This is a genomic window from Natronomonas marina (genome assembly GCF_024298905.1).
Lineage (GTDB): Archaea > Halobacteriota > Halobacteria > Halobacteriales > Haloarculaceae > Natronomonas > Natronomonas marina.
In genome coordinates this window covers 54,535-931,450 of the sequence record NZ_CP101154.1, presented here as the reverse complement: position 1 = coordinate 931,450, position 876,916 = coordinate 54,535, and the positions used below count along the sequence as shown (strand labels likewise).

Annotated in this window: 909 protein-coding genes, 17 tRNA genes, 1 other RNA gene and 17 pseudogenes (2 of these 944 running past the window's edge); 508 read left to right on the top strand and 436 right to left on the bottom strand. The window is 67.3% G+C overall.

Translation table 11 applies throughout. The features are described from left to right. Nucleotides 1-246, top strand: the final stretch of a protein-coding gene (locus NLF94_RS04970) for a succinic semialdehyde dehydrogenase (protein WP_254840362.1). The gene continues 1,338 nt to the left of window position 1, outside the view; only the last 246 of its 1,584 coding nucleotides appear in the window; its start codon lies off the left edge, out of view; the stop codon is at nt 244-246. A 210-nt stretch (nt 247-456) separates the two neighbouring features. On the opposite strand, the gene NLF94_RS04965 is transcribed toward NLF94_RS04970, so the two are convergent. Beyond that, on the bottom strand, nt 457-1,092 hold the full coding sequence (locus tag NLF94_RS04965) for an IS6 family transposase (protein WP_254840361.1): 636 nt from the start codon (nt 1,090-1,092) through the stop codon (nt 457-459). 105 nt (nt 1,093-1,197) lie between these two features. On the opposite strand from NLF94_RS04965, the gene NLF94_RS04960 reads away from it, so the two are divergent. Next, entirely contained in the window at nt 1,198-2,406 is a 1,209-nt protein-coding gene (locus NLF94_RS04960) for an RNA-guided endonuclease InsQ/TnpB family protein (protein ID WP_254840360.1), read from the top strand. Between the two features lie 100 nt (nt 2,407-2,506). Further along, nucleotides 2,507-3,001 carry an SRPBCC domain-containing protein gene (locus NLF94_RS04955; protein ID WP_254840359.1) on the top strand — a complete coding sequence of 165 codons (495 nt, stop codon included), beginning with the start codon at nt 2,507-2,509 and terminating at the stop codon, nt 2,999-3,001. Here NLF94_RS04955 and NLF94_RS04950 read toward each other — a convergent pair. Further along, nucleotides 2,998-4,368, bottom strand: coding sequence for an adenylosuccinate synthase (locus NLF94_RS04950; RefSeq protein ID WP_254840358.1), 1,371 nt, complete (start codon nt 4,366-4,368; stop codon nt 2,998-3,000). The two genes, NLF94_RS04955 and NLF94_RS04950, sit on opposite strands and share 4 nt — an antisense overlap. A 233-nt stretch (nt 4,369-4,601) precedes the next feature. Here NLF94_RS04950 and NLF94_RS04945 point away from each other — a divergent pair, with 233 nt between their 5' ends. Further along, complete coding sequence (locus tag NLF94_RS04945) at nt 4,602-4,907, top strand: hypothetical protein (RefSeq protein ID WP_254840357.1); 306 nt, start codon at nt 4,602-4,604, stop codon at nt 4,905-4,907. Between the two features lie 62 nt (nt 4,908-4,969). On the opposite strand, the gene NLF94_RS04940 is transcribed toward NLF94_RS04945, so the two are convergent. Both NLF94_RS04940 and NLF94_RS04935 read right to left on the bottom strand, forming a co-directional pair. Next, the gene (locus NLF94_RS04940; RefSeq protein WP_254840356.1) at nt 4,970-6,862 is read right to left on the bottom strand and encodes a DUF7527 domain-containing protein; all 1,893 of its coding nucleotides are present in this window, start codon (nt 6,860-6,862) and stop codon (nt 4,970-4,972) included. Between the two features lie 92 nt (nt 6,863-6,954). Beyond that, entirely contained in the window at nt 6,955-7,539 is a 585-nt protein-coding gene (locus NLF94_RS04935; protein WP_254840355.1) for a molybdopterin-dependent oxidoreductase, read from the bottom strand. Nucleotides 7,540-7,720: 181 nt separating this feature from the next. On the opposite strand from NLF94_RS04935, the gene NLF94_RS04930 reads away from it, so the two are divergent. The 11 genes from NLF94_RS04930 to NLF94_RS04880 all read left to right on the top strand — a co-directional run bounded on the left by NLF94_RS04930 (nt 7,721) and on the right by NLF94_RS04880 (nt 18,060). Then, nucleotides 7,721-7,933, top strand: coding sequence for a ribbon-helix-helix domain-containing protein (locus NLF94_RS04930; protein WP_254840354.1), 213 nt, complete (start codon nt 7,721-7,723; stop codon nt 7,931-7,933). Nucleotides 7,934-8,043: 110 nt separating this feature from the next. Beyond that, nucleotides 8,044-8,322, top strand: coding sequence for a UPF0058 family protein (locus NLF94_RS04925; protein WP_254840353.1), 279 nt, complete (start codon nt 8,044-8,046; stop codon nt 8,320-8,322). Between the two features lie 60 nt (nt 8,323-8,382). Further along, entirely contained in the window at nt 8,383-9,720 is a 1,338-nt protein-coding gene (locus NLF94_RS04920) for an isochorismate synthase (RefSeq protein ID WP_254840352.1), read from the top strand. Then, nucleotides 9,717-11,465, top strand: coding sequence for a 2-succinyl-5-enolpyruvyl-6-hydroxy-3-cyclohexene-1-carboxylic-acid synthase (menD, locus tag NLF94_RS04915; protein ID WP_254840351.1), 1,749 nt, complete (start codon nt 9,717-9,719; stop codon nt 11,463-11,465). The genes NLF94_RS04920 and menD overlap by 4 nt, the downstream gene beginning before the upstream one ends. A 48-nt stretch (nt 11,466-11,513) precedes the next feature. Next, nucleotides 11,514-12,416 (top strand): 1,4-dihydroxy-2-naphthoyl-CoA synthase, encoded by a 903-nt coding sequence (locus NLF94_RS04910; RefSeq protein WP_254840350.1) that lies wholly within the window; start codon nt 11,514-11,516, stop codon nt 12,414-12,416. 244 nt (nt 12,417-12,660) lie between these two features. Then, nucleotides 12,661-13,305, top strand: a complete 645-nt coding sequence (locus NLF94_RS04905) for a hypothetical protein (RefSeq protein ID WP_254840349.1) — start codon at nt 12,661-12,663, stop codon at nt 13,303-13,305. Nucleotides 13,306-13,467: 162 nt separating this feature from the next. Next, entirely contained in the window at nt 13,468-14,403 is a 936-nt protein-coding gene (locus NLF94_RS04900; RefSeq protein WP_254840348.1) for a 1,4-dihydroxy-2-naphthoate polyprenyltransferase, read from the top strand. Next, nucleotides 14,400-15,404 (top strand): mandelate racemase/muconate lactonizing enzyme family protein, encoded by a 1,005-nt coding sequence (locus tag NLF94_RS04895; RefSeq protein ID WP_254840347.1) that lies wholly within the window; start codon nt 14,400-14,402, stop codon nt 15,402-15,404. Before NLF94_RS04900 ends, NLF94_RS04895 begins: the two co-directional genes overlap by 4 nt. 14 nt (nt 15,405-15,418) lie before the next feature. Next, complete coding sequence (locus NLF94_RS04890; protein WP_254840346.1) at nt 15,419-16,888, top strand: class I adenylate-forming enzyme family protein; 1,470 nt, start codon at nt 15,419-15,421, stop codon at nt 16,886-16,888. Nucleotides 16,889-16,930: 42 nt separating this feature from the next. After that, nucleotides 16,931-17,680 (top strand): NRDE family protein, encoded by a 750-nt coding sequence (locus NLF94_RS04885; RefSeq protein ID WP_254840345.1) that lies wholly within the window; start codon nt 16,931-16,933, stop codon nt 17,678-17,680. Nucleotides 17,681-17,706: 26 nt separating this feature from the next. Then, on the top strand, nt 17,707-18,060 hold the full coding sequence (locus NLF94_RS04880; protein ID WP_254840344.1) for a helix-turn-helix transcriptional regulator: 354 nt from the start codon (nt 17,707-17,709) through the stop codon (nt 18,058-18,060). A gap of 127 nt (nt 18,061-18,187) precedes the next feature. Here the strand turns inward: NLF94_RS04880 and NLF94_RS04875 are convergent, their stop codons facing one another. The 4 genes from NLF94_RS04875 to NLF94_RS04860 all read right to left on the bottom strand — a co-directional run bounded on the left by NLF94_RS04875 (nt 18,188) and on the right by NLF94_RS04860 (nt 22,987). Continuing rightward, a complete protein-coding gene (locus NLF94_RS04875) occupies nt 18,188-19,981 on the bottom strand; it encodes a DUF7282 domain-containing protein (RefSeq protein ID WP_254840343.1) in 1,794 nt (597 codons plus the stop codon). 149 nt (nt 19,982-20,130) lie between these two features. Beyond that, nucleotides 20,131-20,589 (bottom strand): MaoC/PaaZ C-terminal domain-containing protein, encoded by a 459-nt coding sequence (locus NLF94_RS04870; protein WP_254840342.1) that lies wholly within the window; start codon nt 20,587-20,589, stop codon nt 20,131-20,133. After that, the gene (locus NLF94_RS04865; protein ID WP_254840341.1) at nt 20,586-21,035 is read right to left on the bottom strand and encodes a PaaI family thioesterase; all 450 of its coding nucleotides are present in this window, start codon (nt 21,033-21,035) and stop codon (nt 20,586-20,588) included. Before NLF94_RS04865 ends, NLF94_RS04870 begins: the two co-directional genes overlap by 4 nt. Further along, complete coding sequence (locus NLF94_RS04860; RefSeq protein WP_254840340.1) at nt 21,032-22,987, bottom strand: 3-hydroxyacyl-CoA dehydrogenase/enoyl-CoA hydratase family protein; 1,956 nt, start codon at nt 22,985-22,987, stop codon at nt 21,032-21,034. The genes NLF94_RS04865 and NLF94_RS04860 overlap by 4 nt, the downstream gene beginning before the upstream one ends. 183 nt (nt 22,988-23,170) lie before the next feature. Between NLF94_RS04860 and lrpA1 the strand changes: the two genes are divergently transcribed. After that, entirely contained in the window at nt 23,171-23,596 is a 426-nt protein-coding gene (gene lrpA1, locus NLF94_RS04855; RefSeq protein WP_254840339.1) for an HTH-type transcriptional regulator LrpA1, read from the top strand. 58 nt (nt 23,597-23,654) lie between these two features. Then, nucleotides 23,655-24,134 carry an SRPBCC family protein gene (locus NLF94_RS04850; RefSeq protein WP_254840338.1) on the top strand — a complete coding sequence of 160 codons (480 nt, stop codon included), beginning with the start codon at nt 23,655-23,657 and terminating at the stop codon, nt 24,132-24,134. On the opposite strand, the gene NLF94_RS04845 is transcribed toward NLF94_RS04850, so the two are convergent. Further along, the gene (locus NLF94_RS04845; protein ID WP_254840337.1) at nt 24,135-25,028 is read right to left on the bottom strand and encodes an SDR family NAD(P)-dependent oxidoreductase; all 894 of its coding nucleotides are present in this window, start codon (nt 25,026-25,028) and stop codon (nt 24,135-24,137) included. It abuts the gene before it with no gap. 157 nt (nt 25,029-25,185) lie between these two features. On the opposite strand from NLF94_RS04845, the gene NLF94_RS04840 reads away from it, so the two are divergent. Next, nucleotides 25,186-26,043 carry a DMT family transporter gene (locus NLF94_RS04840; protein ID WP_254841401.1) on the top strand — a complete coding sequence of 286 codons (858 nt, stop codon included), beginning with the start codon at nt 25,186-25,188 and terminating at the stop codon, nt 26,041-26,043. A gap of 60 nt (nt 26,044-26,103) precedes the next feature. Continuing rightward, the gene (locus tag NLF94_RS04835) at nt 26,104-28,110 is read left to right on the top strand and encodes an Ig-like domain-containing protein (protein ID WP_254840336.1); all 2,007 of its coding nucleotides are present in this window, start codon (nt 26,104-26,106) and stop codon (nt 28,108-28,110) included. A 24-nt stretch (nt 28,111-28,134) separates the two neighbouring features. On the opposite strand, the gene NLF94_RS04830 is transcribed toward NLF94_RS04835, so the two are convergent. Next, nucleotides 28,135-28,551, bottom strand: coding sequence for a GIY-YIG nuclease family protein (locus NLF94_RS04830; RefSeq protein WP_254840335.1), 417 nt, complete (start codon nt 28,549-28,551; stop codon nt 28,135-28,137). Between the two features lie 84 nt (nt 28,552-28,635). Here NLF94_RS04830 and NLF94_RS04825 point away from each other — a divergent pair, with 84 nt between their 5' ends. Together NLF94_RS04825 and NLF94_RS04820 are read left to right on the top strand one after the other, a co-directional pair. Continuing rightward, nucleotides 28,636-28,830, top strand: coding sequence for a methytransferase partner Trm112 (locus NLF94_RS04825; RefSeq protein ID WP_254840334.1), 195 nt, complete (start codon nt 28,636-28,638; stop codon nt 28,828-28,830). A gap of 75 nt (nt 28,831-28,905) precedes the next feature. Further along, nucleotides 28,906-29,484, top strand: a complete 579-nt coding sequence (locus tag NLF94_RS04820) for a DUF7524 family protein (RefSeq protein WP_254840333.1) — start codon at nt 28,906-28,908, stop codon at nt 29,482-29,484. On the opposite strand, the gene NLF94_RS04815 is transcribed toward NLF94_RS04820, so the two are convergent. Both NLF94_RS04815 and NLF94_RS04810 read right to left on the bottom strand, forming a co-directional pair. Further along, nucleotides 29,485-30,567: a DR2241 family protein gene (locus NLF94_RS04815; protein ID WP_254840332.1), complete on the bottom strand. Its 1,083-nt coding sequence runs from the start codon at nt 30,565-30,567 to the stop codon at nt 29,485-29,487. A 1-nt stretch (nt 30,568) separates the two neighbouring features. Continuing rightward, nucleotides 30,569-31,465 (bottom strand): CbiX/SirB N-terminal domain-containing protein, encoded by an 897-nt coding sequence (locus tag NLF94_RS04810; protein WP_254840331.1) that lies wholly within the window; start codon nt 31,463-31,465, stop codon nt 30,569-30,571. Between the two features lie 119 nt (nt 31,466-31,584). Here NLF94_RS04810 and NLF94_RS04805 point away from each other — a divergent pair, with 119 nt between their 5' ends. Continuing rightward, nucleotides 31,585-32,379 carry a sugar phosphate isomerase/epimerase family protein gene (locus NLF94_RS04805; RefSeq protein WP_254840330.1) on the top strand — a complete coding sequence of 265 codons (795 nt, stop codon included), beginning with the start codon at nt 31,585-31,587 and terminating at the stop codon, nt 32,377-32,379. Nucleotide 32,380: 1 nt separating this feature from the next. Here NLF94_RS04805 and NLF94_RS04800 read toward each other — a convergent pair whose 3' ends face one another. Further along, nucleotides 32,381-32,725 carry a VOC family protein gene (locus tag NLF94_RS04800; protein ID WP_254840329.1) on the bottom strand — a complete coding sequence of 115 codons (345 nt, stop codon included), beginning with the start codon at nt 32,723-32,725 and terminating at the stop codon, nt 32,381-32,383. A 79-nt stretch (nt 32,726-32,804) separates the two neighbouring features. On the opposite strand from NLF94_RS04800, the gene NLF94_RS04795 reads away from it, so the two are divergent. Next, a complete protein-coding gene (locus NLF94_RS04795; RefSeq protein ID WP_254840328.1) occupies nt 32,805-33,272 on the top strand; it encodes a DUF7523 family protein in 468 nt (155 codons plus the stop codon). A gap of 444 nt (nt 33,273-33,716) precedes the next feature. Next, a complete protein-coding gene (gene cysS, locus NLF94_RS04790; RefSeq protein WP_254840327.1) occupies nt 33,717-35,213 on the top strand; it encodes a cysteine--tRNA ligase in 1,497 nt (498 codons plus the stop codon). A 6-nt stretch (nt 35,214-35,219) separates the two neighbouring features. Here the strand turns inward: cysS and NLF94_RS04785 are convergent, their stop codons facing one another. Continuing rightward, nucleotides 35,220-35,738, bottom strand: a complete 519-nt coding sequence (locus NLF94_RS04785; protein WP_254840326.1) for an HPP family protein — start codon at nt 35,736-35,738, stop codon at nt 35,220-35,222. Between the two features lie 191 nt (nt 35,739-35,929). Next, nucleotides 35,930-36,424: a helix-turn-helix transcriptional regulator gene (locus tag NLF94_RS04780; RefSeq protein ID WP_254840325.1), complete on the bottom strand. Its 495-nt coding sequence runs from the start codon at nt 36,422-36,424 to the stop codon at nt 35,930-35,932. 382 nt (nt 36,425-36,806) lie between these two features. Between NLF94_RS04780 and NLF94_RS04775 the strand changes: the two genes are divergently transcribed. Both NLF94_RS04775 and NLF94_RS04770 read left to right on the top strand, forming a co-directional pair. Then, nucleotides 36,807-37,448 (top strand): DUF6517 family protein, encoded by a 642-nt coding sequence (locus NLF94_RS04775; protein ID WP_254840324.1) that lies wholly within the window; start codon nt 36,807-36,809, stop codon nt 37,446-37,448. 104 nt (nt 37,449-37,552) lie between these two features. Then, entirely contained in the window at nt 37,553-39,250 is a 1,698-nt protein-coding gene (locus NLF94_RS04770; protein ID WP_254840323.1) for an Ig-like domain-containing protein, read from the top strand. Here the strand turns inward: NLF94_RS04770 and NLF94_RS04765 are convergent. From NLF94_RS04765 to NLF94_RS04730, 8 genes are all read right to left on the bottom strand, one after another. Next, complete coding sequence (locus NLF94_RS04765; RefSeq protein WP_254840322.1) at nt 39,247-40,467, bottom strand: tripartite tricarboxylate transporter permease; 1,221 nt, start codon at nt 40,465-40,467, stop codon at nt 39,247-39,249. The genes NLF94_RS04770 and NLF94_RS04765 overlap by 4 nt on opposite strands. Nucleotides 40,468-40,565: 98 nt before the next feature. After that, nucleotides 40,566-40,913: a 50S ribosomal protein P1 gene (gene rpl12p, locus NLF94_RS04760; protein WP_254840321.1), complete on the bottom strand. Its 348-nt coding sequence runs from the start codon at nt 40,911-40,913 to the stop codon at nt 40,566-40,568. A 6-nt stretch (nt 40,914-40,919) separates the two neighbouring features. Beyond that, on the bottom strand, nt 40,920-41,981 hold the full coding sequence (locus NLF94_RS04755; RefSeq protein ID WP_254840320.1) for a 50S ribosomal protein L10: 1,062 nt from the start codon (nt 41,979-41,981) through the stop codon (nt 40,920-40,922). Next, on the bottom strand, nt 41,978-42,616 hold the full coding sequence (locus NLF94_RS04750) for a 50S ribosomal protein L1 (protein WP_254840319.1): 639 nt from the start codon (nt 42,614-42,616) through the stop codon (nt 41,978-41,980). The genes NLF94_RS04755 and NLF94_RS04750 overlap by 4 nt, the downstream gene beginning before the upstream one ends. Before the next feature lie 124 nt (nt 42,617-42,740). Further along, the gene (arsN2, locus tag NLF94_RS04745; protein WP_254840318.1) at nt 42,741-43,178 is read right to left on the bottom strand and encodes an arsenic resistance N-acetyltransferase ArsN2; all 438 of its coding nucleotides are present in this window, start codon (nt 43,176-43,178) and stop codon (nt 42,741-42,743) included. A gap of 24 nt (nt 43,179-43,202) precedes the next feature. Beyond that, on the bottom strand, nt 43,203-43,652 hold the full coding sequence (locus tag NLF94_RS04740) for a thiol-disulfide oxidoreductase DCC family protein (protein ID WP_254840317.1): 450 nt from the start codon (nt 43,650-43,652) through the stop codon (nt 43,203-43,205). 223 nt (nt 43,653-43,875) lie between these two features. After that, complete coding sequence (locus NLF94_RS04735) at nt 43,876-44,367, bottom strand: 50S ribosomal protein L11 (protein WP_254840316.1); 492 nt, start codon at nt 44,365-44,367, stop codon at nt 43,876-43,878. A gap of 66 nt (nt 44,368-44,433) precedes the next feature. Further along, entirely contained in the window at nt 44,434-44,634 is a 201-nt protein-coding gene (locus NLF94_RS04730) for a VNG_1110C family protein (RefSeq protein WP_254840315.1), read from the bottom strand. Nucleotides 44,635-44,837: 203 nt separating this feature from the next. On the opposite strand from NLF94_RS04730, the gene NLF94_RS04725 reads away from it, so the two are divergent. Next, a complete protein-coding gene (locus tag NLF94_RS04725; RefSeq protein ID WP_254840314.1) occupies nt 44,838-46,088 on the top strand; it encodes an RNA-guided endonuclease InsQ/TnpB family protein in 1,251 nt (416 codons plus the stop codon). A 75-nt stretch (nt 46,089-46,163) separates the two neighbouring features. On the opposite strand, the gene NLF94_RS04720 is transcribed toward NLF94_RS04725, so the two are convergent. Next, complete coding sequence (locus NLF94_RS04720; protein ID WP_254840313.1) at nt 46,164-46,328, bottom strand: hypothetical protein; 165 nt, start codon at nt 46,326-46,328, stop codon at nt 46,164-46,166. Between the two features lie 93 nt (nt 46,329-46,421). Between NLF94_RS04720 and NLF94_RS04715 the strand changes: the two genes are divergently transcribed. The 7 genes from NLF94_RS04715 (at nt 46,422) to artA (NLF94_RS04685) (ending at nt 55,733) form a co-directional block, all read left to right on the top strand. Then, a complete protein-coding gene (locus NLF94_RS04715) occupies nt 46,422-47,537 on the top strand; it encodes an OBG GTPase family GTP-binding protein (RefSeq protein WP_254840312.1) in 1,116 nt (371 codons plus the stop codon). Beyond that, nucleotides 47,534-48,001 carry a TIGR04206 family protein gene (locus NLF94_RS04710; RefSeq protein WP_254840311.1) on the top strand — a complete coding sequence of 156 codons (468 nt, stop codon included), beginning with the start codon at nt 47,534-47,536 and terminating at the stop codon, nt 47,999-48,001. The genes NLF94_RS04715 and NLF94_RS04710 overlap by 4 nt, the downstream gene beginning before the upstream one ends. 230 nt (nt 48,002-48,231) lie before the next feature. Further along, on the top strand, nt 48,232-48,984 hold the full coding sequence (locus NLF94_RS04705; RefSeq protein WP_254840310.1) for a VOC family protein: 753 nt from the start codon (nt 48,232-48,234) through the stop codon (nt 48,982-48,984). A gap of 334 nt (nt 48,985-49,318) precedes the next feature. Next, nucleotides 49,319-52,564 (top strand): DUF7282 domain-containing protein, encoded by a 3,246-nt coding sequence (locus tag NLF94_RS04700; RefSeq protein WP_254840309.1) that lies wholly within the window; start codon nt 49,319-49,321, stop codon nt 52,562-52,564. Between the two features lie 165 nt (nt 52,565-52,729). Continuing rightward, a complete protein-coding gene (gene artA / locus NLF94_RS04695) occupies nt 52,730-53,683 on the top strand; it encodes an archaeosortase A (RefSeq protein WP_254840308.1) in 954 nt (317 codons plus the stop codon). Then, the gene (locus tag NLF94_RS04690; RefSeq protein ID WP_254840307.1) at nt 53,680-54,696 is read left to right on the top strand and encodes a hypothetical protein; all 1,017 of its coding nucleotides are present in this window, start codon (nt 53,680-53,682) and stop codon (nt 54,694-54,696) included. The genes artA (NLF94_RS04695) and NLF94_RS04690 overlap by 4 nt, the downstream gene beginning before the upstream one ends. A 65-nt stretch (nt 54,697-54,761) precedes the next feature. Next, nucleotides 54,762-55,733: an archaeosortase A gene (gene artA, locus NLF94_RS04685; protein ID WP_254840306.1), complete on the top strand. Its 972-nt coding sequence runs from the start codon at nt 54,762-54,764 to the stop codon at nt 55,731-55,733. Between the two features lie 5 nt (nt 55,734-55,738). Here artA (NLF94_RS04685) and dph5 read toward each other — a convergent pair whose 3' ends face one another. Both dph5 and NLF94_RS04675 read right to left on the bottom strand, forming a co-directional pair. Next, nucleotides 55,739-56,539 (bottom strand): diphthine synthase, encoded by an 801-nt coding sequence (gene dph5, locus NLF94_RS04680; RefSeq protein WP_254840305.1) that lies wholly within the window; start codon nt 56,537-56,539, stop codon nt 55,739-55,741. 92 nt (nt 56,540-56,631) lie between these two features. After that, entirely contained in the window at nt 56,632-57,975 is a 1,344-nt protein-coding gene (locus tag NLF94_RS04675; protein ID WP_254840304.1) for an RNA-guided endonuclease InsQ/TnpB family protein, read from the bottom strand. Between the two features lie 46 nt (nt 57,976-58,021). Here NLF94_RS04675 and NLF94_RS04670 point away from each other — a divergent pair, with 46 nt between their 5' ends. From NLF94_RS04670 to NLF94_RS04645, 6 genes are all read left to right on the top strand, one after another. Further along, nucleotides 58,022-58,246 carry a hypothetical protein gene (locus NLF94_RS04670; protein WP_254840303.1) on the top strand — a complete coding sequence of 75 codons (225 nt, stop codon included), beginning with the start codon at nt 58,022-58,024 and terminating at the stop codon, nt 58,244-58,246. A gap of 716 nt (nt 58,247-58,962) precedes the next feature. Further along, nucleotides 58,963-59,949 carry a class I SAM-dependent methyltransferase gene (locus tag NLF94_RS04665; RefSeq protein ID WP_254840302.1) on the top strand — a complete coding sequence of 329 codons (987 nt, stop codon included), beginning with the start codon at nt 58,963-58,965 and terminating at the stop codon, nt 59,947-59,949. Nucleotides 59,950-60,253: 304 nt separating this feature from the next. Then, the gene (locus NLF94_RS04660) at nt 60,254-61,726 is read left to right on the top strand and encodes a hypothetical protein (protein ID WP_254840301.1); all 1,473 of its coding nucleotides are present in this window, start codon (nt 60,254-60,256) and stop codon (nt 61,724-61,726) included. Beyond that, nucleotides 61,723-62,817, top strand: coding sequence for an NEW3 domain-containing protein (locus tag NLF94_RS04655; RefSeq protein WP_254840300.1), 1,095 nt, complete (start codon nt 61,723-61,725; stop codon nt 62,815-62,817). Before NLF94_RS04660 ends, NLF94_RS04655 begins: the two co-directional genes overlap by 4 nt. Before the next feature lie 49 nt (nt 62,818-62,866). Then, nucleotides 62,867-62,940: transfer RNA gene (locus tag NLF94_RS04650), tRNA-Thr, on the top strand. Nucleotides 62,941-63,164: 224 nt separating this feature from the next. Further along, on the top strand, nt 63,165-63,773 hold the full coding sequence (locus tag NLF94_RS04645) for a DUF7983 family protein (protein WP_254840299.1): 609 nt from the start codon (nt 63,165-63,167) through the stop codon (nt 63,771-63,773). Between the two features lie 165 nt (nt 63,774-63,938). On the opposite strand, the gene NLF94_RS04640 is transcribed toward NLF94_RS04645, so the two are convergent. Together NLF94_RS04640 and NLF94_RS04635 are read right to left on the bottom strand one after the other, a co-directional pair. After that, nucleotides 63,939-64,013: transfer RNA gene (locus NLF94_RS04640), tRNA-Glu, on the bottom strand. Nucleotides 64,014-64,130: 117 nt separating this feature from the next. After that, complete coding sequence (locus tag NLF94_RS04635) at nt 64,131-65,528, bottom strand: hypothetical protein (protein WP_254840298.1); 1,398 nt, start codon at nt 65,526-65,528, stop codon at nt 64,131-64,133. Between the two features lie 103 nt (nt 65,529-65,631). On the opposite strand from NLF94_RS04635, the gene NLF94_RS04630 reads away from it, so the two are divergent. Further along, entirely contained in the window at nt 65,632-66,936 is a 1,305-nt protein-coding gene (locus NLF94_RS04630; protein WP_254840297.1) for an outer membrane protein assembly factor BamB family protein, read from the top strand. Here the strand turns inward: NLF94_RS04630 and NLF94_RS04625 are convergent. The 3 genes from NLF94_RS04625 to NLF94_RS04615 all read right to left on the bottom strand — a co-directional run bounded on the left by NLF94_RS04625 (nt 66,909) and on the right by NLF94_RS04615 (nt 68,710). Further along, a complete protein-coding gene (locus NLF94_RS04625) occupies nt 66,909-67,598 on the bottom strand; it encodes an Ntn hydrolase family protein (RefSeq protein WP_254840296.1) in 690 nt (229 codons plus the stop codon). The two genes, NLF94_RS04630 and NLF94_RS04625, sit on opposite strands and share 28 nt — an antisense overlap. Continuing rightward, the gene (gene psmA, locus NLF94_RS04620) at nt 67,591-68,325 is read right to left on the bottom strand and encodes an archaeal proteasome endopeptidase complex subunit alpha (RefSeq protein ID WP_254840295.1); all 735 of its coding nucleotides are present in this window, start codon (nt 68,323-68,325) and stop codon (nt 67,591-67,593) included. The genes NLF94_RS04625 and psmA overlap by 8 nt, the downstream gene beginning before the upstream one ends. A gap of 139 nt (nt 68,326-68,464) precedes the next feature. Then, complete coding sequence (locus NLF94_RS04615; protein WP_254840294.1) at nt 68,465-68,710, bottom strand: hypothetical protein; 246 nt, start codon at nt 68,708-68,710, stop codon at nt 68,465-68,467. Nucleotides 68,711-68,787: 77 nt separating this feature from the next. Between NLF94_RS04615 and NLF94_RS04610 the strand changes: the two genes are divergently transcribed. Then, entirely contained in the window at nt 68,788-69,138 is a 351-nt protein-coding gene (locus NLF94_RS04610; RefSeq protein WP_254840293.1) for a thioredoxin family protein, read from the top strand. A gap of 42 nt (nt 69,139-69,180) precedes the next feature. Here the strand turns inward: NLF94_RS04610 and ctaD are convergent, their stop codons facing one another. The 7 genes from ctaD to thyA form a co-directional block, all read right to left on the bottom strand. Further along, on the bottom strand, nt 69,181-70,980 hold the full coding sequence (gene ctaD / locus NLF94_RS04605) for a cytochrome c oxidase subunit I (RefSeq protein WP_254840292.1): 1,800 nt from the start codon (nt 70,978-70,980) through the stop codon (nt 69,181-69,183). 123 nt (nt 70,981-71,103) lie between these two features. Then, on the bottom strand, nt 71,104-71,424 hold the full coding sequence (locus tag NLF94_RS04600) for a DUF6684 family protein (RefSeq protein ID WP_254840291.1): 321 nt from the start codon (nt 71,422-71,424) through the stop codon (nt 71,104-71,106). A 32-nt stretch (nt 71,425-71,456) separates the two neighbouring features. Then, nucleotides 71,457-71,864 (bottom strand): DUF7541 family protein, encoded by a 408-nt coding sequence (locus tag NLF94_RS04595; protein WP_254840290.1) that lies wholly within the window; start codon nt 71,862-71,864, stop codon nt 71,457-71,459. A 51-nt stretch (nt 71,865-71,915) separates the two neighbouring features. Beyond that, nucleotides 71,916-73,181: a helix-turn-helix transcriptional regulator gene (locus tag NLF94_RS04590; RefSeq protein WP_254840289.1), complete on the bottom strand. Its 1,266-nt coding sequence runs from the start codon at nt 73,179-73,181 to the stop codon at nt 71,916-71,918. Between the two features lie 90 nt (nt 73,182-73,271). Then, complete coding sequence (locus tag NLF94_RS04585) at nt 73,272-76,319, bottom strand: FAD-binding and (Fe-S)-binding domain-containing protein (protein WP_254840288.1); 3,048 nt, start codon at nt 76,317-76,319, stop codon at nt 73,272-73,274. A gap of 58 nt (nt 76,320-76,377) precedes the next feature. Then, a complete protein-coding gene (locus NLF94_RS04580) occupies nt 76,378-76,869 on the bottom strand; it encodes a dihydrofolate reductase (protein ID WP_254840287.1) in 492 nt (163 codons plus the stop codon). Next, entirely contained in the window at nt 76,866-77,891 is a 1,026-nt protein-coding gene (thyA, locus tag NLF94_RS04575) for a thymidylate synthase (RefSeq protein WP_254840286.1), read from the bottom strand. Before thyA ends, NLF94_RS04580 begins: the two co-directional genes overlap by 4 nt. Nucleotides 77,892-78,018: 127 nt before the next feature. Here thyA and NLF94_RS04570 point away from each other — a divergent pair, with 127 nt between their 5' ends. The 4 genes from NLF94_RS04570 (at nt 78,019) to NLF94_RS04555 (ending at nt 79,892) form a co-directional block, all read left to right on the top strand. After that, complete coding sequence (locus tag NLF94_RS04570; RefSeq protein ID WP_254840285.1) at nt 78,019-78,312, top strand: DUF8066 domain-containing protein; 294 nt, start codon at nt 78,019-78,021, stop codon at nt 78,310-78,312. A gap of 159 nt (nt 78,313-78,471) precedes the next feature. Continuing rightward, the gene (locus tag NLF94_RS04565) at nt 78,472-78,828 is read left to right on the top strand and encodes a cupin domain-containing protein (RefSeq protein ID WP_254840284.1); all 357 of its coding nucleotides are present in this window, start codon (nt 78,472-78,474) and stop codon (nt 78,826-78,828) included. 42 nt (nt 78,829-78,870) lie between these two features. Beyond that, nucleotides 78,871-79,656, top strand: a complete 786-nt coding sequence (locus NLF94_RS04560; RefSeq protein ID WP_254840283.1) for a creatininase family protein — start codon at nt 78,871-78,873, stop codon at nt 79,654-79,656. A gap of 71 nt (nt 79,657-79,727) precedes the next feature. Next, nucleotides 79,728-79,892: a DUF7550 family protein gene (locus NLF94_RS04555; RefSeq protein ID WP_254840282.1), complete on the top strand. Its 165-nt coding sequence runs from the start codon at nt 79,728-79,730 to the stop codon at nt 79,890-79,892. A gap of 27 nt (nt 79,893-79,919) precedes the next feature. Here the strand turns inward: NLF94_RS04555 and NLF94_RS04550 are convergent, their stop codons facing one another. Then, nucleotides 79,920-80,504 (bottom strand): diacylglycerol/polyprenol kinase family protein, encoded by a 585-nt coding sequence (locus tag NLF94_RS04550; RefSeq protein WP_254840281.1) that lies wholly within the window; start codon nt 80,502-80,504, stop codon nt 79,920-79,922. Between the two features lie 178 nt (nt 80,505-80,682). On the opposite strand from NLF94_RS04550, the gene NLF94_RS04545 reads away from it, so the two are divergent. Both NLF94_RS04545 and NLF94_RS04540 read left to right on the top strand, forming a co-directional pair. Beyond that, nucleotides 80,683-82,443 (top strand): ABC transporter substrate-binding protein, encoded by a 1,761-nt coding sequence (locus NLF94_RS04545; protein WP_254840280.1) that lies wholly within the window; start codon nt 80,683-80,685, stop codon nt 82,441-82,443. Next, nucleotides 82,443-83,333, top strand: coding sequence for a phosphatase PAP2 family protein (locus NLF94_RS04540; RefSeq protein WP_254840279.1), 891 nt, complete (start codon nt 82,443-82,445; stop codon nt 83,331-83,333). The genes NLF94_RS04545 and NLF94_RS04540 overlap by 1 nt, the downstream gene beginning before the upstream one ends. A 24-nt stretch (nt 83,334-83,357) precedes the next feature. Here the strand turns inward: NLF94_RS04540 and purL are convergent, their stop codons facing one another. Beyond that, complete coding sequence (gene purL / locus NLF94_RS04535) at nt 83,358-85,508, bottom strand: phosphoribosylformylglycinamidine synthase subunit PurL (protein ID WP_254840278.1); 2,151 nt, start codon at nt 85,506-85,508, stop codon at nt 83,358-83,360. Between the two features lie 102 nt (nt 85,509-85,610). Between purL and NLF94_RS04530 the strand changes: the two genes are divergently transcribed. Genes NLF94_RS04530 through NLF94_RS04520 form a run of 3 tightly spaced genes read left to right on the top strand, consistent with a single transcriptional unit; the run spans nt 85,611 to nt 88,176 of the window. After that, nucleotides 85,611-86,375 (top strand): hypothetical protein, encoded by a 765-nt coding sequence (locus tag NLF94_RS04530; RefSeq protein WP_254840277.1) that lies wholly within the window; start codon nt 85,611-85,613, stop codon nt 86,373-86,375. 53 nt (nt 86,376-86,428) lie between these two features. After that, on the top strand, nt 86,429-87,106 hold the full coding sequence (locus NLF94_RS04525; RefSeq protein WP_254841400.1) for a PHP domain-containing protein: 678 nt from the start codon (nt 86,429-86,431) through the stop codon (nt 87,104-87,106). Further along, complete coding sequence (locus NLF94_RS04520; RefSeq protein ID WP_254840276.1) at nt 87,106-88,176, top strand: asparagine synthase C-terminal domain-containing protein; 1,071 nt, start codon at nt 87,106-87,108, stop codon at nt 88,174-88,176. Before NLF94_RS04525 ends, NLF94_RS04520 begins: the two co-directional genes overlap by 1 nt. 30 nt (nt 88,177-88,206) lie before the next feature. Here NLF94_RS04520 and NLF94_RS04515 read toward each other — a convergent pair whose 3' ends face one another. Both NLF94_RS04515 and NLF94_RS04510 read right to left on the bottom strand, forming a co-directional pair. Continuing rightward, on the bottom strand, nt 88,207-88,362 hold the full coding sequence (locus NLF94_RS04515; RefSeq protein WP_254840275.1) for a hypothetical protein: 156 nt from the start codon (nt 88,360-88,362) through the stop codon (nt 88,207-88,209). Between the two features lie 401 nt (nt 88,363-88,763). Next, a complete protein-coding gene (locus tag NLF94_RS04510) occupies nt 88,764-89,156 on the bottom strand; it encodes a universal stress protein (RefSeq protein ID WP_254840274.1) in 393 nt (130 codons plus the stop codon). Nucleotides 89,157-89,240: 84 nt separating this feature from the next. Between NLF94_RS04510 and NLF94_RS04505 the strand changes: the two genes are divergently transcribed. Continuing rightward, entirely contained in the window at nt 89,241-90,317 is a 1,077-nt protein-coding gene (locus NLF94_RS04505) for a CNNM domain-containing protein (protein WP_254840273.1), read from the top strand. A 707-nt stretch (nt 90,318-91,024) separates the two neighbouring features. Here NLF94_RS04505 and NLF94_RS04500 read toward each other — a convergent pair. Continuing rightward, entirely contained in the window at nt 91,025-91,498 is a 474-nt protein-coding gene (locus tag NLF94_RS04500; protein ID WP_254840272.1) for an NUDIX hydrolase, read from the bottom strand. Nucleotides 91,499-91,535: 37 nt separating this feature from the next. Beyond that, on the bottom strand, nt 91,536-92,507 hold the full coding sequence (locus tag NLF94_RS04495; RefSeq protein WP_254840271.1) for a transcription initiation factor IIB: 972 nt from the start codon (nt 92,505-92,507) through the stop codon (nt 91,536-91,538). A gap of 237 nt (nt 92,508-92,744) precedes the next feature. Here NLF94_RS04495 and gatC point away from each other — a divergent pair, with 237 nt between their 5' ends. Both gatC and gatA read left to right on the top strand, forming a co-directional pair. Beyond that, nucleotides 92,745-93,044 carry an Asp-tRNA(Asn)/Glu-tRNA(Gln) amidotransferase subunit GatC gene (gene gatC / locus NLF94_RS04490; protein ID WP_254840270.1) on the top strand — a complete coding sequence of 100 codons (300 nt, stop codon included), beginning with the start codon at nt 92,745-92,747 and terminating at the stop codon, nt 93,042-93,044. Next, nucleotides 93,041-94,315: an Asp-tRNA(Asn)/Glu-tRNA(Gln) amidotransferase subunit GatA gene (gene gatA / locus NLF94_RS04485; RefSeq protein ID WP_254840269.1), complete on the top strand. Its 1,275-nt coding sequence runs from the start codon at nt 93,041-93,043 to the stop codon at nt 94,313-94,315. The genes gatC and gatA overlap by 4 nt, the downstream gene beginning before the upstream one ends. Before the next feature lie 52 nt (nt 94,316-94,367). Here the strand turns inward: gatA and NLF94_RS04480 are convergent, their stop codons facing one another. From NLF94_RS04480 to NLF94_RS04430, 11 genes are all read right to left on the bottom strand, one after another. Next, nucleotides 94,368-95,117, bottom strand: a complete 750-nt coding sequence (locus tag NLF94_RS04480; protein WP_254840268.1) for a CPBP family intramembrane glutamic endopeptidase — start codon at nt 95,115-95,117, stop codon at nt 94,368-94,370. 37 nt (nt 95,118-95,154) lie between these two features. Beyond that, nucleotides 95,155-95,346, bottom strand: coding sequence for a hypothetical protein (locus tag NLF94_RS04475; protein ID WP_254840267.1), 192 nt, complete (start codon nt 95,344-95,346; stop codon nt 95,155-95,157). Nucleotide 95,347: 1 nt separating this feature from the next. Continuing rightward, nucleotides 95,348-95,869 carry an Lrp/AsnC family transcriptional regulator gene (locus NLF94_RS04470; protein WP_254840266.1) on the bottom strand — a complete coding sequence of 174 codons (522 nt, stop codon included), beginning with the start codon at nt 95,867-95,869 and terminating at the stop codon, nt 95,348-95,350. 6 nt (nt 95,870-95,875) lie between these two features. Beyond that, a complete protein-coding gene (locus NLF94_RS04465) occupies nt 95,876-96,769 on the bottom strand; it encodes an alpha/beta fold hydrolase (RefSeq protein ID WP_254840265.1) in 894 nt (297 codons plus the stop codon). After that, nucleotides 96,766-97,911, bottom strand: a complete 1,146-nt coding sequence (locus NLF94_RS04460) for an acyl-CoA dehydrogenase family protein (protein WP_254840264.1) — start codon at nt 97,909-97,911, stop codon at nt 96,766-96,768. The genes NLF94_RS04465 and NLF94_RS04460 overlap by 4 nt, the downstream gene beginning before the upstream one ends. A 79-nt stretch (nt 97,912-97,990) precedes the next feature. Continuing rightward, a complete protein-coding gene (locus NLF94_RS04455; protein WP_254840263.1) occupies nt 97,991-98,782 on the bottom strand; it encodes an enoyl-CoA hydratase/isomerase family protein in 792 nt (263 codons plus the stop codon). Nucleotides 98,783-98,920: 138 nt separating this feature from the next. Next, entirely contained in the window at nt 98,921-99,733 is an 813-nt protein-coding gene (locus NLF94_RS04450) for an ABC transporter ATP-binding protein (RefSeq protein WP_254840262.1), read from the bottom strand. Continuing rightward, complete coding sequence (locus NLF94_RS04445) at nt 99,730-100,917, bottom strand: branched-chain amino acid ABC transporter permease (protein WP_254840261.1); 1,188 nt, start codon at nt 100,915-100,917, stop codon at nt 99,730-99,732. The genes NLF94_RS04450 and NLF94_RS04445 overlap by 4 nt, the downstream gene beginning before the upstream one ends. A 1-nt stretch (nt 100,918) precedes the next feature. Beyond that, nucleotides 100,919-101,782 (bottom strand): branched-chain amino acid ABC transporter permease, encoded by an 864-nt coding sequence (locus tag NLF94_RS04440; RefSeq protein WP_254840260.1) that lies wholly within the window; start codon nt 101,780-101,782, stop codon nt 100,919-100,921. Nucleotides 101,783-101,788: 6 nt separating this feature from the next. Next, entirely contained in the window at nt 101,789-103,009 is a 1,221-nt protein-coding gene (locus NLF94_RS04435) for an ABC transporter substrate-binding protein (protein ID WP_254840259.1), read from the bottom strand. Between the two features lie 288 nt (nt 103,010-103,297). Beyond that, on the bottom strand, nt 103,298-104,065 hold the full coding sequence (locus NLF94_RS04430; protein ID WP_254840258.1) for an SDR family NAD(P)-dependent oxidoreductase: 768 nt from the start codon (nt 104,063-104,065) through the stop codon (nt 103,298-103,300). Between the two features lie 87 nt (nt 104,066-104,152). Here NLF94_RS04430 and NLF94_RS04425 point away from each other — a divergent pair, with 87 nt between their 5' ends. Both NLF94_RS04425 and NLF94_RS04420 read left to right on the top strand, forming a co-directional pair. Beyond that, entirely contained in the window at nt 104,153-104,437 is a 285-nt protein-coding gene (locus NLF94_RS04425) for a DNA-directed RNA polymerase subunit L (RefSeq protein ID WP_254840257.1), read from the top strand. 54 nt (nt 104,438-104,491) lie between these two features. Next, the gene (locus NLF94_RS04420; protein ID WP_254840256.1) at nt 104,492-105,229 is read left to right on the top strand and encodes a rhodanese-like domain-containing protein; all 738 of its coding nucleotides are present in this window, start codon (nt 104,492-104,494) and stop codon (nt 105,227-105,229) included. Between the two features lie 4 nt (nt 105,230-105,233). Here NLF94_RS04420 and NLF94_RS04415 read toward each other — a convergent pair whose 3' ends face one another. Continuing rightward, nucleotides 105,234-106,037: a hypothetical protein gene (locus NLF94_RS04415; protein ID WP_254840255.1), complete on the bottom strand. Its 804-nt coding sequence runs from the start codon at nt 106,035-106,037 to the stop codon at nt 105,234-105,236. Between the two features lie 64 nt (nt 106,038-106,101). Then, nucleotides 106,102-106,917 carry an imidazole glycerol phosphate synthase subunit HisF gene (hisF, locus tag NLF94_RS04410; RefSeq protein ID WP_254840254.1) on the bottom strand — a complete coding sequence of 272 codons (816 nt, stop codon included), beginning with the start codon at nt 106,915-106,917 and terminating at the stop codon, nt 106,102-106,104. Nucleotides 106,918-107,017: 100 nt separating this feature from the next. On the opposite strand from hisF, the gene NLF94_RS04405 reads away from it, so the two are divergent. Then, nucleotides 107,018-107,602 (top strand): MBL fold metallo-hydrolase, encoded by a 585-nt coding sequence (locus tag NLF94_RS04405; RefSeq protein WP_254840253.1) that lies wholly within the window; start codon nt 107,018-107,020, stop codon nt 107,600-107,602. Nucleotides 107,603-107,842: 240 nt separating this feature from the next. Here NLF94_RS04405 and NLF94_RS04400 read toward each other — a convergent pair whose 3' ends face one another. From NLF94_RS04400 to NLF94_RS04365, 8 genes are all read right to left on the bottom strand, one after another. Further along, nucleotides 107,843-108,655, bottom strand: a complete 813-nt coding sequence (locus tag NLF94_RS04400; protein WP_254840252.1) for an ATPase — start codon at nt 108,653-108,655, stop codon at nt 107,843-107,845. Continuing rightward, a complete protein-coding gene (locus NLF94_RS04395; RefSeq protein WP_254840251.1) occupies nt 108,652-108,915 on the bottom strand; it encodes a DUF5827 family protein in 264 nt (87 codons plus the stop codon). Before NLF94_RS04395 ends, NLF94_RS04400 begins: the two co-directional genes overlap by 4 nt. A 280-nt stretch (nt 108,916-109,195) precedes the next feature. Beyond that, nucleotides 109,196-110,500 carry a hypothetical protein gene (locus NLF94_RS04390; RefSeq protein WP_254840250.1) on the bottom strand — a complete coding sequence of 435 codons (1,305 nt, stop codon included), beginning with the start codon at nt 110,498-110,500 and terminating at the stop codon, nt 109,196-109,198. Between the two features lie 461 nt (nt 110,501-110,961). After that, nucleotides 110,962-111,567: a superoxide dismutase [Mn] gene (sod, locus tag NLF94_RS04385; RefSeq protein WP_254840249.1), complete on the bottom strand. Its 606-nt coding sequence runs from the start codon at nt 111,565-111,567 to the stop codon at nt 110,962-110,964. 180 nt (nt 111,568-111,747) lie between these two features. After that, complete coding sequence (locus tag NLF94_RS04380; RefSeq protein WP_254840248.1) at nt 111,748-113,145, bottom strand: cryptochrome/photolyase family protein; 1,398 nt, start codon at nt 113,143-113,145, stop codon at nt 111,748-111,750. 89 nt (nt 113,146-113,234) lie between these two features. Next, on the bottom strand, nt 113,235-114,146 hold the full coding sequence (locus tag NLF94_RS04375) for a hypothetical protein (RefSeq protein ID WP_254840247.1): 912 nt from the start codon (nt 114,144-114,146) through the stop codon (nt 113,235-113,237). Between the two features lie 71 nt (nt 114,147-114,217). Then, entirely contained in the window at nt 114,218-115,153 is a 936-nt protein-coding gene (locus NLF94_RS04370) for a thiamine pyrophosphate-dependent enzyme (protein WP_254840246.1), read from the bottom strand. A gap of 2 nt (nt 115,154-115,155) precedes the next feature. Next, nucleotides 115,156-117,045 (bottom strand): 2-oxoacid:acceptor oxidoreductase subunit alpha, encoded by a 1,890-nt coding sequence (locus NLF94_RS04365; protein WP_254840245.1) that lies wholly within the window; start codon nt 117,043-117,045, stop codon nt 115,156-115,158. A gap of 208 nt (nt 117,046-117,253) precedes the next feature. On the opposite strand from NLF94_RS04365, the gene NLF94_RS04360 reads away from it, so the two are divergent. Then, nucleotides 117,254-117,979 carry a DICT sensory domain-containing protein gene (locus tag NLF94_RS04360; protein ID WP_254840244.1) on the top strand — a complete coding sequence of 242 codons (726 nt, stop codon included), beginning with the start codon at nt 117,254-117,256 and terminating at the stop codon, nt 117,977-117,979. A 3-nt stretch (nt 117,980-117,982) separates the two neighbouring features. On the opposite strand, the gene NLF94_RS04355 is transcribed toward NLF94_RS04360, so the two are convergent. Next, a complete protein-coding gene (locus NLF94_RS04355) occupies nt 117,983-118,597 on the bottom strand; it encodes a TetR/AcrR family transcriptional regulator (RefSeq protein ID WP_254840243.1) in 615 nt (204 codons plus the stop codon). Between the two features lie 213 nt (nt 118,598-118,810). On the opposite strand from NLF94_RS04355, the gene NLF94_RS04350 reads away from it, so the two are divergent. The 3 genes from NLF94_RS04350 (at nt 118,811) to NLF94_RS04340 (ending at nt 123,562) form a co-directional block, all read left to right on the top strand. Then, a complete protein-coding gene (locus tag NLF94_RS04350) occupies nt 118,811-120,424 on the top strand; it encodes a COG1361 S-layer family protein (protein WP_254840242.1) in 1,614 nt (537 codons plus the stop codon). 6 nt (nt 120,425-120,430) lie between these two features. Further along, entirely contained in the window at nt 120,431-122,920 is a 2,490-nt protein-coding gene (locus tag NLF94_RS04345) for an efflux RND transporter permease subunit (protein ID WP_434085394.1), read from the top strand. 81 nt (nt 122,921-123,001) lie between these two features. Beyond that, nucleotides 123,002-123,562, top strand: a complete 561-nt coding sequence (locus NLF94_RS04340; protein ID WP_254840240.1) for a DUF7504 family protein — start codon at nt 123,002-123,004, stop codon at nt 123,560-123,562. 168 nt (nt 123,563-123,730) lie between these two features. Here the strand turns inward: NLF94_RS04340 and NLF94_RS04335 are convergent, their stop codons facing one another. Together NLF94_RS04335 and NLF94_RS04330 are read right to left on the bottom strand one after the other, a co-directional pair. Beyond that, the gene (locus NLF94_RS04335) at nt 123,731-124,519 is read right to left on the bottom strand and encodes an N-acyl homoserine lactonase family protein (RefSeq protein ID WP_254840239.1); all 789 of its coding nucleotides are present in this window, start codon (nt 124,517-124,519) and stop codon (nt 123,731-123,733) included. A gap of 41 nt (nt 124,520-124,560) precedes the next feature. Then, the gene (locus tag NLF94_RS04330; protein ID WP_254840238.1) at nt 124,561-126,384 is read right to left on the bottom strand and encodes an LEA type 2 family protein; all 1,824 of its coding nucleotides are present in this window, start codon (nt 126,382-126,384) and stop codon (nt 124,561-124,563) included. Between the two features lie 93 nt (nt 126,385-126,477). Here NLF94_RS04330 and NLF94_RS04325 point away from each other — a divergent pair, with 93 nt between their 5' ends. Continuing rightward, nucleotides 126,478-127,047 (top strand): thioredoxin family protein, encoded by a 570-nt coding sequence (locus NLF94_RS04325; RefSeq protein WP_254840237.1) that lies wholly within the window; start codon nt 126,478-126,480, stop codon nt 127,045-127,047. A gap of 60 nt (nt 127,048-127,107) precedes the next feature. Here the strand turns inward: NLF94_RS04325 and NLF94_RS04320 are convergent, their stop codons facing one another. Beyond that, nucleotides 127,108-127,902 (bottom strand): coiled-coil domain-containing protein, encoded by a 795-nt coding sequence (locus NLF94_RS04320; protein ID WP_254840236.1) that lies wholly within the window; start codon nt 127,900-127,902, stop codon nt 127,108-127,110. A gap of 134 nt (nt 127,903-128,036) precedes the next feature. Beyond that, nucleotides 128,037-128,198: a hypothetical protein gene (locus NLF94_RS04315; RefSeq protein WP_254840235.1), complete on the bottom strand. Its 162-nt coding sequence runs from the start codon at nt 128,196-128,198 to the stop codon at nt 128,037-128,039. Between the two features lie 80 nt (nt 128,199-128,278). Between NLF94_RS04315 and NLF94_RS21055 the strand changes: the two genes are divergently transcribed. From NLF94_RS21055 to NLF94_RS04295, 4 genes are all read left to right on the top strand, one after another. Continuing rightward, nucleotides 128,279-128,677: a mechanosensitive ion channel family protein gene (locus NLF94_RS21055; RefSeq protein WP_254840234.1), complete on the top strand. Its 399-nt coding sequence runs from the start codon at nt 128,279-128,281 to the stop codon at nt 128,675-128,677. Between the two features lie 81 nt (nt 128,678-128,758). Then, nucleotides 128,759-129,415, top strand: coding sequence for an O-methyltransferase (locus tag NLF94_RS04305; RefSeq protein ID WP_254840233.1), 657 nt, complete (start codon nt 128,759-128,761; stop codon nt 129,413-129,415). 73 nt (nt 129,416-129,488) lie between these two features. After that, nucleotides 129,489-131,138 carry a long-chain fatty acid--CoA ligase gene (locus NLF94_RS04300; protein ID WP_254840232.1) on the top strand — a complete coding sequence of 550 codons (1,650 nt, stop codon included), beginning with the start codon at nt 129,489-129,491 and terminating at the stop codon, nt 131,136-131,138. Between the two features lie 89 nt (nt 131,139-131,227). Continuing rightward, nucleotides 131,228-132,382, top strand: coding sequence for an acyl-CoA dehydrogenase family protein (locus NLF94_RS04295; RefSeq protein ID WP_254840231.1), 1,155 nt, complete (start codon nt 131,228-131,230; stop codon nt 132,380-132,382). 6 nt (nt 132,383-132,388) lie between these two features. Here the strand turns inward: NLF94_RS04295 and NLF94_RS04290 are convergent, their stop codons facing one another. Next, a complete protein-coding gene (locus NLF94_RS04290; protein ID WP_254840230.1) occupies nt 132,389-133,630 on the bottom strand; it encodes an MFS transporter in 1,242 nt (413 codons plus the stop codon). Nucleotides 133,631-133,666: 36 nt separating this feature from the next. Then, entirely contained in the window at nt 133,667-133,849 is a 183-nt protein-coding gene (locus tag NLF94_RS04285) for a DUF7317 family protein (RefSeq protein WP_254840229.1), read from the bottom strand. A 164-nt stretch (nt 133,850-134,013) separates the two neighbouring features. On the opposite strand from NLF94_RS04285, the gene NLF94_RS04280 reads away from it, so the two are divergent. The 9 genes from NLF94_RS04280 (at nt 134,014) to NLF94_RS04240 (ending at nt 143,570) form a co-directional block, all read left to right on the top strand. Next, complete coding sequence (locus NLF94_RS04280) at nt 134,014-134,502, top strand: Lrp/AsnC family transcriptional regulator (RefSeq protein WP_254840228.1); 489 nt, start codon at nt 134,014-134,016, stop codon at nt 134,500-134,502. Next, nucleotides 134,499-135,641 carry a pyridoxal phosphate-dependent aminotransferase gene (locus NLF94_RS04275; protein WP_254840227.1) on the top strand — a complete coding sequence of 381 codons (1,143 nt, stop codon included), beginning with the start codon at nt 134,499-134,501 and terminating at the stop codon, nt 135,639-135,641. Before NLF94_RS04280 ends, NLF94_RS04275 begins: the two co-directional genes overlap by 4 nt. A 140-nt stretch (nt 135,642-135,781) precedes the next feature. Then, nucleotides 135,782-138,121: a type II/IV secretion system ATPase subunit gene (locus NLF94_RS04270; RefSeq protein WP_350355844.1), complete on the top strand. Its 2,340-nt coding sequence runs from the start codon at nt 135,782-135,784 to the stop codon at nt 138,119-138,121. Beyond that, on the top strand, nt 138,118-140,124 hold the full coding sequence (locus NLF94_RS04265) for a type II secretion system F family protein (RefSeq protein ID WP_254840226.1): 2,007 nt from the start codon (nt 138,118-138,120) through the stop codon (nt 140,122-140,124). Before NLF94_RS04270 ends, NLF94_RS04265 begins: the two co-directional genes overlap by 4 nt. A gap of 4 nt (nt 140,125-140,128) precedes the next feature. Further along, a complete protein-coding gene (locus NLF94_RS04260; RefSeq protein ID WP_254840225.1) occupies nt 140,129-140,710 on the top strand; it encodes a DUF7287 family protein in 582 nt (193 codons plus the stop codon). After that, on the top strand, nt 140,704-141,285 hold the full coding sequence (locus tag NLF94_RS04255) for a DUF7288 family protein (RefSeq protein WP_254840224.1): 582 nt from the start codon (nt 140,704-140,706) through the stop codon (nt 141,283-141,285). The genes NLF94_RS04260 and NLF94_RS04255 overlap by 7 nt, the downstream gene beginning before the upstream one ends. Continuing rightward, the gene (locus NLF94_RS04250; RefSeq protein WP_254840223.1) at nt 141,273-142,337 is read left to right on the top strand and encodes a DUF7261 family protein; all 1,065 of its coding nucleotides are present in this window, start codon (nt 141,273-141,275) and stop codon (nt 142,335-142,337) included. Before NLF94_RS04255 ends, NLF94_RS04250 begins: the two co-directional genes overlap by 13 nt. Next, the gene (locus tag NLF94_RS04245) at nt 142,334-142,789 is read left to right on the top strand and encodes a DUF7266 family protein (protein WP_254840222.1); all 456 of its coding nucleotides are present in this window, start codon (nt 142,334-142,336) and stop codon (nt 142,787-142,789) included. Before NLF94_RS04250 ends, NLF94_RS04245 begins: the two co-directional genes overlap by 4 nt. Beyond that, entirely contained in the window at nt 142,782-143,570 is a 789-nt protein-coding gene (locus NLF94_RS04240) for a DUF7289 family protein (protein ID WP_254840221.1), read from the top strand. Before NLF94_RS04245 ends, NLF94_RS04240 begins: the two co-directional genes overlap by 8 nt. Here the strand turns inward: NLF94_RS04240 and NLF94_RS04235 are convergent, their stop codons facing one another. After that, the gene (locus NLF94_RS04235) at nt 143,571-145,067 is read right to left on the bottom strand and encodes a DUF7289 family protein (protein ID WP_254840220.1); all 1,497 of its coding nucleotides are present in this window, start codon (nt 145,065-145,067) and stop codon (nt 143,571-143,573) included. It abuts the gene before it with no gap. 300 nt (nt 145,068-145,367) lie between these two features. Between NLF94_RS04235 and NLF94_RS21110 the strand changes: the two genes are divergently transcribed. Then, a complete protein-coding gene (locus tag NLF94_RS21110) occupies nt 145,368-145,466 on the top strand; it encodes a DUF7989 family protein (protein ID WP_491562645.1) in 99 nt (32 codons plus the stop codon). 81 nt (nt 145,467-145,547) lie between these two features. Beyond that, nucleotides 145,548-145,778, top strand: coding sequence for a DUF7385 family protein (locus NLF94_RS04230; protein ID WP_254840219.1), 231 nt, complete (start codon nt 145,548-145,550; stop codon nt 145,776-145,778). Here NLF94_RS04230 and NLF94_RS04225 read toward each other — a convergent pair. Further along, on the bottom strand, nt 145,775-145,963 hold the full coding sequence (locus NLF94_RS04225) for a hypothetical protein (protein WP_254840218.1): 189 nt from the start codon (nt 145,961-145,963) through the stop codon (nt 145,775-145,777). The genes NLF94_RS04230 and NLF94_RS04225 overlap by 4 nt on opposite strands. Before the next feature lie 95 nt (nt 145,964-146,058). On the opposite strand from NLF94_RS04225, the gene NLF94_RS04220 reads away from it, so the two are divergent. Then, nucleotides 146,059-146,532, top strand: coding sequence for a DUF8159 domain-containing protein (locus NLF94_RS04220; RefSeq protein WP_254840217.1), 474 nt, complete (start codon nt 146,059-146,061; stop codon nt 146,530-146,532). Between the two features lie 210 nt (nt 146,533-146,742). On the opposite strand, the gene NLF94_RS04215 is transcribed toward NLF94_RS04220, so the two are convergent. Further along, nucleotides 146,743-146,814, bottom strand: a tRNA-Ala gene (locus NLF94_RS04215). A gap of 192 nt (nt 146,815-147,006) precedes the next feature. Between NLF94_RS04215 and NLF94_RS04210 the strand changes: the two genes are divergently transcribed. From NLF94_RS04210 to NLF94_RS04200, 3 genes are read left to right on the top strand one after another with little or no spacing between them, the layout of a single operon-like run. Beyond that, entirely contained in the window at nt 147,007-147,423 is a 417-nt protein-coding gene (locus NLF94_RS04210) for a cobalamin B12-binding domain-containing protein (protein ID WP_254840216.1), read from the top strand. Then, the gene (gene meaB, locus NLF94_RS04205; protein ID WP_254840215.1) at nt 147,424-148,464 is read left to right on the top strand and encodes a methylmalonyl Co-A mutase-associated GTPase MeaB; all 1,041 of its coding nucleotides are present in this window, start codon (nt 147,424-147,426) and stop codon (nt 148,462-148,464) included. Nucleotides 148,465-148,508: 44 nt separating this feature from the next. Next, on the top strand, nt 148,509-149,417 hold the full coding sequence (locus tag NLF94_RS04200; RefSeq protein ID WP_254840214.1) for an alpha/beta fold hydrolase: 909 nt from the start codon (nt 148,509-148,511) through the stop codon (nt 149,415-149,417). Here NLF94_RS04200 and NLF94_RS04195 read toward each other — a convergent pair. Together NLF94_RS04195 and NLF94_RS04190 are read right to left on the bottom strand one after the other, a co-directional pair. After that, on the bottom strand, nt 149,414-150,439 hold the full coding sequence (locus NLF94_RS04195; RefSeq protein WP_254840213.1) for a response regulator: 1,026 nt from the start codon (nt 150,437-150,439) through the stop codon (nt 149,414-149,416). The genes NLF94_RS04200 and NLF94_RS04195 overlap by 4 nt on opposite strands. Nucleotides 150,440-150,569: 130 nt before the next feature. After that, entirely contained in the window at nt 150,570-150,845 is a 276-nt protein-coding gene (locus tag NLF94_RS04190; RefSeq protein WP_254840212.1) for a DUF7111 family protein, read from the bottom strand. A 139-nt stretch (nt 150,846-150,984) separates the two neighbouring features. Between NLF94_RS04190 and NLF94_RS04185 the strand changes: the two genes are divergently transcribed. Then, nucleotides 150,985-151,254 carry a PadR family transcriptional regulator gene (locus NLF94_RS04185; RefSeq protein ID WP_254840211.1) on the top strand — a complete coding sequence of 90 codons (270 nt, stop codon included), beginning with the start codon at nt 150,985-150,987 and terminating at the stop codon, nt 151,252-151,254. A gap of 1 nt (nt 151,255) precedes the next feature. Here the strand turns inward: NLF94_RS04185 and NLF94_RS04180 are convergent, their stop codons facing one another. Next, nucleotides 151,256-152,398 (bottom strand): acyl-CoA dehydrogenase, encoded by a 1,143-nt coding sequence (locus NLF94_RS04180; RefSeq protein WP_254840210.1) that lies wholly within the window; start codon nt 152,396-152,398, stop codon nt 151,256-151,258. 111 nt (nt 152,399-152,509) lie between these two features. Here NLF94_RS04180 and NLF94_RS04175 point away from each other — a divergent pair, with 111 nt between their 5' ends. Further along, nucleotides 152,510-152,734 carry a hypothetical protein gene (locus NLF94_RS04175; RefSeq protein ID WP_254840209.1) on the top strand — a complete coding sequence of 75 codons (225 nt, stop codon included), beginning with the start codon at nt 152,510-152,512 and terminating at the stop codon, nt 152,732-152,734. Here NLF94_RS04175 and NLF94_RS04170 read toward each other — a convergent pair. Then, nucleotides 152,731-153,591 (bottom strand): 3-hydroxyacyl-CoA dehydrogenase family protein, encoded by an 861-nt coding sequence (locus tag NLF94_RS04170; protein ID WP_254840208.1) that lies wholly within the window; start codon nt 153,589-153,591, stop codon nt 152,731-152,733. The two genes, NLF94_RS04175 and NLF94_RS04170, sit on opposite strands and share 4 nt — an antisense overlap. A 104-nt stretch (nt 153,592-153,695) precedes the next feature. Then, complete coding sequence (locus tag NLF94_RS04165) at nt 153,696-154,712, bottom strand: DUF4397 domain-containing protein (protein ID WP_254840207.1); 1,017 nt, start codon at nt 154,710-154,712, stop codon at nt 153,696-153,698. 381 nt (nt 154,713-155,093) lie between these two features. Between NLF94_RS04165 and NLF94_RS04160 the strand changes: the two genes are divergently transcribed. The 4 genes from NLF94_RS04160 (at nt 155,094) to NLF94_RS04145 (ending at nt 158,758) form a co-directional block, all read left to right on the top strand. After that, a complete protein-coding gene (locus NLF94_RS04160) occupies nt 155,094-155,891 on the top strand; it encodes a class I fructose-bisphosphate aldolase (RefSeq protein ID WP_254840206.1) in 798 nt (265 codons plus the stop codon). After that, nucleotides 155,888-156,736 carry a class 1 fructose-bisphosphatase gene (locus NLF94_RS04155; RefSeq protein ID WP_254840205.1) on the top strand — a complete coding sequence of 283 codons (849 nt, stop codon included), beginning with the start codon at nt 155,888-155,890 and terminating at the stop codon, nt 156,734-156,736. The genes NLF94_RS04160 and NLF94_RS04155 overlap by 4 nt, the downstream gene beginning before the upstream one ends. Nucleotides 156,737-156,744: 8 nt before the next feature. Continuing rightward, nucleotides 156,745-156,978, top strand: a complete 234-nt coding sequence (locus NLF94_RS04150; RefSeq protein WP_254840204.1) for a hypothetical protein — start codon at nt 156,745-156,747, stop codon at nt 156,976-156,978. A 76-nt stretch (nt 156,979-157,054) separates the two neighbouring features. Beyond that, nucleotides 157,055-158,758 carry an acyl-CoA carboxylase subunit beta gene (locus tag NLF94_RS04145; RefSeq protein WP_254840203.1) on the top strand — a complete coding sequence of 568 codons (1,704 nt, stop codon included), beginning with the start codon at nt 157,055-157,057 and terminating at the stop codon, nt 158,756-158,758. 7 nt (nt 158,759-158,765) lie between these two features. On the opposite strand, the gene NLF94_RS04140 is transcribed toward NLF94_RS04145, so the two are convergent. Next, entirely contained in the window at nt 158,766-160,754 is a 1,989-nt protein-coding gene (locus tag NLF94_RS04140) for a hybrid sensor histidine kinase/response regulator (RefSeq protein ID WP_254840202.1), read from the bottom strand. 106 nt (nt 160,755-160,860) lie between these two features. Between NLF94_RS04140 and NLF94_RS04135 the strand changes: the two genes are divergently transcribed. Beyond that, nucleotides 160,861-161,388 carry a redoxin domain-containing protein gene (locus NLF94_RS04135; RefSeq protein ID WP_254840201.1) on the top strand — a complete coding sequence of 176 codons (528 nt, stop codon included), beginning with the start codon at nt 160,861-160,863 and terminating at the stop codon, nt 161,386-161,388. Here NLF94_RS04135 and NLF94_RS04130 read toward each other — a convergent pair. From NLF94_RS04130 to NLF94_RS04120, 3 genes are read right to left on the bottom strand one after another with little or no spacing between them, the layout of a single operon-like run. Continuing rightward, nucleotides 161,376-161,915 carry a PH domain-containing protein gene (locus NLF94_RS04130; protein WP_254840200.1) on the bottom strand — a complete coding sequence of 180 codons (540 nt, stop codon included), beginning with the start codon at nt 161,913-161,915 and terminating at the stop codon, nt 161,376-161,378. The two genes, NLF94_RS04135 and NLF94_RS04130, sit on opposite strands and share 13 nt — an antisense overlap. Further along, nucleotides 161,912-162,442, bottom strand: a complete 531-nt coding sequence (locus NLF94_RS04125; RefSeq protein WP_254840199.1) for a PH domain-containing protein — start codon at nt 162,440-162,442, stop codon at nt 161,912-161,914. The genes NLF94_RS04130 and NLF94_RS04125 overlap by 4 nt, the downstream gene beginning before the upstream one ends. A gap of 31 nt (nt 162,443-162,473) precedes the next feature. After that, nucleotides 162,474-162,935 carry a MaoC family dehydratase gene (locus NLF94_RS04120; protein ID WP_254840198.1) on the bottom strand — a complete coding sequence of 154 codons (462 nt, stop codon included), beginning with the start codon at nt 162,933-162,935 and terminating at the stop codon, nt 162,474-162,476. A 174-nt stretch (nt 162,936-163,109) separates the two neighbouring features. Here NLF94_RS04120 and NLF94_RS04115 point away from each other — a divergent pair, with 174 nt between their 5' ends. From NLF94_RS04115 to NLF94_RS04100, 4 genes are all read left to right on the top strand, one after another. Then, nucleotides 163,110-163,970: a PGF-CTERM sorting domain-containing protein gene (locus NLF94_RS04115; protein WP_254840197.1), complete on the top strand. Its 861-nt coding sequence runs from the start codon at nt 163,110-163,112 to the stop codon at nt 163,968-163,970. Between the two features lie 54 nt (nt 163,971-164,024). Beyond that, a complete protein-coding gene (locus NLF94_RS04110) occupies nt 164,025-164,867 on the top strand; it encodes an HpcH/HpaI aldolase/citrate lyase family protein (RefSeq protein WP_254840196.1) in 843 nt (280 codons plus the stop codon). A gap of 79 nt (nt 164,868-164,946) precedes the next feature. Further along, nucleotides 164,947-166,206, top strand: a complete 1,260-nt coding sequence (locus NLF94_RS04105) for a Glu/Leu/Phe/Val family dehydrogenase (protein WP_254840195.1) — start codon at nt 164,947-164,949, stop codon at nt 166,204-166,206. Nucleotides 166,207-166,363: 157 nt separating this feature from the next. Beyond that, complete coding sequence (locus NLF94_RS04100; protein WP_254840194.1) at nt 166,364-167,974, top strand: cytochrome P450; 1,611 nt, start codon at nt 166,364-166,366, stop codon at nt 167,972-167,974. Nucleotides 167,975-168,013: 39 nt separating this feature from the next. Here the strand turns inward: NLF94_RS04100 and NLF94_RS04095 are convergent, their stop codons facing one another. Next, nucleotides 168,014-168,562: a GNAT family N-acetyltransferase gene (locus NLF94_RS04095; protein ID WP_254840193.1), complete on the bottom strand. Its 549-nt coding sequence runs from the start codon at nt 168,560-168,562 to the stop codon at nt 168,014-168,016. Nucleotides 168,563-168,659: 97 nt separating this feature from the next. Here NLF94_RS04095 and mvaD point away from each other — a divergent pair, with 97 nt between their 5' ends. The 3 genes from mvaD (at nt 168,660) to NLF94_RS04080 (ending at nt 170,754) form a co-directional block, all read left to right on the top strand. After that, on the top strand, nt 168,660-169,631 hold the full coding sequence (gene mvaD, locus NLF94_RS04090) for a phosphomevalonate decarboxylase MvaD (RefSeq protein ID WP_254840192.1): 972 nt from the start codon (nt 168,660-168,662) through the stop codon (nt 169,629-169,631). Between the two features lie 43 nt (nt 169,632-169,674). Then, nucleotides 169,675-169,911: a DUF8119 family protein gene (locus tag NLF94_RS04085; RefSeq protein ID WP_254840191.1), complete on the top strand. Its 237-nt coding sequence runs from the start codon at nt 169,675-169,677 to the stop codon at nt 169,909-169,911. 105 nt (nt 169,912-170,016) lie between these two features. Continuing rightward, a complete protein-coding gene (locus tag NLF94_RS04080) occupies nt 170,017-170,754 on the top strand; it encodes a DUF429 domain-containing protein (RefSeq protein ID WP_254840190.1) in 738 nt (245 codons plus the stop codon). A gap of 25 nt (nt 170,755-170,779) precedes the next feature. Here the strand turns inward: NLF94_RS04080 and NLF94_RS04075 are convergent, their stop codons facing one another. Then, nucleotides 170,780-171,025, bottom strand: a complete 246-nt coding sequence (locus tag NLF94_RS04075) for a ribbon-helix-helix domain-containing protein (protein ID WP_254840189.1) — start codon at nt 171,023-171,025, stop codon at nt 170,780-170,782. A gap of 105 nt (nt 171,026-171,130) precedes the next feature. Between NLF94_RS04075 and NLF94_RS04070 the strand changes: the two genes are divergently transcribed. Beyond that, nucleotides 171,131-171,427, top strand: a complete 297-nt coding sequence (locus NLF94_RS04070; RefSeq protein WP_254840188.1) for a hypothetical protein — start codon at nt 171,131-171,133, stop codon at nt 171,425-171,427. Between the two features lie 4 nt (nt 171,428-171,431). Here the strand turns inward: NLF94_RS04070 and NLF94_RS04065 are convergent, their stop codons facing one another. From NLF94_RS04065 to NLF94_RS04055, 3 genes are all read right to left on the bottom strand, one after another. After that, nucleotides 171,432-172,553 (bottom strand): FAD-dependent oxidoreductase, encoded by a 1,122-nt coding sequence (locus NLF94_RS04065; RefSeq protein ID WP_254840187.1) that lies wholly within the window; start codon nt 172,551-172,553, stop codon nt 171,432-171,434. A 133-nt stretch (nt 172,554-172,686) separates the two neighbouring features. Continuing rightward, nucleotides 172,687-173,097 (bottom strand): DUF3054 domain-containing protein, encoded by a 411-nt coding sequence (locus tag NLF94_RS04060; protein ID WP_254840186.1) that lies wholly within the window; start codon nt 173,095-173,097, stop codon nt 172,687-172,689. 40 nt (nt 173,098-173,137) lie between these two features. Then, nucleotides 173,138-174,418 carry an MFS transporter gene (locus NLF94_RS04055; protein WP_254840185.1) on the bottom strand — a complete coding sequence of 427 codons (1,281 nt, stop codon included), beginning with the start codon at nt 174,416-174,418 and terminating at the stop codon, nt 173,138-173,140. A 302-nt stretch (nt 174,419-174,720) separates the two neighbouring features. Between NLF94_RS04055 and NLF94_RS04050 the strand changes: the two genes are divergently transcribed. Together NLF94_RS04050 and NLF94_RS04045 are read left to right on the top strand one after the other, a co-directional pair. After that, entirely contained in the window at nt 174,721-174,960 is a 240-nt protein-coding gene (locus tag NLF94_RS04050) for a DUF8015 family protein (RefSeq protein WP_254840184.1), read from the top strand. A gap of 38 nt (nt 174,961-174,998) precedes the next feature. Further along, nucleotides 174,999-175,997 carry an ornithine cyclodeaminase family protein gene (locus NLF94_RS04045; RefSeq protein ID WP_254840183.1) on the top strand — a complete coding sequence of 333 codons (999 nt, stop codon included), beginning with the start codon at nt 174,999-175,001 and terminating at the stop codon, nt 175,995-175,997. A gap of 4 nt (nt 175,998-176,001) precedes the next feature. Here the strand turns inward: NLF94_RS04045 and NLF94_RS04040 are convergent, their stop codons facing one another. The 6 genes from NLF94_RS04040 to NLF94_RS04015 all read right to left on the bottom strand — a co-directional run bounded on the left by NLF94_RS04040 (nt 176,002) and on the right by NLF94_RS04015 (nt 179,839). Further along, a complete protein-coding gene (locus NLF94_RS04040) occupies nt 176,002-177,039 on the bottom strand; it encodes a presenilin family intramembrane aspartyl protease PSH (protein ID WP_254840182.1) in 1,038 nt (345 codons plus the stop codon). A 39-nt stretch (nt 177,040-177,078) separates the two neighbouring features. Continuing rightward, complete coding sequence (locus tag NLF94_RS04035) at nt 177,079-177,306, bottom strand: H/ACA ribonucleoprotein complex subunit GAR1 (protein ID WP_254840181.1); 228 nt, start codon at nt 177,304-177,306, stop codon at nt 177,079-177,081. A 55-nt stretch (nt 177,307-177,361) separates the two neighbouring features. Continuing rightward, nucleotides 177,362-177,844, bottom strand: a complete 483-nt coding sequence (locus NLF94_RS04030) for a DUF7965 family protein (protein ID WP_254840180.1) — start codon at nt 177,842-177,844, stop codon at nt 177,362-177,364. Further along, nucleotides 177,837-178,289, bottom strand: a complete 453-nt coding sequence (locus NLF94_RS04025; RefSeq protein ID WP_254840179.1) for a CopD family protein — start codon at nt 178,287-178,289, stop codon at nt 177,837-177,839. Before NLF94_RS04025 ends, NLF94_RS04030 begins: the two co-directional genes overlap by 8 nt. A gap of 108 nt (nt 178,290-178,397) precedes the next feature. Further along, nucleotides 178,398-178,676: a signal recognition particle subunit SRP19 gene (gene srp19 / locus NLF94_RS04020; RefSeq protein ID WP_254840178.1), complete on the bottom strand. Its 279-nt coding sequence runs from the start codon at nt 178,674-178,676 to the stop codon at nt 178,398-178,400. Between the two features lie 44 nt (nt 178,677-178,720). After that, nucleotides 178,721-179,839, bottom strand: coding sequence for a PGF-CTERM-anchored ABC transporter substrate-binding protein (locus tag NLF94_RS04015; protein ID WP_254840177.1), 1,119 nt, complete (start codon nt 179,837-179,839; stop codon nt 178,721-178,723). A gap of 60 nt (nt 179,840-179,899) precedes the next feature. Between NLF94_RS04015 and btuC the strand changes: the two genes are divergently transcribed. Together btuC and NLF94_RS04005 are read left to right on the top strand one after the other, a co-directional pair. Then, nucleotides 179,900-180,946, top strand: a complete 1,047-nt coding sequence (gene btuC / locus NLF94_RS04010) for a vitamin B12 ABC transporter permease BtuC (protein ID WP_254840176.1) — start codon at nt 179,900-179,902, stop codon at nt 180,944-180,946. Next, complete coding sequence (locus NLF94_RS04005) at nt 180,943-182,124, top strand: heme ABC transporter ATP-binding protein (protein WP_254840175.1); 1,182 nt, start codon at nt 180,943-180,945, stop codon at nt 182,122-182,124. Before btuC ends, NLF94_RS04005 begins: the two co-directional genes overlap by 4 nt. Nucleotides 182,125-182,179: 55 nt before the next feature. Here the strand turns inward: NLF94_RS04005 and NLF94_RS04000 are convergent, their stop codons facing one another. Both NLF94_RS04000 and NLF94_RS03995 read right to left on the bottom strand, forming a co-directional pair. Next, nucleotides 182,180-182,338, bottom strand: coding sequence for a DUF7563 family protein (locus NLF94_RS04000; RefSeq protein ID WP_254840174.1), 159 nt, complete (start codon nt 182,336-182,338; stop codon nt 182,180-182,182). 83 nt (nt 182,339-182,421) lie between these two features. After that, on the bottom strand, nt 182,422-182,925 hold the full coding sequence (locus NLF94_RS03995) for a cupin domain-containing protein (protein ID WP_254840173.1): 504 nt from the start codon (nt 182,923-182,925) through the stop codon (nt 182,422-182,424). 116 nt (nt 182,926-183,041) lie between these two features. Here NLF94_RS03995 and NLF94_RS03990 point away from each other — a divergent pair, with 116 nt between their 5' ends. After that, nucleotides 183,042-183,722, top strand: coding sequence for a helix-turn-helix domain-containing protein (locus tag NLF94_RS03990; RefSeq protein ID WP_254840172.1), 681 nt, complete (start codon nt 183,042-183,044; stop codon nt 183,720-183,722). A gap of 51 nt (nt 183,723-183,773) precedes the next feature. Here the strand turns inward: NLF94_RS03990 and NLF94_RS03985 are convergent, their stop codons facing one another. Beyond that, a complete protein-coding gene (locus NLF94_RS03985; protein ID WP_254840171.1) occupies nt 183,774-184,709 on the bottom strand; it encodes a lamin tail domain-containing protein in 936 nt (311 codons plus the stop codon). A gap of 241 nt (nt 184,710-184,950) precedes the next feature. Here NLF94_RS03985 and NLF94_RS03980 point away from each other — a divergent pair, with 241 nt between their 5' ends. Then, entirely contained in the window at nt 184,951-185,112 is a 162-nt protein-coding gene (locus tag NLF94_RS03980; RefSeq protein WP_254840170.1) for a hypothetical protein, read from the top strand. Nucleotides 185,113-185,114: 2 nt separating this feature from the next. Here the strand turns inward: NLF94_RS03980 and NLF94_RS03975 are convergent, their stop codons facing one another. Continuing rightward, entirely contained in the window at nt 185,115-185,927 is an 813-nt protein-coding gene (locus NLF94_RS03975) for an ABC transporter permease (RefSeq protein ID WP_254840169.1), read from the bottom strand. Next, a complete protein-coding gene (locus NLF94_RS03970) occupies nt 185,924-187,006 on the bottom strand; it encodes an ABC transporter ATP-binding protein (protein WP_254840168.1) in 1,083 nt (360 codons plus the stop codon). The genes NLF94_RS03975 and NLF94_RS03970 overlap by 4 nt, the downstream gene beginning before the upstream one ends. Nucleotides 187,007-187,197: 191 nt before the next feature. Here NLF94_RS03970 and NLF94_RS03965 point away from each other — a divergent pair, with 191 nt between their 5' ends. Next, entirely contained in the window at nt 187,198-188,373 is a 1,176-nt protein-coding gene (locus NLF94_RS03965) for a PGF-CTERM sorting domain-containing protein (RefSeq protein WP_254840167.1), read from the top strand. Nucleotides 188,374-188,382: 9 nt separating this feature from the next. Here NLF94_RS03965 and NLF94_RS03960 read toward each other — a convergent pair whose 3' ends face one another. Continuing rightward, nucleotides 188,383-188,844 carry a pyridoxamine 5'-phosphate oxidase family protein gene (locus tag NLF94_RS03960; protein WP_254840166.1) on the bottom strand — a complete coding sequence of 154 codons (462 nt, stop codon included), beginning with the start codon at nt 188,842-188,844 and terminating at the stop codon, nt 188,383-188,385. Nucleotides 188,845-189,347: 503 nt separating this feature from the next. Here NLF94_RS03960 and NLF94_RS03955 point away from each other — a divergent pair. Continuing rightward, nucleotides 189,348-190,517 carry an FAD-dependent oxidoreductase gene (locus NLF94_RS03955; RefSeq protein ID WP_254840165.1) on the top strand — a complete coding sequence of 390 codons (1,170 nt, stop codon included), beginning with the start codon at nt 189,348-189,350 and terminating at the stop codon, nt 190,515-190,517. Between the two features lie 14 nt (nt 190,518-190,531). Here the strand turns inward: NLF94_RS03955 and NLF94_RS03950 are convergent, their stop codons facing one another. Then, nucleotides 190,532-194,566, bottom strand: coding sequence for a PAS domain S-box protein (locus NLF94_RS03950; protein ID WP_254840164.1), 4,035 nt, complete (start codon nt 194,564-194,566; stop codon nt 190,532-190,534). A gap of 196 nt (nt 194,567-194,762) precedes the next feature. Here NLF94_RS03950 and NLF94_RS03945 point away from each other — a divergent pair, with 196 nt between their 5' ends. From NLF94_RS03945 to NLF94_RS03935, 3 genes are read left to right on the top strand one after another with little or no spacing between them, the layout of a single operon-like run. Next, the gene (locus NLF94_RS03945; protein ID WP_254840163.1) at nt 194,763-195,041 is read left to right on the top strand and encodes a hypothetical protein; all 279 of its coding nucleotides are present in this window, start codon (nt 194,763-194,765) and stop codon (nt 195,039-195,041) included. 2 nt (nt 195,042-195,043) lie between these two features. Beyond that, nucleotides 195,044-195,499: an ArsR/SmtB family transcription factor gene (locus NLF94_RS03940; RefSeq protein ID WP_254840162.1), complete on the top strand. Its 456-nt coding sequence runs from the start codon at nt 195,044-195,046 to the stop codon at nt 195,497-195,499. Nucleotides 195,500-195,503: 4 nt separating this feature from the next. Further along, nucleotides 195,504-195,806: a DUF7562 family protein gene (locus NLF94_RS03935; protein ID WP_254840161.1), complete on the top strand. Its 303-nt coding sequence runs from the start codon at nt 195,504-195,506 to the stop codon at nt 195,804-195,806. 146 nt (nt 195,807-195,952) lie between these two features. Here the strand turns inward: NLF94_RS03935 and NLF94_RS03930 are convergent, their stop codons facing one another. Both NLF94_RS03930 and NLF94_RS03925 read right to left on the bottom strand, forming a co-directional pair. Next, nucleotides 195,953-197,284 (bottom strand): hemolysin family protein, encoded by a 1,332-nt coding sequence (locus tag NLF94_RS03930; RefSeq protein ID WP_254840160.1) that lies wholly within the window; start codon nt 197,282-197,284, stop codon nt 195,953-195,955. 198 nt (nt 197,285-197,482) lie between these two features. After that, a complete protein-coding gene (locus NLF94_RS03925; RefSeq protein ID WP_254840159.1) occupies nt 197,483-198,406 on the bottom strand; it encodes an ADP-ribosylglycohydrolase family protein in 924 nt (307 codons plus the stop codon). Nucleotides 198,407-198,784: 378 nt separating this feature from the next. Between NLF94_RS03925 and NLF94_RS03920 the strand changes: the two genes are divergently transcribed. From NLF94_RS03920 to NLF94_RS03910, 3 genes are all read left to right on the top strand, one after another. Beyond that, complete coding sequence (locus NLF94_RS03920; RefSeq protein WP_254840158.1) at nt 198,785-200,200, top strand: lamin tail domain-containing protein; 1,416 nt, start codon at nt 198,785-198,787, stop codon at nt 200,198-200,200. A gap of 1 nt (nt 200,201) precedes the next feature. Continuing rightward, the gene (locus NLF94_RS03915; RefSeq protein WP_254840157.1) at nt 200,202-200,489 is read left to right on the top strand and encodes a DUF3006 domain-containing protein; all 288 of its coding nucleotides are present in this window, start codon (nt 200,202-200,204) and stop codon (nt 200,487-200,489) included. A 139-nt stretch (nt 200,490-200,628) separates the two neighbouring features. Then, the gene (locus NLF94_RS03910) at nt 200,629-202,227 is read left to right on the top strand and encodes a CocE/NonD family hydrolase (RefSeq protein WP_254840156.1); all 1,599 of its coding nucleotides are present in this window, start codon (nt 200,629-200,631) and stop codon (nt 202,225-202,227) included. 105 nt (nt 202,228-202,332) lie between these two features. Here NLF94_RS03910 and NLF94_RS03905 read toward each other — a convergent pair. Both NLF94_RS03905 and NLF94_RS03900 read right to left on the bottom strand, forming a co-directional pair. Next, nucleotides 202,333-202,995 (bottom strand): annotated as a pseudogene (locus NLF94_RS03905) (RNA-guided endonuclease InsQ/TnpB family protein); the annotation flags it as partial. A gap of 27 nt (nt 202,996-203,022) precedes the next feature. Continuing rightward, nucleotides 203,023-204,292 (bottom strand): annotated as a pseudogene (locus tag NLF94_RS03900) (RNA-guided endonuclease InsQ/TnpB family protein). A 163-nt stretch (nt 204,293-204,455) separates the two neighbouring features. Between NLF94_RS03900 and NLF94_RS03895 the strand changes: the two are divergent. Together NLF94_RS03895 and NLF94_RS03890 are read left to right on the top strand one after the other, a co-directional pair. After that, on the top strand, nt 204,456-204,695 hold the full coding sequence (locus NLF94_RS03895) for a hypothetical protein (RefSeq protein ID WP_254840154.1): 240 nt from the start codon (nt 204,456-204,458) through the stop codon (nt 204,693-204,695). A gap of 102 nt (nt 204,696-204,797) precedes the next feature. Further along, nucleotides 204,798-205,175, top strand: coding sequence for a hypothetical protein (locus NLF94_RS03890; protein ID WP_254840153.1), 378 nt, complete (start codon nt 204,798-204,800; stop codon nt 205,173-205,175). On the opposite strand, the gene NLF94_RS03885 is transcribed toward NLF94_RS03890, so the two are convergent. Then, nucleotides 205,176-206,279: a tyrosine-type recombinase/integrase gene (locus NLF94_RS03885; RefSeq protein WP_254840152.1), complete on the bottom strand. Its 1,104-nt coding sequence runs from the start codon at nt 206,277-206,279 to the stop codon at nt 205,176-205,178. 205 nt (nt 206,280-206,484) lie between these two features. After that, nucleotides 206,485-206,555 (bottom strand) — tRNA-Gly (locus NLF94_RS03880). 138 nt (nt 206,556-206,693) lie between these two features. On the opposite strand from NLF94_RS03880, the gene NLF94_RS03875 reads away from it, so the two are divergent. Beyond that, nucleotides 206,694-207,521: an NAD+ synthase gene (locus tag NLF94_RS03875; protein WP_254840151.1), complete on the top strand. Its 828-nt coding sequence runs from the start codon at nt 206,694-206,696 to the stop codon at nt 207,519-207,521. Between the two features lie 15 nt (nt 207,522-207,536). Here NLF94_RS03875 and NLF94_RS03870 read toward each other — a convergent pair whose 3' ends face one another. Then, on the bottom strand, nt 207,537-208,121 hold the full coding sequence (locus NLF94_RS03870; protein ID WP_254840150.1) for a hypothetical protein: 585 nt from the start codon (nt 208,119-208,121) through the stop codon (nt 207,537-207,539). Nucleotides 208,122-208,181: 60 nt separating this feature from the next. After that, nucleotides 208,182-208,901, bottom strand: coding sequence for an enoyl-CoA hydratase/isomerase family protein (locus NLF94_RS03865; protein WP_254840149.1), 720 nt, complete (start codon nt 208,899-208,901; stop codon nt 208,182-208,184). A 59-nt stretch (nt 208,902-208,960) separates the two neighbouring features. Between NLF94_RS03865 and NLF94_RS03860 the strand changes: the two genes are divergently transcribed. Together NLF94_RS03860 and NLF94_RS03855 are read left to right on the top strand one after the other, a co-directional pair. Beyond that, nucleotides 208,961-209,653, top strand: coding sequence for a DUF7114 family protein (locus NLF94_RS03860; protein WP_254840148.1), 693 nt, complete (start codon nt 208,961-208,963; stop codon nt 209,651-209,653). A 29-nt stretch (nt 209,654-209,682) separates the two neighbouring features. Next, nucleotides 209,683-209,754 (top strand) — tRNA-Thr (locus NLF94_RS03855). Nucleotides 209,755-209,926: 172 nt separating this feature from the next. Here the strand turns inward: NLF94_RS03855 and NLF94_RS21050 are convergent. Further along, nucleotides 209,927-210,160, bottom strand: a complete 234-nt coding sequence (locus tag NLF94_RS21050) for a hypothetical protein (protein ID WP_434085384.1) — start codon at nt 210,158-210,160, stop codon at nt 209,927-209,929. 1,349 nt (nt 210,161-211,509) lie between these two features. Here NLF94_RS21050 and NLF94_RS03845 point away from each other — a divergent pair. Beyond that, nucleotides 211,510-211,643: pseudogene (locus NLF94_RS03845) on the top strand (IS5/IS1182 family transposase); the annotation flags it as partial. Nucleotides 211,644-211,740: 97 nt separating this feature from the next. Here NLF94_RS03845 and NLF94_RS03840 read toward each other — a convergent pair. Continuing rightward, nucleotides 211,741-212,130 (bottom strand): DUF7987 family protein, encoded by a 390-nt coding sequence (locus tag NLF94_RS03840; RefSeq protein WP_254840147.1) that lies wholly within the window; start codon nt 212,128-212,130, stop codon nt 211,741-211,743. A gap of 129 nt (nt 212,131-212,259) precedes the next feature. On the opposite strand from NLF94_RS03840, the gene NLF94_RS03835 reads away from it, so the two are divergent. Beyond that, on the top strand, nt 212,260-212,475 hold the full coding sequence (locus NLF94_RS03835; protein ID WP_254840146.1) for a hypothetical protein: 216 nt from the start codon (nt 212,260-212,262) through the stop codon (nt 212,473-212,475). A 120-nt stretch (nt 212,476-212,595) separates the two neighbouring features. Here NLF94_RS03835 and NLF94_RS03830 read toward each other — a convergent pair whose 3' ends face one another. Together NLF94_RS03830 and NLF94_RS03825 are read right to left on the bottom strand one after the other, a co-directional pair. Beyond that, nucleotides 212,596-214,230: an ATP-binding protein gene (locus tag NLF94_RS03830; RefSeq protein WP_254840145.1), complete on the bottom strand. Its 1,635-nt coding sequence runs from the start codon at nt 214,228-214,230 to the stop codon at nt 212,596-212,598. Between the two features lie 293 nt (nt 214,231-214,523). Beyond that, nucleotides 214,524-215,522: a transposase gene (locus NLF94_RS03825; RefSeq protein ID WP_254837543.1), complete on the bottom strand. Its 999-nt coding sequence runs from the start codon at nt 215,520-215,522 to the stop codon at nt 214,524-214,526. Nucleotides 215,523-216,181: 659 nt separating this feature from the next. Here NLF94_RS03825 and NLF94_RS03820 point away from each other — a divergent pair. Next, nucleotides 216,182-216,547, top strand: a complete 366-nt coding sequence (locus NLF94_RS03820; RefSeq protein WP_254840144.1) for a winged helix-turn-helix domain-containing protein — start codon at nt 216,182-216,184, stop codon at nt 216,545-216,547. A 320-nt stretch (nt 216,548-216,867) separates the two neighbouring features. Here the strand turns inward: NLF94_RS03820 and NLF94_RS03815 are convergent, their stop codons facing one another. Both NLF94_RS03815 and NLF94_RS03810 read right to left on the bottom strand, forming a co-directional pair. Continuing rightward, nucleotides 216,868-217,692, bottom strand: a complete 825-nt coding sequence (locus NLF94_RS03815; protein WP_254840143.1) for a transposase — start codon at nt 217,690-217,692, stop codon at nt 216,868-216,870. A 98-nt stretch (nt 217,693-217,790) separates the two neighbouring features. Further along, on the bottom strand, nt 217,791-218,141 hold the full coding sequence (locus NLF94_RS03810; RefSeq protein WP_254840142.1) for a DUF4870 domain-containing protein: 351 nt from the start codon (nt 218,139-218,141) through the stop codon (nt 217,791-217,793). Nucleotides 218,142-218,288: 147 nt separating this feature from the next. Between NLF94_RS03810 and NLF94_RS20915 the strand changes: the two genes are divergently transcribed. Together NLF94_RS20915 and NLF94_RS21045 are read left to right on the top strand one after the other, a co-directional pair. Further along, nucleotides 218,289-218,636 carry a helix-turn-helix domain-containing protein gene (locus NLF94_RS20915; protein WP_350355843.1) on the top strand — a complete coding sequence of 116 codons (348 nt, stop codon included), beginning with the start codon at nt 218,289-218,291 and terminating at the stop codon, nt 218,634-218,636. Further along, the gene (locus NLF94_RS21045; protein WP_434085383.1) at nt 218,633-218,953 is read left to right on the top strand and encodes a DUF7521 family protein; all 321 of its coding nucleotides are present in this window, start codon (nt 218,633-218,635) and stop codon (nt 218,951-218,953) included. Before NLF94_RS20915 ends, NLF94_RS21045 begins: the two co-directional genes overlap by 4 nt. 38 nt (nt 218,954-218,991) lie before the next feature. Here the strand turns inward: NLF94_RS21045 and NLF94_RS03805 are convergent, their stop codons facing one another. Further along, nucleotides 218,992-219,843 carry an IS5 family transposase gene (locus NLF94_RS03805; RefSeq protein WP_434085393.1) on the bottom strand — a complete coding sequence of 284 codons (852 nt, stop codon included), beginning with the start codon at nt 219,841-219,843 and terminating at the stop codon, nt 218,992-218,994. A gap of 176 nt (nt 219,844-220,019) precedes the next feature. Between NLF94_RS03805 and NLF94_RS20910 the strand changes: the two genes are divergently transcribed. The 4 genes from NLF94_RS20910 to NLF94_RS03790 all read left to right on the top strand — a co-directional run bounded on the left by NLF94_RS20910 (nt 220,020) and on the right by NLF94_RS03790 (nt 222,993). Beyond that, the gene (locus tag NLF94_RS20910; RefSeq protein WP_350355842.1) at nt 220,020-220,478 is read left to right on the top strand and encodes a TIGR03668 family PPOX class F420-dependent oxidoreductase; all 459 of its coding nucleotides are present in this window, start codon (nt 220,020-220,022) and stop codon (nt 220,476-220,478) included. 265 nt (nt 220,479-220,743) lie between these two features. Beyond that, nucleotides 220,744-220,956 carry a DUF7511 domain-containing protein gene (locus NLF94_RS03800; RefSeq protein ID WP_254840140.1) on the top strand — a complete coding sequence of 71 codons (213 nt, stop codon included), beginning with the start codon at nt 220,744-220,746 and terminating at the stop codon, nt 220,954-220,956. A 286-nt stretch (nt 220,957-221,242) separates the two neighbouring features. Further along, nucleotides 221,243-222,193, top strand: a complete 951-nt coding sequence (locus NLF94_RS03795; RefSeq protein WP_254840139.1) for an ABC transporter ATP-binding protein — start codon at nt 221,243-221,245, stop codon at nt 222,191-222,193. After that, entirely contained in the window at nt 222,193-222,993 is an 801-nt protein-coding gene (locus NLF94_RS03790; RefSeq protein WP_254840138.1) for an ABC transporter permease, read from the top strand. The genes NLF94_RS03795 and NLF94_RS03790 overlap by 1 nt, the downstream gene beginning before the upstream one ends. A 414-nt stretch (nt 222,994-223,407) precedes the next feature. Here NLF94_RS03790 and NLF94_RS03785 read toward each other — a convergent pair whose 3' ends face one another. Beyond that, nucleotides 223,408-224,598 (bottom strand): RNA-guided endonuclease InsQ/TnpB family protein, encoded by a 1,191-nt coding sequence (locus NLF94_RS03785; protein ID WP_254840137.1) that lies wholly within the window; start codon nt 224,596-224,598, stop codon nt 223,408-223,410. 113 nt (nt 224,599-224,711) lie between these two features. Between NLF94_RS03785 and NLF94_RS03780 the strand changes: the two genes are divergently transcribed. Further along, nucleotides 224,712-225,542 carry an IS5 family transposase gene (locus NLF94_RS03780; protein WP_254838845.1) on the top strand — a complete coding sequence of 277 codons (831 nt, stop codon included), beginning with the start codon at nt 224,712-224,714 and terminating at the stop codon, nt 225,540-225,542. 697 nt (nt 225,543-226,239) lie between these two features. Continuing rightward, nucleotides 226,240-227,160 carry a DUF4097 family beta strand repeat-containing protein gene (locus NLF94_RS03775; protein ID WP_254840136.1) on the top strand — a complete coding sequence of 307 codons (921 nt, stop codon included), beginning with the start codon at nt 226,240-226,242 and terminating at the stop codon, nt 227,158-227,160. A 239-nt stretch (nt 227,161-227,399) separates the two neighbouring features. Here NLF94_RS03775 and NLF94_RS03770 read toward each other — a convergent pair whose 3' ends face one another. Together NLF94_RS03770 and NLF94_RS03765 are read right to left on the bottom strand one after the other, a co-directional pair. Continuing rightward, the gene (locus NLF94_RS03770) at nt 227,400-227,759 is read right to left on the bottom strand and encodes a response regulator (RefSeq protein ID WP_254841398.1); all 360 of its coding nucleotides are present in this window, start codon (nt 227,757-227,759) and stop codon (nt 227,400-227,402) included. A 484-nt stretch (nt 227,760-228,243) separates the two neighbouring features. Then, nucleotides 228,244-228,900 carry an AIM24 family protein gene (locus tag NLF94_RS03765; protein WP_254840135.1) on the bottom strand — a complete coding sequence of 219 codons (657 nt, stop codon included), beginning with the start codon at nt 228,898-228,900 and terminating at the stop codon, nt 228,244-228,246. A gap of 520 nt (nt 228,901-229,420) precedes the next feature. On the opposite strand from NLF94_RS03765, the gene NLF94_RS03760 reads away from it, so the two are divergent. From NLF94_RS03760 to NLF94_RS03755, 3 genes and pseudogenes are all read left to right on the top strand, one after another. Next, complete coding sequence (locus NLF94_RS03760; protein ID WP_350355841.1) at nt 229,421-229,873, top strand: DUF5518 domain-containing protein; 453 nt, start codon at nt 229,421-229,423, stop codon at nt 229,871-229,873. Nucleotides 229,874-230,372: 499 nt separating this feature from the next. Continuing rightward, nucleotides 230,373-230,633 (top strand): annotated as a pseudogene (locus tag NLF94_RS21105) (hypothetical protein); the annotation flags it as partial. A 258-nt stretch (nt 230,634-230,891) separates the two neighbouring features. Then, the gene (locus tag NLF94_RS03755; protein ID WP_350355840.1) at nt 230,892-231,476 is read left to right on the top strand and encodes a response regulator; all 585 of its coding nucleotides are present in this window, start codon (nt 230,892-230,894) and stop codon (nt 231,474-231,476) included. A gap of 2 nt (nt 231,477-231,478) precedes the next feature. Here NLF94_RS03755 and NLF94_RS03750 read toward each other — a convergent pair whose 3' ends face one another. The 4 genes from NLF94_RS03750 to NLF94_RS03735 form a co-directional block, all read right to left on the bottom strand. Then, nucleotides 231,479-233,077, bottom strand: coding sequence for a bacterio-opsin activator domain-containing protein (locus NLF94_RS03750; protein WP_254840132.1), 1,599 nt, complete (start codon nt 233,075-233,077; stop codon nt 231,479-231,481). 30 nt (nt 233,078-233,107) lie between these two features. Further along, entirely contained in the window at nt 233,108-234,238 is a 1,131-nt protein-coding gene (locus NLF94_RS03745; protein ID WP_254840131.1) for a sensor histidine kinase, read from the bottom strand. A 243-nt stretch (nt 234,239-234,481) separates the two neighbouring features. Continuing rightward, complete coding sequence (locus NLF94_RS03740; RefSeq protein WP_254840130.1) at nt 234,482-237,007, bottom strand: sensor histidine kinase; 2,526 nt, start codon at nt 237,005-237,007, stop codon at nt 234,482-234,484. Between the two features lie 284 nt (nt 237,008-237,291). After that, nucleotides 237,292-237,459, bottom strand: a complete 168-nt coding sequence (locus tag NLF94_RS03735) for a hypothetical protein (RefSeq protein WP_254840129.1) — start codon at nt 237,457-237,459, stop codon at nt 237,292-237,294. Between the two features lie 370 nt (nt 237,460-237,829). Here NLF94_RS03735 and NLF94_RS03730 point away from each other — a divergent pair, with 370 nt between their 5' ends. The 4 genes from NLF94_RS03730 to NLF94_RS03715 all read left to right on the top strand — a co-directional run bounded on the left by NLF94_RS03730 (nt 237,830) and on the right by NLF94_RS03715 (nt 243,466). Further along, nucleotides 237,830-238,618 (top strand): ABC transporter ATP-binding protein, encoded by a 789-nt coding sequence (locus NLF94_RS03730; protein WP_254841397.1) that lies wholly within the window; start codon nt 237,830-237,832, stop codon nt 238,616-238,618. A gap of 653 nt (nt 238,619-239,271) precedes the next feature. Further along, nucleotides 239,272-240,123 carry a hypothetical protein gene (locus tag NLF94_RS03725; protein ID WP_254840128.1) on the top strand — a complete coding sequence of 284 codons (852 nt, stop codon included), beginning with the start codon at nt 239,272-239,274 and terminating at the stop codon, nt 240,121-240,123. Further along, nucleotides 240,120-240,341, top strand: coding sequence for a hypothetical protein (locus tag NLF94_RS03720; protein WP_254840127.1), 222 nt, complete (start codon nt 240,120-240,122; stop codon nt 240,339-240,341). Before NLF94_RS03725 ends, NLF94_RS03720 begins: the two co-directional genes overlap by 4 nt. 1,502 nt (nt 240,342-241,843) lie before the next feature. Next, nucleotides 241,844-243,466, top strand: coding sequence for an ATP-binding protein (locus tag NLF94_RS03715; RefSeq protein WP_254840126.1), 1,623 nt, complete (start codon nt 241,844-241,846; stop codon nt 243,464-243,466). Nucleotides 243,467-243,681: 215 nt separating this feature from the next. Here NLF94_RS03715 and NLF94_RS03710 read toward each other — a convergent pair whose 3' ends face one another. The 4 genes from NLF94_RS03710 to NLF94_RS03695 form a co-directional block, all read right to left on the bottom strand. Then, nucleotides 243,682-244,029 carry a hypothetical protein gene (locus tag NLF94_RS03710; protein ID WP_254840125.1) on the bottom strand — a complete coding sequence of 116 codons (348 nt, stop codon included), beginning with the start codon at nt 244,027-244,029 and terminating at the stop codon, nt 243,682-243,684. A 412-nt stretch (nt 244,030-244,441) separates the two neighbouring features. Then, the gene (locus NLF94_RS03705; RefSeq protein ID WP_254840124.1) at nt 244,442-245,155 is read right to left on the bottom strand and encodes a sensor domain-containing protein; all 714 of its coding nucleotides are present in this window, start codon (nt 245,153-245,155) and stop codon (nt 244,442-244,444) included. Nucleotides 245,156-245,795: 640 nt separating this feature from the next. Next, complete coding sequence (locus NLF94_RS03700) at nt 245,796-246,164, bottom strand: ArsR/SmtB family transcription factor (RefSeq protein WP_254840123.1); 369 nt, start codon at nt 246,162-246,164, stop codon at nt 245,796-245,798. A 293-nt stretch (nt 246,165-246,457) separates the two neighbouring features. Beyond that, nucleotides 246,458-246,643 carry a hypothetical protein gene (locus NLF94_RS03695; RefSeq protein WP_254840122.1) on the bottom strand — a complete coding sequence of 62 codons (186 nt, stop codon included), beginning with the start codon at nt 246,641-246,643 and terminating at the stop codon, nt 246,458-246,460. 24 nt (nt 246,644-246,667) lie between these two features. Between NLF94_RS03695 and NLF94_RS03690 the strand changes: the two genes are divergently transcribed. Both NLF94_RS03690 and NLF94_RS03685 read left to right on the top strand, forming a co-directional pair. Beyond that, nucleotides 246,668-248,383, top strand: coding sequence for an ATP-binding protein (locus NLF94_RS03690; RefSeq protein ID WP_254840120.1), 1,716 nt, complete (start codon nt 246,668-246,670; stop codon nt 248,381-248,383). 366 nt (nt 248,384-248,749) lie between these two features. Next, nucleotides 248,750-248,968 carry a hypothetical protein gene (locus NLF94_RS03685; RefSeq protein WP_254840119.1) on the top strand — a complete coding sequence of 73 codons (219 nt, stop codon included), beginning with the start codon at nt 248,750-248,752 and terminating at the stop codon, nt 248,966-248,968. A gap of 930 nt (nt 248,969-249,898) precedes the next feature. Here NLF94_RS03685 and NLF94_RS03680 read toward each other — a convergent pair. Both NLF94_RS03680 and NLF94_RS03675 read right to left on the bottom strand, forming a co-directional pair. Next, on the bottom strand, nt 249,899-250,075 hold the full coding sequence (locus NLF94_RS03680) for a hypothetical protein (protein WP_254840118.1): 177 nt from the start codon (nt 250,073-250,075) through the stop codon (nt 249,899-249,901). 229 nt (nt 250,076-250,304) lie between these two features. Further along, entirely contained in the window at nt 250,305-251,021 is a 717-nt protein-coding gene (locus tag NLF94_RS03675; RefSeq protein ID WP_254840117.1) for a DUF5518 domain-containing protein, read from the bottom strand. Between the two features lie 268 nt (nt 251,022-251,289). On the opposite strand from NLF94_RS03675, the gene NLF94_RS03670 reads away from it, so the two are divergent. After that, on the top strand, nt 251,290-252,633 hold the full coding sequence (locus NLF94_RS03670; protein WP_254840115.1) for a cytochrome P450: 1,344 nt from the start codon (nt 251,290-251,292) through the stop codon (nt 252,631-252,633). 620 nt (nt 252,634-253,253) lie between these two features. Here NLF94_RS03670 and NLF94_RS03665 read toward each other — a convergent pair. From NLF94_RS03665 to NLF94_RS03655, 3 genes are all read right to left on the bottom strand, one after another. Further along, nucleotides 253,254-254,264: a CPBP family intramembrane glutamic endopeptidase gene (locus tag NLF94_RS03665; protein WP_254840114.1), complete on the bottom strand. Its 1,011-nt coding sequence runs from the start codon at nt 254,262-254,264 to the stop codon at nt 253,254-253,256. Nucleotides 254,265-255,494: 1,230 nt separating this feature from the next. Continuing rightward, the gene (locus NLF94_RS03660) at nt 255,495-255,809 is read right to left on the bottom strand and encodes a DUF7521 family protein (RefSeq protein WP_254840113.1); all 315 of its coding nucleotides are present in this window, start codon (nt 255,807-255,809) and stop codon (nt 255,495-255,497) included. A 1-nt stretch (nt 255,810) separates the two neighbouring features. Continuing rightward, a complete protein-coding gene (locus NLF94_RS03655; protein ID WP_254840112.1) occupies nt 255,811-256,152 on the bottom strand; it encodes an ArsR/SmtB family transcription factor in 342 nt (113 codons plus the stop codon). A gap of 123 nt (nt 256,153-256,275) precedes the next feature. Here NLF94_RS03655 and NLF94_RS20900 point away from each other — a divergent pair. The 6 genes and pseudogenes from NLF94_RS20900 to NLF94_RS03625 form a co-directional block, all read left to right on the top strand. Then, nucleotides 256,276-256,611 (top strand): annotated as a pseudogene (locus tag NLF94_RS20900) (glycosyltransferase family 2 protein); the annotation flags it as partial. A gap of 187 nt (nt 256,612-256,798) precedes the next feature. After that, a complete protein-coding gene (locus tag NLF94_RS03645; RefSeq protein WP_254840111.1) occupies nt 256,799-257,638 on the top strand; it encodes a DUF6159 family protein in 840 nt (279 codons plus the stop codon). Nucleotides 257,639-257,674: 36 nt separating this feature from the next. Beyond that, the gene (locus tag NLF94_RS03640) at nt 257,675-259,324 is read left to right on the top strand and encodes a hypothetical protein (RefSeq protein ID WP_254840110.1); all 1,650 of its coding nucleotides are present in this window, start codon (nt 257,675-257,677) and stop codon (nt 259,322-259,324) included. A gap of 10 nt (nt 259,325-259,334) precedes the next feature. After that, entirely contained in the window at nt 259,335-260,162 is an 828-nt protein-coding gene (locus NLF94_RS03635; protein WP_254840109.1) for an ABC transporter ATP-binding protein, read from the top strand. Nucleotides 260,163-260,381: 219 nt separating this feature from the next. After that, nucleotides 260,382-261,980 (top strand): sensor histidine kinase, encoded by a 1,599-nt coding sequence (locus NLF94_RS03630; RefSeq protein ID WP_254840107.1) that lies wholly within the window; start codon nt 260,382-260,384, stop codon nt 261,978-261,980. A 174-nt stretch (nt 261,981-262,154) separates the two neighbouring features. Beyond that, a complete protein-coding gene (locus tag NLF94_RS03625; RefSeq protein WP_256558699.1) occupies nt 262,155-262,664 on the top strand; it encodes an ERCC4 domain-containing protein in 510 nt (169 codons plus the stop codon). Between the two features lie 7 nt (nt 262,665-262,671). Here the strand turns inward: NLF94_RS03625 and NLF94_RS03620 are convergent, their stop codons facing one another. The 4 genes and pseudogenes from NLF94_RS03620 to NLF94_RS03605 form a co-directional block, all read right to left on the bottom strand. Then, nucleotides 262,672-263,121 (bottom strand): toxin-antitoxin system TumE family protein, encoded by a 450-nt coding sequence (locus NLF94_RS03620; protein WP_254840105.1) that lies wholly within the window; start codon nt 263,119-263,121, stop codon nt 262,672-262,674. Further along, on the bottom strand, nt 263,118-263,693 hold the full coding sequence (locus NLF94_RS03615; RefSeq protein WP_254840104.1) for a DUF7342 family protein: 576 nt from the start codon (nt 263,691-263,693) through the stop codon (nt 263,118-263,120). The genes NLF94_RS03620 and NLF94_RS03615 overlap by 4 nt, the downstream gene beginning before the upstream one ends. A gap of 585 nt (nt 263,694-264,278) precedes the next feature. Then, nucleotides 264,279-265,163 (bottom strand): annotated as a pseudogene (locus NLF94_RS03610) (IS1595 family transposase). 90 nt (nt 265,164-265,253) lie between these two features. Beyond that, a pseudogene (locus tag NLF94_RS03605) lies at nt 265,254-265,418 on the bottom strand (transposase); the annotation flags it as partial. 23 nt (nt 265,419-265,441) lie between these two features. Here NLF94_RS03605 and NLF94_RS03600 point away from each other — a divergent pair. Continuing rightward, entirely contained in the window at nt 265,442-265,648 is a 207-nt protein-coding gene (locus NLF94_RS03600; protein WP_254841464.1) for a hypothetical protein, read from the top strand. A 103-nt stretch (nt 265,649-265,751) separates the two neighbouring features. On the opposite strand, the gene NLF94_RS03595 is transcribed toward NLF94_RS03600, so the two are convergent. Next, complete coding sequence (locus NLF94_RS03595) at nt 265,752-266,183, bottom strand: hypothetical protein (protein WP_254841463.1); 432 nt, start codon at nt 266,181-266,183, stop codon at nt 265,752-265,754. 140 nt (nt 266,184-266,323) lie between these two features. After that, on the bottom strand, nt 266,324-266,725 hold the full coding sequence (locus NLF94_RS03590; RefSeq protein ID WP_254840103.1) for a hypothetical protein: 402 nt from the start codon (nt 266,723-266,725) through the stop codon (nt 266,324-266,326). A 745-nt stretch (nt 266,726-267,470) separates the two neighbouring features. On the opposite strand from NLF94_RS03590, the gene NLF94_RS03585 reads away from it, so the two are divergent. The 3 genes from NLF94_RS03585 (at nt 267,471) to NLF94_RS03575 (ending at nt 269,717) form a co-directional block, all read left to right on the top strand. Beyond that, nucleotides 267,471-267,611: a DUF2080 family transposase-associated protein gene (locus tag NLF94_RS03585; RefSeq protein ID WP_350355839.1), complete on the top strand. Its 141-nt coding sequence runs from the start codon at nt 267,471-267,473 to the stop codon at nt 267,609-267,611. 3 nt (nt 267,612-267,614) lie between these two features. Then, entirely contained in the window at nt 267,615-268,874 is a 1,260-nt protein-coding gene (locus tag NLF94_RS03580) for an RNA-guided endonuclease InsQ/TnpB family protein (RefSeq protein WP_254840101.1), read from the top strand. A 600-nt stretch (nt 268,875-269,474) separates the two neighbouring features. After that, the gene (locus NLF94_RS03575; RefSeq protein ID WP_254840100.1) at nt 269,475-269,717 is read left to right on the top strand and encodes a hypothetical protein; all 243 of its coding nucleotides are present in this window, start codon (nt 269,475-269,477) and stop codon (nt 269,715-269,717) included. 227 nt (nt 269,718-269,944) lie between these two features. Here NLF94_RS03575 and NLF94_RS03570 read toward each other — a convergent pair whose 3' ends face one another. Continuing rightward, a complete protein-coding gene (locus tag NLF94_RS03570) occupies nt 269,945-270,139 on the bottom strand; it encodes a DUF7987 family protein (protein ID WP_254840099.1) in 195 nt (64 codons plus the stop codon). A gap of 203 nt (nt 270,140-270,342) precedes the next feature. On the opposite strand from NLF94_RS03570, the gene NLF94_RS21040 reads away from it, so the two are divergent. The 7 genes from NLF94_RS21040 to NLF94_RS03535 all read left to right on the top strand — a co-directional run bounded on the left by NLF94_RS21040 (nt 270,343) and on the right by NLF94_RS03535 (nt 275,739). Beyond that, nucleotides 270,343-270,693, top strand: coding sequence for a hypothetical protein (locus NLF94_RS21040; protein ID WP_434085403.1), 351 nt, complete (start codon nt 270,343-270,345; stop codon nt 270,691-270,693). Between the two features lie 189 nt (nt 270,694-270,882). Next, a complete protein-coding gene (locus NLF94_RS03560) occupies nt 270,883-272,046 on the top strand; it encodes an outer membrane lipoprotein-sorting protein (protein WP_254840098.1) in 1,164 nt (387 codons plus the stop codon). 296 nt (nt 272,047-272,342) lie between these two features. Beyond that, on the top strand, nt 272,343-273,254 hold the full coding sequence (locus tag NLF94_RS03555) for an ABC transporter ATP-binding protein (protein WP_254840097.1): 912 nt from the start codon (nt 272,343-272,345) through the stop codon (nt 273,252-273,254). Further along, entirely contained in the window at nt 273,251-274,060 is an 810-nt protein-coding gene (locus tag NLF94_RS03550; RefSeq protein ID WP_254840096.1) for an ABC transporter permease, read from the top strand. Before NLF94_RS03555 ends, NLF94_RS03550 begins: the two co-directional genes overlap by 4 nt. After that, nucleotides 274,057-274,875 carry an ABC transporter permease gene (locus NLF94_RS03545; protein ID WP_254840095.1) on the top strand — a complete coding sequence of 273 codons (819 nt, stop codon included), beginning with the start codon at nt 274,057-274,059 and terminating at the stop codon, nt 274,873-274,875. The genes NLF94_RS03550 and NLF94_RS03545 overlap by 4 nt, the downstream gene beginning before the upstream one ends. 207 nt (nt 274,876-275,082) lie before the next feature. Further along, the gene (locus tag NLF94_RS03540) at nt 275,083-275,292 is read left to right on the top strand and encodes a hypothetical protein (protein ID WP_254840094.1); all 210 of its coding nucleotides are present in this window, start codon (nt 275,083-275,085) and stop codon (nt 275,290-275,292) included. Nucleotides 275,293-275,448: 156 nt separating this feature from the next. Beyond that, entirely contained in the window at nt 275,449-275,739 is a 291-nt protein-coding gene (locus NLF94_RS03535; protein WP_254840092.1) for a hypothetical protein, read from the top strand. A 69-nt stretch (nt 275,740-275,808) separates the two neighbouring features. Here NLF94_RS03535 and NLF94_RS03530 read toward each other — a convergent pair whose 3' ends face one another. Beyond that, on the bottom strand, nt 275,809-277,038 hold the full coding sequence (locus tag NLF94_RS03530) for an outer membrane protein assembly factor BamB family protein (protein WP_254840091.1): 1,230 nt from the start codon (nt 277,036-277,038) through the stop codon (nt 275,809-275,811). Nucleotides 277,039-277,326: 288 nt separating this feature from the next. Here NLF94_RS03530 and NLF94_RS03525 point away from each other — a divergent pair, with 288 nt between their 5' ends. Beyond that, entirely contained in the window at nt 277,327-277,539 is a 213-nt protein-coding gene (locus NLF94_RS03525) for a hypothetical protein (protein ID WP_254840090.1), read from the top strand. 416 nt (nt 277,540-277,955) lie between these two features. Here the strand turns inward: NLF94_RS03525 and NLF94_RS03520 are convergent, their stop codons facing one another. The 3 genes from NLF94_RS03520 to NLF94_RS03510 form a co-directional block, all read right to left on the bottom strand. Further along, on the bottom strand, nt 277,956-279,725 hold the full coding sequence (locus NLF94_RS03520; RefSeq protein WP_254840089.1) for a hypothetical protein: 1,770 nt from the start codon (nt 279,723-279,725) through the stop codon (nt 277,956-277,958). 151 nt (nt 279,726-279,876) lie between these two features. Further along, the gene (locus tag NLF94_RS03515; RefSeq protein WP_254840087.1) at nt 279,877-280,695 is read right to left on the bottom strand and encodes a hypothetical protein; all 819 of its coding nucleotides are present in this window, start codon (nt 280,693-280,695) and stop codon (nt 279,877-279,879) included. A gap of 181 nt (nt 280,696-280,876) precedes the next feature. Further along, a complete protein-coding gene (locus tag NLF94_RS03510) occupies nt 280,877-281,875 on the bottom strand; it encodes a transposase (RefSeq protein ID WP_254837543.1) in 999 nt (332 codons plus the stop codon). A gap of 347 nt (nt 281,876-282,222) precedes the next feature. On the opposite strand from NLF94_RS03510, the gene NLF94_RS03505 reads away from it, so the two are divergent. Then, entirely contained in the window at nt 282,223-282,414 is a 192-nt protein-coding gene (locus NLF94_RS03505; RefSeq protein WP_254838833.1) for a hypothetical protein, read from the top strand. A gap of 232 nt (nt 282,415-282,646) precedes the next feature. Here the strand turns inward: NLF94_RS03505 and NLF94_RS03500 are convergent, their stop codons facing one another. Further along, the gene (locus NLF94_RS03500) at nt 282,647-283,090 is read right to left on the bottom strand and encodes a hypothetical protein (RefSeq protein ID WP_254840086.1); all 444 of its coding nucleotides are present in this window, start codon (nt 283,088-283,090) and stop codon (nt 282,647-282,649) included. A gap of 425 nt (nt 283,091-283,515) precedes the next feature. Continuing rightward, nucleotides 283,516-285,510 carry an SWIM zinc finger family protein gene (locus NLF94_RS03495; protein WP_350355864.1) on the bottom strand — a complete coding sequence of 665 codons (1,995 nt, stop codon included), beginning with the start codon at nt 285,508-285,510 and terminating at the stop codon, nt 283,516-283,518. Between the two features lie 134 nt (nt 285,511-285,644). Here NLF94_RS03495 and NLF94_RS03490 point away from each other — a divergent pair, with 134 nt between their 5' ends. The 3 genes from NLF94_RS03490 to NLF94_RS03480 all read left to right on the top strand — a co-directional run bounded on the left by NLF94_RS03490 (nt 285,645) and on the right by NLF94_RS03480 (nt 289,895). Then, nucleotides 285,645-287,060, top strand: coding sequence for a DEAD/DEAH box helicase family protein (locus tag NLF94_RS03490; RefSeq protein WP_254840084.1), 1,416 nt, complete (start codon nt 285,645-285,647; stop codon nt 287,058-287,060). After that, nucleotides 287,047-288,399, top strand: coding sequence for a DUF790 family protein (locus tag NLF94_RS03485; RefSeq protein ID WP_254840083.1), 1,353 nt, complete (start codon nt 287,047-287,049; stop codon nt 288,397-288,399). Before NLF94_RS03490 ends, NLF94_RS03485 begins: the two co-directional genes overlap by 14 nt. Before the next feature lie 146 nt (nt 288,400-288,545). Continuing rightward, on the top strand, nt 288,546-289,895 hold the full coding sequence (locus NLF94_RS03480; protein WP_254840082.1) for an IS4 family transposase: 1,350 nt from the start codon (nt 288,546-288,548) through the stop codon (nt 289,893-289,895). Here the strand turns inward: NLF94_RS03480 and NLF94_RS03475 are convergent. The 5 genes from NLF94_RS03475 to NLF94_RS03455 are packed head-to-tail and all read right to left on the bottom strand — an operon-like array spanning nt 289,848 to nt 295,374. Then, nucleotides 289,848-290,228 carry a calcium-binding protein gene (locus NLF94_RS03475; RefSeq protein WP_254840081.1) on the bottom strand — a complete coding sequence of 127 codons (381 nt, stop codon included), beginning with the start codon at nt 290,226-290,228 and terminating at the stop codon, nt 289,848-289,850. The two genes, NLF94_RS03480 and NLF94_RS03475, sit on opposite strands and share 48 nt — an antisense overlap. After that, entirely contained in the window at nt 290,225-291,001 is a 777-nt protein-coding gene (locus tag NLF94_RS03470; RefSeq protein ID WP_254840080.1) for a hypothetical protein, read from the bottom strand. Before NLF94_RS03470 ends, NLF94_RS03475 begins: the two co-directional genes overlap by 4 nt. Continuing rightward, the gene (locus NLF94_RS03465; RefSeq protein WP_254840079.1) at nt 290,998-291,795 is read right to left on the bottom strand and encodes an SWIM zinc finger family protein; all 798 of its coding nucleotides are present in this window, start codon (nt 291,793-291,795) and stop codon (nt 290,998-291,000) included. The genes NLF94_RS03470 and NLF94_RS03465 overlap by 4 nt, the downstream gene beginning before the upstream one ends. Before the next feature lie 32 nt (nt 291,796-291,827). Then, complete coding sequence (locus NLF94_RS03460) at nt 291,828-294,116, bottom strand: DEAD/DEAH box helicase (protein ID WP_254840077.1); 2,289 nt, start codon at nt 294,114-294,116, stop codon at nt 291,828-291,830. Further along, nucleotides 294,100-295,374, bottom strand: a complete 1,275-nt coding sequence (locus NLF94_RS03455) for an RNA-guided endonuclease InsQ/TnpB family protein (RefSeq protein WP_256558698.1) — start codon at nt 295,372-295,374, stop codon at nt 294,100-294,102. Before NLF94_RS03455 ends, NLF94_RS03460 begins: the two co-directional genes overlap by 17 nt. A gap of 369 nt (nt 295,375-295,743) precedes the next feature. Here NLF94_RS03455 and NLF94_RS03450 point away from each other — a divergent pair, with 369 nt between their 5' ends. The 3 genes from NLF94_RS03450 (at nt 295,744) to NLF94_RS03440 (ending at nt 298,394) form a co-directional block, all read left to right on the top strand. Continuing rightward, the gene (locus tag NLF94_RS03450) at nt 295,744-296,427 is read left to right on the top strand and encodes a helix-hairpin-helix domain-containing protein (RefSeq protein WP_350355863.1); all 684 of its coding nucleotides are present in this window, start codon (nt 295,744-295,746) and stop codon (nt 296,425-296,427) included. A gap of 48 nt (nt 296,428-296,475) precedes the next feature. Next, nucleotides 296,476-297,447 carry a DUF7983 family protein gene (locus NLF94_RS03445; protein ID WP_254840075.1) on the top strand — a complete coding sequence of 324 codons (972 nt, stop codon included), beginning with the start codon at nt 296,476-296,478 and terminating at the stop codon, nt 297,445-297,447. 359 nt (nt 297,448-297,806) lie between these two features. After that, a complete protein-coding gene (locus NLF94_RS03440) occupies nt 297,807-298,394 on the top strand; it encodes a DUF8121 family protein (RefSeq protein WP_254840074.1) in 588 nt (195 codons plus the stop codon). 234 nt (nt 298,395-298,628) lie between these two features. Here NLF94_RS03440 and NLF94_RS03435 read toward each other — a convergent pair whose 3' ends face one another. Next, on the bottom strand, nt 298,629-298,838 hold the full coding sequence (locus NLF94_RS03435) for a hypothetical protein (protein WP_254840073.1): 210 nt from the start codon (nt 298,836-298,838) through the stop codon (nt 298,629-298,631). Nucleotides 298,839-298,972: 134 nt separating this feature from the next. Here NLF94_RS03435 and NLF94_RS03430 point away from each other — a divergent pair, with 134 nt between their 5' ends. Further along, nucleotides 298,973-299,215, top strand: coding sequence for a hypothetical protein (locus tag NLF94_RS03430; protein ID WP_254840072.1), 243 nt, complete (start codon nt 298,973-298,975; stop codon nt 299,213-299,215). Between the two features lie 10 nt (nt 299,216-299,225). Here the strand turns inward: NLF94_RS03430 and NLF94_RS03425 are convergent, their stop codons facing one another. Further along, nucleotides 299,226-299,600, bottom strand: coding sequence for a DUF7475 family protein (locus tag NLF94_RS03425; protein WP_254840071.1), 375 nt, complete (start codon nt 299,598-299,600; stop codon nt 299,226-299,228). A 64-nt stretch (nt 299,601-299,664) separates the two neighbouring features. Further along, nucleotides 299,665-300,312, bottom strand: a complete 648-nt coding sequence (locus NLF94_RS03420) for a helix-turn-helix domain-containing protein (RefSeq protein WP_254840070.1) — start codon at nt 300,310-300,312, stop codon at nt 299,665-299,667. A 118-nt stretch (nt 300,313-300,430) separates the two neighbouring features. On the opposite strand from NLF94_RS03420, the gene NLF94_RS03415 reads away from it, so the two are divergent. The 6 genes and pseudogenes from NLF94_RS03415 (at nt 300,431) to NLF94_RS03390 (ending at nt 308,661) form a co-directional block, all read left to right on the top strand. After that, the gene (locus NLF94_RS03415; protein ID WP_254840069.1) at nt 300,431-301,375 is read left to right on the top strand and encodes a ferritin family protein; all 945 of its coding nucleotides are present in this window, start codon (nt 300,431-300,433) and stop codon (nt 301,373-301,375) included. A gap of 303 nt (nt 301,376-301,678) precedes the next feature. After that, on the top strand, nt 301,679-302,749 hold the full coding sequence (locus NLF94_RS03410) for an isocitrate lyase/PEP mutase family protein (protein ID WP_254840068.1): 1,071 nt from the start codon (nt 301,679-301,681) through the stop codon (nt 302,747-302,749). Between the two features lie 171 nt (nt 302,750-302,920). After that, nucleotides 302,921-303,646: a helix-turn-helix domain-containing protein gene (locus NLF94_RS03405; protein ID WP_254840067.1), complete on the top strand. Its 726-nt coding sequence runs from the start codon at nt 302,921-302,923 to the stop codon at nt 303,644-303,646. Between the two features lie 281 nt (nt 303,647-303,927). Next, nucleotides 303,928-305,703 carry a cbb3-type cytochrome c oxidase subunit I gene (locus NLF94_RS03400; RefSeq protein WP_254840065.1) on the top strand — a complete coding sequence of 592 codons (1,776 nt, stop codon included), beginning with the start codon at nt 303,928-303,930 and terminating at the stop codon, nt 305,701-305,703. A 140-nt stretch (nt 305,704-305,843) separates the two neighbouring features. Further along, on the top strand, nt 305,844-307,148 hold the full coding sequence (gene aceB, locus NLF94_RS03395; protein ID WP_254841394.1) for a malate synthase AceB: 1,305 nt from the start codon (nt 305,844-305,846) through the stop codon (nt 307,146-307,148). A gap of 405 nt (nt 307,149-307,553) precedes the next feature. After that, nucleotides 307,554-308,661 (top strand): annotated as a pseudogene (locus tag NLF94_RS03390) (IS630 family transposase). Nucleotides 308,662-308,829: 168 nt separating this feature from the next. Here NLF94_RS03390 and NLF94_RS03385 read toward each other — a convergent pair. Then, entirely contained in the window at nt 308,830-309,219 is a 390-nt protein-coding gene (locus NLF94_RS03385; RefSeq protein WP_254840064.1) for a hypothetical protein, read from the bottom strand. 84 nt (nt 309,220-309,303) lie between these two features. Between NLF94_RS03385 and NLF94_RS03380 the strand changes: the two genes are divergently transcribed. Together NLF94_RS03380 and NLF94_RS03375 are read left to right on the top strand one after the other, a co-directional pair. Beyond that, a complete protein-coding gene (locus tag NLF94_RS03380; RefSeq protein WP_254840063.1) occupies nt 309,304-309,945 on the top strand; it encodes a non-canonical purine NTP pyrophosphatase in 642 nt (213 codons plus the stop codon). Nucleotides 309,946-310,047: 102 nt separating this feature from the next. Next, entirely contained in the window at nt 310,048-310,830 is a 783-nt protein-coding gene (locus tag NLF94_RS03375; RefSeq protein ID WP_254840062.1) for an SDR family NAD(P)-dependent oxidoreductase, read from the top strand. Nucleotides 310,831-311,386: 556 nt separating this feature from the next. On the opposite strand, the gene NLF94_RS03370 is transcribed toward NLF94_RS03375, so the two are convergent. Then, nucleotides 311,387-312,379: a radical SAM protein gene (locus tag NLF94_RS03370; protein ID WP_254840061.1), complete on the bottom strand. Its 993-nt coding sequence runs from the start codon at nt 312,377-312,379 to the stop codon at nt 311,387-311,389. Between the two features lie 156 nt (nt 312,380-312,535). On the opposite strand from NLF94_RS03370, the gene NLF94_RS03365 reads away from it, so the two are divergent. Beyond that, on the top strand, nt 312,536-313,192 hold the full coding sequence (locus NLF94_RS03365; RefSeq protein ID WP_254840060.1) for a DUF6517 family protein: 657 nt from the start codon (nt 312,536-312,538) through the stop codon (nt 313,190-313,192). A 50-nt stretch (nt 313,193-313,242) separates the two neighbouring features. Beyond that, complete coding sequence (locus NLF94_RS03360; protein ID WP_254840059.1) at nt 313,243-314,322, top strand: DUF373 family protein; 1,080 nt, start codon at nt 313,243-313,245, stop codon at nt 314,320-314,322. Here the strand turns inward: NLF94_RS03360 and NLF94_RS03355 are convergent. Together NLF94_RS03355 and NLF94_RS03350 are read right to left on the bottom strand one after the other, a co-directional pair. Next, the gene (locus tag NLF94_RS03355) at nt 314,319-315,098 is read right to left on the bottom strand and encodes an HVO_0234 family beta-propeller protein (protein WP_254840058.1); all 780 of its coding nucleotides are present in this window, start codon (nt 315,096-315,098) and stop codon (nt 314,319-314,321) included. The two genes, NLF94_RS03360 and NLF94_RS03355, sit on opposite strands and share 4 nt — an antisense overlap. Before the next feature lie 32 nt (nt 315,099-315,130). Further along, a complete protein-coding gene (locus NLF94_RS03350; protein ID WP_254840057.1) occupies nt 315,131-315,895 on the bottom strand; it encodes a helix-turn-helix transcriptional regulator in 765 nt (254 codons plus the stop codon). A gap of 211 nt (nt 315,896-316,106) precedes the next feature. On the opposite strand from NLF94_RS03350, the gene glmM reads away from it, so the two are divergent. Continuing rightward, the gene (gene glmM / locus NLF94_RS03345) at nt 316,107-317,483 is read left to right on the top strand and encodes a phosphoglucosamine mutase (protein WP_254840056.1); all 1,377 of its coding nucleotides are present in this window, start codon (nt 316,107-316,109) and stop codon (nt 317,481-317,483) included. A 19-nt stretch (nt 317,484-317,502) separates the two neighbouring features. Here glmM and NLF94_RS03340 read toward each other — a convergent pair whose 3' ends face one another. From NLF94_RS03340 to NLF94_RS03330, 3 genes are read right to left on the bottom strand one after another with little or no spacing between them, the layout of a single operon-like run. Beyond that, entirely contained in the window at nt 317,503-318,636 is a 1,134-nt protein-coding gene (locus NLF94_RS03340) for a DUF7118 family protein (RefSeq protein WP_254840055.1), read from the bottom strand. Further along, complete coding sequence (gene hisI / locus NLF94_RS03335; RefSeq protein ID WP_254840053.1) at nt 318,620-318,985, bottom strand: phosphoribosyl-AMP cyclohydrolase; 366 nt, start codon at nt 318,983-318,985, stop codon at nt 318,620-318,622. Before hisI ends, NLF94_RS03340 begins: the two co-directional genes overlap by 17 nt. Nucleotides 318,986-319,040: 55 nt before the next feature. After that, complete coding sequence (locus NLF94_RS03330) at nt 319,041-320,135, bottom strand: A24 family peptidase (protein ID WP_254840052.1); 1,095 nt, start codon at nt 320,133-320,135, stop codon at nt 319,041-319,043. Nucleotides 320,136-320,284: 149 nt separating this feature from the next. On the opposite strand from NLF94_RS03330, the gene NLF94_RS03325 reads away from it, so the two are divergent. Together NLF94_RS03325 and NLF94_RS03320 are read left to right on the top strand one after the other, a co-directional pair. Continuing rightward, nucleotides 320,285-320,872, top strand: coding sequence for a cysteine hydrolase family protein (locus NLF94_RS03325; protein ID WP_254840050.1), 588 nt, complete (start codon nt 320,285-320,287; stop codon nt 320,870-320,872). A 171-nt stretch (nt 320,873-321,043) separates the two neighbouring features. Continuing rightward, nucleotides 321,044-321,685: a hypothetical protein gene (locus NLF94_RS03320; protein WP_254840049.1), complete on the top strand. Its 642-nt coding sequence runs from the start codon at nt 321,044-321,046 to the stop codon at nt 321,683-321,685. On the opposite strand, the gene NLF94_RS03315 is transcribed toward NLF94_RS03320, so the two are convergent. Then, entirely contained in the window at nt 321,682-322,500 is an 819-nt protein-coding gene (locus NLF94_RS03315) for a DNA methyltransferase (protein ID WP_254840048.1), read from the bottom strand. The two genes, NLF94_RS03320 and NLF94_RS03315, sit on opposite strands and share 4 nt — an antisense overlap. Before the next feature lie 108 nt (nt 322,501-322,608). Between NLF94_RS03315 and NLF94_RS03310 the strand changes: the two genes are divergently transcribed. Next, nucleotides 322,609-322,833 (top strand): transcriptional regulator, encoded by a 225-nt coding sequence (locus tag NLF94_RS03310; protein ID WP_254840047.1) that lies wholly within the window; start codon nt 322,609-322,611, stop codon nt 322,831-322,833. 109 nt (nt 322,834-322,942) lie between these two features. On the opposite strand, the gene NLF94_RS03305 is transcribed toward NLF94_RS03310, so the two are convergent. The 6 genes and pseudogenes from NLF94_RS03305 to NLF94_RS03275 all read right to left on the bottom strand — a co-directional run bounded on the left by NLF94_RS03305 (nt 322,943) and on the right by NLF94_RS03275 (nt 328,939). Further along, nucleotides 322,943-323,995, bottom strand: a complete 1,053-nt coding sequence (locus tag NLF94_RS03305; RefSeq protein WP_254840046.1) for a DUF7973 family transport facilitator — start codon at nt 323,993-323,995, stop codon at nt 322,943-322,945. 78 nt (nt 323,996-324,073) lie between these two features. Then, complete coding sequence (locus NLF94_RS03300; RefSeq protein ID WP_254840044.1) at nt 324,074-324,523, bottom strand: arsenate-mycothiol transferase ArsC; 450 nt, start codon at nt 324,521-324,523, stop codon at nt 324,074-324,076. Next, complete coding sequence (locus NLF94_RS03295; RefSeq protein WP_254840042.1) at nt 324,520-324,918, bottom strand: ArsR/SmtB family transcription factor; 399 nt, start codon at nt 324,916-324,918, stop codon at nt 324,520-324,522. The genes NLF94_RS03300 and NLF94_RS03295 overlap by 4 nt, the downstream gene beginning before the upstream one ends. Before the next feature lie 411 nt (nt 324,919-325,329). Beyond that, a pseudogene (locus NLF94_RS20895) lies at nt 325,330-326,584 on the bottom strand (RNA-guided endonuclease InsQ/TnpB family protein). Between the two features lie 723 nt (nt 326,585-327,307). After that, complete coding sequence (fer, locus tag NLF94_RS03280; protein WP_254840039.1) at nt 327,308-327,697, bottom strand: ferredoxin Fer; 390 nt, start codon at nt 327,695-327,697, stop codon at nt 327,308-327,310. Nucleotides 327,698-327,787: 90 nt separating this feature from the next. Further along, on the bottom strand, nt 327,788-328,939 hold the full coding sequence (locus tag NLF94_RS03275; RefSeq protein ID WP_254840038.1) for an inorganic phosphate transporter: 1,152 nt from the start codon (nt 328,937-328,939) through the stop codon (nt 327,788-327,790). A 110-nt stretch (nt 328,940-329,049) separates the two neighbouring features. On the opposite strand from NLF94_RS03275, the gene hisA reads away from it, so the two are divergent. Then, nucleotides 329,050-329,766 (top strand): 1-(5-phosphoribosyl)-5-[(5-phosphoribosylamino)methylideneamino]imidazole-4-carboxamide isomerase, encoded by a 717-nt coding sequence (gene hisA / locus NLF94_RS03270; RefSeq protein WP_254840037.1) that lies wholly within the window; start codon nt 329,050-329,052, stop codon nt 329,764-329,766. Here hisA and NLF94_RS03265 read toward each other — a convergent pair. Both NLF94_RS03265 and NLF94_RS03260 read right to left on the bottom strand, forming a co-directional pair. Continuing rightward, on the bottom strand, nt 329,763-329,903 hold the full coding sequence (locus NLF94_RS03265; protein WP_254840036.1) for a hypothetical protein: 141 nt from the start codon (nt 329,901-329,903) through the stop codon (nt 329,763-329,765). The genes hisA and NLF94_RS03265 overlap by 4 nt on opposite strands. 65 nt (nt 329,904-329,968) lie before the next feature. Next, the gene (locus tag NLF94_RS03260) at nt 329,969-330,142 is read right to left on the bottom strand and encodes a hypothetical protein (RefSeq protein ID WP_254840035.1); all 174 of its coding nucleotides are present in this window, start codon (nt 330,140-330,142) and stop codon (nt 329,969-329,971) included. Between the two features lie 117 nt (nt 330,143-330,259). Between NLF94_RS03260 and hisB the strand changes: the two genes are divergently transcribed. After that, nucleotides 330,260-330,847 carry an imidazoleglycerol-phosphate dehydratase HisB gene (hisB, locus tag NLF94_RS03255; protein WP_254840034.1) on the top strand — a complete coding sequence of 196 codons (588 nt, stop codon included), beginning with the start codon at nt 330,260-330,262 and terminating at the stop codon, nt 330,845-330,847. 26 nt (nt 330,848-330,873) lie between these two features. Here the strand turns inward: hisB and NLF94_RS03250 are convergent, their stop codons facing one another. The 3 genes from NLF94_RS03250 to NLF94_RS03240 all read right to left on the bottom strand — a co-directional run bounded on the left by NLF94_RS03250 (nt 330,874) and on the right by NLF94_RS03240 (nt 332,699). Then, nucleotides 330,874-331,098, bottom strand: coding sequence for a hypothetical protein (locus NLF94_RS03250; RefSeq protein ID WP_254840033.1), 225 nt, complete (start codon nt 331,096-331,098; stop codon nt 330,874-330,876). Nucleotides 331,099-331,250: 152 nt separating this feature from the next. Continuing rightward, nucleotides 331,251-331,472: a hypothetical protein gene (locus NLF94_RS03245; RefSeq protein ID WP_254840032.1), complete on the bottom strand. Its 222-nt coding sequence runs from the start codon at nt 331,470-331,472 to the stop codon at nt 331,251-331,253. Nucleotides 331,473-331,544: 72 nt separating this feature from the next. After that, nucleotides 331,545-332,699, bottom strand: a complete 1,155-nt coding sequence (locus NLF94_RS03240) for a thiolase family protein (RefSeq protein WP_254840031.1) — start codon at nt 332,697-332,699, stop codon at nt 331,545-331,547. Between the two features lie 248 nt (nt 332,700-332,947). Here NLF94_RS03240 and NLF94_RS03235 point away from each other — a divergent pair, with 248 nt between their 5' ends. Both NLF94_RS03235 and NLF94_RS03230 read left to right on the top strand, forming a co-directional pair. Further along, nucleotides 332,948-334,291 carry an ATP-binding protein gene (locus tag NLF94_RS03235; RefSeq protein WP_254840030.1) on the top strand — a complete coding sequence of 448 codons (1,344 nt, stop codon included), beginning with the start codon at nt 332,948-332,950 and terminating at the stop codon, nt 334,289-334,291. A gap of 63 nt (nt 334,292-334,354) precedes the next feature. Further along, nucleotides 334,355-335,179 carry an MBL fold metallo-hydrolase gene (locus tag NLF94_RS03230; RefSeq protein ID WP_254840029.1) on the top strand — a complete coding sequence of 275 codons (825 nt, stop codon included), beginning with the start codon at nt 334,355-334,357 and terminating at the stop codon, nt 335,177-335,179. 35 nt (nt 335,180-335,214) lie between these two features. On the opposite strand, the gene NLF94_RS03225 is transcribed toward NLF94_RS03230, so the two are convergent. The 3 genes from NLF94_RS03225 to NLF94_RS03215 are packed head-to-tail and all read right to left on the bottom strand — an operon-like array spanning nt 335,215 to nt 337,887. Then, on the bottom strand, nt 335,215-336,198 hold the full coding sequence (locus NLF94_RS03225) for a DUF5787 family protein (RefSeq protein ID WP_254840028.1): 984 nt from the start codon (nt 336,196-336,198) through the stop codon (nt 335,215-335,217). A 53-nt stretch (nt 336,199-336,251) separates the two neighbouring features. Next, on the bottom strand, nt 336,252-337,154 hold the full coding sequence (locus tag NLF94_RS03220) for a winged helix-turn-helix domain-containing protein (RefSeq protein WP_254840026.1): 903 nt from the start codon (nt 337,152-337,154) through the stop codon (nt 336,252-336,254). 58 nt (nt 337,155-337,212) lie between these two features. Continuing rightward, a complete protein-coding gene (locus NLF94_RS03215; RefSeq protein ID WP_254840025.1) occupies nt 337,213-337,887 on the bottom strand; it encodes a haloacid dehalogenase type II in 675 nt (224 codons plus the stop codon). Between the two features lie 138 nt (nt 337,888-338,025). Here NLF94_RS03215 and NLF94_RS03210 point away from each other — a divergent pair, with 138 nt between their 5' ends. From NLF94_RS03210 to hisS, 11 genes are all read left to right on the top strand, one after another. Beyond that, complete coding sequence (locus NLF94_RS03210; protein ID WP_254840023.1) at nt 338,026-339,252, top strand: translation initiation factor IF-2 subunit gamma; 1,227 nt, start codon at nt 338,026-338,028, stop codon at nt 339,250-339,252. Beyond that, nucleotides 339,249-339,623, top strand: a complete 375-nt coding sequence (locus tag NLF94_RS03205; RefSeq protein WP_254840022.1) for a PIN domain-containing protein — start codon at nt 339,249-339,251, stop codon at nt 339,621-339,623. The genes NLF94_RS03210 and NLF94_RS03205 overlap by 4 nt, the downstream gene beginning before the upstream one ends. A 1-nt stretch (nt 339,624) precedes the next feature. Continuing rightward, entirely contained in the window at nt 339,625-340,194 is a 570-nt protein-coding gene (locus NLF94_RS03200; protein WP_254840021.1) for a DNA-directed RNA polymerase, read from the top strand. Continuing rightward, nucleotides 340,195-340,392, top strand: coding sequence for a transcription elongation factor subunit Spt4 (spt4, locus tag NLF94_RS03195; protein ID WP_254840019.1), 198 nt, complete (start codon nt 340,195-340,197; stop codon nt 340,390-340,392). A gap of 1 nt (nt 340,393) precedes the next feature. Then, nucleotides 340,394-340,933 carry a GTP-dependent dephospho-CoA kinase family protein gene (locus tag NLF94_RS03190; protein ID WP_254840018.1) on the top strand — a complete coding sequence of 180 codons (540 nt, stop codon included), beginning with the start codon at nt 340,394-340,396 and terminating at the stop codon, nt 340,931-340,933. Between the two features lie 104 nt (nt 340,934-341,037). Next, nucleotides 341,038-343,257 (top strand): CocE/NonD family hydrolase, encoded by a 2,220-nt coding sequence (locus NLF94_RS03185; RefSeq protein WP_254840017.1) that lies wholly within the window; start codon nt 341,038-341,040, stop codon nt 343,255-343,257. Between the two features lie 66 nt (nt 343,258-343,323). Beyond that, nucleotides 343,324-343,641 (top strand): 30S ribosomal protein S24e, encoded by a 318-nt coding sequence (locus NLF94_RS03180; protein WP_254840016.1) that lies wholly within the window; start codon nt 343,324-343,326, stop codon nt 343,639-343,641. After that, a complete protein-coding gene (locus NLF94_RS03175; protein ID WP_254840015.1) occupies nt 343,642-343,776 on the top strand; it encodes a 30S ribosomal protein S27ae in 135 nt (44 codons plus the stop codon). A gap of 3 nt (nt 343,777-343,779) precedes the next feature. Next, nucleotides 343,780-345,399: a bifunctional N(6)-L-threonylcarbamoyladenine synthase/serine/threonine protein kinase gene (locus NLF94_RS03170; RefSeq protein WP_254840014.1), complete on the top strand. Its 1,620-nt coding sequence runs from the start codon at nt 343,780-343,782 to the stop codon at nt 345,397-345,399. A 49-nt stretch (nt 345,400-345,448) separates the two neighbouring features. Then, entirely contained in the window at nt 345,449-345,724 is a 276-nt protein-coding gene (locus NLF94_RS03165; RefSeq protein WP_254840013.1) for a DUF5808 domain-containing protein, read from the top strand. Between the two features lie 155 nt (nt 345,725-345,879). After that, a complete protein-coding gene (gene hisS, locus NLF94_RS03160; protein WP_254840012.1) occupies nt 345,880-347,178 on the top strand; it encodes a histidine--tRNA ligase in 1,299 nt (432 codons plus the stop codon). A gap of 11 nt (nt 347,179-347,189) precedes the next feature. On the opposite strand, the gene NLF94_RS03155 is transcribed toward hisS, so the two are convergent. Further along, nucleotides 347,190-347,375: a DUF7534 family protein gene (locus NLF94_RS03155; protein WP_254840011.1), complete on the bottom strand. Its 186-nt coding sequence runs from the start codon at nt 347,373-347,375 to the stop codon at nt 347,190-347,192. A 173-nt stretch (nt 347,376-347,548) separates the two neighbouring features. Between NLF94_RS03155 and NLF94_RS03150 the strand changes: the two genes are divergently transcribed. From NLF94_RS03150 to pan2, 4 genes are all read left to right on the top strand, one after another. After that, complete coding sequence (locus tag NLF94_RS03150) at nt 347,549-347,794, top strand: DUF8593 domain-containing protein (RefSeq protein ID WP_254840009.1); 246 nt, start codon at nt 347,549-347,551, stop codon at nt 347,792-347,794. 46 nt (nt 347,795-347,840) lie between these two features. After that, nucleotides 347,841-348,638 (top strand): tRNA pseudouridine(38-40) synthase TruA, encoded by a 798-nt coding sequence (truA, locus tag NLF94_RS03145; RefSeq protein WP_254840008.1) that lies wholly within the window; start codon nt 347,841-347,843, stop codon nt 348,636-348,638. 37 nt (nt 348,639-348,675) lie between these two features. After that, a complete protein-coding gene (pepF, locus tag NLF94_RS03140; RefSeq protein ID WP_254840007.1) occupies nt 348,676-350,463 on the top strand; it encodes an oligoendopeptidase F in 1,788 nt (595 codons plus the stop codon). Between the two features lie 225 nt (nt 350,464-350,688). After that, nucleotides 350,689-351,906, top strand: coding sequence for a proteasome-activating nucleotidase Pan2 (pan2, locus tag NLF94_RS03135; RefSeq protein WP_254840006.1), 1,218 nt, complete (start codon nt 350,689-350,691; stop codon nt 351,904-351,906). An 87-nt stretch (nt 351,907-351,993) separates the two neighbouring features. Here the strand turns inward: pan2 and NLF94_RS03130 are convergent, their stop codons facing one another. Next, nucleotides 351,994-354,252, bottom strand: a complete 2,259-nt coding sequence (locus tag NLF94_RS03130; RefSeq protein ID WP_254840005.1) for a heme-binding protein — start codon at nt 354,250-354,252, stop codon at nt 351,994-351,996. 290 nt (nt 354,253-354,542) lie between these two features. Between NLF94_RS03130 and NLF94_RS03125 the strand changes: the two genes are divergently transcribed. Beyond that, the gene (locus tag NLF94_RS03125) at nt 354,543-354,782 is read left to right on the top strand and encodes a DUF8028 family protein (RefSeq protein ID WP_254840004.1); all 240 of its coding nucleotides are present in this window, start codon (nt 354,543-354,545) and stop codon (nt 354,780-354,782) included. A gap of 2 nt (nt 354,783-354,784) precedes the next feature. Beyond that, on the top strand, nt 354,785-355,039 hold the full coding sequence (locus tag NLF94_RS03120; RefSeq protein WP_254840003.1) for a DUF7123 family protein: 255 nt from the start codon (nt 354,785-354,787) through the stop codon (nt 355,037-355,039). A gap of 26 nt (nt 355,040-355,065) precedes the next feature. On the opposite strand, the gene NLF94_RS03115 is transcribed toward NLF94_RS03120, so the two are convergent. The 3 genes from NLF94_RS03115 to pyrH are packed head-to-tail and all read right to left on the bottom strand — an operon-like array spanning nt 355,066 to nt 359,205. Next, entirely contained in the window at nt 355,066-356,841 is a 1,776-nt protein-coding gene (locus NLF94_RS03115; protein ID WP_254840002.1) for a site-2 protease family protein, read from the bottom strand. Between the two features lie 53 nt (nt 356,842-356,894). Continuing rightward, a complete protein-coding gene (gene lysS / locus NLF94_RS03110) occupies nt 356,895-358,529 on the bottom strand; it encodes a lysine--tRNA ligase (RefSeq protein WP_254840001.1) in 1,635 nt (544 codons plus the stop codon). Next, nucleotides 358,522-359,205: a UMP kinase gene (gene pyrH, locus NLF94_RS03105; protein ID WP_254840000.1), complete on the bottom strand. Its 684-nt coding sequence runs from the start codon at nt 359,203-359,205 to the stop codon at nt 358,522-358,524. Before pyrH ends, lysS begins: the two co-directional genes overlap by 8 nt. Nucleotides 359,206-359,287: 82 nt before the next feature. On the opposite strand from pyrH, the gene NLF94_RS03100 reads away from it, so the two are divergent. The 3 genes from NLF94_RS03100 to NLF94_RS03090 all read left to right on the top strand — a co-directional run bounded on the left by NLF94_RS03100 (nt 359,288) and on the right by NLF94_RS03090 (nt 361,807). After that, nucleotides 359,288-360,064 carry a molybdopterin synthase gene (locus tag NLF94_RS03100; protein ID WP_254839999.1) on the top strand — a complete coding sequence of 259 codons (777 nt, stop codon included), beginning with the start codon at nt 359,288-359,290 and terminating at the stop codon, nt 360,062-360,064. A gap of 259 nt (nt 360,065-360,323) precedes the next feature. Next, nucleotides 360,324-360,563, top strand: a complete 240-nt coding sequence (locus NLF94_RS03095; RefSeq protein ID WP_254839998.1) for a DUF7123 family protein — start codon at nt 360,324-360,326, stop codon at nt 360,561-360,563. Between the two features lie 71 nt (nt 360,564-360,634). Continuing rightward, nucleotides 360,635-361,807, top strand: coding sequence for a site-2 protease family protein (locus tag NLF94_RS03090; protein ID WP_254839997.1), 1,173 nt, complete (start codon nt 360,635-360,637; stop codon nt 361,805-361,807). Here NLF94_RS03090 and thiL read toward each other — a convergent pair. Then, nucleotides 361,797-362,666, bottom strand: coding sequence for a thiamine-phosphate kinase (thiL, locus tag NLF94_RS03085; protein ID WP_254839995.1), 870 nt, complete (start codon nt 362,664-362,666; stop codon nt 361,797-361,799). The genes NLF94_RS03090 and thiL overlap by 11 nt on opposite strands. Before the next feature lie 70 nt (nt 362,667-362,736). Here thiL and NLF94_RS03080 point away from each other — a divergent pair, with 70 nt between their 5' ends. Both NLF94_RS03080 and NLF94_RS03075 read left to right on the top strand, forming a co-directional pair. Further along, complete coding sequence (locus NLF94_RS03080) at nt 362,737-363,753, top strand: lysylphosphatidylglycerol synthase transmembrane domain-containing protein (protein ID WP_254839994.1); 1,017 nt, start codon at nt 362,737-362,739, stop codon at nt 363,751-363,753. Between the two features lie 81 nt (nt 363,754-363,834). Further along, nucleotides 363,835-364,290, top strand: coding sequence for a 30S ribosomal protein S19e (locus NLF94_RS03075; protein WP_254839993.1), 456 nt, complete (start codon nt 363,835-363,837; stop codon nt 364,288-364,290). A gap of 325 nt (nt 364,291-364,615) precedes the next feature. Here NLF94_RS03075 and NLF94_RS03070 read toward each other — a convergent pair whose 3' ends face one another. Continuing rightward, nucleotides 364,616-364,822, bottom strand: coding sequence for a hypothetical protein (locus NLF94_RS03070; RefSeq protein ID WP_254839992.1), 207 nt, complete (start codon nt 364,820-364,822; stop codon nt 364,616-364,618). Nucleotides 364,823-364,977: 155 nt separating this feature from the next. On the opposite strand from NLF94_RS03070, the gene NLF94_RS03065 reads away from it, so the two are divergent. From NLF94_RS03065 to NLF94_RS03015, 11 genes are all read left to right on the top strand, one after another. Next, nucleotides 364,978-365,166 carry a hypothetical protein gene (locus tag NLF94_RS03065; protein WP_254839991.1) on the top strand — a complete coding sequence of 63 codons (189 nt, stop codon included), beginning with the start codon at nt 364,978-364,980 and terminating at the stop codon, nt 365,164-365,166. 107 nt (nt 365,167-365,273) lie between these two features. Next, nucleotides 365,274-365,624 (top strand): DNA-binding protein, encoded by a 351-nt coding sequence (locus NLF94_RS03060; protein ID WP_254839989.1) that lies wholly within the window; start codon nt 365,274-365,276, stop codon nt 365,622-365,624. Then, a complete protein-coding gene (locus NLF94_RS03055) occupies nt 365,625-366,218 on the top strand; it encodes a DUF7411 family protein (RefSeq protein ID WP_254839988.1) in 594 nt (197 codons plus the stop codon). 57 nt (nt 366,219-366,275) lie between these two features. After that, complete coding sequence (locus tag NLF94_RS03050) at nt 366,276-366,929, top strand: potassium channel family protein (RefSeq protein ID WP_254839987.1); 654 nt, start codon at nt 366,276-366,278, stop codon at nt 366,927-366,929. Nucleotides 366,930-367,242: 313 nt separating this feature from the next. Further along, the gene (locus NLF94_RS03045) at nt 367,243-368,325 is read left to right on the top strand and encodes a putative sulfate/molybdate transporter (protein ID WP_254839986.1); all 1,083 of its coding nucleotides are present in this window, start codon (nt 367,243-367,245) and stop codon (nt 368,323-368,325) included. A 106-nt stretch (nt 368,326-368,431) separates the two neighbouring features. After that, nucleotides 368,432-368,911, top strand: a complete 480-nt coding sequence (locus NLF94_RS03040) for a DUF7384 family protein (protein ID WP_254839985.1) — start codon at nt 368,432-368,434, stop codon at nt 368,909-368,911. Nucleotides 368,912-369,038: 127 nt separating this feature from the next. Next, nucleotides 369,039-370,139, top strand: a complete 1,101-nt coding sequence (locus NLF94_RS03035) for a tRNA (guanine(26)-N(2))-dimethyltransferase (RefSeq protein WP_254839984.1) — start codon at nt 369,039-369,041, stop codon at nt 370,137-370,139. A 67-nt stretch (nt 370,140-370,206) separates the two neighbouring features. Next, a complete protein-coding gene (locus NLF94_RS03030) occupies nt 370,207-371,460 on the top strand; it encodes a YihY/virulence factor BrkB family protein (protein ID WP_254839983.1) in 1,254 nt (417 codons plus the stop codon). Next, nucleotides 371,457-372,350 (top strand): phosphatase PAP2 family protein, encoded by an 894-nt coding sequence (locus NLF94_RS03025; protein WP_254839982.1) that lies wholly within the window; start codon nt 371,457-371,459, stop codon nt 372,348-372,350. Before NLF94_RS03030 ends, NLF94_RS03025 begins: the two co-directional genes overlap by 4 nt. A gap of 69 nt (nt 372,351-372,419) precedes the next feature. Next, the gene (locus NLF94_RS03020) at nt 372,420-372,854 is read left to right on the top strand and encodes an Hsp20/alpha crystallin family protein (protein ID WP_254839981.1); all 435 of its coding nucleotides are present in this window, start codon (nt 372,420-372,422) and stop codon (nt 372,852-372,854) included. 190 nt (nt 372,855-373,044) lie between these two features. Beyond that, nucleotides 373,045-373,659, top strand: coding sequence for a hypothetical protein (locus NLF94_RS03015; RefSeq protein WP_254839980.1), 615 nt, complete (start codon nt 373,045-373,047; stop codon nt 373,657-373,659). A gap of 249 nt (nt 373,660-373,908) precedes the next feature. On the opposite strand, the gene glnA is transcribed toward NLF94_RS03015, so the two are convergent. Next, the gene (gene glnA / locus NLF94_RS03010; RefSeq protein ID WP_254839979.1) at nt 373,909-375,282 is read right to left on the bottom strand and encodes a type I glutamate--ammonia ligase; all 1,374 of its coding nucleotides are present in this window, start codon (nt 375,280-375,282) and stop codon (nt 373,909-373,911) included. Between the two features lie 127 nt (nt 375,283-375,409). Here glnA and lrp point away from each other — a divergent pair, with 127 nt between their 5' ends. Next, nucleotides 375,410-375,862, top strand: a complete 453-nt coding sequence (lrp, locus tag NLF94_RS03005; protein ID WP_254839978.1) for an HTH-type transcriptional regulator Lrp — start codon at nt 375,410-375,412, stop codon at nt 375,860-375,862. 494 nt (nt 375,863-376,356) lie between these two features. Further along, complete coding sequence (locus NLF94_RS03000; RefSeq protein WP_254839977.1) at nt 376,357-376,842, top strand: type IV pilin domain-containing protein; 486 nt, start codon at nt 376,357-376,359, stop codon at nt 376,840-376,842. A gap of 15 nt (nt 376,843-376,857) precedes the next feature. Here the strand turns inward: NLF94_RS03000 and hisH are convergent, their stop codons facing one another. Beyond that, nucleotides 376,858-377,553: an imidazole glycerol phosphate synthase subunit HisH gene (hisH, locus tag NLF94_RS02995; RefSeq protein WP_254839976.1), complete on the bottom strand. Its 696-nt coding sequence runs from the start codon at nt 377,551-377,553 to the stop codon at nt 376,858-376,860. Between the two features lie 286 nt (nt 377,554-377,839). On the opposite strand from hisH, the gene phnD reads away from it, so the two are divergent. Genes phnD through NLF94_RS02980 form a run of 3 tightly spaced genes read left to right on the top strand, consistent with a single transcriptional unit; the run spans nt 377,840 to nt 380,682 of the window. After that, nucleotides 377,840-378,793 (top strand): phosphate/phosphite/phosphonate ABC transporter substrate-binding protein, encoded by a 954-nt coding sequence (phnD, locus tag NLF94_RS02990; protein ID WP_254839975.1) that lies wholly within the window; start codon nt 377,840-377,842, stop codon nt 378,791-378,793. Nucleotides 378,794-378,829: 36 nt separating this feature from the next. Beyond that, nucleotides 378,830-379,657, top strand: a complete 828-nt coding sequence (locus NLF94_RS02985) for a phosphonate ABC transporter ATP-binding protein (RefSeq protein WP_254839974.1) — start codon at nt 378,830-378,832, stop codon at nt 379,655-379,657. Then, a complete protein-coding gene (locus NLF94_RS02980; protein ID WP_254839973.1) occupies nt 379,654-380,682 on the top strand; it encodes a PhnE/PtxC family ABC transporter permease in 1,029 nt (342 codons plus the stop codon). Before NLF94_RS02985 ends, NLF94_RS02980 begins: the two co-directional genes overlap by 4 nt. A 4-nt stretch (nt 380,683-380,686) precedes the next feature. On the opposite strand, the gene NLF94_RS02975 is transcribed toward NLF94_RS02980, so the two are convergent. Genes NLF94_RS02975 through NLF94_RS02965 form a run of 3 tightly spaced genes read right to left on the bottom strand, consistent with a single transcriptional unit; the run spans nt 380,687 to nt 382,026 of the window. After that, nucleotides 380,687-381,271: a uracil-DNA glycosylase gene (locus NLF94_RS02975; RefSeq protein ID WP_254839972.1), complete on the bottom strand. Its 585-nt coding sequence runs from the start codon at nt 381,269-381,271 to the stop codon at nt 380,687-380,689. Between the two features lie 24 nt (nt 381,272-381,295). Beyond that, on the bottom strand, nt 381,296-381,856 hold the full coding sequence (locus tag NLF94_RS02970) for an endonuclease dU (RefSeq protein WP_254839971.1): 561 nt from the start codon (nt 381,854-381,856) through the stop codon (nt 381,296-381,298). Further along, entirely contained in the window at nt 381,853-382,026 is a 174-nt protein-coding gene (locus tag NLF94_RS02965; RefSeq protein ID WP_254839970.1) for a DUF5786 family protein, read from the bottom strand. The genes NLF94_RS02970 and NLF94_RS02965 overlap by 4 nt, the downstream gene beginning before the upstream one ends. Nucleotides 382,027-382,122: 96 nt before the next feature. Here NLF94_RS02965 and NLF94_RS02960 point away from each other — a divergent pair, with 96 nt between their 5' ends. Beyond that, complete coding sequence (locus NLF94_RS02960; RefSeq protein WP_254839969.1) at nt 382,123-383,583, top strand: sensor histidine kinase; 1,461 nt, start codon at nt 382,123-382,125, stop codon at nt 383,581-383,583. Between the two features lie 25 nt (nt 383,584-383,608). Next, nucleotides 383,609-384,220 (top strand): MBL fold metallo-hydrolase, encoded by a 612-nt coding sequence (locus NLF94_RS02955; protein ID WP_254839968.1) that lies wholly within the window; start codon nt 383,609-383,611, stop codon nt 384,218-384,220. Between the two features lie 45 nt (nt 384,221-384,265). On the opposite strand, the gene NLF94_RS02950 is transcribed toward NLF94_RS02955, so the two are convergent. Next, nucleotides 384,266-384,415: a 50S ribosomal protein L40e gene (locus NLF94_RS02950; RefSeq protein ID WP_254839967.1), complete on the bottom strand. Its 150-nt coding sequence runs from the start codon at nt 384,413-384,415 to the stop codon at nt 384,266-384,268. A gap of 156 nt (nt 384,416-384,571) precedes the next feature. Between NLF94_RS02950 and NLF94_RS02945 the strand changes: the two genes are divergently transcribed. Further along, nucleotides 384,572-385,612, top strand: a complete 1,041-nt coding sequence (locus NLF94_RS02945) for an enolase-like domain-containing protein (RefSeq protein WP_254839966.1) — start codon at nt 384,572-384,574, stop codon at nt 385,610-385,612. A 67-nt stretch (nt 385,613-385,679) separates the two neighbouring features. Here NLF94_RS02945 and NLF94_RS02940 read toward each other — a convergent pair whose 3' ends face one another. Beyond that, the gene (locus tag NLF94_RS02940) at nt 385,680-386,177 is read right to left on the bottom strand and encodes a DUF367 family protein (RefSeq protein ID WP_254839965.1); all 498 of its coding nucleotides are present in this window, start codon (nt 386,175-386,177) and stop codon (nt 385,680-385,682) included. An 82-nt stretch (nt 386,178-386,259) separates the two neighbouring features. Between NLF94_RS02940 and NLF94_RS02935 the strand changes: the two genes are divergently transcribed. Continuing rightward, nucleotides 386,260-386,598 carry a nuclear transport factor 2 family protein gene (locus tag NLF94_RS02935; RefSeq protein WP_254839964.1) on the top strand — a complete coding sequence of 113 codons (339 nt, stop codon included), beginning with the start codon at nt 386,260-386,262 and terminating at the stop codon, nt 386,596-386,598. A 9-nt stretch (nt 386,599-386,607) separates the two neighbouring features. On the opposite strand, the gene serS is transcribed toward NLF94_RS02935, so the two are convergent. Beyond that, complete coding sequence (gene serS, locus NLF94_RS02930; protein WP_254839963.1) at nt 386,608-387,981, bottom strand: serine--tRNA ligase; 1,374 nt, start codon at nt 387,979-387,981, stop codon at nt 386,608-386,610. 202 nt (nt 387,982-388,183) lie between these two features. Here serS and NLF94_RS02925 point away from each other — a divergent pair, with 202 nt between their 5' ends. From NLF94_RS02925 to NLF94_RS02890, 8 genes are all read left to right on the top strand, one after another. Next, the gene (locus tag NLF94_RS02925; RefSeq protein ID WP_254839962.1) at nt 388,184-389,044 is read left to right on the top strand and encodes a hypothetical protein; all 861 of its coding nucleotides are present in this window, start codon (nt 388,184-388,186) and stop codon (nt 389,042-389,044) included. A gap of 30 nt (nt 389,045-389,074) precedes the next feature. After that, a complete protein-coding gene (locus NLF94_RS02920) occupies nt 389,075-389,974 on the top strand; it encodes an MBL fold metallo-hydrolase (RefSeq protein ID WP_254839961.1) in 900 nt (299 codons plus the stop codon). A 69-nt stretch (nt 389,975-390,043) separates the two neighbouring features. Continuing rightward, nucleotides 390,044-391,936, top strand: a complete 1,893-nt coding sequence (locus NLF94_RS02915; protein WP_254839960.1) for a cation:proton antiporter domain-containing protein — start codon at nt 390,044-390,046, stop codon at nt 391,934-391,936. A 59-nt stretch (nt 391,937-391,995) separates the two neighbouring features. Continuing rightward, entirely contained in the window at nt 391,996-393,690 is a 1,695-nt protein-coding gene (locus tag NLF94_RS02910; protein ID WP_254839959.1) for an aldehyde ferredoxin oxidoreductase family protein, read from the top strand. A gap of 332 nt (nt 393,691-394,022) precedes the next feature. Then, nucleotides 394,023-394,526 carry a TrpY family transcription regulator gene (trpY, locus tag NLF94_RS02905; protein ID WP_254839958.1) on the top strand — a complete coding sequence of 168 codons (504 nt, stop codon included), beginning with the start codon at nt 394,023-394,025 and terminating at the stop codon, nt 394,524-394,526. Between the two features lie 105 nt (nt 394,527-394,631). Further along, a complete protein-coding gene (gene ileS / locus NLF94_RS02900; protein ID WP_254839957.1) occupies nt 394,632-397,841 on the top strand; it encodes an isoleucine--tRNA ligase in 3,210 nt (1,069 codons plus the stop codon). After that, nucleotides 397,842-399,803: a CARDB domain-containing protein gene (locus NLF94_RS02895; RefSeq protein WP_254839956.1), complete on the top strand. Its 1,962-nt coding sequence runs from the start codon at nt 397,842-397,844 to the stop codon at nt 399,801-399,803. Then, on the top strand, nt 399,800-400,006 hold the full coding sequence (locus NLF94_RS02890; RefSeq protein ID WP_254839955.1) for a hypothetical protein: 207 nt from the start codon (nt 399,800-399,802) through the stop codon (nt 400,004-400,006). The genes NLF94_RS02895 and NLF94_RS02890 overlap by 4 nt, the downstream gene beginning before the upstream one ends. Here the strand turns inward: NLF94_RS02890 and prs are convergent, their stop codons facing one another. The 5 genes from prs to NLF94_RS02865 form a co-directional block, all read right to left on the bottom strand. Further along, nucleotides 400,007-400,840: a ribose-phosphate diphosphokinase gene (prs, locus tag NLF94_RS02885; RefSeq protein ID WP_254839954.1), complete on the bottom strand. Its 834-nt coding sequence runs from the start codon at nt 400,838-400,840 to the stop codon at nt 400,007-400,009. 45 nt (nt 400,841-400,885) lie between these two features. Next, nucleotides 400,886-401,761 carry a polyprenyl synthetase family protein gene (locus NLF94_RS02880; protein ID WP_254839953.1) on the bottom strand — a complete coding sequence of 292 codons (876 nt, stop codon included), beginning with the start codon at nt 401,759-401,761 and terminating at the stop codon, nt 400,886-400,888. 78 nt (nt 401,762-401,839) lie between these two features. After that, entirely contained in the window at nt 401,840-402,805 is a 966-nt protein-coding gene (locus NLF94_RS02875; protein WP_254839952.1) for an electron transfer flavoprotein subunit alpha/FixB family protein, read from the bottom strand. Next, on the bottom strand, nt 402,802-403,596 hold the full coding sequence (locus NLF94_RS02870) for an electron transfer flavoprotein subunit beta/FixA family protein (RefSeq protein ID WP_254839951.1): 795 nt from the start codon (nt 403,594-403,596) through the stop codon (nt 402,802-402,804). Before NLF94_RS02870 ends, NLF94_RS02875 begins: the two co-directional genes overlap by 4 nt. A 147-nt stretch (nt 403,597-403,743) precedes the next feature. Beyond that, on the bottom strand, nt 403,744-404,850 hold the full coding sequence (locus NLF94_RS02865; RefSeq protein WP_254839950.1) for a helix-turn-helix transcriptional regulator: 1,107 nt from the start codon (nt 404,848-404,850) through the stop codon (nt 403,744-403,746). Between the two features lie 153 nt (nt 404,851-405,003). Here NLF94_RS02865 and NLF94_RS02860 point away from each other — a divergent pair, with 153 nt between their 5' ends. Next, complete coding sequence (locus NLF94_RS02860; RefSeq protein WP_254839949.1) at nt 405,004-406,212, top strand: DUF7096 domain-containing protein; 1,209 nt, start codon at nt 405,004-405,006, stop codon at nt 406,210-406,212. Between the two features lie 37 nt (nt 406,213-406,249). Then, complete coding sequence (locus NLF94_RS02855; RefSeq protein ID WP_254839948.1) at nt 406,250-406,705, top strand: archaellin/type IV pilin N-terminal domain-containing protein; 456 nt, start codon at nt 406,250-406,252, stop codon at nt 406,703-406,705. Here NLF94_RS02855 and NLF94_RS02850 read toward each other — a convergent pair. Beyond that, nucleotides 406,702-407,367 (bottom strand): methyltransferase domain-containing protein, encoded by a 666-nt coding sequence (locus NLF94_RS02850; RefSeq protein ID WP_254839947.1) that lies wholly within the window; start codon nt 407,365-407,367, stop codon nt 406,702-406,704. The genes NLF94_RS02855 and NLF94_RS02850 overlap by 4 nt on opposite strands. Before the next feature lie 148 nt (nt 407,368-407,515). On the opposite strand from NLF94_RS02850, the gene ahaH reads away from it, so the two are divergent. The 12 genes from ahaH (at nt 407,516) to NLF94_RS02790 (ending at nt 419,042) form a co-directional block, all read left to right on the top strand. Further along, nucleotides 407,516-407,848: an ATP synthase archaeal subunit H gene (gene ahaH / locus NLF94_RS02845; protein WP_254839946.1), complete on the top strand. Its 333-nt coding sequence runs from the start codon at nt 407,516-407,518 to the stop codon at nt 407,846-407,848. Beyond that, nucleotides 407,835-410,078, top strand: coding sequence for a V-type ATP synthase subunit I (locus tag NLF94_RS02840; protein WP_254839945.1), 2,244 nt, complete (start codon nt 407,835-407,837; stop codon nt 410,076-410,078). Before ahaH ends, NLF94_RS02840 begins: the two co-directional genes overlap by 14 nt. A 168-nt stretch (nt 410,079-410,246) precedes the next feature. Next, entirely contained in the window at nt 410,247-410,498 is a 252-nt protein-coding gene (locus tag NLF94_RS02835) for a hypothetical protein (protein WP_254839944.1), read from the top strand. A gap of 22 nt (nt 410,499-410,520) precedes the next feature. After that, on the top strand, nt 410,521-411,102 hold the full coding sequence (locus tag NLF94_RS02830) for a V-type ATP synthase subunit E (protein WP_254839943.1): 582 nt from the start codon (nt 410,521-410,523) through the stop codon (nt 411,100-411,102). Further along, the gene (locus tag NLF94_RS02825; RefSeq protein ID WP_254839942.1) at nt 411,099-412,160 is read left to right on the top strand and encodes a V-type ATP synthase subunit C; all 1,062 of its coding nucleotides are present in this window, start codon (nt 411,099-411,101) and stop codon (nt 412,158-412,160) included. The genes NLF94_RS02830 and NLF94_RS02825 overlap by 4 nt, the downstream gene beginning before the upstream one ends. Then, the gene (locus NLF94_RS02820) at nt 412,157-412,477 is read left to right on the top strand and encodes a V-type ATP synthase subunit F (RefSeq protein ID WP_254839941.1); all 321 of its coding nucleotides are present in this window, start codon (nt 412,157-412,159) and stop codon (nt 412,475-412,477) included. The genes NLF94_RS02825 and NLF94_RS02820 overlap by 4 nt, the downstream gene beginning before the upstream one ends. Before the next feature lie 2 nt (nt 412,478-412,479). Beyond that, a complete protein-coding gene (locus NLF94_RS02815) occupies nt 412,480-414,237 on the top strand; it encodes an ATP synthase subunit A (RefSeq protein ID WP_254839940.1) in 1,758 nt (585 codons plus the stop codon). A 2-nt stretch (nt 414,238-414,239) separates the two neighbouring features. Then, nucleotides 414,240-415,658, top strand: a complete 1,419-nt coding sequence (locus tag NLF94_RS02810) for an ATP synthase subunit B (protein ID WP_254839939.1) — start codon at nt 414,240-414,242, stop codon at nt 415,656-415,658. A gap of 52 nt (nt 415,659-415,710) precedes the next feature. Beyond that, complete coding sequence (locus NLF94_RS02805; protein ID WP_254839938.1) at nt 415,711-416,235, top strand: DUF835 domain-containing protein; 525 nt, start codon at nt 415,711-415,713, stop codon at nt 416,233-416,235. A gap of 29 nt (nt 416,236-416,264) precedes the next feature. Next, nucleotides 416,265-416,963 (top strand): V-type ATP synthase subunit D, encoded by a 699-nt coding sequence (locus NLF94_RS02800; protein ID WP_254839937.1) that lies wholly within the window; start codon nt 416,265-416,267, stop codon nt 416,961-416,963. 222 nt (nt 416,964-417,185) lie between these two features. Continuing rightward, nucleotides 417,186-418,613: a WS/DGAT/MGAT family O-acyltransferase gene (locus NLF94_RS02795; protein ID WP_254839936.1), complete on the top strand. Its 1,428-nt coding sequence runs from the start codon at nt 417,186-417,188 to the stop codon at nt 418,611-418,613. A 39-nt stretch (nt 418,614-418,652) separates the two neighbouring features. Further along, a complete protein-coding gene (locus tag NLF94_RS02790; protein ID WP_254839935.1) occupies nt 418,653-419,042 on the top strand; it encodes a DUF6276 family protein in 390 nt (129 codons plus the stop codon). Between the two features lie 498 nt (nt 419,043-419,540). Here the strand turns inward: NLF94_RS02790 and NLF94_RS02785 are convergent, their stop codons facing one another. Beyond that, nucleotides 419,541-419,687 carry a hypothetical protein gene (locus NLF94_RS02785; RefSeq protein ID WP_254839934.1) on the bottom strand — a complete coding sequence of 49 codons (147 nt, stop codon included), beginning with the start codon at nt 419,685-419,687 and terminating at the stop codon, nt 419,541-419,543. Nucleotides 419,688-419,906: 219 nt separating this feature from the next. On the opposite strand from NLF94_RS02785, the gene NLF94_RS02780 reads away from it, so the two are divergent. Then, nucleotides 419,907-420,989, top strand: coding sequence for a hypothetical protein (locus NLF94_RS02780; protein WP_254839933.1), 1,083 nt, complete (start codon nt 419,907-419,909; stop codon nt 420,987-420,989). Between the two features lies 1 nt (nt 420,990). Here NLF94_RS02780 and NLF94_RS02775 read toward each other — a convergent pair whose 3' ends face one another. Continuing rightward, complete coding sequence (locus NLF94_RS02775) at nt 420,991-421,632, bottom strand: hypothetical protein (RefSeq protein WP_254839932.1); 642 nt, start codon at nt 421,630-421,632, stop codon at nt 420,991-420,993. Between the two features lie 164 nt (nt 421,633-421,796). Beyond that, nucleotides 421,797-423,038 (bottom strand): peptide chain release factor aRF-1, encoded by a 1,242-nt coding sequence (gene prf1 / locus NLF94_RS02770; protein WP_254839931.1) that lies wholly within the window; start codon nt 423,036-423,038, stop codon nt 421,797-421,799. Between the two features lie 127 nt (nt 423,039-423,165). On the opposite strand from prf1, the gene NLF94_RS02765 reads away from it, so the two are divergent. After that, the gene (locus NLF94_RS02765; RefSeq protein ID WP_254839930.1) at nt 423,166-423,306 is read left to right on the top strand and encodes a hypothetical protein; all 141 of its coding nucleotides are present in this window, start codon (nt 423,166-423,168) and stop codon (nt 423,304-423,306) included. A 353-nt stretch (nt 423,307-423,659) separates the two neighbouring features. Here the strand turns inward: NLF94_RS02765 and argS are convergent, their stop codons facing one another. The 3 genes from argS to NLF94_RS02750 all read right to left on the bottom strand — a co-directional run bounded on the left by argS (nt 423,660) and on the right by NLF94_RS02750 (nt 426,636). Continuing rightward, nucleotides 423,660-425,402, bottom strand: coding sequence for an arginine--tRNA ligase (gene argS / locus NLF94_RS02760; RefSeq protein WP_254839929.1), 1,743 nt, complete (start codon nt 425,400-425,402; stop codon nt 423,660-423,662). A 58-nt stretch (nt 425,403-425,460) separates the two neighbouring features. Beyond that, nucleotides 425,461-425,964, bottom strand: coding sequence for an HTH domain-containing protein (locus NLF94_RS02755; protein WP_254839928.1), 504 nt, complete (start codon nt 425,962-425,964; stop codon nt 425,461-425,463). A gap of 207 nt (nt 425,965-426,171) precedes the next feature. Next, nucleotides 426,172-426,636 (bottom strand): HTH domain-containing protein, encoded by a 465-nt coding sequence (locus NLF94_RS02750; protein WP_254839927.1) that lies wholly within the window; start codon nt 426,634-426,636, stop codon nt 426,172-426,174. Between the two features lie 198 nt (nt 426,637-426,834). On the opposite strand from NLF94_RS02750, the gene twy1 reads away from it, so the two are divergent. Then, nucleotides 426,835-427,797 carry a 4-demethylwyosine synthase TYW1 gene (gene twy1 / locus NLF94_RS02745; RefSeq protein ID WP_254839926.1) on the top strand — a complete coding sequence of 321 codons (963 nt, stop codon included), beginning with the start codon at nt 426,835-426,837 and terminating at the stop codon, nt 427,795-427,797. A 9-nt stretch (nt 427,798-427,806) separates the two neighbouring features. Here the strand turns inward: twy1 and NLF94_RS02740 are convergent, their stop codons facing one another. After that, complete coding sequence (locus NLF94_RS02740) at nt 427,807-428,733, bottom strand: hypothetical protein (RefSeq protein WP_254839925.1); 927 nt, start codon at nt 428,731-428,733, stop codon at nt 427,807-427,809. Between the two features lie 346 nt (nt 428,734-429,079). Between NLF94_RS02740 and NLF94_RS02735 the strand changes: the two genes are divergently transcribed. From NLF94_RS02735 to NLF94_RS02700, 8 genes are all read left to right on the top strand, one after another. After that, a complete protein-coding gene (locus tag NLF94_RS02735) occupies nt 429,080-429,799 on the top strand; it encodes a CTP-dependent riboflavin kinase (RefSeq protein ID WP_254839924.1) in 720 nt (239 codons plus the stop codon). 5 nt (nt 429,800-429,804) lie between these two features. Next, the gene (gene ribB / locus NLF94_RS02730) at nt 429,805-430,530 is read left to right on the top strand and encodes a 3,4-dihydroxy-2-butanone-4-phosphate synthase (RefSeq protein ID WP_254839923.1); all 726 of its coding nucleotides are present in this window, start codon (nt 429,805-429,807) and stop codon (nt 430,528-430,530) included. Nucleotides 430,531-430,568: 38 nt separating this feature from the next. Beyond that, a complete protein-coding gene (locus tag NLF94_RS02725) occupies nt 430,569-430,796 on the top strand; it encodes a hypothetical protein (protein WP_254839922.1) in 228 nt (75 codons plus the stop codon). A gap of 82 nt (nt 430,797-430,878) precedes the next feature. After that, a complete protein-coding gene (locus NLF94_RS02720) occupies nt 430,879-431,808 on the top strand; it encodes a branched-chain amino acid transaminase (RefSeq protein WP_254839921.1) in 930 nt (309 codons plus the stop codon). 75 nt (nt 431,809-431,883) lie between these two features. Further along, nucleotides 431,884-432,810, top strand: coding sequence for a ribonuclease Z (rnz, locus tag NLF94_RS02715; protein ID WP_254839920.1), 927 nt, complete (start codon nt 431,884-431,886; stop codon nt 432,808-432,810). Nucleotides 432,811-432,848: 38 nt separating this feature from the next. Beyond that, on the top strand, nt 432,849-433,850 hold the full coding sequence (locus NLF94_RS02710; protein WP_254839919.1) for a hypothetical protein: 1,002 nt from the start codon (nt 432,849-432,851) through the stop codon (nt 433,848-433,850). Between the two features lies 1 nt (nt 433,851). Beyond that, on the top strand, nt 433,852-434,928 hold the full coding sequence (locus NLF94_RS02705; RefSeq protein WP_254839918.1) for an ABC transporter permease: 1,077 nt from the start codon (nt 433,852-433,854) through the stop codon (nt 434,926-434,928). Further along, nucleotides 434,921-435,583: an ABC transporter ATP-binding protein gene (locus NLF94_RS02700; RefSeq protein WP_254839917.1), complete on the top strand. Its 663-nt coding sequence runs from the start codon at nt 434,921-434,923 to the stop codon at nt 435,581-435,583. The genes NLF94_RS02705 and NLF94_RS02700 overlap by 8 nt, the downstream gene beginning before the upstream one ends. Before the next feature lie 18 nt (nt 435,584-435,601). Here the strand turns inward: NLF94_RS02700 and NLF94_RS02695 are convergent, their stop codons facing one another. After that, nucleotides 435,602-436,057: a MaoC family dehydratase gene (locus NLF94_RS02695; RefSeq protein WP_254839916.1), complete on the bottom strand. Its 456-nt coding sequence runs from the start codon at nt 436,055-436,057 to the stop codon at nt 435,602-435,604. Nucleotides 436,058-436,169: 112 nt separating this feature from the next. Between NLF94_RS02695 and NLF94_RS02690 the strand changes: the two genes are divergently transcribed. Both NLF94_RS02690 and NLF94_RS02685 read left to right on the top strand, forming a co-directional pair. Further along, a complete protein-coding gene (locus tag NLF94_RS02690) occupies nt 436,170-438,143 on the top strand; it encodes a DUF460 domain-containing protein (RefSeq protein ID WP_254839915.1) in 1,974 nt (657 codons plus the stop codon). A gap of 38 nt (nt 438,144-438,181) precedes the next feature. After that, nucleotides 438,182-438,418: a hypothetical protein gene (locus NLF94_RS02685; RefSeq protein ID WP_254839914.1), complete on the top strand. Its 237-nt coding sequence runs from the start codon at nt 438,182-438,184 to the stop codon at nt 438,416-438,418. Here the strand turns inward: NLF94_RS02685 and NLF94_RS02680 are convergent. Continuing rightward, nucleotides 438,415-438,624, bottom strand: coding sequence for a DUF7470 family protein (locus tag NLF94_RS02680; protein WP_254839913.1), 210 nt, complete (start codon nt 438,622-438,624; stop codon nt 438,415-438,417). The genes NLF94_RS02685 and NLF94_RS02680 overlap by 4 nt on opposite strands. Nucleotides 438,625-438,873: 249 nt before the next feature. After that, nucleotides 438,874-439,941, bottom strand: a complete 1,068-nt coding sequence (locus NLF94_RS02675; RefSeq protein WP_254841393.1) for a zinc-dependent alcohol dehydrogenase family protein — start codon at nt 439,939-439,941, stop codon at nt 438,874-438,876. A 285-nt stretch (nt 439,942-440,226) separates the two neighbouring features. Between NLF94_RS02675 and eif1A the strand changes: the two genes are divergently transcribed. Further along, complete coding sequence (eif1A, locus tag NLF94_RS02670; RefSeq protein ID WP_254839912.1) at nt 440,227-440,520, top strand: translation initiation factor eIF-1A; 294 nt, start codon at nt 440,227-440,229, stop codon at nt 440,518-440,520. 76 nt (nt 440,521-440,596) lie between these two features. After that, nucleotides 440,597-441,469 (top strand): serine/threonine-protein kinase Rio1, encoded by an 873-nt coding sequence (gene rio1 / locus NLF94_RS02665; RefSeq protein WP_254839911.1) that lies wholly within the window; start codon nt 440,597-440,599, stop codon nt 441,467-441,469. Here the strand turns inward: rio1 and NLF94_RS02660 are convergent, their stop codons facing one another. After that, nucleotides 441,470-441,856, bottom strand: coding sequence for a DUF2237 family protein (locus NLF94_RS02660; protein ID WP_254839910.1), 387 nt, complete (start codon nt 441,854-441,856; stop codon nt 441,470-441,472). It lies immediately after the preceding gene. Between the two features lie 209 nt (nt 441,857-442,065). Between NLF94_RS02660 and NLF94_RS02655 the strand changes: the two genes are divergently transcribed. Together NLF94_RS02655 and NLF94_RS02650 are read left to right on the top strand one after the other, a co-directional pair. Beyond that, complete coding sequence (locus NLF94_RS02655; RefSeq protein WP_254839909.1) at nt 442,066-442,719, top strand: CRISPR-associated protein Cas4; 654 nt, start codon at nt 442,066-442,068, stop codon at nt 442,717-442,719. Nucleotides 442,720-442,814: 95 nt separating this feature from the next. Then, nucleotides 442,815-443,684, top strand: a complete 870-nt coding sequence (locus NLF94_RS02650) for a cation transporter (RefSeq protein WP_254839908.1) — start codon at nt 442,815-442,817, stop codon at nt 443,682-443,684. Between the two features lie 13 nt (nt 443,685-443,697). Here the strand turns inward: NLF94_RS02650 and NLF94_RS02645 are convergent, their stop codons facing one another. From NLF94_RS02645 to NLF94_RS02635, 3 genes are read right to left on the bottom strand one after another with little or no spacing between them, the layout of a single operon-like run. Next, nucleotides 443,698-444,282, bottom strand: a complete 585-nt coding sequence (locus NLF94_RS02645; RefSeq protein ID WP_254839907.1) for an L-threonylcarbamoyladenylate synthase — start codon at nt 444,280-444,282, stop codon at nt 443,698-443,700. Nucleotides 444,283-444,284: 2 nt separating this feature from the next. Next, complete coding sequence (locus NLF94_RS02640) at nt 444,285-444,800, bottom strand: redoxin domain-containing protein (protein WP_254839906.1); 516 nt, start codon at nt 444,798-444,800, stop codon at nt 444,285-444,287. After that, the gene (locus NLF94_RS02635; RefSeq protein ID WP_254839905.1) at nt 444,797-445,111 is read right to left on the bottom strand and encodes a glutathione S-transferase N-terminal domain-containing protein; all 315 of its coding nucleotides are present in this window, start codon (nt 445,109-445,111) and stop codon (nt 444,797-444,799) included. The genes NLF94_RS02640 and NLF94_RS02635 overlap by 4 nt, the downstream gene beginning before the upstream one ends. Before the next feature lie 152 nt (nt 445,112-445,263). Here NLF94_RS02635 and NLF94_RS02630 point away from each other — a divergent pair, with 152 nt between their 5' ends. Next, a complete protein-coding gene (locus NLF94_RS02630; protein ID WP_254841392.1) occupies nt 445,264-446,604 on the top strand; it encodes a hemolysin family protein in 1,341 nt (446 codons plus the stop codon). Between the two features lie 62 nt (nt 446,605-446,666). On the opposite strand, the gene NLF94_RS02625 is transcribed toward NLF94_RS02630, so the two are convergent. After that, complete coding sequence (locus NLF94_RS02625) at nt 446,667-447,839, bottom strand: inorganic phosphate transporter (RefSeq protein ID WP_254839904.1); 1,173 nt, start codon at nt 447,837-447,839, stop codon at nt 446,667-446,669. Between the two features lie 92 nt (nt 447,840-447,931). Between NLF94_RS02625 and NLF94_RS02620 the strand changes: the two genes are divergently transcribed. After that, nucleotides 447,932-448,531: an IMPACT family protein gene (locus NLF94_RS02620; protein WP_254839903.1), complete on the top strand. Its 600-nt coding sequence runs from the start codon at nt 447,932-447,934 to the stop codon at nt 448,529-448,531. A gap of 159 nt (nt 448,532-448,690) precedes the next feature. Here the strand turns inward: NLF94_RS02620 and upp are convergent, their stop codons facing one another. Next, nucleotides 448,691-449,362: a uracil phosphoribosyltransferase gene (gene upp / locus NLF94_RS02615; protein ID WP_254839902.1), complete on the bottom strand. Its 672-nt coding sequence runs from the start codon at nt 449,360-449,362 to the stop codon at nt 448,691-448,693. A gap of 106 nt (nt 449,363-449,468) precedes the next feature. Here upp and NLF94_RS02610 point away from each other — a divergent pair, with 106 nt between their 5' ends. Beyond that, entirely contained in the window at nt 449,469-450,167 is a 699-nt protein-coding gene (locus NLF94_RS02610; RefSeq protein ID WP_254839901.1) for a DUF5828 family protein, read from the top strand. Between the two features lie 2 nt (nt 450,168-450,169). Here the strand turns inward: NLF94_RS02610 and NLF94_RS02605 are convergent, their stop codons facing one another. Next, nucleotides 450,170-450,397, bottom strand: coding sequence for a DUF8151 family protein (locus tag NLF94_RS02605; protein ID WP_254839900.1), 228 nt, complete (start codon nt 450,395-450,397; stop codon nt 450,170-450,172). 85 nt (nt 450,398-450,482) lie between these two features. On the opposite strand from NLF94_RS02605, the gene NLF94_RS02600 reads away from it, so the two are divergent. Continuing rightward, nucleotides 450,483-450,719, top strand: a complete 237-nt coding sequence (locus NLF94_RS02600; protein WP_254839899.1) for a DUF7860 family protein — start codon at nt 450,483-450,485, stop codon at nt 450,717-450,719. A 15-nt stretch (nt 450,720-450,734) separates the two neighbouring features. Here NLF94_RS02600 and NLF94_RS02595 read toward each other — a convergent pair whose 3' ends face one another. Beyond that, nucleotides 450,735-450,911 (bottom strand): DUF7331 family protein, encoded by a 177-nt coding sequence (locus NLF94_RS02595; protein WP_254839898.1) that lies wholly within the window; start codon nt 450,909-450,911, stop codon nt 450,735-450,737. A 132-nt stretch (nt 450,912-451,043) separates the two neighbouring features. Between NLF94_RS02595 and NLF94_RS02590 the strand changes: the two genes are divergently transcribed. Genes NLF94_RS02590 through NLF94_RS02580 form a run of 3 tightly spaced genes read left to right on the top strand, consistent with a single transcriptional unit; the run spans nt 451,044 to nt 452,890 of the window. Continuing rightward, a complete protein-coding gene (locus tag NLF94_RS02590) occupies nt 451,044-451,679 on the top strand; it encodes a uracil-DNA glycosylase (RefSeq protein ID WP_254839897.1) in 636 nt (211 codons plus the stop codon). Between the two features lie 31 nt (nt 451,680-451,710). Further along, entirely contained in the window at nt 451,711-452,142 is a 432-nt protein-coding gene (locus tag NLF94_RS02585; RefSeq protein WP_254839896.1) for an HIT family protein, read from the top strand. 40 nt (nt 452,143-452,182) lie between these two features. Further along, a complete protein-coding gene (locus NLF94_RS02580; RefSeq protein ID WP_254839895.1) occupies nt 452,183-452,890 on the top strand; it encodes a ParA family protein in 708 nt (235 codons plus the stop codon). Between the two features lie 14 nt (nt 452,891-452,904). On the opposite strand, the gene NLF94_RS02575 is transcribed toward NLF94_RS02580, so the two are convergent. Continuing rightward, nucleotides 452,905-453,402: a DUF7858 family protein gene (locus NLF94_RS02575; protein WP_254839894.1), complete on the bottom strand. Its 498-nt coding sequence runs from the start codon at nt 453,400-453,402 to the stop codon at nt 452,905-452,907. A gap of 468 nt (nt 453,403-453,870) precedes the next feature. On the opposite strand from NLF94_RS02575, the gene NLF94_RS02570 reads away from it, so the two are divergent. The 4 genes and pseudogenes from NLF94_RS02570 to NLF94_RS02555 all read left to right on the top strand — a co-directional run bounded on the left by NLF94_RS02570 (nt 453,871) and on the right by NLF94_RS02555 (nt 456,540). After that, complete coding sequence (locus NLF94_RS02570; protein ID WP_254839893.1) at nt 453,871-454,239, top strand: hypothetical protein; 369 nt, start codon at nt 453,871-453,873, stop codon at nt 454,237-454,239. A gap of 229 nt (nt 454,240-454,468) precedes the next feature. After that, nucleotides 454,469-454,669: pseudogene (locus NLF94_RS02565) on the top strand (TFIIB-type zinc ribbon-containing protein); the annotation flags it as partial. A gap of 94 nt (nt 454,670-454,763) precedes the next feature. Then, nucleotides 454,764-455,771 (top strand): tyrosine-type recombinase/integrase, encoded by a 1,008-nt coding sequence (locus tag NLF94_RS02560; RefSeq protein ID WP_254839892.1) that lies wholly within the window; start codon nt 454,764-454,766, stop codon nt 455,769-455,771. A gap of 229 nt (nt 455,772-456,000) precedes the next feature. Then, entirely contained in the window at nt 456,001-456,540 is a 540-nt protein-coding gene (locus NLF94_RS02555; protein WP_254839891.1) for a hypothetical protein, read from the top strand. 12 nt (nt 456,541-456,552) lie between these two features. On the opposite strand, the gene NLF94_RS02550 is transcribed toward NLF94_RS02555, so the two are convergent. The 3 genes from NLF94_RS02550 to NLF94_RS20885 are packed head-to-tail and all read right to left on the bottom strand — an operon-like array spanning nt 456,553 to nt 457,801. Further along, entirely contained in the window at nt 456,553-457,209 is a 657-nt protein-coding gene (locus tag NLF94_RS02550) for a recombinase family protein (protein WP_254839890.1), read from the bottom strand. A 60-nt stretch (nt 457,210-457,269) separates the two neighbouring features. After that, on the bottom strand, nt 457,270-457,671 hold the full coding sequence (locus NLF94_RS02545) for a hypothetical protein (protein WP_254839889.1): 402 nt from the start codon (nt 457,669-457,671) through the stop codon (nt 457,270-457,272). Continuing rightward, the gene (locus NLF94_RS20885) at nt 457,574-457,801 is read right to left on the bottom strand and encodes a hypothetical protein (protein WP_350355862.1); all 228 of its coding nucleotides are present in this window, start codon (nt 457,799-457,801) and stop codon (nt 457,574-457,576) included. Before NLF94_RS20885 ends, NLF94_RS02545 begins: the two co-directional genes overlap by 98 nt. Nucleotides 457,802-458,104: 303 nt before the next feature. On the opposite strand from NLF94_RS20885, the gene NLF94_RS02540 reads away from it, so the two are divergent. After that, nucleotides 458,105-458,296: a hypothetical protein gene (locus NLF94_RS02540; RefSeq protein WP_254839888.1), complete on the top strand. Its 192-nt coding sequence runs from the start codon at nt 458,105-458,107 to the stop codon at nt 458,294-458,296. Further along, nucleotides 458,289-458,558, top strand: a complete 270-nt coding sequence (locus NLF94_RS02535; RefSeq protein WP_254839887.1) for a hypothetical protein — start codon at nt 458,289-458,291, stop codon at nt 458,556-458,558. Before NLF94_RS02540 ends, NLF94_RS02535 begins: the two co-directional genes overlap by 8 nt. A gap of 54 nt (nt 458,559-458,612) precedes the next feature. Here the strand turns inward: NLF94_RS02535 and NLF94_RS02530 are convergent, their stop codons facing one another. After that, nucleotides 458,613-458,837, bottom strand: coding sequence for a hypothetical protein (locus NLF94_RS02530; protein WP_254839886.1), 225 nt, complete (start codon nt 458,835-458,837; stop codon nt 458,613-458,615). 484 nt (nt 458,838-459,321) lie between these two features. Between NLF94_RS02530 and NLF94_RS02525 the strand changes: the two genes are divergently transcribed. The 3 genes and pseudogenes from NLF94_RS02525 to NLF94_RS02515 all read left to right on the top strand — a co-directional run. Beyond that, entirely contained in the window at nt 459,322-459,474 is a 153-nt protein-coding gene (locus NLF94_RS02525; protein ID WP_254839885.1) for a hypothetical protein, read from the top strand. Continuing rightward, nucleotides 459,471-459,893 carry a hypothetical protein gene (locus NLF94_RS02520; RefSeq protein WP_254839884.1) on the top strand — a complete coding sequence of 141 codons (423 nt, stop codon included), beginning with the start codon at nt 459,471-459,473 and terminating at the stop codon, nt 459,891-459,893. The genes NLF94_RS02525 and NLF94_RS02520 overlap by 4 nt, the downstream gene beginning before the upstream one ends. A gap of 594 nt (nt 459,894-460,487) precedes the next feature. Further along, nucleotides 460,488-461,192: pseudogene (locus NLF94_RS02515) on the top strand (transcription initiation factor IIB); the annotation flags it as partial. On the opposite strand, the gene NLF94_RS02510 reads toward NLF94_RS02515, so the two are convergent. From NLF94_RS02510 to NLF94_RS02490, 5 genes are read right to left on the bottom strand one after another with little or no spacing between them, the layout of a single operon-like run. Further along, complete coding sequence (locus NLF94_RS02510) at nt 461,171-461,722, bottom strand: DUF8080 domain-containing protein (RefSeq protein WP_254839883.1); 552 nt, start codon at nt 461,720-461,722, stop codon at nt 461,171-461,173. The pseudogene NLF94_RS02515 and the gene NLF94_RS02510 sit on opposite strands and share 22 nt — an antisense overlap. Nucleotides 461,723-461,752: 30 nt before the next feature. Beyond that, nucleotides 461,753-462,418, bottom strand: coding sequence for a DUF7856 family protein (locus NLF94_RS02505; protein WP_254839882.1), 666 nt, complete (start codon nt 462,416-462,418; stop codon nt 461,753-461,755). Continuing rightward, nucleotides 462,415-462,753, bottom strand: a complete 339-nt coding sequence (locus tag NLF94_RS02500) for a DUF7855 family protein (RefSeq protein WP_254839881.1) — start codon at nt 462,751-462,753, stop codon at nt 462,415-462,417. Before NLF94_RS02500 ends, NLF94_RS02505 begins: the two co-directional genes overlap by 4 nt. A 36-nt stretch (nt 462,754-462,789) precedes the next feature. Beyond that, nucleotides 462,790-463,047, bottom strand: a complete 258-nt coding sequence (locus tag NLF94_RS02495; protein ID WP_254839880.1) for a DUF7854 family protein — start codon at nt 463,045-463,047, stop codon at nt 462,790-462,792. Then, nucleotides 463,047-468,653 (bottom strand): LAGLIDADG family homing endonuclease, encoded by a 5,607-nt coding sequence (locus NLF94_RS02490; RefSeq protein WP_254839879.1) that lies wholly within the window; start codon nt 468,651-468,653, stop codon nt 463,047-463,049. Before NLF94_RS02490 ends, NLF94_RS02495 begins: the two co-directional genes overlap by 1 nt. 140 nt (nt 468,654-468,793) lie before the next feature. On the opposite strand from NLF94_RS02490, the gene NLF94_RS02485 reads away from it, so the two are divergent. Further along, nucleotides 468,794-469,258: a hypothetical protein gene (locus NLF94_RS02485; protein ID WP_254839878.1), complete on the top strand. Its 465-nt coding sequence runs from the start codon at nt 468,794-468,796 to the stop codon at nt 469,256-469,258. A 105-nt stretch (nt 469,259-469,363) separates the two neighbouring features. Here the strand turns inward: NLF94_RS02485 and NLF94_RS02480 are convergent, their stop codons facing one another. Then, nucleotides 469,364-469,513, bottom strand: coding sequence for a PDDEXK-like family protein (locus tag NLF94_RS02480; protein ID WP_254839877.1), 150 nt, complete (start codon nt 469,511-469,513; stop codon nt 469,364-469,366). A gap of 93 nt (nt 469,514-469,606) precedes the next feature. Then, nucleotides 469,607-469,679 (bottom strand) — tRNA-Pro (locus NLF94_RS02475). A gap of 145 nt (nt 469,680-469,824) precedes the next feature. Between NLF94_RS02475 and NLF94_RS02470 the strand changes: the two genes are divergently transcribed. The 3 genes from NLF94_RS02470 (at nt 469,825) to NLF94_RS02460 (ending at nt 470,676) form a co-directional block, all read left to right on the top strand. Further along, nucleotides 469,825-470,112: a pro-sigmaK processing inhibitor BofA family protein gene (locus NLF94_RS02470; protein ID WP_254839876.1), complete on the top strand. Its 288-nt coding sequence runs from the start codon at nt 469,825-469,827 to the stop codon at nt 470,110-470,112. 79 nt (nt 470,113-470,191) lie between these two features. Further along, complete coding sequence (locus NLF94_RS02465; protein WP_254839875.1) at nt 470,192-470,437, top strand: DUF8028 family protein; 246 nt, start codon at nt 470,192-470,194, stop codon at nt 470,435-470,437. Next, nucleotides 470,434-470,676: a DUF7123 family protein gene (locus NLF94_RS02460; RefSeq protein WP_254839874.1), complete on the top strand. Its 243-nt coding sequence runs from the start codon at nt 470,434-470,436 to the stop codon at nt 470,674-470,676. The genes NLF94_RS02465 and NLF94_RS02460 overlap by 4 nt, the downstream gene beginning before the upstream one ends. A gap of 34 nt (nt 470,677-470,710) precedes the next feature. On the opposite strand, the gene NLF94_RS02455 is transcribed toward NLF94_RS02460, so the two are convergent. Together NLF94_RS02455 and NLF94_RS02450 are read right to left on the bottom strand one after the other, a co-directional pair. Beyond that, a complete protein-coding gene (locus NLF94_RS02455; RefSeq protein WP_254839873.1) occupies nt 470,711-472,738 on the bottom strand; it encodes a DEAD/DEAH box helicase in 2,028 nt (675 codons plus the stop codon). Nucleotides 472,739-472,832: 94 nt separating this feature from the next. Beyond that, nucleotides 472,833-473,207 carry a cupin domain-containing protein gene (locus tag NLF94_RS02450; protein WP_254839872.1) on the bottom strand — a complete coding sequence of 125 codons (375 nt, stop codon included), beginning with the start codon at nt 473,205-473,207 and terminating at the stop codon, nt 472,833-472,835. 86 nt (nt 473,208-473,293) lie between these two features. Here NLF94_RS02450 and NLF94_RS02445 point away from each other — a divergent pair, with 86 nt between their 5' ends. After that, nucleotides 473,294-474,514: a CBS domain-containing protein gene (locus NLF94_RS02445; protein WP_254839871.1), complete on the top strand. Its 1,221-nt coding sequence runs from the start codon at nt 473,294-473,296 to the stop codon at nt 474,512-474,514. 72 nt (nt 474,515-474,586) lie between these two features. Here the strand turns inward: NLF94_RS02445 and NLF94_RS02440 are convergent, their stop codons facing one another. Beyond that, on the bottom strand, nt 474,587-475,078 hold the full coding sequence (locus NLF94_RS02440) for a type IV pilin domain-containing protein (protein ID WP_254839870.1): 492 nt from the start codon (nt 475,076-475,078) through the stop codon (nt 474,587-474,589). A 340-nt stretch (nt 475,079-475,418) separates the two neighbouring features. Beyond that, on the bottom strand, nt 475,419-475,607 hold the full coding sequence (locus NLF94_RS02435) for an HNH endonuclease (protein ID WP_256558744.1): 189 nt from the start codon (nt 475,605-475,607) through the stop codon (nt 475,419-475,421). 242 nt (nt 475,608-475,849) lie between these two features. On the opposite strand from NLF94_RS02435, the gene NLF94_RS02430 reads away from it, so the two are divergent. Beyond that, nucleotides 475,850-476,302 (top strand): DUF5814 domain-containing protein, encoded by a 453-nt coding sequence (locus NLF94_RS02430; RefSeq protein ID WP_254839868.1) that lies wholly within the window; start codon nt 475,850-475,852, stop codon nt 476,300-476,302. Here NLF94_RS02430 and NLF94_RS02425 read toward each other — a convergent pair. From NLF94_RS02425 to NLF94_RS02415, 3 genes are all read right to left on the bottom strand, one after another. Further along, nucleotides 476,299-476,721, bottom strand: coding sequence for a DUF8146 domain-containing protein (locus tag NLF94_RS02425; RefSeq protein WP_254839867.1), 423 nt, complete (start codon nt 476,719-476,721; stop codon nt 476,299-476,301). The genes NLF94_RS02430 and NLF94_RS02425 overlap by 4 nt on opposite strands. 115 nt (nt 476,722-476,836) lie before the next feature. Then, a complete protein-coding gene (locus tag NLF94_RS02420; protein WP_254839866.1) occupies nt 476,837-477,427 on the bottom strand; it encodes an RPA family protein in 591 nt (196 codons plus the stop codon). Beyond that, complete coding sequence (locus tag NLF94_RS02415) at nt 477,427-478,353, bottom strand: replication factor A (protein ID WP_254839865.1); 927 nt, start codon at nt 478,351-478,353, stop codon at nt 477,427-477,429. Before NLF94_RS02415 ends, NLF94_RS02420 begins: the two co-directional genes overlap by 1 nt. A 194-nt stretch (nt 478,354-478,547) precedes the next feature. Between NLF94_RS02415 and NLF94_RS02410 the strand changes: the two genes are divergently transcribed. Both NLF94_RS02410 and NLF94_RS02405 read left to right on the top strand, forming a co-directional pair. After that, nucleotides 478,548-478,832 (top strand): DUF7091 family protein, encoded by a 285-nt coding sequence (locus tag NLF94_RS02410; RefSeq protein ID WP_254839864.1) that lies wholly within the window; start codon nt 478,548-478,550, stop codon nt 478,830-478,832. 82 nt (nt 478,833-478,914) lie between these two features. Continuing rightward, complete coding sequence (locus NLF94_RS02405; protein WP_254839863.1) at nt 478,915-479,340, top strand: universal stress protein; 426 nt, start codon at nt 478,915-478,917, stop codon at nt 479,338-479,340. A gap of 1 nt (nt 479,341) precedes the next feature. Here NLF94_RS02405 and NLF94_RS02400 read toward each other — a convergent pair whose 3' ends face one another. The 6 genes from NLF94_RS02400 to NLF94_RS02375 form a co-directional block, all read right to left on the bottom strand. Next, on the bottom strand, nt 479,342-480,109 hold the full coding sequence (locus tag NLF94_RS02400) for a DICT sensory domain-containing protein (RefSeq protein WP_254839862.1): 768 nt from the start codon (nt 480,107-480,109) through the stop codon (nt 479,342-479,344). Between the two features lie 67 nt (nt 480,110-480,176). Then, complete coding sequence (locus NLF94_RS02395; protein WP_254839861.1) at nt 480,177-480,965, bottom strand: SDR family oxidoreductase; 789 nt, start codon at nt 480,963-480,965, stop codon at nt 480,177-480,179. Between the two features lie 35 nt (nt 480,966-481,000). Further along, nucleotides 481,001-482,314 (bottom strand): sensor histidine kinase, encoded by a 1,314-nt coding sequence (locus NLF94_RS02390; protein WP_254839860.1) that lies wholly within the window; start codon nt 482,312-482,314, stop codon nt 481,001-481,003. Between the two features lie 5 nt (nt 482,315-482,319). Beyond that, nucleotides 482,320-483,513, bottom strand: coding sequence for an FIST signal transduction protein (locus tag NLF94_RS02385; RefSeq protein WP_254839859.1), 1,194 nt, complete (start codon nt 483,511-483,513; stop codon nt 482,320-482,322). An 80-nt stretch (nt 483,514-483,593) separates the two neighbouring features. Continuing rightward, nucleotides 483,594-484,049: a Tfx family DNA-binding protein gene (locus NLF94_RS02380; protein WP_254839858.1), complete on the bottom strand. Its 456-nt coding sequence runs from the start codon at nt 484,047-484,049 to the stop codon at nt 483,594-483,596. Between the two features lies 1 nt (nt 484,050). Then, entirely contained in the window at nt 484,051-484,503 is a 453-nt protein-coding gene (locus NLF94_RS02375) for a TRAM domain-containing protein (RefSeq protein ID WP_254839857.1), read from the bottom strand. A 91-nt stretch (nt 484,504-484,594) separates the two neighbouring features. Between NLF94_RS02375 and NLF94_RS02370 the strand changes: the two genes are divergently transcribed. Continuing rightward, a complete protein-coding gene (locus NLF94_RS02370) occupies nt 484,595-485,248 on the top strand; it encodes a hypothetical protein (RefSeq protein ID WP_254839856.1) in 654 nt (217 codons plus the stop codon). On the opposite strand, the gene NLF94_RS02365 is transcribed toward NLF94_RS02370, so the two are convergent. From NLF94_RS02365 to NLF94_RS02355, 3 genes are all read right to left on the bottom strand, one after another. Continuing rightward, nucleotides 485,240-486,328, bottom strand: coding sequence for an outer membrane protein assembly factor BamB family protein (locus NLF94_RS02365; protein ID WP_254839855.1), 1,089 nt, complete (start codon nt 486,326-486,328; stop codon nt 485,240-485,242). The genes NLF94_RS02370 and NLF94_RS02365 overlap by 9 nt on opposite strands. Then, a complete protein-coding gene (locus NLF94_RS02360; RefSeq protein ID WP_350355861.1) occupies nt 486,325-487,338 on the bottom strand; it encodes a M48 family metalloprotease in 1,014 nt (337 codons plus the stop codon). Before NLF94_RS02360 ends, NLF94_RS02365 begins: the two co-directional genes overlap by 4 nt. 79 nt (nt 487,339-487,417) lie before the next feature. After that, nucleotides 487,418-487,684 carry a hypothetical protein gene (locus NLF94_RS02355; RefSeq protein WP_254839853.1) on the bottom strand — a complete coding sequence of 89 codons (267 nt, stop codon included), beginning with the start codon at nt 487,682-487,684 and terminating at the stop codon, nt 487,418-487,420. Nucleotides 487,685-488,130: 446 nt separating this feature from the next. Here NLF94_RS02355 and NLF94_RS02350 point away from each other — a divergent pair, with 446 nt between their 5' ends. The 7 genes from NLF94_RS02350 (at nt 488,131) to NLF94_RS02320 (ending at nt 498,378) form a co-directional block, all read left to right on the top strand. Continuing rightward, a complete protein-coding gene (locus tag NLF94_RS02350; RefSeq protein ID WP_254839852.1) occupies nt 488,131-490,164 on the top strand; it encodes a GAF domain-containing protein in 2,034 nt (677 codons plus the stop codon). Nucleotides 490,165-490,212: 48 nt separating this feature from the next. Continuing rightward, nucleotides 490,213-490,593 (top strand): response regulator transcription factor, encoded by a 381-nt coding sequence (locus NLF94_RS02345; RefSeq protein WP_254839851.1) that lies wholly within the window; start codon nt 490,213-490,215, stop codon nt 490,591-490,593. Nucleotides 490,594-491,090: 497 nt separating this feature from the next. Then, nucleotides 491,091-492,854: a CapA family protein gene (locus NLF94_RS02340; protein WP_254839850.1), complete on the top strand. Its 1,764-nt coding sequence runs from the start codon at nt 491,091-491,093 to the stop codon at nt 492,852-492,854. A gap of 205 nt (nt 492,855-493,059) precedes the next feature. Beyond that, the gene (locus tag NLF94_RS02335) at nt 493,060-494,223 is read left to right on the top strand and encodes a poly-gamma-glutamate biosynthesis protein PgsC/CapC (protein ID WP_254839849.1); all 1,164 of its coding nucleotides are present in this window, start codon (nt 493,060-493,062) and stop codon (nt 494,221-494,223) included. Beyond that, a complete protein-coding gene (locus NLF94_RS02330; protein WP_254839848.1) occupies nt 494,220-495,803 on the top strand; it encodes a Mur ligase family protein in 1,584 nt (527 codons plus the stop codon). The genes NLF94_RS02335 and NLF94_RS02330 overlap by 4 nt, the downstream gene beginning before the upstream one ends. A gap of 180 nt (nt 495,804-495,983) precedes the next feature. After that, nucleotides 495,984-497,846: a transposase gene (locus NLF94_RS02325; RefSeq protein WP_254839847.1), complete on the top strand. Its 1,863-nt coding sequence runs from the start codon at nt 495,984-495,986 to the stop codon at nt 497,844-497,846. Nucleotides 497,847-497,946: 100 nt separating this feature from the next. After that, nucleotides 497,947-498,378: a hypothetical protein gene (locus tag NLF94_RS02320; protein ID WP_254839846.1), complete on the top strand. Its 432-nt coding sequence runs from the start codon at nt 497,947-497,949 to the stop codon at nt 498,376-498,378. On the opposite strand, the pseudogene NLF94_RS20880 reads toward NLF94_RS02320, so the two are convergent. Continuing rightward, nucleotides 498,341-498,660, bottom strand: a pseudogene (locus NLF94_RS20880) (thiol-disulfide oxidoreductase DCC family protein). The gene NLF94_RS02320 and the pseudogene NLF94_RS20880 sit on opposite strands and share 38 nt — an antisense overlap. 5 nt (nt 498,661-498,665) lie before the next feature. Continuing rightward, entirely contained in the window at nt 498,666-499,376 is a 711-nt protein-coding gene (locus tag NLF94_RS02315) for a YqjF family protein (RefSeq protein WP_254839845.1), read from the bottom strand. A gap of 432 nt (nt 499,377-499,808) precedes the next feature. Between NLF94_RS02315 and NLF94_RS02310 the strand changes: the two genes are divergently transcribed. Further along, complete coding sequence (locus tag NLF94_RS02310; protein ID WP_254839844.1) at nt 499,809-500,156, top strand: hypothetical protein; 348 nt, start codon at nt 499,809-499,811, stop codon at nt 500,154-500,156. Between the two features lie 240 nt (nt 500,157-500,396). Here NLF94_RS02310 and NLF94_RS02305 read toward each other — a convergent pair whose 3' ends face one another. Then, the gene (locus NLF94_RS02305; protein ID WP_254839843.1) at nt 500,397-501,032 is read right to left on the bottom strand and encodes a DedA family protein; all 636 of its coding nucleotides are present in this window, start codon (nt 501,030-501,032) and stop codon (nt 500,397-500,399) included. A gap of 91 nt (nt 501,033-501,123) precedes the next feature. Here NLF94_RS02305 and hemB point away from each other — a divergent pair, with 91 nt between their 5' ends. From hemB to NLF94_RS02290, 3 genes are all read left to right on the top strand, one after another. Beyond that, entirely contained in the window at nt 501,124-502,104 is a 981-nt protein-coding gene (hemB, locus tag NLF94_RS02300) for a porphobilinogen synthase (protein ID WP_254839842.1), read from the top strand. A gap of 320 nt (nt 502,105-502,424) precedes the next feature. Continuing rightward, nucleotides 502,425-504,119: an ammonium transporter gene (locus NLF94_RS02295; protein ID WP_254839841.1), complete on the top strand. Its 1,695-nt coding sequence runs from the start codon at nt 502,425-502,427 to the stop codon at nt 504,117-504,119. A 1-nt stretch (nt 504,120) separates the two neighbouring features. Further along, the gene (locus tag NLF94_RS02290; RefSeq protein ID WP_254839840.1) at nt 504,121-504,576 is read left to right on the top strand and encodes an Lrp/AsnC family transcriptional regulator; all 456 of its coding nucleotides are present in this window, start codon (nt 504,121-504,123) and stop codon (nt 504,574-504,576) included. Between the two features lie 168 nt (nt 504,577-504,744). Here the strand turns inward: NLF94_RS02290 and tenA are convergent, their stop codons facing one another. Beyond that, on the bottom strand, nt 504,745-505,404 hold the full coding sequence (gene tenA / locus NLF94_RS02285) for a thiaminase II (RefSeq protein ID WP_254839839.1): 660 nt from the start codon (nt 505,402-505,404) through the stop codon (nt 504,745-504,747). 386 nt (nt 505,405-505,790) lie between these two features. Between tenA and hemL the strand changes: the two genes are divergently transcribed. After that, nucleotides 505,791-507,131 (top strand): glutamate-1-semialdehyde 2,1-aminomutase, encoded by a 1,341-nt coding sequence (hemL, locus tag NLF94_RS02280; protein ID WP_254839838.1) that lies wholly within the window; start codon nt 505,791-505,793, stop codon nt 507,129-507,131. A gap of 79 nt (nt 507,132-507,210) precedes the next feature. Here the strand turns inward: hemL and NLF94_RS02275 are convergent, their stop codons facing one another. The 8 genes from NLF94_RS02275 to NLF94_RS02240 all read right to left on the bottom strand — a co-directional run bounded on the left by NLF94_RS02275 (nt 507,211) and on the right by NLF94_RS02240 (nt 514,812). Further along, nucleotides 507,211-507,762 (bottom strand): NUDIX domain-containing protein, encoded by a 552-nt coding sequence (locus NLF94_RS02275; protein ID WP_254839837.1) that lies wholly within the window; start codon nt 507,760-507,762, stop codon nt 507,211-507,213. A 176-nt stretch (nt 507,763-507,938) separates the two neighbouring features. Then, nucleotides 507,939-508,193 carry a glutaredoxin family protein gene (locus tag NLF94_RS02270; RefSeq protein ID WP_254839836.1) on the bottom strand — a complete coding sequence of 85 codons (255 nt, stop codon included), beginning with the start codon at nt 508,191-508,193 and terminating at the stop codon, nt 507,939-507,941. Between the two features lie 72 nt (nt 508,194-508,265). After that, entirely contained in the window at nt 508,266-509,693 is a 1,428-nt protein-coding gene (locus tag NLF94_RS02265; protein WP_254839835.1) for an aryl-sulfate sulfotransferase, read from the bottom strand. Nucleotides 509,694-509,744: 51 nt separating this feature from the next. Beyond that, complete coding sequence (locus NLF94_RS02260; RefSeq protein ID WP_254839834.1) at nt 509,745-511,223, bottom strand: NCS2 family permease; 1,479 nt, start codon at nt 511,221-511,223, stop codon at nt 509,745-509,747. 84 nt (nt 511,224-511,307) lie between these two features. Then, the gene (locus NLF94_RS02255; protein WP_254839833.1) at nt 511,308-512,021 is read right to left on the bottom strand and encodes a phosphoribosyltransferase family protein; all 714 of its coding nucleotides are present in this window, start codon (nt 512,019-512,021) and stop codon (nt 511,308-511,310) included. A 103-nt stretch (nt 512,022-512,124) separates the two neighbouring features. After that, entirely contained in the window at nt 512,125-512,667 is a 543-nt protein-coding gene (gene pyrE / locus NLF94_RS02250) for an orotate phosphoribosyltransferase (RefSeq protein ID WP_254839832.1), read from the bottom strand. An 84-nt stretch (nt 512,668-512,751) separates the two neighbouring features. Then, nucleotides 512,752-513,891: a citrate synthase gene (gene citZ, locus NLF94_RS02245; RefSeq protein ID WP_254839831.1), complete on the bottom strand. Its 1,140-nt coding sequence runs from the start codon at nt 513,889-513,891 to the stop codon at nt 512,752-512,754. Nucleotides 513,892-513,924: 33 nt separating this feature from the next. Next, nucleotides 513,925-514,812, bottom strand: coding sequence for a DUF7536 family protein (locus tag NLF94_RS02240; RefSeq protein ID WP_254839830.1), 888 nt, complete (start codon nt 514,810-514,812; stop codon nt 513,925-513,927). Nucleotides 514,813-514,918: 106 nt separating this feature from the next. Here NLF94_RS02240 and NLF94_RS02235 point away from each other — a divergent pair, with 106 nt between their 5' ends. After that, the gene (locus NLF94_RS02235; RefSeq protein ID WP_254839829.1) at nt 514,919-515,875 is read left to right on the top strand and encodes a succinylglutamate desuccinylase/aspartoacylase family protein; all 957 of its coding nucleotides are present in this window, start codon (nt 514,919-514,921) and stop codon (nt 515,873-515,875) included. A gap of 183 nt (nt 515,876-516,058) precedes the next feature. After that, nucleotides 516,059-517,126: a pyridoxal-phosphate dependent enzyme gene (locus NLF94_RS02230; RefSeq protein WP_254839828.1), complete on the top strand. Its 1,068-nt coding sequence runs from the start codon at nt 516,059-516,061 to the stop codon at nt 517,124-517,126. On the opposite strand, the gene NLF94_RS02225 is transcribed toward NLF94_RS02230, so the two are convergent. Together NLF94_RS02225 and NLF94_RS02220 are read right to left on the bottom strand one after the other, a co-directional pair. Then, nucleotides 517,127-517,480, bottom strand: a complete 354-nt coding sequence (locus tag NLF94_RS02225) for a hypothetical protein (RefSeq protein ID WP_254839827.1) — start codon at nt 517,478-517,480, stop codon at nt 517,127-517,129. A gap of 55 nt (nt 517,481-517,535) precedes the next feature. Then, the gene (locus NLF94_RS02220) at nt 517,536-518,804 is read right to left on the bottom strand and encodes a tRNA(Ile)(2)-agmatinylcytidine synthase (RefSeq protein WP_254839826.1); all 1,269 of its coding nucleotides are present in this window, start codon (nt 518,802-518,804) and stop codon (nt 517,536-517,538) included. A 137-nt stretch (nt 518,805-518,941) separates the two neighbouring features. On the opposite strand from NLF94_RS02220, the gene NLF94_RS02215 reads away from it, so the two are divergent. From NLF94_RS02215 to recJ, 5 genes are all read left to right on the top strand, one after another. Next, entirely contained in the window at nt 518,942-519,901 is a 960-nt protein-coding gene (locus tag NLF94_RS02215) for a transcriptional regulator (RefSeq protein WP_254839825.1), read from the top strand. A gap of 199 nt (nt 519,902-520,100) precedes the next feature. Next, nucleotides 520,101-521,165, top strand: coding sequence for a hydroxymethylbilane synthase (gene hemC, locus NLF94_RS02210; RefSeq protein ID WP_254839824.1), 1,065 nt, complete (start codon nt 520,101-520,103; stop codon nt 521,163-521,165). After that, complete coding sequence (gene cobA, locus NLF94_RS02205) at nt 521,162-521,935, top strand: uroporphyrinogen-III C-methyltransferase (RefSeq protein WP_254839823.1); 774 nt, start codon at nt 521,162-521,164, stop codon at nt 521,933-521,935. Before hemC ends, cobA begins: the two co-directional genes overlap by 4 nt. Before the next feature lie 57 nt (nt 521,936-521,992). Further along, nucleotides 521,993-522,712, top strand: coding sequence for a uroporphyrinogen-III synthase (locus NLF94_RS02200; RefSeq protein ID WP_254839822.1), 720 nt, complete (start codon nt 521,993-521,995; stop codon nt 522,710-522,712). Nucleotides 522,713-522,769: 57 nt separating this feature from the next. Then, entirely contained in the window at nt 522,770-524,194 is a 1,425-nt protein-coding gene (gene recJ, locus NLF94_RS02195) for a RecJ family nuclease (RefSeq protein WP_254839821.1), read from the top strand. A 100-nt stretch (nt 524,195-524,294) separates the two neighbouring features. Here recJ and NLF94_RS02190 read toward each other — a convergent pair whose 3' ends face one another. Beyond that, the gene (locus tag NLF94_RS02190) at nt 524,295-524,717 is read right to left on the bottom strand and encodes a CoA-binding protein (protein ID WP_254839820.1); all 423 of its coding nucleotides are present in this window, start codon (nt 524,715-524,717) and stop codon (nt 524,295-524,297) included. 54 nt (nt 524,718-524,771) lie between these two features. Then, a complete protein-coding gene (locus NLF94_RS02185) occupies nt 524,772-525,716 on the bottom strand; it encodes a VOC family protein (RefSeq protein ID WP_254839819.1) in 945 nt (314 codons plus the stop codon). Between the two features lie 171 nt (nt 525,717-525,887). Between NLF94_RS02185 and NLF94_RS02180 the strand changes: the two genes are divergently transcribed. After that, entirely contained in the window at nt 525,888-526,640 is a 753-nt protein-coding gene (locus NLF94_RS02180) for a crotonase/enoyl-CoA hydratase family protein (protein ID WP_254839818.1), read from the top strand. Between the two features lie 111 nt (nt 526,641-526,751). After that, nucleotides 526,752-527,591 carry a DUF8054 domain-containing protein gene (locus tag NLF94_RS02175; RefSeq protein ID WP_254839817.1) on the top strand — a complete coding sequence of 280 codons (840 nt, stop codon included), beginning with the start codon at nt 526,752-526,754 and terminating at the stop codon, nt 527,589-527,591. Here the strand turns inward: NLF94_RS02175 and NLF94_RS02170 are convergent. Genes NLF94_RS02170 through rpl18a form a run of 4 tightly spaced genes read right to left on the bottom strand, consistent with a single transcriptional unit; the run spans nt 527,588 to nt 529,687 of the window. Further along, complete coding sequence (locus NLF94_RS02170; protein ID WP_254839816.1) at nt 527,588-527,968, bottom strand: type IV pilin N-terminal domain-containing protein; 381 nt, start codon at nt 527,966-527,968, stop codon at nt 527,588-527,590. The two genes, NLF94_RS02175 and NLF94_RS02170, sit on opposite strands and share 4 nt — an antisense overlap. Nucleotides 527,969-527,972: 4 nt before the next feature. After that, nucleotides 527,973-529,049, bottom strand: a complete 1,077-nt coding sequence (gene ftsY / locus NLF94_RS02165) for a signal recognition particle-docking protein FtsY (protein ID WP_254839815.1) — start codon at nt 529,047-529,049, stop codon at nt 527,973-527,975. A gap of 6 nt (nt 529,050-529,055) precedes the next feature. Continuing rightward, nucleotides 529,056-529,517, bottom strand: coding sequence for a prefoldin subunit alpha (pfdA, locus tag NLF94_RS02160; protein WP_254839814.1), 462 nt, complete (start codon nt 529,515-529,517; stop codon nt 529,056-529,058). Then, nucleotides 529,514-529,687 carry a 50S ribosomal protein L18Ae gene (gene rpl18a, locus NLF94_RS02155; protein ID WP_254839813.1) on the bottom strand — a complete coding sequence of 58 codons (174 nt, stop codon included), beginning with the start codon at nt 529,685-529,687 and terminating at the stop codon, nt 529,514-529,516. Before rpl18a ends, pfdA begins: the two co-directional genes overlap by 4 nt. A 137-nt stretch (nt 529,688-529,824) precedes the next feature. On the opposite strand from rpl18a, the gene NLF94_RS02150 reads away from it, so the two are divergent. Beyond that, nucleotides 529,825-530,790, top strand: a complete 966-nt coding sequence (locus NLF94_RS02150) for an NADPH:quinone reductase (protein ID WP_254839812.1) — start codon at nt 529,825-529,827, stop codon at nt 530,788-530,790. Nucleotides 530,791-530,947: 157 nt separating this feature from the next. Here NLF94_RS02150 and NLF94_RS02145 read toward each other — a convergent pair whose 3' ends face one another. From NLF94_RS02145 to thpR, 7 genes are all read right to left on the bottom strand, one after another. Continuing rightward, nucleotides 530,948-531,613, bottom strand: a complete 666-nt coding sequence (locus tag NLF94_RS02145) for a translation initiation factor IF-6 (protein WP_254839811.1) — start codon at nt 531,611-531,613, stop codon at nt 530,948-530,950. 1 nt (nt 531,614) lies between these two features. Next, nucleotides 531,615-531,887, bottom strand: coding sequence for a 50S ribosomal protein L31e (locus tag NLF94_RS02140; protein WP_254839810.1), 273 nt, complete (start codon nt 531,885-531,887; stop codon nt 531,615-531,617). Further along, on the bottom strand, nt 531,884-532,036 hold the full coding sequence (locus tag NLF94_RS02135) for a 50S ribosomal protein L39e (protein ID WP_254839809.1): 153 nt from the start codon (nt 532,034-532,036) through the stop codon (nt 531,884-531,886). The genes NLF94_RS02140 and NLF94_RS02135 overlap by 4 nt, the downstream gene beginning before the upstream one ends. Before the next feature lie 67 nt (nt 532,037-532,103). Then, nucleotides 532,104-533,534 carry an NAD(P)(+) transhydrogenase (Re/Si-specific) subunit beta gene (locus NLF94_RS02130; RefSeq protein WP_254839808.1) on the bottom strand — a complete coding sequence of 477 codons (1,431 nt, stop codon included), beginning with the start codon at nt 533,532-533,534 and terminating at the stop codon, nt 532,104-532,106. A 2-nt stretch (nt 533,535-533,536) separates the two neighbouring features. Then, nucleotides 533,537-533,818: an NAD(P) transhydrogenase subunit alpha part 2 gene (locus tag NLF94_RS02125; protein ID WP_254839807.1), complete on the bottom strand. Its 282-nt coding sequence runs from the start codon at nt 533,816-533,818 to the stop codon at nt 533,537-533,539. A gap of 48 nt (nt 533,819-533,866) precedes the next feature. Then, nucleotides 533,867-535,063: a Re/Si-specific NAD(P)(+) transhydrogenase subunit alpha gene (locus NLF94_RS02120; protein ID WP_254839806.1), complete on the bottom strand. Its 1,197-nt coding sequence runs from the start codon at nt 535,061-535,063 to the stop codon at nt 533,867-533,869. Between the two features lie 203 nt (nt 535,064-535,266). Then, nucleotides 535,267-535,815 (bottom strand): RNA 2',3'-cyclic phosphodiesterase, encoded by a 549-nt coding sequence (thpR, locus tag NLF94_RS02115; RefSeq protein WP_254839805.1) that lies wholly within the window; start codon nt 535,813-535,815, stop codon nt 535,267-535,269. 167 nt (nt 535,816-535,982) lie between these two features. On the opposite strand from thpR, the gene NLF94_RS02110 reads away from it, so the two are divergent. From NLF94_RS02110 to NLF94_RS02085, 6 genes are all read left to right on the top strand, one after another. Further along, nucleotides 535,983-537,164: a tubulin/FtsZ family protein gene (locus NLF94_RS02110; protein WP_254839804.1), complete on the top strand. Its 1,182-nt coding sequence runs from the start codon at nt 535,983-535,985 to the stop codon at nt 537,162-537,164. A gap of 100 nt (nt 537,165-537,264) precedes the next feature. Beyond that, on the top strand, nt 537,265-538,011 hold the full coding sequence (locus tag NLF94_RS02105) for a tetratricopeptide repeat protein (RefSeq protein ID WP_254839803.1): 747 nt from the start codon (nt 537,265-537,267) through the stop codon (nt 538,009-538,011). Further along, a complete protein-coding gene (locus tag NLF94_RS02100) occupies nt 538,011-538,301 on the top strand; it encodes a DUF424 domain-containing protein (protein WP_254841391.1) in 291 nt (96 codons plus the stop codon). The genes NLF94_RS02105 and NLF94_RS02100 overlap by 1 nt, the downstream gene beginning before the upstream one ends. Nucleotides 538,302-538,401: 100 nt before the next feature. Beyond that, nucleotides 538,402-540,090 carry a sensor histidine kinase gene (locus NLF94_RS02095; RefSeq protein ID WP_254839802.1) on the top strand — a complete coding sequence of 563 codons (1,689 nt, stop codon included), beginning with the start codon at nt 538,402-538,404 and terminating at the stop codon, nt 540,088-540,090. 43 nt (nt 540,091-540,133) lie between these two features. Further along, nucleotides 540,134-541,237 (top strand): mandelate racemase/muconate lactonizing enzyme family protein, encoded by a 1,104-nt coding sequence (locus tag NLF94_RS02090; protein ID WP_254839801.1) that lies wholly within the window; start codon nt 540,134-540,136, stop codon nt 541,235-541,237. Nucleotides 541,238-541,328: 91 nt separating this feature from the next. Then, nucleotides 541,329-542,570: an aminotransferase class V-fold PLP-dependent enzyme gene (locus NLF94_RS02085; protein WP_254839800.1), complete on the top strand. Its 1,242-nt coding sequence runs from the start codon at nt 541,329-541,331 to the stop codon at nt 542,568-542,570. A 160-nt stretch (nt 542,571-542,730) separates the two neighbouring features. On the opposite strand, the gene NLF94_RS02080 is transcribed toward NLF94_RS02085, so the two are convergent. The 8 genes from NLF94_RS02080 to NLF94_RS02045 form a co-directional block, all read right to left on the bottom strand. Continuing rightward, complete coding sequence (locus tag NLF94_RS02080; protein ID WP_254839799.1) at nt 542,731-543,171, bottom strand: hypothetical protein; 441 nt, start codon at nt 543,169-543,171, stop codon at nt 542,731-542,733. Between the two features lie 67 nt (nt 543,172-543,238). Beyond that, nucleotides 543,239-543,673: a FlaD/FlaE family flagellar protein gene (locus NLF94_RS02075; RefSeq protein WP_254839798.1), complete on the bottom strand. Its 435-nt coding sequence runs from the start codon at nt 543,671-543,673 to the stop codon at nt 543,239-543,241. Nucleotides 543,674-543,765: 92 nt separating this feature from the next. Further along, a complete protein-coding gene (gene arlJ, locus NLF94_RS02070; protein ID WP_254839797.1) occupies nt 543,766-545,490 on the bottom strand; it encodes an archaellar assembly protein ArlJ/FlaJ in 1,725 nt (574 codons plus the stop codon). A 6-nt stretch (nt 545,491-545,496) separates the two neighbouring features. Next, nucleotides 545,497-547,188 (bottom strand): archaellum flagellar ATPase motor FlaI, encoded by a 1,692-nt coding sequence (flaI, locus tag NLF94_RS02065; RefSeq protein WP_254839796.1) that lies wholly within the window; start codon nt 547,186-547,188, stop codon nt 545,497-545,499. Between the two features lies 1 nt (nt 547,189). After that, on the bottom strand, nt 547,190-547,939 hold the full coding sequence (gene arlH, locus NLF94_RS02060) for an archaellum protein ArlH (protein ID WP_254839795.1): 750 nt from the start codon (nt 547,937-547,939) through the stop codon (nt 547,190-547,192). Then, nucleotides 547,936-548,382, bottom strand: coding sequence for an archaellum stator protein ArlG (gene arlG / locus NLF94_RS02055; protein ID WP_254839794.1), 447 nt, complete (start codon nt 548,380-548,382; stop codon nt 547,936-547,938). The genes arlH and arlG overlap by 4 nt, the downstream gene beginning before the upstream one ends. Before the next feature lies 1 nt (nt 548,383). Beyond that, a complete protein-coding gene (gene arlF, locus NLF94_RS02050) occupies nt 548,384-548,824 on the bottom strand; it encodes an archaellum stator protein ArlF (protein WP_254839793.1) in 441 nt (146 codons plus the stop codon). Nucleotides 548,825-548,829: 5 nt separating this feature from the next. Further along, the gene (locus NLF94_RS02045; protein ID WP_254839792.1) at nt 548,830-549,903 is read right to left on the bottom strand and encodes a FlaD/FlaE family flagellar protein; all 1,074 of its coding nucleotides are present in this window, start codon (nt 549,901-549,903) and stop codon (nt 548,830-548,832) included. Nucleotides 549,904-550,219: 316 nt separating this feature from the next. Here NLF94_RS02045 and NLF94_RS02040 point away from each other — a divergent pair, with 316 nt between their 5' ends. From NLF94_RS02040 to NLF94_RS02015, 6 genes are read left to right on the top strand one after another with little or no spacing between them, the layout of a single operon-like run. Then, entirely contained in the window at nt 550,220-550,777 is a 558-nt protein-coding gene (locus tag NLF94_RS02040; RefSeq protein WP_254839791.1) for a flagellin, read from the top strand. A 4-nt stretch (nt 550,778-550,781) separates the two neighbouring features. After that, on the top strand, nt 550,782-551,357 hold the full coding sequence (locus NLF94_RS02035; RefSeq protein ID WP_254839790.1) for a flagellin: 576 nt from the start codon (nt 550,782-550,784) through the stop codon (nt 551,355-551,357). Nucleotides 551,358-551,361: 4 nt separating this feature from the next. Next, nucleotides 551,362-551,940, top strand: a complete 579-nt coding sequence (locus tag NLF94_RS02030; protein WP_254839789.1) for a flagellin — start codon at nt 551,362-551,364, stop codon at nt 551,938-551,940. A 35-nt stretch (nt 551,941-551,975) separates the two neighbouring features. Then, entirely contained in the window at nt 551,976-552,488 is a 513-nt protein-coding gene (locus NLF94_RS02025; protein WP_254839788.1) for a hypothetical protein, read from the top strand. After that, nucleotides 552,485-554,371 carry a hypothetical protein gene (locus NLF94_RS02020; RefSeq protein WP_254839787.1) on the top strand — a complete coding sequence of 629 codons (1,887 nt, stop codon included), beginning with the start codon at nt 552,485-552,487 and terminating at the stop codon, nt 554,369-554,371. The genes NLF94_RS02025 and NLF94_RS02020 overlap by 4 nt, the downstream gene beginning before the upstream one ends. Continuing rightward, nucleotides 554,368-554,841, top strand: a complete 474-nt coding sequence (locus tag NLF94_RS02015; RefSeq protein WP_254839786.1) for a DUF7500 family protein — start codon at nt 554,368-554,370, stop codon at nt 554,839-554,841. The genes NLF94_RS02020 and NLF94_RS02015 overlap by 4 nt, the downstream gene beginning before the upstream one ends. A 46-nt stretch (nt 554,842-554,887) precedes the next feature. Here NLF94_RS02015 and NLF94_RS02010 read toward each other — a convergent pair whose 3' ends face one another. After that, entirely contained in the window at nt 554,888-555,418 is a 531-nt protein-coding gene (locus tag NLF94_RS02010; protein WP_254839785.1) for a helix-turn-helix transcriptional regulator, read from the bottom strand. Nucleotides 555,419-555,513: 95 nt separating this feature from the next. Then, the gene (locus NLF94_RS02005) at nt 555,514-555,909 is read right to left on the bottom strand and encodes a DUF8048 family protein (protein ID WP_254839784.1); all 396 of its coding nucleotides are present in this window, start codon (nt 555,907-555,909) and stop codon (nt 555,514-555,516) included. 158 nt (nt 555,910-556,067) lie between these two features. On the opposite strand from NLF94_RS02005, the gene NLF94_RS02000 reads away from it, so the two are divergent. From NLF94_RS02000 to NLF94_RS01985, 4 genes are all read left to right on the top strand, one after another. Continuing rightward, the gene (locus NLF94_RS02000; RefSeq protein WP_254839783.1) at nt 556,068-556,484 is read left to right on the top strand and encodes an iron-sulfur cluster assembly scaffold protein; all 417 of its coding nucleotides are present in this window, start codon (nt 556,068-556,070) and stop codon (nt 556,482-556,484) included. 89 nt (nt 556,485-556,573) lie between these two features. Continuing rightward, complete coding sequence (locus NLF94_RS01995) at nt 556,574-556,858, top strand: DUF7130 family rubredoxin-like protein (protein WP_254839782.1); 285 nt, start codon at nt 556,574-556,576, stop codon at nt 556,856-556,858. Between the two features lie 45 nt (nt 556,859-556,903). After that, the gene (locus tag NLF94_RS01990) at nt 556,904-557,800 is read left to right on the top strand and encodes a ketopantoate reductase family protein (RefSeq protein ID WP_254839781.1); all 897 of its coding nucleotides are present in this window, start codon (nt 556,904-556,906) and stop codon (nt 557,798-557,800) included. A gap of 134 nt (nt 557,801-557,934) precedes the next feature. Then, complete coding sequence (locus NLF94_RS01985) at nt 557,935-558,147, top strand: hypothetical protein (RefSeq protein ID WP_254839780.1); 213 nt, start codon at nt 557,935-557,937, stop codon at nt 558,145-558,147. Nucleotides 558,148-558,184: 37 nt separating this feature from the next. On the opposite strand, the gene NLF94_RS01980 is transcribed toward NLF94_RS01985, so the two are convergent. The 3 genes from NLF94_RS01980 to NLF94_RS01970 all read right to left on the bottom strand — a co-directional run bounded on the left by NLF94_RS01980 (nt 558,185) and on the right by NLF94_RS01970 (nt 561,797). Then, nucleotides 558,185-559,714 (bottom strand): sulfatase, encoded by a 1,530-nt coding sequence (locus NLF94_RS01980; protein ID WP_254839779.1) that lies wholly within the window; start codon nt 559,712-559,714, stop codon nt 558,185-558,187. A 52-nt stretch (nt 559,715-559,766) separates the two neighbouring features. Continuing rightward, the gene (locus NLF94_RS01975) at nt 559,767-561,284 is read right to left on the bottom strand and encodes a glutamate-cysteine ligase family protein (RefSeq protein ID WP_254839778.1); all 1,518 of its coding nucleotides are present in this window, start codon (nt 561,282-561,284) and stop codon (nt 559,767-559,769) included. A gap of 150 nt (nt 561,285-561,434) precedes the next feature. Beyond that, nucleotides 561,435-561,797, bottom strand: a complete 363-nt coding sequence (locus NLF94_RS01970) for a NifU family protein (RefSeq protein ID WP_254839777.1) — start codon at nt 561,795-561,797, stop codon at nt 561,435-561,437. Between the two features lie 168 nt (nt 561,798-561,965). Between NLF94_RS01970 and NLF94_RS01965 the strand changes: the two genes are divergently transcribed. Continuing rightward, nucleotides 561,966-562,424 (top strand): Ig-like domain-containing protein, encoded by a 459-nt coding sequence (locus NLF94_RS01965; protein ID WP_254839776.1) that lies wholly within the window; start codon nt 561,966-561,968, stop codon nt 562,422-562,424. Here NLF94_RS01965 and NLF94_RS01960 read toward each other — a convergent pair. Further along, nucleotides 562,421-562,729 carry a DUF5783 family protein gene (locus NLF94_RS01960; protein ID WP_254839775.1) on the bottom strand — a complete coding sequence of 103 codons (309 nt, stop codon included), beginning with the start codon at nt 562,727-562,729 and terminating at the stop codon, nt 562,421-562,423. The two genes, NLF94_RS01965 and NLF94_RS01960, sit on opposite strands and share 4 nt — an antisense overlap. Nucleotides 562,730-562,805: 76 nt before the next feature. Here NLF94_RS01960 and NLF94_RS01955 point away from each other — a divergent pair, with 76 nt between their 5' ends. From NLF94_RS01955 to NLF94_RS01945, 3 genes are all read left to right on the top strand, one after another. Then, nucleotides 562,806-563,309, top strand: a complete 504-nt coding sequence (locus tag NLF94_RS01955; RefSeq protein ID WP_254839774.1) for a deoxyuridine 5'-triphosphate nucleotidohydrolase — start codon at nt 562,806-562,808, stop codon at nt 563,307-563,309. A 216-nt stretch (nt 563,310-563,525) separates the two neighbouring features. After that, a complete protein-coding gene (locus NLF94_RS01950; protein ID WP_254839773.1) occupies nt 563,526-564,887 on the top strand; it encodes a winged helix-turn-helix transcriptional regulator in 1,362 nt (453 codons plus the stop codon). A 53-nt stretch (nt 564,888-564,940) separates the two neighbouring features. Continuing rightward, complete coding sequence (locus NLF94_RS01945; RefSeq protein ID WP_254839772.1) at nt 564,941-565,396, top strand: pyridoxamine 5'-phosphate oxidase family protein; 456 nt, start codon at nt 564,941-564,943, stop codon at nt 565,394-565,396. Between the two features lie 20 nt (nt 565,397-565,416). On the opposite strand, the gene NLF94_RS01940 is transcribed toward NLF94_RS01945, so the two are convergent. Both NLF94_RS01940 and NLF94_RS01935 read right to left on the bottom strand, forming a co-directional pair. Continuing rightward, complete coding sequence (locus NLF94_RS01940) at nt 565,417-565,554, bottom strand: DUF7560 family zinc ribbon protein (protein ID WP_254839771.1); 138 nt, start codon at nt 565,552-565,554, stop codon at nt 565,417-565,419. A 267-nt stretch (nt 565,555-565,821) separates the two neighbouring features. Beyond that, nucleotides 565,822-566,193, bottom strand: coding sequence for a winged helix-turn-helix domain-containing protein (locus NLF94_RS01935; RefSeq protein ID WP_254839770.1), 372 nt, complete (start codon nt 566,191-566,193; stop codon nt 565,822-565,824). 124 nt (nt 566,194-566,317) lie between these two features. Between NLF94_RS01935 and NLF94_RS01930 the strand changes: the two genes are divergently transcribed. Next, the gene (locus tag NLF94_RS01930) at nt 566,318-566,968 is read left to right on the top strand and encodes a helix-turn-helix domain-containing protein (RefSeq protein ID WP_254839769.1); all 651 of its coding nucleotides are present in this window, start codon (nt 566,318-566,320) and stop codon (nt 566,966-566,968) included. Nucleotides 566,969-567,103: 135 nt separating this feature from the next. Here NLF94_RS01930 and NLF94_RS01925 read toward each other — a convergent pair whose 3' ends face one another. After that, a complete protein-coding gene (locus NLF94_RS01925; protein WP_254839768.1) occupies nt 567,104-567,748 on the bottom strand; it encodes a hypothetical protein in 645 nt (214 codons plus the stop codon). 246 nt (nt 567,749-567,994) lie between these two features. On the opposite strand from NLF94_RS01925, the gene NLF94_RS01920 reads away from it, so the two are divergent. Next, nucleotides 567,995-568,621, top strand: a complete 627-nt coding sequence (locus NLF94_RS01920; RefSeq protein ID WP_254839767.1) for a metal-dependent hydrolase — start codon at nt 567,995-567,997, stop codon at nt 568,619-568,621. 93 nt (nt 568,622-568,714) lie between these two features. After that, complete coding sequence (locus NLF94_RS01915) at nt 568,715-569,401, top strand: DUF2238 domain-containing protein (protein ID WP_254839766.1); 687 nt, start codon at nt 568,715-568,717, stop codon at nt 569,399-569,401. On the opposite strand, the gene NLF94_RS01910 is transcribed toward NLF94_RS01915, so the two are convergent. Beyond that, nucleotides 569,398-571,968 carry a cation-translocating P-type ATPase gene (locus tag NLF94_RS01910; protein ID WP_254839765.1) on the bottom strand — a complete coding sequence of 857 codons (2,571 nt, stop codon included), beginning with the start codon at nt 571,966-571,968 and terminating at the stop codon, nt 569,398-569,400. The two genes, NLF94_RS01915 and NLF94_RS01910, sit on opposite strands and share 4 nt — an antisense overlap. 209 nt (nt 571,969-572,177) lie before the next feature. Here NLF94_RS01910 and NLF94_RS01905 point away from each other — a divergent pair, with 209 nt between their 5' ends. Next, entirely contained in the window at nt 572,178-572,609 is a 432-nt protein-coding gene (locus NLF94_RS01905; protein WP_254839764.1) for a pyridoxamine 5'-phosphate oxidase family protein, read from the top strand. 38 nt (nt 572,610-572,647) lie between these two features. Here the strand turns inward: NLF94_RS01905 and NLF94_RS01900 are convergent, their stop codons facing one another. Next, the gene (locus NLF94_RS01900; RefSeq protein WP_254839763.1) at nt 572,648-573,085 is read right to left on the bottom strand and encodes a universal stress protein; all 438 of its coding nucleotides are present in this window, start codon (nt 573,083-573,085) and stop codon (nt 572,648-572,650) included. Between the two features lie 100 nt (nt 573,086-573,185). Beyond that, nucleotides 573,186-574,079, bottom strand: coding sequence for a universal stress protein (locus NLF94_RS01895; protein ID WP_254839762.1), 894 nt, complete (start codon nt 574,077-574,079; stop codon nt 573,186-573,188). A 233-nt stretch (nt 574,080-574,312) separates the two neighbouring features. On the opposite strand from NLF94_RS01895, the gene NLF94_RS01890 reads away from it, so the two are divergent. Together NLF94_RS01890 and NLF94_RS01885 are read left to right on the top strand one after the other, a co-directional pair. Then, entirely contained in the window at nt 574,313-575,566 is a 1,254-nt protein-coding gene (locus tag NLF94_RS01890; protein WP_254839761.1) for a M20 family metallopeptidase, read from the top strand. A 271-nt stretch (nt 575,567-575,837) separates the two neighbouring features. After that, nucleotides 575,838-576,953, top strand: coding sequence for an aminotransferase class V-fold PLP-dependent enzyme (locus NLF94_RS01885; RefSeq protein ID WP_254839760.1), 1,116 nt, complete (start codon nt 575,838-575,840; stop codon nt 576,951-576,953). A gap of 75 nt (nt 576,954-577,028) precedes the next feature. Here NLF94_RS01885 and NLF94_RS01880 read toward each other — a convergent pair whose 3' ends face one another. Together NLF94_RS01880 and NLF94_RS01875 are read right to left on the bottom strand one after the other, a co-directional pair. Beyond that, nucleotides 577,029-577,601 carry a DsrE/DsrF/DrsH-like family protein gene (locus tag NLF94_RS01880; protein WP_254839759.1) on the bottom strand — a complete coding sequence of 191 codons (573 nt, stop codon included), beginning with the start codon at nt 577,599-577,601 and terminating at the stop codon, nt 577,029-577,031. Nucleotides 577,602-577,603: 2 nt separating this feature from the next. Further along, nucleotides 577,604-577,849, bottom strand: a complete 246-nt coding sequence (locus NLF94_RS01875) for a sulfurtransferase TusA family protein (protein WP_254839758.1) — start codon at nt 577,847-577,849, stop codon at nt 577,604-577,606. 248 nt (nt 577,850-578,097) lie between these two features. On the opposite strand from NLF94_RS01875, the gene NLF94_RS01870 reads away from it, so the two are divergent. The 8 genes from NLF94_RS01870 (at nt 578,098) to trxA (ending at nt 583,997) form a co-directional block, all read left to right on the top strand. Beyond that, nucleotides 578,098-579,291: an MBL fold metallo-hydrolase gene (locus tag NLF94_RS01870; protein ID WP_254839757.1), complete on the top strand. Its 1,194-nt coding sequence runs from the start codon at nt 578,098-578,100 to the stop codon at nt 579,289-579,291. Between the two features lie 8 nt (nt 579,292-579,299). Continuing rightward, nucleotides 579,300-579,857, top strand: a complete 558-nt coding sequence (locus tag NLF94_RS01865) for a YeeE/YedE family protein (protein WP_254839756.1) — start codon at nt 579,300-579,302, stop codon at nt 579,855-579,857. Next, the gene (locus NLF94_RS01860; protein WP_254839755.1) at nt 579,857-580,315 is read left to right on the top strand and encodes a YeeE/YedE family protein; all 459 of its coding nucleotides are present in this window, start codon (nt 579,857-579,859) and stop codon (nt 580,313-580,315) included. The genes NLF94_RS01865 and NLF94_RS01860 overlap by 1 nt, the downstream gene beginning before the upstream one ends. Nucleotides 580,316-580,340: 25 nt before the next feature. After that, nucleotides 580,341-581,522: an inorganic phosphate transporter gene (locus tag NLF94_RS01855; protein WP_254839754.1), complete on the top strand. Its 1,182-nt coding sequence runs from the start codon at nt 580,341-580,343 to the stop codon at nt 581,520-581,522. Nucleotides 581,523-581,802: 280 nt separating this feature from the next. Continuing rightward, on the top strand, nt 581,803-581,952 hold the full coding sequence (locus NLF94_RS01850; protein WP_254839753.1) for a DUF7512 family protein: 150 nt from the start codon (nt 581,803-581,805) through the stop codon (nt 581,950-581,952). 2 nt (nt 581,953-581,954) lie between these two features. Beyond that, nucleotides 581,955-582,989 carry a sulfite exporter TauE/SafE family protein gene (locus NLF94_RS01845; protein WP_254839752.1) on the top strand — a complete coding sequence of 345 codons (1,035 nt, stop codon included), beginning with the start codon at nt 581,955-581,957 and terminating at the stop codon, nt 582,987-582,989. Between the two features lie 116 nt (nt 582,990-583,105). Next, on the top strand, nt 583,106-583,510 hold the full coding sequence (locus tag NLF94_RS01840) for a helix-turn-helix domain-containing protein (protein WP_254839751.1): 405 nt from the start codon (nt 583,106-583,108) through the stop codon (nt 583,508-583,510). A gap of 124 nt (nt 583,511-583,634) precedes the next feature. After that, a complete protein-coding gene (gene trxA / locus NLF94_RS01835) occupies nt 583,635-583,997 on the top strand; it encodes a thioredoxin (RefSeq protein WP_254839750.1) in 363 nt (120 codons plus the stop codon). 88 nt (nt 583,998-584,085) lie between these two features. On the opposite strand, the gene NLF94_RS01830 is transcribed toward trxA, so the two are convergent. Then, nucleotides 584,086-584,535, bottom strand: coding sequence for a pyridoxamine 5'-phosphate oxidase family protein (locus NLF94_RS01830; RefSeq protein ID WP_254839749.1), 450 nt, complete (start codon nt 584,533-584,535; stop codon nt 584,086-584,088). Between the two features lie 327 nt (nt 584,536-584,862). On the opposite strand from NLF94_RS01830, the pseudogene NLF94_RS01825 reads away from it, so the two are divergent. From NLF94_RS01825 to NLF94_RS01815, 3 genes and pseudogenes are all read left to right on the top strand, one after another. Next, nucleotides 584,863-585,398: pseudogene (locus NLF94_RS01825) on the top strand (helix-turn-helix domain-containing protein); the annotation flags it as partial. 511 nt (nt 585,399-585,909) lie between these two features. After that, nucleotides 585,910-586,107 (top strand): DUF7501 family protein, encoded by a 198-nt coding sequence (locus NLF94_RS01820; protein WP_254839748.1) that lies wholly within the window; start codon nt 585,910-585,912, stop codon nt 586,105-586,107. Nucleotides 586,108-586,326: 219 nt separating this feature from the next. Next, complete coding sequence (locus NLF94_RS01815; protein ID WP_254839747.1) at nt 586,327-586,773, top strand: Hsp20/alpha crystallin family protein; 447 nt, start codon at nt 586,327-586,329, stop codon at nt 586,771-586,773. Between the two features lie 139 nt (nt 586,774-586,912). Here NLF94_RS01815 and NLF94_RS01810 read toward each other — a convergent pair whose 3' ends face one another. Next, the gene (locus NLF94_RS01810) at nt 586,913-587,065 is read right to left on the bottom strand and encodes a hypothetical protein (RefSeq protein WP_254839746.1); all 153 of its coding nucleotides are present in this window, start codon (nt 587,063-587,065) and stop codon (nt 586,913-586,915) included. A gap of 103 nt (nt 587,066-587,168) precedes the next feature. Beyond that, nucleotides 587,169-588,089 carry a sodium:calcium antiporter gene (locus NLF94_RS01805; RefSeq protein WP_254839745.1) on the bottom strand — a complete coding sequence of 307 codons (921 nt, stop codon included), beginning with the start codon at nt 588,087-588,089 and terminating at the stop codon, nt 587,169-587,171. A 129-nt stretch (nt 588,090-588,218) separates the two neighbouring features. Here NLF94_RS01805 and NLF94_RS01800 point away from each other — a divergent pair, with 129 nt between their 5' ends. Continuing rightward, nucleotides 588,219-588,986 (top strand): proteasome assembly chaperone family protein, encoded by a 768-nt coding sequence (locus tag NLF94_RS01800; RefSeq protein ID WP_254839744.1) that lies wholly within the window; start codon nt 588,219-588,221, stop codon nt 588,984-588,986. 195 nt (nt 588,987-589,181) lie between these two features. On the opposite strand, the gene budC is transcribed toward NLF94_RS01800, so the two are convergent. The 5 genes from budC to NLF94_RS01775 form a co-directional block, all read right to left on the bottom strand. Further along, nucleotides 589,182-589,910, bottom strand: coding sequence for a meso-2,3-butanediol dehydrogenase (budC, locus tag NLF94_RS01795; protein ID WP_254839743.1), 729 nt, complete (start codon nt 589,908-589,910; stop codon nt 589,182-589,184). A 59-nt stretch (nt 589,911-589,969) separates the two neighbouring features. Then, nucleotides 589,970-590,980 carry an SLC13 family permease gene (locus tag NLF94_RS01790; protein ID WP_254839742.1) on the bottom strand — a complete coding sequence of 337 codons (1,011 nt, stop codon included), beginning with the start codon at nt 590,978-590,980 and terminating at the stop codon, nt 589,970-589,972. 89 nt (nt 590,981-591,069) lie between these two features. Further along, entirely contained in the window at nt 591,070-591,210 is a 141-nt protein-coding gene (locus NLF94_RS01785; protein WP_254839741.1) for a hypothetical protein, read from the bottom strand. Between the two features lie 7 nt (nt 591,211-591,217). After that, nucleotides 591,218-591,637 (bottom strand): universal stress protein, encoded by a 420-nt coding sequence (locus tag NLF94_RS01780; RefSeq protein ID WP_254839740.1) that lies wholly within the window; start codon nt 591,635-591,637, stop codon nt 591,218-591,220. Nucleotides 591,638-591,846: 209 nt separating this feature from the next. After that, the gene (locus NLF94_RS01775; RefSeq protein ID WP_254839739.1) at nt 591,847-592,239 is read right to left on the bottom strand and encodes a VanZ family protein; all 393 of its coding nucleotides are present in this window, start codon (nt 592,237-592,239) and stop codon (nt 591,847-591,849) included. Nucleotides 592,240-592,333: 94 nt separating this feature from the next. Between NLF94_RS01775 and NLF94_RS01770 the strand changes: the two genes are divergently transcribed. After that, nucleotides 592,334-592,804 carry a DUF7992 family protein gene (locus NLF94_RS01770; protein ID WP_254839738.1) on the top strand — a complete coding sequence of 157 codons (471 nt, stop codon included), beginning with the start codon at nt 592,334-592,336 and terminating at the stop codon, nt 592,802-592,804. An 87-nt stretch (nt 592,805-592,891) separates the two neighbouring features. On the opposite strand, the gene NLF94_RS01765 is transcribed toward NLF94_RS01770, so the two are convergent. From NLF94_RS01765 to NLF94_RS01750, 4 genes are all read right to left on the bottom strand, one after another. Beyond that, nucleotides 592,892-594,106 carry a CBS domain-containing protein gene (locus NLF94_RS01765; RefSeq protein ID WP_254839737.1) on the bottom strand — a complete coding sequence of 405 codons (1,215 nt, stop codon included), beginning with the start codon at nt 594,104-594,106 and terminating at the stop codon, nt 592,892-592,894. A gap of 492 nt (nt 594,107-594,598) precedes the next feature. After that, nucleotides 594,599-595,921, bottom strand: coding sequence for an MFS transporter (locus NLF94_RS01760; protein ID WP_254839736.1), 1,323 nt, complete (start codon nt 595,919-595,921; stop codon nt 594,599-594,601). Between the two features lie 110 nt (nt 595,922-596,031). Continuing rightward, on the bottom strand, nt 596,032-596,940 hold the full coding sequence (locus tag NLF94_RS01755) for a DUF7351 domain-containing protein (RefSeq protein WP_254839735.1): 909 nt from the start codon (nt 596,938-596,940) through the stop codon (nt 596,032-596,034). 824 nt (nt 596,941-597,764) lie between these two features. After that, nucleotides 597,765-597,837 (bottom strand) — tRNA-Arg (locus NLF94_RS01750). A 91-nt stretch (nt 597,838-597,928) separates the two neighbouring features. On the opposite strand from NLF94_RS01750, the gene NLF94_RS01745 reads away from it, so the two are divergent. Continuing rightward, on the top strand, nt 597,929-598,177 hold the full coding sequence (locus tag NLF94_RS01745) for a DUF8015 family protein (protein WP_254839734.1): 249 nt from the start codon (nt 597,929-597,931) through the stop codon (nt 598,175-598,177). A 1-nt stretch (nt 598,178) separates the two neighbouring features. On the opposite strand, the gene NLF94_RS01740 is transcribed toward NLF94_RS01745, so the two are convergent. After that, the gene (locus NLF94_RS01740) at nt 598,179-598,760 is read right to left on the bottom strand and encodes a 2Fe-2S iron-sulfur cluster-binding protein (protein WP_254839733.1); all 582 of its coding nucleotides are present in this window, start codon (nt 598,758-598,760) and stop codon (nt 598,179-598,181) included. Between the two features lie 372 nt (nt 598,761-599,132). Here NLF94_RS01740 and NLF94_RS01735 point away from each other — a divergent pair, with 372 nt between their 5' ends. The 8 genes from NLF94_RS01735 (at nt 599,133) to NLF94_RS01700 (ending at nt 605,413) form a co-directional block, all read left to right on the top strand. Continuing rightward, entirely contained in the window at nt 599,133-600,092 is a 960-nt protein-coding gene (locus NLF94_RS01735) for a glutathione S-transferase family protein (RefSeq protein WP_254841390.1), read from the top strand. A 77-nt stretch (nt 600,093-600,169) separates the two neighbouring features. After that, entirely contained in the window at nt 600,170-600,322 is a 153-nt protein-coding gene (locus tag NLF94_RS01730) for a hypothetical protein (RefSeq protein ID WP_254839732.1), read from the top strand. A gap of 147 nt (nt 600,323-600,469) precedes the next feature. Continuing rightward, a complete protein-coding gene (locus NLF94_RS01725; RefSeq protein WP_254839731.1) occupies nt 600,470-601,564 on the top strand; it encodes a DUF7350 domain-containing protein in 1,095 nt (364 codons plus the stop codon). Next, nucleotides 601,565-602,545, top strand: a complete 981-nt coding sequence (locus tag NLF94_RS01720; RefSeq protein WP_254839730.1) for a DUF7282 domain-containing protein — start codon at nt 601,565-601,567, stop codon at nt 602,543-602,545. A gap of 103 nt (nt 602,546-602,648) precedes the next feature. After that, nucleotides 602,649-602,951, top strand: a complete 303-nt coding sequence (locus NLF94_RS01715; RefSeq protein WP_254839729.1) for a DUF7471 family protein — start codon at nt 602,649-602,651, stop codon at nt 602,949-602,951. After that, the gene (locus tag NLF94_RS01710) at nt 602,948-603,448 is read left to right on the top strand and encodes a winged helix-turn-helix transcriptional regulator (protein ID WP_254839728.1); all 501 of its coding nucleotides are present in this window, start codon (nt 602,948-602,950) and stop codon (nt 603,446-603,448) included. The genes NLF94_RS01715 and NLF94_RS01710 overlap by 4 nt, the downstream gene beginning before the upstream one ends. A 52-nt stretch (nt 603,449-603,500) precedes the next feature. Beyond that, entirely contained in the window at nt 603,501-604,586 is a 1,086-nt protein-coding gene (locus NLF94_RS01705; RefSeq protein WP_254839727.1) for a DUF7350 domain-containing protein, read from the top strand. A 122-nt stretch (nt 604,587-604,708) separates the two neighbouring features. Next, nucleotides 604,709-605,413 carry a CAP domain-containing protein gene (locus NLF94_RS01700; RefSeq protein ID WP_254839726.1) on the top strand — a complete coding sequence of 235 codons (705 nt, stop codon included), beginning with the start codon at nt 604,709-604,711 and terminating at the stop codon, nt 605,411-605,413. A 4-nt stretch (nt 605,414-605,417) separates the two neighbouring features. Here the strand turns inward: NLF94_RS01700 and NLF94_RS01695 are convergent, their stop codons facing one another. Together NLF94_RS01695 and NLF94_RS01690 are read right to left on the bottom strand one after the other, a co-directional pair. Continuing rightward, nucleotides 605,418-605,873 carry a zinc-ribbon domain and TM2 domain-containing protein gene (locus tag NLF94_RS01695; RefSeq protein WP_254839725.1) on the bottom strand — a complete coding sequence of 152 codons (456 nt, stop codon included), beginning with the start codon at nt 605,871-605,873 and terminating at the stop codon, nt 605,418-605,420. Between the two features lie 31 nt (nt 605,874-605,904). After that, nucleotides 605,905-606,390: a DUF2085 domain-containing protein gene (locus NLF94_RS01690; protein WP_254839724.1), complete on the bottom strand. Its 486-nt coding sequence runs from the start codon at nt 606,388-606,390 to the stop codon at nt 605,905-605,907. 94 nt (nt 606,391-606,484) lie between these two features. Between NLF94_RS01690 and NLF94_RS01685 the strand changes: the two genes are divergently transcribed. Then, on the top strand, nt 606,485-607,765 hold the full coding sequence (locus NLF94_RS01685; protein ID WP_254839723.1) for a PQQ-dependent sugar dehydrogenase: 1,281 nt from the start codon (nt 606,485-606,487) through the stop codon (nt 607,763-607,765). Between the two features lie 30 nt (nt 607,766-607,795). On the opposite strand, the gene NLF94_RS01680 is transcribed toward NLF94_RS01685, so the two are convergent. Further along, the gene (locus NLF94_RS01680) at nt 607,796-608,965 is read right to left on the bottom strand and encodes an MFS transporter (RefSeq protein ID WP_254839722.1); all 1,170 of its coding nucleotides are present in this window, start codon (nt 608,963-608,965) and stop codon (nt 607,796-607,798) included. A gap of 215 nt (nt 608,966-609,180) precedes the next feature. Beyond that, nucleotides 609,181-610,503 (bottom strand): RNA-guided endonuclease InsQ/TnpB family protein, encoded by a 1,323-nt coding sequence (locus NLF94_RS01675; RefSeq protein WP_254839721.1) that lies wholly within the window; start codon nt 610,501-610,503, stop codon nt 609,181-609,183. A 159-nt stretch (nt 610,504-610,662) separates the two neighbouring features. Between NLF94_RS01675 and NLF94_RS01670 the strand changes: the two genes are divergently transcribed. The 3 genes from NLF94_RS01670 to NLF94_RS01660 are packed head-to-tail and all read left to right on the top strand — an operon-like array spanning nt 610,663 to nt 612,227. Beyond that, complete coding sequence (locus NLF94_RS01670) at nt 610,663-611,472, top strand: TrmB family transcriptional regulator (RefSeq protein WP_254839720.1); 810 nt, start codon at nt 610,663-610,665, stop codon at nt 611,470-611,472. 46 nt (nt 611,473-611,518) lie between these two features. Next, the gene (locus NLF94_RS01665) at nt 611,519-611,686 is read left to right on the top strand and encodes a hypothetical protein (RefSeq protein WP_254839719.1); all 168 of its coding nucleotides are present in this window, start codon (nt 611,519-611,521) and stop codon (nt 611,684-611,686) included. A 31-nt stretch (nt 611,687-611,717) separates the two neighbouring features. Next, nucleotides 611,718-612,227, top strand: a complete 510-nt coding sequence (locus NLF94_RS01660; RefSeq protein ID WP_254839718.1) for a hypothetical protein — start codon at nt 611,718-611,720, stop codon at nt 612,225-612,227. A 100-nt stretch (nt 612,228-612,327) separates the two neighbouring features. Here NLF94_RS01660 and NLF94_RS01655 read toward each other — a convergent pair whose 3' ends face one another. Beyond that, a complete protein-coding gene (locus tag NLF94_RS01655) occupies nt 612,328-613,257 on the bottom strand; it encodes a ferritin family protein (protein WP_254839717.1) in 930 nt (309 codons plus the stop codon). A 616-nt stretch (nt 613,258-613,873) separates the two neighbouring features. Here NLF94_RS01655 and NLF94_RS01650 point away from each other — a divergent pair. Further along, the gene (locus tag NLF94_RS01650) at nt 613,874-614,788 is read left to right on the top strand and encodes a DMT family transporter (RefSeq protein ID WP_254839716.1); all 915 of its coding nucleotides are present in this window, start codon (nt 613,874-613,876) and stop codon (nt 614,786-614,788) included. A gap of 43 nt (nt 614,789-614,831) precedes the next feature. Here NLF94_RS01650 and NLF94_RS01645 read toward each other — a convergent pair whose 3' ends face one another. Further along, the gene (locus NLF94_RS01645) at nt 614,832-615,563 is read right to left on the bottom strand and encodes a GNAT family N-acetyltransferase (protein WP_254839715.1); all 732 of its coding nucleotides are present in this window, start codon (nt 615,561-615,563) and stop codon (nt 614,832-614,834) included. A gap of 52 nt (nt 615,564-615,615) precedes the next feature. Then, on the bottom strand, nt 615,616-616,104 hold the full coding sequence (locus NLF94_RS01640) for a cupin domain-containing protein (protein WP_254839714.1): 489 nt from the start codon (nt 616,102-616,104) through the stop codon (nt 615,616-615,618). An 81-nt stretch (nt 616,105-616,185) separates the two neighbouring features. Here NLF94_RS01640 and NLF94_RS01635 point away from each other — a divergent pair, with 81 nt between their 5' ends. Next, nucleotides 616,186-617,220, top strand: coding sequence for a lysylphosphatidylglycerol synthase transmembrane domain-containing protein (locus NLF94_RS01635; protein ID WP_254839713.1), 1,035 nt, complete (start codon nt 616,186-616,188; stop codon nt 617,218-617,220). A 6-nt stretch (nt 617,221-617,226) separates the two neighbouring features. Here NLF94_RS01635 and NLF94_RS01630 read toward each other — a convergent pair whose 3' ends face one another. After that, nucleotides 617,227-618,480, bottom strand: a complete 1,254-nt coding sequence (locus NLF94_RS01630) for a sulfatase-like hydrolase/transferase (protein WP_254839712.1) — start codon at nt 618,478-618,480, stop codon at nt 617,227-617,229. Between the two features lie 101 nt (nt 618,481-618,581). Beyond that, nucleotides 618,582-619,499: an alkaline phosphatase family protein gene (locus NLF94_RS01625; protein WP_254839711.1), complete on the bottom strand. Its 918-nt coding sequence runs from the start codon at nt 619,497-619,499 to the stop codon at nt 618,582-618,584. A 100-nt stretch (nt 619,500-619,599) separates the two neighbouring features. On the opposite strand from NLF94_RS01625, the gene NLF94_RS01620 reads away from it, so the two are divergent. Then, nucleotides 619,600-620,604, top strand: a complete 1,005-nt coding sequence (locus NLF94_RS01620) for a glycosyltransferase (protein ID WP_254839710.1) — start codon at nt 619,600-619,602, stop codon at nt 620,602-620,604. A 392-nt stretch (nt 620,605-620,996) separates the two neighbouring features. Here NLF94_RS01620 and NLF94_RS01615 read toward each other — a convergent pair whose 3' ends face one another. After that, nucleotides 620,997-621,962, bottom strand: a complete 966-nt coding sequence (locus NLF94_RS01615; RefSeq protein ID WP_254839709.1) for a phosphotransferase family protein — start codon at nt 621,960-621,962, stop codon at nt 620,997-620,999. Next, nucleotides 621,959-622,639, bottom strand: coding sequence for an HAD family hydrolase (locus NLF94_RS01610; protein ID WP_254839708.1), 681 nt, complete (start codon nt 622,637-622,639; stop codon nt 621,959-621,961). Before NLF94_RS01610 ends, NLF94_RS01615 begins: the two co-directional genes overlap by 4 nt. Nucleotides 622,640-622,783: 144 nt before the next feature. Here NLF94_RS01610 and NLF94_RS20875 point away from each other — a divergent pair. From NLF94_RS20875 to NLF94_RS01595, 3 genes and pseudogenes are all read left to right on the top strand, one after another. Further along, nucleotides 622,784-623,638, top strand: a pseudogene (locus NLF94_RS20875) (MFS transporter); the annotation flags it as partial. A gap of 730 nt (nt 623,639-624,368) precedes the next feature. Next, complete coding sequence (locus NLF94_RS01600; protein ID WP_254839706.1) at nt 624,369-624,908, top strand: winged helix-turn-helix domain-containing protein; 540 nt, start codon at nt 624,369-624,371, stop codon at nt 624,906-624,908. After that, on the top strand, nt 624,908-625,408 hold the full coding sequence (locus tag NLF94_RS01595; RefSeq protein WP_254839705.1) for a hypothetical protein: 501 nt from the start codon (nt 624,908-624,910) through the stop codon (nt 625,406-625,408). The genes NLF94_RS01600 and NLF94_RS01595 overlap by 1 nt, the downstream gene beginning before the upstream one ends. A gap of 79 nt (nt 625,409-625,487) precedes the next feature. Here NLF94_RS01595 and NLF94_RS01590 read toward each other — a convergent pair. Beyond that, nucleotides 625,488-625,561, bottom strand: a tRNA-Phe gene (locus tag NLF94_RS01590). A gap of 103 nt (nt 625,562-625,664) precedes the next feature. Between NLF94_RS01590 and NLF94_RS01585 the strand changes: the two genes are divergently transcribed. Further along, nucleotides 625,665-625,997 carry a 2Fe-2S iron-sulfur cluster-binding protein gene (locus NLF94_RS01585; RefSeq protein WP_254839704.1) on the top strand — a complete coding sequence of 111 codons (333 nt, stop codon included), beginning with the start codon at nt 625,665-625,667 and terminating at the stop codon, nt 625,995-625,997. Nucleotides 625,998-626,030: 33 nt separating this feature from the next. On the opposite strand, the gene NLF94_RS20760 is transcribed toward NLF94_RS01585, so the two are convergent. Continuing rightward, on the bottom strand, nt 626,031-626,156 hold the full coding sequence (locus NLF94_RS20760; protein ID WP_256558685.1) for a hypothetical protein: 126 nt from the start codon (nt 626,154-626,156) through the stop codon (nt 626,031-626,033). 141 nt (nt 626,157-626,297) lie between these two features. Between NLF94_RS20760 and NLF94_RS01580 the strand changes: the two genes are divergently transcribed. Together NLF94_RS01580 and NLF94_RS01575 are read left to right on the top strand one after the other, a co-directional pair. Next, nucleotides 626,298-627,476: an AI-2E family transporter gene (locus tag NLF94_RS01580; RefSeq protein ID WP_254839703.1), complete on the top strand. Its 1,179-nt coding sequence runs from the start codon at nt 626,298-626,300 to the stop codon at nt 627,474-627,476. 220 nt (nt 627,477-627,696) lie between these two features. Next, on the top strand, nt 627,697-628,464 hold the full coding sequence (locus NLF94_RS01575) for a hypothetical protein (RefSeq protein WP_254839702.1): 768 nt from the start codon (nt 627,697-627,699) through the stop codon (nt 628,462-628,464). A gap of 218 nt (nt 628,465-628,682) precedes the next feature. On the opposite strand, the gene NLF94_RS01570 is transcribed toward NLF94_RS01575, so the two are convergent. Continuing rightward, nucleotides 628,683-628,755, bottom strand: a tRNA-Val gene (locus tag NLF94_RS01570). Between the two features lie 89 nt (nt 628,756-628,844). Here NLF94_RS01570 and NLF94_RS01565 point away from each other — a divergent pair. The 3 genes from NLF94_RS01565 (at nt 628,845) to NLF94_RS01555 (ending at nt 632,019) form a co-directional block, all read left to right on the top strand. Then, nucleotides 628,845-629,420, top strand: a complete 576-nt coding sequence (locus NLF94_RS01565; RefSeq protein ID WP_254839701.1) for a DUF192 domain-containing protein — start codon at nt 628,845-628,847, stop codon at nt 629,418-629,420. A 58-nt stretch (nt 629,421-629,478) separates the two neighbouring features. Then, nucleotides 629,479-629,997 (top strand): DUF192 domain-containing protein, encoded by a 519-nt coding sequence (locus NLF94_RS01560; RefSeq protein ID WP_254839700.1) that lies wholly within the window; start codon nt 629,479-629,481, stop codon nt 629,995-629,997. Nucleotides 629,998-630,081: 84 nt separating this feature from the next. Next, the gene (locus NLF94_RS01555) at nt 630,082-632,019 is read left to right on the top strand and encodes an ABC transporter ATP-binding protein (RefSeq protein ID WP_254839699.1); all 1,938 of its coding nucleotides are present in this window, start codon (nt 630,082-630,084) and stop codon (nt 632,017-632,019) included. A gap of 12 nt (nt 632,020-632,031) precedes the next feature. Here NLF94_RS01555 and NLF94_RS01550 read toward each other — a convergent pair whose 3' ends face one another. Beyond that, nucleotides 632,032-632,838, bottom strand: coding sequence for a phosphotransferase family protein (locus NLF94_RS01550; protein WP_254839698.1), 807 nt, complete (start codon nt 632,836-632,838; stop codon nt 632,032-632,034). A 224-nt stretch (nt 632,839-633,062) separates the two neighbouring features. Here NLF94_RS01550 and NLF94_RS01545 point away from each other — a divergent pair, with 224 nt between their 5' ends. Beyond that, nucleotides 633,063-633,929 carry an ATP-grasp domain-containing protein gene (locus NLF94_RS01545; protein ID WP_254839697.1) on the top strand — a complete coding sequence of 289 codons (867 nt, stop codon included), beginning with the start codon at nt 633,063-633,065 and terminating at the stop codon, nt 633,927-633,929. Here NLF94_RS01545 and NLF94_RS01540 read toward each other — a convergent pair. Continuing rightward, nucleotides 633,898-635,790, bottom strand: a complete 1,893-nt coding sequence (locus NLF94_RS01540) for a hybrid sensor histidine kinase/response regulator (protein WP_254839696.1) — start codon at nt 635,788-635,790, stop codon at nt 633,898-633,900. The two genes, NLF94_RS01545 and NLF94_RS01540, sit on opposite strands and share 32 nt — an antisense overlap. A 451-nt stretch (nt 635,791-636,241) precedes the next feature. Then, nucleotides 636,242-636,616: an Hsp20/alpha crystallin family protein gene (locus NLF94_RS01535; protein ID WP_254839695.1), complete on the bottom strand. Its 375-nt coding sequence runs from the start codon at nt 636,614-636,616 to the stop codon at nt 636,242-636,244. A 123-nt stretch (nt 636,617-636,739) separates the two neighbouring features. On the opposite strand from NLF94_RS01535, the gene NLF94_RS01530 reads away from it, so the two are divergent. Further along, on the top strand, nt 636,740-637,054 hold the full coding sequence (locus tag NLF94_RS01530; protein ID WP_254839694.1) for a hypothetical protein: 315 nt from the start codon (nt 636,740-636,742) through the stop codon (nt 637,052-637,054). A 12-nt stretch (nt 637,055-637,066) separates the two neighbouring features. Here the strand turns inward: NLF94_RS01530 and NLF94_RS01525 are convergent, their stop codons facing one another. The 4 genes from NLF94_RS01525 to NLF94_RS01510 all read right to left on the bottom strand — a co-directional run bounded on the left by NLF94_RS01525 (nt 637,067) and on the right by NLF94_RS01510 (nt 642,207). Continuing rightward, entirely contained in the window at nt 637,067-638,083 is a 1,017-nt protein-coding gene (locus tag NLF94_RS01525) for a type II glyceraldehyde-3-phosphate dehydrogenase (protein WP_254839693.1), read from the bottom strand. Nucleotides 638,084-638,286: 203 nt separating this feature from the next. After that, nucleotides 638,287-638,721 carry a desampylase gene (locus tag NLF94_RS01520; RefSeq protein ID WP_254839692.1) on the bottom strand — a complete coding sequence of 145 codons (435 nt, stop codon included), beginning with the start codon at nt 638,719-638,721 and terminating at the stop codon, nt 638,287-638,289. Continuing rightward, nucleotides 638,697-639,611: a cobalamin-binding protein gene (locus NLF94_RS01515; RefSeq protein WP_254839691.1), complete on the bottom strand. Its 915-nt coding sequence runs from the start codon at nt 639,609-639,611 to the stop codon at nt 638,697-638,699. The genes NLF94_RS01520 and NLF94_RS01515 overlap by 25 nt, the downstream gene beginning before the upstream one ends. 58 nt (nt 639,612-639,669) lie before the next feature. Then, complete coding sequence (locus NLF94_RS01510; RefSeq protein ID WP_254839690.1) at nt 639,670-642,207, bottom strand: bacterio-opsin activator domain-containing protein; 2,538 nt, start codon at nt 642,205-642,207, stop codon at nt 639,670-639,672. A gap of 222 nt (nt 642,208-642,429) precedes the next feature. Between NLF94_RS01510 and NLF94_RS01505 the strand changes: the two genes are divergently transcribed. Continuing rightward, nucleotides 642,430-643,068 carry an IS6 family transposase gene (locus NLF94_RS01505; RefSeq protein WP_254839689.1) on the top strand — a complete coding sequence of 213 codons (639 nt, stop codon included), beginning with the start codon at nt 642,430-642,432 and terminating at the stop codon, nt 643,066-643,068. A gap of 54 nt (nt 643,069-643,122) precedes the next feature. On the opposite strand, the gene NLF94_RS01500 is transcribed toward NLF94_RS01505, so the two are convergent. Next, nucleotides 643,123-643,644 (bottom strand): archaemetzincin family Zn-dependent metalloprotease, encoded by a 522-nt coding sequence (locus NLF94_RS01500; protein ID WP_254839688.1) that lies wholly within the window; start codon nt 643,642-643,644, stop codon nt 643,123-643,125. 39 nt (nt 643,645-643,683) lie between these two features. On the opposite strand from NLF94_RS01500, the gene NLF94_RS01495 reads away from it, so the two are divergent. From NLF94_RS01495 to NLF94_RS01485, 3 genes are read left to right on the top strand one after another with little or no spacing between them, the layout of a single operon-like run. Further along, complete coding sequence (locus NLF94_RS01495; RefSeq protein WP_254839687.1) at nt 643,684-644,073, top strand: UPF0146 family protein; 390 nt, start codon at nt 643,684-643,686, stop codon at nt 644,071-644,073. Further along, a complete protein-coding gene (locus tag NLF94_RS01490) occupies nt 644,070-644,933 on the top strand; it encodes a TIGR01548 family HAD-type hydrolase (protein ID WP_254839686.1) in 864 nt (287 codons plus the stop codon). Before NLF94_RS01495 ends, NLF94_RS01490 begins: the two co-directional genes overlap by 4 nt. Beyond that, the gene (locus tag NLF94_RS01485) at nt 644,930-645,130 is read left to right on the top strand and encodes a hypothetical protein (protein WP_254839685.1); all 201 of its coding nucleotides are present in this window, start codon (nt 644,930-644,932) and stop codon (nt 645,128-645,130) included. The genes NLF94_RS01490 and NLF94_RS01485 overlap by 4 nt, the downstream gene beginning before the upstream one ends. A gap of 234 nt (nt 645,131-645,364) precedes the next feature. On the opposite strand, the gene NLF94_RS01480 is transcribed toward NLF94_RS01485, so the two are convergent. The 6 genes from NLF94_RS01480 to NLF94_RS01455 form a co-directional block, all read right to left on the bottom strand. After that, nucleotides 645,365-645,838, bottom strand: coding sequence for a DUF7529 family protein (locus tag NLF94_RS01480; protein ID WP_254839684.1), 474 nt, complete (start codon nt 645,836-645,838; stop codon nt 645,365-645,367). 37 nt (nt 645,839-645,875) lie between these two features. Beyond that, nucleotides 645,876-647,240 (bottom strand): ABC transporter ATP-binding protein, encoded by a 1,365-nt coding sequence (locus NLF94_RS01475; protein WP_254839683.1) that lies wholly within the window; start codon nt 647,238-647,240, stop codon nt 645,876-645,878. Beyond that, nucleotides 647,233-648,393: an ABC transporter ATP-binding protein gene (locus NLF94_RS01470; protein ID WP_254839682.1), complete on the bottom strand. Its 1,161-nt coding sequence runs from the start codon at nt 648,391-648,393 to the stop codon at nt 647,233-647,235. Before NLF94_RS01470 ends, NLF94_RS01475 begins: the two co-directional genes overlap by 8 nt. Then, nucleotides 648,394-649,452: an ABC transporter permease gene (locus tag NLF94_RS01465; RefSeq protein WP_254839681.1), complete on the bottom strand. Its 1,059-nt coding sequence runs from the start codon at nt 649,450-649,452 to the stop codon at nt 648,394-648,396. Next, complete coding sequence (locus tag NLF94_RS01460) at nt 649,452-650,441, bottom strand: ABC transporter permease (RefSeq protein ID WP_254839680.1); 990 nt, start codon at nt 650,439-650,441, stop codon at nt 649,452-649,454. Before NLF94_RS01460 ends, NLF94_RS01465 begins: the two co-directional genes overlap by 1 nt. A gap of 84 nt (nt 650,442-650,525) precedes the next feature. Beyond that, complete coding sequence (locus tag NLF94_RS01455) at nt 650,526-652,172, bottom strand: ABC transporter substrate-binding protein (protein ID WP_254839679.1); 1,647 nt, start codon at nt 652,170-652,172, stop codon at nt 650,526-650,528. Nucleotides 652,173-652,275: 103 nt separating this feature from the next. Here NLF94_RS01455 and npdG point away from each other — a divergent pair, with 103 nt between their 5' ends. Further along, nucleotides 652,276-652,944: an NADPH-dependent F420 reductase gene (gene npdG, locus NLF94_RS01450; protein ID WP_254839678.1), complete on the top strand. Its 669-nt coding sequence runs from the start codon at nt 652,276-652,278 to the stop codon at nt 652,942-652,944. Between the two features lie 351 nt (nt 652,945-653,295). Here npdG and NLF94_RS01445 read toward each other — a convergent pair whose 3' ends face one another. Beyond that, complete coding sequence (locus NLF94_RS01445) at nt 653,296-654,147, bottom strand: ABC transporter permease (protein WP_256558683.1); 852 nt, start codon at nt 654,145-654,147, stop codon at nt 653,296-653,298. Then, nucleotides 654,147-655,094, bottom strand: a complete 948-nt coding sequence (locus tag NLF94_RS01440) for an ABC transporter ATP-binding protein (protein ID WP_254839677.1) — start codon at nt 655,092-655,094, stop codon at nt 654,147-654,149. Before NLF94_RS01440 ends, NLF94_RS01445 begins: the two co-directional genes overlap by 1 nt. Nucleotides 655,095-655,228: 134 nt before the next feature. On the opposite strand from NLF94_RS01440, the gene NLF94_RS01435 reads away from it, so the two are divergent. After that, nucleotides 655,229-657,160: a S15 peptidase family protein gene (locus tag NLF94_RS01435; RefSeq protein ID WP_254839676.1), complete on the top strand. Its 1,932-nt coding sequence runs from the start codon at nt 655,229-655,231 to the stop codon at nt 657,158-657,160. Here the strand turns inward: NLF94_RS01435 and NLF94_RS01430 are convergent. Further along, on the bottom strand, nt 657,157-657,513 hold the full coding sequence (locus tag NLF94_RS01430; RefSeq protein ID WP_254839675.1) for a cell division protein SepF: 357 nt from the start codon (nt 657,511-657,513) through the stop codon (nt 657,157-657,159). The genes NLF94_RS01435 and NLF94_RS01430 overlap by 4 nt on opposite strands. A 147-nt stretch (nt 657,514-657,660) precedes the next feature. Here NLF94_RS01430 and NLF94_RS01425 point away from each other — a divergent pair, with 147 nt between their 5' ends. Then, a complete protein-coding gene (locus NLF94_RS01425; RefSeq protein WP_254839674.1) occupies nt 657,661-658,425 on the top strand; it encodes a DUF1028 domain-containing protein in 765 nt (254 codons plus the stop codon). A 192-nt stretch (nt 658,426-658,617) separates the two neighbouring features. Here NLF94_RS01425 and NLF94_RS01420 read toward each other — a convergent pair whose 3' ends face one another. Further along, complete coding sequence (locus NLF94_RS01420; protein ID WP_254839673.1) at nt 658,618-659,097, bottom strand: RNA-binding protein; 480 nt, start codon at nt 659,095-659,097, stop codon at nt 658,618-658,620. 114 nt (nt 659,098-659,211) lie between these two features. Between NLF94_RS01420 and NLF94_RS01415 the strand changes: the two genes are divergently transcribed. Next, a complete protein-coding gene (locus NLF94_RS01415; protein ID WP_254839672.1) occupies nt 659,212-660,216 on the top strand; it encodes a threonine aldolase family protein in 1,005 nt (334 codons plus the stop codon). On the opposite strand, the gene NLF94_RS01410 is transcribed toward NLF94_RS01415, so the two are convergent. Continuing rightward, a complete protein-coding gene (locus NLF94_RS01410; RefSeq protein ID WP_254839671.1) occupies nt 660,213-660,398 on the bottom strand; it encodes a DUF7859 family protein in 186 nt (61 codons plus the stop codon). The two genes, NLF94_RS01415 and NLF94_RS01410, sit on opposite strands and share 4 nt — an antisense overlap. Nucleotides 660,399-660,475: 77 nt before the next feature. Here NLF94_RS01410 and NLF94_RS01405 point away from each other — a divergent pair, with 77 nt between their 5' ends. Next, nucleotides 660,476-661,405 carry an ArsR/SmtB family transcription factor gene (locus tag NLF94_RS01405; protein WP_254839670.1) on the top strand — a complete coding sequence of 310 codons (930 nt, stop codon included), beginning with the start codon at nt 660,476-660,478 and terminating at the stop codon, nt 661,403-661,405. A 237-nt stretch (nt 661,406-661,642) separates the two neighbouring features. On the opposite strand, the gene NLF94_RS01400 is transcribed toward NLF94_RS01405, so the two are convergent. Beyond that, on the bottom strand, nt 661,643-662,173 hold the full coding sequence (locus NLF94_RS01400) for a metallophosphoesterase (protein ID WP_254839669.1): 531 nt from the start codon (nt 662,171-662,173) through the stop codon (nt 661,643-661,645). Nucleotides 662,174-662,457: 284 nt separating this feature from the next. On the opposite strand from NLF94_RS01400, the gene NLF94_RS01395 reads away from it, so the two are divergent. The 4 genes from NLF94_RS01395 (at nt 662,458) to NLF94_RS01380 (ending at nt 666,857) form a co-directional block, all read left to right on the top strand. Further along, nucleotides 662,458-662,628 (top strand): hypothetical protein, encoded by a 171-nt coding sequence (locus NLF94_RS01395; protein ID WP_254839668.1) that lies wholly within the window; start codon nt 662,458-662,460, stop codon nt 662,626-662,628. Between the two features lie 244 nt (nt 662,629-662,872). Further along, the gene (locus NLF94_RS01390; protein WP_254839667.1) at nt 662,873-663,838 is read left to right on the top strand and encodes a cation diffusion facilitator family transporter; all 966 of its coding nucleotides are present in this window, start codon (nt 662,873-662,875) and stop codon (nt 663,836-663,838) included. Between the two features lie 63 nt (nt 663,839-663,901). Then, nucleotides 663,902-664,486, top strand: a complete 585-nt coding sequence (pdxT, locus tag NLF94_RS01385; RefSeq protein WP_254839666.1) for a pyridoxal 5'-phosphate synthase glutaminase subunit PdxT — start codon at nt 663,902-663,904, stop codon at nt 664,484-664,486. A gap of 181 nt (nt 664,487-664,667) precedes the next feature. Continuing rightward, the gene (locus NLF94_RS01380) at nt 664,668-666,857 is read left to right on the top strand and encodes an elongation factor EF-2 (RefSeq protein WP_254839665.1); all 2,190 of its coding nucleotides are present in this window, start codon (nt 664,668-664,670) and stop codon (nt 666,855-666,857) included. 307 nt (nt 666,858-667,164) lie between these two features. Here NLF94_RS01380 and NLF94_RS01375 read toward each other — a convergent pair whose 3' ends face one another. Genes NLF94_RS01375 through NLF94_RS01365 form a run of 3 tightly spaced genes read right to left on the bottom strand, consistent with a single transcriptional unit; the run spans nt 667,165 to nt 668,019 of the window. Continuing rightward, nucleotides 667,165-667,404, bottom strand: coding sequence for a hypothetical protein (locus NLF94_RS01375; RefSeq protein WP_254839664.1), 240 nt, complete (start codon nt 667,402-667,404; stop codon nt 667,165-667,167). A gap of 5 nt (nt 667,405-667,409) precedes the next feature. Then, a complete protein-coding gene (locus NLF94_RS01370; protein WP_254839663.1) occupies nt 667,410-667,850 on the bottom strand; it encodes a restriction endonuclease in 441 nt (146 codons plus the stop codon). After that, entirely contained in the window at nt 667,834-668,019 is a 186-nt protein-coding gene (locus tag NLF94_RS01365) for a hypothetical protein (RefSeq protein WP_254839662.1), read from the bottom strand. Before NLF94_RS01365 ends, NLF94_RS01370 begins: the two co-directional genes overlap by 17 nt. Nucleotides 668,020-668,618: 599 nt before the next feature. On the opposite strand from NLF94_RS01365, the gene NLF94_RS01360 reads away from it, so the two are divergent. The 8 genes from NLF94_RS01360 (at nt 668,619) to NLF94_RS01325 (ending at nt 675,425) form a co-directional block, all read left to right on the top strand. Continuing rightward, nucleotides 668,619-669,479 carry a sugar phosphate isomerase/epimerase family protein gene (locus NLF94_RS01360; RefSeq protein WP_254839661.1) on the top strand — a complete coding sequence of 287 codons (861 nt, stop codon included), beginning with the start codon at nt 668,619-668,621 and terminating at the stop codon, nt 669,477-669,479. A gap of 121 nt (nt 669,480-669,600) precedes the next feature. Continuing rightward, nucleotides 669,601-670,959, top strand: coding sequence for a hypothetical protein (locus tag NLF94_RS20835; RefSeq protein ID WP_286670324.1), 1,359 nt, complete (start codon nt 669,601-669,603; stop codon nt 670,957-670,959). 18 nt (nt 670,960-670,977) lie between these two features. Then, nucleotides 670,978-671,865 carry a DUF7537 family lipoprotein gene (locus NLF94_RS01350; RefSeq protein WP_254839660.1) on the top strand — a complete coding sequence of 296 codons (888 nt, stop codon included), beginning with the start codon at nt 670,978-670,980 and terminating at the stop codon, nt 671,863-671,865. Between the two features lie 113 nt (nt 671,866-671,978). Continuing rightward, the gene (locus NLF94_RS01345) at nt 671,979-672,503 is read left to right on the top strand and encodes an amino acid-binding protein (RefSeq protein ID WP_254839659.1); all 525 of its coding nucleotides are present in this window, start codon (nt 671,979-671,981) and stop codon (nt 672,501-672,503) included. Continuing rightward, complete coding sequence (locus tag NLF94_RS01340) at nt 672,500-673,447, top strand: homoserine dehydrogenase (protein WP_254839658.1); 948 nt, start codon at nt 672,500-672,502, stop codon at nt 673,445-673,447. The genes NLF94_RS01345 and NLF94_RS01340 overlap by 4 nt, the downstream gene beginning before the upstream one ends. Nucleotides 673,448-673,681: 234 nt before the next feature. After that, entirely contained in the window at nt 673,682-674,947 is a 1,266-nt protein-coding gene (tuf, locus tag NLF94_RS01335) for a translation elongation factor EF-1 subunit alpha (RefSeq protein ID WP_254839657.1), read from the top strand. A gap of 3 nt (nt 674,948-674,950) precedes the next feature. Then, nucleotides 674,951-675,259 carry a 30S ribosomal protein S10 gene (gene rpsJ, locus NLF94_RS01330; RefSeq protein ID WP_254839656.1) on the top strand — a complete coding sequence of 103 codons (309 nt, stop codon included), beginning with the start codon at nt 674,951-674,953 and terminating at the stop codon, nt 675,257-675,259. Between the two features lie 94 nt (nt 675,260-675,353). Then, a tRNA-Ala gene (locus NLF94_RS01325) sits at nt 675,354-675,425 on the top strand. Nucleotides 675,426-675,644: 219 nt separating this feature from the next. Here NLF94_RS01325 and NLF94_RS01320 read toward each other — a convergent pair. Further along, nucleotides 675,645-678,032, bottom strand: a complete 2,388-nt coding sequence (locus NLF94_RS01320) for an amino acid permease (protein ID WP_254839655.1) — start codon at nt 678,030-678,032, stop codon at nt 675,645-675,647. A 397-nt stretch (nt 678,033-678,429) separates the two neighbouring features. On the opposite strand from NLF94_RS01320, the gene NLF94_RS01315 reads away from it, so the two are divergent. Beyond that, the gene (locus NLF94_RS01315; protein ID WP_254839654.1) at nt 678,430-679,008 is read left to right on the top strand and encodes a HalX domain-containing protein; all 579 of its coding nucleotides are present in this window, start codon (nt 678,430-678,432) and stop codon (nt 679,006-679,008) included. 46 nt (nt 679,009-679,054) lie between these two features. On the opposite strand, the gene NLF94_RS01310 is transcribed toward NLF94_RS01315, so the two are convergent. Continuing rightward, complete coding sequence (locus tag NLF94_RS01310; RefSeq protein ID WP_254839653.1) at nt 679,055-679,411, bottom strand: fluoride efflux transporter FluC; 357 nt, start codon at nt 679,409-679,411, stop codon at nt 679,055-679,057. Then, nucleotides 679,399-679,758, bottom strand: a complete 360-nt coding sequence (locus tag NLF94_RS01305) for a fluoride efflux transporter FluC (protein WP_254839652.1) — start codon at nt 679,756-679,758, stop codon at nt 679,399-679,401. Before NLF94_RS01305 ends, NLF94_RS01310 begins: the two co-directional genes overlap by 13 nt. 79 nt (nt 679,759-679,837) lie before the next feature. On the opposite strand from NLF94_RS01305, the gene NLF94_RS01300 reads away from it, so the two are divergent. Beyond that, nucleotides 679,838-680,287, top strand: a complete 450-nt coding sequence (locus tag NLF94_RS01300; RefSeq protein ID WP_254839651.1) for a DUF7382 domain-containing protein — start codon at nt 679,838-679,840, stop codon at nt 680,285-680,287. A gap of 12 nt (nt 680,288-680,299) precedes the next feature. Here NLF94_RS01300 and NLF94_RS01295 read toward each other — a convergent pair whose 3' ends face one another. The 9 genes from NLF94_RS01295 to msrB all read right to left on the bottom strand — a co-directional run bounded on the left by NLF94_RS01295 (nt 680,300) and on the right by msrB (nt 687,689). Next, entirely contained in the window at nt 680,300-681,040 is a 741-nt protein-coding gene (locus tag NLF94_RS01295) for a protein-L-isoaspartate O-methyltransferase family protein (RefSeq protein ID WP_254839650.1), read from the bottom strand. A 21-nt stretch (nt 681,041-681,061) separates the two neighbouring features. Further along, on the bottom strand, nt 681,062-681,967 hold the full coding sequence (locus NLF94_RS01290) for a class I SAM-dependent methyltransferase (protein WP_254839649.1): 906 nt from the start codon (nt 681,965-681,967) through the stop codon (nt 681,062-681,064). 1 nt (nt 681,968) lies between these two features. Then, a complete protein-coding gene (gene pcm / locus NLF94_RS01285) occupies nt 681,969-682,625 on the bottom strand; it encodes a protein-L-isoaspartate O-methyltransferase (protein ID WP_254839648.1) in 657 nt (218 codons plus the stop codon). A 4-nt stretch (nt 682,626-682,629) separates the two neighbouring features. Beyond that, entirely contained in the window at nt 682,630-683,280 is a 651-nt protein-coding gene (locus NLF94_RS01280; RefSeq protein ID WP_254839647.1) for an HVO_0476 family zinc finger protein, read from the bottom strand. A gap of 44 nt (nt 683,281-683,324) precedes the next feature. Then, nucleotides 683,325-684,491 carry an ATPase domain-containing protein gene (locus NLF94_RS01275; RefSeq protein WP_254839646.1) on the bottom strand — a complete coding sequence of 389 codons (1,167 nt, stop codon included), beginning with the start codon at nt 684,489-684,491 and terminating at the stop codon, nt 683,325-683,327. Nucleotides 684,492-684,570: 79 nt separating this feature from the next. Beyond that, nucleotides 684,571-685,548, bottom strand: coding sequence for an aminopeptidase (locus NLF94_RS01270; RefSeq protein WP_254839645.1), 978 nt, complete (start codon nt 685,546-685,548; stop codon nt 684,571-684,573). A 61-nt stretch (nt 685,549-685,609) separates the two neighbouring features. Continuing rightward, nucleotides 685,610-686,419, bottom strand: coding sequence for an SAMP-activating enzyme E1 (gene ubaA, locus NLF94_RS01265; protein WP_254839644.1), 810 nt, complete (start codon nt 686,417-686,419; stop codon nt 685,610-685,612). 82 nt (nt 686,420-686,501) lie between these two features. Next, on the bottom strand, nt 686,502-687,215 hold the full coding sequence (locus NLF94_RS01260) for a halocyanin domain-containing protein (RefSeq protein ID WP_254839643.1): 714 nt from the start codon (nt 687,213-687,215) through the stop codon (nt 686,502-686,504). Nucleotides 687,216-687,293: 78 nt separating this feature from the next. After that, a complete protein-coding gene (gene msrB, locus NLF94_RS01255; RefSeq protein WP_254839642.1) occupies nt 687,294-687,689 on the bottom strand; it encodes a peptide-methionine (R)-S-oxide reductase MsrB in 396 nt (131 codons plus the stop codon). 167 nt (nt 687,690-687,856) lie between these two features. Between msrB and NLF94_RS01250 the strand changes: the two genes are divergently transcribed. The 3 genes from NLF94_RS01250 (at nt 687,857) to NLF94_RS01240 (ending at nt 689,385) form a co-directional block, all read left to right on the top strand. Next, nucleotides 687,857-688,456 carry a DUF5789 family protein gene (locus tag NLF94_RS01250; RefSeq protein WP_350355860.1) on the top strand — a complete coding sequence of 200 codons (600 nt, stop codon included), beginning with the start codon at nt 687,857-687,859 and terminating at the stop codon, nt 688,454-688,456. Nucleotides 688,457-688,567: 111 nt separating this feature from the next. Beyond that, nucleotides 688,568-689,041 carry a DUF7992 family protein gene (locus NLF94_RS01245; RefSeq protein ID WP_254839640.1) on the top strand — a complete coding sequence of 158 codons (474 nt, stop codon included), beginning with the start codon at nt 688,568-688,570 and terminating at the stop codon, nt 689,039-689,041. Between the two features lie 164 nt (nt 689,042-689,205). Then, nucleotides 689,206-689,385: a hypothetical protein gene (locus NLF94_RS01240; RefSeq protein WP_254839639.1), complete on the top strand. Its 180-nt coding sequence runs from the start codon at nt 689,206-689,208 to the stop codon at nt 689,383-689,385. On the opposite strand, the gene NLF94_RS01235 is transcribed toward NLF94_RS01240, so the two are convergent. Together NLF94_RS01235 and NLF94_RS01230 are read right to left on the bottom strand one after the other, a co-directional pair. Continuing rightward, entirely contained in the window at nt 689,386-689,814 is a 429-nt protein-coding gene (locus tag NLF94_RS01235) for a universal stress protein (protein ID WP_254839638.1), read from the bottom strand. It lies immediately after the preceding gene. A gap of 46 nt (nt 689,815-689,860) precedes the next feature. Further along, nucleotides 689,861-692,197, bottom strand: coding sequence for an amino acid permease (locus tag NLF94_RS01230; RefSeq protein ID WP_254839637.1), 2,337 nt, complete (start codon nt 692,195-692,197; stop codon nt 689,861-689,863). A gap of 216 nt (nt 692,198-692,413) precedes the next feature. On the opposite strand from NLF94_RS01230, the pseudogene NLF94_RS01225 reads away from it, so the two are divergent. The 4 genes and pseudogenes from NLF94_RS01225 to NLF94_RS01210 form a co-directional block, all read left to right on the top strand. Continuing rightward, nucleotides 692,414-693,331: pseudogene (locus NLF94_RS01225) on the top strand (universal stress protein); the annotation flags it as partial. A 77-nt stretch (nt 693,332-693,408) separates the two neighbouring features. After that, nucleotides 693,409-694,872, top strand: coding sequence for an APC family permease (locus NLF94_RS01220; protein WP_254839635.1), 1,464 nt, complete (start codon nt 693,409-693,411; stop codon nt 694,870-694,872). A 250-nt stretch (nt 694,873-695,122) separates the two neighbouring features. Further along, nucleotides 695,123-695,263 carry a hypothetical protein gene (locus tag NLF94_RS01215; RefSeq protein ID WP_254839634.1) on the top strand — a complete coding sequence of 47 codons (141 nt, stop codon included), beginning with the start codon at nt 695,123-695,125 and terminating at the stop codon, nt 695,261-695,263. Between the two features lie 114 nt (nt 695,264-695,377). After that, nucleotides 695,378-696,484, top strand: a complete 1,107-nt coding sequence (locus NLF94_RS01210; RefSeq protein ID WP_254837548.1) for an IS630 family transposase — start codon at nt 695,378-695,380, stop codon at nt 696,482-696,484. 159 nt (nt 696,485-696,643) lie between these two features. Here NLF94_RS01210 and msrA read toward each other — a convergent pair whose 3' ends face one another. Further along, complete coding sequence (msrA, locus tag NLF94_RS01205) at nt 696,644-697,177, bottom strand: peptide-methionine (S)-S-oxide reductase MsrA (protein ID WP_254839633.1); 534 nt, start codon at nt 697,175-697,177, stop codon at nt 696,644-696,646. 126 nt (nt 697,178-697,303) lie between these two features. Here msrA and NLF94_RS01200 point away from each other — a divergent pair, with 126 nt between their 5' ends. Then, the gene (locus NLF94_RS01200) at nt 697,304-697,729 is read left to right on the top strand and encodes a universal stress protein (RefSeq protein ID WP_254839632.1); all 426 of its coding nucleotides are present in this window, start codon (nt 697,304-697,306) and stop codon (nt 697,727-697,729) included. Here the strand turns inward: NLF94_RS01200 and NLF94_RS01195 are convergent, their stop codons facing one another. Beyond that, the gene (locus NLF94_RS01195; RefSeq protein ID WP_254839631.1) at nt 697,730-697,960 is read right to left on the bottom strand and encodes a hypothetical protein; all 231 of its coding nucleotides are present in this window, start codon (nt 697,958-697,960) and stop codon (nt 697,730-697,732) included. Nucleotides 697,961-698,067: 107 nt separating this feature from the next. Between NLF94_RS01195 and NLF94_RS01190 the strand changes: the two genes are divergently transcribed. Beyond that, nucleotides 698,068-698,691 (top strand): hypothetical protein, encoded by a 624-nt coding sequence (locus NLF94_RS01190; RefSeq protein WP_254839630.1) that lies wholly within the window; start codon nt 698,068-698,070, stop codon nt 698,689-698,691. Nucleotides 698,692-698,721: 30 nt separating this feature from the next. On the opposite strand, the gene NLF94_RS01185 is transcribed toward NLF94_RS01190, so the two are convergent. Both NLF94_RS01185 and NLF94_RS01180 read right to left on the bottom strand, forming a co-directional pair. Next, nucleotides 698,722-703,557: an RHS repeat-associated core domain-containing protein gene (locus NLF94_RS01185; RefSeq protein WP_254839629.1), complete on the bottom strand. Its 4,836-nt coding sequence runs from the start codon at nt 703,555-703,557 to the stop codon at nt 698,722-698,724. A 5-nt stretch (nt 703,558-703,562) separates the two neighbouring features. Then, nucleotides 703,563-705,206: a carboxypeptidase-like regulatory domain-containing protein gene (locus NLF94_RS01180; protein WP_254839628.1), complete on the bottom strand. Its 1,644-nt coding sequence runs from the start codon at nt 705,204-705,206 to the stop codon at nt 703,563-703,565. A 397-nt stretch (nt 705,207-705,603) separates the two neighbouring features. Between NLF94_RS01180 and NLF94_RS01175 the strand changes: the two genes are divergently transcribed. The 3 genes from NLF94_RS01175 to azf all read left to right on the top strand — a co-directional run bounded on the left by NLF94_RS01175 (nt 705,604) and on the right by azf (nt 708,304). Further along, nucleotides 705,604-706,371 carry an enoyl-CoA hydratase/isomerase family protein gene (locus NLF94_RS01175; protein ID WP_254839627.1) on the top strand — a complete coding sequence of 256 codons (768 nt, stop codon included), beginning with the start codon at nt 705,604-705,606 and terminating at the stop codon, nt 706,369-706,371. Nucleotides 706,372-706,441: 70 nt separating this feature from the next. Then, nucleotides 706,442-707,416 carry a ferritin family protein gene (locus NLF94_RS01170; protein ID WP_254839626.1) on the top strand — a complete coding sequence of 325 codons (975 nt, stop codon included), beginning with the start codon at nt 706,442-706,444 and terminating at the stop codon, nt 707,414-707,416. 120 nt (nt 707,417-707,536) lie between these two features. Beyond that, on the top strand, nt 707,537-708,304 hold the full coding sequence (gene azf, locus NLF94_RS01165) for an NAD-dependent glucose-6-phosphate dehydrogenase Azf (RefSeq protein WP_254839625.1): 768 nt from the start codon (nt 707,537-707,539) through the stop codon (nt 708,302-708,304). A gap of 31 nt (nt 708,305-708,335) precedes the next feature. Here azf and NLF94_RS01160 read toward each other — a convergent pair whose 3' ends face one another. Next, nucleotides 708,336-708,920, bottom strand: a complete 585-nt coding sequence (locus tag NLF94_RS01160) for a DUF309 domain-containing protein (protein ID WP_254839624.1) — start codon at nt 708,918-708,920, stop codon at nt 708,336-708,338. A 290-nt stretch (nt 708,921-709,210) separates the two neighbouring features. After that, nucleotides 709,211-709,283, bottom strand: a tRNA-Arg gene (locus NLF94_RS01155). A gap of 112 nt (nt 709,284-709,395) precedes the next feature. On the opposite strand from NLF94_RS01155, the gene NLF94_RS01150 reads away from it, so the two are divergent. The 5 genes from NLF94_RS01150 (at nt 709,396) to NLF94_RS01130 (ending at nt 713,283) form a co-directional block, all read left to right on the top strand. Further along, nucleotides 709,396-710,016 carry a DUF7504 family protein gene (locus NLF94_RS01150; protein WP_254839623.1) on the top strand — a complete coding sequence of 207 codons (621 nt, stop codon included), beginning with the start codon at nt 709,396-709,398 and terminating at the stop codon, nt 710,014-710,016. 117 nt (nt 710,017-710,133) lie between these two features. Then, nucleotides 710,134-711,510, top strand: a complete 1,377-nt coding sequence (locus NLF94_RS01145; RefSeq protein ID WP_254841388.1) for a single-stranded DNA binding protein — start codon at nt 710,134-710,136, stop codon at nt 711,508-711,510. A 72-nt stretch (nt 711,511-711,582) separates the two neighbouring features. Further along, nucleotides 711,583-712,020, top strand: a complete 438-nt coding sequence (locus NLF94_RS01140) for a histone (protein ID WP_254839622.1) — start codon at nt 711,583-711,585, stop codon at nt 712,018-712,020. Continuing rightward, nucleotides 712,017-713,021 (top strand): histone deacetylase family protein, encoded by a 1,005-nt coding sequence (locus NLF94_RS01135; protein WP_254839621.1) that lies wholly within the window; start codon nt 712,017-712,019, stop codon nt 713,019-713,021. Before NLF94_RS01140 ends, NLF94_RS01135 begins: the two co-directional genes overlap by 4 nt. A 61-nt stretch (nt 713,022-713,082) precedes the next feature. Next, on the top strand, nt 713,083-713,283 hold the full coding sequence (locus NLF94_RS01130; protein ID WP_254839620.1) for a hypothetical protein: 201 nt from the start codon (nt 713,083-713,085) through the stop codon (nt 713,281-713,283). A gap of 4 nt (nt 713,284-713,287) precedes the next feature. Here NLF94_RS01130 and cca read toward each other — a convergent pair whose 3' ends face one another. Continuing rightward, a complete protein-coding gene (cca, locus tag NLF94_RS01125; RefSeq protein WP_254839619.1) occupies nt 713,288-714,679 on the bottom strand; it encodes a CCA tRNA nucleotidyltransferase in 1,392 nt (463 codons plus the stop codon). 94 nt (nt 714,680-714,773) lie between these two features. Between cca and NLF94_RS01120 the strand changes: the two genes are divergently transcribed. Continuing rightward, a tRNA-Asn gene (locus NLF94_RS01120) sits at nt 714,774-714,846 on the top strand. Between the two features lie 37 nt (nt 714,847-714,883). Here the strand turns inward: NLF94_RS01120 and NLF94_RS01115 are convergent. After that, nucleotides 714,884-716,059 (bottom strand): iron-containing alcohol dehydrogenase family protein, encoded by a 1,176-nt coding sequence (locus NLF94_RS01115; RefSeq protein ID WP_254839618.1) that lies wholly within the window; start codon nt 716,057-716,059, stop codon nt 714,884-714,886. A 154-nt stretch (nt 716,060-716,213) separates the two neighbouring features. Between NLF94_RS01115 and NLF94_RS01110 the strand changes: the two genes are divergently transcribed. The 4 genes from NLF94_RS01110 (at nt 716,214) to NLF94_RS01095 (ending at nt 718,490) form a co-directional block, all read left to right on the top strand. Beyond that, nucleotides 716,214-716,289: transfer RNA gene (locus tag NLF94_RS01110), tRNA-Ile, on the top strand. Between the two features lie 258 nt (nt 716,290-716,547). Continuing rightward, the gene (locus NLF94_RS01105; RefSeq protein ID WP_254839617.1) at nt 716,548-716,685 is read left to right on the top strand and encodes a DUF7560 family zinc ribbon protein; all 138 of its coding nucleotides are present in this window, start codon (nt 716,548-716,550) and stop codon (nt 716,683-716,685) included. Nucleotides 716,686-716,819: 134 nt separating this feature from the next. Then, complete coding sequence (locus NLF94_RS01100) at nt 716,820-717,203, top strand: winged helix-turn-helix domain-containing protein (RefSeq protein ID WP_254839616.1); 384 nt, start codon at nt 716,820-716,822, stop codon at nt 717,201-717,203. Between the two features lie 84 nt (nt 717,204-717,287). Then, on the top strand, nt 717,288-718,490 hold the full coding sequence (locus tag NLF94_RS01095) for a hypothetical protein (protein ID WP_254839615.1): 1,203 nt from the start codon (nt 717,288-717,290) through the stop codon (nt 718,488-718,490). Nucleotides 718,491-718,558: 68 nt separating this feature from the next. On the opposite strand, the gene NLF94_RS01090 is transcribed toward NLF94_RS01095, so the two are convergent. From NLF94_RS01090 to NLF94_RS01080, 3 genes are all read right to left on the bottom strand, one after another. Continuing rightward, nucleotides 718,559-718,942 (bottom strand): Zn-ribbon domain-containing OB-fold protein, encoded by a 384-nt coding sequence (locus NLF94_RS01090; RefSeq protein ID WP_254839614.1) that lies wholly within the window; start codon nt 718,940-718,942, stop codon nt 718,559-718,561. 115 nt (nt 718,943-719,057) lie between these two features. Further along, nucleotides 719,058-720,224 carry a thiolase domain-containing protein gene (locus NLF94_RS01085; RefSeq protein WP_254839613.1) on the bottom strand — a complete coding sequence of 389 codons (1,167 nt, stop codon included), beginning with the start codon at nt 720,222-720,224 and terminating at the stop codon, nt 719,058-719,060. Next, nucleotides 720,224-720,967 carry a beta-ketoacyl-ACP reductase gene (locus NLF94_RS01080; RefSeq protein ID WP_254839612.1) on the bottom strand — a complete coding sequence of 248 codons (744 nt, stop codon included), beginning with the start codon at nt 720,965-720,967 and terminating at the stop codon, nt 720,224-720,226. Before NLF94_RS01080 ends, NLF94_RS01085 begins: the two co-directional genes overlap by 1 nt. Before the next feature lie 496 nt (nt 720,968-721,463). On the opposite strand from NLF94_RS01080, the gene NLF94_RS01075 reads away from it, so the two are divergent. Continuing rightward, entirely contained in the window at nt 721,464-721,892 is a 429-nt protein-coding gene (locus NLF94_RS01075) for a CopG family ribbon-helix-helix protein (RefSeq protein WP_254839611.1), read from the top strand. 6 nt (nt 721,893-721,898) lie between these two features. Here NLF94_RS01075 and NLF94_RS01070 read toward each other — a convergent pair whose 3' ends face one another. Beyond that, complete coding sequence (locus NLF94_RS01070) at nt 721,899-722,123, bottom strand: helix-turn-helix domain-containing protein (RefSeq protein ID WP_254839610.1); 225 nt, start codon at nt 722,121-722,123, stop codon at nt 721,899-721,901. A 157-nt stretch (nt 722,124-722,280) separates the two neighbouring features. Here NLF94_RS01070 and NLF94_RS01065 point away from each other — a divergent pair, with 157 nt between their 5' ends. Next, on the top strand, nt 722,281-722,817 hold the full coding sequence (locus tag NLF94_RS01065; RefSeq protein WP_254839609.1) for an SCP2 sterol-binding domain-containing protein: 537 nt from the start codon (nt 722,281-722,283) through the stop codon (nt 722,815-722,817). A gap of 22 nt (nt 722,818-722,839) precedes the next feature. Here the strand turns inward: NLF94_RS01065 and NLF94_RS01060 are convergent, their stop codons facing one another. Next, nucleotides 722,840-724,501, bottom strand: a complete 1,662-nt coding sequence (locus tag NLF94_RS01060; protein WP_254839608.1) for an AMP-binding protein — start codon at nt 724,499-724,501, stop codon at nt 722,840-722,842. Between the two features lie 781 nt (nt 724,502-725,282). Next, the gene (locus NLF94_RS01055; RefSeq protein ID WP_254839607.1) at nt 725,283-725,933 is read right to left on the bottom strand and encodes a helix-turn-helix domain-containing protein; all 651 of its coding nucleotides are present in this window, start codon (nt 725,931-725,933) and stop codon (nt 725,283-725,285) included. A 265-nt stretch (nt 725,934-726,198) separates the two neighbouring features. Between NLF94_RS01055 and NLF94_RS01050 the strand changes: the two genes are divergently transcribed. The 6 genes from NLF94_RS01050 to NLF94_RS01025 all read left to right on the top strand — a co-directional run bounded on the left by NLF94_RS01050 (nt 726,199) and on the right by NLF94_RS01025 (nt 730,438). After that, the gene (locus tag NLF94_RS01050) at nt 726,199-726,759 is read left to right on the top strand and encodes an SCP2 sterol-binding domain-containing protein (RefSeq protein WP_254839606.1); all 561 of its coding nucleotides are present in this window, start codon (nt 726,199-726,201) and stop codon (nt 726,757-726,759) included. After that, the gene (locus NLF94_RS01045; protein ID WP_254839605.1) at nt 726,759-727,961 is read left to right on the top strand and encodes an acyl-CoA dehydrogenase family protein; all 1,203 of its coding nucleotides are present in this window, start codon (nt 726,759-726,761) and stop codon (nt 727,959-727,961) included. Before NLF94_RS01050 ends, NLF94_RS01045 begins: the two co-directional genes overlap by 1 nt. Before the next feature lie 73 nt (nt 727,962-728,034). Continuing rightward, on the top strand, nt 728,035-728,427 hold the full coding sequence (locus NLF94_RS01040) for a 30S ribosomal protein S6e (RefSeq protein ID WP_254839604.1): 393 nt from the start codon (nt 728,035-728,037) through the stop codon (nt 728,425-728,427). 23 nt (nt 728,428-728,450) lie between these two features. Then, nucleotides 728,451-728,864 (top strand): DUF7112 family protein, encoded by a 414-nt coding sequence (locus NLF94_RS01035; protein ID WP_254839603.1) that lies wholly within the window; start codon nt 728,451-728,453, stop codon nt 728,862-728,864. Beyond that, complete coding sequence (locus NLF94_RS01030; RefSeq protein ID WP_254839602.1) at nt 728,861-729,301, top strand: DUF5807 family protein; 441 nt, start codon at nt 728,861-728,863, stop codon at nt 729,299-729,301. Before NLF94_RS01035 ends, NLF94_RS01030 begins: the two co-directional genes overlap by 4 nt. Before the next feature lie 72 nt (nt 729,302-729,373). Continuing rightward, nucleotides 729,374-730,438, top strand: coding sequence for a phosphotransferase family protein (locus NLF94_RS01025; protein WP_254839601.1), 1,065 nt, complete (start codon nt 729,374-729,376; stop codon nt 730,436-730,438). 36 nt (nt 730,439-730,474) lie between these two features. Here NLF94_RS01025 and NLF94_RS01020 read toward each other — a convergent pair whose 3' ends face one another. Then, entirely contained in the window at nt 730,475-731,557 is a 1,083-nt protein-coding gene (locus NLF94_RS01020) for a DHH family phosphoesterase (protein WP_254839600.1), read from the bottom strand. A gap of 70 nt (nt 731,558-731,627) precedes the next feature. Next, a complete protein-coding gene (locus NLF94_RS01015) occupies nt 731,628-732,065 on the bottom strand; it encodes a universal stress protein (protein WP_254839599.1) in 438 nt (145 codons plus the stop codon). A 74-nt stretch (nt 732,066-732,139) separates the two neighbouring features. Between NLF94_RS01015 and NLF94_RS01010 the strand changes: the two genes are divergently transcribed. Continuing rightward, nucleotides 732,140-732,580, top strand: coding sequence for a universal stress protein (locus tag NLF94_RS01010; RefSeq protein ID WP_254839598.1), 441 nt, complete (start codon nt 732,140-732,142; stop codon nt 732,578-732,580). Here NLF94_RS01010 and NLF94_RS01005 read toward each other — a convergent pair. After that, the gene (locus NLF94_RS01005) at nt 732,577-733,110 is read right to left on the bottom strand and encodes a GNAT family N-acetyltransferase (protein WP_254839597.1); all 534 of its coding nucleotides are present in this window, start codon (nt 733,108-733,110) and stop codon (nt 732,577-732,579) included. The genes NLF94_RS01010 and NLF94_RS01005 overlap by 4 nt on opposite strands. After that, a complete protein-coding gene (locus tag NLF94_RS01000) occupies nt 733,107-733,475 on the bottom strand; it encodes a universal stress protein (protein ID WP_254839596.1) in 369 nt (122 codons plus the stop codon). Before NLF94_RS01000 ends, NLF94_RS01005 begins: the two co-directional genes overlap by 4 nt. A gap of 310 nt (nt 733,476-733,785) precedes the next feature. Between NLF94_RS01000 and NLF94_RS00995 the strand changes: the two genes are divergently transcribed. Next, nucleotides 733,786-734,460, top strand: coding sequence for a DUF5806 family protein (locus NLF94_RS00995; RefSeq protein WP_254839595.1), 675 nt, complete (start codon nt 733,786-733,788; stop codon nt 734,458-734,460). Nucleotides 734,461-734,467: 7 nt separating this feature from the next. Here the strand turns inward: NLF94_RS00995 and NLF94_RS00990 are convergent, their stop codons facing one another. Both NLF94_RS00990 and NLF94_RS00985 read right to left on the bottom strand, forming a co-directional pair. Beyond that, complete coding sequence (locus tag NLF94_RS00990) at nt 734,468-735,769, bottom strand: dihydroorotase (protein ID WP_254839594.1); 1,302 nt, start codon at nt 735,767-735,769, stop codon at nt 734,468-734,470. Between the two features lie 45 nt (nt 735,770-735,814). Further along, nucleotides 735,815-736,510, bottom strand: coding sequence for a lipoyl protein ligase domain-containing protein (locus tag NLF94_RS00985; RefSeq protein ID WP_254839593.1), 696 nt, complete (start codon nt 736,508-736,510; stop codon nt 735,815-735,817). 52 nt (nt 736,511-736,562) lie between these two features. Between NLF94_RS00985 and NLF94_RS00980 the strand changes: the two genes are divergently transcribed. Continuing rightward, a complete protein-coding gene (locus NLF94_RS00980) occupies nt 736,563-737,411 on the top strand; it encodes a DUF8155 domain-containing protein (protein WP_254839592.1) in 849 nt (282 codons plus the stop codon). A 146-nt stretch (nt 737,412-737,557) separates the two neighbouring features. Here the strand turns inward: NLF94_RS00980 and NLF94_RS00975 are convergent, their stop codons facing one another. The 3 genes from NLF94_RS00975 to NLF94_RS00965 are packed head-to-tail and all read right to left on the bottom strand — an operon-like array spanning nt 737,558 to nt 739,225. Beyond that, the gene (locus NLF94_RS00975; protein ID WP_254839591.1) at nt 737,558-738,007 is read right to left on the bottom strand and encodes a DUF4385 domain-containing protein; all 450 of its coding nucleotides are present in this window, start codon (nt 738,005-738,007) and stop codon (nt 737,558-737,560) included. Nucleotides 738,008-738,038: 31 nt separating this feature from the next. Next, nucleotides 738,039-738,623 (bottom strand): class I SAM-dependent methyltransferase, encoded by a 585-nt coding sequence (locus NLF94_RS00970; protein ID WP_254839590.1) that lies wholly within the window; start codon nt 738,621-738,623, stop codon nt 738,039-738,041. Nucleotides 738,624-738,637: 14 nt separating this feature from the next. Then, nucleotides 738,638-739,225, bottom strand: coding sequence for a LysE family translocator (locus NLF94_RS00965; RefSeq protein WP_254839589.1), 588 nt, complete (start codon nt 739,223-739,225; stop codon nt 738,638-738,640). Nucleotides 739,226-739,343: 118 nt separating this feature from the next. Between NLF94_RS00965 and NLF94_RS00960 the strand changes: the two genes are divergently transcribed. From NLF94_RS00960 to NLF94_RS00945, 4 genes are all read left to right on the top strand, one after another. Beyond that, nucleotides 739,344-740,741, top strand: coding sequence for a signal recognition particle protein Srp54 (locus NLF94_RS00960; RefSeq protein ID WP_254839588.1), 1,398 nt, complete (start codon nt 739,344-739,346; stop codon nt 740,739-740,741). 76 nt (nt 740,742-740,817) lie between these two features. Beyond that, the gene (locus NLF94_RS00955) at nt 740,818-741,903 is read left to right on the top strand and encodes a geranylgeranyl reductase family protein (RefSeq protein ID WP_254839587.1); all 1,086 of its coding nucleotides are present in this window, start codon (nt 740,818-740,820) and stop codon (nt 741,901-741,903) included. 66 nt (nt 741,904-741,969) lie between these two features. After that, nucleotides 741,970-742,548: a DUF6663 family protein gene (locus NLF94_RS00950; RefSeq protein WP_254839586.1), complete on the top strand. Its 579-nt coding sequence runs from the start codon at nt 741,970-741,972 to the stop codon at nt 742,546-742,548. A 52-nt stretch (nt 742,549-742,600) separates the two neighbouring features. Then, nucleotides 742,601-743,497, top strand: coding sequence for a DUF7351 domain-containing protein (locus NLF94_RS00945; protein ID WP_254839585.1), 897 nt, complete (start codon nt 742,601-742,603; stop codon nt 743,495-743,497). A gap of 192 nt (nt 743,498-743,689) precedes the next feature. Here NLF94_RS00945 and NLF94_RS00940 read toward each other — a convergent pair whose 3' ends face one another. After that, the gene (locus NLF94_RS00940; protein WP_254839584.1) at nt 743,690-744,592 is read right to left on the bottom strand and encodes a decarboxylating 6-phosphogluconate dehydrogenase; all 903 of its coding nucleotides are present in this window, start codon (nt 744,590-744,592) and stop codon (nt 743,690-743,692) included. Between the two features lie 120 nt (nt 744,593-744,712). Here NLF94_RS00940 and NLF94_RS00935 point away from each other — a divergent pair, with 120 nt between their 5' ends. The 3 genes from NLF94_RS00935 (at nt 744,713) to NLF94_RS00925 (ending at nt 749,819) form a co-directional block, all read left to right on the top strand. Beyond that, a complete protein-coding gene (locus NLF94_RS00935; protein ID WP_254839583.1) occupies nt 744,713-746,191 on the top strand; it encodes an alpha/beta hydrolase family protein in 1,479 nt (492 codons plus the stop codon). Nucleotides 746,192-746,326: 135 nt separating this feature from the next. Beyond that, the gene (locus NLF94_RS00930; RefSeq protein WP_254839582.1) at nt 746,327-748,945 is read left to right on the top strand and encodes a valine--tRNA ligase; all 2,619 of its coding nucleotides are present in this window, start codon (nt 746,327-746,329) and stop codon (nt 748,943-748,945) included. A gap of 244 nt (nt 748,946-749,189) precedes the next feature. Then, on the top strand, nt 749,190-749,819 hold the full coding sequence (locus tag NLF94_RS00925; RefSeq protein ID WP_254839581.1) for a class I SAM-dependent methyltransferase: 630 nt from the start codon (nt 749,190-749,192) through the stop codon (nt 749,817-749,819). A gap of 119 nt (nt 749,820-749,938) precedes the next feature. Here the strand turns inward: NLF94_RS00925 and NLF94_RS21100 are convergent, their stop codons facing one another. After that, on the bottom strand, nt 749,939-750,427 hold the full coding sequence (locus NLF94_RS21100; RefSeq protein ID WP_491562642.1) for a DUF8147 domain-containing protein: 489 nt from the start codon (nt 750,425-750,427) through the stop codon (nt 749,939-749,941). Between the two features lie 115 nt (nt 750,428-750,542). Here NLF94_RS21100 and NLF94_RS00915 point away from each other — a divergent pair, with 115 nt between their 5' ends. Next, nucleotides 750,543-750,785 carry a YgaP family membrane protein gene (locus NLF94_RS00915; protein ID WP_254839579.1) on the top strand — a complete coding sequence of 81 codons (243 nt, stop codon included), beginning with the start codon at nt 750,543-750,545 and terminating at the stop codon, nt 750,783-750,785. A 464-nt stretch (nt 750,786-751,249) separates the two neighbouring features. Here NLF94_RS00915 and NLF94_RS00910 read toward each other — a convergent pair whose 3' ends face one another. From NLF94_RS00910 to NLF94_RS00900, 3 genes are all read right to left on the bottom strand, one after another. Continuing rightward, complete coding sequence (locus NLF94_RS00910; protein ID WP_254839578.1) at nt 751,250-752,311, bottom strand: APC family permease; 1,062 nt, start codon at nt 752,309-752,311, stop codon at nt 751,250-751,252. Between the two features lie 405 nt (nt 752,312-752,716). Further along, nucleotides 752,717-754,501: an adenosylcobalamin-dependent ribonucleoside-diphosphate reductase gene (locus tag NLF94_RS00905; RefSeq protein WP_254839577.1), complete on the bottom strand. Its 1,785-nt coding sequence runs from the start codon at nt 754,499-754,501 to the stop codon at nt 752,717-752,719. A 198-nt stretch (nt 754,502-754,699) separates the two neighbouring features. Beyond that, nucleotides 754,700-756,049: an FAD-dependent oxidoreductase gene (locus NLF94_RS00900; RefSeq protein ID WP_254839576.1), complete on the bottom strand. Its 1,350-nt coding sequence runs from the start codon at nt 756,047-756,049 to the stop codon at nt 754,700-754,702. A gap of 100 nt (nt 756,050-756,149) precedes the next feature. Between NLF94_RS00900 and NLF94_RS00895 the strand changes: the two genes are divergently transcribed. Continuing rightward, nucleotides 756,150-756,689 carry a DUF1684 domain-containing protein gene (locus tag NLF94_RS00895; protein ID WP_254839575.1) on the top strand — a complete coding sequence of 180 codons (540 nt, stop codon included), beginning with the start codon at nt 756,150-756,152 and terminating at the stop codon, nt 756,687-756,689. A gap of 172 nt (nt 756,690-756,861) precedes the next feature. Here the strand turns inward: NLF94_RS00895 and NLF94_RS00890 are convergent, their stop codons facing one another. Both NLF94_RS00890 and NLF94_RS00885 read right to left on the bottom strand, forming a co-directional pair. Then, nucleotides 756,862-758,430, bottom strand: a complete 1,569-nt coding sequence (locus tag NLF94_RS00890; protein ID WP_350355838.1) for an ABC1 kinase family protein — start codon at nt 758,428-758,430, stop codon at nt 756,862-756,864. Nucleotides 758,431-758,683: 253 nt separating this feature from the next. Beyond that, nucleotides 758,684-759,157 (bottom strand): annotated as a pseudogene (locus tag NLF94_RS00885) (phosphoribosyltransferase); the annotation flags it as partial. 583 nt (nt 759,158-759,740) lie between these two features. Here NLF94_RS00885 and NLF94_RS00880 point away from each other — a divergent pair. Both NLF94_RS00880 and NLF94_RS00875 read left to right on the top strand, forming a co-directional pair. Beyond that, on the top strand, nt 759,741-760,385 hold the full coding sequence (locus NLF94_RS00880; protein WP_254839572.1) for a hypothetical protein: 645 nt from the start codon (nt 759,741-759,743) through the stop codon (nt 760,383-760,385). A gap of 5 nt (nt 760,386-760,390) precedes the next feature. Beyond that, nucleotides 760,391-761,161: a universal stress protein gene (locus NLF94_RS00875; RefSeq protein WP_254839571.1), complete on the top strand. Its 771-nt coding sequence runs from the start codon at nt 760,391-760,393 to the stop codon at nt 761,159-761,161. Nucleotides 761,162-761,216: 55 nt separating this feature from the next. Here NLF94_RS00875 and NLF94_RS00870 read toward each other — a convergent pair whose 3' ends face one another. The 6 genes from NLF94_RS00870 to NLF94_RS00845 all read right to left on the bottom strand — a co-directional run bounded on the left by NLF94_RS00870 (nt 761,217) and on the right by NLF94_RS00845 (nt 766,500). Further along, nucleotides 761,217-761,894, bottom strand: a complete 678-nt coding sequence (locus tag NLF94_RS00870; RefSeq protein ID WP_254839570.1) for a methyltransferase domain-containing protein — start codon at nt 761,892-761,894, stop codon at nt 761,217-761,219. Nucleotides 761,895-762,039: 145 nt separating this feature from the next. Continuing rightward, nucleotides 762,040-762,990: a PfkB family carbohydrate kinase gene (locus tag NLF94_RS00865; protein ID WP_254839569.1), complete on the bottom strand. Its 951-nt coding sequence runs from the start codon at nt 762,988-762,990 to the stop codon at nt 762,040-762,042. A gap of 29 nt (nt 762,991-763,019) precedes the next feature. Continuing rightward, nucleotides 763,020-763,361 (bottom strand): universal stress protein, encoded by a 342-nt coding sequence (locus NLF94_RS00860; protein ID WP_254839568.1) that lies wholly within the window; start codon nt 763,359-763,361, stop codon nt 763,020-763,022. A 268-nt stretch (nt 763,362-763,629) separates the two neighbouring features. Continuing rightward, nucleotides 763,630-764,382, bottom strand: coding sequence for a proteasome assembly chaperone family protein (locus NLF94_RS00855; RefSeq protein WP_254839567.1), 753 nt, complete (start codon nt 764,380-764,382; stop codon nt 763,630-763,632). A 285-nt stretch (nt 764,383-764,667) separates the two neighbouring features. Beyond that, complete coding sequence (locus NLF94_RS00850) at nt 764,668-765,096, bottom strand: CBS domain-containing protein (RefSeq protein WP_256558742.1); 429 nt, start codon at nt 765,094-765,096, stop codon at nt 764,668-764,670. A gap of 615 nt (nt 765,097-765,711) precedes the next feature. Further along, on the bottom strand, nt 765,712-766,500 hold the full coding sequence (locus tag NLF94_RS00845) for a hypothetical protein (RefSeq protein WP_254839565.1): 789 nt from the start codon (nt 766,498-766,500) through the stop codon (nt 765,712-765,714). Nucleotides 766,501-766,798: 298 nt separating this feature from the next. On the opposite strand from NLF94_RS00845, the gene NLF94_RS00840 reads away from it, so the two are divergent. After that, on the top strand, nt 766,799-767,677 hold the full coding sequence (locus tag NLF94_RS00840; protein ID WP_254839564.1) for a universal stress protein: 879 nt from the start codon (nt 766,799-766,801) through the stop codon (nt 767,675-767,677). A gap of 338 nt (nt 767,678-768,015) precedes the next feature. On the opposite strand, the gene NLF94_RS00835 is transcribed toward NLF94_RS00840, so the two are convergent. Next, a complete protein-coding gene (locus tag NLF94_RS00835) occupies nt 768,016-768,180 on the bottom strand; it encodes a hypothetical protein (RefSeq protein ID WP_254839563.1) in 165 nt (54 codons plus the stop codon). Between the two features lie 338 nt (nt 768,181-768,518). On the opposite strand from NLF94_RS00835, the gene NLF94_RS00830 reads away from it, so the two are divergent. Genes NLF94_RS00830 through NLF94_RS00815 form a run of 4 tightly spaced genes read left to right on the top strand, consistent with a single transcriptional unit; the run spans nt 768,519 to nt 769,814 of the window. After that, on the top strand, nt 768,519-768,806 hold the full coding sequence (locus NLF94_RS00830) for a DUF6360 family protein (RefSeq protein ID WP_254839562.1): 288 nt from the start codon (nt 768,519-768,521) through the stop codon (nt 768,804-768,806). Between the two features lie 25 nt (nt 768,807-768,831). Further along, entirely contained in the window at nt 768,832-769,152 is a 321-nt protein-coding gene (locus NLF94_RS00825; protein ID WP_254839561.1) for a CPCC family cysteine-rich protein, read from the top strand. Nucleotides 769,153-769,209: 57 nt separating this feature from the next. Further along, nucleotides 769,210-769,419, top strand: coding sequence for an antitoxin VapB family protein (locus tag NLF94_RS00820; protein WP_254839560.1), 210 nt, complete (start codon nt 769,210-769,212; stop codon nt 769,417-769,419). Continuing rightward, a complete protein-coding gene (locus NLF94_RS00815) occupies nt 769,416-769,814 on the top strand; it encodes a PIN domain-containing protein (protein WP_254839559.1) in 399 nt (132 codons plus the stop codon). The genes NLF94_RS00820 and NLF94_RS00815 overlap by 4 nt, the downstream gene beginning before the upstream one ends. Nucleotides 769,815-769,821: 7 nt before the next feature. Here the strand turns inward: NLF94_RS00815 and NLF94_RS00810 are convergent, their stop codons facing one another. From NLF94_RS00810 to NLF94_RS00800, 3 genes are all read right to left on the bottom strand, one after another. Next, entirely contained in the window at nt 769,822-770,640 is an 819-nt protein-coding gene (locus NLF94_RS00810; RefSeq protein ID WP_254839558.1) for an aldo/keto reductase, read from the bottom strand. Between the two features lie 131 nt (nt 770,641-770,771). Next, the gene (locus tag NLF94_RS00805) at nt 770,772-771,992 is read right to left on the bottom strand and encodes a nucleotidyltransferase domain-containing protein (RefSeq protein ID WP_254839557.1); all 1,221 of its coding nucleotides are present in this window, start codon (nt 771,990-771,992) and stop codon (nt 770,772-770,774) included. Next, nucleotides 771,976-772,884 (bottom strand): phosphoenolpyruvate carboxykinase (ATP), encoded by a 909-nt coding sequence (locus tag NLF94_RS00800; RefSeq protein WP_254839556.1) that lies wholly within the window; start codon nt 772,882-772,884, stop codon nt 771,976-771,978. The genes NLF94_RS00805 and NLF94_RS00800 overlap by 17 nt, the downstream gene beginning before the upstream one ends. A 341-nt stretch (nt 772,885-773,225) precedes the next feature. Between NLF94_RS00800 and NLF94_RS00795 the strand changes: the two genes are divergently transcribed. From NLF94_RS00795 to NLF94_RS00785, 3 genes and pseudogenes are all read left to right on the top strand, one after another. After that, complete coding sequence (locus NLF94_RS00795) at nt 773,226-775,022, top strand: ABC transporter ATP-binding protein (RefSeq protein WP_254839555.1); 1,797 nt, start codon at nt 773,226-773,228, stop codon at nt 775,020-775,022. A gap of 127 nt (nt 775,023-775,149) precedes the next feature. Continuing rightward, nucleotides 775,150-775,725: pseudogene (locus NLF94_RS00790) on the top strand (asparagine synthetase B family protein); the annotation flags it as partial. 262 nt (nt 775,726-775,987) lie between these two features. Further along, nucleotides 775,988-777,037 carry an asparagine synthetase B family protein gene (locus NLF94_RS00785; protein ID WP_254839554.1) on the top strand — a complete coding sequence of 350 codons (1,050 nt, stop codon included), beginning with the start codon at nt 775,988-775,990 and terminating at the stop codon, nt 777,035-777,037. A 131-nt stretch (nt 777,038-777,168) separates the two neighbouring features. Here NLF94_RS00785 and NLF94_RS00780 read toward each other — a convergent pair whose 3' ends face one another. The 4 genes from NLF94_RS00780 to NLF94_RS00765 form a co-directional block, all read right to left on the bottom strand. Further along, nucleotides 777,169-777,279 carry a lasso RiPP family leader peptide-containing protein gene (locus NLF94_RS00780; protein ID WP_254839553.1) on the bottom strand — a complete coding sequence of 37 codons (111 nt, stop codon included), beginning with the start codon at nt 777,277-777,279 and terminating at the stop codon, nt 777,169-777,171. Between the two features lie 194 nt (nt 777,280-777,473). Continuing rightward, nucleotides 777,474-777,587 carry a lasso RiPP family leader peptide-containing protein gene (locus NLF94_RS00775; RefSeq protein ID WP_254839552.1) on the bottom strand — a complete coding sequence of 38 codons (114 nt, stop codon included), beginning with the start codon at nt 777,585-777,587 and terminating at the stop codon, nt 777,474-777,476. A 503-nt stretch (nt 777,588-778,090) separates the two neighbouring features. After that, the gene (locus NLF94_RS00770; protein ID WP_254839551.1) at nt 778,091-778,528 is read right to left on the bottom strand and encodes a lasso peptide biosynthesis B2 protein; all 438 of its coding nucleotides are present in this window, start codon (nt 778,526-778,528) and stop codon (nt 778,091-778,093) included. Beyond that, the gene (locus tag NLF94_RS00765) at nt 778,509-778,805 is read right to left on the bottom strand and encodes a PqqD family peptide modification chaperone (protein ID WP_254839550.1); all 297 of its coding nucleotides are present in this window, start codon (nt 778,803-778,805) and stop codon (nt 778,509-778,511) included. Before NLF94_RS00765 ends, NLF94_RS00770 begins: the two co-directional genes overlap by 20 nt. Nucleotides 778,806-779,065: 260 nt before the next feature. Between NLF94_RS00765 and NLF94_RS00760 the strand changes: the two genes are divergently transcribed. Continuing rightward, nucleotides 779,066-780,169: a GNAT family N-acetyltransferase gene (locus tag NLF94_RS00760; protein ID WP_254839549.1), complete on the top strand. Its 1,104-nt coding sequence runs from the start codon at nt 779,066-779,068 to the stop codon at nt 780,167-780,169. Between the two features lie 71 nt (nt 780,170-780,240). On the opposite strand, the gene NLF94_RS00755 is transcribed toward NLF94_RS00760, so the two are convergent. From NLF94_RS00755 to NLF94_RS00745, 3 genes are all read right to left on the bottom strand, one after another. Continuing rightward, nucleotides 780,241-780,471 (bottom strand): hypothetical protein, encoded by a 231-nt coding sequence (locus NLF94_RS00755; protein ID WP_254839548.1) that lies wholly within the window; start codon nt 780,469-780,471, stop codon nt 780,241-780,243. A 43-nt stretch (nt 780,472-780,514) separates the two neighbouring features. After that, complete coding sequence (locus tag NLF94_RS00750) at nt 780,515-781,348, bottom strand: beta-keto acid cleavage family enzyme (protein ID WP_254839547.1); 834 nt, start codon at nt 781,346-781,348, stop codon at nt 780,515-780,517. Between the two features lie 114 nt (nt 781,349-781,462). Further along, nucleotides 781,463-782,029 (bottom strand): 5' nucleotidase, NT5C type, encoded by a 567-nt coding sequence (locus NLF94_RS00745; RefSeq protein ID WP_254839546.1) that lies wholly within the window; start codon nt 782,027-782,029, stop codon nt 781,463-781,465. Nucleotides 782,030-782,181: 152 nt separating this feature from the next. Between NLF94_RS00745 and NLF94_RS00740 the strand changes: the two genes are divergently transcribed. Continuing rightward, a complete protein-coding gene (locus NLF94_RS00740; RefSeq protein ID WP_254839545.1) occupies nt 782,182-782,766 on the top strand; it encodes a hypothetical protein in 585 nt (194 codons plus the stop codon). A 21-nt stretch (nt 782,767-782,787) separates the two neighbouring features. Here the strand turns inward: NLF94_RS00740 and NLF94_RS00735 are convergent, their stop codons facing one another. The 3 genes from NLF94_RS00735 to NLF94_RS00725 form a co-directional block, all read right to left on the bottom strand. Continuing rightward, the gene (locus NLF94_RS00735; RefSeq protein ID WP_254839544.1) at nt 782,788-784,041 is read right to left on the bottom strand and encodes an MBL fold metallo-hydrolase; all 1,254 of its coding nucleotides are present in this window, start codon (nt 784,039-784,041) and stop codon (nt 782,788-782,790) included. A gap of 86 nt (nt 784,042-784,127) precedes the next feature. Then, nucleotides 784,128-784,310 (bottom strand): DUF5786 family protein, encoded by a 183-nt coding sequence (locus tag NLF94_RS00730; RefSeq protein ID WP_254839543.1) that lies wholly within the window; start codon nt 784,308-784,310, stop codon nt 784,128-784,130. A gap of 51 nt (nt 784,311-784,361) precedes the next feature. After that, on the bottom strand, nt 784,362-784,661 hold the full coding sequence (locus NLF94_RS00725; protein ID WP_254839542.1) for a WNWW family protein: 300 nt from the start codon (nt 784,659-784,661) through the stop codon (nt 784,362-784,364). Nucleotides 784,662-784,770: 109 nt separating this feature from the next. On the opposite strand from NLF94_RS00725, the gene NLF94_RS00720 reads away from it, so the two are divergent. Then, entirely contained in the window at nt 784,771-785,229 is a 459-nt protein-coding gene (locus NLF94_RS00720; RefSeq protein WP_254839541.1) for a PaaI family thioesterase, read from the top strand. A 10-nt stretch (nt 785,230-785,239) separates the two neighbouring features. Here NLF94_RS00720 and NLF94_RS00715 read toward each other — a convergent pair whose 3' ends face one another. Then, nucleotides 785,240-787,135, bottom strand: a complete 1,896-nt coding sequence (locus NLF94_RS00715; protein WP_254839540.1) for a COG1361 S-layer family protein — start codon at nt 787,133-787,135, stop codon at nt 785,240-785,242. 172 nt (nt 787,136-787,307) lie between these two features. Between NLF94_RS00715 and NLF94_RS00710 the strand changes: the two genes are divergently transcribed. The 3 genes from NLF94_RS00710 to NLF94_RS00700 all read left to right on the top strand — a co-directional run bounded on the left by NLF94_RS00710 (nt 787,308) and on the right by NLF94_RS00700 (nt 789,904). Then, complete coding sequence (locus NLF94_RS00710; protein WP_254839539.1) at nt 787,308-788,249, top strand: ABC transporter ATP-binding protein; 942 nt, start codon at nt 787,308-787,310, stop codon at nt 788,247-788,249. After that, nucleotides 788,242-789,036, top strand: a complete 795-nt coding sequence (locus tag NLF94_RS00705; RefSeq protein WP_254839538.1) for an ABC transporter permease — start codon at nt 788,242-788,244, stop codon at nt 789,034-789,036. Before NLF94_RS00710 ends, NLF94_RS00705 begins: the two co-directional genes overlap by 8 nt. 91 nt (nt 789,037-789,127) lie before the next feature. Then, nucleotides 789,128-789,904, top strand: coding sequence for a hypothetical protein (locus NLF94_RS00700; RefSeq protein WP_254839537.1), 777 nt, complete (start codon nt 789,128-789,130; stop codon nt 789,902-789,904). 12 nt (nt 789,905-789,916) lie between these two features. On the opposite strand, the gene NLF94_RS00695 is transcribed toward NLF94_RS00700, so the two are convergent. After that, the gene (locus NLF94_RS00695) at nt 789,917-790,498 is read right to left on the bottom strand and encodes a cysteine hydrolase family protein (RefSeq protein WP_254839536.1); all 582 of its coding nucleotides are present in this window, start codon (nt 790,496-790,498) and stop codon (nt 789,917-789,919) included. A gap of 259 nt (nt 790,499-790,757) precedes the next feature. On the opposite strand from NLF94_RS00695, the gene NLF94_RS00690 reads away from it, so the two are divergent. From NLF94_RS00690 to NLF94_RS00675, 4 genes are all read left to right on the top strand, one after another. Further along, nucleotides 790,758-792,215, top strand: a complete 1,458-nt coding sequence (locus NLF94_RS00690; RefSeq protein ID WP_254839535.1) for an Hvo_1808 family surface protein — start codon at nt 790,758-790,760, stop codon at nt 792,213-792,215. A gap of 30 nt (nt 792,216-792,245) precedes the next feature. After that, nucleotides 792,246-793,397, top strand: coding sequence for a nicotinate phosphoribosyltransferase (locus NLF94_RS00685; RefSeq protein WP_254839534.1), 1,152 nt, complete (start codon nt 792,246-792,248; stop codon nt 793,395-793,397). 25 nt (nt 793,398-793,422) lie between these two features. Continuing rightward, an RNA gene (rnpB, locus tag NLF94_RS00680) (RNase P RNA component) lies at nt 793,423-793,895 on the top strand. Nucleotides 793,896-793,954: 59 nt separating this feature from the next. Next, nucleotides 793,955-794,959, top strand: coding sequence for a matrixin family metalloprotease (locus NLF94_RS00675; RefSeq protein WP_254839533.1), 1,005 nt, complete (start codon nt 793,955-793,957; stop codon nt 794,957-794,959). Between the two features lie 7 nt (nt 794,960-794,966). On the opposite strand, the gene NLF94_RS00670 is transcribed toward NLF94_RS00675, so the two are convergent. Together NLF94_RS00670 and NLF94_RS00665 are read right to left on the bottom strand one after the other, a co-directional pair. Then, complete coding sequence (locus NLF94_RS00670; protein ID WP_254839532.1) at nt 794,967-795,350, bottom strand: hypothetical protein; 384 nt, start codon at nt 795,348-795,350, stop codon at nt 794,967-794,969. Between the two features lie 426 nt (nt 795,351-795,776). Further along, a complete protein-coding gene (locus tag NLF94_RS00665; RefSeq protein WP_254839531.1) occupies nt 795,777-796,886 on the bottom strand; it encodes an aminopeptidase in 1,110 nt (369 codons plus the stop codon). Between the two features lie 363 nt (nt 796,887-797,249). Between NLF94_RS00665 and katG the strand changes: the two genes are divergently transcribed. After that, nucleotides 797,250-799,415 (top strand): catalase/peroxidase HPI, encoded by a 2,166-nt coding sequence (gene katG / locus NLF94_RS00660; protein WP_254839530.1) that lies wholly within the window; start codon nt 797,250-797,252, stop codon nt 799,413-799,415. A 4-nt stretch (nt 799,416-799,419) separates the two neighbouring features. Here the strand turns inward: katG and NLF94_RS00655 are convergent, their stop codons facing one another. Then, nucleotides 799,420-801,162 (bottom strand): nitrite/sulfite reductase, encoded by a 1,743-nt coding sequence (locus NLF94_RS00655; protein WP_254839529.1) that lies wholly within the window; start codon nt 801,160-801,162, stop codon nt 799,420-799,422. 86 nt (nt 801,163-801,248) lie between these two features. Then, a complete protein-coding gene (locus tag NLF94_RS00650; protein ID WP_254839528.1) occupies nt 801,249-801,599 on the bottom strand; it encodes a DUF8134 family protein in 351 nt (116 codons plus the stop codon). A gap of 306 nt (nt 801,600-801,905) precedes the next feature. Here NLF94_RS00650 and NLF94_RS20755 point away from each other — a divergent pair, with 306 nt between their 5' ends. The 7 genes from NLF94_RS20755 (at nt 801,906) to NLF94_RS00625 (ending at nt 807,702) form a co-directional block, all read left to right on the top strand. Continuing rightward, complete coding sequence (locus tag NLF94_RS20755) at nt 801,906-802,028, top strand: DUF8595 family protein (RefSeq protein WP_256558671.1); 123 nt, start codon at nt 801,906-801,908, stop codon at nt 802,026-802,028. Nucleotides 802,029-802,280: 252 nt separating this feature from the next. Continuing rightward, nucleotides 802,281-806,072: an MMPL family transporter gene (locus NLF94_RS00645; protein ID WP_254839527.1), complete on the top strand. Its 3,792-nt coding sequence runs from the start codon at nt 802,281-802,283 to the stop codon at nt 806,070-806,072. 67 nt (nt 806,073-806,139) lie between these two features. After that, a complete protein-coding gene (locus tag NLF94_RS00640; RefSeq protein ID WP_254839526.1) occupies nt 806,140-806,793 on the top strand; it encodes a DUF7119 family protein in 654 nt (217 codons plus the stop codon). A gap of 40 nt (nt 806,794-806,833) precedes the next feature. Further along, a tRNA-Lys gene (locus tag NLF94_RS00635) sits at nt 806,834-806,907 on the top strand. Nucleotides 806,908-806,992: 85 nt separating this feature from the next. Continuing rightward, nucleotides 806,993-807,118 (top strand): hypothetical protein, encoded by a 126-nt coding sequence (locus tag NLF94_RS20750; RefSeq protein ID WP_256558670.1) that lies wholly within the window; start codon nt 806,993-806,995, stop codon nt 807,116-807,118. Nucleotides 807,119-807,250: 132 nt separating this feature from the next. Further along, on the top strand, nt 807,251-807,427 hold the full coding sequence (locus tag NLF94_RS00630) for a DUF7317 family protein (RefSeq protein ID WP_254839525.1): 177 nt from the start codon (nt 807,251-807,253) through the stop codon (nt 807,425-807,427). Nucleotides 807,428-807,438: 11 nt separating this feature from the next. Then, nucleotides 807,439-807,702: a zinc ribbon domain-containing protein gene (locus NLF94_RS00625; RefSeq protein ID WP_254839524.1), complete on the top strand. Its 264-nt coding sequence runs from the start codon at nt 807,439-807,441 to the stop codon at nt 807,700-807,702. 24 nt (nt 807,703-807,726) lie between these two features. Here the strand turns inward: NLF94_RS00625 and NLF94_RS00620 are convergent, their stop codons facing one another. The 4 genes from NLF94_RS00620 to NLF94_RS00605 all read right to left on the bottom strand — a co-directional run bounded on the left by NLF94_RS00620 (nt 807,727) and on the right by NLF94_RS00605 (nt 813,826). Then, complete coding sequence (locus NLF94_RS00620; RefSeq protein ID WP_254839523.1) at nt 807,727-810,672, bottom strand: PAS domain S-box protein; 2,946 nt, start codon at nt 810,670-810,672, stop codon at nt 807,727-807,729. Nucleotides 810,673-810,686: 14 nt separating this feature from the next. Beyond that, on the bottom strand, nt 810,687-812,138 hold the full coding sequence (locus NLF94_RS00615) for an ATPase domain-containing protein (protein ID WP_254839522.1): 1,452 nt from the start codon (nt 812,136-812,138) through the stop codon (nt 810,687-810,689). Between the two features lie 64 nt (nt 812,139-812,202). After that, nucleotides 812,203-812,904, bottom strand: a complete 702-nt coding sequence (locus NLF94_RS00610) for an SDR family NAD(P)-dependent oxidoreductase (RefSeq protein WP_254839521.1) — start codon at nt 812,902-812,904, stop codon at nt 812,203-812,205. Between the two features lie 46 nt (nt 812,905-812,950). Beyond that, nucleotides 812,951-813,826, bottom strand: a complete 876-nt coding sequence (locus NLF94_RS00605; RefSeq protein ID WP_254839520.1) for an MBL fold metallo-hydrolase — start codon at nt 813,824-813,826, stop codon at nt 812,951-812,953. An 81-nt stretch (nt 813,827-813,907) separates the two neighbouring features. Here NLF94_RS00605 and NLF94_RS00600 point away from each other — a divergent pair, with 81 nt between their 5' ends. From NLF94_RS00600 to NLF94_RS00575, 6 genes are all read left to right on the top strand, one after another. Next, complete coding sequence (locus NLF94_RS00600) at nt 813,908-815,098, top strand: MFS transporter (RefSeq protein WP_254839519.1); 1,191 nt, start codon at nt 813,908-813,910, stop codon at nt 815,096-815,098. 99 nt (nt 815,099-815,197) lie between these two features. After that, nucleotides 815,198-816,304, top strand: coding sequence for a pyridoxal-phosphate-dependent aminotransferase family protein (locus NLF94_RS00595; RefSeq protein ID WP_254839518.1), 1,107 nt, complete (start codon nt 815,198-815,200; stop codon nt 816,302-816,304). Between the two features lie 59 nt (nt 816,305-816,363). After that, nucleotides 816,364-818,439, top strand: coding sequence for an NAD-dependent DNA ligase LigA (ligA, locus tag NLF94_RS00590; RefSeq protein WP_254839517.1), 2,076 nt, complete (start codon nt 816,364-816,366; stop codon nt 818,437-818,439). 175 nt (nt 818,440-818,614) lie between these two features. Continuing rightward, entirely contained in the window at nt 818,615-819,217 is a 603-nt protein-coding gene (pspAB, locus tag NLF94_RS00585) for a PspA-associated protein PspAB (protein ID WP_254839516.1), read from the top strand. Between the two features lie 117 nt (nt 819,218-819,334). Continuing rightward, nucleotides 819,335-820,369, top strand: coding sequence for a DNA repair and recombination protein RadA (radA, locus tag NLF94_RS00580; protein WP_254839515.1), 1,035 nt, complete (start codon nt 819,335-819,337; stop codon nt 820,367-820,369). 82 nt (nt 820,370-820,451) lie between these two features. After that, entirely contained in the window at nt 820,452-821,306 is an 855-nt protein-coding gene (locus NLF94_RS00575; RefSeq protein ID WP_254839514.1) for a ZIP family metal transporter, read from the top strand. Between the two features lie 8 nt (nt 821,307-821,314). On the opposite strand, the gene NLF94_RS00570 is transcribed toward NLF94_RS00575, so the two are convergent. Both NLF94_RS00570 and pheA read right to left on the bottom strand, forming a co-directional pair. Next, complete coding sequence (locus NLF94_RS00570) at nt 821,315-821,758, bottom strand: NUDIX domain-containing protein (protein WP_254839513.1); 444 nt, start codon at nt 821,756-821,758, stop codon at nt 821,315-821,317. A gap of 83 nt (nt 821,759-821,841) precedes the next feature. After that, nucleotides 821,842-822,645, bottom strand: coding sequence for a prephenate dehydratase (gene pheA, locus NLF94_RS00565; RefSeq protein ID WP_254839512.1), 804 nt, complete (start codon nt 822,643-822,645; stop codon nt 821,842-821,844). A 111-nt stretch (nt 822,646-822,756) separates the two neighbouring features. Between pheA and NLF94_RS00560 the strand changes: the two genes are divergently transcribed. From NLF94_RS00560 to NLF94_RS00530, 7 genes are all read left to right on the top strand, one after another. After that, nucleotides 822,757-823,623, top strand: coding sequence for a hypothetical protein (locus tag NLF94_RS00560; protein ID WP_254839511.1), 867 nt, complete (start codon nt 822,757-822,759; stop codon nt 823,621-823,623). A gap of 67 nt (nt 823,624-823,690) precedes the next feature. Further along, nucleotides 823,691-824,635, top strand: a complete 945-nt coding sequence (gene lipP1, locus NLF94_RS00555; protein ID WP_254839510.1) for a LipP1 family hormone-sensitive lipase — start codon at nt 823,691-823,693, stop codon at nt 824,633-824,635. 310 nt (nt 824,636-824,945) lie between these two features. Then, complete coding sequence (locus tag NLF94_RS00550; RefSeq protein WP_254839509.1) at nt 824,946-825,701, top strand: zinc-ribbon domain-containing protein; 756 nt, start codon at nt 824,946-824,948, stop codon at nt 825,699-825,701. Nucleotides 825,702-825,790: 89 nt separating this feature from the next. Next, on the top strand, nt 825,791-826,873 hold the full coding sequence (locus NLF94_RS00545) for a THUMP domain-containing class I SAM-dependent RNA methyltransferase (protein WP_254839508.1): 1,083 nt from the start codon (nt 825,791-825,793) through the stop codon (nt 826,871-826,873). A 196-nt stretch (nt 826,874-827,069) separates the two neighbouring features. Beyond that, complete coding sequence (locus tag NLF94_RS00540) at nt 827,070-827,267, top strand: hypothetical protein (protein WP_254839507.1); 198 nt, start codon at nt 827,070-827,072, stop codon at nt 827,265-827,267. An 84-nt stretch (nt 827,268-827,351) separates the two neighbouring features. Further along, nucleotides 827,352-828,416: a molybdopterin-dependent oxidoreductase gene (locus NLF94_RS00535; RefSeq protein ID WP_254839506.1), complete on the top strand. Its 1,065-nt coding sequence runs from the start codon at nt 827,352-827,354 to the stop codon at nt 828,414-828,416. Nucleotides 828,417-828,501: 85 nt separating this feature from the next. Then, nucleotides 828,502-829,266 carry an SDR family NAD(P)-dependent oxidoreductase gene (locus tag NLF94_RS00530; protein ID WP_254839505.1) on the top strand — a complete coding sequence of 255 codons (765 nt, stop codon included), beginning with the start codon at nt 828,502-828,504 and terminating at the stop codon, nt 829,264-829,266. 20 nt (nt 829,267-829,286) lie between these two features. Here the strand turns inward: NLF94_RS00530 and NLF94_RS00525 are convergent, their stop codons facing one another. The 3 genes from NLF94_RS00525 to NLF94_RS00515 form a co-directional block, all read right to left on the bottom strand. After that, nucleotides 829,287-829,697, bottom strand: coding sequence for an RNA-binding domain-containing protein (locus NLF94_RS00525; RefSeq protein WP_254839504.1), 411 nt, complete (start codon nt 829,695-829,697; stop codon nt 829,287-829,289). Beyond that, on the bottom strand, nt 829,694-830,230 hold the full coding sequence (locus NLF94_RS00520; protein WP_254839503.1) for an AAA family ATPase: 537 nt from the start codon (nt 830,228-830,230) through the stop codon (nt 829,694-829,696). The genes NLF94_RS00525 and NLF94_RS00520 overlap by 4 nt, the downstream gene beginning before the upstream one ends. 98 nt (nt 830,231-830,328) lie before the next feature. After that, nucleotides 830,329-830,748 (bottom strand): hypothetical protein, encoded by a 420-nt coding sequence (locus NLF94_RS00515; protein ID WP_254839502.1) that lies wholly within the window; start codon nt 830,746-830,748, stop codon nt 830,329-830,331. Nucleotides 830,749-830,949: 201 nt separating this feature from the next. Here NLF94_RS00515 and NLF94_RS00510 point away from each other — a divergent pair. The 4 genes from NLF94_RS00510 (at nt 830,950) to NLF94_RS00500 (ending at nt 832,111) form a co-directional block, all read left to right on the top strand. Continuing rightward, nucleotides 830,950-831,084 (top strand) — tRNA-Arg (locus tag NLF94_RS00510). A 70-nt stretch (nt 831,085-831,154) separates the two neighbouring features. Continuing rightward, nucleotides 831,155-831,229, top strand: a tRNA-Arg gene (locus tag NLF94_RS00505). Between the two features lie 280 nt (nt 831,230-831,509). Then, the gene (locus NLF94_RS20745; protein ID WP_256558669.1) at nt 831,510-831,641 is read left to right on the top strand and encodes a hypothetical protein; all 132 of its coding nucleotides are present in this window, start codon (nt 831,510-831,512) and stop codon (nt 831,639-831,641) included. Nucleotides 831,642-831,934: 293 nt separating this feature from the next. Beyond that, on the top strand, nt 831,935-832,111 hold the full coding sequence (locus NLF94_RS00500; RefSeq protein WP_254839501.1) for a DUF7987 family protein: 177 nt from the start codon (nt 831,935-831,937) through the stop codon (nt 832,109-832,111). Between the two features lie 154 nt (nt 832,112-832,265). Here NLF94_RS00500 and NLF94_RS00495 read toward each other — a convergent pair whose 3' ends face one another. After that, on the bottom strand, nt 832,266-833,357 hold the full coding sequence (locus NLF94_RS00495; RefSeq protein ID WP_254839500.1) for an aminopeptidase: 1,092 nt from the start codon (nt 833,355-833,357) through the stop codon (nt 832,266-832,268). Nucleotides 833,358-833,473: 116 nt separating this feature from the next. On the opposite strand from NLF94_RS00495, the gene NLF94_RS00490 reads away from it, so the two are divergent. The 5 genes from NLF94_RS00490 to NLF94_RS00470 all read left to right on the top strand — a co-directional run bounded on the left by NLF94_RS00490 (nt 833,474) and on the right by NLF94_RS00470 (nt 838,564). Then, complete coding sequence (locus tag NLF94_RS00490) at nt 833,474-833,764, top strand: DUF7562 family protein (protein ID WP_254839499.1); 291 nt, start codon at nt 833,474-833,476, stop codon at nt 833,762-833,764. Nucleotides 833,765-833,818: 54 nt separating this feature from the next. Continuing rightward, nucleotides 833,819-835,123, top strand: coding sequence for an RNB domain-containing ribonuclease (locus NLF94_RS00485; RefSeq protein ID WP_254839498.1), 1,305 nt, complete (start codon nt 833,819-833,821; stop codon nt 835,121-835,123). 62 nt (nt 835,124-835,185) lie between these two features. Then, nucleotides 835,186-836,709 (top strand): COG1361 family protein, encoded by a 1,524-nt coding sequence (locus NLF94_RS00480; protein ID WP_254839497.1) that lies wholly within the window; start codon nt 835,186-835,188, stop codon nt 836,707-836,709. Continuing rightward, the gene (locus NLF94_RS00475) at nt 836,706-837,428 is read left to right on the top strand and encodes an ABC transporter ATP-binding protein (RefSeq protein ID WP_254839496.1); all 723 of its coding nucleotides are present in this window, start codon (nt 836,706-836,708) and stop codon (nt 837,426-837,428) included. The genes NLF94_RS00480 and NLF94_RS00475 overlap by 4 nt, the downstream gene beginning before the upstream one ends. Beyond that, nucleotides 837,425-838,564 carry an ABC transporter permease gene (locus NLF94_RS00470; protein ID WP_254839495.1) on the top strand — a complete coding sequence of 380 codons (1,140 nt, stop codon included), beginning with the start codon at nt 837,425-837,427 and terminating at the stop codon, nt 838,562-838,564. The genes NLF94_RS00475 and NLF94_RS00470 overlap by 4 nt, the downstream gene beginning before the upstream one ends. Before the next feature lie 5 nt (nt 838,565-838,569). On the opposite strand, the gene NLF94_RS00465 is transcribed toward NLF94_RS00470, so the two are convergent. The 3 genes from NLF94_RS00465 to NLF94_RS00455 all read right to left on the bottom strand — a co-directional run bounded on the left by NLF94_RS00465 (nt 838,570) and on the right by NLF94_RS00455 (nt 840,684). Then, nucleotides 838,570-839,019 (bottom strand): pyridoxamine 5'-phosphate oxidase family protein, encoded by a 450-nt coding sequence (locus NLF94_RS00465; protein WP_254839494.1) that lies wholly within the window; start codon nt 839,017-839,019, stop codon nt 838,570-838,572. A 170-nt stretch (nt 839,020-839,189) separates the two neighbouring features. Next, nucleotides 839,190-840,296: an IS630 family transposase gene (locus tag NLF94_RS00460; protein ID WP_254837548.1), complete on the bottom strand. Its 1,107-nt coding sequence runs from the start codon at nt 840,294-840,296 to the stop codon at nt 839,190-839,192. Between the two features lie 315 nt (nt 840,297-840,611). Beyond that, nucleotides 840,612-840,684: transfer RNA gene (locus NLF94_RS00455), tRNA-Asp, on the bottom strand. Nucleotides 840,685-840,989: 305 nt separating this feature from the next. On the opposite strand from NLF94_RS00455, the gene NLF94_RS00450 reads away from it, so the two are divergent. The 6 genes from NLF94_RS00450 to NLF94_RS00425 are packed head-to-tail and all read left to right on the top strand — an operon-like array spanning nt 840,990 to nt 850,668. Then, on the top strand, nt 840,990-841,226 hold the full coding sequence (locus NLF94_RS00450; RefSeq protein WP_254839493.1) for a DNA-directed RNA polymerase subunit H: 237 nt from the start codon (nt 840,990-840,992) through the stop codon (nt 841,224-841,226). After that, nucleotides 841,223-842,788: a DNA-directed RNA polymerase subunit B'' gene (locus tag NLF94_RS00445; protein ID WP_254839492.1), complete on the top strand. Its 1,566-nt coding sequence runs from the start codon at nt 841,223-841,225 to the stop codon at nt 842,786-842,788. The genes NLF94_RS00450 and NLF94_RS00445 overlap by 4 nt, the downstream gene beginning before the upstream one ends. Nucleotide 842,789: 1 nt before the next feature. Then, nucleotides 842,790-844,616, top strand: a complete 1,827-nt coding sequence (gene rpoB / locus NLF94_RS00440) for a DNA-directed RNA polymerase subunit B (RefSeq protein WP_254839491.1) — start codon at nt 842,790-842,792, stop codon at nt 844,614-844,616. Further along, complete coding sequence (locus NLF94_RS00435) at nt 844,613-847,564, top strand: DNA-directed RNA polymerase subunit A' (protein WP_254839490.1); 2,952 nt, start codon at nt 844,613-844,615, stop codon at nt 847,562-847,564. Before rpoB ends, NLF94_RS00435 begins: the two co-directional genes overlap by 4 nt. Next, nucleotides 847,557-850,238 carry a DNA-directed RNA polymerase subunit A'' gene (locus tag NLF94_RS00430; RefSeq protein ID WP_254839489.1) on the top strand — a complete coding sequence of 894 codons (2,682 nt, stop codon included), beginning with the start codon at nt 847,557-847,559 and terminating at the stop codon, nt 850,236-850,238. Before NLF94_RS00435 ends, NLF94_RS00430 begins: the two co-directional genes overlap by 8 nt. 4 nt (nt 850,239-850,242) lie before the next feature. Then, complete coding sequence (locus NLF94_RS00425) at nt 850,243-850,668, top strand: NusA-like transcription termination signal-binding factor (RefSeq protein WP_254839488.1); 426 nt, start codon at nt 850,243-850,245, stop codon at nt 850,666-850,668. Here NLF94_RS00425 and NLF94_RS00420 read toward each other — a convergent pair. After that, the gene (locus NLF94_RS00420) at nt 850,660-850,965 is read right to left on the bottom strand and encodes a hypothetical protein (RefSeq protein ID WP_254839487.1); all 306 of its coding nucleotides are present in this window, start codon (nt 850,963-850,965) and stop codon (nt 850,660-850,662) included. The two genes, NLF94_RS00425 and NLF94_RS00420, sit on opposite strands and share 9 nt — an antisense overlap. Before the next feature lie 115 nt (nt 850,966-851,080). Here NLF94_RS00420 and NLF94_RS00415 point away from each other — a divergent pair, with 115 nt between their 5' ends. Together NLF94_RS00415 and NLF94_RS00410 are read left to right on the top strand one after the other, a co-directional pair. Next, on the top strand, nt 851,081-851,509 hold the full coding sequence (locus NLF94_RS00415) for a 30S ribosomal protein S12 (RefSeq protein ID WP_178289723.1): 429 nt from the start codon (nt 851,081-851,083) through the stop codon (nt 851,507-851,509). Next, nucleotides 851,506-852,117, top strand: a complete 612-nt coding sequence (locus tag NLF94_RS00410; RefSeq protein WP_254839486.1) for a 30S ribosomal protein S7 — start codon at nt 851,506-851,508, stop codon at nt 852,115-852,117. The genes NLF94_RS00415 and NLF94_RS00410 overlap by 4 nt, the downstream gene beginning before the upstream one ends. An 87-nt stretch (nt 852,118-852,204) precedes the next feature. Here NLF94_RS00410 and NLF94_RS00405 read toward each other — a convergent pair whose 3' ends face one another. The 6 genes from NLF94_RS00405 to NLF94_RS00380 all read right to left on the bottom strand — a co-directional run bounded on the left by NLF94_RS00405 (nt 852,205) and on the right by NLF94_RS00380 (nt 856,383). Next, complete coding sequence (locus NLF94_RS00405) at nt 852,205-853,680, bottom strand: aryl-sulfate sulfotransferase (protein ID WP_254839485.1); 1,476 nt, start codon at nt 853,678-853,680, stop codon at nt 852,205-852,207. Between the two features lie 105 nt (nt 853,681-853,785). Continuing rightward, nucleotides 853,786-854,295 (bottom strand): GNAT family N-acetyltransferase, encoded by a 510-nt coding sequence (locus tag NLF94_RS00400; protein ID WP_254839484.1) that lies wholly within the window; start codon nt 854,293-854,295, stop codon nt 853,786-853,788. A gap of 26 nt (nt 854,296-854,321) precedes the next feature. Next, nucleotides 854,322-855,074 (bottom strand): DUF5781 family protein, encoded by a 753-nt coding sequence (locus NLF94_RS00395; protein ID WP_254839483.1) that lies wholly within the window; start codon nt 855,072-855,074, stop codon nt 854,322-854,324. A 62-nt stretch (nt 855,075-855,136) separates the two neighbouring features. Beyond that, the gene (locus NLF94_RS00390) at nt 855,137-855,544 is read right to left on the bottom strand and encodes a DUF7988 family protein (RefSeq protein ID WP_254839482.1); all 408 of its coding nucleotides are present in this window, start codon (nt 855,542-855,544) and stop codon (nt 855,137-855,139) included. Then, nucleotides 855,541-855,927: a DUF8159 domain-containing protein gene (locus NLF94_RS00385; protein ID WP_254839481.1), complete on the bottom strand. Its 387-nt coding sequence runs from the start codon at nt 855,925-855,927 to the stop codon at nt 855,541-855,543. The genes NLF94_RS00390 and NLF94_RS00385 overlap by 4 nt, the downstream gene beginning before the upstream one ends. Before the next feature lie 36 nt (nt 855,928-855,963). After that, on the bottom strand, nt 855,964-856,383 hold the full coding sequence (locus NLF94_RS00380) for an acyl-CoA thioesterase (protein ID WP_254839480.1): 420 nt from the start codon (nt 856,381-856,383) through the stop codon (nt 855,964-855,966). Between the two features lie 186 nt (nt 856,384-856,569). Between NLF94_RS00380 and NLF94_RS00375 the strand changes: the two genes are divergently transcribed. From NLF94_RS00375 to NLF94_RS00365, 3 genes are all read left to right on the top strand, one after another. Further along, a complete protein-coding gene (locus NLF94_RS00375) occupies nt 856,570-857,904 on the top strand; it encodes an O-acetylhomoserine aminocarboxypropyltransferase/cysteine synthase family protein (protein ID WP_254839479.1) in 1,335 nt (444 codons plus the stop codon). After that, nucleotides 857,901-859,103, top strand: coding sequence for a homoserine O-acetyltransferase MetX (gene metX / locus NLF94_RS00370; protein ID WP_254839478.1), 1,203 nt, complete (start codon nt 857,901-857,903; stop codon nt 859,101-859,103). Before NLF94_RS00375 ends, metX begins: the two co-directional genes overlap by 4 nt. A 209-nt stretch (nt 859,104-859,312) precedes the next feature. After that, nucleotides 859,313-860,599, top strand: a complete 1,287-nt coding sequence (locus tag NLF94_RS00365; protein ID WP_254839477.1) for an O-acetylhomoserine aminocarboxypropyltransferase/cysteine synthase family protein — start codon at nt 859,313-859,315, stop codon at nt 860,597-860,599. A gap of 54 nt (nt 860,600-860,653) precedes the next feature. On the opposite strand, the gene NLF94_RS00360 is transcribed toward NLF94_RS00365, so the two are convergent. The 3 genes from NLF94_RS00360 to NLF94_RS00350 are packed head-to-tail and all read right to left on the bottom strand — an operon-like array spanning nt 860,654 to nt 864,286. Beyond that, entirely contained in the window at nt 860,654-860,935 is a 282-nt protein-coding gene (locus tag NLF94_RS00360) for a hypothetical protein (RefSeq protein WP_254839476.1), read from the bottom strand. Nucleotides 860,936-860,980: 45 nt separating this feature from the next. Then, nucleotides 860,981-861,613 carry a phosphoserine phosphatase SerB gene (serB, locus tag NLF94_RS00355; RefSeq protein WP_254839475.1) on the bottom strand — a complete coding sequence of 211 codons (633 nt, stop codon included), beginning with the start codon at nt 861,611-861,613 and terminating at the stop codon, nt 860,981-860,983. A gap of 48 nt (nt 861,614-861,661) precedes the next feature. Further along, nucleotides 861,662-864,286, bottom strand: coding sequence for an efflux RND transporter permease subunit (locus NLF94_RS00350; protein ID WP_254839474.1), 2,625 nt, complete (start codon nt 864,284-864,286; stop codon nt 861,662-861,664). Between the two features lie 248 nt (nt 864,287-864,534). Between NLF94_RS00350 and serA the strand changes: the two genes are divergently transcribed. Both serA and NLF94_RS00340 read left to right on the top strand, forming a co-directional pair. Next, the gene (serA, locus tag NLF94_RS00345) at nt 864,535-866,115 is read left to right on the top strand and encodes a phosphoglycerate dehydrogenase (protein WP_254839473.1); all 1,581 of its coding nucleotides are present in this window, start codon (nt 864,535-864,537) and stop codon (nt 866,113-866,115) included. 159 nt (nt 866,116-866,274) lie between these two features. Further along, the gene (locus NLF94_RS00340) at nt 866,275-867,417 is read left to right on the top strand and encodes a glycosyltransferase family 2 protein (RefSeq protein WP_254839472.1); all 1,143 of its coding nucleotides are present in this window, start codon (nt 866,275-866,277) and stop codon (nt 867,415-867,417) included. A 159-nt stretch (nt 867,418-867,576) separates the two neighbouring features. Here NLF94_RS00340 and NLF94_RS00335 read toward each other — a convergent pair whose 3' ends face one another. Further along, nucleotides 867,577-867,840, bottom strand: a complete 264-nt coding sequence (locus NLF94_RS00335; protein ID WP_254839471.1) for a hypothetical protein — start codon at nt 867,838-867,840, stop codon at nt 867,577-867,579. Nucleotides 867,841-867,988: 148 nt separating this feature from the next. Here NLF94_RS00335 and NLF94_RS00330 point away from each other — a divergent pair, with 148 nt between their 5' ends. The 6 genes from NLF94_RS00330 to NLF94_RS00305 all read left to right on the top strand — a co-directional run. Further along, entirely contained in the window at nt 867,989-870,496 is a 2,508-nt protein-coding gene (locus tag NLF94_RS00330; protein WP_254839470.1) for a prolyl oligopeptidase family serine peptidase, read from the top strand. A 117-nt stretch (nt 870,497-870,613) separates the two neighbouring features. Beyond that, entirely contained in the window at nt 870,614-872,974 is a 2,361-nt protein-coding gene (locus tag NLF94_RS00325; protein WP_254839469.1) for a prolyl oligopeptidase family serine peptidase, read from the top strand. A 508-nt stretch (nt 872,975-873,482) separates the two neighbouring features. Beyond that, a complete protein-coding gene (mbhE, locus tag NLF94_RS00320) occupies nt 873,483-875,822 on the top strand; it encodes a hydrogen gas-evolving membrane-bound hydrogenase subunit E (protein WP_254839468.1) in 2,340 nt (779 codons plus the stop codon). Further along, nucleotides 875,819-876,280 carry an MnhB domain-containing protein gene (locus tag NLF94_RS00315; protein WP_254839467.1) on the top strand — a complete coding sequence of 154 codons (462 nt, stop codon included), beginning with the start codon at nt 875,819-875,821 and terminating at the stop codon, nt 876,278-876,280. The genes mbhE and NLF94_RS00315 overlap by 4 nt, the downstream gene beginning before the upstream one ends. A 49-nt stretch (nt 876,281-876,329) precedes the next feature. Then, nucleotides 876,330-876,674 (top strand): sodium:proton antiporter, encoded by a 345-nt coding sequence (locus NLF94_RS00310; protein ID WP_254839466.1) that lies wholly within the window; start codon nt 876,330-876,332, stop codon nt 876,672-876,674. After that, nucleotides 876,671-876,916, top strand: the 5' end (the start) of a protein-coding gene (locus NLF94_RS00305) for a complex I subunit 5 family protein (protein ID WP_254839465.1). Its footprint extends 1,347 nt past the window's final position; the window shows 246 of its 1,593 coding nt (coding positions 1-246); it begins with the start codon at nt 876,671-876,673; its stop codon lies off the right edge, out of view. Before NLF94_RS00310 ends, NLF94_RS00305 begins: the two co-directional genes overlap by 4 nt.

The following is an 876,916-nucleotide window of genomic DNA, read 5'->3' as shown; positions in this document are numbered from 1 at the left end:
GTCAACGTCAACGAGGCCTACGCCGCCGCCTGGGTCGCGCTGGACGCCCCGATGGGCGGGATGAAGGACTCCGGCATCGGGCGCCGGCACGGCGAACACGGCTTCATGAAGTACACCGAACCGCAGACCGTCGCCGTCCAGAAGAAACTCGGGATGACCGCCCCGCCGGGCGTGCCCTACTGGCTGTACGCGAAGATCATGAACAAGACGCTGAAGCTGCAGCGACGGATTCCCGGTATGCGGTAGGAACGGCCGGCTTTATCGTTTCACCTAATTCGAGGCGGAGGCCCCACCCTCAAGGAGCGCCTGGCTTCCGGCCTCCGGCGGAAGCACAAGCGAGTAGGGTGGGGAAGACAGCGCGGAACTCCGTTCCGCGGGCCGTGCGAACGGCAAAGCCGTGAGCAGAAGCCGACCCGGTACTGACCAGCCGCCCGACTGTTGCCTGCATGGTAGTGTTCAGATAAGCTGATTCCATGCGAAGGCGAAGGATCGAAGCCACTCGTCGGCAGTGTCTGCGTCGGCGTTGCTGAAACAGTTTGAGAAACTGGTAGTTCGTCTTTTTACCTCCCGAAAGACACGTTCGACACTGTTCCGATTTCCATAGCGTTCATATTTGAAATCGAGGCTGTGGCGGCGACAGGCGTCTTTCAGTGAGTGGGAGCCATCGATGAGAAACGCGGCGTCGTCAACGTCGTGTTTCTCACGGAGTTCGGCAAAGAACGAGTGAGCGATTACGTTGTTTGTCGTTGGTTCAAGCGCTGTATGCAGTAATTCGTTTGTTTCAGGATCGACAGCAGCATACAGCCAGTACTGCTCATCATTGAGTTGGATCACGGTTTCATCCACCGCAACGTGATCCGGATCTCGACCGGGTTCGGGCTGTAGTTCGGCCTTGTGAACCCAGTTGTGAACAGTGGATCTCGCCCGTTCGACACCGAATATCTCAAGAATAGAAAAGGTATTCGAAAGTGATAGACCAGCAAGGTGGAGCTGAATACCGAGCTTCATCAGCAATCTCGGTGTCGCCTCTCGTTCCACAAAACCTAACTCGATCTCGTTCAAACAGCTGTCGAGGCGGTCGTTTTCGGGCATAGAGCACTCAGAAAACGTACCGCCTCACTCTTCATCCTTATCTGAACACCGCCGCCTGCATACTCCCAACCACTAAGTAACCACAAGCAAATATATGAAAACATCGTGGAATACCGTCGAACCGCCGTTATCAAGCTCGACACGCCCGAAGGCGTGGATGCACACCTGCGGGAGACTGTCGAGCAATTCAAATACTGTTCCAACACCGCAAGCGAGTGGTGCTGGCACGGCGACGACGGCTACCACGTCGCATCGAAAGCAAAGGCCGAAGATGGGCTGTACGACCAGTTACGCGAGGACACGGAGTTGACCGCAAATCTCGTACAGAAAGGGATTCATCAGGCTGTCGAAGCCATCAAAAGCGGCGTCGAACGACTCAAGAACGACCAAGATACGTCCCGTCCAACGTTCTCGGCAGATACCGCTATCTACGACAAGCGAAGTGCCACGTTCCATCGTGACCACGTTTCGCTGTCAACACCGGACGGACGAATCGAGTGCGACTACATTCTTCCTGACGACGCCGACGTGCCGCCGACGAAGTACGTCGCCAACGAGGACTACGAGTTTCGGCGGGCGACACTGCATCGACGTGACGGTGGCTGGTATCTCCATGCGTCGATGCTCAAGGAGGACGACGACACCGAACCTACCACCGGGCACAGAACAGTCCTCGGTGTGGACCTCGGTGTAAATCAACTTGCGGTCGCTTCGACCGGCACCTTCTGGTCGGCAGACGAGTTCAACCACTGGAAGCGAGAGTACGAACAACGGCGTGGCGACCTTCAGAAGTGTGGGACACGGGCGGCACACGACGCGATAGCAGGCGTCGAACGCAAAGAGGACGGACGCTTCGAGATATTCCTGCATCGTGTCGCCAACGAAATCGTCGCCGAAGCCGTCGAACACGACTGTTCGCATATCGTGTTCGAGGACTTGACAGACATTCGTGAGAACGTTCCAGAAGCGTCGTGGCACCATCTGTGGGCGTTCCGTCGCCTCTACGAGTACGTCGAATACAAAGCCAGAGAGCAGGGCATCAAAGCCGTCCAAGTAGACCCACGGAATACCTCAAAGCGGTGTTCGACCTGTGGGTTTACCCACGACGACAACCGCCACGGCGAGGACTTCGAGTGTCTGGATTGCGGCTACCAGAACCACGCCGACTACAACGCTTCCAAGAACATCGGCTTGCAGTATCTCCGGCGTCGGCAAAACGCAGACGCCGGAGGCGCACCCGTAGACGTGCGCTTGAATCGCGGGACGTTGAACGTGAGTGGAGAGTACGACCTTCCCGCCGTTGATGCGGCGTAGAACGGGAGTCCACGCGAAAGCCCTACCCTCAACGAGCGAGCGGGGCTATTGCCCCCGAGCGAAGTAGGGTAGGGTAGTTTACTCGTCGTATAGATTCCTGATGGAACGCATAGAGTCGAGTATCGACGTCGACGCGGATGCGGCAGCCGTCTGGGACGTACTCGCCGACGGCGAATCGTACCCCGACTGGAACCCCTTCATCACGCGGCTCGAGGGGACGCTGGAGCCCGAGCGCCGCGTCACCGTCCGCATCGAACCGCCGGGGCGGCGGGGGATGACGTTCAGACCCCGCCTGAAGACCGTCGAGCCGGAACGCCGGCTGGCCTGGAAGGGGAGCCTCCTCGTCCCGAACGTCTTCGATGGCCACCACGAGTTCGCCATCGAACCACAGGCGGACGGCGGCGTCCGGCTCGTCCAGCGGGAGACGTTCGCCGGCCTGCTGGTCCCGCTGTTGCTCGAGGAGGCGGCGATCGAACAGGGTTTCTGGGAGATGAATCAGGCGCTGAAGCGGCGTGTCGAGGGTGGGAAGACGGCCGGCGAGGGGAACGAGGACGTCGAGACGCCCCCGATAGGCGTCGGGACCGACCCGGACTAGAACGGCGTCTCGACGACGACGGTCTCCTCGCGGCCAGGGCCGACGCCGACGGCGTAGATGGGCGCACCGACCTCCTCGGCGACGTACTCCAGGTACGCCCGGCCGTTCTCGGGGATGGCGTCGTAGCCGTCCTCGGCGACGGTCGACCACTCGACGTCGGGCCAGCCCTCGAAGCGCCGGAAGTTCGCCTCGCAGTCGGCCCACTTCTCGGTGGTGGTCGGCATCGTCAGGAGTTCCTCGCCGTCCAGCGTGTAGGAGTGACCGACCTGCACCTCGTCGAGACCCGCGAGGACGTCGAGGTGATTGACCGCCAGACCGGTGAAGCCGTTGACGCGGGCGGCGTGCCGCAGCATCGGTACGTCGAGCCAGCCGACGCGTCGCGGCCGGCCGGTGACGGTGCCGTACTCGCCGCCCTCCTCGCGGATGAACTCCGCGAGGTCGGACTCGCCGGGGCGGCCGCCGTCGGGCGGCGTCTGGCCGTCGACGCTGCCCAACTCCGTCGGGAGCGGTCCCGTGCCCACGCGCGAGAGGTACGCTTTCACGATGCCGACGACCTCGCCGTCCCCGACGACGGTGGGGCCGAGGCCGGACCCGACCGCGGCGGCACCGGCGGTGGGGTTCGAGGAGGTGACGTAGGGGTAGATGCCGTGGTCGATGTCGATGGCGGTGCCCTGTGCGCCCTCGAACATGATCCGGTCGCCGGCCTCGCGCCGCTCGGCGAGGAACCGCCCGCAGTCGACGGTCATCCCTTCGTCGGCGAGGCGGCGTCCGAACTCGCGGTACCGCTCGTAGATGGCCTCGACGTCGAAGGCGTCGGCGTCCACGTCGTCGCCGACGTCGAGGTCGTAGACGTCCTCGACGAGCGCCCGCTTTCGCGGGACGGCGTACTCCAGGCGTGCACGAAGCGTCTCGGGATCCAGCAGGTCGCCGACCCGGACACCACGTCGGCCGGCCTTGTCCTCGTAGGTCGGGCCGATGCCGCGTCCGGTGGTGCCGGCCGCGAGGTCCTCGTCGGACTTGACGTCCTCCTCTAGCCCGTCGAGCGTGCGGTGGTACGGGAGGATGACGTGGGCCCGTTCGGCGACCCGAACGTCGGGGTCGAGGCTCCGCTCGCGGAGCGCGTCGAGTTCCTCGAACAGCGTCGCCGGGTTGACGACGCAGCCGTTGCCGAGCACCCCGACCTTCCCCCTGACGGCACCCGACGGGACCAACGAGAGCTTGTACTCGTGGCCGTCGTGAACGACGGTGTGGCCGGCGTTGTCGCCGCCCTGGTAGCGCACGACGACGTCGGCGGCATCGCCGTAGACGTCGACGATGCCGCCTTTCCCCTCGTCGCCGAGCTGCGAACCGACGATAGTTACGGTCATCGGGGCGACGTACCAACCAGCGGTGTAAACAGATTTCGATAGCGGCCCGGACGTGCCGGGCAGCGACCGCCGGGAGGCGCACGCGACAAGCCAAACCCGCGGCTTCGTGTGCCGTGGTCACAAGGGCTTTATAGTTCAGAACCGAACTCGGCTGTAGCAACCTCCATATAACGGGGTAGTTCGTCGAACCGACAGCAACTTTTAAACCAACCAAACACAAGTTAACAAGTGCCATGATAGATCGGCTTGAGAAGGAAGTTGATATGTTGGAGCGCCATCTGCAGGTACTGCGGATGGTGATCGAGAACGAACCGATCGGCATCGTCAAGATGTCCAACGAGACCGGCTACCCCCACCACAAGGTCCGCTACTCGCTTCGCGTCCTCGAGGAGGAGAACCTCATCGAACCCTCCAGCCAGGGCGCGATCACCACCGAGGACACCGCGGAGTTCGTCAGCGACCTCGATTCGGACCTCGACGAGATAATCGAGAAGCTCGAGGGAATGAAGATCGACGAAGTCCCCGAAATCGAGGGCTAATCGCCTCGCTCTACTCGTTCTTCTCCGATTCCGACAGCGACGGTTCACCCGGATTTCGCCGGCTACAGTTCCGGCAGCGCGAGGTGTAGCGACGACTCGCGGGCCTCGACAAGACAGAGGTGGAAGCCGTTCTTTCGGGTGAGAGTGACGAAGCTGCGGTACCGATCGCGGCTCAGGAGGCTGCCGGTCGTGGCCTCGCGGGCCAACTCTAGGGCGCCGGGCTCGAAGTAACTCGCGGTGACGGCGAAGGCGCCGGCGACCGAGTCGTTGGCCGCACAGAAGTCCGACGCGTCCGTGACCAGCGGCTCGACGGCGCCGGCGGACGTCGGCTCGCGGCTCTCCTCGAGGGCGGCGACGAACAGCGGCTCGCCGTTCCGGTCGCGGACGACGACGTCGAAGGTCACCTCGCGGTGCTCGCCGCCGTCCTCGACGGTGACGGTCTCCTCGAAGAACACCCGGTCGACGTCGGGAAGCGCGTCGTAGAGGTGGGCCATCGCGTCCTCGGAGCCGGTCAGCCTGATCTCGAACAGCAGGTCGGTCACCAGCCACTCGACGAACTCGTAGGCCTGCGTCGACTCCAGGAACGACTCGAAGGGCTCGCCGTCGACCGTCGCGCCCGCCTCCTCGAAACGGGTGTGTCGCTCCAGTCCGACGTTGGCGGCCAGCGCCTCCCGGTCGGCGCGGCCGTCGTGGGCGTCCTGAAGCGTCGGCCCGCCGCGGGTCCCCTCCCGGACGAAGAGCGTCGTCTTCGAGAGCGCCTCCGTCGGCGACAGCGAGGGGCCGTCGGTTCGCACGTCCGCCGACGCCGCCGAACCGCCCCCGGACTCCAGGGCGGCGACGCGGCCCTCGAGGCGTTCGTGGGCCTCCCGGAGGCGTCGCAGTTCCGTGCGGACCTCCTCGAGAGCGGTGTCGTCCACGGCGCCCGCGTCGTCTTCCGCGGTCGTCTCGGTCGCGGCAGTCGCCGGAGCGGCGTCGGCCGCGTCCGCCGACTCGTCCGGTCCGGGCGCCGGCTCGACGTCGTCGTCGGCTTCGTCGGCTCCGGTCTCCCCGTCGGCGTCGCTCGCGCGACCGGATCGCTCGGGGTCCAGCGACGGGACCGTTCGGTCCTCGTCAGGCGTCTCATCGCCCGATTCGGGCTCCGGCTCGGCGCCGGCCACTGGGTCCGACTCCCCGACACCGGCCTCGGATTCGTCCGCCGGTTCGGGTTCCGGCCCCGACTCCGATGTCGGCTCGGTCGCCGACTCCGGGGCGGACGTCGACTCCGACTCCGGGGCGGCGTCCCCGGTCGACTCCCCGGCGTCGTCGAGCGACCCCGCGTCGCCGGCCGCCGTCGGTTCGGCGTCGACGCCCGTTTCGACGGCACCGCCCCCAGCCCCCGCGCCGTCGGACGGTTCGGGCGGGTCGGGAAGCTCGACCGCCGGGAGGTCGACGCCGACGACGCTGTAGATGCCGACCTCGTTTTTCGTCTTGGACTCGGCCTCCTCGCCGGTCACGGGTCGGTCGGTCGAGCCGATGTAGGCGACGTAGTCGGCCTCGCCGTCCTCGTAGACGACGTAGTAGTCGCCGCTGAGGACGTTCTCGGCCAGTTCGACGTAGCCGGTGAAGCCGCCCTCCGCGAGCGTCTCGTGGACCGTCTCGATGGGGGTGTCGTCGCTGAAGTACTCGCCCCGAACGTCGCCCTCGAGGGCGAGCATCGGGACGAGTCTCGCCGCGGTGGGATGGGGCGCCTCGTGTGTCTGCCCGCTGGCGTCCTCGAAGGCGTCGATGTCACCGGGCGTCGGCGTCTCCTCGAGGTCGGAGACCACGGCGACCGCGTCGCCGTCGGCGAGGAACAGCCAGTCGGACCCCGACTCGACGGCGCCGCTGAAGCCCCGCCGACCCATCCGGGCCAGCTCGTCGAGGCCGCCCTCGAACGGCGCCGTCTCCCACTCGGCCATCGCGGTGTGGGCGTCCATACTGGCGGGAAGTCACAGCAGCGACATATATGTACCGACGGGCGGCGTGCGGGACGCGGTGAGGCGGGCCGACTGCGCGAGTGCGGCGGGAGTTAGGCGTACCGTTCCTCCTCCCAGGGGTTGGCGGTGTCGGAGTAGCCGCGCTTCTCCCAGTAGCCGCGTTCGGGTTCGGTCAGGAACTCGACGCCGGAGACCCACTTTGCGCCCTTGTAGGCGTACTTGTGTGGCGTGACGACCCGGAGCGGGCCACCGTGTTCGCCGGCCAGCGGTTCGCCGTCCAGTTCCCAGGCGAAGAGTACCTCCTGGCGGTCGCACTCCCCGAGCGGCAGGTTCGTCGTGTAGCCGTCGTGGGCGTGGAACATGACGTGGACGGCGCCGTCGACGCCGGCGTGGTCGGCCAGCCGGGGAAACGGGAGGCCGTAGAACTCGCAGTCGAAGCGCGACCAGCCGGTGACGCAGTGGAAGTCCTGCCGCTGGGCTTCGGCGCCCAGTTCCTCGAGGTCGGGGATCGACAGCGACAGTTCCGTCCCGACGGCGCCGTAGACGTCGAGCGTGGGGTCGTCCGCCACCGACGGCGTGCCGCCCTTCGAGAGCACCGGGAATCGCGTCGTCTCCCGCTGGCCCGGCGGGAGCCGTTCGCCATCGAACTCCGCGTGGAGGTCCGTCACGTCATTCATGACCGTAGATACGGGCCCGAGAGCCCGTAGGCCTGTCGTTCGTGAACCGACGACGGCGGGATTCGAAACGAGAGTGGGTACTTCACGAAAGATACTTTCGGTGAATCGTAGTTGAGTTTCGCAGCCACGAAAAATCCCCGCCAGGCTTAAATACCCCATCCCCGAAACTCCGGGTGTTCCGATGCCGAAGGTACAACTGACTGTCCCGGAACATCTCGAAATGCAGATCGCCCAGCTGGTGGAGAAAGGCGAGTTCGTAAACCGGGAAGAAGCCATCGAAGAACTGCTGTCGACCGGGCTCCGGGCGTACAAGACGAGCGGCCCCATGGAGGACGAGGACCCTGGACTCGAAGAGGACGGTATGATGGGGCACGACGACGAGTACGTCTTCTGAGCGTCTTTTTCGAGGCGTCCTCCCGACGGCGCAGCCGGCGAGCCGCCGCTTCGACGTATGGGTCCCCTTACCGCACAAAGAATAAACGTAGCCTTCCAGTAGACACGAACATGCACAAGGACGAACTCCTCGAACTGCACGCGAAGATGGTATCGATAATGGAGCAGTTCCGCGAGATGGAGGCGGTCGACGCGTCGGCGTTCGATCCCTACGACGAACTCGACGTGACGCCGGACGATGTCCACAAGTCGAAAAGCGAGCACAAACACGCCGTCTTCGTCCTCGGGAACGCCCTGGCGAACGTGATGAGTGAAGACGAGTTCTCCGACGCCGGCCGCATCGGCAAGCGGATGGCGGAGCTGGCCGAGGACGCCGAGTCCAAGCTGTAGCGGGTCTCCCGCCGTCGGCGAACGGGGAATCTAAAACGGTGGGGGCCCAACGAGCGGGCAATGGAACCGTTGGGGAGCGAGGAGTCGGTCGTCGAGCGGCCGGGACTGGTCAGCCGCGCGGTGCGGGTGCGGAATCCGCCGCGCCCCCAGGCCGTACTGGAAGCCGCCGACGTGCCGCGGACCTTCTGGGCGGCACCGGGCGAGGCGACCGTCGTCGGCAGCGGCGCCGCGGCGACGCTGACCGCCGACGGCCCCGACCGCTTCGACGCGATACGGACGGCCGCCGAGGAACTGTTCTCCGCCGGTGACGTCCACGCCGGCGCGCTGGCCGCGCGGCCGCGGCTGTTCGGCGGCTTCTCCTTCCACGACGAACACAGCGCCGAGGACCCCTGGCGGGGGTATCCGGCCGCGGAGTTCGTCCTGCCGCGCGTACAGATGACCTACGACGACGGGGCGGCGTGGCTGTCGGTCAACGCCGTCGACGCCGACCCCGAGGATGTCGAGGCGCGACTGGAGACGGCACGGGAGGCGCTTCCGAGCCCCGTCCCGGCGGCCTCGACCGGCGGGCCGCCCGGCGTCCGCACGCGAGAGCGGACCACCTCGAAGGCGGAGTGGCGGCGCAGCGTCACCGCGGCCACCGACCGCATCGCCGCCGGCGAACTCCGGAAGGTCGTCCTCGCGCAGGCACTGGAGGCTCGCCTCGAGGCGCCGCTGTCGGTCCCGGACGCGCTGGCCCGCCTCGGTGACACCTACCCGGACTGTTTCCGCTTCCTCTTCGAGCCGGACGACGGCGGGGCCGGCTTCTTCGGCGCGACGCCCGAACAGCTGGTCGGGCTCCGCGGCCGCACCGTCGAGACGGGCGCCCTCGCCGGGACGACCGGGCGCGGCGACACCCCGGAGGAAGACGAGTGGCTCGCGGCGGAACTGCTCGACGACGACAAGAACGTCCACGAGCACGAACTCGTCGCCGACGCCATCCGCGAACAGCTGGCACCCTACGCCTCGTCGGTTCGGGCCGGTCAGCGCCGTATCCGCCGGCTGGCGACCGTCCAGCACATCGAGACGCCGATGAGCGCGGAACTGGCCGACGACGAGCACGCCCTGACGCTGGTGGAGGCGCTGCACCCGACGCCGGCGGTCGGCGGACTCCCGCCGGACGAGGCGCTTGCGACCATCCGGGACACCGAGCCCTTCGAGCGCGGCTGGTACGCCGCGCCGGTCGGCTGGTTCGACGCCGCTGGCTACGGCTCCTTCGCCGTCGCCATTCGCTCGGCGGTCGCCCGCGGGGATGCCGCCACCCTGTTCGCCGGGGTCGGCATCGTGGCCGATTCCGACCCCGACCGCGAGTGGGACGAGGTCCAGCTCAAGTACCGGCCGATACTCGACGAACTCGAATGAACGTCAACACGCTGTGGGGGCGGGTCGTCGCCGACGAACTCGCCGCCGCCGGCGTCGAGGCAGCCGTGCTCGCGCCCGGCAGCCGGTCGACGCCGCTGACGGTCGCGCTGGCCGAGCACGGCGGTATCGAGACGTTCTCGCACCTCGACGAGCGGTCGGCGGCCTTCTTCGCGCTCGGGCGGGCCAAGCGGACGGGCCAACCGACGCCTTTGGTCTGTACCTCCGGGACCGCCGCGGCGAACTTCCACCCCGCCGTCGTCGAGGCGGACAACGCTCGCGTCCCAATGGTGCTCCTGACGGCGGACCGCCCGCCGGAACTGCAGGACAGCGGCGCAAACCAGACCGTCGACCAGGAGAAACTCTACGGCGACGCGGTCCGACAGTACCGCAAACTGCCGGAACCGGAGGCGGCCGACCGGAAACTGCGGTCGCTCCGGACGGCCCTGTCGCGGGCTCTCGCGGCCGCCGCAGGCACGGAACCGGGACCGGTTCACCTCGACGTGCCGCTCCGGAAACCGCTGGAGCCGAACGCCGGACCCGACGCGGCGCCGGAAGGCGTGCCCGCCGACCCGGTCCCCGAATCGTTCCTCGAGACCAACCCGCTCGCCGTCGAGGGCCGCGACGGGCCCTACGTCTCCGTGACGCGGGGCCGGGCGACGCTGTCGAAACGGGACCGAAATCGAGTGATCGAGGCCGTTGAGGCGGCCGATTCGGGTCTCCTCGTCTGCGGTCCCTCGGACCGGCCGGCGCCGGCCGGCGACGCGCTGGTCGGACTGGCGGCGGCGACCGGCTTCCCGGTGCTGGCGGACCCGCTTTCGGGCCACCGATTCGGTGCCGTCGCCGACGCCGCCGCGGTCTGCGGCGGGTACGACGGCTACCTGCCGGCAATCGAGGAGACACCGGACGTCGTCGTCCGGTTCGGCGCCTCGCCCACCTCGAAGCCGCTCCGGCACTACCTCCGGGAGACCGACGCGCGGCAGTTCCTCGTCGACCCGGCGGGCGGGTGGCGGGAGGCGACGTTCACCGCGACGGACCTCGTCGTCGCCGACGAGACGCGGTTCGCGTCCGCACTCGCCGGCGCACTCGACCGCGAGCGCGGTGCCTACGCCCGGCGCGTCCTCGAGGCGGAGGCCGACTACTGGGACCTCGTCGAGGGCGACGAACCCGAGGAGGGGGCGGTCGTCGCCGACGCCGTCTCGCTTGCGCCGGACCCCGCGACGCTCTTCGTCTCGAACTCGATGCCGGTCCGGGACCTCGACCGGTTCGGCCGGCCGCGGGCGGCGAACCTGACCGCCCTCGGCAACCGCGGCGCCTCGGGCATCGACGGTATCACCTCGACGGCGCTGGGCGCGGGGTCGGCGGCCGACGACCCGCTCGTTCTCGTCACCGGCGACCTGGCGTACTTCCACGACGCGAACGGCCTGCTGGCCGTCGAGCGGTTCGACCTCGACGCGACGGTGGTCTGCATCAACAACGACGGCGGCGGCATCTTCCACCTGCTGCCCATCGAAACCCACGAATCCTTCGAGGAGTGGTTCCGGACCCCGCACGGGCTGGACTTCGAGCCGACGGCGGATCTGTACGGCCTGGAGTTCGCCCGGACCGACGACCGCGAGGGGTTCCGGGAGCTGTACGCCGAGTCCGTCGAGAGCCCGGGCGCGCAGGTCATCGAGGTAGTCACCGACGGCCAGCGGAGCCACGACGACCGGCGGGCGCTCGAAGAACGGGTCCTCGATGTGGTGTAGCCGGCCGGACCCGGGGGGATTTTTGCTCCGGCCGGTCCCATCGTCGGTATGGTTTCGGACCTGTTCGACGACGACCGGTGGGAGCCGGTCACCGACGACTTCGAGGACATCACCTACCACCGGGGGACGGACGTCGGCGCCGTCCGCATCGCGTTCGACCGCCCGGCGGTGCGCAACGCGTTCCGGCCGGAGACGGTCGACGAACTCTACACCGCACTCGACCACGCCAAACGGCAGACGGACGTCGGCTGTATCCTGCTGACCGGCAACGGGCCCTCACCGAAGGACGGCGGCTGGGCGTTCTGCTCGGGCGGCGACCAGCGCATCCGGGGGGACGCCGGATACGAGTACGAGGAGAGCGAGGCGGGTGGCGACTCGGACGCCGAACGACAGGACGCCCCCAGGCTCCACATCCTCGAGGTACAGCGGCTCATCCGGCACGTCCCCAAGCCGGTCGTCGCCGTCGTGCCGGGGTGGGCCGTCGGCGGCGGCCACTCGCTGCACGTCGTCTGTGACATGACGCTGGCCTCCGCCGAGCACGCGAAGTTCCTCCAGACGGACCCCGACGTCGCCTCCTTCGACGCCGGCTTCGGGTCGGCGTACCTCGCACGGCAGGTCGGCCACAAGAAGGCCCGCGAGGTGTTCTTCCTGGGGAAGACCTACTCCGCGGCGGAGGCCGTCGAGATGGGGATGGCCAACGAGGCGGTCCCTCACGAGGAACTCGAGGAGGTCGCTCTCGAGTGGGCCGAGGCCATCCTCTCGAAGTCGCCGATGGCCATCCGGATGCTCAAGTACGCCTTCAACATGGACTCCGACGGCCTGGTCGGCCAGCAGGTGTTCGCCGGCGAGGCGACCCGACTCGGCTACATGACCGAGGAGGCCAGGGAGGGCCGGCAGGCGTTCAACGAAGGTCGGGACCCCGACTTCGAGTCCTTCGACTGGTACTACTGACGACCGCGCCCGTGCGTACGCGGGGCGGTCGCTCCGTCCCCGGCGGGGTTTCTCGCTTGCGTTCGTCGACACGCCCTCGCCGCGGCAATCGTTACGGCGGCCCGAGGACCCTCGGGTTCGGCTTTCGTACCGACGGCCGTCACCGGTCCGTGCCAGCGTTTCCTGACATTGAGTGTAGTCAGATGGCAGAAGATGGTATAGAAGGGAAATACTTATGTATTCGGGTCGCATATCTCCAGATACAATGAGCCAGAACGACTCCCCGGTAAGCACGGTCTTCGAAGTGCAGCGCAACGCCATCGAGCAGACCCACGAGGTCGTCGAGCGGTCGGTCGAACTCCAGCAGGACGCCAACGAGCGCTTCCTCGACGTCGTCGGCCCGGCCCGCGACGTCTCCGAGCGGAGCAACGACCTCGTCCGGACGGGCGTCGAGACGTACTTCGACGCCATCGAGGCCGCCGTCCCCGGTGACCAGGAGGTCGTCGCGGACCTGCGGGAGACCATCGACGAACAGCTCGACACCCTCGAGGAGACCCAGACGGACGCCTTCGACCAGCTCGAGGCGAACCTCGAGGACGGCTCCGAGTCCGTCGACGAACTGCTCGAGGAGTTCCTCGAGACGCTCGACGAACAGATCGACTCGCTGATGGAGGCCAACGAGGACCTCGAATCCCAGACCGTCGACGCCTACGACCAGCTCGAGGAGGCCATCGAGGACCTCCAGGCCGAACTCGAAGAGCAAAGCGAGGAGTTCCAGGAGCGTTTCGAGGACCAGCTCGACGAACTCCAGGAGCGCATCGAAGAACAGACCGAGACGCTGCAGGACCAGGTCGAGGACGTCACCCAGCAGGTCGAAGACGCCACCGAGGACGTCAACCCCGCAGCCTAGTCGCGGCAGTTCGCGTCACACGCTTCCCTTCTTTCGCGCCAGCGCCCGACAGCGGCGGCGCCGGTCGTATTCGCCGTCGCCCTGCCGTTTCCGCTGTCTTCGACCACAACGGAACGTGCCCGTTCCCCCGTCCTTTTGTCGCCGCCGCCCGGATAGCCGCCAATGACAGAGGCGGTTTCATCGACCCGGGCGTGGCTGATGGCGGCCCGTCCACAGACGCTACCTGCGGGGAGTGCGCCCGTCGTCGTCGGGACCGGACTCGCGGTTCAGGACGGCGTGTTCGCGCCGCTGCCGGCGGCGTTCGCGCTGGTCGGCGCGCTGTTGCTCCAGATCGGGACCAACTTCGCCAACGACTACTACGACGCCGTCCGGGGCGCCGACACCGACGACCGCGAGGGGTTCACCCGCGTGACTGCCGGCGGTATCATCGAACCCGCCGCGGTCAAGCGGGCGATGTACGCGACCTTCGGTCTCGCGGTCCTCGTCGGCACCTATCTCGTCTACGTCGGTGGCGTCCCCATCCTGGTGGTCGGTCTCGCTTCGGTGGTCGCGGGCATCACCTACACCGGCGGGCCGCTCCCCTACGGCTACCGCGGCCTCGGCGACCTCTTCGTGTTCGTCTTCTTCGGTCTCGTCGCCGTCGCGGGCACCTACTACGTCCAGGCGGCTGCCACCGCCGGGGCGACGCTGCCACTGGGGCTGCCGGACGGGACGCTCCCACTCGCAGCGGTCGTCGCCGGTCTTCCCGCGGCCGGTCTCTCGACGGCCATCCTCGTGGTGAACAACATCCGCGACCGCGAGACCGACGCCGCCGCCGGGAAACGGACGCTCGTCGTCCTGCTCGGCTACCGCCTCAGCCGGATGGAGTGGACGGCGCTGGTCGGGATGGCCTACGTCGTCCCCGTCGTCTTCTGGGCCGACGGCTACTCGGCGGCCGTCCTGTTTCCGGTGGTGACGGCGCCGCTGGCGGCCGCCATCGGCCGCACCGTCTGGACGCGGACCGACGGCGAGGCGCTGAACCCCGCCCTCGAACGGACGGGGAAACTCCTCTTTGCGCACTCGGCGCTCTTCGCGGTCGGTTTCGCGCTCCCGCTATGAACGTCGAGCGATTCGCACTGCCGCTGTCGCGCCCGCTGGAGACGGCCGCCGGCGTCATCGAGGAGCGGGAGGGCTTCCTCGTCGAGGTCGACGTCGACGGGACGACCGGCGTCGGCGAGGCGACGCCGCTGCCCGGCTGGACGGAGTCGCTGGCGGACTGCGAGGCGGCGCTCCGGGATGTCCCGGGCCCGGTAGCCGCAATCGAGGGCGACCGGCTCGACGGCCGGCCCGCCGCCCGCCACGGCGTCTCGCTGGCCGTCCTCGACGCCCGCGCCCGCGCCGCGGGTCGGCCGCTGTACCGGCACCTCGGCGGGCCGACCGACCGGCGCCGTGTTCCGGTCAACGCGACGGTCGGTGACGGCACGCCCGCGGAGACGGCTGCGGCCGCCGGGCGCGCCGTCGACGACGGCTATCCCGCGGTGAAGGTCAAGGTCGGCGCCCGCTCGCTGTCGGCGGACCTCGAGCGCCTGGTGGCCGTCCGCGAGCGCTGTCCGGACGTCGAACTCCGCGCCGACGCCAACGGCGCCTGGGACACCGCGACCGCCGAACGCGGGTTCGACGCTTTGGCGCCTCCCGACGTGGCCTTCGTGGAACAGCCGCTGGTCGCCGCGAATCTGGCCGGCCACGCCGACCTCCGCGGTGGATCGGTCGGCGTCGCCCTCGACGAGGGACTTCTCGAGCACGGCATCGAGTCGGTCGTCGAGACCGGCGCGGCCGATGTCGTCGTCTGCAAGCCGATGGCGCTCGGCGGCGTCGACGCCGCTCGTAGGGTCGCGGTCCGCGCACGCGAGGCCGGCCTCGAAGCGGTCGTCACGACGACGATAGACGGCGCCGTCGCGCGGGCCGGCGCCGTCCACCTGGCCGCGTCGCTGCCCGACGTGGGGGCCTGCGGGCTGGCGACGGGCGACCGGCTCGCGGCGGACCTCCGCCCCGATGTCGCACCGGTCGAGGACGGTTCGGTCGCCGTGCCACAGGGAAAAGGCAATATCCCTCCACCGTGAACGGGGCAGCGACGATGCGGGACTGGCTCGCGATCCGCGCCGACGCCACGCCGGACGCCCCGGCGCTTTCGGCCGCCGCCGACGTCGAGACGGCCCACAGCTACGCCGACCTCGACCGTCGCGTCGAGACGCTCGCCGGCCGGTTGGCGGCCCGCGGTGTCGGCGTCGACGACCCCTTTGCCGTCTGTGCGGCGACCAGAGTCGAGTTCGTCGAGGTGGTCCACGCCGCCCAGCGGCTCGGGGCCACGCTCGTCCCCCTCGACGCCCGCGCGACGGCCGACGAACTCCGGACGCGGCTGGACCGCATCACGCCCGCGGCCGCCGTCTGCGAGGCCGACACCGAGGCCGCCGTCCGCGAGGCCGTCGACGCCCCGGTGCTATCGGTCGACGAGCCGACCGGCGGCGCCGAACGCCTCGCCGCCGTCGAGCCCGAACCCTTCGACCTCCCCGAGTGGGCGGCCGACGACCCACTGATCGTGATGTTCACCTCCGGGACGACGGGCGAGCCGAACGGGGTCGTCCTCACGCTGGCGAACGTCCTCGCGAGCGCGGCCGCCTCGGCGTTCCGGCTGGGGCTGACCCCGGATGACTGCTGGCACGTCACCCTCCCGATGCACCACATGGGCGGGCTCGCACCGGTCTACCGTTCGGTCCTCTACGGGACCGCCCTGTCCGTCCAGCGGGGGTTCGACCCCGAACGGACGCTGTCGGCGTTGCGGGCGGCCGACGCGACCTGTGTCTCCCTCGTCCCGACGATGCTCGAACGGCTGCTCGACGCCGGGACCGTCCCGGAACTCCGGTTCGTCCTGCTGGGCGGGGCGCCGTGCCCGCCGAGTCTTCTGGAGCGCGCCCACGAGCGGGACGTCCCGGTCGCGCCCACCTACGGGATGACGGAGACGGCCTCACAGATAGCGACTGCCAGGCCCGACGTCGCGGCCGAACACCCCGAGTCCGTCGGCAACCCGCTCGTGTTCGCCGAACTATCGGTCCTCGACGAGGTCGGTGCACCCTGCGACCCCGGCGAGTCGGGCGAACTCGTCGTCAGCGGCGCCGTGGTGACGCCGGGCTACCTCGACGAGGCCGCGACCGAGGCGGCCTTCTGTTCGGCCGGCCTCCGCACTGGCGACCGCGGCCACCGCGACGAGGCCGGCCGGGTCTACGTCGAGGGTCGCGTCGACGACACCATCATCACCGGCGGCGAGAACGTCGACCCCGCGGAGGTGGCGACGGCGCTCCGCGAGCACCCCGCAGTCGCCGACTGTGCCGTCCTCGGTCTCCCGGACGAGGAGTGGGGCCAGCGGGTCGCGGCGCTGGTCGTCCGCGACGGCGAGACGACGGCGGCCGACCTCCGGGAGCACTGCCGGGACCGCCTCGCCGATTACAAACGACCCCGGACCGTCGGGTTCGCGGCGGCCGTCCCGCGGACCGCCTCGGGGACCGTCGACCGCGAGGCGGTCAGGCGGCTCCTGACCGACGACGGCTGACTCCCGGGGGAGTTTACATCGACGGGTCCCGTAGCGTCACCCGTGTGCACACTCATCGTCGCCTGGCAGGTGTTCGAGGAGGCGCCGGTCTGTGTCGCGGCCAACCGGGACGAACGCTTCGAGCGGCCGTCGACGCCGCCGACGGTTCGGGGAACCGACCCCGCCGTGCTCGCACCCCGCGACGAACGGGCCGATGGCACCTGGCTGGGATACAACGAGTCGGGCGTCTTGGCGGCGGTCACCAACCGCTGGACCGCCGGGGAGGGAGAACGGTCCCGCGGCCTCCTCACCGCCGACGCCCTCGAGGAGCCGACCGCCCGTGCGGCCGTCGACCGCGTCGAGGCGGAGCTCGACGCCCGCGAGTACGCGCCCTTCCACCTGCTGGTCGCCGACGCCTCGGACTGCTTTCTCGTCGAGAACGGCGGGACCGACGACCCACTGACGGACCACCGGGTGACGGCCCTCGACCCGGGCGTCCACGTCGTCGTCAACGTCGGCGCCGACGGCGAGTGGTTCGTCCCGCCGACCCGTCCCGACGTCGGCCGACGGCAGGCGGCGAACGCCGACCGCGTCCTCGAGACGCTACAGCCGCGAGACGGCGAGTCCGCGGCCGACTGGACGCGGCGGGCCGGCGAGGTACTCGGCGACCACGAGTTCGGCGTCTGCATCCACGGCGACGGCTTCGGCACCCGGTCGTCGTCGCTGGTCCGTCTCGGCGAGGAACGCGTCTTCGAGTTCGCCGACGGGCCGCCCTGCGAGACGGCTTACGAGCGCGTCGAAGACAGGGTTTAAAACGCGCGCCGGCCGACTAGTCGACAATGAGTACCGCCGCCGAGGAGGACCTGTCCGAGGTCGAACACGAGGGACTACAGCTGATCCGGGAGGCCGGTGGTATCCACCAAAGCGAGTTCTGGAAGGAACTCGACGTCGACTCCCGGAAGGGGAGCCGCATCATCGACAAACTCGAAGAGCGGGAACTGGTCGAGCGGGAGGCAACCGTCTACGACGGCCACAACACCTACCTCGTCACGCCCGTTCGGGACCCGCGGGACCTGGAGTTCTCGCTGCTGATGGCGGGCGATATGCTCTCGCCGTTCGTCGGCGACGAGGAGGTCGACGCCCAGAGCGACGCTTTCTCCCAGTGGGTGATGAACCTCGCCTACGAGGAGTAGCGACCGCCCTTCTGCCGCCGAGAACACCCGATCGGACAGCGTCGCGTGGATCCGTCGAAAAGGCCCGTCAGCCGTTCGGGAGGACGGTCCGAAGCGAAAACGAAGCGAACGAAAATCGGTACCGCGTCTATCGCCGCCGGTAGAACAGCAGCGCGCTGGCGAGAAGCGCCGAGACCGCGACGAGGCCGCCGAAGCCGGCACCGTCGCCGTCGGAGCCGTCGTCGGTCTCGGTCGTTTCGTCGCCGCCCGCGTCACCGTCGCTGCCGTCGGCGCCGTCGCCGTCGTCGCCGTCCATGGCGCCGTCGTCGGTCGGCGTCGGTGTCTGGCCGTCCGTGGAGTCACCGTCGCCATCGTCCATGGAGCCGTCGTCACCGTCGCCGGTGTCACCGTCGTCGGTCGGCGTTCCATCGTCGGCCGATCCGTCGTCGCCGGTGTCACCATCGCCGGTGTCTCCGTCGTCGGTCGGCGTTCCATCGCCGGTGTCACCGTCGTCGGCCGATTCGTCGTCACCATCGTCGGCGCTATCGACCGTCGCCGTGCCGGAGTAGTCGCCGTCGTCGGCGCCGTCGTTGTTGGTCGAGTCCTCGGCGGTCACCAGTTCGAGGGTGTACTCGCCGTCGCTGCCGGCCTCGTAGGTGGCCGTGTAGCCCTCGACGCGGTTGCCGTCGAAGTCCTCGGTGTCGAGCGTGCCGGCGTCGGGCCCGCTGACGTCGACCTCGATGTCGACGAGGTCCTCGTCGCTCTCGAAGGAGACCGTTATCTGGCTGCCGTCGGCCGTGACGGTGTAGTCGGTAATCTCCGGATCGGGGTCGCCGCCGTCGTCGTCGTCGTCGTCACCGCCGTCGGTCGGTGTGTCGGTGGGTGTCGGAGTTGGTGTGTCGGTGGGTGTCGGAGTTGGTGTGTCGGTGGGTGTCGGAGTTGGTGTGTCGGTGGGTGTCGGAGTTGGTGTGTCGGTGGGTGTCGGAGTTGGTGTGTCGGTGGGTGTCGGAGTCGGAGTCGGTGTCGACTCGACGACGGTCACCTGGGCGCTGGCGCCGTCACCGCTGGTCTGGACGTTGCCGTCGCCAGTCCGGTAGAGTTCGTCCTGTGCGCTGCCGGAGTCGGTGAAGTCGAATCGCTGGTCGCCGTCGGTGTCCAGGTGAGCCTGCGCGTACAGGGTCTGGTCCGCCTGGACGGGTTCGTCGAGCGTGACCTCGACGTCGGTGTGGGTGCCCTCGCCGAGGTAGGCCGAGCCGCGGATTTCGCCAGAGTCGGCGCTGCTCGTGTTCGAGACGGCGACGAAGCCGCCCTCCGAGAGAGTCACGGAGTCGACCGTCACCGTCTCACCGGTGGTCTCCTGACCGCGGAAGTCCACGGTCGCGTCGTTGAACTCGTAGGTGACGCTGCTGGATGCCGTCCCCGAGATGTCCTGCTGGCTGTTGACAGTCACGTCGACCTGGGCGGTCCCGCTGGTGTCGGGGTTCTGGACCTGCTGGGCGACGAGGACGACCTCGTCGCCGGGCTGAACCGTCAGGCCTCCGCCGGTCTCGACGAGGAGCGCCTGACCGTCGGCCTGGCCGGTCACCGAGGAGACGGTCGCCTCCGAGTCGACCCTCGTGCCGACGTTGTCACCGCCCTCGTCGATGCCGATCGTGACGATGTCGGAGGCGCCGACGTTGCCGACCTGTGACGTCGGCTGGGCGATGCTGTAGTCGACCAGGACGTCGTTCAGGGCTTGCCCGGCGAGCACCGAGTCGGCCCCGACGTCGAACACGACGGTGTGGGTCGAAACGCCGCTGGCCGGCGGCGAGTCCGACGGCGTGGCGTCGATACTGACGCTCGAGGTGGCCGTCTGCGTCGCAACCACCATCGAGCCCGCGATTCCCGCGAGAACGACGAGTAACACGACCCCTACGGTCGTAACTGTCGATTCGCTTGTCATTATACACAATTGAAATTACATCTCGAACTTATATTCCTTCTGGTAGCAACTTCGGCCGTTCGACCCGTTCTCTCCGGCCATTTATTTTCTCCGGGGGTGCGACGGGAGCTGTCCCTCCGCGAACCGACGCCCCGATCGCGCCGAGGTCCCTACTGCATCAGCGACGTCATCTCACAGGAGACGACGACGCCGTCCCGCTGGTTCAGTATCTCGACGGCGTTCCGGACGGTCCCGTTGCCCGGCCCGTCGTCCGTGGGTCGTGTCTCGAGAACCTCGGTCTCGACGTGGATGGTGTCGCCGACGTACACCGGCTGGCGAAACCGCAGTTCGTCCAGGCCGTAGAAGGCGACGACGGCCTCCCGCTCCTCGGGGGTGCGGTCCTGCCACAGCAGGCCCGTCGCCGCCGAGACGACCAGCATGCCGTGGGCGATGCGTTCGCCGAACATCGACTCGCTCATCTGCTCGGCGTCGGTGTGGAGATGGTTGAAGTCCCCGGAGACGCCGGCGAAGTTCGTCACGTCGGCCTCGGTGATGGTGCGCCCCTGCGTGACGGTCGTGTCGCCCTCCTCGATGCCCGCGAAGACGCTCGGGCGGTCCTCGTCGGTCACGACTCGGCGCCCCCGAGTATCCGGTAGCTGGTCCCGCCGGTGGCGACGACCTTGCGCTCGCCCTCGTGGACGGTGGTGACTTCACAGTCCGTGACGCCCATCGACCGACCGGCCCGCACGACGTCGGCGGTGACCCGGATGTCGTTCCGTGCGGGGCGGACGTACCGGACGTTCAGGTCCGTCGTCGTCAACTGGACGGCCGTCGGGTCCTCGAACGTCGAGCGGAGGGCAAAGCCCGAGGCGGTGTCGATGACCGTCGCCGTGATGCCGCCGTGGACCGTGCCCGACGAGAGGTTGGCGAACTTCTCGTCGAAGGGCAAGGTGAAGGCGACGTGGCCGGGGTCGACGGTCTCGATTTCGAGATCGAGCCACGCGAACAGCCCGTGTTCGGAGAGCGCACGCTCGAGTTCCGCGTTTCCCTCCCCGTGGGCGTCGGGGGTGGTCATTTGCCCTCGAACTCCGGCTCGCGGTCCGCCATGAACGCCTCCGCGCCCTCCATCATGTCGTCGGTCGAGAGCAACAGCCCGAACGCCTGCGCCTCCAATTGGAGGCCGGCGGAGATGTCCTGGTCGCGGCCCTCGTTCATGACCTGCTTTGCCTTCCGCAGGGCGACGGGCGGCCCGGAGACGAGGTCGTCGACGAACTCCGAAACGGTGTCGTCGAACTCGTCGGCCGGGACCGCGCGGTTGATGAGCCCCCACTCCTCGGCGGTCTCGGCGTCGATGCGGTTCCCCCGGAAGACGAGTTCCTTCGCGCGGGCTTCCGACAGCATCCGGATCGCACGCTGGGTCCCGCCGCCCCCCGGGATGAGCCCGAGGTCGATCTCGGGGAAGCCGAACGCCGAGTTCTCGGTGGCGACCCGGAGGTCACAGGCCAACGCGAGTTCGTGACCGCCGCCGAGACAGTAGCCGTCGATCTTCGCAAGCGTCGGTCGCGGGAAGTCGTTGACCGTCCTGAAGACCGGCGTCACGTCGACCTCGTGGGGGTCGATGCCGGCGAAGCCGGTGATGTCCGCACCCGCCGAGAACGCCCGGTCGCCGGCGCCCTCGAAGGTGACCGCCCGGACCTCCTCGAGGTCGGCGTTCTCCAGCAGGTGGACGATCTCGTCCATCATGTCCTGGTTCAGGGCGTTCATGCGGGCGGTCCGGTCGAGTTCGACCGAGAGCAGCCCCTCGTCGTCCAACTCGACGTTGATGGTGGTGTAGTCCCGCTCGGCGTCGTCACCGTACTCGTAGAAGCCGGCACCAGCGTCCTCTCCGGTCCGGCCCTCGTCGACGAGTTCCCGGAGGTACGCCGAGGGCTCGTAACGTTCCTCGCCGTACTCGTCGTGAAGCGTTTCGAGTTTCTCCAGTACCGTATCGAGCCCGATCTTGTCGGCCCGTCGGCACGGCCCCTCGGGGAAGCCGGCGCCGAGCCGGAGTCCGGTGTCGATGGCCTCGGGCGTGGCGACGTCGTTGCCGATGAGGTCCGCCGCCTCGTTGACGATGCGGGCCTCGATGCGGAGCCAGTCGAACTCCTCGGCGGCGTCCTCGGGGACGTAGTCGGCGCCGTCGCCGTGCTCGTAGTCGTAGTAGCCGATGCCGGTCTTCTGCCCGAGTTCGTCGGCCTCGACCTTCTCCTCGACGATCGGCGGGACGGGCTGGCCGGCCTCCTTGCGGACGTGGTAGCCGATGTCGATGCCGGTCATGTCCGACAGTTCGAACGGGCCCATCGGGTAGCCCCGCTCGTGGACCATCGTGGCGTCGACTTCGCGGATGTCGGCGACGCCCTCGCTGACCATCCAGGCGGCCTCGTCGCCGAACGGGCCCAGCACCGTGTTGACGACGAACCCGCGGACGTCCTTGCGAACGTAGATGGGCGTCTTGTCGATGGATTCGACGAACTCGTAGGCGGTTTCGGCCGTCGCGTCGCTCGTTTCGTCGCCGTAGATGACCTCGACGAGGTCCATCTTCACCGGCGGGTTGAAGAAGTGCGTCCCGACGACCTGCTCGGGCCGGTCGGTCGCCGCCGCGATGTCGGTGATCGGCAGCGAGGAGGTGTTCGACGCCAGGATGGCGTCCTCGGGCGTCATCTCGTCGAGGTCCGAGAAGATGTCGTGTTTTATCTCCATCTCCTCGGGGGCGGCCTCGATGACCAGGTCGGCCTCGGCGACGGCGGATTCGAGGTCCGTCGTCGTCTCGATGCGCTTCAGAACGTCGGCGGGCGCCTCGTCGATGCGGTCCTTCTCGGCGAGTTTCTCCAGGGACCACTCGATGTCCTCGTAGCCGTCCTCGACGAGGTCCGTCTCCACGTCCCGCATCGTGACCTGATAGCCCGCGATGGCGACGACTTCCGTGATACCGTGTCCCATGCTCCCCGCGCCGAGTACCGCGACGCGGTCGATGTCCTCGATGGTCATACGGACGACACTGCCGTCGGAAGCAACTTAATGGTACCCCGAAAGGTTATCGTTGTTAGAATCTCGACCATCGAATCCAACCGCTGTAAACTCCCGCAGCGTGTATCGGAGGGGTCACCGGGGACCTCCGACTCCGTTTTTCGCTTCGGAAGATATTTTTTTACGGACGTAAAAGAAACACCCATGAGCGCGGAGACGGAGGACAGGATTCTGTCCGTTCTGGAGGACGACGCCCAGGCCTCCTACGCCGAAATCGCCGAACGAGCCGACGTGTCGAAGCCGACCGTCCGGAAGTACATCGAGAAACTGGAGTCGGAGGGCGTAATCGTCGGCTACTCCGCCGACGTCGACCCCAAGAAGCTCTCCGGGAAGTCCATCGCCCTCGTGGGCGTGGACGTCTCCAGCGAACGCTACGTCGAGGTGACGGGAGAACTGAAGGAACTGGACGCCGTCGAGTCGCTGTACACCTCCAGCGGCGACCACATGCTGATGGCGGAGGTCAGGGCCTCCGACGGCGACGCCGTCGGCGAGGTCATCCGCGAGGACATCCTCTCCATCGAGGGCGTCGAGGCCGCCCACCCCTCCTTCCTGCAGGAACGGCTGAAGTAACGGCGCCCGGTCCTTCCGTCGTCCGTGCCGTTTTGTCGCTCGGGAACTTACCGCGAACATGGCCACCTACACGCGAGAGACGCGCGTCGAGGCGCCCCTCGAGGAGGTTTGGGCGTTTCACTCGACGGTCGACGGTCTCGAGGCGCTCACGCCCGACTTCATGAACCTCGAGGTCCGGGCCGTGACCGGGCCGGACGGCGACCCCGACCCCGAGGTGCTGGCGGCCGGCTCCCGGATCGACCTCTCGATGCGACCGTTCGGCGTCGGGCCCCGCACCGAGTGGACCTCCGTCATCACCGAACGCTCCGAGGAGGAGGGTGCGGCGATGTTCCACGACGTCATGGAGGGGGGTCCGTTCCCCGTCTGGGAGCACACCCACCGCTTCTTCGCCGACGGGGAGGCGACGGTCGTCTCCGACCGCGTCGAGTACGAACTCCCGGGCGGCGCTCTCGGCCGGGCCGTGTCGCCGCTCGGGTGGGTCGGCTTCGAGCCCATGTTCCGGGGGCGCCACCGGAAGACGAGGGAACTGCTCGAGTGACTACCAGCCGCTGGAGAGCCGCCGGGTCTCGTGGCCGTCGGTCAACTCCGCCCAGCGGTCGGCCAGTTCCGTGGCGGTCCAGCCGTCCTCGCCCTCTGCCGACAGCGTCCGCTCCCGTTCGGGGTCCGAGACGATAGCGACGTTGTCGCCGGCGATGGCGAGCGTACAGCCGGTGACCCCCTCTGCCGCCTCGCTCGCCAGGAACACCGGGACCGCCGTGGTGTGCTGGGGGCCCATGTCAGCCTCGTCGACGCCGGCCATGCCGGGCAGGTCCTCGGTCATCCGGGTCAGGGCCGTCGGCCACATCGCGTTGACGCGGACGTCGTACTGATCCAACTCCAGGGCCGCGGTCCGCATCAGGCCCAGCACGCCGGCCTTGGCCGCCGAGTAGTTGGCCTGCCCGACGTTGCCGACCGAGACGCCGCTGGAGACGCAGACGAAGGAGCGCTCGACGTCGAAGCCGCCCTCGGCCTTGTACCGCTCGCGCCAGTGGCTCGCGGCGTTCCGCAGCAGCGAGAAGTGGCCCTTCAGGTGGACGTCGACGACGGCGTCCCACTGGGATTCGTCCATCTTGAACAGCATCCCGTCCCGGAGCACGCCCGCGAAGTTGGCGACGGCGTGGACGGCGCCGTACTCAGCGACCGTCTCCTCGACGAGTCGCTCGGTGTAGTCGAGGTCCGTCACGTCCCCGAAGTGCGCCATCGCCTCGCCGCCCTCGCGCTCGATGCGCTCGACCGTCTGGCGGGCGGCGCTCTCGTCTTCGCCCTCCCCCGAGACGTCGACCCCGAGGTCGTTGACCACGACCGTCGCGCCCGTGTCCGCGAGTGCGACCGCCGTCTCCTCGCCAATTCCCCCGCCGCCACCGCAGACGATACAGACCCTATCTTCGAGCATGTACTCGCCGGTCGGGGGCGGGGTCCTACAAGATGTCGCCTCGCGTCGACGGCCGCTTTTGACGGTCGGCGGCGCCCGGAGCGGAACCGACTTGCCGTCCCGCGTGCCAGATTCGTTCGTGGACCCGCTCGCGCGCCTGGAGGAACGGACGCCGCCGATGGCCGCCCTGGCCGTCGCCATCGCCGCCGTCTCGACGAGCGCCGTCCTCGTCCGGTGGAGTTCGGCGCCCGCCGTCGTTTTGGCCTTCTATCGGGTCCTTTTGACGACGCTTCTGGTGGCACCGTTGCTGTTGACCCGCTATCGGGGGGATTTCGCCGCCTTCCGGCGCCGCGACTGGCTGGTGGCGACGGCCACCGGCGCGGCGCTGGCCGTCCACTTCGCGGCCTATTTCGAGAGCCTCGCTTGGACCAGCGTCGCCGCCAGCGTCACGCTGGTGCAGTCCCAGCCGCTGTTCGTCGCCGTCGGTGCCGCCGTCGTCCTCGGCGAGTCCGTCGGCCTCCGGCGGGCCGCCGGCATCGCCGTCGCCCTCCTCGGGATGGCCGCGATGTCGGCCGGCGAACTACTCTCCGGCGCTGCCGTCGCCGGCGCGCGGCCGCTGTACGGCAACGCCCTGGCTGTCGTCGGCGCCGTGATGGCCGCCGCCTACGTCCTCGTCGGGCGGTCGCTCCGCCAGCGGGTCGCCGTGGTGCCGTACGTCACGGTCGTCTACTCGGCGTGTGCGCTGACGCTTCTCGTCGTCGCCGTCGGACAGGGCCTACCGCTGACCGGCTACGGGACCCGCGAGTGGCTCATCTTCCTCGCGCTGGCGGTCGGGCCGGGGCTGTTCGGTCACACCGTCGTCAACTGGGCGCTGGAACACGTCGAGTCCTCCGTGGTGAGCGTCTCGCTTCTCGGCGAACCCGTCGGCGCGACCGTTCTCGCGCTGCTGTTGCTCGCGGAGGTGCCCGGCCCCACGACGGTCCTCGGGGCGCTCCTCGTGCTGGGCGGCATCGTCCTCGCATCGGAGGGGATATAAAAAGGTGGAGATGTACGGCGTAATCCGCTTCAGGTACAGAAATAGTTGTCCTCATACAGTATGAACGGCTCGAAAGTGGGGGCCCTCCTCATCTCCGTTCTGGTGGTCCTGAGCGCCGTCGCGCCGGCAGCGGCGGCCTCTTCAGAGTCCTTCCAGGACGACTCCGACGATGGAGGCCTCGTCGGTGGCATCATCGACGCGGTCGACGGCGACGACGACGAGAATAGTGACAGCAACGAATCGGCAGACGACAGCGAGGAATCGGCCCCGGACGGCGACGGCGACGACCCGTCCGACTCGGGTAGCTTCTTCGACGACGATGACGACGAAGACGACGAGAGCGACGACAGCGACGACGCCGACGACGCGAACAACCTCCCGAGCACCGAGGACAACGACAGCGACGTGCTCGACGCGGATGTCTGTGTCGACGCGGTCGGAAGCAACTGCGAGGGTGGCGGCGAGGACGACGTCGTCGACGCGAACGTCTGTCTCGGTCTCCTCGGGCAGGGCATCCCCGTCGGGGTCGACCTCAACGCCTCCGGCGATGGCGGCGGGCCGACAATCGCCGAGGAGTGCGCGGAATCGGACGGCGGTGACGACGGAGACGGTGGCGATGGTGACGACGGAGACGGTGGCGATGGTGACGACGGAGACGGTGGCGATGGTGACGACGGAGACGGTGGCGATGGTGACGACGGCAGCGAGGACGGGACGAACGACACCGAGGACAACGACAGCGACGTGCTCGACGCGGATGTCTGTGTCGACGCGGTCGGAAGCAACTGCGAGGGTGGCGGCGAGGACGACGTCGTCGACGCGAACGTCTGTCTCGGTCTCCTCGGACAGGACGTGCCCATCGGGGTCGACCTCAACGCCTCCGGCGGTGGCGGCGGGCCGACTATCGCCGAGGAGTGCGCGGAATCGGACGGCGGTGACGGCGGAGACGGCGGAGACGGTGACGACGGAGACGGTGGCGATGGCGACGACGGAGACGGTGGCGATGGCGACGACGGAGACGGTGGCGATGGTGACGATGGGGATAGCGGCGACGGCGGAGACGGAGACGACGGAGACGGTGGCGATGGCGACGATGGGGATAGCGGCGACGGCGGAGACGGCGATGACGGCGATGACGGCGACAGCGGTGATGGCGGCTTCGGTGACGGAGACGACGGGGACGACGGGGACAGTGGCGACGGAGACGACGGCGACAGTGATGATGGAGACGACAGCGATGGCGGCGACAACGACGGCGACGGCAGCGACGGCACGGACGACAGCGACGCCGGTGCCGGCAGCGGTGACGGCGGCGACGCCGGCGGCGGCGTCGAGTCGGTCGAGAACGTCAGCGTCACCGACTCCTCGATAGAACCGGGCGAGGTCGGCGTCGGCGAGACGGTCTTCGGCAACGCGACCGTCGAGAACACCGCCGACGGCGGCACGGAAACGGTCGTCGTCCGGATGCTGGTCGACGGCGATGCGGTGGCCTCCGAGACCGTCTCGATTCCGGCCGGCGAGACGCGCAGCGTCTCGCTGGCGCACGCCTTCGACAGTCCCGGCGAGTACGAGGTCGCCATCGGCGGCGGCACGGCCCGGACGGTGACGGTCACCGACGACGCCGTTCCCGGCGTCGAAGCGGCTGGCAACGTCACGGTCACGAACTCCTCGGTGGCGCCCGGCGAGGTCGGCGTCGGCGAGGCGGTCTTCGGCAACGCGACGCTTGAGAACACCGACCAGAGCGGTTCGGCGAGCGTCCGCGTGTCGATGCTGGCCGACGGCGAGCGGGTGGCAACCGAGCAGGTCGAGGTGCCGGCCGGCGAGACGCGCAGCGTCTCCCTGGAGCACACCTTCGACAGCCCCGGCGAGTACGAGGTCTCGATCGCGGGCGACGCCAACCAAACCGTCTCGGTGACCGACGGGGCATCCGGCGACTCCACGTCGACGCCGGTCGAGAGCTCCGCCACCCTGGTCGACTCGCTGTTCGCGGGGCAGTGGGTCTACCTGCTCCTGCTGGCGGTCGCGCTCGTCGCCCTGGTGAGCGGCATCCGCATCGTCCGGGGGTAGAACTTTCGGCCGCTTTTCACCGATTCACTCCCCGGCGAGCCGACGGTGTAGCGCCGCGACGGTTCCGCGAAGCGCCTCGCCGTCCGAATCGTACGCCAGGTGCGACCGGCACTCACAGTCCGAGGCGCCGAACCCCTCGACGGGCCCGTCGGGGAGCCGTCGGGCGACCGCACACTCGACGTCGGCACCGGACGAGCGGACGTCGCCCCGCATCTCGGTTTTCGAGTCGCCGAGCAGGTAGTCGACGTGCCAGTGGCGAGTCTCCCGGTCGCCGGCCGCGAGTTCGTAGTGGCGGTCGACGCGGGCGAATCCGCCCGATCCGAGCGCGCTGCCGGTGTAGGCGTACCAGCCGGCGGGGACGTGCCGGTCGCCCAGGGCGCCGACCTCGACGGTCGCGGACTCGACCCGTTCGAACAGCAGCGTATAGGTGCCGCCGGTCACGGGCGGGCTTGGGGTCGGCGGGGCAAAACGCTCCCGGCGCGGCGACCCGCCATACTTTTGCCCGCGCCACCCCCACTCGACGGTATGAAGGAGTCGCTGATGGACATCCTGTGCTGCCCGCTGGACAAGAGCGACCTCGAACTCGAGGTCATCCGCGAGGACGACGAGGAGATCCTGGAGGGCCGCCTCGTCTGCACCGACTGCGGCGAGGAGTACCCCATCGAGGACGGCATCCCGAACCTCCTGCCGCCGGACATGCGCGAGGAAGCGGCGGCCTGAGGGGTCGGGTCGCCGCCCCCGCGACCGGCCGCGAGAGGGGGAGGCTTTTTATCCTCACCGCGTCACCCCTCCCCCGTGACGGACACCCTCGCTGTCGACGTCAACCGGAACGGCCTCCACACCCTCGAGGTCGACGAGCGGTTCGAGGCCGACGGCCCGTTCGTCGTCGAACTGACGAACCACGGCGAGGCGACCCACGTCCACCTCCACCTCGACGACGACCTCTCGGGGGTCGCCCGGCTGGAGGCGGCCAACCACTACGTCGAGAGCGGCGAGACCCGCGGGGTGCGGGTCGAGGTGCTGAACCCCCGCGAGTGGCCGGCCGACACCATCCGGGGGAAACTGAAGGTGGTGGCGGCCCACGGCCGCGAGAAGCGCTTCGTCGACGTCGTCTTCGACCGGACGACCGACGACGAGCCCGTCGAGGTCGACCCGGAACTGGCGGCCACCGGCTCGAACCCGACCGCCGGCGGCGCCACCACGTCCGACGCGTCCTCGACGCTCCGGCTCATCCCCGTCGTCGTCCTGGGGCTGGTCGCCGTCCTGCTCGCGGTCGGTGCGCTCCTTTCCGCCGACGGCATCGACTTCGTGTTCGGCGCCTTCGCGGTCGTCGCGGCGGCGCTCTGTGCGGTCGCGGCCTACTACCTGAGCTGACTACTCCTCGTCGGTCGGGACGCCACAGAGGTTGCCCTCGTCGTCGAAGCGCTTCGCGCGGAGGAACCGCGTCCGGTACCGGTTGGCGCCCTCGTAGACATCGGCCTCGCGTATCTCCTCGGCCGTCCCGTCGGCGACGGCGTCGATGATGTCCTCGACCTGTTCCTTCTCGCTGGGCGTCAGCTCGAACTCGTAGGTCTGCGACTCCTCGCCCTCGAGTTTCGTCCACTTGCGGGCGGCCGCGACGACGAGCGAACACGGCTCCCGGCAGGGGAACTCGCCGTCGCCGCCGTCGACCGCGAGGTCGGTCCCGTCGTCGTACTCCCACTCGCGGCGCTTCAGACACTGCGAATCGACACAGCAGGCCTCGGCGACCCACTCGACGTGCTCGTGGCCCTCGCCGCGGTCCCACGTCTCGATGACGCCGTAGATGCCCGTCTGTCGCTCCATCGTCTCCCGCCAGTGGCTCACGTCCAACTCGCCCTCCCGTTCGAGGTGCCAGTTGGTCACCGTCGCCGGGTAGACGACGTCGACCGCCCTGACGAGCGACCGCCCGTCGAGGTCGACGAAGGCCCACCCGCTGGCCAGCGTCGGGGCGGTCTTCAGCGGGCGGTACCGGCCCCGGTCGTCGTACTTGACGAGTTCGCGGGCCTCCAGCGGGTCGGCGTACACCTCCAGGTCCTCGACCGGTCGGTCGGCGTCCTCGGCGTGCCGGACCTCGTAGGTCCGGTGGCCGTCGTCGCCGAGGCCGACCTCGATTTCGAGTTCGCCCCACGCGGCGTCGACGCCCTCCGCGAGCGCCTCGTAGCGCTCCGGGACCGCGGTTCCGTCGGCACCCTCCAGCCAGCGGAGGAACGCGGTCTCGACCGCCGGACGGTCGACCTCGGTCCAGTAGTACCAGTTGGAGACGAACCAGGGGTTCTCGTCGGCGACCGCCCGAAGGTCGGCCTCGTCGAGACCGCCGTGGTCCCCGTCGGGTGTCTCGAACCGGAACCCCGCCGGCTCGCGGCTCACCCGGAGACCGTCGCACTCGACGCCCTCGGCGGCGGCCGCGACGAGGGCGTCCAGCTGTTCGTCGTTCACGTCAGTCCCCCGCTCCCGCGTCGGCGCTCGTCTCCGCCCCGGCCACGCGGGTCCGGCGCCGGACCGTCTCGACGGCGTCGCCCACGTCGGCGCCGGCCTCGGCCGCCCGCTCGAGGACGACGTCGGCCATCAGCGCCTCGGTGCCGACCGCGCCGGCGTACCAGAGGCGGTGGCCCTCGACCGTCGCGGGCGTCTCCCAGCCGGTCCGGTAGTCGTCGGTCAGCCCCACGTCCTCTGGGATGTCCTCCTGGGTGTGGTAGCCGTCGGCGACGAACAGCGGCACTATCACGACGTCCTCGCTGTCGAAGAAGTCGGTCACGTCGTCGATTTCGGGTGCTTCGTCCATGAACAGCGCCCGCACCTCCTCGAAGCGATTCCGCTCGGCGATGCGGTCGGCGTGGTACTCGATTGCCTTCGCGGAGTTCTCGTTGCGCTCGGTGCCGTGGCCGACGACCGCGAGACCGAACCCCTCGCCGACGTCGGGGTCGTCGGTCACCGTCTCGGCGCGGCGGACGATGACGTCGCTCATCGCGTCGTGGGTGCCGACCGGCCCGCAGTAGTGGACGGTCTTGCCGACGTCGGCCGCCTCCAGTGTCGCGTGAGTCGCGCTCGTCCCGTCGGACTCCCAGGCCGCCTCGTCCCACTCCTCCAGGCGGAGTTCGCGCGGGATCACCTGTTCGGTGAAGTAGCCCTCGGAGATGAAGAGCGGGACGACGTAGACCTCGTCGCTCTCGACGGTCCGCAGCACCTCGCGGAACGACGGCTCCTCCTTCCAGAACGCGGTCCGGACCTCGTCGAAGACGCCGGTCTTCCGGACGGTGTCCGCGTGCTCGTAGGTCGGGGTGCTCGCGTCCGGGTTCAGGTGCGACCCGTGGGCGACGATGACGAGCGCCTGCATACCCGAGACAACGGTCACGGCGCTCTTAGGGGCTTCGGGACCCGACCGGCTTGCCCCTTGTCTGGCGGCCCGCCCGCGACGACCGCACGCCTTTTGCCGGCCGGCACCGACCCCGAACCATGCAGGTCAGTCAGGGGTTCATGGTCGAACACCGCGAGGACTACCGGCCGGCCTTCGCCGCCGCCGGCGAGGCCGGGTTCGACCACGTCGAACTCAACATGGAGGCGCGGTTCTCCCGGGACGCCATCGACGCGTCGGCCGTCCGGGCGGCGGCCGCGGAGCACGGCCTCGACGTCGTCGTCCACCTGCCCTTCACCGTCGACATCGGGTCGCCGTTCCCCGAGGCCCGGGCGGGCGCGTGCCGGGAACTGGAGGCCCACATCGACGTCGCGGCCGAACTCGACGCCCGGCGGGCCGTCCTCCACGCCCGGTCGTTCGCCCGACCGTTCCACTGGGACGCCGAGACTGTCGTCGAGGCCATCCACGGGTCGGTCCGCCGCCTGCAGGAGTACGGCGCCGACCGCGGCGTCACCGTCTGTGCGGAGAACCTCAAGGGCGACTTCGTGGACGTGACCGACTTTCCGGCCCTGCTCTCGGCGACGGAGGCGTCGATGTGTCTCGACACCGGCCACGCCTACGTCTCCGGGATGGACGGCGCCGACCAGGCCGCCTTCCTCCGGGAGCACGGCGACCGCATCGCCCACGTTCACCTGAACGACACCCGCCACGACGGCGACGACGAGCACCTGCCGGTCGGCCTCGGCCGGGTCGAGTTCGCCCCGCTTGCGGCCGCGATGGTCGAGACGGACTGGCGCGGCACCTGCACCCACGAGACGCTCCGGTACGGCGACGGCTTCGAGCACGTCGAGACGAGCAAACGGCGGTTCGACGCCCTGCTCGCGGCGGCCCGGTAGTTCACGCACCCTCGTGCTCGAAGCACTGCACCTCGACGGTCCGCCCCTCCGGGTCCTCGCCGAAGAACTGGTAGATGTCGTACCGGTCGTTGTACCGCGGCGCCCCGTCGGCGACGGCTTCGAGCGATTCGTACATCGAATCGACCGTGTCCCGGGAGTCGACGACGAACGTGAGGATGCCCTCGGTCTCGGCCGTCTCGCGCTCACAGAAGCCGAACCGGAAGGCCCCCGCCTGGAGGATGGTGCAGTCCGGCTGTTCGAGCCACACGTCGGCGCCGACACGTTCCCGGTAGAACTCCACGACCGCTTCCGGCCGTTCGGTCCGGAAGAAGACGATGCCGTCCATGCCGGCGCGTCGGCCGGCGGGAACAAAAACCCGTCTCCGAAACCGACACCGGCTTGGGTCACCGCCGCGAGTGGCCGTCATGACAGTCGCTGCCGACGCCCGGGAAGCCGTCCGCGAGCGGCCGTTCCTCGAGACGGCGCTGCGGGCGGGCGTTGTCAACTACACCGCCGCCGCCCGATTTCTCGACGTCGGCGAGGAGGAGGCGGTCGCGGCGGCGCTTCGCCGCTACGCCGAGGAACTCGACGACTACGAGGCGTCGGACCGCCGGGCGAGCGTCTCGATGCGCTCCGGCGTCGGCCCCGCCGACGAGTACGACGAGGCGCTCCTGACGGTCGGGGAGACGGCCTTCGCCGCCGCGGGCGGCTCCCACACCGCCGTCGTCGCCGAGGGCGAGTTCGGGGCGGCCGCGCTGGCGGACGTGCTGGGTCGCCTGCGGACCGCCGACGTCGACGTCGCGGCCGCGGCCGGCGCCGAGGGGACGCTCGCCGTCGTGGTGGGCCGCCGGGACGGTGCCGACGCGGTCCGGGCCGTCGAGGCTGCCCTGTAACCGACCCCGCCCTACTTCGCTCGGTCTTGCGACCTCGCTCGTTGAGGGAGGGGCTTTGATGTGGGACTCGCCGTCAGTTGTCGCCGGGGAGGAAGGTCGTTCCTCACCCGTACCGAACGACCGTCGGGGTCAACATCCCCACCATTCGGGGGCCGGGCTACTGCGGCCCGTGATACCGGCGACGTGTGCGCAGCGGTATCACTAGGCACTGGTATGGTTGCCCCCCGAAAAAGTGTATCGGGTGGCGAGTCGAACAGCAGCAACAACGGCACCTGCTTCCCAGCGTGTCGGCTTCCTCCCCGGCCTACTCGCGTCGTCCTTCCGACTGGTGTCGGAAGTCCTCGCTTCTTGAGGCCGGAGGCTCCGCCTCGAAACCGCTGAACGCCGGGCCCCGACGACCCCGCAAGCGACGCTTTGAAACCGACCGGGAGCGACGCTCCGGTAATGACGCTGCGCGTGTTGAACACGCTCTCCGGCGAGCGCGAGGCGTTCGAGCCGGCCGACCCCGACGACGTTCTGCTGTACTACTGCGGGCTGACGGTCTCCGACGAGGCCCACCTCGGCCACGCCCGGACGTGGGTCCACGTCGACACCATCCACCGCTGGCTGGAGCACCTCGGCTACGGCGTCCGCCACGTCGAGAACATCACCGACGTCAACGAGAAGATCGTCGCCCGGATCGGCGAGCGGAGCGACGACGAGGGGACGCTCGGCGACGACGAGCGGGCGGTCGCCTCGACGTTCATCGACCGACTACTGGCCGACATGCGCTCTCTGAACCTCCGGCGCGCGGAGGTGTACCCCCGCGTCACCGAGCACGTCCCCGAGATAATCGACCTCGTGGAGACGCTCGTCGAGAAGGGCTACGCCTACGAGTCCAACGGCTCGGTCTACTTCGACGTCACCGAGTTCCCCGACTACGGGAAGCTCTCGAACCAGCGCCTCGAGGACGTCGAGGCCCAGGGTCCCGACGACGAGCGCGCCGAGAAACGGCATCCCGCCGACTTCGCGCTCTGGAAGGCCGACGGCGTGGACGACTCGGCCGTCGCCGAGCACCGCCACGACGACCGCGAGTACGACGTCGAGGCGCCCGACGGCGAGACCTGGGAGTCGCCGTGGGGCGAGGGCCGCCCCGGGTGGCACATCGAGTGCTCGGCGATGTCGATGACGCACCTCGGCGAGACGCTCGACATCCACATGGGCGGCCGGGACCTCGTCTTCCCGCACCACGAAAACGAGATCGCCCAGAGCGAGGCGGCGACCGGCCAGCAGTTCGCCCGCTACTGGCTCCACGCCGACCTCTTTCAGATGGGCGACGAGAAGATGTCCTCCAGCCTCGGCAACTTCATCCCGGTCTCGGAGGCCGTCGACCGGTTCGGGACCAGCCCCCTGCGGATGTTCTTCCTGTCGGCGTCGTACAACTCGACGCAGACCTACAGCGAGGCCGCAATCGAGGAGGCCATCGAACGCTGGGAGCGCCTCGAAACCGCCCACGACCGGGCGGTCGAGGCCGTCGACTCGGCGGCGGCCCGCACGAAGGTCGATTCGGACCTCGGCGACCGCGTCGAGGCGGCCCGGGAGTCGTTCACCGGGGCGATGAACGACGACTTCAACACCCGGGAGGCGCTCGCGGCGCTTTTCGACCTCGCGAGCGCGGTCAACAGCTACCTCGACGGACGCGAGGAGTACGACTACCGGGGTCTGAAGGCCGCCGTCGAGACCTTCGAGGAGTTCGGCGAGGACGTCCTGGGATTCGACTTCGACGGCGACGCCGAGGGCGAGGCGACGCTGGCCGGCGAACTGATCGAACTCGTCCTCGACGTCCGGGAGAGCGAGCGGGCGGCCGGCAACTACGAGCGTGCCGACGCGCTCCGGGACGACCTCGAGGCGCTGGGCATCGAGGTCCAGGACACCGACGACGGTCCGACGTACCGTCTCTAGCCCCGGTTACACGGCGTCGAGGTACTCCTGGGGGGTCGCGTCGAGAACCCGCTCGACGGCCGCGAGCGAAGCGGCGTGGAATCCAACGAGAATCGTGACGCTGCCGACGATGATGCCGACGCGGAGCGGCGTCGACAGCAGGCCGAGCGAGACGATGAGCGTCGTGGCGCAGGCGGGCGGATGGATCGTATCGGTGGCGATCATCCCCCAGCTGGTCAGCACGATGGAGACCGTCGCACCCGCGGCCAGCCGAAAGCCGGCCGCGGAGAACGGCGGTGGCGTCGCGGTGATCGGCGTGTCGGCGGCGAGCAGCGACCACGCCACCAGTCCGGCGACGCCGCCGACGAGGTGGCTCCCGACGACCCGACGGGCGTGCGTCCGCTCGCTGCGGCGGTCGAAGGCGAGCACGAAGGCCGTCGGCCCGAGGCTCGGGAAGACGAACGGCTGACCGCTCGCCCACGCGAGGACGCCGAGGGCCGTGAAGAGCAGGCCGGCGTAGAGGCTCGTGCCGACGCGCCGTCTCATCGTCACGCCTTCGAGAGCCGAGCGTCAAATGAGTCCCGTTTCGGAACGCCGCTGCCCGCGGCGGTCGCGGCCGTGGCGGGGTCGTCGCGGCACGGCCGGACGGGCCCACGGACCCGCCGGTCGTCGTCGTCGAAAACGGAGAACCGGACTCGCCGAGTCGGGGCATCCCCTCCCCCCCACCGACGCCGCGCCTACTGCTCGTCGAGTTCCTCGAGTGCGCGCTGGAAGAGGAACCCCATCGCGAGGTGCTGTGTCATCGCCTCCTGCAGGCTCTCGCGGACGGCTGCCTCGTCGTCGATGAAGTACTCCTTCGTCTGGACGAGTTCGCGCACATCGAGGAGGCCCTCCTCCTCGAGTTCGTGGAGGGCCGGATACACCGTCCCGGGGCTGAGCTGTGTCCCGAAGAACCGGTTCAGGTCGTTCATGACGCCCTTGCCGTGGGCGTCGTCGCGCCGGAGTCCGACGAGCAACAGCAGCAGGTCGGACAGCGACTGCTTGACCAGTCCGTCGTCGACGCGCAGTTCGTCGCCGCCGTGAACGGTATCGGCCGTCTCGGAGAGGAGTGCCGCGGTTTCGGCCGCCGGGTCGTCGTCGGCGCCGTCGTCGGCGTTCCCGCTGGCCTGCAGCTTCTGGAGGAGCATATCGGCCGTGGGGTCCGACGTGTTCTGGCCGTCCGGGTAGCTCATTCGTTCGTCACCTCGGCGAGTAGCATACCCTTACCTCGGTTAGTAGATACATAAGCCAATCGGAGCGCGACTGAGCAGATCTCCCGTAAGAAAGCCTGAAAAAGCCTTTAACGAGACATTAACGGTTCGGGCTGACGGCCCGATTCGGGCGGCGTTCGGCGGCCACGCCGACGATTCCCCTGCTGGACCCCCGGAGCGACCCGGACGCTCGAGCACACCTCGACGAACCGGAACTGGGCCAGCCTCGCGGCTCTCGGCGCGCGCGAGAGTGGGGCGGGAGCACTCCCCTCGATGTCGTGAGCGACCGGTGGCACTCGAACCAGTCAACGGGCGCGAAATTGAAGCCAGACGACTTATACCGGTTCGGTCGATAGCAGGGCTCATGAAACGACGCGCGGTGCTGGCGGGCGTCCCGGCCGCCCTGCTTTTCGGCGGCTGTACCAGGCTCCTGACGCAGGGCGAGGCGAGGTTCGAGGCCGAACGGGGCGTCGTCACCGAGGCGGCCCGCTCGGCGACGAACTACACCGAGGCCAACCGGACGGAGACCCGACGGGAGAAGAACTACCAGAACGTCGACCGCACCGTTGTCGTCGTCAACAAACTGACCGAGTACTCCCGGTCGGTCGACCTCCCGCTCGGCGTGGGCGGCGAACTCGCCCGGTTTACCGTCCTCGCCTCCCCCGAGGTGACCCTCGTCCCCGGCGAACCCGCAAACCCCGTCGCCGACATGGACAACGACGACCTGGCGATGACGGTCCAAGAGCAGTACGGGACCATCGAGAACGTCCGGAAACTCGACGAGCGAGAGGCCGAACTGCTCGGCGAGACGGTCCCAGTCGGCCGATACGAGGCCGACGCCGAAACGGAGGGGCAGTCGACGACGGTGAACCTCCACATTGCAAAGGGCGAAAGCGAGCGTTCCGACGGCGGCGACTTCATCGTCACCGTCGGCGTCCACCCCGCCGATATCGACGAGCGGGAGAACGTCGACCGGCTGCTGGCCGGCGTCCGTCATCCCGCCTGACGTGCGGTTTCGACCCCTCGACGGGGAACCTGTCCTCGGATATTTTTAAATAACCGTCAAACGCCGGGATAATCCATTTACTTAAGTCAGTCGTGCTACGTGCAATGTCTCTCCGGCGAGACGAGCGTGCGGTCTCGGAAGTCATCGGTGCGGTACTCGTCTTCGGGCTACTGATAGCCGCCCTGTCGTTCGTGCAACTGTATGCGGTTCCCAACGCGAACGCTGGCGTGGAGTACGAACACAGCCAGGCGGTCGAAGAGGACTTCGATCGCCTCGGCGAGTCGATCGACACCGCGGTCGATACCGGCGACAGCACGGCCGTCGGGTTCCGGCTTGGCACGCAGTATCCGACCCGGCTCTTCACGTTCAACCCCCCGGACCCCTCGGGGACGCTGCGGACCGGCGAGACCGGGACCGTCGCGCTGGTCAACGCTTCGGTCGCCACCGATCGACCGGTCCTGTTCAACGAGTCGATACAGACGTACTCCTCGCGGTCCCTCGTGTACGAACCGGATTACAACGAGTACGACGCTGCCCCGCGCATCGTCCGCGAGGTCGGCGTCAGATACCGGGCCTTCGACGACGAACGAATCGTCGACGACCAGCGGCTCGTCGACGGCAACCGGATCGAACTGACGATGTTCGACGGCGAGTACCGGCAGAGCGAGGCGGGTTCCGGGCGGATCCAGCCGGTGCTCAAAAGCGGGCCGAGCCAGCGACTGCCGGTGGAGAACGCCCGGCCGGGTGAACCGGTTGTCGTGGCGGTTCCCACCATGCTGGAGGAGTCGACGTGGAACGAGACGCTGGCACCGCAGCGGGTCGAAAACGGCGGCCACGTCCGATCCGTCTCGGTCGTCGAGGGCTCGCCGCGGAACACGCTTCTCGTCGAACTGGAGCCGGGTATCCGGTACCAGCTCGAGACCGCAGTCGTCGGGTTCGGGGACGCCGAACGGGCAGCCCCGGTCTACATGCGATCGGTCGGCGACGCGGGTGTCGACCTCGGATCGAACGGGACCGCAAGCGTGCGAGTCTACGACCAGTACAACAACCCGGTCCCCGGCGTGACGCTCGATGCGAACCTCTCGAGCGGCGAGGGCGACCTCGTCGACGCCGGGACCGCGACCGACGCGACGGAGGTCACGACCGGTCCCGACGGGAACGCGACGGTCACCTACAGCGCGCCGAACAGTCTGGAGGCCGCCGTGGTCCGGTTTTCCCTCCCCGATGCGGCCGGCGTACCGAACGTCTCGCTCGACCGTCCGGTTTACGTCGGATTCGAGGAACCGCCGGTGACGCTTGCGGGGGCGGCCCCGGGCGACGCCGACGACGAGGTCGACGTCGGCCTCCAGAACCTCGGCCCGGAACGGAACATCCTCGGCGTCAAGCTCGTCGAAACCCGTCGGCTCGATGCGGAGGAGGTCGCCTCCCGGAGCGGGCTCTCGGGAACACTCGGTGGTATCGTGGACGACGCCGCCGACCTCTTCGGCTCCGATTTCAGTCTCATCCAGGAAGACATCGTCCAGACCCGTCCTGGTCCGCAGGTACTCGAAGACGTACAGACCGGCTCGGACGCGGCGACGGACAACGACGACATCGACGAACTGAACGCGGTCGCAGGCGGTCCGGTGGCACCCTTCGGCGACGTCCTCGAGCCAATCGGGCGCTACGAAACCGACACGCTAACGCTGGAGTTCACGGCCGACGACGCCTTCGGAGGCAGCGACGTACTCGTGGTGCGGCTGGAAGTCTACTACAGCGACGGCTACACCGAGACCTACACCGTCCAGGTTCCGGCCGACTAGCCGACCAGTATCGGCCCGAACAGCACGCCCATCAGGTTGGCCCGGCGCGCCCGGAACCGGGCGGGGACCAGTCCGACGACGGCCGCAGCCAGATAGGCGACGACGCCGACCGCGCCGGCGAACAGAAAGGAGAGGACGGCCAATCCGAGGAGTATCGCCACCGAGAGTTTCGTCGCGTCCAGTCGGCCGACGACGGCGAGATAGCGGTCCCCGACGGCGACGACGAGCAGGAAGCCGGCAGCCGCCGCAGCGGCGACGGCCGCCAGCAGGTGCCCCAGCGACAGCGGCGCCCCGACGGCGTCGACGGCGACGAGCACGCCCGTCCGCGGCGACCCCAGCGCCACCAGCGCGAACAGCGCGAAAATCGCGTTCGAGGTGTTGACGCCGGAGGTCGCTATCACGAATCCGCGGGCGCCGTACCGGCCGGGGACCGCGAGCAGTGCGACCGTCGCCGCGATGGCGCTGGAGACCGCCGGCACGTACCCGACGATGGCGCCGGCGACGGTGCCGACCCCGGTCAGGCCGGCGACCTCCGGTCGGGAGACGGCGATGGTCGACTCTTCCTGCGGCGGAATCCCGCCGCTACCGAGGGCGTCGACGAGGACCGGCGCGCCGAACAGGCCGGCGAAAAGCGGCGCGAGGATGCCGCCGGCCGACAGCGGCGCCGACGGCGAGAGGTCGAGCGTCGCCACGCCGAGCAACCCGCTGGACAGCAGCGAGACGGCCGCCCCTACCATCGATGTCGGCGTCCCCTCGGTGACGACCAGCAGTGCGGCGACGGCGAGGATCACCACGGAGAGGTTCGCCCGGATGGTCGGCCAGGCGGCGACCATCAGCCGCGTCACGGGAATCGCCAGCGGCACCGCCAGCAGGACGGCGCCGCCGCTGCCCAGCGCCGAGAGCCGAAGCGCCTCCCGGCCGCGGCCCTCCAGCACGAGTCGGTGCCCCGGCAGGGCGACGGCGGCCATCGAGGCGTCGGGCACGCCGAGTGCGAGCGAGGGCACGACGTCGAGGAACGTGTGGACGACGCCGGCCGCGAGCATCGCCATTCCGACGTACAGCGGCGGTCCCGGCACCGACGGTGCGACGCCCGCAAGCAGGAACGCCATGTTGTTGGCGTGCAGCCCCGGCACCAGGCCGCTGGCGGTCCCGAGACAGACTCCACAGACCACGAAACAGCAGGCCAACACCGGCTCCGCCGCGAGCAGCGAGTCCATCGCGGCGGACTGGCCGCGGCTTCCTACTTGAACCCGCGGACGTCACGGCGGCGCTGCCGCTATCGACCCGATAAAGTGAGAAGGTGTCGTGGCCCTCGTCAGCCGAACAGCTCGCCGAGGCCCTCGCCGCCGTCGCCTTCGTCCTCGTCGTCGCCGTCGTCGGCCTCCTCTTCGTCGGCCTCCTCTTCGTCGGCCTCCTCGGTCTCCGCGTCGGCGTCGGCCTCGGCCGCGCCGCCCGCGGTGCCGCCACCGCCGCCCCCGGCGGGGACCGCGGCGGCCGTCTCGATGGCCTCCTCGACGTCGACGTCTTCAAGCGCCGCGACGAGCGCCTTGACGCGGGACTCCTCGACGTCGACGCCGGCCGCCTCGAGGACGTCCGTCAGGTTGTCTTCGTTGATCTCTTCGTCGGTCTCGTGCAGGATGAGTGCTGCGTAAACGTATTCCATTGTGAATCACCCGAACATGTCGCCGAGCGCCTCGCCGCCGTCCTCGTCGTCGTCGGCGTCGTCGGCCTCGGCAGGTTCTTCGTCGCTCGATACCTCGTCGTCGTCCTCGTCGTCCTCGTCGGCGTCGTCGGCCTCGGACTCGGGCTCGGCGTCCGGTTCGGCACCGGCCGCGGGAGCCTCGACGTCCCGGAGTTCCTCCGGCAGCGCCTCCTCGTCGTCGATGGCCGCCGCCAGGGCGCGCACCTGTGCGTCGGCCTTCGAGACGAGGTCGTCGGCCAGGTCCGGACTCTCGACGGACGCCGAGATGCCGACGGACTTGGCCTGACCGCTTGCCTTCGCCAGCAGCGAGGGGACGGTCCGTGCGGTCGGATACTCGGCGTTGATAGCGAGGTTCCGCGCCGCCGCCGCGGCGGACTCGACGTCCGCGCGGTAGGCCTCGACGTCGATGTCGAGTTCCTCCGGGGCGAACAGCACGCCCTCCGAGAAGACGCTCCGGAGGTCGAGACCGACCTCCTTGGGCTCGATGCCGAGTTCGCCCAGCACGTTCGCCAGGTCCGTCGAGACCTCTTCGCCGGTCTCGAGGACGGTGGAGTCCTCGACGACCTTGATGGAGCCGCCCTCGATGCGGGCGTTGGCGCCGACGGACTGCAGGTCGCCGACGAACGGTCCGGGGTCGATGCCGGTGTCACCCTCTGGGATGACGATGTCGTTGGGGGCGACCTCGCCGGCGTTGATCGGCGCCGGCGTCTTCGACTCCTCGAGCTGCTGGTAGAGACCGAAGGGGTTGTCGTTGGTGCCGATGAGACCGACCTGTCCGGAGACGTGCTCCGTGAGGTCCTCCAGCCCCTCGTCGACCTCCTCCAGGGCCCGCTCGATGAGCGTGTTCCGCGAGATGCGCAGCGCAGCGGTGCCGTGCAGTTCACGGCGCATGTCCTGCAGCTGGCGGCTCGGGATGCCGGTGATGTCGACGACCCCGACGGAGTCGTACCGCTCGAGGAAGCCGACGATGTCGTCGACCTCCTCGCGCTTCCACTCGGGAATCGTCTCGGTCTTCCGCTCGGCGCTCATGCGGGCACCTCCACCGCCGGACCCATCGTCGTCTTCACGTACACCGCGTCGATGTTCTGCGGGCCCTTCTCGAGGTCCGTGAACAGTCGGCGCAGGATGACGTCGATGTTGTCCGAAATCTCGTCGGCGGTCATGTCGTCGGCGCCGACGCGCGTGTGGAACGTCCGCCGGTCGCGGGAGCGAACCTGGACGGTGTTCTTCATCCGGTTGACCGTCTCGACGACGTCGTCGTCCGGTTGCAGGGGCGTCGGCATCTTCCCCCGGGGACCGAGCACGGTCCCGAGGTAGCGACCGATGTCCTGCATCATGTCGGCTTCCGCGATGAAGAAGTCCGTCTCGTCCGCCAGATCTTTCGCCGCGTCATCGTCGTCGCCGAGGTCCTCGAGGTCCTCGCCGTCGAGCACCTCGTCGGCCACCTCCTCGGCACGGAGGGCGGTCTCGCCCTCCGCGAAGACGACGATGCGCGTGTCCTGGCCCGTACCCGACGGTAGGACGATGCTCTCGTCTACCCGGTTGTTGGGGTCGTCTAGGTCTAGGTCGCGCAGGTTGATAGCGAGGTCCACCGTCTCACGGAAGTTCCGCTCGGGTGCCTCGTCGAGTGCGCGAGATACTGCGTCCTCTATCGAATCTGCCATCGTTCACCTCCGTAGTTGTTGCCACGCGGGCTCCTACGGTGTGAAACAGGCTACGCCTGTCTCGTTTCCAGCGAGGAGGATGACGTACTTAAGGCCGTCGAACCGCTGCGCCGGTGGCGACGGCTCACAGCCCCTTGCGGAGACACGTCGCCGTCGCCGGACAGAGCTCCCCGAACTGGGCCGTCCCCCGAATCGCTGTCGGTACCGCCGACCGTTCGACGCGCTCGTAGCCGCGGGCCGCGAAGAACGCCGCCGCGGTGGTCGTCAGCAGGAAGAGCGTCCCGACGCCCGCCCGCCCGGCTTCCCCTTCGAGGCCCGTACAGAGCGCGTTCCCGATGCCCTCCCCGCGTGCGGACTCCTCGACGACGAGCGACCGGAGCAGGCCGTCGGCTCCGTGGACCTCCAGGCCGCCGACTCCGACCCGTTCGCCGCCGCGACGCGCGAGATAGAAGGTGGCGTCGCCGGAACGCACGTCGGCCGTGGGCAGATCCGCCGCGTCCAGCAGCGACTCGACGTACCCGAGTTCGTCGTCGGTCGCCGGGTGGATGGATGTCCTGTCCACACGAACCCTTCCGTCCGTCGACCCTTAGTGGTTACCGCGAGCCGGGGACGCGCCGTCGAGGAACCGCGCCTCCAGTTCCGGCGTCGGCCGCATGCACGACTCCCGGCGGCCGAACCAGCCGTACCGGTGCTCGGCGACGATGTCGTAGACGCAGTCCCGGACGAACCGCGGCACCAGAACCGCGGGATAGGCGAGCGAGTACGGGAGGCCGAGCCGTTTCAGCACCCGCAGCGCGGCCATCGACTTCGTGTAGTACTCGCCGCCCTCCACGAGGACGACGGTGTCGAAATCCGCCGTCGGAAGGTCGTTCCGGTCCAGGAGCGCCTGCCCCGCCTCCGATTGCAGCGCGGCGAACCGGAACTCGGCCTCGGGGTCCCGCTCGATGATCCACTGGACCAGACCGTTGCAGAGGTTACAGACGCCGTCGAACAGCAACACCGGGTGGTCGGTCGGGACCTCGGCGTGGTCGCTCACGCCTCGCGGTAGGCGCGCCAGGGTAAAGAGAAGGCGGGCCGTATCGGGAGGGTGTTTTTCGAGCCTTTGACTCGGCTTACGCTGGCGCTTTAGCCTCGTCAAAGACGTTGAAAAGACTCACTCCGTTCGTCCTTTCCAGTGTTCGCCTCCGCTACGCCGCGGGCTCCGCTTCGGCGAACACACCGAAAACTCGCTTTGCTCGTTTTCGAGCCTTTGACTCGGCTTACGCTGGCGCTTCAGCCTCGTCAAAGACGCCGTCGAACTCGCCGTTCTCCAGGCGCTGGTTGAACGTCCGGGCGTCCTCGCCCTCGATGGTGACGCCGAGCGAGACGCAGGTGCCGGCGACCTCCTTCGCGGCGTTGCGGACGTCGTAGCCCAGCAGGTCCGGGAGCTTCTGCTCGGCGACGGTCTTCAGCTGTTCGGCCGACATGTCGGCGACGAACTCCTCGTTGGGCTCGCCGGAGCCGGTCTCGAAGCCGAGTTCGTCTTTGATGAGCGCCGCGGTCGGCGGGACGCCGACGTCGATACTGAAGGAGCCGTCGTCGTCGTACTCGACGGTGACGGGGACCTCGGTGCCGTCGAAGGCCTCGGTCTGCTCGTTGATCTCGTTGACGACCGCCTGAACGTCCACGGGGGTCGGGCCGAGTTCGGGACCGAGCGGCGGTCCCGGGTCAGCCTGCCCGCCGGGGACGAGTACCTCGATAGTTCCAGCCATATCGGTACGAACTGTCGCCGCGACTTTAAGGGTTGTCGATTCGAGCCGCCGTGGCAGCCGGCCACACTACGGCACGGAGACGCCCTGCCGGACGAGGTACTCGCTGACCTCCTTGATGACGACCGGGCTGCCGATGATACGTGCGGCGGCGCCCTCCTCGTGGACCGTGACGGTGAACTCGGCCTCGAGGTCCTCGCGTAACCCCTCCAGACTCTCGGGCGAAAGGACGATCTGCGTGCTGTCCCGGAGGCTGGAGGCGTTTGCCATCGCGTTCCGTTACCGCGGATTCGGCCATTAATCTGTTGAAAACCGTCCGGCAGCGATCGGCCGCTCAGCGTGATTCAAGATGGGGCCTCCGGCCTCAAGGAGCGAGTAGCCCGGAGAGGAAACCGACATGGTAGGACGCAACCGGCATACTGCGACTGACCGACTCCCGAACGTATAAGTACCGTCGGGTAATCTCTGAAGTTATGGACGTGCGTCGAACCGCCGTCGTGAAACTTATCGTTTCCGACGAGCAACGCGACGCACTCCACCGAACCGCCGAGCAATACCTGTACTGTGCGAACCGAACCGCCGAATACTGTTGGTCTGTCACGTCCTTCACCAAGTGCAAGACCAACAAACGGCAGGTGCGGGACGCTCTGTACTCCGAATTTCGAGAGGAGACGGACTTACAGGCACAACTCGTCCAAGCCGCGATACGGCGCGCCGTCGAAGCGGTCAAAGCCGTTGTCGAACGGTGGAAGAAAGGACAGCGCGTCTCCTGTCCGACGTTCACCGCCGAGACGATGGACTACGACACGCGGAGCGCGACCTTCTACCGCAACAAGGCGTCGCTGGCAACTGTCGAGGGCCGGGTCGAACCGCCGTTCGTTCTCCCGGCAGACAGTCCGACGCCCTACGAGCGGTACGTACTCTCCGAGGAATACGAGTTCCGCGAGAGTACACTACGGTACGACGCAGCAACCGACGAGTTCTACCTCAACATCTCGACGCGGCGGATCGACGGCGAGGACGCAGAGGTTTCGGTAGATACCGGGCACCCCGACCAAACGGTCCTCGGTATCGACCTCGGCGTCAACAGTCTCGCTGTCTCCTCAACCGGCACGTTCTGGCAAGGAGACGAGTACGACCACTGGTGCCGCGAGTTCGAGAAACGACGCGGTGAAATGCAACAGCGGGGCACTCAAGCCGCGCACAACGCCCTGCTTCGACTTGCGAGACGGGAAGAAGCGTGGCGCAAACAGTACATCCACACGGTCGCCAACGAAATCGTTTCGGAAGCCGTCGAACACGGCTGCGACGTTATCGCATTCGAGGACTTAACGGACATACGCGAGCGACTTCCGCAGGCGAAGTGGCACCACGTATGGGCGTTTCGACGCCTGTTCGGGTATGTCTCCTACAAAGCACCCGACCAGGGCGTCTCCGTGGAGCAAGTCGAGCCGAACCACACGTCCCAACGCTGTTCTCGGACAGACTGCGGGTTCACGCACGACGACAACCGCCAGGGAGAACACTTTGAGTGCCAGAAGTGCGGATACGAAATAAACGCGGATTACAACGCCGCGAAGAACATCGGGCTACGCTACGCCCGAAAGCGGACGCACAAACTCCGTTCCTCGCCCAAGTCGGGGGGCGGAGACGCAGAAGTAGACCTGCGTATAAATGGTGGGACGTTGAACGGCGATAGTCACCGGCCTGTTGCCGGAGACTGATCGTCGGGAGTCCACATCAAAGCCCCACACTCAAGGACCGAGGCGCGGAGCGCCGAGGGAGTAGGGTGGGGTAGTTTACGCGTTGACCAGCACCAGCCCGAAGACGGCCGCGGCGACGAGGAGGGCGCTCACGCTCCGGAGACCGTAGCCGAACACCGTCGAGAAGACGAGGTGGAAGACGCCGACGAACGCCAGTCCCGCACAGAGGAGGCTGTATCCGAGTCGCTTCTTGCCGTCCATATCCGCCGTAGAGGCCTGGGGGAGATAACCCCGACGCTCCCGGCGAACTCACAACCGAACGGCTTTTTCGGCGTCGGTGACTCCACTCCCCTAATGGGGCTCGAAGAGGAGATCGAGGAACTCGAGCAGGAGATCGCCGAGACCCCCTACAACAAGTCGACCGAACAGCACATCGGTCGGCTGAAGGCGAAACTCTCCGAGAAGAAAGAGGAGCTCGAGCGCCGCCAGTCCTCGGACAGCGGTGGCGGCGGCTACGCCGTCGAGAAGCACGGCGACGCGACCGTGGCGCTCGTCGGCTTCCCCTCCGTCGGCAAGTCGACGCTTCTGAACGCCCTGACGAACGCCGACAGCGAGGTCGGCTCCTACGAGTTCACGACGCTGGACGTAAACCCCGGGATGCTGGAGTACAACGGCGCCAACATCCAGTTGCTCGACGTGCCGGGGCTCATCGAGGGCGCCGCGGAGAACCGCGGCGGCGGCCAGGCGGTACTGTCGGTCGTCCGGACCGCAGACCTCGTGCTGTTCGTCCTCTCGGCGTTCGAGATCGACCAGTACGAGCGCCTGCGGGAGGAGCTGTACAAGAACAAGGTCCGGCTGGACACCGAGCCCGTCCAGGTCAACGTCCGCAAGAAGCACAAGGGCGGCATCAACCTCACCACCTCCGACCGGGTGAGTCTCGACGACGAGACCATCATGGAGGTGCTCCGCCAGTACGACTACATCAACGCCGACGTGACCATCCGCGAGGACCTCACCATCGACCAGCTGGTCGACGCGCTCCAGGACAACCGCGAGTACCTCCCCTCGGCGGTCACCGTCAACAAGGTCGACCTCATCGAACCGGACTACATGGAGACCGTCGAGGCCAACCTCCGGGACCACGACATCGTCCCCGAGGAGGCCGTCTTCATCAGCGCCGAGAAGGAGCGCGGCCTCGACTCGCTGAAGGAGACTATCTGGAACGACCTGGGGCTCATCCGCATCTACATGGACAAGCCGGGTCGCGGCGTCGACTACGAGGAGCCGCTCATCCTGACCGAATCGGAGAACACCGTCGAGGACGCCCTGGAGAAACTGGGCGGCAGCTTCGACCAGCGGTTCCGCTTCGCCAGGGTGACCGGCCCATCCGCGAAACACGACGAACAGCAGGTCGGCCGCGACCACGAACTCGAAGACGAGGACGTCCTCCGCATCGTCGCCCGGAAGTGACCCCCGACGACAGTTCGCCGCGACGACGCTTTCTGGCCGTCCTCGCGGCCGGCCTGCTCCCGTGGACGGTGCTGCTCTCGGCGGGCGGTGCGAGCTTCGTCTTCGCGTTCGGGCTGGTCAACACCGGCCCGCTCGGGTTCACGAACGCCTACGACTACTTCTTCGTCTACACCGGCAGTCTCCCCGAGCGGCTGCAGGCGTGGGGCGCAGGTATTCTCCTCTACGCGGGCGCGCTCGCAAGCGCGACGGTCGGCCTACGGGGTATCGAGGACCCCCGGCTCACCGGCGGACTCCTGGCGTTCGCCGGGGTCGCCCACGCGCGGGTCGCCTACGGGCTCTACCGGACCTACGCCGGAACCGGGTCGTCGGCGGTGGTCCTCCCGCTCGGCGCGCTCGCCGCCTGGACGGTCGCTTACTGGTACTACTGGCCGCTCGTCCGAAAGCGGGGCCTGGGGCCGCTGTAGCCCTTCCGATCGGTTTCGAGGTCCCAGGTGCCCGTCCCCGGGACCCGTCGACCCCTTCCCGCCGGGACCGAATCTCTCGGACCGTGGCGGCAGCACGGCACGTCGACCGTCGGAGACGGCCGTCCGCGGGACGACGCGGGGTCCGTCCGGTAACGTACGGCGCGGTGCTGGTTGGCGCCACCCGTTCGCCGTCGCCAGCCTTTTCGTATCGGGAGCGCCTCCGTGGCGACATGGACGCGACGCTGGACCACACGATGATGCGCGTGTACGACCTCGAGGACTCCCTGGAGTGGTACACGACCCACCTCGACTACGAGGAGAAGGGCCGCTGGGAGGCCGACACGTTCACGAACGTCTTCCTCGGCCCGGAGGACGTCCACGAGGCGGGGGCGCTGCTCGAGTTGACGTACAACCACGACGGCCGCGAGTACACGATGGGCGACGCCTGGGGCCACATCGCGGTCCGCGTCGAGGACGTCGAGGCGGCCTACGCCGAGTTGATGGACGAGGGTGTCGAGGACTACCGGCCGCCGGCGGAGAATCCCGGGTACGCCTTCGTCAAGGACCCTGACGGCCACGAGGTCGAAATCGTCGAGCGCGAGTACGGCGCGCGGTGGTCGCTGGACCACACGATGATCCGGGTCGAGGACGCCGACGAGGCGCTGGGCTTCTGGACCCGGAAGTTCGAGTACGTTCCCGCCGGTCGCTGGGAGGCCGACAGCTTCGCCAACTACTTCGTCGAGCCCGAAGACGCCGCCGAGGAGGCGATGTCCGTCGAGTTGACCTACAACTACGACGGCCGGAGTTACGAGATGGGCGACGCCTGGGGCCACCTGGCGGTCCGGTGTTCGGACCTCGATTCGGCGTGGGCGACGCTGATGGAACGAGAGGCGACCGACTACCGCGACCCCGCTTCCTGTAACGATCGCTACGCGTTCACGAAGGACCAGGACGGACACGAGATCGAGATAATCACGCGATAGCGCCCCGCCGACGGAGGACATGCGAACCTGTCAGAACGGGCGCACGCGCGTGTCGCAAAGGTGTAAATCTGCCCCCGGACCGCCCGTTCCTTTATATGTGTACGTCACCCGTCTGACGGGTGTGCCACGAACTACCAAAAGCCTTCTACCCGCCGTTTTCGGCAGCGTGAACAGTTGACACGACCCGGCAGACCCCACAAAGCATTTATAGTGGGCGATAGTTCTTCGAGGTGTACCCCTACCCATGGTGACAGTACAGCGTACCGACGTCGGGCTGACTGCGGTGCCCCGTCGCGTACGAGGTACGGTCGCCGGCCGATAGCAGTCAACAACCATGACAGACGACAACGACAATACGCTGCGCGCGGTGTTCTTTGCAGCGCTTATGGTCCTGTGGGTCTTCGCAGGCACCGTAGCGTTCGCAGGGAGCGCTGCCGCAGTTTCCGACGGCGATCTGGACAACACCCAGGTTGCCCTCGACAGCGATGCGGCAGGAGCAACGACCGGCTATACCATCACGACTAGTTTCGATAACACCAGCGACACGACGAGCGACAACCCCTCCGGGGTTGCCGCCGTCGAGGTCGACCTCTCCGATGCCAGCCAGTTCGGTGGCAACACGGACAACTTCACTGGCGCCAGTGACGTTACCGTGACCATCGACGACCCGAACGCTGGCGACTACGGTGAAAACCAGAACCGTGAGGTCCAGCTGCAGGACACGACCACCGACGGAGACAGCATCGCGCTGGACTTCCAGGAGAAGGAGAACGTCAGCGACGACGCGACGCTGACGGTCGACTTCGACGATGTCATCACGAACCCGAGCGTCGACGACACCTACGAACTGGAGTTCCTCTCGTACACCGACGAAGGTCCGAGTAACACCTTCGAGTCGGCTACGGTGGAGTACCAGATCGAGGGTGACGCCGGCGCGGGCGACGACGACCGCAACACCGACGAGAAGTTCGCCGGTGGGTCGACCCGCTGGAAGGGTCAGGTCCTCGACTTCCAGGCCACTCCGGGCGCCTGTAACATCGACGAGGACACCTACCAGCTCCGCTACTACACTCCCGGTGACGAGAACGGCGACCAGGCTTACGGGACGCTCATCCGCGAGATCTCGCTGAACGACACCGACGGTGCGCAGATCCCGACGGACAACGTCGCCGACAACGAGCAGGTCGTCATCACGGCGGAGGATCCGAACACCAACCAGCAGGAGATCATCGACGTCGGCCCCGAGGCCGGCGCGCCCGCTGGCCAGCAGACGGCCGACTGTTTCAGCAGCGACGGTGACGACACCACGGTCGGCGAGGACGACTACGTCGAGATCGTGCCGCAGACCCTCGACACCGAGTTCGAGGAGGACTCCGTCCGCGTGGGCGAGAACGCGACCCTCGAGGTCGACTCCAACCGTAACGGCTACGACCTCTACGTCGCCTCCGACGACTTCAGCCAGAGCGAACTGGCTGCCATCGTCAACGACTCCTCGACCGCGAACATCAACGAGGACCGCGCACCGAGCGACGACTCGATCCGCGTGAACAACATCAACAGCAGCGCCGAGATCGACTTCGACTTCGCCGGCGAGGACACGGGTAACTACTCGTTCGAGTTCACGCCGACGGACACCACCCCGATGGACAACGCGTCCATCGAGGTCCAGGAGGAGCTCGAAGGTAACGCGGAGTTCGACTCCGACTCCGGCGCCTTCACCGTCAAGCGCGGCGACATCCAGAGCCCGCAGGGTGACTCCGACTCGACCATCTCGGTCGACACCCAGGGTATCGACTTCGTCGTCGTCGTCATCGGTGACGAAGAGCGGAACAACTACGAGGTCGCCGTCACGGCCGAACCGGACGCCGACGGTAACGTCGACATCCGGATGAACACGTTCATCGCCGGCCGGCTCAACGAGTCCAACGAGAGCCGCGCCTACGAGGCGGAGAACGGTACCATCGTCGACGTCGACCGCCGCTCCGACGACCCGATCACCGGCGTCCTCGACGAGGGGCAGTACGACCTCGTCGCCCAGGACACCGACGGTAACGAGTACGACGCCGGCGTCGTCAACGTCGAGCCGTCGAGCTACAACAACCTGACCCAGATGCGTCATCCCGACGCGACGCTGGGCAGCCTCGACGAGAAGACGGATCTCGTCAACAACTCCGACCTCTCGGAGACGGACCTCGTCACGCTCGCGGACCGCGACCGGTCCGAGCAGCGTGACGTCCTCGTCCACAAGGTCGACATCAGCGGTATCTACGGTGCGCTCGACGCCATCGCCGAGAACGACCTCGACAACGCCAACGGCAACCAGGTCCTCGCGGACGCCCAGTCCGAGGAGGGTCTCGGCTTCGCCGACGAGCCCGTTCTCGACGTCGAGCTGAACCAGACGAACTTCCGGCAGAACCGCGAGCCGAAGCGCGCACAGTACCAGAACCCGAACGATGACGACCAGTTCCGGTTCGTCATCGACGAGGACAACGAGACGCTGTACATCGTCACCGACGTGCGCGAACTCGAGCTGACCCGGGCGACCGGCGACGACACCGAGGACGCCATGGTCGACCCCGGTGACGACTTCGAGTTCGAGTTCGAGACCGGCCCCGGCTTCGAGAACGCCTACGAGGGCGGTATCGACACGTACGTCCCCGAAGGTGAGACGGACGTCCAGCTCGACACCGAGGACCGCGAACTCGAGTTCGACGAGCAGGGCGCCGACCAGGTCCGCGTGAACAACGCGGCCAACCAGACCATCTCCGGTGAGACGAACGTCGCACCCGGTACGGAGATCACCATCGCGGTGGACTCCACCAGCCGGACCCGCCGCGCCAACGACACCCAGACGGGCGACCTCGCCCCGGTGTTCCAGCGTGGCTCCGCGACGGTCGGCGAGAACGGCACCTTCGCCGACGATAGCTTCGACTTCTCCGACAACGAGGTCGGACGCGAGTTCGTCGTCACGGCCCCGAACGTCGGAGTCGAGGACGCCGCCGAGAAGCCCGGCATCGTCGTGCAGGGTACGCCCGCAAGCGTCACCCTCTCCGACATCACGGTCGGGCCCGACCAGGACGAGCTGTCGACCATCACCGTCGACACCGCGTACCTGCCGCAGGGTGGCTTCGTGACGATCCACGACGGCACGCTGCAGGACGGCGCTGTCCTCGACAGCGTCCGCGGCACCTCCGCCTACCTCGAGGCGGACACCAACCTGACGGACGTCGAGGTCCCCCTCGACGACCCGTACACTGAGGACGGCACGGCCATCGCCATGCCGCACCAGGACACTGACAACGACGAGGAGTACGACTTCGTGACCAGCGAAGGTCAGGAAGACGCTCCGTACACCGCCGGTGACGAGAACAACATCGTCACCGCCTCTGCCTCGGTGACCTTCGAGGATCCGACGCCGACGCCGACGGACGAGCCGGACCCGACGGCAACGCCGACGGACGAGCCGGAGACGGCGACGCCGACGGACACGAGTGAGGACCAGCCCGGCTTCGGTGCCGCGCTCGCCCTCATCGCGCTCCTCGGTGCTGCGCTGCTGGCAGCCCGTCGGAACGACTTCTAACTAACCGGATCGCCCGGTTTTCCCGGTTTCCATTCTTTCGCGCGCTGCGCCCGACAGCGACGCGGCCGTCGACAGCGCGCCGGCTCCCGTGCCGGCGGCCGTGGTCGTGTGATCGGCGCGCCCGCGACGACAAGACATATACTCGTCGTGGCGCATCACCCACCAATGAGCGTTCCCGTGCAGTCGCTGACGGAGGTGTCGGTACTTCCCGTCACGGACGCCCTCGCGTGGGTCGTCATCGCGGTCTTTCTGGCGGGCGTCGCCGCCGACTACGCCGACCGGCGGGCACTCGCCCGCAAACTGACGGTCGCTGCGTGGGGTCTCTTCTCGGTCTTCTGGCTGCTGTTGATCCACCAGTTCGCGTTCATCCACCGGAGCATCATCCAGACGGTGCTGGTCGTGATCGCGGTGCCGATGTGTCTGTACGTCGGCTGGACGCTATTGGGGGGCCGGGACTCGCTTTTGGTCCTCTCGCGGGCCGTCGCCGTGATGGGGCTGATCTACCTGCCGTTCCAGACCTCGGCGGCCGCACGCGGGTTCCTCATCGAGACGGTCGCCCGCCAGACGACGTGGCTACTGGAGGTCGTGGGGCTCGGCGGCGGGATGCGGCTCGTCGAGGACCCCCACGCGGGGTCGTCGCTGCACAACACGTTCTTCTTCCCGGAGTCGGGGCGGGCCTCGCGGGTCGTCTTCGCCTGTACCGGCATCGGGAGCATGGCCATCTTCGGGGGGCTGATCGGTGCGGTGCGGGCACCGCTCCGCCGGAAGGTGGTCGCGCTCGCGGTGTCGCTGTCGATCATCTGGGTGCTCAACGTCGGCCGCAACGCCTTCATCGCGGCGGCAAACGGCTACCAGTGGTTCGACTACGCCGCCCTGGAGGGGCCGGTGATGACGGCCTTCGGGCTGTCGGACCCGGCGCGGGTCTCGTTCTTCCTCGCGGATCGGGTCATCTCTCAGGGGCTGGCGCTGTTCGCCCTGGTCGGTATCGCGTGGCTCGTCTCGCGGTGGGTACCCGAGTTGCTCGGGATCGCCGAGGACCTGCTGTACCTGTTGACCGGCGACGAGGTGCGGTTGCGACCGCCTTCGGCCGCGACCGACGGGGGTGACCCCGAGCGGTGACCGACGAGGGTCCCGGCCCCGACGACCTGGACCTGCCCGACGTCTCTCGACGGCGCTTTCTCGCCGGTGTGGGCGGATCGGCCGTCGGCATCGGGGCGTTCCGCGCCGTCGACAACATCTTCCTGGGTTACGGCGAACTCGGCAACGGGACGAACCTCGAGGAACAGGACCTCGCGGCCGTCGTCACCGAGAACCTGTCGTTGGCCTACGACGAGCGGGTCGCGGGAACCCGGATTCGCCTCGCCGACGGTGCGGTCGTCGTCGGGACCGGCGACGACGAACGGCGACTCGCGCTCGAGGACGACGCGCGTTCGGCGGCGAGCGACCTCGACGCCGAGCGCGGCCTCGGCGGTCGGCTGGAGGCGCTGTACGCCGACGCGAGCGACTTCTCGGCCGGTGCGCTGACCTTCAGCCAGCCGCCGGCGTTCTTCGAGCGGGTCGAAGACGGAGAGCGCCGTCCGGAGCTGGTCGCGGCGCTGCGGGGCGACGCGAAGGAGTCGGTCTCACCCGAGTTGATTCGGCGGTTCGCCGGCGTCGACCCCCACCGGACCGAGGCGCTGGCCGACGGACTCGTCGAGGGGTTCCGCGAGCACGCCTCCTACGATGTCCAGCGGTACGTGGCGGGTTCCATCGAGGACAACGTCATCTTCGGGGCCGCGGACCTCCGGCAGCACTTCGAGGGCGACGTGAGCTTCGAGGCGATGCTGTCCAACGAGGAGACGGGGCTGTTCTGCTGGGAACTGGTCGTCCGGTCGATGGAGGCGCTGGAGGCGGTCGAGCCGTGGGCCCAGCGACCGCCGGTGGCGACCTGTTACGTCAGCGACGACCGGCACAAACACGCCTTCACCGGCGTCGCCTCGGCCGTCCGGGTCGAGGGCGACCTCGTGGTCCCGATGACGTTCCTCGATTACACCCACTCGACGCTGTACGACGACTTCCACCTCACGTCGGTGACCGGCCGCGGGCTGGCGGCCTACGACGACCGCCACCGCGCCACGGACGTCTACTGGTGACGCTCGCCCGGGGCGGGCACACGGGCCGACAAGGACTTTAGGCGACCGGCCCATCCTCCCGGTAGATGCTCCCCGTCGACGTACTGGCGGTCACGGATCCGCTGGCGTGGGCGCTGCTCGCGCTGTTCGGCGGCGGCGCGCTTGCCGAGCGGCGCTACCCGGCGAGGGCACGCTACGTCGTCGGCGCCGCCTGGGTCCTGTTCGCGGCCTTCTGGTTACTCCTGGTGCCGCACTTCTTCTTCGTCCAGAACAGCGTCCTCGAGGCGCTCCTTGCGCTCGTTGGGGTGCCGGCCTGCGTCTACGCGGCCTACCTCCTCGTGGACGGCCGGGACTCGCTTTTCGTCCTCTCGCGGGCCGTCGCCGTGATGGGGCTGATCTACCTGCCGGCCGAGACGATTCCGCTGGTCCGGCAGCTACTCGTCGAACACGTTGCCCGACAGACCGAACTGCTGATGGGTCTGCTGGGCTACGACCCGACGCTGCGCCCCATCGGCCCCGGCCGGCCGGCCTACGAGGGGTACATGGCAGCGTTTTACTTCGAGACGCCGGACCCCGCCCACGGCGGCATCGTCTACAACATCGTGATGGCGTGTACGGCGCTGGGCAGCATGGCCATCTTCGCGGGCTGTATCGCCGCGGTGCGGGCGCCGCTCCGCCGGAAGCTCCGGGCGCTGGCCGTCGCCATCCCGGTCATCTACGTCCTGAACATCGTCCGGACGACGTTCATCGGGCTGGCGTTCGGCCACCAGTGGTTCGACGGGCCGTACTCGCCGTACCTGATGTCGCTGTTCGGCGAGTCCGACCCCTACATGGTCTCTCACATCGTCGCCGAGGGCATCGTCAGCCAGACCCTGTCGGTGGTCGCGCTGGTCGCCATCGCGTGGGTCGTCATCCGGGAGCTACCCGAACTGCTCGTCATCGTCGACGACGTCGCCTACATGGTGACCGGCGAGGAGCGAAACACCGCGGCCGAACTCGACCTGCTGCCCGACGACGCCGAGGGGCCGAACGTCGAGCCGACGCGTGCCGACGACTGACAGTCTCAGACCGGGTCGGGGAGGACCGACGGCGGCGCGTCCGCGAGTTCGACGAGCGCGTCGCGTTCGAGGACGTGGAGGTCGCCGGGGACGACCAGCAGGTGCAGCGGGTCGCCGAACGAGCGGTCCGCGAGCGCCGACAGTTCGTCGGCGGCGACGACGGGGTCCGGACTCCCGGCGCGGGCGACGGCGACGCCGACGGCATCGAGTTCTCCGGCGAGCAGTCCCGCGGCGCGGTCTGCGGTCATGTACTCCTCGTGGTCGGGGTCGGGACCGGTCGGTCCCGTGCCGATCTTGATGTCGAGGAAGACGAGCGTGTGGAGCCCGCGCTCGCGGTTGGTCTCGACGGTGTCGACGACGCTTTCGGGGACGCCGTCGGACCCGTGCGCCCACGGGAACGGCAGCGTCGTCGCCTTCCCGAAGCGGTAGTTCTGCAGTCCCGAAAGCGAGGCCGCGGCGGCCTCGGCGGTCGTCCCGTGGACGATGCGGGTGTCGACGCCGCGGGACTCGGCCTGCAGCCGGAGGTCGACGTGGGTCGTCGATATCATCGGGTCGCCGGCGGTGAGGAAGACGGCGTCGCCGCCCTCGGCGGCTTCGAGTATCGGCTCGGGGTCGCTCTCGACGCCCGCGCGGTCCCGTACTTCGACATCGACGTCGTGAAACTCCTCTAGCTCCCCGACCGTCGCGCCGGCGAGCTTGCTGGTGTAGAACTCCGCGAAGACGCGGTCGGCGGCCCGCAGGGCGTCGCGGCCCTCGAGCGTGACCGAGCGTTCGTCGTAGAGGCCGAGGCCGACGAAGGTGAGCATACCGCCGTTCGGCGGCCCGCGGGCAAAAGCGCCGCGATGACATCCTCCGCGCCGTGAACGGCGCGGTTTCCTCCGTGGGAGCCTCAGCCGGTCTAAGATTCCCCGGAAGCAACATTCCCGTCGCGGTGGACGGTACTCGGGTCTGTGCGCTGTTCTTTGGGATTTGAAGAAGCGTCTGTGGTTGAACGCCATTGATCATTGTCCCACTGGAACCGCACGGGCCGTGCCATCGGCCTGACTGCCTGCTCTGTGTGCCGTCTCAGGAACGTTTCTGACGCTGTAAGGTCGGCGTGTCCCTCAAACCCACACGGACAGGTGAGCGTGTCCTGATGCCGCGTCGTTCGGTCTGTCGAACCGCACTGCGGGCACTCTTGACTGGTCCACGCTTCCGACCGGACTTCGACCGAGATACCGTATTCTTCGGCGGTACACGCCAGTCGCTCGGTGAATTGCTTGAACGCCCAGAAGTTGTGGGTCTTGGCGTTCGTCTCGACCGACCAGTGCGTGTCGAGTACGTCAGTCAAGCCACCGATATACACCGTATCCACACCTTCGGCATACAGTCGTTCAAGCAGGTCACGACACAGTGCTTCTTGGGCGTGGTCCCGGCGACGAGTTCGTTTCCGGTACAACCGCTGGATACGCTCGCTACTGTATCGGCCTTCTTCGAGTTTCGACTGTAATCGGGCGATTTCTCGCGTCGTCTCACGGAATCGCTGGAACAACTCACGGCCTTCATACAGGTATTGCTCGCCGGTTGTGGTGGTACAGGCGACGAGAGTGTTCGCGCCAATGTCCAGAGCGGCCTTTTCGTCGGCCAGTGGAGTATCCCGTGCATCAGCAGAAACAGTCACGGGTTGCGAAGCTCTGAACGTACAATCAGTCTCGTCGTACCATAGTTCCAACCGGCCTTGGTCATCGTAGTCGGGCCAGTTCGGTTTGCCAACGATTTCGAGCCGAAGACGGCTTTTCGGGCTGTTGTGTCTGTCTCGGAGTTCTTTGCCGACGACCATCTCAAGTCGAGAGCGGTTGCCCCATTCGACGGTGTATGCGTCCTTTCGGACGACGCCTTTGAGAACACGTCCGTCGTCTTCGTTGCCACGGAACCCCGGGGGGTCGGGGTGTTCCGTGACCGACGTGTTCGATTCGTCGTGAAACTGCTTCTTGTTCTCGAAGAACGAACGCCACGCTTCGGTGTTTGCTCGCCGGACAGTTTGAGCGGTGGACGCGCCGAGAACGCCTTTGTATTTGCCTTCGAGAGCACCAGTATCAGCGTCCCACACGTCGCCCTCGAAGCCGTCTTCGTCGTTGTAGCGCATGAGGCGCTGGTAGTTAATCTCATTCCAGAGAGCGGCGGAAGCGTCCAACAAGTCGCGTAGCACCCGCTCATCGTCGTCGGTGAGCGGTCGCACGGCGAACGTGTTGGTACGCTTCATGCCACAATTCTTTTCACGTCTTCACGTCAAATAAGTCTCATGAGACATGACAGTTGACACGCCGCTTACGTGTTACATCTGTGGAGAGACAGACGATTGGACAACCGTTGACTTGATTGGCTGTTTCGAGGACCGACAAGCCGCAGGGGAACGGTTCGAAGAAAAGCATGGGAAAGAGCCGGACAGCTACCTGTTCGTCTGTCCCGAGTGCAAAGAGGAGAATCCGCACCATGCCGAAAACTGCTACGAGAAGTACGGGAGAGTCCAATGAGGCCAGCAATTGACCTCTCTTACGGATTGCACGGTCGTCTGAAAGATTACGCCGAAGCAAACGACTTGGAACTTTCAGAAGCGTATGCAGAGGTGTTAGAAGCAGGTCTTGAAGCGTTGGAGACTCAAGACCAGCAGTAACACGGCAGTTTCTCACCAGAGTTTACGCGATTCACTCCCGCCCTGCTCAGTCCTCGGTTCCGACTGAGCGTCGGAACGCTCGTCCTTCACTGGAAGGGCGGGATTCTCTCGCTGAATCAAGATAGCGGTTGCGGCGTTCGGCGTCGAACGGGTGGTGAGAGAGAGCGTGGGGAGCCGCAATCCGCGAGCACGACCCACCGACGGCGAGGCCTGCGTGACGGCGAAGCCGTCACGGGAGCGGCGGTCGGCGATGCCGACCGCCCAGCCGAGCCGTCGGCATTTTTCATCGACGTTCGGAAGACGCGTCGCGTCTTCCGCAGCCCATCAGAAACGCGGCGCGTTTCTGAGGACGTTTTTCGAGGAGCGGGTTGCGGGCCGGCGGCCCGCAACCGCATGCCGTGGTCGTTCGAACGGCGCTCTGCGCCGTTCGTGATGACGAGAGAGCTCCGCTCTCTCGGACCACGGCGTAGCCGCCACACGGTTCCCGCAGCGAGCGAAGCGAGCGAGGAAACCCGACGAGGAAAAAGGTCGGTGCGGAACGTCAGGCTTACTGCCCGTCCGGCCGGAGCGTCGACGATGGCCGTCACCTGCGTCCGCGTGCCGCGCGAGGAGGGGGAGGCGACCCGAAAGCGCCTCGCCGAACGGGACGCGATAGCCGAGGAGTACGAGATAACCGTCGAGGACGGATACCTCTACATTCCGCTCTCGGAGGAGGTCGACCGCGCGGCGCTCGAAGAGGGCTACGAAGTCGTCGACCGGGAACTCGAACGCCGGGAGACGCAGACCCTGCCCGCAGACCCCCTAGGGTTCGAACCGTCCTACGAGCGGTTGGGCGACATCGCCATCGTCGACGAGGACGACGACGAGCGGGCCCGCGAAATCGCCGAGGCAATCGTCGCCTCGGACCTGCCCGTCGAGACCGTGGTGAACCGTGCCTCGCCAATCGAGGGCGAACTCCGCGTCCGACAGTGGGACGTCCTCGTCGGCGAGCGCACCGAGACCGTCCACCGGGAGTACGGCTCGGCCTTCGAACTCGACATCGAGGAGGTGTACTTCTCGCCCCGGCTTGCGACCGAGCGCCACCGGGTCGTCGAACAGGTCGCGGCGGACGAACGGTTCTTCGACATGTTCGCCGGCGTCGGCCCGTTCGTGATTCCGGCGGCCAAGCGGGGGGCCGACTGCGTCGGCGTCGACCTCAACGAGGTCGCCGTCGAGTACCTCCGCCGGAACGCCGAGCGCAACGGCGTCGCCGACCGCGTGACGGCTATCCACGGCGACGTGCGGGACGTCGAGGGGTTCGACGACTGGGCCGACCGGATCGTGATGAACCTCCCGCACAGCGCCGACGAGTTCCTGGAGACGGCGGTCGCGCTCGCGGACGAGGACTGTGTGGTCCACTACTACGACATCCAGCCGGATTCGGATCCCTTCGGGCCGGGCGAGCGAGCGATCCGGGCGGCCGCCGAACCCGACTACGAGATGACCGTCGAGAACCGCCGGACCGTCCGGTCATACGCGCCCCACGAGTCCAACGTCTGTCTGGACGTTCGACTGCAGCGGTAGCGACGCCGGCGCGTCCCCTGCAGGGGTTTTTAATTACCAGACATTCCCGGCAACGACGTTTTGACGTGTTTGTCACAATCCACTTTACGAGGGGGTCGGATTTCGGAGGTAAGGAAATCCGGTCTCTAAGGAACACATGAGTAGCGAACCGTCACCGAACGAACGAACGCAGGTCGTGCTACTGGCCGCCGTAGTGGCTCTGTCCCTCGTGGCCGGGGCCGGAGTCATCGCCGGTCAGACGGCCGCACAGTCGGACAGTGATACGAATACGGGGGAAGCGTCGGCGACACCCGGATCGGTTGGCGTGACGGCGGGAGCCGCCAACCAGACGCCGATCGCCGAGGACGGGGGTGGTTCGGCCGCGCTGAACTTCACCGAGGACGCACTGGGGGGATTCCCCGCAAACGGGACGGCGACGCTTTCCCTCCCGTCCGACGGTGACGTGAGCTTCGATACGGCGAACAGTAGCGTCTCCGTCGTCGCCCAGGGTGCGACCGTCGGCAACGTCACCCTCCGAGAGCGGACGGTCGAGATCGAGGTCGAGTCGACCGACAACGGGACGAACAGCGTTCTCTCGGTGTCCGGGCTCCGCTTCGTCACCGGCGGCAACGCCTCGGTGGTCGAGGCGACGTGGTCGTTCGGCAACGCCGAGGGGACCACCAGAGTCGAACCGGAACGGCTGGAGACGACCGGATTCGGTGACGTGCTCGAACGGGGGGCCCACGACGTCCCCGACGACGGGACCGGATTCGTGATAGACGCCCCCGACGACGCGCGAACGGAAGGGTTCCACGCCGAGGACGAGTTCATCTCGGTTACCGTCCCCGAAGCGCACGCCGGCCGGCTCTCGTTCAACGAGTCGGTCCTCGACGACATCGTGGTCGAAGCCGACGGTGGGGACTGCGGTGGGTTCCTGGACATCGGTATCTCGCTGGGCGGCAACCCGGAGACCCAGGCCGACGACGACATGCTGTTGATCGACCCGGGCTGTGAAATCGGCAGCGACGAGTACGTCACCGTCGAGAACCTTCGGTTCGACGTCGCGGGTGCCGAAGCCGGCGACGCCGTCGATGTCGACGTGGACCTGAACGTCCAGTCGACGCCGGTCGGCGCCGCGGAGAACGCGACGGTCGCCGGCGAGAACGACCTCCGGCTCCGTGGGCCGACCGTCGACGTCGGCACCACCACCATAGAGACGAACGAGACGGCGACGGCCGGGGACGTGCCGCTCAAGATCAACGTCGCCGACGAGCACGGCAGCATGATCGGTGCCGGCACCCAGGTCACCGTCGAGGTGAACGGCACCGGCGTCACGTTCAACGAGTCCCAGACCTTCGAGGCCGTCTCGGTTGCGGGCGATACCGCGCCGCCGACGGTCGTCAACGCCACTGCCACGTCGATCACCCTCGAAGTGGGATCCGAGACCGCCGCCGGCGACGAGTTCCGCGTCCAGCGGGAGGGCGGTAACGGTATCCTCTTCGACGTCGCGGAGGGCGCCGGGAACGCAAGCTTCGACGTGACGACGACGCCCGGCGGCGAGGACGTCACGCAGGTGACCGATGGCGGCGTCGTGACCACGAAATGTGTGTCGATTCTGGAGGCTGTCGACGAGAACGACGACGGAAATATAAGCGACTTTGAACTCTTGGATGCAGCCGGGCTGTGGCGACAGAACGAGCCAGTTCCTGGGACGTGCGGTGAACTAATCAGTGACTTCGACCTGCTGGACATCGCTGAAAAGTGGCGGAACGACCAGCAATCGGAGGGACAAGCATGAAAACAGAGAGCAAGATTGGAATCGGTGTTCTGGCGGCGTTGTTGGTCGTCGTGTCGGCTTCGAGTCTCGCGTTCGCGGGAGCGGACCTATCCTCGAGCGGCGACAAGACAGTGGCTCCGGGCGAGCAAGTGACGGTCGAGTTCACTCTGACCAACACGGGTGATAGCGCGAACTCATACGTTCTGGGGCTTTCCTGTCCGAGTGAGTTTACGGTCTCGGACAACTGTGACGATCGGTTCTACGAGGAGATTGACCCCGGCGCGAGCCGGAACCCATCGCTGACGTTTACAGTTCCCGAGGACACAGAGCCCGGCGACTACACCGTGAGCGCGACGGCGAAGTTCAAGGAGAACGGTAACGACAAGACGACCAGCACCTCGACGACGATCACCGTCGAATCCCAGTCGACCCCGACACCCACGCCGACCCCGACGGCTACCCCGACACCCACGCCGACCGACGGTGACGGCGGTGACGGGACGCCGACCGACACGCCCACGCCGACCGACGGTGACGGCGGTGATGGGACGCCGACCGACACGCCCACGCCGACCGACGGTGACGGCGGTGACGGGACGCCGACCGACACGCCCACGCCGACCGATGGCGACGGCGGCGAGTCCGGCCCGACGCCGACGTTCGTCGACGACGATGACGACGACTCGACGTCCGGTGGCTCCGACGATGGGAGTTCCGGCGACGGCGGCGACGATTCGACCGGTTCGGACGGCAGCGGCTCCGACGGCGGTGACGACACGACCGACGGGGCTGACGACGGCGACGATTCGACCGGTTCGGACAGTAGCGGATCCGACGGCGACGACGGCTCGAGTGACGACGGTAGCGACGACACGGGAAGCGACACGAACGGCTCCGAAGACGGCACCGGCACCGACACCGCGGACGACGGCGGCGACGGTGACAGCACCGGCGACGGTGGGCCGACCGAGACCGGCGACGGCGACGACTCCCTCGTCGGCGGGCTTCAGGAGATCGCGGGAACGACCGGCCTCGCCGTGTTCGGCCTCCTGGCCGCGATCGTACTCGCGGTCATCCTGGTAATCTACGGTAGCCGGGTGCTCGAAGAGTAGTTCGATTCGCAACCCTTATTGCGATTATCCCCCCACGGTGGAATGTAGTGCCGGTGTAGCTCAGACTGGCAGAGCGAATCCTTCGTAAGGATTAGGTCGAGGGTTCAAATCCCTCCACCGGCTTACACCATTTTGTTTACAATCTCACTAGTTAAATACGTGTGGGGTGGGTTACTCTGTAATTGTGCTTTCTCGGCCACTGTAGGCCGTTTTACGATATGATCGCCGTAGAAATCAGCGATCGTGCTATCTCCAATGTATCAATTTCAAAGAACACGAGTTCTTGCGCCGGCACTCAATACACACGGCTCCTGAATCCTTTATTCAAGCCCGCCGTACCCGCTCGCATGACATTCGGTACGACGTGGAACAACCTTCTCGAAAACGTCGAGGAACTTCCATCGGACGCGACCCTCGTCACCCCACTCTCGCGGAAGGCGTTTCGCGTCACCGACGTTCAGGAACATCGGGTGCTTATCGACTACCGCGGCGAGAACGAAACCATTCCACTACAGCGCGACCAGTTCGAGACGCTTCACCGTCGCATACAGGACTCGTGTGGAGAGTTCGACCTTGACCGACTGCCACCAAATGCCGAACCGTATGCGGCTGTGTTCAGCGTCTCTTCAAATTTCGAGATTGATGAAGACGAGTGGGTACTGGCAAAAGCAGAAACGCAATCACCATCCTCGCTTGTCGAACACTCGGCGGACAAAAACCAGGATGACGAGCATGAATACGAGACGGAGTCGATCATTGAGACGATGATGGGCAACATGGGAGAGTCGCAACTGAGAATCGACTGTCCGATAGAGGGGTGCCAGTATAGCCATCGGTCTGCCTCGTCGGTCGCTCGCCATGTGAGTGGAAGTAGTACGGCCAAACACATATGGGAGAATACGGATTATGCGGGTTGGCGTGATTTTGTTAGGAAGCACGGAGAGACGCCGGGATAGTACGGTCTCGACGAGGAATGGCTCTATCCCCACAGTTGTGGTGGACGTGCTCGACGCCGACGTGGCGACCGAGAAGAGAGCGCAGTGGGAAGCCTTCGAGTTCATCACCCTCGGTGACGGCGACGTGGAGGTGGTCAACGATCGCCGGAATGAACGGGGATGGAGTGCTCCGTCAGGGATTCGAACCCTGGTCCTTGCCGTGAGAGGGCAAGATGATTGGCCGGACTACACCAACGGAGCGCACCGAATTCTATCGGGGAGGAACGTATAATGGTTGCGTTTCACCGCCGCCGTGAGCCGGTTTGCCACTGCGAGCGGAGTCGACGACGGGGACGGAGGGACGCCGGATACGACCGGTCACTGGACGACGGGCTGGGAGACTATCCACAGCGACGCCCCGGTGTAGGCGACCATCACGACGACCAGCGGCAGGTGCGCTCGTCGGCCGGCCTCGACTGACCCGTACCGGGCGACTGCGACCCCGTGGGCAGCGACGACAGCCACGAGGTGGCCGACGACGACGAGGACGACCTGCGACCACCAGAATGCGGGTAGCGAGAGCCACCCGACGAGCGCGAGCGGTTCGGCCGACGGCACGAGCGGGCGGGCGGCGACGGCCCACAGCTGGCCCAGGTTCCGCAGGACGAACGGGTAGTAGTGGGCCACCTCGTAGGCGGCGGCGATGGGAAGCAGCGTCGGCGCGAACCGCAGCGCGGCCGCCTGCCCAGAGCCACGACCCGCGCCCAGTCGCTCACAGAGCGTGCTCGCGCCGAAGAAGGTCACCAGGAACAGTCCGAACCCGAGTCCGTAGATGGCGAACGGCACGACCCAGCCCACCCCGAGCGCGGCCCGCATGCCGGTGAGCAACTCGACGTACGCTCGCGTGCTCGTGAATCCGTCGAAGCTCACCGTGTAGACGGTCGCCACGGCGAAGGCCGCCAGTGCGAGCGTGCCGACCGGACGGCGACAGTCACGCCACGGCGGCGTGACCGCCAAGACGGCCGACCCGCCGTTCCGGGTCACCGACACCGGCGCGACCCGGCCGAACAGTCGATAGAGGACCGAGAGCGGGTCGGCCCTGCGGAGCCACGCCTCCCCGAACAGGAGCGCGCCGCCCAGCGTCACGAGGCCGTAGCCGGCGACGACGACGGCGGTCAGGCGGGGCGACTCCGGAATCGTGGTGAGGTTCTCGACGACGGCGACGAGCGTCAGGAACCCGACGAGCGCCGGCCAGTCGCCGAGCGCCGCCGGGTACTCCTCGAAGACGGAGACGGCCCCGCCCTCCAGGCGAACCAGCCCCCGATAGATCGCCCGCCACGGCGACAGCAACCCCCACGGCGACCCGACGAGAACCGAGACGAGCGCCAGGCCGCGAATCCACACCGGCCACACGAAGAGGGTCGCGGCGTTCTCCGCGGCGACCTGTCGGCCGAGGAGGCCGGCACCGACCGCCGCGACGACGGCGGCGAGAAACAGCGGGCGGGCGAGCCAGCGCCCGGCGGCGACCGCCGCGGGCGGCAGGTCGATTCGTCGGACCGCCGACGAATCCGGCGGTCGGCGGTCGGCGACGGCCAAAAGCAGCGCCGTCAGGGCGACGGTCGCGGCCGCGCCGCCGAGCAGCAACGGCAGCGGGAGCGGCGCCTCGAAGCGGGACCCGCCAACCGGGTGGGCAGCGACGCCGCGGGCCAGCGACGCGAGGAGGAGACAGCCAAGGCTCGCCCGGCGTCCCACCACGGTGACCGCCCGACGGTCCATGTACCGGACGTTTCGTCACGAGCACGAAAAGGCCCGCTGGTTCGGGTGTCGAACGGCGGGCGCGGAGGAACAGGCTTTTGCGGTGCTCCCCGCGAGAGTCGGTATGCGCCGCCGGACCGCGGTCGCCGTCCTGTTCGTTGGCCTGCTGTTGGCCGGGGTGCTCGTCGTCGGTCTCGGTCTCGCGCCGGTCGGCGGGAGCCTCGAGGTCGAGTGGCTCAGCGACACGCCCCGTGAGAACCTCCGGAACCACCACGCCGTCGGCGTCGGACCGGATTCGGGACTCGTCGTCGCGCCCGTGACCGCGGTCCACGGCGGCGACGTCGAGGTGACGAACCGCTCCTGTTCGCTGGTGAGGCTGGCACCCGAAGACGGCGCCGTCAGGTGGCACGCGCCGACGCCGGCCGAATCCTGCTTCTCGCACGCGCTGACGGAGCCGGCAATCGCCGATATCGACGGCGACGGTCGCCTCGAGGCCGCCGTCGCGTCCACCGAGGAGGCCCTCGTCGTCCACGACGGCCGGACCGGGACCGAGGAGTGGCGCGTCCCGCTGTCGACGTACGGCTACGGCCGTCCGACGGTCACAGGCGACGGTCCCGGCGCCGACGTCGTCGCGAGCGACATCGAGGGCAACGTGGTTCGCGTCACGGGCAACGGGTCGGTCCGCTGGCGGGTCGACACCCGCCGGTTCTTCGGGCAGTTCGCCTCGGTCACCGACCGCCCCCTCGTCACGGACGTGACGGGCGACGGCGACCGGGACGTCGTCGTCGGGAGCAATCGCGGGGTCGTCGTCCTCGCGGCGGACGGCCAGCGACAGTGGAACCGGTCGGTCCCCGGGAGTTACCTCGCTGTGGGACCGGACGAGAACGGGTCGCGGACGGTCGTCACCGCCTACTACCGGTCGGTTCAGGCGCTCGACGGCGCCTCCGGCGAGGTCGTCTGGCGGCGGAACGTCACGAGCGGGCGGGTCCGGGAGGTGACGGACGCCGACGGCGACGGCACGCCCGAGGCCTACGTGGGTCGGGTCGGGGGCGAGGTGCTCGCGCTGGACGCCCGGACCGGCGAGACGGAGTGGTCGACGACGATGGCGGTCGGCGACGGCGTCATCGTGGCGCCGCCGGTCACCGCCGACGTGAACGGCGACGGTCGCCCGGAGGTCGTCGCCGCCGCCGAGGCCGGCCGGGTCGTCGTCCTGGACCCGAACTCCGGCGAGGAACTGGCGACCTACACTCGGGACGTGCCGGTGTGGACGTTCGTCACGTCGGCCGACCTCGACGGCGACGGCGACGCGGAGCTACTCGTCAGGTATGGCGACGGTCGCGTGGCCGCACTCGATTACGCGGCCGGAGAATCGTTCCTGCCCCCCGTTGTCGCGGGCGGCCCTCAGTTGACCTCGTCGAAGTCCTTGTGACCGCGGATGTCGACGCCCTCGGCGGTGATCTCGGCGAGGTAGACGCCGTTGCCGGAGCCGGTGTCGCGCTCGACGGCGGCCTCGACGGCCCGGGCGCCGAGCGAGGCGGCCGCCTCGACGGAGAGTCCCGGCGCGTAGTCGTTCTCCAGCACGCCGTAGGCGGGCTGCATCCCGCTGCCGGTGACCGTGTAGTCGTCGGCCATGACGCCGCCGGCGGGGTCCAGCGAGTAGACGTGGCTGCCGTCGTCGTCGACGCCGCCCAGGATGGGTCGGATGGCGCGGAACGGCCCGCCGCGGGCGAAGTTGCCCGCAAGCGTCGCCAGCGCCGGGATGTCCATCGGTTCGCCGCGGCGCGCCTCGTACAGCGACGCCTCCGCGCGCAGCGTCCGGATGAACGACTGGGCGCCGCCGACGGAGCCGACCAGCGTCAGGGCGGCCGTCGGGTGAATCTGCTCGACCTTCTGGACGTCCTTCGAGGAGACGAACCGGCCGCCCAGCGACGCGCGCATGTCGGTGGCGATGGCGACGCCCTCGGCCGTTGCGATGCCGACGGTCGTCGTACCGGTCTTGTTCACGTCTCCGTCGCTGCCATCGACCGCCTCGAAGTCGCCGAGTTCCGGCTCGTAGGGCGACCGTTCCGCCGAGATGGACGGCTCACGCATCCTCGCCACCCCCGACCTCCGCGAGGTGTGATTCGATGACATCCCGTTCGAGCGTCTCGAAGGTTTCGGACTCGGCGTCGACGGTCGCGAGTTCGACGCCCTCCGCCGAGAGGTCCTCGTTGGTCGCGGCGAGTCCCTCCAGGGCGAGGCCGATACCGGCCTCCAGGTCCATCTCCTCGCGGTAGCCCTCCTCGAGGACGTCCTGGATGGTCTCGCGGTCGCCGCCGACGGCGGTGGCCTGCCACTCGTAGGGTGTCCCCGAGGGATCGGTCTCGAAGAGCCGCGGCCGGCCGTCGTAGACGCCGCCGACGAGCAGCGCGACGCCGAACGGCCGGGCGCCGCCCGTCTGGGTGTACTCCTGGATGTTGTCGGTGACGGCCTTCGTCAGCGTCTCGACGCCGACCGGTTCGCCGTAGCGGAGGTGCTCGGTCTGTGCCCGCCGTCGGGCGAAGTCGATGAGCTTCCGGGCGTCGGCGACGTGGCCGGCGCTGGCGATGCCGATGTGGTCGTCGACCTTGTGCAGTTTCTCGACGGAGGAGCGCTCCATCAGCGACGAGCGGACCCGCCGGACCGCACCCAGTACGACGCCGTCGGGTGTTCGAACGCCGACGCTCGCGGTGCCGCGTGCGACGGCCTCGCGGGCGTACTCGACCTGGTAGAGGCGCCCGTCCGGCGAGAAGATGGTTATCCCCCGGTCGTACGCCTGCTGCTGTGATTGTCCTTGCATGGTGGGAGGGCCGTGCTGGCCTTCACCCCGGGTTAGGGACCCTCACATATACGTTCCTTATAACTGGCCAGCGTTGCCTCCAGTTGCGCGAGGCGTTAGAAGGCTTTCGGCCGCCCCCGGTCGAACGGGTGGTCGCCGGTCACCGCCGGTACCGGAAGGTGACGACCGTCCGGACGCCGTCGGCCCCCTCGACGGTCTCCGTCGAGACGTCGAGACTGACGACGGCGCCCTCGGCGGCCTCGGTCGCTATCGTCCGGAGGTCGGCCGCGCCGGCCCGCTCGTCGGCCAACTCGACCCGATAGCGGTCCCGGTTGGTGCTCACGCCCGCGACGTCGTAGCCGTGCTCCTCGAACGTCTCCCGGAGCGTCGTCTCGAAGTCCGACATCCGGAAACCGTTCGGCCCGGGAGCGCAAAAGCGTTCAGGCCCGACACCGGTTTGCCGCCGGGCGCCGTAGAACCGACATGGATACCGAGAACGGTCCGACCCGTCTGGCCGACGCCGACGCACTCGAGACGTTCGTCGACGAGCACGACCTCGCACTCGTGGAGTTCTTCACCGAGGGCTGCCCGAAGTGTGCAGCCATGGAGCCGGTGCTGGGCAACGTCGCCCGCGCCAGCGGAGTGGCCGTCGGTCTCCTGAACCCACGCGACGACCCCGCACTCTTCGAGCGGTTCGAGGTGCGGTCGGTCCCGACGCTCGTCGTCTTCGTCGACGGCGAGGCCGTCGCTACCCGGGCGTCGGGATTCCAGGGCACAGAGGCGGTGCTGGCGTTCGTCGAGGCGTCGGCGCCGGGGACGGTCGAGACGGCATAATCGACCCGTCGCTGTCGGAAAAAAGCGGAAGGTAGCGGAACGCTATTCCGCGTCGTCGGTCGCCTGTTCGGTGCCGCCGTCGGTGGCGAGTTCGTCCTCGTCGGCGTCGCCGCCGTCGGTGGTGGCGAGTTTGCCCTCGGTGGCGAGCTGGTCCTCGAACCACGCGAACTCGCGGCCGTGGAGGCCGTCCCGCTTGGTGTTCCAGGGGTCGGGGTCGGTGACCTCGGGGCCCTCGGCCCACGACTGGGCGATGTTCCACAGCCAGATGAGCGTCCCGATGCCGATGAGGAACGCGCCGACGGTGGTGACCTGGTGCAGCACTCGCACGGAGGCAAGCGGCGCAAGCGCCGGGTTGAACTCGTAGGTGGCGTACCGGCGGGGCATGCCGAGATACCCCATCAGCAGCATGGCGAAGAACGTGACGTTGACGCCGATCATCGACAGCCAGAAGTGCCACTTGGCCAGCGTCCGCTGGTACATCCGGCCGGTGACGATGGGGAACCAGTAGTAGACGGCGCCGAAGCCGGCGAAGGCGATCATCCCCATGACGACGTAGTGGAAGTGGCCGACGACGTAGTAGGTCTCGTGCAACACGAGGTTGACGGGGATGGCCGCCAGGAAGACGCCGGTGATGCCGCCGATGACGAAGTTCGAGACGAAGCCGAGACAGAACAGCATCGGCGCGGTCAGCCGGACCCGGCCGTTCCACAGCGTCGTGATCCAGTTGAACGTCTTGACTGCCGATGGAATGGCGATGGCCAACGAGGTGGCCATGAACGACGCGCGGATGCGGGGGTCCATCCCGCTGCCGAACATGTGGTGGGCCCAGACGCCGAAGGAGAGCACGCCGATGGCCAGAGTCGAGTAGACGACGAACTTGAAGCCGAACAGCTTCCGGCCCGCGAACTTCGGCAGTATCCACGAGACGATGCCCATCATCGGCAACACGAGTATGTACACCTCCGGATGGCCGAAGAACCAGAAGAGGTGCTGCCACAGTATCGGACCACCGCCCTCGACGGCGAAGAACGTCGTCCCGAAGTTGCGGTCCATGAGGAGCATGATGAGCGCGCTGCCCAGAAGCGGGAACGCGAAGAGGATGAGGCCCGACTGGGTGAGGATGGTCCACGAGAAGATGTCGAGGTTGGCCCAGGTGACGTCCTCGCCGCGCTCGGTGAAGATGGTCGCGATGAAGTTGATGGCCCCCATCGTCGCCGAGACGCCGGTGAGGTGCAGGCCGAGCATCATCAGGTCGACGCCGGGGTTGGACTGCTCGACCGACAGCGGCGCGTACATCGTCCAGGAGGTCTCGGCGGGCCCGATCTCGATGGGCAGCGGGATGGTGAAGAAGCCGGCCCAGATGAGCAGCGCCCCCGGCGGCAACAGCCAGAAGGCGATGGCGTTGATGCGGGGGAAGGCCATGTCGTCGGCGCCGATGAGCAGCGGCACGAAGTAGTTGGCGAAGGCCGCGATGATGGGCGTCCCGAAGAGGAACAGCATCGTGATGCCGTGACTCGTCAACAGCGCGTTGTACAGCGACGGCTGGATGAAGTTCGAGGAGGGAGTCATCAACTCGACCCGCATCAGGAGGACGGCGATGCCGCCCCAGAGGAACGCGATGACGCCGTAGGTGCCGTAGAGGATGCCGATGTCCTTGTGGTCGACGGTGGTCAGCCAGCGAGCGATGCCCGACGGTTTGTGCCCGTGTCCCGTCGCGCCGGCGGCCTCGCCGCTGGCGAGCGGGTTGTACGTGCGCCAGTCCTCCATGCGGGCGAGGAAGGCAGCGATACCGACGAGAAGCGCCCCCATGAGAACCGTCAGCGCAAGCTGTTCAGCAGCCATGGTTGTCTAGTCGGTGCGAAGGACTACGGGTAAAGAAAGGTTGCGTTATGCCGGCGCCATCGCCGGGAAATATCACCGCATACGGTACTGGTGGACGGCGGTCGACGGTGACCGAGCGGGGGGTCAGGCGTCGTCGGTCGGTTCGGATTCCGATTCACCGGGGACGCCCGCGGTCTCGGCGTCCTCCTTCGAGTAGCCCGCCGGGACGTACTCGTCCATCTCTTCTTCGGCCCCGGAGATGGCCTTCCCGGAGTAGTACGTCAGGACGGCGAGGCTGGCACCGGTCAGCAGGATGATCGACATCTGGATGACCACGACCAGCGGGTCGCTCGGGAACGAGCCGATGACGGCGTACGCGACGACGAAGAAGGCGAGTATGCCCAGCGGGATGACGTTCACCGTCAAATCGAGGAGCGTCTCGCGGTCGAACGTGCGTTCACTCATTGCTCGACGGTTCGGGCAGCGACACAAAGAGGTTACTGGTTCAGGGCGAGCGGCGCGAGGAGACCACCGAGGGCCGCGACGGCACCGGTCGCGGCGATGGTGTAGCCCCGCTGGACGATGCCGTTGTCCAGCGCCGCGGCGGCGACGTACGCCGAGACGCCGCCGTCGACCTGCGAGGAGACGAAGAGCAGGCCGACGACGACGAAACTCGCGCCAAGCCCCGCGAGCAGTCGCCACGGCGTTGCGACGTAGCCGGCCTCGTCGACGATGCCGGCGATGCTGCCGGTGAAGAGCAACAGGCCGGTCACCGAGACCGGATAGAGGTTGAAGAGGATGCCGACCTCGCTGAGCACGATGCCGAGGACGACGACGACGGGCCACGGGCTGGTCTTCGTCTGGTGGTCCGACACCCTCGGCTCGGACTCCGATTCCGCTTCCATGTTGGGAGGTCGGTCCGCCGACTCAAATGGCCGTCGGTTCCGGGTGCAACGTCACTCCTCGTCGTCGAACGGGGAGCCGGCCGCGTCCGGTTCGTGCCCGGTCAGCGAGACGATGTTCTCGCGGCCGACCCGGAGCTTCGAGATGTGCTCTTCGTCCTCCATGTCCGACAGCAGCATCGACACCTTCGACTTCGACCAGTCGGTCTCCTCGACGATGTCGACCTGCTTCATCCGGCCGCCGTTGTCCTCGAGCAGGTTGACGACGCGTTCCTCGTCGGAGAGCAGTTCCGCCTCGGTGACGGCGGCCGGCGACTCCGCGTCGGCATCCGCGCCGGTAGCAGCGGTACCGCCGTCGTCGTCACCGCTCGCCTCCGTGACTGCCGCGCCACCGTCGCCGTCGGTCGGCGCGAAGACGCCGTTCCGGTAGGCGACAGCCGCGCCGGTCCCGAGGACGAGAACCACCACCAGCACGCCCGCCGGCAGGAGCCAGCCCGAACCGGTTCCGGTCGGCGTCGGCGTCGCCGTCGACGACGGGGCCGTTCCCGTCTCGCCGGTGGCATCCCCGGCGTCCGTCAGGACGACCCGCGGCCGCTGGTCGGTGAAGGACTTCTCGCCGGTCCAGGTGACGGACTCGCTGTCGGCGAGCGTCCCCGCGGAGACGACCCGGTCGCCGTCGTCGGGACGGGCCTCGTCGAAGGTCAGGTTCGGGCCGGCGACGAAGACCAGTTCCTGATCCGAGCCGATGTAGAGGCCGCCCTCGAAGACGTCGCCGGCCACGACCCGGCCGTCGTCGGCCACCCGTGCGAAGCCCTGCCACCGGAACGACATCTCGACGACGCCGAGCGCCTGCGTCTGGGGGTCCAGTCCCTCGACGCCGGCGTCCCGCCGGAAGCTCTCGGCGCTCATCTCCCGGCCGGTCGCCGTCGAGCCGTTGTCCGCCAGCCACCGCGCACGCTCTCGGAAGTTGACGAACAGTTCCGTCTCGTTGCGGTCGAACTCCTCGGCGAACGCCTCGAAGTCCGCCCGCTCGGAGTCGTTGAGGCTCTTCTCGTAGCGGAACAGCCACTCCGCCGAGCCGTTCTCGTAGACGGTGACCCGAAAGGAGGTCCGGTCGGCCTCGAACCCCTGCAGCAGCGTCGGCGCGCCGACCGACGCCGTGGACACCGAACCGGGTGCGGTCCCCGAGGCGGGACCCTCCGCGTCGGGCCCGGCTCCCGGCGCGGTCCCGCTCACGGTGACGGCGGGCGCTGCCACCGAACACAGCAGGACGCCGGCGAGGAGAAGGGACAGCCGTCGCCCTTCGAGCGACCGTACCATCGATACCGGACCCACTACCGCGGGATTATAAAATCCCTGTGGCTCGGGTATCGGTCGGGACGGATCGACCGCTCTCGGGCGGTCGGCCGATCACTCCGCGAGAGCGGCCGCGAGCCGCTGGATCGGGTGGTCGGGCGCCGTCCCGTCCTCGCGGTCGCCGAGCTGCGTCCGGCAGGAGGCACCGGGCGCGACGGGAGCGCCGCCGGCGTCGTCGACCTGCTCGAAGAGCAACCGGCCGATGGCACGGCTCATCGAGTAGTGTTCGGCCTCGTAACCGAACGACCCCGCCATCCCACAGCAGGTCGAGTCCAGCGGCTCGACGTCGTAGCCGGCCCGCCGCAGGACGCCGACGGCGTGGTGGTCCCGCTTTATCGCCTTCTGGTGGCAGTGGCCGTGATAGACCAGCGGCTCCTCGGCCGCCTCGAAGGCGAGCCGTTCGTCGAGTCCGCGGACGTCGAGGTACTCACAGACGCCGAAGGTGTGCTTTGCGAGCAACTCCGCCGAGGTGTTGTCCCCGAGCAGGTCGGCGTAGTCCGACTGCACCATCACGGCGTCGGACGGCTCACAGACGACGACCTCCCACCCCTCCTCGACGCGGGGAGCGAGTTCGGTCACCACCTCACGGGCGCGCTCTTCGGCCACGTCGAGAAAGCCCTTCGAGAAGGCCGCCCGGCCGCTCGGGCCGACATCGGGGACCCGGACGTGGACGCCGGCCGCCTCCAAGACCCTGACAGCCGCCTTCGGCACCGCCGGGTCGGTGTAGTTCGTGAACGTGTCGGGCAAGAGCAGGACCCGCTCGTCGGCCGCCGCCTCGGAGACCGCCGGCCCGCGGGCGTCGAACCACTCGACGAACGACTCCCGGCGGAAGGTCGGCAGTTCTCGCTCGCGGGCGATGCCGACGGTCCGCTCCAGGAGTCCGCGGGCGCCGGGCAGCGACGGGAGCCAGTTCGACACCGGTGCAAGCGTGCTCCCGACACTGGCGGTCCACTCGACGTTGGCGAACAGCCGCTCGCGCAGCGTCGTCCCGCGGCGGTCGTGGTGTTCGTGCTGGAGTTCGGCCTTCAGTTTCGCGAGGTCGACCTCGCTGGGGCAGTCGGTCGAACAGCCCTTGCAGCCGATACAGAGGTCCAGCACCTCCGTCAGGAACTCCTCGTCGGTCGCCTCGACGTCGAGGTCGCCGGACATCGCCGCCCGGAGGGCGTTCGCCCGGCCGCGCGTGCTCAGGACCTCCTCGTTTGCCGCCCGGTAGGTCGGACACATCACGCCGCCGGTCGTCTCCTGGGGCCCGCGACAGCCGCCACAGCCGTGACACAGCTCGACCATCCCCTGGAAGCCGTTCTCGTTGTCCCACTCGAGCGTGGGCTCGAAGCCGGCGTCGAACTCGTAGTCGGGGTCGAACCGGAGGTTCTCCGTCGGGGAGACGTCGCCACAGACCTGTCCGGGGTTGAGGAGCCACTCTGGGTCGAACGCCGTCTTGATTTCGCGGAACAGCTCGAACACCGCCTCGCCGTACAGCTTCCGGTTCCACTGCGTGCGTGCGCGGCCGTCGCCGTGCTCGCCGGAGACGCTGCCCTCGTACTCGAAAACGAGGTCGGTCGCACCCTCCGCGATGGCCTCCATCGTCTCGATGCCCTCGACGGACTTCGTGTTCACGAGCGGGCGGATGTGGAGACAGCCCGGGCCGGCGTGGGCGTAGAAGCTGGCGAAGGTGTCGTTGTCCGCCAGCAGTTCCTGAAAGGCCTCGACGTACTCGGGGAGGTGCTCGGGCGGGACGGCGGTGTCCTCGATGAAGCTGATGTGTTTGGCGTCGGTGGTCCGCCCGAGCAGTATCGGCAGCCCGGACTTCCGGAGTTTCCAGAAGCGGTCCCGTTCGGCCTGCTCGTGGGCCTCCGCGGCGTAGACGGCCCGCACCGGTGCGTCGGTTCGATGGGGATCGTCCGGATCGGCCGCAGTCGTCACCTCGGGCTGGCGGTCGGCCAGCAACTCCGCGACCAGTCGGCGCCCCTCGGCGTCGTCGTCGGCGTAGAACTCCACGAGCAGGACGCTACCGGCATCTTCGGGCACGGTCTCGTCGACGAGGTCGCCGAACTCTGAGGTCTCGCGGGCCAGATCGAGCAGCACGTCGTCGAGCACCTCGACGGCCGCGGGGTCGAATGACAGTATCGTCGCCACGTCCGACAGCGCGGTGACGAGGTCCTCGTAGGCCAGAAGTGCCATCGCCTTCGTCTCCGGGACGGGTTCGAGCCCGACCGTCGCCTCGGTGACGACGCCGAGGGTCCCCTCGCTGCCCGCCAAGACCCGAGCGAGGTTGACCGTCTCGCGGTCGCCCGCCTGCACGGCCTCGTACTCCTCGACGAGACGGTCGAGGTTGTAGCCGGAGACGTTCCGCTTCAGTTCCGGGTAGGCGTCCCGAATCGCGTCAGCGGACTCCTCGACGACTGCGAGCAGGGCGGCGTATATCCGGCCGACGAGGCCGCCCCCGTCGGCCCGGCGGCGCCACTCCTCGACGGTGAGTTCGCCGAACCGGTGGACACTGCCGTCCGCGAGGACGACCTCCAGTTCCTCGATGTAGGCGTCGGTCTTGCCGTAGACCAAAGAGTGGCTTCCCGTCGAGTTGTTCCCGATGGCGCCGCCGAGCGCGCTCTTGTCGCCCCAGGCGGGGTCGGGCGCGAACTTCAGCCCCTCGGCGGCGAGTTCGGCGTTCAGGTCGCCGAGCAACACGCCCGGCCCCGCCGTCGCCGTCCGGGCGTCGGGGTCGACGCCGACGATGTCGTCCATGTGCCGCGTGAAGTCGAGCACGACGGCCTCGTTGACGGTCTGGCCGGCCAGCGACGTGCCGCCGCCGCGCGGCAGCACCGGGACGGACCGTTCGTGGCAGTACTCGACGGTCGCGGTCACGTCGTCGGTGTCGGTCGGAAAGACTACGCCGACGGGCGTCACTTCGTAGGCCGACGCGTCGGTCGCGTACAGCGTCCGCGTGTACTCGTCGAACCGGACCTCGCCGTCGACCACCCGCTCGAGATCGGCGACGAGCGCCGGTCGGTCGACGCCGCCGCCGGCGTAGTCGTACTCGGCCCGCTCGTCGTCGGCGGGGTCGGTCGGCCGGCCCCCAGCGTCGTCGGCACCCTCCGTTGCCATACCTGTACTTCGGGTCGCCCCGGCTAAAACCCCCCTCCTGCCGACGTGCCGACGGCGGCTACCGCCGACGGTAGGTCACGACGGTCAACTCGCCCGCCCGCTCGCGGTCGGTCGCCGCCCACTCCTCACCGATGTCGGGAAAGCGGGTGTCGCCGTCGGGCGACTCGGGGATCTCCGTGATGCGGAGTTCGTCGGCCCGGTCGAGAAACTCCTCGTAGACGGTGGCGCCACCGACGACGTAGACCGCCTCCCGGTCGTCGTCCAGCGCCGCCTCGGCCGCCGAAAGCGCCTCGTCGATGCTCCGGGCGTGGACGGCGCCCTCGGGCAGATCCAGCGAGTCCTGCCGCGAGAGAACGACGTTCGTCCGGCCGGGAAGCGGGCCGCCCAGCCGCGAGGCGATGGACTCGTACGTCCGCCGGCCCATCACGACGGGGTGGCCCATCGTCGTCTCCTTGAACTGCCGGAGGTCCTCGGGGTAGTGCCACGGCATCCCGCCGTCCGACCCGATGACGCCGTTCTCGGCGACGGCGGCGACGAGGACGACCTTCATTCGGCGACCGAGAACTCCAGCCCCGGCGCGGGGTCGTAGTCGTGGAGTTCGACGTCGTCGTACGCCAGGTCGTCGAGCGGCCGGTCGGCCACCTCGATGCGGGGCCGCTCGCGGGGCTCCCGGCTCAACTGCGTCAGCAGGCCGGGGACGTGGTCGTAGCCCTCGCCGTCGGGTTCCGGCGGCGCGGCCTCCTCGAGCCACTCGCGGACGTCGGCGTACTCCTCGCGGTCCGCCACGGCCGCCAGCCGCTCCTGCAGTTCCGGGAGGCGCTCGGCGTAGAACTCCCCGCGCTCGCCCTCGCCGCAGTAGACGTGGGCGTCGACGATGGTGTGGCCGAACGAGCCCACCTCGAAGTCGGTCCGGTTTGCGACGGCGTGGGCCAGAAGCGAGTACGCCGCGAGGTTGAACGGGACGCCCAGCGCGATGTCGCCGGAGCGCTGGGTGAGGTGGACGTTCAGGCGGTCGCCCTGGACGTTGAAGACGAAGGTGTAGTGACACGGCGGCAGCGTCGAGACGGCGGCGTTGGCCGGGTGCCAGGCGTTCACCACCATCCGGCGGGAGGCGGGGTTCTCCGCCAGCGTGTCGAGGACGTACCGTATCTGGTCGAACACCTGCCGCTCGGTGCCGTCGGGTGCGGTCTCGGTCTCCGTCCAGCGGTGGGCGTCGTCGGGCCAGGACTCGCCCGGCAGACGGCCGGTGTCGTCCGGTACCGGGAACCGCCGCCAGAAGCGGCCGTAGGCCGTATCGAGAGCGCCGTCGTCGTCGGCCCAGGCGTCCCATATCTTCGTCTCCTCCCGCAGATTGCGGATGTGGGCCTCCCCGGAGAGGTACCACAGCAGTTCGTGGATGAGCGAGTTCCACCGGTAGCCGTCCATCTTCTTCGTCGTCAAAAGCGGGAAGCCCTCCCCGAGGTCAACCTCGTAGTGATGCGAGAACGAGGCCACGGTGTCGACGCCGGTCCGGTTCGGCTTGTACGTCCCGCCCGCGAGGACGTCCGAGACGAGGTCGTGGTACTGGCGCATCTGCTGTGTGTCGGTGGGGGACCGGCGGGATTTAGAGCTACCGGACGAGTCGAGCGCTCGGCACGATGGGGCGGCCGCCGAACGGTCCACCGCGGGACTTTTCCCGGAGCGGTACGGCGGGGAACCCGTGTCGACATCCGAGCCAACCGCGGCGTACCTCCGGACGGCGCTCGGCATCGGTGCCCTCCTCGTGGTTCTCTACAGCCTGATCGTCCTCCAGCAGGTCCTCGTCGGGGTCGCCGTCGCCCTCCTGCTCTTCGTCCTGTATCTGCTGTGGCGACTCGTTCGGGAACTGACCCGAATCGCGGACGCCGTGGAGACCGACGACGAACGGACGGATGCGGGCACCCACGCCGAAACGGAGCGCGACGAGGACACGGCGGCGGGCCGGTCCCCGGACGAGGACGGGACTGACGAGTAGCGGACCGCTACTCGGCGAACGCCCGGCCGACGTCGGCAGCGAGCGTCCGTCGCGCCGCAAGCCGGCGGTCGCTGTGCCGTGTCCGGCGGCGGACGCCGACGGAACAGGTGTCGCTCGACTGAAACCTGCTTTTTACCCCTGGCGACCGAAGGGGCGGGCATGGACTACGCGACTGCCAGCACCGACGACCTCGACAGCGTGGTACCCGAGGAGTACGGCGGCATGTGGTTCTTCCGGGAGCCGCTCGGGTGTGAGAGCCTCGGCGTGACGCTGCTCGAACTGGAACCCGGCGGGAAGGGGAAGGCCCACGATCACGCCGGCGACGGCCAGGAGGAGGTGTACCTGGTCGTCGACGGCGAGTTGACCGTCCGACTCGGTGGCGACGAGGACGCGCCGCCCGAGACCGAGGCGACGCTCGCGGCGGGCGAGGCGGTTCGGGTCGGTCCCGGAACGCGGCGACAGTTGCACAACCACGGCGACGACCGGGTCCGGGTCGTCGTCGCCGGCGCGTCGTAGTCGATCGGCTGCCCTTTTGTGGGTGGGCGTCGTGGTCGGCGTATGTATCTCGGTGACGCGACCTGGCCGGAGGCCGGCGAGCACCTCGCCGACGGCTCGCTGGCCGTGGTGCCGCTGGGGTCGACCGAACAGCACGGCCCGCACCTGCCGCTGTCGACGGACCACGTCATCGCGGAGGCGCTGGCCCGTGAGGCCGCTGCGCGGGCGGACCTGCTCTGTACGCCGACGGTGACGGTCGGCGTCAGCCCCCACCACCGCCAGTTCCACGGCACGATGTCCGTCGACGCGCCGGTCTTCCGGGACTACGTGGAGTCGCTGTCCCGCAGTCTCGCCGACCAGGGCATCGACCGCATCGTCTACGTCAACGCCCACGGCGGCAACGTCGAACACCTCCGGGAGGTCGGTCGACGGCTCCACGAGGACGGGACGGCCTACGCCGTGGAGTGGATGTGGAACGAGTCCATCCCGGAGCTGGTCGACGACCTGTTCGAGCGGAACGGGCCTCACGCCGGGCCGAAGGAGACGGCGATGGTGTGGCACATCGCCGACGCCGTCCGGGAGGAGGAACTCGCGGCCGCCAGGGACGGCGGTCTCCCCGAGGTCGACGAGTCGGCGATACGGCGCCACGGCGCCCGCACGTTCTACGACGCCATCGAGAACAGCGACAACGGCGCCTTCGGCGACCCGACCGACGCCTCCGCGGAGAAGGGCCGCCGACTCTTCGAGGCGGCGACCGAACAGCTGGTCGAGCTCTGTGAGTGGCTCCGGCGCCAGCCGCCGGAGACGCTCGGGCCGCGCGAACACGTCCGCGAGCGCGGGGATCGGTAGGAGCCGGCAACGAGGACGGAGGCGGCGCCGGAAGCGACAGGCCAAAGTGGTGGCGGGTCGCAGTCGCTCGCATGACCGAGGACCACGACGACCACGACCACCACCCCCACGACTCGGCCGGCGAGCGGACGACGGCACCGCAGAGCGACTACACGGCCCGCGACGTGGCCTTCGGGGCTGTCGTCGCGGCCGTCGGGCTCGCGGTCACGTTCGGCGTGCCGCTCCTTCTGGCCTGAGCGGGGTCGCGGTCGGGAGTCGCGCCGTCAGACGACGGCGAGGGCGACCCACATCGGAATCGCGGCGGCGATCGGAATCGTGAGGTTGTCGTCGACGACGTAGTCGCCGACGGTCGGCTTGACGCCGTCGGCGAGCATCGCGCCGAGGGCGCCGGCCACCGCCGCAACCGGGCCGACGAACGGGTACGCCAGCACGAGACTGACGAGGAACATTCCAACGAGCACGCGCGGCCGCTTGATCGTCCGGAGTTCGCCCGTCGAGAGGATGCCGCTGACGGGGTCGCCGAGCATGAGCATGAACAGCGCGGGAACTGCGATGCGGGGGTCGAAGAGCAGGACCACGACCGTCCCGCTGAGGACGTAGAGGGCGTAGCCGGCGACCTTGTCCTGTTCGTACTCGCGGGTGAGCCGGTCGTAGATGGGGTGTTCCAGCGCCCCGGAGAGTCTGGCGGCCTCCAGGGCCGCGGTGGCCACCAGGCCGGCGACCGCGACCGCCTGTACCACGCGCCAGGTGACGAGTCCGGTCCCGAGAACGTGCTCGTCGAGGAGATACGCGCCCGGGATGACGGCACCGGAGGCGTGAACCAGGCGCCGACCCAGTTCGAGGGACATACCGGCACCTCGTGGCGGGGGGTATTATTTTCCGTCGTTTCGCGCTTGTCACAGGTTCCGCGGCGGTGCCGAACGGCGTACCGTCCGTCGGGTCACCGACCGGCGCCGGGTCGTCGGTGACCTGTCGGGGACGCGACGGAGAAGTTTTTATGTAATCGTCTACCAGTTCGTGTACACGATGTCCCCGGGACCCGCCCTCCGTCGCCGGGCACTGCTCGCGGGTGCTGCGGGGTCGCTCGCGGCCGCCAGCGGCTGTGTCGGCGAACTCCAGAACCTGGTCGGCCGCGAGCGGCGCCGGCAGCTGTCGCTGTCGATAGCGACGGTGCCGGCCAGCCAGGACGCCTACGCCATCCGGCTGGCCAATCACCTCCGGGAGAACCTCGAAAGCGCCGGAATCGGCGTCAGCGTCTCCCCGATGGCGCCCGACGTGCTGTTGCGGGAGGTCCTCGTGAACCACCGGTACGACATCTACGTCGGCCGGTACCCGAGCCGTGGCGACCCCGACGAGCTACGGACCCTGCTTCACTCCGCCTACGGCGAGGAGGCCGGCTGGCAGAACCCCTTCGGCTTCAGCAGCGTGGCCGTCGACGACCTCCTCGAGGAGCAACGCACGGTCGGCGGCGGCGAACGGGTCGCCACCGTCCGCAGGCTCCAGGACCGGGTCGTCGAACTCCAGCCGTTCACCGTCGTCGCCTTCGCGGACCACATCGCGGCGGCCCGGACCGAGCGGTTCGACGGCTGGATGGCCGGCGGCCCGACGAGGCCGACGGACTACCTCCGGCTACGGCGGGACGGCGAGGAGAGTACCCTCCGGCCGGTCGTCAACGACGTTCGGCCGACCAAGAACTGGAACCCGCTGGCCGTCGAGTACCGCAACCGGAGCCGCGTCGTCGACCTGCTGTACGAGCCGCTCGTCCGGTGGCCGGCCGGGTCGCCGGTCCCCTGGCTCGCCCGGTCGGTCGACTGGGACGAGGGGGCGGGATCACTGACAGCGACGGTCCCGCTCCGCGAGACGCCGTGGCACGACGGGGAGCCGGTGACGCCCGCAGACGTCGCGTTCACCTACGAGTTCCTGACGGACACCTCGCTGGGTGGGATGGACACGCCGGTGCCGACGCCGTGGCGGCGGGGCGCCGTCTCGCTCGTCGACGACGCGACGGTACGGGACGGGACGATACACATGACGTTCACGACCGACAACCCGGCGATAGCCCGCCGCGCGCTCGAGGTGCCGATCCTCCCGGAGCACGTCTGGAGCGAGTACAGCGACGCGGCCGACCTCGCCGGCATCGACCTCGTCGGTGGGACGACGGAGGCGCTCGTCAGGACCAACGAGGACCCGGTCGGCAGCGGCCCCCTCCGGTTCGTGAGCGCGACCACCGACCGGTCGCTCGAGCTGGAGACCTTCGAGTCACACTTCCTGTACCGGGGCGACACCGGGGGGATACCCGACGGTATCGCGGGGCCGCCGGCGTTCGACCGGGCGGCGTTCACCGTCGCGCCCTCCGAGGACGCCGCCGCGGAGTTGCTGGAGGCGGGCGACGCCGACGCCACCGCCGACGGCCTCCACGCCGGCACGGTTCCGCGGGTCACCCGGACTGGGGCGCTGTCGCTGCTTGTCGCCCGGGCGGAGCCGTTCTATCTCCTCGGCTACAACTGTCGGCGCGCGCCGCTGTCGAACCAGCGGTTCCGGCGTGTCGTCGCCCGACACGTCGACCGCGAGTCCCTGGTATCGTCGGCCTTCGGCGGCTACGCCGACCCGGCCGAGGCGGCGCTGAAGGGCCGGTGGGTCCCCGACGTACTCGAGTGGGACGGCACTGCCAGACTGTCCTTCCTCGGCGAGGACGGCGACCTCGACGTCGAGGCCGCACGCGCGGCGTTCCGCGAGGCCGGCTACCAGTACGACGGCGACCGTCTCGTCACCAGGGGGACCGCCTGATGCTTTTCGTCGTCCTCGGGCAGGTGCTCGCCGTGGTGGCGGCGATGCTTCTCGTGACCACCGGCGTCGTCGTCGGCCGCGAGCGACTCGTCCGGACGAGATACGAGTACCGCGAGCGTTTTTCGTCCGTCGCGCCGTACTTCGGCCTGCTCGCGGTGGTGCTGGTGGCGAACAAGGTGGCCCGCGACATCGGCCCGGGCATCTCCTGGCTCATCGGTCTGAACGTCACCCCCTACATCCACCGCCTCGACGGACTGTTGCTGTGGCCGCTGTACGGGTCGTCCGCCCCGCAGGTCGTCGTCTGGCTGCAGGCCCGAGCCAGCCCCGAACTGACCGCGTACTTCTCGTTCGTCTACGTGTTCGGCTACGTCTTCCTGCTGGTGTTTCCCGTGGTTGCGTACTTCGCGCTCCGGGACCCGAAGCCGATCCGCAGGACCGTCGTCGCCTACGGCGCCAACTACGTCATCGGCGTCGTCTGTTACGTCCTCTTCATCGCCTACGGCCCCCGGAACGTCATCGCGGGCGACGTCGAGGGACTGCTGTTCACCCAGTACACCCAGTTCCAGTTCCTCACGGCGTCGGTCAACCACCAGACGAACGTCTTCCCGTCGCTGCACACCTCAATGGCCGTGACCGCCGCACTGCTCGCCTGGACGACCCGCGAGGAGTACCCGCTGTGGGTTCCCGTCGCCGCCGTCCTCGCGGTCAGCGTCGCCCTGTCGACGATGTACCTCGGCATCCACTGGGCGACCGACGTCGTCTTCGGCGTCGCCCTCGGGTGGGCGAGCGTGCGTATCGGCCGGCGGATGGAGGACACACCGCCCGAGTTCGACGGCGTCAGGCGGCGTCTTCGGGCGGTACTCCGGCGGCTCCAGACGGGAAGCCGGTGACGCTCGGACGTGTCGCCGACGGCGTCACTCCAGGGCCGATCCGACGGTGTCCCGGAGGTCGGCGACCGCCTCGGCGGTGTAGGACAGCTCCGTCCCGCCGACGGCGAGGTCGAGGCGGCCGGTGTCGGTCGCCTCGCCGACCGTCTCGACGGGCGCGACCCCCTCGAAGCGCTCGCGGACGGCGTCGGGGTCGGTCGTCTCGACGACGACGCGGCCGGCCGCCTCCGAGAACAGCGCCTCGAGTCCGGAGGGGTCGGCGTCGAGGGTCACGTCGGCGCCCGCCTCGCCGACCATCTCCGCGAGTGCGACCGCAAGTCCGCCGTGACTGACGTCGTGGGTCGACAGCGTCGACTCGGCGTCGGCGACGTCCGCGACGGCGTCGACGACGGCGGCGGCGTCGTCGGGAAGCGACGGAAACCGGTCGGTGCCGCCGAACTCGGCGAGTAGTTCCGAGCCACCGAGACGGCGGGCGGCCTCGCCGTCGGCGCCGCCGACCACGAGCAGCGTTCCCTCGCCGTCGAGTGCCGCGGTCGGCGCCTCGTAGCCGGGCTTCGTGCCCGTCATCGCCAGCGTCGGCGTCGGCGGGATGGGCCCGGTCGGGGAGTCGTTGTACAGCGAGACGTTCCCGCCGACGACGGGGACGTCGAGTTCGCTACACATGTCGGCGAGGCCGTCGACGATGGCCTCGAAGCCGCCGTACACCTCGGGCTTCTCGGGGTTGCCGCCGTTGAGACAGTCGACGGCAGCGAGCGGGGCGGCGCCCTTCGCGGCGAGGTTCGTGGCGTTCTCCAGGGCCACGGCGCGGGCGCCGTCGTAGGGCGCGGCGTCGGTCCAGTTGGGATCGGCGCCCGACGAGACGGCCAGTCCGACGCCGGCCTCCCGGACGGCGACGATGGCCGCGTCGTCGCCCGGCTTCATCGCCGTTCGCGTGCCGACCTCGTGGTCGTACTGCCGGTAGACCCACGACTTCGAGGCGGTGTTCGGTGCGGCGACGACGGTCTCGAAGGCGGTTTCGAGGTCGACCTCGGGGGGGTCCCGGGCCGGCTGTTCGGGTTCGACGCTCGTCAGGTCGTTCATCGGGGCGCCGTCGGCCAAAAAGTCGGCGGCACAGTCGACGACCGCCTCGCCGTCGAAGGTGCAGACGTAGTTGCCCTCGGTCACCTCGCCGATGACCGAACAGCCGAGGTCGTACTTCTCGGCGATGGCCTCGACGGCCGCGACGTCGTCGGGCCGAACCTCGTAGCACATCCGTTCCTGGGACTCCGCGAGCAGGATTTCGAGGGCGTTCATGTTCGGTTCCCGCTGGTGGACGGCCTCGAGGTCGATGCGGGCGCCGAGGCCGCCCTTGGCGACCAGTTCCGAGGAAGCGCCGCCCAGCCCCGCCGCGCCGAGGTCGCGGGCCGCCCGGACGAGGTCGGCCTCGAGGAGTTCCTCGTTGGCCTCGATGAGCCGCTTCTCGGCGTAGGGGTCGCCCACCTGGACGGCCGGGCGGTCCTCGGTTTCGGCGTCCTCGTCGAGGTCCTCGCTGGCGAAGGAGGCGCCGCCCAGCCCGTCCCGGCCGGTGGCGTTGCCGACGAGGACCAGTTTGTTACCCGGCCGTTTCGCCTCGGCGGTCACCAGTCGCTCCTCGTCGGTCAGGCCGACGCAGGCGACGTTGACCAGCGGATTGCCCTCGTAGTCGTCGTGGAAGGCGACGCTGCCGGTCACCGTCGGGACGCCGATGCAGTTGCCGTAGTGGGAGATGCCCTCGACGACGCCCTCGAAGAGGTAGCGGGAGTGCTCGCGGTCGAAGTCGCCGAAGTAGAGACTGTCGGCCAGCGCGATGGGGTAGGCGCCCATCGACATGGTGTCGCGGACGATGCCGCCGACGCCGGTGGCGGCGCCGTCGAAGGGGTCGACGTAGGAGGGGTGGTTGTGGCTCTCGATGCCCATCGTGACGTAGGTGTCGCCCGGTTCGCCCGTCTCGGGGTCCGGCAGCGCGACGACGGCGGCGTCGTCGCCCGGGCCGACGACCACCGCGTCGCTCTCGCTGTCGAACGCCGACAGCAGCGGCCGCGAGGACCGGTACGCGCAGTGCTCGCTCCAGAGGTTCTCGAACAGCGCCTCCTCGGCCGGCGTCGGTTCCCGGTCCAGCTCCTCGACGACGAGTTTGCGGTCCGACGGCGAGAGACTCATTCAGGTGGATGCTACCTTCGGCCGAATAAATCGCTTTTCATGTGCACGTTCGTGCAAGACGGGGGCGGAAGCGTTACCACCACGCGGCCCCGGAGGCAGACCGTGCGCGGCCGCCGCCTCCTCCTCGTCGCCTGCCTGCTGGTTCTGGCGGGATGCGGCAGTGCCCCGGCCGGCGGGCCCGACCCGACGACGGTCACGCCGGCGCCGGTGCCGTCGCCGGAGGAGGGCGGTCGGGACGCCGTTCCGGCGGGCCTGGGAATCGAGAACGGTACCGTCGACGGGGCGACGCTCGTCGCCCGACACGCCGACTCGCTGTCGGTCCCGCGCAGACGCGTCGTGACCTTCCGCGTCGAGACGGGCGAGGCAACGCTGCTGTCGTACCGCGAGAACCGGACCGTCCTCGGCGGGCTGTCGCTCCGACGTCGGACCTACGAGGGACCGGCGACCGCCCGCTTCGTGCCGGACGCGACGGACGCGACGTCGGCCCGCGAGGTGCGGTTCGACAACGGGACCGCGGCGACCCGTCGGGGGTTCGTCGATGGACTGACCCGGGACGACGACGCGCCCCCGCTCGTCGCGCCCGTCCTCGAGGACGGCGGGGCCGAGATCGCCGCCCTCCTCGACGGAGCCGCCGTCGTGGAGAGACCCCCGTCGTCCGACTATCGGGTGTCGAACGGTCGCGTCGCCGACGCGGCCGTCCCGGAGTTTCTCACCGATGTCAGCGACGGCTCGGTTCGCGCGTCGGTCGGGCCGGACGGCCGGATACGGCGGCTGACGGTCCGGTACGACGCGCGAGTGGGCGACCGCGAGGTCTCGGTCATCCAGGAACTCCACTGGACCCGGCCCGTCACCCGGGAGCTCCGGTAGGTACCGGCTGCCGGACCCGGAGGCTTTTCGTGACGGCGTCGCTACGGGCGACTGTGCTGTCGGTCGAACTCCACGCCCACTCCGAGCTGTCGTACGACGGCCGAGACCCCGTCGAACTCCTCTTGGAACAGGCGGAGGCGGTCGGGCTCGACGCCCTCGCAGTCACCGACCACGACGAGATAGAGGCCTCGCTGTCGGCCGCCGCCGCCGCCCGGGAGTACGGTCTCGTCGGCATTCCGGGGATGGAGGTCTCCAGCGCCGCCGGCCACGTCCTCGCGCTCGGCGTCGAGGAACTCGTCCCCGCCGGTCTCCCCTTCGACGAGACGCTGGAGTACATCCGCGATCTGGGCGGTATCGCGGTCGTTCCCCACCCCTTCCAGTCGTCGCGGCACGGCGTCGCCGCCCACGTCACCCGCGAGCAACTGGCCAGCGCCGACGCCATCGAGGTGTACAACTCCCGGCTGCTGACCGGTCGGGCCAACCGCCAGGCCGAGCGATTCGCCGAGACGCACGGGCTGCCAAAGACCGCGGGCAGCGACGCCCACATCGCCGAGATGGTCGGACAGGCCGTCACCGAGGTCGACGCCTACCACCGCAGCGCCGAGGGGATACTCGACGCCGTTCAGGAGGGCCGGACCACCGTCGTCGGCAAGCGAACGCCCTGGTTCATCAGCGTCCAGCAGTTCGGGGGCGGCGTCACCCGGCGACTCCGGTCGATGCTGCCGTGGTGATGCAGGGCGCCGACCGCGCCGTCGTCCGGGCGGCCCTCGACGCCGACGACCCGCTGCCCGGCACCGTCGGCTTCGCCGGCGCACTCGACGACGGCCGGCTCGTCCGGGACGTGCTCGGGCGGTATCCGATCTTCTCCGAACCCGGCGACCCGGCGGCCCACAGCCCCGACCCGACCGACCTCTCGGAGCCGACCCCGGTCCCGGCCGGCCACCTCCGCGACGAAGACGGCGACACGCGTGCGTGGACGCTCCCCGACCCCGAGCCGTACGCGGAGTCCGGCCGGGCGGTCGAGGCGGTACGGGCGGCGATAACCGACGCCGTCGACGGCGTGGACGGCGCCCCGGCGGTCGCCTTCTCCGGCGGGGTCGACTCGTCGGTGCTGGCCGCACGGACCGACGGCCCACTGTTCGTCGGCGGGTTCGAGGACAGCCACGACGTCGAGGCGGCCCGCTCGGCCGCGGCGGCACTCGACCGCGAGGTCCGCGTCGTCGAGTTCACGCACGCCGACATCGAGCGGGCCGTCCCCGAAATCGTGGCGGCCACCGGCCGCTCGAACCCGATGGACGTCGGCATCGCGCTGCCGCTGTATCTGGTCGGCGAGCGGGCGGCCGCCGCGGGCTACGACCGCCTCGCAGTCGGGCAGGGCGCCGACGAACTCCTCGGCGGCTACGCGAAGGTGGCGAATCCGGCCGAGGACGACCGCCTGGAGGCCGACACCGTCCGGGGAGCGACCCGGGAGGTGGTCGGCTCGCTGCCCGCCCAGCTCGAACGGGACGTCCTCGCGCTGCGGGCCGCCGGCGTCGAACCCGTCGCGCCGCTGCTGGACGACCGGGTCGTCGCGGCGGCGCTGCGGCTACCGGCCGAGTTGCTCGTCGACGGCGACGAGCGGAAGGTCGCGCTCCGGCGCGCCGCCGACTTCCTGCCGGCCGAGATCAGGCGCCGGGACAAGAAGGCCGTCCAGTACGGCAGCCTCGTCGCCAGGGAACTGGACCGCCTGGCGCGGCAGGCCGGCTTCAAGCGCCGGATGGACGACCACGTCGGCCGCTACATCGACTCGCTCGTCGAGTGAAAACGAGGCGTTCGTCCGCGCCCGCGTCGGCTACTCCTCTTCTTCCTCTTCTTCCGCTTCGACTTCGCGCTCCTCGCCTGCGACGGTCCGTCTGCCCTCCATCCGTCGGGAGAACTTCATCTCCTGTCTGAAGTCGACGCCGAGCCAAACGAGGGCGGCGGCGACGATGATTATCGCACCGAGCACGGACGTGGTCGGCTCCGGGAAGAAGAACAGTACAACTCCGAGGAGGATCGCTCCGGCCAGGCCGAGCGCGTCTCACCAGGGGTCTACTGCGCGTTCCCAGAGACCCTTCGATTGTGTTGCCATAGCCATCTGTCCCGCCGGCCAGGATTCGTATTGTTATGTGGCGACTCGCCGCCCGCTACGGACCGATTAACCGGCGCTCGACACGGTAATCCCACGATACGTGCCTACTCCGATTCGTCGACGTGGCGACGGACGCCCGGACTCGCAGGTAGGCGACCGATTCGAGGGACGGCCGCTACCGCCGGTCTACTGACCGGTGCCGTCGTGGCGGGCGTTTCGCCCGTCCAACGCCGCTCGTGTCGGCGTTCCGTCGGCGTCTCGCCGATCACTCGGCGTCCTCACTCCGTCTCGACGGGGCAGTACAGCACCGGAATCTCGGTGTTGAGCATGACCGACTGGGAGACGCTGCCGAAGACGGCCTTGCCGGCCGGCGAGCGGTTGCGCCCGGCGACGGACACCAGGTCGGCGTCGGTCTCCTCGGCGTAGGCGACCACCTGCTCGCCGGGAGGACCGCTGGTCTCCGCCAGCGTTACCTCGATGCCGGCGTCCTCCAGGGCGTCGCGTGCCTCCCGTGCCGGGGCGAACTGGCTGACGCTGGCCCCCTCGACGTTGTCGGTGAAGACGTGGAGGATCGTCACCTCGACGACGTCCCAGTCGAGGGCGGCTATCTCCTCGGCCTGTGCCCGGGCCCGTTCCTCGCTGTCGTCGACCGCGAGTAGTACGTCCGTCATGGTCCGTAAAGGAGTAACACACCACCCGTGTTATATCGGTCGGAAACCACCGCTCACTTAAAACATGAAGTTCAAGCGAGGGGTATGACCCCGCTGGAAGTCGGCCTGCGACTCGTCGCCGGCGTGTTGCTCATTCTGGCGAACGGCTTCTTCGTCGCCATCGAGTTCGCGCTGACGCGAGTCCGCCAGTACACCGAAGCGGAGTTCGACCAACCGAGCCTGCGCCGGGCCTGGGAGATGACCGACGAACTGGAGATCTATCTCACCGCCTGCCAGGTCGGCATCACCGCCTCCAGCATCGCGGTCGGTATCGTCGCAGAGCCGGCGCTCGGGGCGATTTTCGAGCCGCTGTTCCACAACACCGCGCTGGCCGCGGTCGGTGCCGGCGGCATAATCGCGTTCGTCATCATCAACCTCGTCCACCTCACCCACGGCGAGCAGACGCCGACCTACCTCGGCGTCGAGCGGACCAAGTTCGTCTGCCGGTACGGCGCGACGCCGCTGTACTACTTCACGAAGCTCATCCGGCCGGTCATGGAAATCGGCGACACCGTCGCCAAGTGGACGCTCGGGCTGTTCGGCATCGAGATGACCGGCGCGTGGCTGGAGACTGGCGAGGAGGTCATCGAGACCCGCGCACAGCTCCGAAACCGGCTCGACACGCTCCTGGAGCAGGGTGACCTCCCCGAGGAACGCCACGAGGAGATCGTCGGTGCGCTCGACGCCGGGCAGATCCCGGTCGACAGCGTGATGGTCGACACCGAGGACGTGGTCTTCCTGTCGACCGAACTGGACCCCGACGAGAACCTCGAACGGATGATAGAGACGCCGCACACCCGCTACCCACTCGTCGGCGAGGAACCCGGAGACTTCGAGGGTATCGTCTACGTGCCCGCGGTGCTGGACCACATCGAGGCGGTTCGCTCCGGCGAGCAGAGCCTCGCCGACCTCGCCGCGCCGCCGATGACGGTCACGCCCGAGACGAGCGTCAGCGACGCTATCGACCAGTTCCAGGCCGAAAGCCAGGAACTGGCGCTGGTGCTCTCGGAGGGCGAGGTGGTCGGACTCGTCACCGCGACGGACGCCTTCGAGGCCGTGATGGGCGAACTGGAGGACCCGCTCGATGAAGAGAGCGAGGAGAGCGAGGACGACCGACCGTAGGGAGGGAGTCCTCGAGACGGAGCGGCGACCATCGGGAGCCGCGGAGTGCGGACTGTAGACCGACCGTAGGGAGGGAGTCCTCGAGACGGAGCGGCGACCATCGGGAGCCGCGGAGTGCGGACTGTAGACCGACCGTAGGGAGGGAGTCCTCGAGACGGAGCGGCGACCATCGGGAGCCGCGGAGTGCGGACTGTAGACCGACCGTAGGGAGGGAGTCCTCGAGACGGAGCGGCGACCATCGGGAGCCGCGGAGTGCGGACTGTAGACCGACCGTAGGGAGGGAGTCCTCGAGACGGAGCGGCGACCATCGGGAGCCGCGGAGTGCGGACTGTAGACCGACCGTAGGGAGGGAGTCCTCGAGACGGAGCGGCGACCATCGGGAGCCGCGGAGTGCGGACTGTAGACCGACCGTAGGGAGGGAGTCCTCGAGACGGAGCGGCGACCATCGGGAGCCGCGGAGTGCGGACTGTAGACCGACCGTAGGGAGGGAGTCCTCGAGACGGAGCGGCGACCATCGGGAGCCGCGGAGTGCGGACTGTAGACCGACCGTAGGGAGGGAGTCCTCGAGACGGAGCGGCGACCATCGGGAGCCGCGGAGTGCGGACTGTAGACCGACCGTAGGGAGGGAGGCCTCGATGCGGAGCGGCGACGGTGGAGAGCCGCGGAGCGGCGACCGTAGGAATCCCGAACCGACGCGACGACCACCCTCAGGCGACAGTCTCGATGGCGCGTTTGCCGAGGTCGCGGACGTCGACGGCGAGGTCGTCGGCGCGGGCGTCCAGGTCGGCGGGCTCGAACCACGTCCAGGCGTCGGCGTCGGCTTCGTCGCGGCCGACGGGGTCGACGGTGCGACCGTCGCACTCGGCGAAGTAGACGAAGTCGACGTGCTGGTGTGCGACGCGGCCGTCCTCGTGAGTGTCGATGTCCTCGAGGAGGAGCGCTGCGGGCCGGGGCAGCGACGTGGCCTGGGCGGTGTCGTAGGGACCGGCGTCGGCGACGAGGTCCGGCCGCAGTCCCGTCTCCTCGTGGGTCTCGCGCAGCGCCGTCTGGTGGGGGAGTTCGTCGCGGTCGACGTGGCCGCCCGGCGGCAGCCACATGTCGAGCTTCTCGTGTTCGTGCAGCAGGGTCGCGCCGTCGCATACCACGTAGCAGGTGGCGACGAAGTGACGGGTCGTCTCCATACCGGGGCGGCGACCCGGAACCGCTTTGTCGTTGCGGTCAGACCTCGAGGTCCTTCTCGGCCTCGAGCAGTTCGTGATAGCGGTTGCGGATGGTGACCTCCGAGATGTTCGCCACCTCGCTGACCTCGTTCTGTGTCACCTTCTCGTTGCACAGCAGCGAGGCGGCGTAGATGGCGGCCGCGGCGAGTCCGACCGGCGACTTCCCGGAGTGGACGCCGGCCTCGGCAGCGCTGTCGAGCAACTGGCGGGCGCGGCGCTCGACCTCGTCGGAGAGGTCGAGGTCGCTGGCGAACCGCGGGAGGTAGCTCTTGGGGTCCGCCGGCTCGATTTCGAGACCGAGTTCGCGGACCACGTACCGGTAGGTGCGGGCGATCTCGTCCTTGCCGACCCGGGAGACGTTCGACACCTCGTCGAGGCTCCGGGGGGTGTTCGCCTGGCGTGCGGCGGCGTACAGCGACGCCGTCGCCACACCCTCGATGGAGCGGCCGGGGAGGAGGTCCTCGTCGAGGGCGCGGCGGTAGATGACGCTGGCGGTTTCGCGGACGTTCTCGGGCAGGCCGAGCGCCGACGCCATGCGGTCGATTTCGCCGAGCGCCTGCTTGAGGTTCCGTTCCTTCGAGTCCCGCGTCCGGAACCGCTCGTTCCAGGTGCGGAGTCGCTGCATCTTCTGGCGCTGGCGGCTCGACAGGGAGTTGCCGTAGGCGTCCTTGTCCTGCCAGCCGATGTTCGTCGAGAGGCCCTCGTCGTGCATCATCTTCGTGGTCGGGGCGCCGACCCTCGATTTCTCGTCCTTCTCGGCGGAGTCGAAGGCCCGCCACTCCGGCCCGCGGTCGATCTCGTCTTCCTCGACGACGAGCCCGCACTCGCTGCAGACCGTCTCCCCGCGCTCGGTGTCCGACTCCAGGCGGGCGCCACACTCGGGGCAGGCGGTCTCGTCTTCGCTCTCCTCTGCCTTGGCTTCGGCCCGCTCCTCCTCGCTTTGGTCCCGTCTGACGGTGGTGTCTGTCATTTTATATCTGGCCCAGCAGGTGCTGAGAGAACCGCTATGGAATTGTGTTGTCCAGCCAGCGTCTTAAATATTCGGGCTGCAGAAGGTATCGAACGGAGGGTACAGCGGTTTCGGGTCGTATCGCCGGCCCTCGTCCGCACACTCGACGGAGCGGTGCAGTCACACGGGGACGGACACGATCGAGCGACGAGCGGTTCCTTCGAAACCCTTAGTGGCGCCCCCGTCCGAACCACGTCCATGACAGCAGACGAGGACGCCGGCGACTCGGCGACCGTCGACGAGGCGGAGGTCAGACACGTCGCCTCGCTCGCCCGCGTGAACCTCGACGAGGCGGAAGTCGAACGGTTCGCCGGGCAGTTCGCCGACATCCTCGAGTACTTCGAGGCGCTCGACGACGTTCCGGATGTCGACGCCGACGCCGAGTTGGCGAACGTGATGCGGCCCGACGAGGTCCGCGAGGGACTCACCCAGGAGGAGGCGCTGCGGAACGCCCCGGAGACCGAGGACGGCCGGTTCAAGGGTCCGAGGGTCTCATGAGCCACGACGCGTTCATCACCGACGCCGAGATCGAACCGACGGGGTCGGGACCGCTGGACGGCCGGACCGTCGCCGTCAAGGACAACATCTCGACGGCGGGCGTCCGGACGACCTGCGGGTCGGCGATGCTCGAGGAGTACGTCCCGCCGTACGACGCGACCGTCGTCGAGCGGCTGAAGGAAGCGGGTGCCACCGTCGTCGGCAAGACGAACATGGACGAGTTCGGGATGGGGACGACGACGGAGACGTCGGCGTTCGGGCCGACCGAGAACCCGGCCGCAGAGGGCCGCGTCCCCGGCGGTTCTTCCGGTGGGTCGGCGGCCGCCGTCGCCGCCGGGGATGCCGACCTCGCGCTCGGCTCCGACACGGGTGGCTCGGTGCGCTGTCCGGCCGCCTTCTGCGGCGTCGTCGGCATCAAACCGACCTACGGGCTGGTCTCCCGCTACGGGCTGGTCGCCTACGCCAACTCCCTGGAGCAGATCGGCCCGCTGGCGCCGACCGTCGAGGAGGCGGCCGAACTGCTGGACGTCATCGCCGGCGACGACGACCGCGACGCGACGACCCGCGAACCGCCCGAGGGTCTCCCGGAGAGTTACGCCGACGCCGCCGACGGGGACGTCGAGGGACTCACGGTCGGCGTCCCGACCGAACTGCTGGAGGGCGCCGACGAGGGCGTCCGCGAGACGTTCGAGGCCGCCCTCGAGGACCTCCGCGACCAGGGAGTGACCACCGAGGAGGTGTCGCTGCCCTCCGTCGAGACGGCCGTCCAGGCCTACTACGTCATCGCGATGTCGGAGGCCTCCTCGAACCTCGCGCGGTTCGACGGCGTCCGCTACGGCCCCGCAACCGAGGCCGAGGGCGACTGGAACGAGGCCTTCGCCGCCGTCCGCGAGGCGGGCTTCGGTGAGGAGGTCAAGCGCCGAATCCTCCTCGGCACCTACGCGCTGTCGGCCGGCTACCACGACAAGTACTACAAGCAGGCCCAGGACGCCCGCGCGTGGGTCGAGCAGGACTTCGATTCGGCCTTCGAGTCGGTCGACGTGCTGGCGTCGCCGACGATGCCGGTGCCGCCGTTCGAGATGGGCGAGAGCCTGGCGGACCCGCTGCAGATGTACCTCGCCGACGCCAACACCGTCCCGGTGAACCTGGCGAACCTGCCGGCGGTCTCCGTGCCGGCCGGGGAGACGGACGAGGGTCCGGTCGGCCTCCAGCTCGTCGGCCCGGCCTTCGGCGAGGAGACGATCATCCGGGCCGGCTCCGCGCTGGCCTGACCACCGTATCCGCCTCGAGTGCCTCCGGTCCGGAGGCGCCACCCCGTACTCGTCATCCCATCGCGACCGACAGGTACGCCAGTCCGAACAGCGTCGCGTTGTAGGCGCCGTGCGTGACCGCGGGCACGACCACGTTGTCGGTCCGCTCGTAGACGACCGCGAACACCAGGGCCGGGACGAAGAGCAGCGTTATCGTCAGCGCGACGCCGGAGGTGGGGCCGGCCAGGGCGGGGGCGTGGGCGACGGCAAAGATGACAGTCGCCAGCCCGATACCGAGCGGCGCCGAGAAGGTCTCCCGGAGGCGGCTCTGGACGACGCCGCGAAAGAGCAGTTCCTCGCCGGGACCGATGACGAGGACGGCGAGGACGAGCAACGCGAGAAAGACGCGGGAGTCCTGCTGGCCGAGTTCGGCGGCGCGGTTCTGTGCCGGCGTCAGCCCGAGCAGGAAGACGACGACGAATATCATCGAGAACGCGCCGACCAGCGCGAGCACGTAGCCGGCGCCGGCGTGTATCCACCCCTCGAGGTCGGGGACGGAGACGCCGACGTAGTCGGCGGGAAGGCCACGATACTGGAGGTACAGCGCCGAGAGACCGCCGAAGGCGACCCCCTGCAGGAGGAGCACGCGAAGGACCGTCTCGACGAGCAGCGACAGTTCCAGCCCGGCCAGGAAGACGGCCTCGACGACGAGGCTGCCGCCGCCGAGACCGGCGACGGCCAGGAGTAGCGCCGACAGCACCGCCCGGAGCGGGGCGGGGAGCCGTCCACCGGCGGACTCGGAGCGCGTCTCGGGCGGGGACATGGCCGGCGGTTCGCGCGGCGGGTCGAAAAACCCCTCGCTACTGCTGGCGGACGTAGTAGTAGGCGGCGCCGAAGACGACGGGGGCGACGAGGACGAGCGGCGTCGTCAGCGCCCAGGCGGTGCTCTGGCTGCTGAACTGGACGGCCGCGAGAAAGCCCACGAAGACGAGTGCGAGCACGCCGACCACCAGCGCGACCAGCCGGAACGGGCCGCCGTCGTCGTAGCTCACGCTACCGGTCGCCCTCGTGGAGGCTCTCCAGTATCTCGGGGTCGGTCCGGAACTTCAACACGTTGTGGACGATGGAGTTCCGCAGGTTGTCGACGGCCTGCCCGTGGCGCTTGTAGAACTCGTGTATCCACTGCGATTGCGACTGCCGGTCCGGGAACATCATCACGGCCTTCCACTGGTACTCGCCGTCCGAGAGGAAGTAAAACAGCGTGTTCGGCGAGTCGCGGATGAACTCCATGGCCGGTCGCCACTCCTCGTCGAAGTTCTCCGGGTTGAACTTGAACTCGAACAGCGCGAAGTGGAAGTACTCCTCGTTGGGGATGATGGCCTCCCGGAAGACCCCCTCCTCGCGCATCCCTCGGATGGACTCGGAGACGGTGACATGGGAGACGTCGATGCCGTACTTCTCCTCGAGGATGCGCGAGAGGTCCCGCGAGGACAGCTGCGGGTCCCTGGAGAGTTCCCGAAGCACCAGCACGTCCCGTTCCTTGAACTCCCAATCGGGGTCGTCCCTCGTGTCCATGGGCGACTACTCACCTCCCTCCGTGGTGTCCCTTTCGGTCAAAAACGCCGCCAGCTGCTCCCGATAGCCCTCGGTGCGGTCCTCGACGACCCAGTGGTAGGCGTCGTCCAGTTCGACCACCTCGCCACCGAGGTCCTCCGCGAGCCGCTCCCCGTAGGAGAGCGGCTGCATGACGTCGTCGGCGCCCCACAGACAGAGCACGTCGGCGTCGATGTCGTCGTAGGGGATTTCGGTGGTGTGGTTGGTGTTGGTGGCGACGGCGGCGCGAGCGAGCGCCCGCTTGCCGCCCTCCCGCAGCCACGGCGCCTTCATCCCGGCGACGAAGGCGGGGTCGGCCTCGCCGTGGGCGCCCTCGGCGAACGCGAAGTCGAGCTTTCCCTCGAACTCCTCGTCGTCCATCCCGGCGGTCCGGGGCAGTCCCAGCGTCGAGACGAACTCGACGGGCCAGGAATCGTAACAGACCGCGTTCGAGAGGACGAGCCGGTCGACGCGGTCGGGGCTGTGGGCCGCCAGCCGCAGCGCCGCGCCGCCGCCGATGTCGTGGGCGACGACCGTCGCCGTCGCCGCGTCGACCGAGTCGAGCAGGGCGGCGAGCATCGCCTCCTGAACGCGAATGGAGCGGTCGAAACCCTCGCCGGACGCGGAGTTGCCGTAGCCCAGCAGGTCCGGCGCGAGGACGTAGTACTCGTCCGCGAAGGCCGGCGCGACGCCGCGCCACAGGAACGACCACGTCGGGATGCCGTGGACGAACAGCAGCGTCTCGTCGTCGGGGTCGCCGGCCTCGTAGTAGGCGACCTCCAGCTCGTGGCCGTCGACGGCGACCGCCGCAGTTCGCTGGTGGGACTGCCACTCGTCGTGGGTCGTGATGGCGGCGGACCCGGCGCTCCCGGCGCCGCTCATAGGGTGCGCTCCGCGATGATGTTCTTCTGGATTTCGCTCGTTCCCTCGTAGATCTTGGTGATGCGGGCGTCCCGGTAGATGCGCTCGACGGGGTGATCCGAGACGTAGCCGGCGCCGCCGTGGACCTGCAGCGCCTCGTCGGCGACGTCGACGGCGTGCTCTGAGGCGAACAGTTTCGCCATCGAGGCCAGCCGGACGGCGGTGTCGTCGGCGCCGTCGGCGACGTGACTGGCGGCCCGGTAGGTGAGCGACCGGGCGGCCTCGACGTCCGTCGCCATCTCGGCTATCTTGTGCTCGATGGCCTGGAACTCACCGATCTTTTGGCCGAACTGCTCCCGTTCGTTCGCGTACTCGACGGCGGCGTCGAGCGCGCCCTGTGCGGCGCCGACGGCCTGGGCGGCGACGCTCGCCCGCCCCGAGGCGAAGAAGTCCATCAGCTGGTAGAACCCCCCGTTCAGCTCGCCGATGACGTTCTCGGCGGGGACACGAACGCCGTCGAGGACGATCTCGGCGAGGTCGGAGGCCCGAATGCCGAGCTTGTTGTCGATCTTCGTCGGCCGGAAGCCGTCGGTGTCGGTCGGCACGAGGAAGGCGGTGATGCCGCGGTGCGGTGGTTCGGCGTCCGGCTCGGTCTTGGCCATCACGACGGCGACGTCGGCGACCGTACCGTTGGTTATCCACATCTTGGTGCCGTCGATGACGTACTCGTCCCCGTCGGACTCGGCGACCGTCTCCATGCCGGCGACGTTCGAGCCGTGGGCCGGCTCGGAGATGCACGAACAGGAGGCGACCTCGCCGTCGGCGATCTTCGGCAGCCACTCCTCTTTCATCCAGTCGTCGCCGTACTCCAGGATCATCGAGGAGCCGAAGCCGGCGCTGCCGACCGCCGAGCCGATGCCGGGGTCGGCGCGCCACAGTTCCTCGGTGACGATGGTGCGGCCGACGGCGTCCATGCCGGCGCCGCCGTATTCCTCGGGGATGTGCGGGGCGACGAAGTCCAGGTCGGCGGCCTGCCGCCGGATGTCCTCGGGATACTCGCCGGATTCGTCGTGTTCGCGGGCGACGGGTTCGATCTCGGCCTCGCCGAACTCCCGGACGGCCTGCCTGACCGCCTCGTGTTCGGCCGTGAGCTGAAACGACATACCCGGTGGTCGGCTTCCGTTGAAAAATAGATTGTCCCCGATTCCGAACAGCGTTAAGCCGCAGGGGCGGCGGACGGCGCTACCGGCCCTCGAACTCCGGGGGTCGGCCCTCCATGAACGCGTTGGCGCCCTCCTCGTGGTCCTCGGTGGCGAAGACGGCGGCCTGAGAGGCGGCCTCGTTGTCCAGGGCGTCCTTCAGCGAGGCGTTCATCCCCTGCTCGATGAGCTTCTTGGAGTGCCGCAACGCGACCGTCGGCCCGTCCGCGATGGGTTCGACGAACGCGGCGGCCTGCTCTTCGAAGTCCTCCTCGTAGACGTGGTTGAACAGGCCCAACTCGGCGGCTTCGTCGGCGTCGAGCATCTCCCCGGTGAAGACGAGTTCCTTGGCCTTGCTGACGCCGACCTGTCGGGGCAGGAGGTAGGAGGTGCCGGAGTCGATGGCGAGACCGACCTGCCGGAAGCCGAAGGAGAGCTTCGCGTCGTCGGAGGCCAGCGTGATGTCGGCGGCGATGGCGAGGTTCGCACCGGCGCCGTAGGCGACGCCGTCGACCTTCGCTATCGTGGGGAGGTGAAACTCCGCGACCCGCTGGACGGCCCGGTGGGTCTCGTGTTGGATGCGCTCGACGGCCTCGTGAAGCTCCGCGGCGCCGCTCATCAACTCGACCATCGCGTTGACGTCCCCGCCGGCACAGAAGGTTCCCTCCTTGCCCTCGACGACGAGACAGCGGGCGTCGTCGTGAGCCTCCACCTCCTCGACGGCGTCGACGATCGCACTCGACATCTCGGCGCTCAAGGCGTTGCGGTTGTCCGGCCGATTCAGCGTCAGCGTCGCCACGCCGTCGTCGATATCGAGACGTATTGCGTCGCTCATGCGTCTCGACATGCGCGGCCACCGTCTAAAGCCTTGCCACGTCCCTGACCAGCGTTTCCATATGCTGCCGGTGGAGTTAACGGTCGAAGTGTATACCCCCGTTTCGATTACGACTGGTCAAATACGTGGCGAGGGACCTCAGGCGGATTCGCCGCCGAGATACGCCTTCTGGACCTCCGGGTTCTCCCGGATCTCCTCGGGGGTTCCCTCCGCGAGCAACTCGCCGAAGTTGATGACGATGGCCCGGTCGATGAGTTCGAGCAGGCCGCGCATGTTGTGGTCGACGACGACCAGCGTCGTCCCCTCCTCGCGGAGCTCCTCCAGCAGAGTCGAAACCCGGCCGATCTCGTTGTCCGCCAGCCCCGCGAACGGCTCGTCGACGAGCAGCATATCGGGATCGGTCGCCATCGCACGGGCGAGTTCCAGCCGAAGCATCCCCGCGTGGGGAAGTTCGGCCGGCATCCGGTACATCTCCTCGGCCAAACCGACCCGCTCGCAGAGCTCGATCGCCTCCGTACGGGTCTCCCCGCGCAGCCCGCGCGTGGAGAACAGCCGGTCGGGGACCAGTGCCGTCTGGACGTTGGCGAGGACGGTCCGGTCCTCGAAGGGTCGGAACTCCTGGAACGTCCGCGCGAGGCCCTTGCCAACCATCTCGTAGGCCGGCAGGCCGGTGACGTCCTCGCCGCGGTAGTACACCGTCCCCTCGGTCGGCGGGTAGCGGCCGGTGATGCAGTTGAACGTCGTCGACTTGCCCGCACCGTTCGGCCCGATGAAGCCGAGGATCTCCCGTTCTTCGACGGCGAAGGAGAGGTCGTCGACGGCGATCAACCCACCGAATCGCTTGGTGAGACTGTCGACGACGAGGGCGCCGTCGTCGGGGTCGAACGCCCGTGTGCCGTCCGCGCTCTCGGCAGTCGGATCGGGACCCCCCGACTGCGCTTCGCTGCTCATCGGCGGTCACCCCCGAACAGCTCCCGGAGGTCGTCGGTCCAGGATTCGACGACCCGCTCTCCACGAGACGTGCCGCCGTCGGCGACGGCTTCACCGGACTGCGGTTCGGAGCGAGCACGCCACTCTCCCACCACTCGGGGGACGATGCCCTCCGGCAGGTAGAACAGGAAGGCGAACGTCACGATGCCGAACAGGAGGAAGTAGATCTCCCCGACCGCCACGTCGAGAAGCGGGATGACCAGCTCGATTTCGGCGCCGGTGAACGGGACGGTAACCGTATCGAGGTTCCGGATGAACACTCGAAGCAGGTAGAAAAACAGGCCACCGACCGCAGCGCCGGTGATGGTGCCGATGCCGCCGAGGATGGCGGCGATGATGACCTCGATGCTGATAAGGAGCGCCAGTAGCTCCGAGACGTTGAAGCCACCGACGCTGTGGCCGTACATCGCGCCCGCGAAGCCGCCGACCAGTCCCGAGACGACGAAGGCGAACAGCTTGAACTTCGCGGGGTTCTTCCCGGTCGCCGCGACCGAGATCTCGTCGGCCCGGATGGCGGTGAACACCATCCCCGCGTCGGAGCGGGTGATGGCGACGAACAGCGCCAGCGCGAACAGGAACACGAACAGCGCGAGGTAGTACCCCGCGTAGGGATCGACTCCCGGCGACGGTATCGGGCCGATCGCGCCGAAGTTTTCGACGGCACCGACGCTTACGAGGCCGAGTTCCCCGCCGGTCCAGTCCGGGAAGAACCGGAACACCGAGATGAGGATGATCGGCGTCACGAGCGTGATGAGCGAGAAGTACGGTCCCTTCACGCGCAGCGACGGGAAGCCGATGAGCAGGCCGGCCACGCCGGCCGCGACGGCGCCGAGCGGTGCGGCGATCCAGGGGTCGATACCGACGTGGAGGTTCAACATCCCCGAGGCGTAGCCGCCGACCCCGAAGAAGAGGCCGTGACCGAACGATATCTCGCCGGTGTACCCCGAGACGAAGTCCCAGCTCATCACGAACGTCGCAAAGAACAGCGCCGATGCGAGGTAGATGGCGTAGATGGCCGGGAGAACCACCGGAAGGACGAAGAGCGCGAGGATTCCGAGGAGCCCGACCTGCTGGTGTCGCTGCATCTCGACCGGGTTGAGGATGTCGGCCCACGACTTCGAACCGGATCGTGCCTGTCCGGACATCTCACTCCTCCACCAGTTCGCGGCCGAAGAGACCCTTCGGTCTGATGAGCAACACGAGAACCAACACGATCAGCGCCGAGACGCCGGCCAGCCGTTCGCTGATGAACCGGATGGTTATCTGATCGAGGAAGCTGATCAGGTACGCGCCGATGACGCTACCGCGGATGCTGCCGAGACCGCCCAACACGACGATGGCGAACGACAGCAACAGCGGGTTGCGGCCCATGAGCGGGCTCGCCGTCTGGAAGGACGCGAGAAACAGCCCCGCGAGGCCGGCGAGCGCGCCAGCCAGAACCCATGTGTAGGTGTACACGTACTCGGAGTCGATGCCGACCAGGGCCGCGCCCTTGTCCGACATCGAGGTCGCGAGGATGGCCTTCCCGGTCCGGGTCCGGTTGACGAAGTAGAACAGGCCGCCGATGAGCACCCACGAGAGCACGAACACGAGGATACGGTTCCGCTGGATGCTCTCCCCGAAGACGGTCACGGTCCCTTCGAGTAGCTGGCGAACGACCAGCTCCTGACCACCGAAGACGACGAGTGCCGCCTGCTCGGTGATGATGGCGACGACGAGCGTCAGGATGAGGACGGTGACGGGGTTGTGACGGATCTTGCTGATGAGGCCCCTGTACAGGGCGAGTGCGAAGGCTGCAGAGACGACTGCGGCCGCGATGGCCCCGGCGACGATGCTCCCGGAAGCCGCTTCGACGGCGTACGCGCTGTAGGCGCCGACGGTGATGATGCCGCCGTGGGCGAGGTTCAACACGCCTCCGACCCCGAAGATGAGCGTGAACCCGATGGCTATCAGCGAGTACAGCGCCCCCAGCATGAGGACGTCCGCCGCGACGGAGATGGCGCTTACCATCGTGTTTCAGGCCCAGGGTGGCGATTGGTACTCGGTCTCTTCGAGGTCGTCGGGCCAGAGAACCCGCTGTCTCCCGTTGCCCTCCCCGTCGGTCTGCCACTGGAAGTACACGCCCTGGGCGTAGTCGGGCCCGTACCGCACGTCGTGGGGGAACCGGCCGTCGGGACCGAAGAACTCGATGTTCCCGCCGGTGCCGGTGTAGGACATCCCCTCCAGTTCGGTGACGAGGTCGTCGCTGTCGACGCTCTCGGTCGCCTCGATGGCCTCCTTGAGCATGTACACCGCGTCGTACGCCGAGTAGCCGGTGTACACCGGGAGGCTGTCGTAGGCCTCCTGGTAGGCGTTGGCGTACGGCACCGTCTTCTCGGTCACCTCGGAGTTGGCCGTCGCGGTCGTCTGTGAGAACGTCGAGATGGCTGCCCCTTCGGTGGCCTGGTAGAAGGAGGGCAGCTGGGTCGGGACGTGGATACCGCCGAAGCCGAAGGGTCGCTGCTGTTGGGCCCACTGGACGAGCGCGTTCGTCCCGATGTGTGCCAACGCGGTGTAGGCACCGTCGATGTCGCTGGATTCGAGCTGGTCGTAGATCGGCGTGAAGTCCTCGGTCCCCTCCGCGATCCGGCGGACCCCGGTGACCTCGATGCCGGCCTCCTCTTCGAGACGCTGTTGGATGTCGCTCGTGATCGGCTCGGTCCACTTGTAGTCCTCCGCGAGGAAGGCGACCCGCTCCCAGCCCATCGCCTCGAAGCGGTCGGCGGCGAACTGCAGCTGTGACTCGCCGAGGAACACGGAGTTGATCGGCCCGACCCGGAACCAGTACTTGTTGGTCTCGTAGTCGTCGGCGACGAGCTGGGGGGCCTCGGGCGTCGCGGCTCCCGCGGTCAGGTGGACCGTACTCTGCTGGGCGATGTTCTCCATGATCGACAGCAGGCTCTCGGAGCCGAAGATGCCGACCGTCGCGTCGACGTTCTCGCCGGTCGTCAGCTCCTGGTACACCTCGCGGGTCGTCCCCGGCTGGTCCATGGTGTCCTTCGTCGAGACCTCGACGTCGGCACCGGCGATACCGCCGTCGTCGTTGATCTCGCTGACCGCGAGTTCGGCGCTCTTGAGGATCGAATCGCCCATCGGCGATTCCGCGGGACCGAGAGCGCCGATGGTGATCGTCTCCGGGATTCCACCGTCACCGTTGCCGTTCCCGCCGCCGAGACAGCCCGCGAACGTGGTTCCCACGGCCCCGGCCCCGGTCGCTCTCAGGAACGACCGCCTGTCGACCCCGAAAGCGCGGTTCGTTCGTGATCCCCTCGACCGCCGATCACCATTATTATTGTTAACTATTGCCAATCAACATGTTATAGTACAATCATCATAAAGGTGCTGCCGATCCCTAGAACTACAATTTTGAATACGGTTTGAGTTCCTCGACCACCGGTGATCGAGAGGGGCCACCGGATCGGGGGTTCGTCCCGAGGGAGCGGGCCGTCCGAGCGCGATGGATACCGGGGGTTCGTCGATCCTGGCCTACCGCGCGGTCCAGCCGCCGTCGACGGCCAGCGTCGCACCCGTCGCGTAGCTGGCGAGGTCGCTGGCGAGGAAGAGGGCGGGCCCGGCTACCTCCTCGGGGTCGGCGAACCGGTCCAGGGGCGTGCGTTCCTCGATGGACCGCCGGAGGTCGTCGTCGGCGTGGAGGTCCTCGGTGAGGTCCGTTGCGACGTAGCCGGGCGCCAGACAGTTGACGCGGGCCTCGGGCGCCCAGTCGAGCGCGAGGCTCTTGGTCAGCCCGACCAGCCCGTGTTTCGAGGCGACGTAGGGGTGCTGGCGCGGCAGTCCGACCAGCCCGCCGACGGAGGCGACGTTGACGAGCACGCCGTCGGACGCCAGCAGCGCGGACTCCGCGGCCCGCGCACAGGCGAAGGCGCCCTCGAGGTTGACCGCCAGCACCTGCCGGAGGCCCTCGTCGGTCACCCCCTCCAGGTCGCCGAGGGCCGCCTCGGGGTTGACGCCGGCGTTGTTCACCACGACGTCGACGCCGAGGTCGTCGGCGATCCGGTCGAAGCAGTCGGTGACGGCCTCGCTGTCGGTGACGTCGAGCGTCTCGAGGCGACTCTCCGCGCCGCGGTCACGGATCGCCGCGACGACGTCTTCGAGGGCCGGCTCGCTGCGCGCCAGCGGCACCACGTCTGCCCCGGCCTCCGCGAACCCGAGGGCGATAGCCCGCCCGATGCCACGGGACCCGCCGGTGACGACCGCCGTCCGCCCCTCGAAATCGAAGGCCACGTCTCCGTCCATACCGGAGGCGGGTCCGGCCTCGAAAAAAGCGTACCGGGAGTCTCCGGTTCGTAACGCTCATACCGACGCTGCGTCTACGGTCCGGCAATGGACCTTCGCGTCATCGAGAACCTCGACACGGAACTGTCGATCGAGATACAGGGCGAGGACCACACGTTCATGAACGTGCTGAAGGGGGCGCTGCTGGAGGTCGACGGCGTCACCGCGGCGACCTACGACATGAACCCCGAGCAGTCCGGCGGCCAGACCGACCCCATCGTCACGATCAAGACCGACGACAGCATCGAGCCCCTGGACGCCCTGGAGAAGGCCGCCGGCGGCATCAAAACCAAGACCGACGCCTTCCGGAACGCCTTCGAGACGGCGGCGTAGCGGTTCGACGGGGGAACCAGAAACGACTTCCCGGTCGGGCCGTCACCTCTCCGCATGCGCCGCCGTACGTTCCTGACCGCGACCGCCCTCGCCTCGAGCGCCCTCGCCGGCTGTCTCGGCGGCGACGGCGACGGCCCTCCCGGGCCGACCGACACCGACGCGCCTACCCCGACCTCGATGGACGCCGACCCGGATTCCTTCGAGCGCATCGAGGTCGAGGGGCAGATGGTGCCGCTGGCGCCCGTCAAGGTGACGTACAACTGGTACGCCCGCGGCGAGGCTCGCTTCGCCGACGCTCGCGGCGAGGGCCAGTACCAGGAAGCCCGCATTACGGGCGCCGTCTGGAGTCCAGCGCCCGACGGGCGCCCGGACGACCCCGTGGCGGAGTGGGCGACTGACGAGCGCATCGTCTGTTACTGCGGTTGTCCGCACCACCTCTCGTCGCTGCGGGCGTCGACGCTCATCGAGAACGGCTACGAGGACGTCTACGTCATCGACGAGGGGTTCTTCGAGTGGGCCGACCGCGGCTACCCCATCACGGGGACGGAGGTCCAGGGCGCCGCCCGCGTCATCCGCGGACGGAGCGCCGCCGACGCCGGCGAGCCGGTGTACGCGACCCACGAGCCGAGCGACCAGCGGGAGGCCGCCTTCGTCGGCGCCGACGGTAGCTACGAGTTGCACCTCCGCTTTGCGGACCTGGCTTCCGACGCCGAAATCAGCGTCGAGGCGCCCGACTACACCGTCGTCGCGCCGCTGTCGGAGCTGACGAGCGGGCTCGTCTCGCCGCCGTAGATCCTCAGCAAGCGGCGTACGCGACCGCGACCGTGTTCTCGGGCGTGACGTGGACGGCCACCGCCTCGGTTGCCGCGTCCCCGCGGATAGCGGCCTCGTAGTCGGACCGCTCGAGGAGGTCCGCGGCGATGGCGGCCGCGAGGTCGGCCTCGGTGTCGAACGCCGCGGGGTCCAGCGACGTCTGGATGGCGCCGGCCCGGAGGTCGGTCCGGCAGTCGGGATCGAAGGCGCCGGCGCCGGGGAACTCTCCCTCGTAGTCGGAATCGTACCGCGCCGCGACGTCGTGGCGGACAGCGTACGTTGCGAGGGCGTCCAGGCCGTCGTCACGGCCACGTTCGGACCCGCGCTCGGCGTCGAACTCGCCCTCGACCTCGCTCTCGACGGCCCGGAGGTCGAGACCGGCCGCCGTCGTCGCCTCCCCCGGCGCCTCGGGCGGTGCCGGCGGCCCGCCGAGGCCCGGTATCGGAATCACGCCGGTCACCGCCAGCGCGACGACGACGACCACGGCGACGACGCCGAGCAGGTACGGCCACCCGACGTCGAGGTAGCCGGGCGCCGACACCTCCTGGGCGAGGTCCTCGTCGCCGACCGCCCGCTTCTCGAGGGTGGGATGGCTACAGCCCGTACATATCTTGGCGTTCCTGACGTGCTCGCGGCCGCAGTTCTCACAGACCCACACGTACGACTCGGCCCGGAAGGCCGACGACGAAGCGTCGTCGACCCGCTCGAAGGTCTCGCGGCCGCAGGTCTCACACGGCGGGTCGTCCTCGTCGTACTCCCGACCGCACCAGGTACACCGCCACGTCACTACCGCTACGGAGGGGACCGGCGGATAAATACCGATGGATTCGGATGAGGCGTCGGTCGAGCGGTTACAGCCGGACGGGAACCCCGCGCTCGTCGAGGTACTCCTTGACCTCGGCGATGGTGTACTCGCCGAAGTGGAAGATGGAGGCCGCCAGGGCCGCGTCGGCGCCGGCCTCCTCGAACACCTCGTAAACGTGCTCCGGGCCGCCACAGCCCGAGGAGGCGATGACCGGCGTCGAGGTGTTCTCACAGACCGCCCGCAGGAGCGGAATGTCGTAGCCCTCCTTGGTCCCGTCACGGTCGATGGAGTTGACGAACAGTTCGCCCGCGCCGCGGTTCTCGGCCTCGTTGACCCATTCGAGGACGTCGACGCCGGTCCCCTCGCGGCCGCCCTTCTTCGTGCACTCGAACCACGCGCTCTCGCCGCCGACGTCGAAGTACTGTTCGCCGGCCTCGTCGAAGCGCCGCCGGGCGTCGACGCTGATGACGATACACTGGCTGCCGAACGCCTCGGCGCCCTCCTCTATGAGGGCGGGCCGCTCCAGGGCGCCGGTCGTGATCGAGACCTTGTCGGCGCCCGCCCGCAGCGTCTCCTTGATGTCGTCGGTCGTCCGGATGCCGCCCCCGACCGTCAGCGGGATGAAACACTCGTCAGCCACCGCCGAGACGGTGTCCAGCATCGTCTCTCGACCCTCCGCCGAGGCGGTGATGTCGAGGAAGACGAACTCGTCGGCGCCCGATTCGTTGTACTTCTCGGCGAGTTCGACCGGGTCGCCGGTGTACTCCAGGTCCTCGAAGTTGACGCCGGTGTAGACCGCCGCGTTCCCCTCCTCGTCGACGTCGACGTCGATGCAGGGGATGATGCGCTTGGTGAGGGTCATCTACTACCCGGAGATTGGCCGGGTTCGGGTTTGACGGTTTCGGAGTCGGCGACCGCCTGGAGTGGAAAAACACAAGCGGTCACGCCGACTACGGCGGGTAATGACCACCGTTCGGAACATCGCGGCGGGCGTCCGGTCGATGACGAGCAACGCCTTCCTCGTCGACGGCGAGCGGGCCGTCCTCGTCGACGCCGGGTCCGACTTCGACGCGGTCGCCCGCATCGAGGACGCCACGGGAAGCATCGACGCCCTCGTCCTGACGCACACCCACCCCGACCACGTCGGCAACGTCGAGTCGGTCGTCGAGGCCTTCGGGGTCGACATCTGGGGGTACGACCCCGACCACCCGCTCGTCGACCACGCCATCGAGGACGGCGAGACCGTCCGGTTGGGCGACCACGACTTCGAGGCGCTGCACACGCCGGGCCACAAGGACGACCACCTCTGTTTTCACTCGGCCGAGGCGGGCATCCTGTTCGCCGGCGACCTCGTGTTCGCCAACGGGGGGTTCGGCCGGACCGACCTGCCGGAGGGCAACCGCGAGACGCTCGTCGACAGCATCGAGTACCTGCTGGCCACGCTCGACGAAACGCTGTCGGCGATGTACGTCGGCCACGGGCCGGCCGTCGACTCGAACCCGTTGTATCACGTCGAACTCGCGGCCCAGGCGGCGAAGATGGGATAGAATTGGGAGAACGTATTTACCACCGGCAAGCCTCGATTCGGGCGCAGACGCGTCCGAGAGGCTACACCCCCACGACCTCGGAGGGAGACGGTCGTGCGGTCCCGGCCGGGCGTTCGGCCGGGGGCCGCCGGCGGTGCTGCCGTCGCCGCCTCCCACCGCAGGGCACCCTGATCCCCGACGACCCGCCGTTGCGAGCGGCCCGTGCGTCTGTACGGCGGCGTCGTCGTTTCCGTTACTCCATCAGACCGTCGAGAGCAGCGCCTCGTAGGCCTCGCCGTAGGCCGACGCGACCGCACCGAGGTCCGCCCGCTCCTCGCCGGCGAGGGCCGGCAGCGTCACCGACGCCGCAGGGTCAAGCAGGTCCGTGACGTGGCCGACCCGTTCTTCGAGGCGTCCCTCGTGGGCACTGCCGCTTGCGACGTCGCAGGCCTTCGCGTACCGTTCGCCGTCGTAGACCCGACAGCGACGGGGTTCGACCACCGCGACCGCGTCGGGGACGAACGCCGACAGCGGCCGGGCGATGTCCGAGTACGACTCCACGATTGCGGCTTCCCGGCTCTCGATGCGCTCGCCGAGGGCGTCGAGGGCGGGTCCGTGCGACCGCGCCATCAGGTCGTTCAGTTCGGGGAGTGCCTCGACGACCGTCGCTTCGTCGAGCGGCAATCCGCGTTCGGCCTCCTCGGGCACGTTTACGGTCCCGTTGACGACGTAGCGGTCCTCGCCCGCGGGAGGCGTGATCCGGTCGACGAGGAAGGCCCGTTCCTCGCGGCCCAGCAGACCCTTGCCGCCGCCGGGGACCGGCATCCACAGGCGATGGACCGGGTTGATGGCCTCGGGTCGGACCTCGCCCGGCGAGGCGGCCGCCAGTTTCTTGGCGTCCTTGCCGTAGAGCCGACCCGTCTCGACGGCCCGGCGGTAGTCGTCGTGGTCGTACCAGAAGCCGTTGCCGGCGCGGGGTTTGAACCCCCGGACGCCGGTCCGCTCGACGAGACCCGCGGTGAAGGTCGTCTTGCCGGCGTCGACCTCGCTGCTGCCCGCGACGAGCAGTTTCATTGCAGTCCGTAGTAGCCCGGTTCGTCCTCGGCGTCCGGTTCGGCGAAGACGAACGCCTCGCTGTTGTCCAGCATCCAGGGGATGGCCCAGTCCAGCAGGATGGCCTCCGTCTCGGCGTCCATCTCCCGGTCGGGGTCGACGCCCTGCAGCAGTCGTGCGATCTCGTAGACGGTGTAGAGGTAGTCGTCCTCGAGAACCTCCTCGGGGTCGCGGAACTCGAAGGACCGGAGGTCCTCGAACTCCTCGCGCGGTCGTGGCATGTCGGTCGGTACGGCGCCGGGGTTTTAGGGGTTGACGACCTGTCGAAGCCCCGTCCGGTGAGACGTGTCAGGGAGCGTGCTGAATAGATGGCGGTCTCTCGCAGTGGCGCATCCGGGCGCCGAGTGACACCTGCCGAACGCGGGCGGCCGCCACGGCCGGAACGCTAACGGCGACGTCCTGACCAGAGGACTCCGAGAAATCCGCAAGAAAGCGCAGCTATCGTTCGCCCCCACGAGCGGGGCGGCGTCCAACGGCGTCAGCGGGGAAACGCGGCGGGTCTCAGCCGTTGATCGCCGCGTCCAGCGAGTCGATGGCACCGGCCAGGGTCGCGATGTGCTCTTCGAGGCTCCCGGCGACGGCGTCTGCGGGCAGCTCGCCACCCGAGATGTCGTTGAAGAACGTGCCGGCGCTGCCGGTGTACCCCTCGAGGTCCTCGATTGCCGCCGCCCGTCCCTGCCTGTCGTCGCTGGCGGCAGCCGCCGCGTAGTCGACGAAGAAGCCGATGTGGTCGCGCCACAGGCTCAGGAACGCATCTCGGTTCTCGGAGCCGGCCAACTCGCCGATGGCGTCGGCGAGTTCCACGGAGTTGGTGTCGAGCGTGCCCGCCGCCGCGTCGAACGCGCCGCTGTCGAGCCCCGCGGCGTAGGCTGTCTTGACCGCGATGCCGGCGAGGTAGACGTGTTCCTGCAGCCCGGCGGTGAGGGTCGCGCGCAGCCCCGAGGCCGCCGAGTCGGGGTCGCCGTTCATGTCGAGCGCGGCGACGAACCCGCCGGCGATCACGCTGGCACTTCCCACGATGTGGTCTGCGGCGGCCTTGAGGTCGTCGAACGCGCTGGCCTCCCCGGCCGCAAAGCCGTCGATCGCGGCCGTCAGGGTATCGATGTGGACGTCGAGGCTCTCCGTCACGGCGTCGGCGGGCAGCTCGCCGCCCGAGATGTCCTCGAAGAACGTGCCGGCGGTGTCGGTGTAGCCGTCGAGGTCGTCGAGGGCGGCCTGGCGGCCCTCGTCGTCGTCTTCGGCGGCCGCAAGCGCGTAGTCGACGAAGAAGCCGATGTGGTCGCGCCACAGGCCAAGGAACGTCTCGCGGTTGTCGGAGCCAGCGGCCTGGCCGATGACGTCGGCCAGCGCCACCGAGTTTTCGTCCAGCGCTTCGGCAGCGAGGTCGAACTCGTCGCTGTCGGCGCCGAAACTGAAGGCGGCATCGACCGCGTAGCCGGCGAGATAGACGTGCTCCTGCAGCAACCCGGTGAGGGTCGCGCGCAACTCCGCGGCCTGACTCGCCGGGTCGCCGGCGAGGTCGGCGCCGGCAGCGATTCCGCCGGAGAGTGTCTTGGCAGCCCCCTCGACGTGACCCGCGGCCGTCTTGGCGTCGGCGTACGGGTTGCCGGTGCTTTTGGGCTCGATGACGAACTCCGCCTGCCCGTCGTCCGCCTCGGTCGCCGTCGCTGTCGGGTCCTCGTCGTCCGGCGTGGGGTCGTCCCCGTTACCCGAGGACGAACAGCCGGCGAGCGCTGCGATCGCGGCTGCACTGCTCGTTTTCAGGACCGTGCGTCGATCGAACCGTCCGGATGATTTTTCGCTCACATCCGATACAACAGGAATCTCCCCTTCGGTATTCGCCGAACTACGGCCAAACTCCGGCCCAATTTGGTTCCGAACGACCCCCGGTTCGTGGTTGTACGTAGCGAGACCGTCAGACCGACCATCCACGGTGAGCCGAGACTCCATGATATCGGCACGCCACTCGTGACGGCGGCGTGGTACCGGCGGACGGCGCTGCTGAATAGCGGGCGCGAACTTTTTTCGGCTCGGGTTCGTCTTCGGCGAACCGCTCGGCGCAAAAATTCGGTAAAAAAGGCGGACGGCTCGGCCTTCGGCCTCGCCGTCAGGGCCCCCGATCGCTCCGCTCGCACGGACGTTACTGCTGCATAGAACCTCTATTCAGCACGAGGCTCCTCTCAGTTTCCAACTGTTTCGAGTTGACGTGACCCGACCCTACCCAACTTGACGCCCAAAGAAAATCCGGTGTTGTGACTGCGGTCGGCCTACTGGCTCGTCGCCTTCTCGTACTGCTCTGCGACGTTGTCCCAGTCGACGACGTCGAAGAAGTTGTCGATGAAGCTGCCGCGGTCCGGACCGTAGTCGTAGTAGTAGGAGTGCTCCCAGACGTCGAGCGCGAGGATGGGGTGGCTGCCCCACAGCGCGCCCTGGTCGTGCTTGTCGACGACGAGGTTGCGCAACTGGTCGGAGACGGGGTCGTAGACCAGAAGCGCCCAGCCGCCGGCGGCGCCCGCGGCGGCCTCGAACTCGCCCTTCCAGCCCTCATAGGAGCCGAAGTCCTCCTCGATGGCGTCGGCGAGGGCACCCGAGGGTTCGCCACCGCCGTTCGGGGACATGTTCTCCCAGAACAGCGTGTGCAGGTAGTGACCCGACCCGTTGTGGGTCACGTTGCGGATGGCGGCCGCCGAGTCACCGAAATCGCCCGCCTCGCGGTTCTCCGCGAGCGTCTCCTCGGCGCTCTCCAGGCCGTTGACGTACCCCTGGTGGTGGGTGTCGTGATGCCACGTCACGACCTGCTCGGAGATGGACGGTTCGAGGGCGTCGTAGTCGTACGGGAGCGGCGGAAGCTCGGGGTTGGAATGTTCGGACATTTATATCGACCTCCAGTTGTACAACTCTCCGCCATCGCTGTTAAAACTTCGCTGTCGAACGGTAACACACCTCAAACCAATATCGCAGGACGGAGAAAGGTTCACCCCTGCCATCGGACCCACCGCTCCGACTCCTTTCCTCCTCCCGCTCGCTTCCTCACGAGACCTCTCTCCCCTTCCTCATTCGGCCTCGCTGTCCTCCCCCCTCGCCCGCTCGAACATCGCCAGCGCCGCCTCCCTGCGCTCGCTGTGGTCGACGACCGGGTCGGGGTAGTCGGGCGCGGCGCTCCGCCGTTCGTCGGTCCCGAGTTCGTGCCACGAGTGGACGGTTTCGGGGTCGACGCCACGCAATTCCGGGACGTACTCGGCGATGTACTCGGCCTCGGGGTCGTAACGCTCGCCCTGGGTCATCGGGTTGAAGATACGGAAGTACGGCTGGGCGTCGGTGCCCGTCGAGGCCGCCCACTGCCAGCCGCCGTTGTCGTTGGCCGTGTCGTGGTCGACCAGCATCTCCCGGAAGTGGTCGTAGCCGTGCCGCCAGTCGGCGAGGAGGTCCTTCGTGAGGAAGGAGGCGACGATCATCCGCACCCTGTTGTGCATGTACGCCTCCTCGTGGAGCTGGCGCATCCCCGCGTCGACGATGGGGTAGCCCGTCTCGCCGCGCTCCCAGGCGGCGAGCAACTCCTCGTCGTCCTCCCACTCGATGTCGTTCTCGTACGACCTGTAGTTCTCCGTCACCACCTCCGGGTTGAAGTTGAGGACGTGGGTGTAGAACTCCCGCCAGGCCAGTTGCGAGCGGAACTCCGCGACGGACTCGCGGGCCTCGCCCTCGGCGTCATCGAGCACCGACCGGACCCGCTCGTCGACCTCCCGGATGCCGACGGTGCCGAACTTCAGGTGCGGGGACAGCCGCGAGGTGCACTCGTCGGCCGGGTAATCGCGGCGCTCGTCGTACGCGTAAACATCGGACTCCAGAAAGGAGTCGAGCCGCTGGCGGGCCGCCGCCGTCCCCGCCGGCTGGACCGACGCCGACGGCTCCTCGAAGCCGAGTTCCGAGCACGTCGGGAGCGGCTCGTCGTCGTCGGCCGCCGCCAACTCGGGCACCTCTCGGGGGTCGTCCTTCTCCCGGTCGCGCCACTTCTTCCAGAAGTAGGTGTACACCGAGTAGGGCTCGCCCGCGTTGGTCGTGATGGAGCCCGGTTCGTGACAGATGGCGTCGTGGAACTTCTGTGGCAGGCGATCGGCTTCCTTCAGCGCCGCCGAGACCCGCTCGTCGCGGCGCCGTGCCAGCCCCGAGTAGTCGCGGTTCCACGACACTACCTCGGCGTCGTGCGTCGCCGCGAGGTCCAGCAGTTCCTCGGCGGGGTCGCCGCGACGGACGAACAGCTCCGACCCCCGCTCGCGGTACGCCTCCCGAAGCGACCCGAGAGCGTCCAGCATGAACGACACCCGGGGCGCGCCCGCGTGTTCGAGCACCGCATCGTCGAAGACGAAGACGCCCGCCGGGTCCTCCGGGGCGTCCGCGAGGCCGACGTTGTCGGCGAGTCGGAGGTCCCGCCGGTGCCAGTGCAGTCGCATCGTGTCGACGTGTGCGCGTCGGCGGGTAAAACCGCGGATGGCCCGAGGGGTATGCCGGTAGGTGCGAACGTAGGGTCAGTGCGCTCCGGCTACGGCTGTTCGACGCTGACCCTGAACAGCGCGAGGTGGGTCAGGACCATCGCCGTTTCGAGGGCGTACGTCTCGAGGCCGCCCGGGGGGTCCTCGATTCTGATCTCCTCGGTGGCCTCCCCGAGCCCCGCGGCCTCGAGCTCCGCCCGCACGTCGTCGAGAGCGGGGAGGCCGAGAACGGTGTCGTCGTCGCCCTCGCGGTTCTCCGACGCCGAGATGACGTACCACGCCTCCGTGCTGGAGGAGACCGCGTCGGTCTGCTGGACCTCGTAGCCGCGGTAGGTCTCGCCGTCGTGGCGGTAGTAGCCGCCGAAGAACGACTCGCGGGCCCACTCGCCGAGTTCGGTCTCGGGGTAGACGCGGCCCCCGCTCGCGTCCCCCTCGATTGCGGCGACGGCGAGATTGCGGCGCTCGCGGGAGAGGTCCCCGACGGCCGTCACCGTGGCGTCTCCCGGCGGTTCGACGGGGTCGGCGCCGACGAGCATCTCGTAGCGCGTCCCCGCGTCGACGTCGAGGTCGTAGTGGCCGTCGGCGTCGCCGGCCTCGTCGACGAGGCGGACGTCCCGCAGGGCCGGAAGCGGCGGCCGGGGCATCTCCTGGCCCGTCGAGACGTGTCTCCGGAGGGTTCGGTCCGAGGTGGCGGCGGTCCGTATCCAGTCGGCCAACTCGTCCGGATAGACCGAGACGCGGCCGGTGGACCGCGCCTCGCGGGGGTCATCGACCGGCGTCAGTATGACGGTCGGCGGGCCGGCCGTCCCGGTCGGTGCGCGCTCGGTCGGGTCGGTGGGGGTCGGCGAGCCGTCGTCCGGGGACGGGTCGGTTCTGGGGTCGCCGGTACAGCCCGCGAGTGCGGCCAGGGACCCGCCGGTCAGCAGGCCGAGGTAGCCGCGACGGGTCGGGTCGGTCGGCATGGACGGCCCTTGGAGCCCGTTATTTAAGACCGATGCCGAATATCAAACGCCGGTTTGAGTCTCGACGACCGTTACTTGTGGGCGTCCAGCAGGTCGTAGCTTCGCTCCCACTCGTAGTCGTCGTCGTGGTAGCGCTCGGCCAGCGGCTCGTCGGGCATCTCGCCGACCTGTCGTTTCTCCTCGCCGTAGGAGGGTCGGTCGGCCTCGTGGTAGAACCGGCCGGTCAGCACCTCGCCCTCGTACAGCGACGCCTCGGTCTTCTGCATCATGCGGGCCGCCTCCTCGCGGTCGGAGACGTCGAACTCGTAGTCGTCGTCCTGCTGGACGTCGATGTAGGGGACGTACTGCTTGGCGTCCTTGTTCCAGGTGGGACACTGCGTCAGGAAGTCGATGTGGGCGAAGCCGTCGTGTTCGATGGCCTCGACGAGTATCTCCTGGGCCTGGTTGGGGTTGACGGCGGCGGTCCGGGCGACGTAACTCGCGCCCGAGGTGAGCGCCAGCGACAGCGGCCGGATGGGCGATTTGGCCGAGCCGTGGGGCTGGGTCTTCGATTTGTGACCCTTCGGGCTGGTCGGGGACGTCTGGCCCTTCGTCAGCCCGAATATCTCGTTGTTGAACACGATGTAGGTCATGTCGTGGTTCTCCCGGGCGGTGTGCATGAAGTGGTTGCCCCCGATGCCGTAGCCGTCGCCGTCGCCGCCGGCGGCGACCACCTCGAGGTCGGGGTTGGCCAGCTTCGCGGCCCGAGCGATCGGCAGCGCCCGCCCGTGGATGGTGTGGAGGCCGTAGCTCTCGAAGTAGCTGCTCAGTTTGCCCGAACAGCCGATGCCGGTCGCCAGCAGTATCTCCTCGGGGTCCTTGCCCAGGTCGGCCATGGCGCCCTTCAGCGCCTTCAGGACGCCGAAGTCGCCACAGCCCGGACACCACGTCGCCTGCGGCTCGATGCCGGGAGTGTACTCGTCGCGCTCTACCTCGCGTTCCTCGCCGATAGCGTTGAATGCACTCATTGTCAGTCACCTGCCGCGGGGACGAACCGGGTCGTCGGGGCCGGTTCGTCGCCGTCGACGATGGTCTCGAACCCCTCGACCACCTCCGCGGGCTCGAAGGGGTTGCCGTTGTACTTCAGGAGGCTGTTCATTTTGGGGCCGAACCGGCCGAGTTCCTTCTGAATCAGCCCGCGGAACTGCGCGGAGCCGTTCATCTCGACGACCAGCGCCTCCTCGACGGACTCGAGGAACGCGGTCACCTCGGCCTCGGCCAGCGGCATCATCTCGGAGACGCCCAGCGACTTGACGCTGTGGCCGTCGGCCGCGAGTCGGTCGACGGCCTCCTCGACGGTGCCCTGCTGGCTGCCGAACGTCAGAATCCCGTAGTCGGCGTCCTCGACGGGCGCGTGCAGCGTCTGGTGGCTCTCCTCGCGGCCGTCCAGTTCCTCGCGGATGGCCTCGAGCTTCCGCATCCGTCGCTCCAGTTGGGCGACGCGGTTGTCGGGGTCCTCGCTGATGTGGCCCTCGGGGGTGTGCTCGTTGCCGGTCGCCAGGAACCGCCCGCCCTTCTGGCCGGGCAGCGAGCGGGGCGAGACGCCGTTCTCGCCGGGGTCGTGCTTGAAGCGCTGGAACTTCCCGGAGGCGTGGTGGGCCGCCTCCGCGATCTCGTCCTCGGAGAGCGTCGCCCCCAGGTCCGCGTTCGGCTCACGGTCGAAGAACGACTCGTCGACGTTGCGCAGTTCCCCGGAGAGCTTCTGGTCGTACAGTACGATGGCGGGCAACTGGTAGTCGTAGGCCAACTGGAAGGCCGTCCGGGTCTGCTCGTAGGCCTCTCTGACGTTGCCCGGCGCCAGTACGACCCGGTTGGAGTCGCCCTGGCTGGTGTAGAGGACGTGTTCGAGGTCGGCCTGTTCGGGTTTGGTCGGCATGCCCGTCGATGGACCGGCCCGCATCGCCTCGACGAGGACGACGGGCGTCTCGGTCATCTCGGCCAGTCCGAGCGGTTCGGACATCAGGGCGAAGCCGCCGCCGCTGGACCCGGACATGGCCTTGACGCCGGCGTGGGAGGCGCCCAGCGCCAGCGCCGCCGCCGCGATTTCGTCTTCGACCTGCTCGGAGATGCCGCCCACCTCGGGGAGGTGCTGGGCCATCAGCGTGAACACCTCCGTCCACGGCGTCATCGGGTAGCCGGAGATGAACCGACAGCCCTCGTCGAGGGCGCCGTAGGCGATGGCGTTGGACCCCGAGAGCAGCACCTGCTCGCTGTCGTGACTCCCCTCGGGCATCCGGAGGTCGTGGGAGAACTCCAGGTCGTCGACCTGCTGGTAGGCGGCCTCGAGGATTTCGAGGTTCGTCTCGAGTACCTCGCCGGACATCGCGTCGGCCATCAGGTCCTCGATGTGGCCCAGGTCGTACTCCAGGAGCGCGCCGGTCGCGCCGACGCCGGCGGTGTTCCGCATCACCTCCCGGCCCTTCTCGCGGGCCAGGCTACGGAGGTCCAGCGGGTAGACGTGCCAGTCGTTTTCCTCGACGCGTGCCTCGAAGTCGGGCACGTCCTCGACGTCGATGAGCCCCTCGTCGTAGACGATGACGCCGCCCTCCCGGAGGTCGTCGAGGTTCTCGGTCAGCGGCTTTATCTCCTCGGTGCCGTAGTAGGCCTCCTCCTGGGGGTTCCGTGCGAAGGAGTCCCCGAGCGCCAGGAGGAAGTTGTAGCCGTCGCCCCGCGAGCGGACCGGTTCGGGCGAGGCGCGTATCTCGACGTAGGTGTGGCCGCCGCGGATGCGCGACGGATAGTGACGGTGGGTGAAGACGTGCAACCCCGACCGCATCAGTGCTTTCGTGAAGTTCTGGCTGGTCGAGTCGATCCCGTCGCCGGAGCCGCCCGCGATTCGCCAGACGAGTTCCTCGGACATGGTGTATCACTGCGCCCAGTCGGGCGCCTTGCGCGAACTTCGAGTGCCGTCATTAAAAGCGTTTGCTAGGTATTAGCACGGATTAATAATGATATAGGTCTTTAAACATAGACTCCCCGCCGGCGGTTCCGGCAGCCCTCGACTGTCACGACCGCGCGAATTTGGGCACAGGCTTATTAGGAGCAGTGTCATGGTACCCCACAACCGAATGTCCCTCACCGAACTCATCGCGGGGGTCGAGGACCACGAGAAGACGCTGACGGTGTTCAACGCCGACGCCGAACGCGTCGAGGCCCTCCGCGCGCAGTTCCGCGACCGGAACCTGACGGTCACCGGCGAGCGGACGCCCAGCGGCAAGCCGGACTCCTTCGCGGTGCTGGCCGAGGACGGCCGGTTCGTCACGGCGGCCGACGTCACGGAGGTGCTGGAAACCACAAGCGCCGAGACCGAACCCGAGTTCGACGACCGGGCCTACAGCCCCATCCTCGACCACCTCGACGAGACGATGTTCACCTCCTACGCCATCGGACAGATGGTCGCCGCCTCCCGCGAGATAGAGGACCGCGCCTGGCGGGTCGGAAAAGGCGCGCTGCACTCGGGTTTTCAGCGGCTCTCCATCCTCGAAGACCAGATGGACGTCTACGGCCGCCTCGCCGGGAAGGGCGACCTGGACGTCCACGCCTACGCCTACCCCGACGCCGACGTTCCCGCCCACGACACCGACCTCACCATCCACGTCGAGCGGACCGACGAGATAGAGCGTTCGTGGTTCGTCGCCTACGACGGCGCCGGCATCGACGTCAACAAGTGTGCGCTCCTGGCCGAGGAACGGGAGTCGCGGACCTTCTACGGTTTCTGGACCTACGACCCCTCGACGGTCGACTGGATAATCGACCACCTCGAGTCCACCTACGGGCTCGTCGAGTCCCAGTAGCCCTTACTCCTCGACGAACAGGCCGTCGACGACCACGTCGACGAGCAGGTCCTGGCTCGACTCGTAGAGGTCGACGGCACCGGCCGGCTCGAACAGTTCCTCCCGGGCGGCGATGGTGAAGCCGAGCAAGCGGAACAGCCCCTGGAGTCGCTCGGCGTCGTCGACCCGGAAGGCGGGGTCCGACACCCACCGGTCGACGTGGTCGTCGTGGGCCGCCATCGCCTCGCGGTGGTGCTCGGCGACGATCTCCTCGGAGAGTTGGCCGTGGAGGGTCCGTATCTCGTCTTCGATGAGCAGCCGGTAGTACAGCGGGTTCGACGACAGTTCTTCGAGGAAGTGCTCTATCGTGAGTCGGACCTCCGCCCGCACGTCGGGTGCCGCCTCCAGTTCCGCCGCCAGCTCCGCGGCGACCCGCTCGCGCTCCTCGACGAGTATCGACAGGTACAGCGCCTCCTTGGAGTCGAAGAACTGGTAGAACGTGCTCGTCCCGATACCCACCTCGTCGGTCAGGTCCTCGATGCGGGTCCGCTCGAGTCCGAACCGGGTGAAAAGCTCCCGGCCCGCCCGGTGAAGCTCCTCCCGAATCCGGTCGCGCTCCTCGTCGGTGAACCCCTTCATCGGGCGAGTTTCCCCGGCGGTGCCTGGATCACGACTGTCTCACGTACCCGGATAGAGAATACACGAACAAAATGTTTATCCATTCGTGGAGTCTCGTTCCGCCAATGAGCATCCGTTCTTCGCAGGGAGGTTCGAGCCGCGTCCCGACCGGGGGACGGGGGCGCGACCGCCGGACGACCACGGGTACCGCGGGCCGCAAGGGAGGTCGTTCGGGTGCGACGTAGCCCGTTCGTCGTCGCGTTCGTGGTCCTGGTGACCGTCAGCAGCGTCGCCGGTGTCGCCGTCGCACAGGAGGGCGACCGGTCCTCGGGCTACGGCGGGCAGCCGAACCTGAACGTGCTGGCGCCGTCACCGACGGTGTCGCCGGGCGAACAGACGACCCTCACCCTCCAGGTCACGAACCGCGGGGAGGTGACCTCGGGGATACCGCCGGCGCGGGAGGCGGTGACGACCGCACGGAACGTCCGCGTCGAGGTGAACGGGAGCGACACGCCGCTGGTCGTCCGCAGCGGCAAGCAGTCCGTCGGGTCGGTCACCGAAAGCCGGCCGGGGACCGCGCCCGTCGAACTCGAGGTGCCGGACGGCGTCGAACCGGGGACCTACGAACTGGAGGTCGACCTCACCTACTCCTACACCGACCGGGTCATCCCGTCGCTGTTCCGGACCAGCGAGCGGACCCGGACGGTCAGCCGGACGGTCGACGTCGTCGTCGAGAGCGGCCCCCGGTTCGACGTCCGGACCCTCGAGACCGACGCCCAGGTCGGCGGCTCCGGGACGGCGACCGTCGAGGTCGAGAACGTCGGAACCGAAGCCGCGACCGACGTCTCGGTCGCCCTGGAGTCCCGGAGTCCGCAGGTGACCTTCGAGGACTCGCCGACGGCGTTCGCCACGGTCGGTCGACTCGCGCCCGGCGAGCGTCGCTCCGTCCGCGTCGGCGTCGACTTCGGGTCCGAGGCCAGCGTGCGGTCGTACCCGCTGGCGGCGACGATCAGCTACGACGATGTCGACGGCTTCGCCGGGACCGACGACGACCCGTCGCTACAGGTGCGGCCGCTGTCGGAGCAGACGGTCCGCGTCGAGAACGTCTCCTCGACGCTTCGCGTCGGCGAGGAGGGAACGCTGCGGGCGACGGTGGTCAACGAGGGTCCCGCCGACCTCGACAACGCGGTCGTGACGCTGCAACCGCCCGCCGAGAACGTCGAGGTCGTCGAACCCGAGGTGGCAATCGGTGACCTCGCGGGCGGCGAGTCGACGAACGTCTCCTTCGACGTCGAGCTTGCGAGCGCCGCCCGCGAGGGGGTCCGGCAGTTCGGCCTCGAAACCGAGTACGAGGGCGCCGACGGCGACCTCCGCAGCGTCGACCCCGTTCGGTTCCAGGCGGCGGTCGGCCCGCAGCGGGACGTCTTCGCCGTCGAGACGCGGAACGCGACGGTCACGGCCGGCGGGACGAACCGCATCGTCCTCGCCGTCACGAACCAGCGCAACGAGACGGTGACGGACGTCTCCGCGAAACTGTTCGCCTCCAGCCCGCTGTCGGCCGACGACGACGAGGCGTACGTCGCCTCCCTGCTACCCGGAGAGACGACCGAAATCCCGTTCCGCGTCTCGGCGTCCGGCTCCGCGCTGGCCAAGGAGTACCCGATATCCGTCGACTTCCAGTACGTCGACCGCGACGGCGAGACCCGCCTCTCGGACACCTACCGACGGCCGGTCACCGTCGTCGCCGGCGGCGGCGGGCTGTTCGGCTCCGTCGTGCCCGTCGGGTTGCTCGCGGCCGTCTCGCTGCTCGCCGTTCCCCTCGCACCGCTTGCGCTCCGACGGATGTAGATGGCACTGGACTACCAGCCGTACGTCGACCGGGTCGACGGGTACGTCACCGAGCGTCCCGGAACGGTCGTCGTCGCGTTCCTGCTCGTGACGGGGATGTTCGCGCTCGGCCTGGGCGGCGTCTCGACGGAGGCCGGCACCCAGCAGTTCACCCAGGACGTCCCCGCTCAGGAGGCCCTCGACGAGGTCAACGCGAAGTTCAGCCCCGCCTTCGCCGCGGACACGGGGAGCACACAGCTGATACAGCGGAGCGGGAACGTCCTCTCGCGGACGGCGATGCTCCGGATGCTGGAGGTCCAAGAGCGCATGGCCGACCGCCCCGGGATGCGCGTCGAGAGCACCTCCAGTGCGGCGGGCATCGTCGCCCGACAGCTCGACCCCGACGCCGAGACGCTCGCCGCCCAGCAGCGCGCCATCGAGGGCGCGACCGACACCGAGATACGGGCGGCCGTCCGGGCGGCCGACGAGACGAACCCCCGGTTCTCGGGGCTGCTCTCGGAGGACTACAACCCCGAGTCGGCGTCGGCGTCGGCCACCATCGGCGTCGTCAGCCACGAGATTCCTGGCGGCGTCTCCGGCAGCGCCGGCCAGGGCGGCTCCAGCCCGCTGACGCCGATCCAGCAGGAGGCCGAACGCATCGTCGACTCCGTCGGCGGCGACATCACGGTGTTCGGCTCCGGCGTCATCGCCGCCGAGTTCAGCGCCGTCATCAACGATACGCTGGCAATCGTCGTCCCCGCGGCGGTGCTTCTCATCACCGTGTTCCTCTCGGTGGCCTACCGGGACCTCGCGGACCTGCTTCTCGGCGTCGTCGCGCTGTTCATGGCGCTGGTGTGGACGTTCGGCTTCATGGGCATCGCCGGCATCGCGTTCAGCCAGGTGCTCATCGCGGTCCCGCCGCTGTTGCTGGCGGTCGGCATCGACTTCGGCATCCACGCGGTGAACCGCTACCGCGAGGAGCGGGCCCGGGGCCGCGACATCGCCGCGTCGATGACCGAGACGACCGACCAGGTGCTCGTGGCGTTCTTCATCGTGACGGGCACGACCGTCATCGGGTTCGGCGCGAACCTGACGAGCGACCTGCCGCCGATACGGGAGTTCGGCATCGTCGCCGCCGTCGGCATCGTCTTCACGTTCGCCATCTTCGGGGTGTTCCTGCCGGCGGCGAAGGTGAAACTCGACCACGCCCGGGAGCGCTACCCGATTCCGACGTTCGGGACGACGCCGCTGGGGTTCGGCGAATCGGCGCTCGGGCGGTTCCAGGGCGCCGGCAGCCGTATCGCCCGGGTGGGGCCGCTGGTCTTCGTCGTCGCCCTCCTCGTCGTCAGCGGCGTCTCGGCCGGCTACGCGACCGGCGTCGACACCACCTTCGAGACCGAGGACTTCCTACCGCCCGCCGACCAGCCGGACTACTACGACGCGTTGCCGGAGCCGTTCGCGCCGGGCGAGTACACCGTCACGGGAACGCTGAACTTCCTCGAAGAGAGCTTCGAGACCGGACAGTCAGACACCGTAACGGTGTACGTCGAGGGACCGATGGAACGGGGGTCGGCCCTGGAGTCGCTGCACCGCGCCGGCCGGGACCCGCCGTCCTCCGTGGTGACCGAGGACCGCCAGGCCGAGGCGACCAGCATCGTCACCGTCATCCGGGACTACGCCGACCGTGACCCCGCCTTCGCCCGACTCGTCGACCGCAACGACGCCGACGACGACGGTATCCCCGACGAGAACCTCCCGGACGTCTACGACGCGCTGTACGACTCGCCGGCCGGCGAGCGTGCCAGCCAGTACATGACGGCCGACCGACGGAGCACGCGGGTCGTCTACACCGTGAAGTCCGACGCGACGCAGGGCGAGGTGACCGCCGACGCCCGGACGCTCGCGGACAGACAGCGGTTCGAGGCGACCGCGACCGGCAGCACCGTCGTCTTCGAGTCCATCTCCACGGTCATCCTCGAGTCGGCCATCGTCAGCCTCGTCGTCGCGCTCGTGGGGTCGTCGCTGTTCCTCGTCGCCGTCTACTGGCTGCTGCTCGGGCGGGCCTCCCTCGGTATCGCCAACGTGGTGCCGATAGTCGTCACCGTCTGTCTGGTCGCCGGCTCCATCCGCCTGCTCGGGCTGTCGTTCAACGCCTTCACCGCGACCATCCTCGCCATCACCATCGGGCTCGGCATCGACTACTCCGTCCACATCACCCACCGGTTCGCCGACGAGTACGTCGAGAACGGCGTCGAACTCTACGAGGCCATCGACCGGACGGTGAAGGGGACCGGCGGCGCCCTCACCGGGAGCATGCTCACGACCGTCTTCGGCATCGGGGTGCTGGTGCTGTCGCTGTTCCCCGCCATCGGCCAGTTCGGTCTGCTGACCGCGCTGAGCGTCTTCTACGCCTATCTCGCGTCGCTGTACGTCCTGCCGTCGGTGCTGGTGCTGTGGGCCCGGGCGGTCGGCGACGATGGCGCCGACACCGTGTTCGGGAGGCTGACGAGCGGATGAACGCGTCGGTCCCGGGGGTAGCGAGTAACGGCCGGCGAAAACGTCGAAACGGATTTCGGTTGGGGGGTCCAACGCCGTAGCGTGGCCGAAATCGACGAGTGGCTCGCCGAAACCGCCGGCAGCTACGTCGTACACGCGCCGCCGCTCGCGGGGACGACGCCGTTCGTCGACGGCGTCGGCGGCCGGCGGGCCGGCGAGACGCTGCTCGTCGCGGCGACGATGGGGCTGGAGCGGACGCCGCCGAGCGCGCTGGCGTCGGTCTCGTCGGTCGTCGACTGCTCGCCGACCGAGTCCGGCAGCACCGGCACCATCGGCTCGCCCGCGGACCTCACCGGCGTCTCGATGCCCGTCTCCGAGTTCCTCAAGGCGACCGAGCGACCGACGCTCGCCATCGACTCGGTCTCGACGTTCCTGTACTACGCCGACGACGCCGCCGTCTTCCGCTTTCTCAGCGTCCTCACCGCCCACATCCGGCGACGGGACGGTCTCGGTCTCTTCGTGATGACGCCGGCCGCCCACGACGAGCAGACGATCCACACCTTCGCACAGGTGTTCGACGGCCGCATCGACCTCGAACGCGACCGGGTCCGCGTCGAGACGGCGGAGACGAGCGACCACCCCGACGGCTGGCAGCCGCGGTAGGCGTTCGCGGTTCGATCCCGTCGGTCGCTTCCCCGAATCCGATGGTGTGATTCCGCTGGACGAGAGCGTAGATCCCCCGGGAGCATCCGCGAGCGGCCGGCGACGCCGACCCGAACGGAGGAACGGTTCGTCGGCCCACCCTCACGGCCGTTTCGATCCGTTTCCCGGTCAGAACTCCCCGCGCAACCGCTCGAACTGGTCGGGGTCGTGCCCGTAGAGGACGCGGGCGTCGTGGCGCCGCTCGACGTCCCGCAGGAACTCGATGCTGTCGGCGGCGGCCCGCGAGTCGTACAGCAGGCTGGCCCCCATCGAGTGACCCTCCTCGTAGTTGGCCTCGAGGAACGCCGCGTCGCCGGCGACGAGGACGTTCTCGCCGTCGCGTTCGAGGAGCGCGCCGAGCAGTCCCGGCGTGTGGCCCGGGACGTGGAGCAACTCGATGCCGTCGAGGAGGTGGTGGCGGTGCTGGTCGACCACCTGCCAGTTCAGGTCGTGATCGAAGTCGCTTTCGAGGTAGGCGGTCCCGCCGGCGGTCGTGTTCGCCGACAGGTAGGCGTGTTCCAGTTCCCGCCGGTGGACGTACACCGGCACGTCGGTCCCGGCGAAGTGGTGCAGGCCGCCGGCGTGGTCGAGGTGGAGGTGCGACTGGACGACGCAGTCGATGTCGTCGACTGCGAGACCGACCTCGCCGAGCGCCGTCTCGAGGTCCCGCTCGGCGGCGTCGGGGTGGGCGAAGGCCTCGTACAGCGGTGCCGGCCAGTAGCCGTCGGCGGCGTCGGGGTGGGAGCCGGTGTCCCACAGGATCGTCGCCTCGGGGTGGTCGACGACGAGGTTCCAGACGGCGAACTCGGCGTACTCGAGATCCGGATTGGGGTCGCTGTGGGCGGCGACCGCCGTCCCGTCGAGCGCGAAGTTCAGGTCGGCGTGGATTCGGCCCCGGTCCAGCAGGTGGAGGTCCATGGTTGAAAGAGGGGCCGACCGCGTATAAGCGGTGTACCCACTCAGTCGGCCAGGAGGTCCGTCTCGACGGTCCGGTCGGTCGAGAGGAACTCCAACTCGACCCGTTCGGTGTCGCCGCCGGTCTCGACGGTCGCGGTCGCCGAGCGGTCCAGCGTCGACACCTCGTTTCGGCGGACGTGGGTCGGCCACCACGCCGCCATCCGGGAGTTGTTCAGCACGAGCGTGAACTCGACGGTCCGGCGCTCGCCGGGGTCGAGGGTGTGGGTCTCGGGAGCGGTCCGGTCGGCCAGCGTCACGTCGTTGAGCGCGACGGTGTAGTCGACGTCGCGGATGGTCACCGACGAGAGCGGGTTGTCGTTCTCGAGGTCGGCCCGGACGACGATGGTCGCCCGCTCGGGCGTCGGGTCGACGTACTCGGCGCTCGTCGAGTGGACGGTCAGGAGCCGTCGCCCCGTCTCCTCGCTCTCGACGGCCCGCGTCGAGTCGTCGTCGAGGTCGGCCAGCGTGTCCGTTTCGACGGTCGAGTTCCGGTCCGGGAGGTCGACGGGCAGCGTCGTGACCGCGGCGTCCGCGTCGGCGTCGAGTTCGGTCCGGCTACGCGACCGCTCGCCGTTCTCGAGGTGGGCCGCCCACCACTCGGGGACGACCGAGTGCGGCATCGTCGAGGTCACCTCGACGGTCCCGCTCCCTCGCGGCAGGTCCTCGACCCGTTCGGTGCCCTCCGAGGCCGTGACGCCGGCGATGGTCGTCCGCTGGTCGACGACGAGCGCGAGCAGATCGGCGTACGCCTCGTCGGTGGGATTGTCGATTCGGACGGTCGTTCGGACCTCGGTCTCGTCGTCGCGCACCTCGCCCCACGCGCTCGTCGAGTTCCGGACCGTCGGGCGGGCGAAGGAGGCGTTCGACCCGCTGCCGTCCCCGACGACCCGGACCGACGTCTCGCCGGTGTCGAGGAAGTCGGTCTCGAAGACCGCCTGCCGCTCGTAGACGGTCAGCGGGAGGCGCTCCCGCTCGCCGTCGACGACCGCGACGGCGAACACCTCGATTGTGAGGTCCGTCGTCTCGCCGTTGCGGAGGTGACTCACCCACCACCGCTGCATCCGCTGGGTGTCGATGACCGCCCGGACGTCGTAGGTGGTGGACTCGCCGGGCGCCAGCGCGACGCCGTTGGTCGTCTCGCCCTCGCCGACGACGACGCCGTTCATCCGTATCTCGTAGTCGGTGCCGTCGATCTCGACCGGGCGGTCGTGGACGTTCCGGAGGGCGTTGGAGACGACCAGCGGCGTCCGCTGGTCGTCGGCCTCGCCCCAGCGACCCGTCTGGTTCTCGATGACCAGCAGGTCCGTGTCGTTCAGCGACATCCGGGAGGCGTTCTCGGCGGCCAGCGGCCCCAGCAGGTCGGTCTCTATCTCGCGGCGCTCGACGGTCAGCGTCGGCCCGACGGGCAGGCCGGCGACGCCGACGTCGGCCGTCGTCGTCATCGTCGACGTCTCGTTGCCGTTGATGTGGGTGACCCACCAGGCCGGTATCTTGCCGTTGTCGAAGGTCGCGTTCGTTTCGATGCTGTTGTTGCCCGGGGCGATGTCGACGCCGGACTCGGCGCCGCGGGCGACCCGGACGTCGTTGAGCGAGACGGTGTACTGCAGGTCGACGCCGCCGGGAACCGCGACCCCGTTGGGGTTTCGGACGACGATGGTGGTGTCGACGGCCGACGCCTCGGCGGTCACCGTGCCGAACTGGCTCTCGGTGCTTCGGACGCGCGGCGAGTCGTAGGCGACCGCGACCGTCGCCGACAGCAACAGCAACACTCCGGCGACCGCTGCGACGCCGATGGCGACGTTCCGTCGCGTGAGTTCCGGCTCCACGTCCGGGACGTGTCCCTCGACGGGTAAATCCCCGCCGGCCGTTTCGAGCGTCGTTTCGGGTGCGTTTAGGTGCCCGGACCCCCTACGGCCGGTATGGTCGCGCTCGAATCCGAATCCGACCGTCTCGAACGTGGTGACAGGCCCCCCGACTTCGACCTCCCGGGAACCGACGGCGAGACGTACTCCCTCGAGGACTTCGAGGAGTACGACGCCCTGCTCGTGGTCTTCACCTGCAACCACTGTCCGTACGCACAGGCGAAGTTCGGGGCGATGAACGCCATCGCCGACGACTACGAGGAGGTGGCCGTCGTCGGCATCAACCCCAACGACGCCGAGGAGTACCCCGAGGACTCCTTCGAGAGGATGGTCGAGTACGTCGAGTCGGGCGACATCGACGTCACGGCCTACCTCAGAGACGAACCACAGGCCGTCGCCGAAGCCTACGGCGCCGTCTGTACCCCGGACCCGTTCCTCTTCGAGAACGACGACGGCTTCCGACTGGTCTATCACGGCCGGTTCGACGACGCCCTCGACCCCGACGCGGAACCGTCCGGCCAGCCGGGCTTCGAGATGCGGTCGGTCATCGAGGACGTCCTCGCCGGCGAAAAACCGGACGCCGAGTTCCGTCCCTCGCGGGGCTGTTCGATCAAGTGGCGGGACTGAGGCGTCGACAGTGTCGACTGCCGGGTCGGAGCCGGAGAAATCGTCGTGCCGGCGGTCCGATCAGACCCGGCCGGCCGCGGCGGCGAGGTTCGCGGCGAAGCCGATGATGACGAGGACGGACGCGGCGATGTAGTTGGCGGAGCTCTGTTCGAACAGCGGACTGACTGCCGTCGTCCCGACGAACGTGAGCAGCCCGTTGGCCACGCCGCCGGCGACGAGCAGGATGCCGAGGAAGGCCAGAAGCGATCCCAGCACGGCGCCGAACGGGCTGCTGGAGCCGTCCAAATCCTGCTGGTCCATCGCCGCGTCGACGCTCTCCCGGACCGTCGTCGTCAGCGTCTCCTCGTCGACGCCGCCACCGCCCTCGACGTCCTGCATCGAGGAACGGACGGCGTCGCGGACGGTCTCGGACAGCCGGCTCTCGACGTCGTCGAGCTCGTTGCCGACGTAGTTCTGGAGGGTCTTTTCCTTCCGGGCGAGTTCGGACTTCCGCTCGTCGAGTTCGCGCTCCTGTTCTTCGATGGCCGCCTCCCGCTCGTCGAGGCGCTGCTTCCGTTCCTCGATGTCGCTTTCGAGTTCCTCGACCTCCTCGCGGAGGTCGACGACCTCCTCGCGGCGCTCCAGCAGGTCGTCCTCGCGCTCGTCGAGCTCCTCGGCCTCCCGTTCGAGGCGCTGTTCGCGCTCGTCGAGTTCGGCCTCTTTCCGCTCGAGGCGCTGTTCCATCTCCTCGAGCCGCCGCTGTTGTTCGTTCTGGACGCCCTCCTCGTCCGACTCCTCCTCGAAGTCGAACTCCTCGTCGTCGCTGGCGGCGTCCGGCTCTTCGTCGGTTCGGTCGGGTCCGGGTTGCTCGCTCATGATCGGCCGACGGGAATACTCAACGAACTGTAAAGTAAGCATCGGCCGAATTAAATTAACGCCGGACGTGACAGTCCGATACCATTCGTGTCCTGCGATGGGGGGACGTTTCCCCGCTCGGGTCGAGTTCCGCTTCAGTCGTCGACCGACGGATCGTCCGCCGGAGGGTCGGCGCTTTCGCGGATGCCGACTACCATCTGCTGGACTTCGCGTATCTGGCGGGACTGCTCGGTGGAGGCCTCGCTTCGCATCTCGTCGAGTCGGTCGTGTATCGAGTCGATCAGGTCCTCTCTCATGCTTCCCGTTCGTACTTCCATCGGTACCCGGAGGGCCTCAGCCTGTCGGGGAGTATATCCGGGGTTTTAACCGGCGTTCGTTGGGTGCTCCGATCAGCTGGGGGGTGCCGGTCGGTCTCGAGGAAGCGGTCGGCGGCGTGGCGCTGACGGCGCCCTTGAGCCGGGGACTGTTGGCCGGCGGCGCGGCGCTGGCCGTCGTCGTCGAGCTCCTCCTCGAGCGCACCGAGGACAAGCGTCGCAAGCACGACTTCCGGAGCCTCCTGCGGGTCGTCTTCATCGTCCTGGCGGTCGTGGGCGTGACGGCCGTGCTCACTCGACAGTACCTCGGACTGCTCTTTTCGCTCGGCATCGTCGGCTTCGCGGTCACCTTCGCGCTCCAGCAGCCGCTGTTCTCGCTGATCGGCTGGGTGTACATCATGGTCAAGCGGCCCTACGGCGTCGGCGACCGGATCACCTTCCCGGTGAACCGGTACCGGTGAGGCCGGGCCAGCGAGCCGCGTGGACGGGGTGGCGGCCGGAACGGAGGAGCGCTTTTGCCCGCCGGCCGCCAACGTCGCCGCATGACCGTACCCGACGACGTCGAGACGTTCGCCGAGGCGGTCGGCCCGCAGTCGGACGAGGTGCTCCGCGAGATGGACGCCCGCGCCGCCGAGACGGGGTTCCCGACCGTCGGGCCAGCGGTCGGCGGCTGGCTCCAGCAACTCGCCGGCCTCGTCGACGCCCGGCGCGTCTTCGAGTTCGGCTCCGGGTTCGGCTACTCGGCGTACTGGTTCGCCCGCGGACTGCCGGCCGACGGCGAACTGGTCCTCACGGAGGTCGACGCCGACGAACTCGACGACGCCCGCGAGTACCTCGCCCGCGGCGATTTCGGCGTCACGACCCGGTTCGAACTGGGTGACGCGATCGAGACGGTCGAGGAGTACCGCGGCCCGTTCGATGTCGTGCTGATCGACAACGAGAAGGAGCGCTACGTGGAGGCGTTCGAGGCGGTTCGCGGGAAGGTCTCCGCGGGCGGCGTCGTCGTCGCGGACAACATGACGGCGGGTCCGTTCGACTTCGAGGAGATCTACCGGCTGGTCGTCGAGGACCGCGGGACCCGCGGGGGGATGGCCGGGGGTGTCGCCGACTACCTGGACCACGTCCGCGCGGCCGATTCCTTCGAGACGACGCTGTTACCGCTGGGGGAGGGGCTTGCGGTCAGCCGCCGCGTCGGGTAGCGCGGCGACGGCTTCCCTTTTGATTGTGGTCGGGTGACAAGAACCAAGTTAGTCTCGCCTCTACGTGCAAGGGATGCCTGGAGGAACCGACCAGACGCTCCGACCCTTCCTGTGGCGTGCGGCGAACCTGTACCCGGACACGGAGATCGTCTCCCGCACACACGAGGGGATTGAGCGCTACACCTACAGCGAGTACGACGACCGGACCGCACAACTGGCCAACGCCCTCGAGGCGCACGGGGTCGAGGACGGCGACCGCGTCGGGACGTTCTGCTGGAACCACCACCGGCACTTCGAGACGTACTTCGCGGTGCCGACCATCGGCGCACAGCTACACACCATCAACCCGCTGTTGCCGGACGAGCACATCCAGTACATCGTCGACAACGCCGAGGACGAACTCATCTTCGTCGACGACTCGCTGGCGCCGAAACTGGCGAGCGCGGCGGCCGACGCCCCCGAGTTCGAGGGCGTCGACTTCGTCGTGATGTCCAGCACTGAGACGGAGACGCTGGACGCCACGCCCTACGAGGAGTTCGTCGACGGCCACGCGGCGGAGTACGACTGGCCGGCGCTGGACGGCGACACGCCGGCGGGGATGTGCTACACCTCGGGGACGACGGGCAACCCGAAGGGCGTCGAGTACACCCACGAGATGCTGTGGAGCCACACGATGGCGACGCTGACCCCGCAGGGCATCCCGATGGCCGACGACGACGTGGTGATGCCGGTGGTGCCGATGTTCCACGTCAACGCCTGGGGGATGCCGTTCACCGCGACGGCGGGCGGGTCGAAACACGTCTACCCCGGTCCGTCGCCGGAACCGGCCGACGTGGCGAGTCTCATCGAGGAGGAGGGCGTCACCATCACCGCCGGCGTCCCGACGGTCTGGCTCGGCCTCATGGAGTACATGGAGGACAACGAGGTCGACCTCTCGACGCTGGACACCGTCATCGTCGGCGGGTCGGCCGCCCCCGAATCGATGATCCGGTGGTTCGACGACCACGACGTCGAGTTGCTGCACGCCTGGGGCATGACCGAGATGTCGCCGCTGGGGTCGGTGTCGCAACTCAAGTCCAGCCTCGGGGACGCCGACTACGAGACCCAACTGGAGCACCGCGCCAAGCAGGGGATGCTCGTGCCCGGCCTGGAGATGAAGGTCATCGACGAGGACGGAAACGAGATCGCCTGGGACGGCGAGGAGTTCGGCGAACTGTGGGTCCGCGGACCCTGGGTCACCCAGGAGTACTTCCAGCGACCGGAGGCCAACGAGGAGGACTTCGAGGACGGCTGGCTCAAGACCGGCGACGTGGTCACCGTCGACGAGGAGGGATACATCAAGATCGTCGACCGCGCGAAGGACGTCATCAAGTCCGGCGGCGAGTGGATTTCGTCGGTCGAACTCGAGAACGCCATCATGGCCCACGACGACGTGGCCGAGGCGGCCGTCGTCGGCGTCCCCCACGAGCGGTGGCAGGAGCGACCGGTGGCGTTCGTCGTGCCCGCCGCGAGCGCCGACGAGGCGACGCTCGACGACGAGATACTGGAGATGCTCGGCGAGGACTACCCGAAGTGGTGGCTCCCCGACAACATCGAGTACATCGAGGAGATTCCCAAGACGGCGACCGGGAAGTTCTCGAAGAAGGACATCCGCGAGCAGTACACCGACGAGTCACTGGTCGAGGGAAGCGTCCCCGAAGAGGCGGCGCCGGACGACGACTGAACCCGGAAGCCGTTACCTCCTCTTTCGCTTCCGACCGGCAATTGAAGGCAACCAATTTTTAACGATGGAAATCTTATATTCTAGTTGGTATGGAATTGTTAGACAACGGTCCCGTCCCGGAGCACGCACACGACGTCAAACAGGAGGCGCGGGAGTTCGCCGCCGAGTACATCGAACCGGTCGCGGCCGACTACTTCGAGACCGGCGAGTACCCCTGGGAGGTCCTGGAGGCCGGCATGGAGGCCGGCCTCGTGGCTCAGGACATCAGCGAGGAGTACGGCGGCCGGGGATTCGACGTCCACCAGTTGCTCGCGATGACCGAGGAACTGTACCGGGCCGACGCCGGCATCGCGCTGACGCTGCAGCTCGCGAGCTTCGGCACGAAGATACTCGAGGAGTACGGGACCGATGCCCAGAAGGAGGCCTACCTCCGGCCCGTCGCCGAACACGAGATGCTCTCGGGGCTGGCCGTCTCCGAACCGGAGACGGGATCGGACCTCGCCGGTATGGAGACGACCGCCCGCAAGGAGGGCGACGAGTGGGTGCTGGACGGCGAGAAGTACTGGGTCGGCAACGGCGTCGAGGCCGACTGGGTGACGCTGTACGCGAAAACCGGCGACGACCCCGAGGACCGCTACGGCAACTACTCGCTGTTCGTCGTGCCGACCGACACCGCCGGCTACGATGCCGAGCACATCCCCGAGAAGATGGGCTTCCGAGCCTCCAAGCAGGCCCGCATCGAACTCGACGGCGCTCGGATTCCCGAGGAGAACCTCATCGGCGCCGAGGGGACGGGCTTCTACATGCTCGCGGAGTTCTTCAACTACGGCCGGGTCGTCGTCGGCGGGCACGGTCTCGGCCTGGCGGCCGCGGCCATCGAGGAGGCCGCCGACTTCGCGCACGGCCGAACGGCCTTCGGCCGCACCATCACGGAGTTCCAGACGGTCCAGCACATCCTCGCGGACATGATGACGGAGTTTCAGGCGGCGCGTGCGCTCAACTGGGAGGCCGCCGACCGCGTCGCCGCGAAGGACAACGCCGGGTTCTGGGCCGCGATGGCGAAGGTCAAGTCGACGGAGACGGCCAACACCTGTGCCGAGCGCGGGATGCAACTGCACGGCGGTCGGTCCGTGCTGACGGAGAACCGCATCTCGCGGGTCTACCGTGACGTCAGGATTCCGGTCATCTACGAGGGTGCCAACGAGATTCAGCGGAACCTCATCTACGGACAGGCGAGCTGGTAGGGCCCCTCACTCGGCGGCGGCCCGGGCGACGAACGCCGACAGCGCGAGCGCGACGGCGGCCGTCGCCGCGATGGCGAGGAAGGCGGTCTCGACGCTCGCGGTCTCGATGACGTAGCCGTAGAAGGGCGGCGCGACGGCGCCGCCGAGCGAGATACCGACCGTCATCAGCGCGAAGTTCTTCCCGACGTCGCGGCGCTCGGAGGCGAGGTCGGTCAGCGTCGCCCGTGCCGGCCGCGAGAGGTCGACGGTCGCCGCGAGCAGGAGGACGACGCCGACGGCGGCGACGAGCGGCAGGCGTGCGGACGCCAGTGCGCCGGCAAAGACGACGAGCGCGCCGTAGCCGGCGTACAGAAGCGGAACCGGACCGACCCTGTCGCCCAGGTAGCCGCCGCCCAGCAGGACGACGGCGCCGACGACGAGCATGGCACTGGCGACTATCGAGGCGGTTCCGGCCTCCAGCCCGTAACCGGCGTCCAGCACCGTCGCGGCGTAGGTCCGGACGCCCCACGCTGCGGCGCTGTTGACGAACCACAGCGCCGTCAGGAGGAGAACGAGCGGTGCGCCGGCCACGGTCCGGAGGTACGAACGGAACCGGCGGACCAGCGCCCGGCCGCGACCGCCGGGCGTCCCGCCGGTATCGTCGGCCTCGACCTCGCGGGCTTCGGCGCCGGCGCGGGCGAGTTCGCGGGGCACTCGTCGGACCGCGAGCACCGTGACGGCGGTGTAACAGACCCCGAGGGCGGCGACCGCTGCGAAGGCCGCCCGCCAGCCGTAGCCGAGCGCGACAGCGGCCGGCACCGCGGCGAACGGCACCGCCAGTCCGAGAGCGCCGGCGAAGCCGTGGACGCTGTAGGCCCGCGAGCGGTAGGCGTCGGGGGCGGCCGCCGAGATGAGCGGGTAGTGGGCGGGGTGATGTCCCGCGACGCCGGCGCCCATCACCGCGGCGGCACCGAGCAGGGCCTCGTAGGAGGGTGCGACCGCGGCCAGCGCCGCGCCGAGCGTGCCGACGGCGAGCGACCCCACGAGGACGGCGGTGTGGCTGTAGCTGTCGGAGACGTAGCCGAGCGGGAGCTGTCCGGCGGTGACGACGGCGTTGACGACGCCGACGGCGAGTCCGAGGGCGGCGACGGAGACGCCGAACTCCGCACCGAGCAGCGGGAAGGCGGGGGCGAAAAGCAGGAGGTACGCGTGGTTGACGACGTGGGAGCCGGAGACCAGACCGACGACGAGCGGCGCGTGACGCGACACGGCGGGGGGTTGTCACCCCCGGGACTTAATTGGCCCTCAGTCCGCGCCGAGGGAGACGCGCTCGGTGTCGGCCCGCGGGGCGGGACTCGGTCCGCCGACGCGGTCGACGGCACGGCGGAGTCTGCTGGGGGAGATGCCGGCCTGTCGGGCCGCCGTCTCGACGTCCAGTGTTCCGCCCTGATACAGTGTCAGTGCCGTCTGCAACGCGTGCTGCTGCATACATCCCCGTGCGATCCTCTACATAATAAGAGTATCGAGAGATAATATACCAACCACTGACCTTATATGCCGAACCACATTAACGACCATTATAATAGGTGCCTCCGTGGCAGGAACTGACGGGGCCTCGCAACCCTTTAGTCCGCGCTGCCGTCCTATTCTCCATGGACCACGCCGAGGAACTCCTGGAGTTGCTGTGCGAGGACGCCCGCCACTCGACGGCCGACCTCGCGCGGCTGACGGGGCTGTCGGCCGACGAGGTCGAGGCGAAGATCGCCGAACTGGAGGCCGACGGGGTCATCCAGGGCTACACCGCCATCGTCGACTGGGACGCCGTCGGGGACGAGCGCGTCCAGGCCCACGTCGAGTGCAACGTCACGCTGGACCGCGAGACCAGTTACCGCGATGTCGCAAAGCGGCTGGCCGGCTTCCCCGAGGTGCAGGGGTTGCGGCTCGTCTCCGGCGACTACGACTTCGCGCTCGAGGTCGAGGGCGACTCGATGCGGGAGGTCTCGCGGTTCATAAGCGACAAGGTCGCGCCGCTGCCCGAGATCACCCAGACGGTCACCCACTACATCATGGAGACCTACAAGCAGGGCGGCTACCGCTTCGACGACGGCGGCGACGACGACCGCCTGTCGGTCACGCCATGACGCTCACGCCCTCCGACCGTGTCGCCGAGACGCCGCCGTCGGGCATCCGGCGGTTCTTCGAGTTGGCCGAGGAGATGGACGACGTCATCTCGCTGGGCGTCGGCGAACCGGACTTCTCGGCACCGTGGGCCGCCCGCGAGGCCGCCATCACCTCCCTGGAGCGCGGACAGACCTCCTACACCGCCAACCGGGGCAAGCGGGAACTCCGGGAGGCCATCGCGGAGGACGCCCGCCGGTGGAACCTCGAGTACGACCCCGACGAGGAGGTCCTCGTGACCGCGGGCGCCAGCGAGGCCATCGACGTCGCCTTCCGGGCGCTGGTGAACCCCGGCGACACCGTCGCCGTCGCCCAGCCCTGTTACGTCTCCTACAGACCGGGCGTCAGGTTCGCCGGCGGCGAGGTCCTCGACGTGCCCACCCGCGTCGAGGACGAGTTCAAACTCACCCCGGAGGTGCTGTACGAGGCCGGCGCCGACGAGGCCGACCTGCTGGTGTACTGCTACCCGAACAACCCCACGGGTGCGACGATGGACCGCCTCGAACTCGCTGCCGTCGCGGAATTCTGCCGGGAGCACGACGTCGCCGTCCTCTCCGACGAGATATACGCCGACCTCACCTACGAGGGCGACCACGTCTCCATCGCCGAGTTCGACGGCATGCGGGAGCGGACCGTCGTGTTCAACGGGTTCTCGAAGGCCTACGCCATGACGGGGCTCCGACTCGGCTACGCGATGGCCCCCAGCGAGGTCGTCGCCGCGATGAACCGCGTCCACCAGTACACGATGCTGTCGGCGCCGACCACCGCCCAGTACGCCGCCATCGAGGCGCTGCGCAACTGCCGCGAGGAGGTCGCCGAGATGCGCGCCCAGTACGACCGCCGCCGGAACTTCGTGCTGTCGCGGTTCGAGGAGATGGGCATCGACTGCTTCGAGGCGACGGGCGCCTTCTACGTCTTCCCGGCCTGTCCGGGCGAGGACGCCGAGGCGTTCGCCGAGGACCTGCTCGAGGCGGAGGGGGTGGCGATGGTCCCCGGCACCGCCTTCGGCGCGGGCGCCGAGGGCCACCTCCGCGCCTCCTACGCGACCGGTCTCGACGAACTGAAGGAGGCGATGAACCGCCTCGAGCGGTTCGTCGCGTAAGCTCTCGATACGTCGGGTTTAGTCCGCGTTACCGTCGTTTAACGGGTACTTAATATCGGTTACGGGTGCACACAGGCGCGCGGTTTCGAGCCTAGATAGCGCCTAAACCTTTTTCGCCGGTGGGGTGAAAGGGTGTGCCAATGGCTATCGACGACGCGGACGGCGACGCGGCCGGTGCCGGGGAACCGGTCGAACCAGCCGACACCGAGTCGGAGGCTTCGGCGGAAGGGGGGGCCGCCGAACCGGACCGATACGACCTCGAGGAACTCAGAGCGAAAGCCGACGCCGGAGCGTTCGACGCCGGCGAACTCGAGGAGATGATCGGCGGCGCCGGTCAGGCCGCCGCCCGACTGACCGACACCGCCACCGAACGGACCGTCCGCGTCAGTCCCGAACTCGACGAGGACGCCTTCTTCACGGCCGAGAACGGCGGTACCACGGTCGTCAACCGCTACGACCTCGAGAAGGCCGTCCCCGCAGAGAAGAAACACCACTTCCGGGAGGTCGAGCGGTACTGGGTGAACAAGCCGTACGCCTTCGTCGTCATCTTCCACTCCGAGAAGGAAAACGAGAAGAAGTACTACCTCATCGAACCGCACCTCACCCCCATCGAGGAGGACCTCAGGGAGTTCCTCTCGGGAAAGCTCAAGACCGCCATCAAGTACTCCAGCGACCAGGTGGTCGTCCAGGGCAGCGAGGACGCCCGCGCCGACGTCATCGAGCGGGAGGCCCACGAGCTGCTGGAGCGGTACGACCTCTACGACGACGATGCCCGGCCCGACGACGGCGGCCTGCTCGGTGGCCTCAAGAGTACGGTCGGCATGGGCGAAAGCGCCGAGCGGACCGAACGGTCCGGCCAGCTACAGGGCGTGGCGTCCCGCCCCGAACCCGCGGTCATAAGCGAGGACGACGACACCCTCACCGAGTACCAGATCGAGAAGCTCCTCTACCTCCTGAAGCGGGACTTCATCGGCTTCGAGCGGATCGACGGCATCAAACACGACATCAACGTCGAGGACATCTCCTGTGACGGCTACAACTCCCCCGTCTTCGTCTACCACTCCGACTACGAGCAGATCATCACCAACGTCTACCACGGCGAGGAGGAACTCGACGACTTCGTGGTGAAACTCTCACAGCGGTCCGGCAAGGGCATCTCGAAACGGAACCCACAGGTCGACGCGACGCTGCCGGACGGGTCGCGCTCGCAGTTGACCCTCGGCCGGGAGGTCTCCGACCACGGGACGAACTACACGATCCGGCAGTTCAAGGACGTCCCGTTCACGCCCGTCGACCTCATCAACTGGAACACGTTCTCCCTGGAGGAGATGGCCTTCCTCTGGCTGTGCATCGAGAACCACAAGTCGCTCATCTTCGCCGGCGGCACCGCCTCCGGGAAGACCACCAGCCTGAACGCCGTCTCGCTTTTCATCCCCTCGAAGGCGAAGATCGTCTCCATCGAGGACACCCGCGAGGTCGAACTCCCGCAGCGCAACTGGATCGCAAGCGTCACGCGGCCGTCATTCAGCGAGGGCGACAAGGGTGACGTCGACGAGTTCGACCTGCTGGAGGCCGCACTGCGGCAGCGGCCGGAGTACATCGTGATGGGCGAGATACGTGGCGAGGAGGGCCGGACGCTGTTCCAGGTCATGTCCACCGGCCACACCACGCTGACGACGTTCCACGCCGACTCGGTCGGCGAGGTGATAAAGCGGTTCACGACCGACCCGATCAACGTCTCGAAGACGATGTTCACGGCGCTGGATCTGGTCTCGATCCAGACCCAGACGCGGGTCCAGGGCAACAAGGTCCGCCGGAACAAGTCGCTGACAGAGATCAACCACTACGACCCCGAGAACGACGAGATCAACGTCCAGGACGTCTACCAGTGGCAGGCCGAGACCGACGAGTTCCTCCAGATGGGCGAGTCGAACACCTTGGACGAGATACAGTTCGACCGCGGGTGGACCAAAGAGCGCCTCGACCGGGAGATGTTCATGCGAAAGCTCGTTTTAGCGTACCTGATCGAGCAGGGGCTCAACACCTACACCCAGGTCGCCGCGACGCTGCAGGCGTTCATCAACGATCCCGAGTCCATCCTGGGGCTCATCGCCAACGACGGACTCGAGCGGTCCCTGGAGGACCTCCGGGAGATGGAGTCGGTCAAGATCGACATCGACCCCGAAAAGGAGGCGATGGTGCCGCGACCCTCGGCCGGCGAGGGGATGCTCGCGGAGGCCCGCGAGGTCATTCGGGACGGCGAGGACCTGCTGGCGGAGTACGGGGACGAACCCGTCGAGAAGGGCGTCGCCGACGCCCTCGAGATAGACGAGGCCGGCGACGTTGACCCCGGAGAGACGAGTTCGGACGAGGAGTTCGATTACGGCGGGTTCTCCTTCGAGACCGGTGACGGCGAGGCGACGACCGACGGTGGTGAGACGTCACGGGGCGACGACGGGACGGACAGGAGCGAACCATGAGCCTCGGGTCCGCCGAGAGTACCAACACCGGATCGGGAGGAAACGTCCTCGCGGACGCGTTCTACCCGCTCTACACCCGGCTGTTCGACGACGAGGGCGACTTCGTCGGGAATCTGGAGTCGAAACTCGCCGAGGCGCGCATGCCGGAGACGGTCGAAATCTACCTCTCGAAGTCCCTCGGGATCGGCGTGCTGGCGGGGGTCGTGCTGTGGCTCCTCGGAACCGCCGTCGGCTGGGCGATCGTTACCTTCCTCGTCACCGAACCGCCGACGTTCCTCGGGTTGTCGCTGCCGGAGCCGTACCTCGGCATCGTCAACGCGCTCAAGATACCCTTCATCATCGTCGTCTCGGGGCTCGTCTTCGGCTCCATCGGCTTCGGAGCGGGCTTCGGCGGGATGGTCGGCAAGCCCTACCTCGACGCCGACGCCCGGAAGCGAGAGATAAACGTGCTGCTGTCGGACTCGGTGTCGTTCATGTACGCGCTGTCGGTCGGCGGCCTCAACCAACTGGAGATACTGCAGGCCATGGCGAAGGCCGACGACACCTACGGCGAGGTGGCAAAGGAGTTCCAGTCGATCGTCCTGGAGACGGAGTACTTCGACACCGACTACCGGACGGCAATCCGAAACCAGGCCGCACAGACCCCCTCCGACGAACTCAGCCAGTTCCTCACGGACATGCTCTCGATCATCAACTCCGGGGGTGACATGGAGAAGTTCCTCGAAGACCAGAAGGAAAAGCAGATGCGGACCTCGAAGCAGGAACAGGAGCTGGTGCTGGAGACCCTCGAGCTGTTCGGCGAGATGTACATGACGCTGTCGCTTTTCCCCCTGCTTCTCATCATTATCCTCGTCATCATGTCGATGCTCGGGGAGGCAAACGACAGGCTCCTGTACGGGACGGTCTACGGGTTGATCCCGCTCATCGGGGCGGGATTTCTGGTCTTGGTATCGACCGTCGTTCAGGACGAGGTCGGCGACGGCTACCTCCGCGACGAGCGGGGGGAGGTCGTCGGCGAGTCCGACGGGATGTTCGATCTGGGGCTGGCCGACGACTACGCCGGCGACTACTCGGTGTTCGATCGGGTGAAGTCCCGGGAAGGAGCCCACCTGACCGCGAGCGTCCTCAAGGCGCCGCACCTGTTCTTCCGGGATTATCCGCTTGCCGTCCTCGCCCTCACCGTCCCCATCTCGCTCGTGCTCGTCGGCTTCTCGGTGATGGCCGGCTTCGCGCCGACCTCCGTCGACGGGCTGCTCGCCGGCCCGGTCCGGGGGACGTTCTTCTGGGTGTACCTCCCGCTGTACGTCAACTTCGTGCCGCTGACGATATTCCACGAGTGGAACGTCCGCTCGCGGAGTTCGATCACGAACAAACTCTCGGACAACCTCCGGAAGCTCTCCAGCGCCAACGACACCGGGATGACGCTCCTGGAGTCGTTGAACGTCGTCGCCGAGACCTCCTCGGGACGGCTGGCGGAGGAGTTCAGGGTGATGTACGCGAAGGTCAACTACGGGACGAGCCTGAAGACGGCGCTGCGGGAGTTCAACAACAAGTACCACATCCCCCGGCTGGCACGGACCGTGAAGCTCATCTCGAAGGCCCAGGAGGCGTCGAGTCAGATTACGCAGGTGCTGTCGACGGCCGCCCAGGCCTCGGAGAACCAGGACGACATCGAGCGCGACCGCAAGTCACGGACGCGGATGCAGATGGTCATCATCATCATGACCTACGTGACCCTGCTCGGCGTCATGGCGCTGCTGAAGGTGGAGTTCCTCGACACGATGGCGGGGCTGACCCAGCAGGCTGCCGAGGGCGGCTCCGACCAGTTCGGCGGCGGTCTCGACATCGAGGTGCTGACGCTTTTGTTCTTCCACGCCGTCACGCTGCAGGCCATCATCTCCGGGCTCATCGCCGGCTACATCCGCGACGTGAGCCTGATGGCGGGGCTGAAGTTCGTCGTCGTCCTCCCGACACTGGCGCTGATCACGTTCATGTTCGTGTGATACTATGGCAGGAAATCGCGCACAGACGCCGCTCGATTTCGCCATCGCGATGGGGATATTCCTCGTCGCGGTGACGTTCGTGTTCACGTTCATCCCGTCGCTGACGACGCCGTTCGTCGAGGGCGACCAGGACAGAAGCGTCGCCGCCGACCGCGTCGCCAGCCACCTCGCCGAGGGCGGCCTCGGCGACCCGGCCGATCCGTTCGTCGTCGACGCGGAGTGTGCCGACGACTTCTTCGACGGGGACGCCAACCCCGACTGCGGCTACAGCGGCGGCACCTTCTACGAGCGGATCGGCGTCGACGGCAGTCGGCTGAACGCCAACGTCACGATCAACCAGATCAACCCGGACGCCTCCGGCGACGACCGGTTCCGTTCGGTCTGCCACAACGACGCCGTCGGCGTTATCCACGAGGACAACGGGAGTTTCAGCTGTGACACCGCGTTCGTGGCTGGCGAGGAACCGACCGACCAGGACTCCGTCGTCGTCGCCCGGCGTATCGTCACGATACCGGGCTGTGACTTCGATACGGCCAGCACCGAGGTGAACACCTGTGATGCGACCCTCGAGGTGAGAGTATGGTAACCGACCGCGGCCAGGCCTACACGCTGGAGGCGATCATCGCCGCGGTGCTACTCGTCTCGAGTCTCGTCTTCGCCCTGCAGGTGACGGCGGTGACGCCGCTGTCGGCCAGCACCTCGAACCAGCACATCGAGAACCAGCAGCGCGCCTCCGCGTCGGGCGTGCTGACGGCCGCCCAGGAGGCCGGCGTGCTGAAGGACGCCGTGCTGTTCTGGGACGACACCGAAGCGGAGTTCTACGACGCCGAGCGGGTCACCTTCTACACGAACAGCTACCCGCCCAACGACTTCGGCGACATCACCCAGCGGGCCTTCGACGGGCGGGGACTGGCGGTGAACGTCGTCGTCCACCCGGGCAACGCCGACCCCGTCGAGATGGTCTATCGGGGCGAGCCGAGCGACAACGCCGTCAGCGCCAGCCGGACGGTGACCATCTACAAAGACGACGAGTTGACGGCGCCGGGCATCTCGACGACCGCCGAGAACGCCGACACGTACGAGGACGTGATACCGCCCGATTCCGACGGCAACAGCGTCTACAACGTCGTTCGCGTGGAGGTGACGGTATGGCGGATGTGACGCGGCGGGACCGCGCCCAGATACTGCTCATCACGTCGCTGCTGATAGCGACGGTGTTCGTCGGGCTCGCGCTGGTGGTCAACAGCGGCATCTACACGGAGAACCTGGCGACCCGGTCGACCGGCGAGGAGGCCAGCCAGGTGGCCGAGAACCAACAACTGGTCGAGCGGGACCTCCAGGGACTCATCGACAGGTCCAACGCCGCCGTCACCGACGACGACTACACCGCCGTCGAGAACGGCTACGACGACGACCTCGCGCTGTGGTCGACCAGTCTGGAGCGCCGGTACGGGAAGACCGGCCGATTCGTCGAGTACCGCGAGAAGAGCACGGTCGAGGGGACCCGCATCCGGCAGACCGATGTCGACCGGGGCTTCACCGCTGGCGGCTCCCTCGCGGGCCAGGAGGAGTGGACGCTGGTCAACGAGACCGAAGAGGTCGGCCGGTTCGAACTCCTGCTGCAGCGGCCGTCGCTTCTGGACGCGACCACCCACACGCTGGACAACGTGCTCGGCGAGGCGTTCAACGTCGCCATCGAGACCGCGGACGGCGACGAGTGGCACGTCTACTTCTTCCGGGGCGTGTTGCCCGATACGGGCTACGTCCTCGTCGAGGACCCCAGCGGCTTCGGGCTCACGCTCAGTCTCTCGGACCTCGACGACCTCGACGACACGAACTCCTGTGCCAGCACGGACGGCGACATCTCGGTCGACCTCCTGAACGCGTCGTTCGGCGGCGAGCACTGCCCGGAGCTGGAGTTCTACACCGACGAGGTGACGGGCACTGCTCACAACGTCTCCTACCAAAACACGGAGACGGACGGGAGCCTGCTCGGACTCGCCCTCACCGACCCCGAACCGCGGGTCAACGGGACCTACGACGTCATCGTCGACACGCGGGCCGACCGGGCGCCCTACTACGATCCGACCAGCGGGGACGACCCGACGGCGAAGGCGGTCATCTACGAGGCCAGCGTCACCGCGGAGTTCCGCAGCGAGGGCGTCACCTACGAGAACGACGAACTGGCGGCCGAGTGGAGCCTGGTAGAATGAACGGCGAGCGCGGTGTCTCCCCGGTGTTCGGCTACGTGCTGACGCTGGGCATCTCGACGCTTCTGGTCTCGGGACTCCTCATCGCGGCGGGCGGCTTCGTCGAGGACCAGCGCGAGCAGACGAGCAGGAGCGAACTCCGCGTCATCGGCCAGCAGGTGTCGGCCGACATCGCCGCCGCCGACCGGCTCCACCGGACCGACGGCGCCTCCGAGATAGCGATCACCCGAACGATACCGGAGCAGGTCGTCGGTTCCCAGTACAAAGTGGCCGTCAGGACGGACAGTAACGGTCCGACGGTTCCGTATCTGGAGTTGACGGCGACCCGGCCCGAGGTGACCGTCGAGATAGGCGTCGCAAGCGAGACCGCCGTCGCCGAGTCGACGGTTAGCGGCGGCGAAATCGTCGTCGAGTACGAGAGCGGTCCCGACGAACTGGAGGTGTCGAATGCGTAGCGTAACCGCCGACAGCCGCGCGGTCAGCGAGGTCATCGGGTTCGTCCTCGTGTTCTCGCTCGTGTTGGGGACCATCTCCATCGTCTACGTCGGCGGCCTCTCGGGGCTGGACGACACCCGGGACGCAGAACGGGTCAACAACGCCGAACGGGCCTTCGACGTGCTGGCGAACAACTTCCAGCAGATGGGCCGCGGCGAGGCGCCGAACCGGGCGACCGAGATCAAACTCGCCGACGCCCAGTTGACGACGACGGTGAACCGGAAGGTGAGCATCAAGTCATCGGGGATGGCCACGGCCGCCGAGGCGAACCCCGTCGCAATCCGGTACGACGCGCCCGGCGACACCAGTCTCGTCTACGAGAACGGCGCGGTGATACGGGTCCAAGACGAGAGTGCCATCATGCTGAGCGAACCGGACTTCCTGTTCGGCGACGGCACCGTCGTAGTCCGGTACATCTCCCTGCGCGGCAGCGACCAGGGCGTCGGCGCCTCGACATCGACGGTGCTGGTCCGGGCCGAGGAACTGACGAGCAACGTCCTCGTCAACCGGGGGTCGAGCACCGACGTCGTCCTGAAGATGCAGACCCACCCCGACCGGGACGACGTCTGGGAGGAGTACTACGAGGAGCGGATTTCGGCGGCCGATTCGACCTGGGGCGGCAACTGCGACGACCGGGACCCGACGGTCGGCGGCCCGGACACGACGATGGTCATCTGCGACGGGTTCGACGTGGACAAACTCGCCGTCTCGCGGGTCCGCGTTCGCGTGGTGCTGACCTGACTACGACAGTTCGACTCGTACCCTGTTTTCGGTGACGTGGAGGTAGGTCACGACGTTGCCACCGCCATCGTAGACGATGTTCCCGACCGACTGGTCGTTCAGCCCCGCGTTGCCCTGTTGCCGTTCCTCGATGGACACGTCCATGTCGTCCATCATCGTGAAGTGGTGCTGGACGACGAGGTCGACCGGCTCCTCGTCGCCCGTCGATTCGGTGGTTCCGGGGTCGGCCGGGTGGCCGCTCAGGTCCTCGGTACTGTTGAAGGTTCCCTGATCGTAGTTGTCGAACGTCAGGAGGTCGTCGCTGCCGTGGTTGGCGGCGTCGGTGTACTCGAACGTCCGCGAAGAGTCGAGCAGGTCGACGTCGAGTATCTCGTCGCCGGCCGGGCAGGTGATCTCGAAGGGGTTCGTGCCGTGGTTCTCGTCGAGGACCCACGTATGGTAGTTGTCGCCGTCGTTATCGCTGTAGTAGACGACCGTCCGAACGGGGTCGCCGCAGTTGGTGCCGCCCCCCCGTTTTTCGACGTAGATCTCGATGCGCTTGTCGCCGGTCTCGCCGGCCATCGACCAGCCGAAGTTGTTGAAGTCCGAGGCCGAATCGCCGCGGAACTGGAGGTCGAGGCTATCGAGAGAGTGGCCCGCGTCCTGTCCACGGACCGAGATCGACTCGCCGCCGATGATGCTGAAATCGCCCTGGGTACCGAGCGTGATGATCTCGGCGGTGACGGTGCCGCCGTTGCAGTCGGAGACGTCGCCCTCCGTCCGTTCCTCGAAGTAGGTTCGCCACCCCTCGCAGTAGTCGCTGGTTATCTCGACGGAGACGTTGCCGTTCTGGACGGGATTGAGCAGTTCGGTGCTGCCGTCGGGGTAGGTCTCGGAGGTGTTGGCGTAGACGTCCTCGGCGGTCTCGACCCTGTTGACCCGGGCCGTCACCTGCCCGCTCGCGCCGTCGCTACCCTCGATGCGGACCAGCGGGAAGGTCAGCGTCGCACCCCGGTAGTGGAACTCCGGCGAGGAGACCAGCCGGGAGTCGCCCTCGGGGGATCTCCGCCAGACGCCGCCACCCTGGTAGGCCACCTCGGTGTCGTCGGACTCGTAGACGACCGCCCCGAGCGTCTCGTTGTACAGGATCGTCGTGTTGCCGTCGTCGGTGGTGTTGTCGAAGGAGGCGTAGTCCTCGCAGTCGTCACAGTCGGTCCCGTTCCAGTTCTCGTGGATGAGGCGGACCCGCCCGACGTCGTTCTCGACGCGGTACTGTCCGCTCTGCCCGCCGAGCGAGACGGTCTGGGCCTCGGAGTCGCCGAGTGCGACCTGTGCGGCCCGCGCGTCGAACTGGGACATGGCCTGTTCGGCCTGGCCGATCTCCGATCGACTCTGTGTGTCCCGAATGGCGTCGCCGCCGATCGCGACGATACCCACGGCGGCGGTCAGCGTCAACCCCAGAAGGAGGACGACGCCGATGGGGGAGGACTGTCCCCGGTCCGGTAGCGACGCCAGCATTGTACAAGATCCGGAGACGAGTACTGATAAGAAGTCCGGCCGTTTCGACGCTCGTACCGCACGGTGCAAACGAGAAACGGCGCCCAGAACGCCGGTACACATCGGCGGCGGCCGTAGCCGAACGTCCGGGCAACACGTTCGACGTTCATTCGACGATCAGTTCGTATTCGGGCCGGAAATCACTGAACGACCGATAATCCGACGAATACTGTCGATGTCGGCAGGATTAATATGTTATAATGTGTTATAACAGGTCCCAGGCAACCGTTAAGTACATTCGATGTGCTACGGCATGGCACGATGGAAGAGAAAGAGACACTGGAGGACGTCAGCCACACACCACCGACCGGCGAATCCGTCTCGAACGTCTGGGATCGAGGCCACGAAGGAGCCGACTGAGTTCGACCGTCCGGAACTTCTTCGCGGCGAGTTCGACGCGGTGCCCCGAGAATTGAATAGGACTGCCCCGTTGGGAGCCGTATGGACATCGACACCGACGAACTTCTCGCATCGCTGACACCCAGAGACGAGAACCCGGCGATAAAGACCTACCAGAACACCGTTTCGGTCGCGTGTCCGGCCTGCGAGGAGCCGTTCGACGATCTGGTCGTCTGCAAGCAGAACCCGACGAGTTTGAACCTCTCTCGGCAACTGGACCTCTGTGTCGGCGTCGAGGACGATCAGGCGTTCATCTTCACGCACAAGCCCTAGTCGGCCCACGGTCCGACGTCGAGGAGCGCGCCCGCGAGCCAGCCGATCAGGAGCGGCGTGACCACTACCAGACAGGCCACGCCGACGTACCGGGCCGGCGGCGGCTGGAGCGCGAGATAGACCAGGTACGCCGTTCCGACGAGCGGCCACAGCCACCCGAATCTCGACCGCGCCGTCGCCGACATACCACGCCGTTCCCGCGCCGGGGTAATGAGGCTACTCAAACCGGACCGCTCATGACCGGGTCAACGTTTAGCAGGCGAACCGCCGACGAACGGGTATGCGACGGCGCCGATACCTCGCCGGGCTCGCGCTCGCTGCGGTCCCCGCCACCGCCGGCTGTTCGAGCGACGGCGGCGACCCGGCGACCGAGACGGAAGACAACGAGGTCTACAGCAACGCCCTCCGGGACGCAGTCGAGAGTGACGGCCACGCCGTCCGGAAGCTGTCGGTCGGCGAGCGGGCCACACTTGCCTACTCGCCGGCCGAAGCCTCCGAAGCGGGCGTCAGAGCCAGCGTCAGCGACGTCGCCCGGGCCTTCTTCGACCGCGTCTACGGCGGCTGGGCGGTCGCCGGACTGGACGCCCGGGTCCGCGTCGACGGTACGCTCGTCGCCACCTGGCGGATGGAACGGGCCTGGATCGAGTCCTACCTCGACGGCGATATCAGCCGCGACGAACTCGGCACGAAGGTCGAAAACAGCGTCGAGCGGCGGGTCGGTACGGCGACCCCGACCGCCGGAGGGGACGGATAGCGGCTCCCGGGCGGCCAACAGTTCGTTCGGTCGTTCGCGTGTCGGGGACCGTTCGGGTGTTCGACGCCCTCGCGCACGGAGCGGTGTTCGCCCGTCCGTGTTCACCGCGTTCGGAAACGGACTCGCCGGGACTGAGCAAAGCCGAAGGCTTTGCGAAGGTCGGCGAGTCCACGAACGACTGGAGCGAGCAAAGCGAGCGAAAGGAGTGAGTGGACTCGCCGGGATTTGAACCCGGGGCCTTCCCCGTGCCAGGGGGATGATCTACCGCTGATCTACGAGCCCGCGAACGCGGCCGATACTATCCGGGTGCGATTCATAAACCCATCGAACCCTCGCCGGGGCGTGTGTGTGGTGACCTCACCCGAGTCGGGCGATTTTCCCGCGAGCGCCGGGGTCGAGCGCCCGCGAGAGGGTGATCCGCCGCCCGGCCGGCGCTCCGTTAGAGTGAAACGCTTTGCCACGGAAGAGGAGTGTATGAGCACGGAGCAAGAGCAGCGAACCATCAGGTGTCTCGTAGCGAAGGTCGGTCTCGACGGTCACGACCGGGGCGCCCACGTCATCGCGCGGGCGTTCCGGGACGCCGGGTTCGAGGTCATCTACTCGGGACTGCACAAATCGCCCGACGAAATCGTCCAGGCGGCCGTCCAGGAGGACGTCGACGTCCTCGGCATCTCCATTCTCTCGGGGGCCCACGACACGCTCGTCCCGAAGATCGTCGACGGGCTGAAGGAGTACGACGCCTTCGAGGACACGCTCGTGCTCGTCGGCGGCATCGTCCCCGAGGAGGACCGCGAGGAACTGTACGAACTCGGCGTGTCCGAGATCTTCGGCCCCGGCGCCTCGATGCAGGAGACCATCGACTTCGTCCGCGAGAACGCCCCCGACCGATAGATGAGCGGAGACGAGTCGCTCATCGACGAGCTACTGGCAGGCAAACACCGGGCGCTCGCGCGGGTCATCACGAAGATCGAGAACCGGTCGCCGGGCTACCGCGACCTCGTCTCGCAACTGCACGAACACACCGGCCACGCCCAGGTCATCGGAATCACGGGGTCGCCGGGGGCGGGCAAGTCGACGCTGGTCGACAAGATGGCGGCGACCTACCGCGAGCGCGGCGAGACGGTCGGCGTCATCGCCATCGACCCCTCCTCGCCGTTCACCGGCGGGGCAGTGCTGGGCGACCGCATCCGGATGGCCTCCAACGTCGGTGACATGGACGTGTTCTTCCGGTCGATGTCGGCGAGGGGGTCGCTGGGCGGCCTCTCGACGGCGACCACGGACGCGGTGAAGGCGCTGGACGCCTTCGGCAAGGACCGGATAATCGTCGAGACGGTCGGCGCCGGCCAAAACGAGGTCGACATCGTCAGGACGGCCGACACCGTCGCCGTCCTGGTACCGCCTGGCTCCGGCGACGACGTCCAGATGCTGAAGGCGGGCATCCTCGAAATCGCCGACGTCTTCGTCGTCAACAAGGCCGACGTCGACGGCGCCGACCGGACGGTCAAGGAACTGCGCGAGATGATCCACATGCGGGACGCCTCGCCGATGGCTGGCCACCACGGCGCCGGCGCGGTCGAAGGAGAGGCCAGCGACGGCGGCAAAGACGACGACGAGCGTCAGCCGCCGATCGTCGAGACGGTCGCCAAGACCGGCGAGGGGGTCGAGGAGTTCCTCGAGGTGCTGGCCGACCACGTCCGCTGGCTCGAGGAGACGGGCGAACTACAGGCGCAGGCCCGCCAGCGCTACGCCGCGGAGATACGGACGCTGCTCCGGGAGGACAGCGCCGCGCTGATCGAAGAGGAACTCGACGCCCGCGGCGGCCTGGACGCCTACATCGAGGCCGTCACGGCCAAGGAGACCGACCCCTACTCGGTGGTCGACGAGATAATCTCGCCCGTCGCGGAGTGCGTCCGAAAGAAGCGCGACGACTAGCCGCGGGCGGTAGTTCTAAACGCGTCAGGGCCGTCGGGTCCGGCATGAACCTGAAGCGACTGCTCGGCGGTACCGCAGTCGGTATCGGCGCGGTCGCCGCCGGCAACGCCGCCCTCCGGAACGACCCCGCGGAACTGGACGTCCCGCTCGGGCGGCCGATGGAGACGTACCGCTGGCGGGGCTTCGACGTCGCCTACACCGAGGCGGGCGACCCCTCGAACCCCGACCTACTACTGTTGCACGGCATCAACGCCGCCGCGTCGAGCCACGAGTTCCGGTACGTGGTCGACGCCCTCGCCGAGGAGTACCACGTTCTCGCGCCCGACATCCCCGGGTTCGGCCACTCCGACAGGCCGCCGCTGATGTACTCGGGGTCGCTGTACGTCGCCTTCGTCGGCGACTTCCTCCGCGAGATGACCGACGAGCCGACCGTCGTGGCCTCCTCGCTTTCGGCCGCCTACCTCGCGGCCGTCGAGGACGTCCCGGCGACGGAGTTCGTCCTCGTCTGTCCGACGGCGACGACGATTCCCGGGCGGCGGACGTGGCTCCGGTCGCTGCTCCGGTCGCCGGTCGTCGGGGAAGGGCTGTACAACCTGCTGGCCTCGAAGCCGTCCATCCGGTACTTCCTCGCGGATCACGGCTTCGCGGAGACGGCGTCGATAACCGACGAGTGGGTCGAGTACGACTGGAAGACGGCCCACCAGGCGGGCGCGCGGTTCGCGCCGGCGTCGTTTATCAGCGGCTTCCTCGACCTCGACGTCGACCTCGGCGCGCGGTTGGCCGAGACGGGCGTCCCGACGACGGTCGTCTGGGGTCGGGAGGCCGAACTCCCGCCGCTCTCGGCGGGGCGTGAACTCGCCGAGCGGGCGGACGCACGGCTCGTCGTCTTCGACAACGCCGACCTGCTGCCGCACGCCGAACACCCCGCGGAGTTCGTCGACCTGCTGGTCTAGGAGAGTTCGATGGAGACGGCCGTCGCGGAGGGTGGGTCCTGGTCGAGCAACTCCGCTATCGCGTCGAGTTCCTCCCGTGCGGTCTCGTCGTCGCTCTCGTCGATGGCCTCCCGGACCCGCTCGATGCGGCTCCGGGCCGACCGGACGGCCTCGTCGCGGTCGCGGGCCCACTCGCCGGTCAGTTCGTGACCCAGCCAGTCGCCGAGCAACTCGACGAAGGTCCGCTCCCACTCGGAGAAGCCCTCGCGCTCCGTGCGGTCGCAGAAACAGAGCGTCCCGTACCGTCGATCACCGACGTAGATCGTACTCCCGATGTAGGCGCTGAACTCCTCGCCGTCTCCGTTCCCGTCGCCGTCGGCCGTTCCGGTGACGACGCTGCCGCCGTCGACCGTCAGGTCGTCGAGGTCGTCGACCAGCGTCGGGCCGTCAGCCGTCGGATACGGCACCGAGCCGTCGACGCTCTCGACCAGTATCTCGGCGTTGGCGCCCTCCCCCTGGACGAGTGCGCCGTACTCGACGTCGAGGGTCTCCCGGCCGAGTTCGAGCAGTTCCTCGACGGGCGTCGAGACGCTGTCGATGACGGTCCGGGCGAGGTCGTGCAGCGCCGCCTCCCGGCGCTGGACGGCCCGTTCGGCCCGGTAGCGGGCCGCGGAGTTCTCGATGCGATTGGCGAGTACCTCCCACTGTTCGGTGCCGCGGCGCTTCCGGAAGTAGTCGGTGACGCCCTCGGAGACGGCCTCGCTGGCTATCTCTTCGCTCCCACGGGAGGTAAAGAGGATGAAGGGGATGCCGTGCTCCATCTCGCGGACGTACCGGAGCAACTCAAGGCCGTCCATTTCGGGCATGTGGTAGTCGCTGAGGACGCAGTCGATGTTGCCCGTATCGACCGCGTCGAGCGCGTCGTTGGGGTTCGTCTCGACGCGGATGGAGAACCCCTCCCGCAGCTCCGAGAGCTGATTCGCCATCAGGTCGGCGAGGGAGGGGTCGTCGTCGACGATGAGGACGCGCGTCGGGGTTGCCATGTGTGGATTCGTACGTAGATGTGGTTAATGGTTCCGCCGAATACGACCCGCGATACTGGCGTCGCCCCGCTCGGCCGTCCTGTGGCCTCCCACCGGTCGCGCCGCTCGCGTCGCAGGTGCCGGCGGTGGGTCACATCCCCATGTCGGCCGCGGCGTCGGGCACGGGCAACTCGGCCGGCGCGACCCCCAGCAGTTCGGCGGCGTGGTCCAGCGCCATCTCGAAGCCGTAGTACCGCTCGAGTTCGTCGCCGTCGGCGGTCGGCCGGACCTTCAGCATCGCGTACCCCTCGACGTTCTGTGCGACGACGGCGGTCCGGCCGTCGCTCTCGAACTCCAGCAGGCGCTCCTCGTCGGTCTCGCGGTAGCGGGCGGTGATGCCGTCCGATTCGGCGGTCGTGTCGGGCACGGCCGACCCGACGGACGGGACGACCGGGAAACTGTCGGTTCCGGCGAACCGTCGGCGAGTCGGATCGGGGGCGGCCGCGGGCGGGACCGGAGCGCCGACGAACCGTAAGGCCCGACCCGCTGGGGGGCGTGGGGGGCGTATGCGCTGGCTCAACAGCGGTCTGCGGCGCGACGTCTGTATCCTGCTGGCCGAGGAGTCCTATCGCCAACAGCAACTGAAGGTAGCTCTGGAGGACCACTACGACGACCGAATCGACGCAAAACAGTTCCGGGGCGCGCTGGAGCGACTCGTCGAGGCCGGCTTCGTCGAGCGGGAGGTCGACGGCATCCACGACGTCTACTCGCTGACAGGGGCGGGCCGCGACGCCCTCGATGCCCACTACGAGTGGATGACGGAGAAGGTGGCGTAGCTCACTCCAGCAGTTCGTTGGCGATGGTGTTGCGCAGCACCTCGCTGGTGCCCTCGTAGATCTCGTTGAGTTTGGCGTCCCGGTAGAACCGTTCGGCGGGGAAGTCCTTCGTGTAGCCGTAGCCGCCGTGAATCTGGATGCCCTCGTTGGCGACCTCTCGGCTCACCTCGGAGGCGTACAGTTTCGCCTGGGCGGCCTCCTTGACGAAGTTCTCGCCGGCTATCTTCTTGTCGGCCGCCGAGTGCATCAGCAGACGCGCTGCCCGTGTCTTGGTGTCCATGTCGGCCAGTTTGTGCTGGATGGCCTGGAAGTCGGAGATGGGCTGGTCGAACTGCTCGCGGTCCTGGCTGTACTCCAGGGCCGCGTCGAGGGCGGCCTGTGCGATACCGATCGAGCGGGCGGCGATGGTGATGCGGCCGCCGTTGAGCGTCTTCAGCGCGTGGACGAAGCCGCGGCCCTCCTCGCCGAGCCGACGCGATTCGGGGACGTGGAGGTTGTCGAACCGCAACTCCGCGGTCGGACACCCCTTGTCGCCGAGTTTGTCCTCGGTACCCTCGACGATGAAGCCGTCGTCCTCCTCGGGGCGGACGACGAACGACGAGATGCCCCGGTTGCCGGCCTCGGGGTCGGTCTTGGCGAAGACGGTGACCGTGTCGGCGACCGAACCGTTGGAAATCCACAGTTTGCCGCCGTCGATGACGTAGCCGTCGCCCTCCTTCTCGGCGGTCGTCTCCATGGCGGGCACGTCGCTGCCCGCGCCGGGTTCCGAGAGGGCGAACGCGCCGATGTCCTCGCCCTCGGCCAGCGGTGTGAGGAACTCCTCTTTCTGTTCCTCGGTGCCGAAGGCGTATATCATGTTGCCGGCCAGCGAGATGTGGGCGGCGACGATGGTGCCGAGGCCGCCCGACCCCCGGGATATCTCCTCGAGGGCGGCCGGGTATGCGTGGTAGTCCAGCCCCGCGCCGCCGTACTCCTCGGGGAACGGCATCCCCATCAGGTCGAGGTCGGCCAGTTCCTCGACGAGTTCCCAGGGGAACTCGTCGTCGTGGTCTATCTCGTCGGCCACCGGAACGACTTCCTCGTCGACGAACTCCGCGACCATGCTCTTGATCTGCCTGCCCTCGGCGTCGAGACTGAAATCCATACGCGTGGATTCGGCCGTTCGTACTTTACGCTTCCCCAAGCGGTCGTCCGGCCGACGACCGGACCCACCGCCAGGTATAACACGACAGCACGCCAACAAGACGGCGTACGCATGAGTGACAACTCCGAGGACGCCGAGGACGAACTGCCGGAGGAGGTAGAGGACGTCCCCGACGACGAGGAAGAGGAAATCGTCGAGGAACACCTCGAGGCCCGCGAGGAGGCCCAAGAAGAGCGGATCGAAGCGGAGAAGGAACGCTCCGAGAAGCGCCAGGAGGAGGCCGAGGAGATAGTCAACCCGGACGTCCACCGCGACGAACCGCCCGAGGGCGGTTAGTCGTACTCGTAGAACCCGGCTCCGGTCTTCTTGCCGAGGTCGCCGGCGTCGACCTTCCGCTTCAGCAGGTAGGCGGGCTTGTAGCGGTCACCTAGCTCCTCGTGGAGCGTCTCGGTGGCGTCCAGACAGATGTCCAGGCCGATGTGGTCGGCCAGCTCCAGCGGCCCCATCGGCACGTTGGTCCCGAGTTTCATCCCGCGGTCGATGTCCTCCTTGGTGGCGACGCCCTCGTCGAAGGCCCGTATCCCCTCGTTGATCCACGGCATGAGGATACGGTTGGAGACGAAACCGGGTTTGTCGTCGGACTCCCAGGTCTCCTTGTCGAGCGACTCCGAGAAGGCGTGTGCGAGCGTGACGACCTCGGGCGCCGTCTTCTCGCCGACGACGACCTCCACGCCCTTCATCACCGGCACGGGGTTCATGAAGTGGACGCCGACGACCAGTTCCGGCCGCTCGGTCGCGGCGGCGATGGTCGTGATCGACAGCGTCGAGGTGTTCGTCGCCAGCACCACGTCCTCGTCGGTCACGGAGTCGAGGTCGGCGAATATCTCCCGCTTTACATCCATGTTCTCGACGGCGGCCTCGACGACCAGGTCGGTCCCCGCCAGCGCCTCGAGGTCGGTCGTCGTCTCGATGCGGTCGAGTGCCGCCTCCGCGTCCGCCCGCGAGAGGTCCCCCCTGTCGACCAGTCTGTCGAGGCTGTCCTCGATGCGCTCGAGACCGTCCTCGAGGAACGCCGATTCGACGTCGCGCAGGACGACGTCGTAGCCGGCCGTCGCCGCTACCTGTGCGATGCCGCTGCCCATCGTTCCCGCGCCGACGACGCCGACGGTGTCGACCGATTCGAGTTCGCGCATACGGTCGGTGCGGGCCCGACCGGCGTAAAATTGCCGACCCGGTCCGGCGACCGCCGGTGGGACGGTCGCCGGTCCCTACGCGCGGCCGCGACCGCGTTCGAGGATTACGCCTCGCCGTCGCCCGGCGTCTCTCCACCGTTGCCGTCGTCGCCGTTGCCGTCGTCCGTTCCGTCGTCGCCGTTGCCGTCGTCCGTTCCGTCGTCGCCGTTGCCGTCGTCCGTTCCGTCGTCGCCGTTGCCGTTGCCGTCGTCCGTTCCGTCGTCGCCGTTGCCGTTGCCGTCGTCCATTCCGTCGTCGCCGTTGTCGTTACCGTCGTCGTCGGCCATCGCGGTCACGCCGTCGACCCTGGGGAGTAGCTGGAACGGCGTGTCTTCGTCGCCGACCTTTCCGGCGGCGAACACCGAGTATGCCATCCCGGACTCGACGCTCGCCTCGAACGTGCCGACCACCTCGCCGGCGTTGCCGAACTCGGCGACCCGCACCTCCAGTTCGTAGTCGCCGCCGGGGACGGCCACGTAGTCGGTCGAGTCGCCGAACGATACGTCGTCGAACAGCGTGAGGTTGGTGTCCGCGACGGTGACGTCGACGGCCGGCGCCCCCGGCGAGGCGTGAACGAGTCTGACCTGTGCCACGTCGTAATCCGACAGCACGACCGTCTCGAAGGTCCCGGCCCCTACCTCGCCGATGGCCGCGATCGTCTGGAACGTCGCCTCGACGGTCACCTCCGTCTCGTAGAGAACGTCCGGGGCGTCGCCGCCGTCCCCGTTGCCGTCGTCGGTACCGTTGTCAGAACCGTCGTCGGTACCGCCGTTACCGTTGCCGCCGTCGCCCATCGCCGGCAGGAGTTCGACGGTGTAGGTGCCGGCCTCGAGGGTCAGGTAGTCGGTGAGGGTTCCGTACTCGAGTCCCGAGACGGCGGTGGTGCCGTCGAGCAGAACGTCGACCGCGGGGGCGTCCGGTGCGAGGTGAGCGAGCGCTACCGCCGCCTCGCCCTCGCCGGGCATCTCGCCGTCGGAGGTGCCGTTGCCGTCGTCCTGTATCGCCGTCGCAGTACCGCCGAGCACGCCGACCGCTCCGACGGCACCGGCGGCCAGCATCGTATCGCGCCTTGTCGGTGACATTGCGTTCGCCAGGGCGGAGCCGACCGGTAAAAGGGGGAAGAATCGTTCATCGTCGGGCGATTCCGGTACGCCCCGGCTTCTCGAAAAAGGCCGAACTTTCCCGGTACGGCGGCGCGTCGCCAGCGCTGCGCGACCGGCACGGATGGGCCACGCTACCTGCCGGGCGGACGGGAACGGGAGCCCAAACGTCCAGTAACCCGGGGAAACGGTTCGTTACGCTGCGGTGGACGCCCCGGTGTCGGCGGGTCAGCACCCGCCTACCGGCTCGCCCGCCGACGCTTCCCGCCGAACGGCCGATGGCCCACGGGCTCCCGACGGCCCTGCCCCCCGAATCCGGCGTACCAGAATCTTCTTTGTCCGTCTCGCCGCAGGTCCGTCCGTATGATTCCCATCGACGACACGCCGCTGTGCCGGGACGGGAAGGTACTCATCCTCGCGTACGACCACGGCCTCGAGCACGGCCCGGTCGACTTCCGGGACGTCCCGGAGAGCGCCGACCCCGAGCGGACTTTCGAGGCGGCGACCCACCCCGCCGTCACCTCGGTGGCCGTCCAGAAGGGCATCGCCGAGGCGCTGTATCCCAGTTACGAGGACCGCGTCGACCTGCTGTTGAAGCTCAACGGCACGTCGAACCTCTGGATGGGCGAACCCGACTCGGCGGTCAACTGCACGGTCGACTACGCCGAGCAGTTGGGCGCCTCCTCGGTCGGCTTCACGGTGTACGGCGGCTCGAACCACGAGATAGAGATGGTCGAGGAGTTCCGCGAGGCACAGGAGGCGGCCCGCCACCGCGACCTGCCGGTCGTCATGTGGTCGTACCCGCGCGGGCAGGGCCTGAAGAACGACACCAAGCCCTCGACCATCTCCTACGCCGCGCGGCTGGCGCTGGAGCTGGGCGCCGACGTCGCCAAGGTCAAACACCCCGGCTCCCGCGAGGCGATGGAGGACGCCGTCCGGATGGCCGGGCCGACGAAGGTGGTCATGTCCGGCGGCTCGAAGACGACCGACCGGGAGTTCCTCGCGTCCGTCAAGGAGACCATCGACGCCGGCGGCAAGGGGCTGGCGGTCGGCCGCAACGTCTGGCAGCGGGAGGACCCCACCCGCATCCTCGACGCCCTCGAGCAGGTCATCTTCGAGGAGTCGACCGTCGACGATGCGCTGGCCGCCGCCGAGCGATGAGCGACCCCGTCGAGGCGATAGTCGACGTCGTCGCCCGGACGGCCCCCGAGGTGCGGGCGGGACTGGCCGGCCGCCGCGTCTACGAGAGCGAGGAGAACCCCTCCGGCGAGCGGCAACTGGCGGCGGACGTCTACGCCGACGAACTGCTCGAAGAGCGGCTGCTCGACCTCCCGGCCGTCGGGAGCTACGCCAGCGAGGAACGGGAGGCGGTCGTCGACGGAGACGGGGGCGAGTTCCACGTCGCCTGCGACCCGCTCGACGGCTCCTCGAACCTCAAGTCGAACAACACGATGGGAACGCTGTTCGGGGTCTACGAGGAACCGCTGCCGGCGCCGGGGTCGGCGCTGGTCGCCTCGGGGTTCGTCCTCTTCGGTCCCGTCACGACGATGGTCCTGGCCCGCGAGGGGACGGTCCGGGAGTGGGTCCTCGACGACGACGGCGACCGCGAACTCGTCACCGGGGACCTCCGGCTGCCCGATGAGCCGACCGTCTACGGCTTCGGCGGCCGCGTGCCGAACTGGACCGACGCCTTCGCCGACTACGTCGCCGAGGTTGAGGAGGAACTCAAGCTCCGCTACGGCGGGGCGATGATCGGCGACGTGAACCAGGTGCTCACCTACGGCGGCATCTTCGGCTACCCCGGCCTCCGTGACCGGCCGGCGGGCAAACTCCGGCTACTCTTCGAGGGCCACCCCATCGCCCACGTCGTCGAGACCGCTGGCGGGGCCTCCTCGAACGGCGAGCGGTCGCTCTTGGACTGCGAACCCGACGGCCTCCACGAGCGGACGCCGCTCTTCGTCGGCGACGACGAGTACGTCGAACGGCTGGAGGCGGCGCTCTCCTGACCGGGGCGATGCGGGAGGCACCCCCGACCCCGGTCACCGACTCCGGGCCGTCGTTCGGCACCTACGCCGGGCGCTTTCCCGACACGGACCTCCGGCTCGGCGAGGGGCGCCGCGAGGAGGACGTCGACGTCGGCCCGCTGACCTCCCGGTACGACCAGCCGTTCGGGACCTGGCACGGTACGGTCGCGGGCCGCGACGTCGAGGCCGTCGGCGTCGCCGAACGACACCTGGCCCGGTGGTAGCCGGGTGAACTGAAAACGTCCGTTCAGTTTCCGGGCGATAGAAAACGGTTTAGTCGCCACGCCGGACGGTAGGGGTATGAAGGTCCGCATTGGTGGCGACGCGAGCGTCGAGGAGGCCGAGGCCATCGCCCGGGCGATGGCCACCCACGCCGAGACCGACGTGGAGGTGTACGTCGGCGACGCCGACGAACCGGCCGCGCGCGGCGAGGCCGACCTCTCGCCCATCGAGGACGACCTCGGCCCGACCGAGCGGGAGGCGGAACTGCTCGAGGAAATCGAGGAGATAGAGGCGGGGGGCCCCGAGAAGTACAAAGAGCAGTTGTCGGAGGAGGGCAAACTGTTCGTCAGGGACCGCATCGAGACGTGGTTCGGCGAGGACGGCTTCCTCTTCGAGGACGGCACGTTCGCCGAGTTCGACGCCGACGACCAGTTGCCGGCGGACGGACTCATCACCGGCGCCGCCGAGTTCGAGAGCCGGGACGTCCACTTCATGGCCAACGACTACACGGTCAAGCGCGGCAGCATGGCCGCCAAGGGCGTCGAGAAGTTCCTGCGGATGCAGCAGCGGGCGCTGAAGACGGGCCAGCCCGTCCTCTACCTGATGGACTCCTCGGGCGGCCGCATCGACCAGCAGACCGGCTTCTTCGCCAACCGCGAGGGCATCGGGAAGTACTACTACAACCACTCGCGGCTCTCGGGGCGCGTCCCGCAGATATGCGTGCTGTACGGGCCCTGCATCGCGGGCGCGGCCTACACGCCGGTCTTCGCGGACTTCACCGTGATGGTCGAGGGGATGAGCGCGATGGCCATCGCCTCGCCGCGGATGGTCGAGATGGTGACCGGCGAGGAGATCTCGCTGCAGGACCTCGGCGGCCCGGCGGTCCACGCCCGCGAGTCCGGCAGCGCGGACCTCATCGCCCGCGACGAGGAACACGCCCGACAGCTCGTCGCCGAACTCGTCAAGTACCTCCCGAACAACGCCGACGAGACGCCGCCGCGGGCCAGCCCGAAGCCCCCCAAGTACCAGCCGAACGGCATCGACTCGGTCGTCCCGAGCGAGCCGAACAAGGGCTACGACATGCGGAACGTCGTCGAGCGGGTCGTCGACCGGGACTCGTTCTTCGAACTGCAGCCCGAGTACGGGCCGGAAATCCTGACCGGCTTCGCCCACCTCGACGGCCGGTCGGTCGGCGTCATCGCCAACCAGCCCGCAGAGCGGGCCGGCGCCATCTTCCCCGACGCCGCCGAGAAGGCCGCCCAGTTCGCCTGGAAGTGCGACGCCTACAACGTCCCGCTTCTGTACCTCTGTGACACGCCCGGCTTCATGGCCGGCTCGCAGGTCGAGAAGGAGGCCATCCTCGAGAAGGGCAAGAAGATGATCTACGCGACGAGCGAGGCGACGGTCCCCAAGCAGTGCGTCATCGTCCGGAAGGCCTACGGCGCGGGCATCTACGCGATGAGCGGCCCGGCCTACGATCCCGAGTCCACCCTCGCGTTGCCCTCGGGCGAAATCGCCATCATGGGTCCGGAAGCGGCCATCAACGCCGTCTACGCCCGGAAGCTCGCCGAAATCGACGACGAAGAAGAGCGCAAGGCCAAGGAGGCCGAGCTCCGCGAGGAGTACCGCGAGGACATCGACGTCCGTCGGATGGCAAGCGAGGTCGTTATCGACGAGATAATCCCGCCGTCCTCGCTTCGGGACCAGCTCGTCGAACGCTTCGCCTTCTACGAGGGCGTCGAGAAGGACCGCCCCTCGAAGAAACACGGCACCGTCCTGTAACGGGTCCCTACCCGCGCTCGCCCACCACGTCGACACCGCGGAACTCGAACCGTGCGCCGCCCGTCTCGCCTTCGGTCGTCTCGACGGTCCAGCCGTGGGCCTCCGCTATCTCGGACACTATCGAGAGTCCGAAGCCGGTGCTGTCGTCGTCGGTCGAGTAGCCGGCCTCGAAGACGCGGTCCCGTTCGGCCTCAGGGATGCCGACCCCGTCGTCTTCGACGTAGAAGCCCTCACCGTCCGGCAGGACTCCGACCGTGATGGTGAGGTCGCCCGTCTCGCCGTCGTCGGGTCCGTGTTCGACACTGTTTCGGACGAGATTCTCGAACAGTTGCTGGAGGCGGGACTCGTCGGCCAGCACCGTCGCGTCGGTTGCGACCTCGAGCGTGGCGCCCCCGGTGTCGACGTTCCCCCAGCAGTCCTCGGTGATCGTCGACAGCCGGACGGGGGTCGTCTCCTCGACGGACTTGCCCTGTCGGGCCAAGACGAGGAGGTCGTCGATGAGTTCCTCCATGCGCGCCGCGGCGTCGACTATCGCGTCGACATCCTCGCTGTCGTACTGCTCGCTGGCGAGGGCGGCACGGCCCTTGATGACGGTCAGCGGATTGCGGAGGTCGTGGCTGACGATGCTTGCGAAGGCGTCGAGCCGTTCGTTCTCCCGCTCGAGGCGCTTGCGCTCGGAGATGTCGACGTAGAGCGCGAAGGTGCCGACCGTCTCGCCGGTCTCGGTCTCGCGGGGCACGGCCCGGAGCAGCGTCTCGACGGCCTCGCCGTCGGCCGTCACGAGCGTTCGCTTCTCGCGGGCGAAATCGTCGGTCAGTGCCCGCCGATAGCCGCCGCCGTCGAACAGTTTCGTCTCCGAATCCGCCGTGTAGAACGACGCCAGCGGCTCGCCGACGACCTCCTCGCGGTCGTAGCCGAGCCGGTCGAGGAGGCGTCGGTTACAGCTCTCGACGACCGGACCGTCGTCCCCGTTGCGGGTCGTGACGGCCATCACCGGCGACTCCTCGAACAGCGTCTCGTACTGGTCCTCAAGGCGGTTCGTCAGCGTCACCCGGTGGATGGCGTGGGCGACGATGGTCCCGAGTTCGCCCAGCACCTCGAGTTCGCGCTCGTCGAAGGCCTGGGGGCGGTCGGCGTAGACGTTCAGGATGCCGTACCTGGTGTCGCCGAACGCCACCGGTATCGACGCGCTGGACTCGTAGCCCCGCCGTTCGGCCGCCTCGCGCCACGGTTCGAAGTCGGGGTCCTCCCGGATGTTCTGTGTTGCCCGCGGCTCGCCGGAGCGGGCCGCCCGGCCGGAGGGGCCCTGCCCGGTCGGGCTCCGGTCGGTCGTCACCGTGACGTCGTCGAGATAGCCGCGTTCGACGCCGGCCCACGCCGCCGGGACGAGACGGTCGTCGTCGGTGACCGTCCCGAACCACGCGAACAGGTACGGCGCCGATTCGGACAGCGTCTCACAGACCACTCGCTCGATCTCGGCGCGGTTCCCGCCGCCGACGACCCGTCGTATCGTCCGCCGTATCGTCCGGTTGATTCGGTCCAGTTCCGACAGTTCCCGCTCGGTCCGCTGTCGGGAAACCGCCGACTCGACCCGCTGGGCCAGCAGGTCGTACTGGTCGTCGGCCGACCCCTTCCGCACGTAGTCGGTGACCCCAGCCGAGATAGCGCGGCTGGCGAGGTCCTCGCTTCCCCGGGCGGTGAAGAGGACGAACGGGAGGTCGGGGTACTCCTCCCGGACCACCTCGAGGAACGCGAGACCGTCCATGTCCTCCATCGCGTAGTCGGAGACGACGGCGTCGAACCGCTCGGCTTCGAGGCGTTCCAGCCCCGACCGGCCGCCGGGTTCGACGGCGGCCGACAGATCGGCCGCCGCCGTCCGCTGCAAGCGTTCGGCGGTCATCGTCGCCACGTCGGGATCGTCGTCGACGACAAGGACCCGAATCGTTCGCTCGGCGTCCCCGCCGGTTCCGACCCCCGACCCACCCTGTTCGGGCATCGGCGGCACTTCGGTATCGACGTGTATATGGGTTCGGTCCTCTCCCGGCGAGTCGGGCGGCAGCGAGCGGCAGACACTTGCACCTCGGGCGGGAAGTGCGGCCGTGATGCGCGAGGGTCAGACGGCGCCCGACTTCTCGCTGCCCGGCGTCGAGGGCGGCGAGCCGGGGCTGTACGAACTCCACCGGGCCGTCGAGGGCGACGACGCCGTACTCCTGTGGTTCGTCCCGTCGACGTTCCTCCCGACGGGAACCGCCGAGCTGTGTGCGATCCGGGACGCCGGCTGGCACGACCTCGAGGGCCTGCAGGTGTGGGCGGTCTCGATGGACAGCATCTACGCGTCGGCGGCCTACGCCGAGCGGTACGACCTCCCGATGGCGCTGCTGGGCGACGGCGGCAGCGCCGCGGAGTACTACGGCGTCCGTTACGACGAGTGGGAGGGCCACTACGGCGCGCCGAAGCGGGCGGTCTTCCTCGTCGGCGCCGACTGGACGGTCGAGGCCGCCTGGTCGACGGACGACGCCTTCGCGCGACCGGACCCCTCGCCCGTCGAACGGGTCGCCCCGGCTCTGGCCGAGGCGTTCCCGGCCGCCCGGACTGACGCCGTCGTCGACTACGACGCCTACTTCGGCTGACGGTCGAGCGACTGGCGGATGGCACGCAACTCCTCGAGGACCGCCCGCCACTGGTCGGTAGTTCCGGGGATGGCTTCGGTGCCGCCGCCGAGCTCCTCGATGTGGCGGCGGACCTCGTTGGGGTCGTAGATGTCGGCGAACCGGAGGTCCCGGCCCCCGGCGACCTCGATCTCGACGCTGCCGTGGCCGAAGGCGGCCCCGAGGACGCCCTGCGTCGAGCGGGTGTTCTGGACGCGGGATAGCTCGACGGTCCGGAGGTCGATGCCGACGACGCCGCGCTTGCGGTACAGCGCCCGGTCGGTGAGGACGTACCGGGTGTTGACGACCCGGAGGTACGCGTAGACGGCCGGCAGCGGCGCGAGCACGACGAGGACGGCGGCCAACTGGTCGACGAGGACCGCGCCAGCGATGCCGGCGGCAGCGACGGCGAGACCGACGAGGACGCCCGGGGCTGCCCGTACGAGCCGCGGGCGGGTCTCCCACTCGACGGTCTCGCCTGCCTCGAGCCGGAGCCACTCGTCGGTCATCCGTCGGCTTCCAGTTCCGCCCGGATGGCGCGGAGCTCCTCGAGCACCTCGTCGAGGACGTCGGCCTTGCCGTCGTCGCCCGGTTCGGCGGACTTGACGTGCCGATTGATGAGCTCCTGAACGTCGGCGGGCTCGGGCACCGACCGGAACCGCATCTCGGTGCCGCCGCCGCCCGCCGTCGAGATGTCGACGTTGCCGTAGCCGAAGTACGAACCGAGCGCGCTCTGGCTGTAGGAGGTGTTCTGGACCTTGTCGAAGCCGATCTTCTGGACGTCCCGCGAGAGCACGCCCGTCTTCTTGTAGAGGCCGGCGTCGGTGACGACGTAGTTGGTGTTCGTGTAGCTGAGGTATGATCCGACGAGGATCGGGATCCCGATCAGGACCACGGACAGCGGGATGCCGACCACGAAGGCCGACACGAGGCTGTACCTGTGCGGATTGCTCGACCACAGCAGTTCCTCGTCGTCGTCGAGCGTCAGCCACTCGAGGGTTGGAGGGTCATCGGACGTTGGAGGGTCATCTGACATACCAGGGGCGTCGCCGCGGGGACGTATAAATTCAGTCGGATCGCTTCAGCGACAGTGCCGTCCGGTCGAACTCACAGACTAGCGTGTCCTCCCCGTCGGGTTCGACCTTGTACGCCTCGACGTGCATCGTGACGACGCCGCGCTCGCCGTCGGAGGTCTCGCGTTTGTCCGTCACCGTCGTCCGCGCGTAGATGGTGTCGCCGTGAAAGACCGGGTTCGGGTGCTCGACGTCGTCGTACGAGAGGTTGGCGACGATGGTGCCGTCGGTGGTATCGGGGATGGTCAGCCCGACGGCCAGACTCATCGTGTAGAGCCCGTTGACGAGCCGTTCGCCGAACTGCGAGTCGGCCGCGAACTCGGCGTCGAGGTGCAGCGGCTGCTGGTTCATCGTCATGTCGCAGAACTGCTGGTTGTCGGCTTCGCTCACCGTCCGTCGCTTGTCGTGTTCGATGGTCTCGCCGACCTCGAACTCCTCGTAGTAGCGTCCGGGCATGGCCGCGGGGACGCCCGGCGGCGGCAAAACGGTACCGGACCCGTCGTCGTCTCGAAAACGACATTATTATTGAATTGACTTTACTGTCAGCCATAACTTCTAATACTGTCGGCTGACGCGAGTCGGATAACGGGACAGCCCCCGATACGACCGGGCGGTCCCGCATATCCAATCATGACACGGAACACGACGCTCGGCGTTCTGCTGGCGGTGGTAGTGGCGACGAGTATGCTCGCGGCTCCCGTGGCCGCCTCGGATTCGTCGATATCGGCGGACCCGGACGAGGCGAACGCCCCATCGACGCACACGGTGACCGCGAACGTCGGTCCCAGCATCAACGGCAGTTCGCTGACGGGGCTGAACGTCGACTACTCGGCGACCAGCCAGAACGGCGACGTCGCCGACGTCGGCGAGAGCGACATCGAGGAGATGTACATCGAGCGTGCCAGCGGCGGGACGACGGACGTCTCCGACGACATCAGCGGCGTCGGTGCCTCGAACAACGGCGAGACGCTCACCATCCGCCTCAGCGGGAACTACAACGTCGTCGAGGGCGATCACGTCGTGGTGGCGTACTCCGGCGTGACGAACCCCGACACCGGCGAGTACGAGATCGTCTTCACACTGAACCCCCAGTCCGGTGGCACCCAGTCCAGCGACACGCTGTCGATATCGGAGAACGGATCGGCGGACACCCCGGCGGACGGTGACGACCCCACGCCGACGTTCGAGAGCGACGACGACGATACGCCGACCGACGACGAGGGAACGGACGACGATACACCCACGCCGACCGACGAGATGGACGACGGCGACGATACGCCGACGCCCACCGACAGCGAGACGAACGGCAGCGACACCGCGACCCCGACCGACGGGGAGGGTGACGGCGACGCGGGCGGCGACGAGGCCAACGACAGTGAGGCCGACGACGGAGCGGCCGGCGGTGGCGGTTCGAGCGGCGACGGCGCCGGGTTCGGCGTCGCCGTCGCGGTGGCGGCGCTCCTCGGTGCGGTTCTGTTCGCACGGCGATAGCCACCCTGGGCGGCCCCTGTCACCATTAAGGGGCCGCCCGCCGTTGGCCCCTGCATGGCTCGCAGAAGCGTACTGTTCTCGCCGGGCGATCAGCCGGAGTTGATGCGGAAGGCCCCCGGAGCGGGCGCCGACACGGTCGTGTTCGACCTCGAGGACGCGGTCACACCGGACCGGAAGGCCGACGCACGGGCCGCCGTCCGGGACCTCCTCGCCGACCCGTCGTTCGACCCCGACTGCGAGGTCTGCGTCCGGGTCAACGCCGACAGGCGGGCGGCGGCGGCCGATCTCGACGCCGTCCTCGACGGCGATCCGCGAATCGACTCGGTGATGGTACCGAAGGCGGAATCCGCCGCCGGCATGGTGGAGGTCGACGAACTGATCGGCGAACGGGGCGCCGACCTGCCGATCATCGCGGTCTGTGAGTCCGCACGCGGGATCCTCGAGGCTGCCGACATCGCGGCCGCGCCGGCGGTCGAGGCCGTCGCCTTCGGCGCCGAGGACCTCTCTGCGGACATCGGCGCGACCCGAACCGAGGGCGGCGAGGAGGTCTCCTACGCCCGCCAGCACGTCGTTCTGGCGGCCGGTGCCGCCGACGTGGACGCCATCGACACGGTGTTCACCGACATCGAGGACACCGACCGACTGGCCGAGGAGACCGCCTTCGCGGGCCAGCTGGGCTACGACGGGAAGATAGCCATCCATCCCGCCCAGGTGAGCGTCATCAACGAGGCGTTCACGCCGGCCCCCGAGGAGGTCGAGTGGGCCGAGAAGGTGCTCGCAGCCCGCGAGGAAAGCGGCGGGCGCGGCGTCTTCCGCGTCGACGACGAGATGATAGACGCCCCCCTGCTGGCCCGCGCCGAGCGCGTGATGGAACGACACCGGGCCGCCGACGAGTAGTACGCCCCTTAATCACATACAGAATATATCAGTGATATGATTCGTCACGCTTAAGCGCCGACTGGTCGACGGTTGAGGCATGTCGGACGACGTCAATCCGTTCGAGAGTCTGCAGGAGCAGGTCGACGACGCCGCGAAGTACGTCGACGTCGGGGAGGACACCCTGGAACGGCTCAAGAACCCGGAGCGTGTGCTCGAGGCGAACCTCACGGTCGAACTCGACGACGGGTCGCTCTCCGTCTTTCGGGCCTACCGCTCGCAGTTCAACGGCGACCGCGGCCCCTACAAGGGCGGCATCCGGTACCACCCCGGCGTCAGCCGCGACGAGGTGAAGGCGCTGTCGGGGTGGATGGTGTACAAGTGCGCCGTCGTCGACATCCCCTACGGCGGCGGGAAGGGCGGCATCGTCATCGACCCCATCGACTACTCCGAGAGCGAACTGGAACGCATCACCCGCTCGTTCGCCACGGAACTGCGCCCGTTCATCGGCCAGGACAAGGACATCCCTGCGCCCGACGTCAACACCGGCCAGCGGGAGATGAACTGGATCAAGGACACCTACGAGACGCTGGAGGGGACGACCGAACCGGGCGTCATCACCGGGAAGGCCATCGACTCCGGTGGCTCGCGGGGCCGCGTGGAGGCGACGGGCCGCTCGACGATGCTCACCGCCCGCGAGGCGTTCGACTACCTCGGCATGGACATGACGGGCGCCACCGTCGCCGTCCAGGGGTACGGCAACGCCGGTAGCGTCGCCGCGAAACTGCTCGAGTCCGAACTGGGCGCCAGCGTCGTGGCCGTCTCGGACTCCTCGGGTGCCATCTACGATCCGGCGGGCCTCGACACCCACGCTGTCAAGGAGTACAAAAACGAGACCGGCTCGGTCACCGGCTACGAGGACGCCAGCGAGGAGTTGACCAACGAGGAGTTGCTGACGATGGACGTCGACCTGCTCGTGCCGGCGGCGCTGGAGAACGCCATCGACGCCGAACTCGCCCGCGAGGTCGGCGCCGACGTCATCGTCGAGGCGGCCAACGGCCCGCTGACCCCCGACGCCGACGACGTGCTCACCGAGCGGGACGTCTACGTCTTCCCGGACATCCTCGCCAACGCCGGCGGCGTCACGGTCTCGTACTTCGAGTGGGTCCAGAACCGCCAGCGGTTCTACTGGACCGAAGAGCGGGTCAACGAGGAACTGGAGCGCCACATCGTCGAGGCCTTCGAGGGACTCATCGACGCCTACGAGGAACACGACCTGCCGAACTTTCGGACGGCCGCCTACGTCGTCGCCATCCAGCGCGTGCTGAACGCCTACGACGAGAGCGGCACCTGGCCCTGACCGGCGCTCACGACCCCGTCGGTCGGCGGCCGGGTCGGAAACCGTGGCACGGACCGGTCCGACCGTCCCCGTCGTCCCGTCTTCAACCCTCCGCCGTCGTGTATCGAGCGCGAAAACGGCCGGGCGAGTTATACGTGCATGACAATAACACACATACATGAGCATCCTCGATCGGGGCGGCGGCGACCCACGGGAGGGACCGACTCTGACGGAGGTCGTCGAGTTGCTCCCCACGCTTGTCAACGACGATCCGATCGTCGCGGCGACGCTGCTGGCGGACCGCTACGGGGAGGTGGTCCGGGTGCCGCCGCTGCACCCGGCGCTGGACTCGGGCGTCTACCTGCTGTCGAACCCCGACGACGTCCAGTCGGTGCTGCAGTCGGACCCCTCGGACTTTCGCGCCCTGGACGTTCCGGGGTCGCGCGATTTCAGCCGCGTCGTCCGCAACAGCATCGTCAGCCTCCACGCCGAGAGCGAGGAGGGCTCGTGGGTAGAGCGCCTCCGGCTCGTCGGCCCGGAGTTCCGGGCGGAGACCGTCGAGAGCCAGGTGCCCGAAATCGCCGAGACGACGCTTGCGACCCTCGGGGAACTCTCCGACGGCATGCCGGGGCAGGTCAGCGCCGGCGACCCCACCACCGTCCCCGAGGGCGCACGCGTGTGGGCGGCCGGCTCCGAGGGCGTCCGACTGTTGCCGGCGATGCGGCGGCTCACGCTCCGGCTGCTCGGCGTCTCGCTCTTCGGCTCCGACATCCGCGCCCACGAGGTCGACGTCATCGAGGCCGTGGCGACGCTGCGGTCGCTGTTCAAGCGCCGACAGCTCCACCTCGTCACCAGCTACGCGACCCGACAGCTCCCCGACCGCGTCCCGCTGCCCTCGTGGGTCCACCGGCCGCTGGGCGTCGACCCCCACATCCGGCTGTCCGGTCGCCACGAGGGCCGGACGACCGAGGCCGTCGAGACGCTCCTGTCGGCCGCCGACGACGTCGTCGCCCGACGCGAGCGGACGCCGCTGGTCTTCGACGACGCCATCGGCGAGTGGCTCCGCCGGACCGACCCCGTGACCGGCGACCGCATCAGTCCCGACGCCCTCCGGCAGGAGGTGATGGGCCTGTTCATCGCCGGCCACGCCACCATGAGCGCCGGCCTGACGTGGGCGTTCTACCTGCTGGCCGGCCGCCCCGAGGTCCAGGAGCGCATCCACGAGGAAGCCCGGGAGACGGCACTCCTGGCCGGGCCGGAGTCGCTGGACCGCGAATCGCTGCCCGACGGCCCCGAGGCGGCCTGTCACCCGGTCGCCGGTCGCGGATTCGTCGACTCGATACCGTACACCCGGCGGGTCTGGCGGGAGACGCTGCGACTCTACCCGCCGCTGCCCATCTTCGGCCGAACCGCGACGGCCGACACCGAGTTCGGCGGCGTCGATGTCGAGGCGGGCAGCCACGTCCTGTTGAGTCCCTACGTCGTCCACCGCGACGCCGACCTGTGGGACGACCCCGAGACGTTCGACCCCTCGCGGTTCGAGGACGACGACCGCCACGAGTTCGCGTACTTCCCCTTCTCCGGCGGCCGACACGCCTGCCTCGGCGAGGCCATCGCGACGACGGAGGCGACGACCGTCCTGGCGACCGCGATGGCGACCCACCGCGTCGAGTTCGCCGGGCCGGGTGTCGAGGGCCCCCACGACGCCCCGGAGGTGGGCGTCGACTCGGCCATCAACCTCCAGCCGGACCGCGACGTCGTCGTGCAGTTCGTCCCGCGGGAGGCCTGACAGGACGGGCGACGGGCCGACCGCCGTCGGCGGCCGGCGTCAGGACCGGTCGCGCCACTCCTCGCGGAGCAGGCCGTACTGGCACAGGTCCCGATGCTCGCCGTCGACGAACATGAACTTCCGGCGGCGGCCCTCCTCTTCGAACCCGACCGACTCCAGCACGCCCCTGGAGGCGTCGTTGAAGTCGTAGGCGGCCGCGCCGACCGCCGGCGCGTCGTACTGCCGGAAGGCGTACTCGACGAGCAGCGACAGCAACTCCCCGCCGTGGCCGTCGCCGTGCACCTCGGGAACGAGCCAGTAGCCCAGTTCCGGCCGCTTGTAACTCGTGTCCGTCACGGAGGCCCCGCCGACGCGACGCGGGTCGTCGTCGGGCGCTCCGGGACCGGCCTCGTCATCGAGACAGACGACGAACCGGTCGGCGTCGTCGTCCTCGCGGCTCTCCGCGAACCCCTCGCGGTCCATCACGGGGTTGCCGACCGCGTGCCGGAGCCGGGGGTTCGCACACGCACGCTGGAGGAAGGGTCGGTCCTCCCGTTCGGCCGTCCGGAGCGTCACTCGCTCGCCGCGCCGCACCAGTGGGCCGGGCATGAGACGGGAGTGGGGGGAGTCCGGAATAAGCCTTTCTCGGGAGCGGCGGAAACGCGGCTTCGAAACTGCAAAGGCGCCCTCCGCCACAGGTCGGGACATGAAGGCGACCGCGAAGGCCCACCCCATCCAGGGGCTGGTCAAGTACCACGGGATGCACGACGAGGAGTTGCGCCTCCCGTACCACGACTCCATCTCCGTCTGTACCGCGCCGAGTCACTCGCGGACGACCGTCGAGTTCGACCCCTCGCTGGAGGCCGACCGCTACGTCGTCGACGGCGACGTCGTCGACGGCCGCGGTGCCGAGCGCATCCGATCGGTCGTCGACCGGGTCCGCGAACTCGCCGGGTTCGACCACCGCGTCCGCTTCGAGTCGGTCAACGACTTCCCGACGAACATCGGGTTCGGCTCCTCGGCGTCCGGTTTCGCGGCCGCCGCCGTCGCGCTGTGTTCGGCGGCCGACCTCGACCTCACCCACCCGGAGATGTCGGCCATCGCCCGCCGGGGGTCGGCGTCGGCCGCCCGGGCGGTCACCGGCGCCTTCTCGCACCTCCACACCGGCAACGACGACGTCGACTGCCGCTCGGAGCGACTGGAATCCGACCTCGAGGACGAGTTGCGCATCGTCGCCGCCGAGGTGCCCGCGTTCAAGCACACCGCCGAGGCCCACCGCGAGGCCGCCGACAGCCACATGTTTCAGGCGCGGATGGCCCACATCCACGAGCAGATACGGACGGTACGGCACTCGCTGCGGGAGGCGGACTTCGAGACGACCTTCGAGACGGCCGAGCACGACTCGCTGTCGCTGGCGGCGACGACGATGACCGGGCCGGCGGGGTGGGTCTACTGGCAGCCGGAGACGCTCGAGGTGTTCGAGGCCGTCCGCGAGATGCGCGAGGACGGCGTCCCGGTCTACTTCTCGACGGACACCGGCGCCTCGGTGTACGTGAACACGACCGCCGAGTACGTCGACCGGGTCGAGACCGCCATCGCCGATCTCGGCATCGACACCCACGTCTGGGAGGTCGGTGGCCCCGCCGAGGTGCTCGACGAGACCGAGGCGCTGTTCTGAGCGGCCCGGAGGGTTTTACCCCGCCGGCCGCCACGGGTCGCGTATGGCCTCCGACGGAAGCGTCCTCGAGCGGGTTGGCGACTACGTCCGCGAGAACCGCCGCGGGATGTTCACCGACCTGGTCTTCGCCGTCGCCTGGGTGACGCTCGTGAACGTCTTCTTCCGGTTCGTCGACGGCCCGACGTGGGCCTACTACCTCTTCATGCTCGCCGGCGTCGTCGCGTACTTCGGGTTCGTCTCCTCGCTGGAGGTCGCCCGCGAGGGCCAACCCGAGGAGTGAGACGCCAGACGGTTCCGGGCGACGCCCGGTCGACCGGCAGACGGACGCGAGACGTGCGTCCGACGACGGCGATACACCTACGTGGTCGCTACCTCTAGTTCGGGTGTGAGCGACTACTACGTCGGAAGCGTCGCTCGTGGCGGCGTCTGGCTGGCGGTGGCCTACACCGACGACGGCTACGACCACGCCGCGGTCGTCGAGGGCGTCGGCGAACTGTGGACGCGCTACGAGGAGACGGCCGACACCATCGCGGTCGACGTGCCGGTCGGCCTGGAGACGTCGTCGGCGCCGCGGCCCAACGAGCGGGCGGCCGCCGACTACCTCGGCGACCGCCGGCGGGCCATCGTCCCGGCGCCGGTCCGGGAGGCCGCACGCAAGCAGCGCTACCCGACGGCCGCCCGCGTCCACGAGCGGAAGAGCAGCAGCGACCTGCCGGAGGCCGCCTTCCAGCGGTCCCGCCTCGTCACTGCCGTCGACGAGTTCATGACGACCATCGACGAGGCCCGCGACGTCCTCGTGGAGGCCCACCCCGAACTGTGTTACCGCGCCTTCGCGGGCGAACCGCTCGTCGAGCGGCCCGAGGTCGCGGCCGGCTACGCCGAGCGGATGCGCGTCCTCGCGGAGTTCGACCGCGACGCGCCCCCGACCGTCCAGTCGGTCGCCGAGGCAACCGAGGGCCACGCGGTGCCGATTCCGGCCGTCCTCGATGCGGTCGCGCTGGGACTCACGGTCCGGCCCGGGCCGGGCCAGTGCCGGACGCTACCCGCCGACCCCCCGACCGACGAGGAGGGGCTGCCGATACGGTACGTCTACCGGAGCGAAGCGCCGCTGTCGGCCGACTGACCGCCGCACCCGCCGCCGGCCGCGGCTAGAACGTGTACTCGTCGCCGCCGTCGTCGTCGCGGGCCGCCGGGTCCGTCTGGTCGTCGGTCATCTGGGTGAACAGGTCCTCGCCCTCCTGCTGGTCGGTCTCCTCGGTGGGCGCGTACGCCGACACCCCCATCGTGAGCAGTTCCTCGACGGCCTGCTCGCGGTTCAGGAACTCGCCCTGTTCGATGAGCCGGTCGATTTCGCTGTCGATTCGGTCCGGCAAGGATACTTCGACGTCTGGCATACGCGACAGTTGACGTTCACCGGCGTAAAACCCTGTGCTCGACCGGTCGGCCACGAGGCCGCACCGGGACAACCTATTTGTACCGATGGCCTGTGAAGGGACACCATGCCACACGGGAAACCGGGCGCGGCCCTCGTCTCGCGGCTCGGCGAGCGGGCCGCAACCACTCACAGGCGAGCCGCGGCGCTCGGTGCCGCCGTCGCTGGCGCGGCCGTCGTCGTCGTCTTCTGGGCGACCCTCGGTCTCTCGGTCGCGGGCGGCGCGGCCGCCCTCGGAACCACGGGGCTGGTCTACGCCGGCAGTATCGAACTGGCCTGCCGACGGTTCGGCCACGCCGTCGACTGTGCCTCGGGGACCTTCTGTGAGTGCCGGCGGTGCGGCCGGCCCATGGAGGACGGGTAGGGGCCTACGAGTCCGCCAGCTCCCGCTTCACGAAGAGTTCCAGGAGCGGCGTGTGCCGGACGATACCGTTCCGGAGTCGCCGGAGCGGCGCCGACTCGAGGAAGGTCACCGCGGCCTCGAACGCGGCCTGACGTTTGACCCGGGTCACCTCGTCGCGCCGCCGCGTCTCGTAGCGGGCCAGCGCGGGGCCGACGCGTCCCGGACGGGCGGTGGCGAGTTCCCCGGCGAGCGCGCGGGCGTCACGGAGCGCGAGCGAGGCACCCATCCCCGAGATCGGGTGAATCGCGTGGGCCGCGTCCCCGACCAGGACCACCCGGTCGGTGTGCCAGCACTCGCAGGACACCTCCCGGACGCGGTCGAAGAAGGGGTCGTCGTCCGTCCCCTCGAGAAGGGCGGGGAGCCGCCAGCCGACGCGGTCGGCCTGCCGGCGGAGTTCCGCCCGGGCGGGCGGCTCCGGTGGGTGGTCGAGTCTGGCGGCGAGGTTCAGCCCCACCCGGTCGCCGACGCGGGCGACGAACCCCTCGCTTCCGGGACCCCAGACGCTGACCATGTCCCGGCCGACGTCGACGTCCTGCTCGGCCCACAGCGACCAGACGTAGGTGTCCCGCGCGCGGCGCGTCCAGTCGTCGAAGCAGGCATCCCTGACCGTCGAGTGGACGCCGTCGGCGCCGACCACGACGTCGAACGCCCCGGTCGTGCCGTCGTCGAACTCGACGTCGACGCCGCCGGCGGTCGGCTCGATCCGCGTCGGCGTCGTGTCCATCCGTATCCACGGCTCGGGGACGGCCTCCCGGAGCGCCGCGTGCAGGTCGGCCCGGTGGACGGCCAAGAGCAGCGTCCGGTCGGCGGGCAGGTCGGTCCGTGCGAGGCGGTCGCCGCCGGCCGCCCGAATCTCGAAGCCGTCGGGGTCGGCGCCCCGCTGGCGGGCCGCGTCGAGCACGCCGAGGTCGTCGAGGACCGAGAGACCGCCGCTCCAGAGACCGATGCCGTAGCCGCTTCCGCGCCAGTCGGGTGCCTGCTCGACGACGGTCGGCCGTACGCCCTGCCGCCGGAGGTACGCGGCGAGACCGAGGCCGGCGATGCCGCCGCCAACGACGAGAACGTCCGGATCGGCTGGCCGCGACATACTATCGAGACGTGGCCGGGAACGGCAAAAAACGTGGCACCGTCGGCGACCCACGCTCCCGCCCTTCGCTCGCGGAGACACCCGTGCGTTCTACGCCCCGGAACGATCGGGAGGGAGCGACGGCCGGGACCCGCTATCGAACGAGGAAGTAGAGGAACCGCCAGATCGACAGCACGACGGCGCCGCCGACGAGCATGACGGCGGCGAAAATGGGGTCGGCGCCGCCGAAGTCGGCCAGGACCCGGACGACGAGTCCGAGAATGGCCGCGGGGATCCACGACCGGATCGCAAGCGGGATGGAGGAGTTCGGCGCCGACCCGCCGCCCGGCGAGTACGCACCCACGAGCGGGGCACAGACGAGCCACGCCAGGACGAAGGGGCCGGCCGCGGTGACGTAGATGAGCGGGTCGGCCTGAACCGATTCGAGGGAGTGGTGCTGGAGCGTGCCGGCGAACAGAAGCAGGAGCAGGACGACGATGTCCCCGACCGCGATTGGCCAGGTGCTCGCGTCGAGTCGCTGTTCGAGGAACGACTGCTCGGTCATGGGGGGTCGTTCGACTGGCCCCCTACAAGTGCTTGCGGATTCAGTCCGGGACGTCGGCGGCGAGACCCGCGTCTGACGGCGGCCGGAGGACGAGCGCGGCGAGGCCAGCAGCGGCCGCGAGCACCCCGCCGAGCGCGAAGGTCGGCCCCCAGCCATAGGCGGCCGCGAGGTAGCCCGCGACGGTGCCGGCGACGACGCCGCCGCCGACCTTCGCGGTGTAGAGGACGGCGTAGTTGCTCGAGGAGAACTCCGAGCCGTAGTAGTCCGACAGCAGCGACGGGAAGTAGACGTACAGCGGCGAGGAGAAGAACATCGCAGCCAGGACGAGCGCGACGAAGGCGACCGGCCGGTCGGCCCGGCCGGCGGCGACGAGTCCCAGTCGGAACAGTCCCGCGAGCAGGAAGGAGACGACCATCACGCGCTTGCGGCCGACGCGGTCGGTCACCTCCCCGAGGACGAGCCGAGAGACGCCGGCCGAGAGCGGCAGAAGCGTGGCGGCGACGGTGGCGACGTCGTAGGTGAACCCGAGTTCGTCGGCGAAGGTGACGACGTTGGCGATGACGACGAGGTCGGCGCCGGCGGTGGCGACGAACATCGCGTACAGCAGCCAGAACTGCCAGGTGCGGAGCATCTCGCGGGTGGTGTAGGCGCTTCCCCGGAGCGAGGCGGCCACGTCGGTCGTCGCGTCATCGTCGTCCAGCCCCAGCCACGCCTCCGGCGGGTCCCGGAGGAGGAGAGCCCCGACAAGTAGGACCCCGAGGATGACCAGCCCGACGTTCCGGAGGACGGCCGCGTAGCCGCCGACGGTCGCGTTCGCGCGGACGTAGGGAACCGCGAGGACGCTGCCGGCCGCGAAGGCCATCGTGCCGAGACCCGTCGTCAGGCCGGTCCGGTCGGGGAACCACTTGACGGCGGTGTTGACCGCGACGGTGTAGACGATGCCGACGCCGACGGCGCCGAGCGAGTAGAGGACGTACAACTGGAGGACGCTCGTGGCGTAGGCGAGGCCGACGTAGCCGCCGCCGGCCAGAAGCGCCGCGAGGAAGACCAGCAGTCGCGGTCCCCGGCGGTCGCGCCACCAGCCGGCGGGGAACTGTGAGAGCGACTGGAAGACGACGTAGAAGGAAAAGACCGCCCCGAGCGCGGCGGGTGCGATGTCGAGACTCGCCGAGAGCGGCGGCGCGATGGACGACCAGACGTACTGGTAGGGGCTGACGGCGGCCATCATCCCGACCGCCGCCGCGATCTGCCACCACCGGGAGAACCCGAGGACGTCCCGCGCCCGGGCGGCGTAGTCCACGCGCGACCCTCCGTCCGTCATTGCCGCCGGCTTCTCGCGGCGGTGGTATAAGCGAACGGACTTCTCCCGGGGCACCGGCCCCCCACTGGGTATACGCTGTACGAATAAATCCGGGTGAGACGGGTCGAAATTCGCGCTATCTCGACCGGTTCGATATCGGTCGTTCGGAGGCTACTGGGAGTGGTTTTACTTCGAAAACCATTTCATAAGTTATGAATATATTATAAGGCACGTACCTGGCGCCAACAGGTCGCCACCGAATAGATTACTCGAAATTCTTCCAAAACACTTATATCGGTATTCCCCATACGTATGAGTATATTATGGCAAGTTATTACGACCTCGTGCTCGGCCTGATCCCGCTCTCGCTCGCCGGCCTGACCGCGCTGTTTCTCACCGGTGGTCTCGAGATGTCGGTCGCGGTGCCGCTGGCCTCGACCGTCGCGGTCGGCCTGATGGGGCACGCGATGTTCGTCAACGCTCCGGTCGCGGCCGTCCCGCAGGGTGGGAACGCCGGCCGAACGGCCGAGGCCGCCTCCGCCACGCACCCGACCACCGAGTAGACACAGTCCCTAAACGCGCCGCGGCCGAAGCCGTGTCCATGACCGACGTTCTGTTCCTGCGAAGCGACGAACTCGCCGACCTGGCGACGCCGAGCGACTACGTCGAGGCCGTCCGCGCCGGCTACGAGAGCCACGGCAACGAGGGGTCGGCCGAACCGCGGACGAAACTCGCCGCCGAGGACCCGCCGGGGATGTGCACCGGCTACCTGGCGGTCCTCCCGGAGGTCGGCGCCATGGGCGGGTACACCTACGCCGCCGGCTTCGGCGACGAGGACGTCCACTTCGTGCTGCCGCTTTTCGACGCCGAGTCCGGTCGCCTCGTCGCGCTACTCGACGGCGCGTCGATGAACCCGTTCAAGACCGGCGCGACCGGCGCCGTCGCCGTCGACGCACTCGCCCGGGCGGACGCGACGACCTGTGCCGTCGTCGGGTCGGGCGCGCAGGCCCGCGGGCAGTTGCGGGCGACGGCGACGGTCCGGGAGTTCGAGCGCGTCCGGGTCTTCTCGCCGACGGCGGAGAACCGTCGGGCGTTCGCCGAGGAGTTCGACGCCCGCCTCGACGCCGACGTGACGGCGGTCGACTCGGCGGCCGACGCCCTCGACGGCGCCGACGTGGTCGTCACCGCGACCCGGGCCGAGCGCCCCGTCTTCGAGGACGCCGACCTCCCCGACGGCGCCCACGTCACCGCGATGGGCCAGTACGACCGCGACAAGCGGGAGATACCGCCGGCGACGGTGGCCCGGAGCACCTACGTCCCGGACCTGCGCGCCCGGGCCTTCCAGGACGCCGGCGCCTTCCTTGCCGCCCGCGAGACCGGCCTCGTCGACGACGGCCACGTTCACGCCGAACTGGGCGAGGTGGTCGCGGGCCACCGCCCCGGGCGGACCGACGACCCCGAGGTGACAGTCTTCGACAGCGGGGGAACCGGCATCGAGACCGTCGCGGCGGCCTGGAGCCTCTACGAGCGGGCCGAAGAGCGCGGTCTCGGCCGGACCATCGAGTTCCTGCCGGGCAGCGAGGCGCTGACCGGCGAGTGACGACTCAGAGGTACGGCGCGATACCGACCGCCTCGACCAGCGACACGCCGGCGACGACGGTCCCCAGCAGGTACCCGGCGATGGCGCCGCCGTTCAACAGCGGCAGGCCGGCGTGGGCGCGGCCCTTCATCACCATCCACATGAGCGCGAGCAGACCGAGGAGCGTCCCGGCCATCGCGCCGAGGGCCGGCAGCGTCAGTGCGACCCCCGGCACGTCCAGGAGTGCGGCCCCGCCCGGCCGGAAGAAGGCCGCCGACGCGACCAGTATCGTCGGGATGACGGCGTCCCCGAGGCCGATGAAGAAGGCGTCCCGGGCGAAGGGATCCTCGGTCTCGGCGGGGTCGCCGTTCGCGGCGTCCGCAGCGTCGTCGCCCGCGTCGTCTCGTCCGCCGCTCCCGCCGTCGTCGTCCGTCTCCCCGTCGTCCTCGAGCGTCGCCGGCCCTTCGTCGTCGAGGAAGGAGTACGAGAGCGTGAGCGGGACAACGAAGACGACCGGGAGCCGGAGGTCCATCACGCCCGAGGCCAGTGTGAGCATGTGTTCGGTGCCGTACACCGAGATGGCGTCGTAGACGGCCAGCACGACGAGCAGGAGCAGGGCGGGCGCGAGCCCGAAACTGATGCCGAACAGCCCCGCCGCGCCTGCGCCCATCACGATGCCGGCGGCGTCGATGACGTACCACTCGGGGTAGAGGAGCAGCCCCGCCCCCAGCGCGACGGCGGCGGCGACCGCGAGGACGTTCGCCCCGCCGTAGGTGACAAGCGGCGGGACCACCACCGAGAAGACGTAGAAGGCGAGGAAGACGGCGGCGAAGACGATAAGACTCTGGATGAGGCGGTCGACGCCGAGGCGGATGGCGGCCAGCATCACGACCGTGGCCACGAGGATGGCGCCGACGTACAGCAGGCTGTTGGTCGGGTCCGTCGGGTCCTCGACGGTCTGGTAGCCGGCCTCCATGAACGGCTCGACGAGGGCGAGCGCGCCCACCTGGACGAACGCGAAAATCCCGACGGTGGCCGCGACGGCGACGTATGCTCGCTTCACGTTCGCAACTCCACCGGCGGCCGTTTGGTCGTTGTGGTGTCAGTCGGCGTAGAGCCGCTCGCCGAGCAGGTCCGCGAGAACGATTCCGTCGGCCGGTGAGACGGCGAGGTAGGGCCGTTCGACGGGACCGAAGACGTCGACGACGCGGCCCACGTCGGCGAGCGTCTCGTCGACGACGGGCGTCCCGATCTCGGGGGTCGCGTCGTCGGGCGCGCGGACCACGAGGAGCCCCTGGGCGATTCGGACGACGTCGCCGACCCGGTTCATCGGCCGACCCCCGGACGACGGTGCATACCCGGCACTCGGGGGACGGAGCGGTAAATCAGTTTCCAGGCTCGTCCGCGGCGGTCGGCCTGGCGAGTGCCGCACCGGTGCGGGCGAGCAGGCCGTCGACGGTGCCGAAGAGGGCGCCGATTAGCGCGCCGACGACGGTCGCGGCTGCCGCGCCGGTCGACGCGACGAGCAGCAGTGCCGAAGCCGACAGGCCCTGTCGGAGCACGAGGAGCGGGCCCCCGACGAGGACGAGCGCCAGGAGGAAGGCGACCGCGGTGACGGCGCCGTACAGCGCGCCGTGGGCCACGAGGGACCGCATCCTCGCGGACGCGGGCGGTGCCGCCGCGAGGGCTCGCCCGGTGACGCTCCATCCGATCCCCCACAGGAGTCCGTAGATGCCGAGTCCGACGGCCGTGTCCAGCCCCCGGAGGAGGTCGCCGACCGCGCCGCCCAGGTGGATCGCCCAGACGCCGAGGGCGACGAGCAGCGCGGTGTGGAACGCGGCGAAGGCCCACCGGCGTAGCTCAGCCATGGGCGAGCACCACCCCGACGAGGACCAGCCCACCGAGCCACACCGCCGTCCCGGCGTATCCCGCCCGCAAGCGACGACGGACGTGTCCGGCGTGCGCCCGGGAGAGCCCGTCGAGGGCACCGACCATCGACGTCCGGACCGCCGACCCGAGAAGCAGGAGTACGACGCCGAGGAGTTTGCCGGCGAGGGCGAGACCCCAGGCGGTGTCGGTCGTGGGCACCGCTGGCGCGAGGGCGCCGAGGTTACCGACCCCGGTCGCGACGACGAGGCCGACGGCGCCCCAGAACATCCACTCGTAGTCGACGGCGAGCTCCCGGAGGTCGGCGACCGCCGAGGGGTCGCTCGCTCGCGTCGCGCGGAGCCACAGCAGCGCCGCGCCGCCGACGGCGAGCGCCACGGCGAGGACGTGAAGGAGTCGAACCGCCACATGGAGGGTCGTGGCCATGGTGGCGGCTTCCACCGGCCGTGGCAAAGCCCTTCCCCCGGCAGGGGCCGTCGCCGACCGCCCGTTTCGCCGTCACGCCCCGAGGGACCGACGGGTCGCGGGCGGATCTCACTCCCGGATGGCGCCGAGGTAGGCCGCGATGGCACCCAGCAGATCGGACTTGGTGGCGTCGTCGGCACCCTTGACGATGACGCGCCCGCGGGGTTCGTACTCGCGGGGGTAGGTCTTGTCGCGCTCGATGACGGAGTCGTAGCCGACCTGCTGGACCGCCTGGGCGATCTCGTCGACGGTCGGCTCCGGGACGGCGAGGTCCTCGGGAACCCGGCGGCCCTCGTTCCGGGAGCAGGTGGCGTCGAGATAGGCGGGCCAGATGACGTTCTCGACCATGTTCGGGCGTGGGCGGCCGGCGCGTAAAAAGAGGGCGATTACGGTTACCGGCGGGCCAGAAGCGCGACCGACAAAAGCGCGACGAGCGCGGCGGCGACGCCGAAGCCGGCGCCGTCACCGTCGGTCGACTCCGCGGTAGCGGTTGCGGTCGCCTCCATCGCGTCGCCGCCCTCGGTCGCCTCGTCGTTCTCGGCATCGTCCATCGAGCCGTCGGCCTCGGTCGGCGTCGGCGTCGCCTCCCCCTCCAGTTCGGCGTCGGCGAAGGCCTCGGCCATCGTCTGCAGGGCGACGACGACCCTCGGGCCGGGCTGGCTGACGAAGTTGGCGTCGACGGTGACGACCTGGTCGTTCTGAACCGCGAATGTCGACGCGTACGCGTCGGTGTCGGGGACGCCGCCCTCGACGCCGCTGACGACGATGACCTCGGGGTTCCACTCGACGAGCGCCTCCTGGTTTATCTGGCCGTATCCCTGGACGCCGTTCTCCGCGGGGACGTTCGTCCCGCCTGCCGTCGTGATGAGCGAGTCGATGAAGGTGCCGCTCCCGGCGGTGAAGTTGTCGGTGAAGTACATCACCCGCGGGGGGTCGTACTCGTCGGTCCCCTCGCTGACGTTCTCGACCGTGGCGTTGTACGCCTCGTTGGTCTCGGCGGCGGCCTCGCAGGCACCGATGAGCCGGCCGGTCTCGGCCGTCTTGTCGGCGATGAACGGCATCGAGGTGCCGAAGCCGAACTTGTAGACGGTCTGGTTGGCGTCACGGAGGCTGGCGACCGTCTCGTCCGGGATGACGTTCGGCGCCAGCACGAGGTCGGCGTCGAGTTCGACGACGGCCTCCTGGCTGACCGTGAACTGGTCGGACTGGAGAACGTCCTGCTTGTCCTCGATACCGTCGAGGTACGACGTCGTCGGGTTCACGGGCGCGCCGACGACGCGCTCCTCCGCGTCGAGTGCCCAGACGGTCTGGGCGGCGCTGGCCTGCAGGACGACGATTCGCTGCGGTTCCCCGTCGACGGTGACGTTCGTCCCCGTCGCGTCCTGGGAGGTGTAGGGGAACGAACAGTCCGAGTCGGCCTGCACCGCCGCGCCCGCGGCGGGAACCGCGGCCACTGAGGCCGAGAGTATCACGAACAGTGCGAGCGTCGCGGCGAGCGTGCGTCGTAGCATCACCCGGACAGTGCGACGAGAACAATAAATATTTGGCTAAAGCAATATAACTTGCACATCATGGTACTCAGGCGGACGGTCGCGTGGTCGGCCGGGCTGGCCGGGCTGCTCGTGGGGGTCGCGCTCGGCAGCGCGACGCTCGGCTACGCCGACATCGGTCCGCTGTCGGTCGCCCGGGTGGTCCTGAACGACCTCGCGGTGCCGTCCGTCGGGGCGTCCGGTCTGGTGTGGGTTCGACCATTCTCCTTCGAGGTGCCGCAAACGACCGAGACCATCGTCGGGCGGATTCGGTTGCCGCGCATCGCACTGGGGGCCGTCGTCGGGTTCGCGCTGGCGCTGGCGGGCGCGGTCATGCAGGGATTTTTCCGGAATCCGATGGCTGACCCCTCCATCATCGGCGTCTCGACGGGCGCGGCCGTCGGTGCCGTCGCGTTCATCGTCTTCCCGCTGTCGGTCCCGTTCGGGCTGCCGGCCTTCGCGTTCGTCGGCGCGTTGATCGCGGCCTTCGGCGTCTACCTCGTCGCCACCGAGGGCGGCCGGACGCCCGTCGCCACGCTCCTCCTGGCCGGCGTCGCCGTCCAGGCGTTCCTCGGCGCCGTCATCTCGTTCATGCTGTTGCACGCCGGCGACGGCCTGGAGACGGCCGTCTACTGGCTCATGGGCCACCTTCAGAACAGCACCTGGGGTCGCGTCCGCGTCGCGCTGCCGGTCGTCGCGGTGCTTTTCGTCGTCCTGCTCGCGTACGCGAGAGATCTCAACGTCCTCCTGCTCGGCGAGGAGGACGCCCACACGCTCGGTATCGAGGTCGAGCGCACCAAGCGAATCCTGCTTGCGACCTCCAGCGTCGTCACCGCCGCGGCCGTCGCCGTCTCCGGCGTCATCGGCTTCGTCGGCCTCATCGTCCCCCACATGATGCGTCTGGTCGTCGGCCCCGACCACCGCATCCTCCTGCCGACGAGCGCGCTGGCGGGCGCGACCTTCCTCGTGGCGACCGACACCGTCGCCCGGATGGGCCCCGCCGAGATGCCCGTCGGCATCATCACCGCGGCGCTCGGTGCCCCGTTCTTCCTGTATCTCCTGCGGAACCGGGAGGTGCACGCGCTGTGATAACCGTCGAGGGCGTCTCCGTCGAACTCGGCGGGGCGACGGTACTCTCCGACGTCTCCGTGAGCGTCGGGGAGGGACAGTTCCTGGCGCTGGTCGGCCCCAACGGCGCCGGGAAGACGACGCTTCTGCGCGTCTGCAACGGCGCCCTCCCGGCCGACGAGGGGACCGTCACCCTCGACGGTGCGGCGGTCGAATCGCTGTCGGCCCGGGAGATCAGCCGCGCGGCCGCGACGGTGCCACAGGAGACCCACCTCGCCTTCGACTTCGACGTCAGGGACGTCGTCGCAATGGGACGGACGCCCCACCGCTCGCGGTTCGGGACGGCCGACGACACCGACCACGAGGCCGTCGAGAGGGCCCTCGAACGGACCGACACCGCACGGTTCGCCGACCGGTCCGTCGGGGGGTTGAGCGGCGGCGAGCGTCAGCGGGTCCTCGTCGCGCGGGCGCTGGCCCAGTCGACGCCCGCGCTGCTTCTGGACGAACCGACGGCCAGCCTCGACATCAACCACCAGGTGCGGACCCTCGCGCTGGCCCGCGAACTGGCCGACGAGGGCAAGACCGTCGTCGCGGCCATCCACGACCTGGAACTGGCGGCGCGGTTCTGCGACGAGGTGGCGCTGCTGTCGGAGGGTCGCCTCCTCGACACCGGGCCGCCGGAGTCGGTGCTTTCGGCCGACCGTCTGGAGTCGGCGTTCGGCGTCCGGACCGCGGTGTCGACGAACCCGGTGACCGGGACGCGGGCGGTGACGCCGCTGTCGGACGCCCCGCCGGAGGGCCGCCGCGTCCACGTCCTCGGCGGCGGCGAGCGGGCCGCCCGCCTCCTCGGTCGGCTCGTCGACGCCGGCATCGAGGTCACCGCCGGCGTGCTTCCGGAGGGCGACGCCGCACTGGCGACCGCAGGCAGCGTCGCCCGCGAGGTGGTGGCCGCGCCACCATTCCGGCCCGTCGACGGGGACCGACTCGCGGCCGCCGCCGACCTGATCGAGACGGCCGACGCGACGGTGCTGGCGGCGCCGGTCGAGGGCGCCAACGCGGAACTGGCCGCACGGAGCCGGCCGCTTTTCGCCGTCGAGGGGACCGACCCGCCCGCCGACGCGACGGTCGTCCCCGAGGCGGACCTCCTCGAAGCACTCGAAACTCCTCCGAAGGAGGGAACGGCGGTGAGGGGACCGTAGGCCGGGCGGAAACGCCGGAAGAAGGTGTCGCCGGACGAGCCGGCGGTGTCGAAACTCAGTTCTGTCGCGTCGAGCGCGCCTCTCGGACCTCGGCGCCGTCCCGGAGCTTGTCCTCGCAGTTCGGACAGACCCGCACGGTCGACATCTCCTGTGGTGCGAACACGCGGACGTAGTTCTCCGTCACGAACGCATCACAGTTGCGGCATTGTGGCATGTGTTACATCCCTTATATGGAGAGACAAATACCTTTCCCCTTCGGTGTGAAAATTACGTCGACGCGGTTCCGACGCGTCGGATTCAGAACGACACCACGTTGCCGCACTCCCCACAGGTGAACTCGAATCGGTTCTCGTCGGTCAACGCCAGCCCGTGTCCGGTCTCCTCGCCGCACTCGCTGCAGTGAAGCACCGACTCGATGGACTCCCAGTCGTGCTTCGAGGAGGGCGCGCCGAAGGCGAACCCGACCACCGTCTCGTCGTTGTCGGCGTCGTTGTACCCCTCCTGGAACTGCCCGGGCGGGAACCGGACGACCTCGCCCGCGTCCACGCTGACGCTTTCGGTCGCCGAGGAATCGGGCTCGTCGGCCACGTCGAAGGTCGCCTCTCCCGACTGGACGTAGAACAGCTCCTCCTGGTCGTGGTGGGTGTGGAGCCCCCCGGAGAAGGACTCGCCGGGTTCCAGTTCGAAGTAGTTCATCGCGAAGTGGTCGGTCCCGAGGGCGTCCGAGACCGGCCGACGGACGCTGTGGACCCCCAGGGGGCTGCGCTCGTTGTCGACCTCGTCGACGGCTACCTTTCGCATGCGCGGCAGCTACCCGCGGGAAATATAAACAGTTTCCGCGTTGTCGTCCGGGGACGGCGGCACGAGCCCCAAACGATTACCAACCCCGGTCCGATACATGGCCGTAAGCCCAGCCCATGCGATACTTCGACCTCGTCCTCACGCCGAAACACAACGGGATTCATCCCCTCGACGCCGAGTTGGCACTGCTGGCCGAGGTCGACCGCGACGCCCTGCTTCACATCGACGCCTTCGGCGACGGAACGGGGGTGCTTCTCTACCGCCTGCAGGGCGACAAGGACGCGGTGCTCGACGCCGTCGCGGACCACGAATCGCTCATCAGCTACGACGTCCTCGACGTCGACGCCGAGAACACGTTCCACCTCTACTGTCACGTCCACCCCGGCGAACCCGCCGGGACGCTGATGGCGCTGTGCTACAAGTACGCGCTCATCATCGACACGCCCATCGAGTTCACGGACCGCGGCGGGGTTCTGGTCACCATCGTCGGCACCCACGACATGCTCCGGGAGGCACTGAAGGCGATTCCCGAGGAGATCAACGTCTCTATCCAGCAGGTCGGCAAGTACTCGCCGGGCACCCGCGACATGCTGTCGATGCTGACCGAGCGCCAGCGGGAGGTGTTCGAAACCGCAGTCGACATGGGCTACTACGACATCCCGCGGGAGGTCAATCAGGGCGAACTCGCCGAGACGCTCGGATGTGCGCCCTCGACGGTCGACGAACACCTCCGGAAGGCCGAATCGAAGATGCTGTCGGCCCTGCTGCGGACGACCGACGCCGAGGACGCCGGGTGAACGCGCTGTCGTTCGACGGCGGGGGTGGGGAACCATCCGCCAGCACCCCACTCACCCGTAGGAATCCGCCAGCACCCGGTCGCCGGCGGCCGACCTGACGTAGACCGTGTCACCGCCGTTGTTCCAGACGGCGCCGTCGCTGTTCCAGTACACCGCCGTCGCCGTGTCCGGCCCGTCGCCCGAGTACAGCGTCACCCGGCCGCCCGCCTCGAGGACGAACCCCTCCGGGAAGACGTAGGTGTGGCCCGCCTCGTCGCTGACGCGCCAGCCCGACAGGTTCAGCGGCTCCTCGCCGGCGTTCTCGAAGACGACGTACTCGTCGCCGAGGTTCTCGTGGTCGTCACCTTCGGCGTCGGCGTGAACCCGGGCGACGACGAGGCTGCTGGCCGTCTCGTTTCGGGCGGCCGACCCGCCGAACCCCCACAGACCGACGCCGTCGGCCCGCGCCCGGGTCTCGCTGTCCTCGAAGGCGGCCCGCTCCGAGAACTCCGAGTCGTACAGTCCGGCGTACCCCTCCTCGAGGAGGAGCCGGTTGAAGTTCTCGTCGTCGTGATAGACGTAGACGAGCAGCCGACCGTACGAGCCCCGGACGTCCGCCCGCCGATCGACGACGATTCGGACCGTCTCGCCGTCGAGGCGCTCCCTGGCGAACTCGCTGGCCCTGTAGCCCCACTCCCGGAGCCACTCGCGGCCCGCCGCCGTCTCCGGTATCCCCTCGAACTCCGCGGGGTCGGTCTCGGTTTCGACCTCCGGCGTATCGACCCCGAGAAGTCGGACGGTGTCGTCGCTCCCGTTCTCGTAGCGAACGTCCATCGTGTCGCCGTCGACGACGTCGGCGACGGTGACGGTGTGGACCCTCTGTACCGCCGTGTCCGAAAGCGCCGACGGCACGTCGGCGTCCCCGGCGGGCGCCGGGTCGTCGATGCCGACCGCACACCCGCTCGCACAGACGAGCAGGGCGAGACACAGCCACGCCCGCCGGTCCATAGCTCCCCACAGAGAGCTGACAGACATAAGCGTTCCCCGTGCTTGACGGCCCGTTTTTCGGATACTCGGGCGACCGCCGGGGCGGTGTTCAGAGAGGTGTCGGAGACGGAGTAGAGAGCGGCTCGAAAGCCCTCGCCCGTTCAGTCCACCAGGGCACCCCACGTCGGCCAGCCGTCGCTTCTCTGAACAGGACCACCGCCGGGAGGCCAACGCTATTGTCGCTGCCGGCCGACGGTCGCGCATGGGTTCGTTCGGCAAGCACACCGTCAACGGCATCGTCTCGCTCCTCGTCAGCGTCGCTATCACCGTCTGGGCCGCCGAGGAGGGTGAGGAGTACGACCTGACCGACGTGGCGCTGTCGGTCGCAGTCTCGGCGTTCCTCTCGGGCTTTTTCGCCGAGTAGTGTCAGTAGTCCCCGAGGACGCCGAGCCGTCGCGCCCGGCGGGTCGACAGCTGGAAGACCGCGTAGCCGACGGCGAGATAGCCGACGGCGACGGCGACGAGCAGCGCGAGGTCGGCGGGCGAGAACTCCCAGAGGCGGACGCCGTCGACCATCGCGCGCTGCAGGAGCGCGCTGCCGTGTGCCAGCGGCAGCACCGCCATCCAGGGCACCTCGAGGACCGGCGCCGAAATGAGGACGACGAAGCCGAACTGCAGCAGGTTCAGCCAGTTGCCGACCCGCTTGTAGAGGACGGTGACGCCGCCCGCGGCGAAGCCCAGCCCCAGAACCGAGAGGACGCTGAGCGTCGCCACGACGACGACCGTGAGGAGGTGCAACTCCAGGGAAGTGCCGGTGATGAGAAGCATCGCCGCCAGGATGACCGCCGAGACGAGGAACGTCCGCACGACCTTCGCCGCCCCCTTCAGCAGGGCGACCGGCGCGAAGCCGAACGGCGTCATCACATGCCGCTCGAGGGTCCCCCACTGGACCTCGCTGCCGATGTCGTTGGAGATGGCGGAGTAGGCGCCGACCGACAGCGTCCACAGGAAGTAGCCGACGACGATGCCCTCGATGGAGTCCGACAGGGCCTGTCCCGCGAGCATCCGACCGCCGTAGAACAGCACGCCGAAGAAGAAAAGCGAGACGACGATACCGCCGAGGGCGTTGGCGGGGTACCGGACGAACAGCAGGTACTCTCGGTAGAGGACGGCCCGCGCGAGGTGGCGGTAGCCGGCCGCGCGTCGGTCGGCCGACCCCTCCGGTCGTCCGGTGCTCATCGGTCTTCCCCCTGCCCGGTCAGGCCGACGAAGACGTCCTCGAGGTCCGGCTCGACGGTCCGGACCCGTTCGGGCGTCACGCCCGCCGCCGCCAGCCGCTCCATCAGCGCGTACAGCTCCTCGCCGGCGGCCGCGACCTCGATGCGAGTGCCGCGGTCGCGGGTCTCGACGGCGGTGACCTCGAACCGCTCGCGGACGGCGGCGACCGCCTCGTCGTCGAGGTCGGGGCTGGTGACGGCGACCCGACCGGTCGCCCCGCGGCGGAGCAACGCCTCGACGCCGTCGTCGGCGACGATGCGACCCCCGGACATCACGAGCACGCGATCACAGACCGTCTCGACGACGTCCATGTCGTGGCTGCTGACGAAGACGGTGAGGCCTTCGCGTTCGACGAGCCGGCGGAGCTCGCGCTGGAGGGTCCGCGAGCTCTCGACGTCGAGGCCGAGCGTCGGTTCGTCGAGGAAGACGACGTCGGCGCCGCCAGCGAGGACGCTCGCCAGCGACACCTTCTGTTTCATGCCGCGGGAGAGGTCCCGGACCGGCGTGTCGGCCTTCTCGGTCAACTCGAGTTGCTCCAGCAGGCGGTCGTGGCGGTCGGCCACGGAGTCGGGGTCGACGCCGCCCACCGTTGCGAAGTACCGGAGGTTCTCCCGGACCGTCAGCCGCCAGTAGTCGTTGCGCGCACCCTCCAGCATCGCGTCGACGTGTGCGTAGGCCGCTCGCGGCCGCTCGGCCACGTCGACGCCCCGAATCCGGACGGTCCCCTCGTCGGGCAGCACCATCCCCAGGACCGACTTGATGAGCGTGGTCTTGCCGGCGCCGTTCGGACCGAGCAGCCCGACGACCGACCCCGTCTCGACCGCGAAGGAGACGTCGTCGACGGCCACGACCGCGTCGTCGCCCCCGCCGAATCGCTTGGTCAGTCCCTCGACCTCGATGGCCGGGTCCGTCGCCCGGTCGGGCACCGACCGCTCCGCCGCCGTCGGGAACGGCTCGACGTCGAGGCCGGTCGACGACTCGGCGTGGCCGTTCCGCTCCGTCGGCCGCTCACGTTCGTCCCCGGCGTTTCGGCCAGTCATTACGCGTCGTAGGGGCGCCAGCCGGAAAACGGAGTCGCCACCGGCCACGCCGACTCGGAACGGCCCGGGAGAGACGACACGCGAGAGCCGCACGTCCTAATACTGAACCTCCTAACCACGGTTTACGGTTTATAAACCACGGCAAATTGCCCGCAGAGAGGTTATCCAGTAGAAGGGAATCACTGACCGGTATGGAGAGGCGCAACAAACGAGTTTCGGCGACGCTTCTGGCGGTCGTTTTGGCAGTGTCGGCCGTCGGGGGCGTGACGGTGCTGGCGTTTGCCGGCACGGTCGCGGCCGACCAGCACGAACGCGAGAACGCACCGACGTACAACACCAGCAGCGGGGCAGTGAACTTCACGATCAACCTTCCGACACAGACCGACCATCTGCCGGGCAGTCAGAACCAGCAGAACGGCAGTATCGAGTACTTCGCCACCGGCCAGCAGGCGTTCACGGAACAGAACGCCGAGGACGGACTCTGGATGAACTTCATCGTCATCGAGGCCGAGTGGATCGACTACAGCAACTGCGACGTCACCCAGAACACGAAGGTCTTCGGCATCGACCGGGGCAACACCCGCAGCGGCACCCGCGTCGACGAGGACCTCATCGAACACCGCAAGGGCTCGACACTCGAACAGGGCGGTCTCACGGTCGACTTCTACGACTGGGGCGACCTCGGGGGCGGGCCACCGTACCTCTCGCCGGACGACGCTGTCGTGGCCGCCCAGGGTGTCGGCTCCAACGCCGGCCCCTGCCTGACGATGACCAGCACCCCCGGCTGGTATCAGCTCCAGGGCTACACCAACGGTACTATCGCCACCAAGTGCACCGAGGAGGGCAACTCCCAGTGTGAACCCGACAACAAGAAGTGGCGTGGAATCAACCTGAACTCGAACTACGTCTACATCTGCGACTGCGAAAACGAACAGCAGGCCCGCGAGCAACTCGGCCCGCCGCCGACCGAAAGCGGGACGCCCACGCCCACACCGGGCGGCAACGGGGCCACGCCCACACCGACACAGGCACCGAATACCCCCACGCCGACGCAGGCGCCGAACACCCCCACGCCGACGCAGGCGCCGAACACTCCCACACCGACACAGGTCCAGACCACCAGCGGCGGCAACGCCGGCGGCGGGAACGCTGGCGGCGATGCCGGTGGTGGCGGCAACGCCGGCGGCAGCGGCGGCGGTGACGGCCAGGCCACCCGAACGCAGGGCAACGCGGGCGGCGACGGTGGCGGCAACGCCGGTGGCGCCGACCGCGCGACGCCGACGATAAGCGACGGGCCTGGCTTTACGCCGGTCGTCGCGCTGGTCGCGCTGCTCGCGGCCGCGCTGCTCGTCGTCCGCCGGCGGTAGCCCGCTCGGTCACTCGGGGTTCATGCCTGGCGGGAGCGCGGAGTGTCTGATTCCCGTCTCGTTCTGTATCCAGAACCGGTAGACCCGGGTGGTCTCCGAGGTTGCCGCCTCCTTCAGGGCCTGGGGGCGCCACTCGGCCTCCAGCGTTTCGTCCAGTTCGTCGTCCTGCACCCGGCTGAGGGTTCCCTCCAGGGCGACACTCGTCCACTCGGTGTCCGTCGAGGTGTCGAAGACGAGAAAGCTGGCGACGGTCGTCTCCTCGCTCACGAGTCCCTTCTGGCTCGTGTCGCCGACGACGTACCTGAAGTAGAGGTTCTCCTCGCCGTCGAAGCCGTAGGATATCGGAATCATGTAGGGAACGTCGCCCGCCGGAAGTCCGAGAACGCCGACCCGCTGTGCCGAGAGGAACGCCCGAATTTCCGCCTCGTTCATCCGCTCGACCCCGTGTTTCGAGAGTTCGTCGACCGTCATACCCCGACCAACCCGCCCGAATCGCATAAACCCGAAAGCCCGTTCCCACTCGCGGGGACCGACGGACGACCGAACGCGCCGCGAGACCGGCGCCGAGGCGGGCGATTCCGACCGGGGGCCTGGCGGGGACTCGTCGTCCGGGAGGGCGTGGGGCCGCCGGCCGGTGGTTCCGTCGCCGTTACTCCGTTCGGTCCGGGAAGCCGCCGGGCGGAGTGGCACGCTATACATATAGCCGGGATGCGACGCGAGCGCTACGTGCGTAGGCACCAGCGTGGAAGGCAACAGCGGTGTACTGGTGACCACAATGAGGCAGTACGTCAAACGTAGGACGGGCAGTGGCACGTTACACGCCGGTGCAGCCAGCTCCCCGGCCGGCGGCGTCGGGGATCCGCCGGACGGTGCCGAGGCCGCTCGGATTCGGTCGACGGCCGTCGACCTCTCCGCGGCCGCACGCACGCGGGGCGGGGCCGAGAGCGATGACCGCCGGGAGATGACCACCCGTCATGGCCGAGGGTGAAATCCAGGTACTCGTCGTCGGCGGGGGAATCGGGGGACTCTCGCTCGCCGGGTTCCTCCAGCGGGCGGGGGTGGACCCGGTCGTGGTCGAGCGTGCCGAGGGGCGACCCGACCGGCCCGGGGTGGTCGAACTCTGGCCCGACGCAGTCCGCCTGCTGTCGCGTCTCGACGTCGGCCGCAAGGTCCGGGACGCCGGAGTCGACGTGACGAGGTGGGCGCGACGCCGACCGGACGGCACGGTGGCCGAACGCCTGACCGCCAGCGACGAGTTCGGCTTTCTCGCCGTCGACTACGCGCGACTGTTGACGGTGTTGCGCGGGGCCGTGGCCGACGGAACGGTACACGAGGGGTCGACGCTCCGGTCGCTCGACCCGGGGCGGGGCAGCGTCGCCGTGGAGTTGGCCAACGGCGTCCGCGAGCAGTTCGACGTCGTGATTGGCGCCGACGGCGTCCGGTCGCGAACGCGCGAGGTGCTCGGCGGTGACGGCGCGACGTTCTGCGGGACGACCAGCGTGGCATTTCCGCTGCCGGATGGGGTCGAACTCGGCGCCGCCGGCGAGGTCTGGACCGCCGACGGGGCCGTGTTCAGGGCGGTCCCGAACGGCCACGGCGGGGCCGCGTGGCTCACGGTCCCGTCGAAGGTGCCCGGACAGGGGGTCGACGACGCCGGGGCGCTCGCGGGCCTGTGTCCGACAGTCGACTGGCTCCTGCCCGAGGCCGCCGAGGCGGTCGACGCCGGTGACCTGTGGTGGGCCGACGACTTCCGCGTTCCCACCGACGAGTGGGTCGATGGTCGGGTGGCCCTGCTCGGCGACGCCGCCCACGCCCGTCACCGACTGACAGGCGTCGGCGCCACCCTCGCCATCGAGGACGCCGCGGTGCTGGCCGCCGAACTCGTCGGTGGCGACGACGCGCCGGCCGCCCGACTCGCCGACTACGCGGCCCGTCGTCGGTCGCGGCTCGACCGCCCCGATGCCGGCGCCCGCGCCGGAGCGCCGCTCGCCGGCATCGAGTCCGAACTGGCCGAGCGACACCCCGCGATTCCCGCGGTGCGGGGCGGCCGCCTCGCGGCCTGCTTCGGCGGGGACCCGCCGACGCCGGCGACGGCACTCGGCGGCAGTGACGGCGAACGGTCGTCCGGCGACAGAGGGCGGTGACCGCCGGGCGGCGGCTACCCCTCGCCGTCGGGGTACTCGCGGTCCAGCAGCATCCGGAAGGCCGACTGTTCGGCGACCCGGAGGTGCTTGTTGAAGGTCGGCTGTGAGACGCCGAGCAGGTCGGCCACCTCTTCGCCGCTGGTCTCGCGCGGCCAGCCGAAGTAGCCCGCCGAGTACGCCGTCTCGAGGGCCTCCCACTGGCGGTCGGTGAGTTCCGCCTCGAGGGCGTCCTGGAGTTCGAACAGCGAGCGGATGGTCCGCTCGCGCTGGCGCTGGGCGACGAGGTCGGTGTCGGGATACCGCTCCTGGAACCCCTCGACGAGCGCTCGAACGTCGGTCCCGCGGGGCGCCTCGACCACCAGCCGTCCGTCACCGCCCTCGGCGGTGGCTTCGCGGACGACGGCGCCGTACTCGGTGAAGACGGAGCCGAACCACGTCGGCGCCGACACCTCGACGAGGCCACCCTCGGCGTCGTCGTCGGCGCTGACGACCTGTGCCGTCTCGACGCTCGGGGCGGCGTTGGCCAGGTCGGAAACCGCGTCGGGCGACGCGCCCTCGACGGCGTAGAACATCGAGAACGACCCGCCGGCCCGCCTGATGGTGCGCTCGAGCCCGATGCGGCAGTCCGCCGTGGTGGCCCCACGCACCATGAACAGTCCCTCGTCCGACACGCCGAACTCGAGTTCGGTGGTTCCCTCGGACTCGAGTGCCTGCTCGCGCTCGATGACGGTGATTGCGTACCCGATGGAGCGGCCCAGTTCCGCGAGCACGTCCCTGGTCGCCTCGTCGAAGGCGTCGGGTTCGGCCGACGCCACCGTCAGCACGCCGTGGGTCGTGGTCTCGTATCGGACCGGCACGGCCACGACCGACTGGATGCCGTGCCGGAGGGCGTGCTTTCGCCACCGGCCGGCGGCGACGCCCGTCGCGACGTTCCCGACGGCCCGGTGCCCACCGGTGCGGTAGGCGGCGACGGCCGGGTGGTCGCCGGCGCCGTCCTCGTCAGACCCGACGACCCCGGACAGCCCGTCGACGTAGGCCTCGGTGCCGCCGGCGCTCGTGCGCACCGCGAGGCCGTCGTCGCCAACCGTCGGCTCCGCGACCCACACGAGGTCGTGACCGTCGACATCGACCAGGCGCTCGCAGACGGCCTCCTCGATGCCGGCCCGGGAGGACTGCTCGACGGTCGCCTGCTCGATGTCGCGGATGATGGTGTTGAGCTGTTCGAGCCGGTCGGCGCGCTCCTGCTGGCGGCGGAGTTCCTCGGCCCGCTCGGCGAGGGCCCGCTCGCCGGCAACGTGGTTCAGCGCCGCCTCCAGCGTCGCCGCCAGTATCTGGGCGAGTTCGACGTCCTCGGCGTCGAACTCGTCCCGGGCGGCGCCGACCAGCATGACGCCGTGAGAGCCGAGCGGGAGGACGATGTCGGGGTCCGGCACCCCCGGGCCGTACACCTCGGTCGTCGGCTCGGAACTGGTGACCGCCTCGCCGTCGACGAACACCTGCCACGGGAGCGAATCGCCGGGGCCGAAGGGCGGCGGGTCGACGTCGAGCGCCTCCAGTCGGTCGGTCAGTGCGGTCGGGACGAGCGTCCCTGTCTCCTCGTCGTAGCGGTACGCCGACACCAGCGGGAACCCGAGCACCGCCTCGGCGGCCTGGACCGCCTGCCGGCAGGCGGCGTCCCGGGAGTCCGCCTCGGTGAGTTCACGAGTGGCCTCGTGGAACGTCTCGAGAGTCCGCTCGCGCTGGTGGCGCTCGGTGACGTCCTTCACGACGCCGACGAACTGGTTGGGCCGGTCCGTCTCGTCGAGGATCGGGTAGCCGGTCGCTTCCACCCACCGGACCTCGCCGTCCGGGCGCTGGATTCGGAACTCGAACTCGTAACTGTCGGCCGGGTCGCCGGCCTCGATGTCGGCGAGCATCGCCTCGAGATTGGCCACGTAGTCGTCGCGTTCCGCGGGATGAATCGCGTCGATGAACGTCCGCGGGTCCGCCTCCAGTTCCTCGACCGGCCGGCCGTAGACGTCGGCGTACGCCGAGTTGACGTACGTCACCTCGGTCAGGTCGGCGCTAGCGAGGTAGATTACCTCCTCGACGCGCTCGGCGATGGTCCGGAACCGCTGTTCGCTCCGCCGGCGCTCGGTGACGTCGCGGTGGATGGCGACGGTCAACTCCTCGCCGCCGATGACCGCCGGTGTGACTTTCACCTGCAGCCACCGCCGGTCGCCCGCGCTGGTCTCGGCCCGCCATTCGACCATCTCGGGGTCGCCCGTCTCCGCGACTCGTCGGTGTATCTCGGCCCCCTCCTCGGAGGTGTACCCCTGCTCGGTGACACTGAGTCCGTCGACCCCCTGCTTCTGGACGGCATCGAGGCTCCCGTAGCCGACCATGTCGAGGTACGCCTCGTTGGCGTCGACGATGTCGAGCGTGTCGGGGTCCATGACGACTATCGCGTCCTGCACGCCGTTGAATATCTGCTCGAACTCGTGTTCGCGGCGCTTGCGCTCGGTGACGTCCCGGACGCGTCCGACGATTCGGTCGACCACGCCCCCGTCGTTCTCGATCGGAAACCGGCTGACGGAGACCCACCGGGTCTCGCCGTCCCGCTGGATGCGGTACTGGCCGTGGTAGCGGTCGGCCGGGTCGCCGTCCTCGACGTCCGCGACGAGTTCATCGACGTCGTCGCGGTACCGGTCGCGGTCGGCCGGGTGGGCGGCCTCGACGAACGCCTGCGGGTTCGCCTCGAGCTCCGCCGCCGGCCGGCCGTAAATCTCCTCGTAGGCCGGGTTGATGTACAGTATCTCGGAGAAATCAGCCGTGGCGAGGTAGATGACTTCGTCGAGGTGGTCGGCGATGAGCCGCAACCGGCGCTCGCTCTCCCGGAGTTCGCGCGCCTGCCGCTTGCGTTCGGTGACGTCGCGGATGCTCGCGAGCACGCGCTCGGTGCCGCGAAGTTCCACCGTGGTGAGGTGGACCTCGCCGACGAACGTGGTTCCGTCCTTGCGCTTTCCCTCGAACTCGAACAGCTGTGGTCCGTCCTCGCGGGCCCGCTCGATGTTCGCCATCGCCCGGTCGAGCGTGTACTCGGGGCCGCCGGAGATGATGCGCTCGATGCTCCCCCCGACCAGTTCCTCCCGTGCGTATCCCGTCAGCGCACAGTACCGCTCGTTCACGTCGCGTATCTCCCCCGTGTGGGGGTCGTGGACGACCAGGGCGTCCGAGACGTTCTCGAAGATGTCCTGATAGGCCCGCTCCAGTTCCCGGCGCTCGGTGAGGTCGCGGACGCTCGCGAGCACGCGCTCGGTCCCGGAGAGCCGTACCACCGAGAGGTTGACCTCGACGGGGAACGTCTCGCCGTCCTTGCGCTGGTTGCGCCACTCGAACAGTTGCGTTCCCTCCTCGCGGGCCCGCCCGACCATCTCCCGGGCCGCCTCCTCGCCGTACTCCTCGCCGGGGGCGGTCACCAGCCCGATGTCCTCGCCGACGAGTTCCTCGCGGCCGTAGCCGTTCATCTCGCAGAACCGCCCGTTCACGTCGAGGACCTCGCCGGTGTCCGGGTCGTGGACGACCAGGCCGTCCGAGACGCTCTCGAACACCTCCCGGTACGCCGCCCCGGATGTCGCCGAGACGCCGCCCGCGGACTCGCCGGTCGTTTTCCCCGCAGGGTCGCGCCCGTCCCCCGTGGCGTCTCGCACCCGCTCGACGACGAGGGCACACTGGCCGGACGCCGCCGTTCGGGGAAAGACGTCCGCGACGCCGGCGTCGACCGCGGCCGCGATAGTCTCGGCATCGGCGGCGTCCGCCAGGAAGACGACCGGGAGGTCGGTTTCGGTGGCGAGGCGGTCGACGGTGGCGGCCGGCGCCTCGAGTCCGCCGCTCACCACGACGCCGTCGGCGTCCGCGGCGGCGCGCTCGACGAGGGTTTCGCCCGGGGCCGCCCGGTCGGCGGTGACCGCCGTGTCGGCAGCCTCGAGGCCCTCGGCGACGTCGGCGGCGAACGACTCCGCTGTCGCGGCGACAAGAAGGTACAGCGACCCCCCACCCTCCGTTCTCATGGAAGGCAGGTCTGGGTCCACGGTGTTGAACATTTCCCCGAGAGCGGCCGATAGCGGGTGTCCCCTCCGGACCGCGCGGCGATTTTCGCCCCCGGCACGAGCGCGACCCGGCTATATCTATAGCCCCCGGTCGGCGCTGGGGAAACGCCTGTAGCGACCAGGTTGGAGGGGAGTCGGGAAAGAGATACCCCTACGAATGAAACACCACATGCTGACGGCCCGGCGGGGCCACGCCACGACCACCCCGACACTGGGCGCGATACTGTTCGTGGTGGCCGTGTTCGCGTCGACGGTACTCGCGTGGGTCGCGGTGGCGACGGCGCCGGTGCTGGTGGCGGGCCTCCTTGCCGGGGGCCTCCTGCACCGGGTGGCGCGCCGGGGCTACGCCACGGCGCTCCGCGCCGCGACGACGACGTATCGAACGGTCGACCGTCTCTTCGCGGAACGGCCTCCGCGGCTCTGGGCGGGTGAGTGACGATGGCGTCACAGCGCTCCATCTTCCCCGTTCGAGACGAGGTCGACCGCGAGGTGCCGTCCCGGACCCTGTCGCTGGCCGAGGCCGGCGACGTCGTCGAGGCGCTCACGAGCGAGGTAGCCCGGAAACTCGTCGACCGCGTCCACGAGGAACCCGGAACCGCTTCGGACCTCGCGGCGGCCGTCGACACGTCACTGCAGAACGCACAGTACCACCTGAATAGCCTGCAGGGGGCGGGCGTCGTCGAGGTGGTCGACACCTGGTACTCCGAGCGCGGCAAGGAGATGAACGTCTACGCCCCGACCACGGCACCGCTGCTCATCGTCGCCGGCCGGCCGGACGGCGAGGCGGCGGTCCGCCAGGCGATGTCGGAGTCGCCCCCGGCGGACGAGGGGGCCGACGGCGTCGCCGTGCGCTCGGACGGCGGGCCCGACGCTGCAGTCCAGAACCCCCGGTGATACCATGACGGGTTGGCGCGACGCGCTCGGTAGCGAGGGGTCGACCGTCGACTGCATCGCCTGTGGCGAGACGCTCGCTCGCGAGGACGCCCGCGAGTACGACAGGTACGGCGACCGGTGGGACCGGGCCGACAAGCGGTTCGAGTACCTCTGCAAGCCCTGTTACGACGAGCAGTGTCACCTCCCCCGGGACGGCCTCGAGGAGACACTGGTCGAGGCGGGGGCCGGCGACGTCGGCCGCCGCGCGTTCCTCCGGTCGTTCCGCCGACTCGACGCCCGCGAGGCCGGCGCCGACTCCGAGGAGTAGTCTCACCCGACGCCTGTGGGCCCCGGACCCGTCCTCCCGCCGGCATCCGAGCGATTGCGACGGTCGGCAGGTCGTGGCCGGCCGGCGAGTTGGCGGTCCGCTCGATACTCGAGGGTCTCCGGACCTCCGACGTACCATACTCCCGCTCAGTCCTCCACTGAACCACCCTCCTCACGTTCGTGGACCCAGACCGTCGAAATTCGGGTCCCCTCAACGCCCGTCACCTCGACGACGTACCCGTCGACCTCGACGCAATCGCCACGTTCTGGCGCACGGTTGAGTCGTTCGAGTACCAGTCCACCGACCGTTTCGACCTCTTCACTCGTGAGGTCCCCCTCGAACATATCGTTGATTTTCGACAACGGGACGCCGCCGTCAATCTCGTACCCGTCATCGTCACGCCGGCGAATCGAGGGTTCACGTTCGTCCACATCGAACTCGTCCTGGAGGTCTCCCACGAGTGCCTCGACGACGTCTTCGACCGTTGCAATCCCCTCGAACGCGCCCCACTCGTCGATCACTGCGGCCACCTGCTGTTGCTCTTCCCTGAACTGTCTCAGGAGATCGCTCAGTACCATCGTCTCGGGGGCGATGACGACCTCGCGGGCGATGTCCCCGACGAACTCGGCGTCCCCGCTCTCCACCTCAGCCCGTAGTACGTCCTTGACATCGACGAATCCGATCACCTGGTCGCCGTCGTCGGCATCGAGAACTGGATAGCGTGTATGACCAGTCTCGAAGATGGTCGACTGGAGGTCGGAAAGCGGGGTATCAGCCGAAACGCTCACCACGTCCGGTCGTGGAACCATGACCTCTCGCACCACGATGTCGTCGAGATCGAAGACCCGCTCGATCATCGTCACTTCCGCAACGTCGATGTCTCCTTCCTCGCCGGACTGAGTCAGTACTCGAAGGAGTTCCCGCTCGCCGAGCGTCTCGTCCGTTTCGGAAGCGGGTGGCACGCCGAGTGCTCGCGTGAACGCGTTGGCAGCCCCGTTGAAGACGACGATCCCCGGATAGAGGAGATAGTAGAAGACCTTCATCGGCGGGGCGAGAAACAGGGAGAGTCGCTCGGTCTGGGCGATTGCGAGCGTCTTCGGCGCGAGTTCACCGAAGACGACGTGGAGGAACGTGATGATACTGAAGCCGATTGCGAAAGCGACGAGATGGATGAGACTCACCGGGAGAATCGGTTCCAGTACGGGCTCGATGAGCGCCGCCACGGCTGGTTCGCCGACCCACCCCAATCCGAGCGAGGCGATGGTGATGCCGAGTTGCGTCGTCGCGAGATAGTCGTCGAGGCTCTCCATCACTTCTTGGAGGGTTTCCGCGCCAGGGCGGCCCTCCTCGGCAAGTTGTTCGACCGATGTCCCCCGTATCCGTACGAAGGCGAACTCCGAAGCGACGAAGAAGCCGTTCAACACCACCAGCGCCAGCGCAAGGAGGACTTGCGCCAGCGAGAGCGCGACGTTCACCATCGGTGGGACTGGAAGCCAGGGCTGTTCGATTGTCGTGTGTGCATATCCCTGTATCTCGTTCGATCTACTAAAACCAGCACATACCGATCAACGACTCGATCGATGGGTGTGGGAACCGTTCTATGGCACCCCCATCCGCTACTCTGATCCGGATACGGACGAGAACGAACAGTTCCACGCCTGAAGGACTGCGATAGCTTACGGGCCCTCGATGGTCGTCGTTGCGAGTGCCTGCGCGAGGAGTTCGAGGTCGTTCCGGTACTCGAGCGTCTCGAGCCACCGGTCGGGAAGGGAGTCGGCACCGAACCGGGCGCCGGCGACCGCCCCCGCGACGGCGCCGATGGTGTCCGTGTCACCGCCGCGGTCGACGGCGGTCACGATGGCCTCCTCGGCGCTGTCGGCCGTCAGCGCGTCGTGCAGGGCCGTCTGTAGCGTGTGGACGACGTAGCCGCTGTTGGGGAGCGTCCCGGCGTCGACGCGGTCCGGCACGAGTCGGAGCGTCTCGACGAGTTCGTCCGGCGCGTCGCCCTCGACCCGCCCGAGTGCGCCCGGAAGCGGCGTCTCCTCGCCCCGGAGGTAGCCCGCTATCGTGCAGTTCAGCACCGCACACCCGTACGTGCATCGCGGGTCGTAGTGGGTGATCGCCGAGGAGAGTCGACTCGCCCGGACGAGCGGGTCCGGGTCGTCGGCGAAGGCGATGGCGTGCGGCGCACACCGCATGACGCTGCCGTTGCCGGCGTTGCTCCCCTCGGCGCGATGCTGCCAGACCTCGCGTCCGGCGTCGCGCCACGACCGACCGGTGCCGTACTGGCGGAGGGCGTCGGCGGTCATCAGCCCGACGTCGAGGGGATCGCTCTCGTACCACTCGTGGAACCGGGCGGCGATATCGTCCCCGTCGAAGGCCTCCCGCTCGACGAGGCTGCGTGCGATACACAGCGCGAGGTCGGTGTCGTCGGTGACGGTTCCCGCGGGCTGACCGTGCGTGCCGTACTCGAGCATCTCCGAAACCGTCCCGAACTGGTCGGCGATGGCCGTTGCGGAACGGAACTCGACGGGCCGGCCCAGCGCGTCGCCGCAGGCGAGCCCCAGGAGCACGCCCGTGGCAGTATCCGGTGCGTCCATGGAGTCGTCCCTGACGAGACGCCTCCACTTGTAGGTCCGGGTGCAGTTGACGGTCCCCGTGGGAGCGGCGTACGGAACGATACCTCGATACTACCGTGCCGACTCCCGAATGGATCCGGGACGTACACCAGCATCTCGAAACCCCACGTTAACCGCAGCTTTCAGGGCATCAGCAGATAGTTCGCGCTGAATTCGGTCTGGCGGTGGACTTCCGGCTCTTCGCTCGTGTCTCGCGTGAGGTAATTGTATTAATTTTAGCATTTCGGATATATACTCTCCAGATAGCGATCTTCCAGATAAAATTTCAAACAATTATAGTGCAGAACACCGATATTTATTATCAATCCACCTATACGGACATCGCCACATACCGGGAACATGCATCGTCTGCCGGCCACCATTCGGACGCTCTGTCTGGTGCTCGTCGTCGTGCTCACCGGCTGTTCCGGTGCCGCTCCAGTATCGGAAGGGCCCGACACGACGCCGACAGCAGCAGGGCCGACGACCACCACGACCGCCACCGGCGGCACCGTCGCGGTCCACAACATCAACGTCGGGCAGTCGACCAGCACGCTCGTCGTCGGGCCGACGGGCGAGACGATGCTCATCGACACCGGTGACTTCAACGACGACGGCGAACTCGTCCTCGCGTACCTCCAGCGGCACGACATCGACCGCATCGACCACCTCGTCGTCACGCACAACGACGCCGACCACATCGGCGGGAACGCCGCCGTCATCGAGTACTACGAGACGGAGGCGGACGGCATCGGCGCCATCCACGACCCCGGGATTGCGGCGAGCACCAACACCTACGAGGAATATCTCGACGCCGTCGAACGGCACGACGTCCGACTGCTCGAGACCCGTGAGGGCGACCGCATCGACGTCGAGGGCGTCGACGTCCAGGTGCTGGGGCCGTCGGAACCGTATCTCGCGGACGGCGCGCGCAACGAGAACAGTATCGTGCTCCGACTCGAATACGGCCGGACGAGCTTCCTGTGGACCGGCGACGCCGAGGCCCAACAGGAGGCGTATCTCGTCGAGCACTACGGCCCGCAGTTGAATTCGACGGTGTACAAGGCCGGCCACCACGGCAGCGGGAGTTCCAGTAGCGGCCCACTACTGAATGCCGCGTCCCCCGAAGCGGCCGTTATCTCGAGCGCATACCAGTCCCGATACGGCCACCCCCACGAGGAAGTACTGCAGCGGCTCGCCGACCGCTCGATTCCCGCTTACTGGACGGGCGTCCACGGCAACGTCGTGCTCGTGTCGAACGGCGAGGGCGTCTCGATTCGCACCCAGCAGGCGGCCACGACCGACCCGCTCACGTTGCGTGATGCGCCGTCGGTGCAGCCCGGCTCGACTGTCCCGGTCGAAGAGCGGGCGCGCATCGGGGCGGCGCCGACAGGGGCCGAGACGGCTGTCGCAACGGACGGCGGGACCGACACCGACGCTGGAACCGGGGCGTTGGTCCTCGAGACGATTAACGCCGACGCGGCCGGCGACGACCGCGAGAACCTCAACGACGAGTACGTCGTGTTCAGGAACGCTGGCGACGACGAGTTGGACCTCGGCGGCTGGACCGTCCGCGACGAGTCCGGGAAGACCTACACGTTCCCGGATGGGTCCACTCTCGAGGCCGGAGCCCGTGTGACGCTGCACACCGGTGACGGCACCGACACCGACACGGACCGCTACTGGGACGCCGGTCGGCCCGTGTGGAACAACGGCGGCGACACCGTCATCGTCACGAACGCTGATGGCGAACCGGTCCTCAGGGAGGAGTACTAGCATGATTCCCGACGGCACCTACACGGCAGTCCTCGACCGCATCGAAGATGGCGTAGCGACACTGCTCCTCGAAGAGGACGGCGAGGACGCCCACCAACTGGACGTCGATCCGAGCGTGCTTCCCGCGGACGCCCGGCACAGCGACGCCGTGCTGACCGTCGAAATCGACGACGGGGAACTCGTCGCGACGAGTTACGAGCCCGAAGAGACGGACGAGCGGCAAGAGTCGGCCCAGAGCCGGTTCGACCGGCTGTCGGAACGGGCGCCGCGTGACGACGAGAGCGGGTAACTCTGGAGCGTTCGCCGGGAGCATCGCCGGGCGAGCGTCGCCGAGGTGGAGCACCGAGACAGCGTCCGCCCGTGACCCGTTGTCAAACGCCGGCACAGAACGGCAGAAGCTCTTTTCAGTGATTTCCCGATGAGCGTTTATGCGACGACGTCGCCTTCTGAAGGCCGGCCTCTCGGGGGCCCTGCTCGCCGCGGGATCGAGGCCGGCGGCCGCCGAGGGCGTGACCACCACCGGCGAACGCATCGAGACGTGGGACGGCAAGGAACTGGCGGCGACCGTCTACGACCCGCCCGGCGACGAGCAGGTACCGGCGGTGCTGATGACCCACGGCTACGGCGGCACGAAGGCCGACGTCTCCCGGGAGGCGACTCGCTACGCCGAGAACGGCTACCTCGTCGTCGGCTACGACTCCCGCGGATTCGGCGACTCCGAGGGCGTCTCCGGCTTCAACGGCCCGAAGGAGGTCCGGGACGTCTCGGCGCTCCTGGACTGGCTGGCCGCTCAGGACCGCGTGCTGACGACCGGTCCCGACGACCCCCGGGTCGGCATGGACGGCATCTCGTACGGCGGCGGCATCCAGTTGAACGGGGCGGCCTTCGACGACCGCATCGACGCCATCGTTCCCCGGATGACCTGGCACGATCTCGTGTACGCCGCCGCCCCCCAGGACGTCATCAAGGCGACGTGGGACTCGTTCATCCTCGGCGCCGGTGCGCCGTCGGGCTACGGTCTCCGGACCGGCGACCCGACGCTCTCCGGTCCCGACCCGCGACTGTACCGGTTCGTCGCCGAAGCGGTGGTCCGGAATCGGATGCCCGAGGAGGCGCGGGAATACTTCCGGGAACGCTCGGCCCCGAAGACCCGCATCGAGGAGATTCGGACGCCAACGCTGCTGTTGCAGGGCTGGCCGGACAATCTGCTGTCGCCGAATCAGGCCATCTGGACGTTCGAGGGACTCCGTGCCCAGGGCGTCGAGACCGCACTCGGGCTGTATCCCGGTGGCCACGACGACAGCGAGTTGGTGACGGGCCTCTCGTCGACCGTCCGGTCGAAACTCGACGAACTGTCGCTGTCGTGGCTCGACCGCCACGTCAAACCCGGTGGTGGGCCGCCATCGGCCGTTCCGGACGTCTCCTACCACGTCGCCGGCGCCGACGAGTGGCGGACTGCCGAGGAGTTCCCGCCCCGCCCCGCCGAGCGGACGGCGCTCGACCTGTCGGCGTCGGCGGCGACCGACCGGACGCCGCTCGTGAACACGGCGGCCCCGACCTCGCTCCGGGGGCCGTCGGGGTCGCTCCTCGCCGAACCGAGCCTCGACGCGCCGGGGTCGTCGGTCGGCTTCGAGTTCGAGGCGACCGCACCCGTCGAACTCGTCGGTCGGCCGCGGCTCCGTCTCCCCGTCGAACCGCTCGGCGGCGACGCACACCTGTTCGCGAAACTCCACCACGTCACCGGGGGAACGGCGCCGGTCATCTACGAGCAGGTGACTGCAATGGCCGTCGACGACCCCGCGACGCTCGACGAGGAACTCATCGCCGTCCAGCAGGACTTCGCGGCCGGCGACCGACTGCGGCTGACGCTGTCGACGACCGACAACGGCTACTTCACCTCGCGGGAGGCGACGGGCATCGTGCTGTCCCACGCTGCGGCCGACGACGCGACGCTGTCGGTGCCGCTCGTCTCGGCGGCGGACGAGCCGTTCGAGCCGGTCGCCGCCACGCCGGGATCGTTCGGGTAGTCGTCGCCGAAGTCCGCGCCCTCGCGTGGAGGATCATCGAGTCCGATAACGACCCATTGACATCCTCCTCCGCCTGAAGGCGGAGGAATCCCGAGCGTTGGGATATTAGGGTTTGCAGTCTCCCTGTTCTCTCGGTGTGAACCGTCCGCTCTCGCGGTCGAACAGGTAGACTCCGGGCTGTGCCAACCAGCCGTTACTCATATCCCCGGTTGGGGGACTCTGAGTTATCTTTCGTCGGATGTTCACCGCTCCGTTCACGTCTGCGTTCATCGTCGTCTCGCACGACGAACAAACGTACAGACCACGCTCCACACGGTTGCTATCTCGAATCTGCCCGCAACACGAACACGTCTTAGAGGTGTTCTCCTCGTCAACGCGGTCAACGAGGATACCGTGCTCCTCGGCTTTGTATTCAAGCAGACGGGCGAATCGGTCGAACTCCCAGCCGTGCAACTTCTTGTTCCCCGACGCTCCCCAGTCCCGTGACCCGCCGTCGTCGTCCTCTCGAATCTCACTGAGGTCGCCAACTGCTATCTTCTCCACGCCTTCTTCGACACACCGCTCAACGATGTGTTTCGAGAGCGTGTGGAGGAAGTGGTCTTTGCGCCGGGAGAGTTTCCGACGAGCCTTTCGTGCACGCTTGCTTGGGCCGTTCTCGCCTTCGGTCTGGTACTCCTCGCGGGTGAAGTAGTGCTTGTCCTCTTTCAGCACATTCCCCGGATACAACTCCGAGGGACCGTCCCCGTAGTCGATGGCGAGGTAGTTAGTGAACTACCCCTGCCTACTCACTCACGGCTATGCCGTTCGTTCCTTGAGGCAGGGGCTTCCTGTTTCCACGACGGAACTTGCAGACACTTCATGGATGGCATCCGTGTCCACAGCGGTTCCAGTCTCCGCAGGCGTTGCTTCGGAGTGAACCACTCCTAGCTTCCGCAAGCCCCGTTCCCAGACGTTCAACGCGGCATTATAGTCACGGTCGGTTTCAAAACCGCAACTCGGGCATGAGTGTTCCCGGACCCACAACGGCTTCTCGGTTTTCACACCACACTGATTGCATTCTTTCGTCGTGTCTTCCGGGTCAACTTCCACGACGTGACACCCACGCTTGTTACCGTGGTGTTTGAGAATAGTGATGAAGGCTCGCCATCCAATTTCGTGGGTGTTCCGACCGTTCTTGTCGTCTTCAAGCAGTGACTTCACGTTGAGGTCTTCCACAAACACAGCGTCGAACTCGCTGGTGTAGAACGCCGCAACCTTATGCTTGAAGTCCAGTTTCTTCTGCCGCATCCGCTTATGCACTTCAGCCACCGTCTGTCGCTGTTTTTCCCAGTTGTTCGACCGGTGTTCTTTCCGGGAGAGCTTCCGTTGTTCCCGCTCCAAGCGTTCACGGTCACTGGATAAGTCGAGACGACTGATTTGGCGTCCATCAGAGTCATGGATGAAGTTCGTGATGCCGAGGTCCAACCCGACAGTATCCTCGGTGTCAATCTCGTCGGGGGCCGGTTTCTCAGGTGCGCCTTCTTCAATGTTGAGGCAGGCATACCATGCACCCGTCTGGTCTTTTTTGACCGTGACGGTGTTTCACGTCAACGTCGTCTGGGAGTGGTCGATGGAGCCGTATCGGAACGTCGATGGTGTCGCCGTTGACTTTCTTGAGTGTCAGGAGTCCACGTCCATTGGGGCCACTCTTCTCATCGAGTTCGAAACCCCGTTGGCGATACGTGAAACTCCGATACTCCTGTGGCGCTTTCCAGTTTAACGACCCAACCGAGTAGCCTTTCTGCTTGAGTTTCCCGAGGTTTTCGATGTTGGTGGCAATCTGCTCAACAGCCTGTTGAAGGACTGTCGAGTAGATGTTCGTCAGATCAGTCCACCAGTCTTTCAAATCGGGGATCTCATCTCTGACCTGTGTGACGCGCTGTTTGACAGTGCCCTCGGTTTCGGGTATCCGGTTGTAGCGGTACAGACTGTGGTTGTAGAGTTGTCGCACGGTGTCACGCACCCAGTCCAGTTGCTCCCGCTGCTGACTGTCAGGAAACAACCGATACTTGAGTGCGTAATCCATGCGCCGTACCTCGATTATCCACCTGTAGAAACTTAAAGATAAGCATCCCTCGCAGGGCGATTCATCCCCACCCTACTCGCTCCCATCCGGTCGCTCCTTGAGGGTGGGGGCTTCTCGCCCAATCTGCTAACCGATCCTGGTTCCACGCGTACTCAAACACTTGATGGACGCGACGCACACGGGGACGAATACCGGATTCTTCGTACCCGATACCTCTGGCAGGGGACTTACCCTTAGTGCGGAGGTATTCGACGAAATCCTCGCGCAGATCCGAGTAGAGAAGCTTCTGCTGGAAATTGAGATGAGAGACGCTCTCGGAAGAGAGATATTCAAACTGAATCTCCGAGTCCGCGCTCATGGATTATCCCAGGGGGTGAGTCTAAGAAAACGAGTCGGCGTGTGAGTCAACTTACACGCCGAAACAATTTTATAGCGAGTTGATCCCAGATCGGAGATACCCGTTAGACACTAACGTATATACGTGGCAATGCCAAAGTCATAGTGAATGACAGACGAGAAATGGAATCACCTCAATCGACCACTCGGCTACGAGATTGCGACTCTACTCATGGATGCGGAATTGTCATTCTCTGAAATCAAGGACAATCTTCCCTACAACGACGTAGCTGACAACGAGCTGAACCGGATTCTAAAAGAGGAAGAGACCGAGGCGGATATCTTCACCGTCCCGAAGACGAGAGGCAGAAAGAAGCACACGCTCAATCTGCAGTTGTTCTCCGAAGAGGATCTTGAGAAGATTCGGGCGCGAGCACGAGCACGAATCATCGACAATCTTTTTGAAAAAGGCCCGAGCAATCCGTCGAAAGACGAAACAGTGGAATCACATACGGATGGACCGAATATGGAAAGCCGTTTCCATTAGTTACCCCATCCTATCGAGCGCATCCTGCCGGTCCTCGACTGGCGTCTGATCGTAGCGCATCGTCGTGCGGGGAGATTTATGCCGAAGTTGTGACTGTGCGGCGGCGAGGTCCTCTTCTCTTACCATGTACGTGCCGACTGAGTGCCGTAGTGCGTACCAACTGAGCCGTCTCGTCTCTGTTTCGATCCCCGCGATGTCACAAAGTCGCATGAGGACGTGCTTCAACGCCCCCGACCCGTAGGTGTTCCCCTCACGCGTGAGCCACAGTTCGTCTCTGTCGTCGTACATCGGGTACGCCTTCCGTTCCTCTAACCACTGTTCGAGCATCGTCGCTGTCCGCTCTTTCAGGCCGACAGTCCAGTTCTCATAGGACTTCGCGCTGTCTTCCATCGGAATGCGTAGGACACAGTTGTCAGCATCGACCCACGACGGTCGGGCGCGCTCGATTTCCACTGGACGGAGCCCTGCGTCAAGGCTCGCCCATACGATCGACGGGATTTTCCAGCCGTTGGCTCGCTCCCAGTCGGCTGGCACGACTTCGTCCTTCGGCTTTTCAAACCGCTGTGCGAGGTGGGTCCGCCACCGATCCCGCTCGGCAGGGCTCAAATTCGAGTACGACGGAATGCTTCCGTATTCGAGAGCAGCCTCTCGAATCTGTGTTCGTTCCTCGCGGGTGAGGTAATCCCGCGGTTGTGAGGCACTGCTATCGGAGAACGTTATCGACGGCTCCCATTCTGCACCGCCGCGCTCGTGGTGCCGCCATTTGAACAGCGACCGGATTGCCTTCTGGCAGTTGGATTTGTGTGCACCGCTCCCGTCTTGCTGTGCCAGATAGTTCATCCACGCGTCCGCGTGGTCGGGGGTCACATTCAGAGTGTAGCCGTTTTCGCGGTCCCAGACCCATCGGTAGAATTGACCCATGCGGCGCGATCGCGTCTTGACAGTGCTGAGCGCGTATCCGTCGTGCCTCTCCGGGTCTTTCCCGGATGTGAGTAACCACCGGAGGCACGCTTCGCGCTCGGCACGATAATCCTGCAGTTGTCTGGGGTTGAGGTATCGCTCCGTGGGCGATAACACGAGCGTGACCTCGTTCAGATCACTCATTCCCCAGTCACCTCTTGTGTTGATTGTGGATTCTCCTGACCGGGTCGCACATCCCTCGTTCGTGCGAATCGGGGTGGCGGCCCAACAGCGATAATCGCCCGACAACGTCGGGGTGGTCGATTCGTTCTGATTTGGATGGCCTGCGATTGTGGCGTCATAGTCACCTCGTCACAGACCAAAACCGCAGGACATCGAGAGGATTCGATGCGCCGTCCGGGAATTGAACCCGGGCTAGTGGCTTGGGAAGCCACTGTCCTACCACTGGACCAACGGCGCGCCCGTCGCTGCGAGCGACGCTACCGCCCGCCGCCACTTGAACGTAGCGCCTCGCACCCGTCCCCGAAAACGGACACACGTCCAGAACCGGGGGGTCCGACGGGGGTTATTAGTTCGGAGCGGCCGTACAGCGCCTCGATGACGGACGCCTCGCCGCTACTGGAAGAAACGAACGTGGACCTGCTGCTCTCCGAACCGGAACTGGAGACCCGCCGCGAGCACATCGTCGAGTTCGTCGCCGAAACCGTCGAGAACGCGGGTGCGGAGGGGGCCGTCCTCGGGCTCTCGGGAGGGATCGACTCGACGACGACGGCCCACCTCGCCGTCGAGGCGCTCGGCAGCGACGCCGTCCACGGCCTGCTGATGCCGAGCGAGGCCAACGCCGACGCCGACGAGACCGACGCCGAACGGGTCGCCGAGAGCCTCGACATCGAGTACGACGTCATCGACATCGACCCCATCGTCGAGGCGTTCGTCGAGGCAGCCCCCGACCACGCGGCCGACGACCGGATGGCGCTGGGCAACGTCCGCGTGCGGACCCGGGCCGTGCTGAACTACTTCGTCGCCAACGCCGAGTCGCGGGTGGTGCTCGGGACCGGCAACCGCTCGGAGGCCGCGACCGGCTACTTCACCAAGTACGGCGACCAGGCCGTCGACTGCAACCCCATCGGCAACCTCTACAAGTGCCAGGTCCGGCAACTCGCCCGACAGCTCGGCGTCCCCGAGGACCTCGTCACCCGGACGCCGACCGCCGGGATGTGGGAGGGCCAGACCGACGAGGCCGAGATGGGCCTCGGCTACGACGAACTCGACGCCATCCTCGCACTGTACGTCGACGGGCCGTTCTCGAAGTCTGCGACCCGGCGGACGCTGGGCGTCCCCGAATCGGCAATCGACCGCGTCGCCGAACTGTACGAGAAGAGCGCGCACAAGCGCAACATGCCCCCCGCGCCGGAGCCGCTGTAACCGTCGCCGTCCGCCTCAGGCCTCGCGGACGACGATGCGGATGTGGTCCTGGTCCTTCAGCACGTAATCGGGCGGGACATCGTTGCCGTTGACCTGGACTACCACCTCGTACCCCTCGCCGTCGACGTACGTCGTGCCGTCCCAGGTGACAGCGTCGTCCTCGACACCGATTCCGATCGTGCTCATCCCGTACTTCAGCGTCATCCCGGTCGCGTGGGCGTGCCACCGGTCGTCCGAGCGGCCCTCGAAGTGGAATCGCGGGTACTCCTGGGGGTTCTTCCAGACGGATCGGGAGAAGTCGAAGGTGTCGCCGGTAATCGTTACGTTGATCGTCCCGTGGTAGTGGGCACTGCCGGCCTGACCGATACTCGCCCCACCGCTGCCGCCGGCGACGAAGACGACGTAGCCGACGATGCCCGCCGCCGCGAGCAGGACGACGCCGATGGCCACCGGCCCGGTCGGGAAGCCGCTGCCCTCGTTGACGTCGTCCACGCGGCGCTTGTCGATGGGGCCGAGTTCGTCGTAGTGTTCGGAATCGAGGTGTTCGAGGTGCGCCTCCTCGCTGTCGTGGGAGGCCCCACAGTAGTCACACTCCGGCATGTTACCCCCCTCTACCCGGTGGAGGGTTTCAACGCTTACGGTGACTGAAGGGAACGGCGCTCAACCGTCGAACTCCCGTAGTTCGGCGGCGTGCGCCGAGACGAGTTCCTGGAAGGCGGCGACCTCGGCGTCCTCGCGGGCCGCCTTCGACCCGCGGTCCCGGAGGCGGCGCTTGAGGTGTGTCATCGCCAGGGCGTCGTTGTCGGCCAGTTCCTCGGCGACGGCGCGGGGGTCCTCGACGACGCGGGAGACCAGTCCCATCCGGAGCGCCGCCTTCGCGTCGACGACTCGCCCCGACAGGGAGAGGTCCAGGGCGTCGCCGAGGCCGACGACCTCCGGCAGTCGGACCGTCCCGCCCCAGGCGCCGAACAGCCCGAAGGTTGCGCCGGGTTCGGCGAAGGTCGCCGCCGGCGTCGCCACCCGGAGATCGCAGGCCAGCGCCAACTCGACGCCGCCGCCGCGGGCCGGACCGTCGATGCCGGCGACGACGACCGCCTGGGCCGACTCGATGGCGTCGGCGGTCGCCTGGCCGAGACGGACGAACGGCTCGACGGCGCCCTCGTCCCCGTCGGCGACATCGGCCGCCACGTCGGCGACCACCGAGCGATCCGCCCCGGCACAGAACGCCTCGCCGGCGCCGTGGAGGTACACGACCGGCGCGTCGGCACCCGTCACCGCCTCCGAGAGCGCCTCGAGTCCGTCGGGCGTCAGGGCGTTGCGCCGCCCCGGCCGATCCAGCGTCACCACCCGCACGCCGCCGTCGTCCTCGACCCGTATCATACCGGCGGGACGTCGCCGTTTCCAAAGGTCTTTGCCATTGCCGGCCCTACCGGACGACAATGGAGGAAGCCGCCGCTGTCCGGCGGGCGGCGTCCGAGGCGACCGCGGACGTCGTACCGGGGGAGCTCCGCGAGACCATCGAGGACCACGTCGCCGACGGCTCCGTCGTTCCCGGCGTTCTGACCCTCTTGAGCGCCCGCGCGGTCTCCGGCGACGACCCCGACGGCCTCGCCGAACAGGCCGCCGGTGTCCAGTTAATCTACGACGGCCTGCGGCTCACTCGCCGCCTCGCCCACGCGAACCCCTGGCGGGAGAGCGACCCCAGCGCGACCGTCGCCGCCGACGGCGACGGCCGCGACCGGACCGACCGCGACGACGCCGACATGGCCATTCTGGCGGCCGACGTGCTCGTCTCGCGGGGGTTCTACCTGCTGGCCCGGACCGAGGCCGCCGACGACGCCGTCGCCGTCGTCCGGTCGTTCGGCCGCGACCAGACCGACCGCGAGACCGCCACGGCCGACCGCGCCGCCGACATCGACCGCCGCCTCGAGACCGACATCCTCGAACTCGCGGTCACGACCGGCGTCACCGCCGCCGGCGGCCGGACCGACGACGCCGCCGGAATCGCGAGCGAGTTCACCCCCGACGGCCCGCGATTCGACGCCGTCGACGCCTTCTTCGACGACGCCCGGCGCGAACGGGTCGCCAGCCTGTCAACCGATGGCGGGCGGGCGCTGAATCGAAACGATTAACGGGGCAACCCGGCTACCTCGGAGTGCCTGCCTGGGTAGCTTAGCGGTAAAGCGCGTCCTTGGTAAGGACGAGAGCCCGGGTTCAAATCCCGGCCTAGGCTTCAGCCCTTTACATTAAAGCCCAAAACGACATTACCATCGTAACAATCCCGTCCGGGGAGTGGTAGAATATCCTACAAGCATTAGTATGTTCTATGGGCAAAAAGTAAGCCATCAGTCCCAATATTGGGGGTCTCCAAGCGTCCCGGCAGGGCACCTCCATTTGATGTTTGGTCAATAACTGACAGCACCTTCGGAGTCCTGCAATTCCATCTCATCTTGTGGTGCCTTCTCTCTGGTCTGCATCCGCTTGGGGACGGCGTAGGTGAGTCCTCGGCCGGCGATCGCCTTGAGGACGTGCTGGCTGTCGAACTCTCTGTCCATGAGCACCCGGTCGACGCTCACCATCTCCATCGCGGAGTCGAGGAGGTCCTCGACGATCTCTAGGCGGGTATCCCCTTTTTCCACGGGACAGATGTCGAGTACTAGCGGGACGGACTCACCGACGAGTTGGACGGTCGCCCACTGGTAGGCGTACTCGTCAGAACTCTCTTTCGTGCCGATGATCTCGTCTTCATGGCCCGTGCGGTCGCCGGTGAATGGGTCGGCCTCGGTCGTGTCGATCGCGATCGACCGCCTGGAAGAATTCCCGTGTTTCGGCAGTCCGTTCGACGAGTCGGGTAGCAGCTTCCCGGTACATCTCGCGGATCCGCTCGATGGAGAGGTCGCGGATTCGATCGCGGTGGTTGTGATCCAAGGGTGTCCGCTCGCGTGTTGAGTCGACGGTGAAACTCCGCGCGCCTTCGTTGACCGCGAGGTTTTCGCGCAATCCGAGATACGTCTGCAAGTCCCAGAAAGCGTTCTCGTGTATTTTACACCCTCTGCCTCTGTCGAGCGAAAACGCGGAGCGAGTGAACTGCGCGACGTGGTCGGTGTACTCGCTCGTCCACTCGAGTGGTGTCAGGTCCTCGGTGGACGCATCGTCGTGATCGTCTCGTCTCCGGCGGGGCAGTTTTCGCTCGGGCTCTCGGGGGGTAGCGACGTCGGCGGTTTCTGCTTTGAAGAGTATTGTCCGCGCTGCGGTCGTGACGAGCTCCCGGAGCTCGCTGGTGAAACGGTACTGCCAGGTTCGCCACAGCGTCGACTGGTCGGGGACTGTCTGGAAGTCTAATCGGTGACGGAGCTCGCGATAAGTCTGGAGATGAGTGACGAGAGCGGTTTAGTGTGCCCAGCCGTGGAGTGCTTTGATCAAGAACGCTCGGAACAACTGCTCCATCTCGTACCGTGTATGGCCGGCATAGCGGTTGTGAGTGTCGAAATCGACGTAGGTCAACGGCGAGTGGCAGACAAATTCCTCGACGGGCTCGTGAGCATCGTGGTCGAACCACACGCTTGCGAGGACGTGGACATCTTCGGCAAGCCCGCTTGTCGAGTTGCGGTCGTACAGGGGGTATCCGTTTAGGCGGGCCAGGTATAAAACGAGGTTGGGGTGAGACCCCGGAAGATAGCACGACACGAGGCGAGGCTGCTTCCCATCTAGCCGTTGATAAGGCTCCAGCATAGTAGTCTTGTCCTGTCGATATAGAGAGATACCTGCGGTAGTAAATGGAGATGCCTGGCCTCGGAACCAGCGCGTTGCTTTTGTACCTCAGCTATAGTAATCTCCAGAAGTATCTACTCACACTCCTCTCTGAATCTCTGAGGGCGGACAGGAAACGCCGGTTTTCGGCTGGTTGCCCTGCAAAGACTTCCAGATTCTACTATAGGCTTGTGTCGCCAACTGGCCGATCGTCACCGAAGACGGCGGCGTCTGCCCTTACAACCAGCGCTGTACGAGTGAAAACGCCTTTTCGCAATTGAAAGAAGATGGCGGCGAGAAGCTGCACCCTCGGAGCTGGCACGGCATTTCCGGGTGCTCGAACGGAAGTGCGTCATTCACAACATAGTGTGATGAACGCGTAGACCAGTCCTTCTCGCGGCCTCCACGATGGCGGAGTAGTTGACCGCCGGTTACGTCGGAACGGACGATTCGATCCGGAGTCGGGGACTCATGCGGACTCGTCGGGGTCCGCCTGTCGGTTCCGAACCGCGAGCCACGAAAGGTTCCCGAGTTCGGTGACGAGAAACGCACCGACGGACGCGAACAGCGTGGAGAGACCGAGGAGTTCGACCCCGACGAGATAGAAACCGGTGAATTCGACAGTGGCTACGACACAGGCTGTGACTGTCCACGCGACTGCAGTCCGCGCCCGGTCGTACTTCGACCAGTATTCGTCGTAGGCAGTCGGGACTCCGACCCCGAGCGTCATGAGAAGAAGGAAACTCCCACTCAGTCCAGGTTCATCGAACACCCATCGGAAGCCGTAGGCAGTCGGGACCCCTACGAGTATCGCCGTGAGGATCGTGAGGTTACGCTGGGTCGTCATCCACTCCCGCATGCCCAGCGATTCGCTCGTGGAGGGTATATGTGGTGACGTTCCCGCCGCGGCCAGAAGTATATTAAGCCCAGTTTCCGACCCTGAGATCCTGTTGTCCTTTTTATCGCCTGTGGGATACTCGTGTCGCACATGAGCGACGGTAGCGATTCCGATCGTACCGCCGAGTGGTTCGACGACCGCTCTCGAACTGACGCCCGTCCCGAGTTATCGCGCGTTGAGGCGATCCCGGACGCCGACACCGAGACGGTCACGTTCGCGTGGCGACGGCCCGAGGACGGCGAGACGACGACCGCATGGATTACCGCCGACGCCGATATCGTCGTCAGCGGGTCAGACATGCAGTGAGGGCGGACCCGAGCAGTCCGATCCGCTCCTCTCCTCGCCCGGTCCGTCCATCCCCCACACTGGCGTATTCGAACGTCTTTCTGGCGCCCTCGCGCCAGTGCTGGCCGGTGAACCAGACAGTCAAGATGCTGCGCGCTCGTCCGCCCGGTCGGGCACGACGATCTCGACGGTCGTTCCGTCGGTCGTGTCGAACGACAGCTCGCCGTTCAGCGTCGTGACGGCCCACTTGAGTTGCCAGAGTCCGAGCCCGGTGCTGTGCTGGAGCGGCGACTCCGTTCCCGCGTCCAGGGACTCCAGTTCACTGTCGGGGATCCCCGGACCGTCGTCGGCCACGCGGACGACGTACCCGTCCGGTCGTGGGTCGATAGTGACAGTGACAGCCGAGTCGGCGTACCTGACGGCGTTGTCGAGGACGCTCTCGAGCGCGCCCACGACTGCTCGTCGATTCGTAGTGAGCGTCGCCGACGCCGGCGTCTCGACCGAGACAGTCACGTCCCCTTCCTCGGCCTCGACGGTTTCGAGGGCGGACCGGACGACCGCGTCCAGGTCGACGGTGACGTCTTCTGTCGTCTCCGAGACGTACCGGTCGATCCGGCGAGCCTGCTGACCGAGAGCCGCGATGTTGTCCGCCGCGTCGATGATGGGGTCGACCGCTTCGTCGTCCCGGGCGAGACGCTCGGCGTGGCTTTTCACGACGTCGACCTCGTTGCGCAGGTTGTGTCTGAGGACCCGGTTCAGGACCGCGAGTCGCTGCTCACGGAGGTTGCGGTCGGTGACGTCCCGGAGGCTGAGTGTCGCGCCGATGTCGTTGTCGTGACCGTCACCGACTCGCGACACCTGTGGGTCGTACTGTCGGGCCCCTTCGGTCGTCTGTAGTGTCACTGTCTCGACCCGTCGTAATTGTTCGCTGTCCTGACCCAGTACGTCGCTGATCGGCGAGCCATGAGCGTTGGACCGCGTGACCGAAAGCGTCTCGATGGCCGTCTCGTTGATCGTGATGAGACGGTCCTCGCTGTCGACGACGAACATCAGGTCGTCGGTTTCACCAGTAAGCGCCCGTTCGCCGAGAGTGCCGATAGAGGGAGTCGAATCGAAGAGGTCGTAGCGCTGCCACGCATTTCCAACCCCCGCCGCCGCGACGAGCGCCCCGGCCGCGTACGCCCCGGCCTGGCTGACTGTATCGTTCGCCTGCATGCCCATCAGGTTCCAGATCATGAGCGACCCGACCATGACGACAGCGAGGGCGACGCCTTGCCACACGACGGTGTGCCCGTACGAGTACGTGTTCTGCATGAGGAGGTAGACGCCGCCGATACTGAGCGAGATAATATAGATGAACACGACCGAACCGAGGACGTTGAACAGGGGAAACCCGCCGATGTCGAGGATCGACAGGAGCAGATCAACTACGATGGCGAGATACGGCAACGCGAGGATTCCGAGCGTGCGAGGGCTGATGTGCGTTCGGGTCCCCGTATACTGAACCGCGAACACGAACCAGGGGAGCGTCGCGAGAAGCCAGAACAACAGCGGCAACTGGGCCCACGTCGAGCCCTCCCCGCCGACCGGAAACACCGACGGCACAAGGCCTGCCCCACCGGCGACGATACTCCCCGTCCCGAGTATCGTCGTGAACGCGACGAACGACAGCCGACCCAGTCGCTCCGAGAGGGCATAGGCCCGATAGCCGAACCAGCAGAGTACGCCGCCCGCGAGTATCCCGACAACGATGAGGCCGTCGACGGTGGAGACCATCGCCACACTGTTCCCCGGCACTCGGTAAAAAACGCCGGTCTCGAACCCAGCGTGACGGTCCCGTATGTTCCCTACCGGGGACTGTCTGCGAGGTGCCCCGAGCGCGAATCGTCAGCGGGGATCGGTATCCCGTCGAGGGTCGACAGCCCGGGGGCACCAGACGGCACGAACACATCACAAGTCGTTCACCGCCCCCGACGCGAGAGGAGAATCGCTTCCCCAGAACCGGAAGTCGGCTGAAGTACGTGGGCGATAGTCTGGAACCCCTGGATGGCGGTGGCGCAGAACTGTTCTCATAGCGTGATGGTTGGGCTGGCGACATCGTTTCCTCGATGGTGATTAGCGAGTGCAACGGCCAATCGAAGGCAAAGAGCGATGAAGACGTGTGCTTTGACGCGTACTCGGCCTCGGACCCGCGGGGTCCCGAGGCCGAGATCCTTGCAGACGCCAATCGCTGTTTCAACCCGTGAGCGTTCTGCATACGTCTCGTCGAGTTGGCGCTGCCAGAGACGAACTGTGTCGCTGTGTGCTTTGATTCGTTCTTCGACGCGGTATTCTATGTCTGGAGGATCGTCTGTATTCCGTGGGTTGTACGGTGATATCGGCACGACTGACTGCTCCAGCAGCCAGTCGTGCCACCCCAGCATATCGAACTCAGAATCACCGAGGAACCAGCGTGGCGTGTCGACGGCGAGCGCGTCACGCGTGACGCGCATCGCCGTCTCCTCATCGACCTTCTTCCCAGGAGTGAACGCCGCTGCAACCGGAATATTGTCTGCTGCAGTGACGACACAGCAACCGTAGCCGTAGTAGTAGGCGTCTTCTGCGTGATCGTAGTTCCAGTCAGCGTCCTCGTCACGGTGATCGACGGGGATGTCTGTGCCGTCGATGCGGAAGAGCTTGCCGAGCGGGACTTGCTCGGCAAGCTCGTGGACTAACTCGATGAATACGTCCTCGGCGACCAGTTCGAAGTCGGTGATGAATCTTGAGAGTGTCCGCCGGGACGGCGGACGCTCGAAGCCACACTGTCGCCAGACGTCCTCGTTGTGGAGTTCCCGTGCCATCGGACGAGGACCGTAGATATCGTGGTAGAAGCAGTGGAGGACACCTTTCAGGAGTTCTGGTGGGTCGTGCACCCGTGTTCGCCCCCTCGGATCGGGGGCGAACACGGGATAGTCGGTGAGAAACGAGACATCGAGGTGTTCGAACAGTGCCGTTGTCTCCGTCTCCAGTGCTTTGAAAACCTGTTCGACCGTATCGTTACTCGGTAGGACGGACTTGCTGCTGGACACATCAATTTCGTCCTACCGCTTCCTTGTGAGGACTTCTGCACCACCGCCACCCCTGGATAGAAGACGGGGGACAGGACTTCACCACGCGAAACAGATCCTCCGGCTGTTTCAGGTTGTGGGTTGGGTGGGCGAAACAGCGACTCTCTCTCGCTGGAGACCGACGGTCGTTCAGGGAACGGCACCGACGTCCTGGAGCGCTGACCATCCGTCAGGACCCACAACTGGCATGATTTCGACCTGAATCGCCAGTGTTTCAACTTCGTCGAGTGGAGTCCCCGTCCTCACCGAGCGGCGCAACGACCGGATCGAGTGAGTAGCGCAGTAGGGCGGGGAGGAAACGATCTACCCCAGGAGGGAAGCGTCAGGGATGCGGATGCCGGTCCCCGTCGCTGGTTCGACGGACTTGGCTCGCCTCCAGAAGGCAGAACCGGGTGTGTTGGAGACAACGTACCCATCACAGGACTCAACGGACGAGACATATCCCACGAGATGTCACCTGGCCGACCGACCCACTTCCGTTGCAGCGACGGACGCCAGCACAGGATCCTCAAAATAGTTGTGGATAGGTCCCATGCCGATAGCTAGAATCCTCTGTTCCGGGCCGTGCGAAATAGAAGCATCTGGCTACAGGGGATGTCCGTTACATCGTAGACATAACGATGTCACAGTCAGATTCGGCCCACGCGTTCCAGCGATCCGAGGTCGGCGCCACCGGCCCCGAGAGTACCGATCAACGGACAGTCGACACGAGCGAAGTCCTATCGCTGCTGAGCGACGACTACGCCCGAGAGATGCTGAACGCGCTCGCCGACGATTCGCTCTCGGCGCGGGCGCTCTCCGACCGGTTAGATATCTCCCGTGCGACCGTCTATCGCCGGCTGAATAGACTCGAATCTGCCGGCGTCATCCAGAGTTCGATGGTGGTCGACCCTCAGGGCCACCATCGGAAGCAATTCTCCGTCGTCGTCGACCGGATGCAACTCATGTTCCACTCCGATGGAGTCAGTCTCGAAGTTGGCGAGTAGTTGCCCGGCACGGGACCTGTCTGCATCCGTATACCCGTTCGGGGCCCCCAGCGTGTCATAGAAGCAGTCACACCCGATTTATTGCGGTGCCACCGGGCGTGAAAATGTTGGGGTAGATATAGTTACAGAAGACAGTGCAAGATATAGAGGTTCTATGAAGCATGACACTCCGTTCGTTTCACACCGAATGTGATTGTACCGCTCACTGCACGGGCGTAGTGCGCAGTGTGTTTTCTGAAGGAAAATTAACAAGAGGACTTTTATCGGCGCTAACTACGCCGTATAATCTGCTCTATTGAAAATGCGGCACGTGAGCCGGATCATAGTGTTTTGGCGAGCTTCTTGAGGTTGTTGAGCGCGAACAGGAGAACGATCTCACGGAACTGTCGGTACCAGAACCGCGAACGCAGGGCGGAGTCCTGCGTTCGCTTGACCGTCGAGTAGGACGTTTCTGCCATCCATCGCTGCGTGTAGCCCTTTGCTCGGATGAGCGCGTTATTTGCAGTCGCTTTCGCTGTTGAACCGCGGTAGTGAACGAGGTAGTCGATGTCCAGTGCAGCGATCTCGTACTCAGTGTGCCAGTCTTGGAAGCCATTGTCGGCGGCGACGGCCCGCAGGTCGTCCGCGTTCCGGCGGACGACCCGCGGGCCAGCCCTTGTATCGTGTTCACGCTCGATACAACAGTGGACATCCAGCACCGCCAACGATTCTGTATCGGTCAGCGTCGTCGCTTTGATCGTCTTGACGCTTCGCCCACACCGCTGGAGGTAGTGTTGTGAGGCTTGTTCCCGTTCAAAGAACGTGCTGTCTAATGCGACGTGACCAGACTGCGGGTGTTGCTGCGCGGAAATGCGCAGCAACGCCCGCCAGACGTACATCGCGTAGCGGTCGAAGGAGTGGTAGAACGTGGTTGGATCAGGCGGCGCATCCGAGTGAATGCCGAGGCGGTCGCAAACCGCCGGCATGAGGCTCAGCCGGTCAACGAGTTCGGCGTAGCTATGTCCCTCTTCCTTGCGAATACAGTGCGCGACGATGTGGGCCTCGCGGGCAAGCCCGCCCGAGTCGGGCTTGCCCGCTCGATTCCCCAACGCTTGTTTGGCTACACGTAGTGCTGTCTCAACGAGGTCGAGCAACGCGACGCCCATAATCGCCGTCTCGACCTCATTTCCTCAAACCGTTACGGAGTAATCACGTCGCCGTCTTCCATTTTCAATAGAGCAGTATAATCACTATTCAAAAGGTATCAGATCAGTTGAGGGACTATCGGATATTTCCACGCTTGCCCTTGATATGCTTTCACACTTGCCGTTAGCGCGAGGCAGACCGTTGCTACCGCTATGAGTATTGCTAATGCTACACCGGCGAGTTCACTCGCTCCGATACCAATTATCGCAACTAACACAGCCACCAAAGAGATAGGCACATGCCAATTTAATGCATTAGCTGCGTTTACTTTCGTAAACTCATCGTCGGATAGGAGATATACGAATGCAACGGCAAAAAAGCCGAAGAGGAGGCCAGCAACGTGAACCAACGCCGCAGTGGTGGTATCTTGATTGCTATTTCTCTTTCTTCCGGCAACGCTCATTGTCATCAGTACGTGGTATGCTATGGACCGATGGAAAAAGAAATGTCAGGCACCGTTCCAAGTTGTGGAACCGTGAATTACCACTTATGTTCTCCCCGACGTAGCTCCGAATAACAATGGCAAGTAGAGTGCGCTTGACAACAAATAGAGACGATGACCGATGAGGAGTTGAGTGGCGTCTTGAAAACCCTAAGCGACGAGCATTCGAGAAAAATCCTCCAAGAAACGATGAAACGGCCAATGTCAGCTAATGAACTGTGTGATGTATGTAATATATCACCGCAGTCCGTCTATCGCCGGACGGACGAACTCACGTCTCATGGCCTTTTAGAGACGGAAATGGAATATGACGAGAACGGCCACCACTTTCGGACTTTTAGTGCCGACCCGACTCGGATCGTAATCGGCATTTCCGAGCAGCATACTAACGTGACTATCAGTAAACGGGAACGGATGGCCGACCGTTTCAGTGAGTTCATAAATCAAGTGAGGGATCAATGATAGAAGCTGGTTCGTGGCATCCGATTGCAATTATCGGCTTGGTCTTTTCAATCGTAGCCCTCGGACTCGGAGTCGGTACCACGTATCTTGCTGTGCGCGGCTATCTTCGGAACGGTCAACGACCGATGTTATTCGTCACTGTTGGATTTGTTTTCGTACTCCTGACACCAATTCTGTTATTATTCCTGTTCATATTCCCGATAGCAGAGGAAGCTACTTTTTATGCCATTGGTGCTATCAATCAGACCGTCGGACTATGTTTGATATTGTATGGTCTCTGGACACCACGCACGTCGAATATCTCCAAAAAAGTTTAGACGAGTCTGCTCTATTGAATCCACGGACGGCGTAGCGATCACTCCGTGATGGCTTGTTCAAGGTTGTAGACGGTGGCGGTCAGCACGAGTTTACGGAACTGGCGGTACCAAACGCTCGGCCCGACAGCGGAGCCGTATCGGCGCTTGATGGCCGAGAAGGCGGTTTCGGCCATCCAGCGCTGCCCGTAGAGATCGCTGTCCAACCGTGCGTTGTGGGCGTGGTCGTAGTGTGCGAACAGTCGGTGTTTGATGAGGGGGCGGACGCCTTCTGAACGAAGTGCGTCCCGCAGCGATTGGTCGTCGTAGCCTTTGTCACCGGCGAGACTCTCGATTTTCTCGGTGTTGCGCAGCGCTACCCGACGGACCACTTGTGTATCGTGGGGCCAGTGTGCCGAACAGTGGAGGTCGAGTACGGCACACGAGTCTGTATCAACCAACGCCGTCGTTTTCAGCGTCTGTATGTGGCGATCCGACCGGTCTACGTAGTGGCTGGATGCCGCTTGTCGGTTAAAAAACGTGGCATCCACAGCGCCGTGGTCGCCGGGATCGCAGGCGGTCGCAGACCGACCGAGCAGTTGGCGCCAGACCCGGGTGGGCACCCGTTCGAACGACCGCCACAGCGTCGAGGGTGCCGGGAACTCAGTTCGGGCTAATTGCAAGACGGCACGAACGCGGTCCATCTCACTCGCCCAATCGACGATTTCTGCGTAGCTCGCGTCCATGTGAACCCGTAGAAAGTGCAACGTAAGATGCTTCCAGCCGTCAAATCCGTTGCCAGCCGGGTCACTCACCACCGCCGTGGGGCTGGCGGCACAGCGCTTTTGAGCCAGCGATGCGGCTTGTTTAACGAAGCGGAAGAGGAGCTTAGTCACATTCACTTCTGGAGTGATAGTAGGGGACTAAACAGCGAATTCGATTGAATCCATACCCGACTGATTCGCTGCGGGAATACCCTGTGCGTAACGATTCATACATCACCGATTCGCTAACCCGCTTAGGCAAGATACGCGCGCTCAATCCGTCACCGGAGGGTAGCTTCTTTCCTCTACCGATCTTTATTTTTGGTATGTTTCAGGAGCAGGAACGAGAGTATATCGAAACGGCACAGATCGGCCGGCTGGCTACTGCCGATTCCGAGGCGCGCCCGCATGTCGTGCCTATCTGCTTTGCACTCTCAGATGGCCATATCGTGACACCAATCGACGAAAAACCACAACGCGTCCCTCCGGACGACCTCCGCCGGAGCCGGGACATCAGCGAGAACCCGCGAGCTACATTAATTGTCGATCACTATGCGGACGATTGGTCCCAACTCGGATGGGTGCAGATTCGAGGGACAGCTGCCCACTGCACTCCAGGCGATGCATCACACGCCCCTGGGGTTACAGCCCTCAAGCGAAAGTACGAACAGTACGCCGATCACAATCTTGACGATCGTCCTCTCATCCGTATCGCTCCGGGTAGCGTACAATCGTGGGGCCGCCTCAACCGGCCGGGTAACTCTCGGCGGAGCCCTAACCGGTAACCCATGCGCGCATTGTATCTTGCACGGAAGTCTTGACAAGACTTGGATAAGCAGAACGTGCGGAAGTTTCTATGACAAGCTGAGCCCCCTCCAAAATCGCCGTCTCGGGCGCACTCCGATGTGTTTCCGTTTCACCCGGTCGGGATCGGCTCGCTGTTACAGCGGGTAACTGCAAGGGGGTCGACGCGATTGGGGGCGTGTGCCCGGTTGCTGAGCCTGCAATCCTGTGACCCTATTTATGATTTCACTGTTCCTCGTTGCAGATATGCCCGATGGTAGCGACACCGACAGGACTGTGCCGTGGATCGATATTCCTTCGACCGAGGGTGCTCCCCGGGGTCACCCCAGCATCGAGGTGATACCTGACGCGGACTCGGGGGCCGTCACGTTCGCGTGGCGCCCCAATGAAGACGAAGCGACGACCGCTTGGATCACCGCGGACGCAGACCTCCTCGTTGACGCGTCCGACATGCAGTGACGACGGGGACAAGACACGGACGAGGAAAGATTCCGGTCAGCAGTGAGAATCGCGTTTCGCTGCCGGATTCCAACCGTCCCGCGATGCGCTGTGGCGACAGGAGTGTGCGTGTTCGAAGCCACGGTGACGGCTGTCGGAACCCCGGTTCGGTTGCCGAGGTAAGTGACGGCACGTGGTTCACCGGAGCGTCCAGTGCCGTCAGGTTCGAGTGTGATAGCAGCGTTTCAGACCCGGAGACACTGATTATCGATTTAATGTATCCCCGGTCGTCGGTGAAGGTGTTACGATGACGCAGCCAGCGATCGAAACGAAGGGATTGAGCAAACAGTTCGGTGACGTGACCGCTGTCGATAGCGTTGACCTGACCGTCGAATCGGGCGAGATCTTCGGCTTTTTGGGCCCGAATGGGGCCGGAAAGTCCACGACTATCAACGTGCTTTTGGATTTCATGAAACCGACGAGTGGGACGGCCTCCATGCTCGGACTGGATGTCTCGGAGGACCGCGAGACGCTCCACAACAGGATCGGCGTCGTTCCCGAGAACTACGGACTGTACGATAGACTGAACGGTCGTCGACACGTGGAACTCGCGGCCGAACTGAAGGACGCTGACGACGACCCGGACGAGCTACTCGACCGGGTCGGACTCTCCCGCGAAGACGCGAACCGGCCAGCGGGAGAGTACTCGACGGGAATGGGCCAGCGACTCGCCCTGGCGATGGCGCTGGTCGGGGACCCCGACCTGCTTATCCTCGACGAACCGACCAGCGGTCTCGACCCGAACGGCGCCCGGGAACTCAGAAATATCATCCGTGCGGAAAACGAGCGCGGCGTGACGGTGTTCTTTTCGAGTCACATCCTCGAACAGGTCGAAGCCGTCGCCGACCGGGTCGGTATCATGAACGAGGGAGCGCTCGTCGCCGTCGACAGTATCGACAGGCTCAGACGGCAACTCGACACCGGGGCCGAGGTGATACTCGACGTAAACCGCGCCCCGGAGCGCGACCTGGGTGACCTCCCCAACGTCCGCGAGATCGAGGTGGCTGACGGATCCGTCCGGGGAACCTGTCTCGAACCGGCGGCCAAACTCCGGTTCATCGACCGAGTCCGCGAGATAACGACGGTCACCGACGTGCGCATCGAGGAGTCATCGCTTGAGGACCTGTTCGCCAGTTACACCGGTGAAGACACCACGGACAGTCAGCCCGAACCGGTCGTCCCGGGAGGTGTCGCGTGATGAGCGTCCGCAACATCGCCCGGAAGGACCTGGCTGACGCCGGCCGTTCGAAGATGCTGTGGGTTGTCACTGGGATCGTCCTGCTGTCGACGGCCGGGATCACGGGCTTGCTCGCAGCCACCAGCGGCATGGCAGCCCGTGAGGTGTTCGCACTCTCGTTCCAGCTCGCCGTGACGATGCTTCCCATCGTCGCGCTCATCCTCGCCAAGGGGGCAATCACCGCCGAGCGCGAGTCGGGTTCGCTCCGGGTGTTGTTGAGCTTGCCGCCGTCGCGCCGGGACGTTCTCCTCGGGAAGTTGATCGGCCGGACGGCCCTGATGCTCGTGGCCACCCTCGTCGGCGGGCTCGCGACGGGCCTCGTCGTTCTCACGATTCTGGGCGGGACGGTCGGTTCACTGGCATCATTCATCGGTTTTCTCGGCCTCATGAGTGTGGCGTTCGTCGCTCTCGGCGTTGGCATCTCAGCCGGTAGTGCGAGCGACAGTCGTGCTACTGCCGCCGCCGTCGGTGCCTACATGATCCTGGTCGCGCTGTGGAACCTCATCCAGACCGCCATCCAGTACGGTGCCGTCGAACTGGGGCTAATAACAGCTGGCAGCGAGCCGGCGTGGTTACAGCTGGTCGGACTGTTCCCGCCCAACCGCGCCGCGAACGCCGCCTACCGGGCCACCGTCGAGGGGCAACTCTTCGGAACCGACCCGTTCGCATCGGCCTGGCTGCCGATTCTCGTCCTACTGGCCTGGCTCTTCGTCCCCGTCACGGCCGGGTATCTCCGTTTCCGCGACGCTCAGATCGGGTGACTCCCGCCTGCTGTTCGTTGCACGACGGCTTCGCCCGGAAAGTCCGTTTCCAGCTTCACCTTCGAACGACCGTATGTCTGAAAACCACGGTCACTGCTGGCGTAATCGATGACAAAAAACACTATCGGGACCTTGCTCAGACGCGTGATCGACGAAGTAGAGAGACGATTCTCGACCCTGACCGGTCGAGAATCGTCATGGCGAGGTGTCGAAACAGGATCGTTGCCGGTAGTCGGAGAGGTATATACGTTGTGACCACTATCGCTGGCTCTGACACTGCGCGCACGGGGTCAACTCCCCCACCCTACTTCGCTCACGCCCGCACACATTACGGGCGTTCGCTCGTTGAGGGTGGGGCTTGTCAGTGCCCTCGACCTCGACCTTGCCGTGTGCAAGGGACAGGCTGTACGCCTGCTAACTCGGTGTCCTCGGACCTGACTTCAGAGCGTATTGACTGACGCTCCTCCCACGCGACGGCTGATGGCCCCGCAGGAGATACAGTTCCGCAATGTTTTTCGCTGCGTTATAGTCCGCGTGATTCTGCTTGCCACAGCGCTCACACTCGAATTCTCCATGGCTTCGGTTGCTATTGCTTATATGTCCGCACTCGTTGCACCGCTTCGACGTGTTCTCGGGATTCACCGTATCAACGTACAGCCCTTCCGCCTTGGCTTTGTACGCCACGAACTCGCGGAGCTTTCTGAATGCCCACTCCGCATGCCAGTTCGCCTGCTGGAGATCTTCACGAATCCCATCCAGCTCCTCGAAGACGATGACATCGCAGTCGTGCGTCAGAGCTTCTTCGATAATTCCATTCGCCACGAAGTGCATGACATGTTTTACGTACTCGTCTTCACGCCCGCTCAGCTCGTCTATCGTACGGTGGGCTGACTGCGTTCCCGTCTCTTGGAGGTTTCCACGGATTCGTTCGAACTCACGTCGCTTGTGCGCAAGCGTATCGCCGTCGAAGAACCGAGCTGTGCTCGTGACGGCAATCTGGTTAACGCCAAGGTCAACACCCAGAACCGTTCCGTTCTGCGTCGTTGGCTTGGATTCAGGCTTCGGCTTGCGATACCCGAGGTGCAAGTGCCAGTCGCCGTCACGGTAGTGCAGCGTGCTTTCCGTGTACTCCCACTCGTCACTATCGAGGTACTGGTGTTGGTACCCATCGCCGTTCTGTGGTAGCGCGAGGGCAGCTCGGACCCGACTATGGTCACCGAGCGTCGTCAGTGAGACTCGCCCTTTATCAGCAAAGACCGTCATTGTGCGACGGTCATAGACCATGCTCTTCGTAGTGAACTGCGGTTGACTTGCTTTCTTGCCCTGCTGTTTGCGCTCGATGCAGGAATTGATTGCACTAGAGGCCTCGTAACAGGCGAGTATCGAGTGCTGGGAATTGAGTCCTGTCTCTGATTGGACGGTCGTTTTGGCAAGCGATTCGACATCGGACTTCGTATTACAGACGTTCCACGCCATGTCTGAGGCGATGTTACAGCCGTCGAGCCACGCTTCGACGGTTGCATGGAGCAGTTTCTCGTCCTCGGCGGAGAGCCCATCAAGACGAGTGATGACTGCTCTGTGGAAATGCTCGTCGCCCGATGCCATTACATTCAATCAAGAGTCGTAGGTATGTAAATATTGGGCTCCATTGAATCACTAGATGGCAGCGGGATCGGTCGGTAAATCAAAGGAGTTGAAGCGGGTGAGTGGCAGTTTGGATGAACATCACCACCCGCTTCACCGAGGAAATGGTGTCGCTGGCCAAAAGTTATTGCGACGATCCCGACGAAGCTGCCGCCCCGGAAGGCGGCGGCAGCTTCGCGGAATACGCGATGATTTCCCTCCATGGGCTGCGGATTTTCCTCGACGAAACCTACGAGATGATCATCGACCGATTAGAGGTGATGCCGCCAATTCTGGAGGTCGTCGGCCTTGAGGCCGACGATCTCCCGGACCCATCGACGTTGAATAAGTGGCTTGATAAGATCGTGATGCAGGTTTGGCGAGTGCTGCTGCGCCACTCGGCGCAGCTGCACGACCCGTCGCCACACGTCGCCGTTGACGCAACCTACTACGAGCGGTCACCGGCGAGCAAACACTACTGCGACCGTACTGATTACCGCGTCCAGACGGTCGAAGCGACGAAACTCGTCGATACAGAGACGCAAGCGATCTTAGACGTGCATTGCACGACCACACGAGAAGGAAGTGACGCAGAGGTCTGTGCGCAACTCGCCCGCCGATACGCGGGCGAGTTGCAGACCCTTGCCGCGGACAAAGGCTACGACAGCCAGCCATTGCGTGAGACCCTCCGAGACATGGGAATACGCCCGCTCGTGAAACATCGCGTCTTCGCACCCTACGACCACGCGCACAACGCACGAATCGAGGATGATCTCTACAATCAGCGCTCAATGACAGAGACAGTGAACTCCTCGGTCAAGCGCTCGTACGGCTCCGCCGTCCGAGCGCGTGAATGGTACCGTGAGTTCCGTGAGATCGTCCTGATGTGTCTCGTCTACAACATCAAACAGTACGTGACCCGCTGATTCCAACTCCCTATGGCGATTCAATGGAGCCAAATATTGTGTGTATTGTCGGTTTCCTCCCCTCCCTACTCGCTCACCTACGGTTCGCTCCTTGAGGAAGGGGACTCCACCTCCGAACTGTTGAAGTCCGTTGCCTCAGCGGTGCGTGAGTAAACACGGACGCCCCGCGCCACCGTGCGCGGGGTACTTCACTCCGTTCGCCGCTGGCGAGGTGGGTCCAGCGACGGTGATGCTGACGAGGAATCCTCGGCTTCCAGTCACCCTGCTCCGACTGCCGACTGACCCCTCCTGGCCTGTTTCAGAACCAGAGACGCGCCGTCGGCCTTCATTATCCAACCGCCAGTATGTGTACGTAGCCGCCGGTCGGAGGCGCCCCTCGAGAAGTATCCGACGCTCCCACCAACCCCTGCCCACGCGTGGCTGGAGGTGGCCGAGTATCCGGCCACCCGCCCTGTGACATCCCCGCACCCTCCACTACCCTCCGTTTTCCTGGCCTCCCGAACCCAGGCAGGTATCGAACTGGTTGAGTAATCTGTGATCCACTCGGGGCCACCGGTGGCATCGACGTACCACCCCACTCCCCCCACGCGCTGGCGGCGACTCCGCTCCCCCGCGACGAAACTGTCTCCAGACAGAGAGTTTCTGCCGTTGAGACTGTGATTCACCTTCTTTCTTGTGGCTCGGATAACGAGCAGGTATGAGCCAGTCTGACCGGACTGCCGACGAAGAGTCTCACACCGGACCCGACGTGCCACGCCGACAGGTTCTCACAGCGGTCGGCCTCGGTGGCGCCGTCGCGCTTGCGGGCTGTGCGGGATTCGGCGACACCGAGCGAGAGGCGACCGACGTCCAGTACGACGTGAGCGCCGACGTCGAGACCATCGCGGTAAACAGCGACGACGGTGAGACGACGGTCGAAGCCTGGGACGGCGAAGACGTTCGGATCGAGGCGACGAAGTACGCTGTCGGACAGACGGAGTTGAGCGACATCGAGGTCGTGAGAGAGGTGACGAACGGACGACTCGACATCAGCGAAGAGCGCTCCACCGGCCCCATCGTCGGCGTCGGGGGCGGCGGGCTCGAATCGCTCACGGTACGGGTTCCGATGGGCGTCCGGGTGACCGAACTCGACGTGGACGACGGCGAGGCCACTGTGAGGAACGTTTCTGGAGAACTCGCACTCTCGATAGACGACGGGGACGCCGACATCGGCCCGCTCGACGGCGAACTCAGCGTCGACGGTGACGACGGGGACGTCACGGTCGACCAGGTAGACAGGTTCAGCGCCGAACTGGACGACGGCGCGGTCACGATGAACGAACCGGCAACGCTCGGTGACGTCCGGGTAGACGACGGGGACCTGGACCTCTCTGTCGACGGGGTCGCCGACGACTCGGTCGTCAGAGCGGACGACTGTGACGTGACGGTTCGGCTGTCGCCGTCGCTCGACGCCACAGTCGTCTGTACTCAGAACGATGGGACAGTACAACTCGACGGCGACGTATTCGACGAGGTCGAGTCCGCCGGCAACGAGTTTCGCGGACGCATCGGTGACGGGAGCGACCGACTGACGGTCGATGTCGACGACGGACGAGTCTCGCTCGAAGCGCTGTCGTAGGCGGTTCCTCGGATCACGTCGCGTCGAAAACGTCTTCATTATATGCCTCTGATTCTTTCCCAGTGGGCCTGTGAGTGTCATAGATACCACTCAATACGAGCCGCTCACTTCTCAAACACCTCCAACTAGATAGTGCTCCTCCGGCAATGTTGTCAGCTGAGAAACCTACGTCGAATAGAGACAGACTCGGTCGCGCGTCTCGTATCGGTCGGAGACTCACCGTTTCGTTACCCCCTACATTATTCGACGGCGTTCTGGATCCGATTGGCGAGTAGTTCGTACTGTTCGGACCCGGACTGTTTTCGAATGGAATCGGTCGCACCTGCTCTGGGCGCGTCACTGGCAACGTCCTCGCCGCCCTTGCCGGTAAAAAGAATGAACGGCAACTCCGGATGTTCGTTGCAAACGGTTTCGAGAAATTCGATCCCGTCCATACCGGGCATATTGTAGTCCGAGACGATACAGTCGGGCGGGCGGTCAGCGACTATCTCAAGCCCCTCGTCGGCGCTGGTTGCTGTCTCGACGGCGAACTGGTCGCTTTCACGTTCAAGAAACGTGGCGGTGAGGTATGTAAAGTCGGGTTCGTCATCGACGTGGATAATTTGAATGTTTTCTTAAAATTCAACCAGTATATTTTTTGCTAGTGAATATAATCACAACAAAATTATGGCGCAGGAAGAGATGACCAAGCAGCGCTGAGGGGACTCTCAGATCTCTCTCACTCGTCGTCGTCAAACGGTCTTGACCGAAGTGGTGATGCTTCTGCCATCGTCGGGATCAGTTGCTATACTGTTGCCCGGAAAGCACGGAGTTTAATGCAATCCTGAAACAGCTTGAGGAAGTACGCCGAAAGTTTTCCCACATCTTGCGCTGCCAGATTTCTATTTTGCAGCGGCGATAGATTCCACGCCGGTAGAGGACAGATATCAGGCTGAATCTCTGGTTTGCATATTCGGGTCGGGTAATCAAGATCCGTTGAATTAGACTTTGAGAATCATTCTGCACCACCGCTTTCGACGCTGTAGTAAAATCTCAGTCGTTCAGCCGTGACTGTCCCACTCGCAGAAGGTGGATGATATATGCCTATCTGAGTTCCTCGTAGGGCTGGACGATAACGAACCCGCTGTCACCGGCGAAGTTCATCTGGAAACGCTCGCCCGACTCCTGTCCGATCATGTCCGAGAGGTTCGTGTTGGTCTCGATGTTCGGTTTCGTGTCGCTCCAGGCGACGGTCGCACTCGGGTCGGTTGAGACGGGCGGCACGAAGACCATCGGATCGCCGTGGGTGGTGATGGCGACGTGACCAGGGCCCTCGAGATAGACGTTGGTGAACCCGCCGGCGAACGCGCCAGCGAGACTGTCAATCGTATCGATCTCATAGGAGATGCCGGACTCGAAGGCGAGGATGTCCTCGCCGTTGACAGTGATCGACTCTCCGGCCTCGAGCTGGAGAAGCTGTACCTTCTTCTGTTGATCGGCCAGGTAGACGTGGCCGCTGCCTTCGACGTTCATTATCGGCGTTCCCTCGTTGGTAGCGGCTTCCTTCAGGAAGCCGGTGACCCCGCCCTCGGCGGAGGCCTGGCCGGTGAACGAGAGTTCACCGGAGTAGGCGATCATCGCTCCGGCCTTCGTCATTATCGAACCATCGACGGTCACGTCGAGCGTGTAACTGTTCTCGAGTTGGAACGTCTCATCGGACTCCGTCGGGAGGTTTTGTGACTTGAATCGGTCGAGATCCATTGTATCTCACTGAGCCAAGGTGGCTCTATGAAGAGTTCATTCCGCCAGCAAAAAAGCCTACAGGCCCGTTTCATGCTCAGAGACAGTGCCAGAGTAACTTATAGTGAGTATAGAAGAGCAAGTTGAATACCTGCGTTTTTTAGTCACTCCGGCGTCTATGGACCTGCTATCGAACCGGTCAATATAGGCAAGGAATCTAACGTGAGACATATTGATATATCCGTCAGGTGGTAGGATACCCGTGCAAGATACAGAGCGTGAGCCTTGTTTAGACGCTCTTGAGGAGGTCGGTTAGTAACTGTGTCTAGGGATCGGTATCCGTCGGAGAATATTTTTCGCCCCGATTACGTCTTTTGCCCAACCGCCGCTGCGGACGATTTGCACCGCGTCTAAACAAGGCCCCGCGCGTGTAGTCAGCAAATCACTCAGTATTCTTCTCCGAACACCGAACCAGCCGTACACCGCGGCTGCTCAGCAAACAAAAGTCCCCTGTATCGTTTCAGAGTCAGCAACTCGAGGAATGGACTATATATACAGTTATACAATACAACGTATGCTCTCGAATGCCCGAATCCGTCGGATTCCTCAGGCCTGGCGCGTTGCGATTCTCGGAACGGTAGCTGCATTACCCGCCACTGCCGTAATAAACTGGCTTCCGAACTCCGAGACGACTGTCGGTGGTGGGGTAATGCTAGTTGGGTCAATAATCGCAGGAGCTGTCGCAGCTAACCGCTCGGTAGAGCCGAGTACTGCTGGACTCCGTGCTGGGTTTCTGGGCGGAATGATCGGAGTGTTTGTCTTTATTCTCACAGAAGGAACGACTGTAACGTGGTCTCTCAATACGATTGTGTTCTTCCTCATTGCCGTCGTGATGCTTCTGTGTATCTCGCCGGTATTCGGCCTAATTTCCGGTCGAATTGGTGGCTGGGTAGCAAAAACTGTCGCCGGTTTCAGGGTCGATCAAGCATCGTGACCAAGCGATAGTGAGCTACCACCAGTGCTGCATAGGCGCCTGTATCTCGCACGAACAGTGAAACATTTCTTTGAACTGGCAGAATATCTGGTGGTCAATTCGCACGTTGCCTGTCCCCGTCGATTCTCCACACGGCGTCTGAGACACCCGTCTCTGGACTGCCGGATGATGTTCTCGCGTCAGGTGTCTGTGCCCGTCCTTTTATGCGCACAGAGGGCGAACGATCGCCTGCATGCCCTCCAAGCCGTTGGCGCGGCAGCACTAGTGACGTGAATCGTTCTCGCATCCCAGTCGGCACAGGCGATCGTCCAGAACGGACTCTCGCTGTGGTCGATCCTCGCGGTTATCGGCGACTGTGCCGCAATCTTCGTCGGTCTCAGTACGGTACTCGGATGGAACGCGCCCAAACGAGACCCCCCGGAATCGGCCGATGTCCACTGAGGATACGAAGAATGGGTATCACAAATCGAATCACGGCTAATCTGTTCGGGAACCAGCCGGTGGTCGATGGGCGTTGGTGGCCACGGCGTCTGGCCTGCTGATAGTCGGACTCGTGATCGGGAGTGTCGTGTTGTCGGGCTCGTGGCTTGATCCGCGGTTGGCACTCCTCGGCGTCGGGTTCGTCGCGATGGGCACCGCTGAGATGCTGCTGACTTCTCGTCTCGGGTCGGCCGAAATACTGCGAATCTGTGTTACCTGCCTGTTTTTCACGACCGCTGGTATCCCCATCGTCACTGGGCTCTTGGACGCACCGGGATAGGCTCGTCAGGTGGTCGAAGTCTCTCTGGTCGGCGGTATTCTTGTCGGCGTCACGTCGTGCGCCGCCTGGAAGTCCCGGAACACGAAACGCACGCGGTGACGACTTCACAGGGTCACTGACCGAACGGGACCGATTCTCCAGGGCGCTGGTCGGTAGAGCACGAGTGTCAGTGAAGGACTTGTCCGGACGTGTGCGAGAGCCCGGCTGCTAGCGTTCGACCGGGATATTAGTAGGGTCGCGTCACAATACGTAGACAACATGAGCGATGGGATGCGTGTGTCGGAACCGCGTGTTCTGATGGTCGACGACGAAAAGACGGTCGCGGACGCGTACGCACTGCGACTCGAGGACGTCGCGGAGGTAACCGTCGCCTACAGCGGAGAGGCGGCACTGGACACCGTCGACAACGGGCGCGTCCCCGATGTGGTCCTCCTCGACCGTCATATGCCGGCGATGTCCGGCGACGAGGTGTTGGGGCGCATCCGGGAGCGCGAACTCGAAACGCGGGTGATCATGGTGACAGCCATCGACCCCGATCTGGACGTCCTCGACATGCCATTCGACGATTACCTCTCGAAACCGGTCGACCGGGCGGACGTTATCGCCGCCGTCGATCAGCAGTGTCAGGTGCTCGCGTATGAACTGCTGGGCGAGTACTTTCGCATCGAGTCGACCCGGGCGGTCGTCACCGCGCAGTTGCCAGCGGAGGACCTCGAAGACGACGGCGAACTCGCCGACATCGAAGCCCGTCTCTCGGTCGTCGAGGAACGGGTCCGGTCACTTCTGCCCGAGGCCGAGGAGATGCTGTCGTCGTTCGACGGTATCGACCGAAACGAGTACTGACCTCAGCCGTCTGTGGGAGGCGACTCACGGTCGGTTTCGAAGTACGCGCCGACGAGTTCCTGTTCGGCCCGCCGGAGGTGATACAGTAGCGTCGAACCGGCGATGTCGAGCGTCTCCGCCACCTCTTCGGACGTGCTCCCGCGCGGCGAGGCGAAATACCCCGACAGGTGGGCGGTCCGCAACACCGTCCGTTGCCTGTCGGTCAGGCGTTCGTCGAGGTCGCTCCGGAACGCCTCGGGGGAGTCGGACGTCCGCGGCGTCTCCGCTTTGGACACGAGATCCGTCTCCGCGGCCGTCGCGTCGACGGCCTCGACCAGTCGTCGAACGTCCCCGTCGGGCGGTGCCTCGGCGACGAGTCGACCGGAGTCGGCGGTGTACTCGGCACTGGTCACGGTCGCCCCCCAGGCGACGAGCGTGGTGACCGGCGTCTCGCTGACGAGCGTGGCCTGTAACTGCGGGCCCCCCTCGTCCTCGATCCGACGTACGTCGGTGACTGCCTCGTCGTCGGCCAGCATGTCTTCGAGTTCCGAAACCATACCGTCGGATCCCTCTGCAGTCGCGCCAGTATCGTCACCCCCCTGCTCTGTGTCGAGATAGCAGACGACGGCGCCGTCACCACGGGGGACAGCGCCCTCCAGCGCGATCGGGCATCCGGCCTCGCGGGCCGCCCGGACCAGCGGCACGGACTCGTCGCCGACGTCGATGGTTACTTCGGTGAGGGTGTCGGCGACCAGGAGGTCCTCCTGTCGGAGCGCACGTATCGCGAAGCCGGCGACGCGACCGAGCGTCTCCAGGCCGGCGCGTTCCCCGTCGCTGAACCCGTCTTCGCGTCCCGAGTACACCGACACCACGCCGTACGTCGTGTCCCGGTAGGCGAGCGGGACCGCGAGACACGACTGGAGGCCGTTGCCGAACGCTGCCCGCCGGACACCACGCGGGACGGTCTCGTCCTCGGCGATCGCCGCGACGACCTGCGTCTCCCCGGTTTCGAGCGCTGTCTGTTCGGGGAGCGTCCCTTCTGCTTCGAGCGCGTCGCCGATCTGATCTCGCAGATCGGGTGCATCACCGGCGGCAGCGAGTGTCTGGAGGCTGTCGTCCGGGAAATCACGTTCGCCGACCCATGCGAACCGGTAGCGGTCGGTCCCACCCAGTCGCTCGCAGACGGTCTGGCCCACTGCCGTCCGGTCGGACGCGTCGATGACCCGCCGCAACACCGCCGCGACCAGCCCGTTTATGTCCTGTACCCGTTCGAGTCGCCGTTCCAGGCGTTCGACGCGCTCCGCGTCCTCTCTCCGTTCGGTCCGATCGCGGACGTACACGAGGATTGTCTCGCCGACGTGGACGTCGACGCTTAGCCAGCGGTCGATCCGTGGGTAGTACTCCTCGAAGGAACGGGCGGTCACGGAATCCCCGTCGAACGTCGCCCGGAGCGTACCGGCGGCCGACTTTGGAAATTCGTCTCGGATATCGGTTCCGTGAAGCGACTCCGGCGTTGTTTCGAGCGTCGTCGCCGCGGCCTCGTTTGCGTCGACGACGCGTCCGTCGGTGCTCGTCTCGATGACCCCTATCGGGGCCGCTTGCAGTCGGTCATCCAGTGTCATTGTCTGGTCCGCGTGCACCTCGACACGCGGTCAGTCGCCGTCCGAGGACGGGTGAAACTCGAATCTCGCGCCGCCGGCCGACCCGGTCGCAAGCGAGACCGTCCAGTCGTGTGCCTCGGCGATTCGCTCGACGATTGTCAGTCCGAGCCCGGTCCCGTTGTTCGTCCCACTCGCGGAGTAGCCCGGTTCGAACACATGCTCGCGTTCGTCGGCCGGGATCCCCACGCCGTCGTCGGCCACGAAGAACCCGCCATCCGTTCGGCCGACGGTGATCTGCACGCCGCGAGAGGCGGACGACTCGTCACGACCGCTCACACCGGCCGTATTCTCCTCTTCCGAGTCCTGCGCGTGCTTGGCGGCGTCTTCCGGAGCTTGCGACGGAGGGCTCGTAGAGGCGTGCTCTACGGCGTTTCGGAACAGATTCTCGAACAGTCGTTGCAGGCGGTCGGGGTCGGCGTCGGTCTCCGGCAGGTCCTCTTCGACCACGAGCGACGCCGGTCCGGTCTCGACGGTCCCCCACGCGTCTCGTGCCACCGCCTCGACGTCTACCTCGGCGGTGACGTTGAGTACGTGTTTGCCCCGGGCCAGCGTCAGCACGTTCCGGACGATCCGTTCCATCCGGTCGTGGGCCTGTTCGACCTGATCGAAGTGCTCCTCGTCGCCCGATTTCTGGGCGGCACGGAGGTGAGCGTTGGCGACGTCGAGCGGGTTCCGGAGGTCGTGGCTGATGATGCTCGCGATCCGATCGACTTCCACGCCCGAGGACCCGGGAGACCCGGTGGCCGTCGCCACGAGATATCTGTCGGCATCAGTTCCCTCACCCCCGGTCTCGTCCAGCGTTCTGAGGCGGTACTCTTCGGTAGCGGTCGTCCCGCCGTCGGTCCGGTCGACCGTGACCGCCGAGTCGACTTGGCCCTCGTCGTCGAGTGCCGAACAGACCGCCTCAACCGTCTCGTCGTCGGCGTCCGTCTCCGTCAGAAGCCAGTCGCGGACGGGCGTCTCGGTCGAGACGCCGGCGAACGCCCGCTCGAATGCGTCGTTCCATTGGGTGATAACCGGGTGCTCCTCTCGGTGTTCGTATCCGAAGACCGGGTCCGGGAACGCGTCGATCGAGACCGTGTCCGGGCCGTCTTGGCCGGGCGCTTCCGGGTCACTGCCCATCGAGATCACCGGCCCTCCATCGGGGGAGCCAACCTGTAGTCCATCGGTGCCGCCGACCGTGACCGGGCTGCCGATGCATGGGTCGGCGTAGCGTCGTCGCTGTCATATACACTACGTTGGCACCCTTGACCCATAGCCGGACACTCTAGAAGTACCGAACACTGAGACAATAGGCGTTACGGACTGTTCGAGACGACACGGTCCGGTGTCATAGTGATACCCGTCCTGAAAACGGTCGCAGTATCAGTCGGGGCGACCCGACTCGCGTCGACCAGGTACCGTGATACGGACGGTCGTCCCCGATTCAGTCTCGAAGGACAGCGCTCCGTTGAGGTGATCCACACACCACCGGAGTTGCCATAGGCCGAGGCCTCTCCCGTGCTGGAGACGCGTCTCGGTCTGTGCTTCGATCGGCATGAGGTCGTCCTCCGGAATACCGGGTCCGTCGTCGGCAACCGTGATAACGCATTCGTCGGGCCGGTCCTCGACCGCAACAGTCACGGTCGACGCTGCGTGCTCGAACGCGTTCTCTAGCGCGCTCTCGACCGCCATCCGTACCGTTTCTTCGTCGGTCCGCAGGCGCGTCTCTTCCGGAAGTTCGGTCGTCACCGACACGTCGCTGTCTGTCGGTTCCTCGGTCTCGACGGTCTCGCGAAGCGTCTGGGTGACGTCGACGTCCGCCAGCGTATTGTCCTCTGACAGGATCCGGTCGACCTCCCGCGCGCGTCGACCGATCCCGGCCAGTTCGTCGACAGCAGCGACGATCCGTTCTGCGTGGTCGTCGGTCGTCGGGTCTGCCAACTCTTCGGCGTGGCTCTGGATTACGTCGAGTTGGTTGCGGAGGTTGTGGCGCAGAATCCGGTTGAACACCTCCAGGCGCTGTTCGCGGCGCTTGCGGTCGGTGACATCTCGGTGGATCGCGATGGTTCGCTGCTCACCGCCGATGACGGCCGGTGCGACCTTGACTCCGAGCCAGATGCGTTCGCCGGACCGGGTTTCGTTCTTCCATTCGAACGTCTCCGGCTGGCCGCTCTCCGCCACGCGCTGGTTGATCTCAAGGCCCCGCTGTTCGGTGTATCCCTCTCCGGTGACGCTGAGGCCGGAGACGCCCTGCTCGCGAACCTCGTCGATATCTTCGTAGCCAAACATGTCCAGAAACGCCTCGTTGGCGTCGAGAATCTCGACTGTGTCCGGGTCCAGTACGACAATTGCGTCCTGGACACCGTTGAAGATCTGCTCGAACTCCCGTTGACGGCGCTTCCGTTCTGTAACGTCCCGTTGCATGGCGAGTACCCGTTTTTCACCGGCAATCTCCGCAGGTGCCACCGTCGATTCGAACCACCGCTGCTCGCCATCTGCCGTTTCGATTTGCCACTCGACGGTTCTCGGCTCCTCGCTTACCGCGACATCGTTGATGAGGGCTCGTGCCCGCTCCTCGGTATACCCCTCTTCAGTAACGCTGAGCCCCCCGATCCCGAGCTCCCGAACCGTTTCGACATCGTCGTGCCCGAAGATATCGAGGTACGTTTCGTTGGCGTCGAGTATCTCACCGGTATCGGGGTCGTGGATTGTGATCCCATCGTTGACTCCGTGGAAAATCTGCTCGAACTCCTGCTCGCGGCGCTTGCGCTCGGTGATGTCGCGGTCGATAGCGACGTAGCGGAGGTCGCCACCGATCTCCACGGTCGTGCCCGTCACCTCGAGTTGCCGGATCTCGCCGTCGGCCGTCTCGACGGCCCACTCGGTCCGTTTGGGTTCACCCGTCTCGACCACCTCTCGGATGAACTCCTTGGCTTCCTCGGCCGTGTAGCCCTGCCCGCTCGGGGTGTACTCCATGACGCCGCTCTCGATGATTTCCTCGCGGTCGTGGCCGACCAGATCACAGAACGCGTCGTTGACGTCGAGTAGCTCCCCCGTCTCCGCGTCGTGGACGGTGATGCTGTCGTTTACCCCGTTGAAGATCTGTTCGTACTCCTGCTCGCGGCGCTTGCGCTCGGTGACGTCCTGAACGCTTGCGAGAACCCGCTCCGTATTGCCCAGTTCGATCACGGTCAGATCGACTTCGACCGGGAAGATCTCGCCGTCCCGGCGTTGGTTGCGCCACTCGAAGCGCTGTGGCCCTTCGGTACGCGCTCGCCGGATCCTCTTTCTGGCCGCTTCCGGTCCGTAATCGTTCGTGTCTGTGAGCAGCATACCGATCGACTCGCCGAGCAGTTCTGACCGCTCGTAGCCGTTCATCTCGCAGAACCGCTCGTTCACATCGACGATCTCGCCGGTCTCCGGGTCGTGGACGACCAGTCCCTCGGAAATCTTCTCGAACAGGGCCTCGTAGGCCTGCTGGTAGGTGGTGTCTCCCTCCGCCGTCGGCCGCGTTCCCTCCGGGGAGTCGTCGGCAACCAGTCGGTTGACGACGAGTTCGTACTGCGCACGCGCTGTCGTCCGTGGAAAGATATCGGTCGCTCCCGCCTCGATAGCACGGGCGACCGTGTCGTCAGCCCCGGACGACTCGCTCAGGAGGACGACCGGAAGTGCCGCCCTCTCGGTGAGGCGCTCGACGACAGTTGCCGGCTCGGCTACCTCGCCGTCCACGATAGCGCCCTCAAACCCGCCAGTATCGCGCCGTATAAAACCACCGGTCGCTGGTTCGACGCGTTCTGCGCTCGCCGCCACCCCCGCTCTCTCGACCGCGTCGACGACCGCTCTGCCGAACGACTGGTCCTCTGTTGCCACCAGTAGCTCGGGCTCGAAACCCCCACTGGTCCCGTTCATGCGAACAGTTTCCACTTGTCGCGAACGCAATTAAGACCACTGCACAGGAGGTGTCCGACTGGGTACCCCCTACGTGAGACGGACACGGACTATCGTAGCGGGGCTGTACATCCGTGGAGTGGTCCGTATGTCGGGATTGCAACTGTCTCCAGCAGCGTAGCCCAGTAGGTGTACACCGGTCGCTCGATCTCCGGTAGTACGTTTCAGATTATTACTTAAATAGCGTCTCGCGTGACGAACACGCCGTCGAGACGTACCTCCCCGATTTCGGCCATCGTGGTTGCCTACTCGGAGAGGTCGGCATACAGTCGGGTCGCGCCACAGTCCGGGCACAAAAATCCGTAGATCGGGGTCTGGTACCCGATAGCGAGGCGATCGAGGACACCACCATCTCTCTCAGTTTCGATGTAGAGGTCTCCGACCCCCTCAGCCGTTACATTCGTCTTCTCCATTGCAACGTCGCAGTCCGAGCAATGGCGCTGGCCTGTCATTCCCAGTCTGACCTCTACTGGCTGTTAATAACAACCACCGTCGCAGTCTCTGGAACAGAGACACTGCTCTAGGACGCTGTCCTGCCCCCCGACGTCGTCTGCAGTTGCACACTCTCGGAAAACGATCCCGTACACCTGTTCTGGTGCGGTGCCTACCTCGCACCATGCTGGCATAGCTACCGACTGGCCACAGCGAACGTCGACACGACAGGAACCGAACAATCGTCGACCTATATTTAAATTAAACGGGGACATCTCTGTCAGAGAAACCCGAAAGAGGCCTTTAACCGTTTGACTGGTCAACTCCTGTCCACAGACGAGCAGCTAAGCGATAGACGCCGACGGACTCACGAAACGATACGACGACGAACGGGCCGTCGATGACCTCTCTCTGACCATCCCTGACGGAACGGTCTACGGCTTCCCCGGTCCAAACGGGGCAGGGAAGACGACGACGATGCGAATGCTGGTCGCGCTCACCGAACCGACGGCTGGCACCGCAGAAGTCGCCGGGGTCCCGATCACGAACCGTTCGCAACTGGCACAGCACATCGGGTACCTCCCCGCCGACCCACCCGTCTTCGACGAACTCACCGGCTGGGAACAGCTTCGCCACGTCGCTCGGCTACACGGCATCCCCGACGAGGAGGCCGACGCACGCATCGAAAGGCTGCTGGACAGGTTCGACCTCCGGGCAGACGCCGACAGGCGAATCGCTTCGTACTCGACCGGGATGAGAAAGAAAGTCGGCATCATTGGCACGCTGTTTCACCACCCCGACGTCGTGCTACTCGACGAACCGACCAGCGGTCTCGACCCCCGTGCGGCCCGCACCGTCCGGGACACGATCGCCGACCTCGTCACCCAGGAGATGACAGTGCTCCTCTCGACCCACATTCTCCCGGTCGTCGATGAACTCGCCGACACTATCGGGGTCATCGACGACGGGACGCTTGTCGCAGAAGCCCCGCCGTCGGAACTCAAGACCCGGGCGGACGAATCCCCCGACCTCGAAACGGCGTTCCTGGAGATCACCGACGAACGGGACGCCACGGGGAGCCACGGTATCCCGTCGGAGATGGAGACCGACGTCCACACGGGAGTGAGAAATGGCCGGTAGTTCGTCACAGGAGCGCGGACAGTCCGACGGGGCGGCCACGACCGCCAGCGAATACGGACCCGAGTGCCGGGCTGCCGTGCCATCGCCGCGGAACAGCCTGGAGTTCGTCCGGGTCGATCTACTCAGAGGGTACCGGTGGGTCAGAAACCAGGACTTCTGGGTCGTGTTCATGCTCGTCGTGGGGGGCATGTACCTGTTCCTCGGGTGGCTCACCTTCGACGCAGCGCGCGATGTCGGGTCGACGCTCACCCAGGCCGCGTCCCCACCAGCGTGGCTGTTCACCGCAACAGGTGTGTTCTGGCTGTTTCTCTCCGTAGTCAGCGTTTTCGACAGTGTCGGGAGCAACGGGAGCCTCGACAACGACGGCCACTACCTGACGATTCGGCCGATACCCGACATCGTCGGTGGCAAGCTGATCGCGGCCGCGAGCAAGCTTTCGGCGTACACCCTCAGTCTCGGGCTCGCGGCCGGTGCAGGACTGGCTGCCGGAACCGGGTCACCGCTCCCGGTGGTGGGCATGCTCGCTGCCGCAGTCGTCATCCCGGTGGCGGCCGGCGGTCGGCTACCCGACCGGGCTCACGCTCAAGGGGTTTCTCCGTCGGTCACCGCGACTCGCGCGATTCACGACTGCAGTCGGTCTCGGTCTCGGTCTCGTGTACCTCTCGCTGTCCGTAACGGGCGGACTGCTGGGGGTCGTCGAACGGCTGGAACCCCTCTTTCAGGTGCCACCGGTCGCGTGGCTCGGGGACCTCGCGCTCCTTACCACCGCTGGCGCGGACGCGAACGCGACAGGCGCAGTCGGCGTGCTCGGACTGACGGCCCTGGTCAGCGTCGGTGGCCTGCTACTGTCGGTGCCAGCCGCTCGATACGCGTGGGTCGCGGACGCCGCTCACGCGAGCGACGGCGAGGAGAGCGAGCGCCCGACGGCACCTGCCCACGCTGTCGACACTGTTCTTGCGCGTGTCTGTCGGGCGCCGTCGACGTGTGCCATCGCCGGCACGACGCTGCTCCGAGCGGTGCGCTCGCCGCTTCAGTTCGTCTTCGTGGCACCACCGATTGTGGCAGCGATCTCGTTTGTCGACACGTTCGTGACGAGCGGCACTCTCCCGTGGTTCGTGCCGTGGTCCGTCGTCGGGTACGGCGCGTGGGCCGCCGGTGCAGTGCTGCCGTTGAACCCACTCGGTAACCAGGGATCGATGCTCTCGACGCTGCTGACGGCACCGACGGGTCCACGGTCGGTCGTGCACGGGAACGTCGTCGCAGCCACACTCCTGGGTGGGCCGGTAACTGCCGGGCTTGCTGTCGGTACCGGGGTCATCGCCGGACATCCCCCGACGGCACTCGCCACCCTCGGTGTGGTGAGTATCGCTTCGGTCGTCGGGGGGCAGTCGTCGCAACCGGCCTGGGGTCGATCTACCCGCGGTTCGACGCGGTCAGTTTCAGCGGGTCGAAACAGGCAGTCCCGCCGAGCAAACGGGCATACAGCCTCTTTTCGGTGTACGTGAGTCTGACTGTCGTTTCCGCGACGGTCCTGAGCAACGAGACTGCCCGTGACATGGGGTCGCTGCTACTGTCGCGGTGGCTTCCCTGGGAACTCGGTATCGGAGCGGGGATGCTGATGCTGGCCAGCGCGGTTGTTCTGGCGGGAAGCGTCCTGTCGGTTCCGCTCGCGTACCGGACTGCCGTCCGACGCGTGGAGGCCTACCGTCATCAGTCGGCCTGACGACGTGTCTCACGACCGGAGTGATCCATTCGGCAAACGGACGGGTCCGACGAATCAGACAGTTCGGCCACGTTTCGACGAGCGTACGAATCGATTCCCGAGAACGAGACTCCCGTCTCATCCGGCGAACCTGCTATTCGGTACGTGATACGGCTCGAATCCGGCTGCTGAATACAGAGGTGTAGTCAGCACGAGGTCGTAGTTGCTACTCCCGTCATCGAGTTCGAAAGGCTGTGATTCACCTGTCTCACCGGGTTTCTGACCGGATGCTCCGGGGATATCGGACCTACGATTTCGGCATTATTTGACGTTGAGTTGAAACGATTGCGCCGTGAGTGTTCCGTCACTCCGTCTCGCTATTACTAGACGGACGTTCCCCGTGCGGTTACGATTGCTAGCACCCGTAGATACGATGGATGCGTTCAACACATAGGACAGGATGAACGGTTTCAGCAAATTGTACACAGCGTCATTGGTGGCTGCGAATGTTGCCACCGCTTGCGTCATGTATGTTCTGAGTAGTCCCCTGTTTACTGCCGTGCATGCTATCATGGGAGTTACTATCCTGCTGGCAGCGGCACTGACAGAGGAACCGGAACCGCACGGGGGGTCGGCAACTACCGACCGGAGTCAGCAGATTTGAGAGGCCGACTGCTGGCAGGAACGCCACGATTCTCACAGTCGTATTTCGGGCTTGTGGCTGTCCGAATTGGTAGACGCCCGGGAAGACAGGCGTTGTGACCGCCCTAGACAGAATCGTGTACGTGACCGCGGAGACCGGCCTGCACCCGAGGAGTCAGTAGTCCTCGTACAGTCGGTCGTAACTGTTTACCGGCGATTCGCCGGGTTGGCCGGCGAATCCAGGGTTCGGCGTTTCAGACCAGAAGATACCGGCCGGTCGCTTCCGGGTGGCGCCACCCCCGCGGTCAAGGAGACTGGCCCCGGTGACGGCAGACGACCGATCTAGATGTGATTGTCAGGGAGGGGAGTCCTGTCGCGGGGACAGAATGAACAGGTGTGCACGAACGACGCATTGTGGTCCGGTGGGACACGAGACGCGAGTGCGAACAGGAGAGAACGCGTGTCACGGGGGTCGGTCAGCGTACGATACCTCGACTCGGTCGGCACGGTGCGACGAAACCGGCCCTGTGGGGCTGGTCAGTCTTCGAGCGCCCGGGCGGCGACGACAGTCGCAGTCGCGACGGCCGCGACGACGGCGCCTGTTTTCAGTTTCGACATGCACTCGATGGTACGGGTGAGCAGGTGAGTAAAGCTGGTGCGGTGTTTCAGACCCGGAGACACCCACGCCCGAGCAGAGTCACCTTTCGGACCGGCGGACTGGATTAGGAACGGCGGTATCGGGCGCTGTCCGGAGACTCGCAGTCGTGCGAGCAAGTGACCCGACGCTGGCGGCGTTGCCGAGCGGGCAAACTGTCGGGGGCGTCGGGTCTCGCCGCGAACGGTCAAACCATTTTTACCCGCGCCCCCTTCGATTCCCTACTGTGTTTCAGTTCGACGCCCTGACGATTCTCAGGGTCGGTCCCCCAGCCGTGAGTGGCGTCGTCGCCGGTCTCGTGACAGTGACCGTCTTCCGACGCCTCCGTCGGAGAACGGTCTACACGGGACTCGCCCGCCCGTACGTCGTCCTCGCCGGGACGTTCGCGGTTTTCAATGTCGCGTACGCAGCCCTCGGAGTGGGAACTTCCATCACCTCTCAGGCGAGCTGGATCAGCTACTTCCTGATCGTCGTGCCGTGGACGGTGTTCGCGACCCGATACATCGGGCTGGGACAGCAGGTCACCCGCCGGCGGATCCTCGCCGGGGCGAGTGTCGTTGCGATGTCCGCGGGCTTGATTGTCGCGTCCCTGGTCCTGGAGGACGGCCCGGTGAGCGACGGGGCGGTTCAGACTATACAGACCGTTCAATCGGTCTTCTCGCTCGGACTCGTAACCTTCGTGTTCGCACTTGTCATCGCCGTCGTCGTCACCACCTACCGACACGACCTGCTGTCGACTGCCCAGGGCGTCACCGTCGTGTTGCCCGTCGTTGCCCTGGTGTTTGCGTTCCAGACGACTCGTCCGTCGACGCCGGTGGTAAACGACGTGTTGATCGGTGGCGCGTTCCTCACCACCGCGGGGAGTCTCGCGCTGGGAGTGACGCGATACGACCTCGTGACGCATCTCCCCGGGACGCGACGGCTCGGCGAACGAGCGGCACTCACAGAAACCGATGAGGCGATCGTCGTCCTCGACGAGGAGCGGCGAGTGGTCCGCTCGAACGATTCGGCCGTCGAGAGCTTCGACGACCCCGAGACGCTGGACGACGTGACCGACCACACGGTCGCCACGCTGACCGACCGCAAGACGATCACCTGTCGGACGACGTTGGGACGCCGACAGTTCGAGCCGAGCGTCTCGCCGCTCGTCGACGAGTTCGACGAGACGCTCGGCCACACCGTCATGCTCATCGACGTGACCGAACGGGAGATACGCCGCCAGCGACTGGCGGTTCTTAATCGCATCCTGCGACACAACGTCCGGAACGAACTGGACGTGATCCGCGCCCACGCGGAAAAGGCCGACCTCACCGAGGCGATAGCGGGCGTCGACCGACTCGGAAGGCTGAGCGACGAGACGCGACAGGTCCAGCAACTGATGGGGCGGTCGGTCGCCGACCGGACACCGACGGAGTTGCGCACGCTGCTCAACGATGTCGTCACCGACGTAACGACAGGGACGAACGCCGACGCGAGCGTCACGGGCCCGGACGTGACCGTCACCCTCGACGCGAAACTGTGCCGGTATGCGCTCAGACACCTCGTCGAGAACGCCGTCGAACACAACGATACCCCGTCACCCCGCGTCGTGGTGCGGTGTGAACGGGGCGAATCCGGGATCCGGATTGCCGTTGCCGACGACGGTCCGGGCATCCCCGACGACGAACGGTCGGTGATCGAGACGGGAGAGGAGGACCCGCTCGAACACGCCAGTAGTCTCGGCCTCTGGGGGTCGAACTGGGCCGTCCAGGCGATGGGCGGGTCGCTCTCGTTCGCGGAAAGTGACCTCGGCGGCACGGCGGTCGTGGTCAGCCTTCCCGACGTGATGATTCGTGACGCGGACGGATAGCCGTGACCGAGGACGCTACCGTGAGGGCTGGACAGCCTATGTACCAGGAGGCTGGCCTCTATCCCAGCGTGTCATGGAAACGTTCACAGCCGATTCGATTCGGTACGAGCGGATAGATAAAAAGCCTGAATATTCAATATACTGTTGCCCGCGCGTCAGTGAGCCATTTGTCACTACAGGTAGCAAATATCTACACAGCATCAGGACCGACAATATCAGTTCGCGACCTCAAGGAAGTCTTTCGGTGTAGTGCCAACACGGATGACGATGGGTTCATACTCCTCGTTAGTATTGCACACAACACCGATCCTCTGTTCGTCCGTGTCGTCGATAGACACTGTTTTATTTGCCTTCGAACTCCCTTCTATAGCAGTATTCGTGAGTTCAACGCTGACCGCATAGTCGCCGGTGGCTCCGAACACGTCACCGCTATTCTGATCCTGCTCGTGCTCTAAGTCGAACGTCTTCTCAAGAACGGTGTCGCCGGCGGGATCAACTACCTCGATCGAGCCCTTGATCTGTCGGTCTGCCATGTTGAACACGTTTACCTCTTCGAGTGCCACATCACTCGTGGCATCTCTAACTGGTTTCAATATAGTATTGCACCCAGCTACCGAGGTCAGAAGGGCTGTTCCGCTCACCGCGAGAACCTGCCGTCGGGTTGTCGACACTCCGTTTGTGTGGTTGCGTAACTTCATGAATGCACCATATCTTGTTTTCGTCAATATATAACGAGGCGCGGAGCGTCTCAGGTCGAGCAACACGTCGCGTGATTCTCCGGTCAGCCTGAGGACAGTGGCGTAGCCGGTATTTGGAGGTGGTGTCGTGTTCTGCATCCACAACTGGAGCGCAACAGACGCGCCCTGCATCTCGCAGGCGGGTCTTGACAAAACCTGGATAGACGATGCGTGTACCGGTTTCTACGTCACGCTCGAACCTGAAACCGATGTATCGCCGCGCTCAGTACTCCCGCTGTCACTTCGGGGTCTGTCCGAGCAGTCGTTCGGTCAGCCCGCCGACAAGTCGGGCGGTCAGGTTGACCGCGTGCAGGCCGACGAGACAGACGACGACCCCGAGCAGTGAGGCGGCCAGCGCCTCCGGGAGCGTATCGATAGCGGCCCCACTCAGGGAGCTGACGTCGACGGTCAGCGGCCCCAGGTCCACGACGCCGGACGCGGTCGTCAACTGGTAGTCGACCCCGGGCAGCCAGTAGAGCGCCGGGGCAGCCACGAGCGCGAGTGCGAGCGTGAACACGACCGCGATAGCGGTGAACAAGTGGACACCGACGACGAACGATGCGAGGGCGTACGCGACCAGCAGGTAGTTGCGTGGGTTCGTCACGACCGACTTCGCGTACGCACTCAGGGGCTGGTCACCGGGATCGGCGGGGGCGTATGACACCGAACTGCCTCGCAGTCCGCGGAGGAGGTGGGCTTCGAGCACCCCAACGTACCCCGCGAGCGCGAGGACCCCGACCAATATCGGGACGCCGACGACCAGCGGGACCAGCGAGAGTCCGATGCTGAGTCCGGCGACGAACGTCACGAAATAGGCGACGCCGAGCGGGAAGCGGGCGAGGAGATACGCCAGGTTGGCGTACGTTTCGCGTCGCAAGCCGACGCCGAAGACGCGACTCGCGAGCGACCGGTCACCGTTCTCGAGCGATTCGTGCTGTGCGGTTCGACCCATGGTCGTATCGTGGTGACTCGACTGGAAAACTCCCATCGGACGGGTGCTGGTCCTGTGACGCGTCCCCCGGAATTAAGTGGCCTCAAGGGCGACCGAGACCGGGTTGCCGTCCGTCTGCGTTCGACGATGGGAGTACGGTCGCACTCCGCCCCGGCGGGGATACCGCTCTCGACGAAACGTTCGAACTGTCACCGGCAGACTCCGGCGACGAGAGTCCCGTCGTCGCGTGCGGCGACATCCGGGATGGCACAGGGGAGTACGACGTCGAATCGGGTTCACCGAGGTCAAGGTCAGTGGGACTTCGGAGGCGAGCGAGACGGTCGCTCCCGGCGAGACTGGGGAGGGCACTGTGCCGTCGCGGTCGGCTCGGACGAGTCGGTCGCCGTCCGCGTCGGCGAGTCGGTCTCTGACCGCTTTCGGACCGCACGGTAGCTCTCAGGTGGTTCTCGACCGAGCAACGAATCGCCCACGTCGCGTCAAGACATCGTCGTCGGAGACCCCTCCGTTCTTGACGGGCGGAACAGGGTTACCTGTCGCGTGACGTGTCCGTGAGAGTACGGCTACTCGTGGGTAAGTGGACGGGGCTGGGGCGGTACGGGTTCCGACAGAAGAGTGCCTGTGAGAACGTATTCCGGGTCATTCACTCACCGACTTCGAGCGTGAGGCCCTCCGAGTCGAACGCGAGTTGCATCCGCTCGACGACGACGTGGAAACACTTGCGATGGTGGCCGTCGGGGTCGATGCACATCGACGTCTCCAGGACCCCCGCCGATTCGAGCCTGTCCAGCCGCCGGTAGACGGTCGCCCGGGACATGTCCAGCCGGTCCACCAGTTCCCGGGCCGAGAGTGACTCCTCGATGAGCACGCCCAACAATTCGCGAGCGTACTCGTCGCTCATCAGCGAGAGGACTTCCGGCACGTCGACCGTCGGTTCGTCGTCCGCTAGCGGGTCGGCGGGTCGTTCGACACTTGGGCTGGTGGCAACACGGACCGAATCTGACTGTGACATCGTTACTCGATCCGTGTACCAGAGACTCCCTGTAGCCAGACGCTACTATCTCGCATTGCCGCATCACCCCCACTCTAGTTATCGGCATGTGACAGACACCCAGACAGGTGGCAGTACGGTTCTCGCTTCGACCGAAGCCGGCCCGAGCGTCCGGGCAGACCGCGTTGCTGAACCTGAGACATCAGTTCAGTTTTTATAATCTCCGGGGGACGAGCGTCCACCATGTCGCCCCGGGTCCCCCGGACGGTCCGCACCTGGATTCTTCACCGCGTTCGGACGGGCGGTCGATCCCCTCAGAGGAAGGCCAACTGCGGCGCTATCGACTCGGACACCGATTCCCGCGGGACTGCGCCACCGACCGCGACGCCCTCCGGCGAAGGAGCACCGAACCGTCGGGAATCCTCGACGCTCAGGGTGATTCCCGAGACGAGGGCCGTCGAACCGCGGGGGTCACGGTGGGTGATGGCGCCGACGGGCACACGGGTGGGCAGGGTTGCCGACCGATGTCACTAGCAGGTACGCTCGGAGCGGTCGCACTGGATGGCACAGCGGTGGCTCTCTTGGGTTGGACGACTTGGACCGCGTTTCAGTCTCGGAACCGGCCCAGTGGTAAGACATTCGTGGCGTTGCTCGCCTTGGTGACGGCGTGGGCAGTCCTCGCGCTGGGAGCGGAACTCGCCGCAGCGGTCGCAGGCCACAACGTGACGAGCGCGCTCGAACTGGCGCTCTTGGGAGTTGGACTCGTCGTTCCGGGAGTCTGGACGACGTACGTCCTCGGGTACGCCGGCCGCGGGACCGGTCTGACGCGGCGACGGACCCTCATGCTCGCCGGGACCGTGTTCCCAGTAGTGCTGGGCGGTGCTATCGCGATCGTCTCGGCGCTCCAGGTTCCCGACTCGATAGGCCGTCCGGTGGTCGGCGTGCTGTTCGCGTTGCTGGCCGCGGCGGTGTTGTACCTGTTTGCACTCTTTGTCTACGCGGCGTACGTTCTGGTCCGCCTCGGCTGGCGGCACGTCCGTATCTCTACCCTGCAAATAGTGGTGTTGTTACTGGCGACCAGTGCACCCTATCTCGGCGGTGCGGTGGGGACGAGCGCCTCGTCTGCCAACGGCGTCACCGTCGGCTTACTCACGTCAGGTGTCCTGTTCGCCGTCGCAATCAGGCGATATCCGGTCATGACTGGCTTTCCCAGGTCTGAATCAGTCGCTCGGACCCGGGTCGTGGAGGCGCTCCAGGAGGCGGTGGTCGTCCTCGACTGGGATGGGTACGTGCTCGACGCCAACGAGACGACGGCGCGACTGTTCGACCGGTCTTCGGACGCTATCGTCGGCGAACCGATCGAGTCGATTGTCGACGGTATCGAGGGAACCGACCTCTCTGCGGGCGCGACTGGGACGGTCCCACTACAGACGACGAAAGGACGCCGCCAGTTCCAATACAGCGTGTCGGCGGTCGATTCTACGGGGGACAACGATGAGGCGCATGGCGACCCGGTCGCCAGGGCCGTCGTGTTCCGGGACGTGACCGACCGAGAAACCCGTGAACAGCGGCTCACGGTGCTCAATCGAGTCCTCCGGCACAACGTCCGCAACGAACTGGACGTCGTCCTCGCCCACGCCAACCGCATCGAGGACGAGACGCTACGGGCCGGGATACGCGACAGCGCGACAGACCTCGTCGATCTCAGCGAGAGAGCCAGGGAAGCCGAGGAGGTCATGCAGGCCAGCACTGAGATCCCCGAACGCATAGACCTCGTGGCCATCGCGAGAGACGTCGCCGAGCAGTACCGGACTGCCGTTCCAGAGAGCAATATAACGCTCTCATATCCCGACGAAGTGAAGATCTCGTCTCACGAGGCCGTCGTTCGAAAACTCCTCTCGGAACTGGTCGATAACGCTGTCAAACACACCGACGGGTCGTCCCCGCGTGTCGAGATCAGCGTGCGGTTTCGTGGCGAGGCCACCGCTGAGGTCGCCGTCGCGGACGACGGGCCCGGGATCCCGGAACGTGAGCGAGAGATCCTGACCGACGGGACCGAAACGTCGCTCGAACACAGGCGAGGCGTCGGACTCTGGACCGTCAAGTGGGCGGTCACGCAACTCGGCGGCGAACTCGCTTTCGAGGCGAACGACCCCGAGGGCAGCGTCGTGACCGTTCGACTCCACGACGCCGAATACGCGTCTGACGACCGCAGAGAATCCGTCAAGGCGGACGGATAACGGCTCCGGTGTTTCTCGGGGCGACATTCACCGCTCTGATTTACATATGGCAGGAGTGTGGATCCGACCACACGCAACGTTGTCCCCCAGAATCTCCTCCAGTAGTGGTCCAGTCTCTCGACGAGCGTTTCTCGCCGCCATCGGGACGACAGTGACCGCGGCGACAGCAGGGTGTGGCGGTGCGCTCGACGCTCTCGGTAACCAGTTCCACGACCAGGTCAACGTGTTCAACGAGATCGACCGGCGACTCGCCGGTTCGGTCGCGGTAGCGGGTCCCGACGACGAGTCTCACCTCGACGAGACACTCGAGTTGATCTCCTCGCGTACCGACACCGGTGACGGCCAGTCGTTCGCGGCGTACTCGACGTGTGGGGCGGGTCGGGCGGGTACGAGGTCACCGTCGACCTGGACGACGACGTCGGTGGTGAATCCCGGGCGACCGAGACTGTCGAGATAGACACGCCCAACGACCAGCGCTTGGCAGTCGTGGTCGGTGGCGCCGGTATGGACGACCCGGTCGCCTTCCGGGTCGGCGAGAACTTTTCCGACTTCGTTCCGACGACGTCGACGGATACCACGCCCTGATCCGTCGGGCGACCGACGACCGCTGCAAGCGTCTCAGACGCGGAGACGCTGGCGGGGTTTACGTGACGTAGACGAACACCAGCGAGCCGACGGTGTTCTAAAGCGGCAGGTCACTGTCCCGGAGGAGCGACAGGAGCAGGTCCGTGACGAGGATCAAATACGGCGCGGCGAGCAGTGCGACCGTCCCTTTGCGGATCCGGGTTCGCGTGCCCATGTAGGTCACCGTGAATACGAATCAGGGCAGCGTCGCGACAAACCAGCACAGAAATGGGGTCTGGGCCCATGCCGCCTGTTCGGTGTAGAACGGGACCACCGACGGGAGAAGTCCGGTCAGTCCGCCGACCAGACACCCCTGTTGGTCCCTGTCCGCCCTCCACCGTTTTCGGTTCGCGCGGTAGCAGATATTCTGACGAGAACGTATTCATCGTCACCGCCGGGTCCAACGACTCCCGGAGATCTCGTTCCGGGACGTACTTCTCCTCTGATACGCCGCTCACGGACCGGGCTAACTGCGCGTATATCGGGTCCGAGTTTCTGCAGTCCGGCCTCCAGCAGGCGTCTCAGGACGGGAGACACTGCTGGATGGTTATACTGTCTCCGTCCCAGTGAACGAGTATGAACACGGTCACACGAGTGTTCTCCACGACCCTTCTCGGTGTAACTGATAGTACGATACCGCTTCAGAATAGACCCGGATTCATTTCGGTGATAGAGCCGATTGTGCCGGCCTTATCGAACAGCGAACAGGGGGACGCCTCATGACCCTGATCACGTGTCCCCACTGTCCGCGCCAGTTCGACTCGGTACGGCAGTCACGCACTCACGTCAGAGACACACACGACGGAGAGCAATCCACAGCCCAGTCACCGGAACCCTGACCGAGACCGCGATAATGCGGCATCTCACGGTTCGAACAGTTCTCTGAGAGACTCAGAACTCATGAAAAACAACCACGAATGTCAGACGGAAGGCGAGCAATCTAGTCGATTCGAACGATGCGAAGGCGTGGTGCTGGAACTCGGCGCTATCGTCGTCGACGAGTTTCTCGACCTGTTTTGAGCGGTCGTACCGCTCTCGGGGCGGAAGCGTACTCTTCGAGAGGAGCATGCAGCGGGCGGTCGCTATCCACGACAGGAACCCGCTCCGGGTGTCTGTGTGTGGAGTCTCGACGTCGATCCAGTTTTGTCATGTGCGAGTGGTCTCTGTGACGCGCGCTGTGTTCGGCAGTAGTCACGACAGAACTGGCGACGACCGGTAAGCGGGTCATCGACTCCCCTCATCTCGATAGCGATGCGAACGCCAGGGGCGACGGGAGGTCTGTCGTCGCCGTCGACCGTCAGACGAAACGGTCGGCGAGGAAGCCGCCGAGCGCACCGAACCCGGCCTTGAGCGCGAGCGCGGCGAGTTCGCCGACAAGCGTGATGCCGACGAGGACGACGCCCCCCGCGAGCCTGTCTATCGCCCCGGCTCCTGCGAGGAACGCGACCGCGAGAAACACTAACAGCGGAACTGTCAGGGCCCAGCCGACCAGTCCCGTCGTGGCGCCGACCCGCAGGCCGGACTCGCCCTCGTGAAGATACGCAGCGAGAGCTCCGCCGACGACTCCCGACCCGGGGACGAACGAAATCAGCGCAGTCACGGCTGCGCCGTAGACGGCGCTGGCCCAGAACGTGGCGGTCGTCCCGCCCTCGCCGGCGACCCGACGACGGGTCCGCCGGCGTGCGCGGACGAACACCGCGGCGACGGCGACCAGTCCGAGGCCGGTCAGTGCAACCCCCACCGAGAACCAGTCGACGAACGGCACCCCAGCGGTGACCGCCTCAGCAGGCGTGAGTCCGTTCACCTCGGTACTGTCGGCGGCGATGAACTCCGCTATCACGGCCCGGTCGACCCGGGTATACAGTCCAGCGCCGACCGCGGTTAGGGCGAACCCGGCCACGGCAGCGACGACGCCCAGGACCCAGTCGACCACCGCTGGAACGGGGTCACGGCTCGCCGTCGGCGGTTTCGCGTCGGTTCGACCGGGATTCGCTGCAGTCTTCGCATCACCCATACCAGAAGTGACGAGCGACCGGGTCATGTACCGTATAGCACCGTTTCAGAGACTGAGACGCGGTGAAATGGCTTAGGGTTCTCACCGCCCGTCAGTGGGGTGTTCGTCTCTGGGTCTGAAATTCTCGACACCGATTCAAGTACGTATGGCTCGGATTCTAAACTGTGATTTCGCCCGATACGAAACCCATCGCTGGTATCGCCCCCGTCCCGACCACGGTCAGCCCCGTTGAGGTCCGTCGACCGGGCAGTGTCGGCCAGATAGTGATATGAGTGAACGCAACAGCGAGCGAACCCTGCCACCCAAGCGGACTGGTCTGCCAGTCCTCGGAAGCGCGGTTTCGTTCGGCCGCGACCCGTATGCGTTCTACGACGACGTCGCGAGTCACGGCGACGTGGTTCGGTTCTCGATGGGCACCCACGACATGGTCGGCGTACTGGACCCCGACGCTATCGAGGAAGTCCTGGTGGAGAAGTTCGACAGCTTCCGGAAACCGGAACGTGCCGGCGGCGTGGACGTTCTCTCCGACGGTCTGTTACTGGCAGACGGCGAGCGGTGGCAGACACAGCGGACCCGCCTCCAGCCGCTGTTCTACCGGGAGCGTATCGAGAACTACGCGGAGACGATGGCGACGTACGCGGCCGCGATGGCCGAGGAACGGGCGGCGACTCCGGAGGCTGTCGACCTGACGGAGGCGACATCGACGTACACGCTACGGGTCCTCGGGAAGACGCTGCTGGGCGTCGACACGGACGAGCACCGACGTGCGGTCCGGGCGGGCGCCGAAGCGATCCGCGAACGCAGCAGTCAGAATCCGGTTTCGGTGGATCTTCCCGACTGGCTGCCGACACCCGGTAACCGCCGGTACCGTCGCGGCGTCGAACAGCTGGAGACCGTCGTGGACGACCTCGTCGCGGAAACTGAGCCAGACGGCGACGGAGAGGACATCCTGTCGACACTCGTCACCGCCAGCGAGCGGTCGGACGAGGGTCCCACCGAATCGGAGCTACGGAGCCAGCTCATCACCTTCCTGTTCGCCGGTCACGAGACCAGCGCCACCGCGTTGACGTGGGCGCTCTACGAACTCGGCAGGAAACCAGCGGTTGCCGACCGGCTCTACGCGGAGGTCGACGACATCGTGGACGGTGCCACCGCGACGCTGGCGGACCTTCCCGACCTGACGTACACGAAGCAGGTACTCAGAGAGACACTCCGGCGATACCCGCCGGCCGCTGCCATCTTCCGGGAGGCCGACGAGGACGTCGTCGTCGGCGAGTACCGCGTGCCGGCGGACACGTTCGTCGTGCTCCCGCAGTTCTACGTCCACACCGATGACCGGTGGTGGACCGACCCGGACCGGTTCGACCCCTCCCGGTGGGACGGTATCGAGGAACCGCCGGGTGACCGACCGGAGTACTCCTACTTCCCGTTTGGGGGCGGGCCGCGCCACTGCATCGGGATGCGTTTCGCACGGATGGAGCTCACGCTCGCGCTCGCGACTATCGCAGGGCACTGTCGGGTCACTCACGACCGGGACGACGTCACCGTTGATGTCGGGTCGACGGTTCACCCCGGTGAGCCGATCCGTGCCACCTTCTCCGGGCGCGAGTGACCGCCGCTCTCCAGACGGCTCCAGCACACAACTGACCGGGGCGACTGGGACCGGGCGGTCTCACCAGTTGCACTAGCTACGTTGAAAACGATGAGTCTGGGATTCCCGCAGAACGGCGCGAGGAGATTTTCGGACGGGACCATTCTTCGACGGGTGACGGCATCGGATTCGAACTAACCATCGTGAAGCAAATCGTATAAGATCACGGGTGGGCGGTGTCTGTGACAGACGGGTCTGAGGGCCGGGAGTGGTTCGAGCTCGTGATGTCACAATAGGCGGAGTGGCCAGTACTCAGATACGCCCTGTTGTCCATGTTTTGAGACTACACCCGCTATGGAGGGGGCGGTCTGCGTATCTCACCGATATTCCGAAATCGACTGGTATGGCGCGTAGTACCCGATTCTATCGATCCATGTCGACAGCCACTTATCAGCAGTTGGCTCATCAATAGTGAGCGTACCTTTGATTGTCCGCGTTGTCGTGTAGTCCGCATTCGGGATACGTAACACGCCTCTCCAACGCCCTGACAGGCGCACCGATAGCACGTCTTCGACCTGACGACTCGTCGACCAATTGCACGTCAATGCGCGCGTCCTACGTCGGAGGTGTTCAGGTCACTCTCACTGTATGTATGCCGACGACAGCCGCGATTCGAAGTCACCGTTCCGGAGAGCAACGTATCCGACGGTGAGGGCAGCAACACAGAGCATCGCTCCGAGGTTAACCAACCCGAACACCTGCACGAACTGTGACGGGCCAGTGAACGTCGGCCGGATCAGCATCGGTAGAACCTCCGCAGCCTCACCGAAATTCGCCAGCCCGTAGATATTATTTATTGTAAAGTTTAGCAGGAAGTGGAGGCCAATCGGCAGTGCCAGCGAGTCGGTCCACACGTACGCGGCGCCGAGCAGAATCCCTAGCACTACCCGGAATCCGAACGTTTCCAGCGAGCCCGGGAAGTGGCCAATGCTGAAGATCAGCGAGGACACCACTACTCCCAGCAGGACTGCGCCACGGTCGGACAGCCACCGGCTCCGGAGCCCTTCGACGGCGCTCGTCAGAATGAGGCCCCGAAAGATCAGCTCTTCCCAGAAGGCTGTAAACGCCCACTGGATAGTGTACACTCCGAACGCGGCGGCGAACGGCAACACGCTCGCACCAGCGCCGCCCGAGAACAGTTCGGAGACGGTCGCCCACCCGGCGAGCAGATTCACGAGAAGCGCCACCGCCATCCCCACCAGGGCGATGACGCTGCCAGCGCCGAAGTCCTTCAGCCAAGACGGGCCAAACGCGAGTCCGTAGTCGGTCAACGGTCGCCGATCGACGTACTTCGCGAACACAATCGCAACGAGAAGTCCAACGAGCGCACCAATCACGTTGGTCGCGGCTCCGGTCACGGAGGGCGGAAGTTCGGTCCCCGCAAGTGCCAGTGCCGGAAGGATGAATATCCCCACGAACGAGGCGACGTAAACTCCGAAAATCCGCCAGAGTGCACGGGGGCGACCCTCGGTTCGATTCCACAGCACCGAGACGACGTGTCCAGTGATTCCATCGCCGTTGGCTCGCCGGTCGGTATCGGCCGACCGGGATGCGGTCCGTTCGAGGTCGCTGTCAGTCTCCGTTTCGGGCATCGACAGCTACACCTATGGATGCATGTGAAAAGGGCGGTGTTCCTGGCTTCACTCGCTGAAGTTAACCTACTATGCCATATGGGTTAGGGCGTGGCGTCACTCTACTCGCTGGGAACATACCTCGCTCCCGATACACGAGGGCGTTTGTGAGCCGACGGTCAGGATGTCGTCGCGGTCGTGGCACTCGCTGATTACCTCGACATCCACGGATCGAAAGAGTGGACTCCCTTCCACGGTACACGTGTCATAGAAGATGCTCCACGGCGCAATCTCAGAGAGCGAAACTTCGTGCGACGAGTTATTAGCCTGGGTAAAACACAGCCAGTTGTGATTCGCATGCGGAGACGGCCCGGAGCTGTGAGATGTATAAACGACACTCCGATATGAGAGATCACTAATTTGTTATATGAACAAACCGATCAAAGGGCACGGCGCAATAGGCTTGATTTTGAGCAGCATCGGTATTTTGGGTGCTGCGCTGCTAATTGAACCGCTTGCGGCTCAAGGCATAGTCGCGCTATTTGGTTTGGGGGTGTTGATTCGGGGTGTTCGTGTGTTCCAGAATAGCTAGACTGATACTGATTATTGTAGCAATGTACCGGTGCACGCCGACCCCGGGTCGGCGCGATCCGGAAATGATCTACAATAATCAGTATGAATCGTAACAATAGCCCAGGGCACGTCCCCGCTCTGCCTGTGAACTGATAGCAATCGGGACCGTACTGAGCTTTCGTGAATAGCGGATGTGGGGTGTAGCTTCTTGATATGCTGTTCAGGATATCCAATGAGGAGAGTGTCTCTCTGGACTAGTTGACTCTGGCGGCCCTAATTGTATAAGAATGACCGATAACTGATCTGAGCCTGTCACAGTAAGACGCTCATGCATTTATGAACAGCTTGAGGCCGAAGTCTGATATGACAGGCTCTTCGATTCCGGACTGATGATTGGTTTCGAAAAGCACGGTACGCAGTCGCTCTCTTAGTGATTCCACTCACTGGAATTGGCTTCGCTACACAGATCGACGACCACTCCGCACAATATATTGTACTGGTGTATCTCATGGTAGCAGGACTGTTCGTGCTGACCGTGGGTATCGCGTATGCAGACCATTCAATAACCGAGTGGCTCTCGTGATCTGTGATTGATTCTATGACACGCTTGATCCGTCTGGAAAGACGCACGACCAGGTCTCGTCTGGCCGTAACTGACACACACGTGAACCACCAATATCAGTCCCGACGCGGCATCCACAGCCCGTAGAGGATCAGGCCCAGACCGATGAACTCCGGAATCTGAATAATGCTGTTGAGAACCGGAGTTGGAAGCTCCAGCACGTAAATCAGTATCAGGGCCAGCGGAGCCTGAACGAACAACACGAGCACAAAGCCGGCCGCGATGTATAACATCGGACGGCTCTGGTTTTGACGGTATGCAGTGTAGGCGAGGTAACTAATCGCCAATCCGAGGAGCATCGGAATCACCTCGCTCACCTGTCGAATCGTGCGCAGCGTTTCGAGATCGATCTGGAGTAGCGTGTCGAGCATGTCAGGTACCCTCTACGAACTGTGTGAAGCGGTCGACCATCCGTTCCCGACGTGAAACCGTAATCTCGAAGCCGTCCTCGTTAAGATCGAGTTCGATGCCGTCGAGTTCTGTCCGATAGAGCTTGTAATTCTTCCCATCGGTGACTGGCTGGATATCTTCGGTGACAAGATCGTACTCGCGGAGGCGTTCGAGTCGGCGGTAGACCGTCGGCTCCGAGACCCCGGCGCAGTCGCTGAGCTCTGCTGCCGAGCGAGGCTCTTTTTTTGCCTCGACGAGAATCGTGCGCGCACACTCGTCACCGAGTAGGTCTGCGAGTGCTTCAGGATCCCGCACGTCGGACACTGTACGTGGGCCATCTCTTCTTTCGTCAATATAGGTTGTCCCGTTCTAGGCTTTCTGTCTGGCTTCAGTCAGAGAAGCCACAGGAAACTACCATCCATATCCACGCTCACGTTTCGAGTACGGATGTCTAACACACAGACTCGGACACCAACAAGCGTACTCCTCCCGACGGCTTCTTGGACTGACGCCTGTGACGAGGTCACCGCACAGCTGGGACCCGAAGATGAACTGCTCATCGTCCACGATAGCGAAGAAAACCCGGTTGCGGACCGAAAACTCCTCCCAGGGAACGTCCAGTTGATCCCTGCCGGCGACCCTGGCGGGTGTTCCGGGAAAACAAATGCTATCGCAGCTGGGATGGAAGCCGCCAGCCACGACCGTCTTGTCTGGACCGACGATGACTTTCATCACTCCCCGGACTGGCTTGACCGCCTCCATGAGCCCTACCGTCGTTCAGGGACGGCACGAGTCCCCGGTGTGTAATAAAGCGGATAACAGGAGTCCGGGGTCGGAAACTGAGTTCTGCATGTTTCAGACCCAGAGGAAGTGTCGGCTCACGGGTCGTTTCAGGGAATAAAATTTTCGGCGCGTCTCCGACTCCGAACAGCAGGACAGCTGTCAATACCACGGGAGACGCCCATCAAGTATGAGAGTGTTCAGTCGACTCAAAATCGGATTCGGGATGGCACGCCGGAGCGGTCGCGTGCTCAGAGTCCATCCGAAACTGTTGGTTTTCCCGTTGATCGGCGGGATCTCCGGGATCGCATTCATTGCAACGCTCTTCGGAAGCCTGCTCGTCACGGACTCCATTCGGGATCCCGGGGTGTTACTGTACGGCGCGTTGTTCCTCGCCTATCTCGTCGAGACGTTCGTCGCGTCGTTTTTTACTGCGGCCCTCGTCGCAGCGACTCGCACTGTCTTCCACGGCGAGGAACCGTCGATCCGTGGCGCGCTCGCCGCCGCCTGGCAGCGGAAATTACCGCTGTTAGCCTGGTCGGTGGTCGCCGCGGTCGTCGGCGTGATCATCCGCATCATCGAGTCGGAAGACAGCCTCGTCGCGCAGATCCTCGCCGGCGTCTTCGCGGTGGCATGGAGCGTGATGACTTACTTCGTCGTCCCCGTGATCGTCTTCCGTGACCCGTCTCTCACGGAGATGTTCTCGGAGAGCGCTACCACGTTCAAAAACACATGGGGGGAGTCAATCGGTGCGATGGCCACAATCGACGTCTTCTCGTTCCTGCTGGCGCTCGCCGGCCTCGCGCTCGGTGTCCTCACGTTCGTCGTGACCGCGGGCACGGGGGTCCAGCTGCTGGCAGCGGTCGTGATCGGTGGCTCCGGATTCGTCTTCGGCCTGCTGGTCGGGAAAGCGCTCAGTGGTGTCGCCAAGACGGCGCTGTACGTCTACGCGACCGAGAGCACCACACCGGCGTTCTTCGACGACATGGACTTCGGCGGGTTCGGCGGTTCCGGAGGCGGCCGAATCTAACGACCGAGTCAGCTGAAAGATGGCCTCATAGACACGATGACCCGGCTCACTCGCATACCCACAGATATCCGACAGGGTGCGAAAATCACCCGTGCGGAGTGGACGCGCCACCGTCGTGAATTCGGAATCCCGTCGACGGGAAAGCCTGTCTTCCTTGTCGTCCTCCTCGGATTCGCCAGCGGCCTCGGATGGCTCGCACACGCATTGGGACGCGACATCGCTGCGGGACAGCCGTTTCCAGATGACCTGGTGGGTTTCGCCGTGAGCGTCGCGTTTCTGTGGATGGTCTGGCGCAGCTCGAAGTACACACACGTTCGCTTCGAGCGGCTGAACCCGGACCTGCTGTTGACGACTGTCCCGGTCAGAACGGCTGCACTCGGCCTGCTGGGGTTCGTCTACGCTCGCCTGCTCACCACGCTCGCCGTGCCGACGCTCGGCATCGCCATCGGCACCGCCATCGGACTCCGAGCGCCGACGGCCGTACTCACGGTCACCCTCGCGATCGGGTGCATGGGCATGCTCGCCGCTGCACTCGGGACCACCAGCAGGCTCGCGGCTCGACTCGTCGCAATCCGATTCGTCCGCGCACGGTACTACAGAGACCTCCTCATCGTCTTCGGCTGGATCCCGCTCGTGATCGGTGCGATGCTCCTAGAGGAACTGTCGCTGTCGCTCGCTCCGTTGACCGGAGTCTTCGGTGCGTTGCCGCTGGCGTGGTTCGTGGATATGGCGCTCGTCGGCGCGTTCGACGGGACAGGCGAGGCGGTCCGTCACACAGTGGGCGTGTTCGGTCTTCTCGCTACCACAGTTCCCGTCTTCGCGGTCGGAGCGACAGTCTTCATACGCCGCATCTGGGAACAGGATTCTGCCAGTTCGATAGGCTCTCGCGGTTCGCATTCACTGCTCGAAACAGGGGTAGTAGAGCGAGTCGTCGGTGATCGCATCCCGCGTGCCATGTACACGGTCGCTCGGGAGCGATGGTTGATGGAGCGACGCGTCCCACGGGGGCTTCTGTCCACGGGGTACGCGCTCGTGTTCATGGGCGCGGTCGGATTCCCGCTGGTCGCGCTCGCCGGTGGGAGGGCCTTGCTACTGGTGTATTTCGCGGTCACGCTCGGCCTCGTCGCTGGTGTCGCCTTCGGGTCGGATCCGATCGGGACCGAATATCGTGCATTGCCCATGCTGTTCACGTCGGTTACCGGGCGACAGTTCGTCGGCGGAGTGCTCCTCGCTGCAACAGTAGTCGGTGCCCCGCTCGTCGCCCTCGTCATCGTCCCGCTCGGGTTCGTCGGCTCCGTCGGAGTCGCACAGACGGCCCTGATCGCGCTCCTCGGTAGCGTCATCTGCCCGTGTACCGCGTCGGTCGCGACCATGGTCGGACTGGGGATCGAGCGTATAGAATACGCTCCAGTCCCCTTTTTCTTCACGGAAACCCCGGTTTACGGGGAACTGGGCGCGACGGCGTTTCTCCGTCAGGGGCTGGTGCTCGCCATCGGGGTTCTCGCCAGTCTCCCGGCCTTCGTGGGGACGGCGCCGTCCGTCTCCGAGCGCATCGCGGCTCTCGGGGTGCCGACCGCCGGCATCCAGGTCGGGTCACTGCTCCTCGCGCTTTTGCTCGCCGTCGCCATCACGAGAACCGCCGCGAGGATCGCAGTCCAGCGGTTTCGAGACTACCAACTCGGGTGATCTCCGAACAATGACAAATACCAGCAACGACACGTCGGCATCGAACGAGCGAGAAGCCACCATCGAAACGGACAGGCAACCCGCGATCAGCACGAGCGACCTGACGAAGACGTACAGTGAGACGACGGCCGTCGACGGCCTCGACCTCACCGTCGAACGGGGCGCAGTATACGGGTTTCTCGGTCCGAACGGGGCGGGAAAGACGACGACGATCCGGATGCTGACAGGATTGCTCCCACCGACCAGTGGCACCGGACGTGTCGCAGGGACTTCAGTTACTGACCGCGAGACACTCATCGAACACATCGGATACTTACCCGAATCACCGCCGATCCACGAGGAATTCACCGCCCGCGAACAGCTCGAATACCACGGCGGGCTCCGAAACATGTCTCCAGCAGCCATCGACGACCGGATCGAGACGCTTTTGGCCCGGTTTGAACTGGCCGATGCTGCCGACGAACGGATCACCACGTACTCGAAAGGAATGCGACAGAAGACCGGACTGATCCAGGCGATCATGCACGATCCCGACGTGGTCTTTCTCGACGAGCCGACGTCCGGGCTCGATCCGCGTGCCGCCCGAACAGTCCGGGAGACTATCACGAACCTGGCTGCAGCGGACACCACCGTCTTCCTCTCGACGCATATCCTCCCCGTCGTCGAAGAGATAGCGACCGACATCGGTATCCTCTACGATGGTGACCTCGTCGCGGAGGGTCCACCGGGCGAACTCACAGGCGACAGAGAGATCGACGGGAAGCACACGCTCGAAGATGTCTTCCTCGAAGTCACGACCGAAGACGAATACCCCGGGGATGAATCTATCCCGGAGTAAGTCATTTCTGTGTTTCGAGTTGCCACTCGGGCGGGATTCGAAGCGACTAATTTGAATTCCCGCGAACTGTATTGGGGTCTCTCGTTGCGCTTTGGTTCACCGAGCGGTTTCTGACAGCGTCGTCGTACGCTCGCTCCAGCGGCTGAACGTCGCTACTCGGAAATCATATCCTTTACCAAGGTGTTCCCCGTTGATATCCAACGACCGTACACCCAATTCATGCTCGTCAAAATCGTCGGGGCCCAAGGTATTTCAAGCGCAGCGGGGCTCCTGGCGATTAGTGCGACGGTCGCCCGCAGATACGATAAGCCGGGAGCCGCGTGGTTCTCGGGATATACCGCGCTGGTCGGAGTCGGTCTCGGAGTACTCAGCGTCGGCGTCCTCACTGGATTCGCTCCGGTAACTGATTTTACGGGTCAAGTTGGGCAGTGGCTGGCGTTCGTCTGGATACTCCCCGTCGGCTTGTGGGCAATGTTTGCACTCCGGTACACGGGCCGGCCCGTCTCGTTAACGCTCAAAACAAGTATACTGGTCGCCTTCCCGCTTCTCGTATTAATCATTCAGTTTATCCTATCTGGTGTGTCAGGCGTGCCGACGCAGGCTGTCGGGTTGCTTGGTATTACTGCCAGGTATTACGCACTAACGCTGGTCGTCGCCGGGATGGTGTTAGTAGTCCGGACGACGCGCCGATATGACCACACCGCGGTGTGGCAAGGTGTTGCCCTCGCTGGGGCACCGGCGGCGATGTGGTTGTTCTGGAGCAGTATTCCGTATATCGCTCAACTCGGCCGGACGGCAGGTGGAGCCGCCTACGTACTGGGATCACTCGGCGCAGTGTGTGGGTTCGGACTCGCGGTATTCCGACTCGACGCGTTCGACATAGCCCCGACCGTCGGCGTCGTCGGTGAACGGGATATCGTCGAGGAGACAGACGACCTGGTGTTGATCGCGGACGAGGAGCACCGAGTCGTACGTGCGAACGAACGTATGCGCATCGCTTCGGACGGGACGGACCCCGCAGCTGGTACCGTTACCGTCGAAGACATGTTCGGGACCGACGTTGACGGTTTGCGAGCAGCCGAGACGGTCACGCTCAGTGTCGCGGGCGTGTCGGCGAAGTACGATGCGCAGGTGTCGACAGTAGTCGACCGGGGCGACCGGCATCTGGGAACCGTGGTCAGTCTCCGCGAGGTAACCGAGCGCGAACTCCGCAAGGAACGCCTATCAGTCCTCAACAGGGTTCTCCGACACAATCTGCGCAACCAACTCGATGTCCTCAACGCGCATCTCGATGCCATCGACGACGACCACGCGGACACGGCTATCGAGACGACGGATCGTATCGCACGCATGAGCGACCACGCACGGACGATCGACCAACTCCTCTCGGAGTCGCGGGAAAACGCCCCGGTCGACGTCGCCGAACTGCTTCGCGCCACCGTCGCGACCTACGACTCTTCGGTCACCGTCGAGGCGACTGAGTCGCTAGTGATAACGACGGACGGCGTCGCTCTCGAAGCGGCGATAGAAAGCGCCGTCGATAATGCGGTCATGCACGCTACGGACGTGGCCGTCGCGCTTCAGTCGACTCCAGACGGGTGCGAATTGCAGGTCATCGATGATGGTCCTGGAATCCCCGAGTCGGAACTGTCCGCGCTCGAAACCGGGTCCGAGGCGCCACTCCGACACGGGACCGGACTGGGACTGTGGCAACTTACCTGGGCTACCCGTACGCTCGGCGGCGAGGTGTCGTTCGACACGTCAGATGGTACCACTGTCACGATATCCGTCCCCGACGCTCCGCCAACCGGCGAGTGACTCTCGAGGCCCGATACGGTCGGTTGTAGTGTATCTGGGACTCAGTAGGGACACAGCTGTCAGTTGAGAAGCCCGTTCGCCGGGCACTCTCTAGCGGTAGTTCATGTCTCCCTCACGAATCCGATTACCTCGCTGCGAGGGTTTATCTCCGATATCGGTCCCAAAACGCGGTAGATGGACGAGACGCGACACGGTAGTTCCATTCCCACCACAGTACTGCGAGATACCCGCGAGCAGCGCCCCTGGACGTTCGACGGGTGTGGGGTCGAAACGCGCGACGTGACGCTCTCGACCGGGGACTACACCGTCCCGACTGCCTGTACTCACGACCCGGATTCGGATACCTACCACCCACAGTTCGCGGTCGAACGCAAGTCCGGAGACGACTTCCTCACCGCCCTCACGTGGGAACGGGACCGATTCACGTCCGAGCTACGGCGGGCGACCGAGTGGCCACAGCCCCTCGCGGTCGTCGTAGAGACATCCTGGCAAACCCTCCTTCGCAACCGGGGCTGTATGCGGCGGCGGGATATCCATCCGAACCAGGTCGTCGGGACGCTCTCGGCGTGGACACGTCACTACAACGTCGCGTTCCGTTTCGCCGACTCCCGTAGACGAGCCGAGTTATGTGCGTTTCTCCTCCTCGTCCGCCACAGTCTACGACGACGATGTGAACAAATCTGACGCGAACTCACTCAGCCCAGAAAGCTCGCTGTCGGTCTTCGATCTCGCCGAGAACCATTGACAGCACGTCGCGCCACTCCGCCGGATGTGAGGCGTCGTCGCCGGGTGTCGGCGCGTCGGGTCCGGGGTGGACGTGATCACGCGCGTTGTGATCCGAGGGGTGCCGATCCCACCGATGGTCGAACTCACCATCCCGGTGCTCTTCGTGGTAGTGCAGCGACAAGTCACCGTTCTCGAACCACACCACCTCCAGCCGAGCGCTCTGCACTCGCTGTGGATAGAACCCCGGATCGTAGCGGCAGACGATTCGATCCGGCGCGAATTCCGGCTGGCGTTCGACCTCTGTGAAGCGGTCGTCGGTGATGAATCGCTCTTCAATGGCGTTCAGGCGGTCGAAATCGATCGGTGCGCCGCTGACATCGTCGGTCGAGCCAGCGTCGTCGCGTCCGCCACTCATGCGACAGTACGTCGATCGGCAGTACCGTCCGAGTCAGTCTGCAACGCTCGTTCGAGCAGAGCAATCCGACGGCGAGTCGTCTTCCACGCGGAGACGTCCTGCCACACTGCTTCGACAGACCGCCCAGTATCAGCCGCGTGGGTGGTGATAGCTACTGCATCCGGCGAGGGGACGCCAAACGTCTCGGCGAACGACGCGTCGCGCTCTGCCGCATCGTCCAGAAACGCGAGGAGTTCGTCGTCATCGTACCTGTTCCGAAGTTGCTGGATACGCCGCCAGTTCAGGTATGCTTGGTTCCGCTCGTACGTCGCAGGAGAGTCAGTGACTCGTGTGACGATTCCCATGCGTTCGAACCAATCTAGGTACTCCCGAGCGGCGTCTACTCCGTGCCCCGCGAGTTCGGCGACCTCGCTGGCTGTCGCGGGACTGTCGAGTCCGAGCACGGCGTCGAAGAAGTCGTCCCGAGTGCGGTCCCCGGAAACGACTTCTTCCGGCGGGACGAGATCGTCGAAGTCTGGCGAGTCCCGACGCTCGTCAGCCCCTGCCTTCAGTTCGGGACTTGGGTCTTCCATACCCAATGAACGACGCTCTGTCGGAATAAATCTTTTCGAGACCGGTATATTCCCAGAATTCGGAGGCAAAGCGGCTAATCAACAGCGTACTCTCACTGTCTGATCACCCGAATATTGAGATCAGAGAAGAGACGTGCCAAGACAACATCGTCTTGGGCTTTAGGGAAGAGTGCTAGAGCCTAGGCCGAGACCTGTATCTACGATCACCTACCGGGGAGTGTCAGGTAATAAACCGTTATACTCCGGCACTACTGTTTAGTGGTTATCTTAGATTTGGTTCGACAATAAGAAGGCCCGATAATAAGGGTCAACTTTAAACATGTCAATTACTGCAGCTTGCAGGATCTGGCACCGCTGCCAGTGCTATGGGGATAGTCGGAACAGCCTCTGCATCGGATACCGAATTCAACGGAGACCCGTATGATGATCCGGAGTATCCCTCGGATGAGTGGTTCGCCAGAGAACAAGCCAACTGGCGTCGGACGCGACAAGAGCCGCTCCGACAGGCAAACGATCCGGGGTTCCAGGAACGTTGGCAGGAACAGGGGATATTAAACGACGCTCTTGCGTAGCACGTTGTTGATTTCACAGCGTTGCTTGAACAGCGTGTTTGAGAGCGTCTCGTCCGGGTTTCCGAAACAGTTCTCGACGTAGTTGAAACGCTCTGAGATACTGTGTCAATTTGTCTTTCGAGACGCCACGATGGGGCGAGAGCCACCGTCGCGTCAGCGACGCGTGGCTCTCGCAGGTGCTGATGTGGACCTCGTCGTCGGCGTATTCACCGTCGCCGTGGACGACGTATTCGCGGTCGAACGTGGCATCTTCTTCGAGTGGTTCGTACGCCCGAAAGCCGTCGGTATAGACAGTGAGCGACTCCTGCTGGCGGTCGGCGAGCAGGAGTCGAATCGTCGATTAGTCTGCGGCTTTCGCCGGAATCACGTACCGCTGTCCGGTGCCGCGATCGGCGAGGATGAACACGGGCGGCTTGTCGCCATCGTACGAACCACGCCCGCGCGTGGACAGGCCACGCGAGCGCGACGGACCGTCGCGCTCGCGGCCTTTCTTCCCGGCAGAGACGTACACTTCGTCGATTTCGACCGGCCCAACGAGATCGAGGGAAGGCGCATCGAGCGCTCTGGCGAAGCGCTCGATGCGCCGGTGGATCGTCTTGTGAGTCACCTCGATTTCGCACTGTAGCTGTCTAAGACTCGTGTTGAACCGAAGGAACGCGTAGATCGAGAACAACCACCGGCGGAGTGCAACCTTCGAGTGAGCGAAGATCGTGCCGGTCTTGTCGTTGAACGTGCGGTCGCAATTCTTACAGAGATACCGCTGAAACTCTCTGTAGCTGCCGTTTCTGACCGTCCGGTCAGAACGGCAGCGAGGACAAGTAACACCGTCACGCCAGCGGACCTGTTGCAGCAGGTCCGCTGCGACCGATTCCGACCCAAACACATCGAGCGGAATCATTCGTGTCGGGCACCGCTGACGCGGTGCCCTTGTCCTCTTTGACTCTACAGCGACCGCTCAGCAGTATCCACAATCTCCTACGGATGAGCGTAATGCTAAAATGAAATGCTTCGCGTGTTCGGCCGTGACGTACTCGGTAAATCGAGAGAAGAAGCGATCACCGTCCTCGGTGATCGCGCCCAGCAGACACGTCCAATCACGTTGGCCTGAAAGTTCGACAGAGGGCCGCGTGCCGCGCGGAAACCACGCGGCACGAACTAACCCACAACGTCTACCTGATGGCCATGTTCCACGGCCTCGGGAACACCTGGCCACTCGTGATCGACTGGGCGTCCTGGTCTGGGACCCCACTCGTTGGCTTCTGGGTCGGAACGGCGTGCATCTACGGGGTGGCGATAGGCGGCTACCGGTACTGGGCCGCCGGAACGGATTATCCGCCTCGTGTCGACCGAACCGAAGCCGGCCACCCCGAGCTGCTTGAGTGACGTGGACTCGATGCTGCGATTCGTCCCGATGGTGATGGCTACTGTCCGGCTATTTCACGCGCCAGTGTGGATGAGGAGTAGGAGTCGAACAACCCTAAAGACACTATAACAATCCGGATTGGGGGTCGATGACGAGCCTGAACCTGTACCACGTCCCGTCGTACAATGCGACAATATCAGTGAACCGTGTCAGGCCATCATACGCATCCAGTGACTGAAGGTCAGCTGCGATACCCAGCTGTTCAAGCACTGAAGCGAGCCCGTCCGAGAGTGGGGCATCTTCTTCGTACGTGGGCCGCCCGTCTTCTTCGTTGACGGCGGCGTCCAGCACTTCGCGGCCGTCGTCCGACAGCGATGGTGCATCCAATCGGGCATCGGGAACGGCCTCGGTAGCGTACGTCTCAAGACGCTCCCGCGAGTCGCGGACCTCCTCCAGCTTATAAGTCCATTCGGGAACACTAACTGTTCGCTCCTGGGTCACGGCGCGGAACGTTTCGCCTTCGTACTCGACATACTCGAATGTGTGAAAACACACGTGTTCTTGGCGCTCTGTCTCCGACTCGTTATAGCTATCGCCAATTACGAACGCGATGCTAACCCGGGAAAGACATCAGTCGAGGTGTGACAATGATTCTGTTACGCCCTCAATGAAAACACGAGAAAAAATCGGTGTCGTCAACGAATGCGAGCGTACAGGATTGCGCTCCCGAACTGAACGCCGACCGTTATCAAGAACGCCGCAATACTCGCAGTCGTATTTCCGACCTGCGACAGTCCGAGTTCGTAGACGCTCAAGAAGACGACAACCGTGACTACCCCGAACAAGAGCGTCCACATGACCGCGTACATCGGCCGGTACTCGACCGGCCAGTAGTCGTCATAGGCAAAGGCCATGTCCATGAGACTCAATGACAGCAGGAACTCGGCACCGAAGTCGGCTGATACAGGGAGTGGACTACTATCGAGCGACACCAATGCGAACGCCACCAAAGCCAGTCCAATCGCTGTTACCGTCACCCACTGATTGTCTGTCAGGTCAGCACGCAGTCGATTACGGAGAGACGGGGACTCGGGCATGGAAGACGTGTAAGAAGCGTGTATAAAAAAGCGCGTGGGACAGTTTCAGACTTCACAACTCGCCCCCGGAATTAACACTTTATCGGGATGTTAGACACTCGTATGCCCGGCGCAGGTCGTTCAGAGTCAGCGGTAATCAGAACTATCGGTTACAGCGTCGCAGTGGTCGCTGTCGGCGGTTATCTTCTCTTTGGGTGGTCGTTCGACGGTGACAGTGCCATCATCCCGACAGTCATCGGTGTTATCGTCGCGGCTTCGGCAATCGGGTGGACACTGTATAGCCGCGTATATTCAGACAAAGGGTACTAACGATGGACGGATTTTCCAGAGACGAGACTGCGAGTATCGTAATTATCGGCGTCACTGTCGCAGTGTTCGCCTGGTATCGGGCGGATATGACTGGAATCCAGCGATGGACTAACGCCACTATCGCATTTCTCGTGAGTATTGCCTTTGCAACGGCTGTAACCGCCATTCTAAAACGGTGGAATCCTGTCTGGTATCGATCATAGTAGACATATTGAACGGTGAAAGGGAGTCATAGAACTCTTGACAGGGTGGTTATTTTAGCTGATCACAGGCGCTAAGCCCCCTTCCTCAAGGAGCAACGCAGGGAGCGGAGCGACCGAGTAGCGCAGTAGGGAGGGGATACAGCGCCGTCATCATTTTTTTCCGCCTGCTTGCTGCTGGCCCACAGGCCCACGAACCGATACGTTTATGTTGAAACAATGTCGAAACAAAAATGATGGATAGACACGAAATTGAAGGCCACGAAGTCATCGAGGGCGAAGTAAAACCCACCGGCAACGGCGCACACGTCCTCGTCCCCAAAGACTGGCGCGGCGCAGACGTGAAAATCGTCAGAACGTCAGACCCAACCGATTAACCAATGCACTACGCCTACAGGTATCGTCTCAAGCCAACCGCCCAACAGCATGAGTTGTTGGACTACCACCGGGACACCTGCAGGCAACTCTACAACCACGCGCTCGGAGAGTTTAACGAGATCTCTGAGTCTGCGGGAACGCTCAACCAACGAGTGCGACAAGTTCGAGACCAACTCACCGACCTGAAAGAGTGGTGGGACGAGTTGAATGACCTGTACTCGACGGTCGCACAGGCCGCTGTCATGCGGATCGAGGACAACATCAAAGCACTCTCAGAACTGAAAGAGAAGGGCTACAACGTCGGGAGTCTCAACTGGAAGGCGCCCAGAGAGTTCCGCAGTTTTACCTATGTCCAGTCTGGCTTCGAGTTCGACAAGAAGAACGGTCAGGCTGTCCTCTCGCTGTCGAAACTTGCGGATATTCCCATTGAGTGCCACCGAGACATTCCCGACAATGAAACAGTCAAAGAAGTCACACTCAAGAAAGAACCCACAGGAGAGTGGTATGCCTCTTTCGGCGTTTCCGACAAAAAGGAACCGGCCAAACCGCCGCTTGAGGAGATTGACGCCGACGAAATGGTTGGCATCGATGTGGGGATTCTGAAGTATGCCCACGACACTGACGGAACGGCAGTTGGTTCACCTGACCTCTCGGACGAACGCGACAGGCTTGAACGAGAGCAACGGAACCTCTCGCGCAAAGAGTACGGGTCGAACAACTGGGAGAAGCAACGTCGGCGTGTTGCCGAGTGCCACCAGCAACTCAAGCGCAAGCGGCGTGACTTCCTACACAAACTCTCGGCCTACTATGCTCTGGAGTACGACTTGGTGGCCGTCGAATCCCTCGTCGTGAAAGGGATGCTGGAATCGCCGCGCAACAGGCGCAACACGGCGTCGGCGGCGTGGGACACCTTCACCAATCTGCTCGAATACAAGTGCAAGCGCGAAGGCACGCACTTCGTGGAGGTTGATCCGGAAGACACGACCAAGGAATGTGCGTCATGTGGAGTCAAAACAGACAAACCGCTGTGGGTGCGTGAACATTCCTGTCCTGCCTGTGGCTTCGAAGCGGATAGAGACGCAAACGCGGCGTGGAACATTCTTTTTCGCGGACTCACCGAATTAGGAGTGGGATACTCCGAAGGAACGCCTGTGGAGACTGCGCTCCCTGTGGACACTGCGGTTGTGTCTGCAAAGCGTGTCGTGGAAGCAGGAAGCCCCTGCCTCACGGAGCCGCCGATGGCGGCGAGTAGGAAGGGGTAGTTCACAGAAGCCTGTATACGTTACTCAGCAGGAGTGCCTGAAGAAACACCGTCTATATTTTCGCGTTTCCGAGATAGAGAGCGTGGGTAACGCGTATATAGTTGCCGGGTGCTGGCTGAAATATGAGCGAAATTTTGAAAAGTCGGCTGTTGGTATCCGGCGGAAGCCTTCTATTAGTATTTCAACTAATTGTGTTTCAGCGGGCTTTCAACATAGTCGAAAACCCCGGAGTTTCAGGCACGCTGAGGGGTGTCCTCAGCGGTGGATTGTTGCTTATCGCCACAATTTGCATCGGTAGCGGAGCGTATCTTCGGTACCAGCGTTCTTCGGCTATGTAGGAATTACACTGAGCGACGAAGTGTGGAAAGACTGGTGTGACACCCGTTCTGTGACATCCTGTTCCTGGCCAGTAGAGGGTGTCATAGAACGATTCACAAGGACTTGATTTCATATATCACCCGGTGAACCAACTGTCAGAACAAGCCTGCGAATCCTGTACACTCCAGTGGACAGTCGGTGGCTCCGAGTCAGAGACGGTCCCTCTCTCCGACAGCCACAGAATCACAACCGGTTTTATTTCGGCCCACGCCTGAACTGGTTATGGTGGACCGTCATCGCTGGGACGGTCGCTGGTCACCGTGGATCGGCGCCCTGTTTGGTTTGTTCGGCGGGATCTACACCGCCCTCACCGGGGACTACCTCACCTGGCGGGTGTACGGTGACCCGGTGTTGCCAATGGATGCGCTCTTCGATATTCATCCACTGCTCGGGATTGCTGTCTTCATCCTCATCGGGTTCGCCGCCGGCTGGATCATTCGGTTGCTCGACCGCTTGAAACCGTGAGATCAGCCAGTGCCACAACTGGCGGCAACCGAATCTTCGTCGGAATCATCAACGTGTTGGTTGCACCCTCTATATCGTCCACAGGCGGTCGCAGATATGGTGTGGTAACCATTCTATGACACCATCGGCTAGTAAAGAACTCGGGTCATGGTTTCGTGCTTGGAAACGAGCGTGTCAGCGAAAACTCCGCAGTGATTATAATGGTGTATCTCGCGCCCGAACTCCGATCAGTCACGCCATTCGTTGATGAGTGTCGGAACGACGACGCCAACGCCGAGGAGTACGGCGAAGTGAATCCATTGACGGTCGGTTACGGTTGTCGTACCGAACACCGAAATGATAGCAAGTATCACAAAGATAGCGGTGATCTTGGTTTCTGTACTGACCAGGCTATTCGACTGTTTGGAGGACTGTTTTGACATCAATTCGATGTTTGGTTGTGGTATGGAAAGACCTTGTCCACGGTATCACAGCCAGCAACTCCCACCAACCGAGTACTGCGACAATTATAGCCGACTACGGTCTCTTCCTCGGCGGTACCGGTTTCACGTCTTCCGAGAGTGATTCCGTGCAGTCGTCGTTAGATGTGGTAACCATTTATCATCTCTATGTCGAAGGGCCGCCAATGTCCGAGACGGACGTTCCGAACTCGTGGCTTGATCCGCAGTACATCTCGACCTTTGTCGGAGTTATTGCCACAGGAGCGTTGTTAGTGGCTTCGTGGACTCCGCGCCATCTCCCGAGACGATTGGATTCGTTCTCCTCTGGGTTCTCATTCCGACAACTGTCGCACACGAAGCCGCACACAGATGGCTATAACCACGATATCGGCAGTATGCCGAAAATCAGAACGTCACTTGCAAACCTTCTCCGACAACTTGTACTGTTCGTAGAGACGGAATGTGAGCCGGTATACTGTTTTATCATCGGCGTAAACGGCGTAGATGAGGTCGTGGCCACAGATAGTATCATTTAGTCGTAATCATAGGGCCGCCCGACGCCAACAGCGACCGATGTTCGACGGACGTGCCACGAGGTCACGCTCTCACCCGGCGTCAGGATTCGGCCGACGCTTGACCGAAGTTGTAAATATCTTTTCGCACGTCTCCAGACTGGCGACGGTGGGGCCGGGTACAAGATACTCCCGTTCGAACGCCGGAGTGCAATGGTCCCTGACAACTTGCGTGGTGCCCTCGTGGCAGTCACGCTCGGCTCGCTGGTCGCCCTCTCCGTCGTCGGTATCGGCGGGGTAGTCGCCGCCCAGCAACCTTCCGACGACGTACCGCCTACACAACTCGCACACGCGCTGTCCGATGACCCGGACGAAACGAAGGACTCGTCGACCCCTGCCGGTGACGAGGTCGTCGACCGGTTCGAAGAGCGTATCGAGTCACTCGAATCTGTCGTGATGGCCTACGAAACGAACACGACGATCAACGGTAACACGACGATAACGAGCGAACGGCGGATGTGGGTCGACTACGAGAACGACCGTGTCCGGACAGAGTGGGAGACCAATCGGACGCACGTGATCACCGTTCGCAACGAGAGCGGGATGATGTCCTACGACGTCGAGAACAACCAGGTCAACCGCTTCAACGTGTCCGTCGATATGGCCGATGTGACGCCGGTCGACGGCCTCGTTACCGATACCGAGATCGCCTACGAGGGAAGAGACCGCATCGACGGCGAGGAAGCCTACCTGCTGACCGTGACGCCGACGAACGCGAGCGACCCCCTCGGTTCTCCCAACGTGACCGTCTGGCTGGACACGGACACCTACTTCCCGACTGTAATGACGAGCGAACTCGACGACGGCGAGACGGACTTCGAGCAGACCACACGCTTCCGGAATGTCAGTCTGAACGCGTCGATCCCCGACGACCGGTTCACGATCGACGTCCCCGACAACGCCACCGAACCGGAGCAGTCGCTCCCGAAAGTGACGGAGTACGATTCGCTGTCGTCGCTGCGGGAGGACACGAACCAGTCGGTGCCCTCGGCCGACATCCCCGATGCGTACACCTTCGAGGAAGGGTACGTGATCGCGGATGACGATTATCACTCCGTCACGCTGCGCTACGTGACCGAGGACGACGAGAGTCTCACCGTTGTGAAACACCTGCCGATGGAGTACAACTTCAGCGAGAGCGACAGATACGAGACGATAGACGTCGGCAACCACACCGGGTACTACACTGAGTACGAGTACGACGGAAACACGACGTCGGTCGTCGTCGTACCTTGTGAGGACACCACCTACCGCGTGTCCGGCGACCGCTCGAAGGACGAGACCGTCGGGGTCGCCGACTCGCTCAACTGCGAGTAGGTCTGGCTCGATCGAATCGGGCCTCACTGCCGCCTCCAGATACCACTCTTCGGCCCAGTTTTTCCTGACTCATGCGTGTCGCTATCGATAGGAGCGGCGTCGACGACTCACCACTTTCCAGTCATTGCCTGCTTTAGCGAGAGGCCAGCAGAACGGCGAAGGAGCTACCGAGGTCGCTCTGACAGCCACGAACCGGTACGGCACCCAGAATTACTGACTTATAACTGTGTCCCTCGTGCTTCTTGATCGGAGAGTCTCGCTGGTGGGTTATGACGCTGTGAGGCGTCGGTGGTAGTATGCCAGCGATCGATGCGACGGCTGTATCGAAACAGTACGGGACGGAGATCGCCCTCGACAGGGTTGATCTGACTGTCGATGAGGGCGAGACGTTCGGCTTTCTCGGTCCAAACGGCGCGGGGAAGTCAACGTTCATCAACACCTTGCTCGATTTCGTGACGCCGACCGAGGGGTCGGTCGAGATATTCGGCCACGACTGCCAGCAGGAGGGGGTCGCCGCTCGCGATCGGGTTGGCGTCCTCCCGGAGGGCTACTCGGTCTTCGAGCGACTCACCGGCCGCCAGCACGTCGAGTACGCCATCCGGTCGAAAGGTGTCGAGGCCGACCCTATCGAGGTACTCGACAGGGTGGGCATCCGCGAGGACGCCGACCGGAAAGCCAGCGACTACTCCAAGGGGATGGCACAGCGACTCGTGCTCGGCATGGCGCTGGTCGGGGAACCCGACCTGCTCGTCCTCGACGAACCTTCGACGGGACTGGACCCGAACGGTGCCGCGGAGATGCGGCAGATCCTCCGCGAGGAAAACGAGCGCGGGGCGACGATTTTCTTCTCGTCGCACATCCTCGAACAGGTCGAGGCGGTCTGTGACCGCGTCGGCATCCTGCAAGACGGCGAACTCGTGGCCATCGACACCATCGAGGGACTGCGCGCCTCGATGGGCGGTGGGACAAAATTGGTCATCACCGTCGACGGCCTCCACAACGGGACCTTGGAGAGTGTCAGGTCCGTCGCGGGCGTCGAGACGGCGGTGAGCGAGGACGACTCGACGATTGAGGTCACGTGCACAAACGACGCGAAGATGGACATTCTCGTCGAACTCAACGACGCGGGCGTCGAGGTGGTGAACTTCCGCACGGAAGAGGCATCGCTCGAAGACATGTTCATCGAGTACACTGGGTCGGGACGATGACGTGGCGAGTCGTCGCCAGACAGGACCTCTCTCTTACTGTGGGAGCGCGGTCAGTCAAACTTCTGGCCGGATTACTGGTGTCGGTCGTCCTCCTCGCGGGGTACATCTACCCGCTGCTCACGAGTGGTCCGATCACGACGGCACACTTCCCGGGGTTCGTCCACGGGTGGCTCACGACGCTCGTGCCGTTCGTCGGGATGCTCGTGACCTACAACGCCATCGCGAGCCAGCGCGAGTCGGGGTCGATCCGTCTCTCGTTGTCGCTCCCGCAGAGCCGCCGGGATGTCGTTCTCGGGAAGTTCCTTAGTCGGACCGCAGTCGTGGTCGGGGCGCTCGTCACCGCGACGGTCGGCGCCGGTGCCCTGGTCGTCTACCCGCTGGGCGAACTCGCTCTCCTCCCGTTCGTCGAGTTCCTGGCACTGACGGTCACGTTCGGCGTCGTCTGGACCGGATTAGGAACCGCCGTCTCGCTCGTGTCCGCGACGCGGCGGCGCGCGCTCGTCTTCGGGTTCGGACTGGTCTTCCTGTTCGTCGTCGTCTGGGACGCGATCGCCGACGCACTCGCACTCGGTCTCGCGGCGGCCGGCCTCGCCGACGGGGGGTTACCCGGACCGATCCGGTTCCTCGTGGGTCTCGAACCGGGTCGCGTCTTCGGTCGCGTCGTAGATGGGTTCGTCACGCCGGGTGCCGGCGTCGAGGGACCGTGGTACCTCAACGAGTGGGTCGCGCTGGTCCTGTTCGCTTGCTGGGCCGTCGGGCCGCTCGGACTGGCCTTCCTGCGTTTCGCCGGGAGTGATCTCTCGTGACCTGGCGCGATATCGCGTACAAGGATATCAACGACGCCAGTCGGTCACGTGGTCTCTGGGTCCTCTTTGCCCTCCTGACTGTCCTGTCCGTCGGGTACGCGCTCGCTCACTCGTATCTGGGCGAGGGCACGTTCCCGGCCTTCCTCGGCGGGCTGGCGGGCGTGGTCGGCGTGACCCTGCCCTTGCTCGCACTGCTCGTCGGTTACAAGTCTGTCGTCCACGAGCGCACCAGCGGGAGCCTCTTTCTCACGCTCTCCTTCCCCCACTCGCGCCAGGACTTCCTCGCCGGGAAACTCGTCGGACGGTCGGCAGTCCTCCTTGGTCCGACGCTCGTCGCACTCACCGTCGCGGGCGTCGTCGGTGCCATCCGGTATGGGACTGACGGGGCCGTCCTCTTCCCCTGGTTCCTGGTCGCGACGGCGCTGTACGGACTGGCGTTCGTCGGCCTCGCCGTCGGTCTCTCGATGGCGACGACCGTCAACCGGTGGATCACGCTGGGCGCCTTCGGCGGCTACTTCGCCTTGGTGACGCTCTGGGGTGGGTTACACTCGCTGATCCTGGTGATCCTGCACCGGTTCGACGTCTCGGTCCTCTCGAACATGCCCGACTGGGCGCTGCTGTTCCGACTTCTCGGACCGAACGAGGCCTACGACCGCCTCCTCCGGGCCGGGTTCGACGTTGACCTCGCAACACGGTACATCGCCGACGGTGCCCCGGTCTACGTCGATTGGTGGATGGGGATCGTCGTCCTCATGGTCTGGTTTGTGGTGCCGCTGATGGTTGGCTTTCGCCGATTCGAGCCGGCAGACCTGTAGGGGTCGTCGGTCCGGCGTCCCGCCAGTGTCAGTCACTCTACGGGGCTCATCTCGTCCGGAGGGATCCTGCTGGTGGTCTGGGAGAGCCCTACCGTTCGAACCCACGAGTCGACGGCGAGGGTGACCGAAACCCCACGAGTGATTTTTCTCGCGCTGTCTCTGTGTAGCGGATTCAATACCCCTAACTGACCCCCGTGCTGATGGTTGATGCCCTCCGCACGAACCGTCGACCGACCAGAGGAGGCACTCGCCGTCGCGAAGCGATACCTCAGACGCGAACGCCCGCTGAGTGCGCTGGTTGTCGTGCTCGCCACGGTCGTCTTCCTCGGCACGTTCGTTGCAACCTCGTTGGTGCCTGCCGTGGTCGTCGGTACACTGTTGATCGTGGTCGCGCGTGTCCCGATTATCGAGTCATAGGGGACCGTCCGGCTTCGAACTGACGAGGACGCTCAGTCCGTCGTCGAATCGTTCACGGGACCGACACCGCCAATTCTCGTCTTCCAGTGGGGAATCGCAGACGAGATTACCACCGGAGATGGAACGGTCAAGTACCGGCTCTCGTATCTGTTCGGCTTGCGGTCGGTCGAGGTGACGGTCGAAACACAGACGGGTCACACGCCCGCTGGTGACCCCCGGATCGAACTGGAGCTCACGGTGAGTGGCCAGCCATGGTCGACGTACGTCGCAACCATCGAAACGAGAGACGGCCGAACAGTCGTTGAGTACGAGTACACCGCCGATCGACGGTTCGGCCTACGACGTATCCCTCAGCGGATCGTCGCGAATCGATATCGGGACGAAGCACTCAACGCGCAAGGGTACATCGTGGTCGACCGTGACGAACAGTACGGTGTCGCCATCTGAACGGTACTGGCTGTCGATTGAGCGCTTGTGACTGACTCGCTCGTTGTTATGAGGGGCCTGTATACGAAATCACGAGTCAGTCTCTTCGGTCCGAGGCGGGATGTCGCCCAGGGCAGTCACCCCGTTTTTCGTGTTGCTCATCGCGAATACTGCGCCGTCGGCGATGACTGGTGGGGAGACGATCGTCGGACTCCATCCGTCATCGACGGTATAGTACCACCGTGGCGCGCCGTCGGTTCTCTCGAACGCAGCGATGGACGGGGAGCTTTCGGAGTCGGGAAACACCGGTGCCACGACGGCCTCACGCCCAACTGCGAGACCGTCAGCCTGCGCGTAGTCCGACGACTCTCCCTCTGAACGAGACCACTGCTCGCCCCCGTCTGGCACCGAAACCGCCGAGAGACCGGATTCCCCGAGCACGAAGGCGGTGCCGTCGTCGATAGCGAGCGCACGGATCTGTCCGAGTGACACGCCGATCGAGGCCAGGCGCTCTCCGTCGGGATGATTATAGATAGTGATGTCTGCCCCATCGCCGATCAACACACCCGTATCTGCACTGATCGGCGGTGTCTTTCGGTCTCCAATTTCCCGCTCCCAGACCGGCTTGCCGTCGTCCAGTCTGAGACATCGAAGAACCTGCGTCTCCGGCCCACTCCATCCGGCAACGTATAGATGATCGCCGAACACCGCTGGCGGAGCTCCGGGGGCACGTACTGGGGCCGTCCACTCAGTTTCGCCCGTTTCGACCCCGAAGACAACGAGTTCGGTCGGGAGTTCGTCGCCCTTGGGACGTCTGAAGAACGTGAATCCCACCTGCTGGTCGGGGGCAACCGTTATCGGTTGTGCTGGTGAGCCAGTGATGGTCCGTTCCCACCGCTTACTACCGTCAGCAGTGTCGAACGAGCGGAGTCTGCCGTCAGAAGCGAGTATCAGATACCCGTCGGCAACCGCTGGCTGTGTGGCAGAGTTCGGCGACTCCTCTATGCCGAGGTCCGTCTGCCACTGGCGTTCGCCGGTTCGTGCGTCCAGTGCGGTCAGGGCGTCGTCGACGGTGTACACCGTTCCGTCGACGACCAGCGGCGTGATCAACCCGCTACCGCCGCTCCAGGCCGGTGTCCCGCGAGCGGGGACCGTGACATCAGCCGCCCACGTGTTCTGTGCGTCATATCCGGACTGACTCCACGTTCCCTCCGGTGTCTCCGGAAGCGGTCGACCGCTGTCGCTTGTCAAACCGAGACACCCCGAGACCGCATAGACACCGGCTACGGACGCGAGTACCCGACGCCGACTCCAGTCCATACGCCAACTCAGTCACCACCGGATTTAATTGCTTCAAGCTGTCTCGGAGGCAGAAACAGTTCTTCACCACTCAAGTGTGCATTTTCGGCTGCCGTGAAAGCGGGTACCCCGCCTGTTGAGGTCAGAGGGAAGTCCACGCTCTCTGTCGCAAGCCGATCTCGGCGGCAAGGTGTGTTGTCGTAACCCAGTGTTTCAGAGTCAGAGATGTGCTGTCAGACTTGATGGGCCGTCATCGAGTACGTATCGGTATCCGCTACCCGTCGCGGTTGCACTCGGGCGACTCGCGGTGTGACTGACATGGAATACGTATATCACAATCCCGTGATCGAATGGCTCGGAACCGACGCCGGAGGGACGCCATGTGGTGTCTGGCTCGGCTTCGCAGTGTGGGTGTTCGGCGCAGCTCGCGGAACCGACTTGGTTTCGACCGCTATTGTCGTCTTCGGAATACTCCTCATGCTACTCGGTGTCGTCTACGCCAATACCGGCGGGGCCGACTGACTGGGCAGCGGTTCGCGGTCACACAGTGTTTCAGAGCCAGAAACGCGCCACAGGTGTTGATTATCCATCCGCCGGTAGAAGCACGTAGCCGCCGGTCGGAGGCGGTCCCCAAAAAGTATCCGACACTGTCACCCCCACCCATCCGGTCCCGTTTGACCCACTGCCCCGTCCGCGGCCGGAGGCGGTTGAGTATCCGGCCATCTGCCCTCTGACACCCCTGCGTTCCCCGCTGCCCTCCCTGGTTTCTGCCGGTGAAGGACTCCGACACCCGCGGAACGCGTACCGACGCCTCCGTTTTGGGTGCCCCCAGACAAACCTCTGGAAGGCCGAGAGCCACCTCTTACGGCACTCTGCGCTCACGGACGTCGAAGGGACAGGAAAGACCACGTATCGCTCACAGAAACCAGTTCAGTTGCTCAATTGGGACCTTGCCAGCGGGCAACCTCACCAGTGGCACCGTCGACAGTCGCGTAAACGACGACCTCGTCGCCCGCTGGCTCTACGGCTGTTTCGAGCGTTGTCCCAGCATCGACCGACTGTTCACTGGTCAGCGAACCGACACGGTCGGTGAACAGACCCGGTGCCTCCTGTGGTTGCGCGACGAGTGTCTTGGCGTCCGTGTCTGCAACGACTTCGACCGTGAGTGACCCGAGATCGCCACCATCAGGGGACTCGTAACTAAACGACAGCGCATCTGCCGGAACCGCCTCGCTGGCCGCTGTCTCGGACAATTCGTCCGTGGGGACGGAGAAAGTCGTGAGTTCACCGGCCGCACCCTCGGCGTTGACCGCAAAGACAGTTACCGAGTCCCCGTCCGGATCAACTTGGACCGCAACGCGGTCATCGGCACTGACAGACCGGTCCTGTGGCTGCATCTCGGTGTATCCGCCCGAATCAGCCTCTATCCGGATCCCTGCGGCGTCGGTATCTTCGGTTACTCGTACCCAGAGTTCACCGAACTGTTGACCACGTGGCGGCTCATACTGGAACGTCAGCGCCTCCGGCGACACCAGCTCCGCAGCCGCTGCCTGCGAAAGCTCCTGCCCTGCGGGGTCCGCAGACAGTTGGTCGACATCGTACGTCCCAATAGCGGTGATGCGGTCGTCGCTCACCTCGACTGATCGCGAGCCGTCGACGGCCGCTGTCCCGAACGAAGTCTCGATCGTCTCTCGCCTGTCCTCACCGAGGTCGGCCGCGGCAAGGGCGAACTGCGACTCGAACGTCTCCCCGCTCGCGTCGAAATCCACTGCCGTAACCACATTTTCACCGGAGTGCGGCCTGAACTGCGGGTCAGGGTCGGGCTGGAGGTCCCCGAACAGTTGCTCAGGTGTTGCTGACCCGAACCGACCGACCACGAGATCACCAGAGCCGGCCTGTTCGAGCAGTTCTGCAGCGGTTTCATCGGTCTCGAAGACACGAGAACGATTCCCGTCGCCGGCGGCGATCGCCTGGTCGAGTCGACTGGCGTCTGGCCCGACGATGACTGTCTCGTCTGTGACTGCTACCGAAGGTGGATCGCTCACTGAATCGGGGACGTCAACGGCCTCGTATCGGTCGTACCCACGATCCGTGCCGGTTTGTTCGTAGGCGATACCAAATGTTTCGTCTGTAGGCTCGACCAATCGTTCATCTAGTTGGTTGGTTGCGAAGGATCCCTCAGCGATTATGGTCTCATTGGCGACAGTCACCTCGTTTATTGTCGAGTCGGACGTTGCCGTGGGGCTCACAGCCTGGGTGAGCCCAGTAAACGAAAGTGACAATTGACAGACACCGACGGCTGCTCCGCCTATTAAGAGCGGATACAGAGCCAGCGGATCATCGACGGATAGGTCCGACGGGTTTCCCGAGCCAGCGACGATGTCCTTGGGGAAATTGTCCAGATTAGCGTAGGAAAAAAACAGCCCACTCTGATCTGTCGTTAACCACCGGCCGTAGGGGAGGCTGCTCGCCGGATCGAACGTGTCCGTTGAGGGGTCGTCGGTCGGAGTGGCGTCGGTCGGAGTGTCGTTTGCTCTTTGAACGTCATCGCCGCTGCAACCCGCCAGAGCTGCTGTCAGGGCGCCTGTCCCGAGCAGGAATCGGCGTCGACTCTGACTCGTCTGTGTCGCGTTGTCATCGTTGTTGTTGGCAAAGCATGGGTGCATACTGATGAACGCCTCTACAAGGTATACGAGTGCTACTCTCATTAGCCACCGAACAGCGTCTCTCCTTGAGAGACAGTATGTATTTTTGGCCTTGTTGAAACCCCCAATAGGTGATATGTTTCAGCCCTCCTGCTGAACACTAGCGCTTATTTTCCATGAACTCAGCCCAATCAAGGTCGCGTTCTTAGCGTTCTTAGCCAAGGAATAGCACACCCAGTCCAATTACCAGAGAAAGCAGGAGCGTCTTCTTCAGTATCCTCCAGACAAGCCGACGTCTGAGTCCCTTCCGGCCGGTATCAGAAATCAGCAATGGGGCGTCTTCAGTCCCGACTAAAGTAAGCCTGCCGTCCTCGACCCTTACCGTTCCACTCACGAAAAGTTGCTCGCCTGCAGGAATCCCACGGCCGTCAATAATGAACTCGTCGGTACGATTGTCGTGGATCTTCACCTCAAGAATGTCAGACAGTTTCCCCGACTGACACTCACCGGCGGTCGTGAGATTGAGATACGGTGAGTCGAACAGCTGCTGCGAGAGGCGCAACGGAAGCGATACGTTACTACGGTGTTCGCCGATCGTAACTTCTGAGAGCGGTTTTGAGTCGTATGCCTGACCCAGCCACGATGGGTCAACGTATACATCCTTCTTACCAATTGAAACACCGAACCGTCCAGTCTCGATACCCGATGCGAACGAACGGCGGGCCTTCCGGAACTCACCACGGTCGAAGTCGTACGTGTAATTTCCGCCGCTAATAAATGTTGCTCGCCAGACGTACGAGCCTATATCTCGGGGATTATCGTCGAACACCCGGTCTGTTGCCATTGCCGACTCCTCGACAAACGCCTCTCCCTTCACAGAAACTGTTTCCTCTGTAGAAATATCTGTTTCAGTTACCTGCGGTCGTCGCCACAGGGCGACGAGCGCTTTTATTGCGCCGGACATTCGCCAGATTGCAACGAGAGCGAGAGCAGCAATGAGCGCCCCGAACACCAACTGGTCGATTTCGACCATCTTTAGAGGAGCCAAGTGCGGTGGCAGAAAAAATGTAATAGCTGGTTTTCACCTCTAGATACGCATCATAACATTAATTTTGACAGTACCGACATGAGAACGGGCTTTTTGATATTGTGCGGGATACAGTCAGTGAATTGTGTTTTTAATTTAATAGAGGGGCGGTGGCGCAGAACTGTTCTCATAGCGTGATGGTTGGGCTGGCGACATCGTTTCCTCGATGGTGATTAGCGAGTGCAACGGCCAATCGAAGGCAAAGAGCGATGAAGACGTGTGCTTTGACGCGTACTCGGCCTCGGACCCGCGGGGTCCCGAGGCCGAGATCCTTGCAGACGCCAATCGCTGTTTCAACCCGTGAGCGTTCTGCATACGTCTCGTCGAGTTGGCGCTGCCAGAGACGAACTGTGTCGCTGTGTGCTTTGATTCGTTCTTCGACGCGGTATTCTATGTCTGGAGGATCGTCTGTATTCCGTGGGTTGTACGGTGATATCGGCACGACTGACTGCTCCAGCAGCCAGTCGTGCCACCCCAGCATATCGAACTCAGAATCACCGAGGAACCAGCGTGGCGTGTCGACGGCGAGCGCGTCACGCGTGACGCGCATCGCCGTCTCCTCATCGACCTTCTTCCCAGGAGTGAACGCCGCTGCAACCGGAATATTGTCTGCTGCAGTGACGACACAGCAACCGTAGCCGTAGTAGTAGGCGTCTTCTGCGTGATCGTAGTTCCAGTCAGCGTCCTCGTCACGGTGATCGACGGGGATGTCTGTGCCGTCGATGCGGAAGAGCTTGCCGAGCGGGACTTGCTCGGCAAGCTCGTGGACTAACTCGATGAATACGTCCTCGGCGACCAGTTCGAAGTCGGTGATGAATCTTGAGAGTGTCCGCCGGGACGGCGGACGCTCGAAGCCACACTGTCGCCAGACGTCCTCGTTGTGGAGTTCCCGTGCCATCGGACGAGGACCGTAGATATCGTGGTAGAAGCAGTGGAGGACACCTTTCAGGAGTTCTGGTGGGTCGTGCACCCGTGTTCGCCCCCTCGGATCGGGGGCGAACACGGGATAGTCGGTGAGAAACGAGACATCGAGGTGTTCGAACAGTGCCGTTGTCTCCGTCTCCAGTGCTTTGAAAACCTGTTCGACCGTATCGTTACTCGGTAGGACGGACTTGCTGCTGGACACATCAATTTCGTCCTACCGCTTCCTTGTGAGGACTTCTGCACCACCGCCTAATAGAGGGTGAATGAACGACGTCGAGTTGCCTTGCTGATTGGATTCTATACATCGACCGATCCGATCTTCTCCGGTGTCCGCTCTCTTGGCATGCCACATTCGCGCCCTCTATGCAGCAGACCTCTGCAACCCTATTCACCTGTTGGCAGAAACAGCCTGACCGATAAAGAGCATATACGGCACTGGTAGGGACGGTTGATGTTATCCATTGTCTCAGTCACTTGTACCCATTGTGCGTTTGCAGGTAGCAGAAATTCGGTTGCTGAATTTATTATCGGGCCCCGCTAGTGGAGAGTATGGTCCTCCAGACAGAGAGTGGGAACAGGACACAGCAGGCAGGCGTCGTCGCTGGCAGTGCTGCAGTTATGTTCGCTGCTGCAGCAACGACCGATGGACTGTTTTCAGGTGTGATGTTCGGTGCAGCGGTTGTGACGATTCTCTCCGCACTTGCGCTCTATGCGGCCGCCTACCGGGAGAAAGAGAACTGATCACGAATTCTCCGATGTGACCGTACTCATCTCATGCTGCATTCGCGCCCTCTATTCAGAAGGCCGCTGCAGACCTACTCAGCTGCTGTCAGAAACGGTCTGGCCGATATAGAGCCTGGATACACAAGAGACAGAAGTGGTGAGCTCAACCGAAATTCAGCGCTCACCGGACAGCCGTCTCGGGTCAACGGTTTCAGAACGTTACGAGACGGTCATTGGAGAGATTCCCGACTCACTCATCAAGCGAGCGCTCGTATAGCGTTCCAGTTAGGACGCTGGCCGGCAACGCGATCCATGACGAAGCGAGGAACGCAACGACGATGATACCAATACCACCGATGACGGTGTCGAGGAGGGGACTGCCGGTGGCTATGGTGTAAATCGGGGCGAGGCCAACTGCAACTGTGCCGGCGACGAGATAGGCCAGCGCCATCGCCAACAGACCGCCGATCGCACCCCCATAGCGCTGTGACGGGGGGACGAGTCGCCACGCCGCGATCCCGGTGACGAACAACAGTGGGGCAACGACGGCGGAGAGACTGATAGCACCCGACAGGAGTCCGACTACAGCGTTGGTAACGAACGGAGCACCACCAAAACCCACCCCGATCAGTAGGATCCCAACCCCGACAACGAGATAGTAGAGAGTCGTGACCCCGACTGCCGTAATCGCCATCACGTATCCTGCACCAACGTCACGATCTCCGCCACATGGGAGCCGATCGAGGTGCTTGAAGGGGGAAACAACGAGTCGAGGGACGGGGACCATACAAGCACGTTAGGCCTGAATCAGTTTACGTTTGGCTGCCTCGACACGGGCCGTAACGTGGAACCAATACTATACACTTCAGGAAACCGCGTGAGTGTGGAGTCTGAAGGATTCGCGCTCTGTATCTTGCATGGCGCTCAGAATATCACTTGGAACTGGTATGATTTTCGTCGGTCAATACGCAAGCGCGTTCTCACAGCTGATTCACCGCAGAGTGGTTGGAATGAACAGAGCCCGTCTGCTGAACTCAGCCTCTGAGTGTTTCACGGCAATTCTGTCAGATTGTGGGATTTTACCACATCCACTCGGGGTTGTGAACTCACAAGTCAAGATCAGAACTCGGCTTTCTCCAGTTCGTCCAGGAACGCTGGCCGGTTCGAGTGTTTGTCCTTCAGGAAATCGACGAACTCCTTGAACCGCGCTTCGGGGACCAGTCCTTGCATCTCTTCGAGGTGGTCGGCGATTTCTCGGTAGTGGCGTCGGCCGGTGTCGCCAGCGGCAAACGGGACGAGCAGCTCTCGATAGAGCTCGAAGTATTCGACCGGAGCAGTGGTTGCGACCGGATCTCGATACCGGCGAACCGACGAGAGGTCCGCACTGTCTTTCAGTTCGGCAAACGCTTTTTCGAGGTCGTCGTCGTGGACGTAGAGCGAGACGAGGTCTTTTCGGTCGTCTCTCTCGAAGTATCGTTCGAATTCTTCGTAGATCGACTGCCAATCTTGATCGTCACAGACCGCTTTCAGATCGTCGTACGCCGCCCACTCCGTGTGATCGAGAAACAACTGTTTCAGCGTGTCACGGTACTCGTCCATATCCCGGTCTTCGTAGAGATCGGCGGCGAGCCAGCGAAGGTTACGGGGTGACCGGAAGGTATGGATCCCGTCTTCGATCACTTCGATCGCCCGGCTTTCGTTGCCCTCGTCGATCAGCCGTTGAGCGTACTCCTTGCAGAAACGGTCGCTTTCGAGGTAGATCTCCTCGTAGAGTTTCGAGAGGGCGTCTTCGTCACCGAGTTCTTCGAGGACGTAGATGTACGTCGAGAACAGCCGCCGTTTTTCCAGTGACGAAGAGGTGTTTGTGTCGGCTGTCCCTGACTCGGTCGGTTCGACGCTTGCGGTGTGTTTCTCGACGGTCGTCTGTTCATCGACGCGTAACTCCTCGAAAGCGTCACCGACGAAGTATTCGAATTTCAGTGTCCCGACGGCCAAGTGTTCGACATCGAGCGTTCCGCCGGTGAAATCGTCGGTTCTGAGCGGACCGTCGGTGAAATCGGATACGTAGAGAACGTCGTCCGTGCGCTCGGAATGGCTTGTGAACTCGTCGGCTCTCGCTGGTCCGTCAGATGTATCAACGCTGTCCGCACTCTGATCGCGTCGGTCGTCCGCTTCCGAGGAGGGGTCACCCGAGAGCACTGCGTCGAGTGTGACACCGGAGACGTGTGTGTCGAGTTGTTCCAGCCAGTATTCGAGGTCTTCGTCCGTCGTGCAGAGCGTTCGGAGTGCGTCGTCGTAGTAGTCGCTGGCGAACCCGTAGTCTGCCTCGACGAACTCCTCACAGAGATACTGGATGTACGGCCGCTTTCGCTCGTGGTCGAGGTCCTGTTCTGCGACCGTCTCTGCATACGACTCGATAGCGCGTTCCAACTCGCGGCCGTAGTACCCCCCGCTGTCGTCGACCCGGTCCAGATTCTCACGTATCGCCTCGGAAATCGCCCGGTAGATATCCGTCACCGTATCGACGTGGCCCCGCTCTCGATGCGTTTCCGCGAGGTCGGTGTATTGCGAGAAGTCGATGTACGTGTCGTGTTCGACCATTCTCCGGCGGCTGACGGCATCGTCGAACAGTCGATCGATTTCCTGTTTGTAGTCGTAGATTGTCTTGCCTGTGTCCTCACCGACGAACGCTACGAAGCGGTCACGGATATCTTGATCGTCGGCAATGATGTCAAACAGAAACGCCCGGAGGTCCTCGGCGGTCGTCTGCTCAACCAGTGATTCGATGTCGACCGTTTCAGGCACTGTTTCATTTCGTTCGGGATCCGTGTCGTTCACCCTCTTGGTGTCTCGGTCGTCGACAGCGAGCAGGACCGCGACGATGTGTTTGCAGTCACCTGTGTAGTCGTACGGACAATTGCAATGAGACTGGACCGTATCGTCCACGATGTCGATAGCGACGTCGTAGTAGCTGGATCCGCGAACAGTAGCTCTGATCTCGTCACCGTCGACCTCCAGTTCCTGCACCCGATCCTGGTGGTAATAGTTGACACCGCGTTCGAAAGACTGTTCGGTACAGAGAGACCGGATGTCTTCGCGGGTCGGGTAGTCCATCCTTTGTGCATGCCTACTGTGGTACCGACCGAAAACCTGACGCTGCACTGTCACTGGTCGATGACAGGCGGTATGTCTCTCGACGGAAATCCCGACAGATTGAATCGTGCTTCGCTCGTGGATTCAGGTACCGAATGCGGATCGAATTCGACGATGGGACGCTCTTGCTCCACAATGCACCCGAGACAGTGCCCTACGCGGAGTGGGACGATCGCGTCGATACGTACCGCGTTCAAGCCTATCGATACCGGGCACTCCTAGAGTGGGCCGGACAGTGGAGCGACGGCGATGGCCAGGCCACCCTCGACAGCGCATTCAGCCACGATGGTGTCGAAGACGAAGCCAGAGCATACCCGGATCTCGCTCTGACGCCGGCGCTCCAGATCGAACCGCGAGAGTATCAGCAGGCCGCACTCGACTCGTGGCGTACGCACGACCGACAGGGCACGGTCGTCCTCCCGACCGGCAGCGGGAAGACCTTCCTCGGGTTGCAGGCGATTGCTGACGCCGGCGTCAGCGCGCTCGTCGTCACCCCGACGATCGACCTGATGAACCAGTGGCACGCCACGCTCACCAACGCGTTCGGCGAGCAACTCACCGACGAGGTCGGCGTTCTCGGTGGCGGGAGTCACGAGATTGGCGCGCTCACAGTTACGACCTACGACAGCGCCTATCGGTATATTGACGAGTACGGCGACCGGTTCGGCCTGCTCGTCACCGACGAAACCCACCACCTGGCGGCCGAAACCTATCTCCAGATCCCCGAGATGACGCTCGCACCCTATCGCCTCGGTCTGACGGCGACCTACGAGCGTGCCGACGGACGGGAGGCACTACTCGAAGACCGCATGGGGCCGGTCGTCTACGAAGAAGCAGTCGACGAGCTTGCTGGTGAGTTCCTCAGCGAATACGAAACCATACAGATGTCCGTCGGTCTCACGACAGCGGAACGCACGGAATACGACGAAGAGTACCAAATCTACCGGGACTACGTCGACAGTCACGACTTCGACCTCTGGAAGGAACAGGGCTACTCGGAATTTCTCAAGCGCACGTCCTACGATCCACAGGGACGGCGGGCGCTGATCGCAAAGCAGCGGGCCGAGCGTATCGCCCGGACGGCGACGAAGAAGCTCGACACGCTCGACAATCTGCTCAAACGCCACCACGACGACCGCGTCATCGTCTTCACCGCCAACAACGACTTCGCCTACGACATCTCCCGGGAGTTCATCCTCCCATGTATCACACACCAGACCGACACCGACGAACGCACCGAGATTCTCGAACGGTTCCGCAGCGGCGAGTACTCGATGCTCGCCACCTCACAGGTACTCGACGAGGGCATCAACGTGCCAGCGGCCAACGTCGGCATCATTCTCTCGGGGAGTGCATCGAAACGACAGTATGCCCAACGACTCGGCCGCATCCTCCGCCCGACTGACGACCGCCAGCCAGCGCGGCTCTACGAGATCATCGCGACCGACACGATGGAGACGTACGTCTCACAGCGGCGGCGCGAGGGGGTGAGTAGCAGTGCTGACGGCTGACCTCGCCCGGTCGCACATACGCGATGGTGAAGTTCGCCCCCTGTTCATCGACATCTCCGACGAGCGGTACCGAGAGACAGCGGCCACCCTGATAGCGCTGTTCGAGGACTACCTCGGCGAACCCAAAGGCGAACTCGACGATGCGATCGACGAACTCACCGTCGCCGATACCGACTACAAGATCGTCCAGGGGCTGGCGAAACTCCTCAGAGACGAGTGTGAGTTCGAGCAACAGGCGGCCGCCGAGCCACGTGAGATCCGAAAGCGACTGTTCGAACGAGCCAACGACCGCTATCCGATCGTTCGCCAGCCAACGCTCGGCGAAGACACGCAGAAACTGGAAATCTACAGCGCGGTCGCCGACGAGTCGGGTATCACCCTCGAAGAGTGCTATCGGGCGATGTACGCGGATCTGGAGGACAATAAACGGCTCGTCCGGTTCGGCGACCAGTCGGTGCGCGACGACAGCGACGGAGAGGAGTCCACGACGACAACGACGAAACTGACGGGAAATAGCAAGCAGGCGTACGACCAGCGCGACCAGACGGTCGACTGGCTGCTGGCCCGCTACAACCTGGCACTGGCACAGGCCGTGCTCTACGACGCCTCGACGATGCACGTCCGGGTGTGGGACCACTTCGGAACAGTGTTCAGCTACATGAAACTGTTTGGGTTGATGCACCGGATCTACCCCATCGACGAGGACGGCAACCGCGTCGCAAGCACGGACGTGGCAGCGGGCTACGAGGCGGAACTCGACGGGCCAGTCTCACTATTCCGGAAGTCACAGAAGTACGGCATCCGGATGGCGAACTTCCTGCCGGCGCTCCCCTTATGCGACCGGTGGGAGATGCGCGCCGAGATTATCGACGAGAAATCGGCCAGCGACAGCAACCAGTTCACGCTCGACCACACCGATGGGCTAGTCTCACACTACAGCACCGGCCAGCGATTCGATAGTGACGTCGAGCGCACACTCGCCCGGAAGTGGGAGCGGGCGACTACCGAGTGGAATCTCCAGCGCGAAGACGACGTCTTCGACCTCGGCTCGGAGGTTATGATTCCCGATTTCGCCATCGAACATCCCGACGGGCGGCGGGCGATCATGGAAATCGTGGGGTTCTGGACACCGGAGTACCTGGCGTCGAAACTGGCGAAGATCCGGCAGGTCGAGGCCGACAACTTCGTGTTGGCGGTCTCGGAGCGATTGGACTGTTCCGACGAGGACTTCGGAGACGCCGCGGATCGGGTGCTGTGGTTCAAAACCGGGATGCACGTCTACGACGTGGTCGAACTGGCCGAGGAGTACGCCTCGCCCGTCGAAACAGCGCCCGACTGATCGGGTGTTCAAGCCAAACGGCCGCCGTCGCCGTTCCAGTAGTGCCAGTCATCGACTGCCTCCCGGCCATCCGTTCTAGTTTAGTGGAGAATCCTGTTGCTATCTGTTGATTAGATATCGTCGCAACTACCCGGTTGAAGAACCCGGTGGGAAGTGTGTACTCTCCACCGGACTCGGTAGTTGTTGACCGAATTCAAAGAGCGTTTCCCTCTGATGAGTTGCGCGAGCGCGCTCGCGCAACGAATCTCGTTGAGCGTGAGCGGAAGTTCGACATCGTTGCGCTGTTTTACACGCTCTCGTTTGGCTTCGCCGCTGGCTCAGACCGCTCCCTGCAAGCATTTCTCGACCGCTACGTCGAGATGGCTGACTGCGACGAACTCTCTTACGCGGCATTCCACGACTGGTTCGAACCGGGCTTCGTTGCACTCCTTCGAGAGATTCTCGATGACGCCATCGAGAATCTCGATACCGGACGAACCGAGTTCAACGGACGTCTCGAACGATTTCGAGACGTCCTCATCGCCGACGCAACTATCGTTTCGCCGTACCAAGACGCCGCTGATATCTACGCAGCAACTGGCGAAGACCAAGCTGAACTGAAACTCCACCTCACGGAGTCACTCTCGACAGGTCTTCCAACACGGTTCCGCACAACTGACGGCACCACTCATGAACGGAGTCAGCTACCCACCGGCGAGTGGGTAGCTGACGCCCTCATCCTGCTTGATTTAGGCTTCTACGACTTCTGGTTGTTCGACCGAATCGACCAGAACGGCGGCTGGTTCGTCTCCCGAGCCAAGGACAACGCAAACTTCGAGATCGTCGAGGAACTGCGAACGTGGCGAGGCAACAGCATTCCGCTGGAAGGAGAGTCGCTGCAGGCCGTCCTTGACGACCTGCAGCGACAGGAAATCGACGTCCGCATCACGCTCTCGTTCGAGCGCAAGCGAGGGTCGGGCGCCAGCGCGACCCGGACGTTTCGACTGGTCGGGCTGCGCAACGAGGCGACCGAAGAGTACCATCTGTATCTAACGAATCTAGCGCGTGAGGAGTACAGCGCGCCCGATATCGCGCAGCTCTATCGGGCGCGCTGGGAGGTCGAACTGCTGTTCAAGGAGTTGAAATCGCGGTTCGGCTTGGACGAGATCAACACGACCGACGCCTACATCATCAAGGCACTGATCATCATGGCGGCGATTTCGTTGTTGATGAGTCGTGTGATCGTGGATGAGTTACGGTCGATTGAGGCAAGACAGCGTGAGGTCGAAGCCGCCGCAGACGCCGACGAGTCGGCGTCGCGGCTCCCTCGTCGTCGCTGTTCGCTAGCCGTCGAACGCCACGCTCATCTGATCCAGCTGTATCTCATGGTTGAGTTGGGCTACGAACTGCCGGATTTGGACGAGCTGTTGCTGTGGGCATCACGAAATCCAAATCCACACAGAAATCGGTTACGTGAGCAGGTTGAACGGGGTGAGTTCGGCTTTGACCGCCCCTAAACTAGAACGAATGGCCTCCCGGGTATCCTGATCAACGTCGAGTACTTCGAGTTGTGACAACGGGACACCGAATTGCCTGTCCTTCCATTCCACGAGGACGAACATCTCCCTGCTGCTGACGACTTCGTCAGTCATCCCGACGACAGGTACTTCTTCGCCCTCTCGCAGTGGTGATATCGTTCGCTCCTCGACACACCGCGCCTGGAACGGAAAGTTCATTTCGCGTTCGAGGTGATAGCACCAACTGATTTCTTGCTCGTCGGCGGTGTAGGCGTCGGTGAGTATCTCTCTCCGAATGCGTTTGTCCCGCTCTTCGTCTGTCTCCCGTGTCACGGTCGTTTCTCCTTGACGATCGCGGCCGTGTCGGTCGACGTGATCACGTCTTCGTCGAGCACCTCGTCAAGTCTGTCTGGTTCGTAGACCTCCTTGACGATGCAGTAGTAATGCGAGGGCGTCCCTAAGTCGTAGACGAGGCTGAGTCTGTCGCCCTCTCGGAGTCGGGCCCGTTCGGCGACCTCCGCCATCGTCATCTCGCTCGCTCTCGTGTACGTCCGGTCGCCCGCTTCCTCGTACTGGTGGTCGGGCAGGACGTTGAGACTGGAATCGAGGTATTCGTCTTCAAGGCCGTACATCCGGAGGTGGAAGTCGTCGAGCGTGGACATTCGACACACGAGCCTGTCCAGTTCCGCCATCGACGTCTCCGGTTTCACGACGATATCGTACCACTCCTCCCGCGCACGCCCTTTCTGCTTCCACCGGAGCCGATACCCGACAGTTCCGATCTGCTCGGAGATGTCACCAGCATCCGCTTGCTGGTCTTTTTCGACTGCTTCACGCGTGTTCGACCAGCAGTACGAGCAGATCTCGTCCGGGGCATCGCCCTTGAAGCCCGTTTTATCGATGTCGTGGTGGTCGGCAAACTCCGCAAACGGGACTTGCCGACCTCTCGGAGAGCGGTTGCCCCGACTACACATCATCTCCCCGGGGCCAGTGAGGCCGAACGAGAAGCGCGAGTCCGTCTCACTTTGGTCGGCGTCCATGTCGATGATGTGTGCTGCTGTTCCGCTTCCGATCTCGATCACGAATCGGTCTGTTGGTTCGCTCATTCGTATCGCTCCTCCAGATCGTCGAGTGCCCGCCAGAACTGCTCGTCGTTGATTCGAGGCTCTGTCGTCGCCCGTTTCTCCAGCACGCCAGCGTACGTGTCGAACTCTTCGGGAGTCGGATCGGTCGCGAGCACGCAGTCGGCGTAGCCATCGAGCGCAGTCTGGATGGTCTTTGCGTAGTGGTCGTAGGCACCGTTGATCCAGTTGTACTTCTCGTCGATCTCCTCGAATACGGCTCGATACACAGTCGCAGCTGCCAGATACCGATCGCGGTCACGGTACTGCTCGGCGATCTCGAAAAACTGCGAGAAGTCGATGGCTTCGAACACGACCGGGTCGGCGTGTTGCTCGAACAACTGCACGATTTCCTCGCGGTACTCCTCGACCGATTTGTGATCGTCCCCGAACTGTGCGAGAAACTGCTCGCGCAACTCCGGGTGTTCGGCGAGTGCGTCACGGATGAATCCTCGCAGGTCGTCAGTCGATACGTCGTCGATGACTGCCTCGACACGCTCGCTCTCGTCCTGTGGCGGGTTGGCGGCGATATCCAGTAGTACGGCGACGACGTGCTTGCAGTCGCCGCCACCGTCGTACGGACAGGTACACTGTGTGTCGATACTCCGTCCGCCGAATTCGACAGTCACGTCGTACAGTTTTGAGCCGCTGACGCTCGCGGTCACGAGGTCATCGAATCGGTCGAGTTGCTGAATGCGTCCCTCGTCACGGTAGTTCACCCCGCGCTCGAACACTGCGTCGGTGGTTCGACTCCGGATGGTATCTCTATCGACGTTCATATACTGTCTTTCGACACGGGCGTAGAATTCGATTACGGTGTCGAATCAGCGGCCTGCCGGCTCGGATCGGCCAGCGCCATCGTCAGCGTCGCCGCGAGGCGCTTGTCGAGCGGTTCGTTCGCCTGACCGCAATGGGGTGACTGGATACACGCCGGACAGCCGTCCGAACAGCCACAATCGGCGAGCAGTTCCCACGTGTGCTGGAAGAGTTCCTCGATGTGGTCGTATCCGTTGCGGGCCAGTCCGACGCCACCGCGGTAACTGTCGTATATGAACAGCGCGCTCGTCTCGGTCTGTGGGTGTTCGGCCGTCGAGACGCTTCCGACGTCTCGCCGGTCACAGAGGATGACCAGCGGGAACGTGGCGACGAGGGCGTGCTGGACGGCGTGGAGGCCACCCTCGAACGACCCGGACATCGTCTGCATCAGGCTTTCCAGTCCCATCGGCAGCGTCACGTACAGTGCACGGGTCGAGAGTGTCGTCTCGGGCAGATCGAGTGACTCCTCGGTCATGATCTCACCAGTTCGGTGGTCGCGTCGCTGGAAGCCGGTGACCTGCTTCCGTCGCGTCACGTCCGCGAAGTGAACGGTGACGTCGTCACGGGTCGCCAGTGGTTTCGTGGCGATGTCCTCCTCGATGGTCATCGACTCCTCGTACTGCACGCGCGTCTGGTGGTCGCTGTCTGTCGGGGTGAGCCACGCAACGTCACGGTCCAGGTCGAATGACTGGACTTCGTAGTTCTGGCCCTGATGGTGGTAGATAGCGCCCGGATGTACGTCCCGCAGTGCAGCGTCGAGCGGCAACTCCCCGAGTTCGTCAGTCGCTCCGCCTCGAACCCGGAGGGTGACCGTGCGTTCAGTGATGGTTCGGAGCCCCTGTTCGTACGGGTTCACCGTTCGTCCACTGGCGGTGCGTCGCCATTCGAGTCCCTGGTCTGTCTGCTGGCGAGTCAGTTCGCCCTCGTCCGTGAGCGCACTGACGATGTCAGGGAAAGTAGGACCGAAATACGCCTCGTCCGCGGTTCGGAGTGGTCCTTCCATGGCCGCGGCGTGTGCATGCAGTTTCAGGAGATGCGGATTCGAGGGATTGGCGACGGCCCGCTCGGGTGTCTGCTCGAACAGTTCGTGAGAGTGTTTGATTATGTACTGATCGAGTTGATCCTCACTGGCGACGAGCGCGACGAGACTCGGGTCGGTCCCGCGGCCGGCGCGGCCCGCGCGCTGGAACGTTGCCATCTGTGTTCCGGGGTACCCGTCTAACAGGACCGCGTCGAGGCTGCCGATGTCGACGCCGAGTTCCAGCGCGCTCGTGCTCCAGACGCCGGCACAGTCACCGGAGTGCAGGGCAGTCTCGATTGTCGCCCGCCGGTCGTCGCGCAGTCCTGCGTGGTACGCAGTTACGCTCTGGGCGATATCGGCCTGCCCGCGCTCTGCGAGTGTATCGCTGCTGATGGTGGCATACCGCTCTGCTGTCTGCCTCGCGCGCGTGAACGCTACCGTCTGATATCCCTGCATCACGAGGTCGACGAACAGTCGCATGGTTTCCCCGTGGTGGGAGCGGCGCTGTCCTGCACCGACCGGTGCATCGCCCTCGTCGTATTCCGGTGGTTGCCAGAACAGCCAGTGCGTCGGACCCGTTTCACTGGTGTCCTCGTCGACGAGTTCGAACGAGTCGGTCGGTTGGCCGGTGATCGTCGCTGCGTGCTCCCGGGGATTTCCGATCGTCGCGGAACAGCACACGAACTGCGGATCAGCACCGAGACGGTCACAGATTCGCGCCAACCGACGGCAGACGAGACCGACGTGACTGCCGAAGACACCGCGGTACTCGTGGACTTCGTCGACGACGACGAGCTCCAGAGAATGGAAGAAAGCTCGCCAGATGTCACTCGCGTGACTGAGCAGTCCACAGTGGAGCATATCCGGCGTCGTCAAGACGATGCCCGGGTCTTCGTCACGTGCCTGCTGGCGCTCGTTCGAAGAGAGCGAGCCTGTGTACTGAGTCACGGAGAGATCGCCGAACGGTGCAGCGAAATCAGACAGGGTCGCTTCCTGGTCGTTGATCAGCGCGACCTGCGGACCGATATACAGCGTCCGACCGTCGTGGTCGTGGGCGCGTTCGATGGCGGGAATCGTGTACGCGAGACTCTTTCCGCTCGCTGTCGGTGTCGCGAGTACGACGTTCTGTCCGTCGCGAACCGCTTCGATTGCATCGGTCTGGTGTGCGTAGAGTTCGTTGATGCCACGGTCCGCCAGTTGACTTCCTCCACGGTCTAAAGGCCGTGGAATCCCGAGCGTTGGGATATTAGGGTTTCGCGGCATCCGTACGGGAATCTCGCGGTTGGAATCCGCGAGTCCGGTCGAAGTGGATGACGCGAGGCTGAGCCAAGCAGCCGTTACCACTATCCCCCAATGGGGGAGTCATGGTTAGCGTTTCCTGTCTGATGTTGTCTGCACCGTTCACGTCGCCGTGAATGACCACTCCACATCGGTCGCACTTCCACAGCCCACGTTCAACGCGACTCTCATCGTCTTCGTCCCCACAAACACTACACTTCGAGGACGTCCCGCGTTCGTCTCGCATCTCCACCTCAATACCACGCTCACGGGCCTTGTAGTCCAACAGGTTCATTACACGCTTGTACGCCCAATTGTCTAATCGCTTGTTCCCGTGACGACCCCAATCATCATCGTCTACACCACTTGGATCACCCACGACGAGTGTGCCAACATCGTGTTCAACGCATCGCTCGACGATGTCTTTCGAGAGGGCGTGCAGGAAATGGTCTTTCCGCCGAGAGAGTTTCTCACGCGCCCACTGTGCTTTCTGCGATGGGCCGTGGACTCCCTCGGTCTGGTATTCTTCCCGTTGGAAGTAGTGTTTGTCTTCTCGCAGTCTGTTGCCTGGATACAGCAGGGCATCGTCGGGGAACGCAACGACGGCGGGATTGCAGATGCCGAGGTCAACACCGGCGACCTTCTCGCCCGGTGATTCGGGTGCGATGTCGTGTTCACAGACGACGTGCAGCTCCCACCGCCGTTTACCCGAGCTCCAGACAGCCCGGACTTGCTGGACATCTTCTAGTTCGACCTCTGGTGGAGCTTCGTATTCACAAAGGATGAAGTCGCGTCCATCCTTGTGGTTGGAGCCTTTGCTGAGGCGGAGGCGGCCGTGTTTGTCATCGTGTCGGATGCCGTTCTGCTTCCAGGTGACTGTTGATCGTGGGTGTGCTTCGTGGACGCGGTTGCCGTCCTCGTCGTAGTAGTTCTCCTTGCGGTAGCCCGGCGGATTGTCCCGGTTGTCGTCGGAACCGTACCACGAACTGAAGGCTTCAGAAAGCTCTTCGAGAACTTTCTGACTGGACTGACTGTGCAGTCCGTCGTATTTGGAGTGGGTCTTCAGTTCGTCTTTCAGATCGCCTTCATCGGGAATCTCACCGGTTTCGTCCCATACTTCCCGGGCGTGGTATAGTGCGACGTTCCACAATTTGGATGCCGACCACCCGTGTCGGTCCAACGCATCCGCCACTTGCGAGTGGTTTTGGATGCGACAGACGTGTGTACGCCGAGTGGTCGCCATCTCGTTTATTCTTATGAAATGGCTCGGATTAAATACTTGGAATATCCAAGGATGGCTATGCCGTTGCTAGTTACTCAGACTGACGGCGCGTATCCACGGCCTGAAGGCCGTGGTATTGCGCTTGTTCAATCTATAATCCGTGATCTGGGGTTCCATCTCACAGGACCGAGTGACGGGACTTCGGGCGGGTATATCCCGCTGGAACCGGATCTGATCGCGGTAGTAGTCACGATGCTGTACCCACTCGACGAAGTCGTTCACTACCCCGTGGATACTGCGTGCCCGCATATAGAGATACGGTCCTCGATCCACCGCCCTCGGTGAACGAGGTTCTTATTTAGGTGCTCGGACAACAATCCGGTGAGCGTAATGGCTGCTCCGATTTCGTACGCGGACGAACTTGACCCGTTTCTCGCCCTGGAACTTCCCTCGGGATGGGTTCGTGGCCTTCTCGAACCGCTATCGGGGCCATTCCAATCGGACGACCCGCTGGAGAGTGCGCTGTTCGAGGCACTCACGGGATCGAAGCCTGACTCGACACCAACCTCGAACGCAGTCATCTTCACGTATCTCGCCGGCTACGACCCCGGTATCGACCGGCCGATGGACAGCGAACGCCAACTGGTGATCGAGTACGCAGCCGAACAGGATGCGTTCGGAGTCAGAGCAGCGTTCGACGAAGGACTGATCGAGACGGCTCCAGACGCTCGTGACTGGCTGGAACGGGCCATGCCACGGGTCGAACGTGAGATGGACCATCGACGCCGCTCCTGGGTGGCGCTCTCGGATATCCACGGTCTCGGGCAGCAAGAGATTGGCAATCTGTACGGGGAATACGAGTCGTTGGATGCAGTCGCTTCGGCGACCGAAGCCGAACTGACCGACATTCCGTACGTCACTGACGACTTGGCGTCAGAGGTAGTGGAAGCTGCCGAGCAGTTCGACGGGACAGTCCCGGATGCTCACGGCGACCGAGCGGCCGACTGTGCCGACGATCCGCTCGTCGTCGATACCAGCGACCTGCGTCCGTTCAGTGACCTCTTCGAGAACTGAACGCCGACGGTCCTGAACGTTTTCAATCAAGCAGTCGTACCCGTTTTCATGCCGTTCAGCGTCAGCTGGAACACGCTGCTTGAGGAACTTGACGAGGTGCCCGACGATGCCGAACTTGTCACACCGCTTTCTCACGATACGTTCCGCGTCACGGACGTACAGGAACACCGCGTCGTCGTGACGTTCGGTAATACTGGAGAGCGTCGCCCGCTTCAGCGCGATCAGTTCGAGACCCTCTACCGCCGAATCCAGGACTCGAACGGTACATTCGAACTCGACCGGCTCCCACCCGATGCCGACCCGTATCCGGCGGTACTGAGCCTGCATCCACGATTCGAGGTGGACGAAGAGCAGGACATTATCATCGAAAAAGAGGAGGCGACCGATACGCAACTCCTGAGTGACGAACCGGCGGCTGCCGAGAGCGACCGTGTCGAACCTGATGGGCTCGACGTGTACTCCGATGCGCTCCTCCTCATCGATGCGCTGGAACGTCAGGACGTCTCCGATCTCACAGCGTTGGAGACGGATGCGCTGGTGAACCTCTACACGCTCTGTTCGGACGTCCAACGGAACGCGAACGACTTCCGGCAGGACATCGCCGACGTGTTACTCGATAAACTCCACCACGACCAACCAGTGCACGGACAGTACGGATCGGTCCAGCGAACGTCGCGCCGCAATCGATCGCTGAGAGACGAGGAAGAGGTACTGGCCACGCTGGAAGACGCAGGGATCGACCGTGAGCGCGTCACGAGCGTCGATTCGAAGAAGGTGAACGAGGCACTGGAAGTGACGGAACTCTCGGAAACCGACGTGTACGAGGTAGATGAGAGCGAATACGTCCGGAAGGCGGAAGTCGACGAGGAGGTCAAAGAGTCACGACTCCAGGGGTTGAAAGACCGGCTTGCGGCCAGTAGCGAGGCGGAATCCGACGAACTCCGCCAGGAGATCGAAGCCCTCGAGGAACGCATCGACGACCTCACCAGTTTCAGTACGGGAACACAGATGCAGGGGTAGTCCGGATACGATAGTCTGTACAAGATCGGAAGTGGAGTATTAGCGCTTCATACGCCGATATTTTGGAATATTAACTTTGGGTGAATCCTCTTCATATATAAAATACTGCTTGTTAGCTCGGCCTAGGCTCTTTTCACTATCTTCGTGCGCGTATTTCGCCACTCAAAAGGCCCGGGACGATTCGTTCGCGGCTATTCGAGACCACCGCACGGCGTTTGGTACCACCGGCTGACCGTTGATAGGAGCCCCTGCTCCACTCCGTCAGTGAAGCGCCAGGTCAGGCCCCGAGACCGGGTGACACACAAGCGTCTATTTGAGCCTCGGCCACGCCTTTGTAGGTGGGTAGAGTGGGTCCCGATATGGACCGAAGGACGTATCTCGCGGCAGCGTGCGCCGCCGGCGTCACGGCAACGGCGGGCTGTAGCGCCGTGTCGGAGAGCGAGACGCTCTCCGATCCGACGGTAAACGAGGACGCGCCGGGGCGGAAGGCCATCGCATTCACCTCGGACGGGGAGGAGGTGGGGCATTTCGGCGTCGACGGGAGCGTGGTCGCCGACCGAGTCGACCTCTCGACCGAGATATGGCACCGGGACGGGACGACCGTGGATTCCGTCGAGTTGCGGCTCTGGATGCCGGAGACGGCGACGGAATCACCCGCGAAGGTCGCCGTCGTCTCCCCGGTCGAGGGGGACAGTTCCCCGCCCCCGTCGCTGTCCCTCTACACGCCCGACCGGAAAGTCGGGACGGTCGTCGAGATCACCGACCTGGACGACCTCGCCGACGAGACGATCAGCACGCTCGACCTCGTCGTCGTCCCGGGGACGGACACGGCCACGGACCTGAAGATTCACGCGACTATCGACCTCTCCGGTGGCGGTCTCCTCGACGGTGGGTACACGCTCGACGGGGAATTCCGGCTATCGTACCCGGAACTGGCCGACCGGTAGCCGGACCTGTCCACCACGGGCCGCGGCGCCGCCGGTGACACTCCCTTCGAACGTCGGTAGCCGGGAGCGTTCAGCGAAACCGCCGATCACGGGAGGCGGCCTGCGACCCCCAGGGAGCCGTCGTCGGCCGCGACCGACCGGGTCGTGGGAACGTACAGCAGTTCGCCGACGACCGGCGGGGTCACGGCCGACGGAAGGACGAGGAGTCCGGCTCGGAACGGCGATGGACCGCCCTCAACACTCGTCGGCGTGCTCGCATTCCGCCCGCATCCCGCTCGTCTTGCACGCGCTGGCCAGGAGTTCCGCCTCCTCGGCCTCGGTGACGCCGTTTTCCCGTATCGTACGGAGTTTGCGCGCCTCCGCCTCGTCACAGTCCGGCTGGTCGATACGCCACGCGATCACCTGCTGGCAGGGCGATCTGCGCCCCTTCTCGTTCGAACGCATACGGGTGTCTACACCGCGGAGTGTGAACAGTTAGCACCCCCAGTACGCTGGGAGTTTATAGGGGACGGCCAGCGGCTCCCGGAACGGCCCGCCGACGGCGCAACGGGTTTGTGTCGCCGGCCGTACCCACCGTCATGGCCGACGACAGCCTCGAACGGCGCGTCGAGCGGCTCGAAGGGCGACTCGAGGCGGTCGAGGAGAGCCTGGACCGCTACCGGAGACAGCACGCGCTGCTCCTGGCGGAGGTGGACGTCGACGCCCTCGAAGATCCGGCGTGTCCGGAGTGCGGCGAGGGGACGCTCGTGCGGCGCTCCGGTCTCTCGTGGGCCAAGGCCGTCTGTCGGGAGTGCGAGACGGCGTGGGTGTTGAGCGGCTGAGTCGGACCCGCTACTCGCCGCTGGAGTCGGACGCCGGCTCCCGCAACTCCTCGACGAGCAGGTAGACGAAAAGCACCACGAGGACGAACTGGACGGCCTTGTCGACGGCGCCGAGCAGCGGATTCGGCATGCCGGCCAGCACCCAGACGACGGTCGTGACGCCGGCGTAGACGGCGCCGACCAGGTAGAGGACCGGCTGCCAGAGATCGGTAAAGAAGACGACGAACCCGACGAGGAGACCGAGTCCGAGGACGGCGAAGACGTTCCGGCCGGTCGTCGTCGCCAGCGCGAGGTGGATGGCCGCGGTGACGAGCGCCGAGGTGACCAGCAGCCCCTTCGCCGGCGTCCACTCGACGGGGCGCAACTCGAAGCCCGCAATCGACATGCTCGCGGTTCGACGCTCCCGACTCAAAACGGCGCCGATTCGTCGCCGGAGTGACACGCACCCGTCACTGGACGAGCGAGGCCAGCACCTTCCCCTCGACCTTCCGGAGGTGCTCGCCGACGGTGCCAGCGGAGACGTCGACGGTCCGGGCTATCTCCTCGTGGGTGGCCTGCCGTGGCTCCTCGTAGTAGCCCAGCTCGACGGCGGCCTCCAGGATCTCCTGCTGGCGCTCGGTGAGGACCGAAAAGAGCTGTTCGGAGTCGGGGTGGTAGTCGCCGATGCCCTCCAGCGAGAGACGCAACGAGTCCGGGATAGAGTCAACGACCCGCTGGATGGTCTCGTCGTCGCCGACCAGTGTGACGCGGACACCGCCGTCGTCGAGGCAGTCGATGGGCGTCTTGAGGACGATCTCGTTGTCGCCGACGATGGACAGCAGGCGAGCGACCGTCTCGGTCGGCCGGAAGTGGATGTAGGCCAGTCCCTCGCGGTCGCCGGAGACGTCGTGAGCGATGACGTCCGACTGGTCGTCGAGGATGGCGGCGGCCCGGTCGAGGTTCCCGCGGACGCTGTAGAGGGTCACGCAGGTGTCGTCCGACAGGAGGTTGATCTGGTGGATGGCGTCGCGCGTGACCGTCGGGTCGGCGGTGAGCGACTCGTCGGTGGGCTGGAGGCCGCCACCGTTCGGGGAGATGACGACGGTCGCGTAGCGCATACCCGCGAATGTGACACCGAGGAGCATACGCGTTTCGCTGCCGGCCGCCCACCTCGTTTAAACACCCCTCGAATCGCGGGCGATACGACGATTGGGCCGCTCGCCCACAGTATCGCCCATGACGCAGATACGGGACGCGAGCCGAGAGTTGCGAATCGACCCCGACTCGGTCGGCGGCGGCTACTTCAAACACGCCGTCTACAACCACTGGGACCCCTACGAGGACGTCGACGGGACGCTCCTGGAGCAGGACCGCGAGCGCCTGGCGGCGGCCGACGCCCTCGGCGAGACGGAGTTCGAGGACCTGATGCAGACGCTGGCGCTGTTCGGTGCCGGCGAGGAAGCCGTCACCGAGGACCTCGCGCCGCTGATGTTGGCCGTCGACGACATCGACGACCAGATGTTCGTCTCCAGTCAGATCTACGAGGAGGCCAAGCACACCCAGTTCTTCGACCGCTACTGGCGGGAGGTCGTCCACCCGGTGGCGGACGCGAAGGGCTTCGAGCGGGTGGCGCCGACCGACCAGCGGTTCTTCCCCGACGGCTACGTCGAACTGTTCGACCGCACCGAGGACGCGATGGAACGGCTCCTGACCGACGACACCCCTGAGAACCGCGTGAAGGCGTACTCGCACTACCACCTGGTCGTCGAATCGGTGCTGGCACAGACCGGCTACTACGGCATCACGTCGGCGCTGTCGCCGCGCGGCAGCGACGCGGTCCCGACCGGCGATTTCCCCCACGTCGAGGGACTGGTCGAGGGTATCTCCTACATCCGGAGCGACGAGGGACGACACGTCGGCTTCGGGATGCAGAAGGTCCAGCACCACCTCGCCGAGGACGGCGTCGACGAGGCGGTCGTCCGGGACACCCTCCAGGACCTGATGCCGCTGGTCGCCGAGACGGTCAGCGCCACCGGCGAGGTCGCCGAGCCGATGCCGCTGGTCGAGTACGCCCGCGAGAAACTCACTCGCCGCATCGACATCATCACCGACCGCGAGGCGACGATTCCGGACGTCGAGGAACTGGTCGCACTGGACGACGAACCCGCCGCCGCGGACTGACGACCGCCCGCCGTCTTTTCCCGCCGCCGTCCAGCGACTCTCGAGCACCGTCCGACCGAACACGACTGCTAGAGATTCCCACTCCCTTTAGGACTGAAAACAGTCTAACGAGTATTAACATTAAAGATCATAAAGGTTTTGTAGCCGTCGCGTTTCGGGTCGAGTGCACACGATGAGTGACCCGCAGTCCCGGTTCCGAACTGGCCGACCTGACGCCGTCGGTGCCGACTGCGTTCGCTCAGGAACGACTGCCGGTCTCCCGGGCGGACGGCCGCTCGGCGCCGGTCCTACTACGTGATACACATGGCACACGACAACGACGGAGAGGACAAGGTCGCAAGCCGAGTCCAGAACACCGAATCGATCGTTCGAGACGTCGACAACCCCGCCGCGCGCGAACTGCGCCAGAAGTTCGAGGAGCAGGACTTCACCTTCGCGCCGGGCCTGTACCACGCGCTGGACGCCCGGCTGGCCGAGATGGCCGGCCTGGACGCCGCGTACATGTCCGGCTACTCGACGGTCCTGGGCCAGTTCGGCTTCCCGGACCTCGAGATGGTCTCGATGACCGAGATGGTCGAGAACGCAAAGCGCATCGTCGAGGCGACGAACCTGCCGGTCGTCGCCGACTGTGACACCGGCTACGGCGGCATCCACAACGTCCGCCGCGCGGTCCGCGAGTACGAGAAGGCCGGCGTCGCCGCCGTCCACATCGAGGACCAGACGACGCCGAAGCGCTGCGGGCACATCGCCGGCAAGAAGATCGTCTCCCGCGAGGACGCCGAGGCGCGCTTCTCGGCGGCCGTCGACGCCAAGCAGTCCGACGACACCATCGTCATCGCCCGGACGGACGCCTACGGCTCCGCCAACGGCGACTGGGAAGAGCACGTCGCCCGCGGCCGGCTGTACGCCGACTGCGGCGTCGACCTGGTGTGGCCCGAGATGCCCGACCCGTCCCGCGAGGACGCCGTCGCCTACGCCGAGGAACTCCACGAGACCCACCCCGAGATCGACCTCGCGTTCAACTACTCCAGCTCCTTCGCCTGGAGCGAGGAGGAGGACCCGCTCACGTTCCAGGAGCTGGGTGACCTCGGCTACCAGTACATCTTCATCACGCTGTACGCGCTGCACTCCGGCGCGCACGCGGTCTACGAGGACATGAAGAACATCTCCGAGAACGACGAGGCCGCCCAGTGGGACCTCGAGGACCGCTACCTGGGCCACGAGACCGAGAGCCACCACGAGCTCTCGTTCGTCTCCCGGTTCCAGGACATCGAGGCGCAGTACGACCCCGAGGCCCAGGCCCGGATGGAGGCCAGCGAGGGCTTCACCGAGGACGAGAACGAGCCGCTCACGTCCGAGCAGGACGACGACTGAGCGGTCCGCCGAACCGGAGTAGTCGACCGGACCTGCGCCGGTCCGGCGCGGACGGTTTATTGTTTTTCGCCGAGTAGCTGTCGCCGTGCTGGCGACGACCCCGACAGTCCGCCCCGACGCACCCCCGCGCGGGGACGGACGTCGCTTGCGACACGCCCAGGGTGAGTAGTGATGCGGGAGTTCGTCTTCGACATCGAGTACGAGGAAGGGGCCGACCCGCTGGCGGACGTGTTCCTGCGGCATCCGGAGCTGGCGGCCCGGTCCTTCGAGGGGTGTCTGACCGCCGAGCGGTTCTTCCGTATCGAGCGGTACACCGGGCCGGCGGCCGCCCTCGAGGCGGTCCGGCGGTGTCGGTTCGACGGGTCGGTCTGTACCGAGAGCATCGAAACCTCCGACTGCGGCGGCGACCACCACCACGACGTCCTCGAAGCGACCGACGGCACGATGGTACTGTACACCTACGTCGAGGGGGCCAGGCCGAAGAGCACCGTCCAGACGCTGGTCAGGCGGTATCTGCCGCCAGGAACCGTCTGTGAGACGCGGCGCAGGGAGGACCGCCACGAGTGGCGCGTCCTGGCGCGCTCCGACGAGAAGGTCGGTCTGCTGTACGACACCCTCGGGGCGCGACTGCGGTCCGGGCTCAGGTTCCGGTATCGGAACCTCGGAGAGACCACCGACTGGCGGGCCGGCGTCCTCGAGTCGACGTCGCTCCCGGTCGAACAGCGGGACGCACTCGAGGCCGCCGTCGAGTCGGGCTACTACGAGACGCCGCGCCGGACGACCCTCGACGAGATCGCCGACCGGCTGGACGTCCCCAGGTCGACGCTCTCCTACCGGCTTCGCCGGGCGGAGGCCGAACTCGTCGCTCGGTACGTCGAGGGGTCGAGGGACTGGTAGCCGTCCCCCCACGACGGGTCGCGGTGGGCGGACCCCGGCCCGGACGGCGTCCACGAAGACGGCCGGCCTCGGTTCGGTACGCGTCAATCACCCTCGCAACGGTGAGCCCCTGTCTTCGGAGTCCCGCGAAACGACGGCGCGGCCTCAGGGGACGACCGGGGGAGTTGTCGCTCGCCAAACTAGCGCTGAATACCGACCACGAAGTACGTCCTCGCGACATGGTCGACGCGTTCGAGAACGGAGACCCGCCGTCCGACAACGGTGACCGGAGGTGAACGACGATGGCCGGTGAACGACTCGCGCTGACGGTGCTGATGGGCGTGCTTCTCGTGGCGGTGGTCGCCGCTATCGCCCGAGCGGAAGGCTGGACGGGCGTTTCGACGCCAGGGACCACCCGCAGTAGTGCGGAGGCCCGCGACAAACCGTCGGGCGCCCTCCGGTGGCTGACCACCGTCGATCACAAGGACATCGGCATCCTGTACGGAGGCTACAGCGTGCTGATGTTCGCGTGGGCCGGTGGTGCGGCGATGCTGATGCGAACGGAGCTGGTAACGCCGACCGAGACGGTGATTTCGCCGTCCTTCTACAACGCACTGTTGACGAGCCACGGGCTGACGATGCTCATCCTGTTCGGGACGCCGGTCCTGGCGGCCTTCTCGAACTACTTTATCCCGATTCTGGTCGGCGCCGACGACATGGCCTTTCCCCGCATCAACGCCATCGCCTTCTGGCTGCTGCCGCCGGGGGCGCTGCTCGTGTGGGCGGGGTTCTTTCTCGGGCCGGTGACCGGCGGTGCCGTCGGCCCGGCGGCGACCTCCTGGACGATGTACGCCCCGCTGTCGGTCGAGCAGCCGAACCCGGGGGTCGACCTGATGCTGCTCGGGTTGCACCTCACCGGCGTCTCGGCGACGATGGGCGCCATCAACTTCACGACGACAATCTTCACCGAGCGCGGCGAGGACGTCACCTGGGCCAACCTCGACATCTTCTCGTGGACGGTTCTGGTCCAGTCCGGACAGATCCTCTTTGCGTTCCCGCTCCTGGGTAGCGTCTTCATCATGCTGCTCATGGACCGGAACTTCGGGACGACGTTCTTCGCCGTCGAGGGGGGCGGCCCCATCTTGTACCAGCATCTCTTCTGGTTCTGGGGCCACCCCGAGGTGTACATCCTCATCCTCCCAGCGATGGGCATCGTCTCGTGGATACTGCCGAAGTTTGCGGGCCGGAAGCTGTTCGGCTTCAAGTACGTCGTCTACTCGACGCTGGCCATCGGCGTCCTCTCGTTTGGCGTCTGGGGCCACCACATGTTCAGCAGCGGCATCGACCCCCGCATCCGCGCGTCGTTCATGGCGGTCACGCTGGCCATCGCCGTGCCCACTGCAGTCAAGACGTTCAACTGGATCACGACGCTGTGGAACGGCCGAATCCGGCTGACTGCGCCGATGCTGTTCTGTCTTGGCTTCGTCTCGAATCTGATAATCGGTGGCGTCACCGGCGTCTTCCTGGCGTCGACGCCCGTCGACCTCCTCCTCCACGAGACGTACTACATCGTGGGGCACTTCCACTACTTCCTGATGGGCGGGACGGTCTTCGCCGTCTTCGCCGGCATCTACTACTGGTTCCCCATCGTCACCGGGCGGATGTACCAGCGGACGCTGGCGAAGTGGCACTTTTGGCTGTCGATGATCGGCGTCAACGTCACGTTCTTCGCCATGCTCGTCCTCGGCTACCTCGGCATGCCCCGCAAGTACGCGACCTACGCGTTCGACCCAGGACTTGCGCCGCTTGCCTCTGTGAATCTGCTGCACCAGATCACTACCGTCGGCGCGTTCGTCATCCTCTTCGGACAGATCATCTGGATATGGAACGTCGTTAGCTCCTACCTCGAAGGGCCCGAAGTCACCGACCCCGATCCCTGGAACACGAAGTCAGACGGTCTCCACGGCCGGGAGTTCGCGTGGTTCGAAGAGCAACTCGCTACCGAGGGCAAACTCGCCACCACCGACGGCGGCGACGGTCCCGAAAGCGATGTCGCGACCGACGGCGGCGAAGAGTGACCCCCGGTCGACGAGTCGAAACCTGACGGTGCGAGCACGACCGGCGGCGCATTCAGGGACCTCAGGCGGAAACGTCAATAGAACCGATTCGGCCATCTTTAATACCGGGCGACTGCACCCTTCGAGTGACCATGACCGCAATCGACGAGCGCACGCACGACCGGACGTTCGTGCGGACGTTCTTCACGACGCCGACCGCAGAGCAGGGTCAGGAGGACTCCGCGAAGAAGCTCCGCAGTGCCATCGGCCTGCGCGGGATGCAGGCGCCCGACGTCTGGGTGCCGGACAACGAGGACGCCACCGCGCCGAACATGCGCGACGAGGGTGCCGAAAACATCGCCGACGTCGTCGCCGAGGGCGGCGCCGACTTCCCCGGCGAGATTCACCCCCGCGTCGTCTGGCACCGTGACAGTCCCGAGACCCGCTACAAGGGCTTCCAGCACATGCTCGAAATCGCCGACCCCGAAAACGGCGCCGTCGAACACATCGACGGGTTCGTCATCCCCGAGGTGGGCGACATCGACGACTGGAAGAAGGCCGACGAGTTCATCACCATCGTCGAAAACGAGTACGGCCTGGAGGAGGGTAGCCTCGCCATGTCCGTCATCATCGAGTCCGGCTCCGCCGAACTCGCGATGGGCAAGCTCCGCGAGGAGATGGGCAAGGCCACCAACAACCTCGAGCGACTGTTCCTGCTCGTCGACGGCGAGGTCGACTACACCAAGGACATGCGCGCCATCACGCCGACGGGCGGCCTGCCGGAGTGGAAGGAACTGCGGCACAACACCTCCCGGGCGGCCAGCGCCGCCGGCCTCATCTCCGTCGACGGCCCCTACGACGACATCCGCGACGTCGAGGGCTACCACGACCGCATCACCGCCAACAATGCCATGGGCATGCTCGGCATCTGGTCGCTGACGCCCGGCCAGGTCGTCGAGGCCAACCGGAGTCCCCTGCCGCCCGCCGAGGGCTACTGGACGCTGTCGGCTGGCGGCCGCACGGCCGAACTCGAAAGCGAGGACGGCGTCGAGGTCTACACCGGCGAGACCGTCGACCTCGAGGCCGAGGACGGCGGCTACGAACTCGAAGTCGCCGGCGACGAGTACTTCCTCGAGACCGAGGAGGAACTGGCCGAGGAACTGCTGGACCTCCTCGATTACGTCCCCAGCCTCGACGACATCGTCGACTCCATGGAGGAGTTCGAGGCCGCGAAGGAGGCCGGCAAGGGCGCCATCGCCATGACCCGCGCCGCCACGGTCGACATCGACGGCGTTCGGGTCGACGTCGCCAGCGACCGCATGTGGGACGAGGCGACCTACCAAGCCCTGCAGACGCCCATCACGCTGTTCCAGGACGTCTACGAGAACCGACCCGACCAGCACGACGACCTCGCCGAAATCTACAGCGACGACGTCGTCGAGCGGGCGATGAACGTCGGTAACTAACCACTTTTTGCACGGGCCGGCCTGCGGCCGGCCCGACAAAAACGTGGGGAAAATATGCGCGCGTGCTCCTGCCGCGCTCTCCCTGCGGTCGAGCGCGTTAGTCCGCGCGCGCTACGGCGCCTCACTTCGTTCGGCGCCGCGAACCGCCTCGGGAGCGTTCTCCGAACGCCCCCTCGGCGGATGCTTGCTCCGATTCCCGTTCGGTGTGTCTGTCCACGAGTAGGGACCACTGGACGAAAATCCGGGGAGAACGTTTCCGGTCCCGCCTTGGGACCCGAAGGGGACAAGCATCCGCGAGCGACAGCGAGCGGTTTGCTGAAACGAGCGCGGAGCGCTCGTTTCGCATGACGAAAGACGCCATAGTCATTCGGGGAAGTTATTGAGGAAAACCGTCTTTTCGATGTAATGACTGGCCGTGAGAAAGAAGTTGTACGCCACCTGAGCGAGGAAGACCTGGATAGACTGCTCACGGAAACTGACGACGTGAAGCAACACGAACGGCTCGTGTTCATCAAACGGCTATACAAGGGAGCGACGCTCGCTGAAGCCGCTGATGACGTTGGGCGATCAGAGGGGACAGCTGACAACTGGGTCGAACGCTGGAATGAAGGAGGACTGGGCAAACTCACGCCGAACTTCGGGGGCGGCAGGCCCCCGAAGCTCGGCGAGGCCGAACAGCAGCGACTGATCGAGCGACTCCGTGAGGGCCAGCCCTGGAAAAAACAGGAGATTCAGCATCTCCTCAACGAGGAATTCAATATCGAGTATCATCCACACTATCTACCGACGTTTCTGGACAACCTCGGCCTCTCGTACGCTATTCCACGGACGAAACGTCCTGATCGACCAGACGACGCCGAAGGGATTCTCGACGAACGCGTCGAGTACGCGTTCGACGAGGATGCCGACGATCAGCCTCACAACAAACGAGAGAAAGATCAAGACGACGAAGACTGGGACCGTGACGAGGATATTCGAACAGATGGTGGCACAGTCATCGGGTTTTTCGACCTGTCACATCCACAGCCGTGGGACAATTCTCAGCGGATGTACACAGTTGATGACCCACACATCACCCGGCCGCTGGTGAAAATCGACACACCAGCGGCCGGGTTCTATGCACTCAACGGTGAGAGTGTACTGTCGTTTCCCGCCGAACCAGGAGAAAGAACAGATCTGTGAGTGCTTCGAGACGATCCGCGAGCAGAATCCGCGTACCCGGATTCTGCTCGTTTTAGATAACTTCTCATCTCACATTTGCAAGTACACTCGCAAGCGTGCCCACGAACTAGGAATTGATCTCGTATTCCTTCCGGTTGGATCGCCGCATCTCAATCCAATCGAGCCAGTCTGGAAAAGTCTCAAGTGGGAGTCATCACCGCTGATTGTCGAAGATGAAGACGAGTACCGAACACTCCTTGACGATCTGTTCGAAGAACTGACCGAGCAACTGAGCTTCGCTGCATCGTGGATTGACAATCACCTCAGTGGATTCCTCAATAAGATCCGCTAATCACTAAGGCGTCTTTCGAACCACGCGGCGACGAGACGGCGGAGCCGTCGAGTCGCCGTAGCGAGAGCCGACTAACGTGCGGCGAAGCCGCGCGGCTGGAGGCTCTCGCGCATATTTTCCCCACGTTTTTGCCGACCCCCGAAGGGGGTCGTGTAAAAAGTGGGTGTCCTAGGGCCAGATACGGTGGGCGAGACTCGACAGCACCTGCTGGTCCTCGAAGGGCGTCTCGCTGTGGGGCGTCGGCCGGAGGTCGTCCTTCTCCTCGAGGAACGTCGCCAGTCGGTCGCCGTCCTTGTGGTCGAAGCCACCGATGGACCACGGCGGCCAGATGGTGAGGTGCTCGAAGCGGCCACCGTTGCCGTTCCAGCGGGCGTAGACGTCGGCGGCGCCGTCGTCGGCGACGACCGCAAGTTCCCCGTCGGTCGCCCGCATCGCCTCGACGTAGTCGTCGAGCGTCGCCGTCCCTCCGCCGGTGTAGGCCCCGAAGACGTTCCGGACCGCCCGGTGGTCCGAGTGGTCCAGAAGTACCGACCGGAGGTCGTCGTCCGCGTCACTCATTTGCCGTGAGTACGCCTCACACACTCATAAGCCTCCGGGTCGCGGTATCGGAGGGGCTTTTCCTCGCGGGCCGCAACGCCCGGTATGCTCTACTACGTGACGACGAACGAGGGGAAGGTCAGGGAGGCCGAGGAGTACCTCGACGACGTGGTCGCGCTGGACTACGACTACCCGGAGATACAGTCCGACTCGATGGCGGCCATCGCCGCGGAGGGCGCGCGGGCGGCCCACCGCCACGCCGACGCGCCGGTCATCGTCGACGACGCCGGCCTGTTCCTCGAGGACTTCGAGGGCTTCCCCGGCCCCTACTCGGCGTACGTCGAGGACACCCTCGGCGTCGAGCGGGTGGGTCGGCTCGCGCGCCGCGAGGACGCCACCCGCGCGCGGTTCCGGTGCGTCGTCGCCTACTGCGACGGCGAGCCGTTCGAGGCCTCGCCGGAGCCGGTCGACACCACGGACAGACGGGGCCGGGACCTGGCCGCCGACGAGCGCGCCACCGCCGCGACCGACGACTCCGTCGCTGAGGGCGCGCTCCCGGTGAAGCTGTTCACCGGCGCCGTCCCCGGCCGCATCGTCGAACCGCGGGGCGAGGGCGGCTTCGGCTACGACCCCATCTTCGAACACGACGGCCGGACGTTCGCGGAGATGAGCCCCGAGGAGAAGAACGCCGTCTCCCACCGCGGGCGGGCACTGGGCGCCTTCGCGGAGTGGTTCCAGGGTCGCTGAGCCGGGTCTCCGCCGCCGTCGACCGACGCCACGCGTGACGAGCGGTCGCCACAGCCGGTCGAGATCCCACACGAATAAACGGGTCAGGGGCGTTACACGAGTATGACAGTCGACGGAACGGCGCTGATAACCGGTGCCTCGGCAGGCATCGGCCGCGCACTGGCGACGGAGTTCGCGGCCAACGGCCACGACGTCGCTCTCGTGGCGCGCCGCGAAACCGAGTTGCTCGAACTCGCCAACCGACTCGAGGACGACCACGGGGTCAGGGCCCACGCCATCGACATGGACCTGGCCTCGGTGGACGCCCCGAACGAACTGTACGAGACGACCGAGGCGCGGGACATCCAGGTCGACGTCCTCGTGAACAACGTCGGCATCGGTACCCAGGGGGCCTTCGTCGAGAACGACCTCGGCCGCGAACTGGACCAGATGCAGTTGAACGTCGTGACGCCGACCCAGTTGACCCACCGCTACGGCGGCGACATGGCCGATCGGGGCCACGGCGGCGTCCTCAACGTCGCCTCGACGGCCGCCTGGTTCCCCGGGCCGTTCATGGCCATCTACTACGCCTCGAAGGCCTACATGAAGAACTTCTCGGAGGGCATCGCCGAGGAACTCCGGCCGGAGGGCGTCGACGTGACGGTGCTGTGTCCCGGGCCGGTGGACACGGAGTTCCAGGAGCGGGCCGACAACGAGGACACGCCGCTCGGCAGCGGCGAGATGCAGGACGTCGAGACGGTCGCACGCGCCGGCTACGAGGGTCTGCAGGACGGCGACACCGTCGTCGTCACCGGCTGGAAGTACAGGCTCCTGACGAAGGTGTCGAACGTGCTGCCGAACCGCCTCACGCGGAAATCGGCGCGGGACCTCAACACGGCGGAGTGACTTCGGGGGCGCCCGTTCGACCACGGTGCAATCCAACATTTTTCCGCCTCGGGGTCGCGGCGACGACACCTCCGCGCGAGAACGTCCTCAGCGGTTTCGAGGCGGAGCCTCCGGCCTCAAGAAGCGAGGACTTCCGACGCCAGTCGGAAGGACGACGCGAGTAGGCCGGGGAGGAAGCCGACACGCTGGGAATCAGGTACCGTTGTTGCTGCTGTTCGACTCGCCACCCGATACACTTTTTCCGGGGGCAACCATACCAGTGCCTAGTGATACCGCTGCGCACACGTCGCCGGTATCACGGGCCGCAGTAGCCCGGCCCCCGAATGGTGGGGATGTTGACCCCGACGGTCGTTCGGTACGGGTGAGGAACGACCTTCCTCCCCGGCGACAATTGACGGCGAGTCCCACATCAAAGCCCCTCCCTCAACGAGCGAGGTCGCAAGACCGAGCGAAGTAGGGAGGGGTCGGTTACAAGCGCACGGCACTTCTGATGGGCTGGGGAAGACGCCACGGGCGCCTTCCGAACGTCGACGAAAAAGACGGCCGCGCCCGACCGCTACGCCAGCGGCGTCCGCTCGACGACCGTCCCGTCGTAGGTGGGGTACTGCTCGACGATCTCGCCCTCGTCGACGTCGCCGTCCTCGACCATCTCCTCTAACAGCCACCACGCCAACTCGACGTGGTCGGACTTGACGGTGTAGTACGACTCGGGGATGCCCAGTTCCTCGAGGCGGCGCTCGGTCGTCCAGGTCTTGCCGTAGACGAGCGTGCCGTCGTCGGTTATCTCGTCGAACTCGCGGCGGATGTTCCTGGCCATCCGCTTGAGCCGCGAGCGGTGCTGGGCGGCGTCCTTGAAGACGCTCGTACAGAAGTAGACCTTCTCGTGGTCGCCCATCGTCTCGAGGATGTCGTGGCTGCCCTCGACGGCGGACATGTGGTCGTCCTTCAACTCGAAGCCGGCCTCCTGCATCCGCCGGTAGTTGCCGTCCGACATCTCGAACTCGTTGATGTTACAGAAGTCGGCGGCGCCCTCGTCGAGAAAGTCGAGGAACTCCTCTTCGGCGCGGATGCCCGGTATCTCGAAGGCCGGCGTCAGGCCCTCCTCGCGGGCGATATAGAGGATGTCCTCCCACTCGGTGCCGTGCAACTCGCCCCACTGCTCGTAGGGCGGGTGAAACCGTATCTCGTCGAGACCGGCCGCCGACAGTCGGCGCATGTTCTCGCGGCCGCCCGTGATGCCCGTGTAGAGGTGGGTGTGGTGGTCGGCGCCGAACTCGTCTTTCAGGAGTTCGAGGTAGTGACAGGTCCGCTCCAGCACCTCCTGCGGTTCGCCGCCGGTGATGGACGACCCCAGCGCGTCCATCCGTTTCGCCTCCTCGATGACGTCTTCGTCGGACTCGACGGGCCGCTCGTTGGCGTACACCTGCCCGACGTTCTTGCGGTTCTCGCCGAGCGGACAGTAGAAGCAGTCGCGCTGGTCACAGTAGCCGTAGACGAACAGCACCATCTTCCCCCCGACGGCGCACTGTTCACAGCCCTTCGAAATCATTCGTTGACAGACGTTTCCCGCCCCAGCAGGAAAAGTCGTGCGTTCCGTGGCCGTCTCCGGTCGAAGCCGTCCGGGAGCGCCGGCGGCCGACGCCCGACGGTGCCGGGCGTTCGGGGCACCGACGGACTCAAACCCGACGACCGCCTGCCTCCCGGTATGCGACCGACGCGCCGTTCGTTCCTGGCCGCCGCCGGGACGGCCGCGACCGGGGCGCTCGCGGGCTGTACCGGCCGACTGACCGCCGAGGGGGCCGCCTTCGCCGCGAGCGGGGCCACGCTGCCCGAGCGCGTTCAGGTCGAGACCGGCTACACCCACCACCGGACCGACGACTCGACCGTCTCGCAGCGATTCGAGTGGTACGGCATCGGGCGGACCGTCGACGTGACGAACGTCGTCGCCGAGTACGACCGCGCCGTCGAGTTGGACCTGCTGGGCCGGCGCATCCAGGCGGCCGTCTTCGCGGCACTGGCCACGCCGAAGGTCCGACTCCTCGGGCGGGAGTACAACCCGGTCGCGGGGATGTCGACGGCCGAACTCGCCGAACTGGTCCAGGAGCGCTACGACGAGTTCGACGTCGCGGGTGCCCGGGAGAACTACGCCTGGACGGTCGCCGGCAGCGGGACCACGGTGACCCGCTTCGACGCCGAGGCCCAACTGCTCGCGGTCGGTCGGCCGGTCGACGTCCACCTCTACGTGAGCGGGGCGGTCGAGGTCGGCGGCGACTTCCTGGTCACGCTTTCGGTCCACCCGCAGGCGTTCGGCCGCCGGGAGTCGACCGTCCGGCGGCTGATGGGGGCCGTCGAACCCGCCTGAACGGGGAGAAATGACTTAACCCGCCGCGAGCAATCCACGTACGACGACCGATGCTCCTGGTCCTCTGTGTCGACCTCGACGACGACCTCGGCCGCAAGACGGAGTTCGAGACGCCCGTCGTCGGCCGCGACGCCGTCGAGGCCGCCGCCGTCGCGCTGGCGAACGCCGACCCCGAGGACTCCGACGTGAACGTCTGCTTCCAGGGCGTCCACCTCGCCGACCGGATCGACGACGAGACCGTCGAGGTCGCGGTCGTGACCGGGACCGCCACGGCCGACGTCTCGGCCAACCGGAAGGTCGGCGACGAGGTCGACACCGTGCTGGCGTCGCTGTCGACCGGCGAGGACGTCCGCGCCCTGGTCGTCACCGACGGCGCACAGGACGAGTCGGTGCTGCCGGTCATCCGCTCGCGGGTGCCCATCGACGGCGTCCGCCGCGTCGTCGTCCGGCAGGCACAGGACCTCGAATCGATGTACTACACGTTCAAGCAGGTGCTCGCCGACCCGGAGACCCGTGGCACCATCCTCATTCCGCTCGGTATCCTGCTTCTCATCTATCCGGTCGCCATCGTCGCCGACGAACTGGGGTTGCCGGGGTCGACGCTCGGCGTCATCTCGGCGCTGCTCGGCCTCTACATCCTCTTTCGCGGTCTCGGACTCGAGGAAGCCATCGACGACCTGCTGGAGCGGGTCCGCGTCGGCCTGTTCACCGGCCGGGTCCAGCTCATCACCTCCGTCGTCGGCGCCGCGCTGGTCGCCGTCGGCGGCGTCGGCGGCCTCGAAGCCGTCGGCGCCGACCCCGATCCGGCCCCGCTCGGCGCGACGGTCGCGTTCGTCTACGGCGCCGTCCAGTGGGTCGCCGCCGCCGGCGTCGTCGTCGCCCTGGGCCGCATCACCGACGAGTACCTCGAGGGCGGCTTCCGGTGGCGCTACCTCAACGCGCCGTTCTACGTCGTCGCCATCGCCGTGGTTCTCCACGGACTCACGGCCTTCTTCCTGGGGATCGTGGACCTGTCGTATCTCGCCGTGATGCTGACGGCCGGGACGCTCCTGGGGCTGGCCAGCACGCTCGCCTTCGCCGTGGTCGAGGAGCGATACCCGCCCGGGCGGGACTCCGAAATCGTCGGCTAGGGAACGGCGACGCCCGCGACCGCCGGCAGCCCGAGCGAGCGGTGCCGCCAGCCGTCGCCCGCGTTCGCCAGGAACGTCCCCGATTCGGTGACGACGTAGGTCGCGTCGGCGTAGGCGACGCCCGCGACGGCCTCCTCGACCGGCAACTCGATTTCGGCCCACTCGCCGTCGACAGCCTCGCGCTCGTACAGCGCGTCGGCGGTTGCAGCGTGGGCCCGACCCCCGTCGCTGTCGACGACGCGGAACGCCCCTTCGAGGGCGGTCATCCAGCCGTTGGCGAGGTAGTAGAGCCCGGTGGCGGTGGCAGCGAGCGGGCCGCCCGCCGTCGTCACGTCGTCGACCGCGTCGAGCCCGACGTGGGTGCCGTCCAGACGGTAGATCCCGTCGGCGGCCGCGACCATGTCGCCGTCGATGGCCCGGACGTCGCCGACGTGGGCCAGCGTCTCCCAGCCGTCCTCGTAGCGGGCGAGTCGCCCCTCGCCGGCCGCGAGCAGCCCATTGTGGTAGCCGACGGCGTCGGCGGGACCGAAGCCGGTCGCCTCGAAGCCCTCGCCCGTCCCGACGAGGACGTCCTCGGTCGTGGCGACGGCGAGGCGGCCGTCGTCGGCGACGACGTCGCGTGCGGTACACCGCTCTCGGAGGGCGAACTCGCCGACGATGTCCGCCGAGACCTCGACGCGCGCGACGCCGGCACCGGTGGCGAGGAACGCCGTGGTGGCGCCCTCGCGGTCGGCGTAGACGCGCTTCTCGTCGAGGCTGATGTCCTCGTCGCTCATACCTTCGCTCGGCGGCGGAGCCTCGAAAGCGTTTATGTCGGTTCCGACCGGTCGCGGTACCGCTCGAAGACCCGCCGTCCCCACCGGAGGACCGACGCGTCGTCGGCGAAGACCGCGCCGACGAGGACGCCCTCCTCGTAGCCGAAGAAGCCGAGTTCGTCGTCGTCGAACAGCACTAGCGCGAAGGGTATTTCGCCGTCGACGGCCCGTATCTCCATGTTCGGCTCCCGGCTCGCAGTCTCGTAGTCGTCGTAATCGCTCTCGAGTCGGTCCGTGGCGGGCGGTTCCAGAACGAGCGTCGCGGTCTGTTGGCCATCGAGGACCCGTTCGTGGATCTTCTCGAAGTACCGCGGCATCCCGGACGGCGAGAGACAGCGGAGACGCTCGGCGCCCTTGGCGCGCTCCTCGAGCCGGTCGAGCGGCCGCTCGGGGGCGTGTCGGCCCGGAACGTGGACGCGTCCGTGTTCGAACAGCCGAAGCGGCAGGTGGTGGTCGGGCGGGACCGTCTCGAGGAGCCGGCCGGCGGCCGCCAGGCGGTCCAGCCGCGAGAGGTAGGCGTCGTGGCGCCGCCACGCCAGCCGGCCCAGTCCCGTCAACCGGTAGCCCGCCTCGCAGGGCGCGACCAGTCCGGCCGCCTCCAGGTCCTGCAGCGCCTTGTAGACCGTCGAGCGGGAGACCCCCAGCGCGTCCCGGAGAGCCCGCTGTGTCAGCGGCCCGTCGGCGAGCGCCTCGAGCACCGGCGCGCGCTTCCTGAGGACGTCGTAGAACGGCGGGGCCTCCCCGTGGGCTCCGGTCATCGCTTCGCCCTATCGGTCGCGGGGGTTAAATTACCCCCCGATCGGTGTTTCGAGGGGCGAAACCTGTCCGAGAGGTCGAAACACGTCCGGGGACGTAATCTGAAGGTGACTCCGGAACCAGAGGGAACTGCACCCCGCTGACGCCTCCCTCCAGCCGACCTGGTCGCCCCGTGTCGGTATCCCTTTGCCGGCGGCCCACGAAGGGCCGCGCATGCAAGTGTTCGGGTCCAGCGGCGTCCGTGGCGTGGCCGGCACGGAGCTGACGCCGCCGTTCGTCGGGCGGATCGCCGCCTCGGCCGGCACCGTGCTGGACGCCGAGGCCGTCGGACTTGCCCGCGACACCCGCACGACGGGCCGGCTGTTCGCCGACGCCGCCGCCAGCGCGCTCGGTAGCGTCGGCTGCGATGTCCACCGCCTCGGCGTCGTTCCGACGCCCGGCGCACAGGCGTACGCCGAACGCGAGGGAGTCCCCGTCGTCGTCATCACGGCGAGTCACAACCCGCCCGAGTACAACGGCGTGAAACTCGTCGGTGCGGACGGCGTCGAACTGTCCCAGGAGACGCTCGAACGAATCGAGGAGCGCCTGCTGGCGGAGGACTTCCGGCTCCGGGACTACGAGGCCGTCGGCGGCCACCGCACGGCCGACGGCGTCGGCGACGCCTACGTCGAGGCGTTGCTCGAACGGCTGGCCGCCGAGGGCGTCCGCGAGCGAATCGCGGCAGCCGACCCGACGATTGCTCTGGACCCCGGCCACGGCGCGGGCTGTCTCACCAGCCCGCGGTTCTTCCGGGAACTCGGCTGCCGCGTCCACACGGTCAACGCGACCCCCGACGGCCACTTCCCGGGTCGGGACCCCGAACCCGTCGCCGAGAACCTCGCGGACCTCCGGCGACTCGTCCGCTCGACGGACGCCGACCTGGGGGTCGCCCACGACGGCGACGCCGACCGGGCCATCTTCGTCGACGAGGCGGGCAGCCACGTCGAGGGTGACGCCGCCCTCGCCGCGCTCGCGGCCGACGAACTCGACGACGGCGACGTCGCCGTCTCGGCGGTCAACGTCTCCCAGCGGCTCGTCGACGCCGTCGACGCCGCCAGTGCGACCCTCGAGTTGACGCCCATCGGGAGCACCTACATCATCTCCCGGATACGGGAACTGCGCGCGGAGGGCGCCGACGTGCCCGTCGCCGGCGAGGGCAACGGCGGAATCCTCTTTCCGGGCTACCGGATCGCCCGCGACGGCGCCTACACCGCCGCCCGCTTTCTCGCGCTCGTGGCCGACCAGCCGGCGAGCGAGATCGCCGCCGCCCACGGCGGCTACGTCAACGCCCGGGCGAACCTCGAGTACGACGGCGCGGGCCAGCGAGAGGCCATGTTGGGCGCGGCCGAGACCTACGCCCGCGAGGCCGACGCCGAGGTGACGACGCTCGACGGCTACCGCCTCGACTACGGCGACGCGTGGGTGCTCGCCCGCCCCAGCGGGACCGAGCCGCTCGTCCGCGTCTACGCCGAGGGTCCCGACCGGGCACGGACCGAGGCGCTCCTCGAGGGGATGTGTGAGGCCCTGGAGTCGGGCCGCGAGGCGGCCTGACCGAACTCGGGGCAGGCCCTCAGGGCGGGTCGTGCTCCTCGAGGGCCTCGTCCAGTCGCTCGCGCCGGTCGCGGGCGCTTTCGAGTTCCTCCGCGACCGCGCCGGATCGGAGCCGTTCGCGCTCCTCGGGTGTCAGTTCCGCGCGGGCGACGGCGCTCTCCCGCAGCCGTTCGTACTCGTCGTCCCGCGCCAGCGAGCAGACCGCCCGGAGCGCCCGCGTCGTCTCCTCGCCGGCGAACCGGTCGACGACCGAGAGCAGTTCCTCGGTCCGGAACCGGAGTCGCCCGACCTCCGGCGGCGGCCAGCCGATACACAGCGGGTCCGCCGAGAGGTCCTCGAGGTACGTCCGGTTGGTCGCCACCCGGCGCTTCAGCAGGCTCGCGTCCTCGACGTAGTGCTCCAGTTTCGACTTCGAGTAGTCGGCGTACTCCAGCAGTTCCGGCACGGTGTGGTCGCCGGCCGGCTCCCTGTCGACGTACTCGAACAGTTCCGTCGGCGGCGCCCGGAAATCGACCAGCGGGTAGCCGGCCGCCGTCCGGACGAACCCGAGGAACTCGCGGGCGGGCGCCTCCTTGCGGAACTCGGCGAAGGCCGCCCGCACTGCCTCGTCGTAGCGCTCGATGGGTTCCCGGAGCCGCTCGACTGGTGCGTCGAGGTCGGCCTCGCCGAGTCGCCGGACCCGCTGTAACTCCTCGATGCGCTCGTCGAGTTCGCGGCGGCGGCGCTCGGCCTGCCGGTAGGCCGTCCGGTAGCGGCTCCGGGCGTCTTCGAGGTCGTCGCGGTAGTCGGCGTACTCGCGGGCCGGCGCCAGCGCCTCGCGGGCGGCGTCGAAGTCGTCGGTCGTCAGCGACTTCGAGACGCCGCCCGTCTTGACGTGACCGTCGGCCTCGAGGAACGCCTCGCTCTCGGGGATGTCCTCCGGAATCGACGACATCGTCTCCGAGAGGTCGTCCCGGAACTCGACGTACCCCTCGAAGTCGTCCCAGTCGGTCGCCCGTTCCTCCCAGCGGTCCAGCACGCGGGCGACGGACTCGTAGGCGTCGGCGACCGTGTCGACGTCCTCGGGGTCGACCGGCGGGTCGGACTCCAGGCGCTCGAGGCGGTCGGCGGCGGCCGCCAGTTCCGCGGCCGGGTCGTCACTCGGCGTAGACATCCTCGGGGTCGAAGACCTGCTGTCCGACGACGTCGCCGTCGACGGTCCGGTGGAAACAGCTCTCGTGGCCGGTGTGACAGGCGCCGCCGTCCTGCTCGACGACGTACAGGAGGGCGTCGCCGTCGCAGTCGACGCGGACCTCCTCGACGCGCTGGGTGTGGCCGCTCGTGGCGCCCTTCTTCCAGAGTTCCTCTCGGCTCCGGGAGTAGTAGTGTGCGTAGCCGGTCTCGCGGGTCCGCTCGAGGGCCTCCCGGGAGACGTACGCGAGCATGAGGACGTCGCCGGAGTCGGCGTCCTGTGCGACGGCGGGGAGCAGCCCCTCGTCGTCGAAGGCGAGGTCGACGGACATGGCCGGACGTGGGTCGCTCGCGGGGATATGCCTTTTCGTTGGTCCCTCGAAAGGGTCAGGCCAGCCCGAGCGCCGACAGCAGCGCAAACAGCAGGTCGCCGTAGCCCAGCGCCACCACCAGACCGGCGAACATCGGCAGGATGAACGGGATGCCGGGGGTCAGCCAGACGGTCTCGCGGTCGGACTCGACGAGCACCTCCAGCCCCTCCCGGAGTTCCGCCGGCGTGGTGCCGTAGGCGCGGTGCTCCTCGAGGAACCGCGCTGCGCCCCACGTATCGAGCGGGCGGACGGCCGACTCCTGGGCGTCCCGGGCGTCGGTCGCCGGCCCGGGAGCGTCGACGGTGTCGACCACCGTCTCACCGCCGTCGGTCAGCGCCCGCTCGTCGTCGACGATGGAGCCGTCGCCGGGGTCGTTCCGCTCGGTCGGCAGCGGGTGGCGGTACCGGTCGGGCTCGGACCGGACCGCCGCGAGGTCGACGCCGCGCCACCGCAGGTACATCCGCAGGGCGTCGACGTCCAGCCCCCGGCGGGTGAACCCCGCCGGCGTCTCCAGCAGCCGACCGTACTCGCCGGGAATCTCGTCGACGGCGACCGGCCGGCCGACGAACATCGCGGGCGTAATCTCGCCGCGGGGCAGGTTCCGCAACGCCAGGAGCAGGGGGTACGCCAGCCCGAGCAGCACCGTGTTCGAGAGGATGGTCAGAGAAAAGACGCCGAGTGCGGCCGTCTGTGTCGGATAGGCGGCCGGGACCGCCCCGCCGAGCGCCGTCACGACCGAGGCGGGCAGGTAGTACGCCGGATTGGCGGGGAACACGACGGCGAGCGTCATGACGGCCTTGGCGTCGGCGCCCCCGAAGCCGCCGAGTCGCCAGAAGACGTAGCCCAGCGGCGCGACGAGTCCGAGCGACAGCAGTACCCGGATCACGAACAGCGTCTGTCGACGGGTGCCGGCGACCAGCAGCGCGTCCCACGCCAGCGCGACGACGCCGACGACGACAAGCGGGAGCCACGCCCGGTTGGGGACCCGGCGAGTCCGGACGTCCCTGAGGGCCGCCCACCCGAGCACCGGCACCGCCACCAGTCGCAGCAGGTCGGGGCCGCTCGCGATTCCGAAGACCAGCGACACGGCCGTCCTTGCGTCCACCTCCATTATAAACTCGTGCACTCGTCTCGCTCCCGGTCAGGTTCAGTACCGGAAATTATTCGCCTTCAAAATCGGACGACCGTTCAGCGTGGCCGAAAGAGCTGCCATAGTGGGAACGTATATCCGGGTGGGTTCGCTATCCGTAGTCGAACGGGATGCCGTACAGGGACCACGAGACGCTCGAACTCGGGGCGTCGGCGCTCGTCCTCGTCGACGTCCAGCGGGGGTTCGACGACGAGCGGTGGGGCGACCGCAACAACCCCGACGCAGAGCGACACGTCGCGGAACTGCTCGCTGCGTACCGGCGTGCCGGACGCCCCGTGTTCCACGTCAAACACGACTCGACGGAGCCGGGGTCACCGCTTCGTCCGGACCGGCCGGGCAACGCGTTCAAGCCGGAGGCGGAGCCGACCGACGGGGAACCGGTCGTCACGAAACGGGTCAACAGCGCCTTCATCGGGACGGACTTCGAGGCGAAACTCCGTGATGCCGGCGTCGAGCGGCCCGTCTTCGTCGGCTTCACGACCGATCACTGCGTCTCGACGACGGTCCGGATGGCCGAGAACCTCGGCTTCGAGCCCTACGTCGTCGCCGACGCTACGGTGACGTTCGACCGGGAACTCGGCGGGACGCGGTACGTCGCCGAACAGAACCACCGGCTCGCGCTGGCACAGCTATCGGGCGAGTTCGCCACCATCGTCGAGACGGCGACGGTGCTTGCGGCCCTGGAGAACGAGGCGTGAAACGCTGCGGTGCCGTCGGGCGGCGGGGATCGCACTACACTCGTGCCGCATCCCCCGTCTTTCTCACCGAGGATCGACCACGCACGACTACGTGGTGTGGCTCCCTGCGATATTTCGGTTCAATTTCGGATGTAAGCGCCATTCTTGAAAACTGCACAGCAATCCCGTGACGTGCCTGACGAGAACCCTCCGGACTACTGGAACGACTGGCGGCTGGACCCCGAGGAGTTCAACCGGATAATCGACGACAACTCGAACGCCCTCAGCGCAATCTTCGGCTACGTGGCCGAAGAACGGATGCGCGAGATGTATCTCGAAGACGATCCCGCCATCGAAGACATCCGCACGCCCGACGACCAAGACGAGAGCGACAAGGGCGACTGGGCATTCACGTACAAGGGTGAGCCGATGAAAATCGAGGTGAAGAGCCTCCAGAGCCGAACCGTTCCCGACGTGGATGAAAACCAGACGACACTCACCGAGGGGGACAGGAAAATCGAAGTCGGGTTCCATCTCAAGGGCTCCAGTGATCCGCGCGACATCGAACACGACGGAGAAACGTACAGCACGGTACTGATGGACGTCGAAAACAGCGATATTGACATTATAGCCGTGAACCTGTACGAAGTCAAAGACGAGTGGGATTTCGCGTTCGTCAGAGTCACCGACCTTCCGCGGTCGAAAGGGAACTATCCCGAGGGACTGAGGCAGAAACTCTCGAAATCACAGCCGAAATTCGAGATTCCGGTCGAGGACCCCTACACCGATGACCTGTCGGCCCTGATGGACGAAGTGCTCCAAGAGCGAAATTAGATGTTCGATTCCAGCGTGTTTGTGGGAGTTCCGTCCAGTTCGTACACGAGGAAGTAGGAGTGGTTCTTGCGGGCGTGAACCTGTCGGTTCATCCCCGAAACCGCGGGTCTGTTCGACCGCACGACGACGAACAGGTCCTTCGTATACATCCCCAGTTTCGATTCGTAGAAGTTCGTAATCTGGACGTGGGTGAGCTCCTGGGTGTTCGCGCTCACTTCGTCCTGCGTTTTGACGATGAGTGTTCCGTCGTTCTTCAGCACGCGCTGTGCCTCGATCCCGGCTTCGGCGTACAGGTCGAATACTGCTTGGTGGTACTTCGACCCGCGCGTATCCAGAACCTCCCCGTTGCTGTAATTCTCGCGGAACTGAGAGTGAGAACTGTCCCCGCCAGCGAGCATATCTTCGTTCTTGCGGAAGAATCCTTCCGCGTACGGTGGATCTAAGACGACTACATCGAGGAAGTCGTCTTCGTAGGGGAGGTTGCGACAATCAACCGGATACCCCGACGGGGACTTCTCGGCGGACAAGTCGGACGCGTACACGTCGTACTGCCCGAAGTCGACGTTCTTCCAGAAGACACCTTTGCCGTAGGTCACGTCCGCGATGGTTGCCCCCTCCTCGACGTGCAGGTCGAGGACTCGCGGGAACACCTCGTCGTTCCGTTCCCGATAGGCAGACAGGACGAGTTCCTCCTCTTCGCCCTTCGTTAGTGTCGTCTGTACGGTCCCGTCGAGACGGAACTCGTCGAGAGATACGTCACCGCTGAAGTCGGTGACGAGCCGTGATTCGTCGGCGTGACCTTCGGTTTCACTCATCCCGTTGTAATCAGTGTTGGCGCGATAGGTTAAAGCTACCCGTTCAAGTTTGAATTGAACGGTGAGGATGTGTGTCGCTTTATCAGTTGGTGTTACGAGTCGACAGGTATGGACGAGGAGAAGCGAGACGATGCGGGGCGGTTCGAGGAGGACTACCCCGACGACGCGTTCGTCGAAGCGGTCGAGTCACTCCACGTCGCGTCCACGTCGAACGTCGCGGAGTACGTCGGGTGCTCGTACGACCTGGCGTACCGCCGCCTCGACACGCTGTTCGGCGACAACGAAATCAAGCGGGAGAAGGTCGGACGGGCGTTCGTATTTTATATCGAGTGACTGTGGCAGTCCTGGTCGATACAGTGCGCGTCGACGGGGCGACTCGACCGCGAGAGAACGAACTGGGGCTTCGATTCGGACCGACGTCCGCACGCGGGAGCCGGTCCGTTCACGGGAGCGGGATCCACACCGACGACGGCAGGACGCCCGCCATCGCCAGCAGGCCGATACACAGCGAGGTGACGACGATGCTCGCCGCCGGTGGGTCGAGGTGCGTCTCGGCGTGGGCGTAGAGGACGCGCTGGGCGACTTCACCGAACAGGGACCCGAGAACGCCGAACGCACCACCGACGAGGAGCGCCGTCTCCAGCGGCACCGCACCCGCCACGAGCGCCGGCGTCAACGCGCCGGCCGGGGCGTCGACCAGCGCCAGCACCGCGGTGCTGGCGGGCAGCGAGGCGTGGTGGGTCACCGGCACCTCGGCCACGCCCGCGTTGAGGAAGACCAGCGCGACGACGCTGATACCGAACGCGAGGAACGGACTCGCCGTCAGCCAGGCGACGTAGCCGCCGAGAATCCCGACGACCGCTCCGAGTGCCGCGACGTCGCCCCACCGGTACTGGTAGGGGAGCCACGGCTCGACGGTCCGCGAGCCGCCGTCGGCGAGTCTCCCCTCGTCCCCCGAGACCCCCTGCTCGAACGGTTCCATGTCGAACCACCGGGCCGGTCGCGCACCGACGAGGCTGTAGCCGAACGCCAGCCGGTGTGCGACCGCCGACCCGACCACGCCCAGCGCGACGGGGTCGACCGGGACCGAGAGGCTTGCCGACAGCGTGGCGATCCAGTAGCCGACGACGCCGAACAGCCCGCCGACAGCGAGCACGTCCGGTCTGTTCCCGAGTCCGCGTGTCACTTCCTTTGCCTGGTGGTAGTCGAAGTCGGTGTCGAGGTAACCCCGCCTCGTCGCGTAGGCCAGCGCGGCGGCGCCGCCCCCGAACGCGACGTGGGGACCCAGCACGACGCCGAACGCGATCGACCCCGTGATATCGACCGGGAGCGTCTCCGCGCCCGACGCCCGGCCGACGAGTTCGTAGAGTTCGCCGACGACCACCATCAGCCCCGCAAGCGAAAACGACGGTAGCGCCCCGACGCTCGCGCCGAAGGCGCCGCCGGCGAAGGCGGCCAGCACCATCCCGACCGCCCAGAGGTCCGAAACCGCCACGGCTACCCGTCCCGCTCTCGGACGAGTCGCCAGCCGTCGTCGCCCGAGTTGGTCCCCGGGTGGTCGCCCGGGTCGGGATCAGACACTCGTCGTCGCCTCCCGCTCGATCTCGTCGAAGAGGTCGCCGACGCGTGCCCGGACCTCCTCGCGGATCTCGCGCACGTCCTCGAGCGGCCGACCGTCGGGGTCGGTCAGCGCCCACTCGCGGACGTCGACGCCGGACGCGTCCGCGTCGAGTTCCAGCGTCGAACAGCCCATGGTTGCGACGTACTCGCAGGACTCGAGTTCCCCGGTCGTGATGGCCCGCGGAACAGTGCCCGAGAGGTCGACCCCCGCTTCCTCCATCACGGTCACGACCTCCTCGTGGACGCGTTCTGCGGGACGCGTTCCGCCGGTCAGTACCTCGACGGCGTCGGCGAGACCGCGGCGTTCGCGCTCGACCTCGGCGAAGGCGGTCGCCATCTGCGAGCGGCCGGCGTTCCGGACGCAAACGAACGCGACCCGGACTGGACCGCCGTCGTCGCTCACTGGCGGTCCCCCCGGGTCGCGTCGAGCGCCCCCAGCAGTGCCTCGGCGCGGGGGGTCGCCTCGTAGTGGCGCCACCGTCCCTCCTTGCGACGGGCGACGAGGCCGGCGTCGTAGAGGTCCGAGAGCGCGTGACTGATGGCGCTGTCGCTCACGTCGACGGCGGGCGTTATCTCACAGACACACAGTTCCTCCCCGGCCGCGACGAGCAGTCGGACGATGCGGTGACGCGTCTCGTCGCCGAGCGTCTTCAGCGCGGTTCGGTCCTCGTCGGGCGCCGACCCGGCGTCCGACCGGTATCCCCGGAGAGTCTCGATGCGGGTCTCGACGTCCGCCTCACAGCAGTCCCCGACCTGCTGTGTCATGTACCGGCGGAGGCGTTCGGTCTCCTGCGACATGGTTGAACGATTTAGCAGCTGTTCAAATAAGTCTGTCGACCGCTCTGCTTCCCTGTCTTGGCGACGTCGCCGTGCTCGGGTTAGGATCACAGCCCCGGTGCAGGAGGTGTCACTGATGCAGTCGGCGTGACGTTCGTTCCTGTATGTTCCTTTCAATCCGGGCTGTAAACGTCGTACACAACAGCAGCACCGTATCGTGGGCCGTGTCGGAGACCCGCCGGACTACTGGAGCGGGTGGAAACCGGACCTCGAGGAGTTCAACCGGATTATAGACCAGAACTCGAACGTCGCGGAGAGGGTGGGCTGTTCCTGCGACCTCGCATACGGACGAGTAAACTACCCCTCCCTACTCCCTCGGCGCATACGCGCCTCGGTTCTTGAGGGAGGGGCTTTGATGTGGACGCCCGGCGATCAGCTGTCGGCGGGTGGCCGATAGCCGTCGCCGTTCAACATCCCACCATTTACACGCACGTCTACTGGTGCGTCTGCGCTCCCCGACGTGGGCGAGGAACGCAGTCTGTGTTGTCGCTTCCGCATATATCGCAGTCCGACGTTTTTCGCGCCGTTATAATCTGCGTTGATTTCGTACCCGCATTTCGAACACCGGAACTGCTCGCCGTCGCGGTTGTCTTCGTGAGTAAACCCACAGTCGGTGTGCGAACACCGCTGGCTGGTGTGGTCGGGGTCGACCTGTTCAACCGCGACACCGCGTTCTGGAGCTTTGTACTCGACGTACTCAACAAGACGGCGAAATGCCCAGATGTGATGCCAGTCGGCGTGGGGCAGCCGCTCTCGAATGTCGGTCAGGTCCTCGAACACAATCACGTCGCAGTCGTGGTCAACCGCTTCAGCAACGATCTCGTTGGCGACTGTATGATATACTGTTTCCGCCATGCTGTTTCGCGCTTTCCAAGCCGCAGCAAGGCGTTATGAGCGGCTTGCGTCCCACGCTGTTGCATCTCGGCCCGGCGCTTCTCGAACTCCTGTATCCAGTGGTCGTATTCGTCACCGCTCCAGAACGTGCCTGTTGACGTAACGGCGAGACTGTTCACGCCGAGGTCGATCCCGAGGACTGTTTGGTGCCCGGTATCGTCCGAATCTCAACTTCGAGGGCCTCGCCTTCGTCGTCTGTCTTCCGTGTTTTGACATGGAAGTAGAACTCGTCGGTTGCTTGGTCGTACTGGAGTGTGCTCGTGCGAAACTCGTAGTTGTCCGAAAGGACGTACTCCTCGTATGGTGTTGGACCATCTGCTGGGAGTTCAAACTCACACTGGATGCGTCCGTTCACCGTCGAAAGTGAGATTTTGTTGCGGTAGAACGTCGCACTGCGCTTGTCGTAGACCACACTCCAAGAGGTGAACGCTGGTTTGTTCGTCCGTTTGCCTTTCTTCCAGCGGTCAACGCCACTATCAACCGCGTGGACGGCACGCCGGATGGCTTCTTGGACGAGATTCGCTGTCAGGTCAGTTTCCTCGCGGAGTCGGTCGTACAGCGCATCCCTGGCTGTCACGTTCGAGGTGATACAGTCTTCGTAATCTGTATTGTCCCAGCAGTAGTCACTGGCTTCTTTCACGCAGTATAGGAATTGCTCGGCGGTTTCGTGGAGGTCCTCGTGGTACTCGTCGGGAACAACGAGTTTGACCGGCGCGGTTCGTCTGACCTCCATATTTCAGATCTTGTTTCGGCGATACTTAATAATCCGGGAGTCGGACAGCTACAGTCCCGTCATTTGCGTCACCGAGTGTCGGCTTCTGCGCGCGGGCTCTGCCCGCTCGCACGGCCCGAGGCGCTCCGCGCCTCGCTGTCCTCCCCGGCCCACTCGCTTCGTGCTTCCGACCAGTCGGAAGCCCTCGCTCCTTGAGGCCGGAGGCTCCGCCTCGAAGCTGCTGAACGCGCCGTTCGAAAGGAGAGATTCAGCGTGAAGAAGTGGGACAGGTGTTCGTCTTCTACACCGAGTAGTAAGGCTTCTCCGTTCTGTTCGGAAGACTTCGCGGGCAGGTTTACAGAATTGCAAGGCGAATGCCACGGGGCTTGACCCCGTGGATGAAGCCGACACGTAATGGCACAAGCCATTAAGTTGCAAGATGCTGAATGATGGAGTGTGACGGCACAACGTGCCTCCGGCTTCAAGTCCAAAAACACGGACGGTCGGACGCGCCGCCGTCGCCACCAAGTAGGTCTGGGAGAGGCCGAATCCACGCCTGCGGAGACTGCGCTCCCTGTGGATTCCGCCGTGGAATCTGCAAAGTGCGTCGTGGAAACAAGAAGCCTCGGGGTCGTTCGAGAGAGCGGAGCTCTCTCGTGATGACGAGAATCTTCGATTCTCGAACCACTTGACCCCGAAGCACTTCACGCTGCTCGGCGACCGCGAAACGAGACGCCCGCGAAATTAGATGACGCGGTTCTGCAGGTAGTCGAGGTGCTTTGCGTTGTAGACGATCCTGACCGTGTCGGCGGCGGGACTGCCGATGCAGGTCAGGCGGACGTTCTTGTCCTCGACCTCCTCGTCGGAGAGGATCTGCTGCATGTCCATGTCGATGTCGCCCTCCTTGACGATGGCGGCGCAGTTCGCACAGGCGCCGGCCCGACACGAGAAGGGCCAGTCGTAGCCCTGTGCCTCGGCGGCCTCGAGGATGTACTCGCCCTCGGCGACGTCCAGCGTCCCGTAGTCCTCGTCGCCGAGGTCGGCGTCGGCAGCTTCCTCGAAGAGGCCGTCGTCGTCCATCGACCAGCCGTGGTCGTCCAGCACTTCGTAGTTGAGGTATTCTACCGTGGGCATCAACTGTCGAGTTCTCGCGCCTGTATGTTTAAGGTTGCTGTTGGAACCGGCGGTGTGGCGGGGACAGGGCGTCGCGGTCGACCCCGCCAACTACGCGATGGGTAACAGTCGGAAGACGAGGAACGCCCCGAGGGTCGCAATGGCCGGCACGACGTTCTGCATCAGGATGACGCGACCGGTCGTCTCGGGGTCGAAGAGATCCGACGCTGCGGGGATGTCGTCGGCCTCCTCCTCGCCGATGGGCGGGGACTGCCCGCCGCCGTGGGCGGCGTCGCCGACGGTCGCGGCCTCGTCGGCCGCGAGCGCGCCGACGGAGACGCTGGGACCCTCCCCGCGGACGGCATCCCGGGCGGTCGCCGTCCGGGTCGCCCGGCCCCATCCGAGTCCGACGATGGACATGGTGGCGATGATGACGAAACTGGCGGGGATGCCAATGGCCGCCAGCGCCGCCGTCGCCGTCGCCGAGACGACCGCGACGACGATGGCCGCCGTCAGCGGGAGTTCGGTCAGGTCGTTGCCCATCGTGTCCAGCGTCTTGCGCGCGATGGTGAACGCGCCGAGACCGACCGCGACCGTCGCCAGGATGATGCCGGCGTCTATCGACAACTCGCCGCTGCCGACCAGCGGCGCGATGGCGTTTGCGGCGTTGGAGGCGCCGCTGGAGAAGGCCATCAGACAGCCGATGCCGATGACGACGACGGCGCCGACGAGTTCCCGCCGGGTGGCGTCCTCGCCGAAGGGACTGCCGTCCGATTCCGGGATGGCGACCCAGGCGTTGATCGTCGGGTAGAAGTACCGTCCGATGACGCCGCTGACCCAGAAGGCGACGATGGGGGCGACGATCCACCACGAGACGATGCGGCCCATCGTCTCCCAGTTGAGCGACCCGGCCGCAAGCCCCAGCCCCGCGATTGAGCCGACCGCGGTCATCGAGGTCGAGGCGGGGACGCCGAAGAAGTTCGAGACGAACAGCGCGAACCCGATGAAGAAGAGGACGACGATGCTCGCCTCCAGGGTGAACAGTGCGCTGGGGACGATGTCGCCGCCGAGCGTGCCGACGACCTCCCGGCCGAGCGTCCAGCCGCCGACGAAAAAGAAGACGGTCATGAGCGCCGCGGCGAGCAGTTTCCCCAGGACGCCGGCACCGACCGCCGGGCCGAACGCCGGGGCGGTGTTGGCGCCGCCGATATTGTAGCCGACGAACACCGCGACCGCGAGCCCCACCACGAGCAACAGATCCATATCGATACACAGAGGGGGACGGCAAATAAGGGCCCTGCTTGCCCGTCCGACCGGAATTTCTCTTCCGCACAACGGGTACGCTTTTGGCCCGAGGGCTCCCGGAGTCGAGCATGTTCCCCAGTTTCGAGGTCGTTCCGGCGGTCGACATGCAGGACGGCGAGGTCGTCCAGCTCGTCGGTGGCGAGCGTGGCACCGGCAAGACCTACGGCGACCCCGTCGAGGCCGCCGAGGGGTGGGTCGAGGCCGGCGCCGGGACGCTGCACCTCGTCGACCTCGACGGCGCCTTCGAGGGCCACCGCGAGAACGCGGCGGCCCTGGAGGCGGTGCTGGAGGCCGTCGACGTCGACGTCCAGTTCGGCGGCGGCATCCGCACCGCTCACGACGCCTGCACGCTCTTGGAGGCCGGCGTCGACCGGGTCATCCTCGGCACCGCGGCCGTCGAGAACCCGGCCATCGTCGGCGCTATCGACGAGGACTTCCCCGACAGCGTGATGGTGAGTCTCGACGCGAAGGGCGGGGAGGTCGTCGTCTCCGGGTGGACCGAGGGAACCGGTCTCGACCCCGCCGAGGCCGCCGCCCGCTACGAGGACGAGGGCGCGGCGGCCATCCTCTTTACCGACATCGACGTCGAGGGCCGGATGGCGGGCGTCCGCCAGGAGGAGGTCGCACGCGTCGTCGAGGCGGTCGAGATTCCCGTCGTTGCGAGCGGCGGCGTCTCCACGCTCGAGGACGTTCGCACGCTAAAGGAGACCGGCGCGGCGGCCGTCGTGGTCGGGACGGCGCTCTACGAGGGGCAGTTCACCCTCGCGGAGGCGAACGCAGTTTAGCGACCGGACAGTCCCCGGACCCACCCGTAGACGACGGCGGCCCGCGCGAACAGGCCCGCCCGGGTGGTCGGTGAGACGGCCGGCGCGACGGGTTCGGCCAGCGCCGCCGCCGCCGGGAGCAGGTTCCGCGCGCTCATGCTCCCGGCCGTTCCACGCGCGGGCTTAAATCTTTCAGTGGAACGGGCGTCCGACGGCCGTCAGACTACACGGCCTTCTCGAGTGTTTCGGCCGCCTGCGGGTACTCCTCCTCGAGGTAGTTCCGCAGGAAGACGAACGCGACGACCACGGCGACAGCGACGACGGTCGCACCGTAGGGTCCGACGCGCTTGACGCTCAGTTTCCAGGCCGACCAGGCCAGACCGACGAGTTCGAGCATACTGGCCCTTCGTCGCCGAGGTACAAAAGTTGGACGACTGATAGATGCTGTCGAACACCGGGGACAGGCCGCGGCCGTCGCCGCAATCACCTTATGGGTGCGCGAGAAGGGGAACGTATGAGCGACCGGACGGCCGCCGTCACCCGGGAGACGGCCGAGACGGACGTCGAGGTGACGCTTTCGCTTGACGGCGACGGCGACAGCACCGTCGACACCGGCGTCGGCTTCTTCGACCACATGCTCGAGTCCCTCGCCAGGCACGGCCTCTTCGATCTGACCGTGCGGTGCGACGGCGACCTCGAAATCGACGACCACCACACCGTCGAGGACGTCGGCATCGCCATCGGCGAGGCGCTGGCGGAGGCGCTGGGCGACAAGCGCGACATCGTCCGCTACGCCGACCGCCGGGTGCCGCTGGACGAGGCCGTCGCCGACGTCGTCGTCGACGTCTCCGGGCGACCCCGCTTCTACTTCGACGGCGAGTTCTCCCAGCCAGCGGTCGGCGAGTTCACCAGCGACATGGCGCGACACTTCGCCGAATCGCTGGCGCTGAACGCCGGATTGACGCTGCACGCCGCCGTCGACGGCGAGAACGCCCACCACGAAATCGAGGCGCTGTTCAAGGCGCTGGCGCGGTCGCTGGACGACGCGACCCGCCTCGACGAGCGGCGCAGCGACACGCCGAGTACGAAGGGCGAACTGTAACGCCGTACGGGCCTGCCCGCCGGGAGTTACAGGACCGCAAGAAGCAGCATTCCCACACCGAAGAGCGCACCGAGGACGGACGCGATGCGGGTCCGCCGCGTCGCCCGCTCCTTGCCGGTCTCGGTTACCTCGGCGGGACGGATGCCCCGCATCCGCATGCCGACTTCGACATCCGCTCGTGCGTTCAGGGCGACGACGACTCCGAGGACCGTCATCAGGAGTCCGACGGTGAAGAACGGCAAGTTTACCATTTGATTCCAGTTCGAAACGCGTCGACTAAAATCCTGTTCCCTACCGTCTCACTTACTCTCGGTTCGGCCCGGTCCGATGCTCGTCCGCCCTCTCCCCCGTCGCCGGCGGGTCCGTGACCGACCTCACCCCACCGGGGCGGTCGCGTGGTGAGTCAGTCCACATCCTCACGGCGCTGGACGTTCCGGTAGACGACCATCGCGGCGACGTACGAGCCCAGAAACAGCAGGAACCCGCCGGTCAGCGTGGCGGTGGTGCCGACCGTCAGGTCGACGTCGGTCGCCAGCGCGAGCGTGGCGAGCGCGACCAGGTAGACGAGCACGGCGAAGGCGCCCGAGAGGGCGTAGACGCCGAGGTCGCTGTCCGGTGTCTCCATACACGCGACGGACGAGCGACCCACTGAAAACGATGCCGAACCCGGTCCGGCGGAACGACGACCGCGGCCGTCCTACTCGACGAAGAACTCGATTGCGGCGCCCTGGCCGAAGCCGACGCACTCGGTGGCGATGCCGCGCTCGGCGTCGTCGCGCTTGTTCATCTCGTGGATGAGCGTCACGGGCAGGCGCGCGCCGGAGGCGCCCAGCGGGTGGCCGATGGCGATGGCGCCGCCGTTGACGTTGTAGATGTCGTCGTCGAAGCCGAGTTCCTGCTGGCAGTAGTAACACTGCGAGGCGAAGGCCTCGTTGAGTTCGACGAGGTCGTAGTCGTCGGCGGTGGTGCCGGAGCGGTCGAAGAGGTTCTCACAGGCCGGGATGGGACCGATGCCCATGACCTCGGGTTCGACGCCGGCGATGGCGTTGTTGCCGATCTCGGCCAGTTCCTCGAAGCCGTGCTCCTCGGCGAACGCGCGGGAGGTGACCAGCAGCGCCGCAGCGCCGTCGGTCGTCTGGGAGGCGTTGCCGGGCGTGACGGTGCCGTCGGCCTTGAAGACGGTCGGCAACTCGGCGAGTTTCTCGGCGGTGGTGCCGGGGCGGAGACCCTCGTCCTCCTCGACGACGATCTCCTCGCCGTCGTCGTCGTGGCCCTGGATGGGGACGATCTCGTCGTCGAAGCGGCCCTCCTCGGTGGCGGCGACCGCGCGCTGCTGGGAGCGGGCAGCGTAGGCGTCCTGCTGTTCCCGGCTGACGTCGTACCGTTCGGCAACCTCCTCGGCGGTGATGCCCATCTGGAGGGCGGCGATGTTGTGCTCGTCGTTGAGGCCGGGGTGGATCTGGTTGTTCTGGCCCATCTTCACCCGCGACATCGACTCGACGCCGCCGGCGATGATGCAGTCGCGCTGGCCGGCGCGGATGGCGTCGGCGGCGCTGATGACGGCCTCGGCGGAGGAGGCACACCAGCGGTTGATGGTCGTCGCGGGCGTCTCCTCGCCCAGTTCGGACATCAGCGCGATGACGCGAGCCATGTTGTTGCCCTGCTCCTCGCGCTGCTGGGCACAGCCCCACTTGAGGTCGTCGACGTCCTCGCCGGTGAGACCGGTCTCGTCGAGGATCTCGTCGATGAGCGGGATGGAGAGGTCCTCGGAGCGAACCTCCGAGAAGACGCCGTCCTCCTTCCCGAACGGTGTCCGGTAGGCCTTCACCACGACTGGCGTGTTGTCGCTCATACGTTTCGACATTGTATTCCCGACACGTTAAACCTGCTAATCGTGCCGGTTTTCCACGTAAGACACAGAACGGCTATCGGCTTAAACTGTAAACCTGTCTGGGCAGGGTTTTTATTATCGGGCGCGGGGCCGAGGGCGACTCGACCGGCGGTGAAAACCGGGGTCGAGGGCGGCGCCGGCAGCCACGAGACCGGGAGAAGCGCGCGTTTCGACGGGCTTATACGGGTTCCGCGGGAACGTTTTGGGGAATGAGCAGCCCCGAACTCGACGTCGTTGAGTTTCTGCTGACTGCGGCCATCTACACCGAGAACCGCGAACTGGACGAACGCGACCTGCCGCCGCGGTACCGCCGCGTCTTCTGGGAGGACGGCGAGGTCGAGCGGCCGCTGACGACCACGACCTCGACGGCCGCCGCCGCGACCGGCGTCGAACGCCCCTGGGAGGCCATCTCCGGGCTGATGTTCACCGACCGCGACGAGTTCTCCGGCAAGATCGAGTTCACCGACCGCGAGATGGCCGAGTCGTGGCTCCTGGACCGCATCACCGCCGACGCCGTCACCAGCAACCCGACGCTCGCCTCGGCGTTCGCCGAGGAGTTCGAGGGGGTCGTCTACGAGGAGGCCCGCGAGCAGAACCGTCCCATCCACGCCGACCGGGTCTGGATCGACTCGCTGCTTGAGGAGATGTTCGACGAGGACGAAGAGGAGATGCTCGACCTCGTGGAGATCCGGGCGCCCGAGGAGATCGAGATGACGCTGGACGACCTCGTGCTCACCACCGACCAGGAAAACGAGATCCACAAGATCGTCAAGGCCATCGAGCACCGCGACTACCTCGCCGAGATCGGGCTCCGGGAGATCGGGAAGTTGCTGTTCGTCGGGCCGCCGGGCACCGGGAAGACGAGCGTCGCCCGCGCGCTGGCGCAGGACCTCGATCTCCCCTTCGTCGAGGTGAAACTCTCGATGATAACGAGCCAGTACCTCGGCGAGACGGCCAAGAACGTCGACAAGACCTTCGAGGTCGCAAAGCGGCTCTCGCCGTGTATCCTCTTCATGGACGAGTTCGACTTCGTGGCCAAGACGCGCTCGTCGGACGAGCACGCCGCCATCAAGCGCGCGGTCAACACGCTGTTGAAGAGCATCGACGAGATCTCGCTCATCCAGGACGACGTGCTGCTCATCGGCGCGACGAACCACCCCGACCAGCTGGACGCCGCCGCCTGGCGCCGCTTCGACGAGATCGTCAACTTCCCGAAGCCGGATCGGGGGATGCGCGCCGACATCCTCCGGATCGTCACCCGGCGGATGGACGTCGAGGACTTCGACCCCGAGGAACTCGCCGAGGCCACCGAGGGCCTGACCGGCAGCGACCTCCGACTCGTCCTCCGGGAGGCCGTCCTCGACGCGCTCACCGAAAACAGGACGACGCTCACCCAGTCCGACCTCGTCGACGCCATCGAGGACTTCGAGGAGCGGGACAACCTCAAGAACATGGACATGATCGAGGGCGACGCCGACGCGCTGGTCGCGGGCGGCGGCGAGGCGGCCTCCGACGGCGGCCACGACCACGACCACGCCCACGACCACGACTGACGGGTGGGCGCCGGCACCCGGCGACCGGGAGGTTTAGGCGCCCGACGCCCCTCGCTACCGACGATGGAGGTCACGCTGCTGGGGACCGGCGACACGACGGGGACGCCGACGCCGAACTGCGCCTGTGACACCTGCCGCGAGGCCGAGGAGCGCGGCGTCGAGCGCTCGCGCTTCTCGGTCCACGTCCGCAATGAGCGGACAGGCGAGTCGCTGCTCGTCGATGCCAGCCCCGACTTCCGCCAGCAGTTCCTCGACAGCGACGCCGCCCTGCCGGACGCGATCTGTATCACCCACATCCACTTCGACCACCTGGACGGACTGGGCAACGCCTACCGCCTGCTGGAGGACGTGCCGGTGTTCGCGCCCGACGAGACGGACCCCGAGACGGGCGAGAGCGTCGCCGAAACCGTCTCCCGGCGGTACGACTACCTCGACGCCGTGACCGTCTCGCCCGAGTCGCCGTTCGAGCCCTTCGAGGCCTGCGGCTTCGAGGTGACGCTCGTCCCGGTCGAACACCCGCCGCTTGTCTGTTACGGCCTCCGCATCGAGGACCCCGAGACGGGCGCGACCCTGTCGCTGTCGGGGGACACCAGCTACGCGGTGCCGGACCGTTCCCGGGACGTCCTCCGGGACGCCGACCTGCTTTTCGTCGACGGCATCGTCCCCGCGAAGTACTGCGAGTACCACCCGCTCGGCGGCGCCCACCCCGACGACGAGGGGACGTTCCGGACCTTCGGCACCAAGCACATGACCATCGAGGGCGCCCGCGCGCTCGCTGCCGACCTCTCGCCGGACGACTACCGGCTGGTCCACCTCTCGCACTACATCCCCGCCGAGGAGGCCTTCGACGACGACATGGCCGTCGACGGCGAGCGGTTCGTGCTGTAGGGCGCCCCCGCCGGGACTACCGACCTCGCTGCGGGTCAGTCCGGCTCTCCGGCGTCGCCGACGAACCGGTCCAGCCCCGCCTGCCGGCGGTCCGTCCCGGCGGGGTCGGGCTCCCACGGCGACCGCTCGGCGCGGACCGCCTCGGGGTCGCACGCCGGCGGGTCGGCCGGGTCGTGGCCGTCGCAGTCGGGGCCGCACTCCCGCGCCGGGTCGACGAACCGGCCCTTCCAGGTGCAGTACGGCAGGGCGTCGTCCGACCGGAACGGCGGCCCCCGGGCGTCGGCGCGCTCGCAGGCGGGCAGCGCCCCCGGGCGCCACCCCTTGCCGTAGGCGCGTTCCGCGATCCGGCGGCGCCGGCGAGCCTTCTCGGCGGCGTCGACCGGTTCGACGTCGACGCGGGCAGGGTGCTCGTCCAGCACCGCGAGGCCGGCCTCGTCGGTCGGCAGCGGCGTCGCCTCCCGGACCACCTCCAGGTCGCCGGTTTCGGGGTTGAACCGCCAGACGCCGACCGCCTCGGGAAGCCGATTGAGGTGGGCGCCCGTGACGTAGGATTCGGTGACGAGCACCACCTCGTCGAACAGCGAAAGGGAGACGTCCTTCCGCAACTGCAGTGAGAGGTCGCCGGGCCGGTCGAGGTCCGGCTTGTTTTCGAAGGCGCGCAGGCCGTCGAACCAGTCGGGATACCGCGCCGTCTGTCGGACGTACCGGCGGCCGTTGCGGCGCTCGGCCTCGAAGAAACCGACCTCGACGGCGCGGTCGACGACGCCGCGCGCGCGGTCGGGCGGCAACTCGAAGGCGTCCTTCCAGTAGCGGGCCCGCCCGACGCCGACGTCGCTCTCTATGGCCGGGGGCGGAATCCGCTCGGGCGTGATGGCGACCCGCTCGTCGAAGGCCGGGCCGGGGCGGACCTCGACGACGTCGACCACGCGGGAGTGCGAGCCGAGCTGGCGGGCCAGGATGCCGTCGCTGTCGGCCTCCAGGGCGGCGCACATCGACAGTTCGAAGGCGTACTCCCGCACGGGTCCAGAGAGGGGGTCCCGGGTGAAAAACTGCGGGCCGCCGTCCGGGGGCGTCAGTCGTCGGCGGCCTTGGCTGGCACGCGCTCGGAGTCGACGACGGTCAGTTCGCCGTCAAGGACGACCTCGAGCCGTTCGTCGTCGAGTTCGACGTCGACGCGGAGCCGCCAGGGGTCGTCGTCCAGGACGGTGGTGTCGTCGTCGGCGACACACCACGGGAGCGTCCAGAACGGGACGGCGTTGAGGTCGACGCCGTGGTCGCGGTAGAAGGAGACAACCTCGGCGTCGTCCAGCAGCGAGATGCCGACGGTGGTGCTCGACTCGTTCTCGCAGCGCCGACACCAGTGGGTCACGTCGACGGTGCTGTCGGACTCGGAGTCGGCGTAGTCGACGGTCGTCTCCATCCGGCCGTTGCAGTCGGGGCAGACCCCATCGGCGGAGAGACACAGCAGGTGCCGGACGCGCTGGTTGAACGCCGCGGCCACCTCCTCGGGGGTGCGGTCCTCGAGACCACCGGGCGGGAACGGCCAGTCGGCGTGGCCGCGGCCGCAGTCCGGGCAGACCACCCGGAGCCGCTCGTCCTCGTAGAACGCCTCGAGGCCGGCGTCGCAGTCGATGCAGTCGCCGGCGACCTCGAAGGGCCCGAGTTCCGGGTCGCGGTTCAGCGACCCGGACAGTACTGCCTGGATGACCGCCCGCCCCGGACTCCGGAAGTCGTAGCCGTCGTCGGACTTCTGGACGAACTGGCCGGTCAGCTTCTGGAGGTGGTAGTTGAACTGGGCGCTGTCGGCCATCCCGACCCGGCCGCGCAGTTCCGAGAACGTCACGGGCCGCTCGGGGGCCTCCCACAGCGCCTCGAGGATGGCGAGTCGCGTCTCGTTGCCGATGACCGAGAAGGCCTCCGCCGGCTGGAGGCACTCCTCGCAGTCGAGCAACGAGGCGTGTTCTGCGTCGCTCATGCTCGGGGGGATGGACGCCAGGGGCTAATAGGTTGGCTGAACGGCGTTTTTGTAGGAATTACGTCAGGTCGAGCGTCGGGCCGACCTCGCGGATGGCCGAAACGACGGCGTCGGGGGCACCGGCAACGTCGTCCCAGGGGGTCGTCCCCCGGTCCAGCCAGACGCCGGTCATGCCGGCGTGGCTCGCCCCGAGCACGTCGTAGAACAGCGCGCTGACGTGGGCGACGCGGTCGATTGGCGTTCCGGTCCGGGCGGCCGCGTGGCGGTACAGTTCGGCGCTGGGCTTGAACGTCTCCACCTCGTCGGCGCTTATGATGTCCTCGAGGAACTCGCCGATGCCGGCGTGGTCGACCATCGAGGCGAGCATCTCGGGATTCCCGTTCGAGAGGACGTAGACGTCGACGCCGGCCTCGTCCAGTTCCTGCAGCCCCCCGCGAACGTCGTCGAAGACGGCGAGTTCGTGGTAGGTCTCCAGTATCGCCTCCTGCTCGTCCGGTGGGAGGTCGACGCCGTGACTCTCCAGGGCGTGCTCCAGCGCCGCGCGGTTCAGCGCGTAGAAGGTGTCGTAGGCGTCCACCTCGTTGGCGACGGTGGTGTAGAGCAGCGACCGCGACCGCCAGTGGTTCGAGACCGGTTCGGGGTCGTCGACGGCGTCGGCCAGTGCCGACTCGACGGCGGTGACGTCGACGAGCGTGCTGTAGGAGTCGAAGGTGACGGTTTCTACTGGAGCCACGTTCGACGTAGGTTCGCCGGCCTTTTATCGGTCGGGACGGGTGTGCGTCCCGCCCTCCGGCTGCCGCGACGACCCCACCGGCACGGATAAAGCGGAAGCGTTATCACTCGCACGGGAGGATTTACACGTCATTACTAAATGACGGGAAATCACCGACAACCGGAGGTGAACATCGGACTGGTTGGCCACGTCGACCACGGGAAGACGACGCTCGTGCAGGCACTGTCCGGCGAGTGGACCGACCAGCACTCCGAGGAGATGAAGCGCGGCATCTCCATCCGCCTCGGGTACGCCGACGCGACGTTCCGGGAGTGTCCGGACCTCGACGAGCCCGAGCGCTACACCGTCGACGAGGAGTGTCCGGACGGCTCCGAGAGCGAGCATCTTCGGACGGTCTCGTTCGTGGACGCGCCGGGCCACGAGACGCTGATGGCGACGATGCTGTCCGGCGCGGCCATCATGGACGGTGCGGTGCTCGTGATCGGCGCCAACGAGCCGGTGCCGCAGGCCCAGACCGAAGAGCACCTGATGGCGCTGGACATCATCGGCATCGACAACATCGTCATCGCCCAGAACAAGGTCGACCTCGTCGACCGCGAGCAGGCGATGCGCAACTACGAGCAGATACAGGAGTTCGTCGAGGGCACCGTCGCCGAGGGGGCGCCCATCGTTCCCACCTCCGCCCAGCAGGAGGTCAACATGGACCTCCTCATCCAGACGGTTCAGGAGGAGATTCCGACGCCGGACCGGGACCCCGACGCCGACGCCCGCCTGCAGGTCGCCCGCTCGTTCGACATCAACCGCCCGGGGACGACCTGGGAGGACCTCACGGGTGGCGTCCTGGGCGGCTCGCTGTCGCAGGGGCGGCTCCACGAAGACGACGAACTGGAGATCAAGCCCGGCCGCGAAATCGAGGAGGGCGGCGAAGCGGAGTACCACCCCGTCGAGACGACCGTCCGGTCGCTGCAGGCCGGCGGCGAGTTCGTCGACGAGGTCGGTCCCGGCGGCCTGCTCGGGGTCGGGACCGGGCTGGACCCCTCGCTGACGAAGGGCGACGCCCTGGCAGGACAGGTCGCGGGTCCGCCGGGTAGCCTCCCGCCGACGCACGACGGGTTCACGATGGACGTCGAACTGTTCGACCGCATCGTCGGCGAGGGCGACGTCGAGGAGATATCGACCGGCGAGCCGCTGATGTTGACGGTCGGCACCGCCACGACGGTCGGCGCCGTCACCAGCGCCCGCGAGGGCGAGTGCGAGGTCAACCTCAAGCGGCCCGTCTGTGCGGAGCCCGACGCGAAGATAGCAATCAATCGCCGGGTCGGCGCCCGCTGGCGGCTCATCGGCGTCGGCACGCTGCGGGGATGAGAGTCGTGCTCGACACGAACGCACTCATGGCGCCGGTCGAGGTCGACGTCCGGATCTTCGAGGAGCTCGACCGGCTGCTCGGCGACTACGAGGCCGTCGTCCCCGAGGCGGTGCTGTCGGAACTGGACGCCTTGGCCGACGGCGCCGGCGAGGCGGCGACGGCGGCGAGCGTCGGGGCCGACCTGGCCCGCCGGGAGTGCGACGTCGTCGAGCACGACGCCGATTACGCGGACGACGCGGTCGTGGAACTCGGCCGCGAGGCGGCGTATGCGGTCACGAGCGACATGCCGCTCCGAGAGCGGCTCCTGGAAGCGAACGTTCCCGTAATTAGTTTACGGGGCCGAACCAAATTCGAGATCACTGAACCATAGCATGTACAAACGGGTACGACTCAAGGACACGGTCGAGGTGCCGCCCAGACACCTCGCTGATGTGTCGCCGGGGCTTGTCAAGCGGCTGCTGCAGGACAAGCTCGAAGGACGGATGGACGAGGAGGTCGGGAGCGTCGTCTCCGTAACGGAGGTCCACGACATCGGTGACGGGGCCGTACTCCCGAACCGGCCGGGCGTCTACTACGAGGCGGAGTTCGACGCCGTCACGTTCGACCCACAGATGCAGGAGGTCGTCGACGGCGAGGTCGTCGAGGTCGTCAACTTCGGCGCCTTCGTCGGCATCGGTCCCGTGGACGGACTCCTCCACGTCTCGCAGATATCCGACGAGTACCTCGCCTACGACGAGGAGAACCAGCAGCTGGCCTCGCGGGACTCCAACCGCGTGCTGAGCGTCGGCGACGCCGTCCGGGCGCGCATCGTCACGAAGAGCATCGACGAGCGGAACCCCCGCGATTCGAAGATCGGGCTGACCGCGAAACAGCCCGGCCTCGGCAAGCACGGCTGGCTCGAGGAGGAACGACAGCGCCGCGAGGCGCAGGCGGGTGATTAGATGGCCGACCGGCTGGTGTGTCGGGACTGCCACCGCGTGCTCGAGGTCGACGACGGCGAGCAGTGTCCCGCCTGCGGCTCGAACTCGCTGACCGAGGACTGGGCCGGCTACGTCGTCATCGCCCACCCCGAGAAGAGCGAGATCGCAAAGGAGATGGAGGTCACCGAGCCGGGCCGGTACGCGCTGAAGGTCCGGTAAGATGGCCGAGGTCGTCCTCGAACTCCCGGATTCGCTCCGCGGCGAACTGAAGGAGCCGCTCGGCCCCGTCTACACCGACGCCGAGGTCCTGTACGGGGACGCGACCGCCCCCATCGTCGCCGTCGGCGACATCGTCACCTACCACCTGCTGGAGGCGGGCCACCGTCCCGACGTCGCGCTGGTGGACGGCAAGACGAAACGCGAGCGGGTCGAACGCGAGATACTCGACGCCATCGACGGCTTCGACCACCGGATCGAGGTCGAGAACCCGCCCGCGACGCTGACCGAGGAGTTGCTTTCGGCGCTGGTCGACGCCGTCGGCCGCGAGGGCTCGGTCGTCATCACCGTCCGCGGCGAGGAGGACCTCGCCGCGCTGCCGGCCGTGGTCGCCGCACCCGACGGCGCCTCGGTCGTCTACGGGCAGCCCGACGAGGGGATGGTGCTTGCGAGCGTCGACGAGGAACTCCGCGTCCGGTGTCGAGAGCTGCTCGCGGCGATGGACGGCGACTACGACCGGCTTTCAGCCATCCTCGCCGCCTGAACGGATACTTCTATCGACCGGAAATCCCGGTTCGACACGGGTTTATTTACACCGGTTTCAGTGGGAATAGTTTTGTAGGTCGGTTCCTGGTGTGACCACATACCATGTTCGAGTCCGACGGGGACAGTGGCGTATCACGACGGTCGGTACTGCGCTCGGCGGCGGCTTCGACGGCGGGCCTCTCGCTGGTCGGGTCGGCGGAGGCCCAGGAGTTCGTCCCGGACGAACCCGCACCGGGACCGACGGTGACGTTCCTGGGGTTCGACTGCGATCCGAGCCGCGAGGAGTTCTACACCGAGGTATCGCGGGAGCCGACACACGAGTTCGGCACCGAGGAGACGGTCGAACTCGAGAGCGGCCGGGACGGCGAGAAGATACAGATCGGCGTCCTCTGGCCGGACCTCGACGAGGGCGAGACGGCGCCGGTCATCCTCCGGGCGACGCCGTACATCAGCGACCTGCGGGGCAGTTCGGTCCGGGACTGCATCCGCACCCGACGGCTGGCGGAGAACTACGTCCAGCAGGGCTACGCCGTCGCGGCGGTGGCCGTCCGGGGCACTGGCGGCTCCGGCGGCTGTATGGAGCTGATGGGACCGAACGAGCAGGCCGACATCGACCAGGCGGTGACCTGGCTCGGCGAGCACGACGACTCCAACGAGAACGTCGCTATCATCGGCCGCTCGTACGACGGCACGACGCCGTGGATGGCCGCCCGGAAGGGCAACCCGTATCTGTCGACCGTCGTTCCCTTCAGCGGCGTCCCCGACGTCCACGAACTGATGTACAAGCGGGGCGCACCGGAACAGCGGGGTTACGGCGTTCTCACGGGGCTGTACTACCTCATCTCGCTGGCCGAACACACGCCGTTCTCGGGGACGGGCCTCCGCACCTACCTCTCGCGGGCACAGTGTCCGGACAACTACGCCGTCGGGACGCTGTGGGCGCTGTACGCCGGCGCGACCGGCGAGTACGACCCTAGCGGCTACTGGACCTCGCGGGTGCTCAAGCCCGGCGTGGCCCGCAACTACGACGGCAGCGTCCTGATGGTCCACGGCCTGCAGGACTGGAACGTCGACCCCTCGCAGGTGTACCCCTGGACGAAGGCGCTGCGGGAGGCCGGCGTGAAGACCCACGTCTACTTCGGGCAGTTCGCCCACCGCTACCCCGACGACGGCCGCATCAAGAACAACGACGACGAGATGACCTCGGCGTTCAACCCCGACTGGGCCGACTTCCTGCTGAAGTGGTTCGAGAGCGAACTGAAGGGCCGCGACCCGGAGGCTATCGACGACGTGATTCCGGCGGAGACGGACCCCTCGACCCCGACGGACCCCTTCGACGCGCGGGTCCACGCCCAGAGTTCCGCCGGCGAGTGGTACGGCGCCGACGAGTGGCCGCCCGTCGAGGCCGAGTCGTCGGCGTTCTACCTGGGCACCGACGGCGACCTGCGGACCGAGCCGAGCGAGGAGACCGGCCAGGGGACGGTCTACGTCGACCCGAGTCAATCGTCCAACCCCCAGCCCGGCTGTCGGGCCTGCGTCACCTTCGAATCCGACCCCGTCGAGTCAGACCTCCGCTTCGCTGGCGAACCGACCGTGGATGTCACCGTGACGCCGACCGGCCCGGCCAGCCACCTCACGGCGCACGTCTACGCGGTCGACGAGGGCGGCGCGACCGAACGGGTCGGCTGGGGACAGGTCGACCTCCGGTACGCCCAGGACGGCCCGGAGGCGGGCACCGTCGTCCCCGGGCAGGAACTCGACGTCAGCCTCCCAATCGAGCCGCTGGACGCCACCGTCGAGGCGGGCCAGCGACTCGCGGTCGTCCTCAGCCAGGGGACCGCGGCCGGCCGCGTGCAGTCGCCGACGCCGACGCCGACGTTCGTCGAGACGGGCGGCGACAACGCCCTGCACCTCCGGTCGTGGGGCGCAGACCTGCCGGTCCCCGAGGGACCCCGGACCCCGACCGGAACCCGCGAGGTCGGTTCCTCCGTCTACACCGGCGGGCAGACCAGCCGCCAGACGGTCACCGTCGAGGCGCCGACGGAGGCCCCCGTCGAGGACGTCGTGCCGGCGTCGTGGACGGTCTACGCCGAGGAGAGTCCGGCCGTCGAGAGCGTCGAGACGGACGGCAGCGTCAAGCGGGTCCGGTTCGCCGACCCCGCCAGCGGCTCGACGACCTACCAGTACCTGCTGGAGGCGCCCTCGGGCGCGGGCGAGACGAACTACTACCAGTTCGGCCCGGCGGAGATACGGGTCGACGGCGCCTGGAAGTCCGTGAGCGGGACGGGCGGCGAGGCCTTCGTCGTCGGTCCCTCGGCCTGAGGCGACCACACCGGCGGCTTCGAAATCCTTTTCAGTGCTTCGCGGGAATTTCGGGGCAACGTAACCATGGACGTCGAAATAATCGAGGAAGACGAGAACCCGATGTTGCACCGGACGGACGTCCGGTTCCAGCTGACCCACGACGAGGCGACGCCCTCCCGGCTCTCCGTTCGTGACTCGCTGGCCGCGAAACTGAACAAGGACGCCGGCGAGGTGGTCGTCCACAAACTCGACACCAAGTACGGCATGCGAAAGACCGTCGGCTACGCGAAGGTCTACGACAGCGCCGAGGCCGCCGAGGACGTCGAGCAGGAGCACATGCTCGAGCGCAACAAGATCACCGCCGACGAGGAAGAGGCCGAGGGCGAGGCGGAGGAGGCGTAGATGGCCCGCTACGAGTTCTACAACGAGGACGGCACCACGGACCGCGAGCAGTGCCCCCGGTGTGGCGACACCTTCCTGGGCGACTACGGCGACCGCCAGCACTGCGGGAAGTGCGGCTACACCGAGTTCGAGTAGGCCGTGACCCGGGTGCTCGGCGTCGAGGGAACCGCCTGGTGTGCCAGTGCGGCCGTCTTCGACGTCGAGACCGACGACGTTCTCATCGAGTCCGACGCCTACGCCCCCGCCAGCGGCGGCATTCACCCGCGCGAGGCGGCCGAGCACATGCGCGAGGCGGTGCCGTCGGTCGTCGAGGACGTGCTGGAGACGGTCCGTGAGGAGTACGGGCCCCCGGCCGAGGCGCTGGACGCCGTCGCCTTCTCGCGTGGTCCCGGTCTCGGCCCGTGTCTCCGCATCGTCGGGACCGCCGCGCGGGCGCTGGCGGGGTCGCTGGACGTGCCGCTCGTCGGCGTCAACCACATGGTCGCCCACCTCGAGATCGGCCGCCACCGCTCGGGGTTCGACTCGCCGGTCTGTCTGAACGCCTCCGGCGCGAACGCCCACGTCCTCGGCTACCGCGACGGCCGCTACCGGGTGCTGGGCGAGACGATGGACACCGGCGTCGGCAACGCCATCGACAAGTTCACGCGTCACGTCGGCTGGAGCCACCCCGGCGGCCCGAAGGTCGAAGCACACGCCCGCGACGGCGAGTACGTCGAGTTGCCCTACGTCGTCAAGGGGATGGACTTCTCGTTCGCGGGCATCACCTCGGCGGCCAAGCAGGCGGTCGACGACGGCGTCCCCGTCGACGACGTCTGTCGCGGCCTCGAGGAGACGGTCTTTGCGATGCTGACGGAGGTCAGCGAACGGGCGCTGTCGCTTACGGGGACCGACGAACTCGTCCTCGGCGGCGGCGTCGGGCAGAACGCCCGCCTCCGCGGGATGCTCTCGACGATGTGCGAGGAGCGCGGCGCCGACTTCTACGCGCCCGAGGCGCGATTCCTCCGGGACAACGCCGGCATGATAGCGGTGCTGGGCGCGAAGATGTACGAGGCCGGCGACACGGTCGCGGTCGACGAGTCCCGCGTGCGGCCGGACTTCCGGCCCGACCAGGTGCCGGTCACCTGGCGGGACGGCGCGGGCGTCGCCGCCCCCGCCCCGGACGACGAGCGCGTCCAGGGCGCCGAGGCCGTCGTCGAGTTCGACCCCCCCGAGCAGGTCGACAAGCGCCGGCTCCCGAAGTCCTACCGGCACGCCGAGTTGGACGACAGGCTCCGTCGCCGGCGGACCCGCACGGAGGCCCGCCTGACGAGCGAGGCCCGGCGTCTCGGCGTCCCGACGCCCGTCGTCTACGACGTCGACCCGCCGGAGGGACGGCTCCGACTGGAGTACGTCGGCGGCGCCGACCTCCGGGACGCGCTGACTGAATCGCGGATCCGGGCGGTCGGGCGGCACCTCGCGCGGTGTCACGAGGCTGGCTTCGTCCACGGCGACCCGACGCCGCGGAACGTCCGGGTCGGTCGTCCGGGCGACGCCGCTGCCGAGGGACGGGTCTACCTCATCGACTTCGGTCTCGGCTACTACACCGACGACGTCGAGGACTACGCGATGGACCTCCACGTCTTCGAGGGCGCCGTCGGCGGGACGGCCGACGACGCGGCCGAGTTGCTGTCGGCGTTCGAGGACGCTTACGCGACGGTCGGCGACGAGCGCGTCGTCGAGCAGTTGCGCGAGATAGAGGGCCGCGGCCGGTACCAGTGATTGCGGCGTGGGCCGTGTCTATAAGTCCCGGCGTGCCGTACGGCCGAGTATGCCCGACAAACCGAAGTCCGGCGAACTGTTCGGTGTTCCGTACAACTTCGAGAAGCCGTCGCTCGGGCGGATGATGTCCGCCTACTGGCAACCGGACGAGGGAATGCTGGTCGAGAAGCCGTTCGGCGTCGGCTACACGCTCAACCTGGCGAACTGGCGCTCGTGGGTCGTCCTGGCCGTCGCCGGCGCGCTCTTCTACCAGCAACAGCAGTCCGGCGAGGAGTTCGACGACGAGGCGGCCGACGATCCGGTCGAGGTCGTCGTGGACGACTAGCGGGACGTCAAGCGAAGCGAGACGTCCCGGAACTGCGAGCGGTGAACGAAGTGAGCCGCGAGCGGCGAGATTCCGAGCGAAGCGAGGAATCCCCGGGGCCGAGCGGCCGGGGCGGTATCGGACCTTTTAGTGCGGCCGGTCCCGAAGCACCGCGCATGTACGACGGTCTGAAGGGGTTCCGAGATTTCTACCCCGGCGAGATGTCGGCCCGGCGGGAGGTCATCGACACGCTGGAGGAGACGGCCCGGCGGTACGGCTTCCGCGAGATCGGGACGCCCGCCCTCGAGCGGACGGAGATGTACGTCGACAAGTCCGGCGAGGAAATCGTCGAGGAACTGTACGCCTTCGAGGACAGGGGTGGCCGGGAGGTGGCGATGACGCCGGAGTTGACGCCGACGGTCGCCCGGATGGTCGTCGCCCGCCAGGGCGCGCTGGCCGAGCCCATCAAGTGGTTCTCGACGCGGCCGTTCTGGCGGTACGAGCAGGTCCAGCAGGGTCGCTTCCGGGAGTTCTACCAGACGAACGTCGACATCTTCGGGACCGAGGAGCCGGAGGCCGACGCCGAGGTGCTGGCCTTCGCGGCCGACGCCCTGACGTCGCTGGGGCTGACCGGCGAGGACTTCGAGTTCCGGGTCTCCCACCGCGACATCCTCGGTGGGCTGCTGGAGTCGCTCGACAGCGACATCGACACGGCCGCGGCCATCCGCGCGGTCGACAAGAGCGAGAAGATAGACGACGAGGCGTACCACGACCTGCTGGTCGAGGCGGGGTTGGACTACGCGGAGGCGGAGGACTTCGACGAGGTGCTGGCGACGGACGACCTCGAGGACCTCGTGGCCTTCGCGGGGACCGAGCGGGTCGAGTCCGCCGTCGAGAACCTCCGGGCCGTCCTCGAGGCGGCGGCGGACTTCGGCGCCCGCGAGTACTGTGAGGTGTCGCTGTCGACCGCCCGGGGGCTGGACTACTACACCGGCGTCGTCTTCGAGTGTTTCGACTCGACGGGCGAGGTGTCGCGGTCGGTGTTCGGCGGCGGCCGCTACGACGACCTCATCGAGTCCTTCGGCGGCCAGCCGACGCCCGCGGTCGGGGTCGCGCCGGGGCTGGCGCCGCTGTCGCTGCTCTGTCAGCGCGCCGGCGTCTGGCCCGAGGAGGCGCCGTCGACGGACTACTACGTGCTGACGGTCGGGGACACGCGGGCGGTCGCGGCCGACATCGCCCGACAGCTCCGCGAGTTGGGCCACGTCGTCGAGACGGACCTGACGACGCGGGGGTTCGGCGACCAGCTATCCTACGCCGACGGCATCAACGCCGAGACGGTCGTCGTGGTCGGCGAGCAGGACCTCGCCGAGGACGCGGTTACGATCAAGGACATGGCGTCGGGCGACCAGACGCAGGTACCCCTCGAGGAGTTCCCGCCCGAGGAGGGCCGGCCGACCTACGAGGACTACGAGTAACGGCCTCCGGGTCAGGACAGTACGTCCCGCTCGTAGACGAGCCAGTACGACAGCGGCAGCGTCACCAGGAGGATCACGAGCGTCCCGAGTATCTGCGAGTAGGGGTCCGGTGGCGACACCTGGGCCGCAATCGTGAACCCGAGCACGATCAGTAGCCCCTCGACTGCGAGGAATCGAGACGAGCGCGACCGGCTCATTGGCTCGTTTTTCGCCCCCAGGGGAATAACCAGTTCGGTAGCGTACGTTCGGCGGCGTCGCCGCGGCAGGGGGACGTTCCGACGCGGCCACATGTGTGGATCCGACGACCGACCCCGTCAACGGAGACGAGCCACAGGATATTTATCCGCAGTTGTACTTCGTACGGAATGACATGACCGTTCTGTCTCCCGAGGACGAGGGGAAGTTCCTGATGGACGCCGAGGCCGAACAGATCGGACTCGTCACCGAGGTGGACCCGGACGAGCAGGTCGCCTACGTCGACCCCGAGCCGGGGGTTGCGGAGGCGGTGGTCCAGGGGCTGGGGTTCGGCGACAGCGACGGCGACGACATCGAGGTGCCCGCCGAGGCCGTCGAGACGGTGACCGACTCGGAGCTCCGGGTCGCGCGGGACCTCTGAGCGGCGGTTCCGTTACGGGTAAGCCGTCGTCGGCCGAACGGTCGGTATGCGCGCGTTCCGGCTGGCCTACGACGGCACCGGCTACCGCGGCTTCCAGCGCCAGCCACACGGCGAGACCGTCGAGGACGAACTGTTCGAGGCGCTCGACCGCCTCGGCGTAGAGTTCGAGGACGGCACGCCGCCCAGCTACGCGGCGGCGGGCCGGACGGACGCGGGCGTCTCGGCTCGGGCACAGACGGTCGCCTTCGAGACCCCCGAGTGGCTCCGGGCGCGGGCGCTCAACGGTGAGCTACCGCCGGCCGTGCGAGCCTGGGCGTCCGCCGACGTCGAGGAGGGGTTCCACGCCACCCACGACGCCGACGCGCGGGCCTACCGCTACTTCCTGTTCGCGCCGGCGGCCGACGACGGGCGCGCGGCGGCGGCCTGCGAGCAGCTCTCGGGGCGGCACGACTTCCGGAACTTCACGCCCGAGTCGAGGGGCACCGTCAGAGAGGTGACCGTCGACGTCGAGCGGGACGGACGGTTCCTCGTCGTCGACTGTCGGGCCGGCGGGTTCGCCCGGCAGATGGTCCGGCGGCTGGTGTCGGTCATCGAGGCGGTGGCCGAGGGCCGCCGGACGGTCGCGTTCCTCGAGCGGGCGCTCGACGGGGAGTCGCTGTCGGGACCGGACGGCATCGCTCCCGCCGCGCCGGAGCCGCTCGTGTTGCGGTCGGTCGTCTATCCGTCGGTCGAGTTCGAGGTCGACGCCGCGGCCGCCGAGCGTGCCCGCGAGGTCTTCGAGGAACGGCGCCGGAGCCGACTGGCCGCCGCGAGGGTCGCCGGAAGCCTGGCGACCGACGGGTGACGACGGGTTTAGGGCGGCGGCGGTCGTAGCGGGGGCCATGAGTTCGGTGCCCGAGCGGAGCGACGTCGCCGAGGAGTACACCTGGGACCTCGCGGACCTCTTTTCCGACGACGAGGAGTGGGAGGAAGCCTTCGAACGCGTCGAGGAACGACTGGAGGAACTGGAAGTCTACGAGGGTCGCGTGACGGAGGACGCCGAGACGCTCCAGGCGGTCCTGGAGCTCCGGGACTCCATCATGCGCGAGGTGGCGAACGTCGCGGCGTACGCCCGGATGCGGAGCGACGAGGACACGACCGACCAGACCTACCAGGCGTTCGCGGCGCGGGCACAGTCGCTGTCGGCCGACGCCTCGAGTGCGGCGAGCTTCATCGAGCCGGAACTCCAGCGGGTCGACCGCGAGCGAATCGACGAGTTCGTCGAGGCCAACCCCGAACTGGCGGTCTACGACCACTACTTCGACGACGTCCTCCGGATGAAGCCCCACACCCGTTCGCCGGAGATCGAGGAACTGCTCGCCGATCTCAGCGAGGTGACGGGCGCCGCCGGCGACGTCTACAACATGCTGACGAACGCGGACGTGGAGTTCCCGAGCGTCGAGGTCGACGGCGAGCCGCGCCGCATCACGCTGTCGAACTTCACGAAGCTCCAGAAACACCCGGACCGGGGCGTCCGTCGGCGGGTCTACGAGGCCTTCTACGACGAGTGGGCGGAGTACCGCAACACGGTCGGGACGGCCTACGAGAACAGCGTGAAGGCCGACTCGAAACTGGCGAGGGCGCGGCACTACGAGACGGCACGCGAGGCGGCGCTGGACGGGCCGAACGTCCCGGCCGACGTCTACGACACCCTGGTCGATACGGTGGAGGCGAACCTGGACGTACTGCACCGCCACGCCGAACTGAAGCGGGACTGTCTCGGCGTCGACGACCTCCGGATGTGGGACCTGTACGCGCCGCTGACCGGCGAGGAGACGCCCGACGTCGACTACGAGCGCGCGACCGAGTACGTCGTCGAGGCGGTCGCGCCGCTCGGCGACGCCTACCAGAGCCGGATGGCCGAGGGGCTCGAATCGCGGTGGGTCGACGTCTACGAGACGGCCAACAAGCAGTCCGGCGCCTACAGCAGCGGCACCTACGACAGCCAGCCGTACATCCTGATGAACTACCAGGACGACATCGCCTCGATGTACACGCTGGCGCACGAACTCGGCCACTCGATGCACTCGGAACTGACGAGCGACGAGCAACCCTACGTCTATTCGGCGTACGAGATATTCGTCGCGGAGGTGGCCTCGACGGTCAACGAGGCGCTCCTGACCGAGCACCTGCTGGAGACGGTCGACGACGAGGCGTTCCGGCGGGCCGTCCTCGACGAGTACCTCGAGCGGTTCCGCTCGACGCTGTTCCGTCAGACCATGTTCGCCTCCTTCGAGCACGAGGCCCACGAGCTATCGGCGGCCGGGGAGGCGCTGACGCCGGACCGGCTGGACGACCTCTACCGGGGCCTCAAGTCGGAGTACTACGAGCCGGCGGTCGTCGACGACCGCATCGCCCGCGAGTGGATGCGCATCCCGCACTTCTACCGCGCGTACTACGTCTACCAGTACGCGACGGGGATCAGCGCGGCCAACGCCATCGTCGACCGCATCCTCGAAGAGGGTGAACCCGCGGCCGCCGACTACCGGGAGTTCCTCCGCTCGGGGTCGCGGGCCTACCCCCTCGAACTACTGGAGACGGCCGGTATCGACATGTCCTCGCCGGAGCCGGTCGAAGCCGCCATCGGGACGTACGACGAGATGGTGGGGGAGTACGAGTCGCTGCGGTAGGGAAGCCGTGACGGAGCGACGAGGGGAGTCGCTGCGGTAGGGAAGCCGTGACGGAGCGACGAGGGGAGTCGCTGCGGTAGCGTCGTCGGTAGCGACGAACAGTGACCGATTCCGACTCGGCTGAGAGGACAGTATTCGACTCCCGTCGGTGTGTTAGTCGGTCCCGCAAACGTCTCCCGCACCCAAAGCCACTTTTAATCTCCAACGCCTACTACCCGTCAATCTATGTCGCATAGCCCCTCTCTGCCCGACCGTCCCACGCTGGAGCTGGACCCGGAGATGTCCGAGTCCGAACGGCTGGCCGCGCTCCGCGAGCACTACCTCGAGGTGTCGCAGGTCCACGACGAACTGACCGACCAGCTCGAGACGGCCCGCGACCGGCAGTCAGAGCTCCGCGAGGAGGTCGACGACCTGCAGGAGGAAAACGAGGCGCTGAAGACGTCGTCGCTGTACCTCGCCACCGTCGAGGAGCTGACCGACGATCAGGTACTGCTCAAACAGCACGGCAACAACCAGGAGGTGCTGACGGACGTCTCCCCGCGGCTCCACGACCGACTCGAGGCCGGCGACCGGGTGGCTATCAACGACTCCTTTGCCATCCAGACGGTGCTGGACGCCGAGACCGACGCCCGCGCGCAGGCGATGGAGATCTCCGAGAAGCCCGAGGTCAGTTACGAGGACATCGGCGGCCTCGAGAGCCAGGTTCGGGAGGTCCGGGAGGCCGTCGAGGACCCGCTGACGAACCCCGGCAAGTTCGAGACGGTGGGCATCGAGCCGCCGACGGGCGTGCTGTTGCACGGCCCGCCGGGCACCGGCAAGACGATGCTGGCGAAAGCCGTCGCCAACCAGACCGACGCCACGTTCATCAAGATGGCCGGCTCCGAACTCGTCCAGAAGTTCATCGGGGAGGGCGCACGCCTGGTCCGGGACCTCTTCGAACTCGCCGCCGAGCGCGAACCGGCGATCATCTTCATCGACGAGATAGACGCCATCGCCTCGAAGCGCACCGAGTCGAAGACCTCCGGCGACGCCGAGGTCCAGCGGACGATGATGCAGTTGCTCTCGGAGATGGACGGCTTCGACCAGCGGGGCGACATCTCCATCATCGCCGCGACCAACCGCTTCGACATGCTCGACCGGGCCATCCTCCGGCCCGGCCGCTTCGACCGCCTCATCGAGGTGCCCGAACCGGACGGGGCCGGCCGCGAGCAGATTCTCGCCATCCACACCGCCGAGATGAACCTCGCCGACGACGTCGACCTCGAGGCGATAGCCGACGAGACGGAGGGCTTCTCCGGCGCGGAACTGGAGAGTCTCGCGACCGAGGCCGGCATGTTCGCCATCCGGGACGGCCGCACCGAGATTCGCGGCGTCGACTTCGAGGACGCCCACAAGAAGGTCTCGACCGACGAGGCCCCAGGCAAGCCGATCGCCTTCTACTGACGGCGACCGCTTCGTGCGTTTCTGTCGGACGGCATCCCGGGTAGCCTGCGCCCCGGCGCACGAAACGGCGAACGACCGACCCCAGCGTCAGGCCAAGAAGACGTGTCGGGGGCGGTCGTCGAGGACCTCCCGTCCCCACTCGACGGTGTCGCGGAACGCCTCGGAGCGGAAGAAGTCCATGGCGTCGTCCTTCCTGCGCCACTGGCTGGCGATGAACATGTCGTTTTCGTCCTCTTCGTTGACGAGGAGACGGGTGTCGAGGTGGCCCTCCATCTCCTCGAGCGCCGCCCCGACCTCGCCGAAGGTCTCGACGAACTCCTCGCGGTAGTCGGGCTTTACCGTGTAGAACATACCCATCGTCCCGAAGCCGCTCTCGGTCTCGCCGGCGCGTCCGACGACGCCGGGAAGTTCCGACAGGAAGTCGGCGGCCTTGTCGGCGGCCTCCTGTGACTCCCAGATGGAGACGACGGCCGACCGGTCGCCGTCGGCCTCGTCGCCGTAGACCGCCGACTTGACGTGGCTGTCGTAGTGCTCGAACCGCTCCCGGAGGTCCGCCAGTTCCCCGTGAAGCTCCTCGGGATCGGCCTCGGAGTACAGCACCAAGGCGTAAACGTCCTCGCCGTGGGGCTGGCCGGCGTAGACCCCGAGATCGGCCAGTTCTCCGCGGATGTCGTCGGACTCCTCGGCGCCGTCGTCGGCCTCGTCCGACTCACCGTCACCGTAGCCGGCGCCGACACCGGGGCCCGCACCCGAGAGATCGGCGAGGAAGCCGGAGGCGGTGTCGGCCGCGGACTCGTCGGTCCAAAGCGAGATGACCGCGGTGTCGCCCGAGTCGGCCCGGACCGTCGTCAGGACGTGGCTGTCGTACCCCTCGAAGCTCTCCCGGAGGTCGTCGACCTCCTCGACGAGGTCCTCGGCGTCGGTGTCCGACCGGAACAGTAGCGCGTAGCCGGCCTCGGGGTGGTCGTGGGGGTCGATCCCGAACCGGTGGACGAGTCGGCGGAAATCGTCGGGTTCGATGCCCTCGTGGGGGGCCTGCCCCGGCTGCGGGCGGCCGCCGGCCGAGCCGTCGGATTCGCCCTCCTGCGCTTCGTTGTCGGCAAGGTCGGCGCCGACGCCGCCGCCGACGCCCGGCAGGTCCGCGAGGAAGCCGGAGGCGGTGCTGGCGGCGCGCTCGTTGGCCCACAGCGAGACGACGGCCGTCCCGGCGTCGTCGGACCGGACGACGGTCCCAACGTGGGTGTCGTAGTGGTCGAAGTTCGCTCGCAGTCCGTCGACCTCCTCTGCGACCGCCTCGGCGTCGGCGTCGGACCCGAACAGCAGGCCGTAGCCCGCTGCCTCGTCGACATCGACGCCGTAGTCGTCGACACGCTGGCGGAACGACTCGGCGTCTATCTCCCGGTGAGCGGGGTCGCTCGACGGTCGTCCGCCGCCATCGCCGCCGTCGTCGTCTCCGGGGTCGCCGCCGGTACCGTCTCCGTGGTCGTCGGCGTGCGCAGCGGCCGCGTCGGCGCGGGGCGGGTCCGTCGAATCGAGCGTGTCGCCCTCGAGCGGTTCGTCGGTGGGGACGGCCTCGCCGCCCAAAAGCGCGCCGAGGTCCGCCGGCGGGAATCGGCGGCCGACGTAGAAGCTCCCGAACTCGGCGAACCGCGAGGAGGAGGGGTCGAACCGCATCTCGTAGAGCAGTTCCTTGATGTCGGTCGGGTCGTCGGCGAACAGCGTCACGCCCCACTCGTGGTCGTCGAGGCCGACGCTGCCGGTGATGATCTGGGTCACCCGGCCGGCGTACTCCCGGCCGACGTCGCCGTGGGCGGACATGTGTTCGGCCCGCTCCTCGAAGGGGAGGTCGTACCAGTTGTCCTCGGGGCCGCGGCGCTTGTCCATCGGGTAGAAGCAGACGTGTCCGGCGTCGGGAATCTCGGGATAGATGCGCTGTTTCATGTAGTTGCGCATCCCCTCGTCGTCGATGTCGTCGAGGCCGTCGGTGAGGTCCTCGTGCATGTAGCCCGATACCTCGGTCACGGAGACGTAGGAGTCGGCCCGCTCGGTGAACGCCGCCAGCGCGGTCGCCTCGAAGCGTCGCTCGGCGCGGTCGAGGTGCTCCAGCGTCGGCCGGAGGTGGAGTATCAGGAGGTCGGCGCCGTGGCCGACGACCGAGAAGACCGCCGACCCGCCCTCCTCGGCGTCCGCCAGGGCCTCGTGGTCCCGGAGGTACTCGACGCCCTCCTCGACGGCCCGCTCGCGCTCCCGCTGGGGCGCGTCGCGCCACTCGTCCCAGTCGATGCGCCGCAGGTCGTGAAGGACGTACCACCCCTCCTCCGTTCCCGGGGGTCTGCGTCGTTCCATGGGACTCCGTTCGGGCGCGCGGGTAATGGCGTTTTTGCGTTCGGCGCCGGATAGCGGTCTGCCCGCCCCCGACACCGACGCTCTCGACTCCAACCGACAAGCCGATCTTCTGCACCGTATCGAAACCATTAGAAGACGGTATAAAATCTCTAAAGAAATTTGAGCTGTTCGTTAAACGTCCGGTAAAGCGCGCCTCCGGTCGTAAAGAGCGCGAACCGATCCGAATTCACCGCAAGGCTCTGCCGTTTATATGGGGGTAGGGGTTCATGGGGTTGATACGGAGAGCCCCCATGTCGACTGCCAACCGAAGTCCCCCCACGGTCGGTCTGTCCCGCGCGTTCGAACGAGTCGTCGGTCACGCCGTCAGCGGCGTCCAAGCGATAGCCTTCTGGACCGCCGCTTTGCTCCCGCTGGTGCTCGTCGCTGGGCTGTTCACGGGCGTTGCCGGCGGGAACCTGAGCGCCCTCGGCGGCGCCGTCGCCGTGAACGTCGTCTGTGCCGTCCTCGGTCACGGCCACTCCCCCAACTGACCATGAGTACGAACACCGCAACCGAGTCCGCCTACCCCTCCCGGAAGGCCGAGCGGCTGGCCGGCTATCTCCGGGCAGAGGCCGAGCGGACCGACGGCGACCTCTACGTCAAGGGCAAGTTCATCGCCGACGAGGTCGATCTCTCGCCAAAGGAGATCGGCGCACTGCTCGTCCAGCTACAGGGTTCGGTGCCGGGGCTGACCATCGAGAAGTGGTCCTACACCTCGGCGACGACCTGGCGGATTTCGGCGGCCTGAACGGCCCGACCTGGGGCGCTCCCTTTTCACGTCAGCAACTGCGGCAGGAACAGCAACCCGAGCAGGCTCAGTATCATCGTCGCGCTGATCGCGGTCGTCACCGCCGCCGCGACGACGGGACTGACCTCGACGGGCAGCCGTGCCAGCACCGCCTCGACGCTGGCCCGGAGGATGTGCCCGCCGTCGAGCGGATACGACGGGATGCAGTTGAACAGGCCCAGGTTGACGTTGACCCACCCGGTCCAAAACAGGAGGTTCGCCAGTCCGAAGACGGCGCCGGTGCCGAGCGGTCCCGACACGGTATAGAAGTTCGCCACCGCACCGTTGAAGCCCGCGAAGTTGTAACCGATCGTGGGCAACGCGACGCTTGCGAAGGGCAACACCAGCAGAGCGAACGCCCGGGTGACGAACGTGGACACGGGGTCGTCGCCCCATCCGGTGCCGCCGAGGAAGGCGTGGTACTGCTCGGCGGGATAGGGGTCGATACCGAAGTCGTCGACGACGACGCCGCTGGTCCCCTCCAGAACCCCGGCGACGCCGACGAACCCGCCGTCGGTTCGGGGGTTCTCCTCGAGCGTCACCTCGTAGGTGTGCCGTTCGCCGCTCCAGGGGTCGTTGCCGTCGCCGTGGTAGGCGACGACCTCGACGGTCTCGTTGGGTGACGTCTGCGAGAGTACCTCGGTGAGGGCCTGGGGCGTCGGTGTCGGCTCGCCGTCGATGCTGTGAATCAGCATCGGGGTGTCGGGCGCGCCGGCCTCGCCGAGGGGGTCCTCCGCCGGGACGCTACTGACGAAAACGCCGACCGGGAACGTGACGGCCTCGCCGTCGCCGGTCGAAAGCTGGACGATCTCCTCGCCGTCCAGTGCGGCGTCGAAGCCGGACTGGGTGTAGACCGCCTCGCCGCCGACCGCCGTTATCTCCGTCCCTTTGGCGATGGGCGCGTCGACGACGGCCCGGGTGACGATGAGGCTCCGCTCTATGGTCACGGCCTCCCCGCTCTGCCGACCGACGGTCACTTCGCGGTCGGCATCGGCCAGCGCCGCCTCGAGTTCCGTCTCGTTGGCTATCGGCTGGCCGTTCACCGAGGTGATGACGTCGCCCCGCTCGATGCTGGCGTTCTCGGCCGGCGAGCCGGGGAGCGTGCCGCCGACGGCGACGCCGGGGACGACGGTGACGAGGCTTGCGACGACGAGAAAGAGCAGGCCGAACGACACCGCGGTGACGAGGAAGTTGTTCGTCACGCCGGCGGCGAACATCCGGGTCTTGCCGCCCCGGTCGGCCCGGTTTTGGCTCGCCTCGTCGGGCTGGACGAACGCCCCGAGCGGGATGAACGCCAAAAGCGCGACACCCATCGAGTCTATCTCGATGTCTTCGACGCGACAGAGCAGGCCGTGGCCGCCCTCGTGGACGACGAGACCGACGAGCAGGCCGACGAGGATGTCGACGGCGGCCGCGATGGGGAGGAACTGGTTGACGCCGGGGATGACGAGCGCGTCCTGCGGTCGCGTGATGCCGCCCACCGCTGCGGGGTCCGTCAGGGCGCTCATCGCCGAAAAGAGGACGCCGAAGAACGACCCGACCATGATGACGATGGCGACGCCGACGCCGAAGTTGCCCCAGGCCCGCCAGATACGCCGGGGAGCGGCCAGCCACTCGAGGAGGTCACGCCCCCGTTTCGTGTGGATCGTGAGAATCGGACCGGAGACACGAAGCGACGATGGCACGAGGCCGCGGGCCTTCAGCGCCATCGCAATCGCGGTATAGAGGAGGATACCGACGAGTATCCACAGCAGCGGTCTCATTGGTTGACGTAGGGAGTGGGAGCCTCAAAAGTCGTTCCGTCGCGGCCGGGCCGTCAGCCGTCCCGCCGGAGCCGCCGGACGACGAACTCGGTGTCCATCGGCGCCAGGAACGGACCCAGCCGCGGTCCCTCCGTCTCGTCGAGGAAGAGCCGGTAGCCGGCCTCGAAGAACTCGCCGACGGCCACGTCGTTTCGCTTCGCCGTCTCGTATATCTCGCCTTGCAGGGTCTCGGCGTCCGGGTCGTCGGTCTCAATGAGGTCGGCCAACTCCTCGAGGGCGGCCACCGTCTCGGGATCGAACTCGACGTCCGGCAGTTCCTCGGCCAGCCGGTAGTTGAACTCGTTGTCGGTCCGTTCGGCCCACGCGCGCGCTCGCTCGACGCGCTCCAGCGCCGCGTCTATCTCCGCCTCGGTCGCCTCGGCAGGGACGTGCCCCGAGCGTTCGGCCATCTCGACACGCAACTCCCGGTTGTCGGTCATCCCCAGCACCGCCGCGAACGCGTAGGGGATGCGGACGGGTCGCTCGTCGGGGACCGACTCGACGACCATCGGGTAGGCCCGCTCGGCTCGTTCGCGCTCGGTCTCGTCGGCGTCGGCACCGAAGTAGACGGCCTCGAAGCGGTCGAACTCGTCGACGAGGCGGTCGATGGACCCGACGTCGAAGTCGCGCTGCTTCTTGGGGTTCTTCGTGAAGAAGTACCGGAGCACCTCCGGCTCCAGCACCGTCAGCACCTCGTCGACGGTGATGACGTTGCCCGACGACGACGACAGCGCCTCGCCGTTGAGCGTGAACCACTCGTAGACCATCGGGACGGGCGGTTCGAACCCGAACACATCGCGGGCGATGGTCTCTCCGGAGGGCCACGACCCCTCGGCGTGGTCCTTGCCGAACGGCTCGAAGTCGACCTCCAGCACGCGCCACTGGGCGGGCCACTCGAGGCGCCACGGGAGCTTTCCCTCCCGGAACGTCGCCGTTCCCTCGTGGCCGCAACCCTCGATGACGTCGTCGCCGGCCGCGACGTCCTCGCAGACGTAGTCGACGGTTTCCGCATCGAGGTCGACGTCGACGATGGTCTCGGTGAGGTTGCCGCACTCGTGACACCGCGCGAAGAAGGGGACGTACTCGTCGTCGACCTTGTCCTGGAACTCCGCGAGCACCTCCCGGGTCGTCTCGAGGTCCCCGAGTACGTGCCGAATCGTGCCGTCGAAGGCGCCGCGCTCGTAGAGGTCGGTGTTCGAGACGACGTCGATTGGGACGTCGACGGCGTCGGCGGCCCGCTCCAGCAGTTCGGTGAAGTGGTCGCCGTAGGAGTCACAGCAGCCGAAGGGGTCGGGCACGTCGGTGTAGGGCCGACCGAGGTTCCGCCCGAGGGCGCCGGCGTCGACCTCGCCGAGGCCGACGACGTTCCACTCCAGGTCCGCGAGCTTTCGGGGGAGCTTCCGGAGTCGGTCTCGGTCGTCGGTCGTGAACACCTGCCGGACCTCGCGGCCGCGGTCCCGGAGGGCCTCGGCGACGAAGTAGCCCCGCATGATTTCGTTGAAGTGGCCCAGGTGCGGGACGCCCGACGGCGAGACGCCGCCCTTGATCACGATGGGGTCGTCGGGGTCGCGTTCGAGTATCTCGTCGGCGACCGCGTCGGCCCAGAAGGCGCGCTTCCGGCCGGTGCCGACCTCGTAGAGGTCACTCATCGGGGACCACTTCGGTGCCGTCGAAATCGCCGGCGACGGCGTCGGCGATGCGTTCGGGGTCGGTCCCGTCGAGGACGACCGCCCGCAGCCCCGACCGCTCTATGACCTTCGCCGCCAGCAGGTCGACCGGCGCGTTCGAGCCCGCGGCCGTCTCGATGGAGGCGATGGTGTCGACCAGGTCGGCCGGCGTCAGCCGGTCGTACCGCTTTGCGGTGTCGTCCTCGTTGGGATCGGCGGAGTACACCCCGGCGACGCTCGTCGCGTAGACGAGCAGGTCGGCCTCGACGGTCTCGGCCAGAAGCGCCGAGACCGCGTCGGTCGTGTGGCCCGGGACCGTCCCGCCCATGACGACCGTCTCGCCGCGCCGGAGGGAGGCCCGTGCCGCCTCGTGGGAGTCGGCGGGCTCCGGGGCGGCCGGCGAGTCCAGGGCCGCCAGAAGGAGGCGGGCGTTCAGTCGGGTGACGTCGATGCCCACGGCGTCGAGGTCGTACTCCGTCGCGCCCAGCGTGCGAGCCGTCTCGATGTAGCGGCGGGCGACGTCGCCGCCGCCGACGACGACGGCGACCTCGTGGCCCTCGGCGACGAGTCCGTCGATGACCCCCGCGTGCGCCTCGACCCTGGCGGCCTCCAGGTCCGGCGCGAGCACGCTCCCGCCGATAGAAACGACGATTCTCATTGCGTCGAGGTTGCCGTGTTTCGGTCTTAAGGGTTGTCAAGCACGCCGACACCTACAAGCCCTCGCGGCCGAAGAATCGGATATGTACGTCTTCGCGGTTCTGGGCGAGGCCGCCGAGGCAGGCCTGGAGCGGTTGCTCGCGGCGCTCGACGGCCGGGTCGGCGTCGTTCGGACCGCCGCCGGCGACGGCGGAACGACCGCCGTCGCCCGGGCCGACACCGAGTACGTCCTCGACGACGGGTGGCGCGCCAGCGGAACGGACCTCTCGGTTCCCGACGCCCTGGAACGACTCGCGCCCGACCACGAATACGCCGCGGTCGTCGGCGTTCCCGACGTCGACGCGCCGCGAATCGTCGTCGGTGGCGAAACCGAAGAGGCGGCCGTCCACGCCGAGGGTGCCGAGCGCCTCGACGTCGAGGCCGCCGTCGAGGCGATTCACGGGACCGAACCGTTCGAGACGCTGGAGTCGCTGGTCGCGGCCGTCCGGCGGGCACCGGAGGCCGACCGGGCGGGCGCCGTCGCGACCTTCACCGGACGCGTGCGCGCGAAAGACGGTCCCGACGACGACCGGACTCGCTACCTGGAGTTCGAGAAGTACGACGGGGTCGCCGAACGGACGATGCGGACCATCGAGACGGAACTCGAGGACCGCGAGGGCGTCCTCGACGTGCGACTCCACCACCGGACCGGCCGGGTCGACGCGGGCGAGGACATCGTCTTCGTCGTGGTACTGGCCGGACACCGCCGGGAGGCCTTCCGGGCCGTCGAGGACGGCATCGACCGCCTCAAGGACGAGGTACCGCTGTTCAAGAAGGAGGTCACCGATTCGGAGACGTTCTGGGTCCACGAGCGGGACTGACCGGCGCCGCGCGCGACCGCCGGACCCGGCCCGACCGGCCCGCTGTGGGGCGGGCGACCGCCCCAACAGCGAGTGTATTACCACAGAGAATACGGCTGCCGAAACTGTCTCAAAAAAGTCTATAAAACGTCTAAAGGTATCTCAGCAGTTCGTGAAACGTCCGTTTTGATTCTATTCACGGCGAATCGGACCGAAGCTACCCGAAGCTTCCTCCCTTTATATACTGGTCCGGGGGATACGACAGGGCACGGTGTCAGCCATGAGCGCAACAACGGAACCCTCCACGGAAAGCAAGGAAAGCCGGCTCCGAACGTACCTCCGCCAGCGGGCGGAGGACGGCGAGGTCTACGTCAAGAGCAAGTTCATCGCCGACGACGTCGGTCTCTCGTCGAAGGAGATCGGCGCGCTGATGGTCAAACTCAAGGATTCGGCGACCGACCTCGACATCGAGAAGTGGTCCTACACCTCCGCGACTACGTGGCGCGTAACGCAGGCCTGATTTCTGACACCTCGGCGTAACAGCTGTCCCCGTCACGGGATTTATCCCCGACAGTCCCCTTCTCTTCGGTGATGAGCACCGCCGATCCGGCGTCGGGCTACGACGGCCCGCCGCCGGAGGCACTGCTGCCCGCGTTCCGCGTCACGGAGATCGAAGAGACCGACGACGGCCAGCTCCGCTACTACGGCCAGCCGCGGACCGAGTACCGCCGTCTCGAACAGAAACTGTGGCCGCTGTTCCGCGAGTACGGCTACGAGGTACGCCTCGACGTCGTCGAGGACAGCGAGGAGGACCCGATATCGGGCGTCGCCGTCACCCGGAGCCGGCAGGCCCTCGTCGCCGAACCGCGCAGCGTCGGCGTCGACGGGGTACCCTGGACCAACGTCGGGATGTTCCTGGCGACGCTTCTGACGACGCTGTACGCCGGCACCATCTGGTACTACCAGCCCGTCGACGGCCCGCTGGACCTGCTGGCCGGCTGGCCGTTCGCCGCCGCCGTCCTCGGCGTCCTCGGCGTCCACGAGCTGGGCCACTACGTGATGTCCCGCTACCACGACGTCGAGGCCAGTCTCCCCTACTTCATCCCGGTGCCAACCTACATCGGGACCTTCGGCGCGGTCATCAAGATGAAGGGCCGGATTCCGAACCGGAAGGCGCTGTTCGACATCGGCGTCGCGGGACCGCTGGCGGGGCTGGTCGCAGCCGTCGCCGTCGCCGTCGTCGGTCTCCACCTGGACCCCATCTCGGTCCCCCCGGAGCTGCTCCGGGCACAGAACACCGTCGAAATCGAGTTCGGCTACCCGCCGCTGTTGCAGTTCCTCGCGTGGGTGACGGGCGAGCGGCTCACCTACGCCGACCCCGGAATATCCGCCAGCCCCGTCATCTTCGGCGCGTGGGTCGGCCTGTTCGTGACGTTCCTCAACCTCATCCCCGTCGGGCAACTCGACGGCGGCCACATCGTCCGTGCGATGTTCGGCGAGCGGGCCCGCACCGTCGCGGCGCTCGTGCCCGCCGTGCTGTTCTCGCTGGCCGGCTACCTCTACGTCTTCCGGGACGTCTCGGCCAACGCGCCGGTCCTGTGGACCTTCTGGGGCCTCGTCGCGCTGGGTCTGGCGTACGTCGGCCCGACGACGCCCATCTTCGACGACCCGCTCGACCCGAAGCGGAAGGCGTTGGGCGCGCTCACGTTCCTGCTGGGGCTGCTCTGTTTCACGCCCGTCCCGATAGAGATAATCAGTGGGTAAAGCCCCGGTCGGGGAGGGGAGCGCCGTCCAGTCGGACGCCCCCGTCGGTCACTCGACCGATTCGGGTCACCTCGACCGGCGCTCCCGCCCGGACCGTCGGAACGTCCGCCTCGGGAACCGTGAAGACGAGTTCGAAATCCTCGCCGAAGTGGAGGGCCAACTCCCGGCGTTCCTCGGCGTCCGCGGCGACGGTCCCGACCGACGAATCGACCGGTACGGCGTCGCCATCGACCGCGAAGCCGCAGTCGCTCGCCGCCGCGAGTTGGTACAGCGACCGGGCCAGTCCGTCGCTGGAGTCCATCATCGCCGTCGCCCGCGGCGCGACGGCACGGCCGGCCACGACCCGCGGCTCGAACCGGAACAGCTCGTTGGCCCGCTCGTGGTCGCCGCGCTCGAACAGCCGGACGGCGGCCCCGCTGCGGCCGAACGTGCCGGTGACGCAGACGGCCTCGCCAGCGGAGGCGCCGTCCCGTCCGACCGGGTCGTCCGTCCGTCCGACGGCCGTCGTGGCGACCGTGAACTCCTCGTGGCCGTCTAGGTCGCCGCCGACGTACTCCGTGCCGACGGCCGAGCAGACGTCCGTACAGCCCTCCAGAAACGCCGATAGCTCCGCCTCGCGGAACTCGGGGGCGCCGTAGACGGCCACCGCCGCCGTCGCCTCGGCGCCCGCGGCGGCGACGTCCGACAGCGACGCGCCGACGGCCCGCCACCCGGCCGTGTACCGCGTGGTCCCGTCGGGGAAGTCCGTCCGCTCGTGGAGCATGTCCGTGGTCACGACGAGACCGTCGACGACCGCACAGTCGTCGCCGGCGGCGTCGACGTGTTCGCCCACCAGCGAAAGCGCCGCCCGTTCGTCCATGTCGGTCCCTGGCCCGCCGGCGACAAATGGCCATCGGTGCGTTCAAATCCGGGAGGGTCGATGCTCCGGTATGCCTCTCGACCGCCGGGCGACCGTCGCGGGCTTTCTCGGCGCCGCCCTCGCCCTCGGCGTCCTGGCCTACCTCGTCGGCGTCGAGGACCTCCTCTTTGCGCTGTCGATGGCCCGGACGCCGGTCGCCGCCGGCGTCCTCGTCGTCGCGGCCCTCTGGATGGTCGCGTGGGCGCTCGCGCTCCGGACCGTCCTCGGGGCGCTCGGGGCGGCCATCTCGCCGTGGCGGGCGACGGCGGTGTACGCGGGCGTGCTGTTCGCCAACAACGTCACGCCGTTCGGGCAGGCGGGCGGCGAACCGGTCAGCGCCCTGCTCATTTCGGAGGCCGCGAGCACCGAGTACGAGACCGCACTGGCGGCCATCGCCAGCGCCGACTCGCTGAACTTCGTCCCGTCGACGGCCATCGGGCTGGTCGGCGTGACCTACTTCTCGGTGACGGTGGCCGTCGGCGACCGCCTCCAGGTGGCCACCGCCGCCGTCGTGGCGCTGGCAGTCGCGCTCCCCGTCGTGGCCTACATCGGCTGGCGGACCCGCGACCGCCTGGAGGCGGCGCTGGTCGGCGTCGTGGCACCGGCGGCCCGCCTCGTCGGTCGGTACGCCCCGCGGCTGGAGGCGCCGGCACGGTCGGCCGTCAGACATCGCGTCGAGGGGTTCTTCGAGGCCGTCGAGGTCGTCGGCACCGACCGGCGGACGCTGCTGGCCGCGGTCGGCTTCTCGACGCTGGGGTGGCTGGCGCAGGCGACCGCGCTGTGGCTGGCGCTGTACGCCATCGGCGTGGTCGCGCCCGTCGCGGCCGTCCTCGTGGCCGTCCCGGTCGGGGCCATCGCGGGCGTGACGCCGCTCCCCGGCGGTCTCGGCGGTATCGAGGCGGTTCTCATCGCGCTGCTGGTCCCGCTGGCGGGCATCAGTGCAGCCACGGCGGCGGCCGCCGTCGTCCTCCACCGCGGTGCCATCTACTGGCTGCCGACCCTCCTCGGCGGCGGCGTCGTCTCGGCGCTCGGCGTCGACCGCGTGTGAACGGCCGCGTGTGAGCGGCTCTCGCCGTCGAGTCGGGTGATACCAACAGCGTTAAACGCGACCGACGGGAACCGGGACGTAATGACGACGCTCTACGACGTGCCCGCCGAGGACCTCATCGAGGCGGTCGCCGAGGAGATCGCGGACGAACTGGACGCCCCCGAGTGGGTCGACTACGCCAAGACCGGCAGCGGCCGAGAACTCCCGCCCGAACAGGAGGACTTCTGGGCCCGCCGGGCCGCCAGCCTCCTCCGGAAGGTCGCCGACGAGGGTCCGGTCGGCGTCCAGCGCCTCCGGACCGCCTACGGCGACTCGACGAACGGCTCGACCCGCTACCGCGTCCGCCCCGAACACCGGACCGAGGGCTCCGGCAACATCATCCGGACCGCCCTCCAGCAGCTCGAGGAAGCCGGCTACATCCAGACCCACGAGGGCCGCGGCCGCACCGTCACCGGCGAGGGTCGTGCGCTCCTGGACGAGACCGCCGAAGAGCTCATCGAGGAACTCGACCGGCCGGAACTCGAGCGGTACGCCTAACCACTTTTTACACGACGCGCCTCCGGCGGCCGCGCGGCGGCGCTGCCGCCGCGCCATCCGGTTGCGGGCTCCGCCCGCAACCCGCGGCAAAAACGTGAGGAAAATATGCGCGAGAGCCTCCAGCCGCGCGGCTTCGCCGCGCGTTAGTCGGCTCTCGCTACGGCGACTCGTTCACTGCGTTCACTCGTCGCCGGGAACCGCCTCGAGGGCGACCTGACGGACGCCCCCTCGGCGGATGCTTGCCCTGTTCGGGTTTCAGGGCAGGACCGGAACGGTCCTCCCCGGATTTTCGTCCGGTGGTATCTGGTTCGCAGGGCACTCGAGACTACCGGGACAACAGCAGTCCGCCCAGAACGACGAACAGGGCCACCACGAGCGCGAAGAGGGCTATCAGGCCCGGAATACCCCCGATTCCGAGCAGTACCACGGCCCCGACGACGGCAAGCAGGCCGGCGAGGAACATCGCGACGCGGAACCGGAGGTACGTTCCGACGATCGGACTGTTCCAGAGCGCGTTCAGGGGGCCTCGCACATTCGACGTTCACAGATAGGGTGAAAAAATCTGTCGGGTGACCGTGGACGAACCGACGCGGGCTCCCGAAAGGAGTCCCACGACGGGGGCTCGGACGCTGACGACATCTATTTACACCATCGGGGTGAGGAGCCGACAACGATGGGTGTTCGACCGTGACGGACGCTGGTACCGTGCCCGGCCACGTCGAGGTGGGGCTCGTCCTCGTGGCGGCGCTCGCGCCGGTGCTCTTCCTGCCGCTCCTCGTTGGGCCGCTGGAGACGGCAGTGGTGGTCGGCGTCGGACTCGTCGTCGGGGTACTCGGCGTCGGCGCCGCGGCGATGCTGCTGCTCGACCGGGTCTGAACGCGACGACCGGCAGCGACCGCCGACTGGCGAGGGACTGCTCTCCCGTGCCGACGACGACCCGCCGGTCCGAAACGGTTTTTCAGGTCCGTCGGTAATGGGTGGACATGAGCGGCGACCCCACCGACGAGGAACTGGAGGAACTCCGACAGAAGAAGATGGAACAGCTCAAGGACCAGCAGGGCGGCGAGGCCCAGCAGGAGGCCGCGGAGGCCCAGCGCCAGCAGGCCGAGGCCCAGAAGGAGGCGATGCTCAAGCAGGCGCTGACCGACGGCGCCCGCAAGCGGCTCAACACGGTGAAGATGTCGAAGCCGCAGTTCGGCGAGAAGGTCGAACAGCAGGTGGTCGCGCTGGCCCAGAGCGGCCGCCTCCAGGGAAAAATCGACGAGGAGAAGATGAAGGACATCCTCTCGGAGATGAAACCGGACTCCAAGAGCTTCGACATCAAGCGCCGGTAGATGGAGTGTGGACTGCTGTTCAGCGGCGGGAAGGACTCGGGACTTGCGGCCCTGCTGCTCGATAGCTTCTACGACGTGACGCTCGTGACCGCGCACTTCGGGCTCACGGACGACTGGGAACACGCGGCGGAGGCGGCCGACTCGCTGGGGTTCCCGTTCGAGGCCGTCGAGATGGACGACGACGTCGCCGAGTCGGCCGCCGAACAGATGCGCGAGGACGGCTATCCCCGCCGGGGAATCCAGCAGGTCCACGAGGCGGCCCTGGAGGCCGTCGCCGCCGAGTACGACGTCGTCGCCGACGGGACCCGCCGGGACGACCGGGTGCCGACGGTCTCGCGGGCGGTCGCCCAGAGCCTCGAGGACCGCCACGGCGTCGACTACGTCGCGCCGCTGTCGGGGTTCGGCCGCAACGCCGTCGACCGACTCGTCGAGACGCACCTCCGCGTCGAGTCCGGTCCCAGCGAGGCGGTCCCGAAGGGCGACTACGAGACCGAACTGCGGAGCCTACTCCGGACGCGGTGGGGCGACGACGCCGTCGAGGAGGTCTTCCCCGACCACGAGCAGACGCGGGTGGTCGGCCGGAACGCCGAGTGACGCGAACACGGCGCGTCGGCGCACATCTTTTTGACCTGCCGCGCTGTACCCCGGCCCATGAAGTTCGTCATCGTCGGCTACGGTCGCGTGGGGATGCGGACCACGAACATCCTCACGAGCGAGGGCCACGAGGTCGTCATCGTCGAGCAGGACCCCGAGAAGGCCCAGCGGGCCCGCGACGACGGCCTGGAGACGATCGAAGGCGACGGCGAGGACGAGCGAGTCCTCGAACGGGCGGGACTGGACGACACCGACGCTTTCGCCGCGTTGACCGCCGACCTGAACGTCAACTTCACCGCCTGCATGGTCGCCAACGACCACGGCTGTCGGACGGTGCTGCGCATCGACGAGGACTACAGACAGGAGATATACGAGAAGTACGCCGCCGACGTCGACGAGGTCATCTATCCCGAACGGCTCGGGGCAGCGGGCGCGAAGACGGCGCTGCTCGGCGGCGATCTGAACGTGCTCGCGGACCTGACCGAACACCTGACGGCGACGACCATCCCCATTCCGGAGGGGTCGCCCGTCATCGGCAAGCGGGTCGTCGAACTGGACCTTCCCGACGACGCACGGCTGTACGCCCACGGGAGGGACAAGGAACCGATGACAATCCCGATGCCGCGGACGACCATCGAGGGCGGCGACCGGATCGCACTCATCGCCGAACCGCCGGCGCTGGAGTCGGTCCGGGAGATGCTTCGCGGGTAGCGGCGGCGTCCGACGCTCCCACCGGAAGGGGTTCGAAAAGTCCGGGCGCGCGATGGGGAGGATGGGGAAAGTTTGAGGCCGTCGATGCGCGCCCATCGGGTCGCATGGCGGGCGGGCACATAAATCCGCGTCAGACGGGCGTGTGACCCGCGACGAGCGGCGTGTCGTGGGGCGGGCATACCCGGCTCCGGCCTCCGGTTCGACCGGGGCCCGCCGGCGACCGGACGTAACCGGAACCGGGTTCGAATCACCGATTCGAAACGGCGCGGAGTTGCTGGCAAACGACATACGTTCCCGGCGGGAAGACCGGGGTATGGCGACGGCGCTTCCGGAGCGACGCCGGTTCGGGATGAGCGCCGGCGAACTCACCGGCGCGATAGGGGATTCCGTTACCGTCCTGCCGCTCGTGGCCGCCCTCGGAGTCCTGACGCCGGCGTCGCTGCCGCAGGTCCTCGCCGGCTTCGCGGTCTTTCAGGTCGTCTGGGGCGCCGTCTACGGCGTGCCGCTCTCCGTCGAACCGATGAAGGCGTTGGCGGGGCTGGCCATCGCCGGCGCCATCGGCTACGGCGACCTGATTGCGGCCGGCCTGCTCGCGGGCGGCGTCCTGCTGGCCGCGGGGCGGTTCGGCCTGCTGTCGCGACTCGCGTCGGTCGTCGGCGAACCCGTCGTCCGCGGCGTCCAGTTCGCCGTCGCCTGCCTGCTCGTCGTCGCGGCCGCCGACCTCGTGGTCGCGTCGCCGACGGTCGCGGTCGCAGGGGTCGCCCTCGCCGCCGCTGTGGCCGTCGTCTCGCCGCGGGCCGTGGCCGTCGTCGTCCTCTCGGTCGGCCTCCTGTGGGCCGTCGCCGTCGCCGGCGTGCCCCCGGTCTCGCTGCCGGCGGTCGGCCTCTTCCCGGCCGGCGGGCCGACGCTGTCGCTCGGGGTCGTCGAGGGGGCCGTCGCGCAACTGGCGATGACGGTCGGCAACGCCGCCGTCGCCACGTCGCTCCTGCTGTCGGACCTCTACGAGGCCGACGTCTCGCCGGACCGCCTCGCCGAGAGCATGGGCGCGATGAACCTCCTCGCGGTCCCGCTCGGGGCCGTGCCCATGTGTCACGGCTCCGGCGGGCTAGCCGGCAAGCATGCCTTCGGTGCCCGGACGGCGACCGCAAACGTCGTCGCCGGCTGTCTGTACGGCGGCCTCGCGGTCGTTTCCGGCGTGTTCGAGGCCTTCCCGATGGCACTGCTGGGCGTCCTTCTCGTCGTCGTCGCCGTCTCGCTGGCCCGGGTCGCCCTCCAAGCGACCGACCGCCGGGGGTTCGTGGTGGCCGTCGGCGTCCTCGCGGTCCTGACGAACGTCGGCGTCGCGTTCGTCGCCGGCGCCGCCTGGTGGCTCGCCCGGACGCGGGGCTTTAGATGAGTCGGCCCCCAATCGTCGACCATGTCGTGGCGCGAACTGTTCGAGCGGGGCGCCGACCACGAGGTGACCGTCGAGGACGTCGTCGCGGCCCTCGAGGAGCGCCGGGATGACCGGTGACGGCGGGCCGGACCCGACGCGGGTCGTCGCCGACGCGGACGTGCTCGCGGCGGACCTGCTGGTCGGCGGCGCCGCCCGGGCGGCGCTGGACCACCTCCGGCGGCACTCCTGGCTGGAACTGGTCGTGACCGAGGAACTGCTCGCGGACGCCGAGGCGGTCGTGGCCGCCCTCGCCGACGACGAACTGGCGAGCGACTGGCGGGCGACCGTCGAGGCGTGGGCCGTCGTCGTCGACCAGCCGTCCGGCGACCACCCGGCGCTGGCGGCGGCCTACCGGGGCGGGGCAGTCCACCTGCTGTCGCTGGACGGACGGCTCCAGAGCGCCGAGGCCGGCGCGAACCTCCGTGGCGTCATGGACGTCAGCGTCCGGTCGCCCGACGCCTTCGCGACGGTGTTCGACCCCGCAGCGGTGTACGAACTGGCCTTCGGCGAGGCGTACCCCGGCCCGGACCGCGACCCGCGGGGGTGAGAGCAGTCCCGACGTGACCGAGAGACGCCGCCGGTATCTCTCGTCCTCACGGGGAAGGCGACTCTCTCGAACGACGGAATCGGTGTTCAAGCGCATCGCTTTTCGGGACCCCCGGCCAACGCCGGGTATGGAGGTCAGCGAGGGCGGTGTCACCGTCGAGGTGCCGGAAAAGCGTCACGGCGCGAGCGAGGGGAGCGGCGCCGGCGTCTTCTACAACCCGGTCCAGGAGCTGAACCGCGACGTCACCGTCGGGGTGTTGCGGGCCGTCGCCGACGAGTGCGACACGTACCTCGACGCGATGACCGCAAGCGGGATCCGGGCGGTCCGGGCTGCCGACGCCGGCTACGCGGTCACCGCCTGCGACGTCGACGACGACGCCGTCGCGCTGGCCCGCCACAACCTCGCCCGGAACGACCTCGACGGCGAGGTCGTCCACCGGAACGTCAACGCCCACATGCACGAACACCGCCACGACGTCGTCGACCTCGACCCGTTCGGCACCCCCATCCCCTTCGCGGACGCGGCGTTCCGGAGCGCCGGCGAGTACCTCTGTGTCACGGCGACCGACACCGCGCCGCTGTGTGGCGCCCACTTCGAGAGCGGCGTCCGCAGCTACGGGGCCGTCCCGCGGAACACGGAGTTCCACGCCGAGATGGGCCTGCGGGTGCTGCTGTCGGCGCTGGTGCGGACCGCCGCCCGCTACGACCTCGCCGCCCGGCCCGTCCTGAGCCACGTCTCCAGCCACTACGTCCGGACCTACCTGCGCCTGGAATCGGGCGCGCGAGCGGCCGACCGCCAGATCGAGGACCTCGGCTACGTCGACCACTGCCAGCAGTGTCTCTGGCGGCGCCACGAGGCGACGCTCGTCGCCGACCCGGTGACGGAGTGTCCCAACTGCGGGCAGTCGACGTGGACCGCCGGCCCCATCTGGCTCGGACCCGCCCACGACGCCGACTTCGTCGACCGGGTCCGGGCGTCGATTCCCGACACGTTCGGCACCGCCGAGAAGAGCCGCGAGTTGCTGGACACCGTCGCGGGCGAACTCCACCGCCCGACCCACTACGACCAGCACAAACTCTACAAGCGGTGGTCCGAACCCGCAATCGGGATGGAGGAGTTCCTCTCGGCGCTGCGGGCGGCAGGTCACGAGGCCTCCCGAACCCACTACGGCGGCACGACGTTCAAGACCGACGCCGGCGTGGCCGCCATCCGCGAGGCGGTCCTGTAACCCCGCGGTCGGGCGGGCGCGAGTCGGTTCCCCCCGATTTATGTGTGGCTCACGCATAGCCGGGACCGTGAACGGCTATCTCGACCGGGCGGTGACCGTCACCCGCGGCGTCGTCAACGGCGCCCAGTCGGACCGCATCACGTTCATCGCCGGGAGCCTCGCCTACTACGCGCTCATCTCGTTGCTGCCGCTGTTACTTCTGGCGCTGGCGGCGGCATCGGCCTTCGGCGACCCGGGGACGGTCGAGACGCTCGTCGACGAGGTGACCGGAGCGCTCGGCGAACAGGCCGGCGCGCTCGTCCGCGAAGCGCTGACCGGCGCCGTCGGCGGCGGGGTCACCCTCTTCGGGCTCGTCGTCCTGCTGTGGTCGGGGCTGAAGCTGTTCCGCGGGCTCGACATCGCCTTCTCGGAGGTGTACGGCCGCCCCGGGCCGGACTCGCTTCTCGAACAGCTCCGGGACGGGGCGGTCGCGCTCGGGGCCGTCGGCATCGGCGTCGCCGCAACCGTCGTCGTCGGTGCGTTCGTCGCCGGTCTCGGCGTCGACCGGTCCGTCCAGGGGTTCGACCTGCTCGGTCTCCTGGGGACGGTCGGTCTGGTGGCCGGTCTCACCGTCGCCTTCCTCCCGCTGTACTACCTCCTGCCCGGGGACGTGGTCGGAATCCGGGAGGCGCTGCCGGGTGCCGTCTTCGCCGCCGTCGGCTGGACGCTGCTGCAGACCGGGTTCCGTATCTACGCCGCCAGCGCCGGCAGCTACGAGACCTACGGCGTCCTCGGCGGGATGCTGCTGCTCGTGACGTTCCTCTACTTCGGCGCCCTGGTCTTGCTCTTGGGCGTCGTGCTGAACGCCGTCCTCGCCGGCCGCGCCGACGCGGGGACCGGTCTCGCGGACGACGAGACGCCCGCCCCGGAACCGACCGCCGTACTCGAGGGAATCATGACACGGGATCACCCTGACGACCTGTCCGACGAACAGCTACGCGAGGAACTCGAACGGCTGTACGACGAACTCGACCGCTTCGAGGAGCGCATCGACGACCGGACCGTCCACCGCGAGGAAATCGAGAGCGACCTCAGACAGTACGTCCGCCGGCAGGTCCGCCGCGGGAAGGCCCGCGGCTGGGGACCGTACCTCGTGTTGCTGTACGGGACCGCGATGACGCTCGGGGCCTTCTTCTACCTGTCGGGCGGGTGGGCCATCCTCGCCATGCTGGTCGTCTGGCTGTCGACGCTCGGGCTGTACGTCCTGATGCTGCTCGTCGGGACGACGGCCACCATCGCGGGCGTCCCCGGCCGGCTGAAGGACCGCTTCGAGAGCCGATGAGCCGCGGCGTCGGCGAACTCGCCGCCGTCGAGGCGCTGCCCGAGGCCGTCGTCGTCGCGGCCGCCCTCCTGACCCAACTCGGCGACGTCTGGTTCCTCTTCGGCCTCGTCGGGCTGCTGTACTGGTTCGGCGGGGCGCTTCCCGCACCCGTGGCGCTCGGCCGCCGCCGGGCCGCCTTCGTCGTCGCGCTCGGTCTCGGCGCGAACGCGCTCGTGACCACGCTGAAGGAGTGGCTGGCCCGTCCGCGTCCGCCGGGTGCCGGCACCGCGACCGCTCCCGCCGCGGTGCCGGAGGCCGTGGACTCGCTGTACGTCGCCGCGGCCACCGGCACGGGCTTCGGCTTCCCGAGCGGCCACGCCCTCGGGACGGCGGCCGTCTACGGGGGGCTAGCGCTCGTCGTCGGGACCCGCCGCGCCTACGTCACCGCGGCCGCCGTCACCGTCGTCGTCGCGCTCACGCGGGTCGTCCTCGGGGTCCACTACCTCGTCGACGTGGTCGTCGGCGCCGCCGTCGGCGCGGCCTTCCTGGCGGTCGTCTACCGGCTCTGTGGCCGCGGTTCGAACCCCGGTCGCGCTCTGATGCTGGCTGTCGCTGCCGCCCTGCTGGGCCCGGTCGTCGGCGAGTACAACTTCGACACGATGGCCGCGCTGGGCGCCGCGCTGGGCGCCCGCATCGCCTGGGGCGTCGTCGGCGACGCCGTCGTCCGCGAGGCGACCACGCGAGGGGGCGGCGCCGTTTCCGCCGGCGTCGGGGCGGCCTTCGGCGTCCTGTTCGGCGTCGTCTACGCCCTCGAACCGGCCCCACACGTCGCCTTCCTGTCGATGGGCGTGGTGCTAGCGGGCGTCCTCGCGGCGCCCCTGGCAGGCGAGGCGGTCGCTCGCCGCGTCTGACGCCCCCGCGAAACGGCTGCTTGCACGGCTCACGCTCGGCTTATCCCCGCCCGGAACCTTCTTTCTCCCATGGCAATCCGTCGAACCCCCTTCGAGGAGATGGAACGAATGATGAACGAGATGCGACACGCGATGTTCGGAGACGGACCCGAGACGGCCGGCGATTCGGGGTCCCGCTACGACACTCACGTCAGCGTCGAGGCCGGCGACGACGGCTACCTCGTCGTGGCCGACCTCCCGGGCTTCGAGACCGAGGAAATCGACCTCCGGTTCGACGACGGCGTGCTCGTCACCGACGCCGAACACGAGACCGAAGAGGAGATGGATGTCGGCATCGGCCGCCTCGCCACCACCCGCAACCGCCGGACGTTCGAGCGGGTCCGCCTCCCCGGGACGGTGCTGGTCGACGACATCACCGCCAGTTACACCAACGGCGTCCTCGAGGTCCACGTCCCGACCGAGGAGTCCGTCGACGACAGCGGAACCGTCATCGACATCGAGTGAGGCGAGTCTCGCCTCGCCACGGTTCCCGTTCGGTCGACGGTGAACGCGCTTTCTTCCCGCTCTACGAACCGCTCGTCGGACGCTGCCGTGCCTCCCGCCCCGCTCTCGAACCGACAGTGAAACCCGTATTTATTCTTTTTATATCTAGTGGATTTATATCTGTGAGTGAGAAATAATACCGCTTGAAGACATGCTGGGTCGTATCCCACCCATCGCGGTCGTAGCAACGATGGCGGTCCTCGCAGGGTGCTCCGGGGGGTTCGCCGGTCCCGACACGGCGACCCCGGCCGGTCCCGACGAACCGACGCCGACTGCAACGGACGAGGCCCCGTCACAGACGAACCACGAGACGCGGAACCTCTCGATCACCAACGAGGGGTTCGACGAGATGGTCGTGACGCTCGGCGCGGTCGACGGTCGGATCGAGTCGTTCACGGTCACGTACGAGAACGGTTCGACACGGACCCTGTCCCGCCCGACGAACGAGAGTGGGGGTGGCTGGCCGTACATCCTACCCAGCGACGAGGTTACTGCCGCCGAACCGGCGAACGTGACCGAAGTGGCCCGGTGGTCGACGGTCCTCGAACGCAACGAAACGCTCTCGTTGCCGACGGTGGCCTCTCACCCGAACGCCACGTATCTGGTGGTTCTGCGGCAGCCGCGTTCCGAGCACCTCTTCGCGGTCACCGTCGTCGAGTGTGACCGACCGTTTCCGACGCTCGAGCGTTTCGAACTCCAGGTCGGCGGACTCGAGAGCGACGGTGCAGGACAACCACGTTCGCACTCGAGCATCGAATGTGAGTGAGGCCGGCGGCCGACTCGCGGTCCGAAACGAGGCTTCTCCGGCGACGAGCGGTGCGAGGGTTCGAGCGAAGCGAGAGCCCTCGAAGCGAACGACGAACGCAGTGAGCCGTGAGCGAAGTGAGCGAGTCGCCGTAGCGTGCCCGGACTCCCGCGCTCGACCGCAGGGAGAGCGCCGCAGGAGCACGCGCGCATATTTTCCGGGCGGTAACGCCGCCGCGCGACCCCCTCCGGGGGTCGTGTAAAAAGTGGGTTAGAACGTCTCGAGGTAGCGGTCCAGTTCCCACTGGGAGACGTCGACGAGGTACTCGGTGTGTTCCTGGCGCTTGGCCTCGACGAACTTCGGGCCGACGTGTTCGCCGAGCGCGTCGTAGATGACGGGGTCGTCCTCGAGGGCGTCGATGGCCCCGCCGAGGTTCTCCGGCAGCGTCTCGATACCGTACTCCTCGCGTTTCTCCTCGTCGAACTCGTAGATGTTCTCCCGGATGGGGTCGGGCGCCTCGATGCCCTTCTCGATGCCGTCGAGGCCGGCGTGGATGAGCGCGGCGAAGGCGAGGTAGGGGTTACACGAGGGGTCGGGGAACCGCGCCTCGATGCGGGAGGCGGCGGGGATGCGGGCGGCGGGCTTGCGGATGAGCGCAGACCGGTTGCGGTCCGACCAGGCGACGTAGACGGGCGCCTCGTAGCCGGGGACGAGGCGCTTGTAGGAGTTGACCGTCGGGTTCGTGACGGCGGTGATGGCGGGCGCGTGCTCGAGGATGCCGCCGAGGAACTGCTTTGCGGTCTCCGAGAGGTCGAACTCGTCGGCGCCGTCGTGGAAGGCGTTGTCGCCGTCCTCGGTGAAGAGCGAAATGTGGGTGTGCATGCCGGAGCCGTTGATCTTCGGGATGGGCTTGGGCATGAACGTGGCGTGGAGGTCGTGCTGGGCGGCGATGGCGCGGACGACCGTCCGGAAGGTGCCGACGTTGTCGGCGGTCGTCAGGGCGTCGTCGTACTCGAAGTTGATCTCGTGTTGGCCGCGGGCGACCTCGTGGTGGCTGGCCTCGATCTCGAAGCCCATCTCCTCGAGACCGTAGATGATGTCGCGGCGGACGTCACTGGCGAGGTCCTTCGGCGCGAGGTCGAAGTAGCCGCCATGGTCGCCGGTCTTGGTGGTGGCGCGGCCCTCGTCGTCCTCCTCGAAGAGGAAGAACTCGGGTTCGGGCGCGGCGTTGACGGTGTATCCCATCTCGTGGGCCCGTTCGAGCGCCTGCTTGAGCACGTACCGGGGGTCGCCCTCGAAGGGTTCGCCCGTGGAAGTGTCGTAGACGTCGCAGATCATCCGGGCGGAGGCGCCGGACTCGCGGTCCCGCCACGGCAGCACGGCGAACGTGCGCGGGTCGGGCATGAGCCGCATGTCGGACTCCTGGATGCGGACGAACCCCTCGATTGAGGAGCCGTCGAAGTAGATGCCCTCGGTGAACGCCTTCTCGGCCTGGTCGGCGGGAACGGAGACGTTCTTCACCGTCCCGAGGATGTCGGTAAACTGCAGACGCAGGAAGTCGACGTTCTTTTCGTCTATCTCGTCGAGGACGTTCTGTGCCTCTACTGAAAGGCCACCGTCGGTGGCTACGTTGTCGCTCGTCATCTTTCTCGACGGGCGAAACGACGAGTGCTTCTACTAAAGCGTTACTGATTTGCGCAAATCTGCCCCGCTAGCCCATAGAAGTGAATATTCGTAAACTTCTAAACCCTGGGGGTGGTAGCGGAGTGTAATGACGTACGAAAATCTCGACCGCAAGTTGGTGAACGCGCTACTGGACGACGGCCGCGCCTCGCTCCGCTCGCTCGGCGAGGACCTCGACGTGTCGGTGACGACCGTCTCGAACCACATCTCCGACCTCGAAGAGCAGGGTATCATCGAGGGCTACGTCCCCGAGGTCAACTACGGCGAGTTGGGCTACGACGTGACCGCCATCATCCAGCTGAAGGTCGAGGGGAGCGCGCTCCCGGAGATAACCGACCGCCTCAGCGAACACACGCACATGGTGTCGGTCTACGAGGTCACCGGCGACCACGACATCGTCGCCATCGGCAAGTTCACCGACACCGACCACATGAACGAGGGCATCAAGGAACTGCTCATCGACCCCGACATCAAGGAGTCCAACACCTCCGTCGTGCTGAACACCGTCGTCGAACACCAGCAGTTCGACCTGGACTACTGAGACCGCCGGCGGACCGGAACGACGTGACCGCCCCGGACGCGGAGACGCCGCGGCACTGACGGCCAGTCACGGCGGTTCCCGTGGGCCCTTCGCGGCGACACCGACAGCCTGCCGTGGGCGGTTCTTCTCACAATTCCCGCATCTACGGAAATGTTTATGATGAACTATGGTGTGATATTACGCACCATACCATGACCAACCAGCTCACCGAGGAACTCGTTCACTGGGAACTGGCCGACCCGCCGGACGGGGCCGGGGTGCCCGAGGACGACGCGGACGAGCGAGTCGAGTCGCCATCGGAGTAGCCACGTCGGGGCGAGAGCGGTCACGACGCCGTCGCCGAGGGGTCGTATCGCTGTCAGTGGCGACGCTGCGGTAGCGCTGGTCGTCGATACTGGAGAAGGTGCATTTCGGTCGCGGTTTTCACGACGAGAAAACGCTCGCGGCCGTTTACCGTGTAGGGACGTAACGTACGGACGTTGGAGGATCGATCCGTGTCCACGAACGAACGGGGGGTGTCGCCGGTCATCGGCGTGGTTCTCCTCGTCGCCATCACGACTCTCCTGGCTGCCCTCGTCGGAACGATGGCGCTGGGGTTCGGCGGCGAACTCGGCGCGCCGACCGAGTACGCCAGCGTCTCGACGACCTACGCCCCCTCCGGCGCCGCCAACGGCGGCGTCGCCTACGTGAACATCACTCACGAGAGCGGAGACGTGCTGGACGGCGACGAGGTGTACATCCGTGACTCGAACGGCAACGAGGTGCTGTGGAAGGACGTCTGGACCGGCGGCGACACCATCGAACCCGGCGAGTACGTCCACATCGACGGGAAGGACAGTGACTGCGCGCTGAACGCGGTCACCGAGGGCGAGATTTACCGCGTGGTCTACGCGCCGAACGGGACCGACAGCTCGACGGTGCTCGCGGAGATCGAAATCGAGTCCCCGCCCGACAGTACCGGTACCTACGGCTGTCCCTGACCGGCCCGTCGCGGGCTATCGCCGGCAGTAGTCGACGAAGTTCCGCAGGATTTTCAGTCCGGTCTCGCCGGACTTCTCGGGGTGGAACTGCGTGCCGAAGACGTTGCCCGCCTCGCTGGCGACGATGGAGGGGAAGTCGACGCCGTAGTCGGTCGTCGCAACGACCGCGCTCTCGTCGTCCGGACGGGCGTAGTAGGAGTGGACGAAGTAGGCGTACTCGCCGTCCACGGAGCCGCCGGCTTCGTTTGCCCGGGACGTCTCCGATGTCCCGCCGTCTATCCCGTCGACGATGGGGTGCTCGCGCTCGACGTGCAGTTCGTTCCAGCCCATGTGCGGGACCGTCTGCCCGACGTCGAACCTGACGTTGCGGCCGGGGACGAGGTCCAGCCCCTCGACGTCGCCCTGGCCGACGTGGTCGGCCTCCTCGCTGGAGGTCAGAAGCATCTGCATGCCGAGACAGATGCCGAAAAGCGGCCGCCCCTCGGCGGCGGCGTCGGTCAGTGCCGACCGGAACGGGCCGGCGTTGTCCATGCCCTCGCTGAAGGCGCCGACGCCCGGCAGGACGATGCCGTCGGCGGTGTCGAGGTCGGCGGGGTCGTCCGTCAGCGTCACCTCGGCGCCGGCCCGCTCGAGGCCGCGCGTGACGCTGCGGAGGTTTCCCAGCCCGTAGTCGACGACGCTGACCGCGACCGGCGAAGTTCCAGAGCTCACACTGGCGGTTGGGTGTACCCCACCGAGTCGTTTTCGGTACCGAGATCGGTTGGATGGGGAGCGGAAGCGACGCCGGTGGCGAGGCGACGAGACGGTCCCGTCGATTCCGCCTGTCCTTTCGATACCGGTAATACCTCGGATCGGCGGTCCCTGTGGGCGGCCAACAGCGCCGGCAACGCCCCGAACTTCGCCGATCGGTCCGAATCGCTCTATTGTGGAACGGACCGCTATATATCGCCGATTGGAAAGTTTTAGATGGCCCTGTCGAGTGGGTCCAGAGGGACGTATGACACGACGTCGTGACTTTCTCAAGACCGCTGGCGCGGTGGGGAGTATAGGGGCACTGACCGGCTGTCTGGGCATCGGCGGTTCCCAGCCGTTCAACGACGGCGAGATCGACATGAACATCTCGCCGAGCGTGCCGACGGAGGACCTCCAGCCGCAGTACGGGCCGATCCGGGAGTACATCAGCAACGAGTTCGACCGGACCACGAAAATGAACATCGCGAACAACTACGCCTCCGTCATCGAGGCGCTTGGTTCGGGCACGACCGACATCGCCGAGACGGGTCCGTTCGCCGCCGCCCTGGGCGTCAACGAGGGTGATGCCGAGGTCATCCTCCAGCGGAAGGGCTACGGTACCTGGACGTACAAGAGCATCATCGCGGTTCCGAACGACAGCGACATCGAGGAGGTGTCCGACCTGGAGGGCAAGTCGGTGGCGTTCTCCGACCCGCTGTCGACCAGCGGCGCGCTGTACCCGCTGTACAACATCAGTCAGGCCGGCGTGAACATCGGCAACCTGCCCGAAGGCAACGGCTCCCAGGCCGCCTTCGATGCCGTGTTCGCCGGTGGGCACGTCAGTTCGTACGAACAGCTGGCCGATGGGCAGGTCGACGCCGCCGGCATGGGTGGGTTCGTCCGCGACACCAGTACCGGTCCGACCCCCGACGAGTTCGAGAGTACCGCCCGCACCCTCCAGGAGTCGACGGGGCTGCCCCGGGCGCCAATCGTCGTCAGCCCGGAACTGTCCGACGACCGCAAGGACGCACTCCAGCAGGCGTTCATCGACGCGCCCGACAGCATCTACTACGGCCAGGACGGTGAAGAGGGCACCGACGACGACCTCTGGTTCAACGATGTCCGAGAGGCGGGCGTCGACAAGTACCAGAGCGTCATCGACGTCGCAACCGAACTCGGCGTCGGAGCCGAAATCTTCGAGTCCGGCGACGACTCCTGAGCGGCAAACGAGTTACGTTATTGAGTGATTCTTGGTATGGTAGATGAACCCGAGTACGACAACGCCGTCGAACTGTCGAGCGTGCGGAAGGTGTACGGTGAGGACACGGTCGCACTAGAGGAGATCTCGCTGTCCATCGAGGAGGGCGAGTTCGTCGTCCTGCTGGGACCGTCCGGTGCCGGCAAGTCCACGCTGTTGCGCATTCTCAACGGCCTGACGCCGCCGACGGAGGGGTCGGTGGAGATCATGGGTACCGATCCGCTGGACCGATCCGGCGAGACGGTCGGGATGGTGTTCCAGATGCACTACCTCATCGAGAGCATGTCGGCCTACCGAAACACCCTGACCGGTGCCCTTGGCCGCACGGGGATCCTCCGCAGCATCTTCACGCTCTACGACCGGGCCTCGAAACGAGCTGCACTCGAGGCGCTCGATACGGTGGGACTGTTCGACGAGGCGACACAGCGGGCCGGTTCGATGAGCGGTGGACAGAAGCAGCGAGTCGGTATCGCCCGTGCCCTCGTCCAGAACCCGGACCTGCTGTTGGCCGACGAGCCCGTCTCGAGTCTGGACCCCAAGGCGGCCCGCGACGTCATGGGTTACCTGAAGCAGGCCGCCGAGGAACGGAACCTCACCACCGTGACCAGCCTGCATCAGGTCAACATCGCCAGGGAGTTCGGCGATCGGTTCGTCGGCATCCGGGACGGCGAGGTCATCTTCGACGGCGACGGCGACGACCTGACGATGGAGGTCGTCGACGACATCTACTACGGTGCCGGGGGAGACGGACCCGAACGGGACGACCCGGCTGCCGCGGAGGAGGGTGACCCGGAGACGCCGACGCACGAGGGGGAGAGCGCATGAGTTCCTCCCGGGTCGACGAGAAGCTCGCGGCGATCTCGCGGGCGAGGTTCCTCCGCAGCATCGCGGCCGTGCTGTTCTTCGTGGTCATCGTCGCGGCGACGGTTCTGGGTCTTCTGTTCATCCGGTTCGAGGTGACGTCGTTGATCATCCAACTGACCTCGGGGACGAGTTTCGTCTCGAAGTTCTTCCCGATCGACTTCGTCGACTTCACGATCTACAGCAAAAACGAGGAGATTCGGGGCTTCCAGGCCGTCATCGAGAGCTTCCGGAACTTCCCGGAGGCGTTCGTCGACACCTTCGCCTCGCGGGAGCTGACGCTCGTCCGGAGTTCGTTCGTGACGCTGTTGCTGGGCTTCCTCGGAACCGTCATCGGGTTCCCGCTCGCGCTGATGTTCGGCGTCCTGGGTAGCGAACGGGTCACGCCGTTCCCGTTCAACTTCGTCTTCCGCGGCACGATGAGCGGCATCCGGTCGATCCCGGCGCTCGTGTGGGTGTTCATCTACGCGCCGCTCGTCGGGATCAACCCGAGCGGTGCGGTGCTGGCAATCGCGACCGACACCATCGGGAACCTCGGACGGCTGTTCACCGACGAGCTGGAGGAGATCGACGAGGGGCCCATCGAGGCCATCCGGTCGACGGGTGCCAGCCGGCCGCAGGTCATCTCCTTCGGGATGTTGAGCCAGGTCTCCCGGTCGTTCATCGCCTGGACGCTGTACATCCTGGAGATCAACGTCCGAATCGCCATCGGTCTCGGTATCGTCGGCGCCGGCGGCGTCGGATTCTACATCGACAGCAAGCAGACCCTCGACACGCAGGCGATGGCGGCCGGTATCGTGATGGTCTTCATCATGGTCGTCTCCGTCGAACTGCTGTCATCGCGGCTCCGGGCCCGCCTGCGGCCGGGCGAACACGAGGGCCGCGGCTTCCTCGACGTCGTCAGGAGCCTCGGCGACGTCGAGCGCTGGCTCGGCGTCAACAGGGGCGAGACGGACCGCGAGGAAGACCGCGACGAGAAGGAGGAGTAGCTCCTCAGAACTCCCCGAGTCGCGACTGCCCACCGCCTTCCTCGTCGACAAACGCGACGGCCTCGTCCAGCGCCGCCGCGAACGTCTCCCGCTGTCCCGGGTCGTACAGCGTCGCCGCCGGGTGGACACAGACCAGCACGCGCCGCGACTGTCCGGCGATTCTGGCGTCGTGGAGCGTCCCGGCCTCCTCGGTCACCGCCACGGACCGTCCCAGGAGGTGCTCGGCGGGGACCTTCCCCAGTGCGACGACCACCTCGGGGTCGACGCCGTCGAGTTCGGCCTCGAGGTACGCCCGGCAGTTGTCGAGTTCCTCGGTCGTGGGGTCGCGGTTGTCGGGCGGCCGGCAGCGCACGCAGTTCGTGATGCGGACGTCGCGCCGCGAGAGCCCCCGGTCCCGGAGCGCGTCGTCGAGGACGTCACCGGAGCGGCCGACGAACGGTTCGCCCTCGCTGTCCTCGTTCTCGCCGGGGGCCTCGCCGACGAAACAGAGGTCGGCGTCGGTCGGGCCGACGCCGTTGACGATGCGGCTCCGGGAGTCACACAGCGCCGGACACCGCGTACACGCCCGGACGTCGATGTCGTCGCTCATGGGCGTCGGTCGGGTCGCGGGGAGTTAACCCCGCCGGAAGGCGTCGACCCGTCGGGCGGCCAGTTTCGCCACCCGGAGCGGTTCGGGGCGGTGCTCGTGGGTGAAGGCGGCGACGGCGCGGTCGGCCTCGTCGTCGTCGACGCCGACGCTCCGGACGAAGCGGTCCGTCCCGGGGAGGCGACGGCGGTCGGGCAACCGCTCGTAGGTTTCGAGTCTGGCCTCCCGTTCCGGCGAGTCGAAGGCCGCACGAATCGCCTCGGACAGCCCCTCGCTCTCCCCGTCGGAGACGGCGACGACCGGCCGCTCGACCGCCTCCGCGAGTCGTTCGACGTCGACGACGTTGTACCAGGCGGGGGCGACGCCGGACAGAAACAGGTAGGCGACGTCCTCGCGGTCGAGGCGCCGCCAGCAATCGACGACGGCGTCGGTCGCGTCGGTACCGCCGACCGTACACTCCCCGAAGACGAAGTCGTCGACCGTCCGGTCGACGCGGACGACCGCGCCCGCGAGCGTGCTCGTCGTCGTCCCGTCGTCGGTCCCGCGATACGATTCCGCCACCCCGAGGGCGCGGCGGCCGGGCTTCACTGCTCCTGGATTTCCTCGAACGTCTCGAGCAGGTCCTCGCTGGAAGCGTCGTCGTACTCGAACTCGACGTCGCCGTCGTGGGCCGCGAGCGTCGAACCGTCGCCCTCTTCGAGGTCGGTGTCGAGCTCCTGGTTGTCCTGTTCGGATTCGTCGTAGCTCCCGAATCCCATACTCGTCTGTTCGTAACGACTGCTCCGAGTTAAACGCCACGCCGGCCCACCTGCGGCCACCAGACATTTACATTAACTCGTCCGACATGTCGGTAGATGGCACCGGAACGTGCCACCCGTTCCACGCTCCAGCGGCGGCTTCGTGTCGGCCACTACGGCGGGGGTGCGGTCGACGGCCTCGCGGCCGACGAGCGTTGCGTCCCGCGGGCGGTCGACCGTCGGGTCGCCGACGCCGACCTCGAGTGCCTTCTCGTCGAGTGGGATGTCCACGACGCGCCCCTGGAGGCCGTCGCCTCGGGCGTCCAGTCGGGGGTCCCCGTGGTCGTCCTCGACCCGGAAGGGGTGGCGAGTCGGGCCGCCGAGGCGACCCGGGCCGGCGCGGCCGAGTACGTCACGCCCGCGGCGCTGGACGGCGAGACGGTCGCCGACCGGGTCGTCGAGGCCGCGGTCGCTTCCGGCAGTGGGGTCGAGGGCGGCCGATGTGCGGCGACGACCGACCCCGGTGGACCGCCGGACGCGGGTGGTAGTGGCGACCACCGGCAGTTCGCTCGGCTGTTCGACGGGCTCCCGGACGCGGTCGTCGACGCCGAGTTCGTCGACGGCCAGCCGGTCGTTCGGTCGGTGAACGACGCCTTCGAGGAGATATTCGGATACGACGCCGCCGACGTTCGCGGCGAATCGGTCAACGCCCTCCTCGTCCCCGAGGAGTACGCCGAGGAGGCCAGCCGCATCGACAGGCGGGCGGCGACCGCCGGCCACAGCATCAACGAGGTCGAACGGCTGACCGACCGGGGGCGCCGGACGTTCCTGTTCAGGTGGCTCCGCTATCCGACGGCCGGCGACGCGAGGCGAGGGTTCGGCATCTACACCGACGTTACCCGCCGCAAGCGCCAGCAACGCCGCCTCCGAGTCCTCCATCGGGTCCTCCGTCACAACCTCCGCAACGAAATAACCGCGATGACGGGGTACATCGACCTGCTCGAGGAGGTGGCCGAGGCGCCCGAGACGGAACGCTACGTCGAGGGACTCCGCGGCCGCGCCGAGAGTATCGCGGCGCTGGGCGAGCAGGCACAGCACATCGAGGAGGCCTTCGACGAGGAGCACCGCGTGAAGTCCGCCGTCGACCCGGCCGCCGTCGCGGGGACCGTACTCGCCCGGTACCGCGAGGAACACCCGGCGGCGACGGTCGAGTTCTCGGCGCCCGACGACGCCCCGATGGCGCTGGCCGACCGGTTGCTCGAACGGGCCGTCGACGCCGTCGTCGAGAACGCCTTCGAACACCACGACGGGACACCGGCGGTGGAGGCGACGGTCGAACCGCACGGCGACCGGTGGGTCGACGTCGTCGTGAGCGACGACGGCCCGGGCATCCCGGAGCGCGAACGACGGATTCTGAGCGGCGAGCGGGAGATAACCCAGTTGGACCACAGCATGGGCCTGGGGCTGTGGGTCGCCCGCTGGGTCGTCGAGGGGGTGGGCGGGCGCCTCCGGTTCGACGATCGTGAGGATGGAACAACCGTCAGGCTCCGCCTCCAGCGCCCCCGGGCGTCAGGGTGAAGGCGGTGGCCGCCAACGAGCAGGCATGCACGTCACGAACGTGACCAGCGGTGCGGAGTCGTTCACCTGCAACGCCTACCTCGTGGAGGGCGACCGCACAGTGCTGATCGACGCGGGCGCGATGGAGGGGGTGGTCGACGTCGTCCGGAACCACACCGCCGGTCTCGACGCCGTGCTGTTGACCCACCAGCACGGCGACCACGTCGCCCGACTCGACGCGGTGCTGGACGCCTTCGACGCGCCGCTGTACGCCTACGGCGACCATCCCCGACGGACGCACGAACTGGTGGACGGCGACCAGGTGTTCGCCGGCGACGAGGCCTTCGACGTCGTCCACACGCCGGGCCACGCCGACGACCACGTCTCGTTCGTCTCCGCCACGACGCTGTTCAGCGGCGACGTGGTCGTCCACGACGACGGCGCCTTCGACTACGGGAGTTTCGGCCGGACCGACATGGCCGGACAGTCCCGCGAGACGCTCATCGAGAGCATCGAGACGCTGCTGGAACGGATGCCCGACGGCGTCGAGCACATGTACGCCGGTCACGGTGACGAGTTCCACGGCGACGTCCGCGACGTCGTCGAGACGGCGCTCGGACGGGCCGAAAAGCGGGAACCGAAGTACCCCGACGAGTAGGCGGCGCGGCCGCTCGCGGGCGGCGTCGGCGAGAAACGAGTCGGGTCAGGCCGCGCGGCGCTCTTTGGCCTTCGGCCGGAGGTTCTTGTAGCCGCACTTCCGACAGCTGTCGGCTCGCTTGGGGTTCCGGGCGTTACAGCGCATGCAGATCATCTTCTCGAGGGTCCGCTTTTCGGCCTCGTCGAAGCTAGCCATACGCGACGGGAGGCGATGCCGTCGGATAAACCTAACCGTTCGCTCCGACGGCGCTCGGCCCGAGGTCTGCCCGACGACGTGGCTCGGCCCGAGATCCGTCCCCGTCGGCCGAGACCCGACCGTCCGTCTTATTGATCGGGGGCGCCACGTCCCCGTATGTACGACCGACTGGCCGATCTCTCGCTCGTCGTCGACGACTACGCCCTGGAGTCGGCCTCGCTGGAGACCTCGAGTGACTTCACGCGGGTCTCGACGACCGTGGTGCTGTCCGGCGACGGCGCCGTCGGCCGCGGCGAGGACGTGGGGTACGACGCCGACGACCAGCGGCGGTTCCAGCGCGCCTACGGCGACGGTGGCCTAGACCTCGCGGGCGAGTACACGCTCGCGTCCTTCTCCGAGTACCTCGACGGCGTCGAACTCTTCCCGGCGCCCGCGACCAACGAGAGCGACCGCCACTACCGGCGGTGGGCCCTCGAGAGCGCCGCGCTGGACCTCGCGCTCCGGCAGGCCGACACCGACCTCGGGAGCGCGCTGGGGCGCTCGTGGGACCCCGTCCGGTTCGTCGTCAGCACGCGCCTGGAGTCGCCGGCCCGACTCGACGAGATCCGCGCCGTCCACCCCGACGCGGAGTTCAAACTCGACCCGACCGAGGCGTGGGACGAGGCCTTCGTCGAGGCGGTCGCCGACCGCGGCGGCGTCCGCGTGCTCGACATGAAGGGCCACTACGAGGGGACCGACGTCGACGGCCCGACCGACCCCGCGCTGTACCGCCGGCTCGTCGAGGCGTTCCCCGACGCGATCGTCGAGGACCCGGCACTGACCGACGGGACCCGGCCGGTCGTCGAGTCGGTCCGCGACCGGGTCGCCTGGGACGCCCCCATAACGGGACTCGACAGCGTCGAGGCGCTGCCGTTCGAACCCGACTGGCTCAACATCAAACCCTCCCGGTTCGGGACGGTCCGGTCGCTGCTGGAGACCGTCGAGTACTGCGAGGAAAACGACGTCCGGATGTACGGCGGCGGCCAGTTCGAACTCGGCGTCGGGCGCGGGCAGATACAGGCCCTGGCGTCGCTGTTCTACCCCGACGCACCCAACGACGTCGCCCCGGGCGCCTACAACGCGGCGACGCTGGAGGGCGACCTTCCGACCAGCCCGCTCCGGCCGCCCGCAGACCCCGTCGGCTACCGTTGGTCGTAGGCACAACATCCCGCGACGACCGTTGTCGTCGACCACAGCGGAACGGCGGTCGTCGAGATCGGCGACCTCAGTCGGCGTCGAGGTACTCCGACTGCACCGCGACGACCGCCCCGGAGTCGGCACAGTCGGCGTACCGACGGAGGGGCTCCTCGTTCAACTCGAGGAACGTGTGGCCCCACCTGAACTTGCCGAGTATCTCCTCGGCGTGCTCGCGGTGGCCGAGGATACACAGCGCGCCGGCGAAAGCCTCGACGGTGTTGAGTCGGAACGGCGTCCCGTAGCTGACCGGGTTGGCGGCCACGAGGAAGGGCAGCGCGCGGTGCGGGCCGTCGAGCCGGAACGCCTCGGCGTCGGCGGTCTCCCACGAGCAGTCCAGCGCCACCAGCCGGTCGTCCGGGGGCTCGTCTGCCGGCGACAGCGCCACGTCGGCGTGGGGGTCCAGGACGAGTCCCGGCGGCGTCGCCCGGACCGAGCGGTGCAGTTCCGCCAGGTCGAACCGGGCGAGTTTCCGCGCCGAACACTTCTCGGGGTCGTCGTCCCCCTCGTAGCGGACGTGCAGTTCCACGCCCGTCCTTGGGCGACGGCGGGCAAAAGTCACTCGCCGTCTCCGCCGCCGGCTATTTCGGGACGGGGGTCCTCGGTCCGGTATGGACGGCGTCGAGGCAGCCCGGGAGTACTACCGCGCGATAGACGACGGGGATTACGCGGCGCTGTCGGACGTCCTCGCCGGCGGGTTCGTCCACGAGCGTCCCGACAGGACCATCGAGGGGCGCGAGGAGTTCGTCGCGTTCATGCGGTCGGGTCGCCCGGAGACCGACACCGAACACGTCGTCGAGACCGTCTACGAGAACGGGGACGGCGCCGCCGTCGAGGGTCGGCTCGTCCGGGCCGACGGCACCGAGTGGTTCGGCTTCGTGGACACCTTCGCGGTCGGCGACCGCGGCATCCGCAGGATTCGGACCTACACGGACGTCCACAACGGGTGAGCGCGGGTATCACTCGTCGCCGACGGCGGACTCGCCGACCGCGTCCTGGCCCTCGATTCGTTCCGTCCCGCCCATGTAGGGGCGCAGCGGTTCCGGCACCTCGACCGTGCCGTCGTCGTTCTGGTAGTACTCCATGATGGCGACGACGACGCGGGGAACCGCCACGCCCGACCCGTTCAGGGTGTGGAGGTACTCCGCGGACTCGTGCTGTTCCGGCCGGTACTGGATGCCCGCACGCCGTGCCTGGAACTCCTCGAAGTTCGACACCGACGAAACCTCGAGCCACCGGCCGCCGGCCTCGGGACCGTCATCCATGTCGTCGGCCGGCGCCCACACCTCGACGTCGTACTTCTTCGCCTGGGTGAATCCCATGTCGCCCGTGCACATCTCCAGCACGCGATACGGGAGTCCGAGCCGTTCCAGCACCGCCGTCGCCTCGTCGAGGAGTTCCTCGAGGCGGTCGTAGCTGTCCTCGGGACGGACGAAGTTGACCAACTCGACCTTGTTGAACTGGTGGACCCGGACGATGCCGCGGGTCTCGGTGCCGTGCTCGCCGGCCTCCCGCCGGAAGTTCGGGGTGTAGGCCTGGTGCTTGATGGGCAGGTCGTCGTCGAGCAGGATCTCGTCGCGGTACATGTTCGTGACCGGCACCTCCGCCGTCGGCAGCAGCCAGAGGTCGTCGTCGTCGTAGGGGTCGTCGTTGTCGCCGCCGAGGCGGTAGGCGTCCTCGACGAACTTCGGGAACTGGCCGGTGCCCCGCATCGACGCCGAGTTGACCGGGATGGGCGGGAAGACGTCGGTGTAGTCGTGTTCGGTGCGGTGCAACTCCAGCATGAACTGCACCAGCGCGTGCTCGAGGCGGGCGCCCTCGCCCTTCGCAAAGTAGAAGCCGCCGCCGGAGACCTTCGCGCCGCGCTCGAAGTCCAGTACGTCCAGTTCCTCGCCGAGGTCGTAGTGGGGGACGACGTCGTCGGGCAACGCCCGACGGTCCTCGAAGCCCCACCGCTCGGCCTCGACGTTGTCGGACTCGTCGTCGCCGACCGGTGCCTCGGGGTGGGGCACGTTCGGCAACTCCAGCAGCGCCCGCTCCAGTTCCGCCTCGAGTTCGTCGGCCCGTTCCTCGACGGCCTCGAGGTCCTCCTTCAGCTCCTGGGAACGCTCGATGGCTGCCTCGGCCGCCTCCTCTTTGCCCTCGCGCTTGAGTTCGCCGATCTCGCTGGAGACCTCGTTGCGCCGGTGGCGGAGATCGTCCCCCTCGGCTTTCAGTTCACGCCACTCCGCGTCGATCTCGAGAATCCGATCGAGGTCGACATCGACGCCCTTCGTGTCGAGGGCGCGCCGTACCTCGTCGGGGTTCTCCCTGACGAACTGCCTCGATAGCATTTGCCGGCGGTTCGACTGGCCCGGGCAAAGTCGTGTCGGTACCGTGGGAACGAATCGCTCGCGGTCGCTCGGCGGGCGAGGTCGTCCGTCGGCTTCGTATCGGAGCCGCCTTCCCGAGACCCCCGCGAGGGCGCAGTAAACGCCTAACGTGGCCTGTCGCGTTGACGACAGACCAAAGTGTGGGGCCGGCGTTGCCCCGCCCATGATAGAGCAGTACCTCGAGCGACTCTTCACCTGGGAGAGCCTTGAGAACACCGAGCGCGGCGTCGAGTTCGAGCTGAAGAACCGGCTCATCGAGGCCGAGTTCGAGGGGGTCACGATGGCGAAGATAGACGGGGAGGCCGTCGACGCCGAGGACATCACGCTCGAACTCTCGGAGGACGAGCGCTACACCGCCGAGGAGATAACGCCGGAACACCCCCTGGAACTGGACCTCGCGGAGACGGTCCGGGTCGTCCTCGACCGCGAGCGGCTCCGCGCGGGCGTCCACGAACTCGAACTGGGCCTCCGCGTCGAGGGGTACGGCGACGTCAGTTTCACCACCGACGACGAGATACGGACGGAGGACCTGGTCGACGTCGACCCCGCCGACTACACCGTCGCCGAGCTCCGCGAACTCGTCGCCGACGTGACCGAACCCGAGTCCCTGAAGCGGCTGCTCGACCGCGAGCGCGAGGGCAAGGACCGGACGACCGCCGTCGAGACCATCGAGGAGCGCCTCGAGGCCGCCGAACCGCTGACCGAAGAGGAGATGGTCCGCTCGGAGCCGACGACCAAGGACACCGGCAGCAACCTCGTCAACGACCTGCTCGTGGAGGTGCTGGAGTCGCCACAGCGGGTCTCGGTGTACCTGACCGTCCAGACGCTCGGTTCGGGGACGCCCGAACGGATCGCGGGCCGGACGGTCCTGCCGGAGAGCACCGTCCGGTCGACGCTCGAGGACTTCGAGAGCGAGGGCATCGCCGAGCGGAACGGCGACGGCGAGTACAGCGTCGCCTCGCCCGTCGCGGTGCTGCAGAAGCGACAGCAGGACCTCTGGAGCATCCTGCGGAGTACCCTCTAGGTTTTACCGTCCGGGGCGGTAGCCCCCGCCATGGCCATCGGCGACGTCTACGAGGTCGATGCGGTGCCGAATTGTTACTACGTCGATACCGGGATGTACGACGTCCCGGAGTACGGAGCGGTCTACCTGCTCGACACCGAGCGACCGGCGATCGTCGACTCGGGTATCGGCACGAACTACGAGCGCGTGCTGGCGAGTCTGGAGACGGTCGGCATCGCGCCCGAGGATCTCGAAGTCATCGCGCTGACGCACGTCCACCTCGATCACGCCGGCGGCGCGGGGTTCATCCACGCCGAGACCGGCGCCGACGTCTACGTCCACGAGAGCGGTGCGAAGTTCCTCACCGACCCCGGGCGCATCTGGGAGGGCACCAAGGCCGCCGTCGGCGACCAGATACGGTACTACACGGAGCCGAAGCCGGTCCCCGTCGACGCCGTCGAACCGATCCACGACGGTGCGACCGTCGACCTCGGCGGCCTCGACCTCGACGTCCACCACGCGCCCGGCCACGCCTTCCATCAGGTCGTCTTCCACGAGCGGGCCGCCGACGCCGTCTTCACCGCCGACGCGGCCGGCATCTACGTCCCCGAACGCGACGCGGTCCGGGAGACGTCGCCGCCGCCGGGGTTCGACCTCGAACAGGTCGTCGCCGACGCCCGCTCGATAGCTCGCATGGCGCCGGAAACACTCTGTTACGCCCACTTCGGGGACGTTCCGGCCGACGACCGCCTCGCCGAGTACGTCGACGTCGTCACCCGCTGGGTCGAGGCGGTCGCCGAGAAGCGCGAGGAGCTAGACGACGAGGCCGTCGTCGAGCACTTCGTCGAGACGGCGGACATCGACGAGGTGTGGGGCGAGGAGAAGGCCGACGGCGAGGTGGCGATGAACGTCCGCGGCGTCCTCCGGTACCTCGACGAGCGCGAGACGTAGCCTCCGGCAGGGCGTCTCGGGGGTTTTATTCGGGAGGCGGTCGAATCGCGGGACGATGGAGAGGTTCCAGTGGCGAGTCAACTGATTCCGCTCGTCGCGGCGATAATCGCCATCGGGGTCGCCGCCCAGATACTCGCCGACCGCTTCGAGGTCCCGAGTATCGTCTTCCTGCTGGCGGCCGGCATCGCGCTCGGTCCCGAGGGGCTGGGCGTCATCACGCGGGATTCGTTCGCGTCGCTGCCGGCCATCGTCGGGCTGTCGGTCGCCATCATCGTCTTCGAGGGCGCCTTCCACCTGCGGATCGAGAAGATTCGGCAGGCGACGAGCGAGAGCCTCCGGCTCGTCACCGTCGGCGCCGCCATCGCGCTCGTCGGCACCGCGATCGTGGTTCGGTACGCTGTCGGCACGGGCTGGGGGCTCGCCTTCCTCATCGGCGCACTGCTGGTGGCGACCGGGCCGACGGTCATCACCCCCATCCTCCGGGTCGTTCCCGTCCGCGACCGGGTCGCGGTGGCCCTGGAGACCGAGGGCATCGTCAACGACGTGACCGCCGCCATCCTCGCGGTGGTCGTGTTCAAGACCCTCCAGCTGGAGGAGCCGACGCTGGCGGCGTTCCTGGGGCTGTTCGTCGAACGGTTCGGCGGCGGCGTCCTGGTCGGCGTCGTCGTCGCCGTCGTCGTCTGGTTCGTCCTCCGGTACATCGACCTCTCGCCGGGCGACGCGCCGCGGAACGCCCGGCTGGTGGTCCTGGCGGGGGCGCTGGTGGCGTTCGGGACAGGCGAGACGATAGCCAGCGAGGCCGGCGTCGCCGCCGCCGCGACCGCCGGCGTGGTGCTCGGCAACCTCGACGTCCCCTACGAGCAGCAGATATCCGATTTCAAGGGCGACGTCACGCTCATCGTGCTGTCGTTCGTCTTCATCGCACTGGCCGCGCTGCTGGAACTCGAGGACCTGCTCGCGCTCGGCGTCGGCGGAGTGGTCGTCGTCTTCGCGGTCATCTTCGTCATTCGGCCGCTCCTGGTCTACGTCTCGACGGTCGGCGGCGACTTCAGCCTCCGGGAACGGCTCTTCGTCGGCTTCGTCGGGCCGCGCGGCATCATCCCCGCGTCGGTCGCTACCCTGTTCGCCGTCGAGTTGCAGAACCAGGCTGCCGAACTCCGGGCGGCCGGCGAGGTGGCCCGGGCGGCACAACTGGAGACCAACGCGACGCTGCTCGTCGGGACGGTCTTTCTCGTCATCCTCTCGACGGTCGCCCTGCAGGGCGGGTTCGCCCGCTACATCGCGGAACGACTGGACGTGATACCAATGCGTGTACTCATCATCGGCGGCGGACGGGTCGGCCGTGAACTCGCTCGCCGCCTCGAAGACAGAGGAGAGAACGTCGTCGTCATCGAGAACGACGAGGAAGCAGTCGAACAGGCCCGCGAGGAGGGCTTTACGGTCCAGATCGGCGACGGGACCAACCTGGAGGCGTTGCGCTCGGCCGGCGGGTCCAACGCCAGCACGATAATCGCCGCGACCGGCGACGACGATACGAACCTGCTCATCGGTCGGCTCGCGGCCACCAAGTTCGACACCGAGCGGGTCATCTGCCGGGCGAACCAGCCGGAGAACCTCGAAGCGTTCGAGGACCTCGACGTCGACGTCATCTCCTCGTCGCACGCGGTGGCACAGGCCATCGACAACGTCATCGAGCGGCCCGCGATGCAGCGCTGGTCCGAGAACATCGAGGACGGCGGCGACGTTCAGGAGATAGCGATCGAAAGCGACGAGTTCGTCGGGCGGACCGTCGACGAGGTCGGCGCGGAACTGCCGGGCCGGTGTCTCATCGCCCTGGTGACCCACGGCGAGGACACCTTCGTTCCCGACGGCGACTACGTCCTCGACCGCGACGACAGGATCACCGTCGTCGGCGAACACGACGCGGTCCGCGAGGCGATGGCGGTCTGCCGCGGGGATTAACCCCCCGAGGATCCGTGGCAGACGTTTTATAGGTGCGGGACGCCCCTACTCGACCGTCAATGATACACGCAGAGGGTCCGCTCCTGTCCGTCGACATCGGGTCGCGAGAGACGACCGAGGAGAAAATCGACGACGTACTCGAGTCGTTCGTCGGCGGGCGCGGCGTCGGGACGAAACTCGCCCACGACCGGATCCCGTTCGACGCCGACCCGCTCGGCCCCGACAACAGCCTCGTGTTCGCTGCCGGGCCGCTACAGACCTCGATGATGAGTTACACCGGCCGGCTCTCGTGTACGGGGCTGTCGCCGCTGACCGACGGGTTGCTCTCCTCGAACGCCGGCGGCTTCATGTCCCGGCCCTTCGTCGACACCGGCTACTCGGCGATCGAGATAACCGGCGCGAGCGACGAACTCGTCGGCGTCCACGTCACCGACGAGGGCGTCGAGTTCGAACCCGTCCCCGACCTCGAGGAGGCGACCGTCGAGGAGACCACCGACTACGTCGGAGAATCCGCCGGCCTCGACAAGGAGCACACCGCCGTCGTCGGTCCCGCCGGCGACAACGAGGTTCGCTTCGCCGCCATCATCACCTCCGGGTCGCGGGCGTTCGGTCGCGGCGGCCTCGGGGCCGTCCTCGGCGCCAAGAACGTCAAGTTCCTCACCGTCGACGGCGACTCCCGCCCCGAAATCGAGGGACTGGACGACGAACTCGTCCGGGAGATTCACCGGGAAGCCTCCGAGTCCGGCAGCCCGATGAAGGACGCCGGCACCGTCTCCGTCTCCGACTACGCCAACGCGGTCGGCGCGCTCCCGACGAAGTACTTCCAGGAACTCAGTTACGACGCCGTCGACGACATCGGCTCGGCGGCCGTCATCGAGCACAAGTACAAGAAGGGAACGTGTTCGTCGTGTGCCTTCGCCTGCAAACTGCCGACCCGCGACGAGGAATCGGGTCTCGAGACGGAGGGCCCCGAGTACGAGACGATGATGTCGTTCGGCTCGAACGCCCTGGTCGACGACTTCGTCGCCATCATGAAGTCGAACGAACTGTGCGACCAGTACGGGCTGGACACTATCTCCTGTGGCGACGCCGTCGCCGCCTACCTCGCCGCCAACGACGAGTTCGGCAACGCCGACCTCATCCACGAGCTCGTCGAGAAGATCGCCTACCGCGAGGGCGTCGGCGACACGCTGGCGGAGGGCATCGACCGCTTCCACGACGAACTCGGCGTCGAGAACTGGACGATGAAAGGCATGGAGTTCGCCGCCCACGACGGCCGGACGCTCAACGGCCAGGGGCTCTCCTTCGCCACGTCGAACCGCGGCGCCGACCACATGTACGCCGAGATGTACCAGCTGGAGTACCCCCTCGTCGCCCCCGAGCAGGCGCTGGACTCCGACGGCGTCGAGGGCAAGTCCGAACGGCTCGTCGAGATGGAGAACAAGAACGCCGTCCACGACTCCGGCGTGCTCTGCAAGTTCGCCTTCTCCAGCATGACCCACGAGCGGTACGCCCGGCTGTTCGACGCCGACTGGGAGACGCTGATGGACGTCGGCGGCCGCATCGTCGAACTCGAGCGGCACTTCAACAACCAGCGCGGCTTCGACCGGTCGGACGACGCCGACCTGCCGTACGAGCTGGAGGGGCTCGACGCCGAACTGTCGAACTACTACGAACGGCGCGGCTGGAACGACGACGGCACCGTCCCCGACGGCGCCGTCGGCGGGTCCGGTGCCGCCCCGGCCGACGACTGAACCCCGCCCGACGGACGCGGGCGTTCGTCCGAGCCGGGCCCCCTGGATTTAAATACCGGAACGGGACCACCGACCGTGTGCTGTGACCGCGACCGACCGGCGCCTCGCGGGAGCGCGGTGCATCGCCGGTCGGCGTCCGTTCCGCCCGCACCGCCTGTTCGCTACTCCGGTGACATCGAGCTACGTCACGCTTCCGTTCCTCGTCCCGTAGGCCCCGCGGGCGGTGGCGACGGCCGTTCCCTCCTCGTCCGTGCCCCCGTGTCGAACGTTCGTCCGAACTGTCGTGTCCCCGGCGGCGTAACTGACAACACCCCTCCCTTCGAGGGGCGTGTATGTTCGACGAGATCATGCGGAAGTTCGAGGACAGCCCGAGCCAGCAGGCTGTCATCCGGCTTCTGCTCGAGCGGGGCTTCTCGGTCAACGACGAGGGGCGGGTGGTCTCCGGCGGCATCGAGATCCCCAACACCGGCATCGCCCGGGAGATAGACGTCGACCGGCGGGTCGTCGACGCGACGACCGACGCCATTCTCGAGGACGAACAGCTACGCCGCATCTTCCAGAACATCTCCGCGATCCCCTCGCTGATGGATTTGGCGCCGGTGCTCGATCTGACGGTCCTCACGATCCTTCCCGAGGATGCCGACAAGCCCGGTATCGTCGCGGCGGTGACGGGAGTCCTCGCCGACCGGGGCATATCCATCCGGCAGACGATAAGCGAGGACCCGGAGTTCACCGACGAGCCGAAGCTCTACCTCATCACCGACGAGGAACTGGACGGCGAGGTGATAAACGAGATTCGCTCCCTGGCGTTCGTCCGCAAGATCGAACTGGAGTGACCGAGCCAACGCCGACCGTTGCGGCGGTCGTACGCCGTTTCGGGCCACCGGAACCGTTGACACGCTACCGATTCTCCTTTAACAGCGCGGCCGAACATGGGTGATATGAGCAGGTTCGAAGCGGTCGACGACCAGTACGAGGCCCACGAGGTCGAGGACCGCGTCTTCGAGCACTGGGACGCGGTCGACGCCTACGAGAAGACGAAGGAGCACCGTGCCGACGGCGAGGACTTCTTCTTCGTCGACGGGCCGCCGTACACCTCCGGGGCGGCCCACATGGGGACGACCTGGAACAAGACCCTCAAGGACGCCTACATCCGGTATCTGCGAATGTGCGGCTACGACGTCACCGACCGTCCCGGCTACGACATGCACGGGCTCCCCATCGAGACCCGCGTCGAGGAGGAACTCGGCTTCGAGAACAAGAAGGACATCGAGGAGTTCGGCGAGCAGAAGTTCATCGAGGAGTGCAAGGCCTTCGCCGACGAGCAACTCGAGGGCCTCCAGAAGGACTTCAAATCCTTCGGCGTCTGGATGGACTGGGACAATCCCTACAAGACGGTCGACCCCTCCTACATGGAGGCTGCGTGGTGGGGCTTTTCGAAGGCCCACGACCGCGGCCTCGTCGAGCAGGGCCAGCGCTCCATCTCGCAGTGCCCGCGGTGTGAGACCGCCATCGCCAACAACGAGGTCGAGTACGAACACGTCGAGGACCCCTCCATCTACGTGAAGTTCCCCCTCTCCGGACGAGAGGGATCGCTGGTCATCTGGACGACGACCCCGTGGACCATCCCGGCCAACACCTTCGTCGCCGTCGACGGCGACGCCACCTACCAGGCCGTCGAGGCTCGTCGCGGCGACGAGACCGACCTGCTGTATCTCGAGGCCTCCTGCGTCGAGGACGTCGTCGAGGTCGGCGGCTACGACGACTACGAGGTCCGCGAGGAACTGACCGGCGAGGAAATGGTCGGCTGGACCTACGAGCACCCGCTCCGGGAGGAGGTCCCCGACGCCCCCGACTTCGAGGGCGCACTGCAGGTCTACACCGCCGACTACGTCGAGGCCGACCGGACCGGCCTGGTCCACTCCGCGCCCGGCCACGGCGAGGAGGACTTCGAGCGGGGTCGGGGACTCGGCCTGGACATCTTCTGTCCGGTCGACCCCGACGGCGTCTACGGCGAGGCGGCGGGCGAGTACGCCGGCCAGTTCGTCAAGGACGCCGACCCGGACATCATGGACGACCTCGAGGCGAAGGGCCTGATGCTCTCGCGGGACACGTACCACCACGACTACGGGCACTGCTGGCGCTGCGACACGCCCGTCATCCAGATGGTGACCGACCAGTGGTTCATCACGGTCACCGACATCAAGGAGGAACTGCTGGACAACATCGAGGACACGGAGTGGCACCCCGCGGAGGCCCGCGACAACCGCTTCCGGGACTTCGTCGAGGAGTCGCCGGACTGGAACGTCTCCCGACAGCGCTACTGGGGCATCCCCATCCCAATCTGGACGCCGGAAGAGTGGTCCGGTGACGTCGAGGACGCCATCGTCGTCGCCACCCGCGAGGAACTGGCCGAGCGGGTCGACCAGGACGTCAACCCCGACGCGGTCGACCTCCACAAGGACACCGTCGACGAGCTGACCATCACCGAGGACGGCACGACCTACAGCCGGGTCCCCGACGTGTTCGACGTCTGGCTGGACTCCTCGGTGGCGTCGTGGGGGACCATCGGCTTCCCGGAGAGCGACGAGGCCTTCGAGGAGCTGTGGCCCGCCGACCTCATCATGGAGGCCCACGACCAGACGCGCGGGTGGTTCTGGTCGCAACTCGGGATGGGCACCGCGGCGCTCGGGGAGGTCCCCTACCGGGAGGTGCTGATGCACGGGTGGGCGCTGATGCCGGACGGCCGGACGATGTCGAAGTCGAAGGGCATCCTCGTCGACCCACAGGAGGTCATCGAGGAGTACGGCGTCGACCCGATGCGGCTGTTCCTGCTCGGGCAGACCCCACAGGGCGACGACATGCGCTTCTCGTGGGACGAGATGGAGAACCGGACCCGCGATCTCAACATCCTCTGGAACGTCTTCCGGTTCCCGCTGCCGTACATGCGGCTGGACGACTTCGAGCCCCAGGTGGCGACCCCGAGCGGCGACGCTGCCGACGGGTTCGGGACCCTCGAACTGGAGACGGTCGACGAGTGGGTGCTGTCGCGGCTCCAGACCGTCGTCGCCGAGATGACGGATCACTGGGAGGACTTCCGGCAGGACAAGGCGCTCGACGCGCTTCTGTCGTTCGTCGTCGAGGACGTCTCCCGGTTCTACATCCAGGTCGTCCGCGAGCGGATGTGGGAAGAGGAAGAGTCGACGAGCAAGCGGGCCGCCTACGAGACGCTGTACCACGTCCTCGTGGAGACGACGAAGTTGCTGGCGCCGTTCGGCCCGTTCGTCGCCGACGAGATTTACGGGACGCTGGCCGGCGAGGAGGGGTACGACACGGTCCACATGTGCGACTGGCCCGAGGTCGACGAGACGCTCCGTGACCCGCAACTGGAGACCGACATCGAGGTCGTGGCGGCCGTCGAGGAGGCCGGCTCGAACGCCCGCCAGCAGGCCGAGCGGAAGCTCCGGTGGCCCGTCCAGCGGGTCGTCGTCGCGGCCGACGACGCCGAGGCGGCCGCGGCGGTCGACCGCCACCGCCCGCTGCTGCGGGACCGGCTCAACGCCCGCGAGATCGAACTCGTCGAGACCGGCGCCGACTGGGAGGAACTTCGGTACAGCGCCCGCGCCGACATGTCGGTGCTGGGGCCCGCCTTCGGCGAGGATGCCGGCGAGGTGATGGACGCACTGAACGCCGTCACGCTGGCGGAGGCCAGCGTCGACGCCCTGGAAGCCGCCGTCGCGGACGAACTCGGCCGCGAGGTCGAGTTGACGGAGGAGATGGTGTCGTTCAACGCCGAGACCCCCGCGGGCGTCGAGGGGACGCCCTTCGCGGTCGACGGCGAGGACCGCGGCGTCGTCTACGTCGACACGACGCTGACCGAGGACATCGAGTCGGAGGGCTACGCCCGCGAGGTCGTCCGCCGTGTCCAGGAGATGCGCAAGGAACTGGACCTCGACATCGAGGCCGAGATTCGCGTCGACCTCGACGTCGCCGACGATCGGGTCGCCGACCTCGTGCGGGAGCGCGAGGCGCTCATCGCCGAAGAGGTCCGCGCGGCCGCCTTCGGCCCGGTCGCGGACGGACACCGCCGGACCTGGGACGTCGAGGGCACCGACATGCGGATAGGTATCGAGCCCGTACCTGACGAGTAAATGAACGGTCGGGCGGTCCTCCGGGTCGCGCTCCTCGTCGTGCTCGTGGCGACCGGGACCGCCGCCGTCGCCGGGACGGCCGCCGCCGACGGCGTCGACGTCGACCACACGGTCGGGATGGCCGACGACCCCGGGCGGGTGGACGTGACGACGCGGGTGGACGTGCCGGACGGCACGCCCGGACTCCGGGTGACGATCCCCGAGCGGACCGACGTCTACGAGACCGAGGGTTTCACCCGGGTGAACGACCGGACCTACGAGTGGACCCGCTCGACCGACGAGCCGTCCCTCTCCTACACGATGGGGGGCAACGTCACCGTCGACCGCGGGGCGGGGCAGCGACACCTCTTTGCGGTCACCGACGAGTGGGCCATCGTCCGTTCGCCGCGTGTCTTCCTCCGGGAACCGGGGAGGTCCGTCGAGGCCGACCAGCGGTACGCCGTCGAGGGCGAGGGCGCCGCCGGGCCGAACATCACGTACCTCGGCCCCCACCGCGAGCGGGCGCAGACCGCCGCAGGACAGCGGTTCCGGCTGGTCGTCCCGGAAGCGGCGGAGATGACGGCGTCGCCGGGGGCGGCGCTGGACTCGCTTTCGGCCGCCTCCCGCCGGGTCCCGTTCGGCGAGCGCGACGAGACGGTGTTCGTCGTCGTCGCCCCCACGACCGTCGAGTGGGCGGCGACCGGCCTCCAGGGCGGCGACGCCGACATGTGGGTCCGGGACGTCCAGCGGGTCGACACCGCCCGGAACGCCTGGGTCCACGAGTACGTCCACACCCGCCAGGACTACGAGGCGACGGAGGCGACCCGGTGGACGATAGAGGGGATGGCGGAGTACTACGCGGCGCTGCTCCCCTACGAGGCCGACCGCATCGACTACGGAGCGTTCCGCGAGAAGATGCAGCGGGGGACCCGCCCCGAGTACGAGGACGTCCGGCTGGTCGACCCGGACACCTGGCGGGCCAACGAGGGCGACTACGTGAAGGGCGCGCTCGTCTTCGGCGCGCTCGACCGGCGACTCCGCGCGAGCGAGGGCGCCTCGATGGACGGGGTCGTCGCGTCCTTCGGCGACCGGGAGGTCTCCCAGTCGGCGTTCCTCGAGGCGGTCGGGGAGACCGGCGCCCCCGAAACCCGCGAGGACGCCCGGCGGTACACCGAGACGACGGCGACCCCGCAGGTCTGGAACCGCTCGGCACACGTCGCGGCCTTCGGCGGTCCGCTCCTGCGGGGGTCCTTCGAGGGGTTCGCCGTCGCGGGCCCCTACCGGTCGGCGGGACTCGCGGCGCCGCGGGTCGTGGCCGGCGAGCGCCTCGAAGTAACCGTCGCCGTCCGCAACGCCGGCACCGAGACCGGCGAGTTCGACGTCGCGTTCCGGGTCGACGGCACTCGCATCGCCTCCCGGCGCGGCACCCTCGAGCCGGGCGAATCGACGACGCTGTCGTTCACGCGGCGGTTCGAGGCGGCCGGCGAGTACGAGCTCCGGGCGGGCACCGCGACGGCGACCGCGGTCGTCGAGGAACCGGCCGAGCCGCAGGTGACGGGCGTCTCGGCGGTCCCCGACAGTGCCGCGCTCGGCGAGCGGGTCCGGCTTCGCGTCGACGTGGCGTCGGGAGCCGACCGCCCCGCGGCCGGACCGGTCACCGTCACCGCAGGCGGCCGAACCGTTACGAGCGAGCGCGTCGCCTTTGCGGGAACGACCGCGGTCACGGCGAACGCGACGTTCGACTCGCCGGGCGAGCACACGATTCGGGCGGGCGAACGGACGGCGACGGTGACGGTCCGCGACGAGACGCCCACGTCCGGGCGCTCGACCGCCGCCGAGAGCGGCGACGGCGGTACCGGGTCGCCGCCCGGCGGCGGAGGAGAGACGACCCCGACGAGAGCCGACGGGTCGGGACCGGGCGTCGTCGTCGTCGCCGCGGCGCTGGCCGGAACGCTCGCGCTCCTGGGCAGGCGATACCCGTGACCGCCGACCCGCCGTATCTGGTGTGTCCGGCCTGCGAGCACAGCCAGCGGCTCGACGGGGGTGACGAGGCGGCCGACGACGAGGGAACGACCTGCCCTGAGTGCGGGTCGGCGCGAGCCTACCGGCACCACGAGTCCGCGCTGCCGGACGCGGCGAGCGAGGCGTACGTCAAACTGGACGCCGAGACCGCCGAGGAGACCTGACTACAGCGCGGCGGCGATGGCGGGCGCGGCGCTGACCTCGGAGACGGCCCGTTCGACGGTGTCGGTGCCGTACACCGCGTCGGCGCCGGCGTTTGCGAGTTTCGTCCGGGCGCTGCCGGCGAGCATCGGGTGGACGCAGGTGACGAAGACCCGTTCGGGCCCCGACAGCTGTTCGATGGCGGTGCTCATCGTCGACCCGGTCGCCACGATGTCGTCGACGAGAACCACGTCCCGGCCGGCGGTGGCGGCGTCGCTCGGTCGGATTTCGACCTCCGTGTCGGAGACACGGTGCTTCTCGAAGTAGTCCGTCTCGCCGGACCCGTGGGCGTCCCGGACGGTCTCGGCCAGCGCGACGGCGCCGGCGTCCGGCGACAGAAAGAGCGGGTCCGAAAGCGACGGCAGCGGGTCGGCCAGCCGGGCCGCGGCGTCGACGGTCTCGCAGGGGACCTCGAAGAAGTCACAGACGGCCGACTCGTGGGGGTTGACGGTCACGACGCGGTCGGTGCCGGTCGAGATGGCCCGCGCCACGGCGCGCGCCGAGACGGGTTCGCCGGTCTCGAAGGCCTCGTCCTGGCGGGCGTACCCCATGTACGGCAGGACGGTCACCACCTCCTCGGCCCGCTGGCGGACGGCGTCCTGCAACTGGAGCAACTCGACGTGGGCGCGGTCGGAGACCGTCGAGGCGACCACGACGGCACGTTCGTCGGTCCCGGGGACGCGAACGAGGCGTTCGCCGTCGGCGAAGCGGTCGTACTCGACGGCCGCGAGCGGTTCGTCGAGTTCCACCGAGAGTGCGGCCGCAATCTCCTGGGAGGCGACGCCGGGCACTATCATTGGCGGCTTTCTATCGTCCGTCGGTAAACGCGTTGCTGTTTTCCGTCACCGCTCGCGGACGACGACGAACTCCGCGAGGTCCTGGAGGTAGCCGGCGGCCTCCGAACCGACGGCGTCGGTCGCCTCCAGTGCCTCCAGTGCCGCCTCGGACTCCCGACGTGCCCGCTCGTTGGCCTCCTCGGGCGTCATGTCGGTTATCTGGACCAGCGAGGGCCGCTCCATGGCTTCGTCCTGTCCGGTCGGCTTGCCGAGTTCCGCGGGGTCGGCCGTCGCGTCGAGCACGTCGTCGCGTATCTGGAAGGCGATGCCGACCCGTTCGGCGTACCGGCCGAACGCCTCGACGGAGTAGGCGTCGGCGTCGGCGGCGATGGCGCCCAGTTCCGCCGCGGCCCGGAACAGCGCGCCCGTCTTCCGGCGGGCCAGTTCCATGTACTCCCCCTCGGTCGTCGGCTGTGCGACCAGTTCGGTCGCCTCCCCCTCGCCGAGTTCGACCATCGACTCGCTGACGACCTGCATCGCGCGCTCGTCGGCCGAGAAGAGCGCGAACGCCTCACCCAGCAGGCCGTCGCTGGTGACGATGGCGGGCCCGTGGCCGAAGGCCGCCCACGCGCTGTCGACGCCGCGGCGCAGTTCGGACTCGTCGATGATGTCGTCGACGACGAGCGAGGCGTTGTGGACGAGTTCGATGCCGACCGCGAAGTCGACGGCCGTGCTGGACGGCGGCGTCGAGCGGCCGTCCTCGCCTGCCAGTTCGCCGCCGGCGGCCTCGAAGGCCAGCAGCGTCACCATCGGTCGGACCCGCTTGCCCCCCGACAGCGAGACGTGTTCCAGACGCTCGGTCATCGCGTCCGGCTCGGTGGCGTCGAGGACGGGCTCCAGTCGCCCCTCGACGAGCGCTCGACGCCGCTCGAGATACTCCATAAAACGCGTAGGGTCGGTCCCCGGAAGTACGTGACGGATGCCGACGAAAGGGGTACTACCGGAACGCCGGGGTGGCGTTCAGATGTCGGGAGCTTCGCCGCCGAACTCCTCGATGAGTTCGGGCACGACCTCGAATAAGTCGTCGACGATGCCGTAATCGGCGATGTCGTAGATGGGCGCGTTGGGGTCGGTGTTGATGGCGACGATGGTGTCGGCGCCCTTCATGCCGGCGACGTGCTGGACGGCGCCGGAGATGCCGATGGCGATGTAGATGTCGGGCGTCACGACCTTGCCGGACTGGCCGACCTGGCGGTTCTTCGGCAGCCAGCCGTTGTCGACGATGGGCCGCGACGAGGACAGCGTCGCGCCCAGCGCGTCGGCCAGTTCCTCGACCAGCGGGAGGTTCTCCTCCTCCTCGATGCCGCGGCCGATGGAGACGAGCACGTCGGCCTCGGTGATGTCGACGTCGCCGCCGCCGACCTCCTCGAAGCCGTTGACGGTCGTGCCGAGGTCGGCGTCGATGTCCGCGTCGAAGGCCTCGATAGCGGCGTCGCCGGTCTCCTCGGCCTTCGGCCACTCGGCCGGCCGGATGGTGATGGCGTACTGGTCGGCGTCGACGTCGTAGGTGGTCTCGACCTTGCCGCCGTACTGCTCTCGCGTCACCTCGACGGTCCCGTCGGCCTCGAAGTCGATGACGTCGGTGACCAGCGGGATGTCGAGGCTCTCGGCGACGGCGGGGGCGTAGTCCAGCGCGTTGACCGAGTTCGGCGTCACGAGCGCGGTGGGGTCGAGTTCGGCGTGCAGTTGCTCGATGGCCTGCGTGTAGACGCCGTGGTTGAACTCCTCGCCCTCGTCGACGGTGTAGATGGTGTCGACGCCGTCGCGGTTCAGGTCCTCGGCGAAGCCGTCGACGTCGCCGCCGACGACGAGCAGCGAGAGGTCGGTTCCGAGGTCGTCGGCCAGCCGACGACCGGCGGTGACGAGTTCGAAGGAGACGTCGCGGACCTCGCCGCGACGGTGCTCGGCGACTGCCAGTACCGTCATCCTTCGACCACTCCCTTGTCGCGGAGGAACTCGGCCAGTTCGCCGGCGGTCTCCTCGGGGCTACCCTCCCAGTAGGTGGCGTCGCCCTCGGATTCGGGTTCGTACATCTCGGTCCGCTCGACGGGCGAGTCGACGACGGAGTCGTCGAGCCCGATGTCGTCGAGGCCCTGGACTTCGAGCGGCTTCCGCTGGGCCTGCCGGATGCCGCGCAGGCTGGCGTAGCGAGGCTCGTTGATGCCGGTCTGGATGGTGAGCACCGCCGGCAGGTCGACGTCGGTCAGCTCCTCGACGCCGCCCTCGAGTTCACGGCGGACGCTGGCGAGGCCGGCGTCGGCGTCCAGATCCAGCGAGTTGACGACGGCGGCCCACTCGAAGCCGAGCCGTTCGGCCAGCGCGACGCCGGTCGCACCGTTGGCGTCGTCGCCGGCCTGCACGCCCGAGAGGACGAAGTCGGGGTCCTCCTGTTCGGCGACGGCCGCGAGCAGTTCGGCCTTCGTGTCGATGTCGAGGAACTGCGCCGACTCCAGGGAGTCGTCCCAGACGCGCACCGCGCGGTCGGCGCCCTTCGCCAGGGCCATCCTGATGGTCTCTTCGGCGCGCTCGGGACCGATGGTGACGGTGACCACCTCGACGTCGTCGTTCTCCTCCGAGATCTGTACGGCTTCCTCAACGGCGTAGTCGTCCCACTCGTTGAGGTCGTATTCGAGGGAGCTTTCGTCGATGTCGAGCCCGGAGATGCGGAACTCGTCGTCGACCTCGGCTACCTCTTTGACGGTGACGAGTATTTTCATAACGGCTAGTCGTTGGATATGACGACCGTTCTCGGTTAAACGTTTCCGAATCGTACAGCGTTTGTCGCAACGCCGTACTGGAGTGAACACTGTCCAGTCCCGAGCGTGGATTCGACCGACAGGCGTCCTCGGAGCCGGACTCGAGGGTCAGGCGTCCTCGGAGCCGGACTCGAGGTCGGTGACTCCCTCGTCCGGGAAGCTGATGAGGTTCTCCCGACCGATTCGGAGCTTGTCGATGCGGTCGGCCTCCTCCATCGAGGACAGCAGCTGTGAGACCTTGGCGTTCGACCAGCCGGTCTCCTTGACGATGTTGGCCTGCTTCATCCGGCCGCCGTTCTGCTCGAGGAGGTACTCGACGCGTTCCTCGTCGGAGAGTAACTCCAGGTCCGGCTCGTCGTCCGGTTCGGCCTCGTCGGGGTCGTCCGGTTTCGCCTCCTCGTCGGGCGCCGCGGTGGCGTCCGGCCCGGGGTTGGCCGCCGCCGGCGGCTCCTCGTCGGAGGTCGTGCCGTCCCGGCGGCGCCACAGCAGGTACAGCCCGAGGAGGAGCGCCGCGCCGCTCAAGACGAGCGCCCCGATCAAGAGCAGCGTCGAGGCCCCCAGGCCGTCGCCCGGTCCTGCGGGGTCGGGCTGGTAGACGATCTCGAAGTAGCCCGGCTCGAAGGTCTGCGGGCCCTCCCACCTGAGATCGCCGTCCTCGGCGCCGATGGGCGACGTCGTCGGCGCAGTGTAGCCCGGCGGCGACCGGATGACGAGAGTCTGGTTCGGGCCGATGCCGGAGAGCCACGTCCCGTTCGTGGTTTTGAACGCGTCCCCGACGTACATCGTCCCGTTCTCGTCGATACGGGCGAACGATTCCCAGGTGAAAGACACCTGCAACTCCCCGTATCGGTCGACCGTTCCGTTGTCGGTCGTCCCGTTGACCAGTTCGGCCGACCGGTTCGCCGACCCGACCGTCATCTCCCGGCCGGTCGTCCGGGAAGCCTCCGAGGCGGCCCGTCTGAACGCGTCGACTCCCAGTCGGAAGTCCTGATCGCCCTGCTCGTAGGCCTCGGCGAACGACCGGAAGTTCTCGACGTCCTCCCGATCGTCCAGCGGGACGGTGGCGACGATGGTCCAGCGGCCGTCGCCGTCGTCCTGAAGCTGGAGTTCGAGCCGGGTTTCCTCCGCCGACGGCTGTGCGCCCGCCGGAACGGCACCGAAAACCAGGGCGGCCACCAGGAGACCACAGAGCAGGAGGGGGACCCGACACCGCATACCTGGGGCATGCACACCGATACGGGAAAACGCTTTCTATCACGCGATAAAACGTCTGCAGTCTTTATACTACCTCTCGTTCGCTTTGAGGCCGTTTTTGTACCAGCGTACGAGACGGTCGGATTTTTACTTGCCCGGTTCGAGGTGGGTCGTATGCAGGGTCTCCGGGCAGTCGCACTCGCCCTCCTCGTCTGTCTCGGTTCGGTCGGGGCTGCGGGCGCCCTCCAGCAGGGGACGGGGTCGCCCATGGTGGTCCAGACCGCCGAGAACACCTCCAACTATCTGGGACCGAACGCCAGCGACGTCGACCGCAGCGGCCAGGAGACGACGTCGATCGACGTCGCGGCGACAGTCAGCGCCAACGGCGGCGAGGTCAGATCGACGTTCTCGATGGTCTCGCTCCAGCGCAAGTACGACGACGCCGGCTCCGAGGAGGCCCGGCGAACCGTCGTCCGCAACGGGACCGACCGGCTCGCCGGGCGCGTCGATGCCCTCGAGAGCCGGGAGATAGATTCCATCGACCGGTACGCAGGCGGCGAGATCGAGGAAGCGGACCTGTTCCGCATCCTCTCGGGGATTCACGCCGAGGCAGAACAGCGGGCCGAGACCGCGAGATGGCTCCAGAACCGGGCGGGCGAACTCGGGATGAGCGAGGAGGCCGCCCGGCTGTCGACGTTGCGGATTCGGCTGACCCCGCTGGAGGGTCCGGTCCGGGACGACATCATCGAGGGACTCGACGGGACCAAGACGACCCGCGTCCACGCCGAGACCGCCGGGGGCGGGCTCGTTCTCGCGACGGTACAGCGCCAGGAGGACGGCAGGTACGTCTACGTCCGCGAGGCGTACACCCCAGGGATCAGGAACGTCCGCGACTCCGACAGGTACGGCAACTTCGTGGAGGTCTTCAGCCGTCTCACCGAGATCTACCCCTGGGTGAACGAGGGGAACCCGGGCGTCGACGATCCGGACCGCATCGGGACCGAGGGAGCCCGGCTGTACAGCATCGTCTACCGCTACGACCACGGGGAACTGACGCCGTACCTCGACGGCGGCACCGGCCGGGTCGTCAAGGAGACACAGCGAAAGCACGTCGACCGGGTTCCGACCGAGAGCTTCAACAGGACGAATGGCGCCGACAGTCTCCGGGTGCGGGTCGACACCACCTACGCCAGTGGGCCGCTCGGCGTGACGGCCTACGATACGGCGACGGGCCAGCCGGTCGACGCCAGCGTCACCGTCAACGGCGACCACGTCGGCCGAACGGGTGGCCAGCGCCTCTGGACCGTCGCCCCGCGGGGGCAGATCAACGCGACCGTCACCCACGATGGAGAGACGGTCGTCGTCGAGACGACCGTCTCGTAGCCGAACCCTCTTGTAGGAAGCCGCGGCCACCGACCGCATGTCGGATCGCGCCGCCGTGCCGGTCGTCGGCGTCGTCCTGCTCGTCGCGTTGACCGTCGTCACGGCGGCCGGCGTCGGCGCCCTCCTCTCGGCGACCCCGCCCGACGGCACGACGGTAGCCGCCTTCGACTGTACGGCCGCCCCGGACGGCACGGTGACGGTGACCCACCGGGGCGGCGGCGCCGTCGATCCCGAACGGCTCCGTGTCCGAATCAGCGTCGGCGGCCGGCGACTGGCCGAGCAGCCGCCGGTCCCGTTCTTCTCGGCGACGGGGTTCCACAGCGGGCCGACGGGCCCGTTCAACAGCGCGTACTCGGGGTCGTGGACGGCGGGCGAGACGGCGTCGCTGCGAGTGGCCTCGACGAACGCGCCGGCGATCCGGGCGGGCGCGAGCGTCGAGATACGGATGTACGTCGGCGACCGGCGGATCGCCGTTCTGGAGACGACCGCCTAGACGGCCTCAACGCCGACCTCGCTGTCGGTCGTTTCTCCGTCCTCCTCCGGCACGTAGGCGACGGTGGTGATGGCCCGCGGCGTCCCGGGGGCCCGCTGCTGGATGTGGTGTTCGAACTCTTCGAAGCCCGCCTCGGCGAACATCCGGTCGGCCTCCCCCTCGTCGTAGAACAGCATGATGGCGTCGGCGAGTTTCTGGAACACCGAGGATTTGGGGTAGTCCGGGCCGACGACGAGGACGGGGCGGCCGGGCTTGGTCACCCGTCGGGCCTCTCGCAGAGCGGCGACGGGGTCGGGCCAGTACTCGATGGAGCCCGACGACCAGTAGCCGTCGAAACTGTCGTCGGCGAATGGCAGCCGTTCGGCGTCGCCGCGCGTGAACGTCACGTCGCCCCGCTTGCCGAACTTCGCGTAGGCTTTCTCCAGTTGGTGGGCCGACTGATCGAGCCCCCAGACGTCGTCGGTCTGCCGCAACAGCCCCTCGGTCGCAAAGCCGGTGCCACAGCCGACGTCGAGCACGCGGTCGCCGGCCTCGACGCCGAACCACTCCAGTGCCTCGTCGCGCATCTCCTCGTTCCAGATGAAGGGATTGATGGTGTCGTACACCTTCGAGAGGTACCTGTAGAACACCCGCGCGCGAGCCTTGTCTTCGAGCAGTCCCATCGACGGCTCTTGGGACGGTCCGGCCATAACTCCCCGGATTCGTCGGCGACCGTGAGGGGGCGTCCGGCCAGGGGTCGTCCCGAGCGCCCGTCGGTCGGGTTTCGCAACTACCAAATAGGCCCTTTCCGAAGTTTCAGGTGATATAACCATGGCCAGGCCAGAGGTTCTCGACCGAATCAAGGAGGCCGAACGCGAGGCCGACGAGATCGTGGCCGACGCGGAGGAGGCCCGCGAAGAGCGGATCGCGGCGGCCCGCGAGGAGGCCGAGGAGATCCGCGAGCAGGCCCGCGAGGAAGCCAGCGAGCACAAGGAGGAACGACTCGCCGAGGCCCGCGAGGAGATCGAGGCCGAACGCGAGGAGATTCTCGAGCAGGGTCACGAGGAGCGGGAGGCCCTCGAGGCCCGCGCCGACGACCAGCGCGACGAGGCGGCCGAGTACGTAGTGGAGCTGTTCACGGAGGCGGTGGATGCTCAGACCTAAGCGGATGAGCCGGGTCTCGGTGACGGGATCCAAGCGCGTGATGGACGAGACCGTCGAGACCATTCACGACCTGAACCTGCTGCACGTCACCGATTACGACGACGCCTGGGAGGGCTTCTCCGTCGGCGACCCCGTCGAGGGCGCCGACGAGGCCTCCGAGAAACTCGTCACCGTCCGGGCGCTGAAGAGTACCCTCGAGGTGTCCGACGAGGACGCGGGCCGCGTCCGCATCCTCGAGGACGACGAACTCGACGAGGAACTCGAGCGGACCCGGACGAGGGTCAACGAACTCGACGACCGTCGCTCGAATCTGGAGGACGAACTGCGCGACATCGACGAGAAGATCGAGACGGCCCGCCCGTTCGCGGAACTGGGCATCGACCTCGACCTGCTCTCCGGCTACGAAACGCTTTCGACCGCCGTCGGCGAGGGCGACGCCGAGGAGCTCCGGCGTGCGCTCGTCGACGCCGAGGATGTCGACGCCTTCGACGTCTTCTCCGAAGACGAGTACGTCGCCCTCTTCGTCTCGCCGGCCGTCGACATCGAGGACGCCCTGGTCGGGACGCCGTTCACGGAGTACGACATTCCCGACCTCGGAGACGGCGGGGAGGCGACGAGTCCCGGAGCCTACATCGACGACCTCCAGAGCCGACGAACCGAGGTCGAATCGAAGCTCGAGACCGTCGAGAACGAACTCGAGGACCTGAAACACGAGGTCGCGGACTTCCTGCTCGCCGCCGAGGAGAAACTCGCCGTCGGGGTCCAGAAGAGCGAGGCACCGCTGAACTTCGCGACGACCGACAACGCTTTCGTCTCCGAGGGGTGGATTCCCAGCGAGCGGTTCACCGACCTCGCGGAGGCGCTGCAGTCGTCGGTCGGCGACCACGTCGAGGTCGAGGAACTGGAACGGGCCGACTACCGCGACAGTTCCTTCGTCGACCACGGCGAGACCGACCACGACGACGACACCCAGGAGCCGGGCGTCGGCGAGCCGGTCGCAACCGACGGCGCCGGCGACGACGAGGTCCGGGCCGACGGCGGCCACGCCACCGGCGACCGCGCGATGAGCGACAGCGAGCCGCCGACAGAGCAGGACAACCCCTCGGGCGTCCGGCCCTTCGAACTGCTGACCCAGGCGGTCGGCAAGCCGAAGTACACGGAACTGGACCCGACGTTCGTCCTCTTCCTGACGTTCCCGCTCATGTTCGGCTTCATGATCGGGGACATCGGCTACGGACTCATCTACACGGCCATCGGCTACTACATGATCCGGAACTTCGACTCGGAGACCTTCCAGAACTTCGGGAAGGTCGCCGCAGCGGCCGGCATCTCGACGTTCGTCTTCGGCATCCTCTACGGTGAGGTGTTCGGTCTCCACCTCGACACGCTCCCCGCCATCAGTTCGGTGTACACGGCGCCCTTCATCAAGAAGGGCCTCCAGCCGGCGAAGTCGTTCTACGCCGAGGCCTGGTTCGTCCTCACCGCCCTGTTCGGCGTCTTCCACCTGAACCTCGCGTGGACCTTCGAGTTCATCGAGGAGTACACGTTCCACGGGCTCCGGGCCGCTATCGAGGAGGTCGGCGCCTGGCTGCTGACGCTGAACGGCCTGTGGCTGTTCATCTTCAGCACCGTCGGCGCCCCCGAGCCGTACGGAAGCGGCGGCCCCAAGCCGGACCTGCTGTTCACGGTCTTCAACAGCGGCGAGGGAGCGGCCTTCGAACTCGGCTTCGCCGGCTTCCCACCGGTCGTCGGGTTCGTCGGCATCGGGCTGGCCGTCCTGGGGCTGGTGCTTCTCGCCATCGGCCCGACGCACGAACTCGTCGAGGCCCACCAGGTGCTCGCTCACGTCCTCTCGTACCTCCGCATCGCCGCGGTGCTGCTCGCCAAGGCGGGGATGGCCTTCGCGGTCAACCTCCTGTTCTTCGGCGCCTACGAGCACGACGGCGAGTTCCACTTCCTGCTCACCCACGGGCCGGAGTACGCCCGGACCGAGTACGGCGCCGAGGCCGTGATGTTCCCCGGGCTGCTCCACGGCGGTGCCGGCGCGCTCCTGGGTGGCGTGCTCGTGCTGCTCGTCGGTCACCTCGTGGTACTGTTGCTCGGCATCACCTCGGCGGGCATCCAGAGCGTCCGACTGGAGTACTTCGAGTTCTTCTCGAAGTTCTACGAGGACGGCGGCGAGGACTACTCGCCGTTCGGCTACGACCGGACGTTCACGGCCGAGGAATAGGCTCACCAACTATCATCGAAATCGGACAGGTCGCGGGTTCTCGGGCGGACAGCGGTCGCTCCGTATCCCCCGTAATCGAGGGTCTCGGTAGTCGTATTTGGGAAGCTTTATAGCTCCGAAGGGAGCAAATCGAACTGTCCGAAACGCAGTAATCGGGACCTACAAACTATGCTCGAAGCAACCGAACTCGCCAACGTGGTACTGCAGAACGGTGGACCGGCACTGTCGGAGAACGGGGCGGCGGCCATCGCGGTCGGCCTCGGCGCTCTCGGTACCGGCTACGCCCAGCGCGGCATCGGGTCGGCCGCGGTCGGCGCCGTCGCCGAGGACGACGACATGTTCGTCCCCGGTCTCATCTTCACGGCGCTGCCCGAGACGCTGATCATCATCGCGTTCGTCACCATCTTCCTGGTCGGGTAACCCCCGCCGTTCTTTCACCACTATGAGCCTTGATACGGTCGTAGAGGACATCCGAGACGAAGCCCGCGCGCGTGCGGAGGAGATTCGCACGGACGGCGAGCGCCGCGCCGAGGAGATCATCGAGGACGCCGAGCGCGACGCCGAGGAGATTCACGAGGAGGCCGAACGCGAGGTCGAACGGGAGATCTCCCAGGAGCGCGAGCAGAAGCTCTCCAGTGCGAAGCTCGAGGCCAAACAGGAGCGCCTCGAGGCACGCCGCGAGGTGCTCGAGGATGTCCGCGACGACGTGGAAGCTCGCATCGCCGACATCGACGGCGACGAGCGCGAACAGCTGACCCGGGCGTTGCTCGAGGCCGCAGCCGAGGAGTTCGACGACCAGGAGACGGTCCGCGTCCACGGCCGCGCCGACGACGCCGAGTTGCTCGAAACCGTGGTCGACGACTTCGGGGGCTTCTCCGTCGGCGACCCCGTCGACTGTCTCGGCGGCGTCGTCGTCGAGTCCGACGAGTCGCGGGTCCGGGTGAACAACACGTTCGACTCCGTCCTCGACGACGTCTGGGAGGAGAACCTGCGCGAGATCAGCGCGCGTCTCTTCGAAGAATGAGCGTCAGAACCGAAGGGAGTTCGAACTACGAATACGTCACGGCGCGAGTCCGCTCGCGGAAGGCGAAGCTCTTCGACGCCGACGACTACCGGAAGCTGGTCCGAATGGGCCCCAGCGAGATCGCCCGGTTCATGGAGGAGACGGAGTACGAGACGGAGATGAACGCCCTGGGTGCGCGGCACTCGGGCGTCGACCTCGTCGAGTACGCCCTGAACCGGAACCTCGCCAAGCACTTCGACGACCTGTTGTCGTGGGCGGAGGGGCCGCTGTACGGCTACATCGCCAACTACCTCCGGAAGTTCGACGCCTGGAACGTCAAGACGGTCATTCGGGGCGTCTACACCGACGCCGACTCCGCGGATGTCGAGGACGACCTCATCCGGACGGGCGAGTTCTCCGACGACTTCCTCGACCGGCTGGTGGAGTCGACTCGCATCGAAGAGGTCGTCGAGAGCCTCTCGAACACCATCTTCGGCGACCCCCTCGCCGAGGCCATGCCCGACTTCGAGAGCGAGGGCGTCCTCGTCCCGCTGGAGAACGCCGTCGACCGCGCCTTCTACGCGCACCTGCTGGACGACACCGGAATCCCCGAGCCGGACTCGCCGCGGGCGCTGTACCGCGAGTTCCTCGAGGCCGAAATCGACTTCCGGAACGTCCGGAACGCGCTCCGGCTGGCCCGAAGCGGCGCCGACATCGACCCCGCCGAGTACTTCATCGAGGGCGGGCAGCTGTTCGGCCCCGACGAGCTCCGACAGCTCGCGACGAACGTCGACGAACTGGTCGAGCGCATCCGGGAGAGTCCCTACGGGGACGACCTCTCGACGGCGCTGGACGAACTGGCCGACGCCGAGTCGCTCATCGGGTTCGAGCACGCCCTGGACGCGGCGCTGCTGCAGTACTCCGGGAAGCTGTCGAACCGCTATCCGCTGTCGATATGTCCGGTGCTGTCGTACGTGCTCGCAAAGGAGCGCGAGGTCGAGAACGTCCGGGCGGTCGCCCGCGGTCGCGAGGCAGGGCTGTCCGTCGAGGAAATCGAGGAGGAACTGGTGATAGAATGAGCCAGGAAATCGCCGTCGTCGGCAGTCCGGACTTCACGACCGGCTTCCGGCTGGCGGGCGTCCGCCGGTTCGAGAACGTGCCGGACGCCGAGAAGGAAGAACGCCTCGACGACGCCGTCGAAGCCGTGCTCGACGACGCCGAGGTCGGCATCGTCGTGATGCACGACGAGGACGTCGAGCGACTCTCCCGTACAGTTCGACAGCGCGTCGAAACGAGCGTCGAACCGGTCGTCGTCACGCTGGGCGGCGGCACCGGTTCGGGCAACCTGCGCGAGCAGATCAAACGCGCCATCGGCATCGACCTGATGGAAGATTAATCATGAGTCAAGCAACCGACACCGAAACCACGAGCGAGGGCGTCATCGAGAGCGTCAGCGGTCCGGTCGTGACCGCCGTCGACCTCGACGCCCGCATGAACGACGTCGTCTACGTCGGCGACGAGGGGCTGATGGGCGAGGTCATCGAAATCGAGGGCAACATCACCACCATCCAGGTCTACGAGGAGACCTCCGACGTCGCCCCCGGCGAACCGGTCGCAAACACCGGCGAGCCGCTGACCGTCGACCTCGGCCCCGGCATGATGGACAGTATCTACGACGGCGTCCAGCGCCCGCTGGACGTCCTCGAAGAGCAGATGGGAGCCTTCCTCGACCGCGGCGTCGACGCGCCGGGCATCGACCTCGAGAAGACCTGGGAGTTCGAACCCGAGGTCTCCGAGGGCGAGGAGGTCTCGTCGGGCGACGTCGTCGGTACCGTCCCCGAGACCGAGAGCATCGACCACAAAGTGCTGGTGCCGCCGGACTACGAGGGCGGCGAGGTCACTTCGGTCGAGTCCGGGGACTTCACCGTCGACGAGACGGTCGTCGAACTGTCGAGCGGCGAGGAGATTCGGATGCGCCAGGAGTGGCCCGTCCGGGAGCCCCGCCCGACCGTCGAGAAGGAGACGCCGACGACGCCGCTCGTCAGCGGCCAGCGCGTGCTGGACGGCCTCTTCCCCATCGCCAAGGGCGGCACCGCGGCGATTCCGGGGCCGTTCGGCTCCGGGAAGACGGTCACCCAGCACCAGCTCGCCAAGTGGGCCGACGCCGACATCGTCGTCTACGTCGGCTGCGGCGAGCGCGGCAACGAGATGACCGAGGTCATCGAGGACTTCCCGGAACTGGAGGACCCCAAGACCGGCAAGCCGCTGATGAGTCGGACGTGTCTCATCGCCAACACCTCGAACATGCCGGTCGCGGCCCGCGAATCCTGCGTGTACACCGGCATCACCATCGCCGAGTACTACCGCGACATGGGCTACGACGTCGCGCTGATGGCCGACTCCACCTCGCGGTGGGCCGAGGCCATGCGCGAGATCTCCTCGCGGCTCGAGGAGATGCCCGGCGAGGAGGGCTACCCGGCCTACCTCGCGGCACGACTCAGCGAGTTCTACGAGCGTGCCGGCAAGTTCCAGAACATCAACGGCACGGAGGGCTCCATCTCGGTCATCGGCGCGGTGTCGCCGCCCGGCGGTGACTTCTCGGAGCCGGTCACCCAGAACACGCTCCGCATCGTGAAGTGCTTCTGGGCGCTGGACGCCGACCTCGCCGAGCGCCGGCACTTCCCCTCGATCAACTGGAACGAGTCCTACTCGCTGTACACCGAACAGCTGGACCCCTGGTGGCGCGAGAACGTCGACGAGGAGTTCCCCGAGGTGCGGCAGTGGGCCGTCGACGTCCTCGACGAGGAGACGGAACTGCAGGAGATCGTCCAGCTCGTCGGCAAGGACGCGCTGCCCGAAGACCAGCAGCTGACCCTGGAGGTCGCCCGGTACATCCGCGAGGGGTGGCTCCAGCAGAACGCGTTCCACGACGTCGACACCTACTGTGAACCGGAGAAGACCCACCTGATGCTGACGGCCATCCAGCACTTCAACGACCAGGCCTTCGAGGCGCTGGAGGCCGGCGTCCCCGTCGAGGAGATCATCGACATCGACGCCGTCTCGCGGCTCAACCGGATGAACACCCAGGACGACTACGAGGCCTACATCGAGGAGCTGAAGGACGACATCACCGAGCAGCTCCGGGAGATGTACTAACCATGCAGAAGGAATACAAGACCATCACGGAGATAAGCGGTCCGCTGGTGTTCGCCGAGATCGACGAACCGGTCGGCTACGACGAAATCGTCGAGATCGAGACGCCGAACGGCGACGTCCGCCGTGGCCAGGTCCTGGAGACGACCTCCGAGTACGTCGCCATCCAGGTCTTCGAGGGAACCTCGGGCATCGACCGCAACTCGTCGGTCCGGTTCCTCGGCGAGACGCTGCAGATGCCGCTGACCGAGGAACTGCTCGGTCGCGTGCTGTCGGGGTCGGGCGAACCCATCGACGGCGGTCCCGAGATCGAACCCGACGAGGAACGCGAGATCGTCGGTGCGGCCATCAACCCGACGGCCCGCGAGTACCCCGAGGAGTTCATCCAGACGGGCGTGTCGGCCATCGACGGGATGAACACGCTCATCCGCGGCCAGAAGCTCCCCATCTTCTCGGGGTCGGGGCTGCCGCACAACGAACTCGCACTCCAGATCGCACGCCAGGCGACGGTGCCCGAAGAAGCGGAATCGGGCGGCGACGACGAGGGCTCGGAGTTCGCCGTCATCTTCGGCGCGATGGGCATCACGGCCGAGGAGGCCAACGAGTTCATGGACGACTTCGAGCGCACGGGCGCCCTCGAGCGGTCGGTCGTCTTCATGAACCTCGCGGACGACCCCGCAGTCGAGCGGACGGTCACCCCGCGACTGGCCCTGACGACGGCGGAGTACCTCGCCTTCGACAAGGGGTACCACGTCCTGGTCATCCTGACGGACATGACCAACTACTGCGAGGCGCTCCGTGAGATCGGCGCCGCCCGCGAGGAGGTCCCGGGTCGCCGTGGCTATCCGGGATACATGTACACCGACCTGGCGACGCTGTACGAGCGTGCCGGGCGTATCGAGGGCCGGGAGGGGTCGGTCACGCAGATTCCCATCCTGACGATGCCGGGCGACGACGACACCCACCCCATCCCGGACCTGACCGGCTACATCACGGAGGGGCAGATCTACATCGATCGGGACCTCAACAGCCAGGGCATCGAACCGCCGGTCAACGTGCTGCCGAGCCTCTCACGGCTGATGGACGACGGCATCGGCGAGGGGTACACCCGCGAGGACCACGCCGACGTCTCCGACCAGCTGTACGCGGCCTACGCGGAGGGCGAGGACCTGCGGGACCTCGTGAACATCGTCGGTCGGGAGGCACTCAGCGAGCGTGACAACAAGTACCTCGACTTCGCGGACGCCTTCGAGGAGGAGTTCGTCCAGCAGGGCTACGACACCGACCGCGACGTCGGCGAGACGCTGGACATCGGCTGGGACCTGCTCAGCGAACTCCCCAAGGAGGAGCTGAACCGCATCGACGAGGAGCTCATCGAGGAGTACTACGTCGACGACGAGCAGGTCGCCGAGGCGGCCGACTGAGCCGGCCGAAACAGTCAACGCCTTCTTGATTGTTCGACCGAACTGTACCATCATGTGGGGGACCGACGAGCCGGGACTGCCCGAATCCGCGAGGACGGTTCTGGTTCTCGCACCGACGATGGCCGGCGCGGACGCGTGTGCTGCGCTCTCGGGGCGGGGCGACCGCGTCCTGTTCGTCGGCTACGGGGGGCTCACGGAGGCCGACCTCCGCGAACGGTTCGAGGAGCGACTCGCGGAGGCGCCGCCGATCCGCTCGCTCGGCGTCGGCGAGGGGGTCGAGCCGGGCGATCTGACCGGCCAGGGCATCACCATCGAGGAGGCGCTGTCGCCGGGGACGGCGGTGTGTTTCGACTCCGTCGGCGCGCTGTTGCAGTACGTCGACCGCGAGCAGGTCTTCCAGTTCGTCCACAGCCTCGCCGAGCGGTGTGCGGAGTCGTCGGCGTCGATGCACTTCCACCTCGATCCGGCGGCGGTCGACGAGCGGACGGTTTCGGCGCTGTCGACGCTGATGGACGCCGTCGTCCGCGTCGAGGACGACGAGGTTCGGGTCCGTCCGGAGCTAACTGGAAAAGATTAACCCCGTTCGGCCGAAACCCGACCACAAGGATGAGCAAGGACGTCAAGCCGACGCGGAAGAACCTCATGGCCATCGAGGACCGCATCGAGCTCTCCGAGCGGGGCCACGACACGCTCGAGAAGAAGCGGGACGGCCTCATCATGGAGTTCATGGACATCCTCGACCAGGCCCAGGACGTCCGGTCGGACCTCGACGACGACTACGAGCGGGCCCAGCGCTCCATCAACATGGCGCGGGCCATGGAGGGCGACGTGGCGGTCCGGGGCGCCGCCGCCGCGCTGAAGGAACACCCCGAGATAACGACCCAGTCGAAGAACATCATGGGCGTGGTCGTCCCGCAGATCGAGTCGACGAAGGTCAAAAAGAGCCTCGACCAGCGGGGCTACGGGCTCGTGGGCACCTCCGCCCGCATCGACGAGGCCGCCGACGCCTACGAGGAACTGCTGGAGACGATCATCCTCGCCGCCGAGGTCGAGACGGCGATGAAGAAGATGCTCGAGGAGATAGAGAAGACCAAGCGCCGGGTCAACGCCCTGGAGTTCAAACTGCTGCCCGAACTGCGGGACGCCCAGGAGTACATCGAGCAGAAACTCGAAGAGCAGGAGCGCGAGGAGATATTCCGCATGAAGAAGATCAAGGCGAAGAAGGAACGGGAGGAGGACGAAGCGCGGGCCGTCGAGACGGCGGAGACGAGCGAAGACGCCGAGCGGCTCTCGGCCGACGACTGATACGGACTGCCGTACGTCGTTTCCGGCGTGACCGACCCCCGGTCACACCGGGGAGCAGTTACAGCGGACCGTATGGACCCGCTATTTTCCGGCAGTAGTTTCATCACCCGTCTGTTCGAACGGAAACCAAATGGTACGGGCTGGCTCGCACGTCGACGGCGTCCCGCCGGGCGAACGAACCGGCGCGGTCGAGCGACGTCTCCGGCCGTCGGGGGTGCGCTGGTGACCGACCGCGACCCGGTCTCCGGGACCGACAACGCCTGGCGGCGAATCGGCTCGATAGACAACCTGACGACCATCACCGGGGTCCTGTGGTTCGACGAGGCCATCAGCTACGAGGAACTGTGCGAGCGCCTCGAGGCGAGGCTGCTCCGGTTCGACCGGTTCGAACAGCGGGTCGCCGGCCACAACCGGCTCCTCGGTCGGCCCTACTGGGAGACGGTCGAGGACTTCGACATCGAGACCCACGTCCAGCACGTCGCGCTGCCGGAGCCGCAGGACAACGGGACGTTCCAGCGGTTCGTCAGCCGACTGATGAGCCAGCCGCTGGAGGAGAGCCGGCCGCTGTGGGAGGCGTACCTCATCGACGGCGCCGGGTCGGGCGACGGCAACGCGGTCGCGTTCCGCATCAACCACAGCATCGGCGACGGGTTCGCGCTGATGTACGTCATGTTCGGGCTGGTTGACGACCCGGACGAAATCGAGATGCCGATGGGCATCGTCCCGGACCCGCCGAGCGTCGACGAGTTCGACGACGCGGCGGCCACCGACGGCGCGGGGACGGCGGTCGAGGCGACGGAGACGACCCCGGCCGAACGCGAGACCGACACCGACCGGGGCGGCGGGGACGACACCGGGCTGTCGCTGGGCGGTGGCGGCGTCCTCGATACCGTCTCGCTCGCGGGGACGGCGCTGAAGACGGGCGTGAACCTCCTGACCCAGGACGACGAGATAGAGACGTCGCTCCGGGGCGAACTCGGGACCGCAAAGCGGGCCGGCTGGACCGACGAGATCGACCTCGCGACGGTGAAGGCCATCGGCCGGGCGAACGACGCGACGGTCAACGACGTACTGATGGGGGCGCTCGCGGGCGCCTTCCGTCGACTGCTCTCCGAGCGCGGCGAACCCGTCGACGGGCGCGAACTCCGGGTGACGGTGCCGGTCAACCTCAAGCCGATGGAGAAGCGGGACGCCTCGCTGGGCAACTACTTCGGGCTGGCCTTCGTCCCGCTGCCCATCGGGACGCCCGACCTCGAGGAGCGCATCCGTATCATCCACGACCGGATGAGCGCCGAGAGGGCCGGCGTCGAGGCGTTTTTGATGTATCTGACGCTGACGTTCGGGGGGCGCTCGCCGGAGCCCGTCCTGGACTGGCTGATGGCGCAGTTCGAGGACCGCGCGACGGGCGTGGTGACGAACGTGCCGGGACCGACCGACACCGTCGAGTTCGCGGGCCGGGAGGTCACGGACGTGATGTTCTGGGTGCCGCAGGCCAACGACCAGGGACTCGGCATCAGCATCTTCAGCTACGACGGCGGCGTCCGGCTGGGCATCGCGGCCGACGCGAACCTCCTGCCCGACACCGACGAACTGGCCGACGCCTTCCGGACGGAAATCGAGGCGCTGGCCGACGAGGCCGACGCCGGCTGAGACCGACCGCTCTTTTGCCCGCGGGTTCGTAGGCCGGACATGGACTGTCCCAGTTGCGGCGCGTCGATGGTGGCCTTCGACGTACCGCTGGAGTACCGCGAGTACGTCCCCGAGTCGTCGGCACAGGCGGCGCTGTGTCCGGCCTGTCTCACGCTGACGGCGGCGACGACGACGCCCGAGGAACCGCGGTTCGACCGCATCAGCGACGCCTTCCCGACGGGGGAGGCGGCCGTCCCGATGGCCATCGCCGTCGGACTGTTGGACTCGCTGGCGCTTCACCGGGCGGCCCTGGAGGAGCTGCTCGTGGCTGCCGAGCGGGGCGGCGTCGACCCGCTGCTCGTGCTGGACCGGCTGCACGCCCAGGGCGGCGTCCAGCCCGATTTCGACCTCGACCGGCGGCGCCACCAGCTCGAACAGCTCCTCGAGTAAGTGTCAGCCGAGGGTGGCATGAATCCCGTCCGGGAATGCGTTCATCTACGTTTCGTTGCCCGTCCCGTAAGCAGGCGTGTGCGAATGAACCGATAGCGTGGAGGATACGCGCTGGGGTGACATTAGCGGCGGACCCCAATCATCATCGGAGTCCGACACCGATGATGCGGCTGTTCGAGTGCGATTTCGTGTTGGGGAGATAGTTGGTGAGTTTGTAGCCGCCGGTGTCACCGTCGGTTCAGGTGTCTCGGTTGGCGTCACCGGCTGTACGTCTCCTTTCGGTGGGATTCCCTCGTTACAGACACGATACGAGGTGCCGTCCCATACAAGATTCCCGTTGTAAGCTTCCGTGTACACTAGATATTCAATCATCGTCCCTCCACACGGCGATTCCTCGGCAGTCAGCACCATCATGGCGGAAATGCCACGGCCTGAAGGCCGTGGTAGCTTACTGGCTGACGTTCCCGAGCCGGAATAATAACGTTCCGGGCGCCGTCCTCAGTCCAGTTCCTCGACCAGCTCGGCGCCGAGCCCGGTGTAGTCAGCCGGCGTGAGGGCGTGCAGTTCGGCCCGTACCGACTCGTCGACGTCGAGGTCGCCGTCGAACTCGACTAAAAGGGTCTCGACTCGGGACAGCCGTAGCACTAGTTCAAATGCTCCCAAACGAAACGGCAGTTAGCGCTGAGCAGTGTCCTGGACAAACATATAAATTTAACTCAATAACTATTAAATACTTACGTTTTGTTTACGGTCCATGGAACGGAAACCGAGTTCCATAAACCGAAAAAAGCCAATAAATTAACCCGGCGTCGGGTGGTAAAGCTAGCTGCTGCAGCTGGCTTTCCGACTACGACAGCCTTAGCGATGACGCCGGAAGACGTGAAGGCGAGTGACTCAGACCAAGTTACAATATCGTTTGACGTCAGCGGCCGCCACAAAGTCCAAGTAGACGCTGCGTTTTACGATCACGCTCAAAAGGCAAAACGGGTCCGAGATAAAATCTCCTCGAAACATTTCGGGAGGGAAGCAATATCGGGTATCGGAATCGCAAACGATGGCGAACACCATGTGTTGGTAACTTTAGATGCAAACAGTCCCGAGAAGGACGAGCGGAGAGGCGAATTGCCAGAACGACAAAACGACGTTCGGATTAAAATAGAAGAACGCAGTGGAAACCCCTCCCCGAGACACAGTGGTACCGGGTGTAGTAGCCACAGCGGCACCTGTAATGATCAAACGACCGGGAATTCATCAGTACCTGGTGGTGTAAAAGCGGGGCCGTTTCTATCAGAAGAGTGCACGCTTGGATCTAGGACGATAGCTGGCAGCTGCAAGCCATTCGATACTGGGTGGTCCTTACCGGTCCACTGTTTAACTGCCTGTCACGACGTTTCAGGGGAGCCCGGCAGTTGTACGAATACGCGGGTTTGTTCGCCCGACGTAGAAGAGGATATCTTCCACAATAGTGTTTCCATCGGCACAAGTGTATGCTATGATGAAGCACTTGATTTCACACATATAGAACAAGACGCAACATCCAGTCCAGAATCCGAGATCGTTTTACCCTCGGACCATTCGGACAAGGTCCATATCACGGACACTGTTTCTGATTCTGGACTTGACACAGTAATGTCAGATAATTTGAATTTAACCTTTCGCGGAATAAATAGCTGCGAAGTTGCTGGGGGTAACGTTGACCTCCGGGATGTAGATAAAAAAGTTGCGAATTATTGTAGGGATTCTACAAAATTACAAGTCGCGTGTATTTGGGATAACAACCATGAGACAAATGGTGATAGCGGAGCAGTAATGTGGGTCTCCAGCGGGGGGAATAATTATGCAATCGGTTGTATTTCTGTAGGAGCTTGCGCAGCTGGTGGAAGGGTCTTCGGTCCCCAAGGTCATTCCATTCAAGACCGGAATAACATCTGGTGGACTGACCTATAATCTAATCACAATCCCTGCGAGTTGCTGTCGTATTCCAGTTGTATTCTCCGTTAGAGTGGCTGAATAAGGTATGGTAGCGGCCGTTACAGTCGAAGAAGACCTCTTGATTGTCGAGTGACCGGCCGAACTCGTATTTGAAATCGTAGAGATTGAGGGCGTAGTGTGACTTTTCGTGGAAATCAAATTTCAACGAACCATCAGTTGGTACCCGATAAATCTGATGGACCAGAACAGTGTTCGTTTCCAGATCGGCGATCTGTACTTCGAACGTGGCCGCTTCCTCCGGTTGTCGAAAAATATACACCGCATTTCCTTTCTGTCGCCCCGGATTCTCCACATTCTCCCGACTCCCAATATCTACAGTTTTGTACGCCTCAGGAGGATTGATAACGAAGGGCTCACCCGATTCAGGCGTTTCGAATTTTAACGTCGCTGTGTTGGTCATCGTCCGGGCAGGCGTCGGTTCGGGGGATGCCGTCGGCTCTGGTGACTCCGTCCCTTGCGGAGTGTTCGTCTTGGTCGGGGACGACTGCGTTCCCGTTGGGGTGGGCGATGGGGATGAACGTTGCGAGCCACCAGTAAAACAGCCCGAAACGCCGGTCAGCCCGCCCGCAAGGCCAAGTAATAGCTGCCGTCGATTCATACAAAACAGTATACAGCGAATTGATAAATGGTTTTCCACTCTGTAATTATTGATACCGCTCGGGCGGGTAGAAAACGACCTGTATCAATCACGACGATCACTGGTATGGAGACGAACAGCACCCGATGACTCGCGTCCAGCCCACAAAGGGTATCAGATAGTCGTTAGACGCCCGTCGAGTACCGCAAGATGCCGGCGATGCCGCCGAAGGCGGTGAGCAACTGTTCGCCCTTCTCGAAGTCCGTCGAGATGAACTTCACCTCGGAGCCGCGCTCGTCGGCCAGCTCCATCAGGTGGTCGATGGCGTCCTCGCGTTCGACGACCTCTGCCTCGCCGCCGCCGTCGCAGGTGTGGTCGGGGGTGTCGGCGCGGCTGTCGACGAGTTCGAACTCCTCGCGGCCGTCGCAGTCGTAGGTGACGACGTCCTTCCGGAGGTCCTCGCTGATGAGCAGGCGGTCGACGGCGCCCATCTGGAGGTTCTGTCGGGTGGCGTCGAAGCCGTAGGTGGCCTTCCCGCCGTCGTGGAGCTGTTCGAAGAACTCCTCCATCTGGGACTTGTCCTTCATCACCTCCGTCTCGGCCAGGACGTCCTGTGCGGCGTCGACGAGGTCGTAGAGGCCGGACTCGTCGGTGTAGGAGACGTCGAACTTCCCCAGCACCATGTCCTGCAGTTCGTGGTGGAGGTAGTCGCCGTCGAGGAACTCGTCCTTGGTCGGCGAGGGGCCGCCGACGAGGATGCCGTCCATCTCGTGACGCTTCGGGACGAAGAGGTCGTCGGCCATGCCGGCGACCTCCTGGTAGAAGTTGTCGATGGCCTCCAGGCGAAGGCGGGCGAACCGCTGGGCGGACTGGCCGCCCTTCCGCTGTTTCCCCGGCACGAGCGAGGAGGCCGACTTGACGGGCTCGACGCGTTTGCCCTTCAGCCACCCGACGTTGGCCTCCCGTCGGTCCAGCACGACGAGGCCGTACAGCCCCTTGTCGCCCATCATCTCCGCCAGCGGCTCGGTCAGGAAGTGCGAGTCGCAGTGATAGCGGAACGACTGGACCGGCTCGGGCGGCGACTCCAGCACCTCGGTGACCATCTCGGTCTGGCCGCCGCCGGAGTCGACGGCGCCCGAGAAGATGACCATCCCGTTCTCCGGTGGGTGGACGTCGTAGTACTTCAGGCGGTCCTTGATGCTGGTCAGGGCGTCCTGGACGGCGGTGCGGGTCTGCTTGGACTTGATGTTCGAGGCCTCGCTGTGCTCCTGGGTGACGTGGGCGACCACGTCGCTTATCAGCCGGTCTTCGGGGATGTAGATGGAGACGAGCTGGGTGCCCGAACCCGAGTACTCGTCGAGTTCCTCGAGCACCTTCGTGAACTCGTATTTCTGCCTGTCGGACGGCTCCCCATCGTCGTCGCTCATTGGAGAGGGTTTGACGCCCGTGCGGTAAAACTCCGTCCTTTGGTCGGCGCGAGAAAGCGGCATCCGTCCTTTGCGTGGCGTGGGAAAAACGAAAGGAGTTTTCGGCGTCTCGCCCCTACCTTCGCACATGGCAACCACGGAATCGGACGAGAGCTCGGTCAAGCTGTCCTGGATACTGATCTTCCTGCTTCTGTCGCTGGGGCTCGGCGCCGCGGCGGTGCTCGCCGTCGGCGGCACTATCCTGCCGACCGTCGCACCGGCGGTCTGACCGCGTCCGCCGCCCGCGACGCCGCCCGACTTTCGAGTCCCGAAACCGAACGTCGATTTTTGCCCCCGTAGCCGCAATCGCGTCCATGAACACGGACGCGCTGTTCGTCTTCTACGTCTTCTTCCTCGGCGTGGCGCTGGTCTTCGGCTCCACCGCCACCCTCGCGTTCGTCTGAGCCCGATGCTATACTGATAGGCCGCACTCTTCGGGTACCGATACGACTAGCAGGAGGGCTGGTGGTGGCGGCGTCCGTCCACTCGTCCACGATGAAAGACACACTGGTCGTCCTGTTCGTGTTCTGGCTGTTCGCGGCGATGGTGGCGGGGTCGACGTTTCCGTTTCTCATCGGGTAGCTACATCGACCGGGGGGCCTCGACACCGAGGATGTCGAGGGCGTTGGCCATCGCGTGTCTGGCGGCGGCGACGAGAGCCAGCCGCGCGGCGGTGGTCTCGGGGTCGTCGGCCCCGAGGACCGGACACTCCCGGTAGAAGGCGTTGAACCGGTCGCCGAGTTCGCGCGTGTAGGTCGCCACCCGGTGGGGTTCGAGGTCGTCGGCGGCGTCCTCGACGACGCCGGACAGCCGTGCCACCGTCCGCAGCAGGTCCCGTTCGGCGTCGGTCGTCAGAAGCGAGGAGTCGACCACCGGCTCCGTGTCGCCCGCCTCGGACATGATCCCACAGCAGCGCGCGTGGACGTACTGGACGTAGGGCGCCGACTGCGCCTCGAAGTCCAGCGCCCGATCCCACTCGAAGGTGATGCCCTTGGTCGGCTGCTTTGCGACGATGTCGTAGCGGACGGCGCCGACGCCGACCTGTCGGGCGATGCGGTCGACGTCCTCGGCGGACAGGTCGTCGTCGCGGAGCCGGTCGTCGAGGCGGATCTCGACTTCTTCGCGTGCGCGCGAGACGGCCTCGTCGAGCAGGTCGTCCAGCTGGACGCCCGTCCCCGCCCGGGTCGACATCTTCCCCTCCGGGAGGTTGACGTACGAGTAGATGACGTTCTCCAGACGGTCGGTGTCGTTGCCGAGCATCTCCAGTGCCGCCCCGAGCTGGTTGGCCTGGAGCTTGTGGTCCTCGCCGAGCACCGTCACGGCGCGGTCGTAGTTGTCGAACTTCCACTCGTGGTGGGCCAGATCCCGGGTGGTGTACAGCGAGGTGCCGTCGGCCCGCAGGAAGACGAGGTTCTTCTCGATGTCCTCGAAGGTGAGTTGCCAGGCGTCGTCCTCGTAGACCGACCGCTCGTGGTCCTTCAGGCGGGCAATCACGTCGTCGGTCGAGCCGTCGCGCATGAACCGCGTCTCCTTGACGAACTCGTCGAACTCGGCGGGCAGGCGGCCGAGACACTCCTTCATCCCGCCGAGGACGGTGTCGACGACCTCGCCGACGCGCTCGTAGACGGCCTCGTCGCCCGCCTCCAGCCCCTGGAGGATGGCCTGAATCTCGGCTTCGGCGGCCTCGACCTCGGCGGGGTCGGCGTTCTCGAGGTACTCGTTGCCCTTCCGGTAGTAGCGGACCATCCGGTACTCCGCGCGGTCCCGGGCCGGTTCCGGGAGGTCGGCCTCGTCGAAGGTCTCGTAGGCCCACGTAAAGACGGCGATCTGCCGGCCGGCGTCGTTGACGTAGTAGTGGCGGTCGACGTCGTAGCCGGCGAAATCGAGCAGGTTGGCGACGGCGTCGCCGATGATCGGGTTGCGCGCCCGGCCGACGTGGACGGGCCCGGTCGGGTTCGCGGAGGTGTGCTCGACGACGACGGAGACGTCACGGTCGGGCAGTCGCCCGTAGTCGTCGTCCAGTCCAGCCGCCAGGGTCTCCCGGAAGTACGACTCGTCGGGGAAGAAGTTCAGGTAGGGACCGGTCGGTTCGACGCGGTCGAGGTACGCGTGGGCGTCGGCGTCGATGTCGCCGGCCAGATCGGCGGCCACCTGCGGCGGCGGCGCCTCGAGTTCGCCGGCCAGTCGGAATGCGACGCTGGAGGCCAGCACGGCGTCGACATCCTCGGGCGGCTCTTCGATGCCGAGGTCGTCGGTCGGCAGCCCCCGGGCGTCGAGGGTGGCCCGGAGCGCGTCGGCGACCGACTCGCGGAACTGCAGGAACATACATCCCCTTCGTCGGGGCGGTCAAAAGGGCCTTCCGAAACGCGCGGCGCGGGGGCGGCTACGCGGTCCCGACGTTCTCGATGCGGTCGCCGGAACAGAGCGCCCGGAGACAGTCCTCGATGCTGTGGTGGTCGCCGTCGCTCCAGCGGGGGTACAGTCCCGTCAACGCCCCGTCGTCCCGGTAGACGACGCAGATGGCGGGCAACTCGAGGACGCGGTCGTCGCCGCCGGTCCCGGGGCGCGCCTCGAAGAAGGGGTTCAGCGCCTCGTCACCGACCGACTCGACGAACTCGTCGTACAGCGCGACCGCACCGGCCTCGACGTCGGTGTCCGGCGGCGTCCGGGCCCGCTCGGGCCAGCCGACGACCTCGGTGTCGGCGACGACGCCGGAACTCTCCAGCCGTTCGACCGTCTCGCGGACCCGGGACTGTCGGTCCCGGACGACCGACGAGACCCCGGTCCTGAGGTACGCCGTCACCGTTCCCTCGAGCCGTTCCCTGTCGGCCACCTTCACCACGATGGGGTCCTCCTCGGAGCCCCGCGCGTCGAGCCCTCGTAGCATGTTATGAAGACACACGACCAAATACAAAAGCGTTCTGTGGAAATAATACAAGATATATTATCGTATTGACCACGTTCGTCCGTTAGATTTCGGTATTCGGGTTCGAACGGATATTCCTTTCCGAACGTGGGGTTTCGCGGTGAGCGCGCCGCTGGCGGCACGGTGAGCGGCGGAGAAGCGGGGCGTGGACGCGGCCGTGGGTCGCGGTCAGTTCGTGACGTTCTCGACGCGGTCGCCGGAGCAGAGCGCGCGGACGCAGTCGCCGACGGTCTGGTCGGTGCCGTCCTTGCGGCGCGGGTAGAGACCGGTCAACTCGCCGTCCCGGCGGATGGCGATGCAGACGGCGGGCACCTCGATTGCGTTCCCGCCAGCCTTCTCCTCGAAGAACGGTTCGACGGCGTCGGGACCGACGGCCTCGGCGAACTCCTCGAAGCGGTCGCCGGCACGTACGTCGGCCCAGGACTCGACGGAAACCGACCCGAGGACGCCGGCGTTCTCGAGACGCTCTATCTCCTCCTCGACGACCGCCTGGCGCTCGCGTTCGGCACCCGAGACCGACTCCCGGAGGTAGACGGTCACGTCGCCGTCCAGTTCGGTCCGGCCAGCGACCTTGATGATGGTCGGTACGTCCTCGTCGCCGTTGACACCCGGCACGTCCAGCCCTCTGAGCATGTGCGAACCTTCTCGAGACGACCTAAAAGGATTCCGTAGAAAGGATACAAATTGTTTTAGGATGGTCCGTGTGAACCGGGGTCAAGGTTGTGATTCGGTAGGCGAACGTACCGATAACACTGTGAACGTCCCACACTGTTCGGCACCGGCCGGCGGTCGAACCGCGCTCTTTAGGGCCTCGCCGAACAACGTCGGGGTATGCCCAAGCAGGTCAGCGACCCGGACTACCACAGCGAGAACCACACCGCCGCCCAGACCTGCGGGTGGACGGCCAACGCCCTCCGGGGGGAGGGCCGCTGTTACAAGAACACCTTCTACGGCATCCAGTCGCACCGCTGCATCCAGATGACGCCGGTCGTCAAGTGCAACGAGCGGTGCGTCTTCTGCTGGCGGGACCACGCGGGCCACGCCTACGAACTCGACGGCGTCGAGTGGGACGACCCCGAGGCCGTCGTCGACGCCTCCATCGACCTCCAGCGGAAGCTACTCTCCGGCTTCGGCGGCAACGACGACGTGCCCCGGGAGGCCTTCGAGGAGGCCATGGAGCCGCGCCACGTCGCCATCTCGCTGGACGGCGAGCCCACGCTGTACCCCTACCTGCCGGAACTCATCGAGGCGTTCCACGACCGGGACATCACGACCTTCCTCGTCTCCAACGGCACCCGTCCGGAGGTGCTCGCCGAGTGTGACCCGACCCAGCTGTACGTCAGCGTCGACGCGCCCGACCGCAAGACGTTCGGCGAGGTGGTCAAGGCCGTCGAGGACGACGCCTGGGACCGTCTCGTGGAGACGCTGGACGTGCTGGCCGGCAAGGAGGAGACCCGGACGGTGCTGCGGACGACGCTACTGGCCGGCTACAACATGACCCACCCCGAGTGGTACGCCGCGATGTTCGACCGCGCCGACGCCGACTTCGTCGAGATGAAGGCGTTCATGCACGTCGGTAACTCCCGGGACAGGCTGGATCGGGAGGTCATGCCGGACCACGCCGACGTCGTCGAGTTCACCGAGGCCGTCGGCGAGTACCTGCCGACCCACCCCGTCGTCCGGGACGTCCCCGAGTCGCGGGTCGCACTGCTGGCCCGCGAGGAAGACACCTGGGTACCGAAACTGAAGGGCGGTAGCGACTTCTGGGACGCCGACCCCTACGCGGAGTCCTGACGACCGCCGCTACCCTGCCAAGACGACCTCGATGGAGAGGCCGGCCTCCGTCGCCATCTCCTTTGCCTTCTGGAGGTTCGTTCCCGCGGTTCCGCTGGTGCCGACGTGCGTGAGGATCCCGGCGGCCTCGACGCCCGTCAGCCCGCCAGCGCCGAGTTCGCCGACCTGGACGGCCGACCCGGAGTCGCCCGGCGCCGCCAGGAGAGCGGCCGTCCAGCTACCGCTCGCGTCGTCGTTGCCCGTTCCGCTGCCGGCGCGGCTCTTCGTCAGCACCGTCTCGCCGGTGACGACGCCGTTGCCGTACTGGACGACGGTGTCGCCGGCGTTGATCTCGCCGGTTTCGCTCGGACCGTCCCAGGTCGGCATCGACGGATCGATCAGCCCTTCGGCCGACGACGGCACCTCGACGAGGCCGAAGTCGAAACCCACCTCGGTCCCGTCGTCGGTCCGCTGGCGGGCGTAGACGACGTCTCCGAGTTCGACCACTTCGCCGCGGAGGCCGCCGACGAGCGCCGACAGGCCGCCGAACTGGCAGTCGACACAGACCCGCACCTCGACGTCCGCGAGGTCCGGTCCCTCGTCGAGTTCGGTGCCGCCGGCCGCCGAGGAGCCGAGGAAGCAGTGGCCGGCCGCCCCGAGGTAGGTCGTTCCCGAGTCGTCCGTCCAGACGAAGTTGGCCGTACAGGCCGCCTCTCCGCCGCCTGGCGGTGTGATGAACAGCATCGACCCGGGACCGATCCCGCTGCTCGTCTCGGGGACGGCCGCCGCCGGTACCGCCTCGAGGTCCGTCGGCACGTCCGAGAGGTCCGCCGGACCGATCTGTCGGAGTGACTCGCCGTCCGATGCCGTGGCGACGCCGCCGAGACCGCCGACCCCGGCGAGCGCAGCGGCCGATCGCAGTACGTTCCGTCGACTGAATCCGTTGTCTCGTGTCACGTCCGACGGGAACCGCTATATCAGCAAGTATTTTTTTCAGGATAATCCCGGGTGTTTAAGTACCCAGGGGCGTCCAGAAACGCGAGTGACGGCCTCGCCCGTGACCCCCTCGTGGCGACCGACACGGCCGCGGTCCGGTCCCCGACGCTCGATCGTCGGGGCGGGACTTTCGCTTCGTCCGCGGTATCGCGCTCCGCCCGTCGTACAGCCGGCAATCGACGCACGAAACCGCGGTTTCTTCTGTGGGCGGCCCGGAGGTCTGGGTAGCCGCGATCGGCTGCTCCTCAGTTCTGGGATGCTTCCCACTTTCGTTACGCTTATACCGGGCAGTCCCGTACCGGCGGGTATGGCACGGACTGCCGAGCGCGCCGGTCACGACGAGCTGGCGACGCTGAAGCTCGTCGCGCTCGACGGGGCGCTCGACGGTCGGACGACGGTGACGTGTTCGTCGCTGGCCGACCGGCTCGACGCCTCGAACCAGACGGCTTCCAGACGCCTCCAGCGGCTCGAAGACGCCGACTACCTCGAACGCGAGATGACCGGCGACGGCCAGCTCGTCGCGGTCACCGAGACGGGCGAACGCGCCCTCCAGCGGGAGTACGCCGACTACCGCCGGCTCTTCGAGGGGGACGCCGACGTCGAGCTGTCCGGCGTCGTCACGAGCGGGATGGGTGAGGGGCGCCACTACATCTCGCTTCCGGGCTACATGCGGCAGTTCCGCGAACGGCTTGGCTACGAGCCGTTCGCGGGAACGCTCAACGTCGATCTCGACGACGAGAGCGTCCGCGACCGCGCACGGATGGACGCTCTGGACCCCATCGAGATTGACGGCTGGGAGGACGACGAGCGGACCTACGGCCCGGCATTCTGCTGGCCGGCGGCCGTCGAACGCGCCGCCGGGAGCGACGAGGGCGCCGTCGACCGGTACGAGACGGCGCACGTCATCGCACCGGAACGGACCCACCACGGCGAGGACCAACTGGAGGTCATCGCGCCGGACCGGCTCCGCGACGAACTGAAAATCGAGGACGGCGACCGTCTCACCGTCCACGTCCTGGAGCAGTGACATCCATGTCCCGGAGCAGCGAAACCGTCGACGTCCGACGCGGCGTCGACGACGCGGTCGCGGCCTTCGCCGCCGGCGACCCCGTTTTGATCCACGACGCCGCCGACCGCGAGGGCGAGGTTGACCTCGTCTACCCCGCCGCGGCGGTCACGGAGTCGGATGTCGCCCGAATGCGAAACGACGCCGGCGGACTGGTCTGTGTCGCGCTCCCGGACGACGTCTGTGAGACGTGGGGGCTGCCCTTTGCCCAGGAAGCGACCCGCCACCCCGCGGCCGCGTCCCACGACCTCACCTACGACGACCGCTCGTCGTTCTCCATCACGGTCAACCACCGCGACACGTTCACGGGCATCACCGACGAGGACCGCGCGCTGACCATCTCGGCGCTCGGGGCGGCCGCCGGCGAGGTGCGGCGGGCGACGGCGCTGGCCGGCGACGGCGCTCGCGGTGCCGTCGCCGCCGGCCCCGAGGGGTTCGCCGAGCAGTTCCGGGCGCCCGGCCACGTTCACCTGCTGCGGGCCGCACCGGGCCTGCTCGACGACCGGAAGGGCCACACCGAACTCGGGGTGGCGCTGGCCGACGCTGCCGGCGTCGAACCTGCCGTGGTCGTCTGTGAGATGCTCGACGACGAGGACGGCGGCGCGCTGTCGCCGACGGCGGCCCGCGCCTACGCCGACCGCAACGGCCTGGTCTACGTCGAGGGCGCCGACCTCGTCGAGCGGTTCGACTGACGACAGTCTTTTTATTTCCGAGTTCGAAAACGAGAACAATGTTCGGGCTCCTCTCGCGGCTGTGGCCGTTCGGCGGAGACGACGACGAGAACACCCGCGTGTGGGACTTCATCCCCGCCTGGCAGTACGACGGCTGGCAGAGTCACACCGGCGGCCACACCGTGGACGAACAGGAGAAGGCGCTCGCCGACATCCAGGAGCGAGCCGAGGCGATAGAGGACGAAGCCCCGGACCACGAACCGCCGGACTCCCCCGAGGAGGCGTGAGGCGCGTTCCCGGTCGCCGTCGGCAACGGATTCGGGTGGAAAATCGTCAAGACTCATTACGGGGCCGCTCCACACGTCGAGTATGTCTTTCGAGGAGATGGACGTCGACACCATCTGGCAGGACGGGGAGTTCGTCGAGTGGGAGGACGCACAGACTCACATTCTCACCCACTCGCTGCACTACGGGACGGCGGTCTTCGAGGGCGCACGCTGCTACGACACCGTCGACGGTCCCGCGGTCTTCCGGTGGGACGAACACCTCGACCGGCTGTTCGACTCCGCGAAGGTGCTCGACCACGACATCGCACACACCCGCGAGGAGATAACGGAGGCGACGATGGAGCTCATCCGCCGGCAGGACCTCCGCTCGTGTTACATCCGGCCGCTGGTGTACTACGGCTACAACTCCCTGGGCGTCTCGCCGAAGGACTGCCCGACGGAGACGATGGTCGCCTGCTGGCCGTGGGGCGCCTACCTCGGCGAGGACGCCATCGAGAACGGCGTCGACGTGATGGTCTCCTCGTGGCGCAAGCACGCCTCCAGCCAGATTCCGACCAACGTCAAGGCGACCGGGCCGTACCTCAACTCGATGCTGGCCGGCGAGGAGGCCCGCCGGAACGGCTACGTCGAGGCCATCGTCCTCAACAAGGAGGGCAAGGTCGCGGAGGGTCCCGGCGAGAACATCTTCATGGTCAACGACGGCGAGATATACACGACCGGGCTGGCGGAGTCCATCCTCGACGGCATCACGCGCAACACGGTCATCCAGCTCGCCCGCGACCTCGGGTACACGGTCTACGACGACGCCGCCATCTCCCGCGGCGAACTGTACACAGCGGACGAACTGTTCTTCACGGGCACCGCCGCGGAGGTCACGCCCATCCGGAGCGTCGACGACACGACGGTCGGCAACGGCTCCCGTGGCCCGGTGACCGAGGAGATCCAACAGCAGTTCTTCGACCTCGTGGAGGGACGGCTCGGCGGCTACGACGAGTGGTTCGACTACGTCTGAGGCGGACGGGGCGGTCGTCGCACGCCGCGGCGCCACACCGAAGTCTGTTTATTCGCGTCGCCACATCCTCCGGGTATGTCGCTGTGTGTGACGTTCCTCGGGACTGGGGGGGCCGTGCCGACGACCCAGCGGAACACGAGTTCGGTCTTCCTCCGTCGGGAGGGCGACCGCTTCCTGTTCGACTGCGGCGAGGGTACCCAGCGGCAGATGATGCGGTTCGGCACCGGCTTCGCCGTCTCTCAGATCTTCGTCACGCACCTCCACGGCGACCACACGCTCGGGATTCCCGGCCTGCTGCAGACGATGGACTTCAACGAACGGACCGAACCGCTGGCGATTCACGTCCCCTCGGGTAGACAGACGGCAATCGAGCGACTGGTCGGCGCCACCGGGACCCGGCCGGATTTCCCGGTCCGGATTCACGGCGTCGACGGCGGCGACGTCGCGCTGGAGGCCGACGACTACGAGGTTCGGGCCTTCGAGACGGACCACGACGCCCGGTCGGTCGGCTACGCTCTCGTCGAGGACGAGCGCAAGGGCCGCTTCGACCGCGAGCGCGCCGAGGAACTGGGCGTGCCCGTCGGCCCGAAGTTCCAGCAACTGCACGCGGGCGAACCGGTCGAACTCGACGACGGCACGGTCGTCGAACCGGACCAGGTCGTCGGCGCTCCCCGCCCCGGACGGCGGATCGTCTACACCGGGGACACGCGCCCGGCGGCGGCGACCGCCGAGGCCGCGGCGGGCGCCGACCTGCTCGTCCACGACGCGACCTTCGCCTCCGACAACGCCGACCGCGCCGACCGGACGGCCCACTCGACGGCGGCGGGGGCCGCAGAGATAGCCAACCGGGCCGGGGCCCGGCGGCTCGCACTGGTACACGTCTCCTCGCGGTACGCGGGTGACCCGACACCCATCGAGTCAGAGGCCCAGGCGGTCTTCGAGGGGGACCGTGCGTTCGTTCCCGACGACGGCGACGAGGTCGACGTTCCGTTCCCGGAGTGACCGAAAACTTTTGCCCGGACCTGCCGTGGCCCCACACGATGGTTCGGACCCCCTCGCTCGACCGCCGGCGACTGCTGGCGGCCGGTGCGACGACCCTCCTCGCCGGGGTCGCCGGCTGTAACGACTCCTCGGGAACGGAGCCGGTCGACCCCGGCGAGCCGATCTCGCAGGCGCCCGGCAACACGAGCGTGCTCGTTCGCGCGGACACGGCGCTTCTGGACCACGACGGGACCGAGCGACTACTGGAGGCCTACGGCGGCGGCCGCACCGGAAGCGACGAGGGGTCGGACGGTCCCGGCCTCGTCGCCGAGTTCGAGGGTCGGACCGGCCTCGAAGCGGAGAGCGCGGACGTGATCGTCGTCTTCGCCGACGAGCCGCGGGGGGAGTTCGCTGCCTACGTCGTCGAGGGCGAGTGGACCGAGTCGACCGTCGTCGAGTCGATCGAATCGGCGACGGACCTCGAGTACGAGGCCAGGGACCACGAGGGCGGGACGGTCTACGAGCCGACCGGCGGCGACGAAGCCGATTACCTCGGGTTCGTCGCCGAGGGGCGCTACGCCATCGGCAGCGTCGGCGCCGTCGAGGCGGCCATCGAGACGGCCCGGGCCGACCGCGCTTCGGCCTCGGGGGCGCTCGTGAACGCCTTCGAGGACGCCGGCGAGGCCGACGCCGAGGGGACGACCTACGTCACCGCGGCCACCGACGACCCCCGAGCATACCTCCCCTCGGAGGACAGCGAGCGGGTCCCCGACATCGTCTCCCTGGACGTCTACGAGAAGGCCAACGTCGCCACCGTATCGTACGCGGCGGCCGAATCGACGGTCGCTATCGACGCCGAGATGCGGACCGACGACCGGAGCGACGCCCGCGGGATAGCGGACCTGACCGTCGCCGCCCGCTCGTTCCTGCGGAACGACGTCGACGACGCGGCCGTCGCCGAGGAGCTAGGAAAGATAGAGATAGACCAGGAGGAGTCGGTCGTGACCCTCCGCTACCGGAGCGACGTCGAGGGCGCGGCGACCCTCGCGGGATACCTGTAGCGTGGACCCCATCGCACTCCTCCGGAAGGAGGCCATCACCGTCCGGCGGAACCTCGGGCTGTTCGTCGTCCTGCTGGTCGTCGTGCCGGCGGCGCTCGCGGCCGGCACCTCCGTCTACCAGCAGACCATCCCCCAGGACATCCCGGTCGCGGTCGCGCCCGCCGACGATACGACCTCGGAGTCGGACGTGCGGCTCGTCCGCGGCGCGGTGGGCTTCTTCTCGACGCCCGTCGAGTACGACAGCCGGGCGGCCGCGGTCCGGGCGATGGAGCGCGAGGAGGTGTACCTGACGTTCGTCGTCCCGCCGGACCTCACCGACGACGACGCCGAGGCGACGGTGACCGTCGTCACCGACCGGACGAACGCGCCGCTGTCGGACCCCGCCGCGTTGACCTTCGACCTGCTGCAGTCGCGGTTCGACAGCGTCTTCCCCGCGACCGTCACGCTCGAACGGGAGTCGGTCGGCACCGAGCGAACGCTCTCGGAGTTCATGCTGCCGTCGGCGCTGTTCGCGCTGGTCGTCCTCTACGCGCTCGTGTACCTGCCCTACCAGGTCCGGGAGGAACGCCGCGTGATGGACCGACTCCGGACCGAGACGCGTCTGGAGACCGTCGTCGCCAGCAAACTGCTGTTCTACGGCGCCCTCGTGGTCGTGCCGGCGGCGACGGCCTCGGCGGCGGCCCGCTACTACGGCTACGGCTTCGGCGCGCTGGGCGTCGAGACGCTCGCGGTGCTCGGACTGTCCTTCCTCTACATGGCGGCCGCGGGACTGGCGGTGCTTTTCTTCCTGCGCCTCCGCCAGGCGGCGGTGTTCGTCAACCTCGGCGTCTCGGTCGGCGTGCTGACGCTGTCGGGGCTGGTCTACCCCGTCGGCTTCTACTCGGCGGTCCGGAAAGGCATCTCCCGGTCGCTGCCGACCCACTACTCGCTGGTGACGCTTCGCGGGACGATGCTGCGCGGGGAATCGCTGTCCTTCTACTCGGAGTACCTGACCTGGATGGCGGCGGCGGCCGTCGGCGCACTCGTGCTGCTCGCGGTCGCCATCAGACACTACGAGCGGGGTGGGGTCCATGAGTGACGCGGAGTTCGTCGTCGAGGGGGTCACGAAGCGCTACGACGCGGTGACCGCCCTCTCGTCGGTGTCGGTCGCCGTGCGGCCGGGGACCGTCCACGGCCTCGTCGGGCCCAACGGCTCCGGGAAGACGACGCTGTTTCACCTGCTGTCGGGCCTGGCCAGGCCGACCGACGGCCGGATCGACCGGCCCGACGTCCCCGTCGGCGTCGGCTTCCAGACGCCGCGGTTCTACCCCGACCTCACCGTCCGGGAGAACCTCTCGGTGTTCCGTTCGTTCGCCGCCGACCCGCCGCCGGAGTCGTGGACCGAGACGCTCCTGGAGGAGCTGCGGCTCGAACCGGCCGCCCACCGGACCGCGAGCGACCTCTCGGGCGGTTTCCGGACGAAACTCGATTTGGCGCTGGCGATGGTCAAGCGGCCGACCTACCTCCTCCTGGACGAACCGCTGACCGACGTCGACGACCACTCCCGGCGGCGCATCGTCTCGTTTCTCGCCGAGTACCCCGGCGACGACAGGTGTGTCGTCGTCTCGACGCACAACGTCGAGGCCTTCGGCGAGGCCTTCGACCGCGTGACGGTGCTGGTCGACGGCACGGTCGCCTTCGACGGCGAGGTCGCCGAGGACGCCCTCGCGCAGTACCGCGCGGCCCTGGAGTGATGCGGGGGCCGGCCGCCGCTACGCTCCCGGGTCGCGCCGGCGGTACATCCCGGAGGCCTTCCACTCGATGACGGGGTCGTCGTTCTGATCGAAGCCGGTCAGTTTCGTTCGGACGTGACCCATCTCGGGGCGGCTCTCGGAGGGCCGCTTCTCGAGGACCTCGACCTCGACGCGGAGCGTGTCGCCGGGGTGGACCGGCTGGAGCCACCGAAGTTCCTCGACGCCGCTGGCGCCCATCGACGTCTCGGGGTCGAGGAAGCCGTCGACGAGCAGGCGCATGCACGCCGAGGCGGTGTGCCACCCCGAGGCGGCCAAGGAGCCGAAGATGGACTCCTCGGCGGCCGCCTCGTCGAGGTGGAACGGCTGTGGATCGTACTGCTCGGCGAACTCCTTTATCTCCTCTCTCGTGACGTCGTAGCGACCGTCGAGTTCGTACACGTCGCCGACCTCGAGGTCCTCGAAGTAGCGTGCCATCGCTAGACGGTTGTCGCGGGGGGTGAAAAATCGAACCCCCGTGCGGGCGGCGACGGCTCCCGGCGGCGGTCCCGGCACGGAGTTTATACTCGACCGAGCCCTATCAGGGACCGTGAGCACGCGCACGAGCGCCCTCGATTCGGTCATCTTCGGCGTCGACGTCCAGAGCGGCGACGTCCGGGGCGACGCGCCCTCCTACGCCCTGGTGGTCGTCGACGGCGACGACATCGAGCGCGACGTCGTCAGCCGGCGCAAACTGCTCCGGCTGATCCGAAACGAGGAGCCGGCCATCGTGGCGACGGACAACACGTACGAACTCGCCGAGGACAAGGGCGCGCTCGTGGCCTTCCTCCGGGAGTTGCCGACCGGGACGAAACTGGTGCAGGTGACGGGCGACGAGCGACCCGAACCCCTCTCGCGGGTCGCCGCCCGCCACGGCGTCCCCTACGGGAAGCCGGCGATGCAGGAGGCGGAGGCGGCCGCTCGCCTGGCGGCGCACAACGTCGGCTACGAGGTGTCGGCCTTCACGGACACGACGGAGGTGAAGGTCGCCCGGGGCCGCTCGACGGGTGGCGGCGGCGGGTGGAGCGAGGACCGCTTCACCCGACGCATCCACGGTTCGGTCAAGCGGGCCGCACGCGAGGTCGAGTCCGAACTCGACGATGCCGGCCTCGAGTTCGAGCGAGAGGTCACCGAGAAGTACGGCGGCTTCTCGCGGGCGATATTCGAGGTCGAGGCGACGCCGGCCGAGATTCCGGTCTCGGCGCGCCGGTCGGGCGACGTCCGCGTCGAAATCGAGCGCGAGCGGCGCGACGGCATCGAGTACCGCCCGCTGGCGACCCGGCGCGACCACGTCGTCGTCGGCATCGACCCCGGGACGACGACGGCGGTCGCACTCCTGGACCTCGACGGGTCGCCCCTGGACGTCCACTCGACGCGGACCGCCGACACCGCCGAGGTCATCGAGTGGATAATCGAGCACGGCCGGCCGGTGCTCGTGGCGGCCGACGTCGAGCCGATGCCCGACACCGTCGAGAAGATACGGCGGAGTTTCGACGCCGGCGGTTGGATTCCCGAGCGGGACCTGCCGGTCGACGAGAAGCTCCACCGGACCCGCGAGGAGCCGTACGACAACGACCACGAGCGGGACGCCCTGGCTGCGGCGCTTTTCGCCTTCGACGACCACGCCGAGCAGTTCGAGCGGGTCGCGGCCAAGACGCCCCCCGAACTGGACCGCGGGGAGGTCATCGCCCGCGTCGTCGGCGGCGAGGAGAGCGTCGAGAGCGTCGTCGAGGAGTTGACCGACGAGGACGACGGCGAGACGGAGTCGACCGAACACGACCCCCGGGAGCTGACCGCCGAGGAGAAGAAGATAAAGCGGCTGGAGGCCCGCGTCGGCCGGCTGGAGGGCCACATCGAGGACCTCGAGGAGACCATCGAGCGGAAGGACGAGCGGGTCGCCGAACTGGAGGAGGAGCTCTCGGAGGCCCGCCGCGAGGAACGCAAGGAGGCCCGGGAGCGCCGCGAGGTGACTCGCCTCGAACGCGAGAACGAGCGGCTGAAGCGGGAACTCTCCGAAGCCGAGGAGGAAAACGAGGAACTGGACGCGAAACTGGAACGGCTCAAGGAGCTGTGGAAGCTCGACCACTCGAACTTCGCGGACGTCGCCGAGGCCAAGAGCGACCTCGTGCCGGTCAAGCCGATCGAGCAGTTCACGACCGACGCCATCGAGACCGCCGAGGCGGCCTACGGCATCGCGCCGGGCGACATCGTCTACCTGCGGGACGCCAGCGGCGCCGGGCGCTCGACGGCCGAACTCCTGGTCGAGAAGGAGCCGCGGGTCGTCCTCCGGGAGGGCGGGCTCTCCGAGCAGGCCGACCGGGTGCTCTTCGAGAACGAGGTTCCGGTCGGACCGGCCGACGACGTGGCCATCCAGGAGGTCGACGAACTCGCGGTCACGAGGGAGTCGGACGTCGAGGCGGTCGTCGACGACTGGGAGGCCCGCGCCGAAGAACGGCGCCGCGAGCGGAAGGAGGAGGAACTGGACCGCCTCATCAGCGAACACCGGGCGCGGGACCCCGACTGAGGGCGACCTTTTTGTCGACGCCGGTCGCAGGTTCTGTCATGCTGCCCCTCCAGTTCGGCATCCCCGGCGGTCCCGAGTTGTTGATAGTCCTCCTCCTCTTCGTCCTGTCGCTCGTCGTCCCGTTCGTGCTGGCGTACTACATCTACACGGACGCCGAGCGGCGCGGCGAGGAGAACGGCGCGCTGTGGGCGGTGGTGGCGGGCCTGGCCGCCATCGTCGCGACGCCGGTCGGCGGCCTGCTGGTCCTCCTCGTCTACGTCCTCCAGCGCGACTAGAAGAGGTCCTCGTACTCCATGCCCATCGACCTGAGGAACGACTCCATGAGGCCGTGCCCGACGAGGGCGTAGCCGACGACGAGCGCCAGCGCGCCGACGGCGGCCCGTCGGTTCTCCCGGCCGAGGATGACGAAGCCGACGACGAGCGACGCGAGACCGACGATTCCGGTGTCTCCGAGGGTCTTCCGTGCGACTTCCGTGTCCATACGCCAGCAGTGTCGGCCGGGAAGTAAAAGGGACCGTATTCGTTCTCACTGGAAACCGATAGTCGGGAAGCCGCCAGCATCCGCGAGGCGCGAAGCGCCGAGCGGTTCGCGGCGCCGAACGAAGTGAGGTGCCGTAGCGCAACCTGACTAACGCGCCCGGAGGGCGCGGCTGGAAGGTCGCGCGCATATTTTCCCCACGTTTTTGCCGGCCGCTCGCCACCGGCGAGCGGCCGTGTAAAAAGTGGGTGTCTAGAACTCGTCGCAGACGGGGATGCCGACGGTGTCGTAGTCGTCCATCGAGGCGATGACGTCGGGGACGTCGTCCAGCGCGACGGTCTCGGAGACGATCTTGCCGGGGTCGATCTTGTCCTGCTCCATCATCGAGAAGATCTCCTCGTACTCGTGGGGCGGCATGCCGAAGGAGCCGATGAACTCGCGTTCGTCCATGACGATGGTGTCGACGGGCAGGGAGACCTCGCCCTCCTCCTCGCTGGTGGTGAGGCCGATCTGGAGGTTCTGGCCGCCCTTGGCCAGCGAGTTCACGGAGTTGCGGCAGGTCTCGGCGACGCCCAGCGCGTCGACGCTGACCTCGACGCCGCGGCTGGACGGCGTGTGGCCCTTGACGGCCTGCGGGACGTCCTGGACCTCGGTGACGTTGACGGTCTCGTCGGCGCCGAGTTCCTCGGCCTTGTCGAGTTTGTCCTCGCCGAGGTCGACGGCGATGACGTTGGCGCCGAGGGCGTCGGCGATGTGGACCGCCGAGAGGCCAACGCCGCCGCAGCCGTGGACGGCTACCCAGTCGCCGGCGGTCACGTCGACGCGGTGGACCAGCCCGTGGAAGGCGGTGGCGAACCGACAGCCCAGGCCGGCCACGTCGACGGGGTCGACGTTGTCGGGGAGTTTGATGACGTTGTGGTCGGCGTTGCGGACGGGGAACTCCTCGGCGAAGGCGCCGGGCTGGAAGGAGACGAAGCCAAGCGGGATGACGCGCTCGCAGATGTTGGCGCGACCCTGCTTGCAGTACCGGCAAGTGCCGTCGCTGAGGTTGAAGGGAACGCAGACGCGGTCGCCCTCGCTGAAGTTCTCGACGTCCTCGCCGACCTCCTTGACGATACCGACGGGTTCGTGCCCGAAGATGAGGCCGGGCGTGGGCATGACCCCCACCCAGTCCCAGTCGCCCTGCCAGGCGTGCCAGTCAGACCGACAGATACCGCAGGCCTCCGTCTCGACGACGATGCCGTCGGCGTCCGGTTCCGGGCGGTCGACCTCCTCTACCTCCATCTTCTCCTGGGGTTCCTGGAAGACGACGGCGCGCATCGTCTCCGACTCCTGTTCGGTGTCAGCCGTGCTCATGACGCGCGGAGACTGCCCTTCCATCCCTTTAACACTTGCCACCGTATTTTAACACACCGCGGTTGGCAGGCCCCGGGGTTATTTGAGGGAAACGGTCGCCGAGCGAGTACCAGCAACATTTGCTCTTTCAACGTGATTTCGGCTCCGAGCGGGGGTTGGCGCGCGTCGGTCGGGAGCGGGTCGGTGGGACCGAGCCGTCGCCAGACGGTCTGCACAGCAGTTAAAGGCCTCCCTTTCCAAGCGTCGGACATGAGCGACAACGAGGGACGGAAGAACCTCCGAATGCCCGACGACGACGAGGTGTTCGCCGTCGTCACGAACATGCTCGGTGCCAACCGGGTGAAGGTGCGGTGCATGGACGGCAAGGAGCGAACCGCCCGGATTCCGGGGCGGATGCAGAAACGCATCTGGATACGGGAGGACGACGTCGTCCTCGTCGAGCCGTGGGACTGGCAGGACGAGAAGGCCGACATCGCCTGGCGCTACGACAAACAGGAGGCCGACCAGCTCCGCGAGGAAGGCCACATCCAGGACAGCGTCTGAGTCCCGTCCGCGTCCGCCCCCCGCTCTTCTCGAACGACCGGTGACGCTTTCCGTCGGCGCCCTGTAGCCCGAACCGATGACCGAGGAGTACGGCCTGCTCGAGGTCGAGGACGACGCGGCGGCCGGCGACGAGTGGGAGGAACTCGACGTCGCCGACACGGAGGCCGACCGCATCGCCCGCCGGCAGGACCGGGAGTTCCTCGAGTTCCGGAAACGGATCCAGAACACCGAGCAGTTCAAGGTCACCGACTCGGTGTTCGACGACGCGACGCTGGGGGCGCTGTACAAACTCGTCCAGGACGGCTACGTCGACGCCTTCGGCGGCCCGCTCTCGACGGGCAAGGAGGCCAACGTCTACACCGCGCTGGGACCCGACGGCGAGGTGGCGGTGAAGATCTACCGCATCAACGCCTCGGACTTCAAGCAGATGCGGGAGTACCTCGACGGCGACCCCCGATTCGAGGGCATCGGCTCCGACAAGAAGAAGGTCGTCGTCGCGTGGACGAAAAAGGAGTTCGCCAACCTCAAGCGCGCCCGGAAGGCGGGCGTCCGGGTGCCCGAACCAATCGCCGTCGAGCGGAACGTCCTCGTGATGGAGTACCTGGGCGGCGAGGACGACCGCGCGAAGCGGCTCAACGAGGTCCGCGTCGAGAACCCCGAGACGGCCTACGAGGTGGTCAGGGAGTACGCCCGCCGGCTCTACCGGGCGGGGCTGGTCCACGGCGACCTCTCGGAGTACAACATCGTCGTCCACGAGGGGGAACTCTGCCTGCTCGACCTGGGACAGGCCGTCACCGTCCACCACCCCAACAGCCGCGAGTTCCTGGAGCGGGACTGTCACAACGTCGCCGCCTTCTTCCGCCGGCAGGGGCTGGAGGTCGACGACGACGACCTGCTGGCGTACGTCACCGAACCGGAACCGGAACCGTCCGGCGACGTCGAGGGCTAGTCACTCGTAGGCGTGCCGTTTCAGCGTCTCCAGCGGCACCGTCTCCAGTACCGCCTCGTTGGTCGCCGAAAGCACCACCGGCGGGACCGTGGTCTCGGGGACCTGCCGACTACGGACGGCCTCCAGCGCCTCGACCCACCGCGGGACGCAGACACACCAGCGGTCGCCGGGTTCGAGACCCGGAAACTCCAGTTGCGGTCGCGGCGTCGTGAGGTCGTTGCCGCGCTCGGCCCCGAACGCGAGGAACTCGTCGGTCATCACCGCACAGAGTTCGTGCCGGCCGCGGTCGCCGTCGTGACACGAACAGCGGCCGTCCCGCTGGAAGCCGGTCATCGGGTCGGTGCTGCACGGTTCGAGGGGGTCGCCGAGGACGTTCCGCTCGGGCATACCGGATCGAGGGACGGGCGTCACAAAAGCCCCGTCGGTGCCGCGGGGACGCGTCCCGGCACTGCCACCGACGTCGGTGGTAGTGTCCAGCGTACGGGTGACGTGGTGCCGCAACGGCTGGAACTACCCCGAACGCCCTCGCCGGCGGACGGTGGCCGGCGGGAGCACGCGAGCGAGGGTTCAAGTACGGAGCCGCGGCCAGGGGGCCCGTGGAGACGTTCACCGACCTCGCAACGGCAGCGTACTGTCCGCGGAAGCTCTACTACCGCCGCCGCGACGACGACCGCAGTCCGCCCGACGACGTCGAGACCGTCCGGGAACTCGCCTTCCGGTATCCGGAACTCCTCGCTGCCGGGACGGACCTGACCGAGGAACCGATAGCCGTCACGCCGACCCAGTACCGCTCGAACCTCGGGAGCGCCAGAGCGCGCCTCGATTGCTGGGAGCGTCTCGTCGACCCCGCCGGACGGGACGTCCTGCTGGAGGGCAAGGACTGCCGCGGTATCGCCCACAAGGTGCTGGAGTCGCCGCCCCGTCCGGTCGTCGTCTCGGCCGGTCGGCCGCCCGAGCGGGGCGTCTGGGAGCCCCACTCGGTCCGGGCGACGGCGGCCGCGAAGGCGCTGGCCTGGGAGCGGGAGACGGCCGTCTCGCGGGCCGTAGTCGAGTACCCGGCCCACGGAGAGGTGAGACGACTCCGACTCACGACCGGACGGAAAGCGGCCTACCGGCGGGCGCTTCGGACGGTCGAGTCCCTCGACGGTCCGCCGCCGCGTCTCGACGACGAGACGCGGTGTGAGCCCTGCGAGTACCGGACCGAGTGCGGGGCGCGGACGCGCTCGCTCCGGTCGCGGCTCTCGCTGTGAGCCTCGCCGCAGCGCGGGAATCGGCGCCCCGGACCGCCAACCGTAGTTTGAAGCCCCTGGACGAACATGTGATACCGTACCACGGAGGAACGGAGATGGGAACGGACACATCCGAAGGCCACGACGCGGGCGGGTGTCGGCGCGACGTAGAGCGGGCCGTCGAGGGGATCGACGGACTCGCGGCGGGCGACGTCCACGAGGCCGCGGCGGAGTCGGTCGCAACCTCGACGGTCGGGGAGTCGGACGACCACAGCGTCTTCGAGTTGACGGGGCTGGACTGCCGGACCTGTGCGGGACTCGTCGAGCGCGTCCTGCTGAGCCGGGAGGGGGTGAGCAACGTCACCGCCAGCCACCGCCACGGCACGGCCAGGGTCGACTACGACCCCGAACGGCTGACGGCTGCCGATATCCGGTCGGCGCTGTCGGATCTCGGCTATCCCGTCGAGACGACCGACGAGGCGTTCCGGAACCGCCGGGCCGACCAGTGGCGGGAGGCCCGTCTCGCCACCGGACTGCTCGCCGGGCTGATGGCACTGGTGCCGTACGCCGCGGTGGTGTACCCGACCCGTTTCGCCTTCTGGCCGTACGATCCCCGGGTCGTCGCGCTGCTGGAGCGGGCCCTGGAGTCGGCGTTCGCCACCCACTTCTTCGTCAACCTCGCGTTGCTCTCGGGCATCGTCCTGCTTTTCACCGGGAAGCCGCTGCTCGCGGACGCCGCCGTCGCCCTCCGGGAGCGTTCGCCCGACCGGAGCCTCGCGGTCGGCGCGCTGGCGGTCGGACTGTACGTGTACAGTTCCGCGACGGCGTTCCGCGTGGCCCCGGGCGGCGTCTACTACGACGTCGTCATCGCTCTGGTCGTGGGCATGACGGTCTGGCGGCAGGCCGAACACGAGACTACTGAGGCCGCCAGCGAGGACCCGTCGGAGACGTCGGAGTCCGTTCCGGTCGCCGCGGAGGGCGACTGAGCGTCCGGGACCCTTAGTTCTCCGCCAGCCACGCCTCGATGTCGTCGGCCAGCGCGCCTCGACGGACGATTTCGTCCGCCGCGACGTTCACGACCGTGCTCTCGGTGCCGGGCGTCTCGCCCCCGTCGAGGACGACCGCAGCGTCGCGTATCGAGGCGTCGATTTCCTCGACCCGGCGTGCGCTGGGCGCCCCGCTCCGGTTCGCGCTCGTGGCGGTTATCGGCCCGACTCGCCGCGCGAGGTCGCGCGCGAGGTCGTGGTCCGGGACCCGGATGCCGACCCGATTTCGGCCGGCGACCAGAGCGTCGGGTACCCGGTCGGTCCGTTCCAGCAGGACCGTAACGGGACCGGGAAGGAAGCGGTCGCAGAAGGCCCGTTCGCGCGCCGAGACGCGTGCGTAGTCGGCCGCGACCGCGGCGTCGGGCAGCGCCATCGAGAGCGGTTTGTCGCGGGGACGACCCTTCGCCTCGAAGACGCGCTCGATCGCTTCGGGGTCGAGGGCGTCGGCGCCGAGGCCGTAGATCGTCTCGGTGGGGTAGACGACGAGATCGCCGCGCCGGAGGGCGGCGACCGCCTCCCGGAGGTCGTCGTCGGTCACGGTCACAGCGACTCGATCGCGTCCTCGAGGTCGCCGTACGGCGGGAACTCGGGCCACTCGGTCGCCACCCACGAGGCCCGGATGGTGCGGTCGCCGTCGAGGACGAAGACGGCCGGCCGGGGTTCGGCGATGCCGGTCATGCCGTCGAGGTCGTGAGCGATGCCGTAGGCCTCGGCGACGCCGTTCGCCGGGTCCGAGAAGAGCCGGAACGCCTCCAGGTCCCACTCCTCGAGAAAGCGGGAGTGCTCGTAGGGCGTCGAGATGGAGCAGCCGACGATTTCGGCGTCGTAGGCGTCCCAGCCGCGGTCGCGGATCTCCTGCCAGATGTAGGTCGCCGGGAAGTCGCCGTCCATCGTGTGAAAGACGAGGACGACGGGGCCGTCGTCGGTCAGATCCGACAGCGCGACGTCCTCCCAGTACTCGTCGTCGACCAGCGGGCGGGTGAAGTCGGGCGCCGTCTCGCCGACCTCGGGGGCGTCCGCGGGACCGAGTTCGACCACGTCGAAGCCGAGGTTCATTCGGCATCACCCGCGGCGCTGGCGGTGACGTGGACGGGGTCGACGCCGCCGTCGCCGTAGGTCGTCTCGAGGTACTTCACAATGTTCGCGCTCTCGCTCATCGTCACGCCGGTCGTCTCGTCGACGATGGCCGGGACCGTCCGGGCGCCGGTCAGCCGCTTTACGACGTCCCGGCGGGAGTGTCGGGCCTCGACGAACCGCGAGCGGTACTCCAGGTCGAGGTCGTCGAGCGTGCGGACGACGCGTTCGCAGAACGGACACGCCTGGAGTCGGTACAGGGTTATCGCCGGGGCGGATTCGGTGTCGGTCATGGGCAGCGGTACGGTCGGGCGCCGCCTAAGCGTGTCGCCCTCGTCCGCCGGCGGTGCACGGGGTCGTCGGTGATGACAAGCCTTAATCCCGGTCCCGGAGAAACCCGCACGTTCAGATGGGCTCTCTCGCGTGGTCGCTTCCGGTAGCGGTGATGCAGACCGGCGCCGGACCGTCAGAACTCCCGATCAGCGACGCGGCCATCGCCGCGCTCGGGAGCGTGACGATCCTCGTCCTGCTGGGGCTGTCGGCGTTCTTCTCCTCGTCGGAGATAGCGATGTTCTCGCTGCCGCCCCACCGGATCGACTCGATGGTCGCCGACAACATCCCCGGTGCGGGGACGCTGGCGGACCTCAAGGACGACCCCCACCGGCTGCTCGTGACGATCCTCGTCGGCAACAACATCGTCAACATCGCCATGTCCTCGATAGCGACGGGGCTTTTGGCCATCTACGTCTCCCAGTCGATCGCCGTCTTCGTCGCCACGTTCGGCATCACCGCCCTGGTGCTGCTGTTCGGCGAGAGCGCGCCGAAGTCCTACGCCGTCGAGAACACCGAGTCGTGGGCGCTCCGCATCGCCCGGCCGCTGAAGCTCTCGGAGTACGTCCTGTTGCCGCTGATCGTTACCTTCGATTACCTGACCCGGCAGGTCAACCGCGTCACCGGCGGCCGCAGCGAGATCGAGTCCACCTACGTCACCCGCGAGGAGATACGCGACATCATCGAGACCGGCGAGCGCGCGGGGGTCCTCGAAGAGGACGAACGCGAGATGCTCCAGCGCATCTTCCGATTTACGAACACCATCGCAAAGGAGATCATGACGCCGCGGCTCGACATGGAGGCGGTCTCGAAGGACGCCAGCATCGACGAGGCGATCCAGGCCTGCGTGCAGTCGAACCACACCCGGCTGCCGGTCTACGACGGCAGCCTCGACAACGTTCTCGGCGTCGTCCACATCTCCGATCTGATCCGCGATTACACCTACGGCGAACGGGACGACGTCGAACTCGAGGACCTCATCCGGGAGACGCTGCACGTCCCCGAGTCGAAGAACGTCGACGACCTGCTGGCGGAGATGCGCGAAAACCGGATGCACATGGTCATCGTCATCGACGAGTTCGGGACGACCGAGGGCATCGTGACGATGGAGGACATCACCGAGGAGATCGTCGGCGAGATACTCCAGTCCGGCGAGGAGGAACCCATCGAAATCGTCGACGACCGGACGGCCATCCTCAAGGGCGAGGTCAACATCGACGAGGTCAACGAGACGCTGGACGTCGACATCCCCGAGGGCGAGGAGTTCGAGACGCTGGCGGGGTTCATCTTCAACCGCGCGGGCCGTCTCGTCGAGGAGGGCGAGACCATCGAGTACGACGGCCTCGACATCTACGTCGAGCGCGTCGAGAACACGCGCATCATGAAGGCCCGACTGGTCAAGACCGACGAGTACGAGGCCGCCCCCGAGACGGAACCGGTCAACGAGGAGTCCTGACTGCCGCGTGCAGCCAGGCGTCTCGGGACGCCCCGGCGACGTGGGACGACGGGGACGAAGACCTACAGTACCGCGCTCACGGCGGTGTAGACGCCGTAGCCGAGCACGCCGGCGCCGACGAGCGACCCCACCCACGCCAGCACGGTGTAGCCCATCTTGCCGGCGCTGATACCGCCGGTACCCGCCGAGGCGCCGGCACCGATGACCGCCGAGACGATGATCTCGTTGAACGAGATGGGCACGCCGAGGAAGATGGCGGTCTGGGCGATGGCGAACGAGGGGATGAGCGCGGCGATCGAGCGCCGGGGGCCAAGCGAGGAGTAGTCCTGCGAGATGGCCTTTATCATCCGGGGGGCGGCGGTCCACGAGCCGAGCAGGAGACCGACGCCGCCGCCGAAGAGGAGTGCCGTCAGCGGTATCTCGACGCTCGTCGTGTCGAAAAGCGGCAACAGCGGCCCGAGCGCCAGTCCCACCTGGCTGCCGCCGGCCGAGAAGGCCACAAGCGCGCCCAACGCGAGCAGGAAGTGCCGCTGGCCGGCCGCCTCGTCGCTCCGCATGTCGGCGGCCAGCGCGGCGGCGGCCGCGGCGGCGAAAGCCAGGGTGACCGCCGCCCGCCCGACGAGGGCGTCGCCGCCGAGCGTCGAGGCGATGGTCCCGGTACCGCCGGGCGGCCCGAGGAGGACGAACTCGACGTTTGCGAGGATGGCACCGACGAGACCCGCAAGCGCCGGTATCGCCGCCCGCTCGGGCACCGACTCGTGCCGGAGGAGTTTCGCGGTGCCGTAGGCGACGCCGCTGCCGACGAACGGCGTCAGCGTCCACACGCCGAGTATCTCGTAGTACTTGTTCCAGGCGGGGTCGCCGCCGAGGGCCAGTCCGGCGCCGACGACGGCGCCGGTGACGGTGAAGGCGGTGGCGATGGGGTAGCCGGTGAACACGCCGACGGCGACCAGCGCCGCCGCGATGGAGAGGGCGGCGATGGCGGCGCCGGGCGACAGCGTCGTCCCGACGACGAGTTCGCGGCCGACCGCCTCGGTGACGTTCGCACCCTGCAGCGTCGCGCCGAGGACGCCGAGCACGCCGACGAAGAAGCCCGCCCGCATCACCGAGATGGCGTTGGCGCCGACGGCGGGTGCGAAGGGCGTCGATCCCGAGGAGCCGGCGCCGATGGCCCACGCCATGAAGAGGCTGGCGGCCCCCGCCACCAGGAACGTCACGAGGGTCGTGGGCTCCATTCACTCGCGGTACGCCGGCGGGACGTATAAACCTCGGTAGCCGACCCGGCCGACGCGAAACGGGTTTATCCTCGGCAACCCCAGCGGCAGGCGTGCCCGACGACACCTACAGGACGCTCGAGACGGGCGGACGGAGCCGCTTTACCGTCCAGGGCTCGGAGTTCGTCGGCCACGCCGAACCCGTCGATGACGTCGCTGGCGCCGAGACATTCATCGAGGGTGTCGAGGCAGACCACCCTGACGCCACCCACAACGCGGTGGCCTACCGCGTCCGCGCCGACCCGTTCCGGGAGTACGCCGACGACGACGGCGAGCCCTCGGGGAGCGCGGGCCAGCCGGTGCTGTCGGTGCTCTCGGGCCGCGAACTGGAGGACGTCGCCGTCGTCGTCACCCGGTATTACGGCGGGACGGAACTCGGCGTCGGGGGGCTCGTTCAGGCCTACTCGACGGCGGCGACCGACGCCCTCGCGGCAGCCGAGATCGTCCGGCGGCGCCCCCACGAGACGTTCGTCGTCACCGTCGCCTACGACGATTCGGGGACCGTCCGGAGCGTCCTCGAGAGCGAGGGCGTCGCATTCGAGGCCGCATACGAGGCCGAGGTCACCTTCGAAATCCGCGCTCCAGTCGCGGGCGCCGAAGCGGTCCGGGATAGGCTCCGGAGTGCGACCGGCGGCCGCGCGACCATCGACTAGAGGCGTCCGTCGTGCGTCTGACGCTTCGACAGGAACGAAACCGCAGGCGGGCAGACACCTCCATGTGAAGCGGAGGGGTCTTCGCCGGTTCGTATGGAGGCCGATTTCGGAACTCGTCGGCCGTATCTCGACCGGAAACGGCGGGTTCGGGCGGCCGGGTCAGGTACCGAACGCGCGGTCGCCGGCATCGCCGACGCCGGGGACGATGTAGCCGTCCTCGTCGAGGCGTTCGTCGACGCTGACGGTGATGACGTCGGCCTTCGGGAACGCCTCGTCGACACGGACCAGCCCCGGCGGGGCGCTGACCGCCGACAGGACGACCAGCCGCTCGGGGTCGCCCATCTCGAGGACCTCCTCCAGCACCGCCACCATCGTGCTGCCGGTGGCGAGCATCGGATCGGCGACAATGACGGTGTCCTCGTCGTTTATCTCGGGGAGCTTCACGTAGTCGACGGTGATGGGGAACTGCCCCTCGTCGTTCATGCCGGCCTCCTCGTTTCGCCCGGCGGAGATGACGCCCTGTCTGGCGTGGGGGAACGCCTCGACGAGCCCCTCGACGAACGGCGTCGCCGCCCGGAGGACGTTGACGATGACGACGTCGTCGAGCCCTTTGACGACCTCGCCGGTGGTCTCCGCCAGCGGCGTCGTGATGGAAACGTACTCCGTTTCCATCATCCCGTCGATTATCTCGAACCCGCAGAGCCGGCCCAGCTCTACCAGGCCGTCGCGGAACGCCACCTGATCGGTCTCGACCGACCGGAGCTCCGAGAGGGTGTGCTTCGCCAGCGCGTGCGTGATGACGTGGGCGTCGTCGCGGTCCTCGATCGGCATATCGGAGACGCGGGCGCCGGCCGCTTAAAATCAGTTGTCGTCCCGACGGCGTCACCCGCCGAGGCAGCGACAAGAGGTAAGGTGCTCGCCCACCAATCTCCTGTAAATGGAGGTCGAAGAGAGTGTTTCCGGCTTCGAGATACGGGGGAGCTGGGTCGACGTGGTCGAACACGGAGAGCGGATCACCCGGGCGCTCAAGGACATCGCCGACGAGGGAGTCGGCGTCGACGAGGCGGCGCTGGACGAGTGGGACGAGTGGCGACCGAAGGCTGACGAGCGGCTCCGGGAGGACGTCAACCGCAAGACCGCAGAGCAGGCGAGCATCTCGGAGGGGGAGGGCGAGCAGGCCGGCAAGGCCCCTGACGAGGACCTCAAGACGGCCGGCGAGAAGCTCGCCGACTCCTACGAGAACCTCGAGAAGCCGAAGGAGGCCGTCGACGAGTGGCGGAAGTCGATCAACTACGTCGCCCGCGCGGCGGATTCGGCCACCCGGAAGGCCGTCCGGAAGGTCGAGGGCAGCGTCTACAAGAACGTCATGACGCAGGTGTCGCCGTACTACTTCGACAACGAACTCGTCAGCGCGAACCTCCGCCGGGCCGACACGGACGACTACGTCTTCGAGGTGAACGTCAACGACGACGACCTGAAGATACGGACGTCGAACAAGCTAGCGGACTACCAGACGGCGGTCGACCGCTGGCACGTCGACACCCCGAAGGACACCGACGTGGCCAAGGCCGTCGAGGGGCACGAACCGCCCGACGACGCGACGACGACCGGCGACTCGAAGCCGACCAGGAACTGAGTTCAGCCCCGGAGCGACTGCAGTCGGGGCAGTAGCCTCTCGGTCCCGACCGAGAAGGCCGCATACAGCGCGACGGCGCCGACGACGGCCAGCCAGACGGCGAACTTGGTGTTCCCGGCCGAAACGTACGTGAGACTCGTGAGTTCGGCGAAGGCCCCGGCGACCGCGAGCACCGCGGTGGTGAGGAGGTACGCCAGGAGTTCGACCGCCGAAACGAGGAGTTCTCGCATGGCTCCACTGCGCCACTCGCGGCTATATGCGTTTCGACCGAGGAGGGACCGGAAGGCTTTCACTCGACAGACGGAAAGCGCGCCCATGAGCCATCAGCGACGCTCCCGAAACTTCGACTACGCCCGAATCGCAAAGACCGGCTTCCTGGCCGGCGTCGCGCTGTTCGCACTCGGCGTGATCGGCGAACTGGCCGGACACGCCGTTCTCCCGTCGATGCCCGCGGCCGTCGAGCAGGCACTCCTCGGCATGGAGATACTCGGCGTCGCGGTCGGATTCGTCGTCCCCATCGTCTTCGGCGCGGTCCTGCCGCTCGTCGAGTAGGTGGCCTGAAACAGTCTACACGCCGATCTCGACGACGAAATCCGACTGGACCCAGGTATCGGGCTCTTCGCGGTCGTAGATGACGACGGCGTCGTCGTCCAGCGAGAGGTGTGCGTACCGATCGGTGTCCAGCGGGGACTTCGGGTGGTCGTTGGTCCCTTCGACGCTCCGTTCCGAGGGTATGTCACTCATTCGCATACGACTGGAGAGGCTTCGGGTAAGTAAGGGTTCGGCTAATACTGCCTATACAGCTATATGGTATATTATCTCGATTATATCGGTCGGGGCGGAAGAACGAGGTCGCTGGCGCACGAACCCTCGACCGTGCCCCCGTTCCCGGATCCCGACGACCGGAACCCGCTGGCGGCGGACTGTCGGCGCTGCCCGGAACTGGCCGCTTCCCGGACGTGCATCTCGTGGGGCGTCGGCTCGCTGGACGCCACGCTCGTCGTCGTCGGCGAGGCGCCCGGCGCCGGCGACCCCGGGGCCGACCGCTGGCAGGGCGGCAACCACACCGGGATGGCCTACACCGCTCGACACAGCGGCCGCCGTATCCGCGGGCGCTTCGAGTCGCTCGGCTACGACCCCGACGACCTCTACTTCACCAACGCCGTCAAGTGCTTTCCGAGCGACGGAGAGGGCTCGAACCGCGAACCCACCTCCGAGGAGCGCGCCAACTGCCGGCCCTATCTGTTCGAGGAACTGGAGACGGTCGACCCGGCGTGTGTCGTCGCTACCGGGCGTCACGCCACCGAGTCGCTGCTCGCGGCGACCGACCGGTCGCTCGATGGCTTCGTCGAGGCCGTGCTGGAACCCATCGAAACGGAGCCGCTACCGCCGATACTGCCGCTCTTGCACCCATCCTACCGCGACATCTGGATTCCGCGCCTCGGCTACGACGACGCCGGCTACCAGCGAGCCATCGGCGAGGCGCTCGAGACGCTCGGTGCCCCGCCCTAGATTCTTGGTACGGCCGCTCGTTCGTCCACACATGAGCGAGGACTGCATCTTCTGTGGCATCGTCGACGGGGAGGTTCCCTCCCGGACCGTCTACGAGGACGAGAACGTCCAGGCGTTTCTGGACGCGACCCCACTGTCCCGCGGACACACGCTCGTCATCCCGAAGAACCACCACGAACGCGTCGCGGACATGCCGGACGGGGACCGCGACGCCGTCTTCGAGGCGCTGGGCCGTCTGGGGCCCGCCGTCGAGGCCGCCGTCGACGCCGACGGACTCAACGTCGGTATGAACGACGGGGAGGCCGCCGGCCAGGAGGTGCCGCACGTCCACGGTCACCTCGTCCCCCGTTTCGAGGGCGACGGCGGCGGAGCGGTCCACTCCATCGTCCGGACGCTACCGGATCTCTCCGAGGATGAACTCGACGACATCGCCGACGCTATCGTCACGAACGACCAGGGCTGACCCCGTCATATTTTTCAACGATAGCGAGCGAAACCAAGGTGTGACGACCGACACGCTCGCCTTCGTCGGTGCCGCCGGTGGCGTCGGTACCACCCGACTGACCCTGGAGAGCGCGACCCTGCTGGCCCGAAACGGCCGCGACGTCGCGGTGCTGGACGCCGCCTACGCCACCCAGGGGCTGGCCGACCTGACGCCCGGCCGCATCGACCCCGACATGACCGCACTGTGTCTCGACGACGCGCCCCTGGAGACCGGGCTCCAGGACCGGCGCCTCGAAGGCGCCGGTCGGCTCGCGGTCTGTCCGGCGAGGGCACCGTTCGAGCGCCTCGCCCGCGCGAAGACGCCCGAGGCAGCCGAATCATTCGAGGACCGCATCGCGGAGGGCGTCCGCGCGTTCGACCACGTCCTCCTCGACGTCCCGCCGGTCGCGGCAAACCAGGCCGTCGCAGCGACGACAGCCGCCGACGCCGTCGCCGTCGTCGCCGACGCCGCCCGCGCGTCGGACGCAATCCCCAGGGCGCACGACCGACTGTTGGATCTCGGCGTCGAGACGACGGCCGCCGTCGTGACCCACACGGACGGCCACCCGGAGGCCGACGCGACCGTCCCGACCCTCGAAAGCGAACCACCGGCCGTCACGGACGACACGGCCGCCCGCAAAGAGGTCGGCGGCGTCCTCGCAGCAACGATGGACCTCAGCGTCGACCCGGACGCCGGCGACGGTCTCCGCGGGAAACTGTCGCTGTAGTCGCTCGGGAGCGCTCAGACGAGGTCGTCGAAGCTACTCCTGGCGTCCCGGAGCGGGTCGGCGGCGTCCTCGACGGCCAGCGCGTCTGCCACCACTGCCTCGGCGCCCTCTATCGGGTCGTGCGTTGCGACGTAGACGCCGAGTGCGAACTCCGATTCACCGACGCTTGCGAGCGTCTTCGCCTCCGTGCGGGAGACCTCGCCCGCGAGCCAGTCGTCGACGACCCGCCGCGCAGTCGGCGAGAGTGGGTCGACCGGCTCGCCGAGCAGGTACAGCGTCTTGGCGGCCCTCGTCCGCGGCAACCCCGCCACGGCGGCGGCCCGGCCGACGCTCGCGCCCTCGGCGTAGGCCTCCACCAGCGACGCCACGTCCGCCGGCTTGCAGGGCAACTCGTCGGCGAAAGGTGCCAGCCGGTCGGCCAGCGAGCCGCCGGTCTCGTCGGCCGTGGCGACCCCGCGGTCCCGCTGCTCGGCCGTCACCTCCAGTCCCGCAGCGATCTCCGACAGGCCCATACACGAGCAATGGTGCCGCACTTTAGTTAAACCTTCGCAGGAGCGAAAGCATGGGATCCGAACCGCCCCCTGAAGCGTACCGATCACCGGTGCGTTCTGACCAACCAACGTCCGTCCGCTACCACGGTCGAGTGTCGGTCAGCCACGGTCCACGTCGAGGAGTCCTCCTCGAATCGGTGGCGACAGGTGGACTGAGAGCAAGATAGGTGAACAGTAAACCAGTGCGTGCTCAAGCCCGCTACTTCAGATTCATCCGGATGCTAAATATTAGAATAGATGAAATTATATTTATCATCCACGGAATACCATACGAATAACTATACGTTACGTATGAAGAGAAGAGAGCTATTGCGAAAATCGGCCGCAGGAGGGACGATCGTCCTTGGAGGTTGCAATACGGTTCTGCAAGAGGCGAATCGCCGTCTTTGGTTTCTGCGTATACATAATGGTAGCACTCAAAGTGTTGATTTGGACGTCACAGTTCTGCGTTCGGGGAGCAAGGTATTCAATCAAAATTATAACCGAATTCCAAGTTTCCAGGATGCAGACCAAGATAATCCCTCATACGAGGACAGCGAGGATATCGTATTCATCAATAACGAGTGGGAGCCCAAACCGGGGAATTACGCTGTAGAGTACTCCTACCGTGGCGATTCAAAAAGACAAAAGGTAAATGATATTAAAGATATTAACTCAGAACACATTGGTGCCGGGATGCTTTTTCTTGGCGGAGCTTCTGGACCACCGCAACCAGTATTTGAAGTTGTTGAATTCGAATCCCGAAGCGATGTTATGGAGTTCTTCGAAGGAGTCAACTCAGACACCGAAGATAGCTGATTTCTGCTGATTTTGGCTGCATTGTGGACCTGCTGGTGATACCCTCGGCGTCCAGAAATCCCGGAATTCGCTCTGCTGTTCGTGCTTTGAGCGGACTCAAATAGCTGATATCGTCTTCTATTGACCGGCCAACGTACCGGTTACCGGTACGCTGTCGCACCTCTCCCGGCTTCGTTTCACTCCATACTGCTCCTTTTTCAAGTACCATCGAGACCAATCCACACATGTGATGAGCGCGACGACACACCAGTCCTGTCCCGAGTGCGAGGGACGCCTGCGGAGTACCGACACCGAGACCGTCTGCAACGAGTGTGGCCTCGTCGTCGACGAGGACGCCATCGACCGCGGCCCGGAGTGGCGGTCCTTCGTGGACGACGATACGAACCCCGAGCGCTGCGGCGCACCGCTGACTCGCTCGCGGCACTCCCGTCTACATCCGGCTTGTCGGTGTTCGTGTCGTCGTCCGCGAAGGACCCCCCACCGGCCCGCGGTCGAATGGGGTTGTGAGCAAGAGGGAACACCCCATGACAGACAACGAATTCAACGAACTAGAGCCTTCCGAGGCTCTGGAGATGTACGTCGCCGTCCGAGAACCAGAAGTACGCGAATCAACGATCCGGTCAATCAGGTCCCGCGTCGGCCTGTTTGTCGAGTGGTGCGAACGCGAGGGCATACAGCAGTTGTACGAGCTTGACGGGATGGACCTACACCGGTACCGGCTCAAAACCGCACGGGACGTTGCAAAACTGACCCTGATTTCCCGCCTCTCGTCGGTCAGGATGTTCCTCCGGTGGGCACGGTCGGTTGATGCTGTCGAACCCGAGCTTCCCGAACGGATTGAGATACCGGACGGAGAACGCGCCCGAACCCGTTATCTCGAATCAGGGGCCGCAGAGGATATTCTTCGGTTCCTCGAAAAGTACCGATACGCCTCACGGGACCATGCGATGATGCTACTGACGTGGGAAACCGGAGCGCGGATCGGCGCGATTCGTAGTCTCGACGTTCGGGATTATGACGCAGAGGAGCCGTGTGTCTCTTTCAAACATCGTCCAGAGACGGATACGCCAATCAAGAACGGACGAAACGGTGAACGGGTCGTTGGACTCGCTGGAGGGACGCGAGAGGTTATTGACGCCTATCTGAGCCACAATCGCGTCGACGTGAGAGACGACCACGGACGTGACCCGCTCCTTACCACCGCCCACGGACGGCCGTCGAATACAACTATGCAGCGAACGATCTACCGGCTCACTCGTCCTTGCATCTACGACGGCGGGTGTCCACACGACAAAGACCCGGACGAATGCCCCGCCGCGAACGATAGCGACATAGCCAGCAAATGCCCGTCGTCGGTGTCGGCCCATGACGTTCGACGTGGGTACCTGACCTATCTTTCTCGCGAGGAAGTCCCGAAGGCCGTGATTAGCGACCGATGCGACGTATCGCCAGACGTGCTGGAAAAGCACTACAACCAAATGACGGACCGGGAGAAGATGGACGCCAGGCGGGACTATCTCGACGGCCTGTAGCTACCTCTCCCCAACCGTCAGAGTCGATTCTAAGGGTCAGAAACTTCGCATACGTCCCTACTGACGGGACTCGTTTGCCGCGAACGTGGTTTCAGTCGGATAGCCGCAAATAGACTTAAAGGAGTCAATAGCGGGCTTCACTTACCCAGTAGAACGGGTTCACCAGACTGCAATTGCATCAAGGTCTGACGTACCAGATTTTACAAATTCACGCAGAGTAACAGCTGTCATGGAAGACCAGGAGGGGTCAGTTGGAATTGAGGAATTACTTAGAGCAACAAAAAAGTCAGAGATACCTGAATCGGAATTTTGGGAGGAATTGAATCAAGAAGCAATACGAAGTTTTGAGCGTGGGCTTGATTGGAACAGGGAATTGCTTCACAAATCGGTCGATATGATAAAGATTGTATTGCTTTTTGGGTCTGTTTATGTAGGTCTGTTCCAATTTGGAAATACCCAGTTTGGATTTTTTGAAACCGGTCGAGAGGTATTGGTTCCGCTACTTCCGCTACTACTCAGTTTGTTCTTCTTTGCATATTCGTATAAAATATCTCAACCCGAACATATCGGTCCAAGTAGTCGTAACGCATACGACGCGATTAGAGGCGAGATTAGCACAAGCGATTATCAAAAAGAAATGGCTATTGCGTATCTTGCATGGGGCGATGACAACGCTAAACGCATTTCCAAAGCTAACAACATATTTTGGTACGGTATATCCTCACTCTTTGCATCATTGGGTTGTCTCTGTATATTGGTAATCTTCTGACCTTCTAACGCACTATATTCCGTACAGCTCCGCTCGGTCAAGCGCCCGGGAAACAGTCGCCCGTCCACAGTCTAAACGGGCTGCCGCTTTTCGCTTCGACAGCTCCCCTTTCTGTACCATGTCGAGTACCGCGACCACCTGGTGATAGTCGTCGCCCTCAATCAAATGACCGTCGTCCTTCTCGAAACCAAGGGGTGCGGGGCCGTGGTGATACTCGTCGTCGTCGGCACGTCGAGCCGCGATCCCCTCACGGGTGTTCCTCTGTTTGACCCGAGCTTCCCACTCCGCAAACGCCCCGAGCATCTGCAACATGAGCCGAGCCATCGGGTCATCGTCACCCGAGAACGGCGGTAGGTTATCACGGACGAAATGAAGTTCCCCACCGGCCTCGGTAATCCGCTCTACCGTTCGATCTAGGTCTTGCAGGGACCGAGTAAGTCGAGTCGTATCGTGAACGACAACGGTCCCGATCTCGCCGGCCTCCACGTCGTTCATTAACTGCCGGTAGCCGCTCCGGTCCGTGTCCGTCCCCGTCGACTTATCACGGTAAGTTTCGACGTTCGCCAAGCCCGTGCCGAGTTCGTCGGTTGCGTATTCGCTCGTCGCTTCTAGCTGCCGGTCAAGGTTCTGATCGGCCGTCGATACCCGGACGTAGCAACCCACCGTCATGGACACCCATCAGGTGTCTTAAAACTATAGCGTTACGGGCAGCCTGTTCAGGAACGGAGGTTATTGGTCGGAGTCGTCGATGTTCCTAATCAACTCTGCAAGCTGTTCGTTAACCCCGGCCCAACAGTCTTTATTCATCATTTCCCGCATAATATCTTCGGCCTCGCTATTTTCCTCCGGGTGTTCATCGCGTAGTAATTCCCACTCACCTGTATCTTCATCTTGTTGGTAAAGCTGCACGCGAAACCCGTCCCGAAAGTCAACTTTAATATACGCGTTGTCAAGGGGATTAGCTACCGTAGCGTATCCGTGTTTGTTGTATTCCTTCAGCCTCCAAGGACGCGGGATGTCTTCGAACTGATATTCAAACATCGTCTGTTGAGTCCCTATCGCCTCTCGACTCACAAACAACGTCACGGAGTTCGTTGAGCAAGCCAGGGTGATGTTTTTCAAGAAGCTCAATATCCGTCGTAAGCTCATCCTTAATCCGTCGGCGGACGCGGGATGTGGCCTCATATCGGCGCTGATCCCCATGCTCGCCGGCTAATTGTTCACGTTCCGTCGTCGTCAGCAACGCCCGTTGCTTCGCCATAACCGCTTGTGGATTCGGAGGCATGGTAGTATTTCCTCACCCGACCACTTCAACTTGTCCTGTGTCCTCATAGTTGCTACATATCCTAACCTATAAGACACCGGCCTCCGGTAGTGGGGACTACGCACGGGACGGCACACCGCAGAAGGTGGCCGGGGCGCTGGAACGCCCTCGACCGTGCGACCGAGCTATGGCCGCAAGAAACTCTACCCGCCTCAGCGGGCATGAATCCGGCGCATCGTTCAAGAGATACTCAATCCCAATTGCTTGGTCGGCCGAGTTCAACAACGGAGGTGCGGAGTAATGCCCACTGTCACTGTCGAACTCACTCCCGAGGAGTATGCAGCGGTCGAAGCGGCTGCCAGCGAAACGCGATGGACTAACGATATTGATGGATGGCTTCGTGATGCCGCCCGTCTACGGCTCGCGTCGGACAACGACGACGAGATCCTGCCAGTCCATGACGAGGAAACTCGGGTGTCAACCGATGAGTGAAAAGAAGTACGACAACATGAAGCACGTTGAGGGGGCGCTTCGCCGGGTCTACTCCGCCCGGAGTTCCATTTCTCATATCGACGCTGGCGTCCTTGACCCGGATGAATTCCAAGTCGTCCGGCAAGCCGTCGAAACGTGTGAGCAGCTCGAAGCGATGTTTGAGCAGCGGATCGAACGGGATCGTCGGGAAGGCAACTACGAATGGCCCCCGACGGACGGAACCCGGTCTATGCTCCCGGGGGAAGTCGAAGCCGACGACTGACCTTACCGTTCTTTTCGATCTTTGTAGACGTAGGGAGCGGGCCGTATGGCCGCTCTAAACACACTCACGGCAGTGTTCTCTCCCCCAGTCGGTGTCGGTCGTACAGGCGTCGGTGGCACACTCGTTGGCCTCGAACACCCGCGGCGATAGCCCGATCCGCTCCTTGCTCTGTTTGAATACCCACGCCCCGCCCCACGAATCGAAGTGCTTGTACCGGAACGGCTGTTCCCCGTTCGTCTCGAAGTCGTCGTAGGTGACCCAGTAGCCCATTAGTTCCATCACTTCCGTTCTATTACCGCATTGTTATTCGAGGCATCCCCTACTCCGTTCCCTTGGACCGTGTGGACCGACGGTCACTTCCGTGGTTCCATCCCGTCTTCGCCTCCGACCGTGTGGTCTCCGTCTACGACGGGATGCTATATTACGCCCTCTAGTGGAGACGCTTGGCCCGTTATCCCGTTCCCCTTTCGGGTTGGCCCGCAAGTTAGCGGACAGTCCTACGACCTACCCGGTTTCACGGCGACAGGCTGATAGTCACGGGAAAAGAAGGTTAGCTTGTCACAGCCCTTCTCCCCCGGTACTTTCTATCAGCCGCTTAGCGGAGCTATTGGTTCGGTAGACAAAAGCGTTTCACCCAGTAACCGGCAGTATTCTCTGATTACTCAGTAATACAACCAATGAATACTTTGGTTTCCAAGCTCAAGCTGTGGGTATGGCACGGTGCTTTGGGGATACCCCCGTATCCGCGAAGGTCGACCAGAATATGCACGAGTTCCTCGAAGCCGAAGCTCGAAGGCTGTCGGTCAGCCGAGCCGAGTTACTCCGTCGTATCTTCGATGTGTACCGGGAGAGCCGCCGCGAACAACTGGATTGTCCGCACTGTGAGGAAACCGTCGTCATGGATGTGAGAGCATGAGCCTGTCGAAGCCTGAAGACATGGACGAACCGACGGGCAGCGAGACGGTCGAATCCGCTGGTGAGGCGGAGGGGGCCGGCAGTACCGAAGCGGCGATTGAGGCGGCACTGGCGGAGATCGACGGAGAAGATGTGACCGTGGTCTATCCGTCGACGGAAGACGAAATATCGGTTCAAGAGGCGGTACAACAGCTTGCCGACACGGATACTGAACAGTTCGAGGGATTGGAGAAGGCACTCTCACGGGCACATAGGGCGTCGGAACAGGCCGAGGAGAACACCGTGAGTATCGGTCTACTCCGAGCACAGGTCCAGGAGTTGTACCGGGAGTTCGAGGATTTGCTTGACATCTTGAATCAGAGCAACGTGGTGAGGGTCAGGCCGGATTACAACCACCGAGACGACTTTGAGGAACGATGAACCCGATACGCGTTGGCCGGGAGTGCGTCCGGCTATGGCGGTCGGATAGTCGGTTCGATACGTTCCTGGCGGCCATTCTGGTAGCCGCGGTTGTACTCGGATGGTTGCACAGTTACCTCTCTACGAACGGCGGACGTTCGGGACGGTGACGCTCTTCCGCGGTCCCGAGAGACGGCCGTGAGGGTTCATTCGCGTCATTGTGAGCGACGTTTCTGCACTTCGTTCGGTTCATGAGGGGTTTGGGTCGGACGGACAAGACGATCCCCGAAATAGACACCTGACTGTTGTCCGAGCCTGTGTCTGCGTGACTCTACGTAGGTTCGTTTGGGCTGTACGATGTTTCCCTCTCGGCGGACAAACGAGTCCCCGAATACGTCGTGCAGTACGCTCTGTGTGAGTAAATAGACGCTTCTGACGGGACACCTCGACGGGGAGCCTAGACTTTCTTCTACGGGGCCACGGATGTTGATTGCACAACCCCAGTATGGCATCGGGCCGTTGTCGTGAAACGAGTGGGCTAACGTCGGAACAGCCGGGGAGTACCGGGTCAGTCGCTTCCCGTCCGACGATTCGTGTTGTTAGCCGGTACTCCCCGAGCGCTGCGGCGCACCGCTGACTCGCTCGCGGCACGACCGCGGGCTGTCGACGGAAATCGGCAGTTCGACCCGGCTGAAGGGGCGCAAGCGCCGCCGGGTCGCCCGGATGCGCCGCCAGCACAAGCGGGCACACATCGGCTCGAAGCGCGAGCGGAATCAGGTGTACGGCTTCACGGAGATCCGGCGGCTGACCGGCCGGCTCGAACTCCCCGAGAGCCTCCAGGAGCGCGCCTGTGTGCTCTTCGAGTCCGCCCAGGACGAGGACCTGCTGCAGGGCCGCTCCATCGAGGGATTCGCCGCCGCGGCCGTCTACGCGGTCTGCCGGACGGCCTCGGTGTCCCGAACCATCGACGAGGTCGTCGCCGAGGCGACCGCCACCGAGGACGAACTGACGGCCGCCTACGACGCGATGAACCGGACACTCGGGCTCCCGACGGGACCGATCGATCCCGCCGAGTACCTCGCCAGGTTCGCCTCGAAGCTCGACGCGCCGAACGACATCGAGCGCCGTGCCCGCGAACTCGCCGAACGGGCCCGCGACAGTGGACTGGCCGCCGGCCGCGACCCCAGCGGCGTCGCGGCCGCGTGTCTCTACACCGCCGCACGCGAGGCCGGCTACGACATGACGCAGGCAACGGTGAGCGAGGTCGCCGACGTCTCGGCGGTGACCGTGCGGAGTTCCTACCAGGACCTGCGGGACTGAGCGACCGCCGAAAGCGACCCCACGGGCAGGTCGACCGCCTCCGCCCGCTGGCGGAGTTCGTCCGGCGCGAACGAGAGTCGCGAGAGCACCTCGCGGTCGCGCTGCAGCGCCGCCGAAAGCGTCTCCACCTCGGCGAGTCCCCCGACGGCGGCGACGGCAGCCGTCGCCGCCCGCAGGTCGTCCGTCGCGGCGAGCCGTTCGGCCTCGGCGACCCGCGTCTCGACGGCGTCGAGCCACGCCCGGATTCCGTCCGGCAGGCCGTCGTCGACGGGTTCGGCCGCAACCACCTCGACGTCGACCGCGTCGGCCGGCGTTGGGGTTGCGAATCCGACTCCCGTCGGGCGGGACGACGCCTCCAGCGTCACCGTCCGCTCGTCCCAGGTCGGTCCCTCGTCGGTATCTCGCGGCGGCCAGACCGGCCCGTCGGCCCGGACTGCGAGGCTGACACGATGTGGTCCGTCGGCGGAGACACGTATCTCCACCAGCGTTACGCCGTCCGAACGAACCGTCTCGGTCGTGACCGTCGGCATACGTCGTCTGGTCCCGTCTTCGGTGATAAGTTACAGCCGTACGACCGGCGTTTCGAGCCAGTTCTCCGCCGACGGAGCGTCGGGAAAGCGCCGGACCGCCAGGACGACGGGCGTCCTGACGGCACCCACCCGAATCGCGGCGAGTACGGCCGTCACCGGCGTCGCCTCCGAAAACGACGACGCGTCGCCCCCGGGAACCATCCGGACGGCGTCGTCGACGGCCGGTCGCACCGCCTCCGCCAACTCCGTGCGGGCGGTCTGTTCGAGGTTGTCGATTCGGTCCTGCAGTCGGAGGCGCCGTTCGCGCTCGTCGCGGGCCGAGCGAGCCCGCTCGCGGGCCGTCTCGACTCGCTCCCTGGCGGCGAGGTGTTCGGTCTCGAGTTCCGAGAGCTCCTGGACCGCCCGTCGGTACTCCGCTTCGACGGTCTCGTCGTCGCTCGCTTCGAGCCGTCCCCGGAGGGTTGCGACCCGCTCGCGCTGTCGCTCGAGGTCCGCCTCGGTCTCGGCGACCCGCCGACGAGCCTCCGGGAGCGACGGCACCGGCTCGCCGAGGTCGGCCAGCCGTTCCCTGGCCGCCCGTAGCTCCTCGTCGACGCTCGCGGTCATCTCCAGCGACCGGGCGGTCGCCACGAGCGTCGCCCGCCGGTCGAGGGACATCTCGGGCGTGACGACGGCGACGTGGTCGTAGAGGCTCACAGCTCCCGTCGTTTCAGCTCCGCCGGCGACGGATGGGTGCCGTCGGCAGCGAACTTCGCGTACGGGACGTTGCGATTTTCGCGGCCCTCGTAGGCGGCCGCGGCCTCCCGGACGGCATCCGGCACGTCGCGGAACTCGTTGAACGGTTCGGTCCGCTCGATCTGGACGTCGTCGGGGTGTTTCTCCCGCAGGCGCAACGCGAGGAACGCCCCGTGTCCGGTCTCCGCCAGCAGGGCCGCCCGCCCGAACCGGCGGACGACGCTCTCCTCGTGGGTCCGGCACGCGTTCCGCAGCGAGGTTCGTGCGCCCTTCGAGTACGTCACGACCAGCAGCACGCGACGTACTTTCTTTCTCTGAAATATAAAATTAATCTATCCGTCGAGTCGCTCGACGGTCGGCGCGTCCGCACCCGTTAGCTCTCGGACTCGCTCGCGGGCCGCCCGCTCGGAGTCGGCGAGCACCACCGTCCCCGTCTCCGAGCGGTAGGCCGCGAGTTCGCCGTCGAACTCCGTCGCGAAGGTCCGCACCGTCGCCCGCACGCGCCGCTCGCACTCCTCTAAGTCGGCCTCCCCGGACTCGAGGTCGGTCAGCGCGGTCTCGATCTGTCGGAGGGCGGCGATGCGGTCCATCAGACCGTCCGGAGGTGGTCCGTCTGCGGTTCGTAGACGTCACCCTTCTGTCGGAGCTTCTCGATTTCGTGTTCGGCCTTCGACCGCTCCATGCCCGTCTCCTCGGCCCGGTCGAGCACCTCCTCGCGCGGGGCGCCCTCGTCGTACTCCTCCTCGACCTCGCTGATGAGCGTCTTGATGTTCTTGATGCGGTCGCGCTGGCTCTTGGACTGGCCCGTTTCGACGACGTCGGCGTCGAACTCGCCCGTCTCGGGGTCGACGCCGATATCCTGCAGACACGACCGCACGATGTCGATGACGCGGCTGGCGTCCTCGGCCTCGACGGTGTCCGACAGCCGCATCCGGGCGGAGGCCTCCGAGAGCCGCACCAGCGCCTCCAGTTTCCGCGCCGTCACCGGCACCGGGGCGTCCTCGTCCTGCCCCTTCGCCCGCAGGTCGACGTAGAAGTCCCGTATCTCTTTTTTCGCCTCCTCAGTCATCGTCGGGAAGCAGTTCCGCTTGGCGTAGGCGATGTACTTCCGCAGCAACTCGGAGTCGATGTCCGGTTCGACGTCCTCGGTGACGTTGTCGACCTCCTCCTGGGTGACGTTCGACGTCGCCGTGTTCTCCCGGTGGGTGTGCAACTCGCCCGCGTAGTTCGTGTTGATGATGTGCTCGGCGAGGTTGGCGTCCTCCTCCTCGTCCGGCTGGTCGGTCACCGTGAAGATGAGGTCGAACCGCGAGATGAGCGCCGGCTCCAGGTCTATCTGTTCCCCGATAGGTTCGTATTGATCGAATCTCCCGTACTTGGGGTTCGCAGCTCCCAATAACGAGCATCTGGATTTGAGGGTTGCATTTATTCCTGCTTTACTTACACTAATAGATTGCTGCTCGAGTGCTTCGTGCATAGCCGAGCGGTCCTCGGAGTTGTGAACCACGGCGCTGTTGGCGACGAAGTTGTGGGTTCCTTCAACGGTGAGGTCGTACACCTTCGGAGTCCGTCTATACTCGATTTCCGCCAGTAGCCGTCCGATTTCGTCGCGTCTCTCGGCCATGCGCTGTTCCGCGACGGCCCTCACGTCCTCGAACCGGTCCGTTTCTACCAGGCCGTTGAACCAGCGCGAGACGGTCGACTCGGCCACGTCGAGTTCGGTCGCGATTCGGCCCAGCGGGACACCGTGACACTCCAGAGCTTCCCGGAGACCGGTCCACGAGGTCGTATCGACGTCCGGGTCGAGCAGCTCCCGGGCCCGCTGCTCTGCGGAGTCACTCTCACAGCCGACGAGACTGGCCAGTTCCTCGTGGAGAACCGGAATCCGGTCGTCCTCGTACTCGCTGTCGACCGTCTCGACGTCCGCAACCCGTCGCCACTTCACGTCGCCGTCGACCAGGTCGGCGAGCGGCGATACGTCCGTCCGTGCAACGTCCTCGACGATTTTCTCGAGTCGGCGACGGATGTACTCTCGAAGTTCCTCGTCGTCACCCCACCGTCTCGATATCTCCTGCTGACTGTGAGCGGAATCCGCTGCTAGCTCGCGCTGAGAAACGTTGTAGCGCCTCTTCAGCTCTTCAAGAGTTTTCCAGTCGCACTGCGTGCTCAGCGTCTCCTCGTCCACCGTAGCGCGTTCGACGCGCGCCTCGAACCGCTCGAGCACTGTACGCCCCCGGTGGAGTGAGAGGTTCGCGTCCCCGTTCTCGAAGGTACAGTACGTCGCATCGTCCAGCCCACACTCGGACTGATAGAGCCGAAGCGATTCTCTCAACTCGTAGAGGAGTTCACCACAGTCCGGAAGAACGTCGAGTATCGTTCTGTCGCCATCCACGGCTGCGCGTACCTCCTCCAGAGCGGACTGCTTTCGCTTCAGGCCGAACCCGATATGCCGGTCGTACGCCCGAAGCGAATCGGCCGCCGTGATATTGAGTACGTACAGGTCCAGTTTCCCCTTTCGGTCCCGGGACCGAAGCTGACACGAGATACCGAACTCCAGCAGGAGGCTCTTGAGACCCCGAAGGAGCTCTTCGCTCGCCGAGTGGATTCGGACGTTTCCGGCCGACGTGTCGACGGTCCCCTCGCTGTCGGCCATAGCGCGCACGAAGGCGGCTTTCGTCTCTCTACAGCCTTCGGAAACTTCGTGAGGGAACGCTTTGCGGTCGTACGTCTCCAGGTTCATCCCGGCGTCGAGAACGGCGTCCGCGTACTCACGACCGTGTAGTCGTACCGTACCGACGCCGTCGTCTCGCTGCTCGCTCGGATATCGGACCGGTTCCGCGTCGAACGCGTCTCTACAGGCACGCTCGAAGTCCTCGAGCAGCTCGCGCTCCTTGTTGGTGAACCGAATCCCGTAGCTTCCCGCTTCGCTGTCGTAGTAGACGTTTCCGTCACCGGACAGATATCCCAGGACCGCACCGAATGCGGTGGCGGTCGGTAAGGGCTCGGTCCGTTCCGGGGCGGTCGTGGCCGCCGTTCCACCGTCGGCCACCGACGTGGGGATGTCAGCAGGGACGTACACCCAGTCGCCGGGTTCGAGGTCGGAAGCCGGTCGTTCGGCCCGGTTGCCGTCCTCGAATACGAAGAAGGGGTGGTCGTCCGTGGCGGTGACCGACTCACCGGATTCGAGCGACACCCGGGTCAACTCCGTCGGGGCGTCGTATTCGTGGATGGCGGTCACGGGGCGGTCCACCAGACGCCCGTCGTCGGTCATCGTCCACACCCGCAGGTCGGTATCGCGGATGGTGCGACCGTTCGGGAGGTCCTCTATCGTGCCAGTCCTTGCTGCTTCCCTGGCCAACGCCCTGATTCGGGATACACGCCCGTCAGCCAAGTGGACGAGCGTATCACCGGCCACACACCGCATCTTGTCGAGTTCGTCGACGGCGGCGATACCCTGGTCGGCCAGCACGAGCGCGCCGGCCTCCAGCGTCCACTGCTGGCCGTCGCCGAAGTCGTCGCGGACGGCGGCGGCGGTCAGTCCCGCACTGGAGGAGCCCTTCCCCGAGGTGTACACCGACCGCGGGGCGACGTTGCGGATGTACTGGAGCATGGCGGAGTTGTGCGACAGCACGTTGTTGGAGACGTAACTATGGGTACCGGGTACCTCGAGGTCGTAGACCCAGTCGTAATCGGGCTGAATCGTCTCGATGGTCTCGATGCGGTCCCACCGGATGTCGTTCCCCGCCAGTCGTTTCAGCGATTCTACCCCTTCCTCGGCGGCCAGTCCGCGTTCGATTCGTTCGAGGACCGCAGCTCTGGCGCTTGCGGCACTGCCACCGTCGGGAACCACATCGTTCCGTTCGTAGTAGCTCACGGCGGTCTGCTCGACGCCCATCCGGTCCGCGAGGTCGCGCTGGGAGATGTCCAACTTCGCACGGACGGACTCGATGTCGTCCCAGTCGCCATTCCGGATTCGGCTCCGGGTCTCCTCGAGCCACTGGAGTCGCTTGTCGAACCGTTCGACGACCTGCTGGAGACTTTCCCGGCTCGGGTTCCGGTCACCACGCTCGTAGTGCTGGTACGTACTCCGAGGGAGTCCACAGTCGGACTGTGGGAGCGCGAGGGCCTTCCGGATGCTCTCGAGTTCGCTCCCCACGTTCGGCACCACATCGAGATTCGGGTTGCCAGATACGTCGTCGAACGACCCCGCAGCAGCGGACTTTCGGTTGGTGACGAAGCCGACCCGCTCCACGTATCGCTCGTAATCGTGACCGCTGATCCGGAGCCGGTAACTACCGTTGTGACGCGATTCGATGCTCACCGAGACGCCGACGGCGAGAAGTAGCGACTCGACGCCCTCGAGCAGGTCGCGACTCATCGAGACGACGGTCACTTCCCGCTGTGTCGCAGAGACGTGGCCCTCGGCGTCGACGTAAGCCCGGAGAAACGCCCGCTTCGTCTCGACTGACGCCTCGAGAACCCCCGCCGGAACGCGCTGGTCTGCGGACTTCTTCAGGACCGCCGGTTCGATTGCCTCGAGGAAGCTTGCGAGTTCGCTCGACCCACATCGAACCACCCGTGCCGATTTGTTCTCACGCTCGTTGACCACCGTGTAATTGACACCGAGACGGTCGAGCGCCTCGGTCACGTCGGAGATTATCTCCGAGTCCTCGTTCGTCACCCGGATGTCGGCGCTGTTCCCGTCGTCCACATCGACGTGTCCTTCGGCGATGACGTATCCGATGAACCGACCGAGCCACGGTGTCCACTCGGCCGGTGGATCGAGTCGGACGGCGTTGTTTGCCCGCGACTGCCGGTAGTCGACGTCCAGGGTGTCGTCGCCCGTCGTCGGTATCGAGCGGGGGACGGCGACGAACTCCCCTTCGGTGAGGTCGTCTGCCTCGACCGACCGGATCTGCCCGCCCGATTGCGTGAACAGTGGATGCGAGGGGGTGACTTCGAGTTGCTTCCCGCTTGCAGTCCGAATGCGGTACATCCGGTCGGGTGCTTCTCGTTTCCACACCGTCGTCGCTCGATGCCGAGCGATGGTACCATCGGCGTCCAGTGACGGCAGCTCGATGTCTACCTCGTCGTAGACGCCGTCGTCGATCGGGCTCGGGTCCTCGAGGTGCTCTTCGACGAGTGGCCCGATTCGCCGCTCCCGACCGTCGGCGAGCGTGACCCTCGTATCTCCCTTGACACACTTCCCGGTACCGGGGTCCCCGATGAGGAGCATGTGCAGGTCCCCCCGGATTCGGGAGCCGTCGGGGAGGTGTTTGGTGACGCCCGAGAACAACTGGAGCATCATCGCCAGTTTCTCCTGGCGGTACCCGTAGATGGACGGCGCGATGGAGTTGACCATCTGCTCGTAGATGTCGCCGGAGTTCGACAGCTCGATGATCTCCTTTTTGTCCTCGTCGGTGATGTCCATGTCCTCGAACTGCTCGTCCTCGATTTCGACGGCGATGCCGTCCATGTAGACGTCGAAGATGGGCGATTTGTCCTGGTCGGAGCCCTGCTGGTCGAGGTGGAGGATGCCGGTCACGCGGACGTGGTCGCCGGCGGTGACCTTCCCGGTGATGTCGTCGTCGATGTGGACGTCGATGCTCTGTGGCGTCTCGCCGCCGCGCAGCCCCTCGGGTGACTCCTGGACACGGAGCTTCTGGGCGTCGACGAACTCCGACTGGTCGAAGTTAATCTCGAATGGGCCCTGCCGTTCACAGCCCTGGCACTCGTGGGGTTCGTAGAACTCCCCGGAGGTCTGCGGGATGCGGGTCAGCGTCCCGCAGCGCTGGCACTCGAAGGCGGCCTCGGTCACCTTCGGGCGGACGTCGGTGGCCTTCCGGACGATGCCGGTCACGGCGATGAGCTGGCCGCGGTGGCGCGCGCGGATGTCCCGAATCGCGGTCGTCTCCTGGAGGTTCTGGACGCGGACGTGGGCCTGTCCCAGCTTCACGTCGACCGGGAGGTCGTAGAGCCGCAGGGCCTCCTCGGCGTAGTCGCGCATCTGCTCGGGCTGGGCGACGAGGTCGTCGGCCAGGTCGGGGTCAAACCGGTAGAGGTCACCCCAGTCGACGTACAGCGAGCGCTGCTCGTTGGGGTACTTCTGGGCGAGTTCCCCGATCTCGTTGCGGTAGTAGTCGCGGTAGAACTGCTCGAACTTGTCGATGACCTCGGTGTCCTCCGCGCGCGCCATGAGAGATATAACGGCTTGGCGCGCCACCGGATAAGAACTTTGCCAACCGGGGTGAAAGTGGGCGGTCGCTCGCCAGCTCTTTATAAAACGTGGGTATCCTCCGGCAGAACTGTGAATTAATTTGTTGTTGTAGGAGTGGTATGGAAACCCGTACTGCGGTCGTGGCGCTTCTGACGCTTCTCGTCGGCGTCGGTCTCGCTGCGACACCGGTGGCGGCCCAGTCCGCCGAGGACCCCCTCGGCGACAACGACATCGAACTCGGCGGCGACGACGTTCCCGGCGAGATAACCTTCGAAACCGACGACGGGAGCACGCTCGTCGTCGACGGCGTCATCGCCGGCGGCCACGCTCGCGTCGACTGTGTCGACAGCGACTCGCAAGCCAGTTACTGCGACAAGGGCGGGGAGTTGTATCTCGGTCCCGGGTCGCTGACCTACGAGGGGTACAACGCCTTCGAGGATCGAAACGACGGCGGGTTCGGCGACTCCTTCAGCGTCATGCAGGACGGCGAGGAGGTCGCCACCATCGACGTCGAGACACAGGACAACCCCATCGCGGTCATCGTCGGCTTCCTCGGCGGCCTCGGCTTCGGCATTTTCGGCTGACTCCGACCGATTCGCCGGGAGACACGTCCCGGCCGGCGTGTGCTTCGGCGACGGAACGTCGATCGAACTGTGGCCGGGAGATCGACGAACCGTCGAAACGGACGACTACGGTGGCCACCGCTCGTCGAAGATGTACTTCGGCGCCCAGTTTATCGACGGGTCGGATTGTGCCGGTTCGTCGACGCGAAGCACTATCGGCGTCTCGAAGTCGTCCTCACGGACGGGATACAGTACATCCGGTTCGTGGACGTACACCGGAAAACGATCCACGTCGGTGTGGATCGATGTGGGACCGCCGAGGCCCCGCTATCGCTCGGCCCCGTGCTCTCGTTTTCGCTCCGCGAAAAGTGGGACCGCCCGAATTTGAATCGGGGTTACAGCGTCCCAAACGCTGAAGGATACCAAGCTACCCCACGGTCCCGCGTCCGTATCGACACTCTCCGCGTGTGAAAACGTTTCGTTCCGCGGGACGGCGGTGTTCAGATACGGACTGAAAACTACTACTCCGAACACTACCGCCCGCGCTGGCCCCAAGGGATTTACCCCGGCACCGAGAACCGCCGGACATGGTCACGACAACCGAAATCGCCCTCCTCGTCCTGGCGTTGGCGCTGCTCTTCGGGGCCTACCGCATCATCAAGACGGTGAAACCGCTCATCGTCAACGCCATCGTCGGGGTGATCATCCTCCTCGTCGCCAACTTCGTCGGCCTCGGCGTCTCGATCACGCCGATCGCGGTGCTGGTCTGTGCTGTCGGCGGCGTGCCGGGTGCGGTGCTCGTCATCCTGCTCTCGTACCTCGACATCGCCTTCGCCGGCATGCTCGCGCCGCTGGCGTCGCTGGCAGTGGCCTGATTCGCCCTGCCATTCGGTGGCACAAAGAGCCGTTTTAGCCTAGGATACGGCTTTGATATACCCCTCCGTCGAGTCGAGTATGAGACACGCCACGGTATCCGGTCGGCTGTCCGAGCCGTTCGGCTGGGCCCTCGGTCGCCTCCTGGCGTTCGTCGAGGGGGTGGCCTTCTGGGCGGCGGCGGCGTTCCCCTTCGTCCACGTCGCGGCCGTCGGACTCTACGTTCGGGGCTCGCTCTCGGAGACGACGCTCGCGGTGCTGGTCGTACTGCACGCCGCGGCCATCGTGGCCGGGCACCGACACGACGTGGGAGGTGACCGCTCGTGAGCAGTCGCTGTGAGACGGTGACCGACGACGACGAGGAGCGTCTCGAGGCGTACCTCCACCGGCAGGCCGAAGACGGCGAGGCCTACGTCAAGAGCAAGTTCGTCGCCGACGAGGTCGATCTCACGCCCTCGCAGGTCGGCCTCCTCTTGAAGCGGCTCCGGGAGGCCGACGACCGGATCGACGTCGAGAAGTGGTCCTACACGAACGCGACGACGTGGCGAATCCGGGCGAGCGACTGACGCCGGCCGACGGTCGTCGCGGCGGTACGTCCCGTCAGTGCTCCTCGCGGAGTTCGATCTCGGCGACGAGTTCGTACGGCGGTGTTCCCTTCCTGACGGCGTCCAGCATTGCGAAGGCCTCGTCGGGTTCGAGGAAGTGCTCGGTGACCGCCCGCCCCAGTGGCGTCGGTTCGAACCCGTCGATGAACTCGTACTCCAGCAGTTTGCCGACGGCGTGTTTCGTCGGCACCTCACCGACCATACGGTCGTTGAGTCGCTTTGCGCCCTTCCCGGCGACGGTGACGTTCGCCAGCGTCTCCTCGATGGCGGCTGCCTCGTCGTAGCGAGTGACGACCGGCTCCATCTCGCCTTTCAGGAGCTTGAACGCCACCTCGTCCTCGCTCATCTCCATGGAGTTGTGGTACGTGCAGTCCGGTTCCACGAGGACGTAGACGGTCCCCTCGTCGTGGTAGTCCGGGCGACCGGCCCGGCCGAGCATCTGCTCGAACTCCTGGACGGAGAGCCACTCGATACCCATCGCCAGCGAGTCGAAGATCACCTGCGAGGCCGGGAAGTCGACGCCCGCGGCGAGCGCCGCCGTCGTGACGACGCAGGCCAACTCCTGGTCGCCGAACTGCCGCTCGACGCGCTTGCGCTGGCCGTAGTCCAGCCCGGCGTGATACGGCGCCGAGTCGTACTCCAGGCGCCGCGATATCTCGTGACACCGCCGCCGGGAGTTCGTGAAGACGATGGTCTGGCCGCGATACCCCTTCGAGGATTTCGAGTCGTAGGCCCGCCTGACGAGCTTGTTCTCGATGTCCACCTTCTCGGAGCCGTCCGCGAAGGTGACGTGACGCTCGATGGGGACCGGCCGCTCCTCGAACTCGACGAGGCGGGCGCCCAGTTTCTCGCCCAGTTGCCCCGCGTTGCCGACCGTCGCCGACAGGTACACCCACTGGGTGTCCGAGCCGTTCGTCTCGCAGTAGTGTTTCAGCCGCGAGACGAGGCCGTCCAGCCGGTGGCCGCGCTCCTCCTCGCCGAGGTTGTGCACCTCGTCGATGACGACGGTACCGATGTCGCCGAGGTCCTTGCCCGTCCGCAGCGCGTGGTCGATGCCCTCGTAGGTGCCGACGATGACGTCCGCGCCCGGGTCGAAGCGGTTGCCCGAGTCACGGATGCGGGAGGCGCCGACCCGCAGCGACACCTCCAGCAGGTCGCCGTAGTCGTCGGTGAAGTCGTCGTGCTTCTGGTTGGCCAGCGCGACCAGCGGCACCAGGAAGAGCATCTTCCCCTCGCCCTTCAGGGCGCGGTCGATGCCCGCGAGTTCGCCGACGAGCGTCTTCCCGGTCGCCGTCGCCGAGACGACCAACTGGTCGCGGCCCTCCAGCAGGCCCCCCTCGACGGCGAGACTCTGGACCGGCAGCAGTTCGTCGAACTGTTCGAGGCTCGCCGCGAGGTCGGGGTGGACGTCCAGCGACTCCGTCGGCACGAGGTCGATCTCGTCGGTCGTCGCGCTTATCTCGTCGAACTTCGTGAGGTCGGGGTCGAGTTGCCCCGACAGCAGGTTCCGGACCCGCTCGAGGTCGCCGACCTCGACGAGGAGTTCCTCGAGGCGCTCGCGGGCGCCCGACCGCAGCCCCCGGTAGTTGGCCTCCCGCTCCAGTTCCCGCTTCGCGCAGTCCGGGCAGATGTGCTCGTCGTCGGCCTCGATGGCCGTCTCGGAGGTCAGCGGCGAGTATCGGCCCTTGCCAGCACAGATGCGACAGGTCCGGACCTGCTTGGCCGCCAGCTGGTAGCCGTCGAGCATCGCCTCCAGGTCCGTCCGGGCCTCCCGGGAGGTCTGCTCGGAGATGCGGATGCGCTCGGCTCGGCGGGCCATCTCGACGAACTGCTCGGGTCGGCGGGGCACCTCGTCGTCGCCGTCCCTGACGCGGAACCGGCCGGGTCGGGGCCCGGCGTCGGTTCGCTTCAGTTCCAGCCGACCCCGGAGCAGTCGCTCGCCGTCCCGGCGGACGACGACCGCGTACTCGTCGCCGGCCTCGTGGAGGAACAGCGTATCGACGGCGGCGACCTGCTTCGACACGCCCGTACGTAGTGTGCGGGGGTATTTCAGTGGACCGGGAGCGGTGTGGACGGACGGCACACCCCCTGCGGACGGCGCCGACGGGTGCACCCGCTCACTCCTCGAGGAGTCGAATCTCGTCGTCGCCGGCCGGCACCGCACAGAGGAACGCCCCCGGCTCGTCCCCCTCGTTGCGGTACCAGTGGACCGTCCCTGCCGGGATGTGTAGCGAGTCGCCCGCGCCGACGACGTGTTCCTCGTCCTCCAGACCGACGACGTACTCGCCCTCCAGCACGTACTGCTCGTGCTCTATCTCGTTGGTGTGTTTCGGCACCTCGGCACCCGGTTCGAGGACGAACCGCCGGATGGCGAGGTTCGGCGCACCGTGCTCGGCGCCGACGAGGACGCCCTTCCGGAGGCCCTCGGCCGCCTCGACGGTCTCGTACTCGACGTCAGCGCTGCGGCGAACGAGCGGCGGTTCCTCGGACATACGCCTCCGTTGGCGGCCGACGCACTCCAACCCTCGGGTCCACGACTCCGGTCGGATATTTACGCCTCCGGGGACAACTCCGACCCATGAAGAGCTTTCGCGTCGGCAGCGCGTTCGGCATCCCCATCAAGCTGGACCTGACGTTCCTGCTGGTCCTGCCGGTGTTCGCCTACGTCATCGGGTTCCAGCTCGGCGAGTGGGTGCCGCTGCTCAACGACACGCTCGGGACCACCATCGACGCGGCGGTCCTGACCGGATCGACGCCGGCCCGGTACGGCATCGGGAGCGTCGCCGCAATCGGGCTGTTCGTCTGCGTCGTCGCCCACGAGTTCGGCCACTCGCTGGTGGCCCGCCGCTACGGCGTGCCAATCGAGTCCATCACCCTGTGGCTGCTCGGCGGCGTCGCCCAGATGGAGGAGATTCCCGAGGACTGGAAGAAGGAGTTCAACATCGCCATCGCCGGTCCCATCGTCTCCGTCGTCGTCGGCGTCCTGGCCTACGCCGCCTTCCTCGTCACCCCCTCGGGCAGCTTCGGTCTCGAGGCGGTGCGGTTCACGCTCGCCTATCTCGCGGCGATGAACGTCGTCCTCGCGGCGTTCAATCTGCTGCCCGGCTTCCCGATGGACGGCGGCCGCATCCTGCGGGCGCTCTTGGCCCGGAGTCGCCCCCACGCGAAGGCGACCCAGCAGGCCGCCCGCGTCGGACAGTTGTTCGCCATCGGTCTCGGGCTGTTCGGCCTGCTGGCCGGCTTCAACGTCTTTCTCATCGTGCTGGCCTTCTTCATCTACATCGCCGCCGCCTCCGAGTCCTCCCGCACCGTGATGAACGCCGCCTTCGAGGGGGTCGAGGTCCGGGACGTGATGACGCCGCGGAACGAGTTGGACGTCGTCGCCCCCGACGCGTCGGTCGCCGACCTCCTCGACCGGATGTTCCGCGAGCGCCACACCGGCTACCCGGTTCTCGACGACGGCCGCGTCGCCGGCATCGTCACGCTGTCCGACGCACGCGGGGTCGACGAGGTCGAACGCGACGCCTACCGCGTCGAGGACGTGATGAGCCGCGACCTTCACACCGTCACGCCCGACACGCCCGTCATGGACGCCTTCGAGACGATGCAAAAACAGGGCATCGGGCGACTGCTCGTCGTCGACGACTCGGATGATCTCGTCGGACTCCTCTCCCGGACCGACGTGATGACCGCCCTGGAGATCGTCAAGGAGGGCGGGGAGATCGCGGGCCGTACGGGACGGGAGAACTCCTCGGTCGGAGGCTCCGGTTACGGCACCGACGGGACAGTACGTCGGTAGGAACTAATTAGGTGGTCCCAGAGCGGTCGCTGATCGGCTTTCGACGCGTCCGAAAAATGAAGACCGAGGTCGTTACGTGAAGTCGTAGTCGTACGTCGCGAGGGTCCCACTGTTGGAACCGTCGTCGGACTCCCAGGTGACTCGGAGGGTTCCCTCTGAGGTCCCACTGTTGGAACCGTCGTCGGACTCCCAGGTGACTCGGAGGGTTCCCTCTGAGCTGCCGAGGCCGCTCACGTCCGTACAGGTGTCACCGGCTGTAATTTCCGTGGCTCCCCAGTCACCGCTGCCGCCGTCACAGAACGGTCCGTTATTATTACTGTCGACGACTTCAACGTTGTCCGCGGAGACGGGGTCTCCGCCGTCGTGTGTGATGTCGACATCACCGCTGCTGGGTTCGTTGAACGTGAACTGTGCCTGCGGCGTCGTACTCTGGACCTGGTCACCGAGACCGAGGACGAAGGTCCCGATGACGGCCGCGAGAATGACCGTAATCGCGACCATCAGGATGACGCCGATGACCGGCGATACCGCGTCGTCGTCCGTTAATAACTCGTTTAGCTTCATGGTTGGTTTCGTCCGCAGTCTCACGTCGGGAGAACGGCCGGGAGGGTTTATGTGCCGTACCCACCAACACTCGTCCGTCGGTGGAGGCTGGGGTGAGGTCTCCCGCCGTTTTTCCCGATGGTGACTGCTTACGTCCACTCTCATTTCCCCGGTATATTAAACGTTCCATTGGTTTCATAATTTGATTCCGCCTATTATACCCGGACGTTTATCGATACAAAAAGTTGCAGACGCCGTCTACCGACCGTTCGCGCCGTTCCGCGCGCCGTTCGACGGATGGCGATAGCGGGCCGTCGGGGCGAACGCTCGCGACTGGGTCCGACGCGACGGTAGAGGGGGCCTAATTCGCCCCGTCGGAACCGGTCCTCCGTCGGACTGCCTCCCGGAGTCGGTCCGGTTCGACGCCCCCGAACTCCGCCCTCCGGTGGCAGGACGGACACAGCGAGACGACGTTTTCGAGGTAGTGCGCGTCGGCCTCGGTCGTAGCGGACGCTTCCACGAACGCCCGGACCGGCACGATGTGGTGGATTAGAAACGTTGACTGCGAAACGATCTGCCGCCGATAGTGTAAGAGGTAGTATCAGTCCGGGTGCGGGAATCGAACCCACTTCCCAGCCACCACAAGGCTGGAGGATGCCAATACCCCAACCCGGACACGCACCCGTATCTACCCCGCTGTGACGGATATACGTTACGACTCCCGCCGTCGCCTGCCACGGGGCCGCACGGCGTCCGGTGATTTTTAACCACCGACCGCCTACCCCCGCCAACGTGGCCATCACCGACAAGATATACGTCAAGAACCACCGGCAGCTGGCCTCCCAGCTGGACACGTCGTTCCCGAAGAGCGCCTTCTCGGGGGCGACGCTGGACATCCTCTTCACCGGCGACGGCATCGCGAAACTCGACGAGGCCTCCCGGGATCGGGTGCTGGAGTTCGCCGAGGACTTCCTCGACTGCGACTGCCAGTCGCACCCGCACTGCGGCTGCCCCCAGCGGAAGTTCGTCGCGTACCTGCTGGAGTTGCGCGCCGAGGGGCTCGGCCCCGACGCCATCGTCGACGTGATGGGCGACGACTACATGCTGTATGCCTACCCCGGCGACGTGCTCTCATTCCTCGACGACGGCGTCCGAACGATGGAGGCGGCCGAGCGGCTGGCGGCCGTCGACGGGCGCGAGGAGATGGAAGACGAACTGCGGGAAAAGCGGCGCGAACTCACCTAGCCGAGGCGGAACGGCTCCTCTTCGGCTTCCTCGTCCAGTTCCTCCAGTTGGATGACGTCCTGGGCCTCCTGTTCCTCGAGTTCCTGGCTGAGCTTCGTCACGTACTGCTTGTACTCGTCGAGCTGTTCCCGGAGGTGTTCGGCCTCGAGTTCGAGCCGCTCGTGCTCGCGGACGAAGCTCTTGGGCACCTCGACCTTCGGCGGGAAGCTCTCGGTCGGCGAGGCCGTCTCGGTCGCGCTGCCGCCTTTCAGTTCGTGCTCCGGGACGACCCGGACCTGGCCGTCGTGGGCCACCAGCGTGTCCACGTAGTCGCGGAACACCGCCGAAAGCGAGATGTCACGCTCCTCGGCTATCTCCCGGAGGGTCTCGAAGGCGTCCTCGTTGACCCGAAAGGAGATGGTCTTGTTCTTGTTGCCCATATTGTGCCTAGCTGGCTCGTCCACGTATATAAGCGTTTGTCAGACGGACGCATGCCGCTCGGCGGCCGGTCGTCCGTCGAGCGTCGGCGGCGGACGGGCGGTCGAGGGTGGGACGCTACGCCTCGGCGGCGACCTCGGCGTCCTCCTCGAGGTCCTCCAGCGCCGCGACCACCTGGTCGCGGTACACCGAGAGGTCCGGCTCGTACTGGGTTTCGGCCATCGCGGCGTACTCGTCCGCCCCGTCGAACGTCTCGATGCGCTCGAGGGTCCGCTCGGCCGTCTCGACGACCCACCGGTCGCGGGTCGCGGCGTCGACGACCGTGATGGACTCGGGGCGAAGCGAGACGTTCACGTCGCCCTCGTCGGTCTCGTAGGTGCGGGGCTTGCCGACGACGGCGACGTAGGCCGGCGTCTCGGTCTCGCGGAGCGCCGAGGCGGCCTCCGGCTGGTACTGGCCGGCGTAGGTGAAGAACGTCCCCGTGGGGTCGACGATGCGGCCCCGCCAGTACTCGCTGTCGTCGCCGACGTCCTCCGTCTCGGTCAGGGTGCCGACGACGAAGACGCGGTTGGCCCGCTCGCCGGTCGGAAGCAGCGAGTAGACGGGCGCGCGTTCGTCGTCGGACTCCTTGAACGTGTACGATGCGTCGTTGAACTCGGCCGCGAAGGCGCGTCGGGCGACCTCGCGGGTGGGAGCGGATTCACTCATTACAGGGACCTCGCTTTGATCAGCACGCTCTCGGGGTCGGCGGCGCCGAGCGTCTCCATCTCGTCGGCCAGGACGTACCGGCCGAGCGTCGGCCCGGTCACCCGGTAGTACCGACCCAGGACGGTCTCGCGCATCTCCTCGACGACGACCTCGGTGTCGAGGGCGTCCATCGCCATCTCCTGGGCCTCGTCGAGACCGATGCCGGTCAGTTCCTCCGTGGCCGCCTGGTCGAAGATGACCTCGTGGACCTCGTCGCCGTCGTCGAGGACGCCCTTGATGCGCAGGTCGAACTCGCCCTCGACCTCGCCGTGCTCCGAACAGCGGCCGTTCTGGAGGACGCGCGTGCAGTCCTCCTCCGGACAGCGCTTGATGAGCCCGGACCCGGACTGAATGTCCACCAGCGCGCCCTCGATCTCGGTCGCGTCGTCGCCGACCTCGATGTCCTCGTCGACCTCCTCGATGGTGGTCGTCGAGTTGAGCTTCACCGAGAAGCGGCCCTCGTACTCGTCGGTGACGAGGTTGCCGAGCCGGTAGACCGCCCCCTCCTCGAGCTCGGGGAGGTCGCTCTTGGCCCACTTGGTGAACTTGACCGTGCCGGTCTCGTCGCCGAGCAGACCGACCTGGGCGATGGAGTCCGCCCGCGGCTCCCAGAGTTCGACCACCTTGGCGGTCAGATCGAGCCACTCCTCGGGAGCGTCGATGTCGGCCACCTCGGCGGCCTGGTCGCCGCCACCGCTCAACTGTTCGCGGTCCATGTCGGCCTCGTCGAGGTACGTCGAGACCACGCTACGGCGGGCCTCCTCGATGGGGACGCGGTACTCCGAGACCAGCGTCTCCAGCCGTTCCTCTATCTCGTCGACCGTGACGTCTAGCTGCTCGGAGAACTGTTCGTGTATCTCGACTGCGTGCTGTCGCAGGTCTGTCATGGGTGTTCCGTCTCCGCGTGTTTTCAGTGGGAGACGTACGCCGGTTGGTGCCCGATAGTATAAAAATCGTCGGTAGCGCGGTGAAAGTGGAAATCCGCCGAAAGAGCGGCCTCTGCGGGCGATCGGCGTCCCTGCGGGCACGGGACGACGACGCCACCAACGACTCTTTGGGGCCGGCGTCCGTACCGGCGGCCGTGAGCAACCGACGGCGTCTGAAGCGACTCCTCCGCACCAAACTGCACTCGGCGGGCAAGCAGTACGAGGAAGCCAAGCGCGCCTACAGCGACGCCCGGACGGCCGCGAAGGCCGACCTGCCGACCGACGAGGAGGGGCGGGCGAAGATCGTTTGCCGCCGGTACGCCGAGAAGCGCAGCGTCTCGCTGGACGAGGCTGCCAGACCGGCCTGCTACGACGCCGACCACCGGGACTGTCGGGGGTGCGTCGAGGACATCCGCGAGGGTCGCATCGAGACGTGGTGAGCCGTCCGGGACCGTCGGTCGCGCTCCGTGCGGCCGCGACGCCCGGTGAAACTACTTTACTGTCGACTCTGTAGGAAGTACCATGACGTGTCTGGTCGCCTTCGACGGGAGCGAACTCTCGAAAGCGGCGCTCCGCCGCGCCGAAGCGTTCGTCGGCGACGACGACCCGCTCCTCGTCGTGAGCGTCGTCCCGACCGACGAACCGCTCGCGGAGACGTACGACCTCGTCGAGGGCGACGAGTACGACCCCGAGGCGGCGGCCGAACGACTCCGCTCGGCGGCGAAGGCCGTCGCTCCCGACTGCGAGTTCCGGGCCAGACGGGTCGACCCCTACGCCGGCAAGGGCCGCATCGCAACGGAGATCGGCCACGCCATCCGCGAGATCGACGCCGATCTCGTCGTCGTCGGCAGCGAGAACGCCGGCCGCGTCGTCGAACCCGTCTCCACCGTCGGCAGTTCGGTCGCCTCCGGTACCGACTACGACGTCCTCATCGTCCGCTCGGCCTGACTCAGAACGACGACTCGATGATTTCGCCCAGTCGCTCGACGCGGTCGCGGTCGTAGGTCCACATCGAGTCCCACTCGTTCGGACCGGTCTCGATGGCCAGGAGTGCGGCCGGTTCCTCGCCCGGCGGCGGCTGGAAGACGACGAACCACGACCGGCGGTACCCAGCCGTCTCGCCGGCGTTGACCTCGATGTCGTCGAGATCGGGCATCGAGTCGGGCACCCCGTAAACCTCGACAGCGAGGTCGCTGTCGGCCAGTCGCTCGTACACCTTCCGGGTCCCGTACTCGTCTTCCATCCGCGACAGCTCCTGAAAGGCGACGTCGAGGCGGCCCTCGCCGACCTCCAGGGCCCGTTTTTCGATGAACCGCGACATCACGACGAGCAACAGTTTCTCCTTCGTCGACGCGGGGAACCCCCGGAGCGTGAACAGCATCTCGTCGAGGGCGGTGAGGACGTCCGGCGCCTCGTACTTCTCGATGCCGCTCAGCCCCGTCTTGTAGAGGTCGACGTTCACCAGGAGCACCGCCTGCTGGAGCGACTCCAGCGTCGAGGTAGCGACGACCTCCTCGTCCTCGATGAGGACGATGATGTTGTCGCCCCGGTCGGGGTCGTGCCGCTTCTCGATGTCGAGAGGCAACTGACCGAACGTCTCCTCCAGGAGCCGCTCGACGGCTTCGGGTCCCTCCCAGTTCACCACGAGTAGCTCCCGCTCCGGCGCCCGCTGTCTCGACAGGAACTCCCGGAACGCCTCGAGAACGTCGTCGGACATCGACTATCGGCTAGTGGGGCTGGACCGGAATAAACCCCGGAACCGACTAACCGCACGAAACCGAGGTTCAGACGCTCCGGGTGGACCCGCCGTCGACGGGCACCGCCGCGCCGTTGAGGTACGACGCCCGCTCGCTGCAGAGCCACGCGACGGCCTCGCCCAGTTCCCGTGGCTCGCCGATCCGTTCGAGGGGAACGTCGTCGGCCCAGTCGTCGAGGCCGGCCCCGTAGTCCTCGTAGTCGCCGCGCTCGACGGCGTCCTCGACGAGTTCCTCGATGCGGCCCGTCTCGTGGGCGCCCGGCAGCACCGCGTTCGTCCGCACCGCCGGGGCGAACTCGTGGGAGAGCGTCTTCATCAGGCCGATGACGCCCCGCCGGACGGCGTTCGACAGCACCAGCTCGTCGATGACCTCCTGGACCGACCGGCTGGTGATGCAGACGATGGTGCCGCCGCCGTCCTCGGTGATGGTCGGGTGGGCCGCCCGGACCGTCCGGACGACGCTCATCACCAGCAGGTCGTAGGCGTGATACCAGTCCTCGTCGTCGGTGTCGAGGAACGACCCCGACGGCGGGCCGCCCGCGCTCGTGACGACGTGGTCCAGTCGGCCGAACGTCTGGATGGTCTTCCCGACGAACCCCTCGATTTCGTCGTGTTCGGTGATGTCGGCGCTCACCGCGAGCACGTCGCCGTCGCCGGTCGCCGCCAGGCGGTCTTCGGCCCGCGCCAGACGGTCGGCGTCGCGGCCACACACCGCGACATCACAGCCCTCCCGGGCGAGCGCCTCCGCGCTCGCCAGGCCGAGCCCCGCGGTACCCGCCGTCACCAGTGCCGCGTTCCCCTCGATTCCGAGGTCCATACCGGCGGGTCGGCGGCCGTCGACTTAAGTGGTCGTCACTCCACGACCTCGACGCCCTCGAACTCGAAGCGCGCGCCCCCCTCGGCGCTGTCGGTCAACTCGACGGACCAGCCGTGGGCCTCGGCGATCTGCTTGACGATGAACAGCCCCAGCCCGGTCCCGTCCTCGGCGTCGGTGGTGCCGGCCTCGAACACCTCGTCGCGGCGGTCGGGCGGGATTCCGGGGCCGTCGTCGGCGACGTAGAGGACGCCGTCCTCGACCCCGACGCGGACCGTGAGGCCCTCGCCGCGATCCGACCGTCCCCCGTCGTCCCCGGCGTCGGCGTCGGACCGGGTTTCCTCGCCGGCCGCGTGTTCGACGCTGTTCCGGAACAGGTTCTCGAAGACGTGCAACAGTCGCTCGCGGTCGGAGTAGACCGCCCGGTCGACGCCCGCGGGTTCGAGGTCGGCCTCGCCGGTGGCCACGTTCGCCCACGCCTCGCGGGCGGTGTCGTGGACGGCGACCGGCGTCGGCTCCGCTATCGTCTGGCCGTGGCGAGCCAGCGCGAGCATCTCCTCGATGATTCGCTCGATGCGGTCGTGGGCGGCGGCGATGTCCTCGGCGTACGGCACGTCGGCCTCCTCGCGGGCGAGTTCGAGGTGGCCCCTGGCGACCGTCAGCGGGTTCCGGAGGTCGTGGCTGACGACCGACGCGAACGCCTCGAGGTGCTCGTTCTGCCGGCGGAGCTCCCGCTCGCGGGCCTTCCGCTCGCTGATGTCGGTGTAGGCGAGGTACGCGCGGTCGACGGCGCCGTCCCGGAGCAGGCCGACCCCGCGGAGCCGGAAGTCGCGGTCGCCCTCGGTCAACTCGAGGTCGATGTCGTCGCCGTCCCGGAGCCGGTCGACCAGCGCCGCCCACCGGTCGTCGCTCGCGGGCGGCACCCCGAGACCGGTGACCGACCGCCCGACTGCTTCCGGACCCACCTCGAAGAGGTCGTCGAAGGCCGGGTTGGTTCGCCGAACAACCGGATCGTCGTCCCGGAACTCCACCTCGACGACGGCGTCGGTCGTCCGGGAGAACAGCGTCCTGACGTCGTCGGCCTCCTCGCCGCCGAGGTGACGGAGCCGGATCCGGTTCCGCAGGGTCCGCGCGACGGCGCCGATAGGGTCGTCGTAGGCCGCCTCGGCGTGGGCGCAGATGGCCTCCGCCTCCCCCGGCGCACACTCCCGGTCGTCGTCGACGCCGGCGGCGTCGGCACTCTCCGTGACGACCGACTCCGCGCGCTCGTAGCCGACCGTCGCGCTGAACGCCTCGATTAGCTCCTCCAAGGCGACGGTCCCGTCGCCAGCGCCGATCCGTTCCTGGCTCATTCCCCTCACTCCGGAAACACCATCACGACCGACGTGGTGTTGTGGTAGCCGCTGAGCTGGCCTCGCTCCATGGCCAACTCGCCGTAGGTCTCGAAGCCGAGCATCGGGACCCCGAGTTCGTCGTACATCCCGGCGACGGCCTCGTCGAACCCGTCGCCGAGCGCCGTCGACCGACAGATGCAGTCGAAGACGAGCGCGCCGGCGACGTCCCCGTCCGTGCCCGCCATCGCCGCCCTCGCGGCCCGCCGGGCGGAGGCCTTCTGTGCCTCGTTGGTACCGGCGGTGACCCGCATCACGGTCCCTTCGGGTATCGAACAGGTGAACTCCATCGGGCCGTCGGTCGTCTTCGTCGGCCCCGGCCAGCGGACCTTCAGGCCGTTGCCCGTCTCCAGCCCGAACGCGTAGTTCGTCAGCGCGGCCGACAGCGCCTCCTCGCCCGGTTCCAGGGCGTCGAGGTCGTGGCCGTCGGCGGCCACCTCCTCGCGGACGTGGTCCTTCCAGACCTCGTAGGCCGGTTCGCCGTCGAGTTCGTGGACGACGTTCCCGTCGGCGGCCGTGACCTCCAGCGGCGGCGAGATGGTCTCGTGGCCGTGGGCGACGCCGACCTGCACAGGGCGCTTCGAGGCGACGGCGCCGAGCGCGACGGCGTCCTCGGCGACGGTTTCGTTACGGAAGACGTGGGTCGCCTCCATCTCGAGGTCGTCGCCGGCCGACCCGCCCGCGAGGCTGGTGTCCGGCCCCAGCACGTCCGGCACGGCCAGCGATAGCTCCTCGCCGTTGCCCGAGAGCCCGTCGTGGAGGATGACCGCCGAGCGGTGCGGGTAGCCCTCGACCCGCGGCGGCACCTCCCGGGCGGCGGCCTCCATCGCCGCCGTCTCGTCGGCCCGCAGCCCGCGACCCAGCCCGGTGAACGCCCGGTGGGTGTCCCCGTCGAGGACGGCCACGCCGACGCTGCCCGACTCGACGCCCGCCTCGGTGAACTCCCCGGCGGACGAACAGCCCAGGAGCGGTGCTCCCTCCGTGGCGCCCCGGACGCCGTCGAGAACCGCCTCGTAGTCGTAGCGGCTCGAACAGAACACGACGGCGAGACCCGGCTGCCCGTCGACGCCGGCCGCCGCCATCGCATCCGCGGCCGCCCCCTCCCCCACCGTCCGACCGTCCGTCCCGGAGCGAAGCCCGGTTCCGAAGCTGGTCGTCATCGAATCGAGTGGGGATACGTGAACTCCTCACAAATGTCTGTCGGGCGTAACGACTCCTGAACTGCGTCCGCACTCGCCCGTCACTCGCGGACGCGGACCGACCCGTCGTTCGTGACGCTGACGGTGATTTCCCGCCGGACCTCCCGGCCGTGGACGGCGTCGCCGGCGGCGTCGCCGACCAGCCGCATCACCTCGGGCGCGGTCCGGTTGACCTTCACGCCGGCCTCGTCGCAGGCCGAGTACACCATGTTCGGCACGTCGTAGAGGTCGGTCCCGGCCTCGACGGTTACCTGGACCGGGGCCGACAGCGCCTCCGCGAAGGCGACCGTCTCGCGGGCCTTGGCGACGTTCTCGCGGGCGCTGGACTCGACGCTGGAGACGTTCGCCCGGGAGGTACCGAGCCGGTCGGCGATGTCGGCCTGCGAGACGCCCCGCTCGCGGAACGCCAGCACCTCGGCCTGCCGTCGCGTGAGGACGCCCCCCTCCTCGTCGAAGCCCGCCCGTTCGAGCAACTCGTCGGGGTCGGGGAGGCTCACGTCAGTTGCCCCAGAAGTTCTCGCGGCTGCCCAGCCGCTCGCGGTCGAGTGCCTTCTCCCGTTCGCTCTTCGCTTCCCCGCCGTCTTCGGCTCCCGACTCCCCCTCGGCGTCCTCGTCGTCCATCGGGAGTCGCTCCAGTTCCTCGGCGCGGGCGTGGTTCGAGCGGACCTCCGTTATCTCGACCCTCGCGCGGGCCTCGGGCAGCACGCCGTCGACCATCACGATGAAGCCGTCCTCGGTTCGGCCGACGCCGGCGCCCGACTCGTGGATGTCCTCGACGTCGACGACGACCTCCTCGCCGAGCTTGACGGGCTGTTGTTTGAGGTCACGGATGGGCTGGTTGTAGTGGGAACACCACTCGGCGCCGCCGCGGTCGCCGTAGTGCTGGCACCCCATCCCCTCGATCCGCTCGGAGAAACTGGGGCAGTCGTCCGCGAGTGGGCAGTCCGGCATACGGTTCGATAGCGCCGGCGGCGATTAAACGCTTGCGGGTCGGTACGCCGAAAGCACCAGCGCTTTGGCCGTCCCGCCCGAAGACGGCACGATGAGTCGTCCGGTTCCCGAAGCCGCCCCCATCGTCGGTCTCGTCCTCGCCTTCGCGTTCGCGCTGTTCGGGTTTCTCTTCTCGGCGGACCACCTCGGGACGGCACTGGTCGGGGTCGCCCTTCTGTACCCGTTCGTCGCCTTCGGCGTCGCCCGCTCGGAGGACCCGACGGCGGTGTTCCGCCCCGACGTCGTCCTCGCGGTCGGCTTCCTCGGCGGCGCCCCGGTACTGCTGTACGGCGTCGCCACCGGGCGGCCGCTGTTCGGGGCGTTCGTCGCCAGCGTCGTCGCCGTCCCGCCCGCCCTCTATCACGCCCGGTTCGGCGAGTCGGTCAACCCGCTGTCGGCGTCGGCCTCGCTCGCGGTCGGCCTGCTCGTCGCCCTCGGTCTCCTGGCGTACGGCGCCGCCGGGAACCTCCTGCTCGGCGCGCTGTCGGCGGTCGTCGTCGGCCTCGGTGCGGTCGATTACCACCGCCAGCGGGGCGGCACGCTGGACCGCCGCGCCCGGACGGTCGGGGTCGTCGGCTGTCTGGGCGGCGGTCTCGCGGCCTTCGGCCTGCTCGCGGTGACCGACCGACCGACGGCCGGACTGGCGGCCGGCGCCGTGCTGGTCGCCATCGGCGGCGCGCTCGCGCTGGAGGCCGACCTACAGTAGGCCGCGCTCCTGGTCGGCCCGCTGGAACCACACGACCTCGCCGCCCTCGAAGAGGAACGCGACGGTCTCGCCGTCGATCCACCCGGTGACGGCCCGACAGTCCCCGTCGAGTTCGCGGCGCCACCGTCGCCCCGACCCGTCGACCGCGACGGCGCGACACCCCGAGGCGTCGTACAGCGCCGTCGGTCCGACCACGGGGGTTTCCGTCTCCACCGACACGGACGAGGACCACAGCCGCGTCCCGTCTGCGGCGTCGACCGTCCGGACGTCCGCGGGCCCGACGACGGCCGCACGGCCGTCGTTCGTCGCCAGCGCCTCTGTTTGCCGGTTCCACTCCAGCCGCCAGTCGACGGTTCCGTCGGGTGCGATTCCGAAGAGGTCCCGCCTGGCGAGGAGGGCGCGGCCGGCCGCGACCGACACCGGAACCCCACTACTGATCGCCCGTCGCCACCGCTTTCGTCCGTCCCCGGCGAGCGCGAGGAGGCCGCCACCCCCGCGGACGAGGACGCCCCCGTCGAAGCTCCACAGCGCTCCGACCGGCGTCGAAAGCGACCGGCGCCAGGCGACCGCCCCGTCCCGGACGGCCGCGACGCCGTCGCCGGTGGCGACGTAGACACCCCGCTCGTCGGCAACGAACGGCGCCCCGGCGTCGGTGACGCTCGTGCGCCACAGCTCCTCGCCCTCGAGTTCCGTCGACCGGCCGTCCCCGGCCTCGACTTCGCGCCCGCCGACCGCGACGACGCGTCCGGCCTCGTCGAGCAGGTAGACCGCCCCGCCGACGGCGACCGACCGCGCCGCCGTCCGGTGGACGTGACTCCACCGGTTCGACCCGTCCAGGTCCGCGACCGACAGCTCCACGCCGTCGACCCACTCGGGCTCGTCCCCCTCGAAGACCCAGTGACGGCCGTTCGCGGCGCCGACGACGCGCCCGTCGCCGACGGCGAACTGCGGGATGCCGAGCGTCCCCGGTGCGACCCGTTCGGTCCGGCGCACGTCGCCGCCGCCGTAGGCGTAGCCACAGCCGGCCAGCGACCCGGCGGCGGCCGTCCCGAACGCCGCCAGGAGTCGGCGTCGTCTCACGACAGCTCTCCCGCCATCTCCCGGAGCCGCTCGATCCGCTCGTCGGTCGGCGGGTGCGTCTCCGGGAACACGTCCGTCGAGACCAGTTCGGCGTCGCCGAAGGCCCGCACCTCCAGCGGCGCGACGTACAGCGCCTCTGCGCCGCCGTCGAGCTCCCGGAGGTCCCTGTCCGGCACCTCCGGCATCCGCTCGTCCATCGTCCGCAGGGCGCTGGCGAGCGCCGTCGGGTCGCCCGTCAGCGCCGCGGCCCCGCGGTCGGCCGCGTACTCGCGGTACCGCGAGAGGACGCGGTGGACCAGCACGCTCGCCGCCCAGAACATCGCCGACAGCGCCAGCGTCAGCACCGCCGCCACGACGAGGACGAGGATCGCCTTGACCGCACCCTCGCCGTCGCCGTCCGCGGAGCCGCCGACCCCCAGCATCCGGGCGACGCCGTACAGGAGGTAGTACGCCACCATAGCGACGTAGTACGTCACCGTCGGCAGCAGCCACGCGACCGTCATGAGCGTCGCGTCCCCGTTGCGGAGGTGCGCCATCTCGTGGGCCAGAACCGCCTCGCGCTCCCGTTCGTCCAGCGTCTCCAGGAGACCCGTCGTCACGACGACCGTCGCCCCCCGGGGACCGCGGACCGCCGCGGCGTTCGGCGCCTCGTTGTCGGTCACCGCGACGTCGGGCGGTTCGATGTCGGCCAGCTGTGCCAGCCGCGTCACCGACTCCTGCAGTTCCGGGTACGACTCGGCGCGGGTTCGGCTGGCGCCGACCGACCCGACGACGGTCCGGGGACCGAACCACGCCTGGACGGCGAGGCCGCCGGCGACGACGGGGACCGCGAGCCACGGCTCGACGTACACCTCGCCGCGGTGGGGGCCGAAGTCGAGCGACCCCAGGAACGGCAGGAAGACGTGATTGACCGTGGCGACGAACCCGTAGAGGAACGCGAACGGGAGCACCACGACGAGGACGAGCGTGAGAACCATCCGGCGGCGGAGGGGCGGATCGTCGGGTAACATCGACGGCACACGCGTTTCCGTCCTCGCGGACGGACTTTAAATTCACGCGTTCGAGAGCCTGACGAACGCCGGGCGGCCGTCACTCGACGAACCGGGCGAGGACCTTCCGGTCGAGGACGTCAAGGGCGACCACGACGACGACGGCGACGCCGACCTGGACGGTCACCGGCAACGCCGTGAACAGGCCGTAGACGATCAGCTGTCCGAACAGCAGGACTGCTCCCAGTTCCAGGCGGTCGACGAGCGCCTTCAGGTTCAGGTCCTCCTCGAGGTCGACCCGTGCCGGCACCCGGGTCTCCTCGCCGACGCCCAGCAGTCCCAGGAGCGGCGGTCCGTCGCCCGACATGGATGGCCGTACTTCGAGGCCGGGCAAGTGTTTACCGAATCGTGTCCCGGGCCGCTCGACCCGGCCGGGGTGCCGGAGCGGGCGACGTCCGGGCCGCCCGGGGCCAAACGCTGCCTTCCCCGCGCCCGTACCCCGGCACGTCAGCCCATGTCCCGTCCGTTCCTCTCGGCCCGCTGGAAGAACCCCGCCACACCCCAGTCCTCGGTAATTGAGACTTGATTCTCAAATTCAGATTCGTAGTTCCGGGATTCATTTCGACTAGTCTATAACGCGTAACTTAGTCGGAGTTCCCCTGTCCTCTCATTATCCTGAACATAGTCACAGATGATCTCTCGCAACTCGTAGCCAATGCTGTGATACTTTGTCCCCACTGTCGGGGATCCATCTTCACGACGTTGAGATCCGTCGAACAAAACATCTATGATGAATTAGTGGAAAACGTATCTATGGACACAGGCCCCCACAACGATGCTTTGGGGGATAACGAAGAGAGCACAAGCCGTTATAAATCCATTATCGAAGCGGTGCAGGATGGCGTTTTTGTCGTCAATCTGGACGGCACCATCACCTACGTCAACGACTCGCTTTGTTCACTGGTTGGACATAATCCGAACGAACTGGTTGGCGAGACGTTCGATACCCTGGTCGAGTCGGAACTGGTTCAATCGGAGGAGTTCAGTCGATTCGTTACGGCGATCGACAACCTTGCCGACGGAGAAATTCAGGACCAGATTCTGACATTCGAACTCAACCAGGAAACCGAGCAGATGGTAGACGTTCGCGTCTCACAACACATCCGCGACGACGGCACTGAAGATATCGTCGGCGTGGTTCGGGACGTGACAGAGCGCGAGCAGAGGGCCCGGGCGGCAGAACAAAAACAGGAGGTGCTCGCCAAGCTCTACCAAGTTGGTGCAGAGAACGCTCTCACGTTCGAAGAAAAAGCCGAACGCATCCTCTCCATCGGATGTGAGTACCTGGATCTACCGTTTGGGTTCTTAACGAGAGTTGACGAGGGCGAACAGGAGATCGTCCACGCTGTTGGCGACCACAAACTCCTCCAACCGGACGAATCAGCACCGCTGGAGCAGTCGTACTGTCGGAAGACCATCGAAAGCGACGACCTGGTCGGTATGCAGGATGCACGAGCGGAGTTGGGTGACGATGACCCGGCGTACGAACTGTTCGAGTTGGGCTGTTATATCGGAACGAAGGTCATGGTCGGGGAGACCCTCTATGGGACGTTCTGCTTTGCGGCCCCACACGACCGTGACCGGGAGTTCACCGCTGGCGAGCGAGAGGTGGTCAAGCTCCTTGGACAGTGGGCGGGGTACGAACTCGAACGGCAGCGATTCGAAGAACGCCTGGAAGGTCTGCACGAGATATCACAGCAGTTGCTGGCGGCTGAAACGACGACGGATATCGCAAACATCACGATTGAGGAGGTTATGGACCTGTTCGGTCTCTCGGTGAGTGCGTTTTGGAAGTACGATGCCAGCCAGGACGTGTTACGCCCGGTGGCCGAAACCGACGACGCAGTACGGATCGTCGGGGAGGCCCCGACGTTCGAGCGAGGTGACGCACTCCTGTGGGAGAGTTTCGACAGTGGGGAAATCCGGCACTACGAGGACCTGACCGAACAACCTGGAGCGTACAACCCGGAGACGCCATTGCGGTCAGAAGTCCACGTTCCCTGTGGGAATCACGGCATCATCACGAGTTCCGCGACCGAGCCACATGCGTTCGACGAGATCGACATCGAAAGCCTCCAACTGCTTGAAGCGCTGGTCACGGAGGCCATCACCGCAGTCAAGCGCGAAGAACAGCTGGCCGAGCGTGGTGAAGCACTCCAGCGACAGAACGACCGCCTCGAAGAGTTTGCCGATGTCGTGGCACACGACCTTCGAAACCCAATGACGGGAGCGGTCGGCTTTCTCGAAATCGCCCGCAAAACGAACGAGCCACAGCATTTCGAGCGCGTCGAACAGTCCCTGGACCGGATGGAGGAACTCATCGACGAGTTGCTGATGATCGCACGTGGTGATCGCCAGGCAATCAATATACGCACACTTTCGTTACAACCAGCCGTTGAAGAAGCGTGGTCGTATACCGACGCCCCGGAAGCGACGCTGTCCGTAGACGACCCGCTCGGTGAGATACAGGCCGACGAGACACGACTACTGCAACTGTTCGGCAATCTCTTTCGCAACAGTGTCGAACACGGTAGCGACGAGGTTACCGTGGAAGTCGGTCCCCTCGCTGACGAGGAGGGGTTCTACGTCGCCGATGACGGGCCAGGGTTTTCCGACAAGCAACGGACGGAGATCGAAGCACTCGGAGACACGGACGAGATGACGGGATTTGGAATCGGACTCATGAGCGTTATCGATGTCGTGGAAGCACACGGGTGGGACCTCTTAGTCCCCGCCGCAGATCAGGGAGCACGCATCGAAATCCGAACTGGTGAACGGAGCGAATGATCCGTAGGATCAAACGTACCCGCGATGAAGCGGGTATAAGAGGCGTACATGACCGCTGAAATAGTCATTGCTGAGGATGATGAGACGACCCGGGAAGTCATCGAATTCAACCTGACTGACAACGGGTGGGATGTGGTGGCGTTTACAGATGGTGCTGAGTGTTGGGAGCATCTCGAATCACGAACCAGCGACCCACCAGATCTCGTGGTGTTAGACGTGATGATGCCCGAACTCGATGGGCTTTCAGTTCTCGAACATATCCGGGATCACGACGCACTCGTCGATCTGCCAGTTGTCATGTTGACGTCCCGTAATCGGGAAGAAGATATCGTGCAAGCACTCGACGCCGGTGCTGACGATTTTGTGGCAAAGCCCTTTTCGGAAGCCGAGCTTGTCAGTCGAGTTGAGAAGGTGCTCGACAAAGCGTGAGAGAGGATTGCATAACGACAATGTATGTGAAATTCTGTAGTTTCAGGTTCGGCACCAATGCGATAGTAATTATACCTCAGTAAGAATTAGTCGAACTAATGGTACGGTGGTCCCGTCGTGAGTTCCTTCGGTACACGACAGTCGGAACAGCAACAGGGGTTGCTGGTTGCAGCGCTTTTTCGCCATCGGACTCGGATACGGACAGTTCGAGCACGGCCGGAGATGATGGGGAGCCATCCGCGCAACTTTCCGAGCCGATATCGGGGGAAGCCGTCGGACTCTCCGGTAACGCAATCGCGGACGTGACACTCGATGTGATAGTGCCGGGTCGGGGAGCAGTTGCTCGAACAAAAACCGACGGGCAGGGTCAGTTCGAGATCGAAGGATGGGGGGCACCAGTTTGGTTGCGCGCTACCGCCTCGGAGTTTATTCGACGCACCATCGCTGTCGCACCAGGTGCAAACCGTCGAATCGCACTCACACCCCGTGACGGTACGGTGTCACTCGCCTTTGGCGGTGATATGATGTTCGGTCGTCGGTTCTACGAGGACGATGACCCGCTTGAACCACATTTCCAGATTCAGCAAGACGAGCTTCGTTCATCACACGATGCGATTCTGCGAGGTATCTCTCCGCTGTTGGCGGATGCCGATATCACGTCAGTCAACCTCGAAACGCCGGTCACGACGACGGCCTGGAGGCATCCGTCGAAACGGTACACGTTCGTCTCTCATCCGGAGGCCGCAGCAGCGATGGGGAGGGCTGAGATCGACTACGCTGCACTCGGAAACAACCACACGCTTGATGCGCTCACACCAGGACTGGACGACACATTGCAGACGCTCTCCGATTCCGGAATCGAGAGTTCCGGTGCCGGCGACTCGAATACGGAAGCGTGGCAACCGGCATACATTGAAGTCCAGGGGCTCACTGTTGGCTTACTTTCCTGTACCACCGTCACGGGAGAACAGTACGATATGGACTGGTCGGCAGACGACGGCCAGTCCGAGACCCATACGGTTGCGAACAACAGTGCCGCCGGGTCTACCGACGCCGAGACGCTGACAGTTCCGGGCGGCGTCGGCGTTGCAGCAGCAACTGAATCACGGTTAGCCGAGCACGTTACACAGACCGAGACAGATGCGGACGTGACCGTCGTTCAGATCCACGGCGGCGAGGAGTACCGGCAGGAACCGACCGAACAGATGGAGCGGCTGACTGATACGGCCATTTCGGCCGGCGCAGACATCGTTGTCCACCACCATCCTCACGTCACTGGTGGGTTGGAACTGCGAGATGGTGCGGTGGTCGCGTGGACACTTGGAAACCTTGTATTCGATCAAGAGCTTTGGTCAACCCTTCCCTCGTACGTATTGACTGTCCATGCTACTGATGATGGAATCACGAGGGCGTACATAGAGCCACTCCTGATCGAAGGATACGTTCCGAAAGGGATCGTCGGTAAGCCCCGAACGTGGCAACTTCGGAGGACAGCTGGACTGTCTTCCCGTGAGTTTTCGCTCGGTGACGGGAGCCTCGAATACATCGCCGACAGGAACAGGGACACCCGAGCAGCGACACGCACACTGAGCGGGAGGAACATGATTTACAGACGAGAATCAGGGTGGGTCAATCGAGTTCAGGACGGAAAATCGTCGGTCGAACCCGGACGTGACCTTCTTCCGACAGGGACGTTCGACAATCCGGATATCGACGACGATCGGTATGAAGGTGCACTGTGGCGGTTCGGTCGGGGTGAGAATTCCAACGGGCCAGAATTCGGATATGACGGAAGCGGTGGCATTCAAATATCTCGGGTGCCCGACAACACGCAGCGATCGATTCTGACGACGGCCGCACGTATGCCGCTCGCAGGGCCGACAACGCTGCTCGGGCAGTATCGTCACGAGTCGGACGCCCGACTGGAACTCCTCGTGCGATGGTACGAATCGACCAGTGGCTCCGCGCTCGATTCGGTGTCGATCAACCTCGGGCAGACAACCGGATGGGAACGTCTCAGACAGCCATTACAAACAGCAGCGGAGGCCAACTACATTCGGTTTTACTTCCGTCTGTACCCGCCCGGCAGCGGAAAGGAACGTGTCGTTCGTATCGACAACCTCCGGTTGGTCGAGTGGTCCGACACAGTCGAAGGGGACAAAAAAGAGTACGACCACCTCCGGGTGCGAGATACTGCAACCATCGAGTTCGCAACGGACGATCTACTGGACGAAGAGATATCGTGGACAGAGATCGAGTGAGTGAGTTAGTGGTGCAATCGTCCCGAAAAGAAATCATTTACCCGGCTAACCGTTGGTCACTGCTCTATGGAAAGATACCGGTAGAAGGTTGGCATCGGCACTCACGACTCACAATCTATCCATAGTGAGTGTGATTAGACTGAACTCACCAACGTCCACTCGCAGACAAACAGACTTACCTTTGAACGGCTTATAATTGGACGTAATGTGGGTTGCTACGCTGCTTGCTGTTGTCGGGTTACTCGGCGTAGCAGTGACCACGCAGTTCACCGGCTACCGTCTTGGCGGAACGATCACCGTGCCGGTACTCGCGGTGTATACGCTCAAGAACGTCCTGATGCTACCGGTATTCGTTCTCAGTACTATCGCCGCGTACATCGGCCTCTGGTACCTTCGGCAGCGGACCCTGATCTACGGCCGAGACGAATTTCTCGCCGCATTGATCATCGGCACGTCAGTCCCATTGGTAACGCTTCTCGGGCTCATTCAGGTCGGGTTTGGTACAGACCTCATCGTCTTGATCGGCAGTATTCTTCCGGGGTTGGCGGCGTACAACTTTCACAGCATCAAACCGGAGTTTCGACGGAACGATGTAGTCGCAACTGTGGGCCTGTTCACGGCTCTGTTCGCACTCGGTTTTGTACTGGTCTCTCCCGGAATCGCTGCGCGATTCGGGACGGTAACGCCACCGGTGTTGTTCGCAGCAACCGCCGATGTGGCGGTCTACAATAATGCGGTCGTCAGTATCTCAACCGAAGCGGTCGTCATACCGAGGAATCTCGTGGCTGGTCTCTTTATAACCGGTCTGATCGTATCCGAGCGCATCAGAGCCCGGTTCGGCGTCCGGGTCGGCGTCGTCACCGCGGTCTTGTTGGCTGTCTACGCACTCACGAATTACTGGCTCATCGTGATGTACGTGGCGTTGTTAGTGCTTGCATTCGGCTTCGTGCAGGCAGCGAACCACGCCACACTGCGATATGGCAGAGTACTCCTTGGAACCACTATCGCATTCGCGGTTCTCCTGGGGATTCCCTTCACACTCTGGCTCCCTATTGATCGCGGTCTATCTGGCTTTTTTACTGCGTTGCTCGCCGGCATTACAGCATATAACGCCCACGTGACGGGCTCGTTCGATCGGCGGCTTGTACTGCCGCTTCAAGCAGTGGTGTTCGTTCCGGCGTTGGTCGCCGCGCGAGTATTCGCTACGCCGGAACCACGCGGTATCCCGCAAGAACTCACGCTGCCAGTCGTACTGACAGGTATACTCGTGGTGGTGGTCGGTGTTGGAATTGGGCGCTGGTATGCGGTGACCCAACCTAACGAGACCGAGGTACGGTCTGCGTCCGTCCTGTCGGGTGATAACCTATGAGCAGAACTGCATACGAGATATATGGACGGGGATTCGGCTGGTCGTGGCGACTTCGCATTCAGCAACGCGTGGTTGCGACCGGAGGGCACCACTACGATACATCCCGAGAGGCGCGACAGGCTGTAGACCGCGTGCGAGGTGCAGTTGCATCGCTCACCGGTGATGACGAGGCGTTCGAACGCGAGGATATTAGCGATCCTCGAACGGTCCTCAGGGAAGACCCGACTCCGAGTGGTGACCTTCCACAGGACAGGAACAATTGGGTGTGGCAACTACAGACACCCGAGCGCACCCTCGCCAACAGCGCAGACCGGTTCCCTACCGAGAGCGATGCCAGGCATGCGTTGGATCGGTTCCTGGAGCGGGCCGCGGGTGCCCTCCCCATGTTTATGATCGGTGCCGAATACGAGTGGCGGGACGGCCCACGGCCTATCGAGGTCGGGAAGCCGAGCCTGACCGGTATCATTAAAGAGTTAACACGAGGGTTCCGTCACCGTAAGGCACTCCGACGCCTGGACACTCGCATCGCCGTGGCGGGGAGCCGTGGCAAGACATCGACGACCCGCCGGCTCGACGACGTGTTCAATCGCCGTGGCTACGATACCCTGACGAAGATCACCGGGAACCATCCGACACTCATCCACAACGGCGAGGTTCACCCCATCGAACGTCGGGGCCCTCGGACGACGCTGTACGAGAACATCAGCGTCATCGGGGAGTTCGCTCCGGAACTCGATGCCTATGCCGCCGAGGATATCGGCATCTTCGAAAATCAGGGCATCACCGAGTACACCACCCGGCTCATTAATCAACAACTCATCGATCCGGACATCGTCATTCTCACCAACGTCCGCCAGGATCACAACGACACGCTTGGCAAGACGCGGACCAATATCGCCCGATCATTCGCACGGTCGGTCTCCGCCGGGACACACGTCATTAGTGGGGAACAACACCCTGTTCTCCACGAGTATATGCGAGAGGAGATCGAACGGCGGGGCGGTACCATCGAACAGGTCGAGATTCCAGGACGACACGAGGGGATGATCGGGGCAGAGACTGCGCACGCAATCGATTCGGTCCTGTCGTTTCTCGGCGAATCGCCGCTCCCCGAGGGTGAACTCGAAGCGTTTTTGGACGCGATCCAGCCGGAATGGACACGACTTCCCGACGGTCGTGTGTTCAATGCAGCACAAGTGAACGACGTCGAGAGTACGGAGATGGTTCGTCAGGCACTCGTTTCGGAAGACGAACAGATACTGCCGTTCGTCTATCTCCGCCGAGACCGGCGGGGTCGAACCGCCTCGTTCGCAGAGTACGTTGACCTCCTCTACGATCAAGGCCACATCGATAGCGCCCACGTTGGCGGGGCCAATACGCGTGCGTTCGCTGAGAATACCGAGCTGCCGGTCACCCGACACGACAAAGGAAGCGACGCCGAGACTGTGCTGACCGATCTTCTCGCAGAGGGCGAGCCTGTCGTCATCATGGGAAACACCGTCGATGAGTTCATGCGTGAGTTCGAGGAGGTTGTACGTACTCAGGAACAGGAAGCAACCGAATCTATCAAACCGACGTAGAACTCTATTGCCGCTCATTGAGTGAATAAGTTGTGCCGACGAGTACGATGCCAGCGATGACCGGGAAGAGGCCCAATACCGGAGCCCATCGCAGTACTACGGTGCGGAGGGTGAAGTCGGGATGCATGATAGGTGACACCTGCTAATTTATAACCTATACAGCAGTAACGTCCCGGAAGCGTGCCGAATCCTCCACAGGAGTTTGGATCTATCGATCTCGACTTTTCGTCGAATCCCGAGCTGGCGGCAGAGTTCCCTGATAACTCGAAGGCACTCCTGATGCTTGGTTTCGAGCTGCTACACGCAAAGAGGTGGCCGATGGCATCCATCTCGGAGCAGCTTCAGGCCTACCTGGACCAGGGCTTCGATCCAGCCGAAGCCGTTGGCGAGCTTGACCTCGTCACCGACACCCTCCCGTTCTGGAAGCTGGAGAAGAACTGGTACAAACTCGACAGGGAGGACGCCGCACGGCTCTATCTCTACCGGTCCCTCACCGCCTCGAAGGACTACGCCATCGAAGAGGAGTTGAAGGACGGCGTTGCGGAACATCTCGGCCTGAACGACACCGTCACCGAAAACACAATCGAGCGCATCAGTGAGGAAGTCGAGAAACAACTCGGCGGTGAGGTACGTACCGAGGTTCGGGAGGTCCTAGAGGAACTGGAGGACAACGACGAGGTCGTCACGCTGCCGGAATCCTCAGCCGACGGGCGCGGAGAGCCGCCGCTCGTGCTCATCTCGCGCGAGATGCGGAAGAGAGCGTACCAGTATTTCCAGCTGGACCGGGACGAGTCACGGGTCACGTACCCCAAGTGGCAGTTGTTCAAGCTGATGGAGATCGCCGGGCTGTGCAACATCCACCCCAACGACGCCGAGGAATCACTCCGGTTTCTCCCGTACTTTTACTACCGAGACGTGCCCGGCTTCAAAACGCTCTGGAACCAGCTCCGCGAGTATGACATGCTCAAACTGCGGAAGATGTACCTCGCCGCCTTGGAGTCGATCATTACCGTAATCGATGAGTACGGCTACCTGCCCGAGACGACCGATATCGCCGTGGACCTCACGAATATCATGTGGTACGGTCGGCACTCGAACCAGAAAAACAAGAACGGGGAGCCGCTCGACCGGGATGAGATTCCGCACGAAGACCAGCCCATCGGCGTCGAGGGTGTGAATGAGAAGGCGGGGAGCGCCTACGCGTTCCAGATCGCGTCCGTGAGCCTCGCCAACGTCGAGATACCCGTGACGCTGGCCGCGAAGAGCATCCAGCGCCGCGGGAACATCGAGCACCAGATAGACGAACTGCTCACCTACGCCGATCAGTACGTTGAGCCTGATGTCGTCTGTATGGACGGGGGATTCTACGGTCGCGGAATGCACGAGTGTCTCGAAAATCACAGCCTCGACTTCATTTCCCGTCTGCGAGGGCGTATGCCCTCTATCGTGAGGGAACTCAAGGAAGGCGCGATTTACAACGACCTGGACTACAATGCAGCGGGATACGACGTTCGCATCGGTGAGGAAGTCCCGGAAAGCGAGGCCGAGTCGTGGCTCATCACGATGCCGTCGGAGAAACGTATCTCCAGGGCTGACACCGGAACCGAAGACCAGGGGAATTGGGAGGTCTACTACACCAACCTCAATCCCGAGCAGTTCGGCGGGTTGGAGATCGGGCGACGATATCGGCAGCGTTGGGCGGTGGAGACATCCTATCGACTGATGAAACACGATTTCACCGCGAAGTCGGCAAGCGAACTCCGGAGCCAGCGAGAATTTATCGCCAGCATGGCGTTCATCTACAACGCGATGTGGATGGCGTCGAACGTGAAGTACGCTGTGGAGAACGACCGCCCGGTGAAAGATGACCAGGGGCGTTACCCCTTCACCGCCAACCAGTTGATGATCGCCATGCTGCTTGACATGGAGGACATTGATATCGGAGAAGTGCGAGATCTATCAGTTCGAAGTAACATTGTTCGAGAGGTGTTCGGAGATGGCTATCCGTTCCGTCTCGAAGGCCATCCTGAATTTGAGAACTGAGGCTCAATTACCGAGGACTGACCCGCCTTGACTCGTCCCAGGTGGCACGTCGGTGGGATACCAAATTCCAATACCCCTCCGGCCGAACATCCGTCCACCGATGGTCTCCGACCTCGTTCTTGCGGCTGGGTTCCTCATCTGCGGTACGTTCACCGTCGTTCTGGGAACCGTTCACTTCGCCATGCCGTGGCTACTGGATTTCGACGGTGCGATACCAGTGGAGGGCGACTCGCTGCGTCCGCTGAATCTGCTCGTCGTCACGTACCAGACGAAGCGATCGGATGTCCGCGGAATCGCGCAGATTATGAACCACGCCGTCAGCTACACCCTCGTTTCGATCGGGGTTCTCGATCTACTCGCGTCGCGCTGGCTTTCGGCGTGGTTCGCGCCGTACCTGCTCGTGTGGATCGCTGGCTGGTGGTTTCTCCGTGCAGCGACACAGCGTCACATGGGTTCCCGACCGGACGATCGGCTGGTCGCAGCAGGGTTCACGCTCATCGGCGTGTTTCATCTCGCGGTCGCTGTAACCTAGAGAAACCGGTCGCTGACGGCCTCGTCGGAATCGTACACTGATCGTTCCACCCGAACCAGTCGTCGCGGTTGTCGGCGACGACGTCGTACAGGGGCTCACGGACGCCGCTCGGGAGGAGCCGACCGACACGTACCGGGCCAGCAGTTCCTGTCCCGCGTCGGACTGCACCGCGGCGAACTGGAGTCGCCCGTCGGGATCTCGAGAGGGCAGAAAGGCAACGAGCCCGTTACAGACCCCGTCGAACAACACGACCGCCTCGTCCTGCGGCCCTTGTCTCGGTATCCGTCTCAGCGGTCATCCGTGTCTTCCTCCAGCCGTTTGCTCCGAGACGCGACGACGTCCAGCCCCGGGCTGTAGTAGCACACTGGCTCTTCGTCCGGGCGGGCGAAGCCATCGGCTCGCAACAGCGTATCGGTTTCGACGGTCGCGGCGGCCGGGTACAGCGTCCATGTGTCGTGATCGACGTCGGTGTAGCGGAGTGACCCGTCGGGCGCTTCGGTGTAGAAGCGATAGCGCTCGACGAGAAACTCCGCCAGCGGATCCGTCGGTGCGTCGAACGGTTCGCCGGTCGGCCAGTACGTGGCCTCGTAGTGGCCGGGACGGGCACCGGGATGGCGACGCCGGCTCTCGAACCGGACGCGGCCGTCGCTCATCTCCAGCGCGATCCGGGCGTAGTAGTACGGGAGGTGATGGAACAGGCGGGCACCGGTGACGCTGGCGAGCCCCTGTGCGTCCAGGCTGAAGAAGTAGACGCTCGGCACGCCGTCACGGATGACGTACGTCCGGACGTTGATTTCAGGGAGCCGCACGCCGAGCGGTCGCGGGACCCCCTTCGGCCGGACGGCGACGTTCGTGAACGGGACCACCGAGAGCCACGCGCTCCCGTCGTGAGTGTCCGCGCTGAGCGACGCGGGGAGATGGGCGTTCATCGACTCCGGATCGACCGGCCAGTTCTCGAACAGCAGGTGGCGCCAGCCCATCTCCAGTGGAACGACCATACCGGGTAGTTGGGGTCACCGACGGAAGTTCCTCACGGTATACGCGGCCAGTACTGCGGGAACACACCCGGGGCTTCGGCACCGACAGGCTCGGCCGGAGGCGGCGGTACCGCGTCGACCACCCGCGGTGAGCGGTCTACGACGTCGAGTCGCTGACGCTCGATTCCGACTTCGGGACGTGCTACGGCGACGAGTGGGCGTTCCCGAACGACACCGACCCGATACACGAGATATTCGCACAGGGGTCCGACGCGGCCGTCTACCCCTCGGAGTCCCCCGAGAGGTAACACGAGCCGTGGAGTCGGAACCGGACCGGAGCGGTCGGTCGCGTGCGTCCCGATTTTTCGTCGTTCGGGGGAGCGCCGCTCGCACACCGCTCGTTGAAAAGGGTCGGTGCGAAGCGTTTTGCCCGATGCCGCACAACGCCGAGGCGTGACCGCGGTCGACGACTGGGAGTCGAAACTGGAGGCGGCCGGCGAACTGACCAGCGACGCCGCCGACACCATCATCGCGGCCCACGGCGACCGCGGCGTCCGAGCCATCGAGGCCGTCGGCGAGGAACGGGTCAAGGAGTACCGCGATTTCACCGTCGTCGTCGGCCACTCCGAGGAGCACGTCGTCGAGGACGGCGGCTGCGAGTGCGAGGACAGCCGGTACAACCTCGACCCCGAGGACCCGACCGAACTCTGCTGGCACGTCATCGCCGCCAAGGTGGCCCGCCGGATCGATGCCGTCGACCACCACGACATGTGGTACTCCGAGGTCCGGGAGTTCCTCTGACGCGGGGCTCGTGTAGCTCACAGGTCCTGAATGTAGATCGTTGGTTTTGAGCGGTTTCTATAGGAACGGGTACTTAATAGTGCCGTCCATCGCCGCCCACAGCGTTAACGAACTTCCCCCCGTTCATCCGGGTGGGCGTTGTGTCCCAAGCAACGACCGGCTCCGGACCAGAGCCCCAACGCCCGTATCCCATACCTGTCCGTCGGTGGTTTCCCTCCACCAACTCTCCTCCCTCCCGTTTCACAGCGCGCCGAGCTGTTCGCCGACGAGCAGCCACAGCGCGACGAGCCACGTCTGGAAGACGAGCGTGCCGAGCGCCGACAGCACGAGGAACGTCCGGTCGTCCATGTCAGCGAACCCGGCCGGGACGGTGAGCATCCCGCGGGTGAACAGCAGGGCATTCGAGACGGGGACGGCGACCGGACCCCACCGCTCGAACCAGGCCTCGAAGCGTTCGAGACGCGACTCCGAGACGCGGAACCACGATTGTGCCAGCAGGTACTCCCGGCCGGCCCGCTTTGCGACGGTGAACAGCGCGAACTGCCCGACCGTCGCGCCCAGCACCATGACGCCGACGACCGCCGCGATCCCCGAGTAGTCGGTCGGGCCGTCGGCGAGCAACGCGACGCCGGCGGGCGCCAGCGCCTCGCTCGGTGCGAAGTACAGCAGCATCGCCCCCTCCAGGATGAGTATCAGAAAGAGGGCGGCCAGCCCGTAGGTTTCCAGCAGGTACTCGGCGAACGACGAGTCCGCGAAGACGAACAGATAGACGCCGACCAGAAGACACGAAAGCGTCACGCCGCCCGCGATGTAGACGATATACCGCTCGAAGAACGACCGGAGGCGCGACCCGGAGGGCTCCGTCCCGACTGCCATTCGTACCGACTCTCGGGCCACGGGCGTTAAATGCGTTGTGTCACGGCCCGCGAAGCGACGCGTCTTTGCCGGACGCGGCCGGACGGCCGGTATGGACCTCACGAACCGGCCCCGACGACTCCGCACGGACGGGGTCCGGCCGCTGGTCAGCGAGACCGACCTCCGGGCCTCGGACCTCGTCGCGCCCGTCTTCGTCGACGCGACGGCCGACGAGCGAGTCCCCATCGAGTCGATGCCGGGCCACGAGCGGGTCCCCGTCGCCGAGAGCGTCGCCCGCGTCCGCGAGATAGCCGAGAAGGGCGTCGAGGCGGTGATGGTGTTCGGTGTCCCCGAGTCGAAGGACTCCGAGGGAAGCCGGGCGTGGGCCGACGACGGCGTCGTCCAGCGCGCCGTCTCCCGCATCACCGATCGCACCGACGTCTACGTCATCACGGATGTCTGCATGTGCGAGTACACCGACCACGGTCACTGCGGCCTCCTGGAGGACGGCGCCCGCGAGGACCCCCGGATGACGGTCGACAACGACGCGACCCTGGAGGCGCTGGGCCGCATCGCCGTCTCCCACGCCGACGCCGGCGCCGACATGGTCGCGCCCTCGGGGATGATGGACGGGATGGTGGCCGCCGTCCGGGCGGCGCTGGACGCCGCCGGCCACGGGAACCTGCCGGTGATGTCCTACGCCGCCAAGTACGAGTCGGCCTTCTACGGCCCGTTCCGGGACGCCGCCGACGGCGCGCCCGCCTTCGGCGACCGGCGACACTACCAGATGGACCCCGCGAACGCGCGCGAGGCCACGCGCGAGGTCCGCCTCGACGTCGAGCAGGGCGCCGACGTCCTGATGGTCAAGCCCGCGCTGCCGTACCTCGACGTCGTCGCCGCGGTTCGCCGGGAGTTCGACCACCCCGTCGCCGCCTACAACGTCTCCGGCGAGTACGCGATGTTGCACGCCGCCGCCGAGAAGGGGTGGCTCGACCTCGAGGCGGTCGCCCACGAGTCGCTGCTCTCCATCAAGCGGGCCGGTTCGGACCTGATACTGACGTACTTCGCCGAGGACGTCGCCGAGCGGCTGTGACCCCCTGAGATCCCACCGCGCGCGCCGCAAAGCGCGCCGAACGACGGGGGTTGGCAATGCTTGCCTTCGACGTTCGTCCAGAATCGAGTCGGATATCTACCGGAATAGTTGACGCTGTACGACCTTATATAGATATTATCGTGCCCAAGACCGGACGGGTGTCCACCGACGCAGTAATAGATTTGCTATCTTCAACTACAACCTTTATGTGGTGGTGTTCCATGACGCTCTCTTGTGAGTCGGAAGACAAACATGGTCGAAACATACGCAAACATGGACGAACTTCCAAACGGAGTTGCGAGTAGTACGGAGGTAGCAATATGATCGACGCGCTGGTGTTGCAGGCGAGTGCCGAGGAGATGGCGGCCGCCATCAACGAGACGTGGATTCTGACGGTGACGTTCCTCATCTTCTTCATGCACGCCGGCTTCGCGATGCTGGAGGCCGGGCAGGTGCGCTCGAAGAACGTCGCCAACCAGCTCACGAAGAACATGCTGACGTGGGCCGTCGGCGTCATGGTGTTCTTCGTCATCGGCACCGGCATCGCGAGTCTCGCGACCGGCGCGGGCTTTTCGCCCGCCGCCGGTGCAGGCGGCTACGTCAGCTGGCTGTACGGTGCGGTCTTCGCGATGACCGCCGCGACCATCGTCTCGGGCGCCGTCGCCGGACGCGCGAAGCTCCGCGCGTACATCACCTACACGTTCCTGCTGGCGGCCGTGATTTACCCGGTCGTCATCGCGATGACGTGGGCCTCCCCCGGCGCAGGACTCGTCGAACAGCTCGTCGGCACGGCGTTCGCCGACTTCGCCGGCGGGATGATCGTCCACGGCATGGGCGGCATCGCCGGCCTCACGGCCGCGGCCATCCTCGGCCCGCGGATGGACCGGTACACCGATGGCGGCTCGGTCAACGTCATCCCCGGTCACTCGATGACGTTCGCGGTGCTTGGGACGCTCATGCTCTGTTTCGGCTGGTACGGGTTCAACGTCGGCACCGCCGCTGCCTTCGCTACGGGCGGCTCCGGTCTCGAAGGCACCTTGGGCCAGGCGGCCATGACCACGACGGTCGCCATGGCGATGGGCGCCATCGGCTCCGCCGCCGTCGCGCTCCTGCGGTCCGGCAAGGTCGACACCCTCTACACCGCCAACGGGATGCTCGCCGGGCTGGCCGCCATCACGGCCATTCCGAACACGACCCACTGGTGGGGTGCGATCATCGTCGGTACCCTCGCCGGGATTCAGCTACCGATCGTCTTCGACTTCGTCTCCGAGCGGCTGAAGATCGACGACGTCTGTGCGGTCTTCCCCGTCCACGGCAGCGCCGGCGTGCTCGGTGCGCTCCTGATGCCGTTCGTCGCGCTGCCGGGAGCCGTCGATTCGATCACCAGTCAGTTCATCGCCCAGGTCGTCGGCGTCGTCATCATCGGCGGCTGGACGCTCACGATGACTGCGCTCATCTGGTTCGTGTTCAAGCTCGCCGGGCAGGCACGCGTCTCCCCGGACCACGAGCAGGAGGGGCTCGACATCTCCGAGCACGGCACCAACACCTACCCAGAGTTCGGCCGCGGTTCCAGCGGTCCGACCGCGACCGACGGCGGGCGCGTCGTCACCGACGACGGACTGGTCGAAGAGGATGGCATCGTCCGCCCCGACGGCGGCGTCGCCAACGACGGTGGCATCAGGATGGTCATGGCGTTCATCCGCCCGGACAAGCTCTCGGACGTCAAGCAGGGCCTCGCGGAGGTCGGTGCCCCGTCCCTGACGGTGACGAACGTCTCCGGTCGCGGCTCCCAGCCCGCCAAGAAGGGCCAGTGGCGCGGCGAGGAGTACAGCGTCGACCTCCACCAGAAGGTGAAAGTCGAGTGCGTGGTCGCTGACATCCCCGCCGAGGACGTCGCCGAGGCCATCCAGGCGGCCGGCAAAACCGGCGAACCGGGCGACGGCAAGGTGTTCATCCTCCCGGTGGAGGACGCCTACCAGATCCGGACCGGCGAGGTCGGAACGTCCGCGGTCTGACGTGACCGAGTCACTCGACGGGTCGCTCGACGAGCGAATCGTCGCCGCGCTCTGTCGGGACGGTCGCGCGGACGTCCGCGCCGTCGCCGAGGCGGTCGGGTCGGTGCCGACGACGGTACAGGAACGGCTGGAGTCGCTGGAATCGCGCGGTGCGATCCGGGGCTACACCGCCCGAATCGACTACGAGGCGCTGGACTACCGGACGGCCGTCGTCCGGCTCGCCGTCGACCTCGCCGACATCGAAGCGGTGACGACGCGGCTGCGCGAGACGTCGGCGTTCGTCACCGTCTACGAGACGAGCGGTCCGTTCACGGTCTTCGCGGTCGGCAAGTTCGAAGACGAGGCGGCCATCGGGGCCTGCCTGCGGGAACTGCATGCGGACCCGAACGTCGACGGTGTCGACTGTTCGGTCGCCTCGACGGTCCGGGACGGGGGCTGTCCCCTCCCGGAGGGGTGAGCCGGGCGGACGAGAACGGGGATGCACCCCCCGGACGGCCGCGAACCGCGCTCCTTCTCATACTGCCGGCTGTAACTATCTAAGCCAGTGGTGGCGGAAACCCGACTGTACAGAACGGCTACTGTCGAAAATCACGGAACTGTCTTCACGTAATTACAGCCGGCAGTATCAGAGCCCCCACCCCTCCAGGGTGTAGGCCATCTCCCAGAAGCGGTACTCCAGTTTCGCGCTCCGGAGGAATGCCGCCTCCATCGCGTCGTGCTCGCCGGGGGACGCCTCGCCACAGCGGTCGACGAAGGACCGACACCACGCGGTCGCCTCGCGGAACTCCTCGCCGGTGTAGGTCTCGATGAACGGCGTGTAGCGGTGGTCGTCGTCGGCCAGGTCCGCCATGTGCTCGGCGACGTCGAGGTAGCCCTGCACGCAGGGGTAAAGCGCCGCCGCGATCTCGGCGATGGAGCCCTCGTAGGCGGTCCGCAGCAGGTAGTTCGTGTAGGCGACGCAGGTCGGTGCCTTCTCGGTGCGCTCCAGTTCCGCCGCCGAGATGCCGTAGTCGGCCGCGAAGGACCGGTGGAGGTCCATCTCCTCGTCGAGCACGCGGTGGGCGACCCCGAGCAGGCGGGTCATCGTCGCCTCGTCGTCGGCCTTCGCGCCCGCGATTGCGAACAGTCGGGCGTAGTCGAGCAGGTACCGGTAGTCCTGCCTGACCCAGTGCTCGAAGGCCGCCTCCTCGAGAGTCCCACGGGCGAGTTCCCGGACGAACGGGTGGTCCTTCTGTGCCGCCCATACCTCCTCGCCGGCGTCGAGCAGTCGGTCGCTGAACGCCATCGCCGACGGGAGGGCCGCCAGCGTGTTATAACTGGCTAATACAATCAAGTTATCGGCAGACGAGCAACGCCGCTGCTCGGGGCGTAACGTCCGAAGAGAGGGTCCGACCGGGACCCCGGAGGAACACGGAATGCCAGCCGTGTGATGGTCCTGAGCGATGCAGTACCGGAGACCGCTGGGCCTCTCGGTACCAGTCGATACACGTCCCGCAAGTAATAGGGCAATGGACCCGGCAATACCTAGATGTTCTTGCGAAATTTCAGTACGAACACCCACCTTTTCCCGACAGAAGTTATTTTCTTCATCTCGTCCGAGGTGGCCCGGAACGACGCCGGGCGTCGCCGTGGACGGTAACCTCTTTCGGGGCGGCCGGTCTACCGCGAGGTATGAACCGCGACGCCTCCCGAGCGCTGTACGACCGGGCGCTGTCGGTGCTGCCCGGCGGGGTCAACTCCTCGGTGCGTGCCGCGCCACAACCGTACCCGACGTTCGTCGAGCGGGGCGAGGGCGGCCACGTCGTCGACGCCGACGGGAACCGCTACGTCGACTGGGTGCAGGGGCTCGGACCGCTCCTCCTGGGTCACGACACCCCCGAGCCGGTCGCCGCGGCCGTCCAGTCGCACGCCGCCGAAGGGCCGATGTACGGGATGCCCTCCGAGATCGAGGTCGAACACGCCGAGTTCGTCTGCCGGCACGTCCCGAGCGTCGAGATGATACGGTTCGTCAACAGCGGGACCGAGGCGACGGTGTCGGCCTGCCGACTCGCGCGGGCGGTCACCGGCCGCGAGAAGATCGTCGTCATGCGGGGCGGCTACCACGGCGCCCAGGAGACGACGCTCGTCGAGGGCGACCCCGACCACCCCCGGCCGTCCAGCCCCGGCATCCCGCAGTCGTTCTCCGAGCACACGCTACCGATTCCGTTCAACGACGAGGCGGCCGCCCGCGACGTGTTCGAGACCCACGGCGACGACATCGCCGCCGTCCTCGTCGAACCCGTCCAGGCCAACATGGGCATCGTCTACCCGGAGGACGGCTACCACGAGACGCTCCGGGAACTGACCGACGACCACGGCGCGCTCCTCGTCTTCGACGAGGTCATCACCGGCTTCCGGGTGGGCGGGCTCGGCTGCGCCCAGGGGAAGTTCGGCATCGACCCCGACCTCACGACGTTCGGGAAGATAATCGGCGGCGGCTTCCCCGTCGGCGCCATCGGCGGCAAGACGGAGTACGTCGAGCAGTTCACGCCCGCCGGCGACGTCTTCCAGGCCGGCACCTTCTCGGGGCACCCGGTGACGATGGCCGCCGGTCTCGAGACGCTGAAGTTCTGCGCCGAGAACGACGTCTACGAGCACGTCGACGACCTCGGCCGGCAGTTGCGGGCGGGGCTGACCGACATCGTCGCCGACCACGCCCCCGAGTACACCGTCGTCGGGACCGACTCGGTCTTCAAGGTCGTGTTCACGCGCGCGGAGGGCGGGCCGCAGGGCGGCGCCTGCGCCGAGGGCTGCCGGCAGGACCACGACTGCGACCGCTACGGGAACTGTCCGAAGGCCGGCACCGACGTGAGCGACGCCGAAACAGAGCGGTACGCCCGGCTGTTCCGCCCGAAGATGCTCGAACAGGGCGTGCTGGTCTCCCAGAACCAGTTCGAGGCCAACTTCGTCTCCTACGGCCACACCGAGTCCGACGTCGAGGAGACGCTGGAGGCGTACAAGGAAGCGCTGTGAACGACGGCTGCTGGCTCTCTCGCGTCGAAGGTGTCCGCCGAAGCGAAACACCACACTGACCGGTCTGCCGTTCACGCGGTCAGGACCGTGGCGTGAACTCGCGTTCCTCGTCCCGAACCCGTTCGAACGCGGCCTCGAGACACCGGCGGTCGAGCGGGCGAGTTTCCTCGCCGCTCTCGACCAGTCGTCCCGGCTCCCGAAACTCGACCGCGCTCGGTTCGTCGCCGACCCGTGGGGTGCCGGTCGTCCGGTCGCGCTCGACGGCGAAGCAGACCGTGAGAATCGAGCCGTCGTCGTCGACGTCGACGTCGGTGTAGACGAGTTCCAGGTCTTTGGCGGACGCGCCCACGCCAGTCTCCTCCCGCAGTTCTCGCGTCGCTCCGAGCGCCGCCGACTCGTCGACTTCCAGGACGCCGCCCGGTATCGTCCACGTCCCCTGATAGGGTGGCCGGGCGCGTTCGACGAACAGCGCACGGTCGCCGTCGAGGACGACGACGCGACCGACCGGAACCGGGTTCTGGAAGACGAACTCCCCACACGTCGGGCAGAATCGCCGCTCGCGTTCCTCGAACGTTCTGGCCATGAGGGCCGTCCCACAGTACGGGCAGTAGTTCGGCTTCCGTTTGGTCATGTGACGTATCGGGTCCGTGCGTGGTCGTTCGGGAGAGGGGAGTTAGAACTGCTGGACGGGCCCGCTGCGTCCCGCGCAGCGACGGATACGGCGCCTCGAACGGTAGCGTGGTCAGTTCGCGGCGCCTGACCGGCCGGTGGTCGCGGCGCCGTCGCTCCGAAAAGCGAGTGCCGTCGTCAGGCGCCGGCGCCGTAGGTCTCTTCGAGGTAGGCGACGATGTCGTCGGACTCGTTCATGCCGTCGACGCCGTGTTCCTCGTCGACGATGACGGGGACGCCGGTCTGGCCGCTGACCGCCTCGACCTCGGTGCGGTCGGCGTGGTCGCTCGGCACCTCGATGCTGTCGTACTCGAGGCCGAGTTCGTTCAGTTTGTCGATGACCTTCGCACAGTACGGACAGCCGGGCAGTTCGTAGAGCGTGATGTTCGCCATCGACCGTCGGTAGCGCCTCGGTCCTAAAGAGCGCGACGGTACTGTGTCCGGCGGCGACCAGACCGACGCGTCTCACCCGGCGCCGAACCGGCCTCGGAGTCCGGCAGCGATGCGGTCGCGGCGGGCGGCGAGTTCGACGAGTGCCCACCCGACCGACAGGAGGACGCCGACGGCGAACGCGAGGAACGTCCACGACCCCATCCAGACGGGGCGGAACCACGGTTCGACGTGGGCGTAGGTGGTGGCGAGCTCCTCGGTCTGCGATTCGACCGGTGTCCCGGCGCCGGCCGCGGCGATGGCGTCGCCGACGTGGTAGCGGGCGGCCGGCGAGTCGTCGGCGCCGCCGGAGACGGTGAACGACCCGGTCGTCCCCCGGTCGGCCATCGTCGGGCCGTTGCTGCCGGGAGCGCCCCGCTCGGCGTCGTAGGGGGCCCAGGCGGCGTAGAACTCCCAGACCACCTCGCCCTCCGGCGTCACCTCGACGACGCGGTGGTTCAGCGTGTCTGTCACCAAGGTGTTGCCGTTCGGCAGGCGGTCGGCGTCGCGGGGCCAGTTGAAGCCGTCGACGGCCCACACCTGCTCCCACTCGCAGTCGGTCGGCGACGTTCCGGCCCCGAGGCGGGGGTCGGCGCCGCCGCACTCCCGTTCGTACTCGACGACCCGGTCGTTCTCGCTGTCGGCGACCAGGATGACCGGCGTGCCGTCCTCGCGTTCGAGGTAGTCGGGATTGTGCTGTTCGTTCAGCGTCCCGTACTCACCGTCCTCGCCGAGTCGCATGACGACGTTGCCGGTCCGGCGGTCGACGACGATGACCTGATCGAAGTTCCGGGGCGATGCCAGGACGTAGCGGTCGCCGTCGCCGACCGTCTCGACGTCGTTGACGTGGGTCCAGTCGCCGTCGAAGCCGCCGTCGGTGCCGTTGGGGTAGTGGTTCCGGAAGCGCCACTCCCAGACGGTCTCGCCGGTCGTCGTGTTCCGGACGAAGAGACGGTCCTCGGGGACGCCGTCCTCCGTCGCCCGCATGTTGGCGACCAGCAGGCGCCCGTCGCCAAGCCAGGCCGTGCTGTGGGTGTCGACGAGACCCGGCAGTTCGTGACGCTGGACCACCTCGTCGGTGTCGGGGTCGTACTCGAAGGCGATGGTCCCGTCGGGGTACGTCGAGGTGACGAAGAGGTTGCCGTCCGGCAGCGGGTCGACCTCGTAGAACCAGACGGCGCCGACGGAGTCGCCCTCGAAGAGCCAGGCCAGTTCGGCGTCGCCGTCGGCGGCGACGAGTCTGGCTGGCTTCTTCGGCTGGCCGTAGCCGGCGAAGTGAAACCCCTGGACACTGACGTAGGTTCGCTGGTCGGCGGGTTCCTCGACGGTGCCGGGACCGAGGTCGATTCCCTCGGGGTCGAGGGCCGCGTAGGCCGCAGGTGCAAAGAGCGCGAGGACGACCAGCGCGGCCGAAAGGCGGGCGAGCGTCCGCCGGGAGCACTCGCCGACGTACGGGACCTCCATACCGACCCTGGGGACCGACCGACTGGAAGGTGTTACGGTTCCGAGGGGAGTTCAGAACGCGAGCAGGCCGGCGTCGACGGCGAAGAAGACGGCGAAGTAGAGCACGAAGAGGACCCCGAGGACCCACTGGCCGGCAGAGACGTCCTCGCGGTCACCGATGGCCGCCTTGACGACCGGGTAGCTCATGATGCCCGCGGCGAGTCCGTTGGCGATGGAGGCCGTGAGCGGCATGACGGTGATGGTGAGACCGCCGGAGATGGCCCACGCCGGGTCGCTCCAGTCGATGTCGGCGACGCCCTGCAGCATGATGATGCCGACGACGACCAGCGCGATGTAGGTCGCGTAGGTCGGGATGGCGGAGACGAGCGGCACGACGAGCAGCGACAGCGCGAACAGGGCCCCGACGACGAGGGCGGTGAAGCCGGTGCGACCGCCCTCCTCGACGCCGGTGGCCGACTCGATGAACGTCGTCACCGTCGAGGTGCCCATCATCGCGCCGAGGGTGGTGCCGACAGCGTCGGCCATCAGCGGCCGGTCGATGTTCGGCAGGTCGCCGTTCTCGTCGAGAAAGCCGGCGATCTGTGAGACGCCGATGAGCGTGCCGGCGGTGTCGAAGAAGTCGACGAAGAAGAACGTGAAGACGACCAGCACGAACACGAGCGGGTCCTCGGTGATGAGCCCGAGGCCATCGATAAAGCCGAAGAACAGCGGCGTGAAGTCGTACTGGACGCCGAACAGCAGCGAGCCGACGCCGTCGCTTTCGACCTGCGAAATCGTCCCCGCGTCGAGAACGCCCCGCTGGACGACGCCGAGAAGCGTCAGCACGTAGCCCGCGACCGCCGTCCCGAGGATGCCGATGACGATGGAACCCCTGATGTCGCGGGCGTACAGCATCAGCGTGACCGCGAGACCGACGAGCGACAGCGCCGCGACCGGGCTCTGGAGGACGTTCCCCAAAGAGACCAGCGTCGCCGGGTCGTCGACGACGACCTGCATCTCCTGGAGACCGAGAAACAGCAGGAACACGCCGATACCGGCCCCGACCGCGAACTTCACCGGTTCGGGGAACAGCTGGATGATGTACTCGCGGGCGCCGACGGCAGTCAGCGCGATGAAGACGATGCCCTCGACGAAGACCGCGGCGAGGGCGACCTGCCAGGGGACCCCCAGCGTCAGCACGACCGTGAACGCGAAGAAGGCGTTCAGCCCCAGGCCGGGCGCCAGCCCGAAGGGACGGTTCGCGTACAGCGCCATCACGAGGATGGCGACCACCGACGCCAGGATCGTGACGACGGTGAGCATCTCGACGACCTGGAAGTAGGTGTACGTGGAGCCGGCGATTTCGGTCGTCGGCACGTCGCCGCCCTCGGGCGTCCCGCCGACGATGGCCGGCGCCAGGATGCTCGGGTTGACGACGATGATGTACGCCATCGCCAGGAACGTCGTTATCCCGGCGGTGGTCTCCGTCCCCAGGTCGGTGTCGTACTCGTCGAATTCGAAGAACTCGGCGATGGAATCAGTCGCGGCCATGTTTCACGTTCGGGCATACCACAGGACGGGGACTTAGTAGTTACCGTCGAAAACCCGGCCAGTGTATCCACGTTCGTCCAACACTCAGTCGAGACGGACGAGTGCATCGACGGGGGCGTCGGTGTGGGCGCGGGCCCGCTCGATGCCCTCGTCGCCGACCGCGATGAGCGCGAAGACGCCCGCCACGTCGGCGCCGGCCGAGCGAGCGATGTCGAGGAGCAGTTGCTGGGTCTCGCCGGACCGGATGAGGTCGTCGACGACGAGGACGGACTCGCCGGCGTCGACGGCGCTTGCCGGGAGGTAGTAGTCGATCTCGATGCCCGACGAGAGGCGCTGGCGGGCCTCGATGAACTCCTCGACGGCCGTCTCGCGGGACTTCTTGGCGTAGGCACAGCGCGACCCGAAGTACCGCGACATGGCGGCCGCGAGCGTGATGCCGTCGGTCGCCGCCGTCAGCACCGCGTCCGGCGGGTCGACGCCGAGTTGCTCCGCGGCGACCGGCGGTACCAGAGAGAGGAACGACTGGTCGAAGACGACCCGCGAGTTGTCGACGTAACCCTCCTCGTCGACCGCGATACGGGCGTCCAGTTCCTCCGCCAGCAGGTCCGCGCCGACGTCCTCGACGACCTCGCGGGCCCGCGTCTCGCTCGGGAGTACGTGACCGTTGACGTAGCGGTTCAGATCGCCCGCCGGCAGTCCCGTCTCCGCCGCCAACTCCTCGTAGGTGCGCGTCTCCTTCAGCGTCCGCAGCACGTCGACCGCACGCAACTGGAGGGCGGCCTTCTCCGAACGGTTCATGATTACAACGGAGTCAACGCACGTCCATGAATACGTCGATGTTTCTCCAGTCAAAGATAGACACTAAAGTGGATACACCGGCGTCGACTGAGAGCCGAACGGACTACCGGCCGGCGTCGGCGAGCAACTCGGAGGCCGTCAGGAGCGACTCCAGTTCGACATCGTTCTCGGCGAGGTGCTCGCGGGCGCCCTCCTCGCGGTCGACGACGACGAGGACGCGGTCGACGACGGCGCCCGCCTCCCGCAGCGCCTCGACGGCGTCGACGGCGCTCTGGCCGGTCGTGGCGATGTCCTCGACGACGACGACCTCCTCGCCCGCCGCGAGTTCGCCCTCGATGCGGTTTCCGGTGCCGTACTCCTTGGCCTGCTTACGGACGATGACGTAGGGAGCCCCCGTCTCGACGGCGGTGGCGGCGACGAGCGGAACTGCACCGAGCGCCACGCCGGCGAGTCGGGGCGGCGCGTCGCCGTCCGCGAGCAGGCGGTCGGCGAAGGCCGCCGCTATCAGTTCCAGGCAGTGCGGATCGGTCTCGAAGACGTACTTGTCGACGTAGTACTCCGAGGTCCCGCCGTGGGAGAGTTCGAACTCGCCGAACTTCACCGCCTCGGCCTCTCTGAGCGCGTCGATGAGCTGCTGGTCGGCCATACCGGCAACTGACGGCAGCGGATAAAAAAACGGCGCGGAATCCGCGTCGAAAGGGAGGAGGGTCGAGCGAACCGGCGTCCGGGACTATCGCTCGTCGATGGGCGGCACCGAGCGGTCCTCGCTGCCGACGTAGCGCGAGCGGGGCCGGATGAGCCGGTTGTCGTCGTACTGTTCGAGGACGTGTGCGATCCAGCCGCCGACGCGACTCATCGCGAAGATGGGCGTGTAGATGTCGACCGGGATGCCCATCTGGTAGTACGTCGACGCCGAGTAGAAGTCGACATTGGGTGCCAGGCCCTTCTCCTCGACGAGGTAGTCCTCGATGGTCGTCGAGTACTCGTACCACTTCATGTCGCCGGCCTCGCCCAGCGCCTTCGACTTCTCGCTGAGTATCTTCGCACGCGGGTCCTTGACGTTGTAGACGCGGTGGCCGAAGCCGGGCACGCGACGGCCCGCTTCGAGAGCGTCGGTGACCCACTCGAGGGCGTCCTTGTCGGAGGCGTCGACCTCCTTGAGCATCTCCATGACGTCCTGGTTGGCGCCGCCGTGGAGGCTGCCCGACAGCGTCCCCACCGCCGAGGTGACCGCGGCGTGGAGATCCGCGAGCGTCGAGGCGGTGACCGTCGCCGAGAACGTCGAGGCGTTCAGCCCGTGGTCGGCGTGCAACACGAGCGCCATGTCGAACGTCTCCGCCAGCACGTCGTCGGGTTCCTCGCCGTTGAGCATGTAGAGGAAGTTCGCCGCGTGTCCGAGGTCCTCGCGGGGAGCGACGGGGTCGTTCCCGTTGCGGATGCGGTCGAACGCTGCCAGCGCGGTCGGGACTTTGGCGGTGATGCGGCGGCCCTTCCGGAGGTTGGCCGCCTCGTTCGTCGGGTCCACGTCGGCCTCGGCGTCGTCGTCGTAGGCGGACAGCGTCGAGACGATGGTCCGCAGCGCCGCCATCGGCTCCTCGTCGGCCTCGGCCAGGTCGCGGACCAGGCGGTGGACGCCGTCGTCGAGGTGGCGCTCCTCGGCCATCGACGCCTCGAACTCCGCCAGTTCCTCGCGGTTCGGCAGTTCGCCGTGCCACAGGAGGTAGACGACCTCCTCGTACGTGGCGTTCCGGGCGAGATCGTCGATGGTGTAGCCGCAGTAGACCAGCTTGCCCTCGTCGCCGTCGATGTAGCTGAGCGACGACTCGGCGACCAGAACACCCTCCAGCCCTTTCTTGAGCTCCTCGGTCATACGCTACCGGTTCCAATGCACGGGAGAAAAGGGTTATCGTTCGGGCGAACCATCCGAAGAACGGATTCCGACGACGACCGCGCCGCCGACGCCGCCGACCGTTCCCAGCAGAACCGGCAGGTACAGCGCGGTCGACCGCACGACGGCAGGGTCGCCCGACGCCGCCGCGACGAGCGGGAGGGTTGCGATGGCCGCGACGACGCCCGCGACGACGCCGTGGGGTGGGGCGGCCCCACGGACGCCGAGGGCCGCGCCGACGAGGAACCCGCCGGCGAGGACGACCGCCGCGTAGACCGTCGAGACGGCCGCCGGGTCGAGACCGACGACCGCGGCGACCAGTCCGTCCGGCGTCCCGAGACAGGCCCCACCCGACGGACAGCCGACTGCCGGCGCCGCGACGAGGGCGGTGTAGACGACCGCGCCCGCGGCCGCCTCGCGCGGGCGCCACTCGTGGCTCAACGAGAGCGCGACGGCGACTCGCAGGCCGAGACCGCCGACCGCGAGGGCGACGAACCCGCCGGTCACCAGGGCGACCAGCAACCGGAAGCCCCCCGAGGGGCGCTCGACGGCCAGCGTGGCGACGACGGGGACGAGCGCCCACCCGAGCAGTCCGATGAGAACCGCGAGCGTCGACGGCGAGCGCCGGCCGGGGTCGATACCGTTGACCGAGAGCGTCCGCCGGTAGGCCGCCCGGGCGACGAGGAGCGTGGTGACGAGTCCGGCGACCGCGGTCGCCAGCACGAACGACAGCGCCCCCCAGTAGAGCAGCGACTCGTCGGTCCCCGGCAGGTACGCGAAGATGACGAAGACCGCGGCGGCGATGGCGGCGCCCGCGAGGAGGCCGCTGCGGGCGTGCCGGCGCACCTCCAGTTCCTCGGCGAGTGCGGCGACGCCGGGACGGTCGGGAGTATCGGCTGACACAGCCGTCCGTAGGGGCGGCCGACACAAATCCGTACAGGTATCGGACACACGGAAAAGTCGGCGGGTATCAGTAGGCCTAAGACCGCCCGCAAGAGGATTGGTAGTAATGACTACCCTCGGTTCGGCGAGTGCGGCCCCGGGCGAAATCGACACGGGGCGGCTGTCGGTCGGTGAAGCCCGGGACGGCTCCGAGGTGGGTCTGCCGGTCGCGGTCGTCAACGGCGACCGCGACGGCAAGACGCTCTACATTCAGGCGGTCTCGGACGGCGACGAACTCAACGGACTCGGGGTCGTCCAGCGGCTCGTCCCGCAACTCGACCCCGCGGACCTGGCCGGCGAGTTGCTCATCGTCGGCATCGTCAACCACTACGGCTTCCAGGTGGCCGAACACCGCAACCCCATCGACGACACGAAGCTCAATCGCGCCTATCCCGGCGACGAGGAGGGGACCGCCTCCGAGCGCATCGCCGCGGCCACCTTCGAGGCCGCCAGCCGCGCCGACCTCGTGCTGGACCTCCACCAGGGGTCGACCTCCTGTATGATAGACGAAACGCGCGTGCGGTGTGGCTCCCGCCACCGGCTCCACCGGGACTGTCTCGAACTGGCGAAGGCGTTCGGCTGCGGCTACATCCTCGACCAGAAGGGGCCCGACGGACAGCTCGCCCGTGCCGCGCCGGACGAGGGCATCCCCACCATCGACCCCGAACTCGGCGGTTCGGTCGGCTGGGACGAGGAATCCATCCGGAAGGGCCTGAAGGGCGTCTTCAACGTCCTCTACCGGTACGGCTTCCTAGAGGGCGACGTCGACCTCCAGCCACAGACCCGGGCGACCGGCTTCGAGCAGTACGGCTCGCCGGCCGGCGGGCTGGTCTCGTACGCGGTCGAACTCGGCGAGGAGGTCCAGCGCGGCGACACGCTCTTCGAGGTGACCGACCCCTTCGGGACGGTCAAGGCGGAGGTGACCGCCGACTCCGGCGGGGTCTTCTGGCGGCACCGCCGCCTCCCGCAGGCCGCGACCGGCGAGTACGTCTGCTCGCTGGGGACCGACATCGACTCCTTCTGACCGTCCTAGGGCGTCGGCCGGATCGTCCGACGGTTTATATACAAGGGGGCGTCCAGACCGCCCGTGACCTGACGGTCGCCGGCGGTCGGTCGAGGCCGGAGCGCGGGACGCCGCCGCCGGCACCCGAGTCCCGCCTGCTCGTCACACCGAAACGGACAGGGCCGCGGCCGTCCACTGTCGGCCATGGACCTCCGCTGTCCGGACTGTGGCCGCGAGTACGCCGACCGCTGGCGGTGTGCGTGCGGCGAACCGCTCCAGTTTGCCGACCGGCCGCTCCCGGCGACCGACGCCCCCGACATCGACCCGCGCGAGGGCCTGTGGGCCTTCGAGTCGTTCCTCCCGGTCGAGCGGCACGTCACCCTCGGGGAGGGGTACACGCCGCTCGTCGACGCCCCGGACTGGGACGCCGAGTTCAAACTGGAGTACGTCTTCCCGACAGGGTCGTTCAAGGACCGCGGCGCGACGACGACGCTGTCGCGGGCCGTCGAGGTCGGCGCCGAGCGCGTCCTCGAGGATTCCTCGGGTAACGCGGGCGCCGCGATCGCCACCTACGCGGCCAGGGCCGGGATTCCGGCCGAGATATACGTCCCGGCGGACGCCAAGGAGTCGAAGCTCCGGGCCATCCGCCGGACCGGGGCGAATCTCGTCCGAGTCGAGGGGACCCGCGAGGACGTGACCGACGCCTGCATCGAGAGCGTCGCGTCGGGGGAGGGCTGGTACGCGAGCCACGCCTGGAACCCCGCGTTCTTCGCCGGGACGGCGACGATGGCCTACGAGATCGCACACCATCGCGGCTGGTCGGTCCCCGACGCGGTCGTGATGCCGCTCGGCCACGGGACGATGTTCCTCGGCGCCTATCGCGGGTTCCGGGCGTTGCGAGCGGCCGGCTGGACCGACCGGATGCCACGGCTGCTGGGCGCGCAGGCGGCCGGGTACGCACCGGTCGTCGCCGCACTCCACGGCGAGAGCGCCGCGGCCGGTGACAACGCCGTCGCCGACGGTATCCAGATTCGAGAGCCACCCCAGAAGCGACACCTGCTGGCGGCCATCGAGGCGACCGACGGCAACGCAATCGCCCTCCCCGCGTCGGCCGTCGAGGCGGAACTCGACCGCCTCCACCGTGCGGGCTTCTACACCGAACCGACGTGTGCGGTTGCCCCCGCCGCACTCCACAGGTACCGCGACCGGGGCGTGCTCGACGACGACGCCGACGTCGTCGTCCCGCTGTCGGGCAGCGGCCTGAAAGGATAGTCAGAGGCCGAGTACGGACTTGAGACGGTCGAAAATGCCCGATTCGCTTTCGGTGGTCCCGTCGGTGGGACGCTCGGCCGGAGTGTCGGCTGTCGACTCCGACTCGCCCGTCGTGCCCGCGTACTCGCAGTACGGACACCCCGCCGTGTCGTCGTAGTGCGGGAGTCCACACTCCGGACACCTCGTCCGCCCGTTGCCGTCGGCGTCGTTGCCGAAGACGAACCCCGACTCCTCGGGAGCCGCCTCGCCCGGTGCCGCGGAACCGCAGTAGGGACACGCCGCCTTCTCGGCGTAGAACGGCAGACCGCACGCCTCACAGACCGTTCGGAGTCGTTCGCCCGGGCTGCTGGCCATACCGACACAGGGACGCCGACACACATAAACTGTGGCAACAGTTCACAACGTTCGACTACCGCTCGGGGTGAGTCGGCCCGTCGAAGCCGCCCCTGACGAGCGGCTTGGCGACGTGTCGCCTGGCCCGGGGCGGGACCTCGTACCAGCCGACTGCTAGGTCGCGGTCGAGGGGTCGTTCGACCCTGCCGTCCGCGGCCGTTCCGCAGTCGCGGCACCGGTAGCCCTGGCCGCGGCCGGCGGACTCCATCGTCCGCTCGCACTCGGGGCACGTCGGCGTGACCGACTCGACCTCCCGAAGCGCCCTGACGGCGAACTTCTCGAGTTTCAGGGTGCCGGCTTTTACCTCGCCGCAGACGGTCAGGTCGTCGCCGACCCGGAGCCGCCGGATCCGGTCGCGGAATCGCTTCGTGGGCTCGAAGGCGACGCACTGCAGTTGCGCCGTCCCACCGTCGACGTCGAAGAAGACGTGACCACCGCGACGGGTCTCCGGTGCCGTCGAGACGGTCGCGTCGAGGCGATAGGACCGACCGTCCACCGCACCCGAAACGGTCCCGTCGAGGAGGTGGGCGTCGGTCCCCTGGTTCGTCACGAAGAGCCGGCTCCGGTCGACCGGCTCGGAGTCGATTCGGGCAGCAGTCTCACGACAGGCCTCTGCGTCGTCGCCGCGGATGCCGTAGAGCACCGGTCCCGGCGTCCGTGGAACGCAGACCGCCTCGCCGGTCCCGCGGTCGACCGTGTCCCACACCGTCGGATAGGCGGTCTCGGCGGCCTCGAAGACCGACTCGACGTCGACGTCCCGCTCCGTCCCCCACCGGTCCGACCGACGGTAGGCGATGCGCTCGTAGGTCCACTCGTCGAAGGCGGCCCACGCACCGACGGCCGCCAGGGAACCGATAATGCCGCGGCCGTTCTTCCACCTCTCGGCGCGATAGCTGGCCTCGGACAGGACCCGGCGGGCGCGCTCGCGGGTGTGGTGCCCGCTGACGGCCTCTCGTGCGAAGTCGACGACCGGATCCGGAACCGCCTCGGGCGAGCCGTCGGCGACGACGACACCGGGGTTCGTCCGATCGTCGGCAGTCTCGGCGGCCGCACCGACGACATCGACGGCGATTCGGGCGGCGGTCGCCGGAGCGGCGTCGGTGTGGACGGCCAGCGAGGCGTTGCCCCGCGTCTTGTGTTCGACGGCCGGATTGCACCGGACGAGCAGCACCCGCTCGACGGTCGCACCCGCGTCGACGAGCCGTCGAGCGACGGTATCGGCGACGTAGGTCGTACACATCCCCCGCTCGCGGGAGTCGGTGTCGTCCAGCCCGATGACGGTCACGGAGAGGGATACGGGAAGGGTACCTAACCGGGTTTCGGTGCGTAAAGCCGGCGGCCGTTCGTGCCCACCCAACCGCAAGATAGCGCCGGTGTGAGCCGGGGAAACACATTTAACCAGGGAAACGCTTACATACCTCTATGTCCCGGTCCGCACTGGTCGGCAACGTCACCACGATGCTCGAGGACGCAGGCTTCGCGGTGAGCGACCGGTGTGCGATTCGCCCGAAGAGCTTCGACATCGCGGCCCGTCGCGGCGACGACGTGGTGCTGTTGAAGGTGCTGGCCAACATCGACGCCTTCGACGGGTACACGGGCGCCGAGATGCGCCGACTCGGCGAGTACCTCGAGGCGACGCCGCTGGTCATCGGGCTCCGGACCCGAAACGAGGATCTCAAACCGGGCGTCGTCTACTTCAGACACGGCGTGCCCGTGCTGTCGCCGGACACAGCGATGGACCTGTTCATCGAGGAGGTGCCGCCGCTCATCTACGCCGCACCCGGAGGGCTGTACGTCAACATCGACGGCGACCTGCTGTCGGACGTCCGCTCCGACCGGGAGTGGTCGCTCGGCAAACTCGCGAACGAACTCGGCGTCTCGCGGCGCACCGTCTCCAAGTACGAGGACGGTATGAACGCAAGCGTCGACGTCGCCGCCGAACTGGAGGAGATCTTCGACCGGCCGCTCGCCAGCCCCGTCAGCGTCCTCGAGGGTGCCGAGGAGGTCCGCGAGGAGACCGACGACCCCGACGAACCGGAGGCCGACCCCGACGACGCCCACCTCATCACGGTCCTGACGCGGGTCGGCTTCGAGGTCCACCCGACGTCGCGGGCGCCGTTCAAGGCCATCAGCGAGGACGAAGGAAGCGACCGGAAGGTGCTCACCGGCCACTCGGAGTTCAACCGCACCGCCGAGAAGCGGGCCCGCATCATGTCTTCGGTGGGTGAGGTGACGCGAACCCGGTCGGTGTACGTCGTCGAGCGCGCCCGCCAGGATTCCGTCGAAGGGACCGCACTCATCGAGCGCGAGGAGATGGAGCGCATTGACGACGCCGAGGAACTGGAGAACATCATCCGCGAGCGCGCCGAAGTCGAGGCCTGAGCGCCACGGCGAACCCTTTTCGACGCCCGATCAGCCCAGCATCGACCGCCGAGACACTCCCTGGGAGGAGCGTCCGTGCCGGGCGTGTCCCACCGGTTTCGTATAGCCGTATCCGATTTACCGTACGAGCGACCGGAGCGGACGGCCGGTGTCCGGGGGAGACGAAGGGGGTTTCAATCGCGGCCACCCACCTTCGGGTATGACAGAGACGATTCGGCTGGCGACGCGGGGGTCGGACCTCGCACTGCGGCAGGCCCAGCGCGTCGCCCGGGCCCTCGAGAGCCGACGCCGGGAGGTCGAACTCGTGGAGGTGGAGACGACGGGCGACAGCGTCCGGGACGAGCTGATACACCGACTCGGCAAGACCGGCGCGTTCGTCCGCAGCCTCGACGAGAAGGTCATCGACGGCGAGGTCGACGCCGCGATCCACTCGATGAAGGACGTGCCGACGGAGTTCCCCGACGAACTCGTCGTCGCGGCCGTTCCCGAACGGGCGTCCGCGGACGACGTCCTCCTGACACCGGACGGGACCGACCTCCCGGACCTCCCGGAGGGGGCGACCGTCGGGACATCGAGCCTCCGCCGGAAGGCCCAGTTACTCTCGGCCCGCCCGGATTTGGCGGTCGAACCGCTACGCGGGAACGTCGACACTCGCGTCCAGAAACTGCTGGCCCCGCCGTTGCAGGCCGAGCACGAACGCCGCCTGGAGGCCCAAGAGGAGGAGGGCGACGCGAGCTACGACCGGACCGCCGAGGAGTGGTTCGACGACCTCCCGGAGCTACGGCGACAGGCGCTGGGCCGTGACATCGAAACCGTCTTCGACGCCATCGTCCTCGCGGAGGCCGGCCTCGAGCGCATCGACCTGCTGGACACCCTGGCGTTCCAGCGGCTCCCCGCCTCGTTCGTCCCGGCGCCGGGGCAGGGGACCATCGCGGTGACGGCCCGAGAGGGCGACGTCGCCGACACGCTGAACCACGAACTCGACCACCCGCGGACGCGGGTCGTGACCACCGTCGAGCGGACGGTCCTCGGGACGCTCGGGGGCGGCTGCGTCGCCCCCGTCGGCATCCACGCGGTCCTCCAGGGCGAGTACGTCCGCACGCGGGTTCGCGTCCTCTCGCAGGACGGCACCGAGGAGATCGAGGCGACCCGGGACCTGCCAGTCGAGCGCCACCCCGAGGCCGCCAGCGAACTCGCCGAGGAACTGGCCGAGGAGGGCGCGGCGGACCTCATCGAGCGGGCACGCAGGGGGGACGGGGAGTGACCGGCACGGTGTACCTGGTCGGCAGCGGCCCCGGCGACCCGGACCTCCTGACGGTCAGGGCCAGGCGACTCATCGAGTCGGCCGACGTCGTCCTCCACGACAAACTGCCGGGCGCGGAGATTCTGGAGTCCATCCCGGAGGCGAAACGCGAGGACGTCGGCAAGCGCGCCGGCGGCGAGTGGACCCCCCAGGAGTACACCAACCGCCGCCTCGTCGAGTTGGCCGAAGAGGACAAGACCGTCGTCCGCCTCAAGGGCGGCGACCCGTTCGTCTTCGGCCGCGGCGGCGAGGAGGCTGAGCATCTCGCCGACAACGGGATTCCCTTCGAGTACGTCCCCGGCGTCACGAGCGCGATCGCGGGCGCCGGTGTCGCCGGAATCCCCGTCACGCACCGCGATCACACCTCGTCGGTATCGTTCGTGACCGGCCACGAAGACCCGACGAAGGACGAGTCGGCCATCGACTGGCACGCCCTCGCGGACACGGGCGGGACACTGGTCGTGCTGATGGGCGTCGGCAAACTGCCGGCCTACACCGGGGAACTGCTCGACGCCGGCATGGACCCCGAGACGCCGGTCGCGCTGATCGAGCGGGCGACCTGGCCGGACCAGCGGGTCGCCAGCGGTACGCTCGAGACCATCGTCGACGTCCGCGACAGCGAGGGAATCGAGCCGCCGGCCATCACCGTCGTCGGCGACGTTGCGGCGACGAGAGAGCGCGTGAAGGCGTTTCTCCGAAACGAACGAGACGGGCGAGAGGAGACTGAGTAAACCGCATGTCGATATACGAAATTCGTTCGGGCGCGAACGGTGGGAGGCCGAGCGAGGATGGCTGAGACGGTCGCGTTCTTCCGACCGAACGACGAGCGCGCAGCCGAGGCCACCGAAATCGTCCGCGAGATGGGTTCAGAGCCGCTCTCGGACCCGATGCTGGCCGTCGAACCGACCGGGGATACCCCCCGCGAGGACGCCGCCTACACGGTACTGACGAGCAAGACCGGCGTCGAACTGGCCCGCGATGCCGGCTGGACGCCGGCGAGCGAGGTCGTCGCCATCGGGACCGCGACCGCCGACGCGCTGAGATCGAACGGCTACCGCGTCGACCGCGTCCCGGAGGAGTACTCCTCGTCGGGGCTGGTCGAGGAACTCGAAGACGAGGTAGCGGGCGAGCGGGTCGAGGTGGCCCGCTCGGACCACGGCTCGGCGGTCCTCACGGACGGCCTGAACGACGCCGGCGCGTACGTCCACGAGACGGTGCTCTACCGGCTGGTCCGGCCAGAGGAGGCGGGCGAGTCGGCGGTCGCGGCGGCCGAGGGCCGCCTCGACGGCGCCTGTTTCACCTCCTCGCTGACCGTCGAGCACTTCCTGGCGGCGGCCGACGAGCGGGGCGTCCGTTCGGCCGCCGTCGAGGGCCTGAACGACGCCGTCGTCGGGACCATCGGCGACCCGACTCGCGAGACCGCCGAATCGTACGGTGTCGGCGTCGACGTCGTCCCCGCCGACGCCGAGTTCGCCGCCCTCGCCGCGGCCGTCGTCGAGCGTCTCTGAGCGGGTCTGCCGCCGCCGACCGACGGTTTATACACCGAGCCGCACAACCTACGCCCGATGGACGCTCCGGTTCCGGAACTCGAGGCGCGCGCCAGCGCGTGTGCGGACGCCCTCCTCGACGCCGACCGCGTACTGCTGGCCTCCCACATCGACGCCGACGGCCTGACCAGCGCCGCCGTCGCCGCGACGGCGCTCCGGCGGGCGGGACTCCCCTTCGAGACGGTCTTCGAGAAGCAACTGGACGCCGATTCGATCACCGGCATCGCGGCCCGCGAGTACGACACCGTGCTGTTCACCGACTTCGGCAGCGGCCAACTGGACATCATCACCGACCACGAGGAGGCGGGCGAGTTCACGCCCGTCGTCGCCGACCACCACCAGCCGGCCGACGCCGACACCGAGTTCCACCTCAACCCCCTGCTGGAGGGCATCGACGGCGCCTCGGAACTGTCGGGCGCGGGCGCGGCGTACGTCCTCGCACGGGCGCTGGCGGAGCGCGGCCCCGAGGCCCGACTGGGGAACCGCGACCTGGCGGCGCTGGCCGTCGTCGGCGCCGTCGGCGACATGCAGGCCAGCGGTGGGGAACTGCACGGCGCGAACGAGGGGGTCGTCGCGGAGGGCGTCGAGGCCGGCGTCCTCGCGGAGACGAAGGACCTCGCGGTGTACGGCAAGCAGACCCGCCCGCTTCCGAAACTGCTAGAGTACGCCTCCGACGTGCGGATTCCGGGTATCACGAACGACGAGCGCGGCGTCGTCTCCTTCCTCGACGGCCTCGACATCGACTGCCGCGCCGACGGCGCCTGGAAGCGGTGGGTCGACCTGACCGACGACGAGAAGCAGGCGGTCGCCAGCGCCCTCGTCCAGCACGCCGTCTCCAGGGGCGTCCCGGCGTTCAAGATCGACCGTCTCGTCGGCACCTCCTACGTCCTCACCGAGGAGACGCCGGGCACCGCCCTGCGGGACGCCAGCGAGTTCTCGACCCTTCTGAACGCGACGGCCCGCTACGAGCGCGCCGACGTCGGACTGGCGGTCTGTCTCGGCGACCGCGAGGCCGCCCTGGAGCGGGCACGGGAACTGCTCCGGACCCACCGCCGGAACCTCTCGGAGGGCATCGAGTGGGTCGAGGAGCACGGCGTCACGACCGAGGAGCACCTCCAGTGGTTCGACGCTGGCGACGAGATACGCGAGACCATCGTCGGCATCATCGCGGGCATGTCGATGAGCGCCGACGGCGTCTCCCGCGAGATGCCAATCGTCGCCTTCGCCCGCAAGAGCGACGAGGAGACGAAGGTCTCCGGGCGCGGAACGGGGCCGCTCGTGAGCCAGGGCCTCGACCTCTCGGTCGTGATGGGGGAGGCCGCCCGCGCCGCCGGCGGGGACGGCGGCGGCCACGACGTCGCCGCCGGCGCGACGATACCCGCCGGCAACGAGGGGGAGTTCATCGAGCACGCCGACGCCGTCGTCGGCGAGCAGTTGGGCTGATTGCGCCGGTCGAGAACGCCGGTGGTGTCGGCGTTCGCCACCGACCACTCGGCGGTCGGTTCGTCTACGGCAACGGAAACACACGTCGACCGATTCCGAGCTAGTCCATCGGGTGACGGATCAACCGGCCGTGTTCGACCTTCATACAGCGGTCCTGCACGACGTCGAGCCCGGCGGCCTCCGCTTTCCGTGCGGCCTCGTCGTGCCGAATCCCCTGCTGCATCCAGATGGCCGCCACGTCGTCGCGGTCGAGCGCCGCCGCGACGATTCCGGGTACCTCCTCGCTCGGTCGGAATATCTCGACGACGTCGACCGTCCCGGGAACGCCCGCGAGTGAATCGGACGCCCGAGTGCCGAACACCGTCTCGGCCGCCGGATTGACGGGTCGGAGTTCGTAGCCGTGCCGACGGAGGTACGCCGGCACGATGTGTGCTGCCTTCTCGTGCGACGTCGATGCACCCACGACGGCAACCCGGTCGTATCCGAGAACGCGCCGGAGTTCGTCGGGATCTTCCAGCGGCATACACCCGGTAGCGGGAGCCGAAAAGATCAGTGTACCGCAACCGGTGTCGGCCCGTCAGTCCGTTCCCGTCCCGGGAGAGGGGTCGAGCGGCCGTAGTTGCCCCTCGATCATCTCGCGGTCCTCTTCGAGCCACGGCGGGAGAAACAGCGACGTACTCGGGGGGTCGCTGTCGACGCCCGCCGCAAGCCCCGGCGATTCCGTGGCGAGTTCCAGCAGAATGCCGCCGGGTTCCCGGACGTACAGGGAATGGAAGAAGTGGCGGTCCTTCACCCGCGAGACGTCGTAGCCGCGTTCCCGGAAGAGATCGTGCCACTCGTAGAGTTGGTCCTTCTCGGGGACTCGGACGGCGACGTGGTGGATCGAGCCCGCGCCCTCCCGGCCGAATTCGGCGTCTCGGTCGAGGAGGTCGACGACGGTGGCCCGGTCGCCAGGGGCCCGGTACCGAACCCGGTCGCCCTCCTGGTCGAGCAGTTCGAACCCGAGCGTCTCCAGGACGCTCGCGGTGACGAAGACCCTCGCCGAAAGCAGCGTCACGCCGTGGATGCCGCGGACGGCGTGCCGCGCCGGGACCGGTCCGTCCGTCCACGGACCCACGTCCGACTCGCCGGTAACCAGTTCCAGTCGTGTCCCGTCCGGGTCGGTAAACCGGAGTACCGTCTCGTCGAACCGGTCGAACGGGCCCTCCACGGTAACGTCGCGTGTCCGGAGTCGATCTCGCCAGTAGGACACCGAGTTCGGCGGGACGGTCAGCGAGGCGGTGCCGATCTGTGGTGTTCCGATGCGGCCGTCGTCCTCGGCGGGATACGGGAAGAACGTCAGCACAGTACCTGGCGAGCCGGTTTCGTCGCCGTAGAACAGGTGCCGAGTGAACTTCTCGTTGAAGTTCACCGTCTGCTTGACCAGGCGGAGACCGAGGACGCCGGCATAGAAGTCGACGTTCGACTGTGCGTCCCGAACGATGCCCGTGATGTGGTGGATGCCGGGGGTATCCGTAAGCATGTGTTGTGATGTCAGCGACCCGACCGACGGTTAGCGCGGGTCCAGCGTGACTTCGTATCGCAGCCACAATACGTGTCGGGTCGCATGCGTCGCAGTTTCGTATCCCGACATACGGTTTATTCTGGGGCAGCGCGCCGTCCCTTTTATGCTCCCGTCGGTCGATTCGCCGCCATGACAGTCGAGTACGACCGCCGCGGTCCCGTGGCCGTCGTCACGGTCGACCGCCCGGAGCGACGCAACGCAATCGACGACGCCACCGCCGAGGCGCTCGGCGACGCCTGGGAACGCTTCGACGGGGACGACGACGCCCTGGTCGGCGTGCTGACCGGCAGCGAGGGCACCTTCTCGGCCGGTGCGGACCTCAAGGAGATGGACCTGCAGGACCGCCCGGAGGGGTGGCTCGGCTTCACGCGCACGCGCGTCTCGAAACCGACCATCGCGGCCATCGAGGGCCACTGCGTCGCGGGCGGCCTGGAGATGGCGCTGTGGTGTGACCTCCGTGTGGCGAGCGAGTCGGCCACGTTCGGCTGCTTCGAGCGCCGGTTCGGCGTCCCGCTGGTCGACGGCGGTACCCAGCGGTTGCCCCGAGTGGTCGGACTCGGGCGGGCCCTGGAGTTGATACTGACCGGGCGGGAACTGGCCCCCGAGACCGCAAAGGAGTGGGGACTGGTCAACCGCCTCACTCCCGAGGGGGAGGCGCTGGAGACCGCCGTCGAGATGGCCGAACTCGTCGCGGGCTTTCCCCAGGAGACGGTCCGCACCGACAGAGCCGCCGTCTACGACGGCCTGGGGTCGACGCTGGAGCAGGGCCTCGCGACCGAGGGGTGGCACGGCTCCCGCGCACTGGAGACCGCAGTCGAGGGCGCCGACCGCTTCGCCGGCGGCGAAGGTCGGGGCGGCGAAGGGGTGCCGGACGAGGAGTAAACCGTATTCCGGTATAGGAAACGGACGCCGGCCGTCGTGACATCGGCCGGACTGGTTGATTTCCCCGCATCGCAACGGCATTTTTTTGCTGTCCCAGGCGTACACCCGTCTATGTCAGTGACGAGCAAGGCGCTGGACCGGGTTCGACAGCCGGAGTACACCGGGGAGAACCGCTGTATTCCCTGCACGGCGACGAACCTCGCGATCACGGCGGTCGTGGCCGCCGGACTCGCGTTCGTCTCGGTGCCCGTCGCGGTCGGGTTCGCCGCCCTGGGCGTTGCGAGCATCTGGCTGCGGGGCTATCTCGTCCCGAAGACGCCCGAACTCACGAAGCGGTACTTCCCAGACTGGCTGCTGGCGAAGTTCGACAAGCAGCCCGACCCGGAGCCGGTCGCCCCCGAGGAGTTCGACCCCGAGACGGTGCTCCTGGGGGCCGGCGTCGTCGAACCCTGCGAGGAGAGCGACGACCTCTGTCTCACCGACGCCTTCGAGACCGACTGGCGCGAGCGGATGGAACGGCTCGCCGACGAGGAGACGCTGCGGGTCGAACTGGCCGACCAGCTCGACCTCGACGGCGGCGAGGTGGTCTTCGAGTCCTACGGGGAGGCCTACATCGCCACGGAGAACGGCACGCAGATCGGCCAGTGGGAGTCCCGGGCGGCGCTTCTGGCCGACCTCGCCGCCGCCAAGGAGCTCCCCGAGCGGGTCGACGGCTGGGAGGCCCTGGATCCACAGCGCCGCAGCCAACTGCTCGGCGGGCTCCGCGTCTTCGTCGAGATCTGCCCCGCCTGTGGTGGCCCCGTCACCGCCGACACCGAGGTCGTCGAGTCCTGCTGTCGGTCGACCACCGTCGTCGGCGTCGCCTGCGAGGACTGCGGCGACCGCCTGCTCGAGGTGCCCTACGAGGAACCCGACGCCGCGGCGGGCCCAGACGCCGAGGCCGGCGCCTAGAGACGCGTCTCGGCGAGGTTGGCCTGCCCGTTTTCGCCGAACCACCGGACGACGACTCTGTGACCGGACTCGATCCGCGGGTCCTCGATGCGGAGCCGATCACCCGGGCCGACGGTCCCGTTCTCCGCCCACGTCGACGCGTGGACGGTCCGGTCCGGCAGGAGTCGGTCCTCGTAGACCAGCACCCTGACGGCGTCGCCGTCGAGCGGCTCGCCGCCCGCGTGCTCGACGGCGACCGTCCCGTCGTCGAGGTCGTTCACGGAGAACGTGGCGTTCGGGGCCGCCTCGCTCGGGAGGTCGGTGGTCGTGGTGGCGAACCAAACCCCGACGCCGAGGAACGCGACCGCGAGGACGGCGACGGCGACACCGTCCCGCACGGGCCTACGCCTCGTCGAGCAGGCGGTCGACGATGACGTCGGGGTCGAACCGCTCCAGGTCCTCGTAGCCCTGCCCGGTCCCGAGGAAGAGTATCGGCTTGCCGGTGACGTGGGCGATGGAGATGGCGGCCCCGCCCTGGGAGTCCGCGTCGGCCTTCGTGAGGATGGCGCCGTCGATTTCGGCGGCGTCGTTGAACTCCTCGGCCCGGTTGGTCGCGTCCTGGCCCGCGACGGCCTCGTCGACGAACAGCGTCATGTCCGGGTCGACGACGCGGTCGATCTTCTCCAGTTGCGCCATCAGGTCGTTGGAGGTGTGCAGGCGACCGGCGGTGTCGCCCAGCACGACGTCGACGCCGTTGGCCTCGGCGTACTCGACGGCGTCGTAGATGACCGCCGCCGGGTCGCCGCCCTGCTCGTGGGTGATTATCTTCTTGCCGAGGACCTCGGCGTGCTCCTCGATCTGCTCGTTTGCGCCGGCCCGGTAGGTGTCGCCGTTGGCCAGCACCGACGAGTAGCCGCGCTCCTCCAGCCACCGGGCCATCTTGGCGATGGAGGTGGTCTTGCCGACGCCGTTGACGCCGGTGAACACCATCACGATTGGCTTCTCGGCCTCGGCGATGCGACCCTCGAAGTCGAACTGGCCGACGCCGATGACCTCCCGGAGCGCGTCGGCGATGGCCCGCTGGACGACCTGCTCGCCGGACTCGACCTGCTTGCGGGTGTCGCCGACCAGTCGCTCGCGGATGCGGTCGGTTATCTCCCGGGCGACGCTCATCTCGACGTCGCCCTGCAGCAACTCGAGTTCGAGCTGTTCGAGCGGCTCCTCGAGCTCCGACTCGGTGATGATGGTCTTGCCCGTCGCGGCCAGCGCCGCCTTCTTGGCGAGACCGACGTCGTCCTCCTCGTCCTCGCTCTCGTCGGACTCGTCGGCGGCAGCGGCGTCGGTAGACGCGGTGGATTCGGCGGACTCGGTGGGCTCGGCGGACTCGGCGTCGTCCGCCGCCTCGCTGTCGGCCGCCTCGGCCTCCTCCTCGACGTCCTCCTGGAACCGGCCGAGCTTCTCTTTCAGTCCGTCGAACATCGCGCCTTACTCGTCGTCCTGCTGCTGCATCTGCTGTTGCATCTGCTGCATCTGCTGTTGCTGGGCCTGCTGGGCCTTCTGTTCGAGTTCCTCGGTCTCCTCGTCGACCTCGTCGATTTCGTCTTCCAGTTCGGCGATGCGGTCGTCGAGGGTGTCCTTCTTCGTCTCCAGGGAGTCGACCGCGCCCTCGCTGTCGCGCTCGGCGGCGTAGCCGCCGCCCAGGCCGACGACGACCTGGTCCATGTCCTGAATCTCCGCGCGGACGTAGGCGCCGCCACCGAGCGGGACCTGCACCGTGTCGTCGGTCTCCAGCGTCTCGATGGCCTCGATGGCCTCGTCGATCTCGGCCTTCTCGTCCTCGACGGCCTCGATTTCGGCCTCGATGGCCTGCTTCTCCTCTTCGAGGGCCTGGAGTTGCTGCTGGATCTGCTGCATGGCGCCGCCGCCACCGCCACCGCCGAGGCTCATGCGTCCACCCCGTCGATGTCGATCTGGGTGCGCTTCAGCCCGTGCTGGGAGCCGAACTCCGCGTAGGCCCGCTCGACGGCGACGTCCTCGTTGGGTGCCTCGACCTGTTTCTCGAACGCCTGCTCGCCGTAGCGGGCGGGGAACCGGCCCCGGACAGTAAACTCGCTCATGTACGGACGACGGACCGCGAGCGGGAAGTATCTTCCTCATCCCGGTTCGGGACGGCCGCTCCGACCGGGCCGCCGATGCCGTCCCCGCCTCGCGTCGGGACACACGCTTATACCGACGCAGGGAGTGTATCCACGTCATGAGAGCCGTCCGACTCTCCGAGCACGGTGGCACGGAGGTACTGGCCGTCGAGGACGTGTCCCGCCCCGACCCGGCCGACGACGAACTGCTCGTCGAGGTGGCCGCCGCGGGTGTCAACCCCGTGGACACGTACTTCCGGGAGGGCTCCTACGAACCCGTCGGTCTCCCCTTCACCCCGGGCGTCGACTTCGCCGGCGTCGTCGGCGAGGTGGGCGCGGGAATCGAGGACTTCGAGACCGGCGACCGGGTGTTCGGCACCGGCATCGGCAACGCCGGCTACCAGGGCGGCTACGCCGAGTACGCGACGGTCCCCGGGGACCGCGTCGTCGCCCTGCCAGACGGCGTCGACCTCGTCGAGGCGGGGGCGGCCGGCGTCGTCGCGGCGACCGCCTGGCGCGCGCTCGTCGACCACGCGAACCTCGACCCCGCCGAGTACTGTCTCGTCCACGGCGGGTCCGGCGGCGTCGGCCACGCCGCCGTCCAGATAGCCGCCGCGGTCAGCGCCCGGACGGTCACCACCGCCAGCCCCGACTACCACGACGACCTCGCGGCCCTCGGCGCCGACACCGTCCTCGACTACGCCAGCGACGGCCTCGTCGACGAAGTACTGGCGGCGTCCGACGGCGGCGTCGACGTGGTGCTGGACCACCGACTCGACGACTACCTCCAGTTCGACGCCGACGTGGCCGCACCGGAGGCGAGGGTGGTCGGTATCGGCGAGAACGATCCCGCGCCGGGGTTCACCAACGACGGCGCCGCCCGCTCGAAGGACGTGAGCTACCAGTTCATGAGCCTGTTCAACGCGCCCGACCTCCGGGTTCCGCTCCGGGGTATCGCCCACCTCATGGACATCGGCGCGCTGTCCATCGAGGTAGCCCGCTCCTACGACCTCGAGGAGGCTGGCGAGGCACAGCGCGCCGTCATGGAGGACAGCTTCCTCGGCAAACTCGTCGTCGAGCCCTGATCGGGCGCTCTCGGGTGACTTCGTCCGGTCTGCGGGCCGGGAGCGAAGCCGGCTCGTACTGTGGCTGTCCGAACCAGTAGTTGCGGAGACCCGGTCGTACGGAACGGCCACTGTCGAACATCACGAAACGGACGCCGCGTAATTGCGGCCGGCAGTATCAGTCGATGTAGCCGAGCGCGTCCTCGATGCGCCCGAGTTCGGGTCCCGTAGTGTCCTGGCCGACCACGTAGCCGTTCTCGTTGGCCACGAGGCCGGAGCCGACCAGCGGGCCACCGTAGTTGATGGTCCCGATGTCGGCGTAGACGCCGAGCAGTTCCTCGAGGGCGTCCAGTTCCTCGTCGGTCGTCTTCGGATGACAGAGCACCCCGTCGTCGGTGGCGACGGCCGCCGTCCCGACGGTCCGCACGCCGGCGAGGGTCCCACGCTCGACGGGGACGTCGAGGGCGTCCTCGACGGCCTGAATCGCCTTTCGGGAGAGGTCGGGGTGGGCGTAGGCCCCCTCGTTGTTCGCGAGGACGACGTTTCCGGCGGCGTTGATGCGGCCCGGAAGCTCCACGACCGGCAGGTCCGTCGCCGTCTCGATGCGGTCGACCTCGCGGTCGCGGACCCGCTCGCTGACGAGGATGCCGCTGTCGTTGCCGACGGCCAGCGAACCGACGGTCGTCGACCCGGCGACGGTCGTCTCGACGGCCGGCACCTCCAGTTCCGCCTCGAACTCCTCGAGCAGCGACTCCTCGACGTCCGGACGGATCAGGAGACAATCGTCGGTGGCCCGCGCGAAGACGCCGACGTAGGCGGAGCCGGAGAGGGCCGCACGGAGCACGTTATGCGGTCTCGGCCTCGACGACCGCCTCGCCCTCCTCCTCGAAGCGGGCGGCGCGGACGCGGAGCTTCTCGGGGGGCTTCGAGCGGCCGCGCGACCAGACGGCCTCGTTGATGGAGGGGTCCAGGCGGACGTCGTCCTCGGCGACGTTGAAGTGCTGGGCGAGGTGCGAGCGGACGAGGCTCATGGCCTTGTCGGCGCGCTGGCCCTTCGACTCCGCGAGGACGTCCCGCAGCGGCACCGTCATGACGCGCTCGTCGAATTCGGCGCTCATTCGTCCGTGTCGTTCCGCCGCCAATTGCGGCGCTTGTGGTTGCGGAGCGTGTCGCGGTCGGTCTTCATGATGACCCAGGCCGGCACGCGGCTGTTCTGCCGCTCGAGTTTCGAGAGGCGCTTCTTCTTGGCCTTCGACTTCTTGCTCATAGTGGACGGACGTTCCGCCGCGGTGGTTAAATGAGTTTCGAGGACGGTCGAGCGGTGGGGTCGGTCGCTACCGGTTCTCCTTGTACTCGTTTACGACCTCCTGCATCGTCTCCTTGCCGTCGCCGAACAGCATCACCGTGTTGTCCTGGGCGAAAAGCGGATTGGGAATCCCGGAGAAGCCGGGGCTGAGGCTCCGCTTGTTGACGACGACGGTGCCAGCGTCCCCGACGTTCAACACCGGCATCCCGGAGATGGGGCTGCCGTCGGCCTCGTTGGCCCGCGGGTTCACCACGTCGTTGGCCCCGGTGACGATGACCACGTCCGTCTGCGAGAAGGTCGGGTTGACCTCCTCGAGTTCCTTCATCTTGTCGTAGGGGACGTCCGCCTCGGCCAGCAGGACGTTCATGTGACCCGGCATCCGGCCGGCGACCGGATGGATGCCGAACGCCACCTCGACGCCGTCCTCGTCGAGCAACCCGGACAGTTCCGCGACGGCGTGCTGGGCCTGTGCGACCGCCATCCCGTAGCCCGGCACGACGACGACCCGGTCGGCGGTGTCCAGAAGCATCTCCAGTTCTGCCGGCGAGGTCTCCGTGATGTTGCCCTCGTAGATGTCGTCCATCTCCTCGCTGGAGGCCTCCTCGCCGAAGCCGCCGAACAGCACGTTGGTCAGCGAGCGGTTCATCGACTCGCACATGATGACGGTCAGGATGAACCCGGCGGCGCCGACGAGCGTGCCCGCGATGATGAGGGCCGTGTTCGTGAGGACGAACCCGGTACCGGCCGCCGCCAGCCCGGAGTAGGCGTTCAGCAGCGCGATGACGACGGGCATGTCCGCCCCGCCGATGGGGATGACGAGCATCACGCCGAGAACGGCGGCGGCGGCGACGAGCAGCCAGAACGCCGGCACCCACGACCCCTGCAGCACCGACGACAGCAGGTCCGGCTGGACGACGAGGTAGCCGCCCGCCAGCACCGCGACGCCCAGCAGTAGCGCCTTGACCACCTGTTCGCCGGTGTAGCGGATGGCCGACCCGGTGACGACGCCGTGGAGTTTGCCGGCGGCGACCATGCTGCCGGTGAAGGTCACGGCGCCGATGATGCCGGAGGCGGCCGCCGCGACGGCGACGTCGGTCGGGAACGCGCCCCCGTTGCCGGCCCGCGCGACGAGTTCGGCGCCGGCCACGAGCGCGGAGGCGCCGCCGCCGAAGCCGTTGAACGCGCCGACGAGTTGCGGCATCTCGGTCATGTCGACGGTCATCCCGAGGCCGGCGCCGACGAGGCTGCCGACGGCGAGACCCCCGACCAGGACGGCCGGCGAGAGTATCTCGAAGTTCAGCAGCGTGACGACGACGGCGACGAGCATCCCGGCCGCCGAGGTGAGGTTCCCGCGGACCGCCGTCCGCGGGTGGGTCATGTCGCGGAGTCCCTGGATGAACAGGACCGCCGCGACCAGGTAGACCAGCCGAAGCACCGAATCCGAGAGGAAGTCCACCACGGTCAGTTCCCCCCGTGGAAGTCCTGCAGCATGATGTGGCTCACCAGGTAGCCCCCGACGACGTTGATGGTCGCCATCACGACCGCGAGGAAGCCGAGCGCGGTCGCAAGCGTCGTCGACCCGGAGCCGGCGACCACCACGGCGCCGACCAGCGTGATGCCGGTGATGGCGTTGGCGCCCGACATCAGCGGCGTGTGCAGCGTCGCCGGGATCTTGGTGATGATGGAGTAGCCGAGGAACGCCGCCAGGACGAAGAACGTCAGGTTCGTGATGAGGTCCGTCACGGATCGGCCCTCCGGGTTCGCGTCGCGGCCCGAGACCGCCCGGCCGTCTCAGTCGTCATCGTCGCCCTCCGCTTCGGCGGCGTCTCCCTCGGGCGCCTCGGAGTCGTCCCCGTCGTCGGCCGCCTCGGCCGGGTGCGTCCAGCGGACGTCGCCGTCGTGGGTGAGCATCGTCGAGTCCACGATCTCGTCGTCGGTGTCGAGTTCGCCATCGTCGTAGAGGTTCTCCAGGAAGTTCGAGACGTTGTTCGAGTACAGTTGGCTGGCGTGGTGCGGGACGGTCGCGGGCAGGTTCGTCGGCCCGAAGACGGTGACGCCGTCGTACTCGACCGTCTCGCCGGGGTCGGTCACCTCGCAGTTGCCGCCCGTCGCGGCCGAGAGGTCGACGACGACGCCGCCCGAATCCATCCCGTCGAGCATCTCCTCGGTGACGAGTTCCGGGGCGGGCTTGCCGGGGACGGCCGCGGTGGTGATGACCACGTCGGACTCGCCGACGACGCGGGTGAGTTCCTGGCGCTGTTTCTCGAGGAACTCGTCGTCCATCTCGCGGGCGTACCCCTCGTCGTCGCCGGAGCCCTCGGTCTCGAGGTCGAGTTCGACGAAGTCGGCGCCGAGGCTCTCGACCTCCTGTTTCACCTCGAGGCGGATGTCGTAGCCGCGGACGGAGGCGCCGAGGCGGTCGGCCGTGGCGATGGCCTGCAGGCCGGCGACGCCGGCCCCGATGACGAACACCTCGGCCGGCTGGACGGTGCCCGCGGCGGTCATCTGCAGGGGGAACATCTTCGGCAGCGCCTCGGCGGCGACTATCGCCGACTTGTAGCCTCCGATGCTGGACATCGACGACAGCGCGTCCATGCTCTGTGCCCGGCTGATGCGCGGCATGAGTTCGAGCGCGAAGGCCGTGACCCCGGTGTCGGCGAGGCGCTGCAGTCGGTCGTCCAGGTCGTACGGACCCAGCAGGCCGACGACGACCTGTCCCTCCCGGTAGGGGTCGACGTCGTCGTCCGGTCTCGCGCCCATCGCCCGGACCTGTGCGACGACGTCGGCGCGTTCGAACACCGTCTCGCGGTCGTCGACGACCTCACAGCCGGCCTCGCGGTAGTCGGCGTCGGTCCAGTCCGACCCCGTGCCGGCGCCGGACGCGACGACTACCTCGTGGCCGTCCTCGATGAGGTCCTCGGTCTTCGGCGGGACGAGCGCGACGCGCGTCTCCCCCGGAACGGTCTCGGTCGGTACCCCAACTATCATCGGTCGTGCCCGTTGGCCGGACGGCGATTGCGGGTCGGGAAGGCGACCCCAGTCCGGTCCCAGGTGGTGTCTTCGTCTGTCATGGCTCCCCTCCGTGCGCTATCTGGTTAGCAAACGTGACTCGCATAATACCCGGGGTTGTACCCGATATTTCGCCGGTATTGCGACGACGTACCACAGCCGCGAGCGGCGGCGGTCGCCGGTCAGAGCTCGAACGCCGCGACCGTCTCGTACTCGGGGCCGTCGGGCGTCAGCGTGCTCTCCGTGAGCCGGAGTTCCTCGACGCCGAGGGACCCGACCTCGGGGTCGCGCTCGCGGACCGCCCGCTGGACCTCGTCCTTCGCGGCGGCGTTGTCCATCCGCGCCAGCGTGACGTGGGGCGTGAACTCGTGGGATTCGGGCTCGTAGCCGATGGCGGTCGTCTCGTCCTCCAGCGTCTCGTGGAGCGCAGTCAACTCCTCGCTGCCCTCGGCGACGCCGAGCCAGACGACGCTGATGTAGTCCATCGAGGGGAAGACCCCGAGCCCCTCGAAGCGCGCCTCGAAGGGATCGACACCCGCCGAGTCGACGGCCCGCTCGATGGCGGCCGACAGCGCCCCGAGGTCGTGGTCGCCCTCCCCGAGGAACTTCATCGTTACGTGGGCCGTCGCGGGGTCGGTGGGGTTCAGTCCCGGCAGGCCGCGGAACGGTTCCTGTGCGTCGGCCACCGCCCCGTCGAGGCCCTCGAGGTCGACGCTAACGAACAGTCGCATACGCTAGGTGGGACCGGCGTCGACAAAGTTCCCGCGCCGCCGGTGGTCGTGCTCGGTTTCGTTTACCGAAACTGAAACCGGTTTAAATACCTATCGGGACCGAGCGGTTGGCACGCTCGGGGCGTCGGCGGGGCGGACCGCGCTGGAGTGTCCCGGGAGAACGAACCATGAAACTCGCAGTAATCGGCTTCGGGCAAGCGGGCGGGAAGATCCTCGACCGCTTCCTGGAATACGACACGAACAGAGGTACCGGCGTCATCGACCAGCCAGTCGCGGTCAACTCCGCGAAGGCCGACCTGATGTCCCTCGAGCACGTCCCCAAACACAACCGCGTCCTCATCGGACAGACCGTGGTCAACGGCCACGGTGCGGGGACGGAACCGGACCTCGGGCGGGAGTGTACGGAGACGGACCTCGGGGAGATACAGACGGCGATAGAGAACGGCTCGACGAGCGAGGTCGACGCCTTCCTCATCCTCGCGGGGCTCGGCGGCGGCACCGGCAGCGGCGGGAGTCCGGTGCTGGCGGACTACCTCCAGCGGATCTACGCCAAACCGGTCTACGGACTCGGTATCCTGCCCGCCGAGAGCGAGGGCGGGATCTACAACCGGAACGCGGCCGACTCCCTGGAGAAGTTCGTCGACAGCGTCGACAACCTGCTGCTGTTCGACAACGACGCGTTCAAGACGACCGGCGAGAGCCTCGCCGAGGGGTACGCCGCCATCAACGACGAGATCGTCACCCGGTTCGGTGCGCTACTCTCGGCCGGCGAGGTGGACGCCCTCGGCGACACCGTCGCCGAATCCGTCGTCGACGCCTCCGAGATCATCAACACGTTCGGCGACCGCGGCATCACGAGCGTGGGCTACGCATCGGAGTCGGTCGAGGACGACACCGGCGGCTTCTTCGACCGCTTCACCGACGAGGAGCCGGACATCGCAGCGAACGGCGGCTCCGCGGAACGCATCAGCTCGCTCGTCCGCCGGGCGACCCTCGGTCAGCTCACCGTCCCCTGTGGGATCGAGAGCACGAAACGGGCGCTGTTGGTCGTCTCCGGACCGCCCGAGAAACTCGACCGCAAGGGCATCGAGCAGGCCCGAAGCTGGCTCGAAGAGACCGCCGACTGCCTGGAGGTCCGGGCGGGCGACTACCCGCTGCCCGGCGAGGACCGGGTCGCTGCGGTCGTCGTCTTCTCCGGCGTGACGGACATTCCCCGCATCGACGACGTGCAGTCGGCGGCGATCCGTGCCGAGGAGTTCATCTGGCAGACCAACCAGGGGACCGAGGACGAACTCGAGGCGCTCGTCGAGTACGGCGAGCAGTCGCGGACGCCGACATCGCTGGACTGACGGCGTCGGCGACCCCGTCCGGCCCCGGACCGGAGGTCACGATCGCCCGCCGCCGGGTGGGGTCGCAACTCTTACCCGCATTCGCGGCCAACCTCGGCGTATGACAGACGACGAGCGCGACGAACCCCACGAGTTCTCCGAGGGGCAGGGGTTCGGCGAGCCGTACGAGGGCTTCGACATCGACCCGCCGTCGCTGGACGTCGACCCCGACCAGGTCGACCCCGTCGACTCCCGGGTCGTCGCCGACACCCTCGACCGCGAGCAGATCCCGGCCGATCAGGTCGACGCCGAGGAACTGCTCGACGTGGGGCTCGACTACATGCGTATCAACCGCCACGAACAGGCCACCGACACCTTCGAGCGTGCCGCGCAGTTCACCGACGACGACGGCATCGAGCAGGAGGCGTGGGTGAACAAGGGCGCCGCACACGCCGAACTGCAGGAGTTCCAGCGGGCCATCGACGCCTACCGGGAGGCGCTCGCAATCGACGACGACTCCGAACACGCTGCTTCGGCGGAGACCAATCTCGCCTACGCGCTGTGGAAGGCCGGGCAAAGCGAGCAGGCGCTGGAGCACGCCGAGCGGGCCGTCGAACTCGATCCCCGGTTCCCGCAGGGCTGGTACAACCGCGGCTTCTTCCTCCTGGAGCGGGGACTCGCCGAGGACGCCGTCTCCTGTTTCGACAACGCGCTCCGACTCGGCCACCGCAGCCCCGACGTCCTCGAGGAGAAGGCCCGCGCGCTGGAGGAGATGGGCGAGGACGACCGCGCCGAGGAGGTCGCCGACGAGGCCGAGGAACTGCGACAGCAGGCCGAAGAGCGGATGGTCGAAGAGCGCCAGCGATGATGCTGCTGTGCGAGCGGTCGACACAGGAGGGGCTGCTCGTCTCCGTCTGCGACGCGGATGTCCTCGGGGACACCTTCGAGAACGGCGAGGTGTCGCTGACCGTCGAGCCGGAGTTCTACGACGGCGAGGAGGCGACCCCCGAGGAGGTCGTCGCCAGCCTCTCGAAGGCGACGGTTGCGAACCTCGTCGGCCACGACGCCGTCGGGGTCGCCGTCGAACACGGCTTCGTCGAGGAGGCCAACGTCCTCGAGTTCGAGGGGACCGTCCACGCCCAGTACCTCCGGATGTAACGGGCGGGGGCGGCCGTCGACGCCGCCGAATCCGGAAACGTACGACGATAGCCGAACTGCCCGGTAGTATTATCCGAAGCGGCACCGTGTCAATCACCGAATGGTATCGTCGTCGGCGACGACGTTTCTGCTGTGGGCCGGCTACGCCGCCGCCACAGTTCTCACCGCGAGCATGGCCACGTACGGCCTGGCCCGGCGGGACAACCGCGTCGCCCGCTCGTTCGGCGCGGTGATGGTCGGACTCCTGCTGTGGTCGCTCGGGGCCTTCGGGCGCCTGCTCGTGCCGACCCGTGCCGGCTGGCACCTCCTCACGGTCGTGATGTATCTGGGCGTTGCGACCACCCCGGTGCTGTTCTTCCGCTTCGTGGCCCACTACACGAACCGCGACATCTCCCTCTCCCGCCGCCGGGTCGCCGCGCTCTTCGTCGTTCCCGCGGGGACGGTTTCCGCACTGGCGACGAACCCGACACACGGCCTCTTTTTCGTCGGGGTTCGGTCGGTCCCGTTCGGGAACGGCGAGGTACTCGTTGCGACCTCGGGACCGCTGTTCTACGTTCACGCCGCCTACAGTTACCTCCTGCTGGTCGCCGGAACACTCCTGCTCGTGTGGTTCGCCCTCGAGAGCCACCGGGAGTACCGCCGCCAGTCCGCGGCCATCCTCGGCGGGACGATGGTTCCATGGGCGACGAACGTCGTCTACCTCTTCCGGTTCGGGCCCTCCTTTCCCGTCGATCCGACTCCCGTCGGGTTCGCGTTCGGCGGCATCCTGCTGGCGTACGCGGTGTTCGGCACCGGCGTCACGAACCTGACCCCCGTCGCCCGCTCGGCGGTCGTCGACGCCATCGACGACGCGGTGTTCGTCGTGAGCCGCACGGGCGAACTCGTCGACCTCAACCCGGCCGCCAGACGGCTCACGATCGTCGACGACCCGCTCGGAGCGCCGGTATCGTCGGTGGTTCCCGATCCACTCCTGAACGCCGAGGCGGAGCCGAGCGCGATCACTCTCGACGGGACCGAGCGATGGTTCCGGCTCCGCGAGGTGGAACTCGACGGCGACGGTGCGGTCCTGCTGGCCTCCGATCTCACCGAACAGGTCCGCAGACAGCGCCAGTTGCGCGAGCAGAACCGCCGCCTCGAACAGTTCACCCGCATCGCGGCCCACGATCTTCGGAACCCGCTGAACGCCATCACGGGGTACACCCGGCTCGCACGCGAGACCGGCGACGTCTCCCACCTCGATGACGTCGATCCGGCCACGGACCGCATCGAGACGCTCATCGACGACCTGCTGACGCTGGGTCACGAGGGTCGCGTCGTCGAGGAGACGGCGCCCGTCTCGCTGGCCGCGGCCGCCGAACGCGCCTGGAACGAGGTCAACACCGGCGGCGCCACACTGGAGGTCGTCGGCGACGAGCGACTGCTGGCCGACGAGAGCCGGTTCAATCAGCTTCTGGAGAACCTCTTCATCAATGCCGTCACTCATGGCGGCGACGACGTGACCGTCGAGGTCGGGACGCGTCCGGACGGTTTCTTCGTCGCCGACGACGGAACCGGGATCCCGACCGAGGACCGCGCCGAGGTCTTCGAGTACGGCTACTCGACGCACGGCGGCACCGGACTGGGGCTGCCGGTCGTCAGAAGCATCACCGTCGCCCACGGCTGGGAGGTGTCGGTTACCGACGCCGCCGACGGCGGCGCACGCTTCGAGTTCGGCGGTATCCAGACCGACCCTCAGCCGTTCGACGGCATCGGACTGGGAGCGGTCTCGGGCGGCTCGCCGTTCGAGTGACCGCCGGGCCAACTTTCAAGCGGACGGCGCACGCCTCGCCGCTATGCAGATAACCGGCGTCAACCAGTACCACCTCGAACACGCCCTCGAGGAACCGTTCTACCCCACCTGGATTCCGGGGTATCCGCAGGCGACCCACGAACTCGAACTGTTCGAGATCGAGACCGACGAGGGCATCACCGGCTACGGCGCCTCGCCCTCCTTCGCCGGCGGTCTCGAGTACGAGACGCCGCTGGAACTGTTTTTGACCGGCGAGAACCCCCACAACGTCGAGGGGATCCTCGGCAAACTCGAGACCGTCAACCTCGTCGGCCCGCGGCCCTGGCACGTCGAGATGGCGCTGTGGGACATCATCGGCAAGGACGCCGGCAAGCCGGTGTACGAACTGTTCGGCGCCGAGGCCCGCGACATCCCGGTCTACGCCTCGACGGGCGAGTTGATGGACGCCGACGACCGCATCGACTACGTCGAGGAGCGCGTCGACGAGGGATTCGAGGCGGTCAAACTCCGCGTCACCGAACTCGACCACATCGAGACCGTCCGGCGAGTGCGGGAGGCGTTCCCCGAGTTGACGCTGATGGTCGACGCGAACAAGGGGTGGGCGGTCCGGGTGATGGAGGACCCGGTCGAGTGGTCCTTCTCCGAGGCCCTGGAGTTCGCCCGCGGACTCGAAGACGTCGGCGGCGTCGCGTGGCTCGAGGAGCCGCTGCACCGCCACGACTACGAGGGATACGCCCGCCTCCGGGACGCCGTCGACGTCGACATCGCCGGCGGCGAGTTCAACAACGGCACCCACCACTTCCGGGAGTTCGTCGAGTACGGCTCGCTGGACGTCCTCCAGCCGGACGCGGCGCTGGCGACCGGCATCCGGGGGGCCGTCGACGTCGCCCGGATGGGCCAGGCTCACGGCCTCCGGTTCGTCCCCCACACCTGGACGAACGCCGTCGGCTTCGCGGCGAACCTCCACGCCATGACCGCCGCCGGCAGCCCGTGGTGTGAGTACCCGATGGAGCCGCCGTGGACCCCGGACGTCTGGTCGTTCATGCTCGAAGACGGCTTCGAGCACGACGACGGCACGATTCGCCCGCCGGAGGGACCGGGGCTCGGCATCGAGATTCCCGACGAGGTACTCGAGGACGCCGAGTGAGCGCCCGCACCCCGAACGTAACCGCCACCGGTTCCACGGGAGGGGTCCGGGACCGAAGGAGTAACCAGCCTCCGTCCGCTATCGAGAGGTAATGAGCCAGCACGCCGAGCCGCTCGACGTCGAGTCCATCCGGGCTGACTTTCCCATCCTCGAGCGGGAGTTCGAGGGGTCACAGATCGTCTACCTCGACAACGCGGCGACGACGCAGACGCCCGAGCCCGTCGTCGAGACCATCGCCGAGTACTACCGCGAGTACAACGCCAACGTCCACCGGGGCATCCACCAGTTGAGCCAGGAGGCCTCCGTCGCCTACGAGGAGGCCCACGACCGGGTCGCGGAGTTCGTCGGTGCCTCCGGCGGCCGCGAGGAGATAATCTTCACCAAGAACACCACCGAGTCGATGAACCTCGTCGCCTACGCCTGGGGCCTGAACGAACTCGGTCCCGGCGACGAGGTGGTGCTGACGGAGATGGAGCACCACGCCTCGCTCGTGACCTGGCAGCAGATAGCCAAGCGGACCGGCGCCGACTGCCGGTACATCCCCATCACCGACGAGGGGCGACTGGACATGGAGGCCGCCCGCGAACTGATAACCGACGACACCGCGATGGTGTCGACGGTCCACGTCTCGAACACGCTCGGCACCATCAACCCCGTCGGCGAGCTGGCCGACATCGCCCACGACCACGGCGCCTACATGTTCGTCGACGCCGCCCAGTCGGTTCCGAACCGGCCCGTGGACGTCGAGCAATTGGACGCCGACTTCCTGGCCTTCTCCGGCCACAAGATGTGCGGCCCGACGGGTATCGGCGTCCTCTACGGCAAGCAGCACCTGCTGGAGGGGATGGAGCCGTACCTCTACGGCGGCGAGATGATCCTGAAGGTCACCTTCGAGGACGCGACCTGGAACGAACTTCCCTGGAAGTTCGAGGCCGGGACGCCGCCGATCAGCCAGGGCATCGCCCTGGCGGAGGCCTGCGACTACCTCGACGACGTCGGCATGGAGAACGTCGAGCGCCACGAGGCCGAACTCGCCGAGTACGCCTACGACAGGCTGACCGAACAGGACGACGTCGAGGTGTACGGGCCGCCGGGCGACGACCGCGGCGGCCTGGTCGCGTTCAACCTCGACGGCGTCCACGCCCACGACCTCTCGTCCATCCTCAACGACTCGGCGGTGGCCATTCGTGCCGGCGACCACTGCACCCAGCCGCTGCACGACGTCCTCGGGACGGCGGCCTCCGCGCGGGCCTCCTTCTACATCTACAACACGAAGAGCGAGGTCGACCGGCTGGTCGAGGCCGTCGACGACGCCCGGCAACTGTTCGCGTAGCTCCCCCACAGTGGCCGCGACGGTTCTCGTGGGGCGGGAAATCGAGCAGGCGGAGCGTGACGATGCCGGCGGCGGCGCTCCGCGCTCCAGCCACGACCGCTCGCCGGCAGACCTCAGGTCACGCGCCGTCTGGCTCCGTCTCCGTATATAAATCGTCGGTCTACCGGTCGGCGCCCAGTATCTCGACGTCGACGACCCGCCAGAGCACGAGCGCGGCGGCCACACCGAACGTCGCGGCGTTGACGTAGTGGCGGCCGGGGACGGCGAAGCCGGCCGCAAGCAGGGCCCCGCCGCCGACCAGGAGGTGGGCCCACAGGTCGGGAGCGTATCCCGAGAGGAGGTCGACGGCGAAGAGTGCGATTGCGACGACCCCGGCGGCCGCACCGAAGACGACGACCGGCTGGGGCTGGCCCCGGCTGAGCGCGGTCAGCGACGCCATCCCGGCCGCTAGCCCGGCGAAAAGCAGCAGCAGGCCCTCCTGGGAGAGACCCTCGAGGGGGACCCACTCCTCGTCGTCCTGGTCGGTGTCGGTAGCGGCGTCGTCCCCGTCGGTTTCGCCCCCGTCGGTCCGGGGGCGGCGCACGGATCGGGATTCGGCCATGGGACACGACTCGACGGCCGGTGATTTGGGCCTTGCGTATCGGGGCTGGTCCGTCGGCCGGCGTGCGTCAGGAGAGCTGGTGGTCGCCGCCGGCGGTGAACGCCCGGGGTTCGTCGTCGACGCGGCTGTTCACGCGCTGTCGGGCGAGCTTCGCGAGCATAACGTTCGCCTCGAGGTCGTGGTTCGCCAGCGCGGCGATGTACTGCAGCGACACCGAGTGGGCGCCGAAGGGACTCCCGCTGAGCGGCTCCAGCGGACCGACTGGCGTGCCCGGTTCGTCGAACTTCTTGTTGTGAATCTCCTCGAGCGACAGGCCCCGGATGTACCGGATGAGCTGTTCGCGGACGGCCGGCGTGATCCAGCCGAGTTGCTGGTAGTACTGCAGCGCGCTCAGACCGCCGCTCGTGCCGAACGTGTCGCCGAGGTAGCTCGCCCACTCGAGGGTCAGGCTGACCTGCTCGGGGGTCGGTTCGATGGTTTCGAGGTAGTGGCTTCGTGACATGGCTCTCGCTTCCGACCTACCGGCGGCCGACGCATCAACCTCCGTCGAGCCTCGGGGGACGACTCACGCCGTGAGTCGTCGTGCGACCGGGATCAGACGGTGATGAGCTGGCCGGCGACGAACTGGGTGACGACGGCCACGACCGACCCGGTCCAGATCAGCATCACGAAGTGGACGAGGGCGTTGACCGTGTGGCCACGGTCGATCAGCCGGATGATGAGCGACGACAGCAGGGCGTTCAAAAGCACCACCCCGAACAGGAGGAACTCGATGCTGGCCACGTCGTACACCTGTGGGTTGAACAGCAGCGACGTGATCTCGCTGTTGCTGTCGAGTCCCTTCGCAATCGCCAGCATCTGTTCGGCGATCTGAAGACCGATGAACGCGGAGAATATCGAGGCGGCCGTGATGCCGTACATGACGCCGACGAACGTCGAGGTCGCCTGGGCACGCTGTTCCCGGACCCGGAGGACCTCCGAGAAGTTGGTGCTGATGACCTGACCGAGGACCTGCGAATCGCCGCCCATCCGTCGGCCGACGACGTACATGTCGCCGAACTTCTGGATGAGGTAGGAGCCGGTCTCGGCGGCGAACAGCCGCCAGGACCGTGTCGTGTCGATCCGGAGGTTGAGGCGGCGATAGAGACCCTCGACGTTCCGGGTGAGCGCGCCGAAGTCCTTGTTGCGGAGCGTCGCCAGGACGTTGACTGTCGAGGTCTGTTTGACGGCCTCGACGCTGCCGAGCGCGCGAATGAACGACGGGAATCCCTTGTCGCGGTCCTTGACCCGGTTTTCCTCCCGCCGCATCACGACGCCGGGAATCAAAAGCGGGGTGACGACGATACTCATGTAGATCGGCGTCGGAACGAGGTCCCGCGGGACGGGCAGGAGGCCGACGGCGACGGCGAGGACGCCGAGCGCCGCCGAAAGCGTCAGTCCGACGCCGACCCAGAGGGCGGTCCGGACGTTCTCGGCCGGCGTCGAGAGTTCGTCGGCGTGGAACCACACCGGGTCCCACGGCGAGATGGTGTGGACGACGAAGAGGAACCCGCCCTGGACGATCCCGAACATGACGACGACGCCGCCGACCAGCAGCACCGGCGAGATACCCAGGAGGAGCGGCAGGACCGTCGAGAACACGAGGATGAACGTCGTCGAGAGCATCAGCGAGAGGTACAGTTCCTTGAGGACGTCCAGTTTCGCCAGGTCGGACTCGTACCGGATGACGAACTGCTGGAGGATGGTGTCCTGTTCGTCCACCAGGAAGTCGCTCAGCGACTGGCCGGCGCCGACGGCGTAGGCGAGCCGTTCGAGGAAGTCCGACAGGAGTTCGGAGTCGGCACGTTTCGACCGCAACCGGCAGGCGTCGTCGAGCGACTGGTTCCAGGTGTCGACCAGGGCGACGATGTGACCCATCTCGGTGGCCAGCGCCCCGTACTCGTCGACCTCCGCGAGCGTCCGGAATATCTCGACGCGGTCGATGTTCGTCATCGACAGAACCGTGATGTGCGTGAGAAACAGGTGGAACCGCTCGCGTATCTCCCGGCTCCGGCGGTCCTGGACGACCTTCGGGTAGAACACCGCGACCGCGGCCGCCAGCAGTCCCAGTCCGACCAGCGGCAGTCGGACCGTCAGGCCGACCGGCGCCGCGACGGCGACGACGACGGTGCCGAGGGCGAAAAGCGTCGCGGGCAACAGCACCACCAGCGCGTACCGGCGGGCGGACATCTCCATGTACCGGTAGGAGTCGGCGACCGACAGCAGCAGCTCCCGGGCGTCGAGTTCGAACGCCCCCTCGTCGGCGTCGGCGGTGCTCACGGCGCCTCAGGCCCCCGGGACGGTCGTGGTGGCGAGACCGCCGATGTCGATCGGCAGCCCCTCGACGCCGTCGCGCTGGAACGTCTCGATGGCCCGGTTGACCTCGTGGTACCCGAGCACGTCGGCCTCGATGAGGCGGCGCACGATCTCGGCGCGGCGGTCGAGTTCGTCGTAGATCTCGCGGGTGTCCCGGTAGCCGAGCAGCGTGGCGATCTGTTCTTCCAGCACGTAGGAGTTGTTCTGCCCCTTGAACACGACGTCGTCGCTTCGGGGGTCCCACTCGAAGGCCTCGCGGGTGATGACGCCGCCCTCGTGTTCGGAGTAGCCCTCGATCTCCTGAACGCTCGTGACGCGGCGGAGGATGTCGTCGCCCTGCTTGACGCGGTTCTGGAACAGCGCGACGTCGGCGTTGTCCATGAACGTCTCGGGGATGTTGATCGGGTTCGAGGTGAACCGCTGGATCATCGAGACGATGTCGCTCGCGTGGAACGTGATGAGTATCGGGTGGCCGGTCTGGGCGGCCTGGAACGCCATCTGGGCCTCGGCGCCGCGGACCTCACCGACGCAGATGTAGCCGGGCCGCGAGCGGAGCGCGGCCGCCACGAGGTCGAACATGTCGACGTCGGAGGCGCTGTCGCCCTGACCCTCCCGGGTCAACAGCTGCTGCCAGTTGTCGTGGGGCGGCATCACTTCGGCGGTGTCCTCGGCGGTGTAGATCTTCACGTCCCGGGGGATGAACGAGAACATGGCGTTCAGCGTCGTCGTCTTGCCGGAGGCGGTCTCGCCGACGACGAAGACGGTCTGTTCGTTCTCCATGCAGAGCCAGAGGTACGCCGCCAGTTCGGGGCTGAGCGTCCCCCACTTGGTGATCTGGAGGATCGACAGCGGCACCTCCTCGCCCTGCCGGATCGTGAGCGAGGGGCCCTTGATGCTGACGTCGTCGGAGTAGATGATGTTGATCCGGGAGCCGTTCGGCAGCGTCGAGTCGACGATGGGATCGGAGTCGCTCACCGGGTGGTTCATCCGCTCGCCCATGTTCCGAATCCAGTTTTCGAACTCCTCGATGGAGCCGAAGTCGACGTTCGTCTCCAGCATTCCGTAGACCTCGTGGTCGACGTAGCACTCGTGGGGCCCGATGACGTGGATGTCCTCGTTGTGGGTGTCGGCCATCACGGCCTCGATGGGACCGAGACCGGCGATGTCCCGGAGGAGCTGGTACCGGAGCCGTTCGTAGGTGTCCTCGGTCACGCTGAACTCCGACCCCAGCAGTCGTCGCCGGAGGGTACCGGAGAGTCCGGAGGCGGAGCCGTCGACGTCGAGGACCTCCCGGACGAGTTCGTCGAGGTACTCCTGGAACTCGTCGTCGTCGGACGGCGCCGGCCGGGTGACGCTGCGGTCCAGCACGCGTTGACGGAGCCGTTCGTACAGGTCGCGTTCCGACGCGTCGAGCGACGGCTCCAGGCCCGTGTACATCGTGTCCTCGCCGACGTCGCCGTAGACGTGGACGAATATCGGCGGGTCGACGGGGTAGAGGACGTGCGGCCGCTTGGACTCGTGGTCGCGGCCGAGTTCCTCCGTGTAGAGCGGGTACTCGCCGGTGTCGGCGCGGACGCTCTCGACGTGGTCGGCGACGTGGTCGTGTTCGTCGAGGACCGCCTGCAACTCGTCGGTCACGCGCCGGGTGCCGAGTTCGGTCATCTCAGGCCACCGTCCGGCTCACGATCACGATGCCGCGGCCGTGCTGGACGTCGAACCCGATGGTGTCGTCGACCTGGTTCGCCATCCCGACGAACCGGTTGACGAGCGCCTTGCGCCTGATGTCCTGGCCGACGGTCGACCGTTCGATGGAGAGGTACACGTCGGCGGCGTCCCGGAGGGGCTGGACCGCGCGGTCGGCGAGCAACGCCGGGTTGACCGTGAGGACGACGGCACGGTCGGCGGCGGTCATCCGGTCGAGAAAGCGGACGACGCTCTGGACGAAGTGGTCCTCGTCGGCGGTCTCGGCGACCGCGTCGAACTCGGGGTCGTTGCGGAGGAGGGCGCCGAAGCCGTCGACGATTACGACGTCGCCGTGCCAGATGACGCTCGGCTCGGTGAACTTCGAGACGAGCGGGCGCGTGCCGGCCATGCCGCCCGCCGACCGGGTGTGGGTGTCGACGTCGACGTGGAAGTACGCGAGTCGGTCCTCGAGGAGGTGCTGGACCACGTCGTAGGACAGCGAGTGCATCTGGTCGATGTACTCGCGGGCCGACAGCTCCGGGGAGACGACGCTGACGTGGGTGCCCTCGGTCGCCATGCCGTAGGCCATCCGCTGGGTGAGGACGCTCTTGCCCGCGCCGTCGGGACCCTCGATCAGGGTGATGGAGCCGCGGGGGAGTCCGCCGCCGAAGGCGTGGTCGACGCGGTCCCGTTCGCCGAGTCCGAGCGAGTAGTGCGTTGTCGTGCTCATACGTGGAACTCGAAGGTCTCCGTCTCGCCGTTGATGTGTACCGACACGCGGTGGGTGCCCGCACCGAGCGACCAATCGAGGACGAGTCTGGCGACGCTGCCCTCGTCCCAGGCGTCGCCGCCCAGGACGGTGATCGACCGGTCGGCGGTGGCGACGTACTGGCCGTCGACGAGGACATCGAGCGCGTCGGGGCGACTCGGGAGCGTCCCCGACCCGACGTTCTTGACGAGGACGGTGACGGTGCCGTCGTCGTAGACGGCGTCGCTGCCGGCGTCGCTGATTATCTCGACGTCCGTGTCGATCTGGTCGCTGACGACCTCGCCGCGTTCGCTCACGGAGTCGCTGATCGTGCCGACGCTGTCGATCATCGTCCCGGAGACGGCGGCCGCGAGTCCGACGGCGGCGATGAAGATGATGAGCGTCGACGCCGAGACGCTGGCCACGTCAGGTCACCTCCGTGACGGTGGCGGCCACCGAGACGCCGCCCTCGGTGACGATCTTGACGCGTGCGGGCGCCGTCGGGAGGTCGGCGGTGAACGTCAGGGTCTCGGCCGGCGTCCACGCCTCGCGACCGGGGTCGCCGGCGACCGCCGTCGTCGCGCCGTCGCGGTAGACGCCGTCCGCCAGGAGGTCGGTCCGGGTGGTCGACAGCGTGGTCGTCCCGTCGTTTTTCAGCGTCACCGTCAGTTCGTCGCTGGTCCGGTTGTACGTCGCGTTCTCGACGCTGATGGCCGTGTTCTGCCGATCGAGCAGGCGCTCGGCGCGGTCGTCCGTGGCCTCCCGTTGCAGTTCCCGGCTCCGGTCCAGGGTCGGGTAGAGGGTGGCCGTGCTGACCAGCAGTCCGACGAGGACGACGACGGTCGCGCCACTGACGCTGAATCCCATCGGTGTTACTCGGCCGTCATGTCGAGGTCGTCGAGCGCGCGTAGCCGGAGCACGTACCGGTAGCTCTCGGCGTGGTCGCTCGCGGTTAGTTCGACGGGACTGTTCGGATCGACGTCGTCGTCGAGGTTGGGCCCCGAGAGGTACAGCTCGAGGGTGTCGGCGACATCGCTGCTGACCCAGCCCAGTTCCTCGTAGAACGACAGCGCCTTCAGGGCGCCGGCCGGCCCCGAGGTCTCGACCATGTTCGCCAGCCACTCCATGGCGAGGAGGTCGGCGGCGTACCCCGACGGGAACTCCGCGAGCTGGACGGACGTGACGGCGTCGGGCGCGTCCGTCGCCGCGTCGGACACCGCGGCGTCGGCAGTCGGGGTCGGACCCTGTTCGTGCGTGGCCGCGTCGAACCCGGCCGCATCGTCGGCGGACGGGCCGGTCGCCGCGATCGGGGCGTCCTCGTCGTCCGCGGCGCCGTCCCCGGACTCCAGCAGGTCCTCGAACCCCACGGTGGTCGTCTCGCCGGGCCGGTCGTCCGACGGCTCGTCCGTCGGTCCCGAACGTCGGTCGTCGGTGTCCCTGTCGTCGGCGGCGGCCGGGACCGCCCCCGTCCCGTCGTCCTCGCCCGTCGTCGGCTCCTCGTCCGGCGTTGGCGGCTTCTCGGGCTCGTCGACGAGACCGAAGCCGTCGCCGCTCGCGCCGTCGGTCCTCCCGCCACCATCGCCCCGGGTGAAGGGGTTCTCGGCAGCGGTGAGCTGGTCGTAGACGCCCAGGAGCCGACGGACGGTATCGTCGAGGTCGGCCATCGTCTCGGCCATCTCCTCCTGGCTGGACTCGATGGATCGGATCGACGACTCGTTGTCCGCGAGTTCGGTCTCGAGTTCGTCCAGGCGGGCGTCGACCTCCTCGATGGGCGGTTCGGTCCCGGACTGGGCGGCGTCGGTCGTCTCGTGATCGTTTTCGTCGTCGTGGTCGGTCGCCCGCTCGACCACGGCCGATTCCTCGTCGCTCATCGTGCCCTCGTGGTCCTCTTCGCTGTCGCTTGTCGACGATTCGCCCAGCAGCCGGTCGATGAAATCGTATGCCATGCCAGTGAGTCTCCTTCGGCCGCCCGGATGGGGACCGGAGGACCCCGCCGGCGGGCGGACTGTGCTGATGCGAGTCCGGTCACGGCCGCAGGTTGGGCGCTCGACGGTATAGGTCTCCGAGCACGCTCACGGGGGGATTCGTCGGACGACTCGGATCGTGAGTCGTGCCTCGAATCCCCTGCTGAACGTCTGCCGACATTATAGCCAGTCCTCGAAGAAGGGGTCGATGGGGATTCAACCCAGCAACCCTCGCTTGCTCGTCAGGTCCGCACCGCGGCGGTGCGGTGGCGAGGCGAGGGTTGACAGGTGACCAAACATGCAACTGCAACCGAACGCCGACGCCGACCGCGGCCAGGTCGGTATCGGGACCCTGATCATCTTCATCGCGCTGGTGCTCGTGGCCGCCGTCGCCGCGGGCGTGCTCGTCAACACGGCGGGCCTCCTGCAGTCGCAGGCCGAAGATACGGGGTCCGACGCACAGTCAGAAGTATCGAACCAGATCGACGTCGTCTCCGCGACGGGCGTCGCATCGGACGGCACCGACGGGGTCGAGACGATAGAGCTGGTCGTCAAGAAGTCGCCGGGGTCGGAACCGATCGACCTCTCGCAGGCGACCATCGAGTACACGAGCGATTCGGCGTCCAGTACGCTCACGTCGCTGTCGACATCCGACGTCTCGGGGACCAGCGGGTCGGTCCTCGAGCAGAACAGCGACCGGATCAAAATCACGATCGACGTCAATTCGATCGAGAGCGGTGACCTCGCCGCGGGCGAGGAGGCCACCCTCGAAATCGTCGACCAGTCCGGCGCTTCGACCATCTACGGCGTCAACGTCCCGGACGTCCTGACCGGCAAGAGCTACGTGAGGGTGTGATACGATGAGGGAACTGTTCGACACCGACGTCGACCGCGGCCAGGTCGGTATCGGGACGCTCATCATCTTCATCGCACTCGTGCTCGTGGCCGCCGTCGCCGCGGGCGTGCTCGTCAACACGGCGGGCCTCCTGCAGTCGCAGGCCGAGGACACCGGCTCCGACGCACAGTCCGAGGTCTCGAACCAGATCGACGTCGTCTCCGCCACCGGTACGGTCAGCGGGGGCGACGTCGGGACGGTCGAGCTGGTCGTCAAGAAGTCGCCGGGCTCGGAACCGATCGACCTCTCGCAGGCGACCATCGAGTACACGAGCGACACCAGTTCGGTGACGCTGACCCAGGGCGGGACCGCCGACGGGACGACGTTCTCGACGACGGACGTCTCCGGAACGTCGGGGACAGTCCTCGATCAGAACAGCGACCGGATCCGGATCACGGTCGACACCAGCAGCATCGAGTCCAGCGGGCTCGGTGCCGGTGAGGAAGCGACCCTGGAGGTCACCGACCAGTCCGGCGCCTCGACCATCTACGGCGTCAACGTCCCGGACGTCCTGACCGGCAAGGACTACGTGCGAGTGTGATACGATGAGGGAACTGTCCGACACCGACGTCGACCGCGGCCAGGTCGGTATCGGGACGCTCATCATCTTCATCGCACTCGTGCTCGTGGCCGCCGTCGCCGCGGGCGTGCTCGTCAACACGGCGGGCCTCCTGCAGTCGCAGGCCGAAGACACGGGGTCCGACGCACAGTCCGAGGTCTCGAACCAGATCGACGTCGTCTCCGCCACCGGTACGGTGTCCAGTAGTAGCGTCAGTACCGTCGAGCTGGTCGTCAAGAAATCGCCGGGCTCGGAACCGATCAACCTCTCGAAGGCGACGGTTCAGTACACGAGCGACAGTAGCTCGGTGACGCTGGAGAACGCCTCGAGCACGTCGTCGACCGAGTTCTCGATGTCGGACGTCTCCGGAACGGACGGGGAGGTCCTCGACGCCAACAGCGACCGAATCCGGATCGAGATATCGACGAGCAGCATCGAGGGGGGCAACGGTCTCGCCGCGGGCGAGGAGGCCACGCTGGAGGTCACCGACCAGTCCGGCGCCTCGACCATCTACGGCGTCAACGTCCCGGACGTCCTGACCGGCAAGGACTACGTGCGGGTCTGACCCGAACCATCCGACCGCCCACCGCTATTTGATAGATGACTCCCGAACGGACGGCCCTGCTTTTGACCCTCGGCGTCGTTCTCGTGGTGGGCATCGGGACCGGTCCCGCCGTCACCGGCGTGGACTCGCCGTCCGATTCCTCGCCGAGCGACCTCCATCAGCCGTTCGTCGACGACGCCGGCATGTCGGTCGACCGAACGGCGGCAGTCGAGGTCCGTCGGCTGCCGACCGACGGGACGCTCCGGCGCGTCCCGGGCGGACATCGCCCCGACGTGGCGCCGCTCCGGGTGGCCGTCGAAACCGCGTCGAGTCCCGTCGTCGTCGAGTACAGCGTCGAACTCCCGGCGGTCGAGTACGCCGACGTGCGGTCCCGGCGCCTGCCGGCCGGCACGACCGAGGATATCTCCGTCGCGGCACCCGCAGCGACCGTCGAGGCGCCGCTCGACGGCGGCGCCAGTCTCACCGGCGTGGTGACGGTGTCGCTCACGGCGAACGGCGAGACGTACGTGATCGAGCGCGAGTCCATCGCGGTCGAGGTGACGGAATGACGCCCTCGGAGCGCTACCGGGCGCTGGAGGCGACCGCCGAGCGGTACGCACGCAGGCTCTTTCGGGCGGTGTTCGGCGACCGGACCGGAGCGGCGGTGTTCCTGTGCGCGCTGGCGTTCTACATGCTGTACTGGCGCGTCGACGTCTTCATCGTCGACACCTTCGTCGTCGCGGACACGCTCGTGGCGCTCTCCCGCGGGACGGTCGTCATCGACCCCGTCGTGTTCAGCCCGAACGACGGTGCCGCCCCGGGAATGCACCTCGTCGACGGGCGGCGCTACGGCCGCAACTACGGCCACGCCGCGCTGGCGCTGCCCGTATACTGGCTGCTCCGAGGCGCGACGGTCCTCATCGCGCCACGGGTGCTGTTGGCCGGGGGGTGGAGTCTCGTGCTCCTCGGCGCCGCGCTCTCGCTCGGCAGCGTGACGGACCGTCGGCGGGTAGCGACGGTCGGCGGGACGGCGGTCGCCCTGAGCGCGTTCCTCCTGAACGTTGCCCACGCGTCGCCGTTGCCGCGATGGCAGTTACCGCTCGTCGCGCTCCAGTTGACGACGATGGTCGCGGCCGCCCTGGTCGGCGTCGTCGCGTACCGCCTCCTCCGGCGGTGCTACGCCTATCGGACCGCCGTGTTCGGCGGCGTGGCCGCCGTCCTGCTGGGGCCGGTCGGATTCTGGGCGTCGATACCGAAGCGACACGTCCCGCTGGCGCTTGCGACGATGGTGACGATGTATCTCTACCTCCGGAGTCGGGAGAGCGTCGATCCGGCGGCCGCCCGCCGCTACAGGGCCGCCGCGTACCTCCCAGTGGGGGTTTCCGCCTGGATCAGCGCCCCGGACGGTCTCGTCCTGCTCATCGCCCTCGGCGCCGTCGACGTGGCCACGGCACGGTCGAACGGGCCACGGGACCTCCTCCCGGTGGCGGCCGCCCTGGCGGTCTCGCTCGTCCCCTTCGTCGTGACGAACCTCGCGATCTCCGGGGACCCGCTGATGCCCCCCCGCCTGCTCCCGGACGTCCCGGCGGGAACGTCCGGCGCTCCCGGGGGATCGACCGGCGGCAGTCCGTCGGCCGCCCCCGCCAGCGACGGCTCCGGAGTGGCGGCTGCGAGCGTGCTCCCGGCGAGCCTGCTCGCGGGCGGTTCGAGACTGTTCGAGGCGATCACGGCGGGGCTGGCGGCGCTGGAACCGACGCGACTCTACCATGTGTTCCTCCGGAGCGGCCGCATACCCGGCGTCGAGTACGCCCGGACCGGGGGCGAGACGGTCGATCTCGCGTTGCTCGAGACCGCGCCGCTGTTTGCGGTCCTGCTCGCGGTTCCCGTCCACCTCCTGCGTAGCGGGCGACCGCGGGTCGCCGACCTCGTCGCCGCCCGACGCGACCCCGTCGTCGCGACCGACCTGTTCGCGGTCGCCTACGTGACGCTCCTGACGCTCGTGTACCTCCCGCGACTGCCGTTGCACTCGACGATCACGGTCAGGTATCTCGTGCCGGCGACCCCGGTGCTCGTCTGGGCGGTCGCGAGGGTGCCGGCGGTCCGCGAAGCGCTCGCCGCGTCCGGGGACCGACTGCCGACGGCGACCCCGGCGCTGGCGCTCGCGGGCGTCGCCATCCCGACCGTCGCGTTCGCCGGGACGTCGGCGGGCGTCGGGACCGTCCTCCAGGCCGTCGCGGTCCTGAACCTGGCCGTCGCCGCCGGGGTCGCCGGCTGGGGCCTGGCGGCCACCGGGTCGCGGGCGCCCCGACCGCTCGGACCGACCGTCCTCGCGGCGGCACTCGCGGCGATGGCCGCCTTCGTGCTCCTCTCCGGGCTGGAGTACTTCGGCGACGGCCGAGCGTTCGCCCTCCCGATTGCCCGACTGCTCGAAGCGGTGATTCCGATACGATGACGCCCGATACCCCAGACGACGACCCCGAGGAGCATCGAACCGAGGCGGAGGCGACGCCACCTGACGCCGACGAGGTGGCGGCCGTAATCGACGCCGAGGAACTCCCGCGGTTGGCCCGACTCGAATCGGACGACCGGGTCAGCCGGCTGGACGAAGAGCGGTTCGTCGTCAGTACCGACCCCGAGACCGACCCCTCGGGGCAGGCCACCGACCGGCCCGAACGAGCGGGCGCCGACCGGAGCGCGGACGGGGACGGCGGCCACCGACCGTTCGATACGGACGCCGCCTTCGCGGTCTCGATTGCGGTCGAGACGCCGAACGGGCGCGCCGAGACGACGATTGCCCACGACGACATCCGGGAGACCTTCGCCGAACTCCTCCGCTGGTACGCGACCGCGGTCGAACCCGACCGCGACCCGGCGGCGGTGCTGTCGGTACTGCTCCGGGAGGTCGACGTCGAGGCTCCGTAGGCGGGTCCGCGACACTCGTCCGCGAGCCACACCGTCGTCCCGGCGGTTACAGGTCGCCGGCCGACAGGTAGAAGAACGCGCCGAGCGCGAGGAACTGTCTGGCGGCCTCGGTGACCTTCGACCGGGCGGCCGCGCGGTCCTCGACCCGGTACTCCTTCGAGCGCACGAGTTCGAACATCTCGAGGGTCTCGTCCTGCTCCAGTTCGTGGAGGGTCGGGTAGACGGTGCCGGGCGAGAGCTGGGCGTCGAACAGCCGGATGAGGTCGCTCATGAGCGTCTTGCCGTTCGTGTCCTCGGTCCGCATCGAGATGAGGACCAGGAGGATCTCCTCCAGCCCTTCGTTGATGATGCTCTCGTCGAGCCGGAACGGGGAGTCGGCGAACAGCGCCTCCTCGATCAGATCGATGTTCTGCCGGGCCGGATGGGGGCCGGCCGGCGCGTCACCGCCCGACGACGTGCCGAGATCGACCCCATCCCCGGAGCCTTGCTCCAGTTCGGACAACAACCGGGAGAACCCGCTCCGTCGTCCGTCACCCAGATCGGCGATCCCCACCGCCTGTCGATCCTCGTCTTTCATACACCCCTGTGAACACACCCGTGTAATAAGGGTGTCACGCCGGTATCGAGAACTGACCGGCCGGGACCGCAGCCGAAAGCCCCGCTCGGACGGCGTCAGGCCACGGGATCGAGCAACACGAACGGCGCCGATCCGGGGCGGCCCTCGTGGTCGACGCCGACCATCGACCGCGCCATGCGACGCATCACCTCGCCCGCGGCGTCGGCCTCCAGTTCCGAGACACCCTGAGCGGCCGCAAGCGACTCCAGGACGGATTCGGGGAGCCACAGCACCGCCGCCTCGTCGGTCCGGTACGCCGTTTCGCCGGTCTCGCGGAGGTGGTTCCGCCGGCGGTCGGCGGCGACCTCCAGTTTGATGACCGTCTCGACCAGCATCGCCCGTGAGACGGAGGATTCGGCGGCGACCTCGTCTAAGAGCCGGTCGAAGAACCACTCGACGCGCTCGCCGACCGCGTCGAACTCGTCGTCGGGGATCCCGGAGCCGCTGCCCATACGTCCACTTTGAGGAGTGTTACTCTTACACCTTCTGGCCGCCGGCTGACGGCAACGGGGGCGACACCACGCCCCGCCGGTTCGGGGTGTCGCAGCCGCGACGGGAGACCGCCCCGACCGGTGGCCTTTTAGCGGTCATTCCCCTTGTACCGACAACGATGGGACCCGGCTCGGACATGTACCGCCAGCAGATCCTCGACCACTACAAGAACCCCCGCAACTACGGGGAACTCGAGGACGCGGACATCGAGCACGTCGGCGAGAACCCGATGTGCGGCGACACCATCAAGATGTTCCTCGAACTGGCGGACGACGACGAGACGATAGAGCGCGTCAGTTTCATCGGCGACGGCTGTGCCATCAGCCAGGCCTCGGCGAGCATGCTCTCCAGGGAGCTCCGGGGGAAGTCGCTGTCGGCCGTCCGGGAGATGGACCGCGACGACGTCATCGACATGCTCGGCGTCGACCTCAGCCCGATGCGAATCAAGTGCGCCGTCCTGGCCGAGAAGGTCGCACAGGACGGCGTCGCCATCCACGAGGGCGACGAGGAGATAGCGGAGACGACGACCGAGTAGCCCGGGAAGCGACGACGACCGGGGAACCGGGCGTCGGTCGCACTCCGACGAGCGGCGGTTTTTTGGTACGTTACGATGTACCATAGCATATGGCCAGCGAACAACGACAGCGGCAGGTCACGTTCGGCGAGACGATCTACGACCGGGACGGGAACGAACTCGGCCGCGTCCGGAACCTCGACGACGGAGGGTTCTACGTGACGAACCGGGAGGGGGTCTCCACCAGCGAGCAGGCCCAGAGCAAGGCCGGCGAGAAGACGCTCATGTGGCGGTGTGGCGAGTGCGGCGAGGTCGGCGACATCGAGGACGTGCCGGCGATGTGTCCCTCCTGTGGCGCCTCCGGCGAGAGCATCAACTACCTCCAGGAGGACTGACGGCCGAAGCGGTGGCTTTCTGTCGGTGCGGCGGGTAGGGCGGGTATGGACGTGGTCGTCTTCGGTGCCGGGAGTCTGGGGAGTCTCGTCGGGGGACTCCTCGCCCGGGAGCACGACGTGACGCTGGTCGGCCGCGAGCCGCACGTCTCGGCGGTCCGGGAGTCCGGCCTCCGCATCGAGGGCGAAATCGAGACGACGGTGTACCCGGCGGCGCGACTCGAGGCGCCGGCGGCCACCGACCTGGCCGTCGTCTGCGTGAAGGCCTTCGACACGCCCGCGGCCGCCGACGCCCTCGCCGACGTCGACCTCGGGGTCTGCTGTTCGCTCCAGAACGGGATGGGCAACGAGGCGACCCTCGCCGGGCGGGTCGAGGCGCCGGTGCTCGCCGGCACCTGCACGTACGGCGCCCTGCGGCCGGATCCGGGCGTCGTCCGGTGTACCGGCGTCGGCGAGGTCGTTCTCGGCGCGAGAGCGGGCGGGCCGTCCGAGGTGGCCGACCGGGTCGGGTCAGCCTTCGAGGCGGCGGGCATAGTGACGACCGTCGCCGGGGACATGCCCCGCCGGCTCTGGGAGAAACTGGCCGTCAACGCCGGTATCAACGCGACGACGGCGCTGGCGCGGGTCGACAACGGCGCCCTGCTGGACGGCGAGGCCGGCCCCGTGGCGGCCGATGCCGCCCGCGAGGTCGCCCGCGTCGCCCGCGCGGAGGGGGTCGACCTGTCGGCGGCGGCGGCGGAATCCGCGGTCGAACGGGTCGCCCGGGCGACGGCGGCCAACACCTCCTCGATGCGGCAGGACGTCGAGGCCGGCCGCCGGACCGAGGTCGACGCCATCGGCGGGTACGTCCTCGAACGGGCCGACGACCACGGGGTGGACGCCCCGGTCGTCGAGACGACGACGCGGCTGTTGCGGGCCTGGGAAACCGGACAGGGGGTCCGCTAACCGGGCGAGACGACCCCGGTATCGCCTCCCTCGCCCCGGCCCGCTGGTCGTGATTGCGACCGCACGCCGGGCGATTGCGCCGGATTTAATTTCTGGAGTTCGAATCCGGTATTATCAACTGGTTCGACGGAATCGTGACCCTCCCGGGTCTCGCGGTCGTCTTCGGCCTCCTGTTCGCCGGACAGCGCGGCGCAATCGTCGGGTTCGGTACCGGAATCCTCCTCGGGACGTTCGGTCTCTACGTCGGCCGCGACGACGACGCACGCATCGAGGAACTGGAGCGGGAACTGGCGGAGACGCGGCGGGAACTCGAGGAACTGCGGGCGGAACTCGACGACCGGCGGTAGGCGTCGTACGGAGACGGCTCGCGGCGCGTCGACCGACTCACTCCATGTAGCCGAGGTCCTGGAGGCGCTCTTTGGCCTCCTCGTCCATGTGGTCCAGCGCTGCCTCGGCGTCGGTGGCGGTGGCGTCCCACTCGTCGGCGGCGCGGGCCTCGAACCGTTCGAGGGCGGCGTAGACCCGCTCGAGGACGGGGTCGTCGACGCGAGGGGCCTCGCCGCTGGTCCCGGTGCCCTCGCGGCCGAGCGGGTCGACCTCGCCGGGGTCGGCGTCGAGACGGTAGGCCTCGTCGGCGATGCGCTCGTTGCGGATGTACTTGCCGTCGGGACGGCGGGCCGCGCGCATCCGCGAGTAGAACCGCGAGTCCTCCTCGAGGTCGATGCCGGCGTCGGCGGCCTTCGTCTCCAGTTGGTTCAGTTCCACCACCGGCCGGTGGTAGTCGACGAAGGCGTACTCGCCGTCATCGATGTCCCGGCCCGGAGACAGCAGCGACCGGCCCGGCTGGAAGGGGCGGGCGTCGACGGTTCCGGTGGCGTCGGTGGCGGCCGCCGACTCCAGCACCGTGTCGTAGAGGTCGAGCAACTCGACCTGCTCGTCGGTCCGGCCGGCCTCGACGTCGGGGTGTTTCACGAAGAGCGGGACGTTCACGAGGGGGTCGTAGATAGCGAACTCGTGGCCGTAGAGACCGTGCTCGCCGTGGAGTTCGCCGTGGTCCGAGCAGACGACGACGAGGGTGTCCTCCCACTGGCCAGTCTCCTTCAGGTGGTCGAACAGGCGCCCGAGTTCGGCGTCGATGTGGCGTATCTCGGCGTCGTACAGGTCCCGGATGTCGTCGAACTCCGCCTCGTCGATGGCGCGGGCCCCCGAGTTGTACTCCTTGGAGTTTTGACAGACGGCTTCGGGGTCGACGCCGGGAGCGAACTGCTCGCGGTACTCCTCGGGGGGGTAGTACGGCAGGTGGGCGTCCATCAGATTGATGAACGCGAACCACTCGTCGTCGGCGTTGTCGTCGGCGAAGGCCGTGACCCGGTCGATTATCTCGGGCGTCTTCGAGTCGGCGCCCTCGCCGCCGGCGAGGTGTTCGTGAATTTCGTTACCCATCTCGACGAGGCGGTCGGCGACCCACCGGAAGCGGCTGTCGAGGACGCGCTGCCAGAGGCTCGCCGCCAGCCCGGACAGCGCCTCGCCGGGCAGCACCTCGAAGAAGTTGTCCTGCCGGTCGAAGCCCGCCGTCAGTCGGGTGTACGGCGTTATCCAGGCGTTCGAGGAGTAACACGCCGTCGCGTAGCCGGCCGAGGAGAGCGCCTGCGCGAGCGTCCCGACGTCGTCAGGAAGGTAGGGCGCCTCCTGGGTCGCGGTGTGTTCGGCCGGGTACAGGCCGGTGAACATCGAGGCGTGGACGGGCAGCGTCCACGGCGCCTGCGCGACGGCCTCCTCGTAGACCAGCGCCTCCTCGGCGAAGGCGTCCAGCGTCGGCGTCGTCGGCCGGTCGTACCCGTAGGGCGTGAGGTGGTCCTTCCGCACCGTGTCCATGACCACGAAGAGCACGTTCCGACCGGCGGGCTCCGACATCCGTGGCTGCCACTCCGTGTGTTTCGGGCTTAAACGGTGTGGTGTCGGCTCGTCACAGCCCCGGCCACTCGGCGAAACTGCCCTCGATTAGGGTCTCGGCCTGTCGGTCGCGGTAATCGTCCGCCGCGGCCACGACCGCCGTCGGCAGCGACGCGCCCTCCTCGGCGTGTGTACGGAGGCGGTCCCGCTTCCAGCCGGCGGGGGAGGTCCGGGCGTCGACTCGTGCCCGCAGCAGCCGGAGGTGTTCCTCGGCGGCCCCGGGGTCGAAGCCGGCCCGCTGGAGGCCCTCGGCGGCCACCGCGAGGAGGTCGTCGTAGACGGCATCGGTGTCGGTCGTCTCGGTGCCGTCGGCGGTGATCCACCGCATCTCGGCCGCGAGGCCGTCGCTTGCGGCCGCGTAGAAGTTCTCCCTGGCCTGCTCCCACGGGAGGTCGGCGACCGGGTGGTCGGTCGCGGCCAGCCCGTTCAACAGGCCGGCGAAGGCCGCCACGAGCGCCACGGCGTCGGGGACGGTTGGCTGGCCGGGCAGCGGACGGAACTCGATGCGGGCGTTGGCGGCCGACTCCGAGGCGCCGTCGAAGACGGGCCGGACCCACCGCCAGTAGGAGCTGTGCTTGTGCCGCAGGTGGGCGAAGCGGTCGTCGAAGCGGTCGCCCGCCGCGAGCAGTTCCGGCGAGATGGGCGGGTCGGCGGCGATGCGGTCGACCGCGTCGGCCGCGCTGTCGATGTCCCGGGGAAAGCGGACCTTCGCCGGGCGGTCGGGGTCGTTCATCACCGCCTCGTACAGTTCGACGCGGTTCTCGAGGTCAGCCTCGGCGAGGACGGACTCGACGGTCGCGTCGGCGTCGTACAGCGACGGCGGGAACAGCGGCGAGTTGACCGACATCGCCAACAGCGGGCCGGCCACGCGCAACGCGTACGCGAAGTAGCTCGGGAGGTCGGCCGCGCTCGGTACCTGGTAGTGCGGCTGGATGCTCGTCGTGAGCGTGGCCGGCGAGATGGTCCGCGTCTCGAGGGTCACGTTTTCCGTCTCCAGCCGACACCGCGGCTCGTACAGCGGCGTGTTCGACATCACCTGATACCGGACGGACGGCGGGATGTTCGGCGAGAGGACGACGCCGTCGAACTCCGCGGTCGCCCGGAGGTACTCGACGGCCGTCTCGCCGACGGGCGGGACGGTCCAGAAGCCGTCTGCCACCAACCGGATGCCCTCGTTCCGCTTCGAGGCGTCGTGTGCGGCCCGGACCACGGCCTGGACCTCGTTGCCGAGCGCCGCCAGGCCGTGGGGACCGAACGGCTGTGGCCGGCTCGCCAGTTCCGCGTTGTGGAGGCCGAGTTCCTTCTCGAAGCCGATGAGTTCGAGCAGCGGCACCGGTACGCGCCGCAGGACACCGGTCCCCTCGTCGACGGCGTAGAACTCGTGTTCGAGCCCGACGATGGCCTGGGGGTTGTCGAAGGTGCCGACCTCCAGCTGTGCCTTCAGCTCCTCGGCTTCCCGGTCGACACGCTCGGCGAAGGCGTCGGTGTCGACGTCGCGGGCGGCCCTCACCCGTCGGGCGAGTTCGTCCATACCGTCCGGAGGCCTGCCAGCGACTTCAAACCACTGTTAATCGCTACCAAGGAACACGCTTGGGCCCGGAGCGTCCCGCGTCCGACGCGGCTGCCGAAACCGGAGGTTGTGGGGAGCCGTCGGGCCGCCCGAAAACGTCGAACCGACCGATCAGAAGGGGGCTTCGGGGCCCTCGTCGTCGCCGTCGTCGCCGCCCTCGCCGGGGAAGGACGGCGACATCTGGCCGCCAGCCATGCCCTCGGTGCCGCCGTCCATGCCGGTGTCGGCGTGGACGGTGTCGATCTCGGGTATCTCCTCGGTCATCCGGCTCTTGATGGCCTGGATGGTCATCGGGGAGATGCCACAGCCGGAGCAGGCGCCTCCGAGCATGATGGTGACCTCGCCGGACTCGCGGTCGAGGTTCTGGATGGCGGCGCTGCCGCCGTGCATCTGAATCTGGGGGAAGTTGCGCCGGAGGAAGTTGCTGATGCGCTCGCGGAGTTCCTCGTTGCCGTCGGCGGATTCGGTACTCATATCCGTCGGTATGGGACGCAACCGTATGAAGATTTGGCTCGGGGCCGCCGTCCGGACTGAACGTCGCCCGGATGGGTCGGCCTCGGGGCCGCTTCCCCGGCGGATGTGACGGGCGCGAGACGGGCGTCTGACGGGTGTTTAAGCCGTTCGCTCACCGTGGTACCTACTATGCCAACGCGCCGTCATCTACTCGCCGTCGCGGGCGTCGCCGCCGCAAGCCCCGGTTGCATGAGCGTCCTCGGCGACGACAACCCCGACTCCGCGAACGACGCCCCCTCGGACGGGACCGGCGATCCCGCCGACGGGGAAGGTGTCCGCCTCGAGCGACTCTCCGTCAGGAACAACCACGGGGAGGGCCACACTGTCCAGCTCGCCGTCGAGTCGGGCGAGGGGCTCCTGCATCTGGACACCTACCAGCTCGAGGCCGGCGGCGGAACGGTCGTCGAGGGCGACTGGACCGGCGCCACCGGTGCCTATCTCGTCCACGCTCGCCTCGACGACGGGGAGATCCAGTCGACCGACGTGGCGGGCAGCGTCGGCGAGGACGCCGAGTGCGTCCGGATGGTGCTCCGCATCGACGCCGAGGGCGAACTCGGAATCCTGTACGGCACCGACTGCGAACGCTAGGCGTCGAAGACCCGCTGTAGCTCCCGTTCTATCTCCGCGACGTACTCCTCCAGCACCGCGTCGAACTTCCCCTCGTCGACGACGACGCCCGTGAGCCGCTCGTAGGGTTCGTCGGGAACCTCGAGGTAAAAGCCCTCTTCGTCGTCGTAGAACGGTTCGGACTCGTCGAGGACCTGCTGGTCGATGCCGTGGACCAGCGTCGAGTCGTACCGCTCGTTGATCCGATTGAAGGCGTTCTTGTACGCCTGCTGGAGCTGCGGGAAGTACTCGGCGTACTTCTCCTCGTCGAAGGTGTCGGCGTCCATGGACGCGCCTTCGGGACGGACCCTGAAAAAGGCGGTCGAACGCAAACGACTTCATGGAGGCGACGGACCGGCCGGTATGTACCGCAGCGGTGCGTTCGTCGCCGAACAGGTCACGCCGACGACCGACGAGCAGGTCCAGCCCAACGGGGTCGACCTGACGCTGGAGTCGGTCCACGAACAGCGCGAACCGGGCCGTATCGGCCGCGACGGCAAGGAGGTCGGCCGCCGCCAGCGCCGCCGGGCCGACCCGGTCGTCGAGGGCGACTCCATCGACCGGGTGGCCGACGAGAACGACACCTACTACCTCCCGCCCGGCGGCTACGTCGTCCGGTACGCCGAGATCGTCTCGGTGCCCGACGACCACGTCGGCTTCGTCTACCCCCGGTCGTCGCTGCTGCGGAACTCGTGTATGCTCGACACCGCCGTCTGGGACGCCGGCTACGAGGGGAAAGGCGAGGGGCTTCTGGAAGTCCACCACGACATCGAGATAGAGACGGGCGCCCGCATCGCCCAGTTCGTCCTCGCGGAGGCGGACGCCGAGGGCACCTACGACGGTAGCTACCAGGGCGAGAACCTGTAGCCGGCGACTCCATTTTTAGCACCTTCGTTCGACGCGGTCGGGCGGCAAATGTTGACAGATTTGGACGCATCTGCCAGTAGATATAACAGGTATGATCGGTCCGAACCGGGACGCGAAGTAGCGGTCCCTACTTATACGCCCACGAATACCCCGCGCAATTCATTTCAAGCAATACCCGAATGTTCGGGTAACTTCGGTCCTAGGAACTCGCCATCCATGTCAAATACTACCACACGGCGACTGCTCGCCGTGCTGCTGGCGCTGCTCGTTGCCTGTTCGTTCGCGGGCGCGCCAGCCATCGCGGCGGCCGGGTCGGACAGTTCGGTCGAGGACGGCGTCAGCAGTGCGTTCGGTTCCGACGACGACACCTCCGACGGGAACTCGACCGACAGTAACTCGACCGACGACGGGTCGACGGGCGAGGAATCGGCCGACGACGCCGATGAGGAGAGCGCGACCGACGACGCCGGAGGGACGGACGAAACCGACGACGCCTCGGATCGGGAGCGCGACGACGACACCGCCGAGAACGTGACCGAGGCGGTCGACGAGACGGTCAACGCGACGACGGAGACCATCGACGGGGCCGCCGAGACGGTGGACGGAACCACCAGCGGGACCGCCTACCGGACGTTCGAACTCATCGAGTCCACCACGGACGCCACCGACGAACAGGGGTCGGTCGGTCTGCCGTTCGACGGCACGGAGGGGGCGGAATCGGTCCCTGTCGACGCGAACGAGCCGAACACCCGCCTCTCGGTCCGCGAGCCGGCAACCGAATCCGACGACCGGTCCTCGGACGACGCCTCGGACGCGTACGACGCCGAGAGAGCCGTTGCGAGCATCGGCCCCGACGAGCCGGCGGCTCTCTCGGCCGGCGCGAGCGGCGGTCAGCCGGTGCCGGCCGACGCGGGCGGCGGTGTCGCGCTCGGTCTCGGCGCGATTGCGGCCGCCGCGGCCGTCCGGTCGACGCCGCTGGTCGGCGCCGCGAGCGGTTCGGGCGCCGGAACGGCGGCCACGGGCTACCTCTCGTCGCTGCTGGAGAAGATCAAGCCGTTCGTCTTCCCGCTGCGGTACAGCCGGTACGACGACTCCGACCCGCTGGAGCACGAGGCGCGCGAACGCGTCTACGAGATCGTCGACGCGACGCCGGGGTCGTACCTCTCGGCGGTCAGCGAGCGGGCCGACCTGCCGCTGTCGACGACCCGACACCACATGAAGGTCCTCGAACGGGAGGGATTGGTCTCGGGGGCGAAGCTCCGCGGCAAGCGCCGGTTCTACCCCGCCTACACCGAGGACATCGAACTGGCCGCCGCCCTGAACGACGACGCGACGGCCGACGTCATCGACGCGCTGGCGCGACTCGGCGCCGCCTCCGTGAGCGACCTCGCCGACGACCTGGGCCGCGATCCGAGCACCGTCAGTCACCACCTCCAGCGGCTCGAGGAGGACGGGATCGTCACCCGAAATCGGGAGGGCCGTGCGGTGATGAACGAACTCGCCGCCGAGGCACGGGACATCCTCGAACCGGAGACGGCGCCGCGACCGGGCGAGGCCGCCGACGCCGCCGCCGACTGACCGGCGACGGCGCCTCGCACTATCTATAAATGTCCGGGCAGGGTTGGTTCGGTATGGCCATCGACCGCCGTACCGAGATGTCCCCCGAGGCGACCGAGGCGTTCCTCGGTCGCCAGGAGACCGGCGTGCTGGCGCTCGCCCGGACCGACGAGCCGTACGCGATTCCCGTCTCCTACGGTTTCGACGCCGAAGACCGGCAGTTCTACATGCGGCTGGTATCGACGCCCGAAAGCGAAAAGCGGCGGTTCCTGGCGTCCTCGCCGGCCGCGAGGCTCGTCGTCTACGAGGAGGTCGACGAGAGCTACCGCAGCGTCATCGCTATCGGAACGCTCGAACGGATCGACCCGGACGAACTCACCGTCGAGGACATCCAGCAGTACGGATCGGCAAAGCGGCCACTGTTCGAGATCTGGCCGAAGCAGAAGGGCGACCTCGACATCGAGCTCTACCGGCTGACGCCCGAGACGCTGAGCGGCCGTCTCGTCGAGGTCGACCGCGAGAAGAACTGACACTGTCCGGCGGGCGTTCCTCACTCCGTCTCGAAGTCGGCCGTCTCGACCGGCTCGGTACAGACCGGACAGCCGCTGGAGAGGATGGCCTCCCGCATCGACCCGTTGACCTCGATCTCCTGCCCGCAGTCCGAGCATGTGAACACGTAGGTAGTCATCGGCTGCTGTCCGTTCCTCCCGGCGTCGACCGGGGTCGTCCGGCCGTAGATCCCCCTCCTGTATATACTGGGTGATTCTCCACGAGGCCGGTACCGGGGGCTCGCGGACGGTCCCCGATCCGGGGGCCCGGGGAGCGGGGGCCCGAACGGAACGGGAGGCGGTCGCCGGCCACTACCGGACCGTCGGGGACCATCTACGCACCGACCGTGGGTCGTCGCGGTTCCGACCACCGACGGGCGGTGTCCGTCACACCCGCGCGGCGCACGTCACGCCTCCCCGGGCGCCGAGCCCGAGATCCCGACCTCGATGCCGTCGGAAGCGGACAGCGAGACGACGACGTTCTCGAAGGCACGACGGTACTCGCTGGCGTGTTTCCCGTCGGAACGGATCCGAACCCGCTCCTCGAGGAGGCCGGCCGCTACGAGCCGTTCGACCTTCCGGTAGGTCGTCGACCGCGGAACGTCACACGCCTCGATCAGTTCGTGTGCGGTCAGCGCCTCCCCGGTGGTCGCCTCCAGCAGCGCCCGGCAGTCGGGGTCCTCGAGCGCGTCCAGCGCCGCCATCGTATCGACCGGTTCGCTCGTCGGTCGCCCGGTCGTCCCTTCGTGACGGCCGGACCGTTCCCGGATACTCGACATACCTGTCGGAAGAGGCCGAACCGCCGCGTATCCACACCCACGATACTTGGGGTATTTATACGCCCGGAGCGGTCGCCCGGCGGTCGCAGACAGACTTAGGTGTTCGAGGCGTCAATTCCGGGCGATGAGTCCGGGGATACGCGCGGAAGTGAACGTCGATCCGGCGGGCACCTGTCCCGTCGTCGAGACCTCGATCGCTGCCGGCGCACCGGCCCATTCCGTCTCGAAGGCCGTCCCAGCCGGGGATCCGGAGCGTGTGACCGAGGAGTTCACCATCGAGTCCGACGACCCCGTCACCGGGACCGACGTCGAACTGTCCAGCGTCTTCGAGTACGGCGCCGCGACCGTCTACCGGTTCACCCGCGAGCGCGGGCGGGGCTGTCCCTGCGAACTCGTCGAGCGGTTCGACGCCCCGCTCGCCGACGTCCGGGCCCGGAAGGGAAGCCTGCGGCTCGTCTTCCACGCGGCCGACATGGCGGAACTGCAGGGAATCATGGGCGCCCTCCAGGAGGCGTTCCCGACCGTCGACGTCCAGCGGCTCCTCCGCTCGGAGCACGAACGGCCCGGCGACGACCTCCTGTTCGTCGACCGGGGTGAGCTGACCGACAGACAGCAGGAGGTCCTCGAGACCGCACACGGGATGGGCTACTTCGACCACCCGAAGGGCGCCAACGCCGGCGAAGTCGCCGACGAACTCGACATCAGCAGGTCGACGTTCGCCGAACACATCTCGGCCGCACAGTCGAAGCTCTTCGACGCCGTCCTCGATACCTAAATCGCCGCTCACGCCCCGTCCACGCTGGACGTACGGAACGGACCAGGGGACGCACGGGACGCACGGGACGCACGGCACCGCGGCTACTCGGCGCGTCGAAAGGGAAGAAGGGAACAGGTGCCTCGCTACGGAGCGTCAGGCGGCGGGGTTGACGTCCTCGGTGGCGTCTTCGACCTGCTGGGTGACGTCCTCGACCTGGTCCTGCAGCGTCTCGGTCTGTTCTTCGATGCGCTCCTGGAGTTCGTCGAGCTGGTCTTCGAAGCGCTCCTGGAACTCCTCGCTTTGCTCTTCGAGTTCGGCCTGGAGGTCCTCGATGGCCTCCTCGAGCTGGTCGTAGGCGTCGACGGTCTGGGATTCGAGGTCCTCGTTGGCCTCCATCAGCGACTCGACCTGTTCGTCGAGCGTTTCGAGGAACTCCTCGAGCAGTTCGTCGACGGACTCGGAGCCGTCCTCGAGGTTCTCCTCGAGCTGATCGAAGGCGTCGGTCTGGGTCTCCTCGAGGGTGTCGAGCTGTTCGTCGATGGTCTCCCGCAGGTCCGCGACGACCTCCTGGTCACCGGGGACGGCGGCCTCGATGGCGTCGAAGTACGTCTCGACGCCCGTCCGGACGAGGTCGTTGCTCCGCTCGGAGACGTCGCGGGCCGGGCCGACCGTGTCGAGCATGCGGCCGTTGACGTCCTGTTGGAGTTCGACGGAGCGAGCGACGATGTCGTGGGTCTGCTCGATGGCGTTGCGCTGCACTTCGAAGACCGTGCTTACCGGGGAGTCGTTCTGGCTCATCGTACCTACGGATACGCGACGATGGGATATAAACTTTTCCTTCCTATACCATTCTGTACCACTCAACTACACTCAATGTCTAGACGTGCTGTCACGGCCCGGGGAGCTACCGGCGGAACGGCGCCGACGTGGTCGGTCGGAGCCGTCGCTGGCCGTTCGCCGGACCGGAAAGAACGGAGCGTCTGCCCGCCCCCGGGTCGGACCACCGACACACTGATTCGGTCGTGTCCCCTACGATGGGACACGATGATGCTCCCGACCCACGCCCTCGTGGGGATGGCGCTGGCGCTGCCCGTCGCGTTCGCAGCGCCGGAGCTGGCCGGTCCGGCCCTCCTGGCCGGGCTCCTCGGCGGGGTCTTCCCGGACCTGGACATGTACGTCGAACACCGGAAGTCGCTACACTACCCGGTGTACTACTCCGCACTCGCGGTTCCGGTGGTGGCGGTCGCCGGCCTCGTCCCGTCGGTGGCGACCGCCTTCGCCGCGTTCTTCCTCGTCGGGGCGGCCGTCCACAGCGTCGCCGACGTCTTCGGCGGGGGGCTGGAACTGCGGCCCTGGGAGGCGACCTCCGACCGCGCCGTCTACGACCACCACGGCGAGCGGTGGATCGAACCCCGGCGCTGGGTCCGCTACGACGGCTCTCCCGGCGACCTCCTGCTTTCGGGCGCACTCGCCGTGCCGCTTTTGGTGACCCTGGAGGGACTCTTCTACGGGGTCGTCGTCGCGGCGCTGGCCGTCGCGGTCGTCTACACGGCCGTCCGGCGCCTCCTGCCGGCGCTGGCGGCCGCCCTCGTCGAGGAGGTGCTCTCGCCGCGTCTCCCCGATCACCTGCTGGCGTACGTGCCCGCCCGCTACCGCGAGGCCGACTACTGAGGGCGGGCGTGATACGACCCGACACGATCCCGTGGAGTCCCGACGACCGAAGAACCTTCGTCGCTCCGGACGGGACCCGAACGTGAGTCGCCGATGGTGGGACCGATAGCGCTCGCGGGATTCCTGCTCCAGGGCGCCATCCTCTGTCTGTTCGCCGTGGCGGTTCGGCGCCGAAACGCCGCCGCCGCCATCAACGCGATCGGGTCGTTCGCACTCGCCGTGCTCCCGGCCGCCGTCGAGATCGCCTGGAACGTCCCCGTCGACCCGAGACTCCCGCTGTGGCTCGGCGTCGCCGGCTTCCTCCACTCGCTCGGTATGCTGGGGCTGTACGAGTCGAGGTGGTGGTGGGACAACCTCACGCACACCGTCTCCGCGGCGCTGCTCGCGGCGCTGCTGTACGCCGGCGTCATCGTCGCGCTGCCGGACCTCGCCGGGGACGACGGCCCGCCGGGAACGGCCGCGGCCGTGACCGTGGTGGCCACGTTCGCGGTCGGCGTCTTCTGGGAACTGATCGAGCTGGTCGCACGCGAGGTCGGCGAGCGGTTCGACATCGAGCCCGTGCTGGTCCACTACGGGCGGCGCGACACCGCCGTCGACCTCGTCTTCGACGTGGTGGGTGCGCTGCTCGTGGTCGGGTTCGACCTCCGAATCTTCGTCCCGCTCGTCGGACGGTTCCCGGGGGTGACCGGTGCGATCCTGGTCGCCGGAGGGTGGATACTGCTGGTCGGCTCGGCGCTGATGGCGCTGGTCGTCGGGCTCGGAGGGTCGATCCGGAGCTAGTCGGTGTCGACGGTGGGGGAGAGATACCGACGGATGGCGACGACGACCACGAGATACCCGGGGAGCGCGACCGCGAGGACGGCGCCGATTTCCAGCCAGTCGGCGACGCCGAGCGGCACCGTCCCGAAGTACCGGTTGAGCGGGGTGTAGAGGACGGCCAACTGGAGCGCGAGCGACGTCCCGACCGCGAGCGCGAGCCACGGGTTCGAGAACGTGGGCGTCTCCCGGAACCACCGGATGACGTACAGCTTCTCGAACTCGAGCGCGACGAACCCCGTGAACACCATCGTCATCGCGTACGGCGTGACGGCGGCCGCTCCGCCGAGGCTGTCGAACATCAATCCGAGCATGACGGCCGTCGACACCGTCCCGGCACCCCCGACGAGCGCGAGCATCTGACGGTCGACGATGCCCCGGTCGGGGTCCCGTGGCGGTCGTTCCATCACGTCGCCGCTCTGTGGGTCCGCGCCGAGTGCCAGCGCCGGCAGGCCGTCGGTCAGCAGGTTTATCCACAGCAACTGGACCGCCGGCAACACGAGGTAGCCGAACAGCGAGGCGAGAAAGACGATTGCGACCTCGGCGACGTTCGCGCTCAACAGGTAGGCGACGAACTTCCAGACGTTGTCGAAGATGGCCCGTCCGCGCTCGACGGCCCGCTCGATGGTCGCGTAGTTGTCGTCGAGCAGCACCACGTCGCTTGCGTGTTTGGCCACGTCGGTGCCGCGGACCCCCATCGCCACGCCGATGTCGGCGTTCTTCAGCGCCGGGGCGTCGTTGACGCCGTCGCCGGTCATCGCGACGACGTGGCCGTTGGCCTGCAGCGCACGCAGGATGCGAACCTTGTGCTCGGGGGAGGTTCGGGCGAACACGTCGACGGTCTCGACGCGCTCGCGGAGGGTGTCCTCGTCCATCCCCTCTATCTCGCCGCCCTCCATCACCGCTCGACCCATCCCCAGCGACCCCGCGATGGCGGCGGCCGTACGGACGTTGTCGCCGGTCACCATCTTCACGTCGATGCCCGCGCCCTCGGTCGCCGCGATGGCGTCGGCGACCTCCGCCCGCGGCGGGTCGATCATGCCGACCAGGCCGACGAAGACGAGGTCACTGTCGATGTCGTCCGGGTCCTCGGCGTAGGCGACGGCCAGCACGCGGAGCGCGTCGTCGGCGAAGGCGCGAACCTGCTGGCGGACGCGGTCGGCCGCCGCCGAGGTGAGGTCGGCGGGACCGTCCGCCGTCAGCACGCGCGAGGACTTCGAGAGGACGACGTCCGGCGCCCCCTTGACGTACCCGACGTCGCCGTGAACCGTTCCCATCCACTTCCGGTCCGAGGAGAAGGGGATCTCGTCGGTCCGGGGCTGTCGCTCCCGCAGGTCCGCGACGTCGAACCCGTAGTCGGCGGCCGCCTGCACGAGCGCCCGCTCGGTCGGGTCGCCGTCCTCCAGGGTCGCGTCGTTGCAGAGCGCGCCGGCCCGCAACAGTAACTCGACGCGCTCGTCGGGGGCGTCCTCGCGCCCCTCGAAGTCGACGACGGCGTCGTTGACCCACAGTTCGCTGACGGTCATCCGCCCCTCGGTCAGCGTCCCGGTCTTGTCGGTGCAGACGACGTCGACGGCGCCCAGCGCCTCGACGGCCGGCAGCCGGCGGACGAGGGCGTTCTCGTCGGCCATCGTCCGCACGCCGAGCGCGAGCGTCAGCGTCACCACGGCCGGCAGCCCCTCTGGGACGGCGGCGACCGCGAGCGACACCGCGGTGAGACCGGCCTGGAGCGGTTGCGTCCCTCGAAACACCAGGAGGGGAACGACGAGGGCGGCCAGCAGGAGGACGCCGAGCCCGATCCGGCGTCCGAGTCGGTCGAGTTCGTGTTGCAGCGGCGTCTGCGTCTCCTCGGTCGCCGCCAGTTCCCGGGCGATGGCGCCGACCTCGGTGTCCATGCCGGTCGCGGCGACGACCACGGCCGCCTTCCCGCGGGTGACGTTCGTCCCCTTGTACACCATGCTCTCGCGCTCGGCCAGCGGGGCGTCGGCGGCCACCGGCTCGGTGGACTTCGAGACCGGGGCGCTCTCGCCGGTGAGCGCCGCCTCGTCGACCCCGAGGTCCGTCGCCTCGAGGAGCCGCCCGTCGGCGGGGACGACGTCGCCGCTCTCCAGTTCGAGGACGTCGCCGGCGACGAGTTCCGTCGCGTCGACCTCCACGCGCTCGCCGTCCCGCCGGACGGTCGCCGTCGGCGCGGTCAACTCCCGGAGCGCCTCGAGGCTCTGCTCGGCGCGGTAGTCCTGAACGAAGCCGAAGAGCCCGTTGGCGACGACGATGAGAGCGATGAGGACGGCGTCGACGACGTGACCGGTCCAGACCGACAGCGCCGCAGCAGCCACCAGCACCCAGATGAGGACGCTGTCGAACTGCGCCACGAGGATGGTCCACGGCGTCCGCTCGCTCACCTGGACGACATCGTTGGGACCGCCTTCGTCGAGTCGTCGTCGAGCCTCCTCGGACGAGAGGCCCGCCTCGGTCGTGTCCTGGGCGGCGAGGACCGACTCCGTCGGCTGGCTGTGCGGCGCTTCGACCACTAGGTACCCGTCGCAGTCCGCCCTCTTGGTAGTTACCGGTGGTTGCAGTCTCGTGAAAATCGACCCCGGAGTCTCGACGCGAAACGGGGGGCGAACGGCGGCCGAGCGCCGGGGGCGGCCGCCGAACCGGACGAGTAAGGAGTGCCTTCCCGCCGACGACCCCTCTAGAGATGCTGCATCTACTTCCTCGGCAGCGACGTGTCCTCGGTATGGAACACGTCGAGTACGTCTACACGAGCGGCATGAGCGAGACCGAAGTGGACGAACACCTCCGGTCGGGCGAGCACGGCGTCCTCGCGCTGGCGGACGGCGACGACGCCTACGCGGTCCCGCTGAGCTACCACTACGACGGCGAGCGGTTCCTCCTGCGGGTGAGCGAGCACGACGACGACAGCGAGAAGGGGCAGTACCTGCGAACGACCGGGACGGCCACGTTCGTCCGTTACGAGGGGTCGACGGACGACTCCTGGAGCGTCCACGTTCGCGGCCCCGTCCGCGAGTGGGACGCGGACGTCGACGAGGCGACGCTCAACGAGTGGTTCCCGCCGTTTCGCCTGTTCGACGAGGCCGTCGGGGACGTCGAGTTCTCGCTGTACGAACTCGGGATGGAGACGGTCATCGGCCGGAAGACAGTCGGGTAGCCGGCTTGGCGGGCCGCGACGCCGGGAACCGCCGTCGGCTACGCCTCCCCGTCGGCGCCGTCGACGACCAGTACGGGCACGCTCCCCGAGTGCAACAGCGCCTCGGTCACGCTCCCGAGCAGGCGCGTCTTGAACGCCGAGCGGCCCTTCGCGCCGACAACGACGAGGTCGACGCCGTGCTCGTCGGCGTAGGCGAGCAGTTCCTCGTGGGGGACGCCCTCCCGAATCGCGGCGGTCACCGCGAGGTCCGACCCGGCCTCGGTCTCGACGGCGGCGAGTGCCTCCCGCCCGTCGGCTTCGAGGTTCCGGCGGACGACCTCGGGGTCGACGATGGCGTTGTCGTAGCCGGTTCGCGTCTCGACGACGTACACCGCGTGCAGGGCCGCCCCGGTCTGTCGGGCCAACTCGACCGCCTGCGCCGTCGCCCGTCTCGCGGTGGGACTCCCGTCGGTCGCAACGAGAATACGGTCGTACATGTCTTCCCCTACGGGGACCAGGGCAAAGATTCCGAGGGTCGGCGGCCGTCCCCGAGGGCGCCGTGCCACCGGGCGAGGGAGGCCCGACCGAACCGACCGCTCATGACGTTCGCTTCACGATCAGGACGGGCACGTCGACCGTTCGAAGGACGGTCGAGGCGACGCTGCCGAGGAGCTGGCGCCCGAGGTTCGACCGGCCGTGCGAGCCCATCACGACGAGGTCGATGTCGGCGTCCTCGACGTACTCGCGGATGCCGACGGCCGCGTCGGCGTCGGCCGCTACCCGCTCGACGGCGGTCCGCACCGCCACGTCCGGGGCGAGTTTCCCCACCTCGCTCACGGCCCTGTCGACCGCTACCTGTCCGTCCGCCTCGAGGCGTTCGACGAACGCCGCGTCGAGTCCGCCGGCGTCGAACAGGCCGCCCGCGGCCTGCAGGTCCACGACGCTCAGGACGTGGAGCGTCGAGCCGAACTGCCGTGCGACTTCGGCGCCGTGGGGGGCGGCCGCCTCGGCGTTCTCGCTGCCGTCCGTCGGGACGAGAACGCGAGCGTAGCCGGCGGGCTCGCCGGCGTCGCCGTCGGGTCCCGGAACGACGAACACCGGGACGTCGCTCCGGTGGAGGACCCCCTCGGTGACGCCGCCGAGGAGCCGTCTGCCGAGGCCGGTCCGTCCCTGCCGCCCGAGGACTATCAGGTCGGCACCCCGCTCGTCGGCGTACTCGTCGATCCGGGCGGCGGGTTTGCCCTCGAGCAGTTCCGTCTCGACGGGGCCCGGATCCGACGCCATGTCCGCTATCTCCGCTACGGCCGCCTCGCCCCGTTCCCGTAGCCGTGACTTTTCGGCCGCCGTTTCCGTGAGTCGCAGGGTCTTCCGTTCGACGACGTGGAGAACGTGGACGGTCGCACCGAACGCGCGGGCGAATTCGAGACCACGCCTCGCCGCGTGTCGGGCCTCGTCGCTGCCGTCGACGGGAAGCACGATACTGTCGTACATCGTCCCTGACCGGGCTTCGATTCGAGCCCCCTTCCCACTTCCGGGCGACGTCGCCCGCCCCACGCCGTGCGGTCGAGTGTCGTCCGGCCGTCCGCGGAACAGTATATTGTAGTATTGGGAACCGAACGAACACTTTTCGCGCTCCCGGCCCAAGTGGGACCCATGAACGACACGTTCGTCGGCGGTGACGCGGCGGAGACGAGCGCCGCGAGCGAGACGCGGGAGGTCCCGGCGTGACGACGCCGTCCGGGGACCCGGCCGCCTACGTCGCGGACCACCGCGACGACCTCGTCGAACTGGCCCTCGAACTGCTGGCGGTCGAGACGGCGAACCCGCCGGGAGAGACGCGCGAAATCGTCTCACTCGTCGAGGAGTACCTCGCCCCCTTCCCCGTCGAGGTCGAACGCCTGGCGGTCGACCCGGCGAAGCCGAACCTCCTCGTGAGCTATCCGGGAACGGGTGACGGGACGTTCCTGTTCAACGGCCACCTGGACACGGTCCCGTTCGACGCCCCCGAGTGGACCCACGACCCGCTCGGGGAGCGGGTCGACGGCCGGCTCTACGGCCGCGGCGCGACCGACATGAAGGGACCGCTGGCCGCGATGCTGTTCGTCGTCGAGGCGTTCGCCGAGACCGGAACCACGCCGCCGACCGACCTCGGGTTCGCGTTCGTCAGCGACGAGGAAGTCGGCGGCGACGCCGGCCTGCGGGCGCTCTTGGAGGCGAACCGCCTCGACGCCGACGCCTGCGTCATCGGCGAACCGACCTGCGAGGAGGGCCGTCACTCGGTGACCGTCGCCGACCGCGGGAGCATCTGGCTGACCCTCGAAGCCCGCGGGGAGGCCGCCCACGGGTCGCGCCCGATGCTGGGCGAGAACGCCATCGACCGCCTGTACGACGCCGTCCAGCAACTCCGCGAGCGGTTCGGCAGCCGCAGGCTGGACGTCGGCGCCGACATGGAGCCGATACTCGAGGAGTCCGTCGATTACTACGAACCGGCGATGGGCGCGGCGACGGCCCGCCGTCTCTTCACCACGCCGTCGATCAACCTGGGAACCATCGAGGGCGGCGAGGCCATCAACAGCGTCCCCCAGTCCGCGCGCGCCGAGGTCGACATCAGGCTGGTGGCCGGCGTCGAGACGCCCGAGATGCTGGCCGAGATCCGCGACTGCGTCGCCTCGTGTGAGGGCATCACCGTCGCCGACGTCTCCTGGAGCGTCGGGACCGTCGAACCGGTCGACAGCCCGCTCGTCGAGACGGTCGCCGCCACCGCCCAGGACGTGCTCGGTCGGCGGGTGTTCCGCCGGAGCGCGACCGGGGGCGGGGACGCGAAACTGCTCAGGAACGCCGGGATACCCACCGTCGAGTTCGCGCTCGGGACCGACACGGTCCACGCCGTCGACGAGTACATCACCGTCGACGCGCTCGTCGACAACGTGACGATATACGCGCGCCTGCCGGGGACGTTCGCCGACGAAACCGACTGACGGTCCGCGCTCCCCACAGATAGTATTGTGTATCAGTCACAAGATTATTACCCGGGCGGTCCGTAGCCCGCGACATGGCGAGAAATCCTGTAGGCGGTGGCGTGCGAGCGGCCGGTGGGGGTGCTTCCGACGGTCCCGCCGAGAACGACGCCGTTCCCGTGGTGTTCCGCACGACGGCGTGCGACACCCGCGAGCAGTCGGAACCGGCGTCCGACGGGACCGCGGCGGACGCCGGGACGGCGCTGGACCGTCCCGCGGGGAGGTAAGCACGATGGACCCGAAAGAGCTCCGCGCCGACGTGCCCGCACTCCGGGACGGCGTCTACCTGAACTTCGGTGCCCACGGGCCGAGTCCGCGGTACGTCGTGGAGGCGGCGGCCGAGTTCCAGCGCACACACGAGTACGACGTCCCGGTGGCGGACGACCCCTACGAGGCGGCGTTCCGGGCGTTCGACCGCACGCGGGAACGCGTCGCGTCGTTCGTCGGCGCCTCGCCCGACGAGATCGCCCTCACAGAGAGCACGACGGCGGGCATCAACGCCGTCGCCAACGCCATCGACTGGCAGCCGGGCGACGTCGTCGTCCGCACGGACATCGAACACCCGGCTGGGGTCCTCCCCTGGCAGCGCCTTCGGCAGGAGGGCGTCGAGGTTCGCGTCGTCGAGACGGAGGGCGGCCGCATCGACGTCGACGCCTTCGCCGAGGCCGTCGCCGACGCGCGGGTCGCCTGCTTCAGCGCGCTCACCTGGACTCACGGAACGGTTCTGTCCGTCGCCGAACTCGTCGACGTCGCCCACGACGCCGGGGCGCTGGCGCTGGTCGACGCCGTGCAGATGCCCGGACAGCTCTCGTTCGACGTCACCGACTGGAACGCCGACGCGGTCGCGGCGGCCGGCCACAAGTGGCTCCTGGGGCTGTGGGGCGGCGGCTTCCTCTACGTCGACAGCGACGTCGCCGAGACGCTCCAGCCGCGGACGGTCGGCTACCGGAGCGTCGAGACGCCGACGGCCGACCCCTACGAGTACGCCGCGGGCGCGCGCCGGTTCGAGGTGGGTTCGGCGAACCCGGCGCCCCACGTCGCGCTCCGGGAGGCCGTCGACGTCGTCGAGGAGGTCGGCGTCGACGGTATCGAATCGCGGGTTCGCCGGCTGGCGACGTACCTCGTCGACGGCGTCCCCGCCGAACGGCTGTACAGCCCCCAGCGGCCCGAATCGGGACTGGTCACCATCGACGTCGACGACCCCGAGGCGACCGTCGCCCGACTCGCCGAGGAGGACATCGTCGTCCGGGCGCTGCCCGAACCGAACGCGGTTCGCGCCTCCGTCCACGCGGTGAACACGCGGACCGAACTCGACCGACTGCTCGAGGCGCTCGAACCCGAGTGGTAGCCGACGGCGAACGGGGGAAGTCGGGGACGGACGGTCGACTCCGTCGGCGGGGAGAAGCGCGGGACGAAGGGGCGGTCAGACCAGCAACTGGATGTCGGCCTCGGCCATGTCCTGGAGCGCGGTCGCCGCACCCACGCCGGTGGTGACGCCGTCGTAGAAGTCGTCCTCGTCGTAGTCCATCAGGTCGATGGTCATCTGGCAGGCCTGGAACTCCACGCCCATGTCGAGGCTGGTCTCGACGAGTTCCTCGATGGTTGCGGTGTCGTTGTTCTCGATCCGCCGTTCCATCATCTTCGTCGTCATCCGGTCCATGCCGGGGAGCGCACCGACCACGTTCGGGACCGGCATGTTCGGGTTGCCGACCGAACTGAGCTTGAGGTCCTTCGAGCGCTCCTCGTGGAGGATGTCCAGCCCCCAGAACGTGTGGAACACGGTGACCTCGTAGTCGAAGGCGGCCGCGGTGCTGGCGAGGATGAGCGGCGGGTACGCCATGTCGAGGGTCCCCTTCGTCGCGATGATGCTCATCTTCTTCGCGTCGTCGTCGGTCGTCGCCTCCGCGAGGGACGCCTCGAGCTCCTCGACCCGCGCGGCGAGTTCGGCCCGCGAGGGCGCGTCCTCGCGCGGCGTCTCCGGTGTGTCCGTGCTCATCGTCACTCGGCCTTGCGGACGTAGTGTCTGTAGACGTCCTCGCCTTCGACCTGGTCGACGAGTTCCACGCCGTCGGTGCCGGCCGCCCAGCCGTCGATGTCGCTCATGCTGCCGGGGTCGGTCGCCAGCACCTCCAGGACCTCGCCGCCGCTCAGGTCGTCGATGGCGGACTTCGTCTTCACGACCGGCATGGGACACGATGCGCCTTTCACGTCGAGCGTCTCCGCGATATCGTATTCTGCACTCATGGGTTGTCCGCTCCGTTGGTCTGTATTGGAGCTAGCGCACAATATCAACTCCGGGGTTAAAACTATGTTGGTTCTTGGGACATCCACGAACAACCGTTCTACAGATGAACCGGTCTAGATGTCTATAGGCAGCCTTCTACGCTTGCAAAATCTGTTTTCCGTGTTCTCCCTTATTTCTATATTGTGTGGTTGGTGGATTACTATACAAACTTTTTTGTGGGTCCATCCGGTAGGTCGGGACGCACGACATGGACGCCGAAGACTTCCCGACTCCGGACGCGGACGTCGAAAGTATCGCGCCGGAGACGCTGAAGGGTCGCATCGATTCCGACGAGACCGTGACGCTGCTGGACGCACGGATGACCTCGGAGTACGAGGAGTGGCACATCGACGGCGAGAACGTCACGTCGGTGAACGTCCCGTACTTCGAGTTCCTCGACGAGGATATCGACGAGGACGTCCTCGAGTCGATTCCCGAGGACCGAGAAGTGACCGTCCTCTGTGCCAAGGGCGGCGCCAGCGAGTACGTTGCGGGCACGCTCGTCGAGCGCGGCTACGACGTGAACCACCTCGAGGACGGCATGAACGGGTGGGCCCGGGTCTACGAGGCCGTCGAGGTCACCGGCTACGACGGGAGCGGGACGCTCCTGCAGTACCAGCGGCCCTCCTCGGGCTGTCTGGGATACCTCCTGTACGACGACGGCGAGGCCGCCGTCGTCGACCCGCTCCGGGCATTCACCGACCGGTACCTCGAGGACGCCGCCGACCTCGGCGTCGACCTCGAGTACGCCCTCGACACGCACGTCCACGCGGACCACATCTCGGGCGTCCGCGCGCTCGCGGCGGCGGGCGTCGAGGGCGTCGTTCCGGACGCCGCAGTCGACCGCGGCATCACCTACGCCGACGAGGTGACGACCGCCGAAGACGGCGACACCTTCGAAGTCGGCGACGCCACCGTCGAGGCCGTCTACACCCCCGGTCACACGACCGGGATGACCTCGTATCTGATCGACGGTAGCCTGCTGGCGACCGGCGACGGGCTGTTCGTCGAGAGCGTCGCCCGTCCCGACCTCGAAGAGGGCGACGAGGGCGCACCCGACGCGGCCCGTATGCTGTACGAGTCGCTGCAGGAGCGGGTGCTGACGCTCGACGACGACGTCCTGATCGGCGGCGCTCACTTCAGCGACGCCGCCGAGCCCGCCGCCGACGGCACCTACACCGCACCCATCGGCGACCTCGTCGAGGAGATGGACGCGCTCACGATGGACGAAGACGACTTCGTCGAACTCATCCTCTCGGACATGCCGCCGCGTCCGGCCAACTACGAGGACATCATCGCGACGAACCTGGGGCAGAACGCCGTCGACGACGAGGCGGCGTTCACGCTCGAGCTGGGACCGAACAACTGCGCGGCGAGCCAGGACTCCCTGGCCGGTGACTGACGACGCCGATGGTGGCTGACTTACTCGCCGTGCAGGTGGCCGCCGAACTGTTCCCCAACGGGGTCAGTCGCTACGCCGTCGGTGGGCTGCTGGTCGGTCTCGGAGCCGTCGTGATTTATCTGGGAACGGGCATTCCGGTCGGTGCGAGTACGTTCCTCGAATCGACGCTCTCGTACATCTCGGACCGGCGGCGGTTCCAGCAGTACGTCGCCTCCCGGGACTGGCGCGTCGTGTTCACGCTCGGCATCGTCCTCGGTGCGGCGCTGTTCGCGGCGACGGTCCAGTCCGGCGTCGTCACGACGTCGCTGTACGAACCCGGCACCACCGGCCAGCTGTACGAGGTCGCCGGCGTGACGCTGTGGTCGACCGACGTACAGCCGTGGCGGCTGTTCTTCGGTGGCATTCTGGTCGGCATCGGCACCCGAGTCGGCAAGGGGTGTACGTCCGGCCACGGCGTCTGCGGCGTCGGGTCGGCCTCGAAGACGTCCCTCGTCGGCGTGGTGACGTTCATCCTGGTCGCCATCGGAACGGCACAGCTCGTCTCCGCACTGGGGGTGAGTCCGTAATGGCGGACCGACATCCGCTGTTCAAGCCGCTGATACTTGTCGGCGGCCTGATATTCGGGTTCGGTCTCGGCTTCAGCCACATGGCGAGGCCGGAGGTCGTGTTGAACTTCCTCCAGTTCGAGGACCTCGGACTGGTGTTCGTCATGTTCGGCGCGGCCACCGTCACCGGCATCGCCTTCGCGGTGATGCCACGAATCCGAGAGGGCGCGCCGCTGACCGGCGACCGCTACGAGCGTCGGCTGAAGCCGTTCGACAGGAACGTGGTCATCGGCGGCGCCATCTTCGGCGTCGGCTGGGGGCTGTCGGGCATCTGTCCCGGCGCCGCCTACGCCAGCCTCGGCGTCGGCAACGTGACCATCCTGTGGGCGCTGGCCGGGATGTTCCTCGGCGCGTACGCACAGGGCGTCTGGCGGAGCAAAACGACGGGAACCGACCCCGCGACGGCCGGCGCGGACTAACTGCATTGTCCCACCTCACTCAACGATGGAACCGTCAGTAGTCGCGCTGTTTCTGGTTGCCGGACTGGCGAGTCTGTTCATGGCGTGGGTCATCGGCGCCGGTTCCAGCGGTGCGACGCCGTTCGCCCCGGCGGTCGGCGCCAACGCCATCCCGACGATGCGGGCCGCCTTCGTCGTCGGCGTCTTCAGTTTCGCGGGCGCCGTCGTACAGGGCGCGAACGTCTCGCAAACGGTCGGTGGCGGCCTGATCGGTGGGGTGGGCCTTCCCGCGACGGCCGTCATCGTCGTCCTGACCATCGGCGCCGGTCTCATGGCGTTCGGGATAAGGACGGGCTATCCCATCGCGACGGCATTCACCGTCACCGGCGCGGTCGTCGGCGTCGGACTCGCGCTCGGCGGCACGCCCGTCTGGCCGAAGTACCTCCAGATCGGCGCCGTCTGGGTGCTGACGCCGTTCGTCGGCGGCGGACTCGCCTACGCCATCGCGCGCGTCCTCCCGCGGGGAGACGTGCCGGAACGGTACAGCATTCCCCTGCTGGCCGGACTCGTCGGCGTCGTCGTCGCGAACGTCCAGTTCGCCTACCTCGGGCCGGGCGGAACGGCGGGATCCCTCGTCGGTCTCGGTCGGCGAACGATGCAGGCCGAGGGCGTCGCGTTCTCGGTCGCCGTCTCGCTTTTCGTCGCCGCCGGGGTCGCCGGGGTCGTGACGTGGGACGTTCGCCGCGACACCGCCGGCGGACTGCGGCGGGTGCTGCTGGCGCTCGGCTCGCTCGTCGCCTTCTCGGCGGGCGGTAGCCAGGTCGGGCTGGCGGTCGGGCCGCTCGTCCCCCTCCTCGACGACCTGGAGGCGATTCCCGTCCTGGCGATCCTCACGGGCGGCGGCGCCGGGATGCTCGTCGGCGCCTGGACGGGCGCGCCCCGGATGATAAAGTCGCTGGCACAGGACTACTCCTCGCTCGGACCCCGTCGGTCCATCGCCGCGCTCGTGCCGTCGTTCCTGATAGCACAGCTGGCGGTCCTGCTCGGCGTCCCCGTCTCGTTCAACGAGATCGTCGTCAGCGCCATCATCGGGAGCGGGGCGGCGGTCGGCGGCGGCGACGCCGTCGACGCCAGGAAGATACTCGTGACGGTGGGGTCGTGGGCCGGGTCGCTCCTCTTGGCGTTCGCCGTCGGCTACGCCGCGGTCCTCCTGCTTCCGATGGGGTGAGGTTCGCTCGCCACCTCGACCGCCGGCGTCGTCAGACGGACGGTTGCTGCTCGTTTTGGCGCGGTCCCGCCCGCGCCGCGTCTCGTCGTCTCGAGCCGGGACCGCGGTCGTGGTTCGGCCGATAAGTTACGAGTCACGTACGTGACGCCATCTCTGTGTTACCGAGATATAGTATTGTGCGTTTGACCCAAAACCGTTTTCAACCCCAGTCCGCTACGTGGTATTGCGCAGCAAAGTATGAATCGGACAAGTTCACGTATCAGCGACGAGATGACGCACGATGATCGGTATTGAATCGTTCGGCGGCTGGACTCAGGCCGGGAGAGTCATCGGACTCGTCCTGGTGGAAGCCATCGTACTGTACGTCGGCTACGGGCTACTCGAGAGCGTCGTGGGACCGACCATCACCGACGCGATCAGGGGTGACTGACGATGGAGGTGTTCGGCATCGCTGCATCACTGCTGGTGACGTTCACCGGATTCGGCCTGCTCATCGGGCTGCTGTTCGGTTTCTTCGGGATGGGCGGCTCCTTCCTCGTGACGCCGGCCCTGCTCGTGATGGGGTACGAGACGGACGTCGCGGTGGCGTCCGGTCTCGCCTTCGTCTTCGGGACGTCGGTCATCGCGACGCTGAAACACCGCGACCTCGGGCAGGTCGACTACAAACTCGGACTGTTAATGATCGCCGGCACCACCGCCGGCATCGAGGTCGGTAAGGAGGGACTCCACCTGCTGCAGTCGATGGGTCTCGCCGACACGGTCGTCAGCGTCGCGTACGTCGCCCTGCTCGGCGGCATCGGTCTCTTCATCACCCACCGGGCGCTCACCGACGGCGGTGGCGGCGTCAGCCACGACGTCGAGAGCGACGGTGGATTCGACGAGGAGGACCTCCCCGAGATCGCCAGGAAGATCCAGTCCTACGAGGTCCCCCCGATGATATCCCTCCGTGGCGGCGTCACCGTGTCGCTGTGGATGATCCTCGTGGTCGCGTTCGCCACCGGGTTGCTGTCGGGCTTTCTCGGCGTCGGCGGCGGTTTCATCCGGATGCCCGCACTGTTCTACCTCATCGGCGTTCCGGTCCCCGTCGCGGTCGGGACCGACCTCTTCGAGATCGTCTTCTCGGGCGGCATCGGGAGCTTCCTCTACGCCCTCGACGGGGCGGTCGACCTCGCCATCGTCGCTCCCCTGCTGGCGGGGAGCGCCCTCGGCGCCCGGGTCGGCGCCGCGGCGACGAGCATCGTCGACGAGGACGAGATCAAGGTGTACTTCGGCGTGATGCTGCTGCTCGGCGCAATTGCCGTCGCGGTCCGGAAGATCGGTGGCGTCCTCGAGATGCCCGTTCTCGACACGGTCGCGCTGGTCATCATCCTCGGTGCAGCCCTCCTGGTCAGCGGTGCCGTCGTCTACAGTTCCGTCCGCGAACTCCGGGCCACGCCCACCGACGGCGAGACCGTCACGGCCGACTGAACGGTCCGAATCCCCGTCGGTCGCGGACTGCCCGCGTCCCGTTCGACCACGGGACCGTGCAGGATTGTATGATCTATGCACAAGTCTTTTAACCGCTCGACACCAATTCGGTGACGATGCCAGATTCGATGTCCGAACAACTCCAGCAGGACATGGAGTGTGAGGGGCTGCTGGAGTGTTTCCACGGGCTCAAGCAGCTCGACAGGGAGGTCTTCCAGGCGCTCGTGAACACCGGAGAACCGCTCACAGTCGACGAGATCGCCGAAACGGTCGATCGGGAACGGTCCACCGCCTACCGGGCCGTCCAGCGGCTCCTCCAGGCCGGGTTCATCCAGAAGGAACAGGTGAACTACGACCAGGGCGGTTACTACCACGTTTACGAGCCGACGGACCCGTCGAACATCGCCGACGACATGCAGCGGCTTCTCAACGACTGGTACGCCAAGATGGGCCAGCTCATCCAGGAGTTCGAGACGAAGTACGAAGAGCAGGACGCGACGACGCCGTCGGTCGAAGGGTAAGCGCTCCCGGCGCGTTCCTCCCGTGTTCGTCTCCCACGAGTGACAGCGACAGCGCGGCACCGGAATTTAGTATTGTATATTCTTCCCAAAACTACTAAATACAGTCGGGCCGTACTACCGGTCGATGTCAGCAGACAGTACATCCGAGACGGATGCCGGAACGCCCGGCGAGCCGGTTCACGTGAACGGACAGGCGGACCTCGACGACGCGGTCGAGGAGTACGACGTCGTCCTCGCGGACTTCTACGCCGACTGGTGTGGACCCTGCAAGATGCTCGAACCGGTCGTCGAGACCCTCGCCGCCGAGACGGGGGCGGCGGTGGCCAAGATCGACGTCGACGCCAACCAGCGGCTCGCCACCACCTACGGCGTCCGCGGCGTTCCGACGCTCGTCCTCTTCGCCGGCGGCGAGAAGGTCGAAGAGATAGTCGGGGTCCAAAGCGAAGACCAACTGCGGTCGCTCGTCGAGCGGTACCTGAACCGGTAGACGGCCGAGCGGAGGGCGGCGACGCAGTTCACGGACGGCGCTCGAACCGCGTCCGTACGCTACGGCGGACTTCGGCCGTCCGACCGGGCTAGATCGCGGTGCTCGACTCCTTTCGGGCGGTCATCTCGTCTGGGACGAGTCGGTAGAACTCGAACGGGACGTCCTTCGCGGGGCGGCCGAAGATGTCCACGAGCGGGATGTGGACCTGCCGGAGTCCCGCCAAGGACTCGGTGGCGACCGAGTCTTCCCGAGTCTCTTCCAGGCGCCCCTTCACGACGACGCTCCGCCAGACGTCGTCCACCTGCCCGTAGGTCACGAACGTGACGGGACGGCCGGCGACCTCCCCCTTCTCGCTATCGGGGGCGACGGAAATCCGGAAGTAGAAGACCGATTCCGACTGGTCGTAGCCGTAGGAGATCGGCACGGAGTACGGCGGCTCCTCCTCCGAGTCGGGAAAGGAGATGACACCGGTGCCGCCGGTCCCGAGAAACGCGTCACGCTCGTCGTCATCCATTGCTGTCGACTCCGTATCGCTCATACCGAACAGTACGCTGGACACCGGCATAAGTGCGTCCCCGAACCGTCGGACGCGCGACCGGGTCCCGTCGTCGAGACGATCACCGCACTGGATCGATGGACCGAGTTCCGTCACCGTTCGTCCCGCCCGAATCGAGAGGGGAATCGCCCGAAATCGGCGGTCGTACCGGCAGGCGTCGAGAACGGCAGGGTCGCCCGGGGACCCGACGGCCGACGCCGTCCACGAAACGGCACGGAATCCCGTATCGGCCACCCGAGTACACGCCGGACACCGATCGAGACCACAGTACCGTTAGAATTTTTTACTCGTAGACGGTTTCGACTGTCGATGGATCACCTCGACGAGATCACCGTCGAAGAACTGCAGGACGCACTCGACGCCGTGGAGGGGAAGCGTCCGGCACAGCGACTGCTTGCGGCGATCGCCTACAAGAACGGCATCACACAGACCGAGCTAGCCGAGTGGCACGGCGTGCAACGACGCACGATCTATAGCTGGCTCGACCGGCTCGACACCGGGGAGTCACTCGAGCAGGCCGTCACAGATGGTAGTCGATCTGGAAGGAATCGAAAGCTTTCGGAAAAGCAGCAAGAAATATTCGAGGCGACCGTACACGACCCGCCCGGGGCCGTCGGCATCGACGCGCCGACGTGGACGCCGGCACTCGCCCAGAAACACCTCGAAGAGGCGTACGGTGTCGAGTACTCGCTGCCGAGCTGTCGACGGCTCCTGAAAGAAGCCGGGTTGAGCTACCGAAGGCCGCCCCGTACGGACGACGAAACAGACCAAGACCGCGAAGAAACCGACGGACGGCGCGGGAGATGGATGCCCAGGTAGTCCGTACCCGTCGGACCGACGAATCCGAGCGAACCGTTCGCTACCGACGACTCCGGAATCAACTCCAAAATACAAAATTCCTATAATATATTTATTTTTATACTTCTGGTCAGATCGGACGAGGTTTCTCCCGCTCCAGCGTCGGAGATTGGCGAGCAAACAATTCTGAAGTTTTGGTCGCAGGTCTCGGAGGCCACAGCACGCTCCCACGGGGCACAGCCACGCCATCCGGTACGGTACCACGTCCGTAACGGCAGAGCAGTCGGCGGGTTCCGGAACACCGGGAGGAGCGTCGTCGTGTCCCATAACAAACTTAGGTCTGTTACACCGGTAAGTGCCGCCTACTCCGCGTATCGGTCCCGTTCCACCGGTAATCGGTCCCTAAGGGAGCCGCCTGCGTCGGTCGGCGGGCGTGGTCGGGCGTGGGTTACGCCCCGAGGCCCGTATCGGAGACCACAAGGCCGTTCGTGCGACGGCCCGCTGCCGGGAGTCGGTTGGCGTGTCAATATATATGGTGTCAGGGCGCGATGATCGTATATGCCCAGTCATTCGCATCCACCGCGGGATTCGCCGGAGTGGGACCGTCCGGATTTCTGTCCGTTCTGCGGAACCGGGCTGTCCGACGGCGGCGCCGGATTCATCGACCACCTCGAGGACGCCCCGGCCTGCGAGGAGCGTTTCGAGATCTGGCGCGAACGGGTCACGGAGGACATCGGCGGCGAGTGGGGCGGATAGACCTGCTGGAGCGTCGACGGTCGCCTCCAGCGTCGTCCGGGCCGCACGCGGCGTCGAACCGCGGGCCGCACGGCTCTCGCTTCCGACTCGCCCGGATCACCGCCCGGCCACGCCCGACCACGCCCGCCGACGGAAGCGCCGCGAGAAGTCCCAGTCGGTGGTAATCACCCCACAGTATTTCGGACCGCTCGTCGTACTGTCGTCCCGGAGGTACACGCCATGAGCGTACGAACGAACCCCTTCGAGGAGTTGGAACGCCTGTTCGACCGCATGAGCCACCAGTTCGAGGACTCGACCCGAATGTGGGAGCCGGAAGGACCCTTCCGCAGATGGACGTCCGAGTTCGACGAGATGGCGGTCGACCTCGTCGACCACGACGAAGAGTTCGTCGTGACGGTCGATCTACCGGGGTTCGAGCGGGACGACGTCGAGATTCAGGTCACGGACCACACGCTCCGCATCGAGGCCGAACACGAGGAGGCCACCGCGGAAGAAGAAGAACAGTACCTGCGACGGGAGCGCCGACGCGAGTCGATGCGCCGGTCGATCCGGCTCCCCGGCGACGTCGACAAGGAAGGCGTGAACGCCCGCATGAAGAACGGCGTGTTGACAGTCACACTCCCGAAACTCGAGGTCGAAGAGGCCCGCAACATCGAAATCGAGTAGTCGCCGGCCGCCGTCGACGGCACTCGTTTTCCGACGCGTCGTCCCGATATCGCAACACGACGGTCGGGTACGCTCGAACGAACGGCGTCGGCGACCGTTGGCGTTTCTTCCGGCTCGCCCCGCCCTCGCGTGGCCGCCGTTACTCGTCCTCGCCGAGTTCCGCGTCGGCCTCCTCCGCGTCCCGTTCCTCGGCGTCTTCCTCGTTTTCCAGTTCCTCCTCGAGTTCCTGTTCGCGCTGTGTTTTCTCCTCGTCGAGCCCCTTCTTGTCGCGGCCCTCTCGCGTGTCACCCATACGTCCGAGTTAGGCCGCCATCGTCCTAACTCTTCGCCCGCCCCGCGTCGGCGCGTCCGTGAGGCGGGCGTTCAGGGGAGGAAAAACGAGAGGACTCGGGCGTTCAGAGAAGGAAAAACGAGGGGAGATAGAGGAGGACACAGAGGACCGCACCGCGGCGGTCGATACCCCGTCGCCAGTACATGAGTCCGAGCACGGCCAGCGAGACGGCGAGCATGTAGCCGGTGGAGACGAAGACGGTCCGCGGGTCGGCGACGGCGACATCGGCGACCAGCGCACCGATGCCGAGCGAGAAGACCGGGTCGGTGATGTTGCTCCCGAGCAGCGACCCGACCGAGATGCCGGCGTCGCCCCGCTTGGCCGCGAGACCGGCGACGGCGATCTCGGGAGCGGTCGTGCCGAGTCCGGTCAGGAGACCGACGAGGAACTCCGGGAGGCCGACGAGGCGGGCCACAGCGATGCCGTTGGTCACCATGAGATGTCCGCCGACGACGATCAACACGATCCCCGCGAGGATCCAGGGGAGCGCCGCCCGGGGAGGCGTCCGCGCTTCGACCACCTCGGTGACCACCTCCTCGCCCCCCTCGTGCGAGTAGAGATCGTGGACGAACGCGACGTAGGCGAGCATCATGAGGAACCCCTCCGAGCGAATGATCTCGCCGTCCTCGAGGACGAGTATCATGATGATCATGGCGAGGATCATCGCACCGCCGTAGACGAGGACGTTCCGCCGTTCGGTCTCGATACGGGAGACGAGCGCGACGATGCCGATGGCGAGCGTAATCTGGGCGGTCTCGGAGCCGACGATGTTCCCGACCAGGAGATCGCCGGCGCCGTAGAGAGCGCCGTAGACCGAGGTGGTCATCTCGGGAATCGAGGTCCCGACCGAGACGATCGTGACGCCGATGAAGAAGGTGGAGACGCCGTAGTAGAGCGCCACCTCCGCGGCGGCGTCGACGGTCCGGTCGGCACCGACCAAAAGGAGCGTCAGGCCGGCCAGAAAGCCGCCGATCTCGACGAGCATCCGATGTTGACATCGTCCGGCGGGAGGTAAAAGGTAACTGTCCACCGCCGCCGCGCTCGGTCCCGGACGCAGGTCCCGACCGAGAGGACGGGACGTACCGATTATTACCTCGGGGGCCGAACGTCCACTATGGCGCAAGAACCGTCTTTCGAAGTGGCGCTCACGGAGGACACGGTGCAGGGCGGAAAACTGCTCGTCGGGATGGCCGGCGTCGGCGTGGCCGGTCTAACGGCGACCGACTACGTCGTCACCCACGCCGAAACGAACCAGATCGGGCACGTCAAGACCCAGAACCTGCCCGACATCACGCCGTTCACGGAGGGACAGCCCCGCCACCCGATCCGGCTCTACGACGCGATCGACGTCGACGTCACGGTGCTCATAAGCGAGGTGTTCCTTCCCGTCTGGGTCGCCGATCCGCTGACCGACGCCGTACTCGAGTGGACCGACGGGCACGGAATCGAGGAGATAACGATACTGTACGGCGCCCCGTTTCCGCACAGCGAGGACGAACACCTCGTCTTCCACGTCGGCACGGAGGCGTACCGGGCCGAACACTTCCCGAGCGAAGAACCGGACATCGGCCCCCTCGCGGGCGGCTTCTTCGACGGAGTGATCGGCGAGTTGCTGATCCGGAGCCTCGACGGCGAGGCGCCGCCGACCGGGGCCCTGATCACGCCCACGCACCTTCCCGGCCCCGACTTCGACGCTGCGATCCGGCTTCTCGACACGCTCGAACCGGTGTACGGGATCGAGGTCGACGAGGCGGAACTGCAAGAGCGGGCCGAACAGATGGAACAGTACTACGAGGAACTCGCCCAGCGGATGCAGGCGCTTCAGGACGGAGCGCAGGCCCAGGAGGGACAGGAGTACCCCAACAACCGGATGTACATGTAAGGCGGTCGGCCGTTCGAAACGCCGTCGACCGTACCCTCGACGTCCCCGAGTTCGGGAGTCGCCTCGGGGACGACCTCGTCCGCCGCTCGACCACCCGCGGTGTCCGACGAGCGAACGCGATGGGGCGGGACGGCGACCGGACCCGACGTGTCCGTAGCCGTGCCCCGCCACGCGAGCAGGCCGACCGGTCGCCGATCAGAACGCGGTCCACCCGCCGTCGACCGGGACGTTGGCACCAGTGATGTAGGAGGCGCCGTCGGAGGCGAGGAACGCGGCAAGCGGCGCGATTTCCTCCGGTTCGGCGGGCCGCTCCATCGGCGTTCGGGACCTGATGAACTCGTAGAACCGCTCCGTCTCCAGCAGGTCGTCGGTCATCGGCGTCCTGACGAACCCGGGGCAGATGCCGTTCACGCGGACCCCGTCGTCGGCGAAGTCGACGGCGAGTTGCTGGGTGAAGTTGACGACGCCGCCCTTCGCCGCCGAGTAGGCGGCGGCGCCCTTCCCGCCCCGGAGACCGTAAATCGACTCGATGTTGACGATACAGCCCTCCGACCGGAGGAGGTGCGGCAGCGCAGCCTTCGACCCGTGCATGACGCCGTCGAGGTTGGTCGAGATGACGTTCCGCCACTCCTCTAAGCTCATGTCGTCCAGACTCGACTCGCTCCCGATGCCGGCGTTGTTGACCATGACGTCCAGTCGGCCGTGGTCGTCGACGACGCCCTCGACGAGCGCCTCCACCTCCTCGAACGCCGTCACGTCGCACTGCCGAAACTCGCAGCCGACCGCCTCGGCGGTCGCCGTTCCCGTCGACTCGGTCCGTCCACAGATGACGACCTCCGCGCCCTGTTCGACGTATTCGGCCGCTATCGCCTTCCCGATGCCCGTGGCGCCGCCCGTGACGATTGCTACCTTGTCCGAGAGCATACCGGCGAGTTCGCCCGCCACCACCATAATTCTGCGAGGTCGCTCTCGCGGGACGGGACTCACCAGGGTACGAACAGGAACGCGACGGGCGCGGGCAAAAGGGTGGTCTCGCCCGTCACTGGCCGGAACGGTAGCCTCGCCCGTCGCTCCGGCCGTCTCGCCCGCGTCTCACACGCCCCAGAACGCCCAGATGCCGACCGTCGTGACGACCGCCAGGAGGAGTTGCAGCGGTGCCCCGACCCGGAAGTAGTCGGCGAACTCGTACCCCCGGGACCGTACACCATGAGGTTCGTCTGGTAGCCGATCGGCGTCAGAAACGACGTACTCGCCGCGAACGTCACGGCGAGGACGAACGCGAAGGGATTCGCACCGAGCTGGAAGGCGACGTCGACGGCCACGGGGATCAGCAGAACGACGGTCGCGTTGTTGCTGATGACGTTCGTCACGAGGGCCGTCACGAGGTAGAAGAGACCGACGACCGCCAGAGGCGGGACGGCGCGGGCCAACAGCACGACGAGTTCCGCGAGGAACTGCGACCCGCCGGAGTTCTCGAGGGCGATGCCGAGCGGGATCATCCCGGCCAGCAGGAATATCACGTCCCAGGCGACGGCGTCGTAGGCCTCCCCAGGTTCGAGGATGCCGGTCACGACCATGGCGACGACGCCGGCGAGCGCCGAGACCGCGATGGAGACCAACCCGAGCGCCGCCGTCGAGACGACGCCGGCGACGACGAGGAGCGCCAGCCACGCGCGGTCCTCCCGGCCGGTCCCGCCTGCACTCGGGGGACCGTCGACCAGGCCCTCGCCGACGACCGCGGTCACCACGAGGTTCTGGACGTCACGAAGGACGTCGATGTTGTCACCCGCAGTCCGGACCAGGAGAACGTCGTCTGCCGCGACCACGACGTTCTCGAAGGAGTCCCTGACGACCGTCTCCCCGCGCCGGACGGCCAGGATCGTCGCCGCGTACCGTTGCCGGAACCGGATGTCGCCGACCCGCTGGCCGACGAGGTCCGAGCTCGACGGTACCCGGAGTTCGACGAGCGTCCCCATTCCGGCGGGGACGCTCATGTCGAGGTCGGCGATCCGAACCCACGGGAGCAACCAGAGATCGAGGTCCGATGCGAGATCACGGACGGCGCTTCGGTCGGCCCGGACCGTCAGGACGTCTCGACCTCGACGGACGCGGCCTCCGCGATCCGGTCCGGGAGCCGGGACGCCGTACGAGCCCGATCCGTGGCCGTCTCGATGCCAGCCCGCCGGACCTCCAGAAGGGCCTCGAGCGGTGTCCTACCGTCCATCGTCCCGTCAGATTCCCGCTTCGATGACGCGTACCTCTCTGTTACTCTCCTTGAGGACCTTCCGTCCGACGCCCGAGAAGTGCTCGTCGTGTTCGCCGTGCTCGCCGATGAGGATGAGATCGGCGTCGATCTCGTCGGCGTACTCGAGGATCACTTCGGGAGGGATTCCGTGCCGGGTGTCACCTTGGACGCGAACGTCCCGCGCTTCGGCCATGCCGGTCACCTCTCGAACGCAGACGGAGGCGTGGTCCTCCGCGTAGATGGTCGCCAGTTCCGCCGAACTGAGCGCGGGATCGTCGAATCGACGCTGGTCGACGACGCAGATGACGTGCAGCGTCGCCCCGCGATCCTCGGCGAGATCGATGGCCTGTCTGGCCGCCGCTCGTGCGTATTCGCTGCCATCCGTGGCTAGCAGGATCGTTCCCATGGAGGGGCTTCGGCGGCGGGACAATTAATTGTTGACCGTGCCTGTCGGCGATCCGGAACGCACGCGGTTCGCCGCACGGGGGGACGAACGTCGTCGCGTACCGCCTCGGCCCGAAAGAGGAGTCGTGATGACGGCGCGAGGCGCGCCCGCTCGACGGGCAGCGACGACGGAGCAGTTCGGCGGCGCGGCGGCCGACCCGTCCATTCGAGTCACGTCCCGGGATCGCCGGTTCGCGCGTCGTCGGCGGCGTACCACCCGAAGGTGGCGAGGAGCGAACCGACCAGACCGGCGACGACATCTGCGGGTTCGAACGCCCGTCCGGGAACCCGCCGCTTGAGCCGTCCGGCCACGAGACCGAGACCGGTCGAGATGCACACCGCGAGGACCGCCGCGTCCCGGTCGGACCACCGGCCGGCCGCCAGCGCGTCCGCGAGCGCCACCGCGTAGCCCGCGTGTCCGAGGAGGTGCAGGAACTTGTCCGGGCCGGTCCATCGCCACTCCGGGTGCCGCTGGAACGGCGACGGCACCATCGACGCGAGGAGGAGAACGACGGTACAGCAGGCGACCGGCGTCCACGGCGAGTCGGGGAGTCGGGTGCGCATGACCGCCCCTACGTCCCGCAGCGTTTTGGTACCGGGGGAGAGCCGGGACGATCCGGGGAGTCCGTTTATACGGCTGGTCACCGAAACGGCACCTATGGGACTCGACGTCGAGACGCCGGACCCGCCGGACCTGACGAACCGTCCGTTACCGAGCGAACTCGATCCCGAGGAGGTGCTCGACGGCACGGTCGACCTCCGCCGCGAGGAACTGGAGGAGATCCTCCGGGACGGCGCCTGGAGCGAGGCGTTCCAGGAGTGGGCCGAGTACACGGACCTGACCGAAACGGAGTACCGCACCGTCCACGAGGCCGGACTGCTCGAACTGCTCGACGTCTACTGGGACCCGATGGGGAACGAAGTTCGCTTCGAGGTTCCGGGCGTCCCGAGGGAACTCGCGGGACGGGAAGACCTCGGTTCGCAGGCGACCGCCGAGTTGACCGACCTCGGACGGACGGTGGTGGAGACGATCGAAGACGCCTACGTCGACTGGGGAGCGGAGGACGAAGGCGAGGACGCCTGGAGCGAGGAGACGGCCAGCGACGAGACACCGCTCGAGGATGGGTAACCTGTCCGGGGCCGTCCAGCCCGGTTGTCGGACGACATCACCGACGGTGGAATCCCGGGATTCGATACCCACGACCCGAGACCGACATTACTCCTCGAGCATCCAGCCGAACCGCTTCTCCCAGAACTCCTCGCCCGGCGGTTTCTTGCTTTCACCGTACGTCTTGCGGTCGCGGATCTGTCGTTCGAGCACGTCGCGTGCCTCGTTGATCGCGTGGCTCGCGCCGTAGCCCTCACCGGACGCGATGTACAGCCCCCGGTCGGTGTGCAGTCGGATGCGGGCGAGCAAAAGCGGCGTCCCGCGGAGTTTCTCGTCGTGCTCGTGGAGGTGGATCTTCGCGTCCAGCACGGCCATCCCGTGGTCGCGGTCGTCGAACTTCTCGACCATCGCCACGATGTCCTCGTACTGCATATCGTCCAGCAGGTCGGCGCCGTATAGCTGGACGGATCGGTTGCCGCCCGCCTCCCAGGTGAGCGAGTCGAGAACGTCGGTCTTGGTGACGATACCGAACGGCTGGCCGTCCTCGGTGACGACCAGCGACGAGCCGTCGATTGCGAACATCTCCTCGACGGCCTGCTCGAGGGTCGCTTTGGGGTTGATCGTGCGTACCGGCGACGTCATGACGTCCCGGACCGGGAGGTCGAGCACCCGGGCGAGTTCGCCCTCTCTGGCGCCGAATCCTCCGTGTGACCGGCCGGCGCTGGCGGATACGTCCCCGCCGAAGGCGTCCGTCCCGCCCGCGTTGCCGCCCTTGCTCCGTTGCTCGGCACGGACGGTGAAGTCGGCCACGTCGTAGAGGTTCAGGACGCCGACGGCCGTACCGTCTTCGACGACCGGGAGGTGACTTATCCGGTTCTCCCGGAGGAGGTGAAGCGCCTCACCGAACGTCGACGCCGGGTCGAGGACGACGAGGTCGGCGGTGTAGGCTTCGGCGACGGTGGCCGCGTCGAGGAACGGCTCGACCGCCCGCAGGATGTCGTCGACGGTGACGACGCCTGTCAGGTCGTCCCCCTCGAAGACGGTAAGGAGCCGCGCGTCGCTGTCGATCATGAGCCGGGCGACCTTGCGGACGTCCTCGTCGGGGGCGAGCCGTGGGACGTGCCGGACCAGCGAGCCGACCTTCTCGTTGGGCTGGTGGTGGGAAGTGGCGAGCTGTCTTCGGGTGACGACGCCCTCGAACTCGTCGCCGTGTACCACGACGCCCGCGACGGTGGGGTCGTCGAACGCGCCGGCGAGCTTCGAGACGGGCGTGTCTGGGGAGAACTCTACGTAATCTTCGGAGACGATATCGGCGATGTCCATGGCTGTGAGTGTGTCCGCATTCGTCGGCGGTCGAATCGGCTGCCGCCGTGCGGTGACGGGTGGAGTTTCGGTGCCGCTCGACAAGTGCTCGCCGGTCGTTCCCGGTATCTGGGAGACGGCCGGAGCAGGTGTCCGATCGGACGCCGTTCGGTGATCCCCGTTGCCGACCCTCGATAGAAATGAATTTTATTTTGTGGGTAGTCTTTAATATACTATTTTTTGTATGTTACATCCGACCGTTATCCATATGTCGAACTGGTTCGATACGTGCGTCTCGTGACGAGCGTATCCGCATTTCTTCCTTTTGTTTTGTCTACTGTTGTTTGATATTTTTTATTGAATGAGTTTTCATATCAATTCTAACTCTTTTGTACTTTATTTTTGAATAATCATCACTACGAGGGTTCCACCGGTATCCAGACCCTATTCTCGTCTCCGTCCGTGCGATCCCCCGAGGAACTTAGAGCAATATTTTTATTTTCTTTTAATTATTTATTTTCTAGATGTAGATGTGCGTTCGGACTCGAAGCTGCTCCTCCGGACGACGGGGCGAACGTCGGCGGAGAGGGGACCTGGAGGGCGTCGGCCGCCACAGAGGCAGGTAGTCAGTCGTCGGCCCCCGTCTCGGACAGGGTCGTCCGGGCGTCCGGTGCCGGTCGCACTGGTGCTGTCGTTACCCACAACAGAACCGCGGCGGCGGCGACGACCATCCCGGCACGCGGCAGGAACGAGAGCGGCCCGAGCGCCCCCCGCGACGGGACCGAAGACGGCGGCGCTAGCGCCGCTAGCGAGCGTCAACACCATCGACACGCCCGACAACATCGTCGCTCGGCGGTCCCCGTCGAGGCGGTCGTTGAGGTACTGATTCCGGAGCGGGCCGACGACCCGTGCCAACACCCGGCGGAGGTAGACCACCGGGACCACGAACGCCGGCAGGACCGCGACGAGACCGTAAGCGACCCCGACGAGGGGCGCAAGCAGCAGAAAGAACCGCTTCGCGCCGAGGGAGTCCTGTAGCCATCCGGTCGTCGACGTCCCGGCCGCCGAGACCAGCTGGAACGACGCGTAGAGCGCACCGAATCCGGCCAGGGGAACGCCGGCGGCCGTCAGTGCCGGCTGTTCGAGCCACCGGGTCACCGACAGCAGGGCGTTGAACAGCGCCGTGTAGACGACCAGCCACCGAATCTCCGGCCGGGCGGCCTGGGCGCCCAGCAGTCGGACCGTCCCCCGGATCGAGGCGACGGTTTCGGACTCCCCGCGAGTCGACGGCAGCGCGACCAGCACGGGGAGTCCGGCCCCACTCAACAGCGCGTTCGCCAGGAACGGCAGCGCGGGGTCGACCCAGTACAGCGGCGTGGCGGCCAGCGCGCCGGCGGCCGATGTCAGGAGCGAGACCGTCTCGCTGCGGCCGCTCGCGCGGGCGAATTCGTCGATCGTTCCCCCGTCGCGTTCGTTGAGCAGGTCGTACAGCCACGCCTCGCCGGCCGCGGAGTGGAAGGCGTAACCGACGCCCCACACCGCGAACAGGGCGACCACCTGGATTTCGCTACCGACGACGGCGTAGAGACCGAACACGACCGCAGCGAGCAGATTGCCAACCGCGAGACTTGCCCGTCGGCCGACACGGTCGCCGACGTACCCCGCCGGAATCTCGGCAACGACCATCGTGAACAGAAACGCCGCGTTGGCGAGACCGAAGGTTGCCTCGCCGTACCCCTGCTGGAGCAGATACACGTAGGCGTAGGGCATCCAGAACCCGTTCGCGGTGGTGGCCCGGTAGGCGTAGTAGCGGCGAATCGTTCGTCCGTTGTCCATCACTGACAGAATGGAAACCCGCTACGCGAATCAGTTCTCGGAGAACGTAATTTCTGTACGAAAGGTTTCAGAACGGCGTTTCTCAAGGAAATGTGATAGGTATCGGCGGGTCAGTCGTCGGCAACCGGGTCCACCGAGCAGTCGACGACATCGAGATCGCCGTCGAACTCGACCGTACAGACGTCGCCGTCCGCCCGGAACGCGACCCGATATCGGAACGGGTCCTCCGAGACGAGGGTGGCGTGGCGGTCAGTCACCGCCTGCTCGACCGCCCAGTAGGGCCGCTTGAGGAGCGCCGATTCCCGCTCGCGGAGGAACGACTCGACGTCGTCGTGCCACAGCGCCAGCGTTCCGAAGTAGGAGACGACCCGGCGGTCGCAGACCGCACAGTCGAACACCGCCTGCACGTCGATGTCGAGGGTGTCCCGGATGGGTCTGCTGCGGCCCGGTTCCATCGGCCCGCTACAGACGGGACAGAGCCCGCCCTTCGCCTGCTCGACCCGCGTCCGTGCCCACAGTTCGTAGGCGTCGACGAACTCCAAAGGCTCCCGTCCGCGGGCGGCGCTGGGCGGCACCCCGACGTTCAGCACCCTGTTGTCGCACTCGCGGCAGTCGATGCGGAACCGGCCGCCGACGTACTCCCCGCGGAGGTCGGCGGCGCCGCAGTCGTAGCAGGTCCCCCGGACGTCGAAGTCCTCCATCTCGGTGTCCTCGGTGTAGAGACCGGCGTTGACCGCCCGAGCGATGCGCTCGCCGGCCTGGGTCAGTCGGTAGCCGTCCTCGGACTTCCGGACGTAGTGGGGGACGAGTTGCTGGCGGTGGTAGTTGAACTGGCCCGTGTCGTCGACCTCGACACGGTCGTACAGCTCCGAGAAGGGGACGGCGTTGCCCCGACCGGCCTCCCAGAGCACCCGGACGATGTCGAGACGCAACGAATCGCCCAGAAGCGAGAAGGCCTCCGCAGCGTCCGGGCGGTCGGCGTCGGGATAGCTGTCGAACTCCTCGCGGCGGTCGGTCATTGCCGAACGTATCCGGTCCCTCGCTAATAATCCTGGGCCGTCATCGGAGGCGGTTGCGAGCGCGAAACGGGATCGAACGGCATCCCCGCTGCCACGGCGTGGATCGGCCACCCCGGAGTGGTTCGACGCGCCCGGACGTCCGGACGAGGACGTTCGGTGTTCGGCCGTGTGTCAAAAATATCATTCTCTTGTGTATAATCTATTCTTTATATTTCGAACACCGAATGTCGTCCGAAACGAGCCCGCGAGGAACCCACGGTCGATCGACGGCACCCCGGACCGAATCGCTGTTGGGGGAACGACGACTCGAGCCAGCACCGATTAACCCCATCTCGTTCGATTGAATCACAAATATAGATCATATATTAAATCTTTAGACCTTATTTTATGATAACCGACTTTTGTTGCGGGCGCAGTGTCGAGGAGAGTCGAGCTCCCCGGAGGGGACTCGATACCCTCGTACCTCGACGAACGAACCTCCGCTGAATTGCCGGAAAATCTAAACGAAGTTATAAACATAATTTTTATTATTATCCGTTAGTGTTTGTTTTCTTATTTTTCTCGTGGAATCAGCGAGAACGAAACGGCGGCGCCGGTCTTCCTCCCACAGTAGAGTCGTACCCGACGTACTATCGTCGGGAGAACGTGTGCGTCCCCGGTTCGGAGCCAGGCGGCCCCCGCCAGGGGACCGCAGGCCGACACGACGTTCGCACCCCCGAAACACCCAAATAGGCGGTACAGAGAGCACAGCCGGCGTTCTCCGGGAATTCAGTGAACTGAACGGGGATACCGTTTGCTCTCCGCGTCCGTTCGTCGCAAAACAGCGAGCCCGACGGGATTTGAACCCGCGACATCTTGGTCCGGAACCAAGCACTCTGTCCACTGAGCTACGGGCTCTCACACGGTAGTACCCCGGGCGACGGTTTAACCGTTGTGACACGCGGGCGACGACCCCGGCAGTTATCCCGCGTCACTCCGTAGTACACGCATGGGATACACTCTGAAATACTACGACCTGGTGCTGGTGGGAATCATCGCGCCGCTCGGGGTCGGGGGTGCGGTGGGGGCGCTGACGGCCGTCGCGATGCCCGTCGCCATCGTCGCGCTCGGTGCGGTCTCGGTCGGGGTCATGGGACACGCGCTGTTCGTCAACGGGCCGGTCGACCGCCCCGCGGACCTGACCCAGGAGGTAGAGGACGGGCCCGTCAAGCCGGAGAAGATACCGCTCGTGGAGTGACTCAGGGCGACTCGCCGGTCTCCAGCGTGAGGTCGGCGGTCGGGTAGGCGACGCAGGTGAGCGTGTAGCCCTCGTCGAGTTCGGGCTCGCCGAGCATCTGGTTGGTGTGGTGTTCGACGTAGTCCTCGGCGTTGCCGCCGTCGGTGATGTGCCCCGAACAGGAGATGCACTGGCCCTCCCGGCAAGCGTAGGGAAGGTCCCAGCCCTCGTCTTCGCCCGCCTCCAAGAGCGTCTCGTTCTCCTTGACCTCGATGGTCGTGCCCTCCTTGACGTACTCGACCTCGAAGACCTCGGCCTCGTCGTCGGGGATGGCGGCGGGGCTGTCGTCGCCCGCGGCCTCCTCGGCGAGTTCGCCCTCACCCTCGCCCTCGGCACCGCCGACGGCGGCGACCGCGCCGCCACCGCCGATGGTCCGGTTGGACGGCTCCGGGAAGTCCGTCTCCGGGACCGACTCCGCACGCTTCTCGACGACCTCCTGGGAGATGTCCTCGCGGAGTTGCCACTCCGACCCCTCCGAGAAGTGCAGGACGACCGCAACCAGCGTCAGCACCGCCCCGCCGACGATACCCACTGTCGTGACCATGCCCGTGGTTGGTACAGCCCCCTCAATAGCGTTGTGATTCGACGTTTTTTCGTGGGAGGCCTCGGCGAGCGGCTTTGCCGCTCGCCTCGACCCCCCACAAAAAACGTCCTCAGAAACGCACGGCGTTTCTGATGGGTTGCCGAAGACGCCCCACGTCTTCCGAACGTCGACGAAAAAGCACTCGCTCGGGCCTGCGGCCCTCGCTCGTGTGCGACGACGGCCTGCCCTGCCTGGAGACCGTTACCATGAGACGTCTGCAGTGAGACCGTTACCACGGAACGGCGGTTTCCTCTCCGGAGAGCCACCTCGGTCCCGGCAAGCCCGCGTCACCGCCGGGCAGCATATCCGGTGAGAGCACGAACGGCGGGTATGGTGAACCAGTTCGTCGACGGCGAGTGGGTGACCGACTACGACCCGACCAACGAGGACGGCGAGTTCGACCGCCAGCCGACCTCCTTCCGGGACACCGTCGCCCCCGAGGACGTCGAGGCCGGGCGCTATCACCTCTACGTCTCCTACGCCTGTCCGTGGGCCCACCGGACGCTCGTCACCCGGAAGCTCCTTGGACTTGAGGACGCCATCACGGTCGACGTGGTCGACCCCTACCGCGAGGAGGGCGGCTGGCAGTTCACGCCCGACAAGGAGGGCTGCACCGCCGACTCCGTCCACGGCTCCGACTACCTCCGGGAGGTGTACGTCGAGGCCGACCCCGACTACACCGGCCGCGTGACGGTGCCGGTCCTGTGGGACCGCGAGGAAGAGACCATCGTCAACAACGAGTCCCGCGAGGTGATGCGAATCCTGACCGACCGCTTCGCCGAGTTGGGCAACGGCGTCGAGTTGGCGCCGCCGGCACTCCGCGACGACGTCGACCGGATACTCGACGAGATATACGAACCCATCAACAACGGCGTCTACCGGGCCGGGTTCGCGGAGACCCAGGAGGCCTACGACGGGGCCGTCACGGAACTGTTCGACGCCCTGGACCGCTGGAACGAGACCCTGGCCGACCAGCGGTACCTCGCGGGCGAGCGCCTCACCGAGGCCGACATCGCCATGTACACCACGCTGGTCCGCTTCGACGAGGTCTACCACACCCACTTCATGTGCAACCACAACCTCGTCCGGGAGTACGAGCACCTGTGGCCGTACCTGCGGGACCTGTACGGAACGGCGGGCTTCGGCGAGACGACCCACATGGACCACATCACCGAGCACTACTACACCACCCACCCGGACGTGAGCCCCAAGCGCATCGTCCCCGTCGGCCCCAATCCCGACTTCGAGGCACCCCACGACCGGGCCGAACTCCCGGGCGAACCGCCGGTGTAGGCGGCCAGCGACCGGACGGGCAGATACGGCCGTCGCCGTTACGCCTATGTGTGTGGATGGTATACACACCCATGAGTATGCCTGACACGAAGCGAGGCCGCGAACGGAAGGGGCAGACGAAGCGCCAGCAGCGCCGCGAGCACGAGATCGAGCGCGCGCTCGAGGCACGCGACCGCAGCCTCGACTTCGAGGAACTGTACGAGGGAGAGGAAATCGAACTCGAAATCTGAGGCCCCAATCCCGACACTCCTCCGGTTTTCGACGGCCGTCGAGCCGCGGCACCGCGGACCGTCGGCCCCGATTTGGGAGACAATCAGGCCGCGCACTAGAGCCGTAGACCAGAAACAATAGGGAGTACCCGACCAACGGGTGGTCCAATGCGACGTCGCAACTTCATCGGCGCCGGAGCGGGCGCCCTCTCGATGGCCGCACTCGCCGGCTGTTTCGGCGGCTCCGGCGGAAACGGGTCGGGCGGCGACGGGAGTCCGACCGGCACCGACGGGGGAGAACCGAACCCGACGACGAGCGAGGGGCTCCACGACGGGGTCTACGTCCAGCAGTTCACCGACGGGATGGCGATGCAGGGGGCCACCGACGCCGGCGACCTCAGGGTCGCGGTGATGTACTCGGCGCCCCACCAGTTCTGGCGGATGGTCGGCGACGAGCGCGAGGTCGAACCCGTCGAGAGCGGCGACTCGCTGCACCTGATGGCGACGGTCTGGGAGCCGGAGACGGGGACCGTCGTCCCGGAGACGGGGCTGTCGGTCGAGATCGCACCCGAGGGCGGGGGCTTCGACGAGCAGGTCATCTACCCGATGCTCTCACAGCCGATGGGCTTTCACTACGGCGCGAACTTCGAACTCCAGGGTGACGGCGAGTACGCGGTCCGGGTCAGCGTCGGCGGGGTCAACATCCGTCGGACGGGCGCCTTCGAGGGGTGGTTCGAGGACCCGGCCTCGGGAACGGTCGAACTCGTCTTCGACGAGGAGACCCGCCAGGAAGTCTCCGACGGGACGCGGGAACTCGACAGCTACGGCGAACCCGGCGCCCTCGAGCCGATGGACATGATGATGCCGGACGGCGTCGCGCCGCCGGTCGACTCGATGCCGGGCGACCACCTCGGGACCCAGCGGACCGACGACGCCGTGTTGCCCGCCCTCGCAGTCCGGGAGAACCCGCCGGTCGGCGATGGGGCCTACCTCTACGTCTCCGCCCGCACCCCCCACAACGAGTACGTCCTCCCCGCGGCGGGCTTCGAGGCGACCGTCGACCGCGGCGGCGAGACGGTCTTCGAGGGGCCCCTCGAGCGGACGCTCGACCCCGAGTTGAAGTACCACTACGGGGCCGCCGTCGACACAATCGAGGGTGGCGACGAGGTGACCGTCAAGCCGGTGACGCCGCCACAGGTCGCCCGCCACCAGGGATACGAACTCGCGTTCAACGACATGGAACCCGTCACCTACACCGTATAGATGGCCCGTCCTGCTCCGACCGCGGTGGCGGCTGCCCTCGCCGTCGTCGTCCTCCTCGGCGTCGCGGTCGCTCCGGTCGCCGCCCACGTCAACCACGTCGAGGCCGACGACCAGCGCTCGGCCGACGGGACGCTGCTCGTCGAGTGGGAGTTCGTCGGCACCGACGGCTGGGTCGTCGTCCGGGCCGACGACGGCGGCGACCCCGGCGAGGTGCTGGGCCACCGCCGGGTCACCCCCGAGACCGCCTTCCGGACCGACACCACGGTCGCCATCGACGACGGGAAGTGGGCCGACATCGAGGGGAGCCGCGAGGTCTGGGTGGTTCTCCACCGCGAGGAGGGCGGCGAGGGGTTCGACGTCGAGGAGGACCCGATGCAGACGGGCTTCTCCGGCGACCCTGCGGGCACGCGGCTGACCGTCGAGAAGGCCGACGGTGCGACCAGCGTCGCCGCCCAGGGGTTCGACGCCGAGACCGTGACCGACGGCACCGCCACGGTTCGGCGGGTCGAACTCGCAGCCGACGGCCATCTTGCCGTCCACGCCGTCGACGGTGACATCGCCGGGAACGTCGAGGATGGCGACGTCGGCGAGCCGGTCGGCTCGGTAGCGCTGTCGGCGGGCGTCCACGAGAACGTCACCGTTGAACTCGACGAATCGTTCCTCGCGGACGCCGACAGCGAGGAGCTACTGGCGGCGGTCGCCTACGCCGGCGGCGACGGCTTCGGTGCCGACTCGACGGCGCCGGTGACGGCCGGCGACTCGCTCGTGAGCACGACCTTCGGCGCCGAGTTCCGGGGGCCGGCAACGGGACCGACGCCGACGCCGACCGCCGAGGAGTCGTCCATCGTCAACACGCCGGAGCCGACGGCGACGCCGGCCACGACCCCGACCGGAACCGACGGCAGCGGCGCGGGGGTCGGCGCCGTCGGTGCCGCCCTCGCGCTCGCGGGCGCCCTCCTCGCGGCACGTCGGTACGGTTGACGCTCGTCGCGGGTCGACGCGGCCGACGCTCACCGCAACCCATTTGCGCCTCACGGCCCTACGTCCGTCGACTTCGACGGATCGACGCCAGGAGAACCCACCAATGTACGACCTCACGCTCGGTACGCTGCTCGTCGTCGGCGCGCTCGGCGCCGCCGGAATACTCGGGCTCGCGCTGGCGGCGCTGGCCCAGCGCCGCTCGTGGCCCTACCTGCTGGTCGCGCTGGCGCTCGGGACGCTGTTCGTCAGGTTCGTCGCCGGCGTCGGCTACATGCAGGGCAGCCTCGCCGCCGACACCCACCACCTGCTGGAGCACGGTCTCGACGTGGCGATGGCGGCGCTGGTCATCGCGGCGGTCGCGTTCGCCCGGGACGTCTCCTCGCCGACAGGGGGGGAGACCCGGTGAGCGACGTCAGAGCGCGCATCGAGCGCCGCGTCCACGAGGACCCCGGCATACACTTCAACGAACTGGTCCGCGAGCTGGACCTCGCCGCGGGACAGGTCCAGTACCACGTCAGGCGGCTCACCGACGGCGGGAGCGTCGCCGCCGCCGAACTGTTCGGCCGGACCCACTACTACCCACCCGAGTACGACGAGTGGGAGCGGCGGGCGCTGGCGCTGCTGCGCCGGGAGACGAGCGCCGAGATCGTCGCGACGCTGCTCGACGAGGGCCCCTCGCGGCCGGTCGACGTCGCCGAGCGGGTCGGCATCGCCCGGAGCACGCTCGCGTGGCACACCGACCGCCTCGTCGGGGCCGGCCTCGTCGAGAAGCGCTACGACGGCCACCAGCTCGTCGTCGCCGACGAGCGCCGCACCGCCGAACTGCTGGAGACGGCCGACCCCTCGCTGCCGGAGCGGCTCGTCGACCGGTTCACCCGCCTCGTCGACGCGCTGCTGGAGTGATTCGACGGCCGGACCAAAAGCCCGAGGTAGGGCAAGGACCGAGGGACAGGTGATGAAGCGTCGCGACTACCTCCACGCCACCCTGGCCGTCGGCGCCGTCGGCGGCGTCGCCGGCTGTACCGACCTGATCGAGACCCGCGAGGTCCGCTCCGAACCCGCAATCGTCGAGGACCGACCGGCCGCCGTCTACCACCCGACCCACGTCGACGGGATGAAGATGGTCGGCACGACCGAGACCGACGACGGCGAGTACGCCGTCGGTCTCACCTACACCTATCCGCACCGCTTCTGGCGCGTCGACGGTTCGACCGAGAGCGTCGAGGAGGCGACGCTCGAACCCTCCGAGGAGGGCGACGACGTCCACCTGATGTCGCTCGTGTGGGACCCCGAGACCGGCCGGACGCTCCCCGAGTCCGGCGTCAGCGTCGGCATCTCGAAAGGCGGCGATCCCCTCGACGAGCAGGTCATCTACCCGATGCTCTCCCCGCGGATGGGCTTTCACTACGGCGCGAACTTCGAACTCGACGGCGACGGCGACTACGAGGTGACCGTCGACATCGGCGGGACCTCGGTCCGGCGGACGGGCGCCTACCAGGGGCGGTTCGGCGAGGCCGCGACCGCGACCGTCCCCTTCGAGTACAGCGCCGACGCCCGCAGCGAGATCTCCGTCGACCGGACGCCCGAGAAGGCCGGCGAACCCGCCGTCCCGTCGGTGATGGGGATGATGGACGTCCCGCTGGGGGTCGCGCCCGACCCCGGTTCGATGCCCGGCCAGCACCGCGGCACCGCCGAGAGCGGCGACGCTCGACTGGCGGTCGTGACGCTCGAATCTCCGCCCGAGGGCGTCGACGGCGAGGGCGCCTACCTCGCCGTCTCGGCGCGGACGCCGTACAACCAGCTTCTGCTGCCGATGATGCAACTGGAGGCGACCCTCGCACGCGGCGGCGAGACGGTCTTCGACGGGCGACTCACCCGCACCTTCGACGACCGCCTGAACTACCACTACGGGGCCGCCGTCGACCCCGTCGAGAGCGGCGACGAGTTGACCGTCCGGGTGCGCACCGACCCGCAGGTGGCCCGCCACGAGGGCTACGAGACGGCCTTCCTCGACATGCCCGAGGCGACCATGACGCTGTAGGTTCGCGGCGCCGACCCCCGACCGGAACGGTGGCGCCTGCCTCCCGACGCCGACCGCCGGCCCGGTGGCCGCGTCCGACCCCCCGACGCCGTCGTTTTGTGGCTCCGGCCCGTAGGAGGGCCGTGACCACCGACTGCGTCGTCTGCGGGCGGGACGCGGCGGTCAGCGACGCCTGTCCCCACTGCGGGGCGGCCTGCTGTGCCGACCACCGGTCCCCGGACGCCCACGACTGTCCGGGGACCGACGCGGGCGCGACCGGCGGGTGGCGACTCGACCTCGACGGCACCGGGACCGACCGGCCGCCGGAGCGCCCGCTGTCGACGCTGTTCCGCCCCGGTCTCGGGCTGGCACTCGTGACGCTCGTCCTCGTCGTCGCGGCGGTCGGGGCCGTCGCCTACGTCGGGCCGCTGGACGGCGGTCTCGACGCCGGTGCCGTCGAGGACCGCGTCGCCGAGCGGACCGACGAGGAGCGCCGCGCCGCCGGCGCCGGGGGCGTCGAGCGCGATCCCGACCTCGCGGCCGTCGCTCGGGCCCACAGCCGCGACATGCGCGACCGCGGCTTCGTCGATCACACCAACCCCGACGGCGAGGGCCCGAACGACCGCGCCGAGGCCGCCGGTTTCGACTGCACCGTCGGCGAGAACATCTACCAGACGCCCCGCGGCGCGCTGGCCAGTTCCGAGCGCGCCTTCGCCGACCACGTCGTCCGGTCGTGGCTGGACTCGCCCGGCCACCGCGAGACGCTCCTGACCGAGCGGTACACGAGACAGGGCGTCGGCGTCGCCGTCGGCGAGGAGGCCGTCTACGTGACCCAGTTGTTCTGTTGAGCGGTCAGTCGACGTACTTCTCCTGGAACTCCGCGTCGGTCTTGGTGAGATAGAGGATGCCCTCGATGAGACCGACGATGGCGGGGATGCCCGTCCAGAAGAAACAGAGGTAGAGGACGCCCAGCCCGGTGTCGCCGAGGTAGAACTTGTGGACGCCGGCCCACCCGAGCAGGATGGCGAGCACGCCCGCCGTCACCCGGTCCTTCGACCCGTCGACGTCGCCACCCGGCGGCGACTTCCGGACGCCGCACTCCGGACAGATCTCGGCTTTCTCCAGGATTATCTCGCCGCAGTTCGGGCAGTACTGCTCGTCAGGCCCGGGCGTTCGCGTGGCCGCGTCGCCGGCACCGCTCCCGATTGGGTCGACCGGTTCCGTGTCGGCGCCTCCCTCGGTACTGTCGGCCGGTTCGGTGTCGGCGTCCGCCTCGCCGGAGTCGGGGTCGCTTCCCTCGTTCGACATACGTGAATCTGGGCCACGAACGCACTAATAGCTACCTCTCACCGATCCGGGAGGACCGCGGCCCGTCGGCCTCCGCGTCGAGCGCCCGGTGGACGGCCAGTAGCGCGGCCGCCGCGGCCCCGTAGGCGACGCCGACGGCCAGCACCCGGAAGTCACCCGCACCGACGAGCAGACCGAGACCGACCCCGTAGCCGTACCCGAGCGCGGCGCCCGTGGCCGTCCTGACGGGATTGTGCCCTCGCCGGTCGGTGAACGCGGTGGCCGCCCAGTCGACGAGCGCCGGCAGGGGCAACAGCGCGACCAGGGCGAGACCGGTCGCGGCCGGCGGGCCGACGGCGTGGGCTACGATGCCGGCGGCGATGCCGGGGTAGATTCCCGAACAACGAGCACAGAGTCGGACCCGGCGGCCGAAGAGGACCGGCGCGTAACAGCGGTCGAACTCGTGGGGTTCGTGGTGCGACAGGAGGTACCGGCGGGTCTCGGCCAGCGCCTCGCGGACCTCCGCCCGGTCGATCATCGGCGGCGGTAGGCGCTCCCGGCGGAAGTATCCCCCGCCGACCGGCGAACCCGTCAGTGGTCAACCATTTCCGTTCGCGTCCCCACGCCCGGATATGGACCGCCCGACACGACGCTCGCTGCTGGCGAGTGGCGCCGCCGGCCTGGCCGCGGTAGCCGGCTGTCTCGCGGGGTCGCCCGACCAGCGCCCGACCGCCGAGGGGACCGGCTCGTGGCCGGAGACGCCGACGTGGGAGCCGGCGTCGGGGTCGCCCCGCGACGCCGAGGTCGCGGCGGTGACGGCCGTCCGGAACCTCTCGGTCCCCTGGGACCTGGCGTTCGCCGACGGGGACGCCTACCTCACCGAGCGGACGGGCCCGCTGCTGCGGTTCGACGCGGCGACGCTCCGCGACGGGACCGACGAACCGGTCGAGACCGCGACGACGGTGCTGCGGGGGAGCGAACTGCCGGACCGGACCGGTCCCGGCGAGGGCGGCACTCTCGGGGTCGCAATCCACCCCGACTACCCCGACCCCAGGGTCGTCTTCGTCTACTACACTGCCGCCGACGACCTGCGCAACCGGGTAGTGCGATACGACGTCGACGCCGACGAGCTGACGACGGTCGTCGACGGGATTCCAGCCGCAAAGTGGCACAACGGCGGCCGGATAACCGTCGGTCCGGAGGGACACCTGTGGGTGCTGACCGGCGACGCCCGGGAGGGCGCCCGGGCCCAGGACCCGGAATCGCTGGCCGGGGGCGTCCTCCGGGTGACCCTGGAGGGCGAGCCGGCGCCGGACAACCCGGACTTCGGGGCCGGCGCGGACCCGCGGCTCTACACCGTCGGCCACCGGAACCCGCAGGGGATCTCCTTCACGTCGGACGGCGAACCGCTCCTCGCCGAGCACGGCCCCTCGGCCCGCGACGAGGTGTCGGCGCTGCGGCCGGGGCACAACTACGGGTGGAACGTCTCCCGCGGCGACGGTGGCATCCGGTACGAGTCCTACGCCGACAACGAGGCGTTCACGCCGCCGCTCGTCAACACCGGCGAGGCGACGTGGGCGCCCTCGGGGACGACCTTCTACACGGGCGAGGCCGTCCCGGCGTGGCGAAACCGGCTGTTCGTCGCCGGCCTCCGCTCGCAGACCCTCTATGCGGTGACGCTCTCCCGCGACGGCGGACCGGACGGCGGCCGCCGGTTCGGCGCCGACTGGCTGGACGACCGCTACACCGCGACCGCCCACGAGTTCTACGCCGGCGAGTACGGCCGCCTCCGGCACGTCCAGCAGGGGCCCGACGGCGCGCTGTATCTCCTGACCTCGAACCGGGACGGCCGCGTCGCCCAGGAGTTCCCGAAGGAGACCGACGACCGGGTCGTCCGAGTGGAGCCGCGGTAGCGCGGCCGCTGTCGCCGTTCGGTCGGTCCGTCACCGACCGACCGCCAGCAGGATGGCGGCGGCCGCGACGAGCAGCGCCGCGAGGGCGGCGAAGGCGACGGCGAAGTTCAGCCAGTCGGCGACGACGCCGACGAAGGCCGGCCCGAGGCTGCCGATGCCGAGGAAGAAGGTTCGTGCGGCCCCGAGGTCGGCACCGGCGTCGGCGTCCGGTGCGGCGTCCAGCAGGATGGCGTCGATGACGGGGAACTGCGCCTTGTACCCGAAGGCGAACACGACGATGGCGGCCGCGACGGCCACAAGGGAGTCGGCGACGACGACGGCGGCCAGCGCGGCCGCTGCCAGGAGGAGTCCGGCGACGGCGACGGTGCGGCGGCGGAACCGGTCGCTGAGGGCGCCGGAGGCCGGCTTGACCGCCAGCCCGAACGCGAAAAGCAGCGCGAACGCGCCGCTGGCCAGCGCCGGCGAGAAGTCCTTGACGACCCGGAGGTACTCGGGCAGGAAGTTGAGGACGCCGTTGACCATGAAGTAAAAACAGACGAAGGCGACGATGGTCCAGCGCTGTCGCGGCGTCGCAAGCAGGCGCCGGAGCGTCGCTATCGACTCCAGTTCCGAGCGGCGGACGACGTACGGTTCGCGGTTCCAGGCGACGAAAACGACGAGCAGGACGAACAGGAGGACGGCGACGGGCGCGAAGACGACCCGCCAGGAGGCGACGGCGATGGCGACGACGGCCGCCCCCGACGCGAGGACGCCGCCGAGGTCGGTCCCGGCGCTGAACACGCCCAGCGCCCGGCCGCGGCGCTCGACGAACAGGTCCGACAGCAGCGCACGCGAGGGGATGGCGTACAGCCCCTTCCCGACGCCGAAGACGGCCATCCCGGCCAGCAGTGTCCACAGCCCCACCGCCCCGCCGAGGAGCAGACAGCCGACCCCGAGAACGACGAAGGACGGAGCCAGAAGCGTCGCCCGACTCCACTCGTCGGAGAGGCGGCCGCTGGGGTACTGGAAGACCGCGTAGACGCCCTGCAGGACGGTCAGTGCGACGCCCGCGTCGGCCAGCGACAGCCCCAGATCCGCCCGGATCTCCGGCAACAGCGGTGGCACGGCGAATCGGGCAAGCTGTAGCGCCGCCCACGCCAGCGCCGTCACCGCCAACATCCGTCCGGTGTAGCCGCCGAGCAACCGCTCGTCGTCGGGCACGTTCGAACTCCCGTGGGGGGTGTACTTCGTTGTACGGATATTCGATCGAGCCGCGCCCACGGCCCGACCGGGAATGAACGGACGGCACGGACGCCGAAGTGGTTGGGGACTCTGACGCCCGCGCCGGCTGTGCCTACGCTCACCACCTGTTTGAATCTTTTGTGAAAATCCGAGTCAACAACTTCCCGGTGAATACTTAGGCTACGTTTTGTGAACTACCCCTGCCTACTCGCCGCCTTCGGCGGCTCCTTGAGGCAGGGGCTTCCTGTTTCAACGACGCGCTTTGGAGACACCTCATCGGCTGTCGCCTCAGTCTCCCCAGGGAGCGCAGTCTCCGCAGGCGTTGTTGATTCGGCCATGCCCTGACCTACTGTCTGCATAGTTGTTTCAACTCCAATTTTCTCCACCCCCAGACGCTTGATTTCTAAGGCTGCATTGTAGTCCCTGTCAGCTTCGAACCCACACGAGGGGCACGAGTGTTCACGCACCCAGAGAGGTTTCTCCGTCTCACAGCCACACTGTGAGCAGCGTTTCGTCGTGCCTTCCGGTGGCACTTCGATCACGTGACACCCGTTTTTCTTCCCGTGGCGTTTGAATGCCTGAATCGTTTGCCGCCACGACATCGCTGCGATGGTCCGACTGTTCCCATCATCTTCTGTCATCGCTTTCACGTCCAGATCTTCGAGGAACACTGCGTCGTACCGAGTCGTGTATTCGTGGGCGAGCTTCTCCCGGTAATCTTCACGACGGTTCTGCACCCGGTCGTATGCCTGAGCGAGTTGCTGCCGGGCTTGCTCCCAGTTGTTCGACCCGCGGTCTTTCCGGGAGAGAGCACGGTGTCGGCGGTCAATACGGTCGCGGTCACGCTGCTCATCAAGTGATTCGAACGACCGACCGTCTGAGTCGTGAATGAACTTCGTGATGCCGAGATCAATCCCGACTGTATCTGCCGGGTCAATATCCTCGACAGCCGGTTTCTCCGGGTAGCCGGGTTCGTACTCGACGACGATGCTGACAGTCCAATCACCGGTTTTCTCTTTTTTCAGGATGACTTGTGTGATGTCTCCGTCGTCGGGGAGTGGGCGGTGGTAGGTGAGGTGGAAGTCACCGATTTTCGAGAAGTTCACAATCGCGTGATCCGTCCGGTCCGTGTTATGATCCACGTCGAAACCGGATTGGTTGTACACGATGCTGCGGAACTCTCGCGGGGGCTTCCACTTCATCCGCCCAACGTCGTACCCTTGGTCTTGCAGAGACTCAAGCACTGTTTCACTTTGCTTGATGCGCCGGATAGCCATTTGCAGGCACTTGGAATACACATCCTTCCACTCCGGCCACTGTTCTTTCCACCCGGTTGGGCCAGTGAGTTTGTTCTGCATCTCCGTGTACGACGGTTTATTGGAGTCCGGGCGTGGCCGGTATTCTTGTGTGAGAGCGTGGTTGTACACTTCCCGACACGTCTGAATATCGCCCCATGCAGCCGTGGCTGTCTCGGCGTCTTCCGGCGTTGCAGCGTACTTGAACGTCTCCTTAACCACTACTGACTTATTGGGTTACCTATCACTTGAACATTCGGGAACTAAAGGAGCGCACGGCTGTATCCCCGCCCTACTCGCTCCCGGTGGTCGCTCCTTGAGGACGGGGACTTAGCCTGCAAAAGTTAATACTATCGGGGCACAACGCCATACGCAATTTCGATGGTTGGGGACACACCGGAGGGTTCGCCCCTCCAACGTGCGGTCGGGCAGTTGCAGCAACTCGGGCTGAAACAGTACGAGGCGAAGTGTTTCGTCTCGCTGACGAGCCGGTCCAGCGGCACCGCCAGGGAGATAAGCGACCACGTCGGCGTGCCGCGAACCCGCGTCTACGAGGCCGTTCGCGTCCTCGAGAAGGAAGGGCTCGTCGAGGTGCAACACTCCTCGCCACAGCGGTTCCGTGCCATCCCGATCGGGGAGGCCGTCGAGATCCTCCAGCGCCGCTACGAGTCGAGGATCGAGTCCCTCGAGGCGGCGCTGGAGGAACTCGACGCCGACGGCGACGGCGGCGACGAGCCGCTGGATCAGGAGGTGTGGGCCCTCTCGGAGAAGGAGGCGATCCGGACACGGACCCGCGAACTCGTCGGCGACGCCGACGACAGCGTCAGGCTCGTTCTCGGGACCGAGGACGTGCTGACCGACGGGCTGTTGGCGGCTCTGGAGGCGGCGGGCGAGCGGGGCGTCGACGTCGTCGTCGGCGCCGTCCCCGAGAGCCTCGCGGCGACCCTCGAAGGGCGGCTCGACGACCCGGAGGTCTTCGAGTCCCGGTTCCCGTGGCTACAGGCGGCCGGTGACGGAGCGGACGTCGACATCGGACGGGTCCTGCTCGTCGACGACGAGAGCGTCCTCGCAAGCACGGTCGGAACGCACGACGAGGACCGACGGGAGCGGGCCGTCTGCGGCAACGGCTGTGGCAACAGCCTCGTCTTCGTCTTCGATCGACTCCTCGCTGCCGGCATCGAGTCGGGATGACCCAGGGGCGACACCGTTAGGGCGGTCGCCGCCCAAGCCTCGCGGGATGTCCGTGCCCGACAGCCTCGACTGCGATACCTGCGAGCGGACGGTGTCGGCGGAGGCGGCCATCCGGCGGGAGACGATGGGCGACCTCGACCCGACGAAGTGGCAGACGTTCTGCTGTCCGCACTGCGGGAACCGGCTGAAGACCGTCTTCGTGGCCGACGAGTGATTATTTGGGCCTCGCCGCCGAGTGGTCGACCGTGTTCCGCAGAGCGCGCGAGGTCGGCCCCGTCTTCCTGATTCCGGCAGCCTGGACCGTCGTCGCCGCCGCCCACGCCGGCGTCGTCACCGACCACACCCTCCTCGTCGCCCACGTCGTAATGGGCGTCCTGCTCGCGGGCTTCGCCGTCACCGCCTACCCGGACATGCGCGAGGGGACGCTGCGTGTGTGGTGGACCGTCATCGCCGTCGGCTTCCTCGCGGCCGCGGCCGGCGCCGCCGGCTTCCGCCTCGACAGTCCGGCGCTGCAGGCGGTCGCACTGTACGGCTGGATGCTGCTGCCGGCGGTCGGCCTCCTCGATACAGGGCGTCGCGTCGAGGCGGCCCGGGTCGTCTACCTCGGCGGCGCCGCCCTCTGTGTGGTCGGCGCCGCCGTCTACGCACTGGCGCCGGCACTGCCCGTCCCGTCGTCGACCGCCGTCCTCGTTGCCGTCGCCGCGGTCGGCGTCGGACAGACGGCCGGCATCCTCGACGCCGCGCTCCGGTACTGACGCCGTCGCCGGTACTGCGGGCTACCGGACCGAATCGGCCGGTTCCGCCACTCGCGTCGTTCGACCGGCACCGCCGTCTCGCCGCCCGCCGCCAGCGCCCTCAGTCGCCGACGCCCTCGAGTTCGGTCAGCGAGTCGAGGTCGGGCACGTCGGCGGCGGCGTCCTTGATCTGCTCCATCCGCTGGACGTGTTTCTCGGTGGCGAACGTCTGGAGTTCCGTCGGTTTCGGGCCGAGGTCCTCGATGTACTGGTCGTCGGGGTTGGCGGCGATGCCGTTGACGAGCGGCAGCAGTTCGTTGACGGTGTCGTCCAGCAGGTGAGGGTCGACCCCCTCCTCGCTGATGAGTTCCTTCAGTTTCGCCATCCCGAAGCCGACGTGGCGGCCCTCGTCCTGCCGGATCTGGGTGAAGCCCTCGTAGAGTCCCGGGAGGTGCGGGAGGTCGGGGTGGTTGTCCTTCGAGTAGGACTGCTGCATACCGTAGTAGCCGGTCTGGGCGAGGATGCCCTCGATGACGAGGTGGTAGTGACAGTACGCGACGGCGAAGTCCTCCGGCGTTGGGTCGTCCAGCAGGGCGTGCATCGCCTCTTCGTTGCGCTGGAAGAGGTCGTCGTAGGCGTCGTTGAACCACTGGTCGTCGGTCGGCGAGGAGCGTTCGAGTCCCAGTTCCGCCTCCACCCGGTTGATGACCTCCCGCCAGTACCGGTCGAAGTGGTCGGTGTGTTTGCCTTCCTCGTAGAGCTGGGTGGTGATGAACAGCTGGTCGTCGATGTCGTCCAGGGCGGTCGCAAGCGGCGCGAGGTCCTCGGTGACGGCCTGCTCGCCGGCGCCGAACCGCGCGATTCCCATCTTCATCGCGCTGAAGTACTGGTCGGGGTCGTCGACGCCGCTCAGGTACTCGACGAGCCGCTCACGGTCGGTGTCGAGGTCGATGTCGTGCGGGTCCCAGTGGCGCTCGACGGCGTTCCGGTAGTACCGCGTCCCCCGGCTCTCGCGGTCCAGCTGCAATGGCCGTGTGTTATCAATGTTCATGAGAAAACCGTTACGTCGGCACCCCTATAGAGGTTACACCAGTCACTGCAGGTTCGTTCAAGAGTGCGCGCGGGCCCGGGTGGCATTGCCCCCCACGCCACCAAAGCCGAACCGATCATTCGCACGACGCGCGACGAAAGTGATCGGTAGGTGGTACGTACCGGAATGAAGCGACTCTCTAAACGGAAAGCAGCGCGAGTTCCCCGCCCCACCGTGGGCGGGGGTGAAGCGCGTCCGCTCGGCTGCGTCCCCCGTTTTTAACTATCGGGGCGCCCTACGATAGTTTGGAACCCACGTTATCGGCCTCGCAAAATCCGCGCGCCCACTTCGGGGTAAGACGCGGTGCGCCGGGCCTGTGTCGCGCCCCCGTGAAGGGGCGGACGCCCACGGACACACCCGCCACGGCAGCAACAGACGACCTCTGTTGCGGTGGCACCAATGGTGTGTTCGGGTGTTACTGGTTCCACGCGAGTCCCCGCAGGGACGAGCACGGGCGGAATTAAATTTGCCATCGGTCGTTACGCTGGCCTTGGCGCCAGAGACCACGGCGAAGCCACGGGCCACCGCGCCCGTGGTACTTCACATATATTGGTCCGCATCGATGGTCGTTCTCAACGTGTCTCGAGCCCGTTCTATCGCCCTGTTCGTTCTCATCACGCTCCTGTTCGGAACCGCGTTTCCGGCCGTGAAGACCGGGTTGGCGTTCATCCCACCGCTGCTGTTCGCCGCCTCCCGGAGCTACCTGGCCGCAGCGCTCCTGTTACTCTACGTCGGCGCGACGACCGAGTACTGGCGGCCCCGCTCCCGGCGGGACGTGACGGCGGTGCTCTCCGCGGGACTGCTTCTGGTCGGCGGCACGGGAATCGGGTTCATCGCCCAGCAGTTCATCACCGCCGGCGTCGCGGCGATCATCTTCAGTCTCGCCCCCATCATCACCGCGGTGCTCGCGTGGCCGCTCCTTCCGGCCGAACGGCTCGCTGGCCGGGATTACGCCGGAGTGCTGCTTGGCTTCGTCGGCATCGCCGTCGTCATCCGGCCGGACCCGGCGAGCCTCCTCGACCCGGAGCTCCTCGGGAAGCTGCTCTTCTTCGGCGGCGTGGTCGTCGTCGAACTCGGGGCCGTCCTCGTCCGACGGAGCCGGGCGGAAATGCCGATTCCGGCGCTCACCGGCTGGGCGATGCTGCTCGGTGGGACCGTCCACGTCCTGTTCGCGGTCGCGCTCGGCGAATCGGTCGCGAGCATCGACCCGACGCCGCTGGCCGCGGCGATGGTGGTCTATCTCGGCGTCTTCCTCGGAGTGTTCGGGCTCGTGGCGTACCTCGTGTTGATGGGCGATGTGGGGCCGTTGAAGGCGAACCTGACGACGTATCTCACTCCCGTCGTCGCCTTGGCGATCGGCTGGGTCTTCCTCGCCGAGCGCATCCAACCCCTGACGCTCGTCGGGTTCGGAATCATCGTCGCCGGATTCGCGCTGTTGGAGAGCCGTGAGATCGGCGCCGAACTCATCAAGTACCGCAGCCTGTACCGCTGATACCGGTGTTCGTGGATACGGCTCCGGGCGTCCCGTGGCGCGATCAGAACGTGTACGCCAGCATGACCTCGTCGACGTGGTCGTCGCCGATGGTGTAGTGGTCCTTGCGGACGCCCTCGGTCTCCCAGCCCCGGGCCTCGAGGAAGGCGATGGCGCGGTCGTTGGTCGTCGGGACGCTGTTGTACACCTTCCGGTAGCCGTTGGCCTCGGCCCACTCCAGGGCGCGGTCCAGCAGGTTGGTTCCGATGCCGCGCTCCTGGTGGTCGCTCCGGACGCCGACGGTCACCTGGGCGGTGCTCTGGAGTTTGTCGACCTGTGGCAACTCGAGGTGGACCCACCCGACCACCTCGCCGTCGACGGTGGCGACGAAGAAGACCCGCGACTCGATGGCGTTGTGCCGGGTGACGGTGTCCTCGTAGAGCAACTGCTCGGCGATGGACTCGGCGACGACGTAGGTGTCCTCGGCGGTCACGTCCCGGATGGTGTCGACGAGGCCCTCGAAGTCGTCCTGGCGGGCGGGCCGGATGGTGTACTCGCCCTCGTCGGTCTCGTGGCGCTCGATGGACCCCACGTCCAGGGCGACCCGCAGCGTCCCGCCGTCGTCCTCAAGGTAGCCCCGCGACTTCAGCCGCTCGAGTTCGTCCTCGAACTCGTCGGCCTCCAGCGAGGTCACGTCCCGGACGCGGTGCCGCGCCGCGGTGCCGTGCCGCTCGACGTATCGGTATATCGCCTCGCCCGCCTCGGTCTCGAAGGTCGGGCGGTCGGACGTCTCCATGTCCCCGACGTGGAGCGAGGGGCCCTTTAGCTCTCCGCTCGCCTCGGAAACACTACCCGCCGTCCTCGCCCGCCCAGTAGTCGACGGCGTCACGCTGCCGGTAGTAGCCGTGGTGGGGGCGTTCGCCCTCGCCGCCCGGCGGCGCGCCGACGAAGACGCCCACCTTCTCCGAGTCGGGGTAGACGGTCACGTCCGGTTCGGCCATCGTCGAGACCGCCAGGTACCGCAGCGGTCCCGCCGAGTCGTTGACGACCCGGTGGGCGCCCCGCTCGTCGGCCGGCAGCGCGACGTAGTCGCCGGACTCCAGGCCGAGTTCCTCGCCGTCGAGTCGGAGCGTCCCCTCGCCGTCCAGCACGAACAGCGCCTCCTCGTTGCCCGTGTGGTAGTGGTAGGGCCACGACTTATCGCCCGCGGGAAGTTCGTAGAGGCTGCACCCGAGGTCATCGCCGTCGGTCGCGGCGGCCAGTTTCTTGCGGCGCAACCCCGTCTCGGCACCGTCCAGCGTCGTCCACGCCAGGTCGGACTCGTTGACCTTGCCCATGTGACATCGAGTCGGCCCTGACGCAAAAAGCCCGCCGGCGGGACCGTGGCCTTGATACTCCCCCGCGTCCCTCCGGCGAGTGTGCAACGCCGCGAGTTCCTGGGGACAGTCGCCGGGTTCGGCGTCGGCGCGGCGGTCCTGGTGGCGCTTGCGACCGTCACCGGCGGCGAGGCCGTCCTGGGGGCGCTCGGGCGGGCCGACCTCCGACTCCTCGCGCTCGTCGCGGGGACCATCCTCGCGTGGCTCTGCCTGTGGGGGCTGGGTCTCCGGGCGGTGCTCGAAGCGGTCGGCAGCGACGTCTCGGCGGTCGACGCCGTCCTCGTCAACGCCGGCGCGGCCTTCGCCAACCACGTCACGCCGTTCGGGCAGGCCGGCGGCGAACCGGCGACGGCCCTGCTGCTGTCGGACGTATCGGGGGCGCCCTTCGAGCGCGCGCTGGCCGCCATCACCAGTTTCGACGTCGTCAACGTGGTGCCGTCGCTGACGCTCGCGGCGGTCGGTATCGGCTACTACGCCAGCGTCGCGGTGCTGGGGGCGACGCTGCGGACCGTCGCCGCCGGCCTCGCCACCGTGGCGGTCGTTGCCCCCCTGGCCGCGGCGCTGGCGTGGCGGCGGCGCCGCGGCGTCGAGCGGGTCCTGGTCGGCCTGCTGGCGCCGCTGGCCCGAATCGGCGGCCGCCTCCTGCCGCGGGTCGCACCGCCAGAGCGGGCGGCCGTCGCCGACCGCGTCGCTGGCTTCGTCGGCGCCATCGAGTCGGTCGCCGCCGACCGCCGGCGACTCGCCGTCGCGCTGGCCTGCTCCGCGGCCGGGTGGCTCGCGCAGATAGTCGGCCTGTGGCTCGCGCTCCGGGCCGTCGGAGCGACCGTCCCGCTGTACGTCCCGCTCTTCGTCGTGCCGCTCGGAACGGTCGGGTCGGCGATGCCGACGCCGGGCGGACTCGGCGGCATCGAACCCATCCAGGTCGGGCTGTTGACCGCGACGACGGCCGCCGCCGCCGCGACCGTCACGGCGGCCGTCCTGCTGTTCAGCGTCGGCGGCTTCCTGCTGACGACGTCGGTCGGCGCCGCCGCCGTCACCCTGTTGCAGGTCCGCGAGCGCCGCCTCGGTGCGGGGTGAGCGGCCTCAGCGGTAGCCGAGCAGTCGAAGTCGCTCCTCGACGTCGATGTGGTCGCCCTCGCCCAGGTCCTCGTCGGGGAACGCACGCCGCAGCGGGGCGGTCCGGTCGGGGTCGGGGTCGACGGTCGGATCCAGTTCCTCGGGGTCGGACTCGAGGTCGTACAGTTCGGCGGGCCACTCCCGGTCGGGGTACTCGACGTACTTCCGGCCGTCGGCGCGGACGGCCCGCGCCCAGTTGGCCCGCTTGCGGAGCGAGGCGCCGCAGGCCCGCATGTACGCGGGGCGATCCTCGATTTCGCCCGGCGGGTACAGCGATTCCCCGTCGAACGTCCCGGTGTCGTACTCGACGCCCGCGGCGTCCAGCAGCGTCGGCAGGACGTCCACCTGCCGGGTCGTCGCATCGACGGTCGCCGAACCGACGCCCGGGCCCGACAGGACGAAGGGGACGTTGGCGGCGAAGTCGAAGACGTTCTCGCCGTGGCCGTTCTCGAGGTAGTGGTCGGGGACGTCGGCGCCCCGGTCGGCGAGCGCGCGGTTCAGCCGCCGGACCCGCGCCCTGGTATCGACGCCGCCGTAGTACTTCAGGGCGTCCCGGAGCGACTTCAGGCCGAGTCGGACGGGGCTGTAGCGGTTGGTGATCGACTCGCCGTGGTCGCCGTGGACCGCGAGAAGCGTCCCCTCCGGGAGTGCGTCGGCCAGCGCCTCGAGTTCGCGGTCGAGCGCCGACAGCGCCCGCGCGTAGCGGGTCTCGCCGTATCGCGGCTCGTCGAACCCCTCGGGGACCGACACGTCCTCGTGTATCTCCCAGAGGTGGAGGTAGGCGGCGAACGGCTCCGGGAGGGCCGCGAGGCGCTCTGCGGCCGTCTCGCGCCAGGGACCGAACAGCGACTCGTCGGGTTCGCGGTAGCGGTAGGCGTCGAAGCCGCGCTGGAGACCGGTCGCCTCGACCAGCGGCCCGGTCACGAGCGCCTCGGTGTGGTAGCCGGCGGCGCCGAACCGCTCGGCGAACGTGGGCACGTCCGAAGCGAGCGGGCCGACGTCTAGCGAGAGTATCTCGTGGCGCTCGGCGTAGGTGCCGGTCAGGAGACTGGCCACGCAGGGGCTGGTCGTCGTCGCGGTGGCGTACATCCCCGTCGCCGCGAGACCGTCCTCGCGGAGCGAGTCGAGGAACGGCGTGTCGGCGGCCGGCCCGGAGACATGGTCCTCGCGGAGGCAGTCGATACAGACGACGAGGACGTTCGGCGAATCGGGGGCGGACACGCCCGAACCCGCGGGGGCGGCCGGCAAGACGCTTACGTTTTCGCGTTCGCCGTCGCAGGTCCGTGCCCTGCGTCGGGGCGCTCCGCGGGGTGCGGTCCCGGTCAGCGGTAGCCGAGGCGTTCGAGGCGGGCGGTCACCTCGGCGGTCGTCGCCGACCGCTCGGTCCGCTCGGCGCCCGGCGGCGGCTCGTAGCCTCCGCCGTCGGTCGCGGCGGTGACGGCCCACGGCACCTCCCGGAGCGGCCGGAGCGCGAGACCGGCGGCGTGGCCGTAAACCCCGCGCTCGCCGAAGGCGTTGCCGTGGTCAGCGGTGATGACCGCCCGTTCGGCGTCGACGTTGTTCAGGAGGAGTTCGACGTCGTCCAGCACCGCCCGGAGGTTCGCCCGGTACGCCTCCCAGACGTCGGCCCGCGAGCGGCGGCCGAACCGGAGGTCCTCCCACACCGACAGCGGCCGGTCGCCGAAGGCGTCGAGTTCGATGCCGTCGTCGCGGTCGTCGGCGATGGAAGGGAAGTGCGGCTGCATGTAGTGGACGACGAGGCGGTCGAGGTCCTGCTCGCGGCCGGCGCGTATCGCCGCGTCGGTCACCGCCCGCGGGGGGACGGTCCCGAGATCGTCGTCCCAGGCGTCCCGCCAGACCTCCCGGAGGTAGCCCAGCGCCTCGCCGTCGACGTGGTCGGTGCTGTAGGGGTTGGCGGTCACGTAGCCGACCGACGACAGCGCCTCGCTCGGCTGCCCGCCGAAGACGGCATCGAGCCACTCGGTCGAGGTCCCGCCCGGCGAGATGCGGGTCGTCCCGACCGGCAGGATCCCGTCGGGGGCAACCACCTCGGCCCACAGGTCGGCCCGGCAGGCGTCGAGGACGACGAGCAGGTCCCAGTCGGCCTCGAAGACCGGGTCCGGCGAGAGGCGTCGGGCGTAGCGGAGATAGGATCGCCAGCAGAACTCCCGGACGGCCCCGAAGCCGGCACCACGGAGGTTCCTGACGACGTCGGTCACCACACCCGAAACACGGCCCATATCCCCCGTCGGGCACGTCGGAACTTAATCCCCCGAGGTTCCTGCCCACGCGACCGTTCGAAAGGGGAAACTACTTTGCCTCGACAGAACAGTTCGTTCCGTGACCATCCACGTCGCCGTCACGCACTACCCGGAGGGGGCGGGCCACGCCACGCGGATGATGGCGGTCGCGCGGGGACTCCAGCGACGCGGCGCAGAGGTGGCTCTGGCGGGTGGGGGGCCGGGGCGACGACTCTACGAACCCAACGGGTACAGCGCGTACGAACCGCCGCAGGTGGACTACATCGGCGACTACCAGGACGCCGGGAACCCGGTCAGCGGCCTCGCACGCGTCCTGACCGGAAGCCTCCCGGACAGCGTCGGCCGCGTCCGCGGCATCGCCTCGTGGCTCCGCGGCCAGGACCCCGACGCGGTCGTCACCGACGACATGTTCACCGTCGCGGCGGCCGCCGCGACCGACATGCCGCTGTACGTCCTCTCGCACAACGCCGCGGCCCTCTACCGGGACCCCATCATCCGCGCGTCCACGATGGGCATCAACGCGAGCCAGCGACTGGCCGCCGAGCGGTTCTTCTACCCGTCGGTGTGGCCGCCGGCCGACGGGGACCCGCCGGGCGTCTCCAGGGTGCCACCGGTCGCGCTCCCGCCACCGGAGGGCGCACCCGACGGCGGACCCGACGACCCGGGGGTCGTCCTCGTCCCGTCGACGTACTCGACGGACTTCGACGCGCTGGCCGACCGCCTCCGGGCGGCCGGCCACCGGGTCACGCTGATCGGCGACCACGACTGGGGGCCGGTCCCCTCGCTGTTGCCCGTGTTGCGCCGGGCCGAGGCCGTCGTCTGTTCGGGCTACTCGACGGTGATGGAGGCCGCCGTCGCCGAGACCCCCTGCGTGGTCTACCCCGCGACCAACGAGCAGGACGGCATCGCGCGGCGGGTGGCACCGGCCGACGGCTTCCGGACCGCCACGGACCCGGCAGCCGTCGAGACGGCGCTGTCGGAGTTTACGACCGCACCCGAGTACGCCAACGGCATCGCCACCATCGCCGAGCGGTTGCTCGACGACCTCACCACCTCGACGGTCGCGGCGAAACAGACCGTGTAACCGACCCCTCCCTACTTCGCTCGGTCTTGCGACCTCGCTCGTTGAGGGAGGGGCTTTGATGTGGGACTCGCCGTCAATTGTCGCCGGGGAGGAAGGTCGTTCCTCACCCGTACCGAACGACCGTCGGGGTCAACATCCCCACCATTCGGGGGCCGGGCTACTGCGGCCCGTGATACCGGCGACGTGTGCGCAGCGGTATCACTAGGCACTGGTATGGTTGCCCCCGGAAAAAGTGTATCGGGTGGCGAGTCGAACAGCAGCAACAACGGCACCTGCTTCCCAGCGTGTCGGCTTCCTCCCCGGCCTACTCGCGTCGTCCTTCCGACTGGCGTCGGAAGTCCTCGCTTCTTGAGACCGGAGGCTCCGCCTCGAAACCGCTGAGGCCCCCACCCTCACAGCAACGCCGCCAGCGCCCGGCGGTGAAACGCCGTGGCTTCCTCGACGCCGCACTCCGGATAGCCGGGCCTGGTGACCTCGCCCGTCGAGTCGACGGCGCTGTCCGCGATGGCGACGGCCCGGTGGACCGGCGCTGGCTCCGGGTACGCCCGGACCGCCCCGTACCCGTCGACGAAGGCCGACCGTAGCGGGGCGGGATCGTCGACGTACCAGTCGGCGACCAGGTACTCGGCTTTCGCAACCGACAGCGCCGGCCCGGCGGCCAGCGGCGCCTCCCAGTCGAGCAGTGCCGTCACCTCCCCGTCCGCGACGAGCGCGTTCCCCGGCCGGAAGTCCCACGGGAACAGCCGTGCCGTCGGTTCGGTCCTCGGGGGCCGCTCCGACAGGAGCGATTCGAGTCCGGGCCGGACCGAATCGAAGACAGCGGGCAGGCGGTCGACGGCCGCCCGCCCGTAGGCGGCGAGCCACTCGGGCCACGACGCCTCGCCGTCCACGGAGAGGGAGTCCGAATCGGCCGTCAGGCGGCCGTAGCCGTCGAACGAGAAGGCCTCGTGCAGCGCCGCGAGGTATCGGCCGAGCGAGCGGGCCACCCGGCGCCGGACCGCCGGGTCAAGGGCGACGAACCGCTCGTGGAAGTCCGCCCCGTCGAGTCGCGGCGTGACGAGGGAGACCACGCCGTCGACGGCGGCGACGGCCAGCACCGGCGGGACCGGCACCGCGGTCCGGTCACGAATCGCCTCCAGAAGCGCGGCCTCCGACCGGAGCGCCGCGCTGGCGCCGGACGACTGGACGACGACGGGCGGGCGCTTCCGGAACCGGACGACGACGGTCCGCTTTCGGTTCCCCCGGCCGAGTACGGTCGAGTCGACCACGGTGCCGTCCGGACGGGCGGCCGCGAGGGCCTGGCGGGCGGCCGTGGCGTGGGCCGGGCGCTCGAAGGCGTCGACTGCGTCGTCGCTCATCGCGGTCGCTCGACGACCCCGACGAGGTCCGAAAGCGAGTCGAGGACGTACTCCGGGCGGTACTCGCCGGCGTCCTCGTCGGGCGCCGGCCGGAGCCAGGCGACCTCCAGCCCCGCGTTGTGGGCGCCGGCGACATCGTACGGCAGCGAGTCACCGACGTAGAGGGCCCGGTCGGCGGACACGCCGGCCGCCGACAGCGCGCGCTCGAATGGGGCGGCGTGCGGCTTGCGCCGCGGCAGGTCGCCCGCGTAGACGCACACGTCGAACCGGTCCCGGAGGCCGAGCGCCTCGACCTTGACCGTCTGGCGGCCCGACGGCCCGTTGGTCAGGAGGCCGGTGCTGCCGGTCGCGGCCGCGCTCTCGAGGGCCGCCTCCGCACCGGGGCGCAACTCGACCTGCGTGTTGTCGATGCGGTCCAGCAGGTGCTCGGCGAGGACGACCGGGTCGACGTCGCGCCGGCCGTTCTGGGCGGCGAGCCGGGCGAAGCCGCTTCCGAGGTAGCCGACCCGGTCGTCGGGGTCCGGTGGCCCGTCCAGGGCGTCCCACAGCGCCGCGGGCTCGCCGAACGGCGCGACCCCGGCGTCCGCGAAGGCCGCCTCGTACATCGGCCCGGCGTCCTGCACGCGGCGACACAGCGTGCCGTCGAGGTCGAAGAACACCGCGTCGAATCGTGACACGGGCGTCCTACGCGCCACGCGATCAAAAGGTCGACCGAAGCGGCGACTCCGGCAGCCGTCCCGGCGGAGACGTGGGGCGGACGGGCGCGTTCGGCGCCCACCAGAGCAACCGTCTTATCGGCTCCCGAACCAGGGGACGGATAGATGTCGGACGGAGCCGTGCCCTCGCGCCGCCGGAAGTACCGCGTGCTCGGACTGCTGACGGTCGCCGAGTTGCTCGCGATGACGCTCTGGTTCAGCGTTTCCGCGGTCGGCCCGGAGCTCGCGGTGGCCTGGCAGCTGTCGGCCGCCGAGACGGCGTGGCTGACGAACGCCGTCCAGCTCGGGTTCGTCGCCGGTGCCCTGCTGTCGGCGGTTTTCACCGTCTCGGACGTCGTCCGGCCGCGGTACCTGTTCTCGGTGTCGGCGGTCGTCGGTGCCGCCGCGACGGCCGTCATCGCGACGGCCGTCGACTCGTTCCTCCCGGCGGTCGCCCTCCGGTTTCTGACCGGAGTGGCGCTGGCCGGCGTGTACCCGCCCGGGATGAAGATAATGGCCGGCTGGTTCCGTGGCGGGCGCGGGTTCGCTATCGGGGTGCTGGTCGGGGCGCTGACCGTCGGTTCGGCGATGCCGCACCTCCTCCGGGCGGTCGGCGGCGTCGGACGACCTACGCCGGTTCTGCTCGGGGCCGCCGGTCTCGCGGTCGTTGGCGGCGTGCTCGTCCTGTTCGTCGAGCCCGGTCCCCACCAGGCGCCGGCCGCGCCGTTCGACCCGGGGGCGATCCGACGGATTGCGGAGGACCGCGGGACGTTCCTGGCCAACGTCGGCTACTTCGGCCACATGTGGGAACTGTACGCGATGTGGGCCTGGATTCCGGTCTACCTCTCGGTGAGCTTCGAGGCCAGCGGCGGCGAGAGCGAGGCCTTCGCCGCGCTCGTGACGTTCGGGACCATCGCCGTCGGCGGGCTCGGCGCCGTCGCCGCCGGTCTCACTGCCGACCGTCTCGGACGGACGACCGTCAAGGAGGATTTCGAACTGTACGCCCCCTACGTGACCGACGGCGGCATAATCGCGTTCCACGACATCGTAGAAACCGGGGACGTGGGGATGGGCGTTCCCAGATTCTGGGACGAGATCAAACGGGAGTACGACCACGAGGAGATAGTGAAGTGCCTCGGGGTCAAGTGGTTCGAGAATCGAAGATTCTCGTCATCACGAGAGAGCTCCGCTCTCTCGAACGACCCCGAGGCTTCCTGTTTCCACGACGCACTTTGCAGATTCCACGGCGGAATCCACAGGGAGCGCAGTCTCCGCAGGCGTGGATTCGGCCTCTCCCAGACCTGCTTGGTGGCGACGGCGGCGCGTCCGACCGTCCGTGTTTTTGGACTTGAAGCCGGAGGCACGTTGTGCCGTCACACTCCATCATTCAGCATCTTGCAACTTAATGGCTTGTGCCATTACGTGTCGGCTTCATCCACGGGGTCAAGCCCCATGGCATTCGCCTTGCAATTCTGTAAAGCCCCCGAACAAGGACCGGGGCGGGATCGGTGTCGTATACAGGTAGTTCGGGCGTTTCGTGGTGAATCCAGTGCGGCAGGGGTTCGCCGGCCGTCTCCCCGTTCGTCGTTCCGCGCTACGACGCTCGTACGTCGAAATCGACCGGGCGCTGTCACGGTATTGCCTCCGGTGGTGTTTAGATATTCGAGCCATACCAAATTATTTGATCTACCGGGGCCAAGACCCCGGACGGATGACCGAATCGGGTGAGCGGTCGTGGATGGAGACGAAGAGCGGGCGCGAGCGCGTCCGGCACGTCGTGGAGCTACTGGACGAGCCAACGCCGGTACAGGAGATCGCGGACCGGGCGGACGTCTCGCGTGCGACGGCCGACGACGAACTCCGGCGACTGCAGAGCGACGACTGGGTCACTGAAACGACCATCGACGGGGCGAAGGCGTACGATCTGAACCCCGTGCGGATGCTCTTCGACGAGGTGACCGACCTGATCGAAGCTCACTCGCGTGACGAACTGGAGAGCCAGCTCACGGAGCTGAAGGAGGAACAGGAAGGGTTGGCTGCGGAGTACGGGGTCAGTTCGCTAGAGGAGTTCCGGGAACAACTTGCGGATGAGGAGTTCTCGGCCGAGGAGCTCCGTGAGCGTCGCAACGTGATCGCAACGTGGGAAGCGATCGGTACGGAACTCGGGCTCGTGAAGCACGCCCTCCAGCTGTACGACGACGTCGTCGAACTCTCGTCACCGCGGACGGACTCGTCTTCGACACTCGTCTAATGGTTGTCTTTCTCGCTAACCGGGCGAACCTGCAGCGCAAGCGGCTCCACGACCGCATCCGGACCCGACTCGGCGGCACGTTCGAGAACGTTCGGCGGCGACGTGCCGAACCCCGCGAAGCTGGCCCGTACCGGGTCGTCGCCCACGTGAACCCGCGGCGGTTCTTGGGCGACGACGAGTACCCGGTAACGACCGCGCGAGTCGAGATCGGGTTTCAACTGCAGACCGGCGATTCGTACGAGTACTACTGGTTCAACTGGATCGAACCGGATCGAAGTCTGCTGGTCGGCTGGCATCGGGACGATACCCACGACGACCTCGGGCCGGTCCACCTGCAAGTCAACGACGGCACGACGCCCGTCGCGCACGAACCAGCGCAGTTCGTCGACTCACATCCGCTGGACGTCGTCGAGCGCAGACTCGACTCGCTTCGAGACGCGGTCCTCGCTGTCGAGTGGCAGCAGGGACGCCCCGTCGGACTCGACTCCGCTGCTCCGTGACCGGTTGCCCTCACACGAGTGAGTTCCGAATCGGAACACTGCGAAGGCCATCTCGAATGGAAATCGTGTCGGATCCGGATGCCGCCTCCCGGATTTGAACCGGGGACAGCTCGATCTTCAGTCGAGTGCTCTCCCAGTCTGAGCTAAGGCGGCCTGCACGCTGGGGAACGCCGACGCTATCAAAAAGGGTTTCGAAAGGCGGCGTCGTGACGGGACCGCGGCAACGGTTAACGGGGCACGGTCCGAACCACCTCGTATGCCGACCGTCGAGTTCGAGGGGACCGAGATCGACTGCGAGGAAGGGGCGATACTCCGTGACGTCCTGCTCGCGGCGGGCGAGTCACCGCACAACGGTCGCGCCGGCACCGTCAACTGCTTCGGGCACGGCTCCTGTGGGACGTGTGCAGTCGAAATCGAGGGCGACGTGAGCGAGCCGACGGTCCGCGAGCGGGCGCGACTGTCGGTGCCGCCCCACGACCCCGACGACGGCCTGCGGCTCGCCTGCCAGACGCGGGTACTGGGCGACCTGACCGTGACCAAACACGGCGGCTTCTGGGGACAGACCGTCGAGTCGGGAAGCGACCGCTGAAGCCGCCCCGTTCGTGTGCCGCCGGGAGTCGCCTCAGAGGAGGAAGACGTCCGCCGAGTCGAAGACGCGCCCGCAGTCACGGCACTCGTACTCCATTCCGTCCTCCGTCTCGAGTTGTCCCCCACACTCGGGGCAGTCCGACCCGGCACGTCCTGACATGGCGTAGGCTCGGCGGCGGTCGGGGATATGCGTTTCGTCCAGCTCGCGGGAATTCGGCGACGAACCGAAACGCCGACCCCGCTACCGTCGGCCCGACCGGTACTCCAACGCTTATGTGCGGGGCCGAGCATGGTCGGGGCGATGGACTACGCGGACCTGCGCCGACGGCTGCTGTGGGCACTCCTCGGGGTGGTGTTACTCGCGGCGATCGTGTTCGTCCTCGTCCGGTTCCGGGCGACGCTCGTGTTCACGATCTTCCTGTACTACGCGAGCCGCCCGATCTACCGGAAGCTCGAGTCGATCCCGATCCCGGAGCGGCTGCGAGGGTACAACCCCTACCACCGGCAGACGACGGCCGTATTGACGATCATCCTGTTCCTGTTGCCGTTCCTGGCGCTTTTGCTGTACACGCTCGTGCTGGTGATCCCGGAGTTGCAGGAACTGCTCGGCGAATTCCCCGTGTCGGGCATCGTCGCCGACCTTCAATCGACCGACGGGACCGGTGGCGGACTCCCGAGACCGGTAGCGGGCCTGACGCCGTCGGAGCTGCTCTCGATGGACCCTGGGGAACTCCTGGCGCTCCTGCAGGACCCCGCCATCCGCGGCTACATCGAGAGCGCCTCCAGCACCGTCCTCGATTCGGTCAGTCTGCTGGCGACGCTCGCACTGCACGCCTTCCTGCTTCTGGCCGGCACCTACTACCTCCTCACCGACGCCCCACGGCTCCGCGGACTCGTCGTCGAGAACTACGACGCAACCGGCATCGTCGAGTCGTACTTCGTGGCCGTCGACGAGGAGCTCTCGTCGATCCTGTTCGGCAACATCCTGAACGCCATCGTCACCGGCGTCATCGGTATCTTCACGTTCACCGGCTACAACCTGCTGGCCCCCGATGTCGTGGAGGTTCCCTTCGCCCCGCTGGTGGGAGCACTGACCGGCGCCGGCAGCCTCATCCCCGTCGTCGGCATGAAGATCGTCTACTTCCCCGTCGCCGCCCTGCTGGCCGGCAGCGCCCTGCTCGCCAACCAGCCGGGCGCGCTCGTCTGGGTCGCCCTCTTCACCGTCCTGGCGTTCGTCGTGGTCGACACCATCCCCGACTTCCTCATCCGCCCGTACGTCAGCGGCAACCGCACCCACATCGGGCTGCTGATGTTCGCCTACATCCTCGGTCCCATCGCGTTCGGCGTCTATGGCATCTTCCTCGGCCCGATCATCCTCGTGCTCGTCGCCGAGTTCGTCCGCCAGATCGGACCCTACGTCCTCGCCGGCCGCAAGCCGGACGTCCGCGCCCCCGGTAACCGAACCCTCGACGAATACTGACCGCCGCGTCAACGGATCGAGTTGCCCACGCCTCGGGCGCCCGAAACCGGTGGCGCCGGCACCACCGACGGGTGTTACATGTACATGCGGTCTTCCGTTCGACCAGGCATCCAACTGCTCCCCGTACCGACCACAGCCTGTCGATGGTGCATCGGTGGACTCGTTCACCGGGTCCTGTCGTCCATAAGACACTTACCGAGAGGGGTTCGACCTGCCGGCGATGCCCTCCACCAACACTGCCATCGCCATCATGCTCGTCGGGCTCGTCCTCGTGCCCGGTCCGGCGTACGCCGTCGCCGTCGAACAGCTGGCCGGTGAGGACCGCCACCGGTCGGCCGCCGGCTACCGGGCCGACTCGATCAACGCTACCAACGACACCCTTCTCGCCGAGCGGTACGCCGGCCGCCTCACCGAACAGCCCGAGGATATCCAGGCCCGCCACGTCCGTGGCAACTACGAGATACCGAACCGGACACGAGCGGTGCTGGACCGGGCCATCGAGAACGACAGCGCCACCACCCACAGTGACGCCGTCAGCGCAGATCTGTACACACTCGCACGGAACGCGACGTTCCTCACCCACGAGTTCGACACCTACTACACGTTCCGGATCACCCGCGACGATAACGGGACGACCACTGTCCGCACCGACCGGGCGAGCGACGCCGAGATCGCCGCTGCGGTCCGCGACCAGCTCGTGGTCGAGTACACGGCCCTCACCGACGCCGAACAACGCACCTTCCAGAAGATTCGTAATGCGACCACGGACCCGGACGACTACGCCTACCGCCCCTACCAAGACGAACCCGTCCCGCCGGAACCGGTCGTCGAACGAAACGGTACCCACTACGCTGTCGGCGTCGCCTCCCACACCGACGACTTCGACTTCCCTACCGGGTTCCTCGCCGGGCTCGCCGCCTCCGGCATCGGCATCACCTGTATCCTCGTCGGCGGCGGCATCTCGACCTGGAACCTCATCCGCGGGTAGCCTCCCGATCTGTCCCGACCAAACGTTGGCGGCAGTCCCTGCGAGACAGCAGATGGGTCCGGGCGGGTTCGAACCGGAGCCAAACACGCTCCCTCGCTTCGCTCGTTCGCGTGACTGGCAGGGCTCGAACCCGCCGAACACTTCCGTTCTCCGACGCGGTAACCTCGCGACGCTCACGGCGTTCGCGTCGCTCGCCGTGATACGCCGGAGAACTGCAGTGGGTCCGGGCGGGTTCGAACCACCGATCTCGGCCTTGTAAGGGCCGCGTCATAGCCACTAGACCACGGACCCCGCGCCCGGAGGAAGTCGGGCCTCGGGGTTAACGCTTACTTTCCGGGGCGACGGCAAGGTTTAGGCCCAAAGGGCCCGAGGGACCGACAGTGACGCCACGGACGCACGGGTTCGCGCTGGCGCTGGTCGTCGCCGTCGCGGTGCTGTCGGCCGGCTGTACCGGTCCGCTCGGCGGCGACGCGACCCCGACGGCCGAACCCACGCCGACCGCCACCGACGCCACCACCGAGACGGGGGCGACCCCCACGCCGACGGGGATACACGCCAGTTACGAGCAGACGACCGTCACCGTCGTCGACACCGAGACCGGCGACGAACTCGGCCGCGTCGAGGCGGCCATCGCCGACAACGGTACCCTGCGCGCGACGGGCCTGAGCGAGACCGACAGCATGCCCGACGACAGGGGGATGCTCTTCCTGTACGACACCGGACAGGATCTCACTTTCTGGATGAAGAACATGTCCTTCGGCCTCGATATCCTCTTCGTCCACGGTAACGGTACCATCGAGTCCATCCACCACGCGCCGGAACCGGAGGCCGGGGAGGACGGCACCGGACAGACCTACGCCGGCCAGGGCCAGTACGTCTTGGAGGTGAACCGCGGCTGGGCCGACGAGCGCGGCGTCGAAGCCGGCGACCGCATCGAGTTCGACCGCCCGGAGTGAGCGTCGGCGAAGGGCGGGTGTCGGCAGGCTTTTCGCCCGCGCGCCCCTCCATCCGACGATGAAGCGGCAGTGGCTCGCCTACGGCCTCGCGGCGCTGGTCGGGATCGCCGTCCTGGCGTATCTCGGTCTCGCAAGCGGCGCGCTGGCGCCGTACCTGGCCGGCTACGACCCGGGGAGCCCCGGCGACTACGAGCACACGTCGGTCACCGTCGTCGACGGCGAGTCCGGCGAGGAACTGGGTCGCGTCGAGGCCGCCGTCGCCGACAGCTTCCCGAAACGGTACGTCGGCCTGAGCGAGACCGACGCCCTGCCCGGCGACCGCGGGATGCTGTTCGTCCACGACGGCGTCGGCGAGCGGACCTACGTGATGCGGAACATGTCCTTCGGCCTCGACATCCTCTTCGTCGGCGCCGACGGGACGATAACGGCGATTCACGAGGCGCCCGAACCGGAGCCGAACGAGAACGGCGCCGACCAGACGTACACCGGCAAGGCGAAGTACGTCCTCGAGGTGAACCGCGGCTGGACGACCGAGCGCGGCATCGAGGCGGGCGACCGCATCGAGTTCGAACTGTAATGGGCGCCCGTCCCGGCTTCGACTGTGCCGGTGGTACTGCCCGAGTTGCCAAGCGTTATACCGACCGAACGGACAGATAGAACGATGGCGGAGTACGGGCTGGACGGCGACGACGACGACCCCTTCGAGGAGCAGCGGGCCAACGCCGAGGACCCGATGCGCCGGCTCTTCGCCGAGTACGGTCGGCCCAACGCCGTCCAGTTCGCGGTCGGCATCCTCGCAAGCGTCTTCGCGCGCCTGCTGGATCTCCTGCCCCCGGTCCTGTTGGGGCTGGCGATCGACGCGATCTTTCGCGGCAACAAGGCGTTCGCCCTGTGGCTCGTGCCGGCTGCCTGGACACCGACGACCGAGGACGGCCAGCTGTTTTTGACCGTCGGCCTGATCGGCGGCGCGTTCCTGTTCGGGGCCGCCTTCCACTGGGTCCGCAACTGGGGGTTCAACTCCTTCGCGCAGAACATCCAGCACAGCATTCGGACCGACACCTACGACACGATGCAGCGGCTGAACATGGACTTCTTCGCCGACAAGCAGACCGGCGAGCTGATGTCCATCCTCTCGAACGACGTCAACCGCCTCGAACGGTTCCTCAACGACGGCCTGAACTCGACGTTCCGGCTTTCGGTGATGGTCCTCGGCATCGCCGGCATCCTCTTTTGGCTCAACTGGCAACTGGCGCTCATCGCCCTGGTTCCGGTGCCGCTCATCGCACTCTTCACCTACAAGTTCATCCGGATCATCCAGCCGAAGTACGCCGACGTCCGCTCGACGGTCGGGCAGGTCAACTCCCGGCTGGAGAACAACCTCGGCGGTATTCAGGTCATCAAATCCGCGAACACCGAGCCCTACGAATCCGACCGGGTCGAAGACGTCTCCGGCGAGTACTTCGACGCCAACTGGGACGCCATCGAGACCCGCATCAAGTTCTTCCCGGGGCTGCGGGTCATCGCCGGTATCGGGTTCGTGCTGACGTTCCTCGTCGGCGGCGTCTGGGTGCTGTTCACCATCCGGACCAACAGCGGCCCCGGCCCGCTGACCGAGCCGCTGTACGTCGGCGAGTTCACCACGTTCATCCTCCTGACCCAGCGGTTCATCTGGCCGATGGCCCAGTTCGGGCAGATCATCAACATGTACCAGCGCGCCTACGCATCCGCCGAGCGCATCTTCGGCCTGATGGACGAACCCGACCGACTGGCCGTCGACGCCGACGCCAAACCCCTCGAAATCGGCGAGGGCCGCGTCGAGTACGACGACGTCACCTTCGGCTACGACGACGAGCCCATCGTCGAGGACGTCAGCTTCACCGTCGAGGGTGGCGAGACGCTCGCGCTGGTCGGCCCGACGGGCGCCGGCAAGTCCACCGTCCTGAAGCTGTTGCTCCGGCTGTACGACGTCGACGACGGCGCCGTCCGAATCGACGGCCAGGACGTCCGCGAGGTGACGCTGGAGAGCATCCGTCAGCAGATCGGCTACGTGGGCCAGGACACGTTCCTCTTCTACGGGACCGTCCGGGAGAACATCGCCTACGGGAGCTTCGACGCCGACGACGACGAGGTTCGCCGCGCCGCCGAGGCCGCCGAGGCACACGAGTTCATCACCAACCTGCCGGACGGCTACGACACGATGGTCGGCGAGCGGGGCGTCAAGCTCTCCGGCGGCCAGCGGCAGCGCATCTCAATCGCCCGCGCGGTCCTGAAGGATCCCGCCATTCTCGTCCTCGACGAGGCCACCTCCGACGTCGACACCGAGACTGAGATGCTCATCCAGCGCTCGCTGGACGACCTGACCGAAGACCGCACCACCTTCGCCATCGCCCACCGGCTGTCGACCATCAAGGACGCCGACCGGATCCTCGTCCTGGAGGGTGGCCGCGTCGTCGAGCGCGGCAGTCACGGCGAACTTCTGGAAGCGGGCGGTCTCTACGCGCACCTGTGGGGCGTCCAGGCCGGCGAGATAGAGGAACTCCCCGAGGAGTTCGTCGAACGCGCCGCCGAGCGGCAGGCTCGCGTCGAGAACGACGACTGACTCGGTGTCGGCTCACAACGCCGCCAGCCGCCGTTCGAACTCCTCGCTGGCCCACTCGGCGACGGCGTCGGTCGGTGCCTCCAGCGTGTCGGCGTACCGTTCGAAGAAGCCCGAGACGCCGAGGAACCGGACCGCGCGATACACCGGGCGCCGCTCGGCGTATCCCTCCGGGAGCCCGCCTGCTCGCTCGCGGTAGCCCGCCCGGAGTGCGGCGACGAGGCGGTCGTCGGCCTCGCCGCGGGTCGGGTCGAGGATCTGGTCGCGGGCCCGGTAGAGGTCCCGCCCCGGGTCGCCGACGTGGGCCCGTTCCCAGTCGACGAACCCCACCCGGTCGTCGGTCACCATGCAGTTGGGCGCGGCGGGGTCGCCGTGCAACAGGGCCGCCGGCGCGCCGTCCAGTCGCTCGCGGTCGGCCTCGATGGCCGTCCGGACTCGCTCGAAGTGGTCCGCGAAACGGTCCGACGGCGCCAGTTCACGCATCTCCGCGACGGTGGCGCCGAGGACGTCGGTCCAGGTCCCCCTCCGCAACTCGAGTCCGTCGGCGCCGCCGACGATGCGGCCGTGGGTTTCGAAGCGCTCGGCGTGTACCGTCGCCAGCGTTCGCCCGACGCGGCGGACCAGCGCCGCGCGGGTCTCGACGTCCGCGTCGTCCCACGGGACCCACAGCGGCCGGCCAGCGGCGCCGTCCCGAGGTACGGAGGGTCCCGATCGAGACCGGCCACGAGCACCCCCGGGGCTGCCACCTCGGTCTCGGAGCGGACGTACTCGATGGCCGCCCGCTCGGCGTCGAGGCGGTCGCCGTCGCCGTCGAGGGCGCACTTGAGGTAGGCGGCGGTCCCGTCGGCGAAGCCGACCCGGACGGTCTCGTTGGCCTCGTTCCAGGAGGGACCGACGACCACCGCCTCGGCGACGTCGCGGTCGGGGAAGGCCCCCCGGACAGCCGTCTCGACACGGTCCTCCATGGATCGGATAGCGAGAGGCGCTGTCAAGACGCTTTCGACCGCCGACACCGGATTCAAGTCGGTCCGAACCCACTGTCGGGTATGCTCCGGCTCGCGGTGGCGACGGACGCCGAGACGCTCGCTCGAATCCGGGAGCCGCTGGCCGACCGCGGCATCGAGGCCGTCCACCTCCCGACCCGAGAGCGCGCCCAGCCGATCGGCGAGACGCGGGCGGCGTTCGACGTCGGCTTCGTCTACCCGCCCCGGCTGATGGAGGGCGGCGTCGCCGACGCCCTGCTGGGCGTCCCGTGGGTGAACGACCGCGAGGCCGTCCTGCGGTCGCGGAACAAGGCCGAGACGCTGGCCCGACTGGACGCCGCCGGCGTCCCGACACCACGGACGGTCCACGTCTCGAACCCGGTCGACGAACCCGAACTGCGTGCGGTCTTCGAGCGGTTCGAGCCGCCCGTCGTCGTCAAGCCGAACTCGACGACCCGCGGCGTCGGCGTCGCCAAGGCTCACGATCTCGACTCGTTTCTCGGGATCTGTGACTACCTCGCGCTGGTCCACGACTACCGTGCCGCCGACGACCGCTCGTTTCTCGTCCAGGAGTACCTCCCGGACGCCGTCGACTACCGGGCGATGGTCGTCGGCGGCGAGTACGTCGGTGCCGTCCGGCGCCGCCTGCCGGCCGACGAGCGGGCGGCCGGCCGCTGGAAGCACAACGTCCACCGCGGCGCCGTCGCCGAGGGCGTCGATCTGTCGGCCGACCTGCGGGCCCTCGCCGAGCGGACCGCGGCGGCGCTGGCGATCCCGTGGCTCGGGGTCGACCTCCTGGTGACCGACGACCGGGCGGTGGTCAACGAGACGAACGCCCGCCCGACCGTCGACGACGCGACGAAGTACGAGGCCGACATCGACGACCGGCTGGCGGCGCTCATTCGACGGACCGCACGTCGAGACCGCTGACCTCGAAGCGGGCGCCGCCCCACCGGCTCTCGGTGACCGAGACATCCCACTCGTGGGCGTCGGCGATTGCCTCGACGATGGCCAGCCCGAACCCCGTCCCGTCGTCCTCGCCGGAGGTGCCCGGCTCGAAGACCGTCTCGCGGTCCCCGGGCGGGATACCCACGCCGTCGTCGGCGACGTAGAGGCTGTCGCCGTCGATACCCACCTCGACGGTGACGTCGTCGCCGTGCTCTGCGGCGTCGTCGGGAGCGTCAGCGACCGACGGCTCGGAAGCACCTTCGCTTCCGGCGTCCTCCAGAGTCTCCGAGGGAGGGCTCGTGGAGCCGTGCTCCACGGCGTTGCTCACCAGATTACAGACGAGCGAGTAGAGCCGCTTTTGGTCGGCCACGACCGCCAGCTCCGGCGGGGCGTCCACCTCGACATCGACCCCCGTATCGTCCTCGACGGTCGCGTACACCGACGACATCGGAACCGGCTCCGGGTTCTCGACGGCGGTGCCCTGCTTTGCCAGCTCCAGCAGGTCGTCTATCATCTCCTCCATCCGGTCCAGCGCGGCCTCGGCGTCCTCGAGGTACCGCTCTTGGCCCGTCTCGACTGCCAGTTCGACGTTCCCGCTTGCGACCATCAGGGGGTTCTTCAGGTCGTGGGAGACGATCGAGGCGAACTCCTCGAGCTGGTCGTTCTTCCGCTCGAGCTGCCGCTCGCGTTCCTTGAGTTCGGTGATGTCCCGGCCCTCGGGGATCAGAAGCGTCACCTCCCCACGGTCGTCGAAGACCGGCTTGACCGAGAAGTCGATGACAGCGATCCGGTCGTCGCCCTGGACCGGGAGCTCGTCGCGGTAGAACTCGCCGTCACGGGCCGTCTCGACGGCTTCCCTCGCCGCGCGCCGGGCCTCCGTGCCCGTCTGGAACCACGGCGTCTCCCACAGCGGCTCGCCGACCACCTCCTCGCGGTCGGCGCCGACGAACTCCAGGGCCGTCTCGTTGACCTCGACGAGCGTCCCGTCCGGCTCCACCAGCCCCGTGAACTGGTAGGTGTTGTCGAAGACGGCCTCCTGGCGGAGCTGTCGCTCCTTGCGCTCGGTCACGTCCCGGAAGTACACCGACAGGCCGGACTCGGAGGGGAACGCCCGGACCTCGAACCACGTCTCCATCGGCTCGTAGTACTCCTCGAAGGTGACCGTCTCCTGGTGTTCGAGGGCGTGCCGGTACTCCTCCTCGAAGCGGCTCCCGATGGTGCCCGGGAAGGCGTCCCAGATGGTGGTATCGAGTAGTTCCGCCGGTGGCCTGTCGAGCAGTTCGGCGCCCTGCTGGTTGACGTAGGTGAACTGCCACTCCTCGTCGAGGGCCACGAACCCGTCGTCGATTCGCTCGTAGATGCGCCGGAGCCGCTCGCTTGTGGCCTCGGCCCGCTTGTGGGCGCGGTACCGTTCGACGGCGTTGGTGATACGGTTGGCCAGGACCGTGAACCGCTCGGTGTCCGGGCCCTTCTGGAGGTAGTCGGTGACGCCGGCGCTTATCGCCTCGCCCGCGACCTCCTCGCTCCCCTTGCCGGTAAAGAGGATGAAGGGGAGGTCGGGATACTCCTCGCGGACCGTCTCGAGGAACTCGATACCGTTCATCGGCGGCATGTCGTAGTCGGAGACGACGCAGTCGACCTCCGGTAACCGTCCGAGAGCGGCCTCCGGGTCCGTCTCGTGGACGACCTCCACGTCGTGTTTCGACTCCAGCACTCGTTTCGAGAGTTCGAGAAACGAATCGTCGTCGTCGAGGTGAAGAACCCGGACGTGACCGTTGCCAGCCTCGGCTACTCCCGGTCGATCAGCCAGGGCCTCGTCGGTCCCGAGCTGGCTGGTTAACATAGTTGCTGGACGTTCAGGACCGTGTTACATAACGGTTTTCGGGAACTCAGAGTCTGAGTCGAGCAGGACCGGGATCAGCAGTTTCGAGGCGGAGCCCCCGGCCTCAAGGAGCGGGGGCTTCCGACTGGTCGGAAGCGCGACGCGAGTAGGCCGGGGAGGAAGCCGACACAGTAGGGAACAACCACTGGTATTGTCGCTGATGGACTCGCCATCCGATACGCTTTTTTCAGGGGCTACCATCCCAGCAACCAGTGATACCGTCGCACACGTCGCCGGTATCACAGGCCGCAGTAGCCCGGCCCCCGAATGGTGGGGACACCGACCCCGACGGTCGTTCGGTACGGGCGAGGAATGACCTTCCTCCCCGGCGACAACTGACGGCGAGTCCCACATCAAAGCCCCTCCCTCAACGAGCCAGGTCGCAAGACCGAGCGAAGTAGGGCGGGGTCGGTTACGAGAGGTCGATGTCCGCGGAGCTGTCGGCGCGATCGAACTCGACTTCGAGGACGCCGTTGTTGAACGTCGCCGACGCCGAGTGCTCGTCGACGCGGGCCGGCAGTTCGATGCGTTCCTCGTAGTCGCTCACGTCGGTCGACGCCGAGACGGTGACGTGTCGCCCGTCGCATTTGATGTCGATGTCGTCCTTTGCGACGCCGGGCATATCCGCGACGACGCGGACCCGCTCGTCGGACTCGTAGATAGAGACGTGTGCGTCACCGCCGAAGCCGGCGTCGGCCGCGTTCACGCCGCCCGTCATCTCCTCCATCATGCGTTCGATCTCGCTGAAGATGTCGTCGAAGGGGTCGTCGCGGTCGTCACGGCGCATGTGACCGGGTAGGAGAGTCCGTGGCAAAAGCTTTCGGCCAGAGGCACGTCTCGATACGGCGAGCGTCAGACGCCCGACCGACGGGGGTTTTAGTAGATCGACGCTCAACCCCCGGACCAGACAATGTCGCCCGGGCGTCAGACCGACGCGAACGACGAGGGCGTTCCCATCGAGGTGAGCCTCGACGCCGCCGAGGAACGGCCCGCCGTCGAGTCGAACACCCGAATCGACCTCCTCGTCGAGACGGAGGCGTACCCGACCGCCCGTCTCGACGACGGCCGCTACGTGGCGTGGTGGTTCGACACCGACGCCCCCGCGCCCGCCGCGCAGGCGACCACCGAGTGGGTCGCCGCGCCGACCCGTTTTCTGGCCGCCGGCACGCTCCACGAACTCTGGGAGAACCCGGCCGCCTTCGACACCCTCGCCGCGCGGGGCTGACGGCCCTGCGCCTCAGAACCCGACGCCCATCGCCTCGTTCGTCCGTGCGATGGACTCGGCGGCGTCGGCGGTCCCCAGCACTGCACGGATGGCGTCGACGTTCTCGGGGACGACGTCGGACTCCTGGTGGATGGCCTGGAACAGGTAGAGGTCGTCGCCCTCGACGGTGACCGACTCCTCCCAGATGCAGTTCTCCCAGATGTCGGCCCGCGGCCGGTCGCGGTCCATGGCGAACTCCTTGAGTTTGCCCGCGCCGTCGATGCCGTACTCCGGCGGGACGAGGAAGGTGCGGTCCTGCTCGTCGAGCAGGTCGACGACGGCGTCGGCGTCCGGCTGCTCTGCCAGCGTCACGTTGACCGAGTGGGTGTGCATCAGCGTCGCCGGCACCTTCAGCCCGAGCGTGTCGATGTCCAGCTCGGGGAAGATGGTGTTGACGTCGGGACCGTGGTGGGAGGGCAGCGTCACCGGGTTCGGCAGGATGTCGTTGATGGGGCCGCGGCCGCTCTGGGCGGGGTCGCCGCCGCGCCGCACCAGCGTCACGCGGGCCTTCTCGACGCCGTACTCCTCCTCCAGCGGCGCCAGAAGCCGCGAGAGGCCGGTCGTGTTGCAGGAGACGACCCGGACGTGGTCGGCACCGGTCGCCGCCTCGTAGTTGCCCCGGGCGTTGAAGGAGACGTCCACGAGGTCGGCGTCCTCGCCGCCCTGGTACAGCGCGGGCGTGTCGTGGGCCTCGTACAGGTCCTTGTTCTCGGCGCCGATGCCGGACGGGCAGGCGTCGACGACGACGTCGGCGGTCTCGACCAGTTCGTCGACCTGGCCGGCCAGGTCGATGCCGGCCTCCTCGAACAGTTCGATGCGCTCCTCGACGGCCGCGTACAGCGGGTAGCCGTTCTCGACGGCGAGTTCGGCCTCGTGGTTCGGGCTGGTCTTGGCGACGCCGACCAGTTCCATGTCGGGCTGTTCGGTGACGGCGTCGGCGACCCGTTTCCCGATGGTTCCGTAGCCGTTGACCGCGACCTGGATGCTCATGCGTGGGCCTGGCGGCCCGACCGGAATAGCCGTTTCGTTCCCCGTCGAGTCCGGTGCCTGGAGAACACGAGCCTTCAGTAGCACCGGCTCGAAAGTCCCCCCGTGGCTGGCCTTCGGCCAGTATCGGCCGGGGTGAAAGGGACCGGGGCTTTCGAGGTGGTGGCGGTCGCCCGTTCCAGCGCGTCCGAACTGCGTCCGTCGGTTCAGGGAGCCTCGACCGACTCCTCGCGGAACTCGTCGCCGGTCCACCGCCAGCTTCCGACCGTCGGTTCGTCGCCGCCGAGCGAGACGACGAGATACGAGTAGCCGGGCCAGGCCGCCAGTCGGGCGTCCACCTCGCTCGGTTCGAGCGGTCCGCGCGGGTGGGAGTGGTAGAAGCCGACGACGTCCAGCCCCGTCCCGTCGATTCGCTCCAGCAGTTCGAGTTCCTCGGCGGGCGCGATCTCGTAGCGGGTGGTCGGCGCGTCCGCGGCGTTCTCGGCGCGGAACGACCGTTCGACCATCGAGCGGTCCTCGCCCCGCTCGCCCGCCAGCACGCCGACGACCTCCTCGGGTGCGCCCTCGCGGGCGTGTTCGACGAGGTCGGTGCGGACGGGGACGGGCAGTTCGAGCGTCACGGGAACGGCCTCGCCTGCCACTCCTGGGGCGCCTCGAAGCGGTCGGGGTGCAACAGGGCCGCCAGCACCTCCAGCGTGTCGACGACCCGCGGCCCCGGTCGGTTCGTGAGGTGGTGGCCGTCGACGGCGTGGACCCGGCCCTCGCGGACCGCCCGGAGGTCGGTCCATCCCTCCCGGCCGGTCAGGTCGGCGGCGTTCTCGGCGGTCTGTTCGAGGTCGAACCCGCAGGGCGCGGCGACGAGGACGTCGGGGTCGTAGTCGGCGATTTCGCGCCACTCCCGTGGCGTCGAGGCGTCGCCGGGGTCGGCGAGGCCGTAGCGACCGCCCGCCAACTCGACCAGTTCCGGCACCCAGTGGCCGGCGACCATGACGGGGTCGAGCCAGTCCAGCACCGCCACCTCGGGGGTGTCGTCGGCTCCGGCGGCGCGGTCGGCGACGGCCTCGACGCGTGACCGCAACTCGGCGACCAGTTCCTCGGCGCGGGCCTCCCGCCTGAGGGCGGCGCCGATGTCCCGCACGTCGTCGAGGACGTCCGCGACGCTGTGGGGGTCCGTCGTCAGGAGCTCGCAGTCCAAGCCGAGGTCGGTGATCGCCTCCTCGACGAGGACGGTGTCGACGGCGCAGACCTCACAGATGCCCTGCGAGATGACGAGGTCGGGGTCGAGGGCCGCGAGCGTCTCGCGGTCGATGGCGTAGACGCCGCCCTCCGATTCGGCGGCCTGCACCTGGGCGTCGATGTCGGCGCTGGCGGCGTCGGCGTCGACCCTCGACTCGACGACGCTGGGGCGGTCGGTCGCATCGGGCGGGTGGTCGCACTCGTGGGAGGTCCCGACGGGCGTCACGCCGAGGGCGTAGACGATCTCGGTCGCCGAGGGGAGCAACGAGACGACGCGTGGAGTGTCGGTGGACATCGGCGTTCGCGTTGCGGGACGGTAGGGCCGGGAGCCGAATCAATCTGCCGGGGGCGCCTCATCCGCCGGTGCCGTCCCGGCCACCCTCCAGCAGCGTCGCCAGCAGTTTCCCCTCGGCGGTCCGGAGGTGCTGGTGGAAGGTCGGCGGCGTGATGTCCAGCGAGTCGGCGACCGCCTCGCCGGAGGTCTCGCGGGGCCACTCGAAGAAGCCCGAGTAGTAAGCGGCCTCGACGGCGGTCCGCTGGCGGTCGGTCAGCCGCTCGTGCCAGGCGCGGGCGAGTCGGTCGGCGTCGCCCTCGGCGCGGGTGACCTGCCGGCGGGCGACGACGTCCACCCGGGAGAACGCCGACTCGAGGGTGTCGACGACCTGTCGGACGTCGGTCCCCCTCGGGAACTGGGCGGTGAGCCGGTAGTCGCCGTTCTCGACGACGGAGCGCTCGATGGCGCCGCCGAGGGAGGCCACGGTCGACAGCACCGGCGGCTCCGACAGCCGGAGTTCGAAGGAGACGCCGTCGGCCGTCTCGCCGACGACCGACAGCTCCTCCCAGGCGTCGACCGCCGACACCGCCGCCTCGAGGTGGTCGATGCCGGCGTCGCTGGTCGTTCCGTAGACGAGGTAGTCGGTCTCGGAGACCGACAGCATCCGGTCGACGCGGATGGTCGCCTCCATGTCCGCGATGGCCTCGACCCCCTCGAAGGCGTCCGGCACCTCGAGTTCGAGTTCGACAACGGCGTCGCTCACCAGCGCCTGCTTGCGCTGGGCGGCGGCGATGGCGTGGCCGATTATCTCGCCGAGGTGCTCGATGACGGTCCGCTCGGCGTCGCCGAAGGCGTCGGCACGGTCGGCGTAGACGTTCAAAACACCGTAGACCGTCTCCTCGTGGCGGATCGGAATGGCGGCCACCGACCGGAAGCCGTGTGTCTCGGCCGCCTCGCGCCACGGCTCGTGCCGCGGGTCCGAGAGGACGTCGCGGACCATCTGCATCTCGCCGGTCTTCAGCGCGCGCCTCGTCGGGTCGACGCCCTCGGCCTCCTCGGGGTCCGTCGAGATGGTCACCTCCTCGAGGAATCCCTCGACGCCGGCCTCGGTCCGGGCGACGACCTCCCTGCTCGGGGCGTCGGTCTCGCCGATCCAGGCGAACTCGTAGGAGTCAGATTCCGCGAGACGCCGGCAGGCCGTCTGCTCTATCTCCGCCCTGGTCGAGCGGCTGATGACCGCCTCGGTGACGTCGTGGACGACGCCGTTGAGCTGGTTGAGGACCGCGAGCCGTTCGGTGGTCTGACGGCTCTCGAGTTCGCTGCCGATCCACTCGCCGACGAGGTCGATGTACGTCTCGTGCCACTCGGAGAACCCCTCGCCAGCGTCGGTGCCGTAGAAACAGAAGGTGCCGACGACTTCGCCGTCGACCGTGATCGGCGTGCCGAGATAGCAGTTGACCCCCAGTTCGCGGTTGCCCTCGCGGCCTGCGAGTTCGGGCGCCTCCCGTTCGATGTCCTCGAGGACGAGTCGTTCCTCCCGGGAGACGGTCCGCTCGCAGTTCGTCGCCGACAGCGGGACCACGTCACCCGACTGGACGGCGTCGTCGACGCCGGACACCGTCTCGAAGACGTAGTTGTCCTCCCGCAGCCGCGACAGCGTGCCGTACTCGACATCGAGCATCTCCCGCCCGACCTCGAGGACGGCGTCGATCTGTTCGTCGAGGCTCCGCTCGCGGTCGGCGAGTATCTCCGTCGTCCGGCGGAGACACGCCTCGCGGCTCTCCAGACGGCGCTCGTACTCGCGGCGCTCGGTGATGTCGTGGGTGTAGACGACCAGCCCCTCGATGGCCGGGTCGTCGAGCAGGTTCCGGCCGCGGGCGTGCAGCGTGATCCAGCGGCCGTCGCTGTGCTCGAACCGGAACTCCACCGACCCACGGTAGCCGGGGTGCTCGACCATCGCCTGGAACTCTTCGGCGGCCGCCGCGTGGTCGGCCGGGTGGACGTATTCGAAGCCGTTCTCGCCGACCAGATCCTCCGGTTCGTAGCCGACGACGTGACGAACCGAGGGCGTGATGTACTCGACAGTCCCGTCGGGGGACATGATGGCGATGGCATCCGTCGACTCCCTGACGAGGGTCTCGTATCGCTCCCGCTGCCGTTCGTGGCGCGCCCGTTCGACGGCGTGGTAGACCGACCGGACGAGCAACTGCGGGGTCGCCTCGTCCGTGACGAGGTACTCGGCGGCACCGTGACGGACCGCCTCGATGCCGCGTTCCCGGTCGTCCAGTTCGGTCAGGACGACGATCGGCGGCGCCCGCGATTCGTCCAGAAGTGTCGTGAGCAGGTCCATCCCGCGCCGTCCGTAGCAGTCCAGGTCGAGCAGGACGACGTCGGGCGACTCCGCCTCGACCCGATCGAGGGCGTTCTCGAGGTCGGCCTCGCGGGACAGCGCCACGTCGCCGGCGCCGGTCCGGTCGCCGTCCCGGACTGCGCCGGCCGTCTTCGCCGCCAGAGCGGGGGGCGCGACCGCCTCGCGCAACATCTCGCCGACGTCACCGTCGTCGGACTCCCGTGCGAGGAGCAGTACCTCGACCGCCCGCCCGACGCCGTCGCTCATCCCCGCAGTCCCCCGCCGGGCCAGGGTCGGCCGGAGCCGTCACGTCGGGAACGCTTCCCGTCCCGGCAGCGTCGCCCCCTTCTCCCGGTAGCCGTCGGTTCGCCGTTCCCCTCTGCCGCGCTACCCATACGTCCGTCAAAGCGAGTAACAATATAAAAAATCGTCCCCGGATTCAGCGGTCGCGTTAAGTTAGAGGATGAGGCGGACGAGTTCTGAGTGCTTATGGCAGAATTCGACCGCCTCAACGGATGTATCGAGTGGATTGACTTGTCGTTTGTGGAGCGGCGGCGGACTCCCGAGTGGGCGATTCAAGTGGGCATCCGGTGTCATCTCGCCGGTATGTCAACGAGAGATGCCAGTCAATTTCTCGATGAATTGGGAGTCAATCGTAGTCACGTCGCGATTCACAACTGGGTGCACAAGGCCGATCTACAGCCGATGTCAACGGTGAGTGCGGATCAACTTGCGGTTGACGAGAAAGTGATCCGCATCAATGGCGACGACTACTGGCTGTACGGGGCCGTCGATCCCCAAACGAACGAAATCTTGCAGTTTAGGCTGTTTCCAGCTACTACGAAACAGACGACGCGGTGGTTTCTGGCCGAGCTGCATCGGCAATATCGGTTAGATGGCGTCGAATTTCTTGTCGATGACGCCGATTATCTAGTGAACGTCCTCGACGAAGACGGGTACCGATTCCAGATGATGTCACACGGGAATCGGAATGCCATCGAACGTGTCTTTTGGGAAATAGAACGACGAACATCTTCGTTTGCAAATAGTTTCACCCATGTCGAGCCGTCGACAGCAGAATCATGGCTCCAAGCCCTCGCCGTCCGGCACAACTCACGCCAAAGTTAACGCGACCGATTCAGCCGGTCGACCCCGCCCGTTTCGGGTGGAACATCAACCGTCCTACAGGACCATCCGCTGGCAGGAGCCACAGAGGTTCTCCTCTTTGACGTCGACCTCGCGGACGGTCGGCGAGAAGTTCATCACGCAGCGGGAGTTGTCGCAGTGCTCCAGGCCGAGGGTGTGGCCGATCTCGTGGACGACCTCCTTGCGGACCCGGTCGGAGAAGATCTCGCTGGCCGGCTTGTTCGAGAAGCCGCCGTCCGAGGAGGTCTGGAGCCGGTACGTCGAGATGACGGAGCCGTTGCCGGAGAGATACGCCAGCCCGAAGACGTAGTTCCGGCGCCGGTAGTAGAGGTCGTTGTCGGTGATGGCGATGTTCTTCTTGCCGCTGCCGACGCGGCTCGCCAACTCGATGAACTCCTCGGCGCGGTACTGTTCCCGCGAGGGATCGTAGGCGTCGTCGGGGACGGGCTCGCTGTCGTGGATCGTCACCTCGCAGTCGTAGACCGACCGCAACCCGCTGGAGGCCTCCCGCTTGACTACGGCGGGGAGGTCACCGACCGGCACGATGTCGACGTGCATGGGAAAACGTTAGATAGCGCTGTTCATAAACATCCCGACGTGCACACCGACGCGAACGTCGCACTCGTCGACCGATTGGCGCGGTACGACGACCTCGTGGAGGTCGGCGTCGGGGCGCGGCCGGCCGTCGCCGCCGCCCTGGCCGACCGGGGACGCACGGTGACCGCGACCGACGTCCGCGCCTGCGACGTTCCGCCGACGGTCCGGTTCGTCCGCGACGACGTGACCGACCCGACGGCCGACGTCTACCGGGGGACCGATGCCGTCTACGCGCTGAACTGCCCCCCGGAACTGCAGCGGCCCCTCGCCGACGCCGCACGGGCCGCGGGCGCCGACTGCCTGTTCACGACGCTGGGGGCCGACCCCGCCGTGGTCGACGCCGACCCCGAGACGCTCCCCGCCGAGACCCTGTTCCGAGTGAAAGCATGAAGGTAGACGCCATCGCGCTGGACATCGACGGCGTCCTCGTCGACGTCGAGCACTCCTATCGTCGCGCCATCGTCGAGTCCGTCGAACACGTCTACGGCGAGACCATCGAGAAGGAGGACATCCAGCCCTTCAAGGACGCCGGCGGCTTCAACAACGACTGGGAACTGACCTACGCCGCCGCGCTGTACGTGCTCGCCCGCCGGGAGAAGCCGCAGTTGAGCATCGAGACCTACACCGGGCTCATCGCCGCCTCGGGCGGCGGACTGGAGGCCGCCCGGACCGCCATCGCCGACGAACTCGACCCCGCCGACCGCGAGCGAATCCTCGATCGGTGGGACCGCGACCGCCTCCGGGCGGTGTTCCAGCAACTGTATCTCGGCTCCGACCGTTACCGCCGACTGGAGAGCGAGGAGCCGGACCTCGACGTCGAGGGGTTCATCGACGACGAGACGGTGCTGCTCGACGCGGAGACCCGCGAGGCGCTGACCGAGTGGCCGCTCGGCGTCGTCACGGGGCGACCGGCCGCCGAGGCCGACATCGCGCTGGAGCGGGTCGGTCTCGACGTGCCCGGCGAACGCCGGTACACGATGGACGACTGGGAGGAGGGCAAGCCCCACCCGCGGGCGTTGATGAACCTGGCCGACCGCCTCGACGCCGACAGCATCGTCTTCGTCGGCGACACGCTCGACGACATCCGGACGGCGACGAACGCCGCCGAGGCCGACCCGACGCGGGACTTCTTCGGCGTCGGCGTGCTGACCGGCGGGCTGACTGGCGAGTCCGGCAGGGAGAAGTACCGGACTGAGGGCGCGGCGGCCGTCATCGACAGCATCAACGACCTGCCGGGGGTGCTGGAGTGACCGCCGAGCGCCTCTTCGCGTGGGCCGCCGCACTCGTCTGCGCCGCCGTCTTCTGGGTCGGCTACACGAGGGGCGCACCGACGCCACCCGAGCGGGAGGTCGCCGTTGCGCTCGGTGTCGTCGTCGCGCTCCCGCTCGCCGTCGTCTTTCTCGGCTGGCTGAGCAGCCTCCGGAGCGGGACGCGTGGCTGGGGCTGACCGGTCACGGCGCGGCCCACGGAGGAGCGGTTTGCTCAAAAGAGCGCGCTGAACGCTCTCGACACGACGAACGATGCCGGCGGCATCGTTACGCCGGACGCGAGCGGAGCGAGCGTCCGGTAGCGACCGACGACTAACGCCGAGCGCCGAAGGCGCGAGGCGGCTGGAGGAGGGAGCTATTTTTCACCGAAGTTTTTGCCGGCGCGCCGCTGGCGCGCCGTGCAAAAAGTTCGGTTAGAAGAACAGTGCCGGATCGTCGTGAGTAAACGTCACGCGGGCGTCGTCCGACAGCGGGCGAACGTGGGTGTACATGACGCCCTCCTCGCGTGCGCGCTGCTGGAGCGGTCCGGCCCGGTCCAGCGACAGAAACGCCGGCACGACGACGGCGACATCGTCGCCATCGGCGGATTCGGGCAGCGTCCCCTCGACGACGACGACGAGGAGCCTGGCGGCGCCGTCGTCGGTGCGGTAGACGTGGGAGGTGTCGAACGTCGCCGTCTCGGTCAGAGTCTCCAGCGCCTCGAACTCCTCGCCCGGCGCCAGCACGTCCAGCCCGAACGGCGTACCGACCAAAAGCGACACGTCGCCGGGGTGGACGACGAACGGCTCCGTTCCCGCCTCGGCGTACTCCTCGGCCATCACCTCGGCGTCGGCGAGCAGCTCCTCCCACCGGTCCTCGACGGCCGGCGGGACGCCATCGTGGTTCATATCCCGACGCCGGGGGCGAGCGGCAAAAGCGCGGTGGTCACTCGACGGGATCTACCTCGTCCGGGTCGACGTCCGCCGGGAGCCCGCGGAGGTGACAGGCCGACCGCTCGCCGTCGGGGTTGTGGATCTCACAGACGCTCTCATAGCGGTCCCGCAGGTGGGTCTCGGCGGCCGTCCAGTTTTCGTCGGCCAGCTCCGCGAAGGCGTCCTCGAGGTACGACCGCTCGCGCTCGGGAAGCTCGACCTCGAGCAGCCGGTCGAACAGCGCCTCGACGACCGCCGACTCGTCGTCGGCCGCCGCCCGGACCTCCTCGAGGCTGATGTCCCGTCGCTCGATTCGGAGCCTGACGTCCATTATCGCCCGGTAGGTCTCCTGATCGACGTCGACGTCGGCCGGCGGGATAACCTTCGGACACCGCGTCCGGAACCGACAGCCCGACGGGGGGTCACGCGGCGAGGGAACGTCGCCGGCCAGCGGGTCGACGTCCCGCTCCCGTTCGTCCGTCGAGGCCCGGGGGACGCTCTCCAAGAGCGCCTCGGTGTAGGGGTGCTGGGGGTCGGCGAACAGCTCCTCGGTCGGCGCGATCTCGACGATCTCGCCGAGGTACATCACCGCGACCCGGTCGCAGATGTGCCGGATGACGCTGAGGTCGTGGCTGATGAACAGGTACGTGAGGCCGAACTCCGCCTGGAGGTCGGCGAGCAGGTTGAGCACCTGTGCCTGGACGCTGACGTCGAGGGCGCTCGTGGGCTCGTCGAGGACGACGAATTCGGGGTCGAGCGCCAGTGCGCGGGCGATGCCGACCCGCTGGCGCTGGCCGCCGGAGAACTCGTTGGGGTAGCGGTCGAGCTGGTCCGCCGAGAGGCCGACCCTCTCCATCAGCTCGGCGGCTCGCTCGCGTCGAAGCGCCTCCTCGGAGCGGCCCTCGCGGTCCTCGACGTCCGTCCCCGACGACGGCCAGTCGTGGACGTCCATCGGCTGGCGGACGGTCGCGCCGACGGTCATCCGGGGGTCGAGGCTGGAGAAGGGGTCCTGAAACACGACGCTCGCCCGCCGCCGGAACGAAAAGAGGTCCTCGCGCTCCGTGAGGTCGGTGCCGTCGAACTCGACGGTCCCGCCGGTCGGCTCCAGCAGCCGGAGCACCGTCTCGCCGGTCGTCGACTTCCCGCAGCCGGACTCGCCGACCAGCCCCAGGGTCTCGCCCTCGTGGATGTCGAAGGAGATGCCGTCGACGGCGCGGACGGCCGCAGTCGTGTCCCCGACCAGCCGGTCCAGAATCGAGTCGCCGGTGTCGAAGTGCTTCTCGAGGTTCCGGACGCGAACGAGCGGTGCCCCGTCGGGGTCGCCGGTCGGCGCCTCGTCCCCGGTCGCATCGTCGGTCGGCGCTCGGTCGCTACTCATCGAAGTATCCCTCCGGAAGCGCGTCGCTCTCGTCGTAGTCGTGGGCGGCGAGATAGCACATGGCCGTGTGGTCGTCGTCGACGTCGAACTCGGGCGGTTTCTCCAGACACTCCTCCATCGCCTTCGGACAGCGGTCCGCGAAGTAACACCGGTCGTCCATATCGGCGTCGAGGAGGCTGGGGACGTTCCCCTCGATCGGGTCCAGCCGGCCGCCGACGTCCTCCAGGTCGGGAACGGAACCCAGGAGCCCCCGAGTGTAGGGGTGGACGTGATCGTCGAAGACGTCCTCGAGGGTCCCGCGCTCGACGAGTTCGCCGGCGTACATCACGCCGACCCGGTCGCACATCCGGGCGATGACGCCGAGGTTGTGCGTGATGAGAAGCGTCGTCATCCCGGTTTCCGCCTGGAGGTCGTCCAGCAGTTCGAGCACCTGCGCCTGGATGGTCACGTCCAGGGCGGTCGTCGGCTCGTCGGCCACCAGCACGGACGGTTCGCCCGCCAGCGCCTGTGCGATCATCGCCCGCTGGAGCATGCCGCCGGAGAACTGGTGGGGGTACTCCTCGGCACGCTCTGCGGGGTCGGGGATGCCAACCATCTCGAGCAGTTCGACGGCGCGTGCCATCGACGCCTCGTCGACGTACTCGCGGGTCGGGAGCACGCTGTCGACGACGAAGTTCGCCAGGCCGTACCCCTGCGTCCGGGAGCGGACCGACCGCGGGTTCGCGCTCGCCCGGCGCTGGACCTCGGCGGCCTCGGCGATCTGCTTGCCGACGGTGACGGAGGGGTTGAAGCTGCTCATCGGGTCCTGGAAGATGGTCGAGAACTCGACGCCGCGGAGCGCCCGGCGCTCGCGCTCGTCGATGCGACGCAGGTCGACGGCGTCGCCGTCGACAGCCTCGGGGGACTCCTCGCCGATCCGCGCCGCGAGGTCCGGCGACCGGAGCCACACCTCGCCGTCGACGATGCGACCCGGCGCGTCGACCAGATCGAGGACGGACAGTGCCGTGACGCTCTTGCCGGAGCCGGACTCGCCGACGACCCCGAACACCTCGCGCTCCTCGACCTCGAAGGAGACCGACTCGACGGCGTTGACCTGGCCCTCGTCGGTGAAAAAGCGGGTCGTCAGGTCCTCGACCCGGAGCTTCGGCGCCATTCAGACACCCCCCTCCCCCTCGATGGAGGGGTCCAGGGCGTCCCGGAGCCAGTCGCCCAGCAGGTTCACGGCGATGACCGCCAGCACGATGGCCAGACCGGGCATCGTGGCGATCCACCAGCGGGTGCTCTGGTCGGACCGGCCGTCCGCGATGTCGGCGCCCCAGGTCAGGTCCGTCCCGGAGAAGCCGAGGAACGACAGCGCCGACTCGAGCAGGATGATGGCGGCGACCTGGATGGTCGCCAGGACGATGATCGGCGTCAGCGAGTTCGGCAGGACGTGCTGACGCATGATGCGCCAGTCGGACGCCCCGACGCTTCTGGCGGCCTTGATGTACTCCTCGCTGCGGACGCTTATCGCCTCCCCGCGGGCGACGCGGGCGAACCACACCCAGTTGACCAGGGCGACGACTATCGTGACGGTCACCGGGAACGTGAACTCCGCAGGCATCTCCGCGACGTGTGCCGATCGCGGGATTATCGCGTTCGGTACGACCTCGGAGCGGGCGGCGGCGACGAACGGGTCGGGGACGGAGACGGTGTGGAAGTCCGTGTCCCTGAACACCCCGACGAGCGCGATCGCCAGCACCAGCGAGGGAAACGCCAGCATGATGTCGGCGCCGCGCATCAGCGAATCGTCGACCCGGCCGCCGAGGTAGCCGGCGGCCAACCCGTAGGGAACCCCGATGAGCGTCGCCAGCAGCGCGCCCAGCACGCCGACCAGAACCGACACGCGGGCACCGTACAGCAGCCGCGAGTAGATGTCCTGTCCGAGCGTGTTCGTCCCGAGGGGGTACTCGGCTCGCGGCTCGACGACGACCGTCTCGGTGCCGCCGGGGGAGATGTCCTGGGTCGTGTACGTGACGCCGAGCGGCGGGAGCCCGGAGATGTCCTCGCTGTCCCCGGTGCCGATGTTGGTCACCGTCGGGTTGTGAAGCGTCAGAAACGGCGCGAACGTCGCCGAAAGCAGTATCACGAGCATCAGGATCGCACCCACCTGTGCGAGCCGACTGGTCCTGAACTCCCGTGCGAGGCTCTTTCGGACGCGGTCGGACAGCATCACTCCGCCACCCCCTTCGGGTCGAGGTACGCATAGAGCGCGTCGACGGCGATGTTGATGATGACGAACCCGGCGCCGATGACGATGATGGTCCCCTGGATCGAGGTCCAGTCGCGGTTGTTGATGCTGATGATGAGGAACCGCCCGAGACCGGGCCAGGCGAAGACGGACTCGGTGATGACCGCCCCACCGATGAGCGTCCCGAGTTGCAGCCCCAGAACCGTGACGATCGGGATGAGCGTGTTCCGGAGGACGTGCTTGTAGAGGGTCAGCGTCTCGGGGATCCCCTTCGCCCGGCAGGCCTTCACGTAGGTCTTGTTTATTTCCTCGAGCATGCCGCTGCGGGTGAGCCGGGTGATGAGCGCGGTGAAGTACGTCCCGAGCGTGATCGCGGGCAAGAAGATCGCGCCGAGCCAGTTGCCCAGCTCCGAGACCGACCGCTCGAAGGCGAGCGCCGCAAGCGCCGCCCCGAGCCCGACCGGGCGGCCGTTGGTCTCGATGAAGCTGACGTTGACGCCGACGAGGATGATGAGCATGATGCCGAGCCAGAAGTTCGGCGTCGAGATACCCACCAGCGAGAACGTCGTCGCGGCGTAGTCGGCGGGTTCGTGGCGCCGGCGGGCGCTGACGACGCCGAGCGGGATCGCGATGACGACCGCGACGACCGTCGCCGCGACCGCGAGTTCGATGGTGGCCGGCAGCCGCGTGAGGATGCGGGCGCTCACCGGCTGGCCGTTCGACATCGACGTGCCGAAATCGAGCACCACGAGGTCCTGGATGTAATCGAAGTACTGGACGTGCAGCGGCTGGTCGAGCCCGAGGTTCTCTCGGAGGCGCTGGCGGACCTCCGGGCCGGCGTCCGGCGGCAGAAGCGTCGCCGTCGGGTCGCCGGGCGTCAGAAACCGGAGGAAGAAAACGACCGTCACGACGCCCCAGATGACGAAAACACCCTGGAGGCCTCGCTTTAGCAGGAACTTTCCGAAACCCATACTGTGGCAAGAATCACCTCGGGATACAAAAATCCGACGCAACCGACGGGAATCGAAGTCGACGGACTCAGACCGGCGGAACCCTCACTCGGGGATGGTCCGGGCCCGCTGGAGCAGTTCGGCCATCTCCTCGTCGTTGAAGTGCTGGAAGGGGCCCTCGGTGAACCACGGCGACATCGCGTAGTCGCCGTCGAGCGTCGGGTTCCCCCACCCGATGAGGAAGAAGGCGGGCGACTCCGACTGTTCGGCGAGCAGCTCGTTGACCAGGTTGCCGAACTCCCGTCGGTTGGCCTCACAGGAGACGTTCTCCAGGCGGTCGATCTGGCTCGCGGCGGCCTCCGCGACGTCGGCGTCCCGGAGGTACCGGCCGACGGGGGTGTGCAGCTCTATCTCGACGCCGGCGTGGCCGCTGGACTCGACGAGCGCCTCGGCCCGCTCGGGGTCGTGCGGGTAAGGGTCGAGATCGTCGTTGTGACCGTTGTGCCCCGGCAGCGTCGGCTGACTGGTCTGGTTACCGAAGTCGCTGAGGATGCTCTCGATGATGCTCGGGACGTCGACGGCGAAGTTCATCGCCTGCCGGAACTCCTGGCTGTCGAACGGCTCGAAGGCGTCGTTCTGCACCAGGAAGATGTTCCGGATCGAGGGCACGTCGGCGTAGGTGGCCTCGTCCGACTCCTCGACGGTGGGGATGTCGTTCGGACGGACGTTCGTGATGACGTCGCTGTCGCCGCCGAGCAGCGAGTTGAGGCGGGTGCCGTCCTCCGGAATACCGTCGAACGTGACCGACTCGGGGTCGCCGCCCTCGCCCCAGTAGTCGTCGTTCTTCGTAAACGAGACGCGCGTCCCTTCGACGTACTCCTCGAGCTCGTAGGGGCCGGTCCCGTTGATGTCGGTAGCGATGTCGTTGCTCTCGTTTTCGACCCAGCTCTTCTGGATGACGCGGCCGAACGCGGTCAGGTTCCGGAACAGGGTCGGCGTGACGCTGTTGAGGGCGATGACGACGTCGCCGTCCTCGGCACGGGCCTCGTCGATGTCGCCGACGTCGCCGGCGACCTCGCTGACGTCGGGATCGTTCGCGCGGTTGATCGAGAAGGCGACGTCCTCGGCAGTCAGGTCGTCGCCGTTGTGGAACTGGACGCCGTCCCGGAGCGTCAGCCGGACCGTCCGCTCTTCGGTCCGCTCCCAGTCCGTCGCTATGAGCTCGATCGGCTTGCCCGTGTCGTCCTCACGGTAGAGGATCGGCTCGTAGGCCTGGTCGATGATGTTGTACTGCGGGGTCGCGTTCTCGCCGACCGGGTCCAGCGTCTCCAGCAGCTGGCCCTGGCTGACGGTGACGGCGTCGAGGTCCGTCTCGAACTCCTTGACGATGATGTCCTCGTCGGCCCGGGCCTCCCACTCGATGTCGCTGTTGAGCCCGTAGATGCTGAACTGCTGGTGGAGGAACACCCAGGGCGCCTGCTCGTGCGCCAGCCCGTTGACGTGCTGCAGCACCTGACTCCGGGACGGGTCCTCCGCAAGCTCGCCGTCGTAGGTCCGGAGCCCGCTCTGGGCGTCTCCGTTCCCGTTCCCGTCCATATCGGTATCGTTGCCGTTGCCGTTCCCGTTGCCGTTCCCGTCGCCGTTGCCGTTTCCGTCACCACAGCCAGCGAGACCGACACTGGCAGCGGTCGCGGCGGCCGTGCCGCCGTACTGGAGGAACGTCCGTCGATCGAGGGACTCCTTGTCGGACATACAGGTTTCCATGAAGGAAGAGTTATATATACCTTCATGCTCCACCGGTGACTGGCGTCCCCCGCACACAACGGTTAAGCCCCGTTCGGCCGTCGCTGCGAACATGCGCATCGCGCTCCTCGGCGGCACCGGCGACATCGGACAGGGACTGGCCCTTCGATGGGGTTTCGACACCGACCACGAACTGCTCGTCGGGTCGCGGGACCCCGAGCGGGCACGGGAAATGGCCGACGAGTACGAGACCGAACTCGACAGCCGCGGCGTCGAGACGGAGATCAAGGGCTTCGAGAACGCCATGGCAGCGGACCGCGCCGACGTGGTGGTGGCGTCGGTGCCGGCCTACCACCTCGTCGACACCGTCGAGGCCGTCGCCGACCGCCTCGACGAGGACACCATCCTCGTGACGCCGGCCGTCGGGATGAAGCGCGACGAGTCGGGCTTTCACTACAACCGGCCGGGAGCCGGCAGCGTCGCCGCGCTGGCTGCCGAGGCGACCCCCGAGGAGGTGTCGCTGGTCGGGGCCTTCCACAACCTGCCCGCCGGCGGGCTGGCGAACCTCGACCGGGAGTTCGAGTGGGACACGCTCGTCTTCGGCGACGACGAGGACGCCAAAGGTATCGTCGCCGACCTCGCGGAGGGCATCGAGGGGCTTCGCGCGCTGGACGTCGGCGGCCTCGAGAACGCCGCCGAGGTCGAGGCCGTGACGCCGCTTCTCATCAACGTCGCCATGGAGAACGACGGTCTCCACGACCTCGGCGTCCGGTTCGAGTAACCCACTTTTTACACGGGCCGGCGAAGCCGGCCCGGCAAAAACGTGGGGAAAATATGCGCGCGTACTCCTTCCGCTCGCTTCGCTCGCTCCAGTCCGTGCGCGCTACGGCGCCTCCCTGCGGTCGGCGCCGCGAACCGCCTCGGGGGCCGTCTCCGAAGGCCCCGCTCGGCGGATGCTGGGCTCCCTGGTTCGGGCGTCGTTTCAGTTTACGAGGACTGAATCGGCCTCTCGGTACGCTATCTTCACCGTGCGGTAGCAACCGCGAGCGGTCGGCGAAGCCGAGCCGAAAAAAGTGCGTGGGGTGGTCAAAGGATGACGGGGGACTTCGAGCGCGGAGCGGCGACGTCGTGCCTAGTCGATGAGGCCGTACCCGCGCTTGAACAGGTAGACGTCGAGGAGGACGACGGCGGCCGTCAGTCCGCTCAGGACGGCGAGCGAGAGGAGAGGGTCGACCTCCTGGTAACCGAGGAAGCCGTAGCGGACGCCGTTGACCATGTAGACCATCGGGTTCAGCAGCGACAGCGTCCGGTACAGCGACGGCAGAATCTCCAGCGAGTAGAAGACCGACCCGAAGAACACCAGCGGCCGGAGGATGAACTGGTTCATCACCGTGAGGTCGTCGAAGTCCTCGGCAACGAGGCCGCCGATGACGCCCAGAGACGCGAACAGCGTCGGAACGACGATCATGAACGCCGCCAGGTAGAGCGGTCGCTCGACGGGCACCGAGGTGAACAGCAGGCCGATGACGACGATGATGGCGCCGACGACGATGCCCCGGAGCGCGGCGGCGAGGATGTACGCCAGCACCATCGACGAGTACGACAGCGGCGACGTGAGCGTCTCGTGGATGTACTCGTTCCAGCGGCCGTGGAAGATGGAGAAGGAGGCGTTCTCGAAGGCGTTGGAGATGGCGCCGAGCACGACCAGGCCGGGGAGGATGAACAGGAGGTACTGGAAGCCGGCAATCTCGTCGATGCGGCTGCCGAGGATGACGCCGAAGACGGCGAAGTAGAGGACGTTCGTGATGGCCGGCGGGACGAAGGTGTTGCGCGGCCGGCGGACGAACCGGAGGATCTCCCGCTTCAGGAGCGAGCGGAAGCCGACGCCGAAGAGACCGCCGCCGGTCGCACGGCCGGTCGTCTCGGTGTCGTCCGCCGTGCGCGTCGACTCGGCGGCGCCGGGCGTCTCCGCCTCGCCAGCCACTATCCGACCACCTCGAGTTCCTCGGCGTCCTCGTCGGTGCGGGTCATGTCGACGAAGACCTCCTCCAGCGAGGCGCGGCGGACCTCCAGGTCGACGACCTCGTGGCCGGCGTACTCCAGTTCCCGCAGCAGGGCGGGCGCGACCCGGCCGCCGGCGGCGGCGGTGACGACGAGCGTGTCGCCGTCGAGGTCCGACTCGATGACGCCCTCGACGTCGAGGTCCGGCGTCGCGGCCGGTGCCTCCGCGAGGGTGACGTACACCTTGTCCGTGCCCCGCGAGCGGAGTTCGTCCGGCGTGGCCACCTCGACGACCCGGCCCGAGTCGGTGATGGCGACGCGGTCACAGAGCCGTTCGGCCTCCTCGATGTAGTGGGTCGTCAGCAGGATGGTGGTCCCCTCGGCGTTGAGTTCCTCGATGACGCGCCAGAGGTCCCGCCGGAGTTGCACGTCGACGCCGGCGGTCGGTTCGTCGAGGATGAGCAGTTCGGGGTCAGTCACGAGCGCGCGGGCGAGCAGAAAGCGACGCTTCATACCGCCGGAGAGCCAGTCGAAGCGGGTGTTCCGCTTGTCGTAGATGCCGACCGTCCGGAGGGCCTCCTCGGCGCGGCGCTCGGCCTCCGACTGGGGGATGCCGTGGTAGCCGGCCTTGTGTTCGAGCACCTCGTGGATGGGGAAGAACCGGTCGACGTTGAACTCCTGCGGCGAGAGACCGATGCGGTCGCGGGCCTCCCGATAGTCGTCTTCGACGTCGAAGCCGAACACCTCGGCGGTACCGCCGTCCTTGCGGACGAGACCGACGAGGACGTTGATGAACGTGGTCTTGCCGGCCCCGTTGGGACCGAGCAGTCCGAAGAACTCCCCGCGGTCGACGGTGAAGGACAGTCCGTCGAGCGCCTGCACGTCGCCGTACGACTTCGTGAGGTCGTCGGCGCGAATCGCGGGTTCCATGTGAAATCGGGGGCGCTCGCCGCGGTTAAGACTGCTGAAGACGGCCGACTGCTGCCGCCCGTTGCGGACCGGCGACATAAACCGCCCGACATAATCGGCGACGGATCTATCCGGCGGAGTTCGCAGATGACGGTATGGACAGGAGGGCGTTTCTGGGAGCGGCCGGCACGGCAGGGCTGGCCTCGCTTCTCGGAACCGGGCTGTCGGCCGCACAGGAGGCCGAGTTTACCCGCGAGGAGCACAGCGTCGAATCGTTCGACGGCGTCGAGATACCGACCGTGCTGTTCGTGCCGGACGGCGGCGCGGACGCGACCATCATGGCGACCCACGGCTGGGGTGGCTCGAAATCCAGCGTCGAGGGGTACGCCTCGCTGGCGGCGAACAACGGCTACGCCCTCGTCGTCTGGGACCAGCGCGGCTTCGGCGAGTCGACCGCCGAAGTGGGGCTGTCGGGACCGAAGGAGGTGGCCGACGTCTCGGCGCTCATCGACTTCCTCGAGGCCGACGAGCGGATAGCCGACGGGCCGGACGGCGACCCGCAAATCGGGATGATCGGCGCTTCCTACGGCGGCGGCATCCAGTTGAACGCCGCCGCCGTCGACGACCGCATCGACGCGCTGGTGCCGGTCGTCCCCTGGCACGACCTCTCGTTTTCGCTGGAACCGAACGGCGTCCCGAAACTCGGGTGGACGACGCTGTTGTACGGCGCCGGCATCGCGGCCGCCCGCGGGGTACAGAGCCCCGACCCCGAGAACCTCCAGCGGGGCGTCTCCCCCCGGCTGCACGAACTGTACACCGAGACGCTGGCGCGGAACGAACTCCCGTCTGAGGGCGAGGCGTTCCTGTCGGTGCGCTCGACCGCCGCGAAGGCCGACCGCATCGACACGCCGTCGCTGGTCGTCCAGGGGCTGCCCGACACGCTCTTTACACCCAACGAGGGCGAGCGCATCGTCGAGGACCTCCGGTCGGACGGCGTCGACTCCCGGCTCGTGCTGTTCAACGGCGGCCACACCGCAACCGAGACTGCCAGACCTGACGAACAGGTCGCCGAAATCGAGGACATGGCCATCGCCTGGTTCGACCAGCACATCCGCGGCAACGGCGAGTCAGGTCTCGCGTCGCTGACCTACTGGGACGTCCAGCAGGGTCGGTTCCGGGAGGCCGACGGCTTCCCGCCGAACGACGCGACGGTCGTCGAGCCGACGCTCGCCGACCTGGCGGGCGAGGGCCAAAGCGTCGTCGTCAACACCGGTGTGCCGACGTCGACGAGCCACTTCGTCCCGCAGAACACCGACGCCGCGCCCGTCTCGGTGGCCACCTTCGACCTCGAAATCGGGAGCGACCTCGAGGTGCTCGGGATTCCGGAACTGTCGCTGTCGGTGACACCGCTCGGCGCTCGCGCGTTCCTCTTCGGGAAGGTGTACCACGTCAGCGACGGGACGGAGACGCTCGTCAACAACCAGGTCGCGCCGGTCGCCATCGAGGGGACGCCCGGCGAGAGCCAGCAGGTCGAGTTCGAACTCGTCGGCTTCCAGCGGAACTTCTCGGCCGGCGACACCCTCCGCGTGGCGCTGGCGTCGACCGACGCCGGATTCACCTCGGCGCGGCAGGGCGCCGGCGTCGTCGTCGACCACGCGGGGTCGACGCTCTCGCTGCCGGTCGTCGGTAGCGATGGCGGCGACGACGGCGGCGGTGACGGTGACTCCGTCGACGTGTCGGCGTCGAGCGACGGCACGGCCTTCACCGGCGGGTCACACACCCGACAGGAGTTGACCGTCGAGGGCGGGCCGACGTTCGTCCGCGACCGCGTGCCGGACGGGTGGATCGTCGCCGCCGCCGACCGGGCCTACACCCGGACCGCGCCGCCGGAGACCACGGAGAACTACGTCGAGTTCGAGGGCGCCGTCACCGACGCCGACCCGGGATACGTCGCACGGGCGCCGTCGGGCCTCGACCAGACGCAGGCCTACACGTTCGGGCCGGTCGAGGTGAGCGAGAACGGCGAGGAGTGGCAGGTCGTCGGGGGAACCGACCGGACGGTACTTCTGGTGGGCGCGGACCTCTAGCGGCCACCAATTTTCGACCGAGAGATGCCGACGCCGCCCGGCGTGATGATTATCTGGTCGTCGTCCTTCTGGACGATGTCGCCGCCGACCTCCTCGGCGACCTGCCGGAGTTCGTCGGAGATGTGCTCCATCGTCCGGTCGGTCGTGCTGTGGCGTGTGATGTCCGCGACGACGATGTCGCCGTCGTAGACGGCGTCCTTGATGTCGATGACGTCGGTCTGTTCGCTGATGGAGGCGAACCGGATCTGCATGGCCGCCTCCGCTGCACCGGCGTCGAAGTCGTCCGTGTGTAGTTCCACGTAGTCCTCGGCGCTGTGGGAGTCTCCGCCGAGAAGCTTGCTCATAAGACCCATGTCTCCGTAACTGGTTGCTGAGGGCATAGGTTTTACGTCCGACGCATAGCCGACGCGCGGCGTTCTCCGGCCCGAAGTGAGAGAGCGGACCCGCGAGACGGCCCCGGCGAACCCACCTTTTTCAGCCGCGCCGTCCCATCGACGGCCGTGACCTTCAGCATCTGCGTCCACGAACCGTACACCGACGACGACGGCGAACCGCAACACCGCTTCGGCGTCGCCGTCACCACACGGCTGGCCGGCGTCGGAACGCTGTGTCCGTTCGCCAGCGAACACGGCGCCGTGGCGACCCAGAGTCTCGTCAACGTCGAGTTGGGCCGGAAGGGGCTGACCTACCTCGCCGACGGTCTCGCCGTCGAGGACGCCCTCCAGTCGCTTCTGAACGCCGACGATGGCGCCCCGAACCGCCAGCTACACGGCGTCGACACCGACGGCTCCTTCGTCTTCTCCGGCGAGGAGTGCAAGCCGTGGTTCGGCCACCACGACGGCAGCGACGCCGTCGACGGCCACTACACCGTCGCGGGGAACCTCCTGACCGGCGAGGCGGTCGTGGAGGCCGTGTCGGACGCCTACGAGGCGACGGCGCCGCCGGCCGACGCGGGACCGACGACCCCCGACGGCGACCCCGCACCGCTCCCGGAGCGCCTCGTCGACGCGCTGGCGGCCGGACACGAGACCGGCGGCGACAAGCGCGAGGAGTTGACCGTCCAGAGCGCCGCCCTCGTCGTCGAGGATACCGAAGAACGACCCTTCGAGCGCGCCTACACCGACCTCCGGGTCGACGCCACCGAGACGCCCATCGCCGACCTCCGGGAGACCTACGAACTGGCCGTCCAGGGCCACGAGGACGCCATGGCGAAGTACGAGACGGCCTACGAGGAAGACGAGATGTCGGACGTGGACGACGAGTAGCGAGGCGGCCGCATCCTGGTGGCTGAAGGGCGAGCACGCCCGGTGGTGCCCGGACGACGCAAGCACTGGAGCGAACGGAGCGAGCGAAGCGCACAGCGAGTCCCGTCGCCCCGGGCGTGCGAGGGCTTCAGGAGGTGTTGTTCTCGGCGTTGCTGCCGACAGTTCGCCCGAATCGGACCAGGACGCGCTCGTTCAGACGTGGAACTCGTAGAGGTCGTCGCCGACGTGGTGGAGGTTCTCCAGCACCTTCCCGGAGTCGCCGACCATGTCGTCGCCGCTGGTGTCGGCGCGGGCGACCGCCAGCGCCTTGCCGTGGGTCTCCTCGACGACGACGACGAGGTCGCCCGGTTCGATGTCGTCGGTGGCCTCGACGATGCCGGGGCGCATGACGTTTGCGCCGTCGGAGACGAAGGAGATGGCCCCCGAATCGACGGTGACGACGTGGTTCTCGGGAGGGTACTCGTTGGCGCCGCGAACCGTCAGGAACAGGTCGCCGTCGAAGGAGGCCACGAGCGGTTCGCCGTCGACCAGCACGACCTCGCGGTCGACGTCGGTGAACTCGACGCGCTCGTAGTCGTCGCCGTCGAGTTCGATCCCGAGGTGGTCGGCGAGCGACGCCGCGAGTTCGTCGATTTCGTCCGAACGGAGGTGGTGACGCGACTTGATTTCCATACCTCGGGTCGGTCCGTGATGGGCTAAAAACCGCCGGTCCGGGTCGCTGGCGGGCGCGTCGCTCGCCACCGGCGCACCCGCCACCGCTAAGTTCGCGGCGTCCCGGGTACGGGCATGATAGACCTGCGGAGCGAAACCGTGACGAAGCCCTCGGCCGCGATGCGGGAGGCCGCCGCCGACGCCGACGTTGGCGACGACGTCTACGGCGAGGACCCGACCGTCGACGACCTCGAGAGCCGCTTTACGGACCTCGTCGGCAAGGAGGCGGCGCTGTTCGTCCCCTCGGGAACGATGGGCAACCAGGTGGCGGCGCGCGTCCACACCGAGCGCGGCCAGGAGGTCCTCCTCGAGCGCGAGAGCCACGTCTACAAGTGGGAACTGGCGGGGCTGGCACAGCACGCCGAACTGCAGGCCCGACCCGTCGACGGCGGGCCGCGCGGCGTCGTCACCCCCGAGGCGGTCGAGGCAGGCTACGTCGCCGCCGACGACCACCGGCCCGGAACCGGACTCGTGTGTCTGGAGAACACCCACAACAGCCGGGGCGGGACGGCCATCGCGGCCGACCGCATCGACGCGGCCTGCGAGACCGCCCACGACCGGAACGTGCCGGTCCACCTCGACGGCGCGCGACTGTTCAACGCGGCGGCGGCGCTGGACGTCGACGCCGCACGGCTGGCCCGCGAGGTCGATTCGGTGATGTGCTGTCTCTCGAAGGGGCTGGGCGCGCCCGTCGGGTCGATGCTGGCCGGCAGCGAGTCGTTCGTCGCCGAGGCCCGCCGGACCCGGAAACTGTTCGGCGGCGGGATGCGGCAGGCCGGCGTAATCGCCGCGCCGGGGCTGCACGCCCTGGAGAACCGGGGGCGGCTGGCCTCCGACCACGACAACGCCGAGCGGCTGGCGTCGGGGCTGGACGACGTCGACGGCCTCCGGGCCCGCGACCCGGAGACGAACATCGTTCTCGTGGAGACCGACGGGCCCGCCGAGGCGTTCCTCGAACGGTGCGAGGACGCCGGGGTCCTGGGGGTCCCGTTCGGGGAGCGCGTCGTCCGGTTCTGTACGCACTTAGACGTCGACCGCGGGGACGTCGAGACTGCCGTCGAGCGTATCGAGACGCTCTAGCGGCGCCCCTTGCGCATCCCCTCGGTGAAGCTCACGAGCGTCCGGCGGATGAGCAGGAAGAAGGCGAATACGACGAGCAGAAGCACCGCGATGATGCCGACCAGCACGGGGTCGACGTCACCCGGGAGTGACTGTGCGACCGTGGCCGGGGGCGTGGCGACGAGGGGGAGCGTGGGGTGCATGACAGGCAGTTTTCACCCCAGCGCAAAGTCGTTTCCGGGAACAAGGTTCATGCCGATTCACGCGAAACGCCATTCCGATGAGCCTCCTGCCCTCCAGTCCGGACGTCTCCCCGGACAGCGACCCACGGCTCGTCGGTCTCGACAGCGAGGAGGCCGACGAGCTGATGGCCGCTCTCTCCTCGGAGACGGCCCGGCGGCTGCTGGCGGAACTCCACGACGAGCCCGCGCCGCCGGGCGAACTCGCCGACCGCGTCGACACCTCGCTGCAGAACGCCCAGTACCACCTCGAGAAGCTCGAAAACGCCGGCGCCATCGAGGACGTCGGCACCGCCTACTCCGAGAAGGGCCGCGAGATGACAGTCTACGGCCCCGCCGACAGCCCGCTGGTCATCTACGCCGGCGAGCAGGAGCGGGCCTCCGGGCTCCGGGCCGCCCTCTCGCGGCTCTTCGGCGGCGTCCTCGCGCTCGTGGTCGGCTCGCTGGCCGTCCAGGAACTGTTCGGTCGGAGCCTCCTCAGCGACCTGGCGGGGACCGGGTCGGGCGCCGGCGGCGACCCCAACGGTGGCGCGGGGGGCGACGACGGGGACACCGGGTTCGATGCCAACGCCACCGAGGATGGGGGTACCCCGACCGACGAGGTCGGCATCTCGGTGAACGACGACGCCGGGACGGCGACGCCGGAGGGTACCCCGGCCGGGGGCAACGGCGGGGACGGACGGGCGACCGAGACGCCGCTCGAGGAGGAGACGGCGGTCCCGACCGACGAGCCGAGAATCGCCACCGAGACGGAGGCCGTCGAACGGCAGGCCGGGACGCCGACGGAGGCACCGGCCGCCACGGAGACGGCCGCCGCGCAGGACGGCGGCGCGGGACCGCTCGACTTTCTCGACGGCCTCCTCGACGGCCTGATCGCTGGGGGACTGCCGCCCGGACTGGCCTTCTTCGTCGGCGGGTTCACCGTGCTGTCGGTCGTCGTCGTGATGACCTACCTCCGGGCACAGCCCTGAGCGGGTCGGTTTCGGTAGCTAAAACCGCCGTTTGAGCCTACGCATCTCCTTTATCACGGGCGCTCCACGGTCGAGACGCGCCGGGGACATCGGCCCTCGCGTGGTCCCGCACCCCGCGTTCGGTCCCTCCCGTTTCGGCCCTCCCCCCACCGGACCCCGCACTTCGGCCCTCCCCACCGGACCCCGCACTTCGGCCCTCCCCCCACCGGACCCCGGCGTCCCCTGCCCCCGTACTTCTCATCCCTGTCGGTCCACGGACCGCGGTTCGACGACGAACTCCTCGAAGGTCTCGCCGGACGGTTCGACGAGTCGGCCGCGGGCGAGACCGGCGTCGTCGTCCCACTGCAGTTCCGCGTGCGCCGGGCGGTGCCACCGCGGGTCGGCGTGGCTGCCGGGGTTACAGAAGGGGACCTCCCCCTCGTGGAACCCCGGTTCGTGAGAGTGACCGAAGGCGACCAGATCGGCGCTGGCCTGCCGGCCCGCCATCGCCAGCGCCGTGTCGGTGTGTTCGTGGCCGTGGACGACGAGGATTCGGAGGCCGGCCCACTCGACGATTCGGTCGGCGGGCACGCGCTCGCGGACCGCCGGCGGGTCGTTGTTGCCGTAGACGCCACGGAGGTCACACCGCGACTGGAAGGCCTCGAACACCTCGGCGGTCACGAAGTCGCCGGCGTGAACCACCAGGTCGGCTTCCTCGACGACGGTCTCGGTGCGACCCTCGAGGCAGGCCGACTCGCGGCCGTGGGTGTCCGAGATGACGACGAGCATGCCGGCCGTAGACGCGCCGCCGGTATGACACCACCGGCTCCAGCCCGTCACCACGAGCGCGTCGTGGGACCGTCCGCAGGGACTCGGTTCCGACCGTGGTTCGGCGAACCACCCGCCGGAGCAGACGTGCGAACTAACTGCCGTCGGTTCTGCCAACTGCGATAGACGTGCTTCGCGGCGTACTGCGTACAGCGCACGTATCGGTCACTTCCGGAAGTCGCAGACCCAAATTGGTCGTGCTCGATTTCGACAATACTATACAAATGTGGCGTCTACCGGACGATATGACGCCCCTCCAGACGTTCGGAGTCAATCCACTCGGTAGTTTAGTGCTGGCACTCGTAGTGCCGTTCGTAATCGTCCTCTTCGGGACGTATCTGGGGGTTCTCGGGGCGCTACAGACGTTCTTCGGTGAGTCGTCGTGGCAGGACGTCTCGACCGCTGAGGAAGAGTGAAACGCGCTCCCGACGACCGCCGATGCAGTACGGGTGGATAATCGACCCCGGTAGTCGGTGATAGATACACGCTCCGTATCCGGCACGGCGTTCTTGCCAGGCAGTAGTAATTCAGCGGACCGACCGACACGTCGGTCCCCTCCGCGGACCGATTCGCCGACGGTTCCGACGAGGTGCGGGACCCGCTCGCTGCCATCTCGCCAGGATACCAACGGCTTAGTGGCCTCCCCCCGACGCCGTTCGTATGGCTGGCGGTAGTACCGGCGTCGTCGTCGCTGCGATGTTCGCAAACGGGGGGATCGCCGTCCTGAAGTTCATCGGCTTCCTGCTGACCGGGAGTCCCTCCATGCTCGCCGAGACGTATCACTCCATCTCCGACACGGGCAACCAGGTGCTGTTGCTCATCGGCATCAAGTACAGCCAGCAGGACGCAAACCAGGCGCACCCGTTCGGCTACGGGAAGGCGCAGTACTTCTACGCCTTCCTCGTCTCCGTGCTGCTGTTCGGCATCGCGGGCTGGGAGAGCCTCAACCACGGCATCCACAAGTTACGACACCCGAACGAGGGTGGGGGCGGCGGCGCCGCGGAGTTCCTGGGGTTCACCGTCGACATCGCGCTGCCGTTCGACCCCTTCTGGGTGTCGGTGGTGGTCCTGCTCGGCGGCATCGTCTTCGAGACGTACGCGTTCGTGAAGGCGAGGGCCGAACTGAAACGCCAGATGGAGGAGTACGGCTGGTCGGGCTACCGGGAAGCCTTCGAGCAGACGAGCGACCTGACGACGCTGACCGCCTTCACCGAGGACACCGTCGCGCTCGTCGGACTGATCGTGGCGCTGGTCGGCATCACCGCCGCGCGCGTCCTCGACAATCCCCTCTACGACGCCGCCGGCGCGGTCGTCATCGGCGTCCTGCTGATGCTGTTCGCGGTGCTTCTCGCCATCGAGAACAAGCGACTCATCGTCGGCGAGAGCCTCGCGTCCGAGGTCGAGGCAGACCTCGAGAGGATCATCACCGGCCACGACGGCGTCGTCGGAATTGACGGCTTCCGGACGGTGTTCGTCGGGCCACAGGACGCCCTCGTGACGGCCGACGTGAGCTTCTCCCCGGGGCTCGAGACGGCCGACATCGACACGACCATCGACGACATCGAGGCGGCCGTCAAGGAGCGCGACGACCGGGTGAGCATCGTCTACGTCGAGCCCGAAGTGTAGGCCGACGAATCCTCACGCCCGCCGTTTCGAGGGGTTTTTGCCCGGCTGTCGGCAAGGAGCGGTATGCTCAGGGCGGGCGTCATCGCAGTACAGGGCGACGTCGCCGAACACGCGGCGGCCATCCGGCGGGCCGCCGAGCGCCACGGCGAGTCCGTCAGCGTCGAGGAGATACGGACCGCCGGGACCGTCCCGGACTGCGATCTGCTGTTGATGCCGGGTGGGGAGTCGACGACCATCTCCCGGCTCCTGGCCGAGGAGGGTATCGACGAGGAGGTCCGCGAGTTCGCGGCCTCGGGCAAGCCGATGCTCGTCACCTGTGCCGGCCTCATCGTCGCCAGCCGGGACGCGAAGGACGACCGGGTGGCGACGCTTTCCGTCCTCGACGTCACCGTCGACCGCAACGCCTTCGGCCGCCAGAAGGACAGTTTCGAGGCGGCGCTGGACGTCCGCGGACTCGACGACCCGTTCCCGGCGGTGTTCATCCGGGCGCCCGCCATCGGCGAGGTGGGCGACGGCGTCGAGGTGCTGGCCGAGTTCGACGGCCGCCCCGTCGCCGTCCGCCAGGACAACGTCGTCGGCACCGCGTTCCACCCCGAATTGACCGACGACTCCCGTATCCACGGACTGGCGTTCTTCGAGTCGGACTGATCGGGTCGGTCCCGTCGCCGTTCGACCGCTTGCCATCGCTTCGCGCCCGGAACTCCGAAACACCGGAAGGTTCGCACGGCTCACCTTCCGAGCTTCGAGATTCCGGCCGTTCGCTACGGCGTCACGACCGAAATCTCGAAACACTATCCTTTTCACCCTGCTGTCGAAAACTGACTGTATAATGGGCCGACGCAAGAAGATCGTACAGGAGTGTGAACGGCTGATGGACGAGCCGAAGAACATTCGGAACATCGCCATCGCCGCCCACGTCGACCACGGGAAGACGACGCTGACCGACAACCTGCTGGCCGGCGCCGGCATGATCGCCGACGAGAGCGCGGGCCAGCAGCTCGCGATGGACACCGAGGAGGACGAACAGGAGCGCGGAATCACCATCGACGCCGCCAACGTCTCGATGACCCACGAGTACGAGGGAGCCAACCACCTCATCAACCTCATCGACACGCCGGGCCACGTCGACTTCGGCGGCGACGTCACCCGGGCGATGCGGGCCGTCGACGGCGCGCTCGTCGTCGTCGACGCCGTCGAGGGCGCGATGCCCCAGACGGAAACCGTCCTCCGACAGGCGCTGCGCGAGGGCGTCAAGCCGACGCTGTTCATCAACAAGGTCGACCGTCTCATCTCCGAACTGCAGGAGGGTCCCCAGGAGATGCAGGAGCGACTCACCGGTGTCATCCGCGACGTCAACGACCTCATCCGCGGGATGACCGAGGAGATGGACGACATCGACGAGGACTGGACGGTCTCCGTCGAGGAGGGCACCGTCGGGTTCGGGTCGGCGCTGTACAAGTGGGGCGTCTCGATGCCGTCGATGCAGCGCACCGGCATGGACTTCGGCGAGATCATCGACCTCGAGCAGGCCGACAAGCGCCAGGAACTCCACGAGCGGACGCCGCTTTCGGACGTCGTCCTCGACATGGTCTGTGAGCACTTCCCGGACCCCATCGAGGCCCAGCCCCGCCGTATTCCGCGCATCTGGCGCGGCGACGCCGACTCCGAGATCGCCGGGACGATGGAGATGGTCGACGAGGACGGCGAACTCGTCATGATGGTCACCGACATCGGGATCGACCCCCACGCCGGCGAGATCGCCGCCGGCCGCGTGTTCTCCGGCACCATCGAGAAGGGCCAAGAACTGTACGTCTCCGGGACCGCCGGGACGAACCGCGTCCAGAGCGTCGGCATCTACATGGGCGGCGAGCGCGAGGAGGTCGAGCGCGTCCCCGCCGGCAACATCGCCGCCGTCACCGGCCTGAAGGACGCCATCGCCGGCTCGACGGTCTCCAGCGTCGAGATGACGCCGTTCGAGTCCATCGAGCACATCTCCGAGCCCGTCATCACGAAGTCCGTCGAGGCGAGGAACATGGACGACCTGCCGAAGCTCATCGAGACGCTCCAGCAGGTCGCAAAGGAAGACCCCACCATCCAGATCGAGATCAACGAGGACACCGGCGAACACCTCATCTCCGGGCAGGGCGAACTCCACCTCGAGGTCATCACCCAGCGCATCGAGCGCAACCAGGGCATCCCGGTCAACACCGGCGAACCCATCGTCGTCTACCGGGAGTCGCCGCAGGGCTCCTCGCGCGAGGTCGAGGGGCGGTCGCCGAACAACCACAACCGGTTCTACATCACCGTCGAACCGCTCGGCGACGACATCGTCGAGTCCATCAAGATGGGCGACGTCTCGATGGACATGCCCGAACTCGAGCGCCGCGAGGAGCTCATGGAGCAGGGCATGGAGAAGGACACTGCCCAGAACGTCGAGACCATCCACGGCACCAACGTCTTCATCGACGACACGAAGGGTATCCAGCACCTCAACGAGACGATGGAGCTGGTCATCGAGGGCCTCGAGGAGGCGCTCGACGACGGCCCGCTGGCCGCCGAACCCGTCGAGGGCGCGCTGATCCGCCTGCACGACGCCCGCCTCCACGAGGACGCCATCCACCGCGGCCCCGCACAGGTCATCCCCGCCGTCCGGCAGGCCGTCCACAACGCCCTCGTGGACGCCGAAATCAAGCTCCTGGAACCCATCCAGGAGGTCCGCATCGACGTGCCCAACGAGCACATGGGCGCCGCCTCCGGCGAGATCCAGGGTCGCCGCGGCCGCGTCGACGACATGTACCAGGAGGGAGACCTCATGGTCGTCGAGGGCATCGCGCCCGTCGACGAGATGATCGGCTTCTCCAGCGACATCCGCTCGGCGACGGAGGGCCGCGCCTCCTGGAACACCGAGAACGCCGGCTTCCGCGTGATGGCCGACAACCTCCAGCCCGAAATCATCACCGAGATCCGCGAGCGGAAGGGCATGAAGACGGAACTGCCCGAGCAGATTGACTACTTCTGAATCGACGTGTGAGTCAATTTGGCGGCTATGACTCACGTCACGGCCGTCGACTCACGGCGCCACGGCCGTGACTCGACAGGAAGCGCGTGACGGTCGTCTCCTCGAGGTGGACGGGCTCGTAGGGCTCGGTGTCTTCGACGAGAGAGTCGTCGACGGGTCGCAGTGAGTCGACGGCGATGACCGCCGTCTTGTCCCCTTCCCCGTCGAGATTAGGGTGCCCGTGTTGCAGTCGTGCGACAGGGGGGGAGGGTCCCCCCCGACAGCCGTACGGGACGGTAGACCCGAGTCATGCGGTGGACATCACTGTCTACGATTCAGCAGCCGCAGAGAGTCCCCCAACGAGGATGATTGCTGCTGCAATCCAGTTCATACTGATGCCACTGATTGTGCTTGTCAGCGGCTGTGCCAACGCGATATAGACGATTACGATGGCCGCGACACCCATCGGTGCAACGCTGGATGCGTCGACGCTGTTACTCATCCCACCGCCACCACTGCTGTCGCCCTGTACATCGCCGAATCGGAGGTCGTCGTCATCACTTGTCATTGATGTCACCAGTCTCTCGGCTTCCCTGCCGCGTACCACTCGAGTATCTCCCTCGCGTCGTACTGCTCAACCACTCGAGCAAGGTCCTCACCGTCGAGGCACTTGATGTCGAGGTCGGCCGCCAGTTCCGTCGCGTTACTCGTGAACGAGCCCGTCGTGACGATTGTAACGCCCTCAACGTCGTCTCGTTGTTGTCGGAGTGCGGCGTACTGCTGTACCTCGCGGCTCGACACCTTGTTGTCCTCGCCGTACCGCTTGCACTGGACGACCGTCTTCGCGCCACCGCTCGGGGGCTGGCCGAGTACGTCGATACCTCGGTCTGGTCCGGGCGGCATCACCTCAGTCGACCATCCCTGCCGCTCCTGCCACACGTCTGCGACGAACTGCTCGAAGTGGCGTGGGGACAGACTGCGCAGCGTCGTCAGGTAATCAGAGGAGGCCACCATTATCGTCGTGCCAGTTCGGTCGATGCTCGTTCAGCGTCTCCTTGACGTAGCTCACCGAACAGTCACAATTAGAGGCGATCTGCCTCGGGTCCGTGACCATCGAGTCGTACTGTCTGAGGATACAGTCCTGAAGCTTGGTCGTGTCGCTGGACCCGCCACCACCGAACATAGGGGTGCAGTTGATGTGATGACTAATCAAGGTTCGGGGAAGTCACAACATCAAACATGAGTCGCCACGGCGGTGTCACTGTGACATGGCGCTTGACGCACTGAGGCCGTGTCGTTGGCCAACAGATGCCTCGGCGCGGTATATCGGACACTTGTGTAGGTACTGCCATACTTTTGTTGATGAATGTTGTTTTTATATAATTAGACAGAATGGTTAGCAGCCCCCATCCATGTATAGTACACTATGATCACAACGATGTGACCACTGTGTAACCGCGTGACTGCCGTCAAGTCCGGTCGTGCGAGCGCGCGACCCCCCAGCTGGACGGGCGTTCAGTTGCAGCGCCACGGGCGTCGCGGTTGTCGGCGAGATGGACCCGGCGGCTGTGCCGCCGGGTCGGCAAAACGTGGGGAAAATATGCGCGCGTACTCCTTCCGCGAGCCGTCGGCTCGCTCCAGTCCGTGCGCGCTACGGCGCTCGCTCCGCTCGCACCGCGAACCGCTCGCTCACTTCGTTCGCTCGCGGATGCTGGAAATTGCTCTCCACCGGCCATTCCATGACGGAAACGCTTTGTTGCACCGTTGCCTGATACCGGTTCCATGACCGACGACGACCGACGACGGGCCGATGGTAACCGGACGGCCGACGGCGGCACTGACCTCGCGGACCTCGACCTTGAGGTTGGATTCACGCTCGGACTCGGCATGGAGTTCGAACCGACCGTCCGGTGGGCCGCGAGCGAGGGCTTCGATTTCGTGGAACTGTTACTCGACGGGCCCTACGCCCGCGAGCGAATCGCCGACCGAGCGGAGTCGATGCGGTCGGCGCTGACGGACGCCGGCGTGGGTATCGTCGTCCACCTGCCGTTCGTCGTCGACCCGGGGTCGCCGTTCGCGCCCGTCCGGGCGGGCGCGGTCGAGGAACTCACTGCCGGGATGGACCTCGCGGCCGACCTCGGGGCGGAGACTGTCGTCTTCCACCCCTCCTCGGACGCCTGGGACCTCGGATGGGCGGAGACGGAGACCCGGGGGTTCGTCCACGAGGCGCTCGACGAGTTGGTGCCCGCGGCGATCGAGCACGGTCTGGACCCGTGCCTCGAGAACATCGTCTCGAGTTACTACGTCGCCGCCCGGTTCCCGGAACTGCTGGAGCGGTACCCGGACGCCTCGATGACGTTCGACACCAGCCACGCCCTGCTGTCCGGGATGGACGAGGCCGCCCAGGCGGCGTTCTGCCGCGAGCACGCGGGCCGGATCGGTCACCTCCACCTGGTGGACACGCGCGGCGGCGACGACGAACACCTGCCGGTCGGGATGGGCCGAATCGACTTCGAGACGGCGCTCGGGGGGCTGGCCGACGCCGGCTGGTCGGGCACCGCGACGCTGGAGGTCGGCACCGAGGACCGCGACACGATCGCCCTCGGGAAACGACACGTCCGAACGCTGGTCGGCGACCGCTGACGAGGGGCGTCGACCGGCGAAAATCCCCGGATTACTTAAAAATAGCCGAGTTTGCCCGGCGTAAGTCACTACCTTATCTCTAGCGACGGTACAGGTGATGCGTGATACTGTTCGACAACTGATGGCAGTGCTGGTCGCGGTGGGCCTGTTCACGGGAATGTCCGTTGCGCCCGTCGCGGCGGCGGACGACGGGCTCGACATCGGAGAGGACGGCATAGAAATCGGCGGTGACGACGGCATCAGCGTCGGAGTTGGCGCCGACGACGGTGTCGAGGTCGGTGCGGGCGGCGAGGAAGGCGTCCAGGTCGGCGCCGGTCCCGACGACGGCGTCGAGGTCGGTGCGGGCGGCGAGGAAGGCGTCCAGGTCGGCGCTGGCCCCGACGACGGCGTCGAGGTCGGTGCGGGCGGCGAGGAAGGCGTCCAGGTCGGCGCTGGCCCCGACGACGGCGTCGAGGTCGGTGCGGGCGGCGAGGAAGGCGTCCAGGTCGGCGCTGGCCCCGACGACGGCGTGAACGCGAGCGTCGCCGGTGACGAGGGCGTCCAGGTCGGCGCCGGTCCCGACGACGGCGTCGAGGCCAGCGTCGCCGGCAAGGACGTCACCGACGGTGCCCCCGACGACGTCGTCTCCGGCGTGGAGACGCTGGACAGCAACGGCGTCAACGAGCAGGCGACGGGCAGCCTTCCGGGGACCAACGGTTCGTTCGTGCCGGGAACCAACGGGACGTTCGGCCCGGGGACCGGCGAGGGGCTGAACCTCACCGCGATCACCGGCGTCGACGTCTGTGAGCTGCTGCGGGTCTCGAACAACAAGCTGCCGACGGGATCGCTCCCGGGCCTCGACAGCCTGCCCTCGGAGTTTGCGCCGCCGGGCGTCCCGACGAATCTGCTGACGACGGAGACCGTCGTCGGGCTCGTCACGGGTGCCATCCCGGGCGGCTGTGAGGTCGTCGACCTCGAGGACCCCCAGCTCGACCCGACGGACCCGCCGACCGAACCCGACCAGACCGCCGAAGTGATGCGGTTCAGCCGGGTCGATAACGGCCTCGCCGCGACGTTCCTGTACAAGGGTACGCTGAACGAGTCCGGCGACGGACCGTCGATCGATACGTCGCCGGGGATGTTCCTCAGTCCCACCGTTCAGGACGTCCGACCGGACTTCGTCCTCAACGTCGGCGAGGGCGACTACGGCGCTGATCCGGTGATTCGGCGCAACAACGACAGTATCAGGCTGCAGGGCGTCATCATCCTGGTCGGTGACAGGGCAGGAGTCGACGTCGAGTGTACCGACATGAAGGAGTTCGACGGCGATCTCAGCGAGGAGAACCTGGCCGACCTCGGCCCCTGCGACTACGAACTCATCGGCCTCCCGAGCCTCGTGACTCCCGAGGACGCCTTCCAGATACTCGGGAGTCTCGGCGAGGGCCCGGGCATCGATCCCGGTAATCTACCGATAGACCCCGGTCAGCTCCTGGGCCTCTAAATCGGGATGGATCGACGCGTGACGCTTGTGGCCGCTCTCGTCTGTCTGGTCGCCCTCTCGGGCTGTTCGGCGCTGATCGGTGACGAGGGAACGCCCGCACCGACGGCCGAGCCCGACGGGACCGTAACGGCCACTGCGACCCCGACGGGGTCGCCGGGGACGCCGACGACCGCGACGGAAGACGCCGGGGCGACCCCGACGACGACACCCACGACGGTGCCGTCCACCCCGACGGCGACCCGAACGGGGGAAACCTCGGGAACCTCGTTCGACGCATCGGCCCTCGAAGCGGCTCACGTCCGCAGTCTCCGGGACGCCGGGAGCTTCCGAACCTCGAGTTCGCTCGTGATCCGCAACGAGACCACGACACGGATCATAAACGGGAGCTACGTGATCGAGGCGGGCGGGCCGGCGCTGAACTCGGCGAACGTGACGTTCGTCACCGAGAGCGAAACCAGCGACTTCCCGCCGACGACCCGGTACACGGAAGGTGAGACGACCTACGAGCGCCGAATCGAGGACGACCGGATCGTCTACCGGAAGGGCGTCGAGCCGTACAACGTCTCGGATCCCGACCCGGTCGATCCCAGGGTCGCCTACACGCTGGGGAGCATCGCTACGGCGGTCGTCAACGGCTCGACGTGGAACGTGACCGGGACCGGAACCCTCGAGGGAGCCGACGTCACGCGGTACGAGGCGTCCGGCGACGCGTTCGACGCCGAGGGGTACCCGAACGCGAACGGGACCGCGACGCTCGTCGTCGACGAGACCGGAATCGTGCGGTTCGTCGCCTACCGGTTCGCCGCGACGCCGGACGGCGAACGAACCGAGTACGTCTACGAGGCCGGCTACACCGACGTCGGCGCGACGACGGTCGAAGAGCCCGAGTGGACCGCCGAGGCCTGAGGCGCCGCGAGCGAGCGGCGGTGCCGAACTCGGAGAGTTTTGCGAACCCCGTCGTTCTTATACCACGGGACGCGTGAGTCATCCCTGATGAACGAACGTCCGAGGGTGAAGCGATGAGCGAGGCGGACGCCCGGTCGTACACGGTCCGGCTGGAGCTCGTCGACGAACCCGGCGAACTGCTGCGCGCGCTCGAGCCCATCGCCGACAACGGCGGGAACCTGCTCTCTATCTTCCACGAGCGCGGCAACGTCACACCGCGCGGACACATCCCGGTGGAGGTCGACCTCGAGGCCACCCAGACGCAGTTCGACGTCATCGTCGACGCGCTGCGGGAGGCCGGCGTCAACGTCATCCAGGCCGGCGCCGAGCGCTACAGCGAGGAGCTGACGGTCGTGCTTGTCGGCGACCTCGTCGAGACGGACCTCTCGGACACGCTGCGGCGAGTGCAGGACTGCGGCGGCGTCTCGGTCGCGGACGTGTCGCTGTCGGCGCCGGCCGGCACGGGCGGTCCCTCCAGCGCCCGGTTGCGGCTGGTCGCAAGCGAGGGCCGAACGGCGGAGGCGCTGTCGGCCGTCCGCGAGGTGGCCGACGGGAAGGGACTCAGGGTCGTCGAGCCGCTGACGGAGGGGTCGGCGTGAGACTCGCCGTCGTCGGCGCGGGCGCGGTCGGGACGTCCGTCGTCGAGTTGGCCGGCGAGTACGGTCACGACGTCGTCGCACTCGCGGACTCGACGAGTTCCGTCGTCGACGAGGACGGGCTGAACCCCGAGGAGGTCCTCTCGCGCAAGCGGAGTCGCGGCGTGGTCGGCAGCGCGGACGTCGACGCCGCCTTGGAGGCCGACTACGACGTCCTCGTCGAGGCGACGCCGACCACGCTCGGCGACGCCGAGCCGGGCTTTTCGCACGTCCGGCGGGCGCTGGAGCGGGACCGCCACGTCGTGCTTGCGAACAAGGGGCCGGTCGCGGAGCGCTACGACGAGGTGCGCGAACTGGAGGCCGACTCGGCGGGGTCCGTGCTGTTCGAGGCGGCCGTCGGCGGCGCCATCCCGGTGCTGTCGACGGTCGACGACCTCGACGGCCAGGTGACCGCCGCCCGGGGCGTCCTCAACGGGACGGCGAACTTCATCCTCTCGCGGATGGCCGCCGAGGGGCTGGGCTACGAGCACGTCCTGGCGGAGGCCCAGGACCTCGGCGTCGCCGAGGCCGACCCGACCTTCGACGTCGAGGGCACCGACGCGGCCCTGAAGTGCGTCATCCTGGCGAACGTGCTGTACGAGGCGTCGTACACCCTCGCGGACGCGACGGTCGAGGGTATCGCCGACCTGCCGGGCAGCGCCCTGGAGCTGGCCGCCGAGGACGGCCGGACCATCCGGCTCATCGGCGAGGTGGCCGACGGCGCGGTCCGGGTCGGACCGCGACTGGTGCCCGAAAGCGGGACGCTCGCGGTCTCGGGGACGCTCAACATCGTCCAGCTGGAGACCGAACACGCCGGCCGGCTGAACATCTCCGGGCGCGGGGCGGGCGGGCCCGAGACCGCGAGCGCGGTGCTGGCCGACGTCGGACGCCTGCCGCCGCTGGAGTAGACCGCCCGGAGCCGTTCCACTCGGCACCCGGCTACCACCCCGTGTCGTCGGCGGAACGACGGGAGGAGCGGCGTCTCGACCCCCTGACACCTCCGTCCCGTACCGTCCGGTCGCCCCGTGACATCCGGTCGCAAACCGCCCGACGCGCCCGGTTTCGGTCGAATCCCTTTCGAAATCGTTTTACGGGACACTGACGAAAGGCTCCGATATAGCGCCTTTGCGCGTGAGACAACCATGAGCGACAAACCGCACCAGAACCTGGCCGTCATCGGCCACGTCGACCACGGAAAGAGCACGATGGTCGGGCGGCTCCTCTTCGAGACCGGGAGCGTACCCGAGCACGTCATCGAGCAGTACCGCGAGGAAGCAGAAGAGAAGGGCAAGGGCGGCTTCGAGTTCGCCTACGTGATGGACAACCTCGCCGAGGAGCGCGAGCGCGGCGTCACCATCGACATCGCCCACCAGGAGTTCGACACCGACGAGTACTACTTCACCATCGTCGACTGTCCGGGCCACCGCGACTTCGTCAAGAACATGATCACCGGCGCGAGCCAGGCCGACAACGCGGTCCTGGTCGTCGCCGCCGACGACGGCGTCCAGCCGCAGACCCAGGAGCACGTCTTCCTGGCCCGCACCCTGGGCATCGACGAGCTCATCGTCGCCGTCAACAAGATGGACCTCGTCGACTACAGCGAGACCGACTACAAGCAGGTCGTCGAGGAAGTCAAGGAACTGCTCCAGCAGGTCCAGTTCAACGTCGACGACGCCTCGTTCATCCCGACCTCGGCCTTCGAGGGCGACAACGTCTCCGAGGCGTCCGACAACACGCCCTGGTACGACGACGAGACGCTGCTGGAGGCCCTCAACAGCCTGCCGGAGCCGCAGCCGCCGACGGACGCGCCGCTGCGTCTCCCCATCCAGGACGTCTACACCATCTCGGGTATCGGGACCGTCCCGGTCGGCCGCGTCGAGACCGGCCTGCTGAACACGGGCGACAACGTCTCCTTCCAGCCGAGCGACGTCGGTGGCGAGGTCAAGACCATCGAGATGCACCACGAGGAGGTCCCCAAGGCCGAGCCCGGTGACAACGTCGGATTCAACGTCCGCGGCATCGGCAAGGACGACATCCGCCGTGGCGACGTCTGTGGCCCGGCCGACGACCCGCCGACGGTCGCCGAGACCTTCCAGGCGCAGGTCGTCGTGATGCAGCACCCCTCGGTCATCACCGCGGGCTACACGCCGGTGTTCCACGCCCACACGGCGCAGGTCGCCTGTACCATCGAGTCCATCGACAAGAAGATCGACCCCTCCTCCGGCGAGGTCGCCGAGGAGAACCCCGACTTCATCCAGTCGGGCGACGCCGCCGTCGTCACCGTCCGGCCCCAGAAGCCGCTCAGCATCGAGTCCTCGAACGACATCCCCGAGCTGGGCAGCTTCGCCATCCGCGACATGGGCCAGACGGTCGCGGCCGGCAAGGTCCTCAGCGTCAACGAGCGATAACGCATGCAACAGGCACGCGTTCGCCTCGCGGGAACACGACCCGAGGACCTCGACGACATCTGCGACGACGTCCGCGAGATCGCGGACAAGACGGGCGTCACGCTGTCGGGCCCGGTGCCGCTCCCGACGAAGAACCTGGAGATTCCCGCCCGCAAGTCCCCGGACGGCGAGGGGACCGCGACGTGGGAGCACTGGGAGATGCGCGTCCACAAGCGGCTCATCGACATCGACGCCGACGAACGCGCGCTCCGCCAGCTGATGCGGATCCAGGTTCCCAACGACGTCTCCATCGAGATCGTCCTCGAGGACTGACCCGCCGCAGCACTCACGCGCGACCGCTCCCGGTCGCTTTCCGTGGCTGCGAAAACGCAAGGTACAAACGCCCGAACCGGCAACCGACGACCGAGGGCTCGTAGATCAGCGGCAGATCGCTTCCTTCGCAAGGAAGAGGCCCCGGGTTCAAATCCCGGCGAGTCCATTCGACCCACCGCGTTCGTCTCGTTTCCTCGCCCACTTCTCGTTCGCTTCGCTCACGAGAATCCCGGCGAGTCCACTATTCTTCGGCCCGTGTACGTCGGCCAGCGGTACGGGTAGTCGGTACCTCCGGGTTGGGCCACCAGGTCACCGAATACGCGCCGAAACGAACAGTTCTCGGTCGCCAGGACGTGCCGGTTCCGGGCTGACGGGACGAGTCGCGCTACTCCTCGACGCCGCTCCCGCCCGTTCCGGTCGGACTCCGTCGCTTGCCGGTGACGTAGCGGTAGATGGGGTAGAGGTAGTCCTCGATGGGACCCTGGACGCCGCGGGGGCTGGCGTAGACGAGGACGGGAACGCCGGCGCCCTCGGCGAGCTGGATGACGTTGTCGGGCGTGCTGCCGAAGACGCGGCGGCGGAGCCGTCGGGTCCGGGTCGCGCCGATGACGAGGAGGCCGCCGTTGTCGGCGGCCTGTTCGACGAGGCCGTCGGCGATGGTCTGGGCGGAGAGGTTGTGAATCTGGACGGACGAGGCGTTCGACAGACCGGCGATGGTGGCCTCGGTGTTCTCGGGGCGGCCGGGACCGCCCTCCGGCGTGACGTTGATGACGTGGACGTCGACGTCGTGTTCACCCATCCGGTCGATGAGCGACAGCAGGCCCATGTGGTGGGGCCCGCCGCCGGCGCCGACGTTGACGACGTCGACCTCGGTCGGGTCCAGGACGCCGCTTGCGAACAGCACCCCACAGGGGGCCTTGTACTCGACGTCCTCGGCGACCTGGGTGTGCTCCTCTGGGTAGCCCATCAGGACGAGGTCGGCCTCGCCGTCGCGGGCCGTCTGGACGATGTCGAAGGCGACGTCGCGGCAGGTGTGGCCCTCGACGGCGTAGTCGGCGTCGATGTCCTCGGCGGCCAGCAGTTCCTGAATGCGGGTGACGCGGGCGCGGGCGGTCTCGGCGACCGCCTCGTGTGGCGTCTGTTCGGTTATCTGTGTCACCGTCAGGACGTGAACGACGGGGTCCTCGGCCTGGAAGTTCCCGAGCGTCGCGGCGAGTTTGGCGTACCGCGCGGCGCGGTCGGGGCGGCCGACGGCCACGAGGATGCGGTAGGCGTCCTCGTCGTCGGCGGTCAGGTCGCTCTCGACGGCCGGTGCGCCGCCGGCGCCGCCGGGCGTCGCGGCCGGCGAGGTCGGGGGAACGACCCGTTCGTAGAGTTCCTCGACGTCGGGGGCGCCGCCCCAGGCGAGGTAGGCACCGACGAGGACGACGACGAGGGCGAGACCGACGACGACGCCCTTCAGCGGGAGGTTGTAGATGAGCGCGACGTTGGCGAGCACGCCGACGGCGGGCAACACCGGCACACCGGGGACGCGGAAGCCGCGCTCGATGTCCGGGAACCGGCGCCGCGAGTAGATGAGCGCGATGTTGACGACCGACAGCGGCAACAGGAGGTTCAGGGTGGCGAAGCCGGTCAGTGTCGTCAGCCCCAGTTCCGTCAGAGTGAGCGATCCGACGAGGGGGAACGGCACGGTGAGGTCGACGGGGAGGAGGCCTCCCTCGGCGGGAAACAGCCCGATGAAGGTCACGATGAGGGCGACGATGACGCCGGTCGCCGTCGCCACGCTCCAGAACGGCGTGTTGTACTTGCGGTGGATGCGGGAGAACTGCCGGGGGGCCTGGCCCTGCCGGCCCATCAGCGCGCCGATGCCGCTTGCGGCCAGGATGCTCGCGTTCGAGGCACTGACCATGCTGAAGACGGCGCCGGCGACGATGAGCGACCGTCCCATCGGGCCGAGGAAGCCGGCGGCGACCCGGCCCATCGCCGTCTCGCCCTCCCGTGCGATGACCTCGGCCGGAACCGGCGAGTTGACCATCGAGACGATGACGAGCGCGTAGAGAACGGTGACGGTGACGATGCTGGCCGCGATGGCGAGCGGCACCGTCCGGCGCGGTTCGATGATCTCGCCGGCGCTGGCGGCGATGGCGGAGAAGCCGAAGAAGGTGATGAACGCCAGCGCGGCGATGGTGACGATGCCGATGGGGTCGGCGGAGAACTCGCCGGCGAAGTTGCCGACCGCCGTCGAGGGACCGCGGAAGGCGAAGGCGCCGGCAACGAACGCGAACAGGACCGCGACCTTCGCGCCGGTCACGAACAGCTGGAAGGTGCCGCTCTCCTCGGTCCCGCGGGCGTTCAGGACGCCCAGCAGTATCGCCGTCACCACGCCGGCGGTGCCGTGGGGGAGCATGTGCATGGAGTCCGGGAGGATGAACCGGAACACCCACTCGTCCATCGTCGCCAGGTAGAAGGCGGTCGTGCCGGTGTAACCGAGAAACAGCATCGCACCGACGGTGTAAATCAGCGTGTCGTGCTCGAACGTGCGGGACGAGAATAGGTAGCCGCCGCCGTTCTCCGAGTAGATGGAGGCGAACTCCGAGTAGGAGGCTGCCGTCAGCGCGGCCACCAGCGCCGCGATGACGAAGGCGACGACGGCACTGCTCCCGATTCGCGCCACGGCGGTCCCCGACAGCGAGAAGATGCCCGCCGCGATCATCGTCCCGAGTCCGATGGCGTAGGCGACTTTGAAATCCAGCGTCCGGGTGTGCTCTACCATCGTGATTGACGTGCCTACCTGACCGTCCCTCTAAGTAGTACCGCTCTCCTGGTGTGCCGTGACGTCCCGCCGCGAGGATTCCCCACACGCCCCCGGAACTACCCGCCGTTCGCCTCACGAACGTCGCCGGGGACGGACACCGAACACCGTTCGACATCCGTCCAACATACACCCGCAGACCACGTAGCAGGGAACGAACCAGGCCCGTGCCGACGCGGAAACTCCCGCTGTTCTCGTACGTGGTCGTCGTCCTCGTAGCGGTGTTCGGCATCCCGCTGTCGTCTCTGCTGTGACGGGGGGCGGATCGCCGCCCCGGGGCGATCCGGTGGCTTCGCACGGCGAAAACAGCCGCAACGCCTTACTTACATCGGGTGTAACCGTCGTGTATGAGGTCGTCATGAGCGGAGACGAACCGACCGTGCTGGTCGTAGACGACGAGCGCGACCTCGCGGATCTCTACGCCGCGTGGCTCGCAGAGGAGTACGACGTTCGAACGGCCTACGGGGGCGAAGAGGCCATAGAGGGGATGGACGAGTCGGTCGACGTGGCGCTCGTCGACCGCCTGATGCCCGAGGTCTCCGGGGGCGAGGTCGTCGAACACATCCGCGGCGAGGGGTACGACTGCGGAATCTCGATGGTCACCGCCGTCGAGCCGGATTTCGACATCATCGAGATGGGTTTCGACGAGTATATCGTCAAACCGGTCCGACGCGAGAACCTCTACGACGTCGTCGAGACGCTCCTCTCGCGGGCGGCCTACGACGACCAGCTACAGGAGATGTTCTCGCTGGCGTCGAAGGTGGCCGCACTCAAGACCCAGAAGACGCCCCAGGAACTGGAGGAAAGCGACTCTTACGGGGAGCTGACCGACCGCCTCGACGAACTCCGCGAGGAACTGGACCGGACCACGGCGGAGCTGAGCGAGCGCGACTTCGAGGTCGAACTCCGGCAACTGAACGCCGACTCGACGGACTGAAGGCGGCTCTTTCTCGACGTTCCACCGTCGCGGACCGACCACCGCATCAGCCGCCGGCGACCGACCCGAGGACGGTCCCGAGAAACGTCGCCGGGAGCGCGAGTGCGAGCGTCACGGCGGCGTTGGCGGCGGCGGCGCGTCCGCGACCCTCCTCCGCCAGTCGAACCGTCTCGACGGCGAACGACGAGAACGTCGTGAACGCCCCACAGAACCCGGCGCCGGCCGCGAGACGGACGGTCCCGCCGAGGGGCGCGCCGAGAACGACCCCGAGCAGCAGGCTCCCGAGGACGTTGACGACGAGCGTGTCGAGCGCACGCCGTTCGAGGGCCTCGCCGACCGCATAGCGGGCGAGCGCGCCGGTAGCGCCGCCGACCCCGACCGCGAGGGCGGTCACGAGCGCCACAGGACCACCCCTCGGGCGGCGACGACGGCCCCGAGGCCGAGCGCGTAGTTGGCGAAGACGTTACCCGCCGCCAGCGCCGGCGCGAGCGCGACCGTCTCGGCGGCGAAGGCGCTGTAGGTGGTAAACGAGGAGAGAAAGCCCGCCGAGACGACGAGGCGCGCCGACTCGGGGACCCGCCGGAGTTCGGCGCTCCCGTAGACGAACAGTCCGAGCAGGAACGCGCCGGCGACGTTGACCGCGAGCGTCCCCCAGGGAAAGCCCGCCGACAGCGCGACCGAGACGGCGTGCCGGCAGACCGCGCCGGCGAATCCCCCCGCCCCGACCAGCAGCACGACCCGCCGTTCCATGGCGGCACGTCCGCGAGCGGACACAGGTGCCTTGCGGTTCCCGCGAGAGTTTAAGTACGAGAGCGGGACCACCCACCCCATGCGTCAACTCGAACGCCTCCGCGACGACGAGCGGGCCATCGAGGGACTGCCGGTCCGACTCGTCATCGCCCTAGTCGTCGGCGTCGCCAGCCTCTCGGTGATGATGAGCATGCTGTCGGGCATCTCCGGGCTCGCCGTCACGGAACTGGACGTCCGGCCGACCCCCGAGGTCGTGGCGCCGGGCAACCACACCATCGAGGTGGCCGTCGTCGACCCGGACGGACAGGGGGTCGCCGACGCGACGGTCGTCGCCCGCGGCGGGTCGGCACGGCTCGACGGCGTCCGGACGGCCACGACCGACCGGAACGGGACCGCGGAACTGGAACTCTCGCCGACGCTCGGCGCCAATCAACGGGACGGGACCGTCGAGTTCGACGTCAAGCCGCCCGCCGGCAGCGAGTACGCCGACGAGCGGGGGAACACGGCGCTGCTCGTGGTCCGGGAGTGACGGGGCGGCCGCTCAGACCCGCTCGTCCCAGTCGATCCAGGACTGCTCCCAGCCCTTCCGGCGCTCGGCGTCCCGGCGGGCGTGTTCGCGGTCCTCGCGGCGGGTCCGGTTGCGCTCGACGCCGTCGGGCTGTTCGCCCTCGACGAGCATGGGGTGGTAGGCGACGGTGCCGAACTCGGCGACGCGGTCGCCGTCCTCGATGGCGACGAGTTCCTGGCCGGCGGTCCCGAGCGGCATGACGAGCCGACCCCCCGGTGCCAGCTGGTCGAGGAGGGCAGCCGGCGGCTCGACGGCGGCGGCCTCGACGAGAATCCGGTCGTAGGGGGCGTACTCGGCCAGCCCGTAGGCGCCGTCCCGGCAGTCGACGAGCACGCCGGGGTAGCCCGCTCGTTCGAGGTTCGAGCGGGCATCGTAGACGAGCCGTCGGGCGATGTCGACGCCGTGGACGTTGGTCTCGCCGGCTATCTCGGCGACGACGGCGGCGGTGTAGCCGACGCCGACGCCGACGACGAGGACGTCGTCGCCCGGGCGGACGGACAGCGCCTCGAACAGGCGGCCGGCGGCGCTCGGCGACAGCACCCGCGTCCCGAGGCGCTCGAAGGCGCGGTCCGCGTAGGCCGCCGAGTCGTCCTCGACGAACGGCTCGCGGGGCACCTCCCGCATCGCGACGCCGACCCGTTCGGAGCCGACGACGGCCTTGGCCTCGTGCTCGAGGCTGTCGACCATGTCGTCGCGCAGCACCGCGGGGTCCATACGTCGACTCCGTCCCGGAGCCTAATCAATCGCGCGCCCGACCGCGGCCGACAGCGGGCTGGCGGGGACCGACTCGACCCCCGCCGTTCCGAACGCCGCATCGAGCCACGAGCGGACCGCACCGACGTCGTGGACGCGGCCCTCGCCGGCCGACAGCGCGCCGACGTCGAACAGTTCCGCGTCGGGCGTCTCCCCGTAGAACGCGTCGAGAAAGACCGCGGCCCCTGCAGCGTCGCTGGCCGCCTCGACGACCTCGCGGGCGCCCGCGGGCTCGTGACGCCGGAGCGTCCCGACGCCGACCACGAGGTCACAGTCGGGGAGGTCGGTGGCGTCGCCGCCCCGGAGGTCCACCGGGGTCGACCGCAGCAGCGGTTCGACGGCGTCGATACGCCCGGGCGCCTCGAGCAGGGTGACGGACCAGCCGCGGTCGGCGAACTCGCGGCCCCGACGCCCGGCCCCGTCGCCGACGAGGACGACCGTCTCGCCGTCGGGCGCGGCGTGGACGGCCGTCGTCACCTCCGAGCGGACGCGCGTCTCGTCGAGCACCGCCGCCCGACCGAGTTCGTTCCGGACCGCGTCGGGCGGTTCGGGAACGTCCTCGCCCGCGAGGGTGGCCGGAAGGTCGACCCACCGCTGGAAGGCGTCGACCTCGGCGGGCAATCCGCCGACGGAGCGGAGGTCCGCTTTCGTGAGGAAGCCGAGCATCCGGTCGGCCGGTTCGTACTCGTCGCCGACGCGCGCCAGGAACCCCCGAGCGTGCAGGGCTGCCACGAGGCGCTCTGCGGCGGCCGGGTCGATGTCGGCCGCCTCGGCGACGCCCTCGGGCGTGCCCGCGGTGGTCGCAAGCGCCTCCAGCGCGCCACAGCGCCGGGCGGCCCACAGCAGGGCGAGTTCGCGCCACTCGGCCGTCGGGTCTGCCGCCGGCACGTCAGGCCTCACCGCCCTGCATCCGGACGAACCGGACGGCGCCGTGCTCCTCCCGCCGCAGTCCGTCGCCCGTTTTCGTCGCCCGCACGAGCGTCTGGCTGGTGGTCCCGATGGGTGCGACGACGCGGCCGCCCTCCCGGAGCTGGTCGATGACGGCCTCGGGCAGCGACGACGCCGCACAGGTGAGGTAGGCGGCGTCGTAGGGGGCGTGGTCGGGCCAGCCGGCGTTGCCGTCGCCGACGCGGACGTGGACCTCGTACCCGAGGTCGGCGAGCCGCTGGCGGGCTGTCTCGGCCAGTCGGTCGACGTACTCGACGCTGTAGACGTTGCCGTCGCCGACGATTTCGGCGGTGACGGCGGCGTGGTAGCCACAGCCGGTGCCGACCTCGAGCACCCGGTCGCCCGCATCGAGTTCGAGCAGGTCGCACATGATGCCGACCATGTGCGGCGCCGAGACGGTCTGATCGGCGCCGATGGGCAGCGGCCGGTCGGCGTAGGCGTCCTCGCGGCGCGACTCCGGGACGAACTCGTGGCGCGGGACGGCCGTCAGCGCCGCGACGGTCGACTCGCGCTCGATGCGGTCGGTCTCGACGAGGCGGTCGACCATCTCCTCGCGCCGCCGTTCGAAGTCGCCGCCCCCGGAGTCGCGCCCGAACATCCCGCTACCACCCGGACCAGGCCCGCGTCCGAGCGTCCTCGTCGCGGGCGTAGACCCGCTTGAGGTCCTTGGCGGGGGCGCTGTCGCCCGCGTAGTCGTAGCCCTCCCGGTCGTAGCCGGTGGCGTCCTCGCGGACGAGCAGGCGCTCGACGGTGAACTCCTCGCCGCCGTACTCGTGCGTCTCGCCGACGACGAACGCCTCGTCGCCGGGCACCTGTATCTTGACGCTGCGGGTCTCGTCGTGGCCACCGTCCTTCGGGTGCAGCGTCAGGTTCACCGCGACGTTGCCGACCGCCCGGGTCCACAGCGTCTTGGCGTCTTTCGCTGTCGCCTCCTCGACGCGGGAGCCGTCGGTCGTCTCGATGGAGGTGATGCGGGCCGTGAGGATGGCCGCATCGGTCTCGACGAGGAACTCCTCGCCGACCGACAGGTCGGCGTCGGGCGGAATCTCGACGGCAGCCTCGTCGGACTCGCCCTCCTGGGAGACGATGACTCGCCGCTCGACGGTCGATTCGGTCTCGATGGTGGTCTTGTGGACGTGCCCGCAGTCGCCACACCGGACGGTCGCCTGTCCCCCCCGGTTCAGGACCTCGTGGGCCGTCTCGGACCCGGGCGAACAGGAGGGACAGCGGACCGCGACGCGCTGGTGACTCATTGGTCGTCGTTCTCGGTCGGGACGTAAAAGGGCGTGGCTCCGCGTCAGGCCGGGTCGCCGGGGTCGCCGCCATCGGCACCGGCGGCCGCGTCCGTGTCCTCCGGGGTCGCTCCGGTCTCCGTGGCGTTCCGTCCGCCGTCCGAACCGTCGGCCGTCCCGTCCGGACTGCCGTCTCCCGCTCCGGCCGGGTCCCCGTCGGCCGCCTCCTCGTCACCGTCTTCCCCGGACTCGTCGTCACCGTCCGAGGACGTCGTCGCCGCGACGAGGCCCTGCCCCTCGGCGAACTCGTAGGTGGCCCACCGGCGGATGGAACGGACGCCAGCCATCTTCCGGACGCGGATGCGCTTCATCAGCGTGTCCTCGACGAGTTCGTCCGACAGCGCCAGGTCGACGACCCCGTCGGCGACGTAACCGAGGTCGTGAGGGAAGTCGTCGCCGCTGTCGATGCGGCTGGCGCCGGCGAAGACTGGGACGCTTCGGGCCTTCGAGACCGCCGCCCGGAGGTCCTTCACGAAGTCGTACCCCTGGACCGGCTGGACGAGCGAGCCGAACTCCGTCAGCGAGTCGATGACGACGATGCCCTCCTCGGCGTCCTCGTCGGCGACCGAGTCGATACATCGCTCCACGGCGTTGAGGACGGCCTGCGGGTTCGAGGGGTCGCGGACGGCCGTCGTCGCACCCTCGGCGACCCGGTGGAGGTGACGGTTCCAGTCGCCCATGCTCTCGGCCATGTCGTCCGGGTCGTCGAGCCGGTAGCTGAAGCAATCGAGGATGCGCAACTGCCCCGACGCCAGATACGGCAGGACGTTCCACCCCAGCGCGACGAACTCCTGGACGACCGAGACGGGCGTGTCGAGGAACGCGACGACGACGGCGGGTTCGCCCCGCTCGAGGGCGCGCCAGACCACCTCGCCGTAGAGGGCCTCCGCCCGCGTACCCGGCTGACCCGAGACGAGGACGAAGGAGTTGCGCGGGAGCCCCTGGGGCAGGCCGGCCCGCAGCGCCGAGACGCCGGGGTCGAACCGCCGGCTGCCGTGGTACTCGGTGAAAACGCGGTCCTCCTCGAGCAGCGTCTCCCGACACGGCTCCGAACAGAACCGGTAGGTGACGCCCTCGTGTTCGGTAGTGACCGGCTCCTCCGGAATCGAGAGCCGGCAGTAGTCGCACTTGCGGTCCTCCGGTCCCCCGTCGTTCGCCTCGCCTCCAGTCATACCCGTGATACTGACGACCAGCCGTAAAATAGCGGTGCCCGATCGTGACCGGAGCACCAGCGGTTCGGACGGTCCCGAGTTACTCGACCGTCGGGAGTTCGATCTCGGTGCCGTCGACGTACACCGTCGGCTCCCGGAGGATGCCGTCCATGTGGATGGGTGCCTCGTTGTCGCCGCCGATGCCGGCGTCGTCGCCGACGGCGATATGGACGGTGCCGCCCGCCTTCTCGTCCAGCAGGACGCTGCCGACGAGGTCGGTGACGCCGATGTTGGTCCCGATGCCCAGTTCGGCCAGGTTGTAGGCGTTCTCGCCCGCCTCGTCGTCGGCCGCCTCCAGTTCCCCCCGGATGGCCTCGTCGTCGACGCCGGTGACGTAGCCGTCCTCGACCTCGAAGGTCACGGTGTGGCCCGCTTCGAGCAGACCGTGCGGGCGGATGGTGCCGTCGACGACGTAGGTGCCGTCGGCCGACTCGGGGCTGATGAACACCTCGCCCGCGGGCAGGTTCGAGAACTCGCCGGGGTCGTGGACGATGCCGGTGTCGTCGTTCCAGACCCGCTCGCCGAGTTCGAAGGTGACGTCGGTCCCCTGCGGCGAGGTGACCCGTATCTCGTCGGCGCCCTCGACGGACTCCAGCATCGCGGCGCACTCGGCGGCGATGGCCTCGTAGTCGGCGTCCAGCCCGGTCGTGAACACCTCCTCGGTGATGCCGGGCAGCGTCGCGCCGCGGGCGCCGTCGTCGGTGGCGTCCGAGCGGGCGCGGGTGTGGCTGAGGCTCTTGGTCGTCGGCGCGAGGAAGGCGTCGGCCGACGAGAGTGCGGCGGCGACCGGCGCCGGCGGTTCCGCGCCGTGCTGCGGGCCGGGCGGGTACCGGACGACGACCGACTCCTCGGTGACCGCGAGGGCGGCCTCGTACAGCGCCTCGCCGATGGGTCGGCGCCTGTCGTCGGTGACGACGACGCAGGTCTCGCCCGGTTCGACGGCGAGACACTGCTCGACTGCGGTTTTCGCGGCGGTCGCGACCGCCTCCGGGTCCTCTATCTCCAGCGTGTCGGTCATGTCGCCCTCTTCGGCCGGTGGCGGGATATGCGTTCGGACCGACCGGTGCGGGAGGGGAGACTCAGATGCTACACGTAGCCTCGTACTCGACGTCGTGGACCGATTCGATGCCGCCCTCGCCACAGACGGGACAGCCGGGGCGGGGTTCGATCGGCACCTCCTCGAAGGTCATGTCGGCGGCGTCGTAGAATATCATCCGGCCGTCCAGCGTCTCGCCGTAGTCGAGCAGTAGCTTGACGGCCTCCGTCGCCTGGATACAGCCGACGGTGCCGGGCAGCACCCCCAGCACGCCCGCGGTCGCACAGTCGGGGACCGTCCCGGGTTCGGGCGCCTCGGGGAAGAGACACCGGTAGCAGGGCCCGCCGTCGGCCTCGAAGGTCGTCACCTGCCCCTCGAACCGGAGGATGGCGCCGTGGGCGAAGGGCACGCCCGCGAGCGTGCAGGCGTCGTTGACGAGGTACCGCGTCGGGAAGTTGTCCGACCCGTCGACGACGAGGTCGTAGTCGGCGAGAAAGTCCTCGACGTTGTCGGCGGTCAGCCGCGTCTCGTGGGGTTCGACGGTCACGTCGGGGTTCTGCCGAGCGACGAACTCGCGTGCCGACTCGACCTTCGGGCGGCCCACGTCGTCGTCGCCGTGGATCACCTGGCGCTGGAGGTTCGACCGCTCGACGACGTCGTCGTCGACGATGCCGAGCGTCCCGACGCCGGCCGCCGCCAGGTACTGGATGACCGGCGAGCCGAGACCGCCCGCCCCGATACACAGCACGTCGGCGTCCAAGAGCCGTTTCTGCCCCTCCGGTCCCACGCCGTCCATGATGATGTGCCGGGAGTAGCGGTCGAGTTGTTCGGAATCGAGCGAGAGGTCGGTCATGGCCGTCGGTTGGACGGCCGCGGAGATAAGCGTCCGGTCGGAAGCGAACGGGTCCCACAGAGAGACCCCGGTCGGGGACGTTCTACGGTCCCTCGTCGGGCTGGTTCCGCGCGTGACGGGCCATCAGCGCGAACAGCCCCAGCGGGGAGAGGAAGGCGAGCAGGGCGGCGACGCCGTACAGCGCGAGCACGTCGGTGTCGACGTTGACGCCCTCGCCACCGCCACTCTCGCTACCCTCGTTCCCGCTGCCGCCACCCTCGCCGTCGCTCTCGCCGCCCCCCTCGCTTCCCCCACCGCCGTTCCCGCCCCCGGCCTGCATCTCCCCTTCGGTTATCTCGGGGACGCCCTCGCCGGACCCGACCGCGACGGCGCCCTTCATGCCGGCGTCGACGTGAGGTTCACAGACGTACGTCGAGATACCGTCGCTCTCGAAGGTGACCGAGTAGGTCGTCCCGGACTCGTCGGTCGTCTCGCTTCCGTACCGCTGGCCGGATTCCCGTTCGGCGACGTTGTGAAAGCCCTGGTCCCACTCGAAGACGACCGTCGTCCCGGGGTCGACGTGGACGGCGGGCGGGTCGAAGACCAGGTCGCCGCCGGGACCGACGGTGACGGTCACCTCGCTCTCGCCGGTCCGGTCGACCGTCCCCTCGAAGTTCGGCACGTCCTCGAACCAGTCGCCGTAGTCGAACTCGGTCTGGGCGCTCGCGGTCGACGCCACGGCGGCAGCGGCGGCCGCGCCCGCGCCCGTCCGGAACAGGCCGCGCCGGGTCAGGCCGGCCGTCTCGTTCGTGGTCATCCTGACTTCGGAGTTGTCGTCGGATTCACAAGAGGGTTGTCACTTCCGCGGGGACGGCAGCGCCGGGGACGTTCCCCGTCACTCCTCGTCGTCGAACTCCAGAGCGACGGAGTTCATGCAGAACCGCTTGCCGGTCGGCTCCGGGCCGTCGTCGAAGACGTGTCCGAGGTGACCCTCACAGCGGGCACAGACGACCTCCGTCCGGACCATCCCGTGGCTGCGGTCCTCGCGGAGTTCGACCGCACCGTCCTCGGCCTCGTAGAAGGAGGGCCACCCGGAGTTGGAGTCGAACTTGGTCTCGGAATCGAACAGTTCGGCGCCACAGCCCGCACACCGGTAGACGCCGTCGTCGTCCTTGCCGAGGTACTCGCCGCTGAACTTCGGTTCGGTGCCCTGCTCGCGGAGGATACGGTACTCCTCGTCGGTCAGGACCTCGCGCCACTCCTCGTCGGTCTGGGGGATTTCCTGGGCCATACCGACCCCTTGGAGCGCCAGCGGCTTGCCGGTTGTGCCGCCGGGTGACCGAACGAGTCGACCCGCGGCGCGACGACCGGGACACGAGGCCACGATGGCTGACGTACTCGTCTGGAGTACCCGTTGTCGACCACAGGGCTATGCGGCTGGAGAGCCAACGTCATAGAATGGCGGACGACAAGCGCGGTCGAGACAGGCAAGCACGCGACGACGAAAGACGCCAGCGGGAGCGTGAAATCGCAACAGAGCTGGAGCGCGGCGACGAAATAGAACCACCCGTGGACGCGGAGGTACTCGCCGATTTCGAGGTAGAACTAGAAGAACTGACATTCCCGGCGTCGGGGACCGAGGTCGTCGCAGCAATCGGCGATTACGAGATCGAATCGGTCGAGGGGAGCTACAGTATCGAGGAACTAGTACCGGAGACGGACGAGGAGACGTTCGACTCTCCAGATGCCGTCCGGGTACAGATACAGCGGCCGACAGTTGCCGCGGCAATGAAACGAGTCGTGGAAGCCAGCAAGACGCTCCGGGATACGGAGTTCGGCTGGACACAGCGCAAAGCGTACGAGAAGACCTTCCGAGAGCTCGAAGCAATCGACGCCGACGACGACGACGAAGGGATTCGGGCCATCAGCGACTGGGTCGTCGAGCGAATCCGCGACGGAGAAACGCTCCCGACATCCCGGGCGGTGCGCCGAGAGGCGGCGAAGTTCTGTCGGGCGAACGGGTATCAGGTCCGAAACGACGAGTGGCTCGGGGTATGATCGCTACGCACCCTCCGTCCAGTCACGGTACGTTCGCCTGCGAGATGCGTCTCGTTCCGTCCTGTTGGGAACTGTTGTAGCCTTTATCGTGGTACCGGCGAAACCACTGGCATGGCGCGCGATACCGGGGTTCCGGATCCGCCGGACCTCTCGAACCGAGGAACGCCGCGCGAGTTCGAGTGGCAAGAAGAGACGCTCGGGTCGGAGGACTTCTACCGCGAGGACATCGAAGACCTGCTCGAAGAGGGGGCGTGGAAAGAGGGGTTCAACGAGTGGGCCGAGTACACGAACCTCGACGAAACGCAGGTCGAAATCGTCGGCGACCTCGGCCTGTTCCAGGCGCTCGACTTCTACTGGGACCCGACCGAAGACCGCCTTCGCGTCGACGCTCCGACGGTTTCGGGCACCCCACGGGAGCGAGAGGCGGCCGAGTCGCTCGATTCGAGCACGGTTTCGATGATCGACGGCGAGTTAGCGGACCTCGGCCAAGCGGTGCGGGAGGTACTGGAGCGCTACCTCGAACGGAACGACGAGGCGTCGGACTACGGGTGGGGTGCGGAAACGTACGGCAAACGCGGGGAGTGATTGCGGGCGGAATGACCACGCGCGCCCCGTATCCGGCACAGCGGCCGGGAACCGCCGCCGGTTTCGGAGTTTCGGTACGCCCGTGGGAACGTCACCAGCGTGCTCCGAACACCACCCGGACAGCCGCCGCAAGGACAAAGGGGTCGCCCGAGAAGGGTCCGTGTATGCGAACCGAAGCGGAGATCCGCGAGCGAATCGCGGCACTGGAGGACCAGTACGACGACTTCGACCCGCCGTCCTCGGAGTTCGAGGACACCGCCGAGGTTGCCATCCTCCGGGCCATCGAGGAACTGGAGTGGGTCCTCGAGGAGTACGACGAGTCGGGCGGCTTTACCACCTCCTGACTACTCGTCGTCGCCCGGGAGGACGACGACCGGTAACTCACCGTTCTCGAGGAGGTCGTCGGAGACGCTACCCGTGAGCAGGTCGATCCACCGACTCACGCCCCGCGGCGTGTAGACGATGGCCGTCGCGCCGGCCTCGACGGCGCCCTCGACGATCGTCTCGCCCACGTCGCGCCCGTAGAGCGTCACCGGCGTCATCGAAACCGCCTCGGGGAGCTGCTCGCGGAAGGTCTCGTAGGCCTCCTCGGCGTACTCCTCCCGCTGCTCGACCGACGCCTTGTCCGGGACGCCCCCGCCCTTCGGGACGACGTGAGCCACGAGGAGTTCCGAGTCCGGCTCGAGGTACGGCGCTATCGACCTGGCGGTCTCGCCGGCGTCGTCGGGGTCGGCGATCGGGACGAAAACGGTCGCAAACAGGTCCGTGCTCATGTCGGGGGGTTCGAGCCGGACCGTTGTAAGTGCTGTCGGCGGACGGCTACTCCGGTGCAGCGTCGTTGCCGTGGGATGTCGCGGCGGGTTCGATGCCCCGCTCGTCGGCGTCCTCGCCGCGGGCGCCGGAGCCGAAGAGCCGGTCGAGCAGGCTCCGCTCGTGTTTCTTCTCGGCCAACAGGACCGAACAGTCGACGTCGTAGAGGACGTCGAGGACGAGCGACCCGCGGACGAGCCGCGAGAGCAGGCCCCGCTCGGTCGCGCCGATGATGAGCATCGTCGCCTCCCTGGCGGCGCGTTCGATGCTCCCCTCGACGTCGCCGGTCTCGACGAGGAACTCGGCGTCCTCCAGGCCGTGCTCGGCCGCCCACGACTCGAGGAACGCACGCCCCTCGGCCGCCTCGCCCTCCTCGGCGACGTGCAGGAGCGTCACCTCCGAGTCGAACTCCGCCCGCAACATTCGGGCGACGGCGGCCGACAGCGCCGAGTCGGGCCCACCGGCGGTCGGGACGAGCAACCGCGAGGCGTCGAAGCCGCGGTCCCGGAAGACCAGGAAGTCACAGGGCAGCGAGTAGGCCAACTCGTCGATGGCGGACTCGGCGCGGCCCGGCGACCCGTGTGCGTCCTCGCCCCAGCCCATCACCGTCACGTCGGCGTCGTAGGTGCGGGCGGCGTCGAACACCTCCTCGAAGGTGCGGTGCGAGAGGACGACGTGGGTCTCGACGTCGACGCCGAAGGTCTCGGCGTCGGCCTCTGCGCGGTCGAGGAGGTCCTGGGCCGCGTCGTGAGCGCCCCGTTCGAGGGCGGCCGCCAGCGACGTCTGGTCGGGGACGTTGGCGATGTTGACCGCGACGACCGTCCCGTCGTTCTGGCTGGCGATGGCCGACCCGAGCGTGATGAGGTGCTTCTCGGTGGCGGGGTTCGACAGCGGGACCATCACCCGGTAGCCCTCGGGTTCGGGCTGGACCGAACTGGCCGCCGAGACGGCCGCGTCCGGCATCTCCTCGGAGCGGTCGAGAATCCACTGGGCCAGCACGCCGGAACTCTCGACCCGCTTGCGGGCGTAGAGGAAGTACCACAGGATGGCGAAGGCGACCAGCCCCGCCGACAGGACGACCACGAGCGGTTCGATGTAGATGATGAGCGCGAAGGACGTCACGGCGCCGACGATCGGGACCACCGGGTACAGCGGCACCTCGTAGTCGGGGTCGTAGCCGGGCGGTTCGGCCTCCCGCATGACGATCAACGCGAGGTTCAACAGCCCGTAGACGATGAGGTGCAGCACCGACCCGGCTGTCGCCAGCAACTCGAGGTTGCCGGCCAGGAGGAACACGATGATGAGCCCGCCCGTGATGGCGATAGAGCGGTAGGGCGTTCCGAAGCGGTCGTGTATCTCGTTGAGTTCGGGGGTGACGATCTTCTCTCGGCCCATAGCGAAGTTGATGCGTGACGACGAGAGGATGGAGGCGTTCGCGGAGGAGGCCGTCGCCAGCAGGCCGCCGAACAGGAGCATCCCCCACCCGAGGACGCTCAGATCGAAGCCGAAGGCGCCGTACTGTCCGAAGAGCAGTCGCGCGGCGTCGACGACGGCGGTGTCGTTGCCGGCGACGAGTTCGTTCGGCACCGCCGCCAGCAGGACGACCAGGAAGAGCGCGTAGACCGTCGTCACGAGCAGTACCGACCCGATGACCGCCCGGGGCAGGTTCCTGCCGGGGTCTTTGATCTCCTCGGCGACGGAGGTGATCTGGACGAAGCCGAGATAGGAGACGAAGACGATGGCGGTCACCGGCAGGACCTCCCCCGTCGTGCCGGGCGGTGCGATGGGTCTCAGCGATTCGAGGTCGGCGTTCAGCAGGCCGACGGCCGTGAACACCGCGAGAATGCCGAGAAGCAACAGCACGATGACGATCTGGAGACCGCCGGTCTCCTTGGCGCCGACGTAGTTGACGGCGATGAACAGCAGCGCGCCGACGAGACCGATGACCTGTGCGGCCTCCAGCGCGAGCGGCCCGACGGCGAGCGCGGGCGCGCCCACCAGCGTGTTGACGTACTCGCCGAGCCCGTACATGTAGAAGGCGGAGGCGAAGGCCAGGCCGAGCCAGTTGGCCCACCCGCTGATGGAGCCGAAGAGCGGGCCGAGCGCCCGGTTGATGTAGAAGTACGCGCCGCCGGATTTGGGCATCGCGGTGCCGAGTTCCGACGCCGACAGCGCGGTGAAAAGCGCGATGACGCCGCCGAGGACGAACGTCGCCGCCGCCAGCGGCCCCGCGCGGGCGACGGCCGTCCCGGGGAGGACGAAGATGCCGGCGCCGATCATCGTCCCGACGCCGATGGTGAGCGCCGCCAGCGGCCCCAGGTCCTTGGCGAGTTCCTCGTCGCTCATTGCCGTATCGACCCGCACCAACCGCCGGTCGTTGCACGGACGAGGCTCCGCGGGGATACCGACATACGACCGTGTTCGCCAAGAGTCTACTTATACTCGTTTATCTCGGCCAGTGACACGACACCACTATCGGCTGGTCGTTCCGCCCCTCGAGGCCGGCGAGTCGCCGCGAGGCGTCGCCCGTAAGGGCCGTCGGAGCGGTTTTGTGTCCGGCCGCACCAGCTACGACGAGGGAAGAGAGTCGTGTCCGACGCCGGAGCCCCGAACGGGGACGCCGCGGCCGACCCCGCGCCGAGCGGTGCCGACGCGGGGGGCACGGTCATGGTCGCGCTGTCGAACCCCCGGACAGAGCGGGCGCTCGTGACGCTGGCCGCCGCGCTGGCGGAGGCCCGGGACGGGACGGTGCTGGCCGCCCACGTCGTCCAGGTACCCGACCAGACCGCACTGGAGGCGGCTGCCGAGAACGAGCGACTGCTGGCCGAATCCGAGCGACTGCTCGCGGACGCGAGGGCCGACGCCGAAGCCTACGGCGTCGCCGTCGAGACGAAGACGGTCCTCTCGCACCGCGGTCTCGAGGAGGTGTTCGACGCCGCCCGCACCTACGACGCCGACGCCCTGGTGATGGGCTACGGCGGGGCGCGTCTCGCGGGCGGTCGCGCCGAGGGCGCCCTCGAGGAACTCACCCACGACCTGCCCTGCGACGTCCTCGTGTTGAACGGCCGGACGTTCGACCCCTCGAAGGTACTCGTGCCGACGGCCGGCGGCTACTCGTCGGACCTCTCGGCCGAGGTCGCCCGCGCACTGCGGGACGTCGCCGGCGCCGCGGTGTCGGTGCTGTACGTTGCCGGTGAAGACGAAACGGACGCCCGTGCGTTCGTCGAGTCGTGGGCGGCCGAGCACGGTCTCGCCGACGCCGAGATACTGCTGGAGACCGGCGACGTCGAGGCGAGCATCGAGCGCGCCGCCGGCGATGCGACGCTCGTTGTCGTCGGCGCGACCGAGCGGGGCCTGCTCTCCCGGATCGTCCGCGGGTCGCTGGCGTTCTCGGTACTGGAGGAGTTGGAGACGCCCGTACTCCTGGCCGAACGGCCGAGCGACCGGTCGCTGCTCGAACGGCTGTTCGCCCGGCGATGACCGGCCGATGTCGTCCCGGCCGCGCTTCGGCGGGGATATCTTCAAGGCAGTGGGCTGGTACGGTAGCATAGCACACGATGGCAGCCGAAGACTACAAACTGATAGACGAACAGGTCGGTCTCTGGGGCGCCGTCGCCCTGCTGGTCGGGACCGCACTCGGAATGAGCATCTTCATCGTGCCGACACAGATGGCGGCCGCGGCCGGCCCCTCGATCACGCTCGCCATCCTCGTCTCCATCGTGCCGATGGTGCTGGGCGTCCTGCTCCTGTTGCAGTTGGGCGGGGCCATCCCGGTGGCCGGCGGCATCTACGTCTACGGCTCGCGGCTCGTCGGGCCCTTCTGGGGCCTGCTCGGCGTCTCGGTGCCCGTGCTGGCGGTGTGGTCGTACCTGCTTTTCGCCGCCATCGGCTTCGCCGACTACCTCAACGGCATCCTCGAGACGTTCGGGGCGTCGGTGCCCACCGTCGCCGCGGTGTGGGCGCTGCTCGGCGTCTTCCTCGTGTTGAACTACGTCGGCGTCAAGATCGTCACGAAGGTCCAGATCGCGTTCGTCCTGCTTCTCATCGCCGGCATGCTCGCGTTCGTCCTGTCGGGGCTCCCCCACGTCGAGACGGCCAACTACACGCCGCTGTTCCCCGACGGAGAGGGCCAGCCGTTCGCCGACGGCTTCGCGCCGTTCCTGCTGGCCGTCGTCACGCTGTACATCCCGTTCCAGGGCTTCGGCATGATAATCGAAATCGGCGAGGAACTGGAGAACCCCGTCGAGAACATCCCCCGCGTGCTCGCCATCGGCATGGCCATCGTGACGGTGCTGTCCATCGCCATCGTGTTCACGCTCATCGGCGCCATCCCGCTGGAGAACATGACCGCCTCCGGCGAACTCGGCGGCGAACCCGTCGAGGGCGGCCTGGCGGCGGTCGGCGAGGGCGTGCTCCCGGCGCCGATACTGCTCGTCGTCGGCGTCGCCGCGCTGGTCGCCGCCGCGACGACGGTCAACACGCTGTTTACCTCCTACTCCCGGACCGTGATGCGGGCGGCCCGCGACGAGGTGCTCCCGGATGTCTTTGCGAAGGTCCACGACCGCTACAACACGCCCCACCGGGCCATCCTGCTGTTCGGAATCCCGCCGATTTTGGCCGCGCCGTTCATCAGCCAGATGGACGCAATCACCCCGCCCGACCTGCTGGACTGGCTCGTCGTCGTCGTCGTCACCGGCATCTTCATCGCCTTCATGATCGGCGGCATCGCGCTGTGGAACCTCCCGAAGGTGTTCCCGCAGCGCTACGAGTACTCCATCTACAAACTCCCGATGCCGGTGCTGCGAATCGTCGCCGTCGGCAACGTCGTCGTCTCGCTTTTGTTCACGCTGCTGGTCGTCCAGAGCGCACCCTCGGCGCTGGCCGTCGTCCTCGCCTGGATGATCCTGTCCGCGGCTCTCTACTACTACCGCATCCGCGCCTACGAGAAGAAGGGCGTCGACCTCAAAGAGCGGATGGCGCTTTTGCACAAGCACGAACAGGTCGGCGGCTCCGACGACTAGACGACACCTTTCGTTTCAGTTCGGCGCCCGTCAGTGCGTCCAGCAGGACGGCCGTCTGCGAGCCAACTGTCACAGCGGTCGGCCACGACCCACCACCTCGACAGCCCTCGGCGCGCTCGCGTCGACCGCCGGGAGCGCCTCGCGAGCGGCGGTCGACAAAGCGCGCGAAGGACGACCGAACCCGAGCGAAGCGAGGGTGAGGGAGTCGGCTGGGGAGGCGTGTAGTGCAGTGCGGGGCGGTGCTGGCCTGGTGGACTCGAAGGGCGAGACCGGCGAGGCCGCAGGGAGCGGTGCGCGGCCGACCGGAGGGAGGCCGCGGTACGAGCGAGCGGCGAAGCCGCGAGCAGCGACCGAGGCCTCGATGGCGAACGGCGACCGCAGGGAGCCGTGAGCAGGTCGACCCGGCCCGGGCGACGTAAGCCGCGAGGGACCGACGGTCCCTCGGCCCGCTCGCGCGGCGTAGTCATTCGGGGAAGTTATTGAGGAAAACCGTCTTTTCGATGTAATGACTGGCCGTGAGAAAGAAGTTGTACGCCACCTGAGCGAGGAAGACCTGGATAGACTGCTCACGGAAACTGACGACGTGAAGCAACACGAACGGCTCGTGTTCATCAAACGGCTATACAAGGGAGCGACGCTCGCTGAAGCCGCTGATGACGTTGGGCGATCAGAGGGGACAGCTGACAACTGGGTCGAACGCTGGAATGAAGGAGGACTGGGCAAACTCACGCCGAACTTCGGGGGCGGCAGGCCCCCGAAGCTCGGCGAGGCCGAACAGCAGCGACTGATCGAGCGACTCCGTGAGGGCCAGCCCTGGAAAAAACAGGAGATTCAGCATCTCCTCAACGAGGAATTCAATATCGAGTATCATCCACACTATCTACCGACGTTTCTGGACAACCTCGGCCTCTCGTACGCTATTCCACGGACGAAACGTCCTGATCGACCAGACGACGCCGAAGGGATTCTCGACGAACGCGTCGAGTACGCGTTCGACGAGGATGCCGACGATCAGCCTCACAACAAACGAGAGAAAGATCAAGACGACGAAGACTGGGACCGTGACGAGGATATTCGAACAGATGGTGGCACAGTCATCGGGTTTTTCGACCTGTCACATCCACAGCCGTGGGACAATTCTCAGCGGATGTACACAGTTGATGACCCACACATCACCCGGCCGCTGGTGAAAATCGACACACCAGCGGCCGGGTTCTATGCACTCAACGGTGAGAGTGTACTGTCGTTTCCGCCGAACCAGGAGAAAGAACAGATCTGTGAGTGCTTCGAGACGATCCGCGAGCAGAATCCGCGTACCCGGATTCTGCTCGTTTTAGATAACTTCTCATCTCACATTTGCAAGTACACTCGCAAGCGTGCCCACGAACTAGGAATTGATCTCGTATTCCTTCCGGTTGGATCGCCGCATCTCAATCCAATCGAGCCAGTCTGGAAAAGTCTCAAGTGGGAGTCATCACCGCTGATTGTCGAAGATGAAGACGAGTACCGAACACTCCTTGACGATCTGTTCGAAGAACTGACCGAGCAACTGAGCTTCGCTGCATCGTGGATTGACAATCACCTCAGTGGATTCCTCAATAAGATCCGCTAATCACTACGCCGCGCGAGGACACCGCAGCGAAGCGAGGAGCGCAGCGAGGCCCGGCCGGTCGAGCCGGTCGAGGGCTTTGGAAAGCCGTTCTATGTGATAGCGCACATCAACCCCGGCAAGGCCTTCGGAGGTGGCGGGGTCGCGAGCCGGTCTGTCAGTCTACGCCTGCACCTTTTCGCGGAACTTCTCGCGGACCTTCTCGACCTTCGGCTGGGCGTGCATCCGGCAGTAGGCGTCGGTGGGGTTCTTTTCGAAGTAGTTCTGGTGTTTCTCCTCGGCGCGGTAGAACGTCTCCAGCGGCTCGACTTCCGTGACCACCTCGTCGTCGTAGCCGCCCTCCTCGTCCAGCGCCTCGATGTACGATTCGGCGAGGTCGCGCTGGTCGTCGTCGTGATAGAGGACGATAGAGCGGTACTGCGTGCCCACGTCGGGGCCCTGGCGATTGAGCTGGGTGGGGTCGTGGACCGTGAAGAACACCTCCAGCAGTTCGTCGTAGCCGATGACGTCGGGGTCGTACTCGACCTGGACGACCTCGGCGTGGCCGGTGTCCCCCGAGCAGACGGCCCGGTAGGTGGGGTCCTCGACGTGGCCGCCGGCGTACCCCGAGGTGACGTCGGTGACGCCGCCCAGTTCCTCGAAGGCCGCCTCGATGCACCAGAAGCACCCGCCGCCGAACGTCGCTGTCTCCGTCATGTCCCCGAGTAGGGCCGCGGGAGGTATGTATGTGACGAGCGTCGAGGCGCGCCCACCGCTCGCGGGCCGGGCCATGCGGCGGGAATCGCCGCTAACCATTTGTACCGCGGGCGAGTGCTCCCGGGTATGTACGACCGAATCCTGCTGCCGACCGACGGGAGCGACGCCACCAACCGGGCGGTCGAGCAGGCCGTCGGCCTCGCCCGCGAGACGGGTGCGGAACTGCACGTCCTGTTCGTCGTCGAGGACATCCCCTACGCGCCGGAGATGATGGACGACACGGTCGAAAAACAGCTCCGGGAGATCGGCGAGGAGGCCCTCGAGAAGATCCGGGAGCGGGCCGACGAGGCCGGCGTCGAGGTCGTCGCGGACATCCGGGAGGGTGCGCCGCACACCGCCATCCTCGAGTACGCCGACGAGGCCGGCGTCGACGCCATCGTGATGGGCACCCACGGCCGGAGCGGACTGGACCGCTACCTGCTGGGCAGCGTCACCGAACGGGTCGTCAGGACCGCCGAGATTCCGGTCCTGACGGTCCGGATGGAGGAGTGATCACCGGAGACCGAACGACCGTAACGAACCGTAGCCGGCCGCGATCGAGAGCGCGGCGGCGGCGACGGCGACGGCGGCGTAAACCGGTGCGGCCCTGACCGCGTAAATCGACGCCTGCAACGCCCCGAAGCCGGCCATCGCGGCCAGCCACAGCAGGGCGACGCCGCCGATGGCACCCCTGACGGTTATCAGCCCGTCCGGTGGCTCGTCGAAGCCCTCGTCTTCGGCCATGGCGCGGGTTCGGGCGCCATCCTCCTAAGCCCTCGCTTCGGCCGCCAGCGGCGCTCGGTCCGCTCCGCACCCGGTTTTATTGCCCTGGAGCGACGACAGGCACTGTCATGGGTGGGGAAGAACCAGCCGATCCGGACACCGACGGCATCGACCCGGGGCTTCCGGCCGTCTCACGACGGGCGGTACTCGCCTCCTCGGCGGCGGCCAGCGTCACCGGAGTCCCCGGGACGGCGGCGGCGACCGGCGACGGAAGCGACGCAGCAGACGTCGAGACCGTCCTGCTCCGTCGCTCGGACCTCGCCGAACCGGAATCGTACGTCGAGTGGTCCATCGAGACGACGGCCGCGCCGCTATCCCGGCACGTCGCCTCCGCCGTCGAGGGGTTCGTGCCCGGCGACGGCGTCGCTTCGGGGTTCGTGGCGAAGTCGACCGCCGACGGGCCGGGAACCGTCGAGAGCGCCGCCTACCCCGACCGGGGACTGGCGGGCGTCACCGACGCGGCCGGGGCGTGGGTCCGGGCGCAGTCGCCGGCAGGCGCCGAGACCGCCCGGCGCGGGGACGACGGCACGGTCCGGTGGGAGACGGCGTCCGAGGAGGGGTTCGACGTGCTCCACTTCGAGCGACTCCCCGGTATCGTCGCGTTCGTCGGCGTCTCGGGCGAGGACCGGACGAGAGTGCGCGAGGCGACGGACCGATACGCCGGCCTGGTTCGTACCCGGGCGAGACGGTAGTCGACGGGGAGCAGCCGGGGAGTTCCGGCCTCAACAGCAGTCCTCCAGCGCCTTCTCCGGGCAGTCCTCGTCGATGAGGCCGCGCTCTCTGGCCTCACACGGCGAGAGCGACTCGTTCGGACCGTTGATCAACTCGAAGAGCGCCTCGCCCGGCCCCTGCCCGAAGTACTGGTCGATGCCGGCGTAGATGCCCGACCCGACCAGCATCCCGCCGTACAGCGCGAGGTTGTAGAGGCCACCGCGGGAGGCGCTCTTGAGCAGGCTCTTGCCGGCTGCCTTCGCCGCCGCCTTCTTGGCCTTCCCCTTGGCGAGTTCCTCGAGATAGTTCTCGAGCCCCGCCTTGAAGAGTTCCTTCAGCTTCAGATCCGCCCCGGTGTCCACGCCGAGTTCGTCCAGTATCTTCCCGATGAGGTCGGTGTACTCCTCCGTCTTGTCGAAGTTCTCCAGCATCTTCTCGATGAAGCAGTCCCAGGACAGCCCCGTCGGGTCGACGGCGTTGACCGGGTCGTTCTCGACGTAACTGTAGAAGTTGAACTGTCCGCCGGCCAGTAGCATCGGGTCGCGCGCGAGCCACCGGCCAGTCTCGGGATCGTAATCGCGCATCCCGAACCGGACGAGTCCCGTCTCGGGGTCGGGGATGCCGCCCGCGAACCCGACGTGGAGCGGGAACGCGGGGTCCGAATCCGACCGCACCGCCCCGTAGGCGTCGCGGTCGATCTCCCGGACCACGCTACCACTGGAGTCGACCACCACCCGCGGAGTGCCGACCTGGTCGGTGGCGACGTAGTACCACGAGCCGCCGCGCTCGAATGCGTAGAGGCGGCCGTCGAGGTCGTAGTAGTAGTGGGTCCACTCGCCCGATTCCCGGACGGCCGTCACGCGCGTCGGGGCGTTCGGGTCGCCGTAGAGGTACTCGGTCGTCGTTCCGTCGGGAGCGGTCCGGGCGACGCGTCGGCCGTAGCCGTCGGAGGTGTACTCGACGCTGCTGCCGCCAGACAGCGTCGCCGAGAGCAACTCGCCGGTGGCGCTGTAATCGAGCGTGTCGCCGTTGCGGTCGGTGACGTGGCCGTCGGCATCGTAGCCGTAGGTGCGCGACCCCTGTTCGACCAGGCGGTCGCCGGGGTCGTAACTGGCCTGCTCGGTGGTGCCGTCGACGGTCCGCTCGGTGCGGTTGCCGTTCTCGTCGTAGGCGTAGGACTCGACGACGCTGCCGTCCCGCTGGACTTCGGTCAGGCGCCCGTCGGCGTCGTAGGTGAACGCCTCGGCCCGCTGGCCGTTCGGGAGCGTCTCGGTGCGTTCGACGAGCAGGTCGCTCTGGTCGTAGGTGTACTCGACGCTGTAGAACTCGGTGCCATCGACGGTGTGACTCCGGGAGGCGACGCGGCCCTGCTGGTCGTAGGTGTACTCGACCACGCCCGTGAAGTCCGAGATGCGGGACGGCCGGCCCATCAGGCCGTTCCGCTCGACGGTGAAGGGGCCCTCGCCGGTCAGCAGACCGTCGTCGTCGCGGGACAGCGCCCGCGTCGATCCGTTCGGGTGGGTGATCTGGCTCACCTGCCCGTCGGCGTCGTGGGCGTACTGGAACGTGCCCGAGGCCGGCCCGGAGAACGCGAGTTCGGTCGTCACCTTGCCGTCCCGCGTTATCGACAGCGACTGGTCGGTGCTGCCGTCGGCCGGCGAGCGCGTCAACCCCGTGAGCCGCTTGAGTTCGTCCCGCTGGTAGGTGACGGTGGCGTCGGGATGGCTCGCCTGCTGGAGCCGGGTCGAGGCGTCGAACTCGTTGGTGATCGTGCGACCGCTCGGCAGCGCCACCTCGGTCGGGAACCCGTCGGCGTCGTGGGAGATCGTCCGACTGCCGCCCTCCGGCGGCGTGTAGCCGGTCATGTGGCCGGCGGCGTCGAACTCGTAGTCGTGCGTCTCGCCGTTCGGCCGCGTCATCGACGACAGATAGCCGTCGGCGTCGTAGCTGAACGCGGTGGTGTTGCCGAGCGGCGAGGTGAACGACTCGGGGTACTCGCCGTCCGAGAGGGTCATCTCGCTGCGGCGGCCCTCGGCGTCCGTCACCGCCGACAGGTTCCCCCCGCCGTCGTACTCGAGTGCGAGTTCGTTCCCCGTCCGGCCGACCCCGGTGACGCGCCCGTCGGCGTCGTAACTCATCGAGAGGCCGTCCGTACCGGTCGGGGAGACGGTGCTCGTGCGGCCGGCGTCCAGGCCGACGGTCATCGTCCGGCCCCCGGGGGTGGTGACGGTCCACTCCCCGGCGCCCGGGTCGTAGGAACGTTCGTAGCTTCGACCGTTGACGGTCGACGTCTCGCTGAAGGCGGTGAGGCTGAGGGGGTCGGTCTCGTCGGACAGCGTCACCGACCGGGAAAACTCCGTCGTGGTCGTCGTCCCGCCCGGCGAGGTGTAGGTGACCGACGCGGGCAACGGTGAGCGGCCGCCGAAGCGGGGGTCGAGGCCGGACCGGGTCGTCTTCGAGGCGCCGTCGGGGTAGGTCGTGGTCCACTCGCCGTCCGGCGAGATGAGCGTCTCGGTCCCGGCCGTGTTACAGCACTGGGTCGTTATCCGGCGGCCCGCCGCGGTCCGCTCGACGTCGACCGTGGTCTCGCGCATCTCGGGCGTGAGGTGGGTGAGCCGGCGGCCGTTCTCGATGGCCTGCTGGACCAGGTCGTCCTGTCCGCCGGTCGGACGGGTGCGCCCGGTGACGCGACCCGAGCCGTCGTACTGGAAGGTCGTCTCGTCGCCTCCGGGGTGGGTGATCCGCTCGAGGAGGCCGCCGCCGGTGTACGTAAAGCCGAGTTGCCGGTCGTCGGGCCGGGTGATACCGGTGACGTAGCCGTCGGTGAGAGCGAGTTCGAGGCGCTGGCCCGTCGGCGCGACGATGGCCGTCGGCGCGCCGTCGGCGTCGCGCTCGACCTGGACGACAGAGCCGTTGCGGTCGGTGACGCTCGTGAGGCGGCCGGCGTCGTCGTAGGCGAACTCGTACAGCGTCGTCCCCGTCAGCGTGTCGACCGTGCGGGCGTGGCGGCCGTCCACGAACTCGTACAGTTTCGACCCGTCGCGTGAGGGGATCCGGTCGATGTCGAACGCCTGGCGGAGGCGAGCGAAGACGCTCCCGTCGGTCGCCCTCTCGCGCGCCATGAAGTGGATGTCCCCGGCGTCGGTCCAGAGAAGCGGCCACTGTCCGAAGAAGCGGTACGCGGTGTCCGCCGGGGCGCCCCTGTAGGTGGTGTCGCTCCTGATCGGCCGGTCGCCAGTGCCCATGATCCGGGTCACGAGCCCTCCGGGATCGAACTTCCTGACGAGATCCTCGCGGTCCGAGGAGCTATCCGCGTCGGCCGCCCGGTCCATGAAGTAGACCGTCCCGGTCTCGTCGACGTGGAGGCCGAGGACCGTCCCGATCTTCGCCTCCTTGGCCGCGAGGAGGTGTTCGGAGTCGTCGGACTGTCTGACCTGCTCGAACCCCGACCCGGACCCCGCGAGAACCCGGACGTTCCCCTGACTGTCGATGCGGACGATCCGTCCGGGTTCGCCGACGTAGAGGTCGCCCGACGGACCGACCGCGATGGTGTCCCGGAGGACCGGTATCCCGTCGAACGTGTCGCCGCCGACGAGGTCGAACGAGTACGCCCGGTACAGGCGACCGTCGGGGCTGAGCCGCACGACACCGCCGCCCCACTCGTCGTTCATCGGCCCGAGCTTCAGGTAGGTGTCGCCGTCGCTCCCGACGACGACGCTGGTGATGGCCGGGAGCGGGACGTCGGTCGCGAGGCTCCCCTCGACGTCCGCGATCCAGTCGCCGAAGCTGCCGTACTCGTCGGTCGGGTGCTGCCCGTCGGTCGTCCCCGCGAGCGTCGTCACCGTGCTCCCGTCCTCCGATATCCGCCGAACGCGCCCGTCGTTCGTGGAATCCGAGTCGAATATCGGGTCCATGCCCCCGACGAGCTCCGCGAGGTAGAGCCGGCCCTCCGACCCGTAGGCGACGTCGAAGACGTATCCATCGGCGCCGAGCGAGCCCTCGTCGGCGATCAGGGTTCCGACCACGTCGATGGAATCACCGTCGCTCGCCAGCAACTGTTCGAACCCGTCGGACGGGAGGTCGTACACCCTGACGGCGGCTATCTCGTCGCTGTCGGCTCCCGAGCCGTAGTCGACGCCGGTCAGCGTCACGGTCAGGCTCCCGTCGGGCGCGACGGCGCTGGTCGCGAAGTACTCGTCCGTATCGAGGATGTCGAACCGGCCGGCCGGGACCTGGTCGACCTCGCGGAGGCTGTCCTCCTTTATCGTCCGGTCGGTCCCGTCGCCCTGCAGCAACGAGAACGACGACCGGTTCCGGTTTCGGACGTGGTGTGGCGAGAGCCACCAGCCGCCGAGCCCCGTCCGTGCGGCGTCGAAGTACTGTAGATCGACCTCGTAGTCCGTCGTGAAGTAGAGCTCCTCTCGGGCCTCGCTCCCGGTGATCTCGACTCCGGGGCGGTTGTTGAACGCGCTGCCACGGTCCACGTCCGGTTCCGAATACACCCCGTCGTAGACGTACGTGATCTCGATGGTGGCGGTGTGCGGTCCCTGGACGCGGTTCCCGAAGCCGTCGCGGCCGTCCCAGGTGAAACTCTCCGTCCGGTCGGGGTCGGGGGAGAACTCGAACTCGTTTCTCTGGCCTGCGACCTCGATGGTGAGGTCGACCCGCTTCAGCGAATCCGGCGGGTTGCTCCCGGTCAGCGGGACGGACACCGACCGGCTCGGGTTCGTCGACGTGCCGCGGACGCGGTCGCTGAAGTAGTTGAGCGTGAGATCCGTGCCGGGGATCGGCACCGATGCGGTCGACGTCCGGGATTCGAGATTGATGGCTGCGTCTATCGTTGGCATGAGTGTTATTTCGGACAGTCGTCGTCCTCTTCGTCCTCTTCGGGCGGTTCCTCCGGCGTGCTCGGTGGTTCGGGCGGCGTCGTACCGTCGTCGATGTTCACGTCCTCGATCTCGAAGTCGGGTAGCGGCGGCACGGAATCCGCAGGGGGGTTGAACGGCCAGTTGCAGTCCCACGGCGAGAAGTGCGGCACCGGCGTCCGCCACAGCTGGTCGCCGGCCTCGTACTGGGTAGCGAGCATCGCCAGTTCCTCGTCGGTCACCCCCAGCTCGTCGAGCTGTGACTGGTCGGCGGGATCGCCGCTGCCGTCGACGTCGATGGAGGCGCTCCCGCCGCTGGTGTCGAGGATCTCGATGATGCGGCCGTCGTCGCCGCCCTCCCAGGCGGCGGCGTCCTCGTCGTAGAAGCCCATCGGTACCCGCTGGCCGACCGGGAAGTCGAGGAAGTTGCGCTCGTACTCGTAGACCGGCTGGTCGAACTCGACGTCGCCGCGCGATTCGGTATCGATGAAGGCGGTCTGACTGCTCGTGGAGCCGTCGCTGCTGTCGGGATTCCGGGCCGTCAACTCCACCGCGTACGTGTAGCCGACCCGGTTCGGCAACTCGTCGGGCATCGCCTCGGGTCCGTTCTCGCCGACGGTGTACTCGGTCGCCCGAATCTCCAGTTCCTCGGGGGCGGTGCCGTCGTCGGTGTCCATCGCCGACGTGTTCGGCGGGACGAACACCGCCGCCTGCCGGTCGCCGTCGCCGTCCGAGACCGGCTGGCTGGTCGCCACCTGTCCGTCGTCGCTGTCCGTCTCGACGGTCGTGCTCTCGGCCGTCTCCCGGAGGAGCGAGACGGCCGTCCCCTTCCGGTGGGCGTTCGAACCGACCGGGATCTGCCGCTGGAGCGGGAGGAAGCCGGTCCGCTCGAACCGGAATATCACCGTGCCTCCCCCGTTGACGGCCATGTCGAACGTGCCGTCGGCCCGGGACAGCGTCCGTCCCAGTTCCGGACGGCCCGACACCCGGACCGTCGCGTTGCCGACCGGGTCCCCCTCGCGGTCGGTGACGGTGCCGCTGACGATGGCGACGCGACCGGGGTCGATGGCGCCGGCCTCGACGCCCGTCTGCACCGGATCGTCGCCGGTGTACAGCGCCTCCGCTCTGTCGGCGACGGTGGTCTGTGTCGTGCCCTCGGGTTCGTCCGGTTCGAGGGTCGGCGGCTCGGGGACGGTCCCCTCGGCGGTCGGGGAGGCGCCGCTCTCGCCGGCGCAGTTGCGGGCCGTGACGACGTAGTAGTAGGTCGTGCCGGTCTCGACGCCGGCGTGGGCGAAGGGCGTCCCGACGTCGGCGATGCGGGTCCCGGTGTCGGGGGAGACGTCCTGGCTGGTCGACCAGTAGAGGTCGTAGGACGTGGCGGCGTCGACCTCGGCCCAGGAGACCTCGACGAAGTCGGCGTTGCCCGTGGCGTCCGCGGACCCGGGCGCTGCTGGCGGGTTCTCGAAGACGGTCGCGCCGGTTCGCCAGTAATCGACGACGTCCCGCAGGACGCTGGTGTCGAGGTCGCCGACCCGCCAGTCGTCGACGGCGCCTCGCAGTCCATCGTTCTGAACGACACAATCGTCGTCGGCGTAGCGGGAGGCGGCCGCCTTCTGGGCGTCGTCGCTCACGGCGAGAAACCCCCGTCCGGCGTCGTCGGCGATTGGCTACCCCGGGAGTCCGGTCCGGCAGGACCGCGAGCGACGTGTCGCGCGCGTCCCGGAGCGGGCCGACCGCCGGAGGCGACTGGATTCGACCGTCGGAGGATCGGGAGCGCGTCCCGGATTTCGAGCGATACGACCGTATCGACGTCGTGCTCGGCGTCGTGCATAGACGGACTCACCACTGCCGTTCACGCCCGACTCGATCGGCATCACCACCCCCCTACCCCCCACCGATACGTGAACCGCGATACCGTTTGACAGACCTGACAAACGTATAAGTGTACCGACCGGAACGGCCCGCGGACGGGAATCCTCCGGGGCGGACGACCCAACGAGTAAAGACGCTGGCGACAGCCAACCGGGTATGAGCGTCGAGACGACCCGCGACGGCGCCGTCGCAACCGTCACTATATCGAACCCCGAGCGGAAGAACGCCCTGGACGCCCCGGCCTCCGAAGCGATGGCCGAGGAGATACGCGACCTCGCCTACGACGACGGCGTCCGGTGTGTCGTCCTCACGGGCGAGGGCGACGCCTTCTGTGCCGGTCTGGACCTGGCCGGCGACATGGGCGGCGGCAGCCCCGCCGCCGAACTGGAGGTCGGCTTCGGCGCCATCGCCACCGGGCTGATACGGATGGAGAAGCCCACGGTTGCGAAGGTGCCCGGCCCGGCGGTCGGGGCCGGCGCCTCCATCGCGGCCGCCTGTGACTTCGTCTACGCCGCCGAGGACGCCTTCTTCGAGTGGGGCTTCACCAACATCGGGCTGGCGCCGGACACCGGCGCGACCTACACGCTCCCGCGACTGGTCGGCACCCGGAAGGCACTGGAACTCCTGATAACGGGCGACCGCATCGATGCCGAGCGGGCCGTCGAGTTGGGCGTCGCCAACGAGGTCGTTGCGGGCGAGGACCTGGACGCGTTCGTCGCCGACCGCGCCGAGACGCTGGCCGGCCGGCCGACGATGGCCGTCGCCGCCGCCAAACGGCTCGTCTACCGGAGCGACCACCGCTCGCTGGAGGAGACGCTCCGGGAGGAGGCGCTGGCCCAGGAGGAGATGATAGAGAGCGAGGACTTCATGGAGGGCGTCGCCGCCTTCATGGGCGACCGCGAACCCGACTTCGAGGGCCGGTAGTCGCGGCCGTCGTCCCCGTCAGGGCGGCCCGGCTGCTCATAAACCGCCTCGAATGCGGGGAGTTACCATCATGCAGGATGGGACCCTCGGCCAGGATATGACGCAGATACGGGATACGAGCCGCGAGATGCGCATCAGCGAGGAGTCGGTCGGCGGCGGCTACTTCAAACACGCCGTCTACAACCACTGGGACCCCTACGAGGACATCTCCCAGGAGCTCATCGAACAGGACAGGGAGCGGGCGATGGCGATGGAGGGCGACCGGGAGGAGTTCCTCGACGTGACCCAGTACCTCGCGCTGTTCGGGGCCGGCGAGGAGTCGGTCACGGAGGACCTGGCGCCGCTGATGGTCGCCCTCGACGACATCAACGACCAGATGTTCGTCTCCAGCCAGATTTACGAGGAGGCCAAGCACACCCAGTTCTTCGACCGCTACTGGCGGGAGGTCATCTACCCGGTCGCCGAGGAACGGGGCTGGGAGAAGGTGCCCCCGACCGACCAGCGGTTCTTCCCCGACGGCTACGTCGAACTGTTCGAGCGCACCGAGGACGCCATGGAGACGCTTCTGACCGACGACACGCCCGAGAACCGCGTCCGAGCGTACTGTCACTACCACCTCGTCGTCGAGTCGGTGCTCGCACAGACCGGCTACTTCGGTCTAACGACGGCGCTGGGAGCCGACGACGACGACCCGCTGACGCCGCCCGACCGGGAGACGCCGCACCTCGCGGGCCTGGTGAAGGGCATCAACTACATCCGGAGCGACGAGGGGCGCCACGTCGGCTTCGGGATGCAGAAGGTCCAGCACCACATCGCCGAGAACGGCGTCGACGAGGCCGTCGTCCAGGAGACGCTGAAGGAGCTGATGCCGTTCGTCGCCGAGACCGTCTCCGTCGGGGACAGCGTCATCGACCCGATGCCGCTGGTCAACTACGCCCGCGACAAACTCACCCGCCGCATCGACATCATCACGGACGCCGACGCCGAGATTCCGGACGTCGAGGAACTCGTCGCGCTGGACGACGGGTCGGCGGCCGCGGACTGAGCAGCAGTCGTCGCCCCGGCGCCCGATTCGGCCCGGCAAGACCGACCCCGAAACGGGACCGCCGGCAGTTCCGAAACGAACCGGACGTTTCTTACTCGGTTGCCGCTATCGTTTACCCACATGGACGACACCGTGTTGCTCACGGGTGCGAAAGGCGCCGTCGGGACGGCGATACGGGAGGGACTCGCCGACGACTACGACTGGCGCTACCTCTTCCACAACCCGCCGCCGTTCGACCCCGACCACCCGTACCTCGTCGGCGACGTCGTCGACGAGGCGGTCGTCGCGGAGGCCTGCGAGGGCGTCGGCGCCGTCGTCCACCTCGCGGGCGACCCCCGCCGTGACGCGCCGTGGGACTCGGTGCTCGACACCAACATCCACGGGACGAAGGTGCTCTACGAGGCCGCCGTCGAGGCCGGCGCCGAGAAGTTCGTCTTCGCCTCCTCGAACCACGCCGTCGGCCACTACGAGACCGAGCGCAAGCCAGACCTCTACCGCGAGGACGACGAGTTCCTGCTCGACGGCACCGAACTCCCCCGACCGGGGAACTTCTACGGCATCTCGAAGGCCACCGGCGAACTCGTCGGCCGCTACTACCACGACGAGTACGGCATCGACGTCTGCAACATCCGCATCGGCAACCTGACGCGGAACCACCCGCCCGCCGAGTACGAGCGCGGACAGGCGATGTGGCTCTCCTACCGCGACTGCGCCCACATCCACGACCGTGCGCTGCAGGCCGACTACGACTACGAAATCGTCTACGGCATCTCGGACAACGACCGCAAGTACTACTCGCTGGAGCGCGCCCGCGAGGTGCTCGGATACGACCCACAGGACAACTCCGCCGACTACACCTTCGAGGGCGAACCGCTCGAGGAGGACTGACGGCGGGCCCTCCGGTCGGGGACCAGAAACGTCACTCGGCGTCGAACAGCCCCTCGACATCGGCGTCCCTCGATTCCCGCCGCCGGACGTGCTCGGCGATCCGCTGGCGGACGGCCGGCGACTCCTCCCGCAGGTACGACAGCGTCAGCGCCACGAAGGGACTGGTCTCCTCCCCGGCGGCGACCGCCTCCTCGGCGTAGGCGACGGCCCGCTCGACGACCTCGTCGCCCCGGGTCTCCGCCAGCGCCTCGGCGGCGATGCCCGCGGCCGGAAACTGCAGGTCCTCGACGGTGACCACTTCGCCATCGACAGCCAGGGCGGGTGGCCGCTCCCGTTCTGCGAGTTCCGGGTCGGCGGCGAGCCGCCGGACCCAGGCCCGCAGATCCTCGTGCCCGCAGCCATCGAGGTAGGCCGCGCCGCTCTCGGCGAGACCCACGGCGCCCGACCAGTTGCCCGTCCGGGCCTTGTGGGTCGCGGCCGTCGCCTGTACCAGTCCCTGGATGCAGTCGTCCCGGTTCCCGCGAGGGTCCTCGAGCCAGCGCTCCTCCCACGGCTCGTGGGCCGCGAGGTAGTGGCCGGCGTTGAACAGCGCCGTCCCCGCCCGCAGGTGGTCCATACGTCGGTTACCGGCCGTCGGTAGAAAAATCGACGGGGCGAATCACGGTTCCTCGCTGTCGCTCGCGGTGTTGCACCAATGAGAACGTCCGGACGGCGGTTCACGCGAGCGGAGCGAGCGTGAACCTCGTTCGGACGCGAACGAAGTGAGCGTCCGGACGGCGATTTGAACTCGCCGAGAAATGCTCGCTCACTCCGTTCGCTGCGCGTTCCTCGTCTGCTCAAATCGCGTCGGGCCGTCTTCGGCGAACGGTCTCCTCGCTGGCGCTCGTCGCGTCGTTCGCCGAAGAACGTCCGGACGGCGATTTGAACGCCGGTCCCTGGCTCCGCAAGCCAAGAGGATAGTCCACTACCCTATCCGGACTCATCTCTACGTACCCCGGTTCGACGTATAGGGGTTACGATTCAGCTACCGCGACCGGTGCCTGTCAACCATCCATGGTATTTATTGCGGAGAACGGCGAAGGAGGATTAAGATGTCAGCCGGGGAGTCAGTCGGCGATCTGATCGACCGCCCGAGCAGCGCCGACCTCGAGGACGCGTCGAACGTCCTCGTGCTGGCGACGTCGCTCGACGAGAGGGCCCGCGAGTCGTACTACCGGACGCTTTTCCCCGACCAGCCCTCGACGGTCGACGTCCTCGCCGTTGACTACCGGCAGACGCCCGACCAGTATCTCGACGAGTGGCGCCGGTACGCCGACGGGAAGCCGCGGCGGTGCGGCATCATCTGCGTCGGCGAGTCGACGCGCGGTCCGGGGGACGCCAGCGACATCGACGGGAACGCCGTCGCCTGCGTGGAGAACCCGGGCGACCTGACGGGCGTCGGCATCAAGGTCGGCAACTACCTCGACGGCTACGGCGGTCCCGAGACGGTCGTCACCTTCGACTCGCTGACGGTGCTGCTGCAGTACGTCGAACTCGAGCGGGCGTTCCGGTTCCTGCACGTCCTCTCGAACCAGGTGCGGTCGATGGACGCGGTCGCCCACTATCACATCGACCCCGAGGCCCACGACGACCAGGTGCTGGCGACGCTGTCGTCGCTCTTCGACGCCGTCGCCCGCTTCGACGACGGCGACTGGGAGATTCGGAGCCGGTAGCCGAGGGTTTTTGCCGGAGGACGCGGCCAGGCCCCCCATGCCCAGACGACCGGACGACAGCGGGTCGTACCGACAACGACAACGCTTTTCGGGAGGCCGTCCATGCCATCTGTAGCTATGGGTGCCATCGAGGATGTCTACGCGGACCTCGACGCCGACGTCTCCGAGGAGGAGTTCCGCGAGGCCGTCGAGGAGAAGGTCGAGCAGATGGGGGGGCTGGCCGACGAGGAGACGGCCGCGATGCTCATCGCGCACGACCTCGACGGCGGCGAGGTCGAGACCATCGCCGACGTCGAACCGGGCCTCGAGGAGGCGAAGTTCCTCGGCAAGGTGCTGAGCGTCGGCGAGTTGCGGACCTTCGAGCGGGACGGCGACGACGAGGACGGCCACGTACTCAACCTCGAGGTCGCCGACGAGTCGGGCAGTATCCGGGTCGCGCTGTGGGACGACGACGCGGTGGCCGCCGAGGAGGAACTCGCGGCCGGGCAGGTCCTCCGGGTGAAGGGCCGCCCGAAGGACGGCTACAACGGCGTGGAGGTCAGCGCCGACCGCGTCGAACCGGACGCCGACGCCGACATCGACGTCGACGTGGGGGGTGACGGGACCGTCGAGTCGCTGTCGCTCGGCCAGTCCGACGTGAACCTCCGCGGCGTCGTGCTCGACACCGACGAGGTGCGGACCTTCGACCGCGACGACGGCAGCGAGGGCCGGGTGTCGAACCTGACCGTCGGCGACGAGACGGGCCGCGTTCGCGTGACGCTGTGGGACGAGCGGGCCGACCGCGCGACGGAACTGGACGCCGGCCAGAGCGTCGAAATCGTCGACGGCTACGTCCGCGAGCGAGAGGGCGCCCTCGAACTACACGTCGGGGACCGCGGCGCCATCGAGGAACTCGAGGAGTCCGTCGAGTTCGTCCCCGATGCAACCGACATCGCCGGGGTCGAAATCGAGGAGACGGTCGACATCGCCGGCGTGATCCGGTCGGCGGACCCCAAACGGACCTTCGACCGCGACGACGGCAGCGAGGGCCAGGTGCGGAACGTCCGCCTGCAGGACGAGACGGATGACATCCGGGTCGCGCTGTGGGGACCGAAGGCCGACCTCGACGTCGGGCCGGGCGACGAAATCTTCTGTGCCGACGTCGAGATACAGGACGGCTGGCAGGACGACCTCGAGGCGTCGGCCGGGTGGCAGTCGGCCGTGGTCGTCCTCGACGGCGCCGAACCGGACCGTGGCGGCGACTCGGCCGGCCTCGACGAGTTCGCCGACGGCTCTGCGCCCGAGACCCGCGACGCCGACGACGCCGACGAACCGCACGATGGCGACCGGGAGACCTTCACCGGGACCGTCGTCCAGCCGGGCGATCCAGTCATCCTGGACAGCGGCGAGGAGACGCTCCGCGTCGAGACGGACGCCGACGTCCACCTCGGCCAGGAGGTGACCGTCCGGGGGCACCGCGACGGAGACAGTTTCGTCGCCGAGGAACTCCGCTGAGCCCGCGACGGCCGGCCATCGCGGCGCCCGGTCTGCGTTACAGTTAAGGCTGCCTCGCCCGCGTTGTGGGGTATGAGCGTCGAGCTACCGTTCGCCCCGGTGGACTCCGTCATCCGCCGGAACGCAGGCCAGTTGCGGGTCAGCGCCGGAGCCGCCGAGGAACTCGCGCGCCGAATCCAAAAGCGGGGGGCGGCGCTGGCGGCGGCGGCGGCCGAGGAGGCCACGGCGGACGGGCGGAAGACGCTGATGGCCGAGGACTTCGACGCCCCGGTCGTCGACAAGGACCTGCTGGAGTTGCCGGTCGCGCCCGTCGACCGCATCGCACGGCTCGACATCGACGACCGCTACCGCGTCTCGATGGACGCCCGCATCGCGCTGGCGGGCGAACTGGAATCGTACGCGGACACCGTCGCGGCGGCCGCGGCCATCCTCGCCCGGCACGCCGACCGCCGGACGATCAAGGCCGAGGACGTCGAGACCTACTACGAACTCGAACCGTACTTCGAATGAGGTTCGGCTACCGCGAGGTCTGTCTGGAACACGACACCGGCTCCCGGCACCCGGAGACGGCCGACCGCCTTCGGGCCATCCGTCGCGGGCTCTCGAAGCGACACGGCGTCGAGTACGTCGAGGGAGACCTCGCGGACGACGCGGCGCTTTCGGCCGTCCACGACCCCGACTACGTCGAGGCCGTCAGGGAGTTCTGCGAAGACGGCGGCGGGACCTGGGACGCCGATACCGTCGCCGTCGAGGAGACGTGGGACGCCGCCCGGGCCTCGGCGGGACTGGCCTCGTGGGCCGCCGAGACGGCCCTCGACGGCGCCGACGGGCGGTCGACGCCGTTCTCCATCGGGCGCCCGCCGGGGCACCACGCCGAAACGAACGAGGCGATGGGCTTCTGTTTCTTCAACAACGTCGCGGTCGCCGCCCGGGGGGCGCTCTCGCGAGACGACGTCGACCGCGTGGCCGTCTTCGACTGGGACGTCCACCACGGCAACGGCACCCAGGAGATAACCTACGACGACGACGACGTCCTCTACGCCTCCGTTCACGAGCGGGGGCTCTTTCCGGGGACCGGCGAGGTGCTCGAGACCGGCGGTCCCGACGCCCGGAAGACGAACCTCAACGTGCCGCTCCCCGGCGGCAGCGGCGACGACGAGTACGCGGCGGTCGTCGACGACCTCGTGGCGCCGGCGCTGGAGCGGTTCGACCCCGACCTGCTCGTGGTGAGCGCGGGCTTCGACGCCCACCGCCACGACCCCATCTCACGGATGCGGGTCTCGACGGAAGGGTACGGCCACCTCACCGACCTGGTCCGGGAGACGGCCGACCGGTGTGATGCCGCACTCGCCTTCGTGCTCGAGGGCGGATACGGTCTGGACGCGCTGGCCGATTCCGTCGGCATGGTCCACGAGGTGTTCGACGGCCGCGACCCCGTCGTCCCTGACGACGAGGTCGACGACGACGCAGCGGGCGTCATCCGCGACGTGGCCGACGCCCACGACCTGTAGCGCCGGGGGCGCCGCCCTCGCCGTCGCCGGAGTTTTGTCCGGCCGCCGCGACCTTCGAGCCGTGCCGGAGGAAGGAGACCACGGCGTCGAGGACCCGTTCGCCGTCCTGTTGCCCGTGGCGATGGGACTCGTCACGGTCGCCGTCGTGGTCGTCGAGAGGACGCTGGCGACACTCGTGGGCACCGCGGCCGGCGTCGGTCTCGTCGTAATCGCGGGACTACTCCGCTACCGCGAGAGTCGACAGAACGCCGACGACGAGTAGCGCCTCACGGCTCCGGCCAGAAGTACCGCGCCAACTCGACGCCGAACTCGTCGGCCAGCGCTGCTATCTCCTCGCCGACGAGCAGGTCGTACCCCGACTCCAGTGCGGACTCGACGTGGACGCCCAGCGAGACGTCGAACAGTTTCGCCTCGAGCAGGTCCGCCGGCGTCCGGGCTTCGCGCGGGCGCTCGACGACGTAGCGGCCCTCCTCGTCGACGAACGGGCCGGTGACGGTCTCGTCGTCGGCGTAGGCGTCGTAGAACCCTTCGGCGTGCTCGCGGACGCCGACCGGCGGGCCCCGGTGGCGGGCGACGGCGGGCAGTTCGGCGACGGCGCACTCGACGAGGAGGACCGCCGTCCCGTCGGCGAACCGCGCCGAGCGGAGCGGGGCGAACCCGGCCCGCTCGAGGGCACCCTCGACGCCGCCGAGGGACTTCTCCAGTTGCGGGTAGAGCTGGTCGTCGACAACGTCGGGCGCCTCGAACCGGACCGCGACGGGCGTCGTCCCGCGGGCCTCGACCCGCTCGCGGACCGCGGCCGCCGACAGAGGGTCCGGCTCGCGGGACTCGAACAGCTCGACCCGCGGCTCGTCGAGCAGCTCGCGGGCATAGTGGACGAGTCGGGCGACGTTGCGGGCCGAGCAGACCGCAGCGACGTTGCGCCCGGGGTCCGTCGGGTCGACGACGACGAGCGGGTCGTCGAAGGCGGAGCCGTCGTCGCCGTCACCGGCGTTCGGCGACGCCGTCTCGCCCCCCTCGTCGTGCGGCTCGGGCGTCAGGCGGACGGGCGGCTGCCAGTCGGCCGCGGCCTCGACGAACGGCCGGAAGCCGCCGTACTCGAGGACGAGCAGTTCGGTCAGGAAGCCGGAGAATCCCCTCGTCTCGAGGTCGCTGCCGTAGACGCCGATGCCGCCGAGGAAGGCCTTGGCGACCCGGACGTCGTCGGCCAGCGGCTCGATTCGCCCCTCGAGGTAGTCGGTGTGGAACGGCGTCCGGTCGACGGCCGAGCGGATATCCGCTGCCGACTCGACGGCGTAACAGGGGACGCAGTCGACCTCGAAGCCGTCGAGTTCGCCCTTGACGTAGGGGTGTTCGGCGAACTCCTCGTGACCGTCGGGGAGCACCTCGTGGCCGACCGCCAGCCCGTGGGTCTCGAGCTGTTCGCGGGACAGCGAGGGTGGGAACCGGACGAAGAGGTCGACGTCGCGGTCCCCGGAGAGCCACGTCCCGCGGGCGGTCGAGCCGACGAGTCGCGTGTCGGCCTCGACGGGGAGGTCCGCGATGGCGGCCTCGGCGCGGGCCGAAAGCTCCTCGACGACCGACTCCAGCGCCTCGCGTTCGGCCTCGTCGGGGACCACCCGGCCGCGAACCTCGACGACGACCGACTCCAGCGACATACCCGCGGTTGCGCCGTCGGCTGGTAAAGCGTGTCGATGCCGGGGCGAAGCGAAAGCCCTATTTATCGAATCGAAGTAAGGACGAACGCAACGGGCCGCCGTAGCTCAGTTGGTAGAGCACCTGGTTGTTACCCAGGTTGTCCCAGGTTCGAGACCTGGCGGCGGCGCTTCTCTCGCGTGGGCGAGCGGGTATCCGGCGGTCCGTCACCACGCCTCGCGCAACACGGCCTCCAGTTCCTCGACCGTCGGGTCCAGCCCCGACGGACAGTAGGGCATCAGCCCGTCGGCGTGGACGTCCACCGCGACGTCGGGGAGGTCCGACTCGGCCATGTCGTCCACCTCCCGGAGCCGCGTCGGCAGCCCCAGCGCGTCCCGGATTTCGACGACCGCCTCGACGACGCCGTCGGCGGTCGCCTCGGGGGTCGTCGCCTCGACGCCGAGGCCGTCGGCCAGCAACTCGCGGGCGCCGTCGACCCGGTCGAAGAGGTACCGGAGCGCGTGCGGTGCGACGATGGCGTGGGCGCCGCCCTGCTGGACGTCGTACCCGCGGGCGATGCCGTGCCCGAAGGCGTGAATGAGCGACAGCGTCAGGCCGTCGGCCCGCGAGCAGCCGTACTGGGCCAGCACCGTCCCGACGACGGCGTCGTGCATCGTCGCGTCGTCGCGGTCGCCCGCGCCGAGCGCCGGCAGTCCCCGTGAGAGCAGCCGCAGCGCCCGCAGCCCCGTCGCGTCGGTTATCGGCGTCGCCGTCGCCGCGTAGGCCGTCTCGACGGCCTTGTCGAAGCCATTCATCGCCGAGGCACACAGCACGCCGTGCGGCGTCGTCCGGAAGAGGTCGGGGTCGTACAGCAGCGCCGACGGCATCAGTCGCTCGTCGTAGGCGCCGCCGCGGACGAACCCGTCTCGCCGGGAGGTGACGCCCGCGACCATCGACAGGTCGGCGCCGGCCAGCGTCGTCGGCACCGCCACCACCGGCGGGAGGTCGCCGTCCGGGACCGCGACCGACCCCGTCTCGTCGAAGCGGTCGTGGGCCGCCTCGGGCGACCCACGGGCCGAGAGCGCCGCGATTAGCTTCCCGAGGTCGAGACTGCTGCCGCCGCCGACGGCGACGACCGCGTCGGCGCCCGTCGCCCGGAAGCGCTCGGCGCCGGCGACAGCCGTCTCGAAGCGCTTCTCGGGCGTCGTCTCGGCGAACACGCCGGCGAGGCGGTCGCCGAGTCCATCGCGGACGAGGTCCATCACCGCCGCCGTCGAACCGACCGTCCGGCCGGTGACGACGAGGGCGTCGTCGGCGCCGAGCGCCGCCAGTTCCCCCGCGAGGTCGGCGACGCACTCGCCGTAGCGGATCGTCCCGGGGTCGTAGTCGAAGCGAAAGTCCATACCGCGGGTTCGGTCTCCCCGGTCTTTCATCTTCGTGTGGTGGCAGGCAGGTCGTCGACCCGGCCAGGATGGCGGTCGTCCCGGCCGGGTACTGCCGCTTCCCTGCGGGATTCCCGGCACACTAAAGTGCCCGCACGGAGTATCCGAGAACCGAGGGCCCTTAGCTTAGCCTGGCTCAAAGCGATCCGCTCATAACGGATTGAGCGCCGGTTCAAATCCGGCAGGGCCCATCGCTTCTGTGGCGGACGGCGGCGAGGAGCCGCGGGTGTCCCCCGGAGACCCCCGAGACGCAGCGGCGGTCGGGAAGGGATTTACCCGCGTTTCCGGCCGGCACGAGGACCACGAACGCGTCGCCCGAGAGGTCCTCGAGACCTGGGAGTCGATACGGGAGTGAGGGTCCGACCGCCCCGAATCCCGCGCCGCGGTACGCTGTCCCACGAACCGGGAAGAAGGAACGGTAGTATGTCCAACGGGCGCCTGTTCGTGATATGGACAGATCCACGTTCGTCTGCCCGGACTGTCGGGGCGAGATCGCGGTCACGTCGCGGACCCGACGGACGCTCCTCGAGGAGGGGTGCGTCTTCTGTGGTGGACCGGTCTCCAGCCGGTCGTTCGCCGTCAACTGACCTGCCCGCCTGCGGACGGGGGCAGGAACGACCGGTCAGTCCCCCCACCGCGGGACCCCGGCCAGCGTCGTGCATATAAACTCCCTGTGTATGGTGGGTCCCAATACGCAACGGTCCCGCCCCTCCTACCGAGTATGACGAACCCGTCCACCGCCGGCAGCAGAAACGAGACCGCGACCGGACTGCAGTTCCGGCACCCCGGCACGCAGACCGTCGATTCGGAGGCCGCCCTGACCGCCCTGAACGATCCGGACTGCCGGGAACTGCTGGAGGTGGCGACCGACGAACCCCGCACCGCGGCGGAACTCATCGAGGCGTGCTCCATCCCGCGTTCGACGGCCTACCGGAAGATAGACCTGCTGACCGAGGCCGGCCTGTTCGAGGAGGGGATTCGAATCAGGACCGACGGCAAGCACGCCAGCGAGTACCGGCGTGCGGTCGAGGAGATCACCGTCTCGCTGTCGACCGACGACGGCGTCGAGATCGGGGCCGGGGCGGCGGCACCGGCGTGTGACTGAGATGATCGGCCGGTTCCGAGTCGTCGATCGGTAGCCGCCGATGTCGAGTTCGTCGTCCGACGCCGGCCGGAGGTGTCATCGGAGATGAGCACCGCCACGGGGACGGTCTCCCGCTGGACGCGCGGGTTCGTTGCCGCCGGCGTCGGGTGGCTGGTCTGCTGGCAGGCGGCCGTCCTCGTCGGCGCCGGTCGCAGTGTTGCCGTCGTTCTCGGGCTGTACGGCTTCGTGCTGCACACGGTGTTCGGCAAGGGCTACGCGCTCGTTCCCGCCTACTTCGACCGCTCGCTCTCGTTCCCGCGGGCGCCGGCATTGCACCTGCCGCTGGCCGTCGCCGGGACCGCCGCCCTGGCGGCCGACGCCGCCGGACTCGTCCCCGGCAGGTGGGGAACCGCCGGGGGCCTTCTGTGGGCGCTGGGGTGTGCGGTCTTCGTCGGGTCGCTCGGCTGGAGCCTTCGGGGCAACCTCACCGGCCGGGAGACGGCGACCGCCAAGGCGAAGGCCGACCGCCGCCGCGTCGACCGCTTCGCCAACGTCTTCGTTCCCGTCGCGCTCGCGTACCTCGTCGTCGGGACGGCCCTGCCGAATCTCGGTGCAGTCGGTCTCCCGACGGGACCGCTCCCGGCCGTCGGGCCGGCGCCGTCGCACCTGCTGGCCGCCGGCACCGCCGCACTCCTGCTCTTCGCGGTCGGGTTCAGGCTGCTACCCCGGTTCCTCGTCGTCGCCCCGCGCCGACCGCTCGTGGCCGTCGTGCTGCCGGCCGGTGCGCTCGGCCCTCTCCTGCTGGCCGCGACCTTCGGCGGCGGGCGGTGGTTCCGGATCGGCGCCGCCCTCCAGGCGGTCGCACTGGTCGGGTTCGCGGTCGCGTACGTCGACATGTTCGTCCGGAGCGACCGGCGCCGGGTCGGGCTGTACGGCCTGCTCGTGGCGGCGGCCGCCGCCGTCGGCGTGGCGGCGCTCGGCGTCCACATGGCCACGGCCGGCTTCGACCCGGGGGTCGCCGACGCCCACGCCCGCCTCGCGCTCCTGGGGTTCCTCGGCGTCGCCGTCGTCGCCGTCAGCTACCAGTTCTACCCGCCGGCCGTCGCCTCGCTACCGGGGGTCGACGACCGGACCGCGGGGGCCGCCCTCGCGCTTCTCGGCGTCGGCGTGGGCCTGGAGGCGGGCGGACTCCTCGCGGACAGCGGTTCCGTTGTCGTCGCCGGTCGGACGGCGGCGCTCGTGGGCGCTCTCGGCCACGCGGCCGTGGTACTGGCCGTCTTCCGGGGCCGCCAGAACCGTGGCCGATAGCGTCGGCGACCGTCCAGAACGGCGGATCATCGGCGCGAGGGCCGAGCGCGAATCCCCACCGGCGGCCGCTACGCCGGTTCGAAGACGATGACTCGCTCGCCCTCCGTCTCGTTTCGGCCGACGCCGAGACTGACCTGCTGGCCGACGTCAACGTCGGCGTGGTCCATCCCGCGGACCTGCCCGGTGACGTTGACGGGACCGAACTCGGCGACCGCGACGACGTAGGGCGTGTCGTCGGCGAAGGAGGGACCGGCGACGTTGACGACGGTGTAGGTCAGTATCTCGCCGGTCGTCGGGAGGTCCCGCCGCTCGAGACTCCGGGCGCCGGTCGCGGGGTCGACCTCACGGGGCGGCAGCCAACCGTCGCCGCTCGAACTCTCGAGGTAGTAGGGCTCGCCGGCCTCGAGGGCGTCGAGGAAGTCGTCGTAGCCGGCGCTTCGAGCGTCGCTCATGCAACCACCTCCGGAGCGCGGCGCCGGCGTCGTTGCACTCGCTCGCTTCGCTCGCTCATGCAACCACCTCCAGAGCGAAACCTCTGCCGTCGTTGCACTCGCTCGCTTCGCTCGCTCATGCAACCACCTCCAGAACGTTGACGACGCAACTGGCGACCGTGCCGCCGGCGTTGTGCGTGAGACCGACCTCGGCGTCGGCGACGGCGTCGCTGTTGACGTGGTCGCCACGGAGTAGCTTCGTCATCTCGGAGATCTGGGCGCCGCCGGTCGCACCGACGGGGTGGCCCTTGGCCTTCAGGCCGCCCGAGAGGTTCACCGGCAACTCGCCGTCGATGGCCGTCTCGCCGTTCGTGGCGGCGTCGATGGCCTCGCCCGTCTCGTAGAAGCCCAGCGCCTCCAGGGCGAGCACCTCAGCGATGGTGAAGCAGTCGTGGACCTCGGCGACGTCGACGTCGTCAGGACCGACCCCGGCGTCGGCGTAGGCGGTCTCCGCGGCCCGCTCGGCGGCGGGGGTCCGGGTCATCGAGGCGCGGTCGCCGAGCGCCATCCGGTCACTGCCCTGGCCGGTGCCGGTGATGGCAACGGGCGCCTCGAGGCCGTGGTCGTCGGCGAAGGACTCGCTGACGAGCAGCGCCGCACTGCCGCCGTCGCTCATCGGCGAGCAGTCGTAGAGACCGAACGGCGAGCAGACCGTCGGCGCCTCCAGGACATCCTCGACATCGATGGCGCGCTGGAACTGCGCGAGGTCGTTGTCGACGGCGTTGGCGTGGTTCTTGACCGCGACGTGGGCCAGGTCCTCGCGGCCGCCGCCGTGCTCGTGGAAGTAGCGGTTGGCCATCAGCGAGTAGGCGCCGGGGAATGTGACGCCCTGCTTGATTTCCCAGAGGGCGTCGGCAGCAGCCGCGAGACCGGCGGTTCCCTCCGGGGTCGAGACGTTGGTCATCCGCTCGGCGCCGCCGACGAGGACGGCGTCGGCAGTGCCGCTGCGGACCCGCTCGACGCCGAAGCGGACGGCGGCCCCGCTGGAGGCACACGCGCTCTCGATGCGCGTGGCCGGGGCGGTGACGCCGGCGGCGTCGGCCGAAAGCGGTCCCGAGTGACCCTGCTGTTCGGTCACCTCGCTCATGAAGTTGCCGTAGAAGACCTCCTCGACGGCGCCGCGGTCGACGCCCGCGTCGTCGAAGGCCTTCCGTGCGGCCTCGCCGAACAGTTCGCGGGCGGTCCGCTCGGGGTACTTCCCGAACGGCGTCATCCCCACACCGGCGACGCGAACACCGGCCATTACCACTCCATGCCCCCGTTGACGCCGAGTATCTGGCCGGTCATGTAGCTGGACTCCTCGCTGGCGACGAACCGGACGATGCCCGAGATGTCCTCGACCTCGGCGAAGCGGTCCAGCGGGATGCGCTCGAGAATGCCCTCCTTGACGCGGTCGGGGACCTCGGCGAGCATGTCCGTCTTCACGAACCCGGGCGCGACGCAGTTGGCGGTCGACCCCTCGCTGGCCAGTTCGAGCGCGACGGTCCGCGTGAAGCCGAACAGACCCGACTTCGTCGTCGCGTAGTTGGCCTGCCCGTAGTTGCCCTGCTGGCCGACCACGCTGGAGATGTTGATGAGCCGTCCCTCCTCGGCGCTCCGGATGTCCTCGAAGCAGGTCTTCGTGCAGTTGTAGACGCCGCCGAGGTTCACGTCGACGACCCGTTCCCAGTCCTCGCGGGTCATGTTCTCGAACTTCTTGTCGACGGTGATGCCGGCGTTGTTAACGAGGACGTCGACGCTGCCGAACGCCGCCCGCGACGTCTGGCACATCGACTGTACCTCCTCGAAGTTCGAGACGTCGGCCTGCGCGACGATTGCCTCCCCGGGACCCTCGTCGATGACGTCCCGGACCTCGTAGGCCGCCGACTCCGAGGAACGGTAGTTGACGACGACGTTGGCGCCCTCGCTACCGAGTTCCTCGGCGATACCGCGTCCGATACCCTTCGACGCACCCGTTACCAGGCACGTCCGTCCGTCGAGTGACACAGGAGATCCCTCCACCTAGGTCGACGTGGACGACCCTAATGTGCTTGGGGTATCGAGTCGGATTTCCGACGGTTCGTAGCCTTTTTTAGCGTACGACGCCAAAATCGTCTGGAAAGTTCGGAGCAGTGCACTCCGAGTCGTCCCCGTTTCGAGTCTCGTTTCGTCCGTGTCACTTATTCACATAGGTGACGTAGCGTTCCGTACCGTCCCGCACTGTCGCCGTGGGTAGGCGGACAGGGGCGGTGCACCGAAGTGGACTGCTATCGGTGGCGGCACACCGCTCGGGTGTGCCGATTTCTACTCGTTTCGGGGGCGTGCAATGCACGGACAGCCCCGAACGTCGGCGTGCGATCAGTTCCGAGTTGTTAACCGTCAACAGTCACGAAATACGCTTTCGACACTTCAGATTCGTCGAGAGTCGCTTTCAGGTCACACGCTCTCGGCATCTCCGCCGGAACCGCTAATCCTTAATATCTCGGGCGGCACGAATTGTTACATGAGCGTCGTCAGCGTCTCGATGCCGGAAGCGTTGCTCGAACGAATCGACACCTTCGCCGACGAACACGGCTACACGGGTCGCAGCGAGGTCGTCCGGGAGGCGAGCCGGAACCTGCTCGGGGAGTTCGAAGACCGGAAGCTCGAGGATCGGGAGCTTATGGGTATCGTCACCGTCGTCTTCGACTACGAGACGACCAGCGTCGAGGAGAAGATGATGCGGCTCCGGCACGAACACGAGGAGACGGTCGCCTCGAACTTCCACAGCCACGTCGGCGGCCACCACTGCATGGAGCTTTTCGTCCTGGAGGGGACCCTCGAGGAGATATCCACCTTCGTCGGGAAGATACGCGCCACGCAGGACACCCTCACGATCGACTACTCGGTGCTGCCCGTCGACGATTTCGGGCCTCTGGCCGACGTGAACTGATCTCGGTCAGTGGGCGTCGGCCCCGTCAGCGAGGCGCTGGCGGCCCTCCTCGGTCAGGGTGTAGGCGCCCCCGCTGGCGGCGATGCGGATGTACCCGTCGTTCTGCAGGTCGTAGCACTGCCGGTCGACCGTCACCGGATGACGGTCAAGCTCGTCGGCGATGGTCGTCACCGGCAGCTGGTCGTGCGCCGCGAGGAGCTTGAGGATCCGTTCGGCGGGGCCGCCGTCCATTCGTGGTTCGTAGGGAGAGCGGCTGACGGTATGAGGTTTGCGACCGTTCAGGCGGATCGCGCCAAGCGACTCCCCGCCGCAGGACGGTCACAAAAAACCCCTCGGATTCGCGGAGACAGCACCAACCGCCGGGAGACGTACCTGCCAACGAGTTACGATGTCACGGACAGAAGTCGACGACACCGAGACGCTGTACTTCCCGAGCCAGGCGTGGTTCGCCGAGTACCGCGAGCGAATCAACGACGACGACGCCTACGCGGAGGCGGCCTCCGACTGGGGGACGGACTTCGACGGCGACTTCGTCTTCAGGATGGAGGAGATGCCGGTCGAGGACCTCGACACGGCGGCGATGCCCGACTCGCTGGCCGAGGACCTCGAACGGTACGTCACCGAGGAGGACGGCAGCTACGTCGGCCACGCCCTCCTCGGACTGGAGGGCGGGAAGTGCACCGACGCCCGCCTCGTCGAGAGCGCCGAATCGGTCGAGGCCGGCTTCACCCTCACTGCCGACAACGAGACCTGGAAACAGCTGATGGCGGGCGAACTGGGCGTCGTCGACGGCATGATGTCCGGCCACTTCGAGATCGACGGCGACATGCAGAAGGTGATGCAGTACTCCCAGGCCGCGGTCCGCCTGACGGAGACCGCCGCCGAGATCGACGCCGAGTTCGCCGACGACGCCTTCGCCGAGTAGTCGCGGGCGAGCGGCCCGATCGTCACTCCGAGCGCGCTTTCAGCGCCTCGCGGTCGACCTTCCCGATGTCGGTCAGCGGCACCTCCTCGAGGAACTCGACGGCGTCCGGCACCGCCTGCCGGGGGACCCGGCCCTCCAGGTACGACCGGACGTCGGCGGCGTCGATGTCGGCGGCGTCCTCGGGTTCGACGAAGACCTTCACCCGCTCGCTACCCGGTCGCTCCGGGTCCGGGACGCCGACGGTCGCCGGCCGCCGGACGCCGTCCATGCCGAACAGTTCCTCGTCGACCTCCTCGGCGTAGACCTTCAGCCCCGAGACGTTTATCATGTTCTTCACCCGGTCGACGACGTAGAACCGGCCGCGCTCGTCGACCCGGACGACGTCGCCGGTGGCGACGAAACCCGCCGAATCGAACGGGTCGTCGGCGTCGAGGTAGCCCGCCATCCGCTGGGGACCGTTCACCAGCATCTCGCCCTCCAGTTCCTCCGCGACGGCCCGCTCGATGGGAATCTCCTCGTCGGTCTCGACGTCGCGGAGTTTCACCTCGGTGTCGGGGACGGGAACGCCGACGGTCGGCCCCTCGAGGCCGGCGTCGTCCGCCGGGGCCGCGTCCCCCATCACGGCGCGCTGGATGCCGGCGACGTTGAAGTGCGTGATGGGCGACATCTCGGAGAGACCGTACCCCTGCGAGAGGCCCTTCGCGCGCTCGCCGAACCGCTCGCGGGTCTCGGCGGCCAGCGGTGCCGACCCCGACAGCCCGATGACGTCGGCCTCCAGGTCCGTGTCGGCCAGTTCCATGAACTGCGTCGGGACGCCGAACATCACCAGCGGGTCGTGGTCGGCGACCAGTTCACCCACGAGGTCGGTGTCGCGGGCATCGGGCACCACCAGCAGGTCCAGCCCCAGCGACACCAGCATGTTGGTGACCGTGTAGCCGTAGGCGTGGTAGGCGGGCAGCGCCTGGACCGCCGCCTCCCGTCCCCGCATCAGGTCGGGGAGCCGAGACTGGATCGCCACGGCCTGCTCGACGTTGGCCACGAGGTTGCGGTGGGTGAGCCGACAGCCCTTCGGCTGACCGGTCGTCCCGCCGGTGAACAGCAGCGTGTGGACGTCCGAGGGGCCGACGTCGACGGGGTCGGGGTCGCCGGCCGACTCGAGAACGTCGGGCCACCACTCGACGCCCGCCTCGTGGTCGTGCTCCGGGGGGTCCGTCGAGTAGTCGGCCAACTCGGTGAGTATCAGGTGGTCGGCGTCGGCGGCCGCCCGCAGTCGCTCCAGCAACTCGCGGTGTTCGGCGTGGCCGACGACGACGTCGGGATTGCTCTCCTCGAGACGGTACACGAGGTCCGCCTCGGCGTCGAGGAAGTCGTTGGGGACGTGGACGGCGCCGGCCCGCGAGACGGCGTTGGTGACGACCACGAACTGGACGGAGGTCGGCAGGACGGTGGCGACCCGGTCGCCCGGCCCGACGCCCCGGGCCTGGAGGGCCGCCGCGAGGGCCTCGGCGTCGTCGCGCAGTTCCCCGTAGCCGACGCGGCGACCACCCTGGACGACCCCCTGGTCGGGGAACTCCTTGGCGGCGTCGTACAGGTACCGGTGCAGCGGGTGGTCGGGGTACGGTTCCAGCGTGTGGTCGATGCCGTAGGCGTCGTACTCCTCGAACCACGGCGGCTCGTCGGTCATGGGCGGGTCGTCGACCCCGCGTCGCCAAACGGTGTTCGCTCGTATGCGCGGCCGTTTAATCCGCACGCAGTCAGCGTGGCCGCCGTGGACCGCCGCTATCGGCGGCCCGCGAACGTGACGTCGTCTTCGACGTATCTACGCCACCGCACTCACCCGGACCACCACTGCACACCCCGAACGCCCTCGGCCTTTCAGGCCACCAGGAAAGTGAATCGCAGGCGGTGGCGTGCGTGCGTCGACCGGACCGAGCCGGACGGCGAGGGGCGGTCGACAATCCGCGCGCGAGGGACGAGTGAGGCGCGGGCGGCGCGACCGACGGGAGCGCCGCCGAATGGGCGAACGGGGAGCGACGCGACCCGTGAGCCCGGGAGCGGAGCGACCGTCGAACGAGTCGGCTGGGGAGGAACGTGGCTGCGGTGCGGGTGCTGTCCTGGCGGATTCGAAGGGCGAGACCGTGGTCGAGCCCGCCCGGACGAAGCAAGCACGCGAGCGAAAGAGAGCGCGCGCAGCGAGTCCCGGCGGGTCGAGCCGGTCGAGGGCTTCGGAGGGAAGTCCCAGAACGCTGCGGAAGACGAGGGCTTCGGAGGGAAGCCCCAGAACGCTGCGGAAGACGAGGGCTTCGGAGGGAAGCCCCAGAACGCTGCGGAAGACGAGGGCTTCGGAGGGAAGCCCCAGAACGCTGCGGAAGACGAGGGCTTCGGAGGGAAGCCCCAGAACGCTGCGGAGGACGATACAAACGTCGAGCCGGTCGAGAGCGTGGTGAGCGGGTCCGGGAAGAGCGTTACGGCGCGATGGCTTCCATGACCTGCGCCTCTATCTTCCGGAGGTGCTCGCCGACGGTCCCGTCGGAGCGGTCCAGTTGGTCGGCGATGTCCTGGTGGGTGGCCTGCCGGGGGACCTGGTAGTAGCCGACGTCGAGCGCCGCCCGCAGCGTCTCCTGCTGGCGGTCGGTGAGCATCGAGAAGAGCCGTTCCTCCTCGGGGACGTAGTCGCTTATCTGTTCGAGGTTCAGCCCGATGTCGTCGGGCACCTGCGGGATGACCTCGCGGATGACCTCCTCCTCGCCGACGATGTGGGCCCGCAGCGAGTGCTCGCCGGTGTACTCCAGCGGCATGTTGAGGACGAGTTCGTACTCGCGGAACAGCGACAGCAACTCGACGATGGTGTCGGTCGGGACGAAGTGGGCGTAGACGGTGACGTGGTCGTCGCCCTCGGAGATCTGGAAGTCGAGAATCTCGTCGGACTCCTCGGCGATCTCGCGGCCGCGCTCGATGTCCCCCGAGAGCTGAAACAGGGTCACCGCCGTCCCGTCGTCGAGCAGGCTGATGTTGTGCAGGAGTTCCCGCGAGATGTCGGGTTCCTCGGCCAGCGCGTCGTCGACCGGATGCAGGCCGCCGTCGCGGGGGATGATGACCGTCCGGACGTAGCGCATGAGTACCGAAGACACGGCGACGGCCGACATAAACGTGTTCCACCGGAAACGCCCCGAGACTCCGCCCTCCGCCGGCACGTATAAACGCCGTCGCATCGGCGGACGGGCGCTTATGTGTGCTCCGAACCTCGGCTCAGACGGCGTTTCGGGGCCTGATACACCACATCCAGGAATCGCTTAAAAATCCCCACCCATGCGAGGAGCAACCCACAGGCCCGTCCACGCGAACCGATTGGATAGACGGGGACCGACCCCGCGAGCAACCATGACCGACGACATCGCACCCACCGTGGAGGCATCGCTCGAGAAGTCCCAGGACGAACTCGAAGAGGAACTGCCGGAACTGCTGGCGGAACTGGACGGCGAGACCCGCGAGTTCGTCCAGGCGAACCCCGGGCTGTTCGGCCGGCTGGTCGGCCGGATGGACGACCTCGACGTCGCGGCCTTCGTCGAGGCCAACCCCGAGACGGCCGACCGGTTCCAGGACTTCCTGTGGACCGGCGTCGAGGTACTCGTCGCCAACGACCCGGCGGTCCAGGAGCAGATCAACCAGGACATCACGGTGAACTTCGAGGCGACCGACTGCCCGATGACGGGCCACATGGCGGTCGACGGTAGCGAGGAGACGCTCACCGGCGGCGCCGGCACCGTCGACGACCCGACGCTTGAGATTACGGGTCCGGCCGACAACCTGGTGGGCCTCATCACGGGCGCCATCGACCCCGTCCAGGGCTTCATGGCCCAGCAGTACGAGATGGACGGTCCCGTCGCGACGGGGACCCAACTCGCGCCCATCATGGGCGAACTCGCCGAGAGCTTCGAGTGATGTACTACGACGAGGACGGCGGCGAGTTCCGCGAGGAACTCCGGGACCTCCTGGCGGCCGAAATCGAGCCGGTCGTCGACGAGGCCGACCGCGAGCCGCTGACCCGCGAGGAGTTCCTCGAGTACACCGGCGTCCTGCGGGAACTCGACGTGGGCTTCAGCCCCGAGATGGCACGGGAGTACTTCGGCAACCTGGAGCGGTTCGCCATCGTCTCCGAGGAGGTGTCGCGGGTCTGGCCCAGCCTCAACGTCGCCCTCCAGATGTCGTTCCCGTCGGTGTTCGTCAGGCACGCCGCCGAACCGACCCGCGAGGCCCTGCTGGACGACCTGCAGGCGGGCGAGTGTATCGGCTGCCTGGCGGTCACCGAACCCGAGGGCGGTTCCGACACCGCCCGGCCCAACACCGTCGCCCGCAAGGACGGCGACGAGTACGTCCTCAAGGGGAAGAAGGAGTGGGTGGGGAACGCACCCATCGCGGACGTGGCGCTGGTGGTCGCCCACGACGAGGAGGCGGACACCCAGGACATGTTCCTCGTCGACCAGCCGACCTCGCCGTTCGAGACCGAGACGATGGACAAACTCGGCTGGAAGGGCGTCAACAACGGCAAGATGCACTTCGACGGTGTCCGCGTTCCCGAGGACAACCGGCTGTCGAACATCGTCGGCAACGCCCTGATGGAGGGCGCCGACATGCAGGAAATCGTCCCGTTCCCCGAGGCCGTCTCCCAGCTGTTCTTCGAGCAGAAGGCACTGAACGCGACCTTCTCGTTCATGCGGACGGGGATGTCGTTCATGGCCGTCGGCATCATGCAGGCGGCCTTCGACGAGGCCCTGGACTACGTCCACGAGCGGGAGACGTTCGGCAAGCCCATCGGCGAGAACCAGCTCGTCCAGGAGAAGCTCTACGAGATCCTCCGGGACCTGGAGACGTCGCGGCACCTCTCACGGCACGCCCTGGAGTTGCTGAAGCGGGGCGACGACCGCGCACGGCTGTACTCGTCGCTGGCGAAGGGCTACACCTCCGAACGCTCGGTCGACGCGACCTACAACGCCCTGCAGGTCCACGGCGGCGAGGGGCTGAAGACCGAGAACCGCCTCGAACGGTACTACCGCGACGCCAGCGTCATGACCATCCCCGACGGGACCACCGAAATCCAGAAGCTCATCGTCGGCAAGGAACTGACCGACATGAGCGCCTACTGAGCCCACCGGATCGCCGGATAGGGGCGCGTGCGGTTTCAATACCCTTTTGCCGACGCGTCCAGTTTCCCCCCGTATGGCAGACTTCCAGGTCGTCGTCGGTGACCCCGACGAGGGCATCACGCACGCCTTCGAGGTGGACGGACAGGACGCCAACCGATTCATCGGCCGCTCCATCGGGGAGACGGTCGACGGCAACGCCGTCGACCTCACCGGCTACGAACTCGAGATCACCGGCGGTTCGGACACCGCCGGCCGACCGATGCGCGAGGACGTCTCCGGGACGGGGACGGCGGCCATCCTGCTGGAGGGCGGCGTCGGCTTCGACCCGACCGTCGACGGCGAGCGAAAGCGCGTCACCGTCCGCGGCGCCGAAATCTCCGACGAGACGCGGCAGATAAACGCCAGGATCGTCTCCCGCGGCGACGAGTCCGTCGAGGACCTCCTCGGCGGCGACGAGGACGAGTAATCGCGTTCCCTTCCAGTTCCTTCATGCCCAGCGTCTCCTCCGACGGCGTCGAGACCGTCCGTGGCACCATCGTCGAGAGCGGCGCCCTGGACCGCCCCCGACTCCGCGTCCCCGACGGGACGATTCCGGAGGGCGTCGTCCGGGTCGACGCCGACGGCGGGCCCTACCACGCCCCCGTCGAGACCGACTTCGGCGGCGAGGTCGAACTCCGCGGCCTCTACGACAACCCCCGGATGGCCCGCGAGCGGGACGGCGAGAACCACCTCGCCGCGTGGGTCGACGACCAGGGACTCGAAACCGGCCGCACCGCCCTGCTCGACGTCGTCGTCGAGGGCGAACAGTACGGCCTCCGGGCGCCCGGCGACAGCGCCGTCTACCGGGTCGTCGAGTCGCCGGACGACGACCTCGCGTCCATCGCGGAGGACCTCGACGGATGAGCGGCGCCGGGGCGCTGTACGACTCCTTTCTCGCCGGCGACCGGCCCGACGACATCCTCGTCTATCTCCACGAGGAGGGCGTCGGCTCCGTCGAGGACCTGCTGGACATCGGGACCCGCGTCGAGGACGGCGTCGTCCTCGTGTTGCCCGGCGAGGACGGCAAGGCCGCCTTCGAGAGCGCGACCGGCCTCGACGCGATGGACTTCGCCGGCATGGCCATGGAGACGGACGGCGACGTCGACGACGACTGCACCGGCGGGACCTGCCCGGACGGCGACGGCGACGACCACTACGTCAAGTTCGTCTTCGCGTTCGCCGAGGCGCAAAACGAGGCCGTCGGCGGTCTCTACGCCGAGGGCGACGTGATTCACGGCTACGCCGCCTGCGCCTGCGGGACGACCTACTCCGACAAGTGGGTCGCCGACCCCGACGACTGAGGACGCCCAGGACCGCGGCAGCGCCTCACACGCCAGCACAAGACTTCTCCCCGTCGGCACCAGCACGAAGGTATGGACGGGCAGGTCGCCGACGACGAGGTCCGAGAGATGGTCGCCGCGCTCCGGCCGGCGTGGACGGTCCGGGGCGTCGACCGCTGCGAGTACGGCACCGACTTCGTCGCGTTCCTCGACGTGCGGGCGCCAGACGGCGACCGCGAGGCCGTCCTGAAGGCGACCACCGCCGACTTCGTCGACCCCGAAATCGCCCGCGCCGAACCCCGCCTGCTCGAACTCGTGGGCCGGGAGACGACGGTTCCGGTCCCGGCGGTGTACGGCTACCGGGACGACCACCCCGACCACCCGTCACCGTTCTACCTGATGGAGCGCGTCGACGGCGAGAACTTCGAGAACCGGGTCGACGACCTGCCGACGGCGGCCCGCGAGCGGGTCGTCGGGGAAGCGGGGCGCAACCTCGCCGCACTCCACGACCTCGGACCGCTGCCGGCGGCCGGGAACGTCGGCGTCGAAGACGGCGACCTCGCGGTGCTGGACACCGACGACCACCCCCGCGCCGACGACTTCCACGCGTGGCTGCTGGAGGGCCGCGAGGAGACGCTGGACGAACTCCTCGACGGCGGGTGGTTCCCCGAGAAGGCCGACGACAGAGAGCGGTTCGCCGACCTCGTGCCGGACCTCCGGGCGTACTGCCGGGAGACGCTGCCGGCGCTCCCGGACCCGGCGCCGCCGACCTACTGCCACTGGGACTACCGCTACGGGAACCTCCTCGTCGACCCGGAGACGGGCGAGACCCGCGCGGTGCTGGACTGGGCGAACCTCACCGCGGCGCCGCCCGCCTACAACCTCGCCAAGGTCGAGTCCCACCTGTTCGACCCCGTCACCGAGGACGACGACGTGGTCGCGGCGCTCCGCGAGCAGTTCCGGACCGCCTACGCCGACGCTCGCGAGGGGTGGGCCTTCGAGGAGTCGGTCCGCGAGCGCATGGCCGTCTACCGCCTGACGAGTCGCGTCGACGCGATGGCCTGTCTTCCGCTGTGGCACGAGGAGGCGACGCCGGCGGAGCGCGACCGAATCGAGGACCACCACCGGACCTTCCTCGCCGACTACCTCGAAGACTGACCCGGGGGACGGACTCGGCGCCGCGGCGGTCCGCCGCTACGCGTCCGCGTCGGCGCTTTCCTCGGCGGCCACCTCGCGGAACGCGTCGAGGATGACCTGCCTGGTGACCGCGCCGCGGGTCGTCCAGTGGTGGGCGTAGTCCAGCATGTCGTCGTAGATGTCCGGCTTGCAGCCGGCCGCCTTCGGGTGTCCGCCGCCGTTGACCCGGCCGGCGACCTCGTGGCAGCGCTCGAAGGCGTCCGTGCCGCGGATGGAGGCCGACCCGGCGGGCTTGACGATAACGGAGGCGTCGGCACCCGCCTCCCGCATCGCCTCGGCGACCTCGTTCTGCGAACACCGGCCGTAGGTGACGCCGACGGTCCACTCGCCGACCTCCTCGTACTCGGCACGGTCGACGGCCTTCTCGACGAGGGCTTCCTTCTCGACGCGGCGCTCGGCAAGGAACGCCTCAACGTCGGCCGGCAGGTCGGCGCCGTGTGCGAGGACCGTCTCGATGTACTCCTCGGGGTCGACCCAGTGGGCGTAATCGGCCAGGTCGTCGCTCCGGGGGTCCTCCCGCAGCCAGAGGTCGTGGTCCCGCGTGACGGCGGCGAGTTCGGCGTACCGCTCCGCGAAGTCGTACTCGAGGCTCCGCAGCGTCACGTCGGCGGTACACTCCTCGTCGGACTCGCCGACGACCAACTCGGCGTACTCCCCGACGGTCGCCGTCAGGTCCTCGTCCCACTGGTGGTGGTCGAACCACCTGACGTCGGCGGCCCGCTCTGCGACCGCCGGCAGCGCCTCGACGTCGCGCTCGTCGTCGGGACAGAGATCACAGACGAACAACTCCAGACCGGGCGCCCCGAACTCGACGACGTACTCGAGGGCGTCGGCGATTTCGTGGGGACCGGCGGGTAAAAGCGCCGCCTCGCCCAGCGCGACCCGAATCAACGCGACGCAGGCGAGGCCGTCGGCGTCGGGGTCGGCGACGACGACGCGGTCGGCGTCGGCCAGCGCCTCACGGGCCTCGCGTTCGGTCTCGGCGTCGTCGATGGAATCCGGGACGAAGAACCCCTCACCCGGCAGGACCGAGCGCCGGGACAGCGGGATATTGTCGTCGTCGATGAGCCAGTCGTCCATACTCCCGCGAGGACGCCCGGAGCCAATAACCCTCCCGTTCTCGTCGCTCGTTCGTCGGCCGCGGCGCCGGTCAGTCCAGTTGCCGGACGGTCAACACCGGCTGGGGACACATCCGGACGACCCGCTCGGCGACGCTGCCGAGCAGAAAGGAGTGCTCGCCGTGGCGGCCCCGGGTCCCCATCGCCACCGCGTCGGCGTCGATGTCGCGCGCGTAGCGGATTATCTGGTCGGCAGGGCGGCCGACCCGGACGGCCGTCTCGAGGACGGCCGGCGTCTGGCGGGCGTCGTTGGCCGCCTGGACCGCCTCGAGCGCCTCGGCGCTCTGCTCGTCGAGGGCGTCGCGGACCTCGTCGTGGAGGTGGTCCGGCAGCGACTCGACCTGTCCGGCGTCGACGACGTACAGCGCGTGTGCGGTCGCCTCGAATCGGGCCGCCAGGTCCAGGGCGCACTCGGCGGCCCGCGAGACGCTCTCGGAGCCGTCCGTGGCCACCACCACCGTGTCGAACATACCGGCTCTCGGCCCGCGTCCGACAAAAAGGTACGCGGGGAGGGTTTTTTGATACCCCCCTCCGACGTTCGGGTATGGAGGTCGACACCGTGCTCGTTCCGGTCGACGGCTCCGAGGAGGCGATGGAGGCCGTCGAATACGCCGTCGCCATCGCCGAGCGATACGACGCCGGCGTCCACGCCCTCTACGTGCTGGGCGAGGAGGCCGCGACCGCGATGCAGGAGGGCGCCGTCGAGGCCGCGGCCATCGCACGGCGGAGCGAGCAGGTGATGGCGGGCGTCCGCGCGCTCGCCGGCGACTGCGACGTGCCCGTCGACCACTCCTCGGCGTACGGCTTCTCGCAGACCCGGCTCTCACAGCACCCCGGCAGCGTCATCCTCGACGTGGCCGAGTCACTGGAGACGGACTTCGTCGTCGTCCCCCGCGAACCCGTCACCGGCAACCCCGAGGCGGTCATCGAGAAGGCCGCCGAGTACGTGCTGGCCCACGCCTCACAGCCCGTCCTGTCGGTTTAGTCGTCGGGGTTGCTCAGTTTGGCGGCCATCTCGAGTTCGAATCCGTCGGGGTCGCTCGTCTCGAACCCAACCTTCTGGTAGAGGGCGATGGCCGGTGAGTTCCACCGCTCGACGGTCAGCCAGATGCGCTCGACGCCATCCCGTCGGCCGGCACCGAGCAGGGCCTCGACCAGCGCCGTCCCGATGCCGGCCTCCTGGTAGGCCCGGAGGACGAAGATGGCCAGTTCGGAGGCTCCGTGACGGTCCGGGACCAACATTGCGTGGCCGACGACCGAGCCGTCGTGGCAGGCGACGACGTTGATGCAGTCGGTCTCCACGAGCGTCTCGAGCCACTCGCGGATGGCCTGCTCGTCCGTCGGCGGGATGCCCTGGGCGCGGTCCTCGGGGTCGAACGAACGGTACATCTCCACGAGCGCCTCGAAGTCGTCCTCGAGTTGGCGGACGTCGATGTCGCGGCCCTCGTGGTCGGTGAACGACCGCGGTGGTGCCTCGTACGGTCCGGCGATTTCGGTCGGGTATTCGCGTGTCATCGGACCAGAGTCACCGTCGTTTTCGCGTTCAGCAGTACGAACTCGGCGATCGAGCCGAGCTGGACCTTGCCGAGTGGGCTCGTCTCGCCGCCGCCGAGGACGATTCGGTCGTAGCCTTCCCGTTCGGCCAACTCGAGCAGCCGACTGCCGGGATGGCCCGAGAGGGTCCGGACCTCCGCGTCGAACCCGACCTCCTCGAGGGCGGCGTCGATCCGGTCCCGTATCTCCGCGGTGTCCCGCTCCGAGTCGGGGTTCTCGACGACGGCGATGGTGAGGCTGTCCCCCGCCTCGCTGGCGCGTCGTATCGTCTCCTCCAAGGCGCGAAAGGAATCCTCGCTGCCGCCGACCCCCAGGAGTACGTCCATGTGTACAGGGAGGGCGCCGGAACCCAAAAGCCTCCCGTATCGTTCGGCACCGACGACCGGAGGATCGACCGCCCGAACCGGGCGTTCTCGCCAGTTTCGCCGTTCTGTTGTCCTCCCGAACAACTACGTCGCGGTTCGTTCCTCGCCGCTCGCGTTCCGTGCCCCTCCCTGCGGTCTCACCGCAGTCCGCGGCTCGCGGCTCGTTCCTCGCCGCTCGCGTTCCGTGCCCCTCCCTGCGGTCGGGGCACGCGTACGCCACCCGTCAGACATCGCCGATACGCTTTTTCGACGGCGGGCCGCTACTCCCGGTATGGTCGAGGACGCCGAGGCGGCGGACGACGGGGAGGAACCGACGCCGGCTGTCAGGCGGGTCTCGGGGAACGAGAACGGCGAGGCAGACGACGCCAACCGCGACCCAGGGGTTCCACAGGATGTCAGGGAGTACGCCCGCTTTTCGAAAATCGACGGCTCGACGTACGACCGAGCCAACGAGTTCCTCCGGGAGCGGACCTACGTCACGGCCCGCGAGTGGGCCATCGCACGGCTCTGTGCGGACTTCCGGACCGAGACCGGCGTCGAGATGACGAAGATCGGCGAGAACCTGCCCGAACTCGTCCCGTTCATGACCGACACCTACAGCCCCCAGGCCGTCAACCAGGCGCGGGCCAGTTTCGACGAGAAGGTCCGGAAGGCGGGCGCGACCTTCCTCTACGGCGCGATGTGTGACTTCTACACCGCCGAGGAACTGGACGACCTCATGTACGAGATAACCGAGGTCGCCAAGTTCCTCCTGGAGGTCGAGGGCGTCGAACTCGGCGTCGACGAGGAGCTGGAGGCCGAAGAGCGCATCTCCAGCGTCATGCGCGAGGTCCGGGAGTCCTCGGCGGCGCTGCGACACGACCGCGTCACCTGTCCGGAGTGCGGCCACGAAATCGCCTCCGACGGCGAGTCGGGTCACGCCCACGGGGCCGAGGCCGACGACTGAGGCCGGACTACTCGTCGCCGTCCCGACGGGCCGTCCGCACGTTCCGTCCCTCCGCTTCCGCGAACGCGCCGTCGTGATAGACGACGGTCCCGCGAACCATCGTCAGGTCGGGGAAGACGCCGCGCATCCCCTCGAACGGCGTCCACCCACACTTCGAGTGGAGTTTCTCCCCGCGAATGGGGACGCTTTCGGTCTCGTCGACCAGGACGAGGTCGGCGTCGCGGCCGACCTCGATGCGACCCTTCCGCGGCAGGTCGAATATCTCGGCGACGTTGGCCGCCGTGACGTCGCGGACCCGTTCGTAGTCGAGGTCGCCGGTCCGGGCGGCCTCGAGCAGGAGTGGAAGCGCCGTCTCGACGCCGGGAACGCCGCTCGGCGCCTCCCAGATGCTCGCGTCCTTCTCCTGGCGGGTGTGTGGCGCGTGGTCGGTGGCAACGATGTCGACGGTCCCGTCGAGGAGGCGTTCGAACAGCGCCTCGCGGCGCGCCTCGCTCCGGAGCGGCGGATTCATCCGACCGAACGTGCCGAGGTCGCCGAGGTCGTCCCGCGAGAGAAAGAGGTGGTGCGGCGTCACCTCGCAGGTCATGCCGGCCTTCTTTGCGATGTCGACGCCCTCGGGGGTCGAGGTGTGGGCGATGTGAACGTCGGCTCCCAGGTTGCGGGCGGCCGCGCAGGCGCGGTCGACGGCCTCCGCCTCCGCCTCGGGCGTTCGGTAGACGCTCCAGGCGTCGGCGCCGTCGTCGCTGTCGGCCGGGTCCGCCGGCAGGACGCTCTCGTCGAACAGGTCGGCGTCCTCGGCGTGAACGGTTACCGGTACGCCGGCCTCGCTCGCGCGTTCGACCGCCCGCTCGAAGAGGTCGACGTCGATACCCATGTCGCCGGTCGAATCGGCGAGGAACACCTCCCCGAGGGCGCCCAGCGGCTTCGAGAGCAGTTCCGCCGGTTTCCACTCGGCCGTGACGCCGCCGTTGATGGCGTAGTCGACCGCCGAGGCCGATGCCAGTTCGGCCTTCCGGTCGAAGCTCCGACCGTCGACCGTCGGGGGGTCGGTGTTCGGCTGGTCGAACACGGTCGTCACGCCCCCCGCGGCGGCGCTGCGGGATCCGGTCAGCCACGTCTCCTTGTGCGAGAAGCCCGGTTCACGGAAGTGGACGTGGGCGTCTATCATCCCCGGCAGAAGCAGGCGTTCCTCCGCGCGGATGACCTCGTCGTCGGCGTCGAGTCCCGTCCCGATTTCGGCGATTCGTTCGCCGTCGACACGGACGTCACGGACCCGGCCGGCGGCCAGTCTCGCGTTCCGAATGAGCATTACCCCCTCTCGGCGGTCGAGGTTCCTAAGGGTCACGAACCCTCGTCAGGAGAGGAGCACCGCCGCCTCGACGGGGTTCGTCTCGCGGTCGCTGGCGAAGGCGCGCTCGATGGCGCCGACGACGGCACCCGGGTCGTCGGGACCGCCGGCGGTCTCGACGCTGCCGACGCTCTCGGTCTCGAAGGGGACCCCCAGCGCGGCGTACACCGGCCCGAGGACGTCGGCGATGGCGTCTTCGTCGTCTTCGGTGACGACGACACAGCCACCGACGACGGCGACGGCGCGCTGGACGCGCTGGGCGATACCCGCGACCTTGCCGTCGCCCTGCAGGGAGTGGTCGCCGGCACAGAACGACCCCGCCGGCTCGCCGGAGCGGACCGTCGCACCGACGCCCTCGAGGGCGTCCCGTAGCGTGTCGGTGGCGTGCTCGTAGCGCCGCTGGATGCCCGACCGGGAGTCGTCGGTCGGGACGGCGTGGACGAACGCGACGGTCTCGCCCGTGTAGGCGACGGCCCGGCCGCCGACGCGCCGCTCGACCGGGTCGTAACCGCGCTCCAGTGCCGCCCGGCGGGCGCGGTCGTAGCCGTCGGCCGACGCGTCCCGGCGACCGAAGGCGACCTGTCGGGGCGGCGTCCACGTCCTCACGGCCGGCCGGTCGGTCCGTTCGACCAGGCCTGCGAGACCGCGGGTGGCGGCCCTGTCGCGCTCGGTGTCCGCCAGCGACCCCCTGACGACGTGCATGCGCGTGGCTACGTGCCGAGAGTGATAAAACGCCGACGGACGAACCGTTCGTATGGTCACGCTGTCGGAGGCGGTGGTGCGCCGGTACGACCGGTTTTCGCTGTACAACTCCCCCTATCCGGCTCACGACGCCGGCTGTGCGGTCGATCTCTACTCCGGCGGCGAGGTGGCACGGTCCCCCGTCCCGGGAGAGGTACTCGAGACGCGCACTGTCCGCTGTCCACCGAAGTCCTACGCGGCCGACGAGGACCACCTCGTGCTCGTCGACTGCGGCGACGTGGTCGCCAGGGTGCTGCACGTCGACCCGACCGTCGAGGCGGGCGAGCGAGTCGAGGTGGGCGACCCCCTGGGGAAACTCGTCCGGTCGGGGTTCTTCGGGCAGTGGGTCGACAATCACGTCCATCTCGGCTTCCGGAAGCACGACCAGAACCTCCGGCGGGCGACGGGATCGTTGCCGCTCGACCTCGGCGTCGCCGTCGAGGGGGTTCCGTGGGACGGCACGGGCGAGGTGGTCGAGGCCGGGCCGACGCACGTCCAGTTGGATTCACCGACGGCCGACGGTCGGGGGTTCGCGGCGATAGCGAGCGACGGGGGCGTTCCGCTCGACGGCGGACTCGCCCACTACACCGGTGGCGGCGCGCTGGCGGCGACCGACGGAGCGGTGTCGCTTCTCGACACGGTGGTCGGGACCGCCGACGGACGCGACGTGCAGTGGGACGACGTGGCGGTGTGGGTGACGGACGGCGACGGCCGGCGGGTGCGGGCGACGGGGCTGTCGCTGTTCGCCTCGCAAGTCCCGTTCGGCGCCAAGGTGGTGTTCCACGAGGGACACGACCTCTCGGTCGGCGACCGACTGACGGTGTCGATAGAACCGACGGCCGACCCGATTCGGCTGGGCTGACAGCCGGCGCGAAGCGTGGCGAGCGGGCCGGGTGCGGTCGTACCGCTCGCCACGACGGACCGCGGCGGTGCGCCGGACTCCCTCCGTGTTCGCCGCGGGCGGTTCCTACGCCACGGCGGGGCTGGTCGCGTCCCGGTATATAGAGCTCAGCCGTGCCGCTCGCGGTGTCGCTCCGTCAGTCGCCGGTAGGTCTCGTCGTCGCGGACCGCCTCCAGGTGCTCCTCGAAGACGAGCGCTGCCTCCCGTTTCTCGGGGTCCGCCCACCGCTCTGCTTCCCGCTCGCCGCCGTCGTCGCCGTACTTCTGTCCACCGGGGTACTTCGCGTAGCGCATCGCCCGGGTGTAGCCCATCTGGAGGTACTTGCGGGCCATGTCCATGCCGACGAAGTCACCCTCTGCGCGGTAGTCGCGGAACCGCTCGTGTATCGCCTCGGCGGCCTCCTCGGCGGTTTCGCGGTCCGCGTATCCCCACAGCGGGAGGAGCTCCGACTTGTACGGTTCGACCTTGAAGACCCCCTCCTCGCCGCGACCGATGTCGTACTCCTCGGGACGTTCGCGGAAGTCGATGTCGTACTCGGGGCCGTCGTCGCCGCTCACGCCCGGGGCTCGGGACCCGAGTCACCAGTATCTACGCTTGCCGGAAGACGATGCCGTAATGGTACGGCCCCAGGTCGAGCACCTCGAGGGCCTCGAACCCGGCCGCCTCGACGGCGTCGGTCGTCGCCCCGGGGGACAGACGGAGCGGTTCGGGCGGTCCCCGTGGTTCGCCGAGGACTGTCGTCGCCTCGGGCGGTCGGTCGTGCCAGTTGACGACGACGAACCGCCCGTCGTCGGTCAGCGCCCGCCGGACGGCGGCGGCCAGTGCCTTCGGGTCCTCGGCTCCGTGGAATGTGTTCGCCAGGAGCGCCGTCTCGACGCGTTCGGGCAGCAGCGACGGCAGGTCGCGGGCGTCCCCCTCGACTGGCTCGACGCCCGCGACGCCCGCCGCCGCGACCCGCTCGTCGAGGTCCGCGAGGAGGGCGGGGTCGATGTCGACGGCGTAGACGCGGTCGACGATGTCGGCCGCCGGGAGCGTGAAGTGGCCGTCGCCGCAGGCCACGTCGGCGAGCGTCCCGCCGTCGATGCCGAGTTTTCGGAGCGTCCCCTCGGGGTCCGGCCACAGCGCACGCCACCAGTCCCGGTCGGGCTGTGCGGTGTTTCGGAATCGGTCCATACCTCGCGTGGTCCCTACAGTGGGACGTTCGTCACGACGAGGTAGGCGGCGATGGCCAGGAGGACGACCCCGGAGACGAGGCGGGTCCGTCGGCTCTCGCCGCCGACATGTCCCGACAGCGCGCCGACGCCACCGAGGTAGAGCGCGGTGATGGCGGCGTACAGCGCGCCGAGGAGCACCATCCCGACCGCGGGGGCGGATTCGGGCGCGAACCCGGGGAGGAACGCGAGGAAGAACAGCGCGACCTGCGGGTTCAGAACGTTGACGGCCAGCCCCTGGAGGTAGGGGTTGCCGCCGGTGTCGCGGGTCTCGACCGTCGGGTCCCGGAGCGTCCGGACGCCGAGATACGAGAGGTAGCCCGCGCCGGCGAGGACGACGACGGTCCGGGCTGCGGGAAACGTCCCGAAAAGCGCTGCGAGACCGACCGCGGCGGCGACGGTGTGGACGAGGACGCCGGTGGCGACGCCGAGCGCCGAGAGGACGCCGGCCCGCCGTCCGTCGCCGGCCCCGCGAGCCAGGACGTAGACCGTGTCCGGCCCCGGCGAGAGGATGAGCGCGACGGCGGCGGCGAGGTAGACCGCGAGCGTCGTGGCGTCGAACACGGGTGCCGGTACCCGTGGTTCGGTAAAACCTCTGTCGCCACCATCCGGTCCGGCGACGCGAACGGAAGCGCCGGCCATGAACAAAGCCTTTACCGGCTGGACCGTCTACCCTCGGCAAATGGTACTCGACGACCTGGGCAGTTCCCTCCGGGGGACGCTCGACAAACTGCAGGGCAAATCCCGCCTCAGCGAGGAGGATGTCGAGGAGGTCGTCAAGGAGATACAGCGCTCCTTGCTCTCCGCCGACGTCGACGTCGACCTCGTGATGGAGCTGTCGGACTCGATCCGGGAGCGGGCCCTCAGCGAGGAGCCGCCGGCCGGCACGACCGCGAAGGACCACGTTCTGAAAATCGTCTACGAGGAGATGGTCGACCTCGTCGGCGAGTCGACCGACCTCCCGCTGGAGTCCCAGACCATCGTCCTCGCCGGCCTGCAGGGGTCCGGGAAGACCACCTCCGCGGCGAAGATGGCGTGGTGGTTCTCGAAGAAGGGCCTCCGACCGGCGGTCATCCAGACGGACACGTTCCGGCCCGGCGCCTACGACCAGGCCAAGGAGATGTGCGAGCGCGCCGAGGTGGACTTCTACGGCAATCCCGACGCCGAGGACCCCGTCGAAATCGCCGAGGCCGGGCTGGAGGCGACCGAGGACGCCGACGTCCGCATCGTCGACACCTCGGGTCGCTCCGGGCTGAACGACGAACTCGTCGAGGAACTGAAAGAGATCGAGGCGGCCGTCGAACCGGACCGCAACCTGCTCGTTCTGGACGCCGCCATCGGCCAGGGCGCCAAGGACCAGGCACGGGCCTTCGGGGACGCGGTCGGCATCGACGGCGTCGTCATCACGAAACTCGACGGTACGGCGAAAGGTGGGGGAGCGCTGGCGGCCGTCGACCAGACCGACTCCTCCATCGCCTTCCTCGGCACCGGCGAGGAGGTCAAGGACATCGAGCGGTTCGAGCCCTCGGGGTTCATCTCGCGGCTGCTGGGGATGGGCGACCTCAAGCAGCTCTCCGAGCGCGTCGAGCGCGCCATGGAGGAGACCCAGGAGGAGGAGGACTGGGACCCCGAGGACCTGATGAAGGGGGAGTTCACGCTGAAAGACATGCGGAACCAGATGAACGCGATGAACAAGATGGGGCCGCTCGACCAGGTGATGGACATGATTCCCGGTCTCAGCGGCGGTATCAAGGACCAGTTGCCGGACGACGCGATGGACGTCACCCAGGACCGGCTCCGCGACTTCGAGGTCATCATGGACTCGATGACCGAAGAGGAACTGGAGAACCCCCGCTCCATCGGCCAGAGCCAGATCGAGCGCATCGCCCGCGGCTCCGGCACCGACGAGGAGACGATCCGGGAACTGCTGGAACAGCACAAGATGATGAGCCGGATGATGAAGCAGTTCCAGGGGATGGGCGAGGGCGACATGCAGCGGATGATGAAGCAGATGCAGGGCGGCGGTGGCGGCGGTGGCGGGATGGGTGGCATGGGCGGCATGGGACCGTTCGGCGACTGAACGGCCTCGCCGACGCCGAACGCCCGGCGACCCGTCAACGGAGGATATTTCCACGCTGGCTTCCCTTCCTACGAGTATGTACGACTTCGTCGTCGTGGGTGCCGGGCCCGCCGGCTCGCGGTTCGCCCGCTCGGCCAGCGAGCGCGGCCGCGACGTGCTCGTTCTCGAGTCCGGCGAGGTCGGTCGGCCGCTGGCCTGTTCGGGCCACGTCAGCCTCGACGTCTGGAAGTTCGTCCCCGACGACGCCCGCGAGGAGCTGTTCCAGAACGACATCTACGGCGCGCGCTTTCACCTCGGCGGTGCGGAGAGCGAGGCCAACACCTTCTACAAGGACGAACCGGTCTCCAACGCCATCGACCGGGTCGGGCTGGACAGGACGCTCGCGGCGTATGCCGAGGCGGCCGGCGCCGACGTCCGCGACGGTCACACCGTCACCCGCGTCGAGGAGGGACCGGGCGGCGTCGCGGTGACCGCCCGCGGTCCCGACGGCACCGAGACCTTCGAGGGCCGGATGGTCGTCGGCGCCGACGGTCCCCGCTCGAAGGTGCGCGACGAGGTGGGTCTGCCCGAACCGGACGAACTGCTCCACGGGGTGCTCGGCTTCGACCACGAACCGGACGACCAGGACCACGTCGACGTCCACCTCACCGTCCCGCGCTTCTTCGCGTGGCGCATCCCCCGCGGCGAGGCGGGCGTCGAGTACGGCCTCGCCGTCGCGCCGGGGGACGACGCCCCCGACCGGTTCGAGGCGTTGCTCGACGACTACGACGTCGACCTCGACGAGCGGTGTTCGGGCGCGATTCCCATCGGCCCGCCGGACCGCACCGTCGGCAGGCGGAGCCTGCTCGTGGGCGACGCCGCCGCCCAGACGAAGCCGTTCACCGGGGGCGGCATCCTCTACGGGATGCGCGCGGCCGACGTGGCGGCCCGGGAGGTCGACCCCCGCCAGCCGGCGACGCTGGACGACTACGAGCGCGCCTGGCGGGCCGAACTCCGCGACGACCAGCGGCTCGGCCACCTCATCCGGGCGGGCTACTCGATGCCGAAGCCGGTCCAGAGGGCCGGGCTCCGGGCGTTCAGCGGCGAGATCGGCGTCCACATGGACCGCCCGACATCGCTGTTCTCGCGGGCCCAGTTGCGGGCGCTGCTGTCGTGGAACTGAGGCCGGGGATCGGAGCGTCGCGCCGCGTACCGTGGAACTGACGTGCGTCGGCGGCGTAGCGGAGGTATGACCACCCAGGCGACGCCGACCGAGGGCGAGTTCCGCGTCCTGCCCGGGCGCGACGACGGCGAGTGGCTCTTCCTCGACGTCGACTCGACGGACCCGACCTACGTGCCGCGGGAGCTGGCGCCGGATCTCGCCGTCGGCAACCGGGTCCGGGCGACCGTCTCGTGGGACGGCGGCGACCCGGTCGTCGACGCGCTGTCCGTCGAGTCGGCGACCACCTTCGAGTTCGTCGAGACCGACGAGCCGGTCTTCGAGGCCGCCCAGCAGTGCTTCGAGCGGGCGCGGGCCGACGGCGAGCCGATGCGCTCCCGGGTGACCTACGACACCGACAGCGAACCCAACGGCGTCGTCTACACCTTCGCCGAGCAGCCCGGCAGTCGGAGTCTCCTGGCCGAGTTTCGGGACGGCGGCAAGCCCCTTGAGCCGCTCGTGCACCGCGCCGCCCAGCCGGAGGAAGTCGGCCCGCCCTTCTCGGTGTTCGTCATCGACCCCACGGAGCCGTTCCTCGTCGTCTACATCGTGCTGGAGCCGGGCGGGTTGCTGGACGAGACGGTCCGGGACACGTACCTGTCAGCGTAGCGACCCCGTTCCGACCCAATGCTGAAGGACCCATTCCTCCAAGTCCGGCAGTATGGGCGGCGATGAAGGCTCGCCGACGAGCCTGGACGAGGCGTTCGGGCTCGTTGCCAACGACACCCGGTTCGACATCATCCGGACGCTCTGGGATGCCGACGACGAGGCGCTCTCGTTCTCGACGCTTCGGGACCGAACGGGCGTCCGCGACTCGGGGCAGTTCAACTACCACCTCGACCAGCTGGTCCCCCGGTTCGTCCGGAACGTCCCGGACGGCTACGAACTCACGTACGCCGGACGACAGGTCATCGGGGCGGCCGTCTCGGGGAGTTACACCGAAGCGGAGACCACCGTCGTCGACCCGATACCCGCCGGGACGTGCGTCGATCCGAACTGTGACGGAACGATTGCAGCCCGGTACGAGAACGGGTACATGACCGTCGAGTGTCGGGTCTGTGCGACGGTCATCACCGACGAACTCGCGGCGCCTCCAGTGCTCGCTGCCCACCACGACGTCGAGGACCTCCCGATGGTGTTCAGTCGGTACCTGCTGACCTGGGTCCAGAGCGTCTCGCGGGGGTTCTGTCGGGTCTGCGGCGGGCCCGTCGAGTCATCACCGGCGCGCTATCACGACGACGCTCCGCCCCTCGACGAAGAGGACTCGGACGACGAGTACGTCGAAGTGATCAGCGAGTGTAGCGCGTGTGGCTGGACCGCGCAGTCGATCCTGGCTATGGTGCTTCTCGACCACCCGGCCGTCATTTCGTTCCTGCACGGCGCCGACATCGACCTCCAGGAAACCCCTCTCTGGGAACTGGACTGGCTCACGGAGGCGAGGGGGGTTATCACCGGCGAGGACCCGATTCGGGTCGAGGTCACGCTCGCTATCCAGGACGACCGACTCCACCTCGTGCTGGACGGTGACCTGACGGTAATAGACCACGCTCGAGAGTAGCTCGGAACCGTGTCAGTGGCAACGAGTGCGGTATCAGCACCGTGAGAGGGGCCGAAATCTCTGACAGACAGGACGGCCAGGCATCGACCTCGGAAGTATGCTGTTCCCCTTCGCCTCGACCCGGATACGCGTCCCGCCTTTTCGGCCCGTGAGGTAGTATCGGTAGCAACGCCTCCGTCGATGGTGACAGCGCTACTCCGTCCGCCGGACCTCGTGCCGTCCGAAGCCGTACCGCAGCCGGTTCGCCAGCCGCCGCGAGAACTTCCCGGGGTCCTCGACGCGGGAGTCGAACCGTTCGCCGAGCGCCTCGTAGATGAGCGGCACCGACACCTCCTGTTCGAGCGCCTCCTGGACGGTCCAGGTGCCGGTCGAACCACCGGCGACGTGGTCGGCGACCGTCCCGAGGTCCGACCCCTCCTCGCGGAACGCCTCCTCGCAGAGTTCCAGCAGCCACGACCGGACGACGGCGCCGTTGTTCCAGGTGCGGGCGACGGTCTCCATGTCGAGGTCGTAGCGGCCCTCGTGGAGGAGTTCGAACCCCTCGCCGTAGGCCTGCATCAGGGCGTACTCGACACCGTTGTGGACCATCTTGACGTAGTGGCCGGACCCGGACGGTCCCATGCGGTCGTGGCCGTCGGGACCGGTCGCGACGGCGTCGAAGACGGGTGTCATCGCCTCGTAGGCCCACGCGGGACCGCCGACCATCAGCGAGAAGCCGAGTTCGGCGCCGGCGGGACCGCCGGAGGTGCCGCAGTCGAGGTAGGCGGCGTCCGTGGCCTCGGCGCGCTCGACGGAGCGCTCGAAGTGGGAGTTGCCGGCGTCGACGACGACGTCGTCGCCGTCGAGGTGGGGATCGAGGTCCGCGAGGGTGGCGTCGACGGGGTCGCCGGCCGGTACCATGAGCCAGATTCGCTTCTCGTCGGGGAGGCGGTCGACGAGGTCGGCGACGGAGTCGGCGGGCGTCGCGCCGGCGTCGGCGGCCGCCTCGACGGCCGACTCGTCGAGGTCGAAGGCGACGACGTCGTGGCCGGCCGCGAGTGTCCTGTCGACGACGATTCGCCCCATCCGCCCGAGGCCGATGACGCCCAGTTGCATACCCGGTCCTCGACGCGCCGGCAGGTGAGGGTTGTGGTTCCGCCGGGCGACTCGACATAAATGGCCGGATAGAAGCGCCAACAACCCTTTGAGAATAGTTGTGATTGTTTGGATCGAGGGATGCGACGCCAGTACACCCGACGGATCCTGCTGCGGCTCGCCGCGACGGCCGGAATCGTACCTGCCGTCGCCGGCGGTGGGGCAGCGGCTACCGCTCCGGGAGCCGACCTCCTCGGGCTCGACGGCGACGAGGAGTGGCTCCAGCGGGAGCTCCGCAACTACGCGAAGACTAGGGAGGCACCGGCCGAGCAGGCCTCTGACTCGGGATTCATGCGGCGGTGGCAGGAGCGGAGCCGGCAGAACGGCCAGCGGTACGCCGAGCGGGTCGCCGAGGAACCGGGCTGGCGGAGCCACGCCAACCTCTGTGCGACCTGGAGCGAGCAGTGCACGGGCGACCCCGACCTCTACCGGGACGTCGACGAGCGGGGCTTCTACGGAACCGTCGGCGAGCGCCGCCGGGTGGCCTTCTACGACCGGCAGGGCGCACGCCTCTCGGGGCACCTGTGGACGCCGACCGACGCGCCGGCCGCCGACGGACGGGGGAACGCGACGAGTGGGCTGCCTGGCGTCGTCATCACGAACGGATCGGTCCAGGCGCCCGAACCGCTCTACTGGTGGGCCGCCCAGTCGCTGGTGGCCGCCGGCTACGTCGTGTTGACCTACGACCCGCGCGGACAGGGCCGCTCGGACAGCGTCACGCCGGACGGACAGCGCGGCGGCAACGCCGACGGCGAGGTGTTCGTCACCAACCAGGTCGACGCCGTCGACTTCTTCCGGTCGACGCCCGACTCCCCGTACGCGCCGAACGCGGAGTACGACCGCGGCGACGGCGCGCCGGTCGAGCCGTACAACCCGGTTGCGGACCGTCTGGACCGCTCTCGGGTCGGCATCGCCGGCCACTCCGCGGGCGCCATCGGCGCCAGCATCGTCCAGGGGCTGGACCCGTGGCCGACCGGCGGCGACAACCCCGTCGGCGCCGTCGTCGCGTGGGACAACCTCGGCGAAAGCGACGACATCGCGGCCAGGCGACCCGAGCGGGAGGCCGAGGACATCGCGACGCTGCTGGAGACGGTGCCGGGCGGCGAGGTCGAACCCCGTGTGCCCGCGATGGGCCAGTCGGGCGACTACTTCCTGACGCCGCGGCCCCACGTCGAGTCGCCCGACCCCGACGCCAGGTCGACCGGCTTCGCGGCGTGGCGCGACGACGGCGTCCCCGCCTACCAGCTCGTCGTCCGGGGCGGCACCCACTACGAGTGGTCGCGGACGCCGACCTTTCCCGCGACCTCCTGGGGGTTCGGCAACGCCCTGGCGGACCACTACACGGTCGCGTGGTTCGACCGCTGGCTCAAGGAACCGGACGAACCGGGATACGGCGACGCCGACGACCGGCTTCTGGCCGACGACGAGTGGGGCGACCACCTGAGCTTCCACTATCGCTCGAAACGAGCCTTCGACGGTCGGAACGGCCGCAAGTACGCCTGCGAGGACGTCCGAGACGGGTGTGACACCGCGGTTCCGGGCGAGCAACGGCGCGAGTAAGCGAACTTTTATACCGGGAACAGCCCACGGATCGGTATGGGCGCGACCTCGTCGGTAGTACGTGGGCTGTAACCGCGCGTCTTCTCCGTAGGCGCACGCACGTTCCGACCACCGACGGGTCTTCGCATCACAATCATGAGCGAGGTTCCAGACAGCTACGACCCCGAGGCGGCAGAGCAGCGGTGGCGCGACCACTGGCAGGAGTCCGACGTCTACAGTTACGACGACGATCCCGAGCGGCCCGACTACGTCATCGACACGCCGCCGCCGTACCCGACCGGCAACCTCCACATCGGCAACGCGCTGGGCTGGTGTTACATGGACTTCGCGGCCCGGTACCATCGGCTCCGGGGCGACGACGTCCTGTTCCCGCAGGGGTGGGACTGTCACGGCCTGCCGACGGAGGTCAAGGTCGAGGAGAACCGCGGCATCCACCGGACGGACGTCTCCCGCGAGCAGTTCCGCGAGTGGTGCATCGAGCACACCAACGAGCAGATAGCCGCGATGAAGGAGACGATGCTGACGCTGGGGTTCTCCCAGGACTGGGACCACGAGTTCCGGACCATGTCCCCGGAGTACTGGGGCGAGACGCAGCGTTCCTTCGTCGAGATGGCCGACGACGGCTACGTCTACCAGGACGAACACCCGGTCAACTGGTGTCCCCGGTGTGAGACGGCCATCGCCGACGCCGAGGTCGAAAACGAGGACAGCGAGGGGACGCTCTACTACGTCACCTTCGACGGCGTCGACAACGACGGTATCGAGATAGCGACGACCCGCCCGGAGTTGCTGCCGGCCTGCGTCGGGATGGCCGTCGACCCCGACGACGAGCGCTACGCCGACCGCGTCGGCGACACCTTCGAGGTCCCGCTGTTCGGCCAGGAGGTCGAACTCATCGCCGACGACGACGTCGACGCCGAGTTCGGCACCGGTGCCGTCATGATCTGTACGTTCGGGGACAAGCAGGACGTCGACTGGTGGAGCGAGCACGACCTCGAGTTGCGGTCGGCGTTCACCGAGGACGGCCACCTCGACGACCTCGCCGGCGAGTTCGAGGGGCTGACCATCGACGAGGCGAAAGACGAGATAGCGACCGCACTCGAGAGGTCGGGCCACCTCGACAGGGAGGAACCGACCGAGCAGTCGGTCGGGCAGTGCTGGCGCTGCGATACGCCCATCGAGATCCTCTCGCGGGAGCAGTGGTTCGTCGAGGTCGACGAGGCGGAGATACTCGAGACTGCCCGGGAGGTCGAGTGGTACCCCGAGCACATGTACGACCGCCTGGAGGACTGGACGGAGGGCATGGAGTGGGACTGGGTCATCTCACGGCAGCGCGTCTTTGCGACGCCGATTCCGGCCTGGGAGTGTGCCGACTGCGGCCACGTCGAGATAGCGAGCGAGGCGGAGGTGCCCGTCGACCCGACGACGGAGGCGCCGGCCGTCGGCGACTGTCCCGACTGTGGCGGCGACGAGTGGGACGGCGAGACCGACGTGATGGACACCTGGATGGACTCCTCTATCTCGCCGCTGTACGTCGCTGGCTGGCCCGAGGAGACGTTCGAGCCGGTCCAGTTGCGCGAGCAGGGCCACGACATCATCCGGACGTGGGCCTTCTACACCATCCTCCGAACGGCGGCGGTCACCGGCACCTACCCCTGGGAGGACGCGCTCATCAACGGGATGGTGTTCGGCGAGGACGGCAACAAGATGTCCAAATCCCGCGGGAACTTCGTCCAGCCCGAGGAAGTCGTCGCCGAGTACGGCGCCGACGCCTTCCGCCAGGCGATGGCGCTGGGCGGCCAGCCCGGAACCGACATCCAGTTCCAGTGGAAGGAGGTCACCTCGGCGAGTCGGTTCCAGACGAAACTGTGGAACATCACGAAGTTCGCGGCCGGGCACGTCGACGAGTCGACTCCCGAAATCACGGACCCCGCCTACCGCGACGCCGACCACTGGATACTCTCGCGGTGTGCCGAGGTGGCCGAATCGGTCGCCGAGGACATGGACGAGTACCGGTTCGACAGCGCGCTTCGGGAGATTCGGGACTTCGTCTGGCACGACCTGGCCGACGACTACCTCGAACTCGTGAAGGGGCGGCTCTACGAGGGTCGACCTGGCGAGCGGAAGGCCGCCGAGCACGCCCTCTACACGGCGCTTTCGGCGTCACTGCGGATGCTCGCCCCGTTCGCGCCGTTCATCACCGAGGAGATCTGGAGCCACCTGCCGACCGAGGGCAGCGTCCACGGTGCCGCGTGGCCGGAGCCGCGGGCGTCCGACCCCGAGGCGGCCGAGCGCGGCGCCGTCGTCGCAACCGTCGCCGCCAGCGTCCGGGGCTGGAAGTCCGACGAGGGCAAGCCGCTGAACGCCGACCTCGACCGAATCGAGGTCTACCTCGACGAGGAGCGGCCGCTGGACACCTACGACCTCGCCGAGGCCGTCAACGGGCCGGTCTACATGGAGGAGGGCGCCCCGAGTATCGAGATGGTACCCGTCGGCGTCGACGTCGATCACAGCGAACTCGGGCCGGCGTTCCGCGAGCAGGCCGGCGACGTCGTCGCCGCACTGGAGACGGCCGACCCCGCGGAACTCCAGGCCGAACTGGAAACGAAGGGCCACGTCGAACTCGACCTCGACGGCGAGACGGTGGCCGTCGAAGCCGAGATGTTCGACGTCCTCGAAGAACAGCGGGCCGAGAGCGGCGAGGAGGTCGTCGTCCTCGAAGCCGGAGAGACGACGGTGCTGGTGTTCGAGTAGCGTCGTCGCGCGAAGCGAGACGGGACACCCCGCGGGAGGAGAGGAAGGGGACTCGACGACACGGAGCGCCCCGAAAAGACCAGCGGCGAACCGCCAGGGAGTCGACTGCGGCAGCGTCCCGTCAGCGATCGATGCCGGACCCCGGGCGAAGCGTGGAGATACGGAGGGAAAGCACCACCAACAGGCTCGGGATGCGCCGACCGGTCTCCAGTACTCGTAAGGGGCCTCCGCGCGAACGACTAGCATGCCCAAGACGGATCCATTCGAACGATACACCGAGCGATACGAAGGCTGGTTCGACACACACGAAGCCGCCTATCAGTCCGAAGTCGAGGCGCTCCAGCGACTGATTCCGCAGCCGGGATTCGGGGTCGAGATCGGCGTCGGAAGCGCCCGGTTTGCGGCCCCGCTCGGGATGCAGGTGGGAGTCGATCCTGCTGGCAACATGCTGGTACGAGCCCACGAGCGGGGAATCGACGTCGTCGAAGGCGTCGCCGAATCGCTGCCGTTCGGAGACGGGGCGTTCGACACTGCGCTGATCGTCACGACGATCTGTTTCGTCGACGACATCCCCCAGACGTTGGCTGAAGCCCGGCGGGTGCTGGCCCCGGACGGATCGCTCGTCATCGGCTACATCGACAAGGACAGTCCCGTCGGTCAGATCTATCAGGAGAAGAAGTCGGAGAACCCGTTCTACCGTGAGGCGGTGTTCGTCTCGACCGACGAACTCGTCGACGCGCTCGAAGTTGCGGGATTCTCGGAGTTCGAGTTCGTCCAGACCATCTACCACTGGCCTGGCGAACTCGACGAGCGTGAACCGGTCGAAGAAGGGTATGGAGAGGGGTCCTTCGTCGGGATCAAGGCAACCCCGTAGCGGCCATAGCCCACGACTGGAGCGCCTCGACTGGTGGAGACACGCGCCGTGACAGGGGAGCCGGCCGCGCAATCGTGTCGATGGTCGACAGCTATCGCTGATCGACATCCGTTGGTGAACTACGCCCGCCCGCGATGGTCGACTCCCGCGACGACGACTGCGAGTAGCAAACTCGTCAACAGGTGGATTCGGAAGGCAAACAGATCGTCGGCGCCCGGAACGTTGACGTACTGTACTCCTGCAATGCCGAGGAACGCGGCGCCGAACGTTCCGTAGGCGACGAGCGCCGACGCGGCCCACCCCTCGAAGCGGTCGGCCGTGACTCCGACGACGACTGCGGCTATCAGGCCTGCAACGACGCCACTGAACAGACCCAGGATGCCGACGCCGGGGCTCTCGCCGTACTGGCTACCGAGGACCGAGATCGTCAACGCCCCCACGAGGAGGAGGGTCGTGATCCCGCAGGCGACACCGAGAACCGGGGGTCGGGTATTGATACAGTCCGGTGGGGTTCTGTGGCCCTTACAACCACCCCTGGATTCCCGATCGGTGGGAATCCACGGCCCGTCGTCGACCGACCCCGCCGTTTTCGGATCGATCAGCTTCACCGAACCGGAACTGGCACCTCCGAATATCGGTGGCAAAAGGTGTTCTCCTCGCCGAGTGGGATTCTGCGTGGGTGTTTATACGTTGAAATTCCGAAATACGGGTCGGAGGCTCATCATGGAGAAAAACGTCGGCGGCTACGACCGGATCGCGCGGCTCGTGATCGGCGCGGTGGCCCTCGTCGCAGGGGTCCTCGGCTATGCGGGGATGGTGCGCGTCGCCGTGGGTCCGGTCCCACAGGCGCTGATGGCGCTGATACTCGCGCTCATCGGAGTGATTCTGCTCGTGACCAGCTACACCAGAACGTGTCCGATCAACAGCGTGCTGGGAGTGAACACGTACAAAACTCGCGGTCGCTGAAGCCGTCGGTGCGTACATCCGCCGTCTTCAGCCCGCCACGTTTCGCACCGTTCCGGTAGTTCGTTCAGCCGGTGCCCGATGTAGAGCATCTACCGTTCAGAGAGGAGTCTAACACGGTTCTCCATCGGTATCATTCTCGTCGGTGTCGGGATCATGTACGGCATCACGCTCCTCAAGCCGCTGCTCTCGTGGTCGGCCGATTCACTCCGATTCGATGGGAGACGGAGGAGCGTTTCCTGTTTCCACGAACAGCAAACGACCGTGCTTCCCGGAGAAGTCGAGCCTCCAGAGTGGTCGTTCGAATCGGCAGTCACGTTACCACGTGAGTACGTAGAACACGATCAATCCGAGACACGAGACCAGCCCCGCAACCGCGGTGATCGACAGCTGGCCGACGTTGAGCGGCGTTCGAAACCCCCGTTCCAGATCCGGCCGTGAATACCGGAGTTTCAGCAACGCGGCGTTCACCAGTACGAAGACGACCAACAGCATGAGGTTGGCCAATCCGGCCACGATTCCGATGTCGCCGAGGAAAACGAAGGAACCGTGAGGAGTCCGACTACCACTACTGCATAGTGGGGCGTTTGCCGAGTCGAGTGAACGCGAGAGAAGACCTCGGGGAACACATGGTACTCCGATTTCGACACGCCGTAGAACAGGCGCGAGGTCGAAATCTGGAGAATGAGTACAGTGTTGGTGGTCGAGAAAAGAGCGATCGCACCGAGCACCGTCGACCCGAGTGGTCCCCACCCGACCCGGGCAACCGCTGCCAGCGGCGACGCCGAACGACCCAGAACGCGCCAGTCGACCAGCGCAACCGCCGACAATCCAACCAGCACGTACAGGAGCGTCGTGATGCCGATAGAGAGGAGAATCGCACGCGGAATCGTCACGGTCGCGTCTTCGGTCTCTTCGGAGAGGTTGACGATCGATCCGAAGCCGAGATAGGCGAAGAAGATCAGAAACCCAGCCTGGATGACGCCGAACGCGCCGTTCGGCGCGTGGAGGACCTCGGCGTTGCCCCAGGAGCCACTCGCGATCCAGATGATTATCAGTAATCCGGCGACCTCGATGCCGGTAAAGAGGATGTTTATTTTGGTAGACAATTCGATCCCCCAGTAGTTGACGCCGGTCATGACGACGACGAGGAGAACGGCGATCGGGATTGGCGGCACGTCGACGAAGGCAGAGAGATAGCCCGAGAAGGCCAACGCCACTGCTGCGGACGAAATGACGCCCATGAACAGCCGTCCGAGTGCCGTCACGTCCGAGATGATCTCCCGGTCGAACGCCTCTCGAACGTAGATGTAATCGCCTTCCGCTTTGGGGAACAGCGACGCGAGTTCGGCATAGCTCAACCCCGTCAGTGACGCGATCAGGGCGGCCAGCAGAAACGAAATCACTATCGAGCCACCGGTCACGCCCGTCGCCTCGCCGAGAATCGCGTAAATTCCGGCGCCGAGAATCAGGCCAACGCCGTAGACGACGGCTTCGAGGAGTCCGAGTTCGCGACGTAACTCCGGCATCAGTCGCCACGTCTCGCAGTCGGCATAAAAGCACGTTGTGCGGTATTTGACACGTATCGTGAACGATCAAAGCGCGAGGAGAGAGGTGGCCGCGTGGTCACGGCCGCGGCGATGCACGGATTTCGTATCTAGCTGGAGGCGAAGCGACCCTGCATGGACCCCAAGCGAATTGCTCGATTCATCGAATACCTCGGTATCGGTATCGTGATGGACGCAACCGGAGCGATGAGACGTCACCGGTGTCTGCAGTCGTACGTTATCTCGGTGAGACGGGACCGTTGTATCGTGTTCCGAAGGCAGTCCAATGTGTCATTCGGCCGATCGAATCGCTCTGGGGGAGGACTCGGGAGCCACGGATGGTGACGTCTCCGTTGCTCCGACGGAGAAACCCCGCCTTCGTGCGCACTACTCCTGGCGAGGTGCGACGTAATCGCATTCACCCACGCACTCCTCTTTGAGTGGGCTTTCACCGAGCACCTGTTCGGATGTTGCGCCACTCCGGAAGACGGTGATGCCCTTGATATCGAGGTCGCGCGCGGACAGAAAAACCTCTTTGACGTCCTCGACGGACGCAGATTGGGGGAGGTTCACCGTCTTGCTCACGGCGTTGTCGACGTGTTTTTGAAACGCTGCTTGAACCCGAAGGTGGTGGTCTGCGGGGACATCGTGGGCCGTCTGGAACAGCAGTTTCACGTCGTCCGGAATCGCCTCGACGTCCTGGATCGTCGTTCGACCGTGGAGGTCCTCCATGAGCTCGCCGGAGTAGAAGCCCCGTTCCGTCGCGATGTCGACGAAACGGTCGTTGACCATCTCCAGCCCGCCCATCACCTGCTTCGTGTAGGCCACGTTGTAGATGGGTTCGATGCCGGCCGAACAGCCCGCGATGAGTGAGATCGACCCCGTGGGAGCGATCGACGTGGTGGTTGCGTTCCGCATCGGCTCCTCGCGGATCGAGTCCTCCCACGCCGGGAACGGCTCGCGTTCGTCCGCCAGTTGCCGGGACGCCGCCCACGAGTGCTCGTGAATGAACGCCATCAACTCGTCCGCAAAGTCGACGGCGTCCTCGGAGAAATACGGGATTTGGAGATCGACGAGCATGTCCTGCAAGCCCATCACGCCGAGGCCCAGTCTGCGCGTTTTGGTCACCATCTCCTCGATGTCGGAGACGGGGAACGTCGACATCTCGATCGCGTCGTCGAGAAAACGCACGCCGAGGTGGATGGTCTCGCGGAGTTTCTCCCAGTCGACCTCCTCGCCATCGGTATGCCGGCCGAGGTTGATCGATCCCAGGATGCACGCCTCGTACGGGAGTTCGGGCACCTCGCCGCAGGGATTCGTCGCCTCGATCCGTCCGAGCTGGGGCGTCGGATTGTGTTCGTTGATCGTATCGAGGAACAACATTCCCGGATCACCGGTCTCCCACGCTGCCTCGGCAACGTGATCGAGGATCGTATCGGGGTCGGCCCGCCGAACGACCGCGTCCGTTCGCGGGTTCACGACCTCGTAGGCGTCCCCCGACGCGTACGCCTCCCAGAACTCGGCGGTCGTCGCCACGGAGAGGTTGAAGTTCCGCAGCACGTCGCCGTCGTCCGACTTGATGGCGATGAACTCCTCGACGTCGGGATGAGTGACCTCGAGCACACCCATGTTGGCGCCGCGACGGCGACCGCCCTGCTTGATCTGCTCGGTCGCGGCATCGAAGATTTTCATAAAGCTCACCGGTCCCGACGCGACGCCGCCGGTTTTCTTCACGACGTCGCCCTCGGGGCGCAGATGGGAAAACGAAAAGCCGGTACCACCGCCGCTCTGGTGGATGAGTGCCGTCTGCTTGACGGCCGTGAAAATCGATTCGATCGAGTCCTCGACCGGCAGAACGAAGCAGGCGGCGAGTTGCTGGAGTTCGGTTCCAGCGTTCATGAGGACCGGCGACGAGGGGAGAAAGTCGAGATTGCTGATCGCCTCGTAAAATCGCTCTTCGGTCGCGTCGACGTCGCCCCCGAACGTCGCCTCGGCAGTCGCGAGGTCTGCTGCGACCCGATGAAACATCTCGTCCGGCGTTTCGATCACCGTTCCGTCCTCGTCTTGTCGCAGATACCGCCTGTGGAGGACGGTCTCGGCAACACTGTCGAGTGATACCATAGCTCTAGACGGGTCATGCATTCTCTTAAGATGTGGTCTCAGCCCCCACACTCTGAAAAATCCGTAGAATCACTCCAGCGACGCTCCGCAAATGGGCGTCCGTCGGCGGAGCGTGACTCGAAAGTGGTCAGCAGCTATCCAGCGACAGGCTGGTCGGGAGTACCGCTCGAAATATCCCAGACGTTCGTAATCGCCGGAACTGACTTCCAAGACGAACCACCAGCAACTACGGCGCGGAGATCGAGGGCGTCACGTTGACTCCTCCAGCGAGCCCGCAAGTACCTTGGCTGCGGTCGCGATCGGATCCCAGACGGGGCTGAACGGTGGTGCATACGCCAGGTCGAGGCCCGCTACCTCTCGCACAGTCAGGTCCGCGTGGAGTGCGGTTGCGGCCGTATCGATCCGTTTTGCTCCTTCGCGCCCGACGACACTCGCCCCGAGAACGCGCTCTGATTCGCGATCCGCGACGAGCGTGACCGTCAGTTCTTCTGCACCGGGATAGTAATGGGCCCGCGTCGATGCGCTGATCTCGACGGACGTCGGGTCGAACCCTACGTCACGAGCACGCGCCTCGTCGAGAACACCCGTTCGCGCTGCGCCGAGGTCGAACGCTTTCACGATTGCCGTGCCGGCGATTTCACCCACTTTCGTCGGCGTCCCCGTGACCGTCTGGCCGATCGCCCGTCCCGCACGGTTTGCTGTCAGTGCGAGCGGGACGTGGTCGGGCTTCCCGGTGACGACGTTTGTCGCCTCGGCACAGTCCCCCGCTGCGAAGACGGTCTCGTAGTTCGTGCGGCCGTACTCGTCAGTGGCGATGGCTCCCGTTTCGCCGGTCTCGATGCCGGCGTCCGCGGCGAGTTCGACGTTCGGTTCGACGCCGACGATGACTATGTCGGCCGGTACCGTCCCCGAATCGAGGTCGACCGAGGTGACGGTTCCTTCGCCGCCGAATCCTTCTACCGGGGTGTCCAGATGAAGTTCGACGTCCTGTTCTCGAAGGTGGTCTTCGACGACCGTCGCGACTGACTCGCCGAACGGCTGGAGAACGTGTGGAAGCATCTCGAACAGGTGGATGTCCAGTCCGCGGTCGGCGAGTGCCTCGGCCATTTCGATTCCCACGTAGCCGCCGCCGACGATGGCTGCCGTCTCGGGGTCGGTCTCCGTCACGTACGTGTGAATCGCATCGGCCTCGTCCATGTCGTGGATGGTGAACACCCCCTCGAGGTCCATGCCGTCGAACGGCGGTTCAATTGCTCGAGCCCCTGTTGCGACGAGTAGCTGGTCGTACGGCTGCTCGAACCGGTCGTCGCTCGTCGAAACCGTCACCGTCCGTCCCTCGGGATCGATATCGACTACTTCGTGATTCGTCCGCAGATCGATGTCCCGCTCGGTTCGGAAGGCGTCGGGGGTGACCTGGACGAGGTCGTCCAGCGAGTCGACGTCGCCTTTCACGTAATACGGCATCCCACACGCGGCGTACGACACCCAGTCTCCCTTCTCGAAGACGATAATCTCGAGATCGGGATCTTCGCGTCTGGCTTTGCTCGCGGCACTCATCCCGGCGGCGTCCCCACCGATGACGACGAAAGTCTCCGTCATACCTCGGATTACGTGACCGATCCGCTAAGAGTCGGGAGACCATTCTTAGCAACGAGGAATTGCCGAACCCATAGAAACCAGCAGCGACGAACCTATTCGTATGGTAGTGGACTGGAAGACCGCTATTCGAGAGGAACGAGCGGCGAAAGACGACTACTTTGGAACGAATTCCCATTCACCGATTCCGCCGGAGGAAAGAGAGTCGTTCGACGGGCTGGAGTATTATCCACCACAGGAGGCGTACCGCTTCGAACTGCCGCTACACGAGCACGAGGACAAGGAAACGATAACGGTCGGAACGAGCACTGGAGGCGAGCAGGACTATCTTCGATGGGGGGAGTTCCGATTCGAGATCGACGGGAAGACCGTTACGCTCCAGGCGTACAAGAGTGACCCCGAGGACGGTCGGTTGTGGGTGCCATTTCGGGATGCGACGAGTGGTGAGGAAACCTACAGTGCAGGCCGGTATCTCGATCTCGAAGCGGGTACCCACCGGACGGACGACGACGCGTGGATTCTCGATTTCAACGAGGCGTACAATCCCACCTGTGCGTATTCCGACCACTACGAATGCCCGCTTCCGCCGACGGAGAATTGGCTCGAGGTAGCCATCAGAGCGGGCGAAAAGGCCTACGAGTAGAACTCTATCGGAGTGAGAACGAACGACGCTCATCGATCTGATCGACGAGGCCGTGAATCGGAAGCACAGCCGATCGAGTGACTCGGTTCACCGACATTGCCGCCGTTCTCGCTCCCGACCTCCGAACCGATCCTCTGCTCTGTTCCCCTGGACAACCGCTGAGTCAGGGAGGTTACGACATCCGACGCCGGACGAGGTAGACGAGGAGAAACCCGGCTGCGACAGCGAGCACAGGGAGCTCGTACGCTCGGTCGTGGAACGTCAGAATCGCCGCTGCCACGACGAGTGCTCCGGCGAGCACCGCATATCCGAGTTCGTGATCACCCGACCTCGGTCCATCGACTGGCTCGGTACGGACGACCACTTCGCCACGTTCGAGTCGGGACAACGTTCGATCGAATCGGGACGGGACTCGCGCCAGTGCGGGAAGCGACCGCCGAATGTCCGTCCACGTCTCTTCGACGATCGCGTCGAGTTCGCTCTCGATGAGTCCCTGCTCGACGAGGAAGGAGCGAACGACCCTGAGAAAGTCGAACTCGGGGTCGAGCTGCCGGCAGACGCCTTCACCGACGGTCCCGACCCGGATTAGTAGCATCACGTCCGGCGGGATACGAAACGGAAAGTCACGGAGCATCGTCGTCAACTCCGTGATGATCATCCGCCAGGTGATCTCCGATCGGCCTTCGAGATTCTCGATGACGAGTTCGAGAACCCGACCGACCTCGACGCGATTGACGTGTGGTTCGAGGACATCGAGTGCGATGAGCGCGTCTGTCAACGCGTCCACGTCGCGACGGACGAGCGCCCGGTAGAGCCCGATGATATCCTCCTGAACGGTGTCCGGAATGCGTTCGCTCATACCGAAGTCGAAGAGTAGCAGACAGCCGTCGTCCGTGACGGCAAGGTTACCAGGATGGGGGTCAGCGTGGAACACCCCGTCGACGAGACCCATCTCCAGATACACCTCGATGATCCGCGTTGCCATCTCGTGTGGCGTCACGTCGACATCGTCGAAAGCGTCGTCGTCTGTTATCTTCCGTCCGGTCAGGTACTCCATCGCCAGCACGCGCTCCGAGGACAGGTGTTCATAGACGTCGGGGACGACGACCCGGTCGTCGTCGACGAAGTTCTCCCTGATGTCAGCCATGATCGCCCCTTCCCGGTCGAAATCCAACTCGTTCAAGATTATATCCTCGAAGTCGTCGGCGGCGTTTTCGATCGAATACTGCTGGCGTTCGCTCGCAAAGAGGCTCACCAGCGGAATCAGTCCGCTGACGACCCGAAGGTCACGCTCGATCACGGGTTTCAGTCCGGGACGTCGCACCTTCAGTGCGATTCGCTCACCCCGATAGTCGGCAGTGTATACGTACGCGAGTGATCCACCGGCGATCGGTTCGAGTGTCGACCGATCGAGTTCGTCGCCGAGTTCTTCGGCGACGACCCGCTTCGGGTCTCCCCCAGCGTCTTCCGGGACTTCATCCTGGAGGCTTCGGAAAACGTCGGCATAGATCGGGGGGACGATATCGGGGCGTGTCGAGAGGACCTGCCCGACTTTGATGAATGCCGGTCCCAGTTCGAGCATCGTGTCACGCATCCGTTCGGCTCTCCGTCGGTGTGTCGCCTCTGCAACTCGTCTTCGTGAGCCGAACAGGACGAACCGCCGCCGGTCACGGAGGAACGCCAACGCAAAGGGCAGGAACCGAAAGAGCACGGCCAGATACCGGCGAAACAACCCACTCATTCTACCGGAAATGATGGCTTATTGAGATTGGCTCGCGATACATACCTCGCTTTCGAACAAACAGCATATGTAAGTGAAGGTGCGGCCGTGTCGCTTCCTACAATCGACGACCACGAGGAGAGGACGGCGGATCTGGACGAGGGGACGGCACGTCCGTCAGGAGCCGGGGCTCGTTCGGGGGACGGTGACCGAGATGAAAATACACTGAGCACGTCCAGCGTGCTTCCCGACCGGAGGGCGAGGAGTCCGAGAGTCAGGACGATGGTTCGAGATACGCCATCGCCTCTTCATCGGAGACCTGGTCGAAGCGCTCGTAGAACTGACCGACTCCGATGAAGCTGCTCGGCGTCTCGAGACAGACCACCTCGTCCGCCAGCTCCTGTAACTCGTGAACGGTGTCGGGCGGGCCGACCGGAACCGCCAGCACGATGCGCTCTGCGTCGGTTTTCCGGAGCATCTGGAGGCACGCTCTGACGGTCGAGCCCGTGGCCACGCCGTCGTCGACGACCGCAACGGTCTTTGCCGTCAGGTCGGGGGCGGCCGCCTCGCCTCGGTAGCGGTCGGCCTTCTGTCGCGCGTTCTCGGCTTCCCGCTCGCGCTCCTGTTCGAAGTACTCCTCGTTGGCGCCCCTCCCGCGGAAGGCCTCTTCGTTGCGCCAGACGCTGCCGTCACTGGCGACGGCACCGATTGCCAACTCCGGGTTGCCTGGTGCCCCGACCTTCGACGCCCCGGCGAAACGCGCCGAGGAGGTGCCAGAGGATGGCTGACGGCCGGACGCCCTGCGTCGGGAAACGGCGAACAGCCGTGTCTGGCTGGCCGCGCACGCGCCGACCGCACCCGCTGGACATCACCAATCGACAATGTTAAACGACCCCACCCTGGTAACCGACCCCGCCCTACTTCGCTCGGTCTTGCGACCTCGCTCGTTGAGGGAGGGGCTTTGATGTGGGACTCGCCGTCAGTTGTCGCCGGGGAGGAAGGTCGTTCCTCACCCGTACCGAACGACCGTCGGGGTCAACATCCCCACCATTCGGGGGCCGGGCTACTGCGGCCCGTGATACCGGCGACGTGTGCGCAGCGGTATCACTAGGCACTGGTATGGTTGCCCCCCGAAAAAGTGTATCGGGTGGCGAGTCGAACAGCAGCAACAACGGCACCTGCTTCCCAGCGTGTCGGCTTCCTCCCCGGCCTACTCGCGTCGTCCTTCCGACTGGCGTCGGAAGTCCTCGCTTCTTGAGGCCGGAGGCTCCGCCTCGAAACCGCTGATACCCGTCGACGCGCCGGCCCCGGAGGAACCTTCCCAGGCACTCGTGGACCTTCTGGAACCCCTCTACATCGTTGTGCTCGGTTACTACCCGGTTCCCGATCAGGCCGCTCCCCAGCAGCTCCAGGCGGTTTACGAGGACGAGGCGAAGGCCGCGATGGAACCCATCGTCCGTCGATTCGTGGAGCAGGGCGCCGACGTCGAGTCGGTGCTGGTCTTCACGCGGGACCACGTCACCTCGATCGACCGAGTGACCAACGAGCACGACTGCGACGCGGTGCTCGTCCCGGGGGCCGTCGAAGACTTAAGCAGCGTCCTCGTTTCACTCAAAGACGAACAGAACATGTTCAGGATCCTCGAGGTGGTCGGCCTCTTGCTGGAGGAGACCGACCCCGACGTGACGCTGTTTCACTCCGAGAGCATCGAGAAAGGGAACGCCATCTCGGAACTCCTGCTCCGCGGTGCGACTGATTGGTTGACCGAACGGGGGCTCGACCGGGACCGCATCACCTGGCGCGAGCCGACCGCCGAGACCCAGACGACCGACCTGCTCGAACTGGCTGACGAGCACGACTTCGTCATCATGGGCGATGAAGAGCCGTCACTTCCCGAGCGCGTGCTCGGCGAACTACCGGACCGTATTCACGCGCGGACCGGCCGAGCGGTCCTCGTGGTCCGCAAGGAGCGCTGATTCCGATGCCCGAGAACACCAACAAACCGTCGGTGCTCGTTCCCGTCGACGTTTCGACGGACGAGCAACCCGACCCGCAACTCCTCGAACTCCTCGAGCCTGCCCGGGTCGTCCTTGGCGGCTGGTATCCCGCCCCCGACCAGACGCCCCCCGAGCAGCTCCGGGAGGCCCACGGTGACGAGGCAATCGAACGCATCGAAGCCATCGCAGCCGAGTTCCAGGACACCGACACGGCGGTCGAAACGGTCGTCGTCTTCACCCGGGACCGGTCGACGACGGTCGACCGGCTCGCCGACGAGTACGACTGTGGCGTCGTCTTGGTCCCCGGAGCCGTCCAGCGGGTCGAGCGCGTTCTCGTGCCGATCCGGGCCGACGTCAATCTCTCGGCTATTCTCTCTGTCGTCGGCGTTCTGCTGACGGATAGCGAGGCGACGGTCACGCTCCTGCATGCCGCAGAAACCGACGAGGACAACGAGGCCGGGAAGGTCATGCTCAGGGGGGCGGCCGACGAACTGCTCGACGCCGGTGTCGGCGCCGACCGAATCGACACGGTAAACCTCGAATCCGACACGCCCGTCGACGATATCGTAGACGCCGCGGCCAATCACGACGTGCTGGTCATCGGCGAATCCGAACCGTCGCTCATCAAGCAAATCATCGGCGACGTGCCAGGGCAGCTCGTCAAACGAACCGACCGGCCGGTGCTTGTCGTCCGGAAGCTCTCGGCTGAAGAGGAGAAAGAGGAAGACGAGGCTGGCGAGGAAACACAGGAGTGAACCAGTACGTATCGCGGTGCGGTATGGGAAGACCGCCGGAATGGCGTGGGGGATGTCACGGCGGTCGGGCGATCAGGATCTCGACTGGCCACACCCGCGCCCGACGGAGACGCTCCCGTCGCTCGATCTCGAATCCCGCTTCGGTGAGGGTTCGGGCGGCGTAAATCGGTCGACAGCCGAACCGTTCGTAGCCCGGGACCCGTTCGAACAGCCAGTCGTACGCTCGCACGAACAGGTCGTCTTCAGCGCCAGCCCGTTCCATCGTCACGACACAGAGCCGACCGTCCGGCCGGAGGAAGCGCTCGAGTTCCCCGAGAACCGTCGTCATCTCGTCTTCCGCAAACAGCTCCAACGTGTCCTCGACAAACGCGACATCGGCGACATCCCCTCGAAACGGAAGCGACCGAACGTCCCCGAGACAGGTCTCGATTCGCGTATTTGCTCCCTCCCGAATTGCCCGCCGACGGGCCCGGCTCACCATACTCGCTGCGGCATCGAGTCCGACGATGTCCCCGTCTGGACCGACTCGCTCGGCGAGCGCGACTAACGCATGCCCGGGACCACATCCGACCTCAACGACGGGTTCTCCACGTTCGATAGCGAGCAACTCCAGGGCCCGCTGCCGTGTGCTCGCTTGCAACGGTGTGACGAACCAGTCGTACAGCGCCGCCAACCGGTGATACGTCTCTACGACCGTTTGATTGGACACGTCCGGTTCGGGCAGCGTGGTCATTTGCTGGAGATCGTCCGCCGGGGTTCGGAACGAACTATCGGGCTGCGATCAAAAAACACCGCCCGCTCTACGTGCTTGCTGTGGGGAACGGCGTTCGACGGCGACTGTCTATCAGACGCTGCCAACGTACGGACAGACATCCTGTTCACCCGGGGACATCCCCGGAATTTCGGTACGTTCGAACATCGTCGAGCGTCGGGATGCCGCTCCGGGCGCCCTCCTTTCGCGTGGAGAGTGCCCCGGCGACCGTTCCGATTTCGATAGCTTCCTGCAACGACGCTCCTGCTGCGAGTTGTGCCGCCAAGAACCCGTTCAGGACGTCGCCGGCACCGGTCGTATCGACCGCCTCGACCGCCGGTGGCGTGACGGTGAACCGCCGCTCCGCTTCGACGATGACATCGTCGGCACCCCGTTTGCGAACGAGGACCCCCTCGAACTCCCCGAGAGAGGACTGTAGCGCCCGATACTCTGTTTCGTTCGGGGTGAGGTAGTCGACCGCATCGCAACCGAGGAGTTCTTCGGCTCCATCGGCAGGCGCGGGGTCGAGGACGACGGTCGGTCGGTCCCGCTCGGCAGCCAACTCCGAAAGGAGCGCCACGACCGGTTCGGTCGGAATCTCGTTTTGCAGGAGGAGACACTCCGCCGAGCGAATCGTGTCGTACTGCTCTCGGATGTAGGCGCTATCGATAGCACTATTGGCCCCTGGACGGACGACGAGCCAGTTGTCGCCCGACTGCCCGACGAACACATGGGCCGTTCCGGTCGGGTCTGACGCGGTTCCGATCCGAGTGACACCGACTCCGGCTTCCGTGAGACGACTGCGGACCCCGAATTCCCCGCCATCGGGACCTACCTTGCCGAGCATTTCCGTCGCTGCGCCGGCCTTCGCCGCAGCCACGGCCTGGTTCGCACCTTTCCCTCCATGACGAATCCTATCCGGATCGGCTACGAAATCCGTCGGGAGGTCACGTATCTGGACAGTCTGGCCGCGGTCCGGAAACCAGCTGTATCGGTCCCTGAGATCGGCGACTTCGGCGTCGGACACGTGATGTATTTTGTCCACGTTGATGCTCCCGAGACTGACGACGTTTTCCATATTGCAAATTCACCCGAGCACGGTTCTGCTCATCGGATGAGCGTCACGGGAACCGTCACCCGCCGTGATACGGTCTCCGCGATACTCCCGAATACCGGTCGTTCTTTCGCCGTGCGTCCGTGCGCTCCGAGAACGACGTGGTCGATCTCCTCGTCGTCAGCGTAATCCACGACGATTTGCTTTGGATCACCGATCTCGGAGGTAGTTGACACCTCGCGGTCGTACTCATCAGCGAGTTCTCGAGCCTCTTCGAGGAGTTGCTTCGAAACGCCTTCAGCCCGGTCGTACCACTCTTCGGACCCCATCAACGGTTCGTACGTGGTTTCGAAGTCGAGATGGGCACCGTAGTCGGGGTCAAAGAGATCAACCACATGAAGGACGGTGATCGACGCATCGGGAACTCTTCGAGGGCATGGCGAAGCGCGCTTCGTGACAGCGGCGAGCCATCGAGTGGGACGAGAACGTGATCGGTCACATCTCCACCCCCTGAACGGTGATTCGACCGGCCAGTTTCGAATCAACCCGGGCGCGGAGTCTCTCTGTAACCAGCGGCATTATCGGTTTTTTCACCTGGGGCGAGGCGAAATAGGGATCGTCGGTGATTCCTGTCGAGTGAGAATTCACGCGTGGATTCCTGAATTACTGATACATGCCCGGCATCGCCGGTTCCTGGTCCTGCTGCTGCTGATACTGCTGGAGTTGCTCTGCGATCTGTTGTTTCTGTTTCTGGATCTCCTCGGCCTGTTCAAGCAGTTCCTGCGTGTCGATGTCGACCTCCACGAGCGGTTCGAGGGCCTCTTCGATCACAGCCCGTGCAGCCGCTGGATCGGGGATGTAGGGATTCGAACGCACGATGAGCACCGCCGCTGGAACGTCGTCGTGGTAACAATCGGCCAGCAGCGCACCGGTCACGCCACCGACGACGCCGGAGCCATCGGCCAAGGTGATCCCTGCATCGGCGAGAGCAGCCTCCAGGTCATCCGTCGTGGCAACGCCGACGACCTCGCCGATCTCGTCTTCGGACTCCGCGGGAGCCCCCGCCAGGAAGATGGCCCGTTCGAATTCCGCCGCCAGGTCGCTCAGGATACACTGGCTCAGGGAATCGACCGAACTGGGTGGGATTGGAATGTCGCTCTGGAGAGTCATTACTGCTGGATCTCCCCCTGCGTAGACCCGTACTGCGTCACGAACGCGACCCTCGTCGAATGCCGTAACCGATGGGAAATCGTCGGATACGATGGTTCCGTGTTGGTCCAACTCGAGTTGCTTCGTGATTTGATCGACGGCAATCGCCGCGACTAATCCCAGTCCGGGGAGTCCCTCGATGAGGGTCCGCGGTTTGGTCCCCAGGTCTGTATTCTTCTCGAAACTCGTCGACGAATCAGGAGTCATTATTCGACACCGGGTCTCCTATCGAAGAGGACGGCCTAATCAGCATCTCTAGTTCTTGATCCGTGAGACCTAATCCCCGCCTGCGCACGAAGACTCGTCGGTGGATTCGGCCAGCATACGAACCGTCAACACCGGCGCATCCGAGAGTCGGACGACTTTCTCGGTGACACTGTCCGGGAGATATTACATTATACTCCGATTACCGATCCTCCGGGTGGGTCCGGATCGGAACGGACGACACCGAGGATCGGGGAGGCCGAAAATCGGCTACAGCGGACGAGCAGGTTACTCGTCCGGCTCGAACTCTCGGGATTGACTCTCGATCACCGTTGCGACGTCGTCCAGCATTTCGCCTGTCGTCGCGACGACATCGTCGAGCGTGACGATTCCGACGAGCGTCCCCTCATCGTCGACGACCGGGATCCGCCGAACCCGACCTTCGACCATCGTGACGGGGAGCTCGACTGCCGTGGCGTCCTCGTGAATTGTCACCGGATCCGGCGCCATGAGGTCTTCGGCAGTCAGTTCGGACAGGTCGTCATGTCGAGCCACCGCGAGGGCGATGTCCCGGTCGGTGACGATGCCGACCGGCTTGTCGTCCTTGGCGATTACCAGATCGCCGATTTCCTCGTCCAGCATCGTCTGGGCGAGGGCTGTGACTGACGTGTCCGTGTTGGCCGTGATAACGTCGACTGCGAGATTCTTGACTGGCATGACCCACACGAATATTTGTGGTCGTTCACAAATAGCCGACCCGCAACTACCAGCTGGTGAGAATCCCGATTCGTATGCGAAGTGCGTTGGAGTGGTCGCGGACACCCGCGCCGGTGACGACTGGATGCACAAGCGCAGTCGTTCACTCCCGAGATGTCACGCCATTATCGTCATGGCACTGGACTACGAACGCTACGAAGAGCCGAGCCGTACTATATCACCGGGAGAGAAGGACCGACAACGCTCGGTCGATGGAGAGGATACGCACCTCGGTCGATGTGGAGGGCGTGTGGCCGTGTCCCATCTCGGCGTTACCCGCGACTAGCCGCTTTGATACCGTGGAGTTGCCACGGTCACCACCAGGGGCAAGTAGAATCGGAGGTGTTCTCTGCCGAGTGACCCGGGAACAGGTCGTTTCGAGCCGGGTTGCCCGGAATCGGTGGCTTTCGCCATTAGATAACTCCACCCGACGTTGAGTCGGAAATAGTCCTTGACGAGTGGCTCCGGGTACGCATCGGAAAGGGTCTCGTAGATAGAACGACCCCGATTGATACGGATTGTTGTAGTCTTTTACCGGTGACCGCCGACCCCGCACGGGCGATCACCGGTAAATCGTTACAACGATCCGTATGAGAGCCCGTTCACAGCCCGGTTCGGGATAAAACTCACGCGCAAAAACGCGTACGCTCGGGGCGTTTCAAAGATTCCATCTGCGATATCTCCAATCGAAGCCGAACGAGCGTGACGCTCGGCAGTCACATCATCGTCGATGTATTTCTCGATCGGCTCCACTGCTTCTAACTCGGGGGCTGTCTCCGCCGTCCGTTCGCGAGTCGAGAAATACTCGATGCAACACTCGGGATATCCGTGTTGATGACCCTGGTACCGTTCGAAATCAGCGCGGTCGTTAGCGACGACCGCTTCGATATTTCGATGTATGATGTCAGTCGGCGCTGGAGCAGCGTCCTTCCGGAAGAAATAGATGCGCGCACCGTATTTGACCATTCCACCGGTTCTCAGCCATTCTGGGACGACGAAACACGTTCCCAGGAAGTTCTGTTTGAGATACCGTACCTCCGGTAATCGTTGGAGAAGCTGCCTGAATCTAGTCGATACCGAGATGAGGTTTCTTCGTGTGAGTGAATCGAAATCGACCTGGATTTGATCGTAGAATCGGCGGGATTGGGACACGATGTCCCGACGGTCAGATGGTATCGCCGCAGTTCCAACGGCGTCTATCGCCAATTCCTGTCCGTAAAAATAGCTTTCATCTACTTGGATGCTGGCACCACGTCGTTCCTGTTCGATCACCGCTCGTACGTCCAGTGCTGCAAAGGCCGGGAGAGCTGCGACGCCATCCGTATTTGTGGAGGATATGGCGTTAAGAGCCTCCGAAACGTCCATTCCACACCGCTAGAAAGACGTCTCCGTGGGTGGCGTTTGATGGTCGAAATGCAGGCTCGGTCGAACAGTCAACTCGGATAGCTGAGGTCGAGAATCGGTGTGGATTGTTTCTCGTCATGGGCTCCCTCCGTGCGGAAGCCTCCCCCAAGGAGTAGGGTCGATGATCCAAAAGCTGCTCCTCACTTCTCATTCTTCGAGAAATCTCGATGGTCGACACCTGCTCACTTGGGAGTTGCAGGTGCTCGGCCCCGGACACCAATGTTATACTTACCCCTTGACCTCGTATGGAGACATCCCTATGTACGACAATATCCTCGTCCCGACGGATGGCAGTCCAGGAGCCGAAAACGCGACCGCCCGTGCCTTCGACCTCGCTCGAACCGGCGACGCGACGATCCACGTCCTGCACGTCATCGCACCCGGCGTGACCTCGGTCGAGCCGGATTCGACAGAGCGCGAAGAATTGCGACAACAATCCGAAAAGCGCGGACGGGAGGCGACGGACCGGATCCAAGAGCGGGCGGCGGATCTCGGGCTCGACGCTGTCCGGACCGTCCACGAGGGGACCCCGTATCGGGCGATACTCGAGTACGTCGACGAGAACGAGATCGACCTGGTGGTGATGGGAACCCACGGCGGGACCGGCGGCGAGCGAGCCCATCTCGGCAGTACAACGGAGCGGGTGATTGCAGTCGCGGACGTACCGGTCATGGCCGTCCGTCTGGCCGAGGACGAAGTCGTCCCCGAATCGGGATACGGGATGTACGATCACGTCCTGATCCCTACTGACGGGAGCGATGCCGCCGAACGTGCGGCCGATCACGCGCTGGGCATCGCCGAACGGTACGGCGCTGATGTCCACGTGGTCTACGTCGTCGACACGACGATTTACGGGTTCGAGGACGCTCCCCGGAGTATCATCGGTCTCCTCAAGCAAGGCGGTCAGAACGCAGTCGAGGAGATCGCGGCCAACGCTTGCGACCGGAACCTCCCAGTGACGACTGACATCCTCCGTGGTGTCCCCCACGAGGAGATTCGTGAGTACGCGACGGGTGTCGACGCCGACGTGATTGCGATGGGAACTCGCGGTCGGACTGTGGACACGGACCGGCTTCTCGGGAGTACGACTGCTCGCGTCGTCAGGCGATCCGACGTACCGGTGCTAACGACCGATTGATCTGCATGAGCGTGGGAACCCTCTGCCAGATCTGTGAATCGGCACCTGCCGAGTACCAGTGTCGGCGGTGCGGAGCGCTCGTGTGTAGTGCCCACTACGACGAAGATACCGGGCTGTGTACCGACTGCGCGTCGAGCATCGACGACACGTCTGCTGGAGATTCGTCGCACTCCTGACGGCGGAACACGTATTCGCTGTCCGCTTTGCTCTTCGTCGTGTTCGACGAGACGAGGTCTCCCGAGCGATGCGCTCCATTTCCGAACTAATGAAGTATTACTAACATTTTTCGCAATCGGTCGGCGAACCGCAGGGAATCGCCTCACCCCACGCGAGACCGACTACTCCTCGCCACGGAGGGATTCGATCCGCTGTTCGAGGTCGTCAATCGCGTCCTCGACGCTTTCGCGTGCTTGATCACTCAGTTGCTCGGCCTCGTTCACCGCCTCGTCGAAGGCGTCACGTACTTGCTGCACAGCAGTATCGACATCGTCGGATTCGCTCATGATACGGTCGTCTCTATTCGCGTTGACCGGTTAGACCTGACTACCGTTCCTAAACGGTGAGAACGGCCGTCGTTTTTCCTCTTTCCTCGAAGTCGTCTCTACCGTGGACTGATGACAGCGCTACAATTGAGGAGTCCAGCGTTTGCGAACGGTGACCCGATTCCGGATGCGTATGGATACACGGCCGAAAACGTGAGTCGACCGATCCGGTCGCCAGGAACGGTACCCCCACCGCGGTCGCGCCCCTCGCCGGCGGGTCCCCCTGTATCTCGCCGGCTACGCGGCGCGACGGCTGCGGTGAGCGCCACGCTTACCTCCGCCGCCCTCCTCCGACGGACATGGCCGACCGCATCATGAAGGTCAACGCGTACACGACGCTGGACCTGCTGGACGCCGAGGCGGAGGGTCACGGTTTCACCGAGGAGGCCTTCGCGGTCCTGAACGTGACCAGTCCACGCGAGAACCCCGACCACGTCTCGCTGCAACTGGAACTGGACAACACCGAACTGGAGCACCTGCCGGCCCACGCCGAGACGGTGCGGCTCTCTCCCGGGGAGGCCCGGGAACTCGCGGCGGACCTCGAGAAGCATGCCGAGACGGTCGAGGCCGCCGCGGAGGAGGACTGATAGGCCCGGCCCACCTAGCGGGAGTATGGCCGACCGCGGCGGGCCGCGCCGGAACGACCGGGACGGCAACCCCGTCTCCCGGGAACTGGGGTTCTGTCCCTGCTGTGGCTACCGGACGCTGTCGCCGAGTCAGCCCGGCTCCTACGAGGTCTGCGAAATATGTGGCTGGCTGGACGACCTGGTGGGGTTCTACCACCCGGAGACGCAGAGCGACTACAACCACGTCTCGCTGTCGGCGGCCCGAGAGAACGTCGCCGAGTACGGTGCCTGTCTGCCCGGCGTCGCCGCCGAGACCCGCGATCCGGACGACGGAGACGAACGGGACCCGAACTACCCCTACGAGTGAGCGGCGAACGGGGGGCGTCGACCCAGAATATTTGTATACGAACTCGTATACACGCGTGTGAGCAAGAGCATCCGGGTCTCGGAGGACACCCACGCCGCGCTCGCGGCGTTGAAAGGTGACGGGGAGACGTTCGACGACCTGCTGTCGCGGCTCGTCGCGGAGCGTCGCGAGACGGTCCGGGAGGGCGCGGGACTGTGGGCGGACAGCGAGGCAGCATCGGCGGCGCGGGAGGCGCGAAACGAGATGAAACGGGACCTCGGTCGATGACGCTGTACGACAGCAGCGTCCTCATCGACTATCTCGACGGCGTCGACGAGGCCGTCGAATGTGTCACTCGAAACGCCGGCGAGCGCGCCGTCGCGCCGCTGCTGGTCCTGTTCGAGGTCTATCAGGGCGAGGTGTATCGCTCGGCTGGAACCGACCTGAACGCCGTCGACGGTGCCTTGGAGTGGCTCACCGTCGTCGACGGGTCCGCACGCTTCGCCAGGGGCGCAGCGGAGCTACAGGACGAGTTGCGACGGCGCGGGACGCCGCTGGCCGCCCGCGACGCGTTCGTCGCCGGCACGGCGAGAGGACTGGGCGAGTCGCTCGCCGTCTCCGATTCGGACTTCGACGTCGCCGGGCTCCGCGAGGTCGTCGACCTGACCGTCGTGGGCGTCTGAGTCGTCGCTACGACAGCCGCTCGAACTCCTCGGGCGTCAACTCGATGTCGGCCGCGGCGACGTTCTCCTCGAGGTGTTGGACGCTTCCCGTCCCCGGAATCGGAAGCATCACGTCGGAACGCTCCAGGAGCCACGCCAGCGCGATCTGCTGTGGCGTGGCGTCGTGGGCGTCGGCGACGTCCTCGATGCCGGCGACATCGTCGAGGTCGCCGGCCGCCAGCGGGTACCACGGAATGAACCCGATGTCGTAGGACTCGCAGGCCTCCAGCACCGCCTCTTCATCCCGGTAGCCGACGTTGTAGCGGTTCTGGACGGTCGCTATCTCGACGTGGTCGCGGGCGGTCTCCAGCTGGTCGACGCTCACGTTCGAGAGTCCCAGGTGCTCGATGACGCCGTCGTCCTTCAACTCGGCCAGTGCCGTCACGCTGTCCTCGAAGTCGACGTCGGGGTCGGGCCGGTGGAACTGGTAGAGGTCGATGGTGTCGACCCGGAGGCGGTCGAGGCTACACAGCACCGCGTTCCGGAGGTAGTCGGGGTCGCCACAGGGCAGCCAGTCGCCGTCGCGGTTCCGCAGCAGGCCGCCCTTGGTGGCGACGGCGACGTCCTCGTAGGGGGCGAGCGTCTCGCCGATGAGCCGCTCGGAGACGCCGGGACCGTACGAATCGGCCGTGTCGATCAGGTCGACCAACTCGGCGGCCCGCCGAAGTACGTCGCGGGCGATCTCGGGGTCCTCGGGTTCGCCGATGATCTTCTCGCCGGTGATACGCATTGCGCCGAAGCCGAGTCGGCCGACTGTCAGCTCGCCGCCGATGTCGAAGGTGTCCATGGGCCGGCTTCGGGCGCAGGGTGGAAAAGGGTAGAGGTCGGGCGGCGGTTCCACGCCGGACCGCCTTGAGTCGGCGGACCGTCACGGCCTCGATCCACCCGACCGAGACGGGGCCGCGAGACGGCGGACCGTCACCGGATCGCGTTCACCAGCTTTTGGGCAGCCAGACGGACCGGGACGACGGGATAGTAGAGCGGATGGCACACGCCGGGGAGCGGAAGGCGCTCGTACTCGTACATGGTCGGGTGCAGGTGCCGACGCCGGAGCACCATCCCGAGCGCGTCCGTCGGCGAGTCGGCCGCCCTGACGTTGTACGCCAGCCGCGCGCTCGAACTCGGGCGTTCCGGGGGGCCCGACTCGATCTCGGCCGCGACCGCGGCTGCGAGCGCGCCGGCCCGTCCGTCCTGCCGGACTCGTCGCTCGATCCGCTCGGGGACCGAGAGGTCGAAAAGCGAGGTCACCAGGGAGATCCCGACCAGCAACTTCCGCTCGACGCCGTGGACGCTTGCCCGGCGGAACAGTCCGTCCCACTCGGTGTCGGTTCGCTCGAGCGTCGCCGCGAAGTCACCGATCCACTTCAGCAGGTGCCACCGGTGTTTCGTGCCGTGATACGCGAGCATCAGGAGCCTGTCGTCGGGGTCGAGCACCGGCAGTTCGACGCCGGCGACGGACGCGGTGTCGCGTCGGTCCCACATCGCCTCGAACCCGAGTCCGAACGGCCGCTCGGACTCGCCGACCCGCCAGCGAACCTCGACGGTCCGGCCCGCCCGCTCCAGCTGGTACTCACAGAGCAGCGGCATCGTGAACGGGCCGCCGAGCAGCGGCGAATCGTCGAGGCGCGGCGCGTCCCTGACCCACTCGTAGCCGCGAGCCTCGAGCGCGTCGACGGCGGCCGGGACGTCCCGCCTGTGGACGACCACGTCGAGGTCGCCGAACTCCCGCAACGAGAGGTCGCCGTAGGCGACTTCCGCGAGCACCGGCCCCTTGAACGGCATCGCACGGATCGACTCCTCGCCGAACGCCTCGAAGATGCCGTGTAACTCGTCTGCGTACTGGAGGTTCCGAACGGCGGTCGAGTCGGCCCGCTCGCGGAGTCGCTCGACCACGTCGTCGGGGACGCCGTGTCCGGGCGTCGTCTCGACGTGGCGGTACAGGAGCGGGAGCACGCCGTGACGGCCGCCGACCTCGATCACCCGGTCCCAGGAGAGTTCCGCCCCGAGCAGCGGTCGAATCCGGCTCGGCTCCGCCCCCGTCGAGGGCGGCAGCGAGCACCGCAGGAGGAGTTCGATCTCCGGCGCCCGCCCCTCGACCGACCGGTTCCGCGGTCGTTCGCCGCTACTCCGTGTCCGCATCGACGTCCTCCTCAACCAGTTCGACGAGTTCCGGGAGTTTCTCTAAGTCCCGCTTTCGGCGTAACCGACGGACCTGGACCGACCCCGCGAGCGCAGTACACCGGGAGAAGTTCGATTCGGCCTTCGCGGACGCCTCGATGAGCGGGATCGTGTAGGTGTTGCGAACCAGCTCGAAGATCCGTTCCTGCGGCTCGATCGGGAGCACCGCCGGAGCAGGACCGTCCGCGAGGAGATAGATTCGCTCCAGCGGAACCGGTGATTCGGGTTGTTGATGTCTGAGACCGTGGAAATGACGATCCCGGGCCCGGCTGGTTCGACGCGGCTCCTCGACCGGCACGTCGAGGCGGTCGACGACCGTCGGGTCCAGTTTGATCGACGGGTAGCCGCTCCGAACGCGCGGTCCCTCGGCACCGAGTTCGATGGCGGCGACGTCGTCGCTCAGAACCCGGTGGCCGGCGCACAGAAACGCCGTAGCGGTCGTCGTCTTGCCCATCCCCGACTCCCCCACGAACGCGACGGCCGCGTCCCCGATCTCGACGGTGCTGGCGTGCAACACGAAGTAGCCACGCTGGTGGAGGAGATAGTTGAACGCGGGTCCGATGATGACGTGCCGGATGACCTCCTCCGGCACCGCCGGATCGGGGTCGACGGCGATCTCCCGGCCGTCGCGTATCGAGATCGTCGCCGCCTCGTACAGCAGCAACTGTTCGTCGGGACCGTTTCGATAGGCGGACCGGTCGTCCTCGGCGTCCGCCGGCCGGTCGACTGCCCGCCGCGTGACGACGACGTCCGCCCCGCCGGGGCTCTCCGATTCGGGGAGTTCGGGTATGTCGAACGCCGAATCGACCGTCAGTCCGAACGCGCTCAGACGGTGACGAGAGTCGACCGACACGGTCACACCTCCACGCGTCGGGTCACCCGGCTCCGTTTCGGGCTGTCGTCGGTCCCTCTCGAGTCGGTGGTCGGATCGCCCGCGTCCCGGCACATACCGCCGACTACCCCACATCCGTTCATTAGTATAGGCTCGTTATCCGACGGGTCGTCGTGGCGGGGCGACACCGGGGCGGTGAGGTTCACCAGGGGTGTCCGAAGCCCGAAGGAACCGTCGGTACGGACCGCGCTCGGGCGGTAGTAGAGTTCCCTCGTGGAACCACACGACCCGTTGGACGGGACGTTTCCGTCCGGTAAACGGTGTATAATTTTGTTCGGGGAAGGTCACCGGACACCCGATCGATGTCGGATACGTACACGCTCCGTCGGAAACTCGGGGCCCTCCACCGGGTGGCGATGTATCGGCCGGTACACGCGTCGGCGATCGTTTTGCTGAGTGTCGTGGTGGCCGCCCTGGAGGGCGTCGGTCTGGGGTTTCTCGTTCCGATCGTCGAGACCGTCGGGTCCGGCGGTAGCGTCGGGGAAGCCGACGGATTCCTCGGAGCGTTCGAACGCGTCTACGCCGCGTTCGGTATTCCGTTCACGATCGGGTTCCTCGTCGCCGGAGTCATGGGGGTAATGACGGTCCGATATACGCTCAGCTATCTCGTCTCCTGGCTCCGGGCCGGGCTCCAGGCGCAGTACATCACCGCCCTCCGGGTCACTGCACTCGAAGGGGCCCTGGACGCCCGGATCGGGTACTTCGACGAGGAGGGGTCCGACGAGATACTGAACACCATCATCACGGAAGCGAAGTACGCCGGGCGAACGATAAACAGTATCGTCGAGCTGATAAAACGGTCGCTGCTCGCCATCGTTTATCTCGGCGTCGCGTTCTACGTCGCGCCGCTTCTCACGATCGGTGCACTCTCGCTTTTCGTCGCGCTCGTCGTCCTGTCCCGTCGTTTCGTCGAGTCCGGATACTCGGTCGGGGACCGGATCGCCCGGGCAAACGAGCGCATCCAGCGCTCGGCACAGGAGGGTACCCAGGGGATCGGCGCGGTGAAAGCGTTCGGTCTCGAACAACAGATCATGTCGCGGTTCCGGGATGCCTCCGGACAGTTCACGTCGGCGAAGACCAGAGTCGACCGGAACCGGGCAGCCATCTCGAACGGGTACAAGCTCGCGGCGTCCGTTTCGATGTTTCTGTTGATCTACGTGGCTGTCGTCGTCGCGAACCTCTCTTTGGCCGCCATGAGCGTCTTCCTCTTTGCGATGTTCCGACTCACGCCGATGGTGAACAGCATCAACAGCACGGTCTACGGGCTCGAGCAGGGCCTTCCGCACCTCGTCCGCGTCCAGGAGTTCATCGACGAGATCGAAGCCGAGCGCGAGCCCAGAGCGGGGTCCCACCCCCTCCCGACGCCCGTCGAGCACGTCGCGTTCGACGACGTCTCGTTCTCGTACGATTCGACGGAACGGGTTCTCTCGGAGGTCTCGCTGGAGTTCGACACCGGTGAGTTCGTCGCGTTCGTCGGTCCGTCGGGGACCGGTAAGTCGACGATCGCCTCGCTCCTCTGTCGACTGTACGAGCCCGACAGCGGTCGCATCACCGCCAACGGCGTCCCGATCGACGAGGTCGACCTCGGGGCGTGGCGAGACCGCGTTTCGATCGTCCGACAGCAGCCCCACGTATTCAACACGACGCTCGCGGAGAACGTGGCCATCGGGGGAGAGAACCCCACTCGATCCGATATCGAGTGGGCGTGTGAACGCGCCTGCGTCACCGAGTTCGTCGACGAGTTGCCGAACGGGTACGACACCGAACTCGGCGACGACGGGGTCCGTCTCTCGGGCGGGCAGCGCCAGCGCGTCGCCATCGCCAGGGCGCTGCTGAAGGACGCGGACCTGCTGGTCCTGGACGAGGCGACCAGCGACCTCGACTCGACGCTGGAACGGGAGGTCCACGACGCCATCGAGGCGATGGACCGGGACTGCGCCCTGCTGGTCATCGCCCACCGGCTCTCGACGGTCACCGACGCCGACCGGATCTACACCGTCGAGAACGGGACGATCACCGAGACGGGGACCCACGGCGAACTGCTGGCGGCGGACGGCCAGTACGCGTCGCTCTACGGGATGCAGGCCGGCGGGGATTAGTCGGACCGACGACTCGCCGCCCGGGTAAGTGAGGCTATTACCTTATCATATTCCCGTGATCTTCACCCATGCACACGGTCCGGAATGTGGTCAGAGCGGCCAGGGAGCGCCGTCCTCCCTCGTAACGATGTGTGGGATTGCCGGTCTCCTCGGTCGAACGGACGAGAAAACGCTCTCGGAGATGCTGGAGCGGCTCCACCACCGGGGGCCGGACGACGAGGGTCGGTTCGTCGACGAAGACGCCGAGATACTGATGGGCTCCCGTCGCCTCGCGATCGTCGACGTAGCGGGTGGGGGCCAGCCCATCCGAAACGAGGACGGGTCGGTCGTCGCCGTCTGCAACGGCGAGATATACAACCACGACGCCCTGCGCGAGCGGCTCGGAACGGCGGGACACCGGTTCGAGTCGAACTGTGACGTCGAGGTCATCGTCCACCTCTGGGAGGAGGTGGGCGAGAGGCTGGTCGACCACCTCGACGGCATGTTCGCCTTCTCGCTGTGGGACGGGACCACCGGGACGCTGGTGCTCGCCCGCGATCGAATCGGCATCAAACCGCTGTACTACGCCGAAACGGACGACGGCGTCGTCTGGGGGAGCGAGATACCGGCGCTCCTGGCGGCCGGAATCGACGCCCGTCTCGACCCCGCCGCGGTGTACAATTACTTCCGGCTCGAGTACACGCCGTCGCCGCAGACGTTGCTCGCGGACGTTCGGAAACTCCCGCCGGGGAGTGTCGCCGTCGTCACGCCGGAGGATACGACCGGGCCTGCCTCGGAACACGTCACTCCTCGCCGCTACTGGTCGCTCCCGTCGGGTGGCGTCCCGAGTGCCAGCAGTATGGACGGCGCGGTCCGTAAACTGCGTCGGCTGCTGTCGGACTCGACCGAGCGACGGCTGATGTCCGACGTTCCCGTGGGGGGGGTTCCTCTCGGGCGGGCTCGACTCGACGGCCACCGTCGGACTCATGGCCGAGCACGAGTCCGATCTGAAGACGTTCGCAGTGCGGTTTCCGGGCGAGCCGTTCGACGAGAGCGACGAAGCCCGGTTCGCGGCGGACCACTTCGGGACCGACCACTACGAGGTGGACGTCGAGCTGTCCTCGTTGGAACACCTCGAGCGTCTGGTCTCGCACCTGAGCGAGCCCCCCAGACACCGCCAGTTTCTCCCGATGTACGCGCTCTCGAGACTCGCGCGCCAGCAAGGTGTGCGAGTCGCCCTGTCGGGCGGCGGAGCGGACGAACTGTTCGGCGGCTACTCGCGCTACGAGGTCGTTCCCGCCCGTCGACGCCGTGTCTCGCGCCTCCCCGGGGTCGTCCACGACCTCGCCGACCACGCTGCGGGCGTCGTCCCGGGCCAGCACCTCTCCTACCTCGCCGCGCTGAAAGACGACACGACGGCCCTCCGGCGGCTCAACTGCGGGTTCAACCGCCGCCCGAAGACCGACGAGTTTCTGGAAACGGGGACGGAAGACGGGAAATCCGAACGCAACGACGCCGTCGATACCGCGATGGAACGAGCCGTGTACGACGACACCGCACACCGGATGATGACCTACGACCTCGCGTACATGCTTCCCGATTACGTGCTACACAAGACCGACCACACGAGCATGGCGGCGTCGCTGGAGGCCCGCGTTCCCTACCTCGACCGGCGAGTGGTCGAGTTCGCTCACCGGCTGCCGACCGAATACAAACTGAACGGCACCCGGAAAGCAGTACTGAAGCGAGCGACGGCCGACGTGGTCCCCGAGCGGATTCGCTCGCGGGAGAAGTACGGGATGGGTCTCCCCGTCCACGAGTGGTTCCGGTCGGAGAACGATGCCGTCGCCCGGTGGCTCACCGAGTCGAACCTCGAGGAGACGCCCTTCCTCGACGCCGACAAGGTGCTCGAACGGTGGGCCGAACACCGTCGAAAACAGGCACACCACGGCTACATGCTGTGGGGGACACTCGCCTTCGTGGCCTGGTATCAGACGGTGGTCGCTCCGGAGCGGTCGGGTAGCGCCACTCCGTGAGGCGTGCCTTTCGGGACGATCGGCCGGAACGTGAGGCCTCTCACGACCGTTCCCACGTCGCGTGGATACCCCGGCGAGAAACGCGGTGCGAGGACCGCGTCGTTCAGCGGGCAGTTCGCAGGTGACGGCTGCTAATCGGCCCCGCCGCCACCGTTGTCGCCGTATCCGTCGTCGTAGCCTTGCTGCGTCAGTTCCTCGACGCTGCCGTACGTCTCGACCGTCGGCGGGTCGTAGTCTTTCATCGGGTGTGACACCCGTCGACTCCTTCGTGAGACGGTCGTGTTGTTATGGATGTCCTGACGAACGGTCCTCACTCGGAGCCGGAGGGGACGTGAGGCATCGCACGACCGTTCCGGTGTTCCGTCGATCTCCGCTCGGTCGAGAAACGCGGTGCGAGGACCGCGTCGTTCAGTGGGCAGTTCGGAGGCGACGATCGCTAGACGGCCCCGCCGCCCCCGCCGTTGTCGCCGTACCCGTCGTCGTAGCCGAGCCGCGTCAGTTCCTCGACGCTACCGTACGTCTCGACCGTCGGCGGGTCGTAGTCTTTCATCGGGTGTGACACCCACCGGTCCGTTCGAGGAACGGTCGTGTTGTTATGAACGTACTGACGAGCGGTTATTACTCGACTACTGACCGTCCTGTTCAGCTACGGGTCGACCGTCCGACTCGAGCGCCGTCGGTACCGATCGAGGTCCGCCAGCTCCCCGACGACGCCTGGGACGGGTGCCGCTGTCAGGGGGACTGGAGGGCGGGTTTCGGGATCGTTACGACATACCGTGAGAGCATCCCGGGCCCGAAACGCGGTTCGGGAACCGCGTCGTTCTGCGGGCGGTTCGCGGGCGACGACCGGTATCAGAATTCCGGGCCCTTTTTGACGTCGTACTCGTCGTAGTTGTCCTGCGTCAGTTCCTCGACGCTGCCGTACGTCTCGACCGTCGGCGGGTCGTAGTCTTCCATCGGGTGTGACACCCATCGATCCGTTCGAGGGACGTTCGTGTTGTTATGAACGTACTGACGAGCGGTTATTACTCGACTACTGACCGTCCCGTTTGGTTACGGGTCGACCGTCCAGCTGGAGAGCCGTCGGTACCGGTCGAGGTCCGACAGCTCCCCGACGACGACGGTCCCCTCCCGCTCTACCCAGGCGTGGGCTTCCACCGCCGCCCCGGGTTTCGCGACGCCGAGTCGGACGGTCGCGGGGTAGCCGTGGGCGGCCAGGAGCGCGGCGCCGACGACGGCCTGGGACAGACAGGTCCCGCTGCCCGGCAGGTAGGCGTTCGCACACGCCACTGCCCAGGCGACGTGCTCGGGGTCCTCGACTCCCCCGAACGGCGGCGAGATCGCCACGAGCAGGGCGACGACCCGCCGCGCCCGGTCGAGTCCCACCACCGCCAGCAGCGCCCGACAGGCGCAGAGCAGCACCGCCGAGGTACACAGCAGGAGCCGCTCCTCGCGGGACAGCGACGCGAACTTACGGAGCGGAGGGAGCATCTATCTCGACGAGCTGTTCGGCGGCCAGCTGCCGGAGGAACTCGCGGACGTCGCGTTCACAGCGGCGGGACTCCACGTCGTACTCCGCGGAGACGGTCTCGACGAGCGTGCCCACCGTCGTCGGCTCCTGGATCAGCTCCCAGACGCGGGGCCCCACGCCGGAGAGACCCTGGTAGGTTCCCGCCTCCTTGTTCAGGAGTATCGTCTCCCCCTCGACGGTGGTAGAGACGTGGTTGTCCCTGGCGACGACGGTCGTGCTCGCCTCGATGGCTGTCATGGCTTCGAGTTCCAGCGACCGACGTATGAATATAGGTGCGGTAACGCGGGGAAGCACGCGTATAATCGTGACAGCGGGCCGAAACCGACCGTCCTGCGCGGTGGGTACGGCGAGGCGGGCCAGCGGCGACCGGGAGCCTTCGCGCCCGCGGCCGTTCGGCGTGCGTCCCTGCCGGCCCTAGCAGGCAGGTAACGAACTGCTCCGTCGCCGTACCACAGGGCATGGCGACGAAACCCGTGTCCGGCCCGGACGGGTCGAGCGTGGAGACGACGCGCGAGGGCGTCACATACCTGGTTCGGCCCTACGAAGCGGGCGACGCCGCGGGGGTCGTCGACCTCCTCTCGACCCACCAGTTCGGGGGCATCGATGAGGCGTGGTTCCGGCGGACGTACGTCGAGAACCCCTACGTCGATCATGTGCCGCTCTTCGTGGTCGAGAGCGACGACGGGATCGTCGGGGTGCGACCCTTCACCGCCTTCCGGATACGGGCCGGCGAGGCGACCGAGGTGGCCCTGCTGACGCGGGACACACTGATACATCCCGACCACAGGCGTCGCGGGCTCTTCACCGCGATGACGGAGCTGGCGCTCGACCACTACGAGACCGCCGAACCGGCGTTCGTGTTCAGTCACTCGAATCACAGGTCGTTCCCGGGCTACCGGAAGATGGGGTGGTCGTCGCTGGGACAGCGGGAGACGTACTCCCGGGTGCAGAACCCCGGCCCGCTCGTGGCGAAGAGCACGCGCGACACCGTCACGAGGGTGCTCTCGCCGGTCGCCTCGCTTTTCTCCCGGGCGCACCTCGCGGTCCGGGACCGGACGTCGGCGTCGCCGGCGGACGTCACCGTGACCCGACACGGGACCGTGCCGGCCGAGACCATGGCCTCGCTGTACCGGCGGCGACGCCCCGAGACTCCACACGTCGTCCGCGACGAGGCGTTCTACCGCTGGCGGTTCGGGAGCACCGAGTGGCAGCCCAACACGACGTTCCTCGCCCGGCGCGACGGCGAACCGCTGGCTGGCATCGTCGCCGTCGAAGGCGGCGGGAACCTGTCCGTCGCATCGGTCGTCGACGTGGTGCCCAGGACCGGCGGCGAGGACTGGGAGACCGCCATCGCGTGTGCCCTCGATCACCTCCTCGACGAGTACGAGGGGACCGACCTGCTGCGGGCGTGGGAGCCGGTCGTTCCCGTTGGCGTCCTCGAAGAGCGGGGGTTCCTCCCGTCGACTCGGCTTCCGCTGTCGGTCCTGGTCGACGAGGACCGCCGACTGACGCTCGGTCTCCGCCCGCTCGGCGACGAGGCGACCGTGGGCGGACAGCCGGTCGAGGCGGCCGCGCGGGAACTGTGGTCGGTCGCCCACTGAGCTTCGGCCGTGACGGCCATCGCTCCCCGTCGCGGAACCGGGAGTCGGGCGGCGGCACGCGATAGCGACGCTCAGTCGACCGACTCGCCCACCGCATCGGCCGCGTCGGCTGCCTCGGCCGTCCGCTCTTCGGCCCGCCGGTAGACGTCACAGTGGGTCTCGTGGGAGAAGTCGTGTCGGTCGTTGCAGACGTCGGCACGCATCGGGGAGACGAAACGCCCCATGGCGGCGCAGTAGGGCCGCTCGTGGTCGAACTCGTGCTCCTCGTCGCTGGCCCGATAGCGGAGGTAGGGACACGCCATACGCGGCGTTCGGTCCCCGGAACACTTCGTTAGGGTCCGTCTGTCAGATCCCGAGGATCGTTCGTGCCTCCTGGGGGGTGGCGATCTCGCGTCCGAGCCGGTCGGCGATCTCGACAGTTCGCTCCACCAGTTCGGCGTTGCTCGCCGCGAGCCGGCCGTCGTCGTAGTAGAGGTTGTCCTCCAGGCCGACCCGAACGTGCCCGCCGAGCAGGATTCCGAGCGTCGTCAGCGGGACCTGGTGGGGCCCGGTGGCGAGGACGTTGAACGCCGATTCGGCCGGGAGGTTCTCGACCATGTTGATCACGTTCCTCGGCCGCGGAATCGTGAACGCGCGCCCCCCGAAGATCAGGTTGACGTAGTACGGCGGGTCGAGCAGCCCCTCGTCGATCAGCCGGAAGACCTCGTTCAGCTGCCCGCCGTTGAACACCTCGAGTTCGGGCTTGATTCCCCGGTCGCGCATCTCGAGTGCGAGCGCGTCGATGCTCCGACGGGTGTGTTCCGTGATGATGTGTCGGTCCCGCTTGAACGGCCCCAGGTCGAGCGACGCCATCTCCGGCGGCGGGTCCGTCCGGATCCCCTCGATCCGTTCCTCGAGGGGTCCCTGCCCGCCCGTCGTGTTCTGGATGATGATGTCGTCACAGCGGTCGCGGATCGCGTCGTCGACCTGCTGCAGCCTCGAGGCATCGTTCTCGCCGTGTTCGTCCCGGCCGTGGACGTGAACGATGGCGGCCCCGAGCTCCTCGCAGGCACGGACGTCGGCCGCGATCTCCTCGGGCTGTTCCGGCAGGTTCGGGTTCGCGTCCTTGCCGTGGACGCCGCCCGTCGTGGCGACTGTGACGATGAGTTTCTCGCCGTCGAGGTAGTCTCCGTACCCCATGTGGTGGGCCGACAGTCACGGCTGCGACACATTGTTATGGCTAGTATACTCGGGCGGTTCGGCCGGTACCCCGGGTGGTCGTCCCTCGGAGCGGAACTCGGCCCCCGGCCCCGCTCACAGCAGCAGGTCGACGACATCGGCCCACGAGTCGACGACGTGGGCGCCCTCGCAGGCCGCGGGGTCGCTGTAGGGCCGGCGCATCAGCAGTCCGGTCTTGCCGGCCGACAGCGCGTCGGCGACGTTGCCGTGGTAGTCGTCGAGCAGGGCGTCGCCGGCGAGTGTGCCCTTGTCGGCGGGGACGGACTCGTGGAACTCGTCGTAGGGGATTCCGTGTTCGGCGAGCCAGGTCTTCGATATGTCGTGGGTGTCGGGCAGCCGGTGGGTCGCTATCTCGACGCGGTACGCCTCGGCGAGCGCGCCGAGAGCGTCGGCCGCCCCCGGTCGGGGGTCCATCCCCCCGAAGTACCACTCCGGATGGTCGGTCATCAGCTCGGAGATGACCGTCCCGACGTGGCCGTCGATGCCGGGCACGTCGTAGGCCCAGTCGTCGATGTCGGCCGGCTCGACATCGTGGTCGTAGGCCTCCTCGAGGTAGGTACAGAGCCGCGAGAGGTTCTCGGCGACGACGCCGTCCAGGTCGACGAGCAGCGTCGAATCGGGAGCGAGCGGACGGTCGGTCATTGCTGGACGTTGGGGTCGCGGCCGGTTAAACTGCTCCGTCGCGTTCGCCAGGGGGCGTCCCCAGCTCGAAACCGCCGGCTGCGACGTGAAACTGGCCGTCTGCGCCCGAGGAGTCGGAAGGTTTTTTCTTTCTGTCAGACACGTCCGCACGTATGAGCGCAGGTCCGCCGGACGAGGAGTCCGCTTCCGAGGCGGGAGAAGAGTGGGATCCGACGTTCCCCTGGGAGCGGGCCGCAGCGGTGCTCGGGTCGACGCAGCGGGGGCGATTCGTCGCGTACAACGTCCTGTTGTTCGGTCTCGTCGGTCTCGCGTTCGGCCTGCCGGCCGTGATACAGTACCTCGTCGCGGAAGTCGGCGGTGGGGCCGGCGGTTCGGCGAGCGGGGTGATCGTCGGGTTCGGGCCGTCGCCGGAACAGCTCGTCGTCAACTCGTTCTACCAGCCGGTCGCGCTGGCCCCGCTGCTCGCGGTGCTGTCGGGGGTCGTCGCGGGACTGTATCCGGAGTCGTCGACCGCCTCGGCGACGGTCACGGCCGTCCTCGGCGCGACGGCCGGGTTCGCCGCCCTCCTCGCGCTGTTGTTCGGGACGCTTCTGCTCCTCGGTGTCAACGTCGGTTCGGGAGCCGTGTCGGGAAGCGGGCTGCTCGGTCCGGTCACGATGTGGGTCGGGACGGCCCTGTCCGGTGGCGGGTCCGCCTATCTGTCGGGGGCATTTCTCGCGGACGAGCGGGCCGCCTGACGCCGACGACCGCCCGACGCCTCAGACCTCGACCGTCTCGCCCAGTTCGGGCGCCCGGGCGTCGTGGCCCCTCGCGTCGAGTTCGCCGGCGAACCACTCACAGGAGTCGCCGTGGTTGACGAGGATGGGGGTGTTCCGGTAGGCGTCGAGAAACTCGAACAGCCCCTCCCGGTCGGCGTGGGCGGAGAAGTCGTAGGCCTCGACGGTCGCGCTCACGCGGAGGTGTCGGTCGCCGATTTCGGCGCTGCCGGTCTCCAGCACCGCCCGGCCGGGGGTGCCCTCGACCTGGTAGCCCGAGAAGCAGAGCTTGTTGACCGGGTTGGCGTGAATCTCGGGGACGTACGTCATCGCCGGGCCGCCCGAGAGCATCCCGGCGGTCGTGATGATGACGGTCGACTGGTCGGCGATGCGCCGGCGCTGGCCGTCGCGGCCGTCGACGACCCGGGCGTTCGAGACCGCGCGGGCGAAGGCGTCGCCGTCCCGAAGGTACTCCGGGTGGCGGCGGAGCATCCGGGTCACCTCGACGCCCATTCCGTCGACGTAGCAGTCGATGTCGTGGGCCGCACAGACGAGCATCATCTCCTGGGTCCGGCCGATGGCGAAGGCGGGGACGACGACGGTCCCGCCCTCCCACAGCGTCGTCCGGACGCTGTCGACGAACCGCTCCTCGACGGCCGCGCGGGGCTCGTGGGTGACGTCCGCGTAGGTCGACTCCGTGACGACGACGTCGGCGTCGGGGCGGGCCGTCGAGGGCGCGACCAGGCGCTGTCCGCGGCCGCCGGCGTGGAAGTCGCCGGTGTACAGGAGGGTGGTGTCCCCATCGTCGACGAGGACGTGTGCGCTACCGGGGACGTGGCCGGCGTCGAAGAACTCGACGCAGTAGCCCGCCGCCTCGAACGGGTCGCGGTAGCCGTGGGTCTCGGAGACCTCGGTCACCCGGCGGACGTCCTCCTCGGTGAAGGGACACCGCGGCGTCCCGCCGTGGAGTTTCAGCGTGTCGCGGGCCAGCGTCAGCGCCAGTTCGCGGGTCGGCGGCGTCCAGTGGACGGGCGGGCGGGCGTCACCGGACAGCAGCGCCGGCACGGCGCCGGCGTGGTCGAGGTGGCCGTGACTGACGACGACGGCGTCGGGGGCGGCACTCCCGTGGCCGCCGAAGGCGACGGGGTACTGCGGGGGGTCGGCGGTCTTGAGCCCGAAGTCCAACAGTAGCGAGTCGTCGACGAGGACTGCGCTGCGGCCGACCTCGCGGGCGCCGCCGAGGAACTGCAGGTTCACTGCCGTCGGATAGTGGCCCGGACGGTTTCCCTTCGTCGGTTCGATACCTGCGGCTACCCGGCTGCTCGCGGAGAATCTGTCGGGCGTCAGTCCTCGTCGTCGCCGCCCTTCATCTCTTCGAGGCGGTCGATGAGCGACTCCTCGGTCTCGTCGAACTCGAACTCCACGTCCCCGTCGTGGTCCTTCTCGTGGACGTTGACGGCGCCGTCGTCGTCCGTGTCGACGTTCTGGTCTTTCTGCTCGGACTCGTCGTAGCTCCCGAAGCCCATACGGGTGAAACGAGTGGCTCGGGACGGAAAAGCACGGGGGTCGCCGGGGACTCACTCCTGCCAGCGTCTGAGCTGGAACTCGGCGTAGCCGCCGTAGGCGAACTCGAGGGCGCCCACCCACCAGTTCCACCGGTCGGCGGGCGACCCCTCCGGCGCGTCGGCCAACTGGACGACGACGTGCTCGGGCGTGAGTTCGACGCCGGCATCGTCCTCGTAGCGGCCGCTGTCCGCGAGGTCGCGGGCGTGGCGGGCGACCGCACGACGCTCGGCCTCGTCGCCGCCGAACGTCTCCAGACCCGCCGACAGCGCCGCGGCGTCGAACTCCTCGAGCCGTTCGTCCGCGTCGCTCACCCGCCGGGGTACGTACTCCGGGGTCTTGAGCCTCGGGGTCGCCTCGGGCGTCGAACGACGCCACCCGCCGACCGGTGGCTACAAGCCCGCGGCCCCGCCAGCCAACGCCATGACCGATGTCGAACCGCACGACGTCCCCGAAGAGGCCGTCGCCATGTTGCAGGAGTACCTGGAGAACGAACACGCGTTCCTCTCGTGGCTCGGGTTCACCGTCGAGGAGTTCGACGCCGGGCACCTGGTCGCCACCATCCCGTTCGACGAGAAACTGACGAACCCGACGGACCCGCCGACGGTCCAGGGCGGCGTCGCCTCGACGCTCATCGACGTGGTCGGCGGCATCGCGCTGCGGCCGTACCTCGGGGACCCCATCGAGGACGACATCGCAACGATCAACCTCAACGTCAACTACCTCCGGCCCGCCGCGGGCGACCTGACGGCGACCGCGGAGGTCATCCGCGCCGGCAGCAGCGTCGGCGTCTCCTACGTCGAGGTGGTGAGCGAGACGCCGGACGGCGAGGAGAAACCCGTCGCCGTCGGACAGGGGGCCTACCGGCTGTTCTCCTCCTGACGCCGGGATGTCACTCGCGGCGGCGATACCACCAGACGCCCGCGAGTACGAGAACCCCCAGCACGGCCAGTGCCGGGACGATCGGGAGTCCGGTGCCAGGGGGGTCGAGGACGGAGACGGGGACGCGGTACGGCCCGGCCGTGCGCGCGACGCCATCGGCGTCGGTGTAGGCGACCGTGACCGAGAGCGGGCGGGTGCCGGCGATGGCGTTCTCGGAGGCCTCGAGGTGGTGGGCGGTCCGGACCGTCCCGCCGGCCTCGACGGCGCCGACGAAGGCCGCCGGGTCGTCGCTGGACAGCGGGTCCGCCGGCGCGACGGTGACCGTCAGGTCGGTTACGGGTTCGCCGAGGTCGTTCGTCGTCGTGAGTTCGAGTCGCCCCTCGCCGTCGACGGCGACGGTCGCGTTGACCGGTTCGACGGCGAAGGCGGGCCGCCAGGGTTCCACCTCGGCCGTCGCCGTCGTCCGGTCGACGCCGCGGGCGTCGGTCGCGGGCGAGTCGTACCGGACCGCGACCTGCACGCGCTGGCGGCCAGCCCCGACGCCGCGAGGGAACGAGACGTCGACTGGGACGGTCGTGGTCGCGCCCGGCGCGAGGTCCTCGACCGGCCGCTCGGCCGCGACTGCCGTCCCGTTCGGCCCGTCGACCAGCACGGCGACGACGACGTCCTCGGCGGGCGCCGGACCGCCGTTCGTCACGTCGAGTACGATCTCACCGGGCGCACCGGACCGGAGCCGACTCTCGGCGACGCGGACGTCGAACGTCTGTTCGGGCGCCGGGTCGAAGCCGGCCAGCACGGTCCGGGGCGTCCGCTGGCGACCGGCCTCGTCCTCGCCGGCGACGGTGACCCGGAGCGGGTAGCGCTTCTCGACGGCACCCTCGGCGACACCGACCCGGTAGGTGACGCGTTCGACCCGTCCGGGCGCCCAGCGGCCGACGTAGCTCGTCGCCGGCGCCTCGGGCGTGCCGACGGCGAGGTCGGGGTCCGCCGACGCGAGGGAGACCGTCGCGGCGTGCAGCGGTTCGTCGCCGACGTGTTCGACGCGGAGCGTGACCGTCCCGGACCCGCCGACGGGCACGGTGGAGTTCACTTCGCGGACGACGACGGTCCGGCGGGCCCGCGGCGTCAGGCCGAACGTGGCGGTGTCGGTGCGGGTCAGGCCGTCGGCGTCCTCGTAGGTCATCGTCGCGGTGGCGGCCAGCCGCCTGACCGTGGTGTCGGGCGCGACCGTCCCCCGGACGGCGACGGTCGTCGTCTCGTCGGGACCGAGGCTCCCGACGTAGGTCGTCGCGCCGCCGGCGCCGAACGAGAGGTCGGCGTCGGCCGAACCGAGCGTCACCGTCGCGTTCCGGGCGCGAGTCGTCCCGCGGTTCCGGACCACGACCTCGACGGGCCCGGACTCGCCGACCGCCGCGGTCGTCTCGGCCGAGACGACCGCGAGACGGGCGCGTTCGGGGACCCGCACCTCGACGTCCGTCCGGGTCGTCACCTCGCGTTCGACCCCGCTCGTCCCGTTGTACCGGTAGGCGACCCGCAGCGGGAGGTCGTACGTGCCGGCGTCGGCGTCTCGCGGGACTGTCAACTCGAAGGTGGCCGTGCGGACCGCCTCGTTCGGGACGTCGCCGAGGACGACCGGGCCCGACGTGACGTCGACGGGGGCGTCGCCCGACCGGAGTTCGACGCGGACCGCGCGAGCCGTCGCCGCCTCGTATGCCGGGTCCGGAGGCTCGTTGACGATCTGGACCGTCAGCGACCGCGCGCCGCCCGGTTCCAGGACGGGGTCGGCGGCGACGGCCGAGAACGTCGGCTGTGCCGTCGCCTGGGTCGCGCCGGCGGCGGCGGCCGGTGGCGCACAGCCGACCGTCACGACGAGGAGGAACGCGAGAGCGAGGGCGACGCGCGGCATCGAATCCCTCGTAGGGAGGGGTCGCGTCGGATTATAGGCGGTGTGCGACTCCCACCGGCTGGGAACGGCCGAAAGCGGGCAGTTTCCGATGGGTGGTCCGGGCGCGTCGCGCCGACTCCCGGAATCCGGGAGGTCGCTCAAGCTTCAAGACCGCACGGGGTGTAGTCCGGTCGTGGCCGAGCCAGTGATCGAACTCGACGGTCTCACCAAGCACTACGGGGACGTCGTCGGCGTCGAGGACCTCTCCTTTACCGTCCGGGAGGGCGAGATATTCGGCTTCCTCGGACCGAACGGTGCCGGCAAGAGCACCGCCATCCGCACGCTTTTGGGGCTGCTCTCGCCGACCGAAGGCGGCGGCCGGCTCTTCGGCAGCGACGTCACGGACCGCCGGGCGCTCCGGGCGGTCAAGCGGCGCCTCGGTTACATCCCCGACGACGGCGCGTTCTACGACCGACTGACCGGCGAGCGACTGCTGGACTACTTCGCCGACCTGAAGGGCGACGCGCGGCGGGCGGAGCTACTCGAACGGTTCCCGATTCCGGCCGACCGGCCCGTCAAGGAGTACTCCCGCGGGAACCGCCAGAAACTGGCCGTCGTGCAGGCGTTCATGCACGAACCCGACGTCCTCGTGATGGACGAGCCGACGAGCGGGCTCGACCCGCTGCTCCAGCAGGAGTTCTACGACCTGCTGGAAGCCGAGCGCGCCCGGGGCGTCACGGTGCTCTTCTCCTCGCACATCCTCCCGGAGGTCCGGCGGGTCTGCGACCGGGTCTGTATCGTCCGGGACGGCCGACTGGTGACCATCGAGTCCATCGACGATTTGCTCGAGAAGAGCGGCAAGGTCGCCCGCGTCGACCTCGCCGAATCGCCGCCGACCGAGGCCCTGTCGTTCGACGGCGTGGGCCGCATCACCCGCGAGGACGACGGGACCTACACCCTGGTCGTCACCGGGAACTACGACGCCCTCGTCGACGGTCTGGCCGAGTACACCGTCCGGGACCTCGAAATCCGGGAGTCCTCGCTCGAGGACGTGTTCATGCACTTCTACGGCGGCGAGGCCTTCTCGGGCGAGGAAGCCATCGAGCGGGCGGAGGTGGCCGACGCCGATGTTTGAAATCGCGGGCTTCGAGGCCCGGCGGCGCGTCCGGCCGACGCTGTACCTCTCGGCGGCCGTCCTCGCGTTCGCTGGACTCGTCCTCGCGCTGTTTCCCTCCATCCGGGAGTCCGGCGTCGACTTCCAGACCTACATCGAGAGCTTCCCGCCGGAGCTACAGAACGCCTTCGTCGGCGGCGTCACCGACTTCACGCGGATCGAGGGCTACCTGGCCGTCGAACTGTACCAGTGGCTCTGGATGCTCGTCCTCGGGGTCTACTTCGCCTACGCGGCCGCCTCCGCCGTCGCCGGCGAGGTCGAGTCGGGCGCCATCGACCTCGTGTTGACCCACCCCGTCTCCCGGACCCGCGTCGTCGTCGGCAAGTACCTCGCGTTCGTCCCGTCCGTCCTCGCCGTGAACGCCATCACCTTCGCCGGGACGTACCTCGGGGTCCGACTCCTCGGCGAATCCATCGACGTCGGCCGCCTCCTCCTGTTGCACGGGCTGTCGTCGGTGTACCTCCTGGCCTGTGCGGCGATCGGACTGGTGGCGTCGGTGGCGTCCGATGGCGCCCGCCGTGCACAGATGGCCGCCATCGGCGCGGTGTTCGCCACCTACCTCGTCGACGCCCTGACGCTGGACACCGACTACGAGTGGCTCGGGACGCCGGCACCCTCCCGGTACTTCGACCCGACGGAGATACTCGTCGCCGGCGAGGTCGACTGGGCCGGAATCGCCGTCCTCGTCGCCTACGCCGTCGCACTCGTCGTCGTGAGCGCGGAGTACTTCGAGCGCCGCGACATCTGACCCGCGCCGGACCGTCGCCGCCGAATCCAGCCGGACAGCCCCGCTACCGGACGCCCGGAACGGTTAAGTCGACTCCCGGGGTCGAAAGTGTATGAGGGGAATTGACAAAGTCGGTTCCGGTAGCGCGCGTTCGCCGCCCGCCCACGGACCCACGCGTCGCCGCGTTCTGACCGGCTGTGCGGCCGGTCTCGTCGCGCTCGCCGGCTGTAGCGACGACGGGGATGGGGGCGACGACGCGGGTGCGGGGGCCGGCACGCCGACGGAGGAGGACGCCGGCGGCGTGGGCGCCGAGACGGCGACCGACGACGCGGCCGACGCCGAGACGGCGACCGATACCGACGCGGCGACCGGTGGGGACGGCGGGGACCGCCAGGGGTTCCGCGAGGCGGTCCGATTCGAGGAGTCGTTTGCGATGAGCGGGACGTTCCAAGAGAACGGCCAGACCGGCGAGTTCGACGCCCGGTTCGACGGCGCGGACCTCTACTGGCGCTTCGAGACCGACCAGGGGGTCGTCGAGACCCATCGGGTCGGCGGGGACTTCTACGTCGTCTCCGACGGGCAGTGCTTCCGGAACCCCGGCCAGGAGTTCGGCGTCGAGGGGATCGAACCCCAGGAGTTCGAGTCCAGTTCCGAGGAGCTGCCCGACGCCGAGCCGTCGGGCACGACGACGATAGACGGCGAGACGATGCTGGTCTACGAGTTCGAATCGGGGGCCGTCGACGGCGTCCAGGGCGCGGCGACCTACTACGTGAGCGCCGAGACCGGCTACGTCCGCCGCGTCGAGACCGGCTCCGGCGTCCTGAACTTCCACTCGTGGGGGGCGGTCGACCCGATCACGGCGCCCGATATGAACTGTCGGTCGAGCTGAGAGCGACGGCGACTACTGGTCCCCGGCGAACGCGACGTCCGCCAGCGGCCGCACCTCGCCGAACAGCCAGTCGGCGTGCTCCAGGGCGTACTCGCGGTGGGACTCCTCGATACAGCCGACGGCGTCCTCCAGCAGGACCGGCCGGTAGTCCCGGAGCCCCGCGCTGCCGGCGGTGTGCAGCACGCAGACGTTCGCCAGCGTCCCGCAGATGAGGAGGTCGTCGATGCCGTGGGCGTCGAGGTAGCCGTCCAGTTCCGTCCGGTAGAAGGCGTCGTAGGTGTGCTTCTCGACGACCAGTTCGTCCTCGCGCGGGTCCAGTTCCTCGACGAGTTCGGCGTCCCAGGACCCCTCGAGGACGTGTTCGCCCCAGCGGTCGAACTCGTCGTAGTAGTGGTTATCGTCGAACTGTTCCGGCGGGTGGACGTCCCGGGTGAAGACGACGGCGGCGCCGGCCTCGCGGGCCGCCGCGACCGCCTCCGCACACGGTTCGATGGCCGCCTCGCTGTTCGGCGCGTACAGCGACCCATCCGGGTGACAGAAGCCGTTCTGCATGTCCACGACGACGACGGCGGTTCGGTCCGGGTCGAACGTCATGTCCGACGGTTCGGTTCGGATTCTCAAAACCGTTGTGCGTGTCGGGAGGGCGAGCCGTTTCGGACCGCTCGCCCGGTTCGTGCCGCTTCGACCCCTCCAGGGGGCCCGCGAACGTGGTGGACTCGGACGGTGCAGCTATTCCCCCGAAAGCCCTCGGTCCGTCAGGAGAGGAACCCCGAGACCGGACGCGTGCTGGCCGACCGCCGCGAACGTAGGCGACCAACAACCGTTATCCGGAGCCATCCCTTCGGACCCGATGATGGAGACGCGCCCCGTCGCCGCCGTCGCCCTCGTCGCCGTCCTCGTGCTCGCGGGCTGTACCGCCGGCTACCAGCCGTCCGTCGCGGCCCCGGAGCCCGCCGACCCGCCGGCGGACCCGTCGGATCACCTCGGCTACTACGACGGCTACTGGCACAACGACAGCTTCGACGTCGACGCCGGGGACGGACTCACCGACGCCGAGACGGAGGCAATCGTCGCCAGGGCGATGGCCCGCGTCCAGTTGATCCGCGGGCTGCGGTTCCGGGAGGACGTCGAGGTCGACCTCGTCACCCGCGAGGAGTTCCGCGAGGAGTACGGCGGTATCACCGTCGGGAACGTCAGCGGCCTCCAGCGGGCGCTGGACAACGCCAAGTACGAGGCGCTGTTCCTGGTCGGTCCCGACGAGGACGTCGTCGAGGTCCGGCGGGACAACCGCGGCGACAACGTCCTGGGCTTCTACCGGCCGGGGGCGGGCGACATCGTCCTCGTCAGCGAGTCGGCGCCAGCGACGCTCGCCGACGAGTACACGCTGGCGCACGAACTCGACCACGCGCTTCAGGACCAGCAGTTCGGGCTCGGCTCTCTCCGCGGGCGCACCCTCGACGGGGTCAACGCGCGCAACGGTCTCGTCGAGGGCGACGCCATGGTCGTCCAGCGGGCCTACGAGCGCCGCTGTGCATCCGGCGAGTGGGACTGCGTCGGCGCCGGCACGGGCGGCGCGGCAGGGCAAAACAGCGTTCCCCCGGACTTTCACTTCGGCGTCTACTACGTCGGCTTCTTCCCGTACGCAGAGGGGCCCTCGTTCGTCCGGTACCACCGGGGACAGGGGGGCTGGGGCGCCGTCGACGCGATGTACGACGACCCACCGACGACGAGCGCCGCGGTCGTCCACCCCTCCACGTACGACACCGACGCCTACGGCAACGCGACGCTCGCCGACCGCAGCGACCGGTCCTGGGAGCGGGTCACCCCCGCGGGCGGGCCCGGGTACGCGACCGTCGGGCAGGCGGGGCTGGCGTCGATGTTCGCCTACACGCTGAACGACGAGTACGCGCCGAACCGGTCGGTCGTCGAGCGGTCGGCGTTCTTCAACTTCGAGGACGGCCGTCTGGACCCGCGGCGGCCCTTCACCTACGACGTCCGCTACGCCGAGGGGTGGTACGCCGACCACCTCCACGCCTACGAGCGGAGCGGCGAGTCGGCCTACGTCTGGAACGTGACCTTCCGTGACCGGGCCAACGCCACCGAGTTCGAGCGGGGTCACGAGCGAATCCTCGAGTACTGGGGCGGCGAGCGGCGCACCCTCGCCGACGGGAGCGTCGTCTGGACCTTCGGGGAGGCGGGCCCGTTCGACGGCGCGGTGTGGGTCCGGCAGGACGGCACCAGCCTCACGGTGGTGAAGGCGCCGACCGTCGGGGCGCTGGACGCGGTGTACGCGCCAGCGCCGAAGGCGTAGCTTTTTCGACGCCCCGGCCGACGAACCGGTATGTTCGATGTCGTCCCGGAGTCAGCCATCGCCGAGGGACGGGCGACCGACGCGTACTTCCTGCGGACCGAGGAGGCCCTGGAGCACGCCGGCCGCAACCCCGACGTCGTCGCCGAGGTGACCGCCGACCAGTTCGCCACCGGCGCCTTCGAACTGCTTGCGGGCCTGCCGGACGCCGCCCGCCTGTTCGAGGGCCGCGACGTCGACGTGGACGCCCTGCCGGAGGGGACGCTTTTCGACGGCGGGCCGGTGATGCGAATCGAGGGTCCGTACCTGGAGTTCTGTCGGCTCGAAACGTCGCTTCTGGGCTTTCTCTCGCAGGCGTCGGGGATGGCGACGGCGGCGCTGGAGACCCGCCGGGCCGCCCCCGAGTCGTCGATACTCAGTTTCGGCGCCCGCCACGTCCACCCATCCATCGCCGGCGTCGTCGACCGGACCGCGATGGTGGCCGGCTTCGAGGGGTTCTCCCACGTCGCCGCCGGCGACCTCATGGGCCGGGAGGCGTCGGGGACGATGCCGCACGCGCTGATGATATGCTTCGGGCCCGGCAACCAGGAGGAGGCCTGGCGGGCCTTCGACGAGGCGGTCGACGAGTCGGTCCCCCGCATCGCGCTGTGTGACACCTACGACGACGAGACCGACGAGGCGCTGCGGGCCGCCGAGATGGGCTTCGACAGCGTCCGACTGGACACGACGGGCTCCCGTCGGGGCGACTTCCGGCACATCGTCCGGGAGACCCGCTGGAAACTCGACTGCCGCGGCCACGAGGACGTCGACGTCTTCGTCAGCGGCGGCATCACGCCCGAGACCATCCGCGAGTTGCGCGACGTCGCCGACGGCTTCGGCGTCGGCAGTTACGTGACGAACGCCGACCCGGTCGACTTCGCGCTCGACATCGTCGAAGTCGAGGGCGAACCCGCCGCCAAGCGGGGGAAGCTCTCGGGCAAGAAGTCGGTCTACCGGACGCCGGACGGCGGCCACCACGTCGCGCTGGCCGACGAGGAGGGTCCCGCCGAGGGCGAGTCGCTCCTGAAGCCGGTCGTCCGGGACGGCGAACTCGTCGCGGAGTTCGACCTCGAGGCCGCCAGGGAGCGCGCGACGGCCGAGGCCCGGCGCGTCGGCTTCGGGAACCCCGAGCACCGAACGGCTTAACCGGCCGACCGGCGTAGTTCCGGTCGGCAGAGGAAGCCCGGTTCCCGTGGGCGTGCCCTCGACGGCTTCGCCGTCTCGGCGTTCCGCGCCAGGGGCGCGCGCATGAGGAAAGTCCCCCCACCCTCCGGGCAGGTGACCGGGCGCAAGCCCGGAGCGGGAGACCGCTGGCGCTGGAACAGAAACGAGACCCCCCGCCCCGACCGATGAGGCGCGAGGGGTGGCGACCCCACCCCTCGGCGCTCGCGGGCCATCCGGCCCGCGAGCGCGCGAACCGACCCGCGAGGGAAGGGAGCTAACCCGCCGAGGGTCGGGCGGCTTTGCCGCCTGATGGTGAACGGTGCGAGCCGTGAACTGGGCGGTCTCGCCGCCGACGGGCGGGAACGGATGGAACGGCGAATCCTCACCGGTGCAAGCCCGCCGCCACAGGTAGCCCGGAGACGCGGCGGGCGCTCAGCCGAATGCCGGGTCGAAACAGAAGGGGGCTTACTATCCTCAGCCGACTCGACGCCTGACAGGGCCGAAACCGTCTTCTGCGCTACGGGCCCCTAGCTACGGTGATGGACGCGCGGGTCGCCGCCCTCGGTCTGGCGCTTCTGGTCGTCCTCTCCGGCTGTACCGGCCTGGCCGACACCGGCCTCGTCGGCGACGAGTGGGAGGGCGACCCGGACAACCACTGGCGCTCGGAGGTCCTCAACGTGAGCTATGCAGGCGACGACGACCGCGACTACGGGCCGCTGGTCCGCGAGGCGCTGGCCTACTGGACCGTCAACAGCGAGCAGTACGCCGGCTACGACGTCGCCTTCCGGGTCGCCGACGAGGAGGCGTCGGCCGACATCCACGTCCGGTTCGTCGGCGATGTCGGCGACTGCGGTCCGCACGCCGACGAGAACACGGCCGGCTGTGCGCCGGTCCTCACCGAGCACGGACAGGTCGACCGTCCGGTCGGCGTCGAGGTGCGGACGGGCCTCTCCGACGAGTCGACGGTCCGGGTCCTGGAACACGAACTCGGCCACACGCTGGGGCTGACCCACGCCGACGAGCCGGGGTCGGTGATGCGCGCCGAGAGCCAGTTGACCACCCAACCGGAGACGAACGCGACCGAGCGGGCCCTCCCGTGGCGGACCGAGCGCCTCGCCGTCTACACCGACTACGGGGACGTCCCACCAGACGAGCGGAACGCGACCGACCGGCAGGTCCGCGCGGCGCTGGGCTACTTCGCCGAGGGCGCCGACGGGACCGTCCCCTCGGGAATCCGCTTCTACCGCGTCGAGTCCGCCGACGAGGCCGACGTGGTCGTCGAGGTGACCGACGAGAGCGACTGTCGGGGCGGCACCGGTTCCTGCGGGACGCTCTCGGGATCGGACCCCGACGGCGACGGCGCGCTGGAGCAGTACACCGGGCTCCGCATCGTCGTCGTCGACCTCGACACGCCGGCGGTCGGGTGGCACGTCGGCCGCTGGCTCGGGGCCGGCTTCGGCCACGACGCCGAGAGCGACTACCCCGAACCGCTTCGGGAGAACGCCAGTTACGAACAGCGCCGCAGCGAGTGGTGGCAGGAGTGAACGCCAGCTACGTGGCCTCTGGAGCCGGTTCGGCGTCCTCGGGCCGGAGCGTCCGTTCGATGGAGTCGTCGAACGTCTCCGCGTAGTGTGCGGTCAACTGGCTCGTCGAGAGCATCGTGCTGAGAAAGCGGTCCTCGATGCGGTTCGAGACGGCCTCGGCCCCGTCGAACCGCTCGTCGACGCCCTCGTGGGCACACGAGACGTCCGAACCGGCCACCCGTTCGGCCACGTCGACGTTGGCGTGTGCCACCGTCCGGGCGGTCGCCATTCCCTCCCGCCGGATCGTCGACCCCGTCGAGATGACCTGCAGGGCCGCGCGACTCACTCTCCGCTGCGTTTCGACGGCGTCGGGGACGGGAAAGAGCCTGCCACCGGGTAGGAACCGTTGCATACTGACGACCTGCGTCTGTCACACTACGTACAGAGGACTATATATAAAAATTCCGCACTTCGAGTAATTGAGTTCATTTGACATTCCTTCGTACTGCGGTTTCGTCGGTCAACTGGACCTCAGTGTTGGAGTTTATTCCGGTTTATTATATATCGGTTGTGGCGTCGCTGGGGGCGTCATCGGTGACCTTCCGTGCCTATCCCCCGAACACGGCACAGACTGCCACGTCTGGTTGTCTCGCTACCCTCGGCGCTGCTGCTCGCGGGTCGCTACCGCTCCCCGCTCGCAATCCGTGGCCTCACTGCGTTCGGCCACGCTACTCCTCGAAACCGTCCTCGAACCGGAACACACCGTCGCGCTGGACGACCTGCGCGAACCTTTTCCGGCGGCCTCGCTCCCCTCGGCCGCCGAAAACGTTCATGAAAACTACCCCTCGAACTCTTCCTCGAACCGGAACACACCGTCGCGCTGCACCACCTCGCCGTCGACCTCGATGCGGGAAGCCTCCGAGACATCCGTTATCATGTCGACGTGGACGGCCGAGTGGTTGCCCTCCTCGCCGTCGGGGAGGTTCGAGTCGTAGGCCCGGCCCAGGGCGAGGTGGACGGTGTCGCCCATCTTCTCGTCGAAGAGGATGTTGTCGGTGAACCGGTCGATGCCCCGGTTCATCCCGATGCCGAGTTCCCCCAGTCGGCGGGCCCCGTCGTCGGTTTCGAGGACGCTCTCTATCTCGTCTTCGCCCTGCTCGGCGGCGAACTCGACCACCTCGCCGTCCTCGAAGACCAGTCTGACCCCCCGGACGCGTTTCGAGTTGATGGTCATCGGCACGTCGAAGAACACCTCGCCGGCGGTGTCGTAGGGGGCGGTGAACACTTCGCCGGATGGAAGATTGTGGGAGTCGTAGGCGACCGACGCCGCGGAGTTGACTGCCGTCCGGCCCTCGACGGACATGGTAACGTCCGTCGGCGGCTGGTCCTCTCGCTCCTTGACGAGTCGGACCTCGCTGCCCTCGTCGAGGATGGTCTTCATCTCGGCCATCCGCTCGGCGAGTGACTCCCAGTCCCGCAACACGGCGTCGTAGACGAACTCCTGGTACTCCTCGTAGGCCATGCTGGCCTGCTGAGCGAGGCTCCGCGTGGGGTGGACGGTCGAGACCCAGTCGGTGTCCATCCGGGCCTCCCGGAGGTCGGTGCGGGCCCGCGAGTAGGCCTGCATCGTGTCGCTGTCGACATCGGCCGTCGCCGTCGTGTTCCGGCCGCCGCCGAGACGGAGGAAGGCGTCGGCCGCCTCCGCCATCGCCAGTTCGTGGTCGCCGGCCTCGAACTCGCCGTCGTGAGCCCGCAGGTAGGCCCGCGAGACCTCCCCGGAGTCGTAGGTGGTCACGACGTTGGCGCCGACCTCACCGAGTTTCTCGGCGACTGCGACCGCCAGGTCGTGGGCGTCCTCGGCGACGCCGACGACGACGTCGTCGCCGGGTTCGATGCGCGCGCTCCAGTCGACCAGCACCTCGGCGTGCTCGCGTATGCGGTCGTCCATGCCACGCTCGTTCGCCGCGCCGCGATTTATAGCCGAGGATTCGAGGTGAAACGGGGGTGAGGCGGGGGCGACCCATCGTTTCGGGTGGAACGGACGCCGCCGCACGAACGGCCTCGCGCCCGCTCGAACGGTACGACGGAAGCGCGGCTCCCCGCGTCGGTGTCGTCCACGCGCCAGGGACGCGTCCGGCCGTGTGAACGACGAACGCCACCGGACACCGGGGCGTCGAACGGCCGCACGGAACGCGGGACTCGGACTCCTCGCGAGGTGTTTTTACATATCGAAAATATTAGTTCGATTATACTGAAGATTTCGTTAACGGATTGGACAAGCTTAATACTCGAAAGCGACAATCCAACGGCCATGCCCTGGTCCAATCAGGAGTGGTGGCCGAATCTACTGAGACTTGACGTTCTGGACGACAACGCCGCGGACCTCGGTCCGTACGGCGAGGACTTCGATTACGCGGAGGAGTTCGAGAAACTCGACCTCGAGGAGGTGAAGGCGGACATCGAGGAGGTGATGACGACGCCCCAGGAGTGGTGGCCGGCCGACTACGGCCACTACGGGCCGCTGTTCATCCGGATGGCGTGGCACAGCGCCGGCACGTACCGGACCCTCGACGGCCGCGCCGGCGCATCGGGCGGTCTCCAGCGCCTCCCGCCGGAGAGCAGCTGGCCGGACAACGTGAACCTCGACAAGGCGCGGCGCCTGCTCCAGCCGGTCAAACAGAAGCACGGCCGCAGGCTCTCGTGGGCCGACCTGATCGTCCTAGCCGGGAACGTCGCCCTGGAGTCGATGGGCTTCGAGACGTTCGGCTTCGCCGGCGGCCGCGACGACGCGTTCAAGTCCAACGAGGCCACCGAGTGGGGTCCCGAAACCGAGTTCGAGACGACCTCGCCCGAGCGGTTCCACGACGAGGAGGTGGGCGACCTCAAGGACCCGCTGGCGAACACCGTGATGGGACTCATCTACGTGAACCCGGAGGGTCCGTACGGCGAACCGGACCTCGAGGGGTCGGCGAAGAACATCCGCAACGAGTTCGAGCGCATGGCGATGGACGACGAGGAGACGGTCGCGTTGATCGCCGGCGGCCACACCTTCGGGAAGGTCCACGGTGCCGACGACGAGACGGAGGTCGGTCCCGAACCCGAAGCGGCGCCCATCGAGGAACAGGGCCTCGGCTGGCAGCACGACTTCGAGAAGGCCGGGATGATCACCAGCGGCATCGAGGGACCGTGGAACGACACCCCGATCCAGTGGGACATGGGCTACGTCGACAACCTGCTCGACTACGAGTGGGAACCCCACAAGGGACCCGGCGGCGCGTGGCAGTGGCAGCCCGCCAGCGAGGAGGAGCGCGAGGCCATCGAGAAGGCACCGCCAGCCCAGGCGTTCGGCGGGTCCGAACAGCCGATGATGCTGACGACGGACGTCGCCCTGAAGCACGACGAGGACTACCTGGAGGTCCTGGAACACTTCCAGGAGAACCCCGGGGCGTTCCAGGAGGCCTTCGCGCGGGCGTGGTACAAGCTCCTTCACCGGGACATGGGCCCGCCGGAGCGCTATCTCGGCCCTGAGGTTCCCGACGAGGAGATGCTCTGGCAGGACCCGCTCCCCGACGCGGACTACGAGCCCATCGGCGAGGCGGAGGTCGCCGAACTCAAAACGGAGGTTCTCGACTCCGAGTTGACCGTCTCCCAGCTGGCCAAGACCGCGTGGGCGTCGGCGTCGACGTACCGCGACAGCGACAAGCGCGGCGGCGCCAACGGTGCCCGCATCCGTCTCGAACCGCAGCGGAGCTGGGAGGTCAACGAGCCCGAGGAACTGGAGACCGTACTGGGGACCCTCGAAGGGATCCAAGAGGAGTTCAACGGGTCGCGCTCCGACGACGTGCGCGTCTCGCTGGCCGACCTCATCGTCCTGGGCGGCAACGCGGCCGTCGAGGAGGCGGCCGCCGAGGCCGGTCACGACGTCGAGGTCCCGTTCGAACCCGGGCGGACGGACGCCACCCAGGAGCGGACCGACGTCGAATCCTTCGAGCCGCTCGAACCGAAGGTCGACGGCTTCCGGAACTACCTCGGTGACTCCGATGAGTTCGACGACTTCAACGGCACCCACGAGGATCGGCTGGTCGACAAGGCCCATCTGCTGAACCTGTCCGTGCCCGAGATGACGGTGCTGGTCGGCGGCATGCGTGCGCTGGGTGCGACCTACGGGGACTCCGACCGCGGCGTCCTCACCGACGAACCGGGCACGTTGAGCAACGACTTCTTCGTGAACCTGCTCGACATGGATTACGAGTGGGAGGCCGTCGACGAGGACGGAGAGCGCTTCGAGATCCGCGACCGCGAGACGGGCGACGTCGAGTGGGAGGCCACCCGCTTCGATCTCATCTTCGGCTCGAACGCCCGGCTTCGCGCCTACGCCGACGTCTACGGCGCCGACGACGGCGAGGAGAAGTTCGTCGAGGACTTCGTCGACGCCTGGAGCAAGGTGATGCGGCTGGACCGCTTCGACCTCGAGTAGCCGGCTAGTCGTCGGCCGCCGCGGGCGCCGGCGAGGCGTCCATGTCCGACTCCTCGGCGTAGGGGTACCACGTCATCTTCGTGTTGCCGAGATACGGGTCCTCGTAGGAGGTCTCCTCCGGCTCGGCGAGACCGTTCAATTCCTCTTCGTCGTGGCGCTCGATGTAGTCGCGGAAGGACTCGCCCTCCTTTCGTTCCTCCTCGTAGACGGCCAGCAGGTTCTCGACGTAGCCCGGCACCTCGTCGGCGGCGACGCGCATCTCGACCCAGTCGGCGAACTGCGGGTTCTCCCCGAGGCCGCCCCCGAGACCGATGTCGAAGGCCTCGACCGGCTCGCCGTCCTTGCGGGTCTTCATCCCCCGCAGGGAGATGTCGGCTATCTGTGGCTGGGCACAGGAGGCCGTACAGCCCGACAGGTGGATGTGGAAGTCCGAGACGCCCGAGGGGAGCTCGACGTTGTCCTTCAGCCAGCGGGCGTAGCGGACCATCCGGTTCTTCGTCTCGACGATGGACAGCGAGCAGTACTCGGTGCCCGTACAGGCGATGGAGCCCCGCATGAACGGGTGGGGGTCCGGCGAGTAGTCGTCCAGCAGGTCCTCGGCGAGGAAGTCGTCGAGGTCCTCGTCGGCGATGTCGGCGACGATGACGTTCTGTCGCTGGGTGAGGCCGACGAGTTCGGAGCCGTACTCCTCGGCGAGGTCGGCCAACTCGATGACGTCGTCGGCGCCCATCCGTCCGACCAGTACCGAGAGCCCGACGAAGTTCTGGCCGTCGACCTGCTCGTGGACGCCGACGTAGTCGCCGGTCTCGTCGGCCCGGCCGGCGTTGTAGGTGTACTGTTCGCGGAGGTCCTCGCCGGCCGTCGGGAGTTCGAAGTCGACGTACTCCTCCTGGAGGACGCGCCGGAGCTTCTCGGTGCCCCACTCGTCGACGAGGAACTTGATGCGGGCGTTGAAGCGGTCCTCGCGGTCGCCGTGATCGCGGAACAGCGCCGAGATGCCGCCGGCGACGTCGGTGATGGTCTCCGGCGTGACGAAGACGTCGATGTCGCGGGCGAAGCGGGGCTCCTTCCGCGAGAGGCCGCCGCCGACCTTCACGTTGAAGCCCTTCCGGCCGTCCTTGGTCGCGGGCTCGAAACCGAGGTCGTTGATCTCGGCCTGCCCGGAACCGCGAGTGTCGCCGGTGACGGCGACCTTCCACTTCCGGGGGAGGTTGGCGTGGTCCTCGTTGCCCTTGAACGTGTCGTGGAGGTCCTCGATGACCGGCCAGGCGTCGATGTGCTCGTCGGCGTCGCGGCCCGCCATCGGCGAGCCGACGATGTTGCGCCACGAGTCGCCACAGGCCTGGATGGTCGAGAGGTCGTGCGCCTCCAGTTTCTCGAAGATGTCCGGCACGTCCTGGAGCTGGATCCAGTGGAGCTGGATGGACTGCCGGGTCGTCCAGTCGCAGTAGGCGTCCCCGAACTCGGGGTTGTCGACGGGTCCGGTCGCGTACTCGTTGGCTATCTCGCCGACGACCCGGAGCTGTTCGGGCGTCAGGCGTCCGTTCGGCGTCCCGATGCGCATCATGAAGTACGACTCCTGGCCCTTCCGCTGGTGGTACAGCCCCCACCACTTGAACCGCTCGAACCAGGCGTCGTGCTCGTCGTCGGGGATGGCATCCCATCCCTCCTCTGCGAACCGGAAGAGGTGGTCACGGATCTCCTCGCCGTAGACCTCGTCCTTCCAGCCTTCGACCTTGCTCGGCATGTCCGTCCCCTGGGTCCCCCCGCATATACGGCCGGCCGTCTCGTCAAGCCTCCCCGCGTCTCCCCTCCCCCGGATATTGTTGCCGGTTACTCCGAGCGGTCGCTCGACCGTGCCAGACGCCGTCGACGTTCGGGGACGTGGACGCTCGTGGGGTCGACGGCGTAGAAGTCGCCACGCTCGGGATCGACGACGCGGCCGAGCGTCAGCCAGTCGGTGACGCCGCTCTCGCCGCAGGCGATACACTGGCCCGCGATGCGTCCCTCGACGTCCGGGGGGTCGACGCCCACCTCGACGAACCCCTCCGCGAGGAAGTCGGCCATCTCGCAGCCGCAGAAATCGTGCCGTGCGAGCCACCAGAGGTCGCTCACGTTCACCACCCGGGAGTCGTTGACGCTGAGCCACGCCCCGTCGTCGAGCTGGTGTACCGAGGTGGTCACGGCCGAGGGGAGTCGGCCCGGGCGGGTAAGGTCGTCGGAACGAACACCGATTGCCGGCCGTCACGGGATTTCCTGACGGCCGAGTTCGGTACCATCGACCGCCTTCGGTGGGTTTTTCGCTATTTCTCCGTCGGAGAAAGGGGCAGCAACCGCCGGAAACCGCGAGCAAGGGTATTCCTTACAGCGGAGCGTTCACTTAAACGAGTGAAGGGTCTACGGGGGGACGATGAGTGACCGACAGCGGGAGGAGACCCGTCAGCACACGTCGGCTGACGTCGCTCCCGAGCTGTACGAGGAGGAGAGAGGATGAGCCGACGAACGGACGACGACTCCGAGGACGATGTCGACACCAGCCACCTCGACGGGGTCGAGGACGGCTGTGGCTGCGCCGAGGTGTGGGAGCACATGTCGGACGAGCGCGAGGACTGAGGCCTCGCGGCGAGCGACTGCCGGCGGCTTGTCTACCGGTTTTCCGGCGTTCGAAGTCCCGAATCCGTCGGGCGACGGTCGGTTATTAAATCCCCTATCATAGCCGGGAGTAACTCTTGGTTGCAGGAGCGCCACGCAGTGTACAACTGGAGGCTACCCCGCCTGCCGGACGTCGCGCTCGAAGGACCCTCCGGCAGTCCGGGTTCTGAAGAACGGATATGACACAGTTTCGATCGATCCTCGGGGAGAACAGTGGCCGACCTCGGTGAGCGACTGCGTTCGGTCGTCGTCGAGCGGAGTCGGGAGACCATAGCCGTCATGCTCGTGGTCTCGCTGCTGGTGGGGTCGGGGGCGGCAGCGGTCGACGACTCCGCCTCCCTCCAGCAGTTCGAGACCGACTCGGAGGCCGCCGAAGCGCAGGCGTACGTCGACGAGAACTTCGGCACCGATGCGAACACCACCGGCTCGCAGATAATCGTCGAGGGCGACGACGTCCTCTCGAAGGAGGGCCTGCTGGCGACGCTCGTGCTCCAGGAGCGCCTGCGTGCGAACGAGACGGTCAACGCGACGCTCGGCGCGGACCCCTTCGACGACATCGCGGGAATCGTCGCCGAGACCGCCGTCCGGCTCGACCGCGGCGAGGACATCCGGGCGGACGCCGAGGAACTCGAGGCTCGTGCCGAATCGCTCAACGAGAGCCGCGAGAAACTCGAAGCGCGCGGCGAGAAACTGCAAGCGCGTGCCGACCGCCTCAACGAGAGCCGCGACGAACTCGAAGCGCGCGGCGAGAAACTGCAAGAACGGGCCGACCGTCTCAACGAGAGCCGCGAGAAACTCGAAGCGCGCGGCGAGAAACTGCAAGCGCGTGCCGACCGCCTCAACGAGAGCCGCGACGAACTCCGAGCCGACGCCGAAGAGCTGAAAGCGGACGCCGAGCAGTTGCGAGCCGACGCCGAGGAGCTCGAAGAGAAGGCTCGCTCCTTCGAGATACCGCCCTCGGAGGCCGAAGAGCGCCGCGAGAAACTCGAACAGCGCCGCGAAGAGCTCGAACAGCGCCGCGAGAAGCTCAACGAGAGCCGCGACGAGCTCGAGGAACGCGGTCGGCAGCTGCAAGAGAACAAATCACAACTCGAAGCCGACGCCGCGGCCCTGCAGGAACGGGCCGACCGCCTCAACGAGAGCCGCGCCGAACTCGAAGCCGACGCCGCGGCCCTGCAGGAACGGGCCGACCGCCTCAACGAGAGCCGCGACGAGCTCGAAGCCGACGCCGAAGCACTCGAAGCGAAGGGCGAGACGCTCGAAGCCCGCGCCGAGGAACTACGGGAGCGCCGGAACGCGCTGGCGGAACTGGAGTTGAACCTCTCGGAGCGTCGCTCGCAACTGGCCTCGATGAACGAGTCGGAGATCGACGACGTTCTGGCGACGATACTCGGGGAGAGCGACGGCGGCAGCGGCGCGTACGTCTTCCTGCCGACCGACTACGAGGCGGGCTCGAACAGCACCGACGCGAGGACGCTGTTCGTCACCCACGAGACGAAGGCCCCCGACGAGGTCGAGGGGCAGGTCTCCGAGGAGGTCATCGAGGCCCAGCTTGCGATGCGGGCCATCGTCGAGGACACCTTCGAGGACGGGAACGGTTCGTCGGCGGGCGGTCCCCGAGAGAGTCGGGGTGCACCCGCCGGCGTCGCCGCCGCACAGAGCGGTACACCGACGGCGACGCCGACCCCCGGCGGAACCGGAGCCGACGGCGGCAGCGCCGGCGACGACCCCACCGCGGCAATCGACGACGGGGTAGTCTTCGGCGGGGGCCTCGTCTCCGAGGAGATCAACCGTTCGATGGTCGACAGCCTCCTCATCGTGCTGCCGATGGCGCTGCTGTTCGTCGCGGTCGTGTTGACGATCGCCTACCGGGACGTCCTCGACATCCTGCTGGGACTGGTCGGCACCCTGACGGTCCTGCTCTTGACGTTCGGGTTCATGGGCTGGACCGGCATCGCGTTCAATCAGGTGATGATCTCGGTCCCGGTGTTGCTGATCGGGCTGGGGATCGACTACGCGATACACGTCTTCATGCGCCACCGCGAGCGGCGACAGGAAGCGGAGGAGGAAAGCTCCCGAGTGGCGATGGACGTCGCCCTCGGGGGCGTCGGCGTCGCGCTCCTGTGGGTGACCGCGACGGCCGTCATCGGCTTCCTGTCGAACCTCACGAGCCCCATCGGCCCGCTCCGGGACTTCGGTATCGTCAACGCGTTCGGCATCCTCGCCGCGCTGGTCGTCTTCACGGTGTTCGTCCCGGCGCTGAAGGTCGAACTCGACTCGTTCCTCGAGGCCCGCGGCTTCGACCGACGGAAACGGGCGTTCGGGACCGACGGCGGCGCCTTCGAGTCGTTCCTCGACGGCGGCCGTCGGCTGGCCGCGGCGTCGCCGTGGGGGGTCGTCCTCGTCGCGCTGCTCTTGACCTCCGGCGGCGTCTACGGGGCCGTCCAGCTGGATACCTCCTTCGATCAGGACGACTTCATCGCCGAGGAACCGCCGGCGTGGATGGACGAACTCCCGGAACCGTTCGCGCCCGGCGAGTACACCGCGAAATCGAGCATGGCGCTCGTCAACGACCGGTTCGTCAGACAGGACACCAAGGGGCGGATACTGATCGAGGGCAGCGTGACCCGCGACGACGTCCTCGAACGCGTCGCGGACGCGGAGGCCGCCGCGGCCGAAAAGGACACCGTCCAGCGGCTGCCGGACGGATCGGCCGACATCGAGAGCCCGCTTTCGGTGATGGAGTCCGTCGCCGCCAGGAACGCGACGTTCAACGAGAGCTTCGTCGCCGCCGATACCGACGGCGACGGCGTCCCCGACCGGAACGTCGAGGCGCTGTACGACGGGCTGTTCGCCACGGCGCCGGACCGCGCCGCGGCGGTCGTCCACCGGACCGACGAGGGCGATTACGAGGCGGTCCAGCTGATCGTTTCCGCCCGCGGGGACGCCTCCTCCGGGGCGGTCGCCGAGGAGATGCGCGCCGTCGCCGGTGGTGTGGAGGGCGACGGCCTGGAGGCCACCGCGACCGGCCAACTGGTCGTCTTCAGCGACGTCGAAGAGGAGCTCTTCACGACGGTCGTCCAGAGCCTGGTCGTCACCATCCTCGCGGTGTTTCTCTTCCTCATGGCGGGCTATCGCCGCGTCCACGAGAGCGCCTCGCTCGGCTTCGTCACGCTCGTGCCCATCGTCCTCTCGGTGACGTGGATCCTCGGGACGATGTACCTCCTCGGCATCCCGTTCAACGTGATGACCGGCACGATAACGAGCCTCACCGTCGGTCTCGGCATCGCTTACAACATCCACATGAGCGAGCGGTACGTGCTGGAGCGCAAGCGCGGCCGCGACCTCCAGGAGGCCATCTCGCGGAGCGTCACCGGCACCGGCGGCGCACTCCTGGGGAGCGCGGCGACGACGGTCGGCGGGTTCGGCGTGCTCGCCTTCTCGATCCTGCCGCCGCTGCAGCAGTTCGGGATCATCACCGGGCTCACCATCGTCTACGCCTTCCTCGGGAGCGTGTTCCTGCTTCCGAGTATGCTCGTCATCTGGACGCGGGCGGTCCGGCCGGGGTCGACCGACCGGACGGTGTCGTACCTCGACGACGAACCGAGGGGTCCGGCGACGCCGACCGCCGGCAGCGGCGGCGGCGGCCCGCTGGACGGCCAGTGGATCGCGGTCTACGAGCGGCTGGGTCTCTCGGAGACCGAAGCCGCGGTGTTCGTCGCCCTCCAGTGGCTCGACGGCGCCTCGCCGGACGCCATCGCGGCCGTGACCGACCTCGAGACGCCGGCGGTCGAGGCCGCCCTCGGACGGCTGGACGACTACGGCCTGCTGGCGCCCGGTGCCGACGGCGACGACCGGCGTCGCCCGCTCTCACACGAGGCGGCCGTCGAGTGGCTCTCGGCGCCCGACGGCGCCAGCCAGGCGACCCTCGATCAGTTCCACCGTGCCCGGAACGGCGCGCCGGCCGGCGCCGCGGGCCGTGGCGACCACGCCGACGACGACTGACGCGTGCGTGCGCTCGTCGCTCCCGGTGGCGGGACGTTTTTCCCCTCGCTGTCCGTACCGGAGATCGATGAGTGACGAACGGGGCGGCGAACCACCGACCGACCGGGAGTCGCCGGTCGGCCAGCCGGTCATCCGGGGAGACCCCCGCGTCGCCGGCGAGAGCGCCGTCCAGTTCGACCCGACCGACCCCGAGAGCCTGGCGGCGGCGGCCGACACCGTCGGTCGGTTCGCCAACAACACCGTCGGCAGCGAGGACAACGTCTACATACTCCGGGGGGCGGCCGCCTGTGCGGCGCTGGTTCGGGGGACCGGCTCCTACAAGGCCGCCGCCGAGCGCGCCGACGGCGACGTGACCGTCTCGTTCATCCGCAAGTGGGCCCGGGTCCACGACCTGCCGCGCTCGATTCGTCGACACGTCGCGCTGGGGGAAATCGCGCCGACCGCCGCGAAGCACATCGCCCGCGTCGCCGGCGAGTCCCGGTTCCTCTTGGCGTGGGCGGCGCTGGACCACGACCTCACGGTCCGGGAGGTCCGGTCCATCGCCTCCCGGGTGAACGACGGCGAGAGCGTCGAGTCGGCGCTGGCCGCCGAGGGCATCGACCTCGGGGAACTCCAGGTCTCGCTGCCGCCGGCGACCTACCGGGAACTCCGCCGGCACGCCGCCCTCGAGGACGTTCCGCCCGAGGAGGTCGTCGTCGAGGCCCTCGAGGAGTTCCTCTAATCGAAAGGATTTACCGCGAACCACGACAACGCGGAGTCGCGGGCCGATAGCTCAGTCCGGCAGAGCATCTGGCTTTTAACCAGATGGTCGGGGGTTCAAATCCCTCTCGGCCCGTGCAACGAGACGGTGAGCGGAGCGAACCGTCGAGTGAACCGGCAGAGGAGGATTTGAATCCTGCCAGTCGCGCGCAGCGAACGGCGTGAGCGAGCACGTCTGGCTCCGGTTCAAATCCCTCTCGGCCCGTTCCGTCCCGAACCAACGGCGAGCAGCGCGGAGCGACAGCGACGCCGCCGGCATCGAACGTCTCTTTCCCTCGGAGGCCTGATAGAAGTTCGTCTTATTCTACCACATATATCAAAACAATCGACGTTTTTCTACTCATTTTCTCCTATTGTATGGCATCTATTCTCGCAGAAGATTTAACTACTCGTACCGAATTTATTCGGCCGAAGGCCAGATGTCATTCAGGTCACTGACGGCGGCGATGACGCTGTATCGTAGCGGGACGCTCGACCTCGAGCGGGCGGCCGCCCGGGGCGGCGTGTCGACGGCGAAGATGAAGACGGCGCTTCGCTCCCGCGGGATTCCGGTGCGCGAGGAGCTCGGGGAGGCCCTCGAGCGGACCGCCGGCTGAGTCGGCCGTCGATGGAGTCTCGCCCGTCCGCCGACGACGTCCCGCCGAAGTCGACGCTGTTCTGCCCGAACTGCGGCCACCGGAGCCGTCCCGACGGGGACTGGCAGGTCGTCGAGACGGGCCACAGGACCCGGTATCTGTGTCCGGACTGTCGAGCGGAGGTCGCCGTCCGGCCCGCCGCTCGAACCGACCGGCAGCCGGCGGTCGGTTCGTCCATCGCCGAGAACATCCGGCTGTGGGCGGAATTTTGGGTCCGGACGGCGCGCCGGTGGTGAAACGGGGGCGGCCGACACCACCGGCTACGGCGGCGCTCGCGGCAACGAGAGTGTAACGACGGTGCCCTGTGGCTCGCGGGCCTCGATGTCGAGTTCGCCGCCGGCGCTCTCGACGGTCCACTTGACCAGCCAGAGGCCGAGCCCCTGGGTGTGCTCCAGCGGCGATTCGCTGCCGGACTGCAGCGCCCGCCGGTCGACGTCGTCGAGGCCGGGCCCCTCGTCGGCGACGCGGATCAGGACCGCGTCGTCGGCGACCGTGACGGACACCTCGACGGTGGGGTCCTCGCAGTCGCAGTGCGTGATCGCGTTCTCGAGCAGTTCCTCGACGGCGAGTTCGAAGGTCTCGTGGGCTCTGGCGTGTGCGGCGTCGGGACAGTCGACGGAGATGTCGGCTCCGGGGTACTCGCTCCGGGCGGCGGCGACCGCGGTCTCGACCAGGGCGACGACGTCCATCGTCGTGGTCGCCTCCGCGGTCCCGGAGATGACGCTCTCGAACTCCCGTGCGCTCTCGCTCAACTCCAGCAGGTCGTCGGCACTGTCGGCGATGGCGCTTCCGAGGTGGGCGACCTCGGGGTCGTCGTGGTCGGCGAGTTCCCTGGCGTAGCCGAGGACGACGTTCATCCGGTTGCGGAGGTTGTGCCGGAGGACCCGGTCCAGCACCGACAGCCGACGCTTGTGGTCCCGGAGGTCGGTCACGTCGTGGGCAGCGACGACGGTTCCCCTGAACTCGCCCGCTTCCCGGAGCAGGGAGAGGCTGGTCGAGTACTCGCGGCGGGTGTCGTCGGCGAAGGTCATCGACCCCTCGAAGGTCGCGTGGTCCCGGTCACCCGCCAGCAGATCCCGGATGATCGCCTCGACCCGGGCGACCATCGCCTCGTCGGCCACCATCGAGGCGTGGTTCCCGATCAGGTCCTCGCGGTCGTAGCCGCTGGCCTCGACCATGGCGTCGTTGACGCGGACGAACCGGCCCTCGGGGTCGAGGACGTAGATGGGGTCCGGGGTCGTCTGGACGATGGTCTCGTACCGTTTCAGGTCCCGCTCGCGGTCGACCCGTTCGGTGATGTCGCGGGCGACGGCGGCCGCGCCGACCGGGCCGTCGTCGCCGGGTATCGAGGCGAGGCTCAGGTTCGCGACGAAGCGGCCGTCGGGGAGCGTCAACTCGATGTCGATGGTGGCCTCCTCCCGCCGGCCGGCCAGCAGGTCCTCGACGAGATTCCGGTACTCCTCGTAGTCCCCGGGGTCGGCGAACAGCGACTCGAACTCCGAGAGGTGGACGCCGATGACGGCCTCGCGGGGGACCGAGAGGTTGTCGAGGAACTCCCGGTTGACCAGCGAGAGACAGCCGTCCTCGTCGTACGCCCACGCCGCGTCGTCGATGGCCTCGACGAGCGTCTCGTACCGTTCGAGTTCCCGCTGTCGCTCGGTTTGGTCGGTGATGTCCCGGACCGCGTTGACCACCGACTCGACGTTGCCCGCCTCGTCGGTCAGGGGCGCGGAGTTGATTGACAGCCACCGCTCTTCGCCGTCGACGCGGATGCCGTGGCGGTAGTCCTCGACCGGTTCGCCGGTCCGAAGCACGCGAGCGGTCGGAAGTTCCTCGGCCGGAATCGGCTCGCCGTCGGCGTCGAACGTCTCCCACGCCGGTGTGTCGAACGTCCGCGACGTGATTTCGGAGCGTTCGAGTCCGAGTTCTTCCTCGGCGGCCTCGTTGGCGCGGACGATGTCGCCGTCGGCGTCGACGACTGTGATGCCGACGGGACTCGTCTCGAATATCTGTTCGAGCAGTTCCCGCTCCTCCCGGAGTTCGCCCTCGAGTGCCACCCGGTCGGAGACGTCGCGGATGATGCCGGCGAACAGTCGCCCGTCGTCCCACTCGAACTCGCCGAAGGATAGCTCCAGCGGCACCTCGTGGCCGTCGGCGTGCAGGCCGGGGAACCGGACCGCGTTCCAGTCGATGTCCCGCTCGCCGGTCTCGAGGTAGCGCTCGATGCCCTCGCGGTGGCTGTCCCGGTGCCCCTCGGGCATCAGCTTCGTCAGCGGTTCGCCCTCGATTTCGGCGGGCTCGTGGCCGAAGACCCGCTCGACGGCGGCGTTGGCGTAGACGACCGTGCTCTCGGGGTCGACGAGGAGGATGGCGTCGGTCGCCGTCCGGGCCAGCGCCTCGAACCGCTCGCGCTCGCGGCGCACCTCCCGCTTGCGTTCGACCTGCTCGGTGACGTCCTCCTGGAAGCCGAGGTAGTGAGACACCTCGCCGTCATCGTCGCGGACCGGCGCGACGGTCAGGCGGTTCCAGAACGGCTCGCCGTCCGCCCGGTAGTTCAGTATCTCGACGGTGACCGGCTCCCCGGCCGCGATGGCGTCCCGGAGGCGGTCGACGGTCGCCTCCTCGGTGTCGGGCCCCTGGAGCAAGCGGCAGTTCTCCCCGAGGACGTCCTCCCGGTCGTAGCCGGTGAGCCGGCAGAAGCCGTCGTTGACGTACACCAGGGGGTTGTCCGGCCGGTCGGGGTCGGTGATGCTGATGCCGATGGACGCCTCGTCCATCGCCCGGCGGTACAGCGCCAGCCGCCGGGACTGCCGGCGTGCCCGCAGCATCGCTTCGATCCGTGCGTCGAGTTCGTGCTTCGGCGTCGGAATCACGAGCACGTCGTCGACGGTGCCACCGACGGTCTCGGTGATCCACTCGGCCTCGCGGGCCCGCTCGCGGTCCTCGACGAGCAACAGCACCGGCAGGTACGCCTCCGTCTCGCGTTTCAACTCGGCGAGCGAGCCCTCGACCCGGCGGTAGGTCGGCCCGTCGACGATACAGAGGTCGAACGCGTCGAACTCCCCGGGGTCGCCGTCCACCACCCGGTAGCGGTCGCCGAGTCGACCGGCGAGCAGTTCCCGGTCGCGCTCGCCGGCCATCGAGAGGAGCACCCGCTCGTCGGTCCCCTCGAGCACGGTCCGTGCCGCTCGCTCGTGGTCGCTCATTCCCGTCTCACCAGTCAGTCGTCGTCGCGCCACTCCGGCGTCCCCGTCAGGACGCCCCTGAGGTCGTCCAGCGGGTCGCCGATCCACATCCCGTCGCCGGTGATCCGCAGTTCCCGGAGCGTCGGCTCGAAGTCCCCGAGCCGCTTCTTGAGGACGCCGACCGCCTTCCGTATCTCGCCGCGGACCTCCAGGTACCGGAGGAAGAGGATGTTGTCGGCCAGGTAACTGATGTTCTCGCTGGAGGGCTGGAACTCGCCGGTGATGCTGCGGACCTCCTCGGCGAGGATGACCGTCACCCCCACGTTCCGGAGGTACCGGACCAGCGCGTGCAGTTCGGAGACGAGTTCGTCCTCCCGGCCCCGAAGGGAGAGCCGGTAGCCCGCCGTGCCGTCTATCATCACCACGCTGGCGCCCTCGTCCTCGACGGCGGTCTTGACTTTGTGGGCGAACTCGTCGGACGAGATGGACAGGGGCTCGATGTACTCGAGCGTCAGGTCCCCGTCGGCTATCAGTTCCTCCGTGGGGAGGCCGATGGCGTCCGAGCGGTGCCGGAACGACGACTCGGTCTCCTCGAAGAGGAAGGCGGCGGCCGTCTCGCCGCGGGCGGCGGCCTCCGTCAGGAAGTGCGTCCCGGTGGTGGTCTTGCCGACGCCGCTGGGGCCGCTGACGACCGTGACGGAGCCGCGCTCGATGCCGCCGCCGAGTAGCGAGTCGAGTTCGTCGACGCCGGAGCCGACCCGCTCGACGGAGAAGTCGCTGTCGTACTCGCCGGGGACCAGTTTCGGGTACACCGACACCCCGGTCCCGTCGATGCGGAGCGTGTGGCTGCCGCCCTGGAAGTCCGACCCCCGGAACTTCAGGACCGAAAACGAGCGGCCGTACTCCGAGCGCTCCAGCGCGAGCGCCCCGTCACAGAGGTACTGGAGGTCGTCGTCGGGCCGCGAGGGCGTCGGCTGGGTCGTAAAGAGCACCGTCGCCCCCCGGTTCTCGAGGTAGCTCATCAGCCCGGCGACCTCCTGGCGGAACTGGTAGTCGTCCGCCGAGAGGTACTGTAGCTGGGTCAGCGGGTCGACGAACACCCGGTCGGGGTCGACCCGCTCGACTGCCTCGACGATGCGGTCGGTCACCGACTCGTTCTCCACCTCGTCGGGCGCGAAGACGCTGTACTGCTCCTCCTCGAGGAACTTGCTCGCGTCCGGGCTCAGGTCCAGTATCTCCACCTCGTCGAGGTCGAAGCCGAGCGTCTCGGCGTTCTCCCGGATGTCGTCGGCCGGTTCCTCGAAGGCGACGAACAGACAGGACTCGCCGGCCGCGACGCCCGTCGTCAGGTAGTGGAAGCCGAAGATGGTCTTGCCGGTGCCGGCCTCGCCGCGAAGCATGTACGACCGCGCCGGCAGCAGGCCGCCGTGTAGCACCTCGTCGGCGCCGCCGATGCCGAGCGGGATGCGTGTGTCAATTGTAGACAAGACAGAGCAATTTTTGCTCGGGTCGAGATAAATCCAGCGGCCGGCCGACACCCGTCCCCGGTCGCTACCCCAGATTCGCCCGGTACCGGTCCGGGAGGACCGCCAGCAGCTTCGAGACGAGCCACCACCGCCGGGGGACGTAGGCGACCTCCTTCTCTTTGGCGATGGCGCGGACGATTCCCCGGGCGGCGGTCTCCGGCGAGCACTCCCAGAAGCGGTCGGTCTCCGGCGACATCGGCGTGTCGACGTAGCCCGGCCGGACGTCGGTGACAACCACGTCGTCGTCGCTCCGGTATCGGAGTCCCTCGAGGTACCGGGAGACGTAGGCCTTCGAGGCGCTGTAGGCCGGCATCGTCGGACTCCCGATCTCGGCCGCCACCGAGGAGATGCCGACGAGGTGGCCGCCGCCGGATCGCTCGAACCGCTCGACGGCGGCGGTAGCGATGGCGGTGAAGCCGCGGGCGTTCACGTCGACGGTGTCCCGTTCGTCCGCCCACTCGAGACCGGGGTTGTGTCGGCCGACGCCCGAGGAGACGACGACCAGGTCGACGCCGCCCATCGAGTCGACCAGGTCGTCGAACCGCTCGCGGGCGTCGTCGGCGGTCACGTCGATGCGGGCGACGTGGGCGCCGCCGACGTCCTCGCCGACGGCCGTCAGGCGGTCCGTGCGGCGGGCCGCGAGTCCGAGGTCGTACTCCCCGGCGAGCTCCCTCGCCAGCGACCGGCCGATACCCGAGGAGGCGCCGACGATGATGGTGTTCGGCATACGGGCAGGCCGTTGCGGCGCGGCCGCTTAAAACGGTCCATCCCGGTCAGACGGTGACGGTCAGCCCGTCGTGGGCGAACGTCACGCGCTCGTAGTCGGCCTGCAGCGCCCGGAAGTCCCCGTGAGTCCGGGCGTAGATGTGCTCGATTTCCGTCAGGAGCGCCCCGTCGGGGTCGAGCCGTTCGACGCGTTCGAGGACCTCGGCGTGGGTGAGTTCGTCGTCCAGGATGGCGGCGTCGACGTCGGTGAATATCGGCGTCCCGTCGGGCGTCTCCGGGAAGTAGCCGCACTCGAACACAGCGAGGTCGACGTCCTCGGGGAGCGCCTCGATTTCGAGGTGTCGGGCGTCGTCGGTCGCGAGGACGACGGTCCGCTCGCCCTGCCGGAGGACGAACGCCGTCGCGTCGAGGTCCCCGTCGCCGGACAGCGAGTACGGGACCGCCTCGACCGTCGTCTCGCCGACGGTCAGCGGCGCCTCCTCGAGGAAGTGGGTCCCCGCGAAGCCGACCTCCTCGACGAAGTGCCGGAGGGCGCCGTAGGTCTCGCAGGTCCGCTCGTAGACGCGCCGCGTCGTCACGAGCGTCGGTCGGGTCTCCCGGACCGCGTCGACGAGTCCGTACTCCGCCTCGGAGAACATCCGTTCGCCCGAACGGGACTGGAGGACCCGGAGGCCCGCCGAGTGGTCGGGATGCCAGTGGGTCAAAAAGAGGTACTCGAGGTCGTCGACGCCCTCCCGTTCGAGGCTCTCGTAGACGAACTCCGGGGCGTCCACCACCGCCGACAGCTCTTCGACGTACAGGGAGTTGCCGTGCCGGGCGTGGGGCACGCCCTCCGCTCTGGCTCGCTCGCAGACCCGACAGCGGCAGGTCGGCGTCGGAATCGGGGAGTTTCCCCCGCTGCCGAGCACGGTGAGGGTGAGCATGTCGGGACGAGGACTCGCGCCGACAAAAAGCCGCTCCCGCGGACCTGATAAACTAATACCGTCGGCATCCCAAATTCGCCCGTGAGCCGCAGCGAGCGCGTCCGGCTGGCTGCCGTCGTCTTCGTCGTCCTCTTCACGCAGTTGCTCGTGTACCCGGGGGTCGACGAACTCGTGGCCGCGCTGGGCGCCGAACCGACCATCGACGCCGGCACCGCGTTCCTGGGCGTCCAGCTCGCCGCCTTCGTCCTCTTTTCGGCGGTCTGGGGCGCCGTCTCGGACCGCGCCGGACGGCGGATCCCGTTCATCGTCGTCGGCGCGCTCGGCGGCGCGACGGCGTACCTGACGCTCGTCGCGGCGGTAGTCACCGACACGGGCGGCTTCGGGCTGGCGCTCGCCCTCCGGTTCCTCGAGGGCGCGTTCACCATCGGCGCCTTCTCGCTGGCCATCACGATGCTGATGGATCTGGACGGCGGCCACGGCCGCAACATGGGCGCGGCGGGCATCGCCATCGGGGCCGGCGCCGCCCTCGGCGCCCCCGTCGGCGGCCAGCTGTACGCGGTCGACCCGCTCGCGCCGCTCGCCGTCTCGTCGGTCCTGCTCGTGGCCGTCGCCGGTCTCACCGCGACCCTCCCGGACCGCACGCCGACCCGGGGCGGCGGCCTCCGGGACGTCCTCGCGGGCGTCCGCCGGACGCCGGAGCTGCTGTTGCCCTACGCCTTCGGCTTCGCCGACCGCTTTACCGCCGGCTTCTTCGGTCTCGTCGGCACGTTCTACTTCCGGCAGGCGTTCGACCTCGACCCCGCGGCGACCGGACTCGTGCTGGCGTGTTTCTTCGCCCCGTTCGCGCTGTTGCAGTACCCGCTGGGCGCGCTCTCGGACCGCATCGGTCGCGTCGTCCCCATCGTCGCCGGATCGGTCGGCTACGGTGCGGCGATCATCGGCGTCGGACTCGCACCGACGGTCACCGTCGCCGCCGCAGGTATGGTGCTCGTCGGCGTCCTCGGCGCCCTGGTCGCGCCGGCGACGATGGCGCTGGTCACCGACATGGCCGCCGCCGGCGAGCGCGGCGCCGCCATGGGCGGGTTCAACATCTTCGGGAGCCTCGGCTTCCTCGGCGGCATCCTCGTCGGCGGTGGCGTCGCCGCACGCTACGACTTCTTCACCGCGTTCCTCGTCGCCGGCGGCCTGGAGGCCCTCGTCGTGGTCGTCGCCCTCCCCGTCCTCGTCCGCGTGGTGCCGGACCCGACCGCGACGTTCGGAAACCGGGCCTGAGGCCGGTCGGCGACTCGCTCGTCGCCCCGCCAGGACCCCACGGGTATCAAAACTACCTTGCCCTCTCGTCGTCAGGGTATACCCACCCGAGGTGGTTCGGTGACCAAGAAACGAGAGTACACGGGCGACTATCCCGACAAGACGCTGTATCTCCCGGGGCCGACGGAGGTTCGCGAGGACGTCATCGAGGCGATGTGCGAGCCGATGTTCGGCCACCGGATGGACCGGATGACCGACCTCTACACGACCATCGTCGAGGACACGAGGGAGTTCCTCGACACCGACCACGACGTCGTCGTGCTCACGGCGTCGGGGACGGAGTTCTGGGAGGCGACGACGCTGAACCTCGTCGACGACCGGATGCTCGTGCCGACCTCCGGGGCGTTCAGCGAGCGCCAGGCGAACGTCGCCGAACGACTCGGCAAGGACGTCGACCGGATCGAGTACGAGTGGGGGCAGGCGGTCAAACCGGGCGACGTGCGGGACGCCCTCGAGTCGGGGGCCGACTACGACGCCGTCGGCATGGTGATGAACGAGACCTCGACGGGCGTCCGCAACCCCGTCGAGGAGATCGGCGACCTGCTGGGCGAGTACCCGGACACCTACTTCGTCGTCGACGCCATCTCGTGTCTCGGCGGCGACTACATCGACATCGAGGGCCACAACGTCGACGCCATCTTCACCTCCACCCAGAAGGCCTTCGCCATGCCGCCCGGGCTTGCGGTCTGTGCGGTCAGTGACGCCGCCTACGAGCGGGAACTCGACAAGGAGTCGGCGTCGTGGTACGGCGGTTTCCAGCGCTGTCTCGACTACTACGACCGGAAGGGTCAGACCCACTCGACGCCCGCCATCCCGATCATGCTCGCCTACCGCCAGCAGATGAAGCACATGCTCAAGGAGGGCCACGACGCCCGGGACCGCCGTCACCGCGAGATGGCCGAGTACACCCGCGAGTGGGCCCGCGAGCACTTCGACACCTTCGCCGAGGAGGGTTACGAGTCCCGGACGGTGACCTGCGTCGAGAACACCCGCGGCATCGACGTCGCCGACACCGTCGAGACCGTCTCCGAGGAGTACGACATGGTGTTCTCCAGCGGCTACGGCTCCATCGGCGAGGAGTCGTTCCGCATCGGCCACATGGGCGAACACACCGTCGAGAGCGTCCGCGAACTCACGGACGCCATCGAGGACGTCGCCGGTCTGTAGCGCCGGCCGCCGGCACCGATTCGCCCGACTTTTTGCCGACGGGTGCCGAGCCACCGCCAATGGAGGAACCGGAGGACAACCCCTACGTCCGGAACCCGTCGCTGGACTTCGAGCCGGTCGAGGAACTCGACGAGGCGACGGCCCGCGAGCAGGTCGAACGATTGCGCGAGGCCGTCCGGTACCACGACCACCGGTACTACCAGCGGGCCGACCCGCTGGTCTCCGACCGGACCTACGACGCCCTGTTCGACCGGCTGGAGGCGCTGGAAGCCGCGTTCGACCTCCGCTCGGAGACCAGCCCGACGCGGCGAGTCGGCGGGGAACCGCTGGAGGAACTCGAGACGGTCGAACACGTCGCCCCGATGCTCTCCATCGACTCCTCGGGCGAGGCGGCCGACGTCCGGGCCTTCGACGAGCGGGTCCGCGAGCGGCTGGAGGCGGCGGGCGACGACGGACCGGTCGAGTACCTCTGTGAGCCGAAGTTCGACGGTCTCTCGGTCGAACTCGTCTACGAGGAGGGGAAACTGGAACGGGCCGCCACGCGTGGCGACGGAGAGTCCGGCGACGACGTGACCGCCAACGTCCGGACCATCCGGTCGGTGCCGCTGGAGCTGGTCGGTGACTACCCCGACTTCCTCGCGGTTCGCGGCGAGGTGTTCATGCCGAAGGCCGCCTTCCAGTCGTACAACCGCGAGCGGATCGAGCGCGGCGACGACCCCTTCGCCAACCCCCGGAACGCGGCGGCCGGGACCCTCCGACAGCTCGATCCCTCCGTCACCGCCGAGCGGCCGCTGGACTGCTTCGTCTTCGACGTGCTGGACGACGGCGGGTACGGCTTCGAGACACGTCTCGAGGAGCACGAGACGGTCGACGGGTGGGGGTTCCACGTCGACGAACACACCCGACTCGTCGGCGACACCGAGGAGGCAATCGAGTTCCGCGACGGGATGCTCGACCGACGGGACGACCTCGACTACGAGATAGACGGCACGGTCATCAAGTTGAACCGCAAGGCCGCCTGCGAGACGCTCGGAGCGACCTCGCGGGCCCCGCGGTGGGCGTTCGCCTACAAGTTCCCCGCACGCACCGAGGAGACGACGGTCAGAGACGTTGTCGTTCAGGTCGGGCGCACCGGCCGCCTGACGCCGGTCGCGCTCCTCGACCCCGTCGAAGTGTCCGGCGTCGAGGTGTCGCGGGCGACGCTGCACAACCCCGACCAGATCGAGGACCTCGGGGTCGCCATCGGCGACAGAGTCCGTCTCAAGCGCGCCGGCGACGTCATCCCCTACATCGAGGAGGTCGTCGACTCCGAACGGGAGGGACACTTCGAGTTCCCTGACCGGTGTCCCGTCTGTGAGAGTCCGGTCGAGCGCGACGGCCCGATGGCGTTCTGCACCGGTGGGGTCGCCTGTCCGGCACAGTTGCGCCGGGCGGTCCAGCACTACGCCTCCCGGACCGGGCTCGACATCGAGGGACTCGGCGAGAAGGCGGTCGACCAGCTCCTCGAAGAGGGGCTCGTCGAGGAGTTGCCGGACCTCTACGAGCTGTCCGTCGAGGAACTCGCGGCGCTGGACGGTTGGGGCGAGACGAGCGCCGAGAACCTCCTCGACGAGTTGGAGGCCTCGAAAGAGCCGCCGCTGTCGGACTTCCTGTCGGCGCTCGGCGTCCCCGAAGTCGGACCGACCACGGCGGCGGACCTCGCACGCCACTTCGGGACGCTCGACGCCGTCCTCGAGGCTTCGCCCGAGGAGCTACGGGAGGTCGAGGGAGTCGGCGAGACGGTCGCGAGAGAGATCGGCGAGTTCTTCGACAGCGAGCGGAACCGCGCGGTCGTCGCGGCGCTCCGCGAGCACGGGGTCGACCCGCGGGCGGGCGAGACCGCGAGCGACGCGCTGGCGGGGGTGACGTTCGTCTTCACCGGATCGCTCGACCGCTGGACGCGCGAGGAGGCAAGGGAACTGGTCGAGACCAACGGCGGGTCGGCGACCTCGAGCGTCTCGAGCAACACCGACTACCTGGTGGTCGGAGAGAACCCGGGACGAAGCAAGCGCGAGGACGCCGAGGCCAACGACGTTCCGACCGTCGACGAGTCGACGTTCGAGGCGCTGCTCGAGGACCGCGGCGTCGACGTGTAGCGAGCAGGTGGAACGGTCGCTCCGGCGCCCGTGTTCCACGCTCCGGCCTCGACGGGGCGCCGGCCCTCGTCAGGTCACACCGACGGTGGTCCCGTCCCGGTATATAAATCGCCGGCCGGGCCGTGGCGCCGACCGACCACCCGTGTTGAAGGCCCGCGAGCACGGAGTGTCCCTGATGGGAGTGCTCGACGCCATCCGGCAGGTACTGGGGCTGGGCGCGGAGGCGGACGCGACCCGGGAGGCCGACCCGGAGGACCTGTTCGGGATGTCGACGGCGTACCTGACGATGGAGGCGGACCTCGGGTTCGCGCCGACGGGAGATGCGGCGCTGTGCTTCGCGGACGTCGACAGCACGGCTTTCCGGCGCGCCCGCGAGGAGGTCGAGGCCGTCCTCGATTTGGGCGAAGCCGAGACGGGGACGACCGCCGACTTCGTCGAGGACGCCCACGGCTACCACTGGGTCGTCCTCCACGACCGGGAATTCGAGGACCTGGTGACGAGCGTCCACTTCGCGTCCGACACCCTCGTCGAGGAGGGGTTCGGCTCCCGGCTGCTGGCCGCGCTCTTCGCCTTCCAGCGGGACGGCCGGACCGCCTACTGGGTGTACTCGTTCCGCCGCGGGTCCTACTACCCGTTCGTCCCGACGGGCGGTCGGGAGCGCGACCAGCGGACGGAGTTCAAACTCGAGAGCGTCCTCGACGGCGAGCTGTCCGTCGAGGACGATACCGCCTACTGGTACCCGCTGTGGCCCGAGGGCGACGCCCACCCCTGGGGCTGACCCCTTCGGCCCTAAACCTTCGGCGTCCGAGCGCAGTCGGAGGGTTCTCTTGCGGCAGTTTTACTTCCACCAGGCTGTTAACGAGGCTTTATGTACCGGGCGGCCACAGGACCGACCATGGCAGCAACCGCAGACCTGGAGGACCTTTCGGGCGTCGGCCCGGCGACCGCAGAGAAGCTCCGAGAGAACGGCTACGACACGTACCAGAGCATCGCCGTGGCCAGCCCCGGCGAACTCTCGAACACCGCGGACGTCGGCGAGTCGAGCGCCCACGACATCATCCAGGCGGCCCGCGAGGCCGCCGACGTCGGCGGCTTCGAGACCGGTACCGACGTACTGGAGCGACGCGAGCAGATCGGCAAACTCGAGTTCCTCATCCCGGAGCTCGACGAGATGCTCGGCGGCGGCGTCGAGACCCAGTCCATCACCGAGGTGTACGGCGAGTTCGGCGCCGGCAAGTCCCAGGTCACCCACCAGCTCGCGGTGAACGTCCAGCTTCCGAAGGAGCAGGGCGGGCTCCACGGACGCTGTGTCTTCGTCGACAGCGAGGACACGTTCCGGCCCGAGCGCGTCGACGAGATGGTCAACGGACTCCCGGACGACGTCATCGAGGCGACGATGGAGGCCCGCGACATCGAGGGCGGCCCCGACGACGAGGACGCCATGGACGAACTCGTCCAGACGTTCCTCGACAAGATTCACGTCGCAAAGGCATTCAACTCCGACCACCAAATCCTGCTGGCCGAGAAGGCCCAGGAGATCGCCCAGGAGTACGAGGACGACGACTACCCCGTCCGGCTCCTGTGTGTCGACTCGCTGACCGCCCACTTCCGTGCGGAGTACGTCGGCCGCGGCGAACTCGCCGACCGCCAGCAGAAGCTCAACAAGCACCTCCACGACATCGACCGGGTCGGGAACCTCTACAACTCCGCCGTCGTCGTCACCAACCAGGTCCAGTCGAACCCCGACGCCTTCTTCGGCGACCCGACCAAGCCCATCGGCGGCAACATCCTCGGCCACAAATCCACGTTCCGGATGTACCTCCGCAAGTCCAAGCAGGACAAGCGCATCGTCAAGCTCGTCGACGCGCCGAACCTCCCCGACGGCGAGGCCGTCATGCGCGTGCAGGGCGAGGGACTGAAGCCCGAGTAGGGCTCGCGAGAGAACCGAAGCCCGGACCGCGGCCGTCGTCGGGACCGTAAGTTCAATACCGGGGCGGTCGATCTCCGACCCGATGCAGGCGCAGTTGACGGAGGCGTTCGTCCGGTTCGTCGGTCCCAGCACGTTCCTGCAGGCGCTGACCGGCGGCGTCGTCATCGCGCTTTTCAACCTCCTCGGCGCCTCGCTGGTGCTCGTCTGGCGGGACCCCTCCGAGCGCTCGCTGAACGGGATGCTCGGCTTCGCCGCCGGCGTGATGCTCGCGGCCGCGTTCACGAGCCTCATTATCCCCGGCATCGAGCAGTACTCCGACGGCAACCCGGTTCCGACGCTCGTCGGAATCGCGCTCGGCGCGCTGTTTCTCGACCGCGCCGACGGGCTGGTCCCGCACGCCCACTACCTGCTGACCGGGAGTCGGCGGACGGACGCGGCGAACCCCGACGAGACGCTGCCGGTCGACGACGAGAAGCTGGCCGGTGTGGTGCTTTTCATCCTCGCCATCACGCTGCACAACATGCCCGAGGGGCTGGCGGTCGGCGTCGGATTCGGCGCCGCCGGCGGCGACCCCGCCCAGGTCGGGAGCGCGCTGGCGCTGATGCTCGCCATCGGCATCCAGAACGTCCCCGAGGGACTCGCGGTGTCGGTCGCCGCCATCAACGCCGTGCTGGACCGCCGGCTGTACGCCGCCGTCGCCGGAATCCGGGCCGGCGTCGTCGAGATTCCCCTGGCGGTGCTCGGCGCCGTCGCCGTCGCGGCGGTCGAGCCCCTGCTCCCGTACGCGATGGGCTTCGCCGCCGGCGCGATGCTGTTCGTCATCTCCGACGAGATCATCCCGGAGACCCACCGCGGCGGCTACGAGCGCGTGGCGACGCTCGGACTCATGGCCGGCGTCGTCGTGATGCTGTATCTGGACATCGCACTGGCCGGGTGATGGGCCGGTCAGGCGAGGTCCCCCGTCCGCGCCCGTTCGAGCCGTTCGACGTCTCCCTCGAGGAACGCCGGCGCCGCGTCGCGGGCCTCGATTTCGGCCGGCGTGAGCCAGTGGACCGCCGCGACCTCCTCGGGACTCCGGGGGCGGGCCTCTCCGCCGACGTGCTCACAGCGGGTGACGATGTCGAGACAGGCCGCACCCGTGTCCGTCTCGAAGGTCCGGCTGTGGACGTACTCGACGTCGCCCACCTCGATGCCGACTTCCTCGCGGAGCTCCCGACGAGCGGTGGCCTCGATGGGCGCGTCGACGCCGGGATCAGTTTCGACCTTGCCGCCGGGGAACCCCAGCAGGCCGGCGGCGTGTTCCTCGTCGGCCGCCCGCTCGACGAGGAGGTACGCGCCGTCGCGCACGACCGCGCCCTCGACGTTCACGACGTAGGTGTACTCGTCCATATCGGGACTGTTCGGGTCGCCGGTGAGTATCTTCGGGGGACCTGCGAGCGGGGTTCGCTGTGACGGACGAGCGACGCTCGGCGTTACAGGACGTGTTCGGTGTCGTACGAGCCCAGCACCCGGACCCAGCCGTTGGTTGCGATGTCGCGCAGTTCGTCGACGGCCTCCTGTGCTCGCTCCTCGTAGAGACCGGCCGCGAAATCGAGGTGGAAGACGTAGTCGCCGAGGCGCTCGCCGCTGGGGCGGGACTCGACCCGCGAGAGGTTGATGTCGCGCTCGGCGAACGGCTCCAGCATCTCCAGAAGCAGGCCGGGGTAGTTCGTGTTCGGGTAGACGACGACGCTCGTCTTGCCGCCGGCGTCGGAGCGTTCGGTCTCCGACGCCAGGACGACGAATCGGGTGGCGTTGGAGGTGCTGTCCTGGATGCCGCTTGCGAGCACCTGCAGGTCGTCGCCGGCCGTCGCCGGGTGGCCGATTGCGGCCACCGTGTCGTCCTCGCGGGCCCGCTCGACGCCGCGGGCGGTGGAGGCGACGGCCTCTGTCCGCGCGCTAGGGAACTCCCGGCCGAGGTACTCGCGGCACTGCGCCAGCGCCTGCGGGTGACTGAGGACGACCTCGAACTCGCCGGTCTGTGCCAGGAGCGCGTGCTGGATGGGCGTGACGATCTCCCGGACGACGGCGACGTTACGGTCGGCCAGCGCGTCCAGCGATTCGGTCACCGACCCCTCGATGCTGTTCTCTATCGGGACGACGCCGCGCTCGTACTCGCCGCGTGCGACGCCCTCGACGATGCCGGTCACCGACTCGACGAAGTCGATGTCGTCGGCGATGGCCTTCGTCGCGCGGTGTGAGTAGGTCCCCTCGGGACCGAGCGTGAGGGCATTCATTGCCCGCCCGTAGACGGGCAGGCGTCAAAAGGCCGTGGGTTCGACCGGGCGCCGACCCGGTGACGACCCGCCGACGCCGTGTTTATGCCCGCACCCGACGAGGAGTCGGGTATGCTTCGGGACCGACCTCTCCGGGCGAGCCTCGCGGGCGGCCTCCTCGCGGCGGTCGTCGCCGGCGGCTACGGGGTCGCAACCGACGTCATCCGCCTGCCCGTCGGCCCGGGATTTCTGCCCGGGACGCTGCTGCTGTACGCGGCGCTGGTGGCGGTCCCGTTCGCGCTCGGTGCCGGTGCGGTCTTCCTCGGGCTCCGGCACCGGGTCGTCCTGCCGCTCGTCGCCCTCGTCGGCTTCGCCGCGATTCCAGCGGCCCTCGGGTGGCACGGCGGCCTGCTCGTCGTCGGCGTCCTCGTGGCTGCGCCGCTCGTGGCCGTCGTCGCGCTGGCGGAGACGCTCGTCCGGGCACGGCTCGGACGCCTTGCGAACCCGCCGTCGGAACGGGGCTACCGGGCGCTGTCGGTGGGGGTGGGCGCCGCCGCCGTCTACACCGGCGTCTTCGCCGTCCGTGCGGCCCTGCCGCTGTGGCGCATCGACACCGGCGTGCCCTCGCGGGTACCGCCGCCCGTCGACCTCGCGGGTACCCTCCTGTACGTGCTTGGCGCCTCGCTGCTCTTCGTCGGCGTCCCGGTCGCGCTGAACCGTCGGTTCGGCCTGCTGGCGCCGGGAGTCGGTCTCGTCGCGTACCTGCTCGTCGACTTCGTGTTCGTCCAGCCGGCGGTCGCGGCGGGAAGCGGACTGGTCGTCGCGCTTCTGCTCGGCGGGTGGCCGACGCTGTCGGTCCTGCTGACCGCGGCGGGCGCCGTCGAGTGGTGGCTCCGGAAGCGCCGCGGCGACTACGAGTCCGACGACGAGGAGGACGACGGCAACGGCGACGACCGAGGGCTGACCGTCGAGGGCGGGCTGTTCGGCGACCGGGTGTAGCCCCGCGCCGCGGGCGTACTTGCGGCCGTGGGTAGCCTCAAGGGGCTGGGACGACATCCACCACCATATGGCAGACGAGCCCCACCCGCAGTTGCAGCCCATCCTCGACATGATCGAGCAGACCCCGAACCTGGAGGACGTCGGGGTCGAGATGGCCCGCCAGCAGTTCGACGCCGTGGCGACGTTCACCCCGAACCACGAGGTGTACGACGAGTTCGACCTGACGGTCGAGGGGGCCGACGGCGAACTGGACGCTCGTGTCTACCAGCCGGGAGAGGGCGAACGGCCGGTGCTCGTGTACTTCCACGGCGGCGGGTTCGTCGTCGGCGGCCTCGACACCCACGACAACGTCTGTCAGAAGCTGGCCGACGAGAGCGGCTGGACCGTCGTCTCGGTCGACTACCGGCTGGCGCCGGAGCACCCCTTCCCCGCGCCGCTGGAGGACGCCTACGCGGCCCTGGAGTGGATCGCCGACAACCCCGGGGCGGTCGGCGGCGACGGCACCGTCGCGGTCGGCGGCGACAGCGCCGGCGCGAACCTCTCTGCGGCCGTCTCGCTCATGGCCCGCGACGTCGAGCGGGACGTGACGACCGACGAGACCGGTCCCGACATCGCCCACCAGCTGCTGTACTACCCGGTCTGTGGTTCGCCCTTCGAGGAGTACCCCAGTCGCGAGGAGAACGCCGAGGGGTACTTCCTCGAACAGGACACGATAGAGTGGTTCGACGCCCAGTACGTCCAGTCGGCCGTCCACCACCGTAACGAGTATCTCGCGCCGCTGCTCTGTTCGGACCTCTCGGGACTGCCGTCGGCGACGGTCGTCACCGCCGGCTTCGACCCGCTGCGGGACGAGGGCAACGCCTACGCCGAGGCGCTGAAGGCGGACGACGTCGACGTTTTCCACGCGACCTACGAGTCGATGATTCACGGCTTCATCAGCTTCATCGGGATGGTCGAGGCCGCCGACGACGCTATCCGGGTCGGCGCCTCGGGGCTGGACGCCGCCCGGTAGAACACCCCGGAGTCGACCGGAAGTCCCTCTACCGCTCGCTGCCGGCGTCGTAGCGAGTGCGTCCCACCCTGTGGTCGGGCTCGTTCCGTAGGTCGCCGGCAGTGGCGTCGACTGCCTCGCCGCGGCGACCGCGGACGGCGTTCACGACCAGCAGGACGACCCGATTGCCGCCGCACTCGTCGTCCTGCTGTCGTGGTGAACGGCGGACGAACGGGCAAATAATCAAGACCCTGCGGCGACCTGAACACGACGAGCGGGCACGAGAGATGCTATCGAATCACTCGACGACTGCGAGCGGGGGACCGAGGGAATGAGCGACGCCGACCCGCACTGTCCGGAGTGCGGCGAGCCCATCGGACAGACAGCGACCTACTGCATGCACTGTTCGGCCGACCTCACCGAGGAACAGGACGCCGCCGACGCGGACGGCGACGGCGACTGGGACACCTCGGGGACGGGCGAGGAGACGAGCGGCTGGGACGACGCCGGAACCGAGGACCAGGCCGGGGACGGGACCGACGGCGAATCGGCGCCGGAGCCGACCTACGGACGCACCGACGAGGGGGGAACGGAGAGCGGCACCGCCACGGACGACACCGCCGGTGCCGCCGCCGACACCGCCGACGGGGGCGGCGACGCCGGCGCCGACGACCAGTTGCTCGACCCGGACGGGTTCGTCGACAACACGCTGACGGTCCTGGTCGGCATCGGCGGCGGCATCGTCGTCGGCATCGTCGGCACAATCGTCATCGCGGTGCTGACCGGCAGCGGATGGGGCCTCCTGCTCGGGGTCGTCGCCTGGCTCGGGTCGACGGCCTACCTCGTCCGCCAGCGGACCGTCCAGGGCGCCGTCGCCAAGAGCGGCTACGCGGTCGCGGCCGTCCTGCTTTTGATCCCGTTCGTCGCGTTCAGCCCGCTGGCGAACGTCGACGGCGGGCTGTCGGGGCGGGGAATCTTCTTTCTGACGAGCCTGCTCGCGGTCGCGTTCCCCGCCGGGTTCGCGGCCGCGGTGGGCTGGGTCGCCTCCCGGTTCGTCCCCGAGGAGGCCGGCGAAACCGCCGCCTGAGACGGGGGCTCGACGGGCGGCGGCGGCGGCCGCCCCGGCGCGACCGCCCCCGTCGCCGGCCTTTTGACCCGCTGCCGTCTATCGCCGGTGTGCGACTGCTGGCGACGACGAACGGCGGCCTCGAGTCCGTGACCAGCGCCGAACTCGCGGAGCTGGTCGGCGCCGACCCCGACACCCACCACCGGGGCGTCGTCGCCTTCGACGGCAGCCGCGAGGCCGTCTACGACCTCCACTGCCGGTCGCGGAGTTGCCACCGCCTCATGGAGGTGCTGGTCGACGAGCGAGTCGACGGACTCGCCGGCGTCTACGAGGCGACGCGGACGGTCGACCTGGCGGCCCACCTCCCGGACGAGGAGTTCGGCGTCGTCGGCACCCGCCACGGCAGCCACGAGTTCACGAGCGTCGACGTCGCCGACCGGGTCGGACAGGCGGTCATCGACGGCTACCGCGCGGCGACCGGCGACCGCCTCCCCGTCGACCTCGACGACCCGACGGTCCGGCTGGAGGCGTATCTCTACGACGACCGGTTCACGCTCGCGGTCGACCTGACGGGCGATTCGCTGCACAAACGGCCCTACCGGGTCTGCGAGCACGACGCCCCGCTGCGGGGAACGCTGGCGTACTCGATGCTCCGGCTGGCGGAGTACGCGGCCGACGACCGGCTGGTGGACCCGATGGCGGGGTCGGCGACGATACCCATCGAGGCGGCGCTGGCGGCGACCGACCGGCCGCCGCGACCCGACCTCGACCCCGCCTTCGGGGTGCTACCGCGGTACGACGCCGAGCGGTTCGGCGAGCGGCGGGCCGGCCACGAACCGCGGGACACCGACCCCGACCTCGAGGCCCGCGAGCGCCGCGAGAAGTGGCGCCGATGTGCCCGGGTCAACGTCGAGGCGGCCGGCGTCGAGGGCGCTGTCGACGTCGTCGCGGCCGACGCCCGGGAGGCGAGTCTCGACGCCGACTGCGTCGTCACGAACCTCCCATTCGGCATCCGGGTCAGCGAGGACCTGCGGGACCTCTACGTCGCCTTCGCCGACCGCGTCCGCGAGGGGTCCGTCGACCGACTGGTCGCGCTGACGACGAAGCCGGACCTGCTACCGCTGGAGTTCGTCGAGCGTCACGACATCCCCTACGGCCGCATCGACGCCTCCGTCGTGGTCTGGACCCCGTAGCGCGCGGCCCAGCGTGGACGACCGTCCGCAACGATTGCCGCTCGCCGGTATCTTTATGAACAATCGTGTAATACGGTGGAGTATGCGAGACGCCACACGCGTCCGCGGTTCGCCGCTCGCACTCGCCGTCGGTGTACGCCCCTGATTCTCCCCCGACAGCACCGACGACGACCGACGACCCACCCCCACCCAACACATGAGCACCGAACCCGCATCGACGCACGATTCGCACGCCACACGAACGACCGAAATCGCCGCCCGCAGCCGGACCGACCCCTGGGCCGCGACCGACGAGCGCCGCACTCCCACCGCCAGCGCACCCCGGCAGTTCGAGCCGTACTCGCTGGCCCGGATGTGCAACCTCATCGACGACGAGAACGCGTACTGCGAGTGACCCGCCCGCGTTCGAGGGAGCGTCGCCCCGAGATTCCACGGCCCCCAGCCGAAGGTATTACCGACTCGCGTGCCTTCTCCCGGCATGGACCGACCGGCGTGGCTGCGGGCGCCGAACCCGCGCGTCCTCGACGGGTCGCTGCTCGTCGGCGTCGGCTTCGTGCTCGCCACCGGCGTCGTGAGCCTCTTCTCCGGGCGGCCGAGCAGGGCGTGGGTCTTCCTGACCCACGGGGTCGGGGGGCTGGTGCTGGCCGGCCTGGTCGGGCTGAAGCTCCGGCGGGTCCGCCACCGCGTCGGCGGCGCCCGCCACAGCGCCGTCATCGCTCTCTCGGTGCTGCTCGCCGTCGTCACCGTCGGCGCCATCGGGTCGGGCGTCGCCTGGGTGTTCGGCGCGTCGCTGGACCTCGGCCCCTGGGGGTTGCTCAACCTCCACGTCGGGCTGGGGCTCGCCGTCGGCGGCCTGCTCGCCGCCCACCTCGTCTATCGGTTCCGGCTCCCGGGCCGGTCGGATATCGAGGGGCGGCGGACCGCCCTCAGGTACACCGCGGCCGTCCTGGTCGGCGCGGCGGCCTACCGGCTCCAGGCGTCGGTCAACGACGCCGCGGAGACCGCCGGGGCCGACCGGCGCTTCACCGGCTCCCGCGAGGACGGCAGCGACGACGGCAACGCCTTCCCCGTCACCAGCTGGATGGCCGACGACCCCGACCCCGTCGACGCGGCGTCGTGGTCGCTGACCGTCGACGGCGCCGTCGCCGAGCCGACCGAACTGGAATATCCGGAACTGGTCGACGACGACGAGCGGCGCGCACTGTTGGACTGTACGAGCGGCTGGTACTCCGAGCACGACTGGACCGGCGTCTCGGTCGCCTCGCTGCTGGACGCCGTCGATCCCGACGACGACGCCGCCTGGGTGCAGTTCCGGTCGGTCACCGGCTACCGGTGGAGCCTGCCCATCGAGGAGGCCCGCGGAGCGCTTTTGGCGACGGCCGTCGACGGCGAGGGACTCGACCACGGCCACGGCTTCCCGTTACGGCTGGTCGCACCCGGCCGGCGCGGCTTCCAGTGGGTCAAGTGGGTCGAGGCGGTCCGGGTGACCCGCCGCCGGGACCACACCGAGCGGCTGGCGATATTCGTCAGCGGGTTCGGATGAGTCCCACGCGTCGCCCGAGTCCGGCCACGCCTCGTCGTGGTCGGGCGACCGGACCGATTAACGGTACGGGCGCCGAATGGCCGTCATGCCACAATCGAGCGACGGTCGGGTCGTGGCCATCACCGGCGCCAACGGGGGCATCGGCTCGCACATGCTGGCGGCGCTGGTCGAGGACGGCTACCGGGTCGCCGGGCTGGACGTCGAGGGCCGGGCCATCAAGCCGCTCGCCGACGCCCACCCGGAAAGCGTCCGGTACGAGGCGTGTGACGTGACCGACACCGAGTCCGTCGAGTCCGCCGTCGCCGCCGTACTCGACGCGTGGAACCGGATCGACATCCTCGTGAATAACGCCGGAGTCGCCGGGTTCTCCCGGTTCGAGGAGACGTCGATGGATGACGTACGGCGGGAGTTCGAGGTGAACTTCTTCGGTGGGCAGCGGACGACCCGTGCCGTGCTCCCGGTGATGCGGCGGCAGGGCGAGGGGATCATCCACAACGTGAGTTCCGGCGCGGCGCTGGGCGGCCACCCCGGGATGGCGGGCTACGCGGCGTCGAAGGGCGCGGTCGAGGCGTTCGCACGGTCCCTCCGAATCGAACTCCGGGACTCTGATATCGCCGTCACGCTGATGCAGCCACCGATGACCGCGACCCGGATGACGGAGGGGCTCGGCTACCCGTCGTGGTTGCTGAACGACCCCGGCGCGGTCGGCCGGAAGCTCGCCGCGAAGATCGAGTCCACCGATCCGGTCGTCCACGCCGACCGGCAGACGTGGCTCGGGCTCACGCTCATCCAGCTAGCGCCGTGGCTCTGGCGAGCCGCGACCGACCGCCTCGTCGACCGCCCGGAGTAGGCGCCGGTCGACCGGAACAGCTACTCGACGTCCACCGGCCGCCCCTCCTCCGTCGGCGGGGCGACGTGGTCGACGTAGGACTCCACGTCCGGGTCGTTCACCCGCACGCGGACGTGGATGTCGCCCAGTTCGCTGTCGTCGCCGACGGCGAAGTTGACGACGCCGCGGAAGGCGGCCTGTTTCTTCAGCCGGAAACTGAAGGTGTCGCCCTCCTGCCCGGAGAAGAACGCGCCGCGGGCGGTATCGAGGATGGCCTGCTCGTGGAGTCGCTCGGAGAACGCCTCCATCGAGTGGCAGGTGGCGACGAGTTCGCCCGGATGCGACTCGATTTCGGCCTCGGGGAAGAGGTTCCGAATCGCGTCGACGACCCGGTCGGTCACCTCGGTGTCGTTGACCGGTGCCGTAATCTGGACGTCGACGCTGTATATCATCCCAGCACCTCCCGGACCCGCTCGCGGAACTCCTCGAGGGTGCCGGTGTTGTCGATGGTCAGGTCGGCCCGCTCCATCGCCTCGCCGAGACCGAACCCCAGTTCGCGCTCGTCCCGTGCGGCGAGGCTCTCGCCGTCCTCGCCGACGTTGTCGCGGCCGCGCTCGCCGAGGCGCTTCTCGCGGACCTCGAAGGGCGCCTCGATGCTGACCAGGAGGAACTCGTCGCCGAACCGCTCCTCGAAGACGTCCACCTCGACGTCCGAGCGGATGCCGTCGACCAGCACGGTGTCGGCCTCCTCGAACGCCGCCTCGACGTGCGGCAGCGAGGCCTCGGCGATGGCCGTCGGCCCGTTCTCCGCCCGCAACTCCTGGGCCACCTGGCCGTGGTACTCCGCCGGGTCGAGACCGCGGTCGCGGCACGCCTGGCGGATGACGTCGCCCATCGTCACGACCGGGACGCCCATCTCCTCGGCGACAGTCGCGAACTCGCCCTTCCCGCTGCCGGCCAGCCCGACGGTTCCGATGACTCGCATTCACCGAGGGTAGTCCGAGCGGCCGCTTAACGGCTTTGTTCGCCGCCCCGTTCGGGAGGGAGGCCCACGCGAGAGCCGAGGTCCGCGACGCCGGCCGGCTATCGCTCGCTCGCGGCGTCGACGCCCGCCCGGGTCGACGAGTACGCGTACACGAGCCCGACGACGGCGCCGAAGACGGCAGCCTGCACCGCAGCCTCGACCGAGACGTACTCCCCGACCGGCTTGCCGACCTGTGGGCCCCACCAGACGAGGAAGCCGTAGGCGATCCCGAGCGGGACGCCCGTCCGGGGGTCGGTGGCCAGCCGTTCGACGGGATTCAGTCGGGTCGCGGCCACGTACAGCAGTCCCCACAGCACGGCGTACGGAATCAGCCCGAACAGCGGGAACAGGTCCTTGCCGCCCACCACGACACTGAACAGTATCATCGGAATCACACCGGCGATGCCGATTCCGACCCCCGTGTGCCACGCGTCCACGATCCCCCGCCCGTATTTGCGAGTCGCCGTACTCGTTGCCATGCGCCCACTCTCTCGCCGCGCCTGTTAAACAGTGGCACGCTTTCAGCCTCCGATTCCGCTGACCAGAGACGAACGTTCCCGGCCACCGACTCCAGGGTCTTTCGGCGTCCGTCACTCCCACCGTGCCGGGGTTCGGAGGACCGCCTCCGAGAGGCCGGCACTCCGCAACCTCTAACCAGTTCGCCACAGAAGTCCTCGACGAGGGCACGTAGCTCAGCTCGGATAGAGCGTCGGACTTCTAATCCGACGGCCGTGGGTTCGAATTCCGAAAGACTCGCTTCGCTCGTCTTTCGGCGTTCGCGGACACACTGCGTCCGCTCACTCCCACCGTGCCAGTCTCGATGAGCATCTACCCGCCTCGCGGCTCCGCAACCTCTAACCAGTTCGCCACAGAAGTCCTCGCCGAGGGCACGTAGCTCAGCTCGGATAGAGCGTCGGACTTCTAATCCGACGGCCGTGGGTTCGAATCCCACCGTGCCCGCTACCTCGGAGCGAAGCGAGGAGTAGCGACGCCGATAGTCGCACCACGCGAGTCGTGCCGGCGGGGTCGAATCCCCTTCTTGCCCGTCCCTCGTTTCGTCCCCGGGTGTCCTCGTGGGCCGTCGGCGCGCGACCGCCGTTCGACGCACGACCACCAGTAGAGCATTCACAAAACATTCTCGAACTTTTGTGCCCATATCCAAGTCATACGCATACAGAATAGGCTATTAGGACATATATACGGAACTTTTATTCCCCATCCCCGGATGGTTGTGAGTGTAATGTCCGCAAGCGACCGACCGTTCGTGGGGTCCGCTGGTGCGGTGCCGTCCGCCGCCGGTGGTAGTCGCTCGTCGATGGAGGGCCTCACCGAGAACCACGAGTCCGCGGAGGTGAGCCACCACGCCCGGTGAATCGCTCTGGTTCGACCTGCCATCAAGTCCGGCGGCGCTGGCCCTGCCGCCGGCCCGGACCCGTGACCGGCGTACTCCTGCCTCGGGCCTGTATGACCCCGCGGTGTCCTGCCCACCGCGGGGATCGTGTCCCGCCGCTGGCGTCTCCGACCTCGCCGGCGGCTTCTTCGACGTGACTCCGAACCGAACAACCACCCGTGCCGGAACGCGTGAGAGTACTGTCGGTGCGCGTTGGCTACAACGCGCTCGTCGCCTGACGAACGATTTATCCGTCGCTCCGAAGACGAGACGGTATGGTCTCCCGCGAGAACACGGTGATAGTGGGGTTCATCGCGCTGACGCTCGTCCTCCTGTACGGTCTGCTGGAGGTGACGACCCTCCCGACCTGGGCGAGTTCGGCGGTCGTCCTCGGCGTCGGGGTCGTCGCCCCGCTGCTCGTCAACGAGTACCTCTCGAAGCGAGCGGACTGAAACGCGACTCGAAAAGCTTCGACGAAGAAGCCACTCCGCGGACGCTACTCCTCGAACCCGTCCTCGAACCGGAACCGACCATCACGCTGGACCACCTACACGAACCTTTTCCGGCGGCATCGCTCCCCTCGGCCGCCGAAACCGTTCATGAAAACTACTCCTCGAACCCGTCCTCGAACCGGAACCGCCCGTCACGCTGGACGACTTCCCCGTCGACCTCGATGAACGAATCCTCGCTCATGTCGACGATCATGTCGAGGTGGACCGCCGACTGGTTGGCCTCCCGATCCTCGCCGACGGTGTCGTCGTAGGCGCGGCCGATGGCCATGTGGACGGTGTCGCCCATCTTCTCGTCGAACAGCATGTTGTAGGTGAACCGGTCGATGTCGCGGTTCATCCCGATGCCGAGTTCGCCGAGGCGACTGGCGCCGTCGTCGGTGTTCAGCACCTCGGTGAGGAGGTCCTCGTGCTGGTCGGCCGAGTGCTCGACGACCTCGCCGTCCTCGAAGACGAGGTGGGCACCGGTGATTTCGCGGCCCTGGTGGTACAGCGGCTTGTCGAACAGCACCTCGCCCTCGACGCTGTCGACGACGGGAGCGGTGAACACCTCGCCGCCGGGGAGGTTGTTCTCGCCGTAGTCGTTGATGGTGTGCATGCCGTCGACGGACATCCGCACGTCGGTCGTGTCGCCGCTCTTGATGTGGATCTCGTCGGCGGGGTCGAGGATGTCGACCATCCGGGCCTGGTGTTCGCGCTGGGCGTCCCAGTCCTTGTTGATGGCGTCCCAGACGAAGTTCTCGTAACCCTCGGTGCTCATGCCCGCCAACTGTGCGCTGGCCGGCGAGGGGAACTGCGTGAGACACCACCGCTTCGAGAGCGCGACCTCCTGGACGGGGCGGCGGGCCTTCGTGTACGTCGACTGCGTCTCGGGGTCGACGTCGCCCTGCTCGGTCGCGTTCGTCTCCGACCGGACGCGCAGGAGCGCGTCGCTCTCCTCGTAGAGCGCCTGCAGGTGCGTCGGCGTCTCGATGTCCTCGTCGTCGATGGCCTTGAGGTAGGCCCGTCCCGCCCGGGAGTCGCTGGCGAGGTACACCGGCGTCGCCCCCCGGTCGCCGACGGCCTCGTGGAGCGCGACGGCGAGGTCCTCGGCGACGCTCGGCGCGCTGATGACGACGTTGTCACCCTGCTGGACGTCCGTCGAGTGGTCGACGATTATCTCGGCGTGTTCGCGGATACGGGGGTCCATGGCGGGGGGTGAGGGTGCGCGTCCCTATACCCGTTCGGATATCGAGACGGTCGGCGGGAGGGCGGCGCGGGCGGTCGCAGATAGAAATAAGTCCCGCCCGTTCGTACCACCAAAGTATGTGGCGACGGCGGGACTCGACGGAGGTGACCTGTATTGCCTGTGGCGAGCAGGTGTCCCGCTCGTCCGCGCGCGAGTACGACAAACACGGCGACCGCTGGACTCGCGAGGACAAGGAGTTCGAACACCTCTGCAAGCCCTGCTATCAGGACATCTGCCACCAGCCACGCGGCGACCTCGAGACCGTCCTGGGACAGATAGAAACCGGCGGCTGCTCCCGTGCGCAGTTCCTCGAACGGTACGTCGAACTCGTCGAGGCCGAGTACGACCGCCCGGATTCTAGGGAGTGACGCCGCGCGCCGCCTCTCCCAACGCCTAACTACTCCTCGGTCCAACGCAACGGCATGACCGACAGCGACGACCAGGCCTACGCCGGCACCGCGGAGGGGCAGGGCCCCGTCCGCATCGACGAGGAACTCGCCCGGCACCTCGCCAACAAGCGCGAGGAGCTCTTCGAGGAGTTCGAGATCCGCGACGAGTTCCCCCCGGAAGTGCTCGCGGAGGCCGAACAGCGGGCCGCCGACCCCGAGGGCGACATCGAGACCGAACTCGACGAGCGGCGCGACCTGCGGGACCTCACGACGTGGACGACCGACCCCGCGGACGCCCAGGACTTCGACGACGCCATCTCCATCGAAACGACCGAGGAGGGCTACCGGCTGTGGGTCCACATCGCCGACGTGACCCACTACGTCACCCCCGAGACGGCGATGTGGGAGGAGGCCCTCGAACGGGGGAACACCGTCTACCTGCCCGGCTACACCATCCACATGCTGCCGCCGATCCTCGCCGAGACCGTCTGCTCGCTCGTCCCCGAGGAGGACCGACTCGCCCACACCGTCGAGATGCACATCGACGGCGAGACGCTCTCCCACGAGTCCATCGACATCTACAAGTCCGTCATCCACTCGGACGCCCGCCAGACGTACAACGACTGCGAGGACCGGCTCGACGACCCCGACGCGCCGCTGCACGCCGAGAACAACCTCGCCTACGAACTCGCCGAGAAGCTCCACGAACAGCGCAAGGAGGACGGCTCGCTCGTGTTGAACCCGAAGCGGGACCGCGCCCACACCATCATCGAGGAGTGCATGCTGAAGGCGAACAAAGCCGTCACCCACACCCTCCAGTGGGACATGGGCGTCGAGGCCATGTTCCGGGTCCACCCCCAGCCGACGCCGCAGGAGTGGAACGAGGCACTCCAGGAGATACAGGACCTCGACGGCGTCTCCATCCCGGCCGACTCCTGGGACGACCCCCGGAAGGCCGTCAACGCGACGCTGGAGGACGCCCCGGGCCGCCAACTCGACAAAATCCAGTGGGCCGTCATGAAGGTGATGCCGCGCGCGAAGTACATGTCGGACCCCTTCGGCGGCCACCACGCGCTGAACTTCGAGATTTACGGTCACTTCACCTCGCCCATCCGCCGGCTCTCGGACCTCGTGAACCACTGGATCATCTACACCAATGAGGTGCCGGAGGGCATCGCGGACCTCTGTGACCACGCCAGCGACAAGCAGAAGGACGGCGAGACCTGCGAGCGCATCTACAAGGACTTCCTCGAGGAGGTCGGCCTCGACGCCCACGCCATCAACGACCGCGGCCTGGAGGTCGTCGAGGATCCCGACGACGCCGACCACACCGTGTAGAAGCGGCAATCGAACGTGCCCCGCGGCAGGTATTTCACTTTTCGGCCCGTCGGTACGATACTGTGCGCCGCGCCCTCGTGGTCCTCGCGGTCGTCGCGCTCTCTCTGTCGACGCTGGCCCCGGCGGTCGGTGGCGTCCCCGACGCCAGGCTGACCGTCGACGACGCGACAATCGCACCGGACCGCCCGACGACCGACGAGCCGACCACCGTCACCGCCGACATGTCGCTCTCGGCGGGGTCGAACTCGCCGGTCGAACTCGACCGGATCGCGCTCCGGAACGCCGACGGCGAGCGACTCGCCTCGGCGGACGACCCCGGATCGCTGTCGCCCGGCGACGGCCTGAGCGTCGACCTCGTTACCGCCTTCGAGACGGCCGGCAGCAAGGACCTCACCGTCGTCGCAAGCGGCACCGACGACGACGGCCGTCGCGTCGAGGTCGAGCGGCCCGTCACCGTCGTCGTCGAGGACTCCCCGCCCGGCATCACCGTCGACGCCGACCTGGTCGAGGACGTCGACTCGCCGGTCACGGTGACCGTCGCCAACCCGGACGTCGACGCGGTTCGGAACGTCGAGATCGTCCTCCTGAAGGGGACCGCGACCGCCGACCGTGCGTTCGTCCCGGTCGTCGGCGCGGGCGGGACGGCGGTGGCGAACCTCTCTGTGACGCCGACCGACCCCGAAGAGGACGTCGCCGTCCGGGTCGCCTACACAACCGCGACGGGTGACCGCCAGCGGACCGTCCGCACCGAGAACCTCCGCGCCGAACCCCTGCAGGACGACGTCGGTATCGACGTCCGGCAGGTCCGGGACGACCCCGCGGTCGACACCGGGGACGCCGGCGGTCTCGGCGGTCTCATCGGCGGTGGCGGCGGCGGCCTCCAGCAGGGCGACGACGAGACGGAGACAACCCCCCAGCAGGTCGAGGTCGCGGTCACCAACTTCGGCAACGCCGAAATTCGGGAGGCCGTCGTCGAGCCGTCCGGCGAGGAACCGCTCGCCCGGCAGTTCGTCGGCGACCTCGAACCCGGCGAGACCGGGACCGTCACGCTCGATCTGACGGGCGTTCAGTCGGGCGAACTCGACGTGGCCGTCAGCTACCGGCTGGACCGCCGAGAGCGGCAGGTCACGACGACCTACGACTACCGGCCCGCGACGGCGGCCATCACGCTCACCGGCGTCGACATGGCGCGGGACGGCGACCGGCTCAACGTCTCCGGCAACGCCGGCAACACGGGCGACGCCAGGGTCACCGGCGTCGTCGTCGCCCTCGGGAGCGCCGAGGGCGTCCGGCCGACCTACCCACAGCGGGACTACTTCGTCGGCACCGTCGACGGCAGCGAGTTCGCACCCTTCGAGTTGACCGCGACCGTCACCGAGAACGCCTCGACGGTGCCCGTCGAGGTCACCTACCGCGTCGACGGCGAGGAGCGCACCGAGCGAGCCGAACTCCCCATCGAGGCCGAACCCGACGACGGCGACGGACGGTTCGGCGGCCTGTCGCTGCTCGTGATCGGTGGCGGGATCGCGGTTTCGCTCGCGGTCGGCGCGCTCGTCGCCCTCCTGCTGTACTACCTGCGACGATGACTCGCCCCCGACACGCCGACGCCGCAGCGGAGACGGCGGACGGCGAGAACATCCCACCGCTGCGACTCCGCGGCGTCGGTCGCACGTACGAACGGGGCGGCGAGACCGTCCACGCGTTGCAGGACGTCGATCTGACCGTCGAGGCCGGCGAGTTCGTCACTATCGTCGGCCCCTCCGGGTCCGGGAAGTCGACGATGCTGAACGTTCTCGGGCTGCTGGACACGCCGACGGCCGGCGAGGTCTACCTGGACGGCAAGGAGGTGTCGAATCTCGACGACGAGGCCCGGACCGACCTCCGGAAGGAGTACATCGGCTTCGTCTTCCAGGACTTCTATCTCATCCCGACGCTCTCGGCGACGGAGAACGTCCTGCTGCCGACGGTCTACGACGTCGACCGGGAGGCCAGGGGGCGCGCCGAGGACCTGCTGGAGCGGGTCGGGCTGGGCGACCGGCTCGACCACCGGCCGACGGAGCTGTCGGGCGGGCAGAAGCAGCGAGTCGCCATCGCCCGCGGGTTGATCAACGAGCCCGAGGTGCTGCTGGCCGACGAGCCGACCGGCAACCTCGACATCGACACCGGCCGCCAGGTGCTCGAGGAGTTCGAACGGGTCCGTTCGGAGGGCGTCGCCGTCGTCGCCGTCACGCACGACGAACTCGTCACCGAGTACGCCGACCGGACGGTCGAACTGATCGACGGCCACCTGGAGAACCGCAGATGAAGCGGCTGGCCGACTTTCCGACGGTCCTGATGGCGCTGCGGAACCTGCGGCGCAACCGTCTCCGGTCGGCGCTGGCGGCGCTCGGCATCGTCATCGGCGTGCTGGCCATCGCGACGCTGGGCATCTTCGGCAACGTCCTCCAGTTGGCGGCGCTGGACTCGCTGGGCGGACTCGGCAACCAGGTCATCGTCTCGCCGAACGCCGACGCCGGCGCCGACTCGCTGACCGCACGCGACGTCGCCGAGATACAGCGGGTCACCGAGGGCCGGGGAACGGCAGTGCCGATACTCAGCGACGGCGCCGTCGTCTCCGGGCCGGGCGGGACGAGTAGCTTCGGGACCGTCTACGGGACGAACGACCCCGGGGCGCTCTTCGAGGCCGAGGCCGGCACCGTCCCCGAACAGCACAGACAGGGCGCCCTCGTCGGGACCGAACTGGCCGACCAGCTTGGGATCCAGGTCGGCAGCGTCGTCGAAATCGCGGGCAACGACTACCGGGTCATCGGCGTCCTCGCGGAGGGCGAGAGCATCTCGCCAGTCCAGCCCGACGATGCCGTCGTCCTCCCCGAATCCGCGTTCGCCGCCGACGACTACGACCAGGTGGTGGTGCAGGCCGACTCCGGCGACCAGGCCCGTGCCATCGCCGACGACGTTCGGGACCGACTCAACGCCCGCGAGGACCGCGTCTCCGTGCTCGCGCTGTCGAGCGTCCTCGACCAGATCGACGAGTTCTTCGGCCTCCTGAATCAGTTCCTGCTCGGTCTCGGGACCGTCTCGCTCGTCGTCGCCGGCGTCGCCATCTTCAACGTCATGCTGATGAGCACGACCGAACGGAAGGGCGAAATCGGCCTGCTCCGGGCCGTCGGCGTCCAGAAGGAGGACATCCTCCGGACGCTCGTCGTCGAGTCGACACTGCTCGGCGTCGTCGGCGGGGTCGTCGGCGTCCTCTTCAGCATCGGCGCGACGCTCGTTCTGTGGTACGTCTCGCCCATCGAGTTGGAGGTCGTACTCGACCCCTCGAACGGCGTCTACCTGGTCGTCGCCTTCGGGTTCGGCGTCCTCATCAGCCTCGCCAGCGGTCTCTATCCGGCCTGGAAGGCGGCCAACCTCGAACCCGTCGAGGCGCTGCGGGACTGACCGCCTCAGACGGCGTCGGCCATCCGCTCGCCGAAGTCCCAGGTGTAGAGCCGCGTCGGGTCGATCCGAACGTGGACCTCCTCGCGCTCGTCGACCAGCAGTCGGTCGGCAAGGGCGTTGTCCGTCCCGCCGAGGTAGCGCTCGAGGAGGTCCTCCAGCAGCGCCTTCCCCTCGTCCGGGTCGACCGTGGCCGTGCCGGCGCCCCGGACGCCGCGGTACGGCGGGTCGTTGTCCGACACCTCGAAGGCGACCCCCGAATCGGCCTCCAGGTACTCCACCACGTCGGCGTCGGCGCCGGTCGCACAGTGAAACGCGCCGTCCCGGTACCGGAACCAAAGCGAGAGCATCCACAGCCCTCCGTCGGGGGTCCGGCAGGCGAGCCGAATCGGGACCGTCGCGTCCTCGAGGTAGGCGGTGGCCTCGGCCTCCGACCACGCCCCGTTCCAAGCAGGCATACCGTCGCTACGGGCGGCAGCAGTAATTAGCTGGTGCTGTCGGCAGGGCCGCGAGGGGCGCCCGACCGCGCTCGACGGTCGTGGCGCTCGGCGTGTGGTTCGTCGCAGAAGCGCCCGAGGCGGGACCGAGCGGCGCTGGCGTCCCGAGGGTCGAGAGACGCCGTTAGTGATTAGCGGATCTTATTGAGGAATCCACTGAGGTGATTGTCAATCCACGATGCAGCGAAGCTCAGTTGCTCGGTCAGTTCTTCGAACAGATCGTCAAGGAGTGTTCGGTACTCGTCTTCATCTTCGACAATCAGCGGTGATGACTCCCACTTGAGACTTTTCCAGACTGGCTCGATTGGATTGAGATGCGGCGATCCAACCGGAAGGAATACGAGATCAATTCCTAGTTCGTGGGCACGCTTGCGAGTGTACTTGCAAATGTGAGATGAGAAGTTATCTAAAACGAGCAGAATCCGGGTACGCGGATTCTGCTCGCGGATCGTCTCGAAGCACTCACAGATCTGTTCTTTCTCCTGGTTCGGCGGAAACGACAGTACACTCTCACCGTTGAGTGCATAGAACCCGGCCGCTGGTGTGTCGATTTTCACCAGCGGCCGGGTGATGTGTGGGTCATCAACTGTGTACATCCGCTGAGAATTGTCCCACGGCTGTGGATGTGACAGGTCGAAAAACCCGATGACTGTGCCACCATCTGTTCGAATATCCTCGTCACGGTCCCAGTCTTCGTCGTCTTGATCTTTCTCTCGTTTGTTGTGAGGCTGATCGTCGGCATCCTCGTCGAACGCGTACTCGACGCGTTCGTCGAGAATCCCTTCGGCGTCGTCTGGTCGATCAGGACGTTTCGTCCGTGGAATAGCGTACGAGAGGCCGAGGTTGTCCAGAAACGTCGGTAGATAGTGTGGATGATACTCGATATTGAATTCCTCGTTGAGGAGATGCTGAATCTCCTGTTTTTTCCAGGGCTGGCCCTCACGGAGTCGCTCGATCAGTCGCTGCTGTTCGGCCTCGCCGAGCTTCGGGGGCCTGCCGCCCCCGAAGTTCGGCGTGAGTTTGCCCAGTCCTCCTTCATTCCAGCGTTCGACCCAGTTGTCAGCTGTCCCCTCTGATCGCCCAACGTCATCAGCGGCTTCAGCGAGCGTCGCTCCCTTGTATAGCCGTTTGATGAACACGAGCCGTTCGTGTTGCTTCACGTCGTCAGTTTCCGTGAGCAGTCTATCCAGGTCTTCCTCGCTCAGGTGGCGTACAACTTCTTTCTCACGGCCAGTCATTACATCGAAAAGACGGTTTTCCTCAATAACTTCCCCGAATGACTACGGCGTCTCTCGGGATTTGAACCACGCCGAGACGGTCCTGCTCGGGCCTGCGGCCCTGCGCGGGCTGCGTCTCGTCTACTTCAAATCCGCCGTGAGGTCGCTTCGCTCCTCGCTCGGAGAGTCCGCGACAGAATACGCCCGAGGCGGGATTTGAACCACGCCGAGACGGTCCTGCTCGGGCCTGCGGCCCTGCGCGGGCTGCGTCTACGTCTACTTCAAATCCGCCGTGAGGTCGCTTCGCTCCTCGCTCGGAGAGTCCGCGACAGAATACGCCCGAGGCGGGATTTGAACCCGCGTCACGACCGTGACAGGGTCGTATGATGGGCCACTACACCACCCGGGCTTCACCTCGTGGTAGCCGGGTTCGACCCTTAAGACTTTCCAATGGACGGCGGCGCGGTGGGCGCTGACACACCCCTCGCGGCGAAACCGGCGACCGGGGCGCCCGTCGCCGGTCAGTGCGGCCGAACACCGCGGTGCAAGGATTTTTGATAGTTCGCGTGCAACTGCGTCCAACGAGCAGTCGCGTGCCGCACTGGAGGCGGCACGGGTAGCCCTGGCCGTCCGATTTGGTAACTGTTAAATCCCTGCCGACAGAAGGGTGCTGTAGTATCTCGTGACCGCTTCTTCACCCGGCCAGCCCAACACATGGTAGACGTAAGCCAACACAACCTGGTTCCGGAGCACTCGGTTCTCGACGAGGGCGACGTCGAGGACGTGCTCGCGGAGTACGACATCGACCGCACAGACCTGCCGAAAATCGAGCGCAAGGACCCCGCGCTCCGCGACCTCGAGGCGGACGCGGAAGTCGGCGACGTCATCGAGATCGTCCGCGACTCCCGGACGACCGACGAGGCGACCGTCTATCGCCTGGTGGTAGAATGAACCGGGAGGACCGACGCGCCATCTCCCGGGAGTACTTCTCGCGGGACCGCCTCGCGGAACACCACTTCCGGTCGTTCAACAACTTCCTCGACCGGGGGATGCAGCAGGTCGTCGACGAGAAGGAGTCCATCGACACCGACATCGGCGACAAGGAGGGCCAGGAACCGGTCCGCGTGGACCTCGGCAACGTCCGCATCGTGACGCCGCGGGTCCGGGAGGCCGACGGCAGCGAGGAACTGCTCTACCCCCAGGAGGCCCGCCTGCGGAACATCACCTACTCGGCGCCGGTGTTCATGGAGATGACCATCGTGCGCGGCGGCGAGGAGGAAGAGGAACACATCGTCGACCAGTCGGAGACGAAGGTCGGCCGGATGCCGATCATGGTCGGCTCCAACAAGTGCAATATCAACGGCTTCACACGCGAGGAACTCATCGAGATCGGCGAGGACCCCGCCGACCCCGGCGGCTACTTCATCGTCAACGGCTCCGAGCGGGTGCTGATGACCAGCGAGGACCTCGCGCCGAACAAGATCCTCGCCGAGTACGACACCAAGTACGGCGACGAGATCCAGATCGCCAAGACGTTCTCCCAGCGCCGGGGCTACCGTGCGCTGGTGCTCTGCGAGCGCAACCGCAGCGGCATTCTCGAGGTGTCGTTCCCCTCGGTGTCCGGCTCCATCAACTTCGTGACGCTGGTGCGGGCACTCGGCCTCGAATCCGACGAGGAAATCGTCCACCGCGTTTCGGACGACCCGGAAATCGTGAAGTTCATGCTGGAGAACCTGGAGGCCGCGGAGGTCCAATCGACCGCCGAGGCCATCGAGACGCTCGGCCAGCGCGTCGCCTCCGGCCAGGGGAAGAACTACCAGCTGAAGCGCGCCAACTACGTCATCGACCGCTACCTCCTGCCGCACCTCCACGAGGAGGGCGTCGAGGACGAGGAGGTCCGGATGAACAAGGCCGTCTACCTCTGCCGGATGGCCGAGGCGTGTTTCGAACTCGCCTTGGAGCGCCGGGAGGCCGACGACAAGGACCACTACGCCAACAAGCGCCTCAAAGTGAGCGGCGACCTGATGAAGGACCTGTTCCGGACGGCGCTGAACAAGCTCTCCCGGGACGTGAAGTACCAGCTCGAGCGGGCGAACATGCGGAACCGCCAGCTGTCGGTCAACACCGTCGTCCGGTCGGACGTGCTGACCGAACGGCTCGAGCACCCGATTGCGACGGGCAACTGGGTCGGCGGCCGCTCCGGCGTCTCACAGCTGGTCGACCGGACGGACTACATGGGCGTCCTCTCGCACCTTCGGCGGCTCCGGTCGCCGCTGTCGCGGTCGCAGCCGCACTTCGAGGCGCGGGACCTCCACGCCACGCAGTGGGGCCGCATCTGCCCCTCCGAGACGCCCGAGGGACCGAACTGTGGGCTGGTGAAGAACTTCGCACAGGCGATGGAGCTGTCCCAGAACGTCGACGACGAGCGCGGGCTCAAACGCGAGCTCGCCTCGATGGGCGTGGAGGGCATTCCTGGAATCGAGACGGTCGAGACACACATGGCGGACGACTAATATGAGCCAAGGACGAGACGCGAAAGTCTACGTGAACGGGAGCCTGATCGGCACCCACCCGGACCCGCACAAGCTCGCAAACGACATCCGAGAGTCCCGGCGTCGCGGCGAGATCGACGAGATGGTCAACGTCGCGGTCCGGGACCGGACCGACGAGGTCATCGTCAACGCCGACGCCGGCCGCGCCCGGCGGCCACTCATCGTCGTCGAGGACGGCGAGCCGCTGGTCACCGACGAAGAAATCGAGGCCGTCGAGGACGGCGAACTCTCCTTCGAGGCGCTCGTCGACCGCGGCTACGTCGAGTTCATCGACGCCGAGGAGGAGGAGGATATCTACGTCGCCGTCGACGAGGACGAACTCTCCGAGGACCACACCCACCTCGAGGTCGACCCCCAGCTGATGTTCGGCATCGGCGCGGGGATGATTCCGTACCCCGAGCACAACGCCTCGCCGCGAATCACGATGGGGTCGGGGATGATCAAGCAGTCGCTGGGCCTGCCGAGCGCGAACTACCGCATCCGGCCCGACACGCGCCAGCACCTGCTGCACTACCCCCAGCTGTCCATCGTCAAGACCCAGACGACCGAGCAGATCGGCTACGACGACCGGCCGGCCGCACAGAACTTCGTCGTCGCCGTCATGTCCTACGAGGGGTTCAACATCGAGGACGCCTTGGTGATGAACAAGGCCAGCGTCGAGCGCGCTCTCGCCCGCTCGCACTTCTTCCGAACGTACGAGGGCGAGGAGCGCCGCTACCCCGGCGGCCAGGAGGACCGCTTCGAGATTCCGGACGACGAGGTCCGTGGCGCCCGCGGCGAGGAGGCCTACACCCACCTCGACGAGGACGGCCTCGTCAACCCCGAAACGAAGGTCGGCGAAAACGACGTCCTGCTGGGGAAGACGTCGCCGCCGCGATTCCTGGAGGAACCGGACGAGATGGGCGGTCTCTCCCCGCAGAAGCGCCGGGAGACGTCGGTGACGATGCGCTCCGGCGAGTCCGGCGTCGTCGACACCGTCACCCTGATGGAGGGCGAGGACGGCTCGAAGCTCTCGAAGGTGAAGGTCCGCGACGAGCGGGTGCCGGAACTCGGCGACAAGTTCGCCTCCCGGCACGGCCAGAAGGGGGTCGTCGGCCACCTCGCCCCCCAAGAGGACATGCCGTTCACCCAGGACGGCGTCGTGCCGGACCTCATCCTGAATCCCCACGCCTTGCCCTCCCGGATGACGGTCGGGCACATCCTGGAGATGCTCGGCGGGAAGGTCGGCTCCCTGGAGGGGCGCCGCGTCGACGGGACGCCGTTCCAGGGCGAGACCGAGGACGAACTCCGGGAGTCGCTGATCGACCGCGGCTTCAAGTCCAACGGCAAGGAGGTCATGTACTCGGGCATCACGGGCGAGAAGATCGAGGCCGAAATCTTCGTCGGCGTCATCTTCTACCAGAAGCTCTACCACATGGTCTCGAACAAACTGCACGCCCGCTCGCGGGGGCCGGTGCAGGTGCTGACCCGCCAGCCGACGGAGGGGCGCGCCCGCGAGGGCGGCCTCCGTATCGGCGAGATGGAGCGGGACGTCTTCATCGGGCACGGCGCCGCCATGACGCTGAAGGAGCGACTGCTCGACGAGTCCGACCGCGAGTGGATTCACGTCTGCGGGCAGTGTGGCATGAGCGCCGTCGAGAACGTCGAGCAGCGGCGCGTCTACTGTCCGAACTGTGAGGAGGAGACCGACGTCCACGAGGTGGAGATGAGTTACGCGTTCAAGCTACTGCTGGACGAGATGAAGGCGCTTGGCATCGCGCCGCGGATCGAACTGGAGGACGCTGTATGATGGACGGACAAGCACCCAAGGAAATCGGGTCGCTCAGCTTCGGGCTGATGGACCCCGAGGAGTACCGCGACATGTCGGCCACGAAGGTCATCACGGCCGACACGTACGACGACGACGGCTTCCCCATCGACATGGGCCTGATGGACCCGCGGCTGGGCGTCATCGACCCCGGACTGGAGTGCAAGACCTGCGGGAAGCACTCCGGCTCCTGTAACGGCCACTTCGGTCACATCGAGCTCGCGGCGCCGGTCATCCACGTCGGCCACGCCAAACTCATCCGCCGGCTCCTGCGGGGGACCTGCCGGGAGTGCTCGCGGCTCTGTCTCACCGAGGAGGAGAAAAACGAGTTCCGGAGCCGGCTCGACCGCACCCGCCAGCTCGGCGAGGACCTCAACGACGTGACGAAGGCGGCCATCCGGATGGCCAGGAAGAAGGACCGCTGTCCGCACTGCGGCGAGAAGCAGTACGACATCAACCACGAGAAGCCGACGACGTACTACGAGGTCCAGCAGGTGCTGTCCTCGGAGTACCCCGAACGAATCGCGGCGGCGATGGAGGGCCGGGACCCCGACGGCGAGGGCGACGACGAGGACCGCGAGCCGGTGTCGCCGGCCGAACTGTCCGAGGAGACCGGCGTCGAGGTGGAGCGCATCAACCAGATCCTCTCCGGGGAGTTCCGGCCGAAGCGCGACGACCGGGAGGCCATCGAGAAGGCCCTGGACGTCGACCTCACCGAGGAGGACATGAACAAGCTGATGCCCTCGGACATCCGCGACTGGTTCGAGGACATCCCCGACGAGGACATCGAGGTGCTGGGCATCAGCTCCGAGAAGTCCCGGCCGGAGTGGATGATACTGACGGTGCTGCCGGTGCCGCCGGTCACCGCCCGGCCCTCGATCACGCTGGACAACGGCCAGCGCAGCGAGGACGACCTCACGCACAAGCTGGTCGACATCATCCGCATCAACCAGCGGTTCATGGAGAACCGCGAGGCCGGCGCCCCACAGCTCATCATCGAGGACCTCTGGGAACTGCTGCAGTACCACGTCACGACGTTCATGGACAACGAGATCAGCGGGACGCCGCCGGCCCGGCACCGGTCCGGCCGGCCGCTGAAGACGCTCTCCCAGCGGCTGAAGGGCAAGGAGGGCCGCTTCCGCGGCTCGCTGTCCGGCAAGCGCGTGAACTTCTCGGCACGGACCGTCATCTCGCCGGACCCCACCCTGTCGCTGAACGAGGTCGGCGTGCCCGACCGGGTCGCAAGCGAGATGACCCAGACGATGAACGTCAACGAGCGGAACCTCTCGGAGGCCCGCCGCTACGTCGCAAACGGGCCCGAGGAACATCCGGGCGCCAACTACGTCAAGCGGCCGGACGGCCGACGGCTGAAGGTAACCGAGAAGAACTGCGAGGAGCTGGCCGAGAAGATAGAGCCGGGATGGGAGGTCGCCCGCCACCTCATCGACGGCGACATCGTCATCTTCAACCGGCAGCCGTCGCTGCACCGGATGTCCATCATGGCCCACGAGGTCGTGGTGATGCCGTACAAGACGTTCCGGCTGAACACGACGGTCTGTCCGCCGTACAACGCCGACTTCGACGGCGACGAGATGAACATGCACGCCCTCCAGAACGAGGAGGCCCGTGCGGAAGCCCGCGTCCTGATGCGGGTCCAAGAGCAGATTCTCAGCCCCCGGTTCGGCGAGAACATCATCGGCGCCATTCAGGACCACATCTCCGGCACGTACCTGCTGACCAACGAGAACCCGCAGTTCAACGAGACGCAGGCGCTGGACCTGCTGCGAGCGACGAGCATCGACGAGTTGCCGGAGCCGGACGGCACCGACGAGGAGGGGACGGAGTACTGGACCGGCCGCACCATCTTCTCGGAGTTGCTGCCGGACGGACTCAGCCTCGAGTTCACCTCCTCGGCGGGCGACACCGTCGTCATCGAGGAGGGACAGCTGGTCTCCGGCACCATCGACGAGGACGCCGTCGGCGCCTTCGGCGGCGAGGTCGTCGACACCATCTGCAAGGTGTACGGCAACACCCGCGCCCGGCAGTTCGTCAACGAGGTGGCGACGCTGGCGATGCGGGCCATCATGCACTTCGGGTTCTCCATCGGCATCGACGACGAGTCCATCGAGCGGGACGCCGAAGAGCAGATCGGTGAGGCCATCGACAGCGCCTACGAGCGGGTCCAGAGCCTCATCGAGGCCTACCGCGCCGGCGAACTGGAGTCGCTGCCCGGGCGGACCGTCGACGAGACCCTGGAGATGAAGATCATGCAGACGCTCGGGAAGGCCCGCGACTCGGCGGGCGACATCGCCGACGACCACTTCGACACCGACAACCCGGCCGTGGTGATGGCCCAGTCCGGCGCCCGTGGGTCGATGCTGAACCTCACCCAGATGGCCGGCTGCGTCGGCCAGCAGGCGGTCCGCGGCGAGCGCATCAACCGCGGCTACGAGGACCGCACCCTGAGTCACTTCCAGCGGAACGACCTCTCGGCGGACGCCCACGGCTTCGTCGAGAACTCCTACCGGAACGGCCTGACGCCCAAGGAGTTCTTCTTCCACGCGATGGGCGGCCGGGAGGGCCTGGTCGACACCGCCGTCCGGACCTCGAAGTCCGGCTACCTCCAGCGCCGGCTTATCAACGCGCTGTCGGAACTGGAAGCGCAGTACGACGGTACCGTCCGGGACACCTCCGACACCGTCGTCCAGTTCGAGTTCGGCGAGGACGGCACCTCGCCGGTCCGGGTCTCCTCCGGCGAGGAGTTCGACATCGATGTCGAGTCCATCACCGACCGCATCGTCGAAGAGGAGTTCGACACCGAGGCCGCAAAGCGGGAGTTCCTCGGCATCGACGAGCCGACGACGAACCTCTCGGAGCACGGCGAGTCGTGGCGCGCCGCCGGCGGCACGGAGGTGGAGTCCGATGACTGAGGTTCCCGACGACGTCGAGGAACTGGTCGAATCCTCGGATCTCCCCCGACGGCTGAAGGACGAGGTCTACGAGACCGTCGGCTCCCGGGAGGACGTGACGGTCGACCACGCCGAGCAAATCGTCGAGGCCGTCGAGTCACAGTACCTCGAGACGCGCGTCGACCCGCTGGACCCCGTCGGCACCGTCTCGGCGCAGTCCATCGGCGAGCCCGGAACGCAGATGTCGGTGCCGTCGGACGAACGAGTCGTCGTCCGACACGACGGCGAGACCGAGGTAACCGAAATCGGCCCGCTCGTCGACTCGCTAATCGAGGGCCGGGAGGCGCGGCAGCTGGACGGACACGAGGTCGCACTCGCACCGGACGGTCTGGAAGTTCCGAGTCTCTCGTCGGACGAGACCGTCGAGTGGAAGCCGGTCGAAGAGGTCAGCCGACACGAGACGCCTGACGAACTGCTCCGGTTCGAACTGGAGTCCGGCCGGTCGGTTCGTGCGACGAAGGCTCACTCGTTCGTCACCCGGCGGGACAACGAGGTCGTCCCCGTTGCCGGCGAAAATCTCGATGTCGGCGACTGGCTCCCGGTCGTGTCGTCTATCGATGCCGCCGGCAGCGATTCCGTCGACCTGCGGGAGTATCTCCCGGCCAGCGACTACTGGTACACCTCCGCGCTCACCGACGGCGGTACCGAGGCCGTTCCGGGTGGTGCGGACCAACGTCGGAACAAACTGGATGCTCTCGAGTCGGGGCGACTCGACGAGCACGCTGTGTATCCGACACAGGGGACCGTCGGACTCCCGGAGCGATTCCCGCTCGACGAGGAGACGGGCTTCTTCGTCGGCGCGTGGCTCGCCGAGGGCTCCCTGACTGACTACTACGTCTCCGTGTCGAACGTCGACCCGGAGTTCCAGTCCCGAATCCGCTCGTTCGCGGCGCGGTTCGACCTCTCGGTGAACGAATACGAGAACGACAGCGGCTTCGCGGACGGATACGACATCCGACTCAACGGCACGGTGCTGACCGACTTCCTCCGTGCTGCGTGCGTGACCGACGGCGAGAAGACGATTCCCGGCTTCGCCGTCGGGGCGGACGAGTCGTTCGTCGCCGGACTCCTTCGAGGATACTTTAGCGGTGACGGAAACGTCGGAAAGAACGCCGTTCGGTCCAGTTCGGTCAGCAACCGGCTCACCGCGGGCATCGCGCTACTACTCGCTCGGTTCGACGTGTACGCGACGCTCGGGGAACAGGACGACTCCCGGACGCTGCGTGTTCCGAAGAAACACGTTCCGCGATTCGTCGACCGTATCGGTATGGTCGGCGAACGGAGTGAGGCCCTCGACGCACTCGCCGACGGGATCGACACCGATGGCCCCGACGCGACCGATCAGATTCCGAACTTCGGCGATTCGCTCGACGCGGTGGCCGAAGCTGCCGGAATCCCGAAACGGCAGGTGAACAGCGCGACGAAGCGACAGCGCATCGGCCGGAATCGGCTCACCCGCCTCGTCGCCGAGGCCGAATCGGAACTCGACGGGCCACACCCTGAAGTCGACGCCCTTCGACGCGCAGTGACGGGCGATGTCGTGTGGGACCGAATCGAGTCCATCGAGACGGTCGAGAGCAACCACGAATACGTCTACGACTTCTCCGTTAGTGGCCTGGAGACGTTCACGACCGCCGAGGGCGTCGTGACGCACAACACGATGAACACGTTCCACTACGCGGGCGTCGCGGAAATCGACGTCACGCAGGGGCTGCCGCGGCTCATCGAACTGGTGGACGCCCGGAAGACGCCGGACACGCCGATGATGACGGTCCACCTCGAGGACGAGTACGCGACGGACCGCGAGAAGGCCCACGAGGTGGTCTGGAAGATCGAGGCGACGCGCATCCTCGCGTTGGGCGACGTCTCGACGAACGTCGCGGACATGCTGGTCCGCATCGACCTCAACGAGGAGACGCTGGAGGAGCGGTGGCCGACCGTCGAGAGCCTCGACGAGGTGGCCGGCGAGATCGCCGACACCATCGAGTCGAAGCTGGGCGTCGACACCGTCCAGCCGGAACCGGCCATCATCGAGTTCGGGCCCGACCAGCCCTCCTACCGCGAACTGCTCCAGCTCGTCGAGGAGCTCCGGGAGGTCGTGTTCAAGGGCATCGACGAGATCAGCCGCGTCGTCATCCGGAAGGAGGAACTCGACGACGGCGAGGAGTTCGTCCTCTACACCGAGGGGTCGTCGTTCGGCGACGTCCTCGACATCGAGGGCGTCGACGCCTCGCGGACGACCTGCAACAACATCCACGAGATCCACAAGAACCTCGGCATCGAGGCGGCCCGCGAGGCCATCATCGAGGAGACGATGAACACCCTCGAGGAGCAGGGGCTGGACGACGTGAACATCCGGCACCTGATGCTGGTCGCGGACATCATGACGAACAACGGCGAGATAGAGTCCATCGGCCGGCACGGCATCTCCGGCAACAAGGACTCGGTGCTCGCCCGCGCCGCGTTCGAGGTGACGGTCAACCACCTGCTTGACGCCGCCATCCACGGCGAGGTCGACGCCCTCGACGGGGTCACGGAGAACGTCATCGTCGGCAAGCCCATCAAACTCGGCACCGGCGACGTCGACCTGCGGATGAGCGCGAAGCGCGCCGACGGCGGGACTGCCGACGACTGAGGCCGTGGCCGTCACGCTCACCGACGAGGCCAGACGGCACATCGCGGTCCTCGACGCCGAGACCGACGTCGCGGCGACCGACTGCATCGTCGACGAGGAGTACGACCGGGTTGTCTTCGTCGTCCCGCCGGGGACGATGGGGCAGGCCATCGGACCGGGCGGCGAGCACGTCCAGCGACTCGAGGAGAAACTGGGCCGCGCCGTCGAAATCGTCGAGGGCGCGGACACGGCGGCGGCCTTCGTGGCCAACGCCCTGGCGCCGGCGGCCGTCTACAACGTGACCATCAGCGAGAACGACACGACCGTCGCCTACGCGGAGGTCGACCGCGAGGACCGCGGCGTCGCCATCGGCGCCGACGGCCGCAACATCGAGTTGGCCCGGCGGTTGGCCGGGCGACACTTCGGCGTCGACGAGATAGAGCTACCGTAGCAGCCGACGGAGGGCGTCGGCGGCGCGGTCGAGGGGGGACGCGGGTTGCCGGTCGTGGTAGTGGTCGAGGTCCGCCAGCAGGTCGTCCATCCGGGGGTCGACGGTGCCGAGGTCGACGTCGGTGCCCTCGCTCTGCATCGGCGACTCCCGCACGAGGACGCCGCCACAGGAGCGACACCGGAAGTAGCGGTTGGCGCCGGCGTCGCCGCCCAGTTCCGAGAGTGCGTCGTGCTCGCAGTCGGCGTCGCCGGCGGCGATGGCGTAGGTTCGCGGTCCGCCCTCGGGTGTCGACGGCACGCGTGGCACGAGGTGCCACAGCGACTAAAATCCCCCGTTGGCCCCCGTCGAGCGGGCACGACGGCGGTCCCGAAAAGGGATGCTTAAGTAGCTCCGCAGGGAAGCAAGGGGTACTATGGCGAACGGCAAATACGCCGCGCGCAAACTCAAGAAGGACCGCCAGAAACATCGGTGGTCCGACTCGGACTACGCGCGCCGTGCTCGCGGACTCGGCAAGAAGTCCGACCCCCTCGAGGGCGCCCCGCAGGGTCGGGGCATCGTCCTCGAGAAGGTCGGCATCGAGGCAAAGCAGCCCAACTCGGCCATCCGGAAGTGCGTCCGGGTGCAGCTCATCAAGAACGGCAAGCAGGTCACCGCCTTCTGCCCCGGCGACGGTGCCATCTCCTTTATCGACGAACACGACGAGGTCACCATCGCGGGCATCGGCGGCGCCAAGGGTCGTGCGATGGGCGACCTCTCGGGTGTCAACTACAAGGTCGAGAAGGTGAACGGCGTCTCGCTCATCGAACTCGTCCGCGGGAACGCGGAGAAGCCAGTCCGATGAGTTCGGAAGCGCCCGAACCGGACGCGCCCGCCTCGACGGACGACGAGCGCGTCTCGGCGAAGCTGTTCGGCGAGTGGGAGGTCTCCGGCATCGAGTACGGCGACCCCTCGACGCAGCGCTACATCACGGTGACGCCCATCGCCCACACGATGGGGCGACACACCGACAAGCAGTTCAAGAAGTCGGAGCTGTCGGTCGTCGAGCGGCTCATCAATCGGCTGATGCAGACCGACGAGAACACCGGCAAGAAGCAGCAGGCCACCCGCATCGTCCGGGAGGCGTTCGACATCGTCCACGAGCGGACCGAGGAGAACCCGGTCCAGGTGCTCGTGACGGCCGTCGAGAACGCCGGTCCGCGCGAGGAGACGGTCCGCCTGAAGTACGGCGGCATCTCGGTCCCGAAGGCCGTCGACGTGGCCCCCCAGCGCCGCGTCGACCAGGCGCTGAAGTTCATCGCCCAGGGCACCTACAACGCGTCGTTCAAGACGCCGACCCCAGTCGAGGAGGCGCTGGCCAACCAGCTCGTCGGCGCCGCCAACTACGACCTGCAGGCGTACCCGGTCAGCCAGAAGGAAGAACAGGAGCGCGTCGCGGCGGCCGCTCGCTAAGTCGTTTTCCGTCTTCTCTCGGTTTCACGTCGCCCGACAGCCCCGCGGCCGGTCGCGGAACGGGAAGTCGAACCCGCCGCCCCCGGTTCAGCCCGCCACCGCGTCGACGACGACGCCGCGCTTCCGGTAGCCCTCGTAGACGGCCCAGACGAGCGACAGGACGACGGCGAGGATGACGTACGCGAAGTCCCAGTCGGACATCCAGACGGGGTATATCCAGGGGGCGACGTGGGACCACCGCTGGGCGGCCTCGTCGACGGACGCCTCGGCGGGCGTGCCGGCCGCCATCGCGGACATCCACCCCGCCAGCGTCGTGCTGTTGCCGGTGCCGGGTTCGAGGCCAGCGCTGCCGTTGACGTCGTAGGACCCGGAGACGTTCATGTCCTGCATCGTCGGGCCCGACGACTCCGTTTCGCCCCGCTCGGCGTCGTAAGGGCCCCAGCCGACGTAGTACTCCCAGACGATTTCGCCGGTGGGCGTCACCTCGATGACGCGGTGGTTCAGCGAGTCGGTCACCAGGGTGTTGCCGTTCGGCAGGCGGTCGGCGTCCCGGGGCCAGTTGAACTGCTCGGGGCCGCCGAGTTCCCAGACGAGTTCCCACTCGCAGTCGAGGCGGTTGCCGGCCTTCTCGACGCCCTCGGGCCGCTCGCACTCGTCGGTGAGGGCGTACTCGACGATGCGGTCGTTCTCGCTGTCGGCGACCAGCATCGTCGGCGTGCCGTCCTCGCTCTCGAAGTAGTCGGGGTTGTGCTGCTCGTTGAGCACGGAGTGGTTGCCGTCTTCACCGAGTTGCATCACGATGTCGCCGGTGGTGCGGTTGACGACGATGGCCTGGTCGAAGTTCCGCGGCGACAGGAGCAGGCGGTCCTCGCCGACGGGGTCGACGTCGTTGACGTGGCTCCAGTCCTCGTTCATCCCGCCGTCCATGTCGGCCGGGTAGTGCTCCCGGAAGTACCACTCCCAGGTGATCTCACCCTGCGTGCGGTTGTAGATGACGACCCGGTCGTCGCTGACGCCGGCCTCCTCGTCGTAGTTGCGCATGTTGGCAATGGCGATCTCCTCGTCGTTCAGGTAGGCGACGTCGTGGGTGTCGACCATCTCGGGGAACCGCTCGCCCCAGATCCGTTCGCCGGTCTCGGGGTCGTACTCGTGGACGAACGTCTCGCCGGGGAAGGTGTTGACGACGAGGAAGTTGCCGTTCGGCAGCGGGTCGACGTCGTAGAACCACCACGACTGGTCGACGGTGTCGACGGGCCAGTCGGCCTCGGAGCCGTTGAGCGTCCACTCGGTCTGGGCGCGGCCGTCGACGCCGACCAGTCCGGAGGGTTTCTTCGAACTGCCCTCGCCCTCGAAGTGGAAGCCCTGGATGCTGATGACGGTCTCGTTTTCGGCGACCGACTCCAGCGTGCCGCGCTGGTGGCTCGTCTCCTCGTAGGTCACGTAGGAGGCCGCAGCGGGCGTACACAGCGCGAGCACGAGGACGACGACGGCGGCACGAAACAGCCAGATTCGGGGAACGTCCCGCTCGGCGAGCGCCGAGCGGAGATCCGCACGCGGGGACATTGAATGTGAAATCGGCCAGAACAGGTAAATACCTTTCACATACGCAACGGGACGGGACCCGAGCCGGCCCGTCGGTGGGAGCGCACCGTCCCGGCCCGGCGGACCTCACTCGTCGACGTTCCCCCGGAAGCACAGGTCGGTGACGGGTTCGCCGAACAGTTCCGAGGACTCCTCGTGGGCGACCTCGTAGCCGTGCGACCGGTAGAAGGCGGCGCCGAGGTCGTTGGCCGCGAGAACGCGGAACCGTATCGACGGCCGATTGCGGTCGAGACACCAGGCCTCGAACCGCTCGAGGAGGCGGCTTCCGATGCCCTCGCCCCACCGGTCGGGGTCGACGTAGATGGCGCCGAGGACGGCCTCGTCGGGCGTGCCGTCGGCCGGGCCGCCGCTGACGTAGCCGACGACCCGGCGGTCGGCGTCGGCGACGAAGTAGGCGACGTCCTCGCGGTCGAGGGTCCGGGCGGTGGCGCCAGCGTCGTACCACTCGGCCATCGCCGTGTCGATGACGTCCTCGGGGAGGAAGTCGCCGTAGGCCGCCCGCCAGCCCCGGTCGGCGACCCGCAAGATGCCCTCGACGTCGTCCTCGGTGGCGGCGCGAATCGTGACTTCGCTCACGACTCCGGGATGTGGCGGCGTCCCCTTCAGTCCGCCGCTCGCTCGCCGCAGAGGGCGTACTCGCGGGTGACGTCGACGAGCGCCTTGCGGTACTCGGAGGCGTCGGGGTCGGCACCCAGCGACCGGAAGTGGGTCTTGAACGTCGACAGCGACACCTCGGGCGCGTCGGCGGCCGCCGCGTCCGCGAGGTCGTAGAGGCGGTGGTCGTCGTCGATGGCGTCGTGCCGCTCCAGCAGGGCGAGGGCGAAGGCGGCGTTGACGGCGGTGATCTCGGGGTCGGCGGCGCCCGTCCAGCGCTGCCACTCGCCGGGGGACGGGGGCGGCGAGTCCGCGACGGCGCCCGCCAGCGACGACTCGAGGAAGGCGACCAGTTTCCCGGTCGGCCCGATGTCCAGCGTGATGTCGTCGGCGTAGATGTCCTTCATGTGGTTGGCTATCTGGTAGCAGTGGGCCAGTTTCCGCCGCTCGACGCTGCGGCCCGCCAGGGCGAGAAAGAGCGCCTCCTCGGTCGACTGTACGTGGGAGGGGTGTTCCTCCTCGTAGCGGGCCATGTGTGCGAACTCGTGGAGGGCGAGTTCCCGTGCCATCGCGGAACTGGCGGTCCGCCGGGAGACGAGCAGTTCGTGGCGGTCGTCGTAGTGGCCCGCGACCGTCCGGTCGTCGGGGTCCTCACGGAACTTCACGACCACGGGCAACTCGAGGTCGTGCTCGGTCGCAAGCAGGTCACGGGCGCTCAGAAACGGCTCCGCCGGCCCACGCCCCGTCACGCGAACGTCCATGTCATCTACTGACAGGGGACCGGTCGGTTTGACTCTTACGGGGCCGGAACCCGGGGGGCCAACTACCGGCCCCGCCGTTCGACAGCCAGCGCGTCCGGGAGGGCCGGGCCGCGGCGGTAGGGGGCGACCTCGAAGGCGCCCAGCGTCGCGACGATGCGGCCGCCCGCGACGAGCGTGCCCCGGAGGACGACGCCGCGGCCGGTGACCGCGAGGTAGGGTACGTCGGCGACCGGCGCGGCCGCGAGGTCACCGCCCGCGGATTCGACGGCGTCGACGAGCGCCGCCACGAGCGGGTCGAGGGCGTCGGCCTCCCGGAGGACCGTCCGGTAGCGGTCGACGACGGCCGCCCGGTCGGTCGTCGTCTCGCCGTCCCAGCCCGCGGCGACGGCGTCCGCACAGGAGAGCGCACGCTCCAGCGTCGGGCGGTGGGTCTCGAGCAAACGCGTCCGGACCGCCTCGGCGAGCGTCACCGCGGGCCGTCCTCCGGGGACTCGTCGCGCCGGCGCGTCGACAGCACGAGCGTCGAGAAGTCCGTCTCGGAGATGTCGCCTCGCTCGAGGGCGTGGAGCCACCCCGCCCGGACCTCCCAGTCGCCGAGGAACTGACCGGCGCCGCCGGTGGCGAACGCCCAGAAGTGACAGTCCACGGGCTCCCAGCCGTCCCCGTGGGCGTCGACGAGTTCCGTACAGACGTTGCCGATGTCGCCGCTGTCGAGGCCGCCGGCGGCCGTCTCGTACTCGACGTGCAGCGTCTCGCCGTCGTCGGTCGACTCGCGGGCGTGCCGCTCGACGTAGACGCCGAGGCTCATCAGCCGTCGTTCGAGTCGGTCGACGACCTCGGCGTTCGACACCATACCGGGCGTTCGGCCCGAGCGAAAAGAAACCCCCGCCTACACGGGGTCCGGCGGCGTCTCCTGGAAGGCGACGGCGGCCTCGCGGAACTCGTCGGGGACGCGGGTCGGTTCGCCGGACTCGTCGACGGCGACGTGGACGAGGCCGCCATCGGCGACGAGGTCGCCGTCGTCGTCGCGGCACTCGTAGTCGAACTCGATGCTGGACTCCCGGATGGCGTCGACGCGGATGGCGTTGTGCAACCGGTCGCGGAACTCCGCCGGCTTCCGGTAGTCGAGGTCGACGTGGACGACGTGGACGTCCCACTCGGCCGCCCGCAGCGTCTCGTAGGGGTAGCCGATGGCCTCCAGGTACGCGGTGAACGCCTCGTCCTGGAAGGTGACGTAGTTGCCGTAGAAGACGACGCCCTGGGCGTCCGTCTCCTCGAACCGGACCGTGTTCTCGAACACTGCCTGCATACCGGGGAGGGACCGGCAGCGATGATAAAGCTGTGGCGGGCAGGTCCCCAGGGGCCGCGTGCCGGGCGTCGTCCCGTCGCTACCGAGAGGGCCGGCGGCCGTCCGTCGGCGCGGGGTCGACCGACGGCCGGCAAGCGTTGCCGTAACTGGTGGTTATAGAAACGTAGAGATATATGCACAGCATACATGAACAACGAGGATTCGCGGGGGAGCGACGCGGCGCCGCGTCCCGAGTTGGGCTTCGACACGCGGTGTCTCCACGTCGGCCAGGGCCCGGACAGCGGGACCGGCGCCGCCGCGCCGCCCATCCACCAGACCACCTCCTACGAGTTCCCGGACGCCGACGTGGCGGCCGACCGCTACGCCCTCGAGGACGACGGCAACGTCTACTCCCGCATCGCCAACCCGACCGTCGCGGCCCTGGAGGAACGGCTGGCCTCGCTGGAGGGCGGGACCGCCGCCCTGGCGACCGCCTCGGGGATGGCCGCGCTGGACGCCGCGACGCTCGTCCTCGCCGAGGCCGGCGACAACGTCGTCTCGGCGTCCTCCATCTACGGTGGCACCCACACGTACCTCACCCACACCGCCGGCCGGCGGGGTATCGAGGCGCGGTTCGTCGACACGCTGGACCCCGCCGCCTACGCCGAGGCCATCGACGAGAACACCGCCTACGTCCACTGCGAGACGGTCGGGAACCCGTCGCTCGTGACGCCGCCGCTGGAGGAAATCGCCGCCGTCGCCCACGACGCCGGCGTCCCGCTCGTCGTCGACAACACCTTCGCCACACCGGCGCTCTGTCGGCCGCTGGAGCACGGCGCCGACGTCGTCTGGGAGTCGACGACCAAGTGGATCCACGGCTCCGGGACGACCGTCGGCGGGATTCTCGTCGACGACGGCTCCTTCCCGTTCGGCGAGTACCCCGAGAAGTACCCCGAAATCGCCGGCGAGAACCCGGCCTTCGGCGGCCTGAACTTCGCCGAGCGGTTCGGCGACCGCGCCTTCGTCGCGGCGGCCCGCCAGCGCGGCGCCCGCAGCCTCGGCGACCAGCAGTCGCCGTTCGACGCCTGGACGACGCTGCAGGGCGTCGAGACGCTCGGCCTCCGGATGGAGCGACACTGCGAGAACGCCGCCGCAGTCGCGGAGTTCCTCGCCGACCATCCGGACGTGGCGTGGGTCGCCTACCCCGGCCTGGAGTCCCACGAGACCCACGACCTCGCCGCGAAGTACCTCGGCGGGCCGGCCGACGGCCCGTCCGTCGGTGGCTACGGCGGGATGATAGCCTTCGGTCCCGCGGGCGGCTACGACGCCGCAAAGCGGGTCTGCGAGGAGACCGAGGTGGCGAAGTTCCTCGCCAACATCGGCGACGCGCGGACGCTCGTCATCCACCCCGCCTCAACCACGCACGCCCAGTTGACCGAGACCGAACAGCGCGAGAGCGGCGTCACACCCGACCTCGTCCGGCTGTCGGTCGGCATCGAGGACGTCGAGGACATCGTCGCGGACCTGGACCGAGTCCTATGAGCAGCACCCGAGACGCCGTCTCGCTGGGCGAGTTCACCTTCGAGTGCGGGGAGTCGATCCCGGACCTCGAGGTCGCCTACGAGACCTACGGCGAGTTCACCGGCGACAACGCCGTGCTGGTGTGTCACGCCCTGACCGGCAGCGCCCACGTCGCCGGCGGCCGACGCCGCGCCGACACCGCCGGCCAGGCCCACGCCTGGTGGGACGACATCGTCGGGCCGGGGAAAGCCATCGACACGACCGAGTACTACGTCGTCTGTGCGAACGTTCCCGGGTCCTGTTACGGCACATCGGGACCGGCCTCGACGAACCCCGAGACGGGCGAGCAGTGGGGCACCGACTTCCCGGCCGTGACCGTCGGCGACTGGACCCGCGCCCAGCGCCGCCTGCTGGACGAACTCGGCGTGCCGTACCTCCACGCCGTCGTCGGCGGCTCCGTCGGCGGCATGAACGTCCTCGAGTGGGCCAAGCGCCACCCCGACCACGTCGACCGACTCATGGTCGTCGCCGCCGCCGCCCGCCTGGACCCCCAGTGTCTCGCCCTCGACGCCATCGCACGCCGGGCCATCACGACCGACCCCGACTGGAAGGGCGGCGACTACTACGGGGACGACCACCCGACGCAGGGGCTGGCGCTGGCCAGACAGATCGGTCACGTCATGTACCTCTCCAAATCGTCGATGGAGGACAAGTTCGGCCGCCGGTCGGCGGGGATGGACGCCGGCCGCGACACCTTCGACACCGACCCCGCCGCCGGCTTCTTCCCCTACCGGGAGGTGGAGTCGTACCTCGACTACCAGGGCGAGACGTTCGCCGAGCGGTTCGACGCCAACGCCTACCTCTACCTGACCCGCGCGATGGACAACTACGACCTGGCGGCGGGCTACGACTCGGACGCCGAGGCGCTGGCGGCCTTCGACGGCGAGGCGCTGCTGGTGAGTTTCACCGGCGACTGGCACTTCACGGTCGAGCAAAGCGAGGGACTGGCCGAGTCCTTCCGTGCGACCGACACCGACACCGCCCACCACGTCGTCGACTCCGAGCACGGCCACGACGCCTTCCTCGTCGAACCGGACCGCGTCGGGCCGCCGCTTTCGGATTTCCTCGCCGAGGGCATCGCCGGTAAGGCCGTCTCCGACACCACCGAGGACGACGGCGACGAGTACGCACCCGTCCACACGAGCCTCTTCGGCAAGTGACGATACCGGCCGAAACTGCCGAGAGCGCCGACGCCACCGAGCGTCGGACGACGCGGCCGCGCCGGGCCACACCGCCCGTCCACACCGCACGCCCGACCGGTCGAGTGTCCGGACGGACCGACGACGCGCCCCGACGACGCGTCGGGGACTGCGGCCAACGTTGACGCAGGTGGTACCGCTTAACACCGAGAGGCACGTCGTCCGAACGCATGTTCGACCGCGAGGACCTCTACACCGACTCGCTGCACGCCGGACAGGAAGCCGACCCGACGACCGGCGCGCGGGCGCCGCCAATCTACCAGACCACCTCCTACGAGTTCGAGGACGCCGAGCACGCGGCGGACCTCTTTGCCCTCCGGGAGCCGGGCAACATCTACTCCCGCATCATGAACCCGACGAACGCCGTCCTCGAGGAGCGGCTGGCGACGCTTGAGGGCGGCGTCGCCGCCGTCGCAACCGCCTCGGGGATGGCATCGTTCGACCTCGCGACGTTCGTTCTGGCGTCGGCCGGCGACAACGTCGTCTCGGCGTCGTCGCTGTACGGCGGCACCTACACCTACCTCACCCACACGGTAGAGCGCCGCGGCGTCGAGACCCGGTTCGTCGACACGCTGGACTACGAGGCCTACGAGGCGGCCATCGACGAGGACACCGCCTTCGTCCACTGTGAGACTATCGGCAACCCGGCGCTCGTGACGCCGGACTTCGAGCGGCTGGCCGACATCGCCCACGACGCCGGCGTCCCGCTGTTCGTCGACAACACCTTCGCCACGCCGGCGCTGTGCCGACCCATCGAACACGGCGCCGACATCGTCTGGAACTCGACGACGAAGTGGCTCCACGGCTCCGGGACGACCATCGGCGGCGCCCTCGTCGACGGAGGGAGCTTCCCGTGGGCGGAGCACGCCGAGCGGTTCCCCGAGATAGCCAAGCCGAACCCCGCCTACCACGGCGTGAACTTCGCGGACGCCTTCGGCGAGGCCGCCTTCGCGGCGACCGCCCGGACGCGCGGCATGCGCGACCTCGGCAACCAGCAGGCGCCGTTCGACGCCTGGACGACGATTCAGGGGCTGGAGACGCTCCCGATGCGGATGGAGCGCCACTGCGAGAACGCCATGGCCGTCGCCGAGTACCTGGCCGACCACCCCGAGGTGTCGTGGGTCACCTACCCCGGCCTGGAGTCCCACGAGACCCACGACGCCGCCTCCGAGTACCTCGACGGCGGCTACGGCGGGATGATAACCTTCGGCCTGGAGGCCGGCTACGAGGCCGCACGGACGACGGTCGAGTCGACGGACCTGGCCAGCCTGCTCGCCAACGTCGGCGACGCGAAGACGCTCATCATCCACCCCGCCTCGACGACCCACCAGCAGCTCACCGACGAGGAAAAGCAGGCCAGCGGCGTCACCGACGACCTCGTGCGGCTGTCGGTCGGTCTGGAGGACACCGACCGCATCATCGCGGACCTCGACGCCGCCATCGAGGCCGCGACCTGAGCCGCGCGCGTGGTCGACGCTCGCCGACTCCCGGGAGCGGCGGCTGCCGTCGTCTCAGCCGTCGTAGGCCGCGAAGACCACCAGTCCGAGGACGGCGACGACGACGTAGGCCGGCTGTGCGAGTGCGGTCTCGACGAGGGCATCGACCGGTACCCCGCCGGAGGCCTGCGCCTCGCCAGCACTGTCGGCGCCGGCGCCGGTCCCGAGGTGCGTCGAGACCGCGAGCGCGGCCAGGGCGCCGACAGCGACGACGACGCCGAGCGCGCTCAGGGGGTTGTCGTCGGCCCACCCGGCGAGGCTGTACACCGGCCACAGGAGCGTCCCGCGGAGTCCCATGCCCGCCGGTTCGGGACCGGCGCGAATAAAACCGCGTCAGACGAACTAGAGGACGCCCCGCGTCTCCAGTAGCTCCCGGAGGTCGGCCATCGACTCGACGACGACGTCACAGTGGGGTTCGACGGCCGGCTTCGGCTCGTAGCCGACCGCCAGACCCGCCACCTCCAGCATCGGCAGGTCGTTAGCGCCGTCACCGACCGCGACCGTCTCCTCGATGGCGACGCCGACCTCGCTCGCCAGGTCCTCGAGGGCGTCGTCCTTCGTCCCCTCGATGAGCGGTCCCTCGGCCTCGCCGGTCAGTTTGCCGTTCCGGGTCGGGAGGCGGTTGGCGACGACGGTGTCGACCTCGATTCCCTCGGCTGCCAGCGCCCGCTCGACGCCCCGCTCGAAGCCGCCCGTCAGGATGGCGACGTGGTGGCCCGCCTCCCGGAGCGCGGCGACGACGTCGGCGGCGCCCGGCCGCAACCGGACCGACGCGAACGCCTCCTCGACGCCCGCCTCCGAGAGGCCGTCGAGCAGTTCCGCGCGGGCGTAGAGGCTCTCTGCGTACGATATCTCGTCGTTCATGGCCCGCTCGGTTATCTCGTCGATTTCCCCGGCCACGCCGGCCTGCTCGCCGAGCAGGACGGTCATCTCCGAATCGGAGAGCGTCCCGTCGAAGTCGAAGGCGATGAGCATACCGGCTCTGGGCGGCGAGGGGTCACGAAAGCGTCGGTTCCGGCGGCGCTACCGGCGGCGCTCCTCGCGCCGGCGGACGTGTTCGGGGACGTCGGTCGGGTCGGCGTCGGCCCAGTCGGTCCACAGCACGAGCAGGCTCGGCAGGACGACGACGCTGCCGATGAAGGCGTAGAGGATGGTGAGGGCGGTGATGATGCCGAACTGCTGGAGCGGGACCAGGAGTGCGAGTCCGAGAATGGCGATGCCGCCGGCGGTGGTGGCCGTCGACCCCAGCAGCGCGCCGCCGGTTCCGATGATGGCCCGCTCCAGCGCCGTCTCGGTGCCGAGTTCGCGGTTCAACTCGTATACGTACCGTTCGGAGACGTGGATGGAGTAGTCGATGCCCAGCCCGATGGTGAAACTGGTGATGAGCCCCGTCATCACGTTGAACGGGATGCCCAGCGCCGCCATCGAGCCCGTGATCCAGGCGACGGCGAACACCACCGGCAGGAGGGTGACGGCGCCGAGGCTGGCGTAGCCCTCGACCCGGCGGTAGACGGCCATCAGGACGGCCAGCACGACCGCGAGCGTGATGAGGAAGCTGTTGATGACCGTCGAGAAGAGGTCCTCGGCGACCGCCTGGTTCATGATGGGCTGGCCGGTGGCGATGGCGTCCAGGCCGTCGCCGTCGACCGGTTCCGCCGCCGGCCGTATCGCGTCGGTTATCGTCGGCTCGCTCGCGGTGCCGTTCACCGGAACGACGATGCGGAGCGCGACGTACTCGCCGTCCTCGCGCTGAATCCAGTTGGCCGCGCCGTCCGGGGAGGCCTCGTAGAAGGCGTCGTACAGTTCCTCGAGGTTCCGGTCGGGGACGCCGTCGCCGTCGCCGTCGGCCGCCTCGAATACCTCGGCGAAGGATTCGTCGTCCTCCGCGAGGTTCGCCATCACCCGGACCGGGCTCTGGGTGCCGTTGGTGTTGTCGGGCAACACCAGGACCACGTCGGTCCGGTTGGCCCGGTCGGAGGCCGCCTGCACCCGCTTTAGGGTGTCGTCCCGCGTCACGTCGCCCCTGACGAGTATCTGTGTCGTCGTCCCGTCGTAGATGTACGTCGCGTTGTCGGCGAAGGCGATGTTCTCCTGTGCGGTGTAGTTGCCGGGCGCCAGCGGCCCCAGCCCCTCCATCCAGTCGGGCGTCTCCTCGACGAGGAGGTCCTCCTGTTCGAAGGTGGTGTCGACGGTGGCGGCGCCGCCGGCGGCGACGAGCGTGACGACGAGGGCGACCGCGACGACCGCTTTCGGGGAGAGGCGAGCGCCGGCGACGGGGACCGCGAGCACCGTCGAGAGCCGGCCGCCCTCGGTGCCGAACGCCTGCTGTCGCCGGTCGGCGCCGCCCGATTCGAGGTACTCGTCGAGTTCGAGCTTCAGCGCCGGAATCAGGAGCGCGAAGACGACGAAGGCCCCGAGGATGCCGACGGCGCTGACGAGGCCGAACTGCCGGATGGGCTGGATGCCGCTGACGAGGTTCGACGAGAAGCCGGCCGCCGTCGTCAGCGTCACCAGCGCCAGCGCGCCGGCCAGCCCCCCGAGGGCGGCGCCCATCGCCCCGCGGATGGAACGGGGACCGCCCTCGCCGTCTGCGCCGTCGTCGACCTGCATGACGGACGACGCCTCGCCGCCGGGTGGCCGCTCCTCGCGGTAGCGCATGAAGACGTGGATGGCGTAGTCGATGGACAGCCCCATCAGCAGGACGGGGACGGCGACGAAGAGCTGGTTGAACGTAACGTCGGCCCAGCCCATGAAGCCGAACGTCCACACGAGGACGAGACCGACCCCGAGCAGGCCGAGCAGGACGTCGTAGCCGTCCCGGTAGGCGTACAGCAACACGAGCAACACGAACAGGAAGGCCAGCGGGCCGACGATAGCGAGGCTGTCGAAGGACGACCGGCGGAGTTCGTCGTCGATGACGCCGTCGCCGAGGACGAGCGCCTCGCCGTCGACTTCCTCGTCGACGATGTCGGCCATCCGGGTCTGGGCGCGGGCCAGTTCCTCCGCGGAGACGTTCTCGCGGTGGGAGACGACGATGGCGGTCGATTCGGCGCTGCGGTCGGTCGGCAGGTACGACTCCGTCGGCACGGTGGCGAAGGCGCCGCCCGGCGGCCAGGTGTGGTCGATGTCGCCCATCACGAGCGTCACGGCGTAGCCGGTGTAGAGGCTCTGCTCGCGCTCGGTGAGGTTGGCCATCGCCGCTTGCTGGCGCTCCAGCGAGGGCCGCGGTTCGACCGTGATGTTGTCGGGGTCGACCCCCTGCTCGCGGCGTATCTTCACGATGGCGACGACGTTTGCGATGCCCAGCGGCTGCTGGTCGTCGACGAGCGTCGGCCCGACGACGGGATCCGACCTGATCCGCTCCTGGGCCCGCAACTGCTGGCGGTAGCTCTCCTTCGAGAGGGCGTTGCCGTCGCTCCGTATCACGAGGAAGGCGCCCGTCGAGTTCGGTGCCTGTCCGCTGAGGTTCTCGGCGATGTAGCCGTCGGCGGCGTGCTCGGGCGTCCCGCCGCGGAACTCCTCGAGGGTCGTATCCAGCGTGACGCCCGGCAGGCCGAATCCCAGGAGGACGACGACGGCGAGCGTGATCAGGACGACCTTGCGGCGGTGTTCGTTGACGACGACGTCGGCGAATCTGTCCAGCTTCATCGGAGGTCCTTCATCGGGGTCGGGCGGCGGGTAGTTCTCCGACCTTGCGAACGGCCGACACATATACCCATCGCCGCCGATCCGAGGCGACGCCGGAGACGGCTGAAGCGTCGAACGGCATCCTCGTGTTTATCGACCTTCGCTTTCGGCATTGTGTGATCACGTTCGTGTGCAGAATCCGGGTTTCGCCTCCGGCGAAACCGAGCGATGAAGAAAGGGTTATGCCTGCCCGTCGGGAGGGTACGTCCATGAAGGTACTCGTCACGGACCCCATCTCGGAGGCGGGGCTGGACGTGTTGCGCGACGCCGGCCACGAGGTCGTCACGAACTACGAAGCCGAGGGCGACGACCTGCTGGCGGCGGTCGCCGACGCCAACGCCTTGATCGTCCGCTCCGGTACCGAGGTGACCCGCGAGGTGCTCGAGGCGGCCGACGATCTCGTCATCGTCGGCCGCGCCGGTATCGGTGTCGACAACATCGACATCGACGCCGCGACCGACGAGGGTGTCATCGTCGCCAACGCCCCCGAGGGCAACGTCCGGGCCGCCGCCGAACACACCGTCGCGATGACGTTCGCAACCGCCCGCTCCATCCCGCAGGCCCACATCCGGCTGAGCGGCGGCGAATGGGCGAAAGGCGAGTTCCTCGGAACCGAACTGAACGGCAAGACGCTCGGCGTCGTCGGCCTCGGCCGCGTCGGCCAGGAGGTCGCCAAGAAACTCGACTCCCTGGGGATGGACCTGGTCGCCTACGACCCCTACATTTCCGAGGAGCGCGCCGAGCAGCTCGGCGCCGAACTCGCCGACCTCGACGTCGTCCTCGAGCGGGCGGACGTCCTGACCATCCACACGCCGCTGACGCCGGAGACGGAGGGACTCATCGGCGAGGCCGAGCTCGCCGAGATGGAGGGCGGCTACCTCGTCAACTGCGCCCGCGGCGGCATCGTCGACGAGACGGCGCTGGCCGAGGCCGTCGAGGACGGCATCCTTGAGGGGGCAGCGCTGGACGTCTTCGGCGAGGAACCGCTGCCCGCCGACAGCCCGCTCCTGGACGTCGACGACGTCGTCGTCACGCCGCACCTGGGCGCCTCGACGGAGGCCGCCCAGGAGAACGTCGCCACCTCGACCGCCGAGCAGGTCGTCGCCGCCTTCCGCGGTGAGCCGGTGTTGAACGCACTGAACGCCCCCTCGGTCGACGAGTCGGCGTTCCCGCGGGTCGAGCCGTACATCCACCTCGCGGAGACCGCGGGCAAGATTGCAGTCCAGTTGCTCGACAGTCGCCTGGAGTCGGTCGAGGTGACCTACGAGGGCGACATCGCCGAGGAGGACGTCGAACTCGTCACCGCGTCGGCGCTGAAGGGCGTCTTCCGGCCGCTGGAGTGGCAGGTCAACGCCGTCAACGCGCCCCGCATCGCCGAGGAGCGCGGCATCGGTGTCTCCGAGACCAAGCGCCGCCAGGCCGAGGACTTCCAGTCGCTCGTCACCGTCACCGTCAGCGACGGCGACGAATCCATCGGCGTCTGCGGCACCCTCTTCGCCGGCGACGACGCCCGCATCGTCCGGATCGACGGCTACCGCGTCGACGCCATCCCCGGCGGCAAGATGATGATAACGCGCAACACCGACGAACCCGGCGTCATCGGTCACATCGGCTCCGTCATGGGCAACCACGGCGTCAACATCGCCGGCATGTTCAACGCCCGCGAGACCATCGGCGGCGAGGCGCTGACCGTCTACAACGTCGACCAGGAGGTCCCCGACGCCGCCCGCGAGGAACTGGAGGCCGACGACCGCGTCATCGAGACGAAGTACATCAGCCTGAACGGGTAGACGGGCGTTGGCGTGCCGGCAGTCCACTCCGCCCGTCGGCCGCGGGCCGGAAGCGGCCGTCGCCGGAAACCGCGGGGAACGCGCTTGCTGTTTTCTCATCAGCAACGGAAAAGGTAAATCCCATAAGTGAGGGTGTAAAATCTCGACGTAGAAGCGAGTATGCTGCCGGAATTGGTCCTCCACGTCAGCGTCATCGTCTGTACCGTCCTCCTGGCGTACTTCGTCCTCGGGCTCGTCGCGTACCTCACATACACGCCACAGCAGGCGACCGAACCCGCCGAAGACGTCCGACTCGTCATTCCAACGATCGGCTCGGAGAACGTCCGGGACTCCCTGGAGACGTGTCTCGACCACCACCGCGAGATGTTCGCCGACTACGAACTCTACGTCCTCACCGACGAAGGGGCGGACCTCGAGACGGAGCTCCGGGAGTACCCCGGATACACGACGGTAGTCGTTCCGGACTCCTTCGAGTGTGAGGCCGTCGCCAAGGGCCGAGCGATACAGTACTTCATCGAGTCCGTCGTCGACGAGGAACCCGACTACTGGTACGGCTTCATCGACGACGACAATCTCGTCAAGGACGATCGGTTCCTCTACGAGATTCCCCACTACGAAGCGGAGGGATACGGCGCGATGAACGCGGTGCTGTCCCCGCGCCGCGGCGACTCGCTCGTCACCTACGTGATGGATCACGTCCGCCTGCTCGACGATCTCACGGTCTTTCGAGCGTTCACCGGACTGCTCGGGCGGCCCTACATCGGCTTTCACGGGGAGCTTCTGACCGTTCGCGGGGACGTCCTCTCGGAAATTGGGTTCGATCGCCACTCGATCGTCGAGGACTTCGCGTTCGCGGCGGAACTGATCGAGGCCGACGTCCGGACCTGGCAGTCCGGTACGCGCGTGAGCATCCTGAGTCCGCACACGGTACGGGACCTGTTCAAACAGCGGTCCCGGTGGTTCGTCGGAACGTGGAACCTCCTGTGGGACGCCTCCCCCCTCACGAGGCTCATGACCGGAGTTCGCATGGTCTCGTGGATCTGTGCGATCCTGGCGGGACCCGTCGCGGTACTGGCGTCGCCGTACGCAAGCAGCCTGTCGATCCCGGTTGTCCTCGCGGTCGCACCTTCGATTACGGGCGCGATATACGGAGTCACGTACCTCTACGGAATCGTCTCGGTCGATAAGTGGTGGCGGGGCGTGCTGGTGCCGTTCCTGCCGCTGTTTGCGGTGTTCGAAGCGGTGACGCCGCTGTACGCCGTGCTTTTTTCCGATCGGTCATTCACCGTCATCGACAAGTAAACTTCCCTCCCCTACTTCGATCGGGGGCCCCGACTCACGGCCCGCGAGATCACGTATCGCGCTGTCCTCCCGACCCGAATGCCCGTTTCCGCCGAGGGCGGAACCGGCGCCCTCGAGAGTGGGACCGCCGCCGCGTGCTAGATAGCGCGACGACCCCGATCAGAACCAGTCCGTCAGCCGCGCCCACAGGCCGTCGTCGCTCGTTTCGTTGCGCCGTTTCGCGTCCTCGAGTCTGCGCTCGTACTCGACGATGACGTCCTCGAGTCGTTCGTCTCGGGTCTCGAGTTCGCTCTCGAGGAACTCGGCCCACTGTTCGGCCGCCTCGCGGCGGCGCTCGCTTCGCCGGAGTTTCGCCTCCAGTCGCGCCACGCGCTCTCGCGCCTGCGCGTCGGTGGCGACCGGTTCGGACGGTGCGGATGCCATACCCGACGTGTGTCACCCAGTCACAAAAGAGTCAGTCAGACGCCCGTCATATCCGGCGAACGTCCCGCGTGATCCCGTGACAGGGGATTTTAAACAGGGTCCGATGACCGGGGGAACGCCTTTCGGAGTCGAAACCGACCCCTCGAACATGTCAGACGAGTCGAGCGGCCGGGACGCCGCCGGCGCCGAGCGGACCGAGCCCCGTCCGGGACCGGACGCGCTGTACGGCGACAACCCCACGCCGCCACAGCTGGAGAACGGGTTCGGCTGGGACGCCGACCCCCTCCTGGTCGCCGGACACGACGCCTACGTCGACGGCGAGTACCTCTATCAGGACTACGTCTACGACGACCACGGCGCCGACACCCGGTCGGTGTTCGACCAGCAGCCGGAGGGCCACACCATGGGCGGGTTCTACTCGCGGGCCACGGGCGACTACCGCTACCCGTCGGACCCCGACCGGTACGGCTACAACGCCGCCGACCTGCTGGAGTTCCGCGCCCGGCCGACCGACGAGGGCATCGCCTATCGGATCACGCTGAATACGATGCTGGAGCCGGACGCCGCCGCCGTCGCAATCGGCGTCGACACCGAAGCGGACCCCGACGACGAGAGCGGAGCGCGCCGGACAGACTGGGGGTACGGGCTGGGCGAACTCGGTGCGCCGGTCGACCACCGGCTGGTCACCTGGGGTACCGGCGCCGAACTCGACGGCGACCCCCTCGACGACGACCGCCTCGACGTCGACGTCCGCCGACAACAGATCGAGGTCGAGGTGCCGCTGGAGCCCGGCGGGGAGACCTGGCGCCACTACGTCGTCGTCGGCCTGTGGGACGACGGCGACGGCGAGTTCCGGGAGATCGCGGTCGACGCCGACCGGACCGCACCGGGCGGCCGGAAGGCCGGCCGCGACGCGCCGCCGGTGTTCAACGTCGGCTTCCGCTCGCCGGACCAGGAGCCGATGAACCGCAACGTCGACCTAGAGACGCTCGTCCCGCGGCTGGCGACGGTGCTGGCCAACGCCCCCCAGGAACTGCTGGCCGAACTGGAGGACCCCTTCGAGACCCTCCAGCGGTTCGGCCGGACCGCCAACCTGCTCGACCAGCTCGAGGACCCGCTGGACCTGCTGAACCCGCTCGGGAGCCCGTTCGACCCCTTCGAGGCGACGGGCCTCTCCGAACTGTTGAACGAACTCGACCGGTTCTGGCTCCTGGGCGAGATCGAAGGAGTGCCGCGCGTCCTCGGCGTGGGCAACTGGCGCGAGCACGCCCAGGCGGCGGCGCTGGCCGACCGCGATATCTCGCGGTTCGGTGCCGACGTCGACTTCGAGAAGCTCGACGCCGGCGTCACCGAGCGGGACCGCCCCGACTCCGGGTTCGTGACCTACCTCTACCCCTCCCGGCACGACTTCGGGGCGGGCGTCGACCCCCACGCCAACGTCCTCCAGGGCCGCATCCAGCCGTACGGCGTCTACGTCCCCGACGACGTCGACCTCGACGACGAGGACGTGCCGATGGTGACGGCGCTGCACTCGCTGGGGAACTGCTACACCCAGTACCGGGTGTGGATGCCGGGCTACGTCGAGGCGCTGGCGGAGGCGACCGACGGCGTCGTCTTCATGCCCCAGACCAGGGGACCGGGCATCTGGTACAAGCGGCGGGCCGAACTCGACGTCTTCGAGGCCTGGCGCGACCTCGAACACCGCGTCGACGTCGACCGCTCGAAGGTGTCGGTTACGGGCTACTCGATGGGCGGCTTCGGCGCCATCATCGTGGCGACGAAGAACCCCGACTGCTTCGGGCGGTGTTTCGCGGTCGTCGGCCCGCCGGCCGAGGACCCCCTCGAGGGGCCGACGAGCAACCTGCTCGCCACCCCGTCGGTCCTGATGCAGGACCTCTTCGGCGGCGAGGACGGCGGCCGGCTCTTCTCGATATTCACCGAGGAACCCGAAAACGCCCTGCGGTTGACCGACAACCTCCGGCACGTCCCGATGCTGCTGTGGCACGGCGGGACGGACCCGCTCGTACCCCTCCTGGGTCCGACCAACTACGCGACGAAGCTCCGTTCGCACGGCTACCGCCACCAGATCGACGTCTTCCCGGCCGCCGACCACTTCTTCCTCGCGTTGCAGGACCGCTGGGAACGCGGTCCCGACTACCTCGCCGACACCGACAAGCCCGAACGGCCGGCCCGCGTGACTTTCCGGCACGTCCCCGAGTTCGACTACCCGGAACTGGACGTCTACCACGACGGCGCCTACTGGGTGACCGACGTGCGAACGAGCGAGGCGGCCGACAGCGGTCTCGTCGACGCCACGTCGCTGGCGGACGGCTACGCCGAACCGAGCGCCGAGACCTACACCCGCACGGGAACTACGCCGCTTGCCTACACCGCCAGCGGCGTCGAGTGGAGCGACCCCGAGGAGGACGTCCGGGGACCGGCGAACGCGCTCGAACTCGAACTGCGGGGCGTCGAGACAGCGACGATATGGGTCGAGAGCGCGGGGCTGGACCCCGGCGAGGAACTGACCGTCGACGTCGACAGCGACACCGCGGCGACGCTGACCTTCAGGGGCTCCTTCGGGAGCCAGCGCCTCGACGTCGAACCCGGAACCTCGACGCTGGTGGTCGAACCCCTCGAACGACCCGAGGCGTGAGCCGACCCGAGTGCTTAAACGTCTTTAAATTCTACACGGGGTTGATAATGGTCGCACTTAAATCTGCAAGCTCTTTCAGGCTAAATGTACTTCCCGTCGGGAGGGTACTCTAGCGGTATGTCGAAGGAGTACGGTGCTTCCGAGAGCGAATCGGAGGAGGAGGCACCGTCGTCGCCACCCCGTCCGGGACCGGACGCGCTGTACGGCGACAACCCCACGCCGCCACAGCTGGAGAACGGCCCCGGCTGGGAGGCCGAGCCCCTGATGGTCTCGGGGTGTGACGCCTACGTCGACGGCGAGTACCTCTATCAGGACTACGTCTACGACGACCGCGGCGCCGACACCCGCTCGTGGGTCTCGGGGTCGCCGACGAACGCCAGTTCGCTGGGCGGCGTCCTCTCGCAGCCGACCGGCGACTACCACTACCCCAACGACGTCGAGCGGTACGGCTACAACGCCGCCGACTTACTGGAGTTCCGCGCCCAGCCGACCGAGGAGGGCGTCCGGTACCGCATCACGCTGAACACGATGCTCGAACCCGATGCCGCCGCCGTCGCCGTCGGCATCGACACCGAGGCCGCCCAGGACTTCGAGGGCGGTCCCGAGCGCCGCACGGACTGGGGGTACGGACTCGGCGAGTTGGGCGCCCCCGTCGACCACCGGCTGGTCACCTGGGGCACCGGCGCCGAACTCGACGACGAACCCCTCGACGACGACCGCCTCACGGTCGACGTCCGTCGCCGGCAGATAGACGTCGAGGTGCCGCTGGACCCGGGCGAGGAAACCTGGCGCCACTACGTCGTCGTCGGCCTGTGGGACCCGGCGACCCGCGAGTTCAAGCAGGTCGCGGTCAGTCCCGACGACGAACGCCCCGGCGGCGCGAAGAAGGGCCGCGACACGCCGCCGGTGTTCAACGTCGGCTTCCGCTTCGACGAGCCGTACAACCGGAACCTCGGTCCCGTCGACGTCGGTCGCGGGCTCTTCGATTTGCTGGACGTGACCGGCATCGGTCACAGCATCCTCGAACAGATACTCGACCGCTCGCCGCGCGTCCTCGGGGAGGGCAACTGGCGCGAACACGCCCAGGCAATGGCGCTGGCCGACCGCGACATCTCGCGGTTCGGCGCCGACGTCGACTTCGGGAAGCTCCGCGACCGCGTCACCGAGCGCAACACCCCCGAGTCGGGCATCGTCTCGCTGCTGTACCCCTCCCGGTACTACCTCGGGGAGGGCATCGACACCGACCACGACATCCTCGAGGGCCGGATCCAGCCGTACAGCGCCTACATCCCCGAGGACCTCGAGGAACCGGCGCCGATGGTGATGCTGCTGCACTCGCTGAGCTGTTCGTACACCCAGTACGCCGTCTACACGCCGAACCTGATAAAGGACATCAGCGAACCGAACAACGCCGTCGTCCTGATGCCGCAGGCGCGGGGGCCGGGGCGGTGGTACAAGCGGGAGGCCGAACTCGACATCTTCGAGGCCTGGCGCGACCTCGAGACGAGAGTCGACATCGACCGCAGTCGCGTGACGCTGGGCGGCTACTCGATGGGCGGTTTCGGCACCTGCGTGCTGGCCGCGCAGTGTCCGGACCTGTTCGGCCGCGGCTTCTCGGTCGTCGGCCCGCCGACCGAGGACCCCATCGAGGGCGTCACCGGCGGGCTGATTCGGGCGCCCCCGTCGCTGACGACGGACCTCTTCGGCGGCGAGGGCGGCGGCCAGGTCCTCAACGTCTTCACCGAGGGGCCCTCCAGCGCCCTGGAGATAACCGAGAACCTCCGGCACGTCCCGATGCTCGTCTGGAACGGCCTCGGGGACCCGCTGGTGCCGGTCATCTCGCCGGACAACTACGCCCGCCGACTCCGGAAGCACGGCTACCGCCACCAGTTCGACGTCTTCCCCGCCGAGACCCACCTCTCCTTTGGCGTCCGGGACCGCTGGACCGGCATCCCCGAGTTCGTCTCCCGGAGCAAGGTCATCCGCAACCCCCGCCGGGTGACGTACAGGCACCTCCCACGGCTCGACCACCCCGAGGTCGACCTCGTCCACGACGGCGCCTACTGGGTGTCGGACATCCGAACCCGCGAGGACCGCAACTCGGGGCTCGTCGACGCCATCTCCTACGCCGACGGCTACGCCCCGCCCGAGGTCGGCACCTTCACCGAGTACGGCCGCCAGCCGCGACGGCACCTCAGCCGCGGCGTCCAGTGGGAGACGCCGCCCATCGACGCCCGGACCGCCCCGGAGAACCGCCTCGAGGTCCGACTGGAGGGCGTCGACTCGGTGACGCTGTGGGTCGAGGAGGCCGGTCTCGACGTCGACGACGAGTTGACCATCGACATCGACAGCGACGCCCCGGCGACGATCACGCTGGCGACGGCGTTCGACACCCACGACATCGAGGTGCCGGCCGGCGAGTCGACGAAGAAAGTCCTGCTCGGGGAGCGCGGTCCCGAATCCGGCGCGCTGGCCTAAACACCGTCAAAAGGCGGCCACAATCCGTGGGTTGTGCCGGAGTTGTCGGCTTCCTCCCCGGCCTACTCGCGTCGTCCTTCCGACTGGCGTCGGAAGTCCTCGCTTCTTGAGGCCGGAGGCTCCGCCTCGAAACCGCTGACCGGCCGCCGACACCGTTGCGGGAACGCCCCGGCGTGGGACCACGTCGGTGCCGGACCGCGTGAAGGCTGGGGTTCCTGCGTCGCAGTCCGGACCGGGTACCGTTCGGGTGCCCCCTCCCCAGAAGCACGGTAACATCCCACACTATCATAACCCATCTGCCGGCTATGCACAGTTATTTATTCATCTCTCCGCCGGGTACCGGCCAGCCAGACCGGATCGGTGCCGGCCCCCTCGCGGGGGTCGCGCTGTCGTTTCGACCGCGGCGCCGGTCGGTCGCTGCCCCCGGGACAGCGGACGTGCGAACGACGGCCCGACGACGGGACTGCGGTAGGGTTAAGGACGACGTGGCACTGGATACGAACGTTCGATGGAGTCCGTATTCCTGGCGGTCGCGCTCCCGTTCCTCGCCGTCGTCGCCCTCCCGCCGCTGCACCGGGTCCTCGGCGACCGGGTGGGCTACGTCGGTGCCGCCGTCGCGGTCGCCTCCTTCGGTCTCGTCGCGTCCCGGCTCGGCACCACCGGGAGCGGCGCAGTCGCCTGGGTGCCCTCAATGGACGTGGCGCTGCGACTCCGCGTCGACGCCTGGGCGCTGCTCTTCGCACTCCTTGCCAGCGGCATCGGCGTCCTCGTCTTCGCCTACGCCGCCCGCTACATGCACGGCAAGCCGTCCCTCGGACGATTCTACGCGGCGCTGTCGGCCTTCATGGGTTCGATACTCGGCGTCGCCTTCGCCTCGGACCTGGTGGCGCTGTTCCTCTTCTGGGAACTGACGAGCGTCTGCTCGTTCGTCCTCATCGGCTACCACACCGAGGACGCGGAATCGCGCTACTCCGCCCGGATGGCGATGATAATCACCGTCGGGGGCGGTCTCTGTCTGCTCGTCGCGCTCCTGTTGCTGTCGGTGGCCAGCGGTCCCGCCCTCGGCGCCCGCACGTTCGACCTCGCGGCGATGCTGGCGAACGAAGGGACGATACGGGCGATGCGGGCGGCGCTCTCGGATTCGGGGCTGTTCGTCCCCGTCCTCGTCCTCGTGGCCGTCGCCGCCGGCGCCAAGTCCGCACAGGTGCCGCTTCACTTCTGGCTGCCCAACGCGATGGTCGCCCCGACGCCCGTCTCGGCGTTCCTCCACTCGGCGACGATGGTGAAGGTCGGCGTCTACGTCCTCGGGCGGGTCCGGCCGCTCTTTCTCGGCGAGGCGTGGACGCTCCTGGTCGCCACCGTCGGCCTGGCGACGATGACCGTCGGCGCCGTCCTGGCCGTCACCGCCAACGACATCAAGGAACTGCTGGCGTACTCGACGGCGAGCCACCTCGGCCTGATGGTCGCCGGGTTCGGCTTCCGGACCCACTACGGCGCCGAGGCCGGCGTCTTCCACCTGTTCAACCACGCGCTGTTCAAGGCGGCGCTGTTCCTCGTCGCCGGCGTCGTCGCCCACGAGGTCGGGACGCGACGCCTCGACGACCTCGGAGGGCTGTACCGGGACCTCCCGATTACCGCCGCAATCGCCGGTGTGACCGTCCTCAGCATGGCGGGCGTCCCGCCGTTCGGCGGCTTCTACTCGAAGGAACTGCTGTTCAAGGCGGCCTGGGAGACCGGCCTCGCCGAGGGCGGTCTCTACTGGCTGTACCCGGCGGTCGCGGTCGGCGCCAGCGTCTTCACCGTCCTCTACTCGCTGCGATTCCTGAGTGCCTTCCTCGGCGAACGGCCGGCGACCGTCGAGGACGTCGCCCGGCCGCCGGTCGCGCTGGTCGCGCCGCCCGCCCTCCTGGCCGCGCTCACCCTCGTCACGAGCGTCGCGCCGGGGCTGGCAATCGAGGCCGTCGTCGGCGACGCCGCCGCCGTGACCGCCGTCGAAGCGGTCGACGTCACGGCGAAGATTCCGACCGAACCGAGCGGACCCGCGCTGATGAGCCTCGCGGCGCTGGTCGTCGGCGCCGCCGCCTACCCCTCGGTCGACCGGGTCCGAAACGGCATCGCGCGGTTCGAGGCCGGGTCGACGCTGGCCCGCCCGACGAACCTCTACGACTGGCTGCTCGACGAAGTCGAGTGGGCCAGCGACCGACTGGACGCGACGGTCCACGGCGGCCCGTTGCGGACCCACGTCACCTGGGTGCTGGCGACGACGTGCGCGCTCGTCCTGCTGGGCTTCCTCTCGACGGGGGTTGCCGTCCCGCCGACGGGACCGCTGGCGCCGACCGCGATGATACTCGTGCTGGCGGTGGCCGCGGTGGCCGCGGTGGCCGTCGCGGCCGCGCCCTCCCACGTCGCCGGCGTCCTGACGCTCGGCATCCTCGGGTTCATGGTGGCGGTCTTCTACGTGCTGGCCTCGGGCCCGGACCTCGCGCTGACGCAGCTGGTCGTCGAGACGCTGTTGCTCGTGGTCTTCCTGCTCGTCATCGAGGAACTGCCGGCCTACTACGCCGAACTCCGGGTCCGCGTCGCCGCCCGCGACGCCGCGCTGTCGGTGCTGGTCGGCGCGACGGCGTTCGTCGCCGTGCTCGTGGCCGCGCCGGATCAGGGCCTGTCGGAGACGGCGGAGTGGTACGTGAACAACGCCGTCGAGGAGGGCGGCGGCACCAACGTCGTCAACGTCGTGTTGACGGACTTCCGGGCGTTCGACACGCTCGGCGAGGCCGCCGTCATCCTGCTGGCGGCGGCGTCGGTGCTGGTGCTGCTCGCCATGCGCGACAGGGGTGAGACCGGATGACGACGACCATCGTGCGGACGACGGCCCGCGTCGTCGTCCCCATCGTCCTCGTCGTCGCCACGTCGCTGTTCCTCGGCGGCCACAACGCCCCCGGCGGCGGCTTCATCGGCGGCGTCCTGACCGTCGGCGCGTTCGTCCTGGTGTACGTCGCCTACGGCCTGGACTACCTCGAGGTGGGCGTCCTCGACCGCGAGGTCGACCCCGGCGGCGGCATCCTCGAACACCGGACCGTCGCCGCCTACCGCCGGCTGTTCACCCTCGGTCTCGGAATCGCCCTCGCCAGCGGCCTCGCCGGGATGCTCTTCGGCAAGCCGTTCCTCTACCAGCACCACGACTACGTCCACGTGCCGGTGCTCGGCGAGTACGAACTGGCGTCGGCGCTGGTCTTCGACGTCGGCATCTACTGCGTGGTCGTCGGCGGCCTGCTGGCCATCCTGTCGGTGGTGGGCGCCGAATGACCGCCGTCGAGCGCGCCGCCGAACCCGCCCTGCCGGGAGGTGACCGCCGGTGACGCTGGCCGTCGCGGCCGCCGTCGGCGTCCTCTTCGCCGTGGGCACGTTCCTCCTGCTGCGGGACGACGTCGTCCACGTCGTCTGGGGGGTCGCCGTCGTCTCGCAGGCCGCCAACGTCTACCTCATCGGGATGGGGGGCATCCGGGAGGGGACGGCCGACTCGGTGCCGGTGCTGGCCTCGAAGAAGGGCCCGTTCCCGGCGACGGCCGACCCGCTGGTGCAGGCGCTCGTGCTGACCGCCATCGTCATCAGTTTCGGCATCACCGCCTTCGCGCTGGTGCTGTCGTACCGCGGCTACGAGGAAAACGAGAGCATGGACCTCACGGAGTGGGAGCGATGACGGGAACGCTCGTCGTCGCGCCGCTGCTCGTCGTCTTCGGCACCGCCGTCGCCACGCTCGCCGTCCGGAGTCGCCCGCGCCTCCAGCGGGCCACGAGCGTCGCCGGCGTCGCCGTCTACGCCGCCGCCGTCGCCGCCCTGGCGTGGACGGTCGTCCTGTCGCCCGACGCGCCGGGCGCCGTCGCCTACCAGGTCGGCGGCATCCGGGCCCCGCACGGCATCACGCTCGTCGCCGACGCCCTC

What these genes read in the sequence shown, in the direction of transcription:
- NLF94_RS04965 (WP_254840361.1), bottom strand. Translation starts at nt 1,092, where the DNA reads ATGCCCGAAAACGACCGCCTCGACAGCTGTTTGAACGAGATCGAGTTA.
- NLF94_RS04955 (WP_254840359.1), top strand. Translation starts at nt 2,507, where the DNA reads ATGGAACGCATAGAGTCGAGTATCGACGTCGACGCGGATGCGGCAGCC.
- NLF94_RS04950 (WP_254840358.1), bottom strand. Translation starts at nt 4,368, where the DNA reads ATGACCGTAACTATCGTCGGTTCGCAGCTCGGCGACGAGGGGAAAGGC.
- NLF94_RS04945 (WP_254840357.1), top strand. Translation starts at nt 4,602, where the DNA reads ATGATAGATCGGCTTGAGAAGGAAGTTGATATGTTGGAGCGCCATCTG.
- NLF94_RS04940 (WP_254840356.1), bottom strand. Translation starts at nt 6,862, where the DNA reads ATGGACGCCCACACCGCGATGGCCGAGTGGGAGACGGCGCCGTTCGAG.
- NLF94_RS04935 (WP_254840355.1), bottom strand. Translation starts at nt 7,539, where the DNA reads ATGAATGACGTGACGGACCTCCACGCGGAGTTCGATGGCGAACGGCTC.
- NLF94_RS04930 (WP_254840354.1), top strand. Translation starts at nt 7,721, where the DNA reads ATGCCGAAGGTACAACTGACTGTCCCGGAACATCTCGAAATGCAGATC.
- NLF94_RS04925 (WP_254840353.1), top strand. Translation starts at nt 8,044, where the DNA reads ATGCACAAGGACGAACTCCTCGAACTGCACGCGAAGATGGTATCGATA.
- NLF94_RS04920 (WP_254840352.1), top strand. Translation starts at nt 8,383, where the DNA reads ATGGAACCGTTGGGGAGCGAGGAGTCGGTCGTCGAGCGGCCGGGACTG.
- menD (WP_254840351.1), top strand. Translation starts at nt 9,717, where the DNA reads ATGAACGTCAACACGCTGTGGGGGCGGGTCGTCGCCGACGAACTCGCC.
- NLF94_RS04910 (WP_254840350.1), top strand. Translation starts at nt 11,514, where the DNA reads ATGGTTTCGGACCTGTTCGACGACGACCGGTGGGAGCCGGTCACCGAC.
- NLF94_RS04905 (WP_254840349.1), top strand. Translation starts at nt 12,661, where the DNA reads ATGAGCCAGAACGACTCCCCGGTAAGCACGGTCTTCGAAGTGCAGCGC.
- NLF94_RS04900 (WP_254840348.1), top strand. Translation starts at nt 13,468, where the DNA reads ATGACAGAGGCGGTTTCATCGACCCGGGCGTGGCTGATGGCGGCCCGT.
- NLF94_RS04895 (WP_254840347.1), top strand. Translation starts at nt 14,400, where the DNA reads ATGAACGTCGAGCGATTCGCACTGCCGCTGTCGCGCCCGCTGGAGACG.
- NLF94_RS04890 (WP_254840346.1), top strand. Translation starts at nt 15,419, where the DNA reads ATGCGGGACTGGCTCGCGATCCGCGCCGACGCCACGCCGGACGCCCCG.
- NLF94_RS04880 (WP_254840344.1), top strand. Translation starts at nt 17,707, where the DNA reads ATGAGTACCGCCGCCGAGGAGGACCTGTCCGAGGTCGAACACGAGGGA.
- NLF94_RS04875 (WP_254840343.1), bottom strand. Translation starts at nt 19,981, where the DNA reads ATGACAAGCGAATCGACAGTTACGACCGTAGGGGTCGTGTTACTCGTC.
- NLF94_RS04865 (WP_254840341.1), bottom strand. Translation starts at nt 21,035, where the DNA reads ATGACCACCCCCGACGCCCACGGGGAGGGAAACGCGGAACTCGAGCGT.
- NLF94_RS04860 (WP_254840340.1), bottom strand. Translation starts at nt 22,987, where the DNA reads ATGACCATCGAGGACATCGACCGCGTCGCGGTACTCGGCGCGGGGAGC.
- lrpA1 (WP_254840339.1), top strand. Translation starts at nt 23,171, where the DNA reads ATGAGCGCGGAGACGGAGGACAGGATTCTGTCCGTTCTGGAGGACGAC.
- NLF94_RS04850 (WP_254840338.1), top strand. Translation starts at nt 23,655, where the DNA reads ATGGCCACCTACACGCGAGAGACGCGCGTCGAGGCGCCCCTCGAGGAG.
- NLF94_RS04845 (WP_254840337.1), bottom strand. Translation starts at nt 25,028, where the DNA reads ATGCTCGAAGATAGGGTCTGTATCGTCTGCGGTGGCGGCGGGGGAATT.
- NLF94_RS04840 (WP_254841401.1), top strand. Translation starts at nt 25,186, where the DNA reads ATGGCCGCCCTGGCCGTCGCCATCGCCGCCGTCTCGACGAGCGCCGTC.
- NLF94_RS04835 (WP_254840336.1), top strand. Translation starts at nt 26,104, where the DNA reads ATGAACGGCTCGAAAGTGGGGGCCCTCCTCATCTCCGTTCTGGTGGTC.
- NLF94_RS04825 (WP_254840334.1), top strand. Translation starts at nt 28,636, where the DNA reads ATGAAGGAGTCGCTGATGGACATCCTGTGCTGCCCGCTGGACAAGAGC.
- NLF94_RS04810 (WP_254840331.1), bottom strand. Translation starts at nt 31,465, where the DNA reads ATGCAGGCGCTCGTCATCGTCGCCCACGGGTCGCACCTGAACCCGGAC.
- NLF94_RS04805 (WP_254840330.1), top strand. Translation starts at nt 31,585, where the DNA reads ATGCAGGTCAGTCAGGGGTTCATGGTCGAACACCGCGAGGACTACCGG.
- NLF94_RS04800 (WP_254840329.1), bottom strand. Translation starts at nt 32,725, where the DNA reads ATGGACGGCATCGTCTTCTTCCGGACCGAACGGCCGGAAGCGGTCGTG.
- NLF94_RS04795 (WP_254840328.1), top strand. Translation starts at nt 32,805, where the DNA reads ATGACAGTCGCTGCCGACGCCCGGGAAGCCGTCCGCGAGCGGCCGTTC.
- cysS (WP_254840327.1), top strand. Translation starts at nt 33,717, where the DNA reads ATGACGCTGCGCGTGTTGAACACGCTCTCCGGCGAGCGCGAGGCGTTC.
- NLF94_RS04785 (WP_254840326.1), bottom strand. Translation starts at nt 35,738, where the DNA reads ATGAGACGGCGCGTCGGCACGAGCCTCTACGCCGGCCTGCTCTTCACG.
- NLF94_RS04780 (WP_254840325.1), bottom strand. Translation starts at nt 36,424, where the DNA reads ATGAGCTACCCGGACGGCCAGAACACGTCGGACCCCACGGCCGATATG.
- NLF94_RS04775 (WP_254840324.1), top strand. Translation starts at nt 36,807, where the DNA reads ATGAAACGACGCGCGGTGCTGGCGGGCGTCCCGGCCGCCCTGCTTTTC.
- NLF94_RS04770 (WP_254840323.1), top strand. Translation starts at nt 37,553, where the DNA reads ATGTCTCTCCGGCGAGACGAGCGTGCGGTCTCGGAAGTCATCGGTGCG.
- NLF94_RS04765 (WP_254840322.1), bottom strand. Translation starts at nt 40,467, where the DNA reads ATGGACTCGCTGCTCGCGGCGGAGCCGGTGTTGGCCTGCTGTTTCGTG.
- rpl12p (WP_254840321.1), bottom strand. Translation starts at nt 40,913, where the DNA reads ATGGAATACGTTTACGCAGCACTCATCCTGCACGAGACCGACGAAGAG.
- NLF94_RS04755 (WP_254840320.1), bottom strand. Translation starts at nt 41,981, where the DNA reads ATGAGCGCCGAGCGGAAGACCGAGACGATTCCCGAGTGGAAGCGCGAG.
- NLF94_RS04750 (WP_254840319.1), bottom strand. Translation starts at nt 42,616, where the DNA reads ATGGCAGATTCGATAGAGGACGCAGTATCTCGCGCACTCGACGAGGCA.
- NLF94_RS04735 (WP_254840316.1), bottom strand. Translation starts at nt 44,367, where the DNA reads ATGGCTGGAACTATCGAGGTACTCGTCCCCGGCGGGCAGGCTGACCCG.
- NLF94_RS04730 (WP_254840315.1), bottom strand. Translation starts at nt 44,634, where the DNA reads ATGGCAAACGCCTCCAGCCTCCGGGACAGCACGCAGATCGTCCTTTCG.
- NLF94_RS04725 (WP_254840314.1), top strand. Translation starts at nt 44,838, where the DNA reads ATGGACGTGCGTCGAACCGCCGTCGTGAAACTTATCGTTTCCGACGAG.
- NLF94_RS04720 (WP_254840313.1), bottom strand. Translation starts at nt 46,328, where the DNA reads ATGGACGGCAAGAAGCGACTCGGATACAGCCTCCTCTGTGCGGGACTG.
- NLF94_RS04715 (WP_254840312.1), top strand. Translation starts at nt 46,422, where the DNA reads ATGGGGCTCGAAGAGGAGATCGAGGAACTCGAGCAGGAGATCGCCGAG.
- NLF94_RS04705 (WP_254840310.1), top strand. Translation starts at nt 48,232, where the DNA reads ATGGACGCGACGCTGGACCACACGATGATGCGCGTGTACGACCTCGAG.
- NLF94_RS04700 (WP_254840309.1), top strand. Translation starts at nt 49,319, where the DNA reads ATGACAGACGACAACGACAATACGCTGCGCGCGGTGTTCTTTGCAGCG.
- artA (WP_254840308.1), top strand. Translation starts at nt 52,730, where the DNA reads ATGAGCGTTCCCGTGCAGTCGCTGACGGAGGTGTCGGTACTTCCCGTC.
- artA (WP_254840306.1), top strand. Translation starts at nt 54,762, where the DNA reads ATGCTCCCCGTCGACGTACTGGCGGTCACGGATCCGCTGGCGTGGGCG.
- dph5 (WP_254840305.1), bottom strand. Translation starts at nt 56,539, where the DNA reads ATGCTCACCTTCGTCGGCCTCGGCCTCTACGACGAACGCTCGGTCACG.
- NLF94_RS04675 (WP_254840304.1), bottom strand. Translation starts at nt 57,975, where the DNA reads ATGAAGCGTACCAACACGTTCGCCGTGCGACCGCTCACCGACGACGAT.
- NLF94_RS04670 (WP_254840303.1), top strand. Translation starts at nt 58,022, where the DNA reads ATGACAGTTGACACGCCGCTTACGTGTTACATCTGTGGAGAGACAGAC.
- NLF94_RS04665 (WP_254840302.1), top strand. Translation starts at nt 58,963, where the DNA reads ATGGCCGTCACCTGCGTCCGCGTGCCGCGCGAGGAGGGGGAGGCGACC.
- NLF94_RS04655 (WP_254840300.1), top strand. Translation starts at nt 61,723, where the DNA reads ATGAAAACAGAGAGCAAGATTGGAATCGGTGTTCTGGCGGCGTTGTTG.
- NLF94_RS04645 (WP_254840299.1), top strand. Translation starts at nt 63,165, where the DNA reads ATGACATTCGGTACGACGTGGAACAACCTTCTCGAAAACGTCGAGGAA.
- NLF94_RS04635 (WP_254840298.1), bottom strand. Translation starts at nt 65,528, where the DNA reads ATGGACCGTCGGGCGGTCACCGTGGTGGGACGCCGGGCGAGCCTTGGC.
- NLF94_RS04630 (WP_254840297.1), top strand. Translation starts at nt 65,632, where the DNA reads ATGCGCCGCCGGACCGCGGTCGCCGTCCTGTTCGTTGGCCTGCTGTTG.
- NLF94_RS04625 (WP_254840296.1), bottom strand. Translation starts at nt 67,598, where the DNA reads ATGCGTGAGCCGTCCATCTCGGCGGAACGGTCGCCCTACGAGCCGGAA.
- psmA (WP_254840295.1), bottom strand. Translation starts at nt 68,325, where the DNA reads ATGCAAGGACAATCACAGCAGCAGGCGTACGACCGGGGGATAACCATC.
- NLF94_RS04615 (WP_254840294.1), bottom strand. Translation starts at nt 68,710, where the DNA reads ATGTCGGACTTCGAGACGACGCTCCGGGAGACGTTCGAGGAGCACGGC.
- NLF94_RS04610 (WP_254840293.1), top strand. Translation starts at nt 68,788, where the DNA reads ATGGATACCGAGAACGGTCCGACCCGTCTGGCCGACGCCGACGCACTC.
- ctaD (WP_254840292.1), bottom strand. Translation starts at nt 70,980, where the DNA reads ATGGCTGCTGAACAGCTTGCGCTGACGGTTCTCATGGGGGCGCTTCTC.
- NLF94_RS04600 (WP_254840291.1), bottom strand. Translation starts at nt 71,424, where the DNA reads ATGAGTGAACGCACGTTCGACCGCGAGACGCTCCTCGATTTGACGGTG.
- NLF94_RS04595 (WP_254840290.1), bottom strand. Translation starts at nt 71,864, where the DNA reads ATGGAAGCGGAATCGGAGTCCGAGCCGAGGGTGTCGGACCACCAGACG.
- NLF94_RS04590 (WP_254840289.1), bottom strand. Translation starts at nt 73,181, where the DNA reads ATGGTACGGTCGCTCGAAGGGCGACGGCTGTCCCTTCTCCTCGCCGGC.
- NLF94_RS04585 (WP_254840288.1), bottom strand. Translation starts at nt 76,319, where the DNA reads ATGGCAACGGAGGGTGCCGACGACGCTGGGGGCCGGCCGACCGACCCC.
- NLF94_RS04580 (WP_254840287.1), bottom strand. Translation starts at nt 76,869, where the DNA reads ATGAAGGTCGTCCTCGTCGCCGCCGTCGCCGAGAACGGCGTCATCGGG.
- thyA (WP_254840286.1), bottom strand. Translation starts at nt 77,891, where the DNA reads ATGCGCCAGTACCACGACCTCGTCTCGGACGTCCTCGCGGGCGGGACG.
- NLF94_RS04565 (WP_254840284.1), top strand. Translation starts at nt 78,472, where the DNA reads ATGGACTACGCGACTGCCAGCACCGACGACCTCGACAGCGTGGTACCC.
- NLF94_RS04560 (WP_254840283.1), top strand. Translation starts at nt 78,871, where the DNA reads ATGTATCTCGGTGACGCGACCTGGCCGGAGGCCGGCGAGCACCTCGCC.
- NLF94_RS04555 (WP_254840282.1), top strand. Translation starts at nt 79,728, where the DNA reads ATGACCGAGGACCACGACGACCACGACCACCACCCCCACGACTCGGCC.
- NLF94_RS04550 (WP_254840281.1), bottom strand. Translation starts at nt 80,504, where the DNA reads ATGTCCCTCGAACTGGGTCGGCGCCTGGTTCACGCCTCCGGTGCCGTC.
- NLF94_RS04545 (WP_254840280.1), top strand. Translation starts at nt 80,683, where the DNA reads ATGTCCCCGGGACCCGCCCTCCGTCGCCGGGCACTGCTCGCGGGTGCT.
- NLF94_RS04540 (WP_254840279.1), top strand. Translation starts at nt 82,443, where the DNA reads ATGCTTTTCGTCGTCCTCGGGCAGGTGCTCGCCGTGGTGGCGGCGATG.
- purL (WP_254840278.1), bottom strand. Translation starts at nt 85,508, where the DNA reads ATGAGTCTCTCGCCGTCGGACCGCAAACTCGTCGTCGAGGAGCTGGAC.
- NLF94_RS04520 (WP_254840276.1), top strand. Translation starts at nt 87,106, where the DNA reads ATGCAGGGCGCCGACCGCGCCGTCGTCCGGGCGGCCCTCGACGCCGAC.
- NLF94_RS04510 (WP_254840274.1), bottom strand. Translation starts at nt 89,156, where the DNA reads ATGACGGACGTACTACTCGCGGTCGACGACAGCGAGGAACGGGCCCGG.
- NLF94_RS04505 (WP_254840273.1), top strand. Translation starts at nt 89,241, where the DNA reads ATGACCCCGCTGGAAGTCGGCCTGCGACTCGTCGCCGGCGTGTTGCTC.
- NLF94_RS04500 (WP_254840272.1), bottom strand. Translation starts at nt 91,498, where the DNA reads ATGGAGACGACCCGTCACTTCGTCGCCACCTGCTACGTGGTATGCGAC.
- NLF94_RS04495 (WP_254840271.1), bottom strand. Translation starts at nt 92,507, where the DNA reads ATGACAGACACCACCGTCAGACGGGACCAAAGCGAGGAGGAGCGGGCC.
- gatC (WP_254840270.1), top strand. Translation starts at nt 92,745, where the DNA reads ATGACAGCAGACGAGGACGCCGGCGACTCGGCGACCGTCGACGAGGCG.
- gatA (WP_254840269.1), top strand. Translation starts at nt 93,041, where the DNA reads ATGAGCCACGACGCGTTCATCACCGACGCCGAGATCGAACCGACGGGG.
- NLF94_RS04480 (WP_254840268.1), bottom strand. Translation starts at nt 95,117, where the DNA reads ATGTCCCCGCCCGAGACGCGCTCCGAGTCCGCCGGTGGACGGCTCCCC.
- NLF94_RS04470 (WP_254840266.1), bottom strand. Translation starts at nt 95,869, where the DNA reads ATGGACACGAGGGACGACCCCGATTGGGAGTTCAAGGAACGGGACGTG.
- NLF94_RS04465 (WP_254840265.1), bottom strand. Translation starts at nt 96,769, where the DNA reads ATGAGCGGCGCCGGGAGCGCCGGGTCCGCCGCCATCACGACCCACGAC.
- NLF94_RS04460 (WP_254840264.1), bottom strand. Translation starts at nt 97,911, where the DNA reads ATGTCGTTTCAGCTCACGGCCGAACACGAGGCGGTCAGGCAGGCCGTC.
- NLF94_RS04455 (WP_254840263.1), bottom strand. Translation starts at nt 98,782, where the DNA reads ATGAGCGACGCAATACGTCTCGATATCGACGACGGCGTGGCGACGCTG.
- NLF94_RS04450 (WP_254840262.1), bottom strand. Translation starts at nt 99,733, where the DNA reads ATGAGCAGCGAAGCGCAGTCGGGGGGTCCCGATCCGACTGCCGAGAGC.
- NLF94_RS04445 (WP_254840261.1), bottom strand. Translation starts at nt 100,917, where the DNA reads ATGTCCGGACAGGCACGATCCGGTTCGAAGTCGTGGGCCGACATCCTC.
- NLF94_RS04440 (WP_254840260.1), bottom strand. Translation starts at nt 101,782, where the DNA reads ATGGTAAGCGCCATCTCCGTCGCGGCGGACGTCCTCATGCTGGGGGCG.
- NLF94_RS04430 (WP_254840258.1), bottom strand. Translation starts at nt 104,065, where the DNA reads ATGGACGGAGACGTGGCCTTCGATTTCGAGGGGCGGACGGCGGTCGTC.
- NLF94_RS04425 (WP_254840257.1), top strand. Translation starts at nt 104,153, where the DNA reads ATGGACCTTCGCGTCATCGAGAACCTCGACACGGAACTGTCGATCGAG.
- NLF94_RS04420 (WP_254840256.1), top strand. Translation starts at nt 104,492, where the DNA reads ATGCGCCGCCGTACGTTCCTGACCGCGACCGCCCTCGCCTCGAGCGCC.
- hisF (WP_254840254.1), bottom strand. Translation starts at nt 106,917, where the DNA reads ATGACCCTCACCAAGCGCATCATCCCCTGCATCGACGTCGACGTCGAC.
- NLF94_RS04405 (WP_254840253.1), top strand. Translation starts at nt 107,018, where the DNA reads ATGACCACCGTTCGGAACATCGCGGCGGGCGTCCGGTCGATGACGAGC.
- NLF94_RS04400 (WP_254840252.1), bottom strand. Translation starts at nt 108,655, where the DNA reads ATGAAACTGCTCGTCGCGGGCAGCAGCGAGGTCGACGCCGGCAAGACG.
- NLF94_RS04395 (WP_254840251.1), bottom strand. Translation starts at nt 108,915, where the DNA reads ATGCCACGACCGCGCGAGGAGTTCGAGGACCTCCGGTCCTTCGAGTTC.
- sod (WP_254840249.1), bottom strand. Translation starts at nt 111,567, where the DNA reads ATGTCCGAACATTCCAACCCCGAGCTTCCGCCGCTCCCGTACGACTAC.
- NLF94_RS04380 (WP_254840248.1), bottom strand. Translation starts at nt 113,145, where the DNA reads ATGCGACTGCACTGGCACCGGCGGGACCTCCGACTCGCCGACAACGTC.
- NLF94_RS04375 (WP_254840247.1), bottom strand. Translation starts at nt 114,146, where the DNA reads ATGCCGACCGACCCGACCCGTCGCGGCTACCTCGGCCTGCTGACCGGC.
- NLF94_RS04370 (WP_254840246.1), bottom strand. Translation starts at nt 115,153, where the DNA reads ATGAGTGCATTCAACGCTATCGGCGAGGAACGCGAGGTAGAGCGCGAC.
- NLF94_RS04365 (WP_254840245.1), bottom strand. Translation starts at nt 117,045, where the DNA reads ATGTCCGAGGAACTCGTCTGGCGAATCGCGGGCGGCTCCGGCGACGGG.
- NLF94_RS04360 (WP_254840244.1), top strand. Translation starts at nt 117,254, where the DNA reads ATGTCCCTCACCGAACTCATCGCGGGGGTCGAGGACCACGAGAAGACG.
- NLF94_RS04355 (WP_254840243.1), bottom strand. Translation starts at nt 118,597, where the DNA reads ATGAAGGGGTTCACCGACGAGGAGCGCGACCGGATTCGGGAGGAGCTT.
- NLF94_RS04335 (WP_254840239.1), bottom strand. Translation starts at nt 124,519, where the DNA reads ATGGACCTCCACCTGCTGGACCGGGGCCGAATCCACGCCGACCTGAAC.
- NLF94_RS04325 (WP_254840237.1), top strand. Translation starts at nt 126,478, where the DNA reads ATGGTCGCGCTCGAATCCGAATCCGACCGTCTCGAACGTGGTGACAGG.
- NLF94_RS04320 (WP_254840236.1), bottom strand. Translation starts at nt 127,902, where the DNA reads ATGAGCGAGCAACCCGGACCCGACCGAACCGACGAAGAGCCGGACGCC.
- NLF94_RS04315 (WP_254840235.1), bottom strand. Translation starts at nt 128,198, where the DNA reads ATGAGAGAGGACCTGATCGACTCGATACACGACCGACTCGACGAGATG.
- NLF94_RS04305 (WP_254840233.1), top strand. Translation starts at nt 128,759, where the DNA reads ATGACCGTACCCGACGACGTCGAGACGTTCGCCGAGGCGGTCGGCCCG.
- NLF94_RS04300 (WP_254840232.1), top strand. Translation starts at nt 129,489, where the DNA reads ATGCCTGGAGGAACCGACCAGACGCTCCGACCCTTCCTGTGGCGTGCG.
- NLF94_RS04295 (WP_254840231.1), top strand. Translation starts at nt 131,228, where the DNA reads ATGGAATTGTTAGACAACGGTCCCGTCCCGGAGCACGCACACGACGTC.
- NLF94_RS04285 (WP_254840229.1), bottom strand. Translation starts at nt 133,849, where the DNA reads ATGCAGCAGCACGCGTTGCAGACGGCACTGACACTGTATCAGGGCGGA.
- NLF94_RS04280 (WP_254840228.1), top strand. Translation starts at nt 134,014, where the DNA reads ATGGACCACGCCGAGGAACTCCTGGAGTTGCTGTGCGAGGACGCCCGC.
- NLF94_RS04275 (WP_254840227.1), top strand. Translation starts at nt 134,499, where the DNA reads ATGACGCTCACGCCCTCCGACCGTGTCGCCGAGACGCCGCCGTCGGGC.
- NLF94_RS04270 (WP_350355844.1), top strand. Translation starts at nt 135,782, where the DNA reads ATGGCTATCGACGACGCGGACGGCGACGCGGCCGGTGCCGGGGAACCG.
- NLF94_RS04265 (WP_254840226.1), top strand. Translation starts at nt 138,118, where the DNA reads ATGAGCCTCGGGTCCGCCGAGAGTACCAACACCGGATCGGGAGGAAAC.
- NLF94_RS04260 (WP_254840225.1), top strand. Translation starts at nt 140,129, where the DNA reads ATGGCAGGAAATCGCGCACAGACGCCGCTCGATTTCGCCATCGCGATG.
- NLF94_RS04255 (WP_254840224.1), top strand. Translation starts at nt 140,704, where the DNA reads ATGGTAACCGACCGCGGCCAGGCCTACACGCTGGAGGCGATCATCGCC.
- NLF94_RS04250 (WP_254840223.1), top strand. Translation starts at nt 141,273, where the DNA reads ATGGCGGATGTGACGCGGCGGGACCGCGCCCAGATACTGCTCATCACG.
- NLF94_RS04245 (WP_254840222.1), top strand. Translation starts at nt 142,334, where the DNA reads ATGAACGGCGAGCGCGGTGTCTCCCCGGTGTTCGGCTACGTGCTGACG.
- NLF94_RS04240 (WP_254840221.1), top strand. Translation starts at nt 142,782, where the DNA reads ATGCGTAGCGTAACCGCCGACAGCCGCGCGGTCAGCGAGGTCATCGGG.
- NLF94_RS04235 (WP_254840220.1), bottom strand. Translation starts at nt 145,067, where the DNA reads ATGCTGGCGTCGCTACCGGACCGGGGACAGTCCTCCCCCATCGGCGTC.
- NLF94_RS21110 (WP_491562645.1), top strand. Translation starts at nt 145,368, where the DNA reads ATGGAAGAGAAAGAGACACTGGAGGACGTCAGCCACACACCACCGACC.
- NLF94_RS04230 (WP_254840219.1), top strand. Translation starts at nt 145,548, where the DNA reads ATGGACATCGACACCGACGAACTTCTCGCATCGCTGACACCCAGAGAC.
- NLF94_RS04225 (WP_254840218.1), bottom strand. Translation starts at nt 145,963, where the DNA reads ATGTCGGCGACGGCGCGGTCGAGATTCGGGTGGCTGTGGCCGCTCGTC.
- NLF94_RS04220 (WP_254840217.1), top strand. Translation starts at nt 146,059, where the DNA reads ATGCGACGGCGCCGATACCTCGCCGGGCTCGCGCTCGCTGCGGTCCCC.
- NLF94_RS04210 (WP_254840216.1), top strand. Translation starts at nt 147,007, where the DNA reads ATGAGCACGGAGCAAGAGCAGCGAACCATCAGGTGTCTCGTAGCGAAG.
- meaB (WP_254840215.1), top strand. Translation starts at nt 147,424, where the DNA reads ATGAGCGGAGACGAGTCGCTCATCGACGAGCTACTGGCAGGCAAACAC.
- NLF94_RS04200 (WP_254840214.1), top strand. Translation starts at nt 148,509, where the DNA reads ATGAACCTGAAGCGACTGCTCGGCGGTACCGCAGTCGGTATCGGCGCG.
- NLF94_RS04195 (WP_254840213.1), bottom strand. Translation starts at nt 150,439, where the DNA reads ATGGCAACCCCGACGCGCGTCCTCATCGTCGACGACGACCCCTCCCTC.
- NLF94_RS04185 (WP_254840211.1), top strand. Translation starts at nt 150,985, where the DNA reads ATGCGCTGGCTCAACAGCGGTCTGCGGCGCGACGTCTGTATCCTGCTG.
- NLF94_RS04180 (WP_254840210.1), bottom strand. Translation starts at nt 152,398, where the DNA reads ATGGATTTCAGTCTCGACGCCGAGGGCAGGCAGATCAAGAGCATGGTC.
- NLF94_RS04175 (WP_254840209.1), top strand. Translation starts at nt 152,510, where the DNA reads ATGAGTGACAACTCCGAGGACGCCGAGGACGAACTGCCGGAGGAGGTA.
- NLF94_RS04170 (WP_254840208.1), bottom strand. Translation starts at nt 153,591, where the DNA reads ATGCGCGAACTCGAATCGGTCGACACCGTCGGCGTCGTCGGCGCGGGA.
- NLF94_RS04165 (WP_254840207.1), bottom strand. Translation starts at nt 154,712, where the DNA reads ATGTCACCGACAAGGCGCGATACGATGCTGGCCGCCGGTGCCGTCGGA.
- NLF94_RS04160 (WP_254840206.1), top strand. Translation starts at nt 155,094, where the DNA reads ATGATTCCCATCGACGACACGCCGCTGTGCCGGGACGGGAAGGTACTC.
- NLF94_RS04155 (WP_254840205.1), top strand. Translation starts at nt 155,888, where the DNA reads ATGAGCGACCCCGTCGAGGCGATAGTCGACGTCGTCGCCCGGACGGCC.
- NLF94_RS04150 (WP_254840204.1), top strand. Translation starts at nt 156,745, where the DNA reads ATGCGGGAGGCACCCCCGACCCCGGTCACCGACTCCGGGCCGTCGTTC.
- NLF94_RS04145 (WP_254840203.1), top strand. Translation starts at nt 157,055, where the DNA reads ATGAAGGTCCGCATTGGTGGCGACGCGAGCGTCGAGGAGGCCGAGGCC.
- NLF94_RS04140 (WP_254840202.1), bottom strand. Translation starts at nt 160,754, where the DNA reads ATGCCCGAACAGGGTGGGTCGGGGGTCGGAACCGGCGGGGACGCCGAG.
- NLF94_RS04135 (WP_254840201.1), top strand. Translation starts at nt 160,861, where the DNA reads ATGCGCGAGGGTCAGACGGCGCCCGACTTCTCGCTGCCCGGCGTCGAG.
- NLF94_RS04130 (WP_254840200.1), bottom strand. Translation starts at nt 161,915, where the DNA reads ATGACCGACGAGTGGCTCCGGCTCGAGGCAGGCGAGACCGTCGAGTGG.
- NLF94_RS04125 (WP_254840199.1), bottom strand. Translation starts at nt 162,442, where the DNA reads ATGTCAGATGACCCTCCAACGTCCGATGACCCTCCAACCCTCGAGTGG.
- NLF94_RS04120 (WP_254840198.1), bottom strand. Translation starts at nt 162,935, where the DNA reads ATGCCCGGACGCTACTACGAGGAGTTCGAGGTCGGCGAGACCATCGAA.
- NLF94_RS04115 (WP_254840197.1), top strand. Translation starts at nt 163,110, where the DNA reads ATGACACGGAACACGACGCTCGGCGTTCTGCTGGCGGTGGTAGTGGCG.
- NLF94_RS04110 (WP_254840196.1), top strand. Translation starts at nt 164,025, where the DNA reads ATGGCTCGCAGAAGCGTACTGTTCTCGCCGGGCGATCAGCCGGAGTTG.
- NLF94_RS04105 (WP_254840195.1), top strand. Translation starts at nt 164,947, where the DNA reads ATGTCGGACGACGTCAATCCGTTCGAGAGTCTGCAGGAGCAGGTCGAC.
- NLF94_RS04100 (WP_254840194.1), top strand. Translation starts at nt 166,364, where the DNA reads ATGAGCATCCTCGATCGGGGCGGCGGCGACCCACGGGAGGGACCGACT.
- NLF94_RS04095 (WP_254840193.1), bottom strand. Translation starts at nt 168,562, where the DNA reads ATGCCCGGCCCACTGGTGCGGCGCGGCGAGCGAGTGACGCTCCGGACG.
- mvaD (WP_254840192.1), top strand. Translation starts at nt 168,660, where the DNA reads ATGAAGGCGACCGCGAAGGCCCACCCCATCCAGGGGCTGGTCAAGTAC.
- NLF94_RS04085 (WP_254840191.1), top strand. Translation starts at nt 169,675, where the DNA reads ATGGCCTCCGACGGAAGCGTCCTCGAGCGGGTTGGCGACTACGTCCGC.
- NLF94_RS04075 (WP_254840189.1), bottom strand. Translation starts at nt 171,025, where the DNA reads ATGCCAGACGTCGAAGTATCCTTGCCGGACCGAATCGACAGCGAAATC.
- NLF94_RS04070 (WP_254840188.1), top strand. Translation starts at nt 171,131, where the DNA reads ATGCCACACGGGAAACCGGGCGCGGCCCTCGTCTCGCGGCTCGGCGAG.
- NLF94_RS04065 (WP_254840187.1), bottom strand. Translation starts at nt 172,553, where the DNA reads ATGTCGCGGCCAGCCGATCCGGACGTTCTCGTCGTTGGCGGCGGCATC.
- NLF94_RS04060 (WP_254840186.1), bottom strand. Translation starts at nt 173,097, where the DNA reads ATGACCGAGCAGTCGTTCCTCGAACAGCGACTCGACGCGAGCACCTGG.
- NLF94_RS04055 (WP_254840185.1), bottom strand. Translation starts at nt 174,418, where the DNA reads ATGACGGACGGAGGGTCGCGCGTGGACTACGCCGCCCGGGCGCGGGAC.
- NLF94_RS04050 (WP_254840184.1), top strand. Translation starts at nt 174,721, where the DNA reads ATGGCAAGTTATTACGACCTCGTGCTCGGCCTGATCCCGCTCTCGCTC.
- NLF94_RS04045 (WP_254840183.1), top strand. Translation starts at nt 174,999, where the DNA reads ATGACCGACGTTCTGTTCCTGCGAAGCGACGAACTCGCCGACCTGGCG.
- NLF94_RS04035 (WP_254840181.1), bottom strand. Translation starts at nt 177,306, where the DNA reads ATGAACCGGGTCGGCGACGTCGTCCGAATCGCCCAGGGGCTCCTCGTG.
- NLF94_RS04030 (WP_254840180.1), bottom strand. Translation starts at nt 177,844, where the DNA reads ATGGCTGAGCTACGCCGGTGGGCCTTCGCCGCGTTCCACACCGCGCTG.
- NLF94_RS04025 (WP_254840179.1), bottom strand. Translation starts at nt 178,289, where the DNA reads ATGGCCACGACCCTCCATGTGGCGGTTCGACTCCTTCACGTCCTCGCC.
- srp19 (WP_254840178.1), bottom strand. Translation starts at nt 178,676, where the DNA reads ATGGTCGAGAACGTCATCTGGCCCGCCTATCTCGACGCCACCTGCTCC.
- NLF94_RS04015 (WP_254840177.1), bottom strand. Translation starts at nt 179,839, where the DNA reads ATGCTACGACGCACGCTCGCCGCGACGCTCGCACTGTTCGTGATACTC.
- btuC (WP_254840176.1), top strand. Translation starts at nt 179,900, where the DNA reads ATGGTACTCAGGCGGACGGTCGCGTGGTCGGCCGGGCTGGCCGGGCTG.
- NLF94_RS04000 (WP_254840174.1), bottom strand. Translation starts at nt 182,338, where the DNA reads ATGCCACAATGCCGCAACTGTGATGCGTTCGTGACGGAGAACTACGTC.
- NLF94_RS03995 (WP_254840173.1), bottom strand. Translation starts at nt 182,925, where the DNA reads ATGCGAAAGGTAGCCGTCGACGAGGTCGACAACGAGCGCAGCCCCCTG.
- NLF94_RS03990 (WP_254840172.1), top strand. Translation starts at nt 183,042, where the DNA reads ATGCGATACTTCGACCTCGTCCTCACGCCGAAACACAACGGGATTCAT.
- NLF94_RS03985 (WP_254840171.1), bottom strand. Translation starts at nt 184,709, where the DNA reads ATGGACCGGCGGGCGTGGCTGTGTCTCGCCCTGCTCGTCTGTGCGAGC.
- NLF94_RS03980 (WP_254840170.1), top strand. Translation starts at nt 184,951, where the DNA reads ATGGGTTCGTTCGGCAAGCACACCGTCAACGGCATCGTCTCGCTCCTC.
- NLF94_RS03975 (WP_254840169.1), bottom strand. Translation starts at nt 185,927, where the DNA reads ATGAGCACCGGACGACCGGAGGGGTCGGCCGACCGACGCGCGGCCGGC.
- NLF94_RS03970 (WP_254840168.1), bottom strand. Translation starts at nt 187,006, where the DNA reads ATGACTGGCCGAAACGCCGGGGACGAACGTGAGCGGCCGACGGAGCGG.
- NLF94_RS03965 (WP_254840167.1), top strand. Translation starts at nt 187,198, where the DNA reads ATGGAGAGGCGCAACAAACGAGTTTCGGCGACGCTTCTGGCGGTCGTT.
- NLF94_RS03960 (WP_254840166.1), bottom strand. Translation starts at nt 188,844, where the DNA reads ATGACGGTCGACGAACTCTCGAAACACGGGGTCGAGCGGATGAACGAG.
- NLF94_RS03955 (WP_254840165.1), top strand. Translation starts at nt 189,348, where the DNA reads ATGGCCGAGGGTGAAATCCAGGTACTCGTCGTCGGCGGGGGAATCGGG.
- NLF94_RS03950 (WP_254840164.1), bottom strand. Translation starts at nt 194,566, where the DNA reads ATGAGAACGGAGGGTGGGGGGTCGCTGTACCTTCTTGTCGCCGCGACA.
- NLF94_RS03945 (WP_254840163.1), top strand. Translation starts at nt 194,763, where the DNA reads ATGAAACACCACATGCTGACGGCCCGGCGGGGCCACGCCACGACCACC.
- NLF94_RS03940 (WP_254840162.1), top strand. Translation starts at nt 195,044, where the DNA reads ATGGCGTCACAGCGCTCCATCTTCCCCGTTCGAGACGAGGTCGACCGC.
- NLF94_RS03935 (WP_254840161.1), top strand. Translation starts at nt 195,504, where the DNA reads ATGACGGGTTGGCGCGACGCGCTCGGTAGCGAGGGGTCGACCGTCGAC.
- NLF94_RS03930 (WP_254840160.1), bottom strand. Translation starts at nt 197,284, where the DNA reads ATGGTGAACGTCGCGCTCTCGCTGGCGCAAGTCCTCCTTGCGCTGGCG.
- NLF94_RS03925 (WP_254840159.1), bottom strand. Translation starts at nt 198,406, where the DNA reads ATGGACGCACCGGATACTGCCACGGGCGTGCTCCTGGGGCTCGCCTGC.
- NLF94_RS03920 (WP_254840158.1), top strand. Translation starts at nt 198,785, where the DNA reads ATGCATCGTCTGCCGGCCACCATTCGGACGCTCTGTCTGGTGCTCGTC.
- NLF94_RS03915 (WP_254840157.1), top strand. Translation starts at nt 200,202, where the DNA reads ATGATTCCCGACGGCACCTACACGGCAGTCCTCGACCGCATCGAAGAT.
- NLF94_RS03910 (WP_254840156.1), top strand. Translation starts at nt 200,629, where the DNA reads ATGCGACGACGTCGCCTTCTGAAGGCCGGCCTCTCGGGGGCCCTGCTC.
- NLF94_RS03895 (WP_254840154.1), top strand. Translation starts at nt 204,456, where the DNA reads ATGGACGCGACGCACACGGGGACGAATACCGGATTCTTCGTACCCGAT.
- NLF94_RS03890 (WP_254840153.1), top strand. Translation starts at nt 204,798, where the DNA reads ATGACAGACGAGAAATGGAATCACCTCAATCGACCACTCGGCTACGAG.
- NLF94_RS03885 (WP_254840152.1), bottom strand. Translation starts at nt 206,279, where the DNA reads ATGAGTGATCTGAACGAGGTCACGCTCGTGTTATCGCCCACGGAGCGA.
- NLF94_RS03875 (WP_254840151.1), top strand. Translation starts at nt 206,694, where the DNA reads ATGACGGACGCCTCGCCGCTACTGGAAGAAACGAACGTGGACCTGCTG.
- NLF94_RS03870 (WP_254840150.1), bottom strand. Translation starts at nt 208,121, where the DNA reads ATGCCGGAGTGTGACTACTGTGGGGCCTCCCACGACAGCGAGGAGGCG.
- NLF94_RS03865 (WP_254840149.1), bottom strand. Translation starts at nt 208,901, where the DNA reads ATGATACGGGTCGAGGACGACGGCGGCGTGCGGGTGGTGACGCTGGAT.
- NLF94_RS03860 (WP_254840148.1), top strand. Translation starts at nt 208,961, where the DNA reads ATGGAGGAAGCCGCCGCTGTCCGGCGGGCGGCGTCCGAGGCGACCGCG.
- NLF94_RS03840 (WP_254840147.1), bottom strand. Translation starts at nt 212,130, where the DNA reads ATGCGGGAGTGGATGACGACCCAGCGTAACCTCACGATCCTCACGGCG.
- NLF94_RS03835 (WP_254840146.1), top strand. Translation starts at nt 212,260, where the DNA reads ATGAGCGACGGTAGCGATTCCGATCGTACCGCCGAGTGGTTCGACGAC.
- NLF94_RS03830 (WP_254840145.1), bottom strand. Translation starts at nt 214,230, where the DNA reads ATGGTCTCCACCGTCGACGGCCTCATCGTTGTCGGGATACTCGCGGGC.
- NLF94_RS03820 (WP_254840144.1), top strand. Translation starts at nt 216,182, where the DNA reads ATGTCACAGTCAGATTCGGCCCACGCGTTCCAGCGATCCGAGGTCGGC.
- NLF94_RS03815 (WP_254840143.1), bottom strand. Translation starts at nt 217,692, where the DNA reads ATGGGCGTCGCGTTGCTCGACCTCGTTGAGACAGCACTACGTGTAGCC.
- NLF94_RS03810 (WP_254840142.1), bottom strand. Translation starts at nt 218,141, where the DNA reads ATGACAATGAGCGTTGCCGGAAGAAAGAGAAATAGCAATCAAGATACC.
- NLF94_RS20915 (WP_350355843.1), top strand. Translation starts at nt 218,289, where the DNA reads ATGACCGATGAGGAGTTGAGTGGCGTCTTGAAAACCCTAAGCGACGAG.
- NLF94_RS21045 (WP_434085383.1), top strand. Translation starts at nt 218,633, where the DNA reads ATGATAGAAGCTGGTTCGTGGCATCCGATTGCAATTATCGGCTTGGTC.
- NLF94_RS20910 (WP_350355842.1), top strand. Translation starts at nt 220,020, where the DNA reads ATGTTTCAGGAGCAGGAACGAGAGTATATCGAAACGGCACAGATCGGC.
- NLF94_RS03800 (WP_254840140.1), top strand. Translation starts at nt 220,744, where the DNA reads ATGCCCGATGGTAGCGACACCGACAGGACTGTGCCGTGGATCGATATT.
- NLF94_RS03795 (WP_254840139.1), top strand. Translation starts at nt 221,243, where the DNA reads ATGACGCAGCCAGCGATCGAAACGAAGGGATTGAGCAAACAGTTCGGT.
- NLF94_RS03790 (WP_254840138.1), top strand. Translation starts at nt 222,193, where the DNA reads ATGAGCGTCCGCAACATCGCCCGGAAGGACCTGGCTGACGCCGGCCGT.
- NLF94_RS03785 (WP_254840137.1), bottom strand. Translation starts at nt 224,598, where the DNA reads ATGGCATCGGGCGACGAGCATTTCCACAGAGCAGTCATCACTCGTCTT.
- NLF94_RS03780 (WP_254838845.1), top strand. Translation starts at nt 224,712, where the DNA reads ATGAACATCACCACCCGCTTCACCGAGGAAATGGTGTCGCTGGCCAAA.
- NLF94_RS03775 (WP_254840136.1), top strand. Translation starts at nt 226,240, where the DNA reads ATGAGCCAGTCTGACCGGACTGCCGACGAAGAGTCTCACACCGGACCC.
- NLF94_RS03765 (WP_254840135.1), bottom strand. Translation starts at nt 228,900, where the DNA reads ATGGATCTCGACCGATTCAAGTCACAAAACCTCCCGACGGAGTCCGAT.
- NLF94_RS03760 (WP_350355841.1), top strand. Translation starts at nt 229,421, where the DNA reads ATGGACTATATATACAGTTATACAATACAACGTATGCTCTCGAATGCC.
- NLF94_RS03755 (WP_350355840.1), top strand. Translation starts at nt 230,892, where the DNA reads ATGAGCGATGGGATGCGTGTGTCGGAACCGCGTGTTCTGATGGTCGAC.
- NLF94_RS03750 (WP_254840132.1), bottom strand. Translation starts at nt 233,077, where the DNA reads ATGACACTGGATGACCGACTGCAAGCGGCCCCGATAGGGGTCATCGAG.
- NLF94_RS03745 (WP_254840131.1), bottom strand. Translation starts at nt 234,238, where the DNA reads ATGGGCAGTGACCCGGAAGCGCCCGGCCAAGACGGCCCGGACACGGTC.
- NLF94_RS03740 (WP_254840130.1), bottom strand. Translation starts at nt 237,007, where the DNA reads ATGAACGGGACCAGTGGGGGTTTCGAGCCCGAGCTACTGGTGGCAACA.
- NLF94_RS03735 (WP_254840129.1), bottom strand. Translation starts at nt 237,459, where the DNA reads ATGGAGAAGACGAATGTAACGGCTGAGGGGGTCGGAGACCTCTACATC.
- NLF94_RS03705 (WP_254840124.1), bottom strand. Translation starts at nt 245,155, where the DNA reads ATGGGTCGAACCGCACAGCACGAATCGCTCGAGAACGGTGACCGGTCG.
- NLF94_RS03700 (WP_254840123.1), bottom strand. Translation starts at nt 246,164, where the DNA reads ATGTCACAGTCAGATTCGGTCCGTGTTGCCACCAGCCCAAGTGTCGAA.
- NLF94_RS03690 (WP_254840120.1), top strand. Translation starts at nt 246,668, where the DNA reads ATGTCACTAGCAGGTACGCTCGGAGCGGTCGCACTGGATGGCACAGCG.
- NLF94_RS03680 (WP_254840118.1), bottom strand. Translation starts at nt 250,075, where the DNA reads ATGCTCCTCTCGAAGAGTACGCTTCCGCCCCGAGAGCGGTACGACCGC.
- NLF94_RS03675 (WP_254840117.1), bottom strand. Translation starts at nt 251,021, where the DNA reads ATGGGTGATGCGAAGACTGCAGCGAATCCCGGTCGAACCGACGCGAAA.
- NLF94_RS03670 (WP_254840115.1), top strand. Translation starts at nt 251,290, where the DNA reads ATGAGTGAACGCAACAGCGAGCGAACCCTGCCACCCAAGCGGACTGGT.
- NLF94_RS03665 (WP_254840114.1), bottom strand. Translation starts at nt 254,264, where the DNA reads ATGCCCGAAACGGAGACTGACAGCGACCTCGAACGGACCGCATCCCGG.
- NLF94_RS03660 (WP_254840113.1), bottom strand. Translation starts at nt 255,809, where the DNA reads ATGCTCGACACGCTACTCCAGATCGATCTCGAAACGCTGCGCACGATT.
- NLF94_RS03645 (WP_254840111.1), top strand. Translation starts at nt 256,799, where the DNA reads ATGAGAGTGTTCAGTCGACTCAAAATCGGATTCGGGATGGCACGCCGG.
- NLF94_RS03640 (WP_254840110.1), top strand. Translation starts at nt 257,675, where the DNA reads ATGACCCGGCTCACTCGCATACCCACAGATATCCGACAGGGTGCGAAA.
- NLF94_RS03635 (WP_254840109.1), top strand. Translation starts at nt 259,335, where the DNA reads ATGACAAATACCAGCAACGACACGTCGGCATCGAACGAGCGAGAAGCC.
- NLF94_RS03630 (WP_254840107.1), top strand. Translation starts at nt 260,382, where the DNA reads ATGCTCGTCAAAATCGTCGGGGCCCAAGGTATTTCAAGCGCAGCGGGG.
- NLF94_RS03625 (WP_256558699.1), top strand. Translation starts at nt 262,155, where the DNA reads ATGGACGAGACGCGACACGGTAGTTCCATTCCCACCACAGTACTGCGA.
- NLF94_RS03620 (WP_254840105.1), bottom strand. Translation starts at nt 263,121, where the DNA reads ATGAGTGGCGGACGCGACGACGCTGGCTCGACCGACGATGTCAGCGGC.
- NLF94_RS03615 (WP_254840104.1), bottom strand. Translation starts at nt 263,693, where the DNA reads ATGGAAGACCCAAGTCCCGAACTGAAGGCAGGGGCTGACGAGCGTCGG.
- NLF94_RS03600 (WP_254841464.1), top strand. Translation starts at nt 265,442, where the DNA reads ATGGCCATGTTCCACGGCCTCGGGAACACCTGGCCACTCGTGATCGAC.
- NLF94_RS03590 (WP_254840103.1), bottom strand. Translation starts at nt 266,725, where the DNA reads ATGCCCGAGTCCCCGTCTCTCCGTAATCGACTGCGTGCTGACCTGACA.
- NLF94_RS03585 (WP_350355839.1), top strand. Translation starts at nt 267,471, where the DNA reads ATGGATAGACACGAAATTGAAGGCCACGAAGTCATCGAGGGCGAAGTA.
- NLF94_RS03580 (WP_254840101.1), top strand. Translation starts at nt 267,615, where the DNA reads ATGCACTACGCCTACAGGTATCGTCTCAAGCCAACCGCCCAACAGCAT.
- NLF94_RS03575 (WP_254840100.1), top strand. Translation starts at nt 269,475, where the DNA reads ATGGTGGACCGTCATCGCTGGGACGGTCGCTGGTCACCGTGGATCGGC.
- NLF94_RS03570 (WP_254840099.1), bottom strand. Translation starts at nt 270,139, where the DNA reads ATGTCAAAACAGTCCTCCAAACAGTCGAATAGCCTGGTCAGTACAGAA.
- NLF94_RS21040 (WP_434085403.1), top strand. Translation starts at nt 270,343, where the DNA reads ATGTCCGAGACGGACGTTCCGAACTCGTGGCTTGATCCGCAGTACATC.
- NLF94_RS03560 (WP_254840098.1), top strand. Translation starts at nt 270,883, where the DNA reads ATGGTCCCTGACAACTTGCGTGGTGCCCTCGTGGCAGTCACGCTCGGC.
- NLF94_RS03555 (WP_254840097.1), top strand. Translation starts at nt 272,343, where the DNA reads ATGCCAGCGATCGATGCGACGGCTGTATCGAAACAGTACGGGACGGAG.
- NLF94_RS03550 (WP_254840096.1), top strand. Translation starts at nt 273,251, where the DNA reads ATGACGTGGCGAGTCGTCGCCAGACAGGACCTCTCTCTTACTGTGGGA.
- NLF94_RS03540 (WP_254840094.1), top strand. Translation starts at nt 275,083, where the DNA reads ATGCCCTCCGCACGAACCGTCGACCGACCAGAGGAGGCACTCGCCGTC.
- NLF94_RS03530 (WP_254840091.1), bottom strand. Translation starts at nt 277,038, where the DNA reads ATGGACTGGAGTCGGCGTCGGGTACTCGCGTCCGTAGCCGGTGTCTAT.
- NLF94_RS03520 (WP_254840089.1), bottom strand. Translation starts at nt 279,725, where the DNA reads ATGAGAGTAGCACTCGTATACCTTGTAGAGGCGTTCATCAGTATGCAC.
- NLF94_RS03515 (WP_254840087.1), bottom strand. Translation starts at nt 280,695, where the DNA reads ATGGTCGAAATCGACCAGTTGGTGTTCGGGGCGCTCATTGCTGCTCTC.
- NLF94_RS03505 (WP_254838833.1), top strand. Translation starts at nt 282,223, where the DNA reads ATGGTCCTCCAGACAGAGAGTGGGAACAGGACACAGCAGGCAGGCGTC.
- NLF94_RS03500 (WP_254840086.1), bottom strand. Translation starts at nt 283,090, where the DNA reads ATGGCGATTACGGCAGTCGGGGTCACGACTCTCTACTATCTCGTTGTC.
- NLF94_RS03495 (WP_350355864.1), bottom strand. Translation starts at nt 285,510, where the DNA reads ATGGACTACCCGACCCGCGAAGACATCCGGTCTCTCTGTACCGAACAG.
- NLF94_RS03490 (WP_254840084.1), top strand. Translation starts at nt 285,645, where the DNA reads ATGCGGATCGAATTCGACGATGGGACGCTCTTGCTCCACAATGCACCC.
- NLF94_RS03470 (WP_254840080.1), bottom strand. Translation starts at nt 291,001, where the DNA reads ATGAGCGAACCAACAGACCGATTCGTGATCGAGATCGGAAGCGGAACA.
- NLF94_RS03465 (WP_254840079.1), bottom strand. Translation starts at nt 291,795, where the DNA reads ATGAACGTCGATAGAGATACCATCCGGAGTCGAACCACCGACGCAGTG.
- NLF94_RS03460 (WP_254840077.1), bottom strand. Translation starts at nt 294,116, where the DNA reads ATGCCGCGAAACCCTAATATCCCAACGCTCGGGATTCCACGGCCTTTA.
- NLF94_RS03455 (WP_256558698.1), bottom strand. Translation starts at nt 295,374, where the DNA reads ATGGCGACCACTCGGCGTACACACGTCTGTCGCATCCAAAACCACTCG.
- NLF94_RS03450 (WP_350355863.1), top strand. Translation starts at nt 295,744, where the DNA reads ATGGCTGCTCCGATTTCGTACGCGGACGAACTTGACCCGTTTCTCGCC.
- NLF94_RS03445 (WP_254840075.1), top strand. Translation starts at nt 296,476, where the DNA reads ATGCCGTTCAGCGTCAGCTGGAACACGCTGCTTGAGGAACTTGACGAG.
- NLF94_RS03440 (WP_254840074.1), top strand. Translation starts at nt 297,807, where the DNA reads ATGGACCGAAGGACGTATCTCGCGGCAGCGTGCGCCGCCGGCGTCACG.
- NLF94_RS03435 (WP_254840073.1), bottom strand. Translation starts at nt 298,838, where the DNA reads ATGCGTTCGAACGAGAAGGGGCGCAGATCGCCCTGCCAGCAGGTGATC.
- NLF94_RS03430 (WP_254840072.1), top strand. Translation starts at nt 298,973, where the DNA reads ATGGCCGACGACAGCCTCGAACGGCGCGTCGAGCGGCTCGAAGGGCGA.
- NLF94_RS03425 (WP_254840071.1), bottom strand. Translation starts at nt 299,600, where the DNA reads ATGTCGATTGCGGGCTTCGAGTTGCGCCCCGTCGAGTGGACGCCGGCG.
- NLF94_RS03420 (WP_254840070.1), bottom strand. Translation starts at nt 300,312, where the DNA reads ATGCGCTACGCGACCGTCGTCATCTCCCCGAACGGTGGCGGCCTCCAG.
- NLF94_RS03415 (WP_254840069.1), top strand. Translation starts at nt 300,431, where the DNA reads ATGACGCAGATACGGGACGCGAGCCGAGAGTTGCGAATCGACCCCGAC.
- NLF94_RS03410 (WP_254840068.1), top strand. Translation starts at nt 301,679, where the DNA reads ATGGCACACGACAACGACGGAGAGGACAAGGTCGCAAGCCGAGTCCAG.
- NLF94_RS03405 (WP_254840067.1), top strand. Translation starts at nt 302,921, where the DNA reads ATGCGGGAGTTCGTCTTCGACATCGAGTACGAGGAAGGGGCCGACCCG.
- NLF94_RS03400 (WP_254840065.1), top strand. Translation starts at nt 303,928, where the DNA reads ATGGCCGGTGAACGACTCGCGCTGACGGTGCTGATGGGCGTGCTTCTC.
- NLF94_RS03385 (WP_254840064.1), bottom strand. Translation starts at nt 309,219, where the DNA reads ATGAGTGACGCGGACGACGACCTCCGGTCGGTACTTCTGGACCACTCG.
- NLF94_RS03380 (WP_254840063.1), top strand. Translation starts at nt 309,304, where the DNA reads ATGCTCTACTACGTGACGACGAACGAGGGGAAGGTCAGGGAGGCCGAG.
- NLF94_RS03375 (WP_254840062.1), top strand. Translation starts at nt 310,048, where the DNA reads ATGACAGTCGACGGAACGGCGCTGATAACCGGTGCCTCGGCAGGCATC.
- NLF94_RS03370 (WP_254840061.1), bottom strand. Translation starts at nt 312,379, where the DNA reads ATGATTTCGAAGGGCTGTGAACAGTGCGCCGTCGGGGGGAAGATGGTG.
- NLF94_RS03365 (WP_254840060.1), top strand. Translation starts at nt 312,536, where the DNA reads ATGCGACCGACGCGCCGTTCGTTCCTGGCCGCCGCCGGGACGGCCGCG.
- NLF94_RS03360 (WP_254840059.1), top strand. Translation starts at nt 313,243, where the DNA reads ATGCTCCTGGTCCTCTGTGTCGACCTCGACGACGACCTCGGCCGCAAG.
- NLF94_RS03355 (WP_254840058.1), bottom strand. Translation starts at nt 315,098, where the DNA reads ATGAGCGACGAGGACATCAGCCTCGACGAGAAGCGCGTCTACGCCGAC.
- NLF94_RS03350 (WP_254840057.1), bottom strand. Translation starts at nt 315,895, where the DNA reads ATGACCGGAGCCCACGGGGAGGCCCCGCCGTTCTACGACGTCCTCAGG.
- glmM (WP_254840056.1), top strand. Translation starts at nt 316,107, where the DNA reads ATGCAAGTGTTCGGGTCCAGCGGCGTCCGTGGCGTGGCCGGCACGGAG.
- NLF94_RS03340 (WP_254840055.1), bottom strand. Translation starts at nt 318,636, where the DNA reads ATGTCTACGCCGAGTGACGACCCGGCCGCGGAACTGGCGGCCGCCGCC.
- hisI (WP_254840053.1), bottom strand. Translation starts at nt 318,985, where the DNA reads ATGTCCGTCGACCTCGCCTTCGACGACGAGGGGCTGCTCCCCGCCGTC.
- NLF94_RS03330 (WP_254840052.1), bottom strand. Translation starts at nt 320,135, where the DNA reads ATGGAGGTGGACGCAAGGACGGCCGTGTCGCTGGTCTTCGGAATCGCG.
- NLF94_RS03325 (WP_254840050.1), top strand. Translation starts at nt 320,285, where the DNA reads ATGCCGTACAGGGACCACGAGACGCTCGAACTCGGGGCGTCGGCGCTC.
- NLF94_RS03315 (WP_254840048.1), bottom strand. Translation starts at nt 322,500, where the DNA reads ATGAGTGAAACCGAAGGTCACGCCGACGAATCACGGCTCGTCACCGAC.
- NLF94_RS03310 (WP_254840047.1), top strand. Translation starts at nt 322,609, where the DNA reads ATGGACGAGGAGAAGCGAGACGATGCGGGGCGGTTCGAGGAGGACTAC.
- NLF94_RS03295 (WP_254840042.1), bottom strand. Translation starts at nt 324,918, where the DNA reads ATGTCGCAGGAGACCGAACGCCTCCGCCGGTACATGACACAGCAGGTC.
- fer (WP_254840039.1), bottom strand. Translation starts at nt 327,697, where the DNA reads ATGCCCACGGTAGAATACCTCAACTACGAAGTGCTGGACGACCACGGC.
- NLF94_RS03275 (WP_254840038.1), bottom strand. Translation starts at nt 328,939, where the DNA reads ATGGATCTGTTGCTCGTGGTGGGGCTCGCGGTCGCGGTGTTCGTCGGC.
- hisA (WP_254840037.1), top strand. Translation starts at nt 329,050, where the DNA reads ATGTTCCCCAGTTTCGAGGTCGTTCCGGCGGTCGACATGCAGGACGGC.
- NLF94_RS03265 (WP_254840036.1), bottom strand. Translation starts at nt 329,903, where the DNA reads ATGAGCGCGCGGAACCTGCTCCCGGCGGCGGCGGCGCTGGCCGAACCC.
- NLF94_RS03260 (WP_254840035.1), bottom strand. Translation starts at nt 330,142, where the DNA reads ATGCTCGAACTCGTCGGTCTGGCCTGGTCGGCCTGGAAACTGAGCGTC.
- hisB (WP_254840034.1), top strand. Translation starts at nt 330,260, where the DNA reads ATGAGCGACCGGACGGCCGCCGTCACCCGGGAGACGGCCGAGACGGAC.
- NLF94_RS03250 (WP_254840033.1), bottom strand. Translation starts at nt 331,098, where the DNA reads ATGGTAAACTTGCCGTTCTTCACCGTCGGACTCCTGATGACGGTCCTC.
- NLF94_RS03245 (WP_254840032.1), bottom strand. Translation starts at nt 331,472, where the DNA reads ATGGAGACACCGGACAGCGACCTCGGCGTCTACGCCCTCTCGGGCGCC.
- NLF94_RS03240 (WP_254840031.1), bottom strand. Translation starts at nt 332,699, where the DNA reads ATGAGCGACAACACGCCAGTCGTGGTGAAGGCCTACCGGACACCGTTC.
- NLF94_RS03235 (WP_254840030.1), top strand. Translation starts at nt 332,948, where the DNA reads ATGAGCAGCCCCGAACTCGACGTCGTTGAGTTTCTGCTGACTGCGGCC.
- NLF94_RS03230 (WP_254840029.1), top strand. Translation starts at nt 334,355, where the DNA reads ATGGAGGTCACGCTGCTGGGGACCGGCGACACGACGGGGACGCCGACG.
- NLF94_RS03220 (WP_254840026.1), bottom strand. Translation starts at nt 337,154, where the DNA reads ATGAGCGACGCAGAACACGCCTCGTTGCTCGACTGCGAGGAGTGCCTC.
- NLF94_RS03210 (WP_254840023.1), top strand. Translation starts at nt 338,026, where the DNA reads ATGACGGGAAATCACCGACAACCGGAGGTGAACATCGGACTGGTTGGC.
- NLF94_RS03205 (WP_254840022.1), top strand. Translation starts at nt 339,249, where the DNA reads ATGAGAGTCGTGCTCGACACGAACGCACTCATGGCGCCGGTCGAGGTC.
- NLF94_RS03200 (WP_254840021.1), top strand. Translation starts at nt 339,625, where the DNA reads ATGTACAAACGGGTACGACTCAAGGACACGGTCGAGGTGCCGCCCAGA.
- spt4 (WP_254840019.1), top strand. Translation starts at nt 340,195, where the DNA reads ATGGCCGACCGGCTGGTGTGTCGGGACTGCCACCGCGTGCTCGAGGTC.
- NLF94_RS03190 (WP_254840018.1), top strand. Translation starts at nt 340,394, where the DNA reads ATGGCCGAGGTCGTCCTCGAACTCCCGGATTCGCTCCGCGGCGAACTG.
- NLF94_RS03185 (WP_254840017.1), top strand. Translation starts at nt 341,038, where the DNA reads ATGTTCGAGTCCGACGGGGACAGTGGCGTATCACGACGGTCGGTACTG.
- NLF94_RS03180 (WP_254840016.1), top strand. Translation starts at nt 343,324, where the DNA reads ATGGACGTCGAAATAATCGAGGAAGACGAGAACCCGATGTTGCACCGG.
- NLF94_RS03175 (WP_254840015.1), top strand. Translation starts at nt 343,642, where the DNA reads ATGGCCCGCTACGAGTTCTACAACGAGGACGGCACCACGGACCGCGAG.
- NLF94_RS03165 (WP_254840013.1), top strand. Translation starts at nt 345,449, where the DNA reads ATGCCCGACAAACCGAAGTCCGGCGAACTGTTCGGTGTTCCGTACAAC.
- hisS (WP_254840012.1), top strand. Translation starts at nt 345,880, where the DNA reads ATGTACGACGGTCTGAAGGGGTTCCGAGATTTCTACCCCGGCGAGATG.
- NLF94_RS03155 (WP_254840011.1), bottom strand. Translation starts at nt 347,375, where the DNA reads ATGAGCCGGTCGCGCTCGTCTCGATTCCTCGCAGTCGAGGGGCTACTG.
- NLF94_RS03150 (WP_254840009.1), top strand. Translation starts at nt 347,549, where the DNA reads ATGACCGTTCTGTCTCCCGAGGACGAGGGGAAGTTCCTGATGGACGCC.
- truA (WP_254840008.1), top strand. Translation starts at nt 347,841, where the DNA reads ATGCGCGCGTTCCGGCTGGCCTACGACGGCACCGGCTACCGCGGCTTC.
- pepF (WP_254840007.1), top strand. Translation starts at nt 348,676, where the DNA reads ATGAGTTCGGTGCCCGAGCGGAGCGACGTCGCCGAGGAGTACACCTGG.
- pan2 (WP_254840006.1), top strand. Translation starts at nt 350,689, where the DNA reads ATGTCGCATAGCCCCTCTCTGCCCGACCGTCCCACGCTGGAGCTGGAC.
- NLF94_RS03130 (WP_254840005.1), bottom strand. Translation starts at nt 354,252, where the DNA reads ATGGAACGACGCAGACCCCCGGGAACGGAGGAGGGGTGGTACGTCCTT.
- NLF94_RS03125 (WP_254840004.1), top strand. Translation starts at nt 354,543, where the DNA reads ATGTCGACTGCCAACCGAAGTCCCCCCACGGTCGGTCTGTCCCGCGCG.
- NLF94_RS03120 (WP_254840003.1), top strand. Translation starts at nt 354,785, where the DNA reads ATGAGTACGAACACCGCAACCGAGTCCGCCTACCCCTCCCGGAAGGCC.
- NLF94_RS03115 (WP_254840002.1), bottom strand. Translation starts at nt 356,841, where the DNA reads ATGAGACCGCTGCTGTGGATACTCGTCGGTATCCTCCTCTATACCGCG.
- lysS (WP_254840001.1), bottom strand. Translation starts at nt 358,529, where the DNA reads ATGAGTGACCTCTACGAGGTCGGCACCGGCCGGAAGCGCGCCTTCTGG.
- pyrH (WP_254840000.1), bottom strand. Translation starts at nt 359,205, where the DNA reads ATGAGAATCGTCGTTTCTATCGGCGGGAGCGTGCTCGCGCCGGACCTG.
- NLF94_RS03100 (WP_254839999.1), top strand. Translation starts at nt 359,288, where the DNA reads ATGTACGTCTTCGCGGTTCTGGGCGAGGCCGCCGAGGCAGGCCTGGAG.
- NLF94_RS03095 (WP_254839998.1), top strand. Translation starts at nt 360,324, where the DNA reads ATGAGCGCAACAACGGAACCCTCCACGGAAAGCAAGGAAAGCCGGCTC.
- NLF94_RS03090 (WP_254839997.1), top strand. Translation starts at nt 360,635, where the DNA reads ATGAGCACCGCCGATCCGGCGTCGGGCTACGACGGCCCGCCGCCGGAG.
- thiL (WP_254839995.1), bottom strand. Translation starts at nt 362,666, where the DNA reads ATGGACGAACGGGCGGCGCTTTCGCTGGTGGGCGAACACGTCGACGCC.
- NLF94_RS03080 (WP_254839994.1), top strand. Translation starts at nt 362,737, where the DNA reads ATGCCTCTCGACCGCCGGGCGACCGTCGCGGGCTTTCTCGGCGCCGCC.
- NLF94_RS03075 (WP_254839993.1), top strand. Translation starts at nt 363,835, where the DNA reads ATGACGACGCTCTACGACGTGCCCGCCGAGGACCTCATCGAGGCGGTC.
- NLF94_RS03060 (WP_254839989.1), top strand. Translation starts at nt 365,274, where the DNA reads ATGAGCGGCGACCCCACCGACGAGGAACTGGAGGAACTCCGACAGAAG.
- NLF94_RS03055 (WP_254839988.1), top strand. Translation starts at nt 365,625, where the DNA reads ATGGAGTGTGGACTGCTGTTCAGCGGCGGGAAGGACTCGGGACTTGCG.
- NLF94_RS03050 (WP_254839987.1), top strand. Translation starts at nt 366,276, where the DNA reads ATGAAGTTCGTCATCGTCGGCTACGGTCGCGTGGGGATGCGGACCACG.
- NLF94_RS03045 (WP_254839986.1), top strand. Translation starts at nt 367,243, where the DNA reads ATGGCGACGGCGCTTCCGGAGCGACGCCGGTTCGGGATGAGCGCCGGC.
- NLF94_RS03040 (WP_254839985.1), top strand. Translation starts at nt 368,432, where the DNA reads ATGACCGGTGACGGCGGGCCGGACCCGACGCGGGTCGTCGCCGACGCG.
- NLF94_RS03035 (WP_254839984.1), top strand. Translation starts at nt 369,039, where the DNA reads ATGGAGGTCAGCGAGGGCGGTGTCACCGTCGAGGTGCCGGAAAAGCGT.
- NLF94_RS03025 (WP_254839982.1), top strand. Translation starts at nt 371,457, where the DNA reads ATGAGCCGCGGCGTCGGCGAACTCGCCGCCGTCGAGGCGCTGCCCGAG.
- NLF94_RS03020 (WP_254839981.1), top strand. Translation starts at nt 372,420, where the DNA reads ATGGCAATCCGTCGAACCCCCTTCGAGGAGATGGAACGAATGATGAAC.
- NLF94_RS03015 (WP_254839980.1), top strand. Translation starts at nt 373,045, where the DNA reads ATGCTGGGTCGTATCCCACCCATCGCGGTCGTAGCAACGATGGCGGTC.
- glnA (WP_254839979.1), bottom strand. Translation starts at nt 375,282, where the DNA reads ATGACGAGCGACAACGTAGCCACCGACGGTGGCCTTTCAGTAGAGGCA.
- lrp (WP_254839978.1), top strand. Translation starts at nt 375,410, where the DNA reads ATGACGTACGAAAATCTCGACCGCAAGTTGGTGAACGCGCTACTGGAC.
- phnD (WP_254839975.1), top strand. Translation starts at nt 377,840, where the DNA reads ATGACACGACGTCGTGACTTTCTCAAGACCGCTGGCGCGGTGGGGAGT.
- NLF94_RS02985 (WP_254839974.1), top strand. Translation starts at nt 378,830, where the DNA reads ATGGTAGATGAACCCGAGTACGACAACGCCGTCGAACTGTCGAGCGTG.
- NLF94_RS02980 (WP_254839973.1), top strand. Translation starts at nt 379,654, where the DNA reads ATGAGTTCCTCCCGGGTCGACGAGAAGCTCGCGGCGATCTCGCGGGCG.
- NLF94_RS02975 (WP_254839972.1), bottom strand. Translation starts at nt 381,271, where the DNA reads ATGAGCGACGACATCGACGTCCGGGCGTGTACGCGGTGTCCGGCGCTG.
- NLF94_RS02965 (WP_254839970.1), bottom strand. Translation starts at nt 382,026, where the DNA reads ATGGGATTCGGGAGCTACGACGAATCCGAACAGGACAACCAGGAGCTC.
- NLF94_RS02960 (WP_254839969.1), top strand. Translation starts at nt 382,123, where the DNA reads ATGGCACCGGAACGTGCCACCCGTTCCACGCTCCAGCGGCGGCTTCGT.
- NLF94_RS02955 (WP_254839968.1), top strand. Translation starts at nt 383,609, where the DNA reads ATGCACGTCACGAACGTGACCAGCGGTGCGGAGTCGTTCACCTGCAAC.
- NLF94_RS02950 (WP_254839967.1), bottom strand. Translation starts at nt 384,415, where the DNA reads ATGGCTAGCTTCGACGAGGCCGAAAAGCGGACCCTCGAGAAGATGATC.
- NLF94_RS02945 (WP_254839966.1), top strand. Translation starts at nt 384,572, where the DNA reads ATGTACGACCGACTGGCCGATCTCTCGCTCGTCGTCGACGACTACGCC.
- NLF94_RS02935 (WP_254839964.1), top strand. Translation starts at nt 386,260, where the DNA reads ATGGACGGCGTCGAGGCAGCCCGGGAGTACTACCGCGCGATAGACGAC.
- serS (WP_254839963.1), bottom strand. Translation starts at nt 387,981, where the DNA reads ATGCTATCGAGGCAGTTCGTCAGGGAGAACCCCGACGAGGTACGGCGC.
- NLF94_RS02925 (WP_254839962.1), top strand. Translation starts at nt 388,184, where the DNA reads ATGATAGAGCAGTACCTCGAGCGACTCTTCACCTGGGAGAGCCTTGAG.
- NLF94_RS02920 (WP_254839961.1), top strand. Translation starts at nt 389,075, where the DNA reads ATGGCCATCGGCGACGTCTACGAGGTCGATGCGGTGCCGAATTGTTAC.
- NLF94_RS02910 (WP_254839959.1), top strand. Translation starts at nt 391,996, where the DNA reads ATGATACACGCAGAGGGTCCGCTCCTGTCCGTCGACATCGGGTCGCGA.
- trpY (WP_254839958.1), top strand. Translation starts at nt 394,023, where the DNA reads ATGTTCGACGAGATCATGCGGAAGTTCGAGGACAGCCCGAGCCAGCAG.
- ileS (WP_254839957.1), top strand. Translation starts at nt 394,632, where the DNA reads ATGAGCAGGTTCGAAGCGGTCGACGACCAGTACGAGGCCCACGAGGTC.
- NLF94_RS02895 (WP_254839956.1), top strand. Translation starts at nt 397,842, where the DNA reads ATGAACGGTCGGGCGGTCCTCCGGGTCGCGCTCCTCGTCGTGCTCGTG.
- prs (WP_254839954.1), bottom strand. Translation starts at nt 400,840, where the DNA reads ATGATAGTGCCCGGCGTCGCCTCCCAGGAGATTGCGGCCGCACTCTCG.
- NLF94_RS02880 (WP_254839953.1), bottom strand. Translation starts at nt 401,761, where the DNA reads ATGGAGTATCTCGAGCGGCGTCGAGCGCTCGTCGAGGGGCGACTGGAG.
- NLF94_RS02875 (WP_254839952.1), bottom strand. Translation starts at nt 402,805, where the DNA reads ATGACGGTACTGGCAGTCGCCGAGCACCGTCGCGGCGAGGTCCGCGAC.
- NLF94_RS02870 (WP_254839951.1), bottom strand. Translation starts at nt 403,596, where the DNA reads ATGAAAATACTCGTCACCGTCAAAGAGGTAGCCGAGGTCGACGACGAG.
- NLF94_RS02865 (WP_254839950.1), bottom strand. Translation starts at nt 404,850, where the DNA reads ATGCGGTGTCGGGTCCCCCTCCTGCTCTGTGGTCTCCTGGTGGCCGCC.
- NLF94_RS02860 (WP_254839949.1), top strand. Translation starts at nt 405,004, where the DNA reads ATGCAGGGTCTCCGGGCAGTCGCACTCGCCCTCCTCGTCTGTCTCGGT.
- NLF94_RS02855 (WP_254839948.1), top strand. Translation starts at nt 406,250, where the DNA reads ATGTCGGATCGCGCCGCCGTGCCGGTCGTCGGCGTCGTCCTGCTCGTC.
- NLF94_RS02850 (WP_254839947.1), bottom strand. Translation starts at nt 407,367, where the DNA reads ATGGGACTGCTCGAAGACAAGGCTCGCGCGCGGGTGTTCTACAGGTAC.
- ahaH (WP_254839946.1), top strand. Translation starts at nt 407,516, where the DNA reads ATGGCCAGGCCAGAGGTTCTCGACCGAATCAAGGAGGCCGAACGCGAG.
- NLF94_RS02840 (WP_254839945.1), top strand. Translation starts at nt 407,835, where the DNA reads ATGCTCAGACCTAAGCGGATGAGCCGGGTCTCGGTGACGGGATCCAAG.
- NLF94_RS02835 (WP_254839944.1), top strand. Translation starts at nt 410,247, where the DNA reads ATGCTCGAAGCAACCGAACTCGCCAACGTGGTACTGCAGAACGGTGGA.
- NLF94_RS02830 (WP_254839943.1), top strand. Translation starts at nt 410,521, where the DNA reads ATGAGCCTTGATACGGTCGTAGAGGACATCCGAGACGAAGCCCGCGCG.
- NLF94_RS02825 (WP_254839942.1), top strand. Translation starts at nt 411,099, where the DNA reads ATGAGCGTCAGAACCGAAGGGAGTTCGAACTACGAATACGTCACGGCG.
- NLF94_RS02820 (WP_254839941.1), top strand. Translation starts at nt 412,157, where the DNA reads ATGAGCCAGGAAATCGCCGTCGTCGGCAGTCCGGACTTCACGACCGGC.
- NLF94_RS02815 (WP_254839940.1), top strand. Translation starts at nt 412,480, where the DNA reads ATGAGTCAAGCAACCGACACCGAAACCACGAGCGAGGGCGTCATCGAG.
- NLF94_RS02810 (WP_254839939.1), top strand. Translation starts at nt 414,240, where the DNA reads ATGCAGAAGGAATACAAGACCATCACGGAGATAAGCGGTCCGCTGGTG.
- NLF94_RS02805 (WP_254839938.1), top strand. Translation starts at nt 415,711, where the DNA reads ATGTGGGGGACCGACGAGCCGGGACTGCCCGAATCCGCGAGGACGGTT.
- NLF94_RS02800 (WP_254839937.1), top strand. Translation starts at nt 416,265, where the DNA reads ATGAGCAAGGACGTCAAGCCGACGCGGAAGAACCTCATGGCCATCGAG.
- NLF94_RS02790 (WP_254839935.1), top strand. Translation starts at nt 418,653, where the DNA reads ATGGACTGTCCCAGTTGCGGCGCGTCGATGGTGGCCTTCGACGTACCG.
- NLF94_RS02780 (WP_254839933.1), top strand. Translation starts at nt 419,907, where the DNA reads ATGACGCCGGAAGACGTGAAGGCGAGTGACTCAGACCAAGTTACAATA.
- NLF94_RS02775 (WP_254839932.1), bottom strand. Translation starts at nt 421,632, where the DNA reads ATGAATCGACGGCAGCTATTACTTGGCCTTGCGGGCGGGCTGACCGGC.
- prf1 (WP_254839931.1), bottom strand. Translation starts at nt 423,038, where the DNA reads ATGAGCGACGACGATGGGGAGCCGTCCGACAGGCAGAAATACGAGTTC.
- NLF94_RS02765 (WP_254839930.1), top strand. Translation starts at nt 423,166, where the DNA reads ATGGCAACCACGGAATCGGACGAGAGCTCGGTCAAGCTGTCCTGGATA.
- argS (WP_254839929.1), bottom strand. Translation starts at nt 425,402, where the DNA reads ATGTTCCTGCAGTTCCGCGAGTCGGTCGCCGACGCGCTCCGGGCCACC.
- NLF94_RS02755 (WP_254839928.1), bottom strand. Translation starts at nt 425,964, where the DNA reads ATGCTACGAGGGCTCGACGCGCGGGGCTCCGAGGAGGACCCCATCGTG.
- NLF94_RS02750 (WP_254839927.1), bottom strand. Translation starts at nt 426,636, where the DNA reads ATGCTCAGAGGGCTGGACGTGCCGGGTGTCAACGGCGACGAGGACGTA.
- twy1 (WP_254839926.1), top strand. Translation starts at nt 426,835, where the DNA reads ATGCCCAAGCAGGTCAGCGACCCGGACTACCACAGCGAGAACCACACC.
- NLF94_RS02735 (WP_254839924.1), top strand. Translation starts at nt 429,080, where the DNA reads ATGGCACGGACTGCCGAGCGCGCCGGTCACGACGAGCTGGCGACGCTG.
- ribB (WP_254839923.1), top strand. Translation starts at nt 429,805, where the DNA reads ATGTCCCGGAGCAGCGAAACCGTCGACGTCCGACGCGGCGTCGACGAC.
- NLF94_RS02725 (WP_254839922.1), top strand. Translation starts at nt 430,569, where the DNA reads ATGTTCGGGCTCCTCTCGCGGCTGTGGCCGTTCGGCGGAGACGACGAC.
- NLF94_RS02720 (WP_254839921.1), top strand. Translation starts at nt 430,879, where the DNA reads ATGTCTTTCGAGGAGATGGACGTCGACACCATCTGGCAGGACGGGGAG.
- rnz (WP_254839920.1), top strand. Translation starts at nt 431,884, where the DNA reads ATGTCGCTGTGTGTGACGTTCCTCGGGACTGGGGGGGCCGTGCCGACG.
- NLF94_RS02710 (WP_254839919.1), top strand. Translation starts at nt 432,849, where the DNA reads ATGGTTCGGACCCCCTCGCTCGACCGCCGGCGACTGCTGGCGGCCGGT.
- NLF94_RS02700 (WP_254839917.1), top strand. Translation starts at nt 434,921, where the DNA reads ATGAGTGACGCGGAGTTCGTCGTCGAGGGGGTCACGAAGCGCTACGAC.
- NLF94_RS02695 (WP_254839916.1), bottom strand. Translation starts at nt 436,057, where the DNA reads ATGGCACGCTACTTCGAGGACCTCGAGGTCGGCGACGTGTACGAACTC.
- NLF94_RS02685 (WP_254839914.1), top strand. Translation starts at nt 438,182, where the DNA reads ATGCTGCCCCTCCAGTTCGGCATCCCCGGCGGTCCCGAGTTGTTGATA.
- NLF94_RS02680 (WP_254839913.1), bottom strand. Translation starts at nt 438,624, where the DNA reads ATGGACACGGAAGTCGCACGGAAGACCCTCGGAGACACCGGAATCGTC.
- NLF94_RS02675 (WP_254841393.1), bottom strand. Translation starts at nt 439,941, where the DNA reads ATGCGCGCCGTCGTCTTCCAGGAACCCCAGGAGAAGATGGAGGTAGAG.
- eif1A (WP_254839912.1), top strand. Translation starts at nt 440,227, where the DNA reads ATGAGCGACAACGAGGGACGGAAGAACCTCCGAATGCCCGACGACGAC.
- rio1 (WP_254839911.1), top strand. Translation starts at nt 440,597, where the DNA reads ATGACCGAGGAGTACGGCCTGCTCGAGGTCGAGGACGACGCGGCGGCC.
- NLF94_RS02660 (WP_254839910.1), bottom strand. Translation starts at nt 441,856, where the DNA reads ATGCCCGAGCGGAACGTCCTCGGCGACCCCCTCGAACCGTGCAGCACC.
- NLF94_RS02650 (WP_254839908.1), top strand. Translation starts at nt 442,815, where the DNA reads ATGGGAACGGACACATCCGAAGGCCACGACGCGGGCGGGTGTCGGCGC.
- NLF94_RS02640 (WP_254839906.1), bottom strand. Translation starts at nt 444,800, where the DNA reads ATGAACCTCGGCTTCGACGTGGTCGAACTCGGTCCCGCGGACGCCCCC.
- NLF94_RS02635 (WP_254839905.1), bottom strand. Translation starts at nt 445,111, where the DNA reads ATGACCGACACCGAATCCGCCCCGGCGATAACCCTGTACCGACTCCAG.
- NLF94_RS02630 (WP_254841392.1), top strand. Translation starts at nt 445,264, where the DNA reads ATGCAGACCGGCGCCGGACCGTCAGAACTCCCGATCAGCGACGCGGCC.
- NLF94_RS02625 (WP_254839904.1), bottom strand. Translation starts at nt 447,839, where the DNA reads ATGGAGCCCACGACCCTCGTGACGTTCCTGGTGGCGGGGGCCGCCAGC.
- upp (WP_254839902.1), bottom strand. Translation starts at nt 449,362, where the DNA reads ATGCCGATCGAGGACCGCGACGACGCCCACGTCATCACGCACGCGCTG.
- NLF94_RS02610 (WP_254839901.1), top strand. Translation starts at nt 449,469, where the DNA reads ATGGAGGTCGAAGAGAGTGTTTCCGGCTTCGAGATACGGGGGAGCTGG.
- NLF94_RS02605 (WP_254839900.1), bottom strand. Translation starts at nt 450,397, where the DNA reads ATGCGAGAACTCCTCGTTTCGGCGGTCGAACTCCTGGCGTACCTCCTC.
- NLF94_RS02600 (WP_254839899.1), top strand. Translation starts at nt 450,483, where the DNA reads ATGAGCCATCAGCGACGCTCCCGAAACTTCGACTACGCCCGAATCGCA.
- NLF94_RS02595 (WP_254839898.1), bottom strand. Translation starts at nt 450,911, where the DNA reads ATGAGTGACATACCCTCGGAACGGAGCGTCGAAGGGACCAACGACCAC.
- NLF94_RS02585 (WP_254839896.1), top strand. Translation starts at nt 451,711, where the DNA reads ATGAGCGAGGACTGCATCTTCTGTGGCATCGTCGACGGGGAGGTTCCC.
- NLF94_RS02575 (WP_254839894.1), bottom strand. Translation starts at nt 453,402, where the DNA reads ATGGGCCTGTCGGAGATCGCTGCGGGACTGGAGGTGACGGCCGAGCAG.
- NLF94_RS02560 (WP_254839892.1), top strand. Translation starts at nt 454,764, where the DNA reads ATGACAGACAACGAATTCAACGAACTAGAGCCTTCCGAGGCTCTGGAG.
- NLF94_RS02555 (WP_254839891.1), top strand. Translation starts at nt 456,001, where the DNA reads ATGGAAGACCAGGAGGGGTCAGTTGGAATTGAGGAATTACTTAGAGCA.
- NLF94_RS02550 (WP_254839890.1), bottom strand. Translation starts at nt 457,209, where the DNA reads ATGACGGTGGGTTGCTACGTCCGGGTATCGACGGCCGATCAGAACCTT.
- NLF94_RS20885 (WP_350355862.1), bottom strand. Translation starts at nt 457,801, where the DNA reads ATGGCGAAGCAACGGGCGTTGCTGACGACGACGGAACGTGAACAATTA.
- NLF94_RS02540 (WP_254839888.1), top strand. Translation starts at nt 458,105, where the DNA reads ATGCCCACTGTCACTGTCGAACTCACTCCCGAGGAGTATGCAGCGGTC.
- NLF94_RS02535 (WP_254839887.1), top strand. Translation starts at nt 458,289, where the DNA reads ATGAGTGAAAAGAAGTACGACAACATGAAGCACGTTGAGGGGGCGCTT.
- NLF94_RS02530 (WP_254839886.1), bottom strand. Translation starts at nt 458,837, where the DNA reads ATGGAACTAATGGGCTACTGGGTCACCTACGACGACTTCGAGACGAAC.
- NLF94_RS02525 (WP_254839885.1), top strand. Translation starts at nt 459,322, where the DNA reads ATGCACGAGTTCCTCGAAGCCGAAGCTCGAAGGCTGTCGGTCAGCCGA.
- NLF94_RS02520 (WP_254839884.1), top strand. Translation starts at nt 459,471, where the DNA reads ATGAGCCTGTCGAAGCCTGAAGACATGGACGAACCGACGGGCAGCGAG.
- NLF94_RS02510 (WP_254839883.1), bottom strand. Translation starts at nt 461,722, where the DNA reads ATGCCGACGGTCACGACCGAGACGGTTCGTTCGGACGGCGTAACGCTG.
- NLF94_RS02495 (WP_254839880.1), bottom strand. Translation starts at nt 463,047, where the DNA reads ATGGACCGCATCGCCGCCCTCCGACAGATCGAGACCGCGCTGACCGAC.
- NLF94_RS02490 (WP_254839879.1), bottom strand. Translation starts at nt 468,653, where the DNA reads ATGGCGCGCGCGGAGGACACCGAGGTCATCGACAAGTTCGAGCAGTTC.
- NLF94_RS02485 (WP_254839878.1), top strand. Translation starts at nt 468,794, where the DNA reads ATGGAAACCCGTACTGCGGTCGTGGCGCTTCTGACGCTTCTCGTCGGC.
- NLF94_RS02470 (WP_254839876.1), top strand. Translation starts at nt 469,825, where the DNA reads ATGGTCACGACAACCGAAATCGCCCTCCTCGTCCTGGCGTTGGCGCTG.
- NLF94_RS02465 (WP_254839875.1), top strand. Translation starts at nt 470,192, where the DNA reads ATGAGACACGCCACGGTATCCGGTCGGCTGTCCGAGCCGTTCGGCTGG.
- NLF94_RS02450 (WP_254839872.1), bottom strand. Translation starts at nt 473,207, where the DNA reads ATGTCCGAGGAACCGCCGCTCGTTCGCCGCAGCGCTGACGTCGAGTAC.
- NLF94_RS02445 (WP_254839871.1), top strand. Translation starts at nt 473,294, where the DNA reads ATGAAGAGCTTTCGCGTCGGCAGCGCGTTCGGCATCCCCATCAAGCTG.
- NLF94_RS02440 (WP_254839870.1), bottom strand. Translation starts at nt 475,078, where the DNA reads ATGAAGCTAAACGAGTTATTAACGGACGACGACGCGGTATCGCCGGTC.
- NLF94_RS02425 (WP_254839867.1), bottom strand. Translation starts at nt 476,721, where the DNA reads ATGGGCAACAAGAACAAGACCATCTCCTTTCGGGTCAACGAGGACGCC.
- NLF94_RS02420 (WP_254839866.1), bottom strand. Translation starts at nt 477,427, where the DNA reads ATGAGTGAATCCGCTCCCACCCGCGAGGTCGCCCGACGCGCCTTCGCG.
- NLF94_RS02415 (WP_254839865.1), bottom strand. Translation starts at nt 478,353, where the DNA reads ATGACAGACCTGCGACAGCACGCAGTCGAGATACACGAACAGTTCTCC.
- NLF94_RS02405 (WP_254839863.1), top strand. Translation starts at nt 478,915, where the DNA reads ATGACGTGTCTGGTCGCCTTCGACGGGAGCGAACTCTCGAAAGCGGCG.
- NLF94_RS02400 (WP_254839862.1), bottom strand. Translation starts at nt 480,109, where the DNA reads ATGTCCGACGACGTTCTCGAGGCGTTCCGGGAGTTCCTGTCGAGACAG.
- NLF94_RS02395 (WP_254839861.1), bottom strand. Translation starts at nt 480,965, where the DNA reads ATGGACCTCGGAATCGAGGGGAACGCGGCACTGGTGACGGCGGGTACC.
- NLF94_RS02390 (WP_254839860.1), bottom strand. Translation starts at nt 482,314, where the DNA reads ATGAGCCAGGAACGGATCGGCGCTGGCGACGGGACCGTCGCCTTGGAG.
- NLF94_RS02385 (WP_254839859.1), bottom strand. Translation starts at nt 483,513, where the DNA reads ATGACGACCAGCTTCGGAACCGGGCTTCGCTCCGGGACGGACGGTCGG.
- NLF94_RS02375 (WP_254839857.1), bottom strand. Translation starts at nt 484,503, where the DNA reads ATGCCGGACTGCCCACTCGCGGACGACTGCCCCAGTTTCTCCGAGCGG.
- NLF94_RS02370 (WP_254839856.1), top strand. Translation starts at nt 484,595, where the DNA reads ATGAGTCGTCCGGTTCCCGAAGCCGCCCCCATCGTCGGTCTCGTCCTC.
- NLF94_RS02360 (WP_350355861.1), bottom strand. Translation starts at nt 487,338, where the DNA reads ATGTTACCCGACGATCCGCCCCTCCGCCGCCGGATGGTTCTCACGCTC.
- NLF94_RS02355 (WP_254839853.1), bottom strand. Translation starts at nt 487,684, where the DNA reads ATGTCGGGCGACGGACCGCCGCTCCTGGGACTGCTGGGCGTCGGCGAG.
- NLF94_RS02350 (WP_254839852.1), top strand. Translation starts at nt 488,131, where the DNA reads ATGGACACAGGCCCCCACAACGATGCTTTGGGGGATAACGAAGAGAGC.
- NLF94_RS02345 (WP_254839851.1), top strand. Translation starts at nt 490,213, where the DNA reads ATGACCGCTGAAATAGTCATTGCTGAGGATGATGAGACGACCCGGGAA.
- NLF94_RS02335 (WP_254839849.1), top strand. Translation starts at nt 493,060, where the DNA reads ATGTGGGTTGCTACGCTGCTTGCTGTTGTCGGGTTACTCGGCGTAGCA.
- NLF94_RS02330 (WP_254839848.1), top strand. Translation starts at nt 494,220, where the DNA reads ATGAGCAGAACTGCATACGAGATATATGGACGGGGATTCGGCTGGTCG.
- NLF94_RS02320 (WP_254839846.1), top strand. Translation starts at nt 497,947, where the DNA reads ATGGTCTCCGACCTCGTTCTTGCGGCTGGGTTCCTCATCTGCGGTACG.
- NLF94_RS02315 (WP_254839845.1), bottom strand. Translation starts at nt 499,376, where the DNA reads ATGGTCGTTCCACTGGAGATGGGCTGGCGCCACCTGCTGTTCGAGAAC.
- NLF94_RS02305 (WP_254839843.1), bottom strand. Translation starts at nt 501,032, where the DNA reads ATGGCAGTCGGGACGGAGCCCTCCGGGTCGCGCCTCCGGTCGTTCTTC.
- hemB (WP_254839842.1), top strand. Translation starts at nt 501,124, where the DNA reads ATGGACCTCACGAACCGGCCCCGACGACTCCGCACGGACGGGGTCCGG.
- NLF94_RS02295 (WP_254839841.1), top strand. Translation starts at nt 502,425, where the DNA reads ATGATCGACGCGCTGGTGTTGCAGGCGAGTGCCGAGGAGATGGCGGCC.
- tenA (WP_254839839.1), bottom strand. Translation starts at nt 505,404, where the DNA reads ATGGCGTTCAGCGACCGACTGCTCGACGCCGGCGAGGAGGTATGGGCG.
- hemL (WP_254839838.1), top strand. Translation starts at nt 505,791, where the DNA reads ATGAACCGCGACGCCTCCCGAGCGCTGTACGACCGGGCGCTGTCGGTG.
- NLF94_RS02275 (WP_254839837.1), bottom strand. Translation starts at nt 507,762, where the DNA reads ATGACCAAACGGAAGCCGAACTACTGCCCGTACTGTGGGACGGCCCTC.
- NLF94_RS02270 (WP_254839836.1), bottom strand. Translation starts at nt 508,193, where the DNA reads ATGGCGAACATCACGCTCTACGAACTGCCCGGCTGTCCGTACTGTGCG.
- NLF94_RS02265 (WP_254839835.1), bottom strand. Translation starts at nt 509,693, where the DNA reads ATGGAGGTCCCGTACGTCGGCGAGTGCTCCCGGCGGACGCTCGCCCGC.
- NLF94_RS02260 (WP_254839834.1), bottom strand. Translation starts at nt 511,223, where the DNA reads ATGGCCGCGACTGATTCCATCGCCGAGTTCTTCGAATTCGACGAGTAC.
- NLF94_RS02255 (WP_254839833.1), bottom strand. Translation starts at nt 512,021, where the DNA reads ATGAACCGTTCGGAGAAGGCCGCCCTCCAGTTGCGTGCGGTCGACGTG.
- pyrE (WP_254839832.1), bottom strand. Translation starts at nt 512,667, where the DNA reads ATGGCCGACCAGCAGCTCATCGACGCGCTCAGAGAGGCCGAGGCGGTG.
- citZ (WP_254839831.1), bottom strand. Translation starts at nt 513,891, where the DNA reads ATGACCGAGGAGCTCAAGAAAGGGCTGGAGGGTGTTCTGGTCGCCGAG.
- NLF94_RS02235 (WP_254839829.1), top strand. Translation starts at nt 514,919, where the DNA reads ATGACTACCCTCGGTTCGGCGAGTGCGGCCCCGGGCGAAATCGACACG.
- NLF94_RS02230 (WP_254839828.1), top strand. Translation starts at nt 516,059, where the DNA reads ATGGACCTCCGCTGTCCGGACTGTGGCCGCGAGTACGCCGACCGCTGG.
- NLF94_RS02225 (WP_254839827.1), bottom strand. Translation starts at nt 517,480, where the DNA reads ATGGCCAGCAGCCCGGGCGAACGACTCCGAACGGTCTGTGAGGCGTGC.
- NLF94_RS02215 (WP_254839825.1), top strand. Translation starts at nt 518,942, where the DNA reads ATGTCCCGGTCCGCACTGGTCGGCAACGTCACCACGATGCTCGAGGAC.
- hemC (WP_254839824.1), top strand. Translation starts at nt 520,101, where the DNA reads ATGACAGAGACGATTCGGCTGGCGACGCGGGGGTCGGACCTCGCACTG.
- NLF94_RS02200 (WP_254839822.1), top strand. Translation starts at nt 521,993, where the DNA reads ATGGCTGAGACGGTCGCGTTCTTCCGACCGAACGACGAGCGCGCAGCC.
- recJ (WP_254839821.1), top strand. Translation starts at nt 522,770, where the DNA reads ATGGACGCTCCGGTTCCGGAACTCGAGGCGCGCGCCAGCGCGTGTGCG.
- NLF94_RS02190 (WP_254839820.1), bottom strand. Translation starts at nt 524,717, where the DNA reads ATGCCGCTGGAAGATCCCGACGAACTCCGGCGCGTTCTCGGATACGAC.
- NLF94_RS02185 (WP_254839819.1), bottom strand. Translation starts at nt 525,716, where the DNA reads ATGCTTACGGATACCCCCGGCATCCACCACATCACGGGCATCGTTCGG.
- NLF94_RS02180 (WP_254839818.1), top strand. Translation starts at nt 525,888, where the DNA reads ATGACAGTCGAGTACGACCGCCGCGGTCCCGTGGCCGTCGTCACGGTC.
- NLF94_RS02175 (WP_254839817.1), top strand. Translation starts at nt 526,752, where the DNA reads ATGTCAGTGACGAGCAAGGCGCTGGACCGGGTTCGACAGCCGGAGTAC.
- ftsY (WP_254839815.1), bottom strand. Translation starts at nt 529,049, where the DNA reads ATGTTCGACGGACTGAAAGAGAAGCTCGGCCGGTTCCAGGAGGACGTC.
- pfdA (WP_254839814.1), bottom strand. Translation starts at nt 529,517, where the DNA reads ATGAGCCTCGGCGGTGGCGGTGGCGGCGGCGCCATGCAGCAGATCCAG.
- rpl18a (WP_254839813.1), bottom strand. Translation starts at nt 529,687, where the DNA reads ATGAGCGAGTTTACTGTCCGGGGCCGGTTCCCCGCCCGCTACGGCGAG.
- NLF94_RS02150 (WP_254839812.1), top strand. Translation starts at nt 529,825, where the DNA reads ATGAGAGCCGTCCGACTCTCCGAGCACGGTGGCACGGAGGTACTGGCC.
- NLF94_RS02140 (WP_254839810.1), bottom strand. Translation starts at nt 531,887, where the DNA reads ATGAGCGCCGAATTCGACGAGCGCGTCATGACGGTGCCGCTGCGGGAC.
- NLF94_RS02135 (WP_254839809.1), bottom strand. Translation starts at nt 532,036, where the DNA reads ATGAGCAAGAAGTCGAAGGCCAAGAAGAAGCGCCTCTCGAAACTCGAG.
- NLF94_RS02120 (WP_254839806.1), bottom strand. Translation starts at nt 535,063, where the DNA reads ATGATAGTTGGGGTACCGACCGAGACCGTTCCGGGGGAGACGCGCGTC.
- thpR (WP_254839805.1), bottom strand. Translation starts at nt 535,815, where the DNA reads ATGCGACTGTTCGTTAGCGTCGACCTCGAGGGCCTCGACGGGGCGGTG.
- NLF94_RS02110 (WP_254839804.1), top strand. Translation starts at nt 535,983, where the DNA reads ATGAAACTCGCAGTAATCGGCTTCGGGCAAGCGGGCGGGAAGATCCTC.
- NLF94_RS02105 (WP_254839803.1), top strand. Translation starts at nt 537,265, where the DNA reads ATGACAGACGACGAGCGCGACGAACCCCACGAGTTCTCCGAGGGGCAG.
- NLF94_RS02100 (WP_254841391.1), top strand. Translation starts at nt 538,011, where the DNA reads ATGCTGCTGTGCGAGCGGTCGACACAGGAGGGGCTGCTCGTCTCCGTC.
- NLF94_RS02095 (WP_254839802.1), top strand. Translation starts at nt 538,402, where the DNA reads ATGGTATCGTCGTCGGCGACGACGTTTCTGCTGTGGGCCGGCTACGCC.
- NLF94_RS02090 (WP_254839801.1), top strand. Translation starts at nt 540,134, where the DNA reads ATGCAGATAACCGGCGTCAACCAGTACCACCTCGAACACGCCCTCGAG.
- NLF94_RS02085 (WP_254839800.1), top strand. Translation starts at nt 541,329, where the DNA reads ATGAGCCAGCACGCCGAGCCGCTCGACGTCGAGTCCATCCGGGCTGAC.
- NLF94_RS02080 (WP_254839799.1), bottom strand. Translation starts at nt 543,171, where the DNA reads ATGGCCGAATCCCGATCCGTGCGCCGCCCCCGGACCGACGGGGGCGAA.
- NLF94_RS02075 (WP_254839798.1), bottom strand. Translation starts at nt 543,673, where the DNA reads ATGTCACGAAGCCACTACCTCGAAACCATCGAACCGACCCCCGAGCAG.
- flaI (WP_254839796.1), bottom strand. Translation starts at nt 547,188, where the DNA reads ATGACCGAACTCGGCACCCGGCGCGTGACCGACGAGTTGCAGGCGGTC.
- arlH (WP_254839795.1), bottom strand. Translation starts at nt 547,939, where the DNA reads ATGAGCACGACAACGCACTACTCGCTCGGACTCGGCGAACGGGACCGC.
- arlF (WP_254839793.1), bottom strand. Translation starts at nt 548,824, where the DNA reads ATGGGATTCAGCGTCAGTGGCGCGACCGTCGTCGTCCTCGTCGGACTG.
- NLF94_RS02045 (WP_254839792.1), bottom strand. Translation starts at nt 549,903, where the DNA reads ATGGCATACGATTTCATCGACCGGCTGCTGGGCGAATCGTCGACAAGC.
- NLF94_RS02040 (WP_254839791.1), top strand. Translation starts at nt 550,220, where the DNA reads ATGCAACTGCAACCGAACGCCGACGCCGACCGCGGCCAGGTCGGTATC.
- NLF94_RS02035 (WP_254839790.1), top strand. Translation starts at nt 550,782, where the DNA reads ATGAGGGAACTGTTCGACACCGACGTCGACCGCGGCCAGGTCGGTATC.
- NLF94_RS02030 (WP_254839789.1), top strand. Translation starts at nt 551,362, where the DNA reads ATGAGGGAACTGTCCGACACCGACGTCGACCGCGGCCAGGTCGGTATC.
- NLF94_RS02025 (WP_254839788.1), top strand. Translation starts at nt 551,976, where the DNA reads ATGACTCCCGAACGGACGGCCCTGCTTTTGACCCTCGGCGTCGTTCTC.
- NLF94_RS02020 (WP_254839787.1), top strand. Translation starts at nt 552,485, where the DNA reads ATGACGCCCTCGGAGCGCTACCGGGCGCTGGAGGCGACCGCCGAGCGG.
- NLF94_RS02015 (WP_254839786.1), top strand. Translation starts at nt 554,368, where the DNA reads ATGACGCCCGATACCCCAGACGACGACCCCGAGGAGCATCGAACCGAG.
- NLF94_RS02010 (WP_254839785.1), bottom strand. Translation starts at nt 555,418, where the DNA reads ATGAAAGACGAGGATCGACAGGCGGTGGGGATCGCCGATCTGGGTGAC.
- NLF94_RS02005 (WP_254839784.1), bottom strand. Translation starts at nt 555,909, where the DNA reads ATGGGCAGCGGCTCCGGGATCCCCGACGACGAGTTCGACGCGGTCGGC.
- NLF94_RS02000 (WP_254839783.1), top strand. Translation starts at nt 556,068, where the DNA reads ATGGGACCCGGCTCGGACATGTACCGCCAGCAGATCCTCGACCACTAC.
- NLF94_RS01995 (WP_254839782.1), top strand. Translation starts at nt 556,574, where the DNA reads ATGGCCAGCGAACAACGACAGCGGCAGGTCACGTTCGGCGAGACGATC.
- NLF94_RS01990 (WP_254839781.1), top strand. Translation starts at nt 556,904, where the DNA reads ATGGACGTGGTCGTCTTCGGTGCCGGGAGTCTGGGGAGTCTCGTCGGG.
- NLF94_RS01980 (WP_254839779.1), bottom strand. Translation starts at nt 559,714, where the DNA reads ATGTCGGAGCCCGCCGGTCGGAACGTGCTCTTCGTGGTCATGGACACG.
- NLF94_RS01975 (WP_254839778.1), bottom strand. Translation starts at nt 561,284, where the DNA reads ATGGACGAACTCGCCCGACGGGTGAGGGCCGCCCGCGACGTCGACACC.
- NLF94_RS01970 (WP_254839777.1), bottom strand. Translation starts at nt 561,797, where the DNA reads ATGAGTACCGAATCCGCCGACGGCAACGAGGAACTCCGCGAGCGCATC.
- NLF94_RS01965 (WP_254839776.1), top strand. Translation starts at nt 561,966, where the DNA reads ATGCCAACGCGCCGTCATCTACTCGCCGTCGCGGGCGTCGCCGCCGCA.
- NLF94_RS01960 (WP_254839775.1), bottom strand. Translation starts at nt 562,729, where the DNA reads ATGGACGCCGACACCTTCGACGAGGAGAAGTACGCCGAGTACTTCCCG.
- NLF94_RS01955 (WP_254839774.1), top strand. Translation starts at nt 562,806, where the DNA reads ATGTACCGCAGCGGTGCGTTCGTCGCCGAACAGGTCACGCCGACGACC.
- NLF94_RS01950 (WP_254839773.1), top strand. Translation starts at nt 563,526, where the DNA reads ATGTCAAATACTACCACACGGCGACTGCTCGCCGTGCTGCTGGCGCTG.
- NLF94_RS01945 (WP_254839772.1), top strand. Translation starts at nt 564,941, where the DNA reads ATGGCCATCGACCGCCGTACCGAGATGTCCCCCGAGGCGACCGAGGCG.
- NLF94_RS01940 (WP_254839771.1), bottom strand. Translation starts at nt 565,554, where the DNA reads ATGACTACCTACGTGTTCACATGCTCGGACTGCGGGCAGGAGATCGAG.
- NLF94_RS01935 (WP_254839770.1), bottom strand. Translation starts at nt 566,193, where the DNA reads ATGTCGAGTATCCGGGAACGGTCCGGCCGTCACGAAGGGACGACCGGG.
- NLF94_RS01930 (WP_254839769.1), top strand. Translation starts at nt 566,318, where the DNA reads ATGAGTCCGGGGATACGCGCGGAAGTGAACGTCGATCCGGCGGGCACC.
- NLF94_RS01925 (WP_254839768.1), bottom strand. Translation starts at nt 567,748, where the DNA reads ATGAGCCAGAACGACTCCCCGGTAAGCACGGTCTTCGAAGTGCAGCGC.
- NLF94_RS01920 (WP_254839767.1), top strand. Translation starts at nt 567,995, where the DNA reads ATGATGCTCCCGACCCACGCCCTCGTGGGGATGGCGCTGGCGCTGCCC.
- NLF94_RS01915 (WP_254839766.1), top strand. Translation starts at nt 568,715, where the DNA reads ATGGTGGGACCGATAGCGCTCGCGGGATTCCTGCTCCAGGGCGCCATC.
- NLF94_RS01905 (WP_254839764.1), top strand. Translation starts at nt 572,178, where the DNA reads ATGGAACACGTCGAGTACGTCTACACGAGCGGCATGAGCGAGACCGAA.
- NLF94_RS01900 (WP_254839763.1), bottom strand. Translation starts at nt 573,085, where the DNA reads ATGTACGACCGTATTCTCGTTGCGACCGACGGGAGTCCCACCGCGAGA.
- NLF94_RS01895 (WP_254839762.1), bottom strand. Translation starts at nt 574,079, where the DNA reads ATGTACGACAGTATCGTGCTTCCCGTCGACGGCAGCGACGAGGCCCGA.
- NLF94_RS01885 (WP_254839760.1), top strand. Translation starts at nt 575,838, where the DNA reads ATGGACCCGAAAGAGCTCCGCGCCGACGTGCCCGCACTCCGGGACGGC.
- NLF94_RS01880 (WP_254839759.1), bottom strand. Translation starts at nt 577,601, where the DNA reads ATGAGCACGGACACACCGGAGACGCCGCGCGAGGACGCGCCCTCGCGG.
- NLF94_RS01875 (WP_254839758.1), bottom strand. Translation starts at nt 577,849, where the DNA reads ATGAGTGCAGAATACGATATCGCGGAGACGCTCGACGTGAAAGGCGCA.
- NLF94_RS01870 (WP_254839757.1), top strand. Translation starts at nt 578,098, where the DNA reads ATGGACGCCGAAGACTTCCCGACTCCGGACGCGGACGTCGAAAGTATC.
- NLF94_RS01865 (WP_254839756.1), top strand. Translation starts at nt 579,300, where the DNA reads ATGGTGGCTGACTTACTCGCCGTGCAGGTGGCCGCCGAACTGTTCCCC.
- NLF94_RS01860 (WP_254839755.1), top strand. Translation starts at nt 579,857, where the DNA reads ATGGCGGACCGACATCCGCTGTTCAAGCCGCTGATACTTGTCGGCGGC.
- NLF94_RS01855 (WP_254839754.1), top strand. Translation starts at nt 580,341, where the DNA reads ATGGAACCGTCAGTAGTCGCGCTGTTTCTGGTTGCCGGACTGGCGAGT.
- NLF94_RS01850 (WP_254839753.1), top strand. Translation starts at nt 581,803, where the DNA reads ATGATCGGTATTGAATCGTTCGGCGGCTGGACTCAGGCCGGGAGAGTC.
- NLF94_RS01845 (WP_254839752.1), top strand. Translation starts at nt 581,955, where the DNA reads ATGGAGGTGTTCGGCATCGCTGCATCACTGCTGGTGACGTTCACCGGA.
- NLF94_RS01840 (WP_254839751.1), top strand. Translation starts at nt 583,106, where the DNA reads ATGCCAGATTCGATGTCCGAACAACTCCAGCAGGACATGGAGTGTGAG.
- trxA (WP_254839750.1), top strand. Translation starts at nt 583,635, where the DNA reads ATGTCAGCAGACAGTACATCCGAGACGGATGCCGGAACGCCCGGCGAG.
- NLF94_RS01830 (WP_254839749.1), bottom strand. Translation starts at nt 584,535, where the DNA reads ATGAGCGATACGGAGTCGACAGCAATGGATGACGACGAGCGTGACGCG.
- NLF94_RS01820 (WP_254839748.1), top strand. Translation starts at nt 585,910, where the DNA reads ATGCCCAGTCATTCGCATCCACCGCGGGATTCGCCGGAGTGGGACCGT.
- NLF94_RS01815 (WP_254839747.1), top strand. Translation starts at nt 586,327, where the DNA reads ATGAGCGTACGAACGAACCCCTTCGAGGAGTTGGAACGCCTGTTCGAC.
- NLF94_RS01810 (WP_254839746.1), bottom strand. Translation starts at nt 587,065, where the DNA reads ATGGGTGACACGCGAGAGGGCCGCGACAAGAAGGGGCTCGACGAGGAG.
- NLF94_RS01805 (WP_254839745.1), bottom strand. Translation starts at nt 588,089, where the DNA reads ATGCTCGTCGAGATCGGCGGCTTTCTGGCCGGCCTGACGCTCCTTTTG.
- NLF94_RS01800 (WP_254839744.1), top strand. Translation starts at nt 588,219, where the DNA reads ATGGCGCAAGAACCGTCTTTCGAAGTGGCGCTCACGGAGGACACGGTG.
- budC (WP_254839743.1), bottom strand. Translation starts at nt 589,910, where the DNA reads ATGCTCTCGGACAAGGTAGCAATCGTCACGGGCGGCGCCACGGGCATC.
- NLF94_RS01790 (WP_254839742.1), bottom strand. Translation starts at nt 590,980, where the DNA reads ATGAGCGTCCCCGCCGGAATGGGGACGCTCGTCGAACTCCGGGTACCG.
- NLF94_RS01785 (WP_254839741.1), bottom strand. Translation starts at nt 591,210, where the DNA reads ATGGACGGTAGGACACCGCTCGAGGCCCTTCTGGAGGTCCGGCGGGCT.
- NLF94_RS01780 (WP_254839740.1), bottom strand. Translation starts at nt 591,637, where the DNA reads ATGGGAACGATCCTGCTAGCCACGGATGGCAGCGAATACGCACGAGCG.
- NLF94_RS01775 (WP_254839739.1), bottom strand. Translation starts at nt 592,239, where the DNA reads ATGCGCACCCGACTCCCCGACTCGCCGTGGACGCCGGTCGCCTGCTGT.
- NLF94_RS01770 (WP_254839738.1), top strand. Translation starts at nt 592,334, where the DNA reads ATGGGACTCGACGTCGAGACGCCGGACCCGCCGGACCTGACGAACCGT.
- NLF94_RS01765 (WP_254839737.1), bottom strand. Translation starts at nt 594,106, where the DNA reads ATGGACATCGCCGATATCGTCTCCGAAGATTACGTAGAGTTCTCCCCA.
- NLF94_RS01760 (WP_254839736.1), bottom strand. Translation starts at nt 595,921, where the DNA reads ATGGACAACGGACGAACGATTCGCCGCTACTACGCCTACCGGGCCACC.
- NLF94_RS01755 (WP_254839735.1), bottom strand. Translation starts at nt 596,940, where the DNA reads ATGACCGACCGCCGCGAGGAGTTCGACAGCTATCCCGACGCCGACCGC.
- NLF94_RS01745 (WP_254839734.1), top strand. Translation starts at nt 597,929, where the DNA reads ATGGGATACACTCTGAAATACTACGACCTGGTGCTGGTGGGAATCATC.
- NLF94_RS01740 (WP_254839733.1), bottom strand. Translation starts at nt 598,760, where the DNA reads ATGGTCACGACAGTGGGTATCGTCGGCGGGGCGGTGCTGACGCTGGTT.
- NLF94_RS01730 (WP_254839732.1), top strand. Translation starts at nt 600,170, where the DNA reads ATGCCTGACACGAAGCGAGGCCGCGAACGGAAGGGGCAGACGAAGCGC.
- NLF94_RS01725 (WP_254839731.1), top strand. Translation starts at nt 600,470, where the DNA reads ATGCGACGTCGCAACTTCATCGGCGCCGGAGCGGGCGCCCTCTCGATG.
- NLF94_RS01720 (WP_254839730.1), top strand. Translation starts at nt 601,565, where the DNA reads ATGGCCCGTCCTGCTCCGACCGCGGTGGCGGCTGCCCTCGCCGTCGTC.
- NLF94_RS01715 (WP_254839729.1), top strand. Translation starts at nt 602,649, where the DNA reads ATGTACGACCTCACGCTCGGTACGCTGCTCGTCGTCGGCGCGCTCGGC.
- NLF94_RS01705 (WP_254839727.1), top strand. Translation starts at nt 603,501, where the DNA reads ATGAAGCGTCGCGACTACCTCCACGCCACCCTGGCCGTCGGCGCCGTC.
- NLF94_RS01695 (WP_254839725.1), bottom strand. Translation starts at nt 605,873, where the DNA reads ATGTCGAACGAGGGAAGCGACCCCGACTCCGGCGAGGCGGACGCCGAC.
- NLF94_RS01690 (WP_254839724.1), bottom strand. Translation starts at nt 606,390, where the DNA reads ATGATCGACCGGGCGGAGGTCCGCGAGGCGCTGGCCGAGACCCGCCGG.
- NLF94_RS01685 (WP_254839723.1), top strand. Translation starts at nt 606,485, where the DNA reads ATGGACCGCCCGACACGACGCTCGCTGCTGGCGAGTGGCGCCGCCGGC.
- NLF94_RS01670 (WP_254839720.1), top strand. Translation starts at nt 610,663, where the DNA reads ATGGTTGGGGACACACCGGAGGGTTCGCCCCTCCAACGTGCGGTCGGG.
- NLF94_RS01665 (WP_254839719.1), top strand. Translation starts at nt 611,519, where the DNA reads ATGTCCGTGCCCGACAGCCTCGACTGCGATACCTGCGAGCGGACGGTG.
- NLF94_RS01655 (WP_254839717.1), bottom strand. Translation starts at nt 613,257, where the DNA reads ATGAACATTGATAACACACGGCCATTGCAGCTGGACCGCGAGAGCCGG.
- NLF94_RS01645 (WP_254839715.1), bottom strand. Translation starts at nt 615,563, where the DNA reads ATGGAGACGTCCGACCGCCCGACCTTCGAGACCGAGGCGGGCGAGGCG.
- NLF94_RS01640 (WP_254839714.1), bottom strand. Translation starts at nt 616,104, where the DNA reads ATGGGCAAGGTCAACGAGTCCGACCTGGCGTGGACGACGCTGGACGGT.
- NLF94_RS01625 (WP_254839711.1), bottom strand. Translation starts at nt 619,499, where the DNA reads ATGGGCCGTGTTTCGGGTGTGGTGACCGACGTCGTCAGGAACCTCCGT.
- NLF94_RS01615 (WP_254839709.1), bottom strand. Translation starts at nt 621,962, where the DNA reads ATGAGCGACGACGCAGTCGACGCCTTCGAGCGCCCGGCCCACGCCACG.
- NLF94_RS01600 (WP_254839706.1), top strand. Translation starts at nt 624,369, where the DNA reads ATGACCGAATCGGGTGAGCGGTCGTGGATGGAGACGAAGAGCGGGCGC.
- NLF94_RS01595 (WP_254839705.1), top strand. Translation starts at nt 624,908, where the DNA reads ATGGTTGTCTTTCTCGCTAACCGGGCGAACCTGCAGCGCAAGCGGCTC.
- NLF94_RS01585 (WP_254839704.1), top strand. Translation starts at nt 625,665, where the DNA reads ATGCCGACCGTCGAGTTCGAGGGGACCGAGATCGACTGCGAGGAAGGG.
- NLF94_RS20760 (WP_256558685.1), bottom strand. Translation starts at nt 626,156, where the DNA reads ATGTCAGGACGTGCCGGGTCGGACTGCCCCGAGTGTGGGGGACAACTC.
- NLF94_RS01580 (WP_254839703.1), top strand. Translation starts at nt 626,298, where the DNA reads ATGGACTACGCGGACCTGCGCCGACGGCTGCTGTGGGCACTCCTCGGG.
- NLF94_RS01575 (WP_254839702.1), top strand. Translation starts at nt 627,697, where the DNA reads ATGCCCTCCACCAACACTGCCATCGCCATCATGCTCGTCGGGCTCGTC.
- NLF94_RS01560 (WP_254839700.1), top strand. Translation starts at nt 629,479, where the DNA reads ATGAAGCGGCAGTGGCTCGCCTACGGCCTCGCGGCGCTGGTCGGGATC.
- NLF94_RS01555 (WP_254839699.1), top strand. Translation starts at nt 630,082, where the DNA reads ATGGCGGAGTACGGGCTGGACGGCGACGACGACGACCCCTTCGAGGAG.
- NLF94_RS01545 (WP_254839697.1), top strand. Translation starts at nt 633,063, where the DNA reads ATGCTCCGGCTCGCGGTGGCGACGGACGCCGAGACGCTCGCTCGAATC.
- NLF94_RS01540 (WP_254839696.1), bottom strand. Translation starts at nt 635,790, where the DNA reads ATGTTAACCAGCCAGCTCGGGACCGACGAGGCCCTGGCTGATCGACCG.
- NLF94_RS01535 (WP_254839695.1), bottom strand. Translation starts at nt 636,616, where the DNA reads ATGCGCCGTGACGACCGCGACGACCCCTTCGACGACATCTTCAGCGAG.
- NLF94_RS01530 (WP_254839694.1), top strand. Translation starts at nt 636,740, where the DNA reads ATGTCGCCCGGGCGTCAGACCGACGCGAACGACGAGGGCGTTCCCATC.
- NLF94_RS01525 (WP_254839693.1), bottom strand. Translation starts at nt 638,083, where the DNA reads ATGAGCATCCAGGTCGCGGTCAACGGCTACGGAACCATCGGGAAACGG.
- NLF94_RS01515 (WP_254839691.1), bottom strand. Translation starts at nt 639,611, where the DNA reads ATGTCCACCGACACTCCACGCGTCGTCTCGTTGCTCCCCTCGGCGACC.
- NLF94_RS01510 (WP_254839690.1), bottom strand. Translation starts at nt 642,207, where the DNA reads ATGAGCGACGGCGTCGGGCGGGCGGTCGAGGTACTGCTCCTCGCACGG.
- NLF94_RS01505 (WP_254839689.1), top strand. Translation starts at nt 642,430, where the DNA reads ATGGCAGAATTCGACCGCCTCAACGGATGTATCGAGTGGATTGACTTG.
- NLF94_RS01500 (WP_254839688.1), bottom strand. Translation starts at nt 643,644, where the DNA reads ATGCACGTCGACATCGTGCCGGTCGGTGACCTCCCCGCCGTAGTCAAG.
- NLF94_RS01490 (WP_254839686.1), top strand. Translation starts at nt 644,070, where the DNA reads ATGAAGGTAGACGCCATCGCGCTGGACATCGACGGCGTCCTCGTCGAC.
- NLF94_RS01480 (WP_254839684.1), bottom strand. Translation starts at nt 645,838, where the DNA reads ATGAACCACGATGGCGTCCCGCCGGCCGTCGAGGACCGGTGGGAGGAG.
- NLF94_RS01475 (WP_254839683.1), bottom strand. Translation starts at nt 647,240, where the DNA reads ATGAGTAGCGACCGAGCGCCGACCGACGATGCGACCGGGGACGAGGCG.
- NLF94_RS01470 (WP_254839682.1), bottom strand. Translation starts at nt 648,393, where the DNA reads ATGGCGCCGAAGCTCCGGGTCGAGGACCTGACGACCCGCTTTTTCACC.
- NLF94_RS01465 (WP_254839681.1), bottom strand. Translation starts at nt 649,452, where the DNA reads ATGCTGTCCGACCGCGTCCGAAAGAGCCTCGCACGGGAGTTCAGGACC.
- NLF94_RS01460 (WP_254839680.1), bottom strand. Translation starts at nt 650,441, where the DNA reads ATGGGTTTCGGAAAGTTCCTGCTAAAGCGAGGCCTCCAGGGTGTTTTC.
- NLF94_RS01455 (WP_254839679.1), bottom strand. Translation starts at nt 652,172, where the DNA reads ATGTCCGACAAGGAGTCCCTCGATCGACGGACGTTCCTCCAGTACGGC.
- npdG (WP_254839678.1), top strand. Translation starts at nt 652,276, where the DNA reads ATGCGCATCGCGCTCCTCGGCGGCACCGGCGACATCGGACAGGGACTG.
- NLF94_RS01440 (WP_254839677.1), bottom strand. Translation starts at nt 655,094, where the DNA reads ATGGAACCCGCGATTCGCGCCGACGACCTCACGAAGTCGTACGGCGAC.
- NLF94_RS01435 (WP_254839676.1), top strand. Translation starts at nt 655,229, where the DNA reads ATGGACAGGAGGGCGTTTCTGGGAGCGGCCGGCACGGCAGGGCTGGCC.
- NLF94_RS01430 (WP_254839675.1), bottom strand. Translation starts at nt 657,513, where the DNA reads ATGGGTCTTATGAGCAAGCTTCTCGGCGGAGACTCCCACAGCGCCGAG.
- NLF94_RS01420 (WP_254839673.1), bottom strand. Translation starts at nt 659,097, where the DNA reads ATGGAAATCAAGTCGCGTCACCACCTCCGTTCGGACGAAATCGACGAA.
- NLF94_RS01415 (WP_254839672.1), top strand. Translation starts at nt 659,212, where the DNA reads ATGATAGACCTGCGGAGCGAAACCGTGACGAAGCCCTCGGCCGCGATG.
- NLF94_RS01410 (WP_254839671.1), bottom strand. Translation starts at nt 660,398, where the DNA reads ATGCACCCCACGCTCCCCCTCGTCGCCACGCCCCCGGCCACGGTCGCA.
- NLF94_RS01405 (WP_254839670.1), top strand. Translation starts at nt 660,476, where the DNA reads ATGAGCCTCCTGCCCTCCAGTCCGGACGTCTCCCCGGACAGCGACCCA.
- NLF94_RS01400 (WP_254839669.1), bottom strand. Translation starts at nt 662,173, where the DNA reads ATGCTCGTCGTCATCTCGGACACCCACGGCCGCGAGTCGGCCTGCCTC.
- NLF94_RS01395 (WP_254839668.1), top strand. Translation starts at nt 662,458, where the DNA reads ATGACGCCCCTCCAGACGTTCGGAGTCAATCCACTCGGTAGTTTAGTG.
- NLF94_RS01390 (WP_254839667.1), top strand. Translation starts at nt 662,873, where the DNA reads ATGGCTGGCGGTAGTACCGGCGTCGTCGTCGCTGCGATGTTCGCAAAC.
- pdxT (WP_254839666.1), top strand. Translation starts at nt 663,902, where the DNA reads ATGCTCAGGGCGGGCGTCATCGCAGTACAGGGCGACGTCGCCGAACAC.
- NLF94_RS01380 (WP_254839665.1), top strand. Translation starts at nt 664,668, where the DNA reads ATGGGCCGACGCAAGAAGATCGTACAGGAGTGTGAACGGCTGATGGAC.
- NLF94_RS01375 (WP_254839664.1), bottom strand. Translation starts at nt 667,404, where the DNA reads ATGACAAGTGATGACGACGACCTCCGATTCGGCGATGTACAGGGCGAC.
- NLF94_RS01370 (WP_254839663.1), bottom strand. Translation starts at nt 667,850, where the DNA reads ATGGTGGCCTCCTCTGATTACCTGACGACGCTGCGCAGTCTGTCCCCA.
- NLF94_RS01365 (WP_254839662.1), bottom strand. Translation starts at nt 668,019, where the DNA reads ATGTTCGGTGGTGGCGGGTCCAGCGACACGACCAAGCTTCAGGACTGT.
- NLF94_RS01360 (WP_254839661.1), top strand. Translation starts at nt 668,619, where the DNA reads ATGACCGACGACGACCGACGACGGGCCGATGGTAACCGGACGGCCGAC.
- NLF94_RS20835 (WP_286670324.1), top strand. Translation starts at nt 669,601, where the DNA reads ATGGCAGTGCTGGTCGCGGTGGGCCTGTTCACGGGAATGTCCGTTGCG.
- NLF94_RS01345 (WP_254839659.1), top strand. Translation starts at nt 671,979, where the DNA reads ATGAGCGAGGCGGACGCCCGGTCGTACACGGTCCGGCTGGAGCTCGTC.
- tuf (WP_254839657.1), top strand. Translation starts at nt 673,682, where the DNA reads ATGAGCGACAAACCGCACCAGAACCTGGCCGTCATCGGCCACGTCGAC.
- rpsJ (WP_254839656.1), top strand. Translation starts at nt 674,951, where the DNA reads ATGCAACAGGCACGCGTTCGCCTCGCGGGAACACGACCCGAGGACCTC.
- NLF94_RS01320 (WP_254839655.1), bottom strand. Translation starts at nt 678,032, where the DNA reads ATGGTAGAGCACACCCGGACGCTGGATTTCAAAGTCGCCTACGCCATC.
- NLF94_RS01315 (WP_254839654.1), top strand. Translation starts at nt 678,430, where the DNA reads ATGAGCGGAGACGAACCGACCGTGCTGGTCGTAGACGACGAGCGCGAC.
- NLF94_RS01305 (WP_254839652.1), bottom strand. Translation starts at nt 679,758, where the DNA reads ATGGAACGGCGGGTCGTGCTGCTGGTCGGGGCGGGGGGATTCGCCGGC.
- NLF94_RS01300 (WP_254839651.1), top strand. Translation starts at nt 679,838, where the DNA reads ATGCGTCAACTCGAACGCCTCCGCGACGACGAGCGGGCCATCGAGGGA.
- NLF94_RS01295 (WP_254839650.1), bottom strand. Translation starts at nt 681,040, where the DNA reads ATGGACCCCGCGGTGCTGCGCGACGACATGGTCGACAGCCTCGAGCAC.
- pcm (WP_254839648.1), bottom strand. Translation starts at nt 682,625, where the DNA reads ATGTTCGGGCGCGACTCCGGGGGCGGCGACTTCGAACGGCGGCGCGAG.
- NLF94_RS01280 (WP_254839647.1), bottom strand. Translation starts at nt 683,280, where the DNA reads ATGAGTCACCAGCGCGTCGCGGTCCGCTGTCCCTCCTGTTCGCCCGGG.
- NLF94_RS01275 (WP_254839646.1), bottom strand. Translation starts at nt 684,491, where the DNA reads ATGACTGGAGGCGAGGCGAACGACGGGGGACCGGAGGACCGCAAGTGC.
- NLF94_RS01270 (WP_254839645.1), bottom strand. Translation starts at nt 685,548, where the DNA reads ATGACCGACACGCTGGAGATAGAGGACCCGGAGGCGGTCGCGACCGCC.
- ubaA (WP_254839644.1), bottom strand. Translation starts at nt 686,419, where the DNA reads ATGACCGACCTCTCGCTCGATTCCGAACAACTCGACCGCTACTCCCGG.
- NLF94_RS01260 (WP_254839643.1), bottom strand. Translation starts at nt 687,215, where the DNA reads ATGACCACGAACGAGACGGCCGGCCTGACCCGGCGCGGCCTGTTCCGG.
- msrB (WP_254839642.1), bottom strand. Translation starts at nt 687,689, where the DNA reads ATGGCCCAGGAAATCCCCCAGACCGACGAGGAGTGGCGCGAGGTCCTG.
- NLF94_RS01250 (WP_350355860.1), top strand. Translation starts at nt 687,857, where the DNA reads ATGGCGGACGACAAGCGCGGTCGAGACAGGCAAGCACGCGACGACGAA.
- NLF94_RS01245 (WP_254839640.1), top strand. Translation starts at nt 688,568, where the DNA reads ATGGCGCGCGATACCGGGGTTCCGGATCCGCCGGACCTCTCGAACCGA.
- NLF94_RS01240 (WP_254839639.1), top strand. Translation starts at nt 689,206, where the DNA reads ATGCGAACCGAAGCGGAGATCCGCGAGCGAATCGCGGCACTGGAGGAC.
- NLF94_RS01235 (WP_254839638.1), bottom strand. Translation starts at nt 689,814, where the DNA reads ATGAGCACGGACCTGTTTGCGACCGTTTTCGTCCCGATCGCCGACCCC.
- NLF94_RS01230 (WP_254839637.1), bottom strand. Translation starts at nt 692,197, where the DNA reads ATGAGCGACGAGGAACTCGCCAAGGACCTGGGGCCGCTGGCGGCGCTC.
- NLF94_RS01220 (WP_254839635.1), top strand. Translation starts at nt 693,409, where the DNA reads ATGGCAGCCGAAGACTACAAACTGATAGACGAACAGGTCGGTCTCTGG.
- NLF94_RS01210 (WP_254837548.1), top strand. Translation starts at nt 695,378, where the DNA reads ATGACTGGCCGTGAGAAAGAAGTTGTACGCCACCTGAGCGAGGAAGAC.
- msrA (WP_254839633.1), bottom strand. Translation starts at nt 697,177, where the DNA reads ATGACGGAGACAGCGACGTTCGGCGGCGGGTGCTTCTGGTGCATCGAG.
- NLF94_RS01200 (WP_254839632.1), top strand. Translation starts at nt 697,304, where the DNA reads ATGTACGACCGAATCCTGCTGCCGACCGACGGGAGCGACGCCACCAAC.
- NLF94_RS01195 (WP_254839631.1), bottom strand. Translation starts at nt 697,960, where the DNA reads ATGGCCGAAGACGAGGGCTTCGACGAGCCACCGGACGGGCTGATAACC.
- NLF94_RS01190 (WP_254839630.1), top strand. Translation starts at nt 698,068, where the DNA reads ATGGGTGGGGAAGAACCAGCCGATCCGGACACCGACGGCATCGACCCG.
- NLF94_RS01185 (WP_254839629.1), bottom strand. Translation starts at nt 703,557, where the DNA reads ATGCCAACGATAGACGCAGCCATCAATCTCGAATCCCGGACGTCGACC.
- NLF94_RS01175 (WP_254839627.1), top strand. Translation starts at nt 705,604, where the DNA reads ATGAGCGTCGAGACGACCCGCGACGGCGCCGTCGCAACCGTCACTATA.
- NLF94_RS01170 (WP_254839626.1), top strand. Translation starts at nt 706,442, where the DNA reads ATGCAGGATGGGACCCTCGGCCAGGATATGACGCAGATACGGGATACG.
- azf (WP_254839625.1), top strand. Translation starts at nt 707,537, where the DNA reads ATGGACGACACCGTGTTGCTCACGGGTGCGAAAGGCGCCGTCGGGACG.
- NLF94_RS01160 (WP_254839624.1), bottom strand. Translation starts at nt 708,920, where the DNA reads ATGGACCACCTGCGGGCGGGGACGGCGCTGTTCAACGCCGGCCACTAC.
- NLF94_RS01150 (WP_254839623.1), top strand. Translation starts at nt 709,396, where the DNA reads ATGTCAGCCGGGGAGTCAGTCGGCGATCTGATCGACCGCCCGAGCAGC.
- NLF94_RS01145 (WP_254841388.1), top strand. Translation starts at nt 710,134, where the DNA reads ATGGGTGCCATCGAGGATGTCTACGCGGACCTCGACGCCGACGTCTCC.
- NLF94_RS01140 (WP_254839622.1), top strand. Translation starts at nt 711,583, where the DNA reads ATGAGCGTCGAGCTACCGTTCGCCCCGGTGGACTCCGTCATCCGCCGG.
- NLF94_RS01135 (WP_254839621.1), top strand. Translation starts at nt 712,017, where the DNA reads ATGAGGTTCGGCTACCGCGAGGTCTGTCTGGAACACGACACCGGCTCC.
- cca (WP_254839619.1), bottom strand. Translation starts at nt 714,679, where the DNA reads ATGTCGCTGGAGTCGGTCGTCGTCGAGGTTCGCGGCCGGGTGGTCCCC.
- NLF94_RS01115 (WP_254839618.1), bottom strand. Translation starts at nt 716,059, where the DNA reads ATGGACTTTCGCTTCGACTACGACCCCGGGACGATCCGCTACGGCGAG.
- NLF94_RS01105 (WP_254839617.1), top strand. Translation starts at nt 716,548, where the DNA reads ATGGACAGATCCACGTTCGTCTGCCCGGACTGTCGGGGCGAGATCGCG.
- NLF94_RS01100 (WP_254839616.1), top strand. Translation starts at nt 716,820, where the DNA reads ATGACGAACCCGTCCACCGCCGGCAGCAGAAACGAGACCGCGACCGGA.
- NLF94_RS01095 (WP_254839615.1), top strand. Translation starts at nt 717,288, where the DNA reads ATGAGCACCGCCACGGGGACGGTCTCCCGCTGGACGCGCGGGTTCGTT.
- NLF94_RS01090 (WP_254839614.1), bottom strand. Translation starts at nt 718,942, where the DNA reads ATGAGCGACGCTCGAAGCGCCGGCTACGACGACTTCCTCGACGCCCTC.
- NLF94_RS01085 (WP_254839613.1), bottom strand. Translation starts at nt 720,224, where the DNA reads ATGGCCGGTGTTCGCGTCGCCGGTGTGGGGATGACGCCGTTCGGGAAG.
- NLF94_RS01075 (WP_254839611.1), top strand. Translation starts at nt 721,464, where the DNA reads ATGAGCGTCGTCAGCGTCTCGATGCCGGAAGCGTTGCTCGAACGAATC.
- NLF94_RS01070 (WP_254839610.1), bottom strand. Translation starts at nt 722,123, where the DNA reads ATGGACGGCGGCCCCGCCGAACGGATCCTCAAGCTCCTCGCGGCGCAC.
- NLF94_RS01065 (WP_254839609.1), top strand. Translation starts at nt 722,281, where the DNA reads ATGTCACGGACAGAAGTCGACGACACCGAGACGCTGTACTTCCCGAGC.
- NLF94_RS01060 (WP_254839608.1), bottom strand. Translation starts at nt 724,501, where the DNA reads ATGACCGACGAGCCGCCGTGGTTCGAGGAGTACGACGCCTACGGCATC.
- NLF94_RS01055 (WP_254839607.1), bottom strand. Translation starts at nt 725,933, where the DNA reads ATGCGCTACGTCCGGACGGTCATCATCCCCCGCGACGGCGGCCTGCAT.
- NLF94_RS01050 (WP_254839606.1), top strand. Translation starts at nt 726,199, where the DNA reads ATGACCGACGACATCGCACCCACCGTGGAGGCATCGCTCGAGAAGTCC.
- NLF94_RS01045 (WP_254839605.1), top strand. Translation starts at nt 726,759, where the DNA reads ATGTACTACGACGAGGACGGCGGCGAGTTCCGCGAGGAACTCCGGGAC.
- NLF94_RS01040 (WP_254839604.1), top strand. Translation starts at nt 728,035, where the DNA reads ATGGCAGACTTCCAGGTCGTCGTCGGTGACCCCGACGAGGGCATCACG.
- NLF94_RS01035 (WP_254839603.1), top strand. Translation starts at nt 728,451, where the DNA reads ATGCCCAGCGTCTCCTCCGACGGCGTCGAGACCGTCCGTGGCACCATC.
- NLF94_RS01030 (WP_254839602.1), top strand. Translation starts at nt 728,861, where the DNA reads ATGAGCGGCGCCGGGGCGCTGTACGACTCCTTTCTCGCCGGCGACCGG.
- NLF94_RS01025 (WP_254839601.1), top strand. Translation starts at nt 729,374, where the DNA reads ATGGACGGGCAGGTCGCCGACGACGAGGTCCGAGAGATGGTCGCCGCG.
- NLF94_RS01020 (WP_254839600.1), bottom strand. Translation starts at nt 731,557, where the DNA reads ATGGACGACTGGCTCATCGACGACGACAATATCCCGCTGTCCCGGCGC.
- NLF94_RS01015 (WP_254839599.1), bottom strand. Translation starts at nt 732,065, where the DNA reads ATGTTCGACACGGTGGTGGTGGCCACGGACGGCTCCGAGAGCGTCTCG.
- NLF94_RS01010 (WP_254839598.1), top strand. Translation starts at nt 732,140, where the DNA reads ATGGAGGTCGACACCGTGCTCGTTCCGGTCGACGGCTCCGAGGAGGCG.
- NLF94_RS01005 (WP_254839597.1), bottom strand. Translation starts at nt 733,110, where the DNA reads ATGACACGCGAATACCCGACCGAAATCGCCGGACCGTACGAGGCACCA.
- NLF94_RS01000 (WP_254839596.1), bottom strand. Translation starts at nt 733,475, where the DNA reads ATGGACGTACTCCTGGGGGTCGGCGGCAGCGAGGATTCCTTTCGCGCC.
- NLF94_RS00995 (WP_254839595.1), top strand. Translation starts at nt 733,786, where the DNA reads ATGGTCGAGGACGCCGAGGCGGCGGACGACGGGGAGGAACCGACGCCG.
- NLF94_RS00990 (WP_254839594.1), bottom strand. Translation starts at nt 735,769, where the DNA reads ATGCTCATTCGGAACGCGAGACTGGCCGCCGGCCGGGTCCGTGACGTC.
- NLF94_RS00985 (WP_254839593.1), bottom strand. Translation starts at nt 736,510, where the DNA reads ATGCACGTCGTCAGGGGGTCGCTGGCGGACACCGAGCGCGACAGGGCC.
- NLF94_RS00980 (WP_254839592.1), top strand. Translation starts at nt 736,563, where the DNA reads ATGGTCACGCTGTCGGAGGCGGTGGTGCGCCGGTACGACCGGTTTTCG.
- NLF94_RS00970 (WP_254839590.1), bottom strand. Translation starts at nt 738,623, where the DNA reads ATGGACCGATTCCGAAACACCGCACAGCCCGACCGGGACTGGTGGCGT.
- NLF94_RS00960 (WP_254839588.1), top strand. Translation starts at nt 739,344, where the DNA reads ATGGTACTCGACGACCTGGGCAGTTCCCTCCGGGGGACGCTCGACAAA.
- NLF94_RS00955 (WP_254839587.1), top strand. Translation starts at nt 740,818, where the DNA reads ATGTACGACTTCGTCGTCGTGGGTGCCGGGCCCGCCGGCTCGCGGTTC.
- NLF94_RS00950 (WP_254839586.1), top strand. Translation starts at nt 741,970, where the DNA reads ATGACCACCCAGGCGACGCCGACCGAGGGCGAGTTCCGCGTCCTGCCC.
- NLF94_RS00945 (WP_254839585.1), top strand. Translation starts at nt 742,601, where the DNA reads ATGGGCGGCGATGAAGGCTCGCCGACGAGCCTGGACGAGGCGTTCGGG.
- NLF94_RS00940 (WP_254839584.1), bottom strand. Translation starts at nt 744,592, where the DNA reads ATGCAACTGGGCGTCATCGGCCTCGGGCGGATGGGGCGAATCGTCGTC.
- NLF94_RS00935 (WP_254839583.1), top strand. Translation starts at nt 744,713, where the DNA reads ATGCGACGCCAGTACACCCGACGGATCCTGCTGCGGCTCGCCGCGACG.
- NLF94_RS00930 (WP_254839582.1), top strand. Translation starts at nt 746,327, where the DNA reads ATGAGCGAGGTTCCAGACAGCTACGACCCCGAGGCGGCAGAGCAGCGG.
- NLF94_RS00925 (WP_254839581.1), top strand. Translation starts at nt 749,190, where the DNA reads ATGCCCAAGACGGATCCATTCGAACGATACACCGAGCGATACGAAGGC.
- NLF94_RS00915 (WP_254839579.1), top strand. Translation starts at nt 750,543, where the DNA reads ATGGAGAAAAACGTCGGCGGCTACGACCGGATCGCGCGGCTCGTGATC.
- NLF94_RS00910 (WP_254839578.1), bottom strand. Translation starts at nt 752,311, where the DNA reads ATGCCGGAGTTACGTCGCGAACTCGGACTCCTCGAAGCCGTCGTCTAC.
- NLF94_RS00900 (WP_254839576.1), bottom strand. Translation starts at nt 756,049, where the DNA reads ATGACGGAGACTTTCGTCGTCATCGGTGGGGACGCCGCCGGGATGAGT.
- NLF94_RS00895 (WP_254839575.1), top strand. Translation starts at nt 756,150, where the DNA reads ATGGTAGTGGACTGGAAGACCGCTATTCGAGAGGAACGAGCGGCGAAA.
- NLF94_RS00890 (WP_350355838.1), bottom strand. Translation starts at nt 758,430, where the DNA reads ATGAGTGGGTTGTTTCGCCGGTATCTGGCCGTGCTCTTTCGGTTCCTG.
- NLF94_RS00875 (WP_254839571.1), top strand. Translation starts at nt 760,391, where the DNA reads ATGCCCGAGAACACCAACAAACCGTCGGTGCTCGTTCCCGTCGACGTT.
- NLF94_RS00870 (WP_254839570.1), bottom strand. Translation starts at nt 761,894, where the DNA reads ATGACCACGCTGCCCGAACCGGACGTGTCCAATCAAACGGTCGTAGAG.
- NLF94_RS00865 (WP_254839569.1), bottom strand. Translation starts at nt 762,990, where the DNA reads ATGGAAAACGTCGTCAGTCTCGGGAGCATCAACGTGGACAAAATACAT.
- NLF94_RS00855 (WP_254839567.1), bottom strand. Translation starts at nt 764,382, where the DNA reads ATGACTCCTGATTCGTCGACGAGTTTCGAGAAGAATACAGACCTGGGG.
- NLF94_RS00850 (WP_256558742.1), bottom strand. Translation starts at nt 765,096, where the DNA reads ATGCCAGTCAAGAATCTCGCAGTCGACGTTATCACGGCCAACACGGAC.
- NLF94_RS00845 (WP_254839565.1), bottom strand. Translation starts at nt 766,500, where the DNA reads ATGGACGTTTCGGAGGCTCTTAACGCCATATCCTCCACAAATACGGAT.
- NLF94_RS00840 (WP_254839564.1), top strand. Translation starts at nt 766,799, where the DNA reads ATGTACGACAATATCCTCGTCCCGACGGATGGCAGTCCAGGAGCCGAA.
- NLF94_RS00835 (WP_254839563.1), bottom strand. Translation starts at nt 768,180, where the DNA reads ATGAGCGAATCCGACGATGTCGATACTGCTGTGCAGCAAGTACGTGAC.
- NLF94_RS00830 (WP_254839562.1), top strand. Translation starts at nt 768,519, where the DNA reads ATGGCCGACCGCATCATGAAGGTCAACGCGTACACGACGCTGGACCTG.
- NLF94_RS00825 (WP_254839561.1), top strand. Translation starts at nt 768,832, where the DNA reads ATGGCCGACCGCGGCGGGCCGCGCCGGAACGACCGGGACGGCAACCCC.
- NLF94_RS00815 (WP_254839559.1), top strand. Translation starts at nt 769,416, where the DNA reads ATGACGCTGTACGACAGCAGCGTCCTCATCGACTATCTCGACGGCGTC.
- NLF94_RS00810 (WP_254839558.1), bottom strand. Translation starts at nt 770,640, where the DNA reads ATGGACACCTTCGACATCGGCGGCGAGCTGACAGTCGGCCGACTCGGC.
- NLF94_RS00805 (WP_254839557.1), bottom strand. Translation starts at nt 771,992, where the DNA reads ATGCGGACACGGAGTAGCGGCGAACGACCGCGGAACCGGTCGGTCGAG.
- NLF94_RS00795 (WP_254839555.1), top strand. Translation starts at nt 773,226, where the DNA reads ATGTCGGATACGTACACGCTCCGTCGGAAACTCGGGGCCCTCCACCGG.
- NLF94_RS00785 (WP_254839554.1), top strand. Translation starts at nt 775,988, where the DNA reads ATGGCCGAGCACGAGTCCGATCTGAAGACGTTCGCAGTGCGGTTTCCG.
- NLF94_RS00780 (WP_254839553.1), bottom strand. Translation starts at nt 777,279, where the DNA reads ATGAAAGACTACGACCCGCCGACGGTCGAGACGTACGGCAGCGTCGAG.
- NLF94_RS00775 (WP_254839552.1), bottom strand. Translation starts at nt 777,587, where the DNA reads ATGAAAGACTACGACCCGCCGACGGTCGAGACGTACGGTAGCGTCGAG.
- NLF94_RS00770 (WP_254839551.1), bottom strand. Translation starts at nt 778,528, where the DNA reads ATGCTCCCTCCGCTCCGTAAGTTCGCGTCGCTGTCCCGCGAGGAGCGG.
- NLF94_RS00765 (WP_254839550.1), bottom strand. Translation starts at nt 778,805, where the DNA reads ATGACAGCCATCGAGGCGAGCACGACCGTCGTCGCCAGGGACAACCAC.
- NLF94_RS00755 (WP_254839548.1), bottom strand. Translation starts at nt 780,471, where the DNA reads ATGGCGTGTCCCTACCTCCGCTATCGGGCCAGCGACGAGGAGCACGAG.
- NLF94_RS00750 (WP_254839547.1), bottom strand. Translation starts at nt 781,348, where the DNA reads ATGGGGTACGGAGACTACCTCGACGGCGAGAAACTCATCGTCACAGTC.
- NLF94_RS00745 (WP_254839546.1), bottom strand. Translation starts at nt 782,029, where the DNA reads ATGACCGACCGTCCGCTCGCTCCCGATTCGACGCTGCTCGTCGACCTG.
- NLF94_RS00740 (WP_254839545.1), top strand. Translation starts at nt 782,182, where the DNA reads ATGAGCGCAGGTCCGCCGGACGAGGAGTCCGCTTCCGAGGCGGGAGAA.
- NLF94_RS00730 (WP_254839543.1), bottom strand. Translation starts at nt 784,310, where the DNA reads ATGGGCTTCGGGAGCTACGACGAGTCCGAGCAGAAAGACCAGAACGTC.
- NLF94_RS00720 (WP_254839541.1), top strand. Translation starts at nt 784,771, where the DNA reads ATGACCGATGTCGAACCGCACGACGTCCCCGAAGAGGCCGTCGCCATG.
- NLF94_RS00715 (WP_254839540.1), bottom strand. Translation starts at nt 787,135, where the DNA reads ATGCCGCGCGTCGCCCTCGCTCTCGCGTTCCTCCTCGTCGTGACGGTC.
- NLF94_RS00705 (WP_254839538.1), top strand. Translation starts at nt 788,242, where the DNA reads ATGTTTGAAATCGCGGGCTTCGAGGCCCGGCGGCGCGTCCGGCCGACG.
- NLF94_RS00700 (WP_254839537.1), top strand. Translation starts at nt 789,128, where the DNA reads ATGAGGGGAATTGACAAAGTCGGTTCCGGTAGCGCGCGTTCGCCGCCC.
- NLF94_RS00695 (WP_254839536.1), bottom strand. Translation starts at nt 790,498, where the DNA reads ATGACGTTCGACCCGGACCGAACCGCCGTCGTCGTCGTGGACATGCAG.
- NLF94_RS00690 (WP_254839535.1), top strand. Translation starts at nt 790,758, where the DNA reads ATGGAGACGCGCCCCGTCGCCGCCGTCGCCCTCGTCGCCGTCCTCGTG.
- NLF94_RS00685 (WP_254839534.1), top strand. Translation starts at nt 792,246, where the DNA reads ATGTTCGATGTCGTCCCGGAGTCAGCCATCGCCGAGGGACGGGCGACC.
- NLF94_RS00675 (WP_254839533.1), top strand. Translation starts at nt 793,955, where the DNA reads ATGGACGCGCGGGTCGCCGCCCTCGGTCTGGCGCTTCTGGTCGTCCTC.
- NLF94_RS00670 (WP_254839532.1), bottom strand. Translation starts at nt 795,350, where the DNA reads ATGCAACGGTTCCTACCCGGTGGCAGGCTCTTTCCCGTCCCCGACGCC.
- NLF94_RS00665 (WP_254839531.1), bottom strand. Translation starts at nt 796,886, where the DNA reads ATGGACGACCGCATACGCGAGCACGCCGAGGTGCTGGTCGACTGGAGC.
- katG (WP_254839530.1), top strand. Translation starts at nt 797,250, where the DNA reads ATGCCCTGGTCCAATCAGGAGTGGTGGCCGAATCTACTGAGACTTGAC.
- NLF94_RS00655 (WP_254839529.1), bottom strand. Translation starts at nt 801,162, where the DNA reads ATGCCGAGCAAGGTCGAAGGCTGGAAGGACGAGGTCTACGGCGAGGAG.
- NLF94_RS20755 (WP_256558671.1), top strand. Translation starts at nt 801,906, where the DNA reads ATGAGCCGACGAACGGACGACGACTCCGAGGACGATGTCGACACCAGC.
- NLF94_RS00640 (WP_254839526.1), top strand. Translation starts at nt 806,140, where the DNA reads ATGAGTGACGAACGGGGCGGCGAACCACCGACCGACCGGGAGTCGCCG.
- NLF94_RS00630 (WP_254839525.1), top strand. Translation starts at nt 807,251, where the DNA reads ATGTCATTCAGGTCACTGACGGCGGCGATGACGCTGTATCGTAGCGGG.
- NLF94_RS00625 (WP_254839524.1), top strand. Translation starts at nt 807,439, where the DNA reads ATGGAGTCTCGCCCGTCCGCCGACGACGTCCCGCCGAAGTCGACGCTG.
- NLF94_RS00620 (WP_254839523.1), bottom strand. Translation starts at nt 810,672, where the DNA reads ATGAGCGACCACGAGCGAGCGGCACGGACCGTGCTCGAGGGGACCGAC.
- NLF94_RS00610 (WP_254839521.1), bottom strand. Translation starts at nt 812,904, where the DNA reads ATGCCGAACACCATCATCGTCGGCGCCTCCTCGGGTATCGGCCGGTCG.
- NLF94_RS00605 (WP_254839520.1), bottom strand. Translation starts at nt 813,826, where the DNA reads ATGCTCACCCTCACCGTGCTCGGCAGCGGGGGAAACTCCCCGATTCCG.
- ligA (WP_254839517.1), top strand. Translation starts at nt 816,364, where the DNA reads ATGGAGGAACCGGAGGACAACCCCTACGTCCGGAACCCGTCGCTGGAC.
- pspAB (WP_254839516.1), top strand. Translation starts at nt 818,615, where the DNA reads ATGGGAGTGCTCGACGCCATCCGGCAGGTACTGGGGCTGGGCGCGGAG.
- radA (WP_254839515.1), top strand. Translation starts at nt 819,335, where the DNA reads ATGGCAGCAACCGCAGACCTGGAGGACCTTTCGGGCGTCGGCCCGGCG.
- NLF94_RS00575 (WP_254839514.1), top strand. Translation starts at nt 820,452, where the DNA reads ATGCAGGCGCAGTTGACGGAGGCGTTCGTCCGGTTCGTCGGTCCCAGC.
- NLF94_RS00570 (WP_254839513.1), bottom strand. Translation starts at nt 821,758, where the DNA reads ATGGACGAGTACACCTACGTCGTGAACGTCGAGGGCGCGGTCGTGCGC.
- pheA (WP_254839512.1), bottom strand. Translation starts at nt 822,645, where the DNA reads ATGAATGCCCTCACGCTCGGTCCCGAGGGGACCTACTCACACCGCGCG.
- NLF94_RS00560 (WP_254839511.1), top strand. Translation starts at nt 822,757, where the DNA reads ATGCTTCGGGACCGACCTCTCCGGGCGAGCCTCGCGGGCGGCCTCCTC.
- lipP1 (WP_254839510.1), top strand. Translation starts at nt 823,691, where the DNA reads ATGGCAGACGAGCCCCACCCGCAGTTGCAGCCCATCCTCGACATGATC.
- NLF94_RS00550 (WP_254839509.1), top strand. Translation starts at nt 824,946, where the DNA reads ATGAGCGACGCCGACCCGCACTGTCCGGAGTGCGGCGAGCCCATCGGA.
- NLF94_RS00540 (WP_254839507.1), top strand. Translation starts at nt 827,070, where the DNA reads ATGAGCACCGAACCCGCATCGACGCACGATTCGCACGCCACACGAACG.
- NLF94_RS00535 (WP_254839506.1), top strand. Translation starts at nt 827,352, where the DNA reads ATGGACCGACCGGCGTGGCTGCGGGCGCCGAACCCGCGCGTCCTCGAC.
- NLF94_RS00530 (WP_254839505.1), top strand. Translation starts at nt 828,502, where the DNA reads ATGCCACAATCGAGCGACGGTCGGGTCGTGGCCATCACCGGCGCCAAC.
- NLF94_RS00525 (WP_254839504.1), bottom strand. Translation starts at nt 829,697, where the DNA reads ATGATATACAGCGTCGACGTCCAGATTACGGCACCGGTCAACGACACC.
- NLF94_RS00520 (WP_254839503.1), bottom strand. Translation starts at nt 830,230, where the DNA reads ATGCGAGTCATCGGAACCGTCGGGCTGGCCGGCAGCGGGAAGGGCGAG.
- NLF94_RS00515 (WP_254839502.1), bottom strand. Translation starts at nt 830,748, where the DNA reads ATGGCAACGAGTACGGCGACTCGCAAATACGGGCGGGGGATCGTGGAC.
- NLF94_RS20745 (WP_256558669.1), top strand. Translation starts at nt 831,510, where the DNA reads ATGTCCGCAAGCGACCGACCGTTCGTGGGGTCCGCTGGTGCGGTGCCG.
- NLF94_RS00500 (WP_254839501.1), top strand. Translation starts at nt 831,935, where the DNA reads ATGGTCTCCCGCGAGAACACGGTGATAGTGGGGTTCATCGCGCTGACG.
- NLF94_RS00495 (WP_254839500.1), bottom strand. Translation starts at nt 833,357, where the DNA reads ATGGACCCCCGTATCCGCGAACACGCCGAGATAATCGTCGACCACTCG.
- NLF94_RS00490 (WP_254839499.1), top strand. Translation starts at nt 833,474, where the DNA reads ATGTGGCGACGGCGGGACTCGACGGAGGTGACCTGTATTGCCTGTGGC.
- NLF94_RS00485 (WP_254839498.1), top strand. Translation starts at nt 833,819, where the DNA reads ATGACCGACAGCGACGACCAGGCCTACGCCGGCACCGCGGAGGGGCAG.
- NLF94_RS00475 (WP_254839496.1), top strand. Translation starts at nt 836,706, where the DNA reads ATGACTCGCCCCCGACACGCCGACGCCGCAGCGGAGACGGCGGACGGC.
- NLF94_RS00470 (WP_254839495.1), top strand. Translation starts at nt 837,425, where the DNA reads ATGAAGCGGCTGGCCGACTTTCCGACGGTCCTGATGGCGCTGCGGAAC.
- NLF94_RS00465 (WP_254839494.1), bottom strand. Translation starts at nt 839,019, where the DNA reads ATGCCTGCTTGGAACGGGGCGTGGTCGGAGGCCGAGGCCACCGCCTAC.
- NLF94_RS00460 (WP_254837548.1), bottom strand. Translation starts at nt 840,296, where the DNA reads ATGACTGGCCGTGAGAAAGAAGTTGTACGCCACCTGAGCGAGGAAGAC.
- NLF94_RS00450 (WP_254839493.1), top strand. Translation starts at nt 840,990, where the DNA reads ATGGTAGACGTAAGCCAACACAACCTGGTTCCGGAGCACTCGGTTCTC.
- NLF94_RS00445 (WP_254839492.1), top strand. Translation starts at nt 841,223, where the DNA reads ATGAACCGGGAGGACCGACGCGCCATCTCCCGGGAGTACTTCTCGCGG.
- rpoB (WP_254839491.1), top strand. Translation starts at nt 842,790, where the DNA reads ATGAGCCAAGGACGAGACGCGAAAGTCTACGTGAACGGGAGCCTGATC.
- NLF94_RS00435 (WP_254839490.1), top strand. Translation starts at nt 844,613, where the DNA reads ATGATGGACGGACAAGCACCCAAGGAAATCGGGTCGCTCAGCTTCGGG.
- NLF94_RS00430 (WP_254839489.1), top strand. Translation starts at nt 847,557, where the DNA reads ATGACTGAGGTTCCCGACGACGTCGAGGAACTGGTCGAATCCTCGGAT.
- NLF94_RS00415 (WP_178289723.1), top strand. Translation starts at nt 851,081, where the DNA reads ATGGCGAACGGCAAATACGCCGCGCGCAAACTCAAGAAGGACCGCCAG.
- NLF94_RS00410 (WP_254839486.1), top strand. Translation starts at nt 851,506, where the DNA reads ATGAGTTCGGAAGCGCCCGAACCGGACGCGCCCGCCTCGACGGACGAC.
- NLF94_RS00405 (WP_254839485.1), bottom strand. Translation starts at nt 853,680, where the DNA reads ATGTCCCCGCGTGCGGATCTCCGCTCGGCGCTCGCCGAGCGGGACGTT.
- NLF94_RS00395 (WP_254839483.1), bottom strand. Translation starts at nt 855,074, where the DNA reads ATGGACGTTCGCGTGACGGGGCGTGGGCCGGCGGAGCCGTTTCTGAGC.
- NLF94_RS00385 (WP_254839481.1), bottom strand. Translation starts at nt 855,927, where the DNA reads ATGGTGTCGAACGCCGAGGTCGTCGACCGACTCGAACGACGGCTGATG.
- NLF94_RS00380 (WP_254839480.1), bottom strand. Translation starts at nt 856,383, where the DNA reads ATGCAGGCAGTGTTCGAGAACACGGTCCGGTTCGAGGAGACGGACGCC.
- NLF94_RS00375 (WP_254839479.1), top strand. Translation starts at nt 856,570, where the DNA reads ATGAACAACGAGGATTCGCGGGGGAGCGACGCGGCGCCGCGTCCCGAG.
- metX (WP_254839478.1), top strand. Translation starts at nt 857,901, where the DNA reads ATGAGCAGCACCCGAGACGCCGTCTCGCTGGGCGAGTTCACCTTCGAG.
- NLF94_RS00365 (WP_254839477.1), top strand. Translation starts at nt 859,313, where the DNA reads ATGTTCGACCGCGAGGACCTCTACACCGACTCGCTGCACGCCGGACAG.
- NLF94_RS00360 (WP_254839476.1), bottom strand. Translation starts at nt 860,935, where the DNA reads ATGGGACTCCGCGGGACGCTCCTGTGGCCGGTGTACAGCCTCGCCGGG.
- serB (WP_254839475.1), bottom strand. Translation starts at nt 861,613, where the DNA reads ATGCTCATCGCCTTCGACTTCGACGGGACGCTCTCCGATTCGGAGATG.
- NLF94_RS00350 (WP_254839474.1), bottom strand. Translation starts at nt 864,286, where the DNA reads ATGAAGCTGGACAGATTCGCCGACGTCGTCGTCAACGAACACCGCCGC.
- serA (WP_254839473.1), top strand. Translation starts at nt 864,535, where the DNA reads ATGAAGGTACTCGTCACGGACCCCATCTCGGAGGCGGGGCTGGACGTG.
- NLF94_RS00340 (WP_254839472.1), top strand. Translation starts at nt 866,275, where the DNA reads ATGCTGCCGGAATTGGTCCTCCACGTCAGCGTCATCGTCTGTACCGTC.
- NLF94_RS00335 (WP_254839471.1), bottom strand. Translation starts at nt 867,840, where the DNA reads ATGGCATCCGCACCGTCCGAACCGGTCGCCACCGACGCGCAGGCGCGA.
- NLF94_RS00330 (WP_254839470.1), top strand. Translation starts at nt 867,989, where the DNA reads ATGTCAGACGAGTCGAGCGGCCGGGACGCCGCCGGCGCCGAGCGGACC.
- NLF94_RS00325 (WP_254839469.1), top strand. Translation starts at nt 870,614, where the DNA reads ATGTCGAAGGAGTACGGTGCTTCCGAGAGCGAATCGGAGGAGGAGGCA.
- mbhE (WP_254839468.1), top strand. Translation starts at nt 873,483, where the DNA reads ATGGAGTCCGTATTCCTGGCGGTCGCGCTCCCGTTCCTCGCCGTCGTC.
- NLF94_RS00315 (WP_254839467.1), top strand. Translation starts at nt 875,819, where the DNA reads ATGACGACGACCATCGTGCGGACGACGGCCCGCGTCGTCGTCCCCATC.